Origin of the sequence: Pseudomonas sp. S34, assembly GCF_009866745.1 — a bacterium.
In the GTDB taxonomy this organism is placed as follows: Bacteria; Pseudomonadota; Gammaproteobacteria; order Pseudomonadales; family Pseudomonadaceae; genus Aquipseudomonas; species Aquipseudomonas jessenii.
This window is the reverse complement of record NZ_CP019398.1, coordinates 5,543,187-6,269,896: the sequence shown is the minus strand read 5'-3', so window position 1 is coordinate 6,269,896 and position 726,710 is coordinate 5,543,187. Positions and strand designations below refer to the sequence as shown.

Sequence of the window (726,710 nt, the reverse complement as noted above, 5' to 3'; positions counted from 1 at the left end):
GGATATCCCCTAAGTTGAAAGCCGGTGAGGCAAAAACAAGCGGCCATTGTAGCGACCAGACGCCGACTTATCCACACGAAGGTGGTTCATCGACCAAGAAGAATCACCGTTTCATACGCAAAAAAGGCGACCAGTGGTCTGTGCATAAGCTCTGTGGATAACCGGGGTTAAGGTCATTGCACAAGTGGGGGCGAAACTCGGTGGATAACCGGCCTGTGGATAAAGCGATCTTTCACACACAGGTTATCCGACAGCGCAGCACAGGCTGAACACTGTTTTCCACCGTAGTTGTCATTCTCTGTACAGCAGGTAAAACAAGGGCTGAATCGAGTTATCCACAGAAGGTGGCGAGCCTAGCTTTTATAAGCTTTACAGAAAAGCTTTAAATACTTTCCTTTCTTATTTTTATATCTACGCAAGGTGCAAGTGCTGAAAAACCTCTGGAGATCTATTTATAAGGAAACGTTGGTTGGAAATTGACCTGAAGGCTTGCTTTCTCTAGAATCCCCGGTCTCTTAAAACGGGGGCCATTCCGGCCCGTTGTGGACGAACCAGGTAACACGACAATGAAACGTACTTTCCAACCAAGCACTATCAAACGCGCTCGTACCCACGGTTTCCGTGCTCGCATGGCTACCAAGAACGGTCGTGCCGTCCTGTCGCGTCGTCGCGCCAAAGGTCGTGCGCGTCTGGCAGTTTGATAATCCGGCACTGGAGGTGAGTCAGGACTTCAGTCGGGAAAAGCGTCTGCTTACCCCCCGGCAATTCAAGGCAGTCTTTGACTCCCCTACCGGCAAGGTTCCGGGGAAAAATCTCCTGCTCCTTGCGCGCAACAACGATCTTGATCACCCCCGTCTCGGGTTGGTAATCGGGAAAAAGAGCGTAAAGCTCTCCGTCGAGCGCAATCGCCTCAAACGTCTGATGCGCGAATCGTTTCGCCTGAACCAGGATTCTCTGGTCGGCTGGGACATTGTTATCGTCGCGCGCAAAGGTTTGGGCGACGTAGAAAACCCCGAATTGATTCAGCATTTCGGCAAACTCTGGAAACGACTGGCTCGCAGTTCGCCAGTACCAGCAGTCAAAACCGAAACTGTAGGGGTAGACAGTCCAGATGCGTAAACTGGCACTCGTTCCGATCCAGTTTTATCGCTATGCCATTAGTCCCCTGATGGCCAGTCACTGTCGTTTCTACCCCAGTTGTTCCTGCTACGCGTTAGAAGCCATCGAAAATCATGGCCTTCTTCGCGGTGGCTGGCTGACCTTTCGTCGTTTAGGTCGCTGTCATCCGTGGAATCCCGGTGGTTATGACCCGGTTCCACCTATCCCTACCTCCCGTTCTTCTTCGATGGCCGAGTAATCATGGATATCAAACGCACGATCCTGATCGTCGCCCTGGCAATCGTGTCCTACGTTATGGTTCTTAAATGGAACCAGGACTATGGCCAGGCTGCCCTGCCGACTCAGAATGTTGCCACCAATACGACTGCATCGGGCCTGCCGGATACGGCATCTGGCTCCAACGCTTCTGCCAGTGACGACATTCCACGTGCTGCAAGCGACACCAGCGCACCTGCCGAAACACCGGTGGCTGTGAGCAAGGACCTCATCCAGATCAAAACGGATGTACTGGACCTGGCTGTCGACCCACAAGGTGGCGATGTTGCCCAGTTGACCCTGCCGCTGTATCCGCGTCGTCAGGATCACCCGGAAATTCCGTTCCAGCTGTTCGATAACGGCGGCGAACGTACTTATCTGGCGCAAAGCGGTCTGATCGGCACCAACGGTCCGGATGCAAATCCGGCCGGTCGTCCGGTTTATTCCTCGGAGAAGAAGATTTATCAGCTGGCTGACGGTCAGGACCAATTGGTCGTGGACCTGAAGTTCAGCAAAGACGGCGTCAACTACATCAAGCGTTTCACCCTGAAACGCGGCCTGTATGACGTAACCGTTTCCTACCTGGTCGACAACCAGAGCGCCCAGCCCTGGAATGGTGCGATGTTCGCCCAGTTGAAGCGCGACGCCAGCGCCGATCCTTCATCGACTACGGCTACCGGCACCGCGACTTACCTGGGCGCTGCCCTGTGGACAAGTTCCGAGCCGTACAAGAAAGTGTCCATGAAGGACATGGACAAGGCGCCGCTGAAAGAAACCGTCACAGGCGGTTGGGTTGCCTGGTTGCAGCACTACTTCGTGACCGCATGGATTCCGGCCAAGGGCGAAAACAACGTCGTCCAGACCCGTAAAGACAGCAAAGGCAACTACATCATCGGCTACACCGGCCCATCGATGAGTGTTGCGCCGGGTGCCAAGGCCGAGACCAGCGCTGTTCTGTACGCCGGTCCGAAAAGCCAGGCTGTGCTGAAAGAGTTGTCCCCAGGTCTGGAACTGACGGTCGACTACGGCATTCTGTGGTTCATCGCCCAACCGATCTTCTGGTTGCTGCAACACATCCACGCCATTGTGGGTAACTGGGGCTGGTCGATCATCTTCCTGACCATGCTGATCAAAGGGATCTTCTTCCCGCTGTCGGCTGCCAGCTACAAATCCATGGCGCGCATGCGTGCAGTAGCACCGAAACTGGCCGCGCTGAAAGAGCAACATGGCGATGACCGGCAGAAAATGTCGCAAGCCATGATGGAACTGTACAAGAAAGAGAAGATCAATCCGCTGGGTGGTTGCTTGCCAATCCTCGTGCAGATGCCGGTTTTCCTCTCGCTGTACTGGGTTCTGCTGGAAAGCGTTGAAATGCGCCAGGCGCCGTTCATGCTGTGGATTACTGACCTGTCGATCAAGGATCCGTTCTTCATTCTGCCGATCATCATGGGCGCAACCATGTTCATCCAGCAGCAGTTGAACCCGACTCCTCCGGATCCGATGCAGGCCAAGGTGATGAAGCTGATGCCAATCATCTTCACCTTCTTCTTCCTGTGGTTCCCGGCCGGTCTGGTGCTGTACTGGGTTGTAAACAACGTGCTGTCCATCGCACAACAGTGGTACATCACGCGTAAAATCGAAGCGGCCGCTAAAGCAGCTGCCTGATTTACACTGTGGATAACCACTCAAAACGCCCCCTAGTGGGGCGTTTTGCTATCTGTCACTTTTGTCTGGATACCGGTTTATGAGCGTTCCTCGCGAAACCATCGCAGCCGTCGCCACCGCTCAAGGTCGCGGCGGTGTAGGCATCGTGCGTATTTCCGGGCCGTTGGCCAGCGTTGCGGCCAAGGCCTTCAGCGGTCGCGAGCTCAAGCCGCGATTTGCCCACTACGGTCCGTTTTTCAGTGAAAACGACGAGGTGCTGGACCAGGGCATTGCCCTGTATTTCCCCGGCCCGAACTCGTTCACAGGCGAAGATGTGCTGGAGCTGCAAGGCCATGGCGGTCCGATTGTTCTGGATATGTTGCTCAAGCGCTGCCTGGAACTGGGTTGCCGCCTCGCCCGGCCGGGGGAATTCAGTGAGCGCGCCTTCCTCAATGACAAACTGGACCTCGCCCAGGCCGAAGCCATTGCCGACCTGATTGAAGCCAGTTCTGCCCAGGCTGCGCGAAACGCGTTGCGCTCCCTGCAGGGTGCTTTTTCGTCACGTGTGCATAACCTCACCGAGCAATTGATCGGCTTGCGCATCTATGTCGAAGCGGCCATCGATTTTCCGGAAGAGGAAATCGACTTCCTCGCCGATGGCCACGTCCTGAGCATGCTCGACAAGGTGCGCGACGAGTTATCCACCGTCATGCGCGAAGCCGGGCAGGGCGCCTTGCTGCGTGACGGTATGACCGTGGTCATTGCCGGTCGTCCGAATGCCGGTAAATCCAGCCTGCTCAATGCCCTGGCCGGGCGTGAAGCGGCGATCGTGACCGAAATTGCCGGCACCACCCGCGACGTGCTTCGCGAACATATCCACATCGATGGCATGCCGTTGCACGTCGTGGATACCGCCGGTCTGCGCGATACCGATGATCATGTGGAAAAAATCGGCGTCGAGCGTGCCTTGAAAGCTATCGGCGAAGCCGATCGGGTACTGTTGGTGGTTGATGCCACTGCACCGGAAGCCCTCGATCCTTTCGCACTCTGGCCGGAGTTTCTCGAAATCCGTCCCGATCCCGCGAAAGTCACCCTGATCCGCAACAAAGCCGACCTTACGGGCGAAGCCATTGCGCTGGAGGTCAGCCAGGACGGCCATGTCACCATCAGCCTGAGCGCCAGGTCGGGTGGTGTCGGGCTGGAGCTGCTGCGTGATCACCTCAAGGCCTGCATGGGCTATGAACAGACGTCCGAAAGCAGCTTCAGCGCTCGCCGGCGACACCTTGAGGCGCTACGTCATGCCAGTGCGGCCCTCGAGCATGGCCGTGCCCAATTGACCCTGGCCGGTGCTGGCGAGTTGTTGGCCGAGGATTTGCGCCAGGCTCAGCAGTCGCTGGGTGAAATCACCGGTGCTTTCAGTTCCGATGACCTGCTGGGGCGGATTTTTTCCAGTTTCTGTATCGGTAAGTAGCCCTCCTGTTATTCACAGACAGGCCATTCGTGCCTGTCTGTTCTCTCCTTTTCTGAAAAAAACTTCCAGTGCCGAGCGGACGTCGTCTGCTTGAGCGGAATTCCTGCACCCGAATTTCGAGCGAACGGCACTTTTCTGTGGATTAAGCCCTGTGAATAACCACGGCTAAGGTCAGTTGATAACAGGGCTCGAAAAATGGACATAACCGCCTCTGTGGATAACCACCCCTTTCATCCACAGGCTTAAACCGGTTATCCAAGGGCCTCATTGGCACATGAACACAGGGTTTTGAATCTCTGTACACATTGAAAATAAAGGGCTATAGCAATCTATCCACAGAAAGGTAGGTGCATAGAAATAAACATAAAAACAAAGATTTAATAAATTTCTTTCTTTTTAATTTCTATAACTCCGACTTTTCCACAGCTGGTTAAATTTTGTGCAAAGGGTTCTTTAGGAAGGGCGAAGTCCCTATACTTGTCGACCAGGTCCAAAAACCTGAGCTCAAACTATTCCTGAATTACCTACTTAAGCAGGCACGAGGTGCGTGGTGGATTTCCCTTCCCGTTTTGAAGTGATCGTCATCGGCGGCGGTCATGCCGGTACCGAGGCAGCACTGGCCTCAGCACGTATGGGGGTTAAAACCCTATTGCTGACGCATAACGTGGAAACCCTCGGTGCCATGAGTTGCAATCCGGCCATTGGCGGGATCGGCAAAAGCCACCTGGTCAAGGAAATCGACGCCCTTGGCGGCGCGATGGCCATGGCTACCGATAAAGGCGGTATCCAGTTTCGCGTGTTGAACAGCCGCAAAGGCCCGGCCGTGCGAGCAACCCGCGCGCAGGCAGACCGGGTTCTGTACAAGGCAGCTGTCCGCGAAATCCTGGAGAACCAGCCGAACCTGTGGATATTTCAACAGGCCGCTGACGATCTGATCGTCGAGCAGGAACAAGTCCGTGGTGTTGTCACCCAAATGGGCCTGCGTTTCTTCGCTGATTCCGTGGTGTTGACCACCGGTACGTTCCTCGGTGGACTTATCCACATCGGTTTGCAGAATTTTTCCGGCGGTCGCGCCGGTGATCCGCCATCGATCGCGCTGGCTCACCGTCTGCGTGAACTGCCATTGCGCGTGGGTCGTTTGAAAACCGGTACTCCGCCACGTATCGACGGTCGGTCTGTGGATTTCTCGGTGATGTCCGAGCAACCGGGTGATACGCCGATCCCGGTGATGTCGTTCATGGGGTCAAAAGAGCAGCATCCGAAGCAAGTCAGCTGCTGGATTACCCACACGAATGCGCGCACCCACGAAATCATTGCCGCGAACCTCGACCGTTCGCCGATGTATTCCGCTGCCGGTGAGATCGAAGGGATCGGCCCACGTTATTGCCCGTCGATCGAAGACAAGATCCATCGCTTCGCCGACAAGGAAAGCCATCAGGTGTTTATCGAACCGGAAGGTTTGACCACCCATGAGCTGTATCCGAACGGGATATCCACAAGCTTGCCGTTCGACGTGCAATTGCAGATCGTGCAATCGATCCGCGGCATGGAAAACGCGCACATCGTGCGTCCGGGCTACGCGATCGAGTACGACTACTTCGATCCACGGGATTTGAAATACAGCCTGGAAACCAAAGTCATCGGCGGCTTGTTCTTCGCCGGGCAAATCAACGGCACAACCGGTTACGAAGAAGCCGGTGCCCAGGGTTTGCTCGCCGGGACCAACGCTGCACTGCGTGCGCAAGGCAAAGAGGCCTGGTGCCCGCGTCGCGACGAGGCCTATATCGGCGTGTTGGTCGACGACCTGATAACCCTCGGTACCCAAGAGCCGTACCGGATGTTCACCTCACGTGCCGAATATCGCTTGATCCTGCGCGAAGACAACGCCGACCTGCGCTTGACCGAAAAAGGTCGCGAACTGGGTCTGGTGGATGACGTGCGCTGGGCGGCTTTCTGCAAAAAACGCGAAAGCATCGAACTGGAAGAGCAGCGCCTGAAAAGTACCTGGGTACGCCCGGGTACCGAACAGGGCGATGCCATTGCCGAAAAATTCGGCACGCCACTGACTCACGAATACAACCTGCTCAACCTCTTGAGCCGTCCGGAAATCGACTACGCTGGTCTCATCGCCGTGACCGGTGGGGGCGCGGAAGATCCACAGGTTGCCGAGCAGGTCGAGATCAAGACCAAATACGCCGGCTACATTGATCGTCAACAGGATGAAATCGCCCGCCTGCGAGCCAGCGAGGACACCAAATTGCCTGTGGATATCGATTACACGAATATTTCCGGTCTCTCCAAGGAGATCCAGAGCAAGCTCGGCACGACCCGTCCAGAAACCTTGGGCCAGGCCTCGCGCATACCGGGCGTTACGCCGGCAGCCATTTCGCTGTTGATGATTCATTTGAAAAAACGCGGCGCGGGCCGTCAGTTGGAGCAAAGCGCTTGAGTTCGTTGGTCACCTCGCAACACGCAGAAGAGTTATCCACAGGTGCTCGCCAGCTCGGTGTCACGCTGACAGAAACCCAGCACGCGCAACTGCTGGGTTATCTGGCCCTGTTGATAAAATGGAACAAGGCTTACAACCTGACCGCGGTACGCGATCCGGACGAGATGGTCTCCCGCCACTTGCTCGATAGTTTGAGCGTGATGTCGTTCGTCGAAAACGGCCGGTGGCTGGACGTTGGCAGCGGCGGTGGTATGCCGGGCATTCCGCTGGCGATCCTGTTTCCCGAGTCCCAGGTGACCTGCCTGGACAGCAACGGCAAGAAAACCCGCTTCCTGACCCAGGTCAAACTCGAACTCAAACTGGATAACCTGCAAGTTATCCACAGTCGCGTCGAAGCCTTCCAGCCTGTACAGCCCTTCAACGGAATCATTTCCCGGGCGTTCAGCAGCATGGAGAACTTCAGCAACTGGACGCGCCACCTCGGCGATAGCGAAACACGCTGGCTGGCAATGAAGGGCGTTCATCCGGCCGATGAGCTGGTAGCATTGCCGGCAGACTTCCACCTCGATAGCGAACACGCCCTGGCCGTACCTGGTTGCCAAGGCCAACGCCATCTGCTGATACTGCGCCGCACGGCATGATTGGGAACACAAGCAAGAATGGCTAAGGTATTCGCGATTGCGAACCAAAAGGGTGGCGTGGGCAAAACCACCACCTGCATCAACCTCGCAGCATCCCTGGTCGCGACCAAGCGCCGGGTGCTGTTGATCGATCTTGATCCACAGGGCAACGCCACCATGGGTAGCGGTGTGGATAAACATGGCCTGGAAAACTCGGTCTACGACCTGCTGATCGGAGAATGTGATCTGGCCCAGGCCATGCACTTCTCCGAACACGGTGGTTACCAGCTGTTGCCGGCCAACCGCGATCTCACCGCGGCCGAAGTGGTGCTGCTGGAAATGCAGATGAAGGAAAGCCGTCTGCGCAGCGCGCTGGCGCCGATCCGGGAAAACTACGATTACATCCTGATCGACTGCCCGCCGTCGCTGTCGATGCTGACCTTGAACGCACTGGTCGCCGCTGACGGGGTCATTATCCCCATGCAGTGCGAGTACTTCGCACTCGAAGGCTTGAGCGACCTTGTGGATAACATCAAGCGTATCTCTGAACTGCTGAACCCGAACCTCAAGGTCGAAGGCCTGCTGCGTACGATGTACGACCCACGCCTGAGCCTGATGAACGATGTCTCGGCGCAGCTCAAGGAACACTTCGGCGAGCAGCTCTACGACACCGTCATACCGCGCAATATCCGTCTGGCCGAAGCGCCAAGCTACGGCATGCCGGCGCTGGCGTACGACAAAGCTTCGCGAGGCGCCGTTGCCTACCTGGCATTGGCGGGCGAAATGGTTCGTCGTCAACGCAAAAACTCACGCATCGCCGCTGCTCAGGCAACTTAAGGAATCCCCATGGCCGTCAAGAAACGAGGTCTCGGACGTGGACTGGATGCTCTGTTGAGTGGTCCGACTGTCAGCTCGCTGGAAGAACAAGCGGCGCAAGCCGATCAGCGTGAGCTGCAACATCTCCCCCTGGATCTGCTCCAGCGCGGCAAGTACCAGCCGCGTCGTGACATGGATCCGCAGGCGCTCGAAGAGCTGGCGCAATCGATCAAGGCCCAGGGCGTCATGCAGCCCATCGTGGTTCGCCCGATCGGCAGCGGCCGCTTTGAAATCATTGCCGGCGAACGCCGCTGGCGCGCCAGCCAGCAAGCCGGGCAGGAAACCATCCCGGCAATGGTTCGCGATGTACCCGATGAAACCGCGATCGCCATCGCGCTGATCGAGAACATTCAGCGCGAAGACCTGAACCCGATTGAAGAAGCGGTGGCCCTGCAGCGGTTGCAGCAGGAGTTCCAGCTGACCCAGCAACAGGTGGCCGAGGCTGTGGGCAAGTCCCGGGTGACAGTGGCCAACCTGTTGCGCCTGATTTCCTTGCCGGAAGTCATCAAGACCATGTTGTCCCACGGCGACCTGGAAATGGGTCATGCCCGTGCTTTGCTCGGTTTGCCGGAAATTCAACAGGTTGAAGGGGCGCGACATGTTGTCGCACGCGGGCTGACCGTGCGCCAAACCGAGGCACTGGTTCGCCAGTGGTTGAGTGGTAAACCGGAGCCTGTGGAAGCGGCAAAACCGGACCCGGATATTGCCCGTCTCGAACAGCGTCTGGCCGAGCGCCTAGGCTCTGCGGTGCAGATCCGCCACGGTAAGAAGGGTAAAGGGCAGTTGGTGATTGGCTACAACTCACTGGATGAGCTTCAAGGCGTACTTGCACATATCCGCTGAAACATTTCCTCATGTAGCGCGCAGTCGGAAATCACTACCTGACAGTTGAATAGGGGCAGAACCGCCCCTATACTCTGCGCGCATTTTGTCGGCACAAATTATGCCAAGTTATTGAATTTCGGCAGCCGACCATTGGGGAGTAAAAGTGATGGAAACCCGCACGCCAAACCGCCTGCCCTTCCATCGCCTGGCAGTTTTTCCGGTGTTAATGGCTCAATTTGTCGTGTTGCTGATCGCCGCTTTGGCGCTCTGGTACCGATATGGAGTCGTTGCCGGGTACTCGGGACTCTGCGGAGGCCTGATAGCCTTGCTACCCAATATTTATTTCGCTCACAGGGCATTTCGGTTTTCCGGCGCCCGAGCAGCCCAGTCCATCGTCCGGTCTTTTTATGCCGGCGAGGCAGGCAAACTGATTTTGACGGCAGTGCTGTTTGCACTGGTGTTTGCAGGTGTGAAGCCACTGGCGCCGATTGCAGTATTCGGTGCCTTCGTGCTGACTCAGTCGGTCAGCTGGTTCGCTCCCCTGCTGATGAGAACAAGACTTTCGAGACCTTAGGGCGTTTGAGGCAACCATGGCAGAAACAACCGCTTCGGGCTATATCCAGCACCACTTGCAGAACCTGACCTTCGGTCAGCACCCTACCGGCGGCTGGGGCTTTGCCCACACCGCAGCAGAAGCCAAAGAAATGGGCTTCTGGGCTTTCCACGTCGATACTCTCGGCTGGTCGGTCGCATTGGGTCTGATCTTCGTTCTTCTTTTCCGCATGGCGGCCAAGAAAGCGACTTCCGGTCAGCCTGGTGCTTTGCAGAACTTCGTTGAAGTATTGGTCGAATTCGTCGATGGCAGCGTGAAAGACAGCTTCCATGGCCGTAGCCCGGTGATTGCACCGCTGGCACTGACCATCTTCGTCTGGGTGTTCCTGATGAACGCCGTCGACCTGGTACCGGTCGACTGGATTCCTCAGCTGGCCATCCTGATCTCCGGCGATGCCCACATCCCGTTCCGCGCCGTGTCGACCACCGACCCGAACGCGACTCTGGCCATGGCCTTCACGGTGTTCGCGCTGATCATTTTCTACAGCATCAAGATCAAGGGCCTCGGCGGCTTCATCGGCGAGCTGACCCTGCACCCGTTCGGCAGCAAGAACATCTTCGTTCAGGCCCTGCTGATTCCGGTGAACTTCCTGCTGGAATTCGTGACCCTGATCGCCAAGCCGATCTCCCTGGCTCTGCGTCTGTTCGGCAACATGTACGCCGGCGAGCTGGTCTTCATTCTGATTGCTGTGATGTTCGGCAGCGGTCTGCTCTGGCTTAGTGGCCTGGGCGTTGTTCTGCAGTGGGCGTGGGCTGTGTTCCACATCCTGATCATCACCCTGCAGGCGTTCATCTTCATGATGTTGACCATCGTCTACCTGTCGATGGCGCACGAAGAAAACCATTAAGGCCAGTCTCGACTAGTCTGATGTCCTTCCCGGTAAAACGGGAAGGTGCTCCTTACGGGGCATCTGAAACGATTTGTTTTACCGCTTTAATCTAAAAAACCTAAACCATACGACGTAAAAGTCGGGAGGAAAGATGGAAACTGTAGTTGGTCTAACCGCTATCGCTGTTGCACTGTTGATCGGCCTGGGCGCACTGGGTACCGCAATTGGTTTCGGCCTGCTGGGCGGCAAGTTCCTGGAAGGCGCAGCGCGTCAGCCAGAAATGGTTCCAATGCTGCAAGTTAAAATGTTCATCGTTGCCGGTCTGCTCGACGCCGTAACCATGATCGGTGTTGGTATCGCTCTGTTCTTCACCTTTGCGAACCCGTTCGTTGGTCAAATCGCTGGCTAATTACTCGGATCTTCCGGGTAATTTGGTGTGATGGACAACGTAACTGCGAGGTGTTGGCGTGAACATTAATGCGACCCTGATTGGCCAGTCCGTTGCGTTCCTGATTTTTGTACTGTTCTGCATGAAGTTCGTATGGCCTCCGGTCATTGCGGCACTGCACGAACGTCAAAAGAAGATCGCTGATGGTCTGGACGCTGCCAGCCGTGCAGCTCGCGACCTGGAGTTGGCCCAAGAAAAAGCGGGTCACCAACTGCGCGAAGCGAAAGCTCAGGCAGCTGAAATCATCGAGCAAGCCAAGAAACGCGGTAACCAGATTGTCGAAGAGGCTGTTGAAAAGGCCCGTGTCGACGCTGACCGTGTGAAGGTTCAGGCTCAGGCCGAGATCGAACAGGAACTGAACAGTGTCAAAGACGCGCTGCGTGCCCAAGTGGGCTTGCTGGCAGTCGGCGGCGCCGAGAAGATCCTGGGTGCCACAATCGATCAAAACGCGCACGCAGAGCTGGTTAACCAACTGGCTGCTGAAATCTAAGCGAGGGCGATCATGGCAGAACTGACCACGTTGGCCCGACCTTACGCTAAGGCGGCCTTCGAGCACGCTCAGGCCCACCAGCAACTGGCCAATTGGTCAGCCATGCTCGGCCTGGCTGCAGCGGTGTCGGAAGACGACACCATGCAGCGCGTGCTCAAGGCCCCGCGACTGACGAGCGCAGAAAAGGCCGCCACGTTTATTGACGTGTGCGGCGACAAGTTTGATGCCAAGGCACAGAACTTCATCCATGTCGTTGCCGAAAACGACCGTCTCCCGCTGTTGCCGGAGATCTCCGCTCTGTTCGACCTGTACAAGGCCGAACAAGAGAAGTCGGTAGACGTTGAAGTCACCAGTGCTTTTGCATTGAACCAAGAACAGCAAGACAAACTCGCCAAGGTTCTCAGTGCACGACTCAACCGGGAAGTGCGCCTGCAAGTTGCGGAGGACGCTGCCCTTATTGGTGGTGTCGTCATCCGCGCCGGCGACCTGGTTATCGATGGCTCGATTCGCGGCAAAATCGCGAAACTTGCCGAAGCATTGAAATCTTGAGTTTGAAGGGGCAGCAGAGCAATGCAGCAACTCAATCCTTCCGAAATAAGTGAAATTATCAAGGGCCGCATCGACAAGCTCGATGTGACCTCCCAAGCCCGTAACGAAGGCACTGTCGTCAGCGTATCTGACGGTATCGTGCGGATTCACGGTCTGGCCGACGTAATGTACGGCGAGATGATCGAGTTTCCGGGCGGCGTCTTCGGTATGGCCCTCAACCTGGAGCAAGACTCCGTAGGTGCCGTTGTATTGGGCGCATACCAGTCTCTGGCTGAAGGCATGAGCGCCAAGTGCACTGGCCGCATCCTGGAAGTTCCGGTTGGTAAGGAACTGCTGGGTCGCGTAGTCGACGCACTGGGTAACCCTGTTGACGGCAAAGGTCCACTGGGCAACACCGAGACCGACGCGGTCGAGAAAGTTGCTCCAGGCGTGATCTGGCGTAAGTCGGTAGACCAGCCTGTACAGACTGGCTACAAGGCTGTCGATGCCATGATCCCTGTCGGCCGTGGCCAGCGTGAGCTGATCATCGGTGACCGTCAGATCGGTAAAACCGCTCTGGCGATCGACGCGATCATCAACCAGAAGAACAGCGGCATTTTCTGCGTCTACGTAGCAATCGGTCAGAAACAATCGACCATCGCCAACGTGGTTCGCAAGCTGGAAGAAAACGGCGCCCTGGCCAACACGATCATCGTGGCTGCCAGTGCTTCGGAATCTCCTGCGCTGCAATTCCTGGCACCGTACTCCGGTTGCACCATGGGTGAATTCTTCCGCGACCGCGGTGAAGACGCGCTGATCGTTTATGACGATCTGTCCAAGCAAGCAGTGGCTTACCGCCAGATTTCCCTGCTGCTGCGCCGTCCACCAGGCCGTGAAGCTTACCCAGGCGACGTGTTCTATCTCCACTCCCGTCTGCTGGAGCGCGCATCCCGCGTTTCGGAAGAATACGTAGAGAAGTTCACCAACGGCGCAGTGACCGGCAAAACCGGTTCCCTGACCGCACTGCCGATCATCGAAACCCAGGCTGGCGACGTTTCCGCGTTCGTTCCGACCAACGTGATTTCCATCACCGACGGTCAGATCTTCCTGGAATCGGCCATGTTCAACTCGGGCATCCGTCCTGCAGTGAACGCCGGTGTTTCGGTATCCCGTGTGGGTGGTGCCGCTCAGACCAAGATCATCAAGAAGCTGTCCGGTGGTATCCGTACCGCTCTGGCTCAGTACCGTGAACTGGCGGCATTCGCCCAGTTCGCTTCTGACCTGGACGAAGCGACCCGTAAGCAACTTGAGCATGGTCAGCGCGTTACCGAGCTGATGAAGCAGAAGCAATACGCACCAATGTCGATCGCTGACATGGCGCTGTCGCTGTATGCCGCTGAGCGTGGGTTCCTGACTGACGTTGAAATCGCCAAGATCGGCAGCTTCGAGCAAGCGCTGATTGCTTTCTTCAACCGCGATCACGCCGATTTGATGGCGAAGATCAACGTGAAAGGTGACTTCAATGACGAAATCGACGCTGGCATGAAAGCCGGTATCGAGAAGTTCAAGGCCACCCAAACCTGGTAAGCCGCAGCGGGAGCCGCAAGGCTCCCGCTTGCTAACCTGATAGGTGTTACATGGCAGGCGCAAAAGAGATTCGCAGTAAGATTGCGAGCATCAAAAGCACGCAAAAGATTACCAGCGCCATGGAAAAAGTGGCGGTCAGCAAAATGCGCAAGGCACAAATGCGCATGGCTGCTAGCCGTCCTTATGCGGAGCGTATCCGCCAGGTAATTGGGCATCTGGCCAACGCCAACCCGGAATACCGCCACCCGTTCATGATCGACCGCGAAATCAAGCGTGTTGGTTATGTCGTAGTGAGCAGTGACCGTGGTCTGTGCGGCGGCTTGAACACCAACCTGTTCAAGGCCCTGGTCAAGGACATGGCGGTAAACCGCGAAAACGGCGTCGAGATCGATCTGTGTGTCGTTGGTAGCAAGGGTGCGGCCTTTTTCCGCAACTTCGGCGGTAACGTCGTTGCAGCTATCAGCCACCTGGGTGAAGAGCCGTCGATCAATGATCTGATCGGCAGCGTCAAGGTGATGCTGGATGCCTACCTGGACGGCCGTATTGACCGCCTGTCCGTGGTGTCCAACAAGTTCATCAACACCATGACGCAACAGCCTACCGTGGAGCAGTTGATTCCATTGGTGGCAACCCCGGATCAAGACCTCAAGCACCACTGGGACTATCTCTACGAACCGGATGCCAAGGAGCTGCTCGACGGCTTGATGGTCCGTTACGTGGAGTCGCAGGTCTACCAGGCGGTGGTCGAGAACAACGCGGCTGAACAAGCTGCGCGGATGATCGCGATGAAGAACGCTACCGACAACGCCGGTGATTTGATCAGCGATTTGCAGCTGGTCTACAACAAGGCGCGTCAGGCTGCGATCACCCAAGAGATCTCGGAAATCGTCGGCGGCGCTGCCGCGGTTTAACGGTTCAAATATTCAGAGGATCCAGCTATGAGTAGCGGACGTATCGTTCAAATCATCGGCGCCGTTATCGACGTGGAATTTCCACGCGACAGCGTACCGAGCATCTACAACGCGCTGACAGTACAAAGCGCGGCCGGGACCACTCTGGAAGTTCAGCAGCAGCTGGGCGACGGCGTGGTTCGTACCATTGCGATGGGTTCCACCGAAGGCCTGAAGCGCGGTCTGGAAGTTACCGACTCTGGCGCAGCCATCTCCGTACCGGTCGGTAAAGCGACTCTGGGCCGGATCATGGACGTTCTGGGCAACCCGATCGACGAAGCTGGCCCTATCGCCACTGAAGAGCGTTGGGGCATTCACCGTCCAGCGCCTTCGTTCGCTGAACAAGCAGGCGGCAACGACCTGCTGGAAACCGGCATCAAGGTTATCGACCTGGTTTGCCCGTTCGCCAAAGGCGGTAAAGTCGGTCTGTTCGGTGGTGCCGGTGTAGGCAAAACCGTAAACATGATGGAACTGATCCGTAACATCGCCATCGAGCACAGCGGTTATTCCGTGTTCGCCGGTGTGGGTGAGCGTACTCGTGAGGGTAACGACTTCTACCACGAGATGAAGGACTCCAACGTTCTGGACAAAGTGGCACTGGTTTACGGTCAGATGAACGAGCCGCCGGGTAACCGTCTGCGCGTAGCACTGACCGGCCTGACCATGGCCGAGAAGTTCCGTGACGAAGGTAACGACGTTCTGCTGTTCGTCGACAACATCTACCGTTACACCCTGGCCGGTACTGAAGTATCCGCACTGCTGGGCCGTATGCCTTCGGCAGTAGGTTACCAGCCGACCCTGGCTGAAGAGATGGGCGTTCTGCAAGAACGTATCACTTCGACCAAGGAAGGTTCGATCACTTCGATCCAAGCGGTATACGTACCTGCGGATGACTTGACCGACCCGTCGCCAGCGACCACCTTCGCCCACTTGGACGCTACCGTCGTTCTGTCCCGTGACATCGCTTCCCTGGGTATCTACCCAGCGGTCGATCCACTCGACTCGACTTCGCGCCAGCTGGACCCGAACGTAATCGGCCAGGACCACTACGACACCGCTCGCGGCGTTCAGTACGTTCTGCAGCGTTACAAAGAACTGAAGGACATCATTGCGATCCTGGGTATGGACGAGCTGTCGGAAGCCGACAAGCAGTTGGTAAACCGTGCTCGTAAGATCCAGCGCTTCTTGTCGCAGCCGTTCTTCGTGGCTGAAGTCTTCACCGGTGCATCGGGTAAATACGTTTCCCTGAAAGACACCATTGCTGGCTTCAAAGGCATCCTCAACGGTGACTACGACCACCTGCCAGAACAAGCGTTCTACATGGTTGGCGGCATCGAAGAAGCGATCGAGAAAGCCAAGAAACTGTAATCCCGGCGCCCGGCAACGGGCGCTAATTTAGGTTGAGGCAATCAGATGGCTATGACAGTCCATTGCGATATCGTCAGCGCGGAAGGAGAAATCTTTTCCGGTCTGGTCGAGATGGTGATTGCGCACGGTGCACTGGGTGATCTTGGTATCGCTCTGGGTCACGCGCCGCTGATCACTAATCTGAAGCCAGGTCCGATCCGCCTGGTCAAGCAGGGCGGGGAAGAGGAGGTGTATTACATCTCCGGTGGTTTCCTCGAGGTTCAGCCGAACATGGTCAAGGTTCTTGCCGACACCGTGCAACGTGCTGCCGACCTGGATGAAGCCTCCGCTCAGGAAGCCGTTAAGGCAGCCGAGAAGGCCTTGCATGAACGTGGCGCAGAATTCGATTACGGTTCTGCTGCCGCACGTCTGGCCGAGGCTGCAGCTCAGCTGCGCACCGTCCAGCAGATCCGCAAGAAGTTCGGCCACTAAGGCTGCACTTGTTGTGTGATTGATTAAAAAGGGTAGCCTCGGCTACCCTTTTTTCTTTTCCGATTTTTACAACCCGGTCGCAGCCGCTGACCACCCAGGATTGGTAGCCAGTCATGTCTCTTGAAATCGTTATTCTCGCTGCTGGCCAAGGCACGCGTATGCGTTCTGCTTTGCCGAAAGTTTTGCACCCGATTGCTGGCAACTCCATGCTCGGCCATGTTATCCACAGTGCCCGGCAACTTGATCCACAGCGCATTCACGTCGTGATCGGTCATGGTGCCGATGCGGTGCGCGAACGCCTGGCGGCGGATGACCTGAACTTCGTCCTGCAGGATAAACAGTTGGGTACCGGCCACGCCGTTGCTCAAGCCGTGCCGTTCATTCAGGCCGACACCGTGCTGGTGCTCTACGGCGATGTGCCGTTGATCGAGGTCGACACCCTGCAGCGCCTGCTCAAGAAGGTGGGGCCGCAGCAATTGGGCTTGCTGACCGTCGAACTGGATGACCCGACCGGTTACGGCCGCATCGTTCGTGATGACGCAGGTAAAGTGACGGCCATCGTCGAACAGAAAGATGCCAACGAAGCCGAACGCAAGATCACCGAAGGCAATACCGGCATTCTGGCGCTGCCTTTTGCCCGTCTCGGCGACTGGATGAGCCGACTTTCCAATAACAACGCCCAGGGCGAGTACTACCTGACCGACATCATTGCCATGGCCGTGAGCGATGGTCTGGTGGTGGCCACCGAGCATCCGCACGACGCCATGGAAGTGCAGGGCGCCAACGACCGCAAGCAGCTTTCCGAACTTGAACGGCATTATCAATTGCGCGCCGGTCGTCGCTTGATGGCTCAAGGCGTGACGCTGCGCGACCCGGCACGATTCGATGTGCGCGGAGACGTAACCGTAGGCCGCGATGTGCTGATCGACATCAACGTGATCCTCGAAGGCAAGGTGGTCATTGAAGACGACGTGGTGATCGGCCCGAACTGTGTGATCAAGGACAGCACCCTGCGCAAAGGTGTGGTCATCAAGGCCAACAGCCATATCGAAGGTGCCATTCTGGGTGAAGGCAGCGACGCCGGCCCGTTTGCGCGTCTGCGTCCAGGTACCGTGCTGGAAGCGCGAGCCCATGTGGGTAACTTCGTCGAATTGAAAAACGCTCACCTGGGCGAAGGTGCCAAGGCCGGTCACCTGACTTACCTGGGCGATGCCGAAGTCGGGGCGCGCACCAACATTGGGGCCGGCACCATCACCTGCAACTACGACGGCGCCAACAAGTGGAAAACCGTGTTGGGCGAAGATGTGTTCATTGGTTCCAACAACTCGTTGGTAGCGCCTGTGGATATCCTGTCCGGCGCGACCACGGCGGCCGGTTCGACCATTACTTCGACTGTGGATAAATCCCAGTTGGCGATTGGGCGTGCTCGCCAGAAGAACATCGACGGCTGGAAGCGGCCGGAGAAGATCAAGAAGGGCTGAGTTATCCACAACTCCCTTGTAGGAGCGAGCTTGCTCGCGATGAATTCGAGAGCGGCGCATTTTTCCAGAAAGAATGCATCATCGTTCACGTCCATCGCGAGCAAGCTCGCTCCTACAGGTTATCCACAGCTCTTTTTATCGCATGGTGCTTGACGAAGTTTCGCTGATAGGTTTTGATTGCTTCCGTTATCTTTCGAAACGAAACTTACCAGCTTATGTCGAAGCGCAACACACCTCAGCGCCGTCACAACATCCTCGCCTTGCTCAATGAGCAGGGCGAAGTCAGTGTGGATGAGTTGGCCAAGCGTTTCGAAACGTCGGAAGTTACGATTCGCAAGGATCTGGCGGCGCTTGAAAGCAATGGCCTATTGCTGCGTCGTTACGGTGGGGCGATCACCATGCCTCAGGAACTGGTCGCCGATCTTGGTCAGCCGGTTTCCAAGTACAAGCAAGCCATCGCCCGTGCCGCCGTCGCGCGGATTCGCGAGCATGCTCGGATCATTATCGACAGTGGCAGTACCACCGCCTCCATGATCCCGGAACTCGGACAGCAACCCGGCCTGGTGGTGATGACCAACTCGCTGCATGTCGCCAATGCCCTGAGCGAACTTGAGCACGAACCGGTGCTGTTGATGACCGGTGGTACCTGGGATCCGCATTCCGAGTCCTTTCAGGGGCAGGTTGCCGAGCAGGTACTACGCTCCTACGATTTCGACCAGCTGTTTATCGGCGCCGATGGCATCGATCTGGTTCGCGGTACAACCACCTTCAACGAACTGCTCGGGCTGAGCCGGGTCATGGCCGAAGTCGCCCGCGAAGTGGTCGTGATGGTGGAGGCCGACAAGATCGGTCGCAAGATTCCAAACCTGGAGCTGCCCTGGAGCAGCGTCCATACCCTTATTACCGATGAACGCCTGCCACTTGAGGCTCGCGATCAGATTCAGGCCCGCGGCATCACATTGATATGCGCGGCTGTCAGTCAGGAGAAATAGCATGTGTGGAATTGTCGGCGCAGTCGCAGAACGTAACATCACCGCCATCCTCGTCGAAGGCTTGAAGCGTCTGGAATACCGCGGGTATGACAGTGCCGGCGTTGCGGTCTACACCAACGACGAAAAACTCGAGCGCCTGCGTCGTCCGGGCAAGGTCAGTGAGCTGGAGCAGGCGTTGGCCGCCGAGCCGCTGCTCGGGCGTCTGGGCATTGCCCACACCCGCTGGGCTACTCACGGTGCGCCGTGCGAGCGCAATGCCCACCCGCATTTTTCCGGCGACCTGGCGGTGGTGCATAACGGCATCATCGAAAACCACGAAGCCCTGCGTGAACAACTCAAGGCCCTGGGTTATGTGTTCACCTCGGACACCGACACCGAAGTCATCGCTCACCTGCTGAACCACAAGCTCAAGGATCTGAGCGACCTGACCGTGGCCCTCAAGGCAACTGTCAAAGAGTTGCACGGTGCTTACGGCCTGGCAGTGATCAGCGCTCAGCAACCGGATCGCCTGGTTGCAGCCCGCAGCGGCAGCCCGCTGGTGATCGGCCTGGGCCTGGGGGAAAACTTCCTGGCGTCCGACCAGTTGGCCCTGCGTCAGGTCACCGACCGTTTCATGTACCTCGAAGAAGGCGATATCGCCGAAATCCGCCGCGACAGCGTGCAGATCTGGGACGTTGACGGCAAGGCTGTCGAGCGCGAAGCCGTGCAGTATCGCGACGGCGCCGAAGCCGCTGAAAAGGGCGAGTTCCGCCACTTCATGCTCAAGGAAATCCACGAGCAACCGTCCGTGGTGCAGCGCACCCTGGAAGGTCGCCTGAGCCAGAACCAAGTCCTGGTACAGGCATTCGGCCCACAGGCGGCCGAACTGTTCGCCAAAGTGCGTAACGTACAGATCGTCGCGTGTGGCACCAGCTACCACGCAGGCATGGTCGCGCGTTACTGGCTCGAAGAGCTGGCCGGCATTCCGTGCCAGGTCGAAGTCGCCAGCGAATTCCGCTACCGCAAGGTGGTGGTGCAGGCGGACACCTTGTTCGTGACCATTTCCCAGTCCGGTGAGACAGCCGATACCTTGGCCGCGCTGCGCAACGCCAAGGAACTGGGTTACCTCGCCAGCCTGGCGATCTGCAACGTCGGCATCAGCTCGCTGGTGCGCGAATCCGATCTGACCCTGTTGACCCAGGCCGGTCGCGAAATCGGTGTGGCTTCGACCAAAGCCTTCACCACGCAATTGGTTGGCCTGCTGTTGCTGACACTTTCCCTGGGCCAGGTTCGTGGCACCTTGGCCAAAGGTGTCGAAGCGACGTTGGTCGAAGAGTTGCGTCGTTTGCCGACCCGTCTGGGCGAGGCGCTGGCCATGGACGGCACCGTGGAAAAAATCTCCGAGCTGTTCGCCGAGAAACACCACACGCTGTTCCTCGGCCGTGGCGCGCAGTTCCCGGTGGCGATGGAAGGGGCACTCAAGCTCAAGGAAATCTCCTACATCCACGCTGAAGCCTATCCGGCCGGCGAGCTGAAACACGGCCCGTTGGCGCTTGTGGATAACGACATGCCAGTAGTGACCGTGGCGCCGAACAACGAACTGCTGGAGAAGCTGAAGTCCAACCTGCAGGAAGTCCGCGCCCGCGGTGGCCAGTTGATCGTCTTCGCTGACGAGAAGGCCGGCATGACCAACGGTGAAGGCACTCACGTTGTGCACATGCCGCACATCCACGACATCCTGTCGCCGATTCTCTACACCATCCCGCTGCAACTGCTGTCGTACTACGTTGCCGTACTCAAGGGCACCGACGTTGACCAGCCGCGCAACCTGGCGAAGTCGGTCACTGTGGAATAAGTATCCACAGGTGAAAAACCCCCTTCTCAGGGGGTTTTTCTTTTTCTAGGCGGTCGTAATTCGACGCTGGCGCCGCGTGTCCAGCAGATGGACCATGACACAGGCGTACAAGGTCACCAGTATGAACAGGCCCATGCGGATGGCGAAGGCGGTGTAGACGTCCTTGCCCGCCGCACTGTCCTGTACCGATTGGCCGAGCAGAATGATCAGGGTCGCCAGGCTGTTGAGCCAGAAACTCGGTGGCTGTCGGGTCAGGGCCAGGCCGTAGAGTTTTCTGGCCGCCAGCAAACCGAACAGCAGCATCCACAGAAAGAACATCCACAGGTTGACGAACAGGCTCAGCGCGCACCAGAAAAGAATTGCCATCAGGCCACCGAGCAGGGTCGAGCCGAGCAACTCCTGGCCGGCGGTGCGGGCGCTGGTCGCGCAGCTTTGTTGGCCGAGGCTGACGGCTTTCATGATGATCGGCAGGTAGCTGGCCGGGTCGATCATGGCCAGCAGGAAAGTCGGCAGTACCACCAGCGTGGCACGTAGCGCCAGCCAACTGCTTTCGGTTGGAGTAAGGCTCGGGCCGGGTTTGGCCGCGGGGGCACTGGCGGGGTCGGGAAACAGCCAATGGCTGATGGTCAGCGTGGTGACGGCCAGGAACAGCCCCTTGACCAGGGCCACGATCACCTCAAGCGCCAGGGCGAATTCAGCGGTTCCGGCCGAACTGATCAAGGTCAGGCCCACCACCAGGAAAGTCGCCACCAGCGGGTTGCCGCCGCGCAGGCCATAACCGAAGGCCAGGAACAGGCACAGTCCGACCAACAGCACACCGCTGAACGGGTAGTAACGCAGCAGGGGAATGAGCAACAGGCCGGTCCCGGTGGTCAGGATAAGGATCAGGATCAGACCCAGGCTGGCCTTGAACGGCAATGGTCGGTTCATCGCTGCCAGCATCATCAGCGCCAGCATCGGGGAGAGGAACGGGATGGGCAGGGCCAGACCAAAGCTCGCCGCCAGGCACAGCGCCGTGCCGAAGCTCAGGCGCAGGGCGCGCTGAACCCGGGGCGGGCGCTCAATACGCATAGGACATCCAGCTCATCAGGCGCAGGAACAGGCGACCCAGGATATTCAGCGGGTTACTTTCACTCGGAAATGCCATGACTTCGGCCTGCCCGCCGGACCGGATGCCTTGCGGGCCGGTCAACTCGCCGGGTTCGAACTCGATGATCACCGGAAAGCGCTGGGCAGGACGTAGCCAATCGCGGCTGTTCTCCACTTTCGGCAGGCTGCCCGGCTGGGTGGTCTGGCCGATATCGACGCCATAGCCGACGCTGCGCACATGGCCTTTGAAAATTCTCCCCGGCAGGGCGTCGAGGACGATGGACACTGGCGTCCCGGGCTGGACACTTCCCAGATTGTTTTCGGTCATGTCGGCGCTGATCCACACATCGTGGATGGCGATCAGGGTCATCACCGGCGCACCTGCGGAAGCAAACTGGCCGACATCGGTGCGCAGATCGGTGATCAGGCCGGCCGAGCGCGCGTGGACCTTCGTATTGCTCAAGTCCAGCTCGGCTTTTTCAAGGTTGCTGGCGGCGCTGAGCAACTGGGCGTTTTCGTCTTCGTTACCGCCCTGTTGTTCGCGTGCACGTTGCACTTCGGCCTTGGCCGCGGCGACCTGGCTGATGGATTCTTCCAAGGTTGCGCGGGATATCTCCAGGCGTCGCAGCGAGATAGTCCCCGGGTCTTCTCTGTACAGGCGTTCAAGCCGCTGGATGTCCTGGCGTGCCTTGAGCTCGTTGGCCTGGGATGCACGCAGTGATGCTTGCTTGGAGTCGACACCGGCGGTGTTGGCGCCCACCTGGCGACGGGTCGACTCAAGGTCGGCGCGAGCGCGATCGACGGCAATCTGGTACTGCTCCGGGTTGACTTCAAACAGCAATTCGCCAGCCTTTACGTCCTGGTTGTTGCGTACATGCACCTTGGTCACCCGGCCGGATACCTCGGCGGCCACCGGTACAATGAAGGCCTGCACCCGTGCCTGTTGCGTGTAGGGGGTGTAACGGTCCGCCATCAGGTACCAGACCAGACTCAGGATGATCAGCAGCACCACCCAGTTGATCGCTTTTTTCGCAGGGTCGGCGGCAGGTGTCGGGGCTTTCTCGGCGGCCGGTTGTTGGCTGTCAGTCATTGGCACTTTCCTTCGGTTCGTCGAGCAGATCGCCCCAATCGGTCCGTTCTTGCATTTGTTTGCGGGTGGCCGGGTCGATCATCGGTTGGTCGCTGTACCAGCCTCCGCCCAGAGCCTTGTATAGGGCGATCAGGCTGTTGACCGCGGTGCCACGGTTGACCAGGTAGATATCCTGTTGGGCAAACAGGGCCCGCTGGGCATCCAGCACGCGCTGGAAATCGGAATAGCCTTCGCGGTATTGGGCATTGGCCAGGGTCACCGAACGTTCGGCGGCCACCGATGCATCGCTGAGGATCCGGTCGCGCTCCAGTGCCTTGATCAAGCCGGTCGCGGCATCGTCGGCCTCGCGTGCCGCCTGGCGCACGCTGTCCTGGTAGATAACGATCAGTTGCTGCAAGCGCGCATCCTGCACGCGGACGTTGTTGGTGATCCGGCCGTGGTCGAAGATGTCCCAGCGCAAACTAGGGCCGGCCACCATGTCCAAGGTGTTGGATGCACCGCTGAGTGAGCTGGCAGACCAGACGATGCTGCCCAGCAGGCTGATGGAGGGGTACAGGTCAGTCTCGGCCACACCGATCAACGCCGACTGCGCCGCCACTTGCAGTTCGGCAGCACGAACATCGGGGCGCCGCACCAGCAGGTTGGCCGGCACATCCTGCAAGACCGCAGTATCGAGCAGCGGCACTAAGCCGGTGTTGCGATTGAGGTCAGGGATCGAGCCGGGTGGCTGGCCGATCAGGGTGGACAACGCATTGCGCAAGCTCGCCACCTGGCTCTCGAAATCCGGGATGGTACTGAGGGTGCCCAGGTACTGGGTCTTGGCTTGTTGCAGATCAAGTTCGGCTTCGGCCCCGCTGTTGAACAGGCGCTCGGTGATCTCGTAGCTGCGTTTTTGCAATTTGGCGTTACTGCGGGCGATGGCCAGGCGCGCCTCGGCGGTGCGCAAGGCGTAGTAGTTTTGCGCCAGTTGCGCGTGCAACAGCACCAAGGCATTTTCATAGTTGGCCTGGGCGGCAAACCAGGATGCGTCCGCCGATTCGATGGCACGGCTGAAACGCCCCCAGAAATCCAGCTCCCAGCCGATATCGAAACCGGCGCTGTATTGCCAGAAATGCGTGTCCTGAGGGTTGGCGCCGCCCGATTGTCGACGGTTCAGGTACAGGCTGTCGGCGCTGGCCTGCTGCAATTGCGGGTAGCGTCCACTCAGGGCGATACCCAATTGCGCCCGGGACTCCATGACCCGCAGGCCAGCGAGGTGCAGGTCGGCGTTGTGGGCATCGGCTTCGGCCATCAAATGGTCCAGCACCGGGTCGTTGAACACGCGCCACCATTGGCGGCTGTCAGGTTGCGCGCGTTGTTGGCCGGCGACCTCCAGGGCCGGGCTGTTCCAGTGGTCGACCCAGGGCTGGGCCGGCGACTGGAAATCCGGGCCCAGTTGTACACAGCCCCCCAGGACGACGGTGCCACAGAGCAGAAGCCGGCTGATGCGAGCAGGGCGTGGCATCAAGCGCAAACTCCTCAGACAGGACGCTGATCGTTCAACGCCTCGATCTCGGGTGTCTCGTTCATTAGCTCGGCAGACGGTTGGTCCTGGACCCATTGCCAGAACAATTGGTAGCCCACCGCCAGCGCCACCGGCCCGATGAACAAACCGATGAAGCCGCCGCTTACCATGCCGCCCAGGGCACCAATCAGAATCACCGGCATCGGAACATCGACGCCACGACCCAGCATCAACGGTTTGAGGACGTTGTCGGCCATCCCGGCAATCAGGCTGTAGATGCCAAACACGACGGTGGCCAGGCTGGTCCCTTCGGTGGCGAAGACAAAAGCGATCACCGGAAGGGTCACCAGCAGTACCGGCAATTGCATGATCCCCATCAACAGCGCCACCATGGCCAGTAGCCCGGCACCGGGGACACCCATGAGCACGAAGCCCACACCGACCAGCAACATCTGAATGAACGCGATGCCCACTACGCCCTGGGCGACCGCGCGGATGGTTGCAGTGCAGAGCACGGTAATGCGTGGCCCACGCTCTGGTCCGGAAAGGCGCGAGGTGATGGCCAGGGCGCTTCTTTCGCCGTTTTCGCCATAGGCCATGAACACGCCGGCAATGATCAGGGCGCCGATGAACAACAGAAAGCCCACGCCAACATCGGCCATTTTGCCCAACAAGGTCAGGCCGACGGACTTGATGTAAGGCATCAGCTTCATGAGCACGCTGCTCATGTCGGTGGCGGCCTGCATCCAGTAGCCATAGAGCGGTTCGCCTATGAGCGGCAGGGAAGCGATTTTTTCGCTGGGGAGCGGAATCTGCAACGTATCGGACTTGAGGACCGCCAGGGTGCCCTGGACCGATTCACTGATCGAGGTGCCCAGCAGGTAGATCGGTACCATCAGCAAAGCCAGGGCGACCACCACGATCAGGGTGGCGGCACGACCGTCCTTGTTGACCAGCTTGCGCTTGATGAGCGCATGCAGTGGATACAGGGTGATGGCCAGAATCATTGCCCAGAGCATCAGGTTGAGGAAGGGGTGGAAGATCTGGAAGCAGAACAGTACCAGCACCGTAATCAACCCGGCGCGAATCAGTACATCGAGCAAACCACCGGACAGTGCTCTAGCGGAAATATTAGTGCGCAACATTGTCGAACTCCTTGCTGTGTCACACAGGTTAGCCAGGCCGTTGAAGTTCAACTCATCCCTACTAAGTGAATCCATAAAGCAGGATCGACGGGCAGCCGTCAAAGCGTTAAAAACCGATAACGCCTTACTTTAAGTAGAGAAAACTTCAATGAGGTACCTACCAAAAACCCAATAGGTAACAGGTGGTTTGTAGTATAGGAGCAGTCGTATATTCCGCCTGTTTATACAGGCTGGAATCCTGCTGCAGTTGATGGGGTCCGCTGCGAGCCCTTGACTGAAGCGGTTTGGAAGCTGAACCAATGGTTCTTTTTCTCTACCGGGCATTTGCCATTGCAGCGGGCTGATCAGAATAATTGCCAACAGTCGCACTCGTCGCAAGAAAATAATCGTCATTAATTATCAATAATCCCCGGTCCGCTTTTTGAGGTTTGTGACACGCTTGGTTTTTGCGGTGCAGGCGCTACAGTGCAGTAGCCCATTGATTTACCTGATGGTCTGGCGCCCAACTATGTTGTTGAACATTTGCGCTTAACATTCCGGCCTTCGGTTGCGGTTTATCTATCTGAAATGAGGACAGTCCCATGGACCGCTTCCAGGAAATGCAGGTCTTCGCTGCTGTCGCCAAGGAGCAGGGTTTTTCGGCGGCGGCGCGGGGTTTGGGTCTGTCGGCGGCCAGCGTCACCCGAGCGGTCGCGGCGCTGGAGAAGCGAATAGGCACACAACTGCTCACGCGTACGACGCGCAGCGTTTATTTGAGCGAGGCCGGTCAGCGATATCTGGAGGATTGTCGGAGAATTCTCGCCGAGGTGCAGGAAGCCGAGGACTCGGCAGCGGGCAGCCATATTCATCCCCGTGGGCAACTGACCATCACCGCACCGGTCTTGTTTGGCGAGCTGTTTGTCACGCCGTTGATGGTGAATTATCTGACGCAATTCCCCGAGGTCTGCATCAACGCGCTGTTGGTGGACCGGGTGGTGAGCGTGGTCGAGGAGGGCGTTGATGTGGCCATCCGCATCGGCGAGCTCCCCGACAGCAACCAGCATGCGATCCGCGTGGGCGAGGTGCGGCGGGTGATCTGCGCATCGCCACAGTTTCTGGCCAGCCATGGTCGGCCCAGGCATCCACAGGAACTGGCCCAGGCGCCGATCATTGCGACATCGGCCATAGGCCAGTTGCGGAGTTGGCCATTCATTGAAGACGGTGAAACCTTGAGTGTGCGGGCTGAACCGCGGCTGGTGGTGACGGCGAATCAGGCGGCCATCACGGCAGCCAGTCTGGGGTTGGGATTCACGCGGGTACTGTCTTATCAAGTGGCGAGCAAGGTGGCTGCCGGTGAGCTGGAAATCATTCTGGCGGACTTCGAACTGCCGCCGTTGCCCATCCATGTGGTCTATCAGGGCGGACGTAAAGCGCCGGCCCGGGTGCGCAGTTTTGTTGATTTCGCGGTGAAGACGCTGCGCGAGCATCCGGCGCTCAAGTGTTGAGTTATTTCACCCAATGAAATAATTGATTGCGTTTTTTGGTGATTCTGCTGTTTTGGTTGAAGGTAGAGTATGCACCTCATCGGCGCTGGTCTCTCCTGAACAGCACCACTCACCCGAGGTGTCGACCATGCAAGCGATCAAACTCTACAACTTCCCACGTTCCGGGCACGCTCATCGTGTCGAATTGATGCTGTCCCTGCTGAAACTGCCGACCGAATTGATCTTCGTTGACCTCGCCAAAGGCGAACACAAGCAACCGGCGTTCCTCGCGCTCAATGCTTTCGGTCAGGTACCGGTGATTGATGATCAGGGCGTGGTGTTGGCCGATTCCAACGCGATTCTGGTTTACCTGGCGCAAAAGTACGGCAACGGTCGCTGGCTGCCGGCTGATCCGGTAGGGGCCGCCAAGGTCCAACGCTGGTTGTCGGTGGCGGCAGGTCCGATTGCCTTCGGCCCTGCCCGGGCAAGATTGATTACTGTGTTCGGCGCGCCTTACAACGCTGCAGAAGTGGTTGCCTATGCCCATACCGTGCTCAAGGTAATCGATCACGAATTGGCCGATACGCCGTATCTGGCTGGCACTGATCCGACGATTGCCGACGTCGCCGCCTACAGCTACATCGCCCATGCGCCTGAGGGCAATGTGTCGCTGGACGAGTACACCAACATTCGTGCCTGGCTGGCCCGCATCGAAGCCTTGCCGGGTTTTGTCGGCATGCCGCGCACCGTCGCCGGCCTGCAAAAAACCGCCTGATGCTGGTGGCCCGGTGTTGCCGGGCCGCCCCGTTCTGCGCCACAGGCGCAAGGGAGCAGCCGTATGGACCGTTCACCCTGGCATGCCGGCGAGAAACAATTGCAGGCGCATGTGGGCGTTGCCGAACGAATGGAGGCGTTCGGTCGTAAGGTGATTCGCAGCGAGATGCCGGACCAACACCGCACCTTCTATCAACAATTGCCGTTCATGCTGTACGCAGCGGTGGATGCCGACGGTCATCCCTGGGCCAGTGTCCTTGAAGGCCAGCCCGGTTTCGCACATTCGCCAGAACCTGGCTTGCTGCAATTTCGCAGTCTGCCGGCTTTTGATGATCCCGCGCAGTTGAGCGAAGGCTCGGCCATCGGACTGCTGGGCATCGAGTTGCACACCCGCCGCCGCAACCGCATCAATGGGCATGTCAGTGCCATGACCATGGATGGTTTCGCGGTGACGGTGGACCAGTCCTTCGGCAATTGCCCGCAGTACATTCAGTTGCGCCAGTTTCGCTCGGTGCCGCTGACCGATCCTGCGACCCGTGCCGCCCAGCATTTCGGCGAACTGGATGACGCGACCAAAGCCATGATCGCCGAGGCGGACACCTTTTTCGTTGCCAGTTATGTGGACGTCGACGGTGAGCGCTCGGTGGATGTTTCTCACCGCGGCGGTCAGGCCGGTTTCGTACAGGTGGAAGGCAATCGCCTGACCATTCCGGATTTCGCCGGCAACCTGCATTTCAATACCTTGGGCAACCTGCTGCTCAATCCCCGGGCCGGGTTGTTGTTCATCGATTTCAATACCGGTGATTTGCTGCAACTCAGTGGGCGCACCGAAATCATCCTGGACGGTCCTCAGGTCGAGGCGTTCCAGGGGGCCGAGCGCCTGTGGACGATCGATGTCGAGCAAGTGGTACGTCGTCCGGCTGCCCTGTCGTTGCGCTGGCGCTTCGACGGCGTTTCACCCACCAGTTTGCTCACCGGTACCTGGGAGCAGGCCAAGGCGCGTTTGCAGGCCAAGGCCCTGGGCGATCAGTGGCGGCCGTTGCGGGTGACGCGGATTGAAGCGCAAAGCCACAGCATTCGCTCGCTTTACCTGGAGCCCGCCGACGGAGCGGGGTTGCCACTGTTCCAGGCCGGGCAGCATTTGCCTTTGCGCTTCAACATTGATGGCGATGTGCATATCCGCACGTACAGTTTATCGAGCGCACCGTCCGATGATTTTTTCCGCATCAGCGTGAAGCGTGACGGACGGGTGTCTACGCATTTGCATGAGCAGATTCGTGTCGGCGACCTGCTGGAGGCGCGGGCGCCGCAAGGGCATTTCACCGTGGCGCCCCATGAGCGTCGACCCTTGGTGTTGTTGGCGGCCGGGGTCGGCATCACGCCGCTGTTATCGATGCTGCGGGAAGTGGTTTACCAAGGGTTACGCACCCGCCGTATCCGGCCCACATGGTTCATCCAGAGTTCGCGCACGCTGGCCGACCAGCCATTTCGCCGCGAACTGGATCGCTTGCTCGAGGATGCCGGTGACGCGGTGCGGGTAGTGCGTTTGCTCAGTCAACCGGAAGCCGAGGCGATACAAGGAGAGGACTTCGACCTCAGTGGACGGATCGACGTCGCGCTGCTCAAGGATCTGCTGACAGTCGAGGACTACGATCAGCCGGATTTTGTGGTCTGCGGTCCCGGGAGTTTTACCCAGGCGTTGTACGACGGCTTGCGCGAGTTGGACATTCGCGATTCGCGGATTCACGCCGAAACCTTCGGCCCGTCCACCTTGCGCCGGCGACCGGACCCCGATGCGGTGGTCATCGAACAACCACCAGCCGCCACCACGTCCGTACCCGTGGTGTTCCAGCGTTCGGCCAAGGAGGCGCGCTGGCAGCCAGACGGCGGCAGTTTGCTGGAGTTGGCGGAAAGCCGTGGCCTGCGCCCGGAATTCAGTTGTCGCGGCGGCTCCTGCGGCACCTGCAAAACGCGCTTGATCAGCGGTCAGGTGCATTACCCACTGCCGCCAGCGGAGGTGCCGGATGATGGACAGGTGCTGATTTGCTGTGCGATTCCGGCGCAGGGCGCGCAGCCATTGGTGCTCGATATCTGAAGGACGATTGCAGGCGAACATTGCCCGTCGGTCGATGGCTGAGTAGGGTGGGCAGAGCCCCGGACGTTGTGGGAGCGGGCTTGCTCGCGAATGCAGTGTGTCAGCAACGGTGATGTTGGCTGACACTACGCCTTCGCGAGCAAGCCCGCTCCCACAAGGTTTGTGGTAAAGCCTTTACTGCAGTTCAGGAACAAGCGTTTCCATGGGTTTTTTCATTCGCTCCATTGTCTTGCTGATAGCGCTGGCGCTGACCACCGGTTGCGAAAGACCGGACGCACCGCCGTTGGATCAGCAACTCTACGTCTGGCAACGGCAGTGGACGCCGGCCCACGACGCCGCCCTCAGGGACAGCCGTGCAGACTTTTCGACGTTGCGGGTGCTGGCCTTGCAGGCCTTTCCCAAGGCGGGCTGGAGCCGAGCCCGAGTGGATTCGCAGTTGCTCAAGCACGACGGCCGGCCGGTGATTGCGGTGATTCGCCTGGATGGGCAGCTCAAGGCGCTGGATCAGGAAGAAATCACGGCGCAAATCCGCCAGGTGATCAGCGATTGGCAGGGACAAGGATTGAACCTCGCCGGTGTGGAAATCGACCATGATGCGGGTAATGCCCGGCTACCGGCGTACCGCGAATTTCTCGCGCAATTGCGTGAAGCGTTGCCGACTTCGCTGCCGCTGAGCATCACCGCATTGCCATCCTGGCTCGACAGTCGCGAACTGCCGGCGCTGTTATCCACAGTCGACAGCAGTGTGTTGCAGGTGCACGCGGTGAGCGATCCGCGTCGTGGCTTGTTCGATGCTGATCAGGCCCGGCAATGGGCAAAGGCCTGGAGCCGTATCACGACGAAACCGTTCTATCTGGCGCTGCCGGCCTATGGCGTGGCGTTGCTGCCGTCGGCGGGTGGCGCGCCCGTTGTGGAAAGCGAAGTGACGGTGGAGCGTGAAGGACTGCGTCGGGAATTACTTGCCGACCCTCAGTCATTGCGCACCCTCGGCACCGAGTTGCGTGCCGATCCACCGAAACATCTGGCGGGCCTGATCTGGTTTCGCCTGCCATTGGCCAACGACCGTCGGGCCTGGAGCTTGACCACTTTGCTCGCCGTGGCGCGTGGTGATGTCCTCAACAGTCAATTGAAACTGAAACTCTCGGCCGACAATGGCCTCTATGACATCGGCATCAGCAACCAGGGCAATCTCGACAGCGCCTGGCCCGAACGCCTGACACTGGCGGTCAGCGGTTGTGAGGGGGCCGATGCCTTGGCCGGTTACGCGTTGCAACAGCGTCCGGATCTGCTTACCTTCACCCGCCTGCGTGATGGCCGAATACCGGCTGGCGGACAGCGTGCCGTTGGTTGGGCTCGCTGCGCACACATTGATCAAGGAGGTTCGAATGTTCACCCGTAACTGGCCGCGTCATTTGCTTTGCCTGAGCCTCAGCCTGCCGCTGGGTTCGGCACTGGCCTGCGGCCCGGACTTCCCCATGCGCCTGCTGGATAACCGTGGTCAGTCGCTGGCGGAGCTGCCGGAAGGCAACTTCAGCTTCGAAATCAGTCGCCTCGGCCACGCCATCAACGGGTTGAAGAACGTCACCGCTGGCGTTGACTACTCGGATGTACCTGACGCTGTAGCGCTGCGCGATCAAGCCGAGCAGGCGGGACTTTCCGCCGAACAACAGGTGCTGGTGAAACACTTGCGCAGCCTGACCGATGCCCGCCAGGTCGAAAGCGAGGGCGCGCAACTGCCGCCTGAGCTCAGGTTGTACCTGGCCGGCGCTGTGGCATTTGCCGCGGGTGATCCTGCCTTGGCTGCCGGGTATTTCAAGAAAGTGCTGGCCCTGCCCGCAGAGCAACGGGCCTCACGCAGTACCTGGGCGGCTTACTCGTTGGGTCGAGCGTTGTTCGCCATGAGCGCCGAAGCCAATGCGGCTCCGGATTTGCTCGAACAATCCCGCGACGCCTTCGAGCAAACCCGGCAACTGAGCATCGACGGCTTCAGTGATCCACTGGAACTGGGTGTCGCCAGCCTCGGTGAAGAAGCCCGGGTGGTGCGCACCGCTGGCGACTGGAACCGCGCCATCGAGTTGTACGCCACGCAGAATCTGCACGGCTCCGCGGTGGGCTACACCTCGTTGAAGCTGTTGATGGCGGACCTGATGACGCTGCCGGATGATCAAGTGGCCGAATTGCTCAAGGGCCAGCCAGTGCAGCAATTGGTGACAGCATCGCTGATCAGTCGGTTGGGGTGGTCGTTCGGTGATCAACCGCCCAACGAACAGAAAATGATCAAGCTGCTGCAAAACAGTACCCGTGGCAGTCTCGAAAACGCCGACCGCCTGGCGGCGATGAATTATCAACAGGGTGATTACGCCAGCGCCAAGGCTTTCCTCGAACAGGCTGGCGATGGTGGGTTGGCCTGGTGGCTGCGGGCAAAACTGGCGGTGCGTGAGGGCGATAAGAGCGCGGCCGCCGCAGCCTATGCCAAAGCGGCGCAGGCCTTCCCGCAGAATGAATCCTGGGGCGAGCGCCGCACACCGGACTTCGATTACGAAACACTCCAGCCCAAATGCCGGGTCGAGGGTGAAAGTGCGATCCTGGCCCTGCAACGCGGGGATTACCTGCAAGCCTTCGATCAGCTGTATCGCAGCCAGAGCATTTACTGGTTCGACGCCGCCACCGTTGCCGAGCGCGTGTTGACCCTCGAAGAACTCAAGCACTACGTAGACACTCAAGTGCCGGCCCCGCCGCCGCTCAGCCAGCAGGACCGCGACAACTATGTGCCCTTGCCGGTGGCGGCGAGTCTGCGCAATCTGCTGGGCCGGCGGCTGTTGCGCGAGGGGCATTACGAGCAGGCGCCGGCGTACTTCGACAATGACGGCTTGCGGCACAAGGCAAAACTGTATGGCGAGCAACGTCTGGCGGCTGATTCAGCCTGGTGGCCGACCCGTCGTGCCGCTGCTCTGTTCAATGCGGCCTGGACGGCACGCGAGTGGGGCATGGACATTCTGGGCTATGAAATGGCGCCGGATTACGCCACGTTCGGCGGTAACTACATTCTCGAAAACACCGAACTCAAGGTCGGTCCTTTGGTGGCCGAGGACGAAGTGAAGCGCCAGCAGGCCAGCGCTGCCCAGCCTGATCAGCGTTATCACTATCGCTTCGTGGCCACCGCGCTGGCGAGCAAGGCGGCGGATAACTTGCCTCACACCAGTCAGGCGTTTGCGGCGGTGCTGTGCGAGGCGTCGGGGTGGAACAGCAGCCTCGAAGAGCAAAGTGCGATATATCAGCGTTATGTCAAAGAAGGGCCTTACGTGGAATGGGCCGCCGATTTCGGCCACCAGTGCCCGTACCCCGACTTCGAAAACGCCGACAAACGCTACGTGACCCAAGTGACCGACGCTGCGCGTTCGGCCTTGCGCCCGTACAAGATGCCGTTACAGGTTGGTAGCGTAGTGGCGTTCGCGGTAGCCGCGCTGTTGATGTTCAAACGCCGCCGCCGCAAGGCGCAGTGAGGTTCAAGCCTGTTGCACAAAGGTCAGCCGCACGGCGAAACCGATCAACAGGCTGCCGAACAACCATTGTTGCAGGCGCTGGGCTGAGGGGCTGCGTTGCAGCCAACGGCCGAGTGCGGCGCCTACCAGGGCGTATGCGCTGTCGAACAGTAACCCGACACTAACCAGCACCACGCCCAAGGTCGCAAATTGCCCGAGCACCGGCCCAGACTGTGGGTCGATGAATTGCGGTAGCAGCACCGAGCAGAACAGCAGTGCCTTGGGATTGAGCAGGTTGGTCAGCAGTCCGCGTCGGATGGCTGCGCCCCAGCGCGGTTTTTCGCCGGTTGGGTCGGCGCTGGTGAGGCTCGGCAGCATCGTGGTTCGCAGGCACTGAATGCCGATCCACAGCAGGTACGCGGCACCGGCCAGGCGTACCACGTCGAACGTCCAGGGCGCAGCCTTGAACAGTGCCGCCAGCCCCAGCGCCGCCAATGCCACATGGCAACCCCGGGCAATGCCCAGGCCCACGGCCGTGGCCAGAGCAGCGCCTTTGCCTTGGCGGGCACCGGTCTGCAACAGCAGGATCATGTCGGGCCCCGGCAACAGGTAGACCACCGCCAGTGCCATGAAAAACAGCCAGAGACCTTGCATGTTGCACCCCATTCGTTGTCGATTTGGTCGTGCCAGTCTAGGGCTGAAGGGCGGGGCAGGTGCTTGCGTTGTCAGCTTCTATCGGGTCATGTATTGGCATAATCTGCCACTTCATCAAGCTTGAACCATCAGGATCTGCCAAACCATGAAACTCGACGCCTACGACCGCAAAATTCTCGCCGCACTGCAACGGGATGGCCGCCTGAGCAATGTGCAACTGGCAGACGAGATCGGCCTGTCGGCATCGCCATGCTTGCGCCGGGTGCGGATGCTTGAAGAGGCGGGGGTGATTCGCGGCTACCAGGCCAATCTGGATCGCGACGAAGTGGGGTTGGGGCTGACAGTGTTTGTCGGGGTCAAGGTCGAGCGTCATAACGATGAGCAAGCCGAAGCCTTCCGCCTGGCGGTGACGGCATTGCCGGAGGTGATTTCGGCGTTTCTGGTATCAGGAGAGTCGGATTTTCTGCTGCAGGTAGTGGTGCCGGACTTGCGTGCCTATGACCGGTTTCTCACCGGGCGTTTGCTGAAGTTGCCGGGTGTGAGCGACATCCGCAGCAACTTTGCGATTCACACGGTGAAGGCGCCGGGGGTGTTGCCGTTGGAGCATTTGCCTCTTTAAACCGAGTCGCCTGCCTTCGCGAGCAAGCCCGCTCCCACAGGTACAGCGCAATCCTTGTGGGAGCGGGCTTGCTCGCGAAGGCGATAAATCAGTCACTGCAACTCTTCAAGTCTTACATCTGCGTCGCCATCCCCTCCACATTCATCGCCGCCTGGCGCAAGGCCTCTGAACGGGTCGGATGTGGGTGGCAGGTCAGGGCGATGTCTTCGGCCGAGGCGCTGAACTCCATGGCCACGCAATACTCGCCAATCATTTCACTGACGCTCGGGCCAACCAGATGCACGCCGAGGACTTCGTCCGTGCGTTCATCGGCCAGCACTTTGGCGAAGCCTTCGGTCTCGTGGTTGATCTTCGCCCGGCTGTTGGCGGTAAAGGGAAACTTGCCGACCTTGTACGCCCGGCCTTCAGCCTTGAGCTGCTCTTCGGTCTTGCCGACGCTGGCCAGCTCCGGTTTGGTGTAGACCACACTGGGGATCAGGTTGTAATTGACCTCGCCAGCCTTGCCGACCATCTGCTCGACGCAGGCCATGGCTTCGTCCTCGGCCTTGTGGGCGAGCATGGGGCCGGACGTCACGTCACCAATCACCCAGACCCCGACGGCTTCGGTGCGATGTCCTTTGTTGGCGAGCATGCCGCGCTTGTCCGTGGCGAGGCCGACGTTCTCCAGGCCCAGACCCTGTGTATAAGGTCGGCGCCCGATGGCCACCAATACGTAATCCGCTTCCAGTAGCTCGGCGGCACCGCCTGCGGCAGGCTCGATGCTGAGCTGCACGCCGGTGGCGGAGGTGGTGGCGCTGGTCACTTTTGAACTCAATTTGAAACTCAAGCCTTGCTTGCTCAGGGAGCGCTGCAGGGTTTTGCCGGCTTCGATGTCCACACCGGGGCAGATCCGGTCGAGAAACTCGACCACCGTTACCTGCGCACCAAGGCGCCGCCATACCGAACCAAGCTCCAGGCCGATCACGCCGGCACCAATCACCACCAGATGCTTGGGCACCTCGGTCAGCGCCAGGGCACCGGTGGAGTCGAGGATGCGTTTGTTATCGATATCCACGCCGGGTAGGGGCGTAGGCTCGGAACCGGTGGCGATGATGATGTCCCTGGCGCTCAGTTCGGTCTTGCCGCCGGCGCTATCGGTCACCGTGACTTTGCCCGGCCCGTCGATGTGGCCCCATCCTCTGATCCAGTCGACCTTGTTCTTACGGAAAAGAAACTCGATGCCCTTGGTCAGCCCGGTAACGCTTTCATCCTTTTGCTTCATCATCTGGTTGAGGTTGAGCACGGGTTTGACTTCGATCCCCAGATTGGCGAATTCCGCGCCCTTGGCCGCGTCGTACAGTTCGGAGGCATGCAGCAACGCCTTGGATGGCATGCAACCGACGTTCAGGCAGGTGCCGCCGAGTGTGGCGCGTCCTTCCACGCAGGCAGCTTTCAGACCCAGTTGTCCGGCGCGGATCGCCGCGTTGTAACCGCCGGGGCCACCGCCGAGTATCACGACGTCATAAGTGCTCATGGATGTACTCCTGGATCGAATGGGGAAGGGATGGGTAAAAGTAGTTCCTGAGTAAAATTACGAACGTAATATGTGCGTTCTGCCGCATTTCGGTCAAGGCTTCAGCCAAGCGACAGGTTGGGCATCTTTAGATAGCGCGCTCGAGTACGAAAATTTCACCATTTTCGTTATATCGTAACGAATTGCCATGCAAGCGAAGACACTCTGGGGTGGTATGCAAGTCGATCTCGATGTTGATGAAACGCCGTTAGCCGGGTTGCCGCGCTTTCAGCAGGCGTTCATTCAAGGGCGGCGTTTGCGCCAGTTCGCCATCGGTGCGGGCGTGCTCGCGACAGTAGGTGTGCTGCTGGCGTTTTTTGCCGGGTTGTTTTCCTCGCAAACACTGTGGCCGGCGTTGCTGCTGAACCTGAGCGCGGCGTCTGTGGTGTTGATGGCCGGTTTGCAATCGGCCTGGTGGATAACCCAGTGGCGTGCCCGCGCCATGAATCCCGCAGTGCCATTGGTTGTTGTCGACGAGTCTGTCGCGCCTTCGGGGTGGTATGAGCGTTTGCTGGACCGGATCAGCCTGCAATCGCAGCACCTGCTCGGGCAAATCGGCGCGCCAACGCTGTGGCTTGGTAGCTGGGCATTGTTGGCGGTATTGGGCGTCGAACAGGCCTGGAACCTCACATTGCCCCCGGCAGCACTGGGGCTGGCAGCCACTGTCGGGGCAGCGTGCTTCTTGCTGTTGGCGTTCGGCCTGTTGGTGATGGAGCGTCATCTGGCGCAGGAAAACACCGCGCAATGGCCTGAAGCCGCTACGTTGGCGCAATTGATCCGTGTGGTGATCATCAGCCTGGCGCTCGGTGCTTTTTGCCTGTTGTTTGCCGATGAAACCTCGGTATGGCCCGTACGCCTGGCGGTGTTGATTGGACTGCTGCCGGGGCTGGTGGCGGCAGAACTGTTGCTGCGCGCGGTGTTGTCATTGTTCAGCCCGCGCCGTGAACGTCTTGAGCCAGAGCTACTGGCGCGCAGTTTTATCGCTGACATGTTGCGCTGGCCACCACAGCCATTGCTGGCGTTACAGCACGAATTGCATAACCGCTTCGGCATCGATCTGCGGCAGATCTGGGCCTTCACTTACATGCGTCGGGCCTTCCTGCCGGTGTTGGCGGTGGTCGCACTTGTTGGCTGGTCGCTGACCGGCATTCACGAAATTGCCCTGCAAGAGCGTGGCATCTACGAACGATTCGGTAAGCCAGTGGAGGTGTTTGGCCCAGGTTTGCATATGGGGTTGCCTTGGCCATTGGGCCGGGTGTTGAGCGTCGAGAATGGCGTGGTACACGAGTTGGCCACCAGTGTTGGCGAAACCACGGCCCCTGCTCAGACGGACCCCGCTGAAGGCCCGGCCCCGGCAGTTGCCAATCGTCTGTGGGACGCCAGCCATGTGAACGACAAGTCCCAGGTGATCGCCAGCAGCCGAGCCGACAAGCAGAGCTTTCAGATCGTCAACATGGACGTACGCTTCGTCTATCGCATTGGTCTGAGCGATGAGGCGGCGTTGGCTGCGACCTATAACAGTGCCGATGTACCGATGTTGATTCGCAGCACCGCCAGCCGAATCCTGGTTCACGACTTCGCCTCGCGCACCCTCGACGGATTGCTTGGCGAGGACAGGGTAGGGCTGACTGAAGAGATCGGCCGCGCGGTTCAGGCAGACCTGCAAAAACTCGATAGCGGCGTGGAAATTCTCGCCACGGTGGTCGAGGCGATTCACCCCCCGGCCGGTGCAGCCAACGCCTATCACGGCGTGCAAGCGGCGCAGATTGGCGCGCAAGCCTTGATCGCCCGTGAACGTGGCGCCGCTGCCGAAGCTACCAATCAGGCGCAGTTGCAGGCCAGCATCGCCCGCGATCAGGCGACGGCCAGCGCCCGCGAAATCAATGCTGGCGCCCAGGCAGCGGACCTGAAATTCAACGCCGAGCAAAAAGCCTATGCCAGCGCCGGTCAGGCCTTCGTGCTGGAGCAGTATTTCAGTCAGTTGTCCCAAGGGTTGGCCAACGCCAAATTGTTGATTCTTGATCATCGTCTGGGCGGCAGCAGCAATGCGCCGACCATCGACCTCCGTACGTTCACGCTGCCGGTTGACCCTGCGCCGCCGCGTAAAACCGCTCAGCCAGGAGCTGCCAATTGAGCCAGTCCCATACTCACGATCACGATGACCACGCCGGCCACGATCACGGCCATGGCGGGCACCATCACCACGGCCATCATCATCACGGCGATCCGCAGGAGGCCGGTCCATTCCCATGGCGTCGGATGGGGTGGGCGGCATTGCTGGTGGCGTTTGCGGTCGCTGCCGCGAGCCTGGTGCAGGTGCGCTCGGGTGAGGCCACGGTGATCACGCGCTTCGGCAACCCCTCACGGGTCTTGCTGGAGCCGGGACTGGGCTGGCGCTGGCCGGCACCGTTCGAAGCAGCGATCCCTGTGGATCTGCGGTTGCGTACCACGTCCAGCGGTTTGCAGGATGTCGGCACACGGGACGGTCTGCGCATCATCGTTCAGGCCTATGTGGCGTGGCAGGTGCAGGGCGATCCGGACAATGTGCAACGTTTCATGCGGGCGGTGCAGAACCAGCCCGATGAAGCCGCGCGGCAGATTCGCACCTTTGTCGGCTCCGCGCTGGAAACCACCGCCAGCAGTTTTGATCTGGCGAACCTGGTCAATACAGATGCCAGCCAGGTACGCATCGTCGATTTCGAAACACAACTGCGCAAGCAATTAGATCAGCAGTTGCTCACCACTTATGGTGTGCGCGTGTTGCAGGTCGGTATCGAGCGATTGACGCTGCCTTCGGTGACGCTCACCGCGACGGTCGACCGGATGCGTGCCGAGCGCGAAACCATCGCTACTGAGCGCACGGCCATCGGCAAGCGTGAAGCCGCGCAAATTCGTTCCGCCGCCGAGCGTGATGCGCGAATTGTGCAGGCCGATGCCACGGTGAAAGCAGCAGATATCGAAGCGCAATCGCGCGTCGAAGCGGCGCAGATTTATGGCCGCGCCTACGCGCAATCGCCGCAGCTCTACAACCTGCTGCGCTCGCTCGACACCTTGGGCACGGTGGTGACGCCAGGAACCAAGCTGATTCTGCGTACCGACGCCGCACCGTTCCGGGTGTTGGTTGACGGTCCGCCGAGCTTCGACAACAAGTCCGGATCGCAGCCATGAGTTTGGTTCCACGTGGAACAAATGAGTTGAGCAGCCCCTGGATTCAGGCCGGGCGCTTGGCGTTTCTCGCCCTCTACGCGGTGACGGTGTTGGCGGCATTGGCGTGGGCGTTTTCCAATGTGAGGCAGATTGATCCGCAGAATCGCGCGGTGGTTTTGCATTTCGGCGCGCTGGATCGCATTCAGAATGCCGGATTGTTATTGGCCTGGCCGCAACCGTTCGAGCAGGTGATTTTGTTGCCGGCGGCGGATCGGGTGATCGAGCGCCGAGTGGAAGGCTTGTTGCGCAGTGGTGCCGCGATGCAGGCAGATCGCGTGGCCAGTTTTGCCACACCCATCAGCGATGCCCTCGCAGGTTCCGGCTATCTGTTAACGGGGGATGCCGGAGTGGTGCAACTCGATGTGCGGGTTTTCTACAAAGTCACCGAGCCCTATGCATTCGTGCTTCAAGGCGAACACGTGTTGCCGGCACTGGATCGTCTGGTGACCCGCAGTGCGGTCGCGCTCACGGCCGCACGGGATCTGGACACTATCCTGGTCGCTCGCCCGGAATTGATCGGCGCTGATAGCCAGGCGGCGGAACGGCGCGAGCGCTTGCGAGGCGATCTTGTGCAGGGCATTAATCAACGGCTGGCCGAACTCACGGCAACAGGGCAAGGCTTGGGGATCGAAGTGGCGCGAGTGGATGTGCAATCGAGTTTGCCCAGCCCTGCGGTGAACGCTTTCAACGCGGTACTGACGGCCAGCCAGCAAGCCGATAAGGCCGTCGCCAATGCGCAAACCGAAGCCGAGAAGTTGACGCAGACCGCCAACGAGCAAGCCGACCGTACGCTGCAAGTGGCCCATGCCCAGGCGAGCGAGCGACTGGCCAAAGCCTCGGCAGATACCGCCACAGTGTTGAGCCTGGCCAAGGCACAGCAGCAGGGGACTGACCCGCAAATGCTGCTGCGCATCTATCGCGAGCGGATGCCGAAGATCCTCGGCCAGGCCGGCTCCGTCACGACGGTCGACCCTAAAGACGATTCCCGCCTGATCATTCAGGGAGCTGCACAATGACCGCTCAGACCGCCGCTGCACCGAGCCTGTTGTCATCGGCCGAACAGCGCGGCGCCGCGCGCCAGTTGACCCTGGCCATGCTCGCGTTGGGCCTGCTCGCGCTGGGCTTGATCTGGCGTTGGCTGGCGCCGGAGCAGACTGGTGTCAGTCAACTGCTACTGGGTTTTGCCTCGTTGCTGGTCGCCGTTCCGGTCATGCGTTCAGCCTGGTACAGCCTGCGCTATCCAAGCCTGCACGGCATCACCGATCAATTGATTGCCCTGGCCATGCTGGGTGCCTGGGCCACCGGGGATCTGCTGACGGCGGCCCTGTTGCCGATCATCATGATCTTCGGGCACGTGCTGGAGGAGCGCAGCGTGATCGGTTCCCAGGAGGCGATTCACGCCCTCGGCAAACTGACCCGCAGCCACGCGCGCAAGGTTCAGGCGGACGGCTCCATCATCGAAGTCGACAACGGTACGCTCAAGGCGGGCGATCTGGTCGAGGTACGCGCCGGGGACAGGGTGCCCGCGGATGGCCGGGTGTTGTCCGGCCAGGCCAGCCTGGACACCGCCTCCATTACCGGCGAATCGGTACCGATGGAGGCGGGCGTCGGCATGTCGGTGTTCGGCGGCGCGATCAACCTCGACGGTCTGCTACGGATCGAAGTGACCCGCACCGGCCAGGAATCGACCCTCGGCAAAGTCATCGCCCTGATGCAAAACGCCGAGCGCTCGAAACCGCCGATCACTCGTCTGCTGGAGCGTTACGCGGGCAGCTATATGGTGCTGGTGTTGCTGCTGGCGGCGGTGACCTGGTTCATCACCAACAACGCTCAAGCGATGCTCGCGGTGTTGGTGGCGGCCTGTCCTTGTGCGCTGGTGTTGTCGGCGCCGGCCACGGCGATTGCCGGGGTGGCGGTAGCGGCACGCCACGGGATTCTGATTCGCAGTTCTGCGTTCCTTGAAGAGTTGGCGGACCTGACTTCGCTGGTGGTCGACAAGACCGGGACGCTGACCTTCGGCACCTTGCGCCTGCAATCCATCGACAGTCCGCTGGAGGATCGCAGTCATGTATTGAAGCTCGCCGCCAGCCTTGGCTCGGCCAGCAGTCATCCGGTCAGCCGTGCGCTGGCGGGGTTGGTGACTCAGGAGCATTTCCTGCTGCTTACTGACATCCATGAGCGCCAGGGCCTGGGCGTGGTGGCGATGACCGGGCAGGGCGAAGCAGCGCTCGGCCGACCGGAACTGTTCGCGCAACTGGGCATCAGTACAACGGAGGTTCCCGATCACGACGGTCCGATTGCCGGGTTGGCGCTCAACGGTGAATTTCTCGCCTGGTTGTTGTTGGCCGACAGCGTCAAACCCGAGGCGCAATTTGCCTTGGGTGAGTTGCGCGATCTCGGGTTGGGTCGCCAGTTGTTGCTCACCGGTGACCGGCACAGCGTCGCACAAACGCTCGCCCGGGATGTCGGGATCAGTGATGTCGAAGCGCAGGCCCTGCCCGAAGACAAACTGAAGCGTGTGCTCAAGGAAATCGACAGCGGTTTCCGGCCGATGGTGGTCGGCGATGGGATCAACGATTCCCTGGCCCTCAAGGCTGGCGTGGTGGGTGTCGCCATGGGCGCGGGCGGTGCGGACATCGCCTTGGCATCGGCGGATATCGTGCTGATCGGCAGTGACCTGCGCCGCCTCGGTACTTGCGTGCGCCTGAGTCGTCAGTGCCGCCAGACGTTACAGGTGAATGTGATCATCGGGCTAGGCTGGACCCTGGCGATCGTGGCCTTCGCCGCGTTCGGCTGGCTTGGCGCTGCCGGGGCGATGATTGCGGCGTTGCTGCACAACCTCAGCACCTTGCTGGTGTTGGGCAATGCCGGTCGTTTGCTGCGGTTCCAGGAGCCACTGCTCAAGCTCAAGGATGAAGCCTGAAGGCGAATGCTCTAAACCGGGTAATCACGGGGGCTTCAACTTTTTAGAACTGTGCGGCCGGTTCGTAGTCTTTGAAGATGAGGGCACATCATTTTGTGCGTTCGCGGCGGCCGGTTCTGGCGTCGCGAATCATTGAAAACGGCTATTAATTCGATAGCCAGCTATTTTTCCAAGATGGTCTACCCTCTGTTTAGACGTCTGAAACAAGGGGGCTTCTCCATGCTCGCGCATCTTCCACCGGCCTTACAGAATCTGCAATTACCGCTTCGCCTGAGACTCTGGGATGGCCATGAATTCAATCTGGGGCCGACGCCCAGTGTCACGATTGTGGTCAAGGACCCACAAATGGTCACCCAGTTTACCCATCCAAGCCTGGACGCCCTTGGTGCTGCATTTGTCGAAGGCAAACTTGAGCTTGAAGGCTCCATCAGCGATGTGATCCGCGTCTGCGATGAATGGAGCCAGGCGTTGCTGGATGAAGGCGACGACAATCAGCCGGTTCGTAACGCCCACGACAAAGAGATGGACGCCAAGGCGATTTCCTACCACTACGACCTTTCCAACGCGTTCTATCAGCTGTGGCTCGACAGCGACATGGCATATTCCTGCGCCTATTTCGAGACCGGCAGCGAATCCCTGGAACAAGCCCAGCAAGCCAAGTTCCGTCATTTGTGCCGCAAGCTGCGCCTGCAGCCTGGCGAGTATCTGCTGGATGTGGGTTGTGGTTGGGGCGGATTGGCGCGTTTTGCTGCGCGAGAATTTGGCGCGAAAGTGTTCGGCATCACCCTCAGCAAGGAGCAGTTGGCCCTGGCCCGGGAGCGCGTAAAAGCGGAGGGCCTAGAGGACCTGGTCGAACTGCAACTGCTCGACTATCGCGATCTGCCGCAGGATGGCCGTTTCGACAAGGTTGTCAGCGTCGGCATGTTCGAACACGTCGGCCACGCCAATCTTGCCGAGTACTGCAAGACCCTGTTCGGTGCGGTGAAAGACGGTGGTCTGGTGATGAACCACGGGATCACCGCCAAATACACCGATGGCCGTCCGGTGGGACGCGGTGCCGGTGAATTCATTGGAAAATATGTGTTCCCCAACGGCGAGTTGCCGCACTTGTCGATGATCTCTGCCGAGATCAGTGAAGCCGGGCTGGAAATCGTCGACGTCGAGAGCTTGCGTCTGCACTACGCACGTACGCTCGATCACTGGAGCGAACGCCTGGAAGACAACCTCGAAGCGGCCTCCAGACTCGTACCGGAACAAGCCCTGCGTATCTGGCGGCTGTACCTGGCCGGTTGCGCTTACGCCTTTGCCCGGGGCTGGATCAACCTGCATCAGATTCTCGCGGTGAAGGCCCACGCCGATGGCAGTCATGAACTGCCATGGACCCGTGACGATATCTACCTCTAGAGAACCGGCGAAATAAGCCGGGCGACCCGCATGCCGACCTGCTGCAGGCGGTGAGTCTCCCGGCCTTCTCCTTTGGCGATTTCGTGGGCGTTGGCGAAATCATCGTTGAGCATCTGTTCCACCTCTGCGGCAAAGGCGCTGTCGACGGTCAGCAACATCACTTCGAAATTCAGCCGGAACGAACGGTTGTCCAGGTTGGCGCTGCCGATGGCACTGATTTCGTGGTCGATCAACACCACTTTCTGGTGCAGGAAACCGGGCTCGTAACGGAACACCCGAACACCGGCGCGCACGGCTTCGAAGGCGTAGAGGCTGGAGGCGGCGTAGACGATTCGATGGTCGGGTCGAGACGGCAACAGCAGCCGCACATCCACACCCCGCAGGACCGCCAGACGCAACGCTGCGAATACGGCTTCATCGGGGATGAAGTACGGGCTGGTGATCCAGATCCGTTCCGTCGCTGCATGGATCGCTTCGACAAAGAACAGAGAACAGGTTTCGTAGGCGTCTGCCGGCCCGCTGGCGAGCAACTGGCACAGCACGCCGTCTTCCGGATAAACCTCGGGCAGGATCAGTGGCGGCAGGGCATGAGCCACCCAGAACCAGTCTTCAGCGAAAGACTCCTGCATGCACGCCACCACTGGCCCGCGCACTTGCACGTGGGTATCGCGCCAAGGGGCCAGGGGCGGTTTCTCGCCCATGTATTCATCACCGACGTTGTGCCCGCCAACGAAGCCGAGAATGCCATCCACCACCACAATTTTGCGATGGTTACGGAAGTTCACCTGAAAGCGATTGAACCAGCCATTACGGGGGCCAAAAGCCTTGACCTCGACCCCGCCATCACGCAAGGCCTGCACGTAGCCGTTGGGTAGGGAATGGCTGCCGATTCGGTCATACAACAGATAGATCGCTACGCCTTCGGCGGCTTTCTTCAACAGCAAAGTCTGCAGGCGTTGACCGAGACGGTCGTCGTGGACGATGAAAAACTGGATCAGCACGGCCTCTTTCGCCTGGCCGATGGCATCGAAAATGGCCTCGAACGTCGACTGGCCGTTGATCAACAACCGCATCTGGTTATTGGCCAGGCAGGGCATGTGTCCAAGCTTGGGCATCGCTCTGAGCGAGGCGTAGGCAGAAGAAGCGCGGGCGGTGAGGGCTTCTTCTACCCAGGGCCGCCAGTTGAGTTCGGAAACAGCCTTGCGCATCTCGTCGTTGGCCTGCCGCCGGGCCTTGATGTAGCCATCAAAGGTGCTGCGGCCGAACATCAGGTAAGGGATCAGCGTCAGGTAAGGGATGAAAAACAGCGACAGGGCCCAGGCGATCGAGCCTTGGGCGGTACGGACGGTCAACACGGCGTGTATGGCCGCAATCATGCCCAGCGAGTGCAACAGGGCGATGGTATAACCGAAAATATGTGGTCCGAAGTAATCCATGGGGGCTGCCTTGCTCCTGAAGATTCAGTGCTTAACAGACCATGTTCCGTGCAGAATGTCGCTAATTAATTCGACCATGAACCGAAGCCCGCGGCTGACGTCTAACGGCCACTACTGATCAGGAGTTACTCGATGAACGTTCGTCTGCTGGGTTTGGCCATGGCACTGGGTTTGGCACTTCCTGTGGCGGCTCACGCGCAAATGCTGCAACCAGGATTGTGGGAGCTGACCACGAGCAACATGAAGGTCGACGAGCAGAATATGCCGGACCTGCAATTGATCCTCGGCCAGATCCAGAACCAGATGACTCCCGAGCAGCGTGCGCAGCTGGAAAAACAGGGCATCACCATGGGCGGTAAAGGGATCCGGGCGTGCCTGACCCCTGAACAGGTCAAGACCGACAACATTCCGCTGACCGATCCGCAGTCGGGCTGCAAACAGGAAATCACCGACCGCTCCGGCAATCAGTGGAAATTCCGTTTCAGCTGCCCGAAAGCCCAGGGAGCCGGCGTGGCGACGTTCCTCAGTGATCGTGAATTCACCACCAAGGTCAACGGGACGTTCAACGCCACCGGCATTCAGCAGAAGGGCAGCCTCGAGTCCCGCGCCGTCTGGTTGGGGCAGGATTGCGGCACGGTGAAGCCAAGAGCTTAAAAAGCTTCGCGAGCAGGCTCGCTCCCACATTGGTTATGTGTCGCACACAAATCCCCTGTGGGAGCGAGCCTGCTCGCGAAAGCGTCCATTCAACCGCCCTGAATCCCCGGCCGACTTAACCACTCACACGCCGCCTCGACAGCCATCCGGCCAAAATCCTCCCCCGTGCGACTGCGCACACTGACGAACCCCCCAGCCTGTTCCATTTCGCCAACCACGACCAGGAACGGCACGGTCTGGCTGTGCTGGCGAATCTTGTAGCGGACCTTTTCGTTTCGCAGGTCGGCCTTTGCATGCACGCCTTTTTGGCGCAAGGACTCGGTCACCGCTTGTGCATAAGTCGCCTGACGTTCATCCATGCTCACGACGACCACATGGGGTGGAACGCGCCAGTGTTGCAGCTCCTGATGGCTGGACCAGCAGGTGCCGTAGATCCGTTGTTGCAACGTGCCGCTGATGTGATCGAGGGCAAACGCTTGCAAGACTTTGGTGGTTGGGACGTGCGGTCCATGGCTCTGGTACTCGGCGTCCCCCAGACGGTACAGCGACACTGCTTCGCGCGCCGGCCGACGACGGATCGAGTGATTGGTTGCTGCCAATGACTGCATGCGCGCTTCGATTAGAGGCAGGTCTGCGGGGGTCAGCGGTTGCTCGACTGCAAACTCGTAATAGAAACCGTCACCCAGTTCCTTTCCCGCACGCAATTGCGCATGAGGGTGGAGTTGCTTGACCGCCATGGCCAGCATCAATGCACAGGAGCGACGCAGGATCTCCAGGCCGTCCGGCTCCCGGGGGGTGACAATGCTGACCCGGGCATCCGCCTCGATCAGGTATTCGCAGTCCACCAGTACACCATTGACCCTTCCCGCGACGGCCGCGATGGCCAGTTCGGGGCCGATGCTGGCGGCCACCTCGTGCACGGACAGCGGCTGGTCGTACTCACGCAATGAACCATCGGGCAGGGTGATCTGGATCATGGTCGGCGTACTCTGGTGCTTCTAACGAGCGTTATCGCATAAACCGTAGGGGTGCTTCATTAAGACGTTTGTCGTGCCAGGCAATTTGTCCTGACACGATGGCTGGTTTTGGCCACCAGTGTGGTGATCGGCAAAATCTGGTCCGCGACCGGTTCCAGCAACGCGGGCATTGCGAATCAGCACGCTACTCATGCTCAGAACTCGTTTTGCAGGGCCTTGTAGCCGCGTACCAGGTCGACGTTGGTGCGCGCCACATCTTCGGAAAATTCCGAAGCACTGACGCTCACCGGCGGGTATTGCGAGAGGTCGGTGTTGGGGCCGATCCGCGTGGTGGAAGGTACGTAGAAAGCTTCAGGCAGGTCACGACCATCGACCACCGAGTTGTGCCGCACCACGCAACCGTCACCGACCACGCAGTTGAACAGCACGCTGTTGAAGCCGATGAACACTCGATTGCCAACGGTGCAGGGCCCATGAACGATCGAGCGGTGGGCGATGGAACTGAATTCGCCGATGGTCACCGCCGCACCGGATTTGGAGTGGATCACCACGCCGTCCTGGATGTTCGAGTTGGCGCCGATGGTGATCGGCTGCATGTCGCCCGAGTCATCGACTTCGTCAGCACGTATCACCGCGTAGGGGCCGACGAACACGTTCTCCCCGATCACCACTTTGCCGCAGATGATTGCCGTCTTGTCGACGTAGGCCGATTCGGCAATCAGCGGTAAATCTCCAGAGGGGTTCTTGCGGATCATGGCTTGCTCAGCGCGTTGTAAAGGGTGTTGAGGTTGTACTCGAACAACCCTGTGAAGGTGCTGGCCGGACCACTCGCCGCCAGGGCATCGGAGTACAGCGTGCCGCCGATCTGAGCGCCGCTTTCATCCGCGATCTGCTTGAGCAGGCGGGCGTCCTTGATGTTTTCCATGAACACCGCCTTGACCTTGGCCTGACGAATCTGGGTAATCAGTGCGGCCACTTCGGCGGCTGAAGGCTCGCGCTCGGTTGAGAGTCCTTGAGGCGCCATGAACTCGATGCCGTAGGCTTGGCCGAGATAACCGAAGGCATCATGGGACGTCACGACCTTGCGGTTGCCCGGTGGCAGTGAGCCGAGTTTGGCCTTGGCTTCGGCGAGCAGGGCGTAGACCTGTTTCAGATACAGCTTGCTGTTGCGCTCATAGTCGGCGGTGTTCGCCGGGTCAGCGGCGATCAGCGCTTTGGTGATGTTGGTGATGTACAGCTCGGTGTTCGCCAGGTTATGCCAGGCGTGCGGGTCGGGAACGGTTTTACCGTCTTCATCCAGGCTACGGGGTATGACACCGTGGCTTGCGCTGATGACCGGCGCCCGAGTCTCTGTGCTTGTCACCAGGCGATCCAGCCAGGGCTCGAAACCCAGGCCGTTCTTGATGATGAGCCTGGCCTTGAGCAGCGCTTTGGCATCGTCCGGTGTCGGCTCGTACGTGTGCGCATCCGCGTCCGGGCCGACCATGTTGGTGATCTGGATGTGATCCTTGCCGACCTGCCGGGTCATGTCGGCGAGGATGCTGAAGCTGGTGACCACCTGAAGTTTTTCGGCGGCGGACAGCGACATCGACACCATCAAGCTGAACAGCACAAGTAAAGCGCGCATCGGTTAACACCTCATTGGGATGTGAGCAAAGGCGGGTGGCGCAGTAAGCCGTGCACCGGCCCAAACACCACGGACAACAGATATCCACCGCCGGCCACCAACACGATTGCCGGGCCACTGGGCAGCGAGTAATAGAACGAGATCAATAAACCGAGCCATACCGAGAGGCTGCCGAGCACGGTGGCGACGACGATCAGTATTGGCAGGCGGCGACTCCAGAAACGTGCCGCGGCGGCAGGCAACATCATCAGGCCGACTACCATCAACGCGCCGATCGCCTGGAAGCCGATGACCAGATTCAACACCACCAGCGTCAGGAATACGCCGTGGGCCAGTGGGCCGAGTCGGCTGACGGTTTGCAGAAAAAGCGGGTCGAGGGTGTCGAGCAGCAGTGGTTTGTAGATCAGTGCCATGGCCATCAGGCTCAGGCCCGAGACCCAAAGCATGCCGGTCAAGGTCGGGCCGTCGACTGCCAGCGCGGAACCAAACAGCAGGTGCAACAGGTCCAGGCGTTTGCCGGCGATGCCGAGAATCAGCACGCCACCGGCCAGGGAAATCGGGTAGATCGCCGCAAGGCTGGCGTCCTCTCGCAGGCCGGTGCGTCGCGTAATCCAGGCTGCGAGGCCTGCCATGCTCAGACCCGCGCCGAGGCCACCGATGGTCAACGCAGGGAGGCTCAACCCGGCAAACCAGAAACCCAACGCCGCACCGGGGAGGATGCCGTGGGCGACGGCATCACCGATCAGGCTCATGCGTCTGAGGATCAGAAATACCCCCAGGGGCGCCGTGCTGCATGCCAGGACCAATCCACCGAGAAGCGCTCGGCGCATGAACACGAATTCGTGGAACGGTTGCCAGAGATGCGCGGCAGCGATCATCAGGCCACCTGCGATTGAGGTTGTTGGCGGATCAGTTCGGCGCTCGGGCCGAATACACAACCGCTGCTTTTGATCAGCAATGTATGTGGGATGTGCTCGCGAACAGCGGTGAGGTCATGGCAAACGACCACCAGTGTCCGGCCGTCGAGGTGCCAATCGTGTATGTGTTTCCAGAGCAATGCCTGACCGAGTTCATCGAGGGCCGCGTGGGGTTCATCGAGCAACAGCACGGGTGCGTCTGTCAGGCTCAATCGGGCGAGCAGGGCGCGTTGCAATTCGCCGCCGGAAAGGGCCATCAAGGGTCGATCTTCCAGGCCATTCAGGCACCAGTTTTCGAGGACGGTTGCCAGTCGTTGGCTACGGATTACCGGTGATTGTTTGTTGCCCCAGAAACCGGCGGCGACCAATGCCTGAAGGCTGATCGGAAATTGCCTGTCCAAGTGTTGTTGCTGGGGCAGGAACGACACACCGCCCTTGAGTGGAACATCCAGTCGAACCTTTCCGGCCAACGGTTTTTGCAAGCCGGCGATGACCTTCAGCAGGCTGCTTTTCCCGGAGCCGTTCGCACCGATGATGGCAGTCAGGCTGCCCTTCGACAGTTCGAAGTCCAGCGCTGGCGTCAGTGGCTGCCCCGGTGCGCCCCAGCGCAAGGCGTGGCAACCGATCATGCGACCTCCCAGTTGAAACGGCTTTCGGCTACGGCGTCGTGGGCGTGCAGGCTTTCGGCGTGGATCACACGAATGTGGAAGGCGTTAATGCCCGTGGAGCGCTTCAGGGCCAGATTCAAGCGGCGTGCGGCGTCCTCACAGAACATCAGGTTCTGACCATTGGCGAGGGCGAAGGCCTGTTCGTCGGCGCGTTTTACCGCTGTTTGAACGGCTGTGCCGAGTGCGGCTTCAGCGTCATTGATGACGGCAATCAGAGGCAACTCGTCCAAAAAATCAGCCAGCCGTACGCGCAACTTTGCGCTGCTGCGTTGGCTGTGAGGTGTGGCGACGATGCCATTCGTGGAGCCGAGCCACGCTAAAACGTCGGCGTGTTGCAGTGGCTTGTTGGTGAAATCATCGACGAACTGCTGCTGAATCAACTGTCGAGAAAGAGCAGCAGAACACGGGCAGGTTGAGGAATAAGGCACCTCGATTTTTAGTTCCACGTGGAACATTGCGTTTTTCAAACGTGCTTCGATGCTGATCGGATAGCTTTTCCAGCCCGCCAATGGACTGATTAGCGCGGGCCTTTTCAGCAACAAATCGGCGTGAAGGGTCAAGTGGGCGCTGCTGGACAGCCCTTCATGGCTCTCAAGAAAACGCTGCAAAACCCGCCGCAATAAAGCCGCTGAAAGGCTTTCCTGTTCCAACAATTCAAGTGCCAGATAGAGCCGTGACATGTGAATGCCACGCGCGTTGCCATCGTCGAGGCTCACGCCGGCATCGGCCTTTGCATTCAGTCGTTGGCCCTCAAACAAAACGGGAAGAGCAATGCCGCACATGCCCACCCACTCCAGTGGCAGGGCTTGGCGTGAGGCCTGCGCGGCGATATCCGGCAGAGTCAGCGCATTCATGAGCAGGTCCATCGTGGGAGTTGATTGGTAATGTTATAGTATTACGATCAAGTCGACGATGCCTTTTTCATGAACAGGTCTTCATCATGCACAGACGTCATTTGCCTGGCAGCAAGAGCAGAAAAACAAGCCGGCCTAACAGCCAGCGATCCGGCTGCAGGTGAACCTGGCGCTGCTTCCGCCGGAGCTGGAAAACCGGTTGATCGTGGTCCAGCCGACGCGCTGGTTGTAGCCAACCCAGGTCTCGCCGTCGGAAGCGATACCGGTGAAAAACGTAAGCTGGCCGTAGCGGCTGCTGGTCTGTGCCCAATAGCGTTTTCCGGCTACTTCGAAACCCCGCAAATAGATCGTGCTTCCGGCGGTATTGACGCTGTAGGCGTTGCCATCCGCATCCACGCAGGCCAGCAGGTTGGCGCTGCGAGTGCACTTGGCCAGGCTCGGGACCTGTGCCATCGCGTCGGCAGCCACCAGCAGGGAGAGCATGATCAATACGGGTTTAAGGGCGTTGCGCATGGGCTTTCTCACGAGGGTAGCGGCGTTCAGCATCCTGTCGTTTGCCCTGTTGAGCAAGAGGGGCTGGTTTATTGATGTTGTTACAGTATAACATTGTGTAAGCCCGACACAGCGACCGGGCATCCCTGTGAGGAATATACAGATGTCCAATCGACTCCCCGTGACCGTTCTCTCCGGCTTTCTTGGTGCCGGAAAAAGTACACTTCTTAATTACATACTACGTAATCGCGATGGTTTACGGGTTGCAGTCATCGTCAACGATATGAGCGAAATCAACGTCGATGGCACCGAAGTTCAGCGCGATGTCAGCCTTAATCGGGCTGAAGAACGGTTGGTGGAAATGAGTAACGGGTGTATTTGCTGTACGTTACGTGAAGATTTGCTGGAGGAAGTGAGCCAACTCGCCAGGGAGGGTCGCTTCGACTATCTGCTGATCGAGTCCACCGGTATTTCCGAACCGCTGCCGGTGGCGGAAACCTTCACCTTCCGCGATGAAAACGGCCAGAGCCTCAACGACATCGCACGTCTGGACACCATGGTCACGGTGGTCGATGGCATGAACTTCCTGCACGATTACCAGGCTGCCGAAAGCCTGGCTTCCCGAGGAGAAACCTTAGGGGAGGAAGACGAACGTTCGATTACCGATCTGTTGATTGAGCAGGTCGAGTTCGCCGATGTGATTTTGCTCAGCAAGATCGACTTGATCAGCAGCCACCAGCGTGAGGAGTTGATCGCCATACTTGAACGGCTCAACGCCAGGGCGGAAATCATTGCGATGTCGATGGGTGAAATCCCCTTGAACAAGATTCTCAACACCGGTCGTTTTGACTTCGAAAAGGCTGCCCAGGCACCGGGATGGTTGCAGGAGCTGCGCGGCGAGCATGTGCCGGAAACCGAAGAATACGGCATTGCTTCCAGTGCTTACCGGGCTCGCCGACCGTTCCATCCACAGCGTTTCTTCAACTTCATCGACGGTCCTTGGGACAACGGCAAACTGCTGCGCTCCAAGGGCTTTTTCTGGCTGGCGAGCAAGCACATGGATGCCGGCAGCTGGTCTCAGGCCGGTGGTTTGATGCGCTATGGCTTTGCCGGACGCTGGTGGCGTTTCGTACCGAAAAACCAATGGCCGCAAGACGAAGAAAGTACCGCCGGGATCATGAAAAACTGGACCGCTGACAGCGGGGACTGTCGTCAGGAACTGGTTTTCATCGGCCAGAACATCGACTTCACGCAGCTTGCGGCCGAGCTGGACGCATGCCTGCTGACCGATGAGGAAATGGCGCTGGGCGTAGAGGGCTGGAATTTGCTGCCTGATCCATTCGGCCCTTGGTACGAAGAGGCTGCCTGATCCTCTGCTGGCGCTTCAGGGCCTGAGCCAGCTGCCCTGGCTCTGGGCCTCGCAGTACGGCTGCAAATACGCCGCGTCGGTGGCAACGCCGTAATAGTGAATATCCTGTCGGTAGGGCATATTGGCGACTTGGGCGTTGCTGCAGATTCCAAATGCGCCGCCGGGACATTGATCGACATACTGCACGTCGACTTTCTGCCCAGCCAGGTTCGGTTGGCAGAAACCATCGGCGAAGAGTTTTGGCGGGATATTGCGGTTCTGCTGGCAAACCTGGACATCAAGTCGCTCGCCCTGGCTATGAACCACACAAGCCTGGGCCAGCGTTTCGCTTGAAACGAGTGCCAGGAGCAACGCCAAGCCAATCAACCGCATCCACCACCTCCTCAGAAATCATCAACCATGCTGCAAAATATCCCCACCCATGTCATTGCCGGCCCCTTGGGTGCCGGCAAGACCAGCCTGATCAAGCACCTGCTGGCCCAGCGCCCGGCTGGCGAGCGGTGGGCGGTGTTGATCAACGAGTTTGGCCAGATCGGTCTCGACGCTGCGCTTCTGACCCAGGACGCCGATGGTATCGCACTGGGGGAAGTGGCCGGGGGCTGCTTGTGTTGCGTCAACGGTGCGCCGTTTCAGATTGGTCTTGGGCGCTTGTTGCGCAAGGCACAACCGGATCGGCTGTTCATCGAACCCTCGGGGCTGGGGCATCCGGCGCAGCTGCTCAGGCAATTGAGCGAAGCGCCGTGGCAAGGCGTGTTGGCTGTCCAGCCTTGTGTGCTGGTGTTGGATGCCCAGTCGCTCGCTGCGGGCAAACCGCTGCCGGATGTTCAACAGCAGGCGATGGGCTATGCGGGATTATTACTGTTGAACAAGTCTGAAGGGCTCGAAGAAGAAAGCCGCCAGCGAATCACCGGGCAATTGCCGCCGCTCCCCCTGTGCTGGACGCAACAGGCTGCTTTACCCTTGAGCGAGTTGCCGGGGCTGCATGCCAAAGCGCTGGCAGGTGTGGATAACTTCGTCTTGCCCAAGGGATTGGCGCAGCTGCCGGCGGTCTGGAGTGATCCCGCGTTGCCCATTTGCTTGAGTCAGGAACAGGACGGAGGCTGGAGCATCGGATGGCGTTGGCACCCAAGCCAGGTATTTGATGCCGCTCTGGTTGGCCGGTGGCTTGACTGCCTTGGCTGGAAGCGGGCGAAGCTGGTTATCCACAGCGCCCACGGGTGGGTCTCGGCGAACGCTGTGGATAACTCGGTGCTGGACTGGCAGCCCAGTGAATGGCGGCAGGATTCGCGTATCGAGCTGATTTTCAGTGAAACGCAGAACGCAGAACGACTGCAGCGTGAGCTGGCAGCGTGCCGATCCGGATCGGGTTAATGGCTCAAGGTCGCCACTTGGTGTGTTCCTGACGCCACTGGCTCAGCTCGATCACTTGCGCGCGAGGTTTCGCCACTTCGACCACCGGTTCGGTTTCGTCGAACGGGACCGGGTAGGGCGCGAGCTCAATCTGTGCGCTGTGAGCGCCGAATTGGGTGATGGTACCGTTGTGGCGGGTTTCGCCCGTCACGGTGAACTCGAAGTTATACACACGGGCCAGGCGTCGCCGACCACTGGCATCCCTGATGAACGCGATTCTTTTCAGGGCCACGTTGCCGTCGAGCAATTCGATCCCGAGTTTGCCGCAATGCTGCTTGACCCGCTCCAGCGCGCGCTCGCGCAAGCCGTGGTTGTGCCATAGCCATGCGCCGGCAGTGGCGAACAGCATCAGCACGAATATATTTCCAAGGGTCAGCATCAACAGGGTGCTCCAACAAGATAGTGTCAGCTTAACTGTGTCGCTGGTCTGTCGTACAGGCTGCGTTTAGTCGCATACTGCGCGGCTAGAATTTCAATCGTTTTACGGAAATCCACCGCATGAAACGTACACCGCATTTGCTCGCTATCCAGTCCCACGTGGTATTCGGTCACGCCGGCAACAGTGCCGCGGTTTTCCCGATGCAACGGGTCGGGGTGAATGTCTGGCCGCTCAACACCGTGCAGTTCTCCAATCACACCCAGTACGGTCAGTGGGCCGGTGAAGTGTTGGCGCCGCACCAGATACCTGACCTGGTCGAAGGCATCGCGGCGATTGGCGAGCTGGGCAACTGCGATGCGGTGCTCTCCGGTTACCTCGGCAGTGCGGCCCAGGGCCGGGCGATCCTGACGGGGGTGGAGCGGATCAAGTCGATGAACCCCAAGGCGCTGTACCTGTGTGACCCGGTCATGGGGCATCCGGAGAAGGGCTGCAGTGTTCCGGCGGAGGTCAGTGATTTTCTGCTGGAGGAGGCCGCCGCCGTGGCGGACTTCATGTGCCCGAACCAGCTGGAGCTGGACAGCTTCTCCGGACGCAAGCCGCAATCGCTGTTCGATTGCCTGGCAATGGCGCGTGCATTGCTGGTGCGCGGTCCGAAAGCGGTGCTGGTCAAGCATCTGGACTACCCAGGCAAGTCTGCTGAGGTCTTCGAGATGCTGCTGGTGACGGCCGAAGGCAGCTGGCATTTGCAGCGCCCGTTGCTGGCGTTCCCGCGTCAGCCGGTGGGCGTGGGCGATCTGACGTCCGGCCTGTTCCTGGCGCGTGTGCTGCTGGGCGACAGCCTGGTGGCCGCGTTCGAGTTCACGGCATCGGCGGTGCATGAAGTGCTGCTGGAAACCCAGGCTTGTGCCAGCTACGAGTTGGAACTGGTTCGGGCTCAGGACCGGATTGCCCATCCGCGGGTGCGGTTCGAGGCGACCTCGATCAGCCTTTGATTCTGCGTTGCCCCCATTCGCGAGCAGGCTCCCACATTTGATCTTCGGTATTGCATAGATCCAGTGTGGGAGCGGGCTTGCTCGCGAATGGCTATCTAACGAACACCATCAGCCTGACAGACCAGCTCAGGCGTCGCCCTTGATTTCCTGATAGCGCTTTTCCAGCTCCTGACGAATCTGCCGACGCTGCTGGGCCTGCATATAGCGGCGCTTGTCTTCGCTGTTTTGCGGTTGCAGCGGTGGTACCGATGCAGGTTTACGCTGCTCATCCACCGCGACCATGGTGAAGAAGCAACTGTTGGTATGGCGCACCGAGCGTTCGCGGATGTTCTCGGTCACCACTTTGATGCCCACCTCCATGGAGGTGTTGCCGGTGTAGTTGACCGAGGCCAGGAAGGTCACCAGTTCGCCGACATGGATCGGCTCACGGAAAATGACCTGATCCACCGACAAGGTCACCACATAGCGGCCGGCATAACGGCTGGCGCAGGCGTAGGCCACTTCGTCGAGGTATTTGAGCAGGGTGCCGCCGTGAACATTGCCAGAGAAATTGGCCATGTCGGGGGTCATCAATACCGTCATCGACAGCTGGGCGTTTCCGGGTTCCATAGCATTCTCACGGGTCAAGGCCAGGTTTGAGGGATGCACCTCTGCGGGTGCCTCGGCGGTTTTTTTTCAAACCAACAGTTATCGGGACGCCGGGTGCCGGGTCGCCGTCACGCCGGATCGATCTGTTTCCATATATTGCACCGCCTTTCTGCCAGAAGTCGCGGTGTTACCCTGCAAAAAAGCCCCGCCTCAAGGGCATTTCCTACGTGCAATTCCGATTTTTGTTCTGCTCGATCAGACTTTTCCTGCGTCCGGGGATCGAGCAATACCACCCAGGGAGTCTCACGCCATGCATGCCATCAGTTTCATTCAGGATCTGGCAGTGATCATGTTGATCGCAGGCGTGGTCACCGTGGTCTTCCATCGCCTGAAACAACCGGTGGTACTGGGATACATCGTCGCCGGTTTCATCATTGGCCCGCACACCCCGCCATTCGGCCTGATCCACGACGAAGAAACCATCAAGACCCTGGCCGAGCTCGGTGTGATATTCCTGATGTTCTGCCTGGGCCTGGAGTTCAGCCTGCGCAAGTTGTTCAAGGTCGGTGCCACGGCATTCATCGCGGCATTCCTGGAAATCGTGCTGATGATCTGGATCGGCTACGAGATCGGTCGCTGGTTCGACTGGAACACCATGGATTCACTGTTCCTCGGCGCGATCCTGGCGATTTCCTCGACCACCATCATCGTCAAGGCGCTCAATGATCTGAAGCTGAAAAACGAGCGGTTTGCCCAGTTGATATTCGGAGTGCTGATCGTCGAAGACATTCTGGGCATCGGCATCATCGCGCTGCTGTCCAGCATCGCAGTCAGCGGTACGGTCAGCTCCGGCGAAGTGTTTTCCACGGTCGGCAAACTGTCGCTGTTCATGATCGTCGCCTTGGTCATTGGCATCCTGATGGTGCCGCGGCTGTTGGCCTACGTCGCCAGATTCGAAAGCAACGAAATGCTGCTGATCACGGTGCTGGGCCTGTGTTTTGGCTTCTGCCTGCTAGTGGTCAAGCTTGAATACAGCATGGTCCTCGGTGCATTCCTGATCGGCGCGATCATGGCGGAATCCCGGCAACTGCTGAAAATCGAGCGTTTGATTGAACCGGTTCGCGATCTTTTCAGTGCGATTTTCTTTGTGGCCATCGGGCTGATGCTCGATCCGGCAATCCTGCTTCAGTACGCCTGGCCAATCGCGGTAATCACCGTAGCCGTGGTGCTCGGCAAGATGTTGTCCTGCGGCCTTGGTGCATTTATCGCCGGCAATGACGGACGTACCTCACTGCGAGTCGGGATGGGTCTTTCACAGATTGGCGAATTCTCTTTCATCATCGCGGCACTGGGCATGACGTTGCAGGTCACCAGTAACTTTTTATACCCCGTGGCTGTGGCGGTTTCGGTGATCACGACCCTGCTGACGCCTTATCTGATCCGTGCGGCCGATCCATTGTCGATCAAGCTCGCCAGCGCGATGCCAGAACGCTTGGGGCGGGTGCTGGGGATGTATGGCGAATGGCTGCGCAGCATCCAGCCGCAGGGTGAGGGTGCGTTATTGGCATCCATGATTCGCAGGATCTTGCTGCAGGTGGGCGTCAATCTGGCGCTGGTGATCGCGATCTTCTTTTCGGGCGCTTACTTCGCCGAACGCATGTCGGCTTACCTGCAAGGCTGGATCAGCGATCCGAGCTGGCAAAAGGCGTTGATCTGGGGCGGGGCGCTGTTGTTATCGCTGCCTTTTTTGATTGCGGCGTACCGTAAGCTAAAGGCGCTGTCGATGTTGCTCGCGGAAATGGGCGTGAAACCGGAGATGGCCGGGCGCCACACGCAGCGAGTGCGCCGGGTGATCGCCGAAGTGATCCCGATCCTGTCGCTGCTGGTGATCTTTTTTCTGCTGGCAGCCTTGTCGGCCAGTATTCTGCCGACCAACAAGTTGCTGGTACTGATCGCCGTGGTCGCGGCCGCCGTGGCGGCGCTGCTATGGCGCTGGTTCATTCGTGTGCATACGCGGATGCAGGTGGCGTTGCTGGAAACCCTCGACAATCACAAGGAGTCGTCCGGGCATTGACCACCCCGCGGCGTTGACTGGATCAGCTTTCCAGCCAGACGTCCCGTGCCCAGTGCCAAACCGACTCCCAGGTCTCTTCGGCGATCAGTTCTTCTTCGGCCTGCCAAAGCACCACGGTGCCGTCTTCTTCGACACAATAGTAGTCATCACCGTCCTGGCAGATCGGGATCAGGCTGCGATCGACGCCGGCGTCCCAGGCGTTGGCGGCAACGTCGGGCAGGTAGGTGTGGGATTGCGGGTCGGTCACGGTGACCGGTTCCAGGCTGCCGTAGACCACATCGCTGACGGTCAGCAGAAATTCTCTGAAGACGAACGGAATGTCGATGAACAGTTGTTCTTCGATTTCGACCAGCAGGTCTTCGTCGGGCAACTCCAAGGGGACCGGTACCGGTTCGTTGGCTTCACGCAGTTGTTCGATGATTTCTTCCACGTCCGGGATCCTCTTGCTTGTATGGCGCGGTTTATATGGGGCGGTTTATACAGTAGCTTGCTATAGATGCAACCGCGAAATAGAAAACCCCGGCCTGGGCCGGGGTTTTGTTTACAACAAGTGAAACGCGGAGGGTGATCAGCCGTTCTGGCGGATACCGGCTACCAGCCAAGGCTGGTTTTCGCCCTGTGCACGTTCCATGTTCCAGCTTTCGCTGAAGACTTCGCCCTGGTCGAAACGCGAGGTTTTCGACAGGCCAGTGAAGGTCAGGGTGGCGATGGTCTTGTCGGCGCGATCGTCCACACCGTCCAGCTGTACATTGAGGTTATCGATGTAGGTGGACTGGAAGCCGTCGCCCAGGTCAGCACGTTCACGCTTGAGGAACTCCAGCATTTGCGGAGTCACGAACTCGGCGATCTTGTCCATTTCGTTGGCGTCCCAGTGCTGTTGCAGGGACTGGAAGTGATTGCGTGCCGCTTCGACGAAGTTTCCTTCGTTGAACCAGGCTGGGGCGTTGATCACCGGGCGAGCGGCAACAGGCGCTGCCGAACCACCGAAGATCGAACCGCCGGCAGGCTTTTGTTCGAACGCCTCACGTTGCATCGGCGCGTGGCCAGCCGGAGCGTACTGCTCCTGCTGCTTGCGACGACGGGCGGCGATAAAACGGAAGACCAGGAACGCAATGACGGCCATGATCAGGATGTCGAAGATCTGCATGCCCTGGAAGCCGTCACCCATGAACATGGATGCGAGCAGGCCACCGGCCGCGATACCGGCCAGTGGGCCGAGCCAGCGCGAAGCGCCACCGGCCTTGGCAGCAGCGCCAGCGGCACCGGCAGCACCAGCGGTCGCCGCAGCGCCGCCCATGCCTGGAGAAGAAGGAGCCATCTGGCTGGTCTGGTGAGTCGGCGCAGCGCCTGCGCTTTTGCCACCACCGAAGCGCTTGGCGGCATTGACGTCGAGACTCATCGTCAGGCCGATGCACAACGCCATGGCGATGCTAAGAAAACGTTTCATAAAGGGAATTCCCATTTGTGGAAGGCACGCGCGCCATGTTGCACAGGTGAAGTGTTGCTGGCTAGCGGCAGAGTGTTTCGGGCTTTTGCCTGACAGGTCGTGTTCAGCTCCAGTCCGTGCAATAAGGCCTTTTGACTTTGATCTGTCAGATGAGTGGACAGGGCTTGTAGGACGCTTGCCTAGCGTCGCAGGGTAAGCATGACCACCCCGGCCGTGATCAGGCCTATTCCGCCCCATTGGCGCAAGTCGAGTTTTTCACCCAGCAGGACAACGCCAAGGACAGCCACCAGCACCACGCTGAGTTTGTCCACTGGAGCAACCAGTGACGCCGGACCGACCTTGAGTGCGCGGAAATAGCAGATCCACGATGCACCGGTGGCAAGGCCCGACAACAACAGGAACAGGTAGCTCTTCGCAGAGATCGATCCCAAGGACTGATATTGGCCCGTGGCGTACAAAATCAAGGCCAGGCTGACCAATACCACTATCGTACGCAGCAGGGTGGCGAAGTCGGAGTTGACGTTTTCGATGCCGACTTTCGCGAAAATGGCGGTCATTGCCGCGAATGCCGCGGATAACAGGGCCCAGAATGTCCAGGAGGAAAAAAAGCCTGAGCCCATGACGGTTCCTTGATTGCTTACATGAACCTGGAGACTACACAGAACCTTGTGGGAGCGGGCTTGCTCGCGAAAGCGGAGTGTCAGGCAGAATCGATAGAGACTGATCCACCGTATTCGCGAGCAAGCCCGCTCCCACATTGATCCTTCGACGATCTTTAGATTGCTTCCAGTTTGGCATAACCCAGCATCAACCACTTGCTGCCTTCGCTGAAGTTCACCTGCACCCGGGCCTGAGCCCCGGCGCCTTCGAAGTTGAGGATCACACCGTCACCGAAGATCGAGTGGCGCACAGTCTGGCCCAGGCTGAAGCCGGTCTGCGGAATCTCGCTGCCGCTGAACAGGTTGCTGCCACTCATCGACTGGTTGCCACCGAACGGACGGCTGACACTGTTGGACAGCCGCACCTCCTGAATCAGGCCTTTCGGAACTTCGCGTACGAAGCGCGACACCTTGTTGTAGGTCTCGCTGCCATACAGGCGGCGGGTTTCGGCGAAGGTCATCACCAGGTTCTGCATGGCCCGGGTGATGCCTACGTAGGCCAGACGACGCTCTTCCTCCAGGCGGCCGGGTTCTTCCAGGCTCATCTTGTGCGGGAACAGGCCTTCTTCCATGCCCACCAGGAACACGTAAGGGAACTCCAGGCCTTTGGCGCTGTGCAGGGTCATCAGCTGGATGCTGTCTTCGTGCTCGTCGGCCTGGGTATCACCGGCTTCCAGCGACGCATGACCAAGGAATGCTGCCAATGGCGTCAGGTCTTCGTCTTCTTCGCTGTTTTCGAAGTTGCGCGCGGCGCTGACCAGTTCCTCAAGGTTTTCTACCCGGGCCTGGCCTTTCTCGCCTTTTTCCGCTTCGTGATAGGCGATCAGCCCCGACTGCTCGATGACGGTCTGGGTCATCAGGTGCAGTGGCATTTCCATGCACTTGGCGGCGAGGTTCTCGATCAGCTCGATAAACGCGCCGAGGGCACCGGCTGCACGACCGGTCAGGCCTTTGTTGGCCACCAGTTGGCGCATCGCTTCCCACATCGACACATCGCTGTGGCGCGCATGGTCGCGGATCGCTTCGACGGTTTTCTCGCCGATGCCACGGGCCGGTACGTTGATGACCCGTTCCAGCGCAGCATCGTTACCGCGGCCTTCGAGCAAGCGCATGTAGGCCATGGCGTTCTTGATTTCGGCGCGTTCGAAGAAGCGCTGACCGCCATAGATACGGTAGGGAATGCGCTCGCGCAGCAAGGCTTCTTCCAGAACCCGCGACTGGGCGTTGGAGCGGTACAGAATCGCGATATCGCTTCGAGACAAGCCGGTTTTCAGCGCGCTTTCGATGGTTTCGACAACGTAGCGTGCTTCGTCGTGCTCGTTGAAGGCGGCGTACAGGTTGATCGCTTCTCCGTCGCCACCGTCTGTCCAAAGCTCTTTGCCCAGGCGCCCGGTGTTGTTGGCGATCAAGGCGTTGGCAGCCTTCAGGATGCCGGCGGTGGAGCGATAGTTCTGCTCCAGGCGAATGGTTTCGGCGTCCGGAAAGTCTTCGGAATACTGGTAGATGTTCTCGATTTTCGCGCCGCGCCAGCCGTAGATCGACTGGTCGTCGTCGCCCACCACCATCAGGCTGTCGCCACCCTTGGCCAACAGGCGCAACCAGGCGTATTGCACGGCGTTGGTGTCCTGGAACTCGTCTACCAGAATGTGCCGGAAACGCTTTTGATAGTGAGCGAGCAGGCCTGGGTGATCGCGCCACAGATCGAGTGCGCGCAGCAGCAATTCGGAGAAGTCGATGACACCGGCACGCAGGCAGGCGGCCTCGTAGGCCTCATAGATACCGCGCATGGTTGCCAGGAACAGGTCGCCACTGGCTTGAATGTGTTGCGGGCGCAGGCCTTCGTCTTTCTGGCCGTTGATGAACCATTGGGCCTGACGGGCCGGCCAACGCTGTTCGTCCAGGCCGAGCTCGCGGATCACCCGCTTGACCAACCGCTGCTGGTCATCGCTGTCGAGAATCTGGAAGGTCTGGCTTAAGCCCGCTTCCTGCCAGTGTGCCCGCAGAAGGCGATGCGCCAGGCCGTGGAAGGTGCCAACCCACATGCCGGCCGGGTTGATACCCATCAACTGCTCGATGCGCTGGCGCATCTCGGCAGCGGCCTTGTTGGTGAAGGTCACCGACAGGATGGAGTGGGGCGAGGCGTTTTCGACCTGGATCAACCAGGCGATACGGTGCACCAGCACTCGGGTTTTACCGGAACCGGCACCGGCCAGGACCAACTGACGACCCACGGGGGCCGCTACGGCCTGGCGTTGGGCATCGTTGAGGGAGTTCAGCAGAAGGGAGAGATCATCGCGCATCGGGGCATTCTAGGGGGCCGCGACACACCGGGCAAACCCCGCTTCGCTTTAACCGATGAAAGTTATGCGAAGGACGACCGGTCAGTCATCGGCTGCAGGCATTGGCGGGGCGTGCCTTCAGCATTTTCAGTGGAATCGGCGTCCGAAAAAATTGGCGATTTATTGATCAGCAGCAGTTTGGTCCGGGCAATTGCTTGTGTATGCTCCGAGCAGTTTCGGGCACATGCTCATCATTATAAGAACAAGAACATCGCCTATGACCCTCAGCTTCGACCTGTCGGGCCCCACTGTGGAGCCCCGGGTGATCCGTAAACAGTACGCCATGGAAATGGCGGTCGAGCGCACGCGCCTGTTGTATCAAGGCTCGCTGCTGCCCACGTTGTTCATGCTGATCAATGGCCTGGTCTGTGCCGGTTTGCTCTGGAGCCCGCAGCGCTATTTCCTGGTCAGTGTCTGGCTGGTGTGGTTGTTGTCATTGGTGGCATTGCGGGTGATTCAGGTCGCAGCCTTTGATTCGGCCATTCCCAACCGTCAGGCCCATCCCATCTGGCGGCGGATGTTTCTGCTGGGCTCCGGCCTCACCGGTCTGACCCTGGCCGGTGCCGGCATCGCCCTGGTTCCCGCCGATAACTTCATTCAGCAAGCCTGGGTCTTCGGCCTCATCGGTGCCGCAGCGCTCTCGGCCAGCGTGGCTTATGCGGTCAGCTTGCCGGCCTTCCTGTCATTCACCTTGCCCTGCCTGTTGCCGGCCATCGCCTATATGTTTTGGGGGGCTGACGAACAGCAGCAAGGTTGGGGCTGGTTCGGGCTGATCTTGCTCGGTGCGTTGAGTGTGGTTGCCTGGCAAGTCAATCGATTGATCGATCGGGGCTTGATGCGACGCTTTCAGAACCAGGCACTGATCGAGCATCTGCAGCAGGCGCAAAGCTGCAGTGATCAGCTCAATCAGAAGCTGGCCAAGGAGATAGAACAGCGCCGACGTGCCGAGGACGAATTGCGAGAGATCCAGGTCGACCTGGAAAACCGAGTCGCTCAGCGCAGCCTGGAACTGGACGCCGCCAATCAGGCACTGAGCAAGAGTGAGGCGCGCCTGGCGCTGGCATTGAAGGCCAGCGAGTTGGGGTTGTGGGACTGGAATCTGCAAACCGACGAAGTCCATCACACACAAATTCAGGAATTGTTCGGCCTGGAGCCGGAACAGGTCACGGCGATATTGCGTCACCTCAAGCCGCGCCTTCACCCCGAGGATCTTCCTGCGCTGAAAAGGGCGCTGGTCGAGCATTTGAAGGGCCGCACCGAGGACTATCAAATCGAGTATCGCGTGCGGCATGGCGACGGCCACTGGGTCTGGATCGAGGACCGCGGGCGGGCAGTCGAGCGTGCCGACAACGGCCGGGTGATTCGCATGGTCGGCACTCGCCGCGATATCAGCGCCAGCAAAAGTCTGGAAGAGCAGCGGCAATTGGCGGCGACCGTGTTCGAGGCGGCCAGCGAAGGGATCGTGATTTTCGATCCTAACTACGTCCTGATCGCGATCAATCAAGCCTTCAGTCGGGTGACCGGTTATGACATCGACGACATGATCGGACGCAATGTCGTCGAGTTGCCATGCAGTCGCGATGCGCGTAGGCATTACGCCGCGATACATCAGGCGCTGGAACAGCAAGGCAGCTGGCAGGGCGAATTGGTGGAAACCCGCAAGAACGGCGAGATGTATCCGCAATGGCTGCAACTGAATGCCGTGCGCGATGCCCGAGGAAACGTGAGCCATATTGTGGGCTTCTTCGCTGATCTCTCGGCTCGTCGAGAGTCCGAACAGCGTATGCGCTATCTGACCCATTACGACGAACTTACCGGTCTGGCCAATCGCGCGATGTTTCGCGAACGACTCAACGAGGCTCATCAACGAGTGCGGCAGGGCGGTTATCGCAGCCTGGCGTTGCTGCACATCAATCTCGATCGGTTCAAGCAACTCAACGACAGCCTGGGGCATGAAGTCGCCGATCAGTTATTGCAGAAAATGGCCCGGCGACTGGTGAATGCATTGCCTGAAGCAGACACCATCGCGCGCCTTTCCGGTGATGAGTTTGCCGTGCTGTTCAATTCCTACGGCAACCTTTCGAGCCTGGCGAGAGTGGCGACTCGTCTGGCGAACAAGTTGCGTTTGCCGGTGAGCATTGACGGGCATGAGCTGGTGCTCAGCGCGTCGATGGGCATCAGCTTGTTGCCGGACAGCGCGCGGGAAGTATCGGCACTGGTCAGTCAGTCGAACATGGCAATGCAGCACGCCAAACACCTGGGTGGCGATAATTTCCAGTTTTACACCGACAGCTTGCAAGCCAGCACGTTGGAGCGTTTACAGCTGGAAAACCACTTGCGCAAAGCCATCGAAGACAAACAACTGAAGGTGTTTTACCAACCGAAACTGTGCCTGGCCACTGGCAGGTTGAATGCCGCAGAAGCCTTGGTGCGTTGGGATCATCCGACCATGGGCCGCGTGCCGCCGGGGGATTTCATTGGTCTGGCTGAAGAAACCGGATTGATCGGCCCGATCGGTGAGTTCGTGCTGCGTCAGGCCTGCTGGCAAGCCTGTGAGTGGCAACGGCAGGGACTCGAAGCAATTCGGGTGTCGGTCAATCTGTCGGTGCATCAATTGCGCCAAGGCAAGCTGGTCAGTCTGGTGCGGCAGGTGCTGGAGGAGACCGGGCTGGCGCCGCAACTGCTGGAGCTGGAACTCACTGAAAGCCAGTTGCTCGATAGCGTCGAACATATCATCGCGACCTTCCAGCAATTGCGTGATCTGGGGGTGAAGCTGGCCATCGATGATTTCGGCACGGGGTATTCGTCTCTGAGTTACCTCAAGCGGATTCCGGTGGATTACGTGAAGATCGATCAGGCGTTTATCCGGGGGCTGGGGGAAGGCACCGAGGATGCGGCGATCACCCGGGCGATCATTGCCATGGCTCATGGCTTGTCATTGAAGGTCGTCGCGGAAGGCGTGGAGCGGCAGGAGCAGCTTGAGTTTCTCAAGAGTGAGCGCTGCGACGAGGTTCAGGGTTACCTGATCAGTCGGCCGGTGGAGGCGCAAAGCTTGGCAGCCTTGCTAAGAGAGCCACGCGTCGAATGAATTGCTATCGTAATATCGTGCCTCCCGGCGGTAATAGTTAACCGGCGGGAGGCACGGTGTTACGTAAGGATGAAAACTAATTAGTCGGTGATTACAATCTCATCGATGTGATGCAGTAATCCGCCGTTGTAAAAGATACCAACGCTGGTTGGGGCGTGGTTTCCAAGCACTTTGTATTCTACTATTTTGTCTGTTAAAACCGGCAGTGAAATATCAGCAGTACGCTCAAGGACCAGCTCCAGAGGCAGAAAAGGAGTGTCCTGTACCTGGCTTAATACCAGCTTGGGTGTAATGCCGGAGTTGGCAACGGTTACAGTGCCGAATACTCGAAAAGAAGCGGCGCCAGGCATGCGGTCAATTTGTACAGTCCAGTTTTTTGTTTGAATGCTCATTGTATTTAATTCCTTTTTAATAAATTGTTTTTCTCCTGCGCAATTAATGTAGCAAGGTCAGCTTTGTTTTTGGTGATACTTGTTCTTGGACTATGTAAGTTTGTATGTTTGATTTTATTTGTTATTTAGTCGTTATCTGAACTTCCAGTGGCTCGATCGGAGGTTATCGTTTTCTTGTGGGCCTGATCGATCACTGGTTTACATCTGTCGACGAGGGCTACATGAGGTGTCCGCACCTGAAATCGAGGGATTCGGTAACGCATTGAGCAGGCAAAAAGCCGATTCATGTAGTATAACTACAAGCGTGCTACATCCCCGGCACCTGCCAATAACAAAGAGTCCAGCCCTTTGAATCTGCTGCAACACATCGCCCAGTCTCGCCACCTGTTACGCAAGTCGGAGCTCAAGGTCGCCGACCACGTGCTGCTTGATCCTGCGGCCGTGATGCACAGTTCCATGGCCGACCTGGCCCACAGCGTGGGCATCAGCGAACCGACCATCGTGCGTTTTTGCCGTGCCATCGGTTGTTCCGGCTTTCAGGACCTGAAGCTGAAGCTGGCCCAGAGCCTGGCGGCAGGTGCAAGTTTTGGCCAGTTTGCGATCCATGAGGATGATTCGGTCGCTGACTACAGCCTGAAAATTTTCGACACCACCCTGCATACGCTGATGGAGGTTCGCGAGAAACTCGATCCGCTGGAATTGCAGCGGGCGGTGACGCTGATGTCCCAGGCCCAGCGTGTCGAGTTCTATGGCTTTGGTGCCTCGGGTGCGGTCGCGGCGGACGCCCAGCACAAGTTCTTCCGCTTGCTGCTCACCGCTGCGGCGTATTCCGACCCGCACATGCAGGCGATGTCGGCCGTGACGCTCAAGCCAACCGACGTGGCGATCTGCATTTCCCAGTCCGGGCGCTCCAAGGACCTGCTGATCACTGCCAACCTGGTGCGTGAAAGCGGTGCCTCGTTGATCACCTTGTGCCCGAGCCAGACGCCGTTGGCCGAACTGTCTACGGTCAATCTGGCGATCGATGTGCATGAAGACACTGAAATCTATACGCCGCTGACTTCGCGTATCGCCCACCTGGTGGTGATCGACGTGCTGGCGATGGGCGTGGCCATGGCGCGTGGCCCGAGCCTGGTCAACCACCTCAAGAGCGTCAAGCGCAGCCTGCGCAGCTTGCGGTTGTCGCCCAAGTCGGTGAAAGCGCTGGACGATTGAGCCAGGCCTGAGATTGCATGAAGGTCGTTCCGACCTTATCGCGAGCAAGCTCGCTCCCACATTTGATCATGCGCGCCGCAGAACCAGTGGGAGTGAGCTCGCTCGCGATGGCGGCCTCGAATGCACCGCAATTTTCATCAGTTTGTAACGCCCGAGCCGCCAAATCGTCATCCCCGGTGCCTATCCTGAAACTCCCGTACTCGCCTTGGGAGACTCGAAATGGCCATGCCCTACGAAGAACGCAACAGCGCTGTCAAAACCCGTCGTCAGCAAGAAGATCAGCGCCGCATGGAATTCCGTCGCGCCATCGAAGATCGCTGCGAACGCCGTCAGCTTCTGGCCGAGATTGGCGATTTTCCAGAGCTGGAACTTAACTTCTGGCAGACGTCTCCCGTAGCTTCCCGTCGAAACGCTCAACCAGCGCGCTGATCTGAATCCGTTCGCTACGGATAAACGCCAGGAAGGCGTGAGCCACCGGTGACAGGCGCTTTGCTTTGGCCTGCACCAGGCACCAGCTACGGAATAGCGGCAGTTCTTCGACCGGCAATTCGATCAGCCCACCGGTTGCCAGTTCAAGGCTCAGGGCGTGGCGCGTCAATAGCGCAACGCCCAGGCCCGCCAGTACACATTCACGCTGAGCTTCGGCAGACGAGACTTCCTGAGTCTGGTTGAAGTGCACGCGCTTCTCTTTGAAATATTCTTCGCACGCCAGCCGCGTCCCTGAGCCTGGCTCACGCAGCAGCAGTGTGTAGGGCTCGAGATCCTGCAAGCGCAGCGGCCCCATATGGCACAGCGGGTGATCCGGTGGCGCCACGGCGACGATCGGGTTGTTCAGGAACGGCAGGAATTCCAGGCCCATGTCCTGAGGCACCATGGACATGATCACCAGGTCATCGCGGTTGTCCGACAGGCGCCGAATGACCTGACCGCGATTGACCACCGTCAGTTGCAGGTTCACTTCCGGGTGCTGGCGTTTGAACGCGGCAAACAGATGCGGCACGAAGTATTTGGCGCTGGATTCAATCGCCAGCTTCAGTTGCCCCTGCAACGAGCCCTGCATGTCCGACAGTTGCATGTCGAGGTTTTCCAGGCGCCCGAAAATATCCCGACTGGCCCGCTGTAACGCTTCAGCCGCTTCGGTCATGTAGAGTTTTTTGCCGACGTAATCGAACAAAGGCTGGCCAATCAGCTCTTCAAGTTGACGAATCTGTAGGCTGACGGCAGGTTGTGTGAGCGACATTTCCTCGGCCGCGCGGCTGTAGGAGCGCAAATCACAGACCTCGTTGAAGATCTGCAATTGCCGCAAAGTCATACGCATCAATGACTTACGCATTATCTGGTCGCTCTCGTCGCTGGCTGGTGAATCAACTATAAGTCTTTACTTATGCACGACCCAATTTTTATTCATTTTTGTTAATCCCTTGTGGACGCTAGTGTGGACCTGCGACCAAATTGAAACATTTGGTCACGCGTCGACCTGGGTTTAGCAGGTCGTGGGTACCACCGGCTCAAGGGAAACTCCAAGTGATAACAAAGATCCTGATCGCCAACCGTGGTGAGATTGCCGTACGAATCGTACGTGCCTGCGCCGAAATGGGCATTCGCTCGGTCGCGATCTACTCCGATGCCGACCGTCATGCCTTGCACGTCAAGCGAGCGGACGAGGCCCACAGCATTGGTGCCGAGCCACTGGCCGGTTACCTGAACCCGCGCAAGCTGGTGAACCTGGCTGTGGAAACCGGTTGCGATGCGCTGCACCCAGGCTACGGCTTCCTTTCGGAAAACGCCGAGCTGGCGGAGATCTGCGCCGAACGCGGGATCAAGTTCATTGGCCCGTCGGCTGAAGTGATTCGCCGCATGGGCGACAAGACCGAAGCCCGTCGCAGCATGATCAAGGCCGGTGTACCGGTGACCCCAGGCACCGAAGGCAACGTGTCGGGCATCGAAGAAGCTCTGACCGAAGGCGATCGCATCGGTTACCCGGTGATGCTCAAGGCCACTTCCGGTGGTGGCGGTCGCGGCATTCGTCGCTGCAACAGCCGTGAAGAACTCGAACAGGCTTTCCCACGTGTCATTTCCGAAGCCACCAAGGCTTTTGGTTCGGCGGAAGTGTTCCTGGAAAAATGTATCGTCAATCCGAAGCACATTGAAGCGCAAATTCTTGGCGACAGCTTCGGCAACGTGGTGCACTTGTTCGAACGTGACTGCTCGATCCAGCGCCGCAACCAGAAGCTGATCGAAATCGCCCCAAGCCCACAGTTGACCCCGGAACAGCGCGCCTATATCGGCGACCTGTCGGTGCGCGCAGCCAAGGCCGTGGGATACGAGAACGCCGGCACCGTGGAGTTCCTGCTCGCCGAGGGCGAGGTGTACTTCATGGAGATGAACACCCGGGTGCAGGTGGAACACACCATCACCGAAGAAATCACCGGCATCGACATTGTTCGCGAACAGATCCGCATTGCCTCCGGCCTGCCGCTTTCGGTGAAACAGGAAGACATCGTGCACCGCGGTTTCGCGCTGCAATTCCGGATCAACGCCGAAGACCCGAAAAACAACTTCCTGCCCAGCTTCGGCAAGATCACCCGTTACTACGCGCCCGGCGGTCCCGGCGTGCGCACCGATACGGCGATCTATACCGGCTACACCATTCCGCCGTTCTACGATTCGATGTGCCTGAAACTGGTGGTGTGGGCGCTGACCTGGGAAGAGGCGATGGACCGTGGCTTGCGCGCCCTGGATGACATGCGTCTGCAAGGGGTCAAGACCACCGCCGCGTACTACCAGGAAATCCTGCGTAACCCGGAATTCCGTAGCGGCCAGTTCAACACCAGCTTCGTTGAAAGCCACCCTGAACTGACCAACTACTCGATCAAGCGCAAACCCGAAGAGCTGGCCCTGGCCATCGCCGCCGCCATCGCCGCCCACGCAGGCCTGTGAGGAATAGAACAATGAGCAAACAAATCCACGTTACCGACACTATCCTGCGCGACGCCCACCAATCGCTGCTCGCCACCCGCATGCGCACCGAAGACATGCTGCCGATCTGCGACAAGCTCGACAAAGTCGGCTACTGGTCGCTGGAGTGCTGGGGCGGCGCGACGTTCGATGCCTGCGTACGTTTCCTGAAAGAAGATCCGTGGGAGCGTCTGCGCCAGTTGCGCGCCGCGCTGCCTAACACCCGCCTGCAAATGTTGTTGCGCGGCCAGAACCTGCTGGGCTACCGCCACTACAGCGACGACGTGGTCAAAGCCTTCGTGGCCAAGGCAGCGGTCAACGGCATCGACGTGTTCCGCATCTTCGACGCCATGAACGACGTGCGTAACCTGCGCGTGGCCATCGAAGCGGTGAAAGCCGCCGGCAAACACGCCCAGGGTACCATCGCCTACACCACCAGCCCGGTGCACACCATCGAGGCGTTCGTGAACCAGGCCAAGCAAATGGAGGCCATGGGTTGCGACTCGGTGGCGATCAAGGACATGGCCGGCCTGCTGACCCCGTACGCCACCGGCGAACTGGTCAAGGCTCTGAAAGCCGAGCAATCGCTGCCAGTGTTCATTCACTCCCACGACACTGCTGGCCTGGCCGCGATGTGCCAAATGAAGGCCATCGAAAACGGTGCCGATCACATCGACACCGCGATCTCCAGTTTCGCCTGGGGCACCAGCCACCCGGGTACCGAGTCGATGGTCGCCGCCCTTAAAGGCAGCGAGTTCGACACCGGCCTGAACCTGGAACTGCTGCAAGAGATCGGTCTGTACTTCTACGCGGTGCGCAAGAAGTACCACCAGTTCGAAAGCGAGTTCACCTCCGTCGACACTCGTGTTCAAGTCAACCAGGTACCGGGCGGGATGATTTCCAACCTGGCCAACCAGTTGAAAGAGCAGGGCGCGCTCAACCGCATGAGCGAAGTGCTGGCCGAAATCCCGCGCGTTCGTGAAGACCTCGGCTTCCCGCCGCTGGTGACCCCGACTTCGCAGATCGTCGGTACCCAGGCGTTCTTCAACGTGCTGGCCGGCGAGCGCTACAAGACCATCACCAACGAAGTGAAGCTGTACCTGCAAGGCGGCTACGGTAAGGCGCCGGGCACCGTAAACGAACAACTGCGTCGCCAGGCCATCGGCAGCGAAGAAGTGATCGACGTTCGCCCGGCCGACCTGCTCAAGCCGGAAATGGCCAAGCTGCGTGCCGACATCGGCGCTCTGGCCAAGTCTGAAGAAGACGTACTGACCTTCGCCATGTTCCCGGACATCGGTCGCAAGTTCCTCGAGGAACGCGCTGCTGGCACCCTCACGCCAGAGGTTCTGCTGCCGATTCCTGAAGCGGGTGGCGTGGCCTCTGCCGGTGGCGAAGGCGTGCCGACCGAGTTCGTCATCGACGTTCACGGTGAAACCTACCGCGTCGACATCACCGGCGTTGGCGTCAAGGCCGAAGGCAAGCGTCACTTCTACCTGTCCATCGACGGCATGCCGGAAGAAGTGGTGTTCGAGCCGCTCAACGAATTCGTCGGCGGCGGCAGCAGCAAGCGCAAGCAAGCCACTGCACCGGGTCACGTCAGCACCACCATGCCGGGCAACATCGTCGACGTGCTGGTCAAGGAGGGCGACACCGTCAAGGCAGGCCAGGCCGTGTTGATCACCGAAGCGATGAAGATGGAAACAGAAGTCCAGGCAGCCATCGCCGGTAAAGTCACCGCCATTCACGTGGCCAAGGGCGACCGGGTGAACCCGGGCGAGATCCTGATCGAGATCGAAGGCTGAGTTAACAGCCTCGATACAACGCTTTATACCTCGGGGGGGCATGTGCTCCCCTTTTTTTATGCCTGCAAATCCGTGCCTGAAAACCCTGTGGGAGCGCGCTTGCTCGCGATAGCGGAACATCAGTCTCAACAATTGCTGAATGTGATGCCGCCATCGCGAGCAAGCTCGCTCCCACAGGTACTGTGTCCCATCAGTGAAGTGGGTGTCGATTACCCGCGACACTCCACCAACGACTTCACCTGCCCCGAACCGGTCTGGTTCTCATCGCTCAGCCACTTTTCAAACCCCGCACCAATCGCCGGCCACTCCGAATCCAGGATCGAATACCACGCCGTATCCCGGTTCTGCCCCTTGACCACCATGTGCTGGCGGAACACACCCTCAAAACTGAAGCCCAAACGCTCGGCAGCATATTTGGAGCGAGCGTTGGCGTTGTTGCATTTCCATTCCAGGCGACGGTAACCCAGGGCAAAGGATTCCTTGGCCAGAAGGTAAACCGCCTCGGTGCTTTTCGGCGAACGCTGCATCGGGGCGCCGAAGGTGACGTGGCCGATTTCGATGCGGCCCTGGGCCGGGACGATGGACATCAGGCTGAGAATGCCCTGGACCTCGCCGCTGACGCGGTCGATCACGCTGAAGAAATACGGATCGCTGCTGGTCGCGTGGTTGTTCAGCCAGTCGTTGAAGACGCTGCGCTCCGGGAAGGGGCCGTAAGGCAGGTAGTCCCACAACTTCGGGTCAGCGCCCGGGCCTTGCAGGGCTTTGAACAGGTCGTCGCCGTGGCGCGCCGGGTCGAGTCTTTCCAGGCGGATGTAACGCCCTTCGAGCAGTTGAGTCGTGGGGGGCGGGACGCCTTTCCAGTCGGCGAGTGAAATCGACATGTTGTTCTCCTTGAACCTAGATGGCTTTGCGAAACTGGATGAAACCGGGGCGTTCGGCGATGCGCTCGTAGAGCTGGATCGCGGTGGCATTGGTTTCGTGGGTCAGCCAGTGGACCTTGTTGCAACCGTCGGCCTTGGCTGTGGTGTAGACGAACTCGATCAACTGGCGGCCGACGCCGGTACCACGGGTTTGCGGGACCACCAACAAGTCTTGCAGGTAGCAGGAGTTTTCGATTGCCCAGTTCGAACGATGGTAGATGAAGTGCACCATGCCCACCGCTTTGTCATCGGCCCAGGCGAGGGCGGCGTGGGTCGGTTCGCTCGGGTCGAGCATGCGCTGCCAGGTGCTTTGAGTGACGGTATCTGCAAGTTCGGTGTTGTAGAAGCGCAGGTAGGCTTGCCACAGCGGCAACCATGCCGCGTGATCACCGGCGGTGACTTGGCGAATGTCGATCTGACTCATGGTGATTTCCTTAGCGCATCAATTGGGCGAGGGTTTGGTCGTTGAGGTCGGGGCTGGCGGCCAGGCCTTTGCGCACGCCGGCGATGTCGGCGGGGCTGCGGTTCTGGCTGAGCTTGCGCTTGCCTTCCAGGCGGTCGATGGGAATGGCGAAACCGACGATGGCCTTGAGCATGCCGTCGATGTAATCGGCGGGGGCATCGGCCACTGACCACGGCTGGGCGCGGCCGGTCTCATGACGATCGGTGAGGGTGCTGACGATGTCGAGCAGCCGCCCGCCATCGCTGAATGTTTCGGCGCGACCATAGGCGTGGACGGCGACGTAATTCCAGGTTGGTACGACTTTGCCGTGTTCGGCCTTGCTCGGGTAGAAGCCAGGGCTGACGTAGGCGTCGGCACCGGCAAAAATCAGCAGGGCTTCGGCGCCGTCGCGCAGGTCTTTCCACTGTGGATTGGCTTTGGCCAGATGCCCGTACAACGTGCCGTTCGAGCCTTGCTCGCAATGCAGCAGCACTGGTACATGGCTGGCTTGCAGGCCGCTTTCACCGTGGGTCACCAATATGGCGAGACGGGTGGCGAGGATCAGTTCATGCAGTTGGGACAACTCGTCGATGGCAAAAGCACGTGGCGTGTACATGGAGATATTTCCCTTGGCGAATGTCTGCATCCTAGGCAGGCTATTGGTCTGTTGTAAGAGCCATTAATGACCAATTTCATAGGTCCATTGTGATGACTAGCGAACCACTGTCCCTGACCTTCAACCCGGCAGGTATCGAACTTGATCGCCGCCAGGGGCTGAGTCGTCAGCTCTACCAGGCATTGCGCACGCGTGTGTTGGACGGGCGACTGGCCAGCGGTACGCGTCTGCCTGCCAGTCGTGACCTGGCATCCGCGCTGGCGATTTCCCGCAACAGCGTAGTGCGCGCCTACGATCAGCTTTACGCTGAAGGGTTTATCGAAGGGCGGGTAGGCGATGGGACTTATGTCGCGCAACTGCCCCAGGCAACCGTGCCGGCAAAAAAACTATCCACAAAAGTATCCACAGGGTTTTCAACAGGTTTACCCACAACCTTATCCACAAATCGGCTCGATTTACCTGTGGATTCATCCAGCAAAGTTATCCACAGTGGTGCATTGACTCGCGTTGAAAAGAACCATTTACCCATGCCACCCAGTGGTCCGCCCAAGGCTTTTCGGGTTGGTGTTCCGGCGTTCGATCTGTTTCCGTTCGAGGTCTGGGCCAAGCTGAATGCGGCTTTCTGGCGTAAACCGGATTTCCAGCAGCTGTGCTACGGCGACCCTGCAGGTGATGCGCGCTTGCGGGGGATGATCGCGGCGTATCTACGCAGCTCGCGGGGCATGCAGTGCACGGCTGAACAAATTGTGATCACCAGTGGTGCGCAGCAGGGAATCAGCCTTTGTGCACAGCTACTGGTGGAGCCGGGCGATGGGGTGGCGATCGAAAATCCGGGCTACCGTGCGGCGGGTCATGCCTTCGCCGTGGCCGGGGCGCGCTTGCACGGGGTGGCGGTGGATAGCGAGGGAATCAACTGCGGTGAGCTGGCGGGGCTCAGTGATTGCCGCCTGACCTATGTCACGCCGTCACATCAATACCCGACTGGCGTGGTGATGAGCCTCGCTCGCCGTCTGGAGTTGCTGGCCTGGGCCGAGCGCACCCAAGGCTGGATCGTCGAGGATGATTACGATGGCGAGTACCGCTACAGCGGTGCGCCATTGGCGCCTTTGGCGGCACTCGATCGTCATGGGCGAGTGTTGTATGTCGGCACGTTCGGCAAGGTCGCGTTTCCGGCGTTGCGCCTGGGTTATCTGGTGTTGCCAATGGGGCTGGTGGACGCGTTTTCCCAGCGTCGTGCCGTGGATGTGCGCCACTCCGAGGTCAGCACGCAGGCAGTCATGGCCGAGTTCATGGCGGCCGGACACTTCCAGCGGCATATCCGCCGCATGCGCCGTGCGGCACTGAGTCGGCGCAATACGCTGCTCAGTGGTTGGCCGCTGGATATCCCCGGCGTTGGCCCGTTGCCCACAGTCGCTGCCGGGTTGCACATGACCGTGCCAGTCGAAAGCGTGGCGCGCGAACAGGAACTGATCGAATTGGCGCGCAGTGTCGATGTCGAGATCAACGGTTTGAGCAGCTATTGGCTGCCGGAATCCACCACGCCCTTCGATCAACGCGCCGGGTTGGTACTGGGCTTTGCGGCGGTGCCCGAAAAGTCGGTCGAGGCGGCGCTGGAGCGATTGCGAGAGGCGTGGCGCGCTCGATGAAGCGGGCGGACCAGCAGTCCGCCCGCAGTCGTTCATCAGGGTTGAGTTTCGAGTTTGAGGAGCAGATTCGGGTCGCTGATACGCCGCAGCACGTAGTCGATTGGCGCCAGAGTCGTGAGTACCTGGCGGCGTTCGGTCGTGAACTGCTGCAGATGTGCTTCGGCGATTTTCAGGTGCGCCGCCGTGAACTGCTCCATCGGCGCATCAAGCGAATCGTAGTGAAAGTGCGCAAGCCGCAGAGGCTGATCCTTGTTGGTGGTGTCTAGCACCTGGTACTCCTGGAAATAATCCCTGCGCTTTTTGGTCTTGATTCGTCCCTGTTCGTTGCGGACGATACGGACCTGGTCGTTGTCCAGCAGCCACTGCAAGTACGCCTGTCGGGGCTGTCGATCCTTGATCAGGCTGGCGCGAATACCGATGCCTTGAGCGCGTAGCTGGACGGCGGCACCATTGAGCTCCGAGCTCGGACCAGCGCCTGGGTCAGCGACTCGAACTGTGTGGGCATGGCCACGAGCGTGCCGTCGCGGACCCGCCATTGAGGCGTGCCGATCATGGTTTGGTCGGGGGCCGATCTCGCGCTCGGGTTGCAGCACCTTCAGCGCTTGGCGCAGTAACAGCGCGGCGACGCTATCGACAGTGGGACCCCTGCTGGTCTGGTAATTCACTTGGCTCTTTTTTAGCAAGCCGGGGGTTTGGGTATTCTCTGGGTGGTCTGTCATCGTCATTTTCCTTTTTGACGTGGCGGCTTACGAAAAGAACAGTGAGCGCGCCAGTTGCGGGCTGATCGCGCTGCGATAGATGGCGATCACCTGGCTGCTGGAAGCGGAATTAAGGTCGCTCCCTCCGGCCATCATCCGTTGATCACGCAGTTTCAAATGGGCGGCGGTAAACGCCTCGACAGGCGTATCAGAAGCGGCGTAGTGAAAATGGGCGTACCACAACGGTTGCCCGGTGCCTCGCTCGCGAATTTCGTACTCCTGCAGGTAATCCTTGCGTGGGCCTTTGAGTCGGCGTCGTTCACCACTGCGCACGACATCGATTTCATTTTTGCTTGATAGCCATTCGATGCGGGCGGCCGTGGGCGGCTGTTGCTTGATCATCTCGACCCGGATCCGGTAGCCCTCGGCATACAGTCGATCACGTGCCGCGTTCAAGTCAGCACCCAGTGTTGTCGTGGTGTCGGTCGTATTCGAAGCGGTCAGGGTCTGCTCGAGCGTCTTCGCGCTTTTGTCGAGCTGCTCGGCTTTGTGCTGGAACAACTCTTCGATTTCCACCGGGATACGGCCGGTTTTTTTCGCGCTCGCTTCGGTTTGCCGGATGAAGTTGTCCACACCGTCGAGCAGTGTCTGGCCTTGAGCGATTTGCGTGTCGAGGTCAGGCGCCTGGACGGTTGGGCGGCGACGTCGGGGTTGCACGCGCTCAATCCAGACGCCGGGTGTTTTTTCGTGAAAGGTGGCGATCACTTTGCCGGTCAAGGGGGATTTCACATCCAGCAGGATCGGCTCTCCCGATGCAGAGGGACGCACTTCGCCCACAACCGTACCCTTGAAGCGTGTCTTGACCACCCGTTTGCGCGATGCCGATGCGGGCTTTGATGGGCCGGGTCGGGGTTCTACCGGCCGTTGTTCGCGCAGCAGTTGCGCCAGATTGGCTTCGGTGTCCTGCTGGAATTCACTGATCCGTGTACGTACGTGTTTGAACGGTTGCTCCAGAACCGCGTCCTTGTGGGTGAGGCTGAAGTCTTCAAAGGCTTGGTCGATAGCGGCAAACTGTTCGAGCATGCCGTTGAGGCCTTCGATACGTTCGACTGCCGCCCAGGCACTGTTTTGCAGCATCAGTTCTTGCGAGGTCTGTATGACCAGGTTGGTGGTATCGAGCAAGCGCTCGAACGCGCCCCGGGCGTCGATCAGCGCGGCACTGTTACCTTCTTTCAGACAGACGTCGCGGGCCAGCGAAACCTGAAGCGCCTTGAGATCGTTAACGCTGAAAGCGGGCAGTTTTGCCCGGTAGGTACTGGCCACTTCCGCAGCATTTCTACCGAGTCGACTCAAGTCATGGAGCCGCGATTGGGCAAACTCTATTTTGCCGATCACACCCTCGGTCAGGTCGACCATTTTCCGGTAGGTTGCAGAATTACCGGTCCCGCCTGCCGTTTCCTCGGCATCGAGCAGCGCCAGGCTTTCCCTCAAGGTCTGCGCAAACGTTGCATTGTGCTGATCGAGCCACGTCTGGTTGAAGAACAATTGAGTGCCGAGCATCTCGACCATGGCGGTTCGGTAGTTGGGCACCGTTTCGAGCAGGTTCAGCGATTTCAACTGCTCGATAGGGGCGGCGTATTCCTGGGTACGGCGCTCGAGCTTCTCGAGGAACTGCGTTTGCGCGGCCGACAGTGCTTCGTCACCGACTGATTTTTTCATGGCGTTGTGGGCGTCCGTCAGCTCTGTACGTGCCCGCTCGCGTTCATTGTCAAACTCGGCCAGTTGCTTCTTGAGTTCGGCGATGCGTGCACGGTTTTGTTGCTTCAGTGCCTTGCGTCGGCTCGACAGACCGCCGCCGCGCAGGCGCAGGCGGGTGTCGACGAACCAGTCACCCCGTTGGTTGCTGATCAGCGCCGGACCGCTGCGAACGGGCTGCTGACGAGAGTCGATGATCGACACTTCGCCCGTGTCCTCGACGGCCACCTCGAACCAGCGCTCGCCCACCGGCGCATAAAAGGTGTTTTCCTTTCGATAGAGGTGGCGATAGACGCCGTTACCACTATCGGGCGGTGTGAGCTGTTCGGGTGGAGTGACCTTGAACTGATCCAGGGTTTTTGTCAGGTCCAAGGCCGCATCGGTTGCCACTGTCTGGCGATGTTGCACAGGAGGGGGCTCGCTGACGATGTCGGGTAATTGCACGACGGTCACAGGTTGTCGGGCCGGTTTTTCCGGTCGCTCGGTCGCTGTTGCAATGGGCTTTTCCTGGGCCCTGCGCGCAGGCGGATTACGCGTACTGGCGTGATGGGCAAGCACCATGGCCAGGGTCAGCAACAGGTCGGTCATGGCTGATTTCTGCTGCTGTTGGTCGCCACTGTCGGCAGCATCGAGGGTTTGCTGCAAGTCATCCAGTACTTGCCAGATCCAGGCGGCCGTCCCGACGGTTCGACCAAGAAAGGGCAGCGCCGCGTTAAGCAGCGTCCAGGCTGTCCGCTTGAAAATCGCCCAGCGATTTTGCGCGCTGGACAACGATTGCCGTTGCGCCAGTTCGACCAGTGCATTGACGTTGGCCTTGTACAGGACGGCCAGGTAATTGCCGCTGAGAACCCGCAAGCCGAGGGAAATCGGGCCGCTCATTTGCAGGGAGGTCAGCGGGTCGGCCAGCAGTTGAGAAATGCTCCAGACCGAAGGTCGGTCCCCGGTGAACGCATAGTTGGCGTAGTTGGCGCGGGCGTCGTCCGACAGCCAGGCGAGAACGGAATGGCGCAACGTCGGCGAGTGTTTGATGGCGTAGACCAAATTGGCCGGCGTTGGATACTGGCTCAGCGGTTGCTCAAGCATTGGCCGGTAAAGCAAGCACGGTCCCTTATCCGTCTGCCGGGGCCCGATCACGAACATGTTGGTCACTTCATCGGCGGCGCCACCGATGCGCCAGCCTGGCGCGAAGGCCAGTGGGCGAATCACGATTTCCTGGCCATCCACCCAGCGATTTGCGTCGAGCACTTGCACCACGGCGGCGACATAGCGATAACCGGTTTCGTCGATGCCATGCTGCTTGCGAATCTTCAGCTGCAAGGCCAGCAGCGGTAACTCGACGCGCAAATGGCTGGTGAACAGGTTTTGACGCCGCAGGTTTTCCACGGGGTCGGCGAGCAGTTTGCTTTTGATCAGCGCCGGGTAGTTCTGGCCGATGTCGACGCGTGTAATCAGTTCCTCCAGATAGCTCACCGTCATCCACTGCGGCAGCGCGGCGGCGCTGGAACTGCGTACGAACTTGTTGCCTTGCGGCAGGGCAATCAGGTTTTGCAGCGCTAGGTCGACCAGGCTCAGGGTGGTGCGCTCAGGGTCCACCGTTGGCACAAAGCTGCCCCAGACCACCAGGCTATCGACCACGATCTCGATGTCCGCCAGGTTCAGATGTGCGGCATCGGCATGTTGCTCGAGCATGACTTCGCGCAATCGATCCAGCGCAAATTCGCGGATCGGTTTGAGCCCGTCCAGAAAGGACTTCCCGGCGTTCTGATTGCGCACCGTCACCAGATCCATCAGATGACGGCTGTAAGCGGTGAGATCAGTGGATGACGCATCGGCCATCCAGTCTGGCAGCGATTGCTCGACCTGATTGAATCGCGAGGATGACTGTTTGTCCGTCGGGTCGAGTTCTTTGGTCGTACGGCTGACGTGGGGCGCCAGGTCCAGGTTTGCCGCCGCGGGTTCGTTGGCCAGCGCACCGATTGCATCGGCCTGCAGAGCTATCAGGTTGCACGCCAGGCGGTCGAAATAATTGCCCGGCGGTTCGATCAAGCGCCAATGCAGGACATTTCCCTGTACTTGCCCATCGGTGTCGGCCAGCAACGACGCGCCCAGTTCCTGCAAGGAGTCAAACGCCTGGAAGCCACGGGTGATGGTGTGAGTGAGAACCAGGGTACGGCTACCCAGCGTCCCGATCAGTACTGCCGTGTCGACGATGTTAATGTGCGTCGAAGCCGCGCCGCTTTGGCCGTCCAGGTCGATCAGGCAGGCGCGTGACTGATAAGGGTCATGCGCACGACGTGCGTTTTTGTCCGGGTAGGCGAAAAGCTTGCCGGCCATGGCGTGCTGGTCGCTGTCCCAGTCCGGGTTGGCTTCGATGTTCCACAGGTCGCGCAAGGATTTGGACAGTGCCTGCCAGCGTGGAGCCGATGCGCGGGTGAACTGGTTCCAGTAATCGACCTGCTGCTCTTGAAACGCGACAAACAGCAGCGGCGCCAACTCGTTGAGCAGACGCCCGATGGCATCGATGCTGACGGGCAGTTGCGCCGGTGTCTGCTCCTGGGGTTGCAGCGTGAGGTAGTGCTCGCCGTCGAGGTAGACCACGGGTGTTCGCGCTACGCCATGGCGCACCAGTGCGTCTGTCAGCGACTCGAAGTGCCTTGGCCCGGGCTCGACACTGCCATTGTGCAAGATCCAGGTCGGCGTCACCACCATGGCCAGGCGGGGATCGATTTGCAAATTCGGGTACAGCGCTTTCAGGGCTGGTTGCAGCGCATGTGTGGCGACTTCCCTGATCGAGGGGCCGGTTACCAATTGGGTGAGAAGGGCATCTTGATCAGAGGGGAGGCTGGTTTCAGACGAAGGGCTGGAGGTACTTGTCATGGTCACATCCTTTGTGAGGGTAGCAGGCACCGTGGAAGGTTCGGTGCGCGGTCCATTGCAAAGTAGCGACGGGTATAGCGGCGTTGGCGGTAAATAAATATCGCGGGCAAAAAAAAGACCTGCGCAAGCGCAGGTCAGGATAAACCCGCGTCGGTTATCAGGTGCCCGACTTGATCTTGGTCCAGGCCCGGGTCCGCGCGCGCTCGGCATCGCGCGGCAGCGGTTGCAGGGTGTAGAGCGTACCCATCGCCGCATCGGTCGGGTACAGGTTCGGGTTGTTGCGGATTGCGGGGTCGACCAGTTCCGTGGCGTCCTTGTTCGGGTTCGGGTAACCGACAAAGTCACTGACCGGTGCAATCACCTGCGGCTGTAGCAGGTAGTTGATGAAGGTGTAGGCGTCTTCGGGGTTTTTCGCCCCCTTCGGAATCGCCAGCATGTCGAACCAGATCGGCGCGCCTTCCTTCGGCAAACGCATGTCGACGACCACCCCATTCTTGGCTTCCTTGGCGCGATTGGCGGCTTGCGAGAAGCTGCCGGAATAGCCGACTGCGACACAGATGTCACCGTTGGCAATGTCGGCCATGTACTTGGACGAGTGGAAGTAGGTGATGTATGGACGGATCTTCATCAGCAGTGCTTCAGCCTTGTCATAGTCCGCAGGCTTCTTGCTGTTGGGGTCCAGGCCGAGGTGTTGCAGGGCCAGCGGCAGGATCTCCGAGGGCGAGTCGAGCAGGGCGACGCCGCACTGCTTGAGCTTGCTGATGTTTTCTTCCTTGAAGATCAGGTCCCAGCTGTCTACCGGCGCGTCGGCGCCCAGGGCTGCCTTGACCTTGTCCGGGTTGAAGCCGATCAGGATGGTCCCGTACATGTACGGCACGGCAAATTTGTTGTCCGGGTCGTTGGCTTCGATCAGCTTCATCAGCTTGGGATCGAGGTGGTTCCAGTTCGGCAGCTTGCTGCGGTCCAGGGGCTGGAATACGCCGGCTTCGATTTGCTTGGCAAGGAACACGTTGGACGGCACCACCACGTCGTAGCCGGAGTTGCCGGTCAGCAGCTTGGCTTCCAGTGCTTCGTTGGTGTCGAAGATGTCGTAGACCAGTTTGGTCTGGGCGTTCTGGGCCTTGAAGTCTTCCAGGGCCTTGGGGGTGATGTAGTCGAACCAGTTGTAGACGCGCAGCGTGCGTTCTTCAGCGTGCACGGCACCACCGAGCAGCGTGGCGCACAGCGCGGGAGCGATAAAGCGCTTGAGTCTGTTCATTGTTGTTTTCCTCACTGAGCGCTTTCAAAGCCTTCGAGTACGTTCACGGCGTTGATGCCGATTTCTTCCACCGCATAACCGCCTTCCATCACGAACAGCGTTGGCTTGCCGAGGCCGGCGATGCGCTTGCCCATGGCCAGGTAATCCGGGCTGTCGAGTTTGAATTGCGAGATCGGATCATCCTTGAAGGTATCGACGCCAAGGGACACCACGACGATGTCGGCGCCATAGCTTTCGATCTCTTTGCAGGCTTGTTCCAGCGCTGCGCTCCAGGTATCCCAGCCTGAACCGGCGGCCAACGGGTAGTTGAAGTTGAAGCCTTCACCGGCGCCTTCGCCCAGTTCGTCTTCATAGCCTAGGAAGAACGGGAACTCGGCTTCCGGGTGACCGTGGATCGAGGTGAACAGCACATCGCTTCGCTCGTAGAAAATCGACTGGGTGCCGTTGCCGTGGTGGTAATCGACGTCGAGGATCGCGACTTTTTTGTGGCCCTGATCGAGGAACGCCTGGGCAGCGATGGCGGCGTTGTTGAGGTAGCAATAACCACCCATCAAATCGCTGGCGGCGTGGTGTCCCGGTGGACGGCACAGGGCGAAAGCAGAACGGGCGCCGCGCTGGATTTCAGCTTGGGCGGTGAGCGCGACTTGTGCTGCGCTGTACGCCGCTTGCCAGGTGCCGGCGGTGATCGGTGCGCCGCCGTCGAAGCTGTAATAGCCGAGTTGGCCGTGCAGGCTGGTCGGTTTGATCGCACGCAAGGTGCGTGCAGGCCAGGTGTAGGGCAGCAGGTCACCGTCGGTGTTGAACTCGGTCCAGCGTGCCCAGGCACCTTTGAAGAAGTCGAGGTAGTCGCGGCTGTGAATGCGCGCGATGGGCTCAAGACCGAAATCCTTTGGCGCTTCGACTGGGCCAAGGTTTTGGTTCTGCACGCGTTGCAGCACATGATCGGCGCGCGATGGCATCTCGAAGCACGGCTTGAGCTGGCCGTCGATGAGTTCGCAGCGGCCATGGTGCAGGTGGTGATCGTCAGAGTAGATCGTCAGCATTTGTTGTTCTCCGCAGGGCTGATTCGGTTGCCCCCAGTGTTGCGGCGCACGGCGAATCGGAGAACGGCAGGAAAGGCCAAAAGGGGATCGATATGGCCAAAACATTTGACCGAAATTCGCCCCTTGATAATGCGGAGCTCTCGCGGCCGCCTTCGCGAGCAAGCTCGCTCCCACAGGTGAGCCTCAGTGCCCGCGATTTTTTTGTAAGACGCATACCCCTTGTGGGAGCGAGCTTGCTCGCGATGGCGGCAGATCGGTCACTACAGCCCTCAGGGCCGGAACTGACTCGGCGCTACACCACTCCAGCGCACAAAGGCATGGCGAAAACTCGCGGTCTCGCTGAAGCCCAACGCTTCGGCAATCTGATAGATCGGCAATTGATCCTCGCAAAGCATCTGCTTGGCCTGCTCGAAGCGCAGTTCGTCGAGCAGCTCCTGGTAGCTGCAACCCATGTCCTTGAGATGCCGGCGCAAGGTCCGCGCCGAACAGTTCATTTGCTCGGCCAGCCCCTCCAGCCCGGGCGCGGCATTCAGTTGCGCGCTGAGCAATTGGCGGATCCGCCCGAGCCAGGCCTGGCGCCCGGTGAACTCGATGTTCTGTTTGCGACAACGTTCGGCCATGGCCTGATGGGTGATCACATCGGCCAGCGGCAACGGCTGGTCGAGCCAGCGCTTGTCAAAGGCGAAGGCATTGTTGCGCGCGCCGAAGTGCACAGGGCAATCGAAGTGTTCGGCGTAGCTTGTCTCGTAGTCGGGCGCGGCATGTTCGAAGCGTGCGCCGAGCAAGGGCAAAGGATGGCCGAGCAGGTCGTCGCAGGTGACTTTCAGCGACACCAGGCAGAACTCGGCGTTGAACACCGCCATGGTCGGGCTCTCGCGGTAATCGGCGGCGGCGAACCAGATGCGTTCTCCATCGTCTTCAAGGCTCAGTTCGAAAAGTGTTCCCAGCAGCGCCGGATAACGCATCGCCAGACGCAAAGCGTCACCGAAGGTGGCACTGGTGAGCAAGGCGTAACCGAGCATGCCGTAGCAGGAGACGTGCATCCGCCGGCCCAGTTCCAGGCCGATGTCACGCTTGAGCGCGACAGCGTTGGCACAGACCTGCATTTCCTGATTGGTGGTGATACGCGTGTCGGCACGGTTCAGATCTGCCGCACTGATGCCGCTTCCGGCCAGCAGTGCTTCGCTGGACAAGCCTTGTGCCTTGAAGGCATCGAGTACCAGGGAGACGGCATTGAGGGTGGTGAGGTGGGAGTGGAGCATGGCAGCTTCCAGCCTTGGGATAGCTGGAACGCAGCAAGTTGCATGCCGAGGCACAAAACTGTAGGAGCGAGCCTGCTCGCGATGGTCGTGAACGATAACGCTGGCAGCCTGACACCCCGCGGCGATCTCTTGTCCATCGCGAGCAGGCTCGCTCCTACAGGTGTGTTGTGTGGTGTCAGCTCAATTCGCCGCAGAGGTCGAGTTCAACGAGACGGCGAACCTCGGCAGCTTCGAGTCCGGCTCCCAGCAAGCCATGCAACTTGCCAAACGCCGCCTCACGGGTCATGCCGCCACCGGACAGCACGCCAACTCCACGCAACCGGCTGCCCGCCTCATACACATCGAGCTTCACACCGCCTTCATGGCATTGGGTAACGGCAACCACCACCACGCCATTGTCCCGTGCACGACCGAGGCTGGCGAGAAACCCGGGGTTGTCGCTCGGCCCGGTGCCGCTGCCGTAGCACTCCAACACCAGGCCCTGAATGCCGCTGTCGAGCAATCCATCCAGCACCTCGGCGCTAATGCCGGGAAACAACGGCAGCACTGCGACGTTCGCCAATTGTTTGGGTTGGTTGTAGTTCAACTGTGTTGGTAGCGAAGGCGCTTTCATACCGCCACCCTGACGCTCCAGTCGCTTGAACGGATGACGGCCAAAACTGCGTACTTTGGCGCAACGGGTCGGGTCCAGCAGTTCGCCATGGAAGTACAGATGCACGCCCGGCGCCAGGCCCTGGCCCAGCGCAACCAGCGCGCCGCCGAGGTTTTCCCAGGCGTCGCTGTCAGTTACACCTGCCGGCAGCATCGAGCCGGTGAAGCACACGCGGGCATGCAGGCCGAGCAACTGGAAACTCATCGCGGCCGCGCTGTAGGCCAGGGTGTCGGTGCCATGCAGGATCAGCACGCTGTCGCAGCCCTGAACATCCACCGCATCGACCACTGCTTCACGCAACTGCTGCCAGTACGTCGGGGTCATGTTGGCACTGTCGATCAGCGGCGACATTTCACGGAAACGCCATTGCGGTACCACCAGCTCAGGCTGGCTGTGCAGATAGTCACGCATCCGCGCTTCGAAGCCGGACGCCGGGGCCAGGCCGTTGGCGCTGGCCTGCATACCGATGGTGCCGCCGGTGTAGAGCACCATGACGGGCTGAGCGGCGGGATAGGTCGACGAATTCATGAAGATTCTCCGAAAGGAAGAGTTCCTGTGGGAGCGAGCTTGCTCGCGATAGCGGTATGTCAGACATCGCTCTATTGACTGACAGTGCGCCATCGCGAGCAAGCTCGCTCCCACAGTTTTTCGAACTTTAACTGACGGGCGCACGCGATGCGCCCGTCATTCACCTGTCAGCGTTGCGCTGCGGGTACGCCTTGCGGCTCAACTTCAGTCTTGCCGACAGCGGCAGGCGGGTTGGCCGGCCACGCCTGGCGATCCAGATCCAGATCCGGGAACTTGGCGGAGTCGAACACCGGAGTCTTGATCCCGGCGGCGCGTTGGTCATCGTAGTCACGCAGGATGCGCATGCCGACCTTGAACAGCAGGAAGAGCGCGATCAGGTTGACGAACGCGAGCATGGTCATGGTGATGTCGGCGAAAGCGAACACGGTGCCGAGGTTTTCGATGGCGCCCCAGAAAATCAGCACCAGTACCAGCGCGCGATAGCCCATCAGCGCTTTGCGGTTTTCACCGATCAAAAAGCGCAGGTTGTTCTCACCCAGGTAGTAGTTGTAGAGGATCGAGGTGAACACGAACAATGCCAGAGCTACGGAGATGAACATCCGGCCCCAGTCACCGACCACGGCGGCCAGCGAGTTCTGGGTCAGGGCAATGCCGTCGCCTTCGAAGCCAGGGGTGTAGAAACCGGAGAGCAGAATCAGCAACGCGGTGCAGGTGCAGATCACGAAGGTATCGAGGAACACGCTGAACGCCTGGACCACGCCTTGCGCCACCGGGTGTTCGACCGCTGCAACCGCCGCCACGTTAGGTGCACTGCCCAGACCTGCTTCGTTGGCGAACACGCCACGCTTCACGCCCATGATAATGGCGCTGCCGATCAGGCCGCCGAAAGCCTGGTCCAGACCGAAGGCGCTCTTGACGATGGTCATCAGCATGTCCGGCACCTGGTCGAACTGCAGCACGATCACGTAGATGGTCACGCCGATGTACGCCAGGGTTTTCACCGGCACCAACAGGTCGGCGACCTTGGCGATGCGCTTGATCCCGCCGATGAACACCAGGCCCAGCAGCACGGCCAGGCCGATGCCGGTGTAAGTGGTGTCGAGGCCGAACGCGTTGTTCAGCGAGTGCGTCACAGCGTGGGCTTGCAGGCCGTTGAAGGCGAAGCCGAACGTCACCAGCAACAGGAACGCCATCAGCATGCCCAACCAGCGTTTTTGCAAACCGTGCTGGATGTAATAGGACGGGCCACCGCGGAACTGGCCTTCGGAATCGCAGCGCTTGTAGAGCTGGCCGAGGGAGCATTCGAAGAAGCTGCTGGACATGCCGACCAGCGCGGTCACCCACATCCAGAACACCGCACCTGGGCCACCGAGGGTCACGGCAATGCCGACACCGGCGATGTTGCCCGCACCGACACGGCCGGCGAGGCTGAGCATCAGGGCCTGGAACGAGCTCAGTTGCCCGGCGCTGCTTTTGAGGCTGTCGCGGAACACCGCGAACATGTGGAAGAAGTGACGCAATTGAACGAAACGCGAGCGGATCGTGAAGTAGCTACCGAGCCCGACAATGAGCACGATCAGTACTTTCCCTGAGAGGAAGTCGTTAATGACTTCGAGCATGGATTATTCCTCGCTGTTTTTTGTGTAGGCAACAATGCTGGCCGGACAGACACATCGAGTTACACCCCTTGGCGCACGGCACAATGGGCGGTACGAAGTTCGTCCCGGTTTCATATCGCGGGTTTGTTATTAGTTCGGGTTTCGCATGGGTTGTGGCCTCGCTACCGACGACCGCTCATGCGAAGAGGGGCGGCACTATACCGATGACAGTGCCGTCCGTCTGCACGGTTGTGGTGCATGCGGTGAAACGAAGCCTTTGAAACACCTGACATTTTTGCTGTCAGGCTATGTGGGAACTGCTCTTGGTGGGAGCGGGCTTGCTCGCGAAAGCGGTGTATCAGACACGTCATTGTTGAATGTGCCACCGCCTTCGCGAGCAAGCCCGCTCCCACATTGGTCAGTCCCCAGACATACGGTTTTCACTGGCAAATGGTTAAAAAAAAGGGCCTGGAGATTGATCTCCAAGCCCTCAAAAGGTGAGAGGTGTCTAGTCCCTCGACCTGGTGAGCGGTGCTACAAGTAATGCGTCGGGTTATGCCTTCAGAGGCACCAGACGCGGAGCAATCATGTTTTCCGGGCGCAGGATGTCGGCGAGCATGGCTTCGTCGAGCAGACCTTCTTCGCGCACCAGTTCCAGCACGCCACGGCCGCTTTCAAGGGCGAGGCCGGCGATGCGGGTGGCATTTTTGTAGCCGATGTACGGGTTCAGTGCGGTGACCAGGCCGATCGAGTGCTCGACCAGTTCACGGCAGCGTGCTTCGTTGGCGGTGATGCCGACGATGCAGTGCTCGCGCAGCATGTCCATGGCGCGTTGCAGCAGGCGGATCGAGTCGAAGATCTTGAAGGCGATCAGCGGCTCCATCACGTTCAGTTGCAGTTGGCCGCCTTCGGCCGCGATGGTCAGGGCCAGGTCGTTACCGATGATCTGGAACGCTACCTGGTTGACCGCTTCCGGAATAACCGGGTTGACCTTGCCTGGCATGATCGAGCTGCCTGGCTGACGCGCCGGCAGGTTGATCTCGTTGATGCCGGTGCGTGGGCCGCTGGACAGCAGGCGCAGGTCGTTGCAGATCTTCGACAGCTTGACCGCGGTACGCTTGAGCATGCCGGAGAACAGCACGAAGGCGCCCATGTCGGAGGTGGCTTCGATCAGGTCGGCGGCCGGTACCAGCGGTTGACCGCTGATTACTGCCAGACGCTGAACAGCCAGGTGCTGGTAACGCGGGTCGGCGTTGATGCCGGTGCCGATCGCGGTGCCGCCCAGGTTAACTTCCGTCAGCACTTCCGGTGCCAGAGTCTTCAGGCGTGCGAGGTCTTCACCCAGGGTAGTGGCGAACGCACGGAATTCCTGACCCAAGGTCATCGGAACGGCGTCTTGCAGTTGGGTACGACCCATCTTCAGGACGTGGTTGAATTCTTCACCCTTGGCCGCGAATGCCTGAATCAGGCTGTCGAGGCTGGCGAGTAAGGCGTCGTGACCGAGCAACAGACCCAGACGGATCGCTGTCGGGTAGGCGTCGTTGGTCGACTGCGCCATGTTCACGTCGTCGTTCGGGTGCAGGTACTGATACTCGCCTTTCTGGTGACCCATGGCCTCCAGTGCGATGTTGGCGATGACTTCGTTGGCATTCATGTTGGTCGAAGTGCCAGCACCGCCTTGAATCATGTCCACCACGAACTCTTCGTGGAAGTCGCCGCGGATCAAACGTGCACAAGCTTCGCTGATGGCGGCGTGCTTGGCTTCGCTCAGGTGACCCAACTCACGGTTGGCGTCGGCAGCGGCCTGTTTAACCATGGCCAGACCGACAACCAGTTTCGGGTAGTGCGAAATCGGAACGCCCGAAAGGCGGAAGTTATTCACCGCTCGCAGGGTCTGGATACCGTAATACGCTTGAGCCGGTACTTCGAGGGCGCCAAGCAGGTCATTTTCTGTGCGGAATGATGCAGCGGAGGACATGATGGAAATCATCTCAATATGGACCCGGTCTGTGCCGGAACGCTGTGAATGCTAGGCTTGTGCAGAATTTTGGGCCAATGCTGTTAAGCACTAGCCTATGCACATTCGGCATAATGCCCGTGTGACGCCGGCCTGACGGCGAACGTGTGACCTAAATTGGTGCGTGTCCGGGAGGACGTGATGAATCTGGAAAGCAAATGGCTGGAGGACTTCAGTGCCCTGGCCGCCACCCGCAGTTTCTCCCAGGCCGCCGAGCGGCGTTTTGTGACGCAGCCGGCGTTCAGTCGGCGAATCCGCAGCCTTGAAGCCGCGTTGGGGCTGACCCTGGTCAACCGTTCGCGCACGCCGGTGGAGCTGACGGCGGCAGGGCAATTGTTTCTGGTCACCGCGCGCACCGTGGTCGAACAGCTGGGCGAAGTATTGCGCCATCTGCATCACCTGGAGGGCGGGCAGGGCGAAGTGATGCAGGTCGCTGCCGCGCACTCCCTGGCGCTCGGTTTCTTTCCGCGCTGGATCGCGCAGTTGCGCAACGAAGGTTTGAACATCGCCACTCGGCTGGTGGCGACCAACGTCGGCGACGCGGTGCATGCCTTGCGCGAAGGCGGCTGCGATCTGATGCTGGCGTTCTACGACCCGGATGCGGCGATGCAGATGGACCCCGAAATCTTCCCCTCGCTACACCTTGGCCACACCGAGATGCTGCCGGTCTGCGCGGCAGACGCCGAGGGCAAGCCGCTGTTCGATCTGGAAGGCGAAGGCAGCGTGCCGTTGCTGGCCTACAGCGCCGGTGCGTTCCTCGGTCGTTCGGTGAACATGTTGCTGCGCCAACGGGCACTGCGCTTCACCACTATCTATGAAACCGCCATGGCCGACAGCCTGAAAAGCATGGCCCTTGAAGGCCTGGGCATCGCCTGGGTGCCGCAACTCAGCGTGCGCGCCGAGCTGGCGCGCGGTGAGCTGGTGGTCTGTGGCGGCCCGCAATGGCATGTGCCGCTGGAGATTCGCCTGTATCGGTGTGCGTTGGTGCGCAAGGCCAATGTGCGGTTGTTGTGGCGCAAGTTGGAGGGCGGAGCGGCGGGCTCTGCCTCCTGAGGGTGAAGCGTGATCAAGGCCAATCGAGTTGGCCTTGATCTGTCGAAAACGGCGTCAATCAGATCAAGGGAGCTGATTGAGGTAATTGCGAATGTTCTCTTGGTTTTTCTTGCTGAAGACAAACGCCGACTTTCCTGTGGTTTCGTACATTATCGATTTGTAGGTTCCGTAGTAGGTGGAAACGTTTTCATCGCTATCTTCATGCTCGGCATCGAGCATATGCCCAACCTCATGGGATGCAGTTAATTTCGATGTGATCGAGGCAATTCCTAGCGCACCTTGGCTTTGAGCAATACCCAGCGTTTTTTTATTGATGTCGTCGCGCGTTAATAGCAAATACTTGTTGATAGTGGCATCGTTAGTGTCGCTCTCTTGATTTTCCAGATGGGTAAGGAGAGTGTCTTGAAGTTGACTTATCAAGAGCTCCAAATTTTCGGATTTATAGTTGAAGCTACTTAATGTTGGGGCATCTGAAGGTTGTATTAAAATAACGTCCATTGTACGGCCGGAGATGCGTGAAATCGTATCTTCCAGCCAATCGAAATACTCTTGATGCAGCCAGTCTTCGTTAATATTGTTCAGGTCTTCGTGCAAGAAGACGGTAAGCTTGATCGGTCGTTTTGACATAATATAATCCATTGGTTTTTCAAGTCATAAATGGCTCGAGTTGAAATTGGGGGGGCGTTGAAGTTTCAATACAGGCTGTCTACATAGTCCTTGATGCGCTTTCGATTTGCATCGCTAAATACCATGCAATTCGACCTGAGTTGCAGGGGTGGGAGCATGAAGGTTTCGCACCACCAACCGTCATACAAAACTTCGCCATCTTCATGATCGGCGTTGAAGGTGTGCCCCAGTTCATGGCCGATCCCTTGCTTTAAATCAAGAGACGCAATGGCGGCTCTTCCCGGTTGTGCATCCGCGATACCTCCAACGCCTCCGAAAAAGGGATGGCCGTTAATCATATCGTTAGTGATCAAAAGCACTCTGTCGTTGCCAGACACTCGAAATTCCTTATCATCATTTCTTTTCTTTCTGTATTGCCAGGCAAGTTCACTCCACTCCTTTATTACTTTCTCTTGGTCGGAACTTCTGTATTTGAAGTTACTGTATGGGGCTATGTATTCATCAAAAACCACATGGGCCTTGCGCCCGGTGATGCTTTGAAACTCTTCAATGAAAGGATGAATGTAATCACCATATATGCTGTCTCTTTTTGATTTCGGTATGTCGTCATGGAAGATGAAGTAAATCCGAATTGGATCGAGGCGGTCATCTTTCAACGGCGGGCTGTCGTTAGCGTGAATATTGAGGCTCAAAAGTAATGCAGCTATAAAAGTCATGAATTTCATCAATGGGTTTTGCATTCCGATATCTCATTGTGAATCCGCCTTCAAACTATGTGAGGGGATTTGACGCATCTATAAATGGGTTGGTGCGATTATTAAAAATAACTGTCGTGCAGTTATATATCATCCGGCGCGTGGGTTTGCTTTTGATAGTGTTTTAAAAAGTATTGCGCAGGGCAGTGATCGAAGTTTATTGGTTTGAAGTTGTTAGTGATCTTCGAGGCTTCATTACTAACTAAAATTCTTGACCTTCAAATCAATAAAACCGCTGTTTGGCCCCAGATGACAGATGGTCGCGACAGGGGCTGTTTATCTGTCGTATTGCGGTATACTGCGCGGCCTTCGGCCGGTTACGACCGGCCATAATTCGTACAATCAAGCCACGCATCCTGCGTGGCTTGTTGTTTTTTGATGCGCCTGAGGGCGCCCAGAGAGAAGAGGCACGACGATGAGTGCACTGGTTGGCGTGATCATGGGCTCCAAGTCCGATTGGTCCACCCTTAGCCACACCGCCGATATGCTGGAAAAGCTCGGCATCCCTTACGAGGTGAAGGTGGTTTCTGCCCACCGCACCCCGGACCTGCTGTTCCAGTACGCTGAAGAAGCCGAGGCGCGTGGCATCGAGGTGATCATCGCCGGTGCTGGCGGCGCGGCCCACTTGCCAGGCATGTGTGCGGCCAAGACCCACCTGCCGGTGCTGGGCGTACCGGTGCAGTCGGCAATGCTTTCGGGGGTTGATTCGCTGCTTTCCATTGTGCAGATGCCAGCAGGCATTCCGGTCGCCACCCTGGCCATCGGCAAGGCGGGCGCGATCAACGCGGCGCTGCTGTCGGCGAGTATCCTTGGCGCCAAGCACCCGCAGTTCCACGCGGTGCTGAAAACCTTCCGTGCTGAGCAGACAGACAGCGTCCTGGACAATCCAGACCCACGCATCGCCTGAGGTTGTTGACGATGAAGATCGGTGTAATCGGTGGCGGCCAGTTGGGTCGCATGTTGGCGCTGGCGGGCACTCCGCTGGGCATGAACTTCGCTTTCCTGGACCCGGCTCCGGATGCTTGCGCAGCCGCGTTGGGCGAACACCTGCGAGCCGATTACGGCGATCAGGATCACCTGCGCCAGCTGGCCGATGAAGTCGATCTGGTGACCTTCGAGTTCGAAAGCGTTCCGGCCGAGACCGTGGCTTTCCTGTCGCAATTCGTCCCGGTCTATCCGAGCGCCGAAGCGCTGCGCATCGCCCGCGATCGTTGGTTCGAGAAGAGCATGTTCAAGGACCTGGGGATTCCTACCCCGGCGTTCGCCGACATTCAGTCCCAGGCTGATCTGGACGACGCCGTGGCTTCCATCGGCCTGCCGGCGGTGCTGAAGACCCGTACCTTGGGTTACGACGGCAAGGGTCAGAAAGTCCTGCGCACGCCAGAAGATGTGGTTGGCACCTTTGCCGAGCTGGGCAGCGTGGCCTGTCTGCTGGAAGGCTTCGTGCCGTTCACCGGTGAAGTCTCGCTGATCGCCGTGCGTGCCCGCGACGGTGAAACCCGCTTCTATCCGCTGGTACACAACACCCACGACAGCGGCATCCTCAAGCTGTCCGTGGCCAGCACCGATCACCCGCTGCAAGCCTTGGCCGAAGACTACTCCAGCCGTGTGCTCAAGCAACTGGATTACGTCGGCGTGATGGCGTTCGAGTTCTTTGAAGTCGACGGTGGCCTCAAGGCCAACGAAATCGCCCCGCGAGTGCACAACTCCGGGCACTGGACCACCGAAGGCGCCGAGTGCAGCCAGTTCGAAAACCACCTGCGGGCCGTTGCCGGTCTGCCGTTGGGTTCGACGGCCAAGGTCGGCGAAAGCGCGATGCTCAACTTCATCGGCAAAGTGCCTGAGACCGAGAAGGTCCTGAGCATCGCCGATTGCCATCTGCATCACTATGGCAAGGCGTTCAAGGTCGGTCGCAAGGTCGGTCACGCCAACCTGCGTTGTGCGGATCGCGAAACGCTGACCGCGCAGATCCTCAAGGTCGAAGCGCTAATCGCCGAATAGTTTCATGTGGCAGCGGCGGAACCATTCAGGGACCGCCGTTCTCTCATGGCAGGATGCCAAAGTCTGACTAGGCTTTGGCATGACCACTCCATATTGAGGGAAATGCCATGGGAATTATCGGAACCATCTTTATCGGCTTGATTGTCGGCCTGTTGGCGCGGTTCCTGAAACCGGGCGATGACAACATGGGCTGGATCATGACCATCCTGCTCGGTATCGGCGGTTCGCTGGCGGCCACTTACGGTGGCCAGGCTCTGGGCATTTATCAGGCTGGTCAAGGCGCAGGCTTCATCGGTGCGCTGGTGGGCGCCGTTGTGTTGCTGGTGATCTACGGACTGATCAAAAAGAACTGATCCAGGCGACAAAGTCCTCTCGGTCGCACAAGCCGGGAGGGCTAGAATGCTCGGCGTTTTCTGATCACTCCTATACCGAGCACTTTCATGCGCCGTCTTCTGCTGACTTTACTTTTATTGGGAACGGGCCTTGCCCATGCTGGCGAGCTGCCGGAAACCGACTGGCTCGAATTGATGCCCAAGTCGGACCAGAAGGCCCTCGAGGCCATGCCTGAAATCGACCACAACTCCCCTGAGGCCAATGGCACTTTCACCGACAAGGGTGGGATGAAGCAGGCCAAAGGCTTGCCGGCGGTGATGTACTCGACCAAGACCGTTGCGTCGATGAACGACAAGAACATCCGCATTGGCGGTTACCCCGTGCCGCTGGAGTCCGATGCCAAGGGCCGCAGTACGTTGTTCTTCCTGGTGCCGTACCCGGGCGCGTGCATCCACGTGCCGCCGCCGCCGCCCAACCAACTGGTGCTGGTGCGCTATCCAAAGGGCCTGAAACTGAACGATATCTACACGCCGCTGTGGGTCACCGGCACGCTGAAGGTCGAGAAGGTCAGCAATGACTTGGCGGATGCGGCGTATGCGCTGGATGCGGCGACGGTGCGGGTGGTGAAGGAATCGGATCTGTAACGCGCCACTCAAGCCGGCATAAACCCAATGTGGGAGCGGGCTTGCTCGCGAAGAGGCCGTAACATTCAACATCATCGTTGACTGGTACACCGCCTTCGCGAGCAAGCCCGCTCCCACATCAGTTTTGTGGTGTTAGAGCGATTTGCTGGCGATGCTCACGCCCAAGGTATGGCTGGCACCTGGTGCCAGGTTCACCACATCACCCATCACGTTCGCCGTCTCGATGCACAGCATGCGCTGCCAACCGTCGTCGGCCATGTCGCTGAATGCAGCGGCGCGGTCGATCCACGGGTTCCAGATCACCGCCGTACGCGATCCACAGCTGGTCAGTTCGATGCGTCGCTCCCAGGCCGGATCGACGATGCTCAGCAGTGGCGGGGCATCGAGATAGATGCGGTCGGTTTCGCCGGTAAAACGCAGATCACCGGTCTGGGTTACGGTTTTCCAGTTATCCAGGGTTTCGATGTACTTGAGACCGCCCACACCTTCGACATGCACCTCGCGCACATCGCTGACGGCAAAGTAACTGTGCAGCGCCTGGCTGATGCTGACGGTTTCAGCGCCCCGGTTATGGCTGGTCAGGTGGATGTGCAACTGCTCGTCGAGGCGAATGCTCAGCTTCAAGTCCACCTGGTGCGGCCAGCCAGGAAAGCCGCCGTCGGGGTAGGGCAGGAGGAATTCGACTTTCAGGCTTTCGCCTTCGGCTTCGATGCCGCCCAGCTCCCAATCCATCGCTCGCACGAAGCCGTGAGCCGACGGCGCTTCATTGCTGACGCGCATCGCCTGCACGCTTTGCGGGTTACGGTCGAAGACGCCGAACCACGGCCAGCACACCGGCACGCCGGCACGGATGCTCTTGCCGGTCTTGAACACGGCCTCGTCATTGAGCCAGATCAGTGGCGGCTGGCCGGCCAGTTGATAACTGAGGATGTGCGCGCCTTGCTGGGCCACCAGTAATTCAGCCTGACCGTGGCGAATACGCCAACAGTTCAGTTCATCCAGTTTTACGGCTTCAACATTGGGCGTGCTCATGGGACAGCTCTCGATCAGTAACGTGGACGACTATCGACCGCAAAACGGCTACCAGGTTTAGAAGTTCTTTCAGCGAGCCCGGGGTGGAACCGAACGGGTGCGACCGCTGCCGTCGATGGCAACGAACACAAACACCGCTTCGGTTACTTTACGCCACTCGCTGGACAGTGGGTCGTCGCTCCAGACCTCGACCATCATCTTGATCGAGCTGCGGCCGATTTCCAGGGCCTGGGTATAAAAGGAGAGCTGAGCGCCCACCGCCACCGGAACCAGAAACGCCATGCGGTCGATTGCAACGGTGGCAACGCGTCCGCCGGCGACCTTGCTGGCCATCGCGGTGCCTGCCAAATCCATCTGCGCCACCAGCCAGCCGCCGAAAATATCGCCAAAGCCGTTGGTTTCGCGTGGGAGCGCGGTGATTTGCAAGGCCAGGTCGCCTTGCGGGATCGGATCTTCTTGTTCGAGTTCTATCATGCCGGGGGGCCTCTGACCCGTGACTCTTCGTTGGTATTGCTGGTGGTAGCCGTCTTCGGGAAAAACGATTCAGCACCGAACATACTACGTTCGTCACGTTTTCCATCAGGCGCCTAAAGGGAAACTCTGCGAAATCGCCTATGAACCTGACAGGCGCTTTCGCACAGCAACCCCTCAAAAACCGGAGCAGGCTTTGAGTATATCGGTCGGTAGACTCCGCGACGACCGTCCGGTTCTCATTTTGACTGTCAAAAATGCACCTCTATGTGCTTTTTCGAACAATTTGCTATCGTGCCGGACCTGCCCAAACCTCAGCCAGCGTTGTTGAGGTTGCAGATCCGACTATAAGAGAAGCCCTTGCCATGACCACAGCGCCCTCGAGCATCGCGCAGCCAGATCAACCCGCACGTCCGCTGACGCGCAACGACTACAAGACTCTATCGCTGTCTGCCCTGGGCGGCGCGCTGGAGTTCTACGATTTCATCATCTTCGTGTTCTTCGCCACGGTGGTGGGCAAGTTGTTCTTCCCGGCGGACATGCCTGAGTGGCTACGCCTGATGCAGACCTTCGGCATCTTCGCCGCCGGCTACCTGGCTCGACCGCTGGGTGGCATCGTGATGGCGCACTTCGGTGACCTGCTGGGCCGCAAGAAAATGTTCACTCTGAGCATTTTCATGATGGCGGTGCCGACCTTGATCATGGGTTTGCTGCCGACTTATGCGCAGATCGGCATGTGGGCGCCGATCCTGTTGCTGTTGATGCGGGTGATCCAGGGCGCGGCCATTGGCGGTGAAGTGCCGGGGGCATGGGTCTTCGTTTCCGAACACGTGCCGCAACGGCATATCGGCTATGCCTGCGGGACCCTGACCAGCGGCCTGACGGCGGGCATCCTGCTTGGTTCGCTGGTCGCCACGGCGATCAACAGTATCTACACCCCGGTGGAAGTAGCGGATTACGCCTGGCGAATTCCGTTCCTGCTGGGTGGCGTGTTCGGTCTGTTCTCGGTGTACCTGCGTCGCTGGCTGCACGAAACCCCGGTGTTCGCCGAGCTGCAACAGCGCAAGGCCCTGGCCGAAGAAGTGCCGCTGCGTGCGGTGTTGCGTGACCATCGTGGCGCCATCGCCATTTCGATGCTGCTGACCTGGCTGCTGTCGGCCGCCATCGTGGTGTTGATCCTGATGACACCGACTGTGTTGCAGACGGTCTATCACTTCTCGCCAACCACGTCCCTGCAGGCGAACAGCGTGGCGATCGTGTTCCTGAGTTTTGGTTGCATCATTGCCGGCGCACTGGCCGATCGCTTCGGTGCGGGACGAGTCTTCGTGATCGGCTGTACCGCATTGCTGGCCAGTTCCTGGACCTTCTACCACAGCCTGGCCGATCATCCCGACTGGCTATTCCCGATGTATGCCCTGACCGGTCTGCTGGTCGGCACCATCGGCGCGGTGCCGTATGTGATGGTCAAGGCGTTCCCGCCGGTGGTGCGTTTCAGCGGCCTGTCGTTCTCCTACAACGTCGCCTACGCGATTTTCGGTGGTCTGACGCCGATGATCGTCAGCCTGTTGCTCAAGGAAAGTGCGATGGGGCCTGCTTATTATGTGGCCGTGTTGTGCGGGGTCGGGATTCTGGTGGGGGCCTGGCTCTGGAAGAGGGGGCGTTAAGCCAGCCCTTTGTATCGATATCACTGACGCCTTCGCGAGCAAGCCCGCTCCCACAGGGGATCTGTGTTCACCGCAGATCCCCTGTGGGAGCGGGCTTGCTCGCGAAGAACGATAACGCTGTATCCCTTCAAAACATCGAATAATGGCCTTTCATCCAATTGTCATATTTCAGCCATAGAGTGTTCACACGGCCTGCTGATACTTGGCCCCGACTTAACACACCCTATCTGCTAGGAGTAAGGCATGAAACTGAAGCGTTTGATGGCGGCAATGACTTTTGTCGCTGCTGGCGTTGCGACTGCCAACGCGGTTGCCGCTGTTGACCCTGCTATCCCGAGCTACACCAAGACCACTGGTGTGTCGGGCAACCTGTCCAGCGTCGGCTCCGATACCCTGGCCAACCTCATGACCCTCTGGGCTGAGAACTACAAAAAAGAATACCCGAACGTAAACATCCAGATTCAGGCCGCCGGTTCTTCTACCGCGCCACCTGCGTTGACCGAAGGCACCGCTAACCTGGGCCCGATGAGTCGCAAGATGAAGGACAACGAGCTGCAGGCCTTCGAAACCAAATACGGTTACAAGCCAACCGCTATTCCGGTTGCCGTGGATGCCTTGGCCGTATTCGTACACAAGGACAACCCGATCAAGCATATGACCATGGAACAGGTCGATGCGGTCTTCTCGTCCACCCGTCTGTGCGGCGGCAAAGCCGACGTCAAAACCTGGGGTGACCTGGGTGTGACCGGCGACCTGGCCAACAAGCCGGTTCAGCTGTTCGGTCGTAACTCGGTATCCGGCACTTATGGCTACTTCAAGGAAGAAGCCCTGTGCAAAGGTGACTTCAAGCCAAACGTCAACGAACAGCCAGGCTCGGCTTCGGTTGTGCAGTCGATCAGCTCCTCGCTGAACGGCATCGGTTACTCGGGTATCGGTTACAAGACTGCCAGCGTGAAGACGGTGGCCCTGGCCAAGAAAGGCAGCACCGAGTTTGTTGAAGACACTGAAGAAAACGCCCTGAACGGCAAGTACCCGCTGTCGCGCTTCCTGTACGTGTACGTCAACAAAGCCCCGAACAAGCCTTTGGCTCCGCTGGAAGCTGAGTTCGTGAAGCTGGTTCTGTCCAAACAGGGCCAGGAAGTTGTGGTGAAAGACGGCTACATCCCACTGCCAGCCAAGGTTGCTGCAAAAGCACTGGCTGACCTGGGTCTGGCGGAAGGCGGCACTGCAGTCGTAAAAAAGTAACAAATTGAGTCCGGGGTGAATCCTTCCGGACTCAAGTAAAAGGCCGGATCTGCTTGCAGGCCGGCCTTTTACACACCTCAAATTTTCGATCCTCTGCCAGTCCCGCTGGCGGTGGATTTGGTGCGTCACTGCATTGTCATCTTTCTGTCATACAGGATCGCTAGGGTGAGCGCATGAATGATCTGGCCAATTCCAACATGACTACTAATCCCCCCAAGCGAATTGACTTCAATACGCCTGAGCTGCAACGCAAGCGCCGCATTCGCGCGCTCAAAGATCGCTTCACCCGTTGGTACGTCCTCATCGGCGGCCTGGCGGTGCTGGCAGCCATCACCCTGATCTTCTTCTTCCTCGCCTATGTTGTTGCGCCGCTGTTCCAGGGTGCCGACCTGACCGCGAAAGAGTCCATTACCCCGGCCTGGATGCAGGACGCTGGCAAGCCACTGATGATCTCGCTCGAAGAGCAGAATCAGGTGGCCATGCGCGTTTCCGACAAGGGCCAGGCGTTGTTCTTCGATATCGACAGTGGCGCTGAATTGAAGCGCGTCGATCTGTCGATCCCGGCCGGCACCACCGTGACCTCCATCGGTGAAGACCAGCCAGGTCACCCGCTGGTGGCCGTAGGTCTGTCCAACGGTCAGGCCCTGGTGTTCCGTCACACCTATAAAGTCAGCTACCCGGAAGGCAAGAAAACCATCACCCCGGCCATCGAGTACCCGTACGGCGAAACGCCAATCGCGGTCAACGAAGCCGGCGGTGCGCTGGAACACGTCAGCCTCAACGCCAATGATTCGACCCTGATGCTGGTCGGCTCCACCGGTTCGCAACTCAATGTTCTGTCGCTGACCAGCGAAGAGAACATGATGACCGGCGAAGTCACCAACGAGCAGAAACGCATCGAACTGCCGCAAATGACCGAGCCGGTGAAGAATATTTTCGTCGACCCGCGTCAGCAGTGGCTTTACGTGGTCAACGGGCGTGCCCAGGCCGACGTGTTCAGCCTGCGCGACAAGAGCCTCAACGGTCGCTACAAATTGCTTGAAGACGGTGAGGCTCAAGTCACCGCCAGCACCCAACTGGTGGGCGGCATCTCGCTGATCATCGGTGACTCCAAAGGCGGCCTGGCCCAGTGGTTCATGGCGCGCGACCCCGATGGCGAGCAACGCCTGAAGCAGATCCGCACCTTCCAGATGGGCACCACGCCTATCGTTGAAATCACCGCTGAAGAGCGCCGCAAGGGCTTCGTTGCCCTCGACGCTTCCGGCAAGCTTGGCGTGTTCCACAGCACTGCCCACCGCACCTTGCTGGTGGAGCCGGTCGCAGAAGGCCAAGGCGTTTTCGGTCTGTCGCCGCGCGCCAACCGCGTGATTGTGGAAGCCGGTGGCAAGTTGCACCCGCTGCTGCTCGACAACCCGCACCCGGAAGTTTCGTGGAGCGCGTTGTGGAGCAAGGTCTGGTACGAGAACTACGACGAGCCTAAATACGTCTGGCAATCGACTGCCGCCAACACCGACTTCGAACCCAAGCTGAGCCTGTCACCGCTGACCTTCGGTACCCTGAAAGCCGCGTTCTACGCCATGCTGCTGGCCGCTCCACTGGCCGTTGCCGCTGCGATCTACACCGCGTACTTCATGGCTCCTGGCATGCGCCGCAAGGTCAAGCCGGTGATCGAGCTGATGGAAGCGATGCCGACGGTGATCCTCGGTTTCTTCGCCGGCCTGTTCCTCGCGCCCTATGTTGAAGGGCATTTGCCGGGCATCTTCAGCCTGCTGATGTTGCTGCCGATCGGCATCCTGGTCGCCGGTTTCACCTTCAGCCGCCTGCCTGAGTCGATCCGCCTGAAAGTCCCGGATGGCTGGGAAAGTGCGCTGCTGATTCCGGTGATCCTGTTCGTGGGCTGGCTGTCGCTGTACATGAGCCCGTTCATGGAGAACTGGTTCTTCGGTGGCGACATGCGCATGTGGATCTCCCACGACCTGGGCATCACCTACGACCAGCGCAACGCCCTGGTAGTGGGCCTGGCCATGGGCTTCGCGGTCATCCCGAACATCTACTCCATCGCCGAAGACGCCGTGTTCAGCGTGCCTCGCGGCCTGACCCTCGGCTCCCTGGCCCTCGGTGCCACGCCGTGGCAGACCATGACCCGCGTGGTGATCCTCACCGCGAGCCCGGGCATCTTCTCGGCGCTGATGATCGGCATGGGCCGTGCGGTCGGTGAAACCATGATCGTGTTGATGGCCACCGGTAACACCCCGGTCATGGAAATGAACCTGTTCGAAGGCCTGCGCACCCTGGCAGCCAACGTTGCAGTGGAAATGCCCGAATCGGAAGTCGGCGGCAGCCACTACCGCGTGCTGTTCCTCTCGGCGCTGGTGCTGCTGTTGTTCACCTTCGTCATGAACACCCTCGCAGAACTGATTCGTCAGCGTCTGCGCAAGAAATACTCGTCGCTTTAAGAAAGGTAGAAGTCTGTGAAACAGAACTCCCTGAAAGGATGGTTCAAGAGCGGCGCCCCCGGCGTCTGGATCAGCGGTGGCGCGGTGTCCATCGCGGTCATCATGACCATTGGCCTGCTGGCAGTGATTGCCGTGCGTGGCCTGGGTCACTTCTGGCCGGCGGATCTGATCCACGCCAGCTATGACGTGCCGGGCCAGGGCCAGCATCTGGTCGTCGGTGAGGTGGTGCAGAAAGAAGAAGTGCCGCGCGCCCGTCTGAAAAGTGCCGGTCTGCCGGTGCCTGATCAGGGCCCGGAATTCATGACCCGCGAGCTGATCAAGGTCGGCAACCGTGATCTGAACGGCAACGACTTCACCTGGGTCGTCGGCGAGTGGCTGACCAACCAGACCACCCCGGTCGAGTTGATGGCCATCGAGCGTCGCGAGTGGGGCAACTTTTACGGCTACCTCGTTAACGTCAAACAGGACGGCAAGGTTATCGCCGAGGGGGAAGCGGCATGGCCTGAGCTGCAAGCGCGGATCGACCGCGTGAACAAGCTTGCTGCGCAACTGAAGTCACTGGAAAAGAGTGATATTGGTGCGATCAACGCAGGTCTGGAGCGCATCCGTCTGCACGGCCGCAAGCTGGAGCTGGAAGGCAAACTCGATGCAACCGCACAAGCGGACATGGAATCCGAGCGCGCTGAGCTGAACGCCCGCTATCAGGATATCGAAGCACGTCTGACTGACTTGCATGCACAGTTCAACCGCGACGCTTTGACAGCCCGCGACGCCAATGGCAAAGAAATCGAAATCGGTCTGGGCAAAGTGGTTCACGCCTACCAGCCGAACGCCATGAGCACCTTCACCAAGATCGGTTTCTATTTCAGCAAGATCTGGGAGTTCCTGTCCGACGACCCGCGTGAAGCAAACACCGAAGGCGGGATTTTCCCGGCGATTTTCGGCACCGTGATGATGACCCTGATCATGGCGATGATCGTGACTCCGTTCGGCGTGTTGGCAGCGGTTTACCTGCGTGAATACGCCAAGCAGAACGCACTGACCCGAATCATCCGCATCGCGGTGAACAACCTGGCGGGTGTTCCGGCGATCGTTTACGGCGTGTTCGGCCTGGGCTTCTTCGTCTATGTGCTGGGCGGCTCGCTCGACCGTCTGTTCTTCCCGGAAGCACTGCCGGCACCGACCTTCGGTACGCCGGGTCTGCTCTGGGCCTCGCTGACCCTGGCGCTGCTGGCGGTGCCTGTGGTGATCGTGGCTACCGAAGAAGGCCTGGCGCGGATTCCTCGCACCGTGCGTGAAGGCTCGTTGGCCCTCGGCGCGACCAAGGCTGAAACCTTGTGGAAGATCGTGCTGCCGATGGCCAGCCCGGCGATGATGACCGGCATGATCCTCGCCGTGGCTCGCGCCGCGGGTGAAGTGGCGCCGCTGATGCTGGTGGGTGTAGTGAAACTGGCGCCGTCGCTGCCGGTGGACGGTAACTACCCGTACCTGCACCTGGACCAGAAGATCATGCACCTGGGCTTCCACATCTATGACGTCGGCTTCCAGAGCCCGAACGTCGAAGCCGCGCGACCGCTGGTGTACGCCACGGCGCTGCTGCTGGTACTGGTGATCGCGACATTGAACCTGTCGGCGGTGTATATCCGTAACCACCTGCGCGAGAAGTACAAAGCTTTGGACAGCTGATTTCCAATGTGGGAGCGGGCTTGCTCGCGAAAGCGGTGGGTCAGGCAACATTGATGTTGAATGTGCCGGCCTCTTCGCGAGCAAGCCCGCTCCCACACTGGAGCGCGTCCACCGGAATATTGATGGGAACTGCAATAAGCAGCGTTCCGAACCGAATTTGTTAGCACAGGGAGCCTCCCATGCAGCACGAAGCACATACCCACGGCATCAACATGTCGGCGCTGGGTCGCGACAAACAAAGCCTGAACCTCGAGCAGGAAACCGTAGCCATCGAAGTGCCGGGCCTGAGCCTGTTCTACGGCGAAAAACAAGCGCTGTACGACGTCAGCATGAACATCCCGAAACAGCGCGTGACCGCCTTCATCGGCCCGTCCGGCTGTGGCAAGTCCACGCTGCTGCGTACCTTCAACCGCATGAACGACCTGGTTGACGGCTGCCGCGTTGAAGGCGAGATCAACCTGTACGGCAACAACATCTATCGCAAGGGCGAAGACGTGGCCGAGCTGCGTCGTCGCGTCGGCATGGTGTTCCAGAAGCCGAACCCTTTCCCGAAAACCATCTACGAAAACGTGGTTTACGGCCTGCGCATCCAGGGCATCAACAAGAAGCGCGTCCTCGACGAAGCCGTCGAGTGGGCGTTGAAAGGCGCGGCACTGTGGGACGAGGTCAAGGACCGTCTGCACGAGTCGGCACTGGGTCTGTCCGGTGGTCAGCAGCAACGTCTGGTGATCGCCCGCACCATTGCCGTGGAACCGGAAGTACTGTTGCTCGACGAACCGTGCTCGGCACTCGACCCGATCTCCACGCTGAAAGTCGAAGAGCTGATCTACGAACTGAAATCCAAGTTCACCATCGTGATCGTGACCCACAACATGCAACAGGCCGCGCGGGTGTCCGACTACACCGCGTTCATGTACATGGGCAAGCTGGTCGAGTTTGGCGACACCGATACCCTGTTCACCAATCCGGCGAAGAAGCAGACCGAAGACTACATCACTGGTCGGTATGGCTAGTTGAGGCCGCCGCGAGCTACAAGCTGCATGCGGCAAGAAAGAAGCGGTGCGATTCCAGGACTTGTACATAACTGCTTGAAGCTTGCAGCTTGAAGCTTGCAACTTTCGCGGAGCGAAAAAGATGATTAGTAAAGAAGGCCTTACCCACCACATTTCCGCGCAATTCAACGCCGAGCTTGAAGAGGTGCGCAGCCACCTCCTGGCCATGGGCGGGCTGGTGGAAAAGCAAGTCAACGACGCGGTGACCGCGCTGATCGAGGCCGACTCCGGCCTGGCCCAGCAGGTGCGCGAGATCGACGACCAGATCAACCAGATGGAACGCAACATCGACGAAGAATGCCTGCGCATTCTGGCCCGTCGTCAGCCGGCTGCGTCCGACCTGCGCCTGATCATCAGCATTTCCAAATCGGTGATCGACCTGGAGCGCATCGGTGACGAAGCGACCAAGATCGCCCGTCGTGCCATCCAGCTGTGCGAAGAAGGCGAAGCGCCGCGCGGTTACGTCGAAGTGCGTCACATCGGCGACCAGGTGCGCAACATGGTCCGCGATGCACTGGACGCCTTTGCCCGTTTCGACGCCGAACTGGCCTTGTCGGTGGCGCAGTACGACAAGATCATCGACCGCGAATACAAGACTGCCCTGCGTGAGCTGGCTACCTACATGATGGAAGATCCGCGTTCCATTTCGCGGGTTCTGAGCATTATCTGGGTGCTGCGTTCGCTGGAGCGTATCGGCGACCACGCGCGCAATATCTCGGAGCTGGTGATCTACCTGGTACGCGGCACCGACGTGCGGCACCTGGGTCTCAAGCGCATGAAGGAAGAAGTCGAAGGAACAACCGGCGAAAGCGCTAATGTTCCGGGCAAAACTGACGATAAGTAAGGTTGCCCAAGTAAAGCGCCCGGCCTTTTGGCCGGGCGTTTTTGTTTGAGCTTCACGAATTCGAAAAGCAGCACCCCGCGAACGAAAAGTCCGGCGTGACTGAAGGTTTTTGGCAATGTGCCATCAGCAAGGCGGTATGCTGGCCGGGATTTTTTAAAGGGGTTTTGGATGAGTAAGGTCAATGTGTTGGTCGTGGACGACGCGTCGTTCATTCGTGACCTGGTCAAGAAGTGCCTGCGCAACTATTTCCCGGGCATGCGGATTGAAGACGCGATCAATGGCAGAAAGGCCCAGGCCATGCTGGCCAAGGAAGCCTTCGACCTGGTCCTGTGCGACTGGGAAATGCCGGAAATGTCTGGCCTGGAACTGCTGACCTGGTGCCGCGAGCAAGACACCCTCAAAACAATGCCCTTCGTGATGGTCACCAGCCGTGGCGACAAGGAGAACGTTGTCCAGGCGATCCAGGCCGGAGTTTCCGGTTACGTCAGCAAGCCGTTCACCAACGAGCAACTGATCACCAAGGTCAAGCAGGCGCTGCACAAGGTCGGCAAACTCGACGCCTTGATCAACGTAGCCGCAACCAAAACCAGCCCTGCCTTCGGTAACGACTCCCTTGCCGCCTTGACCGGTGGCAAGGCACCCGTAGCGACCCCAACGGCCGCACCCGCACCGTCCAAAGGCTTGCTCAACAGTCCACCGGTCAAGACGCCTGCGACCTCCTCGGCACCCACCAGTGGCCGTGGCCAGGGTCAACTGCGTTTGCCGAATGGCATCGCGCAATGTGTGATCAAGGCCTTGAGCCTCAAGGAAGCCCTGTTGGTGGTCAAACGCACCGAGACCCTGCCGCAGATCCTCGACAGCGCCGTGCTGGATCTTGAGCAGGGCGACAACGCCGAAATCGCCCGCCTCAACGGTTACCTGCACGCCGTCGTGGCCCACGAACCGAAGCCCGACAGCGACTGGCTGCAACTGACCTTCCGCTTTGTCGACCAGGATGCGCAGAAGCTCGATTACATCTCCCGCCTGATTGCACGGGGTACGGCGCAGAAGCACTTTGTTCCTGGCGCTTGATATAGGGCCGCCTGACAGTCCGCTTTCGCGAGCAGGCTCGCTTCCACATTTGTAATGCGTTCTCTTGTGGGAGCGAGCTTGCTCCGGGCGGCGATCCGACGAAGGGGTCATCACTTTTACCGCACATCTGCTGAACACCTTTTCTGAAACATCTGCCGGCTACCCGGGTCCATTGCAGCTGCTAGGCTCAATCCCAGATCTCACTCGACAGAATCCTTGCTCATGTTCACGCGCCTGCTGTTTTTATGTGGCTTGTTCATGGTCGCCACCTCGGCCGTGGCCATGACCATCTACAAGTCCAAGGACGCCTATGGCGTGGTTTCCTACAGCGACCGCCCCAGCAAAGGCGCCCATGTGTTCGTTTTTCGCGATGGCATGGTCGAGCACCTTGAGCGTCAGGTGCGCCTCATCATCATGAAGAAGAACGGCGTGCACAACGTGTACGTGCGCAATGACCTGTATGCGCCAGTAGAAGTCGAATTGAGTTTTGCCGGGGTGAAGAACGCCAGCGGCGTGCCGGGCGGGACGATTCGGCGGGTGATACCGCTACGCAGCAGCGTTCGTCTGGCGCGGCTCACGGCGACTAAAGGCGGGAGGCCCCTCGCATACGTCCCGAAGTTCAAATACTCCCTGGGCGACCCCTCTGGGCCCACGGTGGGCTATCGGTACCCGTTGCCCTGGCGTGGTGGACCATTCCGGATCAGTCAGGGCGCCAATGGCCCCTACAGCCACTTCGGGCCCAAGAGCCGATATGCCATAGACATCGCAATGCCTGAGGGCACGCCGATCATTGCCGCGCGAGGCGGGGTGGTGGTGAAAACCGAGAACAGGCAGAGCGGACGCGGCACCGACGCTTCCGGCAATTTCGTGCGGGTGCTGCACGATGACGGGACCATGGGTGTTTACCTGCACCTCAAGAAAGGTTCGGTCTGCGTTCGGGAAGGTCAGCGAGTAACGGTAGGTAGTGCGTTGGCGTTGTCCGGCAACACCGGCAACAGTACCGGGCCGCACTTGCACTTTGTGGTGCAGCGCAATACCGGGCTGGGGCTGGTCTCGATTCCGTACCAGTTCAACCAGCCGGTGGGTGCGCTGCCCAACTTTGCGTTGGGCGGGAAGTGAAGTTTTCGGTGATCAACTGTGGCGAGGGGGCTTGTCGGAACGCCGCACTGCCCCGTTCGGCTGCGCAGCAGTCGTAAACCCAACTGCGCGGTATATGGATAATCGAGCTGACTGGATTCAGGGCCGCTTCGCAGCCCAACGGGGGCAAGCCCCCTCGCCACAAAAGGCCCTTCAGCCGCAGATCAATCCAGCATCAACACCTTGGCCAGAACGATCTTCGGCCCTTTCATCTTCTTGATGATGATCCGCAGGCCTTCGACTTCCAGCACTTCTTCCTCTTCCGGAACGCGCTTGAGGCTCTCATAGACCAGCCCGGCAAGGGTTTCGGCTTCGACGTGGTCGAGGTCGATGCCCAGCAACCTTTCAACCTTGAAAAGTGGCGTATCGCCCCGCACCAGCAGCTTGCCCGGCTGATACGCGAGGATCCCGCGTTCGGCCTTGCGGTGTTCGTCCTGGATGTCGCCGACCAGCACTTCCAGCACGTCTTCCATGGTCAGGTAGCCGATGATGTTGCCGTCGGCCTCTTCGACCACGGCGAAGTGCGAGCCGCCCTTGCGGAACTGCTCCAGCAACTGCGACAGCGGCATGTGCCGCGACACGCGCTCCAGCGGGCGGGTCAGTTCGGCCAGGTTGAACGACTCGGGAATGTGGTCCAGCGCCGCCAGTTCCAGCAGCAGATCCTTGATGTGCAGCAGGCCGACGAACTCCTGGCGCTCGCTGTCGTACACCGGGTAGCGGCTGAACTTGTGGCGACGGAACATCGCCAGGATCTGCTTGAGTGGTGCGTTGAACTCCAGGGTCACCAGGTCTTCGCGGGAGTTGGCCCAGTCGACCACTTCCAGTTCACCCATTTCCACTGCCGAGGCCAGCACGCGCATGCCTTGGTCGCTCGGGTCCTGGCCACGGCTGGAGTGCAGGATCAGTTTCAGTTCTTCCCGGCTGTAGTGGTGCTCGTGATGCGGGCCGGGTTCACCTTGCCCCGCAATGCGCAGGATAGTGTTGGCGCTGGCGTTGAGCAGGTAGATGGCCGGGTACATGGCCCAATAGAACAGGTACAGTGGCACGGCGGTCCACAGCGACAGCAACTCGGGTTTGCGGATGGCCCAGGATTTGGGGGCCAGTTCGCCGACCACGATGTGCAGGTACGAAATGATGAAGAAGGCGGTGAAGAACGAGATGCCTTTGACCACTTCGGCCGACTCGACGCCGACTGCGCTCAACACCGGCTCAAGAATGTGGGCAAACGCGGGTTCACCGACCCAACCCAGTCCCAGGGACGCGAGGGTGATACCCAATTGGCAAGCCGACAGGTAAGCATCGAGCTGACTGTGCACGGTGCGCAGGATGTGCCCGCGCCAGCCGTTTTTGTCAGCGATGGCCTCGACCCGGGTCGAGCGCAATTTGACCATGGCGAATTCCGCCGCAACGAAAAATCCGTTGAGCAAAACCAGGATCAGAGCAAAAAGAATCATGCCGAAGTCGGCGAAAATTGTAGCGAGGGTCAAGCCAGGGGAAGGGTCCATGATGGAGTTTTGCGGGTTCCGTATATTCGAGTGGGAAGTAAAAAACCGCGCCTGAAAGGCAGGCACAAGCCAGCCAATGTAGCGGCTGACCGGCCAGTTGCCTAGTGGCGCGTGCTGGCCGGTATCAGTCAGCGGTGCTGATAACCCGTGATTTGGTGACCTGGGCCGGGGCAAAGTGGCAGGTAAAGGTACTGCCGTGGCCCGACACGCTGCTGATTTCCATGCGTGCCCGATGTCGTAACAAGACGTGTTTGACGATCGCCAGCCCCAGGCCGGTGCCCCCGGTGTTGGAGTTGCGGCTGGAGTCGACGCGATAGAAGCGTTCGGTCAGGCGCGGCAGGTGTTTGGCATCGATGCCGATCCCGGAATCCTGCACGCTCAGGTGCGCCCCTTGGTCATCGCCCCACCAGCGAATGCGGATATTGCCTTCGGCCGGGGTGTACTTCACCGCGTTGAACACCAGGTTGGAAAACGCGCTGCGCAACTCCGCTTCGCTGCCCTTGAGCAGAATCGTCGGGTCGGCTTCCAGGGTGATTTTCTGGTTTTTCTGGCCAGACAACTGCTGCGCGTCACTCTTGATCGATTGCAGCAAGCCGTCGATCGGTACCGGCTGGTTGTCCGACGGATAATCGGTGGCTTCCAGCTTGGCCAGCAACAACAGGTCGTTGAGCAGGGTCTGCATGCGTCCGCCTTGTTGCTGCATCTGCTGCAAGGCACGACCCCAGCGCGGGTTCACCTCGTCGACGTTATCGAGCAAGGTTTCCAGGTAACCGCAGATCACCGTCAACGGCGTGCGCAGTTCATGGGAAACGTTGGCGATGAAATCTTTGCGCATCTGTTCCAGCTGATGGATGCGTGTCACATCGCGCACCAGCATCAAGTGCTCGTTGTTGCCGTAACGGGTGATGTACAGCTGGATTCGTACACGGTCGTTGGTTGGCGAAGGGATTTCCAGCGGCTCAGCGTAGCTGTCTTGCTCGAAGTATTCCTTGAAGCGCGGATGGCGCACCAGGTTGGTCACCGGTTGGCCGCTGTCCTGTGGCGTCTTGAGGCCTAGCAGGGTTTCGGCGGCGCGGTTCCACCATTCCAGGTTGCCGTCGGTGTCGAGCATGATCACCGCGTCTTTCAGCGCGGCGGTGGACTCCTGAACCCGGTCGATCACCGCTTGCAGGCGTCCGCGTACCCGTTGGTCGCGGCGTTGCAGGTGGTAGATGCTGTCGAACACCTCGCCCCACAGGCCGTAGCCGTCGGGTGGTGCTTCATCGGGTTTGTGCAGGCGCAGCCACTCGTGCAGACGCAGCAATTGCTTGAGGGTCCAGGCCAGGTAAAGACCCAGGCCTGCGGCGAGGCTCCAGCCGTAATAGCCGGTAATCAGGCCGATCACCAGGCAGGCGGTGACTAGCAGCAGCATGTGGCGAATCAGGGTGCCATGCCAGTTTTGGTTCACTTGACGCGCGTCCTTGTCAGCTTGTCGGGCGGTAAAGGTCCGGGTCAGGCTTTGGTAGAAAAGCGGTAACCGGTGCCGCGCACGGTTTGTACCAGATTTTCGTAAGCATCGCCGAGGGCTTTGCGCAGGCGACGAATGTGCACGTCGACGGTACGCTCTTCAACGTAGACGTTGCCGCCCCAGACCTGATCCAGCAACTGGCCACGCGTGTAGGCGCGCTCCTGGTGGGTCATGAAAAATTGCAGCAGGCGGTATTCGGTCGGGCCCATCTCGGCAGGACGGCCGTCGATGGTCACGCGGTGGCTGATCGGGTCCAGCAGCAGGCCGCCGACTTCGATTGGCGCCTCGCCATCGGTCGGGCCGGCACGGCGCAGCACGGCCTTCAGGCGCGCTACCAGCTCACGGGGGGAAAACGGCTTGGTGATGTAGTCGTCGGCGCCGACTTCCAGGCCCTGGATCTTGTTGTCCTCTTCACCTTTGGCGGTGAGCATGATGATCGGGATGTCCCCGGTCAATTCATCACGCTTGAGACGACGGGCCAGCTCGATGCCGGACGTGCCGGGCAGCATCCAGTCGAGCAGGATCAGGTCCGGTTTGCGGTCGACGATAATGGCGTGGGCCTGCTGGGAGTTTTCAGCCTCCAGGCAGTCATAGCCGGCCATTTCCAACGCAACGGCGATCATTTCGCGAATAGGCGCTTCGTCGTCGACGATCAGAATGCTCCTGCCAACCATGCCCTTAATCCTCTTGTCATTTAACTGTCTTGCGCCGCATTAGATAACGGAATTATTGCAGTCGTGTGACAGTATTTTAGTCGGTCGGCGATTGGCTGGATCCTGGGCTAAGCTTTAAGTCCGAATCCTGACAACCACAAAAGGAAGGTTTCCATGAAGCAAATCTCGCAATCCTTCAAGGCTCTGCTACTGGTTGCGGCGTTTTCCTTGCCGACCATGGCCTTCGCAGCTGAGCCGGCGATGATGAAAGACGGCATGATGGTCGACCATAAGGGCATGACCTTGTACACGTTCGACAAGGACACTGGCGGCACGTCGGTATGCACCGGTGAGTGTGCAAAACACTGGCCGCCGCTCAAGGCTGAAGCGGGTGCCAAGGCTGAAGGTAAATGGACAGTCGTCCAGCGTGACGATGGCACGATGCAATGGGCCTACGACGGCAAGCCGCTGTACTACTACGACGACGACAAGAAACCCGGAGACAAGACGGGCGACATGAAGAACAAGGTCTGGCACGTCCTCCAAGGGCCGAAGATGTAAGACATCTCATGTAGGAGCGAGCTTGCTCGCGATGAGCGTGAACGATTATGCAGGCCGTCTGGATAACCGCGTCGTCTTCAAATTCATCGCGAGCGGGCTCGCCCCTACACACGATATGGCGTTAACGCACTGCGTAATCCAAAACAATCCCCACAAAAATCGCCAACCCTGCCCAATGGTTGTGTAAAAACGCCTTGAAGCAACGCATGCGGTCCCTGTCGCGGGTGTACCAGAACTCCCAGGCAAAGCAGCCCGCGGCCGCCAGTAATCCAAGGTGGAACCAGCCACCGAGGTCGAACTTCGAACCCGCCAGCAACAGGCAACCCAGCGCCAGCCCTTGCAGGGTCAGGATGATCGCCCGGTCCGCGTCGCCGAACAGAATCGCCGTGGATTTCACGCCGATCTTCAGGTCGTCATCGCGGTCGGTCATCGCGTAATAGGTGTCGTAACCCACGGTCCACATCAGGTTGGCGATCCACAGCAGCCATGCGACAGCCGGCAGTTCACCGGTTTCTGCGGTGAACGCCATCGGCATCCCCCACGAAAATGCAGCGCCCAGCACCACTTGCGGGTAATAGGTGTAGCGCTTCATGAACGGGTAACTGAACGCCAGTGCCAGGCCGCCCAACGACAGCCAGATGGTCGCGGCATTGGTGCACAGCACCAGCAGGAAACTCACGCCCATCAGCAGTGCGAAGAATACCAGTGCCTCTTTGGAGCTGATCTTGCCGCTCACCAGCGGCCGCTGCTCGGTACGCTTCACATGACCATCGACCTTGCGGTCCGCCCAGTCGTTGATCACGCAGCCGCCAGCGCGAGTCAGCACCACGCCAAGGACGAAAATCACAATGTTGGCCAGGGAGGGCGAACCCTTGCCGGCAATCCATAGCGCCCACAGCGTAGGCCAGAGCAGCAGGTAAATGCCGATCGGCTTGTCCATGCGGGTCAGCTGAATGAAATCCCAGGCCCGAGGGTTCAAGCGGTTCAAGGACTTGAGCAGGCTTTGGTACATCAACGGTTCTCCGATTGGGCGCAGGCGGCGTCCCACAGGGAAGGCAGGAAAATTTCGGCCACCAAAACGCTCAAGGCGCCGCGGTCGAAGCGCGAGCGGCGGCCCCACAGTCCAGGCGATTGCACCTCGGCGGGCAGCCACGCTTGCGGATAATGGCAAACCTCGATGGCCCGGCGCTGGAAGGCCTGATCGCAAAACAGCAATTCGCCCAGCGAGCGGCTGCCCAGTTCGTCCATGTGCAAGCCGTCGCCTTGCAATGCATTGCGTGACGCCACGCTGCGCGCAAACACCCACGCCTGGCCATGACCACGCAAATACACCTCGCGGACCCAGCCCTCACTGCCATCGGCCAGGTCCAGTGCTGCGCATTCGTCGGCACGCAGGGGCTGCCAGCCTTCGAACATCGGCGAGACGCTGAAGGCGTCATTCGACAGATGAATCAGACGTCTGGTCAGCGAGCCTTCGTCGAACAGCCAGTCGAGGGTGGAGGCATCGGGGAGGGGCGCCAGTTCGCTGCGCGAGAGCCAGAGAGGAGCTGGAGAGGGGGATTCTGTGTGATGCACAATGAGTCATTATTGGCAGCAAATGAGGCGGCGAGCTTAACATGTCAGCCGCCGATATCGATTGAAATGGCCTGCCGTTGCGCCGAACAGGCTTGCATCCGATGGCTCCGATCAGTACAAAACGCGCTGAGTTGGACGGCAGTGCTACAACCATCGACCGTCCGGCCGGCAAAACGCCTGAACCCTGAGGAAGTACCTGATGAAAAAGTGGCAATGTATCGTCTGCGGCCTGATCTACAACGAAGCCGACGGTTGGCCGGATGACGGCATTGCGCCGGGCACCCGTTGGGAAGACGTCCCGGCAGACTGGCTGTGCCCGGACTGCGGTGTGGGCAAAATGGATTTTGAAATGATCGAAATCGCTGCCTGAATAATTGAGGAGTAAGGAATGAACGCACCTGTCGTAATCATTGGCACCGGCCTGGCTGGCTACAACGTGGCCCGCGAGTTTCGCAAACTCGATAGCGAAACCCCGCTGCTGCTGATTACCGCCGATGACGGTCGCTCCTACTCCAAGCCGATGCTCTCCACCGGCTTCGGCAAAAACAAGGATGCCGACGGCCTGAGCATGGCCGAACCAGGCGCCATGGCCGAACAGCTCAAGGCTGAAATACGCACCCACACGCGCATCAGCGGCATCGACCCGGGCCACAAGCGCTTGTGGATCGGTGAAGAAGCGGTGATCTACCGCGACCTGATCCTGGCCTGGGGCGCCGAAACCGTGCGTGTACCCATTGAAGGCGACGCGGCGGACTGCGTGTTCCCGATCAACGACCTGGAAGACTACGCACGCTTCCGTGCGGCGGCAGCCGGCAAGCGCCGCGTGCTGCTGCTCGGCGCCGGCCTGATCGGCTGCGAGTTCGCCAACGACCTGACCCTGGGTGGCTACGAAGTGCAGCTGGTTGCGCCGTGCGAACAGGTCATGCCGACCCTTTTGCACCCGGCGGCCGCCGCTGCGGTACAGGCAGGCCTCGAAAGCCTTGGCGCTCGCTTCCACCTCGGACCGGTGCTCAACCGCCTGCAACGCGTGGCTGACGGCCTGGAAGCGCACCTGTCCGATGGCCAGGTGATCCCGTGCGACGTGGTGGTCTCGGCCATTGGCCTGCGCCCGCGCGTCGACCTGGCGGCTGCGGCCGGTCTGCAGGTCAACCGCGGCATCATGGTCGACCGGCACCTGAAGACCTCCCACGCCAACATCTACGCCCTGGGCGACTGCGCCGAGGTCGACGGGCTGAACCTGCTGTACGTGATGCCCCTGATGAGCTGTGCGCGAGCGCTGGCGCAAACCCTGGCCGGCAACCCGACCGCCGTCACCTATGGCCCGATGCCGATCACCGTCAAGACCCCGGTCTGCCCGTTGGTGGTGTCCCCGCCGCCACGGGGCGCAGAGGGCATCTGGACAGTCGAAGGGCAGGGCGCCGACATCAAGGTTTTATGCCGCGATGCCGCGGGCAAGCTGCTCGGTTACGCCCTCACCGGTGCCGCCGTGATGGAAAAACTGGCCCTGAACAAAGAGCTTCCGGCCCTGTTGGCATAAATACCGGTCGTTCTGTCGGAATCACCCCCCTTTTGCCCTAACAATGGCCGCGCCGATACTGGCGCGGGGCCTCACTGCGTGCCATCCTCACTCCCGTCTGCCGCAGAGTAGAGCACCTGCGGCGCTTTGGGCGCTGCTCCATAGAGAGCAGCACGGACATAACAACAACAAACCGTCAAAGGGGCTTCACTCACATGCGTAAACCAGACCTCGCTGCAGCCATTGCTGAAAAAGCAGACCTCACCAAAGAACAAGCCAGCCGCGTTCTCAACGCCGTTCTTGAAGAAATCACCGGTGCCCTGCACCGCAAAGACAGCGTGACGCTGGTGGGCTTCGGCACCTTCCTGCAACGCCATCGCGGTGCCCGCACCGGCAAAAACCCGCAAACCGGTGAACCCGTCAAAATCAAGGCCAGCAACACCGTTGCTTTCAAGCCTGGGAAATCGTTGAAAGACAGCGTTAATCCGTAATCCGTTTTCACCTCCCGCGTAGCGGGGGAGTGGAATAAAAAATGGGCACGCCAACCAGGGTTGGGTGCCCATTTTTTGTGGGTGACGAATCAGCCGAGCCCGCTTTGTTGCTTGGCGAGAATCGCCGCCATTTCCGGCTCATCCAGATGATCCAGCGCCCGCTCTACCAGCAAATGCGCCCCCTCAGCCACGCGACTGATCGCCAGGGCTACTGAGCGGCGTGAGCCGTCTACATCATCGGCCAGGTCAGCGGCGATGGCGCTGATGGACAGCAGATCTTCCGAGGCGTTGGCCAGGAGTGCTTCGGTGTTGATGTTCGGGCAGACGCTGAAGAGTTGGCCGCTGCGTTTCGTTGGTGTTTGTTTTGGTGGGGCGAGATAGTGATCTAGAGCGCGTTCGGCGGCTTCGTGGAGTTTTTTGGAATTGAGGGATTCGTAGGGGGATGTGGCTTCGTTTTCGGATGCGTCGGGTATCGGAGTCATTGGTGTAAATCCTTGGTTAAGAAGTTTTGCTTCCGATTTCGGACTTGCACATCCGGTCGCCGTTTTTGGCGGTGACGATCAGAGGTTATCGATGAATCCAAAACTCGCCTAGTTCATGCAGAGCGCAGCATTTTGAAGGAAGTTTCCGATAGGTTTGCAGGGTGGGTGATCAAAAGATCGCAGTCTTCGGCAGCTCCTACAGAATGTGTTTCGTTTGGTGCAGGAGTGGTTTGGAGGGGGCTCTGGATAATTATGACTTGGTGGTCATCGTGAGGGTAATGGTTCTGATCTTCTTCTAAGCAAGCAGATACTGGCGTTATCGCCTGAAGCCGTTAAACTGCCCGGGCCGTTCATTTTTCTTCTGAGGCTTGCGCATGAAATTTCGTTTTCTGCTGTGGATGCTGGGTTTGTTGATGGGTAAGGCCAGCCGGAATAATCCGGCGTTTCAGCAGCAGCTGGGTGACAAGGACCTGGTCTTTCAGTTGCAGACCCTGGACGGGAAAGTGGCGCGGCATTTCCGCGTGAAGGACCAGCGCATTACCAGCCAACCGGGTGTGCATGCCGAACCTGCATTTGCGATTGCCTTTAAAGACGCCGCGTACGGCTTTGCCACGATGCAGGCGAAGAACAAGCAACTGGCGTTCATGACGGGGATCCAGGACAAGTCGATTCAGATCAAGGGCAACCCGGCGCTGGTGATCTGGTTCCAGGGATTGACCAAGTATTTGAAGCCGAAGAAAAAGCCTGCTGTTGGTCGTTGATAGGGCATCGCAGAGCTATCGTTTCGAGCTTGATCGAGTCGAATTCTGATTAAAAAAAACTAAGCAACTGTCATTTTTGACAGGTTACAGCTGCCTTTTTTGCATGCTCCACTGTGCTGGGTGTAGCGGGTTTTTCACCCTTTACTCAGCACTGTGGAGTGGGACCATGAATCACAAGAAGAAAGACGGAAGTGCGGGAACCCTCGACCCGCTATTTGGTGACGGCGGGAAGGTAGAGTTAACGCATGAGGGGGAGCGGGGTAATAATCCATACGCCATTCTTGCGCTGAATGACAACAAGCTGCTCTACGCTGATCGGAAGAATTTGGGTTCGAAGGCGATCAGGGTAAGGCTGATGCATTCGAACGGTTTCTTCGATGGTCAGTTTGGCGTCGGCGGTTCGGTCGAGCTGTTTGCTGGAGCGAACAACTCTCCTTACGAAGTGGGGCTCTGTTCATACACGAATGACAAGTGGCTTTTGACTGGCCTGGTTTATGAATCTGAATCTGAAGCTCCTTTATTATTTATTGCACGGTTGAATATAAAGGGCGAACTGGACCTTTCCTTCGGCGAAGGCGGCATAGCGACTATCAATTTGTATGACCTTGTAGGTGTGAAATATAAGCCACAATCTCAGGCAACTCCCAAGGTAGAGAATACAAATCCGAGTGGACGCTCATCTCGTGCCTCAAGCTCTACTGCCGGTTCAGTGGTCGTGCAACCCGATGGCAGGATCGTTCTGCCGCTGACTTTCGTCGGTGCAGGTCTTGAAAAAGGATTGGTGATCCGGCTAGCGCCAAATGGTTCTCCTGACAAAAGTTTCAACGGTGCTGGTTTTGTGTTTGTTGAGCTTGAAGGTATTGAACATTGGGCGAGTAACTCTACGAGCGTCGCGGTACAGGAGAGTGGAAAAATCACTGTCTACGGTACCTATCTCATTAGGGATGAGGCTCGTAATTATGTGGTGCGATTCAAAGAAGACGGGCAGTTCGACGCGGACTTCAATAAAGGAACGGCAGTCATTATTGTTGGCCGTGAATCTGAGTTGCTTTTTGCGGGTAGTATCGCGATAAGAGAAAGTGATGGTGCAATTTTAGTCGTAGGTGGTGCTTACCGGAGCGCGAAGACAGAAGGGGTTATTGTCGTTCTAGACGCCGCAGGCGCTGCTGACCCTGGCTTCAATGGCGGCCAGCCGTTGTTCTCCAGCATGTTGACTGAGGGGGTGGGATGGGATTTCTGTGGATGGCAAAAGGAAAGCCAAGCAATCATCGTTGCTGGTAGTGGAGGCTCAAACTCCGAAAATGCCTCATTATTATTGGCACGCTTTCTCCCGGATGGCTCTTCGGACTCATCTTTTAATGGTCAGGGTTGGACTCAATTCAATGAGGCAGCCGGGTCTTCAGGATATAGGGATGCGGCGGTAATGACCGACAACAAAGTCGTCCTTTGCGCCAAAGTGTATATAGGCCTAACCAGCTCACATGGCTGCTTGGTGCGCTACCTGACATGAGGTGTGTGAAACGAAAGCCTGACGGGCAAGCCTCGATCCTACAGGATTCAGGTGATCCGTAGGAGCGTTTCCCGCGATGCTTTCAGCCCTGCGTGAATTGCGACGCCAGTTCACGCAGCAACACTTCAGCTTCCAGCACTTTGCTTACCACGTCGTTGGCTTTTTCGCGGCTCAGGCCGAGGCGTTCGAGCAGGGCGTCGGGGATGTCTTCGTCGGGGCCGGAGCCGATGTTGCGGCTGCGCAGCAGGCGCACGGCCAGGCAGACCAGGTTCGGGTACTCGGCGTAGGCGCCGTCGTAGGCTGGGTCGTGCTGGAAGCGCAGCGCTGTGGACAGTTCTTCGGGCATGTCCCAGTGGCGCATCAGCCATGCGCCGATCTGTTCGCGGCTGATGCCCAGCAGGTGTTGCTCGATGTAGCTGTGGCACAGGTGCGGGTTGACCTCCAGGTGACGGCAGATCAGCGAGAAGTGCGGCGGGAACACATGGGCCAGCAGCAGGTAGCCGAAGTTGTGCAGCAGGCCGGCGAGGTAGGTCAGGCCGGCTTCCGGACGCTGGGCGCGCGGCATGGCGCGGGTCAGGCCTTCGATGACGGCGGCGGTGTAGATCGATTGCTGCCAGTACGGGGTGGAGTGTTGCGGGTGGTCCTTGGGCAGGCTCAGGGTTTTGCCCAGGGCCAGGCCCAGCGCCAGGTTGATCACCAGGTCGAAGCCCAGCACGCGCACGATGGCGTCTTCAACGGAGCGGATCTTGCCCGGCGACGCGTAGTAGGGCGATGCCGCCCAGCTCACCACTTGTGCGGCCAGCGCCGGGTCGGTTTCGACCACGCCGGTGATGTCGTCGATGGTGGCGTTGGGGTCGACGCGCAGCTTGATGATTTTTTGCGCGGTTTCGGCCAGCGGCGGAATTTCGATGGTCGCTTCCAGGCGCTGCTGGATACGCCGTGCGGTGAACGCCTGGACGGCCTGGGTGATTTCCTCGCGGTCGTCATCGGGGCGGTCGAGGTTGGGACGGATGCTGGTCAGGTTTTCGCCGAAGTTGGCGGCGCTGGCCTTGGTCAGCATGGTCGCCTTGAAGTCTTCGCTGGTGATTTCCAGCAGCACGCCCGGCTCACCGGAGTTGATCAGCAACTTCGGCTCGCGCAGCAGGCTTTCGTCATACAGGCACGGTGAACTGGTCAGCGCCGGCAAGCCCGGCAGCAAGCTGAGATTGTGCTTGCCGAGCATTTTTGTCAGGCGTTCGGTGGGTACGGCGGCGAGGCGGCGACCGGTGAGTTCGGTCAGGCGATTGAGGTCCAGCAATTGGCTCTGCGGGAACAGCACCATCAATACGCCAATGCTGTCATCCAGGAGAACAGCCTGCACTTTGCGCGCGGCATTGAGACCGTGACGGTCCAGCACCTCTTCGTAGGCAATGCCCAGCTTGCCCAGCATCAGCCGAATAACCGACGGAGCGTGCGGGGTGTCGGGTGCGAAGGCAACGTCGGTCATGGTCTGTATCCGGACTTAAACAATTGCAGGAGTATAACCAGCTTGCTTGGGGCCACGCCTCAGAAACCGTGACGGTTGTCACACTTGGCCGTATTGTTGGCCATGACGCAGCCATCGATCGAGTAGCGGGCTGACGTGGGTCGGCCAGCGCTCGAGCAATGCCTGGGCGGCATCCCGCACGGCGGGCAGCAAATCGGCATCGCGCATCAGGTCGGCGACCTTGAATTGAAGTAAACCTGTCTGCCGGGTGCCGAGCATTTCGCCGGGGCCGCGCAGTTCCAGATCCTTTTCGGCGATGACGAAACCATCGTTGGTTTCACGCATGATACCCAGGCGCTGGCGGCCGATCTGCGACAGCGGCGGATGGTAGAGCAGCACGCAATGGCTGACGGCGCTGCCCCGGCCGACGCGGCCGCGCAACTGGTGCAATTGCGCCAGGCCCAGGCGTTCAGGGTTCTCGATGATCATCAGGCTGGCGTTGGGCACGTCCACGCCGACTTCGATCACCGTGGTCGCGACCAGCAATTGCAGGTTGCCGGCCTTGAATTCGGCCATCACCGCGGCTTTTTCCGCAGGCTTCATACGGCCGTGAATCAGCCCGACCTTCAGTTCGCCGAGGGCGGCGGTGAGGTCCTCAAAAGTGGTTTCGGCGGCCTGGCAGGTCAGCTCTTCCGACTCTTCGATCAGCGTGCACACCCAATAGGCCTGACGCCCTTCGGCGCAAGCGCTGCGCACTCGCTCGATGACTTCGACCCGCCGGGTGTCGGTGATCAGCACGGTGTTGACCGGGGTTCGGCCGGGGGGCAGTTCGTCGAGGATCGAGGTGTCGAGGTCGGCGTAGGCACTCATGGCCAGCGTGCGCGGAATCGGCGTGGCGGTCATGATCAGCTGATGCGGGCACATGCGCCCGCCGACGCCTTTCTGCCGCAGGGCCAGACGCTGCTGTACGCCGAAACGGTGCTGTTCGTCGATGATCACCAGTGCCAGGTTCTTGAATTGCACTTCGTCCTGGAACAGCGCGTGGGTGCCGACCACCATCGGCGTGCCGCTGGCGATTTGCTCCAGCGCGGCGACGCGGTTCTTGCCCTTGAGCTTACCGGCCAGCCACGCGACTTCAATGCCCAGCGGCTCGAGCCAGCGCTTGAAGGTGATGAAGTGCTGCTCGGCGAGAATCTCGGTGGGCGCCATCAGCGCAACCTGATAACCGGCCTCCAGCGCTTGCAGCGCGGCAAGGGCGGCGACCACGGTTTTGCCGGCGCCGACATCGCCCTGGATCAGCCGCAGCATCGGTTCGTGCTGGCTGAGGTCATAGGCGATTTCGTTGCCAACCCGCTGCTGGGCACCGGTCGGGCTGAAGCCGAGGTTGGCCAGGTATTTGGCTGGCAGCTTCGTTGCCTTGGGCATCGCTGGAGCACGCAGGGCGCGCATGCTTTCTCGCAGGCGCTGTTGCGACAGTTGATGGGTCAGCAGTTCTTCGAAAGCCAGACGGTGCTGCGCCCAGTGGTGACCGAGGGCAAGTTCATCGACGTCGGCATCGGCGGGCGGGTTGTGCAGGTAGCGGATCGCATCGGCCAGCGGCGCCAGTTGGTAGTCGCGGGCCAGTTCGCTCGGCAGCCAGTCGGGCAGGCTGCTGGGGCCGAGCAGGGTGAGGGTCTGCATGCACAACTGGCGCAAGCGCTGTTGGGTCAGGCCCTCGGTGAGCGGGTAGACCGGGGTCAGGGTTTCATCCACCGGCGGCGGTTCGTCGCCGGTGATGGCGCGGTATTCCGGGTGGTAAATCTCCAGCCCCGAAGCACCGGGCCGCGCTTCGCCGTAGCAGCGAATCCGCGTGCCGCGTTTGAGGCCTTCCTTTTGCGCGTTGCTGAAATGGTAGAAGCGCAGGCTGAGTCCGCCGGTGCCATCCTGCAGCCGGACCACCAGGCTGCGCCGACGCCCCATGACCACATCGGCACCGCTGACAGTGCCTTCGATAACCGCATCCTGACCGGGCCGCAGTGCGCCGATCGGCACCACGCGAGTGCGGTCCTGATAACGCAGGGGCAGGTGAAACAACACGTCCTGGAGGTTTTCCAGGCCGACCTTGGCCAGTTTCTCGGCCATGGCTTCACCGACACCCTTGAGTGCCGTCACCGACACTTGCGACAACTCGCTCATGACCGTTGCTTAGCCCGCAGCGACTTGCGCCGCTGGCTTGGCCACCGAGCACAGGCGAATGGAGTCGGCGAGGATTTCAATCGCTTTCGGGCGCGGGAAGCTGGCGCGCCAGGCAATGGCCACGGTGCGGAACGGTACGGGTGCCGACAACGGACGCACCTCGATTACGCCGGGGGCGTAGTGATGGCTGTCGACCGCCGACAACGGCAGGATCGAAATCCCGAGACCCGAGGCGACCATGTGGCGAATGGTTTCCAGGGAGCTGGATTCCACCGTGGTGTGCTTGGCGCCGTCGTTGCCTTTGGTCAGGGTCGGGCAGGCTTCCAATACCTGATCGCGGAAGCAGTGGCCTTCGCCGAGCAGCAACAGGCTCTTGTCATTGAGCAGGCTGGCGTCGATGGATTCCTTTTGTGTCCACGGGTGCTGCGCCGGCATCAGCACGTAGAACGGCTCGTCGTAGAGCTGCAGGGTCAGCACGTCGGCTTCATTGAACGGCAGGGCGATGATGATCGCGTCGAGCTCGCCGTTGCGCAGTTTGTCGCGCAGCACGTGGGTGAAGTTTTCTTCGATGTACAACGGCATCTGCGGGGCGACCCGGTGCAGTTGTGGAATCAGATGCGGAAACAGGTACGGCCCGACGGTGTAGATCGCGCCGACTTTGAGTGGGGCGGTCAGCTGGTTCTTGCCGGCCTGGGCCAGTTCGCGGATGCCTTGGGCTTGTTCCAATACCTTTTGGGCCTGGGCCACGATGCCTTCGCCGACCGGCGTCAGGCGCACGGCGCTTTTGCTGCGCTCGAAAATCAGCACACCGAGTTCGTCTTCAAGCTTTTTCACACCCACCGACAGGGTCGGCTGGCTGACGTGGCAACGCTCGGCCGCGTGGCCGAAGTGCTGCTCTTGGGCGAGGGTAACGATGTAGCGTAATTCTGTGAGGGTCATAGCAAGCGTCCATGTAGTTGCGGGCCAAGCATACCGGCTGCAATCGATAGACGCACGTTATCAGACTGAGACTGTCGCGTGACACCGGGTTATACCGGTTTGCCGCTGGCAGATAAGCGAAAGGCACCTTTCGGTGCCTTTTATCGTTGAAGCGTGATCATGGGGGGGCGGGCTTGCTCGCGAAAGCGGTGTGCCAATCAACATGGATGTTGAATGTGTCGGCCTCTTCGCGAGCAAGCCCGCTCCCACATTTACCGCCGGCGTTTTTCCAGCGAATAAACAAACGGTGCAACGATTTCGATGGAGCCATTGGTCAGCATGTCGGCCGGTGGCTTGGGCAGCGGTTGGGCGCGACGGATCATTTCCAGAGTGGCCCGGTCCAGATCGGCAGTGCCCGAGGCGCCTACCAGCTCAAACGACAACACATTGCCTTCGGCATCCACGACGAAACGCAGACGGTTCATGCCTTCCTTGCCCCGCGCCTGGGCACTTGCAGGGTACTTTTTGTACTTCTGCAGGTGTGCCAACAGCGTGCCTTGCCAACTGGCCTTGGCCGCCAATTGAGCAGGCGATGGGCCCGGCGCAGGCTGGGCGGATTTCTCCGTTGGTGCCTGAGTCTGTTGCGTTTCGGCAGGCTTTTCCTCGGCCGGTTTTTCCTTCGGCGGTTCGGGTTTTTTCTCTACCGGCTTGGGCGGTTGCGGCTTCGGCTTGGGTTTGACCGGCTTGGGCACGGCAATTTCAGCTTTCGGCGCTTCAGCGAGCTTGGGTATCGGCAGTTCTTCAACCGGAGCCGGTGGCTGCGGCGGGGTGACGACCTTCGGCGGGGCAGGCGGTGGCGGGGCAGGAACCGGTGCCAGTTCGACCATCATTGCCTGAGGGGGCAATTCGATGGGCGGACGGGCGGACCAGTTCAACGCCAGCGCGATGGCCAGCGCGTGAACGCCCAGCACCACGGCCAGGCTACCGCTGTAACGCGTCAGCTTATGGCGCGTCGTGATCATTTCTTGGCTGCCGTCTCGAGTCCGACCAGACCTACCTTCAGGTAACCGGCGGAACGCAGGTTGTCCATCACGCTCATCAGGTCGCCGTAATCCACGCCTTTGTCGGCCTGGAAGAAGATTGTCGTGTCTTTCTTGCCCTGGGTCTTGGCGTCGAGGGTGGCGCCGAGTGCTTCGGCCTTCACTTCGTCTTCACCAAGGAACAGGCGCTGGTCAGCCTTGACGCTGAGGAACACCGGTTTCTCTGGCCGCGGAGCCGGCTTGGCGGTCGAGGCGGGCAGGTCGACCTTGATGTCCACGGTGGCCAGCGGAGCCGCCACCATGAAAATGATCAACAGCACCAACATCACGTCAATGAACGGCGTAACGTTGATTTCGTGGTTTTCGGCCAGATCGTCGTCTGCCCCTTCTTTCAAATGCAGGCCCATGGCCGATTACCCCACTTTCACCATGTGCGGTTGCGAGCTGCGCTCAGGCTGGTGGTCGAGGTCGCGGCTGACCAACAGCAGGACCTGTGCGGACGCATCGGACACCTGAGCCTTGTAACCGGCGATGGAGCGGGCAAAGACGTTGTAGATCACGACCGCAGGGATAGCTGCAACCAGGCCTAGCGCGGTAGCCAGCAAGGCTTCGGCGATACCGGGGGCGACGACGGCGAGGTTGGTGGTCTGGGTCTTGGCGATGCCGATGAAGCTGTTCATGATGCCCCACACGGTACCGAACAGGCCGACGAACGGCGCGGTGGAACCGATGGTGGCCAGCACGCCGGTGCCGCTGCTCATGTTGCGACCGCAGGCCGCGACCAGGCGCTCAAGACGGAAGCTGACGCGTTCCTTGATGCCTTCTTTCTCACGGCTGTTGACCGACAGGCGCATCTCCTCAAGGGCGTCATGTACCAGCAGGTTGGCCAGGGTGCCTTCCTTCGCCGCGGTGGCGCTGGCTTCCTTGAGGGAGGTGGATTTTTTCAGTTGAGCGATTTCACCGCGCAGACGACGCTTGGCGCCCATCAGCTCAAGACCCTTGGCGATCCAGATGGTCCAGGTGATGATCGAGGCGATGGCCAGGCCGATCATCACGATTTTCACGATGATGTCGGCGTTCTTGTACATGCCCCACGGCGACAGGTCGTGGGCCATGCCCAGGGTGTTGTCGGCTTCGAGGACTTCAGGGACGTCTTCACCCAACGCTTCTGTCGGTGCGGCCTGGGCAGGATCGGTCGCGACCGGAACAACGGCCGGGGCGGCGTGATCGGCCGGCGCAGGCGCGGTGGCGGCTGGTGTGGCTGGCGCCTGGGCATCGGCGAAAGCGGCGACTGGCGCGAGCATCAGGCTGAAGAACAGGGCGGCCACCGCGCTCCAGGCGCGAGGTCGTTTGGTTGGCGAAGCGGAGAATTGATTGCGTGTCATGCTGGCCGGACCTGAGAGAAAAAACGGGTGATGTTCTTCCAGGCCTCGAAGGCCGAGAACAAAAGTGGGGAGGCATTATTGCAAGTAATTCTTGTTAACAGAAGTAATAGCGTCTCTTTTTTTCCTGCATTACTAGCCGCCTGTCTGTTGCCGGCGCTAGTCTGTGGCTTTCCGATGGGAGTTTTCTGATGTCTGCGCCTACTGTTTTGATCGCCGGCTGCGGTGATGTCGGCAGCCGCCTGGCCACACAATTGCTGGCGGCGGGATGGGAGGTCCATGGCCTGCGACGCGACGTTTCACGCCTGCCCAAGGGCGTCATCGGCGTGGCCGGTGACCTGTTCAACAAAGACTGCCCGGACACTTGGCCAATCGGCGCCGTGGATTACCTGGTGTATTGCGCGGCGGCCACCGATCACGACGAAGCCGGTTACCGCGCTGCGTATGTTCAGGGTCTGGAGCATGTGCTGGAGTGGCTGGACGACTACGGGCAGATGCCCAATCGCCTGTTGTTCGTTTCCAGCAGCAGTGTCTACGGTCAGCAGAATGGCGAATGGGTCGACGAGGCTTCACCGGCCGTGGCGGCGGGCTATTCCGGACGTGTGATGCTCGAAGCCGAGCAACTTGCCCTCAAGAGCGGCATTCCGGCCAGTATCGTGCGCCTGACCGGCATTTACGGTCCCGGCCGTGAATGGCTGCTGACCCAGGTGCGCCGGGGTTATCGCGTGGCGGTCGAGCCACCGTTGTATGCCAATCGGATTCATGCCGACGATGCCGCAGGGTTGATCGCGTGCCTGCTTGAGGCGGATCGGCGAGGCGTGGCGCTGGATGATGTCTACATCGGCGTCGATGACGCGCCGGCAGCGCTGGCCGATGTGGTGGGCTGGTTGCGCGAATATCTGGGTGTGACCGAATGGGCCGATGACGACAGCGTGCGTCGCACTGGCAGCAAGCGCTGCAGCAATGCGCGGGCCAAAGCGTTGGGCTGGACGCCGAAGTATCCGAGTTTTCGCGAGGGGTATGCGGCGATCATTGAAGGGCGCTGCTGACATTCAGTCACCAGAAACCAAAATGTGGGAGCGGGCTTGCTCGCGAAAGCGGTGTATCAGTCAACATCAACGTTGAATGATAGATAGCCTTCGCGAGCAAGCCCGCTCCCACATTAAAACTTCTTTGCAGCTAGATCCGGGTTATTGCTTCTCCAGCAACCACTTGCGATCACCCGGCGTGTACTGAGGCATCTCGTCCGCCTGCGCCGTGTTCACGGTCTGGAAAATCTCCAGCTCTTTGCCCTTGCGCGCAAAGATCCAGGCGCTGCCCTGGCCATTGAGTTGCAGCCACATGTTGTCATTGCCGCCGCTCATGGATGCGCAATCGCCGGCCAGGCACAACGCATAGCGGTCGCTGCCCGGCAGGCCGGTCACCTGGCCGTCGGCCTGGAATTGAACCGTGTTGCCTTCGCCTGGGCCGTTGACGATTGTCCAGCCGCCACCCATGTAGGCTGAATACAGGGCACGCTCGAAGGTGGCACCCATCGGTGCGCCATCCGGTACCTGGATCTGTACGCGGTCGAAGACTTGCTCAGGCTCATTGTCGCTGGCGGACTGGCTCAGTTGCTTGCCGTCACGCTTCAGCTCACTGGCCGAGCTGCCATAAAAGTCGACTTTCCAGGCGCCGGAGTCTTCACCCAGCAGCTTGCCATCGACATTTTCAAAACCGTTGGTGTAGCGGGCCTGACCGGCCTTGGTGTTGATGTCCCATTCCAGGTTCGGGCCATAGGCCTGGAGCGCTTCACGCAGGGGGACGCCTTTGGCGGCAGCATCGATCGCCACCTGGTTGATCCAGGTGCCGCTGATGTCACGGTCGGCAGGGTTGCTGGCACATCCGCCCAGGAACAGGGCAAGCAGCGAGAGAACAAGCGCGTTGCGCATGGTGGAATCCTTTCAAGCTTTCTTTACAGCAGAGCAGTCGGCGCAGCCCGAGGCTGCGCCGTACGCATTACTCGATGACCAGGATGGCATCCATTTCGACCTGCGAACCCTTTGGCAGGGCGGCTACGCCGATGGCGGCGCGTGCAGGGTAAGGCTGGTCGAAGTACTTGCCCATGATCTCGTTGACCTTGGCGAAGTGGCTCAGGTCGGTGAGGAAGATGTTCAGCTTGACGATGTCCTTGAACGAACCGCCGGCAGCTTCAGCCACGGCCTTGAGGTTCTCGAATACCTGGACGGTCTGGGCTTCGAAGCCTTCAACCAGTTCCATGGTTTTTGGGTCCAGGGGAATCTGACCCGACATGTAAACGGTATTGCCAGCCTTGATCGCCTGGGAGTAAGTGCCGATGGCGGCCGGGGCCTTGTCGCTGGTGATAACAGTCTTGGTCATGTAGGACTCCTTGTAATTAGGGGCTTAGGCGCGCATGCGGGTGATGCGAATCACCCCGGTCAAGGCGCGCAGTTTCTTGATCACGCGGGCCAGGTGCACGCGGTCGTGCACGCTGACCACCAACTGGACCACGCTGATGCGCCCATCGCGTTCGTCCATGCTGATTTTCTCGATGTTGCCGTCGGCGGCGTTGACGCTGCTGGCCAGCAGGGCGATCAGGCCGCGCTGGTGCTCCAGCTCGACGCGCAGCTCGACGTTGAATTCGCCGGTGACATCCTTGGCCCACGAGAGCTGGATGCATTTTTCCGGGTTGTGGCGGATTTCGCTGATATTGCGGCAGTTGTCCAGGTGCACGACCATGCCTTTGCCGGCGGACAGGTGGCCGACAATCGGGTCACCCGGGATCGGCGTGCAACACTTGGCGTAGCTGAGCACCAGGCCTTCGGTGCCGCGAATCGCCAGCGGGCCTTCAGGGCTTGGCAACTGTTCGCCTTCGCCCAGCAACCGGCGGGCCACTACATAGGCCATGCGATTGCCCAGGCCGATATCTTCCAGCAGGTCTTCGATCAGTTCCAGGCGGTACTCGACCAGCATGGCCTTGACGCGCTCGGCCGGGATTTTCTCCAGCGAGCTGTCGAACCCGTTGAGGACCTTGTTCAGCAGGCGCTCGCCGAGGCTGATGGATTCGGAGCGGCGTTGCAGCTTCAGTGCGTGGCGTATGTGTGTGCGCGCCTTGCCGGTGACCACGAAGTTGAGCCAGGCCGGGTTCGGCCGTGCGCCGGGAGCGCTGACGATCTCGACCGTGGAGCCGCTTTGCAGCGGTTCGGACAGCGGCGCGAGTCGACGGTTGATCCGGCAGGCGATGCAGCTGTTGCCGACGTCGGTGTGCACCGCATAAGCGAAGTCGACCGCCGTGGAGCCCTTGGGCAGCTCCATGATCCGGCCTTTGGGCGTGAACACGTAGACCTCGTCCGGGAACAGGTCGATCTTCACGCTTTCGATGAATTCCAGCGAGTTGCCGGCGCGTTGCTGCATTTCCAGCACGCCCTTGACCCACTGGCGGGCGCGGGCATGGGTGCCTTTTGGCTGCTCGTCGCCGCTGGATTTGTACAGCCAATGGGCGGCGATGCCGTTGTTGGCCATCTCTTCCATTTCGCGGGTGCGGATCTGGATCTCGATCGGCACACCGTGCATGCCAAACAGCGTGGTGTGCAGCGACTGATAGCCGTTGGCCTTGGGGATCGCGATGTAATCCTTGAAGCGCCCCGGCAGCGGTTTATATAAGTTATGTACAGCACCCAGCACGCGGTAGCAGGTATCGACCTTGTCGACGATGATCCGGAACGCGTAGACGTCCATGATCTCGTTGAAGGCCCGACGCTTGCCGCGCATTTTCTTGTAGATGCCGTAGAGGTGTTTCTGGCGACCGCTGACCTCGCCCTGAATGCCATCGATGGCCAGGCAGTGGCTTAGGGATTCTTCGATCTTGTTGACGATTTCCTTGCGGTTGCCCCGGGCGCGTTTGACGGCCTGGTAGATCCGCGCGGAACGCATCGGGTGCATGGCCTTGAAACCGAGGTCTTCGAATTCTATGCGGATGGCGTGCATGCCCAGCCGGTTGGCGATGGGCGCATAGATTTCCAGGGTTTCCTTGGCGATGCGCCGGCGTTTTTCGCCGGACAGCACTTCCAGCGTGCGCATGTTGTGCAGGCGGTCGGCCAGCTTGACCAGGATCACGCGAATGTCGCGGGCCATGGCCATGGCCATTTTCTGGAAGTTTTCGGCTTGTGCCTCGGCCTTGGTCTCGAAATTCATCTGGGTCAGTTTGCTGACCCCGTCGACGAGTTCGGCCACGGTTTCGCCGAACTGCGCTTGCAGCGCTTCCTTGGCAATACCGGTGTCTTCGATCACGTCATGCAGCATCGCGGCCATCAGGCTCTGATGGTCCATGTGCATGTCGGCAAGAATATTCGCAACCGCGAGTGGGTGCGTGACGTACGCCTCGCCGCTACGGCGGCGTTGGCCGTCGTGGGCTTGTTCGGCGTAGAAATACGCCCGGCGGACCAGGTTGACCTGGTCCTTGCCGAGGTAGGTCGATAAGCGATCGGCGAGGGCGTCTATGCTCGGCATGATGTCTCCTGCCGTAAGCTTTTATCCCGCGCCGTGCTACGTCGACCAGGCATAGGCTTAGACGGCCTCGTTGGACTCGTCCTCGAATGCAGCAAAAAGCGGTTCATCTTCAACGATTTCGGCTTCGGCGATAGCTGCGTAGTCGATCAGGCCTTCAGCGATTTCGCGCAGGGCAACGACGGTAGGCTTGTCGTTTTCCCATGCTACTTTCGGCTCTTTGCCGCCGGTGGCCAGTTGACGGGCACGCTTGGTAGAGAGCATGACCAGCTCAAAGCGGTTATCCACGTGTTCTAGGCAGTCTTCAACGGTTACGCGGGCCATGGTCTTCCTCGTAGCAAATGCAATATGCGCGCTGCCCGGATGGGCGAGCGGACTCGACAGTTTAAAAAATCACCAGCGTTTAGGGAAGCGCTGATTTTTTGACCAAGCCCTTCAACGCGCTGCAAGTACCAATGTAAAGCCCTTGCAGCGGTTTTGGGAAGAGCTGATTAACCGAGCAATTCAGCCAGCAATTTGCCGTGACGCTGTTGCTGACGCTTTTGAATCAGCTGATTGGCGCGGAAAATCGCCTTCAGATCGTGCAGCGCGTGGGCGAAATCGTCGTTGATGATCAGGTAGTCGTAGTCGACGTAGTGGCTCATTTCGCTGACGGCTTCGCGCATCCGGCCGTCAATGACTTCGTCACTGTCCTGGCCACGATTGGTCAGGCGCTGGTGCAGGGCCTGCAATGACGGCGGCAGAATGAAGATCGAGCGGGCCTGAGGCATCAGCTTGCGCACTTGCTCGGCACCTTGCCAGTCGATTTCCAGAATCAGGTCGTGGCCTTCGTCCAGGGTTTGCTGCAGGTGGCTTTGCGAAGTGCCGTAGAGGTTGCCGAACACTTCGGCACGCTCAAGGAAGTCCCCGTGCTCGATCATCTTCACGAATTCGCTACGGTCGACGAAGTGATAGTTCACGCCATTCACTTCACCGGGGCGCATGGCGCGGGTGGTGTGGGAGACCGAGACGCGGATCTCCGGATTTGCGTCGGTCAAAGCCTTGACCAGACTGCTCTTGCCCGCGCCCGAAGGAGCGGAAATGATGTACAGGGTGCCGGTGCTGTGTGTCATGTCGGGGTAGCCTTACTCAATATTCTGCACTTGTTCGCGCATCTGCTCGATCAACACCTTGAGGTTGACCGCAGCCTGGGTGCTGCGCGGGTCGAAGGCTTTGGAGCCCAGTGTATTGGCTTCGCGGTTGAGTTCCTGCATCAGGAAGTCCAGGCGCCGACCGGCGGCGCCGCCGGATTTGAGCACCCGACGAACTTCGATGATGTGAGTGCTCAGGCGATCCAGTTCTTCGGCGACGTCACTTTTTTGCGCGAGCATGACCATTTCCTGCTCCAGGCGCTGCGGATCCATCTCGGCCTTCATGTCGGCGAAACGGTCGAGGACTTTCTGGCGCTGGGTGGCGAGCATTTGCGGGACCAGTTCGCGCAAGGTCACCACGTCTTCTTCGATGGCGCTCAGGCGCTCGTTGATCAGTCGCGCCAGCTCCGCGCCTTCGCGCTCGCGGCCGGCCTTCAGCTCCTTGAGGCCCTGATTGAACAGTGCCAGCGCTTCGGCGTTCAAGGCTTGCGGGTCGGTGGCGTCGCCTACCAGTACGCCGGGCCAGGCAAGGACTTCCAGCGGGTTCAGCGCTGCCGGGTTCTTGATCAGGCTGGCGATGGTCTCGGCGGCGGCGACCAGTTGCGCGGCGCGCTCCTGATCGATTTGCAGCGCCTTGCCGGTGTTTTCTTCGGTGAAGCGCAGGGTGCATTCAAGCTTGCCCCGCGATACACCCTGGCGCAGGGCTTCACGAACAGCGCCCTCGAGGTCGCGAAAGGACTCCGGCAGACGCAGGTGGGGTTCCAGGTAGCGGCTGTTGACCGAGCGCAGTTCCCAGCTCAGGGTGCCCTGGACGCCGGCTTTCTCGACGCGGGCAAAGGCGGTCATGCTGTGCACCATGGAGGTACCTCGCAAGGCAGATCGGCACAGAACCAAGGTTCCGGGAATCCGATATCAATGAATTAAAGCCGACTGGCAGCAAAGGCGCAGGATTGTAGCGCAGTGGCGCGGATGCGCCCAAACACACAGTGTGACAAAGAGCGGCAGGCCTGCAGCGGCGCGCGGTACAGAGCCCTCGGTCGTCGGCGGATTTTTTTAGAAGTGCCCAGTGGCGGCCGTCGGCTCTATAATGCTCCGCAGTTTTCCGTCCCCAGTACAGGTACTCCCTATGATACGTCCAAGTGGTCGCGCTGCCGATCAGCTCCGCTCGATCCGCATCACCCGCAACTACACCAAGCACGCCGAGGGTTCTGTGCTGGTCGAGTTCGGTGATACCAAGGTCATCTGCACCGTCAGCGTTGAACCGGGCGTACCGCGTTTCCTGAAAGGACAGGGCCAGGGTTGGTTGACTGCCGAGTACGGCATGCTGCCGCGTGCTACCGGCGAGCGTAACCAGCGTGAAGCCAGCCGTGGCAAGCAAGGCGGCCGCACCCTGGAAATCCAGCGTCTGATCGGTCGCTCCCTGCGCGCTGCGCTGGACATGTCCAAACTGGGCGACATCACCCTGTACGTCGACTGCGATGTGATCCAGGCTGATGGCGGCACCCGCACGGCTTCGATCACCGGCTCCATGGTGGCGCTGATCGATGCCTTGAAAGTCATCAAGAAGCGTGGCGGCCTGAAGGGCGGCGACCCGGTCAAACAGATGATCGCCGCTGTTTCCGTGGGCATGTACAAGGGTGAACCGGTGCTCGACCTCGATTACCTGGAAGACTCGGCCGCCGAGACTGACCTGAACGTGGTAATGACCAGCGCTGGCGGCTTCATCGAAGTCCAGGGCACTGCCGAAGGCGCGCCGTTCCAGCCTGAAGAGCTGAACGCCATGCTCGAACTGGCCAAGAAAGGCATGAACGAGATCTTCGAACTGCAAAAGGCCGCCCTGGCCGACTGACCGGGCTGCTCCAGACAAGGAGGACACCATGAGTGACGAGCAACTGCCGCTGCCCACGCCGAGCCAAGAGGCGCGTCAGTGGGCCATGTTTTGCCACTTGTCCGCCTTGCTGGGGATCTGGATTCCGTTCGGTACGATCATCGGCCCGCTGATTCTCTGGCAGATCAAGCGCGAGATGGATCCGTTCATCGATGCCCAGGGCAAGGAAGCGCTGAACTTTCAGATAACGGTGGCGATCGCCTCGGCTATCTGCTTCTTGCTGATGCTGGTGATTATCGGGTTCTTCCTGTTTGGCCTGATCGCGATCGGTGCGCTGGTGCTAACGATCATTGCCGGGGTGAAGGCCAATGAAGGGCAGCCTTATCGGTATCCGTTCACATGGCGGTTGATCAAGTAAGCCAAGACACTGCTGTTGTTTGACGCACACTTCAGCGCAATTCAAAACAAATGCCCCGACATGTCGGGGCATTTGTTTTTTTGCAATCAGATTAATCTCTATTATTGCGTGTTTTGTCGCTCGCTATTCAAACTAAGTTAATTCGTGCGCATAATATTTTTTACACGTTTAGACACAAACTGCAAAGCTCAGTGCCGCTTGTAGGCTTGGCAATTGGACTTGGCGGTTGATAAGGTTGGCCCAAGTAATATTTATCAAGAAATATTTCGATATATTCAGACCATTGACGGCTCCTGAATCTAATACCAATCAGTGTTGAGATCCATCAACCTGTTCAAGAGGCGTGTCCAGGTAAAAAGTTCGCCCCTGAATATATAAGCAAGAATATCCAGAATGCTTCAGCTCGATTTTTATGGAACATTAGTAGCGGCCTCTTTAGTACTTTTGCTGGGGCGCGGACTTGTCACGCGTGTCGGTTTTTTACGCGCCTACAATATCCCCGAACCTGTAGCGGGTGGCCTGGTGGTTGCCTTGGTTCTCCTGGTTTTGCGCGGCTTTGATGCTGAGGTCCGGTTCGACACTTCGTTGCAGACACCCTTGATGTTGGCGTTTTTCGCCACCATTGGCTTGAGTGCAGATTTCGCCAGCCTGAAGAAGGGCGGGCGGGTGGTGGGTGTTTTCATACTGGCGGTCACCGGGCTTTTACTGGTTCAGAATGCCATGGGTATCGGTCTTGCGAGTCTCTTGGGGCTCGATCCCTTGATGGGCCTGCTGACAGGCTCGGTTACGTTGGCCGGCGGTCACGGTACGGGTGCTGCATGGGGGGCTACGTTCAGTGAGAAGTACGGTCTGGCATCTGCCTCCGAGCTTGCGATGGCCTCTGCGACGTTTGGATTGGTGCTGGGCGGATTGATCGGTGGGCCAGTTGCTCGCCACCTCATCAAGCGCGTACAAGTACCCGGCTGCGTTGATCAAGAAAAACCACGGGTGCCAAAAGGCTTTGAACAGCCAAACAAAGAGCGCTCGATCACACCCTTTTCGTTTATCGAGACGCTCGCGCTGATCGCCGTCAGCCTGCTGGCAGGTACTCTTCTGAACGAGATGCTCCACGGAAGCGCATTCGAGTTGCCGACGTTCGTTTGTGTCTTGTTCGTGGGTGTACTTTTGCGAAACGGGCTTTCAGCGCTTGGCTTGTATCAAGTGTTTGAGCGTGAAGTCTCCGTGCTTGGGAATGTCAGCTTGTCGCTGTTTCTGGCAATTGCTCTCATGTCACTCAAACTCTGGGATCTGGCCGCATTGGCTTTGCCGATCTTCATCATCCTGGCGGCGCAAACGCTGGTCATGGCGCTGTTTGCGATTTTCGTGACGTTCAGGGTCATGGGTAGTAACTACGATGCGGCTGTACTGGCGGCAGGACACTGCGGTTTTGGACTGGGGGCCACGCCAACTGCCATCGCTAACATGCAAGCGGTGACGCAGCGCTACGGGCCTTCGCAGATAGCGTTCCTGGTGGTGCCCATGGTGGGCGCTTTCTTCATCGACATCATTAATGTCATTGTGATCAAGTTGTATCTCGCTCTGCCGTTTTTCGCCGCGGCTTGAAGTTCTGGTCGATGGGAACCTCTGGATAGAGTGCATAAAAAATGCCCGTATCTTGCGATACGGGCATTTTTTCGACCATCCGTCACACTGCTCAGTGAAAAATCACTTAGATCGTCAGCGTCCAGTCGTAGTCCACGATCAGCGGCGCGTGCTGCGAGAACCGCGGCTGGCGTGGCAGGCGTGCGCTGCGTACGAAGCGGCGCAGGCCCGGGGTCAGCAGTTGATAGTCGAAGCGCCAACCGAGGTTGAGCATCTCCGCCTGTTCGTTGTCCGGCCACCAGCTGTACTGGTCGCCTTCCCGGCTGACTTCCCGCAGGGCGTCGACATAACCCATGTTGCCGACAATCTCGTCCATCCAGGCACGTTCAGGTGCCAGGAAGCCCGGAGATTGCTGGCTGTCGCGCCAGTTCTTGATGTCGAGCTTCTGCTGCGCCACGTACAGCGAGCCACAATAAATGTACTCGCGGCGTTTGCGCCGCTGCTTGTCCAGGTACTTGCCGAAGTCGTCCATGAGCTTGAACTTCTGGTTCAAATCCTCATCGCCGTTCATCCCCGAAGGAAGCAGCAAGGTGGCAATACTGACTTTGTCGAAATCTGCTTGCAGGTAGCGCCCGTAGCGGTCGGCCGTCTCGAAACCGAGACCGCTGATGACAGCCTTCGGTTGCAGCCGCGAATACAAAGCCACGCCACCTTGGGCGGGGACTTCAGCATCGCAGGCATAAAGGAAGTAGCCATCCAGTTGGAAGGCTGGGTCATCCAGTTCAAAGGCGGAGGCACGGGTGTCCTGCAGGCAGATGACGTCGGCATTCTGTGCTTGCAGCCAACTGAGCAAACCACGCTCGACTGCAGCCTGAATACCATTGACGTTCACACTGATGATCCGCATAAATGGCCCCAAAAATCGCGTGCGTGTATGATACACGGCGTCAAGCTAATTAGCTAAATCCGTGGTATTTGGGGTTTTTTCATGCAAGCGTATCAGCGCGATTTCATCCGTTTTGCCATCGATCGCGGCGTTTTGCGCTTCGGTGAGTTCACCCTGAAGTCCGGGCGCACCAGTCCTTACTTCTTCAATGCCGGCCTGTTCAACTCGGGTTCGGCCCTGGCGCAGCTGGGTCGTTTCTACGCCGCCGCCATTGCCGAGAGCGGCATTTCGTTCGACGTGCTGTTTGGCCCTGCCTACAAAGGCATTCCGCTGGCGGCGACTACCGCCGTGGCCCTGGCCGAGCATCACAACCGTGACTTGCCATGGTGCTTCAACCGCAAGGAAGCCAAGGCCCACGGCGAAGGCGGCAGCCTGGTTGGCGCACCGCTGACCGGTGAAGTGCTGATCATCGACGACGTGATCACCGCCGGCACCGCCATCCGTGAAGTGATGCAGATCATCGCCTCCCAGGACGGCGCCAAGGCCGCTGGCGTGCTGATCGCCCTGAACCGTCAGGAGCGTGGCAACGGTGAGTTGTCGGCGATCCAGGAAGTCGAGCGTGACTTCGGCATCCCGGTCATCAGCATCGTTTCGCTGAACCAGGTGCTGGAATTCCTGGCGGACGATCCGCAGCTCAAGCAGCATCTGCCAGCTGTGGAAGCCTACCGCGCCCAGTTCGGCGTTTAATACGCCGACCCTGTAGGAGCGAGCCTGCTCGCGATGGACGTCCCAACAACGCGGGTTGTCAGGCACCCCCGCGTTATCGTTGACGTTTTTCGCGAGCGTGCTCGCTCCTACAACGGTCTTTTTGTTTGTGCTGTCAGTGCAGTCTTCGCCATTTTCCTATCAGTTTTAGTGCCAATCCCAGATTGAATAGCGCGAACACCAGCAGTGCCACGACGACTAGAACGTAAAGCGTGCGGTCCACATCGAAATCCCACAGATCCAGTCTGCTGCCACGCATGATTCGAGCGGCGGCCGGCAGGTTGACGTAAAAAGGTGCTGTGAAGGCGCAGGTCAGGGGCAGGGCGCAACCGAGCAGAACGCCTGAAACCTTCTCTCGGCTACGTTTTCTGGCCAGTGGGCCTGGTTGTTTTTCATCCAGTTCCAACGCTTCATGCAATTTTGGCCATGCCAGGTTGAACATGAAGGTGGTCAGGGTCAGCAGCAAACCACTGACCGCGACGATGTCACTGAACGGCATTCAGGCCCAGTGTCCGGCACAGCAGCGCGTGGGAATCCTCGCTGATTTCGAACTGCCCGGCACTGCCTTTGCGTTTGATGATGGGTTTGAAAGTCGGCTCGTTCTGGGTGATCAGCATGTTCAGTTCATCGCGGATGACGTCCGAGCTGATCACCACCAGATACACGGTCTGCGCGTGCTCCGCAGACTCGATCACGGCTCGCATGCTGTGCTGCAGGATCTCGTCCAATTGATTGCGGAAGCGTGAAACCGTGTTTTTCAGCAAGGTTTTGCTTTGGCTCTGAGTCAGCTGGAAAATCGTCGATATCTGCGATTCGGTTGGCAGGGTCTGCCCGAAGTAGCTTTGAATCAGATACAGCAAACGGTCCTGTTTTGCTTCATCGGCCCGGCTCGGCATGCCGCCCTCAACCAGCATTTTCAAGTATTCAGTCAGGCTCGCCTTGGCTATACGCTGTAAGGCATGAGCAATTTCCGTGTCGGAAATCTTCAGGGTTTTCTTGACCGGTTCCTTCTGCTCCTGCTCGAAAGCCTGGGCGTCGATAGTGAACGAGATCTGCATGGCTCAGTGCCTCCGTGGCTATTTTTTGCTCGCAGGGCTGGTTGTCTCGGCCTTTTTGTTCTCGACGGATTTGTCGGTTTTTTCCGGATACGGGTCATTCGGGGCGTCGCCCTGGCCGGTCAATACTTTCCAGGCTTTGCGCGTGTGAGGGGTCTTTTTGAAATCAGGGCAGGGTGGCATTGATGTTTGCGACGGGCCTGAATACTCAAATCCGCAGTCTACGCAGGCGTAGGTGCCTGCTGAAATGTCACTGCCGTATGGAACATGGTCTTTTTGCATGGGTAGATCTCCTGTGGATGCAGGGAAAATCCTATGCAGATTGATTCCTTAATGATGTCGGACGTTTCGTTATCTGAAGTGAGGCATTTCCTGCACGCATAAAAAAGATCGCAGACTTCGTCAGCACCTACGGAAAATTCATACTTCCGTAGGTGCCGCTGAAGGTTGCGATCTTTATGACGTTCTTGAATCAGTGACGCTTGCGATTGCTGATCAGGGTGCCCACGCCGGTATCGGTGAAAATTTCCAGCAGGATCGCGTTCGGCACGCGACCGTCGATGATCAGCGAGCTGCCCACGCCGCCCTGGACCGCTTCCAGTGCGCAACGGATCTTCGGCAGCATGCCGCCATAGATGGTGCCATCGGCGATCAGGTCGTCGACTTGCTGGGTTGTCAGGCCGGTCAGGACCGTGCCCGACTTGTCCATCAGGCCGGCGATGTTGGTCAGCAGCATCAACTTCTCGGCTTTCAATGCCTCGGCGACTTTACCGGCCACCAGGTCAGCGTTGATGTTGTACGACTCGCCGTTGGCGCCGACGCCGATGGGCGCGATCACCGGGATGAAATCGCCCTTGACTAACAGGTTCAGCAGGTCGGTATTGATGCCGACTACTTCGCCCACGTGGCCGATGTCGATGATTTCCGGGGTGGTCATTTCCGGCGTCTGACGGGTAACGGTGAGCTTCTTCGCGCGAATCAGCTCGGCGTCTTTACCGGTCAGGCCGATGGCGCTGCCGCCATGACGGTTGATCAGGTTGACGATGTCCTTGTTGACCTGGCCGCCGAGGACCATTTCCACCACGTCCATGGTCGCGGCGTCGGTGACGCGCATGCCGTCGACGAAATGGCTCTCGATCGACAGGCGCTTGAGCAGGTCACCGATTTGCGGGCCGCCACCGTGAACCACCACCGGGTTGATGCCCACGGCCTTCATCAGCACGATGTCGCGGGCGAAGCCGGTTTTCAGCTCCTCGCTTTCCATCGCGTTGCCGCCGTATTTGATCACCAGTGTCTTGCCGACATAACGGCGGATGTAAGGCAGCGCTTCGGACAGGACCTTGGCGGTGTTGGCGGCGGCTTCGCGTTCGAGGGTCATTCAGGGCTCCGGGTGAATCAGAACGGTAGTTGGAGATCAGGTGCAACACGCTTCAACTGGGCGTGGAAAACGTCCTTGATGCGCTGCAATTCAGCCTCGTCATCGGCCTCGAAACGCAGCACCAGCACCGGTGTGGTGTTGGATGCGCGTACCAGGCCCCAGCCTTTGGCATAGTCGACTCGCACGCCGTCAATGGTGGTCAGGTCGGCGCCTTCGCCCCACTGCGCGTCGTGCAATGCATCAATGATGCTGAATTTGCTCTCTTCGGTCACATGGATATTGATTTCCGGCGTAGAAATATCGTTCGGGAAGGTCGCGAACAACTCTTCGGCCGAGGATTTTTCCTTGCTGAGGATCTCCAGCAACCGCGCGGCGCTGTAAATGCCGTCGTCGAAACCGAACCAGCGCTCCTTGAAGAAGATGTGCCCGCTCATTTCGCCAGCCAGCAGGGCGCCGGATTGTTTCATTTTCTTTTTGATCAACGAGTGACCGGTCTTCCACATTAGCGATCGGCCGCCGTATTCCTTGATCAGCGGGATCAGGCGGCGGGTGCATTTGACGTCGAAGATGATTTCGGCGCCCGGGTTGCGTGCCACGACGTCGCGGGCGAACAGCATCAGCAGGCGGTCCGGGTAGACGATGCTGCCGGTATTGGTCACCACACCGACGCGGTCGCCATCGCCGTCGAAGGCCAGGCCGATGTCAGCGTTGGTTTCCTTGACCTTGGCGATCAGGTCCACGAGGTTTTCAGGCTTGCCCGGGTCCGGGTGGTGGTTCGGGAAGTTGCCGTCCACTTCGCAGAACAGCGGGATGACTTCGCAGTTCAGCGCTTCGATCAGTTGCGGAGCGATCACACCGGCCGCGCCGTTACCGCAATCGACGACCACTTTCAGGCGACGGGCCAGCTTGATGTCCTGGACGATTTCGGTGGTGTAGCGGTCGAGGATCTCGACCTGGGTGATGCTGCCCTGGCCGCTGCTCAGGTTGTTGGTCTTGAGGCGGTCGTGCAGGGCCTGGATCTGTTCGTTGGCCAGGGTGTCACCGGCGATGACGATCTTGAAACCGTTGTAGTTCGACGGGTTGTGGCTGCCGGTGAGCATCACGCCGGATTTGCCGGCCAGTACGTTGGCGGCGTAGTAAAGCGCCGGAGTCGGGACCAGGCCGACATCACTGACGTGGCAGCCGCTGTCGGCGATGCCTTTGATCAGTTGCGCGACCAGCTCCGGGCCGGACAAACGGCCATCGCGGCCGACGGACACGTTTGGCTCGCCCTGGGCCAGGCTTTGGGAGCCGACGGCGCGGCCGATCCAGTAAGCGGTTTCGGCGTTCAGGAATTCCGGGACGGTGCCGCGGATGTCGTAGGCGCGGAAGATGCTGTCAGGGAACTTGGGTGCGATTTTGGCCGGGGTGTTCATCTGTGGAAATGCTCCATCTCGAAAGTGGCTGGACAGGCCGCCGATTCATTCGGTGGCAGGTTCAAACTGAAAGGTATGACGGCGTTTTCCACAGAGAGTTCGTGGTGTGAAAGGGCCATGACGCCCCTGACGACAAGGGTTTGACCGGGCAATGCCTTGATTTTCGGAGCTAAACCTTGCAGATGACAATTTGAATTTTGTGGCGAGGGAGTCAGATCCCCCGCAACAAGAAGAGCAAGACCGGATCAGCGGGTGCCGGTATGGCCGAAGCCGCCGGTGCCGCGCTCGGTTTCAACAAACTCTTCAACCATCTCGAAGTGAGCCTGCACCACCGGTACCAGCACCAGCTGCGCCAGGCGCTCACCAACCGGCATGGTGAACTCGGTCTGGCCACGGTTCCAGCAGGAAACCATCAATGGGCCTTGGTAGTCGGAGTCGATCAGCCCCACCAGGTTGCCCAGCACGATGCCGTGCTTATGGCCCATCCCCGAGCGCGGCAGAATCAGCGCCGCCAGGTTCGGGTCGCCGATATAGACCGAAAGGCCGGTGGGGATCAGCACGGTTTCACCCGGCTTGATTACGGTGTCCTGTTCCAGCATGGCGCGCAGGTCGAGGCCGGCGGAGCCCGGTGTGGCGTATTGCGGCAGCGGGAATTCGGTACCGATGCGGGGGTCGAGAATCTTGGCTTGCAAAGCGTGCATGTAAATTAAACCTGGTTCAGACGTTCGGCGATAAAAGTGATCAGCTGGCGAGCAATCTTGCTCTTGCTGGTCTGGGCGAAAAGTGTGGCGTGAAGCTCACGGTCGATGACGCTGCAGGCGTTTTCTTCGCTGTTGAAGCCAATGCTCGGGTTGGCGACGTCGTTGGCGACGATCAGATCGAGGTTCTTGTCTTTCAACTTGCGTGCAGCGTAATCGAGCAGGTGTTCGGTCTCGGCGGCGAAACCGACGCTGAACGGGCGGTCGGGGCGGGTGGCGATGGTGGCCAGGATGTCCGGGTTACGCACCATCTGTAGCAACAAGCCGTCGCCGTTCGTAGGATCTTTCTTGAGTTTCTGCGGGGCGACGACTTCCGGACGGTAATCCGCGACCGCTGCCGAGGCGATGAACAGGTCGCAAGGGATCGCCGCTTCGCAGGCAGCCAGCATGTCGCGGGCGCTGACCACGTCGATGCGGTTGACGCGATCCGGAGTCGGCAGGTGCACGGGACCGGTGATCAGGGTCACGCGGGCACCGGCCTCCACAGCGGCTTCGGCCAGGGCAAAGCCCATTTTTCCGGAGCTGTGGTTGGTGATGTAGCGCACCGGGTCGATGTTTTCCTGGGTCGGGCCGGCCGTAATCAGCACGTGTTTGCCGGTCAGTGCCTGACGCTGGAAGCAGTCGGCGGCGCACTGGGCCAGTTCAAGGGCTTCGAGCATGCGCCCCAGGCCGACGTCGCCGCAGGCCTGGCTGCCGGAAGCCGGGCCGAAAACCTTGATGTCGCGGCTTTCGAGGGTTTGCAGGTTGGCCTGGGTCGCCGGATCGCGCCACATCGCCTGGTTCATTGCCGGCGCGACGGCGACCACTGCGTCGGTGGCCAGCACCAGCGTGGTCAGCAGATCGTCGGCGATGCCTTGGGCCAGGCGGGCGATCAGGTCCGCCGTGGCGGGGGCGATCAGCACCAGATCGGCCCATTTGGCCAGTTCGATGTGGCCCATGGCCGCCTCGGCCGCCGGGTCCAGCAGGTCCAGATGGACCGGGTGCCCGGACAGGGCCTGCATGGTCAACGGGGTGATGAACTCTGCGCCGCCACGGGTCATGACCACGCGCACTTCGGCGCCCTGATCGATCAGGCGGCGAACCAGGTCGGCGCTCTTGTAGGCAGCGATACCGCCGCCGACGCCCAGAACAATGCGTTTCCGATACAGCCGCTGCATAGGCCTGCCTTTCAATTCGTTGGTGACATACGTGGCGAAACCCCCTCCCCAGGGTGAATTCGCCCGCAAAAAAGATGGGCTACGATATCACAGCGACCGCTACGGAACAGCGGTGCCCACAGACAGGGAGGTGCTATGAGTATTCGCGATTGGCCGGCGGCGGAACGGCCGCGGGAGAGGTTGCTTGAGCGGGGCGCGGGAAGCCTTTCGGATGCCGAATTGCTGGCGATCTTTTTACGCACGGGCGTGGTGGGTAAAAGTGCAGTAGATCTGGCGCGACACCTGTTGAATCAGTTTGGCAGCCTGCGTTTGTTGCTTGAAGCCGATCAGGAAGCGTTCAGCAAGCAGTTGGGACTTGGGCCGGCGAAATTTGCGCAGTTACAGGCTGCGCAAGAAATGAGCAGGCGTCATCTGGCCGAGCGTGCGCGCCATAAATCGGCACTGGAGAGTCCGCACGCGGTTCGCGAGTATCTGAAATCGATGCTGCGCCACGAGCCACACGAGGTGTTTGGTTGCCTGTTTCTCGATTCCAGGCATCAGGTACTGGCGTTCGAGACGCTGTTCCGCGGCTCCATCGACAACACCAGCGTTCATCCGCGAGAGGTGGTCAAGCGCGCCCTGGCCAACAACGCAGCGGCATTGATCCTCTGTCACAACCATCCTTCGGGCAACACCGACCCAAGTCAGTCCGACCGGGTGCTGACCAAGCGCCTGCAAAAGGCGCTGGAGTTGATTGACGTGCGGGTGCTCGACCATTTCATCATCGGCGATGGCGACCCGTTGTCGATGGCGGAGTATGGCTGGATGTAGGCAGGATGTGAGAAGCACGCTTTCCATGTGGGAGCGAGCTTGCTCGCGATGGCGTCGGCACATTCAGCATTGATGTTGCCTGAAAGTCCGCTATCGCGAGCAAGCTCGCTCCCACAGGTTTTGTGTTGTGTCAGATTATTTGAGGTTGACCTTGGAGTAATCCTGCCGGCCGAACGGACTGACCGAATACCCCTCGACATCCTTGCGCGTCAGCGCGAAGGCTGTCGGGTGAGCCAGTGGTAGCCACAGCGCTTGCTGCTGGATCTGAGCCTGGGCCTGTTCGTAGAGTTTGCTACGCACACCTTGCTCACCGGTGGTCTTGCCGGCGCTGATCAGCTTGTCCAGGTCCTGATTGCAGTAGCGGGCGAAGTTGGTGCCGGACTTGACCGCCGCGCAGGAAAACTGCGGCGTGAGGAAGTTGTCCGGGTCACCGTTGTCACCGGCCCAGCCCATGAACAGCAAGTCGTGCTCACCGGCCTTGGCGCGGCGGATCAGTTCGCCCCATTCGATCACGCGGATTTCGGCCTGAATGCCGATTTCGGCGAGGTCAGACTGCAGCAGTTGGGCGCCAAGGCTTGGATTGGGGTTAAGCAGGCTGCCGGAAGGGCGGGTCCAGATCGTGGTCTGGAAGCCGTCCTTGAGTCCGGCCTTGGCCATCAAGCCCTTGGCCTTGGCGATGTCGTGAGGGTAACCCGGCAGACCTTTCGCGTAGCTCCAGGTGTTGGGCGGATACGGACCGTTGGCCGCCTCGGCAGTGTCTTCGAACACGGCTTTGACATAGTTGGCCTTGTCGAAGGCAAGGTTGATGGCCTGGCGGACTTCAGGCTTGTCCAGTGGCGGATGCTGACTGTTGATGCCGACGAATGCGGTCATGAACGCGTCAGTCTTTTCGACTTTCAGCGTCGGCTCTTTCAGCGCTTCCTGTACGTCCAGAGGCTTGGGCGACAGGGCGATCTGGCATTCGTTGCGGCGCAATTTCTGCAGGCGCACGTTGGCGTCCGGGGTGATGGCAAAGATCAGCGGATCTACAGAGGGTTTGCCACCGAAGTAGTCGGGGTTGGCTTTGTAGCGAACCGAGGCGTCCTTCTGGAAGCGAGTGAAAACGAACGGCCCTGTGCCGATCGGCTGGCTGTTGAGCTTCTCGGGTGTGCCGGCCTTCATCAGTTTGTCGGCGTATTCGGCCGAATAGATCGAGGCGAAGCCCATGCTCAGGGTCGCCAGGAAGGTCGAGTCCGGGTGGTCGAGGGTGAAACGCACGGTCTGGGGATCGAGGGCGTCGATCTTCTTGATCAGTGCAGGCAACTGCATCGATTGCGCATGCGGGAAGCCGCTCTGGGCGACTTTGTGCCACGCATTGGCCGGATCGAGCATGCGGTCGAAGCTGAAAATCACGTCCTCAGCGCTCAGGTCACGCGTCGGGGTGAAGTACTCGGTGCGATGGAATTTCACCTGCGGGTGCAACTTGAACACGTAGATCAGGCCATCGGGGCTGACTTCCCAGCTGTCGGCGAGGCTGGCGACCACCTTGCCACTGGCTGTGTCAAAGTCCACCAGGCGATTCATCAACACATCGGCCGAGGCATTGGTGGTGGTCAGCGAGTTGTACTGCACCACGTCGAACCCTTCAGGGCTGGCCTCGGTGCAGACGCTCAGGGCGGCGGCAAATGCCTGTGGGCTCAGCAGAAGCGGGGCGAGCAACAGCGGTAGGGCAGCAAGGCGCATGGTCGGCTTCCTATACAGGTCGAAGGCCCATCTGCAAGTGCAGTCTGGAAAAGGCCTACCCTAGTGGGCTCTTTTGCAAATGACTATCCCCTTTTTCATTTTAAGGGGACTATAGGCGACTGATTTTGCTGTGCAGCGGTTGAGCAAACCCCTTGGATGGCTCGCTGAACGATTTTCTGCGACGAGCGGTCGCCATCGACGATAGCCTTTGTCCAAGGCGCTCGGAGCCAGAAAAACGGGGTTTTTGTGAATTCAACGCACACTGAATGTTGTTGCTCTCTAGTCTTTCTGGTATAAAGCAGCGCTCTTTTCTAGGGGCCCGGTTCCTTCACTGTAGGTGTAGCCGGTAAGACCTCTAAAGAAACGCGGCGCCTGGCGCCAAATGACTGAGAGATTAAGCGGCCAACCCATGCCGGGTTGGGCATGTGGTTTTAGAGGGCTGAGGCATGTCTAGAGTCTGTCAAGTTACCGGTAAGGGTCCGGTGACTGGGAATAACATTTCCCACGCAAACAACAAAACCCGTCGTCGTTTCCTGCCGAACCTGCAGCATCACCGCTTCTGGGTTGAAGAAGAGAAACGTTTTGTGCGTCTGCGCGTATCTGCCAAAGGCATGCGTATCATCGACAAGCGTGGCATCACTGTCGTGCTGGCCGAACTTCGCCGCGATGGCAAGGTTTAAGGGAGCTAATCATGCGTGAATTGATTCGTTTGATTTCGAGCGCCGGTACTGGTCACTTCTACACTACCGACAAGAACAAGCGTACTACTCCGGACAAAATCGAGATCAAGAAATATGATCCGGTTGTTCGCAAGCACGTGATCTACAAAGAAGGCAAAATCAAGTAATTGATTTTTCCCTCTTACGAAAAAGGCCCGTATCGCGAGATACGGGCCTTTTTTGTTGCCTGTGGGTTATGCAGTGCCTGTCAGGGCCCTTTCGCGAGCAAGCCCGCTCCCACACTTGATTGTCGCCGGACACAAATGTGGTGTTCACTGAAGCTCGAATGTGGGAGCGGGCTTGCTCGCGAAGGGGCCAGCCCTGACAACGCAAGTCTTCAAGCCTTCTGTTCAAACGCCACATAGATCTTGCGGCATGGCTCCAGCACTTCCCAGGTGCCGCGAAAGCCTGCCGGGATCACGAAGCGATCACCCACACGCAGCGTCTTGGCGTTGCCGTCGAGGTCACGTATCACGGAAACTCCCTGCACGATTTCGCAGTATTCGTGCTCGGTGAAGTTTACCGTCCACTGGCCGACAGCCCCTTCCCACACGCCGGCGTTCAATTGGCCGCAAGGGCTGTTGTAGTGGTTGTACACCACTTGCTCAGGATCACCCTTCAGTACTTTGGTCGGATCCGGGCGATAGCGTTCGGCGGCAGTGGTGGCCTGGCTGAAGTCGACGATATTCTGGATGCTCATTGTTGTATTCCCCCGTCATTGCGTTGGTGTTGCCAAAGTCTATGTTTATTAAAATGAACATCGCAAGGCCGTTTGCCGGCGTTATGTCAAATATATTGAAACTTCATGGGCGGCTGGTTTAGGGTGGTGGATGCCTTGGGCCGAAAAGCAGGCTGGCCGGGCAGAATTCCTGACAGCGCCCGCGAAGAACGCGGGTGTCGTATCAATAAGAGGAGGACACTCGCATGACCACCCTGACCCGTGCCGACTGGGAACAACGTGCCCGCGACCTGAAAATCGAAGGTCGCGCCTATATCAATGGCGAATACACCGACGCCGTTTCCGGCGAGACATTCGAGTGCGTCAGCCCGGTCGATGGCCGTCTGCTCGGCAAGATTGCCAGTTGTGACGCCGCCGATGCCCAGCGCGCCGTGGAAAACGCTCGCGCCACGTTCAATTCCGGTGTCTGGTCGCGTCTGGCGCCGACCAAACGCAAGTCCACCATGATCCGTTTTGCCGGCCTGCTCAAACAGCACGCCGAAGAGCTGGCCCTGCTTGAAACCCTGGACATGGGCAAGCCGATCAGCGATTCCCTGTACATCGACGTTCCCGGCGCGGCGCAAGCCTTGAGCTGGAGCGGCGAAGCCATCGACAAGATCTACGACGAAGTGGCAGCCACTCCGCACGATCAGTTGGGCCTTGTGACCCGTGAGCCGGTGGGTGTTGTGGGCGCCATCGTGCCGTGGAACTTCCCGCTGATGATGGCGTGCTGGAAACTCGGTCCTGCGCTGTCCACCGGTAACTCGGTGATCCTCAAGCCGTCCGAAAAATCCCCGCTGACCGCCATCCGCATCGCTGAACTGGCTGTCGAAGCCGGCATCCCGAAAGGCGTGCTGAACGTGCTGCCGGGTTACGGTCACACCGTCGGCAAGGCCTTGGCCCTGCACAACGACGTCGACACCCTGGTATTCACCGGCTCGACCAAAATCGCCAAGCAATTGCTGATCTACTCCGGCGAGTCGAACATGAAGCGAGTCTGGCTCGAAGCCGGCGGCAAGAGCCCGAATATCGTGTTCGCCGATGCGCCGAATCTGCAGGATGCTGCCGAAGCCGCTGCTGGTGCCATCGCCTTCAACCAGGGCGAAGTCTGCACCGCCGGTTCGCGCCTGCTGGTGGAGCGTTCGATCAAGGATAAATTCCTGCCGCTGGTGATCGAGGCGCTGAAGGCCTGGAAGCCGGGCAATCCGCTGGATCCGGCGACCAATGTTGGCGCGCTGGTCGATACCCAGCAGATGAACACCGTACTGTCCTACATCGAGTCCGGTCATGCCGACGGCGCCAAGCTGGTGGCCGGTGGCAAGCGTACGCTCCAGGAAACTGGCGGCACTTACGTTGAGCCGACGATTTTCGATGGCGTAAGCAACGCGATGAAAATCGCCCAGGAAGAAATCTTCGGCCCGGTACTGTCGGTCATCGCATTCGACAGCGTCGAAGAAGCCATCGCGATCGCCAACGACACACCGTACGGCCTGGCTGCTGCGGTCTGGACGGCCGACATTTCCAAGGCCCACCTCACCGCCCGCGCACTGCGTGCCGGTAGTGTGTGGGTCAACCAGTACGATGGCGGCGACATGACCGCTCCGTTCGGTGGCTTCAAGCAGTCCGGCAACGGTCGCGACAAGTCCCTGCACGCGTTCGACAAATACACCGAGCTGAAGGCGACCTGGATCAAGTTGTAAGCCGTTAAGGGAGGTCTGTTGTAGAGCAGGCCTCCCGAACGACACAGATCCCTTGTGGGAGCGAGCTTGCTCACGATAGCGGTGTAACAGTCGACTTCAATGTTGAATGTTGCTCCGTCATCGCGAGCAAGCTCGCTCCCACAATGTTTTGTGTTGTACATAAAAATATCCACAGGAGCGTGGAACATGCGTTGGGCGACTTATTTCGCCGTTTTGGCATCTGTCCTGAGTGTCGGCCTGGCCCTGGGTGTCAGCATGCCGCTGGTGTCGTTTCGCCTGGAAAGCTGGGGCTACGGCTCGTTTGCCATTGGCGTGATGGCCGCGATGCCAGCCATCGGCGTCCTGCTGGGGGCGAAAATCTCCAGCCATCTGGCGGCGCGATTCGGCACGGCCAATTTGATGCGCCTGTGCCTGTGGGCCGGGGCGGTTTCGATCGGTTTGCTGGCGCTGTTGCCGAGCTATCCGATCTGGTTGGTGTTGCGGCTGATGATCGGGGTGATCCTGACCCTTGTATTCATCATCGGTGAAAGCTGGATCAACCAACTGGTGGTCGAGCAATGGCGCGGGCGGCTGGTGGCGCTGTATGGCAGCAGCTACGCATTGAGTCAGCTGGCGGGGCCGGTGTTGTTGGGCTTCCTCGGTACCGAGCATGACTATGGCTTTTGGGTGGGCGTCGGCTTGCTGATGGGGGCTCCGTTCCTGTTGCTGGGCCGCAGTGGCGCGCCGAGCAGTGAAGCCAGCAGCGTGACCCTGCGTGATTTGCTTGAGTTTTGTCGTGGCCTGCCGGCGATTGCCTGGGCGGTGTCGCTGTTCGCCGCGTTCGAGGCGATGATTTTGACGCTGTTGCCGGTTTACTGCCTGCGCCAGGGCTTCACCACGGAGATTGCTCTGGCGATGGTCAGTACGGTGGTCGTCGGCGATGCGGTGCTGCAATTGCCGATTGGTGCGTTGGCTGATCGTTTGTCGCGACGGGCGTTGTTCACCGGCTGCGCAGTCGTCTTGCTGGTGTCGAGCCTGGCGATTCCGATGCTGATCGACACGCTGCTTATCTGGCCGCTGTGGGTCTTGTTTGGCGCCAGTGCCGGTGGCTTGTTCACCTTGTCACTGATCCTGATCGGCGAGCGTTATCGCGACGATGCACTGGTGCGGGCCAACGCGCATATTGCACAGCTGTGGGGGATTGGTTGTCTGATCGGGCCGCTGCTGGCGGGTGCCGGCAGTCAGTGGATCAACGGCCATGCGTTGCCGTTGCTGATGGCAGTGGGGGCCTTGGGCGTGCTGATTGTGGTGTCGCGGCAAGGGGCGTTTGGCGCCGCTCAGCCAGCCTGATTAGCATCGCAGGACTGTGGCGGTCGAGTCTTACAACATCGTCCCCAGCCAACCGAATTGCTCAGCCAGGCATTGAAGCGCCGCCACCAACTCCGTTTGGCGGCGCAGATAGGCATATGTACGCTGATTCCCGAAGAAGGCTCAGTCGCTGAGCTGATCGTTTTCCGCCAGCAGTCTGATCGCTGTCGTACCGACCTTGCGTACTGCGTCTTCGATCTGCGGTGTTGGCTTGGCAGCGTAGTTCATGCGCAGGCAATTGCGGTACTTGCCCGAGGCGGAAAAAATACTGCCCACGGCAATCTGTACGCCCTGGTCGTGCAATGCACGATTCAGTTTCAGGGTGTCGAAACCTTCCGGTAGTTCGACCCACAGCATGAAGCTGCCCTGTGGGCGACTGGCGCGGGTGCCGGTCGGGAAGTAGCGGGTCACCCAATCAATCATCATGTCGCGATTGCGCTGGTATTGCGTACGCATCCGCCGCAAATGCGGTTCAAAGTGGCCACCTTTCAGGAATTCGGCGATGGCGATCTGTGGTTGTGGCGCGGTGGATCCGGTGCTGATGTATTTCATGTGCAGTACCCGTTCCAGATAGCGACCGGGCGCGACCCAGCCGATGCGCAGGCCGGGTGCCAGGGTCTTGGAAAACGAACTGCACAACAGGACGCGACCGTCCTCGTCGAAGGACTTGATCGTGCGCGGACGCGGGTAGGTGTAGGCGAGCTCGCCATACACATCGTCCTCGATGATCGCCACGTCATAGCGCTGCGCAAGCGTCAACAACGCGCGTTTGCGCGACTCCGGCATGATGTAGCCCAACGGGTTGTTGCAGTTGGGGGTCAACTGTATGACCTTGATCGGCCACTGTTCCAGGGCCAGTTCCAGCGCTTCGAGGCTGATGCCGGTCAGTGGATCGGTGGGGATTTCCAGGGCCTTCATGCCCAGGCCCTTGAGGGTCTGCATCGCGCCGTGAAAGCTCGGCGAGTCCACCGCGACAATGTCCCCCGGCTCGCAAATCGCGCGAACGCTGGTGGACAGCGCTTCATGGCATCCAGTGGTGACCACCAGCTCGCTGGCGCTCAACTGGCAGCCGGAGTCGAGCATCAGGCGAGCGATCTGTTCGCGCAGTTCGAGGTTGCCATGGATATTGTCGTAATACAGGCCGGGCATGTCCTGCCGCCGGCTGATTCGCGCCAGGTCACGCAGCAGCGGTTTCATGGTCGCACTGGTGATGTCCGGCATGCCGCGACCCAGTTGCACCACGTCTTTGCGCGGAACGGCGCGAATCAACTCCAGCACTTGATCCCATTGGGAAATGTCCACCGGCCGTTGGGCCGGGCGGCCGACTGCCGGCAAATCCGGCAGTTCGCGGCTGGCCGGGACGAAGTACCCGGACTTGGGCCGAGGCATGGCCAGCCCGCTGTCCTCCAGCACCCGATAGGCCTGCTGCACTGTGCTCAGGCTGACGCCGTGCTCGACGCTCAGTGCCCGAACCGAAGGCAGCCGGTCACCGGGGCGATAGAAGCCCTGCTCGATACGTGTGCCGAGCAATTCGGCGAGGTTGACGTAAAGGGTCATGGTGCAGCCTCGATAAGGGTGATTTGGTTAACCAGTACAGATCGGGCAAAAAATCGGGATTCAGTGGCGGAATCGGCAAAACTGTATGGAGTTAATACAGCTGTTTTGAATCTGTAATGCTTTTGCGCGCCCACGCATCATGGAACCTCTGGCTACCCAAGTAAACAGGAGCATCCAAGATGAACGGTTTGAGCGATGTGCGGCTGACGTTACACAGTCAGGAGCTGGCGACCGGGCAGAACAACGGCACGCGGGAGGGGGGCATGGGCAATGCGTCGTCCGACCTTAGTCGCTGGGATCGGTTCTGGCGTCGCCTGCACACGCGCAAGGCGTTGCTGGCCCTGACGGCTGACCAGCTCAAGGACGTCGGGCTGACACGGGAGCAGGCGCGAGAGGAGGGGCTGAAGCCTTTCTGGCGGATCTGAGTTTTGCGGTGTTCTTCAGGGCCTCATCGCGAGCAAGCTCGCTCCCACAAGGAACGGTGGTGAACACAAATTTTGTGAACACTGCCAAACACTGTGGGAGCGAGCTTGCTCGCGATGGCGTCGGTACAGGCCCAGCTAAACCTTCAGACCAACTCTTTAAACCGATGCCACAACATCCCCAATGCCAGCAACGGTGAACGCAAATGCTTGCCACCCGGGAATGTGATGTGCGGCACCTTGGCAAACAGATCGAAGCCGCCGCTGTGCTGGCCGCTGATGGCTTCGGCCAACAGCTTGCCGGCCAGGTGTGTGGCGTTCACGCCATGACCGGAATAGGCCTGGGCGTAATACACATTCGGCTGGTCCTTGAGTCGCCCGATCTGCGGCAGGCGGTTGGCGCCGATACCGATCATGCCGCCCCATTGGTAATCGATCTTCACTGCACTCAGTTGCGGGAAGACCTCCAGCATTTTCGGACGCATGTACGCAGCGATGTCTTTGGGGTCGCGGCCGGAGTAATGGCAGGCACCACCAAACAGCAGGCGCCGGTCCGCCGAGAGCCGGTAGTAGTCCAGCGCCACGCGCTGGTCACAGACTGCCATGTTCTGCGGCAGCAGGGCGTGGGCCTGTTCTTCGCTCAGTGGTTCGGTGGCGATGATGTAGCTGCCGGCGGGCAGGACTTTGCCGCTGAGTTCCGGGTTGAGGTCATTGAGGTAGGCATTGCAACCCAGTACCAGGGTCTTGGCGCGCACCGAGCCCTCGGCGGCATGGACCTTGACCTCTGTGCCATAGTCGATGCGGGTCACGGCCGAGTGCTCGAATAACTGGACCCCCAGTCGTTGTGCCGCGGATGCTTCGCCCAAGGCCAGGTTCAGTGGATGCAGGTGCCCCGAGCCCATGTCGATCAGGCCGCCGACGTAACGCGTGGAGCCGACCACGGTGTGCATCTCGTTGGCTTGCAGCAAACGGGTCTCGTAGCGATAACCGAGGCTGCGCAGCTCTTCTGCATCCTCGGCGAAACCTTCAAGGTCACGGGGCTTGTTGGCGAGGTCGCAATATCCCCAGGTCAGGTCGCAGGGGATCTGGAAGTGCTCGACCCGTTGCCGGACGATTTCCACGGCTTCCAGGCCCATGAGTTTCATTTGCCGAACACCTTCGACACCGATGATGTTGGTGAACTGATCGAGGCCGTGGCCGACGCCGCGAATCAGTTGCCCGCCATTTCGACCGCTGGCGCCCCAGCCGATTCTATGGGCTTCAAGCAACACTACGCTGAGGCCGCGTTCGGCCAGCTCAAGCGCCGTGTTCAACCCGGAAAACCCACCGCCCACCACACAGACATCGGCCAGCACTTCGCCTTTGAGCGCCGGAAGTTCGGGCTGCGGCAGGCTGCTGGCAGCGTAGTAGGAGGCGATGTGGTCCGGAGCAGGCTGCTGAGCACGAGGGTTCATGTGCGTGATCCTGGTGTTGATGTTTAGAAAACTTGACGGAGCATAAGCCGGACCTTCCCGGACGGGCAACATTGGTCGGCTGCTGCTGTCTGGATCGGGGCTTTTGCGTCAGAATCGCGCTCTATTCCGCTATTGGTCACCGCTTCAATGAGCTGCAACAGCCAGACAATCCGCACATTGCGACAGCAGATTCCCTCGTTCGAGTGCGTTCCCGGCTGCCATGACTGCTGCGGCCCGGTGACCACCTCGCCGGAAGAAATGTCACGCCTGCCGCGCAAGACCCGCGCCGAGCAGGATGCCGCCATGGAAGAACTCAACTGTGTGCACCTGGGGCCCAATGGTTGCACGGTGTATGACGAGCGGCCGCTGATCTGCCGGTTGTTCGGCACCACCAAGACCCTGCCGTGCCCCAATGGGCGGGGGCCAGTGGAGCTGATTCATCCGCGGGTGGAGAAGCAGGTGTTCGAGTACATGGCCTCGAACCGGCAGGTGTTGGTTTAAGAGAGACCGAGTCGCCTGCATTCGCGAGCAAGCCCGCTCCCACATTCGATCTTCAGTGAACACAGAGTTTGTGTTTGACACTGATCCACTGTGGGAGCGGGCTTGCTCGCGAAAGCGGCCGAATAGACACCGCAATACTCAATCCGGAATCGGCAGAGTCAGGCTCTCTTTCACCTCTTCCATCACGATGTAACTCTTGGACTCGCGCACATGGGGCAGCTTGAGCAGGATGTCGCCCAGTAATTTGCGGTACGAGGCCATCTCGGAAATCCGCGCCTTCACCAGGTAGTCGAAATCCCCTGACACCAGGTGGCACTCCAGCACATGGGGCAATTTCAGCACCGCACGCCGGAACTCTTCGAAAGTATCGCCGGATTTGTAGTCCAGGCTGATCTCGACGAACACCAGCAGACTACCCTTCAGATGCTGCGGATTGAGCCTGGCGTTGTAGCCCATGATGATCCCTTCGCGCTCCAGACGCCGGACCCGCTCGGTACAGGGCGTGGTCGAGAGCCCGACCTTTTCCCCAAGCTCGGTAAAGGAAATCCGCCCGTCCGCTTGCAGGATCCGCAGGATGTTGCGGTCGATCTTGTCCAGCTCACGTTTGGTCTGAGTGTTGGTACGCATAGGGGATGCGCCTCCGTGAAAAGGGTTTTTGCCGAGAATTGTCGCCAAATATAGGCGCTTATATAGTGAAATGCACTGGCAAATCTTTTTTACACTGCGCACATCTGAAGCTCTGAATAACAAACGTCAGCGGTTAGCCGCGATGAGGGATATGAAAATGCGCGTCATGGTCTTGGGTAGCGGCGTCATCGGTACCACCAGTGCTTATTATCTGGCCCGTGCCGGGTTTGAAGTGGTGGTTGTGGACCGGCAGCCGGCCGCTGCCATGGAGACCAGTTTCGCCAATGCCGGGCAGGTCTCGCCGGGTTATGCCTCGCCGTGGGCCGCGCCGGGCGTGCCTCTCAAGGCCATCAAGTGGCTGTTGCAGCGCCACGCGCCGCTGGCGATCAAGGCCACGGCCGACATCGACCAGTACCTGTGGATGGCACAGATGCTGCGCAATTGCACTGCCAGCCGTTACGCGGTGAACAAGGAGCGCATGGTCCGTCTGTCCGAGTACAGCCGTGACTGCCTCGATGAACTGCGTGCCGAAACCGGCATTGCCTACGAAGGCCGTAGCCTTGGTACGACCCAACTGTTCCGCACCCAGGCTCAACTGGACGGCGCCGCGAAAGATATCGCCGTGCTGAAAGAGTCCGGCGTGCCGTTCGAATTGCTCGACCGCGAAGGCATTGCCCGCGTTGAGCCGGCCTTGGCCAGCGTCACCGATATCCTCGCCGGTGCCCTGCGCCTGCCGAACGACCAAACCGGCGACTGCCAGATGTTCACCACCAAGCTCGCCGAGATGGCCGCGAACCTCGGTGTGCAATTCCGTTTCGGCCAGGACATTCAGCGCCTCGACTTCGCCGGTGACCGCATCAACGGCGTATGGATCGACGGCAAGCTGGAAACCGCCGACCGCTACGTGCTGGCCCTCGGCAGCTACTCGCCGCAACTGCTCAAACCACTGGGGATCAAGGCGCCGGTGTACCCGCTCAAGGGCTACTCCCTGACCGTGCCGATCACCAACCCGGCAATGGCCCCGACTTCGACCATTCTCGACGAGACCTACAAGGTCGCGATCACCCGTTTCGACAACCGCATCCGCGTTGGCGGCATGGCGGAGATCGCCGGTTTTGACCTGTCGCTGAATCCGCGCCGGCGCGAAACCCTGGAGATGATCGTCAACGACCTTTATCCTCAGGGCGGCAATCTGGCCGAAGCGAGCTTCTGGACCGGCCTGCGTCCGACCACTCCAGATGGCACGCCAATCGTAGGCGCCACACCGTTCAAGAACCTGTTCCTGAACACCGGTCACGGCACGCTGGGCTGGACCATGGCCTGTGGCTCCGGTCGCTTGCTGGCGGACCTGATGGCCAAGAGAAAGCCGCAGATCAGCGCCGAAGGCCTCGATATTTCCCGTTATGGCAACAAAACCCAGGAGTCTGCTAAGCATGTCAGTCCAGCGCCAGCTCACCAATGAGCGCATGAGTCAGATCGTCACCCATAACGGCACGGTTTACCTGGCCGGACAGGTGGGCGACGACATGAACGCCGGGATTGAACAGCAGACCCGCGAAACACTGGCCAACATCGAGCGGTTGCTCGATCTGGCCGGCACCGACAAGCACAATCTGCTGTCGGTGACGATTTACCTGAAGGACATCGACGCGCATTTCGAAGGCATGAACGCGGTGTGGGACAAGTGGTTGCCAAAAGGCGTCGCTCCCGCCCGAGCCACCGTTGAATCGAAATTGTGCGAACCGGAAATCCTGGTCGAGTTGTCGGTTGTCGCCGCTCTGCCATAAGCCTGTCAGAAAAGATCCCTCTCCCGGTGCTGTTGGTGGTTAACGCTGTCAGCCAGCACCGGTTTTTCTTCCCGATAACCCGACCAGAAGTCTGCCGCCATGCGTCCTGCCCGTGCCCTGATCGACCTTCAAGCCCTGCGTCACAACTACCGGATCGCCCGTGAACTCACGGGGGCTCGTGCCCTCGCGGTGATCAAGGCCGATGCCTATGGCCATGGCGCGGTGCGTTGCGCCCAGGCGCTGGAAGCCGAGGCGGACGGGTTTGCCGTGGCCTGCATCGAAGAGGCGTTGGAGCTGCGGGCGGCGGGCATTCGTGCGCCGGTCCTGCTGTTGGAAGGCTTTTTCGAAGCCGACGAGCTGGCGCTGATCGTCGAGCATGATTTCTGGTGCGTGGTGCATTCGCTGTGGCAGCTCGAAGCCATCGAGAAAGCAGCGTTGAGCAAGCCGATCACCGTGTGGCTGAAGCTCGATTCGGGTATGCATCGCGTGGGGCTGCACCCGGCGGATTATCAGGCGGCCTATCAACGGCTGCTGGCCAGCGGCAAGGTCGCAAAAGTGGTACTGATGAGCCACTTTGCGCGTGCCGACGAACTGCACGAACAGGCCAGCGCGGAGCAGGTGGCGGTATTTGAAGCGGCGCGCAAGGGCTTGTCCGCCGAGGTCAGCCTGCGCAACTCGCCGGCGGTGCTCGGTTGGCCGCAGATACCGAGTGACTGGGTGCGCCCAGGCATCATGCTGTATGGCGCCACGCCCTTCGAAGAAGCCAACGAAGTAGCATCGCGGCTGCAACCGGTCATGACCCTGGAATCGAAGGTGATCAGTGTGCGCGAGTTGCCGGCTGGCGAGCCCGTCGGTTACGGCGCCAAATTCATCACCCCCAAACCGATGCGTATTGGCGTGGTGGCCATGGGTTACGCCGACGGCTACCCACGTCTGGCACCAACCGGCACCCCCGTGCTGGTTGCCGGGCAGCGCAGCCAGTTGATCGGCCGGGTATCGATGGACATGCTCTGCATCGACCTGACCGATGTACCGCAGGCCGGTCTCGGTTCGACCGTCGAGTTGTGGGGCAAGAACATTCTCGCCAGTGATGTGGCCATGGCTGCCGGCACGATTCCTTACCAGATCTTCTGCAACCTGCGCCGAGTGCCACTGCTCTATTCCGGGGCTTAGTGAGCAGGGCTCCAGACCGGAAGTCGCCTCGCTGAGCAGGATTCAGGTCAAGGTGTTGTAAATACTGAACGCTGTCGCCATGATAACGCTCACTATTCCAACATTTCTGAATCCTGGAGGCGCTAGCTTTGGACGTCGGTGAACGACTGCAATCCATCCGTAGGCTCAAAGGCCTTTCCCAGCGTGAACTCGCCAAACGGGCGGGGGTCACCAACAGCACGATTTCGATGATCGAAAAGAACAGCGTGAGCCCTTCGATCAGTTCGCTGCGTAAAGTGCTGGGCGGGATTCCCATGTCCATGGTCGAGTTCTTTTCCGAAGAAATCCTGCAGGAAAAACCGACTCAGATCGTCTACAAGGCCAATGAGCTGATCGACATTTCCGATGGCGCAGTGACCATGAAATTGGTCGGCCGGGCGCACCCGAGCCGGGCCATCGCATTCCTCAATGAAATCTATCCGCCAGGCGCCGACACCGGTGACGAGATGCTCACCCATGAGGGCGAGGAAACCGGCATCCTGGTCGAAGGAAAACTGGAACTGGTGGTCGGTCTCGAAACTTTTGTCCTCGAAGCCGGCGATAGCTACTACTTTGAAAGTACCAAGCCACACCGTTTCCGTAATCCGTTCGATGTGCCAGCGCGACTAATCAGCGCAGCCACACCAGCGAATTTCTAAGAAAAGAGGCGTCCTGCCAGCATCGCAGAGGCGCCCGGGCTGTTTTTCCGTCGCGGCCTAAGACCCCTCCGACTTTGGGGTTGTTTCAGTGCGGCGGGCTTACCGCTATACTTGCGCCCGCCTGCGAACCGTGGCCGTAGGCGTGACTAGCCACCATTGAGGGTGAACGCGTGAACCTAATTATGAAAATGCTGGCTGCACCAGCAACCGTATTGGCCCTATGGGCTGTCAGTGTCAGCGCTCAGGCTGCGACCAACGACAATATTGCCAAACGCCTTGAGCCAGTCGGCCAGGTTTGTGTTCAGGGTAAAGAGTGCAAGGGCATGGAAGTGGCCGCTTCCGCTGGCGGCGGTGGTGGAGCGAAAACCCCGGATGAAGTGATTGCAAAACATTGCAACGCTTGCCACGGTTCAGGCCTGTTGGGCGCGCCGAAAATCGGTGATGCCGCCGCTTGGGGCGAGCGTGCCAAGAAAGAAGGTGGTGTTGACGGCTTGCTCGCCAAGGCGATCTCCGGCATCAACGCGATGCCGCCAAAAGGCACCTGCGCCGATTGTGCAGACGCCGAGCTCAAAGGCGCCATCCAGAAGATGTCCGGCCTGAAATAAGGCGCCGCATCGTTCGCAAAAAACCGTCCCAGGACGGTTTTTTTGTGCCTGCAATTCCGCGCTGACCCTTGTAGGAGCGAGCTCGCTCGCGATGGTCGTCAACGATAACGCTGGAAACCTGGCACCCCGCGGTGCTCTCAGGTTCTTCGCGAGCGAGCTCGCTCCTACAAGGTTTTTGTGGCAGTCGATTGGCATTAACGGGCTGTTCATTGCAGCGAATCCCCGGCAAGCTCGGTCCAACCCCACGTCATGGAATGTAAGGGAGGACCTGATGGTGCAGCTGTGTTCAATCGAGCAAGCGGTCGATGACGTGTTGGCGAGATTGCCGACGCATATTCACATGGGCTTGCCTCTGGGGTTGGGCAAACCCAATCACTTCGTCAACGCGCTGTATCGACGAATCGCACAGTTGCCCGAGCGACGACTGACGATCTACACCGCGTTGTGTCTGGGGCGTCCACCCTTGGGCGATGGTTTGCAAAAGCGATTTCTAGAACCCTTTGTCGAACGTGTGTTCGGCGATTATCCGGAGCTGGAGTTTCTCGCCGACCTGCGTCGCGAGGGTTTACCGGGCAACATCCACATCCAGCAGTTCTTCATGCAGCCTGGCAGCCTGCTCAACAGTGCTACGGCGCAACAGGATTACGTCAGCAGCAACTACAGCCATGCGGCCCGGGACATCAACGCCGCCGGGTTGAACCTGGTGGCGCAACTGGTGGCCAGCCATGCCGAGCATCCCGACCGCTTGAGCCTCAGTTGCAACCCGGACATCACCCTCGACCTATTGCCGATGATCGCCAAGCGCCGCGCCGCCGGAGAAACCATCCTGATGGTCGGCCAAGTACACAACGATCTGCCTTACATGCCCGGCGATGCGGAACTGGGCATCGACACCTTTGACCTGCTGATCGATGAGAAGGACAACACCACGCTGTTTTCCACGCCAAACATGCCGGTGGGCTTTCAGGACCATTTCATCGGCCTGCACGCCAGCACTCTGGTGCGTGACGGCGGCACCTTGCAGATCGGCATCGGTTCCATGGGTGATGCGCTGACGGCGGCGCTGCTGGCGCGGCAAGCCGACAACGACGGATACAGGGCTTTGCTGGCAGACGTAAACCTCAGCCACTGGGCGCAACTGATCGAGCGCGAAGGCGGCATCGAGCCCTTCGCCAAAGGCCTGTATGGCTGCAGCGAAATGTTCGTCAACGGCTTGTTGGTGCTGGCCGATGCCGGGATCGTGCGGCGCAAGGTTTATCCGGACGCGGCGACCCAACAGCAGGCGAATGCCGGCACCCTCGACGAGGCTGCGCAAACCGATGGCATCTCGGTGCACGGCGGATTCTTCCTTGGGCCGCGCAGCTACTATGAACGCCTGCGTGAGTTGCCGCAGAGCAAGCGGCTTGAATTCAACATGACCCGCATCAGCTACATCAACGAGCTCTACGGCCAGGAAGAACTCAAGCGCTTGCAGCGCCTGGATGCGAGGTTCATCAACACCGCGTTCACCGTGACCTTGCTCGGTTCCGCGGTGGCGGATCAGCTCGAAGACGGACGTGTGCTCAGCGGCGTAGGCGGGCAATACAACTTCGTGGTGCAGGGGCATGCGTTGCAAGGCGCGCGTTCGGTGTTGCTGCTGCGCAGCTGGCGTGAGTCTGGAGGCGACGTCAACTCGAACATCGTCTGGGAGTATGGTCACTGCACGATTCCGCGGCATCTGCGGGACATCGTGGTCACCGAGTACGGCATCGCCGACCTGCGGGGCAAGACCGATGCGGCGGTGATTGAAGCGCTGTTAAATATCAGCGACTCACGTTTCCAGTCGGGGCTGATCGCGCAGGCACAGAAAGTCGGCAAACTGCCCAAGGACTTCCGTCTCGATCCGCGCTTTACCGATAACAGCCCGCAGCGTTTGCAGGAGATTCAGGCGCGGCATCCGCAGCTATTTCCAGAGTACCCACTGGGTTGTGATTTCACCGAGGTCGAGCGGGATGTGTTGCGGGCGCTGAACTGGCTCAAGAGCAAGTTCAAGCTGAGCGAGGTGCTGGAGTTGGGCAAGGCAGCGCTGGATGCGCCGGAGCCTGCGTTGTTTCCAGAGCATCTGGAGCGGATGCAATTGACCGATCCGGAAGGCCTCAAGGAAGATTTGTTTCAGCGGCTGTTGCTCACGGGCCTGAAAGCCACTGCGCAATAACAGCCAACACAAAACAAATGTGGGAGCGGGCTTGCTCGCGAAAGCGATGTGTCAGTCGACATCAACTTTGACTGACACACCGCTTTCGCGAGCAAGCCCGCTCCCACACTGGTTTTGCGGTGTGGCGGATCAGTCGATGAACGTCACGACGCCACCGGCCAGCGACTTCACACGGGCCAGGGACTCTACGCGATAACCCTGCGAGTCCAGCTCTGCACGACCACCCTGGAACGACTTCTCGATAACGATACCCAGGCCCGCCACGGTGGCGCCGGCCTGTTTGATGATCGAAATCAGTGCCTGGGACGCCTTACCGTTGGCCAGGAAGTCATCGATGATCAGCACGCGGTCGCTGCTGGTCAGGTGGCGCGGAGAGATGGCCACGGTGCTTTCGGTCTGCTTGGTGAACGAGTACACGGTTGCCGACAGCAGGTTTTCGGTCAGGGTCAGGGACTGGTGCTTGCGGGCGAAGATCACCGGCACGCCAAGGTTCAGACCGGTCATGATCGCCGGGGCGATGCCCGAGGCTTCGATGGTGACGATCTTGGTGATGCCCGAATCCTTGAACAGCGTGGCGAATTCGTCGCCGATCAACTTCATCAGGGCCGGGTCGATCTGGTGGTTCAGAAAGGCGTCGACTTTCAGGACCTGGTCGGAAAGCACGATGCCTTCTTCGCGAATTTTCTTGTGCAGGGCTTCCATGAAGCTGTCCTCTGTTGGCGCCTTGTGCGCCCTAAGGTTTTAAAAAAGTGGTCAATTCTAGCGCTTTAACATCGCGCGTATATCCGCCAATGCGTTGTTGCCTCGCACGGCTTTGACTTCGGTCGGTGTGTCGTCGTTGCCTTCCCAGGCCAGGTCGTCCGGCGGCAACTCATCGAGGAAGCGGCTCGGCGCGCAATCGATGATCTCGCCGTACTGCTTGCGCTTGGCGGCGAAGGTGAAGGCCAGGGTCTGGCGCGCACGGGTAATGCCCACATAGGCCAGGCGACGTTCTTCTTCGATGGTGTCGGCTTCGATGCTGGAGCGGTGCGGGAGGATTTCCTCCTCCATGCCCATGATGAACACGTAGGGGAATTCCAGGCCCTTGGACGCATGCAAAGTCATCATCTGCACGCCTTCGGCGCCGTCTTCCTCTTCCTGTTGGCGCTCGAGCATGTCGCGCAGGACGAGTTTGCCGATGGCGTCCTCGACGGTCATCTCGCCTTCTTCGTCTTTTTCCAGGGTGTTCTTCAGCGCCTCGATCAGGAACCAGACGTTACCCATGCGGTAATCGGCGGCCTTGTCGCTGGAGCTGTTGGTGCGCAGCCAGTTCTCGTAGTCGATGTCCATGACCATGCTGCGCAGGGCCGAGATCGGGTCTTCGCCGGCACACTGCTCGCGCACCCTGTCCATGAAGCGCTTGAAGCGCGACAGGCGATCGGTGAAGCGGCTGTCGAGATGCTCGCCCAGGCCGATTTCGTCGGTGGCGGCGTACATCGAGATCTTGCGCTCGGTGGCGTAGTTGCCCAGCTTCTCCAGCGTGGTCGAGCCGATCTCGCGGCGCGGCACGTTGATCACCCGCAGGAACGCGTTGTCGTCGTCCGGGTTCACGATCAGGCGGAAGTAGGCCATCAGGTCCTTTACTTCCTGGCGACCGAAAAAGCTGTTGCCGCCGGACAGGCGATACGGCACCTGGTGGTGCTGCAATTTCAGCTCGATCAGCTTGGCCTGGTAGTTGCCGCGATACAGGATCGCGAAATCGCTGTACGGGCGGTCGGTGCGCAAGTGCAGGCTGAGGATTTCCATGGCCACGCGCTCGGCTTCGGCGTCCTCGTTGCGGCACCGGATCACGCGGATCTCGTCGCCGTGGCCCATTTCACTCCACAACTGTTTTTCGAATTCGTGGGGGTTGTTCGAGATCAGCACGTTGGCGCAGCGCAGGATGCGGCTGGTGGAGCGATAGTTCTGCTCCAGCATCACCACTTTCAAGGAGGGGTAGTCGTCCTTGAGCAGCATCAGGTTTTCCGGGCGCGCGCCGCGCCAGGCGTAGATCGACTGGTCGTCGTCGCCCACCACGGTGAACTGGTTGCGTTTGCCGATGAGCATTTTCACCAGCAGGTACTGGCTGGCGTTGGTGTCCTGGTATTCATCGACCAGCAGGTAGCGCACCTTGTTCTGCCATTTTTCCAGGATGTCGGCGTGTTCTTCGAACAGCTTCACCGGGAGCAGGATCAGGTCGTCGAAATCCACCGCGTTGAACGCCTTGAGCGTGCGCTGGTAGTGGGTGTAGACGATGGCAGCAGTCTGTTCCTTGGGGTTGCGCGCGTTTTCCAGGGCCTGGGCCGGCAGGATCAGGTCGTTTTTCCAGGCGCCGATCATGTTCTTGATCTCGTCGACGCCGTCGTCGCCCGAGTATTCCTTCTGCATGATGTCGGTCATCAGGGCCTTGACGTCGGTCTCGTCGAAGATCGAGAAGCCCGGTTTGTAGCCCAGCCGCACGTGTTCCTTGCGGATGATGTTCAGGCCCAGGTTGTGGAAGGTGCAGACCGTCAGGCCACGGCCTTCGCCGGCGCGCAGCAGGGTGCCAACCCGTTCCTTCATCTCGCGGGCGGCCTTGTTGGTAAAGGTCATGGCGACGATGTACTGGGCGCGGATGCCGCAGTTCTGGATCAGGTGCGCGATTTTGCGCGTGATCACGCTGGTCTTGCCGGAGCCAGCACCGGCGAGCACCAAAAGAGGGCCGCCGACGTAGCTCACGGCTTCTTGCTGCCGGGGATTGAGTCGGGACATAGGTAAATTCAGGAGTCAGTCACGAAATGGGCCGGCATTTTAACAGGCTCAGCGAATTGTGCTGCTCTGTCCGACTTGTGACGTACCACGCTATCTGTAATTGCCGGTTTTGTTACTTTCACGCAGGATGCGCAACGAATTTGCGGCTAATGTTCGTATTTCCGGATACAAAGGTCTCGTTTTGCTCACCGATGTCATTGTCATTGGTCATCGGAACGGCATAATGCCCGTCGCCTACATCTTTGCAGAGTCTAGGGAGCTAGCTTGTCTACGCCTGTCGAACCCTTGCGTTTGCTGCTACTGGCCGAAGAGCCAGCGTGGGCAGCGTTGTTGCGCGAGTGTCTGGCTCCTATGGGGAGCTCGGCCGTGCTCATCAGCGCGCCGAGTTGGGAGTCGGTCAGCAGCCTGTTCGATGACAACCGCAGCGCGGTGTTATTGACCATCCCGCAACTTCAGCCGGCGCCGGGTCGTTGCAGCCTGCCGACGGTGTTGTTGCTCGACCATGAGCCGCTGATCCCGCCCGACGGCGTGAGTGACTGGCTGGTGCGCGATCATCTCGATCCCGGCATGTTGCGCCGTTGCCTACGCCATGTGCGCGAACGTGGCGTTCTGGAAAACACCCTTCAACGTCTGGCCGAGCAAGATCCGCTGACCGGCATCGCTAACCGCCAGGGCTTCCAGACTCTGCTGACGGCGCGCCTGGCGGAAAACGACGGTCGCGGTCTGGCCCTCGGTCATCTCGACCTCGACAACTTTCGTTATGCCAACGACGCCCTCGGCCATCAGGCCGGTGATCGCCTGATCCTGCAAGTGGTGGCGCGGCTCAAGAGTCAGCTTGAGGCCGGCGATCAACTGGCGCGCCTGGGCAGTGATGAATTCGCTCTGCTGATCGACACCCGTCGTGCTCCCCAGCGTGCCGAGTGGATGGCCGAGCGCATCAGCGAAATACTGGCCGAGCCTTATTGGGTCGATGGCGAAAGCCTGTTGATCGGTTCCAGCCTGGGCATTGCCTACGCCCGGGCCCAGGCCGGTGCGGATCCGCTGATGTGGCATGCACATATCGCCATGCAGCAGGCCAAAAGCACCCAGGGCTGCACCTTTCACATTTTCAACGAGCGCATCAATCGCAATGCCCGCAGCATCGCCGACCTCGAAACCGAGCTGCGTCGGGCACTGCGCCGCGATGAGCTGGAGCTGCATTACCAGCCACGGCTGAACCTCGAAGACGGGCAGATCGTCGGCCTTGAAGCCCTGGTGCGCTGGCGCCATGCCGAGCGCGGTTTGTTGCCTCCGAGCGAGTTCGTGCCACTGGCTGAGCAGAGCGGTCTGATCGTGCCGTTGGGGTACTGGGTAATTTCCCGGGCCTTGCGCGACATGCAGGCGCTGCTCGAGCTGGGATTGCCACCGTTGCACATGGCGATCAACCTGTCATTCCGGCAATTCCAGGACAGCCAGTTGCTTTCGACTCTCAGTCGTCTGATTGCCGAGCGCGGTGTCGAGGCGCAGTGGCTGGAGTTCGAACTGACCGAAACCGCCGTGATGCGTCGCAGCGATCTGGTGAAGCAGACCATGGACGCCCTCGGGCGCCTCGGTGTGCGCTTCTCCCTCGACGACTTCGGCACCGGGTTCTCGTCGTTCGTGCACCTCAACAGCCTGCCGATCACCTTGCTGAAGATCGACAAGAGCTTTGTCGGCGGCATGGAGCAGCGTGAGGAAAACCGCAAACTGGTGCACGCGATGATCAACCTGGCGCACAACCTCAACCTCGAGGTGGTCGCAGAAGGCGTGGAAACGCCGGAGCAACTGGATCTGCTGCGTGGGTTTGAATGCGATCAGGTGCAGGGGTATTTGATCAGCAGGCCTTTGCCGCTGGCCGAACTGGTGGAGTATCTGACGTTTGGCAGCAATCAGCAGCCGATGCTGGAAATCGTGGGCTGAGGTTGCCACAGAGCCCTGTAGGAGCGAGCTTGCTCGCGATAAACCTGAGAACCCCGCGGGGCACCTGCCAACCAGCGTTATCGTTGACGACCATCGCGAGCGAGCTCGCTCCTACAGGGGGCTCAGTCAGGCTGGGCAATCTCGAAACGCTGCACTGACGTCGTGTCGCGCTTGATCATCCGCTTCATCTTCCACTCAAATCCCAGCGTCAGGCTCACCGCCGCACACGCCAGCCCCAGCGCCAGGCCCCACCAGACGCCCGTTGGCCCCCAGTCCAGGTGGAACGCCATCCACCACGCCGCCGGTGCGCCAATCAGCCAATAGCAACCCAGGCCGACCAGGAAAGTGGTCTTGGCATCCTTGAGTCCGCGGATGCAGCCCATGGCAATGGTTTGCGTGCCGTCGAACAGTTCGAACCATGCCGCCACCGCCAACAGGCTCACGGCAAGGTTGATGACATCGCGAAACGCCGGGTCGTTGTGGTCGAGAAACAAACCGACCAACTGGTTTGGCAATAGCCAGAAGACCATGGCGAAACACAGCATCGCCACCGCCCCGAAGGCAATGCCGACCCGCCCGGCCAGCCGCGCATCCAGCAATTGCCCGGCGCCGTAGTGCTGGCCGATGCGCATGGTGATTGCATAAGAAATCCCTGCCGGGACCATGAACGCCACCGAAACGATTTGCAGGGCAATCTGATGAGCCCCCAGCTGTGTGCTGCCCATGGTGCCCATGCACAGCGCGGCGAAGGCAAACAGCCCGACTTCCACCGCGTAGGTACCGCCAATCGGCAGCCCCAGACGCCACAGCTCCTTCAGGTACTGGCGGTTCAGCCGCGACAGGCCCTGGCGCAGCGGATAGGCCTCATAAGCCGGATGCCGACGAATGTGCCACGCCAGCGCCAGTGCCATCAGGTTGGCGACAATCGCCGTGACCAGCCCGATGCCCGTCAGCCCCAGTTTCGGCAGGCCGAACATGCCGGTAATCAGCGCATAGTTGAGCAGGAAGTTGGCGACCGTACCGCCAACACTGATGACCATCACTGGCGTTGCACGGCCAATGGCGCTGGTGAACCCGCGCAGGGCCATGAAGCTCAGGTAGCCGGGCAGGGCGAACGGCAGGAAGATCAAAAACTGCCCGGCTGCGTTGACGTTGCTTTCAGTCTGGCCGAATAGCAGTAGCACCGGTTTGAGGTTCCACAACAGCAAACCGGCGACCAGCGCCATCAGCCACGCCAGCCACAACCCGGCCTGGGTCAGTCGAGTGGCCCCGACAATATCGCCGGCACCCTGACGGATCGCCACCAGGGTGCCGACCGCCGCAATCACGCCGATGCAGAAAATCGACACGAACGAATAGGTCGCCGCACCGAGCCCGCCACCGGCCAGGGCCTCGGGACTCAGGCGCGCCATCATCAGAGTGTCGGTGAGGACCATCAGCATGTGCGCCAACTGCGAGGCAATCAACGGCCCCGCCAGCCGCAGGATGGCCCAGAGTTCAGTACGTGCTGGATGCTGCATGGTCATCACGCTCGATTATCAAAAGGGAACAGGAAAGCACCGATTCTCGGCGCTCTGCACGGTTTTCACAAAGGGATAAAAAGGATGGATAGCATGATTCAAACTCATGCTGGAGAGTTTCTGCTAGGGTAGGCGAACCCCGCAGTAGGAGCTTTCCCAATGTCCCGTCGTCTTCCTCCCTTGTATGCCCTGCGCGCATTCGAAGCGGCGGCGCGGCACAGTTCGTTTACCCGCGCGGCCGAAGAGCTGTCGATTACCCAAAGTGCGGTCAGCCGGCATATTCGTACGCTCGAAGAGCACTTTGCCTGCCGCTTGTTTCATCGCAGTGGCCGCAACCTGCAACTGACCGAGTCGGCCCGGTTGCTGTTGCCGGGCATTCGCGAAGGCTTCACCGCGCTTGAACGCGCCTGCAATACCTTGCGCGCCGAAGACGACATCCTGCGCATGAAAGCCCCGTCGACCCTGACCATGCGTTGGTTGCTGGCGCGCCTCAGTCGCTTCCGTCATCTGCAGCCAGGCAACGAAGTGCAATTGACCAGTGCGTGGATGGACGTCGATTCAGTGGACTTCAACCACGAACCCTTCGACTGCGCCGTCATCCTCAGCAATGGGCATTTTCCACCGGACTGGGAGGCGACTTTCCTGTTCCCCGAAGAGCTGATTCCGGTGGGCGCGCCGAATCTTCTGAAGGATCAACCATGGGACGTCGCGCGCCTGGCCAGTACCGAGCTGCTGCACCCGACACCGGACCGCCGTGACTGGCGCAACTGGCTGGAGCGCATGGGCCTGACCGATCAGGTCTCGCTCAAGGGCGGTCAGGTGTTCGACACGCTGGAACTGGGCATGATTGCAGCCGCCCGTGGCTACGGCGTGTCCATGGGCGATTTGCTGATGGTCGCGGAGGATGTCGCGCAGGGACGTCTGAGTTTGCCGTGGCCGACAGCCGTCGCCAGCGGTGAGAATTATTTCCTGGTCTGGCCGAAAACCCGCCCCGGAGGCGAGCGTTTGCGCCGCCTCAGCGATTTTCTTTTGGGTGAGGTTCGGGCCATGGAGTTACCGGCGGTCGAGCACTTGAGATGAATCATCGCGGGCAAGTCGGAACAGTCCCCAAGCTAATCGCACTTGGCATTGCTGGATACTTCCTTGCTCGCCTGTTTCAACAGGTTACTCAACTCAGCCGCATTGGTGCTGTTGTAAACCCGACCTCCGGTGTTTTCAGCGATACAGCGTGACGGGCCGCCAGCACCGATTTTCACCACGTTGACCCGCAGGCGCGGTTGTTCCCTGGCGATTCGACGGGATACCGCGCAAACGTCCTGCCCGCAACCGTCTTCACCGTCGACGAACATCACGATCACCGCATCGTTATTGCGCCCGTCGACCGTACTCGCCGCGTGGGCCAGGCTGTCGGCCAGCGGTGTGCCGTCGTCGGGAACCAGGCCTCGAATCCCGTTGATCAGCCGCGGGCGGTCGCCGAACTTGAACAAACCCTGGTCCGGTGTTCTTTCGCAGCCGGCGAAGGTGATCAGGCGTGTGTCGATCTTCGGGTCCAGCCCGTTGATCATGCCGGCCAGCGAGTCCTTGGCGACGTCCATGCGGCTGGGTTTGGCGGTAAGCCGCATGGTGCGGTTCGGGTCCAGGAGCTTGTTGATGTCAGGACCGAAGAACCAGTCCTCGTCGGATTTCACTGACTTGATGTTCAAATCCATCGAACCCGAGGTGTCGAGCACCACCACGAACTGCGGGACCTCTGACTTCGGCGCTGTTTTGCGGCATGCGAAGTTGTCCAGCGTCGGGGCGGGTGGCGGGGCAGCCACTACCGGTTTTGGTGGTGGAACCGGTTTGGGTGGCGGGGTCGGCTTGGGTTCCGGTGCCGGTGCCGGCTTTGGTGGCGGGACCGGCTTGGGTTCCGCTACCGGCTCTGGCGTGGGTTCTGGTGCCGGAACAGGTTTCGGTTCCGGTTCCACGACAGGCTCGGGGACAGGTTCAACCGGTTTCTCAACAGGCGTCACTACCGGTGCCACAGGCGCTACAGGCGGAACCACGACAACCGGCTCACGGTGCAGGAACCACCAGAGCCAGAGCGCCAGAAGCAGCAACAGCAGCGCGAGCAAGGCTGCCGCGATCCACCAGCCACGACGCGACGGCGGTAGGACGGGCACCACTGGCGGCACGATCGGTTTGGGCGGACGCTGGTTCCACCGCACCACCAAAGGCTCACCGTTGAGGCTGTAGAGTTTGTCCAGCTCAGGCGTACCGAGCAGGCTGCGCAGGTCATTCGCTTCCGTCGGTTGACCGCGTTTTTGCAGTTCATCCGCCAGCTGTCCGAGGGACGTCTGACGCACTTCATAGGTTTCCAGCAAACGTCGTTGCGCGTCCTCGTTGAGATCGGCATAAGGCGTGGGTTGGCCACCCAGTTCGGTCCACCATTCCAGCACGTCGCCGCTGCCCATCCGCGGGATAGCAAACAGACTGGCGACGGTCGGCGGAAAGTGTTTCTGGATGAGGGCGACTTTGGCTTGCAGCGCACTCATCCCCTCCGATGTGGCTTGCGCATCCCTGATGACCCGCTGCATGACGACGATTCCTGAAAAAGTGCAGGCATCCATCGGGACGCTTGCGGGGTGAAAAGTTACTCTTCGTAGCCGAGGCTGAATTGCAGCTGATTGACCTTCTTCTGCAACGTTTTCAGCTCTTGCTGCTTGGTCGCGAGTGTCGCGGGTGTTGATTTGGCCGTTGGCGCCGCTTGCGAAGCCTTGAGCTGCTTCTCGAGGTCGGCAATCTGCTTCTGCACCTGGGCCTCATTGCCACGCCGAGCCTTGAGCGAGGTCAGCAGTTGCGCCAGCGACTGATTCAGCGCAGCCTGGGATTTCCGCTGGCTGGCCAGATCGGTCTTGGTGCTGAGCTGCTGGGCCTGAATGTTCTCGTACACCTGACGGAACATTGCGTTTTGCTGTCGGGACTCGCTCAGGGCCAGTTCCTTCTGCTTGACCTGATCGCTGTAACCACCGGAGTAGTCACAGTTCATCTTGGTTAGCAGGCTGCTGTCGCGATTGGTTGCATCGCATTCGCCGGGCGGGGTCGCGCAACCGCTCAGGGCCAGGACGGCAGTGATGACCATTAGTTGTCGTAGCGTCATGTGCTTAACCCAGGGTGATTGCGGAGCGTTGGCTGTACAGAGCGTCGACTTCCTTCTGCAGGCTGACGACTTTCTGGTTCATTCTCTGAATGTTCATGTCCACCTGTCGGATCTCGGCGCTGGTGCCTTGCGAACGCTCGGCGTCTGCCACTTTTCTGTACTCGGTGACCTTGGTACGCATGTTGGCAAGGTCTTTGCGCAGGCGTGCGATGTCCGAGTCGATCCCGGCGATTTGCGCCTGAGCCCTGCTCTTGTCGACTTTCTTGTTGGCGATGTCCTTTTTGATCTGGGCAATTTGCGCATTGTCATCATTGATCACTTGCTGAGCGGTCGCAGTCCGGGCGATCACGTTCTGCGTGTCTTGTTCGACGTCGCTGTTCATCTTCGCCAAGCGGGTGGTGGTGTCGGCGTATTGGGCGCGACGTTGATCCAGGTAATAGTTCGCGCCCATGGCCACGCCACACGCGGTAATACCGGCGGCGATGACGCACACGGTTTTGTTGCTGCTGTTGGACAGCGCGCAAGCGAGGATGCCGACACCGGCGCCGACGGCGCAGGCCTGGTAACCGGACTTGCTGAAGAACTCTGCGTCATTGCCCTGGGTCAGGCGCGGGTCGGCACCGTCGCCTTCGCCTTCGCCCAACATGGAGCTGCCGGTGTTGGCGCAACCGCTCATTAGCAGGCTGCCGGCGACTACGAAAGCGATCTGTAGCTTGAAGCGAGTCCAAAGGCTGCGCGACATGGTGAAACTCCTACGTAACGGTGTTGACGCGTTGTTATTGAGTGACGGTTTTGCAGCTGGTCAGCCAGGCTTCAGTGTCGATTTTCTGCTTTTGCAGGAACGCCTTCTGATTGGCCCAGTGGGTGCGCAAGTAAGGTTTGAGGTCTTGCAGCTGTTTGTTGCGGGTGATGATTTCTTCCATCACCGGGACTTGCGATTCAAGCAGTGGCTGGCCGTACAAGGTAGCCGATTCCACCAGGCTGCTGGCGTAGTAGCGGCTGAGTTTGTGCAGGCGATCCTTTTGCTCGTTGAGCTTGCCTTTACGCATGTCGCAACTGGCATCTTTGTCTGCGCTTTCGCAGTTGAGCTTGTAGTTCTTTTGCAGGAAGTCGACGTACTGGCCGTCGTCGAGCATCTTGGTGCACAGGAACGCACCCAGGTTGAGGCTGGCGCGGATCGCCTGGTCGCGGGTTTCTTCCTGCTGCTGGTTGCTGGCGCGCAACTGGTTCTCCAGGGCCTGGAGCTTTTCCTTGAGCGCTTTGTCTTCGACACCCGAGGCGAGGCTGTTCAGCGATTGTACGGTGCCTTTGTCGGCGGATTCGGTTTCCTTGCTGCCGGTGCCGAGTTTCTTCCAGCTGCTTTCGATGCTGGCGACCCGTTCGCGAGAGGTTAGGGTCGGGGAGACCAGCACCAGTCGCAGGCCGGTGGTCTTGTTTTTCACCTGGCCTTCGGCGTTGTAATACGGCTCTTCCTTACGCAATGCCGTACGCAGGTCGGCCTGGGCGGTCAGGTAGTTGCCGCCACGGACGACATAGCCGCCGGCCTGACCGTGCTGGCGGTCGAGTTTGTTCAGGCGAAACGGCTCGAACATCATTTCGTCGACGTTACCGAGCATGTCATGCAGGCCCAGCGGGTTGGGCTTTTGCAGGCCGGTCAATTGCACTTTGCCGTTGGACGATTGCGCCCCGGCGAACCACTCGTAGGCGTTGATGCCTTCTGGCATCGGGTAGTGCGTGTCGCGGAATTCAGCAGCACCGACTTCCAGCCCGCCGCGCGCGGCGAACTCCCACTCGACCTCGGTCGGCAGGCGCAGGAATCCCAGGGCGCCGTCTTCCTTTGGCAGCTTGCCGGCGGCGTTTTTGCGCAGCCACAGGTTGTACTTGTCGGCGGCGTCGATGGCTTGCACCCAGCTCACCGCCGTTTGCGGCAAGCGCATTTTGGTGGCAGCGGTGGGGCAGGTTGCTTCGGTCAGCGCGGCGTATTGCAACTGACTCATCTCGTACTTGGCCATCAGGTAGTAGCGGGACTTGTCGTTCCTGGCCCCGGTAAAACTGCCGGCGATAAAGGTCGGGCGGGTCTGCTCGACATAGCCGTATTCCGCGCCGTCCTGACCGATGTTGATCGGGTAGTCATCCAAGGGACCTGCGACCGGAATGAACACTTTGCGAAACACCATCGAACCTTCGCAGGGCATCGGCAGCACGACGTCGCCAGCCTCGGGCATCGGGTTGTAATACTTCTCTTCCCAGCCCGCCGCCGAGGCGTCGAGCAAGTAGCCGAGGCTCAGGGGTAACAGCAAGCCAAAACGTTTATAGCTCACGCAGACTCTCCGCAGGTTGGATGTTGATGGCTCTCAGCGCGCCGATCATGGCCACCAGGGCAGCGACCAGAAAGGTCAGGAGCAGGGCGGCAACGCCGTGCCAGACCGTGATGTGGCAAACGAAGGTACCGGTGGCCTGGCTGCTGCCGAGCAGGGAGTCGAACAAATGACTGCCCACGGTATAAAACCCCAGCCCGCCCACGTAGCCGGCCAAACTCAGCACCAGCGCTTGCAGGACCACGAAACCGCCGACGGACCTGCGCTTGAAGCCCAGCAGACGCAGGACCGCCAGGCTTTTGCGTTTACGATCGATGTTGGCCAGGAACGCGCCAACCATGGACGCCACGCAGCCGATCAGTGCCGCCATGGCGATCACACCGAAGATCAACCCCAGCACATGGTTGATGGCTTTGACGTTGTCGATGTCGGCCAGTCGGCTCGACGTTTCGATGTGTTGTTCGTTGAGCCAGTGTTCCAGCGGCGCGACCTGGTCGATGTCGCGCGCATACACGCGGGCGCGGGCATACAGCGGTTGTAGATTCCCCTGAGGCTTGCCGGTGGTAACGCCGAACTCACTGACCTGATAACCGTCGCGAAAGCGCTCCAGATCCAGTAGCAGCGGCGGGGCGACGAACCCGGCCGCGCGACCGAAGCGGGCACCGTCGAGCACGGCCAGTACCGTCAGCGTCATCTCGCCGCGTTCATTGACACCTTCCAGGCGGCGCAAGGCCCGTAGCTGCACGCTGTCGCCGGCCTTGGCCTGCAAGCGTTGCGCTGCGCTGGCGCTGAGGATCACCTGATTGCCGACGGGGTTGAGGGACGCCAGATTCAGCTGTGGGTCGCCGGGCTCGGTGGCGATGATTTCCGCGCCTTCGACAAAGCGTTGCATGCCGATCAGCAGGTCCGCCTGGGTATTGAGCGAGCGGGTCTGGCCGAGGGCAAAGCCGGTCTCGGGGCGCAGGCGCAAACGCTCGATCCAAGCTGCGTCGTAGTTACCGTTGCTGAGCATCTTCACTTCAAGGTTGCGCGGGTCGCGCAGCAGTTCGTCCTGCAGCTGGCTGACCACCCCGTGTTTGAGCCCGAACAGCAACAACAACGGCGCGATCACCGCCACCAGGGAAGCGGCGATACACAGCGAGACCTTGCGGTCGTGCCAGAGGTCTTGCAGTGCCAGTGAGCCCAGCAGGCGCAAGCGATCAGTCCATCGGTTCAAACAGAGTCTCTCCCAGATGGTTGATAGCACCGAGTCGCGGCAACCCGAAATCCTTCAGCAGGGCCCAGTCATGGGATACAACGAGCGCACTCAGACCCATGCTCGACACCAGGCTCAGGAGCAACTCGAACAAACGCCGGGCACTATGAGGGTCGAGCGCGGCGGTCGGCTCGTCGGCCAACAGCAGCAGCGGTTCATGGGCAATTGCCCGAACGCAGGCGACGCGCTGGCGCTCGCCAATCGACAAGGCCTGGGGTTGTTTGTCCAACAAGCCTTGCAGGCGCAATACGTCAACGGCGTGGTCGATGTGATCGCTCTTCGCCTGCATCCCGAGCAAACGGCGCGGCAGGCTGATGTTGTCTCTCACGCTCAGGAACGGCAGCAAGCCGCCGCTCTGCAAAATGAATCCCAAGTGCCGTGAACGCACCGCTGCAAGCGCAGGCTGATCGTCAGTGGCCAGCAGTTGGGCGATATCCTGAGCGTGCGTCGGGCCCAGCTGGAAGCGCTCGAGTTCTACCGGTGCGAGCAACAGACCGATGGCTTCGAGCAACGTGCTTTTGCCGCTGCCGCTCTCACCCGTGACGGCGAGGATTTCTCCGGCGCCGATCCGCAGGTGCGGCAGTCGCACGTGATGAGCCTGTGCGCCTTCTCCACGGCGCACCAGCATGTTCTTGATTTCGAGCATCGGCGTCTCGTCAGGGCATCATTTCCAGCGGGACGGGGTAGACGTTGTCCCGCGCATCGCTGTCTTTGGCTAAGGCTACCCAACGGTCGACATCGGCGTTGTAACGCTGGTAATGCCGCAGTTTGGTGTTCAACGTGCGGATGAATTTTTCTTGTGCCAGACCATCCCAGCTCTTCCAGGTCTCTTCATCCAGGTTCAGCACTTCACTCTGATAAGGCAGGTCTTCAAGGTATTCACCGAGCACGCCCATGTCCGCCAGTTTGGCATTGCTGTTCTGTTTGAGCTGATTGGGATCGGCGCCCATGGTCGCCGCCACCGAGCGCAGGCGATTGAACATGTCCGTTGGCGAAATCAGGCCCTCGTTGGCGGCATCGAGAATCTGCTTCATCACGTCGCTCAAGTCGCTGAGCTGTGACTTGGTCAGCAGCACCCGCACGTCGGTGGTCGGAATGTTCTGCTTGATCAGGTCGCGGTCGGTGATCCATGCCTTGAACACTGGCGGGGCCTTGCTGTTGGTCCTCTCGCCGAGATAGGCGAGTTGCATGGCGTGGCCGATCAGCGCCGCGTCTTCGAGCATTTTTTTCTCGGCCGGGTCCTGCTTGGCGTTCGCCGCGCTGCCGATGGCGTCTTCGCCCATGTAGGCGGCTTTGACTTGTGTAGTGATCGCTGCGGCCAGTGTGTCGACCTTGCGCCCGAATTCTTGCACATCGCCTGCGTTTACCGGGTAGTACAGCGAAGTGTTGGTACCCGGGTAGGTCGACAGATTCCGGTATTGCGCCTCGGCTTTGGCATGGTCCTTGGCACCGGCCGGGGTTTTCAGGTGCAGCGTGTAAATCGCCACACCCGGGTTGGCGGCTTCGATACGTACCTGTGCAGCGCTCAAGCCGGTCTTCGACAGCTTGTCGTCGCCTTCGATGGCGCCCGCATCGGTGATCAGCACCACGTAGCGTGCGCCGAACTGGCTCCAGTCGACCTTGTCGATGCTCTCCATGACCCCGGCAAACGAGTCTTCATCGAAGCTGCTGCTCGACACGTTAGCCTGTTTGAGGTCTTTGATCCTGGCGAAAAAGTCGGCGCTGTCTTTCACCTTGGTAGGGTCGGCGTACATCTTGGTGGTGTATTCCAGCCCCGGTACTGCCTGGGTGTTGGAGCGGAAAGCCACCAGGCCGAACTTGACCTGCTTGCCGAGGTTCTGCGCTTCGATCTTCTGGTAAACCTTGCGGATCGCCTCGCGGGTGCGGTCGATATAGGGGTCCATCGAGATCGTCGAGTCGATGACAAATACCACGGCCGCGCTGAATTCCTTCAGCTGGTTGGCCTTTTTCTCTTCGGCTTCCTTGCTGCCGGCAGGGCTGTTTGCAGCCCCGCCCTTGGCGTTCTTGTCATCCGGCTTGCTGACGGAGGCCACATTGAGCAGGCGCGTGCGGAAACCGCTTTCGGTCATGACTTCTTCGCCACTGAGCACTGGCAGCAGGTAGAACTGCTTTTGCAGGTCGACGAAGTATTCAGGTTCTTCAGCCAGTACGCCCGGTGCTTGCAGGCCCTTTTTCAGCGTGGCCCGCAGCGGCGCGACTTTGCTGACCGGGTCCGGTGCATCGAGGATGCCTTCGACGGTGGCGCGGTCCTTGAAGAACAGCAGCCGGTCGCGGTTGGCCGGGTTAGTGAAGGCCAGCGTCAGCTGCATCTTCCAGTCGGTGGTGCAGCTGGCAGGCAGCCAGCCAATGGTTTTGCCATAACTGTCGGGACCGACTTTCAGCCATTCGGCATTGTTCGCTTGCGCACGTTCGTACACATAGAAGCGGCTGAAGACCGGTTGTGCTTCACCTTCGGCACCGCCCGCCGTCGAGCTGATTTTGCAGCCCGGTGTGGTCAGCACGCGTTGGAACAGGGTCTTTTTACCGGCCTGGATCAGCGGTTTGTCATCGGCCTGGGACAGTGGGCTGATGCACAGCGCGAGCAAGGCGGCACCGCTCAGCAGGAGTCGACTCATGGGTGAACGCATCACTTCTGCAACTCCTCGAAACGCTGCTTGGCTTCGGCATTGTTCGGGTCCTGGATGAGGATGGTTTCATACCAGTAGGCGGCGGTGGCGTTGTCCGCAGCCGGGAAGCACTCGCTGGCCTTCAGGTATTTAGGGTCGTATTCACGGGCATAGGCGTTGGCGATCAGCACGTCACCAGCCTGGGCACGGTTGGCGTACAGGCGCTGGGCGACGCCGCAGTGTTTACTGGCCTTGGCCTGGTCGATGATCTCCAACAACCTGGCACTGTCGGGTGCCGCCTTGATGCAGGTCTGGACGAAGGTCAACTCGGGCAGGCTGTTCATACTGTCGAGGGTGCAGGCTTGAGCATTGGCGCCGGCAGGTGCGCTGGCAGTGGCTGCAACCGCAGGCGCTGGGGTGCGTTTGTAGAACCAGAATCCGGCGCCCGCCGCCAGCAACAACACCACAATCAACAGGCCGATCAGACCTTTGTTGCTTTTCTTCACCGGTGCGGGAGGCGGCGTATAGGCGCGCTCGGTGAGTACCGATTCCAACTCCACTTCTGGCTCGGCGGTGGACAGGGTCAGTTCAGGCAAATCCGGGATCTCCGGGATCTCCGGTGCCGGTGCGCTCGGCGCCGTCAGTTCGGCACCGCCGTAAGTCGAGCGTGTCTGGCCGCCGGCCGTGGACGGCAGCAAGCCGACGCCTGGCCGAACCACGCCTTTGTCGGCGTGGCCTTGGCTCTGTTCACGCAGTTCGATCTGGAATTGCGAGTTGGCGCCGCCTTCCAGCAGTGGGTCAACCACGTCCGGTCCGACCTGGGTTTCCAAAGCTTCGCCGTTGGCCGCGAGGTTGAAACGCGAGACCTTGAACCAGAATGGATTGTTGCTCCAGGCCTTGTGGTCCTGAAGGTAAAAACCGTCCTGGTTGCGCTGAATGGAAAACTCCAGCTGTTCCTCGTCACCCTGCCATTTCTTCACAGTGAGGCGGGCCTGGCCAGGCACATTGGGCTCTAACGCGAGCAGGTCGACACGAATTGGCATTGCTTATCTCGCTGCGAAGGCTGTGAGCACTTGGCCCAGCCGTTCGTTCTGTTCAGGGGTGATTTCACGTCCAGCACCATGGCCAGCATTGTCCTGCGTGATGTAGGCCAGGCCCGAAAGCCAGTCGCCTAGATACCGTTGCGCCTGATTCGCCGGTTGCACCGGCAGTACAGGCACTTGTCCAGGGCCAATGTCGGTGTAGAACGAAAACAAGGGCTCCTTGGCACCGGCGCGGCTGTTCGGACGCTCGCTCACCGGTTTCTGGAGGTAGCCGAACCAGGACACGAAATCGCGCAGCACGCGCTGCACTTCCAGCACCTGGCGCTCAACCAGTTGATCGCGCCGCGCGCCACTTTGTGCGCGCTTGAGGACGGCGCGGCTCAGTTGCCCCGGCAAATCCTGGCGATAGCCGGCGGTGATCAGTTCATCGACCACCGCTTCCAGCAAGGCCTTTTCCAGCCCCAGCAGGTTGAGCAGGCTTTGCCGGGTGGTCAGTTCACGCAAGTGCGCGATCCAGGCCTTGAACGCTGCTTTGGCGAAACGGTGCTCGTTGCTTTGCGGTTCGGGCGCCGGGGTGCCGGTTTTGCTGCTGACTGGCGCGTCGTGGCCCGGGTCGTCACTGAAATCGAAATTGAAACCGGTGTCATTGCCGTAGAGGCTCTGGCTCGGTGTCGGGGTGACCGGCTCGTCGTTCACGGCCGGCTCGTCATCGGTTTCGTACACGCCGCTGAGGTACAGGTCGCGCACCTCTTCGCTCGGTATGTCGAGTTGATCGATCAATTCACCAAGTACCGCCGGGCGACGGCCCAAGCCCGTCAGAATCATTTGCGCTTTGGCTTTCTTGGCGGCTGCGGCGCCGTCGTCGTCAGCGTGGTACCAGGTGCTCAGACCGTGAGTGGTCAGGCCTTCGAGGCATTCGCTCAATTGCTCGCGGATACGCTGCAATTTAAATTCGATATTGGCCACGCCTTTGAAACTGCCGCTGAAGTGGCTGATGCCACCGTCATCGTTGCGCAGCATTTCTGTCCAGGCGTTGACCGGATTCTTGATGTGTTTGCACACCAGAGCGTTGCTGGCGAAGCTGGTGCCCAGCGCGCTGACACGTTCCTGATAAATGGCATTGAGGCCGGTTTCCGCACCGGTTGCGTCTTGCCCGATGAACGCCGCATCCATACGCGGCTTGCGCACCAGGTAGGTGTTCTGGAACGGTGTACCGGCCCAGTCGTTCATCCAGCTCAGGCTACCGAAACGCTCCAGCATGGTCAGCTTGACCATGCCGTTCCAGCTCTCGTCGTACTGATCGGGTGTCAGACTCAGGGAGTTGGTAATGCGCAGGTCGAGCATGGTCAGCGCCCAGATCAGGCCGGTATCGCGCTTGCTGCGAGCAGCCGAGTCGGCGCCCTGGGTTTTTTCGATCCAGCGGGTCAGCACCGGACCCACGTCGTTGACGTCGCTCTGCTTGGTCGAACTGGTGCAGACCACCAGTGCGTTCATTTCCTGGTTGTCGGTGTAGCGTTCGAACAGGTAGGCGACCTTGCCGCGCAGGATCAGCTGGGAAACGGAGTTGTCCTTGGTACTGGATTGCGGGTCGTTGGAATCGGCGATCTCGTGCAGTTTCTGGCGCCCGCGATAACCGGGGAAATCCAGCAGGTCGACCTGATTGACGATGTCATCCACCGGCGCTTCGATCAGGCGGAAGGTCATTTCGGCGGTCAGTGCCGCCAGTTGCGCGACCGCAATCGCCTGACTGTTTTGCAGGCGATCGCCAACCAGCGGTCGAACATCGATCGGTAAGTCCAGCGGGCTGCCGAAGCGTTCGAGGATGTCGACGTTCATGATGCTGTCGCGCTGGCTGTAGGTGTCGTTGTCGAAACTCACCAAGGCCTTCAACGGTGCGAACACGGTCTCGGGCAGCCCCAGCTTGTGCAGCGCGCCGGCCAGTTTCTGGTACACGCGTGTCAACTCGCTTTGTTCACCCCAGAGGATCGAAAACAGCTCGGCCCGTTCCTGGAAATTCAGGCGTGGCGCCAGCTGCAACGCTTTGGGCCAGAACAGGTGCTCAAGCTTCTTCACCGAGTTGCGAAAATTGTCGCGCAGGTAATCCCACAGCGACACCAAATCGTCGGCGTTGACGCCCGTTTGCAGCGGCCCGGTTTCGCGACCTTCGAACGGTTTGAGCACGCGCTGGATGCGCTCCTCGTCGATCTCGTAGGAAATCCGCTCAAGGTCGAAATCCTTGAACCAGGCGTTGGCGAGAATCTTCGCCAGCTCGATTTCCTTGAACAACGTAAGTTCTACCGGGAAGTCCTTGTCCTGACTTTCCGTCGCCCGACGGCTGAAGCGCGTTACCAGGCCGGTGGCTTCCTTGCCACCACCCACCGGGTTGATGTGCTTGATGAAGTCCAGGCGATGATCGCCGAACTCGGTTTCCAGCTTACCGTTCTGACCGGCGGCGAGGGCCGAAATCAGGTAGGACTTGCCGGCCTGGGACAAGCCGAAAAAGCCAATGGTCATCGGCGTGCAGGCCACGCGACCGAGGCTTTGAGCCAGGTTGCGGGCGCGGTGCAGGCGGATGTTCAGGTTGTCGGCTTCGCTGTCCAGGCGCGGCGCATTGCCGCGCGTCTGGTCAATCCAGTCCAGCGCCTGACCGGCGCCTTCATAAACAGCGGCCCAACTGGCAGAGAGCTGAGTTTGATCGGGGGTCAGGTCTTTCATTTGCGTTTCACACTTCCACTGTCGAGCCAGTACTTGGTCTCGCTCAGGCCGGCGTCGAGCATGGTGTTGAGTTCCAGCTCGAGGTCGCTGCGCGGGTTGAAGTTGACGTTGTTACTGTTGGATTCGATGTCGCGAACCGAGAGGCGGTCGCTGACCAGATCCTGCTTGCGCGTGTACTTGTCCGCCGGTTTGACCTCGAACCGCACCTTGAGCAGCGGGGCGCTGCCGTTTTCACCGGTTGCCCGGGAAAACTTCTCCCGACCCGCCTTGGTGAACCGCAAGGTATACAACGGCGAAGCAGCCCAGCGGTCAGCGGCCAACTGGCGGAAACCGAGGCGCAGGTCGCCGCGCATTTCCAGCTGCGGTGTGTCGGCGGCGTCGCCAACGCCAATTTCCGGTAGCTTGATTTTGTAGTCTTCGGACTGGATGTCGCGGTACAGCACGTCGGCATCCTTGATCACGTTGTTCAGATCGATGACGCCGATGTGCTTGACCGTTGAATACGGCTTGAGCGCCGATGCCCGGAAGTAGAAGTTCGGCACGCTGTGGTTGGCGCACAACAGGCAGAGCATGGCGCCGACCGAGGCGGTGCTTTTCGGGTCGTCGATCCGGCCGTTCTTGTGAAACGGATACCAGCCGCCGGTGCGGTAGTTTTGCAGCGCCAGAATACGCCCCGGTGGCAGCGGCAACAGCTTGCGAATGAACGCCTGGATGCCGGGCAGGCGCGAAGGGCGGCCGGTCAGCAGCAAGACATCACAGGGGTAATGCGCGACCACTTCACACAGCGCACCAAGGATCTTGGTGATGTTGATCTGGTCGTTGAGAAACGCGGCATGGAGCTTTTGCAGGTCGAAGCTGATCGGCGCGTCATACAGGTCGAAACCGCTCTGAGCGCCGACATCGCGACGCACGGCGACATTGACGTAGTCGAGCACGGTCTGGCTGATGGCATTGTCACCGAGCAATTGGCGGTAGCTTTGCGGGATGACTTCTTGCGGGACCTGCGGATCGTAATGCTCATACGCCTTGAGCAGCGCCAGGCCCAGCGGGGCGAACACCTGGAGGTTCAATTGTTGACGCAAGATCATGTCCTGGGCGCTGACCGATTCATCGCCACACAGCCGTGACATCAGTGAGTTCGGGGCCTTTACGCCGGCGTTCTGCAAGGCTTTTTCGAAACTCGGCAGGATGAAGTCCTGGATCACGTCCAGCAGGATGTCGTCGCCGGCCACTTTGAAGCCATCGCGAAAACGCTGTTCCGGCACGATGTGCACGTTGCTGCCGCTGCCGGTATTGCCCGCACGGTCGAGGCGATAGTCGGTGATCACCAGGTCGGTGGTGCCACCGCCGATGTCGATGGTCGCGAGGGTGATGCGTTGGCGGTCGACCTTGTCCGGCCGGGCGATGGTGTCAAAAAACTCTTCCGGGTGACCGGCGAAGTTCTCGTTGACCTCAGTGTACAGGTACACCAACTGGCCGCAGGACGCTTCGTCCCATTCCACGCGGATACTCGGGATCGGCGTGCGCGGGCTGACGGCCTGATCCTGATGTGGATCTTCCTCGCCGGCATGCCAGCCGAGGCTTTTCCACACCAGGCCGATGGCTTGCAGCATGCGTTCGTTGAGGATGCTGCGCTCGGCCTGTGGCATGCCCGGTGGCACAGTCAGGGTAATGCTGTTGAGCTGGCGCGGCACGCGGGTGTGACCCTGGCGCGAACGCTGGGCCGGGCTGTTGATTTGCGACAGCGCCTGGGCCAGTACTTCGGCGAGCATGAAGGTCATTAGCGAGCTGCGTGAGTAACGCGGCATGAACACCGGCAGACGATCGTCTTCTTCGAGGCTGTAAAGCGCCTCGCCGGTTTCGTTGATCAGGTGCGAGAACGGCGCGGCGGTGGCGTACGGCTCATTGTCGGTCTTTATATACGAGCAGTTGAAACGCCAGCCGTGGCCATAGGCGTTTTCGTCCCACAGATAGCGTTTCGGGCTGGACAGGCCAGTGGAGCCTTCGGTGCCGCGACGACGACTGGCCAGACGACTGGCCTCATTGCCGACACGGGCAATCGTCGCCCATTGGAACGCGTCGTGGCGACCGCTCTTGACCGAGCAGTGGTCCTTGCCGAAGTACGCCTGGGAGAACTCCACGCGGCTTTCAAACGGCAGGTTATAGGTGTGTTCCGGGGTGATCAGGTCACGCAGTTCCAGCACATAATTCTGCTTCAGTCCGGAGCCGGCCTGACCGTGATTTTCGATCAGGATGCCGCAGGTGCGCGAGTTGCCGACGTCCAGCACCAGGTCCACCGGTATGGGTTTGACCAGGCCATTGCTGTCGTTTGCGACCACTTTCAGCTCGGGGATTTCAACTTTCGCCCGGGCCTTCGACTCCTGGGCGGCTGACGGTTTGCTCAACAGGCTGAGCAAGTTGAGGTAGTGCGCCAGGTGATGGTTGGCGCGAATATCGATGTCCAGCTCTGCGCGCGAACGGTGGGCATTGCCCTCATTGAACACTTCCAGCAACCACTCGTTGACCCACGGCTGCGCCAGGAACCAGCGGGTTTCGCTAGCCTTGGTCGCCAGTTTGAAAGACACGCCGGAGCTGATGTCTTCATCGTTCGGCGCCAGATAGGCAGTGCCGTCACGTTTGGGCATCACACGGCTGTCGAAAGCCATCGTCAGGCGGTGGGTATTACCGTCGATGTCAGGAGTTGCCAATTTCACCAAACGCATGCGCGACCAGTTGGTCGGACCTTCGTCGAAGCGATGCGGCGGCATGAAGCGGAAAAACGGGATCGGCAGCCAGATACCGTCGAGCAAATCGAGGCTGCTTTTCATGTCGACGCTGAACGCAGGTTTGGCTTTTTCGACCTTTTCCGGTTCGGGTTCGTAGAAAAAGAAGTCTTTCTCTTCGTTGTACGCCAGGCGGCAGATCAGCCCGCTGATCATCGGTGCGAACTCGCCCGCCGGTTCCTTGCGGGGATCCAGGCGCAGGGCGAAATCCATGAACTGGATGCCGGTGTCGCTGACCAGTGTGACGGTGTCTTCGAATTGAGTGACTTCAGGCAACATGTCGGGTTATTCCGTTTTTATTCGGCCACTTGCCGCATGGACATGGGGAATTGTTCTTTTCCGTAACCACCGGTGCAGTCTGCGATCGTGGTCGCCCCTGGGCGGCAGCTGACCTTGGGCATGTCGTAAGTGCTGCCATCGCCGCAAACGGCCTGGCCCTGGCTGTCGATGGCCAGGCTGCCACCCTTCATAGTAGCGCTCACCGGCCCGCTGCATTTCGAGCCGTCGGCCTGATGTACGGTGACTTGGCCCTTACCGTCCTTGAGTTGGTACTCCAGACGTAGCGGTTTGCCGGTTCGGCGATCCTGAATCCCGGCGCCTGCGCTGTACTGTCCATCGAGAAACTTGGCGGCACCGTCGACGGCGTCTGGCGGGATGCTCAGGGGCGGGCCGGGTTTGGCAGCGGCGGGTTTTTCTGCCTCGGGCGATGTGACATCCGGCGGCGCGGTTTTGTTTTCTGGTGGCTCAGTTTTGTTTTCGGGTGGCGCAGTTTTGTTTTCAGCTGCCGGGTCTATGGCCGGGTCTTTGGTCAAGTCGGCGGGTGCCATGTCAGCCTCGTTACCCTCGACGGCCGGCGTTTCCACACCATGCGTTCCAGTCACGGCGGTGCCGGTTCCAGTGGTCGAGCCTATAACGGTGCCTGTCACCGGAACGTTGTTGAGTGTCGTGACATTTCCGGTCAGTGGCGGCTCTTCCAGTCGTTTTTCTACTGGCACAACGCCGTCAGGCAGCAAATCTACCGCCACCAGCGGAATCGGTACGCACCCTCGCAGGCCGAGCAACAGCCACAAAAGCAGCAGCAGGAGCGGCAGCAGCAACAGCCACCACCAACGACGCCACCACGGACGAGCAACCACCGGCACAACGGGCGGAACAACAGGCGCTTCGACCTCGGGTGGCAGCGTGAACGCGGGTGGTACCTGATAGAGGCAGTGCAGGGGATCGCCATTGCCGGTGCCGGCATGCTCGAAACCCCAGAAAGTCAGCACCGGTTTGCCTTGCACCAGGTAGACGAAGTTTTCGTCCGGGAAATGAATCACGCGCTTGAGTAGCTTACCGAACACGGCTTTGTCGCCTTGCGGCTGTTCGGCGGAGTCCGTACCCAGGAAACGCTGGCTCAATTCTTCGAGCGCGGTCTTCAGCGCTTCAAGCTGGCGGCGGGCAGGGGCACGTTCTTCTTCGGTCGCGCTGCTCCACGGAATCACATCGCCGTCGAGAGCGCTGTACCAATCGATCTGGTTCCCGAGTTCATCGCTTTGAGGGATGGCCAGATGATCGACCAACTCGGGGTTCTTGCGGCGAATGGCTTCGCGCAATTGCAGGGCTGCTCGGTAGACCGGTTGACCTGTTTCGCCGAGGGCAGTGAATGACCCGCTCTTACCGCTGCGTAATAGTGCCCCGCGCATTCAAACTCCATACGATCCGTTGCGCAAAAATGACAGACAAATGTGTCTGTACTTGCTCCTGCATTTAGCGGGCGACATTAGTGTCATAATGATATCGCCGTCAATCTGCCGGAGGTTCAAACCTTATGAGACTAACGTAAGCGTGCGGAGGTTGCATAAGGTCAAATTTAATTAGCTTGGGAAGGCTCGGGCGTAAGCTTTTTTATGCTTGCTGAATCGTTTCATCAGCGCTATAAAAAATGCACAACTCCAAGAAAGGCTTTCCCCATGTCCCCGCTCAAACTCCTCGTTGTCCTTGGCGCGCTGTCCGCCTCCCACGCCATGGCCTGGGATTACGTCCTGCTCGACAGCGACAAGGCCGCGCAAAACTGGCAGATCACCAGCCAGCAACTCGGTGTGAAAACCGACCAACCCTTCTCCGTGACACTTCGTACCTTGCACGGCGGTCGGCAAGAGGGCGTCAGCATCGTCGACATCGATAACGGCAAGATGAAACTCTCGGTGGTGCCGACTCGCGGCATGAACGTCTTGCAGGCCTCGGTCGGCAATGTGCGCATGGGCTGGGATTCGCCGGTCAAGGAAGTGGTCAACCCGTCCTTCATCGAACTCAATGGCCGCGGTGGCTTGGGCTGGCTGGAAGGTTTCAATGAGCTGGTCACCCGCTGCGGCTACGAATGGGTCGGCCATCCCGGCATGGACAACGGTGAACTGCTGACCCTGCACGGCCGCGCCGCCAACATTCCGGCCAACAAAGTCACCCTGCACATCGATGAAAAACCGCCATACGCCATCAGCCTGCGTGGCGAGCTGAAAGAGCAGGCGTTCAAGAAAGTCGACTTCTCCGTGGCGACCGAATTGGTCACCGAACCCGGCAGCGTAACGTTCGCCCTCAACGACACCCTGACCAACAACGGTGACTATCCGAAGGAATACCAGGCGCTGTATCACAGCAACTTCAGCACGTCGTTCCTGGAACAGGGCGCCCGCTTCGCCGCGCCGGTGAAACAGGTCTCACCGTTCAACGACAAAGCCAAAGGCGATCTGCCGGACTGGCAAACCTACCGTGCACCGACCAAGGACTACGACGAGACGGTTTATAACGTGGTGCCGTATGCCGATGCCAAGGGCGATACGTTGACCGTGTTACATAACAAGGCCGGCAGCCTGGGGGTTTCGCTCGGCTTCAATACTCAAACACTGCCCGTGTTCTCCCTGTGGAAAAACACCGATACCCAGGGGCAGGGCTATGTCACGGGGCTGGAACCGGGGACGAGTTTTTCCTACAACCGCCGATATCAGCGCCCATTGAACCTGGTGCCGACGATTGGCCCGAAGGAACACAAGCAGTTCCGCATCAGCTACAGCTTGTTGGCGGATAAGGCAGCTGTGGATAAGGCCTTGACGCAGGTGAGCGAGATTCAGGGTGGGCGGGAGACTGAGGTGCGGCAGACGCCGTTGGTTGACCTCAACAAGGGGTGATGCTGACTAGAGTGTTGCCGGCCGATATTGCAGAGCCTCGGCCAAGTGTTCACGGGTGATGCCATCGACTTGCTCAAGGTCCGCCAAGGTGCGAGCAACCTTGAGCAGTCGATGGGCCGCTCGCAGCGACAAGGTCAGCCGTTCACACGCCGTTTCCAGCCAGGTTTCGTCAACTGTGGATAACTTGCAGTGTCTGCGCAGGCCCGGCAAATCGAGGAATGCATTGGCACAGCCTTGGCGCTTTTGTTGCCGTTCTCTTGCATCGGCAACCAACTCGGCGGCGGTGGCAGTATCGTCGCCGGGTTTCAACGCAGGATTCAGTGCCGTGGCTTCGCGAGCAACGGTAAGGTGCAGATCGATACGATCCAGCAGCGGCCCCGACAATTTGTTGCGATAGCGCTGAACCATGTCCGGCGTACAGGAGCAACGGCCGCTCGGCTCGCCAAGATATCCACAGGGGCAGGGATTCATCGCTGCGACCAGTTGAAAGCGCGCCGGGAAGCGTACGCGGTCCTTGGCACGAGAGATCACGATGTGGCCGGATTCCAGTGGCTCCCGGAGCACCTCCAAAACCTTGCGATCAAACTCCGGTAGTTCGTCCAGAAACAGGACGCCGTGATGGGCGAGGGTGATTTCGCCGGGCTGCGGTTTCGAGCCGCCCCCCACCAGCGCGGGGCCGGACGCCGAGTGATGCGGTTGGCGAAACGGCCGCTGCGGCCAATGGCTCAACGGCGAGCAACTGACGACCGACTGAATCGCCGCCACTTCCAGCGCTTCATTTTCGGCCAGCGGCGGCAGCAATCCCGGCAAGCGGCTCGCCAACAGGGTTTTCCCCGTTCCCGGCGGCCCGCTGAACAACAGGTTGTGAGCACCAGCGGCAGCGATCAGCAGCGCACGCTTGGCCGCGAGTTGCCCCTGCACTTCATTCAAGTCGGGGTAGGGTTTGCTGGCGTAGAGCAGGCCATTGGAGACATAAGGCTCAATCGGTGTATGCCCATTGAAGTGCGCAACGGCCTCAAGCAGATGATCCACCGCAATTACTTTCAGTCCCGAGGCCAGGCACGCCTCTTCAGCGTTAGCTCGCGGCACCATCAACCAGCGCCCGGCCTTGCGCGCCGCCAGCGCCGCTGGCAAGACCCCACGAACCGCCCGCACGGCACCTGATAACGCCAACTCCCCAAGGCATTCCGCATCATCGAGCGTCAACGTAGGCACCTGCACACTGGCCGAGAGAATCCCCAGGGCAATCGCCAGATCGAACCGCCCGCCATCCTTGGGTAAATCCGCCGGCGCCAGATTCAACGTGATCCGCCGCGCCGGAAATTGCAGCCCCGAATTGATGATCGCGCTGCGCACCCGGTCCTTGCTTTCCTTTACCGCCGCCTCGGGCAGGCCGACCATCGTCAGCGACGGCAAACCATTGGCCAGGTGGACTTCAACGGTGACAGCGGGCGCATCCACGCCAATCTGGGCGCGGCTGTGGACGATGGAGAGGGACATGGTCGTTCCTTGAGATGACGGGAGCCGCTTCCTGCGGGTTTTTGAAGGGTAGTCGTGGAGTCCGGTCGGATAGGAGGGAAACTTTCGCAGAATGTTGCTGAAGCCACGCACTGTAACATCAGCCAAACGCTGAGTTCGGCTGCGCAGCTGTCGTAAAACCTGCTGGCAAAGTCAGCCTGACACACCCCTGCGCATTTATTTCGCGTGTAAATCAAGCAACTTATGTTGAGGCAGCTTGTTTGGAAGAGGTTGTGTCGTCAAACAAGCTATTATCGCCGTCCAGGATTTTTCTGGCGAAGATCTCGGCAATCATCTTCTTTTTACCTTCTGCGACATTCGTAAAGTAGTTGAAGTCTAAATCTATCCAGTGCTTAAGTTTGGCTTCATAGTTGTTTGGATACTGTGCTTGCAGCACCGGGGGCAAGCCCTTGTAATGGTCAAGGACACTTTGGGAGAAGTTTGTGAGTTTTCCAGTGCTGTTATATTCAAACTCTGCTTCGGCCACCACTTTCTGTCGCCATGCAAATTCTTGTTTGGCTGACTCTTCCAGTGCTGCCCGCCTTTCATTCACGGTAAAGGTGCCGCTATCATCGTAAGTAATTAAAGCCAGCTGATCCATGGGCATCCCCGAAAACGGATTTTTGCCGAGTCCGTTTGTATACTGTGTCGCACTTTTGGCGCGCGCTAGTAATGTGGCACTATCTGTGTCGGGAACTTCAGAGTCGTATTTTGATTTGTTGGTAGTATAATTAGTGCCCTCCAATTCGTTGAATGTGTTATTAGCCATCGAACTCAGTTCCGTTCTAGTTAGGCGTGCATCCCGGGCCTGTGCGCGTACTGAGGCTTCGCTCAATTGGCTCGCTAGCGTGGAAACGGTACTGCTATCTCGTGCGTTGCCAAATGGGACTTGGGGTGTGCTTTGGTTGACGCCTGGGTTTTTGCCGGGAGTCGCTGTCAATTTTTTTGTTTCAGCCAGCGCTTGGCCGCTGTTAGCTGCAAAATTGTTTAGTGAGTTAACCATTTTTTGCCACTCCCTGTTCGATGACATAAAATATAATATGTTGCCTAATAAATGTTGATGTTTTGGCAAGATCTTATAAGCCGATTAAGGCGCTAAATGCTTTATTTCATGGTGATTACTATTGACCAGGCATAGGTGGACGGATTTGCTTTAGTTACCTTGATAGTGCAGGCGGCCCCACCACTAGGCGTGGCCGTATTATTCCATTTTGGAATTTTACTCGCACCAAAGCCAGGAGTAGTCACAAATGTAGCTAAATAAATACATGTCTTGTTGCCAATTTGATATCGCAAATTAGCATGATTGTAATCAGGTGATATCTGGCTTTGTATGACGTACGTATCTGAGCCATTTGCAATCACGGACGCTTGTGGAGTAGGTGATGCGTTTGCTTTCGTTATAGCTTCGTTGTTTGTTATGGGGGTGTACGTAGCAGGCTGTGTTCCATGGTTCTTGAATGTGACTGTAACAGACGGCCCAGCGACCGCTGAACTTATGTGAAATGCAGTCAATGCGAAAGCGGCAATTAAAGACTTGGATGTTTTCATGGGTGTTGCTCCTTGTGGTGTTGCTAACAGTATTCCATTTAAAAAGTTGTGCTCATCACAAACTATTATCTAAGCCATGTAACATGGGCTTAAACTTTTTCGAGCGAATTGGCGAACCGAAGCCTGCGGAAATACTGGCAGGCCCGAAGGTCTTCCATGCACGGCCGTAATTCGAGAAAGGAATAAATCTCTGGTTCGAACGTGGTCACGGTGCGTCGGGTGCTGTTCGAGTCGCTAAACCCATTGCTGGCTAATCAGTTGGGAGTGAGCTTAGGAACCGGAGCTTTGCTGCGCAATCGGAAGGGGAGTGAGATCTTTGTAGGAAGTTGCCGGGATTCTTGCGGGCTTGAAGAGCGCAGGTTGCGGCAATTCCTACAGGTGAGTCTGAAGGTCGTGGCGACCATTTCGCGAGCAGGCTCGCTCCCACAGTGGATTGGGTTCCACAGTGAGCATTTGCGGTGTTATTCGGCTGGTGGGTTCAGTTTCGCTTCCAGCTCGGCGACTTTCGCTTCGAGGCTTTCGAGGCGGGCCCGTGTGCGCGCCAGCACGACCATCTGACTGTCGAATTCTTCGCGACTCACCAAGTCCAGTTTGCTGAAGCCGCTCTGCAGCAACATTTTGAACTGGCTTTCGATTTCAGCTTTCGGCAGTGGCGTGTCACCGCTGAAAAGGCGGGAGGCGGTGCCGGTGAGGGCGTCGAGGAAGTCTTTTGGCGCGAGCATGGGCAATGTCCTGGAAACAATGACGGGCAGTGTATCACGCAGTGTCTATAGTCATTTGCGCGGGCAAGGGATGCACGCTTTTCGCGCATTGGGACAGGCGGCGTTGCACCGTTGTTGTGCGTAACGTGCGGGGTCTTGTCGCGAAGTATCCACCATCCACCTGTAATGGCTTGAAAACAGTCGGTTTTGTGGAGATGGCAAGCTTTCTGCTTAGATGCTGGTGACCCATGCACTGATGCAGTCGCTGTGACGAATGCAGTGCGCCAAACGGAACGCGGGGGAGTGTTTCGTGAGGAGCGGTTAGCTGGCGTCGGACGGGCAGGTAAGGCCGACGATGCGTTACAAAGCCAGGCACTGCGCTTAGACTTGTGACGGGTTTGTTTTCCTGGGGCAAGTCCACCAAATTCGGGAGAGAGTTTTCATGAAGCTAGTCACTGCCATCATCAAGCCGTTCAAGCTGGACGACGTACGCGAGTCGCTGTCCGAGATCGGCGTGCAGGGCATTACCGTCACTGAAGTCAAAGGCTTTGGTCGGCAGAAGGGTCACACCGAGCTGTATCGCGGTGCGGAATACGTGGTCGATTTCCTACCCAAGGTGAAGATCGACGTCGCCATCGACGATAAGGATCTGGACCGGGTAATCGAGGCCATCACCAAGGCTGCCAACACCGGCAAGATCGGTGACGGCAAGATCTTCGTGGTCAATCTGGAACAGGCGATTCGCATCCGTACCGGCGAAACCGATACCGACGCGATCTAAGCCGCCACAAACCCAACGCCCCAGGAGAAAACAATATGACTCTGCGTAAATTCGCAGGGCTAGGAGCCCTGTTGTCCATCGTAATGCCCAGCCTTGCTCTGGCGGCAGACGAAGTGGCGGCCCCAGTCCTCAACTCCGGCGACACCGCCTGGATGTTGACCTCGACAGCTCTCGTGCTGTTCATGACCATTCCCGGCCTCGCGCTGTTCTACGGCGGCATGGTTCGGTCGAAAAACATTCTTTCCGTGATGATGCAGTGCTTCGCCATTACCGGTCTGATCAGCGTCCTGTGGGTCATTTATGGCTACAGCATCGCGTTCGACACCACGGGCATGGAGCAGGGCGTTGTCAACTTCAACTCGTTCTTCGGCGGCATGGGCAAGGCGTTCCTTGCGGGTGTCACGCCAGCGAGCCTCACCGGCCCGGCAGCGCTGTTCCCCGAGGCGGTGTTCATCACCTTCCAGATGACCTTCGCGATCATCACCCCGGCGCTGATCGTCGGTGCGTTCGCCGAGCGGATGAAGTTCTCCGCGATGCTGATTTTCATGGCTATCTGGTTCACCCTGGTGTATGCGCCGATTGCGCACATGGTCTGGTCCGGCAACGGTGGCCTGATGTGGGACTGGGGCGTTCTGGACTTCGCCGGCGGCACCGTGGTGCACATCAACGCTGGTGTAGCAGGCCTGGTTGCTTGCCTGGTGCTGGGCAAGCGCAAGGGTTTCCCGACCACGCCGATGGCGCCGCACAACCTCGGTTACACCCTGATGGGCGCGGCCATGCTGTGGGTTGGCTGGTTCGGTTTCAACGCCGGTTCCGCCGCTGCGGCCAACGGTACCGCCGGCATGGCGATGCTGGTGACGCAAATCGCTACCGCTGCTGCTGCACTGGGCTGGATGTTTGCCGAGTGGCTCACCCACGGCAAGCCTAGCGCACTGGGCATCGCTTCGGGCGTGGTTGCCGGTCTGGTGGCAATCACCCCGGCTGCCGGCACCGTTGGCCCGATGGGCGCATTGGTAATCGGTCTGGCGGCTGGCGTGGTGTGCTTCTTCTGCGCCACCACCCTCAAGCGCAAGCTCGGCTATGACGATTCCCTGGACGCCTTCGGCGTGCACGGTATCGGCGGTATCCTCGGCGCAATCCTGACCGGTGTGTTCGCTGCTCCGTCCCTGGGTGGCTTCGGCACCGTGACCGACATCGCCGCACAAGTGTGGATTCAGTGCAAAGGCGTGGGCTTCACGGTGATCTACACCGCGATCGCTACATACATCATCCTCAAGGTGCTGGATGCGGTCATGGGCCTGCGTATCAACGAAGAAGAAGAAGCGGTCGGCATCGATCTGGCGCTTCACAACGAACGCGGCTACAACTTGTAAGCAAGCGCGTAAAAAACTGCCCGGCTTGCCGGGCATTTTTTTGTCTGGAATTTGTCGTTGAAGGCCGAGCTGAAAGGTTTTTTCCTACAGGTTTTATGATGTTTACGTCGGGTGTTTTTGTGCAGCCAAAGGCTTACAGGATTGAAGGAATATTAGGGCCTTTGTTTTTTCACAGAGCGCGCTAGAATGCGCCCCGAACGTGCGGAGAACTGTATGTGGCAACAGACTCTGATTACCTTGCGGGCGAGGCCCCGGGGCTTTCATCTGGTAACGGACGAGTTACTCGCCGGCCTGCCTGAACTCAAGGCGTGTCGGGTCGGTCTGTTGCACTTGTGGCTGCAGCATACCTCGGCGTCGTTGACTATCAACGAGAACGCCGATCCGGCGGTACGTCGCGACTTCGAACGATTTTTCAATCGTCTGATCCCACAAGGAACAGACGGCTATGAGCATAACGACGAAGGCCTGGACGACCTCCCGGCGCACTTCAAGGCCAGCGTGCTTGGCTGTCAGCTCAGTTTGCCGATTGCGGCAGGCCGGTTGGCGTTGGGGACCTGGCAAGGCGTTTATCTGGGCGAGCACCGTGATCATGGCGGTGCCCGTAAAGTCCTCGCCACCGTGCACGGTGAAGGGGCATAACCGCTGGTCAGCAGCGGCTGTTGATTTTTTTCCGGCAGCCTTCGACAGAGGGCAAAGCTGGGCTATAACTAATCTGCTTTTCGCAAGTCATGAGGTAGAACATGAGCGACGATGATCTGGAAAACGACGACCTCGAAGTAGGCGACGACGACGAAACCGAAGAAGGTCTGGAAGCAGCGGCGGAAGACGTCGCTGAAGACGACGGTGGTGATGCGCCGGTTCCGACCGCCAAAGGCAAGGCCAAGGCAGCGGTATCGGTCGATGAGCTGCCGAGTGTCGAAGCCAAGAACAAGGAACGCGATGCCCTGGCCAAGGCCATGGAAGAGTTCCTGGCTCGTGGTGGCAAGGTGCAGGAAGTGGAGGCCAATGTGGTCGCAGATCCTCCCAAGAAGCCTGACAACAAGTACGGCAGCCGGCCTATCTGAGCCTGCTACCCGCTTGCTGAAAAAGCCCGCCGTCGCTGCGGGCTTTTTCGTTCTGCAGGCCGCTAATTACGCGGCTCTATAATGAGTTATACCTACAGCCCCACACTTAGCCCCACACCTATCGCCCGCGTGAAGCTACTTTCTCTCAAAACATGAGTTTCCAATCGGCTACAAAAACGGCCCATTCGTTACGCCTTTTCTATCTCCTCCAGCGGTGAATAGGAAGGACATCCGCACCACTCTTTATTTCTCCGCGCATCACTGGCAACAACTGCCGAGCCTCTCTGGTTCGCTCAGAGGCGACTTCGATGGCGAGTTGTTTTCATAAAAACTAGGAAATTGAGAAAGTCCGAATCGGACAGGCCAAATCCTCGGCGAATGGATCAGCGTCGTAGTGGTGGGTTTGTAGTGTCGTGAGCATAGCCAGAATTGCTTAGCTTAAATTGCAGCGAAGATTACGAAACGTCTTGCCTGTGTAGATCATTTGCGTTGATATTCGGTACGTCTAGATGGCGCCAAGCCATTAAGACGGAGCTCAATTGTTGAGCAGTGACCAGAATATTAAACGGAATTTATCTATGAAATTGATAGGCTTCTCTTCACCAGACTTTGCAAAATTTTGTCCTCCGGAATTCAATATTCGTAACGGGTGCAATACGATACGGTTTGGAACATTGTTCGATTTCCGGACCGAAGAAAACGAAAAGCTACGAGATGAGGGGGAAGGAACGTTTAGTTATTCTGTGGAATTCCCCGAGCTTACAAAGGTATCCCATGAATGGCTCGGAGCCTTTGAAATGGAAAGTCACGGGAGTTTCCATATTGGCGAAATGGAAATGCGAGATGGGAATTTCTTCGTAAAAAATATGACTCTTTCGGGGTCCAGTCATAATTGCTGGGTCTATTGCATGTCTAAAAGTACGGAGGTTGCGGGGAATATTACTGACACGCATCAAGATAAGTGGTTGATTTCTCAAGACAAACTTCAGTCCTTCGCTAATTATTTGGGCGGGTTGCTCTGGAACGAAGTAAAATTGTCAGACTTACCTGATCACATAACTAGCAAGTTCAGTATGCAGGAAATACTTCAGCGGCTATCCCTGAATGTTGAAGTTAAAGAGGTTGACTATAGTCATCGCTCCATAACGATATTAAAGGAAGAAGATCTGCCGGTGTCTCAAATTTCGGCACTTAAAGATTCCATAGCGTTTATTAAGCCGAAGGTTTTTGAAGAAGAAAAAGAGATTAGAATTGCTTTCTGGCTTATTTTTGAAAATAAAAAAATATCTATACAAAACAATCCAAAGATCGTTGGGCTTCGCCCGGTAGATAAAATTATGTGACATATAAAAATCAATAGCCTTCAGCCTATCTGCCATTAGTGATCGGCTTGATGTATGTGTCTTGGCGCGCTTTAGCCCTGTGGAAGGCCGCAGGGCTGCGTCGGAGTCGAGAATAAGCCGAAGGAACGCATCATCGGGCGCAGCTTTTATTGCCCCAGTGATGTGGCGAATGTAACCATCCTGCTGGTCCGCAAGAGTCCAGGGACATCCGCCCCGAGGGAAAATGAAAATGCCCTCTACGCACCTCTTGACGGCGCCGGGGGGGCCGCGGCGCATACCCAATTCATTCACGATTGCTTCGCTGGGATCAACACGCTGGTCACTTCGCAGTTTCACGCGCGCATCGTCAGATGGGTGTCGAAGATTCTCGATGTCGAATTGACACCCGATGCCGTGTTTGCACATGCTGCGATGACCGCCTTAGTGAAATGCCCTTCTGCCGGCGACAAGACGGACCGCTTGACTGGTGAGATGGTGGGGGCCAGCGCGGGGATCCACCTGTTCCCAGAAATCGAGACAATCCGCTCACGGTTTCTGCTAGCCCTGGGTGGAGAGGCATACAACATATCTTATGTTGCCTGCCGTCAGGCTCGCCATGGCCTCCCAGTGGGTAAGCTTTATTATCCGAGTTGGTCGAACATGAGAGGTGGCGAAGCTCGCTATATCGATGAGGAACTTTCGGAACTGCGCAAGCAGTATCAAGACGCCCTATGAGCTTGCTTTAAGTTAACAACCCCATTGATACCCGCAAGTAGGTGCCGGGCGTCCGAATTCAATCCCTAAGGAAAAACTGTGATACGAATATCTCTGACACTTGCGGCATGTCTGGCAATGCCAGCCAGTGCTATCGCCGACTCACTATTGTTGAATTGCCAACTGGTCAAGGGGTCCGGCTTCAACATGATGTCCGCCTACGCCAAACCTCCCAAGGACTTGCAAGACCAGTTTATCCGCGATGCCATGGAGCTGGGCATCATCGGCTTTTTCATTGAGCCACCGACGACCTGGGAAGTTGACCTTTCGGCCAACACAGTCGTTTCGCCAGAAGAAAGCCATAAGGTCTTGAACGTCACATCAACGTCGGCCAGCAAGATCGAAGCGTACTCAAAGTTTGGAACCGGCTTTTCGCTCAATCGAATCAATTCGCGCCTGGAGTACTCCGTGCAGATTGGCGCCGCCAACGCCTCCAGCTGGAAAAAGGCGCACGGGGGAACCATCCCGCAAACGCTGGGATACAGCTACAGCTGCTTACCGGTGCAGGGCTTGGGCGTCACCGGTCCCGGCGCAGTGCACCCTTAGTGTGCGGGTGATTCGATGTAAAGCTTCAAATACACGACTCAGAGCCTGCGTCTATTCAAAAAATGACTATGTAGGCTTGGGTTCGTTAGCCACAGAAAAGACCATGAAGAGGACTAAGGCATACATCAGCGAATTTCTATCGGAGGTCGAGTTAGTCGCTTGATGTGGTTTTCTTGTGCAGAAAGGCAGGCGGCGTGTGGCAGCCAGTCGAGCGTGGCGCGAAACGAACGACTTCACTCGGTCACTTTTTACCTGTCACGACTGACCGCTTTGGGTTGTTTTCTACCCTTCGCGACGGGCAGCTATCGACCGAGACTGTGTAAAAACGTTTTTGAGCGCGACAGGTACTCAAAATCGGACTGGAAATCGCGTTTCTACGCGAAATCCACATATGCTGACGTGCCGATAAATTTAAGATTTAACGTAGATGCGCATACTTCAATTTTGGTGAAGCGTTTTTACACACTCTGGGCCAAAAGCGGTCGGTGGACACCCTACTGGCGAAACGGTAGCCTATCGTTAGGAGTCTCGACAACGGATCTTGTCACCTAGTTGTAATTATAAGCCAAGGAGTAATATTGAGAGAGTTCAGATTTGCCCTTCTAGCCTTTACTGCTGTATCTGCCTTCGCTGGAATATCATATTTCTTGGCAATGCATACGGGAGGGAACATCAGCATTAGTTCAAACAATCAAGATTGGGGTGGTTTTGGTTCGTATATTGGTGGAATTCTAGCTCCTGCAGCCTCCCTCTTAGCAGGATATGTGGTGTATAAGAGCTTCGCTGCAAATGCATATCAACAAAAATTGCTATTAGCCCGCGAGTCACTTTCAAGATTAGATGTGGAGCTTGAGAGAAAGCTAGAGGCGCCATTTAATAACATTTGTTTCGGTGACGAGTACCATGGTCGCCCACTTAGGAACATTATATACGCTCTATCCAACAACGAAATTACAGCAACCGAAGACGCAAGCAAGGGAATATTGTCATTGCTGCATAACATAGCAATTATGGCTAATTCTATAAGGTATTATATTGGTCTTCTAGACGGACTTCCTTCCGCCGAAAAAGATAATCATTGGTTGGGCGAGTTAGAAAAAAGCTATTGGATTGAAAAATACTCAGCAATTTGCTCACGGATGGTACGGATTGTTGGTCAAAGTGCGCTTGAAGATAAGGTAAGCAAGGAGCAGCTCAGGAGTTTTAAATTAGTACTAGGCGGCGAGTATGGCTTATAAAAATGCACTCAGGTCGTTCGCTTCGCTCACGGATTCGTGTGCCGCCGCCCCTTAACCTAAACGTTAGGCATTCAAGGAAAAAGCATGACGGAGCATTTAGACACACTGGCATTCAATTTTTTCAAGCTTTTCGCGCAATATGAATATGCATTGAAGGCAATGCACTTTGCTCGTTCCGGTTCCGGTGGCCAAGCAGAGCCAGACTGGGATAAATTTTCTAATGAAATTGGCAACTTAATATTGGGCGAAGCGAACGAAGAAATCACAGGCGCTATTAACTATCTATTCGAGTACCCGCCTAGAAAGCAGGTGATCTGCGAGGGCGAGCTCTCCTGGCAAGAAGTCTCAAACAGCGAAAGATCACCACAAATACTGTTCTCTCACATCAGAAGAGTTAGAAATAATTTATATCATGGCGGCAAGTTCAATGGCCGGTGGTTTGACCCGGACCGTAGCGAACAGTTAATTAGTAAGTCCTTAGTCGTGCTTAGAGCACTAAAAGAAAAGCATGCTGGGTTGGCTGAGGCAATTTACGGAAATCATGTCTAACAAACAGTTCAGTCGTTCGCTTTTTCTGTGGGATCGCGCCGCGCCGATTAGTACAAACGTTATGAGCGACTGCAAAGGGTCCAGGCTGTGTGAAAACGCATGCCCCGTTTTGAAGTCTGCGTTGCTACGTAAAATCTGCCAGCGCTTGGCTGGTCAGCAGACCTAAAATTTGCGTAGGAATGCGATTTCCGTTGCGGTTCTAAGTGTCAAACTCACTCCAAAACGTTTTCACACAGCCTGGGTCGGTTGCAGCCCTTCGCGACAGGCAGAAACCGGCCAAAAGCTTGCGCTCAATGGTTCCTACCAAACCAGGGCGATCAAATCAGAACTGCAGCCCAGTGCATTGGCCGCTGAGCATCTGGCCATAGCAGATCGCTTGGGGTTGCACTGCACCGCCGCAATCCTGTGCGCGGTACTTCAGTACAGAGGGCCAGTGCACTGGTCATTGATCATGGTTCCGTAGCAGTGCGCCACGGGCTGGATTGAAGGATTGATAGTGCCGTGACACACGCCGTTGACCACGGCACCAATGCAATCTTCTGCATCGTAGACCGCGTTACCTTGTTCCGTTTGGACTCGCTCCTGGCCCCCTGGAGCACTCGGTAAGCCGAGCGAATCCCGCCATTGCAAGTAGTCGCGACGGGCGTCGATAAGTTCGGCGCAGCCTGTCGTAGATATCAACGCCAGCGCCAGCAGGAACGGCTTAACTTTGTTCAAATCGGCTCCATATCGCGTATGGGGTCCGTATCGACGGACCCAATCTGTCCATTTTGACAGCCGCTACGACAACCTGATTGACACCGGTCAATACCCGGTCGACGGTGTCGAGGACGCTGGCTTCAGCCCCAGGCTCCATTATTTTGCAACCCACTGATTTGTCAGGCGCAATGCTATCTGTGAAGTATTTTTGGGCGTCACTGTTACCGATCACATAACCGGCAGCACCCCGAACTTCTCGCAAAGGCTGGTTCTAGAGCGCATCACGAACGAAAACCCGTTTTGACACCTCAGACTGGCAAGTAAAAAACAGCCAGCCCCACGCACCCGTCTAAACCGCACCTCTCACGCCTTACCCCACCATCAGATCGTAGTCATGCTTTCGGGCCTTTGCAGACCATGGAAAATTAGAGCGAATTAACTATCCAGCCGAAGCGCCGCGATAACTCCAACCCATCAACACCCCCCACACCGACACCGTGCCAATCCTCCAACGCCCGACGCTTCAGAAACGACAAATCACCCTGCACATAGGTTTCGGTCAATCCCGGCATCGCATGGTTAAGCAACAGCTCGGCAATCACATAATTGACGCTCAGATGTTGCCAACCGGCCCGCGCCAGCTTGCGCAGATCATGGCTTGACCACTTACCACCGCTCAGGCCGGCAATCGCCGACGAAGCCCCAGCCACTGACAACGGCTGACCATGCCCTCCGGGAAACAGATACACACTCGGCTGGCTTGACTGCTGGTCCCGGTACCAACGCAGCACAGCCACCACAACAGGCGTCAGCGGCAGCTCATGCCGAGTCCGCGTCTTGGTCAGCTCAGCCGGAATCACCCACACACCCGCGTCAAGGTCCAAGTGCTCCCACTTCACCCGCCGCGTTTCGCCAACCCGCGTACCGTGACAGAGCATCAACAGCGCCAACAGGCAAGGCCCTGGCGACTTCGGCAGGCGCTGCGCCAGTAGATCCATCAGCCAGCCAACATCACGCGGAAACAACCGCGACGCCTTAGGCTTCAAACGACCCAAGCCAAAATCCGTGAACCTGACATCAGCCAGCGGATTGACGGCCACCAGGCCCAGCCGCTTACCCGTGCGAAATGACGCGTTTAATACCCGGTAGGCATGGCACACCGTCGCGGGAGCCAATAACGCCTGCATCGGTTGAATCAACAGCCGGTCAAGCGTGGCCGTCGTCAATTGATTTACCGGTAAACTCCACAGGCGCGGAAAAATCCAATTCTTGGCCAGTGACCGGCAACTGGCCTTGCGCGCCTTCGATACCGTGGCCATGTTCAAATGCCGCTCCAGATACCACGTCACCACGTCACCTACCGTATACAGCGCGCACAGCATGGCGTCTGGATGAACACCACCGGCATGCAGCAACTGGAACGACGACCTCCGCGCATCCAATTCCTTGCAGCCACAACGCGGCCAGTCCGCCGCCTTCTGCCATTTGCCAGCGTGTACTGTGTACCACGCACCCCGGCGCCGATCCTTGAGAAAACGAAAGCGCATATCCGGGTAGCGCTTGTCCCGAAGGTCGCGAACGTCTTTATCTTTTGCTTCGGCTCTAATCGCCGCATCGCTGAACTCGATATATCGCGTTTCACCCATCGCACACCTCAATAATGAATGACCACAGCACCCGGTCGACGACACCGACGAAGCTGTCTTCGACGCCCTGGCAGGCCCAGGTCAACACCCGGTCGACGACACCGACGAAGCTGGCTTCGACGCCCTGGCAGACCCAAGTCAACAGCTGGTCGATGACACCGACGAAGCTGGCTTCGACGCCTTGGCAGATCCAGGTCAACAGCGGGTCGACGACACCGACGAAGCTGGCTTCGACGCCCTGGCAGACCCAGGTCAACAGCCGGTCGACGACACCGATGAAGCTGGCTTCAACGCCCGGCAGGCCCAGGTCAAGCACCATGTCGACGGTGTCGAGGAAGCTGGCTTCGACACCCTGGCAGACCCAGGTCAACACCCGGTTATTCTGCAAACTCATCGAGCGCCCGCCGCACCAATAACGCGTCGTGCCAGCCCGCTACACTGGCACGCAGTTGCGTCTCAAGCTCGCGCTCCAGCCCGGCCACTTGCGCGACCGACGCGCCGCGCACGGCAAACTCGTGCAGAATTTCAGACCGAATAGTTGCGCTATCAAGATCCGGGCAACCCTTCAGTGCCCATGCCTGTAATGTCTTCAGCGGCAGCACCCCGCCCGACAGTTTCAACACTCGGCACGCCACCCGTGACTTTTTCAGCGGCTGACCATCAACACCCGTGAACAGGTATTCACCGTGCCCCCCAGCCACGGACCAATAGCGCGCCAGCAGGTCCAAGGCTTGGGCCGTCAGCGGCAGACGGTCGGCACCAACTCGCCATATTCGCTCCCGCAGATCGAAGTCCACCCAGCGCGCCAGCCGCGTCACCTCCAGCGGCTGGCCGTAACAGAGCGTTAGCAGCGCCACCAACGCGGCTTGCGGGTCACGTTCAAACTCAGCCAGCAGCCGCGACACCGCCCGGCCAATGACCTGCAAAGACTCACTCATAGCGTCCCCCTAGGCGCTCGCACGCAAAAACGCGAAACACAGGAGGCCACAGGCCTCCCCCGGCGCAGAGCGCCGTATGCACTTGCCCACCGGCTACGCCCGTGGACAACTGCAAGCCCTCGACCCCGCAAGCGGGGCCCCACTCGGGCCTCAGGATCAAAGTCAACGATTTCCAATCGTCCAGGCAGAGCAAAAGCAAGAGCGAAGCGATTGCATTGAACCCCTTGGGGGGTTTGGGGGGCTCTTCTCTTCTCTTCTCTTCTCTTCTCTGGTCCGCATTTCGTCCGCTTTCAAAGCGGACGCTTCCGAGCCGCTCGCTTACGCTCCGCATCGAGAATGCGACGCTTAGAACACGCGCCGTTATGGGCTTCAAAGCGTGGCATGGTTAGTTTCAGGCCGTCGTTTTCGAGCCATCCAACAGCAATCATGGCCTCGGCAAAACCCGACCACGCTGCAAGCTCATCAAGCGTGTCCAACGTGTAACCGGACAGCGTTCCATCGCTTGAGTGGAAATCGAAAAGACCCCAAACGGACAAAAGTCCGCCAACTATCCGAAATCTGTCCGCTTTCAATGCGGACGCCATGCGGACAACTTTCGGATTCGACGGCAAGTTAGTGCGCATCTTGATCCAGTCACCCGCCATGGCTCATCCCTCGAAGCAGACCATGGCCGTGCAAGATGAAAGTGCTATGCGGATGCGCCGACGACAGCAGCAGGTCGCCATCTGCGAGCCAGACGGTGAAGCCAGTGTGATGCCCCGGCTTGTCGCCCAATGCGGGGAAACGTGAGATTTTGCTGGCGGGCGCGGGAGTTGCCGCAGTTGGCCCGCTGGGGGCCTTAATCTCGTCGTGAAGAGTCATCGAACAGCCCTCGAAATTGTCGAAGGCCGGAAAAGGCGCGACAATCAGCGTGCTTACCACCACCTGGCGGGGGTGATTGGCACAGCCGGACGCGTCCACGTCCGGCTTTTTTATGCGTTGGCGGTTTTGCCCCGGCTCTTGTCGATTTGCTCTTGCACCCAGGCGTTAACTTCATGTTCTAACCACCCTACTGCGCCACCACGGCCAAGCTGCACCTGTTGCGGGAATGTTTGGTTCAGGGCGTATTTGTAGATCGAGGCGCGGGCCAGTCCGGTCCGCTTCATAACTTCATCGATACGCATGACACGCAGATTGTCAGTCATTGATCTGGCCTCCTACATGGCTTCCCTTCAGACGGCGCTTGCGCGGGGTGGTATTGGGTCGGCGGGACATGAGCCGCGCCCTGAGCCATGCGTCAACCTCTTGGTCAAGCCAGGCCACAGAAACGCTGTCCCCGAGCCTGATGGGCTTCGGGAAAGTGCCCCTTTGCACGGATTGATAAATTGCGCTTGAGCGCAGTCCGACACGATCCATAACGTCGCGCAGGCGCAGCAAACAAATAGGGTGGCTGTCGGGGGATGTGGAATCCATGTTCGCTCCTCGCGAATTAAGAGCGCTTGAGTCAGTGGGCGCCATGGATTCCAATACTATTGCTCGTTTTGAGGCTCGTGTTGCGCGTAATTATCGGCTAGGTATTTACGCGCAAATGCGCCGGGCTCATCAGTAATCTCGCCCGACGCAATCATTAGGTCCCGGTGGTCACGGAACATTGGAAGCATGCTTCGTTCGAATTCGTCCAGGCGAGTAGATTCATCCCTCAATCGCCGGGCGCCATTCGAGTGAGTAACCTTTGACTTCCATGGTTCCATGGCGGCCAAACGCTCGCACGCCCGCGTAATCGAAAACCCCTGCACTTGGAGTTCTTCGATACTCAGCACCAACAAAGTACGAGTGTCCTGTTTCCAGACTTTATCCCTGCCACGGCACTCGGGACCGGCCAACTGGAAGCCCGGCAGGTCTAGTGCGAGGCTCCAAGACAGCGGGCAGATGTCATGAGGCTTAACACCGTGCTCATCCATTAGCAGGCCCATTCGTCGCACTAGCTCGGTTATAGGCGCCTTACTCCATGCCTCATATTGCGCGGTTGTATACAGCAGCGGCAGCGGCTCCAACCTGATTGGTTTGGCCAAGTCACCACTGTATTTGCGGATCATGCTTCTGCCCGCCCAAATGCGCCGTGAACAACATTCACCGCTGGCGGAGTTGTGGCGAACTTTGCCCAGGCTTGCATCAACTCGCGGCGTTTCTCCAATAGGTTGCTGCGACTGTAAGCGGCCTCGATTTTGTCGCGCTCATCATGGGCGAGCGCCAGCTCACAGACTTCTCGCGGATAGTGCGTGCACTCACTCGCCCAGGTGCGAAAGGTGGCCCGGAACCCGTGTGTTGTTATGTCTGGCAGCTCCATCGCCCGCAGTAGTGACAAGAACGCAACACGGCCCATCACGCCGGACTTTCCAGTGCCGGGAAACAGATAGGGGCTGCCAACAGTGCGCGGGATTGCTCGTAGCAGTTCAACGGCTTGCTGTGGCAATGGGATGGCGAACGCCTGCCGGGTTTTCATGCGCTCGGCTGGAAGATTCCAGGTGGCTGACTCTAAATCGAATTCGTCCCACGTCGCCAAGCGAACCATGCCAGCCCGTGCGGCGGTCAGGATCACCAGTTGTAGCGCGTGAGAATCACGGTCATTGGCTGCGGCCAGCCTACTCATGAATGCTGGAAGGTCACGCCAGAGCATTGCTGGATGATTGGTCGATTGCGTAGCCCGTTTCTTGTCTGCCCGACTTAGCAGGTTGTCCAGATGGCCGCGCCAGCGTGCAGGGTTCTCGCCAGATCGAAGGCTTAGCGCATTGGCGGAGTCCAACACGCTTTCTATCTGGCTCCTAACCTCGCTCGCTGTCCGGGGCTTCTCGCTCCAGATCGGCTGCAAAACACGCAAGACATGCTCGGTTTGAACCTGTCCGGGCGGCAATTCACCCATGACTGGATAGACGTAACGCTCCAGCTTGGAAAGCCAGCCTTTGCGCCAGCCATCGGTCACATGCAGGCAGTGGGACCGGTGGTAATCCAACGCCAGCGATTTGAACGTGACGGACTTTGCTTTATCCGCCAGCCGTTGGTCTTTCTGCCGCTGCTGTTCTGCCTTGCGCTCGTCCAGTGGGTCACGTCCCTGCATGATCAGCGAGCGCGCCTCCGTGGCGGCCAGTCTTGCTGCTTTAAGCTTTACGGTGGGAAATGGTCCCAAGCCCATATCACGTCGTTTGCCGCTGAGCTGATAACGCAACAGCCAGGACTTGCTACCGGTAGTGCTGATTACAAGGTAAAGCCCGTCGCTGTCCAGATACCGGCCTGGCTCGCTCAAATGCTCGACTTGCTTGGGGTTCAATCGGCTCATGCTATTTCCTCGTCGACTGATCCAACCCCACACGCAGCCCCACACATTTTCGCGGGATCAGGTAGATATGGGTGGGATGCTGTAGACAAGATAATACCCGGTAAGCCCCGGAATCACTAGGTCTTGTGGAATGCTGTGGACATTTACGGAAAAGAAAAAGCCCGCCGTCGCTGCGGGCTTTTTCATGCCTGAAACAAAAAACATGAAACCTGTGGTGATCCCTGTGGGAGCGAGCTTGCTCGCGATGGCGGAGTGTCAGGCAACATTTATTTTGAATGTTAAGCCCTCATCGCGAGCAAGCTCGCTCCCACAGGTTTTGTGTCAGGCCGAGGCCTTGTTCCACCGCGCCAGCAATGCAGGCAACTCGGTCAGGCTGCGAATCTCGGCATCTGGCAAATGTTCAGCCTCCCAGGCCTTGCCCGCCGGGTTGAACCAGATTGCGCGCAATCCCGCTTGCTGCGCCCCGGCAATGTCATCACCTGGATGATCGCCGATATGCACCGCCGTTTCGGCGGTCGCGCCGCCGCGCTGCAAGGCCTCGTGAAACAGTCGCGCATCGGGTTTGGCGATGCCGATGTCTTCGGCGCACAACGCAAACTTGAAGTAGTCCGCCAGCCCCAGCCGACGCACATCGGCGTTGCCGTTGGTGACCACGCCGAGGGCGTAATGGTTGGCGAGGATTTCCAGGGTTGGTTCAACCTCCGGAAACACATCGATCTGATGGCGAGCGTGCAGAAACACTTCAAAACTCTTGTCCGCCAGATCCGACGCCTTGTCATGCCCATAACCGGACTCTTCCAGTGCGTGGAACAGCACACGCCGACGCAGCGCGCTGATGCGGTGCTTGAGGCCAGGCTCGTTGCTCAATACGCGCTCACGAATGGCCCACAAATGTTCCACCGGCACTGCCCCCAGGTTGGGCGCGTGCTCGGTCAGCCATTCACGCAAAACGGCTTCGGCGCTGACGATCACCGGGGCGGTGTCCCACAGGGTGTCGTCGAGGTCGAAGGTGATCAACTGAATACTCATGAATCGTCGCCTTTCATGCGTTTGGCCCGTGGGTGGGCGCTGTCGTAGACCGCTGCCAGATGCTGGAAGTCCAGGTGGGTGTAGATCTGTGTGGTCTTGATGTCCGAGTGTCCGAGCAGTTCCTGCACCGCGCGCAGGTCCTGGGACGATTCCAGCAAATGGCTGGCGAAGGAGTGCCGCAGCATGTGCGGGTGCAGGTTCTGCCCCAGTTCGCGCTCGCCGGCCGCCTTGACCCGAACCTGAATCGCCCGTGGTCCGAGGCGCCGGCCTTGCTGGCTGACAAACACCGCTTCGTCCGCCGGGTTGGCCATGGCTCGCAGGGGCAGCCAGTGTTCCAGCGCCTCGCGGGCCTTTTTCCCTACCGGCAGCAGGCGGGTCTTACTGCCTTTGCCGAGCACCTGGACCATGCCGTCTGCCAGGTCGAGTTGATCGAGATTGAGCCCCGTCAGCTCCGAAAGCCGCAGCCCGGAGGAGTAGAACAACTCCAGGATCGCCTGGTCCCGACGTGCCAGAAAGTCATCCTCGACCCCACCTTCCAGCAGTTGCAGGGCGCGGTCGGTGTCGAGGGTTTTCGGCAGGCGGCGTTCGCCTTTGGGCGGCGCGAGGCCATTGGCCGGATCGTGGTCGCACAGGCCTTCGCGGTTCAAGTAGTGATAGAGCCCGCGAACGGCTGACAGTAATCGCGCCAGGCTGCGGGACGATTGGCCTTGGGCGTGCAGACGGGCAACCAGGCTACGCAGGCGCTGGATGTCCAGCGCCGTCCAGCTGCCGATATTCTGTTTGACGCACCAGCCCAGCACTTTATCTAGGTCGCGGCGGTAGGCCGACAGTGTGTGCGGCGACACCTGCCGCTCACTGCGCAGGTGTTCGCAGTAAGCGTCCAGTTGTCGTTCCATGTTCAGCGTACCGAGCGCAGGGAATTGTTGACCCGTGGCAGCACGCGACCCATGACTTCAGCGATGTAGCTCAGGAACAAGGTGCCCACCGAGCTTTTGTAGTGCTGCGGATCACGGCTGGCTATGGCCAGGATGCCGTGGATGCCCTGGTGGCTGATGGCGACAACCGCGGTGGAGCCGATCTGCTTGCGCTGTTCTTCGCCGAACAGGAAGTCCAGTTCATGCTCGCGCAGGCTGCCGCTGACGCTTTTGTCTTCCGAGAGCAAACCGCCGATGGCCACTTGAGCTTCGGCGTGGGTGACCCAGCGGCCCACCGGCATGGCGTTGTCGCCGAGCAGGATGAGGCTGACGAAGGGCACCTGGAACTCCTGGCGCAGGCTGTCTTCGACGCACATCACCACGTCTTCCAGGCTGGCAGCATCCATCAATGCCAGGATCAGGCGACGGGTCTTTTCGAACAGGCGGTCGTTGTCCCGGGCCACGTCCATCAAATGCGACAGGCGATGACGCAGTTCAATGTTGCGGTCGCGCAGGATGGTCATCTGACGCTCGACCAGCGACACGGTATCGCCGCGCCGATGGGGGATACGCAGGGACGGGAGCAGTTCTTCGTGCTCGACGAAGAAGTCCGGATGAGCCTCCAGGTACGCGGCTACAGCCGCCGCCTCGAGGCTTTCGGACGGTGATTCGTCAGCTTGTCGTGCGGGTACCTGAGGCTTGTCGGTCATGGATTTCGCTCACTCAAAGACGCACTTGTCCTTCATATACGCGCACTGCCGGGCCGGTCATCATCACCGGTTGGCCAGGGCCTGCCCATTCGATGGACAAGCGCCCGCCAGGCAGGTCGATCAATAGCGGCGAATCCATCCACCCCTGGCTGATCGCGGCCACTGCGGCGGCACAGGCGCCGGTTCCGCAAGCCTGGGTTTCCCCGGCTCCACGCTCCCAGACGCGCAATTGCGCGCGGCTCCGGTCGATGACCTGGAGAAAACCGACATTGACCCGTGCCGGGAAGCGCGGGTGATGTTCGATTTTCGGGCCCAGTTCATGCACCGGCGCGTTGTTGATATCGCTGACCCGCAGCACGGCATGGGGGTTGCCCATGGACACGGCGGCCAGATCGACCGGGGTGCCGTCGACGTCGACCTGATAACTCTTGGCCTGCTCCGGTGCCTGGAACGGAATATCCGCCGGCACCAGGCGCGGGGCGCCCATGTTGACGCTGATCTGGCCGTCGTTACGCACGTCGAGCTCGATGACGCCGCTTTTGGTCTCGACGCGAATCAGCCGCTTTGCGGTCAGGCGCTTGTCGAGCACGAAACGGGCGAAGCAGCGCGCACCGTTGCCGCACTGTTCCACTTCGGAACCGTCGGAGTTGAAGATCCGATAGCGGAAATCCACGTCCGGGTTGCTCGGCGCTTCAACGATCAGCAACTGGTCGAAACCGATGCCGGTGTGCCGGTCACCCCATTGCTTGGCATGCTTGGGCAGAATGTGCGCGTGCTGGCTGACCAGGTCGAGGACCATGAAATCATTGCCCAGGCCGTGCATCTTGGTAAAACGCAGCAGCATGGTTTTACTCCGGCAGCAGGCTTTCGCCAGCATACAACTCGGCTACCGTTTCACGGCGACGCACTTCAAATGCCTGATCACCGTCCACCAACACTTCTGCGGCACGGCCGCGGGTGTTGTAGTTGGAACTCATGACAAACCCGTAGGCACCGGCCGAATGCACGGCCAGCAGGTCGCCTTCCTCCAGCGCCAGCTGACGATCCTTGGCCAGGAAGTCGCCGGTCTCGCAGATCGGGCCGACGATGTCGTAGGCGCGGGCAGCGGAGGTGCGCGGGCTCACGGCAGTGACGTCCATCCAGGCCTGATACAGCGCCGGGCGGATCAGGTCGTTCATGGCGGCGTCGACGATGGCGAAGTCTTTGTGTTCGGTGTGCTTGAGGTATTCGACCTGAGTCAGCAGCACGCCGGCGTTGGCGACGATGAAGCGGCCCGGCTCGAACACCAGCGCGAGGTCACGACCGTCGAGACGCTCGCGCACGGCCTTGATGTAGTCGGCAGCCAGTGGTGGCTCCTCGTCCTTGTATCGTACGCCCAGGCCACCACCGAGATCGATGTGGCGCAGGTAGATGCCGCAATCGCCAAGGCGATCGACCAGGCCCAGCAGGCGGTCGAGAGCATCGATGAAAGGCGGCAGGGTGGTCAGTTGCGAGCCGATGTGGCAATCGACGCCGACCACTTCCAGGTTCGGCAGCTGCGCGGCACGCACGTACACGTCTTCGGCGTCGGCGATGGCGATGCCGAACTTGTTCTCTTTGAGACCGGTGGAAATGTACGGGTGGGTGCCGGCATCGACGTCCGGGTTCACGCGCAGCGAAATCGGCGCGCGAACGCCCAGTTCGGCGGCGACCACCTGCAGGCGTTCCAGCTCGTCGGTGGATTCGACGTTGAAGCAGTGCACGCCGACTTCCAGGGCGCGACGCATGTCGTCACGGGTCTTGCCGACGCCGGAGAACACAATCTTGTCGGCGCTGCCGCCAGCGGCCAGTACGCGTTCCAGCTCGCCACGGGAGACGATGTCGAAACCGGCGCCAAGACGCGCCAGGACATTCAGGACGCCCAGGTTGGAGTTGGCCTTGACCGCGTAGCACACCAGGTGCGGTGTGCCGACCAGCGCATCGGCGTAAGCCAGGTATTGGGCTTCGATGTGTGCGCGCGAGTAAACGTAGGTGGGTGTACCAAAGCGCTCGGCGATGGCAGACAGGGCAACACCTTCCGCGAACAGTTCACCGTCACGGTAGTTAAAAGCGTCCATGAGGTTCCCTTATTATTGGTAGACGTCGTGCTTGTGTGCTTTGGAGGCAGGCTGCTGCTGCGACGACTTGGCTTGCTCCACAGGGTCCTGGTCTTCATCGGGCAGGTACAGCGGGCCTTTTTGACCGCAGGCCGACACAAGGCAGGCAACCGCGAGGAGCGCAGCAAGGGAAGAGATCAGGCGCTTCATGGCGAAATCCTTGAAAATGCATTAATTGCGCCGGAGTATACCGGCCACCCGGCAGCTTGCCTATGCAGCGGACCGCCCGTCCGGCGGGGCTCGGCCCGATGCCGGTCGGTATCATGCAATCCTTGTGGGAGCGGGCTTGCTCGCGAAGGCGTCGTGTCAGTCGACATCAATGTTGAATGTCAGTCCGTATTCGCGAGCAAGCCCGCTCCCACAGGTCGTTATCCTTTGCAATCACCGGGACTCGCCCGTATCTTGCGGCGCTTGAGCCTGATCAGACACTTTTTGAGGTTGCCGTAATGAGTTTGTCCGAAGCGCGTTTCCATGACCTGGTCGATGCCACCCAGCAAACCCTGGAGGACATCTTTGACGAAAGCGACCTGGATATCGACCTCGAAAGCTCGGCCGGTGTGCTGACGGTCAAGTTCGAGAACGCCAGCCAGTTGATCTTCAGTCGCCAGGAGCCGCTGCGTCAGCTGTGGCTGGCGGCGGTGTCTGGTGGTTTCCACTTCGACTACGACGAAGAAAGCGAGCGCTGGATGTGCGACAAGAGCGAAGAGCAGTTGGGTGAAATGCTTGAGCGTATCGTCCAGCAGCAGGCCGGTGTCGAACTCGATTTCGAAGGCCTGTGAGATCGTGACCCAGCCTGCGCCTGTCCGTGCGCCCAAACCGCTCTACAGCAATGTCAGCCCGGCGGTACCGTCGCCCTGCAGCGGTGTGTGCCGGCTGGACGAGCAAAAAGTGTGTCTGGGCTGCTTCCGTCATGTCGAAGATATTCGTGAGTGGCGTTCGGCCGATGATCAGCGTCGGCGCGTCATTTGCGAGCAGGCTGCCCACCGCAAAGCTTCAGCCTAGTGAGTCATTGTGGCGAGGGGGCTTGCCCCCGTTGGGTCGCGTAGCGGCCCCAAGTTTTTACGGCTGCTGCGCAGCCGAACGGGGGCAAGCCCCCTCGCCACAGGAGTTCTCTACAAGTCCATAGCGTCGGTTTGGCCATGACTTGTATATTTTTTGAGCTGTGATAGTGTCCAGAAACGCCTCAACCCATCGAGGCTTGTGAAAACCCCGCCTTTTTCTGGCGGGGTTTTGCTTTTTTCGTGCAGAAGAAAGGAGTCTGCCCAGATCATGACCTCACCTTCCATCACCCTTACCCGTCTGGACGTCCAGCGTCTGGAGCGTCTGATCGACAGCCTGGACGACACGCTGCCGGGCGTTATTGCGCTGCAAACCGAACTGGATCGCGCCGATACCGTGGTCGGCCACGATGAAGTGCCGGCGGATGTCGTGACCATGAATTCCCGAGTGCATTGCCGCGAAGAAGGCAGTGGCAAGGACTACCACCTGACCCTGGTGTACCCCAAGGATGCGAATGCCGACGAAGGCAAGGTCTCGATCCTGGCGCCGGTGGGCAGTGCGCTGCTCGGCCTGAAGGTTGGCCAGCACATCGATTGGCCAGCTCCGGGCGGCAAGACCCTGAAGCTGACCTTGCTGGAAGTCGAATCGCAGCCGGCCAATGGCGGCGCGTTCCCGGAGTGACTTCCCCTCAGACCTGATCGAGCGCCTCGTTCAATGCGTGCTCCAAGTCGGCTTTGTAGCGCAGGTACAGATGGGTGGAACTCTGACCTTCACCGAGCAGGCCTGACAGGTCGAGGTCGGTGATGTAGCAGCGGTAGCGTTCGGTTTCCCGGCGCTGCCCGACGATTTCCCGGGCGACCACGCGGAATAACTGGTCGCCATGTTCCAGCTCGGAAAATTCCCGTTGATTGCAATACAGCGTCACCTGCACCTGACCCGGTGCGGCTTTGCCGACGATCGCCTGCACGTCGTAGAACGGCTTGTTCACTGGCGTCTGCGGCACTGGCCGGGCTTCGATGCGGCGTGCGCGGCCAGGGCCTGACGGCAGCAACTGGCAGTACAGGGTGTCGAGGTTCAGCGGGTGGGCTGCGCCCATCGGCAACAAGGCATCGCGACGGTACTGGATCGATTGCAGGAAACGCTGCAGCGGCACCAGCAGGCTTTGCTCATCGTGCCAGGGCAGGCGTTGCTGCCACAGGGCGTTGAACTCATCGAGCACGTACAGATCAGCCTGATCTTCGTTGACCCTATAGAACACTTGAATGCAGTCCGGTTGGCCCGTTGGCAGGAACAGTGCGAGGTCGTGGTCTTCCAGTGCCTTCGGATCGAGGTGCAACGGGCTGTAGCTCGCCATTTCTTCGCCCAGGTAATCGATCAGTGCCGACAGAGTGGCCAGCGCGATGTGCTGGACCTGGCCCGGCACCAACTCCAGCACGTGGTAGTGCTGCTGGACCTGGATCAGGTAGCGATGATTGAGCCGGCTCAGCAGCAGGTTCTGCGCGGTATCGAGGATTTCCTCGACCCGTTGGGCAATGAACTGCGCGCGGTTATGGCAGAAGCAACGCACCCTCAGCTTCGGCTGTTGCGGCCCGGCCGGCAGGTTATTGAGGTAGTCGCGGATGCAGTCGAGCAGGGCGTGGGGGCCGTCGTAACGGCCAACCAGCACTTCGTTCCAGCTATTGAGCGTGACCTGGTCCAGAGTCAGCACCAGATTTTCCCGGACACCGGCGTAGCTCAGTGAGTCGGTGCGCTCGGTGGTCATGAGGATGTTCAGGTCGCGATGGTGCTTGAGCGGATCGATGCCGACATTCACCAGGATCAGCACTTCACTCGGCACACTGGCGCGCAACAGAGGTTCCTCGGCGACGGTGGGCAAGGGCAGGGCGATGGTCTGTTGCAGGCTGCCGAGCAGGTTGAACAGTTCGAATTCGCTCAAGTCGCTGGTGCCGGGGTGCAAGGCCAGGCGGGTACTGCTGTCGATCACGCCATTGCGGTGGCACCAGGTCAGCAGTTCGAGCAAGTGACGGCTGCGTTTGATCGGCGCGAAATGCTCCCACTCCAGTGCCGTCAGGCTGCCGTTGTACAAGCCCCACTGGCTTTGCCCCGGCTCTTTCCTGTTCGGTGCGTACACCAGCGTCAGGGTGTCTTCAGCCAGGTCCGGGGCGATGCCGGGATTGATGAATTCGACTTTACCGGCCTTGCGCTCGAAAGCGGCGTACAGGCGACGGCCGAGGACACTCAGGTCGCGCTTGTTGATGCGGCTGACCGTTTGTTCGTGACGGGCAAACTGCGTGAGGAAGCGGTAGCTGTAGTTCAGCTCGTTGACCAGTGCCCGCCGCTCGGAGCCGACCTGGCGGACTTTCCACTGGCTGCGGCTGTCGAGCTGGGTCAGTTGACGCTGGTCCCAGTGCCATTCATGGGCCAGGCGTTCAAGCAAGGAGCGCTGCCAGCTCTGGGTGCGGCTGTTGCCGGTGAGTTTGCGATTGACCTTCAGGTACAACGCGCGCCGCACCAGTTCCAGCCGTTCCGGTTCGTTGCGGGCGATCAGGTATTCCTCGATGCGCCGATACACCACGACATACGGATCCAGTTCGTCGAGGTCGAGGCGGTTGGCGAACACCGCTTGCTTGAAGCGCAGGCTCAGGCAATGGACCCTGGGGTGTTCACTGGCGTAAACCTCCGTCAGCAGCAGCTTGAGTACCGACTTGTAGGGCGACTCGATGCCCTTGAACAACTGCCAGAGCCCGGCACCGATAAATTCGCCGGGCGGGATGTAGGCCAGGTTGCCGAGGTCGAGGGTTTCATCGGCACGGATGAAGCGTTTGGAGATCAAGGCATGGGTGTAGCGGTCGTAGCTCGACTCTTCGTAGACCGGCACCAGCCACCAGATCGGTGTGCGCCCGGCGAGCCAGATCGCGGTGCGGTAAAACTCGTCCAGCAACAGGTAGTGCTGGGTGGTGCCGCAATCTTCCGAGCTCAGCTGGGTATCGCGCTCACCGCGGACGAAACGGCTCGGGTCGATCAGGAAAAAATGCGCTTCGGCGCCCTGGCTGGCGGCCCAGGCTTCCAGCAACTGGCATTTCTTGCGCAGCTCGGCGAGTTCGTTTTCGGTCCGGTCCGGCCCATGGCAGACCCACACATCCATGTCGCTCTGGTCGGCCTGGGCCAAGGTGCCGAGGCTGCCCATCAGGAACAATCCGTGAATCGGCCTCGGCGGGTTGCTGCCGTGGCGCGGCTTGTAGGAAAACGAGCGGGTCAGGCGCTGGGCTTCAGCGAGGACATTGGCATCCGGCTCGAAATTCGACAGCCCGGCCGGCGTACTGCCGGAAACGTAACCGGGCAACAGCGGATGGTTAACGTGGAAAAACAGCGGCAGCAAGGTCAGGACCCCTTGCTGGCGGGTCGACAACCCTTCCATGGCGCGAGCCATGCGCCCTTCGTTGAGTTTCAGAAAACGTGCGCGCAGCTGGCTGAGAACCTTGCGGTCGATTCCCTCGTCCAGATCGGGGCGGATTTCATGGATGCGCGTCATGTCAGCTCAAACCGGCTCGCAGGGCTCGGACGTGGGGCTCTTCGGATGAGGGGCAGTTTAGCGCCTTGAGGCGAGGACTTTTAAGCTGATTTTGTTTTTCTGGCGTCAGATTTCTATCGGCTGCAGACAGAAATCAGGGGGATGTGCCCGCGGAAATCCCTGGATCGGGGTCTCCGTGGGCGATGCGGCAGAATTCAGGCTGTTACTTCGGCGTTAAGAATGGTCAGCACGGCTTGCACATTTTGCGCGGCGTCACGACCCAGGCTGGTCAGGTAACCGCCATCAGGCTGGTCGGTCAGTTCTTTTTCAAAGAGGCGTTTGGCGGCGGCAACGTGTTTCGGGGCAGCGGTCTGATGAATTTTCAGACCTTCCTGGGAACTGTCCAGGTTGAAGAGTGCGAGGACTTCCAGTTCGGCAACCAACTCAGGGGTAAGCGACATAAGGACTCCAGACTTTCTAGGAATTGGACGACAGCGCCCCTAAGGTGAACCCGCTTGTCCGGCATGTCCAGTGCTCGCGACAGGGTTTTTTTCCTCTGTAGGAGCGAGCTTGCTCGCGAAGGTCGTCAACGATGACGCGTAAAACCAGATGCCCAGCGGCGCTCTCGGGTTTTTCGCGAGCGGGCTCGCTCCTACAGGGAGGTGTGGGCTTACTGCTTTTCCGGTGGCAACTCGGGCAAGGCGCGCAGGGCAGCTTCGTACCATTCGGTGTTGAACGCGCGGTCTTCTTCGAGGATCGCGTCGATTTCTACCGCCAAAACGTGAGCCATCAGGTTGAGGATTTCTTCCCGCTCGTAACCCACCAGCGTCAGCTTGTTGAACGTCGCCTTGGCAGCCGGCGGGTTGTCGCTTTCGATCTGGTTTTCGATGGCCTGGATCAGGGTGGTTTCGGCGAACTCTTCTTCGTCGTTGTCGATATCGGTTGGCTCGCTCATGGCAGGCTCCTCAGGGAAAGGCGGCCAGTTTACTCGCATTCAGCGGCGTGATGCTGCTGGCAAGAATCCCGGCAGCGTTCTATAAACAGGCACTGCCCACCCCGCATGGCCTGGAGGCTTTGTGATGATCAAGCTTTATGGATTCTCCGTCAGCAACTACTACAACATGGTCAAACTGGCGCTGCTGGAAAAAGGCCTGCCCTTCGAAGAAGTACCGTTTTACGCTGGCACCAGCCCCGAGGCACTGGCCATCAGCCCTCGCGGAAAGGTCCCGGTGCTGCAGGTAGAGCAGGGCTTCATCAATGAAACCAGCGTGATCCTCGAATACATCGAGCAAAGCCAGAAAGGCACGCCGCTGCTGCCGAGCGATCCGTTCGAGCGCGCGCAGGTGCTGGCACTGGCCAGGGAAATCGAGCTGTACATCGAATTGCCAGGCCGGGCCTGCTATCCCGAAGCCTTTTTCGGCATGACCCTGCCGGATGCGATCAAGGAAAAAACCAAAGCCGAATTGTTGCTGGGGATGGCTGCGCTGGGCCGGCATGCCAAATTCAGCCCTTACGTGGCTGGCGACAGCTTGAGCGTGGCGGATCTGTATTTCCTGTTCAGCGTGCCGCTGGCGTGTGGGGTCGCCAAGAAGTTGTTTGGCATCGATCTGTTGGCCGAGATGCCAAAGGCCAAGGCGCTGCTGGAGTTTTTGGGGGGGAATCCGAATGTGCAGCGTGTGGCGGCGGACCGGGAGGCCGCGATGCCGGCGTTCATGGCGATGATTGCTGCCAAAAAGTAGTTCTGTGGCGTTCTGAAGTCAGTCATCGCGGGCAAGTCGGATCGCCGCACCGCCGCTCCCACAGGTTTCTTTGTTTGCCATGGATTTTTGGCAAGTACTGGATCCTTGTGGGAGCGGGCTTGCCCGCGAAGCTTTTAGCGGCTGGCGAGGAGCGCCTGACCGCGAGCCACTGCAGCCTTCACCTGCGCCGGCGCGGTGCCGCCGATGTGGTTACGGGCATTGACCGAGCCTTCCAGGGTCAGCACGGCGAACACATCCTGGTCGATCTGATCGCTGAACTTGCGCAGTTCTTCCAGGCTCATTTCCGCCAGATCCTTGCCGCTGTCCACGCCGTACTTCACGGCATGGCCGACGATTTCGTGGCAGTCACGGAATGGCAGGCCGCGACGCACCAGGTAGTCGGCCAGGTCGGTGGCGGTGGAGAAGCCGCGCAGGGCCGCTTCACGCATCATCGCGTGCTTGGGCTTGATCGCCGGGACCATGTCGGCAAAGGCCCGCAGCGAGTCGCGCAGGGTGTCGGCGGCGTCGAACAGCGGTTCCTTGTCTTCCTGGTTGTCCTTGTTGTAGGCCAAAGGCTGGCCTTTCATCAGGGTCAGCAGGCCCATCAGCGCACCGAACACGCGACCGGTCTTGCCACGCACGAGCTCCGGCACGTCCGGGTTTTTCTTTTGCGGCATGATCGAGCTGCCGGTGCAGAAACGGTCGGGCAGATCGATGAACTGGAACTGCGCGCTGGTCCACAGCACCAGCTCTTCGGAGAAACGCGACAGGTGCATCATCGCGATACTGGCCGCCGAGCAGAATTCGATGGCGAAATCACGATCGGAGACGTTGTCCAGCGAATTGCCGCCAACCGCGTCGAAACCCAGGAGTTGGGCGGTGTATTCGCGATCGATCGGGTAGGTGGTGCCGGCCAGTGCCGCGCTGCCCAGTGGCATGCGGTTGGTGCGCTTGCGGCAGTCGACCAGGCGTTCGTAGTCGCGGCTGAGCATTTCGAACCAGGCCAGCATGTGGTGCCCGAACGTCACCGGTTGTGCGGTCTGCAGGTGGGTGAACCCCGGCATGATGCTGGCGGCTTCGCGCTCGGCCTGCTCCAGCAGGCCTTTTTGCAGGCGGGTGATTTCAGCCAGGATCAGGTCGATCTCGTCACGCAGCCACAGACGGATGTCGGTGGCGACCTGATCGTTACGGCTGCGGCCGGTGTGCAGTTTTTTACCGGTCACGCCGATGCGGTCGGTCAGGCGCGCCTCGATGTTCATGTGGACGTCTTCGAGGTCGATGCGCCAGTCGAACTGACCGGCCTCGATTTCGCCCTGGATGGTGTTCAGGCCATCGATGATGCTGTCGCGCTCGGCATCGGTCAGCACGCCGACCTTGGCCAGCATGGTGGCGTGGGCGATCGAGCCCATGATGTCGTGGCGATACAGGCGCTGGTCGAAGGTGACGGAGGCGGTGAAGCGGGCGACGAAGGCGTCGACGGGTTCACTGAAGCGGCCGCCCCAGGACTGATTGGTCTTGTCAGTGCTCATGAATTCGCTCGTATCGGCTTGAAGTAAGAAGGCGTGGAACGCTGGCGCGGATAATAACAGGGTTGCCAATCCTGTCGCTGACACTGGTCGATACGTTTTTTTGGGGGAGGGAAAGTCCGGGCCGGGGCAAGAGCCGCGCATTTTTGCCGAACGATATTTTTCAATTGAGCAATATCGTCCCGGCAACCGTCTACAGTTGGACAGTAGGATCAGCGCATTTCTCGGTGCAGCCGCTGACTATAAGAAGAGTGGGGTGTTCATATTGCGTATCAGCAAACCCTGTGGCGATGCATCGCCAACGCGGGCCTGGGCCGCCAATCGCCCGGCAGATGAAAATTTAGCCGCCGGACCAGCGGCACTTTTTGACGCTCGCGCTAGTCTTAGCGTGGATCGCGGTGACGGACGTCACTTCACCTGTCTACGCTATCCTTGTGCGAGACTCACGCAGGAATCCAGCGCAATATGAATGTCCTGATCGTTGATGACGAACCCTTGGCCCGCGAGCGCCTGAGCCGAATGGTTGGCGAACTCGAGGGGTACAGTGTCCTGGAGCCTAGTGCCACGAATGGCGAAGAGGCGTTGGCACTGATTGACAGCCACAAGCCGGATATTGTGCTGCTCGATATCCGCATGCCTGGCCTGGATGGCCTGCAAGTGGCTGCTCGGTTGTGTGAACGCGAAACTCCCCCCGCCGTGGTGTTCTGCGCCGGGCCCGATGAATTTGCCGTGGAAGCCTTACAGGCCAGCGCCGTAGGCTATCTGGTGAAACCTGTGAGAACTGAACAATTACATGACGCATTAAAGAGAGCCGAGCGCCCCAATCGTGCCCAGCTCTCCGCCCTGACCCGCCCTGCTGCCGAAAGCGGCAACGGCCCGCGCAGCCATATCAGCGCCCGAACCCGTAAAGGGATCGAGCTGATTCCGCTGGATCAGGTGGTGTATTTCATTGCCGACCACAAATACGTGACCTTGCGCCACGAAAGCGGCGAAGTGTTGCTCGATGAGCCGCTCAAGGCCCTCGAAGATGAATTCGGTGACCGTTTCGTGCGTATCCATCGCAATGCACTGGTTGCCCGCGAGCGTATCGAGCGATTGCAACGCACACCCCTGGGGCATTTTCAGCTGTTCCTCAAAGGCCTCAACGGTGATGCGCTGATCGTCAGCCGTCGTCATGTGGCTGGGGTACGCAAAATGATGCAACAGCTTTAAAAAGCTGTTCGCAGGCCAATTTCACACCCGATTGCCGGACATCCGGGGCCAGGGAGGCCGAGTAGTATCTGATACAAGTCAAAGTGGATTTGGCTGAGCTGTTATTATCCGTCATATCTATTCAGTACGGATTGATCCATGTCCTCTCGCCAGATCCGCATCGCCACCCGCAAAAGCGCTCTCGCCCTGTGGCAGGCCGAATACGTCAAGGCCCGTCTTGAAGCGGCTCATCCGGGCCTGCTGGTGACCCTCGTCCCCATGGTCAGCCGTGGTGACAAGCTGCTTGACTCTCCGCTGTCGAAAATCGGCGGCAAGGGCCTGTTCGTCAAGGAACTCGAAACCGCGCTGCTGGAAAATGAAGCCGACATCGCCGTGCACTCCATGAAAGACGTGCCGATGGACTTCCCCGAAGGCCTCGGTCTGTTCTGTATCTGCGAGCGGGAAGACCCGCGCGATGCCTTCGTTTCCAACACCTACACCAACCTGGATGAGTTGCCCCAGGGCAGCATCGTCGGTACCTCCAGCCTGCGCCGCCAGGCTCAATTGCTGACCCGTCGCCCGGATCTGGAAATCCGCTTCCTGCGCGGCAACGTCAACACCCGCCTGGCCAAGCTCGATGCCGGCGAATACGACGCCATCATCCTCGCCGCTGCCGGCCTGATCCGCTTGGGATTCGAAGACCGCATCACCTCGGCCATCAGCGTCGACGACAGCCTTCCGGCCGGTGGCCAGGGCGCGGTGGGTATCGAATGCCGCAGCGCCGACAGTGAAATCCATGCGTTGCTGACACCCCTGCATCACCAGGACACCGCCACCCGCGTGACCGCCGAACGAGCCCTCAACAAGCACCTCAATGGCGGCTGTCAGGTGCCGATTGCCTGCTACGCCGTGCTGGAGGGTGAGCAGGTCTGGTTGCGCGGGCTGGTGGGCGATCCAGGCGGTGGCCTGCTGCTCAGCGCACAAGCCCGCGCCCCTCGCGGCGATGCCGAGGCACTGGGTGTACGAGTCGCCGAAGACCTGCTCAGCCAGGGTGCCGACGCCATCCTCAAAGCGGTCTATGGCGAGGCTGGTCACGAGTGATCGGCTGGCGCTTGCTGCTGACGCGTCCCGCCGAAGAAGCGGCGGCGCTGAGCGGTTTTTTGGCCGAGCAGGGGATATTCAGTAACAGTCTGCCGCTTTTGGACATCATGCCCATTGAGGCCACTGACACAATGCGCCAGGTGATTCTGGCGCTGGATCAGTTCTGCGCCGTCATTGTGGTCAGCAAGCCGGCCGCCCGGATCGGCGTCGAACTGCTCGAGCGGTATTGGCCAACACCGCCCGGTGTGAAGTGGTTCAGCGTCGGCGCGGCGACCGCGCAGATCCTCGGGGATCACGGGCTGGACGTGAGCTTCCCGGCAGAAGGCGATGACAGTGAAGCCTTGCTCGAACTTTCCCGACTGCGCGAGGCTATCGCACAACCCGATGCACGAGTGCTGATCCTGCGCGGGGAGGGCGGGCGCGAGTTGCTGGCTGAGCGTTTGCGTGAGCTTGGTGCTAGTGTCGAGTATCTGGAACTGTACCGCCGGGGATTGCCGATTTACCCGCCGACACTGCTGCCGCAACGGATCCAGGCGGAACGCCTGAACGGGCTGGTGGTCAGCAGTGGACAAGGTTTTGAGCACCTGCATCAACTGGCCGGCGATGCCTGGCCGCAGTTGGCGCGGTTGCCGTTGTTTGTACCGAGCCCCAGGGTTGCCGAGCTGGCGCGTGCCGCCGGGGCCAAAACAGTTGTGGATTGTCGTGGCGCCAGTGCCGCGGCCTTGCTGACGGCGTTACGGGAGCATCCCGTACCCGTTTTCTAATGCAAAGGATGGATACGTGAGCGAAACAGCCTTGCCTAAAGATGACTCGCGACCGGTGCTTGATGCACCTGTTGATGCACCTGTTGATGAAATGTCGCCGCCGCCAGCTGCCGAGCAGCGTCGAGGCAATGGTCTGGCAATCATCGCGCTGCTGTTGGGCGCGGCCGGTGTAGCGGTGGGCGGTTGGGGTGTCTGGCAGGTGCGTCACCTGCAGGCCAATAATCAGCAGCAACTGAGCCAGGTGCAGGCGCTGAATGACCAGGCGCAAAACCTCAAGCTCAACGAGGAGCGCCTGAGCGCACGCCTGGCGCAATTGCCTCCCGCCGATGAACTGGAAGCACGCAGTCGTCTGGTGATTCAGCTGCAAGGTGATCAGCAGCGGTTGAACCAGCGGCTGGAAACCGTTCTCGGTGCCAGCCGCAAAGACTGGCGTCTGGCCGAGGCCGAGCACCTGCTGCGTCTGGCCAGCCTGCGACTGTCCGCCTTGCAGGACATCAGCAGTGCCCAGGCACTGGTCCAGGGTGCCGACGAGATACTGCGTGAGCAAAACGATCCGGGCTCCTTTGCCGCTCGCGAGCAGGTGGCCAAGACCCTGATCGCCTTGCGCAGCACCGAACAACCGGACCGCACCGGGCTGTTTCTGCGTCTGGGCGCACTGCGCGATCAAGTGGCCAGCCTCACCGAACTGGCACCGGAGTACAAGGACCGTGGCGATTCGCTGCTGGGCCTGACTGCCGATGGCGACGGTGCCAGTCGCTGGGCGCAATGGTGGGACCAGATTTCGCGCTACATCCGCATCGACTTCAATGCCGACAAGAACGTTCGCCCATTGCTGGCCGGCCAGAGCCTGAGCCAGGTACGCCTGGCCCTGAGTCTGGCGCTGGAGCAGGCACAGTGGGCCGCACTCAATGGCCAGCCGGCGGTTTACTCCCAAGTGCTGGACGAGGCGCGGGACATCCTCAAGGGCAACTTCAATCCGGACAACGCACAAAGCAAAGTCATGCTTGAACAGGTGGCCGAGTTGAGCGTGCAACCTGTCACCGTCGTCACGCCGGATATGACCGGCACCCTGAGCGCGGTGCAGGGGTATCTGGAACGGCGCAACGTCAACGCCGAGGATTCGGTCAAGCCACTGGTCAGGCCTGCCGCGAGCGCCGCGCCGGAGGCCACGCCATGAGACGCCTCTATGTGATCGTGTTCCTCGTGATCGCCGCTGCCGCTGCGCTGGGGCTGGCGATTGCCGAGCATTCCGGCTACGTGTTGATTGCCTACAAGACCTTCCGTTATGAGTCGAGCCTGTGGGCTACTTTGGCGCTGGTGGCTGTGCTCTGGCTGGTGATCTGGGGCATCAGGTCGCTGGTCGAACTGGTGATGGCTTCCAGTGGCGTGGTCAATCCGTGGTCACGGCGTAACCGCAGCCGTCGAGTGCAGGTGGCGATCGAGCACGGTCAACTGGACCTGGCCGAGGGTCGCTGGGCCAGCGCGCAGCGTCACTTGCATCGGGCTGCCGAAGCCGAGCGTCAGCCGCTGCTTTACTACCTCGGCGCTGCCCGTGCAGCGAACGAACTCGGCAATCACGAAGAAAGCGACAACTTGCTGGAGCGCGCCCTCGAGCGTCAGCCCCAGGCCGAGTTGGCGATCGCCTTGAGCCACGCCCAGTTACAGACCGATCGCGGTGATACCGCAGGCGCCCTGGCCACCCTGCAAGCCATGCGTGAACGCCATCCTCATAACGCACAGACCCTGCGTCAATTGCAGCGCCTGCTTCAGCAGCGTGGTGACTGGTCGGCAGTGATTCGCCTGCTGCCGGAGCTGCGCAAGGACAAAATCCTGCCGGCGGCGGAGCTCGCCGAGCTGGAGCGTCGGGCCTGGGGGGCGAACCTGTCCCTGGCGGCGCAACGGGAAGAAGACGGAACGGTGGGGCTGCAATCGCTGGAACGTGCCTGGCAGCAACTGACTTCGGCACAGCGTCAGGAGCCGCAACTGGTGCTGGCGTATGCCGAGCAGTTGCGGCAACTGGGGGCTCAGGTCGAGGCTGAAGAAGTGCTGCGCACCGCGATCAAGCGCAGCTACGACAGTCATCTGGCACGTCTCTACGGACTGGTTCGCGGCAATGATCCGGCCCGCCAGCTGCAGGCAGCCGAAGGCTGGCTCAAGGAGCATCCGGCCGATCCGGGCCTGCTGCTGACACTGGGTCGTCTATGCCTGCAAAACAGTTTGTGGGGCAAGGCCCGGGACTATCTGGAAAGCAGCCTGCGTGTACAGCGCAATCCGGAAGCCTGTGCCGAGCTGGCACGCTTGCTGGCGCAAATGGGCGATGCCGAGCGCAGCAACCAGCTGTTTCAGGAAGGCCTGGGGTTGTTGGATGAGCGCTTGCTCGCGGCCCCTCTGCCAACGCCAGTCGGCGCTTGACCCACTCGCAGGCACCGGGCTCCGGCGCCTGAGCGATGACCTGCGACGAGGGAGCAATCACCCTCGCCGCAGTGCGATGATTAGTTGAAATTCGGTCGCGAAATTTCATCGCAGACAAAGTCCTACAGAGGACTACATTTTATCCTCTCGCCTGCGTCGGGATTTCCCTACACCTGCGCTGAAGTCTCTGTGGGCACTTGCCTTGAAAGGCTGTCGCGCTTTCCTCTACCGTAATGGTCTGTCACTACTTTTACGGAAAAGCCATGTCTTTGGCCTGCTCACGCTCCTTGTTTTTCATGGCTTTCATTGCGGGTGCCCTGGCGATGGGTGTTTCCTACTACCTGGAATATGCAGTCGGCCTGCGGCCTTGTGGCTTGTGTCTTGTGCAGCGGTTTTGCCTGGCGCTCCTTACCGGCGTCTGCCTGATGGCTTCGGTCCATGGCCCCGGTCGCATCGGAAACGTTCTCTATTGGCTGTTCAGTCTTTGTTGCAGCCTGGCCGGCACTGTCACTGCATGGCGACAGGTCCTGCTGCAAAGCCTTCCAGCGGAACAGGTAGCGACGTGCTCGACTCATCTGGCGGACCTGTTGGCCAATTCTCCGTGGCTTTCAGTCGTACTGAAAATGTTCAAGGGCGCTGCCGATTGTGTGGAAATTTCCTGGACGCTGTTCGATCTGAGTCTCACCGAGTGGAGCCTGCTGCTCTTCGTCGCAATGATGATTCTGGCCGTTTACCAGTCGCTGCGACTGGTCTGGACCGGCTATCAGCGACCACTCAGCGGCGAGTCGTCGCACCGGGCCTTTGCGGGTGATTAAACACTTGTATGAACTTTATCGCCTGCGTACCTTGAAGCCAGTGTCGTGCGGGCATAATCTGGCCCGCACGTGTCATTGGAATTATGTTGCTCGATGACGCTCTGCCTGACCGCCCACCGATGTTACAAGAGGCGAGCGGGCATAGAGCAGCTGACCCACAAGGGAAGAGAGATCACCATGCTCGAAAGTTGTCAGAATGCTCAGGAACGCTGGGGCGGAGTGCACCTGCTGATCGATCGCTGGTTGCAGGAACGACACGAACTGATCGGGGCCTATGACGCGCTCGGCGCAAAGCCTGAGGCGCTGGGTGAGAACCGCAAGCCCTTGCAGGAATTCTGCGGCGTGCTGGTCGATTATGTATCGGCCGGGCACTTCGAGATCTACGAGCAGCTGACGGGGGAGGCCAAGGCCTTCAACGACAAGCGTGGCCTGGAGCTCGCCGAGACCATCTACCCGCGGATCGACGTCATCACCGAAAAGCTGCTCGCCTTCAATGACCTGTGTGACGCAGGTAAGTGTGTCGCCGAAGAGTTCAAGACACTCGGCGGACTATTGCACGAGCGCTTTGAACTGGAAGACTGCCTGATCGAAGTGCTGCACACCGCCCACAAGGAAGCCGACTCGGTTCAGGCCTGAAGCACTTCTCTGCAAGATCCGGAAACGGCGTGCCAAGGCACGCCGTTTTTCGTTTGCATCGTCAGCTGGTGGCGCCGCGCAGTTCGACTTCGAACACCAGTGGTGTGAATGGTGCGATCACGTCACCGGCACCGTCGGCGCCATAGGCCTGAGCCGATGGAATCACCAGTCGCCATTTCGCCCCGACCGGCATGTTTTGCAGCGCACTGCGCCATCCGGCGATCACGCTGTCGAGACTGAACCACTGCGGCTGACTGTTCTGATCGAACACAGTGCCGTCGGGCAATCGACCGATGTACAGCACCTGCACCTTGCCGTTCGGTCCGGCCTTGGCGCCGGTACCTGGCGTCAACTCGGTCAGCAACACGCCATCAGCCAGTTCGCGCACGCCGGGCCTGGCTTTTTCTGTGGCGAGAAAACGCTGTTCTTTTTCCAGTGCCATTTCGCTTTGCGGCTCGTCGGACTGCATGGCGATGCGGGCTTCATGCTCGGTCAGTATCTGTTGGATCTGCTCGTCCTTCAGCGCCAGCGGTTTGCCCTGATAGGCTTGCTGCAATCCTTCGACCAATGCCTGGAGTTGCAGGTCGGGAACCTCCTGGCGCAAGCGTTCGCCAAGGCTTGCACCCAGGCTGTAAGCGAGATCGTGGGCTTCATTTTCCTGCGTTGTTTCGCCGGCTTGGGCCACCGAAAAAAACACGCACAGCGATAAAAAAAGGTAGCGCGACATGGGCACTCTCCGACCTGAATTGCGGGCGATTATGCCAGCGAGAATGCGCGCAACGGTGAACTGCTTTTGCGCCGAGGCAGAAGTTTTTCAATCCTTTGCAACACAGCGCTTTCGATAGTGTCAACATGCCCTAGCGGCGGTTGCAGCAGAGGTCTAGTATGAGCCGCACTCACTTCAGCCAGGAGGTAAACCATGTCGGCCACCAAGAAGCCAGTAAACACTCCGTTGCACTTGCTCCAACAACTCTCGAGCAGCCTGCTCGAGCATCTGGAAACCGCTTGTTCCGAAGCCTTGGCTGATGCTGAAAAACTGCTCGCCAAGCTGGAAAAGCAGCGCGGAAAAGCGCAAGAAAAACTGCACAAATCCCGCACCAAATTGCAGGACGCTGCGGCGGCCGGAAAAGCCAAGGCACAAGCCAAGGCCAAGGGCGCAGTGGCCGATCTTGAGGAGCTGCTCGATGCCCTCAAGGATCGTCAGTCGGAAACCCGCGGCTACATTCTGCAACTCAAGCGCGATGCTCAGGAAAGCCTGAAACTGGCCCAGGGCGTCGGTCGTGTACAAGAGGCTGTCGGCAAGGTGTTGTCCTTGCGTGCGGCCAAGCCTGCTGCGGCACCTGCGAAGAAAGCCGCTGCCAAACCGGCTGCTGCAAAAGCACCGGCCAAACCTGCCGCAAAACCTGCAGCTGCCAAGCCAGCAGCTAAAACTGCCGCAGCCAAACCTGCAGCCAAACCGGCTGCGAGAAAACCGGCTGCTGCCAGCGCTGCAAAACCTGCGGCTAAAACCACGGCTGCCAAACCAGCCGCCGCACGACCTACCGCTGCAAGAGCCGCTGCTGCCAAACCAGCCGTGGCTAAAACCGCCGCCGCGAAACCGGCTGCAAAACCAGCCGCTAAACCCGCAGCAAAACCAGCAGCCAAAACTGCAGCAGCGAAACCTGCTGCGAAGCCGGCCGCCAAATCTGTCGCGGCTAAAACCGCTGCAAAACCAGCTGCGAAAACTGCGGCCAAACCCGCTGTAAAAGCAGCGGCCAAGCCGGCCGCTAAACCAGCCGCTAAACCGGCAGCCAAACCTGCTGCGGCTAAACCAGCCGCTGCTGCCAAACCGGCCACCGCCAAGCCCGCTGCCAAGCCAGCGGCGGCGAAGCCAGCTGCAAAACCAGCTGCAAAACCAGCAGTGAAACCTGTTGCCGCCAAGCCGGCCGCCGCGCCAGTTGCCAAGCCAGCCAATCCGGCTCCGGGTGCACCGTCTGCTTTAGCAGCAGCCACCTCGACAGGCACGCCAGCGCCAACGCCGGCCGCCGCATCGATCGCAGCAACCACCCCAACCAGCGCTTCCTAAGTGCCGGTTACCGCGACGCGCAGCTGATGCAGCGCGTCGCGGTCCAGGTGGGCGGCGCCTGCCGCCACACCATTGAGCCAGGCCGATAGATCGGTCGCCTCACCTTGCGGCCAACTCAACGCCGTTCGTTCCAGTCGTACCAACAGATGTCGCTCGGCTTCCAGTTCGAGTGCCTTCACTTGCTCGCGCAAAGCATTCAGTTCGCCATCGTCGGCGGCAACGACTTTCCAATTCACCCGCAAGGCTCGCAACGGTCGCACCACGTCTGCGTCCCACGGCTCGGCCACGCTACGCAGTTGCTGCAATCGGTGTTCGTTAAAGGCGACGCCACGTTCTCCCAGCCACAGTCCGCAGAGGAGCAAGCACACATTGATGCCCGCCGACTGCAATTGCAGGCATGCGGGTTCAACGCCGGGCTGTGCATAAGTACTTAGGGAAAAGCTCCACAGGTCAGAGGACATAGTGCTACTCGCGCCAGTTGCGAGCGAAGCTGGTAGACTCCGCCGCCATTATGATTCGACTTCAGAACCTGACTTTACAGCGTGGCCCGCAACGTCTGCTAGAAGACGCCGAGCTGACTCTGCACGCCGGCCAGAAAGCCGGCCTCATCGGTGCCAACGGCGCTGGCAAATCGAGCCTGTTCGCCTTGCTTCGGGGTGAGCTGCACCCGGACTCGGGTGATTGCTTCCTGCCGGCCGACTGGCGTATCGCCCACATGCGCCAGGAGGTCGACACCCTCGAACGCCTGGCGGTCGACTACGTGCTCGATGGCGACCTGCGCCTGCGCCAGGTGCAACGCGACCTGGCGGCAGCCGAAGCGGCCCATGACGGTGCCGCTCAGGCCCGACTGCACTCGGAACTCGACAGCGCCGACGGTTACACCGCCGATGCCCGGGCGCGCAAGCTGCTGGCCGGGCTTGGATTCACCAACGAGCAGATGGATCGCCAGGTCGGGGATTTCTCCGGTGGCTGGCGGATGCGCCTGAACCTGGCGCAGGCCTTGATGTGCCCATCGGACCTGCTGCTGCTCGACGAACCGACCAACCACCTGGACCTCGACGCCATCATCTGGCTCGAAGAGTGGCTCAAGAGTTATCCCGGCACCTTGATGCTGATTTCCCACGACCGGGACTTCCTCGATGCCGTGGTCGACCACGTGGCCCACGTCGATCAGCGCAAGATCACCCTGTACCGCGGTGGCTACAGCGCTTTCGAGCGTGCCCGTGCCGAACGCCTGGCCCAGCAACAGCAGGCGTACGAGAAGCAGCAGGTGCAACGTGCGCACATGGAAAGCTACATCGCCCGCTTCAAGGCCCAGGCTACCAAGGCCCGCCAGGCCCAGAGCCGGATCAAGGCACTGGAGCGGATGGAAGAGCTGACCGCTGCCCACGTCGACTCGCCATTCGACTTTGTCTTCCGTGAATCGCAGAAGATTTCCAGCCCGCTGATCGACCTGTCCGATGCCCGCCTGGGTTACGGCGACAAGGCCGTGCTGGAGAAGGTCAAGCTGCAACTGACCCCGGGTGCGCGAATCGGTCTGCTCGGCCCGAATGGCGCCGGTAAGTCGACCCTGATCAAGAACCTTGCCGGTGAGCTCTCGCCATTGGCCGGCCGCTTGACCCGTGGCGAGAACACCGTTGTCGGTTACTTCGCCCAGCATCAGCTGGATTCGCTGGACTCCAAGGCCAGCCCGTTGCTGCACCTGCAACGCCTGGCACCGACCGAGCGTGAGCAGGCCCTGCGCGACTTCCTCGGCGGTTTCGACTTCCGTGGTGCGCGAATCGACGAGCCGGTACTGAATTTCTCCGGTGGCGAAAAGGCGCGCCTGGCGTTGGCCTTGATCGCCTGGGACCGACCGAACCTGTTGCTGCTCGACGAACCGACCAACCACCTGGACCTGGAAATGCGTCTGGCGCTGACCATGGCCCTGCAGGAATTCAGTGGTGCGGTATTGGTGGTCTCTCACGATCGCCACTTGCTCAAAAGCACCACCGACAATTTCTATCTGGTGGCGGACGGCAAGGTCGAGGAATTCGACGGCGACCTGGAGGACTACACCCGCTGGCTGGTGGAGTATCGCCAGCGCAACGCCCCGGTCAGCAATACGCCGGTCAACCCGGACAAGACCGACAAGAAAGCCCAGCGTCAGGCCGCTGCTGCGTTGCGTCAGCAACTGGCGCCGCACAAGCGCGAAGCTGACAAGCTTGAAGCCGAACTCGGCAAGCTCCACGAAAAGCTGGCGAAGATCGATGCCAGCCTCGGCGACAGCGACATCTACGAGCCGGCGCGCAAGAACGAATTGCGGGATCTGCTGGCCGAACAGGCCAAGCTGAAGGTGCGTGAGGCGGAGCTGGAAGAAGCCTGGATGGAAGCCCTGGAGTTGCTGGAAAACATGCAGGCGGAGCTGGAGGAGCTGTCCTGATGGACGCCTTCAAGCTGCCGCTGCCGGCGGTGTGGGTCGAGCCGATCTGGCTCGGCGTGCAAATCCTGCTGATCCTGCTGGCCGGATACATCGCCCAGCGTTTCGTCGCCAAATGCCTGACCCGTCTCGGTGAGCGCTACCCGTTTCCGCCGCAGTTGCTGATGCCGCTGCGCGGTGGTCTGCGCTGGCTCATCATGGGCAGTGCATTGATTTTCGTGCTGGAGCGCCTCGGTGTTTCGGCCACGGTGCTCTGGACCGCGTTGTCCGGTTTCGTCGCAGTCGCGGCGGTGGCGTTTTTCGCCATGTGGAGCGTGCTCTCGAACCTGCTGTGCGCGATCCTGATCTTTACCGTCGGCCCGTTTCGCATAGGTGACGTAGTCGAGTTGGTGGACACCACCGACAAGCCCGGCGTCAAAGGCCGGGTGGTGGCGATCAATCTTCTTTACACCACGCTGATCGAGGCCGAAGAACTCGGCACTGGCAGCGCCATGGTGCAGGTGCCCAACAGTTTGTTCTTCCAGCGTTCGGTGCGGCGCTGGCGCGGGACGGATGTGTTTCCTTCCAGCGGGTTTGAAAAGTAAGCCTTCTGCTGTCTGATAGATTGCCTTCGCGAGCAAGCCCGCTCCCACATTTGCTCTTCGGTGGACACAAAACTTTGTGAGCAGCGTAGATCCAGTGTGGGAGCGGGCTTGCTCGCGAAGGGGTCATAACGCCGAGCACGCTGGTCAGCAGTCGTCATGTCCTACAAAAAATCGGTAGTCATCCAATCAAAGCCGCATTAGCTTAGACATCTGTCACGAGTCTGAGTCGAGGTGTGCAATGGAGCTTCAAACATGGCTGGCGTTTTTTGCCGCCTGCTGGGTGATCAGCTTGTCCCCCGGTGCCGGCGCCATTGCGTCGATGTCCAGCGGCTTGCAATACGGTTTCTGGCGCGGCTACTGGAACGCCCTGGGCCTGCAACTGGGCCTGGCTTTGCAGATCGCCATCGTCGGCGCCGGTGTCGGCGCCATTCTCACGGCGTCGGCCACGGCCTTCTACGCCATCAAATGGTTTGGCGTGGCGTATCTGGTTTACCTCGCGATCAAGCAATGGCGTGCGCTGCCCAGCGATATGAGCGATGACGCGGCGCTGCGCCAGATCGGCAAGCCGATGGCCTTGGTGTTCCGTGGTTTTCTGGTGAACATCAGCAACCCCAAGGCGCTGGTGTTCATGCTGGCGGTGCTGCCGCAGTTCATCGACCCCCATGCGCCACTGCTGATTCAGTATCTGATAATCGGTGTGACCATGGTTTGCGTCGATCTGATCGTCATGGCCGGCTACACCGGTCTGGCGTCCAAAGTGCTGCGTCTGTTGCGCACACCGAAACAGCAAAAGCGCATGAACCGGACCTTTGCCGGGCTGTTCATCGGGGCGGCGGCGTTCATGGCGACGTTGCGCAAAGCTGCTGTGTAAAACGGCGATGTACAAAAAAGGCGACCCTGGAGGTCGCCTTTTTTGTTTGGATAAGCCGCTCTCGAAACTGATGCAATTACGAAGAGATATCAACAAAGCTTGAGCGAAACCCGTCTGGCGTTAACAATATGTAACTTCGTATTTCCAATTGAGATTCATTCATGATTGCCCCCTCCCGTTTCCTGGCCTGGCTGTTGCTGCCGCTGTTGGCTGCGTGCAGTTTTCAGCTACTGGCCGCTCCCGCCGAAGGTGCGCCGCAGGCGCTGCACTTGCTCGATTACATCGGCGCGGATTACCCGGACACGGTGCAGGCGGGCAGCATCACGGACCAGGCCGGATTTCGCGTGCAGCAAGACTCGGTCAAGACGCTGGGAAATCTGATTGCAACCATGCCGGCCAAGCCGGAAAAAGCCGCTCTGGAGCAAAGCCTGGCCGCGCTGGGAAACTCCATTGACACCCATCAGGACGGCGCCGACGTCGCGCGCCAGGCCCGGCAACTGGGTGCGAAGCTGGCCGTGGCCTATGAAGTCAGTCAGGCCCCGGTCATTACGCCGGACCCGGTGCGTGGTGCGCCGCTGTACGCTCAGCATTGCTCGGTCTGCCATGGCGATACAGGGGCCGGCGACGGCCCGGCAGGTGTCGGCATGGCGCCGCCGCCATCCAATCTGCGTGATACCACACGACTGGACCGACTGAGCCTCTACGCGATCTACAGCACCCTGGGCCTGGGGGTCGAAGGGACTGACATGCCGGCCTTTGCCGATCAACTGGATGATCGTCAGCGTTGGGACCTGGCCACCTATATCGCCAGCTTCAGTGTCGACCCGGCCACGGCCAAGGCTGAAAAGACCTACAACATCGCCGACCTCGCTCGTCAGACCCCGGCCGAAGTACAGGCTGTCGAAGGCCCGCAAGCCGCCGCGACCTTCCGTGCCCAGCGGGCGCAGCCGCCACAGGTCAAGCGTGGCCCGGCGCAACTGCTCGACTACACTGCGGCCACTTTGGACAAGAGCATCGCGGCGTATCGTGCCGGTGAGCATGATCAGGCTTATGACTTATCGGTAGCAGCGTATCTGGAAGGCTTCGAGCTGGTTGAGAGCTCGCTGGATAACATTGACGCCAACGTGCGTAAAGACACTGAAAAATCCCTGATGGCCTACCGTCAGTCGTTGCAGGACGGCTTGCCGGTGAGCGAGGTCGAGCAGCGCCTGGACGTGGCCAAGGACAAGTTGAAGGCATCGGCCGGCCTGTTGGGCAACGAGGGTTTGAGCTGGTCGCTGAGTTACATTTCCGGCCTGCTGATTCTGCTGCGCGAAGGTCTGGAAGCGATTCTGGTGCTGGCGGCGATCCTTGCTTTCCTGCGTAACACGGATCAACAGGCGGCGGTGCGCAGCGTTAACGTCGGCTGGGGCCTGGCGTTTGTGGCGGGGCTGGGCACCTGGGCGCTGGCAGCCTATGTGATTGATGTCAGTGGTTCACAACGCGAATTGCTGGAAGGTGCGACGGCGCTGTTTGCCAGCGTCATGGTGCTGTGGCTGGGCGTGTGGATGCATGACCGTCGTCACGCCGCGGCCTGGCAGGATTACATCAAGACCAGCCTGGTGGGCGGTGGCGGGCGCTTCGGTTTTGCGACCCTGGCGTTTTTCTCGGTGTATCGCGAACTGTTCGAAGTGATCCTGTTCTACGAAACCCTGTGGTTGCAGGCAGGTCCCGCGGGGCACAACGCGGTGCTGGCCGGTGGTGCCACGGCGGTGGTGCTGCTGGTCGGCCTGGCCTGGGTGATTTTGCGCGGTTCGGCGAAGTTGCCGCTGGCGTTGTTCTTCAGCATCAACGCCGGTCTTTTGTGCGCCTTGTCGGTGGTGTTTGCCGGGCATGGCGTGAAAGCGCTGCAGGAAGCCGGGATCTTCGGTACGCGGCCGGTGCCGTTCTTTGACTTTGAATGGCTGGGGATCCATGCCGATGCCTATTCGTTGAGCGCCCAGGCTGTGGCGATCATTTCGATTGTTGTGTTGTACGGTCGTAGCCGGGTGGTTGAGAGGCAGCGGGTGCAGCTTTCTTAAACGGCATTCGCTTCGCTCACTTTCGCGGGCAAGCCACGCTCCCACAGGTTTCGCGTTAACCTGTGGGAGCGTGGCTTGCCCGCGATGCTTTTCAACAGAGGAAAATTCAATGCGTGTGTGGATCGATGCCGACGCCTGTCCTCGGGCAGCCAAGGATCTGGTGGTGAAGTTCGCTCTCAAGCGCCAGTTCGAAGTGGTGCTGGTGGCCGGGCAGCCGCAGACCAAGCCGGGGCTGGCACTGGTCAAGCTGATCGTGGTGCCGAGCGGCCCGGATGCGGCCGATGACTACCTGGTGGAACACGCGGTGCCTGGTGAGCTGGTGATCTGCAGCGATGTGCCGCTTGCCGATCGTCTGGTGAAGAAGGGCGTGGCAGCGCTCGACCCACGGGGCAAGGAGTTTGATGCGCAGAACATGGGCGAGCGGCTGGCGGTTCGCAACCTGTTCACCGATTTGCGCGAACAAGGGCAAATGGGCGGAGGGCCAGCGCCGTTTGGCGACCGTGAGAAGCAGGCGTTTGCCAATGCGCTGGACCGGATTCTCACACGTTTGGCACGCAGTTCTTAAGACCAGTGGCGAACCCTGTGGGAGCGAGCTTGCTCGCGATAGCGGACTTACAGACAACATCGATGTTGAATGTGCTGGCCCCATCGCGAGCAAGCTCGCTCCCACAGTTTTGGAGGGTGTCAGGCGTCGTTTTCGTGGGTCAGTTCCAGTACCCGGTCTACCAGTTTGTTGATGCCTGAAGCCGCTTCACTGATCGATTGCGCCAGCATGTAAGCCGGTGTGCTCACCAGTTTGCGCGCCTTGTCCTCGACGATGTCACTGACCGCGCAATCGGTATGGGTCGCGCCCATCTTGTTCATCGCAGCTGCCGTGTCGGTGTCGTTGCCTATGGTGCAGGTGACGCCAGGGCCGTAGATCTTTGCCGCCAGGGCAGGGGAGATGCACATCAACCCCACCGGTTTGCCGGCCTCGGCAAAGGCTTCGGTCAGTGCCAGGACATCCGGTTGAACGGTGCAGGCGGCGCCTTCGATGGCGAAGCTGGACAGGTTCTTGGCCGAGCCGAAGCCGCCGGGCACGATCAGCGCATCGAACTCATCGACGTTCGCGTCTCGGATATCCTTGATGTTGCCCCGGGCAATCCGCGCCGACTCCACCAGCACGTTGCGCGATTCGGGCATTTCTTCGCCGGTCAGGTGGTTGATCACATGCAACTGCGCGATGTCAGGTGCGAAACACTGCACCTGGGCCCCGCGCTGGTCCAGGCGCAGCAGGGTGATGACGCTCTCGTGGAGCTCGGCGCCGTCGTACACGCCACAACCGGAAAGGATCACTGCAACTTTTTTGCTCATGGGCTTTTCTCCAGATTCATGGCGTTAAATGTCCACTAATTTGTCCCGCGTTGCCATAGGGTTAATTCACGGCTGCACATAGCATCTGTCCTCAAGATTCCGATCAGGGCGCGTCATGGACTTCATTCTGTATGCGGTGCCGTTTTTCTTTGTGCTGATCGCCGCCGAGCTGCTGGCCGACCGTTGGCGCGGGGTGAGCAATTATCGGGTGGCAGACGCGATCAACAGCATCAGCACCGGCGTGCTGTCGACCACCACGGGTCTGTTGACCAAGGGGGTGGGGCTGGTGACCTACGCCTTTGCCCTCAAGCACTTGGCGTTGTTCGAGTTGTCGGCCGACAGCATCTGGACCTGGGTGTTTGCCTTTGTCTTCTACGATTTCTGCTACTACTGGCTGCATCGCATGGGTCACGAGCGCAACATCCTCTGGGCCGCCCATTCGGTGCATCACCAGAGCGAGGACTACAACCTGTCCACGGCCTTGCGCCAGACCAGTACCGGCTTCCTGCTGGGCTGGATCTTCTATCTGCCGATGGCGGTGTCCGGCGTGCCGCTGCTGGTGTTCGTCAGCGTCGCGGCGCTGAACCTGCTGTACCAGTTCTGGGTGCACACGCGGCACATTCCCAAGCTTGGCTGGTTCGAATGGTTCTTTGTCACGCCGTCCAATCATCGGGCTCACCATGCACAGAATGCTCTCTACATGGATCGCAACTACGGCGGCGTGTTCATTATTTGGGACCGTCTGTTCGGCTCGTTCCAGGAAGAAGACGACAACGAGCCGGTGATCTTCGGCGTGACCACGCCACTGGCGAGCTGGAACCCCGTGTGGGCGAACGTGCAGTTCTACGCGCAGTTGTGGGCAGATGCGCGTCGTGCGGAAAGCACCTGGGACAAGCTGCGGATCTGGTTCATGCGCACCGGCTGGCGCCCGGCGGAGGTGGCTGCCGGATACCCGATGAACAAGCCGGACCTGAGCCAGTTTCGCAAATTCGAGGTGGCGCTGGGCGGGCGTCAGCAGCTCTACGTCCTCCTGCAGTTCTGCGTCTATATCGCGCTGGGCAGTTACTTGATGAATCTTGAGCCGAAGCTGTCCGTCGTCGCCCTGGCGTTGGGCTGGGGAGCGGTGGCGTTCGGTCTGTTTGTGCTGGGCGTGGCTCTGGAGAATCGCCCGTGGGCGTTGAAGCTGGAGCTGGTGCGGCTGGCGTCGAATCTGCCATTGGTATGGCTGGCCCCGATGGTGGGGCTGTGGCCGGCCAGCGCCGTGGGCTGGGTCGGCCTGTTCAGTTACAGTCTGTTGAGCGGCATCGGTCTCTACTGTTGCAGAAACCGCATCACTCGGCTGGCGTAGTAGGGCCTTCGGCTTTGGTTCGTTCGGCCTTCAGGGCTTGTTCGTCGGCGTAGACCTGCTTGGCCAGGCGGGCATTCTTGAAGCGCCGACGCAGCCACAGCACGAAGCCCAGGACCAGCAGCGCACCGAGCACCCAGAGTTCATACTTCTTCACACTGCCGAGCATGCCTTCGAGCACCGCACCGAAATGGTACGCGGCCGCTGCCAGGGCTGTGGCCCAGATCGCTGCGCCAATGCCGTTGAGCAACAGGTACCGGCCCGGCGGATAGCCCGACAGCCCGATGGCCACCGGCATGACCGTGCGCAAACCGTAGACGAAGCGGAAGCTCAATACCCAGATGTCCGGGTGCTTGCGAATATGTTCCAGCGCCCGGTCACCCATCATCTGCCAGCGGGGTTTGCGCGCCAGGAGCTTGCGGCCGTGTTTGCGTCCCAGGAAATACCACAGTTGGTCGCCGGCATAGCTGCCGAAGAAGGCCACGACCACCACCAGGTTGATGTCCATGTATCCACGGAACGCGAGGAAGCCCGCGAGTACCAGGATGGTTTCGCCTTCGAAGAACGTGCCTAGAAAAAGGGCAAAGTAGCCGAAGTCATGCAGAAATTGTTGGAGCATTGTCTGGGTGCTGGCGAAATGAACGCGCAGCCTAACCCTTCGGACACATTCAGGAAAGTGTCCAAATGTGTCTCGACGTGAACATTTCCTACAACGACAATGGAATGCGGCTACCTGTCACAGGGGTGCACACAACTGTAATACGTTCGTCATAATGGCCGCTTATAACTGTCACGCTCGCCCGTAAGCGCGGGCTCAGGAGTCTGCCGTGAGCTTTACCCCCGCCAACCGTTTGTTCCCTGCAACCCGCCTGCGCCGCAATCGTCGTGACGACTTCTCGCGTCGTCTGGTCCGTGAAAACGTCCTGACCGTCGATGACCTGATCCTGCCGGTGTTCGTACTGGACGGTGAAAACCGTCGCGAAGCGGTGGCTTCGATGCCGGGTGTCGAACGCCTGACCATCGATTTGTTGCTGGAAGAGGCGGCCAAGTGGGTCGAACTGGGGATACCGGCGCTGGCACTGTTCCCGGTGACGCCAGCGGAACTCAAGTCCCTGGACGCCGCCGAAGCGTGGAACCCGCAAGGCATCGCCCAACGCGCGACCCGTGCGCTGCGTGCGCAATTCCCGGAGCTGGGCGTGATCACCGACGTTGCCCTGGACCCGTTCACCACCCACGGCCAGGACGGCATTCTTGATGAAGAAGGCTACGTGCAGAACGACATCACCGTCGACGCACTGGTCAGGCAAGCCCTGTCCCACGCTGAAGCCGGCGCTCAGGTCGTGGCCCCATCGGACATGATGGACGGTCGCATCCAGGCGATCCGCGAAGCTCTCGAAGTGGCCGGTCACGTCAATGTGCGGATCATGGCCTACTCGGCCAAGTACGCCAGTGCCTATTACGGCCCGTTCCGTGATGCGGTCGGTTCGGCGCTGAATCTGGGCAAGGCCAACAAGGCCTCCTATCAGATGGACCCGGCCAACAGCAACGAAGCCCTGCACGAAGTGGCGGCGGACTTGTCAGAAGGTGCAGACATGGTCATGGTCAAGCCAGGCATGCCGTACCTGGACATCCTGTGCCGGGTAAAAGAAGAATTCAAAGTGCCGACTTTTGTTTATCAAGTCAGCGGCGAATACGCCATGCACATGGCGGCGATCCAGAATGGCTGGTTGGGCGAAGGGGTTATCCTCGAGTCCCTGACCGCTTTCAAACGTGCAGGGGCTGATGGCATCCTGACGTACTTCGCCGTTCGTGCCGCTCAATTGTTACGAGAGCAAAAATAGCCCTCCCAGGAACATTCGATGAATACCGAAGTGCTCACTGAAGTTGCCGTAAAAGACGCTCAGCCTGTGGTGGAGCAAGTCGACGAGACCCCGCCGGAGCTGGAGCCAGCTCCGCCCGCGGCGGTCGTCGAAACCGCCGTGACAGCGCCGGCGCCAGCGCTGGCCATTCCCGGTCTGGATGACAGCAGCCTGTACATCCACCGCGAGCTCTCGCAACTGCAGTTCAACATCCGCGTGCTGGAGCAGGCGCTGGACGAGTCCTATCCATTGCTGGAACGGCTGAAGTTTCTGTTGATCTTCTCCAGCAACCTGGACGAGTTCTTCGAAATTCGTGTCGCGGGCCTCAAGAAGCAGATCACCTTTGCCCGTGAACAGGCCGGCGCCGATGGTCTGCAACCGCATCAGGCCCTGGCCCGCATCAGCGAACTGGTCCATGGTCACGTCGATCGCCAGTACGCGATCCTCAACGACATACTGTTGCCGGAACTGGAAAAGCATCAGGTCCGCTTCATCCGTCGCCGTAACTGGACGGCCAAGCTCAAGACCTGGGTCCGTCGCTATTTCCGTGACGAGATCGCGCCGATCATCACCCCGATCGGCCTCGACCCGACGCACCCGTTCCCGTTGCTGGTGAACAAGAGCCTGAACTTCATCGTCGAGCTCGAAGGCATCGACGCCTTTGGCCGCGATTCCGGTCTGGCGATCATCCCGGCGCCACGCCTGTTGCCGCGCATCATCAAGGTGCCGGAAGAAGTCGGCGGCGCCGGCGACAACTATGTCTTCCTGTCGTCGATGATCCACGCCCACGCCGATGACCTGTTCCAGGGGATGAAGGTCAAGGGCTGCTACCAGTTCCGCCTGACCCGTAACGCCGACCTGGCGCTGGACTCCGAAGACGTCGAAGACCTGGCCCGTGCCTTGCGCGGCGAACTGTTCTCCCGTCGCTATGGCGATGCGGTGCGTCTGGAAGTGGCCGACACCTGCCCGAAACACCTGTCCGACTACCTGCTCAAGCAATTCAACCTGAGCGAGACGGAGTTGTATCAGGTCAACGGTCCGGTGAACCTGACGCGGCTGTTCAGCATTACCGGCCTGGACAGCCAGCGCGAGCTGCAATACCTGCCGTTCACTCCGCAGATTCCAAAACTGCTGCAGAACAGCGAGAACATTTTCAGCGTGATCAGCAAGCAGGACATCCTGTTGCTGCACCCGTTCGAGTCGTTTACCCCGGTGGTCGACCTGCTGCGCCAGGCCGCCAAGGACCCGCACGTGCTGGCGGTGCGCCAGACCCTGTACCGCTCCGGTGCGAACTCGGAAATCGTCGATGCGCTGGTGGATGCGGCGCGTAACGGCAAAGAGGTCACTGCGGTGATCGAACTGCGCGCACGGTTCGACGAAGAGTCCAACCTGCAACTGGCCAGCCGTCTGCAAGCGGCCGGTGCGGTGGTGATCTATGGTGTGGTCGGCTTCAAGACCCACGCAAAGATGATGCTGATTTTGCGGCGCGAAGCGGGTGAAATCGTGCGTTATGCGCACCTCGGTACGGGTAACTACCACGCCGGCAACGCCCGCCTGTATACCGACTACAGCCTGCTGACCTCCGACGACGCCTTGTGCGAAGACGTCGGCAAACTGTTCAGCCAGTTGATCGGCATGGGTAAGACGCTGCGCATGAAGAAACTGCTGCACGCGCCGTTCACCCTGAAAAAGGGCATGCTCGACATGATTGCCCGCGAAACCCAGTTCGCCCTCGACGGCAAACCGGCGCACATCATTGCCAAGTTCAACTCGCTGACCGATCCGAAGATCATCCGCGCACTGTACAAGGCCAGCCAGTCGGGCGTGCGCATCGATCTGGTGGTGCGTGGCATGTGCTGCCTGCGACCGGGCATCGCCGGGGTTTCCCACAACATCCACGTGCGTTCGATCATCGGCCGCTTCCTGGAACACACCCGGGTCTTCTATTTCCTCAACGGTGGCGACGAGCAGATGTTCCTGTCCAGTGCCGACTGGATGGAACGCAACCTCGACAAGCGCGTCGAGACTTGCTTCCCGGTGGAGGGCAAGAAGCTGATCATGCGGGTCAAGAAAGAACTGGAGTTGTATCTGACCGATAACACCCACAGTTGGAGCCTGCAGTCGGACGGCCGTTACATCCGTAACACTCCGACCGGCAACCAGAACCCGCGCAGCGCCCAGGCGACATTGCTGGAGCGTTTGGGCAGTCCGATCCTGGCCGTCCGGTAACGACTGCAACCTGTGGGAGCGAGCTTGCTCGCGATGACGGTGTGTCAGGCAACGATGTATTGATTGACCATCCCCCATCGCGAGCAAGCTCGCTCCCACAGGGGATAGTGGCGTTTGCAGAATCGCATACAAAAAAAGGCCTTCCGAAGAAGGCCTTTTTTCAATTTCAGCGAGCGCTCAACACGATGTCGACCCGGGTCAGCCATTGCGCTTCGATTTCGAAGTCGGCCTGGGTCAGTTGGTTTTCGTCCAGCCAGTTCTCCGGGAACACCACTTCCAGGCTGTTGCCATAGGCATTCAGTTCCACCTGGGGCATTTGCTGGGTGCCACGGATGTGGTGGAACAGGATCGCAAAGCGCAGCAGTACGCACAGGCGAATCAGCTTGATGCCGTCATCGCCGAAATCGGCGAACTTGTCCTTGGGAATGTTGCGTCGGTGACCGCGTACCAACAGCGCGAGCATCAACTGGTCTTCGCGGGAGAACCCGGCGAGGTCCGAATGCTCGATCAGGTAGGCGCCGTGCTTGTGGTACTGGTAGTGAGCGATGTCCAGGCCAACTTCATGGACCTTGGCCGCCCAGCCGAGCAGTTCGCGCCAGACGCCGTCTTCCAGATCCCAGTCCGCGGCCACCTGATCGAACGCATGCAGCGCCTTGCGCTCGACCCGTACCGCCTGTTCCTGGTCGACGTGGTAGCGCTCCATCAGCGAAGTGAGGGTGCGTTCGCGCACGTCTTCGTGATGATGGCGGCCCAGCAGGTCATAGAGCACGCCTTCGCGTAGGGCACCTTCGCAGTGATCCATGCGTTGCAGTTCCAGGGAGTCGAAGATCGCTTCGAGGATCGCCAGGCCGGCCGGGAAAATCGCCCGGCGATCCGGCTTGATACCTTCGAAATCGATTTTTTCGACGTCGCCCAGCTTGATCAGTTTGCGCTTGAGCCAGGCCAGGCCCTCGGCGTTGACCTCCCCGGTGCCGTAGCCGCCAGCCTTCAGCGCCAGGCCGATGGCGCGGATGGTGCCCGAGGAGCCGATGGCTTCATCCCAGGTCAGGCGATGCAGGGCATGCTCGATGCTCATGATCTCCAGCCGTGCTGCCGTGTACGCCTGGGCGTAACGGGCCGGGGTGATCTTGCCGTCCTTGAAATAGCGCTGGGTGTAGCTGACGCAACCCATCTGCAGGCTTTCGCGCAGCAGCGGTTCGAAGCGCTGGCCAATGATGAACTCGGTACTGCCGCCACCGATGTCGGCCACCAGGCGCTTGCCCGGGGTGTCGGCGAGGGTGTGGGACACGCCGAGATAGATCAGGCGCGCTTCTTCACGACCGGAAATGACTTCCACCGGGTGGCCGAGAATTTCTTCGGCGCGACGGATGAATTCGGCGCGGTTGCGGGCTTCACGCAAGGCGTTGGTGCCCACGATTCGCACGGCGCCGGTGGGCATACCGCTGATCAGTTGGGCGAAACGCTTGAGGCAATCGAGCCCGCGTTGCATCGATTCTTCGTTGAGGTGGCGCTCTTCGTCGATGCCGGCGGCCAGCTGAACCTTCTCCCCGAGACGCTCGAGAATACGGATCTCGCCGTTCTGGGCCTTGGCCACGACCATGTGAAAACTGTTGGAGCCCAGGTCGATTGCGGCGATCAGGGACAGATTCTTGGCTTTGGATTGCGGCATGGTCAGGGGTCTCGGTCGATAACCTCGACATCGTGCCACGATCAAAGGCTGGCGCCAACGCGTAGGAGCTGTCGAAGGCTGCGATCTTCTGCCGCGGGAATATTTGCGGTGCTGCTGATGGCCTCTTCGCGAGCAAGCCCGCTCCCACATTTAACCGCGTACCTCAGTAACAACGCGGTCAACTGTGGGAGCGGGCTTGCTCGCGAAGGCGGCCTTCCGGTCAACAAAGATCTATCAGCCCGCCGCCTCAACCGTCCCAATAAAATTCGCCAGCTCCGCCGTCTGCGGATTCGCGAACAGAATCTTCGGATCCCCAACCTCATGCACCTTGCCCTGGTGCATGAACACCAACTTATCCCCAACCTCCCGGGCGAAGCGCATTTCGTGGGTGACCATGATCAGCGTCATGCCTTCCCTGGCCAGTTGCCGGACCACGCTCAGCACTTCGTTGACCAGTTCCGGGTCCAGTGCCGAGGTGATTTCGTCACATAGCAAAACCTTCGGCGACATCGCCAGTGCCCGGGCAATCGCTACCCGCTGTTGCTGCCCGCCCGACAGCCGATCAGGGAAGGCATCGAACTTTTCTCCCAGTCCGACCCTTTCCAGCATCTGCCGCGCCAGTTCGGCGGCCTTGGCTTTCGGCACTTTTTGCACCACTTGCGGTGCGAGCATGACGTTTTCGCCCACGGTCAGGTGCGGGAACAGATTGAACTGTTGGAACACCATGCCGACTTTCTGCCGCAGGCTGCGCAGGTCGGCGCGGGCGGCGTCGAGGTACTCGCCGTCGACTTCGATCACTCCGTCGTTGATTGACTCCAGGCCGTTGAGGGTGCGCAGCAAGGTGGACTTGCCCGAGCCACTACGGCCGATGATCGCCACCACCTGGCCTTCCTCGATGCTCAGGTCGATGCCTTTGAGCACATGGTGATCGCCATAGTATTTATGCAGGGCGGAAATTCTAAGCAGAGGCATGCAGTCTCCTTTCCAGGTATCGCGCACTGAGCGACAAGGGGTAGCAGAGCAGGAAGTAGCCGAGGGCGACGAGGCCGTAGACCATGAACGGTTCGAAGGTGGCGTTGGCGAGCATGCCGCCGGTCTTGGTCAGCTCGGTGAAGCCGATGATCGAGGTGACGGCGGTGCCTTTGACCACTTGCACCGAAAACCCCACTGTCGGCGCCACGGCGATGCGCAGGGCCTGGGGCAGGATCACATGGCGCAATTGTTCTAGCGGGTTCAGCGCCAGGCTCGATGAGGCTTCCCACTGGCCGTTTGGAATCGAATCGACGCAACCGCGCCAGATCTCCGCCAGATAAGCACTGGTGAACAACGTCAGTGCAATCGCCGCGGCCATCCACGGCGAAATCTCGATCCCGGCCAACGCCACGCCGAAAAACACCAGGAACAGCTGCATCAATAGCGGTGTGCCCTGAAACAGTTCGATGTAAGTGCGGGCGAAACTGCGCGGCAAGGATTTTTTCGAGATGCGCATGACCATGATCAGTAAGCCAATCAGTCCGCCGCCAATGAACGCCACCAGCGACAGCGCCAGCGTCCATTGCAGGCCCGTGAGCAGGTTGCGCACGATGTCCCAGAAAGTGAAGTCGCTCATCGGCTGCTCCTTGCGATGAAGCGGTGGCCAAGCCAGTTCAGCAACTGGCGGATCAGCAGCGCCATGCACAGGTACAGCAGTGTGGTCAGGGCGTAGGTTTCAAAGGCGCGGAAGTTGCGCGACTGAATGAAGTTGGCGGCGAAACTCAGCTCTTCCGTCGCGATTTGCGAACACACCGCCGAGCCGAGCATCACGATGATGATCTGGCTGCTCAGGGCCGGCCAGACTTTGCCCAGCGCCGGCAGCAGCACCACATGACGGAACGCTTCGAAGCGCGTCATCGCCAGTGCCGCTGCGGCTTCCAGCTGACCCCGGTGGATCGACTGGATGCCGGCGCGGATGATCTCGGTGGAATAGGCGCCGAGGTTGATGACCATCGCCAGCACCGCCGCCTGCCATTCGGAAATCTGCACGCCCAGGGACGGCAAGCCGAAGAAGATGAAAAACAACTGCACCAGAAATGGCGTGTTGCGGATCAACTCGACGTAGACCGCGAAAATCCCCGCGAAAGGCCGGATGTTCCACGCCCGCACCAGCGCCCCGACGATGCCCAGCCCCACGCCGAGCACAGCGCCGATGGCGGTCAGCTCAAGGGTGAACAACGCACCGCGCAGCAACAGATCGGTGTTGTTCACCACCGGCAGGAAATCGAACTGATAAGCCATAAAACGTCTCCAGCGCGCCGAATCAGAGATCGGCCGGCAGCGGTTCTTTCAGCCAGGTCAGGGCGTTCTTTTCCAGCGCGCCGTCGCTCTTGGCGGTCACAAGAATCTGGTTGACCTTGTCCAGCAGCGCCGACTCGTTCTTGTTCACGCCGACGTAGACCGGTGAGTCCTTGAGCTTCACTTTCAGCGCCGGCACGCGTTTCGGGCTCTTCTCGCTGATGGCGACCATCACCACGTTGCCGCTGGCGATCAGGTCGACTTGCCCGGCCAGGTACGCGGCAATGGTCGAGTTGTTGTCTTCGAAACGCTTGATGGTCACGCCTTCGGGGGCGACCTTGGTCAGCTCGATATCTTCGATGGCACCACGGGTGACGCTGATGGTCTTGCCCTTGAGATCGTCCAGGCCCTTGATGTCGGCGTCTGGCGGACCGAACACGGCAAGGTAGAACGGCGCGTAGGCGCGGGAGAAGTCGATGACTTTTTCGCGCTCCGGGTTCTTGCCGAGGCTGGAGATCACCAGGTCGACCTTGCCGGTGGTGAGGAACGGGATGCGGTTGGTGCTGTTGACCGGCGTCAGTTCGAGTTTGACCTTGAGCTGGTCGGCCAGCAGTTTCGCGGTGTCGATATCGAGGCCGCGGGGTTTCATGTCCGGGCCGACCGAGCCGAATGGCGGGAAGTCCTGGGGCACGGCCACCTTGAGGACGCCGCGCTTGACCACATCCTCCAGACCATCGGCGTGGGCGGGTGCCAGGCTCAGCATCAGGCTGGCGAACAAGGCTGCGAGGAGGGCGCTGTAACGCTGGGTCATGGCAAATCTCCGGATCGGCAAGAAGTGATTTCTGCGGATCGACAGAGCATGGGCCATGCCAACATGGGGTTTTGAGGGCGCCAGGGCACGGTTTTACTGGCGTCGCACGGTCTTACTGGTCTGAACAGTCAGGTTGCTTTTCGCACCCCGATGGCGCAGCCGTGAAAATCTCCGAACCCCCATGGGGCACGACTTGCCGGACGTCGCGAATAGCTTTACAACTGAGCGCACATTGGCTGGTTCGTCTGGAAAATCATGAACTCGATCTCCCGCGCCGTACCTGAAGTGGCGCTGCAAGCCATCCGCAAACTGATTACCGAACAGGGCTTCGGGCCGGGGGATGCCTTGCCCTCGCAACGGGACCTGGCGGTGCAATTGGGGGTCAGTCGGGCGTCGTTGCGCGAGGCGTTGTCATCGCTGAGTGCGCTGGGGGTCATCAGTATCCAGCCGGGCAAAGGCGTATTCGTGCAATCGCCCGTGGAGCTACCGCGGGGCGATGCGGCGCCGGGCTGGCCGTTCGCGGCGCAGGCTTCGCCGTTGGACATCTTTCAGTTGCGCTATGCGCTGGAGGGTTTTGCTGCGGGGTTGGCGGCCGGAACCTTGAGCACCGACGAACTCGATGCGCTGGAAGACAATGTCGCCGCCATGCGCAATGAGCTGAAGTCCGGCGACTTCGAAGCCGCGGCCCGGCTGGATTTCGAATTCCACCGCCGCATCCTGCTGGCCAGCGGCAATCAGGCGATGCTGAGCATCCTGACCGCCAGCGCCGACATCTTCCTGGAAAGCCAGAAGCTACCGTTCATCCGGGTCGAGCGGGCCATGGAAACCTGGCAGGAACACCGCAAAATCCTTCGTGCGCTGGCTCGCCGAGCGTCTGGCGCCGCGCAAAAGGCCATGCAAGAGCACGTACGTAACGCCGCGTTGCGCACCGGAATCGCGTTCATCGCTCCCGCCACTTCATGACCTGAGCTATACCCAAACTCATGGATCACCATAGCGAGACTCAATCATCTGCACCTTCCTGAACGAGGGAAGGACCGCTATGATGGGCCACGTTTTTTTGCTTACAACCTGGAGAATTCCATGAGCAGCGATCTTATCAAACACGTTAGCGACGCTAGCTTCGAGGCCGACGTACTCAAGGCCGAAGGCGCTGTACTGGTCGATTACTGGGCTGAATGGTGCGGCCCTTGCAAAATGATCGCTCCTGTTCTGGACGAGATTGCCGAGACTTACAAAGGCAAGCTGACCGTTGCCAAGCTGAACATCGACGAAAACCAGGAAACCCCGGCCAAGCATGGCGTGCGCGGTATCCCGACCCTGATGCTGTTCAAGAACGGCAACGTTGAAGCGACCAAGGTCGGCGCACTGTCGAAGTCGCAACTGGCTGCATTCCTCGACGCCAACATCTAAGCGTCGTTGCAAAGTGTCCTGAAAAAGCCCCGCAAATAGCGGGGCTTTTTGCGTATTCAGGGCTAGACGCTCCTAAACTCAGATGGTACATTCGGCCCCGCACTGGTTTCTCCATTGCCCCCTGCTAGCCGTCGCCGACGCACTCCTTTTCGAATAAGTACGCGATCCTGTCGCCTTCTCCGCGGCGCGGCCTCATTAAGCCAAAAGCTTAATTTCCCCCCCTCCATAAATGATTACGTCATTCCTATATGAATCTGACTGAACTCAAGCAAAAGCCGATTACCGAACTGCTCGAATTGGCCGAACAGATGGGCATAGAAAATATGGCCCGTTCGCGCAAGCAGGACGTGATTTTCTCCCTGCTCAAGAAGCACGCGAAAAGCGGTGAGGAAATCTCCGGTGATGGCGTGCTGGAGATTCTCCAGGACGGCTTCGGCTTCCTGCGCTCCGCTGACGCTTCCTATCTCGCAGGTCCAGACGATATCTACGTCTCGCCGAGCCAGATCCGCCGTTTCAACTTGCGCACCGGTGACACCATCGTTGGCAAGATCCGCCCTCCAAAGGAAGGCGAGCGTTATTTCGCGCTGCTCAAGGTCGACACGATCAACTTCGACCGTCCGGAAAACGCGAAGAACAAGATTCTCTTCGAGAACCTGACCCCGTTGTTCCCGACCGTGCGCATGAAGATGGAAGCCGGTAACGGTTCCACCGAAGACTTGACCGGTCGTGTCATCGACCTGTGCGCCCCGATCGGTAAAGGCCAGCGCGGTCTGATCGTTGCACCGCCGAAAGCCGGCAAGACGATCATGCTGCAGAACATTGCCGCGAACATCGCGCGTAACAACCCTGAAGTTCACCTGATCGTGCTGCTGATCGACGAACGTCCGGAAGAAGTAACCGAAATGCAACGCACCGTGCGCGGCGAAGTGGTTGCCTCGACGTTCGACGAGCCGCCAACCCGCCACGTGCAGGTTGCCGAAATGGTGATCGAGAAGGCCAAGCGCCTGGTCGAGCACAAGAAAGACGTGGTGATCCTGCTCGACTCCATCACCCGTCTGGCCCGTGCCTACAACACCGTGATCCCGAGCTCCGGCAAGGTACTGACCGGTGGTGTCGATGCCCACGCCCTGGAGAAACCGAAGCGTTTCTTCGGCGCCGCGCGGAACATCGAAGAAGGCGGCTCGCTGACCATCATCGCCACCGCGCTGGTTGAAACCGGCTCGAAGATGGACGAAGTGATCTACGAGGAATTCAAAGGCACCGGCAACATGGAGCTGCCTCTGGATCGCCGCATCGCTGAAAAACGCGTGTTCCCGGCCATCAACATCAACCGTTCCGGCACCCGCCGCGAAGAGTTGCTGACCGCCGACGACGAGCTGCAGCGCATGTGGATTCTGCGCAAACTGCTGCACCCGATGGATGAAATTGCTGCCATCGAGTTCCTGGTCGACAAGCTGAAAACGACCAAGACCAACGACGAATTCTTCCTGTCGATGAAGCGCAAGTAACATCGCCCGTTGAGTTCAAGAGAATGGCGCCCCGGTGGGGCGCCTTTTTTTTGCCTGGGCCATGGGAGGTTTTTGATTGGCCAAGGTCAGTTGGTTAGCACTTCAACCAGCCGCGTTTGCAGTCATCTCCGGGGGCGATGCTCAAGCGCGCTGAAAATAACGATCTGACCGGTTTAATGTTTATGAGCTCACTGGCTTATCGAAGGGATATCGACGGCTTGCGCGCAGTGGCGGTGATCGCCGTCGTGCTGTTTCACTTTGGCGTTCCTGGGTTTACCGGCGGCTTTGTCGGCGTGGACGTGTTTTTCGTGATTTCCGGTTACCTGATCACGTCGATCATCTGGAATCAGCGCCAGGCCGGGCAATTCAGCTTCGTCGATTTCTGGGCCCGACGTGCGCGGCGGATTTTGCCGGCGTTGTTCGCGATGATCATTGCGGTGCTGGCGGTCGGCTGGTTTTTGCTGGCCCCGAAGGATTACGAAGAGCTGGGACGATCGGTGCGTTACCAGGTGATGTTCGTCTCCAACATCCTGTTCATGCGCCAGGACGGCTATTTCGATGTCGCCTCCGATCTCAAGCCCCTGCTGCACACCTGGTCGCTGGCGGTGGAGGAGCAGTTTTACATCGTCTTCCCGTTGCTGCTGACACTGCTGTCGAGCCGTCTCAAGCATTGGCGACTGGCGCTGTTCTGCGTATTGCTGCTGTCCTTTGGTTTGAGCGTGTGGGCTGTCACCCATCATCCGGAAAAAGCTTTCTTCCTGTTGCCTATGCGTGCGTGGGAGCTATTGGCCGGTGCGATGCTGGCGGTAGCGCCCAAGTCTGCATGGCGTCTCAAGCCGATGGCGGCGCAGTGGCTGAGCCTGCTCGGTATGTTGCTGATCCTGTTGGCGGTGTTCGGTTATGACAAGGCCACGCCATTCCCGGGTGTCGCGGCGTTGGTGCCGGTGTCAGGTGTGGTGTTGCTGATTCTGGCCAGCGGTCATCGTGAAACCTGGGTTGGTCAATTTTTGAGCAGTCGGATAATGGTCGGCCTCGGTCTGATTTCATATTCCTGGTACCTGTGGCACTGGCCGGTGTTCGTATTCTCCAGCTATGCCAGCGTCGGTGAAACGAGTGTTTTCGACAGTGCCGGGTTGATTTTACTGACGCTGTTGCTGGGTTATCTGTCGTGGAAATTCGTCGAAACCCCGTTTCGTGAGCGTCGCCTGCTCGCAGGGCGCCGGCAGATTCTGCTCGCTGGTGCCTGCGGCGTCCTGGTGCTCGGCCTGGCCGGACAAGCCTTGCGATGGACCGACGGCTTGCCATGGCGTCTGTCTGACCAGGCCCTGCAATACGCCAAGGGTCGCGAATGGCGGCCAGAGCTGATGGCCTGCCTGGCCGATGACAAGACGCCGGATGACAAGTTGTTCTGCCGTTATGGCGCGCAAAACCGCCTGCCCCCAGCGCTTGTCTGGGGCGATAGCCATGCCACGGCGTTGATTCCGGTTTTCGACGAGGGTGCCAAGGCCCATGGCGTCAATGTGATGCTCGCCAGTTCTGCTGGCTGTTTGCCTGTCGAAGGCCTGGAGCACGATGCGCGTTGTGCGCGGTTCAATCGACGTGTTGAACAGGCCCTGAAGCCGCAAGCTGTCAGCGATGTGGTGCTGGTCGCGCACTGGAGCCTATACCTCTACGGCGATGCCAAAGGTGATCTGGGCCACGTTCTGAAAAACGCTGACGGGCATTACGACCGCGCAATTGCCGAACAACGTCTGGCCGATGGCTTGCGTACCCGGGTCGCGCAATTGCGTGCCGGCGGGCATCGGGTCTGGCTGGTAAAAGAGGCGCCGTTGCAGGCCTTCAGCCCACCGTATCGCCTCACCCGTCTGGCAATGCTGGCCCGTCCGGTCGACGATGTCGGGCTGGCGCTCGCAGAGCATCACAAGCGCCAGGCATTCATCAGTCAATTGTTCGCACAATTGGCGCAGGACCCGGCGGTACAGGTGGTGGACCCGGCGCCAAGACTGTGTGATGCCAGCGGCCTGTGCCGCGCCGAACGCGGCGGCTACTCGTTGTACACCGATGACAATCACCTCTCGGAAGTCGGTGCGCGGTTCGTGGCGCCGATCCTCGAACCGCTGTTTGTCAGTCTGCAAGCCAGGGCAAACCCGGGGAAACCGCAGGTGAATGCATCCAGATAAGCAGCGATAAGCTGCCAGCGGCCGGCAGAGCAGGTAGGATGTACGCCTATTTTTCGGGTGCCATCATCAATGAAATTCAAGGATCTTCGGGATTTCGTGCAGCAGCTTGAGCAGCGCGGAGAGTTGAAACGCATCCAGATCCCCGTCTCTCCAGTGCTGGAGATGACCGAGGTGTGTGATCGCACGCTGCGTGCCAAAGGCCCGGCGCTGTTGTTCGAAAAGCCGACAGGCTATGACATCCCGGTGCTCGGCAACCTGTTCGGTACCCCCGAGCGGGTCGCCATGGGCATGGGTGCCGAGTCGGTCAGCGAGCTGCGCGAGATCGGCAAGCTGCTGGCGTTCCTAAAGGAACCCGAGCCGCCCAAAGGCTTGAAGGATGCCTGGTCCAAGCTGCCGATCTTCCGCAAGATCATTTCGATGGCGCCCAAAGTCGTCAAGGACGCGGTGTGCCAGGAAGTGGTCATCGAAGGCGACGACGTCGACCTGGCCATGCTGCCGGTGCAAACCTGCTGGCCGGGCGATGTCGGTCCGCTGATCACCTGGGGCCTGACCGTCACCAAAGGCCCGAACAAGGATCGCCAGAACCTCGGTATCTACCGTCAGCAAGTGATCGGTCGCAACAAGGTCATCATGCGCTGGCTGAGCCACCGTGGCGGCGCGCTGGATTACCGCGAGTGGTGCGAAAAGCATCCGGGCCAGCCGTTCCCGGTTTCCGTGGCCCTGGGCGCTGACCCGGCGACCATCCTCGGTGCCGTGACCCCGGTGCCCGACAGCCTTTCCGAATACGCCTTCGCAGGCCTCTTGCGCGGTAACCGCACTGAGTTGGTGAAGTGTCGCGGCAACGACCTGCAAGTGCCGGCCACCGCCGAAATCATCCTCGAAGGCGTGATCCATCCGGGCGAGATGGCCGATGAAGGCCCATACGGCGACCACACCGGTTACTACAACGAAGTCGACAGCTTCCCGGTGTTCACCGTCGAGCGCATTACCCATCGGATCAAGCCGATCTACCACAGTACCTACACCGGCCGTCCGCCGGATGAGCCGGCGATCCTCGGCGTGGCATTGAACGAAGTGTTCGTGCCGATCCTGCAGAAGCAGTTCCCGGAGATCACCGATTTCTACCTGCCGCCCGAAGGTTGCTCGTACCGCATGGCCATCGTGACCATGAAAAAGTCGTATCCGGGCCACGCCAAGCGGGTAATGCTGGGTGTCTGGTCGTTTTTGCGACAGTTCATGTACACCAAGTTCGTTATCGTCACCGACGACGATATCAACGCCCGGGACTGGAACGACGTGATCTGGGCCATCACCACGCGCATGGACCCCAAGCGCGACACCGTGATGATCGACAACACGCCGATCGACTACCTCGACTTCGCCTCGCCGGTTTCCGGCCTGGGGTCGAAAATGGGCCTCGATGCCACGCATAAATGGCCGGGCGAAACTACTCGCGAATGGGGCCGGGTCATCGTCAAGGATGATGCCGTGACCCAGCGGATCGATGCCATCTGGAATCAGTTAGGAATAGATTGATGCGTGTAACCTTGCAGCCCTCCGGAGCAGTACTTGAGATATTGCCCGGCGAGCGGATTCTCGATGGCGCACGACGTCTGGGCTACGAATGCCCGCAAAGCTGCCGCAACGGCAATTGCCACGTGTGCGCGGCGCTGCTGGTGGAAGGCCGGGTCGAGCAGGCTGGCAATGTGCGTGACCATGGCGAGTTCTACACTTGCATAGCGGAGCCGCTGGAAGACTGCATCGTGCTGTGGGATGGCGTGCTCGCGCTGGGAGAACTGCCGGTGCGCAGCGTGTCGTGTCAGGTCATTGAGTGCAAGGAGGTGGGCGGCGACACCTGGCGCGTGCGTCTGCGGGCTCCGGCCGGCAAACCGCCGCGCTACCACGCTGGCCAGTACCTGATGATCGAACGGGAGAACGGCGAAAAGTCCGCATTCTCCCTCGCCTCGGCACCGCATGCGGGGCGCGACCTGGAAATCCACGTACTGGCGCGCGAATCCAGTGCGCTGAGCCTGATCGAACAGCTCCAGCGCAACAGTATGGTGCGGGTCGAATTGCCGTTCGGCGATACCCACCTGGAGGAGTTGCCGGAAGGTTCTCTCGTGCTGATCGCCGCGGGTACCGGCATGGGCCAGATCCACAGTCTGATCGAGCATTGCCGGGCTTCGGGTTTCAAGCACCCGGTGCATCTGTATTGGGGCGTGCGTCGTCCTGAAGATTTTTATCAGATCGAGCATTGGGACGAATGGCTGAAGTTGCCCAACCTGTTCCTGCACAAGGTCGTCAGCGATCAATGCGGTTGGGAAGGGCGGTGCGGCATGTTGCATGAAGCGGTCTGTGAAGACTTCCCTGACCTCAAGCCGCTACACGTGTACGCCAGCGGCTCTCCGGCCATGGTCTACGGCACGCTGGATGCTCTGGTGGAAGCGGGAATGGATGCTCATCAAATGCGCGCCGATGTGTTTGCGTACGCGCCGCGGTCTTGATCTGCCCCGACCACCTTGTAGGAGCGAGCCTGCTCGCGATGGTCGTTAACGATTACTCGGGCAGTCAGGCTACCCGCAGCGTTCTTGATTCCATCGCGAGCAGACTCGCTCCTACAGGTATATAACTCCACATATAGCCAATCGGCATTTATAAATTTTTATAAATATCGGTAGGTTATATGTTGTGCAGGCAATTCATTAAGAACTGTGCAATGCCATTTAAATTGCCTTAAAACTTATGTGCCTTATTGTTACAGCCGTGCGTTCTATTAAGTAATTCTTCACCCGCGGGGAGCTGAACGCTATTCGCCATGAGCGCCATTGAATCTGCTTTTTTGAATCTGGCTTACCCTCCGCGGCTCGATCTGGGGCCGCAGCTCACTCACGAACAACTGCTCAGCTCGATGCAATCGACCATGGCGCGCCACAAGGGCGGGCCGGTGTGGCTGTTTGCGTATGGCTCGCTGATCTGGCGCCCTGAATGCACGGCGGTTGAGCGGGTTCGCGGCCGGGTGCATGGCTACCATCGCGGGTTGTACCTGTGGTCCCACGAACATCGCGGCACACCGGAAATGCCCGGCCTGGTGTTTGGCCTGGATCGCGGCGGCTCTTGCAGCGGTTTCGCCTATCGCTTGCCCGAAGAGCAACTCGAAGCCTCGCTCTACGCACTTTGGCAGCGCGAGATGCCTTTCCCTTCCTACCGCCCGCACTGGCTCAACTGCCGCCTCGACGATGGCAGCCAGGTTCAGGCATTGGGCTTTGTGCTGGAGCGACACCTGCCCAGCTATGCCGGTAACTTGCCGGACCATGTGCTGAGCCATGTGTTCGAAAACGCCTGCGGGCGCTACGGCACCACTCGCGATTATGTCGAGCAGACCGCGCACGCCCTTCGTAGCCACGCCATGCCAGACCGGAATCTGGAGGCGCGGCTCAAGCGCTGTAAATCAAAGGCCGATCAAGCGAGTGCTTCGCGGCCCTGACTGGCGATTTGTTTGTGCCGTAGTGTCGGGGCCAGGAAGGCCATCGCCAACAGGCAGGCACCGACCAGCAGCACGAAACCGCCGTCCCAACCGAAATGGTCCACGGTGTAGCCCATCGCTGCACTGGCCGCGACCGAACCGCCCAAGTAACCGAACAGACCGGTAAAGCCCGCCGCCGTACCGGCAGCTTTCTTCGGTGCCAGTTCCAGCGCCTGCAGGCCGATCAGCATCACCGGGCCGTAGATCAGGAAGCCAATGGAAAGCAGCGCGATCATGTCGACCATCGGATTGCCGGCCGGGTTGAGCCAGTAAACCAGCGTCGCGACCGTCACCAGCGCCATGAACACCATGCCGGTCAGGCCACGGTTGCCACGGAAGATCTTGTCCGACATCCAGCCGCACAGCAGCGTGCCCGGGATACCTGCCCACTCGTAGAAGAAGTACGCCCACGAGGTTTTATCCACCGTGAAACCCTTGGCTTCCTTCAGGTAGGTCGGTGCCCAGTCCAGCACGCCGTAACGCAGCAGATAGACAAAGACGTTGGCCAAGGCGATGTACCAGAGCATTTTGTTGCGCAGCACGTATTTGACGAAGATTTCCTTGGCGCTGAATTCCTCTTCGTGGCTGGCGTCGTAGCCTTCCGGGTAGTCGTTCTTGTATTGCTCGATCGGCGGCAGGCCAACCGATTGCGGGGTGTCGCGCATGGTCACAAAGGCAAACACCGCTACTGCCAGCGCCACGGCTGCCGGCACGTAGAACGCGGCGTGCCAGTCATTGAACAGCCCCATGCCGATCAGGAACAACGGGCCGATCAGGCCACCGCCGACGTTGTGCGCCACGTTCCAGACGGACACCACGCCGCCACGTTCCTTCTGCGACCACCAGTGCACCATGGTCCGGCCACTCGGCGGCCAACCCATGCCCTGCGCCCAGCCGTTGATGAACAGCAAAATGAACATCATGGTCACGCTGGACGTCGCCCAGGGCGCGAAACCGAAAATGAACATCACCCCAGCCGATACCAGAAGACCGAATGGCAGGAAGAAGCGCGGGTTGGAACGGTCGGACACCAGGCCCATGAGAAACTTCGACAGACCGTAGGCAATCGCGATGGCGGACATCGCCAGACCCAGCTGGCCACGGGAGTAGCCCTCATCGATCAGATACGGCATGGCCAGGGAGAAGTTCTTGCGCAGCAGGTAGTAACCGGCATAGCCAATGAAAATGCCGGCGAAAATCTGCCAGCGAAGGCGTCGGTAGGTGCTGTCTATTTTTTCTTCAGGCAATGGAGCCTGATGTGCGGCAGGACGAAAGAAAGCAAACATTCAAGAGCTCCAGATTTCTTGTTTTGACTGCGGATACGAATGTTACAGTTTCGTTACCGAAAATAGCACCGGTTCTCATCGGCAAAACAGCGGAAATGTTGGAAGTCGCGCGTTCCTTTATGAACATGTCGCTCAGATGTAAATGAAGGGCGTTGTAGGAAGCGTTACCTGCTTTCGGTTTTCAGCTGGACCCGCAGTTACCTGACCCACTCGCTTTCACCGACTCAATTGCCGGAAGAGAAACGTCTGGCTCTGATTGCCAAGCTCAATGCCAGCGTCCGTTCGATTGTGCAGCGGTGTAGCGCACATCCGGCGAGTCGGTATGTGCGGTTTTTGCCGGAGGAGATTCGGGTGTTGCTTTGACGGCAATAAAAGCGCGGCTACATGGCCGCGCTTGTTTGCAGAGAGATTCAGCGAACCTGCACCACCACTTTCCCCACCGCTTTACGCTGGCCAAGGTCATTGATCGCCTGCGCCGCATTGCTCAGCGGATACACCCGGGACACCAGAGGCTTGAGCTTGCCTTCGGCAAACCAGCCAAACAACTGCTGGAAGTTCGCCGTGTTGTCCTGCGGCTGGCGTTGGGCGAACGAGCCCCAGAACACGCCGAGCACTGCCGCACCTTTAAGCAAGGCCAGGTTGACCGGCAATTCGGGAATGCGACCGCTGGCGAAGCCGACCACCAGCAAGCGGCCGTTCCAGGCGATGGCGCGGATGGCCTGGTCGAACAGGTCGCCGCCGACCGGGTCGTAGATCACGTCGGCACCCTGGCCGTCGGTCAGACGCTTGATTTCGTCCTTCAGGCTGGTTTCGCTGTAGTTGATCAGTTCGTCGGCGCCGGCGGCCTTGGCCACGGCGAGTTTCTCTGCGCTGCTGGCCGCCGCGATCACCCGGGCGCCCATGGCTTTGCCGATTTCCACCGCCGCCAGGCCGACGCCGCCGGAAGCACCCAGTACCAGCAGGGTTTCGCCCGGTTGCAGGTTGCCGCGCTGCTTGAGGGCATGCATCGAGGTGCCGTAGGTCATGCTGAAGGCGGCGGCGGTGTTGAAGTCCATCGATGGCGGGATCGGCAGTGCGTTGTAGCCCGGCACGGCGACCTGCTCGGCAAAGCTGCCCCAGCCGGTCAGGGCCATGACCCGGTCACCGACTTTCAAGTGGCTGACTTTTTCACCCACTGCGCTGACCACGCCGGCCGCTTCACCACCCGGCGAAAACGGGAAGGGCGGCTTGAACTGGTATTTGCCCTCGATGATCAACGTATCGGGGAAGTTCACCCCGGCGGCGTGCACGTCCAGCAGGATTTCATTCTTCTTCGCGACAGGACTGGCGACGTCTTCCAGCACCAGCGATTCGGCAGGGCCGAAGGCTTTGCACAGCACGGCTTTCATCAGGGCTATTCCTTTGGGAGTGATGGCCGATAAGTGTAGGTGTGTGGGTCGATGGGTCAACGAGCATGCCCGGCCCTGATAGTCAGCCATAAGCTTGTGCTTGCGCGGCGGGTCGTTATGCTAGGCCGCAAACCGGATAAGGAGCGAATTTTGAAAGCGTGGATCATGTTGATGCTGGCCCTGTCTCTGCCTGTGGCAGCGGTGGCCGAAGAAGCCAAAGAAGATGCAGCTCCGAAGGTCAGTTACATCACCCTGAGCCCGCCGTTCGTGGGTAACTACGGGCTGGACGGCACGCCGAAACTCAAGGTCTACAAGGCCGATGTGGCGTTGCGGGTGACCGGTGACGAGGCCGCCAAGGCGGTGAAGGCCAATGAACCCTTGATCCGCAATCAATTGGTCGCACTGTTCGCCCAGCAGACCACCGAGACGATGAACAACGTCGAGGCCAAGGAAAAGCTGCGTCAGGAAGCCCTGAAACAGACCCAGCAGGTGATGAACGACGAAACCGGTAAGCCGGTGGTTGAGGATTTGTTGTTCAACAACCTGATCATTCAGTAAGAACTCTGCTGTCCGGGCCGGCCTCTTCGCGGGCAAGCCCGCTCCCACAGGTTTCTTTGGTGTATACGTGATCGTGTTCCAACACAAATCCATTGTGGGAGCGGGCTTGCCCGCGAAGAGGCCGGTACAGGCAATAAATGACTCAAGGCTTTAAAGCAATCACCGCCGCCCACTGCTCCGGGGTTACGGGCATCACCGATAACCGCGAGCCTTTCTGCACCAGTGGCAACTCGGCCAGCGCCGTCTGCTGTTTCAGATAATCCAGTTTCAGCACCCGGGCAAACGTTTCCACATGTGCTACATCGATCGCACTCCAGGCGTTTTTATCCGGGGTGGCCTTTGGGTCAAAATAATGGCTCTCTGGCTCCAGCGCCGTCGGGTCCGGATACGCGGCTTCGACAATCTTGCCGATTCCGGCGATGCCAGGCTCGGGGCAGCTGGAATGATAGAAAAAGAACTCATCCCCCACCGCCATGGTCCGCAGGAAATTGCGTGCCTGATAGTTGCGAACCCCGTCCCAGCGCGCTTTGCCGAGCTTTTCCAGCCCTTTGATCGAGAGTTCGTCGGGCTCGGATTTCATCAGCCAATAGGCCATGTCTTTTGCTCCTTGCGTGGTGATTGAGCAGCTTGTCGGCGATTTTATGACAAACCGACAGTCGGTTGACGTCAGCATTTGCGCAGCGGTTCACGTTGTCGCAAAATGCCGGCCTTTAAAGCTTGACGCTGCTGCACGGCCTACAAACGGAAACCGCTGCTGTCATCGTGTTGATGTGCCTTTGGGGGGCAATCGATGAAACGCAAACCGGATTTACTATGGATTTTGGTCATTTTGTTTGGCCTTGGCGTCGTGACCACTGGCTATGCCCAAAGCCTATGGGCCAACAAGACCGATGCGCCGGTCGAACTCGCCCAATTGCAGCAACAGTCGACAGCCTTCAAGCGCTGATCCTGTTGCCTCGGCGCCACTGATCGAAGTGGCGCCTAGCCTGCGTAATACCAGGCCTTGTCCGTCACCGTTCCTTGCAGCGGCACATCCCAGCTCGCCTGAGCCAATCGCGCCACTTTCTGACATTCATGGGCCAGCCCCAACAGCGTCGGCTTGCGCCAGCCATTTCGTCGCGCCAGGTAGGCCAGGCTCCGGTCGTAGAAACCACCGCCCATTCCCAGGCGTCCGCCGACATCGTCAAAACCCACCAATGGCAACAGCACCAGATCCAGCGCCCAGATCTTGCGCTGCCGGGCGAGGTTGGCCCGTGGTTCGAGAATACGGAAGCGGTTGGGTTTGAGTTTTTCCCCGGGACGGATGCGCTGGAACACCATTTTGGTTCGCGGCCAGGCGCTCAGCACCGGTAGATAGGTGGCTTTGCCCCGGCGTTGCGCGGCGCGCAGCAACAGACGCGGATCGATTTCACCGTCGGTGGGCAGGTAGAGGGAGATGTGCCGGGCGCGGCGGAACAGCGGTTGCTGGGCCAATTGCTTGTACAGCCCGCGAGCGGCCTGGCGTTGCTGGCTGGGTGTCAGTGCGCGGCGGGCCTTGCGCAGCATGCGTCGAAGTTGCGGGCGGGGGAGCAGCGCAGGTTCGGTCATGTATTTGGGCTTCAACAATGCGGATACGTGAAGCGTACCCGTAAAAACGCCAATGCCGGTATCAAAACCGGCATTGGACTGAAATCAGGCTCCCCGAATGTGCCGCTGTCGACTTAGCCCTTGAACCCGAAAGTTCAAGGTGGAAGATGCAGTAGGCTTTAAGGCTTTCCGTCTAGCGGACATGCACACCAGCCCAACGTGCAACCTCCAGGGTATAGCAAATCGGCTCAGGGACATCGCCAACTGGCAAGCACCCCAGGGAGTGAGGGGATTATACCGCAAGCGGCGGCGCGAATCAGCCTTTGGTGACATCCGGATCGGTGGCGAGCGCCAGATCGACTCGATCGAGCAGGTCACGCACTTGTTCGCGGGTCGAGCCGCTGGCCTGGATATCCGGCCGTTCTTCCTTGTGCAACAGGTCGTGGGTGATGTTCAGCGCGGCCATCACGGCGATACGGTCGGCGCCGATGACTTTGCCGCTGCTGCGGATCTCGCGCATCTTGCCGTCCAGATAACGGGCGGCGCTGATCAGATTACTGCGCTCTTCCTGTGGGCAGATGATCGAATACTCTTTGTCGAGGATCTGCACGGTGACGCTATTGCTTGAACTCATGAGTCTTGCTCCAGGGCCTTGAGGCGCGAAATCATCGATTCGACCTTACGCCGGGCGATTTCGTTTTTTTCAATGAGGTGCGCGCGTTCCTCGCGCCAGGTCTTTTCCTGAGCTAGTAAGAGTCCGTTTTGACTCTTAAGTTGCTCGACTCGGGTAATCAGCAGTTCGAGTCTGGCCATCAGCGCTTGCAGGTCGGTGTCTTCCATTGTCTTCACTGTCTGATGGGTGTCGGACTGAAGGAGCGAGCTTGCTCGCGATGAACCCGAGAACGCCGCGGGGTGTCAGGTACCCAGCGTTATCATTGACGACCATCGCGAGCAAGCTCGCTCCTACAGGGGTAGTCGATGTAGGATACAAGGCCTTCATTCTAGACATAGCGCCGTCTGGCGCCTAGCTGCCCATGACCATTCAGAATTCCCCGTACCAAGCCTTCGCCACCCTGCTGACTTCCAGCGGTCATAACGTCTCGCCTGCCGAACTGCATGGCCTGCTGCTCGGCCGCAGCTGTGCCGGCGCCGGTTTCAATGCCGAAGAGTGGTTGATCGACGCCGCCGAACTGCTCGAAAGCGAGCCGCAGGACAACGTTCGCAACGCCTTGATCGGCTTGCAAGAGATGGTCAAGGGCGAGCTAACGGGCGATGACGTGACCGTCGTTCTGCTTTTGCCGACCGATGACGCCCCCCTCACCGACCGTGCTGTCGCACTGGGCCAGTGGTGCCAGGGTTTCCTCAGCGGTTTCGGCCTGAACTGCCGTGACAGCAGCGCCCTGAGCACCGAGGCCACCGAGGTGCTGCAGGATCTGGCGGCCATTTCCCAGGTGCAGGATGCCCTGGAAGAGTCCGACGACGGCGAAAACGACTACATGGAAGTCATGGAATACCTGCGCGTCGCTCCGCTGCTGCTGTTCTCCGAGACCAAAAAAGACGTACCGGCCGCCACCAAACCGTCGCTGCACTAATCGTTTGCCAGGGAACGCCATCTGCCCATGATCCATATCCCGAAATCGGAATACAGCCGTCGCCGCAAGGCCCTGATGGCGCAGATGGAACCCAACAGCATCGCCATCCTGCCCGCCGCCGCGGTGGCCATTCGTAACCGCGACGTCGAGCACGTCTACCGCCAGGACAGTGACTTCCAGTACCTCAGCGGCTTTCCCGAGCCCCAGGCCGTATTGGTGTTGATGCCGGGGCGCGTACATGGCGAATACATCCTGTTCTGCCGCGAACGCAATGCCGAGCGCGAGCTGTGGGATGGCCTGCGTGCCGGGCAGGAAGGCGCGATTCGCGACTTCGGCGCCGACGATGCCTTTCCGATCACTGATATCGACGACATCCTGCCGGGCCTGATCGAAGGCCGTGACCGGGTATATTCGGCCATGGGCAGCAACCCCGAATTCGACCGCCACCTGATGGAGTGGATCAACGTGATCCGCTCCAAGGCCAACCTCGGTGCCCAGCCGCCGAACGAATTCGTTGCCCTGGATCATCTGCTGCACGACATGCGCCTGTATAAATCGGCGGCAGAAGTGAAAGTGATGCGCGAGGCGGCGCGGATTTCCGCCCAGGCGCATGTACGGGCAATGCAGGCCTGTCGCGCCGGATTGCACGAATTCAGCCTGGAAGCCGAGCTCGATTACGAGTTCCGCAAGGGCGGGGCGAAGATGCCGGCCTACGGGTCGATCGTCGCGGCGGGGCGCAACAGCTGCATCCTGCATTACCAGCAGAATGACGCGCTGCTCAAGGACGGTGATCTGGTGCTGATCGATGCCGGTTGCGAGATCGATTGCTACGCCAGCGACATCACCCGGACCTTTCCGGTCAGCGGCAAATATTCAGCGGAACAGAAAGCGATCTACGAATTGGTGCTGGCCTCCCAGGAAGCCGCCTTTGCCGAAATCGCCCCGAACAAGCACTGGAATCAGGCGCACGAGGCCACGGTCCGGGTCATCACGGCCGGGCTGGTCGAGCTGGGTCTGCTGCGTGGTGACGTTGACGAACTGATCGCCAGTGAAGCCTACAAGGCGTTTTACATGCACCGCGCCGGCCATTGGTTGGGCATGGATGTGCATGACGTCGGCGAATATAAGGTCGGCGGCGAGTGGCGCGTGCTGGAAGTCGGCATGGCGCTGACCGTTGAGCCGGGGATCTATATCGCCCCGGACAACCAGAATGTTGCGAAGAAATGGCGCGGCATCGGCGTGCGCATCGAGGACGACGTAGTGGTTACCAAAACCGGCTGTGAAATATTGACGAGCGGCGTGCCGAAAACCGTCGCCGAGATAGAGGCCCTGATGGCCGCCGCGCGGACACAGGCAGCATGAGTCGAGTCAATCTGGCAATCATTGGTGGCGGGCTGGTCGGTGCAAGCCTGGCACTGGCGCTTCAGGCCGGGGCCAAAGCCCGAGGCTGGAAGATCGTGTTGATCGAGCCGTTTGCTCCTGGCGACACCTGGCAACCGAGTTACGATGCCCGTTCCTCGGCGTTGTCCTTCGGCTCGCGGCAAATCTATCAACGGTTGGGTGTCTGGCAGGAAGTCTCGCGCCGAGCCGAGCCGATCAAGCAGATTCATGTTTCCGACCGTGGTCGATTCTCGACGGCGCGGTTGTCGGCGATGGAAGAGGGTGTTCCAGCGCTGGGTTATGTCGTTGAAAACGCCTGGCTCGGCCAATGCCTGTGGCAAGGCCTGGACAAGGACGTGATCAGATGGCACTGCCCGGCAGAAGTCACCCGCATGGAGCCGCTGACCGACGGCTACCGCCTGACCCTCAATGATGAAACCACCCTGGAATGCGACCTCGCGGTGCTCGCCGATGGTGGCCGCTCTGGCCTGCGCGAGCAACTTGGGATCGGCATCCGCAAGCGTCCGTACAACCAGAGCGCGCTGATCGCCAACATCACCCCGAGCGAAGCCCACAACGGCATGGCTTTCGAGCGCTTCACCGACGAAGGCCCGATGGCGTTGCTGCCGCTTCCGGATAATCGCTGCGCATTGGTCTGGACCCGCCTGGGCATGGACGCGCAACGCCTGGCAGCCCTCGACGAGCGCAGCTTCCTCAGCGAGTTGCAGGGTGTGTTCGGTTATCGCCTTGGCACATTGAAGCAGGTGGGTGCGCGGCATCTGTATCCGCTGACACTGGTCGAGGCCGAAGAACAGGTGCGCCCGCATCTGGCGGTGCTCGGCAACGCGGCGCACAGCCTGCATCCGATTGCCGGCCAGGGATTCAACCTGTCCCTGCGCGACGCTCAGGCCCTGGCCAATGCCTTGCTCGCCAGTGAAAAACCATTGGGCGACTTCGCCACGTTGCAGGCCTATCGCGAACACCAGCGTCTCGATCAGGACCTCACCGTGGGTTTCTCCGATCAGGTTACGCGCCTGTTCGGCAGTACCCAGCCGCTGGTGTCCCTGGGGCGCAACATCGGCTTGCTCGGCCTCGATCTGCTGCCACCGGCCAAACGCTGGTTTGCCCGGCAGGCGATGGGGCTGGGTACGCGTCCAGATGCGTAACTGGCTGATCCGCCGATTCGGCAAGGCGCGATTGATAAAATACCTGCCTTGCAGGTTCGACATTCATGACAGCGCCGGCCACTGGGTGGCGCGGGTCGGGAAAACCCTTTACGTGCGGCTCAAGCCGCAAGAGAGACAGGCTTAAAGCATGGAAATGCGCGCAGATCTGCTGATTGTCGGGGCCGGAATGGTCGGCAGCGCCCTGGCGCTGGCGTTGCAGGACAGCGGGCTGGAAGTCCTGCTGCTGGACGGCAGCCCCATGAGCGTCAAACCGTTCAACGCTCAGGCAGCGTTTGAGCCACGGGTGAGCGCCTTGTCGACTGCCAGCCAGCGGATTCTCGAGCGCCTGGGCGTGTGGGACGGCATCGCCGGGCGGCGCAGCAGCCCCTACACCGACATGCAGGTCTGGGATGGCAGCGGCACCGGGCAAATCCACTTCTCGGCGGCCAGCGTGCATGCCGAGGTGCTGGGGCATATCGTCGAGAACCGCGTGGTCCAGGATGCCTTGCTTGAGCGTCTGCACGATTGCGACCTGGGGTTGCTGGCCAATGCTCGCCTGGAGCAGATGCGCCGCTCCGGCGATGACTGGCTGCTGACCCTGGCCGATGGCCGCACCCTGCGCGCGCCACTGGTGATCGCGGCAGATGGCGCCAACTCGGCGGTGCGACGCCTGGCCGGAGTGGCGACCCGCGAATGGGATTATTTGCACCATGCCATCGTCACCAGCGTGCGTTGCGCCAAACCGCATCAGATGACGGCGTGGCAGCGCTTCACCGACACCGGCCCGTTGGCGTTTCTACCCCTTGAGCGGGACGGCCAACAGGATTGGTGTTCGATCGTCTGGTCGACCACACCCGGCGAAGCCGAACGTCTGATGGCGATGGATGAGCAAGGTTTCTGCAAGGCATTGGAGCGGGCCTTTGAAGGTCGGCTCGGCGAAGTACTGAGCGCCGACCCGCGCCTGTGTGTGCCCCTGCGTCAGCGGCATGCCAAGCGGTATGTGGCTGAAGGCCTGGCATTGATCGGCGACGCGGCCCACACCATTCACCCATTGGCCGGGCAGGGGGTGAATCTCGGATTCCTCGATGCCGCCGTGCTGGCCGAAGTGTTGCTGCAAGCGGCAACACGTGGCGAACGCCTGGCGGATGTGAAAGTCCTCAGCCGTTACGAGCGTCGACGCATGCCCCACAACCTGGCGCTGATGGCGGCGATGGAAGGCTTCGAGCGGTTGTTCCAGGCCGATCCGTTGCCGGTGCGCTGGTTGCGTAATACCGGATTGAAAATGGTGGAGAAAATGCCGGAAGCCAAGGCGTTGTTCGTGCGTGAAGCGCTGGGGTTGACCGGGGATTTGCCGGCACTCGCCAAGGCCTGAAGTGAGCATGGCCTTGTGGCGAGGGGGCTTGCCCCCGTTCGAGCGCGAAGCGGTCGTAGACCGGATGGCAGGATTTTTCTGGAAAAATGCCAGGACTGCTTTGCAGTCCAACGGGGGCGAGCCCCCTCGCCACATTTGTCAGTTAATCTGCTTGTGCAACATCTGGTAACTCCTCCGCAAGCGGGTTCGATTGAGAAGCTAAATGTGAGTCCTTATCATTTGTCCTCATTTTTCAATCGAGAGACCGCTCCCATGTTGGCACCGAAGCGTCTACTGACTGCACTGGCCTTGACCCTGATCGGCAGCACCGCCGCCCAGGCCGCTGACGAAGTGGTGGTCTACTCCTCGCGAATCGACGAGCTGATCAAGCCAGTATTCGATGCCTACACTGCCAAGACCGGCGTGAAGGTGAAGTTCATCACCGACAAGGAAGCGCCGTTGATGCAGCGGCTCAAGGCCGAGGGCGCGAATACGCCGGCCGACCTGCTGCTCACCGTCGATGCCGGCAACCTCTGGCAAGCCGAGCAGATGGGCATCCTCCAACCGTTCACCTCGAAAACCATCGACACCAATATTCCGCTGCAATACCGGGCAGCCTCCCACGCCTGGACCGGCCTGAGCCTGCGGGCGCGGACCATTGCCTACTCCACAGATCGGGTGAAGCCGGGTGAACTGACCACCTACGAAGCGCTGGCCGACAAGCAATGGGAAGGCCGCCTGTGCCTGCGCACGGCGAAGAAGGTCTACAACCAGTCCCTGACCGCGACCATGATCGAAGTGCACGGCGCCGGGAAGACCGAGGAAATCCTCAAGGGCTGGGTCAGGAACCTGTCCACTGACGTGTTCTCCGACGACACCGCCGTGCTGGAAGCGATCAACGCCGGTCAGTGCGACGTCGGTATCGTCAACACCTACTACTACGGCCGCCTGCACAAGCAGAAGCCAGACCTGCCGGTGAAACTGTTCTGGCCGAACCAGGCTGACCGTGGCGTACACATCAACTTGTCGGGTATCGGCCTGACACAACACGCGCCACACCCGGAAGCGGCCAAGGCTCTGGTGGAGTGGATGACCACCCCTGAAGCGCAGAAAATCTTTGCCGACGTGAACCAGGAGTTCCCGGCGAATCCGGCCGTGCAGCCATCGGCTGAAGTCGCCGCATGGGGCAAGTTCATTGCTGATACCTTGCCCGTGGAAATCGCTGGCAAGCGCCAGGCTGAGGCGATTCGCATGATGGACAAGGCTGGCTGGAACTGAGCCAGCTGTTATGCTGCGCCCCGCCTAGGCGGGGCGTTTGTTTTTGCGTTACGCACCCCTGACGCTGTAGGAGCGAGCTTGCTCGCGATGAACGTCAGGGCGCCGCGGACCGTCAGGCTTCCCGCATTATCGTTGACGTTTTTCGCGAGCGAGCTCGCTCCTACCAGTGTCGATCTCATCCATTAGATAGTAGAGAACCAAGCCTGTGGCCCATCCCGCCCAACGCCGCTGGTATCCAGTCGTCTTCGCCATTGCTGCGCTGGTCCTGTTGCCCCTGAGCGTGTTGCTGCTGTCCTGGCAAACCATCGATCAACAGATCTGGTCTCATCTCTGGGACACGCAGATGCCGCGTTTGCTGGGCAATACCCTGACCCTGGTGCTAGGCGTTGGTGTCGGCGTGACAGTCCTGGGTGTCAGCCTGGCCTGGCTCACCAGCCTTTGCGAATTCCCCGGTCGGCGCTGGCTGGACTGGGCATTGATGCTGCCCTTCGCGATCCCGGCCTATGTGCTGGCCTTCGTCTTCGTCGGCCTGCTGGATTTTGCCGGGCCCGTGCAAACCCTGCTGCGCGAGTGGTTTGGCAGTGGCCTGCGGCTGCCGCGCGTGCGCTCCACGGGTGGCGTGATCGTCGTGCTCGTGCTGGTTTTCTATCCCTATGTTTACCTGCTGGCCCGCACAGCCTTCCTTGCCCAGGGCAAAGGCCTGATGGAAGCCGCGCGGGTCCTTGGCCAATCGCCCTGGCAAGCGTTCTGGCGGGTGGCATTGCCCATGGCGCGGCCAGCCATCGGTGCGGGCGTGGCATTGGCACTGATGGAAACCCTGGCGGACTTCGGCGCAGTGTCGGTGTTCAACTTCGATACCTTCACCACGGCCATCTACAAGACCTGGTACGGTTTTTTCAGCCTGTCGTCCGCCGCGCAACTGGCCAGCCTGTTACTGCTGGTGGTGATGCTCGTGCTCTACGGCGAACGGCGTGCCCGTGGGGCGAACCGGGCGAGTAACGAGCGACCACGGGTCAAGGCGCTGTATCACCTGCGAGGCGTCAAGGCACTGGCGGCCACGATGTGGTGCTGCCTGGTGTTCGCCTGTGCTTTCGTTATCCCGATGCTGCAATTGGTGGTGTGGTTCTGGCTGCGTGGGCGCTTCGATCTCGACGAGCGCTACACCGGGTTGATCGTCCATACCTTGTACCTGGGGGCGATGGCGGCGTTGATCACCGTCAGCGTCGCCTTGTTACTGGCGTTTGCCCGACGACTGGCGCCCACCCGGGTCATTCGTTCCGGGGTCAGTCTGGCCAACCTGGGCTACGCCTTGCCCGGTTCGGTGTTGGCGGTGTCGATCATGCTCGCGTTCAGTTACCTGGACCGCGAACTGGTGATCCCGCTCTCGAGTTGGCTCGGTGGTGCGGGCAAGCCGCTGCTGCTGGGCAGCCTGTCGGCATTGTTGCTGGCCTATCTGGTGCGCTTCATTGCGGTGGCTTACGGACCGCTGGAAAGCAGCCTGGCGCGTATACGGCCATCTTTGCCCGAAGCGGCACGTAGCCTTGGCGTCAGTGGGCCACGACTGTTTTTCAAAGTGTATCTGCCATTATTGCTACCCGGCACGTTGAGCGCCGCGCTGCTGGTGTTCGTCGATGTGCTCAAGGAAATGCCCGCAACCTTGCTGATGCGCCCGTTTGGCTGGGACACGCTGGCGGTGCGAATCTTCGAAATGACCAGCGAAGGCGAATGGGCGCGGGCGTCTTTGCCGGCATTGACTCTGGTACTGGTCGGGCTGTTACCGGTCATCGGATTGATCCGACGCTCAGCACATCGAAACAGCTAGGTGTCAGTCCTACACCTTGCGGCTACAATGCGCGGCATTCGGTGCGGTCCGTCTGACAGACCAGGTAGCTGAAATCGGTTGAAGGCCCTTTATTTCAAGGCATTCAGTCCGTGCAGCACCAGCCCGCACCTTCGCCACGCCCGGAAGGAGAAACCCATGGGACAGCGTACGCCTCTGTATGACCTTCATCTCGCACTCGGCGCGAAGATGGTCGATTTTGGCGGTTGGGACATGCCTCTGCATTATGGATCGCAGGTCGAGGAACACCATCAGGTGCGCCGCGATTGCGGTGTCTTCGATGTATCCCACATGACCGTAATCGATGTCGGTGGCGCCCAGGCAAAGGCCTGGCTCCGGCATTTACTGGCCAATGATGTCGAACGCCTGCACAGCCCAGGCCGTGCGTTGTACAGCACCATGCTCAACGAGCAGGGCGGGATTGTCGACGACATGATCGTCTACCGTCTCGATGAGGGTTATCGCCTGGTGGTCAACGCCTCCACCCGCGATCAGGACATGGCCTGGATGCAAGCGCATCTCGACGGTTTCGATGTGCAACTTCGCGAGCGTTCCGAGTTGGCGATGCTGGCCATCCAGGGCCCCCACGCCCGGCAGAAAATTGCCGAACTGGTCAGTCAGTCCCGCGGCAACCTGATCCAGCTCCTCAAGCCTTTCGAAGGCCTGTCCGATGGTGACTGGTTCATCGCACGCACCGGTTATACCGGCGAAGACGGCCTGGAAATCATTCTGCCGGCCGATCAGGCGCCAGGCTTTTTCAACGATCTGGTCGGCGCCGGGATTTCTCCCATCGGTCTTGGCGCGCGGGATACCTTGCGGGTCGAAGCCGGCATGAATCTTTACGGTCAGGATATCCAGCAGGATATTTCACCCTTGGCCTCCAATATGGCCTGGACCATTGCCTGGGAACCTGCCACCCGGCAGTTCATCGGGCGCAAGGCGCTGGAAGCCGAGCAGGCTGCCGGTGTACAGCAAAAACTGGTCGGTCTGGTCCTTGAGGAACGCGGTGTTTTGCGCGCTCATCAGGTGGTCCGCATCGCCGATGTTGGCGAAGGGGAGATCACCAGTGGTAGTTTCTCTCCTACGCTAAGCAAGTCGATTGCACTGGCGCGCGTGCCGATGGCAACAGCCGACCGCGCTGAAGTGGAAATCCGTGGCAAGTGGTACCCGGTCCGGGTGGTCAAACCGACCTTCGTACGCCACGGCAAAACCTTGATCTAATCTTTTCTGGCGGACATGACCGCCGACCATTTCCTGAGGACACAGAACATGAGCGATATCCCTGCCGACCTGCGTTTTGCCGAAAGTCACGAATGGGCACGTCTGGAAGCCGATGGCACCGTCACCGTGGGCATCAGCGATCACGCGCAGGAAGCGCTGGGTGACGTGGTGTTCGTCGAGCTGACTGAGGTCGGCAACGTGTTTGCTGCCGGTGATCAGTCGGGTGTCGTTGAATCGGTCAAAGCCGCTTCCGACATTTATGCACCGATCAGCGGTGAAGTGATCGCGGTCAATGAAGCGTTGAGCGCTGAGCCTGAGCTGCTCAACTCCGATCCGTACGGCGCGTGGATCTTCAAGCTCAAGCCAAGTGACACCGCCGAGCTGGAAAAACTGCTGGATGCCGCCGGCTACAAGGCCGCCATCGGCGAGTAAGCCTTCAGCGTCATCCAAAGCCCCGACTCGTCGGGGCTTTTTGTTGTCTGGCGAATTTCCCTTATAGGAGCGAGCTTGCTCGCGATGGTCGTTAACGATAACGCTGCAACCTGAGACCCCGCGGCGCGCTCGGGGTCATCGCGAGCAAGCTCGCTCCTACAGAGTGGCTGCTATGCTGGTTTGATCGTGTTGCATCGACGCTGAGCGCCAGTCAAGAGAGAGCCCGTCATGTCCCAATTGCCGTCCCTGAGCCAGTTACGCGACCCCAATGCCTTTCTACGCCGCCACCTCGGGCCCGATGCCGCCGAGCAACAGGCGATGCTCGACAGCCTCGGCCTGGGCAGTCGGGTCGAATTGATCGAGCAGACGGTGCCGCCGGGCATCCGCCTCAACCGGGCGCTGGACCTGCCCCCGGCACTCGATGAAGAGGCCGCGCTGGCCAAGCTGCGCGGTTATGCCGAGCAGAACCAGGTCTGGACCAGCCTGATCGGCATGGGCTATCACGGCACCCTCACACCGGCGGTCATTCTGCGTAATGTGCTGGAAAATCCCGGCTGGTACACCGCGTACACCCCCTATCAGCCAGAGATCGCCCAAGGGCGACTCGAAGCGCTGCTGAACTTCCAGCAACTGACCATCGACCTGACCGGCCTGGAACTGGCCAATGCCTCGCTGCTTGATGAAGCCACCGCCGCGGCGGAGGCCATGGCCTTGGCCAAGCGGGTCGCCAAGTCCAAAAGCAACCTGTTCTTTGTCGACGAAAACTGCCACCCGCAAACCATTTCCGTGGTGCAGACCCGCGCTGAAGGTTTCGGCTTCGATCTGATCGTCGACACTGTGGATAACTTGAAGCGGCACCAGGTGTTCGGCGCGCTGCTGCAATACCCTGACACCCATGGTGAAATCCACGACCTGCGACCGCTGATTGATCACCTGCACGCGCAACAGGCCCTGGCCTGTGTCGCCACGGATTTGCTGAGCCTGTTGTTGTTGACTCCGCCGGGTGAACTGGGTGCCGATGTGGTGTTCGGCTCGTCCCAGCGATTTGGTGTGCCCATGGGCTACGGCGGGCCTCATGCAGCATTTTTTGCCAGCCGCGATGAATACAAGCGCGCGATTCCCGGGCGGATCATCGGTGTTTCGAAAGATGCGCGGGGCAACACCGCCCTGCGCATGGCCCTGCAAACCCGCGAGCAACACATCCGCCGGGAGAAGGCCAACTCCAACATCTGCACGGCCCAGGTGCTGCTGGCCAATATCGCCAGTTTCTATGCGGTCTACCACGGCCCCGAAGGGCTCAAGCGAATTGCCCAGCGGGTTCATCGGCTGACCTGCATCCTTGCCGCCGGGCTTGAACGCAACGGTATCACCCGGGTCAACCGGCACTTCTTCGACACCTTGACGCTGGAAGTCGGCGGGACCCAGACCGCGATCATCGAAAGTGCCCGGGCCGCACAGATCAACCTGCGCATTCTCGGGCGCGGCCAGCTGGGCTTGAGCCTCGACGAAACCTGCGACGAAGGCACCGTGGCGAAGCTGTTCGACGTGTTCCTGGGGGCCGATCACGGGCTCAGCATCGACGACCTGGATGCCGAAGTCTTGCCTGGCGGAATTCCCCAAGGGCTGGCGCGAACTTCACCTTATCTGCGTCACCCCGTGTTCAGCGCCCATCACAGTGAAACCGAGATGCTGCGCTACCTCAAGCAGCTGGAAAACAAGGACCTGGCGCTCAATCAATCGATGATCCCGTTGGGCTCCTGCACCATGAAGCTCAACGCCACCAGCGAGATGATCCCGATTACCTGGCCGCAGTTCGCTAACCTGCACCCGTTCGTGCCCAAGGAACAGGCCGCCGGTTATGGGCTGATGATCGAGGAACTGGAGCGCTGGTTGTGCGCGATCACCGGTTTCGACGCGATCTGCATGCAACCCAACTCCGGCGCCCAGGGCGAATACGCCGGGCTGCTGGCGATCCGCAAATACCATGAGAGCCGGCAACAGGGCGGCCGTGATATCTGCCTGATTCCTTCGTCGGCTCACGGCACCAATCCCGCGTCGGCGCAAATGGCCGGGATGCGCGTGGTGATCGTCGAGTGCGACGAGGCGGGCAACGTCGACCTGGATGACCTCAAGGAAAAAGCCGCGCAGGCCGCCGAAAAACTCGCCTGCCTGATGGCGACCTATCCTTCGACCCATGGGGTGTATGAGGAAGGCATCAGCGAAATCTGTGAGGTGATCCACCAGCACGGGGGGCAGGTGTACATGGATGGCGCCAACCTCAACGCTCAGGTGGGGTTGGCGCGGCCGGCCGATATTGGTGCCGATGTCTCGCACATGAACCTGCACAAGACCTTCTGCATTCCCCATGGTGGCGGTGGGCCGGGCATGGGGCCGATTGGTGTTCGGGCACATCTGGCGCCGTTCGTGGCCAACCATCCGGTGGTACCAATCGACGGGCCGCACCCGCAAAATGGCGCCGTCAGCGCAGCGCCTTGGGGCAGCGCAAGCATTCTGCCGATCAGCTGGATGTACATCGCCATGATGGGGCCGCAACTGGCGGACGCCAGCGAAGTGGCGATCCTGGCCGCGAATTACCTGGCGCGGCATTTGTCCGGTGCTTTCCCGGTGCTCTATACCGGGCGCAACGAACGGGTGGCCCACGAATGCATCCTCGACCTGCGACCGCTCAAGGCGTTGACCGGCATTACCGAGGAGGACGTGGCCAAGCGTCTGATGGATTACGGCTTCCATGCCCCGACCATGTCGTTTCCCGTGCCGGGGACGCTGATGGTCGAACCGACCGAAAGTGAATCGAAGGCGGAGCTGGACCGGTTCATCGGGGCGATGCTGAGCATCCGCGCGGAAATCAATGAGGTGCAGAACGGTAATTGGCCGGCTGAAGAAAATCCGTTGAAAGGTGCGCCGCATACGTTGGCCGATATCACCGGCGTGTGGGAACGACCGTACAGCATCGTGCAAGCGGTCACGCCGGACGCGCACACCAAGGCTCACAAATATTGGCCGGTGGTGAACCGGGTGGATAATGTGTATGGGGACCGGAACCTGTTTTGTGCGTGTGTGCCGGTGGACGACTACCGCTGACATCTCAGGCAACACATAACCCCTGTAGGAGCGAGCTTGCTCGCGATGGTCGTTAACGATGCCGTGTGTTTACTGACTAAACGCAGCGCTCTTGAGTCCATCGCGAGCAAGCTCGCTCCTACAGGGGGGCTCGGTGAACATGAGATTTGTGATCGCAAGGCAAAAAAATGCCGCTCATGTGAGCGGCATTTTTCATTCGCAACGCTTATTCCGAAGCCACGGCATTCTTCGCCAGGATCGCGTTCGCCAGTTCCATGTCCGTGGCTTGCAGGCCCGGGTTTTCGGCGCGGACCTTCTGCATGGCCGCTTCCAGGTACGGACCGCGGATACCGCCGTCACTGGCGACGAAGCTGCTGGCATCGTCCTGGGCCGCGACGACCAGCTTGTTATCCTTGGATGTCAGATAGCTCGAACCGGTGGTTGCACCGGACGTAAGAACGTTACGCCAAAAAGTATCGGCCATCGCCGAACCGACAGGCAGGGACAACAGCGCGACGGTAGCGACAGCAAGTTTGAAACGCATGACAAGGTGACTCCACTGGGTTGAGTACGCGGTTGGATTGCCAACCCCCAATCGAGTTCCGTGGTCGCTTAATCCGCCGCTTCGACCAGCAGGATGGCGCCTTGCTGGCCGACCACCCGCACGCGGTTGCCAGTGGCTGTGTCCGGCCCGCGGGCCATCCATACACCGTCAGCCACCTTGATCTTGCCGCGACCGTCGACAATCGCTTCATGCACCACGAAGGTTTTGCCGATGAGTTCCTGGCCGCGCAGATTCAGGTGCGGCTGATCACTCGGACGCATTGCCGTGCGCTGACGCCGCCACCAGTACAACGCGGTGGTGATCGACAGCAGGCCGAACAACAGAAACTGCCATTCCCAGGACAGGTCCGGCATCAGGAAGGTCAAGACGCCCACGGATGCCGCGGCCATGCCGATCCACAGCAGATAACCGCCGGCGCCGAACACTTCGAGAATCAACAGCACCGTGCCCAGCGCCAGCCAGTCCCAGAACGAAAGATGCTGCAAAAATGCCCACATGGCGCGCCTCAGGCTTTCTTGTTATCGAAAGTGGCCTTGACGATTTCGCCAATGCCGCCCACCGCACCGATCATCGAACTGGCTTCCAGCGGCATCAGGATCACCTTGCTGTTGTTGGCCGAGGACAACTTGCCCAGCGCATCGATGTACTTCTGCGCCACGAAGTAGTTCACCGCCTGCACGTTGCCGCTGGCGATGGCTTCGGACACCACTTTGGTCGCCTGGGCTTCTGCCGCGGCTTGCCGCTCGCGGGCTTCGGCTTCCAGGAATGCGGCCTGGCGACTGCCTTCGGCTTCGAGGATCTGCGCCTGCTTCTTGCCTTCGGCGGTCAGGATCGCTGCGGCGCGCAGGCCCTCGGCCTCGAGGATCTGCGCACGCTTGATTCGCTCGGCTTTCATCTGCCCTGACATCGCCGCCATCAGGTCGGCGGGCGGGCTGATGTCCTTGATCTCGATCCGGGTGATCTTGATGCCCCAAGGCGCGGTCGCTTCGTCGACGGTGCGCAGCAGTTTTTCGTTGATCCCGTCACGCTGGCTGAGCATGGCGTCGAGCTCCATCGAGCCGAGCACGGTGCGGATGTTGGTTTGCAGCAGGTTGCGGATGGCGTGTTCGAGGTTGTTGACCTCGTAGGCCGCCTGGGCGGTGTTGACCACCTGGAAGAAGCACACAGCGTCGATTTGCACCGTGGCGTTGTCGGCGGTGATGACTTCCTGTGGCGGAATATCCAGCACGCTTTCCATCACATTCATCTTGCGGCCGATGCGGTCCATGACCGGAATGATGACGTTCAGCCCCGGCTTGAGCGTGTTGGTGTAGCGACCGAAACGCTCGACGGTCCATTCAAAGCCTTGGGGCACGACCTTGAAACCCATGAACAGAATGGCGACCACCAGGCCGACAAAAAGCAAAAGCACACTACCGATCTGCATAACGATTCCTTGTTGATGTGTGGATCTGTGGAGTTGCAATGGCTGAAGTGTAGCTGTGCCGATGCCGGATCAGTACAGCCAGGCTCAGTTCTGCTCGCTCTGGGGAGTCACGCGCAGAATCTCCTCGATAGTCGTCAGCCCGGCGGCGACCTTTTGCGCTCCTGACAACCGCAGGCTGCGCATGCCCTCCTTGAATGCCTGGCGCCGCACGGCCAGCAGATCGGTGTCGGGACTGATCAACGCCTTGATGCCATCGCTCAGTTGCATGATTTCGTAGACCCCGGCGCGACCGCGATAACCGGTGTCGCGGCATTCCACGCAACCGATGGCACGCTGGGCATTGGCCGGCAACGGTGCTTGCCAGGGACGGGTCAGGGTTTGCCAGTCGTCTTCGCCCAGCGTCAGCGGCGCCTTGCAGTGCGGGCACAGGGTTCGCACCAGTCGCTGGGCCATGACGCCAAGCACTGTGGCCTTGATCAGGTAATGCGGCACGCCGAGCTCCAGAAGACGGCTGATGGCGCTGGGCGCGTCGTTGGTGTGCAGGGTCGACAGCACCAGGTGCCCGGTGAGCGCCGCCTGGATCGCCATTTCCGCGGTTTCGAGGTCGCGGATCTCGCCGATCATGATGATGTCCGGGTCTTGCCGCATCAGTGCGCGCACGCCGGCGGCGAAGGTCAGGTCGATGTTGTGCTGGACCTGCATCTGGTTGAACGCCGGCTCGACCATTTCAATCGGGTCTTCGATGGTGCAGAGGTTGACCTCCGGCGTCGCCAGTTTTTTCAGGGTGGTGTAGAGGGTGGTGGTCTTGCCCGAGCCCGTCGGCCCGGTGACGAGGATGATGCCGTGGGGCTGGCGGGTCATGTCTTGCCAGCGGCGCAGGTCGTCGGCGGAGAAACCAAGCTGGTCGAAGTCCTTGAGCAATACTTCCGGATCGAAGATCCGCATGACCATTTTTTCGCCGAAGGCCGTGGGCAGTGTCGACAAGCGCAATTCGACTTCACCGCCATCCGGAGTCTTGGTTTTCACCCGGCCGTCCTGGGGTTTGCGTTTCTCCGCGACGTTCATGCGCCCCAGGGTTTTCAGGCGACTGACGATGGCCATGGTGACCTGGGGCGGGAATTGATAGACGTTGTGCAGCACGCCGTCGATGCGAAAGCGCACCGTGCCTTGCTCGCGCCGGGGCTCGATATGGATGTCGCTGGCGCGTTGCTGGAACGCGTACTGGAACAGCCAATCGACGATGTTGACGATGTGTGCGTCGTTGGCGTCCGGCTCCTGGTCGCTGGCGCCGAGGTTGAGCAGCTGTTCGAAATTGCCGAGGGTACTGACTTGCGGGTCGGCGCTGTTCGCCCCGGTGACCGATTTGGCCAGGCGGAAGAATTCGACGCTCAAGCGCTGGATGTCCACGGGGTTGGCCACTACACGCTTGATCGGCAATTTGAGCACGTGGGTCAGGTCAGCCTCCCAGCCGCTGACATAAGGCTGGGCGCTGGCCACGGTTACCGCCTCGCGGTCGATGGCTACCGCGAGGATCTTGTGGCGCTGGGCGAAGGCATAGGACATCAGCGGGGTCACGGCCGCGACATTGATTTTCAGTGGGTCGATGCGCAGGTAAGGCTGGCCGGCCTGCCGGGACAGCCACAGGGTCAGGCTCTCGAGGTCCAGCGGTTTGCCGGGGCGGCTGAGATCGTCCAGCTGTTGGCTGGCAATGAACTCCAGCGGATGCATCTGCCCAAGGGAGGCGTTGCGGCGGCGGGCATTGAGTGCGTGTTCGGCCGAATCCTGGCTGATAAAGCCCTGGGCGACGAGTTCGCGCAGTAGATCATTGAGATCCAGCCAGCGGTCCTGAAGGGCGATTTGTACGGACATGCGGGCTCCTTTTGAACGACAGTGCGCAAAGGATAGCCGTGGCCCGGCTGACCGCTGGGCCACTACCCGACAAAGCCGTTTCGGAGTTTTTCAGCCCGCCGCTTGAACCGCTTCGGTCCATGGGGCATCAGCTTCTTGCAGCTCCACCGAGCAGACGCTGATCAGGTTGCGAAGTTTTTCCGCAATCACTTGCGCGCGGTGCCAGCTCAAACCGTCGATGACAACTTCGATGGTCAGCCAGTCGTCCTGGCGCTGCGCGCTGACCTGCTCCGGCGTGAGCAATTGCAGGGCGAACAGATTGAGGGCGCGACACAGCAGGTCCGGTTCAGCCTCGGCCGTCATTTGATAGCGAACCCGGCAATGGGCGTTGCCGACGTTCCAGACATCGGCGCGGGCAGGTGGGGTGTTCACGGCTTCGAGATACGGCATGGTCAGGCTCCAGAATCATTGGAGAAATGTTTACATCCTGTGCCGGGTATTTCTTCTCTATGATTGGCTGTATTGCAGGAATGAAGAATAATTCAATTCATTTATTACGCGGTTAAGGGTTTTTTTATGCATAGCGAACTGGACAGCTACGACCGCAAGATCCTCGCCTTGCTGCAAGAGGACGCTTCGCTTTCCAGCGCACAGATCGCCGAGCAGGTGGGGCTCTCGCAATCGCCGTGCTGGCGGCGGATTCAGCGGATGAAAGAGGAGGGCATCATTCGCGGCCAGGTGACCTTGCTCGACCGCAAGAAAATCGGCCTGAACACGCAAATCTTCGCGGAGGTGAAACTCAATGCCCACGGGCGTTCGAACTTCACCGAATTCACCGAGGCGATTCGCGGCTTTCCGGAGGTGCTGGAGTGTTACGTGCTGATGGGGGCGGTGGATTTCTTGCTGCGGATTGTCACGGCGGACATCGAAGCGTACGAGCGCTTCTTCTTCGAGAAGCTGTCGATGGTGCCGGGGATTCAGGAGGTCAATTCGATCGTGGCGTTGTCGGAGATCAAGTCGACCACCAGTTTGCCGGTGTTGCGCTGATGATGCTTGAGGGCCTTTGTGGCGAGGGGGCTTGCCCCCGTTGGGTTGCGCAGCGACCCCAAAAATGGGCCTGCTGCGCAGTCCAACGGGGGCAAGCCCCCTCGCCACAAAGGTATTACAGGCGCAGCAACATTTTCCAGGCGCGGTTCTGATACACCGCAATCGCCTGCTGCTTACGTGCATCCAGGACTTCGTCGGTGATCGACTCGTTGGCCAGTTGCGCCAGCTTGTTCAACTCGCCGTACAGGCGATCCATTTCCGGGATCTCCAGCACGTTGCGCGCATGGTGCAGCCAGACCTGGATGCGTTCGATGCGCGGCAATTGCTCGGCCAGGTCTTCCGGTTGTTGCTGGTAACGTTGCAGTTGCAACGAAGTGGCTTCTTCGCCCAGCAGGCGCGGCAACCAGCTGCCCAGTTGCGCAGCGCCCTGACGATTGCCACGGGTGTTGCGGTCGGCGGCCCAGGTGCGGGCCAGCAGCCAGCGCGAGGTGGTCAGGGAGAACAGGCCCCAGCGTGGGTCTTCGAGTTCTTCGAGGAACTGCTCGGGCGCGGCCTTGCGCACGTCTTCATCGTCCAGGCCGGCTTGTACCAGCGGACGCCAGTCCTCCAGCAAGGCATCGAGGGCGATACGCAGATCGTGGGTCGACTGACGCGGAGCGGCCTGGCCCAGGCTGCTGATCAGCGCGCGCATTTCCGCGAGGCATTCGACCCAGTCCTGCAACAGGCGCCAGTGACCGTTGAAGCGATACTGCTCGGCCAGACGCTGGCTGCTGCCCAGCAAATGCCAGCTCAGCGCGGCGAACGCGTCGTCCAGCGGCGTTTCAGCGGTGATCTGCGGTGCCGGCAGGCTCAACGAATAGCTGTGGGCGTCGTACAGGCGATAACCGCGCTCGGCCTTGCTGATATCGCATGGCATCAGGGCCAGTTTCTCGGCCAGCTCGGCGGCCAGTTCCAGCAGCGCTGCCGGTTCGCCTTCGCGCAGTTCCAGTTCCAGCTCGCAGATTTCTTCTTTCTGCTTGCCGACCACGACGTGACCCAAGTCCAGCGCTGCTTCGATGACCACTTTGGTCTTGCCGCGACCCCAGGCGATTTCCGCGCGTTCACGGACGAAATCGGTGGTGAAGATCGGCTTCAGGGTCTTCTTGTCCAGCTCGGCCAGTTCCTCGGGCCAGCATTCGCCGTCGAGTTTCTTCAAGTCGAGCTTGGCCTTGGGCAGGTTCCAGTCGTATTCGTTACGAACGGACAGGCCGGCGACGCTCTGGCCGCGGGTCTTGAGGGTCTGAATCACTTCTTCGCCATCCTTGCGCAGGCGCAGGGCGACTTTGGCCTGGGCCAGGTCGCGCTCGGGCGTGTCGAAGTACTGATTCATCAACTCACGGCGTTCCCAGCCACTTTTGTTGCGTTTTTTCAGTAACGGGTGCTCGCGCAGTGCGGCGAGGGTTTCGCGGCTGACGCGGAGTTTGATTTCGGTTTCTTTCTGCATGGCCGGAAAATCCAGGATCGGGAGCGCAGCCGGGGGAATGTGTGGCTGCCAAGGTCGTGCAGTGTACAGGACTCAAGGTTAGTACGCGCCGAGACGGTTTATTCCTGTCATCGGTTGGTTCTATGATGGACTTCAATTCAGGTGCCGGGAGTCAGCGATGCCATTGCCGTCGATGAAAGAACAATTCGCTGCGTTGATCGCTGCACCGTCCGTCAGTTGCACCCAACCCAGTCTCGATCAAACCAACCGCCCGGTCATCGATCTGCTGGCGACGTGGCTCGGTGAACTGGGTTTTACCTGCGATATCCAGCAAGTCAGCCCCGGCAAGTTCAACCTGCTGGCCAGTTTCGGCTCCGGCCCCGGCGGCCTGGTGCTGGCCGGGCACAGCGACACCGTGCCGTTCGACGGTGCGCTGTGGCAAACCGATCCGCTGAAGCTCACTGAAGTCGACGGTCGTTGGGTCGGCCTGGGCAGTTGCGACATGAAGGGCTTTTTCGCCCTGGCCATCGAGGCGGTCATACCGCTGCTCGATCAGCCGTTCAAACAGCCGTTGCTGATTCTCGCCACTTGCGATGAAGAAAGTTCGATGTCCGGTGCCCGCGCGCTGGCCGAAGCGGGGCGACCGCTGGGGCGGGCGGCGGTGATCGGCGAGCCGACAGGGCTCAAGCCGATCCGCATGCACAAGGGCATCATGATGGAGCGCATCGACATCCTTGGTCAGAGCGGTCATTCCTCCGACCCGCGCTTGGGCCACAGCGCCCTGGAAGCCATGCACGATGCCATCGGTGAACTGCGTGGCCTGCGCTTGTTATGGCAGCGAGAATTCCGCAATCCACAGTTTGGCGTGCCGACGCCAACGATGAATTTCGGCTGCATCCATGGCGGCGACAACCCCAACCGCATCTGCGGCCAGTGTTCGCTGGAATTCGATTTGCGGCCGCTGCCCGGCATGGACCCCAAGGTCCTGCGCGCCGAGATCCTGCAGAAGCTCAAGCCGGTTGCCGAGCGGCATCAGGTCAAGATCGATTACGCGCCGTTGTTCCCTGAAGTGCCGCCGTTCGAACAGGCCGAGGACGCAGAGCTGGTGCGCATTGCCGAAAAGCTCACCGGCCACAGCGCCGAAGCAGTGGCGTTCGGCACCGAAGCACCTTATCTTCAGCGTCTTGGCTGTGAAACGCTGGTGCTTGGCCCGGGTGATATCGCCTGCGCCCACCAGCCGGGGGAATACCTCGAAATGTCACGTTTGCAGCCTACGGTGCATCTATTAAGGCAACTGATCGAACACTATTGCCTGACACCGGTGGCTTGACCCTGTGGGAGCGGGCTTGCTCGCGAAGGCGGTGTCTCAGGCGCCCAGCGTCGACTGACACTCCGCTTTCGCGAGCAAGCCCGCTCCCACAGGGGTCTGTGATTTACCTGACAAGCCGTATAAATTGCCGGTACCCAAACCCGTATTCATGAGGAGAGCGCGCGTGTCGCCAAGCCTGTTCCGACGATAACCATCAGCCCGCTGTGCGTTTTCAGTTTCGCCCTTTTTTCGGCTGCTATTTATTACAGGCCCAGGTTCATGCCCGAATACGTCAATTGGCTTCGTCACGCTTCGCCTTACATCAACGCCCACCGCGATTGCACCTTTGTCGTCATGCTGCCCGGCGACGGCGTTGAACACCCGAATTTCGGCAATATCGTCCACGACCTGGTGCTGTTGCACAGCCTGGGTGTGCGTCTGGTGCTGGTTCACGGTTCTCGCCCGCAAATCGAAGCGCGCCTCGCGGCCCGTGGCCTGACCCCGCATTACCACCACGGCATGCGCATCACCGATGCCGCGACCCTGGAGTGCGTGATCGACGCGGTTGGCCAGTTGCGCATTGCCATTGAGGCTCGCCTGTCGATGGACATGGCTTCGTCGCCGATGCAGGGTTCGCGCCTGCGGGTGGCCAGCGGCAACCTGGTGACGGCACGACCGATCGGCGTGCTTGAAGGCGTCGACTATCACCACACCGGCGAAGTGCGCCGGGTCGACCGCAAGGGCATCAACCGTCTGCTGGACGAGCGCTCCATCGTGCTGTTGTCGCCGCTGGGCTATTCGCCGACCGGAGAGATTTTCAACCTGGCCTGCGAAGACGTCGCCACCCGCGCAGCCATCGACCTGGGCGCGGACAAGCTGCTGCTGTTCGGCGCCGACCTGGGCCTGATCGACGAACACGGGCGCCTGGTGCGTGAACTGCGTCCGCAGCAGGTGCCGGCGCATCTGCAACGGTTGGGCAGTAACTATCAGGCAGAATTGCTCGATGCAGCGGCCGAAGCTTGCCGTGGCGGCGTGGCCCGCAGCCATATCGTCAGTTATGCCGAAGACGGTGCACTGCTGACCGAGCTGTTCACCCGCGACGGTGGCGGTACGCTGGTGGCCCAGGAGCAGTTCGAAGTCGTACGCGAAGCGGCCATTGAAGACGTCGGTGGTTTGCTGGATTTGATCAGCCCGCTGGAAGAGCAGGGCATCCTGGTGCGCCGTTCCCGCGAGGTGCTGGAGCGCGAGATCGAACAGTTCAGTGTGGTCGAGCGCGAAGGCATGATCATCGCCTGTGCGGCGCTGTATCAGATTGCCGATTCGGATGCCGGTGAACTGGCGTGCCTGGCGGTGAATCCGGAGTATCGCCATGGCGGTCGCGGTGATGAGCTGCTGGAGCGCATCGAGACCCGCGCCCGGGCTCAGGGTTTGAAGACATTATTCGTCCTTACTACTCGCACCGCTCACTGGTTCCGCGAGCGTGGTTTTGTGCCGAGCAGCGTTGACCGTCTGCCGTCGGCGCGGGCGTCGCTGTACAACTATCAGCGTAATTCGAAGATTTTCGAAAAAGCCCTTTGATCAGGATACGGTCCTTGTAGGAGCAGCCGGTCGACGCTCGATTGCTCGCGAAAATCGTGAACGATAACGCGTAAACCAGATGCCCAGTGGCGTCCTTGGGTTTTTCGCGAGCAGGCTCGCTCCTACAGAGGTCGGTGGTGTTACTCGGCGACAAACTTCGCGCTGACATACGGCGAGTAATCCGGCAGCACCGTCTCCACTTTCCCTTGTTCCTTCAAGAATTTCGCCGTCTCGCCAATGGCCTTGGCCGTGCCGCCGTCCAGCAGCGCGGTGCTCTGTTGCGCCTTGGCATCCGGGAATGCGGAACCGGCCAGTAACTCAGGCACATCGGCGGCATTGGCACCGGTCAGTTTGGCGATTTTCTGCACCGGTACCGAGTCGGCAGTCCAGCTGGCTTTATGCGCCGCGTAATCAGCAAAGGCGTCGAGGGTGACCTTGGCGAATCTGGCCACCACCTCCGGGTGCTTCTCGGCGTAATCCTTGCGTGCCACCCAGACCTCGAAGGTGGGTGCTCCCCATTGGCCTACCTGTGCAGCGTCGGTCAGGGTCTTGCCGCTCTTGCGGATTTCCCCCAGGGCGGGCGACCAGACAAACGCGCCATCAATATCTCCCCGCTTCCAGGCTGCCGCGATTTCCGCCGGCTGCAGGTTCACCACTTTGACTTTCGAACTGTCCAGGCCCCAGTGCTTCAACGCACCAAGCAGGCTGTAGTGGGAGGTTGAAACGAAAGGCGTGGCGATGGTCTTTCCGATCAGATCTTGTGGTTTTTCGATGCCGCTGCCATTGCGCACCACCAGCGCTTCGGCGGCATTGATCTGCGCCGAGACGATGAACGCGACAATCGGCAGGTTGCGCGAAGCGGCAGCGGCCAGCGGACTGGAGCCGAGATTGCCGATTTGTACATCGCCGGAGGCAATCGCCGTGACCACTTCCGGGCCGCTGTTGAAGCGTCGCCAGTCGATGGGCTGGCCGATGGTTTTTTCATAAAGGCCATCGGCCTGGGGGACTTTGCTGGGGTCGATTCCGGTTTGATAACCGACGGTGAGGTTCGCCGCCTGGGCGGTGAAAGAAAATGCGAGAGATACACAAACTGTAACAATTGGTCTGGATAGTGCGCGCTTGGTCGTCATGGGGCTGCCTTTCGGTAAGGATTTGTTTCCGGATTGCGTCAGAAACTAATCGATCTAAAAAAGCAAAAATAAATACCGTTTAGGAATTAGCTTATGAGCCGAACCCTTTGTTCTGGGGGGGCTGGAAATTGAGCGCTAAATTCCTAAACGGTATTAGAAAAGAATCGGGTAATTCTTTTCAGGTTCATGACGAATTCATGACCCGGCAGGGACCAAAAAATCGGGGGTTAGACAAAGGTCGTAGACACACATGGTTACGATTGACTTGTGGGTCACGGTCTGGCGCTAATCGCGCATCTTAGGATTTCGGGCGACGACTCGAGACCAGGAATACAAGAACTAGAATCGAGAGGAGCTACACAATGAACAAGTCCACCTTGGCTTTGGCCGTGGCCGTAGGGGTTTTGGCGCAGCAGGCAGGCGCCGCAGGTTTCCTGGAAGACAGCAAGGCGTCCATCAGTTCCCGGACCATGTATTACAACAACGATAACCGTGAAGGCGGTGCGGATCAGAAAGAGTCCGCAGAAGGCCTGAAATTCGATTATCTGTCCGGTTTCACCCAAGGCACTGTCGGCTTCGGTATCGACGCCCAGGCACTGCTGGGTATCCACCTGGACGGCGGCAAGGGTCACCACCCGGACAACAACACCTTCTTCCCAAGCGACAGCGATGGTTCGGCCGTGTCCGAATGGAGCCGTGCAGCCGCTAACGTCAAGGCGCGCTTCTCGAAGACCGAAGCCCACTTGGGTGGCGCCCTGGCACCCAACTTGCCGATCCTGGTCGCGAACGACAGCCGTCTGCTGCCACAGACCTTTGACGGTGGCACCATCACTTCGAAAGAAATCGACAACGTGACCTTCAACGCAGGTCAGTTGGAGCATTCGGCGGGTCGCGCCTCTTCGAACTCCACCGGCCTGGCCGTGGCTGGCGGCACAGAGGACAGCAACAAGTTCTACTACGGTGGTGCTGACTGGAAGGTCACCAAGGACCTGACCCTGCAGTACTACCACTCGAATCTGAAGGACTACTACAAGCAGGACTTCCTGGGTTTGATCCACGTGTTTCCGATCGACGCCAAACAGTCCTTCAAGACTGATATTCGCTACTTCGACAGCAGCTCCGACGGCAAGAACGGCGATCCGGGTTTCCGTTTCAACAACAACAACGGTTTCGCCAAGACCCCGGGCGAGGTCGATAACAAGACCTGGAGCGCCATGTTCACCTACACTCTGGGTGGCAACGCCTTCCTGCTCGGTCATCAGCGCGTCAGCGATGACGGCGGTTTTGTCTACCTGAACCAGGGCAACGTGGTTGATGGCAATGGCCGTCCGGAAGGCAACGGCGGCGCCAGCTTCTACCTGTTCACCGACTCCATGATCAACGGTTTTGTTCGTGCCGGTGAAAACACCACCTTCGGTCAGTACTCCTATGACTTCGCAGGACTGGGCGTGCCGGGCCTGAAAACTTCGATCGCCTACCTGCATGGCGACAACATCAAGGCTACCAACGGCAGCGGCCCTGATGGCTCCGAGTGGGAACGCGACATGCGGATCGACTACACCATCCAGCAGGGCGCTCTCAAAGGCTTCGGCGTAACGCTACGTAATGGTGTCTACCGTGGCAGTGAAGTCTCCAACAACCCTGATGTTGACCAGACTCGTCTGATCTTCAACTACACCTACAGCTTCCTGTAACAAGCCTTGTAAAAAGCCTCGCCTGCTGGCGAGGTTTTTTTTGCCTGTTTTTTTATATTCCATAAAGATCTTTACTGATTATTTATTATTCTTTTTAGTTTTTAAATATCCCGCTTAAAGTGCGCCTGTCCGGCACTCATCCCTGAGCCCGGATTTGGCGATTTCGTCCCTCGACAATAGTTCAGGTGCAGGAATCGGCCTTGCCGCCGATACCTCGGCTCTGTCGTGGGAAGTCATATTCCTAAGTGATATTAAAAAATATCAAAAAATTCTTTTTGGCTTTAAGGCCATGTATCCTGCGGCCCGCCAAACGACCGGCCTAGACGGTTTGCCGCGAATTTATGCATTCAGGATCCCGGGCAATCGATTCGGGACCATGAACATCAGAACTAGAAACGAGAGGAGCGAAACATGAACAAGTCCACCTTGGCCATGGCTGTGGCCGTCGGGGTTTTGACCCAGCAGGCAAGCGCCGCGGGTTTTATCGAAGACAGCAAGGCAACATTGGGGCTGCGTAACTTCTACATCAACACCGACTACCGTGACGGAGCCGGTGCCAACAAAAACGAAGAGTGGGGCCAAGGCTTCGATCTGCGTTTCATCTCCGGTTACACCCAGGGCACCGTCGGCTTCGGCATCGATGCGATCGGCCTGTTGGGCGTGAAACTGGATTCGGGCGGCGGTACCAACGGCGCCACGGCGACCTCTTACGGCGGCACGGTTTTCCCGAGCAAATCCAACGGCGAGGCAGTTGATGATTTCTCCAGCCTGGGCCTGACGGCCAAAGCCAAGGTTTCCCAGACCGAATTGAAGCTGGGCACCCTGCAGCCGAAAAACCCGGTGATCGTGACCAACGATGGTCGTCTGCTGCCGCAAACCTGGCAGGGTGGCCAGATCACGTCCGGCGACATCAAGGATCTGACCCTGGTTGGTGGCCAGATCGAAGCCGTTAAAGGCCGTAACTCCAGCAACAATGAGCAGATGTCGATTTCGGGCGCGAACACTCGCGGCACCAAATTCCGCGACAGCAACAAGTTCATCTATGCCGGTGGCGACTACAAGATCACCAAGGACCTGACGGCCCAGTACTACTACGGCAACCTGGAAGAGTTCTACAAGCAACACTTCCTGGGTCTGGTGCACAACTGGGCAATCGGCCCTGGCGTGTTGAAGTCGGATTTCCGTTATTTCAACAGCTCTGATGATGGTGCCAACGGTCACGACCCGCTGTACTTCACCACTGGCAACTACAACGCGCCAAACGGTAAAGGCAAGGTCGACAACAACCTGTACAGCGGCCTGTTCCTGTACACCGTTGCCGGTCACACCTTCGGTGGCGGTTATCAGGTCAGCAACGGCAGCAGCGATTTCCCTTGGCTGAACCAGGGCGACGGTTCGTCGAACTACACCATCACCGACGCGCAAATCCAGAAGTTCGGCCGTGCCGGCGAGCGTACCTGGCAAGCACGCTACTCCTATGACTTCGCCAAGGTCGGCGTACCTGGCCTGACGGCGGGTCTGGTTTACCTGCACGGCGACAACATCGATACCGTTAACGCCAAGGGTGGCGAGGCGGCCAATGGTGCTTCCGAGTGGGAGCGCGATCTGAGCGTGGCTTACGTCGTTCAGGAAGGTCCGCTGAAAAACCTGGGCCTGGCGTGGAAAAACGCGACCTGGCGCACCGACCTGCCGAACACGCGTTCGCAGGACGAAAACCGCCTGATCGTCAGCTACTCGATCCCGCTGTTGTAATAGCGCTCGCGTAACCGAGACAAAAAAAGCCCCGCCCGGTATTGCACCGGGCGGGGCTTTTACATTTTCAAGACGGGTTCACCCCCGTAATCCCGCCTTGAACTTCCCTATTTGCAGCAACTCAAGGCCTTCTCGAACCTTGGGGGCGATGTTCGGCCGGTTGTGCGGGGTACGTCCAGTGAATAGATATTTAATATTTCTTTATGATCTAAATAAATCGATATTTATTCTTTTTAATAGATAAAAAACACAGGCACAGTTGAACCCATCAAGCACTCACAAGGAGCAGCACCATGGGTCTCAGACTTGGCGATATCGCCCCCGATTTCGAACAGAACTCCAGCGCCGGCACCATCCGTTTCCATCAGTGGCTGGGCGATAGTTGGGGCGTGCTGTTTTCCCATCCAGCGGACTTCACGCCGGTGTGCACGACTGAATTGGGCTTCACCGCCAAGCTCAAGGATGAGTTCGCAGCGCGCGGCGTCAAGGCCATCGCTTTGTCGGTGGACCCGGTGGAGTCGCACCACAGGTGGATCGAGGACATCAACGAAACCCAGGACACCGTGGTCAACTTTCCTATCCTGGATGACGCCGACCGCAAAGTCTCGGACCTCTACGACCTGATCCACCCCAACGCCAACGACACCCTGACCGTGCGCAGTCTGTTCGTGATCGACCCGAAGAAAAAGGTCCGGCTGACGATTACCTACCCGGCGAGCACGGGCCGCAATTTCAATGAAATCCTGCGGGTGATCGACTCGCTGCAACTCACCGACAACTACAAGGTGGCCACACCGGCCAACTGGCAGGACGGTGATGAGGTGGTGATCGTGCCGTCGCTTAAAGATGAGGATGAAATCAAACAGCGTTTTCCCAAGGGCTATCGAGCGGTTAAGCCTTACTTGCGCCTGACGCCGCAACCTAATCGGTGAGTCATCAATATTTACGGTGTGGCTGATGCCGCCTTCGCGAGCAAGCCCGCTCCCACATTTGTCCGCGTACCCCCTTGTGGGAGCGGGCTTGCTCGCGAAGGCGTCGGGTCAGACACCACATGTTTCACAGTTAACAGCATCCACAAAGCAGGGGATTTCAGGCCGTTTCGACGGCCTGTTTTTTTGCCTGGAAGAAACAGCTTTTTATATTTCTTTAAGGTATAACCAAATGAATAAATATGATTTATGGATATATAAATCAGCTGTTAAGGTCACTCCATCGAAGCGAGATCGCAAACCGCGAATCGCCAACACCGTGCAAGGAATCGTCTGAATGTTGGTTGTCTCACTCGGTGGCAGTCCCAGTCAGCGCTCTCGATCCGGGGTGCTGCTGGATCGCTCCCAGCGTTGGTTACAGGGGCAGGGCGTGGAAGTGGTGAGTTATCAGGTACGGGACTTCCCGGCCGAGGACTTGCTGCACGCACGCTTCGACAGCCCCAAGGTGATCGACTTGTTGCAACAAATTGAAAACGCCGATGGCCTGCTGATCGCCACACCGGTTTACAAAGCATCGTTTTCCGGAGCACTGAAGGTCGTGCTGGATTTGCTGCCCGAACGCGCCTTGAGCCACAAGGTGGTTCTGCCGATGGCCACTGGCGGCAGCATCGCCCACATGCTGGCGGTGGATTACGCGCTCAAGCCGGTGCTGTCGGCATTGAAGGCCCAGGAAATGCTGCAAGGCATTTTCGCCGTCGACAGCCAGATCGCCTACGGCGAAGGCAGCGCCCTGGCGCAGTTGGCGCCGGAGCTGGAACAACGACTGAATGAATCGCTTGAGCTGTTTTTCAGCGCCATGGCGCGACGGCCCAAGCCGCTCGATCCGAACCTGTTGAATGATCGTTTGTTGAGTGCTCGCTGGAGCATTTAAGCCTCACCGAAAAATTGAAGTACTGGCCTTACTCGCCCGCCAACGGGCAAGCAGGTGCAGCCAAAACCCAACTGCAAAAAGGAGAGCGCCATGCGCCCTGTCATTTTGCGTCGTGGTCTGGTCGCTCTGTTTGCTGCGGCTGTCACCTTCGGCGCCATTACTCAAGCTCAGGCCGAGACTTTACGAATCGGCTATCAGAAATACGGCACCCTGGTGCTGCTCAAAGCCAAAGGCACCCTGGAAAAACGCCTCGCCGCCCAAGGCGTGGACGTGCAATGGACGGAATTCCCCGGTGGCCCGCAACTGCTTGAAGGCCTGAACGTCGGCTCCATCGACTTCGGTGTCACCGGTGAAACTCCGCCAGTGTTCGCCCAGGCGGCCGGTGCTGATTTGCTCTACGTCGCCTACGAACCGCCAGCGCCGCACAGTGAGGCGATCCTTGTGCCGAAGGACTCGGCGATCAAATCGGTGGCGGACCTCAAGGGCAAGAAAGTCGTCCTCAACAAAGGCTCCAACGTGCACTACCTGCTGGTGCGTGCACTGGAAGACGCCGGCCTCAAATACACCGACATCCAGACCGTATTCCTGCCGCCGGCCGATGCCCGCGCCGCGTTCGAACGTGGCAGTGTCGACGCCTGGGTGATCTGGGACCCCTACCAGGCCGCCGCCGAACAACAGTTGCAAGCGCGCACTCTGCGCGATGGCCAGGGCATCGTCGACAACCATCAGTTCTACCTGGCGACCAAACCTTATGCGCAGAAAAATCCCGAGGTGATCAAGACCCTGGTGGAAGAAGTGCGCGCGGTGGGCGAGTGGTCCAAGGCTAACCCGCAAGAGGTGACCCAACAGGTTTCACCGCTGCTCGGCCTGCCAGCCGACATCACCCTGACCTCGGTGAAACGCCAGGGCTATGGCGCGTTGTTCCTGACTCCGGAAGTGGTCGCGGCGCAGCAGAAAATTGCCGACAGCTTCTACCAGCTCAAGTTGATTCCCAAGCCGTTGAGCATCAAAGACGTGATCTGGACGCCGCCGGCCGCCGTTGCCAAAGCCCAATAAATCGATTCCCCAAGGAGACCACTCCATGAGCCTCAATATTTTCTGGTTCCTGCCTACCCACGGCGACGGCCATTACCTTGGCACCGCCGAAGGCGCCCGCGCCGTTGATCACGGTTACCTGCAACAAGTCGCGCAAGCCGCTGACCGCCTGGGTTTTGGCGGGGTACTGATTCCGACCGGACGCTCCTGCGAAGACTCTTGGTTGGTGGCGGCATCGCTGATTCCTGTGACCCAGCGTTTGAAGTTCCTTGTCGCCCTGCGCCCCGGGATCATTTCCCCGACGGTGGCGGCGCGTCAGGCCGCGACTCTGGATCGACTGTCCGGCGGTCGTGCGCTGTTCAACCTGGTGACGGGCGGTGATCCGGAAGAGTTGGCGGGCGATGGTCTGTTCCTCAGCCACGAAGAACGCTATCAGGCCTCGGTGGAATTCACCCGCATCTGGCGCCGGGTACTGGAAGGTGAAACCGTCGATTACGACGGCCAGCACATCAGCGTGAAGGGCGCGAAGTTGCTCTATCCGCCGATCCAGCAGCCGCGTCCGCCGCTGTACTTCGGCGGTTCCTCGGAAGCCGCGCAAGACCTGGCCGCCGAACAGGTGGAAATGGTCCTGACCTGGGGCGAGCCACCGGCCGCCGTCGCGGAAAAAATCGAACAGGTCCGTGCCAAGGCTGCCAAGCTCGGACGCACCGTGCGCTTCGGCATTCGTCTGCATGTGATCGTGCGCGAAACCAACGATGAAGCCTGGAAAGCCGCGGATCGGCTGATCTCCCATCTCGACAACGAGACCATCGCTCGTGCCCAGGCTTCGCTGGCGCGTTTCGATTCGGTCGGTCAGCAACGCATGGCCGCATTGCACGGCGGCAATCGCGACAACCTGGAGGTCAGCCCTAACCTGTGGGCCGGCGTCGGTCTGGTGCGCGGCGGTGCCGGCACGGCGCTGGTAGGCGATGGTCCGACCGTGGCCGCCCGCGTGAAGGAGTACGCGGATCTGGGCATCGATACCTTCATCTTCTCCGGTTATCCACACCTGGAAGAGTCGTACCGGGTGGCCGAGTTGCTGTTCCCGCACCTCGATGTCGAGCGTCCTGAACTGCCGAAGAGCGCCGGTTACGTCAGCCCGTTCGGCGAGATGGTCGCCAACGACATTCTTCCCAAAGCCGCGTCCCAGAGCTGAGGCGCGGTCATGAAGAAAATCATCCACAGCCTGGCGCCCTGGGCGTTGCCGGTGTTGTTGCTGGCGGTATGGCAGCTGAGTGTGTCGGCGGGTTGGTTGTCGACACGGATCCTGCCGGCACCCATCGCCGTCATCGAGGCCGGTGTAAGTCTGGTGCGCAGTGGCGAAATCTGGACACACCTGGCGATCAGTGGCTGGCGTGCCGCGCTGGGCTTCACCATCGGTGGTGGTATCGGCCTGACGCTCGGCTTCATCACCGGTCTGTCGAAGTGGGGCGAACGCCTGCTCGACAGTTCGGTGCAGATGATCCGCAATGTGCCGCACCTGGCGCTGATTCCACTGGTGATCCTGTGGTTCGGCATCGACGAGTCGGCGAAGATTTTCCTGGTGGCGCTGGGCACGTTGTTCCCGATCTACCTCAACACCTATCACGGCATCCGCAACGTCGACCCGGCGTTGGTGGAGATGGCGCGTAGCTATGGCCTGAGCGGTTTCAGCCTGTTCTGGCAGGTGATTCTGCCGGGGGCGTTGCCTTCGATTCTGGTCGGCGTGCGCTTCGCCCTGGGCTTCATGTGGCTGACCTTGATCGTGGCGGAAACCATTTCCGCGAGTTCCGGCATCGGCTATCTGGCCATGAACGCCCGGGAGTTCTTGCAGACCGACGTGGTGGTGCTGGCGATTCTGCTGTACGCGGTGCTCGGCAAACTGGCCGACCTCGCGGCCCGTGGACTTGAGCGTGTCTGGCTGCGCTGGCACCCGGCCTATCAGGTTGCCAAGGGAGGTGCGGCATGATTGCGGAGCAACCTCCACGCCTGCTGCGCGGCATTCCGCTGGCGGTGCGCAAGCTGCAAAAGACCTTCGGCTCGCGGCAGGTGCTGCGCGAGATCGACCTGCACATTCCGGCGGGCCAGTTTGTTGCCGTGGTCGGTCGCAGTGGCTGCGGCAAAAGTACCTTGCTGCGCTTGCTCGCCGGTCTTGATCAACCAACCGGCGGTGAGTTGCTCGCCGGTGCCGCGCCATTGAGCGACGCGCGGGAAGACACGCGGCTGATGTTCCAGGAAGCGCGTTTGCTGCCCTGGAAAAAGATCATCGACAACGTCGGTCTGGGCCTCAAGGGCAACTGGCGGCCGCAAGCGCTTGCAGCTTTGGAAGCGGTGGGCCTGGCCGATCGCGCCCACGAGTGGCCGGCAGCGCTGTCCGGTGGACAGAAGCAACGCGTGGCGTTGGCCCGTGCGTTGATTCATCAGCCGCGCCTGCTGCTGCTCGACGAGCCCTTGGGTGCGCTGGATGCCCTGACCCGAATTGAAATGCAGCAACTGATTGAACGGCTCTGGCAGCAGCACGGTTTCACGGTGTTGCTGGTGACCCATGACGTCAGTGAAGCCGTGGCGATTGCCGATCGGGTGATCCTGATCGAAGACGGCGAAGTCGGCCTCGACCTGCACGTGGAACTGCCGCGCCCTCGGGTTCGTGGCTCCCATCGACTGGCGGCACTGGAAACCGAAGTCCTCAATCGCGTGCTGGCGCTGCCCGGCCAACCGCCGGAACCGGAACCTGTTTCACCCTTGCCTACGCAATTGCGCTGGGCTCAATAACTCAAGTCTTACCCAACGACAGGAATCAACATCATGACGATCAAGGCCATCAACGTTCGCAACCAGTTCAAAGGCTCCATCAAGGAAATCGTCCTCGGCGACGTGCTGTCGGAAATCGACGTGCAGACCGCGTCCGGCATTGTCACTTCGGTGATCACCACACGCTCGGTGAAAGAGCTGGAACTGGCGGTCGGCAGTGAAGTGATCGCGTTTGTGAAATCCACCGAGGTGTCGATCGCCAAGTTGTAAGCCACATGCGTAAACAACAACCCCGAAGGGTTTGAGCCCTTCGGGGTTTTTCATGTGTTTGTCTTGAGCTGAGCGGTGCGGCCATCGCGAGCAAGCTCGCTCCCACAGGATTATTTGTCGTTCACAGAATCTGAATTCACTGAAGATCCTTGTGGGAGCGAGCTTGCTCGCGATGAGGTCAGTGAGCGCACTAGAGGTTCCGCTTGGGCAGATACGGTGGCAAATACAACCCCACATAAGCATCAAACACCCGCATCCCTTCCTCGGCCATGCGCGGCGTAATCTGCCCGTGCTGCTGCACCGAGCGCGCATACACCCGGTCGCCCAGCTCCATGGCCAGGGCGAACACATCGACATCACTCGGCAAGGTCGGCAGCTCGAAGTGATGGTCGAACAGCTTGTGCATCAGGTCGCCCAGTTCGATGTCGTGCTGGCGGTCGGCCTGGGTGACTTCGGTCAGGCCGTGCTGGGCCAGAATGAGTTGGCGGGCGGCAGCATCCTCTGCGTAGATGTCGAGCATGCGTTGTTCCACCAGTCGCGACAGATCGCGCCAGCCATTCAAGGCGTGGTGGTCGATAGGGGCTTGCAGGCAGGCGCGGAAGGCCGCATGGACGTCGGCGGTCAAGGCTTCGAGCAACGCCGGCACGCTGGCGAAGAAGTGGTAGACCGAGGAGGGCGGTATCTCCGCGCGCTCGGCGACGCTGTAGATCGACAGGCTGGCCACGCCCTCGGCAGCCAGCAGCGTGCGGGCCGCATCGAGTATCGAATCGATCCGGGCCTGGCTGCGTGCGCGGGGTTTGCGGGGGGTGGCTACGCGTGTCATTGGAGTCTCCTGCGGGGCTGCGGGCATTGTACGCAGAGCGCGAGGATGATCCATACCCTGTGGCGAGGGGGCTTGCCCCCGTTGGAGGGCGAAGCACTCCCAAACCCGGTAATCGCGGTATGTCTGATACACATGAGGGTGTATTTTTTGGGGCTGCTGTGCAGCCCAACGGGGCGGTGCGGCGTCCCGACAAGCCCCCTCGCCACAGGAGGCGGTGTTGGCCATAAAAAAACGCCGCAGGCTTTTACAGCCGGCGGCGTTTTTTTACTGCAACCGCTTACACGGTATGCAGGTACCAGTTGTACTCGAGGTCGGAGATGGAGTGTTCGAACTCCTCCAGCTCGCTCTCTTTACAGGCCACGAAGATATCGATGTATTTCGGATCGATGTACTTGGCCATGACTTCGCTGTCGTCCAGCTCGCGCAGTGCATCGCGCAGGTTGTTCGGCAGGCTCTGCTCGTTCTGCTCGTAGCTGTTGCCTTCGACCGGGGCGCCAGGCTCGATTTTGTTGGTCAGGCCGTGGTGCACGCCTGCCAGGACCGAAGCCATCAGCAGGTACGGGTTGGCATCGGCGCCGGCTACACGATGTTCGATGCGCACGGCGTCGGCGGAGCCGGTCGGTACGCGAATCGCCACGGTGCGGTTATCCAGGCCCCAGCACGGCGAGTTCGGCACGTAGAACTGTGCGCCGAAACGACGGTAGGAGTTGACGTTCGGGCAGAGGAAAGCCATCTGCGCCGGTAGGGTCTCGAGCACACCGCCGATCGCGTGACGCAGTGCGGCGTTCTGCTCGGGATCCTCACTGGCAAAAATGTTCTTGCCGTCTTTGTCGAGAATCGAGATGTGGACGTGCAGACCATTACCCGCCTGGCCTGGGTAAGGCTTGGCCATGAAGGTGGTGTCCATTTCATGGTCGTAGGCGATGTTCTTGATCAGGCGCTTGAGCAGGACCGCGTAGTCGCAGGCCTTGATCGGGTCAGCCACGTGGTGCAGGTTGACTTCGAACTGCGCCGGGGCACTTTCCTTGACGATGGCGTCGGCCGGAATGCCTTGCTCTTTGGCACCCTCCAGAATGTCCTGGAGGCAGTCGACGTATTCGTCGAGGTCGTCGATCAGGTAGACCTGAGTCGAGTGCGGACGTTTGCCGGAAACCGGCGAGCGCGGCGGTTGCGGACGACCGTTCACGTTCTCCTGGTCGATCAGGTAGAACTCCAGTTCGAACGCGGCACAGATGGTCAGGCCCATTTCGTCGAACTTGCGCACCACATTGGCCAGCACTTCACGCGGGTCGGCGAAGAATGGTTCGCCTTCGAGTTCGTGCATGGTCATCAACAGTTGCGCGGTCGGGCGCTTCTGCCATGGCTCGTTGCATAGGGTATCGGGGATTGGATAGCAGATTCGGTCAGCATCGCCGATGTCCAGGCCCAGGCCGGTGCTTTCCACCGTCGAGCCATTGATATCCAGAGCAAATAGAGAGGCCGGCAGGTTGATGCCTTTCTCGTAAACCTTGTGGAGGCTGGTGCGTTCGATGCGCTTGCCGCGCACCACACCATTCATATCCGCAATCAGAAGGTCAACGTACAGAACCTCAGGATGTTCCTTAAGGAACGCGTTCGCTTCGTTAAGCTGAACGGCACGCGGGGGTACCGACATGATGCAACACCTTTGTTGTTAAAAATATCAATCATTGATCTTTTCAGATTCCAGTCAACCCGAACGGCATGCCGAAGTCAAGTGAGGCCTTTTTTGCCCTAAAAAAGCGCCCGTGTGGCTTTTTTGAGGCACTTTGGGGCGTTTTTATGCCCTTGGCCTCTATGGCGCCCGCAGGCTTGAGCGGGCCGTGTTGTATTTTTTACGGGGGTGTTGTGTAAAAAAATGAACAAGGCTAAGCTCGAATCAAACCCATAACAGCAATAATACCGGGGTGCTTCATGTCTCGCCTGCCGATAATCGGCGTCACCGACTGCTCAAGACAGGTCGGTCGGCATGCTTGTCACATCAGTGATGACACGTCCGTCCGTTCCGTGGCCCCGGCGGTTCTGGTGATCCTCCCATCCGTGACGGTTCAACCGTCCCCGTCCGATATTCTGGACGGTCGCGATGGCACCCCCATTACGGTTACTCCATTCAATATAGAACCGATTCACAATAGCGGCCTGACCATTGTTCAGGGCACCGCTCGCGATTCTGCACGCCCGGCCTCTGCAGCCGTGTTGCCAAGCACGATAATCTGCCGCGCAAACGCTCTACAACGCGACGCCGATGCGTCAAACAACGCCTGACCTCAAAAGGGTCAGACAACTCAAGCCTAGAGGCATTTATGAGTAACAACCTCGACCAGCTCACCGATTGGTTGAAAAACCACAAGATCACAGAAGTCGAATGCATGATCGCCGACTTGACCGGGATTACCCGGGGCAAGATTTCGCCGACCAACAAATTCATCGCCGAAAAAGGCATGCGCCTGCCAGAAAGCGTTCTGTTGCAGACAGTGACCGGCGACTACGTCGAAGACGACATCTATTACGAACTGCTCGATCCGGCCGACATCGACATGATCTGCCGCCCCGACCAGAGCGCGGTGTACCTGGTGCCGTGGGCCATCGAGCCGACCGCCATCGTCATCCACGATACCTACGACAAGCAAGGCAACCCGATCGAGCTGTCGCCGCGCAACGTGCTCAAGAAAGTCCTGAAACTCTATACCGACAAAGGCTGGCAGCCGATCGTGGCGCCGGAAATGGAGTTTTACCTGACCAAGCGCAGTGACGACCCGGACTACCCGCTGCAACCGCCAATCGGCCGCTCCGGTCGCCCGGAAATCGGTCGCCAGTCGTTCTCCATTGAAGCCGCGAACGAATTCGATCCGTTGTTCGAAGACGTCTACGACTGGTGCGAATTGCAGGATCTGGACCTCGATACGCTGATCCACGAGGACGGCACGGCGCAGATGGAAATCAACTTCCGTCACGGCGATGCCCTGTCCCTGGCCGACCAGATCCTGGTGTTCAAGCGCACCATGCGCGAAGCCGCGCTCAAGCACGATGTGGCCGCGACCTTCATGGCCAAGCCGATGACCGGCGAGCCGGGCAGCGCCATGCACTTGCACCAGAGCGTCATCGACATCGAGACCGGCAAGAACATCTTCTCCAATGACGACGGGACCATGAGCCAGTTGTTCCTGCACCACATCGGTGGTCTGCAGAAACTCATTCCCGAGCTGTTGCCGCTGTTCGCACCCAACGTCAACTCATTCCGCCGCTTCCTGCCGGATACCTCGGCGCCGGTGAACGTGGAGTGGGGCGAAGAGAACCGCACCGTGGGCCTGCGGGTGCCGGATGCGGGGCCGCAAAACCGTCGGGTGGAAAACCGCCTGCCGGGCGCCGATGCCAACCCGTACCTGGCGATTGCCGCGAGCCTGCTCTGCGGTTACATCGGCATGGTCGAAGGCCTGAACCCGAGTGCGCCGGTAGTGGGGCGTGGCTATGAACGCCGCAACCTGCGCCTGCCGCTGACCATCGAAGACGCGCTGGAACGCATGGAAAACAGCGCGACCATCGAGCGTTACCTGGGCAAAAATTTCATCACTGGCTACGTTGCGGTCAAGCGGGCCGAGCATGAAAACTTCAAGCGCGTGATCAGTTCGTGGGAAAGGGAATTCCTGCTCTTTGCCGTCTGATACGCCGGGCGCCGCCGCTGCCTGGCGGCGCCTTCACGTGATTTTTTTAGGAGATTCGTATGACCAGCAACAATCCGCAAACCCGTGAATGGCAAACCCTGAGCAATGATCACCACCTGGCTCCGTTCAGCGATTTCAAGCAGCTGAAAGAGAAAGGCCCGCGGATCATCACCAACGCCAAGGGCGTTTACCTCTGGGACAGCGAAGGCAACAAGATCCTCGATGGCATGGCCGGCCTGTGGTGTGTCGCAATTGGTTATGGTCGCGATGAACTGGCCGATGCCGCCAGCAAACAGATGCGCGAGCTGCCTTACTACAACCTGTTCTTCCAGACTGCGCATCCGCCGGTACTGGAACTGGCCAAGGCTATCGCCGACATCGCGCCTGAAGGCATGAACCACGTGTTCTTCACCGGTTCCGGCTCCGAAGGCAACGACACCATGCTGCGTATGGTTCGTCACTACTGGGCGATCAAGGGTCAGCCGAACAAGAAAGTCATCATCAGCCGCAAGAACGGCTATCACGGTTCCACCGTGGCCGGCGCGAGCCTGGGCGGTATGACGTACATGCACGAACAGGGCGACTTGCCGATCCCGGGCATCGTTCACATTGCCCAGCCGTACTGGTTCGGCGAAGGCGGCGAAATGACCCCGGAAGAGTTCGGTGTGTGGGCGGCCAATCAGCTGGAAGAAAAGATTCTGGAGGTCGGCGTCGACAACGTCGGTGCCTTTATTGCCGAGCCGATCCAGGGTGCCGGTGGCGTGATCATTCCGCCAGAGACTTACTGGCCGCGCATCAAGGAAATCCTCGCCAAGTACGACATTCTGTTCGTGGCTGACGAAGTGATTTGCGGTTTCGGTCGTACCGGCGAGTGGTTCGGCAGCGATTTCTACGACCTCAAGCCAGACATGATGACCATCGCCAAGGGTCTGACCTCGGGCTACATCCCGATGGGTGGTCTGATTGTGCGTGACGAAGTGGTGGACGTGCTCAATGAGGGCGGCGACTTCAACCACGGTTTCACCTACTCCGGGCACCCGGTGGCAGCGGCTGTGGGGCTGGAAAACATCCGCATCCTGCGCGACGAAAAAATTGTCGAGCGCGTGAAGTCCGAAACGGCACCGTATTTGCAAAAGCGTCTGCGGGAACTGAACGATCACCCGCTGGTGGGTGAAGTTCGTGGGGTGGGTCTGTTGGGGGCCATCGAACTGGTCCAGGACAAGGCCACACGCAAGCGTTTCGAAGGCAAGGGCGTCGGCATGATCTGCCGTCAGTTCTGCTTCGATAACGGCCTGATCATGCGCGCCGTCGGCGACACCATGATCATCGCTCCGCCACTGGTGATTACACCGGCGGAAATCGATGAACTGGTGACCAAGGCTCGCAAGTGTCTTGACCTGACCCTGAGTGCATTGCAGGGCTAAGTGCTAGGCTCTGAGCGGAGGTACAAAGTTCTATATAGGAAGTAGAAGCTTTCGCTCAGAACTGTCAGAAAGCGTGGCCGTTTCCTTGAAAGACCGATGTGGATCTTGCCAGACTAGCCGCGGTTCCAGTTGCCCGGGTTCGGTCGCTGAACAAGTGGTTCAAAAAAGAAAAATTTGGAGCATTACGCATGAAGGCACTAGGTAAAAAGCTCGCTGGCAAGACTCTGCTTGCCATGTCCGTAATGGGTTTGATGGCCGGCGCGGTTCAGGCCGATGACAAAGTACTGCACGTGTACAACTGGTCCGACTACATCGCACCTGACACCGTCAAGAAGTTTGAAGACGAGTCGGGCATCAAGGTTGTCTATGACGTCTTCGACAGCAACGAAACCCTTGAAGCCAAGTTGCTGGCAGGCAAGTCCGGTTACGACATCGTTGTACCGTCGAACAACTTCCTGGCCAAGCAGATCAAGGCTGGCGTCTACCAGAAGCTGGACAAGTCCAAGCTGCCTAACTGGAAGAACCTGAACACCGACCTGCTCAAGGCCGTTTCCGTGAGCGACCCGGGTAACGAGCACGCCTTCCCGTACATGTGGGGTTCGATCGGTATCGGCTTCAATCCCGAGAAGGTCAAGGCTGCGCTGGGTGCCGACGCGCCGACCAACTCCTGGGACCTCTTGTTCAAACCTGAAAACGCCGCGAAGTTGAAGGCGTGCGGTATCAGTTTCCTCGATTCGCCAACCGAGATGATTCCGGTGGCATTGCACTACCTGGGCTATCCAACCGACAGCCAGGACAAGAAACAACTGGCCGAAGCCGAAGCGCTGTTCCTGAAAATTCGTCCTTCGGTAGGTTACTTCCACTCGTCCAAGTACATCTCCGACCTGGCCAACGGCAACATCTGCGTGGCCGTGGGTTACTCGGGTGACATTTACCAGGCCAAGTCCCGCGCGGAAGAAGCCGGTGGCAAGGTGAAAGTCAGCTACAACATTCCCAAAGAAGGTGCCGGCAGCTTCTACGACATGGTCGCTATCCCTAAAGATGCCGAAAACGTCGAAGGCGCCTACAAGTTCATGACCTTCCTGCAGAAGCCGGAAATCATGGCTGAAATCACCAACGCCGTGCGTTTCCCGAACGGTAACGCGGCTGCAACTGCGTTGGTCGATAAAGACATCACCAGCGACCCGGGCGTTTACCCGCCAGCGGACGTGCTGGCCAAGCTGTACGCGATTGCCGATTTGCCGGCCGCGACCCAGCGGATCATGACCCGCAGCTGGACCAAGATCAAATCCGGTAAATAAGCCGGTTTGATGCAACAACCTGTTGTCGTCACCCGCGCGGTGGCGGCAGCAGGTGTAATTAAATGACAGAAAGTTTTGCTGGAACGGTTTTTCGAGGGTAAGTTGCGCGCCGGTTTTGTTGCCGGGCAACCACGGTTGTCATGTAGCGCGGGGCAACTTGGGCCCAACTAATTTCAGAGGACCTCCACTTGCCTATTTTTTCTATGTTGCGCAATGCCATGCTGGTGGGTGCCGGGCTGACAGTCGCTGTCAGTGTCCAGGCCGCCGGTACCGTGCATATTTATAACTGGTCCGACTATATCGGCGAGACCACCCTGGCCGATTTCCAGAAAGAGACCGGTATCAAGCCGGTTTATGACGTCTTCGATTCCAACGAAACCCTGGAAGGTAAATTGCTGGCCGGGCGTACCGGCTACGACGTGGTCGTGCCGTCGAACCACTTCCTCGGCAAGCAGATCAAGGCCGGGGCATTCCAGAAGCTCGACAAGTCGCAGCTGCCGAACTATTCGAACCTCGATCCAGTGCTGCTCAAGCGCCTGGAACAGAACGATCCGGGCAACCTGTACGCCGTGCCGTACCTGTGGGGCACCAACGGCATCGGTTACAACGTCGACAAGGTCAAGGCTGTGCTGGGCGTCGATACGATTGATTCGTGGGGCGTGCTGTTCGAGCCGCAGAACATCAAGAAACTGCAAAGCTGTGGCGTCGCATTCCTCGACTCCGCCGATGAAATGATGCCGACAGTGCTCAATTACATGGGCCTGAACGCTAACAGCACTGATCCCAAGGACTACGAAAAGGCCACCGCCAAGTTGCTTGCGGTGCGGCCTTACGTGACCTACTTCCATTCCTCCAAGTACATCGCGGATCTGGCCAACGGCGATATCTGCGTGGCGATCGGTTTCTCCGGCGACATCTTCCAGGCCAAGAACCGCGCCGAAGAAGCCAAGAAAGGCGTGAACATCGCCTACTCGATTCCGAAAGAGGGTGGTGCGCTCTGGTTCGACATGCTGGCGATTCCGAAGGACTCGGCCAACGTCAAGCAGGCCCACGCCTTCATCAACTATTTGCTCAAGCCTGAGGTGATTGCCCAGGTCAGCGATTACGTCGGCTATGCCAACCCTAACCCGGGGTCGGACAAACTGATGGAACAGTCCATTCGCACCGACGAAGCGGTTTATCCACCGCAAGAGGTGCTCGACAAGACCTACGTGTCGGTCGAGTTACCGCCGAATATTCAACGTTTGATGACCCGCAGCTGGACCAAGGTCAAGTCGGGTAAATAGTTTCAAGGCTCAAACTATCCAAGGTTCGCTCACCTTGAGCGAACTGAAAATTTTGTTGGGAGTTTCGTAAATGGCAGTTGCCTCCGGCGCCTATAAGAAAGCCCTCGAGGGCGACCAGTCACCTAAACAGGTGCTGGTCAAAATCGACCGGGTCACGAAGAAGTTCGACGAGACGATTGCCGTGGACGATGTGTCCCTGGAAATCAAGAAAGGCGAGATTTTCGCCCTGCTCGGCGGTTCGGGATCGGGCAAATCCACTTTGCTGCGCATGCTCGCAGGTTTCGAACGGCCCACGGAGGGGCGCATTTTCCTCGATGGCGTAGACATCACTGATATGCCGCCATACGAGCGGCCGATCAACATGATGTTCCAGTCCTACGCCTTGTTCCCGCACATGACCGTGGCGCAGAACATCGCCTTTGGCCTCAAGCAGGACAAACTGCCGGCGTCAGAGATCGACGCCCGCGTGGCCGACATGCTCAAGCTGGTACAGATGAGCCAGTACGCCAAGCGCAAACCGCATCAGTTGTCCGGTGGTCAGCGTCAGCGTGTGGCCCTGGCTCGTTCCCTGGCCAAGCGCCCGAAGCTGCTGCTGCTCGACGAGCCGATGGGCGCACTGGATAAAAAACTGCGTTCGCAAATGCAGTTGGAGCTGGTGGAGATCATCGAGCGCGTCGGCGTAACCTGCGTGATGGTGACCCACGATCAGGAAGAGGCCATGACCATGGCCGAGCGTATCGCGATCATGCACCTGGGCTGGATCGCCCAGATCGGCAGCCCGATCGACATCTACGAAACCCCGACCAGTCGCCTGGTCTGCGAATTCATCGGCAACGTGAACATCTTCGAAGGCGAAGTGATCGACGACGCCGAAGGTCACGCGATCATTACCTGCAAAGACCTGGATCGTCAGATCTACGTCGGCCACGGCATCAGCACTTCGGTGCAGGACAAGTCGGTCACCTACGCGATCCGTCCGGAAAAACTGCTGGTCACCGCCGACATGCCGACCTGCCAGTACAACTGGTCCAGCGGCAAAGTGCACGACATCGCCTACCTGGGTGGGCACTCGGTGTTCTACGTCGAATTGCCAAGCGGCAAGCTGGTGCAGTCGTTCGTGGCCAACGCCGAGCGTCGCGGGCAGCGTCCGACCTGGGGTGATCAGGTCTACGTGTACTGGGAAGACGACAGCGGCGTGGTGCTGCGCTCATGAACATGCGCAAATTCAAGCGTCGACTCAATCGAATAATTCCCGGTGGCCGTCAGATGGTCATCGGGGTTCCCTTCATCTGGCTGTTCCTGTTCTTCATGCTGCCGTTCTTCATCGTACTGAAGATCAGCTTCGCCGAAGCGGACGTGGCCATTCCGCCATACACCGAGATCTACAGCTACGCCGAGCAGAAGTTGCAGTTGCTGCTTAACCTGGGCAACTACGCGATGCTGGCCGGTGACGAGCTGTACATCGCCGCTTACCTCGGCTCGTTGAAGATGGCGTTTTTCAGCACCATCCTCTGCCTGCTGATTGGCTACCCGATGGCCTACGGCATCTCCGTTGCCCGCAAGGAAGTGCAAACGGTGCTGGTGCTGCTGATCATGATGCCGACCTGGACCGCGATCCTGATCCGCGTTTACGCGTGGATGGGCATCCTCAGCAATAACGGCCTGCTCAACGGGTTCCTGATGAGCATGGGCTGGATCGACGAGCCGCTGCAGATCCTCAACACCAACCTGGCGGTCTACATCGGCGTGGTTTATTCCTACCTGCCGTTCATGATCCTGCCGCTGTACGCCAACCTGGTGAAGCACGACCAGAGCCTGCTGGAAGCTGCGTCGGACTTGGGTTCGAGCACGTTCAACAGCTTCTGGAAAATCACCGTGCCGCTGTCGAAAAACGGCATCATCGCCGGCTGCATGCTGGTGTTCATCCCGGTGGTGGGCGAGTTCGTGATCCCGGAACTGCTCGGTGGTCCGGAAACCCTGATGATCGGTAAAGTGCTCTGGCAAGAGTTCTTCAACAACCGTGACTGGCCGGTGGCGTCTGCCCTGGCGGTAGTGATGCTGGCGATCCTGATTGTGCCGATCATCCTGTTCAACCGCAGTCAGGCCAAGGAAATGGAGGGTAAAGAATGAAGCGCTTCCGTTTCTCCAGCCTGATGCTGGTACTGGGTCTGTTGTTCATCTACCTGCCGATGCTGATCCTGGTCATCTACTCGTTCAACGCCTCCAAACTGGTAACGGTGTGGGGCGGCTGGTCGATCAAGTGGTACGTCGGCCTGCTCGACAACAGCCAACTGATGGGTTCGGTGGTGCGCTCGCTGGAAATCGCCTGCTACACCGCCATCGCGGCGGTGGCACTGGGTACATTGGCGGCGTTCGTCCTGACGCGCATTACGCGCTTCAAGGGACGTACCCTGTTCGGTGGCCTGGTCACTGCGCCGCTGGTCATGCCTGAGGTGATCACCGGTCTGTCGCTGTTGCTGCTGTTCGTGGCCATGGCGCAGATGATCGGCTGGCCGCAGGAACGCGGCATCGTCACCATCTGGATCGCCCACACCACGTTCTGTGCGGCCTATGTGGCGGTGGTGGTCTCGGCACGCTTGCGTGAGCTGGACCTGTCCATCGAAGAAGCGGCCATGGACCTCGGTGCACGGCCGTGGAAGGTGTTCTTCCTGATCACCATCCCGATGATCGCGCCATCGCTGGCAGCGGGCGGCATGATGTCGTTCGCCCTGTCGCTGGATGACCTGGTGCTGGCGAGCTTCGTGTCCGGCCCGGGCTCCACGACCCTGCCGATGGAAGTGTTCTCGGCGGTACGTCTGGGGGTCAAACCCGAGATCAACGCCGTGGCCAGCCTGATCCTGCTGGCGGTGTCCATCGTGACCTTCCTGGTCTGGTTCTTCAGCCGTCGCGCCGAAGAAAGCCGTCGTCGTGCGATCCAGCAGGCGATCGAAGAAGCGGCAGCCGACTCGTGGAAGCAACCGGACGTGCGTCGCGCGCAGGCGCCGGAAACGGCTTGAGCCTGACGTCGGGTTGACCACGCTCTTGTGATCAACCCAATCCAAAATGTGGGAGCGGGCTTGCTCGCGAAAGCGTTGTGTCAGTCAATGTGGATGTAGACTGACACGACCCCTTCGCGAGTAAGCCCGCTCCCACATTTGCTTATGCGACCCAGGGAGATTTGCGAATGACCTCGACGAAGTTCATCGGCTTGAACCCCGGCTCCTGATCCACCAGCACATCAGTCTTCACATTGCCGAACGTGGTCTGCGGACGATGGCGCAAGCCGTCGGCAAACGCGCAGATGATGCACTCCTTGAATCCCTCGCCCCGTGGATGCGCATGCACCACCGCTTCGCGCTGCACGCTGGAAAACGCCGCGTAGTCCATGCCCAGCACGTCCATCTCGACGCCAGCCGTGACCAGTGCCACGGTGGGCCGTAAATGCTGAGGCACGCCCGGCGTGGTGTGCAGGGCAATCGATAGCCAGACCTGTTCGATGTCGTCATCGCTCAGTCCGTAAGGCTTGAGGAACGCCGCTGCCGCGTTGGCACCGTCGACTTCGAAGCGCTCGTTGTCGCTGCGATGACCTTGCACCAGTCCCAGGTCATGGAACATCGCGCCGACGTACAGCAACTCCGGGTTGTAGGCCAGTTGCTTGCGCTCGCCGCTCAGAGCACCGAACAGGAAGACCCGGCGCGAGTGGTGGTAGAGCAGGTCGGACTCGATGTCGCGGATGTATTCGGTGGTGGCCTTGGCCAGTGCGCTGTCGGGGATCTTGATGCCGGCGATGGTGGTGCTCATGGAGTTTTCCTCGTCGTGAACGCCTTGGCGGCGCTGAGGGTTTAAGTCTGTTCCGGCCCCGGAAACCGGACAATCGATCCATGGCTGCTATCCCGGCCAATGAGCGTGCATATCGTGCCAACCTCGCTTGTTGGGCGTGGATTGGCTAGGGTGCATGCAGACCCTGTAGGAGCGAGCTTGCTCGCGATGCACGTGAGGGCACCGCGTACATCCAGCCAGCTCCCGTCATCGTTGACGTCCATCGCGAGCAGGCTCGCTCCTACAGGTGAGCGTTGCAATCGGTGCCATGAGAGGCTCTTCGAACCATGAGTAAAACCGTAGCCATCGTGGTGTTCGCCGGCGTTCAGTCGCTGGATGTCACCGGCCCCATGGATGTGTTTTCCGAGGCCAATCGCTTCCTTGCCCCGCAGGATCACTATCGGCTGGAGGTGATCGGCGTCGAGCGCGGGATGATGGCGTGCTCCAACGGTTTGGCACTCAATGCCCATCGGCATTTCAGCGAAGCGCTGGAGCCGTATGACCTGTTGCTGGTGGCGGGCGGGCCGCAGTTGCCGTTCATGGATTTCGGCATGGCATTCGACGGCTGGTTGCGCGATGCCTGCGCGCGGGCCAAGCGCTTCGGCTCGATCTGCAACGGCGCGTTCATGCTCGCCCGGGCCGGATTGCTGGAGGGGCGCACGGTCACCACGCATTGGCAGGACGCATCGGATCTGGCTGCACTGTGTCCCTCCTCCCGGGTGGAAGCGGATCGACTGTATGTTGAGGACGGCGAGCTGTTCACCTCGGCCGGGGTCACAGCGGGGATCGATCTGTCGTTGTATCTATTGGGCCGGGATCACGGGCCGGAAGTTGCACTGAGCGTCGCCAAGCGGCTGGTGGTGTTCACCCAGCGTTCGGGCGGGCAGTCGCAATTCAGCCCGTTCCTCACACCCCACGCCGAAGCGGATTCGGCGGTAGCGATGGTGCAGCATTACGTGCTGGCCAACCTGACGGGCGACCTGGCCATCGCCGACCTGGCCAATGCCGCCAACATGAGTGCGCGCAACTTCTCCCGGGTGTTTGCCAGGGAAGCGAAAATCACCCCGGCCGAGTTCGTCGAGCGAGCGAGGGTCGATGCGGCGCGCACGCTGCTGGAAAGCACCCGTGCGCCGCTCAAGACCGTGGCCTATCAATGCGGTTTTCGCGATGCCCAGCACATGCGCAGTGTGTTCAATCGCAGGTTGGGGGTGACGCCGCAGCAGTTCCGGCTGAACTTTGCGGCGATGGTTTGAGCTGAATTTGTAGGCGTCTATCAGGGCCCCATCGCGAGCAAGCTCGCTCCCACAGGGGGTCTTTGTTGAACACAAATTTTGTGAACACCAGAAAACCTGTGGGAGCGAGCTTGCTCGCGATGACGCCAGCCCGGCCAGCAAAAATCTATGGTACAGCCCGCGCCGGCAACAGCTTCAACGTACTGCGGGTATTGGCCGTGATCTCTTCTTCATTGAGATGCGCCTGGAAGTACATCCCCTCGACGTAGGCCTCGGCCTGATCATCATAGTGGCTGTCGAACAGGACTCCGCTCTGGCCGACCGGGTTGATGGTCAGGCTGTGGGCCGGGTCGGCGAAGTCGATCAGGCGCCGGGTCGAAGGGCCGTAGGTGACGGGCCAGGGTGCCGGTCCGATTTTCGCCGAGAGGTTGTTCGGCACTTCATGACTGCCAGGTGCGGCGAAGGGGCCGACATTGAAGAACAGGTCCAGCGGCTTCTGCTGCCCGAGCGGATGGCCATGGGTCAATGTGTGCGCGCTGCCCCACTGCCATTGCGAGGCGTCTGCGCCGAGGGTGCTCTTGAGGTGCGCGAGGCTGGCTTGCCAGGCGGCCTTCACCGTGTCGGCACGGGTTTCCTTGCCGAGGGTGCTGCGGTTGTCCCACCACGGCGAATCGGCGCTGGCGGCCAGGCGGGGGAGCGCGGCGTCGATCACCCGGGTCGAGAGCAGCGTTTCGAAGAAGTCGTTACCCAGTTCATCGCGCATCGTCGCGTCAGTCAGGTTGAACAGGAACTGGTTGAACAGCGTGGCACTGGTCGAGTCGATCGGGTAATCGCCTTTCCACTGGGCCAGTTGCTCCACCAGTTTGAGTTCGGCGGGATCGCTCACCACTTCGCGCAACACCGGCAACAGCGGTGCCAACAGGCGCGGGCCGTAGGCGGTAGTGGTGCCCAGTTGCAGTTTCTGGCTGTTTTCCAGGTCCCATTTGATCGCTTTGTCGCTGAGCTGGCGATTGAGTTGCTGGCCGCGATCGGCAAGGTTGTAGTAGCCGGGAATCTCCATGCCGGTTGGCGACACCGGCTGGAAGTTGGCCGAGACGATGTAGCCCCGGGCCGGGTTTTCTTCCTGAGGGTTGGCGCTGAACGGGTAGAAGCCATCCTTGTCCGCCTCGGCGGTGCTGCCATCGAGGATGAACCACGGGCGTACACCCGCCGGGCGTTTAGGCAATTGTGCCGCCGCCCACCAGCCGATATCTCCCTTGGCATTGGCCCAGACAACGTTCAGGCCCGGGGCCTGGATTTTTGCCGCGGCACCACGGGCCTTGGCCAGGGTGTCGGCGCGATTGAGCTGGTAGAAACCCTCCAGGATCGGGTTCTGGCTTTCGAGAAATGCCCACCACATGGCAATCGGGGTTTTACCGACGCCGCTGCCCAAGGCATCGTTGACGATCGGGCCGTGGGGCGACTGACGCAACACCAGGGTGACTGGCGCCTGGCCCTTGACTGCGATCTGCTGCTCGCTGGTCGTCATGTCCACCCACTTGCCGCGATACCAGACCTGATTGGGGTTGTCCGGGTTGACCTTCTCGACGATCAGGTCGAGGTCGTCATTCTGGAACATGGTGATGCTCCAGCCGAAGTCGTGGTTCATGCCCAGCGACGCAAACGGCATCAAGGCCTGATAGTGGCCGTAGAGTTCGAAGCCGGGCGCCGAGAGCTGCGCTTCGTACCACACTGACGGCGCGGAAAAACGGATATGCGGATCACCCGCCAGCAGCGGCTTGCCGCTTTGGGTCCGGCTGCCCGCGACGACCCAGGCGTTGCTGCCCTCGAACTGTGGCAGGCCGTTGTCAGCCAGGGCTTGTTCGCTCAAGCGGGCGAGGGCATTGAGGTCTTTCCAGTCGGCGCTGGCCAAGGTGGTGCCGGTCCCGTTGAGCACGCCCTTGGGCTGCCAGTCGAGATCGAAGATGTTCAGGTATTGGGGCCCCAGTTGATCGCGCACGAATGTCAGCAGGGGTTCGGTACGAAATGCCGCAGCAAAACTGTAGGCCATGTAGCCGGCGATGCTGATGGTGTCCTGGGCCGTGAACGGGCGTTTTGGAATGCCCAGCACATCGAACTCCACGGGTTTGGCGTGGCTGTCCTGATACTGGTTGATGCCGTCCAGATAGGCTTGCATGGCGATGAAGGAGGGCGACTGCTTGTCGAGGTTCGCCAGGTAAGTTTCTGCGCGTTCGCGAATGCGCAGGCTGCGCATCAGTTTGTCGGTGTCGAGCAGCTTCGGCCCGAGCACTTCAGCCAGCTCGCCACGGGCCAGGCGGCGCAGGACTTCCATCTGGAACAGGCGGTCCTGGGCATGCACGTAGCCGAGGGCGCGGTACAGGTCGGTTTCGTTGTCGGCGCGGATGTGCGGGATGCCACGCTCGTCGTAGCGCACGGTGACGGAGCCTTGCAGGTGTTGCAGTTCCACCATGCCCTGGCGTGACGGCTGCTTGCTGTAGAGGTACCAGCCGGCTCCGGAGGCCAGCACGACGATCAACAGAGCGAGAGCGGTCAGGCTGCGTTTCATAAGAGTCCTTGTTGTTATTGTGATTCCTGATGCCACTGTGTAACACGGGGTGCCGATTTGGCGCATCGCCCGTAGGAGGGATTCGTATTACCTCGTCTTTCCCTATTTAGTTGGATCGACAGGCCACGGGCAGTAACACCCCACCGCCAGTGTGTGTGTGGCACTCACCGCACGGCCTTCATCCAGCGCTTGCAGGATCGGCTCGATAAAACTGTTGCTCGAGTTGCAGGTCAGGCCTTCGCTGTAGGGGCCGAAGTACGCCAGTTTGCCGCTGCGATCCCAGATCGCCACGGCCGGGCTGGCGGGGATCTGTTCGGAGCCGGGCAGGATGTCGATGGTTTTGAGGCTGCTCAAGGTGCTCGGCAATTGGCCGTGGCTACCGGGTTTTTGCACGGCATAGAATTCCACGCCATGGGGTAGGTAGCGCTCCACCAGCTCGGTCAGGTGTTGTTGATTGCCGACATTGCACGGGCAGGCCGGGTCCCAGAAATGCACAAGGCGGATGGCGCCAGGGCCGGCGAGGGATTCGGGAAGGCGCAGCGGATCACCGGAAAACATCGCGGTGTGCTCGCTGAACGCCCTCAGGTAACGCCCCTGGAACCAGTCGTAGGCCGCCCACAATACGCCAGCACACACCACGGCGAGCAGGCTGGCAAACAGGGGGGCGCGAAGGGGCGAGCGCATCGGTTCAATCCTCGAAGGGTGGCTAGCTTGCCATGCTTGCCGCGACAGATGAATATCGCAGGCCTATAAAGTCCGTTTCACGTTCTGGAATCGTCCATGCCGGCTACTTTCGACCCTGATCTTCTACGTGCAAGCCTGCTGCCATTGGCTGCCGGGCAGGCGTTGTCGGCGCAGGCGCAGGCTTACCAGCAATTCTACGGGCTGGATTTTGCCTCGCGTCAGGTGCGCAGCGGCCTTGGGCGATTCGAGGTCGACGGTTATGAGCTGGTCAGCCAGTTCTGGTGGCCCGAGCGAGCCAAGGCGACGCTGTTTGTCATCCACGGTTTCTACGACCACACCGGGCTCTATCGGCATGTGATCGAGTGGGCGCTGGACCAGGGCTTTGCGGTGATTGCCTGCGACTTGCCGGGGCATGGCCTGTCCAGTGGCGAACGGGCGAGCATCAAGGATTTCGCCGAGTATCAGGACGCATTGCAAGGGTTGTTCCGCGAGGCGCAATCCCTCGACTTGCCGCAGCCGTGGCACTTGTGCGGGCAGAGCACCGGCGGGGCGATCGTGATCGATCATGTGTTGAATGCGGGGGCGAGCAGCCCGGCCCAGGGCCAGGTGATTTTGCTGTCGCCGCTGGTGCGGCCGCGGGCGTGGGGTTGGTCGCAACTGAGTTATTACCTGCTCAAGCCTTTCGTCAAAGCCATCGCCCGGCGTTTCAGCGAGAACTCCAGCGACCCGGCCTTTCTGCCGTTTCTGCAGGCCGATCCGTTGCAGCCGTTGCGCCTGCCGACAGCCTGGGTGGGTGCGTTGGCGCGCTGGATCAAACGCATCGAGGCCGCACCCATGAGCACCCGCCGGCCGCTGATCGTGCAGGGGCAGGCCGACATGACGGTGGATTGGGAGCACAACCTGGAAGTGTTGCGGGGCAAGTTTGATCGGCCGCAGGTGCTGATGCTGCCCGAGGCACGACATCATCTGGCGAATGAGACGCTGGTGATGCGGCAGGAGTATTTCGGGTTTTTGACCAGGCGGATAAAAGGCCGTAATTCCTAGCGCCTGTTCTGGCCCCTTCGCGAGCAAGCCCGCTCCCACAGAGGGGCGGTGTGCACAGGTCCAATGTGGGAGCGGGCTTGCTCGCGAAAGCGGTCTATTTGGAAACGAAAATCACTGGGTCAGGTTCGAATTGCTCTGCCCCACCGCCAACCCCGCCCGAATCGCCGCCAGCGCTGCTTGATAATAAGCCTGGCCTTCCGCCGATTCGGCAAAGGTCGCGAACTCTTCCAGTTCGTTGTCCGACAGGTCGCGATAGACATACAGCAGTGTGTTGTTAAGGTCGCTACCGATCTGCTCCATCAGGCGCTGGCGCTGGCCGTTGAGCATGCCCTGGGCCTGACCGGCACCGAGCAATCCCGGGATCATCGAGCTCAGGCTGTCGGCGGCAACCCCGGCAATCGCCAGGCTGACTTCCGCGCCGGCCTCGCGTGCGGGCAGGGCTTGTGCCAAATGGCCGATGATCAACATGCGGCTGTCGCTGGCCTGCATCTTCGGCAGACCCTTGGCGTTTTTTGCCAGTTGGTCGCGACGGGTCGCCAGCAACTCGGCGGCGACGATTTTCTTGCCCAGGGGCGACTGGAAAAACGTCAGCGCGGGTTTGGGGTCGGCGAGGTTCTTGCGCAATTGCGCTTCGGCGCGCTGGTCCACGGCCTTGGCGGAAAATCGCTGATTGCTGTTGCTGACCAGTGCCTGAAACACCGCCGGAGGCAGGCTGCCCTGGTAGCGTTGCTGAGCAGCCGAGAGGGCATCGCTGAAATGCGCGCGTTGTTCCGGCCAGCCGGCGACCTTGTACAACTGATCGTGGCCGTCTGCCCAGGCGGGCAAAACGCAGAACATCAGCAGGGATAAAAGCAAACGGCGCATAGGGACTCCAGTCAGCAGGCGACTATTCTCCGTGTGGCACCCCTGCTTGTCGAGAATTCGTATCAACCCGCTGCGCGGCTCTGTCGGATTTCCGGGCACAGGAATACTATGCGCGCCATGCAAATATCCTCTGATCACCCGCTGCTGCTACGAATCGTCGACGACCTGGCCGAGCACGGCTGGTCGCAGCAGAATATTTTCCTGCCTCAGGACTTGACCCGAGAGCTGGCGGCCGAGTGTCGCAAACGTGCTGCCGAGGGTCAGCTGGCTCCGGCCGCCGTGGGCCGTGGGCCGTCATCGGAGATCCGCGAAGGGATTCGTGGCGACCATATCCAGTGGATCGACCCCGGCCAGGCCGAGGCGTGCGACAGCTATCTGAGTTTGATGGACAGCCTGCGCGAGGCGATCAATCGCGGTCTGTTTCTCGGCCTGGAGGATTTCGAAAGCCATTTTGCGATGTACCCGCCCGGCGCCTTCTACCTGAAGCACGTCGACCGCTTTCGCGATGACGACCGGCGCATGGTTTCGGCGGTGGTTTACCTCAATGACGGCTGGCTTCCCGAACACGGTGGCCAGTTGCGCATGTACCTCGACAATGATCGCGTCCACGACGTGCAGCCTACCGGCGGCTGCCTGGTGGTGTTTCTCTCCGGCGAGGTTCCCCACGAAGTCCTGCCCGCGACTCGGGATCGCCTGTCGTTGACCGGCTGGTTCCGTCGGCGCGGCAACGAGCCGTTCTGATCATGCAGAAAATTCTCGTCAGCCGATGCCTGTTGGGCCACCGCGTCCGTTACGACGGCGGGGCCAGCGGGCCGTTCGATCAGCTTCAGCAGTGGCTTGATGAGGGTCGGGTCGTACCGTTGTGCCCCGAGGTGGCTGGTGGATTGCCAACACCTCGGGCGGCGGCGGAAATTCCAGGCGGGCAGGGCACGCAAGTCCTCGATGGCCAGGCGTTGGTGATCACCACCGAGGGCGAGGACGTTAGTGCGCAGTTTCTGTCGGGGGCGTATCAGGCACTGGAACTGGTAAAAAAGCATGGCATCCGCATTGCCGTCCTCAAGGCCAACAGCCCGTCCTGCGGCAATTTGCTGACCTATGACGGGACGTTCAGCGGCGTGAAAGTCAGTGGCGAGGGCGTGACGGCGGCGCTACTCAACCGTCACGGGGTGCAGGTGTTCAGTGAGCTGGAGTTGCCGCAGGCGGCACAGGCTTTATTGACGCTGGACTGACAACCAACACAAAACCAATGTGGGAGCGGGCTTGCTCGCGAAGGGGGCATGTCAGTCGAAAGGGATGCTGACTGATACACCGCCTTCGCGAGCAAGCCCGCTCCCACAGTTGGGTTTCATTGTTCTTTCGGCTTGGGCGTCACACCCGCATCCGCCCCCAGCCACTTCTGTTCCAGCGCTTGCAGTCGCCCGTCATCCTTGATTCGTTGCAATGCGTTTTCCAGGCTGGCTTGGAACGCCGGATTACCCTTCTGAAACGGAATCGCCAGGTTCACGGCCGGGTTGGTTTTGGGCTTCTCTTCCGTCAGCGACTGGACCAGCAAAATGGAGCGAGGCTCTTCTTTCTGCGCGATCAATTGCGCATTGGTTTGAATGTAAGGTTCGCTGAAGTCGAAACGATCCTTGAGATCCGGGGTCACTGCTATGTGGTTGATAGCGATGTCGTATTTGCCGCTTTCGACGCCGGTCAGCAGATCGCTGCCGTCGGTGACGACGAAGTCGGCCCGGACATCGAGTTCACTTGCGAGCAGTTGGCCCAACTCGATTTCGAAGCCGGTGAGCTTGTCGTCATCCTTGAAATTGAACGGGGGAGTGTTGGCTTCAACGGCAATGCGCAATTCGCCCCGGTCGTTGACGTCATCAATCAATTCGGCATGAGCCAAAGGGCTCAGAAGGGGTAGCAGGCAGATCAGGCCAGGCAGAAAGCGCATGGTCACTCCTTTGAATTTATTATCGCGATCCTCTGATTCAGGCTCGCTTTGCTATGGTTGTCGAGTGCCTTCGACAACGAATGGCCGTGAAGTTGTCATGGTCACGCGAATTTTACGGAAAAACTGGAGAAGAGAATGAAAACCTTTATGTCACGTGCTGCTTTGGCTGGCCTGTTGATGGGTGTTTCGGTGCTGGCCAGTGCAACGCCGGCTCCGAAGGGCGCCGAAGTGTCTATCGTGTCTCCCAAGGATGGCGCGACGGTTCCACAGACGGTCGTCGTCAAGTTCGCTGTCGAGAACGTTGCCCTGGCACCGGCGGGCAATACCACCAAGAACACCGGTCATCACCACTTGCTGATCGACGTCGACGAACTGCCAGCCGCCGGTGCGCCGATTCCCAAAGATGCCAACCACCAGCATTTCGGCAACGCGCAGACCCAGGCTGAAGTAACGCTCACGCCGGGCAAACACACCTTGCAGCTTGAACTGGGCGATAGCAACCACATGCCGTTCGATCCGCCGATCGTTTCCGAGAAGATCACCGTCAACGTCAAGTAACGTTGTAGCGTGAATGAAAAAGGGAGCCCGAAGGCTCCCTTTTTTGTCGCTCAAGTCGCGATCAGAACAGCACCCGGCTACGGATGGTGCCCTTGACGTGTTGCAGCTTCTCTTGCGCCAGGTCCGAGTACTCGGCGTCGACGTCGATCACCACGTAGCCGACCTTCTCGTTGGTCTGCAGGAACTGACCGGAGATGTTGATGCCGTTTTCGGCGAAGACTTTGTTGATCTCGCTGAGCACGCCCGGAATGTTTTCGTGGATGTGCAGCAGGCGGTGCTTGCCAGGGTGAGCCGGCAGGGCCACTTCCGGGAAGTTCACGGACGATACCGAAGTACCGTTGTCGCTGTACTTGACCAGTTTTTCCGCCACTTCCAGACCGATGTTGGCCTGGGCTTCAGCGGTAGAGCCACCGATGTGCGGGGTCAGGATCACGTTGTCCAGGCCACGCAGCGGGCTTTCGAACTCTTCGTCGTTGGAGCGTGGCTCCACCGGGAATACGTCGATGGCCGCGCCGATCAGGTGCTTGTCCTTGATGGCAGCCGCCAGGTGGTCCAGTTCGACCACGGTGCCGCGGGCGGCGTTGATCAGGATGCCGCCTTTCTTGATGGCGCGGATTTCCTTCTCGCCCATCATCCACTGGGTGGCGGCGGTTTCCGGTACGTGCAGCGAAACGATGTCGGACATCGCCAGCAGCTCGTGCAGGTTGCCTACCTGAGTGGCGTTACCCAGTGGCAGCTTGGTGATGGTGTCGTAGAAGTACACCTGCATGCCCAGGCCTTCCGCCAGGACCGACAGTTGAGTACCGATCGAGCCGTAACCGACGATGCCCAGCTTCTTGCCGCGGATCTCGAAGGAGTTGGCCGCGCTCTTGATCCAGCCGCCACGGTGGCAGGAAGCGTTCTTCTCAGGGATGCCGCGCAGCAGCAGGATTGCTTCGGCCAGCACCAGCTCCGCTACGGAACGGGTGTTGGAGTACGGTGCGTTGAACACCGCGATGCCGCGTTCGCGGGCCGCGTCCAGGTCGACCTGGTTGGTGCCGATGCAGAAACACCCTACAGCCACGAGCTTCTTCGCGTGATCGAAGATCTCTTCGGTCAGTTGAGTGCGGGAGCGAATGCCGATGAAGTGAGCATCGGCGATCTTTTCCTTGAGCTGGGCTTCCGGCAGAGAACCAGTGAGGTACTCGATGCTGGTGTAGCCCGCCGCCTTGAGGACGTCGACAGCCGATTGGTGGACGCCTTCGAGAAGAAGGAACTTGATCTTGCTCTTATCGAGAGAAGTCTTGCTCATCTGCGTAAACCTGTATCCCGGAGAAAAATGGCAGGAAAGGGAGCAGCCCGGAGCTGACCCGCACGGCAGGAAAGCCGTCACCGCAGAACAGCCCTTGGGCACTATCCTGCGGGGTCGTTATGCTAGCATATGCACCCCGCTAAACACTCATTCCTGCGACGTGAAGCGTTCTCAGGATGACCATGAATTGTTCGAGAGTTCTGTCGATGACCAATCCTGCCCTGATTGAAGAGCTGAAGACCCTGGTTGAGCCTGGCAAGGTGCTGACCGATGCCGACTCCCTGAATGCTTACGGAAAGGATTGGACCAAGCATTTCGCCCCGGCCCCGACCGCCATCGTGTTCCCCAAGACCACCGAGCAGGTCCAGGCCATAGTCCTGTGGGCCAACAAACACAAGGTGGCGCTGGTGCCGTCGGGTGGTCGTACCGGTCTTTCCGCGGCAGCGGTGGCGGCCAATGGTGAAGTGGTCGTGTCGTTCGACTACATGAACCAGATCCTCGACGTGAACCTCACTGACCGCACGGCCGTTTGCCAGCCGGGCGTGGTCACCGAGCACCTGCAGAACGTGGCCGAAGAAAACGGCCTGTACTACCCGGTGGACTTCGCTTCGGCAGGTTCGAGCCAGATTGGCGGCAATATCGGCACCAATGCCGGCGGGATCAAGGTGATTCGCTACGGCATGACCCGTAACTGGGTTGCCGGCATGAAAGTGGTCACCGGCAAGGGCGATGTGCTGGAGCTGAACCGTGACCTGATCAAGAACGCCACCGGCTACGACATGCGTCAGCTGTTCATCGGCGCCGAAGGCACCCTCGGGTTCGTGGTCGAAGCGACCATGCGCCTGGACCGCGCGCCGAAAAATCTCACCGCCATGGTCCTCGGCACCGCCGATTTCGACTCGATCATGCCGGTGCTGCACGCCTTCCAGAGCAAGCTTGACCTGACCGCCTTCGAATTCTTCTCCGACAAAGCCCTGGCCAAAGTCATGGCCCGTGGCGATGTGCCGGCGCCGTTCGAATCCGACTGCCCGTTCTATGCGCTGCTGGAATTCGAAGCGACCACCGAAGAAGTGGCCAACCACGCCCTGGAAACCTTCGAGCACTGCGTCGAGCAGGGCTGGGTGCTGGACGGCGTGATGAGCCAGAGCGAAACCCAGTTGCAGAACCTGTGGAAGCTGCGCGAATACATCTCCGAAACCATTTCCCACTGGACGCCGTACAAGAACGACATTTCGGTCACCGTATCGAAAGTTCCGGCATTCCTGAAGGAAATCGACGCGATCGTCGGTGAACACTACCCGGATTTCGAAATCGTCTGGTTCGGCCACATCGGCGACGGCAACCTGCACTTGAACATCCTCAAGCCGGATAACCTGAGCAAGGATGAGTTCTTCGCCAAGTGCGCCACCGTCAACAAGTGGGTGTTCGAAACCGTCGAGAAGTACAACGGTTCGATCTCCGCCGAGCACGGCGTGGGCATGACCAAGCGTGACTACCTGACCTACAGCCGCTCGCCGGTCGAGATCGAGTACATGAAAGCCGTCAAGGCGGTGTTCGACCCGAACGGCATCATGAACCCGGGCAAGATTTTCGCTGTTTGATTTTCGAACTTTAAGAGCCAACGAAGCAGGAGTCGGTAATGAGCTATCAGCACCAGTATGTCGACGGTACGCGCATTCACTTCCCGTTTGGGAAAGTGGTGTGCATCGGCCGTAACTACGCCGAACACGCCAAGGAACTGGACAATCCGGTGCCGACCGAGCCACTGCTGTTCATCAAGCCGGGCAGTTGCGTGGTGCCGCTGGAAGGCGGTTTCAGCATTCCGACCGAACGCGGTTCGGTGCATTACGAAGCGGAAATCGCGGTGTTGATCGGCAAGCCGTTGTCGACCAAACCGAGCCGCGAAGAAGTGCTCGACGCCATCTCCGGCTTCGCTCCAGCCCTGGACCTGACCCTGCGCGACAAGCAGGCCGAGCTGAAATCCAAGGGCCTGCCCTGGGAAATCGCCAAGTCCTTCGACGGCGCGGCAGTGCTTGCTCCGTTCGTGTCCGGCAGCACGTTTGCCGACCTGACCGACATCGGCATCCGCCTGACCATCAACGGTGAAGTGCGCCAGGACGGCAACAGCAGCGCGATGCTCAACCCGATCGTGCCGATGATCCAGCACATGGCCGGCTGCTTCTCGTTGCAGGCCGGGGACGTGATCCTCACCGGCACGCCAGTGGGCGTTGGCCCGCTGAATGTCGGTGACGAGATCGTTCTGGAATTGCCGGGCGCCAGCAGTTTCACCAGCAGCGTTCGCTAGTCCAGGCACCGCCAAACCCTGTGGGAGCGGGCTTGCTCGCGAAGAGGGCGTGACAGTCGACTAAGTGTTGCCTGGCACACCGCTTTCGCGAGCAAGCCCGCTCCCACATTGGTTTTGTGGTGGCCTATAAATGGCTCATCCTGTCATTTCCCGTTTTTTTCACATCCAGTCTGGATAATTTCAGGGCTTTCGGCCTCTGAGCCGGCCCCAAACTGTGCTATTACCCCTAGCCTGAATTTCTGGAACGCATTCCCCGATGGCCACTTCTCCGCTTTCCACGCTTGAACCTGTCCGCCGTTCGCGCTTCGCCCTGCGTTGGCACACCTGGCTGCTGCTGGTGGCTGTTGTCGCCTACGGCGTTGCATTCGCCATGCACTGGGATTCGCGGGGCGTGCTCTGGGTGAAGGAACAATTCAAGAGCCCGGCCGAGCGCCAGGCGAGCATCTGGCTGCCGGACTATCGTGCGGTGATCGATGCCAAGCCGTTGCCGGGCATGGAGAAGGATGAAGCATCGGACATGGCCTACGACCCTCAGACCAAGACTCTGTTTTCGGTCATGGGCAAGAACCCGTTCCTGGTCGAATTGAACCTGCAGGGCGATGTGCTGCGCAAAATGCCGTTGGTGGGCTGGAGCAACCCTGAGGGCGTCACCGTGCTGGGCGACGGCCGGCTGGCCATTGTCGATGAGCGCGAGCATCTGATCTCTATCGTCAAGGTCGATGCCGATACCCGCGAATTGAATATGGCCGATTTCCCGAAATACGACCTCGGGCCTTCCAGCGACCAGAACAAGGCGTTCGAGGGTGTCACCTGGGACCCGAGCAATCAGCAACTGCTGCTGGGCGAAGAGCGCCCGCCGGCATTGTTTGCCTGGAAAGGTGACGGCAAGGTCCTGACCGGCGACAAGCTGAAGCTGGCCAGCCATGCGCTGGACATGCGCAACTTGTCTGCCTTGGCCGTCGACCCGCGGACTGGCCACATGCTGGTGTTGTCCGCCGACTCGCACCTGTTGCTGGAGCTGGACAAGAAGGGTGAGCAGGTCAGTTTCATCACCCTGCTGCGTGGCTTCAACGGCCTGAAAAATACCATTCCCCGTGCCGAAGGCGTGACCATGGATGAAGCGGGCACGCTGTACATGGTGAGTGAGCCGAATCTGTTTTATCGCTTCGAAAAACAGAAGTAACCAACGCCTGCGCTGATTGCCTGTACGTAAAAGGCCGGCGGCCATTAAGCTTCAGTTCAGACGGGCGTGATATTTCATCCGCCTGTTTTGACCCAGAGCCCACCCGAATGCGTCGATTTGCCCGCCCCAAATCCCTGATCCTGATCCTGTCGGTGATCTTGCTGATCGCATTGATAGCGATCGCCCAGTACATGCGCCTGTTCGAGCGTACCTGGTTCAATCTGCATACGCTGTGGCAGCCGGTGAGTTCCCGGTCCATGGGCCTGGACCAATACCAGGTCGTGACCGAGGCGCAGGTGATCGATGGCCTGGCCGACAACGTTTCAGCGCTGACTTACGACCCGGTACGCAAAAGCCTGTTCACCGTCACCAACAAACGAAGCGAGCTGATCGAGTTGTCCCTCGACGGCAGGATCTTGCGTCGTGTGGCGCTGGTCGGTTTCGGCGATCCGGAGGCGGTGGAGTTCATCAGCGAAGACATCTACGTGGTCACTGACGAAAGTCAGCAGCGGCTGATCAAGATTCGTCTGGAGCAGGACACCACTTTCGTTGATGCGGCAGATGCCGAGCAGATGACCATTGGCGTTCACATGGGCGGCAACAAGGGCTTCGAGGGCCTGGCTTACGATTCAGTGGGCAAGCGCCTGTTCGTCGCCAAGGAGCGCAACCCGATGCTGATCTACGAGGTGCACGGTTTTCCGCGCTTCAATCCTGAAGAATCCTACTCGGTGCACGTGATCAACGACCCCAAGCGTGATGCCGGGATGTTCGTGCGGGATCTGTCGAGCCTGCAATACGATGAGCGCAGCGGGCATTTGCTGGCGCTGTCGGATGAGTCGCGATTGATTCTGGAGCTGGATGTGGATGGGCGGCCGCTGAGCACGATGTCATTGAGCAAGGGACGCCATGGCCTGCAAAAAACCGTGCCGCAAGCGGAGGGGATTGCCGTGGACGACGACGGTACGCTGTACATCGTCAGCGAGCCGAACCTGTTCTACGTGTTCAAGAAACCCACGCAACTCTAACTAACACCCCAAAACGACTGTGGGAGCGGGCTTGCTCGCGAAGGGGTCGTGTCAGTCGACAGAGATATCAACTGAGAGACCGCTTTCGCGAGCAAGCCCGCTCCCACAGGTTTTTCATCTGCCCACAAAAGTGTGGGTGGTCCAGGTTACTCGGCGCGCAGGGTCTTCACGCCTTCGCTGGTCCCCAGCAACAACAGATCCGCCGGACGTGCCGCGAACAAACCGTTGGTGACCACGCCGACGATCGCATTGATCTGTGTCTCCAGCTCCACCGGATTGGTGATCTGCATGTTGAACACGTCGAGGATGATGTTGCCGTTGTCGGTCAGCACGCCTTCGCGGTAAACCGGGTCGCCGCCGAGCTTCACCAGTTCGCGGGCCACGTGGCTGCGGGCCATCGGGATCACTTCCACCGGTAGCGGGAAAGTACCGAGGACCGGCACCAGTTTGCTGGCGTCGGCGATGCAGATGAAGGTCTTGGCCACGGCCGCGACAATCTTCTCGCGGGTCAGGGCAGCGCCGCCGCCCTTGATCAGGTTCAGGTGCTCGTCGCTTTCATCGGCGCCGTCGACGTAGAACTCCAGATCGCTGACGGTGTTCAGTTCGTACACCGGAATCCCGTGGCCCTTGAGACGCGCGGCAGTGGCTTCGGAACTGGCGACGGCGCCGTCGAATGCGCCCTTGTGCTTGGCCAGCGCGTCGATGAAGCAGTTGGCGGTGGAGCCGGTGCCGACCCCGACGATGCTCTTGTCGTCGAGTTTCGGAAGGATGAAGTCGACGGCGGCCTGAGCCACTGCCTGTTTGAGTTGATCCTGGTTCATGCGGGCTCCGGGGTGCCTGGGAGGGGACGAAAGGCCGGCATTATAGGCTTCGGGGCGGGGAAGGTCATTGCCCGATTGGCAGGTCGTGACTGTTCCCTGTAGGAGCGAGCCTGCTCGCGATGGTCGTGAACGATAACGCGTAAAACCGGACAGCCAGCGGCGCCCTCGAGTTTTTCGCGAGCAGGCTCGCTCCTACAGGGTGGTCGCACGCCTGAAAGCCGGGTTAGACTCCTTGGTCCTGCCCAACCCGCTCAGTGATGCTTTCCGATGCTTGAACAGTACGTCAAAAAGATCCTCACCTCGCGCGTTTATGACGTTGCCGTAGAAACTCCGTTGCAGTCTGCCCGCCAGCTCTCCGAGCGGCTGGGCAACAGCATTTGGCTCAAGCGCGAAGACTTGCAGCCGGTGTTCTCGTTCAAGATTCGCGGCGCCTACAACAAGTTGACCCAGTTGAGCGACGAAGAACGCGCTCGCGGCGTGGTCACCGCGTCGGCGGGCAACCATGCCCAGGGCCTGGCCCTGGCGGCGAAGGTGTTGGGCGTGAAAGCGACCATCGTCATGCCCAAGACCACCCCGGAGATCAAGGTCGAAGGCGTGCGCTCCCGTGGCGGCAAAGTGGTGCTGCACGGCGACTCGTTCCCGGAAGCCCTGGCCTACTCGCTGAAACTGGTCGACGAAAAAGGCTACGTCTACATTCACCCGTACGACGATCCCCACACCATTGCCGGGCAGGGCACCGTGGCGATGGAGATTCTGCGCCAGCACCCGCAGCCATTGGATGCGATTTTCGTCCCGGTGGGTGGTGGCGGCCTGATCGCCGGCATCGCGGCGTACGTGAAGTACCTGCGCCCGGACATCAAGATCATCGGCGTCGAACCGGATGACTCCAATTGCCTGCAAGCGGCCATGGCGGCCGGCGAGCGCGTGGTACTGCCGACCGTAGGCCTCTTCGCCGACGGTGTTGCGGTGGCCCAGATCGGTCAGCACACCTTTGACATCTGCAAAGACCATGTCGACGAAGTGATCACCGTCAGCACCGATGAAATCTGCGCCGCCATCAAGGATATCTACGACGATACCCGCTCGATCACCGAACCTGCCGGCGCCTTGGGCGTGGCCGGGATCAAGAAGTATGTCGAGCAGCGCGGCGTCAGCGGCCAGACCTTCGTGGCCATCGACTCCGGGGCCAACGTCAACTTCGATCGCCTGCGCCACGTCGCCGAGCGTGCGGAGCTGGGCGAGGGCCGCGAAGCGATCATCGCCGTGACCATTCCCGAGAAACCGGGCAGCTTCAAGGCGTTCTGCGAGGCCATAGGCAAGCGCCAGATCACCGAATTCAACTACCGCTACAACACCGGCAGCGAAGCGCACATCTTTGTCGGCGTGCAGACCCACCCGGAAAACGACCCGCGCAGCGCGCTGATCGCCAGCCTGAGCGAGCAGGGTTTCCCGGTGCTGGACCTGACCGACAACGAACTGGCCAAGCTGCACATCCGCCACATGGTCGGCGGGCGTGCGGCGCATGTGGTCGACGAAGTGATCCTGCGTTTCGAATTCCCGGAGCGTCCGGGCGCGCTGTTCAACTTCCTCAACAAGCTGGGCGGGCGTTGGAACATCTCAATGTTCCACTACCGCAACCATGGCGCGGCGGATGGTCGGGTCGTCGCGGGCCTGCAGGTGCCCCACGACGAGCGCCACCTGGTGCCGGCGGCGCTGGAAGAAATCGGTTACCCGTACTGGGACGAAAGCGACAACCCGGCCTATCAGCTGTTTCTTGGCTGAACGGCTACGCTGACGGGCAAGGCAATAAGGAAATCTGACAATGGAAACGTTAACTGCTCTGAAAGCGGCGCACATGGTGGCGACAGTTGTACTGCTGGCTTGTGCGCTGGGGCTGGGAGTCTGGGTTTTGCTGGCGCGGCGCAAGGGTGACGCGACGGCGGGTAGTCGTACCTTGCAGCGGCCAAGGGTGTTTATCTGGCTGCTGATGGGCCTGGCGCTGCTGAGCATGCCGTTTACCGGCTGGTGGATGGTGCATCTGGTGGGCTGGCCGCTGGGGCAGACCTGGTTGCTGGCCTCCAGCGTGTTGTACACCGTGGCGGCACTGGCGTGGTTCTGGCTGCTGGTGCGGCTCAACAAACTGCGCAAGACACCGGGTGGCGTGGGGAAATTCACCTTTGCCTTGGCGTTGTTCAGCTTTGTCTGCTTTGTCGCCATTGCCGGGTTGATGGGCGCGAAGCCAGTGTAGGAGCAGCCGGTCGACGCTCGATTGCTCGCGAAAAACTCAAGATCGCCGCGGGGCATAAGGTGCCCCGCGTTATCGTTAACGACCATCGCGAGCAAGCTCGCTCCTACAGTAAGGGGGCATCAGCCACGCAGGCTGATCACCGGCCAGCCACGCTTCTCGGCCTCGGCCCGCAGGTTCGGATCCGGATCGACCGCCACCGGATGGGTCACCTGCTCCAGCAACGGAAAATCATTCATCGAATCGCTATAGAAGTAGCTGTCTTCCAGCGTAAACCCGGTTTCCTCCAGCCAGCGATTCAAGCGCGTAACCTTGCCCTCGCGGAAGCACGGCACGTCGGTGCTGCGCCCGGTGTAGCGGCCATCGAGCATTTCGCATTCTGTGGCGATCAGGGTGTCGACGCCCAGACGCTCGGCAATGGGGCCTGTGACGAAGCGGTTGGTCGCCGTGATGATCACCAGTTTGTCGCCGGCATCGCGGTGCTTCTTCAGTAGCTCAAGCCCCTTGGGCAGCACGATCGGTTCGATGCAGTCGCGCATGTAATCGCTGTGCCACTGATCCAGCGTGGCCATTTCGGTGCGGCCGAGTACTTCCAGGCAGAAGTTCAGGTAAGCAGCGTTATCCAGTTTGCCGGCCAGGTAATCCTGGTAGAACGCATCGTTGCGAGCCTTGTAGGCGACGGCGTCGAGAAAGCCGCGCTCGCACAGGTAATCGCCCCAGGCGTGATCGCTGTCACCGCCCAGAAGGGTGTTGTCCAAATCGAATAAAGCCAGGCGCATTGCAGTTACCCGCTGAAAAGTCAGTAAAAAGGCGACAAGAATACGGTCTTTTCACAAGAGTGCACATAAGGTAGGAACCTTCGTTGCCGCCTTCACAACCTTTGTGGAACAATGCGGCGACATGCGTTTGCGAGGTTGTTGCCGTGATCGACCCCGATGGTTTTCGCCCCAATGTCGGGATCATTCTGACGAATGACGCCGGCCAGGTGCTATGGGCTCGCCGAATCAATCAAGATGCCTGGCAGTTTCCGCAGGGGGGAATCAACCCCGAAGAGACGCCAGAAGACGCCTTGTACCGCGAGCTGAACGAAGAAGTGGGCCTTGAGCGCGAAGATGTTGAAATTCTCGCCTGCACCCGGGGCTGGTTGCGCTATCGTTTGCCGCAACGTCTGGTACGTACCCACAGCCAACCGCTGTGCATCGGCCAGAAACAGAAATGGTTTCTCCTGCGCCTGGTCTCCAACGAGCAGCGGGTGCGGATGGATTTGACCGGTAAACCGGAATTCGATGGCTGGCGCTGGGTCAGCTATTGGTATCCGTTGGGCCAGGTGGTGACATTCAAGCGCGAGGTGTATCGACGCGCTCTCAAAGAGCTTGCCCCGCGCCTTTTAGCGCGCGACTGACGACGGAGTTCGACCCCGAGCCATGCTCAATACGCTGCGCAAGATCGTCCAGGAAGTTAACTCCGCCAAGGATCTCAAGGCGGCGTTGGGGATTATTGTGTTGCGCGTCAAAGAGGCCATGGGCAGTCAGGTCTGCTCGGTCTACCTGCTTGATCCGGAGACCAACCGGTTCGTACTGATGGCCACCGAGGGCTTGAACAAGCGCTCGATCGGCAAGGTCAGCATGGCCCCCAACGAAGGTCTGGTGGGTCTGGTCGGCACGCGTGAAGAACCCCTGAACCTCGAAAACGCCGCGGACCACCCGCGCTATCGCTACTTCGCCGAAACCGGTGAAGAGCGTTTCGCTTCGTTCCTCGGCGCGCCGATCATCCACCACCGTCGCGTCGTCGGCGTGTTGGTCATCCAGCAAAAAGAGCGTCGCCAGTTCGATGAAGGGGAAGAAGCCTTCCTCGTGACCATGAGCGCGCAGTTGGCCGGCGTTATCGCCCATGCCGAGGCCACAGGCTCCATCCGTGGCCTGGGTCGTCAGGGCAAGGGCATCCAGGAAGCCAAGTTCGTCGGCGTGCCGGGCTCGCCGGGTGCCGCGGTCGGTACTGCGGTGGTCATGCTGCCGCCCGCTGACCTGGACGTGGTGCCGGACAAGACCATCACCGACATCGACGCCGAACTGGGGCTGTTCAAGACCGCCATCGAGGGCGTGCGCGCCGACATGCGCACCTTGTCCGCCAAGCTTGCCACGCAGTTGCGCCCGGAAGAGCGGGCCTTGTTCGACGTCTACCTGATGATGCTCGACGATGCTGCGCTGGGCAGCGAAGTGACCACCGTGATCAAGACCGGCCAGTGGGCCCAGGGTGCGTTGCGCCAGGTGGTCACCGATCACGTCAACCGTTTCGAATTGATGGACGACGCTTACCTGCGCGAGCGAGCATCGGACGTCAAGGATCTCGGCCGTCGCTTGCTGGCTTATTTGCAGGAAGAGCGCCAGCAAACCCTGGTCTACCCCGACAACACCATTCTGGTCAGCGAAGAACTGACGCCGGCGATGCTTGGCGAGGTGCCGGAAGGCAAGCTGGCCGGCCTGGTGTCGGTACTCGGTTCCGGTAACTCCCACGTCGCGATCCTGGCCCGCGCCATGGGCATCCCGACCGTGATGGGCCTGGTCGACCTGCCGTACTCCAAGGTCGACGGCATCCAGATGATCGTCGACGGCTACCACGGCGAGGTCTACACCAACCCGAGTGAAGTGCTGCGCAAGCAGTTCGCCGAGGTGGTCGAGGAAGAGAAACAACTGGCCCTGGGGCTGGATGCGCTGCGCGATCTGCCGTGCGTGACGGTCGATGGCCACCGCATGCCGCTGTGGGTCAACACCGGCCTTCTGGCGGATGTGGCGCGTGCGCAGAAGCGTGGTGCCGAAGGCGTGGGCCTGTACCGCACCGAAGTGCCGTTCATGATCAACCAGCGTTTCCCGAGCGAAAAGGAACAACTGGCGATCTACCGCGAGCAACTGTCTGCGTTCCACCCGCAACCCGTCACCATGCGTACCCTGGACATCGGCGGCGACAAGTCACTGTCGTACTTCCCGATCAAGGAAGACAACCCGTTCCTCGGCTGGCGCGGCATTCGCGTCACCCTCGACCACCCGGAAATCTTCCTGGTGCAGACCCGTGCCATGCTCAAGGCCAGCGAAGGCCTGAACAACCTGCGGATTCTGCTGCCGATGATCTCCGGCACCCATGAACTGGAAGAAGCGCTGCACCTGATCCACCGCGCCTGGGGCGAAGTACGCGACGAAGGCTGCGACGTGCCGATGCCGCCGATTGGCGTGATGATCGAGATTCCGGCGGCGGTGTACCAGACCAAAGAACTGGCGCGGCAAGTGGATTTCCTGTCGGTCGGTTCCAACGACCTGACCCAGTACCTGCTGGCCGTGGACCGCAACAACCCGCGGGTGGCCGACCTTTACGATTACCTGCACCCGGCGGTGCTTCAGGCGCTGCAGAACGTGGTGCGTGATGCCCACGCCGAAGGCAAGCCAGTGAGCATCTGCGGTGAAATGGCCGGTGATCCGGCGGCGGCGGTGCTGTTGATGGCGATGGGGTTCGACAGCCTGTCGATGAACGCCACCAACTTGCCGAAAGTGAAGTGGATGCTGCGCCAGATCAACCTGAGCAAGGCCAGGGAATTGCTGGCTGAGCTAATGACCATCGATAACCCGCAAGTGATTCACAGCTCGTTGCAGCTGGCACTGAAGAACCTCGGGTTGGCGCGGATGATCAATCCGGCAGCAATCAAGCCCCTCTAAAACGCTGATGGCCTCATCGCGAGCAAGCTCGCTCCCACACTGGATCTGTGAACGCCGCAAATCCCCTGTGGGAGCGAGCTTGCTCGCGATGAGGCCTGTGCTGGCAACACAAAACTAAAGCCTGATCTCCACTTCCCCAAGATGCCCGCCATACGGCCCGAAACTGCGCTCGACCATATGCAGCGCCCCATCCGCCTGCACAATCAACGCCGTACTCGCCCGCGTTCCATAACTCTGGCTGGCAATGAACACGCTCGACAACAACGTTTCGGTGACCAGCCCCACTCCGGTATCCGGCAACTCGGCAAACGGCGCGGTCTGCGCATCGCTCAATAACGCCAGCAGCGCCTGAGGCTGCGGATCATCCAGCACCTCGCTCAATGCAGCCTTGGCCTTGAGCAGCTTCGGCCACGGCGTATCCAGGCCGGCGTTCGACACGCCGTAGACTCCCGGTTGCAGCATCACGGCTTCCGTCTCCCGGGCGTTGAAGTGCCAGAGCTCGTTCCTGTTGCCAACCAGTAGATTGAAACCGCCATATTCAGGCGAACGTCTGACAACGTCGGCCAAATAGTCATCAATCGAGCAATCGCCCTCGAGGAATCGCGCGACCAGCTCCCCACGAGACTTGCGTCCCGGTGGTCGAAGGGGATCGCGGATGTTGGTCAGCGCCGCAAATCGTCCGTTGGCACCGACACCGAGCCAGGTGCCACCGGCCTCGAGGTCGCGCCCGGCATGCACATGCGGGGCTTCGGGCCATGGCGCCAGGGGCAGGCTGGGGCGGGCGTAGAATTCATCGCGATTGGCCGCCACGACCAGCGGCTGGGCATGACTCGGTCGCCAGGCAAAAACAATCAGGCACATCAGGCTGTCCTTGTGTGTTTTTTGCTCACTCTACGCAGACATCGCTCATCGATCCATCGCCTTGCGCAGTGGAGCTTGAGGCCATGCATCCGTTACCATGCCGCTCCGGTTTTGGGGATGCGGGCGGGACGACATGGAATTTCTGCTCTATCTGGCGCTCGGCGCCTGTGCAGGTGTACTCGCCGGGCTGTTTGGCGTGGGCGGCGGGATCATCATCGTCCCGGTACTGGTGTTCAGCTTCAAGGCCCAAGGGTTCGATCCGTCGATCCTCACGCACCTGGCGGTGGGTACCTCCCTGGCGACGATCATCTTTACCTCGGTCAACGCGGTACGCGAGCATCATCGCCGTGGCGCCGTGCGTTGGCCGATCTTCATGTGGATGACCGTCGGCATTCTGGTCGGTGCCGGGTTTGGCGCGCTGACGGCCGAAGCGATTTCCGGCCCCAACCTGCAGAAGCTCATTGGTGTTTTCGCCCTGGTGATCGCCGCTCAGCTGGCGCTTGAGGTCAAACCCAAGGCCAGCCGAACGGTGCCGGGCAAACTCGGTCTGACCGTGGCCGGCAGCGTGATTGGCTGGGCTTCGGCGATTTTCGGCATTGGCGGCGGTTCGTTGACCGTGCCGTTCCTGACCTGGCGCAGTGTGCCGATGCAGCAAGCCGTGGCCACTTCATCGGCCTGCGGTCTGCCGATTGCCCTGGCCAGTGCATTAAGTTTCATGATTCTGGGCTGGCACGATCCGTTGCTCCCGGCCCATAGTCTCGGTTTCATTTATTTGCCGGCGTTGTTGGGCGTTGCCCTGACCAGCATGGTGTTCGCCCGCTTGGGCGCGCGATTGGCCCACAGGTTGTCGCCGAAGTTGCTGAAACGGCTGTTTGCCGCTTTGCTGTTCTGCGTTGGCCTGAACTTTCTAGTCTGAAGCATCTGTTCTGACGGGCGGCGCAATCCTGGCTTAATCCTGAGGTGGCAGCGTCGCCCGGGAATTTTTAAGATTTGAACTCTAACGAGGAGTCGCAATGCTGCCTTACCCGCAGATCGACCCGGTGGCCCTGGCCATCGGTCCGCTGAAAATCCACTGGTACGGTCTGATGTACCTGATCGGCATCGGCGGCGCCTGGCTGCTGGCGTCCCGTCGGTTGAATCGCTTCGACCCGACCTGGACCAAGGAAAAACTCTCCGACATGGTCTTCTGGATGTCGATGGGGGTGATTGTCGGCGGGCGCTTGGGTTATGTGCTGTTCTACGATCTGAGCGCTTACCTCGCCAACCCGCTGTTGATCTTTGAAGTGTGGAAGGGCGGTATGTCGTTCCACGGCGGTTTCATCGGCGTGATGCTGGCGGCATTGTGGTTCGGCAAGAAGAACAACAAGTCGTTCTTCCAGCTGATGGATTTCGTTGCGCCGATGGTGCCGATTGGCCTGGGCGCCGGGCGTATCGGCAACTTCATCAACGCCGAGTTGTGGGGCAAGGCAACCGACGTGCCGTGGGCGATGGTCTTTCCGACCGATCCGGCGCAACTGGCGCGTCATCCGTCGCAGCTGTACCAGTTCGCCCTCGAAGGCGTGGCACTGTTCCTGATCCTGTGGCTGTTCTCGCGCAAGCCACGGCCGACTATGGCGGTATCGGGGATGTTCGCGCTGTTCTATGGCATCTTCCGTTTCATCGTCGAGTTCGTCCGCGTACCGGACGCCCAGTTGGGCTATCTGGCCTGGAACTGGCTGACCATGGGCCAGGTGCTGTGCGTACCGATGATCGTCGGCGGGCTGTTCCTGATCTGGCTGGCGTATCACCGCGCCCCGGCGACTCCAGCGGCAGCCGTATAAAATTCGAACCCCGCAGCGATGGTTGCGGGTTCAAGGACACAGGTAATTCATGAAGCAATATCTCGAACTGGTCGCCCACGTCATCAAGAACGGCACCAAACAGGCCAATCGTACCGGCGTGAACACCATCAGTTTTCCCGGTGCGATGCTGCGTTATGACTTGCAGGAAGGTTTCCCGGCGATCACCACGCGCAAAATGGCCTTCAAATCGGCTATCGGCGAAATGTGCGGATTCTTGCGTGGCGTAAATAGCGCTGCCGAATTCCGCGCCCTGGGCTGCAAGGTCTGGGACCAGAACGCCAACGAAAACGCCCAGTGGCTGGCCAACCCGTTCCGCCAGGGCGAAGACGACCTCGGCGAAATCTACGGCGTGCAATGGCGCAAATGGCCGGCGTACAAGCAGATTCCGCTCAGCAACCCGGCTGCCATCGAGCAGACCCTGAAGCAGGGTTATCGCCAGATTGCCGAAGGCGAGGAAGACGGTCAGGCCTACGTGGTGCTGTACAAGGCCATCGACCAGGTTCGCCAGTGCGTCGATACCATCATCAAGGACCCGGGCAGCCGCCGCATCCTGTTCCACGGCTGGAACTGCGCTCAGCTCGATGAAATGGCCCTGCCGCCGTGCCACCTGCTGTACCAGTTCCACCCGAATGTCGAGACCAAAGAGATCTCTTTGACCCTCTACATCCGCTCCAACGACCTGGGCCTGGGCACGCCGTTCAACCTCACCGAAGGCGCTGCGCTGCTGAGCCTGATCGGTCGTCTGACGGGCTACACGCCGCGTTGGTTCACCTATTTCATCGGTGATGCCCACGTCTACGAAAACCACCTGGACATGCTCAACGAACAGCTCAAGCGCGAGCCGTTCCCGATGCCGAAACTGGTGATTTCCGACCGTGTGCCGGAGTTTGCCAAGACGGGTGTTTACCAGCCGGAATGGCTGGAGCTGGTGGAGCCGGGCGATTTTTCGCTGGAAGGCTACGAACACCACGCGCCGATGACCGCGCCGATGGCGGTCTGACGCACAGCATCGAACCAATGTGGGAGCGGGCTTGCTCGCGAAAGCGGTCTGTCAGTGACATATCTGTCAACTGACACGGCCCCTTCGCGAGCAAGCCCGCTCCCACATCTGGTTTGCGGTGTTCCTAGTGGCCGTGACTGCGGCCTACATGAGAATGCTCCACCTCCGTCGCCACCACCCCGCCGCTCACTTCCAGCCGCTGCAAAATCCCGCATTGATCGATACTTGGCCCTTCGCCGCAGCGTTGGCGCAGGTCGAGCAGTTGCGTCTGCAAGGCCAGCAAGCCGTCGATCCGCGCCTTTACATGGTGGATGTGTTCGTCAATCAGCGCGTTGACGCTTTCGCACTGATCCTGCGGACTGTCGCGAAACGCCAGCAGGCTGCGGATTTCTTCGAGCGTCATGTCGAGGGTGCGACAGTTGCGGATGAAGGTCAGGCGCTCGGCGTGGGCCTGGGTATAGACGCGATAATTGCCGTCACTGCGGGCCGGTTCCGGCAGAAGGTTCTCGCGCTCGTAGTAGCGGATCGTTTCCACGGCGCAGTCCGTGAGTTTCGCCAACTCTCCAATTTTCATGACGCCAATCTCCAAAACTCCAGAAAGGGTGCTTGACCCTATAGTGGCTACAGGGTCTTTACTTGGCAACAGGCACTCTTATGGACGCAACCAATGAGCGATTCCCTGCACTCCCACAAACCCGGGGCTGAGCACGAGCACAGCCACAAGCTCAAGCCCGTGCAAAAACATGGCCACGGCGGTCACGGCGACGCCTGCTGCTCATCTAAAGCGGCAGCGCCTGCGCTGGTAAAACTGAGCGAATCGCCGACGCCCGGAGCCCGACTGAGCAGTTTCCGCATCGAGGCAATGGACTGTCCAACTGAACAGACGCTGATTCAGAACAAGCTAAGCAAACTGACCGGCGTGCAGCAGCTTGAGTTCAATCTGATTAATCGGGTGCTCGGCGTAACCCACGATTTGCCCGGTACCGAGCCGATCGTCGAGGCCATCAAATCCTTGGGCATGCAGGCCGAGCCGATGGACCAGGGTGATGAAACCCCGGTGCCCGCGCCCCGGAAAAAGCCGTGGTGGCCCCTGGCACTGTCCGGTGTTGGTGCATTGCTGGCAGAAGTTATCCACTTCACCGGTTTCGCGCCGAACTGGGTGGTGGCGGTTATCGCGCTGGTCTCGATTCTCAGTGGTGGCCTCGGTACTTACAAAAAAGGCTGGATCGCCCTTAAAAACCGCAATCTGAACATCAACGCGCTGATGAGCATTGCCGTGACCGGCGCGGTGCTGATCGGCCAGTGGCCGGAAGCGGCGATGGTGATGTTCCTGTTCACCGTGGCCGAGTTGATCGAGGCCAGGTCCCTTGACCGCGCGCGCAATGCCATCAGCGGTTTGATGCAGATGACGCCGGATACGGCAACGGTGTTGCAGGCTGACGGGAGCTGGCTTGAGCAGGATGTCAAAAACATTGGGCTTGGCGCGCGGGTGCGGGTGCGCCCCGGCGAGCGTATCGGCCTGGACGGCGAAGTGCTGTCCGGTCGCTCGACCATCGATCAGGCGCCAATTACCGGTGAAAGCCTGCCGGTGGAAAAAACCGTCGGCGACAAAGTCTTCGCCGGCACCATCAATCAGGCCGGGTCCCTGGAGTACGAGGTGACCGCCGCGGCGGATAACTCGACCCTGGCCCGCATCATCCACGCCGTCGAGCAGGCCCAGGGCGCGCGGGCGCCGACCCAGCGTTTCGTCGACAGTTTCTCGAAAATCTACACCCCGGCAGTGTTCGTCCTGGCCCTGGCCGTGGCGGTGATCCCGCCATTGTTCATGGGCGAGTTGTGGTTCGACTGGATCTACCGGGCGCTGGTGCTGCTGGTGGTGGCCTGCCCGTGTGCGCTGGTGATCTCCACGCCGGTGACCATCGTCAGCGGCCTCGCGGCGGCGGCGCGTAAAGGCATTTTGGTCAAGGGTGGCGTTTATCTGGAGGGCGGTTACAAGCTCGACTACCTGGCCCTGGACAAGACCGGCACCATCACCCACGGCAAACCGGTGCAGACCGATTACCTGTCGCTGGACCCGACCGCCGACGACTCGGCGCCCGCCATTGCCGCCGCGCTGGCCGGACGCTCGGATCACCCGGTTTCCCTGGCCATCGCCAAGGCGGCTGTGGATAACCAGACCGCGACGCTGATTGTGGATAACTTCGAAGCGCTGGGCGGGCGCGGGGTGCGCGGCGAGATCAACGGCCAGCTCTACCATCTGGGCAACCATCGTCTTGTGGAGGATCTGGGCCTGTGTTCGCCAGCGCTGGAAGAAAAGCTGTTTGCCCTGGAAAAGCAGGGCAAGTCGGTGGTGCTGCTGCTTGATTCGTCCGGCCCGTTGGCGCTGTTTGCCGTGGCGGACACGGTAAAAGAGTCCAGCCGCGAAGCGATCCGGCAACTGCATGACCTGGGTATCAAAACCTTGATGCTCACAGGCGATAACGTCCACACCGCGCAGGCCATTGCAGCACAAGTCGGCATCGACGAGGCCAAGGGCGACCTGTTGCCGGGGGACAAACTGCAGGCTATCGAAACTCTCTATGCTCAAGGGCATCGGGTCGGCATGGTTGGCGACGGCATCAATGATGCGCCTGCACTGGCGCGTTCCGAAATCGGCTTCGCCATGGCCGCTGCGGGCACCGATACCGCGATCGAAACCGCCGATGTCGCCCTGATGGACGACGATCTTCGCAAAGTTCCGGCATTCATTCGCCTGTCCCGGCAGACTTCGAGCATCCTCAAACAGAACATCGCCCTGGCTTTGGTCATCAAGGCGATCTTTCTTGGGGTAACCTTTGCCGGGATCGCTACCATGTGGATGGCAGTGTTCGCCGATATGGGCGTGAGTTTGCTGGTGGTGTTCAACGGTTTGCGCCTGCTGCGCAAGTAAAGGATGAGGGACGGTTGTGCTGAGTGCCGAGCTGAAGGCGTTTTACATGGTGGCCCGCCTGGGCAGCATTACCCAGGCTGCCAAAAAGCTTGGCCTGAGCCAGCCGACGGTGACGACGCAGATCCGCAACCTCGAAAGTCAGTACTCGGTTGAGCTGTTCTATCGCGGCGGCCGGCGTCTCAGCGTCAGTGAGGAGGGCGCGCGGCTGCTGCCTATGGTCAAGGTGCTGATGCAACAGGAAGCCGACATCGAGTTTTTCCTGCGTAACTGCGGTCAGGTCCAGGGTACGCTGCGTATTGCCGCCACGGCACCGTATTACATTCTCGACCTGGTGAAAACGTTTCGCGAGCGCCTACCGCAGGTGGAGGTGTCGGTGGAAATCGGCAACTCCCATCAAGTACTCGAAGCACTGGAGGATTACCGTGTCGATGTCGCCGCCTCTTCGCAGTTACTGGAGGATGCGCGGTTGATTCGCCGGGTGCTCGGCAGCGATCCGCTGGTGCTGGCGGTGCATCGCAATCATCCGCTGGCGGTTCATGATCACGTACCGCTCGGTGCCTTGGCCGGGCATACCCTGCTGATGCGTGAACCGGGCTCGACCACCCGTCGCCTGACCGAAGAGTTGCTGGCCAGTGCCGGGGTGTGTTTCGGCCCGCTACTGGAGATCGGCAGTCGTGAATCGATCCGCGAAGCAGTGCTGCGCAACATCGGTATCAGCATCATTGCCCGTCAGGAAGTGCCCCATGATCCGCAACTGCGGGTGCTGACCATCGAGAATGCGCCGCAGATTCCCGAATACCTGTATTGCCTCAAGGAGCGTAAAAACGCGCGGCTGCCGGCGGCGTTTCTGGGGTTGGCGCAGGAAATGGCTCCGGCCTGAGATCAGTGGTGACAGTACCGGCCCCTTCGCGAGCAAGCCCGCTCCCACAGGGGACCGCGATTAACTGTGGGAGCGGGCTTGCTCGCGAAGGCGCCAGATCAAACAACGCAGGGCTTGAAGGCTTAACCAAAAATCCCGAATACCACTATCGGCAGTTTTTGCCTTACTGCCACATGACGGACTCATTACAACTCTAGGATGGCCCCCATCTGCTCGATGAGGTCCGTCCATGAACAACTCGATCGCAACTGCCCTGACCAACCCCGGCGCACCGATGAAAGTGCGCGGTGTACAGAAGCGTTTTGGCGCCTTCACCGCGCTAGATAACGTGTCCCTCGACGTGGCGGCCGGTGAGCTGGTGTGTCTGCTGGGGCCGTCGGGCTGTGGCAAGACCACCTTGCTGCGCTGCATCGCCGGTCTGGAGAAGCAGGACAGCGGCGAGTTGTACCTGGGCGATCGCGACGTTTCCCACCTGGCGCCCCAGGCGCGGGACTACGGCATTCTGTTCCAGTCCTACGCGTTGTTTCCCAATCTCACCGTCGAAGCGAACATTGCCTACGGCCTCGCCGGCAGCGGTCGTGACGAAGTGCGCCGTCGAGTCGGCCAGATGCTGGAACTGGTCGGCCTGGGCGGCAGCGAGAAAAAGTATCCCGGCCAGTTGTCCGGCGGCCAGCAGCAGCGGGTTGCACTGGCTCGCGCCCTGGCCCCGGCCCCTTCGCTGTTGCTGCTGGACGAACCGATGTCGGCCCTCGATGCCCGGGTGCGCGAGCATCTATGTACCGAACTGCGCCAACTGCAACGCAACCTCGGCATCACCACCCTGATGGTCACCCATAATCAGGACGAGGCCATGCTGATGGCCGACCGTATCGCCGTGATGAACAACGGCAAGGTCGAGCAGTACGCCACGCCGCAGGAAATCTACAACCGCCCGGCCACGCCATTCGTGGCGGAGTTCGTCGGCCAGGGTAACTGGCTACCCTTCCAGCGCAACAGCGACAGCCACGCCCAGGTCGGCGGGATGAACATGCGTCTGGCCGAAGGCAGCGCCAAGTCCGCGTCGGGCCGTTTGTTCTGCCGTCCGGAAGCGATCAACGTCAACCCGCTGGTGCACGAGGAAAACCTGTTCCCGGCCAAGGTTCGTGAAATCACCTTCCTCGGCAATCGCTGCCGCATGAGCTTCGAGCTCGATCAGTTGCCGGGGCACCCGCTGTTGGCGGAGTTGGCGCCAGAAGCCATGCCGCGCCTTGGTGCCCAGCAGATCATGGTCGCCTTGCCGCCGCGTAGCCTGCAGGTGTTTGCCTGATGAGCGCGAACATCGCGCTGCCGCTGCCGCACAAGCAGGTTCGGCAGGCCACCCGCGCCGAGATCGGTGACCGGTTGTTCGTGGTCGGCGGCAAAGTCCTCATGCTGGTGTTGTTGGGCGTTGCCGTATTGATGCCGCTGCTGGCGATCTTCTGGCGTGGTTTCAGCGCCGAGGCCGGGCAGGGCGGTGGCTGGGTCGCCGCGAAAGAACTGGTGACCAGCGAGAACTTCCACTGGTTGCTCGGTAACAGCCTGAAGGTTTCCCTCAGTGTCGCGGCCATTGTCGTACCGCTGGCCTACCTGTTTGCCTACGCGCTGCAACGAACCTTGATTCCCGCCAAAGGCATTTGGCGTGGCATTTCCCTGCTGCCATTGATGGCGCCGTCGATGTTGCCCGGCATCGCGCTGGTTTATCTGTTCGGCAACCAGGGCATGCTGCGTGGCCTGCTCTCGGACAACATCTACGGCTTCTGGGGCATTGTGCTTGGCGAAGTCATCTACACCTTCCCGCACGCCTTGATGATTCTTCTGTCGGCCCTGTCCCTGGCCGATGCGCGACTGTTCGATGCCGCCTCCAGCATGGGCGCGAGTCCTGCAAAAGCCTTCCGCAGCATCACCTGGCCGGCGACCCGTCAGGCCGTGTTCGCCGCATTCTGTCTGGTGTTCACCCTGACCATCACTGACTTCGGCGTACCAGTGGTTGTCGGTGGCGACTATCAAGTGTTGGCGCTGGAGGCCTACAAGGCGGTGGTCGGCCAGCAACAGTTCGGTCGTGGCGCGTTGATCGGCATGGTGTTGCTGCTACCGGCGCTGTTCAGCTTCGGGGTCGATGCCTGGTTGCGTCGGCGTCACGGTGATTCCATGAGCGGTCGTGCCCAGGTGTTCAAACCCGCGCCGTCGAAGCTGCGCGACAGCTGCTACCTGGCCATCGTCCTGCTGATCTGCGCCGCGTTGCTGCTGGTGTTCGGCATGGCGGTGTTCTCGTCCCTGGTGAAGTTCTGGCCGTACAACCTGTCGCTGTCGCTCAACCATTATCAGTTCAACGAAACCGCCGGCGGTGGCTGGCTGGCCTACGGCAACAGCTTGAAGATGGCTTTGGGCACGGCGTTGATCGGCAGCCTGCTGATCTTCACCGGCGCCTACCTGATGGAAAAAACCAAGGGTCAGCGCGGCCTGAACCTGACCCTGCGCATGCTCAGTTTCGTGCCGATGGCGGTGCCGGGTCTGGTGCTGGGGTTGGGCTACGTCTTCTTCTTCAACCTCACCGGCAACCCGCTGCACGTGCTCTACGGCAGCATGACGCTGCTGATTGTCTGCACCATTGCTCACTATTTGACCACCGCACAAATGACCGCCACCACCGCGCTGCGTCAACTCGATGCCGAGTTTGAAGCCGCCGCGCTGTCGCTCAAGGCGCCGCTGTACCGCCACTACCTGCGCGTCACCGTGCCGATCTGCCTGCCGGCGCTACTGGACATCGTGCGCTACCTGTTCGTCTCGGCCATGACCACCGTTTCGGCGGCGATCTTCCTCTACAGCCCCGACACCATCCTCGCGGCAGTGGCGGTGCTGAACATGGATGACGCCGGCAACGTCGGCGGTGCGGCGGCGATGTCGACCCTGATCCTGATTACCTCGGCGGGCGTGTCTCTGCTGCTGGCCTGGGCCTCGCGCGGTTTGCTGCGCCGCTCCCAGGCCTGGCGGCAGACCACACCCGGTCATTGAATCTGCACAACCCCTCAACTCAAAAACAGGAAAAGATCATGTTCAAGCCTATGGCCCTGGCCGCTGCTGTCCTCACCGCTTTCAGCCTGAACGCCTTTGCGGCGAAAACCGAGTTGACGGTGTACACCGCTCTCGAAGCCGAACAACTGAAGACCTACAAGCAAGCGTTCGAAAAGGCCAACCCGGACGTCGAAATCAAATGGGTGCGTGATTCCACCGGCATCATCACCGCCAAACTGCTGGCCGAAAAAGCCCGTCCGCAGGCTGATGCCGTGTGGGGTCTGGCCGCTTCGAGCCTGGCGATTCTCGATCAGCAAGGCATGCTGCAAAGCTACGCACCGAAAGACCTGGGCAAGATCGGCGCCAACTACCGCGACGCCGCCAACCCACCAGCCTGGGTCGGCATGGACGTGTGGGCCGCGACCATTTGCTTCAACACCGTCGAAGCCGAGAAGCAGGGCCTGACCAAGCCCGTGAGCTGGCAGGACCTGACCAAGCCTGAGTACAAAGGCAAGATCGTCATGCCAAACCCGGCATCGTCCGGCACCGGTTTCCTCGACGTCAGCGCCTGGCTGCAAACCTTCGGCGAGAAGCAGGGCTGGGCCTACATGGATGGCCTGCACCAGAACATCGGCCAGTACGTTCACTCCGGCTCCAAGCCTTGCAAACTGGCGGCGGCTGGTGAATTCCCGATCGGTATTTCCTTCGAGTACCCGGCTGTTCAACTGAAACGCCAGGGCGCACCGCTGGACATCATCCTGCCGAAGGAAGGCCTGGGTTGGGAGATCGAAGCGACTGCCGTGATCAAGGGCACTGCCCACGAAGAGGCGGCGAAGAAACTGGCTGACTTCTCGGCCAGCCCTGAGGCGATGGAGCTCTACAAGGAAAACTTCGCCGTGCTCGCCCAGCCTGGCATCGCCAAACCACAGACCGAACTGCCGGCCGACTACGAACAGCGCCTGATCAAGAACGACTTCGCCTGGGCCTCGAAGAACCGCGACGAGATCCTGACCGAGTGGCGCAAGCGTTATGACGGCAAGTCCGAGAAAGTGGCGGCCAAGTAAGATCTTTATCGGCTGACAGGGCCTCTTCGCGGGCAAGCCCGCTCCCACATAAGGAATGCGGTCAAATGTGGGAGCGGGCTTGCTCGCGAAAACGGTCTTGAATTCAGGACATTTCTAGATGACACAACACAACGACATGCTGATCGTCGGCGCCGGCATCCTGGGTTTGTCCCACGCGTATGCCGCCGCCAAGCGCGGTCTCAAGGTCACGGTTTTCGAGCGCAGCGCAACGCCCCTCGGCGCTTCGGTGCGCAACTTCGGCCAGGCACTGGTCACTGGCCAGCCGCCAGGGCCGATGCTGGAACTGGCCCGCGCCAGTCGCGGAATCTGGGGTGATTGGGCCCAGCTCGCCGGCCTGCAACTCAAGCGCAATGGCTCGTACCTGTTCGCCCGCACCGAGGTGGAAGAACAGCTGCTGCAAGCCTTTTGCGACGGCCGCGCGGTGGAGCACGGTTACCGTGTCGACCTGTTGCGCGGTGCCGGATTGCGCGATTTGTACGACGGTCAGTTCCGCCATCATCGCGCTGCGTTGCATGGCATGGACGATCAGCAGTTGTATTCCCGCGAAGCGATTCCGGCGTTGATCGATTTCCTGCGCCGCGACCTGGGGGTCAAGTTTCACTTCTCCACCCTGGTCCGAGATATCGAACCGGGTCGCTTGTACAGCACCGCCGGCAGCTTCAGTGCCGAGCAGATCATTGTCTGCTCCGGCCACGATTATCAGACGTTACTGGCCGAACAGATCGCTGAGCTCGAGCCGCAAATTTGCCGCCTGCAAATGCTCCGCGCCCGACCGCAAATCCACCTCAACCTGCAACACGCGTTGCTCACCGGTTTGAGCTGCGTGCACTACGGCGCCTTCGCCGACTTGCCGGAGGCCGCGGCGGTACAGGCAGAAATCCTGCAGTACGCGCCGCACCTGCACGAAAACGGTATCCACCTGCTGATCAGCCCGACACCCTATGGCGAATTGATCATTGGTGATTCGCACCATTACGGCAGCGATCCGTCACCCTTCAATGCCGAGCAGGTCGACGACTGGATGATCGAGCTGGCTGAGCAGACCCTGGGTTGCACGGTGCAAGTGGTCGAACGCTGGCAGGGGGTCTATGGTTCACGGGGGCCGGGACCGTTTTCGTTCCTGCGCCCGGCAAAAGGCCTGAGCGTGGCGTTGATGCACACCGGTGTCGGCATGAGCGTCGGGCCGGCGATGGCTGAACGAAACATCGCAGCTGTGTTGGGGGAAATCTGATGGGGCGCAATGAACAAGTCGTCGCCGAAGTATTCAGTCTGTACGAGCGTTTTGGCGACAGCGATTACATCGGTGAACCGGTTTCGCAGATCGAGCACATGTCCCAGGCGGCGGAACTGGCCATGGCCGAAGGCTTCGACGATGAAGTGGTGCTGGCAGCGTTCTTTCATGACATCGGGCATATCTGTGGAGAAAGCGCGGAGAACATGGGCGGCTTCGGCGTTGTCAGCCATGAGCGTCTGGGCGCGGATTTTCTTCGCCGTGCCGGCTTCAGCGAGCGTATGGCTCGGCTGGTCGAATACCACGTGCAGGCCAAGCGTTACCTGACGCTCAAGGAGGCGGGATACTACGAACGCTTGAGCGAAGCCAGTCGCCGGACCCTGGAATATCAGGGCGGGGTGATGACGGCTGAAGAGGCTGAGGCGTTCGAGCAGGACCCGTTGTGTGCCGTGAGCTTGCGCATGCGCCAGTGGGATGAGCTGGCGAAAGAGATGCATGTGCCGGTGATTGATCTGGCGGTGTTGAAGGACAAGGCGGTGCGATTGTTGGCTGCGTAAGTCTCGGCACCGAGTGGCTGCCTTCGCGAGCAAGCCCGCTCCCACATTGGATTTGTGACCGACGCACATCCCCTGTGGGAGCGGGCTTGCTCGCGAAGAGGCCAGCGCTGACACCATGCATCATCAATCAAGCCACTAAAGCTGCTGCGCCAAGGCCTCAACCTGCTCCTGCCGCTCCCCCTGATTCAATTTTGAATGAGGATTGAGCGACGACCACTGCGGATGTGCCCGTGCCTTGTTCAGGGCCTCGGGCAGTTTGCCTTCGCGCCAGCTCTTGTCCTGGGGCGTGGCCACCTGAATGCTGTCCATCGCCGCATGCCCACGGGCGTTCAACGCTTGCAGCAATTGCCGCTGGCGTAGCGCCAACAGGCGCAGCACGTTGTCATCCACAGTCAGTTCGCGCTGGCCCTTGATCTTGCCGAGCAAGCGGCTGCCATAACTGCGTGCGGTTTGCAGCGCGCCACCGGCGATGGCTCCCGCCAGAGCCGCTGCGCCCAGGGTAATCCCGCCCACCAGCAGGTCGACCCCGGCCCCCGCAGCAGCACCCGCGGCGATACCGCCACCCACGCGCACGCCCAGTTGCTTGAGGGTTTCCGGGTTGAACAGGTCATCGCCCCAACGACCGTCTAGCAGCGGCAAATCACCGGCCGCGGCATCCTGTGGGCGGAAGGCGTACAGCTTGAGCAGGGACTCGACGCAACGCTGCTCACGCTGGCGCACGGCTTTGCGCAGTTCGCTGATTGCCTTTTGTTCCTGCTCGGCTTCACTGACCACACTGCGTCGGCAGGCCGCGCAATCGATCAATAATTCGGCAATCAATCGCTCTGCGCTTTGTTGGCGAGCCAGACGCTGGGCTTGCTGATCGGCAATCAGTCGTTCGAGCTGCGGCCGGGCAGTTTCCAGCAGCAGGGCGAGACTTTCATAGAGTCGACGCTCGCCATCCTCCGGCGGCGCGACGCTGTCGAAGCGCACCAAGGCATGCAAGCCCAGCCGCGCCAGCGCTTCACGCCAGGCCGGTTCGCGGTGGTTGGCGCTGCTGACGAAATTCAGCACCGGCAGCAAGGGTTTGCCGCAACCGGCCAGCACTTCCAGCTCGTCGCGATACTTGGCCAGTACCGGTTCCCTGGCGTCGATCACGTAGAGCCCGGCGTCCGACGCCAGTAACTGGCGCAGCACCTTGGCTTCCTGTTCGAAGCGTTGCCGGGCTTCGCTGCCATCCAGGAAACGCGCCAGCCGCGCGGGGCCGTCGAGGCGTTCGCCAGGCCGCTCCAGGCGTTCGAGGTAGTCGAGCAGGGCGATGGCGTCTTCCAGGCCCGGGGTGTCGTAGAGATCGAGCAAGGGCTCGCCGTCCACCGATAACCGTGCGCCCTCGACATGCCGCGTGGTGCTGGGACGATGGGACACTTCACCGAAGCCGACGTCGCGGGTCAGGGTGCGCAGTAGTGAGGTTTTACCGACGTTGGTGTGGCCGACCACGGCGAGTTTCAGGGGATTAGTCATGACCCGTCTCCAGCCAGTTCATCGGTGCACAATCGGCAAACGGCAGCTCAAGCTGTTGCAGCGCCACGTGCCAGTCGCCCAGGCGCTCGGCGTCCAGCGCTTCACCGGGGGGCGCCTGCAACAACCACACGCGGGTGGCGCTGGCGCTACGGGCCAGTTCGGCAATCAGGGCCAGGCTGCCGCGATCCGGCGAGCGCCGTGGATCGCACGCAATGGCCAGGCGTGCCGGGGGAAAGCGGGTCAATTGTTCGAGGAGTTTGTGTCGCGATTCGCGGCTGTCGAGGATGCCAGCGTTGCTGACGTTTTTCGGCAATTGCGGTGGCCACGGGCGGTCGTCGTCCAGCTCGATGGCGACCAATAGAGCACCATCACTTTGTTGTTCGTTGACGCCGCTTTCCACGCGATGCAGTTGCTCAGGCGCCGCATCGCTGATGCCGAGACGCTCGCTGGTGGGCATCAAGCGTTCGCGAAGCTGTGCGTAGCCGGGCAGGTTCAAATCCAGGCGGAGCGCCGTTTGCCCGGATTTCCAGCGCCACAGGCAAAACAGTGCGAGCAGCAGGCGCGGCAAAACCCCATAGACCAGCAGAACACCAACCAGCCATGCTGCCCAGGCCTGGCGGGCGCTTTCGATACTCAGTGCGGCGTCGCCGCTGGCACGGATCATCTCTTCGGTGGGCACGCTGAAACCGAGCAGGGCCGGCAGGGCGCCAAGCGCCTGGGTTACGGCAATAAAGGTGTCGGCACTGAGGATGGTGGTTTCCCAGACGAAGCCGTAGCGCCGGGTTGCCATCAGTGTCAGCAGAATGACCAAGGCGCTGATCATCGCCAGCAACCACAGGCCGTTGACCAATACGCCGATGGCCCAGCGATTGAGCTTCTGCCGTTGCAACAACAGGAGCAGGGCGGGGGCCAGTTGCGTGGCCTTGGCGTCCCGGGCGAGTTTTTCACTTAGCCACAGCCATAGTCGCCCGAGGCTGGCGCCGTGTTCTCCGGCAAACGCCAGGCCCAGGGCCCAACTCAGCAGCAGGATCAGGTTGAGCCCGAGCAGGCTGCCCAAGGCCCAGAACACATTCACCGGGTGCAGGCCATCGCCCATTGCAGCAAAGGCCAGGCCGGCGCCGCTGATCACCGCCAGCACCGCCATTACGATCAGCGCCAGTCGTGCGCCTTGCAGCCAGTGTTGGAGGGCTGCAGTCAGGCCATCGCGTTCAGCCAGCCACAGGGCCCGGCGTTGAATGCGCGACGGCAAATCACCGCCGACGCTGCGGGCCAGCCGGTTGGCTTCAAGGTCTTCCAAGGGGCCTGCGTGTTCTTCGCGCAGTCGGATGGTTTCTGTCAGCCAGAGGGTATTGAGTTCAGTCACGCGGCATCCCGTCGCTTAATTGAGCTGTGAGCATAACCGCTGTGACGCTTATCGGCGAAAGCGAGGCTCTGGTATCCTCGCCGGCATGACTAAATCACTCCCCCTCAGCCTGATCGCAGCCCTCGGTGAAAACCGTGTGATCGGCGTCGACAACAGCATGCCCTGGCACCTGCCGGGGGACTTTAAATATTTCAAGGCCACCACCCTCGGCAAGCCGATCATCATGGGTCGCAAGACCTGGGATTCCCTCGGTCGCCCGTTGCCGGGCCGCTTGAACATCGTGGTCAGCCGTCAGGCGGATCTGCAGCTCGAAGGCGCGGAGGTTTATCCGTCGCTGGAAGCCGCCGTTGTCCGCGCTGAAGCATGGGCGAAGGAGCAGGGCGTCGATGAGCTGATGCTGATTGGCGGCGCGCAGCTGTATGCGCAAGGCTTGGCACAGGCTGATCGGTTGTACCTGACTCGCGTGGCGCTGAGCCCGGAAGGGGATGCGTGGTTTCCGGAGTTTGATTTGGGCCAGTGGAAGCTGGTTTCGAATGTGCCGAACCCGGCCGAAGGTGACAAACCGGCGTACAGCTTCGAAGTGTGGGAAAAAGCCTAAAAGCTTCGCGAGCAAGCCCGCTCCCACATTGGATCTGTGAGCGACACAAATCCCCTGTGGGAGCGGGCTTGCTCGCGAAGAGGCCCGCTCAGTCGCTAAAGAACTTAAGCCTGCGCCAACGCCGAATGCTCATCCGCATCCAGCAATTCTTTATCAGTCTGCTGCATCACTTGGCTGGTAATCGCCCCAGCCGTGATCGAACCACTCACATTCAACGCCGTACGCCCCATATCAATCAGTGGCTCGACCGAAATCAGCAACGCCACCAGTGACACCGGCAAGCCCATCGCCGGCAGCACGATCAGCGCCGCAAACGTCGCGCCGCCACCCACTCCGGCCACACCGGCCGAGCTCAGCGTGACAATCGCCACCAGTGTCGCGATCCAAAGCGGGTCCAGCGGGTTGATGCCCACAGTCGGCGCCACCATCACCGCCAACATCGCCGGGTACAGGCCGGCACAACCGTTCTGGCCGATGGTCGCGCCGAACGAAGCGGCGAAACTGGCGATGGACTGCGGGATGCCCAAACGACTTGTCTGCGCCTCGATGCTCAACGGAATCGTCGCAGCGCTGGAGCGGCTGGTGAAGGCAAACGTCAGCACCGGCCAGATCTTGCGGAAGAAGCGCAGCGGATTGATCCCGGCGGCCGACACCAGCACACCATGCACCACAAACATCAGGCCAAGGCCGATGTAAGACACCACGACAAAACTGCCGAGCTTGATGATGTCTTGCAGGTTGGAGCCGGCGACCACTTTGGTCATCAGTGCCAGCACGCCGTACGGGGTCAGCTTCATCACCAGGCGCACCAGGCGCATCACCCAAGCTTGCAGGGTTTCGATGGCGTTGATCACTTTCTGACCTTTCTCGACATCATCCTTGAGCAGTTGTAGCGCCGCGACACCCAGGAACGCAGCGAAAATCACCACACTGATGATCGACGTCGGCTTGGCTCGCGCCAGGTCGGCGAACGGGTTTTGCGGAATGAACGACAGCAACAGCTGCGGCACATTCAGGTCGGCGACCTTGCCGGCGTAATCGGTCTGGATGGTTTGCAGGCGCGCCATTTCCTGGGTGCCGGCCACCAGGCCTTCGGCGGTCAGGCCGAACAGGTTGGTCAGGCCGATGCCGATCAACGCCGCGATGGCTGTGGTGAACAGCAGCGTGCCGATGGTCAGGAAGCTGATCTTGCCCAGCGATGAGGCGTTGTGCAGGCGGGCCACGGCGCTGAGGATCGAGGCGAACACCAGCGGGATCACGATCATTTGCAGCAATTGCACATAGCCGTTGCCCACCAGATCGAACCAGCCGATCGAGGCTTTCAGCACCGGATTACCGGCACCGTAAACAGTGTGCAAGGCCACACCGAATGCCACGCCCAGCACCAGTGCGAGCAGGACTTTTTTCGCCAGGCTCCAAGTGGTGTGGCGGGTTTGCGCCAGGCCCAGGAGCAGGGCGAGGAACACCAGCAGATTGAGAATCAGCGGCAGATTCATTGGAACTCCCATTAGACTTTTGCCAGCTGCCTTCCGGGGCAGCTGCGAACCGGCAAGCCTAACAGCTTGAAAACTAATGAATTAATATCAAAAACGTATGGTATCCGTCGTTTTTGGAATAAGCGGATGTCGCTGTCAGAAATGCAACTGGCGCGAAAGGGACACAGGCGGTCGCTGACAGGCGGGGACTGTCACACTTATTTGTTAGCGTCGATCTCTTTCACATTCAGGGAGAAACGCCAATGAAGTTCGCACCGAAATTACTGGCTGCAGCACTTTGCCTGGGCCTTGCCGGCCAGGTTTTCGCAACGGATCTGAAACACTGGCCAGCCGACCAGGCCAAGGCGCTGGACGCGATGATCGCCGCCAACGCCAACAAAGGTAACTACGCGGTGTTTGACATGGACAACACCAGTTACCGCTATGACCTGGAAGAGTCGTTGCTGCCGTTCATGGAGAACAAGGGCCTGATCACCCGCGACAAGCTCGATCCCTCTCTGAAACTGATGCCGTTCAAGGACACCGCCGACCACAAGGAAAGCCTGTTCAGCTACTACTACCGCCTCTGTGAACTCGACGACATGGTTTGCTATCCATGGGTCGCCCAGGTGTTCTCCGGCTTTACGCTCAAGGAGCTCAAGGGCTACGTCGACGAGATGATGGCGTCCGGCAAACCGGTGCCGGCCACCTATTACGAAGGCGATGTGGTCAAGAAGCTCGACGTCAACCCGCCGAAAATCTTCACGGGCCAGCAAGAGCTGTACAACAAACTGATGGAGAACGGCATCGAGGTCTACGTGATGACCGCCGCCTCCGAAGAACTGGTGCGCATGGTCGCGGCCGATCCGAAGTACGGCTACAACGTCAAGCCGCAGAACGTGATCGGCGTGTCGCTGCTGCTCAAGGATCCGAAGACTGGCGAGCTGACCACTGCGCGCAAGCAGATCACCGCCGGCAAGTATGACGAGAAGGCCAACCTCGGCCTTGAACTGACCCCGTACCTGTGGACCCCGGCGACCTGGATGGCCGGCAAGCACGCGGCGATCCTGACCTACATCGATGAGTGGAAAAAACCGGTGCTGGTCGGCGGCGATACCCCGACCAGTGATGGTTACATGTTGTTCCACAGTGTTGACGTGGCCAAGGGCGGCATCCACCTGTGGGTCAACCGCAAGGACAAGTACATGACCCAGATTAACGGCATGATGGCCAAGAATGCCGCGGCCCAGGCCAAGGAGGGGATGACGGTGACTGCCGACAAGAACTGGGTGATCGTCAAGCCTGAAGAAATCCAGTAATTGTAGGAGCGAGCCTGCTCGCGATGGTCGTTAACGATGACGCGTGCTGTCTGATTTGACGCGGTGTCCTTGCGTCCATCGCGAGCAAGCTCGCTCCTACAGTTTGATCGGTGTTGTTCCCCAATCCAGTGTTCAACGCAGATCCATTGTGGGAGCGAGCTTGCTCGCGATGAGGCCAGTCAGTGCAATGAAAGCCTCCGTTTGATCGACATCTCCTGACAGTCGCAACCTACGCTTTCTTGCGTAAGGGACTACGACTACGCCAGAATCCGCCGGCTTGTGCGCCTTACTCCCGGACTCTACCGTCTACCTGTCGCTGAACATCAGCGATCGGGTTTGGTAGCCCGGACATTCGGCGCATTGCGTCACCTCTATAGGGTTTCTTTGAAGCCCGTGATTTATGGTGGCCATGCGTAGGGCGCCTTCGGGTGCGCCGGTTTCCAAATGTCCGGTCTACCAACCTGCGTATGGCCATCACCCTTCGTTTGGTAGCGAGGTCGATGGCTCCTCTTTATACATTTGGGAGTTTCATCAATGCTGAAAATCACCCCCGATCCGCCGGACACCAACAACCTTTCCACCCAAATCAACGCCACCCCACGAAAACCCAGCCGAACATTCCTCATCGCACCGGGCCTCGACACCGAAACCCTGTTGGCCCACGCCTGCGAATCACTCGCCTCGGCCAATGTCATGGCCAACGATTTTGCCGGCCTGCTGGAAGGCTCCCAACGCAGCACGATGCTAGGGATTGCGCAGGTCATCATGCTGGGCGAGCTGGCGGTGAACCAGGCTCTCGATAATCTCGATCCGCAGGAATAGTTCTGCCCTTGTAGGAGCGAGCCTGCTCGCGATGGTCGTTAACGATAACGTTGGAAACCTGACACCCAGCGGCGTTCTCCAGTCCATCGCGAGCAGGCTCGCTCCTACAGGTGAAAGGTGACCGGCAGAAACAAAAATGCCCCGCACTTGGCGGGGCATTTTTTGTCCGACGGTTAAGCCTTACAGCCCGTCGAGCATCGCCTTGTTACGCACAGCACCCTTGTCGGCACTGGTCGCCAGCAGGGCGTAGGCTTTCAGCGCGGTGGTCACTTTACGTGGACGCACTTCCACCGGTTTCCAGCCTTTCTTGTCCTGCTCCACTCGGCGTGCGGCCAGTTCTTCGTCGCTGACCAACAGGTTGATCGAGCGGTTCGGAATGTCGATCAGCACTTTGTCGCCGTCCTGCACCAGGCCGATTGCGCCGCCGGCAGCCGCTTCAGGCGAAGCGTGACCGATGGACAGACCGGAAGTACCGCCGGAGAAACGGCCGTCGGTGAGCAGGGCGCAGGCTTTGCCCAGGCCTTTGGATTTCAGGTACGAAGTCGGGTAGAGCATTTCCTGCATGCCCGGGCCGCCTTTCGGGCCTTCGTAGCGAATGATGACGATGTCGCCTTCTTTCACTTCGTCCGCGAGGATGCCGCGCACGGCGCTGTCCTGGCTTTCGAAGATCTTCGCGTTGCCTTCGAACACGTGGATCGATTCGTCGACGCCAGCGGTTTTCACCACGCAGCCATCCAGAGCGATGTTGCCGTAGAGCACGGCCAGGCCGCCTTCTTGCGAGTAAGCGTGCTCGACACTGCGGATACAGCCGTTTTCACGGTCGTCGTCCAGGGTTTCCCAACGGGTCGACTGGCTGAACGCGGTTTGCGTCGGGATGCCCGCAGGACCGGCCTTGAAGAAGTGGTGCACGGCTTCGTCGGTGGTCTGGGTGATGTCCCACTTGGCGATGGCTTCTTCCATGCTGCGGCTGTGCACGGTCGGTAGCTGGGTGTGCAGCAAGCCACCACGGGCCAGCGAACCGAGGATGCTGAAGATCCCGCCGGCACGGTGCACGTCTTCCATGTGGTACTTCTGGATGTTCGGCGCGACCTTGCACAGTTGTGGCACGTTGCGAGAAAGACGGTCGATGTCGCGCAGGTCGAAATCGATCTCGGCTTCCTGGGCGGCAGCCAGCAAGTGCAGGATGGTGTTGGTGGAACCGCCCATGGCGATGTCCAGGGTCATGGCGTTTTCGAACGCCTGGAAGTTGGCGATGTTGCGCGGCAGTACCGACTGGTCGTTCTCGCCGTAGTAACGCTTGCACAGCTCGACGATGGTGCGGCCGGCCTGCAGGAACAGTTGCTCACGGTCGCTGTGGGTGGCCAGGGTCGAACCGTTGCCCGGCAATGCCAGACCCAGCGCTTCGACCAGGCAGTTCATCGAGTTGGCGGTGAACATGCCGGAGCACGAACCGCAGGTCGGGCAGGCGCTACGCTCGTACTCGGCGACTTTCTCGTCAGAAGCGCTGGAGTCGGCGGCGATCACCATGGCGTCGACCAGGTCGAGGCCGTGGGAAGCGAGTTTGGTCTTGCCGGCTTCCATCGGGCCGCCGGAGACGAAGATCACCGGGATGTTCAGGCGCAGGGACGCCATCAGCATGCCAGGGGTGATCTTGTCGCAGTTGGAGATGCACACGATGGCGTCGGCGCAGTGGGCGTTGACCATGTACTCGACGGAGTCGGCGATGATCTCGCGACTCGGCAGCGAATACAGCATGCCGTCGTGGCCCATGGCGATGCCGTCGTCCACGGCGATGGTGTTGAATTCTTTTGCCACACCGCCAGCGCGTTCGATCTCGCGGGCGACCAGTTGGCCCAGATCTTTCAGGTGCACGTGGCCCGGTACGAACTGGGTGAAGGAGTTGGCAATGGCGATGATCGGCTTCTTGAAGTCGTCATCTTTCATCCCCGTGGCGCGCCACAGAGCGCGGGCGCCGGCCATGTTGCGGCCGTGGGTGGATGTTTTCGAGCGGTAATCAGGCATGAAGCACTCCGGGCGGCTAATCAGGTATCAAAAGGGAAGTGAGCTTCTATTGACGTCTGGAACACTCAGAAATGGCCGCGTGTCCGGAAGTTGCCGATAACTTTGCGGGATCGCCGCGCGCTTCAGCTTGAGCTCATAAACCCGCCGGGGATGACTGGCGATGAATGTTCGCGATTCTACACGGCTGGCGGCTGGAGGGAATGCCGGGAAGCGTTGATCGGGTGTTGACGGAGCATGCGGGATGACGACTGGCAGGTGTCACCCGATATTGAACGCGGGTTTGTACCTCTGGATGATCAATGCATTCAGTCCGAGACCTGCGAGGCTCAACGTCAGAAAGCAAGACGCCAGAGTGGTGATCAAGTCCATGGGTGCCACACTGATTGCCGCGCTGACCACGCCGCCGCTGAGGAACATCAACACACCGCCGACCGAGGTAGAAGTTCCGGCATATTCCGGGTGGATACTCATGGCCCTGGTGTTGACGACGGGTCTGGTGATGGTGGTTCCGATTGTACAAACCAGCATGGAAGTCAGCACCGTAACGGCTGAAAGGCCGAACTGGTGAGTCAGCCACAGCATGAGCAGACCCGAAACGGCAATCAGCCCCAGGCCAACATTGATTTGGGTGTTGGCTTGCAACTGTCGATGCAAGAGGCTGGCGACCACTCCGCCGAATACATACGCGATGCCATACAGCAACAACGCCCAGGCGAATTCGTACGGTGACATTGCCAGATGATCCATGAAAATAATGGGTGAAGTGACGATGAACGAAAAATGGCAGGCGAAGGCCAGGGCCGAAATCAGCCAGTAACCCATGAAGCGTGCATCTGAGCAGACATGCCGGTAAGCACGGAAAAATCCCCCACGCGATGCTGGACGCACAGACGGGGTTTCCTTGAGTAGCCAACATGCGCTCAGCCAGACAAGAACCGCCAATGTGGCAAACACATAAAAGCTGCCTTGCCAGCCAAACTGCAATTGCAACCAGGTTCCCAGCAGCGGCGATATTGAAATGAACACGCCGCCCGCGGTCACCATCCAGATCCTGAGTCGCTGCCTTTCCCGGCCTATGAACAAGTCCTGCACCAGCGCCTGGGACAGCGAAAAGGACCCACATCCGATCGCCTGGACCAAACGGAAACCCAGGAACCAGCTGTATTCACTGGAAACCGCGCAGCCAGTCGCCCCAATCGTCGCGACTGCAATACCACCCAGCAGCAGCTTCTTGCGGCCCCACATGTCTGACAGCGGCCCCACCAGCATTATGGATAACGCCAGGCTGGCGGCGAACAGGCTGACAGACAGGGCAACGTCGGGCGGCGAGATCTGGAAGCAGGCTGACAGGTCTGGAAAGGAGGGGAGAACCACGTCCAATGGGAATACGCCCAGCAGCGTCATGGTCATCAGTAACAGGATGATCAGCGACTTTTCGTTGGCGTTTGTGGCAGGGGGCATCATTCAACGCTCTCGTACCGTGAGGGGGGGGGACGAGGATTGAATTGAGGAGGGCGCAAGTCAATGCGGTGGGCGTGGGACCTTTCTGAAACTGTTGTAGGAGAGAGCTTGCTCGCGAAAGACGTCAACGATAGCGCGGTATGCCTGGTTATCCGCGGTGTCGATTCGTTCTTCGCGAGCGAGTTCGCTCCTACAGTGGTTTGTGCATCAGAGCCAGATGGCGTCCCACAGTGGGTAGTCTCCAACCCGAGTCACAAGCCCGGCACGCAAAGGGTTGGCGATGATGTATCGGGCTGCTGCTTTCAGGTCTTCCTCGCGGCGCAGGGCCCGGTCGAAGTAGCCTTTTTGCCATACAGCGGCACAATGGCCTCGCTTCTGATTAATGAGTCGAGTGCAACGAGATTTGGTGGATTGCACCAGCTTCGGCAAATCACCGCTGTGTAATTCAACCAGCCAGTGAAAGTGATCGGGCATGACCACCCAAGCTATAGACGTGGCAAAGCCGGCCTCCTGAGCCCTTCTGAACTCGTGCACCAAAAAGCGGCCAGTGCGCCAATCCTGGAAGATCGGTTGTCGTTCATGGGTGACTGCGGTCAGGTGGTAGATCCGACCGGGTTGCGAGAAACGGCCTGCGCGTAATCGATGGGCATTTGGCGTGTTGGACATTCCGTTGTCCTCTTCGAAGATATGAAGAGAAAACGGTAGGCGTGGGGCGAGCGGTTGTCGTTTTGACAGTGGAACAGAATGTGTCCTGCACCTGTAGGAGCGAGCCTGCTCGCGATGGGCCTGAGAACGCCGCGGGGCGTCAGGTTCCCCGCGTTATCGTTGACGACCATCGCGAGCAGGGCTCGCTCCTACAAGGGTTTTTGGTTGTTAGCTGTTTGGCAGCAACCGGCAGGTAATGCTCTTGATGTAGCGGGTTTCCGGGATGGCCGGATGCACCGGGTGATCCGGGCCCTGGCCGCCGCGTTCCAGCATCTGGATATTGCGATCCAGGTGGCGGGCGCTGGTTAGCAGAATGTTCTGCAGGTCGTCTTCCGGCAGGTGCATCGAGCAGGATGCGCTGAACAGGATGCCGTCCTTGGTCAGCAGGCGCATGGCTTGCTCGTTCAGGCGGCGGTAGGCGCCTTCGCCGTTTTTCATGTCTTTCTTGCGTTTGATGAACGCCGGCGGGTCGGCCACGATCACGTCGAAGCGTTCTTCGCTGGCTTTCAGCTCTTTGAGGGCTTCGAACACGTCGCCTTCGATGCAGGTCATTTTTTCGGCGAAGCCGTTCAGCGCGGCGTTGCGCTCGACGCCGTCGAGGGCGAAGGCCGACGCATCGACGCAGAACACTTCACTGGCGCCGAATGCGGCAGCCTGCACGCCCCAGCCACCGATGTAGCTGTAGAGGTCCAGTACGCGCTTGCCCTTGGCATAAGGCGCCAGGCGTGCGCGGTTCATGCGGTGGTCGTAGAACCAGCCGGTTTTCTGACCCTGGATGACCGGGGCTTCGAACTTCACGCCGTTCTCTTCGAGGGCAACCCACTCCGGCACCAGGCCGAACACGGTTTCGACGTAACGGTTGAGGCCTTCGGCGTCACGGGCAGCGGAGTCGTTCTTGAACAGAATGCCGCTTGGCTTGAGCACTTGGGTCAGCGCCGCGATCACGTCGTCTTTATGGGCTTCCATGGTCGCCGAGGCGATCTGCACCACCAGGATGTCGCCGAAACGGTCGACCACCAGGCCTGGCAGCAGGTCGGAATCGCCGTAGACCAGGCGATAGAACGGCTTGTCGAACAGGCGCTCGCGCAGGGACAGGGCCACGTTCAGACGGTGCACCAGCAGCGATTTGTCCAGCGGCAGCTTGATGTCGCGCGACAGCAAACGGGCGCAGATCAGGTTGTTCGGGCTCATGGCGACGATGCCCAGCGGCTTGCCGCCGGCGGCTTCGAGGATCGCCTGGTCGCCGGCCTTGAAACCGTGCAAAGGCGTAGCGGCTACATCGATTTCGTTGCTGTAGACCCACAAGTGACCGTTGCGCAGACGACGGTCGGCGTTGGCTTTGAGGCGCAGGCTAGGCAGGGACATGTCGTCGCTCCGGAAAAAAGAGCGGGAGTATAGCGTGTTGAGGCCCCGGATTGGCCTGCAAGTGGACATGTGGCGAGGGTTGTCTTGCGATTTGGTATGTCGGATCCAACTTCATAAAGGTTAGAATCGCCGTCTGACCCAGAGTGTGCACACATGTCCCAAGAGCTGACTTGCGAACAGATCCAACAAGCCCTGCAGGGCATCAGCGTACCGGCCCAGCCGCAAATCATGGTGGATTTGCAGATGGAGCAGTACATGCCCGACCCGGATCTGGAAGTCATCGCCAAGCTGATATCCCAGGATCCGGGACTTTCCGGTTCCCTGCTGAAGATCGTCAATTCGCCGTATTACGGGCTGAGCAACAAGATTGCTTCGATCCAGCGCGCGGTGAACCTGCTGGGCAGCCGTTCAATCATCAACCTGATCAATGCGCAGTCGATCAAGGGCGAGATGAATGACGACACCATCGTCACCTTGAACCGTTTCTGGGACACCGCTCAGGACGTGGCCATGACCTGTCTGACCCTGGCCAAGCGCATCGGCATTGAAAATGGCGATGAAGCGTATGCCCTGGGCCTGTTCCACGACTGCGGCGTGCCCTTGATGCTCCAGCGTTTCCCCGACTACATGGGCGTTCTGGAGCAGGCCTATGCCAACGCCAGCGCCGAATGCCGGGTGGTGGACACGGAGAATCAGGTGTTCAATACCAATCACTCGGTGGTCGGGTATTACACGGCCAAGTCCTGGCGTCTGCCGGAGCATGTGAGTGCTGCGATCGCCAATCACCACAATGCCCTGGCGATATTCAGCGATGAATCTTCGCGCAACAGTTCGTTGAAGAACCTGCTGGCGATCCTGAAGATGGCCGAGCATATTTGCGCGTCGTACCGGGTGCTGGGCAATCAGGCCGAAGATCACGAGTGGAACAGCATCGCGCCGCTGGTGCTCGATTATGTCGGCCTCTCGGACTACGACTTCGAGACCCTCAAACAGACGATCCGCGACCTCGGCACTCATCGCTGAGTGTCGGAACCTTCCAGGCCATGCGCCTGATCCGAGAGCACCATGCCTGAATTGCCAGAAGTCGAAACCACCCGTCGCGGTATCGCGCCGTTCCTGGAAGGCCAGCGGGTCAGCCGGGTGATCGTGCGTGAACGCCGCTTGCGTTGGCCAATTCCCGAGGACCTTGATGTGCGGTTGTCCGGGCAGCGCATCGTACTGGTGGAGCGTCGCGCCAAGTACCTGCTGATCAATGCCGAAGTCGGCACCTTGATCAGCCATTTGGGCATGTCAGGCAATTTGCGTCTGGTGGAGGTCGGGCTGCCGGCGGCCAAGCATGAGCATGTGGACATCGAACTGGAGTCGGGTCTGGCCCTGCGTTACACCGACCCACGGCGTTTCGGCGCAATGCTCTGGAGCCTCGACCCGCTCAATCACGAATTGCTGATCCGCCTGGGGCCGGAACCACTGACCGACCTGTTCGACGGCGAGCGCCTGTTCCAGCTGTCCCGTGGGCGTTCGATGGCGGTCAAGCCGTTCATCATGGATAACGCGGTAGTGGTGGGCGTCGGCAACATCTACGCGACCGAAGCGTTGTTCGCTGCCGGGATCGACCCGCGCCGCGAAGCCAAGAGCATTTCCCGTGCGCGTTACTTGAAGCTGGCCATCGAGATCAAGCGCATCCTGGCGGCCGCTATCGAGCGCGGCGGTACCACGCTGCGGGACTTTATCGGTGGCGACGGTCAGCCTGGTTATTTCCAGCAGGAACTGTTCGTGTACGGCCGTGGTGGTGAGCACTGCAAGGTCTGTGGCACGGGCCTTCGGGAAGTGAAACTCGGGCAACGCGCCAGCGTTTTTTGCCCGCGCTGCCAGAGCTGACAGTCAGTTATAGCTTCAGTGAGGCTTATGACGCCTTCGCGAGCAAGCCCGCTCCCACAGGGGGAACGCATTCCAAATGTGGGAGCGGGCTTGCTCGCGAAGGCGGCCTGAAAGTCGCCGAATGACTTAAGCCTTACCGGTAATCTTGCGGTACTTCTCCATCAACTGCTCTTCAGTCTCCGGATGGGCTTCGTCCAGTGGAATGCAATCCACCGGGCAGACCTGCTGACACTGCGGTTCGTCGTAGTGGCCGACACACTGGGTGCACAGGTTCGGGTCGATCACGTAGATCTCTTCGCCTTGGGAAATGGCGGCGTTCGGGCACTCGGGTTCGCAGACGTCGCAGTTGATGCAATCGTCGGTGATGATCAGGGACATGCTAACTCCAGCCGGGGCGGCAGGCCCGGGCGTAATAAACCAATGCGTCTAATTGTGCCGCATTGGCGCCTGCGTTGCACGCAGGTGCGACGTACTGTAGGAGCCAGCCTGCTGGCGATGAAGCCGAGAACGCCGCGGGGTGTCAGGTTTCCCGCGTTATCGTTGACGTCCATCGCGAGCAGGCTCGCTCCTACAGATTACTTCTTGAAGCGTTCGGTCAGTGCGTCCGCCACCACAGGGTGCACGAACTTGGTGATATCGCCGCCCAGGGCTGCGATTTCACGGACCAGCGTCGAGGAAATGAACGAATAACGCTCGGACGGGGTCAGGAACAGGCTTTCCACATCCGGCGCCAGCTGGCGGTTCATGTTGGCCAGCTGGAATTCGTATTCGAAGTCCGACACCGCGCGCAAACCACGCAGGAACACGTTGGCATTCTTCTCTTTGGCGAAGTGCGCCAGCAGCGTCGAGAAGCCGACGACTTCAACGTTCGGCAGATGTTTAGTCACCTCGCGCGCCAGTTCTACCCGTTGTTCCAGAGGAAACAACGGGTTTTTCTTCGGGCTCGCGGCGACGGCGATGATCACGTGATCGAACAGGCGCGAGGCGCGTTCGACCAGATCGCCATGGCCCTTGGTAATAGGGTCGAAGGTACCTGGGTACAACACTCGGTTCATCGCGTCGTCCTGGCGGGAATCCGTTGGGGAGTCGGATGGTATCGCAGCCTTCCCGGTCGGCCAAGTCGCCTGTTGGGTAAGAAAGCACTATAGACGATGGGAATTATCGTCATTTTCATGGGTTTTTTAAACGCATCGCCAGGGATGTCGCCAGTTGCGCTGTCAGTCCGTAGACCGACAGCTGCGGGTTGGCGCCAATGCTGGTGGGGAACAGCGAGCCGTCGTGGATCGACAGATTGCCCAGTTGATGATGCCGGCCGAGGCTGTCGGTCACTGCGATTGTCGGGTCTTCACCCATGGCGCAACCGCCCATCACGTGGGCACTGCCCAGGCGTGTGCGATACAACTCCAGGCTCAGGCCGTCGATCAGCGTGCGCGCTTCGGCGAGGGTCTTCACGTAGCGGGCGTCGGTGTGCATCGGCATCACGGCCTTGGCGCCACCGGCAAACTGTATCTCGGCCATGGTATGGAACGCCCGGCGCAATCCATCCCAGGCGTAGGGTGATAGCTGATAGTCCAGCACCGGCGTGTCATCGCTGCGCAATTCGACGCTGCCACCGGGACTGTCCGGGTGAAAACCGTCCCGCAGCAACGCCAGCATGGCGTGGGTATGGGCCAGATTGGCCATGTGTTGCGAGTTTTCCTGGCCGAAACCACCGAGCAATGTCGTGGCCAGCGCCGGGTGCAGAGGCGGAACTTCCAGTTTGTAGGACATTTTGCCCGTGGTGCCGTCCTGCCATTGGAAATGGTCGGAATAGATCGACTGCGGCGCGCCGTAGAAGGGGTTGACCACTTCGTCGAACAATGCGGCGGACATGTTTACCGGGTGCAGAAATGTGCGTTTGCCCAGGCGCTTGTGCGGGTCGGGTGCCCCGGAACGCATCAGCAAGGCCGGGCTGTTGATGCCGCCACCGGCCAGCACGAAATGCCGCGCCTTGACCGTGATGGTGCGTCCGGTCGGTGCGACGCAGCGTTCATCCATCGCCGAACATTGCAGGCCGGTGACCTTGTCGCCGCTGATCGTGAGTTTTTCGGCGCGGGCCAGGTAAAGCAGCTCACCGCCTTTTTCCAGTGTCGCCGGAATGGTGGTGACCATCATCGATTGCTTGGCGTTGGTCGGGCAGCCCATGCCGCAGTATCCGAGGTTCCAGCAGCCGCGAACGTTGCGCGGGATGACGTGCCATGAGTAATTCAGTGCTTCGCAGCCCTTGCGGATCACATCGTTGTTGGCGTTGGGCGGCACCATCCACGGCGCGACGCCCAGGCGTTGCTCCATTTTCTCGAACCACGGCGCCATTTCCGTCGGGCTGTGGCCCTTGACGTTGTGCTCTTTGGCCCAGTGTTCCAGGGTCGGCTCCGGGGTACGGAAACTGGAGGTCCAGTTGATCAGCGTGGTACCGCCCACCGCCCGGCCCTGGAGGATGGTGATCGCGCCGTCCTTGCTCATGCGGCCAATGCCTTCCTGATAAAGGTTGGCGTAGGCCTCGTCTTCGAGCAGCTTGAAGTCGCTGCTGGTCTTGAGGGGGCCTTCCTCGATCAGCAATACCTTGTAGCCGGCTGCGCTGAGGATTTCGGCGGTGGTGCCGCCGCCGGCACCGCTGCCGATGATCGCCACGTCCGCTTCGAGTGTAAGGTCCTGGGTCAGTTGCGAGCCGTTGTAGGTTTTCCAGCCTCGGGCCATGCCTTCGCGGAACGGATCGGGTACGGGCATTTTCGGATTCTCTTTTTATTGTTGGAGTAGGCGGTGAAGCGGCTGACGCTATCGCGGGCAAGCCCGCTCCCACAGGGGACCTCCAGTGTTCACACGGTCAGTGTGGGAGCGAGCTTGCTCGCGATGGGGTCGACTAGCTTTCAGACGGTTGGCGGCCCGGGATACCCGCAATGCGCCCACGATTCCTTGCGCCCGTACCAGGCCATCATCACCAGTTGCAGCAAGGAGCTGTGGCCCATGCGCAACAGGCTCAACGAGCTGTTTTCCCAGCGATCGAGAAAGGCTCGGATGTCGTTGGCACTGGCGTTTTCCCAGCTGCCCCAGATCCCGGTCAGCGGTCCGCGGGTCACGGCCATTCCCAGCACATCGAACAGTTGTTGAGTCAGCTTGAGCATTTCCGGCGACAGGTGGGCCAGGCTGTAATCCAGGCTTTTCAGCGTGCCATCGACAGCCTCGGGCATCCGTTCGGCGGTCACGGCACCCTCGAGCATGACCGGGATCAACGCCCGCAAAAACAGCAGGTCGCCGCTGCGTAACGTGACGAAGCCATTGGCCGGGACGCTCGACGAACAGCCGCTGAGGCTGGCTCCGAGTCCGGCGGTGGCGAGGAAAGCTGTGGCGCCGAGGCTGAATTTAAGCAACCCGCGCCGTGACAGCGCGGGTGTATCGGACAGGCTGGGGGTCATTATTGTTATTACCCGACGGTGATTATCGTTAGCGGATGAACAGCTTCTGGATCAGCTTCTGAATCGACTTGCCGTACGGCGGATAGATCAACTTCGCGGCGTTGAACCGTTGTTTGATCAACACGCCCTTGGCTTTGCTGAAGGTCAGGAACCCTTCATGTCCGTGATAGTGGCCCATGCCCGAGGCACCAATGCCGCCAAACGGCATGTCGTCCTGGGCGACGTGCAGCAGGGTGTCGTTCAGGCACACGCCGCCGGAATGGGTTTCGTGCAGCACGCGCTGTTGTTCGCGCTTGTCATAGCCGAAGTAATACAGCGCCAGTGGGCGAGGGCGCTGGTTGATGTAGGCAAATGCCTGCTCCAGATCCTTGTACGGCACGATCGGCAGCAGCGGCCCGAAGATTTCGTCCTGCATCACCGTCATCTCGTCCGTGACATTGAGCAGCAGGCTATGGCTCATGCGGCGGCCCTGGCCCTGGTCGAACAGCGGCATCAGCAGCGCACCCTTGCTGGTGGCGTCACTGACGTAACCGTTGAGACGCGCCAGTTGTCGCTCATTGATGATCGCGGTGTAGTCCGGGTTGTCGGCCAGCGTCGGATAAAACCCACGGACGGCTGTGCGATAGGCCTCGACGAAACCTCCGACGCGATTCTCCGGCACCAGCACGTAGTCCGGGGCCACGCAGGTCTGGCCGGCATTCAGGGTCTTGCCGAAGGCGATGCGCTCGGCGGCGTCCTTGAGCGGCACATCCCGGGAAACGATGGCCGGGGATTTGCCGCCCAGTTCCAGGGTCACCGGGGTCAGGTTTTCCGCGGCGGCGCGCATGACGTGTTTGCCGATGCTGGTGGCGCCAGTGAACAGCAGGTGATCGAACGGCAGGCGTGAAAACGCCACGCCCATATCAGCCTCGCCCAGGACCACGCAAACCAGGTCTTCGGGGAAGATTCGCGCCAGCAGTTGCTTCATCAGCAGGCCGGTCGCGGGGGTCGACTCACTGAGCTTGAGCATCACCCGATTGCCCGCCGACAGCGCGCCGACCAACGGACCGATGGCCAGATACAGCGGGTAGTTCCACGGCACGATGACCCCGACCACGCCCAGCGGTTGGTAAACCACTTTGGCCGAAGCCGGCTGGAAAGCGGCGCCCACCTTGCGTCGCGAGGCTCGCATCCAGCCCTTGAGGTGTTTGCTGGCGTAATGGATGCCGTGCAGGCTGGGCATCAGTTCCGCGAGCAGGGTTTCATCGGCGCTGCGATGGCTGAAGTCCTGGCTGATCGCATCGATCAGGGCCTGGCGTTCATTGTTCAACAAATCCTTTAGCGCCTTGAGCCATTGCTGGCGCTGCGCGGCCGGTGGCATCGGGTTGGCGGCGTACGCGGCACGCTGGGCGTCGAACAGGGCCTGAAGCTCTTCCAGCGGCTGCTGTAGGTTCTGCAGGTAGGAAATTTCAGCAGTCATGGTCGGCTCCGGATTTATTGTAATGAAGCACTTTCTAGAGTCTATGCTCTAAAAAGTCAAATGACATCCTGGAACAGCTTTGTTTTATCCGCTCGCGGATAGATCTAAGATGCCCGTCAACGCACTCTGAATTAAAGCTCAAGCCATGGCCCCACGGATCAAAACCAGCGAGCGCATCGTGCAGAACAGCCTGGAGCTGTTCAACCAGCAGGGCGAGCGCAGCATCAGCACCAACCACATCGCTGCCCATATGGAAATTTCCCCGGGCAACCTGTACTACCACTTCCCGAACAAGCAGGCGATCATCGCCGTGCTGTTCAGCGAGTACGAAAGCCTGGTGGACAGCTTCCTGCGCCCGCCCCAGGGTCGTGCCGCCACGGTGGAAGACAAGCGCTTCTACCTCAAGGAGCTGCTGTCGGCGATGTGGCGCTACCGGTTTCTGCATCGCGATCTCGAACATTTGCTCGACAGCGATCCGGACCTGGCCGACCGCTATCGACGTTTCTCCCAGCGCTGCCTGATACAGGGGGCGGCGATCTACGAAGGTTTCGTCGCCGCCGGCATCCTGAAGATGGACAAGGTGCAGATCGAGTCCCTGACGCTCAATGCCTGGATCATCCTCACGTCCTGGGTGCGCTTCCTGTGCACCACGCGGGAGAACTCCAGCCACTTGAGCGAGCAGGCCATTAAACGCGGGGTGTACCAGGTGCTGGTGCTGGAGGCCGGGTTCGTTACGGACCAGGCCCGGGATGCGGTCAGCGCCTTGTTCGAAGAGTTTTACGTGCCCCTGGCCCAGGCACTGGAAGAAGTACAGTAGGATCAAGGCCGAGTTAATCACAGGAGCCCGCTATGCCCATTGCGCAACTGATCAGCCCGCAAGCACTGGACCTGAAAAAGGACCAGCCGGGGCTGGTGATTCTGGATTGTCGTTTTGCCCTCGAAGACCCGGATTACGGTCAGCGCAGCTATGCCGAAGGGCACATTGCCGGTTCGAGCTATGCCGACCTCGAGCGTGACCTGAGTGGCGCCGTGGTCAAGGGAGTGACCGGGCGTCATCCGTTACCCGAGCCGGCGCAACTGATCGAGCGCCTGCAAGCCTTTGGCATCAATGCCGATAGCGAAGTGGTTCTGTATGACGACGGTCCGGGGGCCTATGCGGCGCGGGCCTGGTGGTTGCTGGCATGGTTGGGCAAGCGCGACGGTGTGTTCATCCTTGATGGCGGTCTGAAGGCCTGGCACGCGGCCGGTTTGCCGCTGAGCCTGGATGCGCCGGCGATTCCCTGTGGTTCCTTCACCGGCAGTCCTGATACGGCGTTGCTGATCAGTGCCGAGCAGCTGCAAAAGCGCCTTGCACGGCCGGAACTGACCCTGCTCGATGCCCGCGCACTGCCGCGCTTCAAGGGTGAGGTGGAACCGATCGATCCGATTGCCGGGCACATCCCAGGTGCCCAGTGTGCTGCGTTTACCGAGAACCTGGGCAGTGACGGGCGCTTCCTGCCGGCCGATCAGCTCAAGCAGCGTTTCGCCGCGAAACTGGGCGATCGTTCGCCAAATGATCTGGTGGCGTACTGCGGTTCCGGCGTGACGGCGTGCCACAACCTGTTTGCGTTGTGTCTGGCCGGTTATCCGTTGGGTTCGTTGTATGCCGGGTCGTGGAGCGAGTGGATCAACGAGCCTGCGCGGGGCATTGCCACCGGCGAATAAACACCACACAACCCTGTGGGAGTGGGCTTGCTCGCGAAAGCGGTGTGACAGTCAAAGAAGATGTTGACTGAACCAGCGCTTTCGCGAGCAAGCCCGCTCCCACATTGGTGTTTCGTCGCTATCAGGATCCGGGTAACTGCCGGGCTGTGCGATACGCCCCCGGTCCAACCCCATACACCTGCTTGAACTGCCGGCTCAGATGGCTCTGGTCGGCAAACCCCAGTTGCATCGCGACTTCCAGCGGCAGACAACCACTTTGCAGCAACGCCCGCGCCCGGGCGATGCGCTGTTGCATCAGCCAGGTGTGCGGCGGCATACCGGTGGCCCGGCGGAACACCCGGGCAAAATGGAATGGCGAGAGATTGACCGCCGTCGCCAGCGCTTCCAGTGAGGGCGGTGCTGCCAATTGCGAGTGCAGCAATTCCTTGGCCAGGCTCACGGCACGGTGTTCCTTGCCGGGTTTGCCGGCATCAGGCACCGCCGCATGACGCTGCAACAGCGACAGCACCAGTTCACGCCAGACCGTTTGTTGCTGCAATGCGGTGGCGGGGCTTTCCAGCAAGCGGTGAAGTTGGCAGAACCCGTTCACCAGATCCTGGTCGCGATACAGCGTGGCACCGAAGGCCGGCAAGTGGTGGGTTGGCAGTTCGAGTTCGGCCAGCAGCGAGGTCATCTGCCCGCTGTCCGGATAGAACGCCCGGTACAGCCAGCCATCCTCGGTGCCTTTGTGACCGGTGTGCAGTTCATCAGGGTTGATCAGCACCAGCGTGCCGCTGCCCGCCAGGTGTTCGGCGCCGCGATAGCGATAACGCTGGGCGCCGGCCATGATCATGCCGATCACATAGCCGTCATGCACATGTGGGGCGAAACGATGGTCGATGTAGCGGGCGGACAATAACTCGACCCCGGCCAGTGGCGGGGTTTGCCAGAAGTGGATCGATTCGCCTTGGTCAGCGTCCATGATTCAAGAGCGCCCTATGGCGGCCAGCCACTCGGGGATGCGTCGTTCCAGGTAGTAACCCGGTTGCCTGAGCGTACCGTCGACGAAGCCGACATGCCCGCCATTGGCTTGCAGTTCGAATTGCGTGCAAGCGGACAACTCATCGACCTGCGGCAGGCTGTGGGGAAACACGAAGGGGTCGTCGGCGGCCTGAATCATCAAGGTCGGCGTACGAATTTCGCCAAGGAAATAGCGGCTGGAGGCACGGCGATAGTAATCCTCGGCATCGGCGAAACCGTGCAGTGGTGCAGTGACGCGTCCGTCGAAATCCCAGAACGTGCGCATGTTTTCCAGGGATCCGAGGGCCGCCAGGGCTGCCAGGCCCTCCTTGCGTCCGTCATGCTGGAATTGCCGCTGCTTGTTCTTGATGTAGGCGACCATCTCGCGCATGAAATGCGCCTGGTAAACCTTGGAGAAGCCTTGCCCGATACGGTCGGCGCACTGGTCCAGGCGGAACGGCACCGACACCGCCACGGCGCCCGTCACGCCGCTGTCGCTGCCGGTTTCGCCCAAATGCTTGAGCAGGACATTACCGCCCAGGGAGTAACCCACCGCATACAGTGGCGCGAGAGGCCGTTTGGCCCGCAAGTGCCTGATGGTTTCGGCCAGGTCTTCGCTGGCGCCGGAATGGTAACTGCGCGGCAACAGGTTGGGTTCGCCCGAACAGCCGCGCCAGTTCAGCGCAACACTGGCCCAGCCCCGGTCACCCAGGGCTTTTTGCATGCCGGCGACATAAGGCGAATTCGAGGACCCGGTGAGCCCGTGCAACACCAGCACCAACGGTGCGTCGGCGCTGTGCGGGCCGTGCCAGTCGAGATCGAGAAAGTCGCCGTCTTCAAGCCAAAGACGCTCGCGTTCGCGGCCGATGTGCACGGTTTTACGCCACAGCGGCCCCCACAAGGTTTGCAAGTGCGGATTGCCGAGGCCGAAGGCGGGGGTGAAGGTTTTCATGGGGAATGGGGGGGGCTTGTAGTGAGACATTCTGTTCAATTGCAGACCGCTGCTTGCGAAATGCAGAGGAACTCATGGGGCGTGTGGTGCTCGCCGCAAGTTGCTAACTTGCCATAAACCACGAGGGTTCGCGACCGGCAAGAGAAGCCCCTGCGCAATGGTCGCACAGGGGCTGGTTTTCAGGGGCTGATGATTACACCGGGGTTTCGTTACGCCGAGGTCTTTTTCTCGATGGGAAACACATGTGCCACGGTTGCGCGTTCGCGAGTGAAGTAGGCGTTGGCGGCGTGCTGAATATCCTGCGCCGTGACGCTGCGTAATTGCGCGACCTCAAGATCGATCAACTGCCATGGCTGAGCCGATCCAAAAAGATAGCCGATACTACTCGAGTGTCCTTGAGGGGTGTCGTAGAGCGCCAGTCGGGTAGTACTTTCTTGAACGATGGCGGGTTCGATGTCCTCGGCTGTGAACGGCACGCGCTTGATGTCATCCAGTAATGCCCACAGATCAGCTTCGGCTTGCTGCGGATCACCCTTGAAGTAGAAAGCGAGGGTGAATTGATTATTGGCTCGACAGAGTCGAAAGACATTCGCAAAGATTGTAGAGCGGTCGTCATTCTCGAATGACTTCAGGCGTGCAGAGGACTCAAGCAGGGAGGACAATACTTCCAGTGCCCTGACGGATTGCGGGTCGGGTGCGTTCTCCATCCCAGGTGTGTTGAATATGACGAGCATCAGCGGGTATTCGGTTTCCAGAAATTGCGTTATCTGGCGGTAGCCGGGTTCTGACGGTCCTTTTATCAAGGGCCTGAAGGGAGCGATACGCTGGTCCTCCGATCCAAAGTGTTGCTCGACCAGTCGTTTTGCCTCTTCAGCCTCGACATCGCCGACAATCACCAGGCAGGCATTACTGGGGCAATACCGGTTCTGGCGCCAGTTTCTGAGGTGTTCGAAGGTCAGTCGTTCAAGATTGTCGGCAATCGTTTCCCGGGGCCTGTAGTAACTATGCCCGGTGGTTACCAGTGCGTCGATTTCCGGACTGAAACTGACTGGAGATATGAACAAGGACTTTTCCTTGTTGCGCAGAAGTTCCTCGTCCAGACAGGTGCGCAGCAATTCATCCGATAGTTCGTCCGTCATGATGGTCGACTGGATTTTGAGAGCGCTTTCCAGGTGTTCGGGGGCGATCAGTAGGCTGTCGCTCAACTTTATAGAGCCTCCGAAGCTTTGATGAATGGCTCCGGTCTCTTTGATGAAGTCGTCATAGTCACGCATCAGTGCATCTTGTAATACAGCTGTGACCCCGAAGTCTTCGGGGCGCTCGTCATCAGTTCCTACGGCAAAAACCAGTGTGATTCCGACCTGAGGGGTTCTGTGATCCTCGCGGACAATGACCCTAAGGCCATTGTCGAGGGTGAACTCATGGGTGGGGTTGGGCGTTCGTTCAGTCATTAGCTTGTTCATCCGTTAATCATCCATTGCATCCATGCGAGACATTTCGCACGTTTACGATGAGCCAGAAACAGAGAAACAAACCACTTTAGATGTGTTGCGTTTTAAGAAGCAGCCGTTGTGTCGGGCAGGCCAGCGGCCTGCCCGTGCGCTTTATTCAGCGGGTTTTTCAGCGAGGCGCTGCCACAACGAGTAATACACGCGCCCGGATTTCTGCTCCCGGTGCAGGCGCCAGTTCTGCGGCAGGCCCAGGGTCGACGGCGCCGACTCGCTTTCCGTGTACACCCAGGCGTCTTCGGCCAGCCATTGGCGCTCTTCAAGCAACTTGCAAACGGCGGGCAGCAGGTTCTGGTTGAACGGTGGATCGAGGAACACCAGGTCGTAGGCCGTTGCGGTCTGGGTTTCCAGGTAGCGCAGGGCGTCGGCGGTCTGGACCTGGCCGTTGGTGCAGCGCAATGTGCCCAGGTGTTCCTTCAGGCTGGACACCGCGATGCTGCTGGCGTCCAGCGCCTGGCCCATGGCCGCGCCACGGGACAGGGCTTCGAGGAACAGCGCGCCGCTGCCGGTGAACGGGTCGAGCACCTTGGCGCCCGGCACGTAAGGCGCGAGCCAGTTGAACAGGGTTTCACGCACGCGGTCCGGCGTCGGGCGCAGGCCCGGGGCGTCGGGGAAGCTCAGCTTCCGGCTGCGCCATTCGCCGCCGATGATGCGCAGCTGGTTCACGCCGTTGTGGACGTTGCGGGCAGGTTTTTTCGAATGAGTAGCCATTAATGCTCCGGAACCCCGAGCGGCTGCTCGGAAGGTTTATCAGTAGGGGCCGGTAACGGCTTTTGCGGCACGGTCGGGCCAGCGCTGACGATGACCATCTTGTTCGTGCTCAGGTGTTTGTTCATGGCGGCTTTGACCTGCTCGACGGTCAGGGACTGGGACTGTTGCATGAAGTCCTCCAGGTGACTCAACGGCAAGTTGTAGAAACCGATGGCGCCCAGTTGGCCGACGATATCGGCGTTGCTGGCGGTGGACAGCGGGAAGCTGCCGGCCAGTTCGCGCTTGGCGTCGTCGAGCTCTTTTTCGGTCGGGCCGGTTTTAAGGTAGTCGGCCAGCACATCCTGCACCAGTTTCAGGGTGCCCTCGCTCATCTCGGCGCGGGTTTGCAGGTTGATCATGAACGGGCCACGCGCCTGCATCGGCGTAAAGCCCGAATACACGCCGTAAGTCAGGCCACGCCTCTCGCGCACTTCGCTCATCAAGCGGGTGCCGAAGCCGCCGCCACCGAGAATCTGGTTACCCATGGACAATGCCGCGTAGTCCGGGTCATCGCGATCGATGCCCAGTTGCGCGAGCATCAGGTTGGTTTGCTTGGACGGGAACTCGATATGGCCGACGCTGGCCTTGGGCTCAGCGGGTTGCGCAATTTTCGGCAAGGCCGGGCCTTTGGGCAGGGCGCCGGAAACCTGGGCGGCAATCGCTTCGGCTTCCGTGCGGGACAGGTCGCCGACCAGTGCGATCACCACGTTACCGGCTGCGTAGGCTTTCTCGTGGAAAGCACGCAGCTGGGCCTGGGTAATCGCCGGTACGGTTTTCGCCGTGCCGTCGCTGGCGTGTGCATACGGGTGATCACCGTACAAGCGGTTCATCAGCTCCAGGCTCGCCAGTTTGCCGGGGTTCTGTTTCTGGTATTCGAAACCGGCAAGCATCTGGTTCTTGATGCGGGCCAGCGAATCGGCAGGGAAAGTCGGCTTGCCGATGACTTCGGCGAACAGCTTCAGGGCCGGCTCGCGCTTGTCCTTGGCACTCAGGCTACGCAGCGAAGCGATTGCCATGTCCTTGAACGCGCCGTTGCCGAAATCGGCGCCCAGGCCTTCGAAGCCCTGGGCTATGGCACCGACGTCTTTGCCGGCCACGCCTTCGTTGAGCATGGCGTTGGTCAACACCGCCACGCCCGGTGCATCGCCGTCCTGGCTGCTACCGGCAGCGAAGATCAGGCGCATGTCGAACATCGGCAGCTCATGGGCTTCGACAAACAGCACCTTGGTGCCTTCGGCGGTGTTCCAGGTCTGCACGTCCAGCTTGCGGTGGTTCGGTGCCTTGTCGTTGAGTTCGGTCAGCGACTGCAGTTTCTGACTGGCCTTGGCCTTGTCGAGGGCTTCGCTGGCATTGGTTTCGACAGAGCGCGACAAATAGAACGCTGCGGAACCGATAACGGTGACGGCGATCAGGCCGATCAGGGCCAGGCGGGAGGGTTTACGCTCACTCATGAGTCGTCTCCAGAGGCAGTACATGGGCGACGCTGAGACGTTCGCGAGTGAAATACAGCTTGGCGGCTTTCTGGATATCTTCCGGCGTGACGCTTTCCAGATCGGCCAGTTCGGTGTCCATCAGTTTCCATGACAGGCCGACTGTTTCCAGTTGGCCGATGGCGGTGGCCTGACTGGTGATCGAGTCGCGCTCGAAGACCAGGCCGGCGATGACTTGTGCGCGTACGCGCTCCAGCTCTTCAGCGGTTGGCGCCGTGGTTTTCAGCTGGTCGAGCAGCTTCCACAAACCGGCTTGCGCCTGGGCGATGGTCTTGTGTTTCTGCGAGTTTGGCGATGCCGACAGGGTGAAGAGACTGTCGCCACGGGTATAGGCGTCGTAACTCGACGAGCCGCCGGACACCAGTTCTTCTCCGCGCTCCAGTTGCGTCGGGATACGTCCGCTGTAGCCGCCGTCGAGCAGTGCCGAGATCAGGCGCAGGGCATTGACCAGGCGCTTGTCTTCGGCTGTGGCGATGCTCGGCACGTTGAAGGCCAGCATCAGGCTAGGCAGTTGGGTCTGCACGTGCAGGGTGATCTGGCGCTCGCCCGGTTCGGCCAGTTCCAGCGGTTTTTTCGCGGCGGGCACTTCACGCTTGGCGATCGGGCCGAAATAGCGTTGGGCCAGGGTTTTGACTTCGTCCGGGGTGACATCGCCAACCACCACCAGCGTGGCGTTGTTGGGCACGTACCAGGTTTCGTACCAGTGGCGCAGCTCTTCGACTTTCATTCGCTCAAGGTCGGCCATCCAGCCGATGGTCGGCGTGTGATAGCCGCTTGCCGGGTAAGCCATGGCCTTGAAACGCTCGTAGGCCTTGGCCATCGGCTTGTCGTCGGTACGCAGGCGACGCTCTTCCTTGATGACCTCGATTTCCTTGGCGAACTCGTCGGGCGGCAGGCGCAGGCTGGCCATGCGGTCGGCTTCCAGTTCGAAGGCCACGCCCAGGCGATCCCGGGCCAGCACCTGGTAATAGGCGGTGAAATCATCGCTGGTGAATGCGTTCTCTTCGGCGCCGAGGTCACGCAGGATCAGCGAGGCTTCGCCGGGGCCGACTTTCTCGCTGCCCTTGAACATCATGTGTTCCAGGGCGTGGGACAGGCCAGTATTACCCGGTGTCTCGTAGCTGGAGCCGACCTTGTACCAGACCTGGGAAACTACCACGGGCGCACGGTGGTCTTCGCGCACGACCACCTTCAAGCCATTGTCGAGAGTGAATTCGTGGGTGGGTTGCGGGTCGGCAGCCAGGGCCGAAAGGGGCAGGCAAACTGTGCTGAGCAGCAGGCCTGCGGCGCGGCGGGCAAGAGCATTCATTCGTTTTCAAACCTTTGGGGCTGCCCGCTTGTTCTTAGCGTCAGCGGGCGAGAGGGTGCTAGGATACTGATCCGTTTTACTGGCGGCCACGCCTATCAGGCCTTTGCGTTTGATCAGGTTGTATGGGTTTGCAGCAGAAGGTTGGAATTTATCAACTAAACTCTGCTTTTTCGCCGATTTTGCTGCTTTAGTCCTTCGTAAAAACGTTTCCGTGAGGTGCCGTTCGCACCTCGACAAAATGTTGCGCGTGAACAAGCTGGGTCAATCGCAGTCTGTTCTGCATCGAATATTTAATTGCCGGGGCGCCATTGGCGCGTCGCTACCGTGAGATAGCCGTCCTCCATGTTTGGTTCCAACGACGACAAGAAGACCCCAGCTGCGGCTGGCGAGAAGAAAAGCCTGTTCGGATGGCTGCGCAAAAAGCCGCAGGAACCCGTCGTCGAACAGCCACAAGCCATTCCTGAACCTGCGCCGACGCCGGTCCCGGTAATAGAAGAAACGCCCGCGCCGGTTGTTCTGCCGATTGCCGAGCCGTCGCTGCAACCCAAGGTTGAAGCCGTTCCCCAGCCAGTCAGCGAAATCGTCACCGAACAGCCTCCGGTCCCGACGGCCGAACCGTGGTTGACCCTGCCAGTAGCCGAAGAACCCGTGGCATTGGTCGAAAATGACCTGGCTCCTCACGTGACACCACCGATTCCGGCTCCGGCAGCGTTTACGCCTGCACCGGTTCACGCGCCTGTGGTCGAACCGATTGTTCAGCCAGTCGTCGTGGCCGAGCCTGTGCCCGTTGTCAGTCAGCCAGAGGTTCCGGTATTCGTTGCTCCGGTTGCTCCGGTTGCTCCGGTTGCTCCGGTTGCTCAAGCACCGGCACCCGCTCCGATTCCTGAGCCGATCGCGGCGCCCGTCGAAGCCCCGGTCGAGCCGGTACGCACCGAAGAAACCAAAGCCGGTTTCTTCGCCCGCCTCAAGCAGGGCCTGTCCAAGACCAGCGCCAGTATCGGCGAAGGCATGGCCAGCCTGTTCCTGGGCAAAAAGGTCATTGATGACGAGTTGCTCGAAGACCTCGAAACCCGTTTGCTGACCGCCGACGTGGGCGTCGAAGCCACCTCGGTGATCATTCAGCGCCTGACGCAGAAGGTTGCGCGCAAGGAGCTGGCCGATGCCGATGCCCTGTACAAATCCCTGCAAGCCGAGCTGGCAGCGATGCTCAAGCCTGTCGAGCAGCCGCTGAAAATCGCCTCGCAAAACAAGCCGTTCGTGATTCTGGTCGTCGGCGTCAACGGTGCCGGCAAGACCACCACCATCGGCAAACTGGCGAAGAAACTGCAGCTGGAAGGCAAGAAAGTCATGCTCGCCGCCGGCGACACCTTCCGTGCCGCAGCAGTGGAGCAATTGCAGGTATGGGGTGAGCGCAACAAGATCCCGGTGATCGCGCAGCACACTGGTGCCGACTCGGCCTCGGTGATCTTCGACGCCGTGCAGGCCGCCAAGGCCCGTGGCATCGATGTGCTGATCGCCGACACCGCCGGCCGCCTGCACACCAAAGACAACCTGATGGAAGAGCTGAAAAAGGTTCGCCGGGTGATTGGCAAGCTCGACGCTGACGCACCTCACGAAGTGCTGTTGGTGCTTGACGCCGGTACCGGCCAGAACGCCATCAACCAGGCCAAGCAATTCAACCAGACCGTCGAACTGACCGGCCTGGCGCTGACCAAACTCGACGGCACCGCCAAAGGCGGGGTGATTTTCGCCCTGGCCAAGCAATTCGGCCTGCCGATCCGCTACATTGGCGTCGGCGAAGGCATCGACGATTTGCGTACCTTTGAAGCAGAACCCTTTGTCCAGGCATTGTTTGCCGAGCGGGAGCGTTCATGATTCGTTTCGAACAGGTCGGTAAGCGCTACCCGAACGGTCACGTCGGCTTGCATGAGCTGAGCTTTCGAGTCCGTCGTGGCGAGTTCTTGTTTGTCACCGGTCATTCCGGCGCCGGTAAATCCACGCTGTTGCGCCTGTTGCTGGCGATGGAACGCCCGACCAGCGGCAAGTTGCTGCTCGCCGGGCAAGACCTGAGCACCATCAGCAACGCGCAGATTCCTTTCTTGCGTCGGCAGATCGGCGTGGTGTTCCAGAATCACCAGTTGCTGTTCGATCGCACGGTGTTCAATAACGTCGCGTTGCCTTTGCAGATCCTGGGGCTGTCCAAGGCCGAGATCGCCAAGCGCGTGGACTCGGCACTGGAGCGCGTGGCGCTGTCGGATAAAACCGATCTGTACCCGGGTGACCTGTCCACCGGTCAGCAGCAGCGCGTCGGCATCGCCCGCGCCATCGTTCATCGTCCGGCCTTGCTGCTGGCGGATGAGCCGACCGGTAACCTCGACCCGCGCCTGGCCGCCGAGATCATGGGTGTGTTCGAAGACATCAATCGCCTGGGGACCAGCGTGCTGATCGCCAGTCACGACCTGGCCCTGATCGCCCGCATGCGCCATCGCATGCTGACCTTGCAGCGCGGTCGATTGATCGGTGACGGGGAGGCTGCGGTATGAGTGCAACACGTAGCCCCAAGGTTTCCGAGCGTGTGGCCCCGAAGGCCGCCGATCCGCAGCCGCAAAAGAAAAAACACGACGATGACGACGGGCCGGACTTTGCCACGTTGTTCCGCGCCTGGATCGAAAGTCATCGCGCCAGTCTGGTGGACAGCCTGCGCCGCCTGGGCAAGCAGCCTATCGGCAGTTTTTTCACCTGCATGGTGATGGCGGTAGCACTGAGTTTGCCCATGGGGCTGTCACTTTTGCTAAGTAACGTCGAGCGTCTGGGTGGTTCCTGGCAGCGTGCGGCGCAGATTTCCCTGTATCTGGATCTTGAGGCTAAGCCGGCCGAAGGCGAAGCGCTGCGCGATCAGATCAAGGGCATGCCTGGCGTCGCCGAGGCCGAATACGTTGGCCGGGATCAGGCGCTGGAAGAGTTCCAGCAACAGTCCGGGCTGGGCGAGGCGCTCAAGGAGTTGCCGGAGAACCCGCTGCCGGGCGTGGTCCTGGTGACGCCGACTGAAGTCGACAAGCCGGCCCTTGAAGCATTAAGACAAAAACTATCCGAGCTGCCGAAGGTACAACAGGCGCAACTTGATTTAGTCTGGGTCGAGCGTCTGGCAGCCATCCTCAAGCTGGGTGACCGTTTTGTCTTCGGTCTGACCGTGCTTCTGGTTTCTGCATTACTTTTGGTGATAGGCAATACCATTCGTCTTCATATTGAAAACCGCCGCACAGAGATAGAAGTGATTAAACTGGTCGGCGGCACTGACAGCTATGTGCGCAGGCCCTTTCTGTATATGGGTGCGCTGTATGGCTTCGGTGCGGGGATTCTGTCCTGGGGCGTTCTGGCGTTCGGCCTTGATTGGCTGAACGACGCGGTGGTGGGGCTGGCCGGTTTGTACGGCAGTGATTTTGCGCTGGCTGGAGTGCCAGTTGCCGACGGTCTGTCTCTCTTGCTTGGCGCGGTGCTGTTGGGGTATATCGGTGCATGGATTGCAGTCGCACGCCACCTGAGGGAGCTTGCGCCTAAGTAGTATCATTTTGCTCGTATTGACCTTTCAGCGTTTTTGGGTTTTAGGGAACTTGTCTTTCGGTTTCCGGTCAATTTTCGCAGTGCTGAACTGCACGAGTTTGTAAGTCGGAGGTTTTTTCGTATGACCAATTCTTTGCAACCTGCATATGCTCTGGTCCCGGGTGCGAACCTGGAGGCCTATGTGCACACCGTCAACAGCATTCCACTGCTGTCGCCGGAGCAGGAGCGTGAACTGGCCGAGAGTCTCTATTATGAGCAGGATTTGGGGGCGGCTCGGCAGATGGTGCTCGCCCACCTGCGGTTTGTCGTACATATCGCCCGTAGCTATTCCGGCTACGGCCTGGCTCAGGCTGACCTGATCCAGGAAGGCAACGTCGGCCTGATGAAGGCCGTGAAGCGCTTCAACCCGGAAATGGGCGTGCGCCTGGTGTCCTTTGCCGTGCACTGGATCAAGGCGGAAATCCACGAGTTCATCCTGCGCAACTGGCGCATCGTGAAAGTCGCGACCACCAAGGCTCAGCGCAAGTTGTTTTTCAACCTGCGCAGCCAGAAGAAGCGTCTGGCCTGGCTGAACAACGAAGAAGTCCATCGCGTAGCGGAAAGCCTGGGTGTAGAGCCTCGGGAAGTACGCGAGATGGAAAGCCGCCTGACCGGCCATGACATGGCCTTCGACCCGGCTGCCGAAGCGGACGACGACAGTGCATTCCAGTCGCCGGCCAACTATCTGGAAGACCACCGGTACGATCCGGCCCGTCAACTGGAAGATGCCGACTGGAGCGACAACTCCAACCACAACCTACACGAAGCGCTGGAAGTGCTGGACGACCGCAGCCGTGACATCCTCTACCAGCGCTGGCTGGCGGAAGAAAAAGCCACGCTGCACGACCTGGCGCAGAAGTACAACGTGTCGGCCGAGCGTATTCGTCAGCTTGAGAAAAGCGCGATGAACAAGCTCAAGTTGTCGATCGCTGCGTAACTGGCGAGCAGGCAATAAAAAACGCCCCGATCATTGATCGGGGCGTTTTTGTTTGTGCCTACTAATCCTGATTCGCGCCCCAATCCCTGTAGGAGCGAGCCTGCTCGCGATGGTCGTGAACGATAACGCGTAAAGCCAGATGCCCAACGGTGCCCTTGGGTTTTTCGCGAGCGGGCTCGCTCCTACAGGGGAAGGTGTCGTTTTATTGAGACCAAGGCGCGCGGCGTGAATCATTGAGCCCCACCAGATAGCTGTCCCCGCCCAGTTGGCTCATCTGCCGTCGTATCCAGCCTGCACGTCGCGCCACGTAAGCGGTCGGATGGCTCGCACTCCACACGCGAGGGTTGGGCAGCACGGCGGCCAACAAACTCGATTGCTGACGACTGAGGTTCCTGGCGCTCACGCCAAAGTGATGCCGGGCCGCCGCTTCGGCGCCAAACACGCCGTCATCCCACTCGACACTGTTGAGGTACACCTCAAGAATCCGTTGCTTGGGCCAGAACACTTCGATCAGTCCGGTGAACCAGGCTTCCAGGCCTTTGCGCAGCCAGCTGCGGCCAGACCACAGGAACAGGTTTTTCGAGACTTGCTGGCTGAGGGTACTGGCGCCACGGATCGAACCGCCGCGCTCGTTATGGGCAAACGCCGCCTGAATCGCGCCGATATCGAAGCCCCAGTGCTCCGGGAATTTCTGGTCTTCGCCGGCAATCACCGCGACTTTCAGGTCATCGGAGATTTCGTCCCAGGGTTTCCAGGTCCGTTGCAGGTCGATGGGTTCGCCGTCAAACCAGGATTCGATCTTGCGCTCGACCATCAGCGTCGTCCCCGGTGGCGGCACCACGCGAAAGATCAGCACCAGCAATACGCTGCCACCCATGAACCAGAGCACGGCCTTGGAGAAATGACGGAAATAGATACGCAGCATAGAGATGGCTTGGCCGAACCCGTTGAGCGGGCCATTATACAGACCCTTTGGATCGAAACTGACTGGAGTTCTGCATGCTGCGTGGCTTTCTGATGCTGGCCGCTTTTTTCGGCTTCACCGGTGTCGGCCTCGGGGCCTTTGCCGCCCATGGCCTGAAAAACCGTCTGACACCTGAATATCTGACGATTTTTCATACCGGCGTCACTTACCAACTGGTGCACACCCTGGCGCTGCTGGGCGTGGCGCTGCTGGCCACGCAGATTCCCGGCCGTTTGCTCACGTGGGCCGGCGCATCCTTTGCCATCGGCATCCTGCTGTTCTCCGGCAGCCTGTACGTGCTCACGCTGACCGGTATCAGCAAGCTAGGCATCGTCACCCCGTTCGGCGGCCTGGCCTTCCTCGCGGGCTGGCTCTGCCTGGGCCTCGCCGCCTGGCGCTTGCCGCTGACCACTTGACGCTTATTGCTGACCTTTAGGTCACGATCGGGCTAGAATGCCAGCCCCTAAAAATGATGGCGGCATCCGGCATGCGCATTCAGTTGAACGGCGAATCCTTTGAACTGCCCGACGGTGAAACCGTTGCGGCCCTGCTGACCCGTCTGGACCTGACCGGACGCCGGGTGGCGGTCGAACTCAATCTGGATATCGTCCCGCGCAGTCAGCACGCAGACACCACGTTGAACGACGGCGACAACGTCGAAGTGGTGCACGCCATCGGCGGCGGCTAGCAGCCTCGCCCCAGTGGCCACAGAATTCTGCAAGTACCTCACCCCTACAGAGGATTTCCCATGAGCATCGTTCGCAGCGACAAGCCTTTCGTCCTGGCCGGTCGTACTTACCAGTCGCGTTTGCTGGTCGGTACCGGCAAGTACCGTGACATGGAAGAAACCCGCCTGGCCATCGAAGCCTCGGGTGCCGAGATCGTCACCTTCGCCGTGCGCCGCACCAACCTTGGCCAGATCGAGGGCGAGCCGAACCTGCTCGAAGTGCTGTCGCCGGATCGCTACACCTTCCTGCCGAACACCGCCGGTTGCTATGACGCTATCGAGGCTGTGCGCACCTGCCGCCTGGCTCGTGAGCTGCTCGATGGCCACAACCTGGTCAAGCTGGAAGTGCTGGCGGATCAGAAAACCCTGTTCCCCAACGTGATCGAAACCCTGAAGGCCGCCGAAACGCTGGTCAAGGAAGGCTTCGACGTGATGGTCTACACCAGTGATGATCCGATCATCGCCCGTCAGTTGGCGGAAATCGGTTGCATCGCGGTGATGCCGCTGGCCGGTCTGATCGGCTCCGGTTTGGGGATCTGCAATCCATATAACCTGCAGATCATCCTCGAAGAAGCCAAGATCCCGGTGCTGGTGGATGCCGGTGTCGGTACCGCTTCCGACGCCACTATCGCCATGGAACTGGGTTGTGATGCGGTGCTGATGAACTCGGCCATCGCCCACGCCCAGCAGCCGGTCATGATGGCCGAAGCCATGAAACACGCGATCGTCGCAGGCCGCCTGGCCTACCTCGCCGGCCGTATGCCGAAAAAACTCTATGCCAGCGCCTCTTCGCCGCTGGATGGTCTGATCAAGTAAGAGCCATTGATGACTGAATCGAACGACACGCCTATCCAGACGGAAGAAGGCGACGAGCGCCAACACCGCCGCATCAAGAGTTTCGTGATGCGCGCCGGGCGCATGACCGAAGGCCAGCAAAAGGGCCTGGAGCAGGGCACTCCGCTGTTCGTGCTGCCGCTGGCCGACGCGCCGGTGGATTTCGACCAGGTGTTCGGTCGCTCGGCACCGCGCTCGCTGGAAATCGGTTTCGGCATGGGCCATTCGCTGCTGGAAATGGCAGCGGCTGCGCCGGATCAGGATTTCATAGGCGTTGAGGTTCACCGTCCGGGTGTCGGAGCGCTGCTCAATGGCGTGCTGACACAAGGCCTGACCAACCTGCGGGTCTACGATTGCGATGCGATCGAAGTGCTCAACCGCTGCGTGGCCGATAACAGCCTCGATCGCCTGATGCTGTTTTTCCCGGACCCGTGGCACAAGAGCCGTCACCACAAGCGTCGTATCGTTCAGGCGTCCTTCGCTGAGTTGGTGCGCAGCAAGTTGAAGGTTGGGGGCATTCTGCACATGGCCACCGACTGGGAACCGTACGCCGAATACATGCTGGAAGTGATGAACGTTGCGCCGGGTTACCGCAACCTCGCCGAAGACGGCAAGTGCGTACCACGCCCGGCCGAGCGCCCGATCACCAAGTTCGAACGCCGTGGCGAGCGTCTTGGGCATGGGGTGTGGGATCTGAAGTTCGAGAAGCTGGCTTAACACTTACACGGTAAAAAATGTGGGAGCGGGCTTGCTCGCGAAGGCGTCGTGTCAGTCGACATTAATGTTGTCTGATACACCGCTTTCGCGAGCAAGCCCGCTCCCACAGTTGTTTTAGGGTGTGGCTGAGATCAGCGGCGGTCAGCGACCACGCCAATCAACACCAGCACCACCAACAACACCGGCGCCAGGCTGTAGTTGTTGAACTGGCTCAAGCCGCGCACGACCCAGGGCGTGGCATAGATCAGTGCCGCACCGCTACCAACCATGCACAGCAGTGACATCAGCGGTACGCGCAAGGCGCCGGCGATGCTGCCCAGGCGTTGCTCGACCCAGCCTTTGAAATCCGCACCAAACAGCACCAGCAGGCAGCCCACCAGGGCCAGGGCGATTTCCGAGAGGTTGCTGCGGCTCCAGCGAGACACAGTGGCAAGCAGGTCGAGTACCAAATCCATTCGATTTCCTTATGTCAGAAATTTCTGCAGCAAGTCGTTGAGGAAGAGTTGTCCGCGCTCTGTGGCTACAAGACGTGAAGGTTCGACCTGCAACAGGCCGCTTTGTTCGGCTTCACGGCGGCCTTCAGCGAGGCTTTCCAGCGTCATGCCGGTACGTTCCGGGTACAGCCGTGATTCGACGCCTTCAGTCAGGCGCAGCGCGTTCATCAGGAACTCGAACGGCATCTCTTCATTGGTCAGCGCTTTCTCGCCGGCCTTAAAGCTTTTCGCCGGATTCAGGTAATCCTTGGGCAGGCGGGTCTTCCAGGTGCGAATGATGCGCCCGTCCGGATGGCTGAGCTTGCCATGGGCGCCGGCGCCGATGCCAATGAAGTCGCCAAAACTCCAGTAATTGAGGTTGTGGCGCGCCGGGCGACCGGGCAGGGCATAGGCCGAGACTTCGTATTGCGCGTAACCATGTTCAGCCAGCAGTGCTTGCCCTGCCTCCTGAATGTCCCACAGCGTGTCGTCTTCCGGCAGAGTCGGTGGCTGGTTCCAGAATACTGTGTTCGGTTCCAGGGTCAGTTGATACCACGACAGGTGAGTCGGTTTCAGGGCGATGGCTGTGCGCAGGTCGGCCAAGGCATCGTCCAGGGACTGATTCGGCAAGCCATGCATCAAGTCCAGGTTGAAGTTGTCGAACCCGGCCTGCCGCGCCATACCGGCGGCGCGTACGGCTTCGTCACCGTTGTGAATCCGTCCCAGGGCCTCGAGCTTTTCTTGCTGAAAGCTCTGAATACCGATCGACAGGCGATTGATCCCCAGTTTCCGGTACGCCACGAACTTGTCTTGCTCGAACGTCCCCGGATTGGCTTCCAGCGTGATTTCGATGTCGCTGGCAAACGGAATGCGCTGTTCGACGCCTTTGAGCAAGCGACCCAGCGAATCAGCGCTGAACAGGCTTGGCGTGCCGCCACCAAAGAAAATCGAGCTCAGCTCACGACCATAAACGGCGTGCAGGTCCTGATCGAGATCGGCGAGCAATGCGTCGACGTACTCTTCTTCCGGCAGCACGGGGCTGGCGGTGTGGGAGTTGAAGTCGCAATAAGGGCATTTGCGCACGCACCACGGGATGTGGATATACAGCGCCAGCGGCGGCAGCACTGGCAGGGCCGCCCGAGGCGATAGAGCATCGCCGCCGAAGATCAGCGGCGAAGCGGATGATTCACGGGTCATTTCAAGCCCAGACGCTGGCGCAGCAGATCCATTGCACGGGCGCGGTGGCTGATCTGGTTCTTGTCGCCTGGGTTCAGTTCGGCGCTGGAGCAATCGCGCTCCGGCACCCAGAACAGCGGGTCGTAGCCAAAACCGTGTTCGCCGCTGGCCTGGGTCAGGATTCGCCCGTGCCACAAACCTTCGCAGAGGATCGGCAACGGATCATCGGCGTGGCGCACCAGTGCCAGCACGCATACGAACTGCGCGCCACGTTCGGCTTCAGGCACGTCTTTCAACACGTCGAGCAGCTTGGCGTTGTTCGCCGCATCGCCCTTGCCATCGGCATAACGCGCCGAGTAGATACCGGGCGCGCCGCCAAGGAAATCCACCGCCAGCCCGGAATCGTCGGCCAGCGCCGGCAGGCCGGAAATGCGCGCGGCATTGCGGGCCTTGAGGATGGCGTTCTCGACGAACGATAAACCAGTCTCTTCGGGCTCGACGCTGCTGAACTCGCCGATCGAGCGCAGGTGCACCGACTCGCCGAGCATGGCCTGGAGTTCCTTGAGTTTGCCGGCGTTATGGCTGGCCAGTACGAGTTGCGTGAAGTTGATCATTGGCCAGGGAAGAGCTCTTGGTTGAAATTGATGGTGTTGATCTTGTCGCCGGTCTGCACCTTGATGTTGAAGGTGCGGATTTCCTGCTGCGGTACCGGGTATTGGGCGATGTAGTAAATCGCTCCTTGCTCGGTGACCTGCTTGAAGTTCAGTGTGTAGCTTTGGCTGGTCAGGTCTTTGACGGTGCCGCTGACGTCGGCCGCCATCGGCGTGCCGGCCTTGATCACCGAAATGTTGATCACACCCTGATCCTTGCTGCGGGTCAGCTGGGCAGCCTTGGCAACGTCCGGTAGCAGGTAGGTGGAGTTGAAGGTGTTGTAGTGCACCGTCACGTCACCGAAGGTTTCCTTGCGTTCGCTCTTGATGGCGTCGGCGGCCATGGCGGTGACGCTCAGGCAGGCAGTGAGTAGAAACAACGCTAGACGACCCATGATCGTTCTCCTTGAAGTAGGGTGGATCAGACCGCGACCTTGTGGTCGGAAAGTCCCGGACTGCTGACGCGGTAGATACCGATCTCACCTAACAGATTAGGCCATAGCTTGCTGGCCCACCCGTGCCGATGCTGTTGATCCACGGCCAGCCGATCAATGACCTTCGCTTCACGTTCGCGACACAAGGCTTCAAAGTCGGCGAAGGTGCAGAAGTGAATGTTCGGAGTGTTGTACCAGGTGTACGGCAGGAACTCGGAAACCGGCATGCGGCCCTTGCTCGCCAGGTACCAGCGGCACCGCCAGTGGCCGAAGTTGGGGAAGGTGATGATGCACTGGCGACCGACGCGCAGCATTTCCTCGAGGATCCTGTCCGGGTAGTGCACCGCTTGCAGCGCCTGGGTCATGACCACGACATCGAAACTGTTGCTGGCAAAGTTGCCCAGGCCCTTGTCCAGGTCCTGTTCGATGACGTTGATGCCCTTGGCCACGCACTCGGCGATATTGTCGGCGTCGTTTTCCAGGCCATAACCGGTGACTTGCTTGTTATCGCGCAGCCAGGTCAGCAGTTCGCCATCGCCGCACCCGAGGTCGAGCACGCGGCTGCCGGCGGGGATCCATTCCTGGATGATTTCCAGATCAGCTCTCATGGCTTTCTCACAACGTAATGCGGTTCATGTAATTGCCGAATGCCTGCAGGTAGCGCGGGATCGGAATCAGGAAGGCGTCGTGGCCTTGCGGAGCGTCGATCTCGAGGTAACAGACGTCCTTGCGCGCGGCCATCAGTGCGTCCACCAGTTCCCGCGAGCGGGCAGGGGAGAAGCGCCAGTCGGTGGTGAACGACATCACGCAGAACTTGGCCTTGGCGCCTTCAAAGGTTTTTGCCAGGTTATCGTCGAAGTTCGCCGCCGGATCGAAGTAATCGAGCGCTTTGGTCATCAACAGATAGGTGTTGGCATCGAAGCGCCCGGAGAACTCTTCGCCCTGATAGCGCAGGTAGCTTTCCACCTGGAACTCGACGCTGTGGAAGTCGTAGTTGAGCTTCTCGCTCTTGAGCCCGCGGCCGAATTTCTCGCCCATGGAGTCGTCGGACAGGTAGGTGATGTGCCCGACCATCCGCGCCAGCATCAGGCCGCGCTTGGGGATCACGTTGTGTTCCTGGAACGAACCGCCGTGGAATTCCGGGTCGGTGAGGATCGCCTGGCGCGCCACTTCGTTGAACGCGATGTTCTGCGCCGACAGCTTGGGTGCCGAGGCGATGGCCAGGCAGTGACGGATGCGGTCAGGGTAAGTGATGCTCCATTGCATCGCCTGCATGCCGCCGAGGCTGCCGCCGATCACGGCCGCGAACTGGGCGATGCCGAGACGATCTGCCAGGCGCGCCTGACTGTGCACCCAGTCTTCCACGGTCAATACCGGAAAGTCGGCGCCGAACGGCTTGCCGGTGTCCGGGTTGATACTGCTCGGGCCAGTGGAGCCGTTGCAGCCGCCGAGGTTGTTCAGGCTGACCACGAAGAACTTGCTGGTGTCGATCGGCTTGCCGGGACCGATGCAGCTGTCCCACCAACCGGGTTTGCGGTCGTCGGCGCTGTGGTAGCCGGCGGCGTGGTGATGGCCGGACAGGGCGTGGCAGATCAGCACGGCGTTGCTCGCCGTGGCGTTGAGCGTGCCGTAGGTTTCGTAGATCAGGTCATAGGCCGGGAGCGAGCGACCGCAGGCCAACGCCAGGGGTTCGCTGAAGTGCGCCACTTGCGGCGTCACCAGACCAACAGAATCGGGGGGAAAGGCAGCTGGCATCGACCCTGCTCTCATTGAAATGAGGCGTAAGTCTAAAGACCGCTGGGGTTAGCGGCAAGCAACGATCGGGCCTGATTTCATTCAGCAGAACCGCGGTGCGGCCTTCGCGAGCAAGCCCGCTCCCACAGGATTGATGCGGTCCATGTGGGAGCGAGCTTGCTCGCGATGAACGATGACGCGGTCAGCCTGCGGGACGCACCAGATCAGGCAAGTCCGGCAACTTCTTCGGCGAGCAGATTCGCACCCGTTTCTGCCGGTTCAACTCGCCACTGATCAGGCTGACCTGGCTCTTGGACACGCCAAAGGCCTTGGCCAGAAACGCCATCAGATGCGCGTTGGCCTTGCCCTCGACCGGCGGCGCGGTCAGGCGGATCTTCAGGCGATCGCCGTGCAGCCCGCAGAAGTCATCACTGCGGGCTGCCGGTTGCAGGTGACACTCCAAAATCAGGTCGTCACCGTCCCAGCGAAACCAGCTCACCGGGTCAGATCAACACGCGGAGGATTTGCGGCATCATGGTCATGGCGGCGAGGTTGTTGATCACCAGCATGTCGATCAGCTTGAGTGCCAGGAACGCAAAGATCGGCGACAGATCCAGGCCGCCCAGGCTCGGCAGGAACTTGCGGAACGGCGCCAGGGCCGGTTCGCAGACGTCGTTCACCAGTTCGGCGCCCGGGTTATGGCTGCCCGGGGCGACCCAGGACAGGATCACGCTGATGATCAGGGCGAAGAAGAAAATCTTCATGAACAGCGCGGTCACGCCGATGATCGACCAGATCAGCAATTGCAGCGGGTTGCCGATGGTGCCGTAGGTCAGCAGCAGGGTCAGGGCCATCAGCGCCAGTTGCACCAGGATCGCCAGCACCAGCGAGGACATGTCCAGGCCGAACACGCTTGGGATGATCCGGCGCAGCGGCTTGAGCAGCGGCTGGGTGGCCTTGACGATGAACTGGCAGATCGGGTTGTAGAAGTTCGCCCGCACCAGTTGCAGTACGAAACGCATCAGCACGATCAGCAGGTACAGGCTGCCGAGGGTTTGCAGCACGTAGACCGCTGCGGTATTCAATCCAATCATGAAAAGCTCCTTATTGACCCAGTTGTTCGGCCATCTCGGCCGAGCGATGCGCGGCAGCGCCGAGTGCTTTTTCGACCAAGGCTTCAAAGCCATTGGCCTGGAACGACTTGATTGCAGCTTCCGTGGTGCCGGCAGGCGAGGTAACACGGCGGCGTAACTCGGCCGCGTCGACGTCGCTGGAGACTGCCATATGTGCGGCGCCCAGGGCGGTTTGCAAGGTCAGTTGCGCAGCGATGTCCGCTGGCAGGCCGAGTTTCACCCCGGCGGCGGTCATGGCCTCGATCAGCAGGAAGAAATACGCCGGGCCCGAGCCGGAAACGGCGGTGACGGCATCCAATTGCTGCTCGTCATTCAGCCATAGGGCGATGCCCACCGCGGACAGCAGTTCCTGGGCCTGCTGACGCTGTTCGGCTGACACTTCGGTTGTTGCGAACAGGCCGCTCGCACCCTGACGCACCAGCGCCGGGGTGTTGGGCATGCAGCGCACGATCGGCTGGGCGCCGAGCCAGTTGTTCATGCTGGCGCAGGTGATGCCTGCGGCAATCGAAACCACCAGTTGATGGGGCTTGAGGCTTGGGCGAATGGCTTCGCACACGGCTTTCATCGCCTGGGGTTTGACCGCTAGCACGACCACGTCGGCACCGTCGATGGCCTGGGCGTTGTCGGCAAAGGTTTCTATGCCGTGTTCAGCGCTCACGCGGGCACGGGTTTCTTCGCCCGGATCGCTGGCGCGGATCTGTGCCGCTTCCAGACCCTTGGCCCGCAGGCCGCCGATCAGACTGGCGGCCATGTTGCCGGCACCGATAAAGGCAATACGTGTCTTGCTCATGTCAGGTCCTTATAAAGAGAAGAGTCAGCCATTTTTCAAGGCTGGCCGTAGTCGCGGGCGCCAAACAGGGCGGTACCGATCCGCACCCAGGTAGCGCCTTGGGCGATGGCCGATTCGAGATCGTGGCTCATGCCCATGGAAAGTGTGTCGAGCGGCAGGTTCAGGCTGGCTTGCAGGCTTTGCACGGTAGCGAAAGCGGCATCCTGGGTGGCGCGATCTTCCGTCGGCTCGGGGATTGCCATCAACCCGCGCAGTTTCAGGCGCGGCAGGGCGCAGATGGCGTTGGCCAGGGCCGGCAGATCGGCCGGTGTGCAGCCGGACTTGCTGGCCTCGCCGCTGACATTGACCTGAATGCAGATGTTCAAGGGCGGCAAATCGGCGGGACGTTGTTCGGACAGCCGTTGTGCGATTTTCAGGCGATCCACGGAATGTACCCAGTCGAAGTGCTCGGCGATAGCGCGAGTCTTGTTCGATTGAATGGGGCCGATGAAGTGCCAGATCAAGGGCAGGTCGGCCAGTTCGAGTTGCTTGCCCAACGCTTCCTGAAGGTAGTTCTCGCCAAAGTCGCGCAGGCCGGCGGCGTAGGCTTCACGCAGGTCTTGAGCGGGTTTGGTCTTGCTCACAGCCAGCAACTGGACGCTGTTTTCGGCGCGGTTCGCGGCAAGTGTTGCAGCATGTATGCGCGAACTAACCTGAAGAATGTTGTCTGCTATGGTGGACATCAAGAGGCGCCAGCGGTCTGAAGGTTCGCGGCATTCTACTGGAATTGAGAGGCGCTATGGATATCACTGAGCTGCTGGCATTCAGCGCCAAACAGGGGGCATCCGATCTGCACTTGTCCGCCGGCCTGCCGCCAATGATTCGCGTCGACGGTGATGTGCGACGCATCAATTTGCCGGCCCTGGATCACCAACAGGTGCAGACTCTGATCCATGCCATCATGAATGACGCCCAGCGGGTGGAGTTCGAAAAACAACTGGAAACCGACTTTTCCTTTGAAGTACCCGGCGTGGCGCGTTTTCGGGTCAATGTGTTCAACCAGAACCGTGGCGCGGGCGCGGTGTTTCGCACCATCCCGGCGAAAGTGCAGAGCATGGATGAACTGGGCATGGGCGACGTGTTCCGCAAGATGACCGACGCTCCCCGTGGCCTGGTGCTGGTAACCGGCCCGACCGGTTCCGGCAAGTCCACCACGCTGGCGGCGATGATCGATTACCTCAATACCCATCGTCATCACCACATCCTCACCATCGAAGACCCCATCGAGTTCGTTCACGAGTCGCGCAAATGCCTGATCAATCAGCGTGAAGTCCATCGTGATACCCGTAGTTTCGCCACCGCCTTGCGTTCGGCACTGCGGGAAGACCCGGATGTGATCCTGGTGGGGGAGATGCGCGATCTGGAAACCATTCGCCTGGCGTTGACCGCGGCCGAAACCGGCCATCTGGTGTTCGGCACGCTGCACACCACATCGGCGGCGAAAACCATCGACCGGGTGGTCGATGTGTTTCCGGGGGACGAGAAGTCGATGGTGCGCTCGATGCTCTCCGAGTCGCTGCTGGCGGTGGTGTCCCAGACCCTGGTGAAGAAAATCGGCGGCGGACGCGTCGCGGCCCACGAGATCATGCTGGGAACATCGGCGATCCGGAACCTGATCCGCGAGGACAAGGTGGCGCAGATGTACTCGGCGATTCAGTCGGGAGGGTCGTTGGGGATGCAGACGCTGGATATGAGCTTGAAGGACCTGGTGACCAAGGGGTTGGTCAGTCGTGACCATGCGCGGGAGAAGGCGCGGTCGCCGGATAATTTTTGAGGAGGATTTGAGGTGCTTTCAAGGGCCTCTTCGCGAGCAAGCCCGCTCCCACATGGACTGCATCAATCCTGTGGGAGCGAGCTTGCTCGCGATGGGGTCATCATGTTCGATGCGGATTCAGGGCGCTGAAATCAGCGCTGAACAACCCGCAACGCATTCTGTTCTTTCGGCAGAACCCGCTTGGCAACCACGTAGTGGTTTTCCCAGTACGGTTTCTTCAAAGTGTCGATGGACACCGACTTGCCACGACGTGGTGCGTGGATGAAGCGGTCGTTACCCAGGTAAATGGCAACGTGATTGACCCGACGACTCTTGATGTTGAAGAAAATCAGGTCGCCCGGCTTCAGGTCGTTGCGATCGACTTTCTCCCCATGACCGCTGGCCATGGCGTTGGAGGTGCGTGGCAGGTCGAACGTGGCGTCGTTGAACGCGTATTTCACCAGGCCGCTGCAATCGAAGCCTTTGCTTGGGCTGCTGCCGCCCCAACGATAAGGGGTACCGAGGACGTTCACGGCGCGGCTAAGCACGTCGCTGCTTTCCTTGGTGCCCATCGGTGGAACCAGGCCGCTTTTGCTGCTGGCCAGGCTTGGAGCATATTTAGCGGATTTCTTGTCTTTGCTCGAAGGAGCAGAGGCATGGGATTTTGGGGTGTAACCATTAACGTTTGGAAGACGTTGCTCACGATTGGTGGCGTGGGCGGCCAGTGGCATCAAAAGGCAAATGGTTAGCCATGTCTTGAAAAATGAACGCATTAGGCAAGGCTCTTAATAGGTTAGCGCGCAACTTTATAACAGCTTTTTTGCCGCTTCCGAGGCCGTTGGTCGATTCAATCCGGGGGGCAATGGTGGCAAAAAAGCGGCAAAATGGTGCAATTGTCGGACAGGAGTCCGGTGTTACAAGGCTTTGACGGGAGTGAAGGTAGCACTTGCCATACGTCGGGTGCCTGTAAAAAAGTCACAAAGAATTAAAGAATATTTATCTATCGTATGAATCGAGGTCATTCATGAACCCCTATCAACAGGCTGTCCAGCAGCAAGACACCCACAGCAAAGTGATCGGTTACCTGCTGTGGATTTTCGGTTTTACCGGGGCTCACCGCTTCTATTACGGCAAGCCGGTGACCGGGACGATCTGGTTCTTCACCTTCGGCTTGCTGGGGATCGGTTGGCTGATCGACCTTTTCCTGATCCCGTCCATGGACCGTGAAGCGGACCTGCGGTTCACCGCAGGCCCCGTCGAATACAACGTGGCGTGGATCCTGCTGACGTTTCTCGGGGTGTTCGGCGTGCACCGGATGTATCAGGGGAAATGGATCAGCGGGTTGCTGTACCTGTTGACGGGCGGGTTGTTCTTTCTCGGGGTGCTGTATGACTTCTGGACGTTGAATGACCAGGTTTCTGTGCGTAATGCGCAGAATAGAGGCGCCTTCTAAATCGTCTTCGCGAGCAAGCCCGCTCCCACATTTGATCTTTGGTGTTCACAAATACTGTGTTCATCGCAGAACCAATGTGGGAGCGGGCTTGCTCGCGAATGCAGGCGACGCGGTCTTAAGCCTGGTGGCTGATCCGTCCATCCACCAGGGTGTAACGCACCACACCCGGCAGGCTGTGGCCAATGAACGGGCAGTTTTCGCCCTTGGACAGCCATGTTTCACCGGCCACGGTCGAGGCCGCAGGGTCGAACAGCACGATGTCCGCCGCGCCACCTACCGCCAGTTTGCCTGCCGGCAGGCGCAGGGCCTCTGCAGGGCCGGCGCTCAGGCGCTTGATCAGTGTCGGCAGGTCCAGCAAGCCGTCTTCGACAAGGGTCATTGCCAGTGGCAATAGCAGTTCAACGCTGCTGATGCCTGGCTCGGTCGCGCCGAACGGTGCCAGTTTGGCGTCACGCTCATGGGGTTGGTGATGACTGGAGATGGCCGAGATCACGCCCGACTTCACCGCTGCGCGCAGGCCGTCGCGGTCGGCGCGGGTGCGTAGCGGTGGCTGGACGTGATACAGGCTGCTGAAGTCGATCAGGGCTTCGTCGGTCAGGATCAGCTGGTACAGGGCGACATCCGCTGTCACCTTCAGGCCCCGGGCCTGGGCCTGGGCGATCAACTCTACGCCGCGTGCGCTGGTGAGCTGGCTGAAGTGCGCGCGCACGCCGGTCTGTTCAACCAGCAGCAGATCCCGGGCCAGGGCGACGGTTTCAGCGCTTTCCGGGATGCCCGGCAGACCAAGGAAGCTGGCGGTCGGGCCTTCGTGAGCCAGGCCGCCCTCGGCCAGGTCGTAATCCTGGGAGTTGAAAATCACCGTCAGGTCGAAAGTAGCTGCGTAGTCCAGCGCGCGGCACAGGGTGCGGGTGTTGCGGAAACTCTCCAGGCCGTTGCCGAAGGCCACGCAACCGGCATCGCGCAATGCTACGAGCTCTGCCAGCTGTTCACCGTCCAGGCCTTTGCTCAGGGCGCCGATCGGGAAGACTTTGGTGTTGCCGGCCTCGCGGGCACGGTCGAGGATCAGTTCGGCCACCGCCGAGGTGTCCAGCACCGGTTTGGTCTTTGGCGGGCAGCACAGGCTGGTCACACCGCCAGCCGCCGCCGCGCGGGTTTCGCTGACAATCGAGCCTTTGCGGCTGTAACCCGGCTCGCGCAGGGCAACGTTGAGGTCGACCAGGCCGGGAGCGGCCACCAGGCCTTTGGCGTCAATCGTGTCGACGGCGACAAAACCGGCTGGCGCCGCGCCAAGGGCGACGACTTTGCAGGCTTCAATGTGGATATCGGTCACTTGATCCAGGCCGCTGGCCGGATCGATCACGCGGGCGCCGAGAATGCTGAGCTTCACTGGGCTTTCTCCTGCTCGAATTGGCCTTGCTCGAATTGGCGTTGCGCAGTCTGCCCGCTCATGGCCATGGACAGTACCGCCATACGAATGGCGATCCCGTAGGTCACCTGGTTGAGGATCACCGAGTGCGGGCCGTCGGCCACCGCAGACTCGATTTCCACGCCACGGTTGATCGGCCCCGGGTGCATCACGATGGCATCGGGCTTGGCGCCGGCCAGGCGCGCGGTGGTCAGGCCGAACAGGCGGTAGAACTCGCCTTCGCTCGGCAACAGGCCGCCGGTCATGCGTTCACGCTGCAGGCGCAACATGATCACCACGTCAACGTCCTTCAGGCCTTCGGTCATGTCGGTGTAGACCTTCACGCCGTATTGCTCGATGCCGATCGGCAGCAGGGTTTTCGGCGCAATCACGCGAATATCCGGGCAACCCAGGGTTTTCAGGGCCAGCATGTTCGAGCGCGCAACCCGCGAGTGCAGGATGTCGCCGACGATGGCCACCGAAAGGTTTTCGAACCCGCCCTTGTGCCGGCGGATGGTGAGCATGTCGAGCATGCCCTGGGTCGGGTGAGCGTGCCGGCCGTCACCGCCGTTGATGATCGCCACTTGTGGGCAAACATGTTCGGCGATGAAGTGCGCGGCACCCGAATCGCCGTGGCGCACGACGAACATGTCGGCAGCCATGGCTTCCAGGTTGCGCAGGGTGTCGAGCAGGGTTTCGCCCTTGCTTGCCGACGATGTCGACACGTTGAGGGTGATCACGTCCGCCGAGAGGCGCTGGGCCGCCAGTTCGAAGGTGGTACGGGTACGGGTGGAGTTCTCGAAGAACACGTTGCACACGGTCTTGCCGCGCAGCAGCGGGACTTTCTTCACGGCCCGGGCGCCGACTTCAAGGAAGGAGTCGGCAGTGTCGAGGATTTCCGTCAACAGTTCGCGGCGCAAACCGTCGAGCGAGAGGAAGTGGCGCAGCTGGCCCTGATCATTGAGCTGCAGCGGGCGCTTGGTTTCTAGAGGCGTCATCGCAAGGGGGACTCTCAATAGGGCGAATTAAAGGGCGAGGTCTTGCAGTTCGAGCGCGAGCTCGGGACCGGACAGCTTCACCCGTTCGTGGGCCGCCAGCGACAGGGTCGCGCCAACCACGTTCGGGCGGATCGGCAGTTCGCCGGCGTCCAGGTCCAGCAGGCACACCAGCGTTACGCTGGCCGGGCGGCCGTAGTCGAAAAGTTCGTTCATGGCGGCGCGGATGGTCCGGCCGCTCATCAGCACGTCGTCGATCAGCACCAGGTGCTGGCCTTCGATCTCGAACGGCAACGCCGAAGGGCGAACCTGCGGGTGCAGGCCGTTCTGGCTGAAGTCGTCGCGGTAGAAGGACACGTCCAGGGTGCCGAGGGGGGCATTGCTGCCCAGCTCGTTGAGCAGAGCCTGGGCCACCCAGACGCCGCCGGTGCGGATGCCGATGAAACGCGGGTCGCTGATGCCTCGTTTGGCAAGATAGGCGTCAAGTCGGGTCGCCATCTGGCTGATCAGTTCGGCGGGATTGGGCAGGCTCATGGTTGCTCCTTCTTGGGCCCGAGCCAGCCTGTGCGGGAAGTGGCTCGGGTTGTAGCTAAGAGAGACGCACAGTGGCTCTTCAGGATTCAAACAGTGCGGTGTTTTCGTCGAGCCAGCCTTGCAGCAGCAGGGCGGCGGCGATGGCATCGACCGGGTTGTCGCGGTAACTGCCTTTCTGGCCGCCACGAGCCAGGCGTTCGCCCTTGGCCTCGAAGGTGGTCAGGCGTTCATCGTGGGTATAGAAGGGCAAATTGAAGCGGCCGTTCAGGCGCCGGGCGAACTTTTCCGCGCGGGCGCACATGTCGCTGGGCGTACCGTCCATGTTCAACGGCAGGCCGACCACCACGGCATCGGGTTTCCACTCTTTTATGAGGGCTTCGACCTGGTTCCAGTCAGGAATGCCATTCTGCGCCTTCAGGGTGCACAGCTCGCGGGCCTGACCGGTAATCACCTGGCCGACCGCAACGCCGATCTGTTTGGTGCCGTAGTCAAAACCCAGAATCAGCTTCAGGGCCATCAGGCGTGCCCCGCCTGACTGGTCAGCAGGCTGAGGTTGACGCCCAGGTGCTTGGCTGCCGCTTCCAGACGCAGTTCGCTGCTTGTGTTGAACAGGATGTCCGCGTCGAACGGGCAGTTCAGCCAGGCGTTCTGCGCCAGTTCGGCCTCCAGTTGCCCGGCTTCCCAACCGGCGTAGCCGAGGGCGATCAGGCTTTTTGCCGGGCCGACGCCGTCAGCGATGGCGAACAGCACGTCCTGGGAGGTCGACAGGGCCAACTCGTCTTCCAGATCAACGGTCGCCTGGAAACTCTGGCCCTTGGGGTGAAGGACGAAACCGCGATCAGTCTGCACCGGGCCACCGATGAAGATCGGTACATGCTGGCAGAGCGCTGGAGGTTCGATTTCCGGGCGCAATTGCTCAAGGATATCGGCCAGGTTCAGATCTTGCGGACGGTTGACCACCAGCCCCATGGCGCCATTGGCCGTGTGCTCGACGATGTAGGTCAAGGTGTGCGCAAAGTTCGGGTCGGCCATGTGCGGCATGGCGATCAGGAATTGATGCTTGAGGTAGCTGGGGCTGACGTTTTTCATGACCGCTAGTGTGGCGTTCGAGGGGCGAACTGACAAGCTGGGGATGCCGCAATTTGGCTGTCGACACGGATCAAATGTGGGAGCGGGCTTGCTCGCGAAGACGTCGTGTCAGTCTACATCTATATTGATTGACCGACCGCATTCGCGAGCAAGCCCGCTCCCACAGGGGGTTTGCTGTGAATCAATTGCTTGAGAGTCTATCCCCTCGGGCAAATTTCCAGGTGCGGATGATCTCCAGCCGGTCAATATCCGACAAGTCCCCGGTAAACGGTGCAAACGGTGCCGCCAGCCGGACGATCCGTTGCGCCGCCTGGTCCAGCAGCGGCTGGCCTGAAGATTCCAGCACCAGTACTTCATACAACGAGCCATCACGGTTGATCGACACCATCAAACGCAAGTTGCCGTAGATCTGTTTGCGCCGCGCTTCATCGGGGTAGTTGAGGTTACCGATGCGCTCGACTTTCTTGCGCCATTCGTCCTTGTACCAGGCGCCCTTGTCGCGCATGGTCGAGGCCGCGCTCAAGCGGTGAATGCGCGGGCGCTTGGCGTACAGCTGTTGTTCGGCGGCCAGTTCCGCTTCCAGGCTGGCGATGTCGCTGGACAATTGCTCGCTGTCGAAGGTCGGCGCCTGGACCTGGGTTTTTACCTCGGTCTTGGGCTCCTCGGTCTTGGCGGGGGCTTTTTTCGGCTTCGGCGCCACGGTGGTCACGGCAGCCTTGGGCGGGGCTTCCTGCACTTCAGGCTTGGCAGCCGGCGGTGGCGTGACTTTTTGTACCTTGTTGTCCTGGAACGGCGCGACCTCGGTGGTCTTGGGAATCGCCTTTTTATCCAGGGTGCCGCTACCTTGCTGATTCTCCTGGGCCAGGAAGTCGGCCTTCTCGGGCTTTTTTTCGCTTTTGAAGGTGGCGAGGGTGATTTCCAGGGTTTTGCTGATCTGCTTGGGCTCGACCACTGCAAACCCAACCCCCAACAGCAAGGCCAGGTGGATTAGCGCTGCCAGAAACAGGGTAAAACCGAGGCGATCGACCGGGCGCACGCCACGGTGGGCGAGTTCGGCAGGCAGATCGGACGGGAGTGTCATGACAAGGAAACCAACATCGCGTTTTCACAGGCCGCGCATGATAACGCAATGTTGGTTTGGCTAATCAACGTGCCTTGAGCTTCTGATCGATGGCATCCATCAGCATGCCGCCGATGTCGGTGCCAAACGCGTTATCAATCTCGCGAATGCAGGTCGGGCTGGTGACGTTGATCTCGGTCAGGTGCTCGCCGATCACGTCCAGGCCAACGAACAGCAGGCCTTTTTCACGTAAGGTCGGGCCGACTTGCGCGGCGATCCAGCGGTCCTTGTCGGTCAGCGGGCGGGCTTCGCCACGCCCCCCGGCAGCGAGGTTGCCACGGGTTTCGCCCTGGGCCGGAATCCGCGCCAGGCAATAATCCACAGGCTCGCCATCGATCATCAGGATGCGCTTGTCGCCATCCTTGATCGCCGGCAGGTAGGCCTGGCCCATGATCTGCTGGGCGCCGAGGGCGGTCAGGGTTTCGAGGATAACCGACAGGTTCGGATCGCCCGCGCGGTGACGGAAAATCGACGTGCCGCCCATGCCGTCCAGCGGCTTGAGGATCACATCGCCGTGTTTGGCGGCGAACTCACGCAACACGTCGGCGCGGCGGCTGACCACGGTCGGCGGTGTGCACTGCGGGAACAGCGTGGCGAACAGCTTCTCGTTGCAGTCGCGCAGGCTTTGCGGTTTGTTGACCACCAGCACGCCGGCGCGCTCGGCCTGCTCCAGCAAATAGGTGGAGTAGACGAACTCCAGGTCGAACGGCGGATCCTTGCGCATCAGGATCACGTCCAGATCGCTCAGCAGTGCGTCGCTTTCGGCGCCCAGTTCGAACCATTTTTCCGGGTTGGCGAAAACCTGCAACGGACGCATCCGGGCTCGGGCCTGGCCTTCGCCCTGATACAGGTCGCGCTGTTCCATGTAGAACAGCTCCCAGCCACGCTTCTGCGCGGCCAGCAGCATGGCCAGCGAGCTATCCTTTTTATAGGAAATGCTGGCGATAGGGTCCATGACAATCCCGACGCGAACGCTCATGGGTGTTTCCTCGAAATTTGGGGGGCTATGTCGATCTCTGTAGGAGCGAGCTCGCTCGCGATGAACCCGAGAACAACACGCTTATCCAGCCAGCACGCGTTATCGTTGACGGCCATCGCGAGCGAGCTCGCTCCTACAAAAGATCAGCGTATAAAAGTGGCGTCAGAGTGGCGCTGAGTGTGTTCCCGGTCAAGGAAAAACCACCTTGCGGGTCGGCCGATAGATTGGTGTTGGAGACTGTGCTAAAAAGGCTGCCATGTCGTGCCGGCCCTTGAACACCAAGGGTTTCGAGCCGCGTTAACCGGCAAACGGACAATTTGTTTCGCAAAGGCGACGGTAGAGCATTTTATGGAACAGCACCCCAGCGCCTTGAAGGTCATGGTGATCGACGATTCGAAGACGATCCGTCGCACCGCCGAAACGCTGCTCAAGAACGTGGGTTGTGAGGTCATCACGGCCATCGACGGTTTTGATGCCCTGGCCAAGATTGTCGACAACCATCCCGGCATCATCTTTGTCGACATCATGATGCCGCGCCTGGATGGTTATCAGACCTGCGCCCTGATCAAGAACAACAGCGCGTTCAAGTCCACGCCAGTGATTATGCTGTCGTCCAAGGACGGGCTGTTCGACAAGGCCAAGGGGCGCATCGTCGGCTCCGACCAGTTTTTGACCAAGCCTTTCAGCAAGGAAGAATTGCTTGATGCGATCCAGGCCCATGTTCCTGGCTTCGCCGCCGTTTTGCCGCAGTAGGACACGCACAGTGACGCTCGGCCATCGGGCCAGGCGTCGACAAGAATGGGGAAGACCATGGCACGTATTCTGATCGTCGATGATTCGCCGACCGAAATGTACAAACTGACCGGCATGCTGGAAAAGCACGGTCATGAAGTGTTGAAAGCCGAAAACGGTGCCGACGGCGTGGCCCTGGCCCGCCAGGAAAAGCCCGATGCGGTGCTGATGGACATCGTCATGCCAGGCCTCAATGGCTTCCAGGCCACCCGCCAGTTGACCAAGGACCCGGAAACCGGGCACATCCCGGTGATCATCATCACCACCAAGGATCAGGAAACCGACAAAGTCTGGGGCACGCGCCAGGGCGCCAAGGACTACCTGACCAAGCCGGTCGATGAAGACACCCTGATCAAGACCCTGAACAACGTGCTGGCCGGTTGATCGTCAGGCCATGAACGAGTCGCTGACGGCTTTCGAACTGCTGCTGCAGATCGACCAGCGCTGTCGTCTGCTGGCGGCGGACTTGCCGTCCCAGCCGGCCCGGCGGGACAGTTGGAGCGGCATCGGTTTTCGCCTGGGCGAGCACTGGTATGTCGCGCCCATGAGCGAAGTCAGCGAAGTCTTGCATGAACCGCGCTGCACTCAGCTACCGGGGGTCAAACCCTGGGTCAAGGGTGTCGCCAACCTGCGCGGCCGTTTGCTGCCGGTCATGGACTTGTGCGGCTTCTTCGGGCACGAGCTTTCGGCGGTACGTCGACAGCGGCGGGTGTTGGTGGTGGAACATGAAGAGGTGTTTGCCGGGTTGCTGGTCGATGAAGTTTTCGGCCTCCAGCACTTTGCCCAGGACAGCCTGGAGCCGGTGCCGGCAGACGAATTGAAGGGGCCGGTGGCGACGTTCGTCAAAGGCCGGTTTCAGCGTGAGCAGTGCTGGCAGGTGTTCAGCCCGTTTGCGTTGACGCAGTCCCAAGGGTTCATGAGCGTCGCGGTGTGACAGGAACAACAGAGATCCAATGTGGGAGCGGGCTTGCTCGCGAAGGCGGCAGTCCATTCAACATTGATATTGGCTGATCTACCGCTTTCGCGAGCAAGCCCGCTCCCACAGGTTTGCGGGCAAGCCAAAAAGTGGGTTAACAGGCGAGGACCGATGATAAAAGCAAAAGCAGGCAAGCCAATGGAAGGGTCGCGCAGCCGGTCGCAGATTATCGTGCTGTTCATCGCGCTGATCGTCTTCATCATGCTGCTGTTCGCCAACTTTGCGTACCTCAACACCCAGGCTATCTACGACAAACAGTACATCGGCCACGCCGGCGAACTGCGCGTGCTGTCCCAGCGTATCGCCAAGAACGCCACCGAAGCCGCCGCCGGTAAGGCTGCCGCGTTCAAGTTGCTCAGCGATGCGCGCAACGATTTTGCCCGGCGCTGGGGCTTCCTGAAGAAGGGTGACCCGGCCACGGGCCTGCCGCCGGCCCCCGCCACCGTGCGTCCGGAGATGCGGGCAGTGCAACAGGACTGGGAGCGGCTGCTGAAGAACACCGATGCGATTCTCTCCAGCGAGCAAACCGTACTGTCGCTGCATCAGGTCGCCGCGACCCTGGCCGAAACCGTGCCGCAATTGCAGGTCGAGTACGAGAAAGTCGTCGAGACTCTCCTGCAACGGGGCGCCCCGGCGGCCCAGGTGGCCATGGCCCAGCGCCAATCGCTGCTGGCCGAGCGGATCCTCGGCGCAGTCAACACGGTGTTGGCCGGCGACGAAAATTCACAGCAGGCCGCCGATGCGTTCGGGCGTGACGCAACGCAGTTCGGCAAGGTGCTCAACGGCATGCTCGAGGGCGACCCGGCGCTCAAGGTCAGCCAGGTCGAAGACCGCGACGCCCGTGCGCGACTCGCGGAAATCTCCGAGCTGTTCGAGTTCGTCTCGGGCTCGGTGGACGAGATCCTCGAAACCTCGCCGGAGCTGTTCAAGGTCCGCGAATCGGCCTCGAACATTTTCAGCCTGTCGCAAACCCTGCTCGACGAAGCCTCACACCTGGCCAGCGGTTTTGAAAACATGGTCGGCGGGCGAACCACCGACACCATTGGCGGCTATGTGCTGGGCCTGTTGGCGCTCGCTTCGATCATCCTGATCGGTTTGGTGATGGTGCGCGAAACCAATCGTCAGTTGCGCGAGACCGCCGAGAAAAACGAGCGTAACCAGAACGCGATCATGCGCTTGCTCGACGAGATCGAAGACCTGGCCGACGGCGACCTCACGGTGACGGCCTCGGTGACCGAAGACTTTACCGGCACCATCGCCGATTCGATCAATTACTCCGTCGACCAGCTGCGCGATCTGGTCGCGACCATCAACCTCACCGCCGGCCAGGTGGCCGCCGCCGTGCAGGAAACCCAGGCCACTGCCATGCACCTGGCCCAGGCGTCGGAGCACCAGGCCCAGCAGATTTGCGAAGCGTCGATGGCGATCAACGACATGGCCGAGTCCATCGACCAGGTGTCGGCCAACGCGGCGGAATCTTCGGCGGTTGCCGAACGCTCGGTGGAAATCGCCAACAAGGGCAACGAGGTGGTGCACAACACCATCCACGGCATGGACAACATTCGCGAGCAGATTCAGGACACCGCCAAACGCATCAAGCGCCTGGGCGAGTCTTCTCAGGAAATCGGCGACATTGTCAGCCTGATCGATGACATTGCCGATCAGACCAATATCCTGGCTCTCAACGCGGCCATCCAGGCGTCCATGGCCGGTGACGCCGGTCGCGGTTTCGCCGTGGTCGCCGATGAAGTGCAGCGCCTGGCCGAGCGCTCGTCCGCCGCCACCCGGCAGATCGAAACCCTGGTGCGGGCGATCCAGACCGATACCAACGAAGCGGTCATCTCCATGGAACAAACGACGACCGAAGTGGTGCGTGGCGCCCGTCTGGCGCAGGATGCCGGTGTGGCCCTGGAAGAAATCGAAGGCGTCTCCAAGACTCTAGCGGCGTTGATCCAGAGTATTTCCAATGCGGCGCAACAGCAGACGTCGTCGGCCGGTCAGATTTCCCTGACAATGAACGTGATCCAGCAGATCACCTCGCAGACATCGTCGGGTTCCACCGCCACGGCCGACAGCATCGGCAACCTGGCGAAAATGGCCAGTCAGTTGCGTCGTTCGGTGTCCGGTTTCACCTTGCCGGATGCCAAGGCGCAGGTTGTGGACAAAGCTTGAACCGCCCATGGGTATCTGAATTGTGATTGGAGTGGTTATGGGTGATCGGCACGACTATGTGGCCCTCGAGTGGGTCAAGGGCGAGATTGCCGAAACGCTGAAACAGGCTCATCACGCGATTGAAAACCTGCTCGATGACCCGCAGGCGACGCAAGCGCTGGATGCTAGCCTTTCGTGCATCCATCAGGTTCACGGCAGTTTGCAGATGGTCGAGTTCTACGGCGCGGCCTTGCTCGCCGAAGAAATGGAACAGCTGGCCATGGCCTTGCAGGGCAACCGTGTCAGCCATCGCGACGAGGCGTTGCACCTGTTGATGCAGGCCCTGGGGCAGTTGCCGATCTACCTGGACCGGGTGCAAGGCGCGCGCCGCGACTTGCCACTGGTGGTGTTGCCACTGATAAACGACCTGCGCAGCGCCCGCGGCGAAAGCCTGCTGTCGGAAACCAGCCTGTTCAGCCCGCAATTGCCCGAGTTGCCAGCGTTGGACGCACAAGCGCTGGCGCAGCTGGAACCGGCCGAATTGCCCGGTGTGCTGCGAAAGCTGCGGCAGATGCTGCAAATGGCGCTGGTCGGATTTTTGCGTGAACAGGACAACGACACCAACCTCGATTACCTGGCCAAGGTATTCACCCGCCTTGAAGCACTGTGCGACAACGCCCCCCTGAGCCCGTTATGGCAGGTGGCATCGGCGCTGGTCGAAGGCATGCAGGGTGGTGCGATCGCCAATAGCCCGGCCTTGCGCAGCCTGTTCAAGGATGCCGACAAGGAACTCAAGCGCCTGCTCGAACAAGGCATGCCCGGCATCAACCAACCGGCCCCGCCGGAGCTGCTCAAGAGTTTGCTCTTCTATATTGCCAAGGCCGAACATCCCACCGGGCAGATGCTGACCATGAAAGAACGCTACTCACTGGACGACGCGCTGCCCGACAGCGTGATGGTCGATGAAGAACGCGCGCGCCTGGCCGGTCCCGACCGCGACGCCATGCGCTCGGTGCTGGCTGCGCTGTGCGAAGAGCTGGTGCGGGTCAAGGAGCGCCTGGACCTGTTCGTGCGCAGTGACCGCCAGCACACTTCCGACCTCGACAGCCTGCTGGCGCCGCTGCGGCAAATCGCCGACACCCTGGCGGTCCTGGGCTTCGGCCAGCCGCGCAAGGTGATCATCGATCAATTGGCGGTGGTGCTCAGCCTCGCTCAGGGCCAGCGCGAACCCAACGATGCGATCCTCATGGACGTTGCAGGGGCCTTGTTGTACGTCGAAGCGACGCTGGCCGGCATGGTCGGTACCGTGGAACCGGAGAGCCAGGACGACAACCGCCTGCCCACCACCGACCTGACGCAGATCCATCAGATCGTGATCAAGGAGGCCCGCATCTGTTTGCAGCAGGCCAAGGACATGATCGTCGACTACATCGACGCCGATTGGGACCGCCAGCATTTGCAGGCGTTGCCGGCCTTGCTCACCCAGGTGCGCGGGGCGCTGGCGATGATTCCGTTGAGCCGGGCGGCGAGCCTGGTCGAAACCTGCAACCACTTTATTCGCGAGCACCTGTTGCTCGAGCCGGGTCAACCGGGCTGGCAGGAACTGGACAGCCTGGCCGACGTGATCACCAGCATCGAGTACTATCTCGAACGCCTCGGTGATGACCCGCAAGCGCAGGGCGAAAACCTGCTCGATGTCGCGGAAAAAAGCCTGGCGAACCTCGGTTTTTTCCCCAGTGAGCAGCATGTGCCAGTGCTTGATGATGTGCTCAACCCGACCCAGGCGCAGGTCATGCAGATGATGCAGGAACTGGAGGATCCACAGGTCGTCCAGACCTTGGCCGATGTGCTCGCCAGTCCGGTTTCGACTCTGAATCCGCCCGCGCTGAACACCCCGGGCAGCCTGCTGCCGCCACCCGCGGGCGAAGAGCCGGTGGACGAAGAACTGCGCGAAGTGTTCCTCGAAGAAACCGACGAAGTCCTGGAAATCCTGCGCGATTACTTGCCGCGCTGGTCCGCCAACCCAGACAACCGCTCGGCCCTGAGTGAGTTGCGCCGCGCCTTCCATACCCTCAAGGGCAGTGGCCGCATGGTGCGCGCCCTGGTGCTGGGCGAGCTGGCCTGGGCCGTGGAAAACCTGCTCAATCGCGTACTGGAGAACAGTGTGGAGCCGGGTGCTACGGTGCAGCAACTGATCGGCGATGTGCTGCATCTGCTGCCGGAGCTGGTGGCTGAATACGCCGCCAATGCCCAGCGTCAGCGCAACGATGTCGATCAGTTGGCCGCCCGCGCCCATGCCCTGGCCAAGGGCGATGAACCGGTGTCCGATGAGGATACGCAAGATGTCGCGGCCCTCGACCCGCTGTTGCTGGAGATCTTTCGCAAAGAGGCCGAAACCCACTTGGGCAGCCTCAATCGCTTCCTTGATCAGGCCGCCGAGCATGTGCCGTTGCAGGCCAGCGACGAATTGCAGCGCGCCTTGCACACCCTCAAGGGCAGCGCCTCGATGGCGGGCGTGTTGCCGATTGCCGAACTGGCCGCACCGCTGGATCAACTGGCCCGGGAATACAAGGCGCACCTGATCGCACTGGATCTGGATGAAGTCGAATTGTTACTGGAGGCAGAAGGACTGTTTCGCCTCGGCTTGCGCCAGCTCAAGCGCGATCCGCTGGCGGAAATTCCCGGTGCCCGGGGTTTGACCGAGCGCGCCAGGGCACAGCTGGCCGAGCGCCTGGAAAACCTCCTGAGCACACCGAACACCGGGCTGCGAATCAAGCGCGATCCGCAACTGATCAACAACTTCCTCGCCCAGGGCATGGACATCCTGCTGGACGCCGAAAGCCTGTTGCAGCGTTGGCAGCAACACCCCGGCGAACGTCAGGAACTCAGCGCGCTGCTGGACGAATTGACCACCCTCGGCGAAGGCGCCCATCTGGCCGACCTGCACCCGGTGGACGAGTTGTGCGAAGCGTTGCTCGACCTGTACGGTGCCGTGGAAGAAAGCAGCCTGGCGGTCAGCGAGCGGTTTTTCCATGAAGCACAGGGTGCCCACGAAGCACTGATCAACATGCTCGACGAACTGGCCGCCGGTCAGGAAGTCAGCCCGCAGCCGCTACGGATCAGGGCCTTGCGCGACCTGCTCGACGAGAGCCTTGACCCGTCGGCCATGGGTCTGATCCGCAGCGATGGCAGCCGAAGCCTGAGCATCCGCGAACTGGGTTCTGCCACCGAGGAACTTGAGCGCACGCTACCCCCTGCCCCTGTAGGAGCGAGCTCGCTCGCGATGGACTCAAATGCGCCGCGCTTATCCAATGACAACGCGTCGTCGTTAACGCCCATCGCGAGCGAGCTCGCTCCTACAGGAGAGGGGCGCGAACTGGACGATGAAATCGTTGCGATCTTCCTTGAAGAGGCGGTGGATATCCTCGAAAGCGCCGGTCAGGCCTTGCAGCGCTGGTTGCGCGACTCGGACAACGCCGCGCCGCTGTCATCCCTGCAACGGGATTTGCACACCCTCACAGGCGGTGCACGCATGGCTGAGGTCGGGCCGGTCGGCGATCTGGCCCATGAGCTGGAAAGCCTTTACCAGGGTCTGGTGGACCGTCGTTATGCCTTCAGCGATTCACTGGCGGTGCTGCTCAAACAGAGCCATGAGCGACTGGCGTTGTACCTTGAACAGTTGCAACTCAACCAGCCGCTGGACGATTCCCGTGAGCTGATCGAAGCCATTCGTGCCTACCGTCAAGGGCATGCGGGTATCACCGAGGGGGCCCGGCAGGCGACCGGCAGCGACGCGGCTGCGCACGATACTGAATTGCTGGAGATCTTCCTCGAGGAAGGTTTCGACATTATCGAAAGCTCCGGGGCGGCGCTTGAGCGCTGGCAGGCCCAGCCTTCGAGTCGTCAGGAAGTGGAAACCCTGCTGCGCGACCTGCACACCCTCAAGGGCGGTGCGCGCATGGTGGAAATCGCCGCGATTGGTGATCTGGCCCATGAACTGGAGTTCCTCTACGAAGGCCTGTCCACCGGCGTGCTGCAACCGACGGAGCCGTTGTTCGCGCTGTTGCAGCGCAGCCATGACCGCCTGGCGCAGATGCTCGATGCAGCCCGCGCCGGTGAGCCGATGCCGCCGGCCGACCGCTTGATCGATGCGATCAAGAACTTCAGCCATCCGGCCGTGCCGGAAACGCCCGCGTCGGTTGCGCCGTCGGCCACGCCCAAGCCCGAGCCGCTGGCGCCGCCGTCCGATGCCGGCGCGGACATGGTCAAGGTCTCGGCGGAGTTGCTCGACGATCTGGTCAACCTGGCCGGTGAAACATCGATCTTCCGTGGCCGAATCGAACAACAGGTCAACGATGCGCATATCGCCCTGAATGAAATGGAGACCACTATCGAGCGGATGCGCGACCAGTTGCGCCGCCTCGATACCGAAACCCAGGGGCGGATCCTCAGCCGCCAGCAAGTCGAGGCCGAACGCCTGGGCTACGAGGAATTCGACCCGCTGGAAATGGACCGCCACTCACAGTTGCAGCAACTGTCCCGGGCATTGTTCGAGTCGGCTTCTGACTTGCTCGACCTCAAGGAAACCCTCGAGCGACGCAATCAGGACACGGAAAACCTCCTGCAACAGCAGGGCCGCATCAACACCGAACTGCAGGAAGGCCTGATGCGCACGCGCATGGTGCCGTTCGAACGCATGCTCCCGCGTTTGCAGCGCATCGTCCGGCAGGTGTCCAGCGAACTGGGCAAGGACGTGGACTTCATCGTCGACAACGCCGAAGGCGAGATGGATCGCAACGTTCTCGAACGCATGGCCGCGCCGCTGGAACACATGCTGCGCAACGCCGTCGACCATGGCCTGGAGTCCGTTGAAGTGCGGTTGGCGGCGGGGAAGCCGGCCAAGGGAAAAATCACCCTCGATCTGTTGCGCGAAGGCGGCGACATCATTTTCGACATCCGCGACGACGGCGCCGGTGTACCGCTGGACGCGGTGCGGCGCAAGGCGATCAAGCGCGGCCTGCTCGCCCCGGACAGCATCATCAGTGATCACGACGTGTTGCAGTTCATCCTGCAACCGGGGTTTTCCACCGCCGAAAAAATCACCCAGATCTCCGGGCGCGGCGTCGGCATGGACGTGGTGCACGAAGAGGTGCGACAACTGGGCGGCACCATGAGCATCGACTCGGTGCCCGGGCAGGGCGTGCATTTCCGCATTCGCCTGCCGTTTACCGTTTCGGTCAACCGGGCGTTGATGGTGCAGTGCGGTGAGGACCAATACGCGATCCCGCTCAATACCATCGACGGCATCGTTCGCGTTCTGCCCAATGAACTCGAAGGGTATTTCCGCTTCGATTCGCCAACCTACGAATACGCCGGCCAACATTACGAGCTGTGCTATCTGGGTGAGCTGCTGAAAACCAGCCCGCGCCCGAAGCTGTTGGGCCAGAGCCTGCCATTACCGGTGTTGCTGGTGCAGTGCAACGAACGGCACATCGCGGTGCTGGTGGATGCCATGGCCGGCACTCGCGAAATCGTGGTCAAGAGCCTGGGGCCGCAATTTGCGGCGGTGCAAGGGGTGTCCGGGGCGACGATTCTCGGGGACGGCCGGGTGGTGCTGATTCTGGATTTGCTGGCGCCGATCCGCGCCATGCAGGCCCGTGTGCCCCAGCGTCCGGCGGGGCAAGAGGTCGAGGTCGAACCGCATCGGCCGCTGCTGGTGATGGTGGTCGACGACTCGGTCACCGTGCGCAAGGTCACCAGCCGCTTGCTCGAACGCCACGGCATGAGCGTGCTGACCGCCAAGGACGGAGTCGATGCCATGCTGCTGCTGGAAGAGCACATGCCCGACCTGATGCTGCTGGACATCGAGATGCCGCGCATGGATGGCTTCGAAGTCGCGACCCAGGTGCGCAACGACGAACGCCTGCAACATCTGCCGATCATCATGATCACCTCCCGCACCGGACAGAAACACCGCGATCGCGCCATGGCCATTGGCGTCAACGACTACCTTGGCAAGCCGTACCAGGAATCGGTGCTGCTCGAAAGCATCGCCTTGTGGAGCAAGACCCATGCTTGAGCACCGCACCAGCAACCTCACCGGCCTGCTGCTGCCGTTGGCCGACCGCAACCTGATCCTGCCCAACGTCGCCGTTGCCGAGCTGATCGATTACCAGCCGCCGGGGACGTTCGACCTCGACACGCCGCCGTGGTACCTGGGCCTGGTGACATGGCGTGACCGGCAGATTCCGCTGCTGAGTTTCGAGTCGGCATGCGCGCAGAAAATCGTCATCGGCGAGCGCGCGCGGATCGTCATTCTCAACGCCCTGGGCGGGCGCCCCGAGCTGAAATTCATCGCCCTGCTGGTGCAGGGGATTCCGCGCTCCTGCAAGCTCGATAGCCAGTTGAGTTATGTGGATGTGCCGTTGTGTCCGCTGGAGCAGGCAGCGGTGCAGGTGGGCGAGCAAGTGGCCAAGGTGCCGGATCTGCTGGCGCTGGAGGCGTTGTTGGTGGATGCCGGATTGACCATCTGATCGCGGACTTGCGTTGACTGCACCGGCCTCTTCGCGGGCAAGCCCGCTCCCACAGTTGATCTGTGGTGAACACAAAACCCTGTGGGAGCGGGCTTGCCCGCGAAGAGGCCCGCATGAACGACGCAGATCTCGATCATTACCCTGAGCGTAACGATCCACCACTCTGCTTGATTGATACCCCCAACCAACACTCCTAAGGTGACCCCCACGACAGCGAACCCGTGGAGTGGTCATGACAACAACAATATCCCCCGACTCGCGATGGACGCGGCGGCGCAGCGAAAAGCAGCGGCGCCTCGAGCTGGTGCGAGGTCTTGCCGACGGTGTGGTGTTGCCCACCGACAACATCGTCGCGGCGCTTGAAGCGCTGATTCTGCCCGGCGACCGCGTGGTGCTCGAAGGCAACAACCAGAAGCAGGCGGATTTCCTTTCGCGCTCCCTGGCCAAGGCCGACCCCGCGAAGCTGCATGACCTGCACATGATCATGCCCAGCGTCGGACGCTCCGAGCACTTGGATCTGTTCGAACGGGGTATCGCCCGCAAACTCGACTTCTCTTTCGCCGGCACCCAGAGCCTGCGCATCAGCCAGTTGCTTGAAGACGGCCTGCTGGAAGTCGGCGCGATCCACACCTACATCGAACTTTACGCACGGCTGGTGGTGGACCTGATTCCCAACGTCGTGTTGTCGGCCGGGTTCATGGCCGACCGCGCCGGCAACATCTACACCGGGCCGAGCACCGAAGACACCCCGGCGCTGATCGAGCCGGCGGCCTTCAGCGACGGCATCGTCATCGTCCAGGTCAACCAGTTGGTGGACGACGTCAGCGACCTGCCGCGCGTCGACATCCCGGCGTCCTGGGTCGACTTCGTGGTGGTGGCCGACAAGCCGTTCTACATCGAACCGCTGTTCACCCGCGACCCTCGGCACATCAAGCCTGTGCACGTGCTGATGGCGATGATGGCGATTCGCGGGATCTACGAAAAACACAACGTGCAGTCGCTCAACCACGGCATCGGTTTCAACACCGCTGCCATCGAATTGATTCTGCCGACCTACGGCGAATCCCTCGGCCTCAAAGGCAAGATCTGCCGCAACTGGACGCTCAACCCGCACCCGACGCTGATCCCGGCGATTGAAAGTGGTTGGGTCGAAAGCGTGCATTGCTTTGGCACCGAGCTGGGGATGGAGAACTACATTGCGGCGCGGCCGGATGTGTTCTTTACCGGGCGCGACGGCTCCCTGCGTTCCAACCGGATGTTCAGCCAGCTGGCCGGGCAATACGCCGTGGACCTGTTCATCGGCGCGACTTTGCAGGTCGATGGCGACGGCCATTCTTCCACCGTCACCCGCGGGCGCCTGGCCGGTTTCGGCGGCGCACCAAACATGGGCCACGACCCACGCGGTCGTCGCCATGGCACGCCGGCCTGGCTCGACATGCGCAATACCGATGTGGCCGAGCCGATGCTCGAACGCGGCAAGAAACTTGTGGTGCAGATGGTCGAGACCTTCCAGGAGGGCGGCAAACCGACCTTCGTCGAAACCCTCGATGCGGTGGATGTGGCGAAGAAAAGCGGCATGCCACTGGCGCCGATCATGGTCTACGGCGACGACGTCACCCACTTGTTGACCGAAGAAGGCATCGCCTACCTGTACAAGGCGCGCTCACTGGAAGAACGCCAGGCGATGATCGCCGCCGTCGCCGGGGTGACCGCCATCGGCCTGCGCCACAACCCCAAAGACACCGCGCGCATGCGCCGCGAAGGCCTGATCGCCTTGCCCGAAGACCTCGGCATCCGCCGCACGGACGCCACCCGCGAACTGCTCGCGGCGAAAAGCGTGGCCGATCTGGTGGAGTGGTCCGGTGGCCTCTACAACCCGCCCGCCAAGTTCAGGAGCTGGTAATGCACGCACTTAACCTGCAACCAAAAAGCCTGAGCCCGGCCGAACGGCTGGCGGACCTGGCAGTGGATGCGCTGATCGACGAGGCTGATCTGTCGCCGAAACCGGCACTGGTCGACCGTCGCGGCAATGGCGCCCACACCGATTTGCACCTGGGGCTGATGCACGCCTCGGCGCTGTCCTTGTGGCCGGCCTTTAAAGAAATGGCGGAAGTCGCCATCGAGTTCGGCGAGATCGGCTTGCCCCTGCGCGAAGCCGTGGGCCGCATCGGTCGCGAAGGTGAGCAAGCCATGCTCGACACTACCGGCGGGGTGAACACCCATCGCGGGGCGATCTGGGCCTTGGGCCTGTTGGTCGCTGCCGTGGCGCTGGAGCCTCAATCGTGCAGTGCAAATAGCGTGGCGTTACGGGCGGCGCGGCTGGCCCTGCTCGACGACCGTTTTGCGCCACGTCCGCTCAGTCACGGTGCGCAAGTCGCCCAACGCTACGGCGCTCGCGGCGCCCGTGAAGAAGCGCAACTGGGTTTTCCGGCGGTGACCCAACGTGCACTGCCACAACTGCTGCTCAGCCGCGCCGCCGGTCATGGCGAGCAGAACGCCCGGCTCGACGCACTGTTGGCGATCATGACGAGTCTGGCCGACACCTGCGTGCTTTACCGCGCCGGTGAAGAAGGCCTGAACACCATGCAACTGGGCGCCCGGGCGGTGCTCGATGCGGGCGGCAGCGCCAGCCTCGGCGGACGTCGCCGCCTGCATGAGCTGGACCAACAACTCATCGCGCTGAATGCCTCGCCCGGTGGCGCTGCCGACCTGCTCGCAGCCTGCCTGTTCATCGACCGTATCGCGTCTGGCGACGGCCTTATCCAGGGAGTGTTTTGATGGAAACCTTATCCTTTGAATTCCCCGCCGGGCAGCCGCCACGCGGTCGCACCCTGGTGGGTTGTGTCGGCTCTGGCGATCTGGAAGTGCTGATCGAACCGGGTCAGGCCGGCAAGTTGACGATCAATGTGCAGACCTCGGTCAACGGCAGCGAACAACGCTGGCGGCACCTGTTTGCACGGATGTTCGACGGCCAGACGCCCCCGGCCATGGATATCGATATCCACGATTTCGGCGCGACGCCGGGCGTGGTGCGCCTGCGTCTGGAGCAAGGCTTCGAGGAGATCGGCCATGACTGACAGCGCATCTTTGCTCAACAAGCACAGCTTCGTCGAACTCGGTGCCCGGCAACGGGCCAAGACCCTGCTCGATGCCGGCACCTTCCGCGAACTGCTCGACCCCTTTCAACGGATCATGTCGCCGTGGTTATCGCGCCAGGGCGTGGTGCCGCAAGCCGACGACGGCGTGGTGATCGCCAAGGGCAACCTCGATGGTTTACCGGTGGTGATCGCGGCCATCGAAGGCGCGTTCCAGGGCGGCAGCCTCGGTGAAGTCGGCGGAGCAAAAATTGCCGGCGCGCTGGAACTGGCCGCCGAAGACAACCGCAACGGTATCCCGACCCGCGCCGTGCTGCTGCTGGAAACCGGTGGCGTGCGCTTGCAGGAAGCCAACCTCGGCCTGGCGGCAATTGCCGACATCCACGCGGCGATTGTCGATTTGCAGCAGTACCAACCCGTGGTCGGTGTGGTGGCGGGCAGCGTCGGTTGCTTTGGCGGCATGTCGATTGCCGCCGGGTTGTGCAGCTATCTGCTGGTGACCCAGGAAGCGCGGCTCGGCCTGAACGGCCCGCAGGTGATCGAACAGGAAGCCGGACTCGAGGAGTACGACTCCCGCGACCGGCCCTTCATCTGGAGCCTGACCGGTGGCGAGCAACGCTTCGCCAGTGGTCTGGTGGACGGTTATGTTGCCGACGACGTGGCGCAGATCCGCCAGCAGGTGGGTGAGTTACTCCAGCAAGAATTGCCAACGCAACCGCGTAGCCAACAGGCCGAGTTGTTCCTGCAACGGTTGGCGCGTCTGGATGCCGAACCGCAAATCGAGCCGTCCGTGGTTCGCGATCTGTACCAAGGAGAACGCCCATGAGTTCGTATTCCCTGCGAGGCTTGAACTGGTTCAACGCCTTGAGCGTCGGAGCGAAAGCGGTCGAGGGTTTGCCGGCTTCGCTGAAGGTCGCGGACGCCGTGCTGGGCGATCAGCCTGTGCGTTTCCTCGCGGTGGTGGCCGACCCGGAAAACCGCTTCGTCCGTGCACGTAACGGCGAAGTGGGTTTGCTCGAAGGCTGGGGCCTGGCCAAGGCTGTGGATGAAGTCATTGCTGCCGATCAGAACAAGGCTCGCAAACGCGCCCTGGTCGCCATTGTCGACGTGCCGAGCCAGGCTTATGGTCGACGGGAGGAAGCCCTCGGCATTCATCAGGCGCTGGCCGCTGCGGCGGGCAGTTATGCCCGTGCCCGTCTGGCCGGTCATGCGGTGATCGGTTTGCTGGTGGGCAAGGCGATGTCGGGCGCGTTTCTGGCTCACGGCTATCAGGCCAATCGCTTGATCGCCCTGCGCGATCCGGGAGTGATGGTGCACGCCATGGGCAAGGCGTCGGCCGCGCGGGTGACCTTGCGCAGCGTCGAAGAGCTCGAAGCCTTGGCTGCCAGCGTGCCGCCGATGGCCTATGACATCGACAGCTATGCCAGCCTCGGGTTGCTGTGGGAAACCTTGGCGGTGGAGAAGATAGAGCAGCCGACGGCGGCGGATCTGGCGCGGGTGACCGAGTGCCTGCATCAGGCGATTGACGATGTGGCCACCGCTGGCCGTGATCTGAGCGGTCGGCTGGGTGCGGCCAATCGGGCGGCGTCGAGCAAGGTTCGTCAATTGCTGAGAGCGCAGTGGTGAGCACGCTACTGGCTCACGACCTGCTGTGGGGCATGACCCCGCAGCAGTTGCCGACGGATGCGCCTGCGTGGGTGATCGAGTCGATCAGTGCCGGCCAGCCGGTGGTGGTCCGTCGCGCCTTGAGCGCGGCAGGGCAGGTGGCCGTGGGCGTGCGCGGGCCGTTGCGCGAACAGCGATTTGCCGCGGTGATGGACGTCGCCGCCATCACGCGGCGGGTGCAGCCGGAAGAGCTCTGCCATGTTCAAGGCCGGTGCGATTTCCCGGCACTGCGTGCCTTGGCGCAACTGCGCTCGCACCTGGATGACAGTGGCTGGGTCTGGGGTGTCAGCGGCAGCGCCGGGTTCGAGTTGGCCAGCGGGTTTGCCGCTTTGCACGAGGGCAGCGACCTCGACCTGATCCTGCGTACGCCACGTCCGTTGAGTCGTGTCGACGCCCAGGCGTTGCTGGCCGTTCTTGATACAGCCGTATGCCGCGTGGACCTGCAACTGCAGGCGCCATCGGGTGCCGTTGCCTTGCGCGAATGGGCCGGTGCTTCGTCGCGAGTCCTGCTGAAAAATGCCATTCAAGCCACCCTGGTGACTGATCCGTGGAATCCACAGGAGCAAGCAGCATGAGCAGCTTGCTGGTGTTCCCCGGCCAGGGTGCGCAACAACCCGGAATGCTGGCGCGTTTACCTCGGGAAACGTTGAACGAGGCGAGCGACCTGCTCGGTGAGGATGTGACGCAGCTGGATTCTGCCGAGGCGTTGCAGTCGACGAGGGCGGTTCAGCTTTGCCTGCTGATCGCCGGCGTCGCTGCTTCACGCCAGTTGGGCATGGCCCCCGACTACGTGGCCGGCTTGTCGATCGGCGCTTACCCGGCAGCGGTGGTGGCTGGCGCCTTGGGTTTCAGCGATGCGCTGCATCTGGTCAGCCTGCGCGGTGAGCTGATGCAGCAGGCTTATCCACAGGGCTACGGCATGACCGCGATCATCGGTCTGGACCTGGCCACGGTGGAAGGATTACTGGCCCGGGTGCATAGCGCAGAAATGCCGGTTTATCTGGCCAATATCAACGCCGATAACCAGGTGGTGATTGCCGGTAGCGACGCGGCGATGAAAGCGGTGGCCGGGTTGGCGAAAGGTTGCGGAGCGGGCTTGGCCAAGCGTCTGGCAGTGAGCGTGCCGTCCCACTGCCCATTGCTTGAGGCGCCCGCGCAACGGTTGGCCGAAGCCTTCGCCAAGGTGCCGCTGCACACCCCGAAGATGGGCTACCTGAGCGGCAGTCGCGCACGTCCGCTGATCAAGCCTGAAGCCTTGCGTGACGACCTGGCCTTCAACATGTGCCGCATCGTCGATTGGCGCGGCACGGTACAAAGCGCCTACGAGCGCGGCGTACGTCTACAGATCGAACTGCCGCCCGGTGCGGTGCTGACCGGACTGGCGCGCCGGGTGTTCGAGCAGGGCACCGTGATTGCCTTCGACGGTGCACGGCTCGACACCTTGCAGGCGCTGATGCGTGAGGAGGGAAGCCGCCACCCTTAGATCATCTGACTTAAGGCTTCGCACAACAAAAACAACATTCGAAATGCACTTTGAGGACTACAGCAATGATTATTTACGGTGTGGCGCTGTTGGCGATCTGTACGCTGGCAGGGGTGATCATGGGGGACATGCTCGGGGTGTTGCTGGGTGTGAAGTCAAACGTCGGCGGTGTCGGGATCGCGATGATCCTGCTGATTTGCGCACGGTTGTGGATGCACAGGCGTGGCGGCATGACCAAGGATTGCGAGATGGGCGTCGGCTTCTGGGGCGCGATGTACATTCCGGTGGTGGTGGCGATGGCGGCGCAACAAAACGTGGTCACGGCGCTGCATGGTGGTCCGGTGGCGGTGTTGGCAGCGATCGGTTCGGTGGTGATCTGCGGCTGCACCATTGCCCTGATCAGCCGGACCCATAGAGGCGAACCCTTGCCCGATGAACCGGTGGATGTAACGGCGGTTGGCGCACCGGCAGGAGGTCGCTGATATGTGGGAACTCATCAAGAACGGTCTGGAACACAACGGTCTGGTCACCGCATTCGCCTTTGTCGGCGTGATCATGTGGGTGTCGGTAGTGATCTCCAAACGCCTGACCTTCGGGCGTATCCACGGCTCGGCGATTGCCATCGTCATCGGCCTGGTACTGGCCTGGGTCGGCGGCACGATGACCGGCGGGCAAAAAGGCCTGGCGGACCTGACCCTGTTTTCCGGCATCGGGCTGATGGGCGGCGCCATGCTGCGGGACTTCGCCATCGTCGCCACGGCCTTCGAGGTGCAGGCCACGGAAGCGAAAAAGGCCGGCTTGATCGGTGTTATCGCGTTGCTGTTGGGCACGGTGCTGCCGTTTATTGTCGGAGCGTGCATGGCCTGGGCCTTCGGTTACCGCGATGCGGTGAGCATGACCACCATCGGCGCCGGTGCAGTGACCTACATTGTCGGGCCGGTGACCGGCGCGGCCATTGGCGCCAGTTCCGATGTGGTGGCGCTGTCGATTGCCACCGGTCTGATCAAGGCGATTCTGGTGATGGTCGGCACGCCGATGGCGGCGCGCTGGATGGGTCTGGACAATCCGCGCTCGGCGATGGTGTTTGGTGGGCTGGCCGGGACGGTCAGTGGCGTGACTGCCGGTTTGGCGGCGACGGATCGGCGCCTGGTGCCTTATGGCGCGCTGACCGCGACATTCCACACCGGGTTGGGCTGCTTGCTGGGGCCTTCGTTGTTGTACTTCATTGTTCGCGGGATTGTCGGCTAGGTTCAGGGGCTGAGTTGTCGGGTCCGACGCTTTCGCGAGCAAGCCCGCTCCCACATTTGGAATGCGGTCGAATGTGGGAGCGGGCTTGCTCGCGAAGGGCTCGACACGGTTTCAAGCCTGCCGATTGGCATACATCCGACACTCCGCCAGCAACGCCAGCAGATTCGGATCACGCTCCTTGGCTTTCAGGAACACCACGCCAATGTGCTGCTGCAACCGGTACTTTTCCTGCAACGGGATCAGCTTCACCCGGTTCTCGTACACCGCCGCAATCCGCCCCGGCAGCAACGCATAACCCACGCCCGAACTGACCATGCTCAGCAGGGTGAAGATGTCGTTGACCTGCATCGCCACCTTCGGTTCGAACCCTGCCTGCTCGAATACCCGCTTGCCGTCCTGATGTGTGGCGAAGCCCTGGGTCAGGGTGATGAAGGTTTCGTCGCGGACCTCGGCCAGGTCGACTTCGGTTCGCTGGGCAAACTTCGAGTCGGCGGGGGTGGCGAGGAAGATGTCGTCGGAAAACAGCGGGATCTGCTCGCAATCCGGGTCGTTGACACTGTCGTCCAGCGACACCAGGGCCGCATCGACTTCCATGTTCTTGAGCTTGTAGAGCAGGTCGATGTTGGAGCCCAGAATCAGGTCGATGTTGAGCTCGCTGCGGCGGATCTTCAAACCCATGATCAGTTGCGGCACGGTCTTCACCGTCAGTGAATACAGCGAGCCCAGCTTGAAACGTTCGGCGGAGAACCCGGCGGCTTCGCGGGTCAGGCGCACGCTTTCGACGACATCCTGAATCAGCTTCTGCGCCCGCTCTTCCAGCACATAAGCGCTTTCCAGCGGCGTCAGGCTGCGGCCTTCGTGCTTGAACAGGGGGCAGCGCAGGGCGCTTTCCAGGGAATGGATCGCCCGATGCACGCTGACGTTACTGGTCTGCAACTCGGCAGCGGCCCGCGCCAGGTTGCCGGTGCGCATGAAAGCCAGGAACACCTCGAGTTTTTTCAGGGTCAACTCTTCATCGATCAGCATGGGGCGGACTCTTTTTGGAATGACTCGATTGTGCCCAATTACTCCGGGCCCGTCGTACAGAAACATTGCGCTTTTACGCTTCAAGCCTGAGCCTTGCGCTCTGCGGTAACGAATTTCGAGGTGAGCAACGCATGTATCACGGGGAAAGACTGAACGCCTGGACGCATCTTGTCGGGGCCGTGGCGGCGTTTATCGGCGGGGTGTGGCTGATTGTGCTGGCCAGTCTCGACGGCAGTCCGTGGAAGATTGTCAGCATGGCGATCTACGCCTTTACCTTGCTGGTGCTCTACAGCTCTTCGACCGTGTACCACAGCGTGCGCGGGCGCAAGAAAGCGATCATGCAGAAGGTCGATCACTTTTCGATCTACCTGTTGATCGCCGGCAGCTACACGCCGTTCTGTCTGGTGACCCTGCGCGGGCCGTGGGGCTGGACGTTGTTCGGGATTGTCTGGGGACTGGCGCTGATCGGCATCCTGCAAGAGATAAAGCCGCGTTCGGAAGCGCGGATTCTGTCGATCGTGATTTATGCGGTGATGGGCTGGATTGTACTGGTGGCGGTCAAACCGCTGCTCGCGGCGCTGGGCAGCGCCGGGTTTGCGTGGCTGGCATCGGGCGGGGTGTTGTACACCGTGGGGATTATCTTTTTTGCCCTCGATCATCGCCTGCGCCATGCCCACGGGATCTGGCATCTGTTCGTGATCGCCGGGAGTTTGCTGCACTTTGTGGCGATTTTGTTTTATGTCCTTTAAGGCTGTACCGGGACCAGGCGATCCAACTGCTCCCGGGCTCGACGGCTGAATACCTGCAACAGATCGTTCAAGGTGTGGGGCGGCGGTTCGGCGGCGCGTGTCACTGCGTACAGGGTGATGGGTAACGGCGGTGCCAGAGGGCGGATCGTTGTGGTGGCGGGAGAGGCGCCAAGGGCGGTGAACGGATCGATCACCGCCAGGCCCGCGCCAGATTCCACCATCGCCCGTGCCAGTGAGTAGGTTTGCACGGCGATGCGTACCCGGGGCGGGGGTTCGACCGCTTCCAGGTAACTGTCGAGCCGCGCGGCCAGCGGATCGGCGCTGGATAAACCGATCAGCGGTGCATCCGCCAGCGCCATCAGTGGCAACGGTTTGCCCGCATCTTCCTGAGGCCAGTAACCACTCGGCGCCAGCGCCACCAGCACGCCGGACGCCAGCGCCTGGGCCTTGAGCCCCGGGTGATCCGGGCGTTGCAGGGTCAGGGCGACATCCACTTCGCGCATCAACAGGTTCTGCACCAGTTCGCGACTGTGGGCGCTGGAGAGTTCGCAAACGATGTCCGGGTAACGCCCGGTCCATTCGTGAATGGCCGGCGGCAGCAATGACAGGGCCAGCGCCGGAGTGGCACCGATGCGCAGGCTGTGGCCAGGTTCGCGGCGCAGGCTCTGCGCCAGGCGCCGCACGCCTTGCAGGCTTTCGCTGACCTTGTCCACTTCGCGCTCCAGCTCCAGCGCTTCCGGGGTCGCCTGCAACTTGCCGCGCACCCGCAGGAACAACGGGAAGCCCAATTGTTGCTCGGCGTGCTGCAACACCTTGCTCACCGCCGGCTGCGAGACATGCAGCAATTGCGCGGCGGCGCTGATTGAGCCGGTCTGGCGGATGGCCTGGAAAATCTCGATATGGCGAAGGCGCATGGCAAGTCCATAACCTTTGTTTATGGGTTTGCCATCTTTATGCATTGTTCAACGTCTGTCACCTGGCTCTAACCTCGGTGTCGTCTTCACAACGGTTTTAAGGACGGACATGGCTCAGCGTGTGTGCATCATCGGTGGCGGTGTGATTGGCCTGGCAACGGCCTATGCGCTGGTGCGCGACGGCTTCGAGGTGACGGTGGTCGAGGCACGGGACTCGCTGGGCAGCGAAACCAGCTTCGCCAACGGCGGCCAGTTGTCCTATCGCTATGTCGCGCCGCTGGCCGACGCCGGTGTGCCTTTGCAGGCCATCGGCTGGATGTTGCGCGGCGACTCACCGCTGAAGCTGCGCCCGCGCTTCGACCCGGCCCAGTGGCGCTGGATGGCGTCGTTCCTCGGCGCCTGCCGCCGCTCGGTCAACCGCGAGAACGCCGCGCACTTGCTGCGCCTGGCGTTGTTCAGCCAGGACACATTGAAGTCCTGGCGCGAGGATGATGGACTGGCGGGATTCCAGTGGCGGCGCAATGGCAAACTGGTGACTTTCCGCCAGAACAGCAGCTTCGAGCATGCGCGCCAAGGCTTGGCCGACCCGCAGCAACAGCAAGTATTGTCGCCGGCCGAATGCGCGCAACTGGAACCGGCGCTGATCGATGCGCCCTTTGTCGGGGCAATCTACACCCCGGACGAAGAGGTCGGCGACTGCCACGGCTTCTGCCAGCAACTGGCCGCCCGGCTGCAAGCGTCCGGCCGTTGCGAGTTTCGTCTCGGGCAAGCGGTGACCGGCATTCGCCACAGTAGCGGCAGCGTCAACGCCATCGAACTGGGTGAGCAAGTGCTGCAGGTCGATCAACTGGTGATTGCTGCCGGTCACCGCAGTCCGTTATTGGCGCTACCCGGGCTGCAACTGCCGCTTTATCCGCTCAAGGGCTACAGCCTGACCGTGCCGATCGGTGTCGGTCACCGGGCACCGGACGTGAGCATCACCGACTACGACCGCAAGATCGTCTACGCCCGCATCGGTAAGCAATTGCGAGTGGCGGCGATGGTCGACATCGTCGGCTTCGACCCTGCTTTGGACCCCAAACGCCTGGCGCTGATCAAGCGTCAGGCCCATGACACCTTTCCAAATGCCGGCGCCTATGACGAAGCCGTCGAGTGGGCCGGCATGCGCCCGGCCACCCCCAGCGGCGTGCCGTTGCTGGGCGCGACGGCGTATCGCAACCTGTGGCTCAACCTCGGCCACGGCGCGCTGGGTTTCACCCTGGCATGCGGCAGCGGACGCTTGCTCAGCGAGCTGATCGGCGAGCGCCGGCCTTCCATTGACCTTCAGGGTTTCAGCCACCGGGCTGCCTGAATACTGATTTCTGAAAAGGACACTGCAATGACCATTACCCGACTGCACAGCAACCCGCGCCTGTCTGGCGCCGTGACCTTTGGCGACCTGGTATTTCTCTCCGGGCAGGTGCCGGGCGATGCCCTGGATGCCACCGGCCAGACCCGCGAAGTGCTGGCGAAAATCGATACCTTGCTGGCGGAGGCGGGCAGCGACAAGGATCATCTGCTCAGCGCGACCATTTACCTGAAGAACATCACCGAGGATTTCGCCGCGATGAACGAGGTCTGGTCGGCCTGGCTATCGCCAGGACAGGCACCGAGCCGCACCACCGTGCAGGCCGAACTGGCCCGCCCGCAGGTGCTGGTGGAAATCACCGTCATCGCTGCACGCGTCTGATAAACCAACACCCACAACGGAGAATAACAATGCAAAAAATCACGTTGCTCGCTTGTACGCTTGGCCTGTTGCTCGGCAGTCAGGTTCAGGCCAATGAAGCGCCGCTGACCGGCACCCTGAGCAAGATCGCCAGCGCCAACAGCATCACCCTGGGCTATCGCGATGCTTCGGTGCCGTTCTCCTACTTGGGTGATCACAGCGGCAAGCCGATGGGTTACTCGGTTGATCTGGCGGGCAAGATCGTCGAGCGCATCCAGCAGCAACTGGCGCTGCCGGACCTGAAGGTGAAGTACAACCTGGTGACCTCGCAGACCCGCATTCCACTGGTGCAGAACGGCACCGTGGACCTGGAGTGCGGCTCCACTGGCGTGACCGCCGAACGGCAGAAGCAGGTGGCGTTCTCCTATGGCTTCATCTATGTCAAAGGCCAGTTGCTGACCGCGAAGGACAGCGGGATCAAGAATTTCGCTGACCTGCGCGGCAAGAACGTGGTGACTACCGCCGGCACCACCAACGAGCGCTTCCTGAAAAGCTACAACGTCGATCACAAGATCGACATGTTCGTGATCAGCGCCAAGGACCACGGCGAAGCCTTCCAGATGCTGCAGTCGGGCCGGGCGGCGGCGTTCTACATGGACGACGCGCTGCTCTACGGTGAGCGCGCCAAGGCCAATGACCCGCACAAGTGGGTGGTGGTCGGGGAGGAGCAATCGCGGGAGATCTACAGCTGCATGGTGCGCAAGGACGATCCGCAGTTCCTGGCGCTGGTCAACGGCGCGTTGGCGGATCTGTACAGCTCGGGCGAGATCAATGGCATCTACAAACGCTGGTTCGAGCAGCCGATCCCGCCGAAGGGTTTGAACCTTGAGTTCCCGATGACCAGCGAACTCAAGGCGATCATTGCCAAACCGGTGAGTGATCCGGTGCAGTAGCAGCCAGATCGGCCTCTAGACCGTGTCGCGGCCATTCGCGAGCAAGCCCGCTCCCACATTGGAACGCATTCCCCTGTGGGAGCGGGCTTGCTCGCGAAGAGGCACTAGAAATCACCCCAGAGTTGCTGGGCCACCGCCAGTGCAACAACCGGCGCGGTTTCGGTGCGCAACACCCGTGGACCGAGGCGGGCGGCGTGGAAGCCGCCGGCCTTGGCCTGATCGACTTCGGCATCGGACAAACCACCCTCCGGGCCGATCAGGAATGCCAGATTTGAAGGTTTGGCGTGGCTCACCAACGGTTCGGCCACCGGGTGCAGCACCAGTTTCAAATCAGCTTGTGTCTGCTTCAACCAGTCAGTCAGCAACAGCGGCGGATGAATCACCGGCACCCTTGAACGCCCGCACTGTTCGCATGCGCTGATCGCCACCTGGCGCCAGTGCAGCAGGCGTTTGTCGGCGCGCTCGTCCTTGAGTCGGACTTCGCAGCGCTCTGTGAAGATCGGGGTGATTTCAGTGACGCCCAGTTCCGTGGCTTTCTGGATCGCCCAGTCCATGCGTTCACCCCGGGACAGGCCCTGGCCGAGATGGATTTGCAGCGGCGACTCGATCTGCCCGGCGAAGCTTTCATCGATCTGCACCACGACGCGCTTTTTGCCGACGTCGACCAGCCTGGCGCGAAACTCCTGGCCCGAACCGTCGAACAACTGCAACGCATCGCCCTCGGCCATGCGCAGCACGCGGCTGATGTAGTGGGCCTGGGCTTCGGGCAACTCGTGCTCGCCGATGCTCAGGGGGGCGTCGATGAAGAAACGGGACAGTCTCATGCTGGATCTCTGGAAAAATGTGAATCAGTGGAATCGGTGTCGCCTTCATTCGCGAGCAAGCCCGCTCCCACAGTTGACAGCGCATACCCTGTGGGAGCGGGCTTGCTCGCGAAGACGCCGGCCCGGACACCACAGAATCTCAACCGAGCGACTTAGCCCGGATCACGGAACCCCGGGTGGAAGTCCTTCGGCACCGCCACGCTAACGCTGTCACGGGTCGCGATGTCGATCCCTTCGCTGGCCACTTCGGCAAGGAAGTCGATCTGCTCCGGGGTGATCACATACGGCGGCAGGAAATACACCACGCTACCCAATGGACGCAGTAAGGCACCGCGCTCCAGGGCGTGCTGGAACACCTTCAGGCCGCGACGTTCCTGCCATGGCCAAGCTTCCTTGCTGGCCTTGTCCTTGACCATCTCGATGGCCAGCACCATGCCGGTCTGGCGCACTTCGGACACGTTCGGGTGGTCGACCAGATGCGCCGTCGACGTAGCCATGCGCTGCGCCAGGGCCTTGTTGTTCTCGATGACGTTGTCTTCTTCGAAGATGTCCAGGGTCGCCAGGGCCGCCGCGCACGCCAGCGGGTTGCCGGTGTAGCTGTGGGAGTGCAGGAAGGCGCGCAGGGTCGGGTAGTCGTCGTAGAAGGCGCTGTAGACCTCGTCGGTGGTCATGCACGCCGCCAGCGGCAGATAGCCGCCGGTCAGGGCTTTGGACAGGCACAGGAAATCAGGGCGGATGCCGGCCTGTTCGCAGGCGAACATCGTCCCGGTGCGGCCGAAGCCGACGGCGATTTCGTCGTGGATCAGGTGCACGCCGTAGCGGTCGCAGGCTTCTCGCAGCAATTTGAGGTACACCGGGTGGTACATGCGCATGCCACCGGCGCCCTGGATCAGCGGCTCGACGATCACCGCCGCGACCGTGTCGTGGTTTTCGGCCAGGGCCTGCTCCATGGCGGCGAACATGTTGCGCGAGTGTTCTTCCCAGCTCATGCCATCGGGGCGCAGGTAGCAATCCGGGCTCGGCACCTTGATGGTGTCCATCAACAGCGCTTTGTAGGTCTCGGTGAACAGCGGCACGTCACCCACCGACATCGCCGCCATGGTTTCGCCGTGGTAGCTGTTGGTCAGGGTGACGAAGCGCTTCTTGTTCGGCTGACCGCGATTGAGCCAGTAGTGAAAGCTCATTTTCAGCGCGACTTCGATGCAGGACGAGCCGTTATCGGCGTAGAAGCACCGGGTCAGGCCTTCCGGCGTCATTTTCACCAGACGCTCGGACAACTCGATCACCGGTTGATGACTGAAGCCGGCCAGGATCACATGTTCGAGCTGGTCGACCTGGTCCTTGATGCGCTGGTTGATCCGCGGGTTGGCGTGTCCGAACACATTGACCCACCAGGAGCTGACCGCATCGAGGTAGCGCTTGCCTTCGAAGTCTTCCAGCCACACGCCTTCCCCGCGCTTTATCGGGATCAGCGGCAGTTGCTCGTGATCTTTCATCTGGGTGCAGGGATGCCACAGCACGGCGAGATCGCGTTGCATCCACTGATTATTCAGGCCCATTTTCACTCTCCTGGAGGCGGTCCGTGACCAGCGCGGACAAACAATCGCGCAAGCCTATGCAATGCGTGCCACGGGGACAACCCATTGTGTCGAATCAGCTACTTTATCCGGGCCGAAAGACGTTGCTGGCGGGTGTTTGAAGGCTGACGTATCCTTCGCGGTTCTTGAGCCGTCTGGCTTGCAAAAACTGCTGTTTTCCTCGTGTAATTCCGGAGTTCGCTGAATGTCTGTCGGTTGGCTGCGCGCCTGTGCGCTGGTGATGTTGGGGCTGTTCAGCGTGTCTGCGCTGGCCAAGGATAAAACCGCGATCGTGATCGGCGGCGGCCTGTCGGGCCTGACTGCCGCATACGAGCTGCAGAACAAGGGCTGGCAGGTCACTCTGCTGGAAGCCAGGTCGAGCCTGGGCGGTCGTTCCGGCATGGCCACCAGTGAGTGGATCGGCAATGACAAGGCTCAGCCGGTGCTGAACAAGTACGTCTCGAACTTCAAGCTGAGCACCACGCCGGCCCCTGAATTTGTGCGGACCCCAAGCTACCTGATCGATGGCGAGTATTTCTCCGCCGCCGATCTGGCGACCAAGCAGCCAGCCACCGCCGAGGCGCTCAAGCGTTTCGACAAGACCGTGGACGATCTGGCGCGCTCGATCGACGACCCGCTGAACCCGGCAGCCAACAACACGCTGCACGCGCTGGATCAGATCAACGTGTCGAGCTGGCTCGACAAGCAGAACCTGCCGGCCACCGCTCGCCAGTTGATCAACCAGCAGATTCGTACCCGCTACGATGAACCTTCGCGCCTGTCGCTGCTGTACTTCGCACAGCAGAGCCGCGTTTACCGTGGTGTCTCCGATCGTGACCTGCGTGCATCGCGCCTGGTCGGTGGCAGCCCGGTGCTGGCCCAGGCCCTGGTCAAGCAGCTGAAAACCATCAAGACCAGCTCCCCGGTCTCGGCGATCATCCAGGACAAGGATGGTGTGACCGTCAAAGTCGACAACGTCAGTTATAAGGCTGACTACGCCGTGCTGGCCGTGCCACTGCGCGCCCTGAACAAGATCCAGATGACCCCGGCGCTGGACGCCCAGCACCTGGCGGCGATCAAGGGCACCAACTACGGTTGGCGCGACCAGATCATGCTCAAGTTCAAGACGCCGGTGTGGGAAAGCAAGGCGCGCATGTCCGGCGAGATCTACAGCAACACCGGCCTGGGGATGTTGTGGGTCGAGCCTGCCCTGAAGGGCGGTGCCAACGTGGTGATCAACCTGTCCGGCGACAACGCCCGCGTCATGCAGGCGTTCGGCGACAAGCAGATGGCCGATCAGGTGCTGATTCGCCTGCACGCTTTTTATCCACAGGCCCGTGGTTCGTTCACCGGTTATGAAATCCGTCGCTATAGTACCGACCCGTCGACTGGCGGTGCCTACCTGGCCTTCGGCCCGGGCCAGATCAGCAAGTTCTGGCGCCTGTGGGAACGCCCGATTCAGCGCGTAGCCTTCGCTGGCGAACACACCGACACCCTGTATCCGGGCACCCTGGAAGGCGCGCTGCGCACCGGTCAGCGTGCGGCCAGCCAGGTTGAAGACCTGGCAGCGGGCAAGTCGTTCGAACCGGCGAAAGTGGGTCCGGCCGCCGCAGCGGCGGGCGCTGGTGCGGTGGTGGCGAAGAAAGGCAATTTCTTCAGCAACCTGTTCGGCGGCTCGGATGACGAGAAGAAACCAGAGCCAGTCAAGGCACCTGAACCGGTAGCACCGGCAACTCCGGCACCTGTTTCAGCACCGGTTGCTGCACCGGCACCGGTCGAACCACCGAAGCCTGCGGCACCGGTGAAAACCGAGCCTGCGAAGAAGGCACCGGCCAAGGCCCCAGCCAAGACCGAAACGAAAAAGGCCCCGGCCAAGACTCCGGTGAAGAAAGCCGAGACGGCGAAGAAGCCAGCGGCCAAACCTGCGACGGCCACTGTGACCAAGGCTCAGTAACGTTCAGGTGTAAAAAAGCGCGACTCCAGGGTCGCGCTTTTTTTTGCCATCAAACATGAAGCATCCGGTTTGGCTGTGCGGTCCTACATGCTGCTGCGATGCATCAGAAGCTTCTCACAAAAGATTCGGAACTAAATGACAAGCGGCAGCCATCAGGTGTCTGGATCGGGGAGGGCGGAGCCTGCCAGGACGGCACCGGTCAAAAATGTTGAATCGAAGAGCAGAGGGGCCGCTGACACCAAGGCTCAGCAACGTTCAGGCGAAAAAAACGCGGCTCAAGGGCCGCGTTTTTTTTGCCTGGAGAAAAACCGGGACCAGAATCGAATAAACCTTTTGATACAGGTGTTCTCCGGTTTGTATTCACTTTTTCTCACAATTTCGCCTTTAATCTTTCCTTAACTCGCAGGCTTCAGACTCTTGATCGCATTTCTCGATATTTCAAAGCAAAATTTTCCGCTTTAATTCGATAGATAACTCGATAGTCTTGGGCCAGCACTTTTAGGGATCTAGGCAATGCAGCTACGTAACTCTACCTCCCGCTACGGCTGGGTGAGCATCTTCATGCACTGGGGCGTGGCCCTGGCCGTGTTCGGCTTGTTCGCCCTCGGGCTGTGGATGGTCGGGCTCGACTACTACAGCACCTGGCGCAAAGACGCGCCGGACCTGCACAAGAGCATCGGCCTGGTGTTGCTGGGTGTGATGGTGCTGCGGGTGTTGTGGCGCTTCATCAGCCCACCGCCGCCAACCTTGTCCAGCTACAGCCGCATGACGCGCCTGGGCGCCCATTTCGGCCATGGCTTTCTGTATCTCAGTCTGTTCGCTGTGATGATTGCCGGTTACCTGATTTCCACCGCAGAAGGTGTCGGTATCCCGGTGTTTGGCTGGTTTGAAGTGCCTGCGCTGGTGTCCGGACTGCCGGACCAGGCAGATACCGCCGGTGTGATTCACCTCTACCTGGCGTGGGTGCTGGTAATTTTTTCCGGCCTCCATGCGTTGGCAGCATTGAAGCACCACTTTATCGACCGTGATGTGACCCTCAAGCGAATGCTGGGTCGCAACGCCTGAAGTTCAACCTCGACTCCAAAGGAAAACAAAGCATGTTGAAAAAGACTCTGGCCGCTCTGGCAATCGGTTCCGCCCTGTTGTCCGCCGGTAACGCCATGGCCGCTGACTACGTGGTCGACAAAGAAGGCCAGCACGCCTTCGTTGACTTCAAGATCAGCCACCTGGGCTACAGCTTCATCACCGGTACTTTCAAGGACATCGACGGCAAGTTCAGCTTCGACGCTGCCAAGCCTGAAGACAGCAAGATCGAGTTCAACGTGAACACCGCCAGCGTTTTCACCAACAACGCCGAGCGTGACAAGCACATCTCCAGCAAAGACTTCCTGAACGCCAGCAAAGCCACGTTCGTTTCCACCAGCGTCAAACCCACCGGCAAAAACGCCGCTGGCAAGGACACTGCCGATGTAGCTGGCGACCTGACTATCCTCGGTGTAACCAAACCAATCGTGGTCAAGGCTACTTTCCTGGGTGAAGGCAAGGATCCATGGGGTGGCTACCGTGCAGGCTTCGAGGGTACTTTCAGCCTCAAGCGTTCCGACTTCGGCAAGCAGAAAGACCTGGGCCCATCGTCCGATGCGGTTGAGATGTACGTGACCTTTGAAGGTGTAAAAGCGAAGTAATGCTGAGACTGTAGGAGCGAGCCTGCTCGCGATAGACCTGAGAGCGCCGCGGAGCATCAGGCTTCCAGCGTTATCGTTGACGGCCATCGCGAGCAAGCTCGCTCCCACAGGTTTTTGCACTGATCAAAAAAATGCCCCGGACCTTTCGGTTCGGGGCATTTTTTTATTTCAGCGATAACTCAGCTGCTGAGACTGTAGGAGCGAGCCTGCTCGCGATAGACCTGAGAACGCCGCGGAGCATCAGGCTTCCAGGGTTATCGTTGACGACCATCGCGAGCAAGCTCGCTCCCACAGGTTTTTGCACTGATCAAAAAAATGCCCCGGCTCTTTCGAACCGGGGCATTTTTCATTGCAGCGATAACTCAGCGATTGCGGGTCAGCAGCGCTGGCTTCTCACCACGAGGACGGCTTGGCAGTTGATCCAGCTGCTCAGGTGTCGGGAAGCGATCCGCTTTCGACTCCTTGTGCATGATCTTCGGCGCCGGGCCACGCGGGTTCTGCACGGCAGGTTCCGAACGTGGCTGGTCGTCACGGGCCGGACGGCGATTGCGCGAATCTTCGCGACGGGCCTGGCCGTCGCGCGGTGCGCCACTGCGAGGGCCGTTACGCTTGGCTGGCGGAGTGCCGGTGCTGGCGCCATCGCTGTTGCGGGGACCGTTCTGGCGACCTTGTGGCTTGCCGGAACGTGGAGCACCCGAACCTGCCGCGGTGCCTTGTGCCGGAGCACCCGGGCGACGGCCACGGCCTTGCGCGGGCTTCTGCTGCGGCACGTAGTCGACGCGGTTGCCGAAGTTATCGATATCGTCGTCCAGGAACTCGTCCGGGGCGCGGTCAGCGGCGGCACGAGGAGGCTGCGACGGACGCTGTTCGCGAGCCGGAGTGCCTTCACGTGGTTTCTGCTGACGGGCCGGGCGCTCGCCGCGTTCGCCGGCCGGTTTTTCCTTGCCCTTGTCCTTGCCTTTGTCCTTGCGACCACCGCCGCCACCGCTGCCGTTCGGACCGTCGCCGCGCGGGCCACGTGGATTGCGCGGGTTGCGCATGTCCGGACGCTCGCGCACTTCAGGCTTTTCCGCCTCGATGGTGCTTGCATCGAAGCCCATCAGGTCGCCGTCGGCGATTTTCTGCTTGGTCATGCGTTCGATGCTTTTCAGCAGTTTTTCTTCGTCCGGGGCTACCAGCGAAATCGCCTCGCCCGAACGACCGGCACGGCCGGTACGGCCGATACGGTGTACGTAGTCTTCATCGACATTCGGCAGTTCGAAGTTGACCACATGTGGCAACTGGTCGATGTCCAGGCCACGAGCGGCGATATCGGTGGCCACCAGGATGCGCACAGTGCCGGCCTTGAAGTCGGCCAGGGCTTTGGTGCGGGCGTTCTGGCTCTTGTTGCCGTGGATCGCGACGGCGCTCAGGCCGTGCTTGTCCAGGTACTCGGCCAGGCGGTTGGCGCCGTGCTTGGTGCGGGTGAACACCAGTACCTGTTCCCAGGCGCCAGCGGTGATCAGGTGGGCCAGCAAGGCGCGCTTGTGGCTGGCCGGCAGGCGGAATACGCGCTGTTCGATACGCTCGACCGTGGTGTTTGGCGGCGTGACTTCGATGCGTTCCGGGTTGTGCAGCAGCTTGCCGGCGAGGTCGGTGATGTCTTTGGAGAAGGTTGCCGAGAACAGCAGGTTCTGGCGTTTGGCCGGCAGACGGGCCAGGACCTTTTTCACGTCATGGACGAAGCCCATGTCGAGCATGCGGTCGGCTTCGTCCAGCACGAGGATTTCCACGTGGGACAGATCGACGCTGCCTTGGCCGGCCAGGTCGAGCAGGCGACCAGGGCAGGCCACCAGCACGTCTACGCCGCGGGACATGGCCTGAACCTGCGGGTTCATGCCGACACCGCCGAAGATGCAGGCGCTGACGAACTTCAGGTCACGGGCATAGACCTTGAAGCTTTCATGCACTTGCGCGGCGAGTTCGCGAGTCGGGGTCAGGACCAGTACGCGCGGTTGGCGCGGGCCGTGACGCTGGGACTTGTCCGGATGACCGTTGGGGAACAACCGCTCCAGGATCGGAAGGGCGAAACCGCCGGTTTTACCAGTACCTGTCTGTGCCGCGACCATCAGGTCGCGACCTTGCAACACGGCGGGAATGGCCCGCTGTTGCACCGGAGTAGGCTCGGTATAGCCCGCCGCCTCGATGGCGCGGACTAAAGCCTCGGAGAGACCGAGGGAAGCAAAGGACATGAGTAATCCTGTTCTAGTTAGGGCTTGGCCCAATGGGAGTCTTGCCTGGCGCGAATGGCGTTTAAGAGGACGCAATCCCGTCCGGTCCTGCTGGGTTTCGAAGGCTCGTCTGCAAGCGCTCGCGCGGGCTGAAAGCTGCGCAGTAGCGGGGTTGAGATGCCTTTAACGATTCCGAGCGTCCGGGCGTGAGCCTGGCGGGAAGGCCGGAGTATAACAGAGCTATCACTGCGCGCCGCTTTCCTGCTGCTCAACGGTTTTTTCCGTGGCGGCCGTGGCCTTTTCAGACTTCACGCTGGCTGCCGGTTCCGCGCCGTAGCGGGCGCTCAGTTCAGCGTAGGCGGGCTCGCGCTTGAAGCGCTTGAGTTCGGCACCGAAACGCTGCACCAGCAGATCCATGCCCGCATTGCGCCGCACCGCGAGAAACTGACTTTGCTGGCTGATGACCGTGGGGTTTTCGGTGATCTTGTCGCGGATGCCCAGTTCGTCGAGCAAATGCTGGCCGACCCGGCGGTCGGTGATCAGCAGGTCAATTCGCCCGCGTACCAGTTTGCCGAAGTTGGCTTCATGGGTGGGGGCCGGCTCGCGGGTGAACAGCGTCGAATCGCTGAAGTCCTTGCTGTACAGGTAACCCGGCGAGGTGCCGATGGTCAGGCCGCGCAAGTCATCGAGGCTGCGAAACGGGTGGGGCCGGTCATTGGCGTAGAACATCACGAACTGGACTTCCGAGAGCGGTTCGCTGGGGTAGAGTAGCGTCGCTTCGCGTTCGTCGCTGTGAAAGATGTCCAGGGCGCCGTCGGCCTGGCCTGTTTCAAGCATCGACAAGCAGCGTTTCCATGGCAGGAATTGCCACTCCACTTCGATGCCCAGGCGCTTGAAGACAATGGCGGTGGTTTCGTAGTCCAGGCCCAGGGATTTGCCGTTGTCTTCGTACACATAGGGCGCCCAAGGCTCCGTGACAATGCGCAGCTTCTCGCCCCGGGCGGCGAAGCTCAGGCAAGTGAAGACAAGCACGGCGATTAACTGCGTGATCAAAGGCATAGGCTGAGATTACGACGAGAAACCGGAAAGAGCCAGAAACTGACCGCAGATGCTCTAACTCCGTGGATTGCCGCACATTAATAGTGCGTTGAAAGCAAAAAGATCGCAGCCTGCGACAGCGCCTACGGGATTTGACATTCCGTTGTAGGCGCTGCCGCAGGCTGCGATCTTTTAATCGTGCTTCAACGACTTTTTAACGCGGCAACTTCAGGTTGTTCCACACCGCCAGGCTCGCTTCAGCCTGGTTCAGGGTGTAGAAGTGCAGCCCTGGAGCGCCACCCTGCAGCAGTTGTTCGCACATCTCGGTGATGACCTGTTCGCCAAAGCGCTGAATGCTCTGGGTGTCGTCGCCATAGGCTTCCAGTTGCTTGCGGATCCAGCGCGGGATTTCCGCACCGCAGGCATCGGAGAAGCGCGCCAGCTTGCTGTAGTTGGTGATCGGCATGATGCCCGGCACGATCGGGATGTTCACGCCCAGCGCCCGCACGCGTTCGACGAAGTAGAAATAGCAGTCGGCGTTGAAGAAGTACTGGGTGATCGCACTGTCGGCGCCAGCGTTGGCCTTGCGCACGAAGTTGGCCACATCGTCTTCGAAATTGCGCGCTTGCGGATGCATTTCCGGGTAAGCGGCGACTTCGATGTGGAAATGATCACCGGTTTCTTCACGAATGAATTCAACCAGGTCATTGGCGTGGCGCAACTCACCGCTGGCCATGCCCATGCCCGAAGGCAGGTCACCGCGCAGGGCGACGATACGCTTGATGCCGGCAGCCTTGTACTGGGCCAGCAGGCCGCGCAGGTCGTCCTTGCTATCGCCCACGCAGGACAGGTGCGGAGCGGCAGGGATTTTGACTTCGCTTTCGAGCTGCAGCACGGTGTTCAGCGTGCGATCGCGGGTCGAACCGCCGGCGCCGTAGGTGCAGGAGAAGAAATCGGGGTTGTAGATGGCCAACTGGCGAGCAGTGGCGAGCAGCTTTTCATGCCCAGCATCGGTCTTCGTAGGGAAGAACTCGAAGCTGTAGCGACGATCTTGGGACATGGTCATATCCTTGGAAACTCATAAGGCGGACGCTGGCCCCCTGTAGGAGCGAGCTTGCTCGCGAAAAACATCAAGGCAACGCGTTCATCCAGGCAACACGCGTTATCGTTGACGTCCATCACGAGCGAGCTCGCTGCTACACAGGAAAAGCCGGTCTATCAGTAGCGGTAGGCGTGCGGCTTGAACGGACCTTCAACGGTCACGCCGATGTAGTCGGCCTGGGTCTTGGTCAGTTGAGTCACTACGCCGCCGAAGCCACGGACCATTTCCAGGGCCACTTCTTCGTCGAGTTTTTTCGGCAGTACTTCAACGGTCAGGCGCTCGGCTTTCTGGGCTGGCGACAGGTCGGCGTACTTCTGGCCGAACAGGAAGATCTGGGCCAGAACCTGGTTGGCGAACGAACCGTCCATGATACGGCTCGGGTGGCCGGTGGCGTTACCCAGGTTAACCAGACGGCCTTCGGCCAGCAGGATCAGGTAGTCGTCGTTCTGTGGGTCGAAATCGCCAGCGCCGGTACGGTGGATCTTGTGAACCTGCGGCTTTACTTCTTCCCATGCCCAGTTCTTGCGCATGAAAGCGGTGTCGATTTCGTTGTCGAAGTGGCCGATGTTGCAGACAACGGCACGCTTCTTCAGGGCCTTGAGCATGTTCGAGTCGCAAACATTGACGTTACCGGTGGTGGTCACGATCAGGTCGATCTTGCCCAGCAATGCCTTGTCGATGCTTGCTTCAGTTCCGTTGTTGATACCGTCGATGAACGGCGAAACCACTTCGAAACCGTCCATGCAGGCTTGCATGGCGCAGATCGGGTCGACTTCGGAAACCTTGACGATCATGCCTTCCTGACGCAGGGACTGGGCCGAACCCTTGCCCACGTCGCCGTAGCCGATGACCAGCGCTTGCTTGCCGGACAGCAGGTGGTCGGTGCCGCGCTTGATCGCATCGTTCAGGCTGTGACGGCAGCCGTACTTGTTGTCGTTCTTGCTCTTGGTCACCGAGTCGTTGACGTTGATGGCCGGGATTTTCAGCTCGCCCTTGGCCAGCATGTCCAGCAGGCGGTGAACGCCGGTGGTGGTTTCTTCGGTCACGCCGTGGACGCGGTCCAGAACCTGTGGGTACTTCTTGTGCAGCAGCTCGGTCAGGTCACCGCCGTCGTCGAGGATCATGTTGGCATCCCAAGGCGCGCCATCTTTGAGGATGGTCTGCTCCAGGCACCACTCGTACTCTTGTTCGGTTTCACCTTTCCAGGCGAAAACCGGGATGCCGGCAGCGGCGATGGCAGCAGCAGCCTGGTCCTGAGTCGAGAAAATGTTGCAGGACGACCAGCGCACTTCGGCACCCAGGGCAACCAGGGTTTCGATCAGCACGGCAGTCTGAATGGTCATGTGGATGCAGCCGAGGATCTTCGCGCCCTTGAGCGGTTGCTCGGCGGAATACTTGTTGCGCAGACCCATCAGGGCTGGCATTTCGGATTCGGCGATGATGGTTTCGCGACGGCCCCAGGCAGCCAGGGACATGTCGGCAACTTTGTAATCGTTAAAATCTGCAGGCGTGATAACAGCGCTCATGAAGAGCCTCCATTCGTAATGTATGCGAATGGGCGCCGTTGTGCGTTTAGTGTCCAGCCAGTGAAGGCCAGGCAACGCCCCATCCGAGCCTGACAGGTCAAACCTGCTGCAGCGCCCCTCGGACAGGTGGCGGGAAACGGTAGCAATTGAAGATGACCGTTTTGAAACGGTGGCGATTATAGCGGGCTATGCCGATCTTCCAAAGCGTTTCTGTCGGTCAATGTCCGAACGGTAATCGAGACCATAGACGATGCTCAATAGAGCTCTAGGTCGGGCTCTGCCATGATGGTCGGCATCATTCGGCAAGACGCTCAGGAGTGAACATGAATTTCCACACCCGCAAATGGGTAAAACCCGAAGACCTCAACCCTAACGGCACGCTGTTCGGCGGTAGCCTGCTGCGCTGGATCGACGAAGAGGCGGCGATCTACGCCATCGTTCAGTTGGGCAACCAGCGTGTGGTCACCAAGTACATTTCCGAAATCAATTTCGTCAGCGCCTCGCGCCAGGGCGACATCATCGAATTGGGCATCACGGCCACCGAGTTCGGCCGCACTTCGATCACCCTGACGTGCGAGGTGCGCAACAAGATCACCCGCAAGAGCATCCTCACCGTTGAAAAAATGGTGTTCGTGAACCTCGGTGAAGACGGCTTGCCGGCGCCTCACGGCCGGACCGAGATCAGGTACGTCAAGGATCAGTTCAAGGACGACGCCAGCGTGTAGGAGCGAGCCTGCTCGCGATGGTCGTTAACGATAACACTGGGTACCTGACACCCGGTGGTGCTCTCAAGTCCATTGCGAGCATGCGCGCTCCTACAGAACGGAATCCCCGCTGCACAGGTCATAGCTGAATAGCCCGCCACCGGTTGCGCATCCCATGAACTCGGCACAAGACGGCAAGACCCCGAACCTTTCGGCGCAAGAAGAGCACGAAGTCGAAAAGAGCCAGCCACCCCGTGCCGCGGTGCTGCACGAGATCATCCGTACCCAGGGCGACCAGGAACTGGAGCGCAGCATTGCCGCGTTGTGGTGGTCGGCGCTTGCGGCGGGGTTGACCATGGGTCTGTCGCTGATGGGCATGGGCTTGCTCAATTCACGTCTTCCGGATGGCGAAGGATTCAAGGTGATCGCGAGTTTCGGTTATTGCGCCGGTTTCCTCGCGGTGATCCTCGCTCGTCAGCAACTGTTCACCGAAAACACCCTGACTGCCGTGTTGCCGGTAATGACCAAACCGACGCTGGCCAACTTCGGCCGGCTGCTACGGCTGTGGACGGTGGTGCTGGTCGGCAACCTCTGTGGCACCTTGCTGGTGGCGTACGTGATGCTGGAACTGCCGATTTTCGACAGCAAGACCGATGTCGCCTTCCTCGATATCGGCCGCAAGGTCATGGAAAACCACGCCAGCCAGATGTTCGCCAAGGGCATCATTTCCGGATGGATGATCGCCACCATGGTCTGGATGATCCCGTCCATGGAGAGCGCCAAGATGTGGATCATCATCCTCATCACCTACCTCATGGCGCTGGGGGATTTCACCCACATCGTGGTCGGTTCGCTGGAGGTTTCGTATCTGGTATTTGCCGGCGAGTTGCCGTGGAGTGATTTCTGGCTGGTGTTCGCCGGGCCGACGCTGGCGGGGAACATCATCGGTGGCAGTTTTATTTTCGCGCTGATCAGCCATGCGCAGATTCGCAGCGAAAGCGGGCCGCCAAAAAAATCTACGGATCAGAGCGAAGCGCCCGATCCGCAGAAAATCAAAAAACCATCAAGCTGATCCTCAGCCCACCGCATCAAGCGCAGCCGCACCGCGACGCTGGCGATAGATGAAGAACAGTGCGGTCAACACGGTCAGACCGCTGACCAGTGCACCGGTCCAGGGCAGGTCCGCCAGATCGGCGCCGCTGGCCACAACCAGCCCGCCAATCCATGCCCCGGCGGCGTTGCCGAGGTTGAAGGCGCTCTGGTTCAAGGTCGAACCCAGGTTTGGTGCCTCAAAGGCTTGATCGATGATCAGCAGTTGCAGGATCGGGCACAAGGCAAAGGCAAACGTCCCCCACAACACCAGTGTGATGGCCGCCGGGATGACCGAGTGACTGGTTTGCGTGAATGCCGCCAGTACCACCAGCACCGCCAGCGCCATGCCCACCAGCGAAGGCAGCAAGCGGCTGTCCGCCAGGCGACCACCGAGCATGCTGCCGGCGGTCAAGCCCGCGCCGAACAACAGCAGCATGATGGTGACGCCGTGGGGGCTGACACCGGTGATGTCCTGCAGGATCGGCGCAATGTAAGTGAACACACTGAACAGGCTGGTCGAGGCCAGTACACTCATGCCCAGGGCCAGCAGTACGTTGGCCTTGCCCAGTACCTTGAACTCGCTGGCCAGGTTGGCTTTATCCATCGCGATGTTTTTCGGCAGCCAGACCCATTGCGCAATCGCCGCCAGCACCCCGATCACCGACACAGCCCAGAAGGTCGAGCGCCAGCCTGCGTATTGCCCGAGTGCGGTACCCAGTGGCACGCCGAGTACGTTGGCCAGGGTCAGGCCGGTGAACATCATGGCAATCGCCTGAGCCCTTTTGTTGGGGGCCACCAGCCCGGCGGCCACCACCGAACCAATGCCGAAAAATGCGCCGTGGCACAGTGCCGTGATCACGCGCGCGGCCATCAGCGTGGCGTAGTTTGGCGCCAGCGCGCAGAGCATGTTGCCGAGGATGAACATCAGCGTCATGCCCAACAGCGTGGCCTTGCGCGGCATGTTGGCGGTGCCGACCGCGAGGATCGGTGCACCGAACACCACGCCCAGGGCGTAGCCGGTGATCAGTAATCCGGCGTCGGGAATGCTCACGCCGAGGTCGCGGGCGACATCGGGCAAAAGACCCATGATGACGAATTCGGTGGTGCCGATGCCGAAGGCGGCAACGGCGAGGGCAAGCAAAGCGAGTGGCATGCGCAAGGTCTCTGTCGGTAGTCTTGACGCTGTGATCAGGCATACGCAGGCCGACGACCGTTCTCGACGAGAGCGGGCCGGGCAGGATTTTTATTGGAATTAGTTTGTGCGCAACTGAGTGCGGCGTGGTCGCTTGCAGTATAAACAGACACTGAAATATGGCGAATCAATTCTCTACCCGGCCCCTGTAGGAGCGAGCTTGCTCGCGATGGACGTGAACGATGACGGGTGCTCTCTGATTGAGCGCGTTGTCCTCACGTTTTTCGCGAGCAAGCTCGCTCCTACAGGGATTGTGGAGACAACAAAAGGAGTAGGCCGTGCTTGCGACGGCGTTGGTGTTGGTGGCGGCGCTGTTGCATGCGGCGTGGAATACCCTGATCAAGTTCAGTGCGGAGCGGCTGTTGGTGGTGGCCTGCATGGACAGCGTGGCGCTGCTCTTTGTCGTGCTGATGCTGCCGTTCCTGAGCATGCCGCCACTGGAGATCTGGCCGTGGATCCTGGCGTCGGCGGCGTTCGAGTTGCTCTATCGCTATTTGCTGATACAGGCCTATCGGGTCGGCGACCTCGGGCTGGTCTATCCATTGATGCGCGGCCTGTCACCGTTGGTGGTGCTGGCGCTGACGCTGATCTTTGCCGGGGAAGTGCTGACCCATCAGCAGATTTTCGGAATCCTGCTGATCCCGTTCGGCATGCTGTGCCTGCTCTGGCAGGGCGGTGGCGGTGCGCGTTTGCCCTGGTCGATGTTACCGGTGGTGGCGCTGATCGGCCTGTGCATCGGTTGCTACACCTACATTGACGGGCAGGCATTGCGGCGCTGGTCCCATCCACTGGACTATCTGGTCTGGGTCACCTTGCTCAGTGCCTGGCCGTTTCCGCTGTTGGCGTTGGTGCGCAAACGACCCGCGTTCATGTTGTTCTGGCGCGAGCAGTGGCGACTGGGCCTGGCCGTCGGGTTCTGCGTGCTGTTCAGCTACGCTCTGGTGCTGTGGGCGATGCAGCTGGGCTCGATTGCAGAAGCGGCGGCGTTGCGCGAGATCAGCGTAATTCTGGTGGTGCTGTTTGGCATGCGTTACCTGAAGGAGCCTTTTGGCGGGCCGCGCCTCTTGGCCTGTGGGCTGGTGCTGATCGGTATATTGGTCATGAAATTTTGACTGTTCTGAAACGTGAAGAAGGGACTGCTTTATGACGGTTGCTCTGTGGTGCATTTTGATCGCGATTTTCCTGCCGTATGTGTGTGTGGGCGTGGCCAAGATCAGCGGCGGGTTCAGGTTGAGAGACAACCATGATCCCCGGGACTTTCTCGATTCGCTGGAAGGCTTGGGCAGGCGCGCGAATGCGGCGCAACTGAACAGCTTTGAAGTGACCCCGGCGTTCGCTGCGGCGGTGATCGTGGCGCATCTGGCCGGCAATGCCGAACTGGTGACGATCAATGTGCTGGCCGTGCTGTTCATTACCAGCCGGCTGCTCTACATCATTTGCTATCTGGCGGACTGGGCGACGCTGCGGTCGTTGATGTGGTTCGTGGGGATGGGGTTGATCGTGAGTTTCTTTGTGGTGTCAGCCTGAGTCTTCATCGCCTGTGAGGACCTCTTCGCGAGCAAGCCCGCTCCCACATTTGATCCTCAGTGGACACAGATTCTGTGTTCGATGGTGATCTCATGTGGGAGCGGGCTTGCTCGCGAAAGCTATCTAACAGGCGAAGCAGCATTTAAGGGGTGGTCTTCTGCGCATCCGCCACCTGCGGCACTTGCGGCAACGTCGCGCCTTTGGGCCAGAGCATCCAGATCTGCCCCTGCTGTTTCATGTCCCCGGCCAGTTGCCCGGCCGCATCCCCGGTGCCCCAGAACAGATCCGCCCGAACCTCGCCGGCAATGGCGCCGCCGGTGTCCTGTGCTGCAACGGGGCGAACCAGGGCCGTGCCGTCCGGTCTGGTGGTGGACAGCCACAACAGGCTGCCCAGCGGAATCACCTTGCGATCCACTGCCGCGCTGTAACCGGCGGTCAACGGTACGTTCAGCGAGCCGCGCGGACCTTCGTTGCTGTCCGGGTTGCGGGTGAAGAACACATAGCTGGGGTTGCTGCCGAGCAGTTCGGGAATCCGCGATGGATTGGCCTTGGCCCAGGTGCTGATGGCGCCCATGGTCACGTCTTCTTTTTTCAGTTCGCCCTGTTCCACCAGCCAGCGACCGATCGGTCGATACGGGTGGCCGTTCTGATCGGCGTAGGCAATGCGCAACTGGCGACCATTGTCGAGCTGGATACGACCCGAACCCTGGATTTGCAGGAACTGCAGGTTCATCGGATCGGTCAGCCAGGCCACGACCGGCGCATTGACCCCTTTGCTTTCGATGGCTGCCGCATCGTCGTATGGCTTGAGCACGCGACCTTCGAGTCGACCGCGCAGGCGCTTGCCCTTGAGTTCCGGGTAAATGCTGTCGAGGGCGACGATGATCATGTCCTCGGGGACGCCATAGACCGGGACATTGGCAGCGCTGGTCTGGGTCAGGCTCCCGGGATAGACCGGTTCGTAGTAGCCGGTTATCAGGCCGTTGGGGTTGTCGTTGGCGGCGCGCAGGCCATAGACATCGAGGTTCTGTTTGAGAAAACCGCGAATGTCGCTGGCGGTTTGCGGCACGTTGACAGCCGCTGCGCAGGTGCCACCCCAGACCGGATCGGTCTTGAGTCGGGTACAGGCGCTGCGCCAGGAACCGAAACCGGCGACCAGGTCGCTGTCGGACACCGCCGGCAGCGCTTCCCATGTGGCGCTGGAGTAGGTGGCCAGGGCGTGGGTTTTCGGTTGTTGGTTGTCGCCACCGGTGCAGCCTGCGAGCAGGGCCACCATCGGCAGGGTCCAGGCCAGGCGGTGACGCCACGCGTTGAAACGGCTGTTCATGGAGTGATTCCTTTGCCGGTTGCCTGAGCGCTCCATGCGTTCAAGCAACCCTTGTTGATAATAGGGCTATTGGTCTTTGCCGATGACGCGAGGATACTGGCCGCCGTTTCCCGTGACCTGAAGCCACCATGACTCTTAAAAGACTTTCTGTTGTATTGCTGGCCTGCCTGACGCTGTCCGCTTGTGGCGGTATCGACCCCAACTCGCCGCTCGGCCAGCGCAAGGCCATTTTCAAGCAGATGCTCAAGACTGGCGAAGACCTGGGCGGCATGTTGCGTGGGCGCATTGCCTTCGATGGCCCGAAGTTCGCCGAAGGTGCGGTGAAACTCGATGCGTTGTCCCGTGAGCCGTGGCAGCATTTTCCGCAAGTGCGCGAGGAGGATCACACCAGCGCCAAGAGCGATGTCTGGGAGCAACAGACACGCTTTCAGGCAATGGCCCGCGACCTTGAAAGCGCCACCGGTGAATTGGTGATCGCCAGCCAGGTCCAACCCTACAAGGCCAGCAACCTGGGGCCGGCGGTACAGAAAGTCGAAGATGCTTGCAGTGGGTGTCATAAGGCGTTTCGGGATCATTGATTGGCGTTGCCCGGACTGACGTCTTCGCGAGCAAGCCCGCTCCCACAGGGGATTTGTGGTGTGGCACAAAAAGTGTTCACAACACCGATCCCCTGTGGGAGCGGGCTTGCTCGCGAAGGCTGCTTCGGCAACACCGAAGATCTCTGTTCGTTACCAGTGATTACTTATCCAGTTCATCCAATGCGTTCTGCAATTCCTTGCGGGCATCGGCGAGTTTGTCTTTGCGCTTGTTGATCTTGTCGGGATCGCCTTTGCTCATGGCCTTGTCGAGGTCTGCCTGACGCTTGCTGACTTCGTGCTTGGCGTCGAGCACCTTGTTTTCCCGTTCCTTCTTCAGCGAGGCGTCGGTGCAGTTCGCTTCGACTTCGCTCAAGGCCTTTTCCAGGCCTGCCTGCTGGTCGGCGTTGCCGTGGACCTTGGCCAATTCGATCTGGTTGACGATGCCTTGCTTCTTGGCGGCGCAACCGGTCAGCCCCGGCGCTTCCTCGTCCGCCATCAACGGGGTGGCCAGCACGCTGCAAAGGGTCAACAGGGCGAGCGGTGAAAGAAATTTCATAAAAGCTCCATGTAGGAAAGCAAGCAGACCACTGTGGCAATGGCTTGTTGGAGCCCAGCGGTCCCTTGGGGTTCCCGGTGGGCGCAGGGCCGGCAGCTAAAAGCCGTCAATCCCCGCATCACGTAACGTTTCACTCAAGCCCAGTACCTGCGGATCGCGGAAAAAAGCGCTCAGTTGCGCCGCGCGCCCTGGCCCGATATCGGCCTCGGCCCGCCATTGTTCGATGTCTCGCTGCGCCAGTACCAGCCATGAATCGCCGAGATGCGCCTGACCTGTCGGCGGCAATCCCAAGGCTTTCAGCCAGTGCGCGAACGGGCGTTGCCGGGCTCGGTTGAAGCTGTCCGCAAGACGAGCCGCGCTGCGCTCGCCGAAACCGTCAATGGTAGCAAGCTCTTGGGCATCGAGGGTCAACCAATCCAACAGGCCGTTCAGCCGACCTGTTGCAAGAAGTTTTTCCCAGGTGCCCGGACCCACATTGGGCAGCGCCAGGCCTTGTTTGCTGCTGAGCCAGGTCAGGCGCGCGAGAAACTGGCTCTCACAGCCCGGAGTCGGTTGCCAGCAACTCAATGAATGAAAGTCCTCTGCCCGCGGCGCGTTCAATTCGGCGCGTTCGCTGCTGCGCAATACAACCCTATCGAGCCTGGGAATGGTCAGCCCGGCCAGGCTGATGGCGACCTGGTCACCCGGGCGGATGTCCAGCGTCTGCCAGCGTTGCAACGAACCGACGCTGACGTGCTTGATCTGCCGGTCATCGAGCTTTACCGGGGTCAGTTCAAGAACCGGAGTGATCCGCCCGGTCCGGCCGATTTTGAAGTGAACCTGGCGGACTTCGGCCAGTGCCTGGGCGAAGGGGTATTTCCAGGCGATGGCCCAGTAGGGTGACCTGGCTTGCCAGCGTTCGGCGGCTGGGCGCTGATTCTGGCGCAGGACGATGCCGTCGCTGGCAAAGGGCAAGGGGGAACGATACCAGTGCTCGCGCCAGCGTTCGGCATCAATGACGGAGGCGATGGGCTGGCTGTATGCAGTGGTACTCGGGAAGCCCAGCGCAGTCAGCGCCGCGGCACGCTCGGGTACGCTCGCCGGTCCTTGGGGCCAGTCCCAGACAAACAGGTCGATGCCGGCGGCCTGTTCGGCGCTCAAGACCTTGCGTGCCATCAGACCGGCCACCGAGCCACGAGCATTGAGGCTACCGGCCCGGGCCTGCACGTGATCGGTCAGGCGCCAATACAGTTCGCCTTGCACGATCAAGTCCCGGGCCTGAGATAGCCGTTGCGGGATGGCCGGAATCTGCCGTGCAGGAACCGTCCAGTCCTGGCCGCTTTGGCCGTCGCCGCGGCTGATTGCCTGGGCCAACAGGCCGCTGCGGTAAACCAGGGTCACCGCCACGCCATCGATTTTAGGCTGGACCCAGACGTCGACCCGGTCACGCAGCCATTTTTCCACGGCGGGCTGATCGTGCAGTTTGTCCAGGCCCGTGTGGGCGATGGGGTGGGGCAGCGTACCGCGCGCAGTGCGCAAGGGGTCTGCGGGCGGGCTCAGGTTAAAGCAGTGGCGCCATTGGGTGAGTCGCGCGCGGGACTGGTCGTAGAGTTCATCGGCGACCAGTGAGCGTCCCAGGCGGTGATAGCTGTCGTCCCAGAGGTCGATTTGTTGTTGCAGTTTGCGGACTTCGTTCCGGGCGCGTTCTGGTGGCCAGTCCGGGCACTCGGCGGCGCTGGCGGTCAGGTAGGCAAGGGTCAGTAGAGCGGCGAAAAACAGGCGCAGGTCGGGAAGCATCTTGAGCGTCCTTGCTCGGTGAGGTGCGTGAAGGCTAGGTCAGTATCAGTTGGCGCAGCGAGGGGGTGTTTTGCCGGGTATTTCTGGTAGTTGTGCTGGCCTCATCGCGAGCAAGCTCGCTCCCACAGGGAATTGCGTTTGCCCATGGATCTTTGTCACACCAAAGATCAACTGTGGGAGCGGGCTTGCTCGCGAAGGCCTCGATACGGTGTAAAGCGAATACCAATAAAAAGCCCCGCAGGGCGCGAACCGTGCGGGGCTTCGGGTGTTGCGGGGGAACCTTACAGGCCGGCAGCAGAACGCAGGGCGTCGGCGCGGTCGGTTTTTTCCCAGGTGAACGTGGTGAAGGTGTCGTCACCAACGGTCTTGGTCGCCGGGGTGCGACCGAAGTGGCCGTACGCAGCGGTTTCCTGATACATCGGGTGCAGCAGGTCGAGCATGGTGGTGATCGCGTATGGACGCAGGTCGAACACTTCGCGGACCAGTTTGACGATCTTGTCATCGCTGATCTTGCCGGTGCCGAAGGTGTTCAGCGAGATCGAAGTCGGCTGGGCAACGCCGATGGCGTAGGACACCTGAATCTCGCAACGCTCGGCCAGGCCGGCGGCAACGATGTTCTTGGCCACGTAACGACCGGCGTAGGCCGCCGAACGGTCAACCTTCGATGGATCTTTACCGGAGAACGCGCCACCGCCGTGACGGGCCATGCCGCCGTAGCTGTCGACGATGATTTTGCGACCGGTCAGACCGCAGTCACCCACTGGGCCGCCGATGATGAACTGGCCGGTCGGGTTGATGTGGAACTGGGTGTCCTTGCTCAGCAGTTCGGCAGGCAGCACGTGCTTGACGATCAGCTCCATCACGCCTTCGCGCAGGTCGTTGTACGACACTTCCGGGTTGTGCTGGGTCGACAGAACGACGGCATCGATACCGACAACCTTGCCGTTTTCGTAACGGCAGGTCACTTGCGACTTGGCGTCCGGGCGCAGCCAAGGCAGCAGGCCGGATTTACGGGCTTCGGCCTGGCGCTGTACCAGCTGGTGCGAGAAGGTGATCGGTGCAGGCATCAGCACGTCGGTTTCATTGCTGGCGTAGCCGAACATCAGGCCCTGGTCGCCGGCGCCCTGATCTTCAGGCTTGGCACGGTCGACACCCTGGTTGATGTCAGGGGACTGCTTGCCGATGATGTTCATCACGCCGCAGGTCGCGCCGTCAAAGCCGACGTCGGAGCTGGTGTAGCCGATGTTGGTGATCACGTCACGAACGATCTGCTCCAGGTCAACCCAGGCGGAAGTGGTGACTTCGCCGGCGATGATCGCCACGCCCGTTTTCACCAGAGTCTCGCACGCCACACGGGCGAACTTGTCTTCAGCAATGATGGCGTCCAGCACCGCATCAGAAATCTGGTCGGCGATTTTGTCCGGATGCCCTTCAGACACGGACTCGGAGGTGAAAAGGGAGTATTCGCTCATCTCGATGTTTTCCTGAAATTACCGATGGTGAGTGTCGCCAGCCGGTCGCTGAAAATGGCGGACCTGGATCTGGAAACCATTACGTAAGCCTACATAGAGGCTTTCCCCGGGAACGAGTCCCGCAGCGGTGGCCCAACGGGCCAGATCGTCCTGTTCAAACCCCAGCCAGAGATCACCGCAGGCCTCCTTGGCCCAACTCTGGTTGTGGCTACATAACTCTGTCACTAACAGGCTACCGCCTGGTTGCAGCAAATGGGCCATGTGCTTGAGCGCATCGGCCGGTGCGGCAAAATGGTGCAGCACCATGTTCAGTACCACGCAATCGGCCTTGAGGCTGACGCCGTTCAAAGCATCGGCCAGTTGCAGGCTAACGTTAGTCAGCTTGTCGCGTTCGCAGACCTGGCGCGCCAGTTCGAGCATCGCGCTGCTGTTATCCAGCGCCGTGACTTGCGCGAAGCGGCGCGCCAGGTCCGGCAGGAATGCGCCATCGCCGGGGCCGACTTCAATGGCCGTGGCGTCTTTGTCGAAGCTCAGCTTGTCGAGCAGGGCCACCACGCTTTCGCGGTATTGCGGCAGGCCGGCGATCAAGTCTTGCTGGGCGCGAAACTTCTCCGCAACCCTTGAGAAAAAATCCTGGCTGGCCGCCGCACGTTGCCCATGGACCTGGGTGATGCGCGACTGTACGTCGGTCGGCAGCGTCAGGTTGTCCACTTCTTCGAGCAATGCTGCGTGCAGTTTGCCGCCCAGCAGTTCGGTGTGGGGCAGCGCGCGACGGTAGAAAATCGCGTTGCCTTCGCGGCGCGTTGCCACCAGGTCGGCCTGTGCCAGTACCTTGAGGTGGTGGCTCATGCCTGACTGGCCGATGCCGAAGATCTGCGCCAGTTCCAGTACGCCGAACGAGTCATTGGCCAGTGCGCGCAAGACATTCAACCGCAGGGGATCGCCGCCAGCCTTGCACAAGGCCGCCAGCTCATCGCAATCGTCATGTTGAATGGAGGGCACGCGTAAATTCATAAGGCCGGCAGTCTAGTCACGGGTCGAAGGTATCGCAAGAGCAATATCAAAAAGTTTTGATATTGCTCGATAGATGGCACTTCTCGACGTTAGCTTTTGTCAACAATCGGACCGCGGAAAGGTTTCACCAGGCGAATACGTCGTTATCCATTGGAAAAACGCCTTCAGATGACTATCTGTCATTGCCCCGAGGCGGCCCGGTGAGGGAAAATGCTCGCCTTTTTTCCGTTTCGTTTTAATCAAGCCCCCAGGAGAACAGCGATGCCTAGCCGTCGTGAGCGTGCCAACGCCATTCGTGCCCTCAGCATGGATGCCGTGCAAAAAGCCAACAGCGGCCATCCCGGTGCCCCTATGGGTATGGCAGATATCGCCGAAGTGCTTTGGCGCGACTACCTCAAGCACAACCCGAGCAATCCTTCGTTTGCCGACCGTGACCGCTTCGTGCTGTCCAACGGCCACGGCTCGATGCTGATCTACTCACTGTTGCACCTGACCGGCTACGACCTGTCGATCGATGACCTCAAGCAGTTCCGTCAACTGCACAGCCGCACCCCGGGCCACCCGGAACTCGGCTACACCCCGGGCGTAGAAACCACCACCGGTCCACTGGGCCAGGGCCTGGCCAACGCCGTGGGTTTTGCCCTGGCTGAAAAAGTCATGGCGGCGCAGTTCAACCGTCCTGGCCACAACATCGTCGATCACCACACCTATGTGTTCCTGGGTGATGGCTGCATGATGGAAGGCATTTCCCACGAAGTCGCTTCCCTGGCCGGTACCCTGGGCCTGGGCAAGCTGATCGCCTTCTACGATGACAACGGCATCTCCATCGATGGCGAAGTCGAAGGCTGGTTCACCGACGACACCCCGAAGCGTTTTGAGTCCTACAACTGGCAAGTGATCCGCAATGTCGACGGTCACGACCCGGAAGAGATCAAGACGGCGATCGACACTGCACGTAAAAGCGAGCAGCCAACCCTGATCTGCTGCAAGACCACCATCGGTTTCGGTTCTCCGAACAAGCAAGGCAAGGAAGATTGCCACGGCGCCCCGCTGGGTGACGCGGAAATCGCCCTGACCCGTGCGGCGCTGAAATGGAATCACGGCCCGTTCGAAATCCCGGCCGATATCTATGCCGAGTGGGACGCCAAGGAAGCCGGTCGCGCTGTTGAAGCCGAGTGGGACCAGCGTTTCTCTGCTTACTCCGCCGCGTTCCCGACTGAAGCCAACGAACTGGTGCGTCGTCTGAGCGGTGACCTGCCAGCTGACTTCAGCGAAAAAGCCTCGGCCTATATCGCCGAAGTGGCGGCCAAGGGCGAAACCATCGCCAGCCGTAAAGCCAGCCAGAACGCGCTGAATGCGTTCGGCCCGTTGCTGCCTGAGTTTCTCGGCGGTTCGGCTGACCTGGCCGGTTCCAACCTGACCCTGTGGAAAGGTTGCAAAGGTGTTACCGCCGAAGATGCCAGCGGCAACTACATGTACTACGGCGTGCGCGAGTTCGGCATGACCGCGATCATGAACGGTGTGGCGCTGCACGGCGGCCTGGTGCCTTACGGCGCGACCTTCCTGATGTTCATGGAATACGCGCGTAACGCGGTGCGCATGTCGGCCCTGATGAAGCAGCGGGTGATCCACGTCTACACCCACGACTCCATCGGTCTGGGCGAAGACGGCCCGACTCACCAGCCAATCGAGCAACTGGCCAGCCTGCGCTGCACGCCGAACCTCGATACCTGGCGCCCAGCCGACGCCGTTGAATCGGCGGTGAGCTGGAAGTGCGCATTGGAGCGCAAGGACGGTCCTTCGGCCCTGATCTTCTCGCGTCAGAACCTGCAGCACCAAACCCGCAATGCGATTCAGGTCGAAGAGATCGCGCGTGGCGGTTACGTGTTGAAGGACTGTGCGGGCGAGCCTGAGCTGATCCTGATCGCCACCGGTTCGGAAGTCGGCCTGGCCGTTCAGGCCTTCGACAAACTGACCGAGCAGGGCCGCAAGGTGCGCGTGGTTTCCATGCCGTGCACCAGCGTGTTCGATGCCCAGGACGCCGGCTACAAGCAATCGGTCCTGCCGTTGCAGGTCAGCGCCCGTATCGCCATCGAAGCTTCCCACGCGGACTACTGGTACAAGTACGTGGGCCTGGAAGGCCGCGTGATCGGCATGACCACCTACGGCGAGTCGGCGCCTGCGCCGGCCTTGTTCGAAGAGTTCGGCTTCACCCTGGAAAACATCCTGGGTCAGGCTGAAGAGCTGCTGGAAGACTGATCCAGAAGTTGCGTCATCCGGACTGCCGCCTTCGCGAGCAAGCCCGCTCCCACATTGGAATGCATTTCCCTGTGGGAGCGGGCTTGCTCGCGAAGACGGTGGTTCGGTCAACGCTGCGATGACAGATTCACCACGGTAATCGAGAATCCCATGCCTCAACCGCGTCCCTACAAAGTTGCACTCAACGGCTACGGCCGGATTGGTCGTTGCGTCTTGCGTGCGTTGTTCGAGCGAGGCGAAAAGGCCGGGTTCGAGATTGTCGCGATCAACGATCTGGCGGACATGGCCAGTATCGAATACCTGACACGCTTTGACTCCACCCATGGCCGGTTCCCCGGCGAAGTGAAGGTCGAGGGCGATTGTCTGCATATTAATGGCGACTGCGTGAAAGTCCTGCGCAGTGCCACCCCCGAAGGCATCGATTGGGCGTCCCTGGGCGTCGATCTGGTGCTGGAGTGCTCCGGCGCTTATCACACTCGCGAAGACGGCCAGCGTTTCCTCGACGCCGGCGCCCCGCGTGTGTTGTTTTCCCAGCCGATGGCCAGCGAGACGGACGTTGACGCGACCATCGTCTACGGCGTGAACCAGGACTGCCTGACCGGCGACGAATTGCTGGTGTCCAACGCGTCCTGCACCACCAACTGCGGCGTGCCGCTGTTGCGCCTGCTGAATCAGGCCATTGGTCTGGACTACGTGTCGATCACCACCATTCACTCGGCGATGAACGATCAGCCGGTCATCGATGCCTATCACCACGAAGACCTGCGCCGTACCCGTTCGGCGTTCCAGTCGGTGATTCCGGTGTCCACCGGTCTGGCGCGAGGTATCGAGCGCCTGCTGCCGGAACTTGCCGGACGAATTCAGGCCAAAGCCGTGCGGGTGCCGACGGTCAACGTGTCCTGCCTCGATATCACGATGCAGACCGCCACCGCGACCGACGCCACCGAGGTAAACCGGATCCTGCGCGAAGCCGCCACCAGCGGCCCGCTCAAAGGCCTGCTGGCCTACACCGAGCTACCCCACGCAAGCTGTGATTTCAACCATGACCCACATTCGGCGATCGTCGATGCCAGTCAGACCCGCGTTTCCGGCCCTCGGCTGGTGAACATCCTGGCCTGGTTCGACAATGAATGGGGTTTTGCCAACCGAATGCTGGACGTTGCAGAACACTATCTGCAAACAGCAACTTCAAAAAAACCGTAGGAAGTGCGACCCATGACCGTGTTGAAGATGTCCGACCTCGATCTGCAAGGTAAGCGCGTATTGATCCGCGAAGACCTCAACGTTCCAGTCAAGGACGGTGTTGTCACCAGCGATGCGCGTATCCTGGCCTCGCTGCCGACCATCAAGCTGGCCCTGGAAAAAGGCGCGGCCGTGATGGTCTGCTCGCACCTTGGCCGTCCGACCGAAGGCGAGTTCTCGGCCGAGAACAGCCTCAAGCCAGTCGCCGACTACCTGAGCCGTGCTCTGGGTCGTGAAGTGCCGCTGGTGGCCGATTACCTGGGCGGTGTTGACGTGAAAGCGGGCGACATCGTGCTGTTCGAAAACGTGCGCTTCAACAAAGGCGAGAAAAAGAACGCTGACGAACTGGCCCAGCAATACGCCGCCCTGTGCGACGTGTTCGTGATGGACGCCTTCGGTACCGCTCACCGTGCCGAGGGTTCGACCCACGGCGTGGCCAAGTTCGCCAAAGTCGCCGCTGCCGGCCCGCTGCTGGCCGCTGAACTGGACGCACTGGGCAAAGCCCTGGGTGCCCCGGCCCAGCCGATGGCGGCTATTGTTGCCGGCTCCAAGGTGTCGACCAAACTCGACGTGCTGAACAGCCTGAGCCAGATCTGCAACCAGTTGATCGTCGGTGGCGGCATCGCCAACACCTTCCTGGCTGCTGCCGGTCACCCGGTCGGTAAATCCCTGTACGAGCCGGACCTGCTGGACACCGCTCGCGCCATCGCCGCCAAGGTCAGCGTACCGCTGCCAGTGGACGTAGTGGTTGCCAAGGAATTCGCGGAAAGCGCCGCTGCGACCGTCAAACTGATCGCTGACGTCGCTGCCGACGACATGATCCTGGACATCGGTCCGCAGACCGCGGCGAATTTCGCCGAGCTGCTGAAGTCGTCCAAGACTATCCTGTGGAACGGTCCGGTCGGCGTGTTCGAATTCGATCAGTTCGGCAATGGCACCAAGGTGCTGGCCCAGGCCATCGCGGACAGCGCGGCGTTCTCCATTGCCGGCGGTGGCGACACCCTGGCGGCCATCGACAAGTATGGCGTGGCAGAGCAGATCTCCTACATTTCTACCGGTGGCGGTGCGTTCCTCGAATTCGTCGAAGGCAAGGTCCTGCCAGCCGTTGAAGTCCTGGAAAGCCGGGCCAAGGCCTGAGGGTCGCCCGTTTGACCAGGCAAGGGAGTGTTGACATGGTCAAGACGTTAGCGCTGTTGATCGTCGCGGGTTCACTGGCGGCTTGCGGGAGCAGCCCGAAAGCCACGCCGGAACCCGAGGCGCCTGCGTCGCGCAACGGCTGTTATCAGGCCGACTGGCAGGCGGAAACCAACCCGGTGCTCAACAAGCGCTCCGGGCCCGAGGGCCTGGACAAATACGAGACCCGGGCACCCGCCAAGGAACATGGCTGCCCTTGACGGGTCTGACTCTTTACTCAGGGCTGGCGGCGTGTGCCGTCAGTCGAGGGACATGGATGAAAGGTTTTATCGCCGTTACGGCGCTGGCGCTGTTGGCTGGTTGTGCTCAGTTGAACCCGTTCCAGTCGTCCGCGCCTGTGGATAACTGGACCACCTGGACCTGCGACAGCCAGGCCAAAGTGTTGTGGCGCTACACCGACGACAGCCTTAGGGAAGTCGACGTGCGTCTGGGCGGTGCCGATCAGGTCTACCGCTTGAAACAGGAGCCGGGTGCATCGGGTTCGCTGTACAGCAACGACATGCTGGCGTTTCACATAAAAGGTGAGGAAGGCCTGGTTTACTGGGTCGCCACCAATGATTTGATTGGCCGCGGTTGTAAGGCGCAATAACTGAAACACCACGGACCCAATGTGGGAGCGGGCTTGCTCGCGAAAGCGGTAGATCAGCTTGCATAAATGTTGAATGTTAAATCGCATTCGCGAGCAAGTCGAAACGTCGCACCGCCGCTCCCACAGTTGTTTTGTGTCGTGATTGAGATTGATGCAACACCGAATTCGCAGCCCGGGCTCAACCCCTGATCTGCAATAACTTGAATAGCCGCCGCCGCTACGGCAGGCTGGCACGATTAACGACCCTCAACCGGGAGAGATATACACAATGGCACTTATCAGCATGCGCCAGATGCTGGACCACGCAGCCGAGTTCGGCTACGGCGTTCCAGCCTTCAACGTCAACAACCTTGAGCAGATGCGCGCCATCATGGAAGCCGCTGACAAGACTGACTCCCCGGTGATCGTCCAGGCTTCGGCCGGTGCTCGCAAATACGCCGGTGCACCGTTCCTGCGTCACCTGATCCTGGCAGCCATCGAAGAATTCCCGCACATCCCGGTGTGCATGCACCAGGACCACGGCACCAGCCCTGACGTCTGCCAGCGCTCCATCCAGCTGGGCTTCAGCTCGGTGATGATGGACGGCTCCCTGGGTGAAGACGGCAAGACCCCGACCGACTACGACTACAACGTCCGTGTGACCCAACAAACCGTAGCCATGGCTCACGCCTGTGGCGTTTCGGTAGAAGGCGAGCTGGGCTGCCTGGGTTCGCTGGAAACCGGCATGGCCGGTGAAGAAGACGGCATCGGCGCCGAAGGCGTCCTGGATCACAGCCAGATGCTGACCGACCCGGAAGAAGCCGCTGACTTCGTAAAACGCACTCAGGTGGATGCCCTGGCCATCGCCATCGGCACCAGCCACGGCGCCTACAAGTTCACCAAACCGCCTACCGGCGACGTGCTGGCCATCGACCGTATCAAAGAAATCCACAAGCGCATTCCGAACACTCACCTGGTGATGCACGGTTCGTCTTCGGTTCCGCAAGAGTGGCTGGCGATCATCAACCAGTACGGCGGCGACATCAAGGAAACCTACGGCGTACCGGTTGAAGAAATCGTCGAAGGCATCAAGCACGGCGTGCGCAAAGTCAACATCGACACCGACCTGCGCCTGGCGTCCACTGGCGCAATGCGTCGCCTGATGGCCACCAACCCGAGCGAGTTCGACCCACGTAAATTCTTCGGCGCCACCGTCACCGCCATGCGCGACGTGTGTATCGCTCGCTACGAAGCCTTCGGTACTGCCGGCAACGCTTCGAAAATCAAGGCGATCTCGCTGGAAGGCATGTATCAGCGTTACCTGAAAGGTGAGTTGAACGCCAAGGTCAACTAAGCCTTTCGCGTTTGAGCCCCATAAAAAACCCGCCGAGACAGGCGGGTTTTTTATGGGCGATGATCCAGGATCGACGCGGTCAGTGTGGGAGCGGGCTTGCTCGCGAAAGCGGTGTGTCATTCAACATTAATTTCGTCTGACACTACGCCTTCGCGAGCAAGCCCGCTCCCACCAGATCAACAGTGCCTCGATATCAATTGTTGTGATCGATATCCAGCTTGCTGAAGGTCACTTTGCCGCCTTCAGTGGTGTACCCGGTGTTGTCCTGTACATAGACCCCGGCCTTGAAATACAGCGGTTTGTCACGCCAGGTTGTGCTGATTTGCGTATCCCATTGATAACCTGCCGCGCTGATGCCCAAGGCGCCACCGGGGCTGAGGTGAATGAGGTAGTTGAACTCCTGGTCGAGTTTCACCCCCGTCGCAACGATGATCACCCGGCCTGTATCGTCATCGGGATGCATCCGGACCTTGGCGACGATATTGCCGGTGCCTGTGCTGGTCTTGTATTGGTATTCAACCTTCACCAGAGGTTTCTGGCTTTGATAGGCATGGATCTGGCCGATGACGATTTTCCCGGAACTCGGCACCTGGTTCACTGCCAGAGTGGCATACAACAAATTGTCGGCTTCCGGGTAGTACCAGTTTTTCAACGTGCCGTTGCTGTAGGTTTCACGCAATTCGGTACGTGGGTAAATTGCGTTTTCGGTACGGGAGCCGGTCACGGGCGACCAGAAAAACAGTGTGCCGGTGTCGGAATGGAAGTATTGATCCTTGAAACCGTCCACCAGTTTGGCGGTTTCGACGGTGTACGGCGGGCTGCCAACGGGGACGCTGAGGTTCCAGGTTGCAAGATCGATCATGTCGGTTCTTCCACTTGATTCATGCTGCACGGACGTGCCAGAAGCTCTAGCCCGCACCTTCGGGGGCGGCCTTTATAAGCGTAGCGGGAGATTTTGTTAATGCCCGTCTGACGGGTGGCTGACGTCAACATCCTGTCGAAGCGACATCTTTCCAGGTTTCCATCGCCTGAACCATCGACCGTTAGTCGGTAAAAAGACACTATGATTAAATGATGGCTTACTGACACCTTCTGCTTTTGCAGAACCGGGTCTAGAGTGAAGGCGCAGTATGTGTCCGGTTTTCACGAGAAACCGGCCTGACACCCCGCAATTAGAGAAGCAGCATGGAATGCGCGCAACCCACGCCAGTAGAAGGCGGCTCAACCCTTTTAGTCGTCGACGATTACCCCGAAAACCTGATCAGCATGCGCGCGTTGTTACAGCGCCAGGGCTGGCGGGTCATTACTGCCACCTCGGGTTTCGAGGCCCTCGGCTTGTTACTTGAGCACGATATCGACCTGGTGCTGCTGGACGTGCAGATGCCGGACATGGACGGGTATGAAGTGGCGCGCCTGATGCGCGGTAGCCAGCGGACCCGTCTGACGCCGATCATTTTCCTGACCGCCAACGAACAGTCCCAGGATGCCGTGATCAAGGGCTATGCCAGTGGTGCGGTGGATTATCTGTTCAAGCCGTTCGACCCACAGGTCTTTACGCCCAAGGTCCAGGCGTTGCTCGAGCACCAGCGTAACCGCAGGGCCTTGCAGCGCCTGAGTCATGATCTGGAAGCGGCTCGTGCCTTTAATGCGTCGGTGCTGGAAAACGCAGCCGAAGGCATTCTGGTATTGGGTGAGGACGGTCTGATTCGTTTTGCCAATCCGGCGATGTCACGGTTGCTCAATGCCACGGTGCAGGAACTGCAAGGCAAGGAGTTTCTGGACTACCTGCAAAAACCGCATATCCCGATCTGGGCCGATTCCGAGTTGCTGGCCGGATACAAACGCGGCGAAACCCTGCGCCTGCACGATGCCCTGCTACGTACGGCGCCCGGGCAGCAAGTGCCGGTGGCCTTGTCCTGCGCGCCATTGCCCGCCGAGCAACATGCGATGGTCGTGACCGTGCTGGACATGTCGGTGGTGCGCCATCTGCATCAGCAACTGGAGTTTCAGGCGGTCACCGATCCGCTGAGCGGATTGCTCAACCGCCGGGGTTTCTACCAGACCGTAGAGAACCTGCTGTTGCGCGGTGAGCGTTCCGACCGCTCCTGGGTTTTGATGTATCTGGACCTCGACGGCTTCAAGCGAGTCAATGATTCGCTCGGGCACGATGCCGGCGATCGGGTGCTGCGCTGGGTCTCCGAACAGTTGAAGGCTTGCCTGCGGCCCTTCGACACTCTGGCGCGAATGGGCGGCGACGAGTTCACCGCGCTGCTGGATCTGGAGTTCCCCGAGCAGGCGGCGAAGATTGCCGAGAAGCTCATCGAGCGAGTGTCGATCTGTCAGCAGATCGACGGTTTCGATATCGCTCTGGGTGCCAGCATCGGCATTGCCTCGTTCCCTGATTGTGGTGCCAATCTCGACGGGATGATGCGGGCGGCCGACATTGCCATGTACGAGGCCAAGCGTGCCGGCCGCCAGCAATATCGCTTCTACGATCATGAAATGAACGGCCGGGCGCGCACGCGGCTGATGCTGGAAGAAAGTGTGCGCACGGCCATCGAGAACCGGGATTTCAATCTGGTGTATCAGCCTCAGGTTGCAATTGCCGACGGGCGGATTCGTGGATTCGAGGCCTTGTTGCGCTGGCAGCATCCGAGCGTTGGCGATGTCCCCCCGGGGCTGTTTTTGCCATTGCTGGAGGAGGCGCGACTGATCAGTCGCCTGGGCAGCTGGATTTACAATCGCGGCGCCGGGCAACGCAAAGCCTGGGAGTCCCTGTTTGCCGAGGACCTGGTGCTCGGCGTCAGCTTGAGCAGTACGCAGTTCGGCATGCCCAACCTGGTCACCGAGTTGCGCCAGGTGCTGGAGCGTCATGGCCTGCAACCGCGTCACCTGGAAGTCGAGGTCACGGAAGAGGCCTTGATGCACAACCCCGAAGAAACCCGCAAGCAGTTGCGCCTGCTGCACAACCTGGGCGTACGAGTGGCATTGGATGACTTCGGGGCCGGACCCTGCTCCCTGACGCACTTGCGCGACCTGGCGCTGGATACTCTGAAGATCGACCGCCATTTGATCGCCCGGTTGCCGGATTCGGCAAGGGATGCGGCGCTGGTGCGCAGTGTGATCGACCTGTGCAAGCAGTTCGGAATATTGGTGATTGCCGAAGGGGTGGAAACCGTCGCTCAGTATGAATGGTTGCAAGCCAACAGCTGTGAATATGTGCAAGGTTTTCTGGTAGCCCGGCCGATGATGGCCGAAGACGCCGGGGTCTTTGTCCAGCCGTTCGACTGGAGCGCGCTGCCCCGCTGAATTCGCTACACTGGCGACCTTTTAGTGACCTGTATTGCCGCCCCGATGACCGTGTTGAAATATCTCCAGGCCTATCCCGCCACCTTGCAGGATCAGGTGCGCCAGCTGATCGCCGACGGTCGGCTGGGCGATTACCTGAACCAGCGTTACCCGCAAAAGCACGGGGTGCAGAGCGACAAGGCGCTGTACACCTATGCTCTGGACCTCAAGCAGGAGTACTTGCGTAACGCTCCGGCCATCGACAAGGTGCTGTTCGACAACCGTCTGGACCTGACCCACCGTGCCCTTGGCCTGCACACCACGATTTCACGGGTGCAGGGTGGCAAGCTCAAGGCCAAGAAGGAAATCCGCATCGCTTCGCTGTTCAAGGAAGCGCCTTGCGAGTTCCTGAAAATGATCGTGGTGCATGAGCTGGCGCACTTCAAGGAATCGGACCACAACAAGGCATTCTACAAACTGTGCGAACACATGCTGCCGGGTTATCACCAGGTGGAATTTGATGTGCGGGTGTACCTGACGTGGCGGGATCTGTAGGAGCTGCCGCAGGCTGCGACCTTTTAAGGAGCATTGGATGGACGTGAGCAAGACCAAGAGCAGCTTCTATCGCCGGTTGTACGTGGCGTACCTGATCGACAGCGGGCTGGCCAGCAGCGTCCCGGCGCTGACCGAAGTCACCGGCATGCCCCGGCGCACGGCACAGGACACCATCGCGGCGTTGGCGGATCTGGATATCATTTGTGAGTTCGAGCAGGAAGAGGGCGCGCGCAACCATGCGGGGCGCTATCGGATTCGCGAGTGGGGTGCGATCGATCGCGGTTGGATCGAGCGCAATCTGCGGCAGATCAAGGCGGTGCTGGAGTATCCCTGAAATCTTTCAGTGATTTAACCGACGCTTTCGCGAGCAAGCCCGCTCCCACATTAGATCAGCAGTAAACACAGGTTTCGTGTGCGATAGATATCAAATGTGGGAGCGGGCTTGCTCGCGAAGAGGCCCTTAAGGGCGGCGCATCCCGATGTGTGGAATGCCATCCTCGACATATTCCTCACCCGCCACGACAAACCCATACCGCCCGTAATACCCCTGCAAATGCGCCTGGGCCGAGAGGTAGACCGGCAGACCGGGCCAGTATTTTTCGATCTGTTTGAGTGCCTGTTCCATCAGCTCATGCCCCAGCCCGGCACCGCGTGCCTGGGGTGCAATGATCACCCGCCCGATCACCACATCGCCGCCCTGTGATTGCGGGTCAAGCAGGCGCAGGTAGGCCACCAGCCGGTTACCGTCCCAGGCCATCACGTGGAGGGTGTCACCTTCCAGATCCTGGCCATCGATATCCTGGTAAACGCATTTCTGTTCTACGACGAACACTTCTGCACGCAGCTGCAAAATGGCGTACAGCTGCTCCTTGCCCAGGTCGCTGTGGTGTTTGCAGATCCAGTCGACTGTCATGTTTTGATTCCCTGAAAACGTCGTTCCGATACTAAGCGCACTCACGCCAGAAGTCTTTATGGCGGAAGAATCTGTGACAAAGGCCAAAATGCCATCATTCATTTTTCGCGCGGATGTCTTCTTTGTGTAATCTGGACCGAAGCGCTGTGCTATGGCTTCGATGAGCGAATGTTGAGTACCCGGGCCTTGCCGGTACAGGGGCCTTGGGGTTTTGGCTGAAAACACGTCGGGCAAGCCGCCCGCTAAGGATTTTCTGGCATGCCGCGATTGCATCGAGCTTTGGCCTTGATTGGATTGCTGTTGCTGGTTCAGGGAGCGGCGGCAGAAAAACTGCGGCTGGTCGCTGATGCCTGGCCCCCCTTTACCGATTCCACGCTCGTCAACGGTGGTCTGGCGACGGATATTGTCAGTACCGCGCTCGCCAGGGCTGGCTACGCCAGTGATTTCGAACAGGTGCCCTGGGCACGGGCCTTGATGGGATTGGGCGAGGGCCGATACGACGTGCTGGTCAACGCGTGGTACTCGGAGGAGCGGACCAGGCTTGGCCAGTTCTCCGGCGAGTACCTGCTCAATCGCGTGCGCTTTCTCAAGCGCAAGGACGCGCCCATTGAATTCAATAACCTGCAGCAATTGCACACCTATCCGATTGCCGTGGTGCGTGGATACGCCTATTCGCCCCCGTTCGACAACGACGAGTCGTTGCAGAAAGTCCCTGTGCACAGTTTCGCCATGGCGGTGCGCATGCTCGCGGCGGACCGGGTCAAGCTGACGCTGGAAGATGAATTCGTCGCCCGCTACTATCTGGCCCGTGAGTCACCCAAGGTGCGGAACGCCGTGGAGTTCCTGCCCAAGGCATTGAGCGAGAACAGCTTGCATATCATCGTCAGCCTGAAGAATCCCGAGCATGCACGGATCGTCGCCGGTTTCGACCGCGAGATCGCGGCCATGAAGGCAGACGGGAGTTATGACAAGTTGATGAAACGGCATGGGATGTGAGTGGGTTGAGCCAGTTTCTGTGTTGTTGCTGATGGCCTCATCGCGAGCAAGCTCGCTCCCACAGTAGATCTTCAGTCGACACAAGTTTTGTGAACATCAGAGCCCCCTGTGGGAGCGAGCTTGCTCGCGATGAGGCCCGCCCAGACACCACAGATCTCAATCCTCACTGGTGTCCTTGATCAGATGTGCCGCCAACGTCCTCAGCGGCCCCAACTGCCGGCAGATCAGCGCCAGTTGCGTCTGCACCAACCGCTGCCCCTCATCGATTTCATCAGGCATCTGTTCCAGTTCATTGGCCAGTGCTTCTTCTTCATCGCTCTGAATTTCAATCGAAGACTTGCTCGCCAGCCCTTGGGCGATCTCGTCGATGCTGGCGGCCAGTTTCACTCCGGCCCCTTCGATCAAATGTTCACGCACATCCGTCGGCAGTTGGGTTTCCCGGTGCGCGCCCAGGCCCGACAGGTAACTGAGTAGCGTGTGTGACAGCACCAGGAAGCGGAAGCCCACATCCGCCTCCTTTCGGAAATGTCCCGGCTCCATCAGCATGTTGGCCAGTGTGGTCGACAGTGCCGCGTCGGCGTTGTGCGCGTTGCGGCGGGCCAGGCGGTAAGCCAGATCGTCGCTTTTACCCGCAGCGTATTGCTGCATGATCTGGCGCAGGTAGATGCTGTTGCAGGCCAGGGTGTTGGCCAGCACTTTGTTCAGGCGCCGCCCCTGCCAGTCCGGCAGGAACAGGAACACCGCCAGCCCGGCAATCAGGCTGCCGAGCAAGGTATCGAACAACCGTGGCAGGAACAGTCCATAACCGTCACCTACCTGGTTGAAGCAGAACAGCACCATCAGGGTGATTGCCGCCGTCGCCAGGGTGTAGCGGGTGGTGCGGTTGGTAAAGAACACCACACCGGCGGCGATGGCGAAGCATGACTGGATCAGCGGGTTCGGGAACAGGTCGAACAGCGCCCAGGCCAATGTCAGGCCAATGGCGGTGCCGATGATCCGTTGACCGAGTTTGCGGCGAGTGGCGCCGTAGTTCGGTTGGCAGACGAACAGCGTAGTGAGGATGATCCAGTAGCCTTGGGACGGGTGAATCAAATGCACCATGGCGTAGCCGATGCTCAAGGCCAGGGGCAATCGCAGGGCATGGCGGAACAGCAGCGAGGTCGGCGTCAGCTGCGTGCGCAAGCGAAGCCACACGTCCTTGAGGCTGCGCGGCGAACGGTCGAGCAGGCTGCTGTCGGTGGCGTCGGCCAGGGCGTCGGGGTTACTGGCATCGCTGAGCAGGCGGTCGAGGGTGCCGAGGTTGGCCGCCAGTGCCCGCAGTGAACGCAGCAAACCGCGCCAGGCCGGGTTGCTCTGGATGCGCAGGTGTTCGAGAGAGGCATCCAGGTCGCTCAGGGCCTCGGCGAAACTGGCGTCATAGGTGAACGGCTGGCGCATCTGGATCGATTCGGCCAAGGCCCGGCAGGCCTTGCCTTGCTGGCGCAACAGGCGCTGGCAGCGGAACAGCACGTCGCTGTGGAAGAAGGCGTCGGCCAGGGCGTTGTACGGGTAGTGCGACGAACTGGCACGCTCGTGGATGTCCTGGGCGAGGAAGTACAGTTTGAGGTAGCGGCTGACTTTCGACCCCGGGCGCCCGTTGCCGACCCGGTGCAGGATGATCTCCTTGGCGGCGTTCAGTGCCGCCACCACGCGGCCGTTCTGTTGGGCCAACTCCAGGCGCCGCGCCTCCACGTCCATCTGCCGGATCGGCTCGAACAGCGAGGATTTGAGCTTCAGGTAAAAGCCCAGCTCGCGAAACAGTCGCGCCAGGCTCTGCTGCACCGGCTGATTGGAAAACAGCGCCTGCCACAACACCGACAGCAAGCCGTACCAGGCAGCACCGGCCACCAGCAGCATCGGCTCGTGCCAGACGTCGGTGACCGCACCGCCACGCTGGTCCACGCCGATCATGGTGTAGACCGAAAGGATCAACGTCGCCGAGGCAATCGCGCCATAGCGCTCGCCGAGGGCGCCGAGCATGGTCAGGCAGAATGCGGCCAGGGCGAAGGCGATGATAAACAGCGGGGGGTAGGGGAAGAGCAGTTCGACGGAGAGGGCGGCGACCGCAAAACACACCAGCGTCACCGCCAGTGCGTTGAGACGGCCCTGCCAGCTGTCGTCGGTCTCGGCCAGGGCACTGGCGATGATCCCCAGGAACAACGGGATCAGAAGGCCCATTTCATCCTGATACCAACACAGCGCCATGGTGCCGGTCAGGGCAATGAATACCCGCACGCTGTAGCTGAACTTATCCAGCGCCCAAAGGCGACGCAGAGACTGGCGGAACGAAGTCGATGACATGAAATGCGAAGGCCTTCCGAGGCAATGACGCTAAATTGAGCCACTAATGACGCCGACGCAATGGCGTCGATCACATCAGACAGCAAAATCTGTTCCTTTACCGAACAACATAAAACAAATGTGGGAGCGGGCTTGCTCGCGAAAGCGTCCTTTCAGTCAACATTGATGTTGAATGTTATGGCCCCTTCGCGAGCAAGCCCGCTCCCACATTTTGATTTGTGTGCGATCAGACGTACTGCGCAGCCGCGTAACCCGATGCCCACGCCCACTGGAAGTTGAACCCGCCCAGATGCCCGGTCACGTCGAGCACTTCGCCGATGAAGTACAGCCCCGGGCTTTTCAGCGATTCCATGGTCTTGGACGACACTTCATTGGTGTTGACGCCGCCCAGGGTCACCTCGGCGGTGCGATAGCCTTCGGTGCCCGCCGGCACGACTTTCCAGCTCGCCAGTTTTTCCGAGATATCGGCCAGTTCCGCGTGGGTGTACTGCTTCATCGGTTTGGAGACGAACCAGTTGTCCGCCAGCAGGCTGGCCATCTTCTTGGTGAAGATTTCACCGAGCAGGGTTTTCAGCTCGCTGTTGGGACGTTCGGCCTGTTGCTGTTGCAGCCAGCTCGGTACGTCGTGATCCGGCAGAAGGTTGATCTCGACGGTATCGCCGGATTCCCAGAACGACGAAATCTGCAAAATCGCCGGGCCGCTGAGGCCACGGTGGGTGAACAGGATGTTCTCGCGGAAGCTCTGGTCGTTGCAGCTCACCAGGCAATCCACCGACGTACCGGACAACTCGGTGCACAAGGCTTTGAGCTGATCGGTGATGGTGAACGGCACCAGGCCGGCGCGGGTCGGCAGCAGTTCGTGGCCGAACTGCTTGGCCACTTGATAGCCGAAACCGGTGGCGCCCAGGGTCGGGATCGACAGGCCGCCGGTGGCGATCACCAGGGATTCGCAGGTGATTTGGTCAAGCGTCGTGTCCAGCAAGTAGCCTTTTTCAAGCCTCTCGATGGTCTGGATCGAGGTGTCCAGGTGCAGGCTGACGCCGACCTGATTGCACTCGTTGAGCAGCATTTCGAGAATGTCACTGGATTTGTTATCGCAGAACAACTGGCCGAGTTTTTTCTCGTGGTACGGCACGCCGTGCTTGGCCACCATGCCGATGAAATCCCACTGGGTATAACGGGCCAGGGCGGATTTGCAGAAATGCGCGTTTTGCGAGAGGAAATTGCCCGGCTCGGTGTACATGTTGGTGAAATTGCAGCGGCCACCGCCCGACATCAGGATTTTCTTGCCGGCCTTGTTGGCATGGTCGAGCAGCAACACCTTGCGCCCGCGCCCGGCGGCGGTCAGTGCACACATCAACCCTGCGGCGCCAGCGCCAATGATCACGACTTCGGTAGAGCGCAAAACGGTGTCCTCTTGATGTATCACCACAAAACCAATGTGGGAGCGGGCTTGCTCGCGAAAGCGGTGTATCAGTCACCTGATAGATCGACTGACAGATTGCATTCGCGAGCAAGCCCGCTCCCACAGGGGATCTTCGTTGGGTCGAAGATCGTTTTACAAAATGCGCACGCGCAACGAACGGCCCTTGATCTTGCCGTCGTTCAGGCGCTGCAAGGCCTGCTTGGCGACGCCGCGCTCCACGGCCACATAGGCCTGGAAGTCGAAAATCGCGATCTTGCCGACCTGGGCACCGGGGATGCCGGCGTCACCGGTCAGTGCGCCAAGAATGTCGCCCGGACGAACCTTGTCCTTACGGCCGCCAGCGATGCACAGGGTGCTCATCTGCGGCAACAGCGGACCACCACCCTTGGAGGTGAGGTTGTCCACCTGATCCCAGGTCAATGGTGTCTTCTGCAATTGCTCGATAGCCTGGGCGCGCTGTGCTTCGGACGGCGCCACCAGGCTGATCGCGAGGCCCTTCTCACCGGCGCGGCCAGTACGGCCGACGCGGTGAATGTGGATTTCCGAATCACGGGCCAGCTCGACGTTGATCACCATGTCCAGGGAATCGATGTCGAGGCCGCGGGCGGCGACGTCGGTAGCCACCAGTACCGAAGTACTGCGGTTGGCGAACATCGCCAGCACCTGGTCGCGGTCACGCTGTTCCAGATCGCCGTGCAGGCCGACGGCGGAAATGCCTTTGGCGGTCAGGTGATCGACGGTTTCCTGAACTTGCTGCTTGGTGAAGCAGAAAGCCACGCAGGAGGCCGGACGGAAGTGGCCAAGCACCTTGGTCACCGCGCTCATGCGGTCATCCGGGGAAATCTCGTAGAAGCGCTGCTCGATCTGCGTGTCGTCGTGGAACGCCTCGGCCTTGACCTGCTGCGGGTTGCGCATGAACTTCGAGGCCAACTGCTTGATGCCTACCGGGTAGGTAGCGGAGAACAGCAAGGTCTGGCGACGTTCCGGGGCCTGCATGATGATTTCTTCGATGGAGTCGTAGAAACCCATGTCGAGCATGCGGTCGGCTTCGTCGAGGATCAGGGTGTTCAGGCCGTGGAGCACCAGCGAGCCCTTGCGCAGGTGCTGCTGGATGCGCCCCGGGGTGCCGACGATGATGTGCGCGCCGTGTTCCAGCGAAGCGATCTGCGGGCCGAGGGACACGCCGCCGCACAGGGTCAGGACCTTGATGTTGTCTTCGGCACGGGCCAGGCGACGGATTTCCTTGGCGACCTGGTCGGCCAGCTCGCGGGTCGGGCACAGGATCAGCGCCTGGCAACCGAAGTAACGCGGATTGATCGGGTTCAGCAGGCCGATGCCGAACGCGGCGGTCTTGCCGCTGCCGGTCTTGGCCTGGGCGATCAGGTCCATCCCCTTGAGGATCACCGGCAAGCTTTGCGCCTGGATCGGCGTCATCTGGGCATAACCGAGGGAGTCGAGGTTAGCCAGCATGGCGGCGGACAGCGGCAAAGTATTAAATTCGGTGGCGATGGTGGTCACGGGACTGGCCTGCAAAACAAAATGTCGCGCAGTGTACCAGTCCGGTGGCCATTCGCCCTAAGGCTCTATGTGTTCTTCCGGACGTTTGACTCGCCGTCCGTCATTCCGTGACAGCTGGGAAAAGATCGTCGCGGCCAGCATTGCCATGATTCCAACCGTCACAAACGTCAGTTGAAAGGCGCCCAAAACCGTGTCCACGCCGTCATTTCCGATCTCGGCCGTGAACCCGCCGAGCAATGCACCGGCGCAGGCTACCCCCAGACTCAGTGACAATTGCGCGACCACCGACAGCAGGCTGTTGCCGCTGCTGGCGCTGGCATCGTCGAGGTCGATCAGGGTCACGGTGTTCATCGCGGTGAACTGCAAGGAGTTGATCGCGCCAAGGATCGCCAGCTGGCACAGCAGCAGCCAGTACGGCGTCTGCTCGCTGACCAGGCCCATGCTCGCCAGCATGATCCCCAGCGCCAGGGTGTTGCCGGTGAGCACGATGCGGTAACCCAGATGTTCGATCAGCGGCCGCGCCACCCACTTGGCGATCATCGCCGCTGCCGCCAGCGGCAGCATGCTCATCCCGGCCTGGGACGGCGAATAGCCCAGCGCCACTTGCAGCAGCAACGGCACCAGAAAGGGCAGGGCGCCGCTGCCGAGGCGGGCGAACAGGTTGCCGAGAATGCCCACGGCAAAGGTCCGGGTCTTGAACAACGACGGCGCGAACAGCGGGTTTTCGATATGCCCGGCACGCAGCCAGTACGCCGCCAGGCACGCCATGCCGCCGAACAGCAGCAACATCACCCGCAGGTGCGGCAGGTGCAGTTCGCCCAGGCCTTCCATGGCGATGGTGATCAGAATCATCGTCGCGCCAAACAGCACAAAGCCCAGGCTATCGAAACGGGTGCGCTCGGTGCCGCGCAGGTCCGGGATGAACTTCCACACGGCGTAGCAACCGACCAGCCCCACCGGCAGGTTGATCAGGAATATCCAGTGCCACGTCAGGTATTGCACCATCCAGCCGCCCATGGTCGGGCCGATCAACGGGCCGAGCAGCCCGGGAATGGTGATGAAGCCCATGATCCGCACCAGCTCCGAGCGCGGGTAGGCGCGCAACACCACCAGCCGCCCGACCGGCAACATCAGAGCACCGCCCAACCCTTGAATCACCCGCGCGCCGATCAGCATGCTCAGGCTGCTCGACAGGGCGCAGAGCAGTGAGCCAAGGCTGAACAGCAGGATTGCGCTGAAGAAGATCTTCTTGGTGCCAAAACGGTCGGCGATCCAGCCCGAAGCGGGAATCAGCAAGGCGACCGTGAGCATGTAGGCGATGATCACACCCTGCATGCGCAATGGGTCTTCGGCCAGGTCGCGGGCCATGGCCGGCAGGGCAGTGTTGAGAATCGTCCCGTCGAGGGACTGCATGAAAAAAGCGATGGCTACGACCCACGGCACCCAGCGGGCTGTGACGGCGTCGAGAGGCGGGCGGTTGGGCATGGGACCTCTTGTGGTGGTCATGTAACCGGACCCTGTGGGAGCGGGCTTGCCCGCGAAGGCGGTGGGGCAGTCAACATCAATGTTGAAGCTGATGGCCTCTTCGCGGGCAAGCCCGCTCCCACAGGTATTGCGTTTACAGTGTCAGGGTCAGTCGGCTCACGAGCGCTCCCGGCAACAACGCCGACGCCGTCGCCCGTTGGCTATAGGTGCTAGCCGACAGCAACAACTCCCGCTCTGCGGTCAGCGCTTCCAGCTGCGAACCGAGCAGGCTGAAGGCGCTGTCATCAAAGCGCATGGTGTTGACCGGCGCCTGAATCTCGCCGTTTTCGACCCAGAACGTGGCAAACCGGGTCATGCCGGTCAGGCGGGCTGCCGGTTGATCCGAGAAGTTCAGGTACCACAGGTTGCTGATGTACAACCCGGTGCCCAGTTGCTTGAGGATGTCCGCGTCAGGCAGTGCCCCGGCTTTCATGTTCAGCGCGCTCGGTGATTCACCGCCGCTGGCGCCATTGGCGGTCAAGCCGTATTCCGCGGCGCTGCGCGAGCTGACCAGTTGTGCCCCGGCCTTGCCGTCGACGATCAAGCCCAGGTCGCTGCGTGGATAACCTTCATCGGAAAACGCCGGGCTCAGCGAGCCGCTGACTTTTTCATCCAGCGAGACCAGCGGGCTGAACGCGCTGTCGCCTCCGTAGAGCTTTTGCAGCGGGCTGCTTTTGCTGGCAATCGACTGTGCAGAGAATCCCCCCCAGCACAGCATGCCCATGATTTCTTCCAGCGCCGCCGGTGCCAGGTAGGCGCGGTATTGGCCGGGCGCCAAAGTGCGCAGCGGCCGGCCCAGAAACTCAAGCTGCTCGCGGGCTTGCTGGAAGCGTCTGGCAAAGCCTTCGCTGTTCCAGTCGTGCCCGGCGTAGCTGGCTTTCACGGCCTGGCCATTCTCGTGGAACAGGCTGAAGTCGAAATTGAAGCTGTTGGCCTGATGCCAGCCGAAGGCACCCGAAGAACTGGCAAAGCCGCGACTGATCGGTCCGGCAGCGTAGAAACCGACAAGATCCAGGCCTTCGGCAGCCTGGGTGATTTGCGCGACCACCTGTTCGGTGTCCGGCAGCGGATGCGACTGCACGTTGTTGCTCTGCCAGCCATTGTGGTTGAGCAGTAAGTAAGGATCCGGAGGCAGCAGCGGCAAGGTTTCCCGCAGCTGTTGCAGGCCTTCGGTCAACCGTCGCAGATCAACCTGGGGATCGCCGGCCAGGGTGATGTTCAGGTCGGCATGGCGGCCTTCGTTGATCAGCTTCAAGCCGATACTCGCCTGCTGCACCTGACCGGCCTGACGCACCTTGGCGTGGTTGAAACGCACGAAGGCCGACGACTCGGCGGCGTAGCTGAGGGTGAACTGCTCGGGCTCTTGCAGGGCTGCACGCAGGCTGTTGACCAGCGCCTTGAACGACGCGGACTGGCTGTTTGAAGGATTCATCAGGCGTCTCCTCCGAATACATCAACGTTGCTGAACACGCAGGCCGGTGACGCGTGGCCGACGCGGATCACCTGGTTCGGTTCGCCCTTGCCGCAGTTCGGTGTGCCGAGGACCTTGAGGGTACCGGCATCGCCGACGGCGCTGAGGCTTTTCCAGAACTGCGCGGAGATGCCCCTATAGTTGGGATTCTTCACCACGCCCTTGAGTTCGCCGTTTTCGATCAGTTGGCCCCATTCGCAGCCGAACTGGAATTTGTTGCGTGCATCGTCGATCGACCATGAGCGGTTGGTCGACATCAGCACGCCGTGTTCGATGCCAGCGATCAGTTGTTCGATGGACTGATCGCCGGGCTCGATATTGAGGTTGGCCATGCGGTCGATGGGTGGGCGGTTCCAGCCGCAGGCGCGGCTGTTGGCGACGCCGTCCATGCCGGCACGGAATTGCGACAACGCACCGCCCAGCGGGCGCAGCAATAGGCCTTCGCGGATCAGGAACTGTTTGCTGGCGGGCGTACCGTCGTCGTCATGAGCGTAACTGGCGAGTTCCTCGGGGATGTCGGGATCGAAGGTCACGTTGAGCAAGCCGGAACCGTATTGCAGGCGGCCGAAATCGCTGGCTTTGACGAAACTGGTGCCGGCGTAATTGCGCTCGTCGCCGAGGATGCGGTCCAGTTCCAGCGGATGGCCGATGGACTCGTGGATTTGCAGCATCATCTGGTCGGGCATCAGCAGCAGGTCGCGCTTGCCTTGCGGGGTGTTTGGCGCCAGGAGCAATTGCAGGGCCTGATCGGCCACCTGGGCACCGGCACCGATCAGGCCGCAGCGGCTGATGACGTCCGCCGCGCCTTGCTGGCCGAAGTTCTCGCGGCCAAGGCTGCGGGTCTGGCTGTCGTTGCCGTCGTAGGCCGTGACGTCCAGGCCGGGGTACACAAAGCGTTGGGCCTGGCGCAGTTCGGCACCGGCGCTGTTGAGGTAAATCTGCTCGACGTGGGTGATACCGAGGCTGACCTGCCAGTTCACCAGGCGCTCGTCCTTGGGCACGGCGGCCGACTCGGTGCCAAGCAGTTGGAAGCAGTCGCTCAGGGACGGGAAGGCCTGGTCGAGGTTGGGTGAAAAGTAATCGGCGCGGTCGCTGGAAACAGCCTGCTCGCGCAGGTCCAGCAAGGCGTGGGGCTTGAGTCGACGGGCCTGGAATTCGGCGCGTTCGAGGGCGGCTTGCAGGCCCTGTTGCGACAGGTCGTTGGTGGCCGCATAGGCCTCGACGCCATTGACTCGCACGGTCAGCATCGCCCCTTCGTCACGGCTCAGGCTCGGTGGTTCGGCGACGTTCTTGCGCACCGACAGGTACTGCCCGGATTCGCGCACATAACGCAGGGAAAAGAATTCAGCACCCGTGCGCAAGGCAGCGAAGCGCTGCTTGAGCTGGGGGTAGAAATCGAACATTCGTGAACCTCCTGGGTATGGAGTGGCGATGGAGCGGTGCTGCGAGGGGAGAGGTGAAACGATTGCGTGGCGCTAGATTAGGCCTGCGAGGGGGGAGGATCAAGGGTGGAGCGGTCTAGAGTGGAGATACTTTGGGAGGGGTGGTGGCTGACAGGGCCCCTTCGCGAGCAAGCCCGCTCCCACATTTAATCCCGGGTGTTCACAAAATCTGTGTCCACTGGAGATCAAGTGTGGGAGCGGGCTTGATCGCGAATAGCCGTAACGCGGTGTAACGCCTTAAGCGATCTGGCTCACTTCCCGCACCGGCTTGCCCTTCACCGGCGCTTCACCCGCCACATAGTAAGTGGCGGTGCTGCGCGGCAATGGCTTGCGACCACGGATCTTGTCGGCGATTTTCTCGGCCATCATGATCGTCGGTGCATTGAGGTTGCCGGTGGTGATGATCGGCATGATCGACGCATCGACCACACGCAGGCCTTGCATGCCATGCACGCGACCTTCGCCATCGACCACGGCCATTTCGTCGGTGCCCATCTTGCACGAGCAGGACGGGTGAAACGCGGTTTCGGCGTGTTCGCGGATGAACTTGTCCAGTTGCTCGTCGGTTTGCACCTCGATGCCCGGGCTGATCTCGCGACCGCGGAAGGCGTCCAGTGCAGGTTGCTGCATGATTTCCCGGGTCAGGCGGATGCCGTCGCGGAACTCTTGCCAGTCCTGCTCGGTGGCCATGTAGTTGAACAGGATGCTCGGGTGCTGGCGCGGATCCTTGGACTTGGCCTGGATGCGCCCGCGGCTTGGCGAACGCATGGAGCCCATGTGCGCCTGGAAGCCGTGCTCTTTCACACCGTTGCTGCCGTTGTAGTTAATCGCTACCGGCAGGAAGTGGTACTGGATGTTCGGCCATTCGAACTCCGGACGGGTACGGATGAAACCGCCGGCTTCGAACTGGTTGCTGGCGCCGATGCCGGTGCCGTTGAACAGCCACTCGGCACCGATGGCCGGCTGGTTGTACCAGAGCAGCGACGGGTACAGCGAGACCGGTTGGGTGCAAGCGTATTGCAGGTACAGCTCAAGGTGATCCTGCAGGTTTTCACCAACGCCCGGCAGGTCGTGGACCACCGGAATGTCGAGTTTGTTCAGCAGTTCGGCCGGGCCGACGCCGGAGCGTTGCAGGATCTGCGGCGAAGCGATGGCACCGGAGCACAGCAGCACTTCCTTGCGCGCCTTGACTTCAACGCGCTCCTCGGCGGTGCCGACCAGGTAACGCACGCCGATCGCACGCTTGCCTTCGAACAGGATCTTGTCGGTCAGGGCGTGGGTGACGATGGTCAGGGTCGAACGCTTCTTGGCGACGTCCAGGTAGCCGCGGGCGGTGGAGGCACGACGACCTTTCGGCGTCACGGTGCGGTCCATCGGGCCGAAGCCTTCCTGCTGGTAGCCGTTCAAGTCTTCGGTGCGCGGGTAACCGGCCTGCACGCCGGCTTCAACCATGGCGTGGAACAGCGGGTTGTTGCCGGCTTTCGGCGTGGTCACGCTGACCGGACCGTCGCCACCGTGGTAGTCGTTAGGGCCGATGTCGCGGGTTTCCGCTTTACGGAAATACGGCAGGCAGTCCAGGTACGACCAGTCCTCAAGGCCTGGCAATTTTGCCCAACCGTCGTAGTCCATGGCGTTGCCGCGGATGTAGCACATGCCGTTGATCAGCGAGGAACCGCCCAGGCCCTTGCCGCGACCGCACTCCATGCGACGACCGTCCATGTGTGGCTCTGGATCGGTTTCGTAAGCCCAGTTGTAGCGACGGCCTTGCAGCGGGAACGCCAGGGCGGCCGGCATCTGTGTGCGGAAATCGGAACGGTAGTCCGGGCCGCCTGCTTCGAGCAGCAGGACGGTGACGCCTGCGTCTTCGGTCAGACGGGTCGCCAGGGTGTTACCGGCAGAGCCGGCACCGATGATGATGTAGTCGAATTCTTGGGACATTGAATGCACCCTCTTTGAAGTTGGTCAGGTCTGGCCTGACGAGTGCTGCGCACTCGATTCGCGAGCAAGCCCGCTCCCACATTTGATCTCTGGTGTACACAGGATCTGTGTTCGCCACTGGCCCCTTGTGGGAGCGGGCTTGCTCGCGAAGAGGCCCTCGCGAGCAATACAGGTCTCGGTCTTAGAACACCGAGACGTAATCGCCCAGCTCGACCTGTACCGATTTGATGCGGGTGAAGTTGTTCAGCGAACTGATGCCGTTCTCACGGCCGACACCCGACTGCTTGTAGCCACCGACCGGCATCTTCGCGTCGGATTCGCCCCAAGCGTTGATCCAGCAGATACCGGCTTCCAGCTGATGAATCACGCGGTGGGCGCGGTTCAGGTCCTTGGTGACGATACCGGCGGCCAGGCCGAAGTCGGTGTCGTTGGCGCGGCGGATCACTTCTTCTTCGGTTTCGTAGGAGAGGATTGCCATCACCGGGCCAAAGATTTCTTCGCGGACGATGGTCATGTCGTCGGTGCAGTCGGTGAACACGGTCGGCGCCACGAACGCACCCTTGGCGAATTCACCGTCGGTCAGGCGCTCACCGCCACACAGCAGGCGGGCACCTTCTTCCTTGCCCTTGGCGATGTAGCCCAGCACGCTTTCCATGTGCGCAAAGCTGACCAGCGGACCGAAGTTGGTGTTTTCGTCTTCCGGGTTGCCGATGCGGATGCGCGCAACGCGCTCAGCGATCTTGGCTTCGAAAGCGGCCTTCAGGTGAGCCGGTACGAACACGCGAGTGCCGTTGGTGCAAACCTGACCGGAGCTGTAGAAGTTGGCCATCATCGCGGTGTCGGCGGCGCGATCGAGGTCGGCGTCGTCGCAGATGATCAGTGGCGACTTGCCACCCAGTTCCATGGTCACGTCCTTGAGCGAAGAGCTCGAAGCGCTGGCCATGACTTTCTTGCCGGTATCAGTGCCGCCGGTGAACGAGACTTTCTCGATGCGCGGGTGTTCGGTCAGCCAGGTGCCGACTTCACGGCCACTGCCGGTCAGGACGTTGAACACGCCGTTTGGTACGCCGGCTTCGGTGTAGATCTCGGCCAGTTTCAGGGTGGTCAGCGAGGTGACTTCGCTTGGCTTGAAGATCATCGCGTTACCGGCCGCCAGGGCTGGTGCGGATTTCCACAGGGCGATCTGGATCGGGTAGTTCCACGCGCCGATACCGGCCACGACGCCCAGCGGCTCGCGACGGGTGTAGACGAACGAAGTGGTGCGCAGCGGAATCTGCTCGCCTTCGATGGCCGGTACCAGGCCTGCGTAGTACTCCAGCACGTCAGCGCCGGTGACGATGTCGACGTAGCGGGTTTCGGAGTAGGCCTTGCCGGTATCCAGGGTTTCCAGGGCGGCCAGTTCGTCGTTGCGCTCGCGCAGGATTTCCACGGCACGACGCAGGATGCGCGAACGCTCCATGGCGGTCATGGCGGCCCAGATCTTCTGGCCCTTTTCGGCGCTGACGACGGCGCGTTCGACGTCTTCCTTGGTAGCACGTTGCACTTTTGCGAGGACTTCACCGTTAGCCGGGTTGATGGCTTCGAAAGTGGCGTCGCTGCTGGCGTCGCTGTACGCGCCATCGATGTAGAGTTTTTGCAGTTCGAAACGGGCCATAAAGTCCTCGCAAGAGCATTAAGTGGCTGGCGCGGTTCGGTGGTTGAGCGTTTATGTGTGCTCTAACTCACCCGCTTGGCCAGTTGGGTATCCATGTATTCGTAAGCAATCTGTTGCGCCTGCTCGGTGTCGAAAGCATCTCCCGACAACGCGCCGCGCAACCACAGGCCGTCGATCAACGCTGCCAGACCTCGGGCGGCACTGCGCGCATCATTGAGCGGCAGCACGCGGCGAAACTGGCAGCACAGGTTGGAATACAGACGGTGATCGTTGATCCGCTGCAACCTGTGCAAAGACGGCTGGTGCATGCTGGTGGCCCAGAAGGCCAGCCAGGTTTTCATTGCCGGGCCATTGACCTGGCTGGCGTCGAAGTTGCCTTCGATGATCACCTGCAGATGAGCCCTCGGGCTGTCATCTGTCAGCGCCTGTCGGCGCAGGGTGACGTTCTCGCTCAGGACGGTCATCAGGTACCCCATGGTGGCGGCGATCAGGCCATTCTTGTCCTGAAAGTAGTGACTGATGATGCCATTCGAGACACCGGCCAAACGGGCGATCAGCGCAATGCTGGCGTCCCCCATTCCGACCTGATCGACGGCCTGCAAAGTGGCTTCGATCAATTGCTGGCGGCGGATGGGTTGCATACCGACCTTGGGCATCTTGCACATCTCCTTAGGCCTCCCCGCAGACGCAGAACGTCCATCGGCTTGAGGGCCAGTCTATTTTGTTTTGATTGAACGTTCAATCAACAAAGAATAAGATCTGCGACAAATCGTCGCTGCTTACAGATTTTTCCTACATGTAAATGGCGGCAAACCGACATCCGAAATAGCTCGAAGCCTATACGCCACGGCGTCTCAAGGGCTTCGGGCTTTTTTCGGGCTGTCTTTATATCACCCGCCGGTCGGCTGCCCACTAACCGATTGGTCGGGTAACTCGTTTGTCTTGCGTTCTTCTCTCGCACTGCCCGGAGCATCTGTGCCATGAGTTCTGCCTCGCTAATAAAGACCCCACCCGAGAAGGTGACGGTCAACGGTTGGGTGTTCTACACCTCTACCGCGTTGATTCTGTTGTTGACCGCCATTCTGATCATCGCCCCGCAAGAGGCCGGCAGAATGCTGGGTACGGCGCAAGCCTGGCTGTCCCGCAGCTTCGGCTGGTACTACATGGTGGTGATCGCCGCCTACCTGATTTTTGTCGTTGGTCTGGCGTTTTCGTCCTACGGCAAATTGAAACTGGGCAGCAAGGACGACACCCCGGACTTCAGCTACGGTGCCTGGGCGGGGATGCTGTTCTCCTCGGGTATCGGTATTTCGCTGCTGTACTTCGGCGCGTCCGAGCCGCTGGACCACTACTTCAACCCGCCGGAAGGCGTTGCTGGCAGCAACCTGGCGGCTCGTCAGGCGGTGCAGCTGACCTTCCTGCACTGGGGCTTGCATGGCTGGGCGATCTACGCGCTGGTCGGCCTGGCCGTGGCGTACTTTGCCTACCGGCACAACCAGCCGCTGGCGTTGCGTTCGGCGTTGTATCCGCTGGTGGGAGAGCGTTGGGTCAAGGGCGCGGCCGGGCACGCGGTGGACGGCTTCGGCATGTTCGTGACCCTGCTGGGGCTGGTGACGAACCTGGGGATCGGTTCGCTGCAAGTGTCGTCGGGGCTGGAAAACCTGTTCGGCATGGAGCACAGCAACACCAACCTGCTGATCGTGATCATCGTGATGAGCACCGTGGCGACCATCGCTGCCGTGTCGGGCGTGGAAAACGGCATCCGCCGTCTGTCCAACCTCAACATCGTGCTGTTCAGCGGCCTGCTGATTTTCGTCCTGTTGTTCGGCCCGACCTTGCACCTGCTCAACGGTTTCGTACAGAACGTCGGTGACTACCTGAACGGCGTGGTGCTGAAGACTTTCGATCTGTATGTGTACGAAGGCGACAGTGAGAAGTCCGACCGCTGGCTGGGCCTGTGGACCCTGTTCTACTGGGCCTGGTGGATTTCCTGGGCGCCATTCGTGGGCATGTTCATCGCGCGTATTTCCCGTGGTCGCACCGTGCGCGAACTGGTGGCCGGTGTGCTGCTGATTCCGCTGGGCTTCACCCTGGCGTGGCTGTCGATCTTCGGTAACTCTGCCCTGGACCTGGTGATGAACCATGGGGCGGTGGAGCTCGGGAAGACGGCGCTGGAACAGCCGTCCATGGCGATCTACCAGTTGCTAGAGCATTACCCGGCGTCGAAGGTTGTGATCGGCGTGTCGATCTTTGTCGGTTTCGTGTTGTTCCTGACCCCGGCGGACTCCGGCGCGGTGATGATGGCCAACCTTTCGTGCAAGGGCGGCAATGTCGACGAAGACGCGCCGCACTGGCTGCGGATCTTCTGGTCGGCGGTGATCACCCTGGTGACCATCGGCCTGCTGTTCGCCGGCAACTTCGAAGCCATGCAAACCATGGTGGTGCTGGCCGGTCTGCCGTTCTCGGTGGTGCTGGTGTTCTTCATGTTCGGCTTGCACAAGGCCATGCGCCAGGACGTGCAGATCGAACAGGAGCAAGCGGAACTGGCGGCACGTGGTCGCCGTGGTTTCACTGAGCGTTTGACCCAGTTGGACCTGCAACCGAGCCAGTCGGTGGTGCAGCGCTTCATGGACAAGCACGTGACTCCGGCGCTGGACGATGCGGCTGTGCAGCTGCGTACGCAAGGCCTGGAAGTGCAGACGCTGCTGGGCAAGTCCAAGCGTTGCATGGGCGTACGGGTCGAGATGGAAGAGGGCAACCCGTTTGTCTACGAAGTCAGCCTGGATGGCTACCTGGCCACGCCAACCGAATCGGCTCAGTCCGATGAGGCGCGTCAGCGTTACTATCGTGCCGAGGTGTATCTGCACAACGGCAGCCAGGACTACGACTTGATGGGCTTCACCCAGGATCAGATCACCCGTGACGTGCTCGATCAGTTTGAAAGCCATCGGCAGCTCCTTGGCCGCGTCTATAGCTGAGTTGTGAAGTGATGCGGTGTTTCTGTCTGAGGCACCGCATCGCATTCTTCGCGAGCAAGCCCGCTCCCACATTGGATTTGTGAACACCGCAGATCAAATGTGGGAGCGGGCTTGCTCGCGAAGGGGCAATCAGCCGCAAAGCTGAATGTCCCTATACCCCACAAACAAAAACGCCGCGATACTCTCGCGGCGTTTTTGTGTCTGTTGCCTTACCCCAGGTTCTTGCCGAGCAGTGCGTGATAAAGCTCGCTGTCGCCAAGAATCCCCACTACATGGTTGTTATCGTGCAGCACCAGTTTGTTGCCGGTCTGATAACGAATCTGCAGCGCATCGCGCATGCCGATGTTCGAGTCCACCAGGGTTGGTCGACGACCCAGGCCTTCAACAGCCTGACCCGGTACCCAGTTCTGCAGATCCAGAGCAGAACCGTTTTGACGCGCCCCTTTGATAGTGTTGCCTTCCGCCAGGTCCAGCCACGAATCGCCGCCCGGATCGAGGCATACCGAACCGTTGATGCGTTTGCAGTTGTCCAGGGTGCGCATCAGGCTGCGGCCGCACAGTACGTTCAGCGGGTTGGTGTGGGCCACGAAGGTCCGCACGTAGTCGTCCGCCGGGTTCAGCACGATCTCTTCCGGCACACTGTACTGGATGATCCGGCCGTCTTTCATGATCGCGATACGGCTGCCAAGTTTCAGGGCTTCATCGAGGTCGTGGCTTACGAATACGATGGTCTTGCTCAGCTTGCGTTGCAGTTCCAACAGCTCGTCTTGCAGACCCTGGCGGATCAGTGGGTCGAGCGCCGAGAACGGTTCGTCCATCAACAGGATGTCGGCGTCCATCGCCAAGGCACGGGCCAGGCCCACGCGTTGTTGCATACCACCGGACAGCTCGTTGGGTTTCTTGTTGCGCCACTGGGTCAGGCCCACCAGCTCTAGCTTGTCGTCCACCAGCTTGCGGCGTTCCTTCTCGGGACGACCCTGCATCTCCAGACCGAAGCTGATGTTCTCGCGAACGGTCAGCCAGGGCATCAGGGCGAACTTCTGGAACACCATCGCAATGCGCTTGGTGCGCATCATTTTCAGTTCTGCCGGGGTGCAGGAGGCAATGTCGATCTGCTTGCCTTCGTGCTCGACGAACAGCTTGCCGCGGCTGACGGTGTTGAGGCCGTTGATGCAACGCAGCAGGCTGGATTTACCGGAGCCGGACAGGCCCATCAGTACGCAGATCTCACCTTTTTCGATGTCCAGGCTGGCTTTTTCAACACCAACAATCTGCCCGGTCTTTTTCAGGATCTCGTTACGGGTCATGCCTTGATCCAGCAGCTTGAGTGCCTCGCGTGGATCCTTGGAGAAGATAACGTCAACGTTATCGAAGCGAATAATGCTCATGCGTCACCCCCTACTTTGGCGTCGGGTTGTTTGCAGATACGGTCGAGCATGATCGCCAGCAGTACGATCGCCAGACCTGCTTCGAAGCCCAGGGCGATATCAGCGGTATTCAGTGCGTTGACCACGGGTTTGCCCAAACCGTCGGCGCCAACCAGTGCCGCGATCACCACCATCGACAACGACAGCATGATGCACTGGGTGATGCCGGCCGCGATGCTTGGCATGGCATGAGGCAGTTCAATTCGCGAGAGCAATTGACGGCGCGAGCAGCCAAAGGCCTTGCCGGCGTCCATCAATTCTTCCGGGACATCGCGAATACCCAGGTAGGTCAGGCGGATGGGCGCGGCAATCGCGAACACCACCGTGGAGATCAGACCCGGGACCACACCCAGCCCGAAGAGGGTCAGGGTAGGAATGAGGTACACGAACGTCGGTACGGTCTGCATCAGATCGAGTACCGGACGCATTAAAGTATAGAACATCGGTTTGTGCGCGGCGACGATGCCCAGCGGCACGCCGATGATCACGCAGACCAGGGTGGCGAACAACACCTGGGCGAGGGTTTCCATGGTCTCCTGCCAGTACCCCAGATTGAGGATCAGCAGAAAGGAGGCAACGACAAACGCTGTCAGGCCCCATTTACGTTGAATAAAGTGTGCCAGTAGTGCGATTACGCCGATCAGTACCAGCGGGTTGAACCAGGTCAGCGCAAACGTCACGCCGTGGATCATCGTTTCCAGTGACACGGCGATGGCGTCGAAGGTGTTGGCGCCGTGTTGCGTCAACCATTCAACGAAGCCCGCGATGTACTGGCCTAAGGGGATTTTCTGATCAATCAGCATGGTATTGAACGTCCGCATGCAAGGAAATAAACAGCCCGGACGGCCGAGGCCGCCCGGCATAAGCGATTACTTGGCCAGTTTGGCTTTCACGGCCTCCAGGCCTGGTTTACCGTCAATGGTTGTCACGCCAGCGAGCCAGGTATCGAGCACCTGTGGATTGTTTTTCAGCCAGGCCTTGGCGGCCGCGTCAGGCTTCATCTTGTCGTCCAGGATGTTGCCCATCAGTTCGCTTTCCATGTCGACGGTGAACTCCAGGTTCTTCAGCAACTGACCAACGTTGCTGCACTCCTGCGCGTAACCCTTGCGGGTGTTGGTCGCCACGGTGGCGGCACCGAAGTCGGGGCCGAAGAAGTCATCGCCACCGGTCAGGTATTGAATTTTGAAGCGCTTGTTCATCGGGTGCGGCGCCCAGCCGAGGAACACCACGGCGGTGTCGCGTTTCTGTGCGCGGTCGACCTGCGACAGCATGCCTGCTTCGGAGGATTCGACGACTTTGAAACCGGCGGTCTTCAGGCCGAAGGCATCCTTGTCGATCATGCTCTGGATCAGACGATTACCGTCGTTGCCAGGCTCGATGCCGTAGATTTTGCCGTCGAGCTCTTTCTTGAATTTGGCGATGTCGGCGAAGTCATGCAGGCCCTTGTCGTACAGCGCCTGAGGGACGGCGAGGGTGTACTTGGCGCCCTTGAGGTTGGTGCGTACGGTTTCCACGGTGCCGGCATCGCGGTAGGCCTTGATGTCGTTTTCCATGGTCGGCATCCAGTTGCCCAGAAACACGTCCATGTTCTTGCCGTCGGCCAGGGACTTGTAGGTCACGGGCACGGAAATCATGGTGGTCTTGGTCTTGTAGCCGAGGGCGTTGAGCACGACGCTGGTGGTCGCGGTAGTCGCGGTGATGTCGGTCCAGCCGACATCGGAGAAGTTTACGGTACTGCACTGCGCCGGTTCTGCGGCTTGCGCCAGAACCGGCAGACTAAGCATGGCGGCCAACAACAACGACGGGGAACCTTTCATGGATGGACTCCTTGGTGTTTTTTTTGGCAGTGTTCCGACTGGACCACCGCACTTATAGGTTGCGGTTGGATGGCGTTCTGGAGACAGCTCTACCGCAGCGCCTTGCAATCGAGTCGATATGATCATGTACCAGTGAAAATCTGACGCCTACAGGGTGCGTCGTATCCAGTACAGGGATGGTCGCATCCAGTGTCGGTGACGTCGTTTACAGATTTTTTCAGGCCCTTTTCCTCTTCTGAACCGCAAAAAAACGGCGAAAACACGGCGTAAAAGACACGCGGCGCTGGTGGGCATGAGTGCGTCGGTTAGAGACGTCGAACAACACGATAAAAGCTTGATGATGCGGTCATCTCGGCGGATTGCAGCTTGAGCGTAGCAGCTCCGTCACCGTGCGTTTTTGCGTGCGCAGTGGGCCCATCCAGGAGTTCGGCAGTAATGGCTATCAGTGTTTTCGACCTGTTCAAAATCGGCATCGGCCCTTCCAGTTCGCACACCGTGGGGCCCATGCGGGCGGCGGCGTTGTTTGTGCAGGGCCTGCGCGAGCGTGGGTTGCTTGAGCAGGTGCGGCGTGTCGAAGTCCAGCTGTTCGGCTCGTTGTCGGCCACCGGTATCGGCCACGGCAGCGACAATGCAGTGATCATGGGGCTGATGGGCGAGTGGCCGGATGCGATTGATCCGTCGCAAATCGGCATCTGTATCGCAAACCTGCGCGAGACCGATACGCTGCTGCTCGACGGTCGCTTGCCGGTGCCCTTCATCTGGGGCCGGGACATGCGCCTGATCGACGAGAACCTGCCATTCCATCCCAACGCCATGACCCTGATTGTCGAGGGTGATGACGGCGAGTTGCATCGCGACACCTACTATTCGGTCGGCGGCGGTTTTGTCGTCGATGAAGCGCAGGCCTCCAGCGGTGTCGTCGACCTCGACAGCACTGTGTTGCCTTATGATTTTTCCAGCGCCGCCGAGCTGCTGGAACTGTGTAAAAAACACAACCTGCGCGTGGCTGAGTTAATGATGGCCAACGAGAGGGTGTGGCGCAGCGAGGATGAAATCCGCAGCGGCCTGATGAAGCTCTGGCGCGCCATGCAGGATTGCGTTGAACAGGGCCTCAAACACGAAGGCATCCTGCCCGGCGGGTTGAACGTGCGCCGCCGCGCGGCCAAGCTGCATCGCAGCCTGCAGGAACTGAACAAACCCAACGTGATCGGCTCGACCTTGAGCGCCATGGAATGGGTCAACCTGTTCGCCCTGGCGGTCAACGAGGAAAACGCCGCTGGCGGGCGCATGGTCACGGCACCGACCAACGGCGCGGCGGGGATCATTCCGGCGGTGCTGCACTACTTCATGAAATTCAGCGAGGCCGTGACCGACGCCAATGTCGTCGACTACTTCCTCGGCGCGGCGGCGGTGGGAATCCTGTGCAAGAAGAACGCCTCGATCTCCGGTGCCGAAGTCGGTTGCCAGGGCGAAGTCGGTTCGGCCTGCGCCATGGCGGCGGCGGGGCTGGCGGAAATCCTTGGCGCCACGCCAGAGCAACTGTGCAACGCGGCGGAGATCGGTCTGGAGCACAACCTCGGCCTGACCTGCGACCCGGTGGGTGGGCTGGTCCAGGTGCCGTGCATCGAGCGCAACGCAATTGCCGCGGTGAAGGCGATCAACGCTGCGCAAATGGCATTGCGCGGTGATGGTCAGCACTTCATTTCGCTGGATCGGGTGATCCGCACCATGCGCGATACCGGTGCCGACATGCATGACAAATATAAGGAGACATCGCGGGGTGGGTTGGCGGTGAGTGCGGTGGAGTGTTGAGACAATAAAACCGAGTCGCCTGCTTCGCGAGCAAGCCCGCTCCCACATTTGATCTCCGTCGTTCACAAATCCAATGTGGGAGCGGGCTTGCTCGCGAAGGCGGCAGACCAGTCAAAACTGCGCACCAAGTGAACACCCGCTCGAAGTCGCGCCATCTTTTAGTGCGTCGCTTACAGATAAATCGCCTTGCCACTGATCGAGGGCCAGCCAGCCTTCGACCGCCCGTCACCCGTGCTTGCGGTGACACTCCTCTGCGATGCGGCGAAACGCCGTTCCCACAAGTGCTACCGAATTGCTCACAGCTTGTGGGCCAGGGCGCTTGCCAGCCCTGATGGCCATTTAAATCCCCACGCCTTGCAAGACATACATAGACACATTCCGACGTCGTTTTTAGGAGTTATTGAACGCGCATTCAAATTTAGGCATGGCAATTGCTCTGTCATTACAAAGCCCGTCTCCCACGCGAGAACGATGGCAATAAAAAGAGCCTCCGCCTGAGGCCATCACCCGCTTTGTGTGAGGAGATACCGCGATGACGACGTTCAACTCCGGGGCCCAACCCCAGAACCGTGCGCCTCAATCCATCGGCTTTCTGCTGCTGGACAATTTCACGCTGATTTCTCTGGCCTCCGCAGTGGAACCGCTGCGCATGGCCAACCAGTTGTCCGGTCGCGAGCTTTATCGCTGGACCACCCTCACCGTCGATGGCGGCCAGGTCTGGGCCAGTGACGGCCTGCAAATCACCCCCGACGCTTCCATGCACAAAGCCCCGCCGATGGACACCGTCATCGTGTGCGGCGGCATCGGCATCCAGCGCACCGTTACCCGGGAACACGTGTCATGGCTGCAAAGCCAGGCTCGTCAGTCCCGCCGCCTCGGCGCGGTGTGCACCGGCAGCTGGGCCCTGGCTTGCGCCGGCCTGCTCGATGGTTTCGATTGCAGCGTGCACTGGGAATGCCTGGCGGCGATGCAGGAAGCTTTCCCGCGCGTAGCGATGAGCACCCGCTTGTTCACCCTCGACCGTAACCGTTTCACCAGCTCCGGCGGCACCGCGCCGCTGGACATGATGCTGCACCTGATCAGCCGTGATCACGGGCGTGAACTGTCGGCGGCCATTTCGGAAATGTTCGTCTACGAGCGCATCCGCAACGAGCAGGATCACCAGCGTGTGCCGCTCAAGCACATGCTCGGCACCAACCAGCCGAAGTTGCAGGAAATCGTCGCGTTGATGGAGGCCAACCTCGAAGAACCGATCGACCTGGACGAACTGGCGGTGTATGTCGCGGTGTCCCGTCGTCAGCTCGAACGCCTGTTCCAGAAGTACCTGCACTGCTCGCCGTCGCGTTACTACTTGAAACTGCGCCTGATCCGCGCGCGCCAGCTGCTCAAGCAAACGCCGATGTCGATCATCGAAGTGGCTTCGGTGTGCGGGTTTGTGTCCACGCCGCACTTCTCCAAGTGCTACCGCGAATACTTCGGCATTCCGCCACGTGACGAGCGCGTAGGGTCCAACACCACCCAGCAAGTGGCGATGATGCCGTTGCCTCAAGCGCTGGTGCTGTCGCCGTTGTCCGGGCCGTTGTCGGCGCTGAGCCAGGCGCGTAATGAGTCTACGTTTGCCAGTGTAAGGCTCTAGACCGAGGCGCCTTCATCGCGAGCAAGCTCGCTCCCACAGGTTTTCGGATTGTTCACACATTTTGTGTTCAACCCCGATCTCCTGTGGGAGCGGGCTTGCTCGCGAAGGCTGTTTACCGGCCTGTGTGGCTCTGCTGATACTCCGCCAGCGCCGGCAACAACTGCTTGTCGATCGCCTGGCGTACCGCCGGCAGGATGGTCGCGCTGCTGGTGTACATCTGTTTGACCATGGTCCGCAGGGTCATCGCCCGTACATCGTTCAAACCTCGTACCGCACACTCGCAGGCTTGCTCGGCGGTGGCGCCGGTGGGCACCTCGAAGCCCAACGACTTGAGCTGGCCCAACAGGTCTTCCTGGTCTATCAAATCGGCGTGCATCATGACGCAATCCTTCTTCAGGGAACGGTGTCTTGGTTCGATTCTGGTAGGGGTGCCGGGTGTCGGCAAGGGCGAATTGTCGCAATGGCAGCATTGGCTATGAACAGGTCGTTTTCGGGCAACTTGCCGGCCAAAGGAGGGGGCACACTGGACTCAGCTCGCTTCACGAAGGTTTGGTCACCCTCGCACGGCAGCTCCTCAACAGTACCCTCTGCCTCGATCCTGTCACGGCTTGATCGGGGTTTTTTTTGCCTGTGAATCAGTGGATTTTGTGTTGATTGATATACCGTCTTCGCGAGCAAGCCCGCTCCCACATTCGACCGAGTCCTTTCAGAGAAACGCGGTTAAATGTGGGAGCGGGCTTGCTCGCGAAGAACGATGACGCGGTCTAGCGTTGTAACACGAGGATGCGCGACAACAACTCATCCCGGTCGACATAGCAGCCCTGGAAATGCCGGGCGCCGGTGGCGGGGTCGAAGGCGTTGCGGGCGTGTAGGGTGCGACGGTTGTCGAAGCACCACAGCTCACCGGGATTGAGCCGCTGCATCAACCTGAATCGAGGCTCGCGGGTCATCGCGATAAAGCGCCGGTAGGCCTGATACAACTTGGGCATCTGCTCCACCGAAGCATCGAAGGGGCCGCGCAGAAAGTTGGCCATGCGGATTTCCGACACCTGCCCCAACGTATCCAGGGCAATGATCGGTGCCAGGCAGCGGTAGTCGCTGTGACGGTCCTTGTTGCGAAACTCCACGGGGATTTCGCAGAGGCTTTTGAAAGATTCGGGGTCTTCCCGGCGCAAGGCGTCGGCAATGGCAAAGCCGTCGACAAAAATGCTCTCGCCACCCTCGGCGTCATTGACCAGGCAATGCAGGAATTGCAGCCCCGGTTGCAACTCCCGGGTTGGCAAATCGCTGTGCAGCGGCAGGTTGAACGCGGTGTAGGCGTTGCTGTCGGCGTCGGCCTTGGATTGCACGTTGAACAGCACGCCGAAATTGCTCTCGCGGATGAAGGAAATCCGTTGGGCGATCAGCTTCAGAGAGCCGGGTTCGGTGGGCACGCCACGGACTTGGGTCAATCCGACATCCCGTACCGCCAACAACCATTGCAACAAGGCGTCAGAGTCGTTCATCAGCGCCTGATACTCGAATACCGGCAACTGCAAATTACTGTGCCAAAGCCTGGCTTTCGGCTTGCGTGCCTGGCGCTCGGCGCGGGACTCGTCGTCATAGGCGTGGGCGCGCAGCCAGCCGGGGTCGAAGCGGCTGCTGTGGCCGTCCTGCCAATCAACCGACAGGCAACCTTCGGTGTCGATGTGCACTTGGTCAGGGATCAAGTCTTGAGCTACATCGACGATTTCCAGCACTTGCTCGCGGGTCACGGTGTAGACGCACTGGGGGCACGGGCAATTGTCCCGCAGCCATTGATGGTGGAAGGGGCTGACGCGATTGTCGGCCCACTTCACCAGAACATGGTCCGCCAGGGTCTGCACGCCAGCCAGCGCGCTGATCAACGGATAGGTACGAAAGTCGGCAAAGGCAGCGGCGGTGTTCATGGCGATCTCCTTGTTATTTTTTTTGGGGTAATGCGATCACTCGGCCAATGTACTCGGGCGCTGGCAGGTCCGCCTGTTCGGCGACGATGGCTTGCAGCTGGCTCAAGGACTGCTCGCTGAACGGTGCCGAACGCGGCCCGGCGAGGTCCACGTGCAGCAGCATCTGTTCATTGCCAGCCAGTTCCCGGGCATCACCCACCAGATGCAGGCTGTGATAGAGGTGCACGCGCTTGTTGTCGTGGGCGATGATTTGGGTGTGCACTTCGACCTGGGCGTCGAGCTTCACCTCATGCAGGTAATTGAGGTGCAGTTCGAGGGTGAACAGCGAGTTGCCGCTGGCCTCGCGGCTGTTGCTGTCCAGGCCCAGGCGATCCATCAGGGCATCGGTGGCGTAGCTGAAAATCAGCAGGTAGAAGGCGTCGCGCAGGTGGCCGTTGTAGTCGACCCAGTCGGGGATGATGGTGGTTTGGTAGGTGGTGAGGGTGGGCATGGTTTAACTTCCAATATGTGTGGTGACGGTACCGTCGCTTTCGCGAGCAAGCCCGCTCCCACAGGTGACCGAGTTGTATCAGACACCTGCGATCAAATGTGGGAGCGGGCTTGCTCGCGAAGGGGGCAGACCTGCTGGCCCATTAGCTTGAGGTTTACTCGCTGAAGGCCATCCCATGCTTCTCTTTGGTGGTCTTCACCGCCTCCAGCACCGCCAGCAGGCAGTCATCACGATAGCGCTCCAGCGCCGAAATGCTGTGTTTACCCAGTTGATCGCTGGTGCCATCGACCACATCATCGATCAGTTTGTCAGTCAGCTCCGGCGCCGGCAGGTAGGTCCACGGTAATTGCAACGCCGGGCCGAACTGCGCCATGAAGTGACGCATGCCGGCATCGCCGCCGGCCAGGGTGTAGGTCAGGAAGGTGCCCATGAACGACCAGCGCAAGCCGGCGCCGAAGCGGATTGCATCGTCGATTTCACCAGTGGTCGCCACGCCGTCGTTGACCAGGTGCAGCGCCTCGCGCCACAGTGCTTCGAGCAGGCGGTCGGCGATGAAACCCGGTACTTCCTTGCGCACGTGCAACGGGCGCATCCCCAGGGATTCATAGACCTTCATGGCCGCTTGCACCGCTTCAGGGGCGGTGTTTTTACCACCGACCACTTCCACCAGTGGCAGCAGGTAAACCGGGTTGAACGGGTGACCGACCACACAGCGTTCCGGGTGCGTGGCGCTCTCGTAGAACTCGCTCGGCAACAGGCCAGAGGTGCTGGAGCCGATCAACGCATTGGACTTGGCTGCCGCGCTGATTTTGCTGTGCAGGTCCAGTTTCAGCTCCAGCCGTTCCGGGGCGCTCTCCTGGATGAAATCGGCATCGCGCACGCACTCTTCGATGGTTGCGACAAAACGCAGGCGATCTTGCGATGCACCCGGCGCCAAACCTTGTTTTTCCAGTGCGCCCCAAGCGTTGGCGACACGCTTGCGCAGGGCCGCTTCGGCACCGGGGGCCGGGTCCCAGGCCACTACATTCAGGCCATGGGCGAGGGCGCGGGATACCCAGCCGCTGCCGATGACACCGCTGCCTAACGCTGCGAAGGTTTTGATTTCGGTGATAAAGCTCATGGTCACGTCCTAAAGAGTTCAGAGATTTCTTGTGGGAGCGGGCTTGCTCGCGAAAGCGGTGGTTCTACCGCTGAAGATGTGCCGGATGCACCGGCCTCTTCGCGAGCAAGCCCGCTCCCACAGGGGTATGCGTAGGTGTGATTAACCGCGCTTGGTCAGGCCCATTTTCTTGCGGCCTTCAGCCGGGGTCAGGACGCGGGCACCGAGGCGGCTGAGGATTTCCGTGGCGCGCTCGACCAGTTGGCCGTTGGTCGCCAGTACGCCCTTGTCCAGCCACAGGTTGTCTTCCAGCCCGACTCGCACGTTGCCGCCGAGCAACACTGCTTGTGCCGCCATCGGCATCTGCATGCGACCGATACCGAAACCGGCCCAGACCGCGTCGGCCGGCAGGTTGTCGACCATGGCTTTCATGGTGGTGGTGTCCGCCGGCGCGCCCCAAGGGATGCCCAGGCACAGCTGGAACAACGGGTTGTCGAGCAGGCCTTCCTTGATCATCTGCTTGGCGAACCACAGGTGGCCGGTGTCGAAAATTTCCAGCTCGGCTTTCACGCCCAGTTCCTGGATGCGTTTGGCGCCAGCGCGCAGTTGGGCCGGGGTGGAGACGTAAATGGTGTCGCCGTCACCGAAGTTCAGGGTGCCGCAGTCGAGGGTGCAGATTTCCGGCAGCAGTTCTTCTACGTGGGCCAGGCGGGTCAGCGGGCCGACCAGATCGGTGTTCGGGCCGAATTCCATCGGGTTCTCGCCCGCGCCGATTTCCAGGTCGCCGCCCATGCCGGCGGTGAGGTTGACGATGATGTCCACGTCCGCTTCGCGGATGCGCTCCATCACTTCACGGTAAAGCGCCACGTCACGGCTGAACTTGCCGGTTTGCGGGTCACGCACATGGCAGTGAACCACGGTGGCACCGGCCTTGGCGGCTTCCACGGCGGCAGCCGCGATTTGTTTCGGGGTGACCGGCACGTGTGGGCTCTTGGCGGTCGTGTCGCCAGCACCGGTGAGTGCGCAGGTGATGATGACGTCGTGGTTCATTTGGCGGTTCCTTACAGGCGAGTTTTTGGTTTTGGCCAGGCGTGGTGATCCCGTTCGCAGCCCGTTGGGGCTGCGAGTCGGTGGTTCATTCGGTTTATTTACTGGTCAGTTGCAGGTTTTCAGCGGCCGGTTTGCCATCGAAGGTGGTGACGCCTTCAAGCCAGCGTTTTTTGTCCTGCGGGTGATCCTTGAGCCATTGTTTGGCCGACTCGAAAGCGTCCTTGTGATCCAGCAGCGGCTGCATCATCCGGCTCTCGTCTTCGGCGGTGAACGTCAGGTTGCTCAGCAGGCGACCGATGTTCGGGCATTGTTCGGCGTAGGTCGGTGCGGTGACGGTCCATACGGTGGCCTTGCCTTCGTTCGGGCCGAGGGCGTTATCGCTGCCGGTGAGGTAGGTCATTTTCACGTTGACGTTCATCGGGTGCGGCGCCCAGCCGAAGAACACCACGGCTTCGTTGCGACGCACGGCGCGATCCACCGCGGCGAGCATGCCGGCTTCGCTGGATTCGACCAGCTGGAACTTGCCGAGGCCGAACTGGTTCTTGGAGATCATCGCCTTGATCTGGGTGTTGGCGCCCGAGCCAGGCTCGATGCCGTAGATTTTGCCGCCCAGTTCTTTTTCGAATTTGGCGATGTCAGCGAAGGTTTTCAGGCCCTTGTCGGCTAGGTAGGTCGGCACGGCGAGGGTCGCGCGGGCGTCCTGCAGGCTTGGCGCATCAAGCACCTTGACCTGTTTGGCGTCGACGAACGGGGTGATGGTCTGGGTCATCAGCGGGTTCCAGTAGCCGAGGAACAGATCCAGACGCTGGTCGCGGATCCCGGCGAAGATGATTTGCTGGGAGGCGCTGGTCTGTTTGGTGCTGTAGCCGAGGCCGTCGAGCAATACCTGGGTCATGGCACTGGTGGCGATCACGTCGGTCCAGTTCACTACACCCATGCGCACGTTCTGGCACGCGGCGGGTTCGGCGGCCATGACACTGGCGCTCAGCAAAGCGGTACCACTGAGTGCAAGAACACAGCTGCTGATCAGTCGTTTCATCTCGGGTTCCTCGGCAGTTCGTTTATTGTGAGTTCCGGTGTCTGATGCGCCGGTGGTGCCAAGTTACGCAGCAAAGCACCGATGAAAGCGCACTGCGGCGACCAGCTCTTGCACTGCAGCGACCTGTGCTCTTGAATGCCGCTCGCAACTGGCGTATCAACATCCCTACGCTGCCCGCCCTCTCGTTACCTGGCCTCTTGTTACCTGCTAAGCGAGTGCGCTCCATGTCCCAGGATTTCTACTTCTTGTTGATGCCGGGTTTCTCGGCCATCGGATTTATCTCGGCCATCGAGCCGTTGCGGGTGGCCAATCGCTTTCGTGGCGAGTTGTATCGCTGGCATGTGCTGAGCGCCGATGGCGGGGCGGTGCTGGCGAGCAACGGCATGTCGGTCAACGCCGATGCGGCGCTGGAACCGTTGAAAAAAGGCGTGACGCTGCTGGTGGTCGCCGGGTTCGAGCCCCTGAAGTTCACCACCCCGGCGCTGGAACACTGGTTGCGCCGTCTGGACCACGAAGGCGTGACCCTCGGCGGCATCGACACCGGCAGCTTCATCCTCGCCGAGGCGGGTTTGCTCGACGGCCATCGCCTGACCCTGCACTGGGAAGCCATCGACGCGTTCAAGGAATCTTATCCACAGCTCAGCGTCACCCAGGAACTGTTCGAGATCGACCGCCGTCGCATCACCTCTGCTGGCGGCACCGCCTCTATTGATTTAATGCTGGATCTGATCGCCCAGGCCCATGGCCCGGAGCTGGCGATCCAGGTCAGCGAGCAATTCGTGCTTGGCCGCATCCGCCCGCGCAAAGACCATCAGCGCATGGAAGTCGCCACCCGTTATGGCATCAGCAACAAGAAGCTGGTTCACGTGATCGGCGAGATGGAGCAGCACAGTGAACCGCCACTGAGCACGCTGGAACTGGCGGAATCGATCAAGGTGACGCGGCGGCAGCTGGAGCGCCTGTTTCGCCTGCACCTGAACGACACGCCGAGCAATTTCTACCTGCGATTAAGGCTGGAGAAAGCCCGGCAGTTGCTGCGCCAGACCGACATGAGCGTGCTGGAAGTGAGCATTGCCTGCGGGTTTGAATCGCCGTCGTATTTCACCCGCAGTTATCGAGCGAAGTATGAGCGGTGCCCGCGGGAGGATCGACGCACAGCCAAGGCATAAACCCCCGAGAAACCTGTGGGAGCGGGCTTGCTCGCGAAAGCGGTGTGTCAATCGGCACAGATGTCAGCTGACAGACTGCATTCGCGAGCAAGCCCGCTCCCACATTTGATCACCAGTGTCTGGAGGGGCGGTTACTTCTTCAGTAACGCCGAACATGCCGCCTTGTACGCCTCATGCTGATACTTGTTCAGCGTCCCCGGCAGCTCGAAATTGTGCTTTTTGGCTTGGGCATTGATGGTCTGCGGCGACAGCAAGGTCACCTCGCAATTCTCCAACAACTGGAAAACCCCCTCGATCTTGAAGGTCGTTGGCCCGCCAGCGAACTCGCCTTTCTTGCTGCGTTTCTTGATCGCAATGCGGTCGATGGAATTCTCACGGACAAACGAAGCGACCTGAGCGGCGAATACTTTGACGTTGGCGGCCTCGTCGTCATCGTCCAGGGCAATTTTCTTGGTGGCGAGCGCGACATGGCTCAGCGCCTGACCGTCCAGCGTGGCCACGGCGATGATCGCTTCGCTGCCTTTGATTTCGATGCCGCAGACTTTCATGTTCAATCCCATTAGTGACAGAGGGTGTGCAGCTTACAGCTCAAGCTGGCTGGCAGTGATGCCAAACGCCAAAGCGATTTTTTCACGAGTGGCTTTACGGGGCTTGGCGACTGTCTCCTGTTGGGCAAAGGCAGGCTGAGTTATGCCCATGCGTTTGGCCACTTCATCCTGGGTAAGGTTCAAGTGTTCGCGCCAGGCTCGGATAGGGGTAGCGCCATCGACGATACGGCTCACCACCTCATGGGGGATCAAGTCGGGTTCGATTTTCTGCGCCACGTATTGTGCATAGGGAATGACCACGAAGGCCGGATTGCCTTCGGCGTCGTTGATGATTTGAATGTCAGTAGGTGCGTTCATCGCGTTTTTTGACCTCTTGAATACTGACCACTTTGATCGCGCCATCCCAATCGAACATGACCCGGTAATTACCGACACGCAGCCGATAAGCGTAGTCATGACCGACCAGTGCTTTGACATTGCCTGCCTCAGGCATGCCAGCGAGCGTCGCGACGGCATCACGAACCTGAATCTGGTGAACGGAATGCAATCTCAAGAGTTGCTTAACGGCCTTTCGAGTCCAGTGAATGCTGTTCATGGAAGAATATAAGTCTTTTATAAGATTTGCGAATCTTTACTTATATTTTTATGGTTGGCCATCAACAACATTTGTCGGCATGTTGCGTGAAAAGTCCGCAGAGCAGCGGCTTTGGACAGAGGCTGTAGGTCAGGTCAGAGTGCTTTGTGGGAAAAGCTTTTTTGGCGATTGAAAGCTGGTGGTAGTGCCAGCTTTCAGCGGGAGATTCAGGACTATTCCTGCCCAATCGACTCCAAAAACTCCGACCGCTCGTCGCTCATCCGTGCAATGCAATCGTTCTGGGCAATGGTGAGCGCCTTGCTGCCACTGGTGGCCGGGAAGGCTTCGACGGCGCAGTCTGCGTCGCGGGTCTTCAGCCATTGCTGTTGGGCGGCTTTGATCTTGGCGGTGATGTCGGCCAGTTGCGACGGGTTTTTGCCGTACTGCGACTGCATGCGCTCGGTCAGGCCCTGGAGGTTTTCCTTGAGCAGGTCTTCGGCGGAGGTTTTGCTGAAGGCCGAGCACTCGAGGGTCTGGATGTCGTTTTCGACTTTGTCGCACGGGTTGTCGTCGGCCACCTCCGCTGCGTGTACGCCGGTCGCAATCAGTGCCATTGCCAGAATGATCGATTTCATTATCGTCGCCGCTCTTGTCCAGTGAAGCATCCAGTGATGCGGCGAATTCTGGCCCAAGCCAGGGGCCTTGAACAGGTCGATGATTGTGCCTGGCGACGACCCTTTGTCGCGGATTGACGCTTTCGGCAAACCCCCTGTCGTTTTTGCACCCGGCTGCCCCTGCACCGAGGCATATGCTGGCCCCAAAGCGCCGGCACACGATTCGGCGCATGAATCGCTAACAAGGGGACAGCCTGATGAGCCCAGCCGAATTGCACGCCGACAGCATCGTTATCGACGGGCTGATTATCGCCAAGTGGAACCGTGAACTGTTCGAAGACATGCGCAAGGGCGGTCTGACGGCGGCTAACTGCACCGTGTCGGTGTGGGAGGGCTTTCAGGCCACCGTCAACAACATCGCCGCGAGCCAGAAGCTGATTCGCGAGAACAGCGACCTGGTGATCCCGGTGCGCACCACCGCCGACATCCGTAAAGCCAAGGAGCAGGGCAAGACCGGCATCCTGTTCGGCTTCCAGAACGCTCACGCCTTCGAAGACCAGATCGGCTATGTCGAGGTGTTCAAGCAACTGGGCGTCGGCATTGTGCAGATGTGCTACAACACCCAGAACCTGGTGGGCACCGGCTGTTACGAGCGTGACGGCGGCCTGTCGGGCTTCGGTCGCGAAATCGTCGCCGAGATGAACCGCGTTGGTGTGATGTGCGACCTGTCCCACGTCGGTTCCAAGACTTCCGAAGAAGTCATCCTCGAGTCGAAGAAACCGGTCTGCTACTCCCACTGCCTGCCATCGGGGCTCAAGGAGCACCCGCGCAACAAGTCCGATGAAGAACTGAAGTTCATCGCCGACCACGGCGGCTTTGTCGGCGTGACCATGTTCGCGCCGTTCCTGGCCAAGGGCATCGATTCGACCATCGACGACTACGCCGAAGCCATCGAGTACGTGATGAACATCGTCGGCGAAGACGCCATCGGCATCGGCACCGACTTCACCCAGGGCCATGGCCAGGACTTCTTCGAATACCTGACCCACGACAAGGGCTACGCCCGCCGCCTGACCAGTTTCGGCAAGATCATCAACCCGCTGGGCATCCGCACCGTGGGCGAGTTCCCGAACCTGACCGAGACCCTGCTCAAGCGCGGCCACTCCGAGCGCGTGGTACGCAAGATCATGGGCGAGAACTGGGTCAACGTCTTGAAAGATGTCTGGGGCGAATAAGCCGCTGCACCTCTGAATCCTTTCCCCCGGCCGTCCGCGCCGGGGGCAACACCAAAATTTTTCTGGAGTTAAGTTTCCATGGCCAAGATCGCCCCGCAATTGCCAATCGAAGTCGACAGCGAAACCGGTGTCTGGACCTCCGACGCCCTGCCGATGCTGTACGTGCCGCGCCATTTCTTCGTCAACAACCACATGGGCATCGAGGAAGTGCTGGGCGCTGAAGCCTATGCCGAAATCCTCTACAAGGCCGGCTACAAGTCCGCCTGGCACTGGTGTGAAAAAGAAGCCGAATGCCACGGCCTGGAAGGTGTCGCGGTGTTCGAGCACTACATGAAGCGCCTGTCGCAGCGCGGCTGGGGCCTGTTCAAGATCCAGGACATCGACCTCGACAAAGGCACCGCCAGCGTCAAGCTCGAACACTCGGCATTCGTCTACGTGTACGGCAAGGTCGGGCGCAAGGTCGACTACATGTTCACTGGCTGGTTTGCAGGGGCCATGGATCAGATCCTCGCCGCTCGCGGCAGCAAGATCCGCACCGTGGCCGAACAAGTCTACGGTGGCTCCGAAGAGGGCCACGAAGACGGCTTGTTCACCGTCAAGCCGTTGTAAGTCGAGGAACCCGCCATGGCTTTCGAAGCAATGTTCCAGCCGATCCAGATCGGCAAACTGACCATCCGCAACCGCGTGCTCAGCACCGCGCACGCCGAGGTCTATGCCACCGACGGCGGCATGACCACCGACCGGTACGTCAAGTATTACGAAGAGAAAGCCAAGGGCGGTATCGGCCTGGCGATTTGCGGCGGTTCGTCCGTGGTGGCCATCGACAGCCCGCAGGAATGGTGGAGTTCGGTGAACCTGTCCACCGACCGCATCATTCCGCACTTCCAGAATCTTGCCGACGCCATGCACAAGCACGGCGCCAAGATCATGATCCAGATTACCCACATGGGCCGTCGCTCGCGTTGGGACGGTTTCAACTGGCCGACGCTGATGTCGCCGTCAGGCGTGCGCGAGCCGGTGCACCGTGCCACTTGCAAAACCATCGAGCCGGAAGAGATCTGGCGGGTGATCGGCAACTACGCTCAAGCGGCCCGCCGCGCCAAGGCCGGTGGCCTGGACGGTGTCGAACTGTCGGCGGTGCATCAGCACATGATCGACCAGTTCTGGAGCCCACGGGTCAACAAGCGTACCGACGAATGGGGCGGCACCTTCGAAGGCCGGATGAAGTTCGGTCTGGAAGTCTTGAAAGCCGTACGCGCCGAGGTCGGTGACGATTTCTGCGTGGGCATGCGCATCTGCGGTGACGAGTTCCACCCGGATGGTCTATCCCACGAAGACATGAAGCAGATCGCCAAGTATTACGACGATACCGGCATGCTCGACTTCATTGGCGTCGTGGGTTCGGGTTGCGACACCCACAACACCCTGGCCAACGTGATTCCGAACATGAGTTATCCGCCGGAGCCGTTCCTGCATCTGGCTGCCGGCATCAAGGAAGTGGTCAAGGTTCCAGTGCTGCACGCGCAGAACATCAAGGACCCTAACCAGGCCACACGTATCCTGGAAGGCGGTTACGTCGACATGGTCGGCATGACCCGCGCGCACATCGCCGACCCGCACCTGATCGCCAAGATCAAAATGGGCCAGATTGACCAGATCAAACAATGCGTCGGTGCCAACTACTGCATCGACCGTCAGTATCAGGGTCTGGATGTGCTGTGCATTCAGAACGCCGCGACTTCTCGTGAATACATGGGCTTGCCGCACATCATCGAAAAAACCACTGGCGTGAAACGCAAGGTGGTGGTGGTCGGCGCCGGTCCCGCCGGGATGGAAGCCGCCCGCGTGGCCGCCGAGCGTGGCCACGACGTGACCCTGTTCGAGAAAAAGGAATTCATCGGCGGGCAGATCACCACCGCATCGAAAGCCCCGCAACGGGACCAGATCGCCGGTATCACCCGCTGGTATCAACTGGAACTGGCGCGGTTGAAAGTCGACCTGCGCCTGGGCACCGCGGCTGACGCGCCAACCATCATGGACCTGCGTCCGGACGTGGTGGTGCTGGCCGTCGGCGGTCATCCGTTCATCGAGCAGAACGAACACTGGGGCGCGGCTGAAGGCCTGGTTGTCAGCAGCTGGGACATCCTCGACGGCAAGGTTGCACCGGGCAAGAACGTGCTGGTCTACGACACCATTTGCGAGTTCACCGGCATGTCGACCGCCGACTTCCTCGCCGACAAGGGCAGCCAGGTCGAGATCGTGACCGACGACATCAAGCCGGGCGTCGCCATCGGTGGTACATCGTTCCCGACTTACTACCGCAGCATGTACCCGAAAGAAGTGATCATGACCGGCGACATGATGCTGGAGAAGGTCTACCGCGAAGGCGACAAGCTCGTAGCGGTACTGGAAAACGAATACACCGGCGCCAAAGAGGAGCGGGTGGTTGACCAGGTGGTCGTGGAAAACGGCGTGCGTCCGGACGAAGAAATCTACTACGCGCTGAAGGAAGGCTCGCGCAACAAAGGCCAGATCGACGTCGAAGCCTTGTTCGCGATCAAGCCGCAACCTTGCCTGGAACAGAGCGGTGACGGCTATCTGCTGTTCCGCATCGGCGACTGCGTGGCCCAGCGTAACGTGCACGCGGCGATCTACGACGCGTTGCGGCTGTGCAAGGATTTCTAAAACCACACCGAACCAATGTGGGAGCGGGCTTGCTCGCGAAGAACGATAACGCGGTACACCTGATACACCGCGTCGCCTGATTCGCGAGCAAGCCCGCTCCCACATGAGACCCCGAGGTCTTTGGGAGCTTCACCATGTTGAACACCCTTCTTCCAATCCTGTTGTTCGCCGCCCTGGGCCTTGGTGTCCTGGGCGCGTTGCGGCGGGTGGCCATGTGGCGCCGGGGCCGAGCCTCCAAGGTCGACCTGATCGGCGGCCTGTTCGCCATGCCCAAGCGCTACATGGTCGACTTGCACCATGTGGTAGCGCGGGACAAATACATTGCCAACACCCACGTCGCCACGGCTGGCGGTGCGGTGGCGTCCATCGTGCTGGCGATTCTGGTGCATGGTTTCGGCCTGCATAACCGCTTCCTCGGCTATGCGTTGCTGCTGATGTCGGCGGTGATGTTCGTTGGTGCGATCTTCGTTTACTTGCGTCGGCGCAACCCGCCGTCGCGCCTGTCGAAAGGCCCGTGGATGCGCCTGCCGAAAAGCCTGTTGGCGTTTTCGGCCTCGTTCTTCCTGTTGACCTTGCCGGTGGCGGGCATCCTGCCGGAAAATTTCGGTGGCTGGCTGTTGGCGGCGATTCTCGGGGTTGGCGTGCTGTGGGGCGTGTCGGAACTGTTCTTTGGCATGACCTGGGGCGGGCCGATGAAACACGCCTTTGCCGGTGCCTTGCACCTGGCTTGGCACCGCCGCGCCGAACGCTTTGGTGGTGGTCGTTCCACGGGGTTGAAACCGCTGGATCTTAGCGACTTGACCGCGCCACTGGGTGTGGAAAAACCCAAGGATTTCACCTGGAACCAGTTGCTCGGCTTCGACGCCTGCGTGCAGTGCGGTAAATGCGAAGCAGCGTGCCCGGCCTTCGCCGCCGGTCAGCCGCTGAACCCGAAAAAACTGATTCAGGACATGGTCGTCGGCCTGGCCGGTGGCACCGATGCCAAGTTCGCCGGCAGCCCGTACCCAGGCAAAGCCATTGGCGAGCACGCGGGCAATCCGCATCAGCCGATCGTCAACGGTCTGGTAGATGCCGAGACGCTGTGGTCGTGCACCACCTGCCGCGCTTGCGTCGAGGAATGCCCGATGATGATCGAGCACGTCGATGCCATCGTCGACATGCGCCGTCATCTGACCCTGGAAAAAGGCGCGACCCCGAACAAGGGTGCCGAAGTCCTGGAAAACCTGATCGCCACCGACAACCCTGGCGGTTTCGCGCCGGGCGGGCGGATGAACTGGGCAGCGGACCTGAACCTCAACCTGCTTAGCGAAAAGAAATCCACCGACGTGCTGTTCTGGGTCGGCGACGGCGCCTTCGACATGCGTAACCAGCGCACCCTGCGCGCCTTCGTCAAAGTGCTCAAGGCGGCGAAAATCGACTTCGCCGTGCTCGGCCTCGAAGAGCGCGACAGCGGTGACGTGGCCCGGCGCCTGGGCGACGAAGCAACCTTCCAGCTGTTGGCCAAGCGCAACATCCAGACTCTGGCCAAATACAGTTTCAACCGTATCGTCACCTGCGACCCGCACAGTTTCCACGTGCTGAAAAACGAGTACGGCGCCTTCGATGGTAACTACCTGGTGCAGCACCACAGCACCTACATGGCGGAAATCATCGATGCTGGCGCGCTCAATCTTGGCCAGCACAAAGGCGATAGCGTGACCTATCACGATCCGTGCTACCTCGGCCGTTACAACGGCGAATACGAGGCACCGCGCCAGGTACTGCGTGCGCTCGGGATTGAAGTGAAAGAAATGCAGCGCTCCGGCTTCCGCTCCCGCTGCTGCGGCGGTGGTGGCGGCGCGCCGATCACCGACATTCCCGGCAAGCAGCGCATTCCCGACATGCGCATGGAAGACATCCGCGAAACCGGCGCCGAACTGGTGGCCGTGGGTTGTCCACAGTGCACCGCGATGCTTGAAGGCGTGGTCGAACCACGTCCGCTGATCAAGGACATCGCCGAACTGGTGGCTGATGCGTTGCTCGAAGACGCCGCGCCGGGAAAGCCTTCGGCACCGGCCAAACGTGAACCTGCGGAGGTGCATTGATGAGTGACATTATCCGCCGCGACCCTCGCGCCGAATGGATCGCCCGCAACCGTCTGCACCCGCTGCACGCGGCCATGCAGCCAGCGCAACACAGCTGGATGGGGCCTAACGGCGTCATCCGCAAGAATCCCCACGGGATCGGTTTTATCGGTCCCAATGGGATCAAACGGATCGACCGCAGTGGCGCTCAGCAAGGCGGGACGACTAAACGTTCGGCCGCGGTTGAAGTGCAGTTGCCGCTGCATCAAGTGACTGCACCCGCGTTTTACATCAGCGTGGTGCCGGACATGGTCGGCGGTCGCTTGAGCAGTCACGACCGCGATCTGCTGGGCCTGGCCCATCAACTGGCCGGCAAGGACGGCGCTGTATTGGCCGTGGTGTTCGGCGAGCACAAGGAAAGCGCTTTCGCCACGGCGGGCGTTGACCGCTTGCTGGTACTGGAAGGTGACGAATTCAGCGGTTATGCACCGGAACAACGGGTCCAGGGCCTGCGGGCTGTGGATAACCAGTTCAGCCCGCGTCACTGGTTGCTGCCGGACAGCCGCAGCGGTGGCGGCGAGCTGGGGCGGCGCTTTGCTGCCGCACTGGGCGAACGCCCGGCCACGCGGGTCTGGCAGGTCAAGGGGCAGGAGTGCATCGGCCGCGCCGGCGCGGGTCTGCAAGACCTTGCCCGTCCACTGGCGCGACTGATCCTGGCGGCTGCCGAGTGCGCCGAGCCGGTCAGCGAAACCCGTCACGAAGCGCTGCCCGTGGAGTTATCCACAACCGTGGCACGCAGCCTGTCGCGAATCGAAGATCTGGGTGCAGTGGCCGTCGATCCGGCGGCCATCCCCATGGCCGAAGCCGAATTCATTTTCTCCGGCGGCAACGGGGTCAAGGACTGGGGACTTTTCCACAGGACCGCCGAAGCCCTCGGCGCGACCGAAGGCGCATCGCGGGTGGCGGTGGACGATGGGTTCATGGCCCGCGACCGTCAGGTCGGGGCATCCGGCACCTGGGTCACCGCGCGGGTCTATGTGGCGGTGGGGATTTCCGGAGCGATCCAGCACCTGCAAGGCATTGGTGCCTGCGACAAGGTGGTGGCGATCAACCTCGACCCTGGTTGCGACATGATCAAGCGTGCGGACCTCTCGGTGATCGGCGAGAGCGCGGAGATTCTTCAAGCCTTGATCGATGCGGTAGCGGCTTACCGCAACGACGCCAAGCGCGATGCGGCTTAAGGGAAGGAAAGGGTTATGAGCACGAAAATCATCAGCCTGGTGTCCATCGGCGCCCACCCGACGTCCGGTCGACCGCGTCGCGCGGAACAGGATGCGCGGGCGGTGGAACTGGGCCTGCAATTGGCTGGGGATAACTTGCAGGTGCTGCATGCCGGCGACATCACCGAGCCTGCATTGCGCGCGTATCTGGGCATGGGCCTGGAACAACTGCACGTGCTGGAACAACCACAAGGCGGCGACGCACTGCCGGCGCTGACCGATTATCTGCGCGATGCCGGGGCCCAGGTGGTGTTGACCGGCAGTCAGGCTGAAACCGGCGAAGGATCGGGCATGTTGCCATTCCTCCTCGCTGAAAACCTGGGCTGGCCGCTGGTGGTGGGGTTGGCGCAAGTCGAGTCCATCGATGGCGGTTCGGCGCTGGTGCTGCAAGCTTTGCCGCGTGGTCAGCGTCGTCGCTTGAAGGTTCGCTTGCCGTTCCTGGCAACTGTGGATAACGCCGCGCCCAAGCCACGGCAGAGTGCCTACGGCCCGGCCCGACGCGGCGTGCTGCAAGCACAGGACGTCGAGGTCATCGACGATGAACTGCTCGCGGTCGCCACCCTGCAGCCGGCCAAGCCACGGCCCAAGCGCCTGAAGGTGATCAAGGCCAAGAGCGGCGCCGATCGCATGAAAGCCGCGACGGCCAAGGCCAGCGGTGGCGGTGGGCAAGTGCTCAAGGGCGTTACGGCGCAAGCGGGGGCAGAAGCGATCCTCAAGCTGCTGATTGAAGAGGGTGTGGTCCGCTAATCACATAGTCACCGCAAGTCCACTGTGGGAGCGGGCTTGCTCGCGAAGGCGTCGTGTCAGTCGAGATTCTGATTACCTGACACACCGCTTTCGCGAGCAAGCCCGCTCCCACACTGGGTTGTGTTAACCCCCTAGATTGTGAGGAAACGATGGCTGTTGAATTTCGTTCGGCGGTCCGCGCGGATGCGCGTGAGATTGCGCGGTTGTTCCAGATTTCATCCGAAGGCGCTTCAGACTACATCTGGAGCCAGATCGCGGAGCCCGGCCAGGATCTGTTGGACGTCGGCACCATTCGGTATGCCCGGGACGACGTGGATTTCTCCTACCAGAATTGCCTGATTGCCGAGGCCGGTGGCCAGGTCATTGGCATGATGCACAGCTACGTGATGCGCCACGATCCACTGGCGGTGCCGACGACCGACCCGGTACTGGCGCCTTACGCCGACATGGAAGTGCCCGACACGCTCTATATCTCCAGCCTTGCCCTGCACGAGGGCTGGCGCAACCGGGGCCTGGGCGTGCAGTTTCTCACCCATGCTCAAGAACGTGCCGACCAACTGGGGCTCAATGGCCTTAGCCTGATCGACTATGCCGCCAACACTGGCGCCCGGCGCTTTTACGAGCGCCACGGTTTCGAGATCATCAAAACCTGCCAGGTCACCCCTCATCCCATGATCCGCGTCACCGGTGACGCCTATCTTATGCACAGGCCCTGAGTCTGCGGGGGTTCTAACCAGCGAAGGTTATCCACAACGCCACGCGCCCTCGTCCCACGTTGACGAGGGCGATGAGCTACAGTTTTCTATGCGCTGATCAAGGGTGCGACACGCTTTAGGGAGTTTTCAGACGTTCAGCGCTGACTCATGAAATCCGGTTTTTATGACTGGCTTGAACATGAAGACTTTCGCTCTTCCGGCGCTTTTTGCATCGACCCTGTGGATATCCACTGGCTTGCTGTCTGCTGTCCCGGCAAACGTGCCCGTGACTGATCAGGACTTTTATCAATGGCTGGAGACCGGGCAGGGGCGCGACGCGTCCCTGGCGCAGCTACGGCAGCAGTGCGACAAGGTACTGGATGCCGATAAGCACCTCAGCTGTTCAGTGACGGTCCTGGCCAGAATGCTCGAAGCCAAGGCCGCCAACCAAATCCCCGAATACTATCTGGCCATCAAGGGCAAGCATGCCCGGGCGATTGCGGTCGATGCCGACCTGAATGCCCTGTTCTCCATGTTTGGCAGCGAATCACTGGCTATTCTGACGAGGGCTGGCAATTTCTCGGTCAAGGGATCTGCGCGACATGAGGTGCTGCGGCTCCATCCGTATGCCAATGACTTCTACATCGCTGAACAATCGCTGCCATTTATCGAGGTTGGAACGGCCAACGGTGTCTCGGCGCGTTTTGTACTGGACACGGGGGCACCGCAAACCCGGGTCAATATCGAGACTGCGAAACAGATGGGCATCAGGATGTTGCCCGATGCTCATTATCGTTACAGCACGTTTTATGGCGAAAGGGGCCTGGCCGCGAGGTTGGGAATTCTCGGGTCATTGAGAGTCGGCACCCGTGAGTTCAGGAACGTCCTGGTCTTTGTCAGCGACCGGGATAATTTGTTGGGGCTGGATCTGATCAGCAAGCTGGGGCGCTTGAAGATAACCAGGAGAACACTGGAGCTTAATCCGCCGGCTGCCCGGCGCTGTGATGCGCCAATTGTCTTGAGCCGCCTGGATCTCAACCAACGGCTGGTAGTTGCCGCACAGCTGGATCGTCGGACAACGCAAGCCATCATCGATACGGGAAATGTCGACTACCTGACGGCCGCGTCGCCCGGCAGGCAAGTCAGCGTGGCGCAGGCGCTGACACCGGGAGGCTCGAACGTTTACACCGGCGACAATAAGCACTTTCAACGCTTCACCGGCGTATTGGCCCTGCAAGGCGACACCTTGGTGGTCAGCTACAAATACTACCCGGGCTTTACCATCCCGCCGTCGTTGGTGGACGGACAATACGTGCCGTCGATATTACTCGGATGGCGCGCCTTCAAAGACTTTGAATTGAACCTGGATCTCGATTCAGGTCGCTCATGCCTCAATAGAGTCTGAACAGCTTGGACGGTTACCCACAATCCCTGTTGGTGGTTCTGTGGATAACATGTTCGCCCCTCGCTACACCCCATACAAATCAAGCCTTGCATGGTGTCGATCAAAAAACACCCAGTCTGGTTCGTGGTTTTTCCATGCATTTTCAAGGGGATATGTGCTGCTGTTGATGCAGACTTGCCCCCAATCTCTGTTGGCGCTTCTGTGGATAAGATGTTTGCTATCGGCTGCAGGCCTTATAAACAGCGGCGTGTAGGCTTTTGATTATAAAATGATCAAAAGCCCGTTTAGCGCCGTGAACCTCCGCGCAAACGCCGAGTTCCTGCGGGTTTTAGCGGTTTTCCACAGCCCCTGCGAAGTTAACCCCAAAGTCTGTTGGCGCTTCTGTGGATAAGGTGTTTGCCATCCTCTGAAAGCCTTGCAGTCCGTGACTTTCAGGCTTCTGGTTAAAAAATGACCAGCGCGCCAGTGGAAGCATGCTTCTGGATAAGTCACGTTTTTTCTTTGGTTTTTGTGAAGATATTTTGCAGTCTTTCCACAGTTGTCCCCAATAGCTGTGGGTGGAGATGTGGATAACTTGTTTGCGGAAGGCTGGGAGGCGTGCGCAGCATAGCTCTGAACGAAATAGATCATATTTCGTACAGTTCTAAAGATAGAGGAATGTGTAGCGGGGAGAAAACCTGTTGCGAGCAAGCCCCTTGTAGGAGCGAGCTTGCTCGCGATGGTCGTGAACGATGACGCGAAAAGACAGATGACCCGCGGTGCCCCTGGATTTTTCGCGAGCAAGCTCGCTCCTACAGGGGCATGCTTTAGCCTTGAACCGGAACCCCTTTGAGGTAAGGCGCAGGCTCGGCACCCAAGTTGCTCAGCAGGCGCTCGCTGTACCAGTCCACAAAGTTCACCACACCGAACTCATAGGTCTTGGAGTACGGACCAGGCTGGTACGCGGTGGAGTTGATGCCGCGCTGGTTTTCTTCGGCCAGGCGACGGTCCTGGTCGTTGGTGGCGTCCCAGACCTGGCGCATGCGCTCCACGTCGTAGTCCACGCCTTCGACCGCGTCCTTGTGCACGATCCACTTGGTGGTGACCATGGTTTCCTGAGCGCTGATCGGCCACACGGTGAACACGATGATGTGGTCGCCCATGCAGTGGTTCCAGGAGTGCGGCAGGTGCAGGATGCGCATCGAGCCCAGGTCCGGGTTCTTGATGCGGCCCATCAGCTTGGCGCAGCCCTGCTTGCCGTCCATGGTCATCGACACGGTGCCCTTGAGCAGCGGCATGCGCACGATGCGGTTGCGCAGGCCGAAGCTGGCGTGGGCGTAAGGGATCTTCTCGGCTTCCCAGGCAGCGGCGGAGGCGGCTACGTGGTCCTTGAAGGCCTGGTCGGCGCGCGGGTCGGTGACGTCGTCCCACTCCAGCAGGGTTTTCAACAGTTCCGGGTGCGACGCGTTGCAGTGGTAGCACTCGCGGTTGTTTTCCAGCACCAGTTTCCAGTTGGCCTTTTCCATCAAGGTGGTTTGCACCGCCACCTTGGTGTTCTCCATGTCGTACGGTTCCATGTAGTGGTTGAGCGTCGACAGGAAGTCATCGATGGCCGGCGGGTTCTCCGCCAGGCTGATGAAGATGTAGCCGCCGGCGGTCTTCACGTTCACCGGCTTGAGGCCGTACTGGTTCATGTCGAAGTCAGCGCCCATTTCGGTGCCGGCGAACAGCAGGCGGCCGTCGAGTTCGTAGGTCCACTGGTGATAGTGGCAAACCAGCTTGGCGACCTTGCCCTTGTCGCTGGTGCACAGGCGCGAGCCACGGTGGCGGCAGACGTTGTGGAACGCGTGCACCACGCCTTCGGCGCCACGGATCACGATGATCGGGTTCTTGCCGATCTGCAGGGTCAGGTAGTTGCCCTTGGTAGGGATCTCGCAGGTCATGCCGGCGATCAACCACTCTTTCTGAAAGATTTCCTGCATGTCGATATCAAACAGGCGCTCGTCGGAGTAAAACGGCTGCGGCAGCGAGAACGTGCGCTCGCGCTCCTGCAGCATCTGCGCGGTGGCCTTGCGTGCGGGTTCCAGCGGATCGCCCAGGCTCAGGGTAGTAGTGACGTCCATCGTGTATTTCCTCAAGGCCATCTGCGTGGCCGCGAAAGTGGCTGATCAGGGTTGCTACGCAAGGTGTAAAGAATGTGTCTTGGTATGGGGCGAGTGTGGGGCCGGCGCAGGCCAGAACCTTATCCATGGGCGACATGGTGCAATCTGTTCCCGACGCGCAAGCCCCAGTCGTTGGGGGCTGGTCGCGATAAGCATGTCAATGTCGCAGATAGGTAAATGGGTGATCTGCGCTATACGCAGAATCGCCAACATGAAGGCCGGCAGTCGGCCGTGGAGATCAGCATGTCCAATAGTTTCCTGAATCCGGTAACCACCCAGACCTGGGCCAATGGTCGGCACATCGTCCGTTGCGTCAAAGTCATCCAGGAAACCTGGGATGTGCGCACCTTCTGCTTCATGGCCGATCAGCCGATCATGTTCTTCTTCAAACCGGGGCAGTTTGTCACCCTGGAGCTGGAGATTGAAGGCCAGCCGATCATGCGTTCGTACACCATTTCCAGCTCGCCATCGGTGCCGTACAGCTTTTCGGTGACCATCAAGCGCGTACCGGGTGGCAAGGTCTCCAACTGGCTGCACGACACCCTGCACGAAGGCCAGGAGCTGGCGGTGCACGGCCCGGTCGGGCTGTTCAATGCCATGGACTTCACCGCGCCAAAGGTGCTTTACCTCAGCGGCGGCGTCGGTATCACGCCGGTCATGTCCATGGCGCGCTGGTTCTACGACACCAACGGCAATGTCGACATGGTGTTTATCCACAGCGCCCGTTCGCCCAAGGACATCATTTACCACCGTGAGCTGGAACACATGGCGTCGCGGATCGACAACTTCAGCCTGCACCTGATCTGCGAGAAGCACGGTATGGGTGAGCCCTGGGCCGGTTATCGCGGTTACCTGAACCACAGAATGCTTGAATTGATGGCGCCTGACTTCCTTGAGCGCGAAGTGTTCTGCTGCGGCCCGACACCGTATATGAATGCGGTCAAGCGCTTGCTGGAAGCCGCTGGCTTCGACATGTCGCGTTATCACGAAGAATCCTTCGGTGCGACCCCGCCAGAGGCGCGCGCCGACGCCGTGGAACACGCCGAGCAAGCGGCCGAGGCACCGGAAGTCGACGTGGCGGATCTGCACCAGGTGGAGTTCACGGCGTCCGGCAAGAGCATTCGTGTGGCCCCGGGCGAGACCGTGCATGCGGCGGCGGCCAAGGTCGGCCTGATGATTCCGAAAGCGTGCGGCATGGGTATCTGCGGCACCTGCAAGGTGTTGAAGCTGGGTGGTGAAGTGGAAATGGACCACAACGGCGGGATCACCGAGGAAGATGAAGCAGAAGGGTTCATTCTTTCGTGCTGCAGCGTGCCTAAAGGCGACGTGCGCATCGAATTCTAATGGTTGCGCAATAGTCCCTGTAGGGGCGAGCCTGCTCGCGATGGACGTCAACGATAACGCTGACAACCTGACCCCCGCGGTGTTCTCAGGTTCATCGCGAGCAGGCTCGCTCCTACAGGGGAGGGTGTTTAGTCGATAAACAAGTCGGTCATCAGCTTGTCGTTGCTGTCCGGCGCGAACCGATAGTGTTCGAACTCCGTCACACCGCTTTCCCGCAGAATCTCCTCATCAATCAGCAAGCGCCCGGTCAGGCTGCGGTTTGCGCTGCTCAGAATCACATGCGCCGCATCCGCCATGATCGCAGGCAGGCGCGCATGCTTGAACGATTCCCTCGACCCCAACTGAAACTCGATGGCAGCGGTGGCGATCATCGTCTGTGGCCATAGCGAGTTGACGCTGATCCCGTAATTCCTGAATTCCTCGCTCATGCCCAGGGTCAGCATGCTCATGCCGTACTTGGTCACGGTATAGGGGCTGTATTGGGCGAACCACTTGGCGGCCAGGTTCAGCGGCGGCGAGAGGTTGAGGATATGGCCGCTGGACTTCTTCAGGTACGGCAACGCTGCCTGGCTGCACAGCAATACGGCGCGGGTGTTGATCTGGTGCATCAGGTCAAAGCGCTTGAGTTCGAGATGTTGAACCCCGGTGAGCTTGATCGCCCCGGCATTGTTGATCAGTGCATCGATGCCACCGAAATGTTCGTTGGCCTGGGCCAGGGCCTGATGCACGGCATCTTCATCGCGCACATCCACTTGCAGGGCCAGTGCCTTGCCGCCTGCGGCTTCGACTTCTTGGGCCACGCTGAAAATCGTGCCGGGTAATTTGGGGTGTGGCGACGCACTTTTCGCCGCAATCACAATGTTGGCCCCGTCGCGTGCGGCCCGCAGCGCGATCTCGCGACCAATGCCGCGGCTGGCGCCGGTGATGAACAGGGTTTTGCCTTGCAATGACATGCGTACGCTCCTGATTGTTGTTATCTGTACGGATCGACAGACAATGTAGACCAAGACTTCAGGTGCGAACGGTCAGGCTGTGGGGCTTTTTGTAGGAGCGAGCTTGCTCGCGATGGACTTGAAGGCGCTGCGTTTATCCAGAAAGCACGCGTTTTCGTTAGCGCCCATCGCGAGCAGGCTCGCTCCTACAGGGGGAGGTTAGTGAGACATCACTTCGCGAATGTCCTTCGCCAATTCACGCACGCGCTCTTGCTCGGTGTCCCACGAGCACATGAAGCGTGCGCCGCCGTTGCCGATGAAGGTGTAGAAGCGCCAGCCCTTGGCGGTCAGTGCGGCGATGGCCGGTTCCGACAGTTGCAGGAACACGCCGTTGGCCTGTACGGGGAACATCAGCTCCACGCCGGGGATGTCGCTGACCAGTTCGGCCAGCAACTGCGCGCAGTGGTTGGCGTGGTTGGCGTATTTGAGCCAGGCGTCGTTTTCCAGGATCCCGACCCACGGCGCCGACAGGAAGCGCATTTTTGAAGCAAGCTGCCCGGCCTGTTTGCAGCGGTAATCGAAGTCTTCGGCCAGTTTGTGGTTGAAGAACAGAATCGCCTCGCCCACGGCCATGCCGTTCTTCGTGCCGCCGAAGCACAGCACGTCGACGCCGGCCTTCCAGGTCAGGTCAGCCGGGGTGCAGCCGAGGAAGGCGCAGGCGTTGGAGAATCGTGCGCCGTCCATGTGCAGGTTCAGGCCCAGTTCTTTGCAGGTGGCGCTGATGGCGCGGATTTCGTCCGGGGTGTAGACGCTGCCGACTTCGGTGGCCTGGGTCAGGGTCACCACACGGGGTTTCGGGTAGTGGATGTCCTGGCGCTTGAGCGCGACCTCGCGGATCGATTTCGGGGTCAACTTGCCGTTTTCAGTACGGGCGATCAGCAGTTTGGAGCCGTTGGAGAAGAATTCCGGTGCGCCGCATTCATCGGTTTCGACGTGAGCTGTTTCCGAGCAGATCACGCTGTGGTAACTCTGGCACAACGACGACAGCGCCAACGAGTTGGCGGCGGTGCCGTTGAAGGCAAAAAACACTTCGCAGTCGGTTTCGAACAGTTTGCGGAATCCGTCGGAGGCGCGGGCGGTCCACTCGTCGTCGCCGTATGCGCGCTGGTGGCCGTGGTTGGCCTGCTCCATGGCGGCCCAGGCTTCAGGGCAGATGCCGGAATAGTTGTCGCTGGCGAATTGTTGGCTCTTGTCGGTCATGGCCTGCTTCCGTGGTCGAGATGCCTATGGTGAAGCGTCCCGTGGTCAATGAGGGTGCGCACTGTACCCAAGATCGTCAGGTGGAGCGCACAGGATGTCGCTGTCGGGAACATACACAGTCGAAGGGCAATTATGCACGTGACGATGCACAAGGCCATGCACTTAAAGCAGCGCGACGGGGCACTGGATCTGCTCAAGTGGCTGGCGCTTTTAAGCATGGTGCTCGATCACCTGCGATATGTCGGTTATTCCGCCGATCTGTTGTATGTGCCGGGGCGGCTGGCATTCCCGTGGTTCTGCCTGGCGATGGCGGCCAATCTGTCACGAAAGCCTGTTGTGCTGGACGGTGGGCAATGGCGCTATCTGGGCTGGTTGCTGCTGTTTAGCGCGGTGAGTGAAATTCCTTACCGGATGTATATTCACAATCCCGACACCTTGAACGTGCTGCCCACCCTTGCCCTGGGCTTGCTGGTGATTCGTGGCTGGCAGCAGCCGGTGCTTGCGTCGCGCCTGCTGGCCGTCGGCGCGTTGCTGCTGGCAGGGTTTTTCTCCCAGCGATTGATGTTCGGTTTCTTTGGCGTTCTGTTGCCGCTGGCCTTGCTGCTGGTACTTCAGCGACCCTGGTATTTCGCGCTATTGGCGGGGCTGGTCTGTCTGGCGGCCAATCAATGGCAGGTGCTGTATCACGCCGCTCGCCTGGGCAATGTCGCGGCGTTTCCGGCCATCGTCACGTGCCTGATTGCGCCATGGCTCGGGCTGTTCTTGTTGCGACACGCAAAGGGCGTAAATCCACCACCGATGCGGCGTTGGGCGTATGCCCTGTATCCCGCGCATTTCGTCGCTTTGCTGACTTTGCGTCAGGTGCTCGCATAACCCTGTGGGAGCGGGCTTGCTCGCGAAAGCGGGGTGTCAGTCACTTCAATACTTACTGATACGCAGAATTCGCGAGCAAGCCCGCTCCCACAAGGGATCCAGGCTGATTTGAGGTTTGCTTGCGGCTTGCCATTTCCCGCCATGTCGTAAACGCACCTTTGCGTGGCGCCCGTAGGCATTTGACGACTCCAAGCCAGTCATACCATCGCTACCAAAGGGCACTGCCGAAAAGCCAGTGCCTCACCGAGACGAATGGCGCACCGCCGCCGCTGGGAGAGACGCGATGTTCAGCAAGCAAGACAAGATCCAGGGTTACGACGATGCACTGCTGGCGGCGATGAATGCCGAGGAGCAACGTCAGGAAGATCACATCGAGCTGATCGCGTCAGAGAACTACACCAGCAAGCGCGTCATGGAAGCGCAAGGCAGTGGCCTGACCAACAAATACGCCGAAGGTTATCCGGGCAAGCGCTACTACGGTGGCTGCGAACACGTCGACAAGGTTGAGGCGCTGGCCATCGAGCGCGCCAAGCAACTGTTCGGTGCCGATTACGCCAACGTCCAGCCGCACTCCGGTTCCTCGGCCAACAGCGCCGTGTACCTGGCCCTGCTGCAAGCCGGCGACACCATTCTCGGCATGAGCCTGGCCCACGGCGGTCACCTGACCCACGGTGCCAAAGTGTCGTCCTCGGGCAAGTTGTACAACGCCGTGCAGTACGGCATCGACACCAACACCGGCCTGATCGATTACGACGAAGTCGAGCGCCTGGCCGTCGAGCACAAGCCGAAGATGATCGTTGCTGGCTTCTCGGCCTACTCCAAGACCCTCGACTTCCCGCGCTTCCGCCAGATCGCGGACAAGGTCGGTGCGCTGTTGTTCGTCGACATGGCCCACGTGGCCGGTCTGGTTGCCGCTGGTCTGTACCCGAACCCGCTGCCTTACGCCGATGTGGTCACCACCACTACCCACAAGACCCTGCGCGGTCCGCGTGGCGGCCTGATCCTGGCCAAGTCCAACGAAGAAATCGAGAAGAAGCTCAACGCAGCAGTTTTCCCCGGTGCCCAGGGCGGCCCGCTGATGCACGTGATCGCCGGTAAGGCGGTGTGCTTCAAGGAAGCGCTGGAGCCTGGCTTCAAGGCTTATCAGCAGCAAGTGATCGACAACGCCCAGGCCATGGCCGGCGTGTTTATCAAACGCGGCTACGATGTAGTGTCCGGCGGTACCGACAACCACCTGTTCCTGGTCAGCCTGATCCGTCAGGGCCTCACCGGCAAAGAGGCGGATGCAGCACTCGGTCGCGCCCACATCACTGTGAACAAGAACGCTGTCCCGAACGATCCACAGTCGCCGTTCGTGACCTCTGGCCTGCGCATCGGCACCCCGGCGGTCACCACTCGCGGCTTCAAGGTGACCCAGTGCGTCACGCTGGCCGGCTGGATCTGCGACATCCTCGACAACCTCGGCGACGCCGATGTCGAGGCCAATGTCGCCGAGCAAGTGGCAGCCCTGTGCGCGGACTTCCCGGTTTATCGCTGAGTGCGGTTTTGGAGTAAATGACTATGCAACGCTACTCGGGCTTCGGCCTCTTCAAACACTCTCTCAGCCATCATGAAAACTGGCAGAAAATGTGGCGCACGCCGACCCCTAAAAAGGTCTACGACGTGGTCATCGTCGGTGGTGGCGGGCATGGTCTGGCCACGGCCTACTACCTGGCCAAGGAACACGGCATCACCAACGTGGCCGTGGTCGAGAAAGGCTGGCTGGGCGGCGGTAACACCGCGCGCAACACCACCATCGTTCGCTCCAACTACCTGTGGGACGAGTCGGCGCACCTGTACGAACACGCGATGAAACTGTGGGAAGGCCTGTCCCAGGACCTCAACTACAACGTGATGTTCTCCCAGCGTGGCGTCTACAACCTGTGCCACACCCTGCAGGACATTCGTGATTCCGAGCGTCGGGTCAGCGCCAACCGCCTCAATGGCGTGGACGGTGAACTGCTCGATGCCAAGCAGGTTGCCGACGAGATTCCGTACCTCGACTGCTCCAAGAACACTCGCTACCCGGTGATGGGCGCCACCGTCCAGCGTCGCGGCGGCGTGGCCCGTCACGATGCCGTGGCCTGGGGCTTTGCCCGGGCCGCCGATGCATTGGGCGTGGACCTGATCCAGCAGACCGAAGTGATCGGTTTCCGCAAGGAAAACGGCGTGTGCATCGGCGTTGAAACCAACAAGGGCTTCATCGGCGCCAAGCGCGTCGGCGTCGTGACCGCCGGTAACTCCGGGCACATGGCCAAGCTCGCCGGTTTCCGCCTGCCGATCGAATCCCACCCGCTGCAAGCGCTGGTGTCCGAGCCGATCAAGCCGATTATCGACAGCGTGATCATGTCCAACGCCGTACACGGTTACATCAGCCAGTCCGACAAGGGCGACCTGGTGATCGGCGCCGGTATCGACGGCTACAACGGCTACGGCCAGCGTGGTTCGTACCCGGTGATCGAACACACCATCCAGGCCATCGTCGAGATGTTCCCGGTGCTGTCGCGGGTACGCATGAACCGTCAGTGGGGCGGCATCGTCGACACCACGCCGGATGCCTGCCCGATCATTTCGAAAACCCCGGTACCGAACATGTTCTTCAACTGCGGTTGGGGCACCGGTGGCTTCAAGGCTACACCTGGCTCGGGCAACGTATTTGCCGCAAGCCTGGCCAAGGGTGAAATGCACCCACTGGCCGCACCTTTCTCCATCGACCGTTTCCACAGCGGTGCGTTGATCGACGAACACGGCGCTGCAGCAGTCGCCCACTAACAGGAGAAATCCCTATGTTGCATATCTTCTGTCCTCACTGCGGCGAACTGCGCTCCGAAGAGGAATTCCATGCATCCGGCCAGGCGCACATCCCGCGCCCACTGGACCCGAGCAGTTGCACCGACGAGGAGTGGGGCGACTACATGTTCTTCCGCGATAACCCGCGCGGTCTGCACCACGAGCTGTGGGATCACGTCGCCGGTTGCCGTCAGTACTTCAACGTCACCCGCGACACCGTGACCTACGAGATTCTCGAAACCTACAAGATCGGCACCAAGCCACAATTCACCGACAAGACCGATAGCCCGAAAGCGGCCAGCACGGCTCTGGGAGAGAAGGTATGAGCCAGATCAATCGCCTGTCCAACGGCGGACGGATCGACCGCAACAAAGTCTTGACCTTCACCTTCAACGGCCAGAACTACAAAGGCTTCGAAGGCGATTCCCTGGCCGCTGCACTGCTGGCCAACGGCGTCGATATCATCGGTCGCAGCTTCAAGTATTCTCGTCCGCGCGGCATCTTCGCCGCCGGTGCCGAAGAGCCGAACGCGGTGCTGCAGATCGGCGCCACCGAAGCCACGCAGATCCCGAACGTGCGTGCTACGCAACAGGCGCTGTATCAGGGCCTGGTCGCCACTAGCACCAACGGCTGGCCGAGCGTGAACAACGACATGATGGGGATTCTCGGCAAGGTCGGCGGCAAGCTGATGCCACCGGGCTTCTACTACAAAACCTTCATGTACCCGCAATCGTTCTGGATGACCTACGAGAAGTACATTCGTAAGGCCGCCGGTCTTGGTCGCTCGCCGACCGAAAACGATCCGGACACCTACGACTACATGAACCAGCACTGCGACGTGCTGATCGTCGGTGCCGGCCCTGCTGGCCTGGCGGCTGCCCTGGCGGCTGCGCGCAGCGGTGCCCGGGTAATCCTCGCCGATGAACAGGAAGAGTTCGGCGGCAGCCTGCTCGATTCCCGCGAAAGCCTCGACGGCAAGCCTGCGATGGAGTGGGTGGCCAGCGTCATCGACGAGCTGAAGAACACCCCGGACGTGCTGCTGTTGCCGCGCGCCACCGTCAACGGCTACCACGACCACAACTTCCTGACCATTCACGAGCGCCTGACCGATCACCTCGGCGACCGCGCACCGATTGGCCAGGTGCGTCAGCGCATTCACCGGGTCCGCGCCAATCGCGTGGTACTGGCAACCGGCGCTCACGAGCGTCCATTGGTCTACGGCAACAACGACGTGCCGGGCAACATGCTCGCCGGCGCCATCTCGACCTACGTGCGTCGTTACGGCGTGGCACCGGGCAAGAAGCTGGTGCTGTCGACCAACAACGACCACGCCTACCGCGTTGCCCTGGATTGGCTCGATGCCAGCCTGCAAGTGGTGGCCATCGCCGACGCCCGCAGCAATCCGCGTGGTGCGCTGGTGGAAGAAGCCCGCGCCAAAGGCATCCGCATCCTCACCGGCAGTGCCGTGATCGAGGCTCGTGGCAGCAAGCACGTGACTGCTGCCCGTGTGGCCGCCATCGATGTCAAAGCCCACACCGTGACCAGTCCTGGCGAATGGCTCGACTGCGACGTGGTCGCCAGCTCCGGTGGCTACAGCCCGGTGGTTCACTTGGCTTCGCACCTGGGTGGCAAGCCGATCTGGCGTGAAGACATCCTCGGTTTCGTACCGGGCGAAGCACCGCAGAAACGCGTGTGTGTCGGCGGCATCAACGGCGTCTACGGCCTTGGCGATTCCCTGGCCGACGGTTTTGAAGGTGGCGCTCGCGCCGCTGCTGAAGCCGGATTCCAGACGGTTGAAGGCGTACTGCCGAAAGCCCTGAGCCGTCTCGAAGAGCCGACCCTGGCGCTGTTCCAGGTGCCCCATGAAAAGAGCACCGCACGGGCACCGAAGCAATTCGTCGACTTGCAAAACGATGTCACCGCCGCCGCCATCGAACTGGCGACCCGCGAGGGCTTCGAGTCGGTCGAGCACGTCAAGCGCTACACCGCACTGGGCTTCGGCACCGATCAGGGCAAGCTCGGCAACGTCAACGGTCTGGCCATCGCTGCCCGCTCGCTGAACGTGACCATCCCGCAGATGGGCACCACCATGTTCCGTCCGAACTACACGCCGGTGACTTTCGGCGCCGTGGCCGGTCGTCACTGCGGACACATCTTCGAGCCGGTGCGTTACACCGCACTGCATCAATGGCACCTGAAAAACGGCGCCGAGTTCGAAGACGTCGGCCAGTGGAAGCGTCCTTGGTACTTCCCGAAATCCGGTGAAGACCTGCATGCCGCGGTGAAGCGCGAATGCAAAGCCGTGCGCGACAGCGTCGGCCTGCTCGATGCTTCGACCCTGGGCAAGATCGACATCCAGGGCCCGGATGCGCGTGAGTTCCTCAACCGCGTCTACACCAACGCCTGGACCAAGCTCGATGTGGGCAAGGCCCGTTACGGCCTGATGTGCAAAGAAGACGGCATGGTCTTCGACGACGGCGTGACGGCTTGCCTGGCCGACAACCATTTCGTCATGACCACCACCACCGGCGGCGCGGCTCGTGTGCTGCAGTGGCTGGAGCTGTACCACCAGACCGAATGGCCGGACATGAAGGTGTACTTCACCTCCGTCACCGACCACTGGGCGACCATGACCCTGTCCGGGCCGAACAGCCGCAAGCTGCTTGCTGAAGTCACCGACATCGACCTGAGCAGCGAAGCCTTCCCGTTCATGACCTGGAAAGAAGGTCTGGTCGGTGGTGTGCCGGCGCGGGTGTTCCGGATTTCGTTTACCGGTGAACTGTCGTACGAAGTCAACGTGCAAGCCGACTACGCCATGGGCGTGCTGGAAAAAATCGTCGACGCCGGCAAGAAGTACAACCTGACGCCGTACGGCACAGAAACCATGCACGTGCTGCGGGCCGAGAAGGGCTTCATCATCGTCGGTCAGGACACTGACAGCTCGATGACCCCGGACGACCTGAACATGGGCTGGTGTGTCGGTCGCACCAAACCGTTCTCGTGGATCGGCTGGCGTGGCATGAACCGTGAAGACTGCGTGCGTGATCAGCGCAAACAGCTGGTTGGCCTGAAGCCGATCGATCCGACCAAGTGGCTGCCGGAAGGTGCGCAACTGGTGTTCAACACCAAGCAAGCCATCCCGATGACCATGGTGGGTCACGTGACTTCCAGTTACCTGCACAACTCCCTGGGCTATTCGTTTGCCATGGGCGTGGTCAAGGGCGGGTTGCAGCGGATGGGCGAGCGAGTGTTTGCACCGCTGGCCGATGGCAGCGTGATCGAGGCGGAAATCGTTTCTTCGGTGTTCTTCGATCCGAAGGGTGAGCGCCAGAACGTTTAATGGCCTTGGATCCTGTGGTGAGCCTGCTGCCGCTTTCGCGAGCAAGCCCGCTCCCACAGGACCGAAGTCGACAAGGGAATATGAGTCAGGCATCAATCAATGTGGGAGCGGGCTTGCTCGCGAAGGCGGCAGAACAGTCTCCACAGAAGCCAACAGAATTTAGAGCAGGTGCTTTATGACCGCAGCCAATGTTTACCAACAACGCCCAACCTCCGGGGCCAAGGCCGAGTCGTCGCTGCATCACGCCGACCTCGCCAGCCTGGTGGGCAAGGGTCGCAAGAACGCCGGCGTGACCGTGCGTGAGAAAAAACTCCTCGGCCACCTGACCATCCGTGGCGATGGCCACGATGCCGCATTTGCCGCGGGAGTGCACAAGGCCCTGGGCATCGAGTTGCCGGGCGCGCTGAGCGTCATCGTCAAAGGCGAAACCAGTCTGCAATGGATGGGGCCGGATGAGTGGCTGCTGATCGTGCCGACCGGTGAAGAACTTGCCGCCGAGCAAAAACTGCGCGCAGCACTGGGCGATTTGCACATTGCGATCGTCAACGTCAGCGGCGGCCAGCAACTCCTCGAACTGAGCGGCCCGAATGTGCGCCAGGTGCTGATGAAGTCCACCAGCTACGACGTGCACCCGAACAACTTCCCGGTGGGCAAAGCCGTCGGCACGGTGTTCGCCAAGTCGCAACTGATGATCCGTCACACCGCCGAAGACACCTGGGAACTGCTGATTCGTCGCAGCTTCTCGGATTACTGGTGGCTGTGGTTGCAGGACGCTTCTGCCGAATTCGGCCTCAGCGTTCAGGCGTGATCACCACCATCACTGTAGGAGCGAGCCTGCTCGCGATGGACTTGAGAGCGACGCGTTAAATCAGGAAGTACGCGTCATCGTTGACGTCCATCGCGAGCAGGCTCGCTCCTACAGGAAGGCTGTTCCGTTTACAGATATCACAGGAGTCACCGTACCATGAGCCGCGCCCCAGACACATGGATTCTGACCGCCGACTGCCCCAGCGTCCTCGGCACCGTGGACGCGGTGACCCGCTTTCTGTTCGAGCAGGGCTGCTACGTCACCGAGCACCATTCCTTCGATGACCGACTCTCGGGCCGTTTCTTCATTCGTGTGGAATTCCGCCAGCCTGACGGTTTCGACGAGCAGTCCTTCCGCGCGGGCCTCGCCGAGCGCGGTGAAGCCTTCGGCATGATCTTCGAACTGACCGCGCCGAACTACCGGCCGAAAGTGGTGATCATGGTTTCCAAGGCCGATCACTGCCTCAACGATTTGCTCTATCGCCAGCGCATTGGCCAGTTGTCGATGGACGTGGCCGCCGTGGTCTCCAACCACCCGGACCTCAAGCCACTGGCTGACTGGCACCAGATTCCGTACTACCACTTCCCGCTGGATCCGAACGACAAGCCGGCGCAGGAGCGTCAGGTTTGGCAGATCATTGAAGAGTCCGGTGCGGAACTGGTGATCCTTGCGCGCTACATGCAAGTGCTGTCGCCGGAGCTATGCCGCAAGCTCGATGGCAAGGCGATCAACATCCACCACTCCCTGCTACCCGGTTTCAAGGGCGCCAAGCCCTACCACCAGGCCTACAACAAGGGTGTGAAGCTGGTGGGCGCCACAGCGCATTACATCAACAACGACCTGGATGAAGGCCCGATCATTGCCCAGGGCGTCGAGGCGGTGGACCACAGCCATTATCCGGAAGACCTGATCGCCAAGGGGCGGGATATCGAAGGGCTGACTTTGGCAAGGGCGGTTGGCTATCACATCGAGAGAAGAGTGTTTTTGAACGCCAATCGTACGGTCGTTCTTTAAATCGCCATCGCGAGCAAGCTCGCTCCCACAGTGGATCGGGGGCGGACACAAGATTTGTGAACGACACAAAAACCTGTGGGAGCGAGCTTGCTCGCGATGAGGCCCTTATAAGCAACACAAATGACAACGGCAATAACCCGAGCATTTAACGCGCTGCCTGCCTGGGCAACGCGGTTCCATAAAAACAACAGCGAGGTGAAAGCATGTCTGGCAATCGTGGTGTGGTGTATCTCGGCGCTGGCAAGGTCGAAGTGCAGAGTATTGATTATCCGAAAATGCAGGACCCGCGTGGCAGGAAAATTAACCACGCGGTCATCCTGCGCGTGGTTTCCACCAATATCTGTGGTTCCGACCAGCACATGGTGCGCGGCCGTACCACCGCTCAAACCGGCCTGGTCCTGGGTCACGAGATCACCGGTGAAGTGATCGAAAAGGGCAGCGACGTCGAGAACCTGCAGATCGGTGATCTGGTGTCCGTACCGTTCAACGTGGCTTGCGGGCGCTGCCGTTCCTGCAAAGAAATGCACACAGGCGTCTGCCTGAGCGTCAACCCGGCGCGTCCGGGCGGTGCTTATGGTTACGTCGACATGGGCGACTGGACCGGTGGCCAGGCCGAATACGCCATGGTGCCGTACGCCGACTTCAACCTGCTGAAACTGCCGGATCGCGACCGGGCGATGGAAAAAATCCGCGACCTGACCTGCCTCTCCGACATCCTGCCGACCGGCTATCACGGCGCCGTGACCGCTGGCGTCGGCCCGGGCAGCACCGTGTACATCGCCGGTGCCGGTCCGGTCGGCCTCGCGGCGGCTGCTTCGGCCCGTCTGTTGGGCGCGGCTGTGGTGATCATCGGTGACGTCAACACCGTGCGCCTGGCCCACGCCAAGGCTCAGGGCTTCGAGATCGCCGACTTGTCCCTGGACACACCGCTGCACGAACAGATCGCTGCACTGCTGGGCGAGCCGGAAGTGGATTGCGCCATCGACGCCGTTGGTTTCGAAGCCCGTGGCCATGGCCATGATGGTGTGAAACACGAAGCACCTGCCACCGTACTCAACTCGCTGATGGGCGTGGTGCGTGTGGCAGGCAAGATCGGCATCCCCGGCCTCTACGTGACCGAAGACCCGGGCGCTGTCGACGCTGCCGCGAAAATGGGCAGCCTGAGCATCCGCTTCGGCCTGGGATGGGCCAAGTCCCACAGCTTCCACACCGGCCAGACCCCGGTGATGAAGTACAACCGCGCGCTTATGCAAGCGATCATGTGGGACCGTATCAACATCGCCGAAGTGGTGGGCGTTCAGGTGATCAGCCTGGATCAGGCGCCGCAGGGTTATGGCGAGTTTGACGCAGGCGTGCCGAAGAAGTTTGTGATTGATCCGCATAAGATGTTTAGTGCTGCGTAAATAAATTTAGGGCGACATGTTGTCGCCCTTTTTTTAAACGGTTTTTAATCATTGTGTATATCGTAAGTATTTTTCAATAAGTTTTTCGGTGCTGCGTAGGGTGTTGTTATGCTTTATACGCTCATTACGTATTGCATTTCGCTTGTAAATTAATTCTAAGGTGTTAGAGGGTGTAGCTTCACGATCTGAACGCCTGTCGTAGCGATATTGTTCTGCTCTACTTTCCTGGCTGGCGATGGTATTTCCAAGGTCGTTCGATTTTTTATCTAGTTCTTTGATTTTGCTTTTCATCTGCGTCTGCAGTTCTTGTAAAGTTGAAATTTTTTCGGTTGCCTCTTCTTTAGTAATATTTAATGGTTCTGTTTTTGAAGTTCCTGAGATGTTTGTCTGGTCAGTGCTTATCCTCTCGGGCCCTATGCTTGTATTACGCGGCCGTTGATTACCTTGAAGGGGGGGTATAGCACCGGCTCTGGTGCTGCTGAGATCCACAACAGGTGTTTTTTTTCTCATGAGCCCAATTGCACGCAGAATTCTTTTAAACCCACTCGGGGTGTGCCCCGTCGGGTCATGGCGATTCACCGGATCCCCCACACAATACGCATACCCATTCAACCCGCCCTCCCCAAACGGACTCCAACTGTCCGGGCTGATAAACCGCATCAACACCGGGTTAAACGCCCGATAGCCGTTCCCCAACAAATAACACCCCGTCACCAGATCCGGCCGTTCGCCGTTGAAGCCGAGCAGGCTGAGCAAGCCACTTTCCGCAGGGCGATGACCATAGGGTGAATAGGCGAGGGGATGTAGTCGAGCTACATCAAGTACATTCAAAACCGAACGCTGTTGATCCGTGGCGAGCAAGCGGGTTTCTGCTGTGCTGCTCTGACGCTGCTGCTGAGCCAGCAGTTTATCGTCGTGCTGCATGATCGAATGCTGCACCACACCTTGAATCTCCGTGGCTAGACGATCTTTCAGGTAAAAGCGTTGGTTGGGGGACTGCGCATAGGGAGTGCAATCAACCAGACGATCCAGCGGGTCGTAGCGGTAACTGCAGAGCAGAGTTTCTCGATTGGGGAGCATGGCCGGGTTCCTGAATGAGTTTGTCGATCCAGGGTTTTACTGTGGCGCATTCGAACAGAGCCGCCTACTGGCAGATCTGATAGTGCCGCAGGCTTCAGGGCTGCTTTGTGACGAGCGGATGGTAAATGGATGGAGATCTGAGGAACATGCCCGCGTCTGCCCGGTCAAATCGGCAGCTTTGCGCCCGTAAGCCGGGCGTTTTTCATGGCACAAGAGGATGTCTGAATGAAGATTTCACGCGGTTTTGCACTGGCATCACTCCTGACCCTGGCAGCCAGCCCGGTCTTCGCACAGTTCAATCTGGGCGATGCGGTCAATGCCATTGCCGGCATGAAGGGCGATGACGCGGCCGCGACTGCTGCACCGACACCGCAGACCGCCAACCTGCTGAGCACCCTCAGTGAATTGGACATCACCCCAGAGCAAGCCGTTGGCGGTGCCGGGGCGATGCTGGGGCTGGCGAAGAACCAGTTGAGCTCGACCGACTACTCGGAACTGGCCAAAAGCGTGCCGGGCATCGACATGCTCTCGGGCGGCGGGGAATTGGGGGCACTGGCCGGTCTGCTCGGCTCCAGCGGCAAAGCAGCAGGGCTGGACAACGCCTTGGGCAACGTCAAGGACACCAACGACCTGAACAACGCCTTCAGCGCCCTGGGCATGGACAGCGGCATGATCGGCCAGTTTGCCCCGGTACTCCTGCAATACTTCGGTCAGCAGGGCGTCGGCGGTTCGCTGCTGAGCAGCCTGGGCAGCATCTGGGGCACCGACACCGACACCGGTAGCTGATTCAGCGGCTCCCGGCGCGTAACGCCTCGATGCGCCGGTCCTTCTCGATCCAGAGCTGGTTGACCCAGTTCTGGACCTTCTCGCGAAACGCAGGGTCGTTTTCGTAATCGCCCTGCCACAGCGCCGGGTCGAGTTCGCGAGTCTTGATGTCGATGATGACCCGCGGAACGTTGCCGCTGATCAAGTCCCAGAACCCCGGAATCGTCTGCTGCGGGTAAACCACTGTCACATCGAGGATCGCGTCCAGCTGCTCACCCATCGCCGCCAGCACAAAGGCCACCCCGCCGGCCTTGGGCTTGAGCAGGTGATTGAACGGTGACGGTTGCTGGGCACATTTAGCCGCCGTGAAGCGGGTGCCTTCGAGGTAGTTGACCACCGTCACCGGTTGGCGCTTGAACAATTCGCAGGCCTGTCTGGTGATTTCCAGATCCTTGCCGGCCAGTTCCGGGTATTTGGCCAGGAACGCCTTGCTGTAGCGCTTCATGAACGGGTAATCCAGCGCCCACCACGCCAGGCCCAGGAAGGGCACCCAGATCAGCTCTTTCTTGAGGAAGAATTTGAAGAACGGCGTGCGCCGGTTCAGCGTCTGGATCAGCGCCGGGATGTCGACCCAGGATTGATGGTTGCTGATCACCAGATATGAAGTGTCGCGACGCAGATCGTCACCGCCACGGATGTCCCATTGGGTAGGGATGCAGACACGGAAGATCAGCTTGTCGATCTCGGACCAGGTCTCGGCGATCCACATCACCGACCATGAGGCGTAATCGCGAAAACGGCCGGGCAGGATCAGTTTGAGCAGGGCAAACACCATCAACGGTCCGATCAGGATCAGGGTGTTGAGCAGGAGCAGCAGGGTCACGAAACAGCCGGTGAGCAGGCGGCGCATAAGTCACTCGTGGAAGCGGTTGGGCGCGTCATGATAAGCAGCTTCGGGCGACAGGCCAAATCGGCTGATGACGAATGTTTCACCATTGGATGGGTAGGCTGGGTTGGAGTATCCGGTCACATTACTGTGGCGATTGTACCGGCCTCTTCGCGGGCAAGCCCGCTCCCACAGTGGATTGGGGTGTACACAAGATGTGTGAACGACACAAAACCCTGTGGGAGCGTGGCTTGCCCGCGAAGCGATTCCAAGAACGAACGAATTGCCAACTGACGGTCTAAAATTCCGCTGCCCATTGCTCAAGGAAGCCCCATACGTGAAATCGCTCCTCGCACTGCTTTCTCTTCTGGCCCTGCCGGTCATGGCCGCCGAGCCCACGCTGTACGGACGTTACGAATACATCGCGCTGCCGGAAATCGGCGGCGAAGTGCTAAAGGCCAAGATGGACACCGGTGCCCTGACCGCGTCGCTGTCGGCCAAAGACATCGAAACCTTCAAGCGAGACGGTGAAGACTGGGTACGTTTCCGCCTCGCGACCAAGGATGCGAGCAACAAGGTCTACGAGCATAAAGTCTCGCGGATCAGCAAAATCAAGACCCGTTCCGAAGAGGACGAAGAAGAAGACACTGCCGCGCCCAGCAAGCGTCCGGTGGTCGATCTGGAATTGTGCCTGGGCAACGTCAAACGCACGGTCGAGGTCAACCTGACTGACCGTAGTAGCTTCAACTATCCGTTGCTGATTGGGGCCAAGGCGTTGCGTGAGTTTGGCGCGGCGGTGAATCCGGCACGGCGGTTTACGGCGGACAAGCCGGATTGTTGAGTAATGTTTTAAGACGTTCTGGCTGCACCGAATTACTAACTTTGTTAGTCAGACCTTGGCTGATAAATTAGGAGTTTTCCGAATGTGTTCAGCGACTTCCGCGCCGGATCATTCGCATGTCGCCATCAGGGAGTACCTCGCGGATCCACCCTTTATCTGGGGCTGGAGTTTTTGACTCTTTTCCCAAGGAAATAGAGTGCCGGTAAGTTATTTGTTTTCTCTGCTGACGCGTAAAATAAACTGGTAGGCCTGTAATAGAGCTGGTTGGGTTATAAGAGTAATTTGAAGCGGTATGTGTGTCGTAAATATTCTTTGCCATTTTTACGCTGATTTGGTTACTTGCTTCGGAGCTGCTGATGCCCTGAATTTTCCCCAAGCCAACTTCGATTGTTTTGTCCAAATGCGTCGCGGGCTTGTCGGGGTTAAAGATATGAGGTGAGTTCCTGTTTAAATACGATTTAAAGTTGTGTCTGGATACTTGATCGATCATGGTTTTTGTTTTTTTTGAAACGAGCCGCAAATTGTTTATGTCCGAGCTTGGTAGGTGTTTTGATACTTCTTGTAAGATATCTTCGTTTAAGTCTGTAAAATTTGTAAGGGTTTGAGGTTTGGATGCAAATTTAAATAGTTTTCTTAAAGAGTTGATTAAAGATTCAAATACGTGCCCAGTCGGATCCACTCGATTTCTCGGATCTCCTTCGCAATACCCATAAGCATTCAACCCACCCTCCCCAAACGGACTCAAGCTATCCGGGCTGTTAAACCGCATCAACACCGGATTGAACTGCCGATATCCGTTACCCAAATGATAATGCCCGGTCAGCGGGTCCGGCCGTTCGCCGTTGAAACCCAGCAGGCTGAGCAAGCCGTTTTCGGCTGGGCGATGACCATAGGGTGTGTAGGCGATGGGTTGTGGCCGATTCTCGTCCAGGGCGTTTATTACCGAGCGCTGATGATCGGTTGCCAGCAGAATCGTTTTGCGAGAGTGCGAAGGCATTGACTGGTCTCCGTGTCAGTACCAAAAAGACGGGCTATCAGAATCAGCTTGTTTTCATCCATTGCCTACTAACAGAACTGCTAGGTACCACAGGCCTCGCCGCCAATTAACACAGCCTGATTGACGCCGATTCCCCCTTGAGTCACCGTTCGCCCACATCACTGCCGGGCTCGGACGCCATGCCTCATATCCTGATTGTCGAAGACGAAGCAGCCATTGCCGACACCCTGGTTTTCGCCCTGCAAGGCGAGGGCTTCACCACCACATGGCTGAGCCTGGGCGCGGCGGCGCTGGAGCACCAGCGCCAGACCCCGGCGGATCTGATCATTCTCGATATCGGCCTGCCGGACATCAGCGGCTTCGAAACCTGCAAGCGACTGCGGCGCTTCAGCGAAGTGCCGGTGATGTTCCTCAGCGCCCGGGATGGCGAAATCGATCGCGTCGTGGGCCTGGAAATCGGCGCCGACGATTACGTGGTCAAACCGTTTAGCCCTCGAGAAGTGGCGGCGCGGGTCCGGGCGATTCTCAAGCGCATGGTGCCCCGCACGGTGAGCGACCCGTCGGCGACGCTGTTTCGCATCGACAGTGAACGTGTGCAAATCAGTTATCGCGGTCAACTGCTGACCCTGACCCGCCATGAATTCCGTTTGCTGCAATGCCTGCTGGAGCATCCCGAGCGAGTCTTCAGCCGCGAACAGTTGCTCGATGCCCTGGGCGTGGCCGCCGACGCCGGTTACGAGCGCAGCATCGACAGCCACATCAAGAGCGTGCGCGCCAAGTTGCGATTGGTGAAGGCTGACGCCGAACCGATCCAGACCCACCGCGGCCTCGGCTACAGCTTCAACCCGGGACAAAGCTGATGCCGCTGGGAATCCGGATTTTCCTGGTCTACGCACTGTTCATCGGCCTGACCGGCTACTTTGTGCTCAACACGGTCATGCAGGAGATCCGCCCCGGCGTGCGCCAGTCCACCGAAGAAACCCTGGTCGATACCGCCAACCTGATGGCCGAGATCCTGCGCGACGACTTCAAGGCCGGCAGCCTCAACCAGAACCGCTGGCCGGAACTGCTCAAGGCCTATGGTGAGCGACAGCCCGGAGCGAAAATCTGGGGCTTGCCAAAGAATCAGGTCAACCACCGCATCTACGTCACCGACGTCAAGGGCATCGTTGTGCTGGACTCCAGCGGGACGGCGGTGGGGCAGGATTACTCGCGCTGGAACGACGTCTACCTGACCCTGCGTGGCGAATACGGCGCACGCTCCACGCGCAATGACCCGAACGATCCGGGGTCTTCGGTGATGCACGTCGGCGCGCCGATTCGCGACAACGGCCAGATCATCGGCGTGGTCACTGTGGCCAAGCCCAACAGCTCGTTGCAGCCTTATGTGGATCGCACGGAACGCCGGTTGCTGGTGTACGGCGCCGGGCTGATCGGCCTCGGTCTGCTGTTCGGCGCGTTGTTATCCTGGTGGCTCAGCCGAGCCCTGCGAAGATTGACGGTGTACGCCCAAGGCGTCAGTGAAGGCCGGCGGGTTGAAGTGCCGCATTATCGCGGCGGTGAGCTGGAGCAATTGGCCACGGCAGTGGAGCAGATGCGCACGCAGCTTGAAGGCAAGGCCTACGTCGAACGTTACGTGCACACCTTGACCCATGAGCTGAAGAGTCCGTTGGCGGCGATTCGTGGCGCGGCGGAACTGTTACAGGGCGAAATGCCTCTGGCACAGCGGCAACGTTTCGTCGGCAATATCGACAGTGAAAGTGCGCGCATGCAGCAGCTGATCGAGCGGCTTTTGAACCTGGCGCAGGTCGAGCAACGCCAAGGGCTGGAGCAGCGGGTGGCGGTGCCATTGGCGGCTTTGGTGGATGGCCTGCTGAACGCGCAATCTGCGCGAATCGAAGGTAAACAGTTGCGCGTAGAGCAAACGATTCCATCGGACCTGGTGCTGATCGGCGAGCCATTTCTGCTGCGTCAGGCGTTGGGTAATCTGCTGGACAATGCGCTGGATTTCACCCCTATTGAAGGTGTGCTGCGATTCACCGCCGAACGGACAGGCGAGCAGGTCGGGTTCAAGCTTTTCAATCAGGCAGAGCCGATTCCCGACTACGCGCTGCCGCGTTTGAGCGAGCGTTTTTACTCGTTGCCGCGTCCCGACAGTGGGCGCAAAAGCACCGGGCTCGGGCTCAACTTTGTCGAGGAAGTGGTCAAGCTGCATGGCGGTACGATGAGTATTGGTAATGTCGACGGCGGAGTGGAGGTGAAGTTACACCTGCCTTAAGAGCGAGTTACGGCCAATCGCGAGCAGGCGGAATCTCCACACAATCTCCACATTCCCCCCATGGCCCCACCACATACCGAATCCAGACTCTCCCCATCCAAAACAGGGAGAGTCCCATGAACCGTAGCCTGACCCTAAAACTCGGGGCAATTGCCCTGTTGATTCTGTTGTTGCTGATTCCACTGCTGATGATCAACGGCGTGATCCAGGAGCGCCAGCAACTGCGCGACGGTGTGCTCGAAGACATTGCCCGCAGCTCCAGTTACAGCCAGCAATTGAGCGGCCCGCTGATGGTGGTGCCGTATCGTAAAGTCGTGCGCACCTGGAAGACCCACGAAAAAACCAACGAGCGTTATCAGGAGATCGGTGAAGAGCGCGGTCGTTTGTATTTTCTGCCGGAGCGCTTCGAACTCGACGCAGACGTTCAGACCGAACTGCGTTCCCGAGGTATTTACCAGGCACGGTTGTTCCATGCAGACAACCGCATCAGCGGCCACTTTTCCCTGCCGGTTCAACTGGGCATCAAGGAAGATTTCGCCGATTACCAGTTCGATCAGCCGTTCCTCGCTGTTGGCATCAGCGACATTCGTGGTATCGAAAACGCGTTGAAGCTTGAACTCAACGGCCAAAACCTGGACTTCATTCCGGGCAGCCAAGTGAGCTGGCTGGGTGAAGGCGTCCACGTGACCCTGCCGGCGTTGGAAACAAAGCAGGCCACGGAGCTGGCCTTCGGTTTTGACCTGAAGCTGCAAGGTACCGGCCAGTTACAAATCCTGCCGGTGGGCAAGACCAGCAAAGTTTCGCTGAGTGCCAACTGGCCGCATCCAAGCTTCATCGGCAACTACCTGCCTGCCCAGCGCGAGATCACTGATCAAGGTTTTACCGCCCATTGGCAGACTTCGTTTTTCTCCACCAACCTGCAAGAAACGCTGAACAGCTGCGTGTCCCGCGGTGGCTGTGAGGCGTTGTTCGGTCGCAGCTTCGGCGTGAGCTTCATCGAACCCGTGGACCAGTACCTGAAAAGCGACCGGGCGATCAAATATGCGCTGCTGTTTATCGTCCTGACCTTCGCCGGGTTCTTCCTGTTCGAAGTGCTGAAAAGCCTAGCAGTACACCCGGTGCAATATGCGTTGGTAGGTGTGGCGCTGGCGTTCTTCTACCTGTTGTTGCTGTCGTTGTCCGAGCACATCGGCTTTGCCTTGGCGTACCTGTTGTCCGCCAGCGGTTGTGTGTTGTTGATCGGGTTCTACGTTTGCCACGTGTTGCGCAGCGTGCGCCACGGGTTGAGTTTTTCTGTGGGATTGGCGGCGTTGTATGGGCTGCTCTACGGGCTGTTGAGTGCAGAGGATTACGCGCTGTTGATGGGCTCGCTGCTGCTGTTCGGTTTGCTCGGCGTGTTTATGGTGCTGACGCGCAAGCTGGATTGGTATGGGGTTGGGCAGAAAACGGGGAAACCGCTGAACTTCGATATTGGAGCGGTGCAATGAGCCGGTCGGTGGGGTTGCGGGAAGATCAGCGGGAGGGGAGGGTGTTGGCGACGCTGATTGCCGGGTTGTTTGCGTTAGATCCGTTGTGGTGCCATTGCGAGCAGGCTCGCCCCCACATGGGACCGCAGTCAAAGGTGGGGGCTAGCCTGCTCGCGAAGAGGCCAGAACAGCCGGCGAAGTTCTAAACCTTCGGCATCGTCGCAATCATCGAAGGCCGCTGGCTCACCTCGAAATACCACGCCGCGAGTTGCGGATTCGCCGTGCGCCAGTCCAGATCCGGATGGCGCAGGTCCAGGTAACCCAATGCACAGGCCACGCTGATCGCGGCCACGTCGAAATGGCAGGTCAGCTCGGCAATCGCGTCCTTTTCCAGCAGCGCCAAGGCACGGCGGATCTTGTCGCGCTGGCCGTCGAGCCATTCGTCCCAGTGTTTCTCCGGGGCGCGCAGGGCGACTTCGTAGCGCACCAGCACGGCCGCGTCCATGATCCCGTCGGCCAGCGAAGCGAGGGTCAGGCGTCGCCAGCGGGCCGAACCTTCGCGGGGGATCAGCGGGTTACCGACGTGCTGGTGGTCGAGGTAGTCGAGGATGACCCGGCTGTCATGGATGATGTTGCCATCGGCCAGGCGCAGGGCCGGGATTTTGCTCAGGGGGTTGTCATCGATCAGGGTCAGGTCCGGGTTGACCGGGGTCAGTACGCTGGTCTGTAACGCCACGCGGTTCTGTTGTCCGGTTTCGTGCAGCAGCACCATGACTTTGCGAACGAAGGGGGAAAGCGGGTTGTGGTACAGGGTCATGCTCGGGGCGGACATGGCAGCGTCTCGGTCGGTGGCAGTGTCGGGCAGCATAGCGCGTTGGTCTGATTGCTCAAGCATCATGGCTTGACCCCTTGTGGGAGCGAGCTTGCTCGCGATGGTCGTCAACGATGACGTTGGAAGACTGACACCCCGGGGAGTTCTCGGGTGCATCGCGAGCAAGCTCGCTCCTACAGGGGGGGATGTCCCTTCAGGGGCGTTGCAGGAGGCCCCGCAGGGCAACAGCGGCGGGGATGCCCAAGCCTAGCCAGCTCAGCGAATCCCACACACCATCCCCGAGCAACGCGGCAAACAACCCTGCCGCGCTGAACAAGGCGATGACGATTGGAGTGCTAAACACTTTCCAGAAGTTCGACTGCCGGGGCTTCATGCCACGCTCTCCGCTTTTTCCAGCACAGGCCTGGCAGCCTTGCGCCGCACCACCCACAGGTAGACCCCGCTGCCGAGCACGATGATGGTCAGCACATCGAGGGTCGCCCAGAGTATCTGCATCGGCATGCCGCCGTAGTCACCGAAGTGCAGCGGTTGTGACATGCCCATGACGTCCATGTACCACGGGCGTTCGACCACTGCGGTGACTTGCAGGGTGCTGGCATCGATCAGAACCGGCGTCAGCAGGTGCGAGGTCAGGTGCGTGCTGCCCTTCATGAACACTGCGTAATGGTGCTCACTGGAAAAGCGTGTGCCGGGGAAGGCGATGAAGTCCGGCTGCATGCCCGGTGCGACTTCCTTGGCGATGTCGAGCAAACGGTTGGCCGGCGCCAGTTGAGTCAGCGGTGGTGCATCGCGATACGGCGCGATCATCGCGGCCAGTGTGTCGTTGCGCCATGCTGCAATCAGTAGGTCTGCGCAGGCACTGACGACGCCGGTTACGCCGACCACCAGCGCCCAGGTCAACGTCACGACGCCGATCAGGTTATGCAGGTCGAGCCAGCGCAGGCGAGTGGATTTGTCCTGGCGCACGGTGGCGAATTTCAAGCGGCGCATGAACGGCAAGTACAGCACCGTGCCGGAAACGATCGCTGCCACGAAGACAATTCCCATGAACGCCAGCAGCAACTTGCCCGGCAAGCCGGCGAACATGTCCACGTGCAGGCGCAACATGACCATCATGAAGCCGCCGTTGGCCGATGGCGTTTCCAGCGCTTCGCCAGTACGGGCGTCGAGCATGAAGGTGTGGGACGAGTTCGGCTCGGTGCCTGCGGTCGCGGCCATGATGGTCAGCACTGCGTTGGGCTCATCCTCCTCGAAGCCGAAGTACTGCATGACTTCACCGGGACGATGTTTCTCGGCCGCGTCCACCAACTGCTGCAAATTCAGGTGCGGGGTGTCCGCCGACATTACCTTCACTTCAGGCGCATCGCCCAGCAAGTGGTCAATCTCGTGGTGAAAGATCAACGGCAGGCCGGTCAGTGCCAGCATCAGCAGAAACGCTGTGCAGATCAGGCTGGACCAGGTGTGGACGAAGGACCAGCGGCGAATTGTTTTACTTTTCATTTCATAGCCTTCAGAAAAACCAAAGCCGCCCACGAAGGACGGCCTGGTCATTGGGCGTGTCAGCTCAAAGCGTTACCACTTGTAGGTTGCACTGGCGACGACACTGCGCTGGTCGCCGTAGTAGCAGTAGTAGCTGTCGCAAGTCGAGATGTAGTCCTTGTCGAGCAGGTTGGTTGCGTTGACGGCCAGCGAAGCGCCTTTGAGGCTGTTGTCCAGGCGACCGAGGTCGTAGTGAACCACGGCGTCGAACACCGTGTAGGCGTCGGCCTTGCCCAGCCAGGTGTTGGCCTGGTCGCCATAGGTATTGCCGGTGTAGCGCGCGCCGGCGCCGATGCCGAAGCCATCCAGCACGCCGTTGTGCCAGGTGTAGTCGCCCCACACCGACGCTTGCTGGTTAGGCATCAGTTGCAGGCGATTGCCCTTGTAGATGCCCTCTTGCACTTCGGATTTGGCCAGGGTGTAGGCAGCGGTGACCTTGAGGTTTTCGGTCACGTCGGAAACGGCTTCCAGCTCCAGGCCTTTGACTTTCACTTCGCCGGTCTGGCTGGTGACTGTCACGTTGCCCACGTTGTTGGTGACGGCAACGTTTTTCTGGGTCAGGTCATACACAGCCGCGGTCAGCAGGGTGTTGCTGCCCGGTGGCTGGTACTTGATCCCCAGTTCCCATTGCTTGCCTTCGGTCGGCTTGAACGACTCGGTCGGCGAGGCGACGGCATTGCTGGTCGGCTGGAACGATTCGGCGTAGGACAGGTAAGGCACGAAGCCCGAGTCGAACACGTAGCTGATCGCCGCGTTGCCGCTGAAGTTCTTGTCGCGTTCGGTGTTGGTGGCATCGCCCTTGTTGAAGAACGTGGTACCGGTGTGGACCCAGTCTTCACGACCGCCGAGGGTCAGGCGCCATTGGCCGAGGGCCATCTGGTCCTGGATGTACAGGCCGGTCTGCTGGGTCTTCTGTTCGTAGTCATAGAAGGCTGTGGAGCGTGCCGGACGCTCGATCGGCAAGCCATAGACCGGGTCGTTGACGTTGATGCCCGGCGCGGTGCCGAAGATCGAGAGGTAGTTGGTGGTGTTGCGCTGGTGGTCCAGGCCGATCAGCAAGGTGTGACTGACGTCGCCGGTGACGAAGTCGCCCTGGAAGTTGTTGTCCACGGCGAATTGGGCGATGTCTTCGTCGACATTGGTGGTGCCACGGCCGGTGTTGCCTTGATCGTCGACGACAGACCCGTAAGAGGGGCCGTAGCTATTGACGGTCACGGCCTGGAACGACAGCTCCGACTTGGTGTAGCGCAGGTTCTGGCGGAACTGCCAGACATCGTTCAAGCGGTGTTCGAAGGCATAACCCAGTGCGTAGTAGGTGCGGTCGTAGAAGTCGTAGTTCGGGTCACCCAGGTTCTTGTGGTGGGAGATATCGCCGAACGGCATGTCGATCTTGGTGCCCTGGATCGGATAGAACTGACTGGTGATACCGGTATCGTCACGGGTGAACTGCGTGAGCAGGGTGAATTTGGTGTCTTCGTCGATGTTCCAGGTCAGGCTGGGCGCAATGTTGTAGCGCTTGTCATCGATGTGGTCGATGGGGGTGCCGCCGTCGCGCAGGACGCCGCTGAGGCTGTAAAGGAACTGGCCTTCGTCATCGATCTTGCCGGTGCTGGCGAAGTTGATCTGGCGATGATTGTCGCTGCCGTATTGCAGCTGGATCTCGCTGCTGGCTTCAGCGCTTGGGCGACGGCTGACCATGTCCAGCAGGCCGCCCGGCGGGGTCTGGCCGTACACGGAGGAGGCCGGGCCGCGCAGCAGCGCTAGGCGGTCGAGGTTCCAGGTTTCCTGTTTCGGGTTGGAGTACACACCTTTTGGCAGTGGCAGGCCGTCGAGGAATTGAGTCGGCTCGAAACCGCGCACGCGCAACCAGTCGGCGCGGGTGTCGCTGCCGAAGCTGCTGGAGGTGATGCCCGGCAAGTAGCGCACGGCATCGTCGAGGGTGTGCGCGTTGCGGTCGTCCATCTGCTCGCGAGTGACGACCGAAATCGAACGCGGTGCCTCGACCAGCGCGGTGTCGGTCTTGGTGCCAGCGGCGGTGCGCTTGGCCAGGTAGCCCTGTGCCGGGCCCCAGGCGCTTTCAGTGTCTTGCACACCAATCACGCTGGTTACTGGCAGGTCCATCACACCCTCGGGCATGGCCACCAGGCTGTAGGTGCCCGCACTGCTCTGTTCCAGTTGCAGCCCGGTGCCACGCAGGGCTTCGCGCAGGGCGCCGGCTGCGTCGAACTGGCCTTTGACCGGCGCCGAGGTCTTGCCCGCCGCCAGGGATGGATTCAACGACAGGGCCAGACCGGCCTGGCTGGCAATCTGGTTCAGGGTGTTGACCAGTGGAGCGGTCGGCAGGTTGTAGGCGCGGACGCCGGACGCCTGTTCAGCGGCGACCAGTTGGCTGCTGGCCAAAGGGGTGCAAAGGGCAATGGCAACCGCCAGCAAACTGCGGCGTAACAGGGAGTCTAGCGAACGAGGCATACAGCGGCTCCTGAATGGAAACATTTCTCAATTGCCTGTGTGCCGTACGAAAATCAAAAAGTGATAGGGCTGGATGAAAATAATTTCGATTCAGTTATTCAATAAACATCGAGGAGCTTCAGGCATGCGCATTTTGTGGCGAGGGGGCTTGCCCCCGTTAGGCTGCGTAGCAGTCGTGACGTCAGCGAACACAGTCAGTCAGAAAAATGCAGGGGGCCGCTTCGCGACCCAACGGGGGCAAGCCCCCTCGCCACAGGGTTCTGTGTGCGGATTCAGGGCTTGGTATCTGCCTTGGCCACGACCTTCACCCACCACTGCGTGTGCTGTTCGATCTGCACCGGCAGGGTCGGCAGCAGGGCGTTGAGTGCCAGGTCGGTGTCGCGTAGCGGGAAACTGCCGGTGATGCGCAGGTCGGCCACTTCCGGCGCGACCCCGACGTAACCGTTTCGATAGCGGCCGATTTCATGCACCAGGTCCTCCAGCCGTGTGTTGTCCACCACCAGCATGCCGCGGGTCCAGGCATCCGCACCGAGGTTGACGGCCAGAACCGGGCCCAGGCCGTTGTTGCGGATCAGTATCTGCTGGCCTTCGCGCAGAATCTTTTCGTCAGGGTTGGACTCAGGGTGAACCGCCACCGCCGACTGCAATACGCTCAAGCGCGTTCCGTCCTCCTCGCGCTTGACCAGAAACCGCGTACCCAGCGCACGCATGCTGCCTTCGCGGGTTTCGACGATGAACGGCCGGGGATCGCCATGGCCGGTTTCAACCAGTATTTCGCCTTCCTGAAGCACGATGCGCCGCTGCTTTTCATCGAAACGCACATCCAGCGCACTGTGGGTATTGAGATTGATCAGCGTGCCGTCAGCCAGACGCAGGGTGCGTTGCTCGCCAACGGCGGTGCGCTGGTCGGCCAGCCAATAGTCGATCGGCAGGTAACGATCCCCGGCGAACAGGGCCAGGCCGACCACGGCAACGAAACTGGCGACACCGTTGCCAAGCTTGCGCACTCGCCGACGAATGCCTTCGCGCGATTGCAGCAAGGCAGTGCGGGCCGGGCCGCTGGCCACGCTGAAGCGTTGGTCGAGCATGCCCAACTGGCGCCAGGCGCGGGCGTGCTCTTCGTGGGCCGCGTGCCACTTGGCGAACTCTTCGCGCTCTACCGGGTTGGCGGAGTCCATGGACAGCTGCCAGGCAATCGCCGCGTCCAGCACGCTGGCCGATACCGGTTTGGAACTGACCGGGTTCATGTCGGCTCACCATACAGCGCGATATAGCACTGGCGAATGCCTTGGGCCAGGTACTGGCGCACCCGCGGCACCGACACACCGAGGCGCTCGGCGATTTCCGCGTGACCGAGGCCGTCGAGGCGGTTGTAGAGGAATGCCGCCCGGGCCTTGCTGGAAAGTTTGCCGAGCAAGCGGTCGATGTTTTTCAGGTCTTCGAGGATCATTTGCTGTTCTTCCGCCGACGGTTGTTCGGCTTCGGGAATCAGCATCAACTCGGTGAGGTAGGCCTGTTCCAGCGCGGCACGACGGAAATAATCGAACAGCAGGCCCTTGGCGATCGCCACCAGGAATGCCCGCGGCTCGCGCGGTGCCTTCAGTTCCTCACGGCCCAGCAAACGCACGAAAGTGTCCTGGCTCAGGTCTTCGGCCCGCTGGGGGCAGGCGACGTTGCGTCGAAGCCAGGCCAATAGCCAACCGCGATGGTCGCGATATAACGCACCGACGAGCTCACTTTGAGGGCTTGGGACTGACGACACGCCGCATCACCGATTGGGAAGTATTAACTAACGAGAATTGTTCGCGATTGTGGCAGGGGCGAGGGAGGTAAGCAATTGGCGTTGGTCGGGTGGGGATTTGGCGAAGGCCTCTGTAGGAGCGAGCTTGCTCGCGATGAATTTGAAGGCGACGCATTTTTCCAGACAGCACGCGTCACCGTTCATGACCATCGCGAGCAAGCTCGCTCCTACAGGAGGGGCCTGAAGGTCAGAAGGAAGGCGCCTGTTGCCGGCGCTTCCACTGACTCAAGCGCTGTTGCAAATTCAACGGGCTATGAATCTGCTGCTGCCGCGCACGGCTGAACAGGATCAGTGCCAGTTCGGCGGTGGCCAGGGCGTCGGCGCTGGCGTGGTGGCGCTCGAAGACTTCGAGCTTGAACCAGTCGATCCAATCGTCCAGCCCGGCCTCGCGAATGTGCGCCTGGGGGCATAGCAGTGGCGCAATATCTGCCACATCCAGAAAGGCATGCTGCAACTTGTAACCCAGATGATCCTTCAGGGCGCGCCCCAACATGTGCTGGTCGAACGGCGCATGGAAGGCCAGCACCGGGCTGTCGCCGACAAACTCCATGAGTTCGAGCAGCGCCTCGGCCGGATCGCTGCCGGCAGCAATTGCACTGGGGCCCAAGCCGTGAATCAGCACACTGGGGCCGAGTTTGAGTTCGCCGCATTGCAAGGTTCGCTCGAACTGTCGACTGAAATCGATCGCGCCATCCTCGATCACCACGGCGCCGATGGACAGTACCCGGTCCTTGTTCATATTCAGCCCGGTAGTTTCCAGGTCGAGCACTACCCAGCGCTGCTCGCGCAGGCTGCATTCACTCAATCCGGTGACCGTCGGCAGGCGTTGAAGACGTAGTTGCAGGTCTGCGGACAAGCTCGGGCCGGCCGGGCGCAGCCATGAAAACAGGCTCATATCTGATACCGCAAGGTCAGGCTGCTTTGCAGGCGCTGTGCCTGGCGCAGGGACTCACGCAGGATGCGCCGGTCCAGATGATTGAGGCTGTCGGGATCGACCCGATTTGAGTAAGGAAAATTCTCTCGGGTCTGTAGTTGATGTTGCTGCATGCGTGTTTGCTGGATGAAGTGATAGGCCTCTTCGTACGCGGCGCCGTCCAGGGGATCGATGACCTCCTTGTCGACCAACTGGCGAAAACGCTCCAGCGTGTTGTTTGTTTCGATACCGTGGGCCAGGGCCAGCAACCGGGCGCCGTCGACAAAGGGTGTCAGACCCTGAGTCTTCAGGTCCAGGGTGGCCTTCTCGCCATTCTTGCGCGCCAGTACGAACTCGCGGAAACGCCCTACGGGCGGGCGATTGCGCAACGCATTCTCAGCCATCATGCGCTGGAACAAGCGGTTGTCGCCGACCTGGTCGAGAATGCCCCGGCGCAATTGCTCACAGCCTTGCTCGCTGCCCCAGACCACGCGCAAATCGAAATAGATGCTCGAACCCAGCAGGTTCTCCGGGGTTGCCTCGCGGATAAACGCCGCAAAGCGCCGCGCCCATTCGGCCCGGGACAGGCACAGCTCAGGATTGCCAGCCATGATATTGCCCTTGCACAAGGTGAAGCCACACAGCGCCAGGCTCTGGTTGATCTGCTGGGCAATGGGCAACAACTTGCCGCGAATCTCGGCGGCATGGGCCGCATCCCTGGCTTCGAACAGAATGCCGTTGTCCTGATCGGTGTGCAGGGTCTGCTCGCGACGGCCTTCGCTGCCGAAACACAGCCAGCTGAACGGCACGCCGGGGTCACCTTTTTCGGCGAGAGTCAGTTCGATCACTCGGCACACGGTGTGGTCGTTGAGCAAGGTGATGATGTGGGTGATCTGCGTCGAAGACGCGCCGTGGGCCAGCATGCGCTCGACCAGTTGACCGATTTCGCCCCGCAGCGCCATCAGGTTTTCCACTTTCTGGGCATTGCGGATAGTGCGCGCCAGATGCACCAGGTCGACCCGTTGCAGGGAAAACAGATCGCGCTCGGAAACCACGCCGCACAAACGCTGGTCCTTGACCAGGCAGACATGGGCGATGTGCCGCTCGGTCATGGCAATCGCCGCGTCGAATGCACTCTGATCCGGCGACAGGAAGAACGGCGCCCGGGTCATGTACCCTTCGATGGCCTCGTTGAAATCACTGCTGCCGTTGGCCACGGTCTGGCGCAGGTCGCGCAGGGTGAAAATCCCCAGTGGCGCCTTGAGTTCATCGACCACCACGATGCTGCCGACCTGTTGTTCGTGCATCAACGTCACGGCTTCGCGCAATGGCGTCTGCGGGGCGCATGTCACCGGGTGGCGCATGGCCAATTCGCCCAGTCGGGTATTGAGCGAATATTGGGTGCCCAGGGTTTCCACGGCTTTTTGCTGCACTTGCTGGTTGACTTGATCCAGCAGGCTGCTGACGCAGCGCAGGGCGAAGTTGCGGAAGGTGTCCGATAGCGAAAACAGGCGGATGAATGCCGGCTTGTTCAGTTGCAGGCAGAAGGTGTCTTCGCCGGCCAGGTGCTCGGTGCGGGTCGCCCGTTCACCCAGCAACGCCGCGAGAGGGAAACATTCGCCAGTGGTGATCTCGAAAACCGTTTCGGTGCTACCGTTTACCGTATGCGGACGCTCGCCCACGACCCGGCCTTGCTTGACGATATAGAAGTGCTCGACTGGGCCGTCAGCGGGTTTGATGATGCTCTCGCCGGGGGCGTAAAAACGCATCTGACATTGCTCGACCAGATACGCCAGGTGAGCGTGTTCCATCTGATTGAAAGGCGGGAAGCGCTGGAGGAATTGCAACGTGCCCTGGATGTTCTGCAACACCGCGGTTTTCCCTGCCTGTGTGAAGGCGTCCGCTTTACTCATAACCATTACCGCAGTCTTTTTTGAATTGTTGTTGTCGGATGACCCAGACATGGTCGACCCCTGTGGCCGGAGTGCCCATTGGACGTAAGTCTAGGTAGGCGATTGGTATGCTGAAATGTCGGAAGAATCCTACGCAACTGTGCGAAAAACCTCTCTGTCCCCCTATTGGAAAAATATCCGACGAAGCGCACATTTAAGGCCTGCTTAGCGATGTCTCGTCACTCTGCTAGGGAAATGAATTGAACATGTAGAGAAAGCCATGTCCGACCACGATATTTTGAGCGACGCCGAGCGCGAGGCGTTGAGCGCCGTCATGCTGGAACCTGACCTGCCGCCACAACGGGTGCTGATCGTCGATGACGATAAAGACGCCAGGGAACTGCTGTCAGAGATCCTGGCGCTTGACGGTATTCACTGCATGACGGCGGCCAGTGGCGAAGTGGCACTCAAGATGCTGGAGGAGAAACCTTCGATCGGACTGGTGATTACCGACCTGCGCATGGGCCTCGTCGACGGCCTGGACCTGATCCGACAGGTGCGCGAGTCGGTACGGGCGGCGTTGCCGATCATCATCGTCTCGGGTGATGCCGACGTGAAAGATGCGATCGCCGCGATGCATTTGAATGTGGTGGACTTTCTGCTCAAGCCGATTGATGCCGGCAAGCTGCTGGAACTGGTCAAGCATGAACTTGGGGTGGAGCCTTAGTCCAAGCCTGTCAGCCCTGAACTACCTCTGTGGGAGATCGCGGACAGCCCAAAAAGAAAAAGCCCTGATCTTTCGATCAGGGCTTTTTCATATCCGGCGCAGACGCTCAGTTACACGCCATTGGCAGCCTTGAACTCGCGACGACGACGGTGCAGGACCGGCTCGGTGTAGCCGTTCGGCTGCTTCGTGCCTTCGACCACCAGTTCGACCGCCGCCTGGAAGGCGATGTTGCTGTCGAAGTTCGGGGCCAGCGGACGGTACAGCGCGTCGCCGGCGTTCTGACGGTCAACCACCGGCGCCATGCGTTTGAGGCTTTCCATCACTTGCTCTTCGGTGACGATGCCGTGACGCAGCCAGTTGGCGATGTGCTGGCTGGAAATACGCAGCGTTGCACGGTCTTCCATCAGGCCGACGTCGTTGATATCCGGCACTTTCGAACAGCCGACACCCTGGTCGATCCAGCGCACCACGTAACCGAGAATGCCCTGGCTGTTGTTGTCCAGTTCGTTCTTGATCTGTTCGGCGGTCCACTGCGGGTTGACCGCCAGCGGGATGGTCAGGATGTCGTCTACCGAAGCATGGGCACGTTTGGCCAGTTCGGCCTGACGGGCGAACACGTCAACCTTGTGGTAGTGCAGCGCGTGCAGGGCAGCAGCGGTCGGCGAGGGTACCCAGGCGGTGTTGGCACCGGCCATCGGGTGAGCGATTTTCTGTTCGAGCATCGCCGCCATCAGGTCCGGCATGGCCCACATGCCTTTACCGATCTGTGCGCGACCTTGCAGGCCGGTGCTCAGACCGATATCGACGTTGGAGTTCTCGTAGGCGCCGATCCATTTTTCCGCCTTCATGTCCGCCTTGCGCACCATCGGGCCGGCTTCCATGGAGGTATGGATTTCATCGCCCGTGCGGTCGAGGAAACCGGTGTTGATGAACACCACACGCTCGCTCGCCGCCTTGATGCAGGCCTTGAGGTTGATCGTGGTACGACGCTCCTCGTCCATGATCCCGACTTTGAGGGTGTTGCGCGGCAGGCCCAGCACGTCTTCGATGCGACCGAACAGCTCGTTGGTGAACGCCGCTTCTTCAGGGCCGTGCATCTTCGGCTTCACGATGTAGATCGAGCCGGTGCGGGTGTTTTTGCGCGAGGTGTTGCCGTTCAGGTTGTGCATCGATGCCAGGCAAGTCACCAGGCCATCGAGAATGCCTTCAGGCACTTCGTTACCGTCTTTGTCGAGGATCGCATCGATGGTCATCAGGTGACCGACGTTACGCACGAACAGCAACGAACGACCGTGCAGGCTCAGTTCACTGCCATCGACGGCGGTGTAGGTGCGGTCGGCGTTCATGGTGCGGGTAAAGGTCTGACCGCCCTTGGCGACTTCTTCCGACAGATCGCCCTTCATCAGGCCGAGCCAGTTGCGGTAGATCACCACTTTGTCATCGGCATCGACCGCGGCAACCGAGTCTTCGCAGTCCATGATGGTGGTCAGCGCGGCTTCCATCAGGATGTCTTTGACGCCGGCCGCGTCGGTCTGGCCGACCGGGGTGCTGGCGTCGACCTGGATTTCGAAATGCAGGCCGTTGTTTTTCAGCAGGATCGCGGTCGGTGCAGCGGCATCGCCCTGGAAGCCGATCAGTTGCGCATCGTTGCGCAGGCCAGTGTTGCTGCCGCCTTTGAGGGCGACCACCAGTTTGCCGTCGACGATCTTGTAGCCGGTGGAGTCTACGTGAGTGCCGGCAGCCAATGGCGCGGCTTCATCGAGGAACGCACGGGCGAAGGCGATGACCTTGTCGCCGCGAACCTTGTTGTAGCCTTTGCCTTTTTCCGCGCCGTCGTCTTCGCTGATGGCGTCGGTGCCGTAGAGCGCGTCGTACAGCGAACCCCAGCGGGCGTTCGAAGCATTGAGAGCGAAGCGGGCGTTCATCACCGGCACCACGAGTTGTGGACCGGCCATGCGGGCGATTTCTTCATCGACGTTTTGCGTCGTTGCCTGGAAATCGGCCGCTTCTGGCAGCAGATAACCGATGTCTTGCAGGAAAGCTTTGTAGGCCACGGCGTCGTGCGCCTGACCTGCACGTTCCTGGTGCCAGGCATCGATACGAGCCTGGAAATCATCGCGTTTGGCGAGTAGGGCTTTGTTCTTCGGTGCCAGGTCATGGATGACCTTGTCGGCACCGGCCCAGAACTTATCGGCGGTGAGGCCGGTACCGGGAATGGCTTCGTTGTTCACGAAGTCGAACAGGACTTTGGCGACCTGCAGGCCACCGACTTGAACGTGTTCAGTCATTGCTTGCCTCACTCTGCTCAGCTATTTCGCTTTTCAGCTCTTCAATTTAACAATGAAGCCTTTGGCCATTTAAACCACAAACCCCTCTACCAGTACATGCCCACGACGGGCGGCTGGGTTGGGACCAATCAACGGCTTGGGGCCTTGCTGACAGGGCTTTCAGGGTTGCGAACGTGCCTGCGGCAGACATCGATCCAACGTTATGTAGTGCGCGCTGCGGCATACTACATGATGAATTGCGGTTGTGAAAATTAGACTAATTACGTCGTTCTGCGACCCCATGACGCATTGCGGTCACGTCGGGGAGCGTGATGTTCTCAAAAAACTATTGGATTGTTCCAGTTAAATATCAAAAGTTGTACACATTATCTTTGGTGCTCTGCTATGGGGTGCCTGTTTTTGTGGCGGGCTTGCCCCCGTTGAGTGGCGAAGCCGCTCCCGTGCATGTACCACGAAAAATTACATCCGCTCATTTTGCGACTGCTGCGCAGCCGAACGGGGGCAAGCCCCCTCGCCACAATGTTCCCCTTGCCTATACTTGGTTCTCTATAACAAAAGTCATGACTGGAGGGCTGCGCCATGGACCACCTCGTTCTCACTGTTTTTGCTCCGGACAAGCCCGGGCAAGTCGAGCGCATTGCCCAATGCATTGCCGAGCACGGCGGCAACTGGCTGGAAAGCCGCATGTCGCGCATGGCGGGACAATTCGCCGGCATTCTGCGGGTGGGCGTGCCGGCCGAGGCCTACGATGAATTGGTCGATGCCCTGCAGGGCTTGTCCGCCCAGGGCATTCGCGTGTTGGTTGCCGAAAGCAGCATCGAACAATCCTGCACCTGGAAGCCGATCGCCATGGAACTGGTGGGAAATGATCGTCCGGGGATCGTGCGTGACATCACACGCTTGTTGAGCGAGCAGGGGGTGAGTCTGGAACGGCTGGTCACCGAAGTGCGCCCGGCCCCGATGAGCAGCGAACCGTTGTTCCATGCCGAAGCGATTCTTGCCGTCCCGCTGACGTTGTCGCTGGACGTGCTGCAATCGCGCCTGGAAACCCTGGCGGACGATCTGATGGTCGAGTTGGTGCTACGCAGTGATCCCTGATCAGGTTATCCAAGTTAAACGTGCACCGGCCTGTGGATAACCTGTAGAGACACCCCGCCAGGCCACGCCGACCGGGGTTCTTCATGATCTGATCAAAAAACCAGCAGTTTCAGCCACTTGCGCACAATCGGCGGGGATCACGCTGTGGATAACCTTGGGAAGGAATGATGCAGGCCACGGGAGACGTGGCCTGTAGGCTTTTGTGCGTTTTTTGATCAGCTGCGGCGGCGCAAACTTATCCACGCATCGACGCTGTAAACCGCCAGACCGGCCCAGATAAACATGAACGCTACCAAGGTGCTGGACGACAGGTGCTCGCCAAACAGCAGAACGGCTTGCAGCAGCACCAGGGTTGGCGCCAGGTACTGAAGAAACCCCAGTGTCGTGTAGGGTAAATGCCGTGCAGCAGCGTTGAAGCAGACCAGCGGCACCAGCGTGATCGGACCAGCGGCGACCAGCCACCAGGCTTGGGAAGTGGTCCAGAATTCGGCCTGGGCGCTGCTGGCCGTCGGGTTGAGCAGCAACCAGCCGAGGGCAATCGGCACCAGCATCCAGGTTTCCACCACGAGCCCTGGCAGTGCCTTGACCGGTGCCTGCTTGCGAATCAGGCCATAGAAGCCGAAGGTCAGGGCCAGCACCAGCGACACCCACGGCAGGCTGCCGACTTGCCAGACCTGTTGCGCCACCCCAACAGCCGCCAGACCGACGGCAATCCATTGCATGCGCCGCAGCCGTTCGCCGAGGATCAGCATGCCCAGCAGCACGTTCACCAACGGGTTGATGTAGTAGCCGAGACTGGCCTCCAGCATACGGCCGTTGTTCACCGACCAGACGTAGGTCAGCCAGTTGGCTGCGATCAGCGAGCCGCTCAGGGCCAGGATCGCCAGTCGCTTGGGGTTCTCCCGCAGCTCGCGCCACCAGCCGGGATGCTTCCAGACCATCAGCAACAAGGCGCCGAACAGCGCCGACCACAGCACCCGGTGGATGATGATTTCCACTGCGGGCACGCTGGCGATGGCTTTGAAGTAGAGGGGGAAAAGCCCCCAGATGATGTAGGCACTCAGGCCTAGAATGTACCCGCGACGCGGGTTGGCGGCTTGCATGCAGAATCCTTGCTTAGGCAGCTAACAAAGAGGGGATTGTAAGGAGATTTGTTTGCGAATGTCCTGACTGAATAGGTAGGACATTTGTGAACACGGACAACCTGTGGGAGCGGGCTTGCTCGCGAAGGCGGTGTGTCAGTCACTGATGTGCTGAATGTGCCGCCGTTTTCGCGAGCAAGCCCGCTCCCACAGGGTTTCAGGTTGGTCAGAAGAGCTTCAGTGGCTCTTCTTGGAGCGCCGCCAACTGCTCGCGCAACGCCAGCACTTGATCACCCCAATAACGCTCGGTGCCGAACCACGGAAAACTCCGGGGGAAGGCAGGATCGTCCCAGCGGCGGGCGAGCCAGGCGCTGTAATGCAGCAGGCGCAGGGCGCGCAACGGTTCGATCAAGGCCAGTTCACGGGGATCGAAGTCGTGGAATTCGTTGTAGCCGTCCATCAGTTCCGACAACTGGCTCAGGCAATCCTGACGATCGCCGGCGAGCATCATCCAGATGTCCTGTACCGCCGGCCCCATGCGGCAGTCGTCGAGATCGACGATATGGAACATCTCGTCACGGCACATCATGTTGCCGGGGTGGCAGTCACCGTGCATGCGGATGTTCTGGTGCGGCGTGTTGCTGTAGGCATCTTCCACACGCTTGAGCAGATCGCGGGCCACTGACTCGTAGGCCGGCAGCAGGCTGCGGGGGATGAAGTTGCCGTCGAGCAATGTGGCCAGCGAGTCATGGCCGAAGTTTTTTACCGCCAGCGCTTCACGGTGCTCGAACGGCCGGGTCGAGCCGACCGCATGCAGGCGCCCGAGCAACTGGCCCAAGCGATAGAGTTGGTCGAGGTTGCCCGGCTCCGGTGCTCGGCCGCCACGGCGGGGGAACAGGGTGAAACGGAAACCGTTGTGTTCGTGCAGGGTTTCACCGTTGTGGATCAACGGCGCCACGACCGGCACCTCGCAGTCGGCGAGTTCGGCGGTGAACTGGTGCTCTTCCAGAATCGCTTCGTTGCTCCAGCGTTGCGGCCGGTAGAACTTGGCGATCAGCGGCTCGGCGTCTTCGATACCGACCTGATAGACGCGGTTCTCGTAGCTGTTGAGCGCCAGGATGCGCGCGTCGCTGAGAAAGCCGATGCTTTCGACGGCATCGAGCACGAGGTCTGGTGTGAGGGTTTCAAACGGGTGGGCCATGCTGACTCCTGCGCGCAGCAGGCTGCTGCGTCCGGCCAAGCATGGTAGCGCAGACGGCGGGGCTTTAGGGGGTGGGCTTGAGGTGTGCGGTGTTTGGGCTGACGCCTTCGCGGGCAAGCCCGCTCCCACATTGGATTGTCGGTGTGCATGCGATCGGTGGCACACCATAGATCTCCTGTGGGAGCGGGCTTGCCCGCGAAGAGGCCGGATCAGGCGCCGACGATCCCGCCATCTTCCCGCGAAATCGCCATCACCGAAGACCGCGGCTTGCCGTTGGGCAGGTGCTCGGGGAAGGTAGAACCGCCGTTTTCACCCGGATGCTGAATCCCGACAAACAGGGTTTTCTGGTCCGGCGAGAAGCTGATCCCCGTCACTTCACAACCTACCGGGCCAACCATGAAGCGACGAATCTCGCCGGTTGCCGGATCGGCACAGAGCATCTGGTTGTTGCCCATGCCGGCAAAGTCTCCGGCGTTGCTCGAATCGCCGTCGGTGAGAATCCACAAGCGTCCGGCCTTGTCGAAGCCCAGACCGTCCGGGCTGTTGAACATGTTCTGCGGCGTGATGTTCGACGATCCGCCTTTTGGTGTGCCAGCGTGAACCCCCGGATTACCGGCGACGACGAACAGGTCCCAGGCAAAGGTTTTCGAGCCGTGATCGTCACGCTCGGTGCGCCAACGCAGGATCTGGCCGTAGACGTTCTTCTCGCGCGGGTTCGGCCCGCCCGCCGGTTGCCCGTCTTCGCCGCGTTTGGCGTTGTTGGTCAGTGTGCAGTAGACCTGGCCATCCATGGGGCTGACCACGATCCATTCCGGGCGGTCCATGCGCGTGGCTTTCACCACACTGGCGGCGAGACGCGCGTGAATCAAAACTTCGGCCTGATCGGCAAAACCGCTACTGGCGTCGATGCCGTTTTTGCCGTGGGTCAGTTCGATCCATTCACCCTGGCCTTTCGGGTGATCGACGTTGCCGTCGCCGGCATCGAACCGCGCCACGTACAGGGTGCCGTGGTCGAGAATGTCACGGTTGGCCTTGGGGTTCTTGTGGTCGATCTTGTCGCGGCTGACGAATTTGTAGATGAACTCACCGCGTTCATCGTCGCCCATGTACACCACGGCATGACCGTCGCCGGTTTCGGCCAGTGCGGCGTTTTCGTGCTTGAAGCGGCCCAGGGCCGTACGTTTGACCGGCGTCGATTTCGGATCGAACGGATCGATCTCCACCACCCAGCCGTGACGGTTGAGCTCGTTGGGGTTCTTCGCCATGTCGAAGCGCTCGTCGTGCTGGTGCCAGTTGATTTCTTTGCTGGTGACCACCACGCCGTAGCGTTTTTGCGCCGGGTCGAACTTCTGCTCGGCGTTGCTGCTGCCGAAGCAGTCGGTGAAGTTCTCTTCACAGGTCAGATAGGTGCCCCACGGCGTCTTGCCGTTGGCGCAGTTCTGGAAGGTGCCCAGGACGTTCTTGCCGTGCGGATCGGCACTGGTTTTGAGCAAGGCATGTCCGGCGGCCGGGCCGCTCAGGGTGATCGGTGCGTTGCCGTGAATGCGGCGGTTGTAGCGTGAGCCCTGGACGAACTGCCATTGGCCGTTCTTGCGCTGCACTTCAATCACCGACACACCTTCGCAGGCCAGCGCCTTGCGCACTTCTTGCGCCGATTGCGGCATGCCGCCGTGGGCGTAGAGGTAGCGGTAGTTGGTGTATTCGTTGTTGATCGCCATCAGCGCCCGGTCTTTTTCGCCCGGAAATTCGAACAGGCTCATGCCATCGTTGTTGTCGCCGAACTGGACTTCCTGATGTTCGGCGCTGCCGTTGCCGCTCGGGTCGAACGCCGGACCGTCCTTGTGCAGGGGCTGGCCCCAGCTGATCAGCACCGAGGACTTGTAGCCCGGTGGCAGGGTGATGGTGTCGCTGGTGGCGGCGGCAATGCTGTCGAAACCCAGCAACTGGCTGTTGCCGGTGCTGACACTGGCGGCCATCACGCTGCGGCTCAGCAGGTTGCCGCCAAGGAACATCGCCGCGCCGCACAGGGCACCTGCGCTGATGAAGCCGCGACGGCTGAGGCCGACCATGGTTTCGAGGTCGGTGGACTGGTTTTCTTCTAATAGGCTCATTTCAGGCTCCCTGCGGATTTTGCAGACACCTTAATGATGAGTCATGAACCTTTTGTTGCAGTTCTGCTTACAGTGGTGTGCCCAGCAGTACCTTGGACGGCGAAAACTCCACGCGCACCGGTTTACCACACGTCAGCTCCGATGCTTGCAGATGACTCTGTTCGGCCAAGGCGCATAGAGTCAGGCCGTTGGGCAGGGTGATGCGCACTTCGCTGGGACCGTCGTCGGCGTCGAGGATTTTTTCGATGATGCCGCTGAGGCAATTGTTTTCAGGCGTTTCGACAGAGTCGATTTGCAGCACGTCGAGCCAGCCGGCCTTGATCAATGCCACGACTTCAGTGCCGATTTGCAGTTCCAGGCGCTCGGTGCTGTCGTGGGTAATTTGCGCGGCGACGATCACGCCTTCGGCGACTTCGAGGCGAATCAGGTCGTTGCGTCCCTGAGGTTCGATCGCAATCACCTTGCCGTGCAACTGATTGCGCGCGCTGGTGCGCAGCATCAGGCGCCCGAGCAGATCCAGATCGCTCGCGTCTTCAGTTGCTTCCAGCACTTGGGCCTGCAAGGCTTGCAGCTTCTGATACAGGCGCAACACCCGCTCACCTTCGTTGGACAGGCGCGCACCGCCGCCGCCCTTGCCGCCGACAATCCGCTCCACCAGCGGCTTCTGCGCCAGGTTGTTCAGCTCATCGATCGCATCCCAGGCAGCCTTGTAGCTCAGGCCCGCACTTTTTGCCGCGCGGGTGATCGAGCCTTGTTCGGCGATGTGCTGCAGCAGGGCGATGCGCTGCGGACGGCGGACAATGTGCTGGGACAGCAAGGTTGGCAAAGACATGACAAGTCGCTTTGGGTGGTGACGATGGTGAGGACGTTGGTCGCTTGGGCCGCGCGAGTCAAGTCAGGGTGTCTCGCCGGGTTTGGGCGTGCGGGCCAGGCAATAGACGTCGACCCTCGCCGCCCCGGCGTCCATCAACAGGCGAGCCAGGGCCTGGGCCGTGGCTCCGGTGGTCAGTACGTCGTCGACCAGAGCCAGGTGCCGGCCTTTGACGATCGCGCCGGGTGCCAGGGCGAAAGCATTGCGCAGGTTCCTTAGGCGGGCTTCGGCGTTCAATGCCTGTTGGGCGTCGGTGTCTTGAGTGCGCAGCAGCAACCGTTCGTCGCAAGGGATATCGAGACTCGCACTCAACCAGTGAGCCAGCATCGCCGCCTGATTGAACCCGCGCTGGCGCAGGCGCCGATTGGCCAGCGGCACCGGGATCAGCGCATGGGGACGCAGCAGATCGTCTTCGAAGCGATGTTGCAGGTATTGAGCGAGAAGTTCGGCGAGCAGGCGGCCAAACGGCCACTTGGCGTTGTGTTTGAAGCGGGTGATCAAGCTGTCTACCGGAAAGCTGTAGGTCCAGGGCGCAATCACTTGTTCGAAGGCCGGTGGCTGCTTCAGGCAATGGCCGCAGGTCAGTCCTGCGGCCGGGAGCGGCAGGGCGCAGGTCAGACAGTGATCACCGAGCCAGGGCAACTCGATTTCGCAGGCCGTGCAGACAGGAGGAATGCCGTCGGCCGCTTCATCGCACAAAAGGCATGATTGTTTGTTTTTTAACCAGATGTAAACCTGTCCTTCGTATCGTGGTTGACAGCGCATCGCTCTTCCTTAAATATGCCGAAACATCTGTGAAGCGGCTGTGAAACTCCATTACCCAGCCGACTGCCAAAGCATAATTCAAAGGAAACGCCCATGAGCGCCAGCACCACTGCCACCCTGCGTCATGACTGGACTTTGGCCGAAGTCAAAGCACTCTTCGTTCAACCATTCAATGACCTGTTGTTCCAGGCGCAGACGGTGCACCGTGCGCATTTCGACGCCAACCGCGTCCAGGTGTCGACCCTGCTGTCGATCAAGACCGGCGCCTGCCCGGAAGATTGCAAATATTGTCCGCAGTCCGGTCACTACAACACCGGCCTGGAAAAAGAGAAACTGATGGAGGTGCAGAAGGTCCTCGAAGAGGCCGCTCGCGCCAAGGCCATCGGTTCGACCCGCTTCTGCATGGGCGCGGCGTGGAAGCATCCGTCGGCCAAGGACATGCCGTACGTGTTGAAGATGGTCGAAGGCGTGAAAGCCATGGGCCTGGAAACCTGCATGACCCTCGGTCGCCTGGATCAGGAGCAGACCGAAGCGCTGGCCAAGGCCGGCCTCGACTACTACAACCACAACCTCGATACCTCGCCGGAGTTCTACGGCAGCATCATCACCACCCGCACCTACAGCGAACGCCTGCAAACCCTGGCGTACGTGCGTGATTCGGGGATGAAGATCTGCTCCGGCGGCATTCTGGGCATGGGCGAGTCGCTGGACGACCGCGCCAACCTGCTGATCCAGTTGGCCAACCTGCCTGAGCATCCGGAGTCGGTGCCGATCAACATGCTGGTGAAAGTCGCCGGTACGCCGCTGGAAAATGCCGACGACGTCGATCCGTTCGACTTCATCCGCATGCTCGCCGTCGCGCGCATCCTGATGCCGCAATCCCACGTGCGCCTGTCCGCCGGCCGCGAAGCCATGAACGAGCAGATGCAGGCCCTGGCGTTCTTCGCCGGTGCCAACTCGATTTTCTACGGCGAAAAACTGCTGACCACCGCCAACCCGCAGGCCGACAAGGACATGCAACTGTTCTCGCGCCTGGGCATCCTGCCGGAAGCCCGCGAAGAGCACGCCGACGAGGTGCATCAGGCAGCTATCGAGCAGGCGCTGGTGGAGCAGAAGAGCAGCGAGCAGTTTTACAACGCGGCTGTTTGAGCAATCACTGCTTCCACTGAATGAATGCAAAACCCTGTGGGAGCGGGCTTGCTCGCGAAGGCGGTGTATCAGTCAACATCTTTGTTGAATGTCAGGCCGTATTCGCGAGCAAGCCCGCTCCCACAAAAAGCTCTATGTCATTTGATAGTCGAGGCCTGCATGTCTTTCGATCTCGCCGCACGCCTTGCCGCCCGTCGTGCCGAAAACCTCTACCGCCAGCGCCCGCTGCTTGAAACCCCGCAGGGGCCGCAAGTGGTGGTCGATGGCCAGCCGTTGCTGGCGTTCTGTAACAACGACTACCTGGGCCTGGCCAATCATCCGCAAGTGATCGAAGCCTGGCGTGCCGGCGCTTCGAAGTGGGGTGTGGGCGGAGGGGCATCGCATCTGGTCATCGGCCATAGCGCCCCGCACCATGCGCTGGAAGAAGCGTTGGCCGACCTGACCGGTCGCCCGCGGGCGTTGCTGTTCACCACCGGCTACATGGCCAACCTCGGCGCAGTCACGGCGTTAGTGGGGCAGGGTGATACGGTGCTCGAAGACCGGCTCAATCATGCGTCGCTGCTCGACGCGGGGCTATTGTCCGGCGCGCGATTCAATCGCTACTTGCACAACGACCCGTCGAGCCTGGCCAAGCGCCTGGAAAAAGCCACCGGCAATACACTGGTGGTCACCGACGGCGTGTTCAGCATGGACGGTGATCTTGCCGACTTGCCGGCGCTGGCCCGAGAAGCCAAGGCCAAAGGCGCCTGGTTGATGGTCGACGATGCCCATGGTTTTGGACCGCTGGGTGCCAACGGTGGCGGCATCGTCGAACACTTTGGCTTGAGCCAGGATGACGTTCCGGTGCTGGTCGGCACCCTCGGCAAGGCGTTCGGTACGGCGGGTGCCTTTGTGGCTGGCAGCGAAGAGCTGATCGAAAGCCTGATCCAGTTCGCCCGCCCCTACATCTACACCACCAGCCAGCCCCCCGCGTTGGCCTGCGCCACGTTGAAAAGCCTGGAACTGCTGCGCAACGAACACTGGCGCCGCGAGCATTTGCAGACGCTGATCCGCCAGTTCCGCAAAGGTGCCGAGCAGATTGGCCTGGAACTCATGGACAGCTTCACGCCGATCCAGCCGATCATGATCGGTGACGCGGGGCGAGCGGTGCGCCTTTCGCAAATGCTGCGTGAACGCGGGTTGATGGTGACCGCGATTCGCCCGCCGACCGTACCCGCCGGCAGTGCCCGGCTGCGGGTCACGTTGACGGCTGCCCACAGTGAGGCCCAGGTACAGCTATTGTTAAACGCACTGGCCGATTGTTTTCAACAACTGAAGCCGGAGCCAAGCCATGCGTGATCGTCTGATTCTGCTGCCCGGCTGGGGCCTTGGCGTTTCACCGCTGGAGCCTCTGGCGGCGGCCTTGCGCGGTCTTGATGAGCACCTGCGCGTCGAGATCGAGCCGTTGCCGGAGCTGGAGTCGAGCGATCTTGAAGAGTGGCTCGATGAGCTTGATTCGACCTTGCCGCAAGACGTGTGGCTGGGCGGTTGGTCATTGGGCGGCATGCTCGCCTGCGAATTGGCGGCCCGGCGTGGCGATCGCTGCTGTGGTGTGTTCACCCTGGCCAGCAACGTTTCTTTTGTCGCTCATGATCAATGGACAAGCGCCATGTCCGGGGAAACCTTCGATGCGTTTCTGGCGGGATGTGAGGCCGATCCGCGTGCGACCTTGAAACGCTTTTCACTGCTTTGCGCCCAAGGCGCCGAAGACCCACGCGGATTGTCGCGGTTGTTGCTCGGCGGTGCCCCGAACACCGCTACGCCGGTGTTGCTGAGTGGTCTGCAAGTGCTCGCGCAACTGGATACACGACAGGCACTGCAATCGTTCCGCGGTCCGCAACTGCATCTGTTCGCCGGCCGCGACGGGCTGGTGCCGGTGGAAGCGGCGGGCGAGTTGTTGGCATTGCTGCCGGATGTCGAAATCGGTCTGATTGAACAGGCCAGCCACGTGTTTCTCCTGGAGGATCCCCACGGTGTGGCGGGGGCGATCCAGGCCTTTTTGCATGAGTCCGGCGATGACTGATTTATCCCTTCCCAACCTGCCCGGCGCCTTGCCCGACAAGCGCCAGGTAGCAGCCTCATTCTCCCGCGCGGCAGCAAGCTACGACAGCGTGGCCGAGCTGCAGCGTGATGTGGGCAGCCAATTGCTCGGGCGCTTGCCGCAGGACTTCGTACCGCAGCGCTGGCTGGACCTGGGCTGTGGCACCGGGCATTTCAGTCGTGCCCTGGGTGAGCAATTTCCGGGCAGCCACGGGGTGGCGCTGGACATTGCCGAGGGCATGCTCAACCACGCCCGGCCATTGGGCGGTGCCACATACTTCGTGGCCGGCGATGCCGAGCGACTGCCACTGCAGGATTCGTCTTGCGACCTGATCTTCTCCAGCCTGGCGGTGCAGTGGTGCGCGGACTTCGACGCGGTGCTCAGTGAAGCCTTTCGAGTACTAAAACCTGGCGGCATTTTCGCGTTTGCTAGTCTGTGTGTAGGGACGTTGTTTGAATTGCGCGACAGCTGGCGCGAAGTCGACGGCATGGTGCACGTCAACCGCTTCCGGGAGTTTGGTGTTTATCAACAACTGTGTGCGGCCAGCGGCTTGAGGATGGTCAGTCTGCAAAACCTTGCGCACGTGCTGTATTACCCGGATGTGCGCAGCCTGACCCATGAACTCAAGGCGTTGGGTGCGCACAATCTCAATCCCGGGCGGCCGGGTGGCTTGACCGGCCGGGCGCGGATTTTGGGTTTGATCGAGGCTTACGAACAGTTTCGTCAGGCCCAGGGACTGCCGGCGACTTATCAAGTGGTGTACGCCGTTTTGGAGAAACCCTTATGAGCGCAGCCTATTTCATCGCCGGCACGGATACCGATGTCGGTAAAACCACGGTCGCTGCGGGGCTACTGCATGCGGCGCGTTCGGCGGGTTTGAGCACGGCGGCGGGCAAGCCGGTCGCTTCCGGTTGCGATGTGACACCTAAAGGCTTGCGCAATGCCGATGCGCTGGCCTTGCTGGCGGAGTGTTCGCTGCCGCTGACCTATGCACAGGTCAATCCGATGGCCTTCGAACCAGCCATTGCCCCGCATCTGGCGGCGCGAGAGGCGGGCGTGGCGCTGACGGTGCAGTCGTTGCTGGCGCCGATGCGGCAGATTCTGGGCATGCAGGCGGACTTCACCCTGATCGAAGGCGCCGGTGGCTGGCGCGTACCCCTGGCGGATCAGGACAATCTGTCGGACCTGGCCATCGCATTGAAGCTGCCGGTGATCCTTGTGGTCGGTGTACGCCTGGGGTGTATCAGCCATGCCTTGTTGACCGCCGAAGCAATTGCCCGGGACGGTTTGCAACTGGCGGGATGGGTGGCCAACATCATCGACCCGAAGACCTCGCGGCTGGAAGAAAACCTGGCTACCCTGGCCGAGCGCCTCCCGGCACCGTGCCTGGGGCGTGTGCCGAAACTCAAGGCCGTTACGGCCGAGGCGGTGGCCGAGCACTTGCAACTGGACCTGTTGGACTGAGGCGAGTGGCTTCGGGCTTTGCCTATGGGAAGGCACTGTGCCATTAGTGTTTTTGTCGAGTGTTTTGCCGGCCACTCTGCTTCAATGGTCACTGTTGATCCTTTGAAAGGACGAGTTCTCCCTTGGAAATCTCAGGAAACCCCGCTTTTTATGCCGGTCTGAGCACTCTTCAGACAGGGCAGAACCGTGTCGATCAAGCCGCCGGGCAGATCGCCAACACGATGATCGAGCGCTCGGTCACCAGCCAGTCCTCCGAGGCGCAGGTCGATCGTCTGCGATCGGTTGATCGCAGCCGGCAATCGGACCTGGCCAGCAATGTGGTCGAAATGGCCCAAGGCAAATTTCAAGTCGAACTGGGCGCCAAAGTCGCCAAGGCATCCGACGAAGTGCTCGGAACGCTGATCGATACTTTCGCCTGATCCTCATTGAATCCGTCTCTCCAACGCCGCGTCTGTTCGCGGCGTTTTTCTGCGTAAGTCCTTCTCGCTCAACTAATCTTTTCTGCATGGTGGCTCGCTCGGTCTATGCCCGTCGTGCGGTTGCGCGCAGATGTGCCTGATCGGCGGTGACGAATGGAAAAAGATCGACGCTTGACAAGATTTGGGCGTAAACGTATGTTTCAAACAACTGTTTGATCGCAACAACAAATCAATGCGGTCGTTCATTCCCGGTTACATCAGCAGAGGTTTATCGCTATGCCTGACTACAAGGCCCCCTTGCGTGATATTCGCTTCGTTCGTGACGAGCTGCTCGGTTACGAAGCGCACTATCAGAGCCTTCCGGCTTGTGCCGACGCAACTCCGGACATGGTTGACGCCATTCTTGAGGAAGGCGCCAAGTTTTGTGAGCAGGTACTGGCTCCGCTGAACCGCGTGGGCGATCTCGAAGGCTGCACCTGGAGCGAGTCCGGCGTTAAGACCCCGACTGGCTTCAAGGAAGCCTACAAGCAATTCGTCGAAGGTGGCTGGCCAAGCCTGGCTCACGACGTAGAGCACGGCGGCCAAGGCCTGCCGGAGTCCCTGGGTCTGGCCATCAGCGAAATGGTTGGCGAGTCCAACTGGTCGTGGGGCATGTACCCAGGCCTGTCGCACGGTGCGATGAACACCATCTCCGAGCACGGCACCCCTGAGCAGCAAGAGGCTTACCTGACCAAGCTGGTTTCCGGCGAGTGGACCGGCACCATGTGCCTGACCGAGCCGCACTGCGGCACAGACCTTGGCATGCTGCGCACCAAGGCCGAGCCTCAGGCCGACGGTTCCTACAAGGTTTCCGGCACCAAGATCTTCATCTCGGCCGGTGAACACGACATGGCCGACAACATCGTCCACATCGTACTGGCCCGCCTGCCGGATGCCCCGGCCGGCACCAAAGGCATCTCCCTGTTCATCGTGCCGAAGTTCATGCCCAACGCCGACGGTTCGGTTGGCGCGCGTAACGCGGTGTCCTGCGGTTCCCTGGAACACAAGATGGGCATCCACGGCAACGCTACCTGCGTGATGAACTTCGACGGCGCTACCGGTTTCCTGATCGGCCCGGCGAACAAAGGCCTGAACTGCATGTTCACCTTCATGAACACCGCACGTCTGGGTACCGCGCTGCAAGGCCTGGCCCACGCTGAAGTCGGTTTCCAGGGCGGCCTGAAATACGCTCGCGACCGTCTGCAGATGCGCTCGCTGACGGGTCCCAAAGCGCCGGACAAAGCCGCTGACCCGATCATCGTGCACCCTGACGTACGCCGCATGCTGTTGACCATGAAGGCATTCGCCGAAGGCAACCGCGCAATGGTTTACTTCACCGCCAAGCAGGTCGACATCGTCAAGTACGGCGTGGACGAAGAAGAGAAGAAGAAAGCCGACGCACTGTTGGCGTTCATGACTCCAATCGCCAAAGCCTTCATGACCGAAGTCGGTTTCGAATCGGCCAACCATGGCGTGCAGATCTACGGCGGCCACGGCTTCATCGCCGAGTGGGGCATGGAGCAGAACGTCCGCGACAGCCGCATCTCGATGCTGTACGAAGGCACCACCGGCATCCAGGCACTCGACCTGCTGGGCCGTAAAGTGCTGATGACTCAGGGCGAGGCTCTGAAAGGCTTCACCAAGATCGTCCACAAGTTCTGCCAGACCAACGAAGGCAACGAAGCGGTTCAAGAGTTCGTCGCTCCGCTGGCCGCATTGAACAAGGAATGGGGCGAGCTGACCATGAAGGTCGGTATGGCCGCCATGAAAGATCGCGAAGAAGTCGGCGCGGCCTCCGTGGACTACCTGATGTACTCCGGTTACGCCTGCCTGGCCTACTTCTGGGCCGACATGGCGCGCCTGGCCGCCGAGAAACTGGCTGCCGGCACCTCCGAAGAGGCGTTCTACACCGCCAAGCTGCAGACTGCGCGCTTCTACTTCCAGCGCATCCTGCCGCGTACCCGCACTCACGTCGTAACCATGCTGTCGGGCGCCAACAACCTGATGGACATGAAAGAAGAGAACTTCGACCTGGGCTACTAAGCCTTAGCGAAGTACTTGAAAAAGCCGCTGCTCCTTCGGGAACAGCGGCTTTTTTGCTTTAAAGGTTGCCGGTGGAAAATGTTTGTAACGCCCTTTAAAAAATACCTCAGTAATTCACTCAGCAACTCAGGCTTTCTGCCGTTACAGTGGTTGGCACATTGCCATCAATTGATTTGACCGGTCGGAGCTTTACCCTTGCCGCGCTCTTCCGCTGTGCGTTTCAGTCACTTCCTGCCGTCATTGCTGCTGTTACTGGCGGGGCTAGCGGCTGCATACATCAAGGAGCTGAACGTCTTTTTCACTTCGCTGTTCAACGTGCTGCCCACCCTGGTGTTGTTGCTCGGTGGCGCCTATTGCGCGGTATACCGACGCCAGCGTGAACTGTTTCTGATGGTCACGGTGTACATCGCCTACTTCCTGCTCGACACCCAGACTGACTATTACCGCGACAACGGCAAGGTGCGTGACGATGCCGCGGTGGTCTTTCATTTGTGTTGCCTGCTGCTGCCGCTGCTGTTTGGCATCTTCGCGGCATGGCAGGAGCGCACCCATCTGTTTCAGGACATGGTGGCGCGTTTCGCCGTATTGCTGGCGGTCGGCAGCGTGGCGCTGGGGCTTGAGCAAAGCTATCCGCATGCGCTGCTGATCTGGTTGTCGGAGATTCGCTGGCCCGCCTTGCATGGCGCCTGGATGAGCCTGATCCAGTTGTCCTATCCGGTGTTCATTGCGGCGTTTCTGCTGCTGGCCTGGCAATACTGGCGCAACCCGCGACCGCTGCATGCCGCGCAATGGGTGGGGCTGCTCGGATTGTTCTGGATGTTACCGAAAACCTTCATCCTGCCGTTCACGCTGAACATCATGTGCAGCCAGGTGATGCTGATGATTGCCGCTGCCGTTGCCCATGAGGCCTATCAAATGGCGTTCCGCGACGAACTGACCGGGCTGCCGGGTCGTCGCGCGTTGAATGAGCGCATGCAACGGTTGGGGCGCAACTACGTGTTGGCCATGAGCGACGTCGACCACTTCAAGAAATTCAACGACACCCACGGCCACGACGTCGGCGACCAGGTGCTGCGACTGGTGGCCAGCAAGCTGTCGAAAATCGGCGGTGGCGGTAAGGCGTATCGCTATGGCGGCGAGGAATTTGCCCTGGTGTTTGCAGGCAAGTCCCTCGAAGAGTGCATGCCGCACCTGGAAGTCATCCGCGAGTCCATCGCCACTTACAACATTCAACTGCGCAATCAGGAAAACCGCCCACAGGACGACAATCAGGGGCGCCAGCGGCGTGCCGGTTCCGGTGCGTCGAGTGTGTCGGTGACGGTCAGTATCGGCGTTGCCGAACGGATCGAACAACGCACCCCCGAAGAAGTGCTCAAGTCCGCTGACCAGGCGCTCTACAGCGCCAAGGGCGCCGGGCGCAACTGCGTGATGGCGTTCGGGCAGAACCGCCGTGGCGCCGTGCGCATGGACGCCGCTACGGTTGAGTGATGATGGCGCATTCAGCGAGCGCAAAGTGATTGTGAGGCGTGGTCGGCAGCAGTAGGTTGGAGAAATCTGCCGACGGAGAATGACCATGCCCGAGTACAAAGCTCCCTTGCGCGACATGCGCTTTCTGATCGACCACGTCTTCGACTTTCACAGCAACTACGCCGCGCTGGGGGCCACCGATGCCAGCCCGGACATGGTCAATGCGATCCTCGAAGAAGGAGCGAAGTTCTGCGAAAACGTACTGTCGCCGCTGAACCGCAGTGGCGATGAAGAAGGCTGCCATTTCGACAATGGCGTGGTCACGACGCCCGCGGGCTTCAAGCAGGCATTCGCCCAATATGTCGAGGGCGGCTGGCATGGCCTGGCGGCGGATCCGGTTTACGGCGGTCAAGGGTTGCCGATCTCTCTGGGCCTGGTGATCAGCGAGATGGTGGCTTCCAGCAACACCTCATGGGGCATGTACCCCGGTCTGACCCACGGTGCGATGTCGGCGATCCATGCCCATGGTACCGAGGCGCAAAAGCAGACCTATTTGAAGAAGCTCACCGCTGGCCAATGGACCGGCACCATGTGCCTGACCGAAGCCCATTGCGGCACCGACCTGGGCATCATCAAGACCCGCGCCGTGCCTGCGGCCGATGGCAGCTACGCGATCTCCGGCAGCAAGATCTTCATCTCCGCCGGCGAGCACGACATGAGCGCCAACATCATTCACCTGGTGCTGGCCAAATTGCCGGACGCACCGGCCGGAACCAAGGGCATTTCACTGTTCATCGTGCCCAAGTACCTGCCCGATGCGACGGGGGAAGCGGGTGAGCGCAACGGCGTGTCCTGCGGCTCGATCGAACACAAAATGGGCATCAAGGCCTCGGCCACCTGCGTGCTGAACTTCGACGAGGCCAAGGGCTTCCTGATCGGCGAGCCGAACAAGGGCCTCAACTGCATGTTCACCATGATGAACCACGCGCGACTGGGCACCGGCATGCAAGGGCTGTGTCTGGGGGAGGCGAGCTTCCAGGGCGCGATCAAATACGCCAACGACCGTTTGCAGATGCGCTCGCTGACCGGCCCGAAAGCGCCGGAAAAGGTTGCCGACCCGATCATCGTGCACCCTGATGTGCGGCGGATGTTGTTGACCATGAAAGCCTTCAACGAGGGCAACCGCGCGCTGACCTACTTCACCGCACAGTTGCTCGACGTTGCACACCTGAGCCCGGACGAAACGGCGCGCCGGGATGCCGAAGACTTGCTGGCGTTCCTCACGCCAATCTGCAAAGCCTTCATGACCGACACCGGGCTGGAGGTGACCAACCATGGCATGCAGGTGTTTGGCGGCCATGGGTTCATTCGCGAATGGGGTATGGAGCAGTTGGTCCGCGACTGCCGGATCGCACCGATCTATGAGGGCACCAACGGCATTCAGGCGCTGGACTTGCTCGGGCGCAAGGTGCTCGGCAGCCAGGGCAAGTTGCTTCGCGGCTTCACCAAAATCGTCCACAAGTTCTGCACGGCGAACGCTGAACATCCACAACTGGCCGGGTATGTGGCGCAGCTCAATCAACTGAACCAGCAGTGGGGTGAGTTGACCACCAGGGTCGGTATGGCAGCGATGAAAAACCCGGACGAAGTCGGTGCTGCGTCGGTGGATTACCTGATGTACAGCGGTTACATCATCCTCGGCTACCTGTGGTTGCGCATGGCGCTGGTGGCTCAGGCGCAGCTCGATGCGGGCAGCGGTGATGGTGACTTCTGCCGGGCCAAACTGGCGACCAACGAGTTTTACTTCAAGCGTCTGTTGCCACGCACTGCCGCTCATCGGGCAGCCGTCGAAGCAGGTAGCGATTGCCTGATGCAACTGCCTGCGGAGCTGTTTGCGCTCTGACATCGCCCTCTGCTCGCGATGGTCGTCAACGAAAACGCGTAAAACCCGATGCCCGCGGCGTCTTCGGGTTTTTCGCGAGCGAGCTCGCTCCTACAGTTTCATCCGTTCACTCCCGCCTACGGCAATGACTAAAAATAACAAAATGGTCATGAGTTGACCCTATGTGTCGCAAAAGTTGTTGAGGTACACTCCGACCCAACGAAAACACTCTTCCTGTGAATCACCTGTATAGATCTTGCGAGGTTTGCCATGGCTGACTACAAAGCGCCCCTGCGCGATATGCGCTTCGTCCTCAATGAAGTTTTCGAGGTCGCCAAACTCTGGGCCGAACTGCCTGCACTGGCCGAAACCGTCGATGCAGAAACCGTCGAAGCCATCCTGGAAGAAGCCGGCAAAGTCACCAGCAAAAGCATCGCACCGCTGAGCCGTGCCGCTGACGAAGAAGGTTGCCATTGGGCGGACGGTGCCGTCACCACGCCGGCAGGTTTCCCACAGGCCTATCAGACCTACGCTGAAGGCGGCTGGGTCGGTGTCGGTGGTGATCCGTCCTATGGCGGCATGGGCATGCCCAAGGCCGTTTCGGCCCAGGTCGAGGAAATGGTCAACTCCGCCAGCCTGTCGTTTGGCCTGTACCCGATGCTGACCGCCGGTGCTTGCCTGTCGATCAACGCCCACGCCAGCGAAGAACTGAAAGCCGCGTACCTGCCGAACATGTACGCCGGCATCTGGGCCGGTTCCATGTGCCTGACCGAGCCGCACGCCGGTACCGACCTGGGGATCATCCGCACCAAGGCCGAGCCTCAGGCTGACGGTTCCTACAAGGTCAGCGGCACCAAGATCTTCATCACCGGTGGCGAACACGACCTGACCGAAAACATCATCCACCTGGTGCTGGCCAAGCTGCCGGATGCGCCGGCGGGGCCGAAAGGCATTTCGCTGTTCCTGGTACCGAAGTTCATGGTCAATGCCGATGGCAGCCTGGGCGCGCGCAACCCGGCCAACTGCGGTTCGATCGAACACAAGATGGGCATCCAGGCCTCCGCGACCTGCGTGATGAACTTCGATGAAGCCGTGGGTTACCTGGTCGGCGAGCCGAACAAAGGCCTGGCGGCGATGTTCACCATGATGAACTACGAGCGTCTGGGCGTTGGTATCCAGGGCCTGGCCACGGGCGAGCGCTCGTACCAGAACGCCGTGGAATACGCCCGCGACCGTCTGCAAAGCCGTTCGCCGACCGGCGCGCAGAACAAGGACAAAGTGGCTGACCCGATCATCGTCCACCCGGACGTGCGACGCATGCTGCTGACCATGAAAGCCTCGAACGAAGGTGGCCGTGCATTCTCCACCTACGTGGCGATGCAACTGGACACCGCCAAGTTCAGCGAAGACGCCGCCACCCGCAAGCGTGCGGAAGACCTGGTGGCGTTGCTGACCCCGGTGGCCAAAGCGTTCCTGACCGACCTCGGCCTGGAAACCACTGTACACGGCCAGCAGATCTTCGGCGGCCACGGCTATATCCGTGAGTGGGGCCAGGAGCAACTGGTGCGTGACGTGCGCATCACCCAGATCTACGAAGGCACCAACGGCATCCAGGCGCTGGACCTGGTCGGGCGCAAGATCGTCGGTAGCGGCGGGGCGTTCTACAACCTGTTCACCGACGAGATCCGCCACTTCACAGCGACCGCCAGCGCGGACCTCGCCGAATTCACCAAGCCGCTGAACGACGCCGTGACCTCCCTCGATGAACTGACTGCGTGGTTGCTGGACCGGGCGAAGAGCAATCCGAACGAAATCGGCGCGGCGTCGGTCGAGTATCTGCAGGTGTTCGGCTACGTGGCCTACGCCTACATGTGGGCCCTGATGGCCAAGGCGGCTTTCGGCAAGGAAGCGCAAGACGATTTCTACGCCAGCAAACTGGGCACGGCACGCTTCTATTTTGCCCGTCTGCTGCCGCGCATTCACTCGTTGAGCGCGTCGGTGAAGGCCGGTAGCGAATCGTTGTTCCTGCTGGATGCGGGACAATTCTGATGAAGTAACGTTATGTAAGCATTCTCTTACATAACGTGCTGCTGTTCTCCCATAGATGCAAATTGGATCCACGGCTAATCTACTTCTCATGGACGTAGCGCAGGAAGCGCAAAGCAACAACAGGGACACGTAGGATTCTGCCAGGACGGCGGAGTGAAATGGATGTCAGGGAAACAGTCTGCAAAGCCCCGCTTCGGCGGGGTTTTCTTTTGCCTGAAGAAAAGTTTTCAGCTTGGCCCATCCAGAGCCTGCGCGCTGTTCAAGCGCCCGTCCGGGCCATTTATCACTTCTTCCAGCAATGTCCGCAGCAATGCCAGCGAGGCCTGCTGCCGTTGCACATCCCGACACACCAACCCGACTTTCAGCGGCACTCGCGGTTCGCTCAGGGGTTTCCACAGCAGTTCGTGGTTGCCGTGGGTCTTTTGCGAGCGACCGGGCAGTACCGTCGCCAGGCGCGTGTGGGGCAGGCTGTCGAGGATGCCGGCCATGTTGTTCAATTCGGCTTGTACCTGTGGGCGACGTCCGAGGCTTGTCAGCTGTGCCTGCCAGATCTGCCTGATCTGAAACTCTTCGCCCAGCAGCAGCATCGGCAGTTCGGCAGCCTGACTCATGGACACTTTCTTGAATTCACGCAGCGGATGCTCTGCCGGGATGACCAGGGTCAGTTCGTCTTCGTACAGCATCACGCCATGCAAGCCAGGCTGGCGGGGCGGCAGGTAGCTGATGCCGATATCCAGAGAACCGTTGAGCAGTCGCCGCTCGATTTCCAGGCCGGTCAGTTCGTAGATCTGCACCACCAGATGCGGCTGCGCCTTGCGCACCCGCTCGAGCATCTGCGGAACGAGGCTGGTGTGCACGGTTTGCAATACACCGATGGCCAGGGTGCGCAGCGCCTGACCCTTGAAGTTGCCGAGCGCTTCCCGTGCCCGTTGCAGGCCATCGAGCAAAGGCAGGGCATGGTTGTACAGCGTGTGGGCCGCGAGAGTCGGCAACAGGCGTTTGCTACTGCGCTCGAACAGGCTCACATCGAGGTTTTGCTCGAGGTGGCGGATTTGCTGGGACAGCGCCGGCTGAGAGATGGACAGACGCTCGGCGGCCCGGCCCACGTGGCCTTCTTCATAGACCGCGACGAAATAACGCAGTTGCTTGAAATCCATAAGTATTACTTATCGAAAATGCTGGGAAATCGAAATGGCTGAACGCCTCGCCTGAGCCTAGTCTAACCGCATTCACAGGGCTTACAGGGCCACAGAGCGCGATGAATACCCTTTGCTTCGATGGTATTTACATAGGTAAGGCAAAAAACCTCAAAAGGTTTTTTTTCAGATGAATCTGTTCAGTCTGCGCCGCAGTCCTCCCAGTCTTGATGATCTGGTCATGGACGCCTCCCTGCCATCCCAAGGCGTTAACCTTTCCAGCGAGTACTTGATGCCCAGTGTCGAGCGGCCAAAACAGGTGTTTGTGCGTGGCCAGGGTTCATGGTTGTGGGACAGCGATGACCGTGCGTACCTGGATTTTTCCCAGGGCGGCGGGGCCAACAGCCTCGGTCATAGCCCTTCGGTACTGGTCAATGCAATCGCAGCCCAGGCTCAGTCGCTGATCAACCCGGGTTTTGGCCTGCATAACCGTGGCATGCTCAGCCTCGCCGAACATTTGTGTGCCAGCACCGGCAGTGACCAGGCCTACCTGCTCAATACCGGCAGCGAAGCCTGCGAGGCGGCGATCAAACTGGCGCGTAAATGGGGTCAACGGCATCGCGGCGGTGCGTCGCGAATCATTGTGGCCAACAACGGTTGCCATGGCCGCAGCCTGGCGACGATTTCGGCGTCGGACAGTTCGACATTGGCCAACCGGTTCGAGCCGCAATTGCCAGGCTTCAGTCGTGTTCCGTTCAATGACCTGCCAGCGTTGCATGCGGCCGTGGATGAACGGACCGTAGCGATCATGCTCGAGCCGATCCAGAGCGAAGCCGGCGTGGTCCCGGCCACCACGCACTATCTCAAGGGCGTTGAACGCCTGTGCCGTGAACTCGGCATTTTGCTGATCTTCGACGAAGTGCAAACCGGCATCGGCCGTTGTGGCACCTTGCTCGCGGAACAGTCCTGCGGCGTCACGGCGGATATCGTCGTGCTCGGCAAAGGCTTGGGCGGCGGCGTGCCATTGGCCGCACTGCTGGCGCGGGGCAAAGCTTGCTGTTTCGACATTGGCGAGTTCGCAGGTACTCATCACGGTAATGCGTTGATGACCGCGGCGGGGCTTTCGGTGCTCGATACCGTACAGGACAAGGCTTTCCTCAAACACGTCGCAGAGGCCGGTCAACACCTGCGTGAAGGGTTAGGGCGTTTGGCCCATCGTTACGGTCACGGCGAGTTGCGCGGACAAGGGCTGCTGTGGGGGCTGACGCTGTCGGACGACTCCGCTGACGCGGTGGTCAAGGCCGCGCTGTACGAAGGCTTACTGCTCAATGCTCCGCAACCCGACTGCCTGCGCTTTACCCCTGCGCTAAATGTCAGCAACGCCAACATCGATGAAATGCTCCTGCGCCTGGCGCGCGCCTTCTCCCGAGTGCGAACCGCGCAATTGCAGTGCCGCAAAGGGATTGCCGTCTGATCAGACGCGCCCTGCACACATTCCAGAACCGTCTCGCGGTAATACGCACGCCCCACGCCCGATACTTTTGGCGTGGGGCGTTTTTTTGTGGCCGGTTTTTTCCAAAGGCAGTTTCGGCTTGAGCGGTTAACACATCAATGGCTTTCTAGCGTGCATCGGCAGGGAGTGCCGGTGCCAGCGAAATGGTGTTGCTGTCGCGTTGGTTTTGATTTCTATACCACTGGGTGGTATGTTTTATGGAAGGGATGTCCATGTCACCAAGGCTGTTCAAGACAAAGCGCTTCGCAATGCAGGCTGCCAAGGCCTGGATCGGTGATGACGAACTCCGGGAGGCATTCACCGAAATGCTCAATGGTCGGGCTGACAATTTGGGTGGCGGGGTCTGGAAGAAGCGCTTGAATGCCAACCGCCATCGCTCGATTATCCTGGCCAGGGGCGGTGCTCATTGGGTCTATCAGTTTCTGTACGCAAAAAAAGATCAGAGCAATATCAGTCCCAGGCATTTGCTCGACTTGCGAGAGTTGGCCAAGACATATGGTGGACTGACCGAAATGGAAATTCAGCAATTGCTGGATGCAAAGGAGTTTGTGGAGATACTAAATGAGTAAAAAATTCAAAAGTGAGCTATCGGAGTCGATCCACGAATCGGCCAGTGCCTTGTACGCCATAGGTGCAATCAGTAAGGCGACCATGCGTGAGTTCGATGAGTCCTGTCTTGCAAGAGTGCCGGATGCGATTCCCGCGCAGGAGATCAAGGCACTGCGCGAGCGCAACAATGTCAGCCAACCGGTGTTCGCGCGCTATCTGAACACCAGTGCTTCCACGGTCAAGCAATGGGAAGCAGGGGATAAGCACCCCAGTGGCATGGCGTTGAAGTTGCTGAGTATCGTGCGCAAACACGGTCTGGAGATACTGGCCTGAGGAATCGGGCTGAACCCTGACAAACGGCACAGGTCGATTAGCTGTAGGGCTCGAACGAGTCCACCCCCAATCAGGAGCTGTCCCATGGACTTTATTCGCATCATCATCGCTATCCTGTTGCCGCCACTGGGTGTGTTTCTGCAAGTAGGATTCGGCGGGGCGTTCTGGCTGAATATTCTGCTGACGTTGTGCGGTTACATTCCGGGGATCGTGCATGCGGTGTACATCATCGCCAAGCGCTGAATTTTTGCAGCGTTAGATCGATCGGTTTCGCGGGCAAGCCCGCTCCCACAGGATTTGTGCACGCAGCAGAACCTGTGGGAGCGGGCTTGCCCGCGAAGGGGGCGCCACCGTTTCGGCAATGAGCGCGGGCTTCAGTCCACTGAATCCATCACCCGCCGATAAAACAACCACTCCTGCTCCAGCGCGTGGGCCTGGTTACCGGCCTTGCGAAAGCCATGGCGTTCATCGGCGTAGTAATGCGCTTCGACCAGGATGCCGTTGTCCTGCAGTGCCGTGACCATGTCACGGGTCTGTTGCGGGACGACCACGGCATCCAGTTCTCCTTGAAAGAAGATCATCGGCACGCGGATGTTGCCGGCATGCAGCAGCGGCGTGCGGGCGGCGTAGCGTTCGGCATCCAGTTGCGGATCGCCGATCAGCCAATCCAGATAGTCGCTTTCGAATTTGTGGGTCGCGCGCCCCAGCGCCACCGGGTCGCTGACCCCATACAGGCTGGCGCCGGCGCGGAACACGTTGTGAAAGGCCAAGGCGCAAAGGCTGGTGTAGCCGCCAGCGCTGCCACCGCGAATGAACGCCTGGTCGCCGTCGATCAAGCCTCGCTGCTTGAGGTAACTGACCACGGCGCAGGCGTCTTGCACATCAACATCACCCCAGCCCAGGTGCAGTGCCTGGCGATAGGCCCGGCCGTAACCGCTGCTGCCGCGATAGTTGAGATCGGCCACGGCGAAGCCCCGCTGTGCCCAGTACTGGATACGCGGATCGAGCATCGGGTAGCACGCCGAAGTCGGTCCGCCATGGACGAACACCACCAATGGCGGTTTCGCCTCGCCGGTCATCGCCGGGTAGAAGAAGCCGTGTGCTTCGCCTGAGCCACTTGGGTAGCGCAAGGTTTGCGGGCGGCTGATCTGTTCGGGAGCAAGCGGTGCGATGCCGCCGGCCAGCACTTGCACTTGCCGGCTCTGACGGTCGATGGCGATGACGGCGGCTGAACTGACGGGCGACGCCGCGATGCAATAGATGAACTGCTCATCCACGGCGAGATGGCGGAAGCGGCTGTAGTCGCCGGTAAAGTCGGCGCTGGAGTCTCCGCCTATGCCCAGTCGGCCAAACCCGCCCTCGGTCCAACTGGCCAGATAACTGTTGTCGCTCAGCGGCAACCAGGTGCTGCCGCCGAGTTGCCAGGGCGCGGGGCCATGGTCGGCGCTGGCACTTGGCAATGGGCTCAGGCCTTTTTCAGACTCTTTCCATGGCTGCCAGTAACCTGCGCGATCCGTCAGGCAATACAGGCGACCGCCGGCATCAAACCGCGGTTGCTGCACAGACTCTTGAGTGCCGTCGCCCGCCACACAACGAGCCTCGGCAAAGCCGCCGTTGGCGAGGCGCTCGGCAACCATCAAACGGGTCGCTGTCCATGGCTGATCCGGGCGACTCCACTCGATCCAGGCTAGGCGCCGGGCATCCGGGCTCAGCGTCGGTGCCGCGTAGAAATCAGCACCCTCGGCCAGCAAGTGACGTGCGCCATCGAACAGATCGATCGCCACCAATCGGTGTTGATCGCGGTGCTCCTCGACCGCCAGCACTTGCCCGTTGGCGAACTGTAAATCGCCATAACGGCACGCCCCGGACGTCAGCCTTTCGGGCGCTTCGTCTTGCAGTGATTGCCGATACAACTGCTGGTCGGCCTCATTGACGAAAACGATTCCATCGTCCGTCAGACAAAACGCCCCACCGCCATATTCGTACACCCGACTGCGAACGCTGAACCCCGGTGGCGTCAGGCATTTCGCTGCGCCGTCACGCCAATGCCAGATCCGGCACGCAGCGTCTTCGGGGCGGTATTCGTTCCAGAACAGGCCCTGTCGACCGACCTGCAGTTCGGCAAAGTCGATACCGGCGGCCACGGCTTTGGCAGCGCTGAAAGGTTCAGCTTTTGGCGATGAGGCGTGAGTTTCGTTCATTGCGAAAGGCCAGTTGGTCGATGGTCTGGGTCGCGTGCCCGGCTTCTTCGCGAGCCTTGAGGATCACGCCGTGTTGTGGCGACTTGCTGCATACCGGGTCGGCATTGCTTGCATCGCCGGTGAGCATGAACGCCTGGCAGCGGCAGCCGCCGAAGTCTTTTTCTTTCTCGTCACAGGAGCGGCACGGCTCGGGCATCCAGTCGTACCCGCGAAAGCGGTTGAAGCCGAACGAGTCGTACCAGATGTGCTGCATGCTGTGGTCGCGCACGTTGGGAAATTGCACCGGCATCTGTCGGGCACCGTGACAGGGCAGGGCGGTTCCGTCTGGCGTGACCGTCAGGAAAATACTGCCCCAGCCGTTCATGCAGGCTTTCGGGCGTTCTTCGTAATAGTCCGGCGTGACGAAAATCAGCTTGCACGGATGCCCTTCGGCTTCCAGTTTTGCGCGGTATTCGTTAGTGATGCGTTCGGCGCGCACCAGTTGCTCCCTGGTCGGCAAAAGCCCAACGCGATTGAGTTGCGCCCAGCCGTAGAACTGGCAGGTGGCGAGCTCGACGAAGTCCGCTTCCAGTGCGATGCACAACTCGATGATGCGGTCGATCTGGTCGATATTGTGCCGATGGGTGACGAAGTTCAGCACCATCGGATAACCGTGGGCCTTCACCGCCCGGGCCATCTCCAGTTTCTGCGCGAAGGCCTTTTTCGAGCCGGCCAGCAGATTGTTCACCTGCTCGTCACTGGCCTGGAAGCTGATCTGGATGTGATCGAGGCCGGCCTTCTTGAAGTCGCTGATTTTCTGTTCGGTCAGGCCGATGCCGGAGGTGATCAGGTTGGTATAGAAACCCAGCTTGCGCGCTTCAACGATCAGCTCTGCGAGGTCCTGACGCACCAGCGGTTCGCCACCGGAAAAGCCAAGCTGCGCGGCGCCCATTTCCCGCGCTTCACGAAACACCTTGATCCACTGCTCGGTGCTCAGCTCTTTGCCTTGCTCGGCGAAATCCAGCGGATTGGAGCAGTATGGGCATTGCAGCGGGCAGCGATAAGTCAGCTCGGCGAGCAGCCACAGCGGCAAGCCGACCTCGGGTTTGGGCGGTACTTGCCTTGATGAATCAGGCAAGTTCGATCCAGTGCTGCGCACGGGCAACCTCCATGAATTGCTCGATGTCGTCTCCGAGTTCGGGCACGCCGGGAAACTGTTGGTCGAGCTCATTGATGATGGCCGCGACATCCCGTTCACCATCAATCAAACCGCCGATCAGCGCGGCACTTTCGTTGAGCTTGATCATGCCTTCCGGGTACAGCAGCACGTGGCCTTTTTGCGCCGGTTCGTACTGGAAGCGGTAGCCGGGACGCCAGGTCGGGGTCTTGCTGCGATCGAAACTCATAAAGTGATTCCTTTGTGCCAGACCCGTTCCCCGGTCACGCTGTGATACGGCGGGCGTTTCAGTTCGTAGGCCATGCTCATGGCATCAAGCATGCTCCAAAGAATGTCCAGTTTGAACTGGAGAATTTCCAGCATGCGCTCCTGGCCTTCACGGGTGGTGTAGTGCTGCAACGTGATCGCCAGACCATGCTCGACATCACGCCGTGCCTGGCCCAGGCGCGTGCGGAAATACTCGTAGCCGGCCGGGTCGATCCATGGGTAGTGCTGGGGCCAACTGTCCAGGCGCGATTGGTGGATCTGCGGGGCGAACAGTTCGGTCAGCGAGCTGCTCGCGGCTTCCTGCCAGCTGGCGCGGCGGGCGAAATTGACATAGGCGTCCACGGCGAAGCGCACGCCGGGCAGTACCAGCTCCTGGGAACGCAGTTGGTCCGGGTCGAGGCCCACGGCCTGGCCCAGGCGCAGCCAGGCTTCGATGCCGCCGTCTTCACCGGGCGCACCGTCGTGGTCCAGCAGGCGTTGAATCCACTCGCGGCGGATCTCGCGGTCCGGGCAGTTGGCCAGAATGGCCGCGTCCTTCAGGGGGATGTTCACCTGATAGTAGAAACGGTTGGCGACCCAGCCCTGGATCTGTTCGCGGGTGGCCCGGCCTTCGTACATCGCCTCGTGATAGGGGTGATGGATGTGGTAGTAGGCGCCCTTGGCGCGCAGAGCCGCTTCGAATTCGGCGGGGGACATCGGGGTGTCAGTCATTGCGGTTCTCCGGGGAACAACCAGGATATGTGTTGCTGCTGCCGGCCTCATCGCGAGCAAGCTCGCTCCCACAGGGGAATGCGGTCAACTGGGAGAGCGAGCTTGCTCGCGATAGGGCCATCCGCTACAGCACAATACTCATGCCGTCATACGCCACTTCAACCTGACGCCGATCCAGTTCCGCGCGTTCTGGCGAGTCTTCATCGAGAATCGGGTTGGTGTTGTTGATGTGGATAAGTACTTTGCGCTGGTTGGGCAATTGCTCAAGCACTTCGAGCATGCCACCGGGGCCGCTCTGCGCCAGGTGTCCCATCTCCCGACCGGTGCGGGTGCCGACGCCGCGACGCTGCATTTCATCGTCATCCCACAACGTTCCATCGACCAGCAGGCAATCGCTGCCGGCCATGATTTCCAGAAGCCCTGCATCCACCTTGCCCAGGCCCGGTGCGTAGAACAGTTTGCCGCCGGTGTTGAGGTCTTCGACGATCAGGCCGATGTTGTCGCCCGGATGGGGGTCGAAGCGGTGTGGTGAGTACGGCGGCGCGGCACTGCGCAACGGCAGCGGGGTGAAGCGCAGGTTCGGGCATGCCGGTACGCTGAAGCTCTGGTCGAGTTCGATGCGATTCCAGGTCAGCCCGCCATTCCAGTGGTTGAGCATGGTGAACAGCGGAAATCCGGTGCTCAGGTCTTCATGGACCATGTCGGTGCACCAGACCTGATGCGGGCAGCCTTCGCGCAACATGAGCAGGCCGGTGGTGTGGTCGATCTGGCTGTCCATCAGGATGATCGCGCCGATCCCGGTATCGCGCAGGGCGCGGCCCGGCTGCATCGGGGCGAAGCCCTGGAGTTGGGCGCGGATGTCCGGGGAGGTGTTGCACAGCACCCAGTTCACGCCGTCATCGGAAATCGCGATGGACGATTGCGTCCGCGCCTTGGCCCGCAGGCTGCCGTCGCGAAAGCCTGCGCAGTTCACGCAGTTGCAGTTCCACTGCGGGAAGCCACCGCCGGCAGCGGAACCTAGAATCTGGACAAACATGGACGCTCCATCATTTCAACGCTGAAAATAAAACGCCTCGGATAACCGAGGCGTTGTGCTGCATCTCTGCCAAAGCTGAGATTAGCGGCTTGCGAAGTACATGGTGACTTCAAAGCCAATACGCAGGTCGGTGTAAGCCGGTTTGGTCCAGGCCATAAATTGAACTCCTTCAGGTAGGGTAGGACAGCGCTATCTATAGGTATAGTCCACCTCAAATCAGAGAGGTTCCAGATAGTTAGGTTGCTATGTTACTCAAAATTTCAAAGAAATTGCCCGTGAAACTTTGAGAAAGCTCCTTGCAGCCCCGGTAATGATCATTTTGCCGCTTGCCATGGCGCACCCGGGGTAATGCTGTTGGCAAGGCACAGCCAGCCGCCTTCGGCCTGATTCAGGCGTTGGGCCGCAGCCAGTAGAACGCTCCGGTCAATGCGCACAATGGCCTCGGGCAGGTGCGTCAGATAATCCGACGAGCGGCCGGCCAGTTTGCCTTGCCAGAGCAAGTCGGCCGCTTGAGCCGTGGTGAGCGCAGCGCTGCAAAACTGATCCGCCAGGGCCTGGCGTTGAGCATTGAAGGTGGTGTCGTCGAGTGCGTTGATCAGTTCCGGCAATCGATTCAGGAATTGCTCGATGTGTTGCAGCAGCTCCACAGGCGCAACGCTTGGCGATTGCACGCCGAACAGCATTCCGGTTTGCCCGTGAATCTGCCGCAGGGCGCTGAGCACCGCATAGCCGAGTTGCAACTCCACCCGCAGGCGTTGGTAGAACGGTGTCTGGCAGACATGCGCGAGCAAACGCCACGCGGCTTCGTCGGCCATTTCCTGGGTGGCTGCAGGACAGAACAGCAGCAACGCGTGCTCGCTGGAGGCGGTATCGACAGTGCTCCACAGATGCCGTGCAAGGATCGAAGAGGGCGGCGTCAGTTGATTGTCCGGCGTGCCGGGTATGCGACTCAAGGCCAGGCCCATAGCCGCTTGAGTCTGAGCCGATAACCCGATGGCCAGCCCATCCCATCGCGCACTCGACCAGAGTGACTGCACGTCATCCGAGTTCGCGGTATGCCCGAGGCAGTGATCGGGCAATGCCTTGAGCAGTTGTCGAATCGGTATTGACGCAACGCTCGTCGATTCGGCTTGTGAGACAGCGGTGTCAGGTTTTGTCAGTTCTTTCAGCACATGCTCCAGGACGCTGGGCATCGGTTCCTGCAGCCCGTTCAGTTTGAGCAACCATTCGTTGCCCGATGCACTGAAGGAAAATTCCACACCGGCCTGGTGCGCGTCTTCGCGCAACGGTTGCAGGTGGTTTTCCAGCCGTGATTGAAGTTGGCTGCCAGGAGCCGAGTCCAGACGCCAGCGCAGATAAATCGCGCCTTCAGCACCGTTGTCTGGCCATGCCTGGCTGAATTGCATCGGCGAACGTTCACGACGGCTGCGCGAACGGTCCTGGGCAAAAGTGCGCAGGCCTCGGTGGGCGCTGGTCTGGCCGCGAATCAATCCGGCGTTGGCTGCCGGTGCTTCGGCGCACAAGAACGGGTTGGGTGTTGGCAGTTGCCATGGGCCGCTGAAGTTATCCACAGCGCCGATTTGTTGAAGGATTTGCTTGAGGGCGGTAACACCCGGCTCGGATAACCCGACTTCGCGTTGTTCGCTGTCCAGTCGGGCCAGTTGCAAGGCGCCGCTGACTTGCTGTTGGCGCTGGAGCAGGGTGGCGTACTCTTCGCGCAATCGGCTCCAGTCTTGCGCGGCAAAGAAACCGAGCCAATCCATCAAGCGTTCGCGGATGCCTGAAGCCGGGTCTGCGGTGGGCAGGGTGAATTCGATATGCAGCAAGGCTTGCCCGGCGAACTGGTACAGCGGCTGGGCTTTGAGGTGATCGGCCAGCCCGCGCTCGCGCAGGTCCGCCATTAAGCCACCGGGTTTTGCCAGGTTCAGCCAGTGGCACAGGAACGCCAACGCATCGGCAGAGAAATCGGGTAGCACTTCAAGGGCAAACAGCAGATCCAGGCGTCGTTCGCCAGCCTGTTGATAACTGTTGGTTGAGGCGTCCATCAGCGGTAGTGGGGGCAGTTGAGTGGCTGTCTGGCCTTTGGCAATGACACTGCCAAAGGCTTCGGCCATTGCCTTCAACTCAACGAGGCTCTGTGGCCCGGCCAGGCTCAAGGTCATTTGCCCGGTCTGGTAAAACTGCTGATAAAAATCCTGCAGCGCCTGCTGAAACTCGGGTTGTTGCAGTGGCAGACTGTCGCGATTGCCTGCATGAAAACCCCGTAGTGGATGAGCCTCGGCCAGGCCATTGAACAGCGCAAATTGCTGCTGCGCCTTGGCATCCTGCGACCAGGCGACAAACTCTGCCTGCAGCACTTCCCGTTCCCGCTGCTGGTCGTCCGGATTCATACGTGGATGGGCGAGCATGTCTGACAGACGCTCCAGCCCACCGGCAAACGCCTGGGGTGGCAGTTCGAAAAAGTAGTCCGTGGTGCGTTCGCTGGTCCGCGCGTTTACCTGACCGCCATGACTCTGGACGTAGGCCATCAATCCTTGCCCGGCTGGAAAACGCTCAGTGCCCAGAAACAGCAGATGCTCAAGAAAGTGCGCCAGGCCGGGCCACGCCAGCGGCACATCATGGCTGCCCGCGGCCACCCGCAACGCTGCTGCGCAACGCTTCAAATTCGGGGCATGACGCAGCGTCACCTGCAGGCCATTGGCCAGGGTTTCAGTGTGGGGGCGAGGGTGATTCAGCGCGGGCATGGGCACTTCCAGAACAGTGAAGTGCCAATGCTAGCGGATTAGGACTTGTTCAGCTCGCCGTAAAGCTCGGGGCGGCGATCGAGGAGGTAGCGATTGGCGGCGCGGGATTCGACCATCAACTGACGATCCAGCTCGCCGACAATCAGCGATTCATCCAGTCCCGCCTGAGCGATGCGGCTGCCATCCGGCGCAGCGATGCTGCTCTGGCCGCAGTAGTGGATGTCGCCTTCGTGCCCACAGTAATTGGCATAAGCCACGTAGCACTGGTTTTCGAAGGCGCGGGCGCGCACGGTGACATCGGCGACGAAATCGAACGGAATCATGTTCGCGGTCGGCACCAGAATCAGCTCGGCACCGGCCAGGGCCAGGCGTCGGGCGTTCTCCGGAAACTCCAGGTCGTAGCAGATCAGGAAACCGAGTTTCCAGCCGTTGAGTTCAACGATGGGAAACTCGTCGGAACCTGCGCTGAACATCGAGTGATCCAGATCGCCGAACAGATGGGTTTTGCGGTAGTTGCAGACGCGCTCGCCGTCAGAGCCGATCAACTGCACGGCGTTGTAGATTTGTCCGTCCTCGGTGCGCTCGGGATAGCCATACAAAATGGCGATCCCGGCAGCCTTGGCAATGCGCGCAACCTGCTGCGCCGACTCACCGTTGTACACCTCCGCCAGCACGCTGACGGCATCGACGCCGATGTTATAGCCAGTCAGGAACATCTCCGGCAGCACCAGCAGATCGGCGCCTTTTGCCTCCAGCGCAAGCTGCTGCAAGCGTTGCAGGTTGCCGGCGACATCCAGGGGCAGCGGCGGACATTGGTAAAGGGCTACGCGCATTTCGGATTCCTCTTACTCGGGCAGGGCGATCGGTCCGATCTCGTTGAACACATCTCCTGGACCCGGATTCTCGGCGTGAGTTGCACCGCCGAAATGTTTCATGATGCCCCACACTGCGTTGAGCGAGGTCTGTACCGCGCCCTCAACCCAGGCCGGCGTCCACGAAACGTCGTCGCCGGCGATGAAGATCCCGCGCTGTTCGGCTGGCATGTCGTCCTGCATGAAGTGGGCGTACATGCGCTGGTTGTAGCGGTAGTGGCCGGGCAGGGCGCCTTTGAACGCGCCGAGGAAATGCGGGTCGGCTTCCCACGAAACGGTGATCGGGTCGCCGATGATCCGCGCGGCGATGTCGACTTTCGGGTAGATCTTTTTCAGTGCATCCAGCGCCAGTTTCACGCGTTTTTCCACCGGTTGGGGCAGCATTTTCAGCGCGTCGCTCATCCACGAGTACGACAGGCAGATCACCCCCGGCTTGTCGTCGCCGTTGTCGAACAGATAAGTGCCACGGGTCAAGCGGTCGGTGAGGGTCATGCTCATCAGGTCGCGGCCGGTTTCCGGATCCTTGTCCTTCCAGAACGGGCGATCGACCATCACGAAAGTCTTCGACGACTGCATGTAGCGGGTGCGGTCCAAAGCCATCCACATCTTTTGCGAGAACAGGGTTTCGTCGCATTCGATCTGGGTGGTCAGCAGCCAGCTCTGGCAGGTGGTCAGTACGGCCGCGTATTCGCGGGTGTCACCCCAGTTGTCGGTGACGGCGAAACGGCCGCCCGGCGCGTGGGCAATCTTCTTCACGCCGGTACGCGGTGCGCCGTTGTGCAGCGAGCTGAGGCTGGTGCCGACCGGCCAATGCGCGCAACGCTCCGGCACATGGCGCCAGATGCCTTGTGGCACCTGTTCCACGCCGCCGACCACCAGGTGCTGGTGGTCGTCGCAGTTGGTCATCACCACGCGGAAGATTTCCAGCATCGAGTTCGGGAAGTCCGAATCCCAGCCGCCGGTGCCGAAACCGACTTGGCCGAACACTTCACGGTGATGGAACGAGAGCTTGGCGAACGCCTTGGAGGTGGCAACGAAGTCGTAGAAGGTGCGGTCGTCCCACAGCGGCACCAGGGTGTTCCACAGTTCCTTGAGGCGTGGTACGTCGCGGTCGCGAATGGCTTGCTGGATATCGGAGAACTGCGAGCCGGCTTCCAGGGCATCGGCCCAGGCGTCAGCCACTTCCTGGAACAGTGCAGGAAGGTCCGACAGCTTCTGTGCGTAATGGGTCTGACCTTCGAGGTCGATCACCGTGCTGCCCGACGCGGGCGTTAGCGGGTTGGGGAAAGGTTTGGTTTCCAGGCCCAGTTTGTCGACGTAGTGATAGAACGCGGTTGACGACACCGGGAAGCGCATCCCGCCCAGTTCGGCAACGATGCCTTCGGCGCCATTGAATGCCTGGGAGCGCAGGCGGCCACCCATTTTCGAAGCTTCGTAGACGACCGGTTTCAGGCCCAGCTTCATCAACTCATACGCCGCCACCAGGCCGGCGATCCCGCCGCCGACAATCGCCACTTCGGCACCGTGATTGTGCTCGGGAATACTGCCCAGCCCGGCCGGGTGTTCGATCCAGTCGTCGAAGGCGAAAGGAAAGTCCGGGCCGAAAATGGTGACTGGTTTTTTACCGTCTGCAGGATGGCGATTGTTCTTGTTCATGGCTGACCTTGCTGGCGACCCGACGCGCAATGCGCATCTGAGTATAGGAAAAGATGCCAGCCATTCTAGAGAGCACGGAACACGTTAATAAGACGCAAAGTGTCGTCATTTTGCTATTTGTTTGATCAGTATGACGATCTATCAATACACACTGAACACTGTGGGAGCGGGCTTGCCCGCGAAGAGGCCAGCTCTGGCACCCAAAAAACTACAGGCAGAAACTCAAACCGGCTGCCCCCGATCAATCTTGCTGCTCAAGATGATCGAAGTCGTGGTCTTCTCCACCCCATCCACACTGCCAATCTGGTCCAGCAACTGATCCAGCTGCTCCGGCGAATCGGTGCGCAACCACGCCACATAATCAAATTCGCCACTCACCGCACACAACTGCTGCACCTGCGCCATCGCGCTCAGGCGCCGCAGCACCTCCTTGCCGGAGCGTGGTTGCACGGTGATCCCCACATACGCCTGCAACCCGCCGTCCACCACCCGCTGCCCGAGGCGCACGCCGTAACCGGTGATCACCTTGGCCTTTTCCAGCCGCGCCAGGCGCGACGTCACTGTGGTGCGGGCAATGCCCAATTGCCGGGCGAGCATGGCCACGCTCTCGCGGGCGTTGATCTGCAGGGCGGCAATCAGTTGGCGGTCGATTTCATCGAGAACAGGCGTGCGAGTGTCAGGCAAAGGGTTATCTCCAGCGGCATGGATCAGTGCGCAAGCATGTTACAGGCAGTTTCTGCAGGACGCTCGCGACGGAGATTTGATCTAGCCTCAATCACCGTTCATGACATTTTTGCCTGCGACAAATTGCCATAAGTAACTAGGTAGTACATTATTCTGCTCTTGTCACAAATGGGGAAAATTTCCGACATGAACAATTCTGGGGCTGCCGCCGGCAGTAAATGGTTGCTGGCGGGGCTGGGTGTGCTGATTGCACTGATCGGGCTCGGCCTGGCCGGTGGCGGTGGTTATCTGATCGCGCTGGGTGGCAGTTGGTATTTCCTGCTGATGGGGCTGGCGATGCTGGCGTCCGGGTTGATGATTGCCCGGCGCAAGCCGCTCGGCGCCTGGCTGTATGGTGTGGCGTTGGCCCTCACTGCGATTTGGGCCGTTTGGGATGCGGGCCTCGAATACTGGCCGCTGGTCTCACGGATACTGACCTTTGCCGTGATCGGTCTGGTTGTGGCGCTGATCTATCCGACCCTGGTCCGTGCTTCGGGCGCGACCGGCGGGCGTGGCGCTTATGGTCTGGCTGGCATTTTGGGTGTCGCAGTCGTTGCGACGATGGCCTACATGTTCGTGCCGACCCACGTGGTCAAGGCCACCACCGAACCTGCGGTAACGCCGGTCACTCCGGGCACCGAACAGAAAGACTGGGCGCACTGGGGCAACACTACCGCCGGTAATCGCTTTGCCGCCCTGGACCAGATCAACAAGGGCAACATCGACAAATTGCAGGTCGCCTGGACCTTCCGCACTGGCGATATTCCGCAAAGCACCGGTGCCGGCGCCGAAGACCAGAACACTCCACTGCAAATCGGTGACACCGTCTACACCTGCACCGCCTACGGCAAAGTCTTCGCCCTGGATGCCGACACCGGCGCCCAGCGCTGGAAGTTCGACCCGCAAGGCACTGCGCCCAATTGGCAGCGTTGCCGTGGCCTGGGTTACTCCGAAACCCCGGTGTCTTCGGACAATCAGCCAACCGCCTGTACAAAACGTCTGTTTCTGCCGACCGGCGACGCGCGTCTGATCGCCATTAACGCCGACACCGGCAAGCCCTGCGAAGAGTTCGGCAACAAAGGCACCGTTGACCTGACCACTGACATGGGCGAAGTAAAGCCCGGTTACTACCAGCAAACCTCGACCCCATTGGTCGCTGGGGACGTGGTGATCGTCGGTGGTCGCGTGGCCGATAACTACTCCACCGGCGAACCGCCGGGCGTGGTGCGTGCCTACGACGTGCGCAGTGGTGAACTGGTATGGGCATGGGACCCGGGCAACCCGAACACCACCAAACGCCCACCGGCCGGCGAGACCTACACCCGTGGCACGCCGAACGTGTGGTCGGCCATGTCCTACGACGCCAAGCTCGGTCTGGTGTACCTGCCGACTGGCAACGCGACGCCAGACTTCTTCGGCGGCCAACGTACCGAGTTCGACGACAAGTGGAGTTCGTCCATCGTCGCTATCGATGTGAAGACCGGCCAGGTACGCTGGCACTTCCAGGCCACTCACCACGACCTGTGGGACTTCGACCTGCCGGCACAGCCACTGCTGTACGACGTGCCGGACGACAAGGGCGGCACCCAGCCAGCCCTGGCGCAAGTCACCAAGCAGGGCGAGATCTTCCTGCTAAACCGCGAAACCGGCGTGCCTATCGCCCGCGTCGAAGAGCGCCCGGTGCCGCAAGGCAAGGTTCCCGGCGAACGCTACTCGCCAACCCAGCCGTTCTCGGTGGACATGCCGTCAATCGGCAACAAGACCCTGACTGAATCCGACATGTGGGGCGCCACGCCGTTTGACCAGTTGATGTGCCGCATCCAGTTCAAAGGCATGCGCCATGAAGGCGTCTACACCCCGCCGGGCATGGATCGCGCCCTGCAATTCCCCGGCTCGCTGGGCGGCATGAACTGGGGCAGCGTCTCGGTTGATCCGAACACCCACTACATGTTCGTCAACGACATGCGCCTGGGCCTGGCCAACTACATGATCCCGCGCGACAAGATCAAAGCCGGGGCCAGCGGTATCGAAATGGGCGTGGTACCGCAGGAAGGCACGCCGTTCGGCGCCATGCGCGAGCGCTTCCTCTCGGCGGTCGGCATTCCGTGCCAGAAACCACCGTTCGGCACCATGTCGGCCATCGACCTCAAGACCCACAAGCTGGTGTGGCAAGTCCCGGTCGGCACCGTGCAAGACACCGGCCCGCTGGGCATCCGCATGCACCTGCCGATCCCTATCGGCATGCCGACCCTCGGCGCATCGCTGGCCACCCAGTCGGGCCTGCTGTTCTTCGCTGGCACCCAGGACTTCTACCTGCGCGCCTTCGACACCGGCAACGGCAACGAAATCTGGAAATCGCGTTTGCCAGTGGGCAGCCAGTCCGGGCCGATGACTTACGTATCGCCGAAAACCGGCAAGCAATACATCCTGCTGACGGTGGGTGGTGCGCGGCAGTCGACCGATCGTGGGGATTATGTGATTGCCTATGCTTTGCCCAAATAAGGTGATGTAGGAGCGAGCTTGCTCGCGAAGGTCGTGAACGATAACGCTTGCTGTCTGGATGGACGCGGTGCGTTCAAGTCCATCGCGAGCAGGCTCGCTCCTACATTATTGTGCGGGGCGACAGGATGGACAGCGACCGTCACTCGTAGTCGAATGCGAGAACGAAGGTTCCGAGGCAATGGATATGACGAGGAAGATGCCCCCCGCAGTACGCGATCATGCCCTGCAGATCGCCCATCACGAAATGGGCCACTACGTCGTGGCCCGCGCCCTGGGGTTTGAAACGGGCGGCGTGACCCTGACGGTGACTATGGATCTGCGGCACCAGGGAGGGGCCTGCATTACGCTGGTGCGCCCCATTTCGTCGATGGAAGCCATGAAGGAGCATCTGGAAGCCCGGATGATGGTGCTCCTGGCTGGCGCAATGGCGCAGACACTCCCTTCAAAAACTTCAGCCGCCAAACGCGTCGATAAGCTGAAAGCCACAGCCATCCTCAAAGGCGGGCAGGGGGCGGAACAAGACTACGCAAAAATCAGGGAGCTTCAGCATCTGCTGCGCAATATCACTTGCCCCGATACCGATCCTGCGTCGTCTGAGCAGATAGCGGCGGAGCTTAAAGCGATGACAGATCGGGTTTGGATTCGGACTCAAGGAATTATCGAAGATCAGGCCGGGACGATTGCCGAATTGGCGGCGACATTGGTCGACGGCATGGTGCTCGTTGAGCAATGGGGGCGGGGGGCGGATACGTATGAGGTTGTGTACACCGGGCTGATGCTGGAACGGTTGCGGGCGGTGCAGGCCATCCCTTCGTTACGTGTTTGGACTGACAGTTGCAGTGATGCCGTTCAGTACTGGAAATAACGAAGAGCTGAAGTGTTATTTGCTATCAAACATTGTGTCTTGTACCCGTAGCAACAGTGCATCAGTCGCCCCTAGTAGCTCAGCCAGAAGGGTTTCGTCCACATCCATATAACCTTCGTACTCAGCTAGATTGCGGCGCTCGTGACAAAGCGCAAACAGGCGAACCTGGATTTTGTTCAGACCGAGAGTATGTACAAGGCACTGAAACACCAGATAACGGCGGTCAGAGCGAAAACCCTGTAGACGCATGGCCGTCAGTGCCAGGGCATGTGCAGCGTTGTAGGCGAGGTCGAAGCGACTGGCGAAGGACAGGGCCGAACTGTGAGCATCCTTCAAACGGTCCGTGGCCGATCTAAGCAGCCCTTCACATTCCTTGCGATCTGGAGGTTCGGCTTTGAGGCCGCCGCTACGCACCAGGTTCTCCAGATTTTCGTTACTGCCCATCGGCTACCTCTGCTGGATTGCGGCCAATCAAATCAATTTTGTCCTGTTGTTCAACCCGCACTACAAAACTGTTGCCGGCCGCCTTCTTGGCTTGCCAGTCGGCCAGGGTGTAGAGCGTTGGGTTAATGGTGCGGCCTAGTTGTTCCTCTACGGGTAGTACCCGTTCCATCAAGTCGCTGTAACTGAGATTTTCACCAATCAGCATCAGGTCAATGTCACTGCCTGCGTGCTCGTTACCCTTGGCAATGGAGCCATAGATGAACGCCCATACCAACTGATCATTCAGCGGAGTCAAGGCCGCACGCAGCTGCTCTGCAATGCCAAAAGTCTTACGCACTATCCCAAGCAGTTCTGCATAGATGGGGCACTCAGGGTTGGCTTGGTAGTGCGTCTGATTACCCCGTCGACTCATGGTGAGAATGCCTGCGCTATGCAGACGCTCCAGCTCACGCATCAGGCTGCCCTTGCCGACCTGTGCCCAGCGGGATATTTCATTGGCATAGAAGCTCTGATCCGGTTTGCCATACAACATGCCCAGCACTTTTTGCTGGGTGGCAGTAAAGAGAGCATCGCTTAGCGGGATGGCAGGCATGGTCGGTTCTATAAGTCCCAAAAAGGGAACGATAGGTCCCTTTTTGGGAATTATCAACTTTGCCGTGATTATGTGTTTTTCGATGGGTCTGCTTCCTTTCTCATTTGAACAGGCCGGCGCGTCAGCACCTTTACCACATCATCAATCACCGCTTTGCTCATCGTCGTCAGGTAATGCGCGGCCCAGGCGTGGCGGTCGGAGTCTTGGGAGTAGGCGGCGTCCACGATGAGGGACTTGGCGAGGAACAGCAGGTCGGAGGCTTGGGCCAGAGCGTCGGCGATGGGGACGTTGCGGCAGACGTGGAACAGAGGTTGATCCGAGAGGTACAGGAAGGGTGTGAAACCGGCGGTTTTCAGGTCTGAGGGTGCGGGTGAATCTGCTTCAGTCATGGTTTTACTCCTGGGTTCTAGGAGCCGCCACAATCGTTTCCAAGCGAATGGGTGACGGCTGTACGCAGGTTGGAAAACCGGGAACCTAGGAACCGGCACGCCCGAAGGCGTCCCACGCACAGCCGTCATAACTCAGGATCACACAATACAAGCAATCGTGATGAGGGCGCTGTTGCGGCTAGAGTTCGGCGGGTTTCCAAGCCCGATCGCTGAATGGTCAGCGACGTCCGGAGACTATCCCGTCGAAGAAAAGGGCAACAAGGCGGCAAAGTGCCCAAATAGAAGATTCGGAGTTTGCCTACAAGGTCTGCGGGCGTCATCCGATAAAGCGAGAGCTTAAGTAAACAAAACTAAACGCCAGGCACGAAAAAGCCGCGCATTGCGCGGCTTTCTTGTTTGGTGGGCCCACACGGACTTGAACCGTGGACCAAAGGATTATGAGTCTCTTTTTCCTCGTTTTACCCAGTTTTACCAGTATCGATAAGGCCTTGTATTTATTGGGTCTTAGTCATAATCTTGCTATACGAAGTTTAACGCTTTTCGACCGTCGGTGATTGACCGGTGATTGACAGCTCAGTTCGGAAAGCATGCAGTGAACACGACAAAAACCGCCTTCAGTTTCACCAAGACTGCCTTGGACGGAATCAAGCCGACCGATAAGCGTGCTTGGTATCGGGACGCAAAAACCCTAGGGCTTTCCCTTTGTGTTACTCCGGCAGGCTCCAAGACCTTCTATGTAATTCGTCGCGTCGCGGGCATGGGGCGCAAGGGCAATAACGAATTCATACGCTTGGGGACGTTTCCCGACATGACAGTCGAACAGGCCCGCGTCGGAGCCCGGCAGAAGCTCAAGAGCCTGAATGCCGGCGAGAGTGTTCGTGCCGCTGCCACTGCCAGAAAAGAAGAGCTGACCGTTGGCGACTTATGGGGTGTCTGGAAAAGCGAGCGTGCAGTCGGGCCGACCCCTGACAAGCCGATCAAGCGCAGTTGGAGGAAGGATCAGCGGCTGTATGACTGCCACTTGAAAGAACGAGCCAAGCGTCGAGTAAGTGAGCTCACCTCCACCCTGGCCGGTAAGATTTTTCGCGACGTGACAGTTGCGAGCGGGCCTGTAGAAGCGAACCACGTGAAACGGCTGGCCCGTGCCATGTGGAACCATGCCATCAAGCATCACGGCCTGGACCTGCGTAATCCTTGGTCAACGCTCAAGGACAACCACGAAGTTCGGCGAGAAGAGTGGATCAAACCCTCGCAAATGCCGGCTTTGTTCAAGGCCATCGACGCCGTGGGCAACCGGGACGTAGCGGATATGATCAGGTTGTGCCTGTTCACGGGGGCACGCTCTGGAAACGTCAAGGCGATGCGCTGGGACCAGTTGGACCTGGATACTGCTATTTGGACGATACCCAGCAGTCATCACAAGAACAAGCTGATCCATACGATACCGGTGCCACCGCCTGCTCTGAAAATTCTGCGCCAGCGTGTCGGTGTGAGCCGGGATTGGGTTTTTCCAGCACCGACCAAGGCAGGTCATATGGGTGAAATTCGCAAGACCTGGCATGCCGTGCTCAAGGCCTTTGCTGCTGAGTTGGCGCTGCCTGAAATTCCAGACCTTCACATTCATGACCTTCGTCATACCACGGCAAGCTGGCTGGTCGGCCAAGGCGTGAGCCTTCCGATGGTTGGCAAGCTGTTGGGGCACACGACGACCGTGACCACTGCGCGCTATGCCCACTTAGCCACTGATCCGGTGCGCGAGGCATTGGAGAAGATCACAGCAGCGATGGGGCGCACCGCCCCCGCATGATCAAGTTACGGTCAGCCTAGCCCGACGGGCCGAAAGCGGACCTTCTGCCCGCCTGGCTGGTTGCCTTTTGTAGGATGCCTGAAGGAACGATATGGATTTGGATAGCATTGAGTTAGAAGGCATGGAGCTGGGGTATGCCGAGTTCATGGAGTTTGCCGAAGCGGACCGCTCGGGCCACCTTGACCCCGAAAACTTTGGCAACGGCTTTGAAATCAAAGCCGATGGCATATATATCAAAAAGCCCCCAGAAGGTATCGATCTGACACCGAAGGAGCGGGCTGCAATCACCCGGCACCCTAGGGGCCGCCTGAAAGAGCCAGCGTTGGCCTTCCCCTTCACTCCTCGGGAGCTCAAAGTGTTTTTTGATTGGGCTGCACGGGTTGGACATGACATACCCATCGATGAGGATGCGCTGGAGCAGTTGATAGCTGCTCAGAAGACACAATCAGCATTGACTACTCCCCATCCCAAAAGAAAATTCAACGAGTCCGACGCGGCTCTTGGGGCCCACATACGCGAGCGACAACAAGTTTTCTCAGTGCGGGTCCACGAGGAACGAGATGCCCGGGCGGTAGAGCATCAACGCTGGCGCGACGCTGGGGAGGAGATTAAACGAGGGAGACAAAATCCGGTCAGCCGTCGCCAACTAGCTGAGCTGGTAAAGGACTGTCTCGATCTACCAGACAGCGTGGAAACGATCCGCAAGCGTCTCGCAGAGTCTCACTGTAGTGGGTGAGTGGGTGGTGGGTTGGGTACGTCAGCCTTACCCACTGCAGACCGTAATCCTTGACTCCGTCATTACCAGCTAATACGGAGCTATTCACATGACCACCAGCCATGCCGCCAATATTGCCGTGATCAAACTCGAGATTGCCGCACAGCTCGGCTACGACCCGAAAAATCCGCCTGTTCACGTAGGCCCTTCGGAGGCCTCCTGTGTCCTGACGGTGAAGGAAACTACCCTCGCTGTGTGGCGCTCCACTGGCCGCTACAACCTGCCCTTCGTCAAAGTTGGCCGTCTGGTGCGCTATCGCGTAAATGATCTGGCGCAGTTTCTGGACGATCGCACTGCAGGCCATACCGGCGAGGTCGCCTAAAATGATGGAGGAAAACGAGGCCGTCCAACAGGCCGCTCCAAAGAAAAAAACCTTGACTCATCCCGGTCCCAACGCACAAAGCGCCTGCGTTCTGACTCGCCTGCAAACTGCCCTGGCGGGCACGGTCATCACCCAGATTGCGCAGAGCATTCCGATGCCTGCAGCGCTTGTTAAGGCATTGTGTGTGCAAGAGCCCTCCATCAAAACCCCACGTATCACGCTGATCGATGATCGCGCTCGCTCCCGTCATGGTGTGGCGCTTTATTACTTCGGTGCCCAGGCCAACACCAATATCGCCGCTTGCAACGAGCGCAACGCCATTCAGTCAGGGGTTTAAACCATGAAGGATTTTCAACGCTGCCAAGAGGCGGTGACGGTCCCGGCTTGTCTGTTGAAAGTATCTGTTTCGATTCACCTTCAACCGCTGGCCGTCGAGCTGGTGACGCTGGCCGCTGTAGCTGGTCTGTTCGCACTGGAGGATAAACTGACCAAAGCCTTGGTGCTCCAATGACCGTTACCGTCGGGAAATTGCTCCGCCGAGGAGATGAAGTCAGTATCGAGCTTGGTCAGCTTGTCATCCGCCCGTCCGGTGACAAGGACGTTCCTGAAGAGTGGTTGCAGAAACATAAACCCGCTCTTCTGCGCGAAATCCTGATCACGCTCGGTATCGATGCATATGAGTATGGCGGTTATTCGACGGGCAAGTTTGGTCATCAGCAGGCACCAGGTGTGGCGATCCAGCTTCCGTCGTTTGTAGATGGTCTGGATTCCCACGCCATCTTCAATGCGGAGCTGAATCGTGACCGTACTACCAAGGCAGGGGCAAAAGGCTCTGATCTGCCGAAAGGGCACTTTCGCATTGGCAAACGCAGCCATCTCTACCATTTCTGGCAGTCAACTGGCCTTCCCACGCCAAAGCGCCTTTCGTCGCTCCATGACTATCTGGGTAACCTGCGGGGCATCCTGTTCACTGCAAAAATGGTAGCCGGCCGAAAAAACCGGCTGGACACCGCATCGCTCCGCCCCCTTTCCATCACTTCTGCTGAGGTGCGTAATGCCTTTCAGCCGGACAACTGCCGGACAATTGCCGGACAAGCGACGGACAACTGCCGGACAAAAGTGCCGGACAAGGATTTGGCTCCAGCCCAGAAAAATCAAGGTCTCCAGGGGAATCAAACCACGGGGACTGAAAACCACGGTAAAACGGTAATCAGTACAGACGGGTACACGGCAGTCAACGTATCCACCCCATCGCGCAAGCGACCACAAGAGCAAACAGTGGAGGAGTGGCTGGCTGAGTGCTTTCCACCCGATAGTGATCACAACTAATGTCCTCATACATGAGGACATTCACACATCGCTAAACACATGATTAAACGACGTGCCGAGCATCTCTGATTAGGTCAACAACCATGAGCAAAAACAGGATATTCAAGGAAACACCCAAGACCCGGTTGATTGTGTCAGTTGAAACTGAAACCGTGGCCGCGATTGATCGGCTGATCCGTTACCCCAGCGCCAACCGTTCAGAGTTCGTGCGTCTGGCTATCGAGGAGAAGCTGGAGCGTGACGTGGTTCTGTTCCAGAACCGCGCCTCAGTAGCTCCCTAAGCGTATTTGCAACAGTTGGATGATTTTCGTCAGCGCTAGAGCGTGGGAACTTTGATGATTTCTTGAGCAGTACGCGCGCGCGCGCGAAGGGTACAGTATATGGGCCAAGCTACTGGAGCTGTCCATGGGTACCTGGTAGCAGACCAGGCCCGAAATGATAGCGGTAAGTTCTCCGGCCTGGCCTACATCGTCAATGAAATCCCAGTTCCACTGCAGACGGATAATCCGGCGCCGGCAAATCCCCCGCTAGTAAATACTGAGCTTTTAGTGGGGACTGAAAAAGCAGCAAGGGGTCGCCTGACTGCTCCCAGGGGCGAGGACGGAATTTTCGATCAGGTCGCCACGTTTTCCTCGATCCACAGCAGCTCCTCGATTGGTGCCAGCGAAAGCTTGGCCGCGACCTCGGCTGCAACGATGGACAGCTCCAATATTCCCCCTGGGCTATTGTTCACCAAACGACTGTGCAAAGGGTTTGAAGCGGACGCCTTAACGTCCGACTTCTTGGCGGCCGCCCGGGGGCAACTCCGTGGATACCCTTGGGGCAACGTCACCCTGGCATAACTGAGGGCGAAAGGATGAGCGCACGGGATGTCAATCCGGTTTCAACGCATGCAGCCTTGCAGGCGCTGGGCTTCAGGTCTGAGCCGAAGGTGTACTCCGAGCAAGAAACTGGCCTTTCATATGACTTTGGCAGCTTTCAGCTGACAGCGGCCCGCATGATGAACCTGCAAATGCGCGAGGCTTGGCATCTTTCCGGAGTGGTCGCCACATCACGATCCATCGCACAAATCGAATTCGAAATGCCACTGCAGGTTGACTCCGCCGAACAGTGTGCGGCTTGGATTGCATGGGCGCTTGAACACCAGCTTTGCGATGAAAGGCTTGTTGCCAGCATGAAACAAGAGTTGGTGATTCTGGGGTTGCAACATCAATCGACGCTCCCTTGGGTTCGCCAGCAGGCTGCGCATGCAGCCCGCCCACATTGCTGGGTAGAACGCTCATGGATGCGCCTGCTGTTCAAAACTCTGGCTGGGCACGTCAGCAAGGATGACCCAGACGACAGGATTTCAATTCGGTTTGATGGTGCCGTGCTGTCTTTTCATGGGCGAGACTGGACGATACCCGTCCCTGCAAGCGGCAATGCATGGACTGCCCCCTATGCAATCAAGGTTAGAGATTTCAGCAGCTTTCCGGCTCGGTTGATGCAGGCAGAAATCGGCGTGTCGATCTGGGAAGACAAACTAACCATCGGTAACCGCTTTTATCGCGAGATAGCCATTGCCCAGCCTGCCGCACCGAGCTGACATTCGTGACAGGACGCTGATTCATTCCAGGGATTTACAGATCGACTGGTTGCGCACGTTACTGGCAGTCGTGGATACCGGCTCCATGACCGCGGCGGCGCGTCAGGTCGCCCGGTCCAAGTCCGCGGTGAGCATGCAGTTGAAGAAGCTGGAAGACAGCCTCGGTCGGCCGCTGTTCAAGCGCGAGCCGAAGCGACTGACGTTGACCCCTGCCGGGTATGACATGCTAGGCCACGCCCTCAAGCTGCTCGAAGTCCACTCGACGATGGTTGATGCGATGTACGGGCGCGCGGTCTCCGGGCGCGTTACCCTGGGCGTGCCGGATGACTATGCCCTGACCTACCAGATGTCGGCCCTGTACAGCTTCATGACCCGCTTCAGTGAGGTCGAGGTCACATTGGTCTGCGCAGACTCCGCAAGCCTCTGGGCAAAGGTCAACCGCGGCCAGATCGACCTCGCCCTGGTCACCAGCGACGGCCCATCACGGGGCGAACTGCTGATCAGGGAGGCGTTGGTAGTTGTACCAGGTCGCCGATATGGCCATTGGCCTAGGACGTTTTGAGCAGACCCACCGGCAGCATGGCCAGCAGCCATTTCAGGGCGTCGAGTATGGGTTGCAGAATGGTTAAAGTGTCCATTGCAATCCGTTGCGGCATAAGGCCTAGAGGTTGGTGGTGCTTCTGATCAGTCTAATCAAGCGCATGAAGTCAGCGTTATTGCTGTCGTTTTTCCAGCGGTTGGCAAAGCGGCAGACGATCTGCAGGTTGCCAGGGGCATAGTGGCCATTGCTGTCGATGCGGTCGAGAGAGCACAGCTGTTCGTCATCGTCCTGCGCCCGATCCAGCTGCATCGGTATGCCCGTGAGCGCGCACAGACCTTCTTGCATGTGGTACAGCTCTTCAATGTAGAGCTGTAGTTCTTCTTCGTCTGGAAAGCCGAAATCTTTGTTCTTGGCCCAGCGGATTATTTCTTGGCCGTTGGACTGTTGTGTGGTGTCCCATGCGGTGCGTGCCATCCGGTATGCAGCAACTTTGAGGTTGCTAAACGAGCTCACAAGTCCCGCTTTACGCACAGCCGTCTTTTCTCGCCATTCCCGGCGCTCATGCCATGGGGCTAGGTCGTTCCCATGGACAAGCGCCAATGCGTATTCCGCATAGTCGGGGGATAGCTGCTGAAGGGTAGCCTCGGTTGAAAGGAAGTCCCACGCCTTCGGATGCAGCGCGCTCCATTCCAACCGACTACCGCTCAAGCTGACTTTTGCCCAAGGTTTGCAGGGCTTATGGCACACGTAGACAGGCCTGGGAGGCTTGCCGCTGGGGTCTTCGCCAAGTTCAAAGGCCGGAGCATCAGGTAGCGACTCGGTCCACCACAGATCATTCTTCTCGCGGTGAATCCAGATATCGCCGGATGTTTGCGCAATGATGGTCATCAAGTTGAACCAGCGTGATGCCACCCCCAGTGTCGGAACCATGTCTCGAGCAGTTTTCTCATGTTTCAGTGTGGTCTCGATAAAGCCTTCACGGTCGCCTGCAACCCAAAAGCGATGGGTCTTTTCGTTGTTCATAGTGGCAACGGTCGAACGACGAAGGCAGTTGGGCCACTCGTAGTTTTCACGGCCGAAATTGGCGATGAACACCCGCTTCATATGCTTTTTCTTCCTCGCTTGGCCTTGGCCTTGGGCGCGGCGGCGCGTTGGGCTTGGATGCGTGCCAGCAGCTCGCTGGCCGGTTCGTCGCTCGGGTCTTGCGGCACCAGTTCGCCACGGAAGGCTTTGGCCAGGATGCTTTGAGTCAGGTGGTCGATACGACTTTTGGCCGAGGCGACCTTTGCTTCCAGTTGGTCGGCGAAGGTGAAGAGTTGCTCGACGCGGCGGACGATTTCGGTTTGTTCCTCCATTGATGGTAAGCAAATAGTGATCTCTTTCACCTTGTCCAGATTTAGGTTTGGTTGCGCACCACCTACAGCCTGCTTTCTGACTTCTTCGTAGTTTTCTTGTAATCGGATTTTTACAAAATCCTTTTTTGCGAGCGTTTCATTAACGCTGATTGCTGCGCATGCTTGATTGCAAGTCGCCTCAATTTTTAGCTCCGTCACTTGGCCCCTAGTTTTACCCTCACCATACATTGCCATTAACAGTGTGCCTGGCTGGAATAGCTTAAGCGTGCAATCCTTGAGTGCAAACTTGGTCACAAACTGTTCGGCCTCGCTACAAAATTTGGTGCCAGTTAGTGCGCTGGTAAGCCAAGGAATATCCCCGCCCTCCCAGTATTCAGCTTTGCCCCGCTTAGGCGTTTTTCCCGTGGAAACAGAGCAAATTTTTCCAATAGTTGTCACCTTAAAGTCCGCGTCTCTATCGCGCCACTTCTCCGTCAACCGCCCGGAAACCGCTTCGGCGAGAGTGGATTGGCGGAAGCGTTTGAGCAGGGCGGGGATGGCGTCGATACGGGCTTTGAGGGTGTCTACCTGGGCCAGCAATTCATTGAGTTTTAGGGCGATGCGGGTTTGTTCGGCAAGTGGGGCAAGTGGGGCTGGAGCTTTAGAAAAAATGCCTTTATTTACGATGGAAATCGTTGTCGCTGAGGACTTGCTTTCAAGCCACGGCTTTAGTGTCTTGCAGAAATGAAACAAGAAGCTTGGGTTGATTCCTTCATCCGGAATCACTGCGTTGATTTGCTGATTGGTCGCAGAAGCTCTCGTAGTAAGGCCCACTTTTCCTAGGTTTCCAATACAGGTCACAACGATGCTTTGCGGTGGTAGGCTAGGCACCTCTGCCGCGCCAGCGTCAGTCAGAGTGCTTTCTGTTTGAAAAATAAGACCTGAATGATCAAGGTCTCCTGGCTTTATGAAGGGAACATTGCCGTCATAGAAGCGTGGCTCTTTTGTACTGGGGGTTTTACCTGTAACGATTTGGCCAATGTCAGCTAGAGTACAAATCGCCCACCCCTTCGGCAGTTCACTCATCCCCATTCTCCTTCGCTACCACCAGTCCCATCACCTCCGCCATCAAGTGCTTCTGCGCGGTCACTTCATCCCCAGCCCCCAGCGCCTTCATCAGCACTTCCAGCTCGTGCAACGCTTCTGTCAACTCAGCCATAGCCTCGCCCGCCAGAACTTCCGGCGCTGGCAAATCATTAGCATCCAGACTGTCCGCATCCTTCAACCAACTGATATCCAACGAATCCCCACGCTGTTCAATCTGCTCTCGAGTAAACACTCGAAAGCGGCTCAGCTCACCAATACCTTCTACATTCTCCGCACGCGGACTATTGCCATTCGGATCATTCCCGTAGGCATCCTCGAATGGCTTGAGATGGGCAGCGCCGAACGGGGTGCGCTTGCCGAAGCTGGGCATATTGCTGCGCAGGTCGTAGACCCATACACGCTTGGTGCAGCCTTCATCCTGTTGCGGGTTATCCGGGCTGCCTTTATGGAAGAACAGTACGTTGGTCTTCACGCCCTGGGCGTAGAAGATGCCGGTGGGCAGGCGCAGGATGGTGTGCAGATTGCATTTGTCCAACAGGTCGCGGCGCACGTCGGTGCCGACGCCGGCTTCGAACAGCACGTTGTCAGGCAGTACCACGGCCGCGCGGCCGCCAGGTTTGAGGCCCCGATAGATATGCTGGAGGAAGGCCAACTGCTTGTTGCTGGTACGGTAGGTGAGGTCATCGCGGGTCGGGCCGCCGCCGCCCTTGGCGGTGCCAAACGGTGGGTTGGAGAGAATCACATCGACTCTGGGCAGGCCCGCGCCCACTTGGCCTAGGGCGTTACCAAGGTGGACGACGCCCTCGACGTCGCCTTCCATGCCGTGTAGCAGGGTGTTCATCAGCGCCAGACGGCGGGTACCGGGCACCAGTTCGATGCCGACAAAGGCGCGGCTGCGCTGGAAGTGGCGGGCCTTCTCATCCAGTGTGTAGAGCTCGTCGGTGTTGCTCTTGATGTAGGCGTCGGCGGCAATCAGGAAGCCGGCGGTACCGGCGGCCGGGTCCTGGATGGTTTCGCCGGGCTGCGGGCGGATACAGCGGATGATGCTGTCGATCAGCGGGCGCGGAGTGAAGTACTGGCCGGCGCCGGATTTGGTTTCGCTGGCGTTCTTTTCCAGCAGGCCTTCGTAGAGATCACCGAGACCATCTTCGCGGGCGCTGAACCAGTCGATGCCATCGAGGCTCTTGATCAGTTGCTCAAGGTGGCGCGGTTCTTTCAGGCGGGTCTGGGCGTCGGCGTAAATGGCGGCGATTAGTGGGTCGTTGTTCTTGCCCAAATCCAGCAGCATTTGCCGGTAGTGGTCGAGCAGGGTAAGCCCGGACTTCCCTTCGAGGTCAGGCCAGCGGGCACCGATGGGCAACTTGTGGGCGAAGTCGGCGTTGTTCTGCACCTGCTCGTATTCCATCTTGATAAACAGCAGCAGCACCAGCTCGGTGACATAGTCGCTGTAGTTGATGCCGTCGTCGCGGAGGACGTCGCAAAGGTTCCAGAGTTTCTGGACGATGTCGCTGTTGGTCATGGGGCTCTCGTAAAAATTGAATGTGCGGGTGTAGGAGCGAATTCATTCGCGATGGGGGCGACATAATGTGGCCGGTGATCGAGGATAATTTTGCTCGTGCAAAGCCGTGTGTTGGGAGTGCGGTAGTGGCTGCTGCGGTCGTCGAGGATGCTCAACCTGTCTGCGGCCAAAGGTTGTCGTTTAGCGCTTCTATGACGTGATCAAGGTGGCCAGCGAGTAGCTTGTCCAGCCGCTTGGCGCCGCCATCTTGGGCAAAATTTCGGTTGAGCACTTCATGGTCGATTACCACTTCGTGAGTCAGTTGCTTGGCCAGGCGGTCCAGCCATTTGCGCTGCACCGGCGACCAGGAATGTAGGCCGTAGATTTTTTGCATGGCATTGTTTACGCGCTGCCCGAAGGGCAGGAGTGCTTCGCCGATGGCGGCCTGGCGAATGTAGCCAACGATGCTGGCGGCGATTTCCTGGTTGGTCTGATTACGCCAGGCGCTGCTCAGGTTTGCCTCGCTGTAGCCGTTCTGGTCCAGCAGCAGGCGGACTTCGCGAAGCTGTTCACGGGTGAGGTCTTTGGGGCGATTGACTACCACGCCGAGCGCGACGGACTGGTTGAGCTGGTTGTGAATGAACTGGTGGAAGCTCTCCAGGTAGTCTTGCGGTTTCTGGTTACTGCCGTAGTTTTGCTCGCGCAACATCAGCTCGTCGCTGTGGGTGGAGATTACCGGATACTTTTCCGAGCCAAGCAGGGCGCTGACTTCCGCTAATTGGCTAAGCAGGTGGCTATGCTGGCGCACGAAGTTGGCGGCCTGCTGCGGGCCAAGGTCCTGCAGGTGCCTGTGCAATTGCGCCGGCGCAACGCCCCAAGTGTCCTCCAGTTCATTGAGTTTCTTCTGCAGCGTCGGCTTGGTTTCAGCCTTGTGGCTGGCCTTGCGCAGGATGCGCATCACGCGTTGGCTCAGTTGGTCGAGCACGTCATGGGCGTGACTGCTGCCTTCCACGTTGCCGGGGGCGTCGAAACTGCCGCCATGGGTCAGTTCGCTAACCAGTTGCTCCAGCGTAACGTTCGGGTTCTTCACCAGCGGCTTCATGGTGTCGACTTCTTCCAGGCTAGCGTAGAGGTCGACGGGGTCGTAGATGCGGAACACGGTCTTGCCGATGTCGTCACAGCGGCGGGTCGCGCGGCCTTTCATTTGCTCATAGAGAATGCGCGAGCGTACGCGACGCATGAATACCAGGTTGCAGATTGTCGGCACGTCGATGCCGGTGGTGAGCAGGTCGACGGTGATGGCGATGTTAGGGGTGCGCTCGTTCTTGTAGCGCCGGATAAGTTGTTCAACCTTATCACTCTGACCGGTGATGATTTCCACGCTGGCTTGGTTGTATTGATCGCCGTGCAGGTCTTTGAAGGCGTCGTCCAGCAGGTTTTTGACTCGTTCGGCGTGTGCCTGGTTGACGCAGAAGATCATGGTCTTCTCTTCGCCCTGCGGGTCTAGCTCCTGGGCCAGTTGCTCACAGATCACTTTGTCGAAACCGGGGGTGATGACCCGTCGGTTGAAGGATTCGATGTTGAAGTCGAGTTCGTCTTCCAGTTCGGCTACATCGACTTCCCCGGTCTGGGTGTTGATCACGCTGACACTATCGCCCTTGGTGAAATGAATACCGTTCTGGCTCAGCAGGGTTTCATAGCGGATTGGCGGTTCGTGGTCGATCAGCCAGTCCTCAGCCACGGCCTCACGGTAGCTGTAGGTGAATACCGGTTTCCCGAAGATTTCACTGGTGTGTTTGGCAGGGGTGGCAGTGAGGCCGACCTTGCAGGCGTCGAAGTAATCGAGGACGCGGCGGTACTGCGAGAGGTATTGGCCATGATCCCGCACTGCCAGTTCTCCTTCAGTCATTTCCTGGTCGAGGGTGTAACCGCGGTGGGCCTCGTCGACAATGATGCAGTCGAACTCATCTATGGGGGGAGGCGAGTCGGACTGGAAGATGCGCCGCACCATGGCCTGTACCGTGGCTACTTGAATGCGGGTTTCCGCTTCGGCGGCCATGTCGCCGAGTTCCTTGACGTCGTAGATCTGCGCCAGGGTGTGGTTCTGCTCCAGTGGAGCTTCGTTGAAGGCGTCGATAGCCTGTTGGCCAAGAGCACTACGGTCGACCAGAAACAGAATGCGCTTGAAGCGTTCGGCTTTGAGGAAGCGGTACATCAGACCGATGATTGTGCGAGTCTTACCGGTGCCGGTGGCCATGGCGAGTAGACAGTCACGCTGATTGTCAGCTAGCGCCTGCTCCACTGCGCGGATGGCATTTTCCTGATAGTCACGTAGCTTGAGATAGGCGAAACCTTCCTGTTGCAGCTGCGCCTCGGCTTCTTCGCGGCCGCGCTTGAGCAAGTCGAGCAGGCCAGCTGGAGTATGGAAGTCTTGCAGTGGTCGGCGCAGGTACGCTGGGCTGCGCAGATCACGAAACCAGATGCCCGACTGTTCTGCCAATTGTTTGATATAGGGCCGGCCGTTGCAGGCGAAGGCGAAGGGTATGTGGAAGTTACCGCCTTGACCGTCGAGCCATGGCTGACTCAAGCCGGAAAGCTGCCAGCCGTTGTGGTGTTCGCCCGCGAGGACAAATTGGCGGGAGTAGCGTTCTGCCTGGGGTATGCGATTGGCAATGTTGATGCGTTTGCGTTTTGCTTCTACCACGGCCATGGGTATGAGCCCAGCGAACAGCACATAATCGGCATCCTCCCCTGGCTTACTGGTAGGCCATTCGGCGATGGCCTTGTTCTTTCCCTTCTCTGGGCGTGCACCCTTGCTGTACTTGAGATCCAGCGAATCTGCTTCCCAACCGGCTTCAATCAGTTGCTGATCGATCAGGATGCGGGTGAGGTCCTCGTTGAGGTCAAAGCTGCTGCTGGCCTGCTGAGTCTTGTGCATAACCAGCTGCGTAGTCTGCGGTTTGGCTGCGAGCTCCTGCTGTAGTGCTTTGACGCGCTGCTCGAACTCATCGCGCAAGTTGTTTAGTTCGGCTTCGTGTGCCTCGGCGAGTTGCTTGTGGCTACGTGACTCCGCATCCATCTGCTCGGCAAGAACGGCATATTCCTCGGCCTCGCGCTTTTTCAGCTCGGCGAGTTGCTGGTTCGATTCCAGTTGTTGATTGGACTCATTGAGCTGGGCTTTGAGTCGTTCGATCTGGCTTTGCAGGTCGCGCAGCGGAACGCTGGGGTCTGCCGGTATAGCGAAGGGGCCTGGTTTGAAGGCGCTGCCTGACTTGCCCAACGCTTTATGGAACCACACGCTCAGCTCACGTGCCACCTTAAGGCCGTCCAGAGCATCGCGGTGGAGTGTGTGGAAACCGTGGGTAGCCTTGTTGCCTTCGATGCGCAGGGTGTGGAACAGGCTGACGATGTTGCGATCAAGCTGGATTTCGCGGCCGAGCTTGTAGAGCAAGTCAGCCTGCGTAGTGTTGGAGTCGAATTCGATGCCGGCGCGACTGGCCAGGTCCTGCGCCAACGCTTCTCCCAGTTGCCGAAGCTTTATCAGCGTGGTGTTGGGGTCGCTGGCGAACACGTGCTCGGCCGTATTGGCGAGCTGAAACAATACAGGGTCGTGTTCCTGGAGGAAGGCAAAGTTACTGCTTGTGGTCATCGTCAATCCTTCGCGAAAGTCTTATGCCTCTGGCCATGAGTGAGATTGCGCCTAGCTTTACGAAAGTTACCGTAATGATATGCACATGGCCAGTTGCTCAAACGTGCTTCTCCTCGGATAAGCAAAGACGTCTCATCAGGAGCCAATCGGGAAACTAGCTGGCATTTTGAGAAAAATCGGGATGGAAAGACGTGCGGCGCAGCTGCTACTCAAGGTCGAGGTGATTGACCGGTGATTGACGGCTGGGTTTTTGAGAAAGGGGTTGAGATCACAACCCCTTGATTTTATTGGTGGGCCCACACGGACTTGAACCGTGGACCAAAGGATTATGAGTCCTCTGCTCTAACCAACTGAGCTATAGGCCCTCAGTAGGTCGCGGATTATAGCGACGGTTTTGCGACTGTGCTATCCGAAAAAGCCTTTACTGCTGTACGAAGAAACGTTGCGGCAAATTCGTCGGGGGGTAGGGGCAGGCTGACGATGTAGCCCTGGATTTGTTCACAGCCTTCGGCGGCGAGGAATTGCTGTTGCGCGTGGGTCTCGACCCCTTCGGCAATCACGGTGAACTGCATGCTGCGTCCGAGGGCGATGATGGCGCGGACGATCGCCGCGTCGTGGGGGTCGTCCGGCAGGCCGCGGACGAAGGACTGGTCGATCTTGAGGATGTCCAGCGGCAGGCGCTTGAGGTAACTCAAGGACGAGTAGCCGGTGCCGAAGTCATCGATGGCCAGTTGCACGCCCAGTTGTTTGAGTTGATGCAATACCGCCAGCGCTTCCTCTGCCTGGCTCATGATGAAGTTTTCGGTGATTTCCAGTTGCAGGAAACCGGGGTTGAGACCGTTGTCCTTGAGCAACTGTTCGATGCGGCCCAGCAGGTTGGGTTGGCGCAGTTGGGCGCCGGCCAGGTTGACCGACAGCGGGCCGGGATTTTCGTACAGCCGGTGCCATTCGGCCATCTGCCGGCAGGCGGTTTCCAGGACCCAGTCGCCGATTTGCAGGATCATGCCGTTTTCTTCGGCCAGCGGGATGAAGTGTTCCCGCGGCACGTCGCCAAAGGTCGGATGGTGCCAGCGGATCAGGGCTTCGGCGCCGACCAGGCTGTAGTCTTCGAGGCTGATTTTCGGTTGGTAGCACAGGCGCAACTCGTTGCGCTCGATGGCACGGCGCAGTTCGTGTTCCAGCGCCACGCGTTCACTGGCCTGGGCGGTTAGGTCGCGGGTGTAGCTTTCGACACGGTTGCGGCCCTTGGCCTTGGAGCGGTACATCGCGGCGTCGGCGTTCTTGATCAGTGTGGCAACGTCGCAGCCATCCTTCGGATAGAGGCTGGTGCCGATGCTGGCGCTGATGAAGAACTCGTGTTCACCGGCCTGGAACGGCGCGGCGAAACAGTTGAGAAGTTTGGTGGCGATGTGGTCGGCATCGCTGGATTGTTGCAGGCCCGGCAGCAGGATAATGAATTCGTCACCCCCCAGGCGCGCCACGGTATCGATGTCACGCAACTGCTCCTTGAGGCGCACGGCAATGCCCTTGAGCAGCAGGTCGCCGACCGGGTGGCCGAGGCTGTCGTTGATGTGTTTGAAGCGGTCGAGGTCGAGGAACAGCACCGCGCCCTGGCCGCCGTTTTCCTGCTGGCTGTTGAGCGCCGTCAGCAGGCGGCTTTCGAACAGCGTACGGTTCGGCAGGCCGGTCAGCGGGTCGTGGTGTGCCTGGTAGTCGAGTTTGGCCTGGGCGTGCTTGAGGCTGGAAATGTCGGCGAACACCGCGACAAAGTGGGTGATGAAGTTCTCCCGGTTGCGCACGGCACTAATGGTCAGCCAGCTTGGATACAGCTCGCCATTCTTGCGTCGGTTGGAAATCTCGCCTTGCCAGTGGCCTTCGGCGGTCAATTGATGCCACATGGCCGCGTAGAACGCGCTGTCATGCAGGCCCGAGGCGAGCAGGCGTGGCGTGTGGCCCAGGGCTTCGCTTTCGCTGTAACCGGTGATTTCGGTGAAAGCACGGTTGACCGCGCTGATGTGCTGTTGGGTGTCGGTGATCAATACGCCTTCGGCGGTGCTTTCGAACACGGTGGCGGCCTGTTGCAGTTTTTCCTGCATCAGGTGCCGCTCGGTGATGTCCCGGGCGATGGTCAGCATGCAGTCGTCATCGCCAATCGGCAGTGGTCGGCTGGATACTTCACAGAGTCGGATCTGCCCGTCGCTGCGGCGGATATGGCAGCTGAAGTCGCGGACAAAACCATCGCGGCGCAGCAGATCGAGCATTTGCTTGCGTTCATTGAGGTTGACCCAGATCCCCAGGTCCAGCGCCGAACGATCCACCGACATGGCGCTGTTGAACCCGGTGATGCGGCTAAAACCGTCGTTGACCTCCAACAGCAAGCCATCGCTTTGCCGTGACAGCAGCAAACCGTCGGGGGAGGCGTGGAAGGCCTTGGCGAACTTTTCTTCGGATGTTTGCAGCTGTTGCTGGGTTTCCTTGAGTTGGGTGATGTCCCGCACCACGACCACCAGCGCCGGTGTCATGTCGAGGTCGAACGGTTCGGCGGAGATCAGGCCGGTAAACACCTGGCCGTTGCTGCGGCGAAAGGGCATTTCCAGGTTGCGGATGCTGCCGGCCTGCAAGCGTTGCAGCAGGCCCGGCCCGACACCGGGAATCCCCCAGATGTTCAGGTTGGTGGCGGTCTGGCCAATGACGTCCTCGGCCTTGAGGCCGATTTGCTCCTCGAACGCTTCGTTGACCTCCAGCAGGCAACCGTCGCTCAGGCGCGCGATCACCAGAATGTCCGGGCATTGCTGGAACACGGAGGCAAATTTCTGTTCCGACAGGCGCAGTGCTTCTTCAGTGCGCTTGGCGTCGGTGATATCGATCATCAAGCCGCGCAGCACCGGCTCATGCCCGTGCTCGATCAGGCTGACGATATCTCGCACCCACAGGCAGCGGCCGTCGGCGGTGATCACCCGGTAATCGAGGCGGTGATCGCGCCCGGCCAGTACTTCGTGATCGCAGAAGGTCTGGGCTCGGGTCAGGTCGGCGGGGTGAATGATGTTGCGCCAGAAGCCTGGAATCAGCCAATGGGACAGGGGATAACCGAGAAGGTCTTCGGCGTGGGGCGATACATAGCTGTAGGTGAAGTCCGTGACTTTTGCTTCCCAGGCGATTGCCGACAGGCTCTCCACCAGGCCGCGGTAGTGGTATTCGCTGCTGCGCAGTTCCTGTTCAAGGTCGACCCGGCGGGCGATTTCCGAGCTCAAGCGGCGGTTGATGCGGATAACCACCGCCAGCACGGTAGTCAGCAGCAGCAATCCGGGCAGGCCGTACACCAGCAAGTCACTCCAGAAAGTTCGATGATCGAGGACGTTCCCGACCCAATGCTCCTGAATGGCGCTGATTTCAGCCGGGCTCATGTCCGCCAGGACTTTGTCGAGAATGCCGACCAGCATCTTGTTGTTGCGGGGTACACCCATGGCCAGTTGATAGCGATAGGGCGTTTCACCGCTGACATACAACCCATCGAGCTTGAGTTGGCGCAGGCTCCAGACGCTGGAAGCCAGATCGCCTACCACTGCGTCTACTTCGTCGATGGCCAGCGCCTGCAGCGCCGAACTGACGTTGGGCATCGCCACAAGGTTCAAGTCAGGATGGTGGGTGCGCAGCAGTTCGTGGGGGGCGTAGTTTTCCACCACGGCGATTTTCAGGCCGTACAGGTCTTTCAGGTTATGTGGCTGAGGACCCCCGACATGGGCCAGGATGACAATCGGAAAATCCAGATAGGGGCGGGTGAACGACAGGTAATTCTGGCGTTCCGGGGTCGACATGATGCCCGGCAGCAGGTCCAGCTTGCCCTTCTTGGCCTGTTCCAGGACGGCGGTCCAGCTCACCGGCTCGATGGGCGTGAGCCGGGTTGCCAGCCTTTTGCGGATGACCTCAATGTAATCCGCGGCAAGGCCCTGGTAGCGGCCCTCATCGTCACGAAACTCGAAGGGCGGCCATGAAGCATCGACACCCAGACGCAATTCCGGGTGAGCCGCCAGCCAGCTACGTTCTTCGTCAGTGAGAGTCAGCGCGCCAGCCGTTGCGGTCCAGGTCATCAGCGACAGCAAAAAAAGCACGGTCGGCAGTCTGGGCATAACGGTCTCGTTATGGCTCGGGGGAATGTTTCGAGTGTAGACGGCTACAGGGCGGAGGGGGGAAGCAGGGGGATTTAATCTGTACAAAGCAAAACCCCCGGCCTGGGCCGGGGGTTCTGTGATCACTCGTCGAGGAAGGAGCGCAGATGCTCGCTTCTCGTCGGGTGGCGCAGCTTGCGCAGCGCCTTGGCTTCGATCTGACGAATCCGCTCACGGGTCACGTCGAACTGCTTACCAACCTCCTCAAGGGTGTGGTCGGTATTCATGTCGATACCGAAACGCATGCGCAATACCTTGGCTTCACGGGCAGTGAGGCCGGACAGTACTTCGCGAGTCGCTTCTTTAAGGCTCTCAACGGTTGCAACATCGATTGGCGACTGCATGGTCGAGTCTTCGATGAAGTCACCCAGATGGGAGTCTTCGTCATCACCGATCGGGGTTTCCATGGAGATCGGCTCTTTAGCGATCTTCAATACCTTGCGGATCTTGTCCTCAGGCATTTCCATGCGTTCGCCCAGCTCTTCCGGGGTCGGTTCGCGACCCATTTCCTGCAACATCTGGCGGGAAATGCGGTTGAGCTTGTTGATCGTCTCGATCATGTGCACCGGAATACGGATGGTGCGGGCCTGGTCGGCGATCGAGCGAGTGATCGCCTGACGGATCCACCAGGTGGCATAAGTCGAGAATTTGTAGCCGCGACGGTATTCGAACTTGTCTACCGCTTTCATCAAGCCGATGTTGCCTTCCTGGATCAGATCGAGGAATTGCAGGCCACGGTTGGTGTACTTCTTGGCGATGGAGATCACCAGACGCAAGTTGGCTTCAACCATCTCTTTCTTCGCGCGGCGGGCCTTGGCCTCACCGATCGACATGCGACGGTTGATGTCCTTGATCTCGGCGATTGTCAAACCGGTTTCGGTTTCCAGCGCGGTCAGCTTCTGCTGGCAACGGATGATGTCCGGCTGCAGACGACCAATGGCTTCAGCGTATTTGCCTTTGCCTTTGGCCAGGGCATCACTCCAGCTTTCGTCGACTTCGTTGCCCGGGAACTGGCGCAGGAAGTCGGCACGCGGCATGCGCGCATCACGAACGCAGAGCTGCATGATTGCGCGCTCTTGCTGACGCAGGCGATCCAGGGCGCTGCGAACACGCTCGACCAGGCCTTCGAATTGCTTCGGCACCAGTTTGATCGGCATGAACAGCTCGGCCAGGGCCAACAGCTCGGCAATCGCTGCCTTGTTGTTGCGACCGTGCTTTTTCAGCGCCTTGCGGGTGATTTCCATCTGATCGGCCACAGCGCCAAAACGCTGTGCAGCGATGATCGGATCCGGACCGCTTTCGGCTTCTTCCTCGTCATCGGAGGCTTCACCCTCTTCGTCGTCGGAATCGTCATCCGCCTTGACGGCTTTCGCGTCAATCGGCGGCGGCACTTCTGCCGCAGGCGGCGCAATGCCGTCGTCCGGGTCGATATAACCGCTCAGAACGTCGGACAGGCGACCACCTTCGGTGGTGACGCGGGTGTACTCGGAGAGAATATGATCAACCGTGCCAGGGAAGTGCGCGATTGCGCTCATCACCTCACGGATGCCCTCTTCAATACGCTTGGCGATTTCGATTTCGCCTTCACGCGTGAGGAGCTCCACCGTACCCATTTCGCGCATGTACATGCGCACCGGGTCGGTAGTGCGACCAATGTCGGTCTCGACCGCAGCCAACGCTGCAGCGGCCTCTTCGGCTGCGGCTTCGTCGGTATCGGCGTCGGCCAGCATAAGGGAATCCTTATCTGGCGCAACCTCGAATACGTTGATCCCCATGTCATTGATCATGCGGATGATGTCTTCCACCTGTTCCGGATCTGAAATATCCTCCGGCAGGTGGTCGTTGACCTCCGCGTAAGTCAGGTAGCCCTGCTCACGACCAAGTGTGATCAACTCTTTGATACGAGACTGCTGTTGCGCTTTTCCGGACATAACACCCTATCCACTGAAGGTCTTGGCGGGCAAAAAACAAGCCGAGGATTATACCTGAGCTATGACCTCACGCGCCAGTTGAGGTCGGGTTTGATGCGGAAACATTGCGACTCAAGAGGTCGCGCAGTTGATTTTTCTCTTCGCTGGTCAATTCGCTTTGACGCGCTTTTCGCAGAAGTTGTTCCAGGTTTCGCTCGCGTTGGCGGGCTGACAAGCTAGTAATGGTGTCGAAAAACTGTTGTTCAAGGTTATCTCCATCAATCAGCCATTCCTTTTCCGCCAAGGCCTTGAGCAAGCGGCCTTGTTCTGTGCCGTGCCAACGCGCAATCAGTTGAATTGAGTTTAGCTTGGGATTCTTCTGTACAGCTTCGAGCAGCGCCACCAGCAATTGCGTGTTGGTGTGATCCTCGGCGGCGAAGTGCCCGGCATCCTCAACTTTTTCGGCCAGTTGCGGGTGATGCAGCAACGTGCGCAAGGCGGCGAGGGTTGGCGGTTCTACGGCGGCGGGCACCCGTGGCGCGCGGGGTTGATCACGATCACCGCCCCGCTTGCCATTCTTGTCCCACGGTTTCTTGTCCCATTTCTTGCCTCCTGCACCGGGTTTCTTCGGCGTCCATTCCTGCTGCGGCACATACATTTCCTGTGCCTGCGGCTGATGATAGTCGCTGTAATCGGGCATCGCGTCGTAATCGATGCCCGGGTCGTAGGCCGGCGGTGCTTCTTGCGGGGCGCTTTGTGCCAGCTGACTCACCGCTTCACCGCTCAGGCCGGTGATTTCGCTCAGGCGCTGACGCATCAGGGTGCGCAGGTTGGCGCCCGGGACTTTGTCGATCAACGGCGCGGCGAGGGTGGCCATATGGGCCTTGCCCTCAAGCGAGCGCGGGTCGGCTTCTTCCGTCAGTTGCTGGAAGAAGTAATCGGCCAGTGGCTGCGCGTGCTGGTTGATCCGTGCGCGAAAGGCGTCGGTGCCTTCGGAGCGGACCAGAGTGTCCGGGTCCTCGCCTTCGGGCAGGAACAAAAAGCGTGCGCGACGACCGTCCTGCAGGCTCGAAAGTGTCGCCTCCAGCGCCCGCCATGCCGCATTGCGGCCGGCCTGGTCGCCGTCGAAGCAGAACAGCACGCTGGGCACGACGCGAAACAGCCGCTTGAGGTGTTCCTCGCTGGTGGCGGTGCCCAGGGTCGCGACGGCATTGCGCAGGCCTTGCTGGGCCAGGGCAATGACGTCCATGTAGCCCTCGACGACGATGATCTCGTCGAGGTTGCGGTTGGTTTTGCGCGCTTCATACAGGCCGTAGAGTTCCTGGCCTTTATGGAAAACCGGGGTTTCCGGGGAGTTCAGGTATTTCGGCTTGTCGTCGCCCAATACCCGGCCGCCGAAGGCGATGACGCGCCCGCGACTGTCGCGGATCGGAAACATCACGCGGTCGCGGAAGCGGTCGTAGCGTTTACCGCTTTCGGCGTTTTCGATCAGCAGGCCGGCATCGATCATGGCTTTTTGTTGCAGGGTATCGCTGCTCAAGTGCTTGAACAGGTTGTCCCAGCCGGGCGGAGCGAAGCCCAGGCCGAAGTCCCGGGCGATTTCGCCGGTCAGCCCGCGACCTTTCAGGTATTCCACGGCAGCCTTGCGCGATGGGTGGCTTTTGAGGGCCTGGCGATAAAAGTCGGCAGCGGCGCTCAGTAGCGGATACAGCGGCGAATCGGTCGGTTGTCGCGGTTTGTGCGGCCGGCCGCTTTCTTCGCGGGGGATTTCCATGCCGGCGGCTTTGGCCAGTTCTTCGACAGCCTGGACGAAATCCAGGTTGTCGTGGTCCATGATGAAGCCGAGGGCGTTGCCGCCGGCGCCGCAGCCGAAGCAGTAATAGAACTGCTTGTCGGGGCTGACGCTGAACGACGGAGTCTTTTCCTTGTGGAATGGGCAGCAGGCAGTGTGATTTTTGCCGGCCTTTTTCAATTGCAGGCGCGAGCTGACCACATCGACGATGTCGGTGCGGTTCAGAAGGTCGTCAATGAAGCTCTGGGGAATTAGCCCGGCCATGGCGTTCTCGTCATCTGCGCTGAAAAGGAACCCGAAACGTACGGCGACCGAACGCGGTCATTGTTTGAGGCGCGCAAAGTGTGCGGCTCGACCAGTGTCGTCTGCGTAATCGCTGTCGGGAAGTGTATCTGCCGAAAATCCACTGACGTTAATGCCAATCAGTATTCGACTGTTTGAATGTGTTGCGCTGAATCCGCTGTGGCCAATCATAGGCCCCGGATAGCTCATCATCTGGCACGCAAGCAGGTGCCTTGGGCTGATCGTCGTGAGAGGAATCAGTGGGTGTGCTCGTCAGTAGCCTTGAAAGGCTCGTCAGAAAAGACGTGCACCGCTGGCAAAAGAGCCAGGTCTGACGCGGTGAAGCAGATTTGTCTCGGTCGCGTCTGCGGCTTTGACATTGAAGCATCAAGCGTTTTACGCAAATGCCATAAGCCCGGCTGAGGGCCGGGCTTGGCAGAAGCTTGCTACGATCGTCTGTGTATTAGTACAGACGAACGGCGCGGCGCTGTTCGCGCTGAACTTTCTTGGCGTGACGCTTAACAGCGGCTGCTGCTTTGCGCTTACGCTCAGAAGTTGGCTTCTCGTAAAATTCGCGGCTACGAACTTCAGCCAGTACACCGGCTTTTTCGCAGGAGCGCTTGAAACGACGCAGAGCTACGTCGAAGGGTTCGTTCTCTTTTACTTTGACGGCTGGCATCCAGAGCTACCTTCATTCATTACCGGGGTCAACATCCTCGCGGCAAAAGAGCACTTGAAGACGTCGGTTTTTAAGGGTTGCGGATGTTAACCCCTCATCGCTCGGAATGCAAAGCCTCTGATCGAAAACCGCTGGTCGGGGCATCACGCGACGACTATTATGCGCGCCTTCGAATTCAGCCTAAACAAGGCGCAAACCCATGCTAGTACTGGGATTAGAAACCTCCTGCGACGAAACTGGTGTCGCATTATATGACAGTGAACGCGGCCTGCTGGCCGACGCGTTGTTCAGTCAGATCGACCTGCACCGCGCCTATGGTGGCGTGGTGCCGGAGCTGGCTTCACGCGATCACGTCAAACGCATGCTGCCCTTGATTCGTCAGGTGTTGGCCGAGGCCGACTGCGTGCCGACCGAGATCGATGCGATTGCCTACACCGCGGGTCCTGGCCTGGTTGGTGCCTTGCTGGTAGGGGCTTCCTGTGCTCAGGCGCTGGCCTTTGCCTGGGGTATTCCGGCCCTTGGCGTGCATCACATGGAAGGCCATTTGCTGGCGCCGATGCTGGAGTCGCAACCGCCGGAATTTCCGTTCGTCGCTTTGTTGGTGTCGGGTGGTCACACGCAACTGGTTCAGGTCGACGGAATCGGTCAGTACACGCTTCTGGGCGAGACCCTGGATGACGCCGCCGGCGAGGCCTTCGACAAGACGGCCAAGATGATGGGGCTCAATTATCCGGGCGGACCGGAGATCGCTCGCCTTGCAGAACAGGGCGTTGCAGGGCGTTTCGTCTTCCCGCGGCCGATGTGCGACCGTCCGGGCCTGGATTTCAGCTTCAGTGGTCTGAAAACCTTTGCGCTGAACACCTGGCAACAGTGCGTCAACGCCGGGGACGACGGAGAGCAAGCCCGTTGCGACATCGCGCTGGCATTCCAGCAGGCCGTGGTGGAGACTTTGACCATCAAGTGCAAGCGTGCCCTGAAGGCCGCTGGCATGAAGCGCCTGGTGATTGCAGGGGGCGTCAGTGCCAACAAGGCGTTGCGCACTTCCCTGGAGAAAATGCTCGGCGACATGAAGGGCGATGTGTTTTATGCCCGTGCGCAGTTCTGCACCGATAACGGCGCGATGATTGCCTTTGCCGGCTGCCAGCGCTTGCAGGCCGGTCAGCAGGAAAGCCTGGCGATCAGCGTGCAGGCGCGTTGGCCGATGGAGCAGTTGACCGCATTGTGATGAGCGGTGCTCATGTCCGGCGGCTAGAAATGCCGTTCGCGCCCGGCAAACAGGTCGCGTAGATTGCCGCGATGACGCCAGACGATCAGCCCGGTGAGCGTGCTCATGGGCAGCAGGGCGGCCGGTTCTTGCCAGGCCAGCAACGGCAAGGTCAGCGGTGTGGCGATGAGGGCGGCCAGGGAGCTGGTGCGGGTCAGGTAGAACGTCAAGAGCCAGGTGCAGACCGCCAGAAGGGCAGCGGGCGGGTACAGTCCCAGCAACATGCCGGCAGCGGTGGCGACGCCCTTGCCGCCGCGAAAGCGAAAGTACAACGGAAACAGATGGCCGATGACGGCATAGACGCCGATCCAGGCCTGTTCCTGCTGCGAAAGACCCGCAAGACGCGCAATCAGTACCGGCAGCAGGCCTTTGCAAAGGTCCCCGAGCAGGGTCAGGATGGCGAGCTTCTTGCCGGCCAGGCGCAACATGTTGGTGGCACCGGCATTGCCCGAGCCACTCATTCGCGGATCGGGGTTACCGGTCATGCGGCTGAGCAAAATGGCAAAGGACAGAGAGCCGAGCAGGTAGGCGAGGATCGCCAATAACCAAAACATGCTAACTATTCCGGGCGAGGAAGCCCTGATTCTAACGGCGCATTGCGCCCTTGTCGTGTAGCGGAGAGAAGTGCTTGGACAGAGTGTTTATCGAGGGCCTGGAAGTCGACACGGTGATTGGTGCCTACGACTGGGAGCGAGGCATCCGACAGTGCTTGCGTCTTGACCTGAGCTTCGCCTGGGATAATCGCCCGGCCGCAGCCGGTGATGACCTGACCCTGGCGCTCGACTACGCCAGTGTTTCCTCACGCATCCAGGCGTTTGCCGAGCAGGCGCAATTCCAGTTGGTGGAAACCTTTGCCGAGCGCCTGGTTGAAGTGCTGATGAGCGAATTCAAGATCACTTGGATGCGCCTTAAGCTGACCAAGCCCGGGGCCGTCCCGGCTGCCACCGGCGGTGTGGGCGTGGAGATCGAGCGCGGATGTCGCTGACTCAGGTGTACCTCGGGCTCGGTAGCAATATCGAGCGTGAAACCCATTTGCGGGCGGGGCTCGATGCTCTGGCGGCATTCCTGGTCGATATCCGCTGTTCGGCGGTGTTCGAAAGCCAGCCGGTGGGCATCAAGAGCGGGCCGTTCTTCAATTTCGTGGTGTCGGCGTATACCGATCTGCCGCTGATGGAGCTTGATCGTCGATTGAAGTTCATTGAGGCGGATAACGGTCGTTACGCACCGGATCGCCGAGGTTTGCCGCTGGATATCGACGTATTGTTGTTCGGTGACCTGGTGGGCAATTTCGATGGCTTGATCTTGCCGCGGGCAGAAATTCTGAAAAATGCGTTCGTTCTGTGGCCGTTGTCGTTGATAGCGCCGGATCGCGTGCACCCGGGCGCAGGCAAGAGTTTTGCGACTTTGTGGGCTGAAGCGCAGATTGATCAGGTGTTGGCGCCAGTAGCGTTCGAATGGCACGGTGAACAGCTGACACCTTCAGATTTGTTGTGACCTTACTGACGCCTTCGCGAGCAAGCCCGCACCCACAGGTACGATGCAATTTCTGTGGGAGCGGGCTTGCTCGCGAAGCTTTTCAGACAGACGTCGCCTCTTTGTAAGCCTTCAACGCCTTGAGCCGCTCGCGCTTGATCTCCTCCCCCAGCTCCGGCCCCTTGAAACCTTTCTCCAGCAACGGCTGAACCGCCACGCTACGAGCCGCAGTTGCGGCGCCGCGCAAATAATCTGCCTGTGGGTAACTTCTTTCTTCCAGCCCTTTGCGCCCACGCGCGTCCATCTCGCATGCGGCGATGAACTCCTCAAACCGCTGTGGCCGACGGTAAATGTCGAAGCTTTGCAACAATTCCAGCAATGTCGATGGCTTCAGCTCAAGGGCGCGATGCCCATGGGTGTGGTACTCGCCCACCAGCAGCGCCAGTTCCTGGCAGTCCTTCGGCACCTTGAAGCGTTCATTGACCGCCTTGATCAGCTTCAGGCCCTTGAACTCGTGGGCAATGTGTCGCGGCCATTCATCCTCTGGCGTCAGTCCCTTGCCCAGGTCGTGCAGCAAGCACGCCCAGCGCACGGTGAGTGGCTGTTTGTGTAGTGCGGCTTGCTGCAACACGCTCAGGGTATGTGCACCTGTATCGATTTCCGGGTGATGGGCGGGTGGTTGCGGTACGCCAAACAGCGCGTCGACCTCGGGCATCAGAACCTTGAGTGCGCTGCATGCGCGCAGAACCTCAACAAATACCTGTGGTTGATCTTCCATCAGGGCGCGGGAAATTTCCTTCCAGCTGCGCTCAGGGGTCAGCGCTTCAAGTTCACCTGACTCGCTGAGTTGGTGCATCAGCGCCAGGGTTTCCGGGGCAACGGTAAAACCCAGCGTCGCGTAGCGCGCCGCGAAGCGGGCAACACGCAGGACCCGGAGTGGATCTTCGGCAAATGCCGGGGAAACATGGCGAAGCAGGCGCGCTTCAAGATCACGCTGGCCGTGGTACGGGTCGGTCAGGTTCTGCTGATCGTCCTCGGCCATGGCATTGATGGTCAGGTCGCGGCGGATCAGGTCTTCTTCGAGGGTGACTTCAGGGCTGGCGTGAAAAGTGAACCCGCCGTAACCGCGTCCGCTTTTGCGCTCGGTGCGGGCGAGGGCGTATTCCTCACCGCTTTTGGGATGAAGGAACACCGGGAAGTCCGCGCCCACCGGGCGAAAGCCCTTGGCGAGCATTTCTTCGGTGGTAGCGCCGACCACAACCCAGTCGATATCGGTAACCGGTTTGCCCAGCAGGCGATCACGTACCGCACCGCCGACTTTATAAATACGCATAAAAAACCTCCGTTAGCTCGACAGGATAACCGTTGCATCGAGCTTTCGGAGGCGCAAACCGGATCAAAGATGGATGACGGCCAGGTCCAGGCGGCCGTAATCACCTTCGCTGTGCTCGCTTCTGGGTGGCACATGGTGGGTTTTCATGACCTGATCGCCTTGCAGGGTTTCCAGGTGAATGTCGAAGCCCCAGAGGCGGTGCAGGTGTTTGAGCACTTCTTCGGTCGAGTCCCCCAGCGGTTTGCGGTCGTGCTGCTGGTGGCGCAGGGTCAGGGAGCGGTCACCGCGACGGTCGATGCTGTAGATCTGCACGTTTGGCTCGCGATTGCCCAGGTTGTACTGTGCCGCGAGGGTTTCCCGGATGATGCGGTAGCCACCTTCGTCGTGAATGGCGGGCACCAGCAGGTCGTCCTTCTGGTCGTCATCGAGAATGCTGAACAGCTTCAGGTCGCGGATCACCTTGGGCGACAAGTACTGCAGGATGAAGCTCTCATCCTTGAAACTGCTCATGGCGAACTTGATGGCTGCCAGCCAGTCGGTACCGGCAATGTCAGGGAACCAGCGGCGATCTTCTTCCGTAGGCTCTTCGCACATGCGGCGGATGTCGCGGTACATGGCAAACCCCAGGGCGTAAGGGTTGATGCCACTGTAGTAGGGGCTATCGAAGCCAGGCTGGAACACCACGCTGGTGTGGGACGTCAGGAACTCCATCATGAAGCCGTCGGTGACCAGGCCTTCGTCATACAGGTCGTTCATCAGTGTGTAGTGCCAGAACGTGGCCCAACCCTCGTTCATGACCTGGGTCTGACGCTGTGGATAAAAATACTGGGCGATCTTGCGCACGATACGCACGATTTCCCGCTGCCATGGCTCCAGCAGCGGTGCATGTTTTTCGATGAAGTACAGGATGTTTTCCTGGGGTTCGGCGGGGAAGCGTGCGTTGTCCTTGTCGCTGTACTTGTCCGCGCCCTTGGGAATGGTGCGCCACAGATCGTTGATCTGTTTCTGTAAATGTTCTTCCCGGTCCTTTTGCCGGCGACGTTCTTCTTCCGCGGAGATCGGATAAGGGCGTTTGTAACGGTCGACACCATAGTTCATCAGCGCATGGCAGGAGTCGAGCAGATCCTCGACCGCGTCGATACCGTGGCGTTCTTCGCACTGCATGATGTACTGCTTGGCAAACACCAGGTAATCGATGATCGAACTGGCGTCGGTCCAGGTGCGGAACAGGTAATTGCCTTTGAAAAAGCTGTTGTGCCCGTAGCAGGCATGGGCCACCACCAGCGCCTGCATGCAGATGGTGTTTTCCTCCATCAGGTAGGCGATGCATGGGTCGGAGTTGATCACGATCTCGTACGCCAGCCCCATCTGGCCGCGGGTGTAGGACTTTTCGGTGCTGAGGAAGTGCTTGCCATAGGACCAGTGGTGATAACCCAGCGGCATACCGACCGAGGCGTAGGCGTCCATCATCTGTTCGGCGGTGATCACTTCGATCTGGTTGGGATACGTATCGAGCGCGTAACCGGCCGCAATACGACTGATTTCGCGGTCGTAGGCCTGGATCAGCTCGAACGTCCATTCGGAGCCGGTGGAAATGGGTTGGCGTTTCTGCTCTTTGGCGGTCATGTCACTAACCTGCGCTGGAAGAGTTCACGGAAGACCGGATAGATATCCCCGGCCGAGACCAGTTGTTGCTGGGCAAATGTATCGGAAAAGGCTTCGGCGATGCGCTCGTACTCGAACCACAGGGCCTGGTGTTCGCGCGGGGTGATCTCAACGTAAGTGTAGTACTGCACGAATGGCATGATCTGGTTGATCAGGATGTCGCGGCAGATCGGAGAGTCGTCGTTCCAGTTGTCACCGTCTGAGGCCTGGGCTGCGTAGATGTTCCACTCGTTGCTCGGATAACGCTCGGCCATGATCTCCTGCATCAGTTTCAAGGCGCTGGAGACGATGGTGCCGCCGGTTTCCCGGGAGTAGAAAAACTCCTCTTCATCCACTTCGCGGGCGCTGGTGTGGTGGCGGATGAACACGACGTCGATCTTGTCGTAGTTACGCTTGAGAAACAGGTACAGCAGGATAAAGAAGCGCTTGGCGATGTCCTTGGTCGCCTGGGTCATCGAGCCGGACACGTCCATCAGGCAGAACATCACGGCCTTGGAGCTGGGGTTGGGTTGTTTGATGAGCAGGTTGTACTTGAGGTCGAAGGTGTCGAGAAACGGTATACGGTGAATGCGCGCGCTGAGTTTTTCGATTTCTGCTTCGATTTCCTGGATATCGCCGAAGTTGTCCGGTTCTTCTTGCTTGAGTCGCAGAAGTTCTTCCTTGGCTTCACGCAGTTTTGCGCGGCTGCTGCCGGACAGGGCGATGCGCCGGGCGTGGGCTGAGCGCAGGGTGCGGATGATGTTGATCCGCGACGGGTTGCCCTCGTTGCTGATCCCGGCGCGCACGGTCTTGAAGGTGTCGGTGCCGGTCAGGTTGCGTTTGACCAGGTTGGGCAGTTCGAGGTCCTCGAACATGAACTCGAGGAACTCTTCCTGGGTAATCTGGAAGACGAATTCGTCCATCCCCTCGCCGGAATTGCCCGCCTTGCCGGGGCCTCGGCCGCCACCGCCTCCCGGTGGGCGGGCGATATGTTCGCCGCTGGTGAATTCCTTGTTGCCCGGGTGCACGACCGTCTGCTTGCCACCGCGACCGTGATGAAGCACCGGCTCGTCGATGTCGCGGCCGGGAATGCTGATTTGTTCGCCGTGTTCCATATCGGTAATGGAGCGCCGGCTGACCGCCTCTTCGACAGCCTTCTTGATGTGATCACGGTAGCGCCGCAGAAATCGCTGGCGGTTTACCGTGCTCTTGTTCTTGCCATTGAGACGTCGGTCGATCACATAGCTCATGACTGCTCCTTAGAAGCTGTCCTGAAAGGGGCGAGCGGTTATGCAGCATCGGACCGGTGCCAAGGGATGTTCACGCTCCCCCAAGCGCTTTTGGATGCTGCCTGTACCTCGCTACCGACTTTCGAACACCTTCCAGAGGTCTGTGTAACAGAAAACGCGTACACAGGCCTCTGGCTGACGACAACCGGTCTGACCGGCAGCGGGTTACTGTGATTTTCTGACCCGCAGGTACCACTCGGACAGCAGTCGTACCTGTTTGTCGGTGTAGCCGCGCTCGACCATCCGTGTGACGAAGTCGTTGTGCTTCTGCTGGTCTTCTTTGCTGGCCTTGGCATTGAAGCTGATGACCGGCAGCAGGTCCTCGGTGTTGGAGAACATTTTCTTCTCGATGACCACCCGCAGTTTTTCGTAGCTGAGCCAGGTCGGGTTCTTGCCGTTGTTGTTGGCCCGGGCGCGCAGTACGAAGTTGACGATTTCGTTGCGGAAATCCTTCGGATTGCTGATGCCGGCCGGTTTTTCGATTTTCTCCAGTTCTTCGTTCAACGCTACGCGGTTGAGGATCTCGCCGGTTTCCGGGTCGCGGTATTCCTGGTCCTGGATCCAGAAGTCGGCGTACAGCACATAACGATCGAAGATGTTCTGGCCGTACTCGCTGTAGGACTCGAGGTAGGCGGTCTGGATCTCCTTGCCGATGAATTCGATGTAGCGCGGTGCCAGGTACTCCTTGAGGAAACGCAGATAGCGTTCGCGGGTCTCGGCCTGGAACTGTTCCTGCTCGATCTGTTGTTCAAGCACGTAGAGCAGGTGCACCGGGTTGGCGGCAATTTCGTGCGGGTCGAAGTTGAACACCTTCGACAGGATCTTGAACGCGAAGCGGGTCGACAGACCGTTCATGCCTTCGTCGACGCCCGCATTGTCGCGGTATTCCTGGATCGACTTGGCTTTCGGATCGGTGTCCTTTAGGTTCTCGCCGTCGTACACGCGCATCTTCGAGTAGATGTTGGAGTTTTCCGGCTCCTTGAGGCGCGAGAGCACGGTGAACTGGGCCAGCATCTTCAGGGTGTCCGGCGCGCAATGAGCCTTGGCCAGCGAACTGTTGAACAGCAGCTTGTCGTAGATCTTCACTTCGTCGCTGACCCGCAGGCAGTACGGCACTTTGACGATGTAGATCCGGTCGATGAAAGCTTCGTTGTTCTTGTTGTTGCGGAAGGTGTGCCACTCCGATTCGTTGGAGTGCGCCAGCAGGATCCCGGTGAACGGAATCGCGCCGAGGCCTTCGGTACTGTTGTAGTTGCCTTCCTGGGTGGCGGTCAGCAGTGGGTGCAGCACCTTGATCGGTGCCTTGAACATTTCGACGAATTCCATCAGGCCCTGGTTGGCCCGGCACAGGGCGCCCGAGTAGCTGTAGGCGTCGGCGTCGTTTTGCGGGAACTCCTCCAGTTTGCGGATATCGACCTTGCCCACCAGCGCCGAGATGTCCTGGTTGTTTTCGTCGCCAGGTTCGGTCTTGGCCACGGCGACCTGGTTGAGGATCGACGGGTAGAGTTTGACCACGCGGAACTGACTGATGTCGCCACCGAATTCGGCCAGGCGTTTGGTCGCCCATGGCGACATGATGGTGTTGAGGTAGCGCCGTGGAATGCCAAAGTCTTCCTCGAGGATCGCGCCATCTTCGGTGGCGTTGAAAAGACCCAGGGGCGACTCGAAAACCGGCGAGCCCTTGATTGCATAGAAGGGCACTTTTTCTATCAGTTGCTTGAGCTTCTCGGCCAGGGACGACTTACCGCCACCGACAGGGCCCAGCAGGTACAGGATCTGTTTCTTCTCTTCCAGGCCCTGAGCGGCATGGCGGAAATACGACACGATCTGGTCGATGCATTCTTCCATCCCGTGGAAGTCTTCAAAGGCCGGATAGCGGCGGATGACCTTGTTGGAGAAGATGCGCGACAGTCTCGAGTTGGTCGAGGTGTCGAGCAGTTCCGGTTCACCGATGGCCAGCAATAGACGCTCGGCGGCGGAGGCGTAGGCGCTGCGGTCCTGTTTGCACAGCTCAAGATACTCTTGCAGAGAGAGTTCTTCCTGGCGTGTGGACTCGAAGCGTTGTTGGAAGTGGCTAAAGATACTCATGACGTCACCTCGCTCGATACGTGGAGCCGACGCCGGATCACTCAGTCGATGCTGGCAGCAACCGAACAGGCGATTGCTGTTTACCCCCCAGAACTCTCCCGGAGCTGACTACTCCGAAAGCTACTCCCGATGACCCGTGCGCCGGTGTACCGGCTCTCCCCTGTTTTGGATGGCCTGGGCTTAAGGATAGTTGGGAATTCGGGAGGTAAAGGCGAGATACGTAATTAGTTGTGGCAGACCGTTCGTCTGCCACCGCGCTAGCCCGCGGGAGCCGGGGCCTGCAACGTTACAAAAAAATTATTCAGTGGTGCCTTGCGCCGTTTCCGCAGGATACGTCGTACGCCACAACTCGAATCCGCCATCCATGCTGTAGACGTCGGAGAAGCCCTGGCTGATCAGGTAAGCGGCCGCGCCCTGGCTGGAATTGCCGTGATAGCAGACCACCACGGTCGGTGCATCGAGGTCGGCACCCTGGATGAAAGCGTGCAGGGAATGGTTGTCCAGATGCTTGGAACCTGCGATGTGCAGGGCGGCAAAAGTGGCCGGGTCGCGGACGTCGACCACCACTGCGCCTTGTTCGCGCAGGGCTTGGGCCTGTTCCGGGGGAATACGTTTGAATTCGCTCATGGCGGGCTCCTGTGGCTCGGCTGAATGGGCAGTCTAGCGCGGGGCGCTGGCTGGCGATGTTTGGGGAATGGATGAGGCGACTGGCGGTACGGCATGACCGTGTTCATCGCATTTGCAGGACAGGCGCTCAAAGCTGTCGACGTTCATCAGGGTCAGGGCGCCGCCCCAGACACAGCCTGTATCGAGCGCCGAAATACCCGGCTCTTCGACGTTGCCTTCCAGCGCTGCCCAGTGACCGAAAATGATTTTCAGATTCTTGGTCTTGCGTTCCTTGTGCTGGAACCAGGGTTTGTAGCCAGGTGGTGCGGTATCGAGGCCTTCCTTGCTCTTGAGGTCGAGTTTGCCTTCGGCGGTGCAGAAACGCATGCGGGTGAAATAGTTGGTGATCACCCGCAGGCGCGTCACGCCTTTGAGGTCGTTGTCCCATTTCGCCGGATCGTTGCCGTACATGCCATCGAGGTAGGGCGGCAACAGGTTGTCGTCACGCAAGGCAGCCTCGACTTCGGCGGCACACTTCAAGGCCTTGCGCAGCGACCACTGCGGTGGAATGCCGGCATGGACCAGTACAAGGTTGCGCTGTTCGTCGTAGTGCATGAGTTTTTGCTGGCGCAGCCATTCGAGCAGTTCAGCGCTATCGGGCGCTTCAATGATTTCGCGCAGGGTGTCGGCCTTCTTCAGGCGTTCGATATTGCGTCCGGCCGCCAGCAAGTGCAGGTCATGGTTGCCGAGCACGCACACCAGCGATTCGCGAATGCTGTAGAGGAAGCGCAAGGTTTCCAGCGACTGCGGGCCGCGGTTGACCAGGTCGCCCACCAGCCACAGACGATCGCGTTTCGGGTCGAACGCCACTTGTTTGAGCAGGCATTGCAGGGCCTGAAGACAGCCTTGCAGGTCACCGACAGCGTACGTTGCCATCAGTGCAGGGCTCCGGGCACCGCCAGGCGGAAGGGCGCGATGATGGCATCGAAATGTTTACCGTCGTCGGACAGCATCTGATAGGTGCCTTGCATGGTGCCGACCTTGGTGGTCATGACCGTGCCGCTACTGTAGGTGTGGCTCTTGCCGGGGGCGATCAACGGTTGCTGGCCGACTACGCCTGCACCGCGCACTTCTTCGACATGCCCGTCGCCATCGGTGATGACCCAGTGCCGTGAAAGCAGTTTGGCGGGCATCAGGCCATTGTTTTGCACGGTGATGGTGTAGGCGAAGGCAAAGCGGTCTTGCTCGGGTTGCGATTGTTCTGCCAGATAGCGGGTGACGACGCTGACGTCGACCTGATAGCGAGGATCGGACATGCAAAGGGCCTTAAAAACGAAGCGGGACGCGGGGCGTAGCTGTTGGGGTTCAGTCTAGGCCAAGTATCGGGTAGTAGACCAGAGTGGCGTCCTACCCGATAGCGCTCATCGCCTGTCAGTCAGCGGCAGGCTTTTGTTCGCTGAGCTTGTCGGCCAGGCGCACGAACGCGGCCAGGTCGAGTTGCTCGGGACGCAGGCTGCCATCGACGCCGGCTGCTTCGATTTCGGCATTGCTCAGCAGCAGCTTGAGAGTGTTGCGCAGGGTTTTGCGGCGCTGGTTGAAAGCTTCGCGCACGACGCGTTCCAGCAGGCGGTGATCCTTGGCCGGGTGTGGCAGTACCGCGTGGGGTACCAGGCGCACGATGGCCGAATCGACTTTCGGCGGCGGGTTGAACGCGCCCGGGCCGACATTGAACAGGTGCTCGACCCGGCAATGGTACTGAACCATGATCGACAAGCGACCCCAGTCGCCACCACCAGGGCCGGCAGCCAGGCGCTCGACCACTTCCTTTTGCAGCATGAAGTGCATGTCGCGAATCAGGTGCGAGTTGTGCAGCAGGTGAAAAATCAGCGGCGTGGAGATGTTGTACGGCAGGTTGCCGACCACGCGCAGGCTGCCAGGCGCGGCATTCAGGCTATTGAAGTCGAACTTCAGTGCATCGCCCTGATGCAGGTTGAAGTTGCTCTTGCCGGCAAACTGCTGGTTGAGGATCGGGATCAGGTCCTTGTCCAGCTCCACCACATCGAGTTGCGCGCCGCTGCTGAGCAGGCCTTGGGTCAGTGCGCCCTGGCCCGGGCCGATTTCCAGCAGGCGGTCTTCTGCCTTGGCATGAATGGAGCGCAGGATGCGGTCGATAACGCCGGCATCGTGCAGAAAGTTCTGGCCAAAGCGTTTGCGCGCCTTGTGTTGGTAATGCTCGGTCATAAACGGGTCTCGGCCATCTGGTAGGCGGTTTCCAGGGCGACTTGCAGGCTGCCGGTGTCGATCTTGCCGCTGCCGGCCAGGTCCAGGGCGGTGCCGTGGTCGACCGATGTGCGGATGATCGGCAAGCCGAGGGTCACGTTGACTGCCGCGCCGAAGCCTTTGTACTTCAGCACCGGCAGACCCTGGTCGTGGTACATCGCCAGCACCGCATCGCAGTGCTCCAGATATTTGGGGGTAAACAGAGTGTCGGCGGGCAGGGGGCCACGAAGGTCCATGCCCTCGCCGCGCAGGCGCTCTAATGTGGGTTCGATGATATCGATTTCTTCATGGCCCAGGTGTCCGCCTTCGCCGGCATGGGGGTTGAGCCCGCAAACCAGGATGCGTGGCCGGGCGATGCCGAACTTGTTTTGCAGGTCGGTGTGCAGGATTCGCGTGACACGCTCCAGACGCTCCGGCGTGATTGCATCGGCAATCTCGCGAAGGGGCAGGTGAGTGGTCACCAGGGCTACGCGTAAGCCGCGCGTGGCCAGCATCATCACCACTTGCGCGGTGTGGGTCAGGTCGGCGAGGAATTCCGTGTGCCCGGAAAAGGCGATGCCGGATTCGTTGATCACGCCTTTGTGCACCGGCGCGGTAATCATGCCGGCGAAATCTCCGCTCAGGCAGCCTTGGCCGGCGCGGGTCAGGGTTTCCAGTACGAAGGCAGCGTTGGCCTTGTCCAGTTGCCCGGCGACGACCTTGGCATTGAGCGGTGTATCCCAGACATACAGGCTGTTGGCTGGAGCCGGTGCGTCCGGCCAGCTGTCCGGTGTGACCGACAGCAAATCGACAGCCACGCCCAGTTGCGCGGCCCGCTCAATAAGCAGGTCGCGGCTGGTAATGGCAATCAGGGGGTGAGGCTGGGCTTGCGAGGCGAGCAGCAGGCACAGGTCGGGACCTATGCCGGCCGGTTCGCCGGGTGTCAGCGCGAAACGTTGGGGTTTCACTGCGCTGCCTGGTCGGCGCCAGGGAGTTTGATTTCCACGTACGCTTCGTCACGGATCTGACGCAGCCAGGTTTGCAGCTCTTCGTCGTATTTGCGGTTACGCAAAACGGTCATTGCTTGCTGCTCGCGAGCCTGTGTGGTGCTGTCGGTGGCGCGACGGCCAAGGACTTCCAGGACATGCCAGCCGTATTGAGTCTGGAACGGCTTGGACAGCTGACCTTGCGGGGTCCTGGCCATCACTTCGCGGAACTCGGGCACCAGTGCGTTCGGGTCGATCCAGTTCAGATCGCCGCCATTGAGGGCGGAACCCGGGTCTTCCGAGTAGCTTTTCGCCAGCTCGCCGAAGTCTTCGCCAGCCTCGATACGGCTGTAGAGCGAGTCAGCCAGGGCCTTGGTTTTTGCTTCGTCGCGGATCGGGCTCGGTTTGACCAGGATGTGGCGCACATGCACTTCATCGCGCATCTGGGTCTGGCCGCCACGCTTTTCGAGGATCTTCAGGATGATGAAGCCGCCCGGGGTGCGCATTGGCTGGGTGACATCGCCCACCGGCATGGTGCTCAGCAGGCGATCGAACGGCGGTGGCAATTGAGCGGCTTTACGCCAGCCCATGTCACCACCTTCCAGTGCAGTTTCGCTAGCGGACTTGGCGATCGCCAACTGACTGAAGTCAGCGCCTTGCTTGAGCTGCTGGTAAATCGCATCGGCCTGTTTGGCTGCGCTCTGAATCGCGTCGGAGTTGGCGCTTTCCGGCGTAGGAATCAGGATGTTGGCCAGGTGGAACTCTTCAGACAGCTGCATTTTGCCCAGGTCCGACGCCAGGAAGTTCTTCACTTCCTGCTCGGAGACCTGAATGCGTTCGGCAACCCGACGCTGGCGTACACGGCTGATGACCATTTCGCGGCGAATCTGCTCACGTGCGTCGTCGTAGGACAGGCCGTCGCGAGTCAGGGCGGCGCGGAACTGCTCGACCGACATGTTGTTGCGCTGGGCAATGGTGCCGACAGCCTGGTTCAATTCTTCATCGGTAATGCGGATGCCGGAACGCTCGCCGATCTGCAATTGCAGGTTTTCGACGATCAGGCGCTCAAGTACCTGCTGCTCCAGCACGCTGGCCGGCGGCACGGCAGAGCCACGCTTGGCAATGGTTTGCTGAACTTCATGAACCCGTTGGTCCAGTTGGCTCTGCATGACCACGTCGTTGTCGACGATGGCCACCACTTTATCGATGGACTGTACGGCGGCGCTCGCGGCCGTACTCAGGAACAGCGCGCCGAGCATCAGCGGGCGCAAACAATCAGAAAGCTTGGTCTTCACGTTCACGATAACCTTGAATGCCTTTGTCGAGGAAGCTCTCTGCCTTGGAGCCGGTGAGGCCGCCGAGTCCCTTCAGAACAATTTGGAGGAAGACGCCATGGTCGCCTTTTTCGTTTTGCGGTGCTTCCTGACTGAACTCGTCATAGGAGACCCAGTAACGGTTGATCAGGCGCAGTTTCCAGCAGCAACTGTCGTACTCGAAACCACCAAAGGCTTCCAGGGTACGGTTGCGGTTGTAGTCATACTGCCAACGGCTGATAGCGCTCCATTGCGGCACGATCGGCCAGATTACCGAGAAGTCGTGCTGTTCGATCTTGTAGTAATCCTTCACGTAGCCAGGAGTTTCAGGGGTGCCGTAGTCACCACCGAACTGCCATTGACCGGTGGTCTGGTTGTAGATCACCTGGTCGTTACGATAGCGATATCCGGCGTTGATAACCTTGTTCGGATTATCTTCAGGCTGGTAGTGGAACATCGCGCTGCCCGAGCGAGGGCTGCGGCTGTCCGGGTCCCAGTTGTAATCGGCCGTGGTGCGCCAGTCGCGGTTCCAGCGATATTCGTATTCCAGTGCGTACGGCGAAACGTTGGCTTGGGCATCGGCGCGGGTTTTTGCATCGATACCTGGCAACTGAACCTCGCGGTCCTTGAAGTACAGGGCCTGGCCTACGCTGATGCGTTGACGCTCAAAGCCGTCGTCTTCGATCCAGCGGTTAGTGACTCCCAGCGACAGTTTGTTCTCGTCGCCGACACGATCGGAGCCAGAGAAACGGTTGTCACGGAACAGCGATGCATAGCTGAAGGTGTATTCGGCAGTGTCGAACACTGGGATGTCTTTCTGGTCTTCTTCAGGTACATAAAGATAGAACAGGCGTGGTTCCAGGGTTTGGCGATAGTTTTTGCCGAACCATGAAGTGTTGCGGTCGAAATACAGTCCGCTGTCGATGCTTGCAATGGGTACAGCGCGGTTTTGCGAACTACTGAACGATTCGCCGAGTGACGATGAATTATTGCGGTTCGTTACGAGGTCTTGTTTGCCTTGGCTATCAAGGTCGAGATCGTACTGGGTGTACTGATATTTGAGCTTCGGCTTCAGGAAGCCGTAAGTCCAGTTGAGAGGCAAACTGACCGCAGGCGCGAGGTTCAGGCGATTACCGTTGGCGCGTGCAAGACCGGCAACGTTTTTATCAATACGTGGCGTTACATTACCGTCTTCGTCGGAGTAGTCGCCGGTCTGCAGATCCCGGTCAAACCGAACAAGTTCGGTTTCGTAGGAGAAGTCCAAACCTTCGGGATGATACGGCAGCGCGCCATTGAAGGTGATCTGTGGCAAGCGGTCGTACGGTGTAATGTTCGAAACGGTCGCCAGCTGAAAGGCCTGGGCATTTACGCGAGCGGTATAGCTGTCGCCGCGATAGGTGACAGAGCCCTGCTGGTTCACGTAGTCGCTGCTTTTGATGCCAATCTGGTCGGTCTGCAGATCCTGGAAGTAATACGGATCGCTGATCTTGGTGTAGTCGACTTGCGTGAGTACTCGCGAGTCGAGACCACCCTTGTGCTGCCAGTTGTACATGTAGCGGGTTTTTTCGGCGTCGCTCTGCTTGTCGCGCTCGTCGCTTTCGTCGTTGAGGTACGCCGCACCGAACTGGCCTTCGCTGGATTTGGTCAGGTAGCGGAATTCGCCTTCCATCAACAAGCCGTGCTTTTCCATGTAGCGCGGGTACAACGTGGCATCGTAGTTCGGCGCCAGGTTGAAGTAGTACGGGGTGACCAGCATGAAGCCGGTATCGCTGCCGGTGCCGATGGTCGGCGGCAGGAAGCCCGACTGGCGACGGTCGTCGATCGGGAAATAGATGTACGGCGTGTACAGGACCGGAATGTCCTTGACCCGCAGCGTCACGTTGGTTGCCGTACCGAAGCCGGTGGCCGGGTTCAGGGTGATGTTGTTGCCCTTGAGCTGCCAGGCGTTGCTGTTCGGTTCGCACGTGGTGTACGTACCATCCTTGAGGCGGATGATCGCGTTCTCGGCACGCTTGGCGTACAGCGCATTACCGCGGATGCGCGATTTGTGCATCACGTATTCGGCGTTGTCGACCTTGGCTTCACCGGTGTCGAGCTGCACGTCGGCGTGGTCGCCGACGATCAGGGCGCCGTTGTCGCGAATGCGCACGTTGCCGTTCAGCTCGCCACGGCTTTCGGCCTGGTACAGGTTGGCTTCGTCGGCTTCGACCTGCATGCTGCCCTGACGCATGACAACGTCGCCGGCCAGGGTCGCAACCTGCTCATCCTGCTTATAGCGGGAGGCCTTTGCGCCGATAAAGGTTGGGGCGTCACTTTTATTCGTCTTGTCATCCATGCCAGGACGAATCGGTTCGATATAGGAACCGGAGCAATAAGGACCGGTTTCGGCCAATTGTGCGGCGGTAAGCTGCTCGCGGGGAACCCAGTCGAGGTGACTGTAGTCTGCGCTACGTGACTTCAGGCCACGGCCTTCGGATTCGGTGACCAGCACCGGCTTGGCGCCGGTGTCTTCGCTGGAACCGCTCTCGGCCGGGGCTTCGCCGGTAGCGGAGACTGCGCTGCCGTCATGGACGGGACGCGGTGGCAATGCAGCCGCCGGCGGCTTTGGCGCACAGTCCCAGGAACCCGAAGCAGAGACTGAGCAGTCAAACTGTTCCGCGGCGACCACGTAGGAAGTGGCAAGGGGTTGCAGCGCCAGCAAACTGCCGGTAACCAACAACGGAAATTTTTTACGAAACGCGGGGGATTTCAATGCCATCTTATTAGTCCGGGCTTCCTGCGTGCCATCTGCCCGCGGTGTGGGCCGCACGCCTCTCGATGGTCTGAAAAAGATGCTGGATAATAAAGCATGACCCGCTTGACGGCTAGCGCCGTCGGAGACCCTTGCAATGCCTGATCAAGATGTACGCTTGCAACACCTGAAAGTTTGGCTCGATGAACAATTGGCGACCCTTTTTGCCGAGCAGGGCTGGGGCGTCGTACCCCCGGCCACGTTGACTGCGGCCAGTAGCGACGCGAGTTTTCGGCGGTATTTCCGCTGGGAAGGCGGTGACAAAAGTTTCATCGTGATGGACGCGCCGCCGCCCCAGGAAAACTGCAAACCCTTCGTGGATATCGCCTTTTTGCTGGCGAAATCCGGAATAAATGTGCCGAAAATTTATGCCGAAGACCTTGAGCGCGGTTTTCTTTTGCTCAATGACCTGGGCAACAAGACCTATCTGGACGTCATCGAAAGCGAAAACGCCGACGATTTGTTCAAGGATGCCCTGCAAGCGTTGCTGGCTTTCCAGCAGCTGCCGATGGTTGCGCCTCTGCCGAGCTATGACGTGGCCTTGCTTCGTCGCGAGCTGGAGCTGTTCCCCGAGTGGTACGTGAAGCGCGAGTTGGGCATCGAACTGGACGCGGCGCAGCAAGTGCTCTGGCAGCAGGTCAGCGAACTGTTGATCGACAGCGCCCTGGCACAGCCAAAAGTCCTGGTGCATCGCGACTACATGCCGCGCAACCTGATGCTCAGCGAGCCCAATCCCGGTGTGCTGGACTTCCAGGATGCGGTGTATGGCCCGGTGACCTACGACGTGACCTGCCTGTTCAAGGACGCATTCCTCAGCTGGCCCGATGAGCGCGTGCACGGCTGGCTCGAAAGCTACTGGCAGCAAGCGGCTGCCCTCGGGATTCCGGTTCAGCCCGACTTCGAGGACTTCCTGCGTGCCAGCGACTTGATGGGCGTGCAACGTCACCTGAAAGTCATCGGCATTTTCGCGCGCATCTGCCATCGCGACGGCAAACCGCGTTACCTGGGTGATGTGCCACGTTTCTTTGCGTACATAGACGCGGTGATCGCGCGCCGCCCTGAACTGGCCGAGCTAGATGTATTGCTGGCCAGTCTGCGTGCCGGAGTGAAAGCATGAAGGCAATGATTCTGGCCGCGGGCAAAGGCGAGCGCATGCGCCCGCTGACCCTGACCACGCCAAAACCGCTGGTTCGTGCAGGCGGCGTGCCGCTGATCGAGTATCACCTGCGAGCACTGGCCGCCGCCGGCTTCACCGACATTGTGATCAATCACGCCTGGCTCGGTCAGCAGATCGAAGACTATCTGGGCGATGGTTCGCGTTATGGCGTGAGCATTCAGTACTCGGCCGAAGGTGACCCCCTGGAAACCGGCGGCGGAATTTTCCGCGCGTTGCCATTGTTGGGGGATGAAGCGTTTGTCGTGGTCAACGGCGACATCTGGACCGATTACGACTTCAGCGTGCTGCATCAGCCCATCAACGGCCTGGCGCACCTGGTGCTGGTCAGCAACCCGCCCCATCATCCGGCCGGGGACTTTGGCCTGGTAGAAACGCGGGTGCTCGACGGTCAACCAGGGGCTGGCACCTTGACCTACAGCGGTATCGCCGTGTTGCATCCGCAGTTGTTCGACGGTTGCACCGAGGGGGCCTTCAAGCTCGCTCCGCTGTTGCGCAAGGCCATGGCTGACGGGCAGGTGACCGGCGAGCAGTTGAGGGGGCACTGGGTCGATGTCGGCACTCACGAGCGTCTGGCCGAAGTTGAAACATTAATAGAAGCGAGCCGCTGAGATGTTGTGGCCAGGGACTCTGATCGGAGCCGGAGCAGGCTTTGCCATAGCCAGCATTCCGGGGGCCATGCTCGGCGCGTTGTTGGGGCAGGCGCTGGACCGGCGCTTGCACCTGCAGAGTTGGGGGCATTTGCTGGAAAAGCTTGGTGGTCGTCCGGTGCTGCGCAACGATGAGTTGCTCTTCGTGCTACTGGGACGTCTGGCGAAGTGCGACGGGCGGGTGGTGGATGGCCACATCCAGCAGGCCCGGGCGGAAATGCGCTCGCTGGAAATGTCCGAGCCGGCCCAGCGTCGGGCGATTGCCGCGTTCAATCGTGGCAAATCGGGCAATGACCGCCTGCGCGGTTATCTGCGTCGCCTGAGTGCCCAGCCCCATGCGGCGGAAGGTGTGTTGCGCGCCTGCTGGCGAATGGTCTGGGCCGATGGTCGTGCCGGCAGCAGTGAACGTCAATTGATCGGCCAATGGGGCAAATGGCTGGGCTGGACGCCCCGTCAGGTGCAGGCGTTGGCCCACGACTATGAGCCGCAGAAACGGCCATTGGGCAACAGTGTGCCAAGTTATCAGGACGCGTTGAGGCTTTTGGGGGTGTCGGCCACCACTGAACCGGCGCAGATCAAGCGTGCATACCGGCGCCTGCTCAGTCGTCATCATCCGGACAAGATTGCCGGCAGTGGCGCGACGGCGATGCAGGTGCGTGAGGCCACCGAGCGAACGCGTGAACTGCATAACGCCTATACGCTGATTCGGGAGCGGCGGGATTTTCGCTAACCTTGCGTCACCAGTGATACCGCCATCGCGAGCAAGCTCGCTCCCACAGGTTTGTGTCGTCCGCAATTTTGTGATCGGCATAAAACCCGTGGGAGCGTGGCTTGCCCGCGATGAAGGCGCCTCGGTCTGTCAGCCCGCCGGGTTCTGCGGATTCAACCAACCCCGCACCCGACGGAACAGTTGCTCTTGTTCGGCCTTGGTATCCGGCAACGCCTTGAGCGCGACCTGGCTGAATGCCGACGTTTTCACCCGTTTGTTGGCCTGCAGACGGGCTAGCGCCGCATTGCGATCCAGCGGCTTGTCCATGTAGAAGATGTCGGCGGTCGGCAGTTTCAGATTCGGCGCCAGCTCATCCAGCTCGGGTTTCGCTTGAGCAGGTGTCTGCGCAGCGACCATGAGGAAACGCTCGATTTGCGAAGGCTGCTTCTCGCTTAAATAGCGCGCCGCCCAATAAGCGCCGGTGCCATGCCCCAACACCACGATACTGCGGGCGCTTTGCTGTTCGGCGAATGCAATCGCGGCGTCGATCCGGGCGAAGATGCGCTCGGCATCTGCCTTGGACTGTGCTTCGGTGGTTTCGGTGACGGCCTTGTCGGCCACATCGGCCTCGCCTCCGGCCACCTGTTCGATAGGGGCTGCGGTGGTCGAGTCTTTACTGCCGGTTTCGGCGGGCTTGGGAGCCGGCGCTGCTTCCACGGTTCGTGGCGCAATGGCGTCGCTTTGCAGGTCCGGCAAGGTGATACTCAGACTGCTCCACTCGGCATCCGGTAATTTGCGCCGCAAAGGGCCGATCGCTTGCGGCCAGTCAACGGTTTCACCGGCGCCCGGGATGATAATCACCGCGCCTTTAGGTTCGGCGGTATTGGCCGGTTTCCACAAGGCCAGAAAGGTGTCGGAGCCTGCTTGCAGTTGTTGCTGTTCCTGAGCCGGGATTTTTCGCTCAAGTGCAGTCGCTTCTTCCTGACTACGCTCAGGCAGCGGCTGACGTTCGAGTGATTTTTCTTCGGCGGTTTTTTCCTCCGCGGCGGGCGCCGGGTCGGCCGCCTTGACGGAAAAAGCGCAAGGCAGGATCAGCGACAGGCACAATGCTGGCAGTGCCAGGCGGTAGACAGAGGGCATCGGGTATTCCAGGCCAGAAGTTGTTCCGGCAGCCTAATGGGTTGGTCAGTATTTGTCAGTGTGTGAGAGTTCAATGATGCTTTTTCGCTGCCTGTGGGTTATCGGCTGTTTGTGGTTTCCCTTGATGGGCTGGGCGGCCGCCGCGCCCCCGGCGCCCGCTGCCCAACTGTCCCCGGAACAACGGCACTGGCTGGCGCAGCAGGGCGAGTTGCGGGTCGGCGTGGTGTTGCAGGCGCCCTATGCGCAATACGATCGCCGCTTGCAGCGCCTGTCCGGGGTGAACGTCGAGTTGATGAAGTGGCTCGCAAAAAACCTCAATGTCGAACTGAGCTGGCGCAATTTTCCCGATCTTGAGCAATTGGAAGCCGCGGCCCGCGAGGGCGAAATCGACATCGCTCCGGGGTTGACCCAGACCCCTGGCGGGCTGCGCCTCTGGCAGTTTTCCGACCCCTACATGCGGGTGCCGCAATTGGTGGTCAGCGATCAGAAAAGCGCTGGCGCGGTCGAGCTGGAAAAACTCGACAGCCAGACCCGCGTCGCCGTGCGCATGCCCAGTGCCATCGCCGATTACCTGCGCAGCAACTACCCGCACCTGAATCTGCAAGGCGTACCGATGGAGCGCCAGGCATTGCAATTATTGGCGGGCCAGCAGGCGGCTTATGCGGTGGTCGATGAGGCGCAGCTGGGACGCTTGTCGGTCGAACCGGAGTTCGCCGGATTGGTCGTGGTGGGGGATGTCGGTCTGCCGCAGTTGCTGCGAGTGGCCACGCGCCGTGACAAACCGGAACTGGCGGGCATTGTCGAAAGTGCATTGCGGGCGATCCCGGCCAAGGATCTGGAGCAACTGCACAATCAATGGCTGCAGCCCAAGTATCCGCGGCTCACTGAGTCGCCGGGGTTTTGGCAGAACCTCTGCCTGCTGCTGGCCGTGCTGGCGATGAGTTGCATGGTCATCGTGGTCTGGCAGCGTCGCCAGCAGCACAACCTGGAGCAGCGCCTGTTGGCCGCGCAGGAAGACATCGCCTTGCGCGCCGCCAGCGAAGAGGCCTTGCGGCTCACCCAGTTTTCCATCGACCAGAGCACCGTCGGCATCCTCTGGGTCAACTGGGACAGCCATGTGCGCTACGCCAACCGCGCGGCGGAAAGCATGCTGGGCTATCCGGCCGGAGGGATCATCGATCGGCCCCTGATCGATTTCGAGCCTGGCCTGCACATGGACCGTTGGCTGAACCTGTGGAAGCGCGCCCGGGCCAGTGAGGAGGGCCCGCAAAGTTTCGAATCCAATTGCGTGCGGGCTGATGGCAGCATCCTGCCGGCCGATGTCTCGTTGAGTTTCCTGCGCTTTCGCGATGGCGAATACCTGGTGGTTTACCTCAACGATGTCACCGAGCGGCGCCGCGCCCTGGCGGCCTTGCAGGAAAGCGAGGCGCGGCTGCAAGGCATCGCCGCCAACGTTCCGGGACTGGTTTTCCGGCTGGAGCGGGCGCCAGTAACCGGTCAGATCGACTTTGCCTACATCAGCGAAGGCAGCGAAAGCCTGGTGGGTTACTCGCCGGCCACGCTGGCGCATCGCGATAAAGGCCTGCGCAGCCTCGTGCATCCGGATGACAAGGTCAGCTATCACCAGACCCAGGATCATGCGTTGGATACCGACAGCGACTGGTCGTGGCAGGGGCGAATCCTCACGCGTCAGGGCGAGCAGCGTTGGGCGGAAATCAAGGCCATCACCCGCCGGCTGGAGGACGGCGCCTATGTTTGGGACGGGATCGTCTGGGACATCAGCGAGAGCAAGCGCATCGAAATTGAACTGGCCAGCTCCCGGGAACAACTGCGTGAGTTGTCCGCGCACCTGGAAAGCGTGCGCGAAGAAGAAAAAGCGCGCATTGCCCGGGAAGTTCACGACGAATTGGGGCAGATGCTCACCGTGTTGAAGCTGGAAACGTCCATGTGCGAACTGGCGTACGCCCAGCTCGACCCTGGCCTTAACGAGCGCTTGAACAGCATGAAGCGCCTGATCGCTCAGTTGTTTCAGCTGGTCCGTGATGTGGCCACGGCATTGCGACCGCCGATTCTCGACGCAGGTATCGCCTCGGCCATTGAATGGCAGGCCCGCCGGTTCGAGGCGCGCACGCAGATTCCGTGTCTGGTGCAGGTGCCGGACAATTTGCCAGTGCTCAGCGATGCGAAGGCAATCGGCCTGTTTCGAATCCTTCAGGAGGCGCTGACCAATGTCATGCGGCACGCCCAGGCGCATACTGTTGAACTGACACTGACCCTTGAAGGCGACGAATTGTGTCTGACGGTCAGCGATGATGGCGTAGGATTTGTCGCCGCGCCTGGCAGGCCAACGTCCTTTGGGATCGTCGGCATGCGTGAGCGGGTGTTGATCCTGGGCGGCGAGTTGTCGCTGGAGAGTGAGCCGGGTGAGGGTACGACGTTAGAAGTGCGAGTGCCTCTGGACGAAGCCTGAAGAATTTGTGGTGTCTGTGCTGACGCCTTCGCGAGCAAGCTCGCTCCCACAGGGGAACGTATTCCAAATGTGGGAGCCTGCTCGCGAATGATCTTGAACCTGGAGAAGAACGTGATCCGTGTACTGGTAGCCGAAGACCACACCATTGTCCGCGAAGGCATCAAGCAGTTGATCGGCCTGGCCAAGGACTTGCTGGTGGTGGGGGAGGCGAGCAATGGCGAGCAGTTGCTCGACACCTTGCGTCATGTGCCCTGCGAAGTGGTGTTGCTGGACATCTCCATGCCGGGCGTCAACGGCCTGGAAGCGATTCCGCGGATTCGCGCCCTGAACAATCCGCCGGCGATCTTGGTGCTGTCGATGCACGATGAAGCGCAAATGGCCGCCCGGGCGCTGAAGGTCGGGGCTGCCGGTTATGCAACCAAGGACAGCGACCCGGCACTGTTGCTGACGGCCATTCGCAAAGTGGCGTCAGGCGGGCGTTACATCGACCCGGAACTGGCCGACCGCATGGTTTTCGAGGTCGGTCTTACCGACTCGCGTCCATTGCACTCGTTGCTCTCCGAGCGCGAGTTTTCCGTGTTCGAACGCCTGGCCCAGGGCGCCAACGTGAACGACATCGCCCAGCAACTGGCGCTGAGCAGCAAGACCATCAGCACCCACAAGGCGCGGCTGATGCAGAAGCTCAACATCACCTCGCTGGCGGAACTGGTGAAGTACGCGATGGAACACAAGCTCCTCTAAAGCACACCGAAATTCAATGTGGGAGCGGGCTTGCTCGCGAAAGCGGTGTGTCAGTCGACATATCTGGTCCTGATACACCGCTTTCGCGAGCAAGCCCGCTCCCACAGATTCGGTGGTGGCATATCCATTTACGACAGATCCAGATACCGCATGGGCTTGTTCTTGTGGCTTATAGCTGAGCCCTTGCCACTGCGTTTGCCAAAACGCGCCATCCTTGTAGGGCAATCCCTACCCCCAACCTTCCATCCGGCTGAGGCGAATCTCTCTTGCGCCCCGATTTGCACGGTCCCCAGCGTCCACTAGGCTTAACCCCACAGCAGTCATCAATAACAAAGGTGTGGGTATGAGCCAGGTCGATTCAAGCGCAGGGGTCAATGATGTTCTGGTCAGCTTTCGTGGAGTGCAGAAGAGCTACGACGGCGAGAACCTGATCGTCAAGGACCTCAACCTGGACATTCGCAAGGGCGAATTCCTCACATTGCTCGGGCCGTCCGGCTCCGGCAAAACCACCAGTCTGATGATGCTCGCCGGCTTTGAAACGCCGACCGCGGGCGAAATCCTGTTGGCCGGGCGCGCCATCAACAACGTGCCGCCGCACAAGCGTGACATCGGCATGGTGTTTCAGAACTACGCGCTGTTCCCGCACATGACGGTGGCCGAGAACCTGGCGTTCCCACTGACCGTGCGTGGCATGAACAAGAGCGACGTCAGTGCACGGGTCAAGCGCGTGCTGAGCATGGTCCAGCTCGATGCCTTCGCCCAGCGCTACCCGGCGCAGCTCTCCGGTGGTCAGCAACAGCGTGTGGCATTGGCCCGCGCGCTGGTGTTCGAGCCGCAACTGGTGCTGATGGACGAACCCCTCGGCGCACTCGACAAGCAGCTGCGTGAACACATGCAGATGGAGATCAAGCACCTGCACCAGCGCCTGGGCGTGACTGTGGTCTACGTGACCCACGATCAGGGCGAAGCCTTGACTATGTCCGACCGCGTGGCGGTGTTCCATCAGGGCGAAATCCAGCAGATCGCTCCGCCGCGCACCCTCTACGAAGAGCCGAAAAACACCTTCGTCGCCAACTTCATCGGCGAGAACAACCGCCTCAATGGCCGCCTGCACAGCCAAACCGGCGACCGTTGCATTGTGGAACTCGGGCGCGGTGAGAAAGTGGAAGCCTTGGCGGTCAACGTTGGCCAGACCGGCGAGCCGGTGACCCTGTCCATTCGTCCGGAGCGAGTGAGCCTCAACGGCTCCAGCGACCAATGCGTCAACCGCTTCTCCGGGCGAGTCGAGGAATTCATCTATCTGGGCGACCACGTCCGGGTTCGCATGGAAGTCTGCGGCAAGACCGACTTCTTCGTGAAACAGCCAATTGCCGAGCTTGATCCCTCGCTCGCCGTCGGCGATGTGGTACCGCTTGGCTGGCAGGTCGAGCACGTTCGCGCGCTCGATCCACTTTTAGAGGCGCATTGATCGCCCCGGCAACACCAACACCAACCCTGCACGTGGAGAGAACAATAAATGTTGAGATCCCTGAAATTCACCGCTTTGGCACTGGGCATGATGGGCGCGGCACACGCAATGGCCGCCGGCCCGGATCTGACCGTGGTGTCCTTTGGCGGTGCTAACAAGGCGGCTCAGGTCAAAGCCTTCTACGCACCTTGGGAAGCGGCAGGCAACGGCAAGATCGTGGCCGGCGAGTACAACGGCGAAATGGCCAAGGTCAAGGCCATGGTCGACACCAAGAGCGTGTCCTGGGATCTGGTAGAGGTTGAATCGCCGGAACTGTCCCGTGGTTGCGACGAAGACATGTTCGAGCAACTGGACCCGGCGCTGTTCGGCAAGACCGAAGACTACGTCAAGGGCGCCATCCAGCCTTGCGGTGTGGGTTTCTTCGTGTGGTCGACCGTGCTGGCCTACAACGCCGACAAACTGAAATCCGCACCGACCAGCTGGGTGGACTTCTGGGACACCAAGCAGTTCCCGGGCAAGCGTGGCCTGCGTAAGGGCGCCAAGTACACCCTGGAATTCGCACTGATGGCCGACGGCGTTGCGCCGAAAGACGTCTACAAAGTGCTGGCTGGCAAGGACGGTCAGGACCGCGCGTTCAAGAAGCTCGATGAGCTCAAGCCGAACATCCAGTGGTGGGAAGCTGGCGCACAACCGCCGCAATACCTCGCTTCCGGTGACGTGGTCATGAGTTCGGCCTACAACGGTCGTATCGCTGCCGTGCAGAAAGAAAGCAACCTGAAAGTCGTGTGGAACGGCGGCATCTACGACTTTGACGCATGGGCCATTCCAAAAGGTCTGGATGCCAAGCGCGCCGAAGCGGCGAAGAAATTCATCGCCTTCTCGGTACAGCCACAGCAGCAGAAGACCTACTCGGAAAACATCGCCTACGGCCCGGCCAACACCCAAGCCGTGCCGCTGCTGGCCAAGGATGTTCTGAAAGACATGCCGACCACCCCGGAAAACATTGCCAACCAGGTGCAGATCGACGTCAGCTTCTGGGCTGACAACGGCGAGCAACTGGAGCAGCGCTTCAATTCCTGGGCTGCGAAATAAGCAGAACCTTGTAATGGTGGGCTTGCCCCACCTGTGGGAGCGGGCTTGCTCGCGAAGACGTCAGCACATTCAGCATCATTGTTGACTGACACTCCGCCTTCGCGAATAAGCCCGCTCCCACAATAACGATCGAGGTGGCATTCCCATCTCTGTAACGATCAAAGATTCCCGGAGTACGTCATGGCTATCGCCGTTCCCCTGAACGAGGGCACCAGCCCCACCTTGAAGCAGCGGCTCAAGCACGCCGAGCGGGTCAACCGCTGGAAGGCCCAGGCGTTGATCGCGCCGCTGGTGCTGTTTTTGTTGCTGGTGTTCCTGGTGCCGATCGTGGCGCTGCTCTACAAAAGCGTTGGCAACCCGGAAGTGGTCGGCGGCATGCCGCGCACCGTGACTGCCATCGCCAGTTGGGACGGCCGTGGCCTGCCCGCTGAACCGGTTTACAAAGCTGCGGCCGAAGACCTTGCCGAGGCTCGCAAGAATCAGACCCTGGGCGATCTGTCCAAGCGCCTGAACATGGAACTGGCCGGCTATCGCAGCCTGCTGACCAAAACGGCCCGCGCTTTGCCGCTTGCCACTGAACCGGCTTCCTATAAAGAAGCGCTGGAAGGCCTCGATGAGCGTTGGGGCGACCCGGCCTACTGGCAAGCGGTGCGCCGCAACACCAGCAGCATCACCTCGTATTACCTGCTGGCGGCTGTCGATCACCGCATCGACGACCTCGGCGAAATCGCCCCGGCCACCCCGGATCAGGCAATCTACCTCGACATCTTCGCCCGCACCTTCTGGATGGGCCTGATCATCACCGTGATCTGCCTGGTGCTGGCGTATCCTCTGGCTTACCTGCTGGCGAACCTGCCGTCGCGCCAGAGCAACCTGCTGATGATTCTGGTGCTGTTGCCGTTCTGGACTTCGATCCTGGTACGAGTCGCGGCGTGGATCGTGTTGCTGCAATCGGGTGGCCTGATCAACAGCGGCCTGATGGCCATGGGCATCATCGACAAGCCGATCGAGTTGGTGTTCAACCGCGTCGGTGTCTACATCTCCATGGTGCACATCCTGCTGCCGTTCATGATTCTGCCGATCTACAGCGTGATGAAAGGCATCTCGCCAACCTACATGCGCGCCGCGATTTCCCTCGGCTGCCATCCGTTCGCCAGCTTCTGGCGGGTGTACTTCCCGCAGACCTATGCCGGTGTCGGCGCCGGTTGCCTGTTGGTGTTCATCCTCGCCATCGGCTACTACATCACCCCGGCATTGCTGGGCAGCCCGAACGACCAAATGGTCAGCTACTTTGTCGCCTTCTACACCAACACCAGCATCAACTGGGGCATGGCGACCGCACTTGGTGGGCTGCTGTTGCTCGCGACGGTCGTGCTTTATCTGATTTACAGCTGGCTGGTAGGCGCAAGCCGCCTGCGCCTGAGCTAAGGGGAGAACGAAATGCTGAGTCCTTATATGTCGCCCATCGAACGGGTGTGGTTCTACAGCTTGCGGATTCTCTGCGGCTTGATTCTGTTGTTCCTGATCCTGCCGGTGCTGGTGATCATTCCGCTGTCGTTCAACTCCGGCAGTTTCCTGGTGTACCCGCTGCAAGGCTTCTCATTGCAGTGGTATCACGATTTCTTCGCTTCGGCGGAATGGATGCGCGCCCTGAAGAACAGCATCATCGTCGCCCCGGCGGCTACGGTGCTGGCCATGGTCTTCGGTACGCTGGCGGCCATCGGCCTGACCCGTGGCGACTTTCCCGGCAAGGCGCTGGTGATGGCGCTGGTGATTTCACCGATGGTGGTGCCGGTGGTGATCATCGGTGTGGCCAGTTATCTGTTCTTTGCTCCGTTGGGATTGGGTAACAGCTTCTTCTCGCTGATCGTGGTGCATGCGGTGTTGGGTGTGCCGTTCGTGATCATTACCGTGTCGGCGACCTTGCAGGGGTTCAACCACAACCTGGTACGGGCCGCTGCGAGCCTGGGCGCTTCGCCGCTGACCACGTTCCGCCGGGTGACCTTGCCACTGATTGCGCCGGGCGTGATCTCCGGGGCGCTGTTTGCCTTTGCGACTTCGTTCGATGAAGTGGTGGTGACGCTGTTCCTCGCCGGCCCAGAGCAAGCGACCCTGCCACGGCAGATGTTCAGCGGCATCCGCGAAAACCTCAGCCCGACCATCGCCGCGGCCGCGACGCTGTTGATTGCCTTCTCGGTGATCCTGTTGCTGACCCTGGAATGGCTGCGTGGGCGTAGCGAGAAACTGCGTACTGCGCAGGTCTAAGACCACACACCGATCCACTGCAACTTGTAGGAGCGAGCTTGCTCGCGATGGTCGCCAACGATAACGCGGGCCTTCTGAATGCCCGCGTTGCTCTCAGGTTCATCGCGAGCAAGCTCGCTCCTACAGTGTTATTTGGTGTTCCCGGAAACCTTGGTCATTCATGACCTGAATACCAGCCAACTCCAAATCCCCAGCTACTATTGTGCCCAGCTCCCCTATCTATAAGAGGCTGCGCACATGAGTCTTTCCTCTTTCAAAATCGCTCACAAACTGATCACCGGCGCAGGTGCCATCGAGCAGCTGGCCGCTGAGCTGACACGCCTGGACATCGACAACCCACTGATCGTCACCGACGTCGCCCTGGTCAAGTCCGGCACGGTAGAACTGGCACTGGCGCAGTTGGGTGGCCGCTCCTACGAAATCTTCGACCGTGTGCTGCCGGACCCGGAAATCGCCATCGTCGAAGATTGCATGCAGGTTTACCGCGACGGAGGGCATGATGGACTGATCGGCCTGGGCGGCGGGAGTGCCATCGACATTGCCAAGAGCGTGGCAGCCTACGCCGGGTACCACGGTGCGCTGGAGGATCTGTTCGGTATCGATCAGGTCCCGCGCAAAGGCCCGCCGCTGATTGCCATCCCGACCACAGCCGGCACCGGCTCGGAAGTGACCAACGTCGCTATCCTTTCCGACAAGGTCGCGCAACTGAAGAAAGGCATTGTCAGCGACTACCTGTTGCCGGACGTGGCGCTTGTCAGCCCGCAAATGACCCTGACCTGTCCACGCAGCGTCACGGCAGCCAGCGGTGTCGATGCACTGGTGCACGCTATCGAGTCTTATCTGTCGGTCAACGCCTCGCCGATTACCGATTCCCTGGCTATCGGCGCCATCAAGCTGATCGCCAAGGCTTTGCCCAAGGCCTACGCCAATCCGTCGAACCTGCAAGCCCGGGAAGACATGGCCACTGCCAGCCTGATGGCCGGCATGGCGTTCGGCAACGCCGGCGTTGGCGCGGTGCATGCGCTGGCGTATCCGCTGGGCGGGCGCTTCAACATTGCCCATGGGGTCAGCAATGCCTTGCTACTACCCTATGTCATGACCTGGAACAAGATGGCCTGCATCGAACGCATGCAGGATATCGCCGAGGCCATGGGCGTGAAGACCGCTCATTTGAGTCTCAACGAAGCGGCCGACAAAGCCGTGCAAGCCATGACCGAACTGTGTGCCGCCGTGGAAATTCCCCAGGGCCTGCGCAGTTTCGGTGTGCCCGAGGACGCCATTCCGTCCATGGCCGTGGAAGCAGCGGGGATCGAGCGCTTGATGCGCAACAATCCGCGCAAATTGAGTGCCGTCGATATCGAAAAGATCTATCGCGCGGCGTACTAGAGCCATTGCCGTTGATGGATGATGGCAAGGTCCAATCATCGCGCTCACGGTGCGCGCGTCAAAGCATGAGGTATACAATGCGCGCCATCGTGATTCTGCTCAGTAAAGGTGCGTCATGCAGCCCTTCGTAATTGCTCCGTCGATTCTCTCCGCCGACTTCGCCCGCCTGGGTGAAGAAGTGGACAACGTCCTGGCCGCCGGCGCCGATTTCGTGCACTTCGATGTCATGGACAATCACTACGTACCGAACCTGACCATCGGCCCGATGGTTTGCTCGGCACTGCGCAAGTACGGTGTGACCGCGCCGATCGACGCGCACCTGATGGTCAGCCCGGTGGACCGCATCGTGGGTGACTTCATCGAAGCCGGCGCGACTTACATCACCTTCCACCCGGAAGCTACCCAACACGTCGACCGTTCCCTGCAACTGATCCGCGAAGGCGGCTGCAAGTCGGGCCTGGTGTTCAACCCGGCAACCCCGCTGGACGTGCTCAAGTACGTGATGGACAAGGTCGACATGATCCTGCTGATGAGCGTCAACCCGGGCTTCGGCGGGCAGAAGTTCATCCCTGGCACCCTCGACAAATTGCGCGAAGCGCGGGCGCTGATCGATGCTTCGGGCCGTGACATTCGCCTGGAAATCGACGGTGGCGTGAACGTGAACAACATTCGCGAAATCGCTGCGGCTGGCGCTGACACCTTCGTCGCCGGCTCGGCCATCTTCAATGCGCCGAACTATCAGGAAGTCATCGACAAGATGCGTTCCGAACTGGCGCTGGCTCGCCCATGAGTGGTTTTGAGCAGCTGTTTCCGGGGCAACTGCCGCGGCTGGTGATGTTCGATCTGGACGGTACGTTGATCGACTCGGTCCCGGACCTGGCAGTGGCTGTGGACAAGATGCTGCTCAATCTCGGTCGCCAATCCGCCGGTCTGGAAGCGGTGCGCGAATGGGTCGGCAATGGCGCGCCGGTGCTGGTGCGTCGGGCGCTGGCTGGCGGTCTTGATCATGCTGCGGTCGATAACGACGAGGCCGAACGGGCGCTGGAGTATTTCATGCAGGCTTATGGCGAGAGTCATGAGTTGACCGTGGTTTACCCCGGCGTTCGCGACACCCTCAAATGGCTGCAGAAGCAGGGCGTCGAAATGGCGCTGATCACCAACAAGCCGGAGCGCTTCGTCGCGCCGCTGCTGGATCAGATGAAAATCGGCCGTTATTTCCGCTGGATCATCGGCGGTGACACCCTGCCACAGAAAAAACCCGATCCGGCCGCGCTGTTCTTCGTGATGAAAATGGCCAATATTCCGGCTTCGCAATCGTTGTTCGTCGGCGATTCGCGTAGCGACGTGCTGGCAGCGAAGGCGGCGGGAGTCAAGTGCGTAGCCCTGAGCTACGGCTATAACCACGGCCGACCGATCGCGGAAGAATCGCCGGCGCTGGTGATCGACGACCTGCGCAAACTAATTCCCGGTTGCCTGGATCCGGCCGCTGAGATAACGTTGGCCGACGCTGTCAAACCCCCTTCTGGAAACGCCATCGTGGTGGTCACTCGCAAACTCTGGATGAAAGTCATCAAGGCCCTGGCCCGCTGGCGTTGGCGCGCCTGACTTGATCCTGGCCGGTTTCCGGCGCGTTTGCATACCTGACTGTTCGATCCTCAAGCCACGAGGCACCTCATGATCCGCGAAGAATTCCTGCGTTTGGCCGCTGCCGGCTACAACCGCATCCCGCTTGCCTGCGAAACCCTGGCCGACTTCGACACACCGCTGTCGATCTACCTGAAGCTGGCCGACGAGCCCAATTCCTACTTGCTGGAGTCCGTACAGGGCGGCGAGAAATGGGGCCGTTACTCGATCATCGGCCTGCCGTGCCGTACCGTGCTGCGGGTTCACGATCATCACGTCAGCGTGACCGTCGATGGCGTCGAGACCGAAAGCCACGATGTGGAAGACCCGCTGGCCTTCGTCGAAGCCTTCAAGGCTCGTTACAACGTGCCGACCATTGCCGGCCTGCCGCGCTTCAACGGCGGCCTCGTGGGTTACTTCGGCTATGACTGCGTGCGTTATGTGGAAAAGCGCTTGGGCAAGTGCCCGAACCCGGACCCGCTGGGCGTACCGGACATTCTGCTGATGGTGTCCGACGCCGTGGTGGTGTTCGACAACCTGGCCGGCAAGATGCACGCCATCGTCCTGGCCGACCCGTCCCAGGATGACGCCTTCGAGCAAGGTCAGGCACGCCTGGAAGAGTTGCTGGAAAGACTCCGTCAACCAATCACCCCACGCCGTGGCCTGGACTTCAGCAAGCAACAATCGGCTGACCCGGTGTTCCGCTCCAGTTTCACCCAGGACGATTACGAAAAAGCCGTCGACACCATCAAGGAATACATCCTGGCCGGCGACTGCATGCAGGTCGTTCCGTCTCAGCGCATGTCGATCGATTTCAAGGCGGCGCCGATCGATCTGTATCGCGCGCTACGCTGCTTCAACCCGACGCCCTACATGTACTTCTTCAACTTCGGCGATTTCCACGTCGTCGGCAGTTCGCCGGAAGTACTGGTGCGGGTCGAAGACAACCTGATCACCGTGCGCCCGATTGCCGGTACCCGTCCGCGGGGAGCCAATGAAGAGGCAGACCTGGCGCTGGAAGAAGACCTGCTGTCGGACGACAAGGAAATCGCCGAACACTTGATGCTGATCGACCTCGGTCGAAACGACACCGGTCGCGTATCGGAAATCGGCTCGGTGAAGCTCACCGAGAAAATGGTCATCGAGCGTTATTCCAACGTGATGCACATTGTGTCCAACGTCACCGGGCAACTGAAAGCCGGGCTGACGGCCATGGACGCACTGCGGGCGATTCTGCCGGCAGGCACCTTGTCCGGTGCGCCGAAGATTCGCGCGATGGAAATCATCGACGAACTGGAGCCGGTCAAGCGTGGCGTCTACGGCGGTGCGGTCGGTTACTTTGCCTGGAACGGCAACATGGACACCGCCATTGCGATCCGCACGGCGGTGATCAAGAACGGCGAGCTGCATGTACAGGCCGGTGGCGGCATCGTCGCCGACTCGGTGCCGGCGCTGGAATGGGAAGAGACCCTGAACAAGCGCCGCGCGATGTTCCGCGCCGTTGCCCTGGCCGAACAGACCCCGGAAAGCTGAGTTCACCGCTAACCTTGTGGCGAGGGAGCTTTTGTGGCGAGGGGGCTTGCCCCCGTTCGGCTGCGAAGCAGTCGCAAACGCTGTCGACTCGATAAGGCTGAAAGAATGCAAAGGGTCGCTTTGCGACCCAACGGGGGCAAGCCCCCTCGCCACAAAATGTATTCACTCAAAAAAAACGCGGCGCCTGTGAGGGCGCCGCGTTTTTTATTGCCTGCACATCAGAAGTCCAGCGCAACACCTACGTTGATGCCTTGTTGGGTGAAGTCGTCGTCCTTGCGAATGTTATAGCTGGCGCGCAGTGCCAGGTCCTTGGTGAGGTTGTGGCTCACCCCCAGGTTCACACGTTGCAAGTGACTTTGCGGGGTGTAGCCTTCCAGCGTGAACTGGTTGTTCGGCAGGCTGTTGAGGTTGATGTCCACGTCCTGGGTATCGTCGTTGTACTCACGCTCGATTGCCGCTTCGCCGAACACCTGGGTTTGCGGGGTAATCTGGTATTTGCCCTGCAGGCCAGCGCCCAGGCGCCGGGAAATACGCTCCTGATCGGCAAAGGTCAGCGCCGTGGAATTGTTGCCGTCCTCCGAGTAACCATCGACTTGTACCTTGGAGAAGTCGGCGCTGACAAACGGCGACAGGTGCCAGGGGCTGCTGGCTTGTTGCGCAATGTCGTAACCCACGCGTGCGCTGAAGGCTTCGACGTAGCCGCTGGTATCGCCTTTTTCGCCGCGTTCGTTGACGCCCAGCTGGAATTTACGCTTGAGGCTGTCGTAATCCAGATGCCCGGCCGTCAACGCCGCGTCAGCCCACACACGGTTTTGCTGGTACTGGGCGAATGCCGTGCCCAGGTAAGTGTTGAGCTTGTAGTCGGAGTCGTTGTTGCCGGCTTCGAGTTCCTGATTATAGAAACCGGCGACCAGACCAACACGCCAGGCATCGTCGAGACGATAGCTGCCACCGATGTTCAGGTTGGCGCCGTTGCCGTCGGCGCTTGCCACGCTGTCCTGACCGTCAAAGTCCTGATGCTGTCCGCCGCCGGAAACAATGGCTCGCCATTGGCCGACACCTTGCCAGTTTTCCCAATCGGCCAGCCACTGGTTGCGCAATTCATCCTGATGCGCGCGCACGGTGCCCTGGGCCATTTCCGGCAACAGGGTCAGCTCCCACGGCGCCGCCAGCAGGGAGTACGCGTAATCGGCGATCAGGCGCTGCCCGGCTTCGGTGGGGTGCACCGAGTCGTTGTAGATCAGCTTGGTCGGGTCCGGCGTGGCGCTGTTGATGCCGTAGCGGGCATTCTCGGTGCAACCGCTGCCGCTGAAGCAGGTGGTGATGAGGTTCTGGTCGGTGGCCAGGCCAAACTGTGCCGGGTTGGCGAACGTCTCTTTGAGCAATACCGGAATGTTCAGCGGGATGACTTCGGCATTGATGTTTTGCAGTCGGCTTACCAGTTCAGTGTTGAACTGGGCGCTGAGCTGGGACGTGAACGCTTGCAGCGGGGTGCCGTTGAATGCGGGGGTAAAGCCGATATCGGGTAGCAACCAGACCATGACGTATTTGGCGCCGGCGGTTTGCAGCGTTTGCACGCTGTCGGCCAGGCGGTCGGCGGCAGCACTGGCCTGTGGCAGGCTGGTGACGCGTCCTTGCAGGAAGTCGTTACCGCCACCTGACAGGTAATACAGTGCGTTCGGGTCGGCACGGAAGTTATTGGATGGAAGATAGCCGGCCCGGGTGCGTTCGCCGGTGGCGGAGGTGCTGGTAATCGAATCAAGAATCTGGTCGGTACGGTAGCCGCCTACAGCCCAGTTGTTACCATCGGGCTGGCCGTTGCTGGCGCGTACCGCCGAAGATGATGAAGCGGTCTGGTCCGCCGAGAACCCCAGTTTTCCGCCCAGAATCTGTGTGGAGTTGAGCGAGCGGACTTCGCCGCTGCCATCCAGGTACACCGGCCCCGTCCGGTTGGTGAAGCGCTGCGTCGCCCCGGCAGGCCCGCCCGTGTCGGCAAAGGTCCCTGCATCGTTGAGGCTGTCCCCGAAGACAACGAAATTTGTATAAGGATTAGGTGCGGCGTTCGCCTGGGCGCATGCGATCGCGAGCAAGCATCCTGCGAGCGGTACAAACAACGTCTGTTTGATCATGAGCAAGTCCGTTTATTTATTGTTTTAGTGAACGAAACGACAGTACCAAAAACTTCCGGCCTTTTGCCATCTGTCGCGAAGCCTTTGATAGTTTCGCGGGCAGCACCCCCGGCGATATTGCGCGCTCTGCCCAGCTAAGTTACTGTGCCGGGACGTACGAACGAGACCTTCCCCGTGTTGATCATCAGTAAACTCCTGGATCAAGTCATCAAGGCACACGCCCGCTGGCGTTGGCGCGCCTGAATTCTTTTGCCGGCTTCGCCGGACCTGTACCGCTTTGCCTTCTTTACCTGTTTGAAATGCCGCTTTGCTGGCGCTACACCGGCACCTGACAAAGTGCAGCGCTCTGCGGGTAAATCATTCGAAGGCCATCTTTAAAGTCAGTGAATTCAAGAGGTTCTTAACGCCATGTTGCTGATGATCGATAACTACGACTCCTTTACCTACAACGTTGTGCAGTACTTGGGCGAGCTCGGCTCCCAGGTTAAAGTCGTGCGCAACGATGAACTGACCATCGCTGAAATCGAAGCCCTCAACCCTGAACGCATCGTTGTGTCCCCCGGTCCTTGCACCCCGACCGAAGCCGGCATCTCGATTGAAGCGATCAAGCATTTCGCCGGCAAACTTCCGATTCTTGGCGTCTGCCTCGGCCACCAATCCATCGGCCAGGCTTTTGGCGGTGATGTGGTGCGCGCCCGCCAAGTGATGCATGGTAAGACTAGCCCGGTATTTCACGAGGACAAGGGTGTATTCGAAGGCCTGAATCGTCCGCTGACGGTGACCCGCTATCATTCATTGATCGTCAAGCGCGAAACCCTGCCCGATTGCCTGGAGCTGACCGCCTGGACCCAGCTCGAAGACGGCTCGGTCGACGAGATCATGGGCCTGCGTCACAAGACTCTGAACATCGAAGGCGTGCAGTTCCACCCTGAGTCGATCCTCACCGAACAGGGCCACGAACTGTTCGCCAACTTCCTCAAACAAACCGGCGGCACGCGCTAAGGACTTTTCATGAACATCAAGACAGCCCTGAGCCGTATCGTCGATCACCTCGACCTCAGCACCGATGAAATGCGCGATGTCATGCGCGAGATCATGACCGGGCAATGCTCGGATGCGCAGATTGGCGCGTTCATGATGGCCATGCGCATGAAGAGCGAAAGCATCGACGAAATCGTCGGTGCCGTGTCGGTGATGCGCGAGCTGGCGGACAAGGTCGAACTCAAGACACTCGACGGTGTGGTCGATGTGGTCGGCACCGGCGGTGACGGTGCGAACATCTTCAACGTGTCCACGGCTTCTTCCTTTGTCGTCGCGGCGGCCGGTTGCACCGTGGCCAAGCACGGCAACCGTGCGGTATCGGGCAAGAGCGGCAGTGCCGATCTGCTGGAAGCCGCCGGTATTTATCTGAACCTGACCCCGGTGCAAGTGGCGCGCTGCATAGACAACGTTGGCATCGGTTTCATGTTTGCCCAGACCCACCACAAGGCCATGAAGTACGCCGCCGGTCCGCGCCGCGATCTTGGCCTGCGTACGCTGTTCAACATGCTCGGCCCGCTTACGAATCCGGCCGGTGTGAAACATCAGGTAGTGGGCGTGTTCACTCCGGCGCTGTGCCGGCCATTGGCCGAGGTCTTGCAACGTCTGGGCAGCAAACATGTGCTGGTAGTGCATTCGAAAGATGGTCTGGACGAGTTCAGTCTCGCCGCGCCGACTTTTGTTGCCGAGCTGAACAACAACGAGATCACCGAATATTGGGTCGAGCCGGAAGATCTGGGCATGAAGAGCCAGAGCCTGCACGGTCTGTCGGTTGATGGCCCGGAAGCTTCGCTGGCGCTGATCCGCGACGCATTGGGCAAACGCAAAACCGAGAACGGCCAGAAAGCCGCCGAAATGATTGTGCTCAATGCCGGTGCCGCACTGTACGCGGCCGACCTTGCCAGCAGCCTGAAAGAAGGCGTTGCCTTGGCGCACGATGCGCTGCACACCGGCCTCGCTCGAGAAAAGCTTGAGGAACTGGGTGCATTTACCGCGGTATTCAAAGTGGAGAATGAGGGATGAGTGTACCGACGGTTCTGGAAAAGATTCTGGCGCGCAAGGTTGAGGAAGTCGCCGAGCGTAGCGCTCGCGTCAGCCTCGCCGAGCTGGAAAATCTGGCCAAGGCGGCCGATGCACCCCGAGGTTTTGCCAAGGCGTTGCTGGCCCAGGCCAAGTTGAAGCAACCGGCAGTCATTGCAGAAATCAAGAAAGCCTCGCCGAGCAAAGGCGTGATCCGCGAGAACTTCGTTCCCGCCGACATCGCCAGAAGCTACGAGAAGGGCGGTGCGACCTGCCTGTCGGTGCTCACCGATATCGATTATTTCCAGGGCGCTGATGCCTACCTGCAGCAGGCCCGTGCGGCATGCAACCTGCCGGTGATCCGCAAGGACTTCATGATCGATCCGTACCAGATCGTCGAAGCTCGTGCACTGGGCGCCGATTGCGTGTTGTTGATTGTCTCCGCACTGGATGACGTGAAAATGGCCGAGCTGGCGGCCGTGGCCAAAAGCGTCAATCTCGATGTGCTGGTTGAAGTGCACGATGGCGATGAGCTGGAGCGCGCGTTGAAAACCCTCGACACGCCGTTGGTCGGGGTCAACAACCGTAACCTGCACACCTTCGACGTCAGTCTGGAAACCACTCTCGACCTGTTGCCGCGTATCCCGCGTGATCGTCTGGTGATCACCGAGAGCGGCATCCTCAACCGCGCCGATGTCGAGCTGATGGAAATCAGCGACGTCTACGCGTTCCTGGTCGGTGAAGCCTTCATGCGTGCCGAAAGCCCGGGTACCGAGTTGCAGCGCCTGTTCTTCCCTGAGCGCGGTGTGCCCGTCAGCGGCTCGACCCTCGACTGATTACCCGCAGATCGAGTTGACCTCTTCGCGAGCAAGCCCGCTCCCACACAGGAATTTGCTAATACCAGAAATCCACAGTGGGAGCGGGCTTGCTCGCGAAGGCGGCATAAGATGCACTACAGACTTCATGTCCTACGGAATAGCTTATGACCTCACCTATCCCCCTGACCATCGAAGCTGGCCTGCAAGCCGAGCAGGATCTGTTGGCCTCGGTCTGCGCCGGCGACGCGGAGTTCGGCGTGCTGTTCTGGCAGCCGAGCGATCGGGCGCTGGTCATGCCGCGCCGTTTGAACCGCCTGCCCGGTTTCGAGGCTGCATGTGAAGTGTCGGCGGCGGCAGGTTGGCCGGTGTTGTTGCGTGAAACCGGTGGCGAGCCGGTGCCGCAATCTGCCTCGACCATCAACATCGCACTGGTTTACGCGCCGCCGCGCAGCGAAGGGGATCTGAATCGCATCGAAACCGGTTACCACCGTTTGTGCGATCCGATTTGTCAGTTGCTGGATGAGTTGGGTGGTACTTCGTCCCTGGGTGAAATCGAAGGCGCTTTCTGTGACGGTCGCTTCAACGTCAACCTCGATGGACGCAAAATGGTCGGAACCGCCCAGCGCTGGCGCCAGAGTCAGGGTGGGCAGCGTCCGGTAGGACTGGTGCACGGAGCGATGCTGATCGATAACGAGCGAGCGTCGATGGTCGCCGCGGTCAATCGTTTCAACGAGGCCTGCGGTCTGGAGCAACGGGTACGCGCCGAAAGCCACATCGCGCTGCATGAGAAGTTCGCGGCACCCCATGCACTGGCACGTCTGGACGAACTCTACCGGTTGATGCTGGCGCAGATGTTCAGCGGCTAGGTTTTCGAGCTTATCGCGTACCGAAGACCACCATGGTCTTGCCTTTGACGTCCACCAGGTTGCGTTCTTCCAGATCCTTGAGCACGCGACCGACCATCTCCCGCGAACAACCGACAATCCGCCCGATTTCCTGACGGGTCACCTTGATTTGCATGCCATCGGGGTGCGTCATGGCGTCTGGCTGTTTGCACAGCTCCAGCAGACAGCGGGCGACTCGACCGGTTACATCAAAGAATGCCAGGTCACCGACCTTGCGCGTAGTGTTGCGCAGGCGCTGTGCGATTTGTCCGCTGAGGACGTAAAGAATATCCGGATCCTGCAGGGACAACTCGCGGAATTTCGCGTAGCTGATTTCTGCGACTTCGCATTCAACCTTGGCCCGCACCCAGGCGCTGCGCTCCTGCTCCAGGCCTGCCTGCTCAAACAGACCCAACTCGCCGAAAAAGTCCCCGGGGTTCAGGTAGGAAATGATCATTTCCCGGCCGTCGTCATCTTCGATCAGGATGGTGACTGAGCCTTTGATGATGAAAAACAGCGTTTCCGAGCGGTCGCCGGCACAAATGATGTTGCTCTTGGCCTGATAACGGCGGCGCTGGCAATGCATCAACAGCTTGTCGACGTTCTTGATCTTGGGGTTGGGGGCAATAGCAACCATGGTTGTATCCCGAAAAGACTGCACGGAGTGTTTGGATTTTTGTAGGAACTGGCGAAGTCTGCGATCTTTTTAGTCGCTTCATAGCTGGCCATGCGCCAGCGAATTGGCGTCAGCTTAACAGACACTTCCTGCAATATTCGAGCATTTACCTACAAGGCGGTGGGATATGTCCTAGGACGCCGGGCGCTGGCAATCACGGGGCCTGTGCTAAGCTGGCGACCCTTTTTTATACAGTGGAGTCTTGGCGATGAAGGCACGCATCCAATGGGCTGGCGAAGCCATGTTCCTCGGCGAATCCGGTAGCGGTCATGTCGTGGTCATGGACGGTCCGCCCGATGCCGGCGGACGTAACCTGGGTGTCCGGCCGATGGAAATGTTGCTGCTGGGTGTCGGCGGTTGCAGCAATTTCGATGTGGTCAGCATCCTCAAGAAGTCCCGCCAGGCGGTCGAAAGCTGTGAGGCCTTCCTCGAAGCCGAGCGCGCGACCGAAGATCCAAAGGTGTTCACCAAGATCCACATGCATTTCGTGGTCAAGGGCCGCGGGCTGAAAGAAGCCCAGGTCAAACGTGCCATCGAGCTGTCTGCCGAGAAGTATTGCTCGGCCTCGATCATGCTCGGCGCGGCCGGTGTCGAGATTACTCACGACTACGAAATCATCGAGCTCGGTTGAATCGACATTCAACTATCATAAAAGCAGTGCAGACTCTGGCGATCCCAAGCTGACGTCTGCATAATGCGCCACTTTTTTCAGGGTAGTGGCCCGTCAGCCGACAGGCCTCGCACCCGAACAGACAACCAAAATCGCCATCGCGAAGAGGTGTTAACCGTCCTACGCAGGTGCGTTGTTCGCATCTGACGGGCATGCTTGATCACGCGGCCGGGCCGCAAACACATAGAGAGTTTTTAACGGTGAAAAGCAAACTCAAGCTCCACGGGTTCAATAACCTGACAAAGACCTTGAGCTTCAACATCTATGACATCTGCTACGCGGAAACTCCGCAAGACCAGCAGGCTTACGTCGAGTACATCAATAAAGAGTACAACGCGAAACGTCTGACGCAGATCCTCACGGAAGTTGTCGATATCATTGGTGCCAACATCCTGAACATTGCCAGTCAGGACTATGAGCCACAGGGCGCCAGCGTCACGATTCTGATTTCTGAAGAACCGGTGACCCCGACCGATAGCCAGATCGAAGAGTCCCCGGGCCCGTTGCCCGAAATCATCCTGGCCCACCTCGACAAGAGCCACATCACGGTGCACACGTACCCGGAAATCCATCCGGACGACGGCATTGCAACCTTCCGTGTGGACATCGACGTGTCGACTTGCGGGGTCATTTCACCGCTTAAAGCGCTCAACTTCCTGATTCACCAGTTCGATTCGGACATCGTGACCGTGGATTACCGTGTGCGCGGCTTCACCCGTGACGTTGAAGGCAAAAAACACTTCATCGACCACGAGATCAATTCGATCCAGAACTACCTCTCCGATGACACTTACGACGCGTACCAGATGACCGACGTGAACGTGTACCAGGAAAACCTGTTCCACACCAAGATGCTGCTGAAGAACTTCGAACTGGATAACTACCTGTTCGGCGACGCCACCAGCAACCTGTCCTCTGAGCAGCGCGCCCAGGTGACCGAGCGGGTGAAACACGAAATGCTCGAAATCTTCTACGCGCGCAATATGGCGTAAGATTTTCGGACACAAAAAAGGCGACTCCCTCACGGCAGTCGCCTTTTTTATTCTGGTGCTGGCCCTTGTAGGAGCGAGCTTGCTCGCGATGGACGTTAACGATAACGCGTGTTTTCTGGATAAACGCGTTGCCCTCAGGTTTATCGCGAGCAAGCTCGCTCCTACAAAAAATCTGAAATCAGATCCGATAAGTACTCTTGGTCATCACCTTGGCCATCAGGCTCATCCCGAACTTCACCGGTGCCGGAAAGCGGAACCCGCCAGCATCCAGCGCACTTTCGGCATGTTGTTCTTCATCGATACGCATCTGTTCAAGAATCGCCCGGGATTTTTCATCCTCGGCCGGCAATTGCTCCAGATGTTCGTTCAGGTGTTTGCACACCTGGTCTTCCGTTGCCGCAACGAACCCCAGGCTGACTTTGTCGCTGATCAGGCCGGCCACTGCGCCAATCCCGAACGACATGCCATAAAACAGCGGATTGAGGATGCTGGTGTGGCTACCCAGTTGATGGATGCGTTGTTCGCACCAGACCAGGTGATCGATTTCTTCTTCGGCGGCATGCTCCATCGCAGCACGCACTTGCGGCAGCTTGGCGGTCAGCGCCTGTCCCTGGTACAGCGCCTGGGCGCAGACTTCGCCGGTGTGGTTGATGCGCATCAGGCCGGCAACGTGGCGCGTGTCTTCGTCGCTCATTTTCGCATCCGGCTGCACGATGGCGGGCGACGGACGGTACGGCTGGCCGCTGAAGGGCAGCAGTGTGCGCATCGCGGCATCGGCTTGCAGCAGAAGGCGGTCAATTGGCGAGTAGTGACGTTGGGTTGTCATGCTGACCTCCGGGGGAATTTCGGCGGCCAGTTTAACCCAATCGGCCGGGGAAGGTTTGCGCTGGGTCATTGTGATGCAGAGACTGTGACAGTGTCGTGATGCCTTTTGTGGGAGCGGGCTTGCTCGCGAAGAGGGTCTGACATTCAGCATCCATGCTGGCTGATACTTCGTCTTCGCGAGCAATCCCGCTCCCACAGGGGGAAGCAGTAATCAGCCCGGCGGCCAGTGCATCTGGCGCTGACCCAGTACGTGCATATGTATGTGATAGACAGTTTGCCCACCCAGTTCATTGCAGTTCATGACGACGCGGAAGCCGTCTTCGCAACCCAGTTCCTTTGCCAGGCGCTGGGCGGTGAACAGGATGTGCCCCGCCAATGTCTTGTCGTCCTCGGTCAGGTCGTTCAGGGTGCGAACGGGTTTCTTCGGGACCACCAGGAAATGTACCGGTGCCTGTGGGGCAATGTCGTGGAAGGCCAGAACCTGGTCGTCCTCGTAAATGATCTTCGCCGGGATTTCCCGGTTGATGATCTTGGTGAACAGAGTATCCACAGCTGTTTTCTCCGTTGTTTGGGCTGGCCTGAGTGTACTCATGGCGTATGCCTGCGCCCAGCCTTTTACCTTGGGTTGGATCAGCGCGGGCAGTAGGCCTTGTTGACCATGCCGGCGATTGTGCGAGTCAGCCACCGCGAGCCAAGCCGCGGCAGGAAGGCGAACCAGCGGTTGCGCCGCCCGGGAATGATGATCGCCTTGTTTTTTTCCAGTGCGCGCACAGTGTAGAGCGCCACTTCCTCGGGGCTCATCAGCAGTTTGCTGTTGGTCAGCTTTTCGCTGTCGAGTTGCGCGGTACGGAAAAACGCCGTGCGGGTCGGCCCGGGGCAGAGCACCGAAACCTTGATCGCACATTTTTTCAGTTCGACGCGCAATCCTTCGGAAAAGTGCAGCACATACGCCTTGCTGGCGTAATAGGTGCTCATCCACGGCCCCGGCTGAAACGCCGCCACAGAGGCCACATTCAGAATCTGCCCGCCGCCTTGCAGGGCCATGCTGTTGCCGATGGCATGGCACAGGCGGGTGAGGGCGAGGATGTTCACTTCGATCAGGTCTTGCTCGGTCATCCAGTCCTGGGCCAGAAACGGGCCGCATGTGCCGATACCGGCGCAGTTGACCAGCAGATCGATTTGCCGGTCGCCTTCTTCCAGCTCCAGCAGGAATCCGGACAGGCGCAGCGGTTCGCCCAGGTCGCAGGCACGGAACAGCACTTCCACGCCGAACCGTTGGGTCAGTTCAATCGCAATACTTTCCAGCTGATCACGTTGTCGGGCCACCAGAATCAGGCTGCGGCCGCGCCGGGCCAGCGCTTCGGCCATTGCCAGGCCGATGCCGCTGGAGGCGCCAGTGATCAGAGCGTAACGGGTCATGCAGTTCTCCATCGCAACAGCTCCGCGCCGCGACGCAGGTGTCAGGGGCCAGGAGCGCTGTTCATTCTTTCGCAGAGTCTACAGGGGGCTGGGCCTCTTCGGCTGCATCGTCGGAGGAATTTGGCACCGGTTCGACCTCGACTTCGATTTCATCGGTGGTGACCGAACTGCTGTCGTAGCTGCTCTGGGCGGCGCTTTTGTATTCTTCCCGTATCGCCGTGAGACCACCGGCCAGCGAGCCGAACAGAACCAGCGCGATAACGATCAGCCACAGCGAAGACAGTACCTTGACTGCGGTACTGTTCGGCGGAGGCGGCGGGCCGTAGCGGTTGGCGGTGTCGTTGCCCGGCACAACCATGATCACGAACGGAAAGAAACTGCCAACGAACGGCACCAGGTTCAGCAGCCACAGCCAGCCGGACCAGCCGACATCGTGCAAACGTTGAACGGTGATCTGGATGCTGACGAATACAAATCCGATGAACAGGATAAAGGCCAGCAAGCTGCCCAATATCAGGCCGGCGGTCGAATCCGCGCCGATGATAGCCAGGGCGACCAAGGCAAACACCCCGCACACGGCCAGGAGCACAGTTGACAGCACCAGCGTCCAGGCGAGGTAGCGCAAGCGGCCGATACGGCCATCGAAACTGAAGGGTTTGAGCGTGGCGAATTCCGCTACGGCTTCGCCGACGGGCGCGCGAGGCGGCGCGTAAGGGGACTGCGGATCTGCAAAAGGCGCCTGGCTGCTGGTCGGAGCATGGTCATGAACGTCGGCGAGGTTCAGCTCGATCGGCGTTTCGGCTTCGATGCGGGCGTCGATACCGGTTTTGCTCAGCGCCTGGAGATAGGTCTGGGCATCGGCGTGCGACAGGTTGCGTTTGAGCGCTACCGGACGCCCGGTGAACAGGCGCTCAATGGCCGTGACATCGCTTTTGAACAAATCGGCGAGATTGAGCTTTGCCGTGGTGATGTCGACACCGGGCAGCAAGGCGCCCTCGAATACGATTTTGAAATGATTTTCGCCCATGTGCGAAGCATCCTTGTCGCGAGAGGTTGAAAGAACAATGTTGTGCCCGGGCGAGTGTAAGTCCAGCCGGGCAGGACTGGCCAAGGTTTGCTGTCAGCGCGGCCAGCGTTTTGGCAACTGGGCGGCATGCTCCAGGGCCAGGCGGTACTCCGCGTCGAGGCGCGCAATCAACTGCTCGACACTCGGCAAGTCTTCGATTTCTCCCACGCCCTGGCCTGCAGACCAAACGGTCTTCCAGGCTTTGGCCTCATCGCTCACGGGTTTGAGCTTGGAACCGAAGTTGATCTCGCCCTTGCCTTGCAAGGCGGCCATGTCGAAACCGGCGGCCTCCAGGCTCTGGCGCATGAAGCTCGCGGGGACACCCGACACGGCTGGAGTATGGATGATGTCTGCCGCTTTGGATGTCAGCAGCATTTCTTTGTAGGCGTCGGGCGCGTGACTTTCGGTCGTACCGATAAATCGTGTACCAAAGTAGGCCAGATCCGCGCCGAGCAATTGAGCTGCAAGAATTTCGTGGCCGTGGTTCAAACAGCCGGCCAGTAACAGGGTCTTGTCGAAAAACTGGCGGATTTCGGCAATCAGTGAGAACGGGCTCCAGGTCCCCGCGTGTCCACCGGCGCCGGCAGCCACGGCGATCAAGCCATCCACGCCTGCTTCGGCCGCTTTCTCGGCATGACGACGAGTGGTCACATCATGGAACACCAGGCCGCCGTAGCTGTGCACCGCGTCGACCAGTTCTTTCACGGCGCCCAGGCTGGTGATCACGATCGGCACTTTGTGCTCGACGCAGATCTGCAGATCCGCCTGTAAACGAGGATTGCTGTTGTGGACGATCAGGTTCACGGCATAAGGCGCGGGATTCTCCATTGTCGCCAGCCCGGCTTCGATTTCTTCCAACCAGGCCTTGAAACCGCTGCTTTCGCGCTGGTTCAGCGCCGGGAAGCTGCCGACCACGCCCTGGCGACAACAGGCGAGTACCAATTGCGGATTGGAAATCAGGAACATCGGCGCCGCCACCACGGGCAGACGCAAACGTTCTTCGAGCAGAGCGGGCAGCGACATTGGAAGTACCCCGGTAAGTTGTGCCTGGTGGATTTAGAACGGCCGAACGACGACCAGAATTACGATAGCCAGCAATATCAGAACCGGCACTTCATTGAACCAGCGATAAAAGACATGTCTGCGGGTGTTCTCGCCACGGGCAAAACGCTTTACCTGGGCGCCGCACATGTGGTGGTAGCCGATCAGCAACACGACCAGGGTCAGTTTGGCGTGTATCCAGCCACCCTGGCTGAAGATGCCTGGATTGAGGTAGATGAGCCAGCCGCCGAAGATCAGCGTGGCGATCATCGCCGGGCCCATGATGCCCCGGTACAGTTTGCGCTCCATGACGCTGAAGCGTTCCTTGCTGATCGTGTCCTCACTTTGTGCGTGATAAACGAACAGTCGTGGCAGGTAAAACAGGCCGGCAAACCAGCATACGACGCTGACGATATGAAACGCTTTGAGCCACAGATAGAGCATTTTTGGTTATTCCCCAATTCACGGTAGTGGGAATAGTAGGGGGTTGAGCGTCCGCACGTCACCTTGACGGTTGTCGCAGGGGCGCGCGGCCCCTATTATCGACGGCTTTCCAGTGGGTTCGTTGAGGGCAGGTTTATGGTCAAGGTCGGTATCGTCGGCGGCACGGGTTACACCGGTGTCGAACTGCTGCGTCTGTTGGCGCAACATCCGCAAGCTGAGGTGGTTGTCATCACTTCCCGATCCGAGGCTGGCCTGGCCGTGGCCGACATGTATCCGAACCTGCGAGGCCATTACGACGGCCTGGCGTTCAGCGTTCCGGACATCAAGACCCTGGGTGCCTGCGATGTGGTGTTCTTCGCCACACCGCACGGTGTTGCCCATGCCTTGGCGGGCGAGTTGCTGGCGGCCGGGACCAAGGTCATCGACCTGTCGGCGGACTTCCGTCTACAAGATGCGGATGAATGGGCCAAGTGGTACGGCCAGCCGCACGGTGCACCGGAGTTGCTGGACGAGGCGGTCTACGGCTTGCCGGAAGTCAATCGCGAACAGATCAAGAAAGCGCGCCTGATTGCCGTGCCGGGCTGCTATCCAACTGCAACGCAATTGGGTTTCCTGCCATTGCTCGAAGCCGGCCTGGCCGATGCTGCGCATCTGATTGCTGACTGCAAGTCCGGCGTCAGCGGTGCCGGTCGTGGCGCTTCCGTAGGTTCGTTGTACTCCGAGACGTCGGAAAGCATGAAGGCTTATGCGGTCAAAGGTCACCGTCACCTGCCGGAGATTCGCCAGGGGCTGCGTCGCGCAGCAGGCAAGGACGTCGGCCTGACCTTCGTTCCGCACCTGACGCCGATGATTCGTGGCATTCACTCCACACTCTACGCAACCGTTGTTGATCGCTCGGTGGACTTGCAGGCGCTGTTTGAAAAGCGCTACGCCAACGAACCGTTCGTCGATGTGATGCCGGCCGGCAGCCATCCGGAGACGCGTAGCGTACGGGGTGCCAACGTCTGCCGCATTGCCGTGCATCGCCCTCAGGACGGTGATCTGGTGGTGGTGCTGTCGGTGATCGACAACCTGGTCAAAGGTGCTTCCGGTCAGGCCGTGCAGAACATGAACATTCTGTTCGGGCTGGATGAGCGTCTGGGCCTGTCCCACGCCGGCATGCTGCCGTAAGCGTTATCGCGTACAGCAAAAGGCCCGTCTGACGGGCCTTTTTGCATTCCGGGCCGGCGACTGGATTGGTTGATATACCATAACAATAGTTGACCGCTTTTCTAGGAGAAGCGGATAATGCGCGTCATCACGCAATATGACGGCGTAACGCCGGGAGATAGTCAGCATGAGCGTCGAATCCTTCACCCCCACGGCTTTGCAATTCACCCACGGTGCCGCGCACAAGGTGAAGAGCCTGGTCGATGAAGAGGGGAATGATCGCTTGAAGCTGCGCGTATTCGTTACGGGCGGCGGTTGTTCAGGTTTTCAGTACGGCTTCACCTTCGATGAAGAAGTGGCCGATGATGACACCATCGTCGAGCGCGAAGGTGTGAGTCTGGTTGTCGATCCGATGAGCTTCCAGTATCTGGCAGGTGCCGAGGTGGACTACCAGGAAGGTCTGGAAGGGTCGCGTTTCGTCATCAAGAACCCGAATGCGACCACCACTTGTGGCTGCGGTTCTTCGTTCTCGATCTGATCAGCGCACCTGTTTCACAGAACGCCGCACGGCCTCAGGGCCTTGCGGCGTTTTGCTGTCTGGTATTTATGCGGGGTAGATGGCGCCGAGGACCCGTAATCCACGGGCGCCGGTAACGCTTGGGCGATTGGCGGCGATGCCTTCGAGGCAGCAGTGAGCGAGCCAGGCAAACGCCATGGCTTCGACCCAGTCAGGATCGACGCCATATGCTGATGTGCTGCTGACTTTCGCCTTCGGCAGCAGACTGGCCAGGCGATTCATCAGTGCGGCGTTATGCGCGCCACCGCCGCAGACCAGCACTTCTTGAGTCTCTTTCTGGGCGCCTTGCAGCGATTCGATGATGGTCAGTGCGGTCAGCTCAAGCAGCGTTGCCTGTACGTCTTCGGCAGCGAAGGTCGGCAGCTGCGCCAGGTGCTGCATCAACCATGGCAGGTTGAAGACTTCCCGGCCGGTGCTCTTCGGGCCTTGGGTGACGAAGAAGGGGTCGCTGAGCAGTGCCTTCAACAGATCGGGTTCAACCTTGCCGCTGGCGGCCCATTGGCCGTCACGGTCATAGGTGTCGCCGCGCTGCTGATGAATCCAGGCATCCAGCAGCACATTCCCTGGGCCGCAGTCGAAACCGGCCACCGGTTTGCCGGGCTCGATCAGGCTGAGGTTGCTGAAACCGCCGATGTTCAGTACGGCACGGTTGCCGGCCCGCTCTTCGAACAAGGCTTCATGAAAGGCTGGAACCAGCGGAGCGCCTTGACCGCCGGCGGCTACGTCGCGGCTGCGGAAGTCGCTGACCACGGTGATACCCGTCAGCTCGGTCAGCAGCGCCGGGTTGCCGATTTGCACCGTGAAACCGCGCGCTGGCTCATGGCGAATGGTCTGGCCATGGCTGCCAATCGCGCGGATGTCGTCAGGGATGAGGTGCTGTTGAGCGAGGAGGGTATTGATGCCCTGTGCCGCGAGCTTTACCCAGTTTTGCTGGGCGATGGCGGAACGGGCAATCTCGTCCGGACCGCTGGCGCACAGGCCAAGCAGCTCTGTACGCAGGGAATCGGGCATGGGGATGTAGTGCGTGGCGATCAGCCTGATCGCCGGGGTTTGCTCGATCAGCGCGATGTCCAGGCCATCAAGGCTGGTCCCGGACATCACACCTATATAAAGCGCCATGACTTAACGCTTGGCCGAAGCCAGCTGAGTGGCTTTTTCCTGGTCCATGCGCGCCATCAGCGGTTGGCTCTGTGCCAGGAAGCGTGCGCGCTCGGCTTTGGAGATTGGATCGGCCATCGCGACTTTCTGGCCCAGCGGGTCGACGTGCACGCCATTCACCTGGAACTCGTAATGCAGGTGCGGACCGGTGGAGAGACCGGTGGTGCCGATATAGCCAATCACCTGGCCCTGTTTCACCGTGCCGCCAGTCTTCACGCCTTTGGCGAAGCCTTGCATGTGGCCGTAGAGCGTTGTGTAGGTGTTGCCGTGCTGGAGGATCACGGTATTGCCGTAGCCACCACGGCGGCCGGCCAGCAACACCTTGCCATCACCGGCAGCCTTGATCGGCGTGCCGCGCGGTGCAGCGTAGTCGACGCCTTTGTGGGCGCGGATCTTGTTCAGGATCGGGTGTTTGCGGCCCATGGAAAATTTCGAGCTGATGCGGGCGAAGTCCACCGGTGTGCGGATGAACGCCTTGCGCATGCTGTTGCCGTCAGCAGTGTAGTAACTGCTGTTGCCTTGTTTGTTGGTGTAGCGCACGGCGGTGTAGGTCTTGCCGCGGTTGGTGAAGCGCGCCGACAGGATCGGGCCAGTGCCGACGGCCTTGCCGTTGACCACTTTTTGCTCGTAGATCACATCGAACTCGTCGCCCTGGCGAATATCCTGGGCGAAGTCCACGTCGTAGCCAAACACACTGGCCATGTCCATGGTGAGGCTGTGAGACAAGCCGGCCCGGGCTGCGGACTGCGACAGCGAGCTGTTGATCACGCCATGAACGTACGCCGAGCGCACGGTTGGTTTTGCGGTAATGCGGTTGAAGGTATAGCCCTTGTCGTTCTTGGTCAGGCTGATGCTTTCGAGGTCGTTGAGCTTGCTGTGCAGGTTGGTCAACTGGCCGTCAGGACTCAGTTCGAATTCGAGTTTTTGCCCGTGCTTGAGCTGGCTGAACTGCTTGGCCTGCTTGTCGCTGGCCAGCACGTCGTGCACTGAGGTGGCTGGTAGGCCGACTTTCTCGAACAGCGTAGAGAGGGTGTCACCCTTGGTGACGATCACTTCCCTGTGGCTTGCCGTCTTCTTTTCTTCGACGACCGGCACCGGTGCAGGTTCGGCTTGAGCGGTTTCCTGGGTGTCCTCGGCGCTGTTTTCGATCTGCGCGAAGGGGGAGGTTGCTGGTTCATTTGTGGCTTGAACGGCGTCAGCAGCGTCTTGTTCTTGTGTCAGTTGTTCAGCGGGGCTTTCCAGTTCAAGACTCAGGGTTGTCTTTTTGGCTTCGACATCGCTGGAAGGGAATACCAGGAGCGCCAGACTGAGAAGGGCGGCGATGCCACTTGCAGCAAGCAAGTGGGTCTTCGGGTAAAGCGGCGGCGCTTTAGACGATTCTGTGGTCATAAGTGGTTTTGACTTTGAAAAAGATGAATTGGAAAAGATGAATGACATGATGAAGATGAAATAACTGTATAAAATATAACCAAATCATCTCTGAAGCAAGTCCGCAGGCACTCTGTCTGCGGATTGGCGTCCGTGCGCCGGGCAAACCTTGTATTTGACGCACGATCTTGTATGGTTGGTTCCCTTTGAATCTGAGCCTTGCGGGTCTGTTATGAAGTCGGTTGAAGAACAGCTAGCGCTGATCAAACGTGGTGCGGAAGAACTGTTGGTCGAGTCCGAGCTGATTGAAAAGCTCAAGCGTGGCCAGCCGCTACGTATTAAGGCGGGCTTCGATCCAACGGCTCCGGATCTGCACTTGGGTCACACCGTGCTTATTAATAAGCTGCGCCAGTTCCAGGAGCTGGGGCATCAGGTGATCTTCCTGATTGGTGACTTCACCGGGATGATCGGCGACCCGAGTGGCAAGAGTGCCACGCGTCCACCGCTCACTCGCGAGCAAGTCCTCGAGAATGCCGAGACCTACAAGACTCAGGTCTTCAAGATTCTGGATCCGGCAAAAACCGAAGTGGCATTCAACTCCACCTGGATGGATCAGATGGGGCCAGCCGACTTCATTCGCCTGACTTCGCAATACACCGTGGCTCGTATGCTCGAGCGCGATGACTTCGACAAGCGCTACACAACCAATCAGCCAATCGCCATTCATGAGTTCCTTTATCCGCTGGTTCAGGGTTATGACTCTGTGGCTCTGCGCGCAGACGTGGAGCTCGGCGGCACCGATCAGAAGTTCAACTTGCTGATGGGGCGTGAGCTGCAGCGTGGTTATGGTCAGGAAGCCCAGTGCATTTTGACCATGCCGCTGCTTGAAGGTCTGGATGGTGTGAAGAAGATGTCCAAGTCCTTGGGTAACTACGTCGGCATCCAGGAGGCGCCGGGTGTGATGTACGGCAAGCTGGTTTCCATTCCGGATGCGCTGATGTGGCGTTACTTCGAGTTGCTCAGCTTCCGCTCCATGGATGAGATCAATGCGTTCCGCGCTGATGTCGAGGCGGGTGCCAATCCGCGCGATATCAAGATCAAGTTGGCTGAGGAGATCGTTGCGCGCTTCCATGGTGAGGAGGCTGCGGCCAATGCTCATCGTGCCGCCGGTAACCGTATGAAGGATGGCGAGCTGCCGGATGATCTGCCGGAAATCGAACTGACTGCTGCCGAAGACATGCCGATCGCTGCTGTCCTTAATAAAGCGGGGTTGGTTAAGAATTCGGCGGTGGCGCGAGATCTCCTGGGTTCCGGTGGTGTACGTATAGATGGTGAGGTTGTCGATCGCACCTTTATATACGCACTGGGCGCGACCCATGTTTGCCAGGCCGGGAAGAAGGCATTTGCGCGTATTACGCTCAAATCCGAATAAAGCTGAAATAAGGGGTTGACGGCGAATTCCAGAAGCCTATAATTCGCCCCACTTCCGGCGCAGTCGAAACGGAAAACTCCTTGGTAAACAAAGAGTTACGCAGTTTTCGGCAGCGGGTTGCTTCAGTTCATCGAAGCCGAAAGGGAGTTGAAAAAGAGGTGTTGACAGCAGCGTGTAACGCTGTAGAATTCGCCTCCCGCTGATGAGAGATCTGAAGCGCAAGTGGTTGAAGTTACAAAGGAAACTTTGAAAGCTTCTGAAAATAATCACTTGACAGCAAATGAGGCTGCTGTAGAATGCGCGCCTCGGTTGAGACGAAAGATCTTAACCAACCGCTCTTTAACAACTGAATCAAGCAATTCGTGTGGGTGCTTGTGGAGTCAGACTGCTAGTCAACAGATTATCAGCATCGCAAGTTACTTCGCGAGAAATCAAAGATGTAACCAACGATTGCTGAGCCAAGTTTAGGGTTTTCTCAAAACCCAAAGATGTTTGAACTGAAGAGTTTGATCATGGCTCAGATTGAACGCTGGCGGCAGGCCTAACACATGCAAGTCGAGCGGATGACAGGAGCTTGCTCCTGAATTCAGCGGCGGACGGGTGAGTAATGCCTAGGAATCTGCCTGGTAGTGGGGGACAACGTTTCGAAAGGAACGCTAATACCGCATACGTCCTACGGGAGAAAGCAGGGGACCTTCGGGCCTTGCGCTATCAGATGAGCCTAGGTCGGATTAGCTAGTTGGTGAGGTAATGGCTCACCAAGGCGACGATCCGTAACTGGTCTGAGAGGATGATCAGTCACACTGGAACTGAGACACGGTCCAGACTCCTACGGGAGGCAGCAGTGGGGAATATTGGACAATGGGCGAAAGCCTGATCCAGCCATGCCGCGTGTGTGAAGAAGGTCTTCGGATTGTAAAGCACTTTAAGTTGGGAGGAAGGGCAGTAACTTAATACGTTGCTGTTTTGACGTTACCGACAGAATAAGCACCGGCTAACTCTGTGCCAGCAGCCGCGGTAATACAGAGGGTGCAAGCGTTAATCGGAATTACTGGGCGTAAAGCGCGCGTAGGTGGTTTGTTAAGTTGGATGTGAAAGCCCCGGGCTCAACCTGGGAACTGCATTCAAAACTGACAAGCTAGAGTATGGTAGAGGGTGGTGGAATTTCCTGTGTAGCGGTGAAATGCGTAGATATAGGAAGGAACACCAGTGGCGAAGGCGACCACCTGGACTGATACTGACACTGAGGTGCGAAAGCGTGGGGAGCAAACAGGATTAGATACCCTGGTAGTCCACGCCGTAAACGATGTCAACTAGCCGTTGGGAGCCTTGAGCTCTTAGTGGCGCAGCTAACGCATTAAGTTGACCGCCTGGGGAGTACGGCCGCAAGGTTAAAACTCAAATGAATTGACGGGGGCCCGCACAAGCGGTGGAGCATGTGGTTTAATTCGAAGCAACGCGAAGAACCTTACCAGGCCTTGACATCCAATGAACTTTCCAGAGATGGATTGGTGCCTTCGGGAACATTGAGACAGGTGCTGCATGGCTGTCGTCAGCTCGTGTCGTGAGATGTTGGGTTAAGTCCCGTAACGAGCGCAACCCTTGTCCTTAGTTACCAGCACGTAATGGTGGGCACTCTAAGGAGACTGCCGGTGACAAACCGGAGGAAGGTGGGGATGACGTCAAGTCATCATGGCCCTTACGGCCTGGGCTACACACGTGCTACAATGGTCGGTACAGAGGGTTGCCAAGCCGCGAGGTGGAGCTAATCCCACAAAACCGATCGTAGTCCGGATCGCAGTCTGCAACTCGACTGCGTGAAGTCGGAATCGCTAGTAATCGCGAATCAGAATGTCGCGGTGAATACGTTCCCGGGCCTTGTACACACCGCCCGTCACACCATGGGAGTGGGTTGCACCAGAAGTAGCTAGTCTAACCTTCGGGAGGACGGTTACCACGGTGTGATTCATGACTGGGGTGAAGTCGTAACAAGGTAGCCGTAGGGGAACCTGCGGCTGGATCACCTCCTTAATCGACGACTCAGCTGCTCCATAAGTTCCCACACGAATTGCTTGATTCATTGAAGAAGACGATATAGAAGCAGCCCGAAATTGGGTCTGTAGCTCAGTTGGTTAGAGCGCACCCCTGATAAGGGTGAGGTCGGCAGTTCGAATCTGCCCAGACCCACCAATTTTGTGTGGGAAACGCCTGTAGAAATACGGGGCCATAGCTCAGCTGGGAGAGCGCCTGCCTTGCACGCAGGAGGTCAACGGTTCGATCCCGTTTGGCTCCACCACTACTGCTTCTGATTGTATAAAGCTTAGAAATGAGCATTCCATCGGTTCGATGGTGAATGTTGATTTCTAGTCTTTGACTAGTTCGTTCTTTAAAAATTTGGGTATGTGATAGAAAGATAGACTGAACGTTACTTTCACTGGTAACGGATCAGGCTAAGGTAAAATTTGTGAGTTCTCTTAGTTGAGAAATTCGAATTTTCGGCGAATGTCGTCTTCATAGTATAACCAGATTGCTTGGGGTTATATGGTCAAGTGAAGAAGCGCATACGGTGGATGCCTTGGCAGTCAGAGGCGATGAAAGACGTGGTAGCCTGCGAAAAGCTTCGGGGAGTCGGCAAACAGACTTTGATCCGGAGATGTCTGAATGGGGGAACCCAGCCATCATAAGATGGTTATCTTGTACTGAATACATAGGTGCAAGAGGCGAACCAGGGGAACTGAAACATCTAAGTACCCTGAGGAAAAGAAATCAACCGAGATTCCCTTAGTAGTGGCGAGCGAACGGGGACTAGCCCTTAAGTGGCTTTGAGATTAGCGGAACGCTCTGGAAAGTGCGGCCATAGTGGGTGATAGCCCTGTACGCGAAAATCTCTTAGTCATGAAATCGAGTAGGACGGAGCACGAGAAACTTTGTCTGAATATGGGGGGACCATCCTCCAAGGCTAAATACTACTGACTGACCGATAGTGAACTAGTACCGTGAGGGAAAGGCGAAAAGAACCCCGGAGAGGGGAGTGAAATAGATCCTGAAACCGTATGCGTACAAGCAGTGGGAGCCCACTTTGTTGGGTGACTGCGTACCTTTTGTATAATGGGTCAGCGACTTATTTTCAGTGGCGAGCTTAACCGAATAGGGGAGGCGTAGCGAAAGCGAGTCTTAATAGGGCGTCTAGTCGCTGGGAATAGACCCGAAACCGGGCGATCTATCCATGGGCAGGTTGAAGGTTAGGTAACACTGACTGGAGGACCGAACCGACTACCGTTGAAAAGTTAGCGGATGACCTGTGGATCGGAGTGAAAGGCTAATCAAGCTCGGAGATAGCTGGTTCTCCTCGAAAGCTATTTAGGTAGCGCCTCATGTATCACTGTAGGGGGTAGAGCACTGTTTCGGCTAGGGGGTCATCCCGACTTACCAAACCGATGCAAACTCCGAATACCTACAAGTGCCGAGCATGGGAGACACACGGCGGGTGCTAACGTCCGTCGTGAAAAGGGAAACAACCCAGACCGTCAGCTAAGGTCCCAAAGTTATGGTTAAGTGGGAAACGATGTGGGAAGGCTTAGACAGCTAGGAGGTTGGCTTAGAAGCAGCCACCCTTTAAAGAAAGCGTAATAGCTCACTAGTCGAGTCGGCCTGCGCGGAAGATGTAACGGGGCTCAAACCATACACCGAAGCTACGGGTATCATCTTCGGATGATGCGGTAGAGGAGCGTTCTGTAAGCCTGTGAAGGTGAGTTGAGAAGCTTGCTGGAGGTATCAGAAGTGCGAATGCTGACATGAGTAACGACAATGGGTGTGAAAAACACCCACGCCGAAAGACCAAGGTTTCCTGCGCAACGTTAATCGACGCAGGGTTAGTCGGTCCCTAAGGCGAGGCTGAAAAGCGTAGTCGATGGAAAACAGGTTAATATTCCTGTACTTCTGGTTATTGCGATGGAGGGACGGAGAAGGCTAGGCCAGCTTGGCGTTGGTTGTCCAAGTTTAAGGTGGTAGGCTGAGATCTTAGGTAAATCCGGGATCTTAAGGCCGAGAGCTGATGACGAGTGTTCCTTTGGAACACGAAGTGGTTGATGCCATGCTTCCAAGAAAAGCTTCTAAGCTTCAGGTAACCAGGAACCGTACCCCAAACCGACACAGGTGGTTGGGTAGAGAATACCAAGGCGCTTGAGAGAACTCGGGTGAAGGAACTAGGCAAAATGGCACCGTAACTTCGGGAGAAGGTGCGCCGGTGAGGGTGAAGGACTTGCTCCGTAAGCCCACGCCGGTCGAAGATACCAGGCCGCTGCGACTGTTTATTAAAAACACAGCACTCTGCAAACACGAAAGTGGACGTATAGGGTGTGACGCCTGCCCGGTGCCGGAAGGTTAATTGATGGGGTTAGCTAACGCGAAGCTCTTGATCGAAGCCCCGGTAAACGGCGGCCGTAACTATAACGGTCCTAAGGTAGCGAAATTCCTTGTCGGGTAAGTTCCGACCTGCACGAATGGCGTAACGATGGCGGCGCTGTCTCCACCCGAGACTCAGTGAAATTGAAATCGCTGTGAAGATGCAGTGTATCCGCGGCTAGACGGAAAGACCCCGTGAACCTTTACTATAGCTTTGCACTGGACTTTGAATTTGCTTGTGTAGGATAGGTGGGAGGCTTTGAAGCGTGGACGCCAGTTCGCGTGGAGCCATCCTTGAAATACCACCCTGGCAACTTTGAGGTTCTAACTCAGGTCCGTTATCCGGATCGAGGACAGTGTATGGTGGGTAGTTTGACTGGGGCGGTCTCCTCCTAAAGAGTAACGGAGGAGTACGAAGGTGCGCTCAGACCGGTCGGAAATCGGTCGTAGAGTATAAAGGCAAAAGCGCGCTTGACTGCGAGACAGACACGTCGAGCAGGTACGAAAGTAGGTCTTAGTGATCCGGTGGTTCTGTATGGAAGGGCCATCGCTCAACGGATAAAAGGTACTCCGGGGATAACAGGCTGATACCGCCCAAGAGTTCATATCGACGGCGGTGTTTGGCACCTCGATGTCGGCTCATCACATCCTGGGGCTGAAGCCGGTCCCAAGGGTATGGCTGTTCGCCATTTAAAGTGGTACGCGAGCTGGGTTTAGAACGTCGTGAGACAGTTCGGTCCCTATCTGCCGTGGACGTTTGAGATTTGAGAGGGGCTGCTCCTAGTACGAGAGGACCGGAGTGGACGAACCTCTGGTGTTCCGGTTGTCACGCCAGTGGCATTGCCGGGTAGCTATGTTCGGAAAAGATAACCGCTGAAAGCATCTAAGCGGGAAACTTGCCTCAAGATGAGATCTCACTGGGACCTTGAGTCCCCTGAAGGGCCGTCGAAGACTACGACGTTGATAGGTTGGGTGTGTAAGCGCTGTGAGGCGTTGAGCTAACCAATACTAATTGCCCGTGAGGCTTGACCATATAACACCCAAGCAATTTGACTACTCGAAAGAGCATCAGATTGCGGTGTGTGAAGACGAAAGAACCGAAAGTTCGACGCTCACAAAACACCGATTTTTATCACATACCCAATTTGCTGAAGCGAGGCCAGCCGGCCACGACTCAGTACCCGAATTTCTTGACGACCATAGAGCGTTGGAACCACCTGATCCCATCCCGAACTCAGCAGTGAAACGATGCATCGCCGATGGTAGTGTGGGGTTTCCCCATGTGAGAGTAGGTCATCGTCAAGATTAAATTCCGAAACCCCTATCTGCGTATGCAGGTAGGGGTTTTGTTTTTGTCCGCTGGAAAGTCACGGCTACTGGATTTCTATGCAATCGCTCGGTGCGTGGCTATCATGCGGGCCTCATTGTGAGGCGAGACCTGCATGCTGACGTTGTTAAAGCTTCTTAAAGATGGCCGATTCCATTCGGGTCAAGCATTGGGTGCTGCCCTGGGCGTCAGTCGTAGCGCTGTGTGGAAGCAGCTTCAGCATTTGGAAGCTGAGCTGGGTTTGTCTATTCATAAGGTTCGTGGGCGCGGCTATCAATTGTCCGCGCCATTGGCGCTGCTCGATCCTACCGAGATAAGCGCTCAGGCGCCTTCTTGCAACTGGCCCGTCCGGGTTTACGATTCAATCGACTCCACTAATGCCGAGGCGCTGCGCGCTATAGATCGTGGGCAAGCGGCGCCGTTTGTGGTGCTTTCGGAGCGGCAGACAGCCGGGCGTGGGCGGCGTGGTCGCAAGTGGGTTAGTCCGTTCGCAGAAAACGTCTATTACAGCCTGGTGCTACGCATTGATGGTGGGATGCGTCAGTTGGAGGGCTTGAGTCTCGTCGTTGGGCTCGCTGTCTTGCAGACGTTGCGTGAGCTCGGTATTGCAGCCGCTGGATTGAAATGGCCTAACGATGTCCTTGTAGGTCAGAAAAAAATCGCGGGGATACTGCTCGAGTTGGTTGGTGATCCTGCTGATGTGTGTCACGTGGTCCTGGGAGTGGGAATCAATGTGAACATGCAGTCCGCTGACGAAGTGGACCAGCAATGGACATCCCTGCGGCTCGAGTCAGGCAAATTGTTTGATCGCAACCAATTGGTCGCGATGCTGGGGGAGATGCTGCAGCGATACCTGGCTCGTCACCAGGCGGGTGGTTTTTTGGCCATCCAGTCGGAGTGGGAGCAAAATCATCTGTGGCAGGGGCGAAGCGTGTCGTTGATTGCCGGTGTCAATCAAATTGATGGTGAGGTACTTGGTATCGATGGCCAGGGCGCCTTGCGCCTGAAGGTGGATGGTGTGGAGAAAGTCTTCAGTGGTGGTGAGTTGAGCCTGAGGTTGCGTGATGATTCTTGAGCTCGATTGTGGGAATAGTTTCATCAAGTGGCGTGTGCTTGCCGTTAATGCCGGGCAGGTGCTTGGTGAGGGAGTCGTCGATTCCAATTTCGCATTGCTGGAGGGGTTGGGGGGGCTCAAAGGGCTTGCCCTCACATTTTGCCGGCTGGTGAGCGTCAGGACCGCGGAGGAAACCGCTGCGCTGACGTCTTTGCTCAGGGATACCTTTGATGTGCCGGTTGTGTGCGCAACGCCAGCGCGCGAAATGTCAGGTGTGCGCAATGGGTATGAGGAGTTTGAGCGGCTGGGTCTGGACCGGTGGCTTGCAATGCTCGGAGGCTTTCATCTGGCTTCAGGTGCGTGCCTGGTGCTCGACTTCGGTACGGCGGTGACTGCTGACTTTATCGCGGCGGATGGAGAGCACCTGGGTGGTTTCATCTGTCCGGGGATGCCGTTGATGCGAAACCAATTGCGCACCCACACTCGCAAAATTCGTTATGGGGATCTGGCGGCCGAGCAGGCTCTGGAAAGTCTTGTCCCGGGGCGCGCGACTGTCGAGGCTGTAGAGCGTGGTTGTCTGTTGATGTTGCGCGGCTTCGTAATGACTCAGCTCGAGTTGGCGCGCAGCTACTGGGGTGAGGACTTTGTCGTATTCCTCACCGGGGGGGATGCGAGCCTGGTTACTGAGGCCGTGCCTCAGGCCAGGGTTGTTCCGGACTTGGTGTTTGTCGGATTGGCCATGGCCTGTCCCTTGTCCTGAGGTTTTTATGCGTTGGTTGTTTCTGCTGCTGCTTGTCCTCAATGGCTTCTACTACATCTGGCATCAACAAGAGGCTCCTCTGCGCGCGAAGGATGTCACGCCTTTGAGTCTGTATCGCGGGTCTCAACAAGATATCCGCTTGTTGAGCGAAGCAGGTGACGTCTCCAAGGATAGGGGTAAAGCTGTCTCGACAGACAATGGCTGCCTTTATCTGGGCGGCTATACGCGCCAGGAGGCCGCGCAGGCGGTTGAGCGTCGTTTGAGCGGGATGGAGGTCAAGTATCAGTCCCTGCCGAAAGCTGCGACCGAAGGGGCAGGGTATTGGGTGCGTATCGCGCCGGAAAGCCGGCGTTGGCTGGACGATTTGCAGCTGATAAACCTTTCTAAAGAATTCAATGAGTTAAAACATAAAATAATGCCGTGCGAGGGGGTTGCACCCATCGAATAGTTTGCATAGAATGGCGCCCGCTCCACAGCGAACACCGGAAACGGTTAACGGTGTGAAGCGAGGTCAACGCAGCTAAGCTCAGGTTTTTAATGAGAAAAATGCTTGACAGAAGGCTGGCATGATGTAGAATGCCGGCTCGCTTAGGAGGGGTTCCCGAGCGGCCAAAGGGATCAGACTGTAAATCTGACGTCTACGACTTCGAAGGTTCGAATCCTTCCCCCTCCACCATTTTTAGCGAGAGCTGTAAGCCTCGCGGGTATAGTTTAGTGGTAGAACCTCAGCCTTCCAAGCTGATGATGCGGGTTCGATTCCCGCTACCCGCTCCAAGTTTACGGGTTTTGCACAGTGTTACGCTCTTGTAGCTCAGTTGGTAGAGCACACCCTTGGTAAGGGTGAGGTCAGCGGTTCAAATCCGCTCAAGAGCTCCATATAACAAGGCAGATATGAAAATATCTGCCTTTGTTTTAGGTGGTAGTGGTTGCGCCTGATTGTGTTTCTGAAGGTTGCCGGTGTCGAGAATGCCGGTGTTGCAACCAGGATTGCCTGGTAAGTGTTGTAAAGTCTTTTTCGGGTCGGCATAATGGTCGGCCTGATTTTGTTTTAGGTCAGTAGCTCAATTGGCAGAGCGACGGTCTCCAAAACCGTAGGTTGGGGGTTCGATTCCCTCCTGACCTGCCAGATTCACTCGGTGTGTCTGGCTTTCTTTTCACAGGATCTTCATAGATGACTCCTAAAGCTGAAGCTCAAGGCTCTCGTTTCGACCTCCTCAAGTGGCTTGTAGTAGTCGCTCTGGTGGTTGTTGGCGTTGTTGGCAATCAGTACTTTTCTGCTTCGCCGATCCTGTACCGCGTACTCGCATTGCTTGCTATTGCTGCTGTAGCTGCCTTTGTAGGCCTGCAGACGGTCAAGGGCAAGTCTTTCTTTGTACTGGTTAAGGAAGCGCGCACCGAAATTCGTAAAGTCGTTTGGCCAACTCGCCAAGAAACCACGCAGACCACGTTGATCGTTGTGGCTGTTGTCCTGGTTATGGCGTTGCTGTTGTGGGGGCTTGATTCCCTGCTCGGCTGGCTTGTTTCCTTGATCGTCGGCTAAGGGTGTCCCGTGGCTAAGCGTTGGTATGTTGTGCATGCTTACTCCGGTTACGAGAAGCATGTAATGCGCTCGCTGATCGAGCGCGTAAAGCTGGCCGGTATGGAAGATGGCTTCGGCGAGATTCTGGTTCCCACTGAAGAAGTGGTTGAAATGCGCAATGGCCAGAAGCGCAAAAGCGAACGCAAATTCTTCCCTGGCTATGTGCTGGTGCAGATGGATATGAACGAGGGTACTTGGCACTTGGTCAAGGATACTCCTCGGGTGATGGGTTTCATCGGCGGTACTGCTGATAAGCCTGCGCCAATCACCGATAAAGAAGCAGAAGCCATTCTGCGTCGCGTTGCCGATGGCAGCGACAAGCCGAAGCCGAAGACGTTGTTCGAGCCGGGTGAGTCGGTGCGCGTCAACGACGGTCCGTTTGCGGACTTTACCGGTGTTGTTGAAGAAGTTAACTACGAAAAGAGCCGGATTCAGGTCGCAGTGCTCATTTTCGGTCGCTCTACTCCGGTGGAGCTCGAGTTCAGCCAGGTCGAAAAGGTCTAGTTGAACAAAAATCCCAACCCCGCAGCCGTAGGCTGTGGGGTTTTGTCGTCACTGGGATAAACGCGCAAGTAACCGGGGAGCCTCTCGAGGCGTTCGAACCCGTAATTGGAGTGCCTCATGGCCAAGAAGATTACCGCTTACATCAAGCTGCAAGTGAAGGCCGCTCAGGCTAACCCAAGCCCACCTGTTGGTCCTGCTCTGGGTCAGCACGGCGTGAACATCATGGAATTCTGCAAGGCTTTCAACGCCCGTACTCAGGGTCTTGAGCCAGGTCTGCCGACTCCAGTGATCATCACTGTCTACAGCGACCGTAGCTTCACTTTCGAAACCAAATCCACCCCTGCTTCGGTTCTGCTGAAGAAGGCGGCCGGTCTGACCAGCGGTTCCGCTCGTCCGAACACCGTTAAGGTTGGCACCGTGACCCGTGCTCAGCTGGAAGAAATCGCGAAAACCAAAAACGCGGATCTGACTGCAGCTGATATGGAAGCAGCCGTGCGTACCATCGCCGGTTCTGCTCGTAGCATGGGCCTTAACGTGGAGGGTGTGTAATGGCTAAGCTGACCAAGCGTCAAAAGGCTATCGCCGGCAAAATCGAAGCAGGCAAGGCCTACAACTTTGTAGACGCTGCTGCCCTGCTGGCCGAGCTGTCGACTGTCAAGTTCAGCGAGTCGTTCGACGTAGCTGTAAACCTGGGTGTTGACCCGCGTAAATCCGACCAGGTCGTTCGTAGCGCTACTGTGCTGCCACACGGCACTGGCAAGACCGTTCGCGTTGCTGTGTTCACCCAGGGTCCAGCTGCTGAAGCCGCTCTGGCTGCCGGCGCTGACCGCGTAGGCATGGACGATCTGGCTGCCGAAATGAAAGGCGGCGACCTGAACTATGACGTAGTGATCGCATCCCCGGATGCAATGCGCGTTGTAGGTCAGTTGGGTCAGATCCTCGGTCCACGTGGCCTGATGCCTAACCCTAAAGTCGGCACCGTAACCCCAGACGTAGCTACCGCGGTTAAAAACGCCAAGGCTGGTCAGGTTCGTTATCGCACCGACAAAAACGGCATCATCCACACTTCCGTTGGCAAGATCGGCTTCGACGCCGTCAAGCTGAAGGAAAACGTTGAAGCCCTGATCGCTGATCTGAAGCGTATCAAGCCAGCTTCCTCGAAAGGCATTTACGTCAAGCGCGTTACCCTGAGCACCACTATGGGCCCAGGTCTGGTCATCGACCAAAGCTCGCTCGACGCGTAAGACACAGATTGGTGCAAGCGATTGCGCCAATTGAAAAATTGGGGTCCCTGCCTGGCGGGGGCTATCCAAGACCGTAGGCGACGCAAGTCTTAAACCACAAGCCTACGCAGATGGTGCTCCCGGTTCCTTACCGAATCAGACACCAAAACGACATCCGGTTTCGACCAGATGAAACGGTAACAAGCAGGAGTTAAACCCGTGGCAATTAAACTCGAAGACAAGAAGGCCATCGTCGCTGAAGTCAACGAGGCTGCCAAAGTCGCTCTGTCCGCTGTCGTGGCTGATGCCCGTGGCGTAACAGTAGGCGCGATGACCGGACTCCGTAAAGAGGCTCGTGAAGCTGGCGTTTACGTACGTGTTGTACGTAACACCCTGCTCAAGCGCGCTGTTGCTGACACTGAATTCAGTGTCCTCAACGACGTGTTCACTGGCCCTACCCTGATTGCGTTCTCCAAAGAACATCCAGGCGCTGCTGCCCGGATCTTCAAGGAATTCGCAAAGGGTCAGGACAAGTTCGAGATCAAGGCAGCTGCGTTCGAGGGCAAGTTCCTCGCAGCTAACCAAATCGACGTACTGGCAACTCTGCCGACCCGTGACGAAGCAATTTCTCAGCTGATGAGCGTGATTCAAGGCGCTACCAGCAAGTTGGCTCGTACTCTGGCGGCAATTCGCGACCAGAAAGAAGCTGCTGCAGCCTAAGGCTCGTCAACTTCTCGCGTTTTTTGTTTTTTTCGATGGTCGCGTAGGCCGTCCCCAATATCAGGAATTAGATTCATGTCTATCTCTCAGAACGATATCCTTGAAGCAGTTGGCAACATGTCCGTAATGGAAGTTGTTGAGCTGATCAAAGCTTTCGAAGAAAAATTCGGCGTTACCGCTGCTGCTGCATCGGCTGGTCCAGCTGTTGCTGCTGCCGTTGCTGAAGAGCAAACCGAATTCAACGTCATGCTGACCGAAGCTGGCGAGAAGAAAGTTAACGTGATCAAGGCTGTACGTGAACTGACCGGTCTGGGCTTGAAAGAAGCCAAGGCTGTAGTTGACGGCGCACCTGCCATGGTTCTGGAAGCTGTTGCCAAAGACGCAGCTGACAAAGCCAAAGCAGCTCTGGAAGAAGCAGGCGCTAAAGTCGAGCTGAAGTAAGCATCGACTTTGCTCCTCCAGCCCGAGCGTTAAGCGACAGGCTGATGGCTGGTGGCTCTTGCCACCGGCCTTTTTCCGTTATTGGCAGCCGACTGGGTCGGTGCTGATAACGTGCTGTAACCACCCGATGCGGTGGCGCAAACCATGGGGTTTGCACGATTTTCTGGCTGCTCCCGTCGGGAGGGGCCAAACAAGCAGGTGACCAAGCTGGGGAACGCTGATGGCTTACTCATATACTGAGAAAAAACGTATCCGCAAGGACTTTAGCAAGTTGCCGGACGTCATGGATGTGCCGTACCTCCTGGCCATCCAGCTGGATTCGTATCGTGAATTCTTGCAAGCGGGAGCGACTAAAGATCAGTTCCGCGACGTGGGCCTGCATGCGGCCTTCAAATCCGTTTTCCCGATCATCAGCTACTCCGGCAATGCTGCGCTGGAGTACGTCGGTTATCGCCTGGGCGAACCGGCATTTGATGTCAAAGAATGCGTATTGCGCGGTGTAACTTACGCCGTACCTTTGCGGGTAAAAGTGCGCCTGATCATTTTCGACAAAGAGTCGTCGAACAAAGCGATCAAGGACATCAAAGAGCAAGAAGTCTACATGGGTGAAATCCCCCTGATGACTGAGAACGGTACCTTCGTAATCAACGGTACCGAGCGTGTAATCGTTTCCCAGCTGCACCGTTCGCCAGGCGTGTTCTTCGACCACGACCGTGGCAAGACGCACAGCTCCGGCAAACTGCTGTACTCCGCGCGCATCATCCCTTACCGCGGTTCGTGGCTGGACTTCGAGTTCGACCCGAAAGACTGCGTATTCGTGCGTATCGACCGTCGTCGCAAGCTGCCTGCCTCGGTACTGCTGCGCGCGCTGGGCTATACCACTGAAGAAGTGCTGGACGCGTTCTATACCACCAACGTATTCCACGTGAAGGGCGAGACCCTGAGCCTGGAGCTGGTGCCTCAGCGCCTGCGCGGTGAAATCGCTGTCCTCGATATTCAGGATGACAAAGGCAAGGTTATTGTCGAGCAGGGTCGTCGTATCACCGCTCGCCACATCAACCAGCTGGAAAAAGCCGGGATCAAAGAGCTGGATGTGCCTCTGGACTACGTCCTGGGTCGTACAACCGCCAAGGTCATCGTGCACCCGGCAACCGGCGAAATCCTGGCAGAGTGCAACACCGAGCTGAACACCGAGATCCTGGCCAAAATCGCCAAGGCTCAGGTTGTTCGCATCGAAACTCTGTACACCAACGATATCGACTGCGGTCCGTTCGTCTCCGACACCCTGAAGATCGACTCCACCAGCAACCAACTGGAAGCGCTGGTCGAGATCTATCGCATGATGCGTCCTGGCGAGCCGCCAACCAAGGACGCTGCCGAGACCCTGTTCAACAACCTGTTCTTCAGCCCTGAGCGCTATGACCTGTCTGCGGTCGGCCGGATGAAGTTCAACCGTCGTATCGGTCGTACCGAGATCGAAGGTTCGGGCGTGCTGTGCAAGGAAGACATCGTCGCGGTACTGAAGACCCTGGTCGACATCCGTAACGGTAAAGGCATCGTCGATGACATCGACCACCTGGGTAACCGTCGTGTTCGCTGCGTAGGCGAAATGGCCGAGAACCAGTTCCGCGTTGGCCTGGTACGTGTTGAGCGTGCGGTCAAAGAGCGTCTGTCGATGGCTGAAAGCGAAGGCCTGATGCCGCAAGACCTGATCAACGCCAAGCCAGTGGCTGCGGCGGTGAAGGAGTTCTTCGGTTCCAGCCAGCTGTCCCAGTTCATGGACCAGAACAACCCGCTGTCCGAGATCACCCACAAGCGTCGTGTTTCTGCACTCGGCCCTGGCGGTCTGACTCGTGAGCGTGCCGGCTTTGAAGTGCGTGACGTACACCCGACTCACTACGGTCGTGTATGCCCGATTGAAACGCCGGAAGGTCCGAACATCGGTCTGATCAACTCCCTGGCCGCTTATGCGCGCACCAACCAGTACGGCTTCCTCGAGAGCCCGTACCGTGTGGTGAAAGACGCTCTGGTCACCGACGAGATCGTGTTCCTGTCCGCCATCGAAGAAGCCGATCACGTGATCGCTCAGGCCTCGGCCACGATGAACGACAAGAAAGTCCTGATCGACGAGCTGGTAGCTGTTCGTCACTTGAACGAATTCACCGTCAAGGCGCCGGAAGACGTCACCTTGATGGACGTATCGCCGAAGCAGGTAGTTTCGGTTGCTGCGTCGCTGATTCCGTTCCTCGAGCACGACGACGCCAACCGTGCGTTGATGGGTTCGAACATGCAGCGTCAAGCTGTACCAACCCTGCGCGCTGACAAGCCGCTGGTAGGTACCGGCATGGAGCGTAACGTAGCCCGTGACTCCGGCGTTTGCGTCGTGGCTCGTCGTGGCGGCGTGATCGACTCCGTCGACGCCAGTCGTATCGTGGTTCGTGTTGCCGATGACGAAGTTGAAACCGGTGAAGCCGGTGTCGACATCTACAACCTGACCAAGTACACCCGCTCCAACCAGAACACCTGCATCAACCAGCGTCCGCTGGTGCGTAAGGGTGATCGGGTTCAGCGTAGCGACATCATGGCCGACGGCCCGTCCACCGACATGGGTGAACTGGCACTGGGTCAGAACATGCGCATCGCGTTCATGGCATGGAACGGCTTCAACTTCGAAGACTCCATCTGCCTGTCCGAGCGTGTTGTTCAGGAAGACCGTTTCACCACGATCCACATCCAGGAACTGACCTGTGTGGCCCGTGACACCAAGCTTGGCCCAGAGGAAATCACTGCCGACATCCCGAACGTGGGTGAAGCGGCTCTGAACAAGCTGGACGAAGCCGGTATCGTTTACGTAGGTGCTGAAGTTGGCGCAGGCGACATCCTGGTCGGTAAGGTCACTCCGAAAGGCGAGACCCAGCTGACTCCGGAAGAAAAACTGCTGCGTGCGATCTTCGGTGAAAAAGCCAGCGACGTTAAAGACACTTCCCTGCGTGTACCTACCGGTACCAAAGGTACTGTCATCGACGTACAGGTCTTCACCCGCGACGGCGTTGAGCGTGATGCTCGTGCCCTGTCGATCGAGAAGTCCCAGCTGGACGAGATCCGCAAGGACCTGAACGAAGAGTTCCGCATCGTTGAAGGTGCTACTTTCGAACGTCTGCGTTCCGCTCTGGTCGGCCACAAAGCCGAAGGCGGCGCCGGTCTGAAGAAAGGCCAGGACATCACCGACGAAGTGCTCGACGGTCTTGAGCACGGCCAGTGGTTCAAACTGCGCATGGCTGAAGATGCTCTGAACGAGCAGCTCGAGAAGGCCCAGGCCTACATCGTTGATCGTCGCCGTCTGCTGGACGACAAGTTCGAAGATAAGAAGCGCAAACTGCAGCAGGGCGATGACCTGGCTCCAGGCGTGCTGAAAATCGTCAAGGTTTACCTGGCAATCCGTCGTCGCATCCAGCCGGGCGACAAGATGGCCGGTCGTCACGGTAACAAAGGTGTGGTCTCCGTGATCATGCCGGTTGAAGACATGCCGCACGATGCCAATGGCACCCCGGTCGACGTCGTCCTCAACCCGTTGGGCGTACCTTCGCGTATGAACGTCGGTCAGATCCTTGAAACCCACCTGGGCCTCGCGGCCAAAGGTCTGGGCGAGAAGATCAACCGCATGGTTGAAGAGCAGCGCAAGGTCGCCGAGCTTCGCAAGTTCCTGCACGAGATCTATAACGAGATCGGCGGTCGTCAGGAAAGCCTCGATGACTTCTCGGACCAGGAAATCCTGGATCTGGCTCAAAACCTGCGTGGCGGCGTTCCAATGGCCACTCCAGTGTTCGACGGTGCCAAGGAAAGCGAAATCAAGGCCATGCTGAAACTGGCGGACCTGCCAGAAAGCGGCCAGATGCAGCTGACCGACGGCCGTACCGGCAACAAGTTCGAGCGCCCGGTTACCGTTGGCTACATGTACATGCTGAAGCTGAACCACTTGGTAGACGACAAGATGCACGCTCGTTCTACCGGTTCGTACAGCCTGGTTACCCAGCAGCCGCTGGGTGGTAAGGCGCAGTTCGGTGGTCAGCGTTTCGGGGAGATGGAGGTCTGGGCACTGGAAGCATACGGTGCCGCTTACACTCTGCAAGAAATGCTCACAGTGAAGTCGGACGATGTGAACGGCCGTACCAAGATGTACAAGAACATCGTGGATGGCGATCACCGTATGGAGCCGGGCATGCCCGAGTCCTTCAACGTGTTGATCAAGGAAATTCGTTCCCTCGGCATCGATATCGATCTGGAAACCGAATAACACGTGACGCGAATCGAGAGCGGGGCAGGATTGCCCGCTCTCTGCTCCGCCAGGAGGAAAGGCCTTGAAAGACCTACTGAATTTGCTGAAAAACCAGGGTCAAGTCGAAGAGTTCGACGCCATCCGTATCGGATTGGCATCGCCTGAGATGATCCGTTCGTGGTCGTTCGGTGAAGTTAAAAAGCCGGAAACCATCAACTACCGTACGTTCAAACCTGAGCGTGACGGCCTGTTCTGCGCCAAGATTTTTGGCCCGGTAAAGGATTACGAGTGCCTGTGCGGTAAGTACAAGCGCTTGAAGCACCGTGGTGTGATCTGCGAGAAGTGCGGCGTTGAAGTCGCGCTGGCAAAAGTTCGTCGTGAGCGCATGGCGCACATCGAACTGGCCTCGCCAGTTGCCCACATCTGGTTCCTGAAATCGCTGCCGTCCCGTATCGGCTTGCTGATGGACATGACCCTGCGTGATATCGAACGCGTTCTCTACTTCGAGAGCTATGTCGTTATCGATCCAGGCATGACCACCCTTGAAAAAGGTCAGCTGCTCAACGACGAGCAGTACTTCGAAGCGCTGGAAGAGTTCGGCGACGATTTCGATGCCCGCATGGGTGCCGAAGCTGTCCGCGAACTGCTGCACGCTATCGACCTGGAACACGAGATTGGCCGCCTGCGTGAAGAAATTCCGCAAACCAACTCCGAAACCAAGATCAAGAAGCTGTCCAAGCGTCTGAAGTTGATGGAAGCCTTCCAGGGTTCCGGCAACCTGCCAGAGTGGATGGTGCTGACCGTTCTGCCGGTTCTGCCGCCAGATCTGCGTCCACTGGTCCCGCTGGATGGCGGTCGCTTCGCGACTTCCGACCTCAACGATCTGTATCGTCGAGTGATCAACCGTAACAACCGCTTGAAGCGCCTGCTGGATCTGTCCGCTCCGGACATCATCGTGCGCAACGAAAAGCGTATGTTGCAGGAAGCCGTCGACGCACTGCTCGACAACGGTCGTCGTGGCCGCGCTATCACCGGTTCCAACAAGCGTCCTCTGAAATCCCTGGCTGACATGATCAAGGGTAAGCAGGGTCGTTTCCGTCAGAACTTGCTCGGTAAGCGTGTTGACTACTCCGGTCGTTCGGTAATTACCGTAGGTCCGACCCTGCGTCTGCACCAGTGCGGTCTGCCGAAGAAAATGGCTCTCGAGCTGTTCAAGCCGTTCATTTTCGGCAAGCTTGAAATGCGTGGTCTCGCTACCACCATCAAGGCTGCCAAGAAGATGGTCGAGCGCGAACTGCCAGAGGTTTGGGACGTTCTCGCTGAAGTGATTCGCGAACACCCGGTTCTTCTCAACCGTGCACCGACCCTTCACCGTCTGGGTATCCAGGCGTTTGAACCGGTACTGATCGAAGGTAAGGCTATCCAGCTGCACCCTCTGGTCTGCGCCGCGTACAACGCCGACTTCGACGGCGACCAAATGGCCGTGCACGTACCGCTGACGCTGGAAGCCCAGCTCGAAGCGCGTGCGTTGATGATGTCGACCAACAACATTCTGTCGCCAGCCAACGGTGAGCCAATCATCGTTCCGTCGCAGGACGTTGTATTGGGTCTGTACTACATGACTCGTGAAGCGATCAACGCCAAGGGCGAAGGTCGCGTGTTCGCGGATCTGCAGGAAGTTGACCGTGTGTTCCGTGCCGGCGAAGCCGCACTGCATGCCAAGGTCAAGGTGCGGATCAACGAAACCGTCAACGACCGTGATGGCGGCAGCGTGACCAACACCCGTATCGTCGACACCACTGTCGGCCGTGCGCTGTTGTTCCAGGTTGTGCCAAAAGGTCTGTCGTACGACGTCGTCAACCTGCCGATGAAGAAAAAGGCGATCTCCAAGCTGATCAACCAGTGCTACCGCGTGGTTGGTCTGAAAGAGACCGTGATCTTCGCTGACCAGTTGATGTACACCGGTTTTGCCTATTCGACCATTTCCGGCGTTTCCATCGGTGTTAACGACTTCGTTATCCCGGATGAAAAAGCCCGCATCATCGGTGCAGCCACCGACGAAGTGAAAGAGATCGAAAGTCAGTACGCCTCCGGCCTGGTAACCCAGGGCGAGAAGTACAACAAAGTGATCGACCTTTGGTCCAAGGCGAACGACGAAGTTTCCAAGGCGATGATGGCCAACCTCTCGAAAGAGAAAGTCATCGACCGTCATGGCGTCGAAGTCGACCAAGAGTCTTTCAACTCGATGTACATGATGGCCGACTCGGGTGCGCGGGGTTCCGCAGCACAGATTCGTCAGCTGGCCGGTATGCGTGGTCTGATGGCCAAGCCGGACGGTTCCATCATTGAAACGCCGATTACCGCGAACTTCCGTGAAGGTTTGAGCGTACTCCAGTACTTCATCTCCACTCACGGTGCTCGTAAAGGTCTGGCGGATACCGCGTTGAAAACGGCGAACTCGGGTTATCTGACTCGTCGTCTGGTAGACGTGGCGCAGGATCTGGTTGTAACCGAGATCGATTGCGGCACCGAACACGGTCTGCTGATGACTCCGCACATTGAAGGCGGTGACGTTGTAGAGCCGCTGGGTGAGCGCGTATTGGGTCGAGTTATCGCCCGTGACGTATTCAAGCCAGGTACCGAGGACGTCATCGTTCCTGCCGGCACCCTGGTAGACGAGAAGTGGGTCGAGTTCATCGAGCTCAACAGCATCGACGAAGTGATCGTGCGTTCGCCGATCAGCTGCGAAACCCGTTTCGGTATTTGCGCCAAGTGCTACGGTCGCGATCTGGCTCGTGGTCACCAGGTGAACATCGGTGAAGCGGTCGGCGTTATCGCTGCCCAGTCCATCGGTGAGCCGGGTACCCAGCTGACGATGCGTACGTTCCACATCGGTGGTGCGGCAAGCCGGACCTCCGCAGCCGACAGCGTTCAGGTGAAGAATGGCGGTACCGTCCGTCTGCACAACCTGAAGCATGTTGAGCGAGTGGATGGTCACCTGGTTGCCGTGTCCCGTTCCGGTGAGCTGGCCATCGCTGATGACTTCGGTCGTGAGCGTGAGCGTTACAAGCTGCCGTACGGTGCCGTGATTTCGGTTAAAGAAGGTGACAAGGTCGAAGCTGGCGCCATCGTGGCCAAGTGGGATCCGCACACTCACCCGATCGTTACCGAAATGAAAGGTACCGTGACCTACGTGGGCATGGAAGAAGGCATCACGATCAAGCGTCAGACCGACGAATTGACCGGTATGACCAACATTGAAGTACTCGACGCCAAAGATCGTCCAGCTGCCGGTAAAGACATCCGTCCTGCCGTGAAGATGGTCGACGACAACGGCAAGGATCTGTTGCTGCCAGGCACTGACGTTATCGCTCAGTACTTCCTGCCAGCCAACGCCCTGGTCGGTGTAGCGGATGGTGCGAAGATCGCGATCGGTGATGTTATCGCTCGTATCCCGCAAGAGACTTCGAAAACTCGAGACATCACCGGTGGTCTGCCGCGTGTTGCCGACTTGTTCGAAGCCCGTCGTCCGAAAGAAGCGTCGATTCTGGCTGAAGTCAGCGGCACCATCGCGTTCGGTAAAGAGACCAAGGGCAAGCGCCGTCTGGTTATCACCCCGAACGACGGTAGCGATCCGTACGAAGAGCTGATTCCGAAGTGGCGTCACCTGAACGTGTTCGAAGGCGAACAGGTAAACCGCGGCGAAGTTATCTCCGACGGTCCGAGCGATCCACACGACATCCTGCGTCTGCTGGGTGTGAGTGCGCTGGCCAAGTACATCGTCAACGAGATCCAGGACGTTTACCGTCTGCAAGGCGTGAAGATCAACGACAAGCACATCGAGACCATCCTGCGTCAGATGCTGCGTAAAGTTGAGATCGCTGAATCCGGCGATTCCAGTTTCATCAAGGGCGACCAGATGGAATTGACTCACGTACTGGTAGAGAACGAGCGTCTGAGCGGCGAAGACAAGTTTGTCTCCAAGTTCACTCGTGTTCTGCTGGGTATCACCAAGGCGTCGTTGTCCACCGAATCGTTCATCTCGGCGGCTTCCTTCCAGGAAACCACTCGCGTACTGACCGAAGCGGCGGTAACCGGCAAGCGCGATTACCTGCGCGGCCTGAAAGAAAACGTGGTCGTGGGTCGTCTGATCCCGGCTGGTACCGGCCTGGCTTATCACAGCGAGCGTAAGCGCCGCCGTGATGCAGACAAGCCGTTGCGCGTAAGCGCCAGTGAAGTGGAAGCTGCACTGACCGAAGCGCTGAACTCGAGCGGTAACTGAGTTCTGCGGTAAATGAGTGTGAGGCCCTGGTCACTCCGTTCATCGAATCGAGACAATTTGTCGAGATTGGATGAGCGGGGAGGGCGGGGCCTTGCCTTGACTGGGGACAAGATCCTCTTTAGACTCTTGTACCCCTAAATTTGGCGGGAACTCGTTCCTGCCATTTTGCTTTTCTTGCAAGACAATAGCGTCGCAAGACAACAGTGGAGCTAGTAGATGGCAACTATCAACCAGCTGGTACGTCAGCCGCGTAAGCGTATCGTCGAGAAATCCGACGTGCCTGCGCTGCAGAACTGCCCGCAACGCCGTGGCGTGTGCACCCGTGTGTATACCACCACGCCGAAAAAACCTAACTCGGCACTGCGTAAAGTATGCCGTGTGCGCCTGACCAACGGTTTCGAGGTTTCCTCGTACATCGGCGGTGAAGGCCACAACCTGCAAGAGCACAGCGTGGTACTGATCCGCGGCGGTCGTGTAAAAGACTTGCCAGGTGTTCGTTACCACACCGTTCGCGGTTCGTTGGATACTTCCGGTGTTAAAGGTCGTAACCAGGGTCGTTCGAAGTACGGTACCAAGCGTCCGAAGTAATCGGCCGTTTTGCAGTTTTTCATTTTATTGAGTCGATAAGAGTAAGGTCGGGCACGCATCCATAGGAGCTGTCCCGGGCTAACCTGAAGACCGTTTGAGGGCTTATCAATGCCAAGACGTCGCGTAGCAGCCAAGCGTGAGATTCTGGACGATCCGAAATACGGAAGCCAAATCCTCGCCAAATTCATGAACCACGTAATGGAAAGCGGCAAGAAAGCCGTTGCCGAGCGTATCGTTTATGGTGCCCTGGATACCGTGAAGGCTCGTAAGGCCGGCACCGATCCCCTGGAACTCTTCGAAAAAGCACTCGACGCCATCGCTCCGCTGGTCGAAGTGAAGTCGCGCCGCGTTGGTGGTGCTACTTACCAGGTTCCGGTCGAGGTTCGTCCTTCCCGTCGTAACGCTCTGGCAATGCGCTGGTTGGTAGACTACGCCCGCAAGCGCGGCGAGAAGTCTATGGCTCTGCGTTTGGCTGGCGAACTGTTGGACGCTGCCGAAGGTAAAGGTGCTGCAGTTAAGAAGCGTGAAGACGTTCACCGTATGGCTGAAGCCAACAAGGCTTTCTCGCACTACCGCTTCTAATTTTAGCGTCACTAATTTTGCGAGGGCTTTATGGCTCGTACAACACCGATTAATCGCTACCGTAACATTGGTATCGTTGCACACGTGGATGCTGGTAAAACCACCACCACTGAGCGCGTCCTTTTTTACACTGGCAAAAGTCACAAAATGGGCGAGGTGCATGACGGCGCCGCGACCACAGACTGGATGGTGCAGGAGCAGGAGCGTGGTATTACCATTACTTCTGCTGCCATTACCGCCTTCTGGCAGGGTTCCGCCAAGCAGCACAAAGACCAGTACCGTTTCAACGTCATCGATACCCCGGGCCACGTAGACTTCACCATTGAAGTTGAACGTTCCCTGCGTGTACTTGACGGCGCGGTCGTTGTGTTCTGCGGTACTTCCGGCGTTGAGCCTCAGTCCGAAACCGTATGGCGTCAAGCCAACAAGTACGGTGTTCCACGTATCGTTTACGTGAACAAGATGGACCGTGCCGGTGCGAACTTCCTGCGCGTGATCGCTCAGATCAAGCAGCGTCTGGGTCACACTCCGGTGCCTATCCAGCTGGCTATCGGTTCCGAAGATAACTTCCAGGGTCAGATCGATCTGATGACCATGGAAGCCGTTTACTGGAACGATGCCGACAAGGGGATGACTCCTCGTCGTGAAGCCATCCCTGCTGAACTGCAGGAACTGGCTGAAGAGTGGCGCAACAACATGGTTGAGGCTGCGGCCGAAGCCAGCGAAGAGCTGATGAACAAGTACCTTGAAGGTGAAGAACTCACCGTCGAGGAAATCAAGGGTGCTCTGCGTCAGCGTACTATCGCTGGTGAGATCGTTCTGGCTGTTTGCGGTTCTTCCTTCAAGAACAAGGGTGTTCCCCTGGTTCTCGACGCCGTTATCGACTACCTGCCGGCTCCAACCGACATTCCTGCCATCAAGGGTACTGACCCGGATGACGAGGAAAAGCAGATGGAGCGTCATGCAGACGACAACGAGCCGTTCTCGGCTCTGGCGTTCAAGATCGCTACCGACCCATTCGTGGGTACCTTGACTTTCGTCCGTGTTTACTCGGGCGTGTTGGCCTCCGGCGACGGCGTGATCAACTCGGTCAAAGGCAAGAAAGAGCGCGTGGGTCGTATGGTGCAAATGCACGCAAACGCCCGTGAAGAGATCAAGGAAGTACGCGCTGGTGACATCGCGGCCCTGATCGGCATGAAGGACGTCACCACTGGTGAAACCTTGTGCAACGCTGACAAGCCAATCATCCTGGTTCGCATGGACTTCCCGGAGCCGGTTATTTCGGTTGCCGTAGAGCCTAAGACCAAGGATGACCAGGAAAAAATGGGTATCGCTCTGGGCAAACTTGCTCAGGAAGACCCGTCTTTCCGCGTCAAGACTGATGAAGAGACTGGTCAAACGATCATCTCTGGCATGGGCGAGTTGCACCTGGACATCCTGGTTGACCGGATGCGCCGTGAGTTCAACGTCGAAGCCAACATCGGTAAGCCTCAGGTTTCGTATCGTGAGCGCATCACGAAGAATTGCGAAATCGAAGGCAAGTTCGTTCGTCAGTCCGGCGGTCGTGGCCAGTTCGGCCATTGCTGGATCCGTTTTGCTCCTGCTGACGAAGGTCAGGAAGGTCTGCAATTCGTGAACGAAGTAGTGGGTGGTGTGGTTCCTAAGGAATACATCCCGGCTATCCAGAAGGGTATCGAAGAGCAGATGAAGAACGGCGTAGTTGCCGGCTATCCGCTGATCGGCCTGAAGGCTACCGTGTTTGATGGTTCTTACCACGACGTCGACTCGAACGAGATGGCGTTTAAGGTGGCTGCTTCCATGGCGACCAAGCAACTGGCCCAGAAGGGCGGTGGTGAGTTGCTCGAGCCGATCATGGCGGTAGAGGTTGTTACGCCTGAAGACTATATGGGTGACGTGATGGGCGACCTTAACCGTCGTCGCGGCATGATTCTGGGTATGGAAGACACGGTCTCCGGTAAGGTGATCCGTGCTGAAGTTCCGTTGGGCGAGATGTTCGGTTATGCGACCGACGTTCGTTCGATGTCCCAGGGTCGCGCAAGCTACTCTATGGAATTCAAAAAATACAATACAGCTCCGTCGCACATCGTCGAAACTGTAACCAAAAAACAAGGCTGATTCAGTCCTTTAGGCAAGGAGTTAATTGTCGTGGCTAAAGAAAAATTTGATCGTTCCCTACCGCACGTCAACGTTGGCACCATCGGTCACGTTGACCACGGTAAAACCACTCTGACCGCAGCTCTGACTCGCGTTTGCTCCGAAGTTTTCGGTTCCGCAATCGTTGATTTCGATAAAATCGACAGCGCGCCAGAAGAAAAAGCTCGTGGTATCACCATCAACACCGCGCACGTCGAGTACAACTCGAAGATCCGTCACTACGCTCACGTTGACTGCCCAGGTCACGCTGACTATGTGAAGAACATGATCACCGGTGCTGCCCAGATGGACGGCGCGATCCTGGTTTGCTCGGCCGCTGATGGTCCGATGCCACAAACCCGTGAGCACATCCTGCTGTCCCGTCAGGTAGGCGTTCCGTACATCGTGGTTTTCCTGAACAAGGCTGACCTGGTAGACGACGCTGAGCTGCTGGAACTGGTCGAGATGGAAGTTCGCGACCTGCTGTCCACCTACGACTTCCCGGGCGATGACACTCCAATCATCATCGGTTCGGCTCGTATGGCGCTGGAAGGCAAAGACGACAACGAAATGGGCACCACTGCCGTTCGTAAACTGGTTGAAACCCTGGACAGCTACATCCCAGAACCAGAGCGTGCTATCGACAAGCCATTCCTGATGCCAATCGAAGACGTATTCTCGATCTCGGGTCGTGGTACTGTTGTGACTGGTCGTATCGAGCGCGGTATCGTTCGCGTTCAAGATGCGCTGGAAATCGTTGGTCTGCGTGACACCACCACCACCACCTGCACCGGTGTTGAAATGTTCCGCAAGCTGCTCGACGAAGGTCGTGCTGGCGAGAACTGCGGCGTTCTGCTGCGTGGTACCAAGCGTGACGACGTTGAGCGTGGCCAGGTTCTGGTTAAGCCAGGTTCGGTTAAGCCGCACACCAAGTTCACCGCAGAAGTTTACGTTCTGAGCAAGGAAGAAGGCGGTCGTCACACTCCGTTCTTCAAAGGCTACCGTCCACAGTTCTACTTCCGTACTACTGACGTGACTGGTAACTGCCAGCTGCCAGAAGGCGTTGAAATGGTAATGCCAGGTGACAACATCCAGATGGAAGTTACCCTGATCAAGACCATCGCAATGGAAGACGGCCTGCGTTTCGCTATCCGTGAAGGCGGTCGTACCGTCGGCGCTGGCGTCGTAGCCAAAATCATCGAGTAAGCATCTCTTTTGAGATAGCTTCGATGCTTTGAAAGGCCCCCGCTCAGCGGGGGCTTTTTTATTGGGTTGACACCCATCTGGGGCGTCTATAGAATTGCGCCTCCTTTTAACGGGCGTATTGCGCCCGGTGGGAATAGCAGCCGGAGTCTGAAATCCAATGCAAAATCAGCAAATCCGTATCAGGTTGAAGGCTTTCGACCATCGCCTGATCGACCAATCAACCCAGGAAATCGTGGAAACCGCGAAACGTACTGGTGCTCAAGTGCGTGGTCCAATTCCACTGCCTACCCGTAAAGAGCGGTTCACCGTTCTGGTCTCCCCGCACGTCAACAAAGACGCGCGTGACCAGTACGAGATCCGTACTCATAAGCGTGTTCTGGACATCGTCCAGCCAACGGATAAAACCGTTGATGCTCTTATGAAGCTTGATCTTGCGGCCGGTGTGGAAGTGCAGATCAGCCTCGGCTAAGACTCGGTCTTAGTCGTGTAACGCTCTGAAATGGGCGGCCATAGCGGGTGAAAGCCCCGTACACTCATGAGGTTTACAACATGACTATTGGTGTAGTCGGTCGTAAAGCGGGTATGACCCGTATTTTCACCGAAGAAGGTGTCTCCATTCCGGTCACGGTCATTGAGATCGAACCGAATCGCGTCACCCAGTTCAAAACTGAAGAGACCGATGGCTATCGTGCAGTGCAAGTCACTGTCGGCGAGCGTCGTGCTTCGCGTGTAACAGCAGCTCAGGCTGGCCACTTCGCTAAAGCGAACGTTGCCGCTGGTCGTACCGTAATGGAATTCCGCCTTGAAGAAGGCGAGTACCAGGCCGGCGATCTGATCAACGCTGAAATCTTCGCCGCTGGTCAACTGGTTGATGTAACCGGTCAGTCCAAGGGTAAAGGCTTTCAGGGTACGATCAAGCGTTGGAATTTCCGCGGGCAAGATAACACCCACGGTAACTCCGTATCCCACCGCGTTCCAGGCTCTATCGGCCAGTGCCAGACTCCTGGTCGTGTATTCAAGGGCAAAAAAATGTCCGGTCATATGGGCGCTGAGCGCGTGACCGTGCAGTCCCTCGAAGTAGTGCGCGTGGACGCTGAACGCAATCTGTTGTTGGTCAAGGGCGCTGTTCCTGGCGCTACTGGCGGCAACTTGGTTGTACGTCCAGCAGCCAAGGCTCGCGGTTAAGGGGAAGCTGACATGCAATTAAATGTAAATGACGCTCAAGCGATCGAAGTTTCCGAACTGACATTTGGCGGCGAATTCAACGAGACACTGGTTCACCAAGCAGTCGTAGCCTACATGGCTGGCGGTCGTCAGGGTTCCAAGCAGCAAAAGACCCGTTCCGACGTTCGTGGTGGCGGTAAGCGCCCATGGCGTCAGAAAGGTACTGGCCGTGCTCGTGCCGGTACTATCCGTAGCCCAATCTGGCGTGGCGGCGGTACCACTTTCGCAGCTCGTCCTCAGGATCACTCCCAGAAGCTGAACAAGAAGATGTACCGCGCAGCAATGCGTTCCATCCTTGCTGAGCTGGTGCGTACTGATCGTCTGGTCGTGGTTCAGGATTTCGCCGTTGAAACGCCGAAAACCAAAGACCTGCTGGGCAAACTGAACAACATGAGCCTGACCGACGTTCTGATCGTGTCCGACGCTGTTGATCAGAACCTGTACCTGGCTGCTCGTAACCTGCCACACGTAGATGTACGTGACGTGCAAGGTTCCGATCCAGTTAGTCTGATCGCATACGACAAGGTGTTGATCACCGTGTCGGCCGTGAAGAAATTCGAGGAGCTGCTGGGATGAACCAGGAACGCGTATTTAAAGTTCTGCTTGGCCCGCACGTTTCCGAGAAGGCTACGGTTCTGGCAGACAAGAAAGGCCAGTTCGTTTTCAAGGTTGCTACCGACGCAACCAAGCTGGAAATCAAGAAGGCCGTCGAAAGCCTGTTCAGCGTGAAAGTAGAGCGTGTTACTACCCTGAATGTTCTGGGTAAGAGCAAGCGCACTGCTCGCGGTCTGGGCAAGCGTAATGACTGGAAGAAGGCAGTTATCTCCCTTCAGCCAGGCCAAGATCTCGATTTCAGCAGCAGTGCTGAGTAAGGAAGGGGTGCATCATGGCAATCGTTAAATGCAAACCGACTTCCCCTGGCCGCCGTTTTGTGGTCAAGGTGGTCAACCAGGAGCTGCATAAAGGCGCTCCTCACGCACCGCTGCTCGAGAAGAAATCGAAGACTGGTGGTCGTAACAACAATGGCCGTATTACCACTCGTCACATCGGTGGTGGTCATAAGCAGCATTACCGTATGGTCGATTTCCGTCGCAACGACAAAGATGGCATCGTCGCCACTGTCGAGCGTATCGAATACGATCCAAACCGTACTGCTCACATCGCACTGCTCTGCTACGCAGACGGCGAGCGCCGCTACATCATCGCCCCTAAAGGCGTGAGTGCTGGCGACACGCTGATCGCAGGCGCTCTGGCTCCAATCAAGCCAGGTAACGCTCTGCAACTGCGCAACATTCCAGTCGGTTCTACCGTACACGGCATCGAACTGAAGCCAGGTAAAGGCGCACAGATCGCTCGTTCCGCTGGTGCTTCGGCTCAGCTGATCGCTCGTGAAGGCGTGTACGTTACCCTGCGTCTGCGTTCCGGTGAAATGCGTAAAGTCCTGGCTGAATGCCGTGCGACCCTGGGCGAAGTCTCGAACTCCGAGCACAGCCTGCGTTCGCTGGGTAAAGCTGGTGCCAAACGCTGGCGTGGCGTTCGCCCAACCGTTCGTGGTGTTGCCATGAACCCGGTTGACCACCCACATGGTGGTGGTGAAGGTCGTACCTCTGGTGGTCGTCATCCGGTATCGCCATGGGGCTTCCCGACTAAGGGCGCGAAGACTCGTGGTAATAAGCGTACCGACAAAATGATCGTCCGTCGTCGCAAGTAAATAGAGGGATACGACAGTGCCACGTTCTCTGAAAAAAGGTCCTTTTATCGATCTTCACCTACTGAAGAAGATCGAAGTGGCGGCGGAAAAGAACGATCGCAAACCGGTGAAAACCTGGTCGCGTCGTTCGATGATCCTGCCACAAATGGTCGGTCTGACCATCGCAGTACACAACGGTCGTCAGCACGTCCCAGTTCTCGTGAACGAAGACATGGTCGGCCACAAACTGGGCGAGTTCGCCGGTACCCGCACTTATCGCGGGCACGTGGCAGACAAGAAAGCCAAGCGTTAAGGGGTTAGGAAATGGAAGTAGCCGCTAAGTTGTCGGGCGCTCGAATCTCCGCCCAGAAAGCCCGCTTGGTCGCCGACCAGATCCGCGGGAAGAAGGTGGGCGAAGCGCTCAACCTGTTGGCTTTCAGCAGTAAGAAAGCCGCCGAGATCATGAAGAAAGTGCTGGAGTCGGCCGTAGCCAACGCCGAGCATAACGAAGGCGCAGACGTTGATGACCTGAAGGTCAGCACTGTTTTCGTCAACGAAGGGCGTTCGCTGAAGCGCATCATGCCACGTGCCAAAGGCCGTGCTGATCGCATCGTCAAGCGGTCTTGCCATATCACTGTCAAGGTTGCTGACAAGTAACGGAGTCGAAGAGATGGGTCAGAAAGTACATCCCATTGGCATTCGCCTGGGAATCGTCAAGGAGCACACCTCCGTCTGGTACGCAGACGGTCGGACTTATGCGGACTATTTGCTCGCAGATCTGAATGTGCGTGAGTACCTCCAAGACAAACTAAAAAGCGCGTCCGTAAGCCGTATCGATATCCATCGTCCGGCCCAAACTGCACGCATCACCATCCACACCGCTCGTCCAGGTATCGTTATCGGGAAGAAAGGTGAAGATGTTGAGAAACTGCGTCAGGACCTGACCAAGCAAATGGGTGTGCCTGTGCACATCAATATCGAAGAGATCCGCAAGCCGGAGCTCGACGGTATGCTGGTTGCGCAGAGCGTAGCTCAGCAGCTGGAGCGTCGCGTAATGTTCCGTCGCGCTATGAAGCGCGCAGTACAGAACGCCATGCGCATTGGTGCCAAAGGCATCAAAATCCAAGTGAGCGGTCGTCTCGGCGGTGCTGAAATCGCACGTACTGAATGGTATCGCGAAGGTCGTGTGCCATTGCACACCCTGCGTGCCGACATCGACTATGCCAACTACGAAGCTCACACCACTTACGGTGTGATCGGTGTAAAGGTTTGGATCTTCAAAGGCGAAGTAATTGGTGGTCGCCAAGAAGAACTGAAACCACAAGCACCAGCGCCTCGTAAAAAAGCTGCTAAGTAAGGGGTACGCCAAATGTTGCAACCAAAGCGTACGAAGTTCCGCAAGCAGATGACTGGTCACAACCGTGGCCTGGCATTGCGCGGTAGCAAAGTCAGCTTCGGCGAGTTCGCGCTGAAGTCTGTTGCTCGTGGTCGTCTCACCGCTCGTCAGATCGAGTCAGCGCGTCGTGCTCTGACCCGTCACGTAAAACGTGGCGGCAAGATCTGGATCCGTGTATTCCCGGACAAGCCGATCTCCAAAAAACCTCTCGAGGTTCGGATGGGTAAAGGTAAGGGTAACGTGGAATACTGGGTTGCCCAGATTCAGCCAGGCAAAGTCCTGTATGAAATCGAGGGTGTTTCTGAAGAGCTGGCGCGTGAGGCTTTCGCCCTGGCTGCTGCAAAGCTGCCGCTCGCCACCTCCTTTGTTAAACGGACGGTGATGTGATGAAAGCGAATGAACTTCGTGAAAAATCCGCACAGCAGCTGAACGAGCAACTGCTCGGCCTGCTGCGCGACCAGTTCAATCTGCGTATGCAGAAAGCAACTGGCCAGTTGGGGCAGTCTCATCTGCTCTCGCAAGTTAAGCGTGACATCGCTCGCGTGAAGACTGTGCTCAACCAGCAGGCAGGTAAGTAATCATGGCTGAAGCCGAAAAAACTGTCCGTACGCTGACTGGCCGTGTTGTCAGCGACAAGATGGACAAAACCATCACCGTTCTGATCGAGCGTCGCGTTAAGCACCCGATCTACGGTAAATACGTTAAGCGTTCGACTAAGCTGCACGCGCACGACGAAACTAATCAGTGCCACATCGGCGACAAAGTCACTATTCGTGAAACTCGTCCTTTGGCCAAGACCAAGTCTTGGGCGCTGGTTGATGTTCTCGAACGCGCTGTGGAAGTCTAAGGACTAGGGGTCGGAGAAATTATATGATTCAGACTCAATCCATGCTCGATGTGGCCGATAACAGCGGCGCTCGCCGCGTTATGTGCATCAAGGTGCTGGGTGGCTCCCATCGTCGTTACGCTGGTATCGGTGACATCATCAAAGTTACCGTCAAGGAAGCAATTCCTCGCGGTAAAGTGAAAAAAGGCCAAGTGATGACTGCTGTTGTAGTCCGCACTCGTCACGGCGTACGTCGTGCTGATGGCTCCATTATCCGCTTTGATGGCAACGCTGCTGTTCTTCTGAACAACAAGCAAGAGCCGATCGGCACCCGTATCTTTGGGCCAGTGACCCGTGAACTTCGTACTGAGAAGTTCATGAAGATCGTCTCGCTCGCCCCAGAAGTGCTGTAAGGAGATCCGACATGCAAAAGATTCGTCGTGACGACGAGATCATCGTGATCGCCGGCAAAGACAAAGGTAAGCGCGGTAAGGTGCTTAAGGTTCTCGCTAACAACCGTCTGGTTATTGGTGGTCTGAACCTGGTCAAGCGTCATACCAAGCCTAACCCTATGTCGGGCGTGCAGGGCGGTATCGTCGAAAAAGAAGCTCCACTGGATGCTTCTAACGTCGCCATTTTCAACGGCGAAACCAACAAGGCTGACCGCGTTGGTTTCAAAGTAGAAGACGGCAAGAAAATTCGTGTCTTCAAGTCGACCCAAAAAGCGGTTGATGCTTGAACACTGCTAGGTAGATGAGACCATGGCACGACTAAAAGAGATTTACCGGAAGGAAATTGCTCCGAAACTTAAGGAAGAACTTAAGCTTTCGAACGTGATGGAAGTTCCGCGCGTTACCAAAATCACCCTGAACATGGGTCTGGGCGAAGCGATCGGCGACAAAAAAGTCATCGAGCACGCTGTTGCTGACCTGGAAAAGATCACCGGCCAGAAAGTCGTTGTGACCTACGCTCGCAAATCCATCGCTGGCTTTAAAGTCCGTGAAGGTTGGCCGATCGGCGTCAAAGTGACCCTGCGCCGTGAGCGTATGTACGAGTTCCTGGATCGTCTGCTGTCGATCTCCTTGCCTCGGGTTCGCGACTTCCGCGGCCTGAATGCCAAGTCCTTCGATGGTCGTGGCAACTACAGCATGGGCGTGAAAGAGCAGATCATCTTCCCGGAAATCGACTACGACAAGATCGATGCTCTCCGCGGTCTGGACATCACCCTGACCACCACTGCCAAGAACGATGATGAAGGCCGCGCTCTGCTGCGTGCGTTCAAATTCCCGTTCCGCAACTGATTGGAGTAGGACCATGGCCAAGATGAGCATGAAAAACCGCGAGCTGAAGCGTCAGCTCACGGTTGCCAAGTACGCCAAGAAGCGTGCAGCACTGAAAGCTATCATCGTTGATCTGAACGCAAGTCCAGAAGCGCGTTGGGAAGCTACAGTAGCCCTGCAGAAGCAGCCACGTGACGCAAGCGCTTCGCGCATGCGTAACCGCTGCCGCCTGACCGGTCGTCCACACGGCGTTTACCGCAAGTTCGGCCTCGGCCGTAACAAGCTGCGTGAAGCTGCCATGCGTGGTGACGTACCGGGTCTGGTTAAAGCCAGCTGGTAAGTACTGTCAAAGTCTCGGTGTCCAGGATCGCAAGATCCTGACCACCGGTGGCCTTGAATCTGGATCAAGCCCCTTTTGGGGCTTGATTCATTTCCGGGGTGTGTCTAGAATACCCGGCTCGCCTGAGCCCGTGTTTTTCATGCTCGGAGATTCTCGGCGACACGTAATAGCCGCAAGGCTAATTTTTTTGTATTAGGAGCGTCTAGCCCATGAGTATGCAGGACCCGTTAGCGGACATGCTAACTCGTATCCGTAATGCCCAGATGGCTGAAAAGTCCGTCGTAAGCATGCCATCTTCCACGTTGAAGGTAGCTGTTGCCAAAGTCCTGAAGGACGAAGGTTACATTGCGGGTTATCAGATCAGCAGCGAAATCAAACCACTGCTGTCCATCGAGCTGAAGTACTTCGAAGGCCGTCCGGTTATCGAAGAAGTGAAGCGCGTTAGCCGTCCAGGCCTGCGTCAGTACAAGTCCGTCGATGATCTGCCAAAAGTTCGTGGCGGTCTCGGTGTGTCTATCGTCTCCACCAACAAGGGTGTGATGACTGATCGTGCTGCGCGCGCTGCCGGTGTCGGCGGCGAAGTTCTTTGCACTGTGTTCTAAGGGGGGATAAGCATGTCTCGCGTCGCTAAGAACCCCGTTAAGCTGCCAGCCGGTGTCGAAGTAAAATTCGCAGGCCAACAGCTTTCGGTGAAGGGTGCCAAGGGCACTCTCGAACTGAACATCCACTCGTCCGTTGAGATCGTTGAAGAAGCTGGTGAGCTGCGTTTCGCTGCTCGCAATGGCGATCAACAGACTCGCGCGATGGCTGGTACCACTCGTGCGTTGGTAAACAACATGGTCCAGGGCGTAAGCCAAGGCTTCGAGCGCAAGCTCCAGCTGGTCGGTGTTGGTTACAAAGCGCAAGCAAAAGGCACAGTGCTGAACCTGGCTCTTGGCTTCTCGCACCCAGTGGATTACGAACTGCCGGAAGGCATCACCGCTGAGACTCCTAGCCAGACCGATATCCTGATCAAGGGCATCGACAAGCAGCTGGTAGGTCAAGTGGCCGCCGAGATCCGCGACTTCCGTCCACCAGAGCCGTACAAAGGCAAAGGTGTGCGCTACGCGGACGAAGTCGTCCGTCGTAAAGAAGCCAAGAAGAAGTAGGGCATAGCAAATGACCGACAAAAAAGTTACTCGACTGCGTCGCGCTCGCAAAGCACGCCTGAAAATGCACGAACTCGAAGTCGTGCGTCTCTGCGTGTTCCGCTCTTCGCAGCACATCTACGCCCAGGTCATTTCGGCCGACGGCAACAAAGTCCTGGCAAGCGCCTCGACTTTGGATAAAGAACTGCGTGATGGTGCCACCGGCAACATCGACGCGGCCACTAAGGTTGGCCAGCTGGTCGCTACGCGTGCTAAGGCCGCTGGCGTCTCGCAAGTGGCTTTCGACCGCTCTGGCTTCAAGTACCACGGCCGCGTTAAAGCGCTGGCTGATGCTGCTCGTGAAGCTGGGCTGGAGTTCTAAGTTATGTCAAATAACGACCAAAAGCGCGACGAAGGCTACATCGAGAAGCTGGTTCAAGTTAACCGCGTAGCCAAAACCGTTAAAGGCGGCCGTATCTTCACCTTCACCGCGTTGACCGTGGTTGGTGATGGTAAAGGCCGTGTTGGCTTCGGCCGTGGCAAGTCGCGTGAAGTGCCTGCTGCGATCCAGAAGGCAATGGAAGCTGCTCGCCGCAACATGATCCAGGTTGATCTGAACGGCACCACTCTGCAGTACGCAATGAAGTCCGCTCACGGCGCTTCGAAGGTGTACATGCAGCCTGCTTCTGAAGGTACCGGTATCATCGCTGGCGGCGCTATGCGTGCTGTCCTCGAAGTTGCTGGCGTTCAGAACGTTCTGGCCAAGTGCTACGGCTCGACTAACCCGGTAAACGTGGTTCACGCCACTTTCAAGGGTTTGAAAGCAATGCAGTCTCCTGAATCCATTGCCGCCAAGCGTGGCAAAAGCGTCAAGGAGATCTTCTGATCATGGCTACCGTTAAAGTTACGCTGATCAAAAGCATGACCGGCCGCATCCCTAACCACAAACTGTGCGTTAAGGGTCTGGGTCTGCGTCGCATCGGTCACACTGTAGAAGTCCAGGATACTCCCGAGAATCGCGGGATGATCAACAAGGCTTACTACATGCTGCGTGTCGAGGGTTAATCGATGAAACTCAATGATCTGAGTCCAGCGCCGGGTTCCCGTCGCGAAAAGCATCGTCCGGGCCGTGGTATCGGTAGCGGTTTGGGTAAGACTGGTGGCCGTGGTCACAAAGGTCAGACCTCCCGCTCCGGTGGCACCATTGCTCCAGGCTTTGAAGGCGGTCAACAGCCGCTGCATCGTCGCCTGCCGAAGTTCGGTTTCGTTTCCCTGAAAGCCATGGATCGCGCAGAAGTGCGTTTGTCCGAGCTGGCTAAAGTGGAAGGCGACATCGTCACCGTGCAGTCCCTGAAAGATGCCAACGTGATCAATGTCAACGTACAGCGTGTGAAAATCATGCTGTCCGGTGAAGTGACTCGCGCTGTCACTATCGGCAAGGGAATCGGCGCCACCAAGGGTGCGCGTGCGGCTATCGAAGCAGCTGGCGGCAAGTTCGAGGAATAAATGGCTAAGCAAGGTGCTCTCTCTGCGCTCGGCAAAGGCGGTATGTCTGAACTCTGGGCTCGTCTGCGTTTTCTGTTCCTGGCGATTATCGTCTACCGAATAGGCGCACACATCCCGGTTCCAGGTATCAACCCGGACCGACTCGCGGACCTGTTTCGACAGAATGAGGGGACCATTCTTAGCTTGTTCAACATGTTTTCCGGCGGCGCGCTGGAGCGGATGAGCATCTTTGCACTGGGGATCATGCCGTACATCTCGGCATCGATCATCATGCAACTGATGACCGCCGTCAGCCCGCAGCTGGAGCAGTTGAAGAAGGAAGGTGAAGCTGGCCGTCGCAAGATCAGCCAGTACACCCGCTACGGCACTGTCATCCTCGCCCTTGTTCAGGCTATCGGCATGTCCGTTGGCCTGGCGGGGCAGGGTGTTGCGTTCACTGGTGACTTTGGCTTCCATTTCGTCGCGGTATCCACGTTTGTGGCTGGTGCGATGTTCATGATGTGGCTGGGTGAGCAGATTACTGAGCGTGGTGTTGGCAACGGTATCTCGATGTTGATTTTCGCAGGTATCGTCGCCGGTCTTCCGAGAGCGATCGGGCAGTCTTTCGAGTCTGCACGTCAGGGTGATATCAACATCTTCGCCCTGGTTGCCATCGGTTTGCTGGCAGTAGCGATTATCGGTTTCGTGGTGTTCATTGAGCGTGGTCAGCGTCGTATTGCTGTTCACTACGCCAAGCGTCAGCAGGGCCGCAAGGTCTTCGCTGCGCAGACCAGCCACTTGCCGCTGAAGGTGAACATGGCCGGTGTTATTCCGGCTATTTTCGCGAGCAGCATTTTGCTGTTCCCGGCTTCGTTGGGTGCCTGGTTCGGTCAGTCTGAAGGTATGGGCTGGTTGCAGGACATCTCGCAGTCGATCGCTCCTGGTCAGCCGTTGAATATTCTGCTGTTTAGTGCAGGGATTATTTTCTTCTGCTTCTTCTATACGGCGTTGATGTTCAATCCGAAAGACGTAGCGGAAAACCTGAAGAAGTCCGGTGCCTTTATTCCGGGCATCCGTCCAGGTGAGCAGTCTGCGCGCTACATTGATGGCGTTCTGACTCGCTTGACCATGTTCGGTGCTCTTTACATGACGGCCGTCTGCCTGTTGCCCCAGTTCCTGGTGGTTGCAGCCAACGTACCGTTCTACCTTGGCGGGACCTCGTTGCTGATCGTCGTCGTGGTTGTGATGGACTTCATGTCCCAAGTACAATCGCACCTCGTTTCGCACCAGTACGAATCCCTGATGAAGAAAGCCAACCTGAAGGGTTACGGCAGCGGCATGCTGCGCTGACCCATAAGGTTCGAGGAGTTGGTGATGAAAGTTCGTGCATCGGTGAAAAAGCTGTGCCGTAACTGCAAGATTATTCGCCGCGAAGGTGTTGTTCGAGTAATTTGCAGCGCGGAACCGCGTCACAAACAGCGCCAAGGCTGAGTGTGATTGTGCTTCAAGCCCGGCAGCTAGTGCGCTGCCGGGTTGATTATTTGTTATTACAGCGATATTATCTCGCGCCCTATTTCTTGGCTTCCGGGGCGTAGGTAGCTGTCAATTGGAGTCCCACTGAATGGCCCGTATTGCAGGCGTTAACATTCCAGATAACAAGCATACTGTTATCTCGCTGACCTACATCTATGGTGTTGGTCGCACTACTGCACAGAAAATTTGTGCAGAGACTGGGGTAAACCCAGCAGCAAAGATCAAAGATCTGAGCGACGAGCAAATTGAACAGCTGCGTGGCGAAGTGGCGAAGTTCACCACTGAAGGTGACCTGCGTCGCGAAATCAACATGAAAATCAAGCGCTTGATGGACCTCGGTTGCTATCGCGGTCTGCGTCATCGTCGCGGTCTTCCAGTACGCGGTCAGCGTACCAAGACCAACGCGCGTACCCGTAAAGGTCCGCGTAAGCCGATCCGCAAGTAATCGCCCCAGCGAATCGACAGGAATTTAATCATGGCAAAACCTGCTGCTCGTCCTCGTAAAAAAGTTAAAAAGACAGTGGTTGATGGCATCGCCCACATCCATGCATCTTTTAACAACACCATCGTGACCATCACCGACCGTCAAGGTAACGCTCTTTCCTGGGCTACCTCCGGTGGTTCGGGTTTCCGCGGTTCCCGCAAGTCCACCCCGTTTGCTGCTCAAGTAGCTGCTGAACGTGCTGGTCAAGCTGCGCTGGAATACGGCCTGAAAAACCTCGACGTCAACGTCAAAGGTCCAGGTCCAGGTCGTGAATCCGCAGTCCGCGCTTTGAACGGCTGTGGCTACAAGATCGCCAGCATCACCGACGTGACGCCAATCCCGCACAACGGGTGCCGTCCGCCGAAGAAGCGCCGCGTGTAATCCAGGAGATTGTAAAGAATGGCTCGTTACATTGGTCCAAAATGCAAACTCGCTCGTCGCGAAGGCACCGATCTCTTCCTGAAGAGCGGCGTGCGCGCGATCGAATCGAAGTGCAACATTGAAGCAGCACCTGGTATCCACGGCCAACGCCGCGGTCGCCAGTCCGACTACGGCACCCAACTGCGTGAAAAGCAGAAGGTCCGTCGTATCTACGGCGTTCTCGAGCGTCAATTCAGCGGCTACTACAAAGAAGCTGCTGGCAAGAAAGGTGCAACCGGTGAAAACCTGCTGCAACTGCTCGAATGCCGTCTGGACAACGTTGTATACCGTATGGGCTTTGGTTCGACTCGTGCCGAATCCCGTCAGCTGGTATCGCACAAGTCGATCAGCGTAAACGGTCAGACCGTTAACGTTCCGTCCTACCAGGTTCGTGCTGGTGACGTGGTCGCTGTTCGCGAGAAAGCAAAAAATCAACTTCGCATTGTCCAAGCTCTCGATCTGTGTGCCCAACGTGGCCGCGTAGAATGGGTAGAAGTAGACACTGAGAAGAAGTCGGGCGTTTTCAAGAACGTTCCAGCTCGCAGTGATCTGTCCGCCGACATCAACGAAAGCCTGATTGTCGAGCTCTACTCCAAGTAAGGGCTAGAAAATAGGTGCATCCATGCAGATTTCGGTAAATGAGTTCCTGACACCCCGCCACATTGATGTGCAGGTTGTCAGTCCAACCCGCGCCAAGATCACTCTCGAGCCTCTCGAGCGTGGCTTTGGCCATACCCTGGGCAACGCGCTGCGCCGCATCCTGTTGTCCTCAATGCCCGGCTGTGCAGTAGTCGAGGCCGAGATTGACGGTGTGCTCCACGAGTACAGCGCCATCGAAGGTGTACAGGAAGACGTAATTGAAATCCTGTTGAACCTTAAAGGTCTGGCTATCAAGCTGCACGGTCGTGACGAAGTTACGCTGACCTTGTCGAAGAAGGGTTCGGGGGTGGTTACCGCTGCCGATATTCAGCTGGATCATGATGTCGAGATCGTTAATCCCGATCACGTAATCGCTAACCTGGCGTCTAACGGCGCCCTGAACATGAAGCTCGTAGTAGCTCGTGGTCGTGGTTATGAACCGGCAGACTCGCGTCAGAGCGATGAAGACGAAAGCCGCAGCATCGGTCGCTTGCAGCTTGACTCTTCGTTCAGCCCGGTTCGCCGTATCGCATACGTGGTGGAAAACGCCCGTGTCGAGCAGCGTACTAACCTGGACAAGCTGGTTATTGATCTGGAAACCAACGGTACTCTGGATCCTGAAGAGGCAATTCGCCGCGCTGCAACCATCCTGCAACAGCAGTTGGCTGCGTTCGTCGACCTCAAGGGTGACAGTGAGCCAGTGGTTGTCGAGCAGGAAGACGAGATCGATCCGATCCTGCTTCGCCCGGTTGACGATCTGGAACTGACTGTACGTTCGGCTAACTGCCTTAAGGCGGAAAACATCTACTACATCGGTGACCTGATTCAGCGTACCGAAGTAGAGCTGTTGAAGACTCCGAACCTGGGCAAGAAATCCTTGACTGAAATCAAGGACGTTCTGGCCTCCCGCGGTCTGTCCCTCGGCATGCGCCTCGACAACTGGCCGCCTGCAAGTCTTAAGAAGGACGACAAGGCGACTGCCTGATCGTCGTAATCACCGAACGTAGTGTTTGGTAAGGAATGAACCATGCGTCATCGTAAAAGTGGTCGTCACCTGAGCCGCACCAGCTCGCACCGCAAGGCCATGTTCCAAAACATGGCGGTGTCGCTGTTCGAGCACGAGCTGATCAAAACTACTCTGCCAAAAGCTAAAGAACTGCGCCGCGTTGCCGAGCCGCTGATCACTTTGGCCAAGACAGATAGCGTTGCTAACCGCCGTCTGGCTTTCGACCGTACTCGTTCGAAAGCTATCGTTGGTAAGCTCTTCAACGACCTGGGCAAGCGTTACGCTACCCGTGAGGGTGGCTACCTGCGCATCCTCAAGTGCGGTTTCCGCGCTGGCGACAACGCGCCTATGGCGTACGTCGAGTTGGTTGATCGTGCTACTGCTGGCGAAGCTGTATCTGCCGAGTAAGACGTCAGTCTGAAACAAAGAACCGGGCCTAGTGCCCGGTTTTTTGTGCCTGTAAGAAACGCGCCCTCTGTACAAGCGTCTCCCGCGTCCACGTCGTCATTATGTGATGGGGATGATCATTAGTTTTTCTCTATCGATGTCTGCAAGTTAATGAATTTGTAGCTGTCATATTGATGATCAATACTCCCTCTCAGCCGATAGCCGGCAGTTCAAGACCGACAGAGGAAGGAAGATCGCATGAGCCAAAACAAAACGCTTACCACCGCCAGTGGCGCTCCTGTTGCCGATAACCAGAATTCCCGTTCCGCCGGCCCTCGTGGCCCGCTGCTGCTCGACGACTTTCACCTTATCGAGAAGCTTGCCCACTTCAACCGTGAAAACATCCCTGAGCGCCGTGTACACGCCAAAGGCTCGGGTGCCTACGGTACGTTCACCGTGACCCGCGATATCACTCAATACACCAGCGCGAAGCTGTTTGAGACAGTCGGCAAGCAAACCCCGACTTTCCTGAGGTTTTCCACCGTGGGCGGTGAGCGGGGTTCGGCCGATACCGAGCGTGATCCGCGCGGGTTCGCCTTGAAGTTTTATACCGAGGAAGGCAACTGGGACATCGTCGGCAACAACACCCCCGTGTTCTTCATTCGCGATCCACTGAAGTTCCCGGACTTTATCCACACCCAGAAGCGTTTGCCGCAAAGCAACCTGAAGAGTGCCCAGGCGATGTGGGACTTCTGGTCGCATTCGCCCGAGGCGCTGCACCAGGTCACCATCCTGTTCTCCGACCGGGGTATCCCTGATGGATACCGTCACATGCATGGCTTCGGCAGCCACACTTACAGCCTCATCAACGCTCAAGGTGAGCGTCACTGGGTGAAGTGGCACTACAAGACCAAGCAGGGGATCAAGAACCTTGCTCCAGCGGAGGCTGCGCGCCTGGCGGGCACTGATCCGGATTACGCCCAGCGCGACCTGTTCAATGCCATCGAACAGGGTGATTTCCCGAAATGGCGCGTATGCATCCAGATCATGACCGAAGCTCAGGCAGCGGCGCACTACGAGAACCCCTTTGATGTCACCAAGACCTGGTCGCAGAAAGAGTTTCCACTGATTGAAGTCGGAGAGCTGGAGCTCAATCGCAATCCGCTGAACTACTTTGCTGAAGTCGAGCAAGCGGCATTCGGTCCCAGCAACATGGTCCCAGGTGTTGGCTTATCGCCTGACCGCATGCTGCAAGGTCGAGTATTCGCTTACGCGGATGCTCACCGCTACCGTGTTGGCACCAATCACCAGCAATTGCCGGTTAATGCGCCTCGCAGTCCGGTGAACAGCTACCAGCGTGATGGTTCGATGGCGTTTGGCAGTAACGGCGGTGCGGCACCCAACTACGAGCCGAACAGCTACGTTGAGTCGCCGAAGCAAGCGCCTCGCTATGCGGAGCCGCCATTGGCACTGAGCGGTGCGGCTGATCGCTACGATCACCGCGAGGATACCGACTACTACAGCCATGCCGGCGCGTTGTTCCGCTTGATGACTGGGGAGCAGCAATCATTGCTGGTTAGCAACATTGCCGGTGCGATGGCGGGTGTATCGAGTGATGTGGTTGATCGCCAGTTGCAGCATTTCTACAAGGCTGACCCGGCGTATGGAGAAGCAATCGCAAAGCTGCTCAACGTACAGCTTAACGAAGTCTAAATGAGAAGCAGAACCGCCCTTGTTTGGGCGGTTTTTGCGTTATTTCAGCCGGTTTTCTCAGAATATCTTCGCTTTTATTGCGTCTTGCGAGTGACGATAAGGGCATGTTGGTTCAAACTACAACTTTAAAGCAGGGAGATGTAGGGCGATGCAAGGCCACCCAGATGTGATCGATTACCTCAACACGTTGCTGACCGGCGAACTGGCCGCGCGTGATCAATATTTCGTCCACTCGCGGATGTATGAGGACTGGGGTTTCACCAAGCTCTACGAAAGAATCAACCACGAGATGGAAGAGGAAGCAGGGCACGCTGATGCCCTGATGCGCCGGATTCTGATGCTCGAAGGCACGCCGCGCATGCGTCCGGACGACCTCGACGTCGGCACCACGGTGACAGAGATGCTCGAAGCGGATTTGCGCCTGGAATACAAGGTACGGGCTGCGTTGTGCAAGGGCATCAAGCTCTGCGAACAACACAAGGACTACGTCAGCCGCGAAATGCTGCGGGTTCAATTGCATGACACCGAAGAAGATCACACCTACTGGCTCGAGAAGCAGTTGGGTCTGATCAAGTTGATCGGGCTTGAGAACTACCTGCAATCCCACACCTGATTGCTGCGAATACAAAAAAGCCCCTGTCACTGATGAAGTGACAGGGGCTTTTTCATGGGGGGGTCAAGCCCGATCGCGCTCCAGCAGCGGCTTGAGGTAATAACCGGTATGGGATTGCTTCATCTCTGACACTTCTTCCGGGGTGCCGACGGCAATGATCTGCCCGCCCTTGGAGCCACCCTCCGGCCCCAGGTCCACCAGCCAGTCAGCGGTCTTGATCACGTCCAGGTTGTGTTCGATCACCACCACGGTGTTGCCGTGGTCGCGCAGGCGATGCAACACGTCCAGCAGTTGCTGGATATCCGCGAAGTGCAGACCGGTGGTGGGTTCGTCGAGGATGTAGAGGGTCTTGCCGGTATCGCGCTTGGACAGCTCGCGGGACAGTTTCACCCGTTGGGCTTCACCGCCGGACAGCGTGGTCGCCGATTGCCCCAGCTTGATGTACGACAGGCCGACGTCCATCAATGTTTGCAGCTTGCGCGCCAGGGCCGGTACGGCATCGAAGAACACCCGTGCTTCCTCGATGGTCATCTCGAGGGTTTCGTGGATGCTCTTGCCCTTGTACTTGATCTCAAGGGTCTCGCGGTTGTATCGCTTGCTCTTGCACACGTCGCAGGGCACGTAGATGTCCGGCAGGAAGTGCATCTCGACCTTGATCAGGCCGTCACCCTGACAAGCCTCGCAGCGGCCGCCCTTGACGTTGAAGGAGAATCGCCCCGGACCATAGCCGCGGGAGCGGGACTCCGGTACGCCGGCGAACAACTCGCGGATCGGCGTGAACAAACCGGTGTAGGTCGCCGGGTTGGAGCGCGGTGTACGGCCGATCGGGCTCTGGTCGATGTCGACGACCTTGTCCAGGTGCTCCAGGCCCTTGATGCTGTCGTGGGCGGACGCTTCGAGGGTAGTGGCGCCATTCAGCGCCGTGGCGCTCAAAGGGAACAGGGTGTTGTTGATCAGCGTCGACTTGCCGGAGCCGGACACGCCGGTCACACAGGTCAGCAGGCCGATCGGAATCTCCAGGTCGACATTGCGCAGGTTGTTGCCGCGCGCGCCCTTGAGCGACAGCGTCAGCTTCTTGTTGCGCGGTGTACGTTTGGCCGGGACTTCGATCTTCACCCGGCCCGACAGGTATTTACCCGTCAGCGAGTCCGGGTGAGCCATGACCTCGGCCGGTGTGCCTTCAGCAACGATATGCCCGCCGTGCACGCCAGCGCCCGGGCCGATGTCCACCACGTAGTCGGCCAGGCGGATCGCGTCTTCATCGTGCTCGACCACGATCACCGTGTTACCGATATCGCGCAGGTGCTTGAGGGTGCCCAGCAGCCGGTCGTTATCGCGCTGATGCAGGCCGATGGAGGGTTCGTCGAGGATGTACAGGACGCCCACCAGGCCGGCGCCAATCTGGCTGGCCAGACGAATACGCTGGGCCTCGCCACCGGACAAGGTGTCCGCGCTGCGATCCAGCGACAGGTAGTCGAGGCCGACGTTGACCAGGAACTGCAGACGCTCGCGGATTTCCTTGAGGATCTTGTCGGCAATTTCGCCACGTCGTCCGGTGAGCTTGAGCCCGCCAAAATAATCGGACGCATCGCCGATCGGCAGGTTGGTCACTGCCGGCAGGGTTTTCTCGCCGACCCAGACATGCCGCGCTTCACGCCGCAGGCGGGTGCCACGGCAATCCGGGCACGACTGGGTGCTGAGGAACTTGGCCAGTTCTTCGCGCACCGATGCCGATTCGGTTTCGCGGTAACGGCGTTCCAGGTTCGGCACGATGCCTTCGAACGGGTGCGAGCGTTTGACGATATCGCCACGGTCGTTCAGGTATTTGAAGTCGACGTTTTGCGAACCGCTGCCGTGCAGGATGAATTTCTGCTGATCGGCCGGCAATTCGTTGAACGGAACTTCCAGACTGAACTTGTAGTGCGAGGCCAGCGAGCCGAGCATCTGGAAGTAATAGACGTTACGCCTGTCCCAGCCACGAATCGCCCCTTCGGCCAGGGTCAGTTCGCCATTGACCAGGCGCTTGATGTCGAAGAACTGCTTCACCCCCAGACCATCGCAGGTCGGGCAAGCGCCGGCCGGGTTGTTGAAGGAGAACAGCTTGGGTTCCAGTTCGCTGATCGCGTGGCCGCAGATCGGGCAGGCGAAGCGTGCGGAGAAGATCATCTCTTCACCCGGCTCGTCGTCCATCGGCGCCACCAGGGCGATGCCGTCCGCCAGTTTCAGCGCGGTCTCGAAGGATTCGGCCAGGCGTTGTTGCAGGTCGGCGCGAACCTTGAAGCGGTCGACCACGACATCGATGGTATGTTTTTTCTGCTTGTCGAGCTTGGGAGCTTCGTCCAGCTCATAGAGCTTTCCATTGATTCGGGCGCGGACAAAACCCTGCGCGCGCAGCTCTTCGAAAACCGACAGGTGCTCGCCTTTGCGCTCGCGGATGACCGGCGCCAACAGCATCAGCTTGCTGCCCTCCGGTTCGGCGAGGACCAGGTCGACCATCTGGCTGACGGTCTGCGCTTCAAGCGGGATGTCGTGATCCGGGCAACGGGGAATACCCACGCGTGCATAAAGCAGGCGCAGGTAGTCGTAGATTTCGGTGATAGTGCCGACCGTCGAGCGCGGGTTGTGCGAGGTCGACTTCTGTTCGATGGAGATCGCCGGCGACAGGCCTTCGATAGTGTCGACGTCGGGCTTTTCCATCATCGACAGGAACTGCCGGGCGTAGGCCGATAGCGATTCGACGTAGCGGCGCTGGCCTTCGGCGTACAGGGTATCGAAAGCCAGGGACGACTTGCCGGAGCCGGACAGGCCGGTGATGACGATCAGCTTGTCCCGTGGCAGGGTCAGGTCGATGTTCTTCAGGTTGTGGGTTCGAGCCCCACGAATCAGGATCTTGTCCAAGGTGGCCTCGCTCGGCGGGCGTCGAAAACGTAGGAGTATACGGCCAAATACTGGATGGATGCACACTATCGAATGCTGCTATTGCTGCCTTGCATGAAAGCTCTGTCATCTACACGCGTCAAAGCGTCGCGATATACCCTGCCAATCGATGGGACTGGTAGAATCGCCGCCGGTTCACATGAGGTTTTTCCATGCACGATCCCCACAGCGAGCGCATGAGCGGCAGCGAGACCCGCGCGGCAAGCGGTCTGGCCCTGGTGTTCGCCTTCCGTATGCTTGGCATGTTCATGGTGTTGCCGGTTTTGGCGACCTATGGAATGGACCTGGCAGGAGCGACCCCTGCCCTTATCGGGCTGGCGATTGGCGCTTACGGCCTGACCCAGGCGATTTTCCAGATTCCATTCGGTTTCATTTCCGATCGCATCGGCCGCCGCCCGGTGATTTACATCGGGTTGATTATCTTCGCACTCGGCAGTGTGCTGGCGGCCAATGCCGATTCGATCTGGGGCGTGATCGCCGGGCGAATCCTGCAAGGTGCCGGGGCGATTTCAGCCGCGGTCATGGCCTTGTTGTCAGACCTGACCCGGGAGCAGCATCGGACCAAAGCCATGGCCATGATCGGCATGACCATCGGTCTGTCGTTCGCCGTCGCCATGGTGGTCGGCCCGTTGCTGACCCGCGCTTTTGGTCTGTCCGGGTTGTTCCTCGCCACGGGCGGCATGGCGCTGCTCGGCATTTTGATCGTCATGTTCATGGTGCCGCGCTCTACCGGGACATTGCAGCATCGCGAGTCCGGTGTTGCGCGCCAGGCATTGATGCCGACGCTCAAGCACCCGGACCTGCTACGGCTGGACCTGGGTATTTTTGTGTTGCACGCGATGTTGATGTCCAGCTTCGTCGCCTTGCCGCTGGCGCTGGTCGAGAAAGCCGGGCTGCCCAAAGAGCAGCACTGGTGGGTGTACCTGACCGCGTTGCTGATTTCTTTCTTCGCCATGATCCCGTTCATTATCTACGGCGAGAAGAAACGCAAAATGAAACGAGTTTTACTCGGCGCCGTCGTGACGCTGATGTTTACTGAGCTATTCTTCTGGCAGTTCGGCGACAGCTTGCGGGCTCTGGTGATCGGTACGGTGGTGTTCTTCACCGCGTTCAATCTGCTGGAAGCTTCGTTGCCATCGCTGATCAGCAAGGTTTCACCGGCCGGCGGCAAGGGCACGGCGATGGGGGTTTATTCCACCAGCCAGTTCCTCGGGTCGGCATTGGGCGGCATTCTTGGCGGTTGGCTGTTCCAGCATGGCGGTCTGTCGGTTGTGTTCCTCGGATGCGCCGGTCTGGCTGCCCTCTGGCTGGCCTTTGCTGTTACCATGCGCGAACCTCCCTACGTCACGAGCCTGCGCTTGCCGTTGTCGCCCGAGGCGATCCGCGAAGCGGGTCTGGTCGAGCGCCTGAAGGCGGTCGTAGGGATAACAGATGCAGTCATCGTCGCGGAAGAGGCGGCGATTTACATCAAACTGGACACCGAACTATTGGATCGCACCACCCTTGAGAGCCTGGTGAACAACCCGGCCGGGGCAGCGTGCGTAGCCTAGGAGAACGTTATGGCCCGTGGGGTTAACAAAGTCATATTGGTCGGCACTTGCGGCCAGGATCCCGAAGTTCGCTACTTGCCTAACGGTAACGCCGTGACCAACCTGAGTCTGGCGACCAGCGAACAGTGGACCGACAAGCAAACCGGTCAGAAAGTTGAAAAGACCGAATGGCACCGTGTGTCGATGTTCGGCAAGGTTGCAGAAATCGCTGGCGAATACCTGCGTAAAGGTTCTCAGGTCTACATCGAAGGCAAGCTGCAGACCCGCGAGTGGGAAAAAGACGGTATCAAGCGTTACACCACCGAAATCGTGGTCGACATGCAAGGCACCATGCAACTGCTGGGCGGCCGTCCACAGGGCGACCAGCAAGGCCAGGGCGGTGGTAACAACTACCAGCAGTCCGCGCCACGCCAGCAGGCTCCACGTCCACAGCAGTCGGCGCCGCAACAGTCGCGCCCGGCTCCACAGCAGGCCGCTCCTCAGCCGGCTCCGGATTTCGACAGCTTTGATGACGATATCCCGTTCTGATTCTTTCACCAAAGAATAGAACCTGAAAAAGCCCGGCCTCCCTATGGATGCCGGGCTTTTTGCATTTTTACCAGGGCATTCCTCGCCGGGATCGAGGATCGTCCAGCCGTCAGCGCGCAGTGATACTCTGCTATGGGTCCAGACCCTGTGCAGAGTTGCCCTATGGATCGCCTGTCTACGTTGTTGTCACAGTTCGGCGTGCGCGCGAACCTGTTTTACAGCGGCATGCTTTGCGGCGTGGCGTCCTACGATGGCGCCGACCAGCGCGGTCATATTCACCTGTTGCAGACCGGCTCTGTCACGTTGAAAGGCCCAGGGAGGAGTGAGTTGTTGATCACTCGCCCCAGCCTGATTTTCCTGCCACGCCCCAGTCGACATCAGCTCATCGCCAGTGAGACTGAAGGTGCTCAGCTGTTATGTGCGTCGATGCTGTTCGATGGCGGCGCCAGCAATCCGATATCTGCTTCGCTCCCCGATCTTCTGGTGTTGCCCCAGGATGAGCTGCCGTTGCTGGCCGACACCCTGAGATGGCTGTTCGGTGAAGCTGGCGCCGGGCATTGCGGCAGGGAGGCCGTGCTTGATCGTTTGTTCGAACTGTTGATCATCCTGCTGTTCCGGCATTTGCTCGACCACCATCAGTTGAGCACCGGCATGATGGCCGGGTTGGCCGATGTGCGGCTGTCGCGCTCGCTGATACAGATGCACAACCAACCTCAGCGGGCCTGGTCAGTGGCCGAGTTGGCAAATGAATCGAACATGTCCCGCGCCGCTTATGCCGTGCATTTCCGCGCGGTCCTGGGGCAAACACCGTTGGATTATCTTCTGAGCTGGCGGATCAGTCTGGCGCAGAAGCGCCTGCGGGAGGGGCGGCCGATTACGCTGATCGCCGATGAGGTGGGCTATGAAAGTCCGTCGGCCCTTGCCCGTGCGTTTCGCCGCAAGACCGGCTGCAGTCCACGGGACTGGATGAAATCCCTGGCCCTTGAGGGCCGCGTACTGGCTGGTGATGGCGATGACCTGAATGCATCGAGCTGATTCAGGCCATCGGCGGGTGAAGTTGTCAGCTCAAGGGGTTTCCAGTCGGGTCAGCGAATGGCCCGCCACGAACAGGGAGGCGGCAAACAAGCCGATGTCCTTGAGCAGGAACTGGCCTGGCGCGACCGAAATGGCCGGGAAACCAAGGCCGGGCTCAATCACGCCGGGGGTCGAGAACATAAAGCTCAAGGTGGTGAAAAACAGCCCGGCCGACAAGGCGCCCCCGATCAAGGAAAGCTTTGGCGACAGCAGGCGACCCGCAATCAGCACACCGATGGAGATCTCCAGAACGCCAAGCAAACTGGAAAACAGATCGACACTGAAAATGTTATAGACCCATCCCAGGAAGGGGCTGTTGCTTACCAGTGGCACCAGTCCCTCTGCTTCATAGTGGGTGAATTTCATTCCCCCGAACCAGAAGTAGATAACGGCGAGGGCGAAGTAAATGCCGTAGGTCCCTAGCGTCATGGTGGTGAGTCCGAGGGATGTTTTTTTCGACAGGCTGTCAGTGCTGATATTCATGCTGTTCATTGTTCAGGCTTCCAGTGAGTTATCCAGAAAGTGGCATGGGTGAAAGCAACATCCCCCGCGTATGCGTTGGGAGTAGAGTGATTGTTGGCTTCGGCATGACTTTTCAGGATGCTGGCGGTATTGCGTTTGATGCAGATCGTCCAGACTCACCGGCAATTAAAAGCCCATGGCAGGTGAGGCCATGGGCTTTTTCATTTTTGCTGTCTTGTCCTGAATAAGGTTTACAGCTTCCGGCTTCTTGTCAGGTACTCGTTGGTCGAGACCACGCCGGCATAGGCAAACGCCAGGGCCGCCATGAACGCCGCATGAACCTGCGCCGCCGGAACCGTCACGCCATTGAACTCCAGGTCACGGGTGGCGCAGGCGTCGTGGATCACAGTGACCGTATAGCCAAAATCCGCCGCCGCCCGGGTGATGCCGTCGACGCACATGTGGCTCATGCTGCCCACGACCACCAGTTCCTTGATGCCTTGTTCGTCGAGGATCGATTTCAGTTCGGTTTCGCGGAACGAGTTGACGAAGTGTTTGAGCACCACCGGTTCGTCGGCACGGTTGAGCACTTTCGGGTGCAACTTCGCGCCCTCGGAGTTCGGGGTGAAAAACGGCGCATCTTCAGAGGTGAATTCGTGGCGAATGTGCACCACTGAATCCCCTGCGTCGCGGAAGGCCTTGATCAGGCGGACGGCGTTGTCGGCGGCGGCGTCAGCACCGACCAGCGGCCACTTGCCTTGGGGGAAGTAGTCGTTCTGGATATCGACTAGGATGAGCGCTTGCTTGGCCATGACTGTTTCCTCGAAGTGTGTGTTGGTGTGGAATGAAGTATTGGCTCTGGCAGGCGATCCGAGGATTGGCCGCACCGACAATAGAAGGGGGAAAACTGACAATGGACGCAGAAAGGGCAATCGCCGAACTCGGTGTACTGATCTATCCCGGCGCGCAGATGGCGGCGGTGCATGGTTTGACGGATTTGTTCGGGGTGGCCAACCGGATCGCCGCCGAACATCAGTCTGCGCAGTTGCCGCTGTTGCGGGTCAGCCATTGGCAGGTCGAGGGTGATCAGGCGCCGGTTCGGGTCTTCGACAGCCATCCTGGCCCGGAGCGCGCCCTGGTGGCCGTGTTGATTCCGCCGTCGATCGGCGGTTTTTCCGAGGGCCAGGCGCCACAGGGATTGATTCGCTGGTTGCGTGAGCAACATGCCAGCGGCGCGACACTGGGCGGGGTTTGCGTGGGCTCTATCCTGTTGGCCGAAAGCGGTCTGCTCGACGGTCGTAGCGCCACCACTCACTGGACCTCGGCCAAAGCTTTCGCCGAACGTTATCCGGCGATCCGGCTCAAGGCCGATACGCCGATTGTCGATGACGGCGACCTGATTACCACCGCCGGGCTGATGGCCTGGTCGGAACTGGGTCTGCGCCTGGTCAACCGGCTGCTGGGGCCGAGCATCGCCACCAACACCGCGCGTTTTCTGGTGGTGGAACACAGCGATAGCGCCAGTGAGTGCGGCAGCAACTTTGCGCCGATCCTCAGTCATGGCGATGCGACGATCCTCAAGGTGCAACACTGGCTGCAAAGCACCGGAGCGACCGATGTGTCGCTGGCGGCGATGGCCGAAAAGGCAGGGCTGGAAGAACGCACCTTCCTGCGACGCTTTCGCGCGGCCACCGGGCTCAAACCCACCGAATACTGCCAGCACCTGCGAGTTGGCAAGGCCCGGGAAATGCTTGAGTTCACCAACGGCACCATCGACCACATCGCCTGGACCGTGGGTTATCAGGACCCCGGTGCGTTTCGCGCAACGTTCAGGAAAATCACCGGGTTGGCGCCGAGTGATTATCGGACACGTTTTGGGGTGAACTCTGGATCGGTCGCGCGGTAGTCGCATCACCTCGATTCCCTGTGGGAGCGAGCTTGCTCGCGATAGCTGTGTGTCTGCTACATAAATGTTGAATGTCATTCCCTCATCGCGAGCAAGCTCGCTCCCACAGGGGCGGGCGTGTGGGCTGGAATCGTGCAAAATGCCGGAGTATCAAAGGGCGTCGTGCAGAATAAAACAGGCCACATGCCATCACTCCCTGCGCAACGGGCTGATTTAAAACCCCTTTTCCCTCAACGGGCCTTGGCCTGATCTCTGCACCCCTTCAGCTACATTCATCAAACGTCGATTGAAGGGGGATGCATGACCCCGGCAAACCGCAGGAAACTGGTGGTCGCCCATTCGGTGCTCGCCGACGCGCCAGTGCATGAAGTTGAAACCAACCGCGCACTGGCCCGCTGGCTGGCGCAGATACTGGGGCTCAAGTACGGCGGCAGCTACGACCCGCAACTGCATGCAGGGCGAGACCTCTACCTGTTGCCGACCCAGACCCTTGTGGGCGCTGCGGCTGCCCGGCAACTGGGGGTCAAGGGCCCGGAGGATTTGTGGGGTGGTTATGTCGACCACGACTTCATCTGCACCAAAGCGATCAGTCACGGATTGCTCAACCACCATGCCCATGCGCCGCGAGGCTGGGCTCCGTTGTTTTCCGAGCGGGTGCGCAGCGTGGTGCTCGACGGTCTCAGCGTGTTTTCCCTGAAGGATGCGCGCCCGGCGGCGGAGCATTTGCTGTACACCGGGCCGATCCGCCTGAAACCGATTCATGCCTGTGCCGGACGTGGTCAGGAAGTGATCAAAAGCCTCGACGAGTTCGATGACCTGCTTGCCCAGCCCGAGGCCGAGGCGATGTTCAGCGAAGGCGTGGTGCTCGAACAGGACCTGGACCAGGTGATCACCCACAGCGTCGGCCAGAGTTTTATCGGCGCAAAGGTACTCAGTTATTGCGGTGATCAATATTTGACCGAGGACGCTCAGGGTGAACAGGTGTATGGCGGGTCCAACCTGCTGGTGGTGCCAGGCGGCTATGACGAATTGTTGAAGCTGGATCTGCCGGAAGACGTGCAACTGGCGATCCGCCAGGCACAGGTGTTCGACAGCGCGGCGGATGAAGCCTACCCAGGTTTCTATGCCTCACGGCGCAACTACGACATCGCCCAGGGCGTCGGCAGCGATGGCCGGCCACGCAGCGGTGTGCTCGAACAATCCTGGCGCATGGGCGGAGCCAGCAGCGCCGAGGTCGCGGCCTTGCAGAATTTCGTCAACGATCCGGGGATGTGCGCGATTCGTGTGTCTTCGGTGGAAACCTACATCGACCAGCCGCTGCCGGCGGACGCCATCGAGGTGTACCGCGGGCCGGCGCAGGCCAGTGACTTTCTCCTCAAGTACGTGACGGTTAAACCCTATGACGGCTAGAAGCGAATCCATTCAGATCGACATCGACGACGAACAGATGAGCGGGACCTTCCTGAGTCCCAAATCGAAAGTCCCCGGCGTGCTCTTTGTGCACGGTTGGGGCGGCAGCCAGGAGCGGGATCTGGAACGCGCCAAAGGTATCGCCGGGTTGGGGTGCGTGTGCCTGACCTTTGACCTGCGCGGGCACACCGGTGGCACCGGCATTCCATTGTCCCGGGTGACCCGGGAAGACAATTTGCGCGACCTGCTGGCGGCCTATGACCGCTTGCTCGCGCACCCGGCCCTCGATACCTCGGCGATTGCCGTGGTCGGCACCAGTTATGGGGGGTATCTGGCCTCGATTCTGACCTCGCTGAGGCCCGTGCGCTGGCTGGCGCTGCGGGTGCCGGCGCTGTATCGCGACGAGCAATGGCACGCGCCGAAACGCGACCTGGACAAGCTGGATCTGCGTGATTACCGAAGCACTCTGGTGCGTGCCGACAGCAATCGTGCCTTGCACGCCTGCTCGCAATTCACCGGGGATGTCCTGTTGGTGCAGTCCGAGACCGACGACTACGTGCCCCATTCGACGATCATGAGTTACCGCGCGGCGTGTCAGCAGACTCACTCGCTGACCCATCGCATTATCGATGGCGCCGACCATGCGCTGAGCGACCCGGTTTCGCAGCAGGCCTACACCTCGATCCTTGTCGGCTGGATTACCGAGATGGTGGTGGGGGAGCGTTTGAGCATTATTCAATCATCCTGATATTGGGGTGTTCTTGCGGGCCCCTTCGCGGGCAAGCCCGCTCCCACAAGGATCGAGGGTGTACATGGAATCTGTATCCACCAACAGACACTGTGGGAGCGGGCTTGCCCGCGAAGGCGTCCTCACAACCGGCACAAAATCACTTGGGTTTCTTCGCAATCCGCAATGACTTGGCCTTGGCTTCCACCAGCAGGTACATCACCAGGGCAATCAACAACGGCAGGATGAAATAAATCGCCCGATAGGCCAGCAGCCCCGCTACCAGGCTGCCCCGCGAAGCCTCGTGTTGCAGCAGCGCCACAAACACGGCTTCCAGCACGCCGAGCCCGGCCGGGATGTGAGTGATGACCCCGGCGATGGCGCTGATCAACAGCACACCCAGCACCAGTGGATAGTCCAGTTTGTTCGGTAGCAAGGTGAAGATCACCGCTGCCATCAGCGACCAGTTCAGGGCACCGAGGGCCAGTTGCAGCACGGCCATGCGCGGCGACGGCAGGTCAATCTCCACACCACGAATCACCCACTCCCGACGTTTGGCAAACCGGCACGCCACCAGGTATCCGGCGCTCAGCAGCAATAACAAAACCCCCACGCCTTGCAGCGCGCTACTGCTGAGCTTCCAGCCCGGCGGCATGCGTACCAGCCCGCTGCTGAACATGGCGCCGGCAATGACCATGTAACCGAACCAGTTGGTCGCCAGGCTCAGACCGAGGATTTTCGCGATGTTGCTCTTACTGACCCCGAGCCGCGAATACAGTCGGTATCGCATGGCGATGCCACCGACCCAGGCGCTCAGGTTCAGGTTGAAGGCGTAGCTGATGATCCCCACGGGCAGAATCTGCTTCCAGGTCAGGTTCTGGCGGATGTAGGTGCGGCCGATCAGGTCGAAGCAGGCGTACACCAGAAAACTCACCAGGGTCAGCCCCGAGGCAATGATCAGTGTGCGCACCTTGAAATCGGCCAGGGTATCGAACACTTCGTTCCATTCGATGCGCTGGGCGAGCATCGTGAACAGCACGATCAGCATCAGGAAAAACAGCATCGTGAGCGGTCGTTTCCAGCGGTTCCAGTGCGACTTGCCAGGGCTTTTGGCGTGAGTTGCCGTGTGGGGCTCAGTGCGGTTCATGGTCAGCGGCCCCGGTCGGAGGAGGAATGTGTTTCAGGCGAGGTTTATGCGCCGGCAACCAACCGGCCCACGCCGGGAAATGCCGCAGGCAGTGAAACACCAGAAAACCGACGGTCATGTGCCAGACACGCCCGCGTGGCGCGATGTCGTGAGACATGACCTTGCAATGGTTGTCGCTGAGGTCTTCCAGGCGATCGAACAGAACTCGATTGAAGCCACGGTCGCGGATCAGTACGTTGGCTTCCAGGTTCATCGACAGGCTCAACGGGTCGAGGTTGCTGGAGCCTACAGTGCTCCAGTCTTCATCCACCAGTGCGACCTTGCCGTGCAGCGGGCGGTCGCAATATTCGTAGATCTTCACCCCGGACTTGAGCAGGTAATCGTAGGTCATGCGCGCCGCAAGCCTGGCCACCCGCATGTCTGGCTGACCCTGCAGGATCAGCCGCACATCCACCCCTCGGCGGGCCGCGTTGCGGATCTCGCGCAGCAAGCGGAACCCGGGAAAGAAGTAGGCGTTGGCGATCACCACCCGGCGCTGCGCCTGGCGCAATACCTGGCGGTAAACCTCCTCGATGTCGGTCTGGTGTTCCCCGTTGTCGCGGTACACCAGCCGCACCTGGCCATCGTGATCGCTGAAGGCCAGTTCCGAACGCCGCTGTCGACGGCGGTGCCACCAGTATTTTGCGTGCGCCGGGCGACCGCATTGCAGCAGGGCAAAGTGATGGATATCGGCCACGGCCGGGCCTTGTACTTCTACGGAATAATCCTGTTTGGCCTCGGGGCCGAAGTCGGCCAGATGATCGGCAGAAAAATTGATCCCGCCGACGAACGCGACGGTGCCATCGACCACCACGATCTTGCGGTGCAGGCGCCGGAACCAGTTGGTGCGGATGCCCAGGCGTTTCGGTGCCGGATCGAACATTTGCAGGTGCACGCCGGCCGCGGTAAGGGCGTTCAGGAACCCGGTACTCAGTTCGCCGCAGCCGAAGCCGTCGAGGCTGACGGTAGTGCGCACGCCACGCTGGGCGGCTTCGATCAGAATCTGTTGCAGTTCATTGCCGACCTTGTCCTCGAACAGAATGAAGGTCTCCAACAGGATTTCATTTTGCGCCCGGCGCAGGGCTTCAAACACCCGGGGAAAATACGCCTCGCCATTTTCCAGCAACTCGACCCGATTGCTGCCTTGCCAGCCGTATTCGACATCGACCGCTGTCGGCTCGCGGGTGGGCGGAGCGGGGATGTGTTCCAGCGTGTTTTTTTCCATCGACTGGCTGCTCATAGCTCGATCTCCACCGACAGCGGGGCGTGGTCGGAAAGGTGCGACCAGGGCCGGGAGGTCAGCACTTGCGGATGGCTGGCCTTGAGGTTGCGTACGTAGATGCGGTCCAGGCGCAATGCCGGCAAGCGCGCGGGGAAACTGCGCGCCGGTTTGCCATGGTGCTCGGCGAAGACTTCGCGCAAACCGCTGGGCGTGAGCAATGCATCGGCGCGCTGGCGCCAATCGTTGAAGTCCCCGGCGACAATCACTGGGGCGTCGCCGGGCAGGGCGTCCAGGCGCTGGGCGAGCAGCTTCAGTTGCGCGGTGCGATGGGTTTCGCGCAGCCCCAGATGCACGCAAATCGCATGCACCTCCTGGCCGTCGCCGGGCAAGCGCAACACACAATGCAAGAGCCCGCGGTTCTCGTGGCCGCTGATGGACACGTCGAGGTTGTCGTGGCGGATGATCTGGAACTTCGACAACAGCGCATTGCCGTGATCGCCCGCCGGATACACCGCATTGCGGCCATAGGCGAACTGCGGCCACAGGCTGTCGGCAAGGAATTCGTATTGCGGCATCGCCGGCCAGTTGGTGTAGCGCCTGGGATGCTGTTCGTGGGTGCCGTGGACTTCCTGCAAAAACACCACATCGGCAGACACGCTGCGCACCGCTTCACGCAGTTCCGGCAGGATGAAACGCCGGTTGAGTGCGGTGAAACCTTTATGGGTGTTGACCGTCAGCACCTTGAAACGACAAGTGACGGACGGACCCTGTACCTGCATGTCGGTTGCGTTTGAGTGTGCGGGAACATCGGTGTGATTCGCTGTCATGTCGCCTCCCGCCTGACGGCCCCTGTTTTTGGATGACTCCGGGGCGGCGGCGAAAGTTTCGATGGGACTACGGACGGTACATTCTCTGTAGAGCACTACCGAACAACTGTAGGAGAGAGCTTGCTCGCGATGACGGCGGTCCATTCAACATGGATGTGACTGATAAGCCACCTTCGCGAGCAAGCCCGCTCCCACAGGGTTTATCAGTGGCCGGTGATCACGCGGGCAGAACCCTCGGCCGGTTCTGCATACACCGGGCCGAGGCGATCAAGACGTCCACTCCACGCGGTCAATGCCAGCGCCACCAACACCACCAGGCCACCGATCCATGCGGTGTGAATCAACCCCATGTGGGCGACGATCAGGCCTCCGCCCCACGCGCCACCGGCAATGCCGAGGTTGAACGCTGCGATGTTCAGGCCGGACGCCACGTCCACCGCCTGCGGGGTGTGATGCTCAGCCTGACGCACCACATACACCTGCAACCCCGGCACGTTGCCGAATGCCACGGCGCCCCAGACCAGCACGGTGGCCAGCGCGAGCCAAGGATTACCGGCGGTGAAAGTCAGCACGAACAACACGGCGGCGAGCAGGGCAAAGATGATTTTCAGGGCGCTGATCGGGCCGCGCTTGTCCGCCAGTTTGCCGCCCCAGATGTTGCCGACGGCCACGGAGATGCCGTAGACCAGCAACACCAGGCTGACGGTGCTGGCGCTGAAGCCGGAGAGGTCCTGAAGAATCGGCGCGAGGAAGGTAAAGGCAATGAACGAGCCGCCGTAGCCGACGGCCGTCATCGCATACACCAGCAGCAGGCGTGGTTGCTTGAGCACCTGCAATTGCTGCAACAGCGATGCGGGTTTGCTGTGGGCGATATTTTTCGGCACGTATATCAGGCTGCCGATGAAGGCGATCACGCCCAGGGCCGAAACGGCGAGGAAGGTTTCACGCCAGCCGAAATGCTGGCCGATGAATGTCCCCAGCGGCACGCCGGTGACCAGCGCCACGGTCAGGCCGGTGAACATGATGGCAATCGCGCTGGCGGCTTTTTCCTTCGGCACTAGACTGGTGGCGATGGTCGAGCCGATCGAGAAAAACACCCCATGGGCCAGGCCGGTGACGATCCGTGCGAGGATCAACGACTCGTAACTCGGTGCTTGCCACGCCAGCAGGTTGCCGAGGGTGAACAGCACCATCAGCGACAACAGCAGCAATTTGCGCGGAACCTTGCCGGTGAGGGCGGTCAGCACCGGGGCGCCGACGGCAACGCCAAGGGCATACAGGCTGACCAGCAGGCCGGCGGATGGCAGACTGACGCCGAGGTCGGCGCCGATGGTGGGTAACAGGCCAACGATGACGAACTCGGTCGTCCCGATGGCAAAGGCGCTGAGGGTCAGCGCGAGCAAGGCAATGGGCATGGCTGCAACTCCGGTGGATTCATTCGATGGAGCGCAGTGTCGTGGTTCGGATCGTGCGGAAAAATACAGGGACGAGCATTTGATATTTGCGTGCAGATCAAAGATCGTGAGGGCGGATGCATATTTGTGGCGAGGGGGCTTGCCCCCGTTGGGGTGCGAAGCGCCCCTAAAACCTACCATTCGAATTCATCTGATACACCGCATGCAATGGGTTTACGACTGCTTCGCAGCCGAACGGGGGCAAGCCCCCTCGCCACTGGAGATATCACTGTCCTGCTATTTGCGGGCAATATCCGAACTTGCCCGGTATTTCTCGATCAGTTCCTTACCGACACAGCCAAAGGAGCGGGTGTTTTGATCAGGCTCAAGACCGCGATACTGCTGGGAGCGTTGCTGTTTGTGGGTAGCGAGCAACTGGAAGCCGCCGCGATACCGGGGCTGCCGACCACCGCGACCGCCGCGACGCCGCCGGCCCATCCCGAACCGCTGGTGCAAGGCGGATTACTGGGGGCCATCAGTTCAAGCATCGACGAGGTCCAGACCAAACTCGATCTCAACGAAAACCTCCTCGACGTCTGGCGCCTGCGTGCCGACCTCGCGGCCGATGAAGTGGATCAGTTGGTCAATAAGCCATCGGCCCATTCGCCCTGGCGCGTCGCCGGCGATTTCCTGCTGCTGACCTGCGTGTGGGCGGCCGTGTTTGCCTGTCTTTGGCTGCTTGGGCGGATGGTCGCCAGGCGCCTGTGCGAGCACCGTCTGCTGCTCAGTCGCGAACGGGGCCAGGCGTTGCTCGGTTACGTGCTGCCCTACACCCTTCCCGCGGTGATCAGTCTGCCGTTGACGATTTATGCCAGCCAGCTTTTGCCGATATCGGCGGGAAGGGCGCTGGCGTTGTGTTTTGCCTATGCCACCAGTGCCGGGATCTTTGCCGCGTCATTGGTGCTGTCGCTGGTGGTGATGTTCAATGCCGGACACAAGCGGCGGGCGGTGCAGATTATTCGACAACACAGCCCACGACCGCTGTTCGGCATCGGTTTTCTGGTGGCCCTGAGCGATGCCCTGACCAGCCCGCAGATCGCCCATCAACTGGGCAGTAATCTCACCAGCAGCATTGCCGTGTTCACTGGATTGGCAGCGTCGATTTCCTTCGGCTTGCTGGTGATCCGCATGCGTCGCCCGGTCGCCCATGTGATCCACATCCTGCCGCTGGCCCAGCGCCTCAGCCAGCCGGCGTTGCGCGAAACCCTGCGGATATTTTCCGGGCTCTGGTATTGGCCGATTCTGTTGATGGTCCTGGTTTCGATCATCAACCTGATCGGCGCCGGGGTGGACAACCAGAGAGTGCTGCGCAGCGCCTTGTTCACCACGGTGCTGCTGATCGCCACGGTGTTTCTCAGCACCACGCTGCATCATCTGTTCAAGACGCGCAGCGAAGCGGACCTGCGCCGCAGCAGCGCCTACAAGGAGCGCTTTCTCAATTTGTCACATGCCTTGTTGCGCATCGCCATGGCCATCGTGTTCATCGATATCCTCGGGCGGATCTGGGGCGTGTCGCTGTTCGAATTCGCGGTGACCAATGCCGTGGGCCGGGCGATCAGTGATTCCCTGGGCCACATCGGTCTGATCCTGCTGGTGACCTGGATGGTCTGGGTGGTGCTCGACACGGCGATTCAGGAAGCCCTGAAACCGCCAACCAACAAGCGCTCGGCGCGCCAGCCGAGTACGCGGGTGAAAACCATCCTGCCGCTGCTGCGCAACGCGATCAAAATCATCCTGGTAGTGATTTGCGCGATCACCACCATGGCCAACCTGGGGATCAACGTCGCACCGTTCCTGGCAGGTGCCGGGGTCATCGGCCTGGCGATCGGTTTCGGCTCCCAGCAACTGGTGCAGGACGTGATCACCGGGCTGTTCATCATCATCGAAGACACCCTGTCCATCGGTGACTGGGTGGTGCTCGATTCCGGGCATGCCGGCACCGTCGAAGGCCTGACCATCCGTACCTTGCGCCTGCGCGATGGCAAGGGCTTCGTGCACTCGGTGCCGTTCGGGCAGATCAAGGCCGTGACCAACCAATCGCGGCAATTCGCCTATGCGTTTTTCTCGGTGCAGTTCACCTACGACACCGATGTCGACAAGGCCATCGAGCTGATCCGCGAGGCCGGGCATTCCATCAGCAACGACCCGTTCCTGCGCTACAACCTGCAAGGGCCGCTGGATGTGTTTGGCGTCGACAAGATGGACCTCAACGGTGTGGTGCTGACCGCGCAATTCCGTACGGTGTCCGGTGGTCAATACGCGGTGAGCCGGGCTTTCAACCAGCGCCTGAAAAAGCTTGTGGATAACTGCCCGTGGGTGCATTTCGCGCAGACTTATCCACAGCAGGCGCTGGTGCCCAGGCATGCGGTCGAGCCGCCAGCCGAGGCGGGGCATGAGCCGGACCATTCGGCGGTGCTGATGCCGGATCGGCCGCGGTCGCAATAGTTTTTTGTCGACAATACTGGCCTCTTCGCGGGCAAGCCCGCTCCCACAGGGTTTTATGTTGGAACACCAATCTGCGTCCGGACATAGATCCAATGTGGGAGCGGGCTTGCTCGCGAAGGCGCCAGACCAGACAACCTCAGTGCCGGATCAGTTTGTTGCGCACCTCGACACTGAGTTGCTGATCCAGCTCAACCCAAAAATGCTGCTTGCCGGCAATCTCGGCAGCAACCGCCAACCCGTCGCGATACACCAGCCGATTGCTCGCCAGTGCCGGGACTTTCGTGCCGGGCAATAGCGTGCCGGCGAGGTTCAGCGGATCGACCCCGCACACCGCGACCAGGCTGCCGTCATGGGGCCGACGCCGCACCTCCCGCAACAAGGGGATCGCCTCGGGCAGGGCGAATTGCTCGCCCGCCAGGCCACTGACAAAACGCCCGCCACGAATCTCGCCGCGAGCCTCCAGGCGATGGAAAGTACGCAGCAGTTCGCGCCAGCTCGGCAGCCAGTCCGCCTCACGTTCCAGCAAACGCCAGAACACCACGCCGTAACGGCGCAGCAAGGTCATGGCGATGTGCTCAAGGGTATCGGCAGGCGTCCGCTGGTTTTGCACCACCGGCGCGACAGGCGTGCGTCGTAACAAGGCCCAGCGCCCGGCGTCGTCCATGCCACCAATAAATGCCCCGCGCCCGCGTCGACTGTTGCGAGGCTGGCGCTTGCTGGCCGGGGTGATCAGTGCGCGCAATCCGGCGAAGCTGTCAGCATTCACCAGCCCCGCGCCCACCAGTTCCTGCAAGGCGATTTCCAGCTCCGAACGCAGCAGGTGGGCCTCATGGATCAGCTCATCGAAAAACAGCGCGCCGTGCTGGCTGAGGGCGGTGTGGACCTTTTGCGTTTTCGGCGACAGTTCGCTGACCGGCGTCTGCTCGGCCAAGCCGCTCCAGAGGCCGACCCGGTTGCGCGGCAGCAACACAATCGGCGTGCTGCGCAGGGCGGTGCTGGCGCTTTTGTTGTGCGCAGTCAGGCGCGTCCACACCAGTCTGCCACTGCGGCACAGCTCATCGAGCCAGGTCGCCGAGTAGTCCTTGATCCGCGCCGGCAGGATGTCGCTGTCCCAGGCTGAAGCGGCAGCAGGGTAGCCTTCCAATTGCGCGACGACGGCTGGCAGTACCGCGGCGCCCTGACCCTGGCTTGCGCTCGACACATGCTGCCAGTCGAACAGGAAGCGCATGAAATCCTGCAACGCCACCGGTTCGATTTCCCGGCGCAGGCGCTTGACCGTATAGCGGTGAATCCGCGCCAGCAAATGCCGCTCGCACCATTCTTCCCGGGTGGCGCCCGGGGTAAAGCGACCGCGCAACACATAGCCTTCGCGTTCCAGTTGCGCCAGGGCCTGGTTGACCTGCGCAGCGGGCAAGCCGAGTGGTTCGGCAATGCGATCGAGCGCCAGCGGCCCGAAGGCACTGAGCCGCGCGCGGATCAGTTCGAGGATGGCGTCGTCGGGTTCCCAGACCTCGTCGAAGTCCGGCAGCGCTTGCAGCGACGGCGTCAATTCGGCCTGGTGATAAATCGCCCGCAGGCAGGTCAGGCGCTCCAGCGCCAGCCACAGCGATTGCCCGGTGTTTATCTGCAAACGGCTCGCGCGGCCGCTGTCGGCCAGGGTATTCAGCCAGTCGAACCACTGCGGATTGGCGCCGGCCTCGGTATCGGTGATGCACGCCAGGCTCATCAAGGCCTCGTGCATTTCGTCGACCCCGCAGGGCGCGGGCCAGGCTTCGTCGCGCACGGCGGCAATCGCCTCGGCGTCCAGGGCGCCGAGGTCGTCGGTGGATTGCGGGTCGCTCCAGCGCCGATTGAGCACTGCCTGGGTTCTACGTTCCTCCAGCGGTGCATCGTCGAGAAAGGTATAGGGCCGGGCGCTGAGAATCTCCGCCGCCAGCGGCGAGGGCGCCGGCAAGTCGCGGCTGATCAGGCGAATGTCGCCGCGTTCCATGCGCCGCAACAAGGCCAGCCAGCCTTGGCTGTCCATGGCTTCGTGCAGGCAATCCTCGAGGGTCTGTTCCACCAGCGGATGGTCGGGAATCTCCCGTTCGCCGGCGAGGTTTTCCACGCAGGCGATCTGATCGGGAAACACGCTGGCGATCAGGTCTTCGCTTTTCATCCGCTGGATCTGCGGCGGGACTTTACGCCCGCCGCTGTAGCGCGGCAGCGCCAGGGCCACGCCGGCATTCCAGCGCCAGCGCACGCCGAACAGCGGCGCGTCGAGCACGGCCTGAATCAGCAGGTGCTCGGCGCTGTTGCTGTGCAGGTAGCGCCAGACATCGTCCAGTTCAAAACTGTGGCTGGTGGACAGCGACAGCACGATGGCGTCTTCGCTGGCGGCGGCCTGCAATTCGAAATTGAAGGTGCGACAGAAACGCTTGCGCAGGGCCAGGCCCCAGGCGCGGTTGATGCGGCTGCCGAACGGCGTGTGAATGACCAGTTGCGTGCCGCCGGACTCGTCGAAAAAGCGCTCCATCAGCAATGTGTCTTGGGATGGCAGGGCACCCAGCGTTTGCCGCGCACGGGCCAGGTAATCCACCAGTTGTTCGGCGCTGGCGATGTTCAAACCCAGAGTCTCGGTCAGCCAGTCGAGCGCTGGCTGCAAGTCACCTGGCGCAGCCCCCAGCAGGTCATCGAGTTGTGCCTGCAAGCGCGCCACCGCCGAGGACAATTCGGCACTGCGCCCCGGTGCTTCACCGAGCCAGAACGGAATGGTCGGCGGCTGGCCCTGGGCATCCTCGACCCGGACTTTGCCGGTTTCCACCCGCAGGATCCGATAGGACGTGTTGCCTAACTGGAAGATATCCCCGGCAATGCTTTCCACGGCGAAGTCTTCGTTGATGGTGCCGATGTTCAGCCCTTGAGGCTCCAGCAGCACGCTGTAGTCGGCGTTGTCCGGAATGGTCCCGCCACTGGTCACCGCCGTCAGTTTCGCGCCCCGGCGGCCGCGCAGGGTGCGGCTCACAGCGTCGCGATGCAGGTAGGCGCTACGGATGCCCTGACGACCGTTGTAACCCTCGGCGAGCATGTGCAGCAGCGCCTGGTAGTGTTTGTCGTCGAGTCCGGCGTAGGGCGAGGCGCGGCGCAGCATCTCCAGTAGCGCTTGCTCCGGCCACTCCTGGCAACTGACCTCGGCGATGATCTGCTGCGCCAGCACGTCCAGCGGCGCTTGCGGGATCAGCAAGGTATCGAGTTCGCCCCGGCGCACGCAGTCGAGCAGCGCGGCGCATTCGATCAGGTCGTCCCGGGTGGTGGCGAACAAACGGCCCTTGGGCGTGCCGCCGACCTGGTGCCCGGAGCGGCCGACCCGTTGCAGAAACCCGGCAATCGAACGCGGCGAGGCGATCTGGCACACCAGGTCGACGTCGCCGATGTCGATCCCCAGTTCCAGCGACGCGGTGGCGATCAGCACTTGCAGGTCGCCGCGCTTGAGTCGCTGCTCGGCATCCAGGCGAAACTCCTTGGCCAGGCTGCCGTGGTGGGCGGCCACGGCATCCTTGCCCAGGCGCTCGCTCAGGTGCCGGCTCAGGCGTTCGGCCAGACGTCGGGTGTTGACGAAGATCAGCGTGGTCCGGTGTTCCCGGGCGAGGGCAGCGAGGCGGTCGTAGACCAACTCCCAGACATCGTTGGCCATCACGGCCGATAGCGGCACGGGCGGTACTTCGATGTCCAGGTCGCGGGGGCGGGCGTGGCCGATGTCGACGATCTCGCACGGGCAGTCGCGACCGACAAGGAAGCGCGAGACGGCTTCGATGGGCTTTTGCGTGGCCGACAGACCGATGCGCAGCAGTGGCTCCGGGCAGAGGGCTTGCAGGCGTTCAAGGCTCAGTGCCAGGTGGCTGCCGCGTTTGCTGGCAGCCATGGCGTGGATCTCGTCGACGATCACCGTTTGTGCGGTGCCGAGCATCTGCCGGCCAGAGTCGGAGCCGAGCAGCACATACAGGGATTCCGGCGTGGTCACCAGTATGTGCGGCGCGGTCTTGCGCATTGCCGAACGATCTTTTTGCGGTGTATCGCCGGTGCGCACGGCCGTGGTGATCTGCAGTTCGGGCAGGCCCATCACGCGCAATTGCTCGGTAATGCCGGCCAGCGGGTTTTGCAGGTTGATCTGGATGTCGTTGGACAGTGCCTTGAGGGGCGAGACGTAGACCACCAGGGTTGCGTCGGGCAAGCCTTCGGGGCTTTCCAGGCCGCGGTGCACCAGGTCATCGATGACGGCGAGAAAGGCGGTGAGGGTTTTGCCGGAACCGGTGGGCGCGGCGACCAGGGTCGAGCGGCGCTGGCGGATCAACGGCCACGCCCGGGCCTGGGCGGCGGTGACCGCCGGGAACGTGTGGCTGAACCAGGCGCTGACGGCAGGGTGGAAGCCGCTCAGGGCACTGTCTGCGGGAATGGGCAGGTTCATGCAGCAAGTTATGCGGGTGGGTGGGCCAAGATGCAAGTACCGCTTGGGGATCTCTGTTGACTGACAGGACCCCATCGCGAGCAAGCTCGCTCCCACAGGGGAGCGGTTTACACAAAACCATTGTGGGAGCTAGCTTGCTCCCACAGTGGGGCGGTTTACACAAAACCATTGTGGGAGCGAGCTTGCTCGCGATGAGGCCAGTGACAGCACCACAAATCCCCCGGATCTACACTTTACGGGTGACGGTTGCGCACTAAACCCGCAAAATGCAACGATTCCGGCAATTATCAACGACATCGCCTGGGCGCGATGTCGATAAAGCCATCGTTTCAATCAGACTGGGCCTGCTGACTCTATGCGAATGCGCCTTATGTTACTGGGCGGCGGAAATGCCCTTGGGCAGGCGCTGATTCGCCTCGGTGCGGAGGAAGACATCGGTTTCCTCGCCCCCCGCCCGCCCGAAGACGGCTGGGATGCCGCGAGCCTGACACAACTGCTCGACGACACCCGTCCCGATGCATTGATCAACCTTGCCTACTACTTCGACTGGTTTCAGGCCGAGGCGGTGAGCGAATCGCGCCTGGCCGGCCAGGAGCGCGCGATCGAGCGTCTGGCGGAACTGTGCCAGCACCACAACATCGTCCTGCTGCAACCCTCCAGCTATCGCGTGTTCGACGGCTCCCGTGCCACCGCCTACAGCGAAAAAGACGAACCGGTGCCCCTGGGCCTGCGGGGTCAGGCGTTGTGGCGGATCGAGCAAAGCGTGCGCGCCACCTGCCCGCAACACGTGCTGCTGCGTTTCGGCTGGCTGCTGGACGACAGCCCGGACGGTGCCCTTGGCCGCTTCCTCGCCCGTGCCGAACAACCCGAAGAGCTGCTGATGGCCGACGACCGACGGGGCAATCCGACGCCGGTCGACGATGCCGCCCGTGTGATCATTTCAGTGCTCAAGCAACTCGATTGCGCGGCGCCGCTGTGGGGCACCTACCACTACGCCGGGCATGAGGCGACTACGCCGCTGGCGCTGGGGCAGGCGATTCTGACCGAAGCCCGCAGCCTGCATCCGCTGGCCATCGAAGCCCCGACCGCCCAGGCCCACGCCGCGCGTCCGGATGCCGCCGAAGAACCGCAACACGCGGTACTGGCCTGCAAAAAAATTCTGCACACCTTTGGAATCAAACCACGCGCCTGGCGTGCGGCGCTTCCCGGTCTACTGGACAGGTTCTATCGCCATGGCTGACAGCCCCGTTTTGATCACCGGTGGTGCCGGTTTCATTGGTTCACACCTGACTGACGCCCTGCTTGCCAGGGGCCATGCGGTGCGGATTCTCGATGACCTGTCCACCGGCAAGCACAGCAATCTGCCGCTGGATAATCCCAGGGTCGAACTGATCGTCGGCGACGTGGCCGATGCGGCTTTGGTTGCCCAGGCGATGGCCGGATGCAGCGCCGTGGCGCACCTGGCCGCCGTGGCTTCGGTGCAGGCCTCGGTGGACGATCCGGTGCGCACACACCAGAGCAATTTCATCGGCACGCTGAACGTCTGCGAAGCCATGCGCCAGACCGGGGTCAAACGCGTGCTGTTTGCCTCCAGTGCGGCGGTGTATGGCAACAATGGCGAAGGTGAGTCGATCGACGAAGACACGCCCAAGGCGCCGTTGACGCCTTATGCGGTGGACAAGCTGGCCAGCGAGCAATACTTCGACTTCTACCATCGCCAGCATGGGCTGGAACCGGTGATTTTCCGCTTCTTCAACATCTACGGCCCGCGCCAGGATCCGTCCTCGCCGTACTCCGGGGTGATCAGCATTTTCAGCGAGCGCGCGTTGAAGGGCTTGCCGATCACGGTGTTCGGCGATGGCGAGCAGACCCGTGATTTTGTCTACGTCGAAGACCTGGTCGACTTGCTGGTGCAGGCCATCGAAATGCCCCAGGTCGAAGTCGGTGCGGTCAACGTTGGCTGGAACCAGGCGACGACCCTCAAGCAAATGCTCGAAGCGCTCGAAGCCGTGGTCGGCAATTTGCCACCGGTGAGCTACGGCCCGGCACGCTCCGGTGACATTCGTCATTCCCGGGCGAACAACCGGCGCCTGTTGGAACGCTTCACGACCTCGGAGCAGACACCGATGCGTGTCGGGCTGGCGCGGTTGCTGGGGCGATAGATCGCTTCCATGCGGACATGAAAAAGGCGCCTTTTTACAGGCGCCTTTTTCACGGCCGGAATTTACTTACAGCTTGTGTAATTCCTGTGGCGAGGGGGGCTCGTCGGATCGCCGCATCGCCCCGTTCGACTGCGCAGCAGTCGCCGTCATTTTTAAGTCTGCTCACCACCAAGCCTCATTCACCACCACGTGAACGTTCTTTAGAACTTGTAACCCAGACCCACCATGTAGATGAACGGGTCTACATCGACGTCCACCCGTGCCCGGGTGCCTGGTGCGATCGAGTTGTTCTCGACGGTGGCGCGGGTATCGATGTCGATGTAGCGCACCTGGGCGTTGATCATGATGTTATCGGTCAGCATGTAGTCAGCACCGACCTGCCACGCCAGACCCCAGGAGTTTTCCGCCTTGAAGTTGCTGAAACCGGCGGACTGGGCCTGGCTGCCAACGTGTTCGTCGTAGATATAGGTGTAGTTGATGCCGCCGCCGACGTACGGCTGGAAGGCCGACTTCGGATCCAGCGGGTAGTACACCAGGCTCAAGGTCGGTGGCAGGTGCTTGAGGGTGCCGAGTTTGCCGTTGGCCGCGCTCAGGGCCGTGCCCTTGAGTTTCACGTCATGCTCGAACGGTGTGGCCGCCAGCAGCTCGATACCCAGGTGGTTGGTGAGCATGTAGGCGAAGTTCAAGCCCAGTTGCGTGTCGCTGCTCATGGTCGCCTTGCCGCCCAGGTCGGCGCCCGCCAGCGGGCCTTGATCGACCTTGACGCTGGAGCTGTCGGCTTCCGGGTTGACGGTGATTGCACCGGCGCGAAGGAGGATGTCACCGGCTTCGAAGGCATTGGCGAGCGGGGCTGCGAGCGCAAGGGCAACCAGCGAAGCGCTGAGCATGGACTTGTTCATGGGGGCTCCAGAGGACGTTAAAAATTTTGATGTCCAATGGTAAGGCGGCTAACGATTTGGTCTTTTGATGTAGCTCAATGAAAGTGGCAAGGACTGGAGTTTGTAGCGATTTCGAGGGCCCCTTCGCGAGCAAGCCCGCTCCCACAGGGGGGAACGCATTCCAGTGTGGGAGCGGGCTTGCTCGCGAAGGCGGTATTTCTGACAACACAAAACCACCGGACTCACTCCGGCAGTTCATACAGATAAATCTTGTCCGCCTCCATCTGATACCCGGCATCCGCCAACTCGCTGGTGGACGCCTTGACCTGCAGCGCGCCTTCGATCCAGTAAGGCTGATACAACTCATCCAGCTTCACGCCGACTTCGCTCTTGACGTGCACGATCTGGTTCGACGGCGGTGGCGGAACATGGATGCAGGCGCCGAAATACGGCACCAGCAGAAACTCCGTGGTACGTCCTTCCTCGCTCACCTCCAGCGGCACGATGTAACCCGGCAGGCGAATATTCTGGCCGTCGAGGGTCTTGACCACCGGTGCGTTGGGCATGTCCTGCTTGGCTGCTGGCGCCGACTCTGCAGAGAGCGTGCTGCTCATCTGCGACAGATCATGCAACGGCGTCATGTTCGGCACTTCTTTCGGCGCGTCGGGCGGGATCATCTCCGACCAGGTCAGGTCTTTTGGCTGGGCCGCCCACAGGGGCAGGGCGACCAGCATCAACAGCGCAAGTACAGCGCGGGGCATTTTCAACGTCCTCATAAACGGATCGACAAGCCATCGGCCAGGGATTGGCGATAGGCGCGCCAGGCCGGCACGCTGCCCATCAGCAACGCGGCGATCAGGATGCCACCGAGTAGCGTCCATTCATACTCGCTCGGCCAGGACAGCGGCAGGAACAGGCCGTAGTTGGCTTGCACATAACCTTGGGCCGCCGCGATGCACACATACAGCAACGCCACGCCGGCGATCACGCCCGACAGCGCCAGGGCAAAGGCTTCGAGTACCAACAGCGTCGCGATGTGCCAGGGGCGTGCGCCCACCGAGCGCAGGATCGCCATTTCCCGACGGCGCTCGTTGAGGCTGGTGAGAATCGCTGTGAGCATACCGATCAATCCGGTCAGCACCACAAACAGCGAGACCACGAACAAGGCTTTTTCCGCAGTGCCCATCAGACTCCACAGCTCTTGCAACGCCACGCCTGGCAGGATCGCCAGCATCGGCTCGCCACGGAACTCGTTGATTTCCCGTTGCAGGGCAAAGGTCGAAATCTTGTTATTGAGGCCGAGCATGAACGCGGTGATCGCTTGCGGCGTGAGGTCCATGTTGCGCGCCTGATCAGCCGTGATGCGGCCCTCGCCCCGGGCCGGTACGCCGTTATGCCAGTCGATGTGAATCGCTTCCATGCCACCGAGGCTGATGTGCAGCGTGCGGTCCACCGGTGTGCCGGTGCGCTTTAGAATGCCGACCACAGTGAACGGTTTGTCGTCGTGCTTGACCAGGCTGATCGCCGCCACGCCGTGGGCCAGCACCAGTTTGTCACCGAGTTTGTAGTGCAATGCATCGGCCACTTCGGCACCGAGCACCACTTCGAACGGGTCGGTTTCGAAGGCGCGGCCATCGCTCAGTTGCAGGTGTTGCTGGCGACCGTACTGGTAATGCTCGAAGTAGGCTTCGGTGGTGCCCATCACCCGGTAGCCGCGATGGGAGTCGCCGAGGGACATCGGGATCGCCCACTTCACTTTCGGGTTGTTGGCGAAGTGTTCGAAGCTGTCCCAGCGGATGTTGTTGGTGGCGTTGCCGATGCGGAACACCGAGTACAGCAGCAGGTTCACCGAGCCTGAGCGGGCGCCGACGATCAGGTCAGTGCCGCTTATTGTGCTGGCGAAACTGGCCTTGGCTTCGGTGCGCACGCGCTCCACTGCCAGCAACAGGCACACCGAAAGGGCGATGGCGAACGCGGTGAGGATCGCGGTGAAGCGACGGTTAGCCAGGCTGGCCATGGCTAGACGAAACAGATACATCTCAAACCTCGGACGGGGTAGCGGCGCGATTGAGTTCGGCCAGCGACAGGTTGTGGTCGAACAGCGGCGCCAGGCTCTGGTCGTGGCTGACGAACAACAGGCTCGAGCCGGCTTCGCGACACTCGGCGAACAGCAGGCGAATGAAGTTCTCGCGGGCGTCGTAATCGAGGGCCGAGGTTGGCTCGTCGGCGATCACCAGTTCCGGTTGACCGATCAGTGCGCGGGCGGCGGCGACCCGTTGCTGCTGGCCGATGGACAACGAATCAGCGCGGCGACCGAGGATGTTTTCATCCTTCAAACCCAGATGGGCGAGCAGTGTGGCGGCGGCTTTGTCGACGCTGCCGTGACGTTGTTTCGCCCGTTCGGCGCGCAGTTTCGAGAAGTGGCAGGGCAGTTCGACGTTTTCACGCACCGACAGAAACGGCAGCAGGTTGAACTGCTGAAAGATGTAGCCGGTGTGATCGACGCGGAAGTGGTCGCGGGCTCCGGCCGAGAGTTGCGTCAGCTCCTGGCCGAGCAGGCGGATGCTGCCGCGATCAGGCTTTTGCACGCCGCCGAGCAGACCGAGCAGGGTGGTCTTGCCGCTGCCGCTCGGGCCTTTGAGGAACAGGGTTTCGCCGCGCTCCAGGCGAAACGCCGGGATGTCCAGCAGCGGCGGGTGACCGGGCCAGCTGAAGCCCAGGTCGGACAGTTCGATGAGTGCTTGGGTCATGTGAAACCGGTCTGGTTGGTGGTGAACCCTTGTAGGAGCGAGCCAGCTCGCGAAAAACCTGAGAGCACCGAGGTGAATCAGGTTGCCCGCGTTATCGTTGGCGTCCATCGCGAGCAAGCTCGCTCCTACAGTGGGTCAGAATTTCAGCGCGGCAGCCTTGGCCGTCACTTCAACCCCTTGCTGCCCGCTCGGGCCGATCAGTTGTACCTGAATTTTTTGGGTGGCCGGGAAACGGGTAAAAATATTCGCCAGGTCCAGTGACTTCAGTGCCGCTGGCGTGGCGCAAGTGAACTGATAGTGAGCGTGGATTTCGCTGTGATCATGGTGATGTTCGTGGCCGTCTTCGTCCTTGGCGTCTTCATCGTGATCATCGTCGGCATCGGGCTTGTCACCGAACAATGGACTTTCCAGTTCCTGGTTTTCCACCACGCAACCAGCGGCTGTTGGAAGGTTGAACAGCGCCAGCGGTTTTTCGAGCTGAGCGCGGACAGCGGCGACTTTAGCCTTGTCGGCATCGCTGGTGGCGACGTGCTCGAACCCCACCAGGTTCATGGCCGGGCTTTCCAGTTCCAGCTCCAGGGTCTTGCCGTCCAGCGCCGCATTCAAGCGTCCCACGCCATGTTCGTGGGCACCCAGGCTGCCATGCTCGTGATCGTGTTCGTCGGCGGCATGGGCGACAGCCAGCGGCAACATGGCAAACGGCAGGGCGAGAAGCAGACGACGCATGACGAGTCTCCGAAAAGTAAAATGAATAAATTGTTATGTAATCTTATAACGTAATTGCGCAGAGTTTGACTGTCTGCTTGGCGTTGCACAAGTCCCATGGGAGCATGCCGGGAAGAAATGTGCGGGAGCAGACCTATGTTGCGAATTCGCGGAAGCATCGGCGACTGGCCGGTGGATTTGACCCTGGAGATGGACGACGCGGACTGGGCGCGACTAGGGGCGCAGTTGCAGGTGGAAAAAAACCCGGTCAGCGTGCCAGCGGCGAAACCGTTGAACCAGGATGATGCGCTGTGGCAGATCGCCCGGGATTTGCTGCGCAAGGCCGGGCAGCTCAGCGGGCCGGACCTGCTCGATCAACTCGAAGGCCTGACCGGCAGCGCGGCGGCGGGCAAGCGCCTGTTGGTGCGCTTGCGCCATAGTTCGGACGTGAAGGTGGAAAGCGGCGGGGATACACCGCTGTATCGCTGGTTGGTGTAGGAGCGAGCTTGCTCGCGATGGGCGTCAACGATAACGCGGGAAACCTGATTCACCTCGGTGCTCTCAGGTTTTTCGCGAGCAAGCTCGCTCCTACAGGGTTGGCTTAGTACAGCGCAGCAAACAACTTGCGGCGGTACGTGCTGACCAACGGATGATCGTTGCCCAGCAATTCGAACACCTGCAACAAGGTCTTGTGCGGCAAGCCTTCGCTGTAGCTGCGGTTGCGGGTGAACAACTTCAGCAATGCATCCAGCGCGGCGTCGTACTGCTGACGGGCCAGTTGCTGGATCGCCAGTTGATAGACCGCCTCATCGTCCAGCGGGTCTTTCGCCAGTCGGGCCTTCAGGTCGGCGGCATCCGGCAGGTCCTTGGCCAAACCGAGAAACTTGATCTGTGCCTTGGCGCCGGCCAGCGCGGCCTTGTGCTCGTCGCTCTTGACCGCATCCAGCACGGTTTGCGCTTCGCCCAGTTCACCGCGCTCGGTCAGGCAGCGGGCGTACAGGATCAGCGCCTTGGCGTTGGTGTTGTCTTCACCCAGGATCACTTTGAGCTGCGCTTCGGCATCGGCAAAACGGCTGTCGTCGAACAGCGCCTGGGCCAGTTCGAACGGATCGGCGGCGGCCGGTGGCGGCATCTGCACATGGGGTTCGAGCAGGGCACGCACGGCCGACTCCGGCTGCGCACCGGCAAAGCCATCGACAGGCTGGCCGTCCTTGAACAGCACCACGGTCGGCAGGCTGCGGATGCCGAAGCGGGCGACGATGTCTTGTTCGATGTCACAGTTGACCTTGGCCAGCAGCAACTCACCCTGATAGCTCTCGGCAATGCTCTGCAGCATCGGCATCAGCACTTTGCAGGGCGCGCACCATTCGGCCCAGAAATCCACCAGCACTGGTTTGTGGAAAGAGTTCTCGATCACCGACTGGTCGAAATCGGCAGTCGTGGCGTCGAAGATGTACGGCGTTTCCTGACTCATGGGGGATCTCTTGGAAGCGTGAATGGGGCAACTATACGACTTGGTGGGGGGCGGCCGGAAGCGGGGTGGCTGTGAGAGGTGCATTGCCTGGCCGGGCGCCTTCGCGAGCAAGCCCGCTCCCACAGTGGATTAATGAACGACATAGATCCAGTGTGGGAGCGGGCTTGCTCGCGAAGCTTTTAGCTAGCGCTGCGCGTGGTACAGGCTCACATGCCGAAACTCGTGGGGCTCGGCCAGATCCGGCAGGGTCATGGCTTCGAGCATTTCGATGCGCCGGTACAACGGATGACGGAAATCCCTGACGCGGGAGTCCGCGACCAGTGCCTCTCGGCCGCGGCTGAGGAACTGGTCGAGTAGCGGCAGGTTGGCCCGGTCGTACAGCACATCCGCCACCAGGATCAGATCGAAGCGATCGGCCTCGGCGAAAAAGTCCGTCGAGTAATTGAGCTGTACGTTATTGAGCTCGGCATTGGCCCGACACGCGGCAATCGCCAGCGGGTCGAGGTCGCAGGCCAGTACTTCGAGCGCCCCGGCCTTCGCCGCAGCAATCCCCGCCACCCCGGAGCCGGCACCGAAATCCAGCACCCGCTTGCCCTCGACCCAATGGGGGTTTTCGGCCAGATAGCGGGCCACGGCCAGGCCGCTGGCCCAGCAGAAACTCCAGTACGGCGGCTCATGCAGGATGCGCCGGGTCTCTTCCGGGCTGAAGGCGCGGTCCATGTTGTCGCCGTCGATCAGCCACAACTTCAGGTCGGTCCCTGGTAACTCACAGGCGACCAATTGCGCATCACCGAGCAGTTCACCCAACGCCTTTTGCAGGTCGAACGGTGCACTCATGGGGCTTTGACGAATTGCAGTTGGCCCAGGGCCTGGGTGGTCGGCTGGGTAATCAGTTGCGACGGCAGGTGCAGGATCAACTGCCCGGACTGACTGGCGCGGCCTCGCAGTTCAACGCGGGCCCCGGCCGGAAAGGACTCCGGATTGAAGCGCAGGTGAAACGGCAGAACCTGGTTGTTGCCGATCAGGCTGGAGCTGGCGAGCAATTGTTGCGGTCGGTCCTTATCGTCGATCACCAGCAGCGCCAGTTCGACTTCAGCGCCAGCTGGAACACCTTGCAAGGTGCCGCTCAGTTCACGCTGATGGGCGGGCAGAGGGCCGAGTGCGGCGGCCTCCCGGGCTTTCTTCTGCGCTTGCTGCGGCACCGGGCCAGGCGTTGGCGGCTGGGGCTTGGGTGCATCGCTGCTGCAGGCCACCAGCAGGCTGAAAACACTGAGCAAAATGAGCGGACGTAACGACATTGGTGGCTCCATAACGCTGAATTCCATGGATCAAGTGATCATCCCGTCTGTATACCGCAAACCCTATGGCTTGTCTTGCCACGGGGATGCGCTACCATGGCCCTCCCTTTTTTTGTTGCCTGCCACCATGCACTGTCCCTTCTGCGGTGCCAACGACACCAAGGTCATCGACTCGCGTCTGGTCGCCGAGGGCGAACAGGTGCGCCGCCGGCGTGAATGCCTGGCCTGCGGCGAGCGTTTCACGACGTTCGAGACGGCTGAACTGGTGTTGCCGCGCCTGATCAAAACCGACGGCAGTCGCCAGCCGTTCGACGAAGAAAAACTCCGCGCCGGCATGCAGCGCGCGCTGGAAAAGCGCCCGGTGAGTGTCGAGCGCCTCGAGTCGTCGCTGGTGCACATCAAACACAAACTGCGCGCCACCGGCGAACGCGAGGTCAAATCCCTCGTGGTCGGCGAACTGGTGATGGCCGAGCTGCAGAAGCTCGACGAAGTCGCCTACATCCGCTTCGCTTCGGTGTATCGCCGCTTCCAGGACCTCAACGAGTTCCGTGAAGAGATCGATCGCCTGGCCCGTGAACCGGTGAAAGAATGACCACTTGCGCCGAACAAGCCATCCTCGACGCCCATTTCATGGCCCGTGCCCTGGAACTGGCGCGCAAGGGGCATTACACGACGCACCCCAATCCGCGGGTCGGTTGCGTGATCGTGCAGGGCGGGCAGATTGTCGGCGAAGGCTGGCACGAGCGCGCCGGCGAGCCCCACGCTGAAGTCCACGCCCTGCGCGCGGCTGGTGAGCAGGCTCGTGGCGCCACCGCTTACGTGACGCTTGAGCCTTGCAGCCATCACGGCCGTACACCGCCCTGTGCCGATGCACTGGTCAATGCCGGTGTGGCCCGCGTGGTCGCGGCGATGCAGGACCCGAACCCGGAAGTCGCCGGTCGCGGTCTGCAACGCCTGGCCCAAGCCGGTATCGCCACCGAAAGCGGCGTGCTGGAAGGCGAGGCGCGCAAGCTTAATCAAGGCTTTCTGAAGCGCATGGAACACGGCTTGCCGTTCGTGCGGGTCAAGTTGGCCATGAGCCTCGACGGGCGAACCGCCATGGAAAGCGGCGAAAGCCAGTGGATCACCGGCCCGGCGGCGCGCTCGGCAGTGCAGCGTCTGCGCGCGCAAGCCAGTGTGGTACTGACCGGCGCCGATACGGTGCTGGCGGACAACGCACGGTTGACCGTGCGCGCCGATGAGTTGGGGCTGGATGCAGAGCAAACAGCCTTGGCCATGAGCCGTCCGCCGCTGCGGGTGTTGGTCGACGGCCGCCTGCGGGTGCCGCTGGATGCACCGTTCTTCAAGGCAGGCCCGGCGCTGGTCGCCACCTGCGTGGCGGTTGAAGAGCAATATGCCAACGGTCCGGAGTGCCTGATCGTGCCGGGCTACGACGGTCAGGTCGATCTGCGTCAGCTATTGGTTGAACTCGCAACCCGTGGCGTCAACGAAGTGCTGGTCGAGGCCGGCCCGCGCCTGGCAGGTGCCTTTGCCCAACTCGGTCTGGTGGACGAGTTCCAGATTTTCATTGCCGGCAAGTTCCTGGGTTCCTCGGCGCGGCCGCTGCTGGACTGGCCGCTCGTGCAAATGAAGGATGCGCCCGAGCTCAAAATCATCGAAATTCGTGCCGTTGGCGATGACTGGCGAGTCATCGCCATTCCTTTGCCAGTAGCAAGCGTATAATTTCCGGCCATCGCGCAAGCTTTGGCTTTGTTCTCGAGGAGAACCTCATGTTTACCGGCATCATCGAATCCATCGGCAGTATTCGTGCATTGACCCCAAAGGGCGGTGATGTGCGGGTTCACGTCGAAACCGGCAAGCTCGACCTGAGCGACGTCAAATTGGGCGACAGCATCGCGGTCAACGGCGTGTGCCTGACTGCCGTTGAATTGCCGGGCAATGGCTTTGCGGCGGACGTCAGTCGCGAAACCCTCGACTGCACCGCCATGAACGACCTGAAAAGCGGCAGCCCGGTCAATCTGGAAAAAGCCCTGACTCCGACCACTCGCCTCGGCGGGCATCTGGTCAGCGGTCACGTCGACGGCGTGGGCGAAGTGGTTGCCCGTACCGAAAATGCGCGCGCCGTGGAGTTCCGCATCCGCGCGCCAAAGGACCTGGCCAAATACATCGCCCATAAAGGCTCGATCACCGTCGACGGCACCAGCCTCACCGTGAACGCAGTCGATGGCGCCGAGTTCCTGCTGACCATCATTCCCCACACCCTGAGCGAAACCATCATGGCGTCGTACCAGCCAGGCCGCCGGGTGAACCTGGAAGTGGACTTGCTGGCCCGTTACCTGGAGCGTCTGCTGCTGGGCGACAAGGCCGCAGAGCCAACCTCCAGTAACATCACTGAAAGCTTTCTGGCCGCCAACGGCTACCTCAAATCCTGACCCAAGGGGGTGCCTTGTGGCGCTCAATAGCATCGAAGAACTGGTTGAAGACATCCGCCAAGGCAAGATGGTCATCCTCATGGATGACGAAGACCGCGAGAACGAAGGCGACCTGATCATGGCCGCCGAGTGCTGCAAGCCCGAGCACATCAACTTCATGGCCAAGCACGCCCGTGGCCTGATCTGCATGCCGATGAGCCGCGAGCGCTGCGAACTGCTCAAGCTGCCGTTGATGGCGCCGCGCAACGGGTCCGGTTTCGGCACCAAGTTCACCGTATCGATCGAAGCGGCCACCGGCGTGACCACCGGCATCTCCGCCGCCGACCGTGCGCGCACCGTGCAGGCCGCCGCCGCCCGTGATGCCAAGGCTGAAGACATCGTCAGCCCGGGCCACATCTTCCCGCTGATGGCCCAGGCCGGCGGCACCCTGGCCCGCGCTGGCCACACCGAAGCGGCGTGCGACCTGGCGCGCATGGCCGGTTTCGAGCCGAGCGGGGTGATCTGCGAAGTGATGAACGACGACGGCACCATGTCCCGTCGCGCCGAGCTGGAAGCCTTTGCCGCCGAACACGACATCAAGATCGGCACCATCGCCGACCTGATTCACTACCGGATGATCCACGAACGTACCGTTCAGCGGATTGCCGAGCAGCCACTGGACAGCGAACTGGGCCAATTCAACCTGGTGACCTATCGTGATTCCGTGGAAGGCGACGTGCACATGGCACTGACCCTGGGCAACGTGTGTGCCGAAGAGCCGACCCTGGTTCGAGTGCACAACATGGACCCGCTGCGTGACCTGCTGATGGTCAAGCAACCGGGCCGTTGGAGCCTGCGCGCCGCCATGTCCGCGGTTGCCGAGGCTGGAAGCGGCGTGGTGCTGTTGCTCGGTCACCCGCTCGATGGCGACGTGTTGCTGGCGCATATTCGCGAAACCGCCGATCACGCAGCCGTGAAAAAACCGACCACCTACAGCACTGTCGGTGCCGGTTCGCAGATCCTGCGCGACCTTGGCGTACGCAAAATGCGCCTGATGTCGGCACCGATGAAATTTAATGCGATATCCGGTTTCGATCTGGAAGTTGTAGAATACGTGCCCTCCGAATAATGACCGGTTGTTCCCGGCCTTGAATTCGCGGCAAATAAATCACTGAGGGGCGCGTAGAAGACGCGTCCCGGCTCTTTAAGAGATCTAACGAATGACCCTGAAGACCATCGAAGGTACCTTCATCGCCCCTAAAGGCCGCTACGCTCTGGTAGTGGGCCGTTTCAACAGCTTCGTCGTTGAAAGTCTGGTCAGCGGTGCAGTTGATGCCCTGGTTCGCCACGGCGTGAGCGAAAGCGACATCACCATCATCCGCGCACCTGGCGCCTTCGAAATTCCGCTGGTTGCGCAGAAAGTCGCCCAGAAAGGCGAGTTCGCGGCAATCATCGCCCTGGGCGCGGTCATTCGTGGCGGCACTCCGCACTTCGAATACGTGGCTGGCGAGTGCACCAAGGGCCTGGCCCAGGTGTCCATGGAGTTCGGCGTTCCGGTCGCTTTCGGCGTCCTGACCGTTGATTCCATCGAGCAAGCCATCGAACGTTCCGGCACCAAGGCCGGGAACAAAGGTGCTGAAGCTGCCCTGTCCGCTCTGGAAATGGTCAGCCTGCTGGCGCAGTTGGAGGCCAAGTGATTAGCGACGAAAGCGATCGTTTCAACCCGCGCGATCCAAAGCCTGCGGATGCCGGCAAGCCATCGAAAAGCGCCAAGCGCCGCGAAGCCCGTCAGCTCGCGACCCAGGCGCTGTACCAATGGCACATGGCCAAGCAGTCGCTGAACGAGATCGAAGCGCAGTTCCGGGTCGATAACGATTTCACCGATGTCGACGGCGCGTACTTCCGCGAAATCCTGCACGGGGTTCCGCAGTTCAAGACCGAAATCGACACCGCGCTCACGCCATGCCTGGACTTGACCATCGAAGAGCTGGACCCGGTTGAACTGGCTGTTCTGCGCCTGTCGACCTGGGAACTGCTCAAGCGCGTCGACGTGCCGTACCGCGTTGTGATCAACGAGGGTATCGAATTGGCCAAGGTCTTCGGTTCCACCGACGGCCACAAGTTCGTCAACGGTGTGCTCGACAAGCTGGCCCCGCGTCTGCGTGAAGCTGAAGTGAAGGCGTTCAAGCGCTGATTGGCGTTTGGACAGGATACCTGATGGGCGAGTTTGAGCTGATCCGCAATTTCTTCGCCGCCGCGCCTTGTGCGCAGGGCGGCGAAGGCGTTGCCCTCGGGATTGGCGATGACTGCGCCTTGCTGGCTGTTCCCTCCGGGGAGCAGATGGCGATTTCTACCGATACGTTGGTGGCCGGCGTGCATTTCGCCGATCCCTGCGATCCGTTTCTGCTCGGTCAGCGCTCGCTGGCCGTGGCCGTCAGCGACCTGGCCGCCATGGGCGCCACCCCGATTGCCTTTACCCTTGCCCTGACCTTGCCGACGGTGACCGCCGATTGGCTGCAAGCCTATGCCCGTGGTTTGAACCAGATGGCGCAAAGCTGCGGCGTGGCGCTGGTGGGCGGTGACACGACCCGTGGGCCGCTGAGCCTGACCATGACCGTGTTCGGCCGCGTGCCGGCCGGTCAGGCGCTGACCCGCAGCGGTGCGCAACCGGGCGACCTGCTGTGTGTCGGCGGCAACCTGGGCAATGCCGCCGGTGCCTTGCCTTTGGTGCTCGGCCAGCGCACGGCCGAAGCGCGCATTGCCGAGCCGTTGCTGGCGCATTACTGGTCGCCGCAACCGCAGCTCGGTTTGGGGCAGGCGCTACGGGGCAAGGCGACTTCGGCGATGGATATCTCCGACGGCCTGCTCGCTGACTGCGGGCATATCGCGCTGGCGTCGAAGGTTGGTATCGAAGTCGAGCGGGATCGTTTGCCACTGTCCCAGAGCCTGGTCGACTTTCTCGGCCAATCGGACGCACAGGTTGCGGCCCTGAGCGGCGGCGACGACTACGTCCTGGCCTTCACCTTACCGTCCGTCGAGTTGCCGCTATTGCTGGCCGATGGCTGGCCGATCCATGTGATTGGTCAAGTGGTGACGGGGCAGGGCGTGAAGCTGCTGGACGCCGATGGCAAAGACATCACCCCGCAAACCCGGGGTTATCAACATTTTCGGGAGTCACCGTGACAGATCATCCCAAACAGGTCCCGGCGGAATTCGTACCGCCGTCGGTCTGGCGTAATCCATGGCATTTCCTGGCGTTCGGCTTTGGCTCGGGCACCTTGCCAAAGGCGCCCGGCACTTGGGGGTCGTTGGTTGCGCTGCCCTTTATTCCGTTGTGGCAGATGCTGCCCGACTGGGGTTACTGGCTGATGCTGGGCATCACCATGCTGTTCGGCTTCTGGCTGTGCGGCAAAGTGGCCGACGATTTGCGGGTACACGACCATGAAGGCATCGTCTGGGATGAAATGGTCGGGATGTGGATCACCCTGTGGCTGGTGCCGGAAGGCTGGCAGTGGTTGCTGGCGGGTTTCCTGATGTTCCGCTTCTTCGACATTCTCAAGCCATGGCCGATTCGCTGGATTGACCGGCACGTACATGGCGGCGTCGGCATCATGCTCGATGATGTCCTGGCCGGGGTGTTCGCCTGGTTGGCGATGCAGGGACTGGTGTGGTTTTTCGCCTGACCGGGGATTTCCAGGCGTTGATCATGAGAGCTGTTTATCGGGGGAAGCGGGGGATGACTGTACGCGGATTGATGGTGATGGCGTTCGCGATGTTTTGCTCTTTTGTCCAGGCGGGAGGAGGGGGTGCTACGCCGCCGTCGGTGATTCATCTGGCCAGCGAAGAGTGGGAAGGCTACACCGCCGCTGACGGTCATGGACTGGGTTGGGACGTGCTACGACAAGTGTTCGAGCCGGCGGGCGTCAAGGTCGACATCCGCACCGAGCCCTACGTACGCTCGCTGGGCCTGGCCGAACGTGGCGAGGTCGATGCCTGCGTCGGTTCCTATCGTGACGATTCTGAGGGTGTGCTCTATCCCCATTGGAACTTCGACACCGATCACATCTATGCCCTGGGCCTGGCCAGCAGTCCGGTACCCACCCCGCAAACCCTGGGCAATTATCGACTGGCCTGGGTTCGTGGCTACGACTACCAGGATTACTTGCCCAATGTGCGCCACTTCGACGAAGTGCAGCGGCGTACCGGCATCGAGTCGATGCTGATCCACAATCGTGCCGACTTTTACATCGATGCCCTGACCGAAGTCGATGACGTCATCAAGCGCGCCAAGGATCCGTCCCGACTGCGGCGCACCCATATCGCCGAGTTGCCGCTGTACCTGTGCTTTGCCAAAACCCCGAAGGCGCGCACGTTAATGGCCCTGTTCGACCAGCGCATGGAGCAACTGGTGAAAAGCGGCGAGTTGAAGCCGATTTTTGAACGCTGGAAACAGCCTTATCCGTTTGATTCGAACTGACACGGTTCTTACGGCTGACGATGTACCCATTGTGGGAGCGGGCTTGCTCGCGAAAGCGGTGTGTCATGCAGCAATGATGTCGACTGACACGACGCCTTCGCGAGCAAGCCCGCTCCCACATTGATTGTGGTGCGGCGTATATCAAACATTTTGATAGTTATCGCCGATAATTCAGCCTAAGCGTCCTCCGGAACCTGCTGTTACAATGCCGGCTCTGCGAATCTTCAGACTTTTAGATCAGGAGCACACCGGTGCCTGTCGTTTTTGTCGCCGCTTCCAAGCTGCCAACGCCTTTTGCGCAATTCACCATGCATGGCTTTCTCGATGAAGCCACCGGCCGCGAGCACGTTGTGCTGAGCCTGGGTGAATTCGACGATGGTGCCCCGGTACTCGGCCGGCTGCACTCCGAATGCCTGACGGGCGATGCCCTGTTCAGCCAGCGTTGCGACTGCGGCTCGCAACTGGAGGCCGCCTTGCAGGCCATCGCCCGCGAAGGTCGTGGCGTATTGCTCTACCTGCGTCAGGAAGGCCGGGGCATTGGTCTGCTGAACAAGATCCGCGCCTATGAGCTGCAGGACGGTGGCGCCGACACCGTTGAAGCCAACGAACGCCTGGGCTTTGCCGCCGACCAGCGTGACTACGCCATGTGCCTGCCGATGCTGGAGCACCTGGGCGTGAAGTCACTGCGCCTGATGACCAACAACCCGCGCAAGGTCAAAGCCTTGACCGACATGGGTATCGTGGTCGCCGAGCGCGTGCCGCTGCACACCGGCCACAACCCGCATAACCGACTCTACCTGGCGACCAAGGCCAGCAAGCTCGATCACATGATGGGCAATGAGCATCAGGGCGAGGTAGACCGGGCGTGACCCGCGGTCAGGTGCGGCGGCGACTGTCCGTCAGCTGGTGGCAATACCTGGCACTGGCCTTGTTGCCCCTGTTTGTGATCAACGCGGTGTTCGGCCAGAGCGAAGCCATTCTGCCGGTGCTGGCGATGCCGTTGTTCATCGCCGGAGTTGCTTCGATGTTTGTCAGCCTGAAGTTTTTCGGCGCCTACAAACACGCACTGATCGCCACCCAGAAAGCCCTCGATACCCCTGAAGAACCTGCTGCCTGGATCAGTCTGGCGGCCAAGCGGCGCACGGCATTCCTGGCTGCCGGGCTGCCGGCCTGGATCGCTGCCCTGGCGGTGTTCGTCGGTCTCGAAGCCGTGCCGCTGATGCTGCTGGCACTGTCGACCGCCGTGTTGTTCTACCTCTACCGTATTCCGCGTCAACTCGGTTGATGCGCGCGCTTTGGCTGGCGGTGTTGCTGCTGGCCGCCAGTGGCTCGGCCGTCGCGGTCGAACGGGTTGTCAGCCTCGCACCGTCGCTCTCTGAAATCGTCGTTGAACTGGGCTCCGCCGACCTCCTGGTCGGTGTGCTGGACGCCGGTGAGCGACCTGCCGAACTCAAGGACCTGCCCTCCGTTGGCCGCTATGGCCAGCTGGACATGGAGCGCTTGCTCAGCCTGAAGCCCGATCTGTTGCTGCTATGGCCCGGTAGTGTCGGCCCGGCCCAGCGTGACCAGCTCAAGCGATTGAATATTCCCACCTACGTCGCCGAACCCCGCAGCCTGGACCAGCTCACGGTGCAGATCGAAGCCATTGCTGCTGAGCTCGATCGGCCTGAACGCGGAATTTCATTGGCCAGCGATCTACGCCAGCGGCTGGATGAGTTGCGCCAGCGCTATCGCCGGGACAAGCCGTTACGAGTCTTCTATCAGGTCTGGGATCGGCCGCTGTATACGGTTGGCGGCGAGCAGATCATCAGCGATGCGCTGGAGGCCTGCGGTGCGCAAAACGTGTTTGCCGACCTGAAACTGCCGGCACCGCAAGTCAGTGTGGAGGCGGTGTTGCAGCGTAATCCCGAGGTGATTCTGGCCAGCGATCAGGCGCAGCTCGATGCGTGGAAAGCCTGGCCACAGGTGGCGGCGGTGGCACAAGGGCAATTGCGTTTGGTGACGGACAAGGGCCTTGAGCGGCCGAGTGGGCAGATGATCGAGGCGACCGCCAAGCTTTGTCATTTGATTGCGTCAGACCGCTGAGACCGAGGTGCTTTCATCGCGAGCAAGCTCGCTCCCACAGGGATCCGGTTTGATCGAAAAACCAAAACCTGTGGGAGCGAGCTTGCTCGCGATGAGGCCGGTCCACACACCTCTTATTTTTGATCAGATCTCTGGTGTCCAGGTCACCCCAAACATCCACGCCCGACCTTCCTCGCGATACCCATACTGGCTACCTTGGTAGCTGTACAGCGCCCGGCTGTAACCCTTGTCCAGCAGGTTGTCGACCTTCAGTTCCAGCTTGATTTCACGATTGAGCTCCCAGCTGCCGCGCAGTCCCAATAAGGCATAGCCGCCAAGGGGTTGTTGATTGTTCAAGTCGTCATAGCTGCTGCTGACCGCTTGCCAGCTGGCGCCGAGGCCCAGGCGATCGAACTGTCGGTCCAGGTCCAGGCTCAAGGTGCGCCGCGCACGACGGGCCAGGGTGTGGCCCGTATCACGGTCGCGTGGGTCGATGATCGCCACGCCAAGGTTGCTCTGCCAGCCGAACAGTTCCTGCTTCAGCGCTGCTTCGAAGCCGTTGATCCGTGCCGAGGCAACGTTTTCAGGGCGTGAGTTGCTGCCGAAAATAATCGCGTCTTCAAGGTCGGTGCGATACAGCGACGTCTCCAGGCGACTGCTCTCGGTCAATTGGCTGCGCCATTGCAGCTCATAGCTCTTGGATGTTTCGGGTTTCAAATCCGGGTTGCTGAAATCCGGGTAATACAGATCGTTGAACGTCGGCGCGCGGAAGCCTTCGCTATAGGTCAGCAGCACTTCGTTGTCCGGGTTCAGCGGCAGGGTGAAGGTGCCGCTCCAGGTGTTCTGGCTGCCGAACTGCTGGTTATCGTCGTGACGCAGACCCAACTCCGTGGAGAAGCTGTCGGCCTGAAAGCGATGCTGGATAAACGCGGCGCGGTTCCAGCGGCTGTCTTCGTCGAACGCTGTGGTGCTGTTGATTCGGTCTTCGTACCAGTCGCCGCCCAGCATCAGGCTATTGCGCTCGTTGAGCGTCAGGTCGTTCTGCCAGTTAACCGAGTCGCGGTAGGTGTTGAAAATGCTGCGTTCGTCACTGAGCTTGTCGAGGGTTTTCTCGCGGTTTTCGCTGTGGCCGAATTCAACACGGGTTTTCCATACTTCATTGATTCGCGCGTCAATGTAACTGCTGACACTGCTCACATCGAATTCGTTGTAGGGCTGCTGTTGAACTGAATCGAACGGACTATCAAACTCGCTCTTGCCACGGTTATCCAGCAGGTTGGCGCCGATTTCGATATCTTCCGTCAGGGCGTGACTCAGGCTCAGGCTGAGGGATTTGTTGCGGTAGGCGTCGTGATCGCCATCACTGGGATACGACTCGTGGGTGCGATTGATCCCGGCGGTTTCGTCGAGGCTGGCGCCGAGGTTGAAGCGGGTTCGCTCATCACCACCGGACAGGCCAAGGCTGCGCTCCCAGGTCTGATTACTGCCAAAACCGGTGTGCATGCGCGGTTGCAGGCCTTGTTCACCGCCGCGGCGGGTGAAGATCTGGATCACCCCGCCAATCGCATCGCTGCCGTAAATCACCGAGCGGGAGCCGCGCAGCACCTCCACGCGCTCGACCTGTTCGATATTGATGTGTTGCAGGTTGCTGTCGCCGGAGGTCGAACTGCCGATGCGTTGGCCATCCACCAGCACCAGGCTCTGGGCCGACTGGGTGCCGCGGATGTAGACCCCCGGAATGCTGCCGCGCCCGCCGGACTGCGAGATTTGCACACCCGGTACCCGACGCAACAGGTCAGTGACGCTATCGGGTTGCAGGCGATCGATGTCGTCGCGGGTGAACACGGTGTTGGCGGCGCTGCTGTCATTGCGCGCTTCGACCTGGCGGTTGGCGCTGATCAACACGTCGGGCAGCTTCAGGGCCTGGTCGCGTTCGAAGGTGTCGGCCAGGGCGTAGGCGGTGGGCAGCAGAAAAAGAGGCAGGGCGAGGCGGGAAAACTTCATGGGTAGTCCGATGGTGTTTCGTGGAGCACACAAATCAAATGTGGGAGCGGGCTTGCTCGCGAAGGCGGTGTGTCAGTCAACCTCTCAGTTGAATGATCCGACGCTTTCGCGAGCAAGCCCGCTCCCACAGGGTGTTGCATGTATCCAGGGATTTAGCTGTTCAGCAGTTGCAGGCGCTCGCGGATCGAAGCCTCGATCCCGGCTTCATCCAACCCACACTCAGCCAGCATTTGCGCAGGCTTGGCGTGTTCGACGTAAATGTCCGGCAAGCCCAGGTGCAGCATCGACTTGAGGATGTTTTCGCGGGCGAGGAATTCGCTGACCGCGCCACCGGCGCCGCCCATGATCGCGTTTTCTTCGACAGTGACCAGTAGCTCGTGGCTGCCAGCGATTTCGCGAACCAGTTCTTCATCCAGCGGTTTGACGAAACGCATGTCGACCACGGTTGCGTCCAGCGTCTCGGCGACTTTCAGGGCTTCGGCCAGTTGCACGCCGAACACCAGTAGGGCGACTTTGCTGCCCTGGCGGCGGACTACGCCCTTGCCGATCTCGATCGGTTCGAGGTCTTTCTCGATGGTCGCGTTCGGGCCGTTGCCGCGTGGGTAACGCACCGCTGCCGGGCCTTCGTACAGGTGGCCGGTGGTGAGCATCTTGCGCAGCTCGTTTTCATCGCTCGGGGTCATCACCAGCATGCCGGGGATGCAGCGCAGGAACGACAAATCGAAGCTGCCGGCGTGGGTTGGGCCGTCTTCGCCGACCAGGCCTGCGCGGTCGATGGCGAACAGCACGTCGAGGTTCTGCACAGCGACGTCATGCACCAACTGGTCGTAGCCGCGTTGCAGGAAGGTCGAGTAGATGGCCACCACGGGTTTGGCGCCTTCGCAGGCCATGCCGGCCGCGAGAGTGACGGCGTGCTGCTCGGCAATGGCGACGTCGAAGTAGCGCAGCGGGAAGCGTTCGCTGAAAGCGACCAGGTCCGAGCCTTCCTTCATCGCCGGGGTAATCCCGACCAGACGCGGATCGGCCGCCGCCATGTCGCACAGCCACTCGCCGAACACACCGGAGTACTTGGGCCCGCTGCTGGCCTTTTTCGGCGCGGCGGCCGGGGCGTCCAGCGGTTCGAGTTTGGTGATGGCGTGGTAACCGATCGGGTCGACTTCCGCCGGGGCGAAGCCTTTGCCTTTCTTGGTGACGACGTGCAGGAACTGCGGGCCTTTCAGATCGCGCATGTTGCGCAGGGTAGCGATCAGGGTCGGCAGGTCGTGGCCATCGATGGGGCCGATGTAGTTCCAGCCCAGTTCTTCGAACAGCGTGCCGGGAACCAGCATGCCTTTGGCATATTCTTCGGTCCGACGGGCGATTTCCCAGGCACCGGGCAGGCGCGACAGCACTTTCTTGCTGCCTTCGCGCATGCTCGCGTAGGTGCGGCTGGAAAGGATCTTCGCCAGGTAGTTCGACAAGCCACCGACGTTGCGCGAGATCGACATGTCGTTGTCATTGAGAATCACCAGCATGTTGGCGTTCACTTCCGGCGCATGGTTCAGCGCCTCGAACGCCATGCCCGCGGTCAACGCGCCGTCGCCGATCACCGCGATCGCCTTGCGCTCGCTGTTTTGCAGGCGGGCGGCAATCGCCATGCCCAGCGCGGCACTGATCGAGGTGCTGGAGTGACCGACGCCAAAGGTGTCGTACTCGCTCTCGGAACGACGCGGGAAGGCGGCGACGCCGTCTTTCTGGCGCAGGGTGCTCATGCGCTCGCGACGACCGGTGAGGATCTTGTGCGGATAAGCCTGATGACCCACGTCCCACACCAGCCGGTCGTCCGGGGTATCGAAGACGTAATGCAGCGCGATGGTCAGCTCGATCACGCCCAGGCCGGCACCGAAATGCCCACCGGTCTGGCCGACCGTGTAGAGCAATTCCAGGCGCAACTCATCGGCCAGGGTTTCCAGCTCGGCTTCGCCTAACCGGCGCAGGCCGTCCGGCGTGTTCGCGCGATCGAGCAGGGGCGTGGTCGGGCGCTTGCGGGGAATCTCATGAAACGTCGTGGGCATCAGGCGAATCGTTATAGGTATAAAAGATGCGGCAGTTTACCTGATGCATCGTCCCCTGCCCACGCGTTGGTCTTTTTTGACGGATTTGCCGTCAGCTGCGGCGATCGACGATATACCGGGCCAGATCACGCAACGGCTCGGCCGCCGCGTCAAACGGTCGCAGGGCGTGCAGGGCCTGGTCGCGCAGCTCCAGGGCATAGGCCTTGGCGGCGTCGAGGCCGAGCAGGGCGGGGTAGGTCGGTTTGTCCCGGGCAATGTCGGCGCCCTGGCGTTTGCCGAGGGTTTCGGTATCGCTTTCGACGTCGAGAATGTCGTCTTGCACCTGGAATGCCAGACCGATGGCCTGTGCATAAGTCTGCAGGGACTTGAGTTCGTCTTTCTCGGCACGGCCGCTGGCCAGGGCGCCGAGTTTGACGCTGGCCTCGATCAGCGCGCCGGTCTTGTGCCGGTGCATGTACTCCAGGGCTTTCTGGTCGAGCTTCAGACCGACCGAGCCGAGGTCGATCGCCTGACCACCAACCATGCCCGCCGGGCCTGCCGCCAACGCCAGGGCACTGACCATTTGCAGGCGGATTTCGGCGTCCGACGCGCTCAGGCGTGGATCGAGCAGGGCGCTGAAGGCCAGGCTCTGCAAGCCGTCGCCGGCGAGGATCGCGCAGGCTTCATCGAATTTCTTGTGGGTGGTTGGTTGGCCGCGGCGCAGATCGTCATCGTCCATCGCCGGCAAATCGTCATGCACCAGCGAGTAAGCGTGGATCAATTCCACCGCACAGGCCGCACCGTTGGCTTGCTCGGCCTTGCCGCCCAATGCTTCGCACGCGGCGTAGGCCAGCAGTGGACGCACGCGTTTGCCGCCATTCATCACGCTGTAGCGCATGGCTTCGTACAGCCGCGCCAGCTCGGGGCTTGGTGCGGTGAACAGGGTTTCCAGCGCTGTGTTGACGCGGGCCTGGCTGGAGGCCGAGTACGCTGCAATCATTCTGGCTGATCCGCGTCGAAGGGTTCCTCGGCCAACTCGCCATCACGCTCGAGCAGCACCTGAACCTTTTGCTCGGCCTGGGCCAGCGCCGCCTGGCAATCGCGTGTAAGACCGATGCCCTGCTCGAAAGCGGCCAGCGAGTCCTCCAGCGACAATTCGCCATTCTCCAGGCGCTCCACCAGCGTTTGCAGGTCGGCGAGGGATTGTTCGAAATCCAGTGCAGCTTTTTTGCGGGCCATGGCGGCGATTTCCGGTTGACGTTAAACCGGCGCGACACTAGCAGATAGGGGGTTTATGGGCAAATGAGCGAGGTGTTTGGTGCAAGGGTTTCAGCGCTCAGGAGGCGCCTGGTCGGGATATTTGATCTGGTAGCGAGTACTGCGCCCGCCACCCGGCAGGCGTTGCAGGCATTCCTTATCCAGCAGTTCGGCCAGATGCCGGGTCGCGGTCGCTTTGGAGACTTTCGCAACGGCTTGATACTGCGCCGCACTGATCCCGCCTTCGAATCCTCGTTCCCCTCCGTCCAGCAAACGATTCAGTACTCTGGTCTGCTCGGTCGACAGCTCGGACTCCCGGTGCGCCTGCCAGAAGCGCGCTTTGCCCAGCACGGATTCGATCCGTGCCATGGCCTGCTGCAGGCTGCGCAATAGAGTTTGCAGGAACCATTCGAGCCAAACCGTAATGTCCGTGTTGGATTTCTGGCAGGTTTCCAGCGCCCGGTAATAGCCAGAACGATCCTCGAGAATACTCGCCGACATGGCATAAAAACGGATCGCCTGAGCTTCGCCTTGAGCCAATGCAAGGTCGGTGATCGTCCTGGTCAGGCGACCGTTGCCGTCGTCAAACGGGTGGAGTGTGACAAACCAGAAGTGTGCGATGCCAGCTCGAAGCAAAGGGTCGAGCCCGGACAGATTTCGGCTGGTTTCAAACCATTCGAGGAAGGCATCGAGTTGGCGCTCAAGGCCCAAGCGAGGCGGTGCTTCGAAGTGCACCGTCGGTCTATCGA

673 protein-coding genes, 7 tRNA genes, 3 rRNA genes, 1 other RNA gene, 8 pseudogenes and 1 riboswitch (1 of these 693 only partly in view) are annotated in these 726,710 nt (G+C 59.8%); of the genes and pseudogenes, 385 read left to right on the top strand and 307 right to left on the bottom strand.

Features of this window, described 5'->3' with window-relative positions; all coding sequences use genetic code 11:
• Positions 1 to 566: 566 nt before the first annotated feature.
• The 21 genes from rpmH (at position 567) to glmS (ending at position 20,850) form a co-directional block, all read left to right on the top strand.
• Positions 567 to 701, top strand: coding sequence for a 50S ribosomal protein L34 (gene rpmH, locus PspS34_RS28230; RefSeq protein WP_003213577.1), 135 nt, complete (start codon positions 567 to 569; stop codon positions 699 to 701).
• A 16-nt stretch (positions 702 to 717) separates the two neighbouring features.
• Entirely contained in the window at positions 718 to 1,119 is a 402-nt protein-coding gene (gene rnpA / locus PspS34_RS28225; protein ID WP_056727027.1) for a ribonuclease P protein component, read from the top strand.
• Entirely contained in the window at positions 1,112 to 1,357 is a 246-nt protein-coding gene (yidD, locus tag PspS34_RS28220) for a membrane protein insertion efficiency factor YidD (RefSeq protein WP_010207715.1), read from the top strand. The genes rnpA and yidD overlap by 8 nt, the downstream gene beginning before the upstream one ends.
• Positions 1,358 to 1,359: 2 nt before the next feature.
• Positions 1,360 to 3,039 carry a membrane protein insertase YidC gene (yidC, locus tag PspS34_RS28215; protein WP_057712656.1) on the top strand — a complete coding sequence of 560 codons (1,680 nt, stop codon included), beginning with the start codon at positions 1,360 to 1,362 and terminating at the stop codon, positions 3,037 to 3,039.
• A gap of 79 nt (positions 3,040 to 3,118) precedes the next feature.
• Entirely contained in the window at positions 3,119 to 4,489 is a 1,371-nt protein-coding gene (gene mnmE / locus PspS34_RS28210) for a tRNA uridine-5-carboxymethylaminomethyl(34) synthesis GTPase MnmE (protein ID WP_057712657.1), read from the top strand.
• A gap of 550 nt (positions 4,490 to 5,039) precedes the next feature.
• On the top strand, positions 5,040 to 6,938 hold the full coding sequence (gene mnmG / locus PspS34_RS28205) for a tRNA uridine-5-carboxymethylaminomethyl(34) synthesis enzyme MnmG (RefSeq protein ID WP_150812671.1): 1,899 nt from the start codon (positions 5,040 to 5,042) through the stop codon (positions 6,936 to 6,938).
• A complete protein-coding gene (gene rsmG, locus PspS34_RS28200; RefSeq protein WP_150812672.1) occupies positions 6,935 to 7,579 on the top strand; it encodes a 16S rRNA (guanine(527)-N(7))-methyltransferase RsmG in 645 nt (214 codons plus the stop codon). Before mnmG ends, rsmG begins: the two co-directional genes overlap by 4 nt.
• Before the next feature lie 18 nt (positions 7,580 to 7,597).
• On the top strand, positions 7,598 to 8,395 hold the full coding sequence (locus tag PspS34_RS28195; protein ID WP_046038783.1) for a ParA family protein: 798 nt from the start codon (positions 7,598 to 7,600) through the stop codon (positions 8,393 to 8,395).
• Between the two features lie 9 nt (positions 8,396 to 8,404).
• Complete coding sequence (locus PspS34_RS28190; RefSeq protein WP_057712660.1) at positions 8,405 to 9,277, top strand: ParB/RepB/Spo0J family partition protein; 873 nt, start codon at positions 8,405 to 8,407, stop codon at positions 9,275 to 9,277.
• A 148-nt stretch (positions 9,278 to 9,425) separates the two neighbouring features.
• Positions 9,426 to 9,833: a F0F1 ATP synthase subunit I gene (locus tag PspS34_RS28185; RefSeq protein ID WP_057712661.1), complete on the top strand. Its 408-nt coding sequence runs from the start codon at positions 9,426 to 9,428 to the stop codon at positions 9,831 to 9,833.
• Positions 9,834 to 9,849: 16 nt separating this feature from the next.
• Complete coding sequence (gene atpB, locus PspS34_RS28180) at positions 9,850 to 10,719, top strand: F0F1 ATP synthase subunit A (protein ID WP_057712662.1); 870 nt, start codon at positions 9,850 to 9,852, stop codon at positions 10,717 to 10,719.
• Between the two features lie 133 nt (positions 10,720 to 10,852).
• A complete protein-coding gene (gene atpE / locus PspS34_RS28175; protein ID WP_003097235.1) occupies positions 10,853 to 11,110 on the top strand; it encodes a F0F1 ATP synthase subunit C in 258 nt (85 codons plus the stop codon).
• A gap of 58 nt (positions 11,111 to 11,168) precedes the next feature.
• Positions 11,169 to 11,639, top strand: a complete 471-nt coding sequence (locus tag PspS34_RS28170) for a F0F1 ATP synthase subunit B (protein ID WP_008045681.1) — start codon at positions 11,169 to 11,171, stop codon at positions 11,637 to 11,639.
• Positions 11,640 to 11,651: 12 nt separating this feature from the next.
• Positions 11,652 to 12,188 carry a F0F1 ATP synthase subunit delta gene (locus PspS34_RS28165; RefSeq protein ID WP_154860844.1) on the top strand — a complete coding sequence of 179 codons (537 nt, stop codon included), beginning with the start codon at positions 11,652 to 11,654 and terminating at the stop codon, positions 12,186 to 12,188.
• Between the two features lie 21 nt (positions 12,189 to 12,209).
• On the top strand, positions 12,210 to 13,754 hold the full coding sequence (gene atpA / locus PspS34_RS28160; RefSeq protein ID WP_030132553.1) for a F0F1 ATP synthase subunit alpha: 1,545 nt from the start codon (positions 12,210 to 12,212) through the stop codon (positions 13,752 to 13,754).
• A 50-nt stretch (positions 13,755 to 13,804) separates the two neighbouring features.
• Positions 13,805 to 14,665 (top strand): F0F1 ATP synthase subunit gamma, encoded by an 861-nt coding sequence (gene atpG, locus PspS34_RS28155; protein ID WP_008045673.1) that lies wholly within the window; start codon positions 13,805 to 13,807, stop codon positions 14,663 to 14,665.
• A 27-nt stretch (positions 14,666 to 14,692) separates the two neighbouring features.
• Complete coding sequence (atpD, locus tag PspS34_RS28150; protein ID WP_008002330.1) at positions 14,693 to 16,072, top strand: F0F1 ATP synthase subunit beta; 1,380 nt, start codon at positions 14,693 to 14,695, stop codon at positions 16,070 to 16,072.
• Positions 16,073 to 16,117: 45 nt separating this feature from the next.
• Positions 16,118 to 16,543 carry a F0F1 ATP synthase subunit epsilon gene (locus tag PspS34_RS28145; protein ID WP_007969909.1) on the top strand — a complete coding sequence of 142 codons (426 nt, stop codon included), beginning with the start codon at positions 16,118 to 16,120 and terminating at the stop codon, positions 16,541 to 16,543.
• A gap of 113 nt (positions 16,544 to 16,656) precedes the next feature.
• Entirely contained in the window at positions 16,657 to 18,024 is a 1,368-nt protein-coding gene (gene glmU, locus PspS34_RS28140; RefSeq protein WP_150812673.1) for a bifunctional UDP-N-acetylglucosamine diphosphorylase/glucosamine-1-phosphate N-acetyltransferase GlmU, read from the top strand.
• Positions 18,025 to 18,239: 215 nt separating this feature from the next.
• On the top strand, positions 18,240 to 19,016 hold the full coding sequence (locus PspS34_RS28135) for a DeoR family transcriptional regulator (protein WP_008018362.1): 777 nt from the start codon (positions 18,240 to 18,242) through the stop codon (positions 19,014 to 19,016).
• 1 nt (position 19,017) lies between these two features.
• Positions 19,018 to 20,850 (top strand): glutamine--fructose-6-phosphate transaminase (isomerizing), encoded by a 1,833-nt coding sequence (gene glmS, locus PspS34_RS28130; RefSeq protein WP_154860845.1) that lies wholly within the window; start codon positions 19,018 to 19,020, stop codon positions 20,848 to 20,850.
• 45 nt (positions 20,851 to 20,895) lie between these two features.
• Here glmS and PspS34_RS28125 read toward each other — a convergent pair whose 3' ends face one another.
• The 4 genes from PspS34_RS28125 to PspS34_RS28110 are packed head-to-tail and all read right to left on the bottom strand — an operon-like array spanning position 20,896 to position 25,678.
• Complete coding sequence (locus tag PspS34_RS28125) at positions 20,896 to 21,921, bottom strand: DUF2955 domain-containing protein (protein ID WP_154860846.1); 1,026 nt, start codon at positions 21,919 to 21,921, stop codon at positions 20,896 to 20,898.
• Positions 21,911 to 23,029 carry an HlyD family secretion protein gene (locus PspS34_RS28120; protein ID WP_150812676.1) on the bottom strand — a complete coding sequence of 373 codons (1,119 nt, stop codon included), beginning with the start codon at positions 23,027 to 23,029 and terminating at the stop codon, positions 21,911 to 21,913. Before PspS34_RS28120 ends, PspS34_RS28125 begins: the two co-directional genes overlap by 11 nt.
• A complete protein-coding gene (locus tag PspS34_RS28115) occupies positions 23,022 to 24,533 on the bottom strand; it encodes a TolC family protein (RefSeq protein WP_102669468.1) in 1,512 nt (503 codons plus the stop codon). Before PspS34_RS28115 ends, PspS34_RS28120 begins: the two co-directional genes overlap by 8 nt.
• A gap of 14 nt (positions 24,534 to 24,547) precedes the next feature.
• Entirely contained in the window at positions 24,548 to 25,678 is a 1,131-nt protein-coding gene (locus tag PspS34_RS28110) for an AI-2E family transporter (protein ID WP_057712669.1), read from the bottom strand.
• Between the two features lie 581 nt (positions 25,679 to 26,259).
• Here PspS34_RS28110 and PspS34_RS28105 point away from each other — a divergent pair.
• The 5 genes from PspS34_RS28105 to PspS34_RS28085 all read left to right on the top strand — a co-directional run bounded on the left by PspS34_RS28105 (position 26,260) and on the right by PspS34_RS28085 (position 33,513).
• Positions 26,260 to 27,162 (top strand): LysR family transcriptional regulator, encoded by a 903-nt coding sequence (locus PspS34_RS28105; RefSeq protein ID WP_154860847.1) that lies wholly within the window; start codon positions 26,260 to 26,262, stop codon positions 27,160 to 27,162.
• 127 nt (positions 27,163 to 27,289) lie between these two features.
• Positions 27,290 to 27,916 carry a glutathione S-transferase gene (locus tag PspS34_RS28100; RefSeq protein WP_057712671.1) on the top strand — a complete coding sequence of 209 codons (627 nt, stop codon included), beginning with the start codon at positions 27,290 to 27,292 and terminating at the stop codon, positions 27,914 to 27,916.
• Between the two features lie 63 nt (positions 27,917 to 27,979).
• On the top strand, positions 27,980 to 30,010 hold the full coding sequence (locus PspS34_RS28095; protein ID WP_154860849.1) for a pyridoxamine 5'-phosphate oxidase family protein: 2,031 nt from the start codon (positions 27,980 to 27,982) through the stop codon (positions 30,008 to 30,010).
• Between the two features lie 202 nt (positions 30,011 to 30,212).
• On the top strand, positions 30,213 to 31,409 hold the full coding sequence (locus PspS34_RS28090; protein WP_154860850.1) for a DUF3142 domain-containing protein: 1,197 nt from the start codon (positions 30,213 to 30,215) through the stop codon (positions 31,407 to 31,409).
• Complete coding sequence (locus tag PspS34_RS28085; protein WP_150812681.1) at positions 31,396 to 33,513, top strand: hypothetical protein; 2,118 nt, start codon at positions 31,396 to 31,398, stop codon at positions 33,511 to 33,513. Before PspS34_RS28090 ends, PspS34_RS28085 begins: the two co-directional genes overlap by 14 nt.
• A 3-nt stretch (positions 33,514 to 33,516) precedes the next feature.
• Here PspS34_RS28085 and PspS34_RS28080 read toward each other — a convergent pair whose 3' ends face one another.
• Positions 33,517 to 34,146: a LysE family translocator gene (locus PspS34_RS28080; RefSeq protein WP_154860851.1), complete on the bottom strand. Its 630-nt coding sequence runs from the start codon at positions 34,144 to 34,146 to the stop codon at positions 33,517 to 33,519.
• Positions 34,147 to 34,291: 145 nt separating this feature from the next.
• Between PspS34_RS28080 and PspS34_RS28075 the strand changes: the two genes are divergently transcribed.
• The gene (locus tag PspS34_RS28075) at positions 34,292 to 34,765 is read left to right on the top strand and encodes an Lrp/AsnC family transcriptional regulator (protein WP_057712676.1); all 474 of its coding nucleotides are present in this window, start codon (positions 34,292 to 34,294) and stop codon (positions 34,763 to 34,765) included.
• 112 nt (positions 34,766 to 34,877) lie between these two features.
• Here the strand turns inward: PspS34_RS28075 and lpdA are convergent, their stop codons facing one another.
• Entirely contained in the window at positions 34,878 to 36,278 is a 1,401-nt protein-coding gene (gene lpdA / locus PspS34_RS28070; RefSeq protein WP_057712677.1) for a dihydrolipoyl dehydrogenase, read from the bottom strand.
• A 214-nt stretch (positions 36,279 to 36,492) separates the two neighbouring features.
• Between lpdA and PspS34_RS28065 the strand changes: the two genes are divergently transcribed.
• The 5 genes from PspS34_RS28065 to cfaB all read left to right on the top strand — a co-directional run bounded on the left by PspS34_RS28065 (position 36,493) and on the right by cfaB (position 43,851).
• A complete protein-coding gene (locus PspS34_RS28065) occupies positions 36,493 to 38,451 on the top strand; it encodes a protease modulator HflK (protein WP_154861056.1) in 1,959 nt (652 codons plus the stop codon).
• Complete coding sequence (locus tag PspS34_RS28060) at positions 38,448 to 39,485, top strand: protease modulator HflC (protein WP_159390375.1); 1,038 nt, start codon at positions 38,448 to 38,450, stop codon at positions 39,483 to 39,485. The genes PspS34_RS28065 and PspS34_RS28060 overlap by 4 nt, the downstream gene beginning before the upstream one ends.
• A complete protein-coding gene (locus tag PspS34_RS28055; protein WP_154860853.1) occupies positions 39,482 to 40,540 on the top strand; it encodes a protease modulator HflK in 1,059 nt (352 codons plus the stop codon). Before PspS34_RS28060 ends, PspS34_RS28055 begins: the two co-directional genes overlap by 4 nt.
• Positions 40,537 to 42,447: a heavy metal translocating P-type ATPase gene (locus PspS34_RS28050; RefSeq protein WP_154860854.1), complete on the top strand. Its 1,911-nt coding sequence runs from the start codon at positions 40,537 to 40,539 to the stop codon at positions 42,445 to 42,447. Before PspS34_RS28055 ends, PspS34_RS28050 begins: the two co-directional genes overlap by 4 nt.
• A gap of 219 nt (positions 42,448 to 42,666) precedes the next feature.
• Positions 42,667 to 43,851, top strand: a complete 1,185-nt coding sequence (cfaB, locus tag PspS34_RS28045) for a C17 cyclopropane fatty acid synthase CfaB (RefSeq protein ID WP_057712681.1) — start codon at positions 42,667 to 42,669, stop codon at positions 43,849 to 43,851.
• On the opposite strand, the gene cls is transcribed toward cfaB, so the two are convergent.
• Positions 43,848 to 45,287 carry a cardiolipin synthase gene (gene cls / locus PspS34_RS28040; protein ID WP_154860855.1) on the bottom strand — a complete coding sequence of 480 codons (1,440 nt, stop codon included), beginning with the start codon at positions 45,285 to 45,287 and terminating at the stop codon, positions 43,848 to 43,850. The two genes, cfaB and cls, sit on opposite strands and share 4 nt — an antisense overlap.
• A gap of 132 nt (positions 45,288 to 45,419) precedes the next feature.
• Here cls and PspS34_RS28035 point away from each other — a divergent pair, with 132 nt between their 5' ends.
• Positions 45,420 to 45,941, top strand: a complete 522-nt coding sequence (locus PspS34_RS28035) for a DUF3617 domain-containing protein (RefSeq protein WP_057712683.1) — start codon at positions 45,420 to 45,422, stop codon at positions 45,939 to 45,941.
• 89 nt (positions 45,942 to 46,030) lie between these two features.
• On the opposite strand, the gene PspS34_RS28030 is transcribed toward PspS34_RS28035, so the two are convergent.
• The 7 genes from PspS34_RS28030 to PspS34_RS28000 all read right to left on the bottom strand — a co-directional run bounded on the left by PspS34_RS28030 (position 46,031) and on the right by PspS34_RS28000 (position 51,497).
• A complete protein-coding gene (locus tag PspS34_RS28030; RefSeq protein WP_057712684.1) occupies positions 46,031 to 46,918 on the bottom strand; it encodes a His/Gly/Thr/Pro-type tRNA ligase C-terminal domain-containing protein in 888 nt (295 codons plus the stop codon).
• A 194-nt stretch (positions 46,919 to 47,112) separates the two neighbouring features.
• Entirely contained in the window at positions 47,113 to 47,673 is a 561-nt protein-coding gene (locus tag PspS34_RS28025) for a carbonate dehydratase (protein ID WP_057712685.1), read from the bottom strand.
• Positions 47,670 to 48,545 carry a metal ABC transporter substrate-binding protein gene (locus tag PspS34_RS28020; RefSeq protein ID WP_154860856.1) on the bottom strand — a complete coding sequence of 292 codons (876 nt, stop codon included), beginning with the start codon at positions 48,543 to 48,545 and terminating at the stop codon, positions 47,670 to 47,672. Before PspS34_RS28020 ends, PspS34_RS28025 begins: the two co-directional genes overlap by 4 nt.
• Positions 48,546 to 48,556: 11 nt before the next feature.
• Positions 48,557 to 49,423 carry a metal ABC transporter permease gene (locus PspS34_RS28015; RefSeq protein ID WP_150812687.1) on the bottom strand — a complete coding sequence of 289 codons (867 nt, stop codon included), beginning with the start codon at positions 49,421 to 49,423 and terminating at the stop codon, positions 48,557 to 48,559.
• Positions 49,423 to 50,091: an ATP-binding cassette domain-containing protein gene (locus PspS34_RS28010; protein ID WP_154860857.1), complete on the bottom strand. Its 669-nt coding sequence runs from the start codon at positions 50,089 to 50,091 to the stop codon at positions 49,423 to 49,425. Before PspS34_RS28010 ends, PspS34_RS28015 begins: the two co-directional genes overlap by 1 nt.
• The gene (folE2, locus tag PspS34_RS28005) at positions 50,088 to 50,984 is read right to left on the bottom strand and encodes a GTP cyclohydrolase FolE2 (RefSeq protein ID WP_154860858.1); all 897 of its coding nucleotides are present in this window, start codon (positions 50,982 to 50,984) and stop codon (positions 50,088 to 50,090) included. The genes PspS34_RS28010 and folE2 overlap by 4 nt, the downstream gene beginning before the upstream one ends.
• A 135-nt stretch (positions 50,985 to 51,119) precedes the next feature.
• On the bottom strand, positions 51,120 to 51,497 hold the full coding sequence (locus tag PspS34_RS28000) for a glutamine synthetase (protein ID WP_154860859.1): 378 nt from the start codon (positions 51,495 to 51,497) through the stop codon (positions 51,120 to 51,122).
• Between the two features lie 142 nt (positions 51,498 to 51,639).
• On the opposite strand from PspS34_RS28000, the gene zigA reads away from it, so the two are divergent.
• Positions 51,640 to 52,845 carry a zinc metallochaperone GTPase ZigA gene (gene zigA, locus PspS34_RS27995; protein WP_154860860.1) on the top strand — a complete coding sequence of 402 codons (1,206 nt, stop codon included), beginning with the start codon at positions 51,640 to 51,642 and terminating at the stop codon, positions 52,843 to 52,845.
• A 15-nt stretch (positions 52,846 to 52,860) separates the two neighbouring features.
• Here zigA and PspS34_RS27990 read toward each other — a convergent pair whose 3' ends face one another.
• Positions 52,861 to 53,217, bottom strand: coding sequence for a hypothetical protein (locus tag PspS34_RS27990; RefSeq protein WP_057712692.1), 357 nt, complete (start codon positions 53,215 to 53,217; stop codon positions 52,861 to 52,863).
• Between the two features lie 27 nt (positions 53,218 to 53,244).
• Between PspS34_RS27990 and PspS34_RS27985 the strand changes: the two genes are divergently transcribed.
• A complete protein-coding gene (locus PspS34_RS27985; protein ID WP_154860861.1) occupies positions 53,245 to 54,216 on the top strand; it encodes a CobW family GTP-binding protein in 972 nt (323 codons plus the stop codon).
• A gap of 4 nt (positions 54,217 to 54,220) precedes the next feature.
• Here PspS34_RS27985 and PspS34_RS27980 read toward each other — a convergent pair whose 3' ends face one another.
• A complete protein-coding gene (locus PspS34_RS27980) occupies positions 54,221 to 54,634 on the bottom strand; it encodes a DUF3301 domain-containing protein (RefSeq protein WP_150812694.1) in 414 nt (137 codons plus the stop codon).
• A gap of 119 nt (positions 54,635 to 54,753) precedes the next feature.
• Between PspS34_RS27980 and pdxY the strand changes: the two genes are divergently transcribed.
• Positions 54,754 to 55,626 (top strand): pyridoxal kinase PdxY, encoded by an 873-nt coding sequence (gene pdxY, locus PspS34_RS27975; protein WP_057712695.1) that lies wholly within the window; start codon positions 54,754 to 54,756, stop codon positions 55,624 to 55,626.
• A gap of 126 nt (positions 55,627 to 55,752) precedes the next feature.
• Here the strand turns inward: pdxY and PspS34_RS27970 are convergent, their stop codons facing one another.
• Positions 55,753 to 56,235 carry an acyl-CoA thioesterase gene (locus tag PspS34_RS27970; RefSeq protein ID WP_057712696.1) on the bottom strand — a complete coding sequence of 161 codons (483 nt, stop codon included), beginning with the start codon at positions 56,233 to 56,235 and terminating at the stop codon, positions 55,753 to 55,755.
• 289 nt (positions 56,236 to 56,524) lie between these two features.
• On the opposite strand from PspS34_RS27970, the gene PspS34_RS27965 reads away from it, so the two are divergent.
• On the top strand, positions 56,525 to 58,288 hold the full coding sequence (locus PspS34_RS27965; protein ID WP_057712697.1) for a cation:proton antiporter: 1,764 nt from the start codon (positions 56,525 to 56,527) through the stop codon (positions 58,286 to 58,288).
• Between the two features lie 22 nt (positions 58,289 to 58,310).
• On the opposite strand, the gene PspS34_RS27960 is transcribed toward PspS34_RS27965, so the two are convergent.
• The 4 genes from PspS34_RS27960 to uvrD form a co-directional block, all read right to left on the bottom strand.
• Positions 58,311 to 58,718 (bottom strand): SMI1/KNR4 family protein, encoded by a 408-nt coding sequence (locus PspS34_RS27960; RefSeq protein WP_003187120.1) that lies wholly within the window; start codon positions 58,716 to 58,718, stop codon positions 58,311 to 58,313.
• 138 nt (positions 58,719 to 58,856) lie between these two features.
• The gene (locus PspS34_RS27955; protein WP_057712698.1) at positions 58,857 to 59,735 is read right to left on the bottom strand and encodes a Tim44 domain-containing protein; all 879 of its coding nucleotides are present in this window, start codon (positions 59,733 to 59,735) and stop codon (positions 58,857 to 58,859) included.
• 179 nt (positions 59,736 to 59,914) lie between these two features.
• Positions 59,915 to 60,355 carry an EamA family transporter gene (locus PspS34_RS27950; protein ID WP_154860862.1) on the bottom strand — a complete coding sequence of 147 codons (441 nt, stop codon included), beginning with the start codon at positions 60,353 to 60,355 and terminating at the stop codon, positions 59,915 to 59,917.
• Between the two features lie 155 nt (positions 60,356 to 60,510).
• Positions 60,511 to 62,694 carry a DNA helicase II gene (gene uvrD / locus PspS34_RS27945; RefSeq protein ID WP_057712700.1) on the bottom strand — a complete coding sequence of 728 codons (2,184 nt, stop codon included), beginning with the start codon at positions 62,692 to 62,694 and terminating at the stop codon, positions 60,511 to 60,513.
• A 256-nt stretch (positions 62,695 to 62,950) separates the two neighbouring features.
• On the opposite strand from uvrD, the gene PspS34_RS27940 reads away from it, so the two are divergent.
• A complete protein-coding gene (locus PspS34_RS27940) occupies positions 62,951 to 65,821 on the top strand; it encodes an EAL domain-containing protein (RefSeq protein WP_154860863.1) in 2,871 nt (956 codons plus the stop codon).
• 80 nt (positions 65,822 to 65,901) lie between these two features.
• On the opposite strand, the gene PspS34_RS27935 is transcribed toward PspS34_RS27940, so the two are convergent.
• Positions 65,902 to 66,213, bottom strand: a complete 312-nt coding sequence (locus tag PspS34_RS27935; RefSeq protein ID WP_150812697.1) for a hypothetical protein — start codon at positions 66,211 to 66,213, stop codon at positions 65,902 to 65,904.
• A gap of 348 nt (positions 66,214 to 66,561) precedes the next feature.
• Between PspS34_RS27935 and hexR the strand changes: the two genes are divergently transcribed.
• Both hexR and PspS34_RS27925 read left to right on the top strand, forming a co-directional pair.
• The gene (gene hexR / locus PspS34_RS27930) at positions 66,562 to 67,428 is read left to right on the top strand and encodes a transcriptional regulator HexR (protein WP_007954250.1); all 867 of its coding nucleotides are present in this window, start codon (positions 66,562 to 66,564) and stop codon (positions 67,426 to 67,428) included.
• A gap of 219 nt (positions 67,429 to 67,647) precedes the next feature.
• Positions 67,648 to 67,857, top strand: a complete 210-nt coding sequence (locus tag PspS34_RS27925) for a hypothetical protein (RefSeq protein ID WP_085723603.1) — start codon at positions 67,648 to 67,650, stop codon at positions 67,855 to 67,857.
• Here PspS34_RS27925 and PspS34_RS27920 read toward each other — a convergent pair.
• Positions 67,799 to 68,761: a LysR family transcriptional regulator gene (locus PspS34_RS27920; protein ID WP_154860864.1), complete on the bottom strand. Its 963-nt coding sequence runs from the start codon at positions 68,759 to 68,761 to the stop codon at positions 67,799 to 67,801. The genes PspS34_RS27925 and PspS34_RS27920 overlap by 59 nt on opposite strands.
• 191 nt (positions 68,762 to 68,952) lie before the next feature.
• On the opposite strand from PspS34_RS27920, the gene PspS34_RS27915 reads away from it, so the two are divergent.
• Together PspS34_RS27915 and oadA are read left to right on the top strand one after the other, a co-directional pair.
• Positions 68,953 to 70,368, top strand: a complete 1,416-nt coding sequence (locus PspS34_RS27915; protein ID WP_150812699.1) for an acetyl-CoA carboxylase biotin carboxylase subunit — start codon at positions 68,953 to 68,955, stop codon at positions 70,366 to 70,368.
• Between the two features lie 11 nt (positions 70,369 to 70,379).
• Complete coding sequence (oadA, locus tag PspS34_RS27910; protein WP_150812700.1) at positions 70,380 to 72,188, top strand: sodium-extruding oxaloacetate decarboxylase subunit alpha; 1,809 nt, start codon at positions 70,380 to 70,382, stop codon at positions 72,186 to 72,188.
• Positions 72,189 to 72,397: 209 nt separating this feature from the next.
• Here the strand turns inward: oadA and PspS34_RS27905 are convergent, their stop codons facing one another.
• From PspS34_RS27905 to PspS34_RS27895, 3 genes are read right to left on the bottom strand one after another with little or no spacing between them, the layout of a single operon-like run.
• Positions 72,398 to 73,069: a GNAT family protein gene (locus PspS34_RS27905; RefSeq protein WP_154860865.1), complete on the bottom strand. Its 672-nt coding sequence runs from the start codon at positions 73,067 to 73,069 to the stop codon at positions 72,398 to 72,400.
• A gap of 16 nt (positions 73,070 to 73,085) precedes the next feature.
• A complete protein-coding gene (locus PspS34_RS27900; protein ID WP_154860866.1) occupies positions 73,086 to 73,532 on the bottom strand; it encodes a GNAT family N-acetyltransferase in 447 nt (148 codons plus the stop codon).
• A gap of 10 nt (positions 73,533 to 73,542) precedes the next feature.
• Positions 73,543 to 74,166: an FMN-binding negative transcriptional regulator gene (locus tag PspS34_RS27895; RefSeq protein WP_154860867.1), complete on the bottom strand. Its 624-nt coding sequence runs from the start codon at positions 74,164 to 74,166 to the stop codon at positions 73,543 to 73,545.
• A gap of 92 nt (positions 74,167 to 74,258) precedes the next feature.
• Between PspS34_RS27895 and PspS34_RS27890 the strand changes: the two genes are divergently transcribed.
• Positions 74,259 to 75,812, top strand: a complete 1,554-nt coding sequence (locus PspS34_RS27890) for a PLP-dependent aminotransferase family protein (RefSeq protein ID WP_154860868.1) — start codon at positions 74,259 to 74,261, stop codon at positions 75,810 to 75,812.
• 35 nt (positions 75,813 to 75,847) lie between these two features.
• On the opposite strand, the gene PspS34_RS27885 is transcribed toward PspS34_RS27890, so the two are convergent.
• The 8 genes from PspS34_RS27885 to PspS34_RS27850 form a co-directional block, all read right to left on the bottom strand.
• Complete coding sequence (locus tag PspS34_RS27885; protein ID WP_154860869.1) at positions 75,848 to 76,531, bottom strand: hypothetical protein; 684 nt, start codon at positions 76,529 to 76,531, stop codon at positions 75,848 to 75,850.
• A 27-nt stretch (positions 76,532 to 76,558) separates the two neighbouring features.
• On the bottom strand, positions 76,559 to 81,142 hold the full coding sequence (locus tag PspS34_RS27880; protein WP_154860870.1) for a DUF6543 domain-containing protein: 4,584 nt from the start codon (positions 81,140 to 81,142) through the stop codon (positions 76,559 to 76,561).
• Between the two features lie 157 nt (positions 81,143 to 81,299).
• The gene (locus PspS34_RS27875; RefSeq protein ID WP_154860871.1) at positions 81,300 to 82,400 is read right to left on the bottom strand and encodes a polyamine ABC transporter substrate-binding protein; all 1,101 of its coding nucleotides are present in this window, start codon (positions 82,398 to 82,400) and stop codon (positions 81,300 to 81,302) included.
• A gap of 11 nt (positions 82,401 to 82,411) precedes the next feature.
• On the bottom strand, positions 82,412 to 83,443 hold the full coding sequence (locus PspS34_RS27870; protein WP_150812706.1) for a histone deacetylase family protein: 1,032 nt from the start codon (positions 83,441 to 83,443) through the stop codon (positions 82,412 to 82,414).
• Between the two features lie 269 nt (positions 83,444 to 83,712).
• Positions 83,713 to 84,705: an AraC family transcriptional regulator gene (locus PspS34_RS27865; RefSeq protein WP_090452197.1), complete on the bottom strand. Its 993-nt coding sequence runs from the start codon at positions 84,703 to 84,705 to the stop codon at positions 83,713 to 83,715.
• Positions 84,706 to 84,880: 175 nt separating this feature from the next.
• A complete protein-coding gene (locus PspS34_RS27860) occupies positions 84,881 to 85,885 on the bottom strand; it encodes an asparaginase (RefSeq protein ID WP_154860872.1) in 1,005 nt (334 codons plus the stop codon).
• Between the two features lie 167 nt (positions 85,886 to 86,052).
• Positions 86,053 to 87,504, bottom strand: a complete 1,452-nt coding sequence (locus tag PspS34_RS27855) for an alanine/glycine:cation symporter family protein (RefSeq protein WP_090452195.1) — start codon at positions 87,502 to 87,504, stop codon at positions 86,053 to 86,055.
• Positions 87,505 to 88,036: 532 nt separating this feature from the next.
• On the bottom strand, positions 88,037 to 89,461 hold the full coding sequence (locus PspS34_RS27850) for an aspartate ammonia-lyase (RefSeq protein WP_046038891.1): 1,425 nt from the start codon (positions 89,459 to 89,461) through the stop codon (positions 88,037 to 88,039).
• A 180-nt stretch (positions 89,462 to 89,641) separates the two neighbouring features.
• On the opposite strand from PspS34_RS27850, the gene PspS34_RS27845 reads away from it, so the two are divergent.
• The gene (locus PspS34_RS27845) at positions 89,642 to 90,553 is read left to right on the top strand and encodes a LysR substrate-binding domain-containing protein (protein WP_090452193.1); all 912 of its coding nucleotides are present in this window, start codon (positions 89,642 to 89,644) and stop codon (positions 90,551 to 90,553) included.
• Between the two features lie 63 nt (positions 90,554 to 90,616).
• On the opposite strand, the gene PspS34_RS27840 is transcribed toward PspS34_RS27845, so the two are convergent.
• Both PspS34_RS27840 and PspS34_RS27835 read right to left on the bottom strand, forming a co-directional pair.
• Positions 90,617 to 91,180, bottom strand: coding sequence for a hypothetical protein (locus PspS34_RS27840; protein ID WP_154860873.1), 564 nt, complete (start codon positions 91,178 to 91,180; stop codon positions 90,617 to 90,619).
• Between the two features lie 65 nt (positions 91,181 to 91,245).
• A complete protein-coding gene (locus PspS34_RS27835; RefSeq protein ID WP_154860874.1) occupies positions 91,246 to 91,920 on the bottom strand; it encodes a hypothetical protein in 675 nt (224 codons plus the stop codon).
• 430 nt (positions 91,921 to 92,350) lie between these two features.
• On the opposite strand from PspS34_RS27835, the gene purE reads away from it, so the two are divergent.
• The 4 genes from purE (at position 92,351) to PspS34_RS27815 (ending at position 94,913) form a co-directional block, all read left to right on the top strand.
• Complete coding sequence (gene purE / locus PspS34_RS27830; protein ID WP_046038893.1) at positions 92,351 to 92,842, top strand: 5-(carboxyamino)imidazole ribonucleotide mutase; 492 nt, start codon at positions 92,351 to 92,353, stop codon at positions 92,840 to 92,842.
• An 11-nt stretch (positions 92,843 to 92,853) separates the two neighbouring features.
• The gene (locus PspS34_RS27825; protein ID WP_150812712.1) at positions 92,854 to 93,936 is read left to right on the top strand and encodes a 5-(carboxyamino)imidazole ribonucleotide synthase; all 1,083 of its coding nucleotides are present in this window, start codon (positions 92,854 to 92,856) and stop codon (positions 93,934 to 93,936) included.
• Positions 93,937 to 94,043: 107 nt separating this feature from the next.
• On the top strand, positions 94,044 to 94,289 hold the full coding sequence (locus PspS34_RS27820; protein WP_150812713.1) for a GlsB/YeaQ/YmgE family stress response membrane protein: 246 nt from the start codon (positions 94,044 to 94,046) through the stop codon (positions 94,287 to 94,289).
• Between the two features lie 87 nt (positions 94,290 to 94,376).
• On the top strand, positions 94,377 to 94,913 hold the full coding sequence (locus PspS34_RS27815; RefSeq protein ID WP_090452186.1) for a DUF3299 domain-containing protein: 537 nt from the start codon (positions 94,377 to 94,379) through the stop codon (positions 94,911 to 94,913).
• Positions 94,914 to 95,045: 132 nt separating this feature from the next.
• Here the strand turns inward: PspS34_RS27815 and PspS34_RS27810 are convergent, their stop codons facing one another.
• Positions 95,046 to 95,945 (bottom strand): D-hexose-6-phosphate mutarotase, encoded by a 900-nt coding sequence (locus PspS34_RS27810; RefSeq protein WP_154860875.1) that lies wholly within the window; start codon positions 95,943 to 95,945, stop codon positions 95,046 to 95,048.
• Between the two features lie 69 nt (positions 95,946 to 96,014).
• A complete protein-coding gene (locus PspS34_RS27805; protein WP_007942704.1) occupies positions 96,015 to 96,419 on the bottom strand; it encodes a hotdog domain-containing protein in 405 nt (134 codons plus the stop codon).
• 362 nt (positions 96,420 to 96,781) lie between these two features.
• On the opposite strand from PspS34_RS27805, the gene PspS34_RS27800 reads away from it, so the two are divergent.
• The 8 genes from PspS34_RS27800 to PspS34_RS27765 all read left to right on the top strand — a co-directional run bounded on the left by PspS34_RS27800 (position 96,782) and on the right by PspS34_RS27765 (position 107,553).
• Complete coding sequence (locus tag PspS34_RS27800) at positions 96,782 to 98,080, top strand: MFS transporter (protein WP_154860876.1); 1,299 nt, start codon at positions 96,782 to 96,784, stop codon at positions 98,078 to 98,080.
• Between the two features lie 243 nt (positions 98,081 to 98,323).
• Complete coding sequence (locus tag PspS34_RS27795) at positions 98,324 to 99,325, top strand: phosphate ABC transporter substrate-binding protein PstS (RefSeq protein ID WP_057712721.1); 1,002 nt, start codon at positions 98,324 to 98,326, stop codon at positions 99,323 to 99,325.
• A gap of 422 nt (positions 99,326 to 99,747) precedes the next feature.
• Positions 99,748 to 101,781, top strand: a complete 2,034-nt coding sequence (locus PspS34_RS27790; protein WP_173677925.1) for an ABC transporter permease subunit — start codon at positions 99,748 to 99,750, stop codon at positions 101,779 to 101,781.
• 15 nt (positions 101,782 to 101,796) lie between these two features.
• On the top strand, positions 101,797 to 103,467 hold the full coding sequence (gene pstA / locus PspS34_RS27785; RefSeq protein ID WP_150812717.1) for a phosphate ABC transporter permease PstA: 1,671 nt from the start codon (positions 101,797 to 101,799) through the stop codon (positions 103,465 to 103,467).
• A 179-nt stretch (positions 103,468 to 103,646) separates the two neighbouring features.
• Positions 103,647 to 104,480, top strand: coding sequence for a phosphate ABC transporter ATP-binding protein PstB (gene pstB, locus PspS34_RS27780; protein ID WP_007971742.1), 834 nt, complete (start codon positions 103,647 to 103,649; stop codon positions 104,478 to 104,480).
• Between the two features lie 121 nt (positions 104,481 to 104,601).
• Positions 104,602 to 105,363: a phosphate signaling complex protein PhoU gene (gene phoU / locus PspS34_RS27775; RefSeq protein ID WP_057712724.1), complete on the top strand. Its 762-nt coding sequence runs from the start codon at positions 104,602 to 104,604 to the stop codon at positions 105,361 to 105,363.
• A gap of 168 nt (positions 105,364 to 105,531) precedes the next feature.
• The gene (locus tag PspS34_RS27770; protein WP_154860877.1) at positions 105,532 to 106,434 is read left to right on the top strand and encodes a response regulator; all 903 of its coding nucleotides are present in this window, start codon (positions 105,532 to 105,534) and stop codon (positions 106,432 to 106,434) included.
• A 222-nt stretch (positions 106,435 to 106,656) separates the two neighbouring features.
• Positions 106,657 to 107,553: a M23 family metallopeptidase gene (locus tag PspS34_RS27765; RefSeq protein WP_154860878.1), complete on the top strand. Its 897-nt coding sequence runs from the start codon at positions 106,657 to 106,659 to the stop codon at positions 107,551 to 107,553.
• Positions 107,554 to 107,735: 182 nt separating this feature from the next.
• On the opposite strand, the gene PspS34_RS27760 is transcribed toward PspS34_RS27765, so the two are convergent.
• From PspS34_RS27760 to phoB, 3 genes are all read right to left on the bottom strand, one after another.
• A complete protein-coding gene (locus PspS34_RS27760) occupies positions 107,736 to 109,076 on the bottom strand; it encodes a hemolysin family protein (protein ID WP_007975205.1) in 1,341 nt (446 codons plus the stop codon).
• A gap of 124 nt (positions 109,077 to 109,200) precedes the next feature.
• On the bottom strand, positions 109,201 to 110,487 hold the full coding sequence (phoR, locus tag PspS34_RS27755; RefSeq protein ID WP_238786615.1) for a phosphate regulon sensor histidine kinase PhoR: 1,287 nt from the start codon (positions 110,485 to 110,487) through the stop codon (positions 109,201 to 109,203).
• Between the two features lie 80 nt (positions 110,488 to 110,567).
• A complete protein-coding gene (gene phoB / locus PspS34_RS27750; protein WP_003229608.1) occupies positions 110,568 to 111,257 on the bottom strand; it encodes a phosphate regulon transcriptional regulator PhoB in 690 nt (229 codons plus the stop codon).
• A gap of 153 nt (positions 111,258 to 111,410) precedes the next feature.
• On the opposite strand from phoB, the gene PspS34_RS27745 reads away from it, so the two are divergent.
• A complete protein-coding gene (locus PspS34_RS27745; RefSeq protein ID WP_090452175.1) occupies positions 111,411 to 111,797 on the top strand; it encodes a hypothetical protein in 387 nt (128 codons plus the stop codon).
• A gap of 121 nt (positions 111,798 to 111,918) precedes the next feature.
• Here PspS34_RS27745 and ubiA read toward each other — a convergent pair whose 3' ends face one another.
• The gene (ubiA, locus tag PspS34_RS27740; RefSeq protein WP_057712729.1) at positions 111,919 to 112,809 is read right to left on the bottom strand and encodes a 4-hydroxybenzoate octaprenyltransferase; all 891 of its coding nucleotides are present in this window, start codon (positions 112,807 to 112,809) and stop codon (positions 111,919 to 111,921) included.
• Positions 112,809 to 113,372, bottom strand: coding sequence for a chorismate lyase (locus tag PspS34_RS27735; RefSeq protein ID WP_150812721.1), 564 nt, complete (start codon positions 113,370 to 113,372; stop codon positions 112,809 to 112,811). The genes ubiA and PspS34_RS27735 overlap by 1 nt, the downstream gene beginning before the upstream one ends.
• 199 nt (positions 113,373 to 113,571) lie before the next feature.
• On the opposite strand from PspS34_RS27735, the gene PspS34_RS27730 reads away from it, so the two are divergent.
• From PspS34_RS27730 to PspS34_RS27720, 3 genes are all read left to right on the top strand, one after another.
• Positions 113,572 to 113,742 carry a rubredoxin gene (locus PspS34_RS27730; protein ID WP_007995385.1) on the top strand — a complete coding sequence of 57 codons (171 nt, stop codon included), beginning with the start codon at positions 113,572 to 113,574 and terminating at the stop codon, positions 113,740 to 113,742.
• Between the two features lie 18 nt (positions 113,743 to 113,760).
• Positions 113,761 to 114,909 (top strand): FAD-dependent oxidoreductase, encoded by a 1,149-nt coding sequence (locus PspS34_RS27725; protein WP_008045504.1) that lies wholly within the window; start codon positions 113,761 to 113,763, stop codon positions 114,907 to 114,909.
• A gap of 194 nt (positions 114,910 to 115,103) precedes the next feature.
• Positions 115,104 to 115,379: an HU family DNA-binding protein gene (locus PspS34_RS27720; protein ID WP_154860881.1), complete on the top strand. Its 276-nt coding sequence runs from the start codon at positions 115,104 to 115,106 to the stop codon at positions 115,377 to 115,379.
• An 89-nt stretch (positions 115,380 to 115,468) separates the two neighbouring features.
• On the opposite strand, the gene PspS34_RS27715 is transcribed toward PspS34_RS27720, so the two are convergent.
• Complete coding sequence (locus PspS34_RS27715; RefSeq protein WP_154860882.1) at positions 115,469 to 115,861, bottom strand: DUF6124 family protein; 393 nt, start codon at positions 115,859 to 115,861, stop codon at positions 115,469 to 115,471.
• Between the two features lie 374 nt (positions 115,862 to 116,235).
• Between PspS34_RS27715 and PspS34_RS27710 the strand changes: the two genes are divergently transcribed.
• A complete protein-coding gene (locus PspS34_RS27710) occupies positions 116,236 to 116,622 on the top strand; it encodes a helicase (protein ID WP_154860883.1) in 387 nt (128 codons plus the stop codon).
• Positions 116,623 to 116,788: 166 nt separating this feature from the next.
• Positions 116,789 to 118,132, top strand: coding sequence for a hypothetical protein (locus tag PspS34_RS27705; RefSeq protein ID WP_159390374.1), 1,344 nt, complete (start codon positions 116,789 to 116,791; stop codon positions 118,130 to 118,132).
• Positions 118,133 to 118,214: 82 nt separating this feature from the next.
• Here PspS34_RS27705 and PspS34_RS27700 read toward each other — a convergent pair whose 3' ends face one another.
• The 6 genes from PspS34_RS27700 to exbB form a co-directional block, all read right to left on the bottom strand.
• A complete protein-coding gene (locus PspS34_RS27700; RefSeq protein WP_102669407.1) occupies positions 118,215 to 119,618 on the bottom strand; it encodes an aminoacyl-tRNA deacylase and HDOD domain-containing protein in 1,404 nt (467 codons plus the stop codon).
• A gap of 78 nt (positions 119,619 to 119,696) precedes the next feature.
• Positions 119,697 to 121,772, bottom strand: coding sequence for an ATP-dependent DNA helicase RecG (gene recG / locus PspS34_RS27695; protein ID WP_150812723.1), 2,076 nt, complete (start codon positions 121,770 to 121,772; stop codon positions 119,697 to 119,699).
• 9 nt (positions 121,773 to 121,781) lie between these two features.
• Positions 121,782 to 122,711 carry a hydrogen peroxide-inducible genes activator gene (locus PspS34_RS27690; protein WP_008047093.1) on the bottom strand — a complete coding sequence of 310 codons (930 nt, stop codon included), beginning with the start codon at positions 122,709 to 122,711 and terminating at the stop codon, positions 121,782 to 121,784.
• Positions 122,712 to 122,962: 251 nt separating this feature from the next.
• Complete coding sequence (locus PspS34_RS27685; protein WP_015097375.1) at positions 122,963 to 123,712, bottom strand: energy transducer TonB; 750 nt, start codon at positions 123,710 to 123,712, stop codon at positions 122,963 to 122,965.
• Positions 123,709 to 124,137 carry a TonB system transport protein ExbD gene (gene exbD / locus PspS34_RS27680; protein WP_154860885.1) on the bottom strand — a complete coding sequence of 143 codons (429 nt, stop codon included), beginning with the start codon at positions 124,135 to 124,137 and terminating at the stop codon, positions 123,709 to 123,711. The genes PspS34_RS27685 and exbD overlap by 4 nt, the downstream gene beginning before the upstream one ends.
• A gap of 6 nt (positions 124,138 to 124,143) precedes the next feature.
• Entirely contained in the window at positions 124,144 to 125,115 is a 972-nt protein-coding gene (gene exbB / locus PspS34_RS27675; protein ID WP_150812724.1) for a tonB-system energizer ExbB, read from the bottom strand.
• 188 nt (positions 125,116 to 125,303) lie between these two features.
• Between exbB and PspS34_RS27670 the strand changes: the two genes are divergently transcribed.
• A complete protein-coding gene (locus tag PspS34_RS27670; RefSeq protein WP_150812725.1) occupies positions 125,304 to 126,161 on the top strand; it encodes an SDR family oxidoreductase in 858 nt (285 codons plus the stop codon).
• 141 nt (positions 126,162 to 126,302) lie between these two features.
• Here PspS34_RS27670 and PspS34_RS27665 read toward each other — a convergent pair whose 3' ends face one another.
• The 6 genes from PspS34_RS27665 to PspS34_RS27640 all read right to left on the bottom strand — a co-directional run bounded on the left by PspS34_RS27665 (position 126,303) and on the right by PspS34_RS27640 (position 131,606).
• Positions 126,303 to 127,043, bottom strand: a complete 741-nt coding sequence (locus PspS34_RS27665) for a hypothetical protein (protein ID WP_154860886.1) — start codon at positions 127,041 to 127,043, stop codon at positions 126,303 to 126,305.
• A 67-nt stretch (positions 127,044 to 127,110) separates the two neighbouring features.
• Positions 127,111 to 127,491: a RidA family protein gene (locus PspS34_RS27660; protein WP_003229509.1), complete on the bottom strand. Its 381-nt coding sequence runs from the start codon at positions 127,489 to 127,491 to the stop codon at positions 127,111 to 127,113.
• Between the two features lie 24 nt (positions 127,492 to 127,515).
• Positions 127,516 to 129,621 (bottom strand): bifunctional GTP diphosphokinase/guanosine-3',5'-bis pyrophosphate 3'-pyrophosphohydrolase, encoded by a 2,106-nt coding sequence (spoT, locus tag PspS34_RS27655; RefSeq protein ID WP_008047084.1) that lies wholly within the window; start codon positions 129,619 to 129,621, stop codon positions 127,516 to 127,518.
• A gap of 57 nt (positions 129,622 to 129,678) precedes the next feature.
• Entirely contained in the window at positions 129,679 to 129,942 is a 264-nt protein-coding gene (gene rpoZ, locus PspS34_RS27650) for a DNA-directed RNA polymerase subunit omega (RefSeq protein ID WP_007921129.1), read from the bottom strand.
• 167 nt (positions 129,943 to 130,109) lie between these two features.
• Positions 130,110 to 130,730, bottom strand: coding sequence for a guanylate kinase (gene gmk, locus PspS34_RS27645; RefSeq protein WP_046038947.1), 621 nt, complete (start codon positions 130,728 to 130,730; stop codon positions 130,110 to 130,112).
• A gap of 12 nt (positions 130,731 to 130,742) precedes the next feature.
• Positions 130,743 to 131,606 (bottom strand): YicC/YloC family endoribonuclease, encoded by an 864-nt coding sequence (locus tag PspS34_RS27640; RefSeq protein WP_057712739.1) that lies wholly within the window; start codon positions 131,604 to 131,606, stop codon positions 130,743 to 130,745.
• Between the two features lie 268 nt (positions 131,607 to 131,874).
• On the opposite strand from PspS34_RS27640, the gene rph reads away from it, so the two are divergent.
• The 3 genes from rph (at position 131,875) to gltS (ending at position 134,596) form a co-directional block, all read left to right on the top strand.
• Entirely contained in the window at positions 131,875 to 132,597 is a 723-nt protein-coding gene (gene rph / locus PspS34_RS27635) for a ribonuclease PH (RefSeq protein WP_057395880.1), read from the top strand.
• Positions 132,598 to 132,625: 28 nt separating this feature from the next.
• Positions 132,626 to 132,994, top strand: a complete 369-nt coding sequence (locus PspS34_RS27630) for a DUF4870 domain-containing protein (RefSeq protein WP_057712740.1) — start codon at positions 132,626 to 132,628, stop codon at positions 132,992 to 132,994.
• 393 nt (positions 132,995 to 133,387) lie between these two features.
• Entirely contained in the window at positions 133,388 to 134,596 is a 1,209-nt protein-coding gene (gene gltS, locus PspS34_RS27625) for a sodium/glutamate symporter (RefSeq protein ID WP_150812729.1), read from the top strand.
• Positions 134,597 to 134,702: 106 nt separating this feature from the next.
• Here gltS and PspS34_RS27620 read toward each other — a convergent pair whose 3' ends face one another.
• Positions 134,703 to 135,482, bottom strand: coding sequence for an exodeoxyribonuclease III (locus PspS34_RS27620; protein WP_003229491.1), 780 nt, complete (start codon positions 135,480 to 135,482; stop codon positions 134,703 to 134,705).
• A gap of 81 nt (positions 135,483 to 135,563) precedes the next feature.
• Here PspS34_RS27620 and pyrE point away from each other — a divergent pair, with 81 nt between their 5' ends.
• Positions 135,564 to 136,208: an orotate phosphoribosyltransferase gene (pyrE, locus tag PspS34_RS27615; protein ID WP_034147724.1), complete on the top strand. Its 645-nt coding sequence runs from the start codon at positions 135,564 to 135,566 to the stop codon at positions 136,206 to 136,208.
• 133 nt (positions 136,209 to 136,341) lie between these two features.
• Here the strand turns inward: pyrE and PspS34_RS27610 are convergent, their stop codons facing one another.
• From PspS34_RS27610 to coaBC, 7 genes and pseudogenes are all read right to left on the bottom strand, one after another.
• Positions 136,342 to 136,725, bottom strand: coding sequence for a hypothetical protein (locus PspS34_RS27610; protein WP_154860887.1), 384 nt, complete (start codon positions 136,723 to 136,725; stop codon positions 136,342 to 136,344).
• Entirely contained in the window at positions 136,712 to 137,284 is a 573-nt protein-coding gene (locus tag PspS34_RS27605; RefSeq protein WP_057712743.1) for a hypothetical protein, read from the bottom strand. The genes PspS34_RS27610 and PspS34_RS27605 overlap by 14 nt, the downstream gene beginning before the upstream one ends.
• 18 nt (positions 137,285 to 137,302) lie before the next feature.
• Complete coding sequence (locus tag PspS34_RS27600) at positions 137,303 to 137,563, bottom strand: hypothetical protein (protein WP_057712744.1); 261 nt, start codon at positions 137,561 to 137,563, stop codon at positions 137,303 to 137,305.
• Between the two features lie 190 nt (positions 137,564 to 137,753).
• On the bottom strand, positions 137,754 to 138,659 hold the full coding sequence (argB, locus tag PspS34_RS27595) for an acetylglutamate kinase (RefSeq protein ID WP_053163877.1): 906 nt from the start codon (positions 138,657 to 138,659) through the stop codon (positions 137,754 to 137,756).
• 17 nt (positions 138,660 to 138,676) lie between these two features.
• Positions 138,677 to 140,080 (bottom strand): annotated as a pseudogene (locus PspS34_RS27590) (phosphomannomutase/phosphoglucomutase); the annotation flags it as partial.
• Positions 140,081 to 140,319: 239 nt separating this feature from the next.
• Positions 140,320 to 140,775, bottom strand: coding sequence for a dUTP diphosphatase (gene dut / locus PspS34_RS27585; RefSeq protein WP_007975171.1), 456 nt, complete (start codon positions 140,773 to 140,775; stop codon positions 140,320 to 140,322).
• Positions 140,776 to 140,780: 5 nt separating this feature from the next.
• The gene (gene coaBC / locus PspS34_RS27580; RefSeq protein ID WP_090452162.1) at positions 140,781 to 141,989 is read right to left on the bottom strand and encodes a bifunctional phosphopantothenoylcysteine decarboxylase/phosphopantothenate--cysteine ligase CoaBC; all 1,209 of its coding nucleotides are present in this window, start codon (positions 141,987 to 141,989) and stop codon (positions 140,781 to 140,783) included.
• 135 nt (positions 141,990 to 142,124) lie between these two features.
• Between coaBC and radC the strand changes: the two genes are divergently transcribed.
• On the top strand, positions 142,125 to 142,799 hold the full coding sequence (gene radC, locus PspS34_RS27575) for a DNA repair protein RadC (RefSeq protein ID WP_057712747.1): 675 nt from the start codon (positions 142,125 to 142,127) through the stop codon (positions 142,797 to 142,799).
• A 135-nt stretch (positions 142,800 to 142,934) separates the two neighbouring features.
• Here the strand turns inward: radC and PspS34_RS27570 are convergent, their stop codons facing one another.
• Positions 142,935 to 144,521 (bottom strand): ABC transporter substrate-binding protein, encoded by a 1,587-nt coding sequence (locus PspS34_RS27570; protein WP_150815264.1) that lies wholly within the window; start codon positions 144,519 to 144,521, stop codon positions 142,935 to 142,937.
• Between the two features lie 446 nt (positions 144,522 to 144,967).
• Between PspS34_RS27570 and rpmB the strand changes: the two genes are divergently transcribed.
• Both rpmB and rpmG read left to right on the top strand, forming a co-directional pair.
• Complete coding sequence (gene rpmB, locus PspS34_RS27565; protein ID WP_007975166.1) at positions 144,968 to 145,201, top strand: 50S ribosomal protein L28; 234 nt, start codon at positions 144,968 to 144,970, stop codon at positions 145,199 to 145,201.
• A gap of 11 nt (positions 145,202 to 145,212) precedes the next feature.
• Complete coding sequence (rpmG, locus tag PspS34_RS27560; RefSeq protein WP_003177274.1) at positions 145,213 to 145,368, top strand: 50S ribosomal protein L33; 156 nt, start codon at positions 145,213 to 145,215, stop codon at positions 145,366 to 145,368.
• A gap of 209 nt (positions 145,369 to 145,577) precedes the next feature.
• On the opposite strand, the gene PspS34_RS27555 is transcribed toward rpmG, so the two are convergent.
• Entirely contained in the window at positions 145,578 to 145,940 is a 363-nt protein-coding gene (locus PspS34_RS27555) for a cupin domain-containing protein (RefSeq protein WP_057395874.1), read from the bottom strand.
• A gap of 224 nt (positions 145,941 to 146,164) precedes the next feature.
• Here PspS34_RS27555 and PspS34_RS27550 point away from each other — a divergent pair, with 224 nt between their 5' ends.
• Together PspS34_RS27550 and PspS34_RS27545 are read left to right on the top strand one after the other, a co-directional pair.
• Positions 146,165 to 147,658, top strand: a complete 1,494-nt coding sequence (locus PspS34_RS27550) for an aldehyde dehydrogenase (RefSeq protein WP_154860889.1) — start codon at positions 146,165 to 146,167, stop codon at positions 147,656 to 147,658.
• A gap of 186 nt (positions 147,659 to 147,844) precedes the next feature.
• Complete coding sequence (locus PspS34_RS27545; RefSeq protein ID WP_154860890.1) at positions 147,845 to 148,987, top strand: MFS transporter; 1,143 nt, start codon at positions 147,845 to 147,847, stop codon at positions 148,985 to 148,987.
• A gap of 141 nt (positions 148,988 to 149,128) precedes the next feature.
• Here the strand turns inward: PspS34_RS27545 and PspS34_RS27540 are convergent, their stop codons facing one another.
• On the bottom strand, positions 149,129 to 150,562 hold the full coding sequence (locus PspS34_RS27540) for a PLP-dependent aminotransferase family protein (protein ID WP_154860891.1): 1,434 nt from the start codon (positions 150,560 to 150,562) through the stop codon (positions 149,129 to 149,131).
• Between the two features lie 179 nt (positions 150,563 to 150,741).
• On the opposite strand from PspS34_RS27540, the gene PspS34_RS27535 reads away from it, so the two are divergent.
• Positions 150,742 to 150,987 (top strand): DUF1127 domain-containing protein, encoded by a 246-nt coding sequence (locus tag PspS34_RS27535; RefSeq protein WP_150815259.1) that lies wholly within the window; start codon positions 150,742 to 150,744, stop codon positions 150,985 to 150,987.
• Between the two features lie 143 nt (positions 150,988 to 151,130).
• On the opposite strand, the gene PspS34_RS27530 is transcribed toward PspS34_RS27535, so the two are convergent.
• Entirely contained in the window at positions 151,131 to 152,438 is a 1,308-nt protein-coding gene (locus PspS34_RS27530; RefSeq protein WP_154860892.1) for an FAD-binding oxidoreductase, read from the bottom strand.
• 147 nt (positions 152,439 to 152,585) lie between these two features.
• Between PspS34_RS27530 and PspS34_RS27525 the strand changes: the two genes are divergently transcribed.
• Positions 152,586 to 152,939: a YkgJ family cysteine cluster protein gene (locus tag PspS34_RS27525; protein WP_057398678.1), complete on the top strand. Its 354-nt coding sequence runs from the start codon at positions 152,586 to 152,588 to the stop codon at positions 152,937 to 152,939.
• Between the two features lie 138 nt (positions 152,940 to 153,077).
• Here the strand turns inward: PspS34_RS27525 and PspS34_RS27520 are convergent, their stop codons facing one another.
• Positions 153,078 to 153,566 (bottom strand): Lrp/AsnC ligand binding domain-containing protein, encoded by a 489-nt coding sequence (locus PspS34_RS27520; RefSeq protein ID WP_007975155.1) that lies wholly within the window; start codon positions 153,564 to 153,566, stop codon positions 153,078 to 153,080.
• 157 nt (positions 153,567 to 153,723) lie between these two features.
• Here PspS34_RS27520 and dadA point away from each other — a divergent pair, with 157 nt between their 5' ends.
• The 6 genes from dadA to PspS34_RS27490 all read left to right on the top strand — a co-directional run bounded on the left by dadA (position 153,724) and on the right by PspS34_RS27490 (position 160,002).
• On the top strand, positions 153,724 to 155,028 hold the full coding sequence (gene dadA / locus PspS34_RS27515) for a D-amino acid dehydrogenase (RefSeq protein ID WP_057716537.1): 1,305 nt from the start codon (positions 153,724 to 153,726) through the stop codon (positions 155,026 to 155,028).
• A complete protein-coding gene (locus PspS34_RS27510; RefSeq protein WP_090452150.1) occupies positions 155,000 to 155,353 on the top strand; it encodes a RidA family protein in 354 nt (117 codons plus the stop codon). Before dadA ends, PspS34_RS27510 begins: the two co-directional genes overlap by 29 nt.
• Positions 155,354 to 155,452: 99 nt before the next feature.
• A complete protein-coding gene (gene alr, locus PspS34_RS27505) occupies positions 155,453 to 156,526 on the top strand; it encodes an alanine racemase (RefSeq protein ID WP_154860893.1) in 1,074 nt (357 codons plus the stop codon).
• Positions 156,527 to 156,654: 128 nt separating this feature from the next.
• Positions 156,655 to 157,203, top strand: coding sequence for a cupin domain-containing protein (locus tag PspS34_RS27500; RefSeq protein WP_008023455.1), 549 nt, complete (start codon positions 156,655 to 156,657; stop codon positions 157,201 to 157,203).
• Positions 157,204 to 157,385: 182 nt separating this feature from the next.
• Complete coding sequence (locus PspS34_RS27495) at positions 157,386 to 157,808, top strand: c-type cytochrome (RefSeq protein WP_154861057.1); 423 nt, start codon at positions 157,386 to 157,388, stop codon at positions 157,806 to 157,808.
• A 271-nt stretch (positions 157,809 to 158,079) separates the two neighbouring features.
• Positions 158,080 to 160,002 (top strand): acetyl-CoA hydrolase/transferase C-terminal domain-containing protein, encoded by a 1,923-nt coding sequence (locus PspS34_RS27490; RefSeq protein ID WP_154860894.1) that lies wholly within the window; start codon positions 158,080 to 158,082, stop codon positions 160,000 to 160,002.
• Between the two features lie 129 nt (positions 160,003 to 160,131).
• On the opposite strand, the gene PspS34_RS27485 is transcribed toward PspS34_RS27490, so the two are convergent.
• Together PspS34_RS27485 and rep are read right to left on the bottom strand one after the other, a co-directional pair.
• Entirely contained in the window at positions 160,132 to 160,704 is a 573-nt protein-coding gene (locus tag PspS34_RS27485) for a xanthine phosphoribosyltransferase (RefSeq protein WP_102669385.1), read from the bottom strand.
• 57 nt (positions 160,705 to 160,761) lie between these two features.
• Positions 160,762 to 162,771, bottom strand: coding sequence for a DNA helicase Rep (gene rep / locus PspS34_RS27480; RefSeq protein WP_007989511.1), 2,010 nt, complete (start codon positions 162,769 to 162,771; stop codon positions 160,762 to 160,764).
• Positions 162,772 to 163,035: 264 nt separating this feature from the next.
• On the opposite strand from rep, the gene PspS34_RS27475 reads away from it, so the two are divergent.
• Complete coding sequence (locus PspS34_RS27475; RefSeq protein WP_150814534.1) at positions 163,036 to 164,709, top strand: bifunctional diguanylate cyclase/phosphodiesterase; 1,674 nt, start codon at positions 163,036 to 163,038, stop codon at positions 164,707 to 164,709.
• A 122-nt stretch (positions 164,710 to 164,831) separates the two neighbouring features.
• Here PspS34_RS27475 and PspS34_RS27470 read toward each other — a convergent pair whose 3' ends face one another.
• Positions 164,832 to 166,229: a NorM family multidrug efflux MATE transporter gene (locus PspS34_RS27470; protein ID WP_150814535.1), complete on the bottom strand. Its 1,398-nt coding sequence runs from the start codon at positions 166,227 to 166,229 to the stop codon at positions 164,832 to 164,834.
• Positions 166,230 to 166,388: 159 nt separating this feature from the next.
• Between PspS34_RS27470 and PspS34_RS27465 the strand changes: the two genes are divergently transcribed.
• Positions 166,389 to 167,309 (top strand): LysR substrate-binding domain-containing protein, encoded by a 921-nt coding sequence (locus tag PspS34_RS27465; RefSeq protein WP_154860895.1) that lies wholly within the window; start codon positions 166,389 to 166,391, stop codon positions 167,307 to 167,309.
• Between the two features lie 32 nt (positions 167,310 to 167,341).
• Here the strand turns inward: PspS34_RS27465 and PspS34_RS27460 are convergent, their stop codons facing one another.
• Genes PspS34_RS27460 through PspS34_RS27410 form a run of 11 tightly spaced genes read right to left on the bottom strand, consistent with a single transcriptional unit; the run spans position 167,342 to position 183,794 of the window.
• Complete coding sequence (locus tag PspS34_RS27460) at positions 167,342 to 168,805, bottom strand: VWA domain-containing protein (protein WP_154860896.1); 1,464 nt, start codon at positions 168,803 to 168,805, stop codon at positions 167,342 to 167,344.
• 56 nt (positions 168,806 to 168,861) lie between these two features.
• The gene (locus tag PspS34_RS27455) at positions 168,862 to 169,368 is read right to left on the bottom strand and encodes a hypothetical protein (protein ID WP_154860897.1); all 507 of its coding nucleotides are present in this window, start codon (positions 169,366 to 169,368) and stop codon (positions 168,862 to 168,864) included.
• Positions 169,369 to 169,372: 4 nt separating this feature from the next.
• Positions 169,373 to 170,110, bottom strand: a complete 738-nt coding sequence (locus tag PspS34_RS27450; RefSeq protein WP_057712765.1) for a hypothetical protein — start codon at positions 170,108 to 170,110, stop codon at positions 169,373 to 169,375.
• 34 nt (positions 170,111 to 170,144) lie between these two features.
• Entirely contained in the window at positions 170,145 to 171,689 is a 1,545-nt protein-coding gene (locus PspS34_RS27445; protein WP_154860898.1) for an SUMF1/EgtB/PvdO family nonheme iron enzyme, read from the bottom strand.
• Entirely contained in the window at positions 171,679 to 172,902 is a 1,224-nt protein-coding gene (locus PspS34_RS27440; RefSeq protein ID WP_090452132.1) for an FtsX-like permease family protein, read from the bottom strand. Before PspS34_RS27440 ends, PspS34_RS27445 begins: the two co-directional genes overlap by 11 nt.
• Positions 172,886 to 173,587: an ABC transporter ATP-binding protein gene (locus PspS34_RS27435; RefSeq protein WP_154860899.1), complete on the bottom strand. Its 702-nt coding sequence runs from the start codon at positions 173,585 to 173,587 to the stop codon at positions 172,886 to 172,888. Before PspS34_RS27435 ends, PspS34_RS27440 begins: the two co-directional genes overlap by 17 nt.
• Before the next feature lie 10 nt (positions 173,588 to 173,597).
• Entirely contained in the window at positions 173,598 to 175,589 is a 1,992-nt protein-coding gene (locus PspS34_RS27430) for a vWA domain-containing protein (protein WP_174245560.1), read from the bottom strand.
• On the bottom strand, positions 175,589 to 176,611 hold the full coding sequence (locus tag PspS34_RS27425; RefSeq protein ID WP_154860900.1) for a hypothetical protein: 1,023 nt from the start codon (positions 176,609 to 176,611) through the stop codon (positions 175,589 to 175,591). Before PspS34_RS27425 ends, PspS34_RS27430 begins: the two co-directional genes overlap by 1 nt.
• Positions 176,612 to 176,614: 3 nt before the next feature.
• On the bottom strand, positions 176,615 to 179,326 hold the full coding sequence (locus PspS34_RS27420; RefSeq protein ID WP_159390373.1) for a virulence factor SrfC family protein: 2,712 nt from the start codon (positions 179,324 to 179,326) through the stop codon (positions 176,615 to 176,617).
• A complete protein-coding gene (locus PspS34_RS27415; protein ID WP_102669372.1) occupies positions 179,323 to 182,388 on the bottom strand; it encodes a virulence factor SrfB in 3,066 nt (1,021 codons plus the stop codon). Before PspS34_RS27415 ends, PspS34_RS27420 begins: the two co-directional genes overlap by 4 nt.
• Before the next feature lie 17 nt (positions 182,389 to 182,405).
• Positions 182,406 to 183,794, bottom strand: a complete 1,389-nt coding sequence (locus PspS34_RS27410; RefSeq protein ID WP_154860902.1) for an SrfA family protein — start codon at positions 183,792 to 183,794, stop codon at positions 182,406 to 182,408.
• A gap of 267 nt (positions 183,795 to 184,061) precedes the next feature.
• Between PspS34_RS27410 and PspS34_RS27405 the strand changes: the two genes are divergently transcribed.
• Positions 184,062 to 185,273, top strand: a complete 1,212-nt coding sequence (locus PspS34_RS27405) for an aldose 1-epimerase family protein (protein WP_154860903.1) — start codon at positions 184,062 to 184,064, stop codon at positions 185,271 to 185,273.
• A 6-nt stretch (positions 185,274 to 185,279) separates the two neighbouring features.
• Here the strand turns inward: PspS34_RS27405 and PspS34_RS27400 are convergent, their stop codons facing one another.
• The 4 genes from PspS34_RS27400 to PspS34_RS27385 all read right to left on the bottom strand — a co-directional run bounded on the left by PspS34_RS27400 (position 185,280) and on the right by PspS34_RS27385 (position 189,064).
• Positions 185,280 to 186,773 carry a YifB family Mg chelatase-like AAA ATPase gene (locus tag PspS34_RS27400; RefSeq protein ID WP_154860904.1) on the bottom strand — a complete coding sequence of 498 codons (1,494 nt, stop codon included), beginning with the start codon at positions 186,771 to 186,773 and terminating at the stop codon, positions 185,280 to 185,282.
• A gap of 220 nt (positions 186,774 to 186,993) precedes the next feature.
• Complete coding sequence (locus PspS34_RS27395; protein ID WP_223509027.1) at positions 186,994 to 187,794, bottom strand: hypothetical protein; 801 nt, start codon at positions 187,792 to 187,794, stop codon at positions 186,994 to 186,996.
• Positions 187,795 to 187,895: 101 nt separating this feature from the next.
• Positions 187,896 to 188,342, bottom strand: a complete 447-nt coding sequence (locus PspS34_RS27390; RefSeq protein ID WP_159390372.1) for a hypothetical protein — start codon at positions 188,340 to 188,342, stop codon at positions 187,896 to 187,898.
• Between the two features lie 461 nt (positions 188,343 to 188,803).
• On the bottom strand, positions 188,804 to 189,064 hold the full coding sequence (locus tag PspS34_RS27385; RefSeq protein WP_008015521.1) for an accessory factor UbiK family protein: 261 nt from the start codon (positions 189,062 to 189,064) through the stop codon (positions 188,804 to 188,806).
• 421 nt (positions 189,065 to 189,485) lie between these two features.
• Here PspS34_RS27385 and glnK point away from each other — a divergent pair, with 421 nt between their 5' ends.
• The 9 genes from glnK (at position 189,486) to PspS34_RS27340 (ending at position 196,690) form a co-directional block, all read left to right on the top strand.
• Positions 189,486 to 189,824, top strand: coding sequence for a P-II family nitrogen regulator (gene glnK, locus PspS34_RS27380; RefSeq protein WP_002555808.1), 339 nt, complete (start codon positions 189,486 to 189,488; stop codon positions 189,822 to 189,824).
• 35 nt (positions 189,825 to 189,859) lie between these two features.
• A complete protein-coding gene (locus PspS34_RS27375) occupies positions 189,860 to 191,197 on the top strand; it encodes an ammonium transporter (RefSeq protein WP_154860906.1) in 1,338 nt (445 codons plus the stop codon).
• Between the two features lie 213 nt (positions 191,198 to 191,410).
• Positions 191,411 to 191,836 carry a secondary thiamine-phosphate synthase enzyme YjbQ gene (locus tag PspS34_RS27370; RefSeq protein ID WP_057712777.1) on the top strand — a complete coding sequence of 142 codons (426 nt, stop codon included), beginning with the start codon at positions 191,411 to 191,413 and terminating at the stop codon, positions 191,834 to 191,836.
• Between the two features lie 101 nt (positions 191,837 to 191,937).
• Positions 191,938 to 192,261: a transcriptional regulator SutA gene (sutA, locus tag PspS34_RS27365; protein WP_007980816.1), complete on the top strand. Its 324-nt coding sequence runs from the start codon at positions 191,938 to 191,940 to the stop codon at positions 192,259 to 192,261.
• Between the two features lie 578 nt (positions 192,262 to 192,839).
• The gene (locus tag PspS34_RS27360) at positions 192,840 to 193,604 is read left to right on the top strand and encodes a hypothetical protein (RefSeq protein WP_159390371.1); all 765 of its coding nucleotides are present in this window, start codon (positions 192,840 to 192,842) and stop codon (positions 193,602 to 193,604) included.
• A gap of 162 nt (positions 193,605 to 193,766) precedes the next feature.
• Positions 193,767 to 194,318, top strand: a complete 552-nt coding sequence (locus tag PspS34_RS27355) for a uracil-DNA glycosylase (protein WP_178122805.1) — start codon at positions 193,767 to 193,769, stop codon at positions 194,316 to 194,318.
• Between the two features lie 117 nt (positions 194,319 to 194,435).
• Positions 194,436 to 194,903 carry a hypothetical protein gene (locus tag PspS34_RS27350; RefSeq protein WP_159390370.1) on the top strand — a complete coding sequence of 156 codons (468 nt, stop codon included), beginning with the start codon at positions 194,436 to 194,438 and terminating at the stop codon, positions 194,901 to 194,903.
• 578 nt (positions 194,904 to 195,481) lie between these two features.
• A complete protein-coding gene (locus tag PspS34_RS27345; protein WP_159390369.1) occupies positions 195,482 to 196,141 on the top strand; it encodes a hypothetical protein in 660 nt (219 codons plus the stop codon).
• 84 nt (positions 196,142 to 196,225) lie between these two features.
• Positions 196,226 to 196,690 (top strand): hypothetical protein, encoded by a 465-nt coding sequence (locus PspS34_RS27340; RefSeq protein WP_159390368.1) that lies wholly within the window; start codon positions 196,226 to 196,228, stop codon positions 196,688 to 196,690.
• A gap of 417 nt (positions 196,691 to 197,107) precedes the next feature.
• On the opposite strand, the gene PspS34_RS27335 is transcribed toward PspS34_RS27340, so the two are convergent.
• The 16 genes from PspS34_RS27335 to PspS34_RS27260 all read right to left on the bottom strand — a co-directional run bounded on the left by PspS34_RS27335 (position 197,108) and on the right by PspS34_RS27260 (position 208,224).
• Positions 197,108 to 197,407 (bottom strand): hypothetical protein, encoded by a 300-nt coding sequence (locus PspS34_RS27335; RefSeq protein ID WP_159390367.1) that lies wholly within the window; start codon positions 197,405 to 197,407, stop codon positions 197,108 to 197,110.
• A 407-nt stretch (positions 197,408 to 197,814) separates the two neighbouring features.
• Positions 197,815 to 199,035 (bottom strand): tyrosine-type recombinase/integrase, encoded by a 1,221-nt coding sequence (locus PspS34_RS27330; RefSeq protein ID WP_159390366.1) that lies wholly within the window; start codon positions 199,033 to 199,035, stop codon positions 197,815 to 197,817.
• Positions 199,028 to 199,429 carry a hypothetical protein gene (locus PspS34_RS27325; RefSeq protein ID WP_159390365.1) on the bottom strand — a complete coding sequence of 134 codons (402 nt, stop codon included), beginning with the start codon at positions 199,427 to 199,429 and terminating at the stop codon, positions 199,028 to 199,030. Before PspS34_RS27325 ends, PspS34_RS27330 begins: the two co-directional genes overlap by 8 nt.
• Positions 199,413 to 199,973: a hypothetical protein gene (locus PspS34_RS27320; protein ID WP_159390364.1), complete on the bottom strand. Its 561-nt coding sequence runs from the start codon at positions 199,971 to 199,973 to the stop codon at positions 199,413 to 199,415. Before PspS34_RS27320 ends, PspS34_RS27325 begins: the two co-directional genes overlap by 17 nt.
• Positions 199,974 to 200,263: 290 nt before the next feature.
• Positions 200,264 to 200,617, bottom strand: coding sequence for a hypothetical protein (locus PspS34_RS27315; protein WP_178122804.1), 354 nt, complete (start codon positions 200,615 to 200,617; stop codon positions 200,264 to 200,266).
• Positions 200,607 to 200,933, bottom strand: a complete 327-nt coding sequence (locus PspS34_RS27310; protein WP_159390363.1) for a hypothetical protein — start codon at positions 200,931 to 200,933, stop codon at positions 200,607 to 200,609. Before PspS34_RS27310 ends, PspS34_RS27315 begins: the two co-directional genes overlap by 11 nt.
• Before the next feature lie 11 nt (positions 200,934 to 200,944).
• A complete protein-coding gene (locus tag PspS34_RS27305; RefSeq protein ID WP_238786589.1) occupies positions 200,945 to 201,157 on the bottom strand; it encodes an AlpA family phage regulatory protein in 213 nt (70 codons plus the stop codon).
• Positions 201,150 to 201,425 carry an AlpA family phage regulatory protein gene (locus PspS34_RS27300; RefSeq protein ID WP_202982164.1) on the bottom strand — a complete coding sequence of 92 codons (276 nt, stop codon included), beginning with the start codon at positions 201,423 to 201,425 and terminating at the stop codon, positions 201,150 to 201,152. Before PspS34_RS27300 ends, PspS34_RS27305 begins: the two co-directional genes overlap by 8 nt.
• 56 nt (positions 201,426 to 201,481) lie before the next feature.
• Entirely contained in the window at positions 201,482 to 202,048 is a 567-nt protein-coding gene (locus PspS34_RS27295; RefSeq protein ID WP_159390362.1) for a hypothetical protein, read from the bottom strand.
• Positions 202,045 to 203,286 (bottom strand): site-specific integrase, encoded by a 1,242-nt coding sequence (locus tag PspS34_RS27290; protein WP_159390361.1) that lies wholly within the window; start codon positions 203,284 to 203,286, stop codon positions 202,045 to 202,047. The genes PspS34_RS27295 and PspS34_RS27290 overlap by 4 nt, the downstream gene beginning before the upstream one ends.
• A gap of 321 nt (positions 203,287 to 203,607) precedes the next feature.
• Positions 203,608 to 204,315 carry an HAD-IA family hydrolase gene (locus PspS34_RS27285; RefSeq protein WP_154860907.1) on the bottom strand — a complete coding sequence of 236 codons (708 nt, stop codon included), beginning with the start codon at positions 204,313 to 204,315 and terminating at the stop codon, positions 203,608 to 203,610.
• Complete coding sequence (gene xerC / locus PspS34_RS27280) at positions 204,312 to 205,211, bottom strand: tyrosine recombinase XerC (RefSeq protein WP_154860908.1); 900 nt, start codon at positions 205,209 to 205,211, stop codon at positions 204,312 to 204,314. The genes PspS34_RS27285 and xerC overlap by 4 nt, the downstream gene beginning before the upstream one ends.
• Positions 205,212 to 205,213: 2 nt before the next feature.
• On the bottom strand, positions 205,214 to 205,939 hold the full coding sequence (locus PspS34_RS27275; protein ID WP_015097340.1) for a DUF484 family protein: 726 nt from the start codon (positions 205,937 to 205,939) through the stop codon (positions 205,214 to 205,216).
• A 13-nt stretch (positions 205,940 to 205,952) separates the two neighbouring features.
• Complete coding sequence (gene dapF, locus PspS34_RS27270) at positions 205,953 to 206,783, bottom strand: diaminopimelate epimerase (RefSeq protein ID WP_046039004.1); 831 nt, start codon at positions 206,781 to 206,783, stop codon at positions 205,953 to 205,955.
• A gap of 4 nt (positions 206,784 to 206,787) precedes the next feature.
• The gene (lysA, locus tag PspS34_RS27265; RefSeq protein WP_057712781.1) at positions 206,788 to 208,035 is read right to left on the bottom strand and encodes a diaminopimelate decarboxylase; all 1,248 of its coding nucleotides are present in this window, start codon (positions 208,033 to 208,035) and stop codon (positions 206,788 to 206,790) included.
• 12 nt (positions 208,036 to 208,047) lie between these two features.
• Entirely contained in the window at positions 208,048 to 208,224 is a 177-nt protein-coding gene (locus PspS34_RS27260; RefSeq protein WP_007980804.1) for a lipoprotein, read from the bottom strand.
• A 118-nt stretch (positions 208,225 to 208,342) separates the two neighbouring features.
• Here PspS34_RS27260 and PspS34_RS28910 point away from each other — a divergent pair.
• The 4 genes and pseudogenes from PspS34_RS28910 to rnk form a co-directional block, all read left to right on the top strand.
• A pseudogene (locus tag PspS34_RS28910) lies at positions 208,343 to 208,441 on the top strand (DUF4381 domain-containing protein); the annotation flags it as partial.
• A gap of 79 nt (positions 208,442 to 208,520) precedes the next feature.
• A complete protein-coding gene (cyaY, locus tag PspS34_RS27255) occupies positions 208,521 to 208,853 on the top strand; it encodes an iron donor protein CyaY (protein ID WP_090452113.1) in 333 nt (110 codons plus the stop codon).
• A 4-nt stretch (positions 208,854 to 208,857) separates the two neighbouring features.
• A complete protein-coding gene (locus PspS34_RS27250; protein WP_090457714.1) occupies positions 208,858 to 209,076 on the top strand; it encodes a DUF1289 domain-containing protein in 219 nt (72 codons plus the stop codon).
• A 267-nt stretch (positions 209,077 to 209,343) separates the two neighbouring features.
• Complete coding sequence (gene rnk / locus PspS34_RS27245; RefSeq protein ID WP_057712783.1) at positions 209,344 to 209,754, top strand: nucleoside diphosphate kinase regulator; 411 nt, start codon at positions 209,344 to 209,346, stop codon at positions 209,752 to 209,754.
• A gap of 7 nt (positions 209,755 to 209,761) precedes the next feature.
• On the opposite strand, the gene PspS34_RS27240 is transcribed toward rnk, so the two are convergent.
• From PspS34_RS27240 to PspS34_RS27230, 3 genes are all read right to left on the bottom strand, one after another.
• Entirely contained in the window at positions 209,762 to 212,605 is a 2,844-nt protein-coding gene (locus tag PspS34_RS27240; RefSeq protein ID WP_154860910.1) for a class I adenylate cyclase, read from the bottom strand.
• A 194-nt stretch (positions 212,606 to 212,799) separates the two neighbouring features.
• Positions 212,800 to 213,045 carry a TIGR02647 family protein gene (locus PspS34_RS27235; RefSeq protein ID WP_150814548.1) on the bottom strand — a complete coding sequence of 82 codons (246 nt, stop codon included), beginning with the start codon at positions 213,043 to 213,045 and terminating at the stop codon, positions 212,800 to 212,802.
• 209 nt (positions 213,046 to 213,254) lie between these two features.
• On the bottom strand, positions 213,255 to 213,539 hold the full coding sequence (locus PspS34_RS27230) for a hypothetical protein (protein WP_057712786.1): 285 nt from the start codon (positions 213,537 to 213,539) through the stop codon (positions 213,255 to 213,257).
• Positions 213,540 to 213,663: 124 nt separating this feature from the next.
• Here PspS34_RS27230 and PspS34_RS27225 point away from each other — a divergent pair, with 124 nt between their 5' ends.
• Positions 213,664 to 214,323, top strand: a complete 660-nt coding sequence (locus PspS34_RS27225) for a glutathione S-transferase (RefSeq protein WP_150814549.1) — start codon at positions 213,664 to 213,666, stop codon at positions 214,321 to 214,323.
• A gap of 134 nt (positions 214,324 to 214,457) precedes the next feature.
• Here PspS34_RS27225 and argH read toward each other — a convergent pair whose 3' ends face one another.
• The gene (gene argH, locus PspS34_RS27220) at positions 214,458 to 215,852 is read right to left on the bottom strand and encodes an argininosuccinate lyase (protein WP_008001478.1); all 1,395 of its coding nucleotides are present in this window, start codon (positions 215,850 to 215,852) and stop codon (positions 214,458 to 214,460) included.
• 462 nt (positions 215,853 to 216,314) lie between these two features.
• Between argH and PspS34_RS27215 the strand changes: the two genes are divergently transcribed.
• The 7 genes from PspS34_RS27215 to PspS34_RS27185 all read left to right on the top strand — a co-directional run bounded on the left by PspS34_RS27215 (position 216,315) and on the right by PspS34_RS27185 (position 222,768).
• Entirely contained in the window at positions 216,315 to 217,061 is a 747-nt protein-coding gene (locus tag PspS34_RS27215; protein WP_057712788.1) for a LytTR family DNA-binding domain-containing protein, read from the top strand.
• A 138-nt stretch (positions 217,062 to 217,199) separates the two neighbouring features.
• A complete protein-coding gene (gene hemC, locus PspS34_RS27210; RefSeq protein ID WP_090452109.1) occupies positions 217,200 to 218,141 on the top strand; it encodes a hydroxymethylbilane synthase in 942 nt (313 codons plus the stop codon).
• The gene (locus tag PspS34_RS27205; RefSeq protein ID WP_057712790.1) at positions 218,138 to 218,905 is read left to right on the top strand and encodes a uroporphyrinogen-III synthase; all 768 of its coding nucleotides are present in this window, start codon (positions 218,138 to 218,140) and stop codon (positions 218,903 to 218,905) included. Before hemC ends, PspS34_RS27205 begins: the two co-directional genes overlap by 4 nt.
• Before the next feature lie 16 nt (positions 218,906 to 218,921).
• Positions 218,922 to 220,082: a uroporphyrinogen-III C-methyltransferase gene (locus PspS34_RS27200; RefSeq protein WP_154860911.1), complete on the top strand. Its 1,161-nt coding sequence runs from the start codon at positions 218,922 to 218,924 to the stop codon at positions 220,080 to 220,082.
• The gene (locus PspS34_RS27195) at positions 220,079 to 221,317 is read left to right on the top strand and encodes a heme biosynthesis protein HemY (RefSeq protein ID WP_154860912.1); all 1,239 of its coding nucleotides are present in this window, start codon (positions 220,079 to 220,081) and stop codon (positions 221,315 to 221,317) included. The genes PspS34_RS27200 and PspS34_RS27195 overlap by 4 nt, the downstream gene beginning before the upstream one ends.
• Positions 221,318 to 221,580: 263 nt before the next feature.
• Positions 221,581 to 222,132 (top strand): disulfide bond formation protein B, encoded by a 552-nt coding sequence (locus PspS34_RS27190; protein ID WP_154860913.1) that lies wholly within the window; start codon positions 221,581 to 221,583, stop codon positions 222,130 to 222,132.
• Positions 222,133 to 222,309: 177 nt separating this feature from the next.
• Entirely contained in the window at positions 222,310 to 222,768 is a 459-nt protein-coding gene (locus tag PspS34_RS27185; RefSeq protein ID WP_057712794.1) for an Rsd/AlgQ family anti-sigma factor, read from the top strand.
• Between the two features lie 61 nt (positions 222,769 to 222,829).
• Here the strand turns inward: PspS34_RS27185 and PspS34_RS27180 are convergent, their stop codons facing one another.
• On the bottom strand, positions 222,830 to 223,495 hold the full coding sequence (locus PspS34_RS27180; protein WP_102669349.1) for an FKBP-type peptidyl-prolyl cis-trans isomerase: 666 nt from the start codon (positions 223,493 to 223,495) through the stop codon (positions 222,830 to 222,832).
• Positions 223,496 to 223,687: 192 nt separating this feature from the next.
• Here PspS34_RS27180 and PspS34_RS27175 point away from each other — a divergent pair, with 192 nt between their 5' ends.
• Positions 223,688 to 224,833 carry an AlgP family protein gene (locus tag PspS34_RS27175; RefSeq protein ID WP_154860914.1) on the top strand — a complete coding sequence of 382 codons (1,146 nt, stop codon included), beginning with the start codon at positions 223,688 to 223,690 and terminating at the stop codon, positions 224,831 to 224,833.
• Here the strand turns inward: PspS34_RS27175 and PspS34_RS27170 are convergent.
• Positions 224,830 to 225,294: a TIGR02444 family protein gene (locus PspS34_RS27170; RefSeq protein WP_150814553.1), complete on the bottom strand. Its 465-nt coding sequence runs from the start codon at positions 225,292 to 225,294 to the stop codon at positions 224,830 to 224,832. The genes PspS34_RS27175 and PspS34_RS27170 overlap by 4 nt on opposite strands.
• A 50-nt stretch (positions 225,295 to 225,344) precedes the next feature.
• Here PspS34_RS27170 and PspS34_RS27165 point away from each other — a divergent pair, with 50 nt between their 5' ends.
• From PspS34_RS27165 to PspS34_RS27145, 5 genes are all read left to right on the top strand, one after another.
• Positions 225,345 to 227,255: an ATP-binding cassette domain-containing protein gene (locus PspS34_RS27165; protein ID WP_057712799.1), complete on the top strand. Its 1,911-nt coding sequence runs from the start codon at positions 225,345 to 225,347 to the stop codon at positions 227,253 to 227,255.
• Positions 227,255 to 227,836, top strand: coding sequence for a mechanosensitive ion channel family protein (locus tag PspS34_RS27160; RefSeq protein ID WP_150813724.1), 582 nt, complete (start codon positions 227,255 to 227,257; stop codon positions 227,834 to 227,836). The genes PspS34_RS27165 and PspS34_RS27160 overlap by 1 nt, the downstream gene beginning before the upstream one ends.
• A gap of 238 nt (positions 227,837 to 228,074) precedes the next feature.
• A complete protein-coding gene (gene rhtB, locus PspS34_RS27155; protein WP_057712801.1) occupies positions 228,075 to 228,707 on the top strand; it encodes a homoserine/homoserine lactone efflux protein in 633 nt (210 codons plus the stop codon).
• Positions 228,708 to 228,868: 161 nt separating this feature from the next.
• Positions 228,869 to 230,767: a cytochrome c/FTR1 family iron permease gene (locus tag PspS34_RS27150; RefSeq protein WP_154860915.1), complete on the top strand. Its 1,899-nt coding sequence runs from the start codon at positions 228,869 to 228,871 to the stop codon at positions 230,765 to 230,767.
• 109 nt (positions 230,768 to 230,876) lie between these two features.
• Entirely contained in the window at positions 230,877 to 231,332 is a 456-nt protein-coding gene (locus PspS34_RS27145; protein WP_090452091.1) for a YaiI/YqxD family protein, read from the top strand.
• 119 nt (positions 231,333 to 231,451) lie between these two features.
• Here the strand turns inward: PspS34_RS27145 and elbB are convergent, their stop codons facing one another.
• Complete coding sequence (elbB, locus tag PspS34_RS27140; RefSeq protein WP_057712804.1) at positions 231,452 to 232,120, bottom strand: isoprenoid biosynthesis glyoxalase ElbB; 669 nt, start codon at positions 232,118 to 232,120, stop codon at positions 231,452 to 231,454.
• Between the two features lie 115 nt (positions 232,121 to 232,235).
• Here elbB and PspS34_RS27135 point away from each other — a divergent pair, with 115 nt between their 5' ends.
• Positions 232,236 to 233,468 (top strand): sterol desaturase family protein, encoded by a 1,233-nt coding sequence (locus PspS34_RS27135; protein WP_154860916.1) that lies wholly within the window; start codon positions 232,236 to 232,238, stop codon positions 233,466 to 233,468.
• Here PspS34_RS27135 and PspS34_RS27130 read toward each other — a convergent pair.
• A complete protein-coding gene (locus PspS34_RS27130) occupies positions 233,452 to 234,084 on the bottom strand; it encodes a DedA family protein (protein ID WP_057712806.1) in 633 nt (210 codons plus the stop codon). The genes PspS34_RS27135 and PspS34_RS27130 overlap by 17 nt on opposite strands.
• Before the next feature lie 208 nt (positions 234,085 to 234,292).
• On the opposite strand from PspS34_RS27130, the gene hemB reads away from it, so the two are divergent.
• The gene (gene hemB / locus PspS34_RS27125; RefSeq protein ID WP_102669342.1) at positions 234,293 to 235,306 is read left to right on the top strand and encodes a porphobilinogen synthase; all 1,014 of its coding nucleotides are present in this window, start codon (positions 234,293 to 234,295) and stop codon (positions 235,304 to 235,306) included.
• 18 nt (positions 235,307 to 235,324) lie between these two features.
• A complete protein-coding gene (gene ppk1, locus PspS34_RS27120; RefSeq protein WP_150813728.1) occupies positions 235,325 to 237,553 on the top strand; it encodes a polyphosphate kinase 1 in 2,229 nt (742 codons plus the stop codon).
• 166 nt (positions 237,554 to 237,719) lie between these two features.
• Here ppk1 and ppx read toward each other — a convergent pair whose 3' ends face one another.
• From ppx to PspS34_RS27095, 5 genes are all read right to left on the bottom strand, one after another.
• A complete protein-coding gene (ppx, locus tag PspS34_RS27115) occupies positions 237,720 to 239,222 on the bottom strand; it encodes an exopolyphosphatase (RefSeq protein ID WP_154860917.1) in 1,503 nt (500 codons plus the stop codon).
• A 234-nt stretch (positions 239,223 to 239,456) separates the two neighbouring features.
• Positions 239,457 to 240,194: an amino acid ABC transporter ATP-binding protein gene (locus tag PspS34_RS27110; protein WP_150813730.1), complete on the bottom strand. Its 738-nt coding sequence runs from the start codon at positions 240,192 to 240,194 to the stop codon at positions 239,457 to 239,459.
• Positions 240,181 to 240,831 (bottom strand): amino acid ABC transporter permease, encoded by a 651-nt coding sequence (locus PspS34_RS27105; protein ID WP_057712811.1) that lies wholly within the window; start codon positions 240,829 to 240,831, stop codon positions 240,181 to 240,183. Before PspS34_RS27105 ends, PspS34_RS27110 begins: the two co-directional genes overlap by 14 nt.
• The gene (locus tag PspS34_RS27100; protein WP_150813731.1) at positions 240,828 to 241,496 is read right to left on the bottom strand and encodes an amino acid ABC transporter permease; all 669 of its coding nucleotides are present in this window, start codon (positions 241,494 to 241,496) and stop codon (positions 240,828 to 240,830) included. Before PspS34_RS27100 ends, PspS34_RS27105 begins: the two co-directional genes overlap by 4 nt.
• 22 nt (positions 241,497 to 241,518) lie before the next feature.
• Positions 241,519 to 242,304 (bottom strand): transporter substrate-binding domain-containing protein, encoded by a 786-nt coding sequence (locus PspS34_RS27095; RefSeq protein ID WP_150813732.1) that lies wholly within the window; start codon positions 242,302 to 242,304, stop codon positions 241,519 to 241,521.
• Between the two features lie 255 nt (positions 242,305 to 242,559).
• On the opposite strand from PspS34_RS27095, the gene PspS34_RS27090 reads away from it, so the two are divergent.
• The 7 genes from PspS34_RS27090 to PspS34_RS27060 all read left to right on the top strand — a co-directional run bounded on the left by PspS34_RS27090 (position 242,560) and on the right by PspS34_RS27060 (position 250,889).
• A complete protein-coding gene (locus tag PspS34_RS27090) occupies positions 242,560 to 243,267 on the top strand; it encodes a FadR/GntR family transcriptional regulator (protein WP_150813733.1) in 708 nt (235 codons plus the stop codon).
• Positions 243,268 to 243,387: 120 nt separating this feature from the next.
• A complete protein-coding gene (gene trxA / locus PspS34_RS27085; protein ID WP_003206727.1) occupies positions 243,388 to 243,717 on the top strand; it encodes a thioredoxin TrxA in 330 nt (109 codons plus the stop codon).
• Between the two features lie 248 nt (positions 243,718 to 243,965).
• On the top strand, positions 243,966 to 245,225 hold the full coding sequence (gene rho, locus PspS34_RS27080) for a transcription termination factor Rho (RefSeq protein ID WP_057712815.1): 1,260 nt from the start codon (positions 243,966 to 243,968) through the stop codon (positions 245,223 to 245,225).
• Positions 245,226 to 245,407: 182 nt separating this feature from the next.
• Positions 245,408 to 247,405 carry an acyltransferase family protein gene (locus tag PspS34_RS27075; protein ID WP_154860918.1) on the top strand — a complete coding sequence of 666 codons (1,998 nt, stop codon included), beginning with the start codon at positions 245,408 to 245,410 and terminating at the stop codon, positions 247,403 to 247,405.
• 69 nt (positions 247,406 to 247,474) lie between these two features.
• A complete protein-coding gene (gene ubiD, locus PspS34_RS27070) occupies positions 247,475 to 248,941 on the top strand; it encodes a 4-hydroxy-3-polyprenylbenzoate decarboxylase (protein WP_008048693.1) in 1,467 nt (488 codons plus the stop codon).
• Positions 248,941 to 249,909 (top strand): CDP-6-deoxy-delta-3,4-glucoseen reductase, encoded by a 969-nt coding sequence (locus PspS34_RS27065; protein WP_090452076.1) that lies wholly within the window; start codon positions 248,941 to 248,943, stop codon positions 249,907 to 249,909. Before ubiD ends, PspS34_RS27065 begins: the two co-directional genes overlap by 1 nt.
• Before the next feature lie 311 nt (positions 249,910 to 250,220).
• On the top strand, positions 250,221 to 250,889 hold the full coding sequence (locus PspS34_RS27060) for a gamma-glutamylcyclotransferase (RefSeq protein ID WP_090452075.1): 669 nt from the start codon (positions 250,221 to 250,223) through the stop codon (positions 250,887 to 250,889).
• On the opposite strand, the gene glpT is transcribed toward PspS34_RS27060, so the two are convergent.
• Complete coding sequence (gene glpT, locus PspS34_RS27055) at positions 250,865 to 252,214, bottom strand: glycerol-3-phosphate transporter (protein ID WP_008048696.1); 1,350 nt, start codon at positions 252,212 to 252,214, stop codon at positions 250,865 to 250,867. The genes PspS34_RS27060 and glpT overlap by 25 nt on opposite strands.
• A 410-nt stretch (positions 252,215 to 252,624) precedes the next feature.
• Positions 252,625 to 253,602, bottom strand: a complete 978-nt coding sequence (locus tag PspS34_RS27050; RefSeq protein WP_154860919.1) for an NADPH:quinone oxidoreductase family protein — start codon at positions 253,600 to 253,602, stop codon at positions 252,625 to 252,627.
• A 150-nt stretch (positions 253,603 to 253,752) separates the two neighbouring features.
• Between PspS34_RS27050 and PspS34_RS27045 the strand changes: the two genes are divergently transcribed.
• Complete coding sequence (locus PspS34_RS27045) at positions 253,753 to 254,160, top strand: flagellar basal body-associated protein FliL (protein WP_032829534.1); 408 nt, start codon at positions 253,753 to 253,755, stop codon at positions 254,158 to 254,160.
• Positions 254,161 to 254,302: 142 nt separating this feature from the next.
• On the opposite strand, the gene PspS34_RS27040 is transcribed toward PspS34_RS27045, so the two are convergent.
• The gene (locus tag PspS34_RS27040; RefSeq protein WP_154860920.1) at positions 254,303 to 254,755 is read right to left on the bottom strand and encodes an EVE domain-containing protein; all 453 of its coding nucleotides are present in this window, start codon (positions 254,753 to 254,755) and stop codon (positions 254,303 to 254,305) included.
• A gap of 195 nt (positions 254,756 to 254,950) precedes the next feature.
• Between PspS34_RS27040 and PspS34_RS28350 the strand changes: the two genes are divergently transcribed.
• A complete protein-coding gene (locus tag PspS34_RS28350) occupies positions 254,951 to 255,106 on the top strand; it encodes a hypothetical protein (protein WP_007982896.1) in 156 nt (51 codons plus the stop codon).
• A gap of 35 nt (positions 255,107 to 255,141) precedes the next feature.
• Here PspS34_RS28350 and PspS34_RS27035 read toward each other — a convergent pair whose 3' ends face one another.
• The 5 genes and pseudogenes from PspS34_RS27035 to PspS34_RS28765 all read right to left on the bottom strand — a co-directional run.
• On the bottom strand, positions 255,142 to 255,747 hold the full coding sequence (locus PspS34_RS27035; RefSeq protein WP_150813737.1) for a 5-formyltetrahydrofolate cyclo-ligase: 606 nt from the start codon (positions 255,745 to 255,747) through the stop codon (positions 255,142 to 255,144).
• An 86-nt stretch (positions 255,748 to 255,833) separates the two neighbouring features.
• A non-coding RNA gene (ssrS, locus tag PspS34_RS27030) (6S RNA) lies at positions 255,834 to 256,012 on the bottom strand.
• Between the two features lie 30 nt (positions 256,013 to 256,042).
• Complete coding sequence (locus PspS34_RS27025) at positions 256,043 to 256,360, bottom strand: cell division protein ZapA (protein ID WP_057712821.1); 318 nt, start codon at positions 256,358 to 256,360, stop codon at positions 256,043 to 256,045.
• Entirely contained in the window at positions 256,357 to 256,566 is a 210-nt protein-coding gene (locus PspS34_RS27020) for a TIGR02449 family protein (RefSeq protein ID WP_007982902.1), read from the bottom strand. Before PspS34_RS27020 ends, PspS34_RS27025 begins: the two co-directional genes overlap by 4 nt.
• A gap of 25 nt (positions 256,567 to 256,591) precedes the next feature.
• A pseudogene (locus tag PspS34_RS28765) lies at positions 256,592 to 256,726 on the bottom strand (outer membrane lipoprotein carrier protein LolA); the annotation flags it as partial.
• Between the two features lie 34 nt (positions 256,727 to 256,760).
• Here PspS34_RS28765 and PspS34_RS27015 point away from each other — a divergent pair.
• The 6 genes and pseudogenes from PspS34_RS27015 to PspS34_RS26990 all read left to right on the top strand — a co-directional run bounded on the left by PspS34_RS27015 (position 256,761) and on the right by PspS34_RS26990 (position 262,493).
• Positions 256,761 to 257,318: a YecA family protein gene (locus tag PspS34_RS27015; protein WP_154860921.1), complete on the top strand. Its 558-nt coding sequence runs from the start codon at positions 256,761 to 256,763 to the stop codon at positions 257,316 to 257,318.
• A 27-nt stretch (positions 257,319 to 257,345) separates the two neighbouring features.
• Positions 257,346 to 258,680 (top strand): Xaa-Pro aminopeptidase, encoded by a 1,335-nt coding sequence (gene pepP / locus PspS34_RS27010; RefSeq protein ID WP_154860922.1) that lies wholly within the window; start codon positions 257,346 to 257,348, stop codon positions 258,678 to 258,680.
• The gene (gene ubiH / locus PspS34_RS27005; protein WP_150813740.1) at positions 258,677 to 259,864 is read left to right on the top strand and encodes a 2-octaprenyl-6-methoxyphenyl hydroxylase; all 1,188 of its coding nucleotides are present in this window, start codon (positions 258,677 to 258,679) and stop codon (positions 259,862 to 259,864) included. The genes pepP and ubiH overlap by 4 nt, the downstream gene beginning before the upstream one ends.
• Positions 259,865 to 259,901: 37 nt before the next feature.
• Positions 259,902 to 260,009: pseudogene (locus PspS34_RS28760) on the top strand (tetrameric acyl-CoA thioesterase); the annotation flags it as partial.
• A 9-nt stretch (positions 260,010 to 260,018) separates the two neighbouring features.
• Entirely contained in the window at positions 260,019 to 261,236 is a 1,218-nt protein-coding gene (locus tag PspS34_RS26995; protein WP_174245559.1) for a 2-octaprenyl-3-methyl-6-methoxy-1,4-benzoquinol hydroxylase, read from the top strand.
• 252 nt (positions 261,237 to 261,488) lie between these two features.
• Complete coding sequence (locus PspS34_RS26990) at positions 261,489 to 262,493, top strand: extracellular solute-binding protein (protein WP_057712826.1); 1,005 nt, start codon at positions 261,489 to 261,491, stop codon at positions 262,491 to 262,493.
• Positions 262,494 to 262,558: 65 nt separating this feature from the next.
• On the opposite strand, the pseudogene PspS34_RS28755 reads toward PspS34_RS26990, so the two are convergent.
• A pseudogene (locus tag PspS34_RS28755) lies at positions 262,559 to 262,672 on the bottom strand (outer membrane lipoprotein carrier protein LolA); the annotation flags it as partial.
• Positions 262,673 to 262,698: 26 nt separating this feature from the next.
• Between PspS34_RS28755 and PspS34_RS26985 the strand changes: the two are divergent.
• The 4 genes from PspS34_RS26985 to gcvP all read left to right on the top strand — a co-directional run bounded on the left by PspS34_RS26985 (position 262,699) and on the right by gcvP (position 269,088).
• Positions 262,699 to 264,315 (top strand): iron ABC transporter permease, encoded by a 1,617-nt coding sequence (locus tag PspS34_RS26985; protein ID WP_150813742.1) that lies wholly within the window; start codon positions 262,699 to 262,701, stop codon positions 264,313 to 264,315.
• 156 nt (positions 264,316 to 264,471) lie between these two features.
• Positions 264,472 to 265,554: a glycine cleavage system aminomethyltransferase GcvT gene (gcvT, locus tag PspS34_RS26980; protein ID WP_102669327.1), complete on the top strand. Its 1,083-nt coding sequence runs from the start codon at positions 264,472 to 264,474 to the stop codon at positions 265,552 to 265,554.
• Positions 265,555 to 265,602: 48 nt separating this feature from the next.
• Positions 265,603 to 265,986: a glycine cleavage system protein GcvH gene (gene gcvH / locus PspS34_RS26975; protein WP_150813743.1), complete on the top strand. Its 384-nt coding sequence runs from the start codon at positions 265,603 to 265,605 to the stop codon at positions 265,984 to 265,986.
• 228 nt (positions 265,987 to 266,214) lie between these two features.
• Entirely contained in the window at positions 266,215 to 269,088 is a 2,874-nt protein-coding gene (gene gcvP / locus PspS34_RS26970) for an aminomethyl-transferring glycine dehydrogenase (RefSeq protein ID WP_154860924.1), read from the top strand.
• Positions 269,089 to 269,293: 205 nt separating this feature from the next.
• Here gcvP and PspS34_RS26965 read toward each other — a convergent pair whose 3' ends face one another.
• The 5 genes from PspS34_RS26965 to PspS34_RS26945 all read right to left on the bottom strand — a co-directional run bounded on the left by PspS34_RS26965 (position 269,294) and on the right by PspS34_RS26945 (position 273,356).
• The gene (locus tag PspS34_RS26965; protein WP_057712831.1) at positions 269,294 to 269,611 is read right to left on the bottom strand and encodes a DUF2388 domain-containing protein; all 318 of its coding nucleotides are present in this window, start codon (positions 269,609 to 269,611) and stop codon (positions 269,294 to 269,296) included.
• A gap of 68 nt (positions 269,612 to 269,679) precedes the next feature.
• Positions 269,680 to 270,129, bottom strand: a complete 450-nt coding sequence (locus PspS34_RS26960; RefSeq protein ID WP_154860925.1) for an NfeD family protein — start codon at positions 270,127 to 270,129, stop codon at positions 269,680 to 269,682.
• A gap of 8 nt (positions 270,130 to 270,137) precedes the next feature.
• Positions 270,138 to 271,058 (bottom strand): SPFH domain-containing protein, encoded by a 921-nt coding sequence (locus tag PspS34_RS26955; protein WP_057712833.1) that lies wholly within the window; start codon positions 271,056 to 271,058, stop codon positions 270,138 to 270,140.
• Between the two features lie 84 nt (positions 271,059 to 271,142).
• A complete protein-coding gene (locus PspS34_RS26950) occupies positions 271,143 to 272,927 on the bottom strand; it encodes a GspE/PulE family protein (RefSeq protein ID WP_090452058.1) in 1,785 nt (594 codons plus the stop codon).
• Positions 272,928 to 273,017: 90 nt separating this feature from the next.
• Positions 273,018 to 273,356, bottom strand: a complete 339-nt coding sequence (locus tag PspS34_RS26945; protein ID WP_150813747.1) for a hypothetical protein — start codon at positions 273,354 to 273,356, stop codon at positions 273,018 to 273,020.
• Between the two features lie 126 nt (positions 273,357 to 273,482).
• Between PspS34_RS26945 and PspS34_RS26940 the strand changes: the two genes are divergently transcribed.
• Positions 273,483 to 273,953 (top strand): Lrp/AsnC family transcriptional regulator, encoded by a 471-nt coding sequence (locus PspS34_RS26940; protein WP_090452054.1) that lies wholly within the window; start codon positions 273,483 to 273,485, stop codon positions 273,951 to 273,953.
• A 115-nt stretch (positions 273,954 to 274,068) separates the two neighbouring features.
• On the opposite strand, the gene PspS34_RS26935 is transcribed toward PspS34_RS26940, so the two are convergent.
• Positions 274,069 to 275,436, bottom strand: coding sequence for a CYTH domain-containing protein (locus tag PspS34_RS26935; protein WP_090452052.1), 1,368 nt, complete (start codon positions 275,434 to 275,436; stop codon positions 274,069 to 274,071).
• Between the two features lie 157 nt (positions 275,437 to 275,593).
• On the opposite strand from PspS34_RS26935, the gene argE reads away from it, so the two are divergent.
• Both argE and argA read left to right on the top strand, forming a co-directional pair.
• The gene (argE, locus tag PspS34_RS26930; protein ID WP_150813748.1) at positions 275,594 to 276,745 is read left to right on the top strand and encodes an acetylornithine deacetylase; all 1,152 of its coding nucleotides are present in this window, start codon (positions 275,594 to 275,596) and stop codon (positions 276,743 to 276,745) included.
• A gap of 258 nt (positions 276,746 to 277,003) precedes the next feature.
• A complete protein-coding gene (gene argA / locus PspS34_RS26925) occupies positions 277,004 to 278,302 on the top strand; it encodes an amino-acid N-acetyltransferase (RefSeq protein ID WP_057712838.1) in 1,299 nt (432 codons plus the stop codon).
• Positions 278,303 to 278,442: 140 nt separating this feature from the next.
• On the opposite strand, the gene tauA is transcribed toward argA, so the two are convergent.
• Positions 278,443 to 279,432: a taurine ABC transporter substrate-binding protein gene (tauA, locus tag PspS34_RS26920; protein WP_154860926.1), complete on the bottom strand. Its 990-nt coding sequence runs from the start codon at positions 279,430 to 279,432 to the stop codon at positions 278,443 to 278,445.
• Between the two features lie 362 nt (positions 279,433 to 279,794).
• Between tauA and PspS34_RS26915 the strand changes: the two genes are divergently transcribed.
• From PspS34_RS26915 to PspS34_RS26875, 9 genes are all read left to right on the top strand, one after another.
• Positions 279,795 to 281,126, top strand: a complete 1,332-nt coding sequence (locus PspS34_RS26915) for an OprD family porin (protein WP_150813751.1) — start codon at positions 279,795 to 279,797, stop codon at positions 281,124 to 281,126.
• A gap of 411 nt (positions 281,127 to 281,537) precedes the next feature.
• On the top strand, positions 281,538 to 282,878 hold the full coding sequence (locus PspS34_RS26910; RefSeq protein ID WP_154860928.1) for an OprD family porin: 1,341 nt from the start codon (positions 281,538 to 281,540) through the stop codon (positions 282,876 to 282,878).
• 293 nt (positions 282,879 to 283,171) lie between these two features.
• Entirely contained in the window at positions 283,172 to 283,810 is a 639-nt protein-coding gene (locus PspS34_RS26905) for a peroxiredoxin (protein ID WP_057712843.1), read from the top strand.
• A gap of 334 nt (positions 283,811 to 284,144) precedes the next feature.
• Positions 284,145 to 284,738: an NADPH-dependent FMN reductase gene (gene ssuE, locus PspS34_RS26900; RefSeq protein ID WP_007993145.1), complete on the top strand. Its 594-nt coding sequence runs from the start codon at positions 284,145 to 284,147 to the stop codon at positions 284,736 to 284,738.
• Between the two features lie 90 nt (positions 284,739 to 284,828).
• Positions 284,829 to 285,794, top strand: coding sequence for a sulfonate ABC transporter substrate-binding protein (locus tag PspS34_RS26895; protein ID WP_057712844.1), 966 nt, complete (start codon positions 284,829 to 284,831; stop codon positions 285,792 to 285,794).
• A 25-nt stretch (positions 285,795 to 285,819) separates the two neighbouring features.
• Positions 285,820 to 286,968 carry an FMNH2-dependent alkanesulfonate monooxygenase gene (ssuD, locus tag PspS34_RS26890; protein ID WP_057712845.1) on the top strand — a complete coding sequence of 383 codons (1,149 nt, stop codon included), beginning with the start codon at positions 285,820 to 285,822 and terminating at the stop codon, positions 286,966 to 286,968.
• A gap of 9 nt (positions 286,969 to 286,977) precedes the next feature.
• Positions 286,978 to 287,760, top strand: a complete 783-nt coding sequence (gene ssuC, locus PspS34_RS26885; protein ID WP_057712846.1) for an aliphatic sulfonate ABC transporter permease SsuC — start codon at positions 286,978 to 286,980, stop codon at positions 287,758 to 287,760.
• A complete protein-coding gene (gene ssuB / locus PspS34_RS26880; protein WP_090452038.1) occupies positions 287,757 to 288,563 on the top strand; it encodes an aliphatic sulfonates ABC transporter ATP-binding protein in 807 nt (268 codons plus the stop codon). The genes ssuC and ssuB overlap by 4 nt, the downstream gene beginning before the upstream one ends.
• A 33-nt stretch (positions 288,564 to 288,596) precedes the next feature.
• Positions 288,597 to 288,812: a TOBE domain-containing protein gene (locus PspS34_RS26875; protein WP_007967989.1), complete on the top strand. Its 216-nt coding sequence runs from the start codon at positions 288,597 to 288,599 to the stop codon at positions 288,810 to 288,812.
• A gap of 190 nt (positions 288,813 to 289,002) precedes the next feature.
• Here the strand turns inward: PspS34_RS26875 and PspS34_RS26870 are convergent, their stop codons facing one another.
• Positions 289,003 to 289,635 carry a TetR/AcrR family transcriptional regulator gene (locus tag PspS34_RS26870; protein ID WP_057712848.1) on the bottom strand — a complete coding sequence of 211 codons (633 nt, stop codon included), beginning with the start codon at positions 289,633 to 289,635 and terminating at the stop codon, positions 289,003 to 289,005.
• A 277-nt stretch (positions 289,636 to 289,912) separates the two neighbouring features.
• Positions 289,913 to 291,289, bottom strand: a complete 1,377-nt coding sequence (locus tag PspS34_RS26865) for a glutamine synthetase family protein (RefSeq protein ID WP_053163627.1) — start codon at positions 291,287 to 291,289, stop codon at positions 289,913 to 289,915.
• Positions 291,290 to 291,956: 667 nt separating this feature from the next.
• Here PspS34_RS26865 and PspS34_RS26860 point away from each other — a divergent pair.
• From PspS34_RS26860 to PspS34_RS26830, 7 genes are all read left to right on the top strand, one after another.
• Positions 291,957 to 293,315, top strand: coding sequence for a glutamine synthetase family protein (locus PspS34_RS26860; protein WP_150813754.1), 1,359 nt, complete (start codon positions 291,957 to 291,959; stop codon positions 293,313 to 293,315).
• Positions 293,316 to 293,374: 59 nt separating this feature from the next.
• The gene (locus PspS34_RS26855) at positions 293,375 to 294,739 is read left to right on the top strand and encodes an aspartate aminotransferase family protein (protein WP_154860929.1); all 1,365 of its coding nucleotides are present in this window, start codon (positions 293,375 to 293,377) and stop codon (positions 294,737 to 294,739) included.
• A 188-nt stretch (positions 294,740 to 294,927) separates the two neighbouring features.
• The gene (locus PspS34_RS26850) at positions 294,928 to 296,040 is read left to right on the top strand and encodes a polyamine ABC transporter substrate-binding protein (RefSeq protein ID WP_090452031.1); all 1,113 of its coding nucleotides are present in this window, start codon (positions 294,928 to 294,930) and stop codon (positions 296,038 to 296,040) included.
• 188 nt (positions 296,041 to 296,228) lie between these two features.
• Positions 296,229 to 297,326, top strand: a complete 1,098-nt coding sequence (locus PspS34_RS26845) for a polyamine ABC transporter substrate-binding protein (RefSeq protein WP_057712852.1) — start codon at positions 296,229 to 296,231, stop codon at positions 297,324 to 297,326.
• Between the two features lie 70 nt (positions 297,327 to 297,396).
• Positions 297,397 to 298,539 carry a polyamine ABC transporter ATP-binding protein gene (potA, locus tag PspS34_RS26840; protein ID WP_090452027.1) on the top strand — a complete coding sequence of 381 codons (1,143 nt, stop codon included), beginning with the start codon at positions 297,397 to 297,399 and terminating at the stop codon, positions 298,537 to 298,539.
• 35 nt (positions 298,540 to 298,574) lie between these two features.
• Complete coding sequence (locus tag PspS34_RS26835; RefSeq protein WP_173677919.1) at positions 298,575 to 299,456, top strand: ABC transporter permease subunit; 882 nt, start codon at positions 298,575 to 298,577, stop codon at positions 299,454 to 299,456.
• Complete coding sequence (locus tag PspS34_RS26830; protein ID WP_154860930.1) at positions 299,453 to 300,343, top strand: ABC transporter permease subunit; 891 nt, start codon at positions 299,453 to 299,455, stop codon at positions 300,341 to 300,343. Before PspS34_RS26835 ends, PspS34_RS26830 begins: the two co-directional genes overlap by 4 nt.
• 142 nt (positions 300,344 to 300,485) lie before the next feature.
• Here the strand turns inward: PspS34_RS26830 and PspS34_RS26825 are convergent, their stop codons facing one another.
• Entirely contained in the window at positions 300,486 to 301,127 is a 642-nt protein-coding gene (locus PspS34_RS26825; protein ID WP_154860931.1) for an HD domain-containing protein, read from the bottom strand.
• 305 nt (positions 301,128 to 301,432) lie between these two features.
• On the opposite strand from PspS34_RS26825, the gene PspS34_RS26820 reads away from it, so the two are divergent.
• Positions 301,433 to 302,398: a GlxA family transcriptional regulator gene (locus PspS34_RS26820; protein ID WP_057712856.1), complete on the top strand. Its 966-nt coding sequence runs from the start codon at positions 301,433 to 301,435 to the stop codon at positions 302,396 to 302,398.
• Positions 302,399 to 302,543: 145 nt separating this feature from the next.
• On the opposite strand, the gene PspS34_RS26815 is transcribed toward PspS34_RS26820, so the two are convergent.
• Both PspS34_RS26815 and PspS34_RS26810 read right to left on the bottom strand, forming a co-directional pair.
• Positions 302,544 to 304,943, bottom strand: a complete 2,400-nt coding sequence (locus tag PspS34_RS26815) for a penicillin acylase family protein (protein WP_154860933.1) — start codon at positions 304,941 to 304,943, stop codon at positions 302,544 to 302,546.
• 102 nt (positions 304,944 to 305,045) lie between these two features.
• On the bottom strand, positions 305,046 to 305,627 hold the full coding sequence (locus PspS34_RS26810; protein WP_057712858.1) for a DUF6436 domain-containing protein: 582 nt from the start codon (positions 305,625 to 305,627) through the stop codon (positions 305,046 to 305,048).
• 96 nt (positions 305,628 to 305,723) lie between these two features.
• On the opposite strand from PspS34_RS26810, the gene PspS34_RS26805 reads away from it, so the two are divergent.
• The gene (locus PspS34_RS26805) at positions 305,724 to 306,671 is read left to right on the top strand and encodes an alpha/beta hydrolase (protein ID WP_154860934.1); all 948 of its coding nucleotides are present in this window, start codon (positions 305,724 to 305,726) and stop codon (positions 306,669 to 306,671) included.
• A 111-nt stretch (positions 306,672 to 306,782) separates the two neighbouring features.
• Here PspS34_RS26805 and PspS34_RS26800 read toward each other — a convergent pair whose 3' ends face one another.
• Positions 306,783 to 307,535: a DUF2059 domain-containing protein gene (locus tag PspS34_RS26800; RefSeq protein ID WP_057712860.1), complete on the bottom strand. Its 753-nt coding sequence runs from the start codon at positions 307,533 to 307,535 to the stop codon at positions 306,783 to 306,785.
• 108 nt (positions 307,536 to 307,643) lie between these two features.
• Here PspS34_RS26800 and PspS34_RS26795 point away from each other — a divergent pair, with 108 nt between their 5' ends.
• Both PspS34_RS26795 and PspS34_RS26790 read left to right on the top strand, forming a co-directional pair.
• A complete protein-coding gene (locus PspS34_RS26795; RefSeq protein ID WP_154860935.1) occupies positions 307,644 to 308,276 on the top strand; it encodes a 2OG-Fe(II) oxygenase in 633 nt (210 codons plus the stop codon).
• A 2-nt stretch (positions 308,277 to 308,278) separates the two neighbouring features.
• A complete protein-coding gene (locus tag PspS34_RS26790; RefSeq protein ID WP_150813763.1) occupies positions 308,279 to 308,764 on the top strand; it encodes a DUF523 domain-containing protein in 486 nt (161 codons plus the stop codon).
• Positions 308,765 to 308,880: 116 nt separating this feature from the next.
• On the opposite strand, the gene PspS34_RS26785 is transcribed toward PspS34_RS26790, so the two are convergent.
• A complete protein-coding gene (locus tag PspS34_RS26785) occupies positions 308,881 to 309,474 on the bottom strand; it encodes a transporter substrate-binding domain-containing protein (RefSeq protein WP_154860936.1) in 594 nt (197 codons plus the stop codon).
• Positions 309,475 to 309,609: 135 nt separating this feature from the next.
• Between PspS34_RS26785 and PspS34_RS26780 the strand changes: the two genes are divergently transcribed.
• Positions 309,610 to 310,032, top strand: a complete 423-nt coding sequence (locus tag PspS34_RS26780; protein WP_057712864.1) for a DUF4399 domain-containing protein — start codon at positions 309,610 to 309,612, stop codon at positions 310,030 to 310,032.
• A 61-nt stretch (positions 310,033 to 310,093) separates the two neighbouring features.
• On the opposite strand, the gene serA is transcribed toward PspS34_RS26780, so the two are convergent.
• Entirely contained in the window at positions 310,094 to 311,323 is a 1,230-nt protein-coding gene (gene serA / locus PspS34_RS26775; protein ID WP_007976393.1) for a phosphoglycerate dehydrogenase, read from the bottom strand.
• 206 nt (positions 311,324 to 311,529) lie between these two features.
• On the opposite strand from serA, the gene PspS34_RS26770 reads away from it, so the two are divergent.
• From PspS34_RS26770 to PspS34_RS26755, 4 genes are all read left to right on the top strand, one after another.
• Positions 311,530 to 312,924, top strand: a complete 1,395-nt coding sequence (locus PspS34_RS26770; RefSeq protein WP_032829505.1) for an FAD-binding oxidoreductase — start codon at positions 311,530 to 311,532, stop codon at positions 312,922 to 312,924.
• 38 nt (positions 312,925 to 312,962) lie between these two features.
• Positions 312,963 to 313,628, top strand: coding sequence for a fumarylacetoacetate hydrolase family protein (locus PspS34_RS26765; protein WP_154860937.1), 666 nt, complete (start codon positions 312,963 to 312,965; stop codon positions 313,626 to 313,628).
• 256 nt (positions 313,629 to 313,884) lie between these two features.
• The gene (locus PspS34_RS26760; RefSeq protein WP_150813766.1) at positions 313,885 to 314,811 is read left to right on the top strand and encodes an SdiA-regulated domain-containing protein; all 927 of its coding nucleotides are present in this window, start codon (positions 313,885 to 313,887) and stop codon (positions 314,809 to 314,811) included.
• A 107-nt stretch (positions 314,812 to 314,918) separates the two neighbouring features.
• Complete coding sequence (locus PspS34_RS26755; RefSeq protein ID WP_057712866.1) at positions 314,919 to 315,836, top strand: SdiA-regulated domain-containing protein; 918 nt, start codon at positions 314,919 to 314,921, stop codon at positions 315,834 to 315,836.
• A 146-nt stretch (positions 315,837 to 315,982) separates the two neighbouring features.
• Here the strand turns inward: PspS34_RS26755 and rpiA are convergent, their stop codons facing one another.
• Positions 315,983 to 316,657 carry a ribose-5-phosphate isomerase RpiA gene (rpiA, locus tag PspS34_RS26750; protein WP_046039153.1) on the bottom strand — a complete coding sequence of 225 codons (675 nt, stop codon included), beginning with the start codon at positions 316,655 to 316,657 and terminating at the stop codon, positions 315,983 to 315,985.
• Between the two features lie 267 nt (positions 316,658 to 316,924).
• Between rpiA and ilvA the strand changes: the two genes are divergently transcribed.
• Both ilvA and PspS34_RS26740 read left to right on the top strand, forming a co-directional pair.
• Positions 316,925 to 318,439 carry a threonine ammonia-lyase, biosynthetic gene (ilvA, locus tag PspS34_RS26745; protein WP_057712867.1) on the top strand — a complete coding sequence of 505 codons (1,515 nt, stop codon included), beginning with the start codon at positions 316,925 to 316,927 and terminating at the stop codon, positions 318,437 to 318,439.
• 40 nt (positions 318,440 to 318,479) lie between these two features.
• Positions 318,480 to 318,905: a DUF2269 domain-containing protein gene (locus PspS34_RS26740; protein ID WP_154860938.1), complete on the top strand. Its 426-nt coding sequence runs from the start codon at positions 318,480 to 318,482 to the stop codon at positions 318,903 to 318,905.
• Positions 318,906 to 319,024: 119 nt separating this feature from the next.
• Here PspS34_RS26740 and PspS34_RS26735 read toward each other — a convergent pair whose 3' ends face one another.
• Positions 319,025 to 319,681, bottom strand: coding sequence for an HAD family hydrolase (locus PspS34_RS26735; protein WP_154860939.1), 657 nt, complete (start codon positions 319,679 to 319,681; stop codon positions 319,025 to 319,027).
• 143 nt (positions 319,682 to 319,824) lie between these two features.
• Here PspS34_RS26735 and PspS34_RS26730 point away from each other — a divergent pair, with 143 nt between their 5' ends.
• Positions 319,825 to 320,304, top strand: coding sequence for an RNA pyrophosphohydrolase (locus PspS34_RS26730; protein ID WP_053163553.1), 480 nt, complete (start codon positions 319,825 to 319,827; stop codon positions 320,302 to 320,304).
• Positions 320,305 to 320,326: 22 nt separating this feature from the next.
• Entirely contained in the window at positions 320,327 to 322,606 is a 2,280-nt protein-coding gene (ptsP, locus tag PspS34_RS26725; RefSeq protein WP_057712870.1) for a phosphoenolpyruvate--protein phosphotransferase, read from the top strand.
• A gap of 114 nt (positions 322,607 to 322,720) precedes the next feature.
• Here the strand turns inward: ptsP and PspS34_RS26720 are convergent, their stop codons facing one another.
• Positions 322,721 to 323,467: an NRDE family protein gene (locus PspS34_RS26720; protein ID WP_154860940.1), complete on the bottom strand. Its 747-nt coding sequence runs from the start codon at positions 323,465 to 323,467 to the stop codon at positions 322,721 to 322,723.
• Between the two features lie 133 nt (positions 323,468 to 323,600).
• Here PspS34_RS26720 and PspS34_RS26715 point away from each other — a divergent pair, with 133 nt between their 5' ends.
• From PspS34_RS26715 to PspS34_RS26705, 3 genes are all read left to right on the top strand, one after another.
• Positions 323,601 to 324,383, top strand: a complete 783-nt coding sequence (locus PspS34_RS26715; RefSeq protein ID WP_150718527.1) for a sulfite exporter TauE/SafE family protein — start codon at positions 323,601 to 323,603, stop codon at positions 324,381 to 324,383.
• A 97-nt stretch (positions 324,384 to 324,480) separates the two neighbouring features.
• Positions 324,481 to 325,287 carry a prolipoprotein diacylglyceryl transferase gene (gene lgt, locus PspS34_RS26710; RefSeq protein WP_154860941.1) on the top strand — a complete coding sequence of 269 codons (807 nt, stop codon included), beginning with the start codon at positions 324,481 to 324,483 and terminating at the stop codon, positions 325,285 to 325,287.
• 49 nt (positions 325,288 to 325,336) lie between these two features.
• The gene (locus PspS34_RS26705) at positions 325,337 to 326,308 is read left to right on the top strand and encodes a thymidylate synthase (protein ID WP_154860942.1); all 972 of its coding nucleotides are present in this window, start codon (positions 325,337 to 325,339) and stop codon (positions 326,306 to 326,308) included.
• Between the two features lie 124 nt (positions 326,309 to 326,432).
• Here the strand turns inward: PspS34_RS26705 and cadR are convergent, their stop codons facing one another.
• Positions 326,433 to 326,882: a Cd(II)/Pb(II)-responsive transcriptional regulator gene (gene cadR / locus PspS34_RS26700; RefSeq protein ID WP_057712875.1), complete on the bottom strand. Its 450-nt coding sequence runs from the start codon at positions 326,880 to 326,882 to the stop codon at positions 326,433 to 326,435.
• 93 nt (positions 326,883 to 326,975) lie between these two features.
• On the opposite strand from cadR, the gene PspS34_RS26695 reads away from it, so the two are divergent.
• The 7 genes from PspS34_RS26695 to PspS34_RS26665 all read left to right on the top strand — a co-directional run bounded on the left by PspS34_RS26695 (position 326,976) and on the right by PspS34_RS26665 (position 336,020).
• Complete coding sequence (locus PspS34_RS26695) at positions 326,976 to 329,237, top strand: heavy metal translocating P-type ATPase (RefSeq protein WP_154860943.1); 2,262 nt, start codon at positions 326,976 to 326,978, stop codon at positions 329,235 to 329,237.
• A gap of 16 nt (positions 329,238 to 329,253) precedes the next feature.
• Positions 329,254 to 330,117 (top strand): LysR family transcriptional regulator, encoded by an 864-nt coding sequence (locus PspS34_RS26690; protein WP_154860944.1) that lies wholly within the window; start codon positions 329,254 to 329,256, stop codon positions 330,115 to 330,117.
• A gap of 229 nt (positions 330,118 to 330,346) precedes the next feature.
• Positions 330,347 to 331,423, top strand: coding sequence for a putative 2-aminoethylphosphonate ABC transporter ATP-binding protein (locus PspS34_RS26685; RefSeq protein ID WP_057712878.1), 1,077 nt, complete (start codon positions 330,347 to 330,349; stop codon positions 331,421 to 331,423).
• Positions 331,423 to 333,147, top strand: a complete 1,725-nt coding sequence (locus PspS34_RS26680; protein WP_154860946.1) for a putative 2-aminoethylphosphonate ABC transporter permease subunit — start codon at positions 331,423 to 331,425, stop codon at positions 333,145 to 333,147. Before PspS34_RS26685 ends, PspS34_RS26680 begins: the two co-directional genes overlap by 1 nt.
• A 38-nt stretch (positions 333,148 to 333,185) precedes the next feature.
• Positions 333,186 to 334,211 (top strand): putative 2-aminoethylphosphonate ABC transporter substrate-binding protein, encoded by a 1,026-nt coding sequence (locus PspS34_RS26675; protein ID WP_057712880.1) that lies wholly within the window; start codon positions 333,186 to 333,188, stop codon positions 334,209 to 334,211.
• Between the two features lie 118 nt (positions 334,212 to 334,329).
• Positions 334,330 to 335,463, top strand: coding sequence for a TIGR03364 family FAD-dependent oxidoreductase (locus tag PspS34_RS26670; protein ID WP_154860947.1), 1,134 nt, complete (start codon positions 334,330 to 334,332; stop codon positions 335,461 to 335,463).
• A complete protein-coding gene (locus tag PspS34_RS26665; RefSeq protein WP_154860948.1) occupies positions 335,463 to 336,020 on the top strand; it encodes a phosphonate degradation HD-domain oxygenase in 558 nt (185 codons plus the stop codon). The genes PspS34_RS26670 and PspS34_RS26665 overlap by 1 nt, the downstream gene beginning before the upstream one ends.
• A 135-nt stretch (positions 336,021 to 336,155) precedes the next feature.
• Here PspS34_RS26665 and PspS34_RS26660 read toward each other — a convergent pair whose 3' ends face one another.
• Together PspS34_RS26660 and PspS34_RS26655 are read right to left on the bottom strand one after the other, a co-directional pair.
• Positions 336,156 to 337,520, bottom strand: a complete 1,365-nt coding sequence (locus PspS34_RS26660) for a GTPase/DUF3482 domain-containing protein (protein ID WP_154860949.1) — start codon at positions 337,518 to 337,520, stop codon at positions 336,156 to 336,158.
• Positions 337,513 to 338,883, bottom strand: coding sequence for a DUF2868 domain-containing protein (locus tag PspS34_RS26655; protein WP_154860950.1), 1,371 nt, complete (start codon positions 338,881 to 338,883; stop codon positions 337,513 to 337,515). Before PspS34_RS26655 ends, PspS34_RS26660 begins: the two co-directional genes overlap by 8 nt.
• Before the next feature lie 85 nt (positions 338,884 to 338,968).
• On the opposite strand from PspS34_RS26655, the gene PspS34_RS26650 reads away from it, so the two are divergent.
• Positions 338,969 to 339,481 carry a dihydrofolate reductase gene (locus tag PspS34_RS26650; protein ID WP_154860951.1) on the top strand — a complete coding sequence of 171 codons (513 nt, stop codon included), beginning with the start codon at positions 338,969 to 338,971 and terminating at the stop codon, positions 339,479 to 339,481.
• Positions 339,482 to 339,585: 104 nt separating this feature from the next.
• Here the strand turns inward: PspS34_RS26650 and PspS34_RS26645 are convergent, their stop codons facing one another.
• On the bottom strand, positions 339,586 to 340,977 hold the full coding sequence (locus PspS34_RS26645; RefSeq protein ID WP_154860952.1) for an L-cystine transporter: 1,392 nt from the start codon (positions 340,975 to 340,977) through the stop codon (positions 339,586 to 339,588).
• Positions 340,978 to 341,219: 242 nt separating this feature from the next.
• Here PspS34_RS26645 and PspS34_RS26640 point away from each other — a divergent pair, with 242 nt between their 5' ends.
• Positions 341,220 to 342,275 (top strand): phosphorylcholine phosphatase, encoded by a 1,056-nt coding sequence (locus PspS34_RS26640; protein WP_090451974.1) that lies wholly within the window; start codon positions 341,220 to 341,222, stop codon positions 342,273 to 342,275.
• 534 nt (positions 342,276 to 342,809) lie between these two features.
• Positions 342,810 to 343,097 (top strand): DUF6124 family protein, encoded by a 288-nt coding sequence (locus PspS34_RS26635; protein WP_154860953.1) that lies wholly within the window; start codon positions 342,810 to 342,812, stop codon positions 343,095 to 343,097.
• Between the two features lie 180 nt (positions 343,098 to 343,277).
• Here PspS34_RS26635 and ilvD read toward each other — a convergent pair whose 3' ends face one another.
• The 4 genes from ilvD to PspS34_RS26615 all read right to left on the bottom strand — a co-directional run bounded on the left by ilvD (position 343,278) and on the right by PspS34_RS26615 (position 348,650).
• The gene (gene ilvD, locus PspS34_RS26630) at positions 343,278 to 345,119 is read right to left on the bottom strand and encodes a dihydroxy-acid dehydratase (protein WP_102670604.1); all 1,842 of its coding nucleotides are present in this window, start codon (positions 345,117 to 345,119) and stop codon (positions 343,278 to 343,280) included.
• Positions 345,120 to 345,377: 258 nt separating this feature from the next.
• Positions 345,378 to 346,580, bottom strand: a complete 1,203-nt coding sequence (locus PspS34_RS26625) for an MFS transporter (protein WP_154861059.1) — start codon at positions 346,578 to 346,580, stop codon at positions 345,378 to 345,380.
• 207 nt (positions 346,581 to 346,787) lie between these two features.
• A complete protein-coding gene (locus PspS34_RS26620; RefSeq protein WP_150814807.1) occupies positions 346,788 to 347,246 on the bottom strand; it encodes a transposase in 459 nt (152 codons plus the stop codon).
• A 207-nt stretch (positions 347,247 to 347,453) separates the two neighbouring features.
• Complete coding sequence (locus tag PspS34_RS26615; protein ID WP_057398123.1) at positions 347,454 to 348,650, bottom strand: class I SAM-dependent rRNA methyltransferase; 1,197 nt, start codon at positions 348,648 to 348,650, stop codon at positions 347,454 to 347,456.
• Positions 348,651 to 348,803: 153 nt separating this feature from the next.
• On the opposite strand from PspS34_RS26615, the gene PspS34_RS26610 reads away from it, so the two are divergent.
• Both PspS34_RS26610 and mutM read left to right on the top strand, forming a co-directional pair.
• The gene (locus PspS34_RS26610; RefSeq protein ID WP_154860955.1) at positions 348,804 to 349,673 is read left to right on the top strand and encodes an HDOD domain-containing protein; all 870 of its coding nucleotides are present in this window, start codon (positions 348,804 to 348,806) and stop codon (positions 349,671 to 349,673) included.
• Positions 349,674 to 349,715: 42 nt separating this feature from the next.
• On the top strand, positions 349,716 to 350,528 hold the full coding sequence (gene mutM / locus PspS34_RS26605; RefSeq protein WP_154860956.1) for a bifunctional DNA-formamidopyrimidine glycosylase/DNA-(apurinic or apyrimidinic site) lyase: 813 nt from the start codon (positions 349,716 to 349,718) through the stop codon (positions 350,526 to 350,528).
• 126 nt (positions 350,529 to 350,654) lie between these two features.
• Here mutM and PspS34_RS26600 read toward each other — a convergent pair whose 3' ends face one another.
• The 5 genes from PspS34_RS26600 to PspS34_RS26580 all read right to left on the bottom strand — a co-directional run bounded on the left by PspS34_RS26600 (position 350,655) and on the right by PspS34_RS26580 (position 355,439).
• Positions 350,655 to 350,906 (bottom strand): YfhL family 4Fe-4S dicluster ferredoxin, encoded by a 252-nt coding sequence (locus PspS34_RS26600; RefSeq protein ID WP_003195146.1) that lies wholly within the window; start codon positions 350,904 to 350,906, stop codon positions 350,655 to 350,657.
• A gap of 197 nt (positions 350,907 to 351,103) precedes the next feature.
• Complete coding sequence (gene coaD, locus PspS34_RS26595) at positions 351,104 to 351,583, bottom strand: pantetheine-phosphate adenylyltransferase (RefSeq protein ID WP_046039203.1); 480 nt, start codon at positions 351,581 to 351,583, stop codon at positions 351,104 to 351,106.
• Positions 351,584 to 351,698: 115 nt separating this feature from the next.
• Positions 351,699 to 353,294 carry a GMC family oxidoreductase gene (locus PspS34_RS26590; protein ID WP_154860957.1) on the bottom strand — a complete coding sequence of 532 codons (1,596 nt, stop codon included), beginning with the start codon at positions 353,292 to 353,294 and terminating at the stop codon, positions 351,699 to 351,701.
• Positions 353,295 to 353,434: 140 nt separating this feature from the next.
• Positions 353,435 to 353,980, bottom strand: a complete 546-nt coding sequence (locus PspS34_RS26585) for a twin-arginine translocation pathway signal protein (protein ID WP_150814813.1) — start codon at positions 353,978 to 353,980, stop codon at positions 353,435 to 353,437.
• A gap of 28 nt (positions 353,981 to 354,008) precedes the next feature.
• Entirely contained in the window at positions 354,009 to 355,439 is a 1,431-nt protein-coding gene (locus PspS34_RS26580) for a coniferyl aldehyde dehydrogenase (protein ID WP_057712899.1), read from the bottom strand.
• A gap of 145 nt (positions 355,440 to 355,584) precedes the next feature.
• Between PspS34_RS26580 and PspS34_RS26575 the strand changes: the two genes are divergently transcribed.
• On the top strand, positions 355,585 to 356,256 hold the full coding sequence (locus tag PspS34_RS26575; RefSeq protein WP_150814815.1) for a TetR/AcrR family transcriptional regulator: 672 nt from the start codon (positions 355,585 to 355,587) through the stop codon (positions 356,254 to 356,256).
• A gap of 32 nt (positions 356,257 to 356,288) precedes the next feature.
• Complete coding sequence (locus PspS34_RS26570; RefSeq protein WP_090451962.1) at positions 356,289 to 357,143, top strand: sulfurtransferase; 855 nt, start codon at positions 356,289 to 356,291, stop codon at positions 357,141 to 357,143.
• A 121-nt stretch (positions 357,144 to 357,264) separates the two neighbouring features.
• On the opposite strand, the gene PspS34_RS26565 is transcribed toward PspS34_RS26570, so the two are convergent.
• The 6 genes from PspS34_RS26565 to PspS34_RS26540 form a co-directional block, all read right to left on the bottom strand.
• Positions 357,265 to 358,104: an AraC family transcriptional regulator gene (locus PspS34_RS26565; protein WP_154860958.1), complete on the bottom strand. Its 840-nt coding sequence runs from the start codon at positions 358,102 to 358,104 to the stop codon at positions 357,265 to 357,267.
• A 3-nt stretch (positions 358,105 to 358,107) separates the two neighbouring features.
• On the bottom strand, positions 358,108 to 359,094 hold the full coding sequence (locus PspS34_RS26560; RefSeq protein WP_154860959.1) for a hydrolase: 987 nt from the start codon (positions 359,092 to 359,094) through the stop codon (positions 358,108 to 358,110).
• A 209-nt stretch (positions 359,095 to 359,303) separates the two neighbouring features.
• Complete coding sequence (locus tag PspS34_RS26555; protein ID WP_154860960.1) at positions 359,304 to 360,557, bottom strand: pitrilysin family protein; 1,254 nt, start codon at positions 360,555 to 360,557, stop codon at positions 359,304 to 359,306.
• Positions 360,558 to 360,698: 141 nt separating this feature from the next.
• Complete coding sequence (gene rsmD, locus PspS34_RS26550; protein ID WP_150814820.1) at positions 360,699 to 361,313, bottom strand: 16S rRNA (guanine(966)-N(2))-methyltransferase RsmD; 615 nt, start codon at positions 361,311 to 361,313, stop codon at positions 360,699 to 360,701.
• Positions 361,313 to 362,803 carry a pitrilysin family protein gene (locus tag PspS34_RS26545; protein ID WP_154860961.1) on the bottom strand — a complete coding sequence of 497 codons (1,491 nt, stop codon included), beginning with the start codon at positions 362,801 to 362,803 and terminating at the stop codon, positions 361,313 to 361,315. The genes rsmD and PspS34_RS26545 overlap by 1 nt, the downstream gene beginning before the upstream one ends.
• Positions 362,796 to 364,151: a pitrilysin family protein gene (locus PspS34_RS26540; RefSeq protein WP_057712905.1), complete on the bottom strand. Its 1,356-nt coding sequence runs from the start codon at positions 364,149 to 364,151 to the stop codon at positions 362,796 to 362,798. The genes PspS34_RS26545 and PspS34_RS26540 overlap by 8 nt, the downstream gene beginning before the upstream one ends.
• A 342-nt stretch (positions 364,152 to 364,493) precedes the next feature.
• Between PspS34_RS26540 and ftsY the strand changes: the two genes are divergently transcribed.
• The 4 genes from ftsY to rpoH all read left to right on the top strand — a co-directional run bounded on the left by ftsY (position 364,494) and on the right by rpoH (position 368,688).
• Complete coding sequence (gene ftsY / locus PspS34_RS26535; protein WP_150814821.1) at positions 364,494 to 366,026, top strand: signal recognition particle-docking protein FtsY; 1,533 nt, start codon at positions 364,494 to 364,496, stop codon at positions 366,024 to 366,026.
• Positions 366,023 to 366,694, top strand: a complete 672-nt coding sequence (ftsE, locus tag PspS34_RS26530; RefSeq protein WP_007975383.1) for a cell division ATP-binding protein FtsE — start codon at positions 366,023 to 366,025, stop codon at positions 366,692 to 366,694. Before ftsY ends, ftsE begins: the two co-directional genes overlap by 4 nt.
• The gene (gene ftsX / locus PspS34_RS26525; RefSeq protein WP_057712907.1) at positions 366,691 to 367,713 is read left to right on the top strand and encodes a permease-like cell division protein FtsX; all 1,023 of its coding nucleotides are present in this window, start codon (positions 366,691 to 366,693) and stop codon (positions 367,711 to 367,713) included. Before ftsE ends, ftsX begins: the two co-directional genes overlap by 4 nt.
• Positions 367,714 to 367,833: 120 nt before the next feature.
• Complete coding sequence (gene rpoH, locus PspS34_RS26520; RefSeq protein WP_007975386.1) at positions 367,834 to 368,688, top strand: RNA polymerase sigma factor RpoH; 855 nt, start codon at positions 367,834 to 367,836, stop codon at positions 368,686 to 368,688.
• A 202-nt stretch (positions 368,689 to 368,890) separates the two neighbouring features.
• Here the strand turns inward: rpoH and mtgA are convergent, their stop codons facing one another.
• Positions 368,891 to 369,613 (bottom strand): monofunctional biosynthetic peptidoglycan transglycosylase, encoded by a 723-nt coding sequence (gene mtgA / locus PspS34_RS26515; protein ID WP_154860964.1) that lies wholly within the window; start codon positions 369,611 to 369,613, stop codon positions 368,891 to 368,893.
• A gap of 74 nt (positions 369,614 to 369,687) precedes the next feature.
• Between mtgA and PspS34_RS26510 the strand changes: the two genes are divergently transcribed.
• From PspS34_RS26510 to trmB, 4 genes are all read left to right on the top strand, one after another.
• On the top strand, positions 369,688 to 370,068 hold the full coding sequence (locus PspS34_RS26510) for a DUF423 domain-containing protein (RefSeq protein ID WP_057712909.1): 381 nt from the start codon (positions 369,688 to 369,690) through the stop codon (positions 370,066 to 370,068).
• Positions 370,069 to 370,139: 71 nt separating this feature from the next.
• Complete coding sequence (thiS, locus tag PspS34_RS26505) at positions 370,140 to 370,340, top strand: sulfur carrier protein ThiS (RefSeq protein WP_007953386.1); 201 nt, start codon at positions 370,140 to 370,142, stop codon at positions 370,338 to 370,340.
• 60 nt (positions 370,341 to 370,400) lie between these two features.
• Entirely contained in the window at positions 370,401 to 371,195 is a 795-nt protein-coding gene (locus PspS34_RS26500) for a thiazole synthase (RefSeq protein ID WP_007975390.1), read from the top strand.
• 9 nt (positions 371,196 to 371,204) lie between these two features.
• Positions 371,205 to 371,930 carry a tRNA (guanosine(46)-N7)-methyltransferase TrmB gene (gene trmB, locus PspS34_RS26495; protein ID WP_057712910.1) on the top strand — a complete coding sequence of 242 codons (726 nt, stop codon included), beginning with the start codon at positions 371,205 to 371,207 and terminating at the stop codon, positions 371,928 to 371,930.
• Positions 371,931 to 372,061: 131 nt separating this feature from the next.
• Here the strand turns inward: trmB and PspS34_RS26490 are convergent, their stop codons facing one another.
• The 10 genes from PspS34_RS26490 to PspS34_RS26445 form a co-directional block, all read right to left on the bottom strand.
• On the bottom strand, positions 372,062 to 372,385 hold the full coding sequence (locus PspS34_RS26490; protein WP_102670623.1) for a DUF3392 domain-containing protein: 324 nt from the start codon (positions 372,383 to 372,385) through the stop codon (positions 372,062 to 372,064).
• A 9-nt stretch (positions 372,386 to 372,394) separates the two neighbouring features.
• Positions 372,395 to 373,600, bottom strand: coding sequence for a radical SAM family heme chaperone HemW (gene hemW / locus PspS34_RS26485; protein ID WP_154860965.1), 1,206 nt, complete (start codon positions 373,598 to 373,600; stop codon positions 372,395 to 372,397).
• A complete protein-coding gene (gene rdgB / locus PspS34_RS26480; RefSeq protein ID WP_154860966.1) occupies positions 373,597 to 374,193 on the bottom strand; it encodes an RdgB/HAM1 family non-canonical purine NTP pyrophosphatase in 597 nt (198 codons plus the stop codon). The genes hemW and rdgB overlap by 4 nt, the downstream gene beginning before the upstream one ends.
• Positions 374,190 to 374,624: a DUF4426 domain-containing protein gene (locus PspS34_RS26475; RefSeq protein WP_057712913.1), complete on the bottom strand. Its 435-nt coding sequence runs from the start codon at positions 374,622 to 374,624 to the stop codon at positions 374,190 to 374,192. Before PspS34_RS26475 ends, rdgB begins: the two co-directional genes overlap by 4 nt.
• A 26-nt stretch (positions 374,625 to 374,650) precedes the next feature.
• Positions 374,651 to 375,271 carry a methionine biosynthesis protein MetW gene (gene metW / locus PspS34_RS26470; RefSeq protein ID WP_056726485.1) on the bottom strand — a complete coding sequence of 207 codons (621 nt, stop codon included), beginning with the start codon at positions 375,269 to 375,271 and terminating at the stop codon, positions 374,651 to 374,653.
• 7 nt (positions 375,272 to 375,278) lie between these two features.
• A complete protein-coding gene (locus PspS34_RS26465; protein ID WP_008046479.1) occupies positions 375,279 to 376,418 on the bottom strand; it encodes a homoserine O-acetyltransferase in 1,140 nt (379 codons plus the stop codon).
• A gap of 181 nt (positions 376,419 to 376,599) precedes the next feature.
• Entirely contained in the window at positions 376,600 to 376,896 is a 297-nt protein-coding gene (locus PspS34_RS26460) for a DUF167 domain-containing protein (RefSeq protein WP_090451949.1), read from the bottom strand.
• 4 nt (positions 376,897 to 376,900) lie between these two features.
• On the bottom strand, positions 376,901 to 377,491 hold the full coding sequence (locus PspS34_RS26455) for a YggT family protein (protein ID WP_057712914.1): 591 nt from the start codon (positions 377,489 to 377,491) through the stop codon (positions 376,901 to 376,903).
• 10 nt (positions 377,492 to 377,501) lie between these two features.
• Positions 377,502 to 378,320: a pyrroline-5-carboxylate reductase gene (proC, locus tag PspS34_RS26450; RefSeq protein WP_090451947.1), complete on the bottom strand. Its 819-nt coding sequence runs from the start codon at positions 378,318 to 378,320 to the stop codon at positions 377,502 to 377,504.
• 35 nt (positions 378,321 to 378,355) lie between these two features.
• A complete protein-coding gene (locus PspS34_RS26445) occupies positions 378,356 to 379,042 on the bottom strand; it encodes a YggS family pyridoxal phosphate-dependent enzyme (RefSeq protein ID WP_057712916.1) in 687 nt (228 codons plus the stop codon).
• 56 nt (positions 379,043 to 379,098) lie between these two features.
• On the opposite strand from PspS34_RS26445, the gene PspS34_RS26440 reads away from it, so the two are divergent.
• Positions 379,099 to 380,133 carry a type IV pilus twitching motility protein PilT gene (locus PspS34_RS26440; protein ID WP_154860967.1) on the top strand — a complete coding sequence of 345 codons (1,035 nt, stop codon included), beginning with the start codon at positions 379,099 to 379,101 and terminating at the stop codon, positions 380,131 to 380,133.
• 131 nt (positions 380,134 to 380,264) lie between these two features.
• Here PspS34_RS26440 and PspS34_RS26435 read toward each other — a convergent pair whose 3' ends face one another.
• Positions 380,265 to 380,885 carry a C40 family peptidase gene (locus tag PspS34_RS26435; protein WP_057712918.1) on the bottom strand — a complete coding sequence of 207 codons (621 nt, stop codon included), beginning with the start codon at positions 380,883 to 380,885 and terminating at the stop codon, positions 380,265 to 380,267.
• Between the two features lie 251 nt (positions 380,886 to 381,136).
• Here PspS34_RS26435 and PspS34_RS26430 point away from each other — a divergent pair, with 251 nt between their 5' ends.
• Entirely contained in the window at positions 381,137 to 381,565 is a 429-nt protein-coding gene (locus tag PspS34_RS26430) for an NINE protein (RefSeq protein WP_090451942.1), read from the top strand.
• Positions 381,566 to 381,680: 115 nt separating this feature from the next.
• Here the strand turns inward: PspS34_RS26430 and PspS34_RS26425 are convergent, their stop codons facing one another.
• The 7 genes from PspS34_RS26425 to gshB all read right to left on the bottom strand — a co-directional run bounded on the left by PspS34_RS26425 (position 381,681) and on the right by gshB (position 387,687).
• Complete coding sequence (locus PspS34_RS26425) at positions 381,681 to 382,952, bottom strand: dihydroorotase (protein ID WP_057712920.1); 1,272 nt, start codon at positions 382,950 to 382,952, stop codon at positions 381,681 to 381,683.
• A complete protein-coding gene (locus tag PspS34_RS26420) occupies positions 382,949 to 383,968 on the bottom strand; it encodes an aspartate carbamoyltransferase catalytic subunit (RefSeq protein ID WP_046039254.1) in 1,020 nt (339 codons plus the stop codon). Before PspS34_RS26420 ends, PspS34_RS26425 begins: the two co-directional genes overlap by 4 nt.
• A gap of 27 nt (positions 383,969 to 383,995) precedes the next feature.
• Complete coding sequence (gene pyrR / locus PspS34_RS26415) at positions 383,996 to 384,499, bottom strand: bifunctional pyr operon transcriptional regulator/uracil phosphoribosyltransferase PyrR (RefSeq protein WP_102670634.1); 504 nt, start codon at positions 384,497 to 384,499, stop codon at positions 383,996 to 383,998.
• Positions 384,500 to 384,578: 79 nt separating this feature from the next.
• Positions 384,579 to 385,016, bottom strand: a complete 438-nt coding sequence (gene ruvX, locus PspS34_RS26410) for a Holliday junction resolvase RuvX (protein WP_056726497.1) — start codon at positions 385,014 to 385,016, stop codon at positions 384,579 to 384,581.
• Positions 385,016 to 385,588, bottom strand: coding sequence for a YqgE/AlgH family protein (locus PspS34_RS26405; protein ID WP_057712922.1), 573 nt, complete (start codon positions 385,586 to 385,588; stop codon positions 385,016 to 385,018). Before PspS34_RS26405 ends, ruvX begins: the two co-directional genes overlap by 1 nt.
• 181 nt (positions 385,589 to 385,769) lie before the next feature.
• A complete protein-coding gene (locus tag PspS34_RS26400) occupies positions 385,770 to 386,669 on the bottom strand; it encodes an energy transducer TonB (protein WP_057712923.1) in 900 nt (299 codons plus the stop codon).
• 64 nt (positions 386,670 to 386,733) lie between these two features.
• Complete coding sequence (gshB, locus tag PspS34_RS26395; protein WP_150814825.1) at positions 386,734 to 387,687, bottom strand: glutathione synthase; 954 nt, start codon at positions 387,685 to 387,687, stop codon at positions 386,734 to 386,736.
• A 348-nt stretch (positions 387,688 to 388,035) separates the two neighbouring features.
• Here gshB and pilG point away from each other — a divergent pair, with 348 nt between their 5' ends.
• From pilG to madM, 15 genes are all read left to right on the top strand, one after another.
• Positions 388,036 to 388,440, top strand: a complete 405-nt coding sequence (pilG, locus tag PspS34_RS26390) for a twitching motility response regulator PilG (RefSeq protein WP_090451937.1) — start codon at positions 388,036 to 388,038, stop codon at positions 388,438 to 388,440.
• Between the two features lie 57 nt (positions 388,441 to 388,497).
• Entirely contained in the window at positions 388,498 to 388,863 is a 366-nt protein-coding gene (gene pilH, locus PspS34_RS26385) for a twitching motility response regulator PilH (protein ID WP_007897961.1), read from the top strand.
• A gap of 10 nt (positions 388,864 to 388,873) precedes the next feature.
• Positions 388,874 to 389,413, top strand: coding sequence for a chemotaxis protein CheW (locus tag PspS34_RS26380; RefSeq protein WP_090451935.1), 540 nt, complete (start codon positions 388,874 to 388,876; stop codon positions 389,411 to 389,413).
• 180 nt (positions 389,414 to 389,593) lie between these two features.
• Positions 389,594 to 391,627, top strand: a complete 2,034-nt coding sequence (locus PspS34_RS26375) for a methyl-accepting chemotaxis protein (protein ID WP_223509033.1) — start codon at positions 389,594 to 389,596, stop codon at positions 391,625 to 391,627.
• Positions 391,628 to 391,664: 37 nt separating this feature from the next.
• Positions 391,665 to 397,685 (top strand): Hpt domain-containing protein, encoded by a 6,021-nt coding sequence (locus PspS34_RS26370; RefSeq protein WP_154860970.1) that lies wholly within the window; start codon positions 391,665 to 391,667, stop codon positions 397,683 to 397,685.
• The gene (locus PspS34_RS26365; RefSeq protein ID WP_154860971.1) at positions 397,678 to 398,139 is read left to right on the top strand and encodes a chemotaxis protein CheW; all 462 of its coding nucleotides are present in this window, start codon (positions 397,678 to 397,680) and stop codon (positions 398,137 to 398,139) included. Before PspS34_RS26370 ends, PspS34_RS26365 begins: the two co-directional genes overlap by 8 nt.
• A 232-nt stretch (positions 398,140 to 398,371) precedes the next feature.
• On the top strand, positions 398,372 to 400,042 hold the full coding sequence (mdcA, locus tag PspS34_RS26360) for a malonate decarboxylase subunit alpha (protein ID WP_008001151.1): 1,671 nt from the start codon (positions 398,372 to 398,374) through the stop codon (positions 400,040 to 400,042).
• Positions 400,042 to 400,917 carry a triphosphoribosyl-dephospho-CoA synthase gene (locus PspS34_RS26355; protein ID WP_154860972.1) on the top strand — a complete coding sequence of 292 codons (876 nt, stop codon included), beginning with the start codon at positions 400,042 to 400,044 and terminating at the stop codon, positions 400,915 to 400,917. Before mdcA ends, PspS34_RS26355 begins: the two co-directional genes overlap by 1 nt.
• Positions 400,917 to 401,216, top strand: a complete 300-nt coding sequence (locus PspS34_RS26350) for a malonate decarboxylase subunit delta (protein ID WP_057712932.1) — start codon at positions 400,917 to 400,919, stop codon at positions 401,214 to 401,216. The genes PspS34_RS26355 and PspS34_RS26350 overlap by 1 nt, the downstream gene beginning before the upstream one ends.
• Positions 401,209 to 402,060 carry a biotin-independent malonate decarboxylase subunit beta gene (locus PspS34_RS26345; RefSeq protein WP_154860973.1) on the top strand — a complete coding sequence of 284 codons (852 nt, stop codon included), beginning with the start codon at positions 401,209 to 401,211 and terminating at the stop codon, positions 402,058 to 402,060. The genes PspS34_RS26350 and PspS34_RS26345 overlap by 8 nt, the downstream gene beginning before the upstream one ends.
• Positions 402,057 to 402,860: a biotin-independent malonate decarboxylase subunit gamma gene (gene mdcE, locus PspS34_RS26340; protein ID WP_154860974.1), complete on the top strand. Its 804-nt coding sequence runs from the start codon at positions 402,057 to 402,059 to the stop codon at positions 402,858 to 402,860. The genes PspS34_RS26345 and mdcE overlap by 4 nt, the downstream gene beginning before the upstream one ends.
• Positions 402,854 to 403,474: a malonate decarboxylase holo-ACP synthase gene (locus PspS34_RS26335; protein WP_154860975.1), complete on the top strand. Its 621-nt coding sequence runs from the start codon at positions 402,854 to 402,856 to the stop codon at positions 403,472 to 403,474. Before mdcE ends, PspS34_RS26335 begins: the two co-directional genes overlap by 7 nt.
• Positions 403,471 to 404,382: a malonate decarboxylase subunit epsilon gene (gene mdcH / locus PspS34_RS26330; protein ID WP_150815078.1), complete on the top strand. Its 912-nt coding sequence runs from the start codon at positions 403,471 to 403,473 to the stop codon at positions 404,380 to 404,382. Before PspS34_RS26335 ends, mdcH begins: the two co-directional genes overlap by 4 nt.
• A 65-nt stretch (positions 404,383 to 404,447) precedes the next feature.
• Entirely contained in the window at positions 404,448 to 404,864 is a 417-nt protein-coding gene (gene madL, locus PspS34_RS26325; RefSeq protein WP_154860976.1) for a malonate transporter subunit MadL, read from the top strand.
• Position 404,865: 1 nt separating this feature from the next.
• Positions 404,866 to 405,630, top strand: a complete 765-nt coding sequence (gene madM, locus PspS34_RS26320; protein WP_057712938.1) for a malonate transporter subunit MadM — start codon at positions 404,866 to 404,868, stop codon at positions 405,628 to 405,630.
• 111 nt (positions 405,631 to 405,741) lie between these two features.
• Here the strand turns inward: madM and PspS34_RS26315 are convergent, their stop codons facing one another.
• Positions 405,742 to 406,656, bottom strand: a complete 915-nt coding sequence (locus PspS34_RS26315; protein WP_057712939.1) for a LysR substrate-binding domain-containing protein — start codon at positions 406,654 to 406,656, stop codon at positions 405,742 to 405,744.
• A gap of 131 nt (positions 406,657 to 406,787) precedes the next feature.
• On the opposite strand from PspS34_RS26315, the gene PspS34_RS26310 reads away from it, so the two are divergent.
• On the top strand, positions 406,788 to 407,405 hold the full coding sequence (locus PspS34_RS26310) for a hemolysin III family protein (RefSeq protein ID WP_150815076.1): 618 nt from the start codon (positions 406,788 to 406,790) through the stop codon (positions 407,403 to 407,405).
• Here PspS34_RS26310 and PspS34_RS26305 read toward each other — a convergent pair.
• A complete protein-coding gene (locus PspS34_RS26305) occupies positions 407,402 to 408,319 on the bottom strand; it encodes a LysR substrate-binding domain-containing protein (protein ID WP_102672868.1) in 918 nt (305 codons plus the stop codon). The two genes, PspS34_RS26310 and PspS34_RS26305, sit on opposite strands and share 4 nt — an antisense overlap.
• 109 nt (positions 408,320 to 408,428) lie before the next feature.
• On the opposite strand from PspS34_RS26305, the gene PspS34_RS26300 reads away from it, so the two are divergent.
• From PspS34_RS26300 to PspS34_RS26290, 3 genes are read left to right on the top strand one after another with little or no spacing between them, the layout of a single operon-like run.
• Positions 408,429 to 409,670, top strand: a complete 1,242-nt coding sequence (locus PspS34_RS26300; protein ID WP_154860977.1) for a D-amino acid dehydrogenase — start codon at positions 408,429 to 408,431, stop codon at positions 409,668 to 409,670.
• A 27-nt stretch (positions 409,671 to 409,697) separates the two neighbouring features.
• A complete protein-coding gene (locus PspS34_RS26295; protein WP_057712943.1) occupies positions 409,698 to 410,048 on the top strand; it encodes a RidA family protein in 351 nt (116 codons plus the stop codon).
• Positions 410,049 to 410,077: 29 nt separating this feature from the next.
• Positions 410,078 to 410,980: a transporter substrate-binding domain-containing protein gene (locus PspS34_RS26290; RefSeq protein WP_154860978.1), complete on the top strand. Its 903-nt coding sequence runs from the start codon at positions 410,078 to 410,080 to the stop codon at positions 410,978 to 410,980.
• 104 nt (positions 410,981 to 411,084) lie between these two features.
• Here the strand turns inward: PspS34_RS26290 and PspS34_RS26285 are convergent, their stop codons facing one another.
• Together PspS34_RS26285 and PspS34_RS26280 are read right to left on the bottom strand one after the other, a co-directional pair.
• A complete protein-coding gene (locus PspS34_RS26285) occupies positions 411,085 to 411,804 on the bottom strand; it encodes a 16S rRNA (uracil(1498)-N(3))-methyltransferase (RefSeq protein ID WP_150815073.1) in 720 nt (239 codons plus the stop codon).
• A 152-nt stretch (positions 411,805 to 411,956) separates the two neighbouring features.
• Positions 411,957 to 413,363: an adenosylmethionine--8-amino-7-oxononanoate transaminase gene (locus PspS34_RS26280; protein ID WP_154860979.1), complete on the bottom strand. Its 1,407-nt coding sequence runs from the start codon at positions 413,361 to 413,363 to the stop codon at positions 411,957 to 411,959.
• Between the two features lie 223 nt (positions 413,364 to 413,586).
• On the opposite strand from PspS34_RS26280, the gene PspS34_RS26275 reads away from it, so the two are divergent.
• The 3 genes from PspS34_RS26275 to PspS34_RS26265 all read left to right on the top strand — a co-directional run bounded on the left by PspS34_RS26275 (position 413,587) and on the right by PspS34_RS26265 (position 417,020).
• Positions 413,587 to 415,335, top strand: a complete 1,749-nt coding sequence (locus PspS34_RS26275) for an FAD-dependent oxidoreductase (protein WP_154860980.1) — start codon at positions 413,587 to 413,589, stop codon at positions 415,333 to 415,335.
• 513 nt (positions 415,336 to 415,848) lie between these two features.
• Positions 415,849 to 416,400 carry a cytochrome b gene (locus PspS34_RS26270; RefSeq protein ID WP_154860981.1) on the top strand — a complete coding sequence of 184 codons (552 nt, stop codon included), beginning with the start codon at positions 415,849 to 415,851 and terminating at the stop codon, positions 416,398 to 416,400.
• Between the two features lie 32 nt (positions 416,401 to 416,432).
• Positions 416,433 to 417,020 (top strand): YceI family protein, encoded by a 588-nt coding sequence (locus tag PspS34_RS26265; protein WP_150815199.1) that lies wholly within the window; start codon positions 416,433 to 416,435, stop codon positions 417,018 to 417,020.
• A gap of 362 nt (positions 417,021 to 417,382) precedes the next feature.
• Here the strand turns inward: PspS34_RS26265 and PspS34_RS26260 are convergent, their stop codons facing one another.
• From PspS34_RS26260 to ahcY, 4 genes are all read right to left on the bottom strand, one after another.
• Positions 417,383 to 419,251: a DEAD/DEAH box helicase gene (locus PspS34_RS26260; protein WP_090451898.1), complete on the bottom strand. Its 1,869-nt coding sequence runs from the start codon at positions 419,249 to 419,251 to the stop codon at positions 417,383 to 417,385.
• Positions 419,252 to 419,473: 222 nt separating this feature from the next.
• Complete coding sequence (locus PspS34_RS26255) at positions 419,474 to 420,289, bottom strand: transporter substrate-binding domain-containing protein (protein WP_090451896.1); 816 nt, start codon at positions 420,287 to 420,289, stop codon at positions 419,474 to 419,476.
• A gap of 193 nt (positions 420,290 to 420,482) precedes the next feature.
• Positions 420,483 to 421,328 (bottom strand): methylenetetrahydrofolate reductase [NAD(P)H], encoded by an 846-nt coding sequence (metF, locus tag PspS34_RS26250; RefSeq protein ID WP_150815197.1) that lies wholly within the window; start codon positions 421,326 to 421,328, stop codon positions 420,483 to 420,485.
• Positions 421,329 to 421,486: 158 nt separating this feature from the next.
• On the bottom strand, positions 421,487 to 422,896 hold the full coding sequence (ahcY, locus tag PspS34_RS26245) for an adenosylhomocysteinase (protein WP_090451894.1): 1,410 nt from the start codon (positions 422,894 to 422,896) through the stop codon (positions 421,487 to 421,489).
• A gap of 23 nt (positions 422,897 to 422,919) precedes the next feature.
• A riboswitch (S-adenosyl-L-homocysteine riboswitch) is annotated at positions 422,920 to 423,022 on the bottom strand.
• 197 nt (positions 423,023 to 423,219) lie between these two features.
• On the opposite strand from ahcY, the gene PspS34_RS26240 reads away from it, so the two are divergent.
• Positions 423,220 to 423,621: a hotdog domain-containing protein gene (locus PspS34_RS26240; protein ID WP_150815196.1), complete on the top strand. Its 402-nt coding sequence runs from the start codon at positions 423,220 to 423,222 to the stop codon at positions 423,619 to 423,621.
• 154 nt (positions 423,622 to 423,775) lie between these two features.
• On the top strand, positions 423,776 to 424,672 hold the full coding sequence (locus PspS34_RS26235; protein WP_057712954.1) for a formate/nitrite transporter family protein: 897 nt from the start codon (positions 423,776 to 423,778) through the stop codon (positions 424,670 to 424,672).
• Between the two features lie 3 nt (positions 424,673 to 424,675).
• Here PspS34_RS26235 and PspS34_RS26230 read toward each other — a convergent pair whose 3' ends face one another.
• Positions 424,676 to 425,845, bottom strand: a complete 1,170-nt coding sequence (locus tag PspS34_RS26230; protein ID WP_154860984.1) for an MFS transporter — start codon at positions 425,843 to 425,845, stop codon at positions 424,676 to 424,678.
• Between the two features lie 317 nt (positions 425,846 to 426,162).
• Between PspS34_RS26230 and PspS34_RS26225 the strand changes: the two genes are divergently transcribed.
• Both PspS34_RS26225 and PspS34_RS26220 read left to right on the top strand, forming a co-directional pair.
• Positions 426,163 to 426,996, top strand: coding sequence for an EamA family transporter (locus PspS34_RS26225; RefSeq protein ID WP_090451887.1), 834 nt, complete (start codon positions 426,163 to 426,165; stop codon positions 426,994 to 426,996).
• 31 nt (positions 426,997 to 427,027) lie between these two features.
• Positions 427,028 to 427,411 carry an MAPEG family protein gene (locus tag PspS34_RS26220; RefSeq protein ID WP_057712957.1) on the top strand — a complete coding sequence of 128 codons (384 nt, stop codon included), beginning with the start codon at positions 427,028 to 427,030 and terminating at the stop codon, positions 427,409 to 427,411.
• Between the two features lie 142 nt (positions 427,412 to 427,553).
• On the opposite strand, the gene PspS34_RS26215 is transcribed toward PspS34_RS26220, so the two are convergent.
• Positions 427,554 to 428,738 (bottom strand): MltA domain-containing protein, encoded by a 1,185-nt coding sequence (locus PspS34_RS26215; protein WP_150815193.1) that lies wholly within the window; start codon positions 428,736 to 428,738, stop codon positions 427,554 to 427,556.
• Positions 428,739 to 428,866: 128 nt separating this feature from the next.
• Between PspS34_RS26215 and PspS34_RS26210 the strand changes: the two genes are divergently transcribed.
• A complete protein-coding gene (locus PspS34_RS26210) occupies positions 428,867 to 429,316 on the top strand; it encodes a cytochrome c (RefSeq protein WP_154860985.1) in 450 nt (149 codons plus the stop codon).
• A gap of 160 nt (positions 429,317 to 429,476) precedes the next feature.
• Here PspS34_RS26210 and PspS34_RS26205 read toward each other — a convergent pair whose 3' ends face one another.
• The 4 genes from PspS34_RS26205 to PspS34_RS26190 all read right to left on the bottom strand — a co-directional run bounded on the left by PspS34_RS26205 (position 429,477) and on the right by PspS34_RS26190 (position 434,134).
• A complete protein-coding gene (locus PspS34_RS26205; protein ID WP_057712960.1) occupies positions 429,477 to 429,872 on the bottom strand; it encodes a DUF1090 domain-containing protein in 396 nt (131 codons plus the stop codon).
• Positions 429,873 to 429,968: 96 nt separating this feature from the next.
• Positions 429,969 to 431,648, bottom strand: a complete 1,680-nt coding sequence (gene ligB / locus PspS34_RS26200) for an NAD-dependent DNA ligase LigB (RefSeq protein WP_154860986.1) — start codon at positions 431,646 to 431,648, stop codon at positions 429,969 to 429,971.
• A gap of 281 nt (positions 431,649 to 431,929) precedes the next feature.
• A complete protein-coding gene (gene metK / locus PspS34_RS26195; protein WP_008050251.1) occupies positions 431,930 to 433,120 on the bottom strand; it encodes a methionine adenosyltransferase in 1,191 nt (396 codons plus the stop codon).
• A gap of 18 nt (positions 433,121 to 433,138) precedes the next feature.
• Positions 433,139 to 434,134, bottom strand: a complete 996-nt coding sequence (locus tag PspS34_RS26190; protein ID WP_057712962.1) for a metalloregulator ArsR/SmtB family transcription factor — start codon at positions 434,132 to 434,134, stop codon at positions 433,139 to 433,141.
• A gap of 261 nt (positions 434,135 to 434,395) precedes the next feature.
• Here PspS34_RS26190 and tkt point away from each other — a divergent pair, with 261 nt between their 5' ends.
• From tkt to fba, 6 genes are all read left to right on the top strand, one after another.
• Positions 434,396 to 436,393: a transketolase gene (gene tkt, locus PspS34_RS26185; RefSeq protein WP_154860988.1), complete on the top strand. Its 1,998-nt coding sequence runs from the start codon at positions 434,396 to 434,398 to the stop codon at positions 436,391 to 436,393.
• Positions 436,394 to 436,543: 150 nt separating this feature from the next.
• Positions 436,544 to 437,596, top strand: a complete 1,053-nt coding sequence (epd, locus tag PspS34_RS26180) for an erythrose-4-phosphate dehydrogenase (RefSeq protein WP_057716543.1) — start codon at positions 436,544 to 436,546, stop codon at positions 437,594 to 437,596.
• A gap of 12 nt (positions 437,597 to 437,608) precedes the next feature.
• Positions 437,609 to 438,772 (top strand): phosphoglycerate kinase, encoded by a 1,164-nt coding sequence (locus PspS34_RS26175; RefSeq protein ID WP_057712964.1) that lies wholly within the window; start codon positions 437,609 to 437,611, stop codon positions 438,770 to 438,772.
• Between the two features lie 35 nt (positions 438,773 to 438,807).
• Entirely contained in the window at positions 438,808 to 439,029 is a 222-nt protein-coding gene (locus tag PspS34_RS26170) for a hypothetical protein (protein WP_150813772.1), read from the top strand.
• Between the two features lie 56 nt (positions 439,030 to 439,085).
• Entirely contained in the window at positions 439,086 to 439,418 is a 333-nt protein-coding gene (locus tag PspS34_RS26165; protein WP_150813773.1) for an MliC family protein, read from the top strand.
• A 268-nt stretch (positions 439,419 to 439,686) separates the two neighbouring features.
• Entirely contained in the window at positions 439,687 to 440,751 is a 1,065-nt protein-coding gene (gene fba, locus PspS34_RS26160) for a class II fructose-bisphosphate aldolase (protein WP_007981624.1), read from the top strand.
• Positions 440,752 to 440,944: 193 nt separating this feature from the next.
• Here fba and PspS34_RS26155 read toward each other — a convergent pair whose 3' ends face one another.
• Positions 440,945 to 441,613 carry a polysaccharide lyase family 7 protein gene (locus PspS34_RS26155; RefSeq protein ID WP_150813775.1) on the bottom strand — a complete coding sequence of 223 codons (669 nt, stop codon included), beginning with the start codon at positions 441,611 to 441,613 and terminating at the stop codon, positions 440,945 to 440,947.
• Between the two features lie 323 nt (positions 441,614 to 441,936).
• Between PspS34_RS26155 and PspS34_RS26150 the strand changes: the two genes are divergently transcribed.
• From PspS34_RS26150 to PspS34_RS26140, 3 genes are read left to right on the top strand one after another with little or no spacing between them, the layout of a single operon-like run.
• On the top strand, positions 441,937 to 444,060 hold the full coding sequence (locus tag PspS34_RS26150) for an EAL domain-containing protein (protein WP_154860989.1): 2,124 nt from the start codon (positions 441,937 to 441,939) through the stop codon (positions 444,058 to 444,060).
• Positions 444,061 to 444,105: 45 nt separating this feature from the next.
• On the top strand, positions 444,106 to 444,594 hold the full coding sequence (locus tag PspS34_RS26145; RefSeq protein ID WP_057712969.1) for a M48 family metallopeptidase: 489 nt from the start codon (positions 444,106 to 444,108) through the stop codon (positions 444,592 to 444,594).
• A gap of 37 nt (positions 444,595 to 444,631) precedes the next feature.
• On the top strand, positions 444,632 to 444,928 hold the full coding sequence (locus PspS34_RS26140; protein WP_090178776.1) for a winged helix-turn-helix domain-containing protein: 297 nt from the start codon (positions 444,632 to 444,634) through the stop codon (positions 444,926 to 444,928).
• A 126-nt stretch (positions 444,929 to 445,054) separates the two neighbouring features.
• Here PspS34_RS26140 and PspS34_RS26135 read toward each other — a convergent pair whose 3' ends face one another.
• Entirely contained in the window at positions 445,055 to 445,507 is a 453-nt protein-coding gene (locus tag PspS34_RS26135) for a GNAT family N-acetyltransferase (protein ID WP_057712970.1), read from the bottom strand.
• 258 nt (positions 445,508 to 445,765) lie between these two features.
• Between PspS34_RS26135 and PspS34_RS26130 the strand changes: the two genes are divergently transcribed.
• Positions 445,766 to 446,503, top strand: coding sequence for a transporter substrate-binding domain-containing protein (locus tag PspS34_RS26130; RefSeq protein ID WP_150813777.1), 738 nt, complete (start codon positions 445,766 to 445,768; stop codon positions 446,501 to 446,503).
• Between the two features lie 156 nt (positions 446,504 to 446,659).
• On the opposite strand, the gene yccS is transcribed toward PspS34_RS26130, so the two are convergent.
• From yccS to betI, 9 genes are all read right to left on the bottom strand, one after another.
• Positions 446,660 to 448,843 (bottom strand): YccS family putative transporter, encoded by a 2,184-nt coding sequence (gene yccS, locus PspS34_RS26125; protein WP_090451867.1) that lies wholly within the window; start codon positions 448,841 to 448,843, stop codon positions 446,660 to 446,662.
• Between the two features lie 226 nt (positions 448,844 to 449,069).
• Entirely contained in the window at positions 449,070 to 450,248 is a 1,179-nt protein-coding gene (locus PspS34_RS26120) for an NAD(P)/FAD-dependent oxidoreductase (RefSeq protein ID WP_154860991.1), read from the bottom strand.
• 153 nt (positions 450,249 to 450,401) lie between these two features.
• Positions 450,402 to 451,739 (bottom strand): ATP-dependent RNA helicase DbpA, encoded by a 1,338-nt coding sequence (gene dbpA / locus PspS34_RS26115; protein WP_235863953.1) that lies wholly within the window; start codon positions 451,737 to 451,739, stop codon positions 450,402 to 450,404.
• Between the two features lie 105 nt (positions 451,740 to 451,844).
• Positions 451,845 to 453,272 carry a multidrug transporter subunit MdtD gene (gene mdtD, locus PspS34_RS26110; RefSeq protein ID WP_154860992.1) on the bottom strand — a complete coding sequence of 476 codons (1,428 nt, stop codon included), beginning with the start codon at positions 453,270 to 453,272 and terminating at the stop codon, positions 451,845 to 451,847.
• A 133-nt stretch (positions 453,273 to 453,405) separates the two neighbouring features.
• Positions 453,406 to 454,743 carry a TldD/PmbA family protein gene (locus tag PspS34_RS26105; protein ID WP_154860993.1) on the bottom strand — a complete coding sequence of 446 codons (1,338 nt, stop codon included), beginning with the start codon at positions 454,741 to 454,743 and terminating at the stop codon, positions 453,406 to 453,408.
• A complete protein-coding gene (locus tag PspS34_RS26100) occupies positions 454,743 to 456,185 on the bottom strand; it encodes a TldD/PmbA family protein (RefSeq protein ID WP_154860994.1) in 1,443 nt (480 codons plus the stop codon). Before PspS34_RS26100 ends, PspS34_RS26105 begins: the two co-directional genes overlap by 1 nt.
• Positions 456,186 to 456,461: 276 nt before the next feature.
• Complete coding sequence (gene betA / locus PspS34_RS26095; RefSeq protein ID WP_150813782.1) at positions 456,462 to 458,162, bottom strand: choline dehydrogenase; 1,701 nt, start codon at positions 458,160 to 458,162, stop codon at positions 456,462 to 456,464.
• A gap of 181 nt (positions 458,163 to 458,343) precedes the next feature.
• Positions 458,344 to 459,816, bottom strand: a complete 1,473-nt coding sequence (gene betB, locus PspS34_RS26090; RefSeq protein ID WP_057712979.1) for a betaine-aldehyde dehydrogenase — start codon at positions 459,814 to 459,816, stop codon at positions 458,344 to 458,346.
• A 62-nt stretch (positions 459,817 to 459,878) separates the two neighbouring features.
• Positions 459,879 to 460,472 carry a transcriptional regulator BetI gene (gene betI / locus PspS34_RS26085; protein ID WP_007985937.1) on the bottom strand — a complete coding sequence of 198 codons (594 nt, stop codon included), beginning with the start codon at positions 460,470 to 460,472 and terminating at the stop codon, positions 459,879 to 459,881.
• Positions 460,473 to 460,853: 381 nt separating this feature from the next.
• Between betI and PspS34_RS26080 the strand changes: the two genes are divergently transcribed.
• A complete protein-coding gene (locus tag PspS34_RS26080; RefSeq protein ID WP_223473802.1) occupies positions 460,854 to 462,794 on the top strand; it encodes a BCCT family transporter in 1,941 nt (646 codons plus the stop codon).
• A gap of 209 nt (positions 462,795 to 463,003) precedes the next feature.
• On the opposite strand, the gene choV is transcribed toward PspS34_RS26080, so the two are convergent.
• The 3 genes from choV to PspS34_RS26065 all read right to left on the bottom strand — a co-directional run bounded on the left by choV (position 463,004) and on the right by PspS34_RS26065 (position 466,038).
• Positions 463,004 to 464,182, bottom strand: a complete 1,179-nt coding sequence (gene choV, locus PspS34_RS26075; protein ID WP_047534342.1) for a choline ABC transporter ATP-binding protein — start codon at positions 464,180 to 464,182, stop codon at positions 463,004 to 463,006.
• Positions 464,179 to 465,024, bottom strand: coding sequence for a choline ABC transporter permease subunit (choW, locus tag PspS34_RS26070; protein ID WP_057716544.1), 846 nt, complete (start codon positions 465,022 to 465,024; stop codon positions 464,179 to 464,181). Before choW ends, choV begins: the two co-directional genes overlap by 4 nt.
• 66 nt (positions 465,025 to 465,090) lie before the next feature.
• On the bottom strand, positions 465,091 to 466,038 hold the full coding sequence (locus PspS34_RS26065; protein ID WP_057712981.1) for a choline ABC transporter substrate-binding protein: 948 nt from the start codon (positions 466,036 to 466,038) through the stop codon (positions 465,091 to 465,093).
• Positions 466,039 to 466,473: 435 nt separating this feature from the next.
• On the opposite strand from PspS34_RS26065, the gene PspS34_RS26060 reads away from it, so the two are divergent.
• Positions 466,474 to 467,850, top strand: coding sequence for an L-serine ammonia-lyase (locus PspS34_RS26060; RefSeq protein ID WP_057712982.1), 1,377 nt, complete (start codon positions 466,474 to 466,476; stop codon positions 467,848 to 467,850).
• Between the two features lie 532 nt (positions 467,851 to 468,382).
• Entirely contained in the window at positions 468,383 to 469,486 is a 1,104-nt protein-coding gene (locus PspS34_RS26055) for a GlxA family transcriptional regulator (RefSeq protein WP_007975492.1), read from the top strand.
• A gap of 112 nt (positions 469,487 to 469,598) precedes the next feature.
• Here the strand turns inward: PspS34_RS26055 and PspS34_RS26050 are convergent, their stop codons facing one another.
• The 6 genes from PspS34_RS26050 to PspS34_RS26025 form a co-directional block, all read right to left on the bottom strand.
• Positions 469,599 to 469,865, bottom strand: coding sequence for a hypothetical protein (locus tag PspS34_RS26050; RefSeq protein ID WP_007995656.1), 267 nt, complete (start codon positions 469,863 to 469,865; stop codon positions 469,599 to 469,601).
• A 385-nt stretch (positions 469,866 to 470,250) separates the two neighbouring features.
• Positions 470,251 to 471,414 (bottom strand): gamma-butyrobetaine dioxygenase, encoded by a 1,164-nt coding sequence (locus PspS34_RS26045; protein ID WP_154860996.1) that lies wholly within the window; start codon positions 471,412 to 471,414, stop codon positions 470,251 to 470,253.
• Positions 471,415 to 471,427: 13 nt separating this feature from the next.
• Positions 471,428 to 471,904: a thioesterase family protein gene (locus tag PspS34_RS26040; RefSeq protein WP_090451849.1), complete on the bottom strand. Its 477-nt coding sequence runs from the start codon at positions 471,902 to 471,904 to the stop codon at positions 471,428 to 471,430.
• Between the two features lie 154 nt (positions 471,905 to 472,058).
• Positions 472,059 to 473,024, bottom strand: coding sequence for an L-carnitine dehydrogenase (locus PspS34_RS26035; protein ID WP_154860997.1), 966 nt, complete (start codon positions 473,022 to 473,024; stop codon positions 472,059 to 472,061).
• A gap of 141 nt (positions 473,025 to 473,165) precedes the next feature.
• Positions 473,166 to 474,053, bottom strand: coding sequence for a 3-keto-5-aminohexanoate cleavage protein (locus tag PspS34_RS26030; protein WP_103396696.1), 888 nt, complete (start codon positions 474,051 to 474,053; stop codon positions 473,166 to 473,168).
• Positions 474,054 to 474,147: 94 nt separating this feature from the next.
• A complete protein-coding gene (locus tag PspS34_RS26025; RefSeq protein ID WP_102672502.1) occupies positions 474,148 to 475,092 on the bottom strand; it encodes a choline ABC transporter substrate-binding protein in 945 nt (314 codons plus the stop codon).
• A 224-nt stretch (positions 475,093 to 475,316) separates the two neighbouring features.
• Between PspS34_RS26025 and PspS34_RS26020 the strand changes: the two genes are divergently transcribed.
• Positions 475,317 to 476,261 carry a GlxA family transcriptional regulator gene (locus tag PspS34_RS26020; protein ID WP_057712988.1) on the top strand — a complete coding sequence of 315 codons (945 nt, stop codon included), beginning with the start codon at positions 475,317 to 475,319 and terminating at the stop codon, positions 476,259 to 476,261.
• Between the two features lie 131 nt (positions 476,262 to 476,392).
• On the opposite strand, the gene PspS34_RS26015 is transcribed toward PspS34_RS26020, so the two are convergent.
• The 3 genes from PspS34_RS26015 to PspS34_RS26005 are packed head-to-tail and all read right to left on the bottom strand — an operon-like array spanning position 476,393 to position 477,404.
• Entirely contained in the window at positions 476,393 to 476,809 is a 417-nt protein-coding gene (locus tag PspS34_RS26015) for a DUF3010 family protein (protein WP_150813789.1), read from the bottom strand.
• A 33-nt stretch (positions 476,810 to 476,842) separates the two neighbouring features.
• Positions 476,843 to 477,166, bottom strand: coding sequence for a helix-turn-helix transcriptional regulator (locus PspS34_RS26010; RefSeq protein ID WP_056726566.1), 324 nt, complete (start codon positions 477,164 to 477,166; stop codon positions 476,843 to 476,845).
• Positions 477,150 to 477,404 (bottom strand): type II toxin-antitoxin system RelE/ParE family toxin, encoded by a 255-nt coding sequence (locus PspS34_RS26005; RefSeq protein WP_102672501.1) that lies wholly within the window; start codon positions 477,402 to 477,404, stop codon positions 477,150 to 477,152. The genes PspS34_RS26010 and PspS34_RS26005 overlap by 17 nt, the downstream gene beginning before the upstream one ends.
• Between PspS34_RS26005 and PspS34_RS26000 the strand changes: the two genes are divergently transcribed.
• Complete coding sequence (locus PspS34_RS26000; RefSeq protein WP_159390359.1) at positions 477,403 to 477,576, top strand: hypothetical protein; 174 nt, start codon at positions 477,403 to 477,405, stop codon at positions 477,574 to 477,576. The two genes, PspS34_RS26005 and PspS34_RS26000, sit on opposite strands and share 2 nt — an antisense overlap.
• 40 nt (positions 477,577 to 477,616) lie before the next feature.
• On the opposite strand, the gene PspS34_RS25995 is transcribed toward PspS34_RS26000, so the two are convergent.
• Positions 477,617 to 478,018 carry a lysozyme inhibitor LprI family protein gene (locus PspS34_RS25995; protein ID WP_057712989.1) on the bottom strand — a complete coding sequence of 134 codons (402 nt, stop codon included), beginning with the start codon at positions 478,016 to 478,018 and terminating at the stop codon, positions 477,617 to 477,619.
• 236 nt (positions 478,019 to 478,254) lie between these two features.
• Here PspS34_RS25995 and PspS34_RS25990 point away from each other — a divergent pair, with 236 nt between their 5' ends.
• The 9 genes and pseudogenes from PspS34_RS25990 to PspS34_RS28750 form a co-directional block, all read left to right on the top strand.
• On the top strand, positions 478,255 to 479,232 hold the full coding sequence (locus tag PspS34_RS25990; protein WP_032829497.1) for a dipeptidase: 978 nt from the start codon (positions 478,255 to 478,257) through the stop codon (positions 479,230 to 479,232).
• 78 nt (positions 479,233 to 479,310) lie between these two features.
• Positions 479,311 to 479,841 (top strand): DUF5943 domain-containing protein, encoded by a 531-nt coding sequence (locus PspS34_RS25985; RefSeq protein WP_008048169.1) that lies wholly within the window; start codon positions 479,311 to 479,313, stop codon positions 479,839 to 479,841.
• Positions 479,842 to 479,856: 15 nt separating this feature from the next.
• A complete protein-coding gene (gene dgcA / locus PspS34_RS25980; RefSeq protein ID WP_057712990.1) occupies positions 479,857 to 481,917 on the top strand; it encodes a dimethylglycine demethylation protein DgcA in 2,061 nt (686 codons plus the stop codon).
• Positions 481,918 to 482,051: 134 nt separating this feature from the next.
• A complete protein-coding gene (gene dgcB, locus PspS34_RS25975; RefSeq protein ID WP_057712991.1) occupies positions 482,052 to 484,001 on the top strand; it encodes a dimethylglycine demethylation protein DgcB in 1,950 nt (649 codons plus the stop codon).
• Complete coding sequence (locus PspS34_RS25970) at positions 484,001 to 485,221, top strand: electron transfer flavoprotein subunit alpha/FixB family protein (RefSeq protein ID WP_154860998.1); 1,221 nt, start codon at positions 484,001 to 484,003, stop codon at positions 485,219 to 485,221. The genes dgcB and PspS34_RS25970 overlap by 1 nt, the downstream gene beginning before the upstream one ends.
• Before the next feature lie 15 nt (positions 485,222 to 485,236).
• Positions 485,237 to 486,007 (top strand): electron transfer flavoprotein subunit beta, encoded by a 771-nt coding sequence (locus PspS34_RS25965; RefSeq protein WP_154860999.1) that lies wholly within the window; start codon positions 485,237 to 485,239, stop codon positions 486,005 to 486,007.
• A 149-nt stretch (positions 486,008 to 486,156) separates the two neighbouring features.
• Positions 486,157 to 486,723 (top strand): GNAT family N-acetyltransferase, encoded by a 567-nt coding sequence (locus PspS34_RS25960; protein ID WP_154861000.1) that lies wholly within the window; start codon positions 486,157 to 486,159, stop codon positions 486,721 to 486,723.
• A gap of 178 nt (positions 486,724 to 486,901) precedes the next feature.
• Positions 486,902 to 488,107: a retropepsin-like aspartic protease gene (locus tag PspS34_RS25955; protein ID WP_223508234.1), complete on the top strand. Its 1,206-nt coding sequence runs from the start codon at positions 486,902 to 486,904 to the stop codon at positions 488,105 to 488,107.
• Between the two features lie 718 nt (positions 488,108 to 488,825).
• Positions 488,826 to 488,903, top strand: a pseudogene (locus tag PspS34_RS28750) (outer membrane lipoprotein carrier protein LolA); the annotation flags it as partial.
• 10 nt (positions 488,904 to 488,913) lie between these two features.
• On the opposite strand, the gene gbcA reads toward PspS34_RS28750, so the two are convergent.
• Positions 488,914 to 490,209, bottom strand: a complete 1,296-nt coding sequence (gbcA, locus tag PspS34_RS25950; protein ID WP_057712996.1) for a glycine-betaine demethylase subunit GbcA — start codon at positions 490,207 to 490,209, stop codon at positions 488,914 to 488,916.
• Positions 490,210 to 490,491: 282 nt separating this feature from the next.
• Between gbcA and gbcB the strand changes: the two genes are divergently transcribed.
• On the top strand, positions 490,492 to 491,592 hold the full coding sequence (gene gbcB, locus PspS34_RS25945; protein ID WP_090451831.1) for a glycine-betaine demethylase subunit GbcB: 1,101 nt from the start codon (positions 490,492 to 490,494) through the stop codon (positions 491,590 to 491,592).
• A 128-nt stretch (positions 491,593 to 491,720) separates the two neighbouring features.
• On the opposite strand, the gene PspS34_RS25940 is transcribed toward gbcB, so the two are convergent.
• Positions 491,721 to 492,545: an NAD(P)-dependent oxidoreductase gene (locus PspS34_RS25940; RefSeq protein WP_150813793.1), complete on the bottom strand. Its 825-nt coding sequence runs from the start codon at positions 492,543 to 492,545 to the stop codon at positions 491,721 to 491,723.
• A gap of 198 nt (positions 492,546 to 492,743) precedes the next feature.
• Entirely contained in the window at positions 492,744 to 493,784 is a 1,041-nt protein-coding gene (locus PspS34_RS25935) for a low specificity L-threonine aldolase (protein WP_154861002.1), read from the bottom strand.
• A 156-nt stretch (positions 493,785 to 493,940) separates the two neighbouring features.
• Between PspS34_RS25935 and PspS34_RS25930 the strand changes: the two genes are divergently transcribed.
• From PspS34_RS25930 to fdhA, 8 genes are all read left to right on the top strand, one after another.
• Complete coding sequence (locus PspS34_RS25930) at positions 493,941 to 494,657, top strand: TraX family protein (protein WP_154861003.1); 717 nt, start codon at positions 493,941 to 493,943, stop codon at positions 494,655 to 494,657.
• Between the two features lie 283 nt (positions 494,658 to 494,940).
• Complete coding sequence (gene glyA / locus PspS34_RS25925) at positions 494,941 to 496,194, top strand: serine hydroxymethyltransferase (RefSeq protein ID WP_102672492.1); 1,254 nt, start codon at positions 494,941 to 494,943, stop codon at positions 496,192 to 496,194.
• 23 nt (positions 496,195 to 496,217) lie between these two features.
• Positions 496,218 to 497,468 carry a sarcosine oxidase subunit beta gene (locus tag PspS34_RS25920; RefSeq protein WP_007907561.1) on the top strand — a complete coding sequence of 417 codons (1,251 nt, stop codon included), beginning with the start codon at positions 496,218 to 496,220 and terminating at the stop codon, positions 497,466 to 497,468.
• Positions 497,469 to 497,482: 14 nt separating this feature from the next.
• A complete protein-coding gene (locus PspS34_RS25915) occupies positions 497,483 to 497,812 on the top strand; it encodes a sarcosine oxidase subunit delta (RefSeq protein WP_057713000.1) in 330 nt (109 codons plus the stop codon).
• Positions 497,809 to 500,826 carry a sarcosine oxidase subunit alpha gene (locus PspS34_RS25910; RefSeq protein ID WP_102672491.1) on the top strand — a complete coding sequence of 1,006 codons (3,018 nt, stop codon included), beginning with the start codon at positions 497,809 to 497,811 and terminating at the stop codon, positions 500,824 to 500,826. The genes PspS34_RS25915 and PspS34_RS25910 overlap by 4 nt, the downstream gene beginning before the upstream one ends.
• 175 nt (positions 500,827 to 501,001) lie before the next feature.
• Positions 501,002 to 501,634: a sarcosine oxidase subunit gamma family protein gene (gene soxG, locus PspS34_RS25905; protein ID WP_150813795.1), complete on the top strand. Its 633-nt coding sequence runs from the start codon at positions 501,002 to 501,004 to the stop codon at positions 501,632 to 501,634.
• Between the two features lie 156 nt (positions 501,635 to 501,790).
• Complete coding sequence (gene purU, locus PspS34_RS25900; protein WP_150813796.1) at positions 501,791 to 502,648, top strand: formyltetrahydrofolate deformylase; 858 nt, start codon at positions 501,791 to 501,793, stop codon at positions 502,646 to 502,648.
• 203 nt (positions 502,649 to 502,851) lie between these two features.
• The gene (fdhA, locus tag PspS34_RS25895) at positions 502,852 to 504,051 is read left to right on the top strand and encodes a formaldehyde dehydrogenase, glutathione-independent (protein WP_090451825.1); all 1,200 of its coding nucleotides are present in this window, start codon (positions 502,852 to 502,854) and stop codon (positions 504,049 to 504,051) included.
• A 48-nt stretch (positions 504,052 to 504,099) separates the two neighbouring features.
• On the opposite strand, the gene PspS34_RS25890 is transcribed toward fdhA, so the two are convergent.
• On the bottom strand, positions 504,100 to 505,131 hold the full coding sequence (locus PspS34_RS25890) for an RHS repeat-associated core domain-containing protein (protein WP_154861004.1): 1,032 nt from the start codon (positions 505,129 to 505,131) through the stop codon (positions 504,100 to 504,102).
• 225 nt (positions 505,132 to 505,356) lie between these two features.
• Here PspS34_RS25890 and PspS34_RS25885 point away from each other — a divergent pair, with 225 nt between their 5' ends.
• Positions 505,357 to 505,917 carry a DUF2780 domain-containing protein gene (locus PspS34_RS25885; RefSeq protein ID WP_154861005.1) on the top strand — a complete coding sequence of 187 codons (561 nt, stop codon included), beginning with the start codon at positions 505,357 to 505,359 and terminating at the stop codon, positions 505,915 to 505,917.
• Position 505,918: 1 nt separating this feature from the next.
• On the opposite strand, the gene PspS34_RS25880 is transcribed toward PspS34_RS25885, so the two are convergent.
• Complete coding sequence (locus PspS34_RS25880) at positions 505,919 to 506,806, bottom strand: acyltransferase (protein WP_154861006.1); 888 nt, start codon at positions 506,804 to 506,806, stop codon at positions 505,919 to 505,921.
• Between the two features lie 313 nt (positions 506,807 to 507,119).
• Between PspS34_RS25880 and PspS34_RS25875 the strand changes: the two genes are divergently transcribed.
• The gene (locus PspS34_RS25875; RefSeq protein WP_150813800.1) at positions 507,120 to 507,623 is read left to right on the top strand and encodes an ATP-dependent zinc protease; all 504 of its coding nucleotides are present in this window, start codon (positions 507,120 to 507,122) and stop codon (positions 507,621 to 507,623) included.
• 88 nt (positions 507,624 to 507,711) lie between these two features.
• Here the strand turns inward: PspS34_RS25875 and PspS34_RS25870 are convergent, their stop codons facing one another.
• Positions 507,712 to 508,620, bottom strand: a complete 909-nt coding sequence (locus PspS34_RS25870) for an RHS repeat-associated core domain-containing protein (protein ID WP_154861007.1) — start codon at positions 508,618 to 508,620, stop codon at positions 507,712 to 507,714.
• Positions 508,621 to 508,799: 179 nt separating this feature from the next.
• On the opposite strand from PspS34_RS25870, the gene creB reads away from it, so the two are divergent.
• The 3 genes from creB (at position 508,800) to creD (ending at position 512,385) form a co-directional block, all read left to right on the top strand.
• Entirely contained in the window at positions 508,800 to 509,480 is a 681-nt protein-coding gene (gene creB, locus PspS34_RS25865) for a two-component system response regulator CreB (RefSeq protein ID WP_154861008.1), read from the top strand.
• On the top strand, positions 509,480 to 510,898 hold the full coding sequence (gene creC, locus PspS34_RS25860) for a two-component system sensor histidine kinase CreC (RefSeq protein ID WP_154861009.1): 1,419 nt from the start codon (positions 509,480 to 509,482) through the stop codon (positions 510,896 to 510,898). Before creB ends, creC begins: the two co-directional genes overlap by 1 nt.
• 116 nt (positions 510,899 to 511,014) lie before the next feature.
• A complete protein-coding gene (gene creD, locus PspS34_RS25855; RefSeq protein WP_154861010.1) occupies positions 511,015 to 512,385 on the top strand; it encodes a cell envelope integrity protein CreD in 1,371 nt (456 codons plus the stop codon).
• A gap of 181 nt (positions 512,386 to 512,566) precedes the next feature.
• Here creD and PspS34_RS25850 read toward each other — a convergent pair whose 3' ends face one another.
• The 8 genes from PspS34_RS25850 to PspS34_RS25815 all read right to left on the bottom strand — a co-directional run bounded on the left by PspS34_RS25850 (position 512,567) and on the right by PspS34_RS25815 (position 521,837).
• Positions 512,567 to 513,196, bottom strand: a complete 630-nt coding sequence (locus tag PspS34_RS25850; protein ID WP_057716548.1) for a glutathione S-transferase family protein — start codon at positions 513,194 to 513,196, stop codon at positions 512,567 to 512,569.
• A 193-nt stretch (positions 513,197 to 513,389) separates the two neighbouring features.
• A complete protein-coding gene (locus tag PspS34_RS25845; protein WP_057713012.1) occupies positions 513,390 to 513,569 on the bottom strand; it encodes a hypothetical protein in 180 nt (59 codons plus the stop codon).
• Positions 513,566 to 514,696: a PepSY domain-containing protein gene (locus tag PspS34_RS25840; protein WP_154861012.1), complete on the bottom strand. Its 1,131-nt coding sequence runs from the start codon at positions 514,694 to 514,696 to the stop codon at positions 513,566 to 513,568. Before PspS34_RS25840 ends, PspS34_RS25845 begins: the two co-directional genes overlap by 4 nt.
• Positions 514,697 to 514,768: 72 nt before the next feature.
• Positions 514,769 to 517,204, bottom strand: coding sequence for a TonB-dependent siderophore receptor (locus tag PspS34_RS25835; RefSeq protein WP_154861013.1), 2,436 nt, complete (start codon positions 517,202 to 517,204; stop codon positions 514,769 to 514,771).
• A 272-nt stretch (positions 517,205 to 517,476) separates the two neighbouring features.
• Positions 517,477 to 518,451, bottom strand: a complete 975-nt coding sequence (locus PspS34_RS25830; RefSeq protein ID WP_154861014.1) for a FecR family protein — start codon at positions 518,449 to 518,451, stop codon at positions 517,477 to 517,479.
• A complete protein-coding gene (locus PspS34_RS25825; protein WP_090451802.1) occupies positions 518,448 to 518,966 on the bottom strand; it encodes an RNA polymerase sigma factor in 519 nt (172 codons plus the stop codon). The genes PspS34_RS25830 and PspS34_RS25825 overlap by 4 nt, the downstream gene beginning before the upstream one ends.
• Positions 518,967 to 519,192: 226 nt before the next feature.
• Positions 519,193 to 519,900 carry a 3'-5' exonuclease gene (locus tag PspS34_RS25820; protein ID WP_154861015.1) on the bottom strand — a complete coding sequence of 236 codons (708 nt, stop codon included), beginning with the start codon at positions 519,898 to 519,900 and terminating at the stop codon, positions 519,193 to 519,195.
• Positions 519,897 to 521,837: a putative nucleotidyltransferase substrate binding domain-containing protein gene (locus PspS34_RS25815; RefSeq protein WP_154861016.1), complete on the bottom strand. Its 1,941-nt coding sequence runs from the start codon at positions 521,835 to 521,837 to the stop codon at positions 519,897 to 519,899. Before PspS34_RS25815 ends, PspS34_RS25820 begins: the two co-directional genes overlap by 4 nt.
• 253 nt (positions 521,838 to 522,090) lie before the next feature.
• Here PspS34_RS25815 and PspS34_RS25810 point away from each other — a divergent pair, with 253 nt between their 5' ends.
• Entirely contained in the window at positions 522,091 to 522,537 is a 447-nt protein-coding gene (locus tag PspS34_RS25810; RefSeq protein ID WP_102670834.1) for a response regulator, read from the top strand.
• Between the two features lie 110 nt (positions 522,538 to 522,647).
• On the opposite strand, the gene PspS34_RS25805 is transcribed toward PspS34_RS25810, so the two are convergent.
• Positions 522,648 to 524,825, bottom strand: a complete 2,178-nt coding sequence (locus tag PspS34_RS25805) for a malate synthase G (protein ID WP_154861017.1) — start codon at positions 524,823 to 524,825, stop codon at positions 522,648 to 522,650.
• Positions 524,826 to 525,404: 579 nt separating this feature from the next.
• Here PspS34_RS25805 and PspS34_RS25800 point away from each other — a divergent pair.
• Positions 525,405 to 525,923: a glycine cleavage system protein R gene (locus PspS34_RS25800; protein WP_008017358.1), complete on the top strand. Its 519-nt coding sequence runs from the start codon at positions 525,405 to 525,407 to the stop codon at positions 525,921 to 525,923.
• Between the two features lie 215 nt (positions 525,924 to 526,138).
• Here the strand turns inward: PspS34_RS25800 and rarD are convergent, their stop codons facing one another.
• From rarD to PspS34_RS25775, 5 genes are all read right to left on the bottom strand, one after another.
• Positions 526,139 to 527,026, bottom strand: a complete 888-nt coding sequence (rarD, locus tag PspS34_RS25795; protein WP_154861018.1) for an EamA family transporter RarD — start codon at positions 527,024 to 527,026, stop codon at positions 526,139 to 526,141.
• 205 nt (positions 527,027 to 527,231) lie between these two features.
• The gene (locus PspS34_RS25790; RefSeq protein ID WP_102670838.1) at positions 527,232 to 528,206 is read right to left on the bottom strand and encodes a serine/threonine protein kinase; all 975 of its coding nucleotides are present in this window, start codon (positions 528,204 to 528,206) and stop codon (positions 527,232 to 527,234) included.
• A gap of 209 nt (positions 528,207 to 528,415) precedes the next feature.
• The gene (locus PspS34_RS25785) at positions 528,416 to 530,317 is read right to left on the bottom strand and encodes a PhoX family phosphatase (protein WP_154861019.1); all 1,902 of its coding nucleotides are present in this window, start codon (positions 530,315 to 530,317) and stop codon (positions 528,416 to 528,418) included.
• Between the two features lie 67 nt (positions 530,318 to 530,384).
• Entirely contained in the window at positions 530,385 to 531,149 is a 765-nt protein-coding gene (locus PspS34_RS25780) for a TOBE domain-containing protein (RefSeq protein WP_154861020.1), read from the bottom strand.
• Between the two features lie 63 nt (positions 531,150 to 531,212).
• The gene (locus PspS34_RS25775) at positions 531,213 to 531,953 is read right to left on the bottom strand and encodes a ComF family protein (protein ID WP_154861021.1); all 741 of its coding nucleotides are present in this window, start codon (positions 531,951 to 531,953) and stop codon (positions 531,213 to 531,215) included.
• 93 nt (positions 531,954 to 532,046) lie between these two features.
• Here PspS34_RS25775 and bioB point away from each other — a divergent pair, with 93 nt between their 5' ends.
• From bioB to PspS34_RS25725, 10 genes are all read left to right on the top strand, one after another.
• The gene (bioB, locus tag PspS34_RS25770) at positions 532,047 to 533,102 is read left to right on the top strand and encodes a biotin synthase BioB (protein ID WP_057713026.1); all 1,056 of its coding nucleotides are present in this window, start codon (positions 532,047 to 532,049) and stop codon (positions 533,100 to 533,102) included.
• Between the two features lie 159 nt (positions 533,103 to 533,261).
• Positions 533,262 to 534,440, top strand: a complete 1,179-nt coding sequence (bioF, locus tag PspS34_RS25765; RefSeq protein WP_154861022.1) for an 8-amino-7-oxononanoate synthase — start codon at positions 533,262 to 533,264, stop codon at positions 534,438 to 534,440.
• A complete protein-coding gene (locus PspS34_RS25760; protein WP_154861023.1) occupies positions 534,433 to 535,164 on the top strand; it encodes an alpha/beta fold hydrolase in 732 nt (243 codons plus the stop codon). The genes bioF and PspS34_RS25760 overlap by 8 nt, the downstream gene beginning before the upstream one ends.
• Positions 535,157 to 535,969: a malonyl-ACP O-methyltransferase BioC gene (bioC, locus tag PspS34_RS25755; RefSeq protein ID WP_154861024.1), complete on the top strand. Its 813-nt coding sequence runs from the start codon at positions 535,157 to 535,159 to the stop codon at positions 535,967 to 535,969. The genes PspS34_RS25760 and bioC overlap by 8 nt, the downstream gene beginning before the upstream one ends.
• Positions 535,966 to 536,646, top strand: coding sequence for a dethiobiotin synthase (gene bioD, locus PspS34_RS25750; protein WP_154861025.1), 681 nt, complete (start codon positions 535,966 to 535,968; stop codon positions 536,644 to 536,646). Before bioC ends, bioD begins: the two co-directional genes overlap by 4 nt.
• Before the next feature lie 122 nt (positions 536,647 to 536,768).
• The gene (locus PspS34_RS25745) at positions 536,769 to 537,065 is read left to right on the top strand and encodes a pyrroloquinoline quinone biosynthesis protein PqqE (protein ID WP_154861026.1); all 297 of its coding nucleotides are present in this window, start codon (positions 536,769 to 536,771) and stop codon (positions 537,063 to 537,065) included.
• Positions 537,066 to 537,341: 276 nt separating this feature from the next.
• Entirely contained in the window at positions 537,342 to 539,147 is a 1,806-nt protein-coding gene (locus tag PspS34_RS25740) for a phenylacyl-CoA dehydrogenase (RefSeq protein WP_095944826.1), read from the top strand.
• A 195-nt stretch (positions 539,148 to 539,342) separates the two neighbouring features.
• Complete coding sequence (locus tag PspS34_RS25735; RefSeq protein ID WP_154861027.1) at positions 539,343 to 540,635, top strand: GGDEF domain-containing protein; 1,293 nt, start codon at positions 539,343 to 539,345, stop codon at positions 540,633 to 540,635.
• An 85-nt stretch (positions 540,636 to 540,720) separates the two neighbouring features.
• A complete protein-coding gene (locus PspS34_RS25730; protein WP_154861028.1) occupies positions 540,721 to 542,517 on the top strand; it encodes an acyl-CoA dehydrogenase C-terminal domain-containing protein in 1,797 nt (598 codons plus the stop codon).
• 249 nt (positions 542,518 to 542,766) lie between these two features.
• Positions 542,767 to 544,545 (top strand): acyl-CoA dehydrogenase C-terminal domain-containing protein, encoded by a 1,779-nt coding sequence (locus tag PspS34_RS25725; protein ID WP_154861029.1) that lies wholly within the window; start codon positions 542,767 to 542,769, stop codon positions 544,543 to 544,545.
• A 227-nt stretch (positions 544,546 to 544,772) separates the two neighbouring features.
• Here PspS34_RS25725 and PspS34_RS25720 read toward each other — a convergent pair whose 3' ends face one another.
• Complete coding sequence (locus tag PspS34_RS25720; RefSeq protein ID WP_057713036.1) at positions 544,773 to 545,702, bottom strand: LysR family transcriptional regulator; 930 nt, start codon at positions 545,700 to 545,702, stop codon at positions 544,773 to 544,775.
• Positions 545,703 to 545,871: 169 nt separating this feature from the next.
• Here PspS34_RS25720 and PspS34_RS25715 point away from each other — a divergent pair, with 169 nt between their 5' ends.
• The 4 genes from PspS34_RS25715 to PspS34_RS25700 all read left to right on the top strand — a co-directional run bounded on the left by PspS34_RS25715 (position 545,872) and on the right by PspS34_RS25700 (position 548,319).
• The gene (locus PspS34_RS25715) at positions 545,872 to 547,155 is read left to right on the top strand and encodes an aminotransferase class III-fold pyridoxal phosphate-dependent enzyme (protein WP_159390358.1); all 1,284 of its coding nucleotides are present in this window, start codon (positions 545,872 to 545,874) and stop codon (positions 547,153 to 547,155) included.
• Between the two features lie 251 nt (positions 547,156 to 547,406).
• Complete coding sequence (locus PspS34_RS25710) at positions 547,407 to 547,763, top strand: type II toxin-antitoxin system RelE/ParE family toxin (RefSeq protein WP_150814013.1); 357 nt, start codon at positions 547,407 to 547,409, stop codon at positions 547,761 to 547,763.
• Positions 547,756 to 548,076: a DNA-binding transcriptional regulator gene (locus tag PspS34_RS25705; RefSeq protein ID WP_046039442.1), complete on the top strand. Its 321-nt coding sequence runs from the start codon at positions 547,756 to 547,758 to the stop codon at positions 548,074 to 548,076. Before PspS34_RS25710 ends, PspS34_RS25705 begins: the two co-directional genes overlap by 8 nt.
• A gap of 84 nt (positions 548,077 to 548,160) precedes the next feature.
• Positions 548,161 to 548,319: a YqaE/Pmp3 family membrane protein gene (locus tag PspS34_RS25700; RefSeq protein WP_003228885.1), complete on the top strand. Its 159-nt coding sequence runs from the start codon at positions 548,161 to 548,163 to the stop codon at positions 548,317 to 548,319.
• A 131-nt stretch (positions 548,320 to 548,450) separates the two neighbouring features.
• On the opposite strand, the gene PspS34_RS25695 is transcribed toward PspS34_RS25700, so the two are convergent.
• From PspS34_RS25695 to PspS34_RS25650, 10 genes are all read right to left on the bottom strand, one after another.
• Positions 548,451 to 550,277 carry a S9 family peptidase gene (locus tag PspS34_RS25695; protein ID WP_154861031.1) on the bottom strand — a complete coding sequence of 609 codons (1,827 nt, stop codon included), beginning with the start codon at positions 550,275 to 550,277 and terminating at the stop codon, positions 548,451 to 548,453.
• Complete coding sequence (gene pqqE, locus PspS34_RS25690) at positions 550,243 to 551,415, bottom strand: pyrroloquinoline quinone biosynthesis protein PqqE (protein WP_090451770.1); 1,173 nt, start codon at positions 551,413 to 551,415, stop codon at positions 550,243 to 550,245. Before pqqE ends, PspS34_RS25695 begins: the two co-directional genes overlap by 35 nt.
• Positions 551,387 to 551,662: a pyrroloquinoline quinone biosynthesis peptide chaperone PqqD gene (pqqD, locus tag PspS34_RS25685; RefSeq protein ID WP_015097086.1), complete on the bottom strand. Its 276-nt coding sequence runs from the start codon at positions 551,660 to 551,662 to the stop codon at positions 551,387 to 551,389. Before pqqD ends, pqqE begins: the two co-directional genes overlap by 29 nt.
• Positions 551,659 to 552,411: a pyrroloquinoline-quinone synthase PqqC gene (pqqC, locus tag PspS34_RS25680; protein ID WP_154861032.1), complete on the bottom strand. Its 753-nt coding sequence runs from the start codon at positions 552,409 to 552,411 to the stop codon at positions 551,659 to 551,661. Before pqqC ends, pqqD begins: the two co-directional genes overlap by 4 nt.
• A 124-nt stretch (positions 552,412 to 552,535) precedes the next feature.
• Positions 552,536 to 553,447 (bottom strand): pyrroloquinoline quinone biosynthesis protein PqqB, encoded by a 912-nt coding sequence (gene pqqB / locus PspS34_RS25675; RefSeq protein ID WP_154861033.1) that lies wholly within the window; start codon positions 553,445 to 553,447, stop codon positions 552,536 to 552,538.
• A gap of 81 nt (positions 553,448 to 553,528) precedes the next feature.
• Positions 553,529 to 553,603: a pyrroloquinoline quinone precursor peptide PqqA gene (gene pqqA, locus PspS34_RS25670; RefSeq protein ID WP_003444522.1), complete on the bottom strand. Its 75-nt coding sequence runs from the start codon at positions 553,601 to 553,603 to the stop codon at positions 553,529 to 553,531.
• Between the two features lie 158 nt (positions 553,604 to 553,761).
• On the bottom strand, positions 553,762 to 556,191 hold the full coding sequence (pqqF, locus tag PspS34_RS25665) for a pyrroloquinoline quinone biosynthesis protein PqqF (protein ID WP_159390357.1): 2,430 nt from the start codon (positions 556,189 to 556,191) through the stop codon (positions 553,762 to 553,764).
• A gap of 38 nt (positions 556,192 to 556,229) precedes the next feature.
• A complete protein-coding gene (locus tag PspS34_RS25660; RefSeq protein ID WP_150814008.1) occupies positions 556,230 to 557,024 on the bottom strand; it encodes a carbon-nitrogen hydrolase family protein in 795 nt (264 codons plus the stop codon).
• A 12-nt stretch (positions 557,025 to 557,036) separates the two neighbouring features.
• Entirely contained in the window at positions 557,037 to 558,719 is a 1,683-nt protein-coding gene (locus PspS34_RS25655) for an NAD(P)/FAD-dependent oxidoreductase (protein ID WP_154861035.1), read from the bottom strand.
• 222 nt (positions 558,720 to 558,941) lie between these two features.
• A complete protein-coding gene (locus PspS34_RS25650) occupies positions 558,942 to 559,403 on the bottom strand; it encodes an Lrp/AsnC family transcriptional regulator (protein WP_046039454.1) in 462 nt (153 codons plus the stop codon).
• Between the two features lie 186 nt (positions 559,404 to 559,589).
• On the opposite strand from PspS34_RS25650, the gene PspS34_RS25645 reads away from it, so the two are divergent.
• Together PspS34_RS25645 and PspS34_RS25640 are read left to right on the top strand one after the other, a co-directional pair.
• A complete protein-coding gene (locus PspS34_RS25645) occupies positions 559,590 to 561,944 on the top strand; it encodes a glucose/quinate/shikimate family membrane-bound PQQ-dependent dehydrogenase (RefSeq protein ID WP_154861036.1) in 2,355 nt (784 codons plus the stop codon).
• 184 nt (positions 561,945 to 562,128) lie between these two features.
• Positions 562,129 to 562,809, top strand: coding sequence for a peptidase M41 (locus tag PspS34_RS25640; protein WP_090457706.1), 681 nt, complete (start codon positions 562,129 to 562,131; stop codon positions 562,807 to 562,809).
• 15 nt (positions 562,810 to 562,824) lie between these two features.
• Here PspS34_RS25640 and PspS34_RS25635 read toward each other — a convergent pair whose 3' ends face one another.
• The 3 genes from PspS34_RS25635 to PspS34_RS25625 all read right to left on the bottom strand — a co-directional run bounded on the left by PspS34_RS25635 (position 562,825) and on the right by PspS34_RS25625 (position 564,234).
• On the bottom strand, positions 562,825 to 563,253 hold the full coding sequence (locus tag PspS34_RS25635) for a hypothetical protein (RefSeq protein WP_102670864.1): 429 nt from the start codon (positions 563,251 to 563,253) through the stop codon (positions 562,825 to 562,827).
• A complete protein-coding gene (locus tag PspS34_RS25630; protein WP_154861037.1) occupies positions 563,243 to 563,845 on the bottom strand; it encodes a nucleotidyltransferase domain-containing protein in 603 nt (200 codons plus the stop codon). The genes PspS34_RS25635 and PspS34_RS25630 overlap by 11 nt, the downstream gene beginning before the upstream one ends.
• 68 nt (positions 563,846 to 563,913) lie before the next feature.
• Complete coding sequence (locus PspS34_RS25625) at positions 563,914 to 564,234, bottom strand: DUF3077 domain-containing protein (RefSeq protein ID WP_057713050.1); 321 nt, start codon at positions 564,232 to 564,234, stop codon at positions 563,914 to 563,916.
• 592 nt (positions 564,235 to 564,826) lie between these two features.
• Here PspS34_RS25625 and PspS34_RS25620 point away from each other — a divergent pair.
• From PspS34_RS25620 to PspS34_RS25580, 9 genes are all read left to right on the top strand, one after another.
• Positions 564,827 to 566,041, top strand: a complete 1,215-nt coding sequence (locus PspS34_RS25620; RefSeq protein ID WP_159390356.1) for a site-specific integrase — start codon at positions 564,827 to 564,829, stop codon at positions 566,039 to 566,041.
• Between the two features lie 91 nt (positions 566,042 to 566,132).
• Positions 566,133 to 566,777, top strand: a complete 645-nt coding sequence (locus PspS34_RS25615; RefSeq protein ID WP_159390355.1) for a hypothetical protein — start codon at positions 566,133 to 566,135, stop codon at positions 566,775 to 566,777.
• A gap of 88 nt (positions 566,778 to 566,865) precedes the next feature.
• Positions 566,866 to 567,138 (top strand): helix-turn-helix domain-containing protein, encoded by a 273-nt coding sequence (locus tag PspS34_RS25610; protein ID WP_034147393.1) that lies wholly within the window; start codon positions 566,866 to 566,868, stop codon positions 567,136 to 567,138.
• A gap of 1 nt (position 567,139) precedes the next feature.
• Complete coding sequence (locus tag PspS34_RS25605) at positions 567,140 to 567,475, top strand: hypothetical protein (RefSeq protein ID WP_159390354.1); 336 nt, start codon at positions 567,140 to 567,142, stop codon at positions 567,473 to 567,475.
• Positions 567,476 to 567,478: 3 nt separating this feature from the next.
• Positions 567,479 to 567,649 carry a hypothetical protein gene (locus tag PspS34_RS25600; protein ID WP_159390353.1) on the top strand — a complete coding sequence of 57 codons (171 nt, stop codon included), beginning with the start codon at positions 567,479 to 567,481 and terminating at the stop codon, positions 567,647 to 567,649.
• Complete coding sequence (locus tag PspS34_RS25595) at positions 567,646 to 568,467, top strand: hypothetical protein (RefSeq protein WP_159390352.1); 822 nt, start codon at positions 567,646 to 567,648, stop codon at positions 568,465 to 568,467. The genes PspS34_RS25600 and PspS34_RS25595 overlap by 4 nt, the downstream gene beginning before the upstream one ends.
• Before the next feature lie 83 nt (positions 568,468 to 568,550).
• Positions 568,551 to 568,748 (top strand): ribbon-helix-helix protein, CopG family, encoded by a 198-nt coding sequence (locus PspS34_RS25590; RefSeq protein ID WP_159390351.1) that lies wholly within the window; start codon positions 568,551 to 568,553, stop codon positions 568,746 to 568,748.
• Between the two features lie 575 nt (positions 568,749 to 569,323).
• Positions 569,324 to 570,052: a hypothetical protein gene (locus PspS34_RS25585; protein WP_159390350.1), complete on the top strand. Its 729-nt coding sequence runs from the start codon at positions 569,324 to 569,326 to the stop codon at positions 570,050 to 570,052.
• A 49-nt stretch (positions 570,053 to 570,101) separates the two neighbouring features.
• Positions 570,102 to 570,614, top strand: a complete 513-nt coding sequence (locus PspS34_RS25580; RefSeq protein WP_238786588.1) for a LysR family transcriptional regulator — start codon at positions 570,102 to 570,104, stop codon at positions 570,612 to 570,614.
• 99 nt (positions 570,615 to 570,713) lie between these two features.
• Here the strand turns inward: PspS34_RS25580 and PspS34_RS25575 are convergent, their stop codons facing one another.
• From PspS34_RS25575 to rpsU, 9 genes are all read right to left on the bottom strand, one after another.
• Positions 570,714 to 571,697: a hypothetical protein gene (locus PspS34_RS25575; protein WP_159390349.1), complete on the bottom strand. Its 984-nt coding sequence runs from the start codon at positions 571,695 to 571,697 to the stop codon at positions 570,714 to 570,716.
• Positions 571,694 to 573,013: a restriction endonuclease subunit S gene (locus tag PspS34_RS25570; RefSeq protein WP_159390348.1), complete on the bottom strand. Its 1,320-nt coding sequence runs from the start codon at positions 573,011 to 573,013 to the stop codon at positions 571,694 to 571,696. The genes PspS34_RS25575 and PspS34_RS25570 overlap by 4 nt, the downstream gene beginning before the upstream one ends.
• Positions 573,006 to 574,553 carry an N-6 DNA methylase gene (locus tag PspS34_RS25565; protein WP_159390347.1) on the bottom strand — a complete coding sequence of 516 codons (1,548 nt, stop codon included), beginning with the start codon at positions 574,551 to 574,553 and terminating at the stop codon, positions 573,006 to 573,008. The genes PspS34_RS25570 and PspS34_RS25565 overlap by 8 nt, the downstream gene beginning before the upstream one ends.
• Before the next feature lie 151 nt (positions 574,554 to 574,704).
• Positions 574,705 to 578,181 carry a type I restriction-modification system endonuclease gene (gene hsdR, locus PspS34_RS25560; protein WP_159390346.1) on the bottom strand — a complete coding sequence of 1,159 codons (3,477 nt, stop codon included), beginning with the start codon at positions 578,179 to 578,181 and terminating at the stop codon, positions 574,705 to 574,707.
• 288 nt (positions 578,182 to 578,469) lie between these two features.
• Positions 578,470 to 578,546 (bottom strand) — tRNA-Ile (locus PspS34_RS25555).
• Positions 578,547 to 578,561: 15 nt separating this feature from the next.
• Positions 578,562 to 582,308 carry a bifunctional diguanylate cyclase/phosphodiesterase gene (locus PspS34_RS25550; protein ID WP_150814000.1) on the bottom strand — a complete coding sequence of 1,249 codons (3,747 nt, stop codon included), beginning with the start codon at positions 582,306 to 582,308 and terminating at the stop codon, positions 578,562 to 578,564.
• A 122-nt stretch (positions 582,309 to 582,430) separates the two neighbouring features.
• Positions 582,431 to 584,278, bottom strand: coding sequence for an RNA polymerase sigma factor RpoD (rpoD, locus tag PspS34_RS25545; RefSeq protein ID WP_057713062.1), 1,848 nt, complete (start codon positions 584,276 to 584,278; stop codon positions 582,431 to 582,433).
• Positions 584,279 to 584,345: 67 nt separating this feature from the next.
• On the bottom strand, positions 584,346 to 586,313 hold the full coding sequence (gene dnaG, locus PspS34_RS25540) for a DNA primase (protein WP_008051597.1): 1,968 nt from the start codon (positions 586,311 to 586,313) through the stop codon (positions 584,346 to 584,348).
• A 481-nt stretch (positions 586,314 to 586,794) separates the two neighbouring features.
• On the bottom strand, positions 586,795 to 587,010 hold the full coding sequence (rpsU, locus tag PspS34_RS25535) for a 30S ribosomal protein S21 (protein ID WP_002551877.1): 216 nt from the start codon (positions 587,008 to 587,010) through the stop codon (positions 586,795 to 586,797).
• A 199-nt stretch (positions 587,011 to 587,209) separates the two neighbouring features.
• On the opposite strand from rpsU, the gene tsaD reads away from it, so the two are divergent.
• On the top strand, positions 587,210 to 588,235 hold the full coding sequence (tsaD, locus tag PspS34_RS25530; RefSeq protein ID WP_057713063.1) for a tRNA (adenosine(37)-N6)-threonylcarbamoyltransferase complex transferase subunit TsaD: 1,026 nt from the start codon (positions 587,210 to 587,212) through the stop codon (positions 588,233 to 588,235).
• Between the two features lie 23 nt (positions 588,236 to 588,258).
• On the opposite strand, the gene plsY is transcribed toward tsaD, so the two are convergent.
• Positions 588,259 to 588,828 carry a glycerol-3-phosphate 1-O-acyltransferase PlsY gene (plsY, locus tag PspS34_RS25525; RefSeq protein WP_057713064.1) on the bottom strand — a complete coding sequence of 190 codons (570 nt, stop codon included), beginning with the start codon at positions 588,826 to 588,828 and terminating at the stop codon, positions 588,259 to 588,261.
• Positions 588,829 to 588,902: 74 nt separating this feature from the next.
• Between plsY and folB the strand changes: the two genes are divergently transcribed.
• Entirely contained in the window at positions 588,903 to 589,259 is a 357-nt protein-coding gene (gene folB / locus PspS34_RS25520; RefSeq protein WP_008051601.1) for a dihydroneopterin aldolase, read from the top strand.
• Entirely contained in the window at positions 589,250 to 589,768 is a 519-nt protein-coding gene (gene folK / locus PspS34_RS25515) for a 2-amino-4-hydroxy-6-hydroxymethyldihydropteridine diphosphokinase (protein ID WP_150813999.1), read from the top strand. The genes folB and folK overlap by 10 nt, the downstream gene beginning before the upstream one ends.
• Before the next feature lie 82 nt (positions 589,769 to 589,850).
• On the opposite strand, the gene PspS34_RS25510 is transcribed toward folK, so the two are convergent.
• The 11 genes from PspS34_RS25510 to PspS34_RS25460 form a co-directional block, all read right to left on the bottom strand.
• The gene (locus PspS34_RS25510) at positions 589,851 to 591,080 is read right to left on the bottom strand and encodes a multifunctional CCA addition/repair protein (RefSeq protein WP_154861038.1); all 1,230 of its coding nucleotides are present in this window, start codon (positions 591,078 to 591,080) and stop codon (positions 589,851 to 589,853) included.
• Between the two features lie 63 nt (positions 591,081 to 591,143).
• On the bottom strand, positions 591,144 to 592,706 hold the full coding sequence (locus PspS34_RS25505; RefSeq protein WP_057713067.1) for a SpoVR family protein: 1,563 nt from the start codon (positions 592,704 to 592,706) through the stop codon (positions 591,144 to 591,146).
• On the bottom strand, positions 592,703 to 593,974 hold the full coding sequence (locus tag PspS34_RS25500) for a YeaH/YhbH family protein (protein WP_057713068.1): 1,272 nt from the start codon (positions 593,972 to 593,974) through the stop codon (positions 592,703 to 592,705). Before PspS34_RS25500 ends, PspS34_RS25505 begins: the two co-directional genes overlap by 4 nt.
• Positions 593,975 to 594,178: 204 nt before the next feature.
• Positions 594,179 to 596,101: a PrkA family serine protein kinase gene (locus PspS34_RS25495; RefSeq protein WP_057713069.1), complete on the bottom strand. Its 1,923-nt coding sequence runs from the start codon at positions 596,099 to 596,101 to the stop codon at positions 594,179 to 594,181.
• A gap of 297 nt (positions 596,102 to 596,398) precedes the next feature.
• Positions 596,399 to 596,728, bottom strand: a complete 330-nt coding sequence (glpE, locus tag PspS34_RS25490) for a thiosulfate sulfurtransferase GlpE (protein ID WP_008051614.1) — start codon at positions 596,726 to 596,728, stop codon at positions 596,399 to 596,401.
• A 33-nt stretch (positions 596,729 to 596,761) separates the two neighbouring features.
• Positions 596,762 to 597,643, bottom strand: coding sequence for a symmetrical bis(5'-nucleosyl)-tetraphosphatase (locus PspS34_RS25485; RefSeq protein WP_150813997.1), 882 nt, complete (start codon positions 597,641 to 597,643; stop codon positions 596,762 to 596,764).
• On the bottom strand, positions 597,643 to 598,023 hold the full coding sequence (gene apaG, locus PspS34_RS25480) for a Co2+/Mg2+ efflux protein ApaG (protein ID WP_154861040.1): 381 nt from the start codon (positions 598,021 to 598,023) through the stop codon (positions 597,643 to 597,645). Before apaG ends, PspS34_RS25485 begins: the two co-directional genes overlap by 1 nt.
• A 115-nt stretch (positions 598,024 to 598,138) precedes the next feature.
• A complete protein-coding gene (gene rsmA / locus PspS34_RS25475) occupies positions 598,139 to 598,948 on the bottom strand; it encodes a 16S rRNA (adenine(1518)-N(6)/adenine(1519)-N(6))-dimethyltransferase RsmA (protein WP_046039480.1) in 810 nt (269 codons plus the stop codon).
• On the bottom strand, positions 598,945 to 599,934 hold the full coding sequence (gene pdxA, locus PspS34_RS25470) for a 4-hydroxythreonine-4-phosphate dehydrogenase PdxA (RefSeq protein ID WP_150813995.1): 990 nt from the start codon (positions 599,932 to 599,934) through the stop codon (positions 598,945 to 598,947). Before pdxA ends, rsmA begins: the two co-directional genes overlap by 4 nt.
• Complete coding sequence (surA, locus tag PspS34_RS25465) at positions 599,931 to 601,247, bottom strand: peptidylprolyl isomerase SurA (protein WP_146023712.1); 1,317 nt, start codon at positions 601,245 to 601,247, stop codon at positions 599,931 to 599,933. The genes pdxA and surA overlap by 4 nt, the downstream gene beginning before the upstream one ends.
• Positions 601,228 to 604,023 (bottom strand): LPS-assembly protein LptD, encoded by a 2,796-nt coding sequence (locus PspS34_RS25460; RefSeq protein WP_154861041.1) that lies wholly within the window; start codon positions 604,021 to 604,023, stop codon positions 601,228 to 601,230. The genes surA and PspS34_RS25460 overlap by 20 nt, the downstream gene beginning before the upstream one ends.
• 130 nt (positions 604,024 to 604,153) lie before the next feature.
• Between PspS34_RS25460 and PspS34_RS25455 the strand changes: the two genes are divergently transcribed.
• From PspS34_RS25455 to PspS34_RS25445, 3 genes are read left to right on the top strand one after another with little or no spacing between them, the layout of a single operon-like run.
• Positions 604,154 to 605,173, top strand: a complete 1,020-nt coding sequence (locus PspS34_RS25455) for a phosphotransferase (protein ID WP_154861042.1) — start codon at positions 604,154 to 604,156, stop codon at positions 605,171 to 605,173.
• Positions 605,170 to 605,841 carry an N-acetylmuramate alpha-1-phosphate uridylyltransferase MurU gene (gene murU / locus PspS34_RS25450; protein WP_154861043.1) on the top strand — a complete coding sequence of 224 codons (672 nt, stop codon included), beginning with the start codon at positions 605,170 to 605,172 and terminating at the stop codon, positions 605,839 to 605,841. The genes PspS34_RS25455 and murU overlap by 4 nt, the downstream gene beginning before the upstream one ends.
• A gap of 1 nt (position 605,842) precedes the next feature.
• Positions 605,843 to 606,610, top strand: a complete 768-nt coding sequence (locus tag PspS34_RS25445; RefSeq protein WP_154861044.1) for a TerB family tellurite resistance protein — start codon at positions 605,843 to 605,845, stop codon at positions 606,608 to 606,610.
• A gap of 129 nt (positions 606,611 to 606,739) precedes the next feature.
• Here PspS34_RS25445 and PspS34_RS25440 read toward each other — a convergent pair whose 3' ends face one another.
• Positions 606,740 to 607,729 (bottom strand): alpha/beta hydrolase family protein, encoded by a 990-nt coding sequence (locus tag PspS34_RS25440; RefSeq protein WP_154861045.1) that lies wholly within the window; start codon positions 607,727 to 607,729, stop codon positions 606,740 to 606,742.
• Positions 607,730 to 607,802: 73 nt separating this feature from the next.
• On the opposite strand from PspS34_RS25440, the gene PspS34_RS25435 reads away from it, so the two are divergent.
• The 11 genes and pseudogenes from PspS34_RS25435 to trpE all read left to right on the top strand — a co-directional run bounded on the left by PspS34_RS25435 (position 607,803) and on the right by trpE (position 620,307).
• Positions 607,803 to 610,199, top strand: a complete 2,397-nt coding sequence (locus PspS34_RS25435) for a sensor histidine kinase (RefSeq protein ID WP_154861046.1) — start codon at positions 607,803 to 607,805, stop codon at positions 610,197 to 610,199.
• A gap of 87 nt (positions 610,200 to 610,286) precedes the next feature.
• Positions 610,287 to 610,940 carry a response regulator transcription factor gene (locus PspS34_RS25430; RefSeq protein WP_007993216.1) on the top strand — a complete coding sequence of 218 codons (654 nt, stop codon included), beginning with the start codon at positions 610,287 to 610,289 and terminating at the stop codon, positions 610,938 to 610,940.
• Between the two features lie 343 nt (positions 610,941 to 611,283).
• A complete protein-coding gene (locus PspS34_RS25425) occupies positions 611,284 to 612,408 on the top strand; it encodes an ABC transporter ATP-binding protein (protein ID WP_150813987.1) in 1,125 nt (374 codons plus the stop codon).
• Positions 612,409 to 612,456: 48 nt separating this feature from the next.
• Complete coding sequence (locus tag PspS34_RS25420; RefSeq protein ID WP_057713080.1) at positions 612,457 to 613,500, top strand: ABC transporter substrate-binding protein; 1,044 nt, start codon at positions 612,457 to 612,459, stop codon at positions 613,498 to 613,500.
• 180 nt (positions 613,501 to 613,680) lie between these two features.
• Positions 613,681 to 614,928 (top strand): ABC transporter permease, encoded by a 1,248-nt coding sequence (locus tag PspS34_RS25415; protein WP_154861047.1) that lies wholly within the window; start codon positions 613,681 to 613,683, stop codon positions 614,926 to 614,928.
• 12 nt (positions 614,929 to 614,940) lie between these two features.
• Positions 614,941 to 615,765: an ABC transporter permease gene (locus PspS34_RS25410; protein WP_007980200.1), complete on the top strand. Its 825-nt coding sequence runs from the start codon at positions 614,941 to 614,943 to the stop codon at positions 615,763 to 615,765.
• 47 nt (positions 615,766 to 615,812) lie between these two features.
• Positions 615,813 to 615,911, top strand: a pseudogene (locus tag PspS34_RS28745) (outer membrane lipoprotein carrier protein LolA); the annotation flags it as partial.
• A 91-nt stretch (positions 615,912 to 616,002) separates the two neighbouring features.
• A complete protein-coding gene (locus tag PspS34_RS25405) occupies positions 616,003 to 617,151 on the top strand; it encodes an iron-containing alcohol dehydrogenase (RefSeq protein WP_057713081.1) in 1,149 nt (382 codons plus the stop codon).
• A 115-nt stretch (positions 617,152 to 617,266) separates the two neighbouring features.
• Entirely contained in the window at positions 617,267 to 617,941 is a 675-nt protein-coding gene (rpe, locus tag PspS34_RS25400; protein ID WP_007980198.1) for a ribulose-phosphate 3-epimerase, read from the top strand.
• The gene (locus tag PspS34_RS25395) at positions 617,938 to 618,756 is read left to right on the top strand and encodes a phosphoglycolate phosphatase (protein ID WP_154861048.1); all 819 of its coding nucleotides are present in this window, start codon (positions 617,938 to 617,940) and stop codon (positions 618,754 to 618,756) included. Before rpe ends, PspS34_RS25395 begins: the two co-directional genes overlap by 4 nt.
• Positions 618,757 to 618,825: 69 nt before the next feature.
• Positions 618,826 to 620,307, top strand: a complete 1,482-nt coding sequence (gene trpE, locus PspS34_RS25390) for an anthranilate synthase component I (protein ID WP_154861049.1) — start codon at positions 618,826 to 618,828, stop codon at positions 620,305 to 620,307.
• A gap of 218 nt (positions 620,308 to 620,525) precedes the next feature.
• Here trpE and estP read toward each other — a convergent pair whose 3' ends face one another.
• Complete coding sequence (estP, locus tag PspS34_RS25385; protein ID WP_154861050.1) at positions 620,526 to 622,436, bottom strand: esterase EstP; 1,911 nt, start codon at positions 622,434 to 622,436, stop codon at positions 620,526 to 620,528.
• Positions 622,437 to 622,844: 408 nt separating this feature from the next.
• Here estP and PspS34_RS25380 point away from each other — a divergent pair, with 408 nt between their 5' ends.
• The 4 genes from PspS34_RS25380 (at position 622,845) to PspS34_RS25365 (ending at position 626,178) form a co-directional block, all read left to right on the top strand.
• Complete coding sequence (locus PspS34_RS25380) at positions 622,845 to 623,438, top strand: aminodeoxychorismate/anthranilate synthase component II (RefSeq protein ID WP_007906885.1); 594 nt, start codon at positions 622,845 to 622,847, stop codon at positions 623,436 to 623,438.
• Between the two features lie 9 nt (positions 623,439 to 623,447).
• Complete coding sequence (gene trpD, locus PspS34_RS25375; protein WP_154861051.1) at positions 623,448 to 624,497, top strand: anthranilate phosphoribosyltransferase; 1,050 nt, start codon at positions 623,448 to 623,450, stop codon at positions 624,495 to 624,497.
• Positions 624,494 to 625,330 (top strand): indole-3-glycerol phosphate synthase TrpC, encoded by an 837-nt coding sequence (gene trpC, locus PspS34_RS25370; RefSeq protein ID WP_090451728.1) that lies wholly within the window; start codon positions 624,494 to 624,496, stop codon positions 625,328 to 625,330. The genes trpD and trpC overlap by 4 nt, the downstream gene beginning before the upstream one ends.
• A 146-nt stretch (positions 625,331 to 625,476) precedes the next feature.
• Entirely contained in the window at positions 625,477 to 626,178 is a 702-nt protein-coding gene (locus tag PspS34_RS25365; RefSeq protein WP_154861052.1) for a lipoate--protein ligase family protein, read from the top strand.
• Positions 626,179 to 626,188: 10 nt separating this feature from the next.
• Here the strand turns inward: PspS34_RS25365 and crp are convergent, their stop codons facing one another.
• Entirely contained in the window at positions 626,189 to 626,833 is a 645-nt protein-coding gene (gene crp / locus PspS34_RS25360; RefSeq protein WP_154861053.1) for a cAMP-activated global transcriptional regulator CRP, read from the bottom strand.
• Between the two features lie 247 nt (positions 626,834 to 627,080).
• Between crp and PspS34_RS25355 the strand changes: the two genes are divergently transcribed.
• The gene (locus PspS34_RS25355; protein ID WP_008061600.1) at positions 627,081 to 627,503 is read left to right on the top strand and encodes an OsmC family protein; all 423 of its coding nucleotides are present in this window, start codon (positions 627,081 to 627,083) and stop codon (positions 627,501 to 627,503) included.
• Between the two features lie 239 nt (positions 627,504 to 627,742).
• A complete protein-coding gene (speD, locus tag PspS34_RS25350) occupies positions 627,743 to 628,534 on the top strand; it encodes an adenosylmethionine decarboxylase (RefSeq protein ID WP_057713089.1) in 792 nt (263 codons plus the stop codon).
• 178 nt (positions 628,535 to 628,712) lie between these two features.
• Here speD and coq7 read toward each other — a convergent pair whose 3' ends face one another.
• From coq7 to hemJ, 6 genes are all read right to left on the bottom strand, one after another.
• The gene (gene coq7 / locus PspS34_RS25345; protein WP_008051652.1) at positions 628,713 to 629,360 is read right to left on the bottom strand and encodes a 2-polyprenyl-3-methyl-6-methoxy-1,4-benzoquinone monooxygenase; all 648 of its coding nucleotides are present in this window, start codon (positions 629,358 to 629,360) and stop codon (positions 628,713 to 628,715) included.
• A 210-nt stretch (positions 629,361 to 629,570) separates the two neighbouring features.
• On the bottom strand, positions 629,571 to 629,909 hold the full coding sequence (locus PspS34_RS25340) for a histidine triad nucleotide-binding protein (protein ID WP_057713090.1): 339 nt from the start codon (positions 629,907 to 629,909) through the stop codon (positions 629,571 to 629,573).
• A gap of 80 nt (positions 629,910 to 629,989) precedes the next feature.
• Positions 629,990 to 630,778, bottom strand: a complete 789-nt coding sequence (locus tag PspS34_RS25335) for an SDR family oxidoreductase (RefSeq protein ID WP_032829767.1) — start codon at positions 630,776 to 630,778, stop codon at positions 629,990 to 629,992.
• 61 nt (positions 630,779 to 630,839) lie between these two features.
• Complete coding sequence (locus tag PspS34_RS25330) at positions 630,840 to 631,805, bottom strand: DUF805 domain-containing protein (protein ID WP_154861054.1); 966 nt, start codon at positions 631,803 to 631,805, stop codon at positions 630,840 to 630,842.
• A gap of 93 nt (positions 631,806 to 631,898) precedes the next feature.
• Positions 631,899 to 632,867, bottom strand: coding sequence for a nitronate monooxygenase family protein (locus PspS34_RS25325; protein WP_102670891.1), 969 nt, complete (start codon positions 632,865 to 632,867; stop codon positions 631,899 to 631,901).
• Positions 632,868 to 632,900: 33 nt separating this feature from the next.
• Complete coding sequence (gene hemJ / locus PspS34_RS25320; RefSeq protein WP_154861055.1) at positions 632,901 to 633,329, bottom strand: protoporphyrinogen oxidase HemJ; 429 nt, start codon at positions 633,327 to 633,329, stop codon at positions 632,901 to 632,903.
• A 135-nt stretch (positions 633,330 to 633,464) separates the two neighbouring features.
• Here hemJ and argC point away from each other — a divergent pair, with 135 nt between their 5' ends.
• Together argC and erpA are read left to right on the top strand one after the other, a co-directional pair.
• Positions 633,465 to 634,499 carry an N-acetyl-gamma-glutamyl-phosphate reductase gene (gene argC / locus PspS34_RS25315; RefSeq protein WP_007980174.1) on the top strand — a complete coding sequence of 345 codons (1,035 nt, stop codon included), beginning with the start codon at positions 633,465 to 633,467 and terminating at the stop codon, positions 634,497 to 634,499.
• A 166-nt stretch (positions 634,500 to 634,665) separates the two neighbouring features.
• Complete coding sequence (gene erpA / locus PspS34_RS25310) at positions 634,666 to 635,016, top strand: iron-sulfur cluster insertion protein ErpA (RefSeq protein ID WP_007906865.1); 351 nt, start codon at positions 634,666 to 634,668, stop codon at positions 635,014 to 635,016.
• Between the two features lie 66 nt (positions 635,017 to 635,082).
• Here erpA and PspS34_RS25305 read toward each other — a convergent pair whose 3' ends face one another.
• The gene (locus PspS34_RS25305; RefSeq protein WP_057713093.1) at positions 635,083 to 636,174 is read right to left on the bottom strand and encodes an anhydro-N-acetylmuramic acid kinase; all 1,092 of its coding nucleotides are present in this window, start codon (positions 636,172 to 636,174) and stop codon (positions 635,083 to 635,085) included.
• A 3-nt stretch (positions 636,175 to 636,177) separates the two neighbouring features.
• Positions 636,178 to 637,602, bottom strand: a complete 1,425-nt coding sequence (locus PspS34_RS25300; RefSeq protein WP_150813979.1) for a peptidoglycan DD-metalloendopeptidase family protein — start codon at positions 637,600 to 637,602, stop codon at positions 636,178 to 636,180.
• Positions 637,603 to 637,813: 211 nt separating this feature from the next.
• Between PspS34_RS25300 and tyrS the strand changes: the two genes are divergently transcribed.
• The 55 genes from tyrS (at position 637,814) to bfr (ending at position 680,276) form a co-directional block, all read left to right on the top strand.
• Positions 637,814 to 639,013: a tyrosine--tRNA ligase gene (gene tyrS, locus PspS34_RS25295; RefSeq protein WP_008051666.1), complete on the top strand. Its 1,200-nt coding sequence runs from the start codon at positions 637,814 to 637,816 to the stop codon at positions 639,011 to 639,013.
• A gap of 494 nt (positions 639,014 to 639,507) precedes the next feature.
• A 16S ribosomal RNA gene (locus tag PspS34_RS25285) occupies positions 639,508 to 641,044 on the top strand.
• Positions 641,045 to 641,126: 82 nt separating this feature from the next.
• Positions 641,127 to 641,203: transfer RNA gene (locus tag PspS34_RS25280), tRNA-Ile, on the top strand.
• A 30-nt stretch (positions 641,204 to 641,233) separates the two neighbouring features.
• Positions 641,234 to 641,309, top strand: a tRNA-Ala gene (locus PspS34_RS25275).
• Between the two features lie 247 nt (positions 641,310 to 641,556).
• Positions 641,557 to 644,450 (top strand): 23S ribosomal RNA (locus PspS34_RS25270).
• Between the two features lie 156 nt (positions 644,451 to 644,606).
• Positions 644,607 to 644,722, top strand: a 5S ribosomal RNA gene (gene rrf, locus PspS34_RS25265).
• Together the 16S, 23S and 5S rRNA genes with 2 tRNA genes alongside form the textbook arrangement of a ribosomal RNA operon.
• Before the next feature lie 137 nt (positions 644,723 to 644,859).
• Positions 644,860 to 645,819 (top strand): bifunctional biotin--[acetyl-CoA-carboxylase] ligase/biotin operon repressor BirA, encoded by a 960-nt coding sequence (gene birA / locus PspS34_RS25260; protein ID WP_154862077.1) that lies wholly within the window; start codon positions 644,860 to 644,862, stop codon positions 645,817 to 645,819.
• Entirely contained in the window at positions 645,809 to 646,558 is a 750-nt protein-coding gene (locus tag PspS34_RS25255) for a pantothenate kinase (protein WP_154862078.1), read from the top strand. The genes birA and PspS34_RS25255 overlap by 11 nt, the downstream gene beginning before the upstream one ends.
• A 7-nt stretch (positions 646,559 to 646,565) precedes the next feature.
• Positions 646,566 to 647,006, top strand: a complete 441-nt coding sequence (locus PspS34_RS25250; protein ID WP_154862079.1) for a hypothetical protein — start codon at positions 646,566 to 646,568, stop codon at positions 647,004 to 647,006.
• Between the two features lie 143 nt (positions 647,007 to 647,149).
• Positions 647,150 to 647,234, top strand: a tRNA-Tyr gene (locus tag PspS34_RS25245).
• Between the two features lie 24 nt (positions 647,235 to 647,258).
• Positions 647,259 to 647,332 (top strand) — tRNA-Gly (locus tag PspS34_RS25240).
• 26 nt (positions 647,333 to 647,358) lie between these two features.
• A tRNA-Thr gene (locus tag PspS34_RS25235) sits at positions 647,359 to 647,434 on the top strand.
• A gap of 174 nt (positions 647,435 to 647,608) precedes the next feature.
• A tRNA-Trp gene (locus PspS34_RS25230) sits at positions 647,609 to 647,684 on the top strand.
• Positions 647,685 to 647,729: 45 nt separating this feature from the next.
• Positions 647,730 to 648,098: a preprotein translocase subunit SecE gene (secE, locus tag PspS34_RS25225; RefSeq protein ID WP_007984402.1), complete on the top strand. Its 369-nt coding sequence runs from the start codon at positions 647,730 to 647,732 to the stop codon at positions 648,096 to 648,098.
• A gap of 9 nt (positions 648,099 to 648,107) precedes the next feature.
• The gene (nusG, locus tag PspS34_RS25220; protein WP_007984405.1) at positions 648,108 to 648,641 is read left to right on the top strand and encodes a transcription termination/antitermination protein NusG; all 534 of its coding nucleotides are present in this window, start codon (positions 648,108 to 648,110) and stop codon (positions 648,639 to 648,641) included.
• Between the two features lie 117 nt (positions 648,642 to 648,758).
• Positions 648,759 to 649,190, top strand: a complete 432-nt coding sequence (gene rplK / locus PspS34_RS25215) for a 50S ribosomal protein L11 (protein ID WP_007933726.1) — start codon at positions 648,759 to 648,761, stop codon at positions 649,188 to 649,190.
• On the top strand, positions 649,190 to 649,885 hold the full coding sequence (gene rplA, locus PspS34_RS25210; RefSeq protein WP_003186095.1) for a 50S ribosomal protein L1: 696 nt from the start codon (positions 649,190 to 649,192) through the stop codon (positions 649,883 to 649,885). Before rplK ends, rplA begins: the two co-directional genes overlap by 1 nt.
• Before the next feature lie 198 nt (positions 649,886 to 650,083).
• Positions 650,084 to 650,584, top strand: a complete 501-nt coding sequence (rplJ, locus tag PspS34_RS25205) for a 50S ribosomal protein L10 (RefSeq protein ID WP_007970413.1) — start codon at positions 650,084 to 650,086, stop codon at positions 650,582 to 650,584.
• Positions 650,585 to 650,659: 75 nt separating this feature from the next.
• A complete protein-coding gene (rplL, locus tag PspS34_RS25200; RefSeq protein ID WP_007970414.1) occupies positions 650,660 to 651,025 on the top strand; it encodes a 50S ribosomal protein L7/L12 in 366 nt (121 codons plus the stop codon).
• Positions 651,026 to 651,245: 220 nt separating this feature from the next.
• Positions 651,246 to 655,319, top strand: a complete 4,074-nt coding sequence (gene rpoB / locus PspS34_RS25195; protein ID WP_007984407.1) for a DNA-directed RNA polymerase subunit beta — start codon at positions 651,246 to 651,248, stop codon at positions 655,317 to 655,319.
• 64 nt (positions 655,320 to 655,383) lie between these two features.
• Entirely contained in the window at positions 655,384 to 659,583 is a 4,200-nt protein-coding gene (gene rpoC / locus PspS34_RS25190; RefSeq protein WP_008053876.1) for a DNA-directed RNA polymerase subunit beta', read from the top strand.
• Between the two features lie 216 nt (positions 659,584 to 659,799).
• Positions 659,800 to 660,171 (top strand): 30S ribosomal protein S12, encoded by a 372-nt coding sequence (gene rpsL, locus PspS34_RS25185; RefSeq protein ID WP_003186084.1) that lies wholly within the window; start codon positions 659,800 to 659,802, stop codon positions 660,169 to 660,171.
• 108 nt (positions 660,172 to 660,279) lie between these two features.
• Positions 660,280 to 660,753 (top strand): 30S ribosomal protein S7, encoded by a 474-nt coding sequence (gene rpsG, locus PspS34_RS25180; protein ID WP_007994653.1) that lies wholly within the window; start codon positions 660,280 to 660,282, stop codon positions 660,751 to 660,753.
• Between the two features lie 30 nt (positions 660,754 to 660,783).
• The gene (gene fusA, locus PspS34_RS25175) at positions 660,784 to 662,889 is read left to right on the top strand and encodes an elongation factor G (protein ID WP_057713099.1); all 2,106 of its coding nucleotides are present in this window, start codon (positions 660,784 to 660,786) and stop codon (positions 662,887 to 662,889) included.
• Between the two features lie 30 nt (positions 662,890 to 662,919).
• Entirely contained in the window at positions 662,920 to 664,113 is a 1,194-nt protein-coding gene (gene tuf / locus PspS34_RS25170; RefSeq protein WP_008053875.1) for an elongation factor Tu, read from the top strand.
• Positions 664,114 to 664,270: 157 nt separating this feature from the next.
• Positions 664,271 to 664,582, top strand: a complete 312-nt coding sequence (rpsJ, locus tag PspS34_RS25165) for a 30S ribosomal protein S10 (protein WP_003186070.1) — start codon at positions 664,271 to 664,273, stop codon at positions 664,580 to 664,582.
• Positions 664,583 to 664,662: 80 nt separating this feature from the next.
• Positions 664,663 to 665,298 (top strand): 50S ribosomal protein L3, encoded by a 636-nt coding sequence (gene rplC / locus PspS34_RS25160; RefSeq protein ID WP_007955641.1) that lies wholly within the window; start codon positions 664,663 to 664,665, stop codon positions 665,296 to 665,298.
• Positions 665,299 to 665,310: 12 nt separating this feature from the next.
• Positions 665,311 to 665,913, top strand: coding sequence for a 50S ribosomal protein L4 (gene rplD, locus PspS34_RS25155; RefSeq protein WP_003228735.1), 603 nt, complete (start codon positions 665,311 to 665,313; stop codon positions 665,911 to 665,913).
• Positions 665,910 to 666,209: a 50S ribosomal protein L23 gene (rplW, locus tag PspS34_RS25150; RefSeq protein WP_002555488.1), complete on the top strand. Its 300-nt coding sequence runs from the start codon at positions 665,910 to 665,912 to the stop codon at positions 666,207 to 666,209. Before rplD ends, rplW begins: the two co-directional genes overlap by 4 nt.
• A 14-nt stretch (positions 666,210 to 666,223) precedes the next feature.
• Positions 666,224 to 667,048 carry a 50S ribosomal protein L2 gene (rplB, locus tag PspS34_RS25145; protein WP_008018194.1) on the top strand — a complete coding sequence of 275 codons (825 nt, stop codon included), beginning with the start codon at positions 666,224 to 666,226 and terminating at the stop codon, positions 667,046 to 667,048.
• 16 nt (positions 667,049 to 667,064) lie between these two features.
• Positions 667,065 to 667,340, top strand: coding sequence for a 30S ribosomal protein S19 (gene rpsS, locus PspS34_RS25140; protein WP_002555486.1), 276 nt, complete (start codon positions 667,065 to 667,067; stop codon positions 667,338 to 667,340).
• Positions 667,341 to 667,351: 11 nt separating this feature from the next.
• Entirely contained in the window at positions 667,352 to 667,684 is a 333-nt protein-coding gene (rplV, locus tag PspS34_RS25135; protein WP_003103908.1) for a 50S ribosomal protein L22, read from the top strand.
• A 13-nt stretch (positions 667,685 to 667,697) separates the two neighbouring features.
• On the top strand, positions 667,698 to 668,384 hold the full coding sequence (gene rpsC / locus PspS34_RS25130) for a 30S ribosomal protein S3 (protein WP_007970424.1): 687 nt from the start codon (positions 667,698 to 667,700) through the stop codon (positions 668,382 to 668,384).
• 12 nt (positions 668,385 to 668,396) lie between these two features.
• Positions 668,397 to 668,810 carry a 50S ribosomal protein L16 gene (rplP, locus tag PspS34_RS25125; RefSeq protein WP_003228729.1) on the top strand — a complete coding sequence of 138 codons (414 nt, stop codon included), beginning with the start codon at positions 668,397 to 668,399 and terminating at the stop codon, positions 668,808 to 668,810.
• Entirely contained in the window at positions 668,810 to 669,001 is a 192-nt protein-coding gene (rpmC, locus tag PspS34_RS25120; RefSeq protein ID WP_002555481.1) for a 50S ribosomal protein L29, read from the top strand. Before rplP ends, rpmC begins: the two co-directional genes overlap by 1 nt.
• Positions 669,002 to 669,003: 2 nt before the next feature.
• On the top strand, positions 669,004 to 669,270 hold the full coding sequence (rpsQ, locus tag PspS34_RS25115) for a 30S ribosomal protein S17 (RefSeq protein WP_003176419.1): 267 nt from the start codon (positions 669,004 to 669,006) through the stop codon (positions 669,268 to 669,270).
• Between the two features lie 23 nt (positions 669,271 to 669,293).
• Entirely contained in the window at positions 669,294 to 669,662 is a 369-nt protein-coding gene (rplN, locus tag PspS34_RS25110) for a 50S ribosomal protein L14 (protein WP_002555479.1), read from the top strand.
• Between the two features lie 11 nt (positions 669,663 to 669,673).
• The gene (gene rplX / locus PspS34_RS25105; protein ID WP_003176416.1) at positions 669,674 to 669,988 is read left to right on the top strand and encodes a 50S ribosomal protein L24; all 315 of its coding nucleotides are present in this window, start codon (positions 669,674 to 669,676) and stop codon (positions 669,986 to 669,988) included.
• Between the two features lie 22 nt (positions 669,989 to 670,010).
• Positions 670,011 to 670,550, top strand: coding sequence for a 50S ribosomal protein L5 (gene rplE / locus PspS34_RS25100; RefSeq protein WP_003210069.1), 540 nt, complete (start codon positions 670,011 to 670,013; stop codon positions 670,548 to 670,550).
• A 13-nt stretch (positions 670,551 to 670,563) separates the two neighbouring features.
• Positions 670,564 to 670,869, top strand: coding sequence for a 30S ribosomal protein S14 (gene rpsN / locus PspS34_RS25095; RefSeq protein WP_003176414.1), 306 nt, complete (start codon positions 670,564 to 670,566; stop codon positions 670,867 to 670,869).
• Between the two features lie 209 nt (positions 670,870 to 671,078).
• Positions 671,079 to 671,471 (top strand): 30S ribosomal protein S8, encoded by a 393-nt coding sequence (gene rpsH / locus PspS34_RS25090; protein ID WP_003186040.1) that lies wholly within the window; start codon positions 671,079 to 671,081, stop codon positions 671,469 to 671,471.
• A 12-nt stretch (positions 671,472 to 671,483) separates the two neighbouring features.
• Entirely contained in the window at positions 671,484 to 672,017 is a 534-nt protein-coding gene (gene rplF, locus PspS34_RS25085; protein ID WP_003176412.1) for a 50S ribosomal protein L6, read from the top strand.
• Positions 672,018 to 672,027: 10 nt separating this feature from the next.
• Positions 672,028 to 672,378 (top strand): 50S ribosomal protein L18, encoded by a 351-nt coding sequence (rplR, locus tag PspS34_RS25080; protein WP_003186037.1) that lies wholly within the window; start codon positions 672,028 to 672,030, stop codon positions 672,376 to 672,378.
• Between the two features lie 3 nt (positions 672,379 to 672,381).
• The gene (rpsE, locus tag PspS34_RS25075; RefSeq protein WP_003186035.1) at positions 672,382 to 672,882 is read left to right on the top strand and encodes a 30S ribosomal protein S5; all 501 of its coding nucleotides are present in this window, start codon (positions 672,382 to 672,384) and stop codon (positions 672,880 to 672,882) included.
• 2 nt (positions 672,883 to 672,884) lie between these two features.
• Positions 672,885 to 673,061, top strand: a complete 177-nt coding sequence (gene rpmD, locus PspS34_RS25070) for a 50S ribosomal protein L30 (RefSeq protein WP_003176408.1) — start codon at positions 672,885 to 672,887, stop codon at positions 673,059 to 673,061.
• Positions 673,062 to 673,064: 3 nt separating this feature from the next.
• The gene (gene rplO / locus PspS34_RS25065) at positions 673,065 to 673,502 is read left to right on the top strand and encodes a 50S ribosomal protein L15 (protein WP_003228720.1); all 438 of its coding nucleotides are present in this window, start codon (positions 673,065 to 673,067) and stop codon (positions 673,500 to 673,502) included.
• Positions 673,503 to 674,831 carry a preprotein translocase subunit SecY gene (gene secY, locus PspS34_RS25060; RefSeq protein WP_003210064.1) on the top strand — a complete coding sequence of 443 codons (1,329 nt, stop codon included), beginning with the start codon at positions 673,503 to 673,505 and terminating at the stop codon, positions 674,829 to 674,831. It abuts the gene before it with no gap.
• A gap of 24 nt (positions 674,832 to 674,855) precedes the next feature.
• On the top strand, positions 674,856 to 674,972 hold the full coding sequence (rpmJ, locus tag PspS34_RS25055; protein WP_002555468.1) for a 50S ribosomal protein L36: 117 nt from the start codon (positions 674,856 to 674,858) through the stop codon (positions 674,970 to 674,972).
• Between the two features lie 130 nt (positions 674,973 to 675,102).
• Positions 675,103 to 675,459, top strand: coding sequence for a 30S ribosomal protein S13 (gene rpsM / locus PspS34_RS25050; RefSeq protein WP_009045849.1), 357 nt, complete (start codon positions 675,103 to 675,105; stop codon positions 675,457 to 675,459).
• Between the two features lie 30 nt (positions 675,460 to 675,489).
• On the top strand, positions 675,490 to 675,879 hold the full coding sequence (gene rpsK / locus PspS34_RS25045) for a 30S ribosomal protein S11 (RefSeq protein WP_002555466.1): 390 nt from the start codon (positions 675,490 to 675,492) through the stop codon (positions 675,877 to 675,879).
• 18 nt (positions 675,880 to 675,897) lie between these two features.
• Complete coding sequence (gene rpsD / locus PspS34_RS25040; protein ID WP_003176404.1) at positions 675,898 to 676,518, top strand: 30S ribosomal protein S4; 621 nt, start codon at positions 675,898 to 675,900, stop codon at positions 676,516 to 676,518.
• Between the two features lie 22 nt (positions 676,519 to 676,540).
• The gene (rpoA, locus tag PspS34_RS25035) at positions 676,541 to 677,542 is read left to right on the top strand and encodes a DNA-directed RNA polymerase subunit alpha (RefSeq protein WP_007970428.1); all 1,002 of its coding nucleotides are present in this window, start codon (positions 676,541 to 676,543) and stop codon (positions 677,540 to 677,542) included.
• Between the two features lie 42 nt (positions 677,543 to 677,584).
• Positions 677,585 to 677,971 (top strand): 50S ribosomal protein L17, encoded by a 387-nt coding sequence (gene rplQ / locus PspS34_RS25030; RefSeq protein ID WP_007970429.1) that lies wholly within the window; start codon positions 677,585 to 677,587, stop codon positions 677,969 to 677,971.
• A 237-nt stretch (positions 677,972 to 678,208) separates the two neighbouring features.
• Entirely contained in the window at positions 678,209 to 679,663 is a 1,455-nt protein-coding gene (locus PspS34_RS25025) for a catalase (protein WP_154862080.1), read from the top strand.
• A 148-nt stretch (positions 679,664 to 679,811) separates the two neighbouring features.
• Positions 679,812 to 680,276, top strand: coding sequence for a bacterioferritin (gene bfr, locus PspS34_RS25020; RefSeq protein WP_008053867.1), 465 nt, complete (start codon positions 679,812 to 679,814; stop codon positions 680,274 to 680,276).
• A gap of 63 nt (positions 680,277 to 680,339) precedes the next feature.
• On the opposite strand, the gene uvrA is transcribed toward bfr, so the two are convergent.
• A complete protein-coding gene (gene uvrA, locus PspS34_RS25015; protein WP_150814486.1) occupies positions 680,340 to 683,174 on the bottom strand; it encodes an excinuclease ABC subunit UvrA in 2,835 nt (944 codons plus the stop codon).
• Between the two features lie 191 nt (positions 683,175 to 683,365).
• Between uvrA and PspS34_RS25010 the strand changes: the two genes are divergently transcribed.
• The 3 genes from PspS34_RS25010 (at position 683,366) to PspS34_RS25000 (ending at position 686,326) form a co-directional block, all read left to right on the top strand.
• Positions 683,366 to 684,763 (top strand): MFS transporter, encoded by a 1,398-nt coding sequence (locus PspS34_RS25010; RefSeq protein WP_154862081.1) that lies wholly within the window; start codon positions 683,366 to 683,368, stop codon positions 684,761 to 684,763.
• Between the two features lie 9 nt (positions 684,764 to 684,772).
• Positions 684,773 to 685,291, top strand: a complete 519-nt coding sequence (locus PspS34_RS25005; RefSeq protein WP_007984430.1) for a single-stranded DNA-binding protein — start codon at positions 684,773 to 684,775, stop codon at positions 685,289 to 685,291.
• Between the two features lie 162 nt (positions 685,292 to 685,453).
• Positions 685,454 to 686,326 (top strand): AraC family transcriptional regulator, encoded by an 873-nt coding sequence (locus PspS34_RS25000; RefSeq protein ID WP_154862082.1) that lies wholly within the window; start codon positions 685,454 to 685,456, stop codon positions 686,324 to 686,326.
• Positions 686,327 to 686,356: 30 nt separating this feature from the next.
• On the opposite strand, the gene PspS34_RS24995 is transcribed toward PspS34_RS25000, so the two are convergent.
• Both PspS34_RS24995 and PspS34_RS24990 read right to left on the bottom strand, forming a co-directional pair.
• A complete protein-coding gene (locus PspS34_RS24995) occupies positions 686,357 to 686,857 on the bottom strand; it encodes a DUF417 family protein (protein WP_154862083.1) in 501 nt (166 codons plus the stop codon).
• A 221-nt stretch (positions 686,858 to 687,078) separates the two neighbouring features.
• Positions 687,079 to 687,639, bottom strand: a complete 561-nt coding sequence (locus PspS34_RS24990; RefSeq protein WP_154862084.1) for a cysteine hydrolase family protein — start codon at positions 687,637 to 687,639, stop codon at positions 687,079 to 687,081.
• A gap of 101 nt (positions 687,640 to 687,740) precedes the next feature.
• Between PspS34_RS24990 and PspS34_RS24985 the strand changes: the two genes are divergently transcribed.
• The 3 genes from PspS34_RS24985 (at position 687,741) to PspS34_RS24975 (ending at position 690,891) form a co-directional block, all read left to right on the top strand.
• Entirely contained in the window at positions 687,741 to 688,733 is a 993-nt protein-coding gene (locus tag PspS34_RS24985) for a GlxA family transcriptional regulator (protein ID WP_154862085.1), read from the top strand.
• Between the two features lie 300 nt (positions 688,734 to 689,033).
• Positions 689,034 to 690,143, top strand: a complete 1,110-nt coding sequence (locus tag PspS34_RS24980; RefSeq protein ID WP_150814481.1) for a DUF3182 family protein — start codon at positions 689,034 to 689,036, stop codon at positions 690,141 to 690,143.
• Entirely contained in the window at positions 690,133 to 690,891 is a 759-nt protein-coding gene (locus PspS34_RS24975; RefSeq protein WP_057713108.1) for an alpha/beta fold hydrolase, read from the top strand. The genes PspS34_RS24980 and PspS34_RS24975 overlap by 11 nt, the downstream gene beginning before the upstream one ends.
• Before the next feature lie 139 nt (positions 690,892 to 691,030).
• On the opposite strand, the gene PspS34_RS24970 is transcribed toward PspS34_RS24975, so the two are convergent.
• The 4 genes from PspS34_RS24970 to PspS34_RS24955 form a co-directional block, all read right to left on the bottom strand.
• The gene (locus tag PspS34_RS24970; RefSeq protein WP_154862086.1) at positions 691,031 to 692,017 is read right to left on the bottom strand and encodes a lysylphosphatidylglycerol synthase domain-containing protein; all 987 of its coding nucleotides are present in this window, start codon (positions 692,015 to 692,017) and stop codon (positions 691,031 to 691,033) included.
• Positions 692,004 to 693,296 (bottom strand): cardiolipin synthase ClsB, encoded by a 1,293-nt coding sequence (gene clsB, locus PspS34_RS24965; RefSeq protein WP_150814478.1) that lies wholly within the window; start codon positions 693,294 to 693,296, stop codon positions 692,004 to 692,006. The genes PspS34_RS24970 and clsB overlap by 14 nt, the downstream gene beginning before the upstream one ends.
• Positions 693,293 to 694,057 carry an endonuclease/exonuclease/phosphatase family protein gene (locus PspS34_RS24960; RefSeq protein ID WP_223473591.1) on the bottom strand — a complete coding sequence of 255 codons (765 nt, stop codon included), beginning with the start codon at positions 694,055 to 694,057 and terminating at the stop codon, positions 693,293 to 693,295. The genes clsB and PspS34_RS24960 overlap by 4 nt, the downstream gene beginning before the upstream one ends.
• Before the next feature lie 251 nt (positions 694,058 to 694,308).
• On the bottom strand, positions 694,309 to 695,520 hold the full coding sequence (locus PspS34_RS24955; RefSeq protein WP_154862088.1) for an MFS transporter: 1,212 nt from the start codon (positions 695,518 to 695,520) through the stop codon (positions 694,309 to 694,311).
• Between the two features lie 354 nt (positions 695,521 to 695,874).
• On the opposite strand from PspS34_RS24955, the gene PspS34_RS24950 reads away from it, so the two are divergent.
• Positions 695,875 to 698,004, top strand: coding sequence for a mechanosensitive ion channel domain-containing protein (locus PspS34_RS24950; RefSeq protein ID WP_154862090.1), 2,130 nt, complete (start codon positions 695,875 to 695,877; stop codon positions 698,002 to 698,004).
• 136 nt (positions 698,005 to 698,140) lie between these two features.
• Here PspS34_RS24950 and PspS34_RS24945 read toward each other — a convergent pair whose 3' ends face one another.
• Positions 698,141 to 702,448, bottom strand: coding sequence for a DEAD/DEAH box helicase (locus PspS34_RS24945; RefSeq protein ID WP_159390345.1), 4,308 nt, complete (start codon positions 702,446 to 702,448; stop codon positions 698,141 to 698,143).
• Positions 702,449 to 702,803: 355 nt separating this feature from the next.
• Between PspS34_RS24945 and PspS34_RS24940 the strand changes: the two genes are divergently transcribed.
• Complete coding sequence (locus tag PspS34_RS24940) at positions 702,804 to 703,688, top strand: sugar nucleotide-binding protein (RefSeq protein ID WP_008053852.1); 885 nt, start codon at positions 702,804 to 702,806, stop codon at positions 703,686 to 703,688.
• Positions 703,681 to 704,610, top strand: coding sequence for an NAD-dependent epimerase/dehydratase family protein (locus tag PspS34_RS24935; RefSeq protein WP_102670736.1), 930 nt, complete (start codon positions 703,681 to 703,683; stop codon positions 704,608 to 704,610). Before PspS34_RS24940 ends, PspS34_RS24935 begins: the two co-directional genes overlap by 8 nt.
• 200 nt (positions 704,611 to 704,810) lie before the next feature.
• On the opposite strand, the gene PspS34_RS24930 is transcribed toward PspS34_RS24935, so the two are convergent.
• From PspS34_RS24930 to PspS34_RS24910, 5 genes are all read right to left on the bottom strand, one after another.
• Positions 704,811 to 705,509, bottom strand: a complete 699-nt coding sequence (locus PspS34_RS24930) for an OmpW family outer membrane protein (protein WP_090451676.1) — start codon at positions 705,507 to 705,509, stop codon at positions 704,811 to 704,813.
• 221 nt (positions 705,510 to 705,730) lie between these two features.
• Positions 705,731 to 706,249: a DUF3299 domain-containing protein gene (locus PspS34_RS24925; protein WP_090451674.1), complete on the bottom strand. Its 519-nt coding sequence runs from the start codon at positions 706,247 to 706,249 to the stop codon at positions 705,731 to 705,733.
• An 11-nt stretch (positions 706,250 to 706,260) separates the two neighbouring features.
• Positions 706,261 to 707,526 carry an ABC transporter permease gene (locus PspS34_RS24920; protein ID WP_154862092.1) on the bottom strand — a complete coding sequence of 422 codons (1,266 nt, stop codon included), beginning with the start codon at positions 707,524 to 707,526 and terminating at the stop codon, positions 706,261 to 706,263.
• A 1-nt stretch (position 707,527) separates the two neighbouring features.
• Positions 707,528 to 708,238 (bottom strand): ABC transporter ATP-binding protein, encoded by a 711-nt coding sequence (locus PspS34_RS24915; RefSeq protein ID WP_057713120.1) that lies wholly within the window; start codon positions 708,236 to 708,238, stop codon positions 707,528 to 707,530.
• A 135-nt stretch (positions 708,239 to 708,373) separates the two neighbouring features.
• Complete coding sequence (locus PspS34_RS24910) at positions 708,374 to 708,964, bottom strand: DUF2796 domain-containing protein (RefSeq protein ID WP_150813875.1); 591 nt, start codon at positions 708,962 to 708,964, stop codon at positions 708,374 to 708,376.
• Positions 708,965 to 709,099: 135 nt separating this feature from the next.
• On the opposite strand from PspS34_RS24910, the gene PspS34_RS24905 reads away from it, so the two are divergent.
• Complete coding sequence (locus PspS34_RS24905; RefSeq protein WP_154862093.1) at positions 709,100 to 709,441, top strand: hypothetical protein; 342 nt, start codon at positions 709,100 to 709,102, stop codon at positions 709,439 to 709,441.
• A gap of 103 nt (positions 709,442 to 709,544) precedes the next feature.
• On the opposite strand, the gene trxA (PspS34_RS24900) is transcribed toward PspS34_RS24905, so the two are convergent.
• The 3 genes from trxA (PspS34_RS24900) to PspS34_RS24890 form a co-directional block, all read right to left on the bottom strand.
• Positions 709,545 to 710,417, bottom strand: a complete 873-nt coding sequence (gene trxA / locus PspS34_RS24900; RefSeq protein WP_154862094.1) for a thioredoxin — start codon at positions 710,415 to 710,417, stop codon at positions 709,545 to 709,547.
• A 183-nt stretch (positions 710,418 to 710,600) separates the two neighbouring features.
• Positions 710,601 to 711,254, bottom strand: a complete 654-nt coding sequence (locus PspS34_RS24895) for a 50S ribosomal protein L11 methyltransferase (protein WP_057713124.1) — start codon at positions 711,252 to 711,254, stop codon at positions 710,601 to 710,603.
• Positions 711,251 to 711,715: a YbaY family lipoprotein gene (locus PspS34_RS24890; protein ID WP_057713125.1), complete on the bottom strand. Its 465-nt coding sequence runs from the start codon at positions 711,713 to 711,715 to the stop codon at positions 711,251 to 711,253. Before PspS34_RS24890 ends, PspS34_RS24895 begins: the two co-directional genes overlap by 4 nt.
• 127 nt (positions 711,716 to 711,842) lie before the next feature.
• Between PspS34_RS24890 and nrdR the strand changes: the two genes are divergently transcribed.
• From nrdR to PspS34_RS24845, 9 genes are all read left to right on the top strand, one after another.
• The gene (nrdR, locus tag PspS34_RS24885) at positions 711,843 to 712,307 is read left to right on the top strand and encodes a transcriptional regulator NrdR (protein ID WP_003228656.1); all 465 of its coding nucleotides are present in this window, start codon (positions 711,843 to 711,845) and stop codon (positions 712,305 to 712,307) included.
• Complete coding sequence (gene ribD, locus PspS34_RS24880) at positions 712,304 to 713,437, top strand: bifunctional diaminohydroxyphosphoribosylaminopyrimidine deaminase/5-amino-6-(5-phosphoribosylamino)uracil reductase RibD (RefSeq protein ID WP_154862095.1); 1,134 nt, start codon at positions 712,304 to 712,306, stop codon at positions 713,435 to 713,437. The genes nrdR and ribD overlap by 4 nt, the downstream gene beginning before the upstream one ends.
• Before the next feature lie 47 nt (positions 713,438 to 713,484).
• Positions 713,485 to 714,147: a riboflavin synthase gene (locus tag PspS34_RS24875; protein ID WP_007906836.1), complete on the top strand. Its 663-nt coding sequence runs from the start codon at positions 713,485 to 713,487 to the stop codon at positions 714,145 to 714,147.
• A gap of 16 nt (positions 714,148 to 714,163) precedes the next feature.
• Positions 714,164 to 715,255, top strand: coding sequence for a bifunctional 3,4-dihydroxy-2-butanone-4-phosphate synthase/GTP cyclohydrolase II (gene ribBA, locus PspS34_RS24870; protein ID WP_007970163.1), 1,092 nt, complete (start codon positions 714,164 to 714,166; stop codon positions 715,253 to 715,255).
• 91 nt (positions 715,256 to 715,346) lie between these two features.
• The gene (ribE, locus tag PspS34_RS24865) at positions 715,347 to 715,823 is read left to right on the top strand and encodes a 6,7-dimethyl-8-ribityllumazine synthase (protein ID WP_003228649.1); all 477 of its coding nucleotides are present in this window, start codon (positions 715,347 to 715,349) and stop codon (positions 715,821 to 715,823) included.
• The gene (gene nusB, locus PspS34_RS24860; protein WP_042610619.1) at positions 715,820 to 716,320 is read left to right on the top strand and encodes a transcription antitermination factor NusB; all 501 of its coding nucleotides are present in this window, start codon (positions 715,820 to 715,822) and stop codon (positions 716,318 to 716,320) included. Before ribE ends, nusB begins: the two co-directional genes overlap by 4 nt.
• 23 nt (positions 716,321 to 716,343) lie before the next feature.
• Complete coding sequence (gene thiL, locus PspS34_RS24855) at positions 716,344 to 717,309, top strand: thiamine-phosphate kinase (RefSeq protein WP_154862096.1); 966 nt, start codon at positions 716,344 to 716,346, stop codon at positions 717,307 to 717,309.
• Positions 717,306 to 717,809 carry a phosphatidylglycerophosphatase A gene (locus PspS34_RS24850; RefSeq protein WP_007970166.1) on the top strand — a complete coding sequence of 168 codons (504 nt, stop codon included), beginning with the start codon at positions 717,306 to 717,308 and terminating at the stop codon, positions 717,807 to 717,809. Before thiL ends, PspS34_RS24850 begins: the two co-directional genes overlap by 4 nt.
• A gap of 53 nt (positions 717,810 to 717,862) precedes the next feature.
• Positions 717,863 to 718,603 carry a transporter substrate-binding domain-containing protein gene (locus PspS34_RS24845; RefSeq protein WP_154862097.1) on the top strand — a complete coding sequence of 247 codons (741 nt, stop codon included), beginning with the start codon at positions 717,863 to 717,865 and terminating at the stop codon, positions 718,601 to 718,603.
• A gap of 29 nt (positions 718,604 to 718,632) precedes the next feature.
• Here PspS34_RS24845 and PspS34_RS28740 read toward each other — a convergent pair.
• A pseudogene (locus PspS34_RS28740) lies at positions 718,633 to 718,752 on the bottom strand (metal ABC transporter ATP-binding protein); the annotation flags it as partial.
• 102 nt (positions 718,753 to 718,854) lie between these two features.
• Here PspS34_RS28740 and ribA point away from each other — a divergent pair.
• Genes ribA through PspS34_RS24830 form a run of 3 tightly spaced genes read left to right on the top strand, consistent with a single transcriptional unit; the run spans position 718,855 to position 720,688 of the window.
• On the top strand, positions 718,855 to 719,472 hold the full coding sequence (gene ribA / locus PspS34_RS24840; protein WP_008053837.1) for a GTP cyclohydrolase II: 618 nt from the start codon (positions 718,855 to 718,857) through the stop codon (positions 719,470 to 719,472).
• Entirely contained in the window at positions 719,469 to 719,888 is a 420-nt protein-coding gene (locus PspS34_RS24835) for an MFS transporter (RefSeq protein ID WP_154862098.1), read from the top strand. Before ribA ends, PspS34_RS24835 begins: the two co-directional genes overlap by 4 nt.
• Positions 719,888 to 720,688, top strand: a complete 801-nt coding sequence (locus PspS34_RS24830) for a cobalamin-binding protein (RefSeq protein ID WP_154862099.1) — start codon at positions 719,888 to 719,890, stop codon at positions 720,686 to 720,688. Before PspS34_RS24835 ends, PspS34_RS24830 begins: the two co-directional genes overlap by 1 nt.
• A 123-nt stretch (positions 720,689 to 720,811) precedes the next feature.
• On the opposite strand, the gene PspS34_RS24825 is transcribed toward PspS34_RS24830, so the two are convergent.
• The 5 genes from PspS34_RS24825 to PspS34_RS24805 form a co-directional block, all read right to left on the bottom strand.
• Positions 720,812 to 722,671: a TonB-dependent receptor gene (locus tag PspS34_RS24825; RefSeq protein ID WP_154862100.1), complete on the bottom strand. Its 1,860-nt coding sequence runs from the start codon at positions 722,669 to 722,671 to the stop codon at positions 720,812 to 720,814.
• Positions 722,672 to 722,823: 152 nt separating this feature from the next.
• Positions 722,824 to 724,725 carry a 1-deoxy-D-xylulose-5-phosphate synthase gene (gene dxs / locus PspS34_RS24820; RefSeq protein ID WP_154862101.1) on the bottom strand — a complete coding sequence of 634 codons (1,902 nt, stop codon included), beginning with the start codon at positions 724,723 to 724,725 and terminating at the stop codon, positions 722,824 to 722,826.
• A 91-nt stretch (positions 724,726 to 724,816) separates the two neighbouring features.
• Positions 724,817 to 725,704, bottom strand: coding sequence for a (2E,6E)-farnesyl diphosphate synthase (ispA, locus tag PspS34_RS24815; RefSeq protein ID WP_154862102.1), 888 nt, complete (start codon positions 725,702 to 725,704; stop codon positions 724,817 to 724,819).
• The gene (locus tag PspS34_RS24810) at positions 725,701 to 725,943 is read right to left on the bottom strand and encodes an exodeoxyribonuclease VII small subunit (RefSeq protein WP_007970180.1); all 243 of its coding nucleotides are present in this window, start codon (positions 725,941 to 725,943) and stop codon (positions 725,701 to 725,703) included. The genes ispA and PspS34_RS24810 overlap by 4 nt, the downstream gene beginning before the upstream one ends.
• A gap of 90 nt (positions 725,944 to 726,033) precedes the next feature.
• A protein-coding gene (locus PspS34_RS24805; protein ID WP_154862103.1) for a Fic family protein crosses the window boundary here: on the bottom strand, positions 726,034 to 726,710 show its 3' portion. It continues 475 nt past the right edge of the window; only the last 677 of its 1,152 coding nucleotides appear in the window; its start codon lies off the right edge, out of view — the gene reads right to left on this strand; the stop codon is at positions 726,034 to 726,036.

Bases quoted from the DNA above. Each gene is read 5' to 3' on its own strand.
- rpoD (WP_057713062.1), bottom strand. From the start codon at position 584,278: ATGTCCGGAAAAGCGCAACAGCAGTCTCGTATCAAAGAGTTGATCACA.
- madM (WP_057712938.1), top strand. From the start codon at position 404,866: ATGTGGGAACTCATCAAGAACGGTCTGGAACACAACGGTCTGGTCACC.
- sutA (WP_007980816.1), top strand. From the start codon at position 191,938: ATGAGCGACGATGATCTGGAAAACGACGACCTCGAAGTAGGCGACGAC.
- PspS34_RS25485 (WP_150813997.1), bottom strand. From the start codon at position 597,643: ATGGCAACGTACGCTGTCGGTGACCTGCAAGGCTGTCTTCAGGCCCTG.
- PspS34_RS28015 (WP_150812687.1), bottom strand. From the start codon at position 49,423: ATGATCGCTGCCGCGCATCTCTGGCAACCGTTCCACGAATTCGTGTTC.
- argE (WP_150813748.1), top strand. From the start codon at position 275,594: ATGCCATTGCCGTCGATGAAAGAACAATTCGCTGCGTTGATCGCTGCA.
- fdhA (WP_090451825.1), top strand. From the start codon at position 502,852: ATGTCTGGCAATCGTGGTGTGGTGTATCTCGGCGCTGGCAAGGTCGAA.
- PspS34_RS24875 (WP_007906836.1), top strand. From the start codon at position 713,485: ATGTTTACCGGCATCATCGAATCCATCGGCAGTATTCGTGCATTGACC.
- PspS34_RS25845 (WP_057713012.1), bottom strand. From the start codon at position 513,569: ATGAAGCCCCGGCAGTCGAACTTCTGGAAAGTGTTTAGCACTCCAATC.
- PspS34_RS26510 (WP_057712909.1), top strand. From the start codon at position 369,688: ATGCTGCGTGGCTTTCTGATGCTGGCCGCTTTTTTCGGCTTCACCGGT.
- pqqD (WP_015097086.1), bottom strand. From the start codon at position 551,662: ATGAGTTTCGATCGCAGCAAGACCCCGACCTGGCGTCCCGGCTACCGC.
- trmB (WP_057712910.1), top strand. From the start codon at position 371,205: ATGACTGAATCGAACGACACGCCTATCCAGACGGAAGAAGGCGACGAG.
- PspS34_RS26045 (WP_154860996.1), bottom strand. From the start codon at position 471,414: ATGAACACCGCCGCTGCCTTTGCCGACTTTCGTACCTATCCGTTGATC.
- rpmJ (WP_002555468.1), top strand. From the start codon at position 674,856: ATGAAAGTTCGTGCATCGGTGAAAAAGCTGTGCCGTAACTGCAAGATT.
- PspS34_RS25335 (WP_032829767.1), bottom strand. From the start codon at position 630,778: ATGACCCGTTACGCTCTGATCACTGGCGCCTCCAGCGGCATCGGCCTG.
- PspS34_RS26755 (WP_057712866.1), top strand. From the start codon at position 314,919: ATGCGTCGATTTGCCCGCCCCAAATCCCTGATCCTGATCCTGTCGGTG.
- PspS34_RS26940 (WP_090452054.1), top strand. From the start codon at position 273,483: ATGCATAGCGAACTGGACAGCTACGACCGCAAGATCCTCGCCTTGCTG.
- PspS34_RS26945 (WP_150813747.1), bottom strand. From the start codon at position 273,356: ATGCCGTATCTCGAAGCCGTGAACACCCCACCTGCCCGCGCCGATGTC.
- PspS34_RS27135 (WP_154860916.1), top strand. From the start codon at position 232,236: ATGGACTTCATTCTGTATGCGGTGCCGTTTTTCTTTGTGCTGATCGCC.
- PspS34_RS27940 (WP_154860863.1), top strand. From the start codon at position 62,951: ATGACCCTCAGCTTCGACCTGTCGGGCCCCACTGTGGAGCCCCGGGTG.
- glpE (WP_008051614.1), bottom strand. From the start codon at position 596,728: ATGAGCGAATTCAAACGTATTCCCCCGGAACAGGCCCAAGCCCTGCGC.
- PspS34_RS26380 (WP_090451935.1), top strand. From the start codon at position 388,874: ATGAACGAGTCGCTGACGGCTTTCGAACTGCTGCTGCAGATCGACCAG.
- PspS34_RS27720 (WP_154860881.1), top strand. From the start codon at position 115,104: ATGCGTAAACCAGACCTCGCTGCAGCCATTGCTGAAAAAGCAGACCTC.
- erpA (WP_007906865.1), top strand. From the start codon at position 634,666: ATGAGCGTCGAATCCTTCACCCCCACGGCTTTGCAATTCACCCACGGT.
- PspS34_RS27390 (WP_159390372.1), bottom strand. From the start codon at position 188,342: ATGAAAACATCCAAGTCTTTAATTGCCGCTTTCGCATTGACTGCATTT.
- PspS34_RS26670 (WP_154860947.1), top strand. From the start codon at position 334,330: ATGACACAACACAACGACATGCTGATCGTCGGCGCCGGCATCCTGGGT.
- PspS34_RS24890 (WP_057713125.1), bottom strand. From the start codon at position 711,715: ATGTCGTTACGTCCGCTCATTTTGCTCAGTGTTTTCAGCCTGCTGGTG.
- plsY (WP_057713064.1), bottom strand. From the start codon at position 588,828: ATGTTTTGGTTATTGGCGATCCTCGCCTACCTGCTCGGCTCTCTGTCC.
- bioF (WP_154861022.1), top strand. From the start codon at position 533,262: ATGTCTTTCGATCTCGCCGCACGCCTTGCCGCCCGTCGTGCCGAAAAC.
- pqqB (WP_154861033.1), bottom strand. From the start codon at position 553,447: ATGTTTGTCCAGATTCTAGGTTCCGCTGCCGGCGGTGGCTTCCCGCAG.
- PspS34_RS25570 (WP_159390348.1), bottom strand. From the start codon at position 573,013: ATGAGTGAACTGCCGAAGGGGTGGGCGATTTGTACTCTAGCTGACATT.
- PspS34_RS26435 (WP_057712918.1), bottom strand. From the start codon at position 380,885: ATGCGTTCATTTTTCAAGACATGGCTAACCATTTGCCTTTTGATGCCA.
- rpsQ (WP_003176419.1), top strand. From the start codon at position 669,004: ATGGCTGAAGCCGAAAAAACTGTCCGTACGCTGACTGGCCGTGTTGTC.
- PspS34_RS27870 (WP_150812706.1), bottom strand. From the start codon at position 83,443: ATGCTGACGATCTACTCTGACGATCACCACCTGCACCATGGCCGCTGC.
- argH (WP_008001478.1), bottom strand. From the start codon at position 215,852: ATGAGCACTGACAAGACCAATCAGTCCTGGGGCGGCCGCTTCAGTGAA.
- pdxY (WP_057712695.1), top strand. From the start codon at position 54,754: ATGAAACGTACACCGCATTTGCTCGCTATCCAGTCCCACGTGGTATTC.
- PspS34_RS26695 (WP_154860943.1), top strand. From the start codon at position 326,976: ATGAGCGATTCCCTGCACTCCCACAAACCCGGGGCTGAGCACGAGCAC.
- PspS34_RS24920 (WP_154862092.1), bottom strand. From the start codon at position 707,526: ATGTATCTGTTTCGTCTAGCCATGGCCAGCCTGGCTAACCGTCGCTTC.
- PspS34_RS27545 (WP_154860890.1), top strand. From the start codon at position 147,845: ATGCGTTGGGCGACTTATTTCGCCGTTTTGGCATCTGTCCTGAGTGTC.
- PspS34_RS26145 (WP_057712969.1), top strand. From the start codon at position 444,106: ATGACCGTGTTGAAATATCTCCAGGCCTATCCCGCCACCTTGCAGGAT.
- PspS34_RS26665 (WP_154860948.1), top strand. From the start codon at position 335,463: ATGGGGCGCAATGAACAAGTCGTCGCCGAAGTATTCAGTCTGTACGAG.
- PspS34_RS25835 (WP_154861013.1), bottom strand. From the start codon at position 517,204: ATGCCTCGTTCGCTAGACTCCCTGTTACGCCGCAGTTTGCTGGCGGTT.
- PspS34_RS26965 (WP_057712831.1), bottom strand. From the start codon at position 269,611: ATGCGTTTCAAACTTGCTGTCGCTACCGTCGCGCTGTTGTCCCTGCCT.
- PspS34_RS25710 (WP_150814013.1), top strand. From the start codon at position 547,407: ATGTCACCAAGGCTGTTCAAGACAAAGCGCTTCGCAATGCAGGCTGCC.
- rpoH (WP_007975386.1), top strand. From the start codon at position 367,834: ATGACCAATTCTTTGCAACCTGCATATGCTCTGGTCCCGGGTGCGAAC.
- PspS34_RS26990 (WP_057712826.1), top strand. From the start codon at position 261,489: ATGTTGGCACCGAAGCGTCTACTGACTGCACTGGCCTTGACCCTGATC.
- PspS34_RS25565 (WP_159390347.1), bottom strand. From the start codon at position 574,553: ATGACCAACAGCGACATCGTCCAGAAACTCTGGAACCTTTGCGACGTC.
- PspS34_RS27660 (WP_003229509.1), bottom strand. From the start codon at position 127,491: ATGACCAAGACTGTTATCACCAGCGACAAGGCCCCGGCCGCCATCGGC.
- PspS34_RS25740 (WP_095944826.1), top strand. From the start codon at position 537,342: ATGCCTGACTACAAGGCCCCCTTGCGTGATATTCGCTTCGTTCGTGAC.
- PspS34_RS25330 (WP_154861054.1), bottom strand. From the start codon at position 631,805: ATGGGCGAAAATCATTTCAAAATCGTATTCGAGGGCGCCTTGCTGCCC.
- rpsD (WP_003176404.1), top strand. From the start codon at position 675,898: ATGGCTCGTTACATTGGTCCAAAATGCAAACTCGCTCGTCGCGAAGGC.
- yidD (WP_010207715.1), top strand. From the start codon at position 1,112: ATGCGTAAACTGGCACTCGTTCCGATCCAGTTTTATCGCTATGCCATT.
- PspS34_RS25250 (WP_154862079.1), top strand. From the start codon at position 646,566: ATGCGTTGGTTGTTTCTGCTGCTGCTTGTCCTCAATGGCTTCTACTAC.
- metW (WP_056726485.1), bottom strand. From the start codon at position 375,271: ATGAGAGCTGATCTGGAAATCATCCAGGAATGGATCCCCGCCGGCAGC.
- PspS34_RS25880 (WP_154861006.1), bottom strand. From the start codon at position 506,806: ATGCGCCGCCTGCTCACCGGCTGTTTCGTGACCCTGCTGCTCCTGCTC.
- spoT (WP_008047084.1), bottom strand. From the start codon at position 129,621: ATGCCGAGCATAGACGCCCTCGCCGATCGCTTATCGACCTACCTCGGC.
- PspS34_RS27305 (WP_238786589.1), bottom strand. From the start codon at position 201,157: ATGACTGACAATCTGCGTGTCATGCGTATCGATGAAGTTATGAAGCGG.
- PspS34_RS25655 (WP_154861035.1), bottom strand. From the start codon at position 558,719: ATGAACAAGAACAATCGCCATCCTGCAGACGGTAAAAAACCAGTCACC.
- PspS34_RS27185 (WP_057712794.1), top strand. From the start codon at position 222,310: ATGCTCGAAAGTTGTCAGAATGCTCAGGAACGCTGGGGCGGAGTGCAC.
- rpiA (WP_046039153.1), bottom strand. From the start codon at position 316,657: ATGAACCAGGATCAACTCAAACAGGCAGTGGCTCAGGCCGCCGTCGAC.
- PspS34_RS26640 (WP_090451974.1), top strand. From the start codon at position 341,220: ATGAAGTTCGCACCGAAATTACTGGCTGCAGCACTTTGCCTGGGCCTT.
- pilG (WP_090451937.1), top strand. From the start codon at position 388,036: ATGGAACAGCACCCCAGCGCCTTGAAGGTCATGGTGATCGACGATTCG.
- PspS34_RS27050 (WP_154860919.1), bottom strand. From the start codon at position 253,602: ATGAAAGCCGTGCTGTGCAAAGCCTTCGGCCCTGCCGAATCGCTGGTG.
- glpT (WP_008048696.1), bottom strand. From the start codon at position 252,214: ATGTTTGCTTTCTTTCGTCCTGCCGCACATCAGGCTCCATTGCCTGAA.
- choW (WP_057716544.1), bottom strand. From the start codon at position 465,024: ATGCTGATTGATCAGAAAATCCCCTTAGGCCAGTACATCGCGGGCTTC.
- PspS34_RS27540 (WP_154860891.1), bottom strand. From the start codon at position 150,562: ATGACCCTTTACGTCAACCTCGCCGAATTGCTCGGCACACGTATCGAG.
- glmU (WP_150812673.1), top strand. From the start codon at position 16,657: ATGTCTCTTGAAATCGTTATTCTCGCTGCTGGCCAAGGCACGCGTATG.
- PspS34_RS24915 (WP_057713120.1), bottom strand. From the start codon at position 708,238: ATGACCCAAGCACTCATCGAACTGTCCGACCTGGGCTTCAGCTGGCCC.
- ftsX (WP_057712907.1), top strand. From the start codon at position 366,691: ATGAGTGCAACACGTAGCCCCAAGGTTTCCGAGCGTGTGGCCCCGAAG.
- PspS34_RS26235 (WP_057712954.1), top strand. From the start codon at position 423,776: ATGAACTCGGCACAAGACGGCAAGACCCCGAACCTTTCGGCGCAAGAA.
- PspS34_RS25615 (WP_159390355.1), top strand. From the start codon at position 566,133: ATGGATTTGGATAGCATTGAGTTAGAAGGCATGGAGCTGGGGTATGCC.
- PspS34_RS25505 (WP_057713067.1), bottom strand. From the start codon at position 592,706: ATGACCGCCAAAGAGCAGAAACGCCAACCCATTTCCACCGGCTCCGAA.
- PspS34_RS28135 (WP_008018362.1), top strand. From the start codon at position 18,240: ATGTCGAAGCGCAACACACCTCAGCGCCGTCACAACATCCTCGCCTTG.
- PspS34_RS25775 (WP_154861021.1), bottom strand. From the start codon at position 531,953: ATGCGCTGTCAACCACGATACGAAGGACAGGTTTACATCTGGTTAAAA.
- PspS34_RS26295 (WP_057712943.1), top strand. From the start codon at position 409,698: ATGACCATTACCCGACTGCACAGCAACCCGCGCCTGTCTGGCGCCGTG.
- PspS34_RS27215 (WP_057712788.1), top strand. From the start codon at position 216,315: ATGAATGTCCTGATCGTTGATGACGAACCCTTGGCCCGCGAGCGCCTG.
- PspS34_RS28145 (WP_007969909.1), top strand. From the start codon at position 16,118: ATGGCTATGACAGTCCATTGCGATATCGTCAGCGCGGAAGGAGAAATC.
- PspS34_RS26500 (WP_007975390.1), top strand. From the start codon at position 370,401: ATGAGCATCGTTCGCAGCGACAAGCCTTTCGTCCTGGCCGGTCGTACT.
- PspS34_RS27550 (WP_154860889.1), top strand. From the start codon at position 146,165: ATGACCACCCTGACCCGTGCCGACTGGGAACAACGTGCCCGCGACCTG.
- PspS34_RS25585 (WP_159390350.1), top strand. From the start codon at position 569,324: ATGAGCGCACGGGATGTCAATCCGGTTTCAACGCATGCAGCCTTGCAG.
- trxA (WP_154862094.1), bottom strand. From the start codon at position 710,417: ATGAGTCAGGAAACGCCGTACATCTTCGACGCCACGACTGCCGATTTC.
- PspS34_RS26860 (WP_150813754.1), top strand. From the start codon at position 291,957: ATGAGTAACAACCTCGACCAGCTCACCGATTGGTTGAAAAACCACAAG.
- PspS34_RS27175 (WP_154860914.1), top strand. From the start codon at position 223,688: ATGTCGGCCACCAAGAAGCCAGTAAACACTCCGTTGCACTTGCTCCAA.
- exbB (WP_150812724.1), bottom strand. From the start codon at position 125,115: ATGACACGCAATCAATTCTCCGCTTCGCCAACCAAACGACCTCGCGCC.
- PspS34_RS26800 (WP_057712860.1), bottom strand. From the start codon at position 307,535: ATGCGCCGTTTGCTTTTATCCCTGCTGATGTTCTGCGTTTTGCCCGCC.
- PspS34_RS27095 (WP_150813732.1), bottom strand. From the start codon at position 242,304: ATGACCCAGCGTTACAGCGCCCTCCTCGCAGCCTTGTTCGCCAGCCTG.
- PspS34_RS26440 (WP_154860967.1), top strand. From the start codon at position 379,099: ATGGATATCACTGAGCTGCTGGCATTCAGCGCCAAACAGGGGGCATCC.
- yidC (WP_057712656.1), top strand. From the start codon at position 1,360: ATGGATATCAAACGCACGATCCTGATCGTCGCCCTGGCAATCGTGTCC.
- PspS34_RS28165 (WP_154860844.1), top strand. From the start codon at position 11,652: ATGGCAGAACTGACCACGTTGGCCCGACCTTACGCTAAGGCGGCCTTC.
- PspS34_RS26150 (WP_154860989.1), top strand. From the start codon at position 441,937: ATGGAATGCGCGCAACCCACGCCAGTAGAAGGCGGCTCAACCCTTTTA.
- PspS34_RS26465 (WP_008046479.1), bottom strand. From the start codon at position 376,418: ATGCCAGCTGCCTTTCCCCCCGATTCTGTTGGTCTGGTGACGCCGCAA.
- PspS34_RS27105 (WP_057712811.1), bottom strand. From the start codon at position 240,831: ATGAGCGACTTCACTTTCTGGGACATCGTGCGCAACCTGCTCACGGGC.
- PspS34_RS24905 (WP_154862093.1), top strand. From the start codon at position 709,100: ATGTTGCGAATTCGCGGAAGCATCGGCGACTGGCCGGTGGATTTGACC.
- PspS34_RS25575 (WP_159390349.1), bottom strand. From the start codon at position 571,697: ATGAAGCGGGTGTTCATCGCCAATTTCGGCCGTGAAAACTACGAGTGG.
- PspS34_RS27260 (WP_007980804.1), bottom strand. From the start codon at position 208,224: ATGAAGCGCCTGATCTCTTCCCTTGCTGCGCTCCTCGCGGTTGCCTGC.
- PspS34_RS25810 (WP_102670834.1), top strand. From the start codon at position 522,091: ATGTCCGACCACGATATTTTGAGCGACGCCGAGCGCGAGGCGTTGAGC.
- rplB (WP_008018194.1), top strand. From the start codon at position 666,224: ATGGCAATCGTTAAATGCAAACCGACTTCCCCTGGCCGCCGTTTTGTG.
- PspS34_RS25510 (WP_154861038.1), bottom strand. From the start codon at position 591,080: ATGCGTATTTATAAAGTCGGCGGTGCGGTACGTGATCGCCTGCTGGGC.
- PspS34_RS28120 (WP_150812676.1), bottom strand. From the start codon at position 23,029: ATGACTGACAGCCAACAACCGGCCGCCGAGAAAGCCCCGACACCTGCC.
- PspS34_RS27855 (WP_090452195.1), bottom strand. From the start codon at position 87,504: ATGCTCGAAGTCATTAACGACTTCCTCTCAGGGAAAGTACTGATCGTG.
- PspS34_RS26190 (WP_057712962.1), bottom strand. From the start codon at position 434,134: ATGAATTTACGCGTGCCCTCCATTCAACATGACGATTGCGATGAGCTG.
- PspS34_RS26025 (WP_102672502.1), bottom strand. From the start codon at position 475,092: ATGAAACGACTGATCAGCAGCTGTGTTCTTGCACTCAGTGGTACCGCT.
- rplO (WP_003228720.1), top strand. From the start codon at position 673,065: ATGAAACTCAATGATCTGAGTCCAGCGCCGGGTTCCCGTCGCGAAAAG.
- PspS34_RS26585 (WP_150814813.1), bottom strand. From the start codon at position 353,980: ATGACCCCCAGCCTGTCCGATACACCCGCGCTGTCACGGCGCGGGTTG.
- PspS34_RS27630 (WP_057712740.1), top strand. From the start codon at position 132,626: ATGAGTGACGAGCAACTGCCGCTGCCCACGCCGAGCCAAGAGGCGCGT.
- PspS34_RS28035 (WP_057712683.1), top strand. From the start codon at position 45,420: ATGAACGTTCGTCTGCTGGGTTTGGCCATGGCACTGGGTTTGGCACTT.
- PspS34_RS27460 (WP_154860896.1), bottom strand. From the start codon at position 168,805: ATGCAGCGGGTCATCAGGGATGCGCAAGCCACATCGGAGGGGATGAGT.
- PspS34_RS26220 (WP_057712957.1), top strand. From the start codon at position 427,028: ATGACGGTTGCTCTGTGGTGCATTTTGATCGCGATTTTCCTGCCGTAT.
- PspS34_RS26820 (WP_057712856.1), top strand. From the start codon at position 301,433: ATGAGTAAAACCGTAGCCATCGTGGTGTTCGCCGGCGTTCAGTCGCTG.
- trpD (WP_154861051.1), top strand. From the start codon at position 623,448: ATGAACATCAAGACAGCCCTGAGCCGTATCGTCGATCACCTCGACCTC.
- xerC (WP_154860908.1), bottom strand. From the start codon at position 205,211: ATGGAACGACAACTGGACGCTTACTGCGAACACCTGCGCAGTGAGCGG.
- fusA (WP_057713099.1), top strand. From the start codon at position 660,784: ATGGCTCGTACAACACCGATTAATCGCTACCGTAACATTGGTATCGTT.
- PspS34_RS27535 (WP_150815259.1), top strand. From the start codon at position 150,742: ATGAACGGTTTGAGCGATGTGCGGCTGACGTTACACAGTCAGGAGCTG.
- metK (WP_008050251.1), bottom strand. From the start codon at position 433,120: ATGAGCGAATACTCCCTTTTCACCTCCGAGTCCGTGTCTGAAGGGCAT.
- phoB (WP_003229608.1), bottom strand. From the start codon at position 111,257: ATGGTTGGCAGGAGCATTCTGATCGTCGACGACGAAGCGCCTATTCGC.
- PspS34_RS26555 (WP_154860960.1), bottom strand. From the start codon at position 360,557: ATGAACAAGCTAATGACTGAACGAACGCCCAACCCCACCCATGAGTTC.
- mutM (WP_154860956.1), top strand. From the start codon at position 349,716: ATGCCTGAATTGCCAGAAGTCGAAACCACCCGTCGCGGTATCGCGCCG.
- dnaG (WP_008051597.1), bottom strand. From the start codon at position 586,313: ATGGCCGGGCTAATTCCCCAGAGCTTCATTGACGACCTTCTGAACCGC.
- phoU (WP_057712724.1), top strand. From the start codon at position 104,602: ATGATTAGTAAAGAAGGCCTTACCCACCACATTTCCGCGCAATTCAAC.
- PspS34_RS27490 (WP_154860894.1), top strand. From the start codon at position 158,080: ATGGTGCAGCTGTGTTCAATCGAGCAAGCGGTCGATGACGTGTTGGCG.
- mdtD (WP_154860992.1), bottom strand. From the start codon at position 453,272: ATGCCCAACCGCCCGCCTCTCGACGCCGTCACAGCCCGCTGGGTGCCG.
- PspS34_RS28055 (WP_154860853.1), top strand. From the start codon at position 39,482: ATGAGTTTGGTTCCACGTGGAACAAATGAGTTGAGCAGCCCCTGGATT.
- creB (WP_154861008.1), top strand. From the start codon at position 508,800: ATGCCTCATATCCTGATTGTCGAAGACGAAGCAGCCATTGCCGACACC.
- PspS34_RS27160 (WP_150813724.1), top strand. From the start codon at position 227,255: ATGGACGCCTTCAAGCTGCCGCTGCCGGCGGTGTGGGTCGAGCCGATC.
- PspS34_RS25640 (WP_090457706.1), top strand. From the start codon at position 562,129: ATGACGAGGAAGATGCCCCCCGCAGTACGCGATCATGCCCTGCAGATC.
- PspS34_RS25870 (WP_154861007.1), bottom strand. From the start codon at position 508,620: ATGCCTTCGCACTCTCGCAAAACGATTCTGCTGGCAACCGATCATCAG.
- rplP (WP_003228729.1), top strand. From the start codon at position 668,397: ATGTTGCAACCAAAGCGTACGAAGTTCCGCAAGCAGATGACTGGTCAC.
- PspS34_RS25790 (WP_102670838.1), bottom strand. From the start codon at position 528,206: ATGGCCCACCCGTTTGAAACCCTCACACCAGACCTCGTGCTCGATGCC.
- PspS34_RS27410 (WP_154860902.1), bottom strand. From the start codon at position 183,794: ATGCGCGGGGCACTATTACGCAGCGGTAAGAGCGGGTCATTCACTGCC.
- thiL (WP_154862096.1), top strand. From the start codon at position 716,344: ATGGGCGAGTTTGAGCTGATCCGCAATTTCTTCGCCGCCGCGCCTTGT.
- PspS34_RS27905 (WP_154860865.1), bottom strand. From the start codon at position 73,069: ATGTCGATTTCACTCGCCGACTGGAAAGGCGTCCCGCCCCCCACGACT.
- dut (WP_007975171.1), bottom strand. From the start codon at position 140,775: ATGCACGCTTTGCAAGCCAAGATTCTCGACCCCCGCATCGGTACCGAA.
- PspS34_RS25410 (WP_007980200.1), top strand. From the start codon at position 614,941: ATGCTGAGTCCTTATATGTCGCCCATCGAACGGGTGTGGTTCTACAGC.
- ftsE (WP_007975383.1), top strand. From the start codon at position 366,023: ATGATTCGTTTCGAACAGGTCGGTAAGCGCTACCCGAACGGTCACGTC.
- PspS34_RS26580 (WP_057712899.1), bottom strand. From the start codon at position 355,439: ATGACTGCTGAAATTTCCTACCTGCAGAACCTACAGCAGCCGCTGGAA.
- ssuB (WP_090452038.1), top strand. From the start codon at position 287,757: ATGATTGCGGAGCAACCTCCACGCCTGCTGCGCGGCATTCCGCTGGCG.
- PspS34_RS25830 (WP_154861014.1), bottom strand. From the start codon at position 518,451: ATGAACCCGGTCAGTTCCAAACCGGTATCGGCCAGCGTGCTGGACGCG.
- PspS34_RS25920 (WP_007907561.1), top strand. From the start codon at position 496,218: ATGCAACGCTACTCGGGCTTCGGCCTCTTCAAACACTCTCTCAGCCAT.
- PspS34_RS25970 (WP_154860998.1), top strand. From the start codon at position 484,001: ATGAGTGACATTATCCGCCGCGACCCTCGCGCCGAATGGATCGCCCGC.
- PspS34_RS26635 (WP_154860953.1), top strand. From the start codon at position 342,810: ATGCTGAAAATCACCCCCGATCCGCCGGACACCAACAACCTTTCCACC.
- PspS34_RS27860 (WP_154860872.1), bottom strand. From the start codon at position 85,885: ATGAATTCGTCGACCTATCCCGCCGCTCAGCCCGTCATGGTGCTCTAC.
- PspS34_RS27760 (WP_007975205.1), bottom strand. From the start codon at position 109,076: ATGGACCCTTCCCCTGGCTTGACCCTCGCTACAATTTTCGCCGACTTC.
- rpsM (WP_009045849.1), top strand. From the start codon at position 675,103: ATGGCCCGTATTGCAGGCGTTAACATTCCAGATAACAAGCATACTGTT.
- ftsY (WP_150814821.1), top strand. From the start codon at position 364,494: ATGTTTGGTTCCAACGACGACAAGAAGACCCCAGCTGCGGCTGGCGAG.
- PspS34_RS25610 (WP_034147393.1), top strand. From the start codon at position 566,866: ATGACCACCAGCCATGCCGCCAATATTGCCGTGATCAAACTCGAGATT.
- PspS34_RS27640 (WP_057712739.1), bottom strand. From the start codon at position 131,606: ATGGTGCACAGCATGACCGCCTTTGCCCGCGTCGAGAAAGCCGGCGTC.
- rarD (WP_154861018.1), bottom strand. From the start codon at position 527,026: ATGCAAGCCGCCAACCCGCGTCGCGGGTACATTCTAGGCCTGAGTGCC.
- PspS34_RS27765 (WP_154860878.1), top strand. From the start codon at position 106,657: ATGTTCACGCGCCTGCTGTTTTTATGTGGCTTGTTCATGGTCGCCACC.
- PspS34_RS27470 (WP_150814535.1), bottom strand. From the start codon at position 166,229: ATGCAGCATCCAGCACGTACTGAACTCTGGGCCATCCTGCGGCTGGCG.
- estP (WP_154861050.1), bottom strand. From the start codon at position 622,436: ATGATCAAACAGACGTTGTTTGTACCGCTCGCAGGATGCTTGCTCGCG.
- rpmG (WP_003177274.1), top strand. From the start codon at position 145,213: ATGCGTGAATTGATTCGTTTGATTTCGAGCGCCGGTACTGGTCACTTC.
- ispA (WP_154862102.1), bottom strand. From the start codon at position 725,704: ATGATTGCAGCGTACTCGGCCTCCAGCCAGGCCCGCGTCAACACAGCG.
- PspS34_RS27375 (WP_154860906.1), top strand. From the start codon at position 189,860: ATGACTCTGCGTAAATTCGCAGGGCTAGGAGCCCTGTTGTCCATCGTA.
- PspS34_RS27425 (WP_154860900.1), bottom strand. From the start codon at position 176,611: ATGCCAATTCGTGTCGACCTGCTCGCGTTAGAGCCCAATGTGCCTGGC.
- PspS34_RS27385 (WP_008015521.1), bottom strand. From the start codon at position 189,064: ATGCTCGCGCCAAAAGACTTCCTCGACGCCCTCACCGGCACCGCCTCC.
- rph (WP_057395880.1), top strand. From the start codon at position 131,875: ATGATACGTCCAAGTGGTCGCGCTGCCGATCAGCTCCGCTCGATCCGC.
- rep (WP_007989511.1), bottom strand. From the start codon at position 162,771: ATGTCCCGACTCAATCCCCGGCAGCAAGAAGCCGTGAGCTACGTCGGC.
- radC (WP_057712747.1), top strand. From the start codon at position 142,125: ATGAGTATTCGCGATTGGCCGGCGGCGGAACGGCCGCGGGAGAGGTTG.
- rplF (WP_003176412.1), top strand. From the start codon at position 671,484: ATGTCTCGCGTCGCTAAGAACCCCGTTAAGCTGCCAGCCGGTGTCGAA.
- rpsL (WP_003186084.1), top strand. From the start codon at position 659,800: ATGGCAACTATCAACCAGCTGGTACGTCAGCCGCGTAAGCGTATCGTC.
- PspS34_RS28105 (WP_154860847.1), top strand. From the start codon at position 26,260: ATGGACCGCTTCCAGGAAATGCAGGTCTTCGCTGCTGTCGCCAAGGAG.
- cadR (WP_057712875.1), bottom strand. From the start codon at position 326,882: ATGAAAATTGGAGAGTTGGCGAAACTCACGGACTGCGCCGTGGAAACG.
- PspS34_RS25440 (WP_154861045.1), bottom strand. From the start codon at position 607,729: ATGCCCTCTGTCTACCGCCTGGCACTGCCAGCATTGTGCCTGTCGCTG.
- PspS34_RS28025 (WP_057712685.1), bottom strand. From the start codon at position 47,673: ATGATCCGCAAGAACCCCTCTGGAGATTTACCGCTGATTGCCGAATCG.
- PspS34_RS25590 (WP_159390351.1), top strand. From the start codon at position 568,551: ATGAGCAAAAACAGGATATTCAAGGAAACACCCAAGACCCGGTTGATT.
- pqqF (WP_159390357.1), bottom strand. From the start codon at position 556,191: ATGCCCGCGCTGAATCACCCTCGCCCCCACACTGAAACCCTGGCCAAT.
- bfr (WP_008053867.1), top strand. From the start codon at position 679,812: ATGCAAGGCCACCCAGATGTGATCGATTACCTCAACACGTTGCTGACC.
- PspS34_RS27170 (WP_150814553.1), bottom strand. From the start codon at position 225,294: ATGTCCTCTGACCTGTGGAGCTTTTCCCTAAGTACTTATGCACAGCCC.
- ruvX (WP_056726497.1), bottom strand. From the start codon at position 385,016: ATGGCCCTGAAGCTGATTCTGGGTTTTGACTACGGCACCAAACAGATC.
- PspS34_RS26660 (WP_154860949.1), bottom strand. From the start codon at position 337,520: ATGACTAATCCCCTGAAACTCGCCGTGGTCGGCCACACCAACGTCGGT.
- creC (WP_154861009.1), top strand. From the start codon at position 509,480: ATGCCGCTGGGAATCCGGATTTTCCTGGTCTACGCACTGTTCATCGGC.
- PspS34_RS27295 (WP_159390362.1), bottom strand. From the start codon at position 202,048: ATGATCCGCAAATACAGTGGTGACTTGGCCAAACCAATCAGGTTGGAG.
- PspS34_RS25705 (WP_046039442.1), top strand. From the start codon at position 547,756: ATGAGTAAAAAATTCAAAAGTGAGCTATCGGAGTCGATCCACGAATCG.
- PspS34_RS28115 (WP_102669468.1), bottom strand. From the start codon at position 24,533: ATGCCACGCCCTGCTCGCATCAGCCGGCTTCTGCTCTGTGGCACCGTC.
- PspS34_RS27670 (WP_150812725.1), top strand. From the start codon at position 125,304: ATGTCTGCGCCTACTGTTTTGATCGCCGGCTGCGGTGATGTCGGCAGC.
- PspS34_RS27230 (WP_057712786.1), bottom strand. From the start codon at position 213,539: ATGAGCGAGCCAACCGATATCGACAACGACGAAGAAGAGTTCGCCGAA.
- PspS34_RS26400 (WP_057712923.1), bottom strand. From the start codon at position 386,669: ATGACACTCCCGTCCGATCTGCCTGCCGAACTCGCCCACCGTGGCGTG.
- PspS34_RS26490 (WP_102670623.1), bottom strand. From the start codon at position 372,385: ATGGATTTGGTACTCGACCTGCTTGCCACTGTGTCTCGCTGGAGCCGC.
- PspS34_RS27025 (WP_057712821.1), bottom strand. From the start codon at position 256,360: ATGAGTTCAAGCAATAGCGTCACCGTGCAGATCCTCGACAAAGAGTAT.
- hemC (WP_090452109.1), top strand. From the start codon at position 217,200: ATGTCCTCTCGCCAGATCCGCATCGCCACCCGCAAAAGCGCTCTCGCC.
- purE (WP_046038893.1), top strand. From the start codon at position 92,351: ATGAGTGCACTGGTTGGCGTGATCATGGGCTCCAAGTCCGATTGGTCC.
- PspS34_RS27815 (WP_090452186.1), top strand. From the start codon at position 94,377: ATGCGCCGTCTTCTGCTGACTTTACTTTTATTGGGAACGGGCCTTGCC.
- PspS34_RS28085 (WP_150812681.1), top strand. From the start codon at position 31,396: ATGTTCACCCGTAACTGGCCGCGTCATTTGCTTTGCCTGAGCCTCAGC.
- PspS34_RS26155 (WP_150813775.1), bottom strand. From the start codon at position 441,613: ATGATCGATCTTGCAACCTGGAACCTCAGCGTCCCCGTTGGCAGCCCG.
- PspS34_RS26825 (WP_154860931.1), bottom strand. From the start codon at position 301,127: ATGAGCACCACCATCGCCGGCATCAAGATCCCCGACAGCGCACTGGCC.
- PspS34_RS27330 (WP_159390366.1), bottom strand. From the start codon at position 199,035: ATGGGTGAAACGCGATATATCGAGTTCAGCGATGCGGCGATTAGAGCC.
- PspS34_RS27300 (WP_202982164.1), bottom strand. From the start codon at position 201,425: ATGGATTCCACATCCCCCGACAGCCACCCTATTTGTTTGCTGCGCCTG.
- rplX (WP_003176416.1), top strand. From the start codon at position 669,674: ATGCAAAAGATTCGTCGTGACGACGAGATCATCGTGATCGCCGGCAAA.
- PspS34_RS27465 (WP_154860895.1), top strand. From the start codon at position 166,389: ATGTCCCGTCGTCTTCCTCCCTTGTATGCCCTGCGCGCATTCGAAGCG.
- bioC (WP_154861024.1), top strand. From the start codon at position 535,157: ATGACTGATTTATCCCTTCCCAACCTGCCCGGCGCCTTGCCCGACAAG.
- PspS34_RS26000 (WP_159390359.1), top strand. From the start codon at position 477,403: ATGGAAGAATATAAGTCTTTTATAAGATTTGCGAATCTTTACTTATAT.
- exbD (WP_154860885.1), bottom strand. From the start codon at position 124,137: ATGGGCCTGCATTTGAAAGAAGGGGCAGACGACGATCTGGCCGAAAAC.
- PspS34_RS24960 (WP_223473591.1), bottom strand. From the start codon at position 694,057: ATGCAGGTACAGGGTCCGTCCGTCACTTGTCGTTTCAAGGTGCTGACG.
- PspS34_RS28125 (WP_154860846.1), bottom strand. From the start codon at position 21,921: ATGCGTATTGAGCGCCCGCCCCGGGTTCAGCGCGCCCTGCGCCTGAGC.
- PspS34_RS27790 (WP_173677925.1), top strand. From the start codon at position 99,748: ATGCAGGACGCTGGCAAGCCACTGATGATCTCGCTCGAAGAGCAGAAT.
- PspS34_RS24910 (WP_150813875.1), bottom strand. From the start codon at position 708,964: ATGCGTCGTCTGCTTCTCGCCCTGCCGTTTGCCATGTTGCCGCTGGCT.
- choV (WP_047534342.1), bottom strand. From the start codon at position 464,182: ATGAGCATTATTCGCTTCGATAACGTTGACGTTATCTTCTCCAAGGAT.
- PspS34_RS26175 (WP_057712964.1), top strand. From the start codon at position 437,609: ATGACCGTGTTGAAGATGTCCGACCTCGATCTGCAAGGTAAGCGCGTA.
- PspS34_RS26780 (WP_057712864.1), top strand. From the start codon at position 309,610: ATGAAAACCTTTATGTCACGTGCTGCTTTGGCTGGCCTGTTGATGGGT.
- pqqC (WP_154861032.1), bottom strand. From the start codon at position 552,411: ATGACTGACACCCCGATGTCCCCCGCCGAATTCGAAGCGGCTCTGCGC.
- cyaY (WP_090452113.1), top strand. From the start codon at position 208,521: ATGAGTTTGTCCGAAGCGCGTTTCCATGACCTGGTCGATGCCACCCAG.
- PspS34_RS26215 (WP_150815193.1), bottom strand. From the start codon at position 428,738: ATGAACAGCCGTTTCAACGCGTGGCGTCACCGCCTGGCCTGGACCCTG.
- PspS34_RS25600 (WP_159390353.1), top strand. From the start codon at position 567,479: ATGAAGGATTTTCAACGCTGCCAAGAGGCGGTGACGGTCCCGGCTTGT.
- PspS34_RS24995 (WP_154862083.1), bottom strand. From the start codon at position 686,857: ATGAACAGCATGAATATCAGCACTGACAGCCTGTCGAAAAAAACATCC.
- PspS34_RS26030 (WP_103396696.1), bottom strand. From the start codon at position 474,053: ATGAACCACGACGTCATCATCACCTGCGCACTCACCGGTGCTGGCGAC.
- PspS34_RS27555 (WP_057395874.1), bottom strand. From the start codon at position 145,940: ATGAGCATCCAGAATATCGTCGACTTCAGCCAGGCCACCACTGCCGCC.
- PspS34_RS26035 (WP_154860997.1), bottom strand. From the start codon at position 473,024: ATGAGCTTTATCACCGAAATCAAAACCTTCGCAGCGTTAGGCAGCGGT.
- trpC (WP_090451728.1), top strand. From the start codon at position 624,494: ATGAGTGTACCGACGGTTCTGGAAAAGATTCTGGCGCGCAAGGTTGAG.
- PspS34_RS26955 (WP_057712833.1), bottom strand. From the start codon at position 271,058: ATGCAGATCGGTAGTGTGCTTTTGCTTTTTGTCGGCCTGGTGGTCGCC.
- PspS34_RS26540 (WP_057712905.1), bottom strand. From the start codon at position 364,151: ATGAATGCTCTTGCCCGCCGCGCCGCAGGCCTGCTGCTCAGCACAGTT.
- rplE (WP_003210069.1), top strand. From the start codon at position 670,011: ATGGCACGACTAAAAGAGATTTACCGGAAGGAAATTGCTCCGAAACTT.
- lgt (WP_154860941.1), top strand. From the start codon at position 324,481: ATGCTGCCTTACCCGCAGATCGACCCGGTGGCCCTGGCCATCGGTCCG.
- PspS34_RS26230 (WP_154860984.1), bottom strand. From the start codon at position 425,845: ATGCCACTCGCTTTGCTTGCCCTCGCCGTTGCCGCCTTCGGCATCGGC.
- PspS34_RS25645 (WP_154861036.1), top strand. From the start codon at position 559,590: ATGAACAATTCTGGGGCTGCCGCCGGCAGTAAATGGTTGCTGGCGGGG.
- dapF (WP_046039004.1), bottom strand. From the start codon at position 206,783: ATGCTGCTGCGTTTTACCAAGATGCACGGCCTGGGCAATGATTTCATG.
- PspS34_RS27165 (WP_057712799.1), top strand. From the start codon at position 225,345: ATGATTCGACTTCAGAACCTGACTTTACAGCGTGGCCCGCAACGTCTG.
- PspS34_RS26130 (WP_150813777.1), top strand. From the start codon at position 445,766: ATGCCGCGATTGCATCGAGCTTTGGCCTTGATTGGATTGCTGTTGCTG.
- rdgB (WP_154860966.1), bottom strand. From the start codon at position 374,193: ATGATCAACTTCACGCAACTCGTACTGGCCAGCCATAACGCCGGCAAA.
- mtgA (WP_154860964.1), bottom strand. From the start codon at position 369,613: ATGCTGCGTATCTATTTCCGTCATTTCTCCAAGGCCGTGCTCTGGTTC.
- trxA (WP_003206727.1), top strand. From the start codon at position 243,388: ATGAGCAGCGATCTTATCAAACACGTTAGCGACGCTAGCTTCGAGGCC.
- gbcB (WP_090451831.1), top strand. From the start codon at position 490,492: ATGTCCAATAGTTTCCTGAATCCGGTAACCACCCAGACCTGGGCCAAT.
- cls (WP_154860855.1), bottom strand. From the start codon at position 45,287: ATGGATTACTTCGGACCACATATTTTCGGTTATACCATCGCCCTGTTG.
- PspS34_RS26855 (WP_154860929.1), top strand. From the start codon at position 293,375: ATGACCAGCAACAATCCGCAAACCCGTGAATGGCAAACCCTGAGCAAT.
- PspS34_RS28110 (WP_057712669.1), bottom strand. From the start codon at position 25,678: ATGTTGCGCACTAATATTTCCGCTAGAGCACTGTCCGGTGGTTTGCTC.
- hsdR (WP_159390346.1), bottom strand. From the start codon at position 578,181: ATGACCACAAGCAGTAACTTTGCCTTCCTCCAGGAACACGACCCTGTA.
- PspS34_RS25625 (WP_057713050.1), bottom strand. From the start codon at position 564,234: ATGACTGAAGCAGATTCACCCGCACCCTCAGACCTGAAAACCGCCGGT.
- PspS34_RS27100 (WP_150813731.1), bottom strand. From the start codon at position 241,496: ATGGCTTATCAGTTCGATTTCCTGCCGGTGGTGAACAACACCGATCTG.
- PspS34_RS25985 (WP_008048169.1), top strand. From the start codon at position 479,311: ATGGCCAAGATCGCCCCGCAATTGCCAATCGAAGTCGACAGCGAAACC.
- PspS34_RS27350 (WP_159390370.1), top strand. From the start codon at position 194,436: ATGCCAGCCAGTGCTATCGCCGACTCACTATTGTTGAATTGCCAACTG.
- PspS34_RS27730 (WP_007995385.1), top strand. From the start codon at position 113,572: ATGAAAAAGTGGCAATGTATCGTCTGCGGCCTGATCTACAACGAAGCC.
- PspS34_RS24830 (WP_154862099.1), top strand. From the start codon at position 719,888: ATGCGCGCGCTTTGGCTGGCGGTGTTGCTGCTGGCCGCCAGTGGCTCG.
- betI (WP_007985937.1), bottom strand. From the start codon at position 460,472: ATGCCCAAGGTCGGTATGCAACCCATCCGCCGCCAGCAATTGATCGAA.
- rpsH (WP_003186040.1), top strand. From the start codon at position 671,079: ATGAGTATGCAGGACCCGTTAGCGGACATGCTAACTCGTATCCGTAAT.
- PspS34_RS25630 (WP_154861037.1), bottom strand. From the start codon at position 563,845: ATGCCTGCCATCCCGCTAAGCGATGCTCTCTTTACTGCCACCCAGCAA.
- PspS34_RS27880 (WP_154860870.1), bottom strand. From the start codon at position 81,142: ATGACAAGTACCTCCAGCCCTTCGTCTGAAACCAGCCTCCCCTCTGAT.
- purU (WP_150813796.1), top strand. From the start codon at position 501,791: ATGAGCCGCGCCCCAGACACATGGATTCTGACCGCCGACTGCCCCAGC.
- rho (WP_057712815.1), top strand. From the start codon at position 243,966: ATGAATCTGACTGAACTCAAGCAAAAGCCGATTACCGAACTGCTCGAA.
- clsB (WP_150814478.1), bottom strand. From the start codon at position 693,296: ATGAGCAGCCAGTCGATGGAAAAAAACACGCTGGAACACATCCCCGCT.
- PspS34_RS27620 (WP_003229491.1), bottom strand. From the start codon at position 135,482: ATGCGGATCATCAGTGTGAACGTCAATGGTATTCAGGCTGCAGTCGAG.
- alr (WP_154860893.1), top strand. From the start codon at position 155,453: ATGCGTCCTGCCCGTGCCCTGATCGACCTTCAAGCCCTGCGTCACAAC.
- rpmD (WP_003176408.1), top strand. From the start codon at position 672,885: ATGGCTACCGTTAAAGTTACGCTGATCAAAAGCATGACCGGCCGCATC.
- PspS34_RS27925 (WP_085723603.1), top strand. From the start codon at position 67,648: ATGGCCATGCCCTACGAAGAACGCAACAGCGCTGTCAAAACCCGTCGT.
- PspS34_RS26275 (WP_154860980.1), top strand. From the start codon at position 413,587: ATGTCTGTCGGTTGGCTGCGCGCCTGTGCGCTGGTGATGTTGGGGCTG.
- PspS34_RS25940 (WP_150813793.1), bottom strand. From the start codon at position 492,545: ATGTCATTGCAAGGCAAAACCCTGTTCATCACCGGCGCCAGCCGCGGC.
- PspS34_RS26430 (WP_090451942.1), top strand. From the start codon at position 381,137: ATGAACCCCTATCAACAGGCTGTCCAGCAGCAAGACACCCACAGCAAA.
- PspS34_RS26870 (WP_057712848.1), bottom strand. From the start codon at position 289,635: ATGACACGCGTAGCCACCCCCCGCAAACCCCGCGCACGCAGCCAGGCC.
- betB (WP_057712979.1), bottom strand. From the start codon at position 459,816: ATGGCCCGTTTCGAACTGCAAAAACTCTACATCGATGGCGCGTACAGC.
- PspS34_RS27395 (WP_223509027.1), bottom strand. From the start codon at position 187,794: ATGGTTAACTCACTAAACAATTTTGCAGCTAACAGCGGCCAAGCGCTG.
- glnK (WP_002555808.1), top strand. From the start codon at position 189,486: ATGAAGCTAGTCACTGCCATCATCAAGCCGTTCAAGCTGGACGACGTA.
- PspS34_RS27450 (WP_057712765.1), bottom strand. From the start codon at position 170,110: ATGTCGCGCAGCCTTTGGACTCGCTTCAAGCTACAGATCGCTTTCGTA.
- PspS34_RS25005 (WP_007984430.1), top strand. From the start codon at position 684,773: ATGGCCCGTGGGGTTAACAAAGTCATATTGGTCGGCACTTGCGGCCAG.
- PspS34_RS27715 (WP_154860882.1), bottom strand. From the start codon at position 115,861: ATGACTCCGATACCCGACGCATCCGAAAACGAAGCCACATCCCCCTAC.
- PspS34_RS27130 (WP_057712806.1), bottom strand. From the start codon at position 234,084: ATGCTCCAACAATTTCTGCATGACTTCGGCTACTTTGCCCTTTTTCTA.
- PspS34_RS27705 (WP_159390374.1), top strand. From the start codon at position 116,789: ATGAATCACAAGAAGAAAGACGGAAGTGCGGGAACCCTCGACCCGCTA.
- PspS34_RS27805 (WP_007942704.1), bottom strand. From the start codon at position 96,419: ATGATAGAACTCGAACAAGAAGATCCGATCCCGCAAGGCGACCTGGCC.
- coaBC (WP_090452162.1), bottom strand. From the start codon at position 141,989: ATGCAGCGGCTGTATCGGAAACGCATTGTTCTGGGCGTCGGCGGCGGT.
- PspS34_RS27340 (WP_159390368.1), top strand. From the start codon at position 196,226: ATGACGGAGCATTTAGACACACTGGCATTCAATTTTTTCAAGCTTTTC.
- ptsP (WP_057712870.1), top strand. From the start codon at position 320,327: ATGCTCAATACGCTGCGCAAGATCGTCCAGGAAGTTAACTCCGCCAAG.
- rpmC (WP_002555481.1), top strand. From the start codon at position 668,810: ATGAAAGCGAATGAACTTCGTGAAAAATCCGCACAGCAGCTGAACGAG.
- PspS34_RS25460 (WP_154861041.1), bottom strand. From the start codon at position 604,023: ATGGCATTGAAATCCCCCGCGTTTCGTAAAAAATTTCCGTTGTTGGTT.
- PspS34_RS27935 (WP_150812697.1), bottom strand. From the start codon at position 66,213: ATGAGCATTCAAACAAAAAACTGGACTGTACAAATTGACCGCATGCCT.
- PspS34_RS25915 (WP_057713000.1), top strand. From the start codon at position 497,483: ATGTTGCATATCTTCTGTCCTCACTGCGGCGAACTGCGCTCCGAAGAG.
- PspS34_RS26625 (WP_154861059.1), bottom strand. From the start codon at position 346,580: ATGCCCCCTGCCACAAACGCCAACGAAAAGTCGCTGATCATCCTGTTA.
- rnk (WP_057712783.1), top strand. From the start codon at position 209,344: ATGACCTCACCTTCCATCACCCTTACCCGTCTGGACGTCCAGCGTCTG.
- PspS34_RS26935 (WP_090452052.1), bottom strand. From the start codon at position 275,436: ATGCAGAAAGAAACCGAAATCAAACTCCGCGTCAGCCGCGAAACCCTC.
- trpE (WP_154861049.1), top strand. From the start codon at position 618,826: ATGATCCGCGAAGAATTCCTGCGTTTGGCCGCTGCCGGCTACAACCGC.
- PspS34_RS26135 (WP_057712970.1), bottom strand. From the start codon at position 445,507: ATGACAGTCGACTGGATCTGCAAACACCACAGCGACCTGGGCAAGGAG.
- PspS34_RS26575 (WP_150814815.1), top strand. From the start codon at position 355,585: ATGGCCCCACGGATCAAAACCAGCGAGCGCATCGTGCAGAACAGCCTG.
- pstB (WP_007971742.1), top strand. From the start codon at position 103,647: ATGCAGCACGAAGCACATACCCACGGCATCAACATGTCGGCGCTGGGT.
- PspS34_RS25425 (WP_150813987.1), top strand. From the start codon at position 611,284: ATGAGCCAGGTCGATTCAAGCGCAGGGGTCAATGATGTTCTGGTCAGC.
- PspS34_RS27065 (WP_090452076.1), top strand. From the start codon at position 248,941: ATGCGTGTAACCTTGCAGCCCTCCGGAGCAGTACTTGAGATATTGCCC.
- PspS34_RS25605 (WP_159390354.1), top strand. From the start codon at position 567,140: ATGATGGAGGAAAACGAGGCCGTCCAACAGGCCGCTCCAAAGAAAAAA.
- secY (WP_003210064.1), top strand. From the start codon at position 673,503: ATGGCTAAGCAAGGTGCTCTCTCTGCGCTCGGCAAAGGCGGTATGTCT.
- fba (WP_007981624.1), top strand. From the start codon at position 439,687: ATGGCACTTATCAGCATGCGCCAGATGCTGGACCACGCAGCCGAGTTC.
- rsmA (WP_046039480.1), bottom strand. From the start codon at position 598,948: ATGACCGAGCATTACCAACACAAGGCGCGCAAACGCTTTGGCCAGAAC.
- PspS34_RS25000 (WP_154862082.1), top strand. From the start codon at position 685,454: ATGGATCGCCTGTCTACGTTGTTGTCACAGTTCGGCGTGCGCGCGAAC.
- PspS34_RS25500 (WP_057713068.1), bottom strand. From the start codon at position 593,974: ATGAGCTATGTGATCGACCGACGTCTCAATGGCAAGAACAAGAGCACG.
- PspS34_RS26735 (WP_154860939.1), bottom strand. From the start codon at position 319,681: ATGCGCCTGGCTTTATTCGATTTGGACAACACCCTTCTGGGCGGTGAC.
- rpoZ (WP_007921129.1), bottom strand. From the start codon at position 129,942: ATGGCCCGCGTAACCGTTGAAGACTGCCTAGAACACGTGGATAACCGC.
- PspS34_RS26715 (WP_150718527.1), top strand. From the start codon at position 323,601: ATGGAATTTCTGCTCTATCTGGCGCTCGGCGCCTGTGCAGGTGTACTC.
- PspS34_RS26240 (WP_150815196.1), top strand. From the start codon at position 423,220: ATGAATTTCCACACCCGCAAATGGGTAAAACCCGAAGACCTCAACCCT.
- zigA (WP_154860860.1), top strand. From the start codon at position 51,640: ATGTCCAATCGACTCCCCGTGACCGTTCTCTCCGGCTTTCTTGGTGCC.
- PspS34_RS24945 (WP_159390345.1), bottom strand. From the start codon at position 702,448: ATGAACCTGCCCATTCCCGCAGACAGTGCCCTGAGCGGCTTCCACCCT.
- dgcA (WP_057712990.1), top strand. From the start codon at position 479,857: ATGGCTTTCGAAGCAATGTTCCAGCCGATCCAGATCGGCAAACTGACC.
- PspS34_RS27845 (WP_090452193.1), top strand. From the start codon at position 89,642: ATGAATCTGGAAAGCAAATGGCTGGAGGACTTCAGTGCCCTGGCCGCC.
- PspS34_RS26905 (WP_057712843.1), top strand. From the start codon at position 283,172: ATGGGTCTCAGACTTGGCGATATCGCCCCCGATTTCGAACAGAACTCC.
- atpB (WP_057712662.1), top strand. From the start codon at position 9,850: ATGGCAGAAACAACCGCTTCGGGCTATATCCAGCACCACTTGCAGAAC.
- serA (WP_007976393.1), bottom strand. From the start codon at position 311,323: ATGAGCAAGACTTCTCTCGATAAGAGCAAGATCAAGTTCCTTCTTCTC.
- PspS34_RS27145 (WP_090452091.1), top strand. From the start codon at position 230,877: ATGCGTGTGTGGATCGATGCCGACGCCTGTCCTCGGGCAGCCAAGGAT.
- PspS34_RS25785 (WP_154861019.1), bottom strand. From the start codon at position 530,317: ATGAGCCTATTAGAAGAAAACCAGTCCACCGACCTCGAAACCATGGTC.
- PspS34_RS27510 (WP_090452150.1), top strand. From the start codon at position 155,000: ATGTCAGTCCAGCGCCAGCTCACCAATGAGCGCATGAGTCAGATCGTC.
- mdcH (WP_150815078.1), top strand. From the start codon at position 403,471: ATGAGCAGCTTGCTGGTGTTCCCCGGCCAGGGTGCGCAACAACCCGGA.
- ribE (WP_003228649.1), top strand. From the start codon at position 715,347: ATGACCCTGAAGACCATCGAAGGTACCTTCATCGCCCCTAAAGGCCGC.
- rplD (WP_003228735.1), top strand. From the start codon at position 665,311: ATGCAATTAAATGTAAATGACGCTCAAGCGATCGAAGTTTCCGAACTG.
- PspS34_RS26615 (WP_057398123.1), bottom strand. From the start codon at position 348,650: ATGTCCCTGCCTAGCCTGCGCCTCAAAGCCAACGCCGACCGTCGTCTG.
- PspS34_RS27485 (WP_102669385.1), bottom strand. From the start codon at position 160,704: ATGGAAGCCCTGCACAAGAAAATTCGCGAAGAAGGCATCGTGCTTTCC.
- PspS34_RS25910 (WP_102672491.1), top strand. From the start codon at position 497,809: ATGAGCCAGATCAATCGCCTGTCCAACGGCGGACGGATCGACCGCAAC.
- PspS34_RS26055 (WP_007975492.1), top strand. From the start codon at position 468,383: ATGACGACGTTCAACTCCGGGGCCCAACCCCAGAACCGTGCGCCTCAA.
- PspS34_RS26020 (WP_057712988.1), top strand. From the start codon at position 475,317: ATGTCCCAGGATTTCTACTTCTTGTTGATGCCGGGTTTCTCGGCCATC.
- PspS34_RS28050 (WP_154860854.1), top strand. From the start codon at position 40,537: ATGACCGCTCAGACCGCCGCTGCACCGAGCCTGTTGTCATCGGCCGAA.
- PspS34_RS28185 (WP_057712661.1), top strand. From the start codon at position 9,426: ATGGAAACCCGCACGCCAAACCGCCTGCCCTTCCATCGCCTGGCAGTT.
- proC (WP_090451947.1), bottom strand. From the start codon at position 378,320: ATGAGCAAGACACGTATTGCCTTTATCGGTGCCGGCAACATGGCCGCC.
- PspS34_RS25955 (WP_223508234.1), top strand. From the start codon at position 486,902: ATGAAGACTTTCGCTCTTCCGGCGCTTTTTGCATCGACCCTGTGGATA.
- PspS34_RS26810 (WP_057712858.1), bottom strand. From the start codon at position 305,627: ATGCGCTCGCCCCTTCGCGCCCCCCTGTTTGCCAGCCTGCTCGCCGTG.
- PspS34_RS27600 (WP_057712744.1), bottom strand. From the start codon at position 137,563: ATGCAAAAAGACCATGTTCCATACGGCAGTGACATTTCAGCAGGCACC.
- bioB (WP_057713026.1), top strand. From the start codon at position 532,047: ATGAGCGCCAGCACCACTGCCACCCTGCGTCATGACTGGACTTTGGCC.
- PspS34_RS26310 (WP_150815076.1), top strand. From the start codon at position 406,788: ATGTATCACGGGGAAAGACTGAACGCCTGGACGCATCTTGTCGGGGCC.
- PspS34_RS26040 (WP_090451849.1), bottom strand. From the start codon at position 471,904: ATGCCCACCCTCACCACCTACCAAACCACCATCATCCCCGACTGGGTC.
- PspS34_RS26850 (WP_090452031.1), top strand. From the start codon at position 294,928: ATGAAGGCACTAGGTAAAAAGCTCGCTGGCAAGACTCTGCTTGCCATG.
- PspS34_RS27970 (WP_057712696.1), bottom strand. From the start codon at position 56,235: ATGGAACCCGGAAACGCCCAGCTGTCGATGACGGTATTGATGACCCCC.
- PspS34_RS25780 (WP_154861020.1), bottom strand. From the start codon at position 531,149: ATGTCTTTGCCAACCTTGCTGTCCCAGCACATTGTCCGCCGTCCGCAG.
- PspS34_RS26405 (WP_057712922.1), bottom strand. From the start codon at position 385,588: ATGAAAAACGTCAGCCCCAGCTACCTCAAGCATCAATTCCTGATCGCC.
- atpG (WP_008045673.1), top strand. From the start codon at position 13,805: ATGGCAGGCGCAAAAGAGATTCGCAGTAAGATTGCGAGCATCAAAAGC.
- PspS34_RS27920 (WP_154860864.1), bottom strand. From the start codon at position 68,761: ATGCGTAAGTCATTGATGCGTATGACTTTGCGGCAATTGCAGATCTTC.
- folK (WP_150813999.1), top strand. From the start codon at position 589,250: ATGTCGCTGACTCAGGTGTACCTCGGGCTCGGTAGCAATATCGAGCGT.
- PspS34_RS26915 (WP_150813751.1), top strand. From the start codon at position 279,795: ATGAACAAGTCCACCTTGGCTTTGGCCGTGGCCGTAGGGGTTTTGGCG.
- ubiA (WP_057712729.1), bottom strand. From the start codon at position 112,809: ATGTACCAAAGCCTGCTCAAGTCCTTGAACCGCTTGAACCCTCGGGCC.
- PspS34_RS26015 (WP_150813789.1), bottom strand. From the start codon at position 476,809: ATGAAAGTCTGCGGCATCGAAATCAAAGGCAGCGAAGCGATCATCGCC.
- gshB (WP_150814825.1), bottom strand. From the start codon at position 387,687: ATGAGCGTTCGCGTCGGGATTGTCATGGACCCTATCGCCAGCATTTCC.
- PspS34_RS27800 (WP_154860876.1), top strand. From the start codon at position 96,782: ATGACCACAGCGCCCTCGAGCATCGCGCAGCCAGATCAACCCGCACGT.
- PspS34_RS25635 (WP_102670864.1), bottom strand. From the start codon at position 563,253: ATGGGCAGTAACGAAAATCTGGAGAACCTGGTGCGTAGCGGCGGCCTC.
- argC (WP_007980174.1), top strand. From the start codon at position 633,465: ATGGTCAAGGTCGGTATCGTCGGCGGCACGGGTTACACCGGTGTCGAA.
- PspS34_RS27895 (WP_154860867.1), bottom strand. From the start codon at position 74,166: ATGTACACGCCACGTGCTTTTGCCATCGACGAGTTGTCCCAACTGCAT.
- ahcY (WP_090451894.1), bottom strand. From the start codon at position 422,896: ATGAGCGCTGTTATCACGCCTGCAGATTTTAACGATTACAAAGTTGCC.
- PspS34_RS25445 (WP_154861044.1), top strand. From the start codon at position 605,843: ATGTTGTGGCCAGGGACTCTGATCGGAGCCGGAGCAGGCTTTGCCATA.
- ssuC (WP_057712846.1), top strand. From the start codon at position 286,978: ATGAAGAAAATCATCCACAGCCTGGCGCCCTGGGCGTTGCCGGTGTTG.
- PspS34_RS25415 (WP_154861047.1), top strand. From the start codon at position 613,681: ATGGCTATCGCCGTTCCCCTGAACGAGGGCACCAGCCCCACCTTGAAG.
- PspS34_RS27415 (WP_102669372.1), bottom strand. From the start codon at position 182,388: ATGTTGCCTGAAGTCACTCAATTCGAAGACACCGTCACACTGGTCAGC.
- PspS34_RS26995 (WP_174245559.1), top strand. From the start codon at position 260,019: ATGCGCGCAGATCTGCTGATTGTCGGGGCCGGAATGGTCGGCAGCGCC.
- PspS34_RS28030 (WP_057712684.1), bottom strand. From the start codon at position 46,918: ATGATCCAGATCACCCTGCCCGATGGTTCATTGCGTGAGTACGACCAG.
- PspS34_RS26645 (WP_154860952.1), bottom strand. From the start codon at position 340,977: ATGAATCTGCCGCTGATTCTCAATCTGCTGGTGTTCCTCGCCCTGCTC.
- PspS34_RS26290 (WP_154860978.1), top strand. From the start codon at position 410,078: ATGCAAAAAATCACGTTGCTCGCTTGTACGCTTGGCCTGTTGCTCGGC.
- PspS34_RS27900 (WP_154860866.1), bottom strand. From the start codon at position 73,532: ATGAGTCAGATCGACATTCGCCAAGTCACCGCCGGTGATCACGCGGCA.
- PspS34_RS27060 (WP_090452075.1), top strand. From the start codon at position 250,221: ATGAGCGCCATTGAATCTGCTTTTTTGAATCTGGCTTACCCTCCGCGG.
- PspS34_RS25305 (WP_057713093.1), bottom strand. From the start codon at position 636,174: ATGGCGCTTTATATAGGTGTGATGTCCGGGACCAGCCTTGATGGCCTG.
- thiS (WP_007953386.1), top strand. From the start codon at position 370,140: ATGCGCATTCAGTTGAACGGCGAATCCTTTGAACTGCCCGACGGTGAA.
- PspS34_RS27420 (WP_159390373.1), bottom strand. From the start codon at position 179,326: ATGAAAGACCTGACCCCCGATCAAACTCAGCTCTCTGCCAGTTGGGCC.
- rpsE (WP_003186035.1), top strand. From the start codon at position 672,382: ATGTCAAATAACGACCAAAAGCGCGACGAAGGCTACATCGAGAAGCTG.
- PspS34_RS25300 (WP_150813979.1), bottom strand. From the start codon at position 637,602: ATGACCACAGAATCGTCTAAAGCGCCGCCGCTTTACCCGAAGACCCAC.
- PspS34_RS27110 (WP_150813730.1), bottom strand. From the start codon at position 240,194: ATGCCTCTGCTTAGAATTTCCGCCCTGCATAAATACTATGGCGATCAC.
- PspS34_RS27435 (WP_154860899.1), bottom strand. From the start codon at position 173,587: ATGCTCGAAATCAAGAACATGCTGGTGCGCCGTGGAGAAGGCGCACAG.
- rpsJ (WP_003186070.1), top strand. From the start codon at position 664,271: ATGCAAAATCAGCAAATCCGTATCAGGTTGAAGGCTTTCGACCATCGC.
- atpD (WP_008002330.1), top strand. From the start codon at position 14,693: ATGAGTAGCGGACGTATCGTTCAAATCATCGGCGCCGTTATCGACGTG.
- lysA (WP_057712781.1), bottom strand. From the start codon at position 208,035: ATGGACGCTTTTAACTACCGTGACGGTGAACTGTTCGCGGAAGGTGTT.
- PspS34_RS25495 (WP_057713069.1), bottom strand. From the start codon at position 596,101: ATGAGTATCTTTAGCCACTTCCAACAACGCTTCGAGTCCACACGCCAG.
- PspS34_RS27530 (WP_154860892.1), bottom strand. From the start codon at position 152,438: ATGAACCCTCGTGCTCAGCAGCCTGCTCCGGACCACATCGCCTCCTAC.
- PspS34_RS25885 (WP_154861005.1), top strand. From the start codon at position 505,357: ATGAAGATTTCACGCGGTTTTGCACTGGCATCACTCCTGACCCTGGCA.
- rpmH (WP_003213577.1), top strand. From the start codon at position 567: ATGAAACGTACTTTCCAACCAAGCACTATCAAACGCGCTCGTACCCAC.
- rpsN (WP_003176414.1), top strand. From the start codon at position 670,564: ATGGCCAAGATGAGCATGAAAAACCGCGAGCTGAAGCGTCAGCTCACG.
- rpe (WP_007980198.1), top strand. From the start codon at position 617,267: ATGCAGCCCTTCGTAATTGCTCCGTCGATTCTCTCCGCCGACTTCGCC.
- gmk (WP_046038947.1), bottom strand. From the start codon at position 130,730: ATGACACACAGCACCGGCACCCTGTACATCATTTCCGCTCCTTCGGGC.
- PspS34_RS27610 (WP_154860887.1), bottom strand. From the start codon at position 136,725: ATGCCGTTCAGTGACATCGTCGCGGTCAGTGGTTTGCTGCTGACCCTG.
- PspS34_RS27325 (WP_159390365.1), bottom strand. From the start codon at position 199,429: ATGAGTTTGCAGAATAACCGGGTGTTGACCTGGGTCTGCCAGGGTGTC.
- PspS34_RS27180 (WP_102669349.1), bottom strand. From the start codon at position 223,495: ATGTCGCGCTACCTTTTTTTATCGCTGTGCGTGTTTTTTTCGGTGGCC.
- PspS34_RS27690 (WP_008047093.1), bottom strand. From the start codon at position 122,711: ATGACCCTCACAGAATTACGCTACATCGTTACCCTCGCCCAAGAGCAG.
- PspS34_RS26895 (WP_057712844.1), top strand. From the start codon at position 284,829: ATGCGCCCTGTCATTTTGCGTCGTGGTCTGGTCGCTCTGTTTGCTGCG.
- PspS34_RS25820 (WP_154861015.1), bottom strand. From the start codon at position 519,900: ATGAGCCTGTTTTCATGGCTGCGCCCGGCCGGCCCGAGCTTGTCCGCA.
- PspS34_RS27090 (WP_150813733.1), top strand. From the start codon at position 242,560: ATGAACTCGATCTCCCGCGCCGTACCTGAAGTGGCGCTGCAAGCCATC.
- PspS34_RS27990 (WP_057712692.1), bottom strand. From the start codon at position 53,217: ATGCGGTTGATTGGCTTGGCGTTGCTCCTGGCACTCGTTTCAAGCGAA.
- PspS34_RS26140 (WP_090178776.1), top strand. From the start codon at position 444,632: ATGGACGTGAGCAAGACCAAGAGCAGCTTCTATCGCCGGTTGTACGTG.
- PspS34_RS27885 (WP_154860869.1), bottom strand. From the start codon at position 76,531: ATGACAGACCACCCAGAGAATACCCAAACCCCCGGCTTGCTAAAAAAG.
- PspS34_RS24955 (WP_154862088.1), bottom strand. From the start codon at position 695,520: ATGCCCATTGCCTTGCTCGCGCTGACCCTCAGCGCCTTTGCCATCGGG.
- glmS (WP_154860845.1), top strand. From the start codon at position 19,018: ATGTGTGGAATTGTCGGCGCAGTCGCAGAACGTAACATCACCGCCATC.
- PspS34_RS25815 (WP_154861016.1), bottom strand. From the start codon at position 521,837: ATGGTTATGAGTAAAGCGGACGCCTTCACACAGGCAGGGAAAACCGCG.
- PspS34_RS27570 (WP_150815264.1), bottom strand. From the start codon at position 144,521: ATGCGCCTTGCTGCCCTACCGCTGTTGCTCGCCCCGCTTCTGCTGAGC.
- PspS34_RS27020 (WP_007982902.1), bottom strand. From the start codon at position 256,566: ATGGAAGACACCGACCTGCAAGCGCTGATGGCCAGACTCGAACTGCTG.
- PspS34_RS24980 (WP_150814481.1), top strand. From the start codon at position 689,034: ATGACCCCGGCAAACCGCAGGAAACTGGTGGTCGCCCATTCGGTGCTC.
- PspS34_RS27665 (WP_154860886.1), bottom strand. From the start codon at position 127,043: ATGCGCAACGCGCTTGTTCTCTCGCTGCTTGCCCTGTTCCTGGGCGGA.
- ligB (WP_154860986.1), bottom strand. From the start codon at position 431,648: ATGCTTCCCGACCTGCGCCTGTTTTTCGCCGCTCTACTGACCCTTGCC.
- PspS34_RS26590 (WP_154860957.1), bottom strand. From the start codon at position 353,294: ATGCCCGTACCCGATCCGTTCCGCGAAGGCATGGCCCGAGGCTGGAAA.
- PspS34_RS25715 (WP_159390358.1), top strand. From the start codon at position 545,872: ATGAATCTGTTCAGTCTGCGCCGCAGTCCTCCCAGTCTTGATGATCTG.
- rpsG (WP_007994653.1), top strand. From the start codon at position 660,280: ATGCCAAGACGTCGCGTAGCAGCCAAGCGTGAGATTCTGGACGATCCG.
- atpE (WP_003097235.1), top strand. From the start codon at position 10,853: ATGGAAACTGTAGTTGGTCTAACCGCTATCGCTGTTGCACTGTTGATC.
- PspS34_RS25995 (WP_057712989.1), bottom strand. From the start codon at position 478,018: ATGAAATCGATCATTCTGGCAATGGCACTGATTGCGACCGGCGTACAC.
- PspS34_RS26720 (WP_154860940.1), bottom strand. From the start codon at position 323,467: ATGTGCCTGATTGTTTTTGCCTGGCGACCGAGTCATGCCCAGCCGCTG.
- PspS34_RS26705 (WP_154860942.1), top strand. From the start codon at position 325,337: ATGAAGCAATATCTCGAACTGGTCGCCCACGTCATCAAGAACGGCACC.
- PspS34_RS25365 (WP_154861052.1), top strand. From the start codon at position 625,477: ATGACCTCACCTATCCCCCTGACCATCGAAGCTGGCCTGCAAGCCGAG.
- PspS34_RS26830 (WP_154860930.1), top strand. From the start codon at position 299,453: ATGAAGCGCTTCCGTTTCTCCAGCCTGATGCTGGTACTGGGTCTGTTG.
- PspS34_RS27810 (WP_154860875.1), bottom strand. From the start codon at position 95,945: ATGAGCACGCCCAATGTTGAAGCCGTAAAACTGGATGAACTGAACTGT.
- folE2 (WP_154860858.1), bottom strand. From the start codon at position 50,984: ATGAATGCGCTGACTCTGCCGGATATCGCCGCGCAGGCCTCACGCCAA.
- recG (WP_150812723.1), bottom strand. From the start codon at position 121,772: ATGAGCGAGTTGTCGCAAGTGTCGGTGACGGCACTCAAGGGTGTCGGT.
- bioD (WP_154861025.1), top strand. From the start codon at position 535,966: ATGAGCGCAGCCTATTTCATCGCCGGCACGGATACCGATGTCGGTAAA.
- rhtB (WP_057712801.1), top strand. From the start codon at position 228,075: ATGGAGCTTCAAACATGGCTGGCGTTTTTTGCCGCCTGCTGGGTGATC.
- PspS34_RS27400 (WP_154860904.1), bottom strand. From the start codon at position 186,773: ATGTCCCTCTCCATCGTCCACAGCCGCGCCCAGATTGGCGTGGATGCG.
- yccS (WP_090451867.1), bottom strand. From the start codon at position 448,843: ATGTCATCGACTTCGTTCCGCCAGTCTCTGCGTCGCCTTTGGGCGCTG.
- PspS34_RS25935 (WP_154861002.1), bottom strand. From the start codon at position 493,784: ATGACCGACAAGAGCCAACAATTCGCCAGCGACAACTATTCCGGCATC.
- epd (WP_057716543.1), top strand. From the start codon at position 436,544: ATGCCTCAACCGCGTCCCTACAAAGTTGCACTCAACGGCTACGGCCGG.
- PspS34_RS25255 (WP_154862078.1), top strand. From the start codon at position 645,809: ATGATTCTTGAGCTCGATTGTGGGAATAGTTTCATCAAGTGGCGTGTG.
- PspS34_RS26560 (WP_154860959.1), bottom strand. From the start codon at position 359,094: ATGAAAACCTTCACCCCCGCCTTCGGCCTCGGCAATCCGCACTTGCAA.
- PspS34_RS28065 (WP_154861056.1), top strand. From the start codon at position 36,493: ATGCAAGTCGATCTCGATGTTGATGAAACGCCGTTAGCCGGGTTGCCG.
- ppk1 (WP_150813728.1), top strand. From the start codon at position 235,325: ATGAATACCGAAGTGCTCACTGAAGTTGCCGTAAAAGACGCTCAGCCT.
- metF (WP_150815197.1), bottom strand. From the start codon at position 421,328: ATGTCCCAAGATCGTCGCTACAGCTTCGAGTTCTTCCCTACGAAGACC.
- PspS34_RS26300 (WP_154860977.1), top strand. From the start codon at position 408,429: ATGGCTCAGCGTGTGTGCATCATCGGTGGCGGTGTGATTGGCCTGGCA.
- PspS34_RS26610 (WP_154860955.1), top strand. From the start codon at position 348,804: ATGTCCCAAGAGCTGACTTGCGAACAGATCCAACAAGCCCTGCAGGGC.
- mdcA (WP_008001151.1), top strand. From the start codon at position 398,372: ATGACAACAACAATATCCCCCGACTCGCGATGGACGCGGCGGCGCAGC.
- cfaB (WP_057712681.1), top strand. From the start codon at position 42,667: ATGCTCGCGCATCTTCCACCGGCCTTACAGAATCTGCAATTACCGCTT.
- PspS34_RS25025 (WP_154862080.1), top strand. From the start codon at position 678,209: ATGAGCCAAAACAAAACGCTTACCACCGCCAGTGGCGCTCCTGTTGCC.
- PspS34_RS27795 (WP_057712721.1), top strand. From the start codon at position 98,324: ATGAAACTGAAGCGTTTGATGGCGGCAATGACTTTTGTCGCTGCTGGC.
- pyrE (WP_034147724.1), top strand. From the start codon at position 135,564: ATGCAAGCGTATCAGCGCGATTTCATCCGTTTTGCCATCGATCGCGGC.
- PspS34_RS26650 (WP_154860951.1), top strand. From the start codon at position 338,969: ATGACTAAATCACTCCCCCTCAGCCTGATCGCAGCCCTCGGTGAAAAC.
- PspS34_RS26455 (WP_057712914.1), bottom strand. From the start codon at position 377,491: ATGATTGGATTGAATACCGCAGCGGTCTACGTGCTGCAAACCCTCGGC.
- PspS34_RS27700 (WP_102669407.1), bottom strand. From the start codon at position 119,618: ATGACCGACGTTGCCTTCGCACCCGACACCCCGCACGCTCCGTCGGTT.
- PspS34_RS25960 (WP_154861000.1), top strand. From the start codon at position 486,157: ATGGCTGTTGAATTTCGTTCGGCGGTCCGCGCGGATGCGCGTGAGATT.
- PspS34_RS26005 (WP_102672501.1), bottom strand. From the start codon at position 477,404: ATGAACAGCATTCACTGGACTCGAAAGGCCGTTAAGCAACTCTTGAGA.
- PspS34_RS28090 (WP_154860850.1), top strand. From the start codon at position 30,213: ATGGGTTTTTTCATTCGCTCCATTGTCTTGCTGATAGCGCTGGCGCTG.
- rpoA (WP_007970428.1), top strand. From the start codon at position 676,541: ATGCAGATTTCGGTAAATGAGTTCCTGACACCCCGCCACATTGATGTG.
- PspS34_RS25455 (WP_154861042.1), top strand. From the start codon at position 604,154: ATGCCTGATCAAGATGTACGCTTGCAACACCTGAAAGTTTGGCTCGAT.
- PspS34_RS24985 (WP_154862085.1), top strand. From the start codon at position 687,741: ATGGACGCAGAAAGGGCAATCGCCGAACTCGGTGTACTGATCTATCCC.
- PspS34_RS25420 (WP_057713080.1), top strand. From the start codon at position 612,457: ATGTTGAGATCCCTGAAATTCACCGCTTTGGCACTGGGCATGATGGGC.
- dgcB (WP_057712991.1), top strand. From the start codon at position 482,052: ATGTTGAACACCCTTCTTCCAATCCTGTTGTTCGCCGCCCTGGGCCTT.
- PspS34_RS26420 (WP_046039254.1), bottom strand. From the start codon at position 383,968: ATGACGCCTCTAGAAACCAAGCGCCCGCTGCAGCTCAATGATCAGGGC.
- PspS34_RS27315 (WP_178122804.1), bottom strand. From the start codon at position 200,617: ATGGCGGGTGACTGGATCAAGATGCGCACTAACTTGCCGTCGAATCCG.
- PspS34_RS25930 (WP_154861003.1), top strand. From the start codon at position 493,941: ATGCACTTAAAGCAGCGCGACGGGGCACTGGATCTGCTCAAGTGGCTG.
- gcvP (WP_154860924.1), top strand. From the start codon at position 266,215: ATGTCCCAATTGCCGTCCCTGAGCCAGTTACGCGACCCCAATGCCTTT.
- PspS34_RS26570 (WP_090451962.1), top strand. From the start codon at position 356,289: ATGCCCATTGCGCAACTGATCAGCCCGCAAGCACTGGACCTGAAAAAG.
- PspS34_RS25840 (WP_154861012.1), bottom strand. From the start codon at position 514,696: ATGAAAAGTAAAACAATTCGCCGCTGGTCCTTCGTCCACACCTGGTCC.
- PspS34_RS26355 (WP_154860972.1), top strand. From the start codon at position 400,042: ATGCACGCACTTAACCTGCAACCAAAAAGCCTGAGCCCGGCCGAACGG.
- PspS34_RS27035 (WP_150813737.1), bottom strand. From the start codon at position 255,747: ATGACCGAACCTGCGCTGCTCCCCCGCCCGCAACTTCGACGCATGCTG.
- PspS34_RS26065 (WP_057712981.1), bottom strand. From the start codon at position 466,038: ATGAAAGGTTCCCCGTCGTTGTTGTTGGCCGCCATGCTTAGTCTGCCG.
- PspS34_RS27985 (WP_154860861.1), top strand. From the start codon at position 53,245: ATGCTGCAAAATATCCCCACCCATGTCATTGCCGGCCCCTTGGGTGCC.
- PspS34_RS26910 (WP_154860928.1), top strand. From the start codon at position 281,538: ATGAACAAGTCCACCTTGGCCATGGCTGTGGCCGTCGGGGTTTTGACC.
- gbcA (WP_057712996.1), bottom strand. From the start codon at position 490,209: ATGGACGTCACTACTACCCTGAGCCTGGGCGATCCGCTGGAACCCGCA.
- PspS34_RS25405 (WP_057713081.1), top strand. From the start codon at position 616,003: ATGAGTCTTTCCTCTTTCAAAATCGCTCACAAACTGATCACCGGCGCA.
- rplQ (WP_007970429.1), top strand. From the start codon at position 677,585: ATGCGTCATCGTAAAAGTGGTCGTCACCTGAGCCGCACCAGCTCGCAC.
- tsaD (WP_057713063.1), top strand. From the start codon at position 587,210: ATGCTAGTACTGGGATTAGAAACCTCCTGCGACGAAACTGGTGTCGCA.
- PspS34_RS26170 (WP_150813772.1), top strand. From the start codon at position 438,808: ATGGTCAAGACGTTAGCGCTGTTGATCGTCGCGGGTTCACTGGCGGCT.
- rplL (WP_007970414.1), top strand. From the start codon at position 650,660: ATGTCTATCTCTCAGAACGATATCCTTGAAGCAGTTGGCAACATGTCC.
- PspS34_RS25395 (WP_154861048.1), top strand. From the start codon at position 617,938: ATGAGTGGTTTTGAGCAGCTGTTTCCGGGGCAACTGCCGCGGCTGGTG.
- PspS34_RS27225 (WP_150814549.1), top strand. From the start codon at position 213,664: ATGATCAAGCTTTATGGATTCTCCGTCAGCAACTACTACAACATGGTC.
- PspS34_RS26345 (WP_154860973.1), top strand. From the start codon at position 401,209: ATGACTGACAGCGCATCTTTGCTCAACAAGCACAGCTTCGTCGAACTC.
- PspS34_RS26950 (WP_090452058.1), bottom strand. From the start codon at position 272,927: ATGTCCGTACAAATCGCCCTTCAGGACCGCTGGCTGGATCTCAATGAT.
- betA (WP_150813782.1), bottom strand. From the start codon at position 458,162: ATGTCCCAAGAATTCGACTACATCATCATCGGTGCCGGCTCTGCCGGT.
- PspS34_RS26770 (WP_032829505.1), top strand. From the start codon at position 311,530: ATGACCAATCCTGCCCTGATTGAAGAGCTGAAGACCCTGGTTGAGCCT.
- hemW (WP_154860965.1), bottom strand. From the start codon at position 373,600: ATGACCCGTGAATCATCCGCTTCGCCGCTGATCTTCGGCGGCGATGCT.
- PspS34_RS27965 (WP_057712697.1), top strand. From the start codon at position 56,525: ATGCATGCCATCAGTTTCATTCAGGATCTGGCAGTGATCATGTTGATC.
- coq7 (WP_008051652.1), bottom strand. From the start codon at position 629,360: ATGACAACCCAACGTCACTACTCGCCAATTGACCGCCTTCTGCTGCAA.
- PspS34_RS24930 (WP_090451676.1), bottom strand. From the start codon at position 705,509: ATGAACAAGTCCATGCTCAGCGCTTCGCTGGTTGCCCTTGCGCTCGCA.
- PspS34_RS26165 (WP_150813773.1), top strand. From the start codon at position 439,086: ATGAAAGGTTTTATCGCCGTTACGGCGCTGGCGCTGTTGGCTGGTTGT.
- PspS34_RS27520 (WP_007975155.1), bottom strand. From the start codon at position 153,566: ATGCGTACCAACACTCAGACCAAACGTGAGCTGGACAAGATCGACCGC.
- PspS34_RS25695 (WP_154861031.1), bottom strand. From the start codon at position 550,277: ATGAACGAAACTCACGCCTCATCGCCAAAAGCTGAACCTTTCAGCGCT.
- PspS34_RS26100 (WP_154860994.1), bottom strand. From the start codon at position 456,185: ATGTTCGATTTCTACCCCCAGCTCAAGCAGCGCTTCGCTGCCTTGCGC.
- PspS34_RS25725 (WP_154861029.1), top strand. From the start codon at position 542,767: ATGGCTGACTACAAAGCGCCCCTGCGCGATATGCGCTTCGTCCTCAAT.
- PspS34_RS27015 (WP_154860921.1), top strand. From the start codon at position 256,761: ATGACCATTCAGAATTCCCCGTACCAAGCCTTCGCCACCCTGCTGACT.
- PspS34_RS26270 (WP_154860981.1), top strand. From the start codon at position 415,849: ATGCAGCTACGTAACTCTACCTCCCGCTACGGCTGGGTGAGCATCTTC.
- phoR (WP_238786615.1), bottom strand. From the start codon at position 110,487: ATGCTGCTGCTAGTCACCGCCTGCCTGGTGATCGGCCTGATTACCGGC.
- PspS34_RS26365 (WP_154860971.1), top strand. From the start codon at position 397,678: ATGCTTGAGCACCGCACCAGCAACCTCACCGGCCTGCTGCTGCCGTTG.
- PspS34_RS27285 (WP_154860907.1), bottom strand. From the start codon at position 204,315: ATGAGTATTCAGTTGATCACCTTCGACCTCGACGACACCCTGTGGGAC.
- PspS34_RS27195 (WP_154860912.1), top strand. From the start codon at position 220,079: ATGAGACGCCTCTATGTGATCGTGTTCCTCGTGATCGCCGCTGCCGCT.
- PspS34_RS27240 (WP_154860910.1), bottom strand. From the start codon at position 212,605: ATGACGCGCATCCATGAAATCCGCCCCGATCTGGACGAGGGAATCGAC.
- PspS34_RS27710 (WP_154860883.1), top strand. From the start codon at position 116,236: ATGAAATTTCGTTTTCTGCTGTGGATGCTGGGTTTGTTGATGGGTAAG.
- PspS34_RS25380 (WP_007906885.1), top strand. From the start codon at position 622,845: ATGTTGCTGATGATCGATAACTACGACTCCTTTACCTACAACGTTGTG.
- crp (WP_154861053.1), bottom strand. From the start codon at position 626,833: ATGGTTGCTATTGCCCCCAACCCCAAGATCAAGAACGTCGACAAGCTG.
- argA (WP_057712838.1), top strand. From the start codon at position 277,004: ATGCCCGAATACGTCAATTGGCTTCGTCACGCTTCGCCTTACATCAAC.
- PspS34_RS26815 (WP_154860933.1), bottom strand. From the start codon at position 304,943: ATGAAACGCAGCCTGACCGCTCTCGCTCTGTTGATCGTCGTGCTGGCC.
- PspS34_RS26600 (WP_003195146.1), bottom strand. From the start codon at position 350,906: ATGTCCCTGATCATCACCGACGATTGCATCAACTGCGACGTCTGCGAA.
- PspS34_RS27040 (WP_154860920.1), bottom strand. From the start codon at position 254,755: ATGGCCTATTGGCTGATGAAATCCGAGCCCGACGAACTCTCGATCAAA.
- PspS34_RS25760 (WP_154861023.1), top strand. From the start codon at position 534,433: ATGCGTGATCGTCTGATTCTGCTGCCCGGCTGGGGCCTTGGCGTTTCA.
- PspS34_RS25660 (WP_150814008.1), bottom strand. From the start codon at position 557,024: ATGCGCGTAGCCCTTTACCAATGTCCGCCGCTGCCCCTGGATGTCGCC.
- PspS34_RS26210 (WP_154860985.1), top strand. From the start codon at position 428,867: ATGACTCTTAAAAGACTTTCTGTTGTATTGCTGGCCTGCCTGACGCTG.
- PspS34_RS27075 (WP_154860918.1), top strand. From the start codon at position 245,408: ATGAGCTCACTGGCTTATCGAAGGGATATCGACGGCTTGCGCGCAGTG.
- PspS34_RS26865 (WP_053163627.1), bottom strand. From the start codon at position 291,289: ATGTCGGTACCCCCGCGTGCCGTTCAGCTTAACGAAGCGAACGCGTTC.
- PspS34_RS27430 (WP_174245560.1), bottom strand. From the start codon at position 175,589: ATGCGTTCACCCATGAGTCGACTCCTGCTGAGCGGTGCCGCCTTGCTC.
- PspS34_RS28010 (WP_154860857.1), bottom strand. From the start codon at position 50,091: ATGATCGGTTGCCACGCCTTGCGCTGGGGCGCACCGGGGCAGCCACTG.
- PspS34_RS27890 (WP_154860868.1), top strand. From the start codon at position 74,259: ATGACTAGCGAACCACTGTCCCTGACCTTCAACCCGGCAGGTATCGAA.
- PspS34_RS24935 (WP_102670736.1), top strand. From the start codon at position 703,681: ATGGCTGACAGCCCCGTTTTGATCACCGGTGGTGCCGGTTTCATTGGT.
- PspS34_RS26685 (WP_057712878.1), top strand. From the start codon at position 330,347: ATGAACAACTCGATCGCAACTGCCCTGACCAACCCCGGCGCACCGATG.
- PspS34_RS26785 (WP_154860936.1), bottom strand. From the start codon at position 309,474: ATGCGCTTTCTGCCTGGCCTGATCTGCCTGCTACCCCTTCTGAGCCCT.
- PspS34_RS26280 (WP_154860979.1), bottom strand. From the start codon at position 413,363: ATGGGCCTGAATAATCAGTGGATGCAACGCGATCTCGCCGTGCTGTGG.
- rplC (WP_007955641.1), top strand. From the start codon at position 664,663: ATGACTATTGGTGTAGTCGGTCGTAAAGCGGGTATGACCCGTATTTTC.
- PspS34_RS27290 (WP_159390361.1), bottom strand. From the start codon at position 203,286: ATGAGCCGATTGAACCCCAAGCAAGTCGAGCATTTGAGCGAGCCAGGC.
- oadA (WP_150812700.1), top strand. From the start codon at position 70,380: ATGAGCAAACAAATCCACGTTACCGACACTATCCTGCGCGACGCCCAC.
- PspS34_RS27745 (WP_090452175.1), top strand. From the start codon at position 111,411: ATGAAGCAAATCTCGCAATCCTTCAAGGCTCTGCTACTGGTTGCGGCG.
- PspS34_RS26370 (WP_154860970.1), top strand. From the start codon at position 391,665: ATGGGTGATCGGCACGACTATGTGGCCCTCGAGTGGGTCAAGGGCGAG.
- PspS34_RS27850 (WP_046038891.1), bottom strand. From the start codon at position 89,461: ATGTCCTCCGCTGCATCATTCCGCACAGAAAATGACCTGCTTGGCGCC.
- pepP (WP_154860922.1), top strand. From the start codon at position 257,346: ATGATCCATATCCCGAAATCGGAATACAGCCGTCGCCGCAAGGCCCTG.
- potA (WP_090452027.1), top strand. From the start codon at position 297,397: ATGGCAGTTGCCTCCGGCGCCTATAAGAAAGCCCTCGAGGGCGACCAG.
- apaG (WP_154861040.1), bottom strand. From the start codon at position 598,023: ATGTCCGATCCTCGCTATCAGGTCGACGTCAGCGTCGTCACCCGCTAT.
- gltS (WP_150812729.1), top strand. From the start codon at position 133,388: ATGCTTCAGCTCGATTTTTATGGAACATTAGTAGCGGCCTCTTTAGTA.
- PspS34_RS26960 (WP_154860925.1), bottom strand. From the start codon at position 270,129: ATGTGGGCATTTTTGCAGCATCTTTCGTTCTGGGACTGGCTGGCGCTG.
- dxs (WP_154862101.1), bottom strand. From the start codon at position 724,725: ATGCCCACGACGTTTCATGAGATTCCCCGCAAGCGCCCGACCACGCCC.
- PspS34_RS26305 (WP_102672868.1), bottom strand. From the start codon at position 408,319: ATGCGCCTTCGCCATATCGAGATTTTCCAGGCCATCCGCCAGACCGGC.
- PspS34_RS27275 (WP_015097340.1), bottom strand. From the start codon at position 205,939: ATGACCGACAAGCCTCAGGTACCCGCACGACAAGCTGACGAATCACCG.
- PspS34_RS26805 (WP_154860934.1), top strand. From the start codon at position 305,724: ATGCCGGCTACTTTCGACCCTGATCTTCTACGTGCAAGCCTGCTGCCA.
- rpsC (WP_007970424.1), top strand. From the start codon at position 667,698: ATGGGTCAGAAAGTACATCCCATTGGCATTCGCCTGGGAATCGTCAAG.
- PspS34_RS24845 (WP_154862097.1), top strand. From the start codon at position 717,863: ATGACTGTACGCGGATTGATGGTGATGGCGTTCGCGATGTTTTGCTCT.
- rplR (WP_003186037.1), top strand. From the start codon at position 672,028: ATGACCGACAAAAAAGTTACTCGACTGCGTCGCGCTCGCAAAGCACGC.
- PspS34_RS27955 (WP_057712698.1), bottom strand. From the start codon at position 59,735: ATGAAACGTTTTCTTAGCATCGCCATGGCGTTGTGCATCGGCCTGACG.
- rpsK (WP_002555466.1), top strand. From the start codon at position 675,490: ATGGCAAAACCTGCTGCTCGTCCTCGTAAAAAAGTTAAAAAGACAGTG.
- PspS34_RS28075 (WP_057712676.1), top strand. From the start codon at position 34,292: ATGAAACTCGACGCCTACGACCGCAAAATTCTCGCCGCACTGCAACGG.
- tyrS (WP_008051666.1), top strand. From the start codon at position 637,814: ATGAAGTCGGTTGAAGAACAGCTAGCGCTGATCAAACGTGGTGCGGAA.
- soxG (WP_150813795.1), top strand. From the start codon at position 501,002: ATGACCGCAGCCAATGTTTACCAACAACGCCCAACCTCCGGGGCCAAG.
- PspS34_RS27950 (WP_154860862.1), bottom strand. From the start codon at position 60,355: ATGGGCTCAGGCTTTTTTTCCTCCTGGACATTCTGGGCCCTGTTATCC.
- PspS34_RS27525 (WP_057398678.1), top strand. From the start codon at position 152,586: ATGAGCTGCAACAGCCAGACAATCCGCACATTGCGACAGCAGATTCCC.
- uvrD (WP_057712700.1), bottom strand. From the start codon at position 62,694: ATGCGCGATGATCTCTCCCTTCTGCTGAACTCCCTCAACGATGCCCAA.
- PspS34_RS28190 (WP_057712660.1), top strand. From the start codon at position 8,405: ATGGCCGTCAAGAAACGAGGTCTCGGACGTGGACTGGATGCTCTGTTG.
- PspS34_RS24975 (WP_057713108.1), top strand. From the start codon at position 690,133: ATGACGGCTAGAAGCGAATCCATTCAGATCGACATCGACGACGAACAG.
- ilvA (WP_057712867.1), top strand. From the start codon at position 316,925: ATGCTTGAACAGTACGTCAAAAAGATCCTCACCTCGCGCGTTTATGAC.
- PspS34_RS24810 (WP_007970180.1), bottom strand. From the start codon at position 725,943: ATGGCCCGCAAAAAAGCTGCACTGGATTTCGAACAATCCCTCGCCGAC.
- tauA (WP_154860926.1), bottom strand. From the start codon at position 279,432: ATGACGACCAAGCGCGCACTATCCAGACCAATTGTTACAGTTTGTGTA.
- PspS34_RS26205 (WP_057712960.1), bottom strand. From the start codon at position 429,872: ATGAAATTTCTTTCACCGCTCGCCCTGTTGACCCTTTGCAGCGTGCTG.
- murU (WP_154861043.1), top strand. From the start codon at position 605,170: ATGAAGGCAATGATTCTGGCCGCGGGCAAAGGCGAGCGCATGCGCCCG.
- PspS34_RS24990 (WP_154862084.1), bottom strand. From the start codon at position 687,639: ATGGCCAAGCAAGCGCTCATCCTAGTCGATATCCAGAACGACTACTTC.
- PspS34_RS27455 (WP_154860897.1), bottom strand. From the start codon at position 169,368: ATGACGCTACGACAACTAATGGTCATCACTGCCGTCCTGGCCCTGAGC.
- PspS34_RS26255 (WP_090451896.1), bottom strand. From the start codon at position 420,289: ATGCCTTTGATCACGCAGTTAATCGCCGTGCTTGTCTTCACTTGCCTG.
- PspS34_RS27835 (WP_154860874.1), bottom strand. From the start codon at position 91,920: ATGCAAAACCCATTGATGAAATTCATGACTTTTATAGCTGCATTACTT.
- PspS34_RS27820 (WP_150812713.1), top strand. From the start codon at position 94,044: ATGGGAATTATCGGAACCATCTTTATCGGCTTGATTGTCGGCCTGTTG.
- ssuD (WP_057712845.1), top strand. From the start codon at position 285,820: ATGAGCCTCAATATTTTCTGGTTCCTGCCTACCCACGGCGACGGCCAT.
- PspS34_RS25720 (WP_057713036.1), bottom strand. From the start codon at position 545,702: ATGGATTTCAAGCAACTGCGTTATTTCGTCGCGGTCTATGAAGAAGGC.
- PspS34_RS26060 (WP_057712982.1), top strand. From the start codon at position 466,474: ATGGCTATCAGTGTTTTCGACCTGTTCAAAATCGGCATCGGCCCTTCC.
- PspS34_RS26675 (WP_057712880.1), top strand. From the start codon at position 333,186: ATGTTCAAGCCTATGGCCCTGGCCGCTGCTGTCCTCACCGCTTTCAGC.
- PspS34_RS25730 (WP_154861028.1), top strand. From the start codon at position 540,721: ATGCCCGAGTACAAAGCTCCCTTGCGCGACATGCGCTTTCTGATCGAC.
- rplK (WP_007933726.1), top strand. From the start codon at position 648,759: ATGGCCAAGAAGATTACCGCTTACATCAAGCTGCAAGTGAAGGCCGCT.
- PspS34_RS27770 (WP_154860877.1), top strand. From the start codon at position 105,532: ATGAGTAAGGTCAATGTGTTGGTCGTGGACGACGCGTCGTTCATTCGT.
- elbB (WP_057712804.1), bottom strand. From the start codon at position 232,120: ATGAGCAAAAAAGTTGCAGTGATCCTTTCCGGTTGTGGCGTGTACGAC.
- mdcE (WP_154860974.1), top strand. From the start codon at position 402,057: ATGAGTTCGTATTCCCTGCGAGGCTTGAACTGGTTCAACGCCTTGAGC.
- PspS34_RS27840 (WP_154860873.1), bottom strand. From the start codon at position 91,180: ATGTCAAAACGACCGATCAAGCTTACCGTCTTCTTGCACGAAGACCTG.
- rpmB (WP_007975166.1), top strand. From the start codon at position 144,968: ATGTCTAGAGTCTGTCAAGTTACCGGTAAGGGTCCGGTGACTGGGAAT.
- PspS34_RS26265 (WP_150815199.1), top strand. From the start codon at position 416,433: ATGTTGAAAAAGACTCTGGCCGCTCTGGCAATCGGTTCCGCCCTGTTG.
- rplV (WP_003103908.1), top strand. From the start codon at position 667,352: ATGGAAGTAGCCGCTAAGTTGTCGGGCGCTCGAATCTCCGCCCAGAAA.
- PspS34_RS26875 (WP_007967989.1), top strand. From the start codon at position 288,597: ATGACGATCAAGGCCATCAACGTTCGCAACCAGTTCAAAGGCTCCATC.
- PspS34_RS27235 (WP_150814548.1), bottom strand. From the start codon at position 213,045: ATGTCGCTTACCCCTGAGTTGGTTGCCGAACTGGAAGTCCTCGCACTC.
- PspS34_RS25890 (WP_154861004.1), bottom strand. From the start codon at position 505,131: ATGCTCCCCAATCGAGAAACTCTGCTCTGCAGTTACCGCTACGACCCG.
- rplA (WP_003186095.1), top strand. From the start codon at position 649,190: ATGGCTAAGCTGACCAAGCGTCAAAAGGCTATCGCCGGCAAAATCGAA.
- dbpA (WP_235863953.1), bottom strand. From the start codon at position 451,739: ATGCTGGCTAACCTCGACTCCCTCGGTTATGCCCAGATGACGCCGATC.
- coaD (WP_046039203.1), bottom strand. From the start codon at position 351,583: ATGAACCGAGTGTTGTACCCAGGTACCTTCGACCCTATTACCAAGGGC.
- madL (WP_154860976.1), top strand. From the start codon at position 404,448: ATGATTATTTACGGTGTGGCGCTGTTGGCGATCTGTACGCTGGCAGGG.
- PspS34_RS26680 (WP_154860946.1), top strand. From the start codon at position 331,423: ATGAGCGCGAACATCGCGCTGCCGCTGCCGCACAAGCAGGTTCGGCAG.
- tkt (WP_154860988.1), top strand. From the start codon at position 434,396: ATGCCTAGCCGTCGTGAGCGTGCCAACGCCATTCGTGCCCTCAGCATG.
- PspS34_RS25325 (WP_102670891.1), bottom strand. From the start codon at position 632,867: ATGTCGCTGCCCGCTCTGCTCGAAGAACGTTTGCGTCTGCCCGTGGTG.
- PspS34_RS28080 (WP_154860851.1), bottom strand. From the start codon at position 34,146: ATGCAAGGTCTCTGGCTGTTTTTCATGGCACTGGCGGTGGTCTACCTG.
- PspS34_RS24825 (WP_154862100.1), bottom strand. From the start codon at position 722,671: ATGAAGTTTTCCCGCCTCGCCCTGCCTCTTTTTCTGCTGCCCACCGCC.
- pyrR (WP_102670634.1), bottom strand. From the start codon at position 384,499: ATGAGCCTGCCCAATCCCGCCGAACTGATCAGCCAGATGGCGACCCGA.
- lpdA (WP_057712677.1), bottom strand. From the start codon at position 36,278: ATGAGCACTTATGACGTCGTGATACTCGGCGGTGGCCCCGGCGGTTAC.
- PspS34_RS27190 (WP_154860913.1), top strand. From the start codon at position 221,581: ATGTCTTTGGCCTGCTCACGCTCCTTGTTTTTCATGGCTTTCATTGCG.
- PspS34_RS25430 (WP_007993216.1), top strand. From the start codon at position 610,287: ATGATCTTGAACCTGGAGAAGAACGTGATCCGTGTACTGGTAGCCGAA.
- dadA (WP_057716537.1), top strand. From the start codon at position 153,724: ATGCGCGTCATGGTCTTGGGTAGCGGCGTCATCGGTACCACCAGTGCT.
- PspS34_RS28000 (WP_154860859.1), bottom strand. From the start codon at position 51,497: ATGCGCAACGCCCTTAAACCCGTATTGATCATGCTCTCCCTGCTGGTG.
- PspS34_RS27825 (WP_150812712.1), top strand. From the start codon at position 92,854: ATGAAGATCGGTGTAATCGGTGGCGGCCAGTTGGGTCGCATGTTGGCG.
- PspS34_RS26260 (WP_090451898.1), bottom strand. From the start codon at position 419,251: ATGTCCTTTGCTTCCCTCGGTCTCTCCGAGGCTTTAGTCCGCGCCATC.
- PspS34_RS27875 (WP_154860871.1), bottom strand. From the start codon at position 82,400: ATGAACAGACTCAAGCGCTTTATCGCTCCCGCGCTGTGCGCCACGCTG.
- PspS34_RS25435 (WP_154861046.1), top strand. From the start codon at position 607,803: ATGATGCTTTTTCGCTGCCTGTGGGTTATCGGCTGTTTGTGGTTTCCC.
- ilvD (WP_102670604.1), bottom strand. From the start codon at position 345,119: ATGCCTGATTACCGCTCGAAAACATCCACCCACGGCCGCAACATGGCC.
- PspS34_RS27685 (WP_015097375.1), bottom strand. From the start codon at position 123,712: ATGATCACGACGCGCCATAAGCTGACGCGTTACAGCGGTAGCCTGGCC.
- argB (WP_053163877.1), bottom strand. From the start codon at position 138,659: ATGACCCTCGAACGCGAAGCCGCCGCCAACACCGCCAAGGTCCTGTCC.
- PspS34_RS27865 (WP_090452197.1), bottom strand. From the start codon at position 84,705: ATGCTCCACTCCCACCTCACCACCCTCAATGCCGTCTCCCTGGTACTC.
- ubiD (WP_008048693.1), top strand. From the start codon at position 247,475: ATGAAATTCAAGGATCTTCGGGATTTCGTGCAGCAGCTTGAGCAGCGC.
- secE (WP_007984402.1), top strand. From the start codon at position 647,730: ATGACTCCTAAAGCTGAAGCTCAAGGCTCTCGTTTCGACCTCCTCAAG.
- PspS34_RS24940 (WP_008053852.1), top strand. From the start codon at position 702,804: ATGCGAATGCGCCTTATGTTACTGGGCGGCGGAAATGCCCTTGGGCAG.
- PspS34_RS26545 (WP_154860961.1), bottom strand. From the start codon at position 362,803: ATGAGTGAGCGTAAACCCTCCCGCCTGGCCCTGATCGGCCTGATCGCC.
- PspS34_RS28350 (WP_007982896.1), top strand. From the start codon at position 254,951: ATGAAACGCAAACCGGATTTACTATGGATTTTGGTCATTTTGTTTGGC.
- PspS34_RS26285 (WP_150815073.1), bottom strand. From the start codon at position 411,804: ATGAGACTGTCCCGTTTCTTCATCGACGCCCCCCTGAGCATCGGCGAG.
- PspS34_RS25355 (WP_008061600.1), top strand. From the start codon at position 627,081: ATGAAGGCACGCATCCAATGGGCTGGCGAAGCCATGTTCCTCGGCGAA.
- PspS34_RS26760 (WP_150813766.1), top strand. From the start codon at position 313,885: ATGGCCACTTCTCCGCTTTCCACGCTTGAACCTGTCCGCCGTTCGCGC.
- PspS34_RS27495 (WP_154861057.1), top strand. From the start codon at position 157,386: ATGAAAATGCTGGCTGCACCAGCAACCGTATTGGCCCTATGGGCTGTC.
- glyA (WP_102672492.1), top strand. From the start codon at position 494,941: ATGTTCAGCAAGCAAGACAAGATCCAGGGTTACGACGATGCACTGCTG.
- ribD (WP_154862095.1), top strand. From the start codon at position 712,304: ATGACCACTTGCGCCGAACAAGCCATCCTCGACGCCCATTTCATGGCC.
- PspS34_RS25595 (WP_159390352.1), top strand. From the start codon at position 567,646: ATGACCGTTACCGTCGGGAAATTGCTCCGCCGAGGAGATGAAGTCAGT.
- PspS34_RS26620 (WP_150814807.1), bottom strand. From the start codon at position 347,246: ATGTCCAACACGCCAAATGCCCATCGATTACGCGCAGGCCGTTTCTCG.
- PspS34_RS27360 (WP_159390371.1), top strand. From the start codon at position 192,840: ATGAAATTGATAGGCTTCTCTTCACCAGACTTTGCAAAATTTTGTCCT.
- PspS34_RS26565 (WP_154860958.1), bottom strand. From the start codon at position 358,104: ATGGACGCTGACCAAGGCGAATCGATCCACTTCTGGCAAACCCCGCCA.
- PspS34_RS25800 (WP_008017358.1), top strand. From the start codon at position 525,405: ATGGACCACCTCGTTCTCACTGTTTTTGCTCCGGACAAGCCCGGGCAA.
- PspS34_RS25990 (WP_032829497.1), top strand. From the start codon at position 478,255: ATGAGCCCAGCCGAATTGCACGCCGACAGCATCGTTATCGACGGGCTG.
- PspS34_RS27725 (WP_008045504.1), top strand. From the start codon at position 113,761: ATGAACGCACCTGTCGTAATCATTGGCACCGGCCTGGCTGGCTACAAC.
- PspS34_RS24895 (WP_057713124.1), bottom strand. From the start codon at position 711,254: ATGAGTGCACCGTTCGACCTGCAAAAGGCGTTGGGTGAACTGCTCGGT.
- PspS34_RS28100 (WP_057712671.1), top strand. From the start codon at position 27,290: ATGCAAGCGATCAAACTCTACAACTTCCCACGTTCCGGGCACGCTCAT.
- PspS34_RS25965 (WP_154860999.1), top strand. From the start codon at position 485,237: ATGAGCACGAAAATCATCAGCCTGGTGTCCATCGGCGCCCACCCGACG.
- PspS34_RS25850 (WP_057716548.1), bottom strand. From the start codon at position 513,196: ATGTCCGCCCCGAGCATGACCCTGTACCACAACCCGCTTTCCCCCTTC.
- rpoB (WP_007984407.1), top strand. From the start codon at position 651,246: ATGGCTTACTCATATACTGAGAAAAAACGTATCCGCAAGGACTTTAGC.
- gcvT (WP_102669327.1), top strand. From the start codon at position 264,472: ATGGGACAGCGTACGCCTCTGTATGACCTTCATCTCGCACTCGGCGCG.
- PspS34_RS26475 (WP_057712913.1), bottom strand. From the start codon at position 374,624: ATGGGTCGTCTAGCGTTGTTTCTACTCACTGCCTGCCTGAGCGTCACC.
- pilH (WP_007897961.1), top strand. From the start codon at position 388,498: ATGGCACGTATTCTGATCGTCGATGATTCGCCGACCGAAATGTACAAA.
- mnmE (WP_057712657.1), top strand. From the start codon at position 3,119: ATGAGCGTTCCTCGCGAAACCATCGCAGCCGTCGCCACCGCTCAAGGT.
- PspS34_RS26795 (WP_154860935.1), top strand. From the start codon at position 307,644: ATGCGCGCCATGCAAATATCCTCTGATCACCCGCTGCTGCTACGAATC.
- PspS34_RS26790 (WP_150813763.1), top strand. From the start codon at position 308,279: ATGCAGAAAATTCTCGTCAGCCGATGCCTGTTGGGCCACCGCGTCCGT.
- PspS34_RS27150 (WP_154860915.1), top strand. From the start codon at position 228,869: ATGATTGCCCCCTCCCGTTTCCTGGCCTGGCTGTTGCTGCCGCTGTTG.
- PspS34_RS24970 (WP_154862086.1), bottom strand. From the start codon at position 692,017: ATGAACCGCACTGAGCCCCACACGGCAACTCACGCCAAAAGCCCTGGC.
- PspS34_RS25550 (WP_150814000.1), bottom strand. From the start codon at position 582,308: ATGCCCAGACTGCCGACCGTGCTTTTTTTGCTGTCGCTGATGACCTGG.
- PspS34_RS25805 (WP_154861017.1), bottom strand. From the start codon at position 524,825: ATGACTGAACACGTTCAAGTCGGTGGCCTGCAGGTCGCCAAAGTCCTG.
- PspS34_RS27320 (WP_159390364.1), bottom strand. From the start codon at position 199,973: ATGAGTGAGTCTTTGCAGGTCATTGGCCGGGCGGTGTCGCGGCTGCTG.
- nrdR (WP_003228656.1), top strand. From the start codon at position 711,843: ATGCACTGTCCCTTCTGCGGTGCCAACGACACCAAGGTCATCGACTCG.
- PspS34_RS26010 (WP_056726566.1), bottom strand. From the start codon at position 477,166: ATGAACGCACCTACTGACATTCAAATCATCAACGACGCCGAAGGCAAT.
- ppx (WP_154860917.1), bottom strand. From the start codon at position 239,222: ATGCCGCAATCCAAAGCCAAGAATCTGTCCCTGATCGCCGCAATCGAC.
- rplW (WP_002555488.1), top strand. From the start codon at position 665,910: ATGAACCAGGAACGCGTATTTAAAGTTCTGCTTGGCCCGCACGTTTCC.
- rplN (WP_002555479.1), top strand. From the start codon at position 669,294: ATGATTCAGACTCAATCCATGCTCGATGTGGCCGATAACAGCGGCGCT.
- PspS34_RS27605 (WP_057712743.1), bottom strand. From the start codon at position 137,284: ATGCAGATCTCGTTCACTATCGACGCCCAGGCTTTCGAGCAGGAGCAG.
- PspS34_RS25700 (WP_003228885.1), top strand. From the start codon at position 548,161: ATGGACTTTATTCGCATCATCATCGCTATCCTGTTGCCGCCACTGGGT.
- gcvH (WP_150813743.1), top strand. From the start codon at position 265,603: ATGAGCGATATCCCTGCCGACCTGCGTTTTGCCGAAAGTCACGAATGG.
- hemJ (WP_154861055.1), bottom strand. From the start codon at position 633,329: ATGCTCTATCTGTGGCTCAAAGCGTTTCATATCGTCAGCGTCGTATGC.
- PspS34_RS27405 (WP_154860903.1), top strand. From the start codon at position 184,062: ATGTCCCCGCTCAAACTCCTCGTTGTCCTTGGCGCGCTGTCCGCCTCC.
- PspS34_RS25010 (WP_154862081.1), top strand. From the start codon at position 683,366: ATGCACGATCCCCACAGCGAGCGCATGAGCGGCAGCGAGACCCGCGCG.
- birA (WP_154862077.1), top strand. From the start codon at position 644,860: ATGCTGACGTTGTTAAAGCTTCTTAAAGATGGCCGATTCCATTCGGGT.
- ubiH (WP_150813740.1), top strand. From the start codon at position 258,677: ATGAGTCGAGTCAATCTGGCAATCATTGGTGGCGGGCTGGTCGGTGCA.
- PspS34_RS27370 (WP_057712777.1), top strand. From the start codon at position 191,411: ATGTGGCAACAGACTCTGATTACCTTGCGGGCGAGGCCCCGGGGCTTT.
- PspS34_RS26350 (WP_057712932.1), top strand. From the start codon at position 400,917: ATGGAAACCTTATCCTTTGAATTCCCCGCCGGGCAGCCGCCACGCGGT.
- PspS34_RS27980 (WP_150812694.1), bottom strand. From the start codon at position 54,634: ATGCTGACCCTTGGAAATATATTCGTGCTGATGCTGTTCGCCACTGCC.
- PspS34_RS26740 (WP_154860938.1), top strand. From the start codon at position 318,480: ATGGAAACGTTAACTGCTCTGAAAGCGGCGCACATGGTGGCGACAGTT.
- creD (WP_154861010.1), top strand. From the start codon at position 511,015: ATGAACCGTAGCCTGACCCTAAAACTCGGGGCAATTGCCCTGTTGATT.
- rsmD (WP_150814820.1), bottom strand. From the start codon at position 361,313: ATGGCTACTCATTCGAAAAAACCTGCCCGCAACGTCCACAACGGCGTG.
- PspS34_RS26375 (WP_223509033.1), top strand. From the start codon at position 389,594: ATGGAAGGGTCGCGCAGCCGGTCGCAGATTATCGTGCTGTTCATCGCG.
- PspS34_RS26765 (WP_154860937.1), top strand. From the start codon at position 312,963: ATGAGCTATCAGCACCAGTATGTCGACGGTACGCGCATTCACTTCCCG.
- PspS34_RS28095 (WP_154860849.1), top strand. From the start codon at position 27,980: ATGGACCGTTCACCCTGGCATGCCGGCGAGAAACAATTGCAGGCGCAT.
- PspS34_RS28020 (WP_154860856.1), bottom strand. From the start codon at position 48,545: ATGCGCGCTTTACTTGTGCTGTTCAGCTTGATGGTGTCGATGTCGCTG.
- PspS34_RS24925 (WP_090451674.1), bottom strand. From the start codon at position 706,249: ATGCCCCGCGCTGTACTTGCGCTGTTGATGCTGGTCGCCCTGCCCCTG.
- ssuE (WP_007993145.1), top strand. From the start codon at position 284,145: ATGTTGGTTGTCTCACTCGGTGGCAGTCCCAGTCAGCGCTCTCGATCC.
- PspS34_RS26445 (WP_057712916.1), bottom strand. From the start codon at position 379,042: ATGTCCACCATAGCAGACAACATTCTTCAGGTTAGTTCGCGCATACAT.
- PspS34_RS26105 (WP_154860993.1), bottom strand. From the start codon at position 454,743: ATGAATCCTTCAAACAGCCAGTCCGCGTCGTTCAAGGCGCTGGTCAAC.
- PspS34_RS26315 (WP_057712939.1), bottom strand. From the start codon at position 406,656: ATGCTGATCGATGAAGAGTTGACCCTGAAAAAACTCGAGGTGTTCCTG.
- rpsU (WP_002551877.1), bottom strand. From the start codon at position 587,010: ATGCCAGCCGTCAAAGTAAAAGAGAACGAACCCTTCGACGTAGCTCTG.
- PspS34_RS26050 (WP_007995656.1), bottom strand. From the start codon at position 469,865: ATGATGCACGCCGATTTGATAGACCAGGAAGACCTGTTGGGCCAGCTC.
- PspS34_RS28195 (WP_046038783.1), top strand. From the start codon at position 7,598: ATGGCTAAGGTATTCGCGATTGCGAACCAAAAGGGTGGCGTGGGCAAA.
- atpA (WP_030132553.1), top strand. From the start codon at position 12,210: ATGCAGCAACTCAATCCTTCCGAAATAAGTGAAATTATCAAGGGCCGC.